Below are 922,746 nucleotides of genomic sequence, written 5' to 3' on the forward strand. Positions count from 1 at the left end.
TTGAGCCCATTTCTGTAGAGCCCACTTTGGCTGTATAGCCAGACAGGAAGTGATATGCCGCTTGCTCTTTACTTAAAATAGAGACGGGCGGTAACACACCTGAAACGTCACAAGTTAAAAATACCACTGCGTGAGGTTCTGCTCCGCGGTTTTCTACTTTACGTTGTGCAATATGCTCAAGTGGGTAAGCTGCACGGCTATTTTCGGTCAAGCTGGTGTCGTTGTAATTAGGGACTCGCTGCTCATCAAGTACTACGTTTTCGAGCACGGTACCAAAACGAATTGCATCCCAAATTACCGGTTCATTTTTTTGGCTTAGGTCGATACATTTTGCGTAACAACCGCCTTCGATATTGAATACCCCACCAGGTGCCCAGCCGTGTTCGTCATCACCAATTAATAAACGTTTCGGATCGGCTGAAAGGGTGGTTTTACCCGTACCTGAAAGACCAAAAAATAACGTTGTATCACCATTGTGCCCCACGTTTGCAGAGCAATGCATTGGTAATACGCCCTTCGCTGGGAGTAAAAAGTTTTGCACAGAGAACATGGATTTTTTCATTTCTCCTGCATACTTTAAACCAGCCAGTAAGACTTTACGTTCGGCAAAATTAAGGATTACAGCGGCTTCTGAATTAGTGCCATCACGCTCGGGGTCACACACAAAACCTGGGGCGTTGATAATTTGCCATGTGTCTTTGTTGTTGCGGTTAAAAATGGTCGGAATGATAAACAGGTTACGGGCAAAAATCTGATGCCATGCGTATTCAGTTGTAACTTTAATGGGAATGTAGTGGTCATCGTCTGCGCCGACTTCAAGCTCAGACATAAAAATCTCTTTATCAGCAAGATAGGCTTCTACGCGCCCCCATAATGCATCAAATTTACCAGCATCAAATGGGCGGTTAACTTTGCCCCATTCAATGTCAGCTTCGGTGCTTGGATCTTTTACAATAAAACGGTCATTTGGTGAACGACCTGTTCTATCTCCTGTTTTGGCCACTAATGCACCGTTAGCGGTGAGCTGACCTTCTCCACGAAGAAGCGCGATTTCTACAAGCTGTGCTGTCGTAGGGTTAAGGTGAACGCGGTGTGATAAATCCGCCATAGTGTTGATCTCCATGTCTTTTAGGTCGGGTGTCGTGTTTATCGTTATTATTGGTTTAGCGATTTAACTTAGCTCGGTATTATTATTGCGCGCAGGCTATTTGAGCTAATAAGGCGATTGTAACTGAAGTTGAGGCTTTGGTAACGAACAGTTTGGTAATTTTTTTGAAAGTTTTTAATGTTGGGTTTTGTTTTTATCAGGTTTTAGGCACAAAAAAAGCGCATAACGCGCTTTTTTTGTAATTGATTACGTAATTCTTTTCTTTACTGTTGCGCGTCACTGCTGTGACTGCCAGCGTATAAGGCTGCAATATCAATAGCGTCAAATGAGTAGATGTTTTTACAATATTCACAGCCCATATCTATTTTGCCGTCTTCCGCCAAAATCGCTTCAATTTCTGCCTGAGAGAGTGTCTTAATCGCAGCGCCACTGCGCTCACGCGAGCAGGTGCATTTAAACGTCACGTCTACAGGGTCAAATAAACGCACTTCTTCTTGGTGATAGAGACGATGTAACACATCGGGTGCATTTAATGTAAATAGCTCTTCTGCTTTAATGGTTGCTGTAAGCGTTGATAAGTGCTCAAAATCTTCATTTTGTCCCGATTTAGTGGGTAACACTTGCAACAACATCCCCGCAGCTTGTTTGCCATTAGCAAATAACTTGATTTGGGTTGGCAGCTGTTCAGACTGGTTAAAGTATTCTTCTAAGCATGCCGCTAGGTCGAGGTGATCTAATGATACAATCCCTTGATAACGCTCACCTTCGTCTGGTGTAAGGGTAATCACCATGTAGCCTTTACCAAACATTTGCTGCAAGCTAGCATCATCGGTAATGTTGCCATTCCAGCGTGATACGCCACGTAACACTTGTTCATTATTGCCGTTGATTACCGCGAGTGAGACGGGGCCGTCACCTTGTAATTGCACGCTGATATCACCGGTAAATTTAATTGTTGCGGTTAATAGTGACGTTGCTGCCATCAGTTCACCGAGTAAATTTTTTAAGGCGGTTGGGTATTCGTGAGCGGACAGCACTTCTTGATAGCAGCTTTCAAGTTGCACTATTTCACCACGGACATCGGCATTATCAAATAGATAGCGATGTAAAATATCGTTGTTCATTTATACTCTCTTAACTCTTTGTAAGCCGCTTAATATTCTTTAAAGCGCATAAGCTGCCGTCGTTGTTTTTTATCCGGTTTATGATCAGGTGCCGGATTATTCAAAATATTTAGCCGCCGCGCTTCAGCGTTTATGATGCGTTTGCTAATGCTTTCGGGGGTTTCTTCGTACAGGGTTTGAGCAATACTTGCGCCTTGTCGATGGCCAGATAACGACTTGATGATCACTTCTTTATCATCATTGCCTTGGCGTAAACGAATTTTTGCACCGACTTCTGCATTCTTACTGGATTTAGTCCGTTGGCCGTTGTAATGTACTTTACCGCCGTTAATCATGTCTTTTGCAATGGCTCGGGTTTTATAAAATCGCGCCGCCCATAACCATTTATCTAGCCGAATAATGCATTTTTCGGACGGAATTTGATTCAAATGGCCTCCAAAACAGGGATGATTTCACAGACTGAGTAATCTAACTGCCATACAATGTAATTATTATTACACTTTGATGGGGTTAAATTGGCCCTCATTTGTGCGCGCAAACATAGCATATTTGGTGCAGTTTCGCCAATCGATATGCGCTAGGGTTGTTGCTTTACCTTCTGTAGGTTAGCATGACTGCTAAGTTTACTTTTCAACAATTAGAACAGAGACCTGTACCAAGACGTATAGAGGGTCCAATAACATATGGATTTATTAGATAAACTGATCAACAAAGCCGCCACAGTGCCGCATAAGCCGTTAAGTGCTGCTGTATTTTGGTTTGGATTGGTCGTCGTGTTGTTTTTGGCAGCACAAATTACATGGAGGTTGATGCCTGTGTCATCGCAATCTGCGACTTGGCAACCATCCCCTGTTTCTGCGAACACTGCTAAGCGTATCGAGCTTGCTGGTGTACGTAATCTATTATTGTTTGGTCGTGTTGATGGTAATGCTAACAAACCTAAACCTGAGGTTGTTGAGCAAATTACCGATGCGCCTAAAACGAACTTATCTATTCAATTAACTGGTGTGGTAGCTTCTACTGCAGAGGAGCAAGGACTCGCGGTTATTGAGTCTAGCGGCCAACAAGAAACATACAGCCTCGGCGATAAAATTAAAGGCACTTCTGCATCATTAAAAGAGGTCTATGCCGACAGAATTATTATCACCAATGGTGGCCGTTATGAAACCTTGATGCTTGACGGGCTTAAATACACCACTCAAAGCCAAGCTAATGAGCAGTTACAACAGGCTAAAGTAGAGAAAAGTGTTAAGCGAGTTGATCAACGCGATAATGAACGTTTCTCACAAGAGCTGTCTAATTCTCGTGATGAGTTGTTAGCTGACCCCAATAAAATAACTGACTTTTTATCTATTTCACCTGTGCGCAATGGTGAAGAGCTTTCTGGCTACCGTTTAAACCCTGGTAAAGACGTTGCTTTGTTTAATCAGGCAGGCTTTCAGGCGAATGATTTAGCCAAATCAATTAATGGGTATGATCTGACTGAGATGGGTCAGGCTTTAGAAGTGATGGCGCAATTGCCTGAGCTCACCGAAATGGCTGTCATGGTAGAGCGTGAAGGGCAGTTGGTCGAAATCATGTTTAGTTTGCCAGAATAATTTGGCGTTAGAGGATTGAGTAAAATGAATAACAAAGGGATCCGACATAAGATTATTGCTGGAATGCTAGCGGGTGTTGCCATGATGGCGGCACCGATAGCTTGGTCGGAGCAATACGCTGCCAATTTTAAAGGCACAGACATTCAAGAGTTTATTAATATTGTTGGAAAAAACCTCAATAAAACCATCATTGTTGACCCAACGGTACGCGGTAAAATTAACGTACGTAGTTACGATTTATTGAATGATGAACAATATTACCAATTCTTTTTAAACGTATTGCAAGTTTACGGTTATGCCGTGGTTGAAATGGAAAACCAGGTCATCAAGGTCATTAAAGACAAAGATGCCAAAACATCTGCAATCCGTGTTGCCGACGATAACACCCCAGGTTTAGGCGATGAAATGGTGACTCGAGTGGTGCCACTTTATAACTCTGAAGCTAAACAGTTAGCGCCTTTATTACGTCAGTTAAACGACAACGCCGGTGGCGGGAACGTGGTTAACTATGACCAAGCCAATGTCTTAATGATTTCAGGCCGTGCCGCAGTTGTTAACAAACTGGTTGAAATTGTGCGTCGAGTAGACAAGCAAGGAGACACTGCAGTAGAGGTCGTGACATTAAACTATGCCTCAGCCGGTGAGATAGTTCGCATTGTTGACACCTTGTATCGTTCAAGTGCTAACCAGGCTCAATTACCAGGGCAGGCACCAAAAGTGGTTGCCGATGAGCGTATGAATGCGGTGGTAGTCAGTGGCGATGAGAAAAGCCGTGAGCGTGTTGTTGAACTTATCCAGCGTTTAGATGCAGAGCAAGCCAGCACAGGTAATACAAAGGTACGTTACCTGCGTTATGCAAAAGCTGAAGATCTGGTGGAAGTATTAACAGGCTTTGCACAAAACCTTCAAGAAAACAAAGACAGCAGCGCTGCGCAAGCTGGCGCCAGTTCCAGTAAACGCCGCAGCGACATTAATATCATGGCGCATCCAGATACTAACTCGTTAGTAATCAGTGCCGAACCCGATCAGTTAAGAACCATAGAAAGCGTCATTAATCAGCTTGATATTCGTAGAGCTCAAGTATTGGTTGAAGCCATTATCGTTGAAATTTCAGAAGGCGATAACGTTGGTTTTGGTGTGCAATGGGGTAGCACTTCTGGTGGCTTAACTCAGTTTAATAACATTGGTCCGTCGATCAGTGAAGTCGGCGCCGGCGTGCTAGCTGCGCAAGAGGAAGAAGGTACAACGGTTACTGTAACTAACTCAGACGGTGGCTCTACTACCACGACTAACCCAACCTCAGATGGTGACTACACCTTAATTGCCGAAGCATTAGGCAAGGTTAATGGTATGGCATGGGGCGTGACTACAGGTAACTTTGCGGCGTTAATTCAAGCGGTATCAAGTGATACCAATTCAAACATTCTTGCGACACCGTCAATTACCACGTTAGATAACCAAGAAGCTTCATTTATTGTGGGTGACGAGGTACCAATTCTAACGGGGTCAACGTCGAGTTCAAATAACGACAATCCATTTCAAACGGTTGAGCGTAAAGAAGTGGGTGTTAAGCTAAAAGTGGTTCCGCAAATTAACGAAGGCTCGTCGGTTAAGCTAACGATTGAGCAAGAAGTATCAGGTGTTAATGGTAACACAGGTGTCGATATCAGTTTCTCTACACGCCGATTAACAACTACAGTTATGGCCGATTCTGGTCAAATTGTCGTGCTAGGCGGATTAATTAGTGAAGACGTGCAGGAAAGTGTGCAAAAAGTGCCTATCTTGGGCGACATTCCGTATTTAGGCTGGTTATTTAAATCATCTTCAAGCAGTACAACCAAGAAAAACCTGATGATTTTCATTAAGCCAACCATTATCCGCGATGGCATGACAATGGAAGGTATTGCTGGGCGTAAATACAATTATTTCAGAGCTTTGCAGCTTGAACAACAAGGTCGTGGCATTAACCTTATGCCAAATACTGAAGTGCCTGTTTTAGAAGAGTGGAGCCAAGAAGCCTATTTGCCTGATGAAGTGAATGACATGCTTGACCACTATAAAAATCGTCAGCGTCTCGATACCGATTTGCGTGACTCTGATGCCGCTTTAAGCATCATTAATGAAAGCTTAGAGAAGGACAAGGCTCAAGACAATGAGTGATAGTACGATGACAGAGCCGTTAGCCCAAGTATCAAGTGACGTCGCTATGGAAGTCGTAGAAGGCGATGAGGTTTTTCACTCGAACAGCAAAGAGCGTCTGCCGTTTGCATTTTCACATCGTTTTCAATTGGTTTTGGCGAAGGAAAAAGAGCAACTTTGCCTGTTTTATACCGACAACACCCCGTTAAATGCAATGCTAGAAGTGAGGCGTTATGCGGGGGTTGATTTAGCCGTAATCAAGCTAGAAGCGGCAAAGTTTGAAGCTAAGTTAACGCAAGCGTATCAGGCTAATTCTTCTGAGGCGCAGCAGCTCATGGAGGATATTGGCAATGAAATGGATTTGTTTACGTTAGCCGAAGAGCTACCGCAAACAGAAGATTTGCTTGAAGGTGATGACGACGCCCCCATTATTAAGTTAATCAATGCGCTACTGTCTGAAGCGATTAAAGAAGAAGCCTCAGACATTCACGTCGAAACCTACGAAAAACAGCTTGTTGTGCGTTTTCGTATCGACGGCGTGTTAAAAGAAGTGTTAAAGCCAAACCGCAAATTGTCATCGTTACTGGTGTCGCGTATTAAGGTGATGGCGCGTTTAGACATTGCCGAAAAACGGTTACCACAAGATGGACGTATTTCTCTGCGTATAGCAGGCCGTGCAGTCGATGTGCGTGTGTCGACTATGCCATCGAGCCATGGTGAGCGAGTGGTAATGCGCTTACTCGATAAAAATACCGGCAACCTGGACTTAAAGCAGTTAGGTATGACTGACCATATTCGTGAGCAGTTTGACGAATTAATCCGTAAACCTCACGGCATTATTCTCGTGACCGGCCCTACCGGATCGGGTAAAAGTACTACCCTGTATGCCGGTCTGACTGAAATCAACTCAAAAGATACCAACATTTTAACGGTTGAAGATCCAATCGAGTACGAATTAGATGGCATTGGTCAAACTCAGGTTAATACCAAGGTTGATATGACATTTGCTCGTGGGTTACGGGCTATTTTGCGCCAAGACCCTGATGTAGTGATGATTGGTGAAATCCGTGATCTTGAAACTGCACAAATAGCCGTGCAAGCATCGTTAACGGGTCACTTAGTGATTTCAACGTTGCACACCAATACTGCATCCGGTGCCATTACCCGTTTACAAGATATGGGCGTAGAACCTTTCTTAGTGTCTTCCAGTTTGCTTGGTGTGTTGGCCCAACGACTTATTCGTACCTTGTGCCCTAGCTGTAAAGTGGCCCACGAACCAGATGAACGTGAGCGAGAATTATTAGGTATCACGGCTAACGATACACGTCATATTTACCGGGCTAAAGGCTGTAAAGCGTGTGGCAACAACGGTTATCGTGGCCGGACGGGTATTCACGAGTTATTAATTGTTGACGACAATGTGCGGGAGTTAATACACGGTGGCCGTGGCGAATTAGCGATTGAAAAATACGTACGTAAGTCGACGCCAAGTATTCGTCATGATGGTATGAGTAAAGTATTAGCGGGCGTGACAACATTAGAAGAAGTGTTACGCGTGACTCGCGAGGAATAATCAATGGCAGCGTTTGAGTACAAAGCCCTTGATAGCAAAGGCAAACAACAAAAAGGCGTCATTGAAGCCGACACGGCTAGACATGCTCGAAGCCAACTGCGTGAAAGACGCCTCATGCCACTTGAGCTTCAAGCTGTTAATGAAACAGAGGCCCGTGCGCAACGTAGTGGTTTTAGTCTAGCTAATCTGTTTAAAAAGCGCATTTCTGTGGCCGAGTTGGCATTAATTACGCGCCAAATTGCCACCCTAGTTGCTGCAGGTTTACCGATTGAAGAAGCGCTAAAAGCGGTTGGCCAGCAAGCTGAAAAAGCGCGTTTGGGCAATATGATTATGGCGGTGCGCTCTCGCGTCGTTGAAGGTTACAGCTTAGCCGATTCGATGGCAGAGTTTCCGCATGTGTTTGATGACTTATACCGGGCAATGGTTGCCTCGGGTGAAAAATCAGGCCATTTAGAAGTGGTACTCAATCGTCTTGCTGACTATACCGAGCGCCGCCAACAACTTAAGTCAAAACTCACTCAAGCAATGATTTACCCTATTGTGTTAACTGTGGTGGCCATTGGTGTTATTGCGGTTTTACTTGCCGCTGTAGTCCCAAAAGTGGTTGGACAGTTTGAGCATATGGGTCAAGAACTCCCAGGCACAACTCAATTTTTAATCTTGGCCTCTGATTTTGTTCAGCATTGGGGGGTAGTGGTGGTGTTGATTATATTTGGCGGACTGATTGTGTTTCAGCGACTACTGACCAATCCTAAAATGCGCATGAAATACGATACGGCATTACTTAACCTTCCTGTTATTGGTAAAGTTAGCAAAGGCTTAAACACCGCGCGATTTGCCCGTACATTGAGTATTTTATCTGCCAGTTCAGTACCGCTACTTGATGGAATGCGTATTGCGAGTGAAGTATTACAAAACGTCAAAGTGCGTGCCGCGGTTGATGATGCAACAGCTCGCGTGCGCGAGGGAACCAGTTTGGGGGCCGCGTTGACTAATACTAAGTTGTTCCCTGCGATGATGTTGTACATGATCGCGTCTGGTGAAAAGAGTGGTCAATTAGAAAATATGCTAGAACGTGCGGCAGATAATCAAGACCGGGAGTTTGAGTCTAACGTTAATATTGCACTGGGCGTGTTTGAACCCATGCTGGTGGTGAGTATGGCGTCGGTTGTATTATTTATCGTTATGGCTATTTTGCAGCCAATATTAGAATTAAATAACTTAATCAGTGGCTAAGTTTTCAGCAAAGCCGATTAGCTCAATGTTTTTGAGTCATTTTTAGAAGGAAGTCTTTAATGCAACAACACAGTAAACAACGCGGTTTCACCTTACTTGAAGTGATGGTGGTGATTGTTATTTTAGGTATTTTAGCGTCAATGGTTGTACCAAACTTAATGGGCAACAAAGACAAAGCGGATCAACAAAAAGCCGTTTCAGATATTGTGGCTCTCGAAAATGCCTTAGATATGTATAAATTAGACAACAGTATCTATCCAACAACAGAGCAAGGCTTAGATGCGTTAGTGCAAAAATCTACATCATCGCCAGAGCCGCGTAATTTTCGCGATGGTGGTTATGTTAAACGTTTACCACAAGACCCTTGGCGTAATGACTATTTTTTATTAAGCCCAGGTGAAAATGGCAAAATTGATATCTTCAGCGCGGGTCCAGACGGACAAGCTGGCACTGAAGACGACATAGGCAGCTGGAATTTACAAGACTTCCAATAATATGCATCGTCGTCATGCCGGATTTACCTTACTTGAGGTATTACTGGTCGCATTGTTAATGGGGCTAGTGGCTGCTGCAGTCACTATCTCTATGAACGTTGCTGGGCCAGAACAAGCGCTAAAAAAACAGGCGCAACGCTTTATGTCTGCGACAGAAATGGTGCTAGATGAAAGCGTGCTCAGTGGGCAATTTATTGGCATTGTGGTTGATGAAGACGAATATCAATTTGTGTTTTATAAAGAAGGCAAATGGATGCCCGTTGAGCAAGACCGTTTACTGGCAACTCAGCAAATGGCCCCAGGTATCGTGCTCGACGTGGTGATTGACGGCATGCCGTTGACACAAGAAGATGAACAAGACGAGTCGTGGTTTGACGAACCGTTTATCGATGAAGAAAGCGAAGAAGAAAAGAAAAAACACCCTGAACCGCAAATTTTATTGTTTCCAAGTGGTGAGATGACGCCATTTGAACTTAATTTTACAACGGTAAATGATGAGCTTAAACCCGTTAATGTATTGGTTGTTGGTGATGCACTGGGCCGGCTTACCTTAGGGCGCGTTGATGAATAAACCCAGTATTTTTTCATTGAATAAGCATGCGGGTATGACTTTACTCGAGGTGATTGTCGCCCTGGCTGTTTTTTCCATTGCGGCGGTGTCAGTGACCAAAAGCCTCAGTGAGCAAATGGCCAATATGCCTATTTTAGAAGAACGTACATTGGCACAGTGGGTTGCCAGTAATCAAATGGTTGATATTCGATTAACCAGTGATTTTCCCGATATTGGTAAAAAAGAAGGTCAAGTTGAGTTAGCGGGGCGAGAGTGGTACTGGCGACAAGAAGTAGTCAAAACCACAGACGACAAATTTAGAATGATTACAGTGAGTGTCAGCGACGACAACCGCTATCAACGAATTGTGGCTCAGGTAAGCAGTTATGTGCACAGCAAACTCTAAGCTTGCAGGGTTTACCTTACTTGAAATGCTAATCGCAATCGCGATTTTTGCCATGTTGGGTATTGCGGCTAACTCGGTATTATCTGCTGTAATGAAAAACGATGAAGTCACGCAGGATTTTGCGATACGGCTAAAGGCATTACAACAAGGTTTTGGCGCATTAGAGCGCGATTTAGGCCAAATGGTGGCTCGTACGCCTCGTTCATTTGAAGGTGATCGTGGTAAGCAGTTTTTTCAAGCGGGTGATAATATTCTCGATTCAGACACCCAGGCATTATTATTTTTTAGATTGGGTTGGTTAAATCCAGATGGCATGTTACCCAGAGGCAGTGTGCAATCGGTTGCTTATGTAGTACAAAGCGGACGACTAGAACGTTGGTATTATCCCTATCCTGAGCCTGTGGTTGGTGCCGAGCCTTTAAAAAGCTTGGTGATTGAGGGCGTGTTGTCTATTGAGTATTCGTTTTTTATTGATGACAAATGGCAAACCAAAGCAGATGGAACCGTTATGCCGAAAGGGATAGCAATGGAAATTGACATTGAAGGCTTAGGTAAAATTCAACGACGGTTTTTACTGCCCAAAGGTGCGCCAGTTAGCGATTCAAAAGATTCAGAAGATTCAAAAGACTCAGAAGAGTCAGAGGAGTCAGAAGATTCAAAAGATTCAGAAGATGAGGATGCAAGTTAATGGGCGTCCACAAGCAGCGAGGTGTTGCGCTTATTGTCGTTATGTTGATTGTGGCATTGGTCGTGATTATTGCCACCAATATTACCAGTCGTAACCAGTTGTCTATGCGCCGAACACTTAATATGGCGCAATATGACCAAGCCTACTGGTATACCATGTCGGCTGAAGAGTTAGCGATGAAAGTGCTTAAACAAGACTTTGAAGATGCCGAAGGTACAGTGCATTTACAGCAATATTGGGCGTTAGCGAATGTGGTTTTTCCGGCTGAGTATGGCGAAATTGTCGGTAAAATTGAAGATATGCGAGCCTGTTTTAACGTTAATTCGGTGGGTGAGCCGTCAAGCGGCAGTGAAGACAATCAACCTAAAATGTCCTTGGCTGCAAGGCAATTTCAATCTTTGTTGATTAGCCTTGGCGTAGATGAATTCGGTGCAGAACAACTAACACATACGCTTAAAGATTACATCGATACAGATACTGTATCGAGTCCTTACGGCGCAGAGGATGCCGAGTACGAATCTCGCCTCGTACCGTATCGCGCGGCTAATACCTTAATGCAACATCGTAGTGAGCTTCGCTCAGTATTAGGGTTTAATCAAAATGTGTATCTAAATATTGTCGATTATGTGTGTGCAATACCCGGTAACAGCAGGCAACTATTAAATGTAAATACCGTGAAAGTTGAGCAAGCAGCCTTGCTTGCAGCAATGTTAGAAAATGAAGTGTCAGTTAGTGAGGCTGAAAGCATCATTAATGAACGCCCTGCAGATGGCTACGGTACCATTGAAGAGTTTTGGGAAAGTTCGTCTCTAAGCAGTATTAAAGCTGAGGCAGATCTTAAGTCGAGTTTTGTCGTCGACAGTGAGTATTTTTTATTACACGCAGGCGCAAAAGTCGACAATGCAATATTTAGAATGGATAGTGTACTTAAGCGCAATGGTAACAATTTAGAAGTGCTCACCCGTCAATATGGTGGCCAACAATAATAACAAGCTCAAAACGTTAATTAACGAATTGAGTGCGGTGGAGAATAACAGTGTCTGAACGGCTATTTATCCGATTAGGAAAAACATCAGAACACCCATGTTCATGGCTAGTCTGGTCAGAGCAAGAACAAGAAATTATTGCCTCAGGAGAGTTAGCTAATGCTGCAAGCCTGAGCAGCTTGGCTGAACGCGCCGGCAATCGACCTGTTGATGTACTTGTGCCCGCGGCCAGTATGACATTGACACAAATTGCCTTGCCTGAAAAAGGCCAGCGTCAGGCATTAAAAGCCTTGCCTTACATGCTCGAAGAAACCCTAGCGACAGATGTTGAGCAGATGCATTTTGTGGTTGGCCCGCGTGAAGGTGAGCAGCTTAATGTGGCTGCAGTTGCCCATGAGCAAATGCAAACCTGGCTAATGTGGTTACAAGAGGCTGGCTTAAAAGTTAAGCGCATAGTGCCAGACTGCTTGGCGTTACCATTAGAGCAATGTCGCTGGGCGGTGATGAGTTTTGGGGGCGAATACCTTATCCGTACATCTGAAGGGGGCGGTATCAGTTTGCCTAAAGCTTGGTCAACGTTTGCATTGCCACAACTCGTTAAACTTGCGACAACACGAAACAATAATGCTGAAATCAATGTGGCTAGCTACAGTGATGATATTGCCATCGAGGGTGTTCAACTAGAAAATAAGCCACTCGATTTGCCCATGATGGTGCTCGCCAGAGGGGTGCTAAACGCACCAATAGATTTACTCAGTGGCATTTATAAGCCTAAGCGTGAATACAGCAAGCATTTGGTTATATGGAAAAATGCCGCGATTGTTCTTGCGCTCGCAATTGTATTGGCATTAGTCAATAAAGGCTTGCTGATCCATCAGCTTAATAATGACACTGCGCAGCTACGTGCACAAAGCGAAGCGATTTTTAAACAAGCCGTTCCTGGCGTTAACCGTATTGTAAATATGCGCTCGCAAATGGACAGTGCTTTACGCAGTATGCAAGGTCAAGGTGGTGGCGCGGCGTTTTTTGAAATGCTTGAAGGGCTAAAGCCTGCATTTTCAAAGGTACCAGATTTAAAACCCAACAGCTTACGCTTTGAGAGTAATCGTAACGAGTTACGCATGCAGGTGACTGCGCAAAATTATGCGCAGATTGACCAGTTTAAAGAGATTGTTGCTAAAGATTATCAATTAGACGCTGGCGCAATGAACAGTACGGATGAAAACGTGACTAGTACATTGACCTTGAGGAGCAAATAGCATGAATAATTTGCGTATTTGGTGGCAAGGGCTCGCCCTCAGAGAGCAGCAGTTAGTTGGTTTTTGTGCCGCTGTTTTGTTGATTGGTGTTTTTTATTGGGGGATCTGGACACCCATTTCTAATGCCCAAATTGAAGCTGAGCGCAGTCATAATGCAGCCCAGCAAACCTTAAGTTATGTAAAGCAAACTGCCAATAAAATTGCGGGTTTAAAACAGGCTGGTGCACAGTCAAAGGTACGGGGAAGTTTAAGCTCGATAGCTAACCAAACCGCGGGTCAATATCAACTCGAAATCACGCGCATGCAGCCGCAAGGCGATAAGATACAGTTGTGGATGGATGATGTTCCCTTTGATGCGCTGTTGAGTTATTTGCACGATTTAGTCGAACAAAAAGGCTTAACACTCGACAGTGTCGATTTAGCCGAGTCTGATGTGGCTGGCTTTGTTAAAGTCAGACGTATTCAGCTATCACAGTAAGGAATTTTTGTGAGTTTATTTTTTAAAATACTAATTGGCGTGATCGTTTATTTGGTGTTTCTCATTGCTTATATTCCCGCTAATTGGTTAGTCGGCATAGCTCCTTTGCCTAACAATACGGTGATTAGCGGAGTAGAAGGAACGTTATGGCAAGGTAAGGCGGCATTAGTCAGTGTCGACGAGCGCCAAGTAGAACATATTTCGTGGCAATTAAATCCCTGGGGGTTGTTTATCGGCCAAGCCAATATTGATTTTAGCATTGGTAATCGCGCCACTGCTGTCAGTGGTAAAGGCAACGTAACCTGGTCGCTCGCGGGTGTAAGCGGTAACAATATTCGCCTTGACGTACCAGATAGCTTTTTACTTGCTGGGGCTAAATTACCTTTTAAAACCAAAATTACTGGTGATGTGAGTTTGATGGTAGAAGTGTTAGAGCAAGGTAAACCTTGGTGTGAGCAATTAAGCGGTAAGGTGTTTTTAAATAACACCGATGTTAATAATCAATTTGGCGCTTATCCGTTAGGTAATATTGCATTGGGGCTTAGCTGCCTAGACGGTCAATTGCAACTTGCAACTGATGAAACCCTAAATACCTTAGGGTTAACAGGTACCGCCGTGTTAGGTGAGGGGAACTTAGTAAAAGTGACCGCCAAAATAAAACCAACTGACGCACAACCGCAAGATTTACGTGACGCGTTGCACTTTTTAGGTCGCCAAGATAGCCAAGGATATTACCCTATTAACTACCAAGGTGTAGTGCCTGGACTATAGTGGCAAAGTAAAAATAAGCGCGTAGATAGCAATATCTACGCGCTTTTTGTTTGAGCAATTTAGAGCGAATGCAATAAGTCACTCACCGCAGGAAACTGCTTAAATACCGTGTGCGGTTTTTTACTGTCTGGGTTGCTTACACCTAATTGATAACCCACTCCCGCCCGCTTTGACGCAGCTAAAATCACTTCACTGTCATCAATAAACAAACACCTTTGTGGGGTTAAGTTAAATTTATCGAATGCGTAATGCCAAAACTCAGGGTGTTCTTTAGGGTAGCCGCTTTCGTGGCTCGACAATAGCTCGTCTAAACCCTCTGCTAAATTCGTGTGAGTGAGCTTTAATGCCAAACTATGAGGGTGAGCATTAGTAAATAAAATTCGACGTTTGCTTGCGCCCGCAAGTGCCTCTAAAAAAGGCATGCTGTCTTGACGGATTTTAATTTTATCAGCGGCAGTATGATGTAAGGCTAAAATATCTAACCCTAAATGCTGCTGCCAATAATCTAAGCAATACCAGTCTAATGTGCCCACCACATTGTGATAGGCTTGTGTGACCAAATCATTAGCATCGGCTAAACTTATTTGCCGTAATTGGCTTAATTGTTGTGGGACTAATTGCAACCAAAAGTGGTTGTCAAAGTGCAAATCGAGCAGGGTGCCGTCCATATCGAGTAGCACTGTGTCTATCTTATGCCAAGGAAACATGTAAATTCCGGTTGTAGAATATACCTAGAATAGTAAGATTGTAACTTGTCTATATTAATTCGTCACATGGGGCTGCAATGACACAACGGCATAAAAAGCCGGAAATCCTGCACACTGAAGTCGTTGCCAAAAGCCGACTGTTTCAAATTGAGCAGGTTCACCTAAAGTTTTCTAATGGCGTTGAACGTCAATATGAAAGAATGAAAGGCGGTAGTCGAGGGGCTGTAATGATAGTTCCTATTCACGAGGGTAATTTGTTACTTGCAAGTGAGTACGCCGCCGGTACTGATAATTATGAATTAGGTTTTCCTAAAGGGTTAATCGATCCTGGTGAAACCGCCGCCCAAGCCGCAAACCGTGAGCTACAAGAAGAAATTGGTTTTGGCAGCCATAAACTGACGCTGTTAAAAGAGTTGTCTCTTGCCCCGGGTTATTTCTCAAGCAAAATGCAAATCTTTGTTGCTGAACAGCTATTTCCTAGTCGATTAGAAGGTGATGAGCCTGAGCCAATAGATGTGATCCCATGGCCATTATCTGATTGGCAGCAGTTACTCGAAAACAATAATTTTTCAGAGTCACGCAGTGTCAGTGCGCTTTTTTTAACGCAACAATATTTAGCAACCACTGAGACAGCATAAAGCCTCTCAACCCTGGTTCGAGGGCACGCGATTTACGTGCCATAATAATTTAGGCAAACAACCGCGACACAAAAGGGGGTAGCATACTGTTAACCCCTTGTAAGGTCATCCTTATCGAGCAAAGCGATTGGAGTAGTAATGAAGCCAGAAGATGTCATTGATCAAGTTATCGGTATCGCCACAGAGGCCGGAGAAAAAATCCGCGACATATATTTAAATGGTTCTTTTAAGCGAGAGATAAAATCAGACAACACGCCCGTGACATCGGCTGATTTGGCTGCTCATAAAATTATATGTCAGCAACTTGCACAATTGACCCCAGACATTCCCATTTTAAGTGAAGAAGCTGCCGATATTCCATTGAGCGTGCGCGAAACATGGAAGCGTTATTGGCTCGTTGATCCATTAGATGGTACTGGAGAGTTTATTGCCGGCAGTGGCGACTTTTCGGTGATAATTGCCTTGGTAGAGCATAACCGTCCTATTATGGGCATTGTTTATGTGCCTATGACAAAAGTGTGTTACTACGCTATAGCTGGTCTTGGTGCATATAAACGTGATGGCAAAAACGAGTTAAGGATCACCAGTAAACAGCTAAAAAGCAATGAAACCGATCATATTCGTTTAGCGGTCAGTCGCCGCCAAGATCCGCAATCTGTGTTAAAGCTAATGAATAAGCCTAATCATTGCGAATTGGTGGTTATGGGTGGCGCAGCCTTAAAAAGTTGTTTAGTCGCAGAAGGTCGAGCAGACTGCTATGTGCGCTTAGGTCCTACAGGTGAGTGGGACACGGGCGCGGCACAAATTATTATTGAAGAAGCCGGCGGGGCTTTGATTGATATCAATCTACAGCCAATGACTTACAACGAACGTGAGAGTCTTGAAAATCCAAACTTTATTGTCGTTGGCAGTGCCGATTTACCCTGGGATATTTTATTGACAACCTAATACCATATCAGCACAAGAATGTGGTCATTCTTACTGGCTAACTTCGCTTATAACGTCGTTAGAAATGTTGAAGGCAGAACAACTAGCTCGCTGTAATTTTTGCCTTATCCTAAGCGAGTTTTTCTACGCAATCTCTGATCACTTATTTATCCTGATAGGTATAAGCTGTTATTAAGGGATATATTTTTTAAGGCGTATTGCTTTTGTATTTCACTATCAATATTGTGTTTACATTGTTAACACTGTGTTATTTGAGAGCGAAATAAATGAAAAACAAAGGACTGTATTTAGCGTTGTCACCGATTATTTGGGTCATAGGTGCTATCGGTTTAGCGGGTTGTGGCGGCGGGAGCGACAGCGATGACTCATCTTCGAATGGTGGCGGCAGTTCTGATGGGCGCTTAACGGGCGATATTGTTTATTATGCAACGCAATGTGATGTTTCACAGCCTGCGGTCGGTGCAGACATTATTGTACATCGTAAAGACGGCAGTATTTTAAGCCAATCAAAAGTTCCATCTACAGGTAAGTTTGATATTGCCTGGCCATCTGATGCTTATCACTTCTCCTATGCGCAACAGATTAATGGCGAGTTATTCGTGTACAGTAAATTGAATGTAATTGCTGGTGATATTGGTATTGTGGGTGAACGCAATGCTAATATCGATTCTGCCTGCGTTTGCTCTGATTACGAATTTGACTTGAGTGATGTTAAAGCCAACTACAGTGGCTATGACGTTTATATTGATGGTAACAACAGTAGCACAAGTGCCAACGTATGTGAGCAAGACGGGACCTTACCGCCAGTTAACCTCGTGTTAACCCCTAGCTATGATGATGGTTTGACGCCTTATGCCGCACAAATTGATGTTAAGGATTACGCCAACAACAGCACCATATATGTCGATCCCTCTATTTTTGAAAACCAGGCTAATGAAGGTGTTGTACTGAATGCCGAATTAAGCAGTGGAAACGAAAATATCTACGATCCAAAATTTAGAACATTTTCTGAAACAGATTATGGTCGTGTCAATTGGATCCAATGGCCTATGTCTGCGCAGGTGTTTCCAGAGTTGTTTGCTAATAACTTTATTACCTATTCTAATTTTGAGTCATTAGGAGGTAATGATTATGGCCAAATATACTATTACACCAGTCGCCGTCATCGCGTCACAGCACCTAACGATACACAAGTTGTGCAGTTACAGCAAAACCAACAAAAAATGCTACAAAGCACTGATGCCATTTTAAACAGTTTTGCTGAAGATGATGCCAGTAACTATGATTTTACGGGGATTGGTACAGGTAAAACAATGCTACAGATAGACTTTGGCCAAAGCAGTGTTGCAAACTGGACAATTGAAGCACCGTTAAAAGGCACCTTTCCAGATTTAGACTTGCCATCAAACCTGCAAACCCCATTTGAGCAAATTACCCAGGCGAATTTATCGGTAATGATTTATGGTTACTTTAGCCACTCTTCGACCCAATATAATCAGTTCCGTGCAAAAGTAGCTGAAATACAACGTGCTGATTTGAAAACCCGATCAAGTTTTTACGATAACTATGTTATTGAGCAAATTTCAGTAGATATTTATTAAGAGTGAACACTAACGCCCTCGCACGAGGGCGTTTTTACATTGCGTTACGCGTATCTAACCATTGATGGATCGCCTGCCTGTCACCTTGAAATATAACCCGATCACGTTTCTTTTCTAATTGAAACTGATACATAGGGTCATAGTAAACCTCTAACAACAAACTTATCCAATCGAGATGTTTACTGGCATCATTTTGATTTTGTTGCTGTAATAGAGCCTCATCAACAAGCAATTGTAACTCCTGATACTGCTTACCGCCCAAGCGTTTACGAATACCTGTTAAGCTTTGGCTAAGATAATGGCTAAATGCTTCAACCCCGTCTTGTTCACCAAACTTAACAATATAACCAGCCAACTTATCGGTGACATAGTCCTTAAGTAAGCGAGGCAAACGAATGTCTCTTGGCTCGTCGAGTAATACAATATCAGCTTGTTGCATCGCTTGATAAAATGCGTGTGGCAAAGCTGAGCGACCAATCAGATAGCTTTCGTCTTCAAGCAGTAAATGGCGATGTTGCTGCTGTTGATGCTTGAGTAATGATATCGCAAGGTTATTTTCAAAGTTGATTTGCGTTGGCTGCGGCTCAATATTTTTACCAAAACTGGAGCCTCGGTGATTTGCTAAACCTTCTAAATCAACAGCTTCAGCGCGTTGATGAATAAACTCTGTTTTACCGCTGCCGGTAATGCCACTTAAAATCAACATATTGGTTTGCTGAGGTGCGTTGTTGATAGTGCCGATTAAAAAGCTGCGCATTGCTTTATAGCCGCCTTGAATAAAAGGCACCTTAACGCCTGCATCTTTTATCCATTGCTGGGATAGCTTTGAGCGTAATCCGCCTCTAAAGCAATATAAATAACTTTCGGGGTGTTGTAACAGCTGAGCGCGCCAGGCTTCTATTCGCGCTTGCTTTACGTTACCAGTGACTAATTGGTGGCCCAGTGCAATGGCAGCATCTTGACCGTGCTGCTTATAGCAGGTGCCGACTTTAGTGCGCTCATCATCTTGCATTAGTGGCAAATTAACCGAATGTGGAAAAGCACCTTTAGTAAACTCGACTGGTGCGCGAACATCGATTAATGGTCTATTTTCAAGTAATAACCGGCCATATTCAGAGCTTGGGATTATGTCACTCATTAAGTAAGCTCGATAAGAATATCTTGGTCAGCATTTACCTGCGTTAACTCGACCATAGAGCCAATACATATCGCTTCGATATTATTTTTCGCCAGTAACACTTGCAGTTCAGCTTCGCTTTCTGCGTTTACAGCCACTAATAAACCACCGCTGGTTTGCGGGTCGCATAAAATGGCTTTTTGGTGTTCAGTTAGTTCAGGTAAGTGTTCACCGTAGCTATCAAAATTGCGATGTGTGCCGCCCGGTACGCAGCCTTGTGCTAAGTAGTCAGCAACCTTTGGCAGTAAAGGTACGTTATTGAAAGCTAGCTTGGCTTTTAATTTTGCGCCCTGGCACACTTCAATTAAATGGCCTGCTAAACCAAACCCTGTGACGTCGGTTAATGCATTCACCCCTGTAATTTTGGCAATTTCAACACCGATATTATTAAGCTGACACATAGCCTGCGGGGCAATGTGGCTGTCCTCGTCACGTAATTTCTTTTGTTTTTGGGCTGTAGTCAAAATACCTATGCCAATTGGCTTAGTAAGGTATAAGCGATCGCCTGCTTTAGCGGTGTTATTTTGTTTGAGTAATTCAAGTGGAATTTGGCCAGTGACAGCTAAACCAAAAATAGGCTCGGGTGCATCAATACTGTGGCCACCGGCGAGCATTATGCCTGCATCGGCACAGGCTTGACGGCCACCATCAACGACTTGCTGTGCAACTTCAGCAGGCAGAACATTGACAGGCCAGCCTAATATTGCAATGGCCATAATGGGTGTGCCGCCCATGGCGTAGATATCGCTAATTGCATTGGTAGCCGCGATGCGACCAAAAGTGAAAGGATCATCAACAATAGGCATAAAAAAGTCAGTAGTACTGATAATGCCAGTGTGCTCATTAAGCTTGTATACCGCCGCATCATCACGAGTTTGATTACCGACGAGTAAGTTAGGGTCAGTAAAAACGGGCAGTTGTGAGGCAAGAATCGTACTCAATACTTTTGGTGAGATTTTACAGCCACAACCGGCGCCATGACTGTATTCGGTTAATTTTACTGTTTTCTCAGACATAATAGGATGATCTTTAGGCGGCATGTTTAGCAGCAATTATAATCACTATTAGGCAGAATATCTTGTGTTTTAGATATTTAAACAATCTGGCCATTGTTTTATGTTCGGTAAAATATATTATTGTGAACATTGTTTTTTATTTTGTTTGCTGTTAGCTTATCCCTCATCAAGCACTCTCATGTTAGGTTAATATAGTGGCAAGACGTAAAGAGCACACTCATGAGCAAATTAAGCATATGGCAATCAAAGCCGTGGTCATGCATTTGCAAGATGACAATCTTCATTCTTTAAGTTTGCGAAAAGTAGCGAGTCAAATTGGCTACGTACCGAGCACCCTAATTAATATTTTTGGCAGTTATCAATATTTATTATTGGCAGTATCAGAACAAACTTTGGTGAATTTGTCTGCGGCGTTGCAAGGGGCAACACAGCAGGAGCCGATAACAAATATTAAAAATATGGCGATGGCTTATAGTGATTTTGCTTTGCAACATAAAAGCTGTTTTCGCTTGGTGTTCGAATTAACCATGCCAGACGATCAGCCCTTGCCAGAAAACCACACCATGATTGTGAAATCCTTATTTGCTTTAGTAGAGACACAATTACGTAAATGCTTTACTGGCATTAATGAAGCGCAAGCAGAATTAATGAGCCGAGTGCTTTGGGGCGGTATTCATGGGTTAACGAGCTTAGCCTTGGATGGAAAACTATTTGCGACACACCATGACTTACACGCTATGTTGTGCAGTCATGTACAAGGATATATTGCTGGTATAAGCAACACAGGGAGCTTGTATGATATTAACTAAACGCTTTTTACCTTATTTTGTGACCCAGTGTTTAGGGGCGCTAAATGATAATTTTTATAAAAATGTCTTGTTATTACTGGTGACCTACAGTCAGCTCAATACCTTACCTATTGATGTTAATTTGTTTGTCAATTTAGCCGCTGGGGTGTTCATTTTGCCGTTTTTCTTGTTTTCAGCTCATGCGGGTATCGTGGCTGACAACATGAACAAAGCAAAATTAATCCGCCGTTTAAAGCTTTTAGAGCTGATTATTATGTCCACAGCAGCTGTGGCCATTGTTAGCCAGAGCTATATGGTAATGTTGGTACTATTATTTTTAACTGGGAGTCAGTCTGCTTATTTTGGCCCAGTTAAATACTCATTATTACCTCAAGCATTAACAGAGGCTGAATTAGTCAAAGGTAATGCCCTCGTTGAAATGGGTACTTTTTTGTCGATTCTTATCGGTACATTAAGTGCGGGCTTAGTGGTAGCGAATGAAAATGGTTTAACCTGGGCTGCTATTATTGTGTCGGTTTTGGCTATGGCAGGCTATCTTGCCAGCCGAGCGATCCCATCTTTGCCAGCACAAGGTGAGCTTAATCCTAATAAGTTTTCTCTGTTTTCAGGCACCTTGCGCTGTATTAACAAGGCTCGTGAAACTAAGTCAATTTGGATGGCCATTTTAGCCATCAGTTGGTTTTGGTTTTTAGGTGCTACTTACCTGACGCAGTTTCCTAATTTTGCCAAGTTACATTTGCATGCAGATGCCACTGTCGTGTCTCTATTATTAGCTTTGTTTTCTGTCGGCATTGCGGTTGGTTCTTTTGTGTGTGAGCGATTTTCTTTTGGCCATGTTGAACTGGGTTTATTGCCGTTTGGGGTATTGGGACTCAGTGTATTTAGCTTCGACATGATAGGTGCAATTCCATTACAGGCTATGGAACCCGGTTTTGTGTATAGCTTTGAGTCTTTTATTAGTAACGCTCAGCATTATCGAGTCATGGTTGATCTGTTTTTGGTCGGGTTAAGCGGTGGGGTGTTTATTGTACCTTTATATGCGTTTATTCAAACCCGTGCAGAAAAACAAGAGTGCGCCCAAGCTATCGCAGCAAACAACATTATTAATGCGTTGTTTATGGTGGGCTCTGCAATACTCTCAATCGTATTACTCGGTGTATTAAATTGGACAATTCCTGAGTTATTTATGCTGATTGGCATAATGAACTTAGCTGTATTGTTATATGTTTACTCACAAGTGCCGGAGTTTACTCAACGATTTATTAGCTACCTACTCAGCCATGTGATGTATCGAGTTCAGGTTAATGGTAGGCAGCATATTCCGGCTCAAGGAGCAGGGATCATAGTGAGCAACCATGTGAGCTATGTTGATGCATTAATCATTATGGGAGCATCAACGCGGCCGATTCGGTTTGTGATGGATAAGTCCATCAGCGAAATCCCGATATTAAAATATGTGTTTAGGCATGCAGGGGTCATTCCTATTTGCTCACCTAAAAAGTGTGAAGCCACTTACCAAAATGCATTTGAGCAAATCCATAATGCATTAGCCAATGATGAGCTAGTGTGTATATTCCCAGAAGGGCGTTTAACGCCAGACGGCGAAATTGGTGAGTTTAGACCAGGAATTGAAAAGATATTACAACGTGACTCAGTACCCGTAATACCACTTGCACTAAGTGGTTTGTGGGGCTCGTATTTTAGCCATAAAGGCGGACATGCATTGACAACAAAACCAACTCGTTTTTGGTCAAAAGTGAAGGTAAATATTGCCCCGCTAGTGGCTGGTGATAAGACTGATCGTATGGCGTTGCAACAACAAGTAACAAACCAGTTTGAGCAATAATACCAATTCCACTAATTATCTGGTCATTCAGCGGGAATTCTGTGCCTTCTAGGCAAGTAATAGGATTGTAGGCATAGTTGCTCTACGTCAAAATACTATTAAGCAGCATAGAAGGCACAGAAACCCGCCTTGCAGGAGACGCTCAGACAGTCCATTTCTTTGTTGCATTGCCTTAGAAGGGAATAACCATTATTTCAACAATGCGCCTCAAACTGAACAGTCTGAGCGACTCTGATTGGTCACATAATTAATGGAAGTGGTATAAAGCTGAAACGCTATAAACAAAAAGGCCATCTTGATGATTCAAGATGGCCTTTTTAAATTTGTTCAGCTTATTAAGCGTATGCAGCCGTTAAACTTTTCCATTGACGCTGCCTTTCTAAAAACTGGCTGCGTAATTGTTGCACTTGTTGCTTAAGGTTGTGGTCTGCTAACTGTTTACGCTTCGCTTCGATTAAGCTCTTTTTGGCTTGATAGTATTCAAGTAAGTGTTTTTTCATTAACTCGTATTCTGCTTGAAACTTCTCAATGAGTTCGTCACAGTTTGGTAAATGTGCGACTTGATTTTGCGCATGTAATAGTTGCATTTGTAAGCGTGCACTTTCAATTCGCTCTTGCGGCACTTTACGTAAATCACTCGCTAAACCTACCCAACTCATGGTTTTAATTAACCATTTGGTCGGGTCGTAATCCCACCACTTAATGCCATTACGATAATCATTTTCAAAAATATGATGAAAATTGTGATAGCCCTCGCCATATGTTAACAACGCTAAAAAGGCATTATCGCGCGCAGTGTTTTTATCTGTGTACGGCTGTTTACCCCAAATGTGGGCTAAAGAGTTAATAAAGAAGGTGCAGTGATGTACAACCACTAGGCGTAACAAGCCCGCCATTAACACCATCGACAGTATGTCACCGTTTAACCAGCCTAAAAATGCCGGTAAACCAATGTTCATCAAAAGCACTAACGCTAAATAATGTTTATGTTGCCACATAACGATTCGATCGTTTTGTAAATCACGTACGTTGTTGTAATCGCTGTAACGGCTAGCTTGGTATTCACGTAACATCCAACCTATATGGCTATACCAAAAGCCCATTTTAGCTGAATAGGGATCTTTATCATTATTATCAACATGTTTGTGGTGTATACGGTGATCGCTGCACCAATGCAAAGCACTATTTTGTAATGCTAGTGCGCCACCTAATGCATATAAAAAACGAATCGTGGGGTGAGCTTTATAGGCCTTATGAGACCAGAGTCTGTGGTAACCAGCTGTTATTGATAAGCCACTTGCGTAAGCAAATACAATAAAAGCAATCCATTCAATGCCGTCAAAGCCATGGGTGAAGCCACGCCAAGGGATTAACACCACGGCGCCAATTAGGGTGATGGCAAATAGCAGGGTATTAAGCCAAATGATTGGAGGTTTTTTCATTTAATAAGTTTCCAATAATAGGTTACAGCAAGTTGAGCGTACATTTGTACGCTAATTTAACTTAGTCGATGGGCTTGGGTCAAGTTTAACAGGGCTGTGTTTCTGTATTAAAAACGGTATTATCTGTTGTTAAATATTGACTGAATGGATGAGTAAATGGGTGTTAGAGCACAACAAAAGGAAAAAACGCGGCGTGCATTAGTCGATGCAGCGTTTAATCAATTAAGCGCAGAACGCAGTTTTTCGAGTTTAAGTTTACGTGAAGTAGCACGTGAAGCCGGTATCGCTCCCACTTCATTCTATCGTCATTTTAAAGACATGAACGAACTTGGATTAACCATGGTTGATGAAGGCGGTTTAACTTTGCGCCAAATGATGCGCAAAGGACGCCAACGTGCTGAAGCGGGTGGCAGTGTTATTCGTATTTCAGTTGATACCTTTATGGAGGTATTAGAATCTAATCCGAACGTATTTCGAATTTTATTACATGAGCGTTCAGGAACATCTGCCGCATTTAGGGCAGCAGTAGAGCGTGAAATTGAACACTTTATTTCTGAACTCGCTCACTACACCGAAGCGCAAGCCAACCGCACGCCATTACTTGCTAGAGCACAGGCTGAGGCATTAGTGATTTTAGTGTTTAATGCCGGAGCATCGGCGTTAGATTTAAAACGCAGTGAACGTAAAGCATTAGCTGATCAGCTTGTATTACAGCTGCGCATGGTGGCAACGGGCGCAGAAGCATTACAACAAAAAATGGACAATCGTACCTAAGGTTTTTGATATTACCGATATAACAAGGGCGCAATGAATGCGCCCTCTAGCAAATTACGATGAGTTGAGGTTACTTACGTACTAACAGCACACCAGACTCCATATGATCGGTATATGGAAATTGGTCAAACAGTGCAAATCGGCTAATTTCATGGGTTTCGCTTAGCGTAAGCAAGTTGTCTTTTAAGGTTTCAGGGTTACAGGAAATATATAAAATTCGCTCGTAGCCTTGTACTAACTTTAACGTCTCTGAATCAATACCAGCGCGAGGCGGGTCAACAAAGATGGTGTTGCAATCATAACTGTCTAAATCAATTCCTTCTAAACGTCGATATTGACGTTTTTTGGCCATCGCATCGCTAAAGTCTTCAGCTGACATACGAATAATTTGAACGTTATTGACCTTGTTAATATCAATGTTGTATTGAGCGGCATCAACAGACGGTTTAGCTAATTCAGTGGCAAGGACTCGATTGAAGTTTTGTGCAAGCGCAATCGTGAAATTGCCATTGCCGCAATACAGTTCAAGTAGATCACCCTGGCTTTGCTTCGTTGCATCAATCGCCCATTCGAGCATTTTTACCGATACTTTCGCGTTTGGTTGAGTAAAGCTATTTTCGATTTGCTTGTAGTGTAATGTTTGCTTATTTACTGTTAACGATTCGACTACAAAGTCTTTGTCTAAGTCTATTTTTTGCTTACGTGCGCGGCCAATAATATTGACATTAAACTGTGTCGCCAGCTTAGATTTTAATTGAATAGCTTGCTCACGCCATTCATCATCGAGTTGGCGATGGTAAAGAAGTGATACTAAGATTTCACCACTTAGCGTTGACAAAAAGTCGATTTGAAATAGCTTGTGACGTAATGCAGGATTAGGCTTTAGTTCTGCAATTAATGCCGCCATCATTTGATTAATCAGTAAGCTTGCGGGCAAATATTGGTCACAACGCACTTTTGCATTCAGCGCTTTATCAAACATGTAGTAATATAAGTCATCGCCTTCATGCCACATTCTAAACTCGGCACGCATACGATAATGCATCGGTTCAGATGCAAAAATTTCTAGCGCTGGTGGATTGAAATCGGCAAAGGCCTGTTCAAGCTTGATGCGCTTTTGTTGTAATTGGGCATCGTAGTTTTTAGGATCCATTGCAGCTAAATTCATATTGTCCACCTAAAGCTATAAAAAAGGGCGCAAATATTATACTAAATGACGCTGATGTCTAGTAATACGCGCCTAATGATAAAATGATATCACCATTAATATTGAGCAGATTCATCTTTGGAGCCCATATTGTCTGGACCTATATTAGTATTTGATTCTGGCATCGGCGGATTGTCGGTCATGAGTGAAATTAGAAAACAGCTACCTCAGCATGACTACTGCTATTTGTTTGATAATGCCCGATTGCCCTATGGTAACTTGTCAGAGCAAGAACTGATCCGCGGTTGTGTTGCATTAATTACTCAACAAGCTAAACGTCTCAATGCCAGTATAGTGATCGTGGCATGCAATACAGCAAGTACACTTGTACTGCCTCAATTACGCCAGTCACTGACTATACCAATTGTTGGCGTTGTTCCAGCAATCAAACCTGCAGCACAATTATCGAAAAAGAAACACATTGGCTTGCTGGCAACACCAGGCACAGTAAAGCGAGATTACACTCAGGAACTCATTAATCAGTTTGCTGGAGATTGCCAAGTAGAATTGTTTGGCACATCAGAATTAGTATTATTAGCTGAGCAACATGTTGCAGGCAAAGTTATCGACAAAAGTCAGTTAAAAGCAATTCTTTTGCCAATCATTGAATCCGATATAGATGTATTAGTACTCGGCTGTACACATTTTCCGATGATCGCAAAAGAGATCAGTGATTGTATAGGAGCAGGAGTCACGCTGTTAGATTCGGGTGAGGCAATAGCAAAGCGAGTGAGATTTTTGCTTTCAAAAGAACATGACGGCACAAAGCAATTACAAACGTGTTTTACCAAAGGAATTACAGAAGGGCTAAAAGCAGCATTAGTCGATTATGGCTTTAGTGATTTTTCGCTGGTAACCATAACCGACTAACAATTTCGCTAAACTGACACTTTAGTACAAAAGTACAAATTAACTATTGTCTGAATCAGAAGATTCTTGAGACTTAGCCTCTCTCACTTTTAAAGTACGCTCTTGGAAGCTGTAGTCATTAAGTTTAGCCATTGCCTTTTGTGCGCCAGCTTCAGACATTTCAACAAATCCAAAACCTTTACGACGGCCTGTCTTGCGGTCACGCACCAAACGTACAGAGTTAACCGGCCCATATTCACCAAATAACGCTTTCACTTCACCTTCGTGTACACGGTAAGGCAAGTTACCTACATAAAGTGTCATAGTTGGACCAACATAAGGTTCATCAGCAGAATTGGCTGAGCCTGTTGGCATAAAAGTAAAAATTAACGTTGCTACAACTACACCAGCAATAAACGCTACAGAAGAAGATGCACCGCCAAACTGAAAAAAAACAAAAGCGCCAAGAAGCGCCGCAATCAAAACAATCACGAATGATTTCTGCATAAAATAATCTCTAATGAATATAAAAATGATAAATAACTGTTAAAAACCGTTACATAGTAATTAAATTTTGCCAGATAAACCAGACTGCTGTTGAAAATTTGAGCTCAAAATTAGCTTTAATATCAGAAATTACCATTTTGTGATCTAGCTAAAGAGGTTTCTTTGAGCAAAAAACTCAAAAAAGAAGCGATATGAGCAAAAGATCAACGTTCAAATCTAATAGTGATTAAAAGCGCTTGCACTAAATCTGAAGCTGCCTATAATGCGCATCCACTGACACGGCAGACAGCGAAAGCAAAAACCGGTGAGTGTTATCAAGCTACTGAGGTAGCAGAGATAACGGCAAAAAGAAGTTTGAAAAAACACTTGACGCCATAAGGGGAATGCGTAAAATACGCAGCCCTGACCTACTGAAACGGTCAACGCTCTTTAACAATTTATCAAGTAATCTGTGTGGACATTCACAGGTATTGAGTTATTCGAAATTGTCTTCTTGTTCTTCGGAATGTAGGCAATCAAAAAATTTAACTCAATGATGAGAATGTTCATAGAAATATGACGCTGCAGAAATGCAGTGAGTAATTCGTCAGCTCTTATGAGCGAAGCGAATTATGACAGTAGAATTCATTGAGCCGAGACTTTGTCTCAAAAAAACTTTAATTGAAGAGTTTGATCATGGCTCAGATTGAACGCTGGCGGCAGGCCTAACACATGCAAGTCGAGCGGCAGCACAAGGGAGTTTACTCCTGAGGTGGCGAGCGGCGGACGGGTGAGTAATGCCTAGGGATCTGCCCAGTCGAGGGGGATAACAGTTGGAAACGACTGCTAATACCGCATACGCCCTACGGGGGAAAGGAGGGGACCTTCGGGCCTTTCGCGATTGGATGAACCTAGGTGGGATTAGCTAGTTGGTGAGGTAATGGCTCACCAAGGCGACGATCCCTAGCTGTTCTGAGAGGATGATCAGCCACACTGGGACTGAGACACGGCCCAGACTCCTACGGGAGGCAGCAGTGGGGAATATTGCACAATGGGGGAAACCCTGATGCAGCCATGCCGCGTGTGTGAAGAAGGCCTTCGGGTTGTAAAGCACTTTCAGTAAGGAGGAAAGGTTAACGATTAATACTCGTTAGCTGTGACGTTACTTACAGAAGAAGGACCGGCTAACTCCGTGCCAGCAGCCGCGGTAATACGGAGGGTCCGAGCGTTAATCGGAATTACTGGGCGTAAAGCGTGCGCAGGCGGTTTGTTAAGCCAGATGTGAAATCCCCGGGCTCAACCTGGGAATTGCATTTGGAACTGGCGAACTAGAGTCTTGTAGAGGGGGGTAGAATTCCAGGTGTAGCGGTGAAATGCGTAGAGATCTGGAGGAATACCGGTGGCGAAGGCGGCCCCCTGGACAAAGACTGACGCTCATGCACGAAAGCGTGGGGAGCAAACAGGATTAGATACCCTGGTAGTCCACGCCGTAAACGATGTCTACTCGGAGTTTGGTGTCTTGAACACTGGGCTCTCAAGCTAACGCATTAAGTAGACCGCCTGGGGAGTACGGCCGCAAGGTTAAAACTCAAATGAATTGACGGGGGCCCGCACAAGCGGTGGAGCATGTGGTTTAATTCGATGCAACGCGAAGAACCTTACCTACTCTTGACATCTAGAGAAGATTGCAGAGATGCGATTGTGCCTTCGGGAACTCTAAGACAGGTGCTGCATGGCTGTCGTCAGCTCGTGTTGTGAAATGTTGGGTTAAGTCCCGCAACGAGCGCAACCCCTATCCTTATTTGCCAGCACGTAATGGTGGGAACTCTAGGGAGACTGCCGGTGATAAACCGGAGGAAGGTGGGGACGACGTCAAGTCATCATGGCCCTTACGAGTAGGGCTACACACGTGCTACAATGGCGAGTACAGAGGGTTGCAAAGCCGCGAGGTGGAGCTAATCTCACAAAGCTCGTCGTAGTCCGGATTGGAGTCTGCAACTCGACTCCATGAAGTCGGAATCGCTAGTAATCGTAGATCAGAATGCTACGGTGAATACGTTCCCGGGCCTTGTACACACCGCCCGTCACACCATGGGAGTGGGCTGCAAAAGAAGTGGGTAGTTTAACCTTCGGGAGAACGCTCACCACTTTGTGGTTCATGACTGGGGTGAAGTCGTAACAAGGTAGCCCTAGGGGAACCTGGGGCTGGATCACCTCCTTACCTATACGACTAACTCGATACTTGGTGACAATAAACTGCATCCGTGCGTTTATTGCACACAGCACATCCATGTGCTTGAGTGTTCACACAGATTACTTGATAGAAAGAAAGAGAAATTACGTTGGGTCTGTAGCTCAGCTGGTTAGAGCGCACCCCTGATAAGGGTGAGGTCGGTGGTTCAAGTCCACTCTGACCCACCAATCTTTCCTACTCTGCGTTGGAAGATAACTCGTTTAGTAAACTAAACGTCGCTATCAACCGCCTTGATTAGAAATGATTGGCAAGCCAAATTTTTTGGTAAGACCTTCTTTGAAGGTAAACGTAAAATCTCAACTGCATGTAAATGGGGCTATAGCTCAGCTGGGAGAGCGCCTGCCTTGCACGCAGGAGGTCTGCGGTTCGATCCCGCATAGCTCCACCATTTACTGCATTGGTCAAGAGATGCCAAAGATAAACGAAATTTTATCTTTGGCTTTTTTAAGCCCGCTCTTTAACAATTTGGAAAGCTGATAGTAGTTAATTGCATGAGTCTGTCATGTGATTAATTGCAAATCGTTTGATGCATGACTTTATATAAGGTGGTGTATTAAACATTGAGTTCTCAAAACACTGTTTAAGTGTCTTGAATATTCTAAAACTAAGGCGATTTCGTGTGCGAAAGTGCATGAATTATCAAAGTAAAAACCAGCTAGTTGCAATATAGCTCAAGTGAAACTCATTTGGGTTGTATGGTTAAGTGACTAAGCGTATACGGTGGATGCCTTGGCAGTCAGAGGCGATGAAGGACGTAGTAACTTGCGAAAAGCGTTGGCGAGCTAGTAACAAGCATTTGAGCTAACGATGTCCGAATGGGGGAACCCACTCACATAAGTGAGTATCTTAACGTGAATACATAGCGTTAAGAGGCAAACCTGGGGAACTGAAACATCTAAGTACCCAGAGGAAAAGAAATCAACCGAGATTCCCCTAGTAGCGGCGAGCGAACGGGGATTAGCCCTTAAGTCTATGGGGTGTTAGTGGAATGTGTTGGAAAGCACAGCGGCACAGGGTGATAGCCCCGTACATGAAAACTAACCATAGATGAAAACGAGTAAGGCGGGACACGTGACATCCTGTTTGAATATGGGGGGACCATCCTCCAAGGCTAAATACTCCTGACTGACCGATAGTGAACCAGTACCGTGAGGGAAAGGCGAAAAGAACCCCTGTGAGGGGAGTGAAATAGAACCTGAAACCGTATACGTACAAGCAGTGGGAGCGGTACTTGAGACCGTGACTGCGTACCTTTTGTATAATGGGTCAGCGACTTACGTTTTGTAGCGAGGTTAAGCGAATAGCGGAGCCGTAGGGAAACCGAGTGTTAACTGCGCGTTTAGTTGCAAGGCGTAGACCCGAAACCCGGTGATCTAGCCATGGGCAGGTTGAAGGTTGAGTAACATCAACTGGAGGACCGAACCGACTTATGTTGAAAAATGAGCGGATGACTTGTGGCTGGGGGTGAAAGGCCAATCAAACCGGGAGATATCTGGTTCTCCTCGAAAGCTATTTAGGTAGCGCCTCGAGCGAATACCATTGGGGGTAGAGCACTGTTAAGGCTAGGGGGTCATCCCGACTTACCAACCCTTTGCAAACTCCGAATACCAATGAGTACTACTCGGGAGACAGACGGCGGGTGCTAACGTCCGTCGTCAAAAGGGAAACAACCCAGACCGTCAGCTAAGGTCCCAAAGTGTATGTTAAGTGGGAAACGATGTGGGAAGGCTTAGACAGCTAGGATGTTGGCTTAGAAGCAGCCATCATTTAAAGAAAGCGTAATAGCTCACTAGTCGAGTCGGCCTGCGCGGAAGATTTAACGGGGCTAAACATACCACCGAAGCTACGGGTGCATTTCATTAGAAGTGCGCGGTAGAGGAGCGTTCTGTAAGCGGTTGAAGGTGAAGGGGTAACCCACACTGGACGTATCAGAAGTGCGAATGCTGACATGAGTAACGATAAAGGGAGTGAAAAACTCCCTCGCCGAAAGACCAAGGGTTCCTGTCCAACGTTAATCGGGGCAGGGTGAGTCGACCCCTAAGGTGAGGCCGAAAGGCGTAATCGATGGGAAACAGATTAATATTTCTGTACTTCTGCTAACTGCGATGGAGAGACGGAGAAGGCTAGGCTAGCGCGGCGTTGGTAGTCCGCGTTTAAGGTGGTAGGCAGTGTTCTTAGGCAAATCCGGGAACACCTCTTTAATGAGAATGCTGAGAGCTGATGACGAGTCACTAAGGTGATGAAGTAGTTGATGCCATGCTTCCAGGAAAATCTTCTAAGCTTCAGGTTAGTAGGAATCGTACCCCAAACCGACACAGGTGGTCGGGTAGAGAATACCAAGGCGCTTGAGAGAACTCGGCTGAAGGAACTAGGCAAAATGGTACCGTAACTTCGGGAGAAGGTACGCTCCTGGCGGTGATGAGACTTGCTCTCTAAGCTGCTGGGAGTCGCAGATACCAGGTGGCTGCAACTGTTTATCAAAAACACAGCACTGTGCAAAATCGCAAGATGACGTATACGGTGTGACGCCTGCCCGGTGCCGGAAGGTTAATTGATTGGGTTATCGCAAGAGAAGCTCATGATCGAAGCCCCGGTAAACGGCGGCCGTAACTATAACGGTCCTAAGGTAGCGAAATTCCTTGTCGGGTAAGTTCCGACCTGCACGAATGGCGTAATGATGGCCACGCTGTCTCCAGCCGAGACTCAGTGAAGTTGAAATTGCGGTGAAGATGCCGTATACCCGCGGCTAGACGGAAAGACCCCGTGAACCTTTACTATAGCTTGGCACTGAACATTGAACCTACATGTGTAGGATAGGTGGGAGACTTTGAAGCTTGGACGCTAGTCTGAGTGGAGTCGTCCTTGAAATACCACCCTTGTAGTTTTGATGTTCTAACTTGGCCCCCTAATCGGGGGTAAGGACAGTGCCTGGTGGGTAGTTTGACTGGGGCGGTCTCCTCCCAAAGAGTAACGGAGGAGCACGAAGGTTGGCTAAGTACGGTCGGACATCGTACGGTTAGTGCAATGGCATAAGCCAGCTTAACTGCGAGACATACACGTCGAGCAGGTACGAAAGTAGGTCATAGTGATCCGGTGGTTCTGAATGGAAGGGCCATCGCTCAACGGATAAAAGGTACTCCGGGGATAACAGGCTGATACCGCCCAAGAGTTCATATCGACGGCGGTGTTTGGCACCTCGATGTCGGCTCATCACATCCTGGGGCTGAAGTCGGTCCCAAGGGTATGGCTGTTCGCCATTTAAAGTGGTACGCGAGCTGGGTTCAGAACGTCGTGAGACAGTTCGGTCCCTATCTGCCGTGGGCGTTGGATGATTGAAGGGAGCTGCTCCTAGTACGAGAGGACCGGAGTGGACGAACCGCTGGTGTTCGGGTTGTCATGCCAATGGCATTGCCCGGTAGCTACGTTCGGAATCGATAACCGCTGAAAGCATCTAAGCGGGAAGCGAGCCCTAAGATGAGTCATCCCTAGGTCTTTAAGACCTCTAAAGGGCCGTAGGAGACTACTACGTTGATAGGCAAGGTGTGTAAGCGTTGTGAGGCGTTGAGCTAACTTGTACTAATGACCCGTGAGGCTTAACCATACAACCCAGATGGGTTTTACTAATACTTAGTATTAGAATAGAGCACTTAAATGGTGTGAGAATACTCAAGCAATCAGCTTTTCGAATTATTATTTAATGCTCAACTGAGTGTTAAATAGGGACATTTTATCAAATACATCCATGTATTTGACCCTAACGGGCCGCACTAAAGTGCGTTAAAAATTTGTTCCGTACAATTTTTTGTCTGGAAACCATAGAGCTGTGGTCCCACCTGATCCCATTCCGAACTCAGAAGTGAAACACAGTATCGCCGATGGTAGTGTGGGGTCTCCCCATGTGAGAGTAGGTCATTTCCAGACGCCTAATAAGTACGAAAGCCCGTTGCTAACACAACGGGCTTTTTTACGTCTAAGGTTTGTGCGTTTAATGGTCGTAAGCGTATGGGCAAGTACGTCGTCAACTGCTTTCATTGAGCCTTTATCTTATACCAATTACGATTAAAGACTTCCCAGTTTAGCCCAATCTCTGTGACACAATCTTTTTACCCTGTCCTTGCACTCAATGAATGTATTCCATGCACGACAGCATTCCTCAACAATATCATTAAAATCTTTAAAACTACGATTAGCGAGACAATGCTGGCGTAGCCATTGCCAAACCTGTTCAATGGGATTTAGCTCTGGAGAATAGGGTGGCAATTTCAGTATCCAGAGATTATCAAACTCAGCGGCAACGTCTTGCGTATGCCAACCCGCACCATCAAGGATCACTAGTGCATAACGGTCATTTGCAGTGGCTTCTGATATTTGTTTCAAGTGCTGCCTCATTGCATCTTGATTAACAAAAGGCGTAACTAGGGCTTCTGTTGCACCGGTTGCGGGGCAAATTGCGCCAAAAAGATAAGCGTACTCAAATTGTTGTTGCCTCACCGATCTTGGTCGAGAGCCTTTTGGAGCCCAAAGTCTGGTTGTTGTATTTTGCTGGCCAAATCGCGCTTCGTCTTGAAACCAAATATCAACGCGATCAAAAGGAACATGGACTGGGAGTATATCGATCGCTTTATTTTGCAGTTTTTTTAAAGGTTTCTTGAGCCTCATCAGATTGCTTGGGATGCTTAGAACGACTGTGAGCTTACGGCAGCGTAGCTCAACTTATTTCAATTAACCTGATTTAATCATTGTAACTAAATCAACCCGGTCACAATGATGCCAGATAAACTCCTTAACACCCTCGCTAACTTTGAACAGTGGCGAAGCAATAAACCTTCTCGAGGTAGTGCAATCCCTGAAAATTTGCGCCAGCAAGCGATCGCCCTTTTACCGCATTATTCAAAAACAACCATTGTTAAAAAGTTGCGTATTAGTCATGAGCAATTCAATACTTGGCTTACCGCCAACTCATCAAGTGATGTATCCAATCACTTTATTTCACTACCCAATGCAACGCCGATAACCGAGTCGCTTTCTATCTCCCTGAAGTTCAACAATGGCAATTCTTTAGCCGTATCTGGCGAAGTCAGCGAAACACGGTTTGCTCAGTTAATTGAGGCCATAAAATCATGATCCATTTAACCCGTCATAGCGACATTTTGATTGCAACCCAGCCCGCTGATTTTCGTCAAGGCATTGATGGGTTAGCTACGCTGTGTAAACAACGCCTTCATTGTGAGCCTCGCTCTGGTACCTTGTTTGTTTTTATTAATCGTAACAAAACCATGGTGCGCGCACTCGCTTATGAAAATAACGGTTTTTGGTTGATGACAAAGCGTTTATCTAAGGGCAAGTTCTCTGGCTGGCCAACCATTAATAGTGCCATGACGTCCGTGGACGCCAAACATTTACGGCAATTGCTCAGCGGAAATTACCACCCATTATAAATAACCGCTTGATTTCATTTTAAATGGGATCATACTCCATCCTCTTTTTTATTCCCGCAGGCAAAAGGCTTATTGTGGCAAAACCTTTTAACGATATCGATGCACAATCTCTCGATGATTTAATCAAGCGAGTGATTGAAGCCAAAGAAAATAATCTTGCGCTTAGCGCTGATGATTATCAGTTATTGCTTGATGCGTTACTGACATTAACAACAACACAAAACAAGCTAGCTGACCACGGTATCACCGTGCATAAATTACGTAAGTTACTTGGGATTGAAAAATCATCAGAAAAACAAAGCGACCTGTGTAAAGCACAGAAAAAAACCAGCAAGAAAAGTAAAAAACCAAAAACACAGGATGAAGACTTTACACAGGTCAAACCGGTTATCATCAAACATGCGTTAAACGAAGTAAATAAAGGGGATAGCTGCCCAGAATGTTTGAAAGGTAAGGTCTATAAAGTCGAGCCTGGCAGTTTGTTGCGCATTACAGGGCAAACGCCTTTTACCCCAGAGCAACATATTATGGAGCGCTTGCGTTGCAATGCGTGTGGTGCCTATTTCACGGCAAACCTGCCCGATGAAGTATTACATGACGGTAATAGTCATCAAAAATATGGTTACTCTGCGCGTGCGTTAATGGCGATTTATAAATACTTTGCAGGGCTACCTTTTTATCGTCAAGGCAACATCCAAAAGCTATTGGGCGTCAACATCACTGCGTCGACGGTGTTTGACCAAGTAGAGCTTGTCTGTGATGCGATTTATCCTGTTTACCAGCACTTGTTTGAGTTGGCTGGCGATGCAAAGCACTATTACTTAGATGACACCACCCACCGTATTCTTGACGCCAAGCCAGTTGAAAAGAAAGTACGTAATAGCGAGAAAACACGCTTGCGCTCAGGTGTTTATACATCAGGAGTGATTGCCAGCTTAAAAACGGGCCATGATATTGTGTTATTTGAAACCAATATTGGGCACGCAGGTGAGTTTATCGACCGCATACTCTACAAACGACAAGTCACTGTCGCACCGATATTAATGAGTGATGCGCTCGCCAGTAATCAGCCAAGTACTTGCGAGGTTGAAACATCACTTTGTAATAGCCATGCAAGGCGCCAGTTTGTCGATGTCATTAATCATTTCCCCGAAGAGGTTGAAAATATACTCACACTCTATGGTGAAGTTTGGCGCAATGAACAGACAACCATTGAACGTGAACTCACCGCACGCGAGCGACTTGAGTACCATCAGCAACATTCATTACCCATACTTGAAGCGATTAAAAGTTGGGGTGAAAAGCACTTTACTAATGAAAGCATTGAAGAAAATAGCGGTCTAGGCAAAGCTATCCGTTATTTTTTAAAACACTATGACGGGCTGAGTTTATTTTGCCATCACGAAGGGGTAAAAATAGATAATAACCGCATAGAATCGATGTTAAAAATAGTGGTGCGAGATAGAAAAAATGCGATGTTTCGTAAAAGCTTACTCGGTGCGAACATTGGCGATGTTATCACGTCGATGATAGCAACAGGCAATGAAGCAGGCATCAATGTATTTGATTACTTTACGCGACTGCAACGAGATGCGGATGATGCAAAAAAGCATCCTGAAAAATACCTACCTTGGAATTATCTCGACCAATACCAATAATAAACCGCTCATAATCAAGCAATGCTTGGGCCAGTGGCCTAAGTATTGCCGTGCCTGAAATTTAAGAAACCAGATTTTTTGCTTTATTACTTATGTCACGCCATGCTGCCGTAAGCTCACGAACGACTGGTTATCCAACTAATACCAATTATGATTGAAATGTGATCTAATTACAGCACAACATTCAACCCCGTTTATGCATGAAAACGTTAACCTACCAAGAAATACTCAATTACGCTAAACAAGAGAAAAAAGCTAATAAGAGGATCCGCTTATTAGCCGTTGCGATGTTTATGCAAATTAATAACCGCTCAGAAGTCGCCAGGCGCTTAAATGTCAGCCGTCGAAGTGTGAATGATTGGGTATCAAGCTTCTTGAACCAAGGTTTAGCTGGTCTAGATGACAAGCCTCGCATAGGTAAAAAGAGTCGATTGACCACTAAGCAGAAAGAGCAAGTGTACCTGTTTGTTAAGGATGCGGCACATTCCACCAAAGGTGGCCGCTTAACCGCACGGGATATTCAGGAATTTATCACCTCAAAATACGATGTCTCGTATAGCCATTCACATATTTATTGGTTATTGCATAAGCTGGGGTTTATACCAATTACGATTAAAGACTTCCCAGTTTAGCCCAATCTCTGTGACACAATCTTTTTACCCTGTCCTTGCACTCAATGAATGTATTCCATGCACGACAGCATTCCTCAACAATATCATTAAAATCTTTAAAACTACGATTAGCGAGACAATGCTGGCGTAGTCGTTAATGAACCTACTCAATGGGATTTATGGCAATCAACACAAGAAAGTGATCATTCTTACTGGTTAACACCGCTTATAACGTCGTTAAAAATGTTGAAGGTTGAACAACGAGCTAGTTGCGATTTTTGTCTGATTCTATGCGATCTTTGCTATGCAATCTCTGAATACATATTTATCTTGATTTGTATCACAAATGTAATGATGACAGATCGTTAATAAGCGTTGTTTAACCAGAGTCTGCGTCATTGCTGCAGGCTAGAACCTAAATGTCTTCAAACACAGGCCAATGATGTTTCATAAATCATTATGAAATGTTTAATATCATTTTTTGTGAAATTTTGAGAAAGGTCATGAGGACCGTGCAGCTCTTTACCCTCAATTTTCTATAAGTTGGACGGAGGGTTATTGCGCTAGCAGACTAGTCTCATGGCAAATGAGTGAAATAATTAACGCAAAACATTTGGTTTATTAGTCTGTTAAATTTTCGGGATGGGTACACAGGTTAACTTCATGTACAATAGCCCTATTATTTACAGATGAAACCATCATATGCCGATTTCACTAACAGAACTGAATACATTTGGTCTTCAGCAGCATTGCTCTTCACTCATTAGTGTGACGTCAAAGGTTGATCTAATTGAAACCTGTAATAGTTTATATGCAAAACAGCCTCTGTTGATTTTAGGTGGTGGCAGTAATTTAGTTTTTACTGCAAATTACTTGGGTGCTGTTGTTAATATTGCAACAAAAGGCATTAAGGTCACTGATGATGACAAGTTTTATTACTTATGTGTACAAGCAGGTGAAGGCTGGCATGATCTTGTTGAGTTTTGTTTAAACAATAAGATTTACGGTCTTGAAAACATGGCGCTTATTCCCGGCAGTGTTGGTGCGGCTCCAATACAAAACATTGGCGCATATGGTGTTGAGTTTAATCGATATTGTCATGAGGTTGAGTTTTTACGCCTTGATACAAAACAGCTGTTAACTTTCAGTAATGATCAATGTCAATTTGGTTATCGAGATTCAATTTTCAAGCAAGAGCTAAAAAATCTGGCCGTTATAACACAAGTGACACTAAAAATACCAAAGAATTGGCAGCCAGTACTGAGCTATGGTCCATTGCAATCGCTGGATCCATCTACTGTGACAGCGAAGCAAATATTTGACTGTGTATGCAATGTTCGTCGTTCTAAGTTGCCAGATCCCAAAGTGTTAGGTAACGTGGGCAGCTTTTTTAAAAATCCAGTTGTACATTCAACTGTCTACTCAGAACTATTAAATCATTACCCCAATTTAGTTGCTTATCAACAAGATGATGGTCAGTACAAGTTAGCAGCTGGCTGGTTAATTGAACAATCTGGCCTTAAAGGTTTTAGGGTCGGTGACGCTGCTGTCCATCAAGACCAAGCTTTAGTATTAGTTAATTTGAAAAATGCGACTGGCGAACAAGTGTGCCAATTAGCGCGCCACATTATTAGCGTTGTGAATGAAAAATTTTCTGTCACGTTGCAAGTTGAACCAAGAATAATTGGTGCGGTCGGGGAGATTGAAATCTAATGAATGATCATTGGTTACGGAAAAGGCAAATTTTAGCTTTACTCAGTCATGTTGCTTTTGTTTCTGGCGAAGCTATAGCTCAACAATTATCGATAACTCGCGCTGCCATAAATCAGCACATCGATGCCTTGAAAGACTACGGTGTTGAGATTTATAGCGTTAAGGGTAAAGGTTATAAGCTAGCCACCCCAATTTCGTTGATTAACGAAAATTCGTTGGTAAACACGATCGATGATCGTTGCTTTTATTTTGATGAAATAACAAGCACAAATGAATTCATGTTAGGGCATGCTGCAGAGCTTGCATCGGGTGATATCTGTATAGCCGAGTATCAATCTGCTGGTCGAGGTCGGCGTGGGCGTCAATGGTTATCGCCATATGGTCATCACATCTATGCATCTTTGTTTTGGCGGCTTAATCATGACTTGTCATATGCAAGTGGTTTAAGTTTGGTTGTTGGATGTTCTATTGTAAAAACGTTGCAGAATTTAGGTGTGGAAGGCTTAGGTTTAAAATGGCCAAATGACATTTATTTAGACCATAAAAAGCTAGCTGGCATTCTTATAGAGCTTAACCATCACAGCGTTGAGCAAGTTGAGTTGGTTATTGGTTTTGGGATTAATATGAGCATGTCTGCACAACAGGGCGAGCTTATTGATCAACCCTGGAATGATTTGTCTTCAATGACAACCATGCCAGATAAAACCCAGCTTTTAGTTAACTTACATCAACAACTTAAGCATGATTTAGCGTTATTTGAACAACAAGGTTTATCCGCATTTTTAGCGCGATGGAATGAGAACGATTTATTTATTAACCGTGAAATAACTCTACTGATGTCGCCAAATTCAATCTCTGGAATTTGCCGCGGTATAGATAAGCAAGGTGCGATTTTGATTGAGAACGAACAAGGCATATCTGCTTATGTGGGTGGTGAGATTAGCGTAAGAGCAAGTTAAGCTACATTGTGAAAGCCTAGCTTTTAGGCTTTCATTATCTTCACTTTCGAAGTAACACTTTATTCATTAAGTGGTTGGGGCCTTTTTGTAAAATGAGATGCGCTCTTTCCCGTGTTGGTTGAATATTAAGTTGTAAATTAGGCCCGTTAATCGTATCCCAAATATTTGCTGCAATTACGTTAGCTTCATCGTCACTGAGTGTTGAGTAATGATGGAAAAAAGATTCTGGATCGCTAAATGCGCCTTTTCTGAATTGTAAAAATCGCTGTTTGTACCACTGTTTTAGCAGTGACTCTTCTGCATCGACATAAATAGAAAAGTCCACAAAATCAGACACAAATGGGCGTCTTGTATCTATTGGTGTATCAAGGCCAGTTTGCAGAACATTAAGGCCTTCAAGAATCAAGATGTCAGGTTGTCTAATAGCCTGGTGTTGATCGTGGCATCTATCATACGTCACATGAGAATACAGTGGCGCTAGCACCTCTTTATCACCCGCTTTCACAGATGAAATAAATTCGACTAGCATTTTCATGTCGTAACTTTCAGGAAATCCTTTACGTTGTAACAAGCCTTTACGCTTTAAGTCTGCTAGCGGGTATAAAAAGCCATCAGTAGTAACCAGATCGACCTTTGGATGTTCTGGCCAACGCTGTAAAAGTGTTTGCAAGATACGTGCTGTAGTGCTTTTACCTACAGCGACACTGCCGGCGATACTAATAATGTAAGGGCTTGGGGAATTTTTTTGCTCAAGAAACTTACCCAAAACAAGACCGCGCTGTTGTTTTGAGTCAACAAAAAGGTTCAATAAACGACTCAGAGGTAAATAGATATCAGTCACTTCGTCTAAAGAAAGTTTTTCATTCATTCCTCGAAGATTTTCTAGTTCTGCTTCGCTCAATGTGAGTGGCACTGATTTACGTAATTCAGCCCAATGCTCACGCTGAAAAGCAAAGTAAAGTGCGTCTTGTATTGAGTTTATTGAAGTCATAACCATTCCTCTAGGTTGGTCAGGCACATTACACTATCGAATAATAGGCGACAATACTTTGCTATTGATTTGTCATTATGATGAATAGATTCGCCTAGAAATTGTGCTTTTTTGAAAAAACACGACTAAAAAAACGTCATTTGAAACTTTTTTTAGGTTTTTTCGCATTTATCTATTGCACTCCTGAGCACATTTACCTAATATCCGAACCCGAAATGACATGCCGGCATAGCTCAGTTGGTAGAGCAACTGACTTGTAATCAGTAGGTCCCGAGTTCGACTCTTGGTGCCGGCACCATTTTACTGGAGGGGTTCCCGAGTGGCCAAAGGGATCAGACTGTAAATCTGACGGCTCAGCCTTCGAAGGTTCGAATCCTTCTCCCTCCACCATTTTTCTAGGTAGTTAGGTAGCCTATGTTAGGTTGCGCGGATGTCGTATAATGGTATTACTCCAGCCTTCCAAGCTGATAACGCGGGTTCGATTCCCGCCATCCGCTCCAAAATTTGATTGCTGATATGGCTCAGTTGGTAGAGCGCACCCTTGGTAAGGGTGAGGTCGGCAGTTCGAATCTGCCTATCAGCACCAGCCTGTCACACTAACTCCTAAATAAACCTAATTCGATGACATATTATGCATCGGATTTTTTACTATATGTGTGTTTTCATCACCAAACTATTGGATTGAGGCAATACCATGGCAAAAGCTAAATTTGAACGTTCTAAGCCACACGTAAACGTAGGCACCATCGGTCACGTTGACCATGGTAAAACAACTTTAACAGCAGCTATCTCTGCTGTATTGTCTAAGACTTATGGTGGTGAAGTTAAGAACTTCGCTCAAATCGATAACGCTCCAGAAGAGCGTGAGCGCGGTATTACAATTAATACTTCTCACATCGAATATGACACTCCATCACGTCACTACGCTCACGTAGACTGTCCAGGTCACGCGGATTATGTTAAAAACATGATCACTGGTGCTGCACAGATGGACGGCGCAATCCTAGTAGTAGCAGCGACTGACGGCCCAATGCCACAGACTCGTGAGCACATCCTACTTTCACGTCAGGTAGGTGTACCTTTCATCATCGTATTCATGAACAAATGTGACATGGTAGATGACGAAGAATTACTAGAATTAGTAGAAATGGAAGTTCGTGAACTTCTATCAGAATACGACTTCCCAGGTGATGACTTACCAGTTATTCAAGGTTCTGCATTAAAAGCGTTAGAAGGCGATGCAGCATGGGAAGGCAAAATTCTTGAGCTTGCAGAAGCACTAGACTCTTACATTCCAGAGCCAGAGCGTGACATCGATAAGCCATTCCTACTACCAATCGAAGACGTATTCTCGATTTCAGGTCGTGGTACAGTGGTAACTGGTCGTGTTGAGCGTGGTATTGTACGTGTATCAGACGAAGTAGAAATCGTTGGTGTTCACGCGACTACTAAGACAACCTGTACTGGTGTAGAAATGTTCCGTAAACTGCTTGACGAAGGTCGTGCAGGCGAGAACTGTGGTGTGTTATTACGTGGTACTAAGCGTGATGACGTAGAACGTGGTCAAGTACTAGCTAAGCCTGGTTCAATCACGCCACACACTACATTCGAATCAGAAGTATACGTGTTATCAAAAGAAGAAGGCGGACGTCACACTCCATTCTTCAAAGGCTACCGTCCACAGTTCTACTTCCGTACAACTGACGTGACTGGTACTATCGAATTACCAGAAGGCGTAGAAATGGTTATGCCTGGTGACAACGTTAAGATGGTTGTTACTTTGATTTACCCAATCGCGATGGACGACGGTTTACGTTTCGCTATCCGTGAAGGTGGCCGTACAGTTGGTGCTGGTGTTGTAGCTAAAATCATCGCGTAATAGCGACTTTAGTTGACACTAAAAAAGGAAGCTTCGGCTTCCTTTTTTTGTTTTTGGCAAAAATCACAGATTAATTGTTTTTTTTGGTTAAATTGTTACGCTAACTTTACCTGTATTGTTGCGAACAAAGCTGAATAAGAATACAATCTATGGCCGATTTTTGACCCTGTGCTTATGCATTTTCTGGGAAAGCTCGGGAAATGCAGATTTGGTAAATATGTTTTTACCAAGTTAAGCTCAGGTCGTAGTGAGTAACGGAATTAACCGATGACAACAAATACTGAAAACCAGAGTAATTCTTTGGATATCGTTAAGTGGGGCGTGGCAGCATTGCTCATTGCTGCTGCTGTTATAGGCAATCAATTTTACGCAGATGCAAATGTTGTAGCTCGTGTTGCTGGGGTAATTATTGCCTTTGCTATTGCAGGTGTTATTGCATTGCAAACTATCAAGGGTAAGCAAGCGTTATCATTTGCCCGCGAAGCACACATTGAAGTGCGTAAAGTGGTGTGGCCAACTCGCCAAGAGGCCCTAAATACTACCTTTATCGTACTTGCCGCAACAGGTGTGGTTGCATTAGTCCTTTGGGGATTAGATGCAGTATTGTTACGAGTAGTCAATTTAATTACTGGCGTATAGGCATCTAAAAATGACTGAAGCTACAGAAGCGAAAAAAAGATGGTATGTAATTCAAGCCTTTTCAGGTTATGAAGGTCGTGTACTAAAAACACTATTAGAACATATCAAAATGCATAACATGGAACACTACTTCGGTGAGATCTTGGTCCCAACGGAAGAAGTAGTTGAAATGCGTGCGGGTCAGCGTCGTAAAAGCGAGCGTAAGTTTTTTCCAGGCTATGTATTAGTCCAAATGGAAATGAACGATGATAGCTGGCATTTAGTGAAGAGTATTCCACGTGTTATGGGTTTTATTGGTGGAACCTCAGATCGTCCAGCGCCGATTTCTGATAAAGAAGCCAATGCTATTCTTCAGCGTTTACAAGACACCATCGAGTCACCGACTCATCGTGTTATGTTTGAGCCTGGTGAAGTTGTTCGTGTGTGTGATGGTCCATTTGCGGACTTTAATGGCACGATTGAAGAAGTGGATTATGATAAGAACCGCGTTAAGGTTTCTGTGATGATCTTCGGTCGTTCAACACCAGTAGAGTTAGACTTTAATCAGGTTGAAAAAAGCTGATTAAAATAACTACAAAATAAATATTGTTTGCGGGTGCGTATTTTATTATAATTCGCACCCGTTGTTTTCAGGGGAGCAAATTGGCATGTCGCCGAAATGCGTTTGAACCCAAATAGAGGAAATGTCGACATGGCAAAGAAAATTGAAGCTTATATTAAGCTACAAGTAGCAGCCGGTGCTGCAAACCCGTCTCCACCAGTTGGTCCTGCTTTAGGTCAAAAAGGTGTGAACATCATGGAATTCTGTAAAGCATTCAACGCTCGTACTGAAAAGTTCGAGAAAGGCATGCCAATTCCTGTTGTTATCACTGTATATAACGACCGTTCTTTCACTTTTGAAACTAAGACTCCACCTGCGTCTTTCCTACTGCTTAAAGCAGCTGGTTTGAAATCAGGTTCTGGCCGTCCTAACACTCAAAAAGTAGGAACTATCAAGCGTAGCGCAGTTCAGGAAATTGCTGAAACTAAAGCCGCTGATATGACTGGTGCTGATATTGAAGCGATGACTCGCTCAATTGAAGGTACTGCACGTTCAATGGGTTTGGTAGTAGAGGACTAATATAATGGCAAAGCTAACTAAGCGCGCTCGCGTAATCCGCGAAAAAGTTGATGCAACTAAACAGTATGACATCAATGAAGCAGTAGCACTTTTAAAAGAATTGGCAACTGCTAAATTCGTAGAAAGTGTTGACGTAGCTGTTAACCTTGGTATCGATCCTCGTAAATCAGACCAAAACGTGCGTGGTGCTACTGTACTACCACACGGTACTGGTCGTGACGTTCGTGTTGCTGTATTTACTCAAGGTGCAAACGCTGAAGCTGCTAAAGCTGCAGGCGCTGAACTTGTAGGTATGGAAGATTTAGCTGAACAAGTTAAAGCTGGCGAAATGAACTTTGACGTTGTTATCGCATCACCAGACGCAATGCGCGTTGTTGGTATGTTAGGTCAAATCTTAGGCCCACGTGGTCTAATGCCTAACCCTAAAACTGGTACAGTAACGCCAAACGTTGCTGATGCAGTTAAAAATGCTAAAGCTGGTCAAGTTCGTTACCGCAACGACAAAAACGGTATTATCCACACTACTATTGGTAAAGTGGATTTCACTGCTGAACAGTTAAAAGACAACTTAGAAGCGTTAGTGTCTGCACTGAAAAAGGCTAAGCCTGCAGTTGCAAAAGGCGTTTACGTGAAAAAAGTAAGCATCTCTACCACTATGGGTGCAGGTGTTTCGGTTGACCAAGCTAGCTTGGAAGACGCTAAGTAATTTTACAAAATGCGCGGATTAGTCTATAATGCGCGCACTTTGTGGGTTGAAGCTCCTTTTACCTAACTTTTGCCTAATTATTTAGGTTTGTTGGTTAATAGATGAGCTTCCGTCCAAGACCGCAGGTGTCAATCGTAAGGTTAACTTAATTTCCTGCGTAGACGGTGTCAGGCCCCAGCTAAAATTTTTTACTGGAATATCTGCACCGTAAGTAACTAAGTACATGTTGTGCTTAGTTTGGTAAATTCTAGGGATATCCCTAGGTAGAATCCAGGAGTAAAGCCAATGGCATTAAGACTCGAAGACAAAAAGGCAATTGTTGCTGAAGTCAACGAAGCTGCCAAAGGTGCACTTTCTGCAGTTGCCGCTGATTCACGTGGCGTAACTGTAGGTGCTATGACTGTTTTGCGTAAAACAGCTCGCGCTAACGGTGTTTATGTACGTGTAGTACGTAACACTCTAGCTCGTCGCGCTGTTCAAGGTACTGCTTTTGAGTGCCTAGCCGAAACTTTCACTGGCCCAACTTTACTAGCATTTTCTACTGAGCACCCAGGTGCTGCAGCGCGTCTTCTAAAAGATTTCGCTAAAACAAATGCTAAGTTTGAAGTTAAAGGTGCAGCTTTCGAAGGGGAATTTATCCCTGCAGCTGATATTGATCGTTTAGCGAAACTACCAACATACGAAGAAGCACTAGCTCAGTTGATGATGACTATGAAAGAAGCATCTGCTGGCAAGTTCGTTCGTACATTGGCCGCCCTTCGCGATCAAAAACAAGACGCCGCTTAATTTTAAGTTGGCCGCTTAATCAAATTGAATTCAGAACAATAGGAAATATTTCTAATGTCTATCACTAAAGACCAAATTTTAGAAGCTTTTGCAGCAATGTCTGTAATGGAAGTTGTTGAACTAATCGAAGCAATGGAAGAGAAGTTCGGCGTTTCTGCTGCTGCTGCAGTAGTTTCTGGCGGTGGCGATGCTGCTGCAGCTGCTGAAGAGCAAACAGAATTCGACGTAATTCTTACTTCACACGGCGACAACAAAGTAGCAGTTATTAAAGCTCTACGTGGCGCTACAGGTTTAGGCCTAAAAGAAGCTAAGACTATGGCTGAATCTTCGCCAATCGCTGTTAAAGAAGCGGTAAGCAAAGAAGAAGCTGAAGCGCTTAAGAAAGAATTAGAAGAAGCTGGTGCTTCTGTTGAAATCAAGTAAGCTATAGCTTACTTGCTCACCCAAGCAATTGGGTGAAGGCTGGCGGTTTTTTAACCGTCGGCCTTTTTTGCGCTTTATGCGCAGGCGATTTTTATTCACCGTTTGTCGCCAGTTTTAGCAGTCCCTAGCAGAGATTACTGGTTAGGTTCTTGCCATCAACGGTGATGGGCAAACGTGCTGATTTAATTATATTATTTCAGTCTTGGTCACATCTCGTAAGCAGAGGAAACCCATGGTTTACTCCTATTCTGAAAAGAAGCGTATTCGCAAAGACTTTGGTAAGCGTCCAAAAGTTTTGGATATCCCTTATTTATTGTCTATCCAGTTAGACTCTTTTAAGAAGTTCACCGATCAAGACCCTACGGGTGAGCGCGGCTTAGAAGCTGCATTCCGTAGCGTTTTTCCTATCAAGAGCTTTTCTGGCTATAGTGAGCTGCAATATGTCAGCTACAAGCTAGGTGAGCCAGTTTTTGATGTGAAAGAATGTCAGATCCGCGGTGTTACTTATTCAGCACCACTTCGCGTTAAATTACGCATGGTGTTGTTTGACCGTGAAGCTGCAGCCGGTACTGTTAAAGACATTAAAGAGCAAGAAGTCTACATGGGTGATATCCCATTGATGACTGATAACGGTACTTTCGTTATTAACGGTACTGAGCGTGTTATTGTGTCTCAGTTACACCGTTCTCCAGGCGTGTTCTTTGATCATGACCGTGGTAAAACCCACTCTTCAGGTAAGGTGCTGTATAACGCACGTATTATTCCTTACCGTGGTTCATGGCTTGACTTTGAATTTGACCCTAAAGATGCTTTATTTGTTCGTATTGACCGTCGTCGTAAATTACCGGCAACGATTATTTTACGTGCACTTGAATACTCTACTCAGGACATCTTAGATTTATTCTTTGAGCGTATTGAGTTTAAGATCAAAAAAGACTCACTTGTTATGGCACTTGTGCCAGACCGTTTACGCGGCGAAACTGCAAGCTATGACATTAAAGATGCAGAAGGCTCTTTATTGGTTGAAGCTGGCCGTCGTATTACTGCGCGTCATATTAAGCAACTTGAGAAAACCAACACCACTGAGCTTGAAGTGCCAGTAGATTACATTGTTGGTAAGTATGCTGCACAAGACTATATCGACGAAGATACAGGTGAAGTATTAGTTACTGCTAACAGCGAGATCTCTTTAGAAGATTTAGCTAAGTTATCTTTAGCTGGCATCAAGAACATTGATACATTGTTTATTAATGATCTTGACCACGGTGCTTATATTGCTGACACATTACGCATTGACTCTACAACTAACCGCTTAGAAGCGTTAGTTGAGATTTATCGTATGATGCGTCCTGGCGAGCCACCAACCAAAGATGCAGCAGAAAGTTTATTCCAAAACTTATTCTTCAGTGAAGAACGTTATGACTTATCGAAAGTAGGTCGTATGAAGTTCAACCGTCGTCTTGAAATTGATGAAGACGAAGGTAATGGCGTGTTGTCTAAAGAAGACATCGTTGCTGTAATGAAGAAAATCATCGAAATCCGCAACGGCTATGATGAAGTCGACGATATTGACCACTTAGGTAACCGTCGTATTCGTAGCGTAGGTGAGATGGCAGAAAACCAATTCCGTGTTGGTTTAGTTCGTGTTGAGCGTGCTGTTCGTGAACGTCTATCTTTAGGCGATCTAAACGAGCTTATGCCACAAGACTTAATTAATGCGAAGCCAATTTCTGCAGCAGTGAAAGAATTCTTCGGTTCTTCACAGTTGTCTCAGTTCATGGATCAAAACAACCCGCTATCAGAAGTAACGCATAAGCGTCGTATTTCTGCACTTGGCCCTGGTGGTTTAACTCGTGAACGTGCCGGCTTCGAAGTACGTGACGTACATCCAACTCACTACGGTCGTTTATGTCCAATTGAGACCCCTGAAGGTCCAAACATTGGTCTAATCAACTCGCTAGCAAGTTTTGCACGCACTAACTCTTACGGTTTCTTAGAAACGCCTTACCGCAAAGTGGTTGATGGTGTGATTACTGATGAAGTGGAATACTTATCAGCAATCGAAGAAGGTCGTTATGTTATTGCACAGGCAAACATTGAAGTTGACTCTACTGGCCGTATGGTTGAAGAGCAAATTGCGTGTCGTCATAAAGGTGAATCAACCTTTATGCGTGCAGCTGACGTTCAATATATGGACGTTTCGCCACAACAGATTATTTCTGTTGCAGCGTCACTTATTCCATTCTTAGAACACGATGACGCTAACCGTGCATTGATGGGTGCTAACATGCAACGTCAAGCCGTTCCTACATTACGTGCTGATAAGCCGCTAGTAGGTACTGGTATTGAGCGTACACTTGCTGTTGACTCAGGTGTGGTTGTTGCTGCTAAACGTGGTGGTGTTGTTGACTACGTTGATGCAAGCCGTATCGTTGTTAAAGTAAATGAAGATGAGCTACGCCCTGGCGAAGCCGGTATCGACATTTATAACTTAACTAAATATACCCGTTCAAACCAAAACACCTGTATTAACCAACGTCCTTGTTGTTTCGTTGGCGAGCCAGTGGTTCGTGGTGACGTATTAGCCGATGGTCCATCAACCGACTTAGGTGATTTGGCTCTTGGTCAAAACATGCGTATCGCGTTCATGCCTTGGAACGGTTATAACTTCGAAGACTCGATCTTAATTTCTGAGCGCGTTGCGCAAGAAGATCGTTTCACAACTATCCATATCCAAGAGCTTTCTTGTATTGCTCGTGATACTAAATTGGGTAGCGAAGAAATCACTGCTGACATTCCAAACGTAGGTGAGTCTGCTTTATCTAAATTAGATGAATCAGGTATCGTTTACATTGGTGCTGAAGTGAAAGGTGGCGACATTCTAGTGGGTAAAGTGACACCTAAAGGTGAAACACAATTAACCCCAGAAGAGAAGCTACTCCGTGCTATTTTTGGTGAAAAAGCCTCTGACGTTAAGGACAGCTCATTACGTGTGCCTAACTCAGTAAAAGGTACCATCATCGACGTTCAGGTATTTACCCGTGACGGCGTTGAAAAAGACAAGCGCGCGCTTGAAATCGAAGAAATGCACGTACGCCAAGCTCGTAAAGACTTAGGTGAAGAGTTCAAGATCCTTGAAGAAGGTGTATTGAGCCGTGCACGTAACTTGTTACTGTCTGTGGGTTATTCTGAAGCTAAATTAGCTGAAATCCCACGTAAAGACGTGTTAATTCAAGTTATCGACGACGAAGCAAAACAAACTGAACTAGAGCAGTTAGCTGAACAGCACGAAGAGCTAAAAGCTGACTTTGACAAGAAGTTTGAAATTAAGCGTCGCAAGATCACTCAAGGTGATGACTTGGCACCAGGTGTACTGAAAATCGTTAAGGTTTACTTAGCCGTTAAACGTACTATTCAACCAGGTGACAAGATGGCGGGTCGTCATGGTAACAAAGGTGTTATCTCGAAGATTTGTCCAATCGAAGACATGCCATACGATGAAGAAGGTAATCCTGTAGACATCGTACTTAACCCATTGGGCGTACCATCGCGTATGAACATCGGTCAGGTACTTGAAGTTCACATGGGTGCTGCAGCGAAAGGTATTGGTAACAAGATCACTGCTATGCTTGAAGAGCAGCGTGAAATTGCCGAACTTCGCGACTACATCAAGCAAGTATACGATTTAGGTGATGACGTGCTTCAGCGTGTTGACATCAATTCGTTCAGCGATGATGAAGTTGTGCGCTTAGCGACTCACCTTAAAGGTGGTGTGCCGATTGCTACACCAGCATTCGACGGTGCTAAAGAGAAAGAGATCAAGCAAATGCTTGCTCTTGCAGGCTTACCTGAGTCAGGCCAGTTAACATTATGTGACGGCCGTACCGGTAACGAATTTGAGCGTAAAGTAACTGTAGGTTACATGTACATGCTCAAACTGAACCACTTAGTTGATGACAAGATGCACGCCCGTTCAACCGGTTCGTACAGCTTAGTAACACAACAACCATTGGGCGGTAAAGCTCAATTCGGTGGTCAGCGTTTCGGTGAGATGGAAGTGTGGGCACTTGAAGCATACGGTGCAGCTTATACTCTACAAGAAATGCTAACAGTTAAGTCAGATGACGTTAACGGTCGTACTCAGATGTATAAAAACATCGTCGACGGTAACCATCAGATGCAACCAGGCATGCCTGAGTCTTTCAACGTGTTGTTGAAGGAAATCCGTTCACTTGGTATTAATATCGAGTTGGACCAAGAGTAAGCATCGCACTTAAGCAATGTTTGGTAACCAAGGGTGCTTTGCATCAGCAAAGCACCTGGTTTAACTCCTTCAGGAGAGAAACGTGAAAGACTTATTAAAGTTTCTTAAACAGCAAAGTAAGACTGAAGAATTTAACGGAATTAAAATTGGTTTGGCTTCGCCAGATCTCATCCGTTCTTGGTCTTTTGGTGAAGTAAAGAAGCCAGAAACCATTAACTACCGTACATTCAAGCCTGAGCGTGAAGGTTTGTTCTGTGCGCGTATCTTTGGTCCGGTTAAAGATTACGAATGTTTGTGTGGTAAATACAAACGTCTTAAGCACCGTGGTGTGATTTGTGAAAAGTGTGGCGTAGAAGTTACCCAGACTAAAGTGCGTCGTGAGCGCATGGGTCACATTGAATTGGCTAGCCCAGTTGCCCACATTTGGTTCTTAAAATCACTTCCGTCACGTATCGGCTTAATGCTTGATATGACGTTGCGTGATATTGAACGCGTACTGTATTTCGAATCATTTGTTGTTATTGAGCCTGGCATGACCACGCTTGAGCGCGGCCAAATGCTTACCGAAGAAACGTATCTTGATGCGTTAGAAGAATACGGTGACGAGTTTGAAGCTAAGATGGGTGCAGAAGCAGTTTTAGAATTGCTACGTGCTATCAACTTAGAAGAACAGATCGAACAAATGCGCGAAGAGTTGCCATCAATCAACTCAGAAACCCGTCGTAAAAAGGTGACAAAACGCCTTAAGCTGATGGAAGCATTCTTCACATCTGGTAACAAACCAGAGTGGATGATCTTAAAAGTATTACCGGTTCTACCACCTGATCTACGTCCATTAGTGCCGTTAGATGGTGGTCGTTTCGCGACGTCAGATCTTAACGATCTATACCGCCGCGTAATTAACCGTAACAACCGTTTGAAGCGTCTGTTAGATCTAGCTGCGCCTGACATTATCGTACGTAACGAAAAGCGTATGTTACAAGAGTCAGTTGATGCGCTATTAGATAACGGTCGCCGCGGTCGTGCTATTACCGGTTCTAACAAGCGTCCGCTTAAATCTCTTGCTGATATGATCAAGGGTAAGCAAGGTCGTTTCCGTCAGAACTTACTAGGTAAGCGTGTTGACTATTCAGGTCGTTCGGTAATTACCGTAGGTCCTACTTTACGTCTGCATCAGTGTGGTCTTCCTAAGAAGATGGCACTTGAGCTATTCAAACCATTCATCTATGGCAAGTTAGAAGGTCGTGGCTTAGCTACAACTATTAAAGCTGCTAAAAAGATGGTTGAACGCGAACAGGCTGAAGTATGGGATGTATTAGACGAAGTGATTCGTGAACATCCTGTGATGCTTAACCGTGCACCAACACTTCACAGACTAGGTATTCAAGCATTTGAACCTGTTCTGATTGAAGGTAAAGCAATTCAATTGCATCCGTTAGTTTGTGCGGCATATAACGCCGACTTCGACGGTGACCAAATGGCGGTTCACGTACCATTAACGCTTGAAGCTCAGTTAGAAGCTCGTGCGTTGATGATGTCAACCAACAACATTCTGTCACCAGCTAACGGTGAGCCTGTAATTACACCGTCTCAAGACGTTGTATTAGGTTTATACTACACCAGCCGTGAGCGTATTAATGGCCGTGGTGAAGGTATGGCTTTCTCTTCAGTTGCTGAAGTAGAAAAAGCATATGCTACTGGTGCAGCTGAGCTACATGCTCGCGTTAAAGTACGTATTACTGAGACCACAATTGCTGATGACGGTGAAAGAACTAAAGCCACACGTATCGTAGATACGACTGTTGGTCGTGCGCTTTTATCGTTAATTCTGCCAGAAGGCTTATCATATGATTTGGTTAACCAAAACATGGGTAAGAAGCAGATCTCTAAGCTATTGAACACCTGTTATCGTCAACTAGGTCTTAAAGATACCGTTATCTTTGCTGACCAATTGATGTATACCGGTTTCCGTTTTGCGACCATCTCAGGTGCCTCTGTTGGTATTGACGATATGGTTATCCCAGCTGAGAAATACACCTTAGTTGCCGACGCAGAAGCTGAAGTACTTGAAATTCAAGAGCAGTTCCAGTCAGGTCTTGTTACCGCTGGTGAGCGTTACAACAAAGTTATCGATATCTGGGCATCTGCTAACGAAAAAGTTTCTAAAGCAATGATGGAAAACCTGTCATCTGAGACAGTGATTAACCGTGACGGCGTTGAAGAGAAACAAGCATCGTTTAACAGCATCTATATGATGGCTGACTCGGGCGCTCGTGGTAGTGCTGCACAGATCCGTCAGCTTGCGGGTATGCGTGGTCTGATGGCTAAGCCTGACGGCTCAATCATCGAAACCCCAATTGTGGCTAACTTCCGTGAAGGCCTAAACGTACTCCAGTACTTTATTTCTACTCACGGTGCGCGTAAAGGTCTTGCCGATACCGCATTGAAGACAGCAAACTCGGGTTACCTAACACGTCGTCTAGTAGACGTTGCACAAGACTTAGTTGTTATTGAAGACGACTGTGGTGTTGAGCATGGTCTAACAATGAAACCGCTGATTGAAGGTGGTGATGTTGTTGAGCCGTTACGTGAACGCGTTCTAGGTCGAGTTGTTGCCGTAGACGTATTGAAACCAGGCACAGAAGAAGTACTTGCACCACGCAACACACTTCTTGATGAAGCATGGTGTAATACGCTAGAAGAGCACAGCATCGATGAAGTGATTGTACGTTCTGTAATTACCTGTGAAACAGACTTCGGTGTGTGTGCAGCATGTTACGGCCGTGACTTGGCTCGTGGTCATATTATTAACCACGGTGAAGCGATTGGTGTTGTGGCAGCACAGTCAATTGGTGAACCAGGTACACAGTTAACCATGCGTACGTTCCACATTGGTGGTGCGGCATCGAGAGCTTCTGCAGAAAACAACGTTCAAGTTAAGAACGCGGGTTCTCTGAAGCTACACAATGCTAAGCATGTTTCTAACATCGACGGTAAACTCGTTATCGTGTCTCGTTCTTCTGAGTTAGCCATCATCGATGAGCTAGGTCGTGAGAAAGAGCGTTATAAAGTGCCTTACGGTACCGTATTAGAGAAGTTAGAAGACAGTGAAGTGGCAGCAGGCGAAATTATCGCAAACTGGGATCCACATACTCACCCAATTATCTCTGAAGTAGCCGGTAGTGTTAAGTTTGTTGACATGATCGACGGCGTAACCATGACACGTCAAACTGACGAGTTAACTGGTTTGTCTTCAGTTGTTGTACTAGAAATTGGTGCGCGTACTTCTGCAGGTAAAGAATTACGTCCAGCCATTCGTCTAGTTGATGCTGACGGTAACGACCTAATGATCCCTGGTACTGAAGTACCAGCTCAATACTTCTTACCTGGTAACGCGATTGTGTCGAAAGACGATAACGCGAAAATCAACGTTGGTGACGCATTAGCACGTATTCCACAAGAATCGTCTAAAACACGCGACATCACCGGTGGTCTACCACGTGTTGCTGACTTATTCGAAGCGCGTAAGCCAAAAGAGCCTGCAATTCTTGCAGAAATCTCAGGTACTATCTCGTTCGGTAAAGAGACAAAAGGTAAGCGTCGTCTAGTGATTACACCAGCTGATGGTGGTGAACACTATGAAGAGATGATCCCTAAATGGCGTAACTTAAACGTGTTCGAAGGTGAAAAAGTCGAACGTGGTGAAGTTATTGCTGACGGCCCAGAAGCTGCACATGACATTTTACGTCTTCGTGGTATCCACAACGTAGCAAACTACATTGTGAACGAAGTACAGGATGTTTACCGCTTACAGGGTGTAAAGATCAACGACAAGCACATCGAAGTTATCATTCGTCAAATGCTGCGTAAGTGTTTAATCACATCTGCAGGTGACAGTGAGTTCTTAGAAGGCGAGCAAGTTGAAGTTTCACGCGTGAAAATCGCTAACCGTGAGTTAATTGCTCAAGGTAAAGCGCCAGCTACGTATGAACGTGAACTATTGGGTATTACCAAAGCATCTTTGGCTACTGAATCATTCATTTCAGCTGCATCGTTCCAGGAAACCACACGTGTGTTAACTGAAGCAGCCGTTGGTGGTAAGAGCGATCCATTACGTGGTCTGAAAGAAAACGTAATCGTAGGTCGTTTGATCCCTGCTGGTACTGGTTATGCTTACCATAAAACGCGTAATGAAGAGCGTGCAAAATCTGCAAACTCTAAAGGCAACGTTGAAGTGGCAACCGTCACAGCAAGTGAAGCTGAACAAAACCTAGCGGATCTACTAAATTTGGCTGGTAGCCAAGATTAAGTTAGCGTTATGTTAAAAAAAGGCGCCAATGGCGCCTTTTTTATTGGAATTTGCACGAAAAGTTGGCTATTTCTTGACAGGCAGCCATTACCTTTCTAAAATTCCGCGTCCCACCATTGTGGGATATAGATTTTTCACACCTAATTGTTGAGTTTAAATCAACTGTCGGAGCTATACATGGCAACTGTAAACCAGTTGGTACGTAAGCCACGCGCGCCAAAAGTCGAAAAGACTAATGTGCCTGCGTTGAACGCGTGCCCACAAAAACGTGGTGTTTGTACTCGTGTGTACACTACAACACCTAAAAAACCTAACTCTGCACTACGTAAAGTAGCTCGTGTGCGTCTAACTAACGGTTTCGAAGTAACTTCGTACATCGGTGGTGAAGGCCATAACTTGCAAGAGCACAGTGTAATCCTCATCCGTGGTGGTCGTGTTAAAGACTTACCAGGTGTGCGTTACCACACTGTTCGTGGCGCATTAGACTGTGCTGGCGTGACTACACGTCGCCAAGGCCGTTCTAAGTACGGTGCTAAGCGTCCTAAGTCTTAACGTATCCCGTTTAAGTAAGGCCAAGCTAGTATTTATTTGACATTCCAGTTTTGGAAATACCTGAAGCATACGGAGAATTGATATGCCAAGACGTCGCGTTGTAGGACAACGTAAAATCCTACCAGATCCAAAGTTTCACAGTGAGTTGTTGGCTAAGTTCATCAACGTCATTATGCAGGACGGCAAAAAGTCTACTGCAGAAAAAATTATCTACAAGGCATTAGATGTTGTCGCTGAAAAGAAAAGCGAAAATCATTTAACTATCCTTGAAGCAGCCCTTGATAACGTTCGCCCTTCAGTCGAGGTTAAATCTCGTCGTGTTGGTGGTTCAACTTATCAAGTACCATGTGAAGTTCGTCCAGTGCGTCGTAACGCACTAGCGATGCGCTGGTTAGTTGAAGCTGCTCGCAAACGTGGTGAAAAATCTATGGCTTTACGTCTAGCAGGTGAAATGCTAGATGCGTCTGAAAACAAAGGTACTGCTGTTAAGAAGCGTGAAGACGTGCATCGCATGGCTGAAGCTAACAAAGCCTTTGCTCATTACCGTTGGTAATATAATGGAGCGGGCTTTTGCCCGCTCCATATTGTTGATATTGCTAAAACCAAAAGTTTTAGTTGAGAGGGTATAAATAGTGGCTCGTACAACCCCAATTGAGCTTTATCGTAATATCGGTATCGTTGCTCATGTGGATGCAGGTAAAACTACCACAACAGAACGTGTTCTGTTCTATACCGGTATGTCTCATAAAATCGGTGAGGTGCACGACGGCGCCGCCACGACCGACTGGATGGTACAAGAGCAAGAACGTGGTATTACTATCACTTCAGCTGCTGTAACCACTTTTTGGCGCGGTATGGAAGCTCAGTTCGCTGAACACCGTATTAATATCATCGATACCCCAGGTCACGTAGACTTCACGATTGAAGTTGAGCGTTCATTGCGCGTACTTGATGGGGCCGTAGTTGTATTCTGTGGCTCATCAGGCGTAGAACCGCAATCTGAAACCGTATGGCGCCAAGCTGACAAGTACCACGTTCCGCGTATGGTATTTGTTAACAAAATGGACCGTGCAGGTGCAGATTTTGACCGAGTGATTAAACAAATTCGTAATCGTCTTGGTGCGACTTGTGTGCCAATCCAATTAAACATTGGTTCTGAAGAAAACTTCAAAGGCGTTATTGATTTAATAAAGATGAAAGCCATTAACTGGTCTGAAACAGATCAGGGTATGACATTCACATATGAAGACATTCCTGCAGATCTCGCAGCAAAAGCTGCAGAAATGCATGAGTATCTTGTGGAAGCAGCAGCTGAAGCCTCAGATGAACTGATGGACAAATACCTTGAAGAAGGTGAGCTATCAGAAGCCGAGATTAAAGCAGCTCTGCGTCAGCGCACAATTAACAACGAGATCGTCCTCGCTACCTGTGGTTCTGCATTTAAGAACAAAGGTGTGCAAGCGGTTCTTGATGCTGTTGTTGACTTTTTACCATCACCTATCGATGTACCTGCAATCAAGGGTATCGATGATGATGAAAAAGAAGTTGAACGTAAATCAGATGACAATGCGCCTTTTGCTGCATTGGCATTTAAAATTGCGACTGATCCATTTGTTGGAACACTTACCTTTATCCGGGTATATTCCGGCGTACTTGAGACAGGCGCAGGGGTTTACAATTCTGTTAAACAGAAGCGTGAACGTATTGGTCGTATGGTGCAAATGCACGCAAACGATCGTACTGAGCTAAAAGAAGTACGTGCTGGTGATATCGCCGCGGCTATAGGTCTAAAAGATGTAACAACTGGTGATACTCTTTGCGATACAGATCACAAAGTGATTCTTGAACGCATGGAGTTCCCTGAACCCGTAATTACCATTGCCGTTGAGCCTCGTTCGAAAGCCGATCAGGATAAAATGGGTATTGCGCTGCAAAAATTAGCAGCAGAAGACCCTTCATTCCGTGTTGAAACTAACGAAGAATCAGCTCAAACACTAATATCTGGAATGGGTGAGCTACACTTAGACATTATCGTTGACCGTATGCGTCGCGAGTTCAGTGTAGAATGTAACGTAGGTAAACCTCAGGTTGCTTATCGTGAAACCATTCGTTCAAAAGTGGAAGTGGAAGGCAAATTTGTACGCCAATCTGGTGGTCGTGGCCAATTTGGCCATGTATGGCTCAGATTAGAACCACTCGAAGAGGGTGCAGGCTACGAATTTGTCAATGAAGTCGTTGGTGGTGTTATTCCGCGTGAATACATTCCTGCGGTTGACAAAGGTATTCAGGAACAGATGAAAAACGGCGTATTAGCTGGTTATCCTGTTCTGGATGTGAAAGTCACATTGTTCGATGGTTCATATCATGATGTGGACTCGAATGAAATGGCGTTCAAAATTGCAGGTTCTATGGGCTTCAAACAGGGTGCGCTAGATGCAAACCCGGCGTTGCTCGAACCTTGTATGAAAGTAGAAGTAACTACACCTGAAGATTATATGGGCGATGTAGTTGGTGATTTAAACCGACGTCGTGGCATAATTGAAGGTATGGACGATGGCATCGCAGGTGTTAAACTTGTTCATGCAGTAGTGCCTCTATCTGAAATGTTTGGTTATGCAACTGATTTGCGCTCTGCATCTCAGGGCCGTGCTTCTTACTCTATGGAGTTTTATAAGTACGCAGATGCACCGCAAAACATTGCAAAAGCGATTATAGAATCTCGTAACTAATATTGGTTACGGCATTAATGTTATATTGCTCGAATTAATCGAGCACTTCTGAAAAGAAAGGAATTTATCGTGGCAAAAGCTAAATTTGAACGTAGTAAGCCTCACGTAAACGTAGGCACCATTGGTCACGTTGACCATGGTAAAACAACTTTAACTGCAGCTATCTCTGCTGTATTGTCTAAGACTTATGGTGGTGAAGTTAAAAACTTCGCTCAAATCGATAACGCTCCAGAAGAGCGTGAGCGCGGTATTACAATTAATACTTCTCACATCGAATATGACACTCCATCACGTCACTACGCTCACGTAGACTGTCCAGGTCACGCGGATTATGTTAAAAACATGATCACTGGTGCTGCACAGATGGACGGCGCAATCCTAGTAGTAGCAGCGACTGACGGCCCAATGCCACAGACTCGTGAGCACATCCTACTTTCACGTCAGGTAGGTGTACCTTTCATCATCGTATTCATGAACAAATGTGACATGGTAGATGACGAAGAATTACTAGAATTAGTAGAAATGGAAGTTCGTGAACTTCTATCAGAATACGACTTCCCAGGTGATGACTTACCAGTTATTCAAGGTTCTGCATTAAAAGCGTTAGAAGGCGATGCAGCATGGGAAGGCAAAATTCTTGAGCTTGCAGAAGCACTAGACTCTTACATTCCAGAGCCAGAGCGTGACATCGATAAGCCATTCCTACTACCAATCGAAGACGTATTCTCGATTTCAGGTCGTGGAACAGTGGTAACTGGTCGTGTTGAGCGTGGTATTGTACGTGTATCAGACGAAGTAGAAATCGTTGGTGTTCACGCGACTACTAAGACAACCTGTACTGGTGTAGAAATGTTCCGTAAACTGCTTGACGAAGGTCGTGCAGGTGAGAACTGTGGTGTGTTATTACGTGGTACTAAGCGTGATGACGTAGAACGTGGTCAAGTACTAGCTAAGCCTGGTTCAATCACGCCACACACTACATTCGAATCAGAAGTGTACGTGTTATCAAAAGAAGAAGGCGGACGTCACACTCCATTCTTCAAAGGTTACCGTCCACAGTTCTACTTCCGTACAACTGACGTGACTGGTACTATCGAATTACCAGAAGGCGTAGAAATGGTTATGCCTGGTGACAACGTTAAGATGGTTGTTACTTTGATTTACCCAATCGCGATGGACGACGGTTTACGTTTCGCTATCCGTGAAGGTGGCCGTACAGTTGGTGCTGGTGTTGTAGCTAAAATCATCGCGTAATAGCGACTTTAGTTGACACTAAAAAAGGAAGCTTCGGCTTCCTTTTTTGTTTTTCAAAATAATTACACAATCTAGTGGCAATCGTTAGTAAAGTGTGTAAAATGCGCCGCTATTGTTTGTAGAAACTCTTTTTGAAGACTATTTACACAATGGGCTTGATCTCCGTTTTAAGATCTGTATAATTGCCCACTTGCTGACATGTGCAGCGAAATATATGTTTAACCAATTAGGTTATTCATTTTCATAGCGACTCCGATTGGGAGTCGAACGGTTAAATCATCTCGCTCTGCTTTTCCAGAAAGGAAAAAGCTAGAGGGTGATTTTTTATGTGTCCATTTTAGGAGCTCTGGTCAATGCAGAACCAAAGAATCCGTATCCGCTTGAAAGGCTTTGATCATCGTTTGATTGATCAGTCTACAGCGGAAATCGTTGAAACTGCTAAGCGTACAGGCGCGCAGGTACGTGGTCCTATTCCACTACCAACACGCAAAGAGCGTTATACCGTTTTGATCTCTCCGCACGTTAATAAAGATGCACGTGATCAGTACGAACTTCGTACCCACAAGCGCTTAGTTGACATCGTAGAGCCAACAGAAAAGACTGTAGACGCGTTAATGCGTTTAGATCTTGCGGCTGGTGTCGACGTTCAGATTAGCTTAGGTTAATTGAGATCCTTAGAAGAGGTTTGAGAGATGGCTATCGGTCTTATTGGTCGTAAAGTGGGTATGACTCGCATCTTCACTGAAGATGGTGCGTCAATCCCTGTAACAGTAATTGAAATTGCTGGCAACCGAGTTACTCAAGTTAAAACTTTAGAAACTGACGGCTACCGCGCACTTCAAGTGACTACTGGTACCAAAAAAGCCAATCGCATCACTAAAGCAGAAGCAGGTCATTTTGCCAAGGGCGGCGTAGAAGCTGGTCGTGGTTTATGGGAAATGCGTCTTGCAGATGGTGAAGGCGAAGGCATTGAAGTTGGTGCTGAGCTTAATGTTGATATTTTCGCTGAAGTAGTGAAAGTAGATGTTACTGGTCAATCAAAAGGTAAAGGTTTCCAAGGCGGCGTTAAGCGTTGGAATTTCCGTACTCAAGATATGACTCACGGTAACTCATTGGCGCACCGCGCGAACGGTTCTATCGGTCAGAACCAAACGCCTGGTCGTGTATTCAAAGGCAAAAAAATGTCAGGTCATATGGGTGCTGAGCAAGTAACTACTCAAAATTTACACGTTGTACGTGTAGATGCTGAACGTAACTTGTTATTAGTACGCGGCGCAGTTCCAGGCGCTACCAATGGTGATTTGATCATTAAGCCTGCAGTTAAAGCTTAGGTCTGAGGAGATAGTAATGGAATTGGTATTGAAAGACGCGCAAAGCGCTCTTGAAGTTTCCGAAACTACCTTCGGCCGTGACTTTAACGAGGCACTGGTTCATCAGGTAGTTGTAGCGTACGCTGCAAATGCACGTCAAGGCACTCGTGGCCAAAAGACTCGTGCAGAAGTAACTGGCTCTGGCAAAAAGCCATGGCGCCAAAAAGGTACTGGCCGCGCTCGTGCTGGTAGTGTTAAAGGCCCAATCTGGCGTGGCGGTGGCGTAACATTCGCTGCTAAAACTCAAGATCACAGCCAAAAAGTTAACAAAAAGATGTACCGTGGTGCTCTTAAGAGCATTCTTTCTGAATTGGTACGTCAAGAGCGTTTAGTTGTTGTTGAATCATTTAGCGTTGAAGCTCCTAAAACTAAAGAGTTAAAAGCTAAGTTAGCAGCAATGAACCTAGAAGACGTTCTAATTGTTACTGCTGAAGTTGATGAGAATTTATTCTTAGCAGCTCGCAACTTATACAAAGTTGACGTACGTGACGTAGCGGGTCTAGACCCAGTTAGTCTAATTGCGTTCAACACTGTTCTTGTTACTGCTGATGCAGTGAAGCAAATCGAGGAGATGCTAGCATGATCCGCGAAGAACGTTTGCTAAAAGTGATTCTAGCTCCACACATCTCTGAAAAGAGTACTGTCGTTGCTGAGAAGAACAACACTGTAGTTTTCCGCGTAGCAATCGATGCGACTAAAGCAGAGATCAAAGCTGCAGTAGCGAAGCTATTTGAAGTTGAAGTAGATTCAGTTCGCACTTTAGTTAACAAAGGCAAAACTAAACGTACCGGTGGCCGTGTTGGTCGTCGTAGCGATTGGAAAAAAGCTTATGTAACTTTAGCTGCTGGTGCTGACATCGATTTCGTCGGCGGCGCTGAGTAAGCAAAGGAGAATTATCATGGCAGTTATTAAGTGTAAGCCAACCTCTCCAGGTCGTCGCCACGTAGTTAAAGTGGTGAATACGGACTTGCATAAGGGTAAACCTTTTGCTGGCCTGTTGGCGAAGAAAACTAAAAGTGGTGGCCGTAACAATACTGGCCGTATCACTGTACGCCACGTAGGTGGTGGACATAAGCAACATTACCGTCTAATCGACTTCAAACGCGACAAAGATGGTATCCCTGCAAAAGTTGAACGTATTGAATACGATCCAAACCGTACTGCGCACATTGCACTAGTACTGTATGCAGATGGTGAGCGTCGCTATATTCTTGCTGCAAAAGGCATGAAAGCTGGTGATGCAATCAAATCTGGCTTGGAAGCAGACATCAAGACTGGTAACGCAATGCCGTTACGCAACATTCCTGTAGGTAGTGTTGTGCACGCTGTTGAGATGAAGCCTGGTAAAGGCGCTCAGATCGCACGTTCAGCTGGTGCTTATGTACAAGTTGTTGCTCGTGATGGTGCTTATGCAACTCTACGTCTTCGCTCTGGCGAAATGCGTAAAGTTCCAGTAGATTGCCGCGCGACATTTGGTGAAGTTGGTAATGCCGAGCATATGCTACGCCAGTTAGGTAAAGCAGGTGCTAAGCGCTGGAGAGGCATACGCCCTACAGTTCGTGGTGTTGCAATGAACCCAGTAGACCATCCACATGGTGGTGGTGAAGGCCGTACTTCTGGTGGACGTCATCCAGTGAGTCCATGGGGTGTGCCGACTAAGGGTTATAAAACTCGTAGCAACAAGCGCACTGACAAGTACATCGTACGTCGTCGTAATAAATAGTAAGAGGATTCGCCATGCCACGTTCTCTCAAGAAAGGTCCCTTCATTGACCTGCACTTGCTGAAGAAGGTAGAGAAAGCGATGGAAGCGGGTGACAAGAAGCCAATTAAAACTTGGTCACGCCGCTCAATGATCATCCCTAATATGATTGGGTTGACCATCGCTGTCCATAATGGTCGTCAGCACGTTCCTGTGTTCGTAACTGACGAAATGATCGGTCACAAGCTTGGTGAATTTTCACCAACTCGCACTTATCGCGGCCACGCTGCAGATAAGAAAGCGAAGAAGCGCTAATACGGGAGGAATAAGATGGAAGTTTTAGCTAAACATCGTTTTGCTCGTACGTCTGCGCAGAAGGCCCGTCTAGTTGCTGATCAAATTCGCGGGTTGCCTGTTTCTAAGGCGCTTGAGATTTTGACCTTCAGCCCAAAGAAAGCCGCCGTACTAGTTAAAAAAGTACTTGACTCAGCTATCGCAAACGCCGAACACAACGAAGGCGCTGACATTGATGAGCTAAAAGTTGGAGCCGTCTTCGTAGATGAAGGCCCAACAATGAAGCGTATCATGCCACGTGCCAAAGGCCGCGCTGATCGTATCATGAAGCGTACCAGCCACATCACTGTGGTTGTATCAGATCGCTAGGAGAAGAGAGCAATGGGACAGAAAGTACATCCTAATGGTATCCGTCTGGGTATCACTAAGCCTTGGATCTCTACCTGGTACGCAGATAAGTCAGATTATGCAAAAAATCTGAACAGCGACTGGGAAGTGCGTCAATATTTAACTGAAAAGTTAAAAGCCGCATCAGTATCTAAGATTGTTATTGAACGCCCAGCGAAAAGCATCCGCGTTACTATTCACACTGCCCGTCCAGGTGTTGTGATTGGTAAGAAAGGTGAAGACGTTGAAGTATTACGTGCACATGTGTCTAAAATCACAGGCACTACTGCTCAAATCAACATCGCTGAGATCCGTAAGCCTGAATTAGACGCTAAGCTCGTTGCTGACTCTATTGCTCAGCAGTTAGAGCGTCGTGTTATGTTCCGTCGCGCTATGAAGCGTGCGGTACAAAATGCTATGCGCATTGGTGCTCAAGGTATCAAAGTTGAAGTGAGCGGCCGTTTAGGCGGTGCTGAAATCGCACGTTCTGAATGGTATCGTGAAGGTCGTGTACCTTTACATACATTACGTGCTGATATCGACTACTCAACTGCTGAAAGTCACACTCAATATGGTGTGATTGGTATTAAAGTTTGGATCTTCAAAGGTGAAGTTTTAGACGGTTTAGTACCAGCAATTGAAGAGCCTAAGCAGCAACCTAAGCGTAAGCCTCGTGGTAAATAGGAGAAACTTTTATGCTGCAACCTAAACGTATGAAGTTTCGCAAGATGTTCAAAGGCCGCAACCGTGGTCTAGCGAACGGTACTGAAGTTAGCTTTGGTACTTTCGGTTTGAAAGCAGTCGGCCGTGGCCGTTTAACTGCACGTCAAATCGAATCTGCACGTCGTGCCATGACACGTCATGTTAAACGTCAAGGACAAATTTGGATTCGAGTTTTCCCTGACAAGCCAATTACCTCTAAGCCTCTTGAAGTGCGTATGGGTAAAGGTAAAGGTAACGTTGAATACTGGGTATGTCAGATTCAACCTGGTAAGGTTCTTTATGAGATGAATGGTGTCTCTGAAACGTTGGCTCGTGAAGCCTTCGCTTTAGCAGCAGCTAAGCTTCCTTTAAAGACTACCTTCGTAACTAAGACGGTGATGTAATGAAAGCGAGCGAACTAAGAGAAAAGAGCGTTGAAGAACTTAACGCTGAATTACTTGGTCTGCTGCGTGAGCAGTTTAACCTGCGTATGCAACACGCTACTGGTCAATTGACTCAAACGAATCAGTTGAAGCTAGTGCGTCGTAACATTGCACGTGTTAAGACCATTATTACTTCTAAGGCAGGTGCGTAATGTCTGATAAAATCCGTACTTTGCAAGGTAAAGTTGTTAGTAACAAGATGGAAAAATCTATCACTGTTGCTATTGAACGCCAAGTGAAACACCCAATCTATGGGAAGTACATCAAGCGTACAACTAAGATCCATGCACATGACGAAACTAATCAGTGTAATGAAGGTGACATCGTGACTATTAGTCAATGTCGTCCTCTATCTAAGACTAAGTCTTGGACACTTGCTGAAGTAGTAACAAAAGCCTAATTTTCATTAGGATAACGTAAACGGCTCCAGTATTTGGGGCCGTTTGTTTTTTTTGCTATGCATTCTTAAAATGTGGTGTTATACTTGCGCGCCATTTTTGAGTAAATTATTACTTAAATTTGGTTCAAATATACTCCCATAGTGGGATTGTGTAGTAACGATAGCGGAGCACTTGAAATGATCCAAATGCAATCGACTCTAGACGTCGCATGTAACAGCGGCGCACGCAGAGTTCAGTGTATTAAGGTCTTGGGTGGCTCTCATCGTCGTTATGCCGGTATCGGCGACATCATCAAAGTTTCTGTTAAAGAAGCAATTCCTCGCGCTAAAGCGAAGAAAGGTGATGTATATAACGCGGTGGTAGTCCGTACTAAGAAAGGCGTACGTCGTCCAGACGGTTCTGTCATTCGCTTCGATCGGAATGCAGCGGTATTGCTTAACGCAAACCTTGCACCGATTGGTACTCGTATCTTTGGCCCAGTGACACGTGAATTGCGTAATGATAAATTCATGAAAATTGTCTCGCTGGCACCAGAAGTACTGTAAGGAGCTTCAAATGGCAGCTAAAATACGTCGCGAAGACGAAGTAGTAATATTAGCAGGTAAAGACAAGGGTAAACGCGGTAAGGTTTCTCAAGTTCTACCTACTGGTAAATTAATTGTTGAAGGCATCAATCTAGTTAAAAAGCACCAGAAGCCAAACCCACAATTGGGCGTGACTGGCGGCGTTATCGAGAAAGAAGCACCGATTCAAGCATCAAACGTTGCGATCTTTAACCAAGCCACAGGCAAGGCAGATCGTGTTGGTTTCCGATTTGAAGACGGTAAAAAAGTCCGTTTCTTTAAGTCGAACAGCGAACTCGTTAAGTAATTTGGAGTAAACGATGGCGAAACTGCATGATAAATATCAAGAGACTGTAGTCGCTGAACTAGCTAAAAAGTTCGGTTATAGCAGTGTCATGCAAGTCCCTCGGATTGAGAAAATCACCCTAAACATGGGTGTTGGCGAAGCAGTTGCAGATAAGAAAGTTATGGAGCATGCGCTTCGTGACATGACTGCAATCGCTGGTCAAAAGCCAGTTGTAACTGTTGCTCGTAAATCAGTTGCTGGTTTTAAAATCCGTGAAGGCTACCCTATTGGCTGTAAAGTTACCCTACGCGGTGAGCGTATGTGGGAATTCTTAGAGCGTCTAGTTGACATTGCAATTCCACGTATTCGTGACTTCCGTGGCCTAAGCGCAAAAGCGTTTGACGGTCGTGGTAATTACGCAATGGGTGTGAAAGAACAGATCATCTTCCCAGAAATCGATTACGATAAAATCGATAAGATTCGTGGTATGGATATTGTTATCACTACTACTGCGAAGAATGACGAAGAAGGTCGTGCTTTGTTGACCGCTTTTAACTTCCCATTTAAGAAATAAGGGTAGCATAATGGCTAAAACATCTATGAAAGCACGTGAATTAAAACGTGCACAGCTCGTAGCTAAGTATGCTGAAAAGCGTCTAGCACTTAAAGCTACTATCAGCAGCCCAGACACTTCTGATGAAGATCGTTGGGATGCAGTACTTAAGTTGCAAGCACTACCACGTGATTCAAGCGCATCGCGTAAACGCAATCGCTGTAATCAAACTGGTCGCCCACATGGTGTTTTACGTAAATTCGGTTTAAGCCGTATTAAATTACGTGAAGCGACAATGCGTGGTGAAGTTCCTGGTCTACGTAAGGCCAGCTGGTAAGCACTTGTACGGAGTAAGCTAATATGAGCATGCAAGATCCTATTGCGGATATGTTAACACGTATTCGTAACGGCCAAGCTGCTAACCACGTATCTGTAAAGATGCCTTCAGCTAAGTTAAAAGTAGCAATTGCGAAATTACTTAAAGAAGAAGGTTTCATTACTGACTACGCCGTAGCAGATGAAGCTAAGCCTGAATTAGAAATTACATTAAAGTATTTTCAAGGCAAACCAGTCGTTGAGACTATCCAGCGCGTAAGTCGTCCTGGTCTTCGTATTTACAAAGGTAAAGACGAGTTACCAAAGGTGATGGGCGGTCTGGGTATCGCAATCGTGTCCACTTCTAAAGGCTTGATGACTGATCGTGCCGCCCGCCAAGTTGGCACGGGTGGTGAGGTTATCTGCTACGTAGCGTAAGGAGTTAGTAATGTCTCGTGTTGCAAAAGCACCAGTCACTATCCCTGCTGGCGTAGAGGTGACTAAAAACGAACAGGCTTTAACCGTCAAAGGCGGTAAAGGAAGTCTGACTCGAGTAATCAACAATGCGGTTAATGTTGTTATCGAAGATGCACAAATTAAGTTTCTACCTGTCGAAGGCGCTGTTGACGCTTGGGCACAGGCAGGTACTGCACGTGCACTAGTAAACAACATGGTTGTTGGTGTATCACAAGGTTTTGTGAAGAAATTAAAATTAGTTGGCGTTGGTTACCGTGCAAAGATTGTTGGTACCGACTTAGACTTAACTTTAGGTTTCTCACATCCGTTGGTACATAAACTACCCGCAGGCGTTACTGCCGAATGTCCTAACCAAACTGAAATCGTCCTAACAGGCGTTGATAAGCAGTTAGTAGGTCAAACAGCAGCCAACATTCGTGGTTACCGTCCACCAGAGCCATACAAAGGCAAAGGTGTTCGCTATGACGACGAAGTTGTACGCCGTAAAGAGGCTAAGAAGAAGTAGGTAACGCGATATGGATAAGAAAACATCTCGCTTACGTCGCGCTTTGCGTGCTCGTAAGAAGATCCAAGAGCTAGGCGTGAACCGTCTGGTTGTACATCGTACACCGCGTCACATCTATGCTCAGGTGATCAGTCCTGAATTTAAGGTGTTAGCTGCTGCGTCGACTGTTGAAAAAACAGTTAAAGAGCAACTAAAGAGTACCGGAAACGTAGATGCGGCTAAAGCAGTGGGTAAAACTGTTGCTGAGCGTGCGATCGAGAAGGGCGTAGCTGTTGTTGCGTTCGACCGTTCTGGATTCAAGTATCACGGTCGTGTAGCTGCTTTAGCAGATGCCGCTCGTGAAGCTGGCCTGAAATTCTAAGGGGTTATAAATGGCTAAATTAGAAGCTCAGCAAAAAGACGATCTGCAAGAGAAATTAATTGCAGTTAATCGTGTTTCTAAAGTAGTTAAGGGCGGTCGTATCTTTAGCTTCACAGCACTAACAGTAGTGGGTGACGGTAACGGTAAGATCGGCTATGGCTATGGTAAAGCGCGTGAAGTTCCAGCTGCTATTCAAAAAGCAATGGAAAAAGCCCGTCGTAATATGGTAACCGTGGAGTTGAACGCAGGTACTCTGCATCACCCAGTTAAAGGTCGCCATACTGGTTCTAAAGTTTATATGCAACCAGCATCAGAGGGTACCGGTATTATTGCCGGTGGCGCAATGCGTGCCGTATTAGAAGTTGCAGGCGTTCATAACGTTCTGTCAAAAGCATACGGTTCTACTAACCCGATCAACATCGTTCGCGCAACTGTCGATGCGTTGGTGCACATGAAGTCACCAGCTCAAATCGCAGCAAAACGTGGCCTGAATGTTGATGAAATTCGGGGGTAATGCACCATGGCTACTAAAACTTTAAAAGTAACACAGACTAAAAGCAGCATCGGTCGTTTACCAAAACACCGTGCAACCCTAACCGGTTTAGGTCTGCGTCGTATTGGTCACACTGTAGAGCTTGAAGATACTCCTTCAGTTCGTGGTATGATTAATAAGGTGTACTACATGGTTTCGGTGGAGGAATAAGATAATGCGTCTAAATACTCTATCTCCAGCAGCAGGTTCTAAATCTGCTCCTAAGCGTGTAGGCCGTGGTATTGGTTCAGGTTTAGGTAAGACTGCAGGTCGCGGTCACAAGGGTCAGAAATCTCGTAGCGGTGGCGGTGTACGCCCTGGCTTCGAGGGTGGTCAAATGCCACTTAAGATCCGTTTACCTAAGTTTGGTTTTACCTCGCGTCGTGCTTTGGTATCAGCTGAAGTTCGTTTACTCGAACTAGCAAAAGTTAACGGTGATGTTGTCGATTTGAATGCACTGAAAGATGCGAACGTTATTACTCGCAACATCCAGTTTGCGAAAATCGTTCTTTCAGGTACCATTGACCGCCCAGTGACTGTAAAAGGTCTGAAGGTAACCAAAGGTGCTCGTGCAGCTATTGAAGCTGCCGGTGGCAAGATCGAGGAATAATACGTCGATGGCAAAACCAGGACTTGATTTAAAAAGCGCGAAAGGTGGTTTATCAGAATTGAAAACTCGCCTTCTGTTCGTGATTGGTGCGATTATCGTCTTTAGAGCCGGTTCGTTCGTGCCAATTCCTGGTATTGACGCTGCTGTATTAGCAGAGCTTTTTGCTCAGCAAAAAGATACCATCCTTGGCATGTTTAACATGTTCTCGGGTGGTGCTTTAGAGCGTGCCTCTATCTTCGCATTAGGTATCATGCCGTATATTTCGGCATCGATTATTATGCAGTTGTTGACTGTTGTGCATCCTGCACTTGCTGAATTGAAAAAAGAAGGCGAGTCAGGGCGTAAAAAAATAAGTCAATATACAAGATACGGCACACTTGTGTTGGGTACATTGCAATCTGTCGGTATTGCAACAGGTTTACCAAATCTTATGCCTGGCCTAGTTGCCAACCCAGGATTTGGTTTTTACTTTGTTGCTGTTGTGAGTTTGGTTACCGGAACTATGTTCCTTATGTGGCTAGGCGAACAGATTACCGAACGCGGTATTGGTAATGGTATTTCGATTTTAATTTTCGCAGGTATCGTTGCAGGTTTACCGTCGGCTATCGGCTCAACAGCCGAGCAAGCGCGTCAAGGTGACATGAATGTATTGGTACTACTGTTGCTCGCGGTTATCGTATTTGCAGTAACTTATTTAGTGGTATTTGTGGAACGTGGTCAACGTCGTATCGTCGTTAACTACGCTAAGCGTCAACAAGGCCGTAAGGTTTTTGCAGCGCAAAGCACTCACTTACCGTTAAAAGTGAACATGGCAGGTGTGATTCCACCAATTTTTGCGTCCAGCATTATTTTGTTTCCAGGCACACTGGCTCAGTGGTTTGGTCAAAATGAGTCCATGTCATGGTTAAGCGATTTCGCTTTAGCTGTGTCACCAGGACAACCGCTGTATTCATTATTGTACGCGACAGCAATTATCTTTTTCTGTTTCTTCTATACTGCGTTGGTTTTCAATCCACGCGAAACAGCGGATAATTTGAAAAAGAGTGGTGCATTCATTCCTGGGATCCGTCCCGGAGAACAGACTTCGCGTTACATAGATAAAGTAATGACACGTTTAACCTTAGCGGGTGCGTTATATATTACCTTTATCTGCTTAATTCCGGAGTTCATGTTAATTGCGTGGAAAGTACAGTTCTATTTTGGCGGTACTTCACTACTAATTATTGTAGTCGTAATCATGGACTTCATGGCTCAGGTTCAGACCCATATGATGTCTCATCAATATGAGTCTGTGATGAAGAAAGCTAATCTTGTGAACAAAGCAAACTTAGATCGCTTTGGTAAATAAGATTACTTTGACGGAGTGATGAAATGAAAGTTCGAGCTTCCGTGAAGAAGATCTGCCGTAATTGCAAGATCGTCAAGCGTAGTGGCGTTGTGCGCGTTATCTGTGTTGAACCAAAACACAAACAGCGTCAAGGCTAAGAAAGAAGTTTGGTCAGCTCAATAATGGGCTGACCAAAAATATTGTTTGCAAATCTGTCGTCTGTCGAGTATCCTTTCGGGCTTTTCGCAGATGGCCTTTAACTTTAAGGAGTGCATAGTGGCCCGTATCGCTGGCATTAACATTCCTGATCAAAAGCACACAGTCATTGCATTGACTGCAATCTTTGGTATTGGTCGTACACGCGCTAGAGCAATCTGCGCATCTACGTCAATTGCTGAAGACGCTAAGATCAAGGAATTGAGCGAAGCTCAAATAGATATCCTACGCGAAGAAGTCGCCAAATACACTGTAGAAGGTGACTTGCGTCGTGAGATTTCAATGAACATCAAGCGTCTTATGGACCTTGGTTGTTATCGTGGTCTCCGCCATCGTCGTAGCCTGCCTCTTCGTGGGCAACGTACTAAGACCAATGCGCGCACGCGTAAAGGTCCACGTAAACCAATCAGAAAGTAACGGGAAGGTAAACCACAATGGCTAAAGTTCCGTCACGTTCTCCGCGTAAGCGCGTACGTAAACAGGTTGCAGATGGCATGGCTCATATCCATGCGTCTTTCAACAACACAATTGTCACCATTACAGATCGTCAAGGTAATGCGTTGTCATGGGCTACCTCAGGTGGTTCTGGTTTCCGTGGTTCACGTAAATCAACACCATTCGCTGCACAGGTTGCTGCTGAGCGTGCAGGTATTGCTGCTCAAGACTACGGTGTTAAAAACCTTGAAGTTTTCGTGAAGGGTCCAGGTCCAGGTCGTGAATCAGCCATTCGTGCGCTGAACGCTGTTGGTTATAAAATTACTAACATTACCGATGTGACGCCTATCCCTCATAATGGCTGTCGTCCACCTAAAAAACGTCGTGTATAACACTGCGTATATAGGATAGTTGGAGAAAGATCATGGCAAGATACTTGGGTCCTAAGCTCAAGCTCAGCCGCAGAGAAGGTACAGACCTTTTCCTAAAAAGCGGTGTGAGAGCAATCGATTCGAAGTGTAAGCTAGAAGCTGCACCTGGACAACATGGCGCTCGTAAGCCACGTTTGTCAGAGTACGGTTTACAGCTACGCGAGAAACAAAAAGTTCGTCGTATTTACGGTGTGCTAGAAAAGCAATTCCGTAACTACTACAAAGAAGCAGCACGCTTAAAAGGTAATACTGGTGAAAACCTATTACAACTTTTAGAAGTCCGCCTAGATAACGTTGTTTATCGTATGGGTTTCGGTTCTACACGTGCAGAATCACGTCAGCTAGTAAGCCATAAATCAGTTATGGTTAACGGTCGTGTTGTTAACATTCCGTCATTCAAAGTGTCTGCGAATGATGTTGTAAGCATCCGTGAAAAGTCACGCACTCAAGCTCGTATTAAAGCGGCTTTAGAAGTGGCTGGTCAACGCGAAAAGCCTACATGGGTAGAAGTCGACAGTGCGAAAATGGAAGGTGCTTTCAAGCGTATTCCAGAACGTAGCGATTTGTCTGCGGATATTAACGAACAGCTGATCGTCGAGCTTTACTCTAAGTAAAGCTAACAAACAAGAGAGGACACAATGCAGGGTTCTGTTACAGAATTTCTTAAACCGCGTCTCGTTGATATTGAGCAGGTTAATTCAACTCGCGCCAAAGTTACACTAGAGCCACTCGAACGTGGTTTTGGCCATACCTTAGGTAACGCGTTGCGTCGCATCCTATTGTCGTCTATGCCTGGCTGTGCAGTTACTGAAGTCGAAATTGACGGCGTACTGCATGAGTACAGCAGTAAGGAAGGCGTACAAGAAGATATCCTTGAGATATTGCTTAATCTTAAGGGATTAGCAGTGACTATCGAGGGTAAAGACGAGGCTTTGCTTACATTAAGCAAGTCCGGCACAGGCCCTGTTACAGCAGCAGATATCACACATGATGGTGATGTTACCATTATGAATCCTGATCATGTTATCTGTCACTTGACTGGTAATAATGATATCAGCATGCGTATCCGCGTTGAGCGTGGTCGTGGTTATGTGCCAGCTTCGGCTCGTGCACAAACTGAAGACGACGATCGCCCGATTGGTCGCCTGTTGGTTGATGCTTCATTCTCGCCTGTAGCTCGCATTGCATATAATGTAGAAGCTGCTCGTGTAGAACAGCGCACTGACTTAGATAAACTTGTGATTGATATGACCACAAATGGTACTATCGATCCTGAGGAAGCAATTCGTCGTTCTGCAACAATTTTAGCTGAACAGCTAGATGCGTTTGTTGAGCTTCGTGATGTTACTGAGCAGGCTGTTGTAGAAGAGAAACCGGAGTTTGATCCGATTTTGCTGCGTCCTGTCGACGATTTAGAGCTAACTGTACGTTCGGCTAACTGTTTAAAAGCCGAAGCGATTCATTACATCGGAGATCTTGTACAACGCACTGAAGTTGAGTTACTTAAGACCCCTAATTTAGGTAAGAAGTCTCTTACTGAAATCAAGGACGTTTTAGCATCTCGCGGACTGTCGTTAGGTATGCGTCTAGAAAACTGGCCACCGGCTAGTTTAGCAGACGACCTATAAGTCTCAGGTTAGTACAGATTTAGGTTATAAGGATTAGGTCATGCGCCATCGTAAGAGTGGTCGTCAACTAAACCGCAACAGCAGTCACCGTCAAGCTATGTTCCGTAACATGGCTTGTTCAATAGTTCGTCATGAGATTATCAAGACAACTACTGTTAAAGCGAAAGAACTGCGTCGCGTTGTTGAGCCTCTAATAACACTAGCTAAAGTAGACAGCGTTGCAAATCGCCGTTTAGCTTTCGCTCGTACCCGCGACGCTGAAGTTGTAGGTAAGTTATTTACTGAATTGGGTCCACGCTTCCAGGAACGTCCTGGTGGATATACCCGTATTCTTAAGTGCGGTCTACGTGCCGGTGATAAAGCCCCAATGGCTTACATCGAGTTAGTAGGACGCCCTGAAGCTGCTGAAGCTGTAGAAGTTGAAGCTGCAGAGTAATTTCTAATTACTCAATTAAAAACCGAGCTTAGGCTCGGTTTTTTTATGCTTATTTCTAGCCTTGTTGATCATCAATATTATGATTGGCGTTTATTAGTCTTAGATTTTATATTCATTTTTATTCGAATCCATCTGGTGGGCGCCATTTGATTACACAGTGCTTTATACCGCTTTAGTGTTGTATCTACATCACTGTAAATTTAGAAAGCCTTAGCTAAGTTTTTCCTTTCATGCATGCAACTAACCTAATTACAGCTGTTATGACTACATCTAAGTCATTGCAAACAGGTGAGAGTTCGACAAGTTGTGTAAAGAGTTCATCATTTGTAATGGTAAGTTTGAAATCTAACATTGATCCATTGTTTAGTATTAGACTGATAATACACACAAAATATCGTTCCTACCCTTGTTGCTTATTTAGTGCCGTATAATTTGTTTGCCTTGTGTTTGCTACTGCCTTATACGTACTACACACACTGTTATAGTTATGCCAATCAGCACAACAATGTGATTATTTTACTGGTTAAAACCGATTACAACTCGTTAGCAATTTTGAAAGAACAACTTGCTCGTTGTAAGTTCTGCTTTATTTTAAGTGATTTTTCCCATGCAATCTCAGATCGCTTATTTATCCTTATTGTAATTACAACATAGTTTATTTCACTTTTTTATTAGCGGCTTTATTATCGTTTTGCAGACAAGCAGACAAGCAGACAAGCAGACAAGCAGACAAGCAGACAAGCAGACAAGCAGACAAGCAGACAAGCAGACAAGCAGATATGAAAATGCCAATCAAGTGATTGGCATTTAGAGGTCATTTAGATGTTGGCGATATTAGTATTGATAACCTTCAGATGGTTTCTGCTCTGAGTAGTCTAACTTTTCGTGTTTTTGCCCCATAGCTTCAGCAACCTCAGGAGGCATATAGTTTTCATCATGCTTAGCAAGTACTTCACTTGCTTCTAATTTCCCTGATTCAACTAAAACCCCTTGGGCAACAATTCCTTGCCCTTCACGGAATAGGTCCGGTAATAGGTCATCATAAGTCACAATAATTTCGCCACCGGCTGAATCGTGAACGGCAAATTCTACATGTAAACTATTTGGGTCTCGTTTCATTGATCCAACCGTAACCATACCACCGACACGAATGCGCTGGCCAACTTCTGGCATGACACCTGTATCGTTTTTACCGTTAACTATTTCATAAGGTGTATAAAACAAATTCAGATTTGAATTTAATGCGTACAAGAGCAATGACGCAACTGCAGCAACACCTGCAATTAGCGCAACGGCTAATGTAAGACGTTTCTTTCTTCTTGGGTTCATTGTTTTTTACCTCTTGATTCTTTCAGTTTTTCTTCGCGAGCTTGTTTGCTCGCAATTTCTGTTAACACTTTACGCTTTCTACGTGCACTAGAGATGATTAAAATGGCTAAACTGCTAAAGGTTACACCATAAGCTAACCACACATAGAAGGCGTAACCTCCCATGTTTAAAAAGTCACTCATTGAATCAAATTGCATTATTTAGACACCTCTTGTGTTGCCAATTCTCTTACCCAAGGGCGCATACCATTTCGGGCTAATACTTCCGCTCTAAATCTAACGAGTGTAATTGCGCCTATCATCATACCAAACCCAACTATGTTGATCAGAAGCGGGTATAACATGTCACCCGTCATAGTCGATTTTTCAGTGATCTTGATCGTTGCCGGTTGATGTAAACTGCTCCACCAATCGACAGAATATTTAATAATTGGAATATTAATAACCCCTACAATGGCTAAAATGCCTGCTGCACGCGCAGCCAATACTTTATCTTCAAATGAGGCATAAAGCGCAATGACCCCGAGATACAAAAACAGCAATACAAGCTCTGAGGTTAATCGTGCATCCCAAACCCACCAAGTGCCCCACATAGGTTTTCCCCATGCAGCACCAGTAAATAGAGCAATAAACGTAATTACAGCCCCAATAGGCGCAATAGAGGCTGCGGCCCAATCTGCAGCTTTAATTTGCCAAACAATACCGATGAATGATGCGGTTGCCATGCCCATATAGGCAGCCATTGACATTGAGGCTGCTGGAACATGGATATAGATAATCCTAAAGCTATCGCCCTGTTGGTAATCCATGGGTGCAAACAATAGACCCCAGGTCGTTCCAACACCTATTAACGCAATTGCCAAACAAACAAACCATGGCAAAAAGGTTCCTGCAAGTTTATAAGAACGCTCAGGATCAGCGTATGAGTTTAGCCATTTCCACATTTAGTTTGTACTCACTCTTAAAGATGCGCCAATAGCGAATGGCGCCATAATTAATGATCCAATTAACATCGCGCCAATAATCGCAAGCTGGCCGGTGTAGGGTAAATTTATACTTGCAGAGTCAATTGCGCTGGTCGCAAAAATTAACACTGGAATGTATAAAGGTAAAATCAACAAACTTAATAGCACGCCACCCTTTCTTAGGCCGACAGTTAAAGCCACGCCTATTGCACCAAGTAAAGATAATACCGGTGTTCCAAGCGCGAGTGTGGCCATCAGCGCAACATAGCTATTGCTGTCTAAATGCAGTAACACAGCTAATAGTGGTGCAACTAAAATTAACGGAACACCTGTTAGAATCCAATGTGCGAACACTTTTGCTAATACAAGAATTACTAAAGGTTGAGGGCTTAATAGCATTTGCTCCAAACTGCCATCACTGTAGTCGGCTTTAAATAAGCGCTCAAGTGACAACATAGAAGCTAACAGTGCCGCTACCCAGATAATGCCTGGTGCTACGCGAGTTAATACCTGTGGTTCTGGTCCTATCCCAAGAGGGAATAAGGTCACAACCAATATAAAAAATAATAATGGATTAAAAATGTCACCACGGTGGCGGATGGCAATGCGTAGATCACGCTGTAGTAGCGTCATGAATGCCGTGGTATAACTTATTCCTCGTTTCATTCAGATACCTTATACAAAGCGATAGTCAAGAGTGATTTTGCGTAGTATGTCATCGCCTATGATGCTCATATCTTGATGTGTGGTTAAAATGACACATCCCCCAGATTTTGCGTGTTGCATAAATAACTGTTCTAACTCTTCTACGCCTTTTTTATCAATAGCGGTAAAGGGTTCGTCTAAAATCCAGATCTTGCAATCACTGTGTTGTAATCTTGCTAGTGCAGTTCGCCGATGTTGTCCCGCAGACAAATGACCAGCTAGTGCTTCTTCAAATCCTGCGAGGTTAACTTTTGCCAGCAAAGCCGTAGTATCAAAGTTATCATAGCCACTGATTCTTAAATTGAAGTTAAGATTTTCTTCTGCTGTAAGTTCACTTTTAACACCCGCTAAATGGCCTAAATATAGTAAATCATGATTAAACTCATCGCGACAACGAGTGATATCTTCACCGGCATATTTTACTTCTCCAGCGTATGGGCGAGATAGGCCTGCAATAATACGTAATAAGCTTGTTTTACCCGCGCCATTAGGACCTTCAATTTGAACGATATCACCTGCGTTGATATTAAAACTGAGTCCATCAAATAGTATGCGCTCTTCCCGGATACAGGTTAATTCGTTGGCACTTAACAATGCGTTTGATTGATTTGACTTGGTCACTTATCCCTCTTGTTTACGCGTGAGGATGAATTCGAAAAGATATTAACACAAAGGTATTTATCGGTTTAGCTTTGTCTCAGACTAAGTGCTAGCAATTTGATATGGTTCCAAAAAAAACGATACCAATTGAACTTTTTCAACAATTACTAATATATTACCTGAACTAGCCAGATTGTCTTGATTTAGAGACTAAGCTGAGATTGTTATCACAAAAAGATGAGTTTTTTTGCTATTTGTAGTAATCTAGTGTTGCTAAAAAGAGTCTGCCTTCTAAATCAAGGGCAGCGTTAAGCTTTGTATATTTGCAATTAGGAACGTTGAACATGAAAAAATTGTTAGCAATGACTGCAGTAGCTGCATTAACTTTGTCTGCGAATGTGTTTGCTCAAGAAGGTGAAGCTATTTACAATAAAGCGTGTCAAGTATGTCACAGCATGGGTGTGGCCGGTGCGCCAAAGGTTCATGATGCTGCTGCTTGGGAACCACGTCTAGCTAAAGGTTTAGATGCCTTAGTGGGTTCTGTAAAATCTGGTTTAAATGCAATGCCACCAGGTGGTATGTGTACAGATTGTACTGACGATGATTACAAAAAAGCTATCGAGTTTATGTCTAAGTAATTTTCGACTAAACCAAAAACCGGCTTAATAGCCGGTTTTTTTATGGGTGTGTGTTTCTGATGTTAGCTTAGTGCTTACTGTACTAAAGTATCTAACATTAGCTTGGCGTTGCTACCAACCGCAATAGCGTCAATACTGCCTTTTAGATCTCCTGTTTGTGGTTTTACACTGCCGTTTTTAGATAAAACCGCAATGACTTCCACTTCTTTTACGGAGCTTAGTTTCATATCGCCGCCCATTGAAGTGCTGTCATCTAGAGTAATCGTTGCAGGTAGGTTTGCAGCGTTAATTTTTGTTGCAGCTAATGGCACTTTTGGACCTTGAGTTGCACGAGCAAAGATAAATACGACATCTGTGTCGCTTACTTTGTCTGCAAGTTCATTTGAAATGGACACTTCAATAGCAAGTGTGTTGGCATTGGCTGCCGCCATACCTTTATGGTTTTCGTCATTTGGCATTGTATTAGCGCTGTCACCCATACGCATTTTAGCCGACTCAATCGCATTCATTAATGCGGTGCGATCAACATCGTTACGGTCGCTGTCTAAGATCATTTGCCAAGCTTCAATTGCCTTAGTGTACTCGGCAGTAAAGAAAGCATCCATACCAACTAATAATAGTGTGGAGGGATCTTGTGCATCTAAAGATAAAGACTGGTCAATAATTGATTGGATCTCAGGGGTGATCTTTTGGCCTGCTTTATAATACAGTGCGGTGGCTTTAGGGCCCAATAATTCAGCATGTGTACCAACTAACGCCATCACTTTATCAAATGCTGCTACAGCTTTATCGTATTGATTGGCTGATACATATGCATGGCCTAAACTAAACCAGGCTTGGCTATTTTCAGGCTCAGATTGGACTTGAGCTTCCATCATTTGTACTCGCTGCGACATTATCTGCGCAGGATCCATTCCTTGATGTGGGTTGTTGGCTTGGGGTGGATTTGCCAGTTCGTTATAAGCTCCAAGTTGTTGGTAGAAGTAACCTGAAATAGCAAGTAAACAGACAGTCATGAATGCAGGCCATAATGCACTTTTAGGTTTAATCGCCACATCAAGCGAGTCATCGCCTTCTTGTTTCATATCTTGCAGTAAGTTGATTTCAAGTTCTTTTTTGAGTGCGTCAAATTCGGCTTTATCTAATAGCTCATCTTGTAACTCTTTTTCGAGTATGGTCAACCGTTCACCATAAAGCTCAAGGTTCGTTTGTCTACGAACGCCAGCTTCTTCGGCGTGAAGAAGCTTTTGTTGGCGAAAGTGAGGAACCCAAATCATGATTAGGCCGATGAGTACGACAAGCGCAATAAAAATCCAAAATGTGGTCATTGTGTCAATATTCACTTTTAGGTTAACTGAAAATGCGGCATTACCGCAGTGCTTGGAATGTTGATTATACGTAAAGATTATTAATTGAATAGTAATATACGGGAGATATGAATCTAAATCCTGAGAGTTGCGTACTGGTTCACAGATTGAAAGTGTTTAGTAAATTCAATGAAACTTTCATTTTATGTTTAGGTCACATGCAGAACGCTATCCATTTTACGCAGTTGATTGTCCATTATGAGACTAGTGACCCAGTTTTGTACGAAAAGGGCAGACAGATGCAATAGCAAGTTCTAAAATGATTTAAAATTCGTTTAAGCTAATGTGCGTATATTAGTTTTGACGCATTGATTGATGTTGCCGTGGTTTGTTCAGATCCACTTAATTATTTAGACTAAGGAATACCCATGATTCCAGAACTTGGACATTTCTCGCTTATTCTCGGTTTAGCTTTTGCTTTACTGTTAGCTAGCGTGCCGTTATATGGTTCAGCTCGAAAAGATCAGTATCTTGTTCGTTATGCTTGGCCTCTAACTTACGGCATGTTTTTCTTTATCACATTCTCGGTTATTACTTTAGCCTACAGCTTTGCTACTGATGATTTTTCGGTGGCATATGTTGCACATCATTCAAATTCTCAATTGCCTATTTTCTTTAAAATTGCTGCAGTGTGGGGCGGACACGAAGGGTCATTACTGTTTTGGGTATTTGCCTTGTCTGTCTGGGCTGCTTCAGTTGCTCTATTTAGCAAAGGTTTAGAAGAGGTATTTACGGCCCGTGTATTATCGGTATTGGCGATGATTGTGGTTGGTTTTACTCTTTTTATGATATTAACATCTAGCCCATTTGAACGAATTTTTCCAATTCCATTAGAGGGTCGAGACTTAAATCCAATGTTGCAAGATGTTGGGCTTATTTTCCATCCTCCAATGCTGTATTTGGGTTATGTTGGCTTCTCTGTATGTTTTGCGTTTGCAATTGCTGCGTTAATGAGTGGCAGACTTGATTCTGCATGGGCACGCTGGAGTCGCCCATGGACACTCGCTGCTTGGATATTCTTAACGGGTGGTATTTCGTTAGGTTCTTGGTGGGCTTACTACGAATTAGGTTGGGGAGGCTGGTGGTTCTGGGATCCAGTAGAAAACGCATCATTTATGCCTTGGCTGGTGGGAACCGCTTTAGTTCATTCATTAATTGTGACTGAAAAGCGTGGCGCATTCCGCAACTGGACTGTTTTACTGTCTATCTTTGCATTCTCATTAAGTTTGTTAGGTACCTTTATTGTTCGTTCTGGTGTACTAACATCTGTGCATTCATTTGCTGCAGACCCAAGTCGTGGCTTATTTATCTTACTATTGCTAGGCCTTGCTGTTGGTGGTTCGTTAACGCTGTTTGCATTCAGAGCTAGTGAAATGAGTAGCCCTGCGCGTTTTGAACTTAAATCAAAAGAAACCATGCTGCTTATCTGTAACGTGCTACTTACTGTAGCCGCAGGCACTGTGTTACTAGGGACACTATATCCACTACTAATCGATGCGTTAGGCATGGGTAAAATTTCAGTTGGACCGCCATACTTTAACGCCGTATTTGTGCCTATTGTGCTTGTACTGTTTGGTTTTATGGGGATTGGCCCAATTATTCGCTGGAAAAAATCGAAAGCGGGTGAAATTAAAAGACAACTTTTACTACCAGCAATCATCTCATTAATCGTTGGTGTGGTAGTTCCATTTGTTGTTGGTGGCGAGTTTAATGCTTGGGTTATGTGTGGTGTAGCTGCAACCGTCTGGATCCTGTTGTCTACTCTACGTGCCGCTTATAACATAGTAAGTCCTAAAGAAGGTGGTATTAGCCTCAGCAGAATGGGCCGTAGCCAGCTAGGTATGATTATTGCGCATTTGGGTATTGCAGTTTCTGTGCTGGGTGCAACCATGGTGTCTAATTACTCTATTGAAAAGAGTGTACGTATGGGACCCGGTGTTTCACAAGAATTGGCTGGATATACCTTTAAATATTTAGAAACCAAAAATGTAGTCGGTCCTAACTATACTGCTCAACAAGGACAGATTGAGATTTATAAAGATGATGAATTCATCACATTACTAAAGCCCGATCGCCGTCAATACAATGTGCGTACCATGGACATGACTGAAGCCGGTATTGATTGGGGTTTATTCCGTGATCTATATGTGACAATGGGTGATCCAATAAGCTTAACTGAATTTGCTGTCCGCCTTAATTATAAGCCATTTGTTCGTTGGTTATGGTTTGGCTCAATCTTTATGATGGTGGGTGGTTTCCTTGCAGCATCTGATAAGCGTTATCGTGTTAAACAGACTGCAAAAGAAGAAGCTACAAAAGCAAAATTAGCGACAGCATAGTCACACGGAGACACTATGAAGAAGTTTGTACTGTTTATACCTCTTGTCATTTTTTTAGGTATGGGCGTGTTTTTATACAAAGGATTATTTCTTAATCCTAAAGTGCTCGATTCAGCATTAGAAGGAAAGCCTATCCCGGCTTTCCAACTTGAACGACTTGAAGCCGCAAGTGAAATGATCACAGAGAAAAATCTCGTTGGTAAAGTCACTATGCTTAACTTTTGGGCAACATGGTGCCCAGCGTGTAAGTATGAGCATCCGTATTTGATGATGCTATCAAAACGTAATTTGTTGCCTATTTACGGAATCAATTATCGTGACGATCGAGCACTAGCAATCAAGGAACTAAAAACAGAAGGTGATCCTTACACGCTCAATGTTTTTGATAAAGACGGCAGGTTGGGTCTTGATTTGGGTGTGTATGGTGCCCCAGAAACATTTATTGTCGATCACAATGGCATTATTCGTTATCGCTATGCAGGGCCCATTGATCAAACTGTGTGGACACAAACGCTATACCCAATGATCCAACAACTCCAAACTGAAGCGAAAGCCGATGGGGCATCTTAATGAACATCATCACTAAATTATTTATTTGTTTAGCCAGTGTATTATTTGCTGCGTCAGTTATAGCCACACCAGTAGATACATACGAATTTAAAACAACTGAAAATCAACAGCGGGCATTGTCACTGGCGCATCAATTACGTTGTCCACAGTGTCAAAATCAAAACCTAGTCGATTCAAATTCACCAGTCGCCCAAGATTTACGTCTTGAAGTATACAAAATGGTAGACAGTGGTAAGTCAGATCCTGAAATTATCGACTTCATGACCAGCCGCTATGGTGATTTTGTGTTGTATAAGCCAAAACTTGATTCTAAAACTTATGTTTTATGGTTAGGACCGTTTGGTCTCCTAGTATTTGGTTTGCTTATTGGTTTTATTTTTATCCGTAGGCAACGTATACAGCCGTCAGAAACAGTGTCTCTTACACCAGAGCAGCAGGCAGAACTCGATGCACTACTCAATAAGAGCAAGTCTAAGTAAATAACCATTTGGAGTAACAATGAATAAGTGGCTTGCGGCAATCTTATTTACTTTATTGATGATAAGCTTGCCAAATACATTAAATGCGTACCCAGGTATGCAAGCACAAAGTAAGCAAGCCACCCAGTCAACTCTTGAGCGAATAAATATACTACCGCAACCGTTTCCCATTGCGCTTGTAGACTTTACCAATGCAATTGGACAACAGGTTAACTTTGGCCATTACAAAGGCAAGGTAATAGTAGTAAACCTTTGGGCGACATGGTGCCCACCGTGTGTAAGAGAGCTTCCAGCATTACATCGTTTAAATCAAACACTCAATAATGAGCAATTTGTGTTACTGCCTATCTCAATAGATGCTGACTCAAACGTCGTCAATCCATTCTTGGCTGATCTCGGTTTATCTGCATTTGAATCTCATTTTGATCCTAAGCAACAATTGCGTGATGTATTCCCTCTAGACACTATACCAGCAACATTTATTTTAAATGAACAAGGTGAGCTGGTGGCCTATGTTCGTTCATATGTAGATTGGGATGACGAAAATACAATAGATTATTTGAACCAATTCCTCACGAACGATAAAAAAGCTCAATAAACCGACAAATAAACATTTAAAAAGCTCAAAAGGATCGTTTTTGGTGAAAAGATCGCCAAGCGATCCTTTTTTATTAAAAAAGCGCTTGCACTAAAGTTTTAGCTCCCTATAATGCGCATCCACTGACACGGCAGACAGCGAAAGCAATCACCGAGTTAGGTTGAATCAAGTGCTTCAAAACATTAAATTCAACAGCGAAAAGAAAGTTTGAAAAAACACTTGACGCGAAGATGGGAAAGCGTAGAATACGCAGCCCAAGCCAACGACCTGGCGTCAACGGCCGCTAAGCGAAAGATTGATTCTTTTGGTATTAGTAACGCTCTTTAACAATCTAAACAAGAAATCTGTGTGGACATTCACAGGTATTGAGTTATTCGAAATTGTCTTCTTGTTCTTCGGAATGTAGGCAATCAAAAAATTTAAACTCAATGTTTTTCTCTTAAATGAGAATGATGAATGTTCATAGCAATATGTACAAAAGACTTGTTTCACTTTGGTGAGATAAGCAATCAGAATTCATTGAGCTGAGACTTTGTCTCAAAAAACTTTAATTGAAGAGTTTGATCATGGCTCAGATTGAACGCTGGCGGCAGGCCTAACACATGCAAGTCGAGCGGCAGCACAAGGGAGTTTACTCCTGAGGTGGCGAGCGGCGGACGGGTGAGTAATGCCTAGGGATCTGCCCAGTCGAGGGGGATAACAGTTGGAAACGACTGCTAATACCGCATACGCCCTACGGGGGAAAGGAGGGGACCTTCGGGCCTTTCGCGATTGGATGAACCTAGGTGGGATTAGCTAGTTGGTGAGGTAATGGCTCACCAAGGCGACGATCCCTAGCTGTTCTGAGAGGATGATCAGCCACACTGGGACTGAGACACGGCCCAGACTCCTACGGGAGGCAGCAGTGGGGAATATTGCACAATGGGGGAAACCCTGATGCAGCCATGCCGCGTGTGTGAAGAAGGCCTTCGGGTTGTAAAGCACTTTCAGTAAGGAGGAAAGGTTAACGATTAATACTCGTTAGCTGTGACGTTACTTACAGAAGAAGGACCGGCTAACTCCGTGCCAGCAGCCGCGGTAATACGGAGGGTCCGAGCGTTAATCGGAATTACTGGGCGTAAAGCGTGCGCAGGCGGTTTGTTAAGCCAGATGTGAAATCCCCGGGCTCAACCTGGGAATTGCATTTGGAACTGGCGAACTAGAGTCTTGTAGAGGGGGGTAGAATTCCAGGTGTAGCGGTGAAATGCGTAGAGATCTGGAGGAATACCGGTGGCGAAGGCGGCCCCCTGGACAAAGACTGACGCTCATGCACGAAAGCGTGGGGAGCAAACAGGATTAGATACCCTGGTAGTCCACGCCGTAAACGATGTCTACTCGGAGTTTGGTGTCTTGAACACTGGGCTCTCAAGCTAACGCATTAAGTAGACCGCCTGGGGAGTACGGCCGCAAGGTTAAAACTCAAATGAATTGACGGGGGCCCGCACAAGCGGTGGAGCATGTGGTTTAATTCGATGCAACGCGAAGAACCTTACCTACTCTTGACATCTAGAGAAGATTGCAGAGATGCGATTGTGCCTTCGGGAACTCTAAGACAGGTGCTGCATGGCTGTCGTCAGCTCGTGTTGTGAAATGTTGGGTTAAGTCCCGCAACGAGCGCAACCCCTATCCTTATTTGCCAGCACGTAATGGTGGGAACTCTAGGGAGACTGCCGGTGATAAACCGGAGGAAGGTGGGGACGACGTCAAGTCATCATGGCCCTTACGAGTAGGGCTACACACGTGCTACAATGGCGAGTACAGAGGGTTGCAAAGCCGCGAGGTGGAGCTAATCTCACAAAGCTCGTCGTAGTCCGGATTGGAGTCTGCAACTCGACTCCATGAAGTCGGAATCGCTAGTAATCGTAGATCAGAATGCTACGGTGAATACGTTCCCGGGCCTTGTACACACCGCCCGTCACACCATGGGAGTGGGCTGCAAAAGAAGTGGGTAGTTTAACCTTCGGGAGAACGCTCACCACTTTGTGGTTCATGACTGGGGTGAAGTCGTAACAAGGTAGCCCTAGGGGAACCTGGGGCTGGATCACCTCCTTACCTATACGACTAACTCAATGCTTGGTAGGCAATAAACTGCATCCGTGCGTTTATTGCACACAGCACATCCGTGTGCTTGAGTGTTCACACAGATTACTTGTTAACTTCTTCGGAAGTAGAGTGAAACACACCGCGAGCCGGTTAAGTGTTGTTCTTTAACAATTTGGAAAGCTGATAGTAGTTAATTGCATGAGTCTGTCATGTGATTAATTGCAAATCGTTTGATGCATGACTTTGTATAAGGTGGTGTATTAAACATTGAGTTCTCAAAACACTGTTTAAGTGTCTTGAATATTCTAAAACTAAGGCGATTTCGTGTGCGAAAGTGCATGAATTATCAAAGTAAAAACCAGCTAGTTGCAATATAGCTCAAGTGAAACTCATTTGGGTTGTATGGTTAAGTGACTAAGCGTATACGGTGGATGCCTTGGCAGTCAGAGGCGATGAAGGACGTAGTAACTTGCGAAAAGCGTTGGCGAGCTAGTAACAAGCATTTGAGCTAACGATGTCCGAATGGGGGAACCCACTCACATAAGTGAGTATCTTAACGTGAATACATAGCGTTAAGAGGCAAACCTGGGGAACTGAAACATCTAAGTACCCAGAGGAAAAGAAATCAACCGAGATTCCCCTAGTAGCGGCGAGCGAACGGGGATTAGCCCTTAAGTCTATGGGGTGTTAGTGGAATGTGTTGGAAAGCACAGCGGCACAGGGTGATAGCCCCGTACATGAAAACTAACCATAGATGAAAACGAGTAAGGCGGGACACGTGACATCCTGTTTGAATATGGGGGGACCATCCTCCAAGGCTAAATACTCCTGACTGACCGATAGTGAACCAGTACCGTGAGGGAAAGGCGAAAAGAACCCCTGTGAGGGGAGTGAAATAGAACCTGAAACCGTATACGTACAAGCAGTGGGAGCGGTACTTGAGACCGTGACTGCGTACCTTTTGTATAATGGGTCAGCGACTTACGTTTTGTAGCGAGGTTAAGCGAATAGCGGAGCCGTAGGGAAACCGAGTGTTAACTGCGCGTTTAGTTGCAAGGCGTAGACCCGAAACCCGGTGATCTAGCCATGGGCAGGTTGAAGGTTGAGTAACATCAACTGGAGGACCGAACCGACTTATGTTGAAAAATGAGCGGATGACTTGTGGCTGGGGGTGAAAGGCCAATCAAACCGGGAGATATCTGGTTCTCCTCGAAAGCTATTTAGGTAGCGCCTCGAGCGAATACCATTGGGGGTAGAGCACTGTTAAGGCTAGGGGGTCATCCCGACTTACCAACCCTTTGCAAACTCCGAATACCAATGAGTACTACTCGGGAGACAGACGGCGGGTGCTAACGTCCGTCGTCAAAAGGGAAACAACCCAGACCGTCAGCTAAGGTCCCAAAGTGTATGTTAAGTGGGAAACGATGTGGGAAGGCTTAGACAGCTAGGATGTTGGCTTAGAAGCAGCCATCATTTAAAGAAAGCGTAATAGCTCACTAGTCGAGTCGGCCTGCGCGGAAGATTTAACGGGGCTAAACATACCACCGAAGCTACGGGTGCATTTCATTAGAAGTGCGCGGTAGAGGAGCGTTCTGTAAGCGGTTGAAGGTGAAGGGGTAACCCACACTGGACGTATCAGAAGTGCGAATGCTGACATGAGTAACGATAAAGGGAGTGAAAAACTCCCTCGCCGAAAGACCAAGGGTTCCTGTCCAACGTTAATCGGGGCAGGGTGAGTCGACCCCTAAGGTGAGGCCGAAAGGCGTAATCGATGGGAAACAGATTAATATTTCTGTACTTCTGCTAACTGCGATGGAGAGACGGAGAAGGCTAGGCTAGCGCGGCGTTGGTAGTCCGCGTTTAAGGTGGTAGGTAGATTTCTTAGGCAAATCCGGGAAATCACTCTTTAATGAGTAATGCCGAGAGCTGATGACGAGTCACTAAGGTGATGAAGTAGTTGATGCCATGCTTCCAGGAAAATCTTCTAAGCTTCAGGTTAGTAGAAATCGTACCCCAAACCGACACAGGTGGTCGGGTAGAGAATACCAAGGCGCTTGAGAGAACTCGGCTGAAGGAACTAGGCAAAATGGTACCGTAACTTCGGGAGAAGGTACGCTCCTGGCGGTGATGAGACTTGCTCTCTAAGCTGCTGGGAGTCGCAGATACCAGGTGGCTGCAACTGTTTATCAAAAACACAGCACTGTGCAAAATCGCAAGATGACGTATACGGTGTGACGCCTGCCCGGTGCCGGAAGGTTAATTGATTGGGTTATCGCAAGAGAAGCTCATGATCGAAGCCCCGGTAAACGGCGGCCGTAACTATAACGGTCCTAAGGTAGCGAAATTCCTTGTCGGGTAAGTTCCGACCTGCACGAATGGCGTAATGATGGCCACGCTGTCTCCAGCCGAGACTCAGTGAAGTTGAAATTGCGGTGAAGATGCCGTATACCCGCGGCTAGACGGAAAGACCCCGTGAACCTTTACTATAGCTTGGCACTGAACATTGAACCTACATGTGTAGGATAGGTGGGAGACTTTGAAGCTTGGACGCTAGTCTGAGTGGAGTCGTCCTTGAAATACCACCCTTGTAGTTTTGATGTTCTAACCTGGACCCCTTATCGGGGTTAGGGACAGTGCCTGGTGGGTAGTTTGACTGGGGCGGTCTCCTCCCAAAGAGTAACGGAGGAGCACGAAGGTTGGCTAAGTACGGTCGGACATCGTACGGTTAGTGCAATGGCATAAGCCAGCTTAACTGCGAGACATACACGTCGAGCAGGTACGAAAGTAGGTCATAGTGATCCGGTGGTTCTGAATGGAAGGGCCATCGCTCAACGGATAAAAGGTACTCCGGGGATAACAGGCTGATACCGCCCAAGAGTTCATATCGACGGCGGTGTTTGGCACCTCGATGTCGGCTCATCACATCCTGGGGCTGAAGTCGGTCCCAAGGGTATGGCTGTTCGCCATTTAAAGTGGTACGCGAGCTGGGTTCAGAACGTCGTGAGACAGTTCGGTCCCTATCTGCCGTGGGCGTTGGATGATTGAAGGGAGCTGCTCCTAGTACGAGAGGACCGGAGTGGACGAACCGCTGGTGTTCGGGTTGTTATGCCAATAGCATTGCCCGGTAGCTACGTTCGGAATCGATAACCGCTGAAAGCATCTAAGCGGGAAGCGAGCCCTAAGATGAGTCATCCCTAGGTCTTTAAGACCTCTAAAGGGCCGTAGGAGACTACTACGTTGATAGGCAAGGTGTGTAAGCGTTGTGAGGCGTTGAGCTAACTTGTACTAATGACCCGTGAGGCTTAACCATACAACCCAGATGGGTTTTACTAATACTTAGTATTAGAATGAAGCACTTAAATGGTGTGAGAATACTCAAGCAATCAGCTTTTCGAATTATTATTTAATGCTCAACTGAGTGTTAAATAGGGACATTTTATCAAATACATCCATGTATTTGACCCTAACGGGCCGCACTAAAGTGCGTTAAAAATTTGTTCCATACAATTTTTTGTCTGGAAACCATAGAGCTGTGGTCCCACCTGATCCCATTCCGAACTCAGAAGTGAAACACAGTATCGCCGATGGTAGTGTGGGGTCTCCCCATGTGAGAGTAGGTCATTTCCAGACGCCTAATAAGTACGAAAGCCCGTTGCTAACACAACGGGCTTTTTTACGTCTAAGGTTTGTGCGTTGAATGGGCATGATAACAGTGTGGTTGTAAGCGTCTGGGCAACTACACCTACCTTTTAAAATTCCAGGGTAACAGGCTGTCTATATCCGGTGCTGGTTGGCACAGTTCATTAAGACAAGCCATGATGTAATCAAATGGCACTAAGCCATTAACCTTTGCGGTTTCCACAATGCTGTAAAGCGTGGCACTGGCATGAGCCCCATTAGCTGTCTGACTAAATAACCAATTTTTTCGGCCAATCACAAACGGTTTTACTGCTCGCTCTGCACGATTATTATCAATACTCAATCTGCCATCATCAACATAACGAATAAGTTTGTGCCATTGATTAGCCAGGTAATTAGCCGCCTCTATCAGTTTGGTATTATACCATTCCGCATAACTAAGTGATCATTGTTGCCCATTGTCGATGGCACATTTTTTTCACACGCTCTTTATCTTCAATGAATGCATTCCACGCTTCACTACAGGCATCAACTATTGACTCGTAACCTTCAAAGCAACGATTAGCTAACTTATGCTGCCTCAACCAACTCCACACTTGCTCAATTGGGTTTAATTCCGGAGAATAAGGCGGTAGCTTTACGATAGATAGATTCTCAAAATCATCTGCAATATCATTAGCATGCCAACTCGCGCCATCCATAATCACGACAGCATAGCGCCCGCTTGATGTCGCCAAGGAAATTTGTCCCAAGTGTTGTCGCATTACCTCTTTATTGATGTAAGGTGAAATGAAGGCCTCAGTTGCTCCGTTTCTCGGACAAACCGCACCAAAAAGATGGACATACTCGAATTGCTGTTGCCTCACTGCGAGCGGACGGGTACCTTTTTCAGCCCAAAGTTTGGTGGTGGTATTTTGCTGACCAATACGCGCCTCATCTTGAAACCAGATATCTACATCAGCCGGCGACACAAAAACAGGGATGTCAACGATCGTTGACAAGGGGAAGTTTTTTAAAAGCCTCCATGACTTCAACATCTTGTTTCGGATGTTTAGAACGGCTAGAAAGCCAGCTAAATCCGAGTTTATAAAGTATTTTATAGACGTGATTGAGGTGAAACGAAATACCAAACTCGCTCAATATATAGCGTCGTATATCTTGACCAGTGAGTCTACCACCGACCTCTGATTTGGCAGCCTCTGTCAACATCAGGGTTAACTGTTTGGCTTGCTCGTCTGTTAATCGCGGTGGTCTGCCTGAAGACTTTTTACTCTCAATACCACTTAGACCTTGGCTTAAATAATTGCTGATCCATTGATTCACAATCCGACGACTGACCTTGGTCATAGCAGCGACTTGAGTTCTATTCGCTCCCTCAAGAAAGTGTGCTACGGCCAATAATCGCAAACGCATTCGGGCATCTGCTGTTTGCTTGGATAGCCTGATTAATTCGAAACTGGTGTGTTGTTTCATTGCTAAAAAAGGTGAGTAACGGATATAGCAATTAGATCACATTTTTTCGCGGAATGGTATAATTGACCACGCAGGCGGCCGCCCGACTATTGTGAAAATCGTAAAGCACGATATTGGGGGTAGGATGGTTTGGCTCAGGTGAATCTCGACCTGAGCAATACACCCACATGTAGCTGTTCACCTTATCGGATTTCACCACCTTTAATGGCGTTTCATCGGCAAACAACGTGGGCTGCGTTAACAGCTCGGCTTTAAGCCGTTCCACCAGTGGTGCAAACAGTGTGGCGGATTTGTCTAACCAGCTGCTCATGGTCTGGCGACTGAGCTCAATACCGTATTGCTTGAACATCGCTTCCTGGCGATAAAGCGGTAACCCGTATTGGTATTTACTGGTGATAAGCTGACTGAGCAAACTGCTCGTTGCAATGCCTTTGTTGATAGGCATTGCAGGCATTGAGGCTTGCTTTATCGGCGTATTCGTCGAGGATTTATCACAGTGACGGCACGCGTATTTAGGCCGAATGTGCTCAATGACTTTTATTTGCGCTGGAATAAACTCAAGCTTTTCTGACTTATCTTCACCCATTTTATGTAGCTCACCGCCACAACAATCACAGGTTTTATCTTCAATTTCGTGGATAACTTGCTCACGGGGTAAGTCTTTTGGCAGTGGCTTACGCACCGGTTTTTTGCGGGTATAGCTAATGGATTGTTGCTCAGCCTCAACGGCCTCAATAATCTCTTCCACTTCATTGAATAACTCGCCTTGCCCTACAAAGCCTTCAGCACTTTTGCCAAATTGTTTTTGTTGGGCCAGACGCCAGCGTTCTTCTAGCGCAGCGATTTGCGCATCTTTTTGTAAAGATAATTGCCGCTCATTTTCGAGCAGTTTTTCCAGTTCAGCAATGCGCTGTTGAAGGGCGAGTACATTTTTCATGACGCCTATTTTAAGGCGTAACCAGCGGGTTTCCAGTGCTAAATGAACATCCTTTGATGATCATCAATCGATCGCAAATATTAAAGTAATTGCTTACCTGCTATATCAATTTTACTGTGGCCAATGACATCATACCCCCCTAATAACCAGTGTAATTGTTGCTCGGTTAATGTCATGGTGGGTGACATGAGTTTGGGCCATTTGAACTTATGCTTGTCTAATCGCTTATACCACAGGGCAAAGCCGGTATTATCCCAATAAAGCAATTTGAGTTTGTCACGGCCTTTATTACAAAAGACAAATAGCGCACCACTGAGCACTGGGAGTTCAAGCTCTGCTTCCACTAAGGCGGCTAATCCATTAATCGATTTACGAAAATCGACCACATCGGCACATAAATAAACGGTGGGCACATCAACAAACATCTTCATGCCATTAGCCCTTTAATAATGGTAACGATATCGGTCGTTGCTAAATTGGCAGGAAGCATGAGCTGGCCTGTGCGGGTATCATACTGCAGTGCATTTTGATGAGTGTACTCGCAGACGTCAGTGGTGGTTTGTTTTAGTTGAATAAAGCGTGATGATGTAGCGCGCTTTGGTAAGGTTATTTTTTGCTGGTTCTCAGCCTGTAAAGCACGTTGTTTATAATAAGTGGTAATCGAGACATTATGATGTTGGCAGAATTCAACATTAGTGCCTTTGAAATTGCTACGCTGCTGAAGTAACCCTAGCCACTGTGCCGCTGTTCTGTATGTTTTCATCACCTGCTCCAAATTTATCATTGAGCAGGTATTTTCAAATAGGCAGATTAATGATGCGAGGTGTGGTTTGCTAGACGGTTACGAAAAGACTAAAGATAGAGCGGTAGTTCTGTTGGTTAAGGCTTTTTAATAGAGATAGCGGCCTGTCACGCCGGGGGTCGCGGGTTCACTCTTATTGCAAGCAACGTCCGCTCCGCCAGCTTAAGATAAAGGCCTTTGCAGCAATGCAAAGGCCTTTTTCGTATTTAACACGGGCGAAAAGACTAAAGATAAAGCGGTAGTTCAGTTGGTTAAGGCTTTATATTAGAGATACCGGCCTGTCACGCTGGTGAGGCGCTGGTTCACTCTTGCAGCTATTAGCATTAGCTCTGCCAAATACATCTTCATTTAAAAGAAGGTTGTTTGTATCTGAAATTTAAAAGTCATTAATAAGTTCAATGTGCGTTTTTACAAATATTGATGAGATGGCCAATTTATGTTGGATAGTTGTAATCCATTCATTTAGCTAAGCGTTATTTTAATCCAAATCGATCTATTTTCTTGCCATTCTTATATCGCTCCCCTAACTTAAGTGCCAATTGATTGGGATAAGGAATGACAATGAAGTTAGAAATGATTTGCACAGGCGAAGAAGTGCTTTCTGGCCAGATAGTTGATACCAATGCTGCCTGGGTTGCTAATACCTTAATGGAGTTGGGTATAGAGATGCAGCATAGAGTAACGGTTGGTGACCGCCTTGATGATCTTATCGCTGTATTTAAAGAGCGCAGTAAGCATGCTGATGTGATTATTGTTAATGGTGGTTTGGGGCCAACCAGTGATGATATGTCTGCATTAGCAATGGCAAAAGCGAAAGGTGAAGAGCTTGTTGAAAATACTCAATGGCGTGAACATTTAGAAGATTGGTTTGCGCGCAATAACCGTGTGATGGCTAAAAGTAATTTAAAACAAGCATGGTTACCAGCATCTGCTGTGATGGTCGATAATCCTGTTGGTACAGCCTGCGGTTTTAGAGTAAAGCTCAATAATGCGTGGCTGTTTTTCACACCTGGTGTACCTTTTGAATTAAAACAGATGATTAGGGAGCAATTTATCCCTTTTATTAGTGAAGAATTTGGTGTTCAACAAAAGTCAGCTTTAGAAAAACTGCTCACAATAGGTCATGGAGAGTCATCTCTAGCAGATACCTTGTCTGATATAACGTTACCCGAAGGGATTGAGTTGGGCTATCGGTCTTCAATGCCACATATAGAGATTAAGATTTTTGCCCGTGGTGATAAAGCGATACGTCAACTTCAGGATGTTACTCGACAGGTTAAAGGCGTTCTGGGTACGGCTGTTGTAGCCGAGAATCGCCCAACACTGGCTGCCGAAATACACCATAGATTATATCAGTCTGGTTTCAGCCTTAGTGTGGCTGAATCTTGTACTGGTGGCATGATCACCAGTCAACTGATTGATTTTGCAGGAAGCTCATCATATTTGCATCATGGTTTAGTGACCTACAGTAATGAGTCTAAAGTGAAAGTGCTTGGCGTTAATCCACAGATTTTAGATGATCATGGTGCAGTGTCGATCCCTACTGTTGAAGCGATGGCGCAAGGTATTCGAGGCATTTTAGACAGTGATTTTGCATTAGCGACTAGTGGTATTGCTGGCCCTGATGGTGGTACTGATGATAAACCGGTCGGAACGGTTGCAATTGCATTAGCGACTAAACATGGCGTGTATAGCCAGATGGTGAAACTACCCAAACGCTCACGCCAACTAGTTAGAAGTATGAGCACAGCAATAGCTTACGATATGCTTCGTCGTGCATTACTAGAAGAAGCCGTTATTGTCGATTACCCATCAATTCCACGATTTGCCAAATAAGTTTCATTTAGCTTGCTTACTCTTAAAGTAGGCAAGCTATATCGTAACGCTATCAGTTAACTGCCTATTTTTTGCTTTTTGATAAAAGTAAGCCACAGTCAGTAAAATTACCCCGATTAACATAAACGCAACTATTTTTTGTATTAGTTCAAAAGATGCCATATCAACAAAAATGACTTTGATACATGCAAAAGCAAACAACAAGGTTGCTAATCTAATCAGGCTTGCTTGATGAGGTCGTAAGCTGATAAACATGACGACACTGGCGTGCACGACTAATAAAACTGCGCTCATCGGTGCTGCAATACTTTTGTTGAATTGGTAACTCCAAAGCACATAGCTGGTGACTAATAACGCATGCCATGCCCACGTTAGATATACACGAGAGATAATTTTACTGTGCACCCTAATGCCCAATCTAGGTTTGAGTAAGTATCTTGCGAGTAGTGCTAATACTCCCAATTCGGCTACATTAATGAGCATGTTATTGAGGTTAAAAGCTAACTGGGTTTCTGTGTGAAAAAAAATGGGTAAGATGCTACAGGCGTAAATAGCCGCATACGCAAGGCTGTAACCTGGTGCTAATGCTTGTTTAAAATGCTGCCCGATACGTGTATCTCGTTCGCTAATCACACTGAAATATCCACATAAGACTAACGCAGTGATAGCCCACGAGGGATAAACTAGACTAGTGAGGGTTTGGCTTAATACTGCGATGACCAGGGCCATATAATATGGCGCAATATGCCATTGTAGCGAAGTAGCTAGTTGCCACTTTTTTGATAACTGAACATAGCGCCAGCTTATAAACCCAATAAATAACAAACCAAGAACTAATGCGATAAATCCTTGCCATAGTTCTGCTAAACACATTGCCGTAGTAATCATGATTGCTAACACAGTCAGTATTTGCGTTTCATAGCGAAGACTCTTGTGATTAACAAAGTAAGCTAATCCTAGGCTTACTAGGCTGCTACACCATAATGCAATAGCTATATAGTCAGGATAACTCCGCATGATTTTAGGTAATAACAGTAATGGTAACGCCAAATAACAAAGCAATTGAGCATAATATGCAAAGCGGATTAATTTGGCATTAACATAATATTTTTTGTACCAATAATAAGCGAGTAACAGTCCAATAAATAGCTCAATACGAGCTAATTTAGCGTTCATCGCTTGGTCTGTAAAACTCAAGCTATTGGCATCTACCATCCCTACAATCACTAATCCTAGTAGAGGAATTTGCACTAACCAAGCTAATACTTCGCTAAAGCGTAGCGTGTGTTTAGCGCTCATGTAAATCAGTAATAGGCTAATCAAGGGTAGGGTGTTTAACCAATACTCATCAGAGACAAAATAACAAATAACTAAGATAGTTACTGAGTAAAGCACACCAAGCAGCTCGCGAATAAAGTGAACAGCTAGGCGATCAAACTTCATTAAATCAATTTGATACTGACTAATAAGCTTTTGAGCCATAAACGTCAGTGCGCAAGTGAGTAACATCGATAGGCTTAGTAATGCCTGATAACTTAATATACTTTGCTGTGGGTAATGTGATTGTGTTAGTACATCGAGCAGATTAATAAAGCTGCTGATAATACCTAACACTAACAGCACATAAGCTTCAGCTCTAATTGGACTAAATCGGTGTTTGCAGCCTATCCACAGTAACAATAATCCCTCTAACAACAGCACGAGTCCCATCAGTTCAGCACTGAGTAAAAAGAGTGCAGCAAAGCCGGCAAAGCTACCTGCAAAAGCAAGTGCTAGAGCGCTGATGTCTTTGTCGCGTTTTAAGGCCCAATACAATAACGTACATAAAAGCGCATTTACCGCAAATAACTCACCCGCAAAACGGCTCCACTCTGTCAGTGTGTAAAGGATAAATATCATGAGTGCGACAGGCACCGCGAGTAAACGTGGTGTCAGTGACGACTTAATGACAAATAATAAGCTGGCAATACTGTAGAGATAAAATAACCCGTTAATCGCGACTAATGTCAGGGCTATTTGCCAGTCAATTGAATCAAATGGTAATAGAATAAACACACTAAGCACTTGGATACAGGCAATATGCAGTAGAGCGGTCACTTCAACTAAAATTGGCCAGGCTAACTTATGGCTTTGTACCATAGAGCAAATGCCAATAAGTAATAAGTAAGGTAAATAGAGTAATGGAGCTTGCCCGCCATCGAGCAACATTAATGGCGCCAACGATCCGCCTAATAAGGCGATAATTGCAACCACTTTGGTGTCGAGTTTAAATGACAAACCATAACCGAGTAAGGTATTAAGCAGTAATAAGCCAAAGCAAGCAGTGTCAGGAATAAGGTTGAAATAAGGCCCGAGGAAATACAAACACAAGTAGTTAAGAATAAGCCCAAGACCCACTAGCCCTGAACCAAAATCTTCCATTCCAGCGCGTTTATGTCGAATAAAAATACCGCCAGCAATAATACTGTTAGCTACACCAAGCCCAAATAAGGCTTTAGCTAATTCTGACAACCAATTGTTAATTGAAAATTGTAATAAGTAGCCAAAGCCTAGGGTAAGAGTGATGATCCCTGCTACGGTCATCAAAAATACAGGGCCTAAGCCTTTTGCTTGGTAGTGTTGATAGAATTGCTTTGCTTGATCGGTTAACCCAGAAAGAGGTGCAAGTGCAGATGCGCTAAATTCACCAATAGCGTTGGCTAATTGTGAAATCATTGCGCTGAGTGCGCTTTGTCTTGCCGGTGAATTAATCGGTTGTATGGATTGGGGTGTTGTTATGGATGCTGTTGATACTGAGTCATTGACGTTGGCAGTTTGTCGTTCCCAGGCAGAAGTCGAATATTGAGGTTTATCGGCAACAATACTGCTGGCTAAATCGATTGGAGAGCTTTCATGCACTGGATTGAGTAAATTATTGGCTAAGTTACTTGGTTGTTCATTGCTAGTTTGCGCTTGTACTTGCTGGGTTAAAGCATCAAGTTGCTGGCTGAATTTAGCAAGCTGCTGCATGACATCAGCTTGCTGCTGATCTTGCTGCGAGATTAACTCAGCCAGCTGAGCTTTTAACTTAGTGACGTCATCCATTAACGGCATTATTTATCCCATGATTATTGAGCAGTTCCAATATTGCCAAATGATTGTACGTGGTTCTAATTGATTAGGAAATGTTCAGTTTTTGATAGTTGGAATAAATATGAAAGATTTCAAAAGATTCTGCGCAATAAAAAGCACCTCGAAAGGTGCTTTATTAAAACTAAAAAATTAAAGCGTTAAAACTTAACCACTAATTTACCTTGCTGAACCGCAATCTCTTTAGTCATCTTGGCCATTAATGCTTGATTACTGTCGCGAGTGTCTAAGGTGTACACCGGCTGGGTTTCAAGGTAATTACGTAAAAACCCCATTAATTGCGGTGTTGCCTGACTAATATAGCGTTCAATATCGACCGGCTCTGACTCAATTTTGACTAAGTCTAGCTGGCGCAGATAAATGCTTTTAGTTTCGCTGTCGTACCAAGGTACCGCCTCAAACGTGGTTTTCAACTTAGCATGGATCGGCATCAGTGGGTTGTTAACGGTTATCATGGTAGCGGCTGTCACCGCCATGGTATTTGGTTTTGCACCAAGTACCACTTGCATGTCATTTAGCTTAAGTGACACACCAATTAACTTGTTCCCCTGCTTTACTTCAAAATGCATGTCGTTGTTAAGGTATTGCTCGATTTCAGACTCGGTAATACTGTACTGACTGGCACAGCCAGTCAGTAACAACAATAATCCAAGTCCGAGGCTTTTAACCAAGGTTATCATCCAGTGTTTCTCATTCCTGCTGCAACGCCGGCAATGGTCAGCATAAGCGCTAGCTGAACAGATGCAGACGGTTCCACTTCTTTACGCGTACGGGCTAATAGCTCGGTTTGTAAAAAGTTTAATGGGTCTATGTAAGGGTTGCGCAGTTTAACAGATTCGCGGTTCCATGGGGTGTGCGACATTAACTCGGTTGCTTGAGTGAGCGATAATACAGCATCAATACCCAATTGGAGGCGTTGACGCAGCTTTTCACCCAAATGATGCAACTCTGGTTTTACTAAGCATGACTCATAGTATTTAGCGAGATTAGGCTCTGCTTTGGTGTAAACCATTTCTAGCATTGAAATACGGGTTTCGAAGAATGGCCATTGGTCTTCCATTTCACGAAGTAGTTCAAGCTCGCCGCGTTCTGCCGCATCTTGTAATGCTTCACCAGCACCTAACCAGGCTGGCAACATTAAGCGGTTTTGCGACCAGGCAAAAATCCATGGAATAGCACGCAAACTTTCAATGCCACCATCAACTTTACGCTTGGCAGGGCGACTACCTAATGGCAGCTTGCCTAGCTCAACCTCTGGGGTCGCCGCGCGGAAATAAGGCACAAAATCAGGCTCTTCGCGCACAATGCCACGGTAATGTTGAACTGATTCTTCAGCAATACGTTGCATACATTCGCGCCAGGCTTTTTTAGGCTCAGGAGGAGGTAATAATGTGGCCTCCATTACTGCTGATGTATACAGCGCTAAGCTTTGTACGGCTAATTTTGGCAAGCCAAACTTAAAGCGGATCATCTCGCCTTGTTCTGTAACACGAATGCGGCCATCAACTGACCCCGGTGGTTGCGATAAAATGGCCTTATGAGCAGGTCCGCCGCCACGGCCAATAGAACCACCACGGCCATGGAATAACATCAGTTTAACGTCGGCCTTTTTACATACAGCCACCAATTGCTCTTGAGCACGATATTGCGCCCAAGCCGCTGCCATAACACCAGCGTCTTTAGCTGAGTCAGAGTAGCCAATCATCACCTCTTGCATGCCTTTGGTGTAACCACGATACCAATCAATGTTCAGTAGCGCTGTCATACAGGCTGCTGCGCCCTCGAGATCGGCAAGGGTTTCGAATAATGGCACGACACGCATAGGGTTTGTGCAGCCAGCTTCTTTGAGCAGCAGCAGCACAGTGAGCACGTCAGAAGGCTTACTTGCCATCGAAATAACGTATGAGCCAAGTGCGTTAGCGGGTTGCTTCGCGACCAGGTTGCAGGTTCTCACCACTTCAGCAACGTCGTCAGTAGGCTTCCAATTGGTCGGGATTAATGGACGCTTGCTGGTTAACTCGCGTAATAAAAACGCTTGTTTTTCGTTTTCATCCCAGTGATTGTAATCTCCCATCCCGAGGTAGCGTGTTAATTCAGCAATGACGTCGCTATGGCGTGTTGCATCTTGACGAATATCAAGGCGCAGCATGTGAATACCAAAACAGGCCAAACGGCGTAAAATATCTAACAATAAACCGTTAGCAATTAGCTTCATACCGCAGTCGGATAAGCTTTTATAAAGTAGCTCAAGCGGTTGCTGTAAATCAGACTTATGCCAAATTAATTCGTTGGTATCCGTGTCAGGATGTTTGCCTTCTAGGCGCGCATTAAGGTAGTCAATGGTGTTACGTAATTGACAACGTAACTTGCGCAATACATCGCGATACGGTTCTTTACTGTTATCGGTGAATGCCAATAACTCTTCGTTTGCTTGTTCCATAGACAGTTCGCCAAGTAAAGCGACAATGTCTTTTAAGTAAAGTCTTGCAGCGGCATGGCGATTTCGGTCGAGCACTTCTTGCGTTACTGTAGACGTTACGAAAGGGTTACCGTCGCGGTCGCCCCCCATCCAGCTTGAAAAGCGCACAGGAGATACATCAATGGGTAGCTGTTGACCGGTTTTTTGCTCAACTTGATCGTTAAGTTGGCGTAAAAAGTCAGGGATGGCTTGCCATAAAGAGGCTTCGATGGTGCTTAAACCCCAGCGGGCTTCATCTACTGGCGTTGGGCGCTCATTGCGAATTTCGTTAGTGTGCCAAATTTGTGCAATAAGTTGACGTAAACGGAGTGTACTTTGGCTGCGTTCACGATCTGTTAGTTGGCTGTTTTCTTGCTCGGTTAAACAATCAACTACAGCGGCATATTTTTGAATTAACGTTCGGCGCGATATTTCAGTTGGATGAGCCGTTAGCACCAAATCAATGTCTAGGTTTTTTAGGCATGCAATTACGTCTTTTTTATCTAAGTCAGTATCAAGCATACGCCCAAGTAGTTGCTCTACAGGGTCAGGTACGCATACCAATTCGTCGCAGTTGCGACTGATGGTGTGAAACTGTTCGGCGATATTGGCTAGGTTTAAAAATTGGTTAAATGCTTTTGCAAAAGGTACCAGTTCTTCGTCTGGTAAAGCAGTTAATAACGCCAACATTTGCTCGCGAGACGCTTCGTCACCTTGGCGAGATTTTTTCGCTAAAATTCGAATTTGTTCTACTTTTTCTAAAAATGCATCACCTAAATGGTTTTGCATTGTCTCGCCTAATATCTGGCCTAAATGCCCCACATTTGATCGAAGTGACGCATACATATCTGCCGTTTGCTCTGCCATACTTACTCCCGAAAAAAAGAACGATCTTGCCAATATCTCTTACATCACAATACCCAGCGTATCTAATTTGGTCAATACACTGGTAGGGTGTTTTGTAATTTTATTTCGTAAAAATATTACATTTCTCGTACATTGTTAACTCCAAACTAACAGCTATTTGATGCACGCGTGGTAAATCATTTTTTTAATCAATTCTACCGTTGGTGTTAAGTATTCTAGGCCAATAAACTCATCTGGCTGGTGGGCTTGATTAATGCTTCCTGGGCCAAGTACCAGGGTTTGGCAGCCAAGCTTGTTAATGTAAGGGGCTTCTGTCGAGTAGTTAACAACCTCTGCTTCATTACCCGATAATTCAGCAACCAGTTTGGTCCATGGGTTATCTGCTTTTCCTGCAAAAGACTCGGCACCAGGGTATAGGGTGCTGACGCTAATACTGCCAGGATACTCTTTGCTGATGTCAGCTAAGTAGTTCAATACCATTAATTCGAGTTCTGCTAACTCCATACCCGGTAATGGACGAATATCTAAGTGTAAATCGCAGCATCCACAAATACGGTTAGCCGCATCACCGCCGTGTATATGGCCAAAGTTCATGGTTGGGTAAGGCACAGTAAAGGCATCTTCGCGATAGTTTTCACTTAAATGCTGTTTAAGCTTCATCAGTTGGCTAATCACTTTATGCATCACTTCAATGGCATTTAATCCACGAGCAGGATCTGACGAGTGACCACTGCGACCAATAACGCGGATCCCTTGAGCTAAATGGCCTTTATGCATATAGACAGGTTTTAAGCTGGTGGGTTCACCAATAACTGCGTAATCAGGCGCAACCACTTTTGATTCGGCAAACGCTTTAGCGCCACTCATGGTGGTTTCTTCATCGGCGCTAGCAAAAATAGTGAGTGGACGTTTAAATTGATCCAGTGGCATGTCTTTTAACGCTTCAAGCACTAACGCAAAAAAACCTTTCATGTCGCAGGTGCCTAAACCATACCAACGATTGTCTTTTTCAATCATCTCAAACGGGCTTTGGCTCCAGCGACCCTCGTCAAACGGTACGGTATCTGTATGGCCAGCCAGCAATAGCCCGCCGCTGCCCTGGCCAATACGCGCGATTAAATTTTGTTTATTGCGTGAATCTTCAACTGTTGGGGTTTCACACTCAAAACCCAGCTCGCTAAACCAATTTTGCAACAAGTTGATAACTGCATGGTTACTCATATCGTTTTCAACTTCGAGTGCGCTAATCGATGGCGCTGCAATCAGCTGCGTAAAACAACTTTTAAGATCAGGTAATGTACTCATAGACCATCCTAGAAAATTACATGTAAAATACTTATTCACATATATTGCATAATTAATAATGTGTGTTAGTCTAGCAAACAGCATTAACCGACACCAATAATTGAACGCTGCACATGAAAATAAATATCTGCTTTTTGACAGTTAAAACCACTATATCAATTATCAACGTGAACTTCCTGCGACGATAGCACCAAATTAGACGTCCCTTGTCTAAATGGGCTATGCTGACTCTTGTCTTTAACTACTCAAAAGAAACAAAACTTATGAAAAGCATCGCAATTATTGGCGCTAGTGGTTACACAGGCGCACAAATTACTTCGTTGATTAATGCCGACAGTAACTTAACGGTTCAAGGTCTATATGTGTCGGAAAACAGTTTAGACAAAGGGCGTAAATTAGCCGACTTGTACCCTGCATACAGTCATATGGCTTATACGCTTTCTCCACTAACAGATGAAGCAAAACAACAAATCGTAGACCAGGCCGATGGTGTGGTACTTGCGACTGAACATTCAGTTAGCTTGGAGTTAGCGGCCTGGTTTTACAAAAAAGGCTTAGCCGTATTTGACCTCAGTGGTGCATACCGCTTTGCAGACGTTGCGCAATACCCTAAATGGTACGGCTTTGAACACACTCACCCAGATGTGTTAGCCCAAGCTGTGTATGGGTTAGCTGAATGGAATGCTGAGCAAGTTAAAAATACCAGAATGATCGCTGTGCCAGGCTGCTACCCAACGGCGTCGTTAACCGCCCTAAAACCCCTAAAGCCCTTCTTAACTGACATGTATCCTGTGATCAACGCTGTCAGTGGTGTTACAGGCGCAGGCCGTAAAGCACAGCTGCATACCAGTTTTTGTGAAGTGAGCTTAACGCCATACGGTGTATTAGGTCACAGACATCAACCCGAAATTGCCACCCATTTAGGTCAAGAAGTTATTTTTACACCTCATTTAGGTAATTTTAAGCGTGGGATCTTGGCCACGATTACACTGCAGTTAAAACCGGGTACAACTGAGGCCGATGTTGCCAAAGCGTATAGCGTGTACGACAACGCCCCCATCGTAACGGTAAAACACAATCAATTTCCTAAAGTGGATGATGTGGTTAATACACCTAATTGTCACCTGGGGTGGAAGTATGATGCCAACAGCGGCTATTTAGTCGTTGCCAGTGCAATTGATAATTTAATGAAAGGCGCTGCAAGCCAAGGGCTGCAATGCATCAAGATCCATTTTGGTGTGTAATTAGGTCACATAAGTAAAGGAACAACAATAATGGCTACAAAACCAGTGTTAGTACTTAAAGTCGGTGGTGCATTACTGCAATGTGAAATGGGAATGGCACGTTTAATGACAGCAGCTGCAGAAATGATCGCAGCGGGTCAGCAAGTGCTGCTAGTTCATGGTGGTGGTTGTTTAGTTGATGAGCAATTAACTGCTAACGGCAAAGAAACCATTAAGTTAGACGGTTTACGCGTCACGCCAGAAGATCAAATCCCTATTGTAGTTGGAGCACTTGCCGGTACTTCAAACAAAATTTTACAAGCGGCCGCGGCAAAAGCAGGCATTGTTAGCGTAGGCATGAGCCTAGGCGATGGCAATGTGGTAACCGCCAAAATAAAAGATGAACGTTTAGGCTTAGTCGGTGAAGTTGAGCCAAAAGATGCAACCTACTTAAACTTTATTTTAAACCAGGGTTGGATGCCGATTTGCAGCTCGATTGCGATTTCTGGCCAAGGTGAAATGCTAAACGTTAATGCAGACCAAGCCGCTACAGCACTGGCTAAGTTAGTTAACGGCACCCTGGTTTTATTGTCTGACGTTTCTGGCGTGTTAGATGGCAAAGGCCAGCTAATTAACAGCTTAAACAAAAGCGAAATTGAATATTTAGTTGCCCAAGGGGTGATTGAAAAAGGCATGAAAGTCAAAGTAGAAGCCGCACTAGAAGTTGCTCAATGGATGGGCAAGCCTGTGCAAGTTGCTTCATGGCGTGACGCCGAACAGTTAAAAACCTTAGTAAAAGGTGGGTCCGTCGGGACTCAAATACAACCTTAATGGAGTAGTAGTATATGCAGCACCTATTGTCGATCAAAGAGTTAACTCAATCTCAGCTTTTAGCTATTATCGAACTGGCTAAAAAAATTAAGCGCAACCCTGCTGAGTACCGTCGCGCCTTAGATGGTAAAAGCGTTGTGATGTTATTTGAAAAGCCATCACTTCGCACTCGAGTCAGCTTTGACATTGGCATTAATAAATTAGGTGGTCACTGCTTATACCTAGATCAACAAAATGGTGCATTAGGCCAACGTGAAACCGTTGCCGACTTTGCCACTAACCTTTCATGTTGGGCCGATGCAATAGTGGCAAGAACATACTCGCACACTACCATTGAACAACTTGCAGAGCATGGCAGTGTACCGGTAATCAATGCCTTGTCTGATCTGTATCACCCATGCCAGGCGCTTGCAGACTTTTTAACGCTATCAGAGCAGTTTGATGATGTAAGCCAGGCAAAACTTGCCTATGTTGGTGATGGCAATAATGTGACACACTCATTAATCTATGGGGCAGCCATTTTAGGCTTAACCATGACAGTGATTTGCCCAGAAGGCGCGTTTCCCGACGCGCTAATCGTGACCGAAGCGCAAGCGTTGGCACACAAAAATGGCGGCAAGCTAACCCTAAGTGCTGACATTAATGCTATTGAAGGCCATGATGCTATTTATACAGACACTTGGATTTCTATGGGTGATGATACGTCGCTTGCTGACATTAAAGCACGTTTTGCGCCTTACCAGGTTAACAGTGAGTTAATGGCAAAAGCCGGTGCAAAATACTTTATGCATTGTTTACCAGCACACCGCGGTGTAGAAGTAACCGATGAGGTGATGGACGGCGAAGGTTCATTGATTTTACACCAAGCAGAAAACCGCATGCATGCGCAAAATGCAGTGTTGGTTACCTTATTAAGTTAGTCACAAAATTGATTGATAATGCCAATGGCGTTATGTCGTTTACAAAAACATAAATGATTGATTGTAGGAATTGAACATGTCTAATGCAGTGAAAAAAACCGGCGTTAAAAAAGTCGTACTCGCGTACTCAGGTGGTTTAGATACTTCGGCCATTATCCCATGGTTAAAAGAAACCTACGATAATTGTGAAATTGTCGCATTCTGTGCCGACGTAGGCCAGGGCGAAGAAGAACTCGTAGGCTTACATGAAAAAGCCATCGCTTCAGGTGCTAGCGAGTGTCATATCGTTGACCTTAAAGAAGAATTTGTTGCCGATTACATCTACCCAACTATCGCTACAGGCGCAATTTATGAAGGTACTTACCTACTAGGTACTTCAATGGCGCGTCCAATTATTGCTAAAGCGCAAGTTGAAGTAGCCCGTAAAGTGGGTGCAGACGCGGTATGTCATGGTTGTACCGGTAAAGGTAACGACCAAGTACGTTTTGAAGGTTGTTTTGCTGCCCTTGCGCCAGATTTAAAAGTGATTGCACCTTGGCGTGAATGGGAAATGCGTAGCCGTGAAGACTTACTTGCATACCTTGCTGAGCGTAATATTAAAACCAGCGCATCAGCGACTAAAATTTACAGCCGTGATGCTAACGCATGGCACATTTCGCACGAAGGTGGCGAGTTAGAAGATCCATGGAACGAGCCATCAAAAGGCGTGTGGACATTAACCGTTGCCCCAGAAGACGCGCCAAACGAGCCAGAATATGTGTCACTAGCCATTAAAAACGGCCGTGTTACTCATGTTAATGACGAAGCATTGTCACCTTACGCTGCATTGATGAAGCTAAACGACATCGCTGGTAAGCACGGTGTAGGTCGTATCGACATTACTGAAAACCGTTTAGTGGGCATGAAGTCTCGTGGTTGTTATGAAACACCAGGTGGCACCGTCATGTTTGCAGGCTTACGTGCCATTGAAGAATTGGTATTAGACAAAACCAGCCGTACATGGCGCGAGCAAATTGCTGGCCAAATGTCGCATCTAGTATACGACGGTCGTTGGTTTACGCCTTTATGTAAATCACTTATCGCCGCGTCAGAATCATTAGCAGAATCTGTTAACGGTGATGTGGTGATTAAGCTATACAAAGGCCAGGCTACAGCAGTGAAAAAGCGTTCACCAAACAGCTTATACTCAGAATCTTTCGCTACCTTTGGTGAAGATGACGTGTATGACCAAAAACATGCTGAAGGCTTTATCCGTTTGTACTCTTTAGCAAGCCGTATTCGTGCGTTAAACACCAAATAAGGTTTACGCCAATACGACTAAGGCGCTGCAAAGCGCCTTTCTTATAATGACTTTTGAGTGATCTAAAAGAGTCATTATAAGAAAGAAAATAGTTAACCTGAACGCTAATCAGGTGACTTAACACCTACATTATTGAACACCCAGTTCTTAAACAGTTTTCAACACAGAGGATACCGACATGGCGTTATGGGGCGGAAGATTTCAGGGCGAAACCAGTGCACTTTTCAAGTTATTTAATGACTCACTGCCAGTGGATTATCGCTTATTTGAACAAGACGTTGTCGGCTCAATCGCATGGGCAGACGCCATTGCCAGCGTAGGCATTATTACCGCAAAAGAATGTACCGATTTGAAAGCCGCCTTAAACGAATTGCTGGTGGAGGTAGGTAATGACCCGCAAGCCATAATCAGCACAGGCGCCGAAGACATTCACAGCTTTGTTGAACAAAAGCTGATTGCCAAAGTGGGCGATTTAGGTAAAAAACTCCACACTGGCCGTTCACGTAACGATCAGGTCGCCACCGACTTAAAACTGTGGTGCAAAAAAGAAGGTGCGGCATTACTGGCTCGTTTAGGTACCTTGCACGCAGAGTTAATTGATTTAGCAGAGCGCGAAGTTGACGCCGTTATGCCGGGTTACACTCACTTACAACGTGCACAACCCGTGACATTTGGCCACTGGGCATTAGCTTATGTTGAAATGTACGAGCGCGACATTAGCCGCCTACAAGATGCACTTAATCGTGCCGACTCATGTCCGCTAGGTTCTGGCGCATTAGCCGGTACAGCTTACCCCATTGATCGCCACGCATTAGCGGCGGCATTAAATTTTGCCCGCCCAACGTTAAACAGCCTAGACAGCGTGTCAGACCGTGACCACGTGGTTGAGTTATGCAGCGCCGCATCAATTAGCATGATGCACTTAAGCCGTATGGCAGAAGACCTAATCTTCTTTAACTCTGGTGAAGCTAACTTTATCTCGCTCGCAGACGAAGTCACTTCAGGCTCATCGTTAATGCCGCAAAAGAAAAACCCAGATGCATTAGAGCTTATTCGTGGTAAAACCGGCCGTGTTTATGGCAGCTTAATGGGTATTTTAACCACCATGAAAGCCTTGCCATTGGCGTACAACAAAGACATGCAAGAAGACAAAGAAGGCTTGTTTGATGTGGTCGATAGTTGGGCCATTTGTTTAGACATGGCCGCCTTAGTATTGTCGGGCCTTAAAGTGAATCGCCCACAAGCATTAGTTGCCGCGCAACAAGGCTATGCAAACGCAACCGAACTTGCAGATTACCTAGTCGCTAAAGGCATGCCGTTCCGCGAAGCGCACCATGTCGTGGGTGAAGTAGTAGTATTTGCTATTAGCCAGCAAAAGCCAATTGAAGAGCTAACCGTGGCAGAGTTGCAAAAATTTGCCAAAGTAATTAGCGATGATGTGTATCCAAACCTTACCATCGAGGCGTGTTTAGAAAAACGTGATGTATTAGGTGGTACGGCAGTTAACCAGGTAAAAGCGGCTATAGCGGCTAAAAAAGCGTAATTTTACCGCAAGTCAGTCTTTAAAGAAGCCCTGTAGTATTCAGCAACAGGGCTTTTGTTATTTGTGCCATGCTTACTCGATTTGCCACAGCTGATGTGCTCTTTGAGCGTCTCCTGCGGGCGGTGAATAATAGCAGTTGCCGACGACTGCATGGACGCAGGAGATAGAGCAACGCAGGATCAGTTGCCGACGACTGCATGGACGTAGGAGATAGAGCAATGCAGGAGCAGTTGCCGACGACTGCATGGACGTAGGAAATAGAGCAACGCAGGAGCAGTTGCCGACGACTGCATGGACGCAGGAGATAGAGCAACGCAGGAGCAGTTGCCGAGAGTAATTTTGCCTACAATCCTATTACTTGCCTAGAAAGTACAGAACTCCCACTGAATGACCAGATAATTAGTGGAATTGGTATTAAGCACCATTAATAAACGCTTTGTTATCGATTAACTTGTTTGTTAAATTGCTGAGTAACATGATAAAAAATAGGAAAGGACCCTCCAATGAAAACCGCCACACATATAGCTCTCATCACCTTACTCGCGTCGGTATCTTCAATTCCGGTATTCGCTGATAACACTGAACATCTCGATAAAAAAGAATTACTGCTTACATGGATGCAAGGTCACTTCGACAGCGAACAACAATCAATAGCCGACAAAGAGTTTTATAATATTCACCTTAATATGGCGGCAATGTGGCCGAATGATCCTGGCAATTGGCTGTATGTCGAGCAAGCTGCTGCAACCCATTTAGACGAGCCTTATCGTCAGCGGGTATATCAGGTAACGCAAGTGTCAGACACTGAGTTCGCCAGTAAAGTTTATGGTTTTAGCAATGACAAACACTATGCCGGAGCATACAAATCTACCAACCCACTCGGTGAGTTAACCCCTAAGGATTTAATCGAAAGGCAAGGATGTACTGTGTTTTTAACTTGGTCTGCACAGCAGCAACATTTTGCAGGCTCAACCAAAGACAAACAATGCTTAAGCCAATTACGTGGCGCCAGTTATGCCACCTCAGAAGTGGTGGTGACTAAAGATAAGATTGTGAGTTGGGATCGCGGTTTTGACAGTAACGACCAGCAAGTTTGGGGCGCCGTAAAAGGCGGCTATGAATTTATAAAAGCCCAGTAAGACATACTACAAAACCGCCAATAATGGCGGTTTTTACTCACTGAACGTATTAGCGCCTCTATGGTAGCGGACAACCAAGATAATCTGTCAGTGTCGCCTTAAACAATGTGTCTTTTATCTCTGACGACAATTCAGTGGTCATGTCAGCCTGTACCGATGTATTAGGCTGATGTTGCAGCATATACAGCGGCGTGTAATCAGGTTCGCCAACGCTAGCCACCCAGCCACACGCTGTTTGTTTTTGCTCAGATCCTAAGTAGTCAGCTAACTTTTGTTCAAAGTTTTGCTGCTCAAGGGCAGACAAAGTCCAAATAGAATCTTTTTTGATTAATTCAACCACCTCATGTGACGGCTTATTTGGCACGCGCAAGGTATCAAAGTAAGCATAAGCACCCGCTAAAAAGTAGCCACTAATTGCAGAATCATAATCTTGCGATTTAATGCAAGCTGCAACCGAATGTAATAGCGCTACAGGCGTCGTTTTATTTGTCAGTTGCTCTTTGGCTAAGCAGCTAATATCGCCTGTCGGTTTAGCATAATCAGGGATGACGACCGCGACTTCAGGTTCTACTGGCGACGGCGTGCATGCCGGAATAAGCCGCTCATCTAATACTCTAATTTCCCAGTCATCTTTATTACCTGGACCGTGTTGTGCGGTGACTACATACCGCATACATTCTTTAGCAACCAGCGGATACACCAACGTTGACATTGCTTTTCTGCTGCGCAGAGGACCCGTAGTACTTAAATGAATAGTGTGATAACCCGGTTTAATATTTTTTGTCAGCTTGCCTGATTGAAATGCACCATCAATAGCGACAATTTCAACATTGTAATTGTTAGCATCAGAGACTTTACTCTGGCTGCCATCAATGATTGCGTATGGGGTGGATTGACATCCCGTTAAAAACAAACAGCCGATTATTAAAGGTAATTTCATTTTATTTTTGCTTTTTTAGAAAAAGTAAACACATCAACACTTATTTGCGTGCCTTAAGCATTGGGTAAATGGACCATTGGTATAAATGAAGACTTGATGGAAGGAGATAACACTAGGTGTCATTAAGCTGAACAGCAAAGCGGCAATGCTCACTTTAAAGATTAAAGCACTTTCCATAGCACTCATTATTTGACTAATGTAAAATTTTTGTTTCAATTTGGTCAAGATAATTATTAGTTTAAAGGTGATTTTGATAGACTCAGTTACACTTTTATGTTGTTTTATTATGCGGTTACCTTGTCAAAGTGCACACTTAAGCTTACAAGGTTAATCGTTGACCATGTGAGTATTCTTGATTGTTAGCAGGGCATTTATCAGCCATAATTTTAGCCACTAATGTCAATTGGCGACGTTAATCTGTAATGTTAGTTAACCACTTATCAATGGCGTGCATCTCAATAATTTATGGCTTTAGAACATTCGTCTAGCAGCAATAACCCTTGTTCTCGCAGTCGCGACAGATTGTCGTGGCTTCGATGTACCTTGCGCCGCAGCCAGCAAGAGGCTGTGGCATCGTCTACCATGACAGCCACCAGTGATAACTTTTTTAATGCGTATGCGATTTTTTTAGGTGCCAGTTTAGGCCAAATGGGCTGGGTGACTGGATTACCACAACTGTTTGGCGCCTTGGCTCAGTTATTGTCTGTGTGGCTGGCGAGCCACTTTAGCCGTAGGCAATTTATTGTAGTCTGCGCTGGGCTACAGGCCGGTGTGGTATTAGGCATGGGCGCGTTAGCCGCGTTTCAGCCTGAAAATGCCGTGTGGCTTTTTATTGGTTTAGCTGTGCTTTATCAAGGGTTTATTAACTTAATCCAACCCCATTGGCGGGCGTGGATGGGCATGATAGTCCCTCAGCGCCGACGCGGGGCCTTTTTTGCCTCTCGCACCCGTTTAACCATGATGGCCTCGCTGAGTGTTTTTTTTGTTGGCGGCGGCATATTAACCCTAACCGACTCAATGCAAATGGCCTGGCTTGGGTTTAGCTTGCTGTTTTCGATTGCGGCAATGGGGCGATTTGTTTCCGCCTGGTTGCTGTTGCAAATGCACGACCCTGAACCTCGAGCGGCTAAAGCCTCTGGGGTGTTTAACCAAACCTTATATAACTTCCGTCAAGCGTGGAAAGACAAAACCTTCCGTCATTACAGTTTGTTTGTTGCTGGTATGCAGTGCATGGTCGCCATTTCGGCGCCGTTTTTTGCGGTGTACATGCTAGAAGACTTGCAGTTTACTTACTTTGAATTTGTATTATCAAGTGTCGCTTCCATCTTTACCCAATTTATCACCTTGCGTTTTTGGGGCCGCTTTAGCGACTTATACGGCAACCGGTTAGTGATGATTATCACCAGCTGTTTAATACCAGGTTTGCCTTTATTGTGGCTATTTTCAGATAATTATATGTACATTTTAGCTGTTCAAGCATTTTCAGGTTTTGCCTGGAGCGGCTTTACCTTAAGTACAGCCAACTACCTTTACGACATTCGGCCTTTTCGCAGCGACTTTGCGACTTACGCGGCATTACAGGCAGCATTAAGTGCTGGTTTTGTATTTGTAGGCGCTATGGTGGGTGGCTCTATTGCCTCATATGCAGAGGCTTTTTTGGTGTGGACAGGCTTAAAAACCTGGCTCGATAACCCCATTTTTGTGGTGTTTATTGTTTCAACCACCATGCGCACACTGGTAACTCTGTGGTTTATTCCACGTTCGGTTGAGCCTAAAGCGCGCCCAAGGCCAGAGCTGCTTACGCTTATTTTTCGTATTCGAGGCTTTAATGCTATTTCGGGTGTCAGCCTGGACTGGCTCACCGTGGCCAAGAAAAAGCGCGATAACAAAAATGCGAAAGATAAAGATTAATCGAGGCGGTAATCAAAAAACTTACGTTTATCAGGGCCTGATGCATTCGCACTGATTTTATTAGGGTGTTTATACTCATCCCAGCTGGCTACATTGCGGCCAATGTTTAGCTGTGGAAAGTTTAATTGTGGAAAGCTTAGCTGCGGAAAACTTATTCGAGGTAAGCTTGCCTGCGACAGCGCTGCCGCATCAGGCAAGGGCAACTCAATAAATTGCAAAAGTGTACTTAAACTACCAGCCACACTGATATCAATCGCCATAAAATCATCACGATCTGCAAAGTAGCTAAACACTTGCTGCTGGTGGCGCTGATAACAGGCCGTTAAATGCGTTTCATCAAACACATCTTTAACCCGCCATATATCAAAGCAATGATTAAAACTGCGCTTCATCACCGGATGAAAGCGGCCACTGTCTTTATCTAAATGCACTAGCATGCGGCCCAGTAACATTTGCATCGACGGCAACCACTTATCTAACGGCCTATCTAAATAGACAAATTTAGCATTGGGAAATAACACATCTAACTGCCGGTAATCGCTAAAACACGGCGCATCAGACACCGCATCGGCCAACATAAACGCTTGTTTAGTAAACGCTTGGTGGGCCACGGTTAAGCCATGTTCAAGCAGCGCCACGCTCACGCTAGTCGTGCCGGTACATGGCTTAGGAGGAGTTATTTATGTACATATATGCTATGAGTATTGATTTTAAGGACTTCTACAATACATATGGTCCAATAACAACATGTATTATATTGGAGCGTTTATTAATAACATGAATTTTAATGTGTAATCAGTAGTCCTTCACTGCTAAAAGATTGCTTCGTGTTTAAGTTAACTTACGTGAATAAAGTAATAATAAAAATTTGTTCCAGTCACTGTAATATTCTTCAATAATGAGCTAGCTAATGATGATCGTTAGCTGCAATCCGGTGTGATGTGATTAAGTTGGCTTACTCAAGCTCGATATACCAGAAATCTCTATAAGAGAAACTGTTGCACTTACTTCAGCTCAGATTAATGGACAGTATTCATTTTGATAAAGTAACAAAATCAAGTTTTTGAAACGGAATGATGATACGTTAAGATCTTGTATGTGAGTATTTTTTTTAAAATGCTGCATTTACTTAAAACTTTGTACAGAGCCTGTACATATACCGTTCCAGCAAACAGTTTCAAGTAAACCAACAATACGGACCAGCGGGGGCATTTGAACGAAAACCTACGGTTTTGACTCCCAGGCCCTCCGCGTAACCGTAGGTTTCCGAAGAATCACCCCTTCCCCTCATCTTCAATAAAGTACGTACCATTGGGCAACACATGCTTATAGGGCAATAACGAGATATGGGATAAGGTCTTGTCGTCGATATCCTCCCCCTGCTGCCGGAGCTGCTCAACCACGTCATTTATCTTGATCGTGTTCCAGTACAGAATGGCATTGGATACAAAGCTGAGGCTGCTGGCCTTGTTCATGATTTCCTCATAGTCTCCAGTGGTGAATTCCCCCTGGTCCGCAAAGAATATCCAGCGCGGCAGTTTGTGCCGGTATTCCCCTTTGTTCAGTTGCCGCTGGACGGTTTGGCGCAGGTCTTTGTCAGTCAGGTACCGCAGAATGTATTCGGTCTTGATGATCCGGCCCAGGTTGGTAAAGGCCTTGGTGAGGCGATCGGAGGGTGAACTATTGGTCAACCGTTGAACGATGACGTGTGCTGGCGCAGTTTTCTGCTTCAGAGAAATGACCACCCGCATCATGTATTCCCATTGCTCCTCAATGATCGACAGACCAGCTGTTTTCGTGAGTAAATGGTTGAGGTCACCGTAATCGACGGATTTGTCGATACGGTATAGCTGCTGATCCTTCAGATCCCGAATACGTGGCATAAAGTAGAAGCCGAGCAAATGACAGAGGGCGAAGACGATTTCAGTGTACCCGTGCGTATCGGTGGTGTGCTCTCGGATTTTCAGAATCGTGTTGTTTTCCAGCAGGCCGTCCAGAACATACAGGGCTTCACGAGGGCTACAGGAAATGATCTTGGTGCTGAACACGGAATATTGATCGGATACGTGGGTGTAGATCCCGATGGCTTTTTCATAGTAGCCGTAATAGCGGGGATAGTATGAAGCCAAGAGACTGTCGGCGCGGATTTTAAAGCGTTGCGCATCTTAAGAGGACAATGTACCGGAGCCATACACCGCACTCAACGGCAGCTCATGGTGTTGATTCACAATTTCAGCACTGGCGTTGACCAGGGTTTCTTCGCGAATATAGTATTGCAGGATATGCCTTAGCATATCGACAGTAACGCCATTGACGCTGTTACTCATGGACACGACGCCCAGGTTTGTGGCTTGTGAAATAATGGCAGCCATCAGGCTTTTGTAAAAGTTTTTGGGTCGTGACTGGTGATGCTGGATAGGGACAAAGTGACGACTGTAATGCGTCATTTGATCCACCTCCATCAGCAGTTGGTTGACTTTATCCGGTACGTCCAGCTTGTCGTCACGCTTGAGTTTCAGCCTGCCATTGTGTATCTCGGCGAAATTATCCAGTCCAAAACGCTTTTGCGCTGCTGACACCGCTTCGTGGAACTGGGTTGAAATGGCGGAACGCACTTCGTGCGGCAAAGGCTGCTGTAGCTCGGTATAGACAGTGTGTTTGGTTTCATCCCAGTTGGGCTCGTTCAAGGTCAGATCCCAGAACGACACATGCTGTTTGCTCTGTGGCAAATACAAATCGCCGGAACGCAACGCATCTTTCATCGCGAGAGCAAGACCCATTTCCCAAACATTGCGATTGATGTTGCCGGTTTGATCTTTAAGGCTGCGACGCAGCTCGCGGGGAATGAACGCAGTCGGTGTATTCTCCGGCAGTTTTTTCAGATCGCCGTCATCCAACTGCCGGACGAACTGGATGGCTTTTATCAGTGGCCCAGAACCTTTCGCCACTTCAAACGGTAACCGTATAAAGTCGGAAAAATACTTTCGTAAACTGGGGTAACGGGTCAGCAACAAATCGCAATAGCCGCGTTCTTCCAGGCGTTTAAAAATGTGCAGATCCTCAATGGAGGCCAGCAAGTGTTTCTCGTCAATACGCTGCCATAAGTCATTCTTGTACAACGGCTGTTCCTCCGGCCATTCCAGCAAAACATGCGTGGTATCGAGCACAGCATCGATGGCTTTCTTCTGGCGTTTACGGAATTCCTTGTGCTTTTTGTCGTGACTGTTTCTGGTTTGTCGGCACAGTTCCGTCATGTACTGATCGTGCATTTTGACCAGGTTATCCAGCAGAATCTTGCGGGATTCTAACAGGAAGCACACCATCAGGGCATAGCGCTTGTGGTCTTTGAAGCGTTTCATGTCCTTGGCGGTGTAGCGCTTGGTCAGTCGATACAGGTAGTGAAGAAAAGCGGTATCAATGACCTTTTCCTCGAATTCATTAATGCCGGTGGCCACCAGATTGTCATAGCGCTCCAAATAGCGTTTCAGTGATGAGATTTTGGCGGCCGGTGGATACTCTTTGAGTTGGTTGAAGTAGGTTCGCTGATTACCGTCTGTGGTTTGCAACAGATCGTCGATGGCACCGCGCAGTTCAGGGGACATCTGATCAAACACCTGCTCAAAAAGCTGAGTGTGAACCTGGTTACAAATACGGATGATCTGCCGTTCGATGGTCGAGGGCCCGGGTAACACAATACGGTTCAGCAGCAGGTAGCGCTCTGCCCGGTGAAAAAGTTCATCCGGCAGCAGCCCCTGGCGAGCATGTTCTTCAATCCAGCGGTCCAGATCCGCTTCCGCTTTGTTATCAAACCGCTGAAAGCCCAGATACTTGAGGATGTTGTTCCGATGCTCCAATAGTGTCGCCTCCCGTTCGGGCACGTCCACGGTTAGCGTGGGCGGGAGGTCGAGTTGACTGCTCAGGTAGCTGATTACCCGGGAGGATAGATCATGGAGTTGGTAAAGAAACCGGCCATAGAGACGCATGGCGCACAGTTGGATAGCAAATCCCAGACGGTATTGCTTACGGTACTTGTTGACCACCTGGCAATCGCGTCGGCTCAGCGTCCAATCGCGAACCATTTCTTCCTCGGAAAATCGTTGTGGCAGCATTAACGGCTGGTATCGCTGCTGGTTGGTTAAGAACTGCTCTTTGGCTGTCATGGGTTCTCACTTGGGCTCAGTCACGCCAACTACTCCTATAGCGTTGTTTTTATTGATTTTTTTACATTCGTGAGTCGCCATTGTCGCATCTAACAATCAGACGGCATTGTAATCACGAATAGACGATAATAAAATAACGAATAGACGAATTTCAACCATCAATTAGCCGAGCGCTTATTTTATGTACCCACGTTATTCTGAAATCAATGTCAAAGAAGCGCTGAGCGACACCCCGGTGGTCTTTGTGATGGGGCCTCGCCAAGTCGGTAAAACCACTCTGGTGAAGGCGTTGATTGGTGAGATGGGCGCTGAAAACTGGGAATACATTACCCTAGACGATCAGGCCCAGTTCGAAATTGCACAAGCTGATCCCGTCGGGTTCATCCGTAATCTGCCACCGAAACGAATTGCGCTTGACGAGGTGCAGCGCCTGCCTGAACTGTTCGTCTCCATCAAGCAGGCTGTGGATGAACAACGCACAGCCGGTCGCTTTCTTCTGACGGGTTCCGCCAATGCCTTGTTATTGCCCCGGCTATCAGATTCCCTGGCCGGCCGAATGGAGTCGGTTCGCCTGACAACGCTTTCCGAATGCGAGATCCACGGACGACCCCCCAGCTTTTTAAGCAAACTACTGAACCAGGAAGCGCCTTCGGCTCAGGACATTCGTGTGCGGGATCATCTACTGCAACGGTTGATTACGGGGTGTTTCCCCGAGCCTCTGCAACGTGCCAATGAGCGGCGAAGCACCGCTTGGTATCAACAGTACGTCAGTACATTGATCCAGCGGGATATCCGCGATCTGACCCATATCGATCACCCCGATTTGATGGCCAAGTTACTCAAACTCACCGCCTTTTATGCCGGGAAACTGGTTAACCTGACCGAACTGGGCGCTAAACTTGGGCTGGATCGACTGACCATCAAAAAATACATGGCGTTGTTGGAGCAGTTGTTTCTGGTGGAACAGCTGCCGGCCTGGCATTCCAACGAATATAAGCGCCTTGTGAAAACACCCAAACTGCACTCCATTGATACCGGCATGATGTGCGCCGTGCGGGGCCTCAATCGGGAGCGCCTGCTGAAACAGCCAGGTGATTTTGGGTTGGTGCTGGAATCCTTCGTCTACAACGAATTGCGCAAACAGGCGGTGTGGATCGAGGAGCCCTTGAACTTCTACCACTACCGTGACAAGGACAAGGTGGAGGTCGATGTGATCATTGAAAACGCCATGGGCGATTGTTTTGCCATTGAAGTCAAAGCGGCGGCAACCTTGAGCACGAAAGATTTTACCGGCTTGAAACGCTTTCAAAGTGTGGCCGGCGAGCGCTTTAAAATCGGTGTCCTGCTATACGATGGCGATCATACGACGGCTTTTGGTGACAATCTATATGCTATCCCGCTGGGAGCGCTCTGGTCATGAACGAAAATCACACCATTGGCCAGCTGGCCAAGGCAGCAAGTGTCAACGTCGAAACCATCCGCTACTACGAACGCCGTGGGTTGATCTGTCAACCACCCAAACCCGCGGAGGGATACCGTACTTACCCAAACGCAACCTTGGCTCGAATTTTATTCATCAAACGCGCTCAGGAACTGGGTTTTACGCTGGATGAGATCAACAACCTGCTGTCATTGGGCGGGTCGCATTGCTCGGAAGTCCAGGAACTGGCCGAAGCAAAGCTGGCCAGCGTGCGTGAAAAAATTAACGATCTGCACCGCCTGGAACAGGTGTTGGAAGAACTCGTCACAAAGTGTCGGACCAATCCTGATAATGCGGCTTGTCCTATTGTTGAATCCCTCCAACCTGATCCTCGTCAATAAAAGGCATTGGACTTGACTCCGTACCTTGGTACGGCATTTACACTGATTTCATCAGGTCAATAAAATGGAGTCGGCGATGCCGGGAAAAGAGTCATTCACCAACACAAGGCTACCTATCATCGGTGGCATTACCGCTGCCATCGGCGCGAGCCTGTGTTGTATTGGGCCTTTCCTGCTCTTGTCACTAGGTATCAGCGGGGCCTGGATTGGTAATTTGACCCTGCTGGAGCCCTACCGTCCCGTATTCGTCATGCTGGTTATGCTGTTGTTCGGTTGGGCGGGCTGGCAGATACATCGACCGGTCGAGGCCTGTGAACCGGGAACCGCCTGCGCTGTGCCGCATACTCCGAAACGGCGGCAAATAGTTTTCTGGATCGCGGTAATCGTCGCGCTGGTTCTTGTTACCAGTACCCACTGGATTCCTCTGTTCGCATGAACACCCTGGAGCTAACCATGCAGAAAATCATTCTCGGTCTCGTATTCACCATCGCTAGCTTCTCGGCCTGGGCCAAGCCACAAACCATCACGCTGGATCTGCCAACCATGAACTGTGCCATGTGCCCGATCACGGCTAAAAAGGCGCTGACCAGGGTCCAAGGCGTGATAGAAGCCGAGGTCAGTTATGAGCATAAGCAAGCCGTAGTGACCTTTGAGGATTCTCTGACCAACGCTGACAGATTGGTCGAAGCGACCACCAATGCCGGTTATCCGTCAACTATTGTAAAAAAGGAAACACCATGATGTCAGAGGTGATTTTGCAGTCCGAGCTGACTTGTCCCGAATGCGGCCATAAAAAAACAGAAACCATGCCCACGGACGCCTGCCAGTGGTTCTACGAGTGTGAACAGTGCCATGTTTTATTGAAGCCGAAGCTCGGTGACTGCTGTGTGTACTGTTCCTATGGCTCGGTACCTTGCCCGCCGATACAGTTCTCACAAGGCAATAAAGACACAGGAACCTGTTGTGGCGGTTAATTGGACCTCGCAAATCTGCATGTCACTCACCCGGTTAAGTCGATAATTTTCCAGTATCAATCCACCTGTCATGATCTCTGGAAGATAAAGGAGCGAGCCTTGGTAAAGCCCCTCTATCAAAACGGTTTCCAATCGACTGTAATTTATACTTCTCTTGACTCTATAGCTGCTATAGAGTTTACAATTGCGATCAATAATCATTAGCGATTCATGAATAAGAGAACACCGAGATGTTTGATTGCAGGAACCCACTGTTATTGCAACGCCTGAAACGAGCCACCCTTCATGCCATCATATTTCTGATGCTGCCACTTTCTCTATCTACCGGGGCGAATGAAGCTGAGATCCCAGACAACGTTACTCAACTCCGGCAACTGGCACAGCTCGCTGAATACATAGGCGTTGATTATGCCGAAGCGGTGAAAGACGGTCAGGTGATTAATGACAATGAATATCAGGAGATGGTGGAGTTTTCACAACTGATTGTTAGCAAGAGCTCGCTGGCCGCCACTGCTGATGCAGAGTCACTCGCAGTGCAAGCAAAGGCCTTGCAGAGGGCCATCCATGATAAGAAAGGTGTTGATGAGATCCGTCAAATGAGTGCCAGCCTACGCGGCACATTGTTAGGATTGATGCCACAATTATCCCTGCCGGAACGGATGTTACCTCAAGAAAAAATCCAGCCGGTATTTGAGACTAACTGCGGATCGTGCCACGGCGTATCCGGTCAGGGTGACGGCGTGCTGGCAGCACAACTCGATCCCGCGCCCACAGACTTTACCGATAAAGAGCGGGCATTAAATCGATCAATTTTGGGTTTATACGACGCCATTACCAATGGCATCGACGACACCGCCATGCCCGCTTTTCAACAGCTATCGGAGCAAGAGCGTTGGTCACTGGCATTCTATGTCGGTGGACTCGCTTTTCATTCCAGCGAACCTGCTCACAATGATTTGAATATTACCAAACTGCAGCTGATTAATCACAACCCACTGCAACTGGCAGCAGCACGCCCTGATATAACCCTACAAGCTTTGGAGAGTTTACGCGCTAACCCCTCGGCATTATTCAAGGCATCCCAAGATCCCTTGGCAATCACATGGAATCGACTTCAAGCCGCCCAAAAAGCGCATCAGAAGGGAGATTTTTCAACCGCAAGTGAACTCGCCGTCAGTGCTTATCTGGACGGTTTTGAACTGATTGAAAACAGCCTCGATGCGCATGACAAAGCACTGCGCCAATCCATCGAGTCCAACATGATGGCACTACGACAATTGACCAGCCGCCCCGACGTAAACGGAGAATTGGGTGCGCTAATGGCGGAGACGCGGCATTTGTTGGATGACGCACAACGTTTGTTATCAGAGTCCACCTTGTCCGAAGGAACTTTATTCACTGCTAGTCTGGTCATATTGTTGCGCGAAGGCCTGGAGGCATTGCTGGTTATCATTGCCTTAACGACGGTTTTGATAAGAACCGGGCGTCGGGATGCGCTTAAATATGTCCACATAGGCTGGATTGCGGCATTACTTGCCGGTGGTGCCACCTGGATCGCCGCTCAATCGTTGATCACGATCAGTGGTGCCAATCGTGAAATCATGGAGGGAATTGCCGCTTTATTGGCCGCGTTGGTACTGCTCTATGTTGGGATCTGGATGCATAGCAAAACCCAGGCTGCACAATGGCAAGCCTACATTCAGCAACATGTCGATACCCAACTTAAGTCTGGCACCTTGTGGGGGCTGGTGGCGTTGGCATTTGTGGCGGTTTACCGGGAGGTGTTTGAAACCGTATTATTTTATCAATCGCTGTTAACGCAGGCGGTATCAACCCAATATTCTTCTGTTGGTGGTGGCTTTGCGCTCGGTTTGTTGCTGTTAGCCATATTGGCGTGGGTGTTGATTCGCTTTTCCGTCAAGCTGCCGATCGCCAAATTCTTTTCAGCCACCACCTACTTGCTGCTAGCGCTGGCATTTGTCCTGATGGGCAAAGCTGTGTCGGCATTACAGGAGGCGGCCATCATCGGTATGACGCCATTACCTGTGAGTTTTGAGATTGACTGGATTGGCGTCAAATCCACCTGGCAAGGCGTGCTTGCGCAACTTTCGGTACTTCTGGTTTACCTGGTATTTTTAATACTGTCCAAATCAAAACGCGCAACATCACCGCCGATAACACAGGCGTCCGATTTCAAGCGCGTAAGTGTTACCGCTTCTGATGCTGATTAGTGGTTAACGTTTGCAAGATGCCGCACTGTTCGATCGTCCTTTCACTGGAGCAGCTGCGGCGAAGTGATTTCAAATGCTCGCGCAGCTGAACCAGCTCCTGAATGCGCGTTTCCACTTGTTGAATGTGCGTATCCATCATGCGATTGACTTGATCACATTGCGCACCCGGTGAGCGTTTTAATGTGAGTAGCTGGCGGATCTCGGACAAACTGAGATCCAGGTTACGGCAGTGCTTGATAAATAGCAGCTGTTCGACAGCAGCTTCATCGTAAAGTCGAAAATTGCCGTCACTACGCTGTGTCGTGCACAGCAACTGTTCTTTTTCATAGTAACGGATAGTTTGCACCGAGCAATCCGTCTTTTTTGCCAGCTCGCCAATCTTCATTTATTCAATCTCTGTGCTTGACTCTATAGTAACTATAGAGTTTAAACTGCCCACCTTGGATAGAACAAGGGTTTTTTATGACGACCACATGCGGTGGCAATTGCCAAAATAACGCGACGGAGAACACTCCCCAAATTGCCGAAGTACACGACGCTTCTCATGGCGGCTTTGTTAGTGAGTATCATGTCCCCAAGATGGACTGTCCTTCAGAGGAAGGCATGATCCGTATGGCGTTGGACAGTGTGCATCCTAAAGTCACATTGGAATTCGATACCCCCAAGCGCAAGGTGAGTGTCTACCATGGTGATAACGCTGACCTTATTAAAAAAAGAATGCAATCAGTCGGTCTGGGCGCGAGACTTGTCAGTACAATGCCCGTCGCCAGCGAGTCCATCGCCCGTGCGCAGGCGTCTGCAAAACAGGAGGCAGAAAGAGAAGCTGGCATTCTCAAGTGGCTACTGGCAATCAATGGCATCATGTTTGTCATTGAAATCACTGTCGGCTGGTGGGCGCAATCCACTGGTTTGATTGCGGACTCCCTGGATATGTTCGCTGATGCCGCCGTCTACGGCGTGGCGCTGTATGCCGTAGGGCACAGTGTGCGGATGAAGTTGCGTGCAGCCCATTTTTCCGGTTGGCTTCAGATCATTCTCGCCTTGGGCGCTTTGGGCGAGGTGGTAAGGCGATTGGTATTGGGTAGTGAACCGGTTTCCACTTTGATGATGAGCTTCGGGCTTGTTGCCCTGGCGGCCAATGTGACCTGTCTGCTGTTGATTGCCAAAAGCCGGGATAGCGGCGCCCATATGAAAGCCAGCTGGATTTTCTCCGCCAATGACGTGATTGCCAATCTAGGGGTGATCCTTGCCGGTGGATTGGTGGCCTGGACGGGCTCACGTTATCCAGACTTGGTGATTGGCCTTATCATCGGTTTGATTGTGTTGAATGGCGCGCGCCGCATCTTGCAACTTAAGTCCTGAGACACCGGGCACAATATGAACAACAAGCAATCGTCTTATGATACACCGCCAATAAAGATCCTCGACCTGGCTCGCTTTGACAGGCGGATAACAGGTAAACGAAAGGCGCCGGGACAATCGTTGATTGACTCCGCAATCAAAGGTGGTATGCTTCGCAGGCTATTCCATTTCATTGGGGTTATATTCGGTTTATGAGTCGAAAAGCACTGTCTTATCTGCTGTTAGTCTTGATTGCACTGCAATCAGTGACAGCTATGGCTGACGTTCATCCCCTTGATTATTCGGATACAGCCCCTTATTCCTCCGATGGCTCATCATCGGCAATGCTGGATAGCTCGACCGTTATTGATCCTGCAGATCAAAATACCGCGCCTGACGATCTGTTTCATTGCCATCACCATGGCTGCCATTGCCATGTCTATTTATCCGGTAACCTGACTCACTCAAACTTTTTGCATAAACATTCGTTGCATAACAACTATCAAGCCCTCATTCCCGAGGCCCCATCCTCGTCGCTGTACCGCCCTCCAATCGCCTGATTTTACCGATTAAGTTTTTTCTGTGTTGCCGTTATCGCTGCAACGCGCGGTTTGAATTATCTTAAATAAGTAGGATCTACCATATGCTATCAATACGTACTGCGCCGGGTTCTGGCGCTTTGGGGCGGAGGAATATCAAAAGCCGATGTATTCTGTTCAGTTTATTATTTTTCATTTCTTCGTCGGGGCTTAGCGCCGAGCCTGGGGACTCAACGATCACGCTGACCAATGCGGTGCAGCGCGCCTTGTCACAAAACCCGTCTTTAAAAGTTTTTCCCTACCGCTACGCAGCCCTTCAAGGGCAGGCCGAAACAGCCGGGTTAAGGCCGGCGTATGAGCTGGGATTTGACGCTGAAAATGTCGGGGGCACTGGGGACTTCAGCGGCGCAGGTGGTGCTGAACTCACCATTGCGCTGTCTTCGGTCATCGAAATGGGGGATAAGCGCGCGGCACGGCAAGGCGTAATCTCCCACAGTCGGTCGGTGCTCAATGCCAGCCGACAGGTGGAATCCTTGGCCTTATTGGGCGAAGTCACCCGCCGTTACGTCGATGTGCTAGCGGCACAGGAGCAGGTCACCCTGGCTGGCGAGGCCGCCCAGTTGGCGAGCGAGAGCTTACGCATTGTGAAAAAGCGGGCTACGGCGGGAGCGACACCCGAGGCGGAAGTCAAACGGGCACAGGCCGCTGCCGAGCAAGCGAAGCTCGCTTTGCTTTCGGAGCAGCAACGGCTTGCTTATTTGAAAGTGTCGTTGTCTGCCCTGTGGGGGGTAACCTCACCGGACTTTGACAAAGTGGAAGGTGATCTATTCCAGTTTGGCGAGGACGTGGCATTCGACCTGTTGTACGCCAAAGTTGAAAAAAATCCTGCGATAGAAGTATTCGCAGCAGAGTCCCGCCTCAAAGAAGCAGAAATACGCCTTGCTCAAACCCAATCCAGTGCCGATATCAGTTGGTCGGTGGGGGTTCGTCGCTTGCAGGAAACCGATGACACCGCGTTGGTAGCGGGTTTCAGCATGCCGTTGTTTTCCGGCAAGCGAAATGTCGGCGCCGTTTCGACCGCGTTGGCCGAAAAAAATCAGGTGTTGGCAGAGCGCGATGTAATGCTGCTGGATCTACACACGCAACTGTTCCGGGCTTTTCACAACCGCAAACAAGCCATTGTCGCGGTAGAGGCACTGCGCACCGCCATCATTCCCGCCCTTGAGCAGGCCCTGGTAGAAACTCAGGCGGCCTATCAACGCGGTCGCTACGGGTATCTCGACTATGTCAGCGCGCGGCAGGAATTATTGAGCGCCAGGCGCACCCAGATCGAAGCGGCCGCAGCCGCCTTAACCTATGGTGCAGAAATTGAGCAGCTAACAGCAGAGCCCTTGGCCTTGACACAGTATGGCGAAGACAACACATTTTCAGGAACCCCACAATGAAATCAAATACCCAGTTAAAAAAATCATTTATCCGTCTAATTACGTGTTGCTTTGCGATCACCCTGTTGTCTGGACAAACTTTCGCCGAGACGGGTCACGGAGAAGAGGAAGAGCACGGTGAAGAAGGCCACGTCGAGCTGACCCAGGAGCAGATAAAACATGCCGGCATTACGCTGGCAACCGTTACCTCGGGCACCATCCGCGATGTTTTGCCAGTATATGGCGTCGTCGCCACCAACGCAGAGCGTGTACAGTCGGTAACGGCACGCTTCGACGGCGTTATTCGGGAAGTTAAAAAAAGTGTTGGTGATCCGGTTCGCAAAGGCGAACCCCTGGTGACTGTGGAAGCGAATGAAAGTCTGAAAACCTATTCGATAGTATCCGCACTCAATGGTGCCGTTACCCAGCGTAATGCAAACGCTGGCGAGCACACTACGGATATCCCGTTGTTGGTAGTACAGGATTTCTCAACGGTTTGGGTAGAGCTGTCGATTTTTCCCAAGGATGTTGCCCAGGTTGAATTAGGCCAGCGGGTTCGCATTCTCAGTCTCGATTCGACCCAAATCGCAGAGGGAAAAATCATCTATATTGCGCCGCTTGGCCAAGCTGGTAATCAGGCCATTATGGCGCGCGCTTTGATCGACAACCCGAATGGCATTTGGAAACCCGGTCTCTTTGTCAACGCGCAAATCACCCGCGCAGAAATAGCCGCTCCAATGGTGATCCGCAACGAAGCCTTGCAAATCGTCGAGGATAACCCTGTCGTTTTTGTTCGGGGTGAGGAAGGTTTTGAACCACGTACAGTGACTTTGGGGCGAACCGACGGTGAGCTAAGCGAAGTGGTGGCAGGTCTGTCCGCAGATGAAGTGTATGTCAGCAAAAACAGCTTTACTCTGAAATCGGAGCTGGGCAAGGAGGATGCTGAACATGGACACTAAAACAGTATTCTTGGCACCATTTACGACGTCGAACCACCTACACGGCTTTAACCGGTCATATGAACCCACAATAGGAGTTCACCATGATCGATAAACTCATTCAATTTTCCATCGCGCGCCGCTGGCTGGTGATGTTTCTGGTGCTGGTAATTGGGGCCCTGGGTGTCTGGAACTATCAGCAGCTGCCCATTGACGCGGTACCCGATATCACCAATGTCCAGGTGCAAATCAATACGGAAGCCCCAGGTTATTCACCACTGGAAGTGGAGCAACGCATTACCTACCTGGTAGAACTGGCCATCACTGGGTTGCCCTATGTGGAGAGCACCCGTTCGCTGTCACGCTACGCCCTGTCTCAGGTGACCGTGGTGTTTGAAAAAGGCACGGACATCTATTTCGCCCGCAACCTGATCAACGAACGATTACAGCAGGCGAAAAGCGAGATGCCTTCGGGGATCGAACCGGTTATGGGACCCGTTGCCACAGGTCTCGGTGAAATCTTTCACTATGCGGTGCATGCAAAACCGGGCGCCTTGCAAGAAAACGGTGAGCCCTATGATGCAACGGCCTTACGCACCTTGCAGGATTGGGTGATCCGTCCCCAGTTGCGTCTGGTTCCAGGTGTTACCGAAGTCAATACCATTGGCGGCTTTGAAAAGCAGTTCCACATCACCCCTGAGCCTGCAAAGCTGCTGGCCTACCAGCTCAGCTTCGACGATCTGGTGGCGGCATTGGAGAAAAACAACGCCAACATCGGTGCCGGATATATTGAAAAAAATGGCGAGCAATATTTGATCCGCGCACCCGGACAGGTAGCTGACATCCCGGCGATCGAAAAAATCATCGTCGCCCGTCGTGACGGCTTACCTATTACCGTGGCTGACGTGGCCGAGGTGGGATTCGGCAAGGAATTGCGCACCGGTGCTGCGACGCTCGATGGTGAGGAGACAGTATTGGGTACCGCCGTCATGCTGTTGGGCGGTAATAGCCGGACGGTTTCCCAGGCGGTGTCGGCCAAGTTGCTGGAGATCAATAAAACGCTGCCTGAAGGCGTGATTGCTGAGCCGGTTTATAACCGTACGGTACTGGTCGATAAAACCATTGCCACGGTACAGGCCAACCTGGCGGAAGGCGCGATATTGGTTGTTGTCGTGCTCCTGGTCATGCTGGGCAACGTGCGGGCGGCCTTGCTCACCGCAATGGTGATCCCTTTGTCAATGTTGATGTTGATGACAGGCATGGTGCAAACCAAGGTCAGTGCCAATCTGATGAGTTTGGGCGCACTCGATTTTGGCTTGATTGTGGATGGCGCGGTGATCATTGTCGAAAACTGCATTTTGCGCCTGGCCGGACGTCAGCACCACCTTGGGCGCACCTTAAAGCTGGACGAACGTTTTCAAACGGTGTTTGCGGCCACCCGCGAGGTATTTACACCGAGTTTGATCAGCGTATTGGTAGTGATTCTGGTGAACTTACCCATCCTGGCGCTGACCGGCGTGGAAGGCAAAATGTTTACGCCCATGGCCATGGCGGTAATCATGGCCTTGCTGTCTGCGCTGGTGCTGTCACTTACCTTTGTGCCTGCCGCCGTGGCGCTGTTTATGACGGGGCATATTGAGGAGAAGGACAATTTCATTGTTCGCCATTCCAAACGGTTTTACGCCCCGGTTTTGGCGTGGGCACTCAAATTTCGCGTACTCGTATTGTCTGCGGCCCTGATCTTTGTGGTTTTGGTCGGCGCACTGGCAACGCGGATGGGTACGGAATTTATCCCGAATCTGGATGAGGGCGATATTGCCATCCAGGCGCTGCGAATACCGGGTACCAGTCTCACTCAATCTTTGGATATGCAGTTTCAATTGGAAAAAGCGGTGCTGGAAATCCCTGAAGTCAAAACCTACTTCTCGCGCGTCGGCACGGCTGAAGTCGCCAGTGACCCCATGGGGCCGAACATTTCCGATGGTTATGTCATGCTCAAGGATCACAGTGAATGGCCTGACCCTGACAAAACCAAAGCGCAGTTGCTGGAGGAAATCGGTGAGAAGTTATCATTATTGCCGGGTAATGCCTTCGAGATCAGTCAGCCGATCCAGCTGCGTTTTAACGAGTTAATATCGGGTGTGCGTTCCGATCTCGGGATCAAGGTGTTTGGCGACGATTTGACGCAACTGCTGAAATCGGGCGGCGAAATCGCGGCGGTATTGAACGGTATCAAGGGCGCCGAAGGGGTTAAGGTCGAGCAGGTGTCTGGGTTACCTATTCTGTCCATTAATGCCGACCGTTCAGCCATGTATCGCTATGGCTTGAATGTCGCCGATGTGCAGGACGTAGTCGCCGCCGCCACGGGTGGTGAAGAGGCCGGCCTGATCTTTGAGGGCGATCAGCGTTTCTCGATAGTGGTGCGGGTAGCCGAGCGCGTCAGGGGTGACTTGCGCGCGCTGGAGCGTTTGCCGATACCGCTGCCAGACGGCGGCTACGTGCCGCTGCGGGAAGTGGCTAGTCTCACCCTGGCCCCTGGACCTAATCAGATCTCTCGCGAAAACGGCAAGCGGCGACTGGTTGTCAGCGCGAACGTTCGCGGTCGTGATTTGGGTGGTTTTGTGGCTGAAGTTCAGGGCAAAGTTGCGCAGCAGGTGAAATTGCCGCCCGGCTATTGGCTGGAGTATGGAGGCACCTTTGAGCAACTGCAATCGGCCACGCAGCGGTTAAGCCTGCTTGTCCCCGTTACCCTAGTGATGATTTTTGCACTGTTGATGATGACCTTTGGCTCAGCAAAAGATGCGGCATTGGTCTTTAGTGGCGTACCGCTGGCGCTGACCGGTGGCGTTATCGCCTTGTGGTTACGGGACATCCCCCTCTCGATTACCGCCGGTGTTGGGTTTATTACTTTATGCGGTGTATCGGTACTGACCGGGGTCATGATGGTGTCGGCCTTTCGAGATGAGCTCAATCGCGGTGAATCCGTCGAGCAGGCGATTCTGGGCGGCGCCATGTTGAGATTGCGGCCGATATTGATGGTCGCTCTGGTGGCCGCATTAGGTTTCCTGCCGATGGCACTCAATACCAGCACCGGGGCGGAAGTCCAGCGGCCACTGGCCACGGTGGTTATCGGCGGCATTATCTCATCCACGTTACTCACTCTATTGGTACTTCCCGGCCTTTATCGACTGGCTTGGCGAAGGCCAAAAGCGATTGATAACAATGGCGAACCGATCGCTGAGTAATACCCGCTGGATCGCGGCAAGTATTCCCTTGCCGCGATCCATCTAACAGTAATAGCGAATTTTTTTGGAGTATTTACATGAAACAAATTACCGCCTTTATCCACCACGTTCGATCCGCCGATGTCATCGATGCACTGCGTGACGCAGGCTACAAAAACCTATCATTACTCGACATCAAGGGGACTTTAAAGCCCTTAGGCGAGCAGGAGTTGGCCTATTCTGCCGAAGCTGGCGTGGTTATCTCAGAAGTCCAATTATCACTGGTCTGTGATGACAATCAGGTGGATGAGGTGACGACCATCATTCGCAAAACCGGGAAAATCGGACCCAACATATCCGGTTGGGTATACGTCACCCCTGTCGAGCAAGCGCTACCGATTGGAGGAAAAGAAAATTAACTTCATGGCGAACTCTAACCCGACAAACACCTTTTGTGGTTGGCTGTGTCTTTCCGGTTTGATATTACTGATGGACCAGGCGAGTAAGTATGCCGTTGAGCGTACGATAGAGTACGGTGAGCGCGTGGAGATTAACTCAATTCTTAATATCGTACACATGATGAATCCTGGGGCTGCATTCAGCTTGCTAGCTGATGCTGGTGGCTGGCAACGCTATTTCTTTATTGCATTAGCCTCTGGCGTATCGGTTTGGTTGGTTTGGACAATGCGGCGGCGTCCAACCCGGCTTGAAGCGGCGAGCTATTCGATGCTGCTTGGTGGTGCATTGGGCAACCTGGTTGATCGTGTATGGCGTGGATCGGTAGTGGACTTTCTTGATTTTCACTGGAGCTATTCTCATTGGCCAGCATTCAATCTGGCTGATACAGCGATATTCATAGGGGTATGTATTTTTATTGTGAGTACCATAGGTAGTAGGAATCATCAAGTTCATGATGAAGGCGATAACAGCGACCATGAAAACAACAAAGGAATGAGGTAAGTGGAGAACACGCTCCCGCTGTGGCATGTGGAGCGTGTTCTCGGATTTATCAATTACTAAATAACCTCATGTCTTGTCCCGTCGAAAAGGCTGCATCAACTGTTGCCAATAGTCAGCTGGATAATTCGGCGTTGAAGCGATACCAAGATCTTTAGTACAGATCGTTCGTTCAGAGTCAAAATAAGCCGTTCCCAACAAGCGATCCGTCAAGGTGGTAAAAAGCCCGAAGTTCACATCGCCTTCTTCTGCCGTATTTAAGTGGTGGAAACGATGCACCGCGTTGATTGCGAGAACCCTCCTCAGCGGTCCAGTAAAATACGCCACGTTCGAGTGCTGCAATAGTAACTGAAGCACTTCTGCAACCACCAACAACATCAGGACATTTTGTGGCACTCCTACAAAGAGCAATGGTGTCGTTCCTGCGACGGTTTCTATCAATTGATGCAATGGATGTTTCATAAGACCATTAAAACCGTATAGCCGTTTTACGCTGTGATGAACGGCATGAAGGCGCCACAGTGAAGAGAGGCGATGACTGGCAAAATGCGCCAGGGTGATGCCAACATCAGAAATGAGGATCGCCAAAAGTAACTGGAAAGCCAGCGGCCACCCGGAAGGCCATATCGGTGCCAAGACCAGCAAGCCACCAAATAACGGGAGTACAGCAACGCCAATAACATTAAGTGACTCGTTCATAAAGGCGTGAAGCAGATCGCGTCGCTGATCTTGTTGCGGTTCATTAAACGCACGATCATAGGGTGTCAGTTTTTCGGTGGCGAAGGAAATTCCTATAAATACCAAGATCAAAAATACCAGCCAACCTTGGTTGTAACCCTCGGCAACAAGATAGATAGCGACGCCATTTCCGACGAGCAAAAACAACGGCAAATACAGGAGCCTAACCAACCACGTTATGCTACGAATCATTTTAACACTCCTCGCTGATTGAGAGTGTTCAGCATCTCATGTTTACACGTAGCCACATTGAACGAAAGTGCTGTTTATTCTGACAAAAGCCGTTGAATAACTGCCGGGGAAACACCAAAAGCCTCGGTAACAGACCGGCAGAAATGGGCCTGATCGGAAAATCCCGATGCAATTGCCGCATCAGTGAGTGACATTTGGCGTGATAACTCAAACCCCGTTAATAGTTTTAACCACTTTTTATAGCTGCGTAAAGGTAAGCCGGTGCTTTCGGAAAACCAGTGGGAAAAACGACTTGGGGAAAGACGAACTTTCTTTGCCAACTCGGCTCTAGAGATTGATCGCCCATCCATGGCTTCGGCATGTAATGCTTTTAAAATGTGGCTCAATCTGCTCTTTGGATCAGATGTTTGATCGTGCCGGTAGTGACGCTCGAAAGCCTCCAGTTCGAATGAAAGGTTTTCCGTGGCAGTAAAGCGAGATAAACACGCCGTATTGAATTCCTCACGGAGTGTCCCAATGGGTTGCATCAACGGATTTTTTATGTGAGGCAGCAAGGCTTTGCAAATATCATGGGTTGGATCGATATAAATACACAGTACCTCGGCCATTATCAATTGATGAGTAACTCCAGCCGGTATCCATAACCCCTTTTCTTTGTGCCGTGTTTCGCTGGAAATGACTTCAACGTTTGCATCTAAACCGATCGCGATTTGATGCGCCCAATGTTTATGGGGCTTATTGTCTCCTGACTCGCCGAGGAACGCACCGATACCTGGTGTTATCGCTACTGAGCCGCGCCATGGGTTCACTAAAGTATTTGTTGTGATCATTACCCTATCTCTACAAAGGCAGCTTTTCATTGTAGTTGACTGTCTATAAGCGCTTGCAACTTTTCTAGGAGGATAAATGAGGCATTATTGGTGAATTGCTGTCCTTCTTCGATGTACTCCCATACGGTAGCGTCGCTCTTCCAGCCGCCTTGTTTCTTAATAAACTCAAAGTCGATTTTTTCCCTCGCTGCCGATGTAGAGAGGCCACGCCGAAAGCTATGGCTGCTCAAGTCCGGCACGAAATCGAACTGACAGGCGTTGCCCAGAGTCTTGAGTAATTGATTAATGTCACCGGGATTCAGTGCTTTGGGTTGAACCTTATCCCAACGGTTAACGGGACGAAAAACCGGACCTTCATTGATATCAGCCAATTCTATCCAGTTCTTCATGGCCATAGCAGGACAGCAGCCTGGTGCACCGAAAGGTAATGCTCGCACTAAGCCCATGGCTTGTTGATCGGTCTTGGAACGAGACAGCCGGATGAGAAGTCCTTCTGGTTCCCACACCAGATCACCGATTTGAATGGCCACCAATTCGCTACGACGAAAGGCGCCAAAAAAGCCGGTCAACACCAGCGCGATATCCCGCTGTTTCTTTTTGGTGTCAGGCAGTTGCCGCAAGTGATTCACCATCTGGGCAATGTGCTCCAAACGTAATGCCTTGGCTTTGCGTTTGGGTTGGCCTTGAGTACGACGAACGCCTTCCATGGTTTTGCGGACCAACGGATCACTTACCGGATCGATGAGCCCTTGGTAATGGTGCCATTGGCTAATGGCGGTCAGGTGCAGATCCAAGGTCCGGGGGTTGAGCGATTCGGCTCTGGCCAGCAGGTAACGCACGACAGTATCCCGATCCGAGGGCAGGCGACCACCCCATTTTTCAAATTGGCGAATGGCCGAGCGGTAGGCTTTGCGCGTGTTGTCGGACGTCGCTGCCTGGAGGTAGTGCCGCAATGATTCGGCTTCCTGACGTTCAATCAGGGTCGATTCCTCATTACGTAATGGCAAGTTGCTAGCCGGTTTTGGCGGTTTGTTGTTCATGAATAGGATTTCCTTCGATGTCGCTCAAAAGGCGGCTATGTACCGGCGTTACAAGTCGAAAATTTACGTCAAGATCCATTAACCTACGATAAGTGTGATTATCGTTGGTTAATAATTGATATTCAAGCAGCCTAGAAAACAGTAAAGATAATGTTATATTACGTGTTACGTAATACATTACCAAATAATCTGAGAGGAACCTGCCATGGCCCGTGCCGGAGTCACTTATCACGATATTGTCAAAGCCGCCGAAGCCATTAGCACGCACGGCCAGGAACCCACGGTGGACCGGGTGCGCGAGCACCTGGGCACCGGCAGCAAAAGCACCATCGCGCCGTTGCTCAAACGCTGGCGGTTAGACAATGGGGCGGCGGCCGATGTCAGTGGACTACCGAACGACCTCGTCGAAGTGGTAAAGTCCCTGTATGAGCGGGTGCAGCAGATGGGCGACCATCGGATCGAACAGGCTCGCGACGAATTCAAGGTTTCGAATGATGAACTCCGAAAAGAACTGACCGAGGCCCGCAACACTATCGCGCAGCTTACCGCTCGCCAACAGGATCTGAACAACCAACTATCACGTGTTATTGAGAAAAAAAGCCAGCAAGACAAGTCCCTGGAAGACGCCCGTGTCGGCCTGGCCAAAGCCGAGTCCCAGCGGGATGAAGCTCTTGCACGAACCACTGAATTGAAAGAAAGCGTTGCCGAACTCAAGCAGGAAAACCGGGATATCCGCGATCATTTCGAACATTACCAGCAGCGCACTGCCGAAGACCGCCAGCAGGAGCGCGAACAGTTCCGTATAGTTAACCAGGGGTTAAATGATCAGATTCAGGATCTGCAACACCGGCTCGCACAGACTGAGTCGAGAGCGTCCGAGCTATTCGACATCAACGCGCAGTTACAACGAAATGCCGATGAATTAAAACGGGCCAATGCGGCGCTAAATAGCGACTTGAACGCAAAGATGGAAGATATCCAGAACCAGGAACACGAGTATGAAGAAGCCGTGACAAGGTGCCGGGAATACCAGCATAAAAATGAGCAATTGTCGGAAAACATGGCCGCGCTCACCACTCAGAAAGCAGATGTCGATAAGCAAGTGGCCGTGTTATCCCACGCACTGGAGACCACCAAAGCCGAACTGAAAACCGCCCAGGATAAAGTGGCATTTCTGACCGATGAGAATAAGGTGATTCTTCAGGAAAAAGCAGTGATCCAAGGGCAGTTTAAACAGCTTCAAAGTTCGCTATAACGATTTAATGGATGTGTTTTGATCGTCTGGCTGCAAATGCAGAAATCGTTGCCAGCCCCTAAACGAGCAAACTTGGCAAATTTGTCGGTTCTTCCACAAGACCCTGCAGGCCAAGGAGAAGCATCGATTCGACAAACGTCAGGTGGAAAAAGAATATTGATATTCCTACATATTATCAATGTGTTATAGGTTTTGTGGCTAATTTCAACGCTTTTACCGGCCGAATGCAGCCGAACCTCAAATACAGGGATTAACGGCTATCAAACGAAAACCTACGGTTACGAGGGTGCCACAGGATTCAAAACCGTAGGTTTTCGTTCAAATGCCCCCGCTGGTCCAATACGGACAAATCTGCAATTGAGCACGGTCATGGGTGAACTGAATGTCGCCAGCGCTATGTTATTGATAGTAAAAACTTAGTCGGTGACTTTTCAAAGTGGAAAAGGTTAAAAAAACGTTATGGTTGAAAGTTGTCGCCTTGAGAAAGGAAAACCAATCGAGCTGGAGTATCGTTATTATATTAGTTCTGAGGCGTTAATTGCCGAACAAGCAGCGATAGTCGTTCGAGAACATTAGGGCATAGAATCGATGCGCTGGGTGCTTGATGTCAGTATGAGTGAGGATGTATGTCTGATATACAATGCTCACGGGGCGGAAAATCTATCATGCCTGCATCATATGAGCTTGAATATGTTAGGAGCAGAGCCGACGAAGATAAGCATTGTTAGAAAACAAAAGCGATGCATGATGAATCCATCGATGCTTAAAGTAGTATTAAAGACTGGATTTAGTAGCTCGGTTACAAATAAAATACTCATGCGGTGGCCCTGAGTCCTGTGCTCTCTGCAATATCCCTTGGGCATATCTACATAGTACAGAGCACATATCCCGCCCAGGTCTGCATCTCCCCAGTGTTATGTCAGGGTAAGGATTCATTGAATAGTTTAATAATTGTAAGTTGAATATCTTAATAGACCTAGGATTGTGACTTACATCATGGAATTTGATTCTAAAATTTGCTAACGTAGTCCATATGATTAAATTGAGTATAATAGCATGATTAAGATTTTGCTAAATTTAGCAGTTATATTGACATTAATAACACAGTTATTAGTGCCAAATAATGCTATGTCTAGCGAAATGTCTGAATCAAGTATGCAAACTAGCTCTATGTCACATTCAGTTACGATGGACAATGATTGTGATGATACTGATAACTGTTGTCCCGAAGATTCAAGCCACTGTATTAGCCATTGCCATGCAGTCGCTAATGTATTTGTTTTGTTATCAGATTCAAATTTAGTTAATGCTCTATTCACAAGTTCTAAAGTTAACTCAACTTTATGGATATCAACTCCGGCTTCGCTTGGAAGTCAAAATCCCCCTCCAATTGCTTAATTCTTTATTTTAATTAATCACTTACTATTAATTTATAAAGATTTTCGTTGCTCGTTTACTTATGAGCATCATAAAGCATCTGGAGTTTATCATGAAAAAATTTATCGCAATTACACTTTTATCTTTAGCTAGTACAGCTTCAATGGCTGCTACTATTACATTACCTGATTATCTTGTTTTTACTTCAGTTGATGGTCAGTCTGTGACTAATAAGGGGCAGATTGACATTGAACCTGGTCAACATTTACTTGAACTTCAGTTTTTTGACGTTTTTTCAACGGGAGCAGATGATACTAATTTTGTAAAATCTGATGCATTATATTGGAGTTTGAATTTAACTAAGAACGAAGATATTCAGGTTAGAGCTAAGGATATTTTCACTACAAAATCTGCTCGCAAATTTATCGACTCCCCTCAGATCACAATAGACACGGCTAGCTTAAAAGGCGAATCAGTTAAGCTGGTTAACCATGCAGAGTTAATGTCTATCATTATGAAACAACACAGTAAAATGATGAATCATTAATTGGATTAATAGGGCGCTATCATAGCGCCCTATCAATACCTAATATACTTCTTGAGCTGTGTGTTACACACAGAGTTATAGTTGAACTATCGTAGTTATTTATGATGGTTTGGAGGTTGTATGAAAGTGGCTCAACTCGCTAATAAATTGGGTGTATCCGCTGATACTGTGCGTTTTTATACTCGAATTGGATTACTCAATCCAAGCAAATCTCCCAATAATGGTTATAAAACATTCAACCATAAAGATATGGTGAGGATGCAATTTATTTTGAGTGCTCGAAATTTAGGCTTTTCTGTCGAAGATATTAAAGTTATTTTTTCTAAGACTGATCTTGGGGATAGTGCATGTCAACTTGTACGCGAATTAATTAAAGTAAAGCTGCTTGAAACTGAGCAACAGTTCAACGAAATGGTGCAATTAAGAAGTAAGCTTTCTAAGGCGATACAAGATTGGTCTCAAATGCCTGACAACATACCCACAGGAAACATGATTTGCCATTTAATAGAGAATACAAATCAAGAGGATATAGTTTCAGAAGAATTAGGAGTTCCCCATTATGTTGATAAAGCTTCAATGGAGATTAAGTGATGACTAAAACAGGCCATACTACAATACAACTCAATATCCTCGGCGCAGGTTGCGCGAGTTGTGTTGGCAAAATTGAAAAAGCGATTAACAACGTGCAAGGCGTTGATTCGGCCGAAATGAACTTTGCCGACAGAACAGTACTTGTTTCGGGTAACGCATCTGCCGAGTTGATTATAAAAGCAGTAGAAAGCGCTGGTTATAATGCCACTCAAATACAGGCTGAGTCGGCAGAAGATGCCATGAACGAGAAAGAACAGGCTGATTTACAACATTATAAAAGTTTATTACGCCATACCATTATCGCCTTGTCCGTCGGTATCCCGTTGATGATTTATGGACTTTTTATTGGCGAAATGACGGTATCAACCCTATTAGAGCAAACTGTGTGGGGACTGGTCGGTGTGGTGACTCTGGCAATTATGCTTATATCAGGTAGGCATTTTTATATCGGCGCTTGGAAATCATTTTTAAACCATAATGCCAATATGGACACCCTCATTGCCTTAGGTACCGGTACTGCTTGGGTTTACTCGATGTTGATTGTTTCATTTCCACAATTGTTCCCCGAGATGGCAAGACATGTTTACTTTGAAGCGACCGCAATGATTATTGGTTTAATTAATCTTGGTTTAGCACTAGAAGTTAAAGCGCGCGGTAAAACCTCTGAAGCGATTAAGCGTCTCATTGGTTTGCAAGCTAAAACTGCTCGGGTTATCCGTGATGGGAAAGACCTCGACATCGATATTGCTCATGTATTACTTAATGATCATGTAAAAGTTCGCCCTGGCGAAAAAATTCCAGTCGATGGGGTGGTTTTTGAAGGTAACAGCACCATTGATGAATCAATGTTGACCGGTGAGCCAATGCCTGTTGAAAAAGTGATAGGTGACGATGTGGTCACTGGCACCTTGAATAAATCAGGCTCAATCATATTTAAAGCCACTCGTGTAGGTAAGGATACCGCACTGGCTCGCATTATTAGTATGGTCAAACGGGCGCAAAACTCTAAGCCGCCGATTGGGCGTTTAGCAGATGTCATAGCCGCTTACTTTGTGCCCGCCATTATGATTATCGCTATAGTCAGTGCCATGGTGTGGTTTAATTTTGGCCCTGAGCCGTCAAGTGTATTTGCCATCGTGTCTGCAACAACAATATTAATTATTGCTTGTCCTTGTGCGCTAGGTCTCGCAACGCCAATGTCAGTGATGGTTGGCGTTGGTAAGGCAGCTGAATCGGGGGTGCTTATTCGTAACGGTGAAGCATTGCAAACCGCGTCTAAAATAACCGCCATGATATTAGATAAAACCGGCACCATTACTGAAGGTAAACCGCAAGTTACAGATATTATTTTGGTTAATGCCGACAGTGAAGAACAGGTACTTGCCTTGTCTGCTGGAATCGAAAGTCACTCCGAACATCCACTTGCGCAAGCCATTGTAGAAAGTGCGAATGATAGAGGTATAGAAGCCATTGACACTGAGCACTTCAATGCCATTTCAGGTAAAGGTGTAGAAGCTGAAGTGGATGGCCAGACATTACTATTTGGTAATTTAAAACTGATGTTAGACAAACACATTGATATTGGCCTTCACGAAGCTAAGGCTCAAGTGTTAGCTGAAAATGCAAAAACACCAATGTATTTAGCGCTTGCAGGGCAATTACTGGCCATTATTGCGGTATCAGATCCGATAAAGCCTGATTCAATTGAAGCGATTGCGAGACTGAAACTCAATGGCATCAAAGTGATTATGTTAACCGGGGACAATAAAGCGACCGCCGCAGCAGTGGCTAAAAAAGTTGGTATTGATGATTTTTTCGCAGAAGTCATGCCAGAAGATAAAGCCAATAAAGTAGCTGAACTTCAGCAACAAAATGAAGTGGTTGGCATGACTGGCGATGGGATTAATGACGCCCCCGCATTAGCGTTAGCCGATGTTGGCTTTGCTATTGGAACAGGCACTGATGTGGCGATAGAAAGCGCTGATGTGACTTTAATGCGCGGATCACTTCATGGTTTAGCCGATGCGATAGCCATTAGTAAAGCAACGCTGCGCAACATTAAACAAAACTTGTTTGGCGCGTTTATATACAACGTCGCGGGTATTCCCTTAGCAGCAGGTGTGCTTTTTCCTGTTTTTGGTATTTTGCTAAATCCAGTGATTGCTGGCGCTGCGATGGCCTTTTCATCACTTACCGTAGTGAGTAACGCTAACCGTTTACGTTTGTTTAAAGCCAAAGAACACTAGGAGCTTCAATATGTTAATTAATTTACTGTGTATCGCATTAATCGGTTTTATCATTTGGTGGTTTTGGCTATATAAACCGACAAACGATTCTAGTGTTGACGCTAGTACATTGATACTGGTTAAAGACGGTGTGTATACGCCAGCACGAATTAAAATTTCGGCTAATACACCAACAGAGATAACTTTTTTACGCCAAGATAAATCCGGATGTTCAGCCACTGTCTTGCTACCAGACTTGGAGATTAGCCAAGATTTAGCGCTGGATAAAACGACGACGATAGCCTTACCGGCACTGGAAAAAGGTGAGTATCCATTTCATTGCCAGATGCAAATGTATAAGGGTGTATTGATTGTTGAGTAAACACTAGATATCTATGCGTACTTTTCAATATTTTGGTATCAGTGATGCATATAATAGCAGTATTAAAATGAGCATTTTTAACTTTGCCATCAATATTTTGATTCTAACCTAAGCTGTTTACGGTCTAGGTTAGAATATTGGCCATTTTATCTAGAACTTCAGATAAATGATGAGTTAATGATTAAGAGAGAGATTATGAGTGATTGTGAACATAGACCGGGCGTTAAAGAAGCGACTTTAGTTGTCAGAAACCTAAGATTAACTGGAGTTGATAATCAAAATTTAGAAACATTACAGACTGATATAGTCAAACTGTTTGGCATAGATGACGTGACTTATAATGAAAAATCGGAAGTTATTTATCTTACCTATGATGTCAGTCATATCAATTTAGAAAATATTGAGGAAGTTATCAGAAAGCATGGTGCTGATACTCATAATGATTGGTGGACCTATATAAAGGTAAATTACTATCAATTTGTGGATCAAAACATAAAAGATAACGCAAAACATCAACCACATTGTTGCCATAAAGTTCCAGGAACCAAGACCAGTTAAGAAAATTAGAAGATCTTTTTTATCGGTAATTATTACCTTATTAGTGAGATCTTTTGAAGTGTGATCTACGTCAAGTATTAGTAGTTTATAGTAAAAAATATTACAGTTAACTATGATTATTTAGTAAAGTTAAGTTAGCATTAATACAACTAATTATATTGGAGTTTTATCTTGAGTCGTATGCGAATTATTACAGTGATGCTTATCTTGATGACATTTGTCAATCAAGCCTTTGCGTCTGTGATTTTGCCATGCCCCTCTGATATGAATTCAATGTTAAGTAAATCAAACCCTGTTAATATCGCTGCGACTAACGCTTGCCATCACCAATTAACATCAGATGTCGATACCGTTAAAACATCTACCACTGACATTCCTGACTGTTGTGATAGTCAATGTGATTGTCCGATAGGTACTTGTTTTTCAATTGCCCTTGAAATGGATACTTTTCAGTCAGTCACTATTTCAAGTTTGAGTCATTTTATATCAGGTTTAACTCAAAATACGACTCCACAATATAACTCTTCTTTATATCGTCCTCCAATATTTTCTTGTTAGATAGGAAAGTTTTGAGCAAATTTCGCTCGTTTTTCTATGCGTTTATCTTTTTTATAAATTAACAAGATATTACTTTGTTCGAATTTAATTCGAATGTAGGTAACTAATTTGGAGGCTTTATGTCTTTAATTTACAAGAGGTTGGGTGATATATACACTCAATCTATTCTGATAGTAGTGATGTTTTCTATTGGAATGAGTGCTGCGGTATATGCGGCAGGACCAGTACAAAAATTAACATTGGAAGAAGCGGTTTATCTTTCTCAGACGAACGATCCTTGGTTAGTCAGTAATCAATATCAACAAGATGCTATTAAATCTGAAAGTATCGCGGCAGGAACCTTACCAGATCCAAAAATCAGTGTTGGTTTAGCGAATTTGTCCATTAACACTTTTGATTTTGGACAAGAAGCAATGACTCAATTGAACATTGGTGTCACTCAAATGTTTCCCCGTGGTGATAGCTTAAGTTTACGCAAACAACAACTTGAGTTAATGGCTGAGCAATACCCATTTTTAAGACAAGATAGACGAGCTAAGTTAAGTGTCACCACCGCTCAAATTTGGTTTGATATATATAAAACGCAAGAGAGTATTGCACTGATTGAGCGTAATCGGAACTTATTCGAACAATTATCTGATGTCGCAAAAGCAGGATATTCATCTGCTTTAGTTAAATCTAATCAGCAGGATATCATTCGTGCTCAGTTAGAGGTGACCCGTCTCGAAGATAAGCTGACTGTTTTGGCTCAGCAAGAAGATATGTTTAAACAGAAATTATCTGAATGGGTTGGTAAGGCATTTGTTGATAAATATCGAATAGGTCATGAACAAGATTATGAGCTGTTATTTTCGACGTTTACCGTCCCTAATATACTTCCTCAAATTAAACTAACGAATCCTAATCTTTATTTCGATGAGGAAAATAGCCAACATTACCAACAGTCTCTGTATGAAGCGTTCTCTGTTCATCCACTCATTTCAGCATTGGAGCAAAGAATTGAGTCAAGCCGAAAAGGTGTCGAGTTAACAAAGCAATTGTATAAGCCTGAATGGGGTGTAAATGCTGGATATAGTTATCGAGGCGATGATCCTATGGGTAATTCTCGCGATGATTTGTTGTCAATAGGTGTGAGTTTTGATTTACCAATATTTACTTCTTCAAAGCAAGATAAGCAAGTTCAAGCCGCTATTTCTCAGTCAGAGTCAATTAAAACAGAAAAGTGGTTACTGCTTCGAAACATGATGGCGTCATACGGTACTGCGAAAGTGCAATTTCTTAAATTGGAACAACGTCAGACACTCTATAACGATTTTTTATTACCTCAAATGCAAGATCAAGCAGATGCGTCATTAACGGCTTACACGAATGATAAGGGAGATTTCGCTGAAGTCGTTCGCTCCCTCATTGCTCAATTGAATACTCAATTAGATGCTTTGGCTATTAACGTTGATTTACAGAAACTTAAAGTTCAATTGAACTATTTTTTTACCCCCAATGTGGGTCCAGTTAGCATCTTACATAAATCTTATGTTGATGGAGAAGTAAAATGAACAACAATTTAAAAATGATCAGCATATTAGTTATCGGTATTCTTACTGGTATTAGTGCATCAATCTTATATACACCGAAGAATGAAATAGCTTCAGAGGACAGCGCAAAAGCTAAGCCATCATATTGGGTCGCACCTATGAATCCTAATTATCGTAGTGATAAACCAGGGAAATCACCAATGGGTATGGATCTTATACCTGTATACGAAGATGGCACCGATTCGACAGATTTTGGACCTGGTGCCGTTAAAATATCACCTGCAGTGATTAATAAACTTGGTATGCGGACATCCGTAGCAACGTTTGGCACACTACAAACAAGCATTAAAACAGTTGGATATGTTCAATATGATCAAGATCAACTTATTCATATTAATCCAAGAGTCGAAGGATGGATTGAAGAACTTTATGTAAAAGCTTCTGGTGATCCGGTTATTAAAGGGCAACCTATATATTCGATTTATTCTCCTGCTTTAGTTAATGCGCAAGAAGAAATGTTATTAGCTTTAAATCGAAATGATCAGCGTTTGATTACAGCTTCTGAAGCTCGGTTGAAAGCATTATTAATACCAAGCGAGGAGATTAAAGCGTTACGAAAAAATAGAATAGTCAAACAAAATATTACGTTTTATGCTGATCAAAGTGGTGTTATTGATAATTTGAATGTAAGGGAGGGCTCGTTTGTAAAACCGGGTATGACAATGTTTTCAATTGGTTCATTAACACAAGTATGGGTTGAAGCTGAAGTTTTTGAACGTCAAGCAAACATGGTTAAAGTTGGGCAAGAAGTTGAAATGAAATTAGATTATTTACCTGGTCAATCTTGGCAAGGAAAAGTCGATTATGTCTACCCCGCATTAGATAGTAAAACAAGAACGCTAAAAGTGAGATTGCGCTTCGATAATACCAATGCTGCATTAAAACCGAATATGTTTGCACAAGTGTCGATAAAAACACGAAGTGATGAGGATGTATTACTGCTACCAAGGGAAGCAGTGATTAGAACAGGAAACTCAGACCGAGTAGTACTTGCCCTCGGTGAAGGTAAATATAAATCTGTAGCAGTAACGTTAGGGCGATTCGATGATGATAAAATTCAAATAAAATCAGGCCTGTATGACGGAGATGTTGTTGTCTCGTCAGCACAATTCCTATTGGATTCTGAATCAAATAAAACCTCTGACCTTAAACGTATGAGAGCACCTGACGATGAGCAAGAAAATATTCAAGCCATCACTCCAGAAACGGCTTGGGTAGAAGCAAAAGTAAATAGCTTAATGGCTGCACATCGAATGATTAATGTGGACCATCAAGCTGTCAGTGAATGGGAATGGCCACAAATGACCATGGACTTTACTGTTGATGACAGTGTGGATTTCTCTGTATTTACCGTTGGTGCTGTGCTTCATATTGAATTAGAAAAAACATCAGACGGCTTGGTCAAAGTGGTAAATATACACAATCCCAAAGCTACTGATGATGTATCTAATACAACACATCAAGCAGATCATTCAGGAATGGAGATGGGAGAATAACCATGATTGAATCAATAATACGATGGTCTGTAGCAAACAGATTTTTTGTTTTGCTCGCCAGTGCAATTCTCGTCGGCGCGGGTTTATTTTCACTTAAAAATACCCCTATTGATGCTTTGCCTGATTTATCTGATGTTCAGGTAATTATTAAAACAAGTTATCCAGGTCAAGCCCCACAAGTAGTTGAAGATCAAGTCACTTACCCTTTAACTACGGCTATGCTGTCTGTGCCTGGTGCGGTAACGGTCAGGGGATTCTCTTTTTTTGGTGATTCATATGTCTATGTCATCTTTGATGAAGAAACCGATTTATATTGGGCTCGTAGTCGTGTGTTGGAATATCTTAGCCAAGTCGTTTCAACGTTACCTGATAATGCAAAGCCTCAATTAGGACCTGACGCAACAGGTGTGGGCTGGGTATATTTATATGCACTCGTAGATAGAACCGGTAAACACGATATTAGTGAGTTACGCAGTCTACAGGACTGGTTTTTAAAGTATGAATTACAAACTGTCCCAGGGGTTTCTGAAGTGAGCGCTCTAGGGGGGATGGTTAAACAGTATCAGATTAAGGTTGACCCTGATAAGTTGCGTGCCTTTGGTATACCTTTAAATGCTATTCAAATGGCGATTAACCGTGGTAATCAAGAAATTGGTGCCTCTGTTGTCGAACTCTCAGAAGCTGAATATATGGTTCGTGCTACAGGGTATCTTGAGAATAAAGAGGATATCGGCAATATCCCATTAGGCGTGAACAATAATGGCACCCCATTACTGCTAAAAGATGTTGCGGATATCGGGACTGGACCGCAAATGCGACGTGGCGTTGTTGATCTAAACGGTGAAGGTGAGACGGTCGGTGGCATTATTGTGATGCGATTTGGTGAAAATGCCCAAAAAACAATTGATGGCGTTAAAGCTAAATTAGAGACATTAAAAAAGGGCCTTCCTGAGGGCGTGGAAGTTGTGACGGTTTATGACCGCAGTGGCTTAATTGAGAGAGCCGTATCAAACTTAGGGTTTAAACTGCTAGAGGAATTTTTAGTTGTTGCTTTAGTTTGTATGGTTTTTTTGGCGCATGTAAGATCATCACTTGTGGCGATTGTTAGCCTTCCAGTTGGTATTTTAACGGCATTTATTATTATGCACTTGCAGGGTTTGAATGCCAATATCATGTCTTTAGGCGGTATTGCAATTGCAATTGGTGCCATGGTCGATGGCGCCATTGTCATGATTGAAAATATGCATAAACATATGGAACGAACGCCATTGACGCCAGAAAACCGTTGGCAGGTTGTAGCTCGGTCTGCCAGCGAAGTTGGCCCTGCTTTATTTTTTAGTTTACTGATTATTACTGTTAGTTTTTTACCGGTATTTACCCTCGAAGCACAGGAGGGAAGGATGTTTTCACCGCTTGCGTTTACTAAAACGTACGCAATGGCTGTGTCATCAGCGTTAGCTATAACATTAGTTCCAGTGCTAATGGGTTACTTTATTCGCGGAAAAGTACTTCCTGAGCACAAAAACCCGGTTAATCGACTTTTAACAGCAGTATATGTGCCTGTGTTGAGAAAAGTACTGGCGTTTCCGAAGATAACGCTGTTATTTGCATTATTTGTGTTGTTGATTGGTGTGTGGCCACTAAATAAAATTGGTAGTGAATTTATGCCTCCATTAGATGAAGGTGATTTAATGTACATGCCGACAACTTACCCTGGTATTTCTATTGGTAAAGCACGCCAATTAGTGCAACAAATGGATAAGTTAATTTACACTGTGCCCGAAGTTAAAACTGTATTTGGTAAGGTTGGTCGAGCAGACTCCGCAACGGATCCTGCACCTCTGACAATGGTGGAGACGTTTATTCAACTTAAGCCCAAAAGCGAGTGGAGAGAAGGCCTGACTACAGAGAGTTTAAAACAAGAACTAGACTCATTAGTTAAGTTACCAGGTGTGACTAACGCATGGGTAATGCCAATTAAAACCCGAATAGATATGTTGGCGACAGGGATCAAAACACCTGTAGGCATTAAAATTGCTGGACCTAATCTCAAGGAAATTGAAAAAATTGGTAAACAGTTAGAAGAAATCCTTAAAGATGTTAAGGGGACTTCGTCAGTTTATGCTGAAAGAGTTGCAGGCGGACGTTATATTAAAGTTGATATCCAGCGTGAGAATGCTGCTCGATATGGTTTGAATATAGCGGATGTTCAACAGGTTGTGGCCACAGCGATTGGTGGTATGAGTATTTCACAAACCGTTGAAGGGTTAGAGCGATACCCCATTAACCTACGCTATCCTCAGGATTATCGCAATTCACCTGAAGCATTAGCTTTATTGCCTATAGTGACTCCGCAAGGTTTGAGAATTTCTTTGGGTGACGTTGCGGACGTTATTATTGAAAATGGACCTCCGGGTATCAAAAGTGAAAATGCTCGCCTTAATGGTTGGGCTTACATTGATATTGAGGATGTTGATATTGGTAGTTATGTTGATATAGCACAAAAAGTTGTGGATGATAAATTGATATTACCCGCCGGTTACTCTATTACTTGGGCTGGTCAATATGAGTATATGGAAAGAGCTAAAGCAAAGCTTACTTACGTAGTACCATTTACTTTATTTATTATCATTATTTTATTGTTCATGAATTTCCGCAATGTTGTTGAAGTTGGAATTATTGTGGGGACATTGCCTTTTGCCATGGTGGGCAGTATTTGGTTAATGTATATACAAGGTTTTAATTTTTCAGTTGCAGTAGGAGTCGGTTTTATTGCATTGGCGGGTGTCGCTGTCGAAATCGGCGTCATTATGCTTGTTTATTTAAACCAAGCCTATAGAGAAGCGATTGATCATAGTTCACAGCAGCTAGAAAAATTTGATGAACTAAAGTTGACTCAATCTGTTATTCAAGGTGCAGGTATGCGCGTACGTCCTGTAATGATGACGGCAGCAGCAATCATAGCTGGATTATTGCCTATCCTTTATGGTACTGGAACCGGTTCCGAGGTGATGAGTAGGATTGCTGCACCAATGGTCGGCGGAATGGTTAGTGCAATCATACTGACACTATTAATTGTCCCCGTTGTATTCTTTTTATGGCGTCGTACTAAATTGATACATGAGGAATGATAATATTTAGTTGATTAGGATAACGATGCAGATAAAAAATTGCATCGTTATTTTATATTGGATTGATTTTTATCATATTTTTTTTATTTTCATTAAATTATGTTTTTCAAATAAATTTTCATTGCTAAATGCAGTATTTTTCACTACTATTATTTGATAATCATTGGAGATATATTTTGCGTAGAATCCACTTAATCATGATGTTTGTTTTACTGACGTTTGTCGGTCAAACTTTTGCGTCTGTGATTATGCCTGGTACTATGCCAATGAATTCAATGACGACTTCAAATATGCCTGCTGAAAATGGCAAAGCATGTCATGACGCTAGTATGCAAATGAACATGAACATGGATATGAACATGAACATGGATATGAGTGATGATGCGGATGATAGTTGCTGCGCCCAAGCGTGCCATTGTCCTGTCGGATCATGTTTATCAGTCGCTTTAACTATGGCGATGCCAATGCTTAAATCAGAAGTCAGCTTTGTTAATGCTGCAACAATGTTTACCTCAGCACTAATGCCTCAGTATTTTTCATCTTTATACCGTCCTCCAATATTTGCCTAACATAGGCACAGTTACGCCTTTTTTTTGCTAGCTGTCCTAGCCAATCATGTAGTTTCAATTTTTTAACCTTTTGGTTAATAAACTGACATTAAACCGCGTTGTTTAATGTGACGAAATTTGATTTGGAGGCAATATTATGTCTGCTCTATATCGCAATTCTATTCGTTTTTTTCGTGTCATAGGTACTATTTTTATTCTGCAAACTATGGGAGGGATATTAATTGCCCGTGCAGCAGAGCCCGGCACTACGGAGCCATTACTCACCGTTTATAAAGATGCTAATTGCGGCTGTTGTGAGAAATGGCTAACGCATATTAGTGAGCGTGGATTTAGTGTTAGTGCCCACAATATTAACAACCTTTATGAGTTTAAACAGTCAAAGGGCATTCCTGCTTCAATGCAATCTTGCCATACCGCAGTGTCATCTCAAGGTTTTGTGTTTGAAGGGCATGTCCCTGCAAAATTGATTAGTCGTTTTTTAGCCACCCCTCCTAAAGATGCTATCGGCTTAACCGTACCCGCTATGCCAGTGGGCAGCCCTGGTATGGAGTACCAAGATAAATTTATGCCATATCAAGTCTTACTGTTGAAAAAAGATGGTAGTAGCCAGGTTTACGCCCAAGTAAATTCTCTTGAGGAGTCTGTACAATGAAATCTCAATACATGATAAAACCCATTATTCAAACGCCAGACAGTGAACCCAACAACAGCCGACGCCGCTTTGTGTTTGGTGCATCCGCCATGTTGGCATTGATGTCGATCCCTTTCCCTAAAAATGCCTTTGCCAATGCGTTAAGCCAATCGTTGAGCCAGCTTTCTGGTAAAGTGTTTGACTTATCAATTGACTATAAAATGGTTAATTTTACCGGGAAATCTGCTCGGGCCACTGTGGTCAACCAATTGCTGCCCGCGCCGTTATTGCGCTGGAAAGAAGGTGAAACAGTCACCTTAAGAGTAAAAAATAACCTCGACCATGATAGTTCTATTCACTGGCACGGTATTATTTTACCCACCGAAATGGACGGTGTGCCTGGCTTTAGCTTTGATGGCATTAAACCCGGTGAAACATTTGAGTATCAATTTACCGTCCAGCAAAGTGGCACATATTGGTATCACAGTCATTCAGGCTATCAAGAACAAACCGGTTTATTCGGCGCGATTGTGATTGATCCAGCGACCCCCGATCCGGTCATATATGACCGTGACTATGTGATCATGCTGTCTGATTGGTCTGACGAAGCCCCTGAAAACATTTATGCCAAATTAAAGAAACAAGCCGATTACTATAATTACCGTGAGCGTACGGTAATGGATTTTTTCTCTGACGTAGATAAAAATGGCTTAGCCAATACGTGGAACGCTCGTTCGATGTGGAATAACGCGCGCATGAGTGACAGAGACATATCTGATGTTACGGGTTCAACTTACACCTATTTAATGAATGGCAATCCTCCGCAACAGGGCTGGCAAGGGTTGTTTGAACAAGGTGAGAAAGTGCGCTTACGCTTTATAAATAGTTCAGCGATGACCATATTTGATGTGCGTATACCGGGTCTTAAAATGACTGTTGTTGCCAGTGATGGTCAGAACATTCAACCGGTGTCTGTGGATGAATTTCGAATCGGTGTTGCTGAAACCTATGATGTGGTTATTGAGCCAGAGGTTGATAATGCCTATTGTATTTTTGCTCAGAGTATCGACCGCACCGGTTTTACGGTAGGTAACCTTACCTCAGATCCCAGTTTACATGCTCCTATTCCCCCAATGGATCCAAGGCCTGTCCTTGGCCACAGTGATATGGGCATGGATATGAGTGACATGGATATGTCAGGTATGGACCACAGCAAAATGGACATGGGCGGCGGCGATATGTCAGGCATGGACCACAGCAAGATGGCTATGGGCGGCGGTGATATGCCAAGCATGGATCACAGCAAGATGGCTATGGGCGGCGGTGATATGTCAGGCATGGATCACAGCAAGATGGCTATGGGCGGCGGTGATATGTCAGGCATGGATCACAGCAAGATGGCTATGGGTGGCGGTGATATGTCAGGGATGGAACACAGCAAAATGGCAATGGACGCTGCGAAAGCGACAGTCTCAGGACTAGGGCTTGCAGGCTTTGGCAGTAACAATGAAATTAAACACATTGACACCGAGTTCGGCCCACAAGTGGATATGCGTGCCGATGCCCCAAAAAGTGGCTTACACGACCCCGGGATTGGATTGCGTGACCATCAACAGCAATTTAACCGCAAAGTATTAACTTATGGCGACATTAAAGGCTTACATCCTACCTACGACACACGCCAACCTAGCCGCGAAATTCAACTGCATTTAACCGGCAATATGAACCGCTATATGTGGTCTGTGAATGGGGTGAAATTTATGGACGCCGCGCCATTAGAGTTTGAATACGGAGAAAGACTGCGGATCACCTTAGTGAACGACACGATGATGACTCACCCTATGCATTTGCATGGTATGTGGAGTGAGTTAGAGACAGGCGACCCTGATTTTATTCCCCGTAAGCACACTGTATTAGTTCAGCCGGGTTCTAAGATCAGTTACTTAGTCACCGCCGATGCAAAAGGGCAATGGGCATATCATTGCCACTTGTTATTCCACATGCCAGGCATGTTCAGAAAAGTCGTGGTGAAATAAGGGGAATACAGATGAATAAAACGAATTTAATGGCCTTGGGACTGTTGAGTCTGAGCGCCACATTGACTAGCTCAGCTGTGTTTGCCGGCGGTAATGATGACCCTCTATTAACAAAAGTCATGCTGGATCAATTTGAAAAAGGCGTGGATCCGCAAGATCCCACCCAGTTTAGTGCACAAGCCTGGTTAGGTTACGATTTGAATAAGTTGTGGCTTAAAACTGAAGGTGAATATTCAAATAGTGATAAGCAAGATCTTGAAATTCAGGCTCTTTACAGTAAGCCCATCGCACCATACTGGGATGTACAATTCGGTATTAAAACCGATATCAAACCGACGCCGACTCGTAATTGGGCTGTGATTGGGGTTCAAGGGTTAGCGCCATATTTCTTTGATATTGACGCGGCCTTATTTATAGGTGACCAAGGCCGTACGGCTATGCGCTTGAGTGCGGAATATGAACTCTTAATCACTCAAAAGTTGATACTCACACCTGAAGTAGAAGTTAATTTATTTGGTAAGGACGATGCTGAACTTGGAATAGGCTCTGGCTTATCTGACGTCAGTGCAGGGCTGCGATTGAGATACGAGATTGTTAGAGAGTTCGCACCCTATATCGGTGTGGATTGGCGTCAGAAACTCGGTAATACCGCCGAATACAGCCGAAATGAAGGGGAAGATACACAAGAAACCCAGTTTGTTATTGGTTTTAGAGCGTGGTTCTAAGACCTCGTTCGTACACTGAGTTATAAGCTTGGTGCCAATATGTTAGCTCAGCCAATATTTAATCATTTATGTAAACCGTTTTCGATCGTTAAAAACAATATAAAAGGAAATATCATGAAATTATTTAACAACGTTTTAGTCGTAACAAGTCTATTCCTGAGTGCTTCAGCATTTGCTCATGTCGGACTGAGCAGTTCTATGCCCGCTAACGGTGCCATGCTAAGTCAAGCCCCAACAACGCTTGAACTGACCTTTACGGCTCCGGTACGTTTGGTCAAATTAACAATGCAAGATGAGAAGCAGCAAAGCGTACCGTTAACATTACCTTCAAGTGCGGCCAGTCAAGCTGAATTTTCATTCGCCCTACCAGCATTAAACGCAGCTAATTACACAGTTAACTGGATGATCATGGGTGACGACGGTCATAAGATGAAAGGCAACATGAGCTTTATGCTACATAACTCTGGTATGAACACTCGCAGTGCAACGCCTATGACAATGGAGCATGAGACTAGCGAGCACACTGCACATCAATAAGTGGATGAGTAAACATGATATTAACCGTGTTTGACATATCGGTGTTGATATCTAAATGGGTTATTTATCTTAGTGTTGCCGCCGTTATTGGCGGCACATTGATGCAATATCTCATTAAGGGCCAACCGAACCTCGGCATTAGCGTTACAAAATATACCGGCCTAGGTGCTGTTTTGGGGTTGATTGCCGTTAGTATCAACTATTTTGCGCAAATAGGGGCTTTTGCTGAAAACGGCTTGATGGGAATGTTCGATGCGCAGATGCATGCTTTTCTGTGGCCAACCCAGGTAGGGCAAACTGTGCTTTGGCGCTTAATCGGTTTTGGGTTAATGCTAGTGGCTAGTGGTTTACTGTTACATAAGAACCGCTATATCAAAAAGTTTTCTGCGGTATTAGCCATTATCAGCAGTCTGTTAATTGCTGTCACGTTTACTTTTATTGGCCATAGCACTGAACTAGGATTGATTGCTCAAGGCTTGATATTGATACACGTGTTGATCATTGGCAGTTGGATAGGCGCTTTTTATCCATTATGGAAATTATGTAGCACCGATGACAACATCGTCATAAAAAATGTCATGGATACATTTGGTCGTTTAGGCATAGTGATTGTCATTCTTGTGTTGCTCTCAGGCATGGGAATGGTGTGGATGTTGTTTGATAGCCCCACTGAATTATTCAGTTCCGATTTTGGTATCGCGGTCACCATCAAGCTCTGTTTGGTGGCTATCATTTTGCTTATAGCAGCATGGCATAAATTGGTTTTAGTACCGAAATTAACGATTGCGCCTCCATCATTTGCAAAACAAAAACTACAAAAATCGATTGGATTAGAAGCATTAATAGCAGTACTGATATTAGCGACAACAGCGGTACTTTCGAGCGTGCTTGGTCCTATGAGTCTTGGATAATCACTATAAATTGACAGAGAGATAAAAATGAAAAATAGACCTTTAACAATACTCATAACCACCGGGATATTACTGATGTCCGCAGGACAAAGCTCATTGAGCTTTGCCCATGGTGATGAAACTCACCCTATAGAACAAAAAGCGTTTATCGGTGTTGATTCCGCCGCGGGTAATGTTGTCAAACAATTTCATGTTGCATTACAAACGGGCAATGAGGCTATTGTCAGGCAGTCATTAGCTGTCAATGTGCAAATTTATGAAGGTGGAAAAGTAGAACGTTCACTTACGGATTATGCCAATCATCACATGCTTGCAGATATGGCCTACTTAAAAGGGTTAACCATAACGCCAAAAGAACACCAAGTAACGATTACAGATGACATTGCTATTTCAACGTCAATAAGTCACGCCCAAGGTGAATATAAAGGTAAAAGTATTGACTCAATGACCATGGAAACGCTTGTGTTAATTAAACAAGCGGATGGTCATTGGAAAATAACCCACGTGCACTGGTCGTAACTAATAAAAATTTCATCAACCAGATAAGGGATTGTCTTGAGGTTCTTTGTAGGTGCTCCCAAGAAAACCACAAAGACTCAGATCATGTTAATGCATGATATTTTATGGAAAAGGATTTCCATTTTTTTATATAAAAAAAGACCGGAATAACTCCAGTCTTATGTTAATTTTGAATTAAAGTATTAAATTTCAATAAGTTGCATAGTAGTAATGCAAGTTCTATCGTTATTAAAAGTAGACAGTACCTCTCTCGCCACTCTTTCGCTTCCGTCTTTTGCTTTATGATAAATATTGAATGCTAAGTTTTTATCTTTTGGAACCCAAAAGTCTATAAATCCATCCCGTTGTGTCGTGACTTGTTTGTCTATTAATGTTTCACCTGTATCAGTATCAATCATGACAACTTTCATTACTTGATTTTTTATCTCACCGGTACAACCTGTTAAAACATGATTAGTACATGGATGAGAACTATTAATGTAAGGAGCTATTGAAAGAAAGAATTGATCTTTTGGTATAGCTACAGAACTACTTTTTCCATCTGCGAAAGTTGCAACTATTTTGTTGGGTAGAACTTTTATCATTATCCCATCATTATTTTTGTATAGTGTATGAGCTGTCGTGACAGCACTTTTGTAATCTAACTTTTTGAATGATTCAGAATCTATCGTTGTAGCATATGATTGACTTGAAAATGCAACTATAAGTGCTAATAGAATGTGTTTTTTAATCATGGTCTGAGTTTTCCTATATAGTGTATAAAATATTTTTATTTAAACGTGCCTCGCTTATTTTTATTGTAACGTTTGTGGTTTTATATATATTGATCTAATTAACATTATTGATATCGGCCTGATATTTTTGGTCGTTTGTTTTTTTGTTTTTTAAATATATGCTTTAACGCTCTATTCTCCTAGGTTTGTAACTCAGGTTTTAAACTTGCGTCTTTTTTAATTTTTCTACCTAAGTTTTAAACTTGGGTTTTAAACCTATGTCTTATTTTAAATTAATGTTTATGTCGGTTTGATATTTTTTGTTGTGAAATAGATCACTGTTAAAAATGCTCTAGTTTGTATTATCGATTGGGTTTGTAATTTATTTGTTTATCTTTAGTTTTAGTTTTACTTAATATGGTTTCTTATTTGTAACTTAACGTTAATAAGGTTTGTATGTTTAAATATAATAAATATGTTTTGGTGCTATTAGCAATGAGTAATAATGCATTCTCTAATGGTGATATTGAAAGTTTTTCTGAATGGATACACAATGGTAATGTTGGAGGTACAGCGAAATCGTACTATTTCGAACAAGATTTTGACGATTCAAATGCAGAGAATAGCTCGATTTGGGTGAATGGTGGTAATGTTACTTTTAATACATCAGAGTTTAATGGGTTTAAATTGGGAGGAGAAGTACAGGGATCATACGTTAGTAACATCAATGATGATGATGATAGAACTGCGGGCAGTATAAACGCACAAGGTCTTGTATTATCGGAAGCTTTTTTGAGGTATCAGTTTGGTGATACGGTGTTTTCTGGAGGTAGGCAACACTTTTCATCACCCTTGATCGCTAACTCAGGTTCAAGATTAATAAAAGAGTCTTTTGAAATGTATCAGGTGTCTTCAAGTCATTTTGAGGATACTGATATTTCGATTGGTTATGTGACTAAATATCAGACTCGAACAGATAAATCATTTTATGTTGATAATGAATTTGTTGATTTTGATTATAATGGTTCTGGTTCCCCTGGCGACTTTTATAAAATAGGCAATGATGGCGTCTTTTTCGCACAAGTTAATAAACGGATAGCTAAAAAAGTTAAAATTAACTCACAGTACGCAAATGTAATAAATGAAGTCCAAGCACTCTATGCGGATGTAGAGTATACATTGCCAACTAACTTTAAAAGTTATATTGCGATGCAGTACTACAAAACTAAGTGGGATAAAAATGAACTAGTTGATAATGATCTTTTGGGCTTTAAAGTAGGTTTTAGCCAGGGGGGAGTAGATTTTTTCGCTGGTTATACATTAGCTGGAGGAAATGAAGGAGAAAATAGAGTTTTTAGAGGCATAGGTCAAGGAGCTTATTATCAGTTTACTGCAACTACTAAAACTGCGGGAGTTGCTGCATTTGAAGCGGGCACAAATTCGTATCAACTGGGGGTAGGTACTACTCTCTCTAATGTTAAAGGTAAATTATTTTATACATCTTTTGACAATCCCATAGTTGGAAAAGATTTAAATGAATGGACGGTTAATCTTGCATATCAATTTGATGGTAAACTAGCTAATTGCGGTATATCAGTTGATTTTTCAATATTGGATTATGAAAGTAATCAAAAAGATGCTACTGATTTAAGGACAAAATTCTCTTATAGCTTTTAGCGGTTATAATTTATTGCGAACTTTATTTTTGATAAAGCTTAATTCCCTAACGATGTTGTTTTAATTGCAAATTGTAGTGGTCAAGTTAATTTGGCCACCTATTTAGAACTGACCTCGCAATGTCTACGGTGTTTTCGAACTTCGCCATATGTTATAAGTTGAAAAGTTAAAATCGTTCTAAAGCACTTCTGCCTCAAGACATTTTATATATAATTACCACTAATGACTAGTAGCGAAATTATTCAAATCTGAAGGGTATACACAGATATCGAGCCTTACTACCCTATAGTCATATTAAGTACTCAGTAATAGCTGACTTATACATTAATAACTGATATGTTCTTTTCATACACTGGACCTTAAGCATTAAGTCTGACATAAATCCCATCTAAGGTTATGTCTTCTTTAGATTTTCTTTGCTGTGACTTTGGAGCGTTTCTTGTTATATAGCAAATCGCCCAGTCTAGCTTTTCTGTTATTTCTGACCAGGCTCGATGACAGATACATTCAAAGATAGGCAGTAACCAAACGTCCACATTCTTTGCAGCTTTGAACAGTGAAACTGAGGGCATTATCTGAAGTGCGGTACTGCGCCTGATGATAACTGCCAGCAGACTGGCCCAGACTAGGCCGTCAACTATCGCTTTTTGCGCGGTAGCAAATCTCTGCCAGTTTGTATGTGATTTCAACTCTTTGAACAGCAGTTCAACCTGCCAGCGGCAGCGATAAATCGCCATAATATCATCGGCTGAGTAGGCCTCTGTCGGTAGGTTTGTTAACCAGATACAAAACCACTTTTCTTCAGCGAACCAACGTCTTACAACTCGAAACTCCTGTTTGCCTCTGTGGACTTTGAGGTCAAGAATTTCAGTGCGGTTGGTACGGCGCGTTATGTCTTTGAGCTTCATTCCAGCAAGCTTAGGAAGAATGCGGCCCTTGCCATTTTTAGCTTCTACAACCCTTGGATTGAGTGACTTTGCACCCCGAACAATATAGAAACCATTATGACGCTCCACATCGGCAAAAAACTCGAAATCAGGGTATCCCGCATCAGCCAGAAGTAGCTTGTTTTTCATCTTAAATGGCTTTGGGAGATAGGCTCTTTCTGAAGCCGTATCAGCAGTTATCGTCATCGCCGTCGGGTTAAAGGTTCGTAATGACATGGTCATATGGCACTCTATCGCAGCAGGATTGCGTTTAAAGCGGCTTGGGTAGACATCGGCTAACGCCTTGTGAACATGAAATGAACTGCCATCTTGAAGCAGAATATCATCAAAGCAAGACAGCTTCTTCGGAAGCTGAGCACATTGTTGGCGGGCAAATTGAGCGATAGCTAACTGTACCAGTTGCTGCATAAAATGAGGAAAGGCTTCCTTACGGAGCTGGTTGTGGAAGGGCTTGTAAGCCACATTATCATTTTCAGTCAAACACATACCATTGAACTGACGATGCAAGTCTGCAATGGCATGGCAGTTGCCTTTACTCAACGCAGATATCAAGCTTGGGATCAGTATTTCCGGCAGAATAGACCGATTTCGTTGAATAAACCCCGTGCGCTTAGCCGTTTTTTGAAGGATGTTTGCATTGAAGAATTGCATAAACTGCTTTTTTAAGGAGATAATCGTCATCGGCTTTATTTATTGCTCATGGTAGTTTGTTTGGCGACAATTATCAGATCATAAATAAGGCCTTTTTTCTACCTAAAATATAGCGTTATCGCTAAAGATCCTGTCTATGATGTTCTTTTAAATTATTTGCAACTTTCTAAATACTAATGGAAAACTTCTCAACGGCACTTGCCCCATACATCCAAGATTTAGACTCAAATATTCTGACGTTTATAAGCATTGTAGTATCAGTTATAGGTGCATTACTTAGTCTTTTAGTAGCCATTTTAGGGGTTTGGTTTGCTGTTGCTCAGTATAGGTTGAAACGCTCAATAAAAATTATCGGTTCAGTTTCTTTCACTGATAGCGCCTTGTACAATGATTTATATCCTGATCAAATTGTCATCCAAAACCTGAAAGATAAGTCTGAAGCAATCTTTGGGATACATATAAGGCTAGGCAACAACATATACATTACAATGGAAGATTTAGAAGACTCTCCAATCGTGATTGGGCCATTCGAAACTTTAGTACGAAACTACAAGCCATTATCTTTCTATGGTTGTAACAACTACAAAGTAAATATCAACCCTGCGATTCAAGAGAGAAAGGGATGTGTGGTAGTTCTTACGACTAACAAAGGTAAGTATGTAACAAAGCAAAGAAAGCACTACTGGAGTCCAATTTTAGATAGTCTCAACAACGCTACAATTTCCAGGGCGGGATTAAGCTTTGTTAAATCTTTTAACCAAAGAAAATCTCGCTCCTAAAATCGCCATTCCATGCTGCCTTTCTTATTTTGGTTGGTTTACTGGCTTTTAGTGGATGCTGCTCTAAAAGGTTCAGCACGATACGCCTAAATAGCGCCATTTTCTTCGTGTTTTCACGGTCACCAATCCTTGAACAGTCTTCCCTAAAAGTGACGTCAAGCACCCAGTGTTGCTGGTTTTCGATGTGCCAATGCTGACGCACTGCTTTGGCTGCAAGTTCGATGTCCAGAGGTAAAGAACTTAAGTAATAATCCGTATTTATAGTGGTAACACCTTTAAGTGTTCGTTGACGCTCAACTGCTATGAGCGACTTGGCTGATGGCCACTTTTTTGCGAGCGCCTGCGGTAGCTTTGCTGGAATTTGAAACGTCGTGCGACGCTCTTTACGGCCATGCCCCTTGTCATCCGCTTCGACACTCAATATGTCGACGCCGTCGTTATCCCAGTGAGGTTGGAACTGCATTTCTATGGCCTGCCTAAGTAGAGGTTGGTTGCCTTTTACCTGAACAATATAGTCGCCTTTAGCTTTGATGATTTGTTGAAGCGTTTCCCGCTGGCAATGAAGTGCATCAAAGGTTACAACAGCGTCTTTAATGTCTAACATGTGCAACAGCGCTTGAACCGTTGCGATTTCGTTACCTTTGGTCTGTGTATCTTGCTGATAGAGCACGATACCTTGTTCGGTATCAAAGGCCGAAACGAGGTGTAGCGCTGTCGCCATCGTGCGCCACTTCGGCTCTTCATGATCACATTGCGGTTATCACCATTATCAATGTGACGAGCAACATCTTCTAGGGATGTTGCTAAGCGTATTTGTTTTACTTGCAGTAGCTTCTGAATCGGCTGCTTTAGCTTTTCCAACGTTGACGATGCCAATAGATCAGACTGTATTGACGATGCAATTAAGTCGTCTTCTAGCGCACGATATTTAGTGACGTTTGATAAGTAAATTCGACCATTAAGCCGAGAAGCCAGTTGACGGTAAAGCAACCATTCGTATCGCTGTGGATGAACAACATCGTTGTTGAGTAACCATGGACGATGTTTTTGTTGGATAAGTGTACTATCCATTGTTTGCAATGTATTACCTGCTAATAGTTCTGTTTTTGTGGTTCTGAGCTGTGTCACCAATACTTCTGAGCCTTTACCTGCTTGGCATTCAAGACATAGAAACACGGGCCTTAATAACTGTTCAAGTAAGGTGTTTTGATCATCATAATATTGCCATTGATATTCTTCTACTGTGCGTTTTTGCTTTTTTAAGTACAGGCATAGCGTTTCTATATCTTGGTTATTCATTACACTTAATGCTTGTTGCCTAACCGTTGCAAATGGTTGATTATCGTCGATACTGTCATCAACAAACAGATGGAGTAATTCTGCAGCTTTGGTGACATTGTCCGCAGCTGACCTCCATGAATCAAACACTGCCTGTTGGGCAAACGCATGCGCAGCTTCTTGTTGTTTCCGGATATGATGAATAAAACCATCAGTCAGTCGCTCTAAGCTTTGCCGTATGCGTTGAGTCAGAAAACACAGCAACCATAGGTGTTGCTGTGGACGCTTAAAGCGTTTTAGTTTACTACCATAATAATCCACCATTTCACCGAAGTGTTGTTGGTTTTTAGACGATAAGGCTAAGTCCTTAACAGCATCATCAATCTGTCTTGTATAAGGCTGTAACTGATGATAAACAATCAGTTCTTTTTTTAGCTCTGTCACCATAACGCTTTTTGCACCTGCTCGAAGCTGGCTTAAGGAGAGCCCATCTTTGTCATCGATAATAGTATTTAGAAATTCGTGTAGTTCAGATGAAACATGAATACGAAGCTTATTATTTAACCCCTTCTTTACCTGTTGGATAACACGACTGATAAGCTTTTGTAAGACAGTATATTTAGGGATGGCAATTCTATGAGTTGCTAGAGATTCAGCGGCTGCATCGAATAGATAACGAGGCTCAAGCCAAGCTTTGCCGACCATTACAAGATGATCGTACAACGGCGCAAAGTGCAGACTTTCTTCCCATTTCTGATAGTTTAGTAGCCTCAGTATTCTTTGATAAATACGGTCACGCTGCATCTTATTTATGCTGAAAGGCCTGAGCCCTTTGCCTCCTTGAACTTGCGTTGAAATAAACTGCATATCGTTAAAGATGAGGTTAAAGCTAGGTGAAAGAATGACAGGCTTAGACTTAAAATACCCTAATAACGCAATGAAATAGCATCGATGGCTCCTTAGGCGAATGCTTTTCGACTCTGTTAACTCGATCTCGTTTTGCGTAAAATACAATCGTTGCTGTTCAAGGGTTAATAGTGGCGGAGAATATAGATCAAGCTGCTCAGCTTTGGTAAGAATTGAGAGTTCGTTTTTTATAGCCATAGGAATTACGTTAAGTTTAAGGGGTAGTTAACCTCATAATTTGCCATACTTTGGAGAAGTAACCCACCTTTGTATGCCTTTAGATATCGTGAGTATGGCGATTTATGTTACTTTAGAGGGGAAAATCCCTAGAACCCCATACTGTCATCAACAAACAGATGGAGTAATTCTGCAGCTTTGGTGACATTGTCCGCAGCTGACCTCCATGAATCAAACACTGCCTGTTGGGCAAACGCATGCGCAGCTTCTTGTTGTTTCCGGATATGATGAATAAAACCATCAGTCAGTCGCTCTAAGCTTTGCCGTATGCGTTGAGTCAGAAAACACAGCAACCATAGGTGTTGCTGTGGACGCTTAAAGCGTTTTAGTTTACTACCATAATAATCCACCATTTCACCGAAGTGTTGTTGGTTTTTAGACGATAAGGCTAAGTCCTTAACAGCATCATCAATCTGTCTTGTATAAGGCTGTAACTGATGATAAACAATCAGTTCTTTTTTTAGCTCTGTCACCATAACGCTTTTTGCACCTGCTCGAAGCTGGCTTAAGGAGAGCCCATCTTTGTCATCGATAATAGTATTTAGAAATTCGTGTAGTTCAGATGAAACATGAATACGAAGCTTATTATTTAACCCCTTCTTTACCTGTTGGATAACACGACTGATAAGCTTTTGTAAGACAGTATATTTAGGGATGGCAATTCTATGCGTTGCTAGAGATTCAGCGGCTGCATCAAATAGATAACGAGGCTCAAGCCAAGCTTTGCCGACCATAACAAGATGATCGTACAACGGCGCAAAGTGCAGACTTTCGTCCCATTTCTGATAGTTTAATAACCTCAGTATTCTTTGATATATACGGTCACGTTGCATCTTATTTATGCTGAAAGGCCTGATCCCTTTGCCTCCTTGAACTTGCGTTGAAATAAACTGCATATCGTCAAAGATGAGGTTAAAGCTAGGTGAAAGAATGACAGGCTTAGACTTAAAATACCCTAATAAAGCAATGAAATAACATCGGTGGTTCCTTAGGCGAATACTTTTCGACTCTGTTAACTCGATCTCGTTTGGCGTAAAATACAATCGTTGCTGTTCAAGTGATAATAGCGGCGGAGAATATAGATCAAGCTGCTCAGCTTTGGTAAGAATTGAGAGTTCGTTTTTTATAGCCATAGGAATTACGTTAAGTTTAAGGGGTAGTTAACCTCATAATTTGCCATACTTTGGAGAAGTAACCCACCTTTGTATGCCTTTAGATATCGTGAGTATGGCGATTTATGTTACTTTAGAGGGGAAAATCCCTAGAACCCCTTGAAGCATGAAATAGATAGATACGATAATCTGATAACACTTATGTCAGCACTTGATATTGGTTACAGTGCGGACAGGATTGCATTCAGAGAATTCATTAAATACAGATCGTTGAGTGAAATATTCTCTGATTTGGAACGGATAGAAAATATATACAAGAAAGCTTTTAGTATTTGTGGTGACGATGACTATTTCTATCAACAGAAAGCTATTTTCTACATGCGTTCGGCACGACAGAATTACAACGAAGCTGAAGAACTACTTTTTCTCGCTCAAAAACACGGCCCATATAACTCTACGATTAAACATACGTTAGCGGAGCTAGAGCTAATCAAGGCTTCTAAGAGCAGCGGTTTAGAACGCGAGAGACATTATAATAAAGCTGACACGCTAGCTTCATTTTATACAGGTGCGCAATCAACCAGTTCTCATGGTTACGATACAATATTGAAAGTTGCAATATCGAGGCTGGAGGATGCAATAAGTAATGAAGACGAAGAACTTATTACTGAATCTACAAGAAAAGCTGAGAAGTCATTACGAGAAGCACTTCAAAAGTACCCAGATGATGAAATGCTACTTGGTGATGAGGTTAAGCTAGCCAAATTGCTTAGCGACAGTGAAAGGGCGTTTGATGCTCTTAAGAGATCTTTTGCCCGTAATCATTCTAATAGCTATTTAGCTGCCAGCCTCAGCAATATCTATATAAAAAAAGGAATGATTAATGAGGCCAAAGAAGTATTGTCGAAAGTATTGGACTCTAGCCCAGCTGACAAACTCGTTCATGCAAAACTTGGTATGCTATTGATCGAACATTTCCCTGAGGATAGTCTGGGAGCAGAACATCATTTTAGGAGGTCATTTACGCAGGGGGATACAAATCATATTAATCAACTTTGGTATGCTCGCCAGCTTTATATAAACAATGAATATGATGATTATCTTTTATTGATCCGTAGCCTAAAGACGGTTGCAATGGGCCCAGATAGTAAACACAAAGTGCGGGGAATTGTGAAGGATCATAATGGCAAGAATCTCAACCTAGTTGGAAAAGTGGTCAAAATAGAGCACACCTATGCGCTATTAGAAAGTTCTGGCTATAAAGGTGCACATTTCCTTCATAGGTCTAATTCGGTTACGAGTAAATTTAAATCTCTCAAAGTTGGAACTGATGTTTGTTATAACTTAGGCTTTACGTTTTCTGGAGCAGCAGCCATTCTTAAAAATGGCTCCGTTTAGAGTTTTGTTACAGTTATTAAAAGAGCCAAAATACTTCATTATTTTTAGGAATTTGAAAATAGTGGGCGATGACTGCTTCTAGCACCACTTTTAAATTAAAGGACGAGGTTTAGAATGTCTTTGGGCTAAGTAGTCATTTGGGAATTGAATCAGGCAGCTCTGAGCCTAATACCGGACAGTCGAGTGTTAAGCCTGACTGGGAAGTTTGTGCCAATACCCACCATTAAGAGTCACTTCAGTTAAACTGATTTTAGCGATAAATTGTCAGTCTAGTTCGCAGCCCAAAAGGGGAGCTAACGACCTATAGCGGTCATAAGAGAATTCGAACTATCAGACTATATTGAGCCAAAGATCATCATACGATTAATCAAACTTGACTGACGTCAATGGAGCGATCAGCAGACGGTGGGCGGTGCTTGGTTTGGATTGGGAATGATGGGCTTAATTGATCCTAAAGTCATTCAGTGCGGCAAGATTGAATCATTTAAGAACTTAATCTGATCTATCTCAACTTAAGCAAACCTTAAGGTAATTAGAATAGGCTATTGTTTTATTATTCAATATGGATATTCACTTGATGTTGTCTATCGTTATCCCTGCCAAAAATGAGCAACAAAATGTCAAACCTTTAGTGAATGAAATTGTTGCTGCACTGAGAGATGTTGCAACTTTTGAAATTCTTTATATTGACGATGGTAGCGATGACGGCACTTATGCAGAAGCGATGGATATGCAGACCGAAACGACCCCAGAGATGCGGCCTTATAAACACTCTTTTTCTGTTGGCCAAAGTGGTGCGGTTCGAACCGGCGTATCAAAAGCAGTAGGTGATTTAATCGTAACCTTGGACGCAGATGGGCAAAATAATCCTGCCGATATTCCTTTGTTATTGGAACAAGCACTAAAACTTCCACAAGGTTCAGATTTTTGTGTGGCGGGTTACCGTAAACAACGCAAAGACACCCGTTGGAAGCGTTTTCAGTCAAGGATCGCAAACGGTGTACGCAGAAAATTGCTTGGTGATGACACCCCTGACACTGGCTGTGGTCTAAAGATATTCCCGCGAAAAACCTTTTTAGCATTACCTTACTTTGATCATATTCACCGTTTTCTTCCGGCTCTGGTTAAGCGTATTGGCGGCACAATAGTAGTAGTGGAAGTAAGTCATAGAGATCGTCAGTTTGGGGAATCGAAATACAATATGTTGGGGCGTTTAGGTGTGGGCTTGGTTGATATGTTGGGAGTGATTTGGCTACAGCGGCGTTATAAAGCCTCTATTGTAGTTGAAGATCATGACTGAACGTTTACTTGCACTGATTCGAGTCAAATGGTTGAAACGGGCTATGATTTTATTGACCATTTGCATATTTGGCGGGGCCATTGTAGCCAATAACATGGTATTTCAGTCATTTAACGAAAACTGGATAGATGCTCACATTAGAAATAATGGGTTCACTGGCATGTTGCTGTTTTTGGGACTCGGAGCAATAGCGACTGCATTAGGAAGCCCAAGACAATTGCTGGCTTTTTTTGGGGGGTATGCGTTTGGGTTTGTTAACGGTGCATTACTCTCGACTTTATCAGCAGGCTTGGGTTGTATTTTAAGTATGTATTTTGCGAGGTTTGCAGTAAGAAAACAGATTAAACAGCGCTACCCACAAAAAATATCCGCTATCGACCGCTTCTTAGCTAAAAGCCCCTTTACAAAAACTATCGTTATCAGGCTTTTGCCAATTGGAAATAATTTGGTGACTAATCTGGTTGCCGGTGTCAGCCATGTGAGTGGTCTGTCTTTTGTATTGGGCTCTTTGATTGGTTACCTGCCGCAAATGGCCATTTTTGCTTTAATGGGCAAGGGGGTAATTGTTCTATCTATTTGGAAAGTCGTTTTAAGTATTGCGCTATTTGTTATTTCAAGTCTGTTGAGTGTCAGGCTCTATAAACAATACAAAGCAGATAGTTTGATTGATGACAGTGAGCTAGCCGATCTTGAAAATATGCAACGAGATGAGGCAATCAATAAATGACCCCAAATAATAGCTGGGGTGAGTATTTTTATAATATATCCTCTGAGCATCGCCATGCGCTATTTTGGTTAATGTCGATTACTGCTAGCTTGATATTAGTTGGGTTAGGGTTGCGGGATCCTTGGCCTGCCGACGAACCAAGATTTGCCTTGGTGGCAAAGGAAATGGTTGATACAGGGCAATGGTTTTTTCCTGCTAGAGCCCAAGAATTGTATCCTGACAAACCGCCTATTTTTATGTGGTCAATTGCGTTTTTCTATTGGGTAACCGATTCGATCACTGTTGCTTTTTTACTACCCTCAGCATTGAGTGGCTTATTGACCGTATTTTTAGTCTACGACATTGGGCGTAAGTTATGGTCAACCCAAGTCGGCTTTATCGCAGGGCTACTACTCACTTTTAGTATCCAGTTTATGTTACAGGCCAAAACGGCGCAGATTGATGCCATGGTGTGTGCTTTTATCACCCTAGGTTGTTACGGATTACTCAGATTTACTCTGGTTGATGGCAAGTGGCGCTGGTACTTCATGGCATGGTTTTTTATGGGCATAGGCGTAATAACCAAAGGTGTCGGCTTTTTGCCATTGCTAATGCTAATACCTTATATTTTGTTGCGCCTTTCTGGTAAGCAATATGCACAGGCTCCCATTATCAGCCATCATTGGTTTTGGTATCTCGGGCCGCTGGTCATGCTATTTGCCATATCCCTTTGGTTTGTACCTATGTTGTGGTGGGTAGAGCAAAGTCAAAACCCATTATATGAAGTGTATCGTGACAATATTCTGTTCAAACAGACTGTGACCCGGTATGCCAATTCATGGCACCACATTAAACCTTTTTGGTACTACTTAACCTCTGTTATCCCCGTTTTTTGGCTACCCATTAGTCTAGCCTTACCTTGGTTAGTCAAGCCTTGGTGCAAGGCGATTAAACAATTAGATGCGAGGATCATATTGCCTCTTAGTTGGATTATGCTGGTGATACTGTTTTTCAGTCTAAGTTCAGGTAAACGTGGCGTATATGTTCTGCCTGCGTTGCCTATGCTGGCATTGATAACGGCTCCGTATTTTGCTCAGTTATTGAAAAGTAAAGTGCTTGTTAGTCTGGTATGGACAACCGTAGGATTGCTGTCTACAGCATTTGTTGTTTTTGCACTGGCAGGCTTCGCAGAGGTTAGTTTTACTGTTGGTATAAGTGATAAATACAATATTGTACCTTGGCTGTTTTTCCTCATAATTGGTGGCGCGGGGATATTCAGTTGTGCTTGGTGTTTTAAAGGTAAAAAGTGGCAAAGTTGGCCAATTTTTATCACAGTGTTGTGGGGTGTTTACAGTACCTTGGGATATCAGTTGCTTAATGACGTGCGAACACCTAAAAACATATATCGAGAAGTCAGTAACATTATCGAACCTGATGCAGAAGTGGCGCTTGTGGATTTCTCTGAACAGTTTATTTTGTTTTCGCCTTACCCAATCACTCATTTTGGCTACCATACACAGCATCAAAAACAACTGGCTGCTGCTTGGGAATGGCAAAAAACGCAACCACAGAGATATGTCATTATGAATTATGAACTGGTTACCGATTGTTTTGACAAAAATAAGGCGATGCATCTAGGCTTCGCCCATAGGGTCGACTGGGTTCTATTAAATGCTGCTAGTCGTTTGGATAGTTGTACTCAGGCCCCCGAGAATTTGCCTGAATATCGATATGGATATTGAATAAAAAAAGTTGCACGCTTTACGTTTCACTAAAGTCTACAAAGACCGCTTTGTCGGATCACCTGCCATTAGGATACCAATCGATAACATCAAATAGTTTAAAGTTATACAGATTGCTTGAACGACTATAGATCGCTCTAAAGGGACTAAACCACAATAAATCGCTACGTCCGCTTCCTTGGGCAAAGGAGACGGTCGGCCAAGTTAAATTTAGTAACTTCTTTTAGGCTCTAAGCAGCCTGTCAGATAACTCCTGCTCACCGTCTGAACATGGCACGAAGCCGTCTGTAAGGTTTGGTCAAGCTCTGTATATAGAAAATGTAAGATTGAGTTCAGATTAATTCACCTTAATTTGTTAACACCAAGCGACTTTGTCGTATCTTAATTACCAAGCAATTCTGTCGTAATTGCTAATTACCAAGGGAAACTGTCGGTCTCTTTTTTTACATGTTTGTTAGTGTTCTTGTTTTTTGAATACTAGAGGCATGTTGAGGATGATTGTGATGGATTCTAAAGCTCAACTAACCGTTGATATAATTGCCAAAGTGGTTGAAGGCAGAATAACAATTGCCAATGCAGCTAAGCTACTCAGTAAGTCTAGACGTTCAATAGAACGCTATGTAAAGAGATATCAGAAAGTCGGTATTCAGTTTGTTGTCCATGGTAACAGTGGTAAGTCACCACCAAATAAAACACCAGCGTCAATTAAAAAAGCAGTTCAATCTTTAATTAAAGATAAGTATTTTGATTTGAATTTGCTGCACTTGGCTGAGCAGCTTGAAGTGAATGAACAGATAACTGTAAAGCGAGAAACACTGCGTGGATGGGCACATGATATTCACCATGTAAAACGTGCTAAACGTCGGCGCGGTATCGTACGTAAACGCAGAGAGCGTATGGCAGCGCCGGGCTTAATGATGCAGATGGATGGTAGTCCCCATCGTTGGTTTGGCGATAAGAAGCATTGTTTGATTGCGATGATTGATGATGCCACCAGTGAAGTACATGCAGAGTTCTTCCCATCTGAAACCACCGCTGGTTGCATGAAAGTCATGCGCGATTGCATCGAAACTAAGGGCGTGTTTAAAACGCTGTACGTGGATAGAGCGGGTATCTTCGGTGGCCCTAAGCGTTGCAACTTCTCACAAATGCAGCGTGCATGTGAAGAATTGGGTATTGAGATTATCTTCGCCAATTCGCCTCAAGGTAAAGGCCGTGTTGAACGTGCCTTTGATACATTTCAAGACCGCCTTGTACCTGAGCTAAGGCTTAACAATATTAAAGATATAGCCAGTGCCAATGCATACCTGAAACATGTATTCATCCCACAATTCTGGCAGTCTAGAATTCAAGTGAAATCAAAGCAAGCGCCTGAATTTACACCATTATCGAAACACACCAACCTTGATGATATCTGCGTCATTAAAGACCATCGTAAGATCCGCAATGACCACACCTTCAGCTACGGTAACAAGTTCTATTTGATTGATTCACCGCTAAAACATTCCATAGCTAATCAGAAAATTGAGATCCGAAATACCAGCAAGAAAGGCTTCACCGCACACTTCGCAGGGCGGCAACTCAAGGTATCTGAAGTAAATGAGCCAAGTAAGCTTGAATCAGAAGACTTAGCAGTACAAAAGAAACTAGAGGTATTAGCATTAATCAAAAAGCTTGGAAGTATCAGTGCAGCTTCACGCCAAAGTGGCGTGTCACGAGACACTATTCACCGACACTTAAGACTGGTTAAGCAAGGCGGTCCTGATGCCTTAAAACGTCAAGAAACTCCCGATATAAGGCATAAAAACTGTGTACATAAAGCCATCGAAGATGCAGTCGTAAAATTCTCCGTTGAGCATCCCCACCTTGGTCAACAGAAAGTGGCCATCAAGCTGACTGAAGCCCTCGGTATTGATATTAGCGCAGGCGGTGTGCGTAGCATGTGGCTAAGAAACAATATGAATACCACTGCACTGAGAGTTGAAAAGTCGCAAGCGTTGCAAGAATCGGCATAAATCATAGCCAGTTTAACAACTGGCTGATATGCTATTTACGACAAAGTCGCTCGGTAATTAGACCGACAGTCTCCCTTGGTAATCACATTAATTCACCTTAATTAATTCACCTTAATTGTTGAGAATTCATGAGCCCCATATCAAAAAATTCTCAACTTATTGCTTAATATCGGTGAGAATTACACAAAGCAGGCTACAGGCTTTATTTAGAAAGGTTTTTCATAACATTTTAGGGGGTAAAACGTGTAACGGTGAACAATGACGGATGCATCGTTGCTGCTTGTGGTCTAGCGAAAAAATTAGGTCTGTCCCTCAAATTCAAACCGTACTTTCAAATTAAAAAGGAATTAGATAAAGCGGGTGTCGTGCCGAGAAGCTCAAATTATGCTTTATATGCGGACCTTAGTAATAAGATGATGGAGACTTGCTCACGGTTTGCCAAGGAAAGTTACGTCTATTCGATTGACGAATGTTTTTTGGACTTTGGGGACTTTTACTCTGCTCAAGACGAAAGTCAATGGCTTGAGCTAGGGGAACTCATGAGGCGCACTGTATGGCGAGAAGTGAGGCTACCAATTGGCGTGGGCATCGGTGTAACACCGACGCTTGCAAAAGCAGCTAATCACGCATCTAAACGAATACATGGCTATCACGGTGTTGCTGTTATCAACGATGAAAAATCAAGGTTCAACATACTGTCTCAAATGGCATTATCAGACATTTGGGGAATTGGCGGAAAACTGTCAAAGCGACTAGAAGCTATCGGCTATAAAACAGCGTGGGATTTGAGTAAAGCCAACCCGCAAGAAATACGCAAAGGTTTCTCTATACTTGTTGAAAATACCGTTCGTGAGTTACGTGGCGAAGTTCGCTTGAGTTGGGATGATCACAGACCAGCAAAAAAAGAAATTTACAGTAGCCGGTCATTTGGTGAGCGCGTGACGTGCAAAGATGAATTAAGACGCTCCTTGATCGGTCATGCCGAAGCCGTCGCTAGAAAGCTAAGAAAGCAAGGCTCCTTAACAAAAGCACTGACGGTGTTCGCTTCAAACTCACCTCACGATGATGATAGGGTTTATTCAAAACAAATTGTCGTGAAGATGGAAGTGCCAAGTTGTGATTCACGCTTGATTTCGAATCGGGTTTCCCAAGCGCTTGAGAAAATATATAAGCCTGGGGTGCGATTTTATAAATCAGGGGTTCTAGGGATTTTCCCCTCTAAAGTAACATAAATCGCCATAACCCAAGCAGTTAGTGGCTTGTGGAGCTGGGTTACCTTTCATTTTAGACTTCATTTTGAACAATAGGCCTAGTTATTTCCTGTAAATCAGGTAGTTTGCGGTTACTAGCGAACTGATAAGTGCCGCTTAGATTAATATTCTGCCATGCAACGGGTGATACTTGTCGAGTTATTGCAGCTTTTTCCTCGTCACCAACGTCTTCAAAGTGCAGTAGTAGATGACTTAGGATCATCGAGTTAAAGTAAATAATTGCATTTGCCGTCAAACGGGCACACTCGTTCCAAACGACTATTTCTGATTCGTTTTTTCCGCGGAACTGGTCACGATTGACCGATGCAATGGCTCGCCTGAGGAAATGCCAGGCTTCGCCTCGGTTCAGTGCTCGTTGAACATATTGGCGCAGACTTGCATCATCAATATAATCAAGTAAATATTGGGCTTTGATGAGCCTATTATATTCCGTTAATGCTTGTAATATAGGGTGTCCAGATGGATAACCAGATAATTTGCGTACTAGCAATGCCTGTGTTGTGCGTTTTTCTTGAAGGGATAACACAATACGCTGAATATCCTGCCAGCCTTCCTCAATCACATTCATTTTTATCGGCTTTTTCAGCGCCAGATGCGTATTTCCGTCGTCGCTTTCAGTTACGTTAAATAGGTCATTGATCACACTGGTGAACTGAGCATACCTAGGCGCAAAACTATAACCGCATAAATCCAATAAGGCATAATTAACATGATTAACACCATGGGTGTCGGTTGAGAGTACGTCAGGCTTAAGATCACTAGTATTAGATTGTAGTAAGTCGTAAATATAATGGGACTCATGCTCATTAGATCCTATTATACGGGCATTTAACGCACTATGATTGGCAACTAACGTCATGGCCGTAATACCTTTGTTGGTGCCGAAGTATTTCGAGGAGTAGCGAGTTTTAAAAGTCTCAAGGTGAGTTTCAAATTTTTGCCCATCGGTACTGGCGTGTAGGACGTCTTCTTGGATGTGATAGTGACGGAAAATAGGGAGTGCCGCTACTGCGTTATTGATGATATCACTTGCCTCTTGCAAGGTTTCAGGCCTAATATAATTAGCTTGTATAGTGCTTAGATGCTCATAACTGCGATCAGATATTTGTGCCATCCCATATACGCCACGATGTGTCGCATTCGCAATGAGAATAGCCAATAAATCATCCTGATTGGCGCCTACTTGTTTTTGGATTGGCAGCACGTGTGCGAAGCATTGCATAAAGTTGGTTTCTTGTTCAACATAACGCAACACATCAGCAATACTGACGGGGATCATCTGTTTAAAGAAGGGGTTGTTGACAAATGATCGGGAGCCTTTAACTGGCAGTCGCCATCGTGCGCCACTTCGGCTCTTCATGATCACATTGCGGTTATCACCATTATCAATGTGACGAGCAACATCTTCTAGGGATGTTGCTAAGCGTATTTGTTTTACTTGCAGTAGCTTCTGAATCGGCTGCTTTAGCTTTTCCAACGTTGACGATGCCAATAGATCAGACTGTATTGACGATGCAATTAAGTCGTCTTCTAGCGCACGATATTTAGTGACGTTTGATAAGTAAATTCGACCATTAAGCCGAGAAGCCAGTTGACGGTAAAGCAACCATTCGTATCGCTGTGGATGAACAACATCGTTGTTGAGTAACCATGGACGATGTTTTTGTTGGATAAGTGTACTATCCATTGTTTGCAATGTATTACCTGCTAATAGTTCTGTTTTTGTGGTTCTGAGCTGTGTCACCAATACTTCTGAGCCTTTACCTGCTTGGCATTCAAGACATAGAAACACGGGCCTTAATAACTGTTCAAGTAAGGTGTTTTGATCATCATAATATTGCCATTGATATTCTTCTACTGTGCGTTTTTGCTTTTTTAAGTACAGGCATAGCGTTTCTATATCTTGGTTATTCATTACACTTAATGCTTGTTGCCTAACCGTTGCAAATGGTTGATTATCGTCGATACTGTCATCAACAAACAGATGGAGTAATTCTGCAGCTTTGGTGACATTGTCCGCAGCTGACCTCCATGAATCAAACACTGCCTGTTGGGCAAACGCATGCGCAGCTTCTTGTTGTTTCCGGATATGATGAATAAAACCATCAGTCAGTCGCTCTAAGCTTTGCCGTATGCGTTGAGTCAGAAAACACAGCAACCATAGGTGTTGCTGTGGACGCTTAAAGCGTTTTAGTTTACTACCATAATAATCCACCATTTCACCGAAGTGTTGTTGGTTTTTAGACGATAAGGCTAAGTCCTTAACAGCATCATCAATCTGTCTTGTATAAGGCTGTAACTGATGATAAACAATCAGTTCTTTTTTTAGCTCTGTCACCATAACGCTTTTTGCACCTGCTCGAAGCTGGCTTAAGGAGAGCCCATCTTTGTCATCGATAATAGTATTTAGAAATTCGTGTAGTTCAGATGAAACATGAATACGAAGCTTATTATTTAACCCCTTCTTTACCTGTTGGATAACACGACTGATAAGCTTTTGTAAGACAGTATATTTAGGGATGGCAATTCTATGAGTTGCTAGAGATTCAGCGGCTGCATCGAATAGATAACGAGGCTCAAGCCAAGCTTTGCCGACCATTACAAGATGATCGTACAACGGCGCAAAGTGCAGACTTTCTTCCCATTTCTGATAGTTTAGTAGCCTCAGTATTCTTTGATAAATACGGTCACGCTGCATCTTATTTATGCTGAAAGGCCTGAGCCCTTTGCCTCCTTGAACTTGCGTTGAAATAAACTGCATATCGTTAAAGATGAGGTTAAAGCTAGGTGAAAGAATGACAGGCTTAGACTTAAAATACCCTAATAACGCAATGAAATAGCATCGATGGCTCCTTAGGCGAATGCTTTTCGACTCTGTTAACTCGATCTCGTTTTGCGTAAAATACAATCGTTGCTGTTCAAGGGTTAATAGTGGCGGAGAATATAGATCAAGCTGCTCAGCTTTGGTAAGAATTGAGAGTTCGTTTTTTATAGCCATAGGAATTACGTTAAGTTTAAGGGGTAGTTAACCTCATAATTTGCCATACTTTGGAGAAGTAACCCACCTTTGTATGCCTTTAGATATCGTGAGTATGGCGATTTATGTTACTTTAGAGGGGAAAATCCCTAGAACCCCATAAAGTTAGTGACTCGCTGACCACTCGAACCCGTTAACAATTTGCGCCCACTGAAGTTTGGATGCTTTTTGGTTTGACTCCAAATTAACGAATGAAAGGTAGACACAAAGATTTGCTTACGTTTGTGCCCCTTAACCAATCTACCTACTCTCGACTTCATTTCAGCAGCTGATGCATTGGAGAACGTTAAAGCGATTACTTTATGTAGTGGATTTTCGACCAGATTACTGATGAATGAAATCATCGTATGAGTTTTACCAGCACCAGGCAGTGCCAAAACAAGGTTATGGTATTTCAAGCTCTTTGTTACTGCGTCTTGTTCAGTGCTTAAACTCACGATGTGTCCTAAATATGTCGGCCCTAGATATATTTCACAAGAATATCAGCACGACACTCCATTCTTGCGCGTTTGAAGTGCCAATTTGGACGTTGAACATTAATTTCGTGCATTATGGTTGAATAATACTCGGCAGATTACGAGTTTGATCAAGTTTTACTTAGACGATTTATCACCCCAATACCTCTTAACTTCTTCACGCCAGTCAGAGTGTCGCTGTAAACAAAGTCTGACATAGGCAACTTCCAGCTTTCAATAATGATTTCCAGAAAAGATATAACCATACTTTGACATAAAATGTACCCATAGTCTGACAAATCGGAACGGCACCTAGATACTATAATTAAGAATTGTCAGTTTATGACAACTGAAAGCGTATCTCTTTGTAACTCACTTTTGGACAGAAGTTCGTTAGAGTTTCTACTTAATTTAGCAAAATACGGATTAAGTCAGGTATGGGAAAGTCCCGATTTCAGATAATAAGTGCGACATTCATGGAAAGGTGTAGAAGAGGAGGCCAACTGCTAAAAGTGGTACGCTCTTCTCGTCAAAGAAACAAGCAGTACTACCATGAATTATCAGCAGTTGACCGAGGGCAGAAGATATCAGATTTCGGCTCTTTTGGAACGGGGAATTTCGGTTTCTGAAATAGCTAAAACTGTTCAGTGCCATCGCTCTACGGTATACCGGGAGCTTAAACGCGGCCGCAAGGGCAGACATTATTGTCCTAACGAAGCCCAGATGTTATCAATCAAAAAACGCACATCAGCGCGTAAATACCGTATACCACAGGAGCGTGTTGATTTTATCCGCTTGCTTTTAGAAGCGGATTGGAGCCCAGAGCAAATTTCCAGTGTATTAACGAAAGTCGGTGCCGCTGTCAGCCATGAGTGGATCTACCGATTTGTTGCACAGGATAAACGCTTGGGTGGCAAGCTATATCGCCATTTGAGACAAGGACACAAGCGGTATCGTCGCGGTAAAAAAGAAAAAGCGCCCGCTATCAAGAATGCCGTTTCTATCGATGTTCGGCCAAGCATCGTTGACAGTAAGGAGCGATTTGGTGATTGGGAAATCGACACTGTCTTAGGCAAACACGGCACTGGGGCTATGGTGACTATTTTGGAGCGTAAAACACGATTTTACGTGGTAAAAAAAGTGCCATCTAAGTCAGCAGATGATGTCACCAAAGCAACCATAGAGCTACTCATGCCTTATAAGGAGCATGTGCATACCATCACGGCAGATAACGGGAGAGAGTTTGCAGGTCATGAAACCATCGCAAAGGAGTTGGAAGCTGATGTGTATTTTGCCCACCCTTATAGCTCTTGGGAGCGTGGAGCCAATGAGAATGCTAACGGCCTTTTAAGGCAATATGTGAAAAAAGGAACCGATCTAACAACAGTAACGGATAGCGATATTGAATTCGCTCTATCGCGAATAAATTATCGACCAAGAAAGTGTTTAGGCTTCAAGCAGCCAGCGATTGTATTTAAAGAAATGGCATTGGCTGCTTGATATTGACGAGTGTCGCACTTCGCAGTTGAATTCGGGGTTAACCTGATGTTAGTTGTTAGTTATTGCAGAATGAACTCTGTTCGTCTTTTGATGTGCAATATTGTAACCTCCCTTAAAGTCAGAATGTTTTAAATAGAGTTTTCCATTTACACTAAACCAAATGGAGAATCACATGAAAAAGACACGTTTTACTGAAAGCCAAATTATCAATATCCTCAAAGAAGGCGAGTCTGGCGCACTCACGGTGCCTGAGTTATGTCGCAAACATAATGTAGGTCAAAGCACCTATTACAAATGGAAATCAAAATACGGTGGGATGCAAGCCTCAGATTTAACGCGTATGCGTGAATTAGAAGCCGAGAACGCCAAACTTAAAAAGATGTTTGCGGATGTCAGCTTACAAAACATGGCACTCAAAGACATTGTTGAAAAAAAGCTATAAAGCCAGCAGAGCGAAAGGTATTAGCCCACTATGCCATTAATGAATTTGGCCTAGGTGTTGTGTTGGCTTGTGATGCGTTAAGTATCAGTCGTTGCACATTTTATTATCAACTTAAACGTGTCGATGATAATGACATCATTGAGGCTGTATCAGACATTGCAGAGAAACATAAGGCCTATGGGTTTCGGAAGATATTTAAGCGACTACGGCTCCTAGGGCATAAATGGAACCATAAACGTGTGTACCGTATTTATTGTGGTTTGAAGCTTAACTTACGGCGTAAAGGCAAAAAGCGCTTACCTTTTCGAGAGCCTGAGCCACTAGCCGTTCCTGGAAAGGCAAATGAATGCTGGTCAATGGATTTTATGAGCGATAACTTATTTTCTGGAAAGTCGTTTAGAACATTTAATGTCATTGATGATTATCATCGGGAAGCTTTAGCTATCGAAGTGGATTCGAGTTTGCCAGCTCAGCGAGTGATACGAGTACTTGATAGGGTTGCCGCTTATCGAGGTTATCCAAAGCGGTTAAGACAAGATAATGGACCTGAGTTTATCTCACATGCAATTGAGATTTGGGCTGAACAACACGGCATCAAGTTAGATTTTATTAAGCCAGGTAAACCTACGCAAAATGCGTATATTGAACGATTCAACCGCACTTATCGAAATGAAGTATTAGACAGTTACTTGTTCAATAGCTTGACTGAAGTTAGGGAAATCACAGATAGTTGGATTGAAGAATATAATTATGATCGGCCACATGAATCACTGAATGATTTACCGCCCAAACTGTATGAGCGGTTAAATAAGGAAAACTCTCTTAAAATATGATCGATATAAGGGATGGTTACAATATCTTCTCACCTAAAAATTCTGATACTTCAGAAGTAATCGTTAGGTTTGTATACGTATAACCATACATTAAAAGTGACGTGGCAAAATGGTCAAGTTAACCAGCTAATTATCAATGTAGCATTTGATAATTAGCTGGTTAAACGCTTCATGCGAAAGCAATTTAGAGTTCAAAAACATTCCGTCATCGTCATACATAACAAGAGAAAAACGGCTAAACTATTTTGTGTACCCTGCAAGCAGCCACTCAGCCAGTATGTTTGATTGCAGATCTTTGTACGAACCCAACTCTATTTTATAGTTATCCATCGTGTTAAAGATTACCTTTAACTCCCAATCATCCATCACTAACTTGCCTTACTGAGTTACACTGCTTACTTAGATGCTTGTAATACTTTTTCGAGCTCTTTATTTTCGATAACGTACAGCCTCTGTCCACGGAAAGGGGTCGTGTATATCGCGTTTTCTTCTAGCGCTTTCGATTCATGACGTTGAATCCAGACAGTATAACCAGGCTCTGTTCTCAAAAATGCATCACGCTCTGCTTGGTTGGATGGTACTAGATGTAGCGGTATCTCCAATTTTCCCGCGTATCCAAAAGTATTGTGGTATTTCCCTATAAATGAGACTTGATTCCCTTCAGATTGCAGTTGATGGATACGTTGACCTGGCTCAGTTACGTCGTAAACATTCTTGAGTACAGGAGACAAACTGGCGAATAGCGCAGATAAACTTAATAGTAGAGCTCCAATGTTCAATGCCAAACGATCGATAGGAAGTGTTTTTTTCCACAAAAGTAAACCGATAAGTAGTAGAGGAAGAATTCCCCAACTTTGATACAAATCAGTAATCTCTGCGCTTCGAAACGCTTTTGAAACCCAAAATTGTGAACCAAAAATTAAAACAACAATCAGGATGAGAATACCGACTACAGCGAACTCTGTTTTGAATTTTCTTAAATCAACTTGCTTAGCAATCCAAACAGCGACAAAAGGAAAAGTGGGGAATAAGTAATGGATCTGTTTACCGCTAAAACAGCTAAAAATTACAAGTATAATCGCGAATAAGGCAAGACATAATACCATTCCGCATAACTAAGTGATCATTGTTGCCCATTGTCGATGACACATTTTTTTCACACGCTCTTTATCTTCAATGAATGCATTCCACGCTTCACTACAGGCATCAACTATTGACTCGTAACCTTCAAAGCAACGATTAGCTAACTTATGCTGCCTCAACCAACTCCACACTTGCTCAATTGGGTTTAATTCCGGAGAATAAGGCGGTAGCTTTACGATAGATAGATTCTCAAAATCATCTGCAATATCATTAGCATGCCAACTCGCGCCATCCATAATCACGACAGCATAGCGCCCGCTTGATGTCGCCAAGGAAATTTGTCCCAAGTGTTGTCGCATTACCTCTTTATTGATGTAAGGTGAAATGAAGGCCTCAGTTGCTCCGCTTCTCGGACAAACCGCACCAAAAAGATGGACATACTCGAATTGCTGTTGCCTCACTGCGAGCGGACGGGTACCTTTTTCAGCCCAAAGTTTGGTGGTGGTATTTTGCTGACCAATACGCGCCTCATCTTGAAACCAGATATCTACATCAGCCGGCGACACAAAAACAGGGATGTCAACGATCGTTGACAAGGGGAAGTTTTTTAAAAGCCTCCATGACTTCAACATCTTGTTTCGGATGTTTAGAACGGCTAGAAAGCCAGCTAAATCCGAGTTTATAAAGTATTTTATAGACGTGATTGAGGTGAAACGAAATACCAAACTCGCTCAATATATAGCGTCGTATATCTTGACCTGTGAGTCTACCACCGGCCTCTGATTTGGCAGCCTCTGTCAACATCAGGGTTAACTGTTTGGCTTGCTCGTCTGTTAATCGCGGTGGTCTGCCTGAAGACTTTTTACTCTCAAGACCACTTAGGCCTTGGCTTAAATAATTGCTGATCCATTGATTCACAATCCGACGACTGACCTTGGTCATAGCAGCGACTTGAGTTCTATTCGCTCCCTCAAGAAAGTGTGCTACGGCCAATAATCGCAAACGCATTCGGGCATCTGCTGTTTGCTTGGATAGCCTGATTAATTCGAAACTGGTGTGTTGTTTCATTGCTAAAAAAGGTGAGTAACGGATATAGCAATTAGATCACATTTTTTCGCGGAATGGTATAAGGTATCACCGCGTTCAGTGACCACCCATGGTCGGCTACGCCAGAAACCACTTAAGAACAACCATGGAAATAAAAGAGCAGGAAGTAGAAGCACGTACCAATAGAATGGTCTTGCATGAGCAAAAGAATTTTGCATTCGATCAACAGATTGCCCCCAAAATATTGCTCTAGCGTATTCTTCACCTCCGGATATGGCGGCAGGGATTGCCCACATTAAGATAATAGCGACAGAGATAAGAACAGCCCAAAGTACTGCTTTGAAAAAGGCTTTATTAATATTGGACGGCGAAGGGTGCCAAATACGAACTAACATTACAAATGGCAAAAAATGCACAAAAATAACAGGACCTTTAGTAAGCAGCGCAAACCCGATTGCAGTTCCGGTGAACCAAATCCATACTGGTCGGTTCGACTCCGAGTATTTCCACAGACTCAATATTGCCAGCAAATAGAATACCGTGAGTATTAAATCAAACATTATCATGCCCGAATACAAAAACCACCCTAAGAAGCTAAACAATATGAGTGGGGACAAGACTTGTGCCTGTTTTGAATCGGGGTAAACTTTCCGAGCCAGTAGATTAACGAGAAAAAGATTTAACAAAGAAAAAACTGGCACCACCAAACGCGACACTGTTTCTGAAGTTCCGAATACAGACCAAACGATGTTAAACAACCAGAACATAAATGGCGGTTTATGGTCATAGGGACTTCCGTTTATGTGTGGTACTAACCAGTTTTTATCTAGCCACATTTCCCACGCGACAGATATATAACGGGTTTCATCTATAGGTAAGATAGGCCTAAAACTAACATTTACCGCTATAAAGACCAGCGCAGTGATAAATGTTAGCAGCCAATATTGCTTACTAGAGACACTAATAGGGTTAGGGTTAGGGTTAGGGTTATTTGTTAACATAGAATTGTTACTCACATCATAATAAAGATAATAAATCCATTTAATTTCTTATTTGATAGTCTTACTGGGATTAAAGAATTAGCCCATCGTCCCGTGTCTTCGCAGATCCACGCTTTCTAGTTCTGACCTAGCAAGTATCTGAACAAGCTAACCTAGACTTTGTGAAAACGGGTATCATAATTCCTCTTCCATTTTTAATAGTTCAACACGGCTCTTAATATGATCTCTGTAAAGAAACCCTGTGAGGATAGCGCTCATGACACCAAAGAAAATGCTAAGGTATATCATTGTGTTACTTGAAGACTGAATTCCTGCCCCCACAAGTGCAAAGATAATAATTTGCGGGAGATAACCGAGTATACTTGCAGTAAGAAATGCGAAAAAAGGTACTCGGACACTACCTGATAAGACGTTAGTCACAACGTTGTTCCCAATAGGAAATAGCCGTAACAGCAATATTTTGTAAAACGGCTTACGACTGGCAAAGGAATTGAACTTAATCATTTTGTTCGGGAAGCGTCGATATAACCAGTTTGCGAATATAAACCGAGCGCAGTAATAATTTAGTGCCGCTGCAAAAATACAAGCGAACAATGTTAATGTAACGCCTAAGTTGATACTGAATAAATACCCAAACACCAATGCAATTGCTTGCTTTGGCCCGCTAAAAGATAAAAAGATGACACTGAAAAGGAATACCACCATTTTCCCTGTCGTACCATTTTGTTGGATGTAACCGACAAGCCAGTTCTTATCTGTCAAATGAACCATAACAGGATTATCAAGCTGATTGGCAATCAGTACCCCAACAACAATGAGAAATAAAAGCTTAATCCACTTCATTATTTGCTATTCACACTACTTACAGCTTTGACCATTGGATTTTTAGTACGTCGTTGTAACCAAATGACACCAAGTAAATCTACGATGCCGACCCAAGCCCTGTTCCAAGCGTTGTAATTTGAAGTGCCGGCTTCTCTGTCTCTATGTGCCACTTGATGAACCACAATTTCACCATCTAAGGATTTGATCAACGCGGGTAAAAAACGGTGCATATGGTCAAAGAATGGCAATCGAAGATAGGTAGCTTTAGGAATGACTTTTAAGCCACAACCGGAGTCTGGTACGCCATCACCTAACAGAGCATGTCGTATTGTATTGGCGACTTTAGATTGGAAACGAACCCAAGCAGTATCTAAGCGTTTAGCCCTGTAGCCTGCAATACAGAAATGTGGTTTTTTCACTTGAGCGGCGAGCTCTAACATACTTGGCATGTCTGACGGATCATTCTGACCATCGGCATCTGATGTAATGATCCACTCACCTTTCGCATGTTTAACTGCGGTTAAAACAGCGGTACTTTGTCCGCAACTTTTCTCATGACTCACAATCTGCAAGTCGCAACCACACTCTTGTGCAGCATCAAGCGCTTCCTGCACGGTATTATCGGTACTGCCATCATCAGTGATGACAATTTCAAATTGAGGATAAACCTTCAAGCTGTCATGAATTTCTTTAACTAACTTCCCTATATTCCCTTGTTCATTTTTAGCTGGAATAACGACTGATATACTCGGCAACATGAGCTCTAACCTTGTTTAAGCTATCTGTAAATAAAAACCTACAGAAAATCATTTTTCTTATTTGTTATAAAATTCTCGGTACCATGACACAAACTCAGCGATACCTTCTTGTATAGATACCTTTGGCTTGTACCCGGTTACCTGTAAAAGATCTTCAGTATCGGCGTATGTACGGTAGACATCGCCCGGTTGCATCTCTCTGAAGTTCTTTTTCGCCTCAATACCTAGTTGGTTTTCTATCCCCTTTATAAAATCCATAAGATTTATAGGAGAACCATGTCCGATATTGTAAACCGCAAAAGGAGCAGAGCTACTCGCGGGTGAGCCGTCCTCAACCTTCCAATGCTTATTTGGGCTAGGAATGACATCTGCAATCCGTACGATACCCTCAACAATGTCGTTAATATGTGTAAAGTCCCTCCACATATCCCCATTGTTGTTAATATCGATGGTATCTCCTTCTAGTATCTTCTTAGTAAAGAGAAAAGGCGCCATATCGGGACGTCCCCATGATCCATAAACGGTAAAGAAGCGTAGTCCAGTGGTAGGAATTTGATAGAGATGCGAATAGCAATGCGCCATTAACTCATTAGATTTTTTTGTCGCTGCATAAAGGGAAACAGGATGATCAACGCGATCTGACGTAGAGAACGGGACTTTACTATTTAGCCCATAAACGGAACTGGAAGAAGCATAAACTAAGTGTTGAATTCTATTCTGGCGGCAAGCTTCTAATATATTTAAATAACCGGTCAAATTAGATTCAACGTAACAATGGGGGTTATCTATTGAGTATCGTACACCTGCTTGCGCAGCAAGATGAATAACCCGCTCAAACTTCTCTTTCTTAAACAACGTATCAATTGCTTCTTTACTCGAAATATCAAAAGGATAAAATCGAAATAATGGGTGTGCGGAGAAATGCAATCTTGCATGTTTGAGCGCTACATCGTAGTAATCGTTAAGATTATCCACACCAACCACTTCATGTCCCTGAGCATTGAGCTTTCTAACCGTTGCACTTCCTATAAAACCAGCAGCTCCAGTCACTAAGTACTTCATAATTAATCACTAAAATTTTTCTCATATAATGTGTATTTTTGTTAAAAATGTAAACAGTGTAGCGCATTTTTTGCGCCATGTTGATTAACTGCACCACGCAACGTTTTACCGTCGATAGCGATTAATGGCTTGGATGAAGCCTCTCTTAAGCTATTTGCCCAACGAAAGAGCGTTAACAACAGTATTTCGTTATCGATAACTTTAATGATCCGGGCAATGGAATGCCGAGTCGGGATCCCTTTGTCAAAATCTCGATGTTTACGTAGCCAAGATAGGTTCTCGTTGCCAAATTCTTCAATAGCTTGCCAGCCATCACAACCTGAAGCGATAGCGGCTAAAACAAGAAAAATAATATCAACTAAATCATGGTCTAGGTTGATGTGAGAGCGAGGGTCTTTGATAAGTTTCAAGTGTTCAAATAAGGACATGGATTAGGTTCAGTAGATTAACATGCCTGATCAGATCATGCCGATACGAAAAAGTTCCCTACTGTTAACAAAGTATGATCCCGCCCTGCTACAATTTCTGCCTTGCAGCCATATAGAATCACTGAAAGTTTTCCCAACAACTATGAGTACACCATTCCATCAAATGCTAAGTTTATCGTTAGCTACTCTCAGAATAATGAACCAAAAGCTACTTTTGTATACGGTGAAAAATTAGGTTCTAGACACAGTTCTGATATTTTTGAGCTTACAACTGAAGCCTTGATTGATAAGCAATCCTTGTACGAGCACTTAACCAAACTTGATTCACTTCAAACTACTCACAAAATTGATATGAGTTCAATTGAAGTGACCCCCATTAGTGAACTCCCCGAACAAAATAGATTAGATGATTTCTTTAATAAATCAACCGAACAAACCTCTCACTCATGGCTAATCGTTCATGTATTAGGCAAAGTAATAACAGCGTTCAGAGATTACAAGATGAAACAGGGCAATCATGACCGCTATAACAAAAGCTTCACTTACAATGAAACACTAGTGATTAAATGGCTGTTTATCATTGCCTTTGGTGCTTTGATTAGTCTTGTAATATGGAGCCATATTATTGATTGGTTCGGTTTATAGCTACCGTTTTCTAGTCACTTTGACCAACTTTTATCATAGCTAAAAGACTTTAGCTTGATCAATAGTACCTCCCTTACAATATATAGCTTGCCATACTATAAGTAATTCAATAGTGACTAATGGAGTAAAATCACTGACACGTCCATTTATTATTTAGAGTTAAAAATCATTCAAGCTTCATTTATTTGAGTTTTCCATACGAAAACTAACGTGAGGAAGCGATGTTCAAGCAATACGGTATTGAGCTCAGTCGCCAGACCATGAGCAGCTGGATAGACGGTTACTTTAAAACTGATGATTTTAGGAATCATTGATCTCACGAGACTAACTACGTCATGCTAACAAGCGTTCTGATCATTTAGCCTTAAATCGTGCAGTGAATCAGTCTTACCTAGTCTGGTTCACAAGCTTAAAAGTGCCAATTTGTGTTAGCTTCGGGTTCACGCGCTTTTGCCCTTTATTCGTTAGATCAAAAGCTCTTTTATATTTCATCAATACTAACTTTCTCTCAAAACTCTAATGCTTGAGCATTTTTTGTGTGGGTGGCACCGTTAATTGCTCTATGACATTATTGCCCCAATACATTTCGGTTTGCCATAGATTTTCTAATTTCACTTGATTTGCAAGATTGAATCTAAAGCGGTGGCCAGTATTACTTAGCCACTACAGAGCAACTACTAGTGCGCCAAATTTATCGCTGCGTTTTGCTATTTCTGAAGCCGCAACAATGATTGCAGCTGTAATGAGATATTTTGTAATTATCCAGGTCATAATTTCTCTGTTTTCATAAAAATCAAAAAACCTATTGCCGATAGGTTTTTGGTTTGTCATACTATTGATAAATAGTTAAGAGAATAATTTGATGCAATTAGGTGACTTAGAAAAGTTAGTGCTTCAATTCCTATGGTCTGAGAAAGAAGCAGATGCAAAGCGTGTGCATGCTGGGGTTGGGGCTGCTCGCGGAAATTCGTTAAATACGATCCAAACTACGTTAGATCGACTGTTTAAAAAGGATTTGTTAAGTAGAACTAAGCAAGGGCATGCACATTTTTATACCGCCAAAGTTGATAGAGAATCACTTATCGCAACATTAATAACAGATGTTACAGCCGACTTTATTGAAGATGGCGAACATAGCCTGATTGCAGCTTTTGCTTCATCTTCAGCTAATCTTGACGACGCTCAATTTGATGAATTGGAAAAACTTATAGAAGCACAACGAAAATTACGTAGTAGGCAAGCATAAGATGCTCGAAGGTAACGTGGCGATTTTATTAAATTTGATTAGTGTTGCAATAACGGCTTTTGTTATCGTTACACTATTAATATCTGCTATTGTCCCGTTGATTAGAAGCAGCTTAGATGCATTTGATTTTATCGCTCGAAAACGAATTTTGTGGTTGATAGTTACTTCTCCTTGGTGGATTGCGCTATTTTGCGTAGGAATATTATTTCCTCGCCAAGGAAATGGATACTTAATTCTTTGGATGGAAAAGGTTGCACATTGGCATCATATCGATCTCTTTATATTAACAAGCTGGCATGGATTAACTTTGATCATTGCAGCTGTCGTATTGGCGGTGTTAATTAACATTTCCTTTATTCAAGTTCGTCGTCATTCCACCGCAATACACAATCTTTTTAAACTTTCAGATGTTAAGCCTATTGCGGGTCAATATGAAGATAGTGTTTTTTCAATCTCATTAAGCATACCTGCGGCTTTTACCATCGGTTTATTCAAGCCAAAGGTTTACCTTACATCAGGATTACTTCAACAACTTGAACAATCTGCTATTGATATTATTATCCAACATGAGTTAGCACATGTTAGAGCAAGAGATCCATTATTTAAGAGTCTTTTCGCTTTTTTCTGTCTACTTTACCCGAAGCCTATTCGTCGGTCTTTACAACAAGATTTTACATTATTAACAGAACAACAAGCAGATTATGCTGTCACGCTCTATCACGATAACCTTGATGTGGCACAAACGTTAGTTACAGTAGCCAAAAAACAACGTCTGTTACCTTTCAGCTGTGAAGAAGTTCAGGTCAGCCATTTTAGTAAAGATCAAATTACCTTACGGGTAGAAAACCTTCTCTCTCCAAGAGAGCAGGTATCAACAGCAAAACTGTTATTTACAGGGTTATGCTTCCTTGTTACTGCATTTTTTACATTATCAACTGTTGATAGCCTCCACCATCTAATCGAAACCTATTTCATCCATTAAATAAGGGTTATGAATGAATAATATTGTTGAAAAAACTACAGGCAAAAAACCGATTGCCAATCGGTTTTTGTGTGGTTTGTTTATCTCGACCCTGGCATTTTCTGTCATTGCAAAAGACAACACTGAACTAAATTCTCCACTTTATTTAGAAGATGCTATTCGCATGACGTTAAGCCACCACCCGGAAATCGCGGTATTTTTGCATAAGACAAATATGCAAAAAGGATCAATAGAGCAAGCAGGTATTGCTGAACCAGCACAAATTGGACTGACTTTTGAAGATGGTTTAGGCACAGGTGAGCATAACGGGCTAAGTAACATGCAAACCACACTGACCTATTCCTGGCTGTTACAACAAGAGCAAATTAATAGCCGTGTTGGCAATGCAAAAACAGCGATGGAGCAGCTGGATGTTGATAGGCAAATTGTCAGTATGGATTTAGCGGCTAATACGGCGCAGCAATTTACGCAAATTCTGGTGAAGCAAGAGCGTTTGAAACTTAATCAAATGGCATTGCTTCAGGCAAAAGAAGTATTTAATGCGATTTCTGAGCGGGTTAATGCCGGCAGAAGTTCGACGATTGAAATGCGCATGGCAGAAGTTGAAATGTCGAGAATGCAGTTAGCAGTTGAAGATACCGAGCATGATTTAAAAGCGAGTCAATATCAGTTAGCGTCGCTATGGGGAAAGCCTGGTATAAAATTTAAAGTAAATGGCAATTTATTTGCATTACCTGCGTTATCCAGTTTGGATAAGGCACTCAAGCAGCTTAAAAAAAGCCCGCATATCACTCAATTTGCAACCGCAGCACGTATAGCACAATCACAACTGGAGCTTGCTCGAATTGAAGCTAAATCTCAATGGCAGTTTACAACGGGTTTACGTCGCTATGAGGCAACAGATGATTTTGGCATTGTTGCGAGTGTGTCTGTGCCTTTGGGGGCAAACGACCGTAATGCAGGCAAGATAGCCACCTTAAAAGCTGAGCAAGAAATGCTTGCTGTTGAGCAAGTTGCGCTAATGCAAAAGCTTGATTCACAGTTATATGTGCAACTGCAAGAAATCGCTCACGCAAAGCATGTTATCGATACGTTTGAAAAATCGATTATTCCAACACTCGAGGCGACATTAAAAGAGGCGGTTAAAGCCTATCAGCTTGGACAACTCAGCTACAGTCAATGGAGTGATGTTCGCCGTGAATTACTGAGTGCTCAATCGGAGTTGTTAAATACATACGAGAGTTTGCATTTGCAACATATAGAAATTCAACGCCTGACCGGCGCATCCATATCATTGTGAGACCTATATGAAAAATAATAATATTTTTACATCACTGACTGCAGCAATACTGCTTTGCTTTAGTGTGTCTACTTCATTTTCGGTATTAGCAGCATCTGCTCCTGAAGTTCAAGAAGCTGAGCCAGAAAAAGGCCCACACCGAGGTCGTATGTTGCGTGAAGACAATGTTGCTTTGGAACTTGCCATTTTTGAAACAGGAGTACCGCCAGAGTTTAGAGTGTGGATGACCGATGCCGGCAAGCCTGTCTCGCCTAACCAAGTTGATCTCAATATTAAACTCACTCGTCTTGGCGATGTGGTGGATGATATTAACTTTCGTGTCGAAGGTGACTTTTTACGTGGCGATTTAGAGATTTATGAGCCTCATTCTTTTGTGGTTACCATTAATGCTAACTATCAGGGTAAAAATTATCGCTGGCAATACGATAACTTCGAAGGACGTACTCGTATAGAGCCAGCAGTGGCTGAAGCAATGGAAATAGGTACTGACGTTGTCGGTGCTAGAACATTGCATCAAACTATTCCTGCATATGGACGTATATCGTTACCTGCAAGTGCAACACATAATATATCCGCCAGATTTGACGGGGTGATCACTAAGTTACTTGTTAAACAAGGCGACCTTGTAAAGCAAGGGCAGACACTGATGACAGTTGAAAGTAACGAAAGCCTTAAGCCTTATCAAATCACATCTCCTGCCGACGGTATTGTGACTGAACAGTATGCCAATAGTGGTGAACAAACAGCGTCAAAAACCTTATTGACCCTAACCAATACGTCGCAATATGTAGCCAAGCTAGCAGTATATCCCGCCGATTATAAAAATGTCGTTGTTGGTACTCCGGTAACCGTAAAGGTTGAAGGTTATGACACTCCACTTATTGGGAAGGTTGATTTTATAGAACAAAAAGTACGAGATGATCAGGCGAAACTTGTTTGGGTATCAATACCTAACACTCATGATGCCCTTGCTGATGGTGCATTTGTTAATGCCGATATTGAGGTGGCGACGATTGATGTACCTCTGGCAGTAAAAAAAATCGGTCTGCAAGGCTTCAGAGACTTTACTGTCGTTTATGCGAAAGTAGGGGACCAATACGAAGTTAGAATGCTTGAGCTAGGGAGAGAAGATGGTGAGTGGGTTGAAGTGCTTGGCGGTATTGCATTAGGAACAACCTATGTAACTGATAATAGTTACATCATTAAAGCTGACATTGAAAAGTCTGGCGCTTCGCACGATCACTAGGGGCTGTTTATGTTGGAATCTATTTTACGCTTTTCCATAAAGCGCAATGTACTCATTTTAGTACTCGTGATAATCACGGCTATTGTGGGTAGCTGGAACTTTACTAAGTTGCCTATTGATGCGGTCCCGGACATCACCAATGTGCAAGTCATGATTAATACAGAGGCCCTTGGTTATACTCCTTTAGAAATTGAACAAAGGGTGACATTTCCATTAGAAAGCGCTTTGGCTGGATTACCCGGGCTAACTTACACTCGTTCAGTGTCAAGATATGGCTTATCACAAGTTGTCGCTATTTTTGATGACAACACCGATGTGTATTTTGCTCGTCAATTAGTGAGCGAAAGGTTATCTGCCGCGCGGTCTGAACTGCCGCTAGGGCTTGAGCCTGAACTCGGACCGATAGCCACAGGTCTCGGTGAAATTTTCATGTTCACCGTGGATGCATTACCTGATGCTACCCATGCCGATGGTTCTGAGATTACCCCAACAGATTTACGTACTGTGCACGATTGGACGATTCGCCCACAATTAATGCGCGTGCCAGGCGTTGTTGAGGTCAATCCTATTGGCGGGTTTGAACGTGAAATCTTGGTGGCATTTAAACCCCAAAAACTGCTCGCGTTTGGTGTAACTCAGGCCGATGTAGTTGACGCAATTTCACAGAATAATCAAAACCAAGGCGCAGGGTTCATAGAACAAAATGGCGCACAATGGCTTATGCGTATTCCTGGGCAAGCCGAAGACTTACAAGATATTGGCAACATTGTACTAAAAAGTATCGATGGTTCACCTGTTCGCATAAAAGATGTGGCAGATATTGGCGACGGCAAAGGGCTTCGCACTGGTGCTGCTACCCAAAATGGCCGTGAAGTGGTAATGAGCACGGTATTTATGCTTATCGGCGAGAATAGTCGCACAGTGGCTCACGCAGTAGGAGAGAAACTTAAGCAAATTAACGCAAGCTTACCCCAAGGGATTGTGGCTACCGCGGTATACGATCGTACTAAGTTAGTTGATCAGACACTCAGTACAGTACAAACAAACCTAACTGAAGGGGCTATTTTAGTTGTAGTTGTGTTGTTTATTTTACTCGGCAATTTTAGAGCAGCCTTTTTGACCGCATTAGTGATCCCGTTTGCGATGTTAATGACGGTCACAGGTATGGTTCAAGTTGGTGTTAGTGCCAATTTAATGAGTTTAGGCGCGCTTGATTTTGGCTTGTTAGTGGATGGGGCAATTATCATTGTTGAAAACTGCCTGCGTCGTCTGAGTCAAGCTGGGCAACATCCTTTACCTTTAAAAGCCCGTTTAGAGCTAGTGTTTGAGGCAACCCGTGAGGTGATCCGTCCAGCGTTATTCGGTGTGTTCATTATAACGGCTGTGTATTTACCCATTTTCGCCCTTGAAGGTGTAGAGGGAAAAATGTTCCACCCTATGGCCATTACCGTTGTTATTGCCCTATTAGGCGCCATGTTACTGTCGGTAACCTTTGTGCCAGCAATGATTGCATTATTATTTAGAAAACCAATCAAAGAAAAGCACAGCCCCATTATTCGCGGTGCGGCTTATTTATATCGTCCAGCGTTAAATATGGTGCTTAAAGGTCGTTGGATTGTGGTGTGTTTGGCGATGTTATTAGTGGTCGTTTTTGGCCACCAAGCAACCCGCTTAGGCAGTGAGTTTGTGCCTAATCTTGATGAAGGTGATATTGCCATGCATGCTCTACGCATACCAGGCACATCATTAAGCCAGGCGATAGCATTGCAAGAAGTGTTAGAAGAAAAAATTCAGCAAATGCCAGAGGTTGAAAGAGTCTTTGCAAAAATAGGCACTGCCGATGTGGCAACTGATGCTGTGCCGCCAAGTGTGGCAGATAATTTTATTATTCTTAAACCTCGTGATCAATGGCCTAATCCCAATAAAACTAAAGAGCAGGTTGTGGAGGATTTAGCGGCATTGGTAGAGCCAATCCCTGGCAATCGTTATGAATTTTTACAACCTATTCAAATGCGCTTTAATGAATTACTGGCGGGAGTGAGAGCTGAATTAGCCATCAAAGTGTTCGGTGATGATTTTGACACTCTTACCACATTAGGTAATGAAATAGAGTCAGCCATTAGCCAGGTTGAAGGTATAGCCGATGTGCAAGTTGAACAAACTACGGGGTTACCGCTTTTATCCATAATTCCTAACGCTGACAAAATTATGCAATATGGGATCAGTAAAGCCCAATTGCAATCTCAAATAGCGACTGCACTTGGTGGAACCGTTGCGGGCAAGTTTTATCAAGGTGATAGGCGTTCAGATATTGTCGTTCGATTAGATGAAGTACTGCGTAACGATGTCGACGCACTGGCATATTTACCCATCCATCTTGGCAATGGCAAGTCTGCACCATTACAAGAACTTGCTTCATTGGAACTGATTAATGGTGCAAACCAAATCAATCGCGAAAATGGTAAGCGTAGAGTCGTTGTAACAGCCAATGTGAGAGGCCGGGATTTGGGTGGCTTTGTGAGTGATATTCAACAAGCTGTTACCGCCAATGTAGATATTCCGGCAGGCTATTGGATTGAATATGGCGGTACTTATCAAAAGCTTCAGTCAGCATCACAGCGCTTAAGCATAGTCGTCCCCCTTACCTTATTTATGATTATTGGTTTATTAGTGTTAGCGTTGAATTCAATCAAAGATGCATTAATCATTTTTACTGGCGTGCCTTTAGCATTAACGGGCGGGGTTGCTGCATTAATGTTAAGTGGTATTCCATTCTCAATATCAGCAGCAGTTGGCTTTATTGCGTTGTCAGGTATTGCCATTTTGAATGGATTAGTCATGGTCTCGTTTATCCGAGAATTACGAAAAGAGGGCATGAATTTACACCAAGCTATCTTTGATGGTGCGTTAACTCGACTTCGACCTGTAATGACCACTGCGTTTGTTGCATCGTTGGGTTTTATCCCGATGGCGTTTAATAGTGGTATGGGCTCTGAAGTACAACGTCCTTTAGCTATGGTCGTTATCGGTGGGATTATTTCCTCAACACTACTGACTTTATTTGTTATACCCGCACTTTACCGAATTTTACATAAAGATAAGGATACGATTTTGATTAGAACAGAAACGTTGGAGTCAATTAATGCCAAGTAAATTATCAAGCTATTGCTTGTTTGCACTCCTCATATGCTGCTCCATCATCAGCATTGAGGTACTCGCTCATGGTGTGGATGACAATACTAGAGCTTTTTTAGAGCAAAATAGCGGCGTACAGTTTGTGCCATTTCTTTACATTGGCGCGAAACACATGATTACTGGTTACGACCATTTACTCTTTTTAGTTGGCGTTATTTTCTTTTTATATAAAAGCCGAGATGTTTTCATATATGTGACTATGTTTACCATTGGTCACAGCACAACGTTGCTGTTAGGTGTGTTAAGCGATATCCAAGTCAATGCTTACCTTATTGATGCCATTATAGGTTTGTCTGTGGTGTATAAGGGTTTTGATAATTTAGGTGGGTTTAAACGTTGCTTCAATTGGCAACCCAATACGCAGTGGGCTGTTCTCATTTTTGGGCTTTTTCATGGCCTAGGGCTAGCGACCAAATTACAAGAGTTTAACTTACCTAATGAAGGCCTCTTTACCAATTTAGTCGCATTTAACATTGGTGTAGAACTCGGTCAGTTTGCGGCTTTAGTGGTGATATTAATTGTGATCAATGTCTGGCGTAAATGGCCATCATTTCAGCAGTTTTCAACACTAACAAATACTCTACTTATGAGTGCTGGCGTCATGTTGATGGGTTATCAATTGACTGGTTACTTTATTAATTAATAACAAAGAGAAATATATGCAACATACAGTAAGTAGTAACACGCTAATTAAAGCTTCTTTAGCAGCAACGGTTTTAGCGGCTGTTGTGTTAGTCACCCTTATTTTGCCTGCAGAATACAATATCGATCCTACAGGTATTGGTCAAAAAATAGGTGTCACCGCATTGGCTCAAACGGCTGAACCGGCAACACCAGAAAGCGCAAAAGTAGAAGGTACAACTGAGTTTCAAAGCATCGAAGTTGTTGTGCCTGCAGGCAGAGGCGTCGAATATAAGTTTGAAATGCAGCAATACGAGAAAATGACCTATGAATGGCTAACTGATGGAGACGCATTGTTCTTCGATCTACACGGCGAACCAGAAGGAGATACAACTGGATATTACGAGAGTTATGTTATTGCCACGTCTGATGAGATGAAAGGGAGTTTTACCGCCCCCTTTGCAGGATCTCATGGCTGGTATTGGAAAAATAAGTCTACCACCCCTGTAACCATTAAATTACTGGTTAAAGGTCAATATAAAGTGATTGGTTTAAAATCATAAGGACAAGTAAATGAGATATTTAATTTTAATTTTAGTGATCTGTAGCGCTCTTGTCAGTAGTGATTCATTTGCACATGTAGATAGAATGAAAAGTATGGATCATTCAAGACATAGTCATATGAACGATGAAAAGGTCAAGGGTATTACAATAACAACAATACAGAAATTGACATTTAAAGACTTAGGATATGAAGTGGGCAAATTGCCTTCATCGTGGGAAAGCATAAGCACTGCCGATGTGAACATTGTAAGCACCCATGGGGGAAGCTATGTAGTGAGTGCTACTAATTCACAAACAAAAAAGACAATATTTTTTAAAATTGAAGACGATGGCGAGGTTGTTGCTATATCAGAGAGTAATGGCTTTAAATAAGCGGTAAGTAATGAAATAGTGATTGCCAAACGACTACTTCTAATTGAAGTAGTCGCAACCATTGTTCTTACTAAGTCAGGATAAGAACAAGGCGTCTAAAGGCGGCACTATCTACTTAGAAGCCTGTTGGTCATAATGGCAATTGATAACACCATCATCCTAATTGTTTACTACTACACATTATGAGAGCTTGAGTTAGTTAACTTGAAATGGTCGCATAATCATGTGAATCGCTTGGGTAATGGTGTCCCAGTGTTCATTTATTATGGAAGTTAAATAATGTTCGAAACTAGTCATAAAGATCGCTACTAACTGAAAAGTTAGAAACTAATAAAAAGCGACCGACTCATTGAGTGGTCGCTTTTTTTGCCCAGCGAAGCTGGCAAACCCGCTAGGCTGAAAGATGCCCAGATCAACCCTACTGAGGGGAAGATAATCGCAAAGGCGTTGTTGGTCAACGACAGGGTCTGAAGGAAGCCATAGGAAGTTAACAGTACACAACGCAAGTGAACCTGCTTCGGCAGTTGAGGTGGGTAAGCGTGCAAAATAACGCAAAGTCCTATACTCAGCCAGACCTAAGCTGTGTTTGAGGGTGGCATTGTTAACAGGGAGTCAGTGCAGTAACTGGGGAAGCCTGGCACTGAATCCGGATATAGACCGGAGACATTGAGTCAAGGCGAAAGCCAAGATCAATTTTAGTGTGTGGTGGCAGATGACCCCGTAGTAGTAGTGAGTTAAGCTTGGCCTGTGAAAGCCTGTAATGGTGTGGAGGACAAAAACAAGCTGACCATCAACAATGCGTTTTATGGAACGTTAACGGTCAAAAGCAGTTAAACGTTGCGAAGGGGTGAAGTACATTTTAAGTCTGTGATGAGCAGATGTTTTTTTTAGTGGTACCCAAACCGACTTGCTATCGGGGTATTCCTGCTTGGTTGATTATGGAAATAATCAACTGAAATGAGAAACCGTACAAGGGAGTAGCTTTGACAAACTTTAGTAAATTACCTGAGCTTCGGATAAGAAATTAGCTCCCCAAAGGAACTAAATGCTCGTTCCTTGATCCGATCATTCGACCAAGAGTTATTAGAAAAAGAAACGAGCATGAATAAATTAGTGAAACCTACTGTGATTTCGAGCGAAACTGGCAGAAATCCAGATCAATACAAAGAAGCTGTTTAACGACTTAAGCGACAACAGTCTTTAAAAATACAGTTTAGTTTAATTGACGAAATCAATAAGAAATGTTCTACTTTAACTTTGTGCATCTGATGGTTATTTCTTTGAAAAATAAGTTTCTAAATTTAATATTAGCGATTGCGATTGTAATACAATCGTTTGTAGCTATTGCAAATTCACAAGAAACGCATACATTAGATGTACAACATATCCAAACCGAACATTCTCACGAATATGATAGCCAAATAGTTGATAACGAATTACCAATAGAAGGTGAACATAGTGTTGAGGACTGTCATCACTGTGGACATTGTCATGGGTTTCATTCTCAATGTTTGACTCAAACTAAACCTAGTATTGATCACAATATACTAGTAACTCATCAATACCTATATTCATATCAATATGCTAATGCATACTCTGATAACCCAATAATCCCTCCTATAAGTTAACTCTATTTGAATAGCTCATTTTAGCTGAGCATCTTTATATTCTTGTCTACTTACGATTTTACTGTCGTCAGTTAACACTACCAAAATAAATATGAGTTTAATTTATGAAAATATTTTTTAAAAAAAGTATTTGCGCCATGCTATGCGTCGGTATGTTTTTAGCTATGTTAATCAATATACAAAGAGCAAATGCACAACCAACATCGACGTCTTGGCTGTCAATGCAAATAAACAAACATCCAAATATTATTGCTGCCAAAGAAGAAATGAATGCTGTTTTTTCAAATGCGGAAGGGAACAAGCAACCGCTTTATAATCCTGAACTAGAGACTGGTTATGAGCGAGAAGGTGACGCTAATAATTATTCCATTGGCATTAATCAAACGATTGATTGGTGGGATAAACGAGAAACAAAAGAGCAACAAGCTAACTTTAGCTTAACTCAAGCAAGCAAACACTTTGATTTTCTTGTTCAAGAAAAGACAGCGCAAGCTTTACAAGCGTTAATTACTTGGCAAGCAGCTAAAAAGCAAGCTTTTATAGCTCAAGAACAAGAAAAGCAGTTGGAAACCATACTTGATTTAGTTAAGGATCGTCAAAAAGCAGGTGATCTTGGACAAGTAGATGCTGAACTTACTTTTTTAAGTTTATCTCAAATGTTGAATGTTACCGCAAAAGCACAAGTTCAATTAAAACAAGCTGAAGCTCAAGTCAAGGAGCTACTGCAGGATTGGACGCCGGATAAAGAGGTTTTACCTGCGCAAGGTTTGACTATCAGCAATTATCAATTATCACCTCAATGGCTTCAACAACATCCTTTAGTTCTAGAGGCAAAAGCGCAGTGGCAAATAGCTAAAAGTAATGCTCAACTGTCAATGTTGGAGGCTAAAGCGGACCCTACTATCGGTATAAATGCAGGTAAAAATGCAGGAGACAATGTGCTTGGAGTAACGCTTTCAATGCCTCTGAACATTCGCAACAATTTTTCAGCACAAGCAAGAGCTGCGAATCAACAAGCATTAGCTGCCGAAGCAAATTTTCTCTCCATTATGCGCAAACAACGGTTTTCTATTCAATCAAGTATCGACACCTTGCTCACTTATCAAAAAAACTATCAACGTTGGCAACAATTGATGGATGGAAGAGGTAAACGTAGTGGCGACTTGCTGCAAAAGCAATGGCAAAGCGGTGATGTGAGCACTACCGAGTATTTACTCGCTTTACAACAGCGTGCTGAAGGTCTTAAAGCGGGCATAGACTTACAAAGTCAATTTCAATTAAGCCAAATAGATTGGCTATTACAAGTGGGGCAAATTAAGACTGTGCTCCAACAATTATCTCAGCCTTGATCATTAAATGTAATTTGAATAATTAATAGTCAATGAACCAATTTTGGAAAAAACATATGAATAAGCAAATTAAATTAATAACGCTGGCCGTACTTTTTTGTGGAATAACAACCATAACTACTGCGACATTTGCAAATGTTCAATCATCTGAAAAAAACGAAAAGCATGTTGAAGAAAAAGATGATGGACATGGACATGAAGCTAAAAATGAGGAGGAAGAAGGTGCGGGAGTTAAACTTTCAAAGGGGCAATTAACTTTAGCTGAAATTAACATAACCGTACTAGAGCCTCAGACGATGGCTTACAGTATTTATGCTCAAGGGGAGATAAAGGCTAATGATTATACCAGTTATTTAGTCTCGCCAAGAGTAGATTCAGTGATACTAAAACGCCATGTTGCTTTAGGTGATCATGTTGAAATCAATCAACCGTTAGTCACCCTATTTAGTGAGTCAATGGCTGAAGCTCAAGCCAGCTATAGGCTCGCTGATTCAGAATGGAAAAGGGTTCAAAAACTTGGTCGAAAAGCGGTAGGTGAGAAACGCTTTATAGAAGCTCAGACCGATTTTGAGGCTGACTTAGGACGATTATATGCGTTTGGCTTATCTACTGACGCTATTATCTCTTTGACTACCAACACTAAAAAACTGGGGCAATACACTCTAAACGCTGAGACTTCTGGCGCGGTATTATCTGATAATTTTCGTCAAGGCCAACGCATAGAATCGGGCGGTACTTTATTTGAGTTGGCTGATGAAGATACGTTATGGGTTGAAGCACGTTTAGCTCCATCAATGGAATTGGACTTACCTGAAAATTCAAAGGCGCAAGTAAATGTAGGTAACAATACATACATAGCTACGATCACTCAAAAAGCTCATACCATAGACCCAGTAACTCGCACACGTATTATACGCTTACAGGTTCAAAATGTCGGTCATAAGCTTCATCCAGGCTTATTTGCGGATGTCTATTTTGCCTTTGAAACGGACAAAAAAGTTCTGACTGTGCCTGAAGAAGCATTAATGCGTGGTAGTGATGGTGATTGGATGGTGTTTGTTGAAGAAAATGGCGAATTTAAAGGTGTCGAAGTTGAATTGGGACGACAACTGGGAAAATCACGTGAAATTTTTGGTTTGCCATCAGGTACTAAAGTCGTTACAACTGGCGCTTTTTATGTTGCCGCGGAAATTGCCAAAGGCAGTTTTGATGCTCATAACCATTAATTAACTGATAATTGGAGAACTAACACATGTTAAATCGTTTGATTGACTGGTCTGTCGCTAACCGATTATTGGTGATTCTTGCCTTGATTGCGTTCACGGTTTCGGCCTTTTTTATTATTCCTCGTTTGAATTTGGATGCATTTCCAGATGTTACCAACGTACAAGTGGCAATTAATACTGAGGCGCCTGGTTTGGCTTCGGAAGAAGTAGAACAACTCATAACCTTTCCAATAGAAGCCGTAATGTATGCATTACCTGATGTTGAAGAAGTACGCTCTATTTCTAAAACAGGCTTGTCTGGTATTACGGTTGTTTTCAAAGAAGGCACCGATATTTATTTTGCTCGTCAATTGGTTTTTGAACGATTGCAATCAGCAAAAGAATTGATCCCTGAAGGGGTTGGTACACCTGAAATTGGCCCAAACACTTCTGGTTTGGGGCAAGTATATCAATATTTATTGCTCGCTGATGAAGACTCGGGGTATGACAGCATGTCACTTCGAAGCCTTAACGATTGGGTGGTTAAATTACTCTTAATGCCAGTAGATGGCGTTACAGATGTTTTAGCATTCGGCGGAAATGTTAAACAATACCAAGTAAATATTAATCCTTCTCGTTTGCTTGCTTACCAATTAACTCAACAAGATATCGCTAATGCATTAGAAGATAATAATGACAATGCGGGAGGCTGGTATATGGATAGAGGCCAAGAGCAACTTATTATTCGAGGTGTTGGTTGGTTAAGTAGTGATGAAAAAGGTATTGAAGAACTAAAACAAATCCCTGTTAAAACAATTGAAGGTACTGTTGTTTATCTTGCTGATGTGGCAACTGTTGAGTTTGGAAGCGAAATTAGACAAGGCGCGGTTACCATGAGTAAACGTGTTGGTACTAACGGTAGTAAATTTCTAGGTGAAGTTGTATCCGGCATTGTTTTAAAGCGTATGGGCGCAAATACCAAAGTTGCCATTGATGGCATAAAAGACAGAATACCACTTATTCAACAAGCCCTGCCAAAAGGTGTCACGTTTGAACCTATTTATGATCAAGCAGATTTGATTGAAAAAGCAGTTAGTACGGTCGCTGAAGCATTGATAATGGCTTTTATCTTTATTGTTATCGTGTTAGTACTTTTCTTACTGAATGTTCGAGCTGTTTTATTGGTACTTATTTCTATTCCACTTTCTGTTGGGATGGCATTAATGATCATGGCTTACAATGGCTTGTCTGCGAATTTAATGTCTCTGGGTGGTTTAGCGGTTGCTATTGGTATGATGGTCGATGGTGCGGTGGTGATGATGGAAAATATTTTCAAACATCTCAGTCAGCCAGACCGTCGTCACGAACATAGTCATAAAGGAATGCATGACAGTGAGAACCCTTTTGATGTCGAAAAAGATGTCGATGTTAGTTTACGTATACAAATTGCCGCTAGAGAAGTAGCTAAGCCAGTATTTTTTGCAGTAACAATTATTATGGTGGTTTTTGCGCCATTATTTAGCTTAGAAGGGGTTGAAGGCAAACTATTTCAGCCGATGGCTATTAGTATTATGATTGCTATGGTTGCGTCGTTAGCCGTGTCTCTCATTGTTGTACCCGCGTTAGCTAGTTACTTGTTTCAACGAGGTTTTAAAGCACGAACCAGCCCTTTCGTTAGTGTGCTAGAAAAATTTTACCGTCGTAGTTTAACAAAGGCAATGAATGCAAAGAAAGTGGTTCTTATAGGGGCTGGAGCCTTACTTGTTGGTACATTATTTTTAGTGCCAAATTTAGGTACTGAATTTGTACCAGAGCTTGAAGAAGGCACGATTAATTTACGTGTAACAATGGCTCCATCAACCAGTTTAGCGACAGCGCTTTCAGTTGCCCCTAAACTGGAAAAAATATTACTTGAATTTCCTGAAGTTACTTATGCTACCAGTCGTATTGGCCGAGCAGAAATTGGTGGTGATCCTGAGCCAGTGAGTAACATTGAAATCTATATTGGTCTCAAACCAGTTGTAGAGTGGACCAGCGCTAAAACACGCCATGAACTACAAGGTTTAATGGAAGTAAAACTTGAGAAATTCCCCGGTTTACTACTGAATTTTTCTCAACCTATCGCAACAAGAGTAGATGAATTACTTTCTGGTGTTAAAGCGCAGTTAGCCATAAAACTATTTGGTGCTGATCTCGATGTCCTGGCTCAGCAAGGTCAAGCTATTGTTAATGCTATTCAAGGTGTTGATGGTGCAAGAGATGTAGCGATGGAGCCAATAGCAGGAGAATCTCAGTTAGTCGTTAGACCAAACCGTCGTCAATTATCTCGATATGGTTTATCGATTGGTGATGTCATGAGGTTAGTGCGAAATGGTATCGGTGGTCACGAAGTAGGGCAAGTCATTAATGGTAATGAACGTTATGATATTTATCTGAGGATAGACAAAGCGTTTAGAAATCAACAACAAACTATTGCTGATTTACGACTACAAGCCCCAACAGGTGCATGGGTACGACTAGGTGATGTTGCAGATATTGCCATTGAATCAGGCCCTCCTCAGGTTCGCCGAGATGATGTTCAGCGACGCGTCGTTATTCAAGCCAATGTACAAGGGCGAGACATGGGTAGTGTCGTAAAAGATATTCGAGCAGCAATTGCAACTAAGGTTGATTTGCCTACGGGTTATTCTGTTGATATCGGTGGGCAATTTGAAAATCAACAAAGAGCACAGCAACGACTAGCTATTGTTGTGCCACTTTCTATTGGCATTATTGCGTTGTTATTATATTTTGCTTTTGCCAGTGTGGGTCAAGCCATGCTCATCCTCGTTAATTTACCTTTAGCTATGATTGGTGGCATAGTTGCCTTGTATATTTCTGGTCAATACCTATCTGTACCAAGTTCAATTGGTTTTATTACCTTATTTGGTGTTGCGGTTCTCAATGGTGTGGTTATGGTTGAAGCGATTAATCTACGCATTGAAACAGGTACGGAAAGTATTGCTCAAGCTGTTTACGAAGGTGCTATATCAAGACTTCGTCCCGTATTGATGACAGCGATTACTTCTGCCCTTGGTTTGATACCTATTATCATGTCAACTGGTGTTGGCTCTGAAATACAACGGCCATTAGCTACAGTCATTGTGGGTGGATTGGTCACTGCGACGTTCCTTACTTTATTTGTTCTTCCCGTACTTTATGCTTGGTTTTCTAAAGGTCGGATTGAAGAAATGAGAAGGTAGTGCTGCTTGGTTAAATAAATATAACTGTTTGCTTTAACTAGATATCCCGTAGGTATTCGCTGCGGGATATCAATTTATAGGAGAAAGTAATGTCCGACAATTCACATCAACACCCAGCTAGCCATGGACACAGTCATATTCCTAAAGATATGTCTTCAAGTCGTATTGGCTGGGCATTTATATTAAATGTTTGTTTTACTATTATCGAATTTATTGGCGGCTGGTTAACCAACAGTACCGCGATAATGGCAGATGCGGTTCACGATTTAGGAGATAGTTTATCCATTGGTCTCGCATGGGGATTAAACAAACTCAGCAAGAAAAGTCGCGATGAAACGTTTAGTTACGGCTACCACCGTTTTTCTTTACTTGGTGCGCTAATTAACGGTGTTGTCTTAATCGCGGGATCGATTTGGGTATTAACCATATCATTTCCTCGATTGATATCGCCAGAAATGCCTGATGCTCAAGGCATGTTGTGGTTAGCGATATTGGGGGTGATTGTTAACGGTTATGCTGCTTTCAAATTAAGTGAAGGGAAAACATTAAACGAACGTGTACTTAATTGGCATTTATTGGAAGATGTCTTAGGTTGGGTAGCCGTATTAATTGTTGCTATCGTCCTAATATATATCGAACTCCCAATACTTGATCCCATACTTTCAATAGGATTTACATTATTTGTTCTTTTTAATGTCTTAAAAAACCTCCGTACTGCAATACGTCTGTTTTTACAAGCAACACCTGAGAAAGCCATTCAAGAAAAAATAAAAATTGAATTATCAACATTGAAGTTTATTGAAGATATTCATCATTTCCATTTGTGGTCCCTTGACGGCGAAAGGCATGTTCTTACAGCTCATTTAGTAGTGAATCATTATTTTGATCAACAAGAATATATGGCAATAAAGCATGAAATATCAACACGACTTAGCCCTTTTTATCTTGAACATACAACACTGGAATTTGAGTTCGTAGACGAAATATGTAGAGATTCAAAAAGCGATTAGAAATACTTTCAAAGATGAAAAGTAAGCGATCAATTAATCCCACATACCAATAATTTTCAAATTTAGCATGATTATTTCCTAACTAAATCTAGGCGAACAATCATGTCAAAAAACGATAAAATACAATACTGGCAGCGTATTTTTCAGCAGCAAACTGAAAGTGAATTAACCAAAGCTGAATGTTGTAAAACCAGTGACTTAACCCTATCTACATTTTATGCGTGGGCTAAAAACTTAACCCGCATTCGTCACCCACTAAGCAAAAAGTGGTGCCGCTGAGCGCGTTGATCTAGGCAAGGCGTAGTTCGCCGGACGCAAATATCCCCGCTCATATTAAATCACTTTTCGCTTCAAACGAGTTTTGGGGCAAAAGTGATTTCAACAACGATGATTAGCAACGGTTTTCGATTGACTTTTTTGCTCTAAGGGTGCCCGAAAAAAGCCTTAAAGCAGGTTTGATATGGAATAAACGAGTAAATATTGCTGTTGTAATACACACTACCTGAATTCCATTTTTCTTTGACTGATGGACTCTCTAGTGCGTCAAGTACCTGGTAGGCTTGGGCTCGAGTGAATACTTCGGATTTTCCATTGGCCCTATTTTCTCTGATAAGTAGAAAATGCAGATCGTCTTCTGCCGTAGTGTGTTGCAGTTTAAATATTAACGAAGGGTAGTTATCAGTAACAGCGTCGAATCGCCTTTTAAACGAGGCATACTCGGTGTCAATAAAACACTCTGTCACCTTGGCAAACTCAAACGGAGAACGGTTGCTAAACACTTCAGGGTTAAAATAGGACAAAAATCTAGCGATAATCGTGCGATGTTTACCTGTGCTGATGAAGTACTTACTTCCAACCTTAATGAAGGATAGGTTTGGCAGTTCGACTTCCGATAAATAATACTGCGGGTTGTCTTCTAGTTCTATAAGTCTTTGTTTCAGGCGCTTAAGCCATCGTCCTTCTATGCATTGCCCCCAGGTTGAGTCATCACCATACATCTGTTCGATGCCTACTATTTGATCGAACGGAATAGGGGCAACGTAGTGTTCTCTATCGTCTTTAAGGTAAATATCATTGTTCCTCAAATAGGTGCTGTAGTTATAGATGATGTCATTTGAGAAAGGTGCAGGATTTTGTTTATTTAAAGCTTGGATGTTAGTCCTAATATTTTGCATGTCAGAGAGCCTGTTAATAGTGCTGTACATTTGAAAGCGTATTTCAAGGTTAATCAAAAATAAGCTCAAGATTTGTATTAAAAGTTCATTTATCTATCACATTTCAGCCCAATAATAAGATTGAAAAATATTCATATCGGGACGATTACTTATTAGCGCTGTTGAAGGTGCAATTCTAATCCAAGGATTACAGCCATGCATAAAAACTTGTCTCAATCTTCCTAACCTCACAGCATGTAAAGCTATCCGTCATCATTAAAAGTATCGAGGCTCTTGATTTTGTAACTTATTCAAGATAGCCTGATAATGTAACAAAATCAAACTTGGAGTTTACATGTCTGAAGAAAAAGCTGAATACAAGGTAACACATGGCGGATTTCGAACTGGTGCAGGTCGAAAAACTAAATACGAAAAAACCGTCGTGATGAGGGTTCCAGACAAATACAAAGATGCTATAAAAAGTTTAATCAAGCATTTAGATGACTGCGAAATGGTTGATAAAAACTACTCAAGCGTAAAATCCCAACCTGTTTTCATTCGTTCTCTTCAAGATAAGCCACAGAAAGTCACATTTATTATAGACCCTGCTTCAAAATTTTGATTAAGTTACAATATCAAGTTGAATAATGATAAATAATCTAGGTTGAAGTAAGTAACCTGAGATCGGTTTAAGCCATAACAACAATAGCGCCAAATTCAGCATTCGTAATATTGAGTTGTGGCTTAGTTTCTTTCAGTTGATAGGCAATCAATCCGCCTATCATATTCAACATAAAACCATGCACGCTTCGATGTCTTGTATGCTCTATTTGTGAAATGTTTTTTAGCTGGTCATTGATGGTTTCAATGATAAATCGACGTGAAAGCATCGCTCTATCCCATAGGGATAATGCTTTAGCTTTCATGTTTTTACGGACATTATTGACGATCGTAACACCTTGTTCGAGTAAGTCGTTCGCCAGTGCTTTGCTAATATAGCCTTTGTCGGCATAATGTTTATCCATTGAGTTAACCACCATCCCCGAAACAGGCTGAGTGTCATGCACATTCGCGGGCGTTATTTTGGCGGCTACAATGCCGCCTTTGCGATTAACAATTAGGTGAAGTTTAAACTAGTAGAACCATCCCATCGTGCCTTTTCCTCGGCTAGCGAAGCCCGATAAGCTTTTTTATGCCTTGGAATTCGTAAGTTGTGACAGACCTTGATACTCGTTGAATCAATAAACTCAATCCTTGTTGGCTGGCTTCTTATGGTACAAAAATAGCTGCACAATGGCACGACAGTCGTGGGCATTATTTCCAAAAAGCGACTGTAACTGAGCAAATGTGAAAAATCAGATTTAAAGAATCGAGCAAGATAACCAGAATAAAAGTTCTTGAAGTCACGGTGGTGGGATGTGTGGAATGGTATGATAATGTTCATTATTTCGCTCGTGTCCATTCTATTTGAGCGCTGACGTTTTCGTTTGCTGTCAGTCAGGCATTGTGTTTTCCATTGCGGAATGAATACAGCACAAAAATCATCGGCATCACAAAATATATCCACTAAATTATTCATACGCCCTCAGCATGATTAAATCCTTCTTGGTCGAAAGATCTGATCATAAAGAGGGCGTTTAGTTCACTTCTTATCTCGAGTTCAGGTTAAGTAAAGTTACTTCAACTCACCTAATCTAATCCTAACCCTATACCTATACCTATGGTTTCTTGTTTGAAACGACCGAATATATTCATCACTTGGTCATATGAAGTTGATAAAAAATCTTCATCGAACAAGCTATCAGTGTTTTCAATGAAACCATTTAGTTTAATTTCTTTGCCTGCCAAATCAATGCTAGGTTCTTTCAGAGAAATAGTTTTGTTTTGACTATTAGTCTCATCGCCGACAAGCAGTGATTGCATTGTTTCAAATTTTACAACATCAGCCTCAACAGGCACGTCATGTCTAACTCTATAAGCATACTCCAGCAACTTGGGCTCCGCTGGCATATAAAGAATTGCTTCTTGATTAATAGTGTCTGTAACTCTAAGAATTCGTCCTAGTGTTTGCCTAAAATACATTTCAGTTTTTATGTTTGAGAGATAACAACACACTTGTAGGCGAGGGATATTGGTTCCCTCACTAATCATTCCAACAGAAATAATCCACTTGGATTCTGAGTGTCTGAATCGTTGAATAATGGCTGTCGGGTCACTTTCCTTATAGGTAGCGACAACAGCTTCTTCTTGAAGCCATTTTTTTACTAATGTTGAAATTCTATTGGCCTGTTCTATCGATGAAGCTACGATTAAGCCAGCTGCATTAGAGTTTTCAAGTCTTATAAAATCTAGCTTTTTACTAGCCGAAGTGATGATATGTTTTATTACATCATCATTTTCGATTACGTCCTGGTATGCAATTTGGGAGTTAGACAGTAGGTCATCAAAGCTTTCGAAAACGGCGGTTTCATTATTTTCTATTACTGAAATATGATTGTTATCAACAGCGATTATCTGAGGTACGCGACAAACACCGTCTAAAATTGCCTCATAAAGGCCATAGACGTAATCACATGAGATTTCACCATCTGGTGAGGCATAGAGCTAGCAAAAACGATAGGGGCCGTATCTGAGCGCCAAGGCGTGCCAGTTAATGCCATGGTGAATCGAGCTTTGTTCTGAATGTTCAGAATTATATGCTCTCCCCATGAATTCGCATTATCAACAGTAGATCCTGCACAATGATGGATTTCATCGAAAATAACGAATACTCGATATTTTTCAAATAGCTCCCAAAAAGCACCATCTAAGTACTGCAAATGTTGATAAGTATAAGCTCTGCCCTTTGAACCAATTAGCCCGTCAAAACGTTCATTCGATCTTAATTGTAAGCACTCAGCAAAATCCATGGAAACTATCGAAGATGGGGAAAAACAAAAGATTAAATCAGCAAGGTCATTCTTCAATAGATGGTTTGATAAAACAGAGGCCATCAGAGTCTTTCCTGAGCCAGGCGTCGCTAAAACCAAGAAATGAGACTGTCCATTAAGGTATTGTTTTAATGACGAATCTATACATGCATTTTGCCAACGTCTAAGTCTCATATATTTCTCTGTTCGATGATCGCTTCAATGGCCTTGATTTTCCCCAACAATTTAGTGCTATTTTCCCTCGCTAAATTGTACTTGGGTTGTAACTCTTCAGCTAAATCAGGCAGCTCTAAGTATATCTCTTTATATGCCTCTGATTCACCTAAGCTCAATAATAGTTCTGATTTATAGTAGTTTAGTTTTGCGCTCAATTTCTTATGTTTATCAATGCCTTCAATATCAGAAATAGGTAATAAAGCCATAGGCTTAACAGGAAGGTTTGTGGCATCAAAATGAACTGTTTTTTTGAATCTAGTCTGTCCCTTTTGCTTTTGTATATTCCTCTCTAACCAGCCTTTTTTTACTAACTTCATTAATTCTGCATAAATCATTCTTCTGATCTCTGCGCTATCCAAAGAGGGATCTTTTTTTAATGCAAAATATGCAGAGCGGACATCACTTGTTGTGAACTTATCAAAGTTTTCTGCTTTAATGATTTGAGCTACGAATGGGTCTAACATCAAAAACAGATCCTAATAATTTATCTTGAATGGGTATTATAGGGCGTGGTGGCTTGTACCTCAATATGAAAATCTAATCATTTTACCTGGAGTGTTGATAGGTGAGTGATTTAGTAATTGAATTTGGCGATAAATTAAGATACCTAAGAGTTAATGCTGGCTATTCTCAAGAGGCATTTGCAGCATATGTCGGTATTGAAAGAGGTAATTACGGGAAAATGGAAAGAGGTTGCGTCAACATCAAACTGGAAACTCTATACAAAATAGTTAATGCACTTGACTGTGAGTTTGATGAAATTCTACCAGCCAGACTCAAATATAAAGTACAACTAGATTAGTGCTAATGCTTAAAGTGAGCCTCATTAATTTATACCTATAGCAGCAGTGATAATTAGTAGTAAACTTATAAGATTATTAACTAAGGTTATGATGCAGGGCTACCGCATGAGTGCTTAATTTTGACCGAGCTACTAAATCCAGCCTTTAAGACTGCTTCAAGCATCGATGGATTCATCATGCATCGCTTTTGTTTTCCAACAATGCTTATCTTGGTCGACTCGGCTCGTAACATATTCAAACTCATATGACGCAGGCATGACAGATTTTCGGCCCCGTGAGCGTTGTAGATTTGACATGCATCCTCACTCATACTGACATCAAGCACCCAATGCATTGATTCGATACCCCAATGCTCTCGAACGGCTATCGCTGCTTGTTCGGCACTTAGCCCCTTAGAGCTGATGTAATAACGGTACTCAAGCTCGATTGGTTTTCCTTTCTCAAGGCGACAATTTTCAACCATAACGATATTTTTTAACCCTTTCCATTTTGAAAAGTCACCGACTAAGTTTGTACTGTCAATAACATAGCACTGGCGACACTCTGTACGCCCATGACCCTGTTCAATTGTGGATTTGTCCGTATTGCTGGAGCGCTGGAAAGAGAAGGCTTTTACTATCGCTTCGCGTAATTTCCCCTGGTTACTTTTAACCGCTAGCAGATAGTCACCGCCCTGTTCCACAATGGTTTTGGCTATTTTTGTTTGACAAGCCATAGCATCGATAGTCACTAAAGCCCCTTTGATATCTAACATCTTTATCAACTCAGGAATGGCAGTTATCTCATTGCTTTTTTGTTCTGTTTTAAGTTGGCCAAGTACTAATTTGTTTGATGAAGCATAAGCACTAATCATGTGTATGGTACTGGCTCTGTCTTGACGATTGTATGACCCCCGAAGCGTTTTTCCATCGATAGCAATCACTTGGCCTTCGGTAAGAGTGTGTATCGATGACATCCAGTTGATAAAACACCGGTGAAATTGTTCTGGTTCTATCGTTGATATGATACGAGCTATAGTGTCATCAGCAGGAATGCCACTCACGAATAGGTTATTGTTTTTAAACCAATCATGATGTCCAAGTATGTATTCTCGAATATCAAACCAACCTTTAGCTCCTGCGATAACGGCACATAGAGAACCAAACAAAACCTCAAAAAGGCAATAGGTCACTTTAGCCCCTTGGCGTTGGTCAGTTATGGTTTGAAAAGTCTCTTTGAAGTGGTCAATATGCATGCTGAGCTCCCGAAAAAAAGGAGTATAAGATCATAGCTAAATGATAACGTCAAATCGTGTGTTAAGTTGATTGAAAAACGTTCACGAACTCGCCCTGGGTTATGATGGAGCTGATATGTGTTTATTTAACTCGGAAATGGACATAAATCAGTTAGTGCAAAGGGTCTAAAGGTAAATAGCAGCATTAGGAAATGTACGGTAAACAAAATTCTTACACTGGATATTGACCCCACATATCAATTAATTTCGGCTATCTAATCCTTATACGTAATTAACAGTCGCATCTCTTTGGCAGCTTTGAATAAAGCACTACGATGCTTAACATAGAAATAAGTAAAACTTCCACTTGGCAACTTAAGGAATAACCCAAAACATATTAGGCAAAGTCTTTAATTTAGTCCATGTAGGCCTTAACTCAATAAAACATCATCTTGTTCAATGTTTTACCCACTACTTGTTGACTTCTTTGGGAGTAAAGGCTTAGCTTCCTGATGCACTGTGCAAATGGAGATTAATATGTCGATTGGAAGCGTAGTTGGATGGGCCAACAAGTTAAAAAAAAATCTATGGTGGCGTTATGCCATTAAATTAGCAGCTGAGAAAGGCGAACTAGGAGATGATGATTTTGTGCTTCTTTTGGCGGTTGCCAAGATGGAGCAAGGTCTTAAAGATCAAGATGAATCCTATGCTGGCTACATTACACCTTTAGACCTAACTGGCTTTGGTAAAGAACAGAATGCAGTAAACCTTAAAAGTATTGGCAAAGTAAGCCATGTCTCAGCTCTTGTATCTGATGCATTGCTCGAGTTTGAAACTAACGGACTGACCGCAGTTTATGGCGACAATGGCTCTGGAAAGTCTAGCTATGCAAAGATTCTAAAAAATGCCTGCCTTACCCGCGGAAATACTCCGAAAATTCTACCTAATATTTATGAAGAAGAAACTGGCGACCCTGCCGCTGAAATTTCGATTGTTATTGGTCAAGAGCAACATGATGTTGCTTGGAGCCTATCGACTGTAGCAAGGGAAGACCTAAAGTCTATCCGCATCTTCGATAATACCTCTGCGACTCACTACATCTCTGGTGAAGACACCATTGAATACAAACCTGCAGGAATGAAGCTGCTATCACAGTTAATGCGCGCCTGTGAGTTTGTGCGAACTGATAGTGACATCCAGATTAGGTTGTATAATACGGCTACTCCCTTACCAACGTTCAGTTCAGCTAGTAAAGTTTTTACTTTTGTCTCAACTCTATCAGACAAAACCAAAGTTGAGGATGTTGACGCGCTTTGTTTAAGCAAGGAGCAAGAAGACTCTATTCAGGTTAATCATGCGGAGCTAGTAAAGCTTAAAACAAGTACGCCTGAGCAGATTCGCAAAGTCTACAACGACCGCTGTAAAGGTTTGCAGCCGCTACTAGATCGTGAGCTTACGGCAGCGTAGCTCAACTTATTTCAATTAACCTGATTTAATCATTGTAACTAAATCAACCCGGTCACAATGATGCCAGATAAACTCCTTAACACCCTCGCTAACTTTGAACAGTGGCGAAGCAATAAACCTTCTCGAGGTAGTGCAATCCCTGAAAATTTGCGCCAGCAAGCGATCGCCCTTTTACCGCATTATTCAAAAACAACCATTGTTAAAAAGTTGCGTATTAGTCATGAGCAATTCAATACTTGGCTTACCGCCAACTCATCAAGTGATGTATCCAATCACTTTATTTCACTACCCAATGCAACGCCGATAACCGAGTCGCTTTCTATCTCCCTGAAGTTCAACAATGGCAATTCTTTAGCCGTATCTGGCGAAGTCAGCGAAACACGGTTTGCTCAGTTAATTGAGGCCATAAAATCATGATCCATTTAACCCGTCATAGCGACATTTTGATTGCTACCCAGCCCGCTGATTTTCGTCAAGGCATTGATGGGTTAGCTACGCTGTGTAAACAACGCCTTCATTGTGAGCCTCGCTCTGGTACCTTGTTTGTTTTTATTAATCGTAACAAAACCATGGTGCGCGCACTCGCTTATGAAAATAACGGTTTTTGGTTGATGACAAAGCGTTTATCTAAGGGCAAGTTCTCTGGCTGGCCAACCATTAATAGTGCCATGACGTCCGTGGACGCCAAACATTTACGGCAATTGCTCAGCGGGAATTACCACCCATTATAAATAACCGCTTGATTTCATTTTAAATGGGATCATACTCCATCCTCTTTTTTATTCCCGCAGGCAAAAGGCTTATTGTGGCAAAACCTTTTAACGATATCGATGCACAATCTCTCGATGATTTAATCAAGCGAGTGATTGAAGCCAAAGAAAATAATCTTGCGCTTAGCGCTGATGATTATCAGTTATTGCTTGATGCGTTACTGACATTAACAACAACACAAAACAAGCTAGCTGACCACGGTATCACCGTGCATAAATTACGTAAGTTACTTGGGATTGAAAAATCATCAGAAAAACAAAGCGACCTGTGTAAAGCACAGAAAAAAACCAGCAAGAAAAGTAAAAAACTAAAAACACAGGATGAAGACTTTACACAGGTCAAACCGGTTATCATCAAACATGCGTTAAACGAAGTAAATAAAGGGGATAGCTGCCCAGAATGTTTGAAAGGTAAGGTCTATAAAGTCGAGCCTGGCAGTTTGTTGCGCATTACAGGGCAAACGCCTTTTACCCCAGAGCAACATATTATGGAGCGCTTGCGTTGCAATGCGTGTGGTGCCTATTTCACGGCAAACCTGCCCGATGAAGTATTACATGACGGTAATAGTCATCAAAAATATGGTTACTCTGCGCGTGCGTTAATGGCGATTTATAAATACTTTGCAGGGCTACCTTTTTATCGTCAAGGCAACATCCAAAAGCTATTGGGCGTCAACATCACTGCGTCGACGGTGTTTGACCAAGTAGAGCTTGTCTGTGATGCGATTTATCCTGTTTACCAGCACTTGTTTGAGTTGGCTGGCGATGCAAAGCACTATTACTTAGATGACACCACCCACCGTATTCTTGACGCCAAGCCAGTTGAAAAGAAAGTACGTAATAGCGAGAAAACACGCTTGCGCTCAGGTGTTTATACATCAGGAGTGATTGCCAGCTTAAAAACGGGCCATGATATTGTGTTATTTGAAACCAATATTGGGCACGCAGGTGAGTTTATCGACCGCATACTCTACAAACGACAAGTCACTGTCGCACCGATATTAATGAGTGATGCGCTCGCCAGTAATCAGCCAAGTACTTGCGAGGTTGAAACATCACTTTGTAATAGCCATGCAAGGCGCCAGTTTGTCGATGTCATTAATCATTTCCCCGAAGAGGTTGAAAATATACTCACACTCTATGGTGAAGTTTGGCGCAATGAACAGACAACCATTGAACGTGAACTCACCGCACGCGAGCGACTTGAGTACCATCAGCAACATTCATTACCCATACTTGAAGCGATTAAAAGTTGGGGTGAAAAGCACTTTACTAATGAAAGCATTGAAGAAAATAGCGGTCTAGGCAAAGCTATCCGTTATTTTTTAAAACACTATGACGGGCTGAGTTTATTTTGCCATCACGAAGGGGTAAAAATAGATAATAACCGCATAGAATCGATGTTAAAAATAGTGGTGCGAGATAGAAAAAATGCGATGTTTCGTAAAAGCTTACTCGGTGCGAACATTGGCGATGTTATCACGTCGATGATAGCAACAGGCAATGAAGCAGGCATCAATGTATTTGATTACTTTACGCGACTGCAACGAGATGCGGATGATGCAAAAAAGCATCCTGAAAAATACCTACCTTGGAATTATCTCGACCAATACCAATAATAAACCGCTCATAATCAAGCAATGCTTGGGCCAGTGGCCTAAGTATTGCCGTGCCTGAAATTTAAGAAACCAGATTTTTTGCTTTATTACTTATGTCACGCCATGCTGCCGTAAGCTCACCAGTTTTCGGATGTTATTTTAGACTTGTGGTCCAGATAATTACAGAGACTAAAAATGGAACAATTAACTAAACACGACACTATTCTTTGGATAAATCATGCAATTACTTATTTTAAGAGTATAGATAAAACCCAAAAGGATATGGCTAAAGCACTGGGCCTTGAGGAGTCTAGGGTGAGCGAGATGAAAAGTGGGAGTGGGGTCATATCTACAAACTTAATGACTAAGATCGTTGAGTATTGCGGTTCACCAAGAAGAAACCCTGGCCGTTACTTAGAGGTCGAGTTATACAATGATATCGAAAATTTCTTTAACTCCTTTGAAAGTACTACTGCTAATCGTTTTTACAGGAAGCTATTAGCTCTCATAAAAAATGAAGATCTGTATCTGAATTTCTTAGATTTGATTTCACCTCACAACCTGAATTATAAAACTGATAAGAGCCCCCTGTGTCAGGATAGTTGTCGCCTCAGTTTTTCATAAAAATAAAACAGGGAGCGGTAAGTTAGTTATGAATGAAGCATTATCCAGAAGAGCATAAGCAAGCCGTCATTAGAAAGCTCCTTGAAAGTGGCTTATCATTAGGCCAATTCGCAAAGCTAGAAAGTATCAACTTATCTACTTTGTATTCATGGCGAGATAAGTATTTAAAAGTAGGTTCTAGTTTGGCAGAGAGTAATAATTTAGATGGTTGGTCACCAGAGCAAAAGTTCTCAATTGTTTTAGAAACGTCAGCATTAAGCGAAATTGAGTTAAGTGAGTATTGCCGTGAAAAAGGGCTTTACCCTGAACAAGTTAAAGAATGGAAGCAAAGCTGTATTGCAGGCAATCAAACACAAGCCCAGCAGCGTAAGCAATTAGCCCAAGAGCGAAAAGCCGACCGTAAGCGAATTAAAGAGCTAGAAAAAGAGTTAAAACGTAAGGATGCAGCCCTAGCTGAAACCGCGGCATTATTGGTGTTAAGAAAAAAGTTAAATGCCTACTGGGGGGAAGACGAGGACAGTTAACCTCACTCTCAGATAGGCTGCATTACACATCCTTGATTGATAATGCCGTTACCTCAGGCGCAAGAAAAGAGAAAGCCTGTGAAGAAATTGGTTTGTCTATACGGACGTTACAGCGCTGGCAAGAAGGCGGTGAAATCATCGGTGATAAAAGACCTATAGCGGATAGACCCCAGCCCCCAAATAAGCTAACAGAGGAAGAACAGCAAGCCATATTAGCTATCAGTAATCAAGAAGAATACGCTAATTTAGGGCCAAGCCAGATAGTACCAATGCTGGCAGATAATGGGCAATATATCGCTTCTGAATCAAGCTTTTATCGTGTGCTGAAGGCCAACAACCAACTCACTCATCGAGGAAAAGAAAAACCTAAAGGTAGCCGAGCTAAGCCTAGGGGGTACACAGCGACAGGACCAAATCAAGTGTGGACCTGGGATATCAGCTACTGTCCTTCAACAGTGATTGGACGGTTTTTCTACCTTTACATGATAATCGACATTTTCAGTCGTAAAATTGTGGGTTGGGAAGTTCATGATAGTGAATCAGGTGACTATGCTGCAAAGTTGCTTGAGCGAACTCTCTGGGCTGAGAAATGCGTTAAACAAAACGTGGTATTGCACTCAGATAACGGCAGTCCGATGAAATGCTTAACGATGCAGTCCAAGATGCTTGAAATGGGAGTAATAGGCTCTCGTAGTCGTCCAGGTGTCAGCAATGATAATCCGTACTCGGAATCACTGTTTCGCACGGTCAAATACAGCCACCGCTGGCCAAGTGAAGGCTTTAAAAGCCTTGAAGATGCAAGAACTTGGGTGAAAGACTTCGCGAATTGGTACAACAATGAGCACAGACATAGTCGTATCAAATTCGTGACACCCGCACAACGTCATCATGGTGAAGATAAAGCAATATTGGCAAAACGCCGTGAGTTATACAAAAAAGCGCAAAAAATTAACCCTAACCGCTGGTCAAATGGCACCAGAAACTGGGATGAAATCGGTGAGGTGGAGTTAAACCCAGAGAACAAAAAAGAAGCAGCTTAACAGCTTAGGCGACAACTACCTTGAAAAACGCCGAGAGTGCTATTGAGGCTCTGCTAAATGAGTTTTTCTTATCAAAGGAATATTTGGATATATGTAGTAAATATTCAAATGTTCTGAGAACTACAGATGGATTCATTACCAGGCCTATAGACGACTTTCAATGGTGGAATGTTGATGATACAGGTTATAAATCTTTGAGTATTGGTGGCTTATCGATCAAGGATTTTGAAACTTTCAAATTAATGTTTATATTTTCAAAGCTATTTGAGGACATTACAGAGTTTAAGTTTGGCAGTGTAGAACCATTAAATATTCAGCCTCAAATACCAGTAGAGCCGGTAATATTAACCGGTCAGCGTATATTGATAATGAAAAGCCGTTCACTAGAAAGCGCTCCAGTTACCTCCGCAGTCGATGAATTATTTGGCAAGAATAAAAGTGGTATTAAACTTAGTGAATACCGCACATTAAAATTGAAGCCTGAGCAATACATGCCAGATTATTGGAGTGATGCTCGCTGTGAATTGTACCTAAGTGAAAATATGAACTATCACTTTTTAATACAGTTATCCCATTCATCTATCATGGAGTGGGCTCATATTGATGACGATTCACTTAGTGACGAGAAATATTTTGGTGAAGTAAATGCTAACGATAGATTAATTGTCATTCGAAATATTAATTCACTTCATTTATATGAGTGTATCGAAAAGATCCGCAAGTGGTTTGGTCAGCCAAGTGACTCCCTTTTTGAGTTAAAGCAAGAAATAGCAAAAGCTGGTGGGTATGTTCCTGGAGCAAGAGTGTTACTTTAGAGGCTGAGTTTTAATTTTAAGCCCTGCTTATCTATTATTCAGGTATGCAGGGCTGTGTTGATTATGTAATTGAGAAAATCATCTTTGATAGTGTAGTGATAGCTTCTTTACGCTCTTCAAAATAATCATGCTGGTTATAAATCCCTTCTACACCTTTAAGCTTATGATTAAGGCAACGCTCTGCTACATGCCCTAGCGTACCTTGCTTAGCTAGTAGAGTACGACAAGTGCGGCGTAAGTCGTGAACGGTAAAGTGGTCCATATCGCCCATTACGTTGAGTGGTTGCTTCTTTTTACCAGCTTCATGACCAAAGAGTTTGGTTATGGCACGATTTAGGGTGTCCTTACCCATGTGTGGGTTCTTGCTTGAACGTCTGCTAGGAAACACATATTCAGAGCCACAAGCTCTTACCTTTAACTCTTGTATCCAGTTCATGACTACTTCAGGTAATGGAATAGCTATGCCGACGCCTGATTTACTGCGCTCTTTCGATAAGTTCCAAATCTGCTTCTCTAAATCAAATTCCTTCCATGGCGCTTCTGCCAATTCAGACTTCCTAATACCCAATGTCACCAGTAATGCACAAGCTAGATAATTGTCACGGCTAAAGCTGTCTTTGTTGTCTCGTGCCGTATTAAAGAACTGAGTGAGCTCTTCGATGGTTAATGCTCTGTCTTTACTTTTTTCCACGCCACCAGCATCAGTAACAGAAAATGCACTCGCTGGATTTGCACCAAGCAGATCCAGTTTTATACCGTGATTGAAAAGTTGTTTACAATACATCAGAGCGTCGTTAGCGATCGCTGGACGGCCAGTAGCGGCAATGGCATTCAATACTTCTCTTATGTCCCTAGCGTTGACGCTATTGACGTTAAAGGTGCCTATATGTGGCGAAATGTCTTTGCGGTAGATGCGTTCGGGGATTTCGTGGTGTTTGAGTCTTTTAACGTTACCGATATGCCAATCGGCGAAGAGGTCATCGACGGTTTTAATTTCGGCTTGTTCGGCGCGTTTCTTAGCGACAAGAGGATCTAAGCCATCGCGAAACTGCTTCATTTTAACTGCGGCGTCGGCACGAGCATCAGCAAGAGAAAGATCACTGTATTTGGCTAGTGTCATTTCTTTGCGTTTATTGTTGGCCGTGTAGCGGAGCATCCAAAACGCTTTGCCGGATTTGGGTACAACAAAATACAGGCCTTCACCATCGGCGAATCGACCAGGCTCTCCCTTGGATTTTGTTGCTACTTCCTTTGCGGTTAATTTTCCCATCAGCTCTAGTTCTCCAGCCAATTATAAGGGTGGGTGTTTTACCCACCACTACACATTGACTAGATACTAGCATACCCACCACATTACCCACCAGTTAATTCGAGAAAGTGGTGGGTATCTTTGGACATCTATGGATTGAGTTTAATGATAAATCCTTTTAAAACAATGGCTATGTTACTTTTTGGACCTAAATGGACACTATTCAACGTTTTGTATTTGCTCGCGCATTTGCTCAATCAATACTTTTAGCTCAACTGCGGCTGAAGTGATTTCTGCACTGATTGATTTAGACGCTAGGGTGTTTGATTCGCGGTTAAATTCTTGCATCATAAAGTCTAAACGGCGACCTTCGCTGCCGCCTTTTTTAAGGATACGGCGGGCTTCTGTTACGTGGGCTTCAAGTCTGTCCATTTCTTCGGCAACATCTTGCTTTTGCGCGAGGAGTACCATTTCTTGCTCAATGCGTGCTGGGTCGAGTTCACCGGCAATATCGGCTAAACGGTTGGTGAGCTTGTCGCGTTGGTATTGCATGACGGTTGGCATGTGTTCGCGCACAATATTAACCTGCTCCATTACCCCATCTAAACGAGTGAGTAGCATGTCTTTAATGGCTTCACCTTCACGGCCGCGCGCTTCGATAAATTGATCGATTGCGCTGTCAAAGGCTGTCATTAGCTCTGCGCCAATGGCGTCCATGTCTTGCTCGGCTGAGGCGAGTACACCAGGCCAGCGTAATACATCAGTAAGGCTTAATTCGCCTTGACCGGCTTCTTCTTTTAACCAGTTTGCAGCGCTTAATAATTGCTTGGCTAGCGCTTGGTTTAGCTGTAATTCATTACTGCTATTGTCGGCTAGCTCATAACGTAGGTTCACTTCTACTTTTCCGCGATTAAGGCGTTTACGTAGGCGATCGCGTAAGACAGGTTCAAAGCTGCGGAACTGCTCAGGTAGGCGTAGGTAGGTTTCTAGGTAGCGCTGATTGACTGAACGAATTTCCCATGAGGCGGTGCCCCATTGTGCTTTGTGCTCGATACGAGCATAGGCTGTCATGCTTTGGATCATGAAGTGTCCTGTTATGTTATTACGCAAATGTGGGGTGATTATAGCCGCTTTAGGCCTTGTGATTAAAGGATTAGTGCGGAGATTTGTGTTGTATCTTGGATGATATCCACTTAAATCGTTGGGCAATGATGTTAGCGATAACGAATAGGTGGGTTTGTCGTGGCATCTGGCGGCGCGAACCTCTATAATATGCGCTCAAATCTGATATGAATTCGACTACAGGACTTTTCATGCGCCCAAGTAACCGTACACCAGCTCAAACTCGCCCTATTACTATTACGCGTTCTTTTACTGCACATGCTGAAGGCTCTGTTTTAGTTGAGTTTGGCGACACAAAAGTATTATGTACTGCCAGCTTCACTGAAGGTGTACCACGTTTTCTTAAAGGCCAGGGCCAAGGTTGGGTGACTGCTGAATACGGTATGTTACCGCGTTCAACTCACAGCCGTATGGACCGTGAAGCGGCTCGTGGTAAGCAATCAGGTCGTACTCAAGAAATTCAGCGCTTAATTGGCCGTGCGCTTCGTGCTGCTGTTGATATGAAGTTGTTAGGGGAAAACACCATCGTTATCGATTGTGACGTGATTCAAGCCGACGGCGGCACACGTACTGCGGCGATTACCGGTGCTTGTGTTGCATTGGTCGATGCCCTTAACTGGGCCCGTGCTAAGGGTATTATTAAAGCCAACCCACTTAAGTTTTTAATTGCAGCTGTAAGTGTGGGTATTTACAAAGGCGAAGCGATCAGTGATTTAGAATACATTGAAGACAGCGCTGCCGAAACTGACATGAACGTAGTGATGACTGAAACCGGTAAGATTATTGAAATTCAAGGTACTGCTGAAGGCGAGCCATTCAGCCATGAAGAATTAATTGAACTACTTGGTCTGGCTAAAAACAGTATTCGCGAAATCGTCGATGTGCAAAAAGCCGCATTAAGTTAATATGCTGTTGAAAATTAGGACCGATTACGGTCCTTTTTTTATACCATTTCCATTAATTATGTGACCAATCAGAGTCGCTCAGACTGTTCAGTTTGAGGCGCATTGTTGTAATAATGGTTATTCCCTTCTAAGGCAATGCAACAAAGAAATGGACAGTCTGAGCGCCTCCTGCAAGGCGGGTTTCTGTGCCTTCTATGCTGCTTAATAGTATTTTGACGTACGACTGCATGGACGCAGGAGGTAGAGCAACGCAGGAGCAGTTGCCGAGAGCAACTATGCCTACAATCCTATTACTTGCCTAGAAGGTACAGAATTCCCGCTGAATGACCAGATAATTGCTGGAATTGGTATTAGTCTAAAATTTGATGAAAGAGGAATAATCGTGAAAGCCTATCAACGCGAATTTATTGAGTTTGCATTAGAGCGCCAAGTATTACGTTTTGGTGAGTTTACCCTTAAATCTGGCCGTACGAGCCCGTACTTTTTTAATGCCGGATTATTTAATACGGGTAAAGACTTAGCGCGTTTAGGCCGCTTTTATGCTGCTGCGTTAATGGATTCTGGCATTGAGTTCGACTTGTTGTTTGGCCCAGCTTATAAAGGCATTCCGATTGCCACTACGACTGCTGTTGCCTTGTGCGATCATCACGATGTGGATATTCCTTACTGCTTTAACCGTAAAGAAGCTAAAACCCACGGCGAAGGCGGCAGTTTGGTTGGCAGCGAGCTTAAAGGTAAAGTGATGCTGGTGGACGATGTGATCACCGCGGGCACGGCTATCCGTGAGTCGATGGACATTATTAACGCCCACAATGCCCAACTTGCAGGCGTATTGATTGCGCTTGATCGCCAAGAAAAAGGCAAAGGTGAGCTGTCGGCGATTCAAGAAGTTGAGCGCGATTTTGGTTGTCAAATTGTGTCGATTATTAAGCTTGCTGATTTAATCAGTTACTTGTCTGAAAAGCCGGGCATGGAAGCTGAGCTTGCTAGCGTCAGCGCATATCGTGAGCAATATGGTATTTAGCCTGAGCTCAGGTTATTTAGTTAGACAAACTGATCCGCTGAAACTGGAAAATTAAAAAAGCTGCACAATAGTCATATTGATGCAGCTTTTTATTGCTCTTTTTGTAATCCGAGTACGTTATTTCACTTGGTGTAAAAACTCAGCACGTGTAGCAGGGTTAGACTTAAAAATACCGCCAAGCGCTGTGGTGGTGGTTGAGCTGGTTGAGTCCATGACCCCACGAGATTTAACGCAGTAATGTACCGCATCCATTTTTACCGCTACATCTTTTGTTTCAAGCAAAGTTTGCAACGCCACTAACACTTGTTGGGTTAGGCGTTCTTGCACTTGCGGACGTTGGGAAAAAAAGCGCACGATGCGGTTAATTTTAGATAAACCAATGATCTTTGTGCGTGGTAAGTAAGCCACTGTTGCAACGCCATCGATGGTGACTAAATGGTGTTCGCAGGTACTGGTTAGGCTAATATCTTGCACTCGCACCATTTCATCAACGCCCATTTTATTTTCAATGACGGTGATTTTGGGAAAGTTTTCGTAATCAAGCCCAGAGAAGATTTCATCGACATACATTTTGGCTATGCGGCGTGGTGTGTCGGCTAGGCTGTCGTCGGTTAAGTCGAGTGACATTAAGGTCAAAATTTCACGCATATGGTGTTCAATTTTAACTTTACGTTGTTCAGGCGTGGAAGTTTTTGGCAGCATTGGGGTTTCTAGCCCACGGTCTTTTAGTGCTGCTTGTACTTTAATTGCGGCTTCACTGAGTGCCATATATCCTCCAACGACTCTATATCACTGTTTTTAAGTGTACGTTAAAACGTGCTTAGCTGCTGCTAAGGGACGAGGAGAATAGCGCGATTTGCTGTAAATTAATACTGTAGGCAATAAAAAAGCCGAGTCTTTTAGTCAAGTATCGGCTTTTGTTGATTAAACGCTTAAGCGATTACTACTTAACGTTTAAGTTCTCTTTGATGAACTTAAGCATGATTTCATAATACTTAGCGCGGTTTTCGGCGTTAAAGAAACCATGGCCTTCTTTTCTCCAAATTTCTTTTTGGAAAGGGTAGTTAGCTTGCTCTAGCGCTTTTGCCATTGCTTCATATTGTTCTATTGGTGCGCGCTCATCTTCTTCACCATGAATTAGCAGCACTTTGGCTTTTAGTTTATTCACGTTGTAAGTCGGTGACATTGCTCGTAGTTGTTGAATATCAGTGCCTAACACTTCTTCTAAGTATGCTCCACCACTGTATGATTCAGGTACATCACCGGTTTTATACATTTGCTCTAAATCATACACACCAGCAACGCCTACAGCACATTTAAACATATCTGGCGCTAACATTGGGCTCATGAGTGCTGAGTAGCCGCCAAAACTGCCGCCCGAAATACACACTCTGTCTTTGTCGGCATAGCCTTGGTCAATAACATATTGGGTAGCATCAATAATATCGTATTGAATTTTGCTGCCCCAAGATAAGTAGCCAGACTCTTCAAATGCTTTACCGTATCCACCAGAACCACGGAAGTTAACTTGTAAAACGGCAATCCCATTTTGTGCTAACAGTTGGTTTTCTGCGTTAAATACCCACAAGTCGCGCGGACCATGTGGACCGCCATGAGGATTAACCACAAGCGGCATGTTTTTATGCTCTTTCATGCCGACAGGTAACGTTAAGTAACCATGAATGGTCACGCCATCACGGTTTGTAAAGCTAATTGGGCGTACCTCTGACATTTCGCTTGGGTCTAGCTTTGCGTTTTCAGCAAATAAGAATTTGAGTTTAAGCTTTTTACGGTCAAATAAGTAATAGTCACCTGAGTTTCTATCATTCATCGCCATCACTATAAGCGTGTCGCCATCGACGGTTTCGCTAACAATACGAATGCGGTGATCTGGAATTGCATCCATTAACTGTCGCAGGGCTTTAGCTTTATCGCTTTGAGTATCCACAAAACGATACTCTGGGTAGCCGTTTTCAAACTCAACCGCGTAAAGGGCGTTTGTTTGGTCGCTTACCCATGTCATCAATGGATCGACAACGTCATGCTGGATAATTTTTTTATGCTTAGCAGTGGCGAGTTCGACTTCATAAATTGCGCGTGTTGAACCTTCACCATTTGCTAAAGCGTAAATTGATTTATTGTCTTCGGTGAACGAAAGCGGGTAGAAATCGGTGAGGCCGCCTTTAATTTTATCAGCATCAACCCATTCACCATTTTCATAATAGAACAACTGGTCATTATTTTTATCATCGGTGGCGAAACTAAATCGTATTTCTTCATTGTTATCAACAAGGAAGCCTGCATTGGCAATGGGTGAGGTGGTAAGGCGTTTACGTTTACCAGAATAGACGTTTACTCTGTATGCCAGAGTGTATGCATAATTTTGCCTATTCCAAGGGTAGGCCATGACATAAATGTATTTGTCATCATCTTTTAGGGTATCTAAAACAAATGCACTTGCGCGGATAGCTTCGTTATTTGAAATACTGGTTCCTGTAGAGCTTCCGCCATTATAACCAAATAAGTATTTTGATTTGCTGCCATCATAATTTACAGCTAATAATTCACCATAATAGTCTGACACTTCACGTTGGGCATGTTTATAGAGCTTTTGTAATACTATTCTCTCGTTATTAACCCAATAGTAGCTACCGACTTCTTCATCACCACTGAATTTTACTGCATAAGTCGGTTTCATTGACTCAAGGTTTAAAATTAGTAAAGTGCGTTTTTCTTCTTCAATAAGGATCACACCCAGGTGCTTACCGTCGGGTGAAATTTTAACGCCTGAAAACTCAGAATCAGCGCTGAAATCTTTAATTGATGGGGAGGCAAAAGTGTGGGTAGTGAATAAAATAAACAAACAGCAAGTGAGGTATAAAATGCGCAGCATAAATACAGTCCGTGTAATAAATGTTAAAAATGTAACGGTATTGTATTTTATCTGAGTTTTGGGAGCAAGAGATGTGGGTAAATTTGTAATGAGATTAAACAGATATAAGGAGGAAGCTAGAGCTACATACCAATTGCATATAGCCCTAGCGTTGGTTAACTTCTCAGCAATTGCTGCTGAATAAAGGTCCATTGCTGATCAAAATGTAGCGTAGGCTTTTGTTTAAATTCACTGCGAACAAACTGTGAAATTCTGCCTTCGGCAAATGCTAATAACAAGTTAGCGAGTATGGCTTCGTCTAAATTAAAGCCAACGCCTTCGCGTAAGGTTTTTTCACGCAGAATTTGTTTTATTTGAGTTTCTATTTTGGCAAATAATATGTCTATTCTGCTACGTAAACGTTCATTTTCACCTAGCAATGCATCGCCATTTAACACCCGTGAAATACCTGGGTTTCGTTCTGAAAACACTAGCAATAGTTGTAACACTAGTTGGCAGCGTGTCATGGTGTCTTTTTCTTCATCCATGATGAGGTTTAATCGTGACAGAATGGCGTCTTCAATGAATTCGATTAAGCCTTCAAACATGCGAGCTTTGCTAGGAAAATGACGATACAGAGCCGCTTCTGACACGCCCACTTCAGCGGCCAGTTTGGCGGTTGTGATGCGTTGCCCTGGGCTGGTTTCAAGCATTTGCGCTAAGCATTGTAAAATATGCTCGCGACGATTTATTTTTGGGCTTTCGGCCATGATGTGTTCCTTGGCTCAGTGACTACTTGAAAGGTTATTTGGTACCAGAATGGCCAAATCCGCCTTCTCCACGATCTGAGCTATTAAACTCATCCACTAGGGTAAATTGGGCTTGCACAACAGGGACAAACATCAATTGAGCTAGACGATCGCCAATCTCGAGTGTGAATGCTTTATCACTTCTGTTCCAGCATGACACCATCAGCTGCCCTTGGTAATCGGAGTCGATTAAACCGACCAAATTACCCAATACAATGCCATTTTTATGGCCCATGCCTGAGCGAGGTAAAATAACCGCCGCTAGGCTTGGGTCGGCCACGTGAATGGCGATACCCGTTGGAATTAATACGGTTTGGCCTGGTTCGATAACCATTGCCGTGTCGGTCATTGCGCGTAAGTCCATACCTGCACTACCGGGAGTTGCATAAGCTGGCAATGGGAATTCACTGCCAATACGCGAGTCGAGAATTTTTAGTTCAATGGGTGTTTTCATGATTTTTTTAATTGTTTTTCTATCAATGTAAGTAGTTGGCGCGCTAGGGTCAGTTTGTCTGTTGCGGGCAGTTGTTGGCTGCCATCTTGCCAAAATACCTGTAGTGCATTGCTATCGGCATTAAAGCCTAAGCCTTGAATAGAGACATCGTTGGCGGCAATCATATCCAGTTTTTTACGCTGGAGTTTGCCACGTGCGTATTGCTCTACATCGTTGGTTTCAGCGGCAAAACCGACGGTGAAAGGTCGTGTTGTGTGCTGAGCTACCGTGGCTAAGATATCAGGATTACGCACCAGCGCAAGCTGCATTTCTTCGGCTGATTTTTTGATTTTTTGATCGGCGACATCGGCAATTCGATAATCTGCTACTGCAGCGCAGCCGATAAAAATATTATGCCGCTCAACCTGTTGCATTACAGCATCGAGCATTTGCTGTGCAGATTCAACATCAATACGCTTAACACCAGCTGGTGTGGCAAGGTTGACTGGCCCCGAAACAAGTGTCACTTCTGCGCCCATTTCTGCTGCAGCTTGTGCTAAGGCAAAGCCCATTTTGCCTGAGCTGTGGTTAGAGATGTAACGCACCGGGTCTATTGCCTCACGGGTTGGCCCCGCTGTGAGTAATAATTTATGCCCTTGTAAAGACTTTGGCCCAAAAAATTGCACTAACTGCTCAGCTATGCTGACGGGCTCTTGCATACGGCCTGGACCGACTTCACCACAGGCTTGATTACCAGATGCAGGTTGCCAGATTAATAAGCCTTTACGGGCTAGATTGGCCATATTCTCTTGAGTGGCGATGTTTTGATACATCTGTTGGTTCATCGCTGGGCATACAATAATTGGCGCGCTAGTGGCTAAACATGTAGTGGTGAGTAGCTCATCAGCCATGCCTGCATTAATGCGGGCAATTAAGTTTGCGGTTGCAGGAGCAAGCAATACGACGTCTGCCCAGCGCGCGAGTTCAATGTGGCCCATGGCAGCTTCAGCTGCAGGGTCGAGCAAATCAGAGGCGACTGGGTGGCCTGAAAGCGCCTGAATGGTTAATGGGGTAATAAATTCCATGGCGCTTTGGGTCATGATGACGCGAACATCTGCACCGCGCTCTTTTAATCGACGGATTAAGTCCGCGCTTTTGTAAGCAGCAATACCACCGCCAATACCAAGTAATACTTTTTTATTTGTCAGCATGATGTGCATTTTTCCGACTCAAATCTCATTGCGGCTAACAATATCACAAACCTGTGACAAGTTGCGTGGATCCAATATCAAAAATATCGACCATACTGTGTAATCGACTTACAAGCTGTTTTAAAACACTCAACGACTCAGTTTTAGCATTGTGGTAGCTAATGTTGATAACTGTCGATGTGATGGTGTCTTACTTAGCGCAAGGAGCCTACATGGGAATTAAAGATTGGCCACAGGGAGAAGGACCAAGGGAAAAGTTATTACTTAATGGCGCAGGGCAATTGTCTGATGCCGAATTACTCGCTGTGATATTACGTAATGGCTTGGCTGGACAAAATGCAGTGGATTTAGCTCGAGAAATGATAAATCAATTTGGTGGTTTGCGCAGTTTATTAAGCGCGTCTAAAAGCCAGGTGTGCAAATTAGCCGGTGTTGGGCCGGTAAAATATGCTCAATTACAAGCCGCAGCTGAAATTTCTAAGCGAATTGCTCATGAAAATCTACAAAGAGGACAAATTTTGACAAATCCTGATTTAACTCGGGACTATTTAATGAGACAATTGGCAGACCGATCCTATGAAGTGTTCGCCTTACTATTGTTGGATACCCAACATAGAGTCATTCAATTTGTAGAATTATTTCGTGGCACCATCGATTCTGCTTCGGTTTATCCTCGCGAGGTTGTAAGCCTTGTTTTGGAGAAAAAAGCAGCGGCGGTGATAGTGTGTCACAATCACCCGTCTGGCATTGCTGAGCCAAGTCAGGCTGATCGGCGAATAACTGAGCGAATAAAAAATGCATTGGCAACCATAGATGTTTCTTTGTTAGATCATATGGTTGTAGGTGATCAGGAGATAGTCTCCTTTGCCGAGCGAGGGTGGATTGTATAAACACTGCTTGATCTTATATGGTCAATCGTGTATAAAATGCGCCCTCTTTGTGCCTCGGGCGACGGCCATACGAGGCACATTAATGCTCGAGCGTTAAAAATTTGTTTTGGAGAAGATTGACATGTCAAGAGTATGCCAAGTAACTGGCAAGAAGCCAATGGTTGGTAACAACCGTTCGCACGCAAAAAACGCGACTCGTCGTCGTTTTTTACCTAACCTACAAAACCACCGTTTTTGGTTAGAAGAAGAAAAGCGTTTCGTACAATTACGTGTATCTACTAAAGGTATCCGTATTATCGACAAGAAAGGTATCGAAGTTGTTGTTGCTGAACTTCGTGCCCGTGGCGAGAAGGTATAATAGAAAATGGCTAAATCTAAAGGTAATCGTGAGAAGATCAAATTAGTATCTACTGCTAAAACTGGTCACTTCTACACTACTGAAAAGAACAAGCGTAACATGCCTGAGAAAATGGAAATCAAGAAATTTGATCCAGTAATTCGTCAGCACGTTATCTACAAAGAAGCTAAAATCAAGTAATTGATTTTAGAATCTTAAAAAAGCCCCTTAATTGGGGCTTTTTTTATGTCCAAAGAAAATAAGCTATACTGTACTGAATATGCTGTTTGAGCGATAAAAAGTGCGTAAAGCAAAATAGCCGGTTAAGTTAAACTAACTTTTTGGCTGTAATGATTTTTTCACACTTAACCTGCAAACTATTTTTTACCCAATGTGAAATAAAATGCTTTAAAAGTGAATTAAAATGCAATAGCATTGCATGGTTAAATAAATGGTTAACAAATTTCTGGCTTACAATGGTGAAACCTTTGTAAGCGTGTCTAACACCAAACTAATACCGAGGTGAATTTGCCTGTGAGAACCACCGAACTGGTTGATGGATTTCGTCATTCTGCTCCTTATGTTAATGCACATAGAGGTAAAACTTTCGTCGTCATGTTAGGTGGCGAAGCATTAGCGCATCCGCAATTTCGTGGCATTTTAAATGATGTTGCCTTACTGCATTCACTCGGCATTGAAGTGGTGTTGGTTTACGGCGCGAGGCCGCAAATTGATGCAGGGTTAAAAGCCGCGGGTATTGAGCCTGTCTATCATAACGGTGTGCGTATAACAGACGAAGATAGCTTAAAAATTATTAAGCAGGTTGCAGGTGCGACACAATTTGATATCACTGCAAGGTTGTCGATGAGTTTGGGTAATACCCCAATGCAAAACGCACAGATTAACGTGGTAAGTGGTAATTTTGTTATTGCTCAACCACTTGGCGTTGATGACGGTGTTGATTTTTGCTTGAGTGGTAAGGTACGTCGTATCGATGCTCAAGGTTTACGTCGTCAGTTAGATAATAATGGCATTGTGTTGATGGGGCCTATCGCGGCGTCTGTGACCGGTGAAAGCTTTAATTTAACGGCTGAAGAAGTTGCCACTCAAGTGGCTATTAAGCTTAAAGCCGATAAAATTATTGGCTTTAGTGAAACCAATGGCATTGTGGGCGACAACGGTGAGGTAATTGCTGAACTCATGCCTGATGATGTTGAAGAAATGCTTAAAACCATGAGCCCAGATAGCATAGCGTCAGTTGGGACTATGGCATTTTTAAAAGCCAGTGTAGAAGCCTGTCGGCGCGGCGTACCACGTTGTCATTTGGTGAGCTATTTAGACGATGGCGCACTACTACAAGAGTTATTTTCCCGCGAAGGGATTGGTACTCAAATTGTTACCCAAAGTGCAGAGCGTTTACGCCGTGCAACCATTAGTGACATTGGCGGTATTTTAAATCTTATTCGTCCATTGGAAGAGCAGGGTATTTTAGTGCGTCGCTCTCGTGAGCAACTTGAAATGGAAATTGAGCAGTTTATGCTGGTTGAGCGTGACAACTTAGTGATTGGTTGCGCGGCTCTTTATCCGTTTGAGGAAGATAACGCTGGTGAGTTTGCGTGTTTAGTGGTGCATCCTGATTATCGTGATGCTGATCGTGGCAGTATTTTATTAAATAACATTATTGGCCAAGCCCGAGTGCGTGGTTATTCACGTTTATTTGCCTTAACGACTCGCAGTATTCATTGGTTTTTAGAGCATGGCTTTAATATTGTTGATGTCGATGAATTACCTAACAAGAAAAAGCAGTTGTATAACTATCAGCGTCGTTCAAAAATTTTAGCGCTCGATTTATAAAATTTTACCGCTCAACTTATCATTGATACGTACAATAAAAATGCCGGTTAATCCGGCATTTTTTATGGGAAACTCATTCAGTGATATGTCTTGTTTATGGTCTTTTACACTTTTGCTAAGTCATCACCTATTAATGCACAATGGGTTTGTTAAAGGAGATATATGAATAGTATCGAGTTAGCTCCACTTGGTTCTGGAGCGATATACAGCGTTATTGCTTTATTGTTAGGTTTACTCGCTTTAACGGTATTTATCTTTATCAAGCCGCTCCCGAGTAATGCAAAATACCTCACCTTAGGTGTGATGTTGCCGCTAATGGGGCTGTTTGTATTTACGCTCTACCAATCGTTTAGCAGCGCTATTTTGTGGGATGACACTCAGTTGCAGGTGAATATTCCGTTGTATTCGAATAGCTTTGATATGAGCAATGTCGATGTTACGCAAGCACGTATTATCAACCTGATTAACGAGCCTGAATACGCGGCTAAATGGCGTACTAATGGATTGGGGCTACCAGGTTATTCACTTGGTTGGTTTTCGCTGAATAACAAGGCTAAGGCGCTATTATCGATAACCGATCCTACTCAGGTACTTATGCTACCGACAGCTGAAAAAACGCTGATTTTGGTAAGTGTCATTGATGCTGAGCAAGCACTTGCACAATTACATGCAAGCGCTCAGGCAATAGGGTCAAAAAGGTAATTTATTGAGCTTGCTTAGTGGCTGCTACATTGCGTCGTTGACGTTGTAATACCATGTCGCTAATAAAAATTAGCAGTGCTGCCCATATAAAACAAAAGGTAATTCCTTTTTCTATATCAAAGGGTTCATTAAACAACTTTACCGCTAAAATGAACATGATGCTCGGGCCTATGTATTGAAAGAAGCCTAAAATAGAAAATGGAATCCTGACTGCCGCACCGGCAAAACATAAAAGGGGGATAGTAGTAACGACGCCAGCAGCGAGTAAAAGTAAGTTGAGGTTGATACTGTTGGTTAACATGCTAACGGGTGAGCTGTCTAAGGTTAGTAACAGGTAACCTAATGCTGCGGGGAGTAAAATGGCGGTTTCAACCAGTAAACCGGATTTTGCATCAATGTTGACTTTTTTACGCAGCAAACCGTAAAACCCAAAACTGGCTGCGAGGGCCAAAGATACGAGTGGAATTGAGCCAAATGAAATCAGTTGCACCAAAACTCCAATACTGGCTAATGCGACTGCAATCCATTGTAAATTTCGTAAGCGCTCGCCTAAAAACACCATGCCGAGTAACACGTTAAATAATGGGTTAATAAAATACCCTAAGCTTGCGTCGAGCATGTGGTCGTTATTAACTGCCCAAATAAAAATCAGCCAGTTAGCGGCTATTAAGATTGAAGTACACAGTAAAATCAGTAGTTGTTTAGGTTGTTTCAGAATAAGACGTAAGCGACTAAATCCCCCAATAAATTGCATTAACACAACCATAAACAGAAACGACCATATAACACGGTGCATTAAAATATCAGTGGCAGGAACCTGGTGGAGAAGCTTGAAATACAAAGGGGCGACACCCCAGATGGTGTAGGCGCAAATCGCGAGAAAAACCCCTTTACGGTATTCTAAATCAGGCATAGTTATCTACGTTGGTAAAAGCGAAGGAGGGGCGATTGTAGGTCGCCCCTTTTAATGATACAAGTTATTCAGTGATTTCTTTTATTGCGAGATGTGTCACTTTATTGTGGCGGTGTGGGTATTTTCTAGCCCACCATGTAGGTACCAGTACCGAACGCAATGTGAGTGCCGAGTTCGTTGTGCAGCTCCATCTTGCAAACAGATACCCGGTTGCCTGCACGAATAACGGTTCCTGTACCAGTGAACACTTCTCCGCGGCCAGGGCGTAAAAAATCGACCCGCATATCAATGGTGCCTAATGTCGTTAAGCGTTGTTGTAACTCTTCAATTGACCAGTCATCCCGGCTGGCAACTAACCCAGCAAAAGCGGTAAGGCCACCAACAACATCGAGCAATGTTGCCGTAACGCCGCCATGAAGAATATTTTGGTGGATGTTACCGATAAGCTCGGGTTTCATTTTAATCACGACTTCAACGCCATTGATGTCGTAATGTTTTATGTCTAAACCGAGTAAATTGTGAAACGGCACATGTTTGTCAAAAACCTCAGCAACCTGCTGTAAAACCTGATCTTGAATTGATGAACTCATGGGGAATCCTTGTCGTGTTTATTATTTTTGTATTTATTTTCAACGCGCATAGAGTATTTAATCTAACCCTAAAGTGCTCAATACTCAATCACCAATGGCGTGTTAATCATCGACAATCGTATTTTGCACCAAGACTTCTTTGGCTGAGTGCTTTAAAATGGGCGTCCTTTAAATGACATCATAGTATGAATGGATAACCTGACTTCGACGCCTATAATGCCGCTTGACTCCCTAACCTCTGAGCAGGACATCTTGTCTGCAAGATTGCAGCAGGTGTTTGGCTATCGTGATTTTCGTCAAGGGCAGCGAGACGTTATTGAGCGCAGTTTGCAGGGGCAAGACACCTTAGTGATTATGCCTACCGGTGGCGGTAAGAGTATGTGTTACCAGTTGCCTGCTTTGGTGTTGCCGGGGGTGACTATTGTTGTGTCGCCACTGATATCTTTGATGAAAGATCAGGTCGACAGTTTATTGCAAAGTGGTGTGTCGGCTGCATATCTTAATTCTTCATTGCCTCGCGAACAAAGTGCAGAGGTGCTGCGCAAACTGCATACAGGTGAAATTAAGCTATTGTACGTATCGCCAGAGCGATTATTGCGCCCAGATTTTATGGAGCGTTTGCAATCGGTTGATGTGTCAATGTTTGCGGTCGATGAAGCGCATTGTATAAGCCAATGGGGCCATGATTTTAGGCCTGAGTATGCAGCGCTTGGACAGTTAAAAATTCAATTTCCTTATATTCCGTTGATGGCATTAACCGCAACGGCAGATCACGCCACCCGCTTAAGTATTTGTGAGCGTCTTAATATTGTACCTTACACACTGTTGTCGAGTTTTGACCGACCTAATATTCGTTACACTGTGGCAGAAAAGCTGAATGCTTCAAATCAGTTACGTCAGTTTGTCAGTGCACAAAATGGCGCCAGTGGTATTGTATATTGCAGTAGCCGACGTCGTGTCGATGAGGTGGCAGACCGCCTGCGTTTACAAGGGTTTAATGCCCAGGCTTACCATGCAGGTATGAGCCAGGAAGATCGTGCAGACGTACAAGATAAGTTTTTAAAAGATCAGGTTGATATTGTTGTTGCCACAGTAGCTTTTGGCATGGGGATTAACAAATCTAACGTCCGTTTTGTGGTGCATTATGATATCCCTAAAAGTATCGAAGCCTATTACCAAGAAACCGGTCGTGCGGGCCGAGATGGCCTAGATGCTGAAGCGTATATGTTGTTTGACCCTGCCGACATTGGGCGTGTAAGGCACTTAATAGAACAGTCTGAACCGGGGCCTCAACAGCAGGTGGAGTTTCATAAATTACATACTATGGCCGCCTTTGCTGAAGCGCAAACCTGTCGGCGACAAGTATTGCTGCACTATTTTGACGAAGTGGCATCTGAGCCCTGCGGTAACTGCGATATCTGTTTAGACCCGCCTAAGCGATACGATGGCACTGAAGATGCTCAAAAAGTGTTGTCGTGTATTTACCGTTTACAGCAACGCTTTGGTATTCATCATGTGATTGATGTTCTTCGGGGCTCTAAAGCCGCGAATGTGATTGATCGCGGGCATGACAAATTAACTACATGGGGTATTGGTGCTGACAAGTCGACGGAACACTGGTTGAGCGTGCTGCGACAGTTAATCCATCTAGGGTTAGCAAGTCAGGATATTACTAGAGGCTCAAGTATTAGGTTAAATCCTGCTGCAAGAACTATTCTAAAAGCGGAAATGACTTTGATGTTGGCTGAGCCGAGAATTCAGTTGCTTGATGTTAAACGCAAATCAACGACTCGAGCAGTACAACAATATGATCGAAAATTATTTGCTCGATTAAAATTGCTGCGCCGGGAGTTAGCAGAGCAGCATGATATCCCGCCGTATTTGGTGTTTAACGATGCCACGCTTGCAGAAATGTCTGCCATGCTCCCAACCAGCCCTGGTGAAATGCTTGCCGTTAACGGGGTTGGGCAAATCAAACTGGATAGATTTGGCGGTGAGTTTTTAGATGAAATTAGTGACTATCTTACAAAGGGCTAGCGCTTAGCCCCTTGCCGTTATCGCGTCAGCTTAATGGTTAAGTTGATGACGTATCTTGTGGTTTCATTTTACTTAATTGGTTTAACACCGCTTTTTTCATTAATCCTTCAAATGTATCCAGTAATTGCAGGTTGGCAATACCGATACTTTTTTTGTTGTCAGCTGGCCATTGCGTTAACACTTGTTCGATTTGATGCATGACGCGTGTGGCGCCCTCGGTAGAAGTGTGTGGTAATAAAATAATCACTTCATCTAGATTGTGGCGAAATAGCTGATCTTGTTCGCGAAGCGTGTGTTGAAACTGTTGCATTAAATGCGGCATGTCCACTTGACGCATATGATTGACATTCACTAACAACATACTGAGTTGGTAGTGGCCTTGTTTAGCATTATTGAGCAAAGCGTTAATGCGCTGCTCTTGGGTTTCCTCTTTATCGTTATCGGTTAGCATAAGAGGCTTTTTGATTAAAAAGAGCACTAATCCGATAGATAAAAGCAAAATAATAAGAGCCGCGATTGCCAGATTTTGTCCAAGGCTTATGGTTGGGGTTTCAATTGTTTGAGGCGTGTCGTTTTGCGCTGTTAGTTGCGCTTTGTACTGCATAAAATGAGCATTGTTTAATTTACTATTGGCTTGCTTTGCAGCATTAAAGCGTTCAACTTGGTAATGATAGGCAGATTCAAATAGGTTTTTACTTGCGTAATATTCACTGACAATTTGATTAAACTCTTCTAAATCTGAAAACTGTTTTGCCTGGGTTGCCTGTTCAATAATCTCATGCAGCAGTGCTAATGCCTGTGCATCTTTTTGTTGCGCAAAATACACCTTTGCTAACGTGCGTTTAATGCGCATAACGTAAAGTGGTTCTTGGTATTTGGTTAGTACCTCAATGCTTGATAATGCTTGCTTAGTTGCTAAATCAGTATTACCTACATATAGGTTTATTCCTGCAAGAATTGCGTTACCAATTGCAATATCTTTTTCTGCCGTGTTTTTAGTATTTTCAGCTTCAGCAGCAGCGAGATAAAAAATGACTTTATCTCTATTATTAAAAACAATATTAATTCTTGCTAGATTAATGGCATAAGCGAAATTTAGTTTTCCAAATGCAGAAGGATCTGAGTTCGCTAATTCAGCAAAATGTAGAGATTCTTCAGTATCACCCATAGAAAAAAATACGTTTGATATTTCAGCTTTTAAGTAAGATAAAGGTAATAAATACCAATGTTGAAATTGTTCTAATGATTCATCAAATAAATCAAGTGCTAAACGCAAATCTTCAATTGATTGATTGTAGTTTTCAAGGCTAGTGTTTTGCCTGCTTTTTAAATAGAGACTATTAACAATCGCTTGTTTTTCAGAATAACGTTTAGCAAGGCGTAAAGCCTCTTCTGTGAGAAGTTGTTCTTGTAACATTTGGCCAAGGGTCTGCCTAGCCGACGCCTCACACAACATAAAGTAAGGCCTTGCAGAATCATATTTTAATTCTCTTGCAGATAGCTCACCTTGCTTGGATAAGGAAATAGCTTGGTCTAACTCTCCAAACTCTAATAAATTAAAGCAACGCAAAAGCGACAGTCTCAGAGCATCGGCATTGGCCAAAGGTTGTTGAGCATGTTTTTTCTCAAGTGCGGTAATTAGGGTGTTTGCATCTTCTGAGCGTTGCGAATTAATGCTATTGATGACGTTTAATTGCTCACTCACACTGAGTAATTGGGTTCTTTGAATGATATCTTCACTGAGCAATAGCTCTTGTGATGGCATCGCAAAGGAAGGGGAAACTAAGATAAAAAGGAATAAGCTAAAAACAAAGTTCGTAAATTGAATAAATGTACTCTTATTAGCCGGTTTCACACGCGTCATCGATCGCTTCTTCTCAAATTTAATTGCTCGAAGTATACGATTTTTTGCGTGTTGTTACACAAAAATATCAATGATGTTGCCAGTTAAATTGATAAAATTTGATCTTGCACACTTAGGTGTTCCAGATAGGTTATGAAGGTAAATCAACGAAGTATTATCGCTTACTTGCTGTAATGAAGTACTAGTACATTAGTAATCTTTCTCAAGTTGAGTAATTTAGGGTTGACAGCAGCGCCTGCTCGCGTTAAATATTAGGCATAGAAAAGTTTTACAGCATATATATTTAATAATGTTTGCTTAAATGTGAATATTAAATTGTTTAAAGTGAATACTAAAACCATGAACACACAATCAATTTTACTCGGACTCCTACTCCTCTCTCGCATAGACTGCGCGGAGTCCTTTGTGTTACATGCGAAATAACGCATTCAGCCTACACAAACCCCGCGCTAATAGTCGCGGGGTTTTTTGTTTTTAGCCCTTTTGAAACGAGCCGGTTGTGATATTTGCAGTTAGGTGAAATACAAACAAGATGGTCGATGGAGAAATTCGATGTCCAATAGAGTCTTAATTTTTGATACAACATTGCGTGATGGTGAACAAGCACTTGCTGCAAGCTTAACCGTTAAAGAAAAGCTACAAATCGCGCTGGCTCTAGAGCGTTTGGGTGTTGATGTAATGGAGGTGGGGTTTCCTGTGTCTTCACCAGGCGACTTTCACTCAGTTCAAACCATTGCCAAAACCATTAAAAACAGTCGTGTGTGTGCGTTATCGCGTGCATTAGAAAAAGACATTGATGCCGCGGCGCAAGCTTTGTCTGTGGCTGACCAATTCCGAATTCATACCTTTATTTCAACGTCGACCATTCATGTGGAAAGTAAATTAAAACGCTCATTTGATGACGTATTAGATATGGCTGTCGGTGCAGTAAAATATGCAAGACGCTTCACTGACGATGTTGAATTTTCTTGTGAAGATGCGGGTCGTACACCAATAGATAATTTGTGCCGTATGGTTGAAGCTGCCATTAACGCTGGGGCTCGTACCATTAACATTCCTGATACGGTTGGGTATACCGTTCCAAGCGAGTTTGGTGGCATTATTCAAACACTGTTCAACCGTGTCCCCAATATTGATAAAGCCGTGATCTCTGTACATTGTCATGACGATTTAGGCTTGTCGGTGGCTAACTCGATTGCCGCGGTCGAAATGGGGGCGCGCCAAATTGAATGTACCATTAACGGTATCGGAGAGCGTGCAGGTAATTGTTCGTTAGAAGAAATCGCAATGATTTTGGCCACTCGTAAAGGCTTGTTAAATTTAGAGTGCGGTATTAATGCCAAAGAAATTCACCGTACATCATCGTTAGTCAGCCAGCTTTGTAATATGCCAATTCAAGCTAACAAAGCGATTGTGGGTACCAATGCGTTCTCGCATTCGTCAGGTATTCACCAAGACGGTATGTTAAAAGCAAAAAATACGTACGAAATTATGACCCCAGAGAGTATAGGTTTAAATCGTAATAACCTAAATATGACTTCTCGCTCTGGTCGCCATGTGATTAAGCACCGTATGGAAGAAATGGGCTATTTGCCAACCGACTATGATATGGACAGCCTGTATGAGCAGTTTTTAACCCTAGCAGATAAAAAAGGCCAGGTGTTTGATTATGATTTAGAAGCATTGGTATTTATGGAGTCACAGGCGCAAGACGACGATAAATATGCGCTTCAGCATATGATGGTGCACTCTGACTCAACTGAAGGTGTTGCAACTGCCACGGTACGTATCGCCGTTGATGGCAAAGATATTACCGAAGCGGCAACAGGTAATGGCCCCGTTGACGCGGCATACAATGCGATTGCCCGTGCCACTGACCGCAAAATCAATATCACCAATTATAAATTAAGTGCAAAAGGCGAAGGCCAAAATGCACTTGGGCAGGTTGATATTACCGCAAAATATAACGAACAAATGTTCCACGGTGTCGGTTTAGCTACAGACGTGGTAGAGGCCTCTGCTCAAGCATTGGTGCATGTGATGAATCTAGTGTACCGCGCAGATAAAGTGGCTGATTTTAAACAACAGATCCATAAAGAAAGGGAGTTAGGTGGCGTATGAGTTATCAAATAGCAGTGTTGTCGGGTGATGGTATTGGCCCGGAAGTAATGGCTGAAGCACGTAAAGTGTTAACTGAAGTGGAAGCTCGTTTTGGGCTAGACATTCACTACACCGAATACGATGTTGGCGGTATCGCCATTGATAACCATGGTTGCCCATTACCTGATGCAACCTTAAAAGGGTGTGAAGCTGCAGATGCAATTTTATTCGGCAGTGTCGGTGGCCCTAAGTGGGAGCACTTGCCACCAAATGATCAGCCAGAGCGTGGTGCATTATTGCCTCTGCGGGGTCACTTTGAGCTATTTTGTAATTTACGCCCAGCAAAATTACACGATGGTTTAGAGCATATGTCGCCACTTCGCAGTGACATATCAGCCCGTGGCTTTGATGTGTTGTGTGTGCGTGAGTTAACCGGTGGCATATACTTTGGCAAGCCAAAAGGGCGCCAAGGTGAGGGCGAGAACGAAGAAGCGTTTGATACCATGCGTTATAGCCGCCGCGAAATCAGCCGAATTGCGCGCATTGCATTTGAAGCCGCCCGTGGCCGTAAAAATAAAGTGACCTCAGTAGACAAAGCTAACGTGTTAGCCTGCTCAGTATTATGGCGCCAGGTGGTAGAAGAAGTTGCTAAAGACTTTCCTGATGTGACCTTAGAGCACATTTATATTGATAACGCGACAATGCAACTGCTGCGTCGTCCAGACGAGTTTGACGTGATGTTATGTTCAAACTTATTTGGCGATATTTTGTCAGATGAAATCGCCATGTTAACCGGCTCTATGGGGTTATTATCTTCAGCGAGCATGAACAGCACAGGCTTTGGTTTATTTGAACCAGCCGGTGGTAGTGCACCTGATATTGCAGGCAAAGGCATTGCTAACCCAGTGGCACAAATTTTATCAGCAGCATTAATGTTACGTCATAGCTTAAAGCAAGAAGAAGCCGCAAGTGCCATTGAGCGCGCGGTAACAAAAGCATTAGCAAGTGGTTACCTAACGGGTGAACTGCTAGCAGCAGATAAACGCAACGAAGCGAAATCGACAGCACAAATGGGTGATTTTATCGCTCAGGCAATAAGAGAAGGTGTGTAAATGAGCCAAGTGACAGGTAAAACCTTATATGAAAAAGTATGGGATGCACACGTTGTTGCTAGCCCAGAAGGTGAAGCGCCAATCGTATATGTTGATCGCCATTTAGTGCATGAAGTGACATCACCACAAGCCTTTAGTGGATTAAAAGTGGCTGGACGTCAATTACGCGCACCAGAAAAAACCTTTGCCACTATGGATCATAATACCTCGACCCGTAGCGCAAGTTTAGATGCCTTAAGCCCAATGGCGCGTACACAGGTAGAAACGCTAGCGCAAAACTGTAAAGAGTTTGGCGTGCGTTTATACGACATTCACCACCCAAACCAGGGTATCGTGCATGTTATGGGGCCTGAGCTCGGTATTACTCTACCTGGCACAGTCATTGTGTGTGGCGACTCACACACAGCCACTCATGGCGCATTTGGTGCGTTGGCCTTTGGTATTGGTACATCAGAAGTTGAGCATGTTTTAGCAACACAAACCTTACGCCAATTAAAAGCCAAAACCATGAAGGTTGAAGTACGCGGCCAGGTAACTGATGGCGTAACGGCAAAAGATATTGTACTAGCGATTATCGGTAAGCTAGGTATGGATGGCGGTACAGGTTATGTGGTTGAGTTTTGTGGCCAAGCCATTGAAGCGTTAACCATGGAAGGTCGCATGACCTTATGTAACATGGCCATTGAAATGGGCGCTAAAGCCGGCATGGTGGCACCTGACCAAACGACTTTTGATTACTTAAAAGGCCGTGAGTTTGCGCCCAAAGATGCCGTATGGGAACAAGCCGTTGCCGCATGGTCACAACTTAAAACCGATGCTGACGCAGTGTTTGATGCCGAAGTGGTTTTAGAGGCTAAAGATATTGCCCCACAGTTAACCTGGGGGACCAACCCTGGACAAGTTGTGGCTATTGATGGTGTGGTCCCTAACCCGCAAGATGAACCTAACATGACTAACCGTACCAGTATGGTAAAAGCATTAGAGTACATTGGTTTAACCCCCGGCACTAAAATGACCGACATTAGTATTAACAAGGTATTTATTGGTTCTTGTACTAATTCACGTATCGAAGATTTACGTTCTGCAGCAGCTCATGCTAAAAATCGTAAAGTGGCTGAGGGGGTGGTGGCCATTGTGGTACCGGGTTCAGGCCAGGTAAAACTGCAAGCAGAAGCTGAAGGCTTAGATAAGATCTTTATTGAGGCCGGGTTTGAATGGCGCTTACCAGGATGCTCGATGTGCTTAGCAATGAACGATGACCGTTTAGAGCCGGGTGATCGCTGTGCATCAACCAGTAACCGTAACTTTGAAGGGCGTCAAGGGCGTGGAAGTCGCACCCATTTGGTGAGTCCGGCAATGGCCGCTGCAGCAGCTGTGGCTGGTCACTTTGTCGATATCCGTAAACCATACTAAACCGAGATAGGAGAGAAACATGCAAGCATTTACTGCCCATACCGGTTTAGCGGTAGTCATTAATAGCGCCAATATCGATACTGATCAGATTATTCCAAAGCAATTTTTGTCTAAAGTGACTCGCGATGGCTTTGGTGTGCATTTATTTCATGACTGGCGTTATTTAGACGATGCTGGTGATCAACCGAATCCTGATTTTGCGTTAAATAAGCCTCGCTACAAAGGGGCTTCTATTTTACTCGCTCAAGAGAACTTTGGTTGTGGTTCATCTCGCGAGCATGCGCCTTGGGCGTTAGCTGACTTTGGTTTGCGAGTGATTATTGCTCCGACGTTTGCAGATATTTTTTATGGTAACTCCATTAATAATGGCTTATTACCGGTAAAGCTGCCTTCAGAGCAAGTACAACAGCTAATGGATGAGGTTGAAGCAAGCGAGGGTGCACAAATAACCGTCGATTTACAAGCATTAACCGTCACGTCACCTTCAGGTAAGGTGTTTGGTTTTAGTTTGGTCGAGTCTGCAAGACATAAATTACTTAATGGATTAGATGCGATTGGGTTGACCTTGTCTTTTGAACAGAGCATCAGTGATTACGAAGCTAACATCCCAGCATGGTTTGCATAACTTGACCTGTAGTTAACACGTACTGACGGATTTTGCGCCGTTAAAGTTGCGAAAATTTACTGTTTTAGAACCTCTCTTTGCGGGCAAAGAGAGGTTTTTTTATTTTTTTTTGTAAATTTATTGATGTTTGAAATTGGATAAAACACGCATTATATCTTGGTATTAAGTGGACACGCCCAGTTTTAAAAGTTAACTAGCGTTCGGATGAGTACTTGCTAAGTGTTTATTTTTATTTGTTAAATTAACTTACTTCTATAAGTTTGATAGTTTGAGCGTACAGTCATTTTTATTTTTACGTTGTAAGGTGAGATAAAAATTAAAAATATTGCACTAGATCACAGTTTTAAATCGACTTATTTAGCCCTTTTAGCAAGGTAACCCCTGTTGCAAAGCGAGTTGGGATCCGTAAACTGATGCCTCATTTGAATCGAGCTTTTACTCTATTTAAGGCCGGTTCAAGCAGTATGGATCTTAAGCACAGAGAATGATAATGAAAAAAACAGTGTTAACTTTGGCCATTAGTGCCATCGTATTTGGAGCAACAACTCAAGTCAATGCAGCAGGTTTTCAACTTGCAGAATCTTCAGCAACAGGCCTAGGTCGCGCATTTGCAGGCGAAGCTGCTATTGCCGATAATGCCTCAACGCAAGCACGTAATCCTGCGATGTTAGCTTACCTTGAAGGTCGTCAGCTTTCGGCTGGCGGCATTTACGTTATGCCAGATATCGATGTGTTAGGTGATGTGAGTATCACTTCTCCTTTGTTAGGCTCAGATGCGGTAGTTATTGATGCTGACGAAATCGATGTGGCAGACAATGCCCTTGTACCTAACTTTTATTATTCTAATCAACTCAATGACAATTGGACTTGGGGCCTTGCAGTTAATTCTAACTATGGTTTAGCCACTGAAACCGACACCACAAGTGCCTCGGCTATTTTTGGTAGCCACACCGCAATCACCACCGTTGAATTTAACCCGAATATCGCTTATCGCGTTGATGACAGTGTTACAGTGGGCGCTGGTCTTCGTTTGGTTTATGGTGAAGGCGAAGTTAGCGCTACAACACCTGGCTGGATTGATGCGATTAAAGCCAATGTACCAGCAACAATATCAGCGGCATTGCCTGCGGCAGGCACAGAGCTTAAATCGATGGAAGGTGATGACATTGGTTACGGCTGGAAAGCGGGTGCAAGTTGGCAAATTAATGCAAACAACCGGATTGGTTTAGCCTACCACAGTGGCGTTGATCTCGATTTAGACGGTTCAGTATCTGGTGTGGTTTACAACGGTGGGCAAGACATTGAAATTGAGGGTTACCTACCAATCGAGCTTCCTGCATTTGCTGAGTTGGCATCATATCACCAACTAACAGAAAACTGGGCTGTGCATGCCAGCGTTAACTGGACAGAATGGAGTACCTTTGAGCGTTTAGTGGCTTATTTCCCTGGTGAGGTAAAACCGACTGGCGATCTTGAGTCTGACGTTGTTAAAGAAGAAAACTTTAAAGATAACTGGCGCTACTCAATCGGCACGACTTACAGCATTGACGATCAATTAACCTTACGTGCTGGTATCGCGCTTGATAATACAGCTGTAGATGATGAGCATCGTACGACTACAATCCCTGACTCAGATCGCCTATGGTTTAGCATGGGAGCGGGCTACCAAATGTCTAAGAATCTCAGTGTCGATCTTGGTGTCACTTATATTCGTATGCATGGCGATGCGCCGATTGACGAAACTCAAGACTTACTTGGTTTAGCATCAATCGGCTATAGTGGTGAAGCAACCGGCCATGTATGGTTAACTGGATTACAACTTAGCTATAAAATGTAATCGATAAACCAATAATTGAAACGCCCTGCATCTGCGGGGCGTTTTATTTTATGACAAATGCAATATACGTTATGGCAACGATTTGAGTTGTTGTGGGAGTATCCCTAATCTGTATCGTCATGTAAAAATGGTCATTAACGGCAAACATACTTGCATTAAATTTAGGTGTCGAGGTAGGATGTAGTATTGGCTAATTAAGCAGATAAATCATATAAAATAATCATAATAAAATGATATAGGAAATCAGATGGTTGCTAAAAAATACATTGTCGCGTTAGATCAAGGCACAACCAGTTCTCGTGCGATTGTGTTTAATCACCAGGCGAATATTGTTGCTGTTGCGCATCGAGAGTTTACCCAGCATTATCCTCAAGCAGGGTGGGTTGAACATGATCCAATGGAAATTTGGTCATCGCAAAGTTCAGTCTTAGTTGAGGTATTAACTCGAGCAGGCATAAGCCGACATGATGTTGCAGCTATTGGTATTACTAATCAGCGTGAAACGACGATTGTGTGGAACAAACACACGGGTAAGCCAATATGCAATGCGGTGGTGTGGCAATGTAGACGGAGCCAAGGTATTTGCCAACAACTCAAAGCACAAGGTGCTGAGGAAATGGTACGCCAGAAAACAGGCCTAATATTAGACCCGTATTTTTCTGCTTCAAAAATTAAGTGGATTTTAGACAATGTAGACGGTGCGCGTGAACAGGCCGAAGCTGGAGATTTGCTGTTTGGCACAGTTGATACATGGCTAGTGTGGAAGCTCACTCAGGGTGAGGTTCATGTGACAGAGCCAACCAATGCATCGCGTACCATGCTATTTAATATTCATACTCAAGAATGGGATAAAGAGCTCCTTGAGTTGTTTGATATACCTCCTGCCATGCTGCCAGACATTAAACCCTCTTGTGCAATATACGGTTACACCGAACTTGCAGGAAACCATGTACCTGTAGCGGGGATGGCAGGTGATCAACAGTCTGCGTTATTTGGCCAATTGTGTATTCAGCCCGGTATGGCTAAAAACACCTACGGCACCGGGTGTTTTTTATTAATGAATACTGGCGAGAAAGCTGTTGAGTCGACACATGGTTTATTAACCACAGTGGCTATTGGTGCTGATGCTAAAGTGAATTATGCCCTAGAAGGCTCTGTCTTTATGGGCGGCGCAGTGATCCAATGGCTGCGCGATGAGTTAGGCCTAATCGCAGATGCGTGCGACACCCAATATTTTGCTGAAAAAGTGGATGACACCAATGGTGTATATCTCGTGCCCGCTTTTGTTGGTTTGGGGGCGCCTTACTGGGATGCAGACGCTCGCGGCGCGATTATTGGTTTGACTCGTGGTGCAAATCGAAACCATATCATACGCGCAGCATTAGAAGCCATTGCGTATCAGTCACGGGATGTGCTGGATGCTATGAGTAAAGATTCTGAAGTGCCGCTATCAGAAATTCGAGTCGATGGTGGCGCTGTTGCCAATGACTTTTTAATGCAGTTTCAGGCCGACATAACCGGAGCAAAAGTCATACGCCCTGTTGTGACCGAAACAACCGCAATGGGTGCCGCCTTTTTAGCAGGGTTAGCGGTGGGGGTTTGGCAATCTACTGATGAGTTAAAAGCGATGTTGTCTACCGAACGTGAGTTTACCTCTAATATGGACCATGAGCACAGGGCGACAATTTATGCAGGGTGGAAGCAAGCTGTGGCGCAAGTCAGTCCAAACAGTCAACCCCAATAAAATACGTAATGCTACACCTCTATATCAATATGCTGACTGGCGGTTTCTCCACGAGTGGAAAATCGCTCGTCGGTGGTCATTCGCCTTAAGCGGCTGCCGAGATTTTTTTTGTCGTCGATGGTGCGCAATTTTGCGCGCCGTTCTTTGCGAACAAGGGCTTTTTTGGCAACAAGGGTTTGGTGGGGAATTTTAGGGGGGAGTTGCGTTTGCGGCGCCTCATGGCTATCAGCGTTGAGAGCACTAGTGTTTTTGACCTGCTCAACGATCCTTCTGCGTTCACTTACCGCGCGCACAGGTCTTGCTAGCATGGCATAAATGCTGTCGATACTCATGTCAGGCCCTCCTGTGCTGATAAATCTATCTGGGATATTTCCTCTACTATAACTTGTTATCGGCACCTCATGGTTAAAATTTAGTCATTGTAAGTTGTTATTCAGAAGTTTGGATAAAAGATGGGTTTATGATGTTAAAAATCAAAACGTTAATTCTGGTCTACTTTCAAATTTGTCATTTGTTTTAGTAACAAGTCTTTTTATTATATACAAGTAACGCAGTTAGTAAGACAAATGGTTGTTTGAAAGGCGTTTGTTATCCAGAGCTCAGGTTTGTTTATTCATTTTAGAGTCATTTTCATACCACTGGCTGAGCTGGTGTGAGCTTAAGCCTAAGTCTGCATTACTGACTATATGCTGGCAGCTGAGGCGATATCCTTGAGTTAGTTTACGTGCGCTTAATTTGGCAATGTCATGTTTGCTAGGGGCTGGCGGGTTGGTTAAGTACTGCAGCGCGCATAAACCGCACTGGCCTCCACCACCACATTGGGTGATTAACCCTTTACCTTGACCAGCATAGCGGTTGATATTGTCGAGCATAACACCTGAGCGACCATTGAGTTGTGCAATGAATTGACCCGCGTGATAGAGATTGACCGTCGCCGAGTTTTTTCTTAGCGGCCAAAAGTGTCCCTTTCGCAGTTGATGTAACAATAATCGGATACCGCTTATAGCAAATAATAAACTTAACACAGCCATAATCTGCGTCCAAACGTGATTAAAGCTCACACCATTGTCCGAGTTGTAATCCATAAAATGCAGCATCAATAACCACTGCTGATAATCAGAGCGATCATTCTGATGTGCTATCACATTACCCGAGTGTCGATTAACAAAAATACGTGTACCAACTTCATCACGAGCGGTAATGACCAATGTGCCTTTAGGCATAGTAGTGGGATTGTTAAGTATTTTTGCAGGCTCTAGGGGAGCATCACCTCGATAACTTGCATGGGCGATTTGTTGTATTTGGCTCTCACTGAGGCTCACTATACTTAATGCCTGTTGGTTTGTGTGTGTGGTTAGCATGGTGTCAGCCCATATAAATATTTTCTGACCATCTAACTGGGTGAGTTGGTAAGCTGGGCGGTCGACAATGGTGATTAATTCTATTTCACTTAGCGGCTTGCTAGACAATCTCACAACATCATTTATCGAAACCCTAATGTCTTGGTTTAATGATGTAACATGTTCAGACGTCGGCTGAGTTTGCAGGTGTAAATCAGCAGAAAACCAAGCAGGTGGGATAATATTTAGCAACAAACCGGTGCTTAACCACAGCAGCAGTTGTATCCCTATTAATAACCCAAGCCATTTGTGCAGTTGTTGCCAGCGGATCATGGGTTCACCTTGTTATTTCGTAATCTACACCACAGTAACAGAGTGCCGAAAACTGCGGTGAGTAATCCTAGGCAAGCCATAAGAGTGAGCAAATTATTATGGATATTATCGCGAGTATCGTAATCCATAATATGCAGCATCCACATCACATCAAAAAGTCGCCAATAGTTGTGACGTTTCGTCACTATATCGCCTGAAATGGCTGATACATAAATACTGCTGTTACTGATGTCGGCAAAGTTAACTTGCCAAACAGGCAACCAATTGGGATTGAGTTCTCTGGGGGCCGTTTTTGCTAATAAAAATGCATTTTTAATGTTTGCTGCTCCCGAATATGCACTCAGGGCAATGTGCCTAGCATGGTGTTCTGTTAGTTGTTTAAGCGGTAAGCCTGTGTCGGCATTAAGAATAATTAACTGTGATTGTGATTTGAATTGATAAAATGCCTGCGTTTGTTGCTGGCTTACACGCAATTGAGTGGCATCTGGATACCGTTGCAGTAATTGTGCTAATGGATAATTAACGCCGGATAGTTTACTTGGCGTTTGTGGTGTGGTGATGGTGTTTCCACGAATGAAATCGATATCCATTAATACCATGTAAGTACCTGATAATGCCCATATCCCCATTTGGAGTCCGGCAACGAGTGCAAACCAACGGTGTAAACGTCGAAGAGTGTGGCCATTTGGCATAGTTGAACGCGCTACATTTAGGGTGGAGTGTTTTTTTAACATTATTTAATGATCAAAATCGACCATTTTTTAGTGTTAACAGCCCTTAATCTTCCTGCATTAATACTGTATTTCAATCAAAAGGTGGATTATTAACACAATATAGTCACTTTACATTAACGATTGCTCTGTATTTACGTCGATAAAATGACCGTTATGTGTCTGGTTTAACTCATTTACCCTGATTTCAAGCTGTTTTTTATCAGGCGATTTGTTATTCATCCTGTTTTAGATCAATTTGCTGCTAACCCGCTTGGCGTCTGGATTTAATATATCAGTCCATCCCTTGACAACACTTGCATAGAGTCCCTAAACTTAGCATTTGTGGGAAAAAGTGGATCATTGTGGATCAAATGCTAACAAAAGAGGTGTAATAGGGTGTTTCGGGGTGCCAGTGCAATTAACATGGACGCTAAAGGACGGATCGCAATACCTGCGAGATACCGTGATGCTTTGCGTGCAGAACATGCCGGTACTGTGATCATTACTGTTGATATTGAATCTGCCTGTTTGTTGATTTACCCATTACATGAATGGGAGCAGATAGAAGCAAAGCTAAGGCTGCTTTCTGATACCGATCCGCTTGAACGCTCCTTTAAACGAAAATTACTGGGTCACGCACAAGATTGTGAGCTAGACAGCCACGGGCGCATTGTTATCCCGCCGGCATTACGAAGTTTTGCCAGTTTAGAAAAGAAAACCATGCTGGTGGGCTTACTGAATAAATTTGAATTATGGGAAGAGTCAGCTTGGCAGCAACAAATGGATGACGGTAATAGCCTGATCCAAAGCCAAGATTTAGCCAGCAATGAACGCCTGGCCAACTTTTCACTGTAGTGACCAAAAAGGTTAAAAAACCAATGAGCCAAGAGTTTGCCCATTTATCAGTATTACTTAATGAGACCGTAGATGGTCTCAATATCCAACGTGACGGCATTTATATTGATGGCACGTTTGGTCGTGGTGGGCATTCTCGACATGTGTTGAGCCATTTGGGCGAAAACGGCCGCTTAATTGCAATCGATCGTGACCCTCAAGCCATTGAGGCTGCTAAGCAATTTGCTGATGATCCGCGGTTTCAAATTGTGCATGGTGGTTTTGGGCAATTAGCTGAATATGTTGGCGAGTTAGGATTAACCGGCAAAATTAACGGTGTGTTATTAGATTTAGGCGTGTCGTCTCCGCAGTTAGATGATGCCGAACGTGGTTTTAGCTTTTTACGTGACGGCCCATTAGATATGCGTATGGATAACAGCCAAGGTCAAACGGCTGCTCAGTGGATTGCACGCGCAGAAGTGGAAGACATGGCATGGGTATTTAAAACCTATGGTGAAGAAAAAAATGCTCGCCATATTGCCCGCTGCATTGCTGCCGATCGTGAAAAAACACCGTTTTTACGCACCAAAGAATTGGCCGATTTAATTGCACGAATTACTAAGAATAAAGAACGTAACAAGCATCCAGCAACGCGTGTGTTTCAGGCGATTCGAATTTATATCAATAGCGAGTTGGAGCAGATAGATCAGGCGCTTGAGGGGGCATTAACTGTGTTGGCTCCAGAAGGGCGCTTATCAGTGATCAGTTTTCACTCTTTAGAAGATCGCATGGTGAAACGTTTTATTCGTCGTCATAGTCAAGGCGAAAGCGTGCCACATGGATTACCTATTACAGAAGCTGAAATTAACAAGTCGCGTAAGTTAAAAGCTGTTGGTAAAGCGATGAAACCTTCAGAGGCAGAACTAGAACAAAATCCACGTGCCCGCAGCTCGGTATTAAGAGTTGCAGAGCGCTTAGATTACTAAGTTTCGAGGTTAATGTGAGCCAATCACCATTAAGTTTACCTCGCATAGTGTTGCAAGACCTTTGGCGTCATAAGTGGGTTGTTCTGCTTGGTGCGTTAGTGATGGCAAATGGGGTTGTGGTGGTTTATACCAGCCATGTCACTCGGCAATTGACTTCGCAATGGGACCAATTGCTGCAAGAGCAAGACAGGTTAGATATTGAATGGCGCAATTTATTATTAGAAGAGCAATCGCAGTCTGAACACAGCCGTGTGACGCGAATGGCGACCAAAGAACTGAATATGGCTCGGCCGCTGCCCAAAGACGAAATTATTATTCGAGTTCAGTGAGCATAGGGATTATGGCAAGACAAGCAAAACGAAAATTAAATCACGAACTGATCCCATGGCGTTTATACGTTGTGGTGGGGTTTGTGTTGTTATTATTTTGTAGTTTGATTGCTCGTGCGGCCTATATTCAGATTATTGAGCCAGACAAACTGCGTCAAGAAAGTGATATGCGTACTTTGCGCACCACCAGTAATCAAGTACAACGAGGGCTAATTACCGATCGTAATGGTGACATGCTCGCGGTGAGTGTGCCTGTGCGTGCGGTGTGGGCCGACCCTAAACATGCTCATGATCAAAATGCATTTAAAGACATGCGTCGCTGGCAAGCGTTGGCCGACGTGTTGCAAGAGCCTGTTGACGAGCTGGTTCGTAAAGTAAAGGGAAACCCTAAAAAGCGTTTTGTTTATCTAAAGCGTCAAGTCACTCCTGCCGTAGCTGATTATATTGAACAGCTTAAAATTGGCGGCATTTATCTTAAATCTGAGTCGCGTCGTTATTATCCTAGTGGCGAAATTGCCGCGCAATTAATCGGTATTACTAACATTGATGATGTGGGTATTGAGGGGATTGAAAATACTTACAACACTTGGCTAACGGGCACGCCATCTAAACAAAAGGTACGTAAATCTCGTGATGGTAATGTGGTTGAGCGTTTAGATATTGTTCAAGAAGGTGAGAGCTCTAATGACTTGGTGTTAAGTATCGATCAACGCATTCAGCAGTTGGCCTATCGTGAACTAAAGCGAGCCACTGAAATGTACCAAGCAACATCGGGTTCTGTAGTGGTGATTGATGTGCATACCGGTGAAGTATTGGCGATGGCAAATACGCCATCATATAACCCCAATGCGCGCGATAATTTACAAACACATCGTATGCGTAACCGCGCGTTAACCGACACCTTTGAACCTGGCTCAACGGTTAAGCCTTTTGTTGTGGCTGCTGCATTAGAAGCGGGCACAGTTAAAGCAAATGAGCTTATTCAAACCTCACCTGGCTGGATGCGCATTGGCGGGCGTCAAGTGCGCGACTCTAACAATTACGGTGACATGTCGTTAGCCAAAATCCTTGTTAAATCAAGTAACGTCGGTATCAGTAAATTGGCGTTGTCTATGCCTGTGCAGCAGCTGTTAGGGACTTATCAATCTATGGGGTTGGGTAACTATTCGGGCATCAATTTAACTGGAGAAAGCGCTGGGTTAATTCATGATCGTAATCGTTGGTCTGACTTTGAGCGAGCAACACTGTCGTTTGGTTACGGCTTTACAGCAACACCACTGCAAATTGCTCGCATGTATGCCACGTTAGGTAGTGGCGGTATTTTGTACCCAGTATCAATTTTAAAACTCAAACAGGCTCCTAAAGGCGAGCAAGTCATTTCAACTCAGGTTGCTCAAGATGTTATGCAAATGCTTGTAGGAGTAACCGAAGAGGGTGGCACCGCCAGAAAGGCCCACATTGACGGCTATCCTGTAGCGGGTAAAACCGGTACTAGCCGTAAGGCTGTTGCTGGTGGGTATGGCGATGATTATGTTGGTTTATTTGCTGGTGTTGCGCCGGTTCATAATCCTCGTTTAGCCATTTCGGTGGTGATAAATGAGCCAAAAGGTGACAAGTACTACGGTGGTGATGTTGCGGGGCCTGCTTTTGCCAAAATTATGTCTGGGGCATTGCAAATGCTGAACGTTGAGCCAATTTCAGAGCGTGAGGCTATTCATTTAGCTACTGCGCAAGGAGCGCAGCATAATGTTATTAAATGATTTATTAGCACCGTGGTTTCATTATGCCGGTTCAGAGTTTATTAACGACTTAACCCTCGATAGCCGCAGTGTTAAAGCTGATGGGCTATTTGTGGCATTACCTGGTTATAAGGTGGATGGGCGTCAGTTTATTCCGCAAGCGGTTGCTGCTGGTGCAGCTGCCATATTGGTACATACAGATAACCCAAGTGAGCACGGTGTTGTTGATTTACAACAATATAAAGTGCCATTGGTGCATTTTTTTCAGTTAACACGGCAACTGTCGGCTGTGGCTGCTCAGTTTTACGAAGCGCACACCCATACGCTAGCGTTAATTGGTGTAACAGGTACTAACGGTAAAACATCTGTTACGCAAATTATTGCGCAAATTGTCAATTTACTCGGCCATCAATCTGCTGTTATGGGGACATTAGGCAACGGTGTTTGGGGTAAGTTGGTCGACAGCGGTAACACCACGGCTGACGCCATAACTGTGATGAAGCAATTAGCTGAGTTTAATGCCCAAGGCGTAAAAGTATGCGCGATGGAAGTTTCTAGCCATGGCTTGGTGCAAGGACGTGTAGAAGCGGTGCCTTTTGCGACGGCTGTCTTTACCAATTTAAGCCGCGATCATCTTGATTATCATGGTGATATGGACGCTTATGCCGCAGCGAAAAAACGTTTATTTCATTTTCCTAGCGTAAAACACGGTGTGATCAACATCGACGATACAACAGGTGCTAAATGGTTTGCTGAGTTAGCTGGCCGACAAATTTATTCATTTAGTGCTCTTGGCGATACGAGTGCAGATTTTTATTGTACCAAGGTGAATTACCATGACGCGGGTGTTAGCGCGACGTTACATTATCCCGCATTAAATGGCCAAACAACATTATCAGCCCAAATCGAGTCGCCTTTGTTGGGTGCGTTTAACTTATCTAACTTAGTCGCTGCCATTGCTGCCTTGTATTTACAGGGCATGTCGATGACAGCAATGTTAGCTGTAATGCCAACTATCGTGCCAGTAGCCGGCAGAATGGAGCGTTTTTCTGCGCCAAATAAAGCCACACTGGTTGTTGATTATGCGCATACGCCAGATGCCATTGAGCAAGCGTTAAAAGCATTGCGCGTACATTGCAAAGGCACGTTATGGTGTGTGTTTGGTTGTGGTGGCGATCGTGATAAAGGCAAACGGCCGTTAATGGCACAAGCCGCTGAGCGCTATGCCGACAAAGTGATGATTACTAGCGACAATGCTCGCAGCGAAGATCCGCAAGCCATTATTGATGACATCTTACAAGGCATTAGCCAGCCACAAAAAGCGCTGACCCATGTTGACCGTATTAGTGCCATTACTCAGGTTGCAGCATTGGCACAACCTGACGATATTGTTTTACTTGCAGGTAAAGGCCATGAAACCTATCAAGAAGTTGCAGGCCAACGTATCGATTATGATGAACGCGCTTTAGCACTTGCTTTGTCTAAGGACGCATTATGATTAGCTTATCGTTAACCCAAATTACCGAGCATTTACAAGGTGCTTTAGTGGGTAATGACCAAATGATTGCCGCTGTAAGTACAGATAGCCGCAAAATAGACGGTCAGTGTTTATTTGTTGCCCTAAAGGGTGAGCGTTTTGATGGCCATGATTTTGCTAGCACCGCCATTGAGAACGGTGCAGTTGCGTTGTTGGTTGACCACGTTTTGCCATTTGATGTTGCACAAATCGTGGTAGCCGACACACAAAAAGCCATGGGCAGTATTGGGGCTTTGGTGCGTCAATTGGTTAACCCTATCAGTATTGCACTAACAGGGTCTAACGGGAAAACCAGCGTAAAAGAAATGGTGGCGACGATTTTATCGCAGCAACACCAAGTGCTTTTTACAGCGGGTAATTTTAATAATGAAATTGGTGTGCCGTTAACATTATTACGCCTAACCGAAGGTGATAAATATGGCGTGTTTGAGCTAGGCGCCAATCACAGTGGTGAAATCGATTACACTTCGTCATTAGTGCAGCCACAAGTGGCATTAGTCAACAATATTGGTAGTGCGCACTTAGAAGGTTTTGGCTCCCTTGATGGCGTGGCCAAGGCTAAGTCTGAAATATTTAATCATTTAGCTAAAAATGGCACCGCGGTTATCAATGCCGACGATAAATATGCTCCATACATGCAACAGCAATCACAGGGGCATAATCAGCTGCTTTTCTCTCGTCAAGAAGGTGTGGTGGCAGATGTGAAAGCCATTGATATCAACGCCGATCAGAATGGCTGTTACCATTTCACTTTAACGTTTAACAATCAGCACGCGAGGGTGCAATTACCGCTGGCCGGATTACATCAAGTGAGTAATGCCTTGGCCGCAGCGTCGTTGTGTTTAGCACTTGATATTCCTCTCGCTTACATTGCACAAGGCTTTGCATTACTTAAACCGGTTAAAGGGCGTATGCAACCCCATAATCTTGGGCGGATCCTATTAATTGATGATAGTTATAACGCAAATCCTTCGTCTGTCAGTGCTGCCATCAATTGGTTGCAACAACGTGAAGGTTTTCGTTGTTTAGTGCTGGGAGATTTGGGCGAATTAGGCGACAATGCTGCCCCTTTGCATGCCAGCGTTGGTTTGCAGGCGAAAAATGCAGCAATAGAAGGTTTATTTTGTTGCGGCCAACTATCTGTGCATGCCAGTGAGGCATTTGGTAGCGAGCATTTTTCAACACAAGACACATTGATAGCGGCACTACAACAGCACCTTAAAGAGGTTGAAGCTAGTATCACTATTTTAGTTAAAGGTTCTCGCAGCGCCGCGATGGAGCGGGTTGTCGACAGTTTATTAAATGCCTATGGGCGTGGGGAGTTAGTGTAGATGCTGGTTTATCTAGCCGAGTATTTAACCCAATTTTATAGCGGGTTTAACGTTTTTTCATACGTAACGTTTCGAGCTATTTTGGGCTTGTTGACTGCATTAGTGTTTAGTTTGTGGTGGGGCCCCATTTTAATTAAGCGTTTACAAATGCTGCAAATTGGCCAGGTTGTTCGCAATGATGGTCCAGAGTCGCATTTTAGTAAGCGTGGCACGCCAACCATGGGCGGTATTCTTATTCTGGCAGGCATTTTTATCAGTGTGCTGTTATGGGGTGATTTATCTAATCGTTATGTATTAGTGACACTCTTTGTTTTAGGCAGTTTTGGGGTTATCGGTTTTATTGATGACTACCGTAAAGTGGTGAAAAAAGATTCTAAAGGACTGATTGCACGCTGGAAATATGCCTTACAGTCTATTGCGGCCCTAGTGGTAGCGATATTTTTATACAGTTCTTCGACAATAAGTGGCGAGACACAGTTAGTGGTGCCGTTTTTTAAAGATGTGATGCCGCAACTCGGCTTTATGTTTATTTTGCTGGCTTACTTCACCATTGTTGGTGCGAGTAATGCGGTAAACTTAACCGATGGTTTAGATGGTTTAGCGATTATGCCTACCGTGATGGTGGCTGCTGCATTTGCGTTAATTGCGTATTTGTCTGGGCATGCGCAATTTGCCAGTTATTTGCATTTACCGCATTTACCGTTAGCGGGTGAGCTAGTGATTGTATGTACTGCAATGGTTGGTGCTGGCTTAGGCTTTTTATGGTTTAACACTTACCCAGCGCAAGTGTTCATGGGTGATGTAGGTTCATTGGCCTTAGGTGCGGCATTAGGTGTTATAGCCATTCTTGTTCGCCAAGAGATTTTGTTGGTGATAATGGGCGGTGTCTTTGTAATGGAAACCGTATCGGTGATCTTACAGGTCGGCTCATATAAATTGCGTGGCCAACGTATTTTCCGCATGGCGCCAATACACCATCATTATGAGTTAAAGGGATGGCCAGAGCCACGAGTGATTGTGCGCTTTTGGATTATTTCATTGTTTTTAGTGTTATTAGGTCTTGCGACGCTGAAACTACGCTAAGCAATTATTTAAGGTAGATATTATGCAATCTAAGTACACGCACATCGTTTTAGGCTTGGGAGCCACAGGGCTTTCGGTCGTGCGTTTTTTAGCCACCAAGGGCATTAAGCCATTAGTGATGGACAGTCGTCGTCATCCTCCAGGGGCAGAGACACTGGCACAAGAGTTTGCAGATATCGAATTAATTGCCGGTGGCTTCGATTGTCGCTATTTGGTGCAAGCAAGCCAAATTATTATTAGTCCTGGTGTACCGATTGATACCCCTGAAGTGCGCGCCGCACTAGACATGGGGATTGAAGTGATTGGCGATGTGGAGCTATTTGCTCGTGAAGTGGCCGAACGCAAGCCTTGTGTTGTTGGAATTACCGGCTCAAATGGTAAATCAACGGTGACAACATTGGTTTATGAAATGCTACGTCAGGCAGGTATGTCGGTGGCGATTGGCGGCAATATTGGTACACCGGCATTAGATTTGCTTGAGCAAGATGTAGAGTTTTATGTGCTTGAACTATCAAGTTTTCAGCTTGAAACAACGCATTCGTTAAATTGTATTGCGGCCACGTGTTTGAACATCAGTGAAGATCATATGGACCGTTACAGTGATTTAAATTCGTATCGCGAAGCTAAGTTACGTCTGTATCCGCAAAGCCGGTTTGTCATGTACAACCTAGACGATGAGTTGACGTATCCATTAGAACCAAGGAATCAAAACCATTTTAGTTTAGGTGTGCCAGAAGGCGACGCTTGGGGGCTAAGTGATGGCAAGATTTTCCATGGCGACAGTGAGATAGTGAATTTAATCGATGTCTCATTAATTGGCAGCCATAACCACGCTAATTTACTTGCTGCTATGTCGCTAGCTTATGCCTGTGGTGTAGATAAAGAATCGATGGTTGAGGTTGCAAAGCATTTTGTTGGCTTAAGCCATCGTTGTGAGTTGGTGGGTGTTAAACAAGGTGTTTCTTACATCAATGATTCTAAAGCCACGAACGTTGGGGCGACCGTCGCGGCATTAGAAGGGTTGAATGCGCATCTTGGTGATTTGTATTTAATTGCTGGCGGAGACGGTAAAGGCAGCGATTTTAGCCCGCTTGCCGAGCCTTTAGCCAATATTACTCAGCTGATAACATTAGGCCGTGATGGTCCTAAAATTGCCAAGTTAAAAGCGGATTCAATACAGGTCACTAGCATGGCAGAAGCTGTCGCTAAAGCCGCAGAGTTAGCGTCGTCGGGCGATATTGTATTGTTATCACCAGCGTGTGCAAGTTTAGATATGTATAAAAACTTTATGGCCCGTGGCGATGATTTTAAGCAATGTGTGGAGTCGTTAGCCGATGGCGAGTAACGAGCAACAACTCAACCTGTTTAAACAAGGCTTGAATTGGGCTTTACCGTCATTGTTGTCGGATAACAGCAAACCAGGAATGCCGCTGTATGACCGCAGTTTTCTTGTCGCCATTATTGGTTTGATGTGTTTTGGGTTTGTGATGGTGATGTCGGCGTCGATGCCCGAAGCCACCAAACTGACCGGCGATCCATTTTATTTTATGTATCGTCATGTGTTGTATTTGGTTGGCTGTGTTGTTATTGCATTTTTTGTGCTCAAGTTTGATGTCAGTTACTGGGAAAAAAACAGTGGCATGCTGATGTTAGGCGTACTGGTTTTACTCGTTGCCGTGTTGTTTATTGGTACCTCAGTAAATGGTGCAAAGCGTTGGTTATCTCTTGGGCCTATTCGTATTCAGGTCGCTGAAATGGCCAAGTTTGTATTTATTGTGTACATGGCAGGTTATTTGGTTCGGCGCCATGGTGAATTACGTGAAAACCGTAAGGGATTCTACAAACCGATTGGAGTATACGGCCTATTTGCTGTGTTGATTTTATTACAACCGGACTTAGGTACTGTGGTGGTGTTGTTTGTTTGCACCGTGAGTTTATTGTTTTTAGCGGGCGCCCGAATCATCGACTTTATGGCTCTTGTTCTACTGGGCGTAGTGACATTTATACTGCTGGTATTGTTTGAACCCTATCGTATGCGACGAGTCACCTCGTTTATGGATCCATGGGAAGATCCTTTTGGTAGCGGTTATCAGTTAACGCAATCATTGATGGCTTATGGTCGAGGCGATTGGTTTGGTCAAGGTCTCGGAAACAGCATTCAGAAGTTGGCATATTTGCCTGAGGCACACACCGACTTTATTTTTGCTGTCATAGGCGAAGAGCTTGGCTTTGTAGGCATCATTATGGTGCTAATTGCATTATTTTTTGTGGCTATCCGCGCGATTAGATTAGGTAATTTGTGTTTAAAGATGCAACGCCCATTTGAAAGCTATGTGGCCTATGGCGTGGGTATTTGGGTCTGCTTTCAAACGGTTGTAAATGTGGGCGCCAGTATTGGTATGTTGCCTACAAAAGGGCTTACATTGCCGTTTATTAGTTATGGTGGCAGTAGTTTATGGGTGATGACCGCTGCAGTAATGCTTTTGGTGAGAATTGATTACGAGCGTCGACTGAGTTTTGTGCAGGCCGTCTAAGGGAGAACAAATTAATGAATACTAATGTGAGTCGTTCTCCACGCATTTTGATCATGGCAGGGGGCACTGGTGGGCATGTATTTCCTGCGCTGGCAGTGGCAAAACATTTGGCTGAAAAAGGCTGGCAGGTGCGTTGGCTGGGCACTGCCGATCGGATGGAAGCGCGCTTAGTACCTCAATACGGGTTTGATATTGAGTTTATCGATATTAAAGGTGTGCGTGGCAATGGCCTGATAAGAAAATTAGCAGCGCCGTTTAAAATTGTGCGCTCAATTATACAGGCTAAAGCAGTCATTAATGATTTTAAGCCCAATGTTATTTTGGGTATGGGTGGCTTTGCAAGCGGCCCTGGTGGTGTAGCGGGTAAGCTGTCGGGTGTGCCAGTGGTATTGCATGAGCAAAATGCCATCCCTGGAATGACCAACAAATTACTGTCTAACATCGCTAAAAAAGTGTTGTGTGCATTTCCAAATACCTTTGGCAATAATGTCGCCAATGTGGAAGTGGTGGGTAACCCCATTCGCCAAGAGCTTATTGCATTAGGCGAACACGCAAAAACAGCACAAGTCGATGCGTTAAGGATATTGGTTGTTGGTGGTAGTTTAGGTGCCAAAGTGCTTAATGATGTTATGCCGTCTGTTGTGGCGCATTTAAGTAAGCATCATTCAATAACTGTGTGGCATCAGGTGGGTAAAAACAATCACACTGCCGTAAAAGCCAGTTATCAACAGTTGGGGCAATTAGACTCGGTAAATGTGGCCGAGTTTATCGACGATATGGAAGCCGCTTATCGATGGGCAGATGTAGTCGTGTGTCGCTCTGGTGCGTTAACGGTATCAGAACTTGCAGCGGTAGGGCTCCCGAGTATTTTAGTGCCTTACCCACATGCTGTTGACGACCACCAAACCGTCAACGCATCGGTACTGGTTGATGCAGGTGCAGGCTTTTTATTGCCACAATCGATTTTAAATGCAGACAATCTTGCTGAAAAATTGCAGCTGTTTGCCGAACATAGAGAAGAACTCGCCCAGATGGGCCGTAAAGCAAGAGGCGTTGCAGTGTTAGATGCTACTCAACGTGTAGCAGATATTTGTGCCTCAGTTGCAACAAAGGGTTGAAATGACAAAAACAGAAAGATACGCACAACTTCGTAGCATGATCCCTGAAATGAGACGGATCAAGCGCATTCATTTTGTTGGCATCGGTGGTGCTGGCATGGGCGGTATTGCCGAAGTGTTAGTCAATGAAGGCTATCAAATCAGTGGTTCAGACATTGCGGTTAATAGCGTGACTGAACGACTACATAGCTTAGGTGCAAAAATTATTATTGGCCATCAGGCCCAGAGTGTTGAAAATGTTGATGTTGTGGTGGTTTCTACCGCAATTAACCAGCAAAACCCTGAGATTGTTGCGGCAAAAGAGCTACGCATTCCAATCGTTCGCCGTGCTGAAATGCTAGCTGAGTTGATGCGTTATCGTCATGGCGTAGCCATTGCTGGGACTCATGGTAAAACCACAACCACCAGTTTAATTGCCAGTGTATATGGTCAAGCTGAACGCGATCCAACATTTGTGATTGGCGGGCTACTAAACAGTGCAGGCACCAATGCTCGTTTAGGCACTAGCCGTTATTTGATTGCAGAAGCAGATGAAAGTGATGCCAGCTTTTTGCATTTACAGCCCATGGTCAGTGTGATCACCAATATTGAAGCTGATCACATGGATACTTATGGTGGTGACTTTGAAAAGTTAAAAACCACCTTTGTCGACTTTTTACACAACTTACCGTTTTACGGTGTTGCCGTGATGTGTATTGACGATGGTGTTATCCGTGACATTATGCCGCGTATTGGTCGTCAAGTTGTCACGTATGGTTTTAGTGAAGACGCTGATGTGCAAGCAATTAACTTTGCTCAAAACGGTCATCAGTCAAGTTTTACAGTAAAGCGCCATGCAAAAGATGATTTAGATATTGTACTTAATTTACCAGGGCAACATAACGTACTCAATGCATTAGCTGCAATTGCCGTAGCCACTGAAGACGACATTGACGACGAAGCAATTGTACAAGCATTAGCTGAGTTTGAAGGCATTGGTCGCCGCTTCCAGCATTTAGGAGAATTTGCCACTCCTAATGGTAATGTCATGTTAGTTGATGATTATGGTCACCACCCAAGTGAAGTGCTAGCAACAATTAAAGCAGCCCGTGCAGGTTGGCCAGATAAGCGCTTAGTGATGGCGTATCAGCCGCATCGTTACAGCCGAACACGCGATTTATATGAAGACTTTGTTGATGTGTTATCACAAGTTGATTGCTTACTGCTTCTTGATGTTTACGCCGCGGGTGAAGCCCCAATTCCTGGCGCTGATGGGCGGGCATTATGTCGCTCAATTCGTTTACGCGGTCAGATAGATCCCATTTTTGTGGCTAGCCCAGAGCAACTTGCAGCGGTATTGCCGGATGTATTGCAGCAAGGTGACTTATTTTTAACCCAGGGTGCAGGCAATATCGGAGCATTATCAAAAGAATTAGCGCTCAGTGAACTAGGCTTTAAAACCCAGCAAGAAGAACAAGGAAATGATTGATTTTCAACCAATTTTCATGGGTGGAAATCATGCTTTAATCATTAGGGATTGGTCGATATAATGGCCGATCTTTTGGGGCAGCACCCAGAACTATGTCAGAGGCGGATGTAAGGTGTCGTGGAGCGATAAAGGGCGCCAATTAAAACAGAATCTAGCACGTGTAAATTGGTATTTTTGCACCGGCTTGCTGTTTTTACTATGTGTGCTGGGCACAGTTTTTTGGGCTGGAATGCAGCTCCATACCCTGCTTAATGACGCAGATGCTCTGCCTATTGAAGCAGTTGCCATTAAGGGTGAGCGGATTTACACCACTGATGAAGAGATTAAAAATGCGCTGCAATCGTTAATGCAAAGTAGCTTTTTTAGCGCAGATGTTGTTGAAGTACAAAAAGCATTAGAAGCGCTGCCGTGGGTTTATCATGCTTCTGTAAGGCGAGAATGGCCTGCAAAATTTAAGGTCACTTTGCAAGAGCAGCAAGCAATAGCGCATTGGAATAATAGCGCATGGTTGAATGTGAATGGTGAAGTCTTTAATGCACAAGCCCATGCGCAGCACGAAAATTTGCCAATGCTATCTGGCCCGGAAGGAACAGAACAAGAAGTATTAACCAGTTTTCAGCAGTTAAATGATTTACTGACGATAAACGGATTTACCCTCGTTAATTTACGATTAAGTCCCCGCTATGCCTGGCATGCAGTATTAGCCAACGGGATTGAAATTGAGTTAGGGCGAGAAGATAAAATGTCACGGATACAGCGCTTTATTAACGTGTATCCTACTTTGAAGCAAAGTAATAAACCAGTTGCAACCGTTGATTTGCGTTACGATACCGGGTTTGCAGTAGGCTGGGGTGATTCAAAACAGAGAGTCGACAATAAATGACCAAAAATCAGGAAAGAAACCTCATCGTGGGGCTAGATATAGGGACATCCAAGGTCGCAGTGATCATTGGTGAAGTATTACCTGATGGTGAGATTAGTGTCATTGGTTTAGGTAACCACCCGTCACGCGGTATGGATAAAGGCGGTGTTAACGATCTCGACTCTATTGTGCGCAGTGTTCAACGAGCGTTAGATCAGGCAGAGTTAATGGCAGACTGCCAAGTGTCGTCTGTGTATTTAAGCATTTCGGGTAAGCATATTGCTTGCCAAAACGAAAACGGCATGGTGTCCATTAACGACGAAGAAGTCACACAAGAAGACGTAGATAATGTAATCCATACCGCTCGCTCGGTAAAAATACCGACAGAGCGTCGTATTTTACACGTGCTACCACAAGAATACTCAATTGATGTTCAAGATGGCATTAGAAGCCCAATTGGTATGTCGGGCATGCGTATGGAAGCCAAAGCACACATTGTGACCTGTGCTAACGATATGGCAAAGAACATCACTAAAAGCGTTGAGCGTTGTGGTTTAAAAGTCGACGACTTAGTCTTTTCTGGGATAGCGTCAGCTGACTCGGTATTGACCAATGACGAGAAAGATTTAGGCGTATGCATTGTCGATATTGGTGGTGGAACAACCGATATTGCTGTATATACCAACGGCGCGTTACGACATTGTGCAGTGATCCCGGTGGCTGGTAACCAAGTCACCAGTGACATCGCTAAAATTTTTAGAACACCGTTAACACATGCAGAGCAAATTAAAGTGCAATTTGCCAGTGCAAGAAGCTCAACGGTCAGTCGTGAAGACAGCATCGAGGTTCCGTCAGTAGGCGGTCGCCCTTCACGCAGTATGTCAAGACATACATTGGCCGAGGTCGTAGAGCCAAGATATCAAGAATTGTTTGAGCTTGTGCTCAAGCAGCTGCAAGATAGTGGATTAGAAGACCAAATTGCAGCAGGCATAGTACTCACCGGAGGTACGTCCTCCATATCAGGTGCAGTTGACATTGCCGAGGCAACATTTGGTATGCCAGTTCGTGTGGCATCGCCGTTGCCAGTTAAAGGATTGTACGAATATGTGGATCAACCTATTTACTCAACAGGAATAGGCTTGCTTCATTATGGCGCAAGGCGAGTTATCGAACGTCAGTTTGAACGACCTGAGCGTCAAGGGGTTACCAGCTTTTTGAATCGGGTCAAAAGTTGGTTTAAGGGTGAATTTTAATAACGCAGACATACGGAGATCAGACAATGTTTGAGATCATGGATACTCATTCAGACGAAGCGGTGATTAAGGTCATCGGCGTCGGTGGCGGCGGCGGTAATGCTGTCGAACATATGGTAAAACACAGCATCGAAGGTGTTGAATTTATCGTCACAAATACAGATGCTCAAGCATTACGTAAATCAGGTGCGGGTTCAACAATCCAGCTTGGTCGTGATGTGACTAAAGGCCTTGGTGCTGGCGCTAATCCAGACGTGGGTCGTCAAGCAGCTGAAGAAGATCGCGAAAATATTCGCGCAGCCATTAAAGGCTCAGACATGATCTTTATCGCAGCCGGCATGGGCGGTGGTACCGGTACTGGTGCCGCTCCTGTTGTGGCAGAAATTGCTCGCGAAGAAGGTATTTTGACTGTTGCGGTTGTGACCAAGCCTTTTCCTTTTGAAGGTAAAAAGCGTATGGCCTACGCAGAACTTGGTATAGCCGAATTAGCAAAGCATGTTGATTCACTCATTACCATTCCAAACGAAAAGCTACTGAAAGTACTTGGCCGTGGCACATCATTACTTGATGCATTTGCTGCTGCTAACAACGTGCTATTAGGCGCAGTTCAAGGTATTGCAGAGCTCATCACTCGCCCAGGTCTAATCAACGTCGATTTCGCCGACGTGAAAACCGTTATGTCTGAAATGGGTAATGCCATGATGGGTACCGGTGTTGCCACAGGTGATGACCGTGCAGAAGAAGCTGCAGAAGCCGCTGTTGCCAGTCCATTGCTTGAAGATATTGATCTAGCGGGTGCGCGCGGCGTATTGGTTAACATTACTGCAGGTATGGATATCAGTATCGAAGAGCTAGAAACTGTGGGTAACCATGTTAAAGCTTACGCATCAGATAACGCAACGGTTGTTGTCGGTGCAGTGATCGATCCAGAGATGAGCGATGAGTTACGTGTAACGGTCGTTGCTACAGGTATTGGCGCAGAGAAAAAGCCGGACATTCAATTAGTGTCTAAGCCAGTTGCGCGTCCAGAGCCAGTTGCGATTGAGCCTCGTCCAGAGCCAGTTGAAGAAGTGATTCCTCAAACTAGCTATGCGACGCCAAAAGGCAATGCGGTTCCACAGCAACAACCTTCTCAACGTCCAGATGCTGATTATCTTGATATTCCAGCATTCTTACGTAAGCAGGCTGACTAACACTCGGATAAAACGTGATGTTTTTGCGTGATTAATGAGTACGCTGTTGTAAAAGAGATTATTTTGCAAGCCGGTTCACGGATTTGCTACTGGGTTAGTGATTTTTTTGTGAAAATCTAAACTTATGGTAGCATGTCATACCAGCTCTGCATGATGGTCTTAGGCTGTTTTTGCAACTATTTGTTTAATATTGATATTTACGGGTAACTGAATGATTTTTCAAAGAACTGTTCAAAAAATGGTGAAGAGCACTGGTGTTGGATTACATTCCGGCAATAAAGTGACTCTATGCATTATGCCCGCACCAGTAAACACCGGGATTGTACTTAAGCGTACCGACCTAAGCCCTGCTGTGTCTATTCCAGCAAAGGCTGATATGGTTCGTGAAACGACTATGTGTACAGCTCTAGTGAATGATGCCGGTATTAGAATATCAACTATTGAGCACTTATTTGCTGCACTAGCCGGCTTAGGCATCGATAATGCGATTATCGAAGTCGATGCACCAGAAATCCCGATTATGGATGGCAGTGCTAGCCCGTTCGTGTTCTTACTGCAAAGTGCAGGGATCAAAGAACAAGCGGCGCCTAAAAAATATTTGAAAATTACCAAACCTGTGCGTGTTGAAGACGGCGACAAATGGGCCGAACTAAAACCTTTTAAAGGCTTTAGAGTCAATTTTAAAATTGACTTTGCTCACCCAGAAATTGCCCGTAGCCAACAACATATGGTGATGGACTTTTCTACATCAGCGTTTGTAAAAGACATTAGTCGTGCCAGAACATTTGGTTTTATGCGTGATATTGAATACCTACGTGCAAATAACCTTGCGCTAGGTGGCAGCATGGAAAATGCCGTTGTACTTGACGAATATCGTGTATTAAACCCTGATGGTCTGCGTTATGAAGACGAATTCGTTAAGCACAAAATTCTAGATGCATTTGGTGATTTGTATGTGGCAGGTCACGCAATTGTGGGCGAATTTGTTGCTTATAAAACCGGTCATGCGTTAAACAACCAACTTGTTCGAGCATTACTTGCCCAGCAAGATGCTTGGGAATTAGTAAGCTTCGACAAAGAAGCCGATGTCCCCGTCAGCTTTATGGTTCCGGGTGCGTTAGCACACGCTTAATGGTTAAGATTGCCTATTACGGCTGGCTAATGCAGCCAGCCGTTTTAGTTTTTCACCTAGTGTACCGTCGACATGTTCAGCTAATGCCTCAATATGTTGAGCTGCAGTATCACTAATCCTGTTTTGATTGGTGTTAACTTGCGGCTTAGATAATGCAAGCCCAGGATTGACTTTTACCTCAATAGCGGTAAGCATCGGAAGCGTGTCAATTTGGAGCTGTTGTAATAGCTTCTGCTTTTGAAAATTTATTCTTGCAGCCCATGCTGCTGATGTAGTTTCAATAACAAGAACACCCTGGCGGAGATTAGCCACTTTAAGCTGCTCAGCCACAGGACCATTCAATGTCTGTTTTACATACTGATTCAGATTGTTTAATAGTTCTGCTTTCTCGGCAAGTTCAGGTAGTCGCCCTGACACATGAACTAAGTTGCTGAGATCTTGAGGGGGCTTTTTCATATGATAATAAGATGGCTGAATTAGGCTATGAGTGTAACAGTTTTTATTCAAGGTCGAAATGGCGTAACGCGTTGGCAACCAAGCAAACGATGGTTACTTCTACCTATTATTCTGATGGCCACCGGCACAGGAATATATCAATACAACACAGACCGCTTTGCAAGCCAACAAGCTAAAGTTGACGAAAATAAACAACTACGTGAACTGCAAACGCAACAAGTGATTGAACTCAAAACCGCCACCGAAACCCAATTAGCAGCCCTTGTTGCTCATGTGGCAAAGATGCAAGCCAAAATTACCCGACTTGAAGCCCTCGGCCAGCAAGTTGCACAGAATAACCTCCTTGATGATCAATTCGATTTCTCTGCAGAAGTCGGCATCGGTGGGTTAAGTGAAATAGGTAATGGCGTCGAATTAAGCCAGCTTATTGATGAAATGAATAAGCTAGCCTCCAGAATTGATAATAATAATGTTCAGTTATCCCTACTTGAAACAGTAGCATCTAATCTCCATATAGATGAAGAACGTTATATATCAGGGCGACCAATCGAGAAAGGTTGGTTATCTTCGCCCTATGGTTTACGAAATGACCCTTTTACAGGCCGACGAACAATGCATAAAGGCATTGATTTTGCTGGCAAAGAAGGGGCAGATGTTACTGCGACTGCAGCAGGCGTTGTAACATGGTCAGGAAACATGCTTGGCTATGGCGAGTTAGTCGAAATTGATCATGGTAATGGTCTTCGCACTCGTTATGGTCATAATAAATCTCTGTCAGTAAACGTAGGTGACGTCGTTGCCAAAGGCGATAAAATTGCCAGTATGGGAAGCACAGGTCGTTCAACCGGCCCCCATGTGCATTACGAAGTGTTGCGTGGTAAACAGCAAATAGATCCACAAAAGTACGTCTACCGCAAAGCAAGTTAATAAAATTAACGGTTAATGCGCTCAAATGAGCCAAACCTACAACAGATAAGTGATAAAGATGTTAGGCAAACTACTGACAAAAGTATTCGGAAGTCGCAACGACCGTACCCTGAAAAGTCTCGGAAAAATTGTAAACCAAATTAATGCATTAGAAGCTGATTACGAAAAGTTATCAAATGACGAATTAAAAGCGAAAACCGATGAGTTTCGCAAGCGTCTCGATAGCGGTGAAACCCTAGACGACATCATGGCAGAAGCCTTTGCAGTCGTTCGTGAAGCCTCAAAGCGTGTATTTGAAATGCGTCATTTCGACGTACAGTTACTCGGTGGTATGGTTTTAGACAGTAACCGTATCGCAGAAATGAGAACCGGTGAGGGTAAAACCTTAACAGCAACATTACCTGCATATCTTAACGGCTTAACAGGCAAAGGTGTGCATGTTATTACCGTCAACGATTACCTAGCCCGTCGTGACGCCGAAAACAACCGCCCATTATTTGAATTCTTAGGTCTAACGGTTGGTATTAACGTTGCCGGCCTTGGCCAGTTTGAGAAGAAAGAAGCGTACAACGCCGATATCACCTACGGTACCAATAACGAATTTGGTTTTGACTACCTTCGTGACAACATGGCATTTTCACCACAAGAACGTGTTCAGCGTCCACTGCACTATGCATTGATTGACGAAGTCGATTCAATCTTAATCGACGAAGCACGTACACCATTAATTATTTCTGGTGCAGCTGAAGATAGCTCAGAGCTTTACACAAAAATTAACTTACTTATCCCAAGCTTAATTCGTCAAGATAAAGAAGACACCGAAGACGAAGTTGGTGAAGGTGATTACAGTATTGATGAAAAAGGTAAACAGGTACATTTAACCGAGCGTGGCCAGGAAAAGGTCGAGCTGCTTCTTATTGAAAAAGGCATGTTAGCAGAAGGCGATTCACTTTACTCTGCGACAAACATTTCTTTATTACACCATGTTAATGCGGCATTACGTGCACACACCTTATTCGAAAAAGACGTTGACTATATAGTACAAGACAACGAGGTGATTATCGTTGATGAACATACAGGTCGTACTATGCCTGGTCGCCGTTGGTCTGAAGGGTTGCATCAAGCCGTAGAAGCCAAAGAAGGTGTTCATATTCAAAATGAAAACCAAACTTTAGCCTCTATTACCTTCCAGAACTACTTCCGTCAGTATGAAAAACTAGCGGGTATGACAGGTACCGCCGATACTGAAGCGTTTGAATTCCAGCATATTTATGGTCTCGATACTGTAGTTGTTCCAACAAACCGGCCTATGGTCCGTAATGATATGGCCGACTTGGTTTATCTAACCGCGTCAGAAAAATATGCCGCAATCATTAAAGATATCCAAGGTTGTCGCGAGCGTGGTCAGCCTGTACTTGTGGGTACAGTGTCAATTGAACAATCTGAGCTTTTAGCTTCTTTACTTAAAAAAGCCAAAATACCTCATAGTGTATTGAATGCTAAGTTTCATGAAAAAGAAGCAGAAATCGTGGCGCAAGCCGGTCGTGTTGGGGCAGTAACCATTGCAACCAACATGGCAGGTCGTGGTACCGATATCGTGTTAGGTGGTAACTGGAAGGTTGAAATCGAAAACCTTGCTAACCCAACTGACGAGCAAATTGCTAAAATTCGCAGTGACTGGAAAATTCAGCATGACAAAGTAATCGAAGCCGGTGGTTTACATATTCTTGGTACTGAACGTCACGAGTCTCGCCGTATCGACAACCAGCTTCGTGGTCGTTCAGGTCGTCAAGGTGATGCCGGTTCTTCACGTTTCTACTTATCCATGGAAGACAGCTTAATGCGCATCTTCGCATCAGACCGTGTATCGGGCATGATGAAAAAGCTAGGTATGGAAGAAGGTGAAGCGATTGAGCATCCATGGGTTTCCCGCGCAATTGAAAATGCACAACGTAAAGTAGAAGCTCGTAACTTCGATATTCGTAAGCAACTACTTGAATATGACGATGTGGCAAACGACCAACGCCAAGTTGTCTATGCTCAGCGTAACGAGCTAATGGATGCCGACAGTATTGAAGACACCATCAAAAATATCGAGCAAGATGTAATCGCAGGTGTGATTGACCAATACATCCCGCCACAATCATTAGAAGAGTTGTGGGATATTCCTGGTTTGGAGCAACGTCTAAGTAATGAATTTAATCTCAAATTAACGATTCAAGAATGGTTAGATAAAGAAGAAGACCTACACGAAGAAACGTTGCGTGAACGGATCATGAATTCATGGACACAAGCTTACCAAGTTAAAGAGCAAATGGTCGGTTCGCAAGTACTGCGTCAATTTGAAAAAGCAGTCATGCTTCAAACCTTAGATGGCTTATGGAAAGAACATTTAGCAGCAATGGATCATTTACGCCAAGGTATCCATTTACGTGGCTATGCCCAAAAAAATCCTAAGCAAGAATATAAGCGCGAATCATTTGAGTTATTTCAGCAAATGCTCGAGTCATTAAAAAATGATGTCATTAGCATATTGTCGAAAGTACAAGTGCAAGCACAATCTGATGTTGACGAAATGGAACAACGTCGCCGTGAAGAAGAAGCTAAAATTCAACACGCTTATCAACATGCAGCAGTAGAGTCATTAACAGACACTGGCGATCAAACACCAGAAGTACCTAAAACTGTCATTCGTAATGGCGATAAAATTGGCCGTAATGATCCATGTCCATGTGGTTCAGGTCAAAAATACAAACAGTGTCATGGTAAACTAAGTTAATTTATCAAATCCACTTAATTATAAAGGCAGCGTATATACGCTGCCTTTATGGTTTCTACTGTCAGTAAAACATCAACAAAACAAAGCCATTGTGGATAACTTTGGGGGTAAATAGTGTGTATCGTGTAGTTATACCATTCCGCGAAAAAATGTGATCTAATTGCTATATCCGTTACTCATCTTTTTTAGCAATGAAACAACACACCAGTTTCGAATTAATCAGGCTATCCAAGCAAACAGCAGATGCCCGAATGCGTTTGCGATTATTGGCCGTAGCACACTTTCTTGAGGGAGCGAATAGAACTCAAGTCGCTGCTATGACCAAGGTCAGTCGTCGGATTGTGAATCAATGGATCAGCAATTATTTAAGCCAAGGTCTAAGTGGTATTGAGAGTAAAAAGTCTTCAGGCAGACCACCGCGATTAACAGACGAGCAAGCCAAACAGTTAACCCTGATGTTGACAGAGGCTGCCAAATCAGAGGCCGGTGGTAGACTCACTGGTCAAGATATACGACGCTATATATTGAGCGAGTTTGGTATTTCGTTTCACCTCAATCACGTCTATAAAATACTTTATAAACTCGGATTTAGCTGGCTTTCTAGCCGTTCTAAACATCCGAAACAAGATGTTGAAGTCATGGAGGCTTTTAAAAAACTTCCCCTTGTCAACGATCGTTGACATCCCTGTTTTTGTGTCGCCGGCTGATGTAGATATCTGGTTTCAAGATGAGGCGCGTATTGGTCAGCAAAATACCACCACCAAACTTTGGGCTGAAAAAGGTACCCGTCCGCTCGCAGTGAGGCAACAGCAATTCGAGTATGTCCATCTTTTTGGTGCGGTTTGTCCGAGAAACGGAGCAACTGAGGCCTTCATTTCACCTTGCATCAATAAAGAGGTAATGCGACAACACTTAGGACAAATTTCCTTGGCGACATCAAGCGGGCGCTATGCTGTCGTGATTATGGATGGCGCGAGTTGGCATGCTAATGATATTGCAGATGATTTTGAGAATCTATCTATCGTAAAGCTACCGCCTTATTCTCCGGAATTAAACCCAATTGAGCAAGTGTGGAGTTGGTTGAGGCAGCATAAGTTAGCTAATCGTTGCTTTGAAGGTTACGAGTCAATAGTTGATGCCTGTAGTGAAGCGTGGAATGCATTCATTGAAGATAAAGAGCGTGTGAAAAAAATGTGCCATCGACAATGGGCAACAATGATCACTTAGTTATGCGGAATGGTATTAAGTAGTCTACGGCCTAAAAGATCGAAAAAAGATCATTTTTTTGCATAAAAGCGCTTGCACTAAATCTGAAGCTGCCTATAATGCGCATCCACTGACACGGCAGACAGCGAAAGCAAAAACCGGTGAGTGTTATCAAGCTACTGAGGTAGCAGAGATAACGGCAAAAAGAAGTTTGAAAAAACACTTGACGCCATAAAGGGAATGCGTAAAATACGCAGCCCTGACCTACTGAAACGGTCAACGCTCTTTAACAATTTATCAAGTAATCTGTGTGGACATTCACAGGTATTGAGTTATTCGAAATTGTCTTCTTGTTCTTCGGAATGTAGGCAATCAAAAAATTTAAACTCAATGTTTTTCTCTTAAGTGAGAATGATGAATGTTCATAGCAATATGTACAAAAGACTTGTTTCACTTTGGTGAGATAAGCAATCAGAATTCATTGAGCCGAGACGATGTCCCAAAAAACTTTAATTGAAGAGTTTGATCATGGCTCAGATTGAACGCTGGCGGCAGGCCTAACACATGCAAGTCGAGCGGCAGCACAAGGGAGTTTACTCCTGAGGTGGCGAGCGGCGGACGGGTGAGTAATGCCTAGGGATCTGCCCAGTCGAGGGGGATAACAGTTGGAAACGACTGCTAATACCGCATACGCCCTACGGGGGAAAGGAGGGGACCTTCGGGCCTTTCGCGATTGGATGAACCTAGGTGGGATTAGCTAGTTGGTGAGGTAATGGCTCACCAAGGCGACGATCCCTAGCTGTTCTGAGAGGATGATCAGCCACACTGGGACTGAGACACGGCCCAGACTCCTACGGGAGGCAGCAGTGGGGAATATTGCACAATGGGGGAAACCCTGATGCAGCCATGCCGCGTGTGTGAAGAAGGCCTTCGGGTTGTAAAGCACTTTCAGTAAGGAGGAAAGGTTAACGATTAATACTCGTTAGCTGTGACGTTACTTACAGAAGAAGGACCGGCTAACTCCGTGCCAGCAGCCGCGGTAATACGGAGGGTCCGAGCGTTAATCGGAATTACTGGGCGTAAAGCGTGCGCAGGCGGTTTGTTAAGCCAGATGTGAAATCCCCGGGCTCAACCTGGGAATTGCATTTGGAACTGGCGAACTAGAGTCTTGTAGAGGGGGGTAGAATTCCAGGTGTAGCGGTGAAATGCGTAGAGATCTGGAGGAATACCGGTGGCGAAGGCGGCCCCCTGGACAAAGACTGACGCTCATGCACGAAAGCGTGGGGAGCAAACAGGATTAGATACCCTGGTAGTCCACGCCGTAAACGATGTCTACTCGGAGTTTGGTGTCTTGAACACTGGGCTCTCAAGCTAACGCATTAAGTAGACCGCCTGGGGAGTACGGCCGCAAGGTTAAAACTCAAATGAATTGACGGGGGCCCGCACAAGCGGTGGAGCATGTGGTTTAATTCGATGCAACGCGAAGAACCTTACCTACTCTTGACATCTAGAGAAGATTGCAGAGATGCGATTGTGCCTTCGGGAACTCTAAGACAGGTGCTGCATGGCTGTCGTCAGCTCGTGTTGTGAAATGTTGGGTTAAGTCCCGCAACGAGCGCAACCCCTATCCTTATTTGCCAGCACGTAATGGTGGGAACTCTAGGGAGACTGCCGGTGATAAACCGGAGGAAGGTGGGGACGACGTCAAGTCATCATGGCCCTTACGAGTAGGGCTACACACGTGCTACAATGGCGAGTACAGAGGGTTGCAAAGCCGCGAGGTGGAGCTAATCTCACAAAGCTCGTCGTAGTCCGGATTGGAGTCTGCAACTCGACTCCATGAAGTCGGAATCGCTAGTAATCGTAGATCAGAATGCTACGGTGAATACGTTCCCGGGCCTTGTACACACCGCCCGTCACACCATGGGAGTGGGCTGCAAAAGAAGTGGGTAGTTTAACCTTCGGGAGAACGCTCACCACTTTGTGGTTCATGACTGGGGTGAAGTCGTAACAAGGTAGCCCTAGGGGAACCTGGGGCTGGATCACCTCCTTACCTATACGACTAACTCAATACTTGGTGACAATAAACTGCATCCGTGCGTTTATTGCACACAGCACATCCGTGTGCTTGAGTGTTCACACAGATTACTTGATAGAAAGAAAGAGAAATTACGTGTCTGTTTAGACGACGTTAATTCGCTCTAGCACAAGGCGCTTGAAGCGTGAAGAAGGACGTGTAGTACACTACACGACGACTGAACAATGAAAAGCAACGCAGTGATTGAGTGAAGAAACAAGTATAAATGGGTCTGTAGCTCAGCTGGTTAGAGCGCACCCCTGATAAGGGTGAGGTCGGTGGTTCAAGTCCACTCTGACCCACCAAAATCTCGTTAACTCTGCGTTGTCGGATAACTCGTTTAGCAAGCTAAACGTCGTCATCCTCCGCCTTGATTTAACAAGATTTGGTAATACACCTTCATTGAAGGTAAACGTAAAATCTCAACTGCATGTAAATGGGGCTATAGCTCAGCTGGGAGAGCGCCTGCCTTGCACGCAGGAGGTCTGCGGTTCGATCCCGCATAGCTCCACCATTTACTGCATTGGTCAAGAGATGCCAAAGATAAACGAAATTTTATCTTTGGCTTTTTTAAGCCCGCTCTTTAACAATTTGGAAAGCTGATAGTAGTTAATTGCATGAGTCTGTCATGTGATTAATTGCAAATCGTTTGATGCATGACTTTGTATAAGGTGGTGTATTAAACATTGAGTTCTCAAAACACTGTTTAAGTGTCTTGAATATTCTAAAACTAAGGCGATTTCGTGTGCGAAAGTGCATGAATTATCAAAGTAAAAACCAGCTAGTTGCAATATAGCTCAAGTGAAACTCATTTGGGTTGTATGGTTAAGTGACTAAGCGTATACGGTGGATGCCTTGGCAGTCAGAGGCGATGAAGGACGTAGTAACTTGCGAAAAGCGTTGGCGAGCTAGTAACAAGCATTTGAGCTAACGATGTCCGAATGGGGGAACCCACTCACATAAGTGAGTATCTTAACGTGAATACATAGCGTTAAGAGGCAAACCTGGGGAACTGAAACATCTAAGTACCCAGAGGAAAAGAAATCAACCGAGATTCCCCTAGTAGCGGCGAGCGAACGGGGATTAGCCCTTAAGTCTATGGGGTGTTAGTGGAATGTGTTGGAAAGCACAGCGGCACAGGGTGATAGCCCCGTACATGAAAACTAACCATAGATGAAAACGAGTAAGGCGGGACACGTGACATCCTGTTTGAATATGGGGGGACCATCCTCCAAGGCTAAATACTCCTGACTGACCGATAGTGAACCAGTACCGTGAGGGAAAGGCGAAAAGAACCCCTGTGAGGGGAGTGAAATAGAACCTGAAACCGTATACGTACAAGCAGTGGGAGCGGTACTTGAGACCGTGACTGCGTACCTTTTGTATAATGGGTCAGCGACTTACGTTTTGTAGCGAGGTTAAGCGAATAGCGGAGCCGTAGGGAAACCGAGTGTTAACTGCGCGTTTAGTTGCAAGGCGTAGACCCGAAACCCGGTGATCTAGCCATGGGCAGGTTGAAGGTTGAGTAACATCAACTGGAGGACCGAACCGACTTATGTTGAAAAATGAGCGGATGACTTGTGGCTGGGGGTGAAAGGCCAATCAAACCGGGAGATATCTGGTTCTCCTCGAAAGCTATTTAGGTAGCGCCTCGAGCGAATACCATTGGGGGTAGAGCACTGTTAAGGCTAGGGGGTCATCCCGACTTACCAACCCTTTGCAAACTCCGAATACCAATGAGTACTACTCGGGAGACAGACGGCGGGTGCTAACGTCCGTCGTCAAAAGGGAAACAACCCAGACCGTCAGCTAAGGTCCCAAAGTGTATGTTAAGTGGGAAACGATGTGGGAAGGCTTAGACAGCTAGGATGTTGGCTTAGAAGCAGCCATCATTTAAAGAAAGCGTAATAGCTCACTAGTCGAGTCGGCCTGCGCGGAAGATTTAACGGGGCTAAACATACCACCGAAGCTACGGGTGCATTTCATTAGAAGTGCGCGGTAGAGGAGCGTTCTGTAAGCGGTTGAAGGTGAAGGGGTAACCCACACTGGACGTATCAGAAGTGCGAATGCTGACATGAGTAACGATAAAGGGAGTGAAAAACTCCCTCGCCGAAAGACCAAGGGTTCCTGTCCAACGTTAATCGGGGCAGGGTGAGTCGACCCCTAAGGTGAGGCCGAAAGGCGTAATCGATGGGAAACAGATTAATATTTCTGTACTTCTGCTAACTGCGATGGAGAGACGGAGAAGGCTAGGCTAGCGCGGCGTTGGTAGTCCGCGTTTAAGGTGGTAGGTAGATTTCTTAGGCAAATCCGGGAAATCACTCTTTAATGAGTAATGCCGAGAGCTGATGACGAGTCACTAAGGTGATGAAGTAGTTGATGCCATGCTTCCAGGAAAATCTTCTAAGCTTCAGGTTAGTAGAAATCGTACCCCAAACCGACACAGGTGGTCGGGTAGAGAATACCAAGGCGCTTGAGAGAACTCGGCTGAAGGAACTAGGCAAAATGGTACCGTAACTTCGGGAGAAGGTACGCTCCTGGCGGTGATGAGACTTGCTCTCTAAGCTGCTGGGAGTCGCAGATACCAGGTGGCTGCAACTGTTTATCAAAAACACAGCACTGTGCAAAATCGCAAGATGACGTATACGGTGTGACGCCTGCCCGGTGCCGGAAGGTTAATTGATTGGGTTATCGCAAGAGAAGCTCATGATCGAAGCCCCGGTAAACGGCGGCCGTAACTATAACGGTCCTAAGGTAGCGAAATTCCTTGTCGGGTAAGTTCCGACCTGCACGAATGGCGTAATGATGGCCACGCTGTCTCCAGCCGAGACTCAGTGAAGTTGAAATTGCGGTGAAGATGCCGTATACCCGCGGCTAGACGGAAAGACCCCGTGAACCTTTACTATAGCTTGGCACTGAACATTGAACCTACATGTGTAGGATAGGTGGGAGACTTTGAAGCTTGGACGCTAGTCTGAGTGGAGTCGTCCTTGAAATACCACCCTTGTAGTTTTGATGTTCTAACCTGGACCCCTTATCGGGGTTAGGGACAGTGCCTGGTGGGTAGTTTGACTGGGGCGGTCTCCTCCCAAAGAGTAACGGAGGAGCACGAAGGTTGGCTAAGTACGGTCGGACATCGTACGGTTAGTGCAATGGCATAAGCCAGCTTAACTGCGAGACATACACGTCGAGCAGGTACGAAAGTAGGTCATAGTGATCCGGTGGTTCTGAATGGAAGGGCCATCGCTCAACGGATAAAAGGTACTCCGGGGATAACAGGCTGATACCGCCCAAGAGTTCATATCGACGGCGGTGTTTGGCACCTCGATGTCGGCTCATCACATCCTGGGGCTGAAGTCGGTCCCAAGGGTATGGCTGTTCGCCATTTAAAGTGGTACGCGAGCTGGGTTCAGAACGTCGTGAGACAGTTCGGTCCCTATCTGCCGTGGGCGTTGGATGATTGAAGGGAGCTGCTCCTAGTACGAGAGGACCGGAGTGGACGAACCGCTGGTGTTCGGGTTGTTATGCCAATAGCATTGCCCGGTAGCTACGTTCGGAATCGATAACCGCTGAAAGCATCTAAGCGGGAAGCGAGCCCTAAGATGAGTCATCCCTAGAGCTTTAAGCTCTCTAAAGGGCCGTAGGAGACTACTACGTTGATAGGCAAGGTGTGTAAGCGTTGTGAGGCGTTGAGCTAACTTGTACTAATGACCCGTGAGGCTTAACCATACAACCCAGATGGGTTTTACTGAAAATGTTCCCGACATTTTCTAGCACTTCCTCCATCCTTGGAGGTCGTACTGAAGGGAGCACGCACTTAGTATTAGAATAGAGCACTTAAATGGTGTGAGAATACTCAAAAAAATCAGCTTTTCGAATTATTATTTAATGCTCAACTGAGTGTTAAATAGGGACATTTTATCAAATACATCCGTGTATTTGACCCTAACGGGCCGCACTAAAGTGCGTTAAAAATTTGTTCCATACAATTTTTTGTCTGGAAACCATAGAGCTGTGGTCCCACCTGATCCCATTCCGAACTCAGAAGTGAAACACAGTATCGCCGATGGTAGTGTGGGGTCTCCCCATGTGAGAGTAGGTCATTTCCAGACGCCTAATAAGCTCGACGTAGTACAGAGTTTTGCTGATATGGCTCAGTCGGTAGAGCGCATCCTTGGTAAGGATGAGGTCCCCAGTTCGATTCTGGGTATCAGCACCACGAATTATCTAGTGAAGTGTCCTAGAAACAAAATTTGTCTGGAAACCATAGAGCTGTGGTCCCACCTGATCCCATTCCGAACTCAGAAGTGAAACACAGTATCGCCGATGGTAGTGTGGGGTCTCCCCATGTGAGAGTAGGTCATTTCCAGACGCCTAATATAGTATGAAAGCCCGTTGCTAACGCAACGGGCTTTTTTGCGTTTAAGGTTTGTGTGTTGAATGGACAGTAAGCGTCTGGGCGACTACACCTATCTTTTAAAATTCCATGGTAACAGGCTGTCTATATCCGGTGCTGGTTGGCACAGTTCATTAAGACAAGCCATGATGTAATCAAATGGCACTAAGCCGTTGACCTTTGCTGTTTCCACAATGCTGTAAATTGTTGCACTAGCATGAGCCCCATTAGCTGTCTGACTAAATAACCAATTTTTTCGACTTATCACAAAGGGTTTTACTTCGCGTTCAACTTTATTGTTATCGATACTAAGCCGCACATCACCAACATAGCGTATGAGCTTGGGCCTTTGATTCGCTAGGTATTTACCGCCTCTATTAATTTGGTATTACCCACCAAATTGGGCTGGTTCAGCTCAAGCCAGGTTTTAAGCTTGTTCAAAATAGGCTGGCTAATCGCTTGTCTGGCAATGTACTTTTCATCAGAACTTTGTAAGCGTCTAGGGTACTACACCTATCTTTTAAATTCCAAGATTACAGTGATATCCGGTGCTGCTTGGCACTGCTCATTAAGGCAAACCATGATGTAAAACCTAGTGGATTTTATCGGCATCAGGATAATGAACATCAACCAAATCCCGCATACACGCTGCAAAGTCTTCTCGTTTCTTGGTTGCTGTTGCTTTAGCATGTCGCCAGCCTCTATGCCTATCATACATCAGATAGATATTGGCCACATCTTCACGCGGGTATTCGTAATCATCTTTAGCTAAGTGTCCTGGCGAAGCTAATTTGGGCGGTTTTACATGTGACACCAGTTGTTTCATTGCTTCATCAAAATTAACCACAGGATGTTTTTCATCCGCAGGCATTGCATAAATATCAAGTACCTCTTCCATCTGCGCAATGAAGTCGCTATCTAACTCGCCAATACACCACATCTTCTTTTGCCATGGTTTTAATTCATTGTTTTTCAGCCGTTGACGGACGGTTTCAAGCGATACGCTTTCAAGCTCTGTCAGCGTAATTAATCTGTCTGCGATGAGTGATAATGTCCAGCGAGCGCGACGATCTGGTGGCTCGCTACAAGCAATGCTAACTAATGTTGCATCTTCATTAGCTGAGAGTAATTTGGGTTGCCCTGTTCGCTTCCCTTCGGCGAGTGCGACCTTCAGCCCTTCTTCTACGAAGCGTTTTTTGGTTCGGTAAATAGTTGAGGTACTGTATTGAGTAACTGACTAATATCTTTATCACTGTGTTGATTGTGGTTTGCAATCAACAGAATGTTGGCTCGTTTTAACAAGCGGGCATTGTGTAGGCCCTTGCTTAATAAAGTCTTTAAGGTGTGCAGTTCTTCTTGGGTCAACTCTACAAGGTAAGTGATATTCATGGCATGATACTCTCATCTATCAAAGACGATAATTGATCACAAAGCCTTAAAAATGTCGATCCCCACAGAGAAAAAAATTAATTCCGCATTTAGTGTGAAGCAAGGCCAATACCTTGCTTTCATTTATTATTACAGCAAAGTGAATGGGTATCCGCCAGCTCAGGCTGATATCCAGAAGTACTTTGGTGTTTCAGCCCCAACAGTTCATCAGACAATTTTGAAGTTAGAAACAGACAAATTGATCAGCCGAACGCCGAGAGAAAGTCGTTCTTTGAAAGTATTAATAAAGACCGATGAGCTACCATTGGAATGGTAGCTCAATCGATCATAACTGAATTGAAACGGTATTAGGGTCTGAGTGTCTAAAAATACCTGCGTAATGATAAATTTGGAGCAGGAGATGAAAACATACAGAACAAAAGCGCTGTGGCAATAACTCCCTCGTAATTGTTAGGGCAAAAACACTTATTTTAACATTCTAGGGTAACAGGCTTTCGATATCCGGGGTTGTTGGCACAGTTAATTAAGGCAAGTGATATCAATTACCCAATCATTAACACTTCAACTGCTGGCATTTAAGCGACTGGCGACATCTATGCAATTATTAATTTGCAAAAACATCGCAAAGACTAACTAAGCGGATCCGCTGTATAGCGTTTTTTGGGTTTAGCGTGAATGAGTACATCTTGTTAGGTTACGTTTTGATGCATAAAAGGGAGCTAATATCAGTACAGCATTAAAATGTAATTCGAAAACTCGATAAGCATAGATGGGTTAATATCTTCATGATTGTGGATAAATCTGTGTGTATCTTGTGCTTAGTATGGTGTTAAGTTAGGTATAGAAATTAAATCAAATATTTATTAAAAAAGCGCTTGCACTAAAGTTTTAGCTCCCTATAATGCGCAACCACTGACACGGCAGACAGCGAAAGCAATCACCGAGTTAGGTTGAATCAAGTGCTTCAAAACATTGGATTCAACAGCGAAAAGAAAGTTTGAAAAAACACTTGACGCGAAGATGGGAAAGCGTAGAATACGCAGCCCAAGCCAACGACCTAGCGTCAACGGCCACTAAGCGAAAGATTGATTCTTTTGGTATTAGTAACGCTCTTTAACAATCTAAACAAGAAATCTGTGTGGACATTCACAGGTATTGAGTTATTCGAAATTGTCTTCTTGTTCTTCGGAATGTAGGCAATCAAAAAATTTAACTCAATGATGAGAATGTTCATAGAAATATGACACTGCAGAAATGCAGTGAGTAATTCGTCAGCTCTTATGAGCGAAGCGAATTATGACAGTAGAATTCATTGAGCCGTTCGACGTAGTCGAACAAAAAACTTTAATTGAAGAGTTTGATCATGGCTCAGATTGAACGCTGGCGGCAGGCCTAACACATGCAAGTCGAGCGGCAGCACAAGGGAGTTTACTCCTGAGGTGGCGAGCGGCGGACGGGTGAGTAATGCCTAGGGATCTGCCCAGTCGAGGGGGATAACAGTTGGAAACGACTGCTAATACCGCATACGCCCTACGGGGGAAAGGAGGGGACCTTCGGGCCTTTCGCGATTGGATGAACCTAGGTGGGATTAGCTAGTTGGTGAGGTAATGGCTCACCAAGGCGACGATCCCTAGCTGTTCTGAGAGGATGATCAGCCACACTGGGACTGAGACACGGCCCAGACTCCTACGGGAGGCAGCAGTGGGGAATATTGCACAATGGGGGAAACCCTGATGCAGCCATGCCGCGTGTGTGAAGAAGGCCTTCGGGTTGTAAAGCACTTTCAGTAAGGAGGAAAGGTTAACGATTAATACTCGTTAGCTGTGACGTTACTTACAGAAGAAGGACCGGCTAACTCCGTGCCAGCAGCCGCGGTAATACGGAGGGTCCGAGCGTTAATCGGAATTACTGGGCGTAAAGCGTGCGCAGGCGGTTTGTTAAGCCAGATGTGAAATCCCCGGGCTCAACCTGGGAATTGCATTTGGAACTGGCGAACTAGAGTCTTGTAGAGGGGGGTAGAATTCCAGGTGTAGCGGTGAAATGCGTAGAGATCTGGAGGAATACCGGTGGCGAAGGCGGCCCCCTGGACAAAGACTGACGCTCATGCACGAAAGCGTGGGGAGCAAACAGGATTAGATACCCTGGTAGTCCACGCCGTAAACGATGTCTACTCGGAGTTTGGTGTCTTGAACACTGGGCTCTCAAGCTAACGCATTAAGTAGACCGCCTGGGGAGTACGGCCGCAAGGTTAAAACTCAAATGAATTGACGGGGGCCCGCACAAGCGGTGGAGCATGTGGTTTAATTCGATGCAACGCGAAGAACCTTACCTACTCTTGACATCTAGAGAAGATTGCAGAGATGCGATTGTGCCTTCGGGAACTCTAAGACAGGTGCTGCATGGCTGTCGTCAGCTCGTGTTGTGAAATGTTGGGTTAAGTCCCGCAACGAGCGCAACCCCTATCCTTATTTGCCAGCACGTAATGGTGGGAACTCTAGGGAGACTGCCGGTGATAAACCGGAGGAAGGTGGGGACGACGTCAAGTCATCATGGCCCTTACGAGTAGGGCTACACACGTGCTACAATGGCGAGTACAGAGGGTTGCAAAGCCGCGAGGTGGAGCTAATCTCACAAAGCTCGTCGTAGTCCGGATTGGAGTCTGCAACTCGACTCCATGAAGTCGGAATCGCTAGTAATCGTAGATCAGAATGCTACGGTGAATACGTTCCCGGGCCTTGTACACACCGCCCGTCACACCATGGGAGTGGGCTGCAAAAGAAGTGGGTAGTTTAACCTTCGGGAGAACGCTCACCACTTTGTGGTTCATGACTGGGGTGAAGTCGTAACAAGGTAGCCCTAGGGGAACCTGGGGCTGGATCACCTCCTTACCTATACGACTAACTCAATGCTTGGTAGGCAATAAACTGCATCCGTGCGTTTATTGCACACAGCACATCCATGTGCTTGAGTGTTCACACAGATTACTTGTTAACTTCTTCGGAAGTAGAGTGAAACACACCGCGAGCCGGTTAAGTGTTGTTCTTTAACAATTTGGAAAGCTGATAGTAGTTAATTGCATGAGTCTGTCATGTGATTAATTGCAAATCGTTTGATGCATGACTTTATATAAGGTGGTGTATTAAACATTGAGTTCTCAAAACACTGTTTAAGTGTCTTGAATATTCTAAAACTAAGGCGATTTCGTGTGCGAAAGTGCATGAATTATCAAAGTAAAAACCAGTTAGTTGCAATATGGCTCAAGTGAAACTCATTTGGGTTGTATGGTTAAGTGACTAAGCGTATACGGTGGATGCCTTGGCAGTCAGAGGCGATGAAGGACGTAGTAACTTGCGAAAAGCGTTGGCGAGCTAGTAACAAGCATTTGAGCTAACGATGTCCGAATGGGGGAACCCACTCACATAAGTGAGTATCTTAACGTGAATACATAGCGTTAAGAGGCAAACCTGGGGAACTGAAACATCTAAGTACCCAGAGGAAAAGAAATCAACCGAGATTCCCCTAGTAGCGGCGAGCGAACGGGGATTAGCCCTTAAGTCTATGGGGTGTTAGTGGAATGTGTTGGAAAGCACAGCGGCACAGGGTGATAGCCCCGTACATGAAAACTAACCATAGATGAAAACGAGTAAGGCGGGACACGTGACATCCTGTTTGAATATGGGGGGACCATCCTCCAAGGCTAAATACTCCTGACTGACCGATAGTGAACCAGTACCGTGAGGGAAAGGCGAAAAGAACCCCTGTGAGGGGAGTGAAATAGAACCTGAAACCGTATACGTACAAGCAGTGGGAGCGGTACTTGAGACCGTGACTGCGTACCTTTTGTATAATGGGTCAGCGACTTACGTTTTGTAGCGAGGTTAAGCGAATAGCGGAGCCGTAGGGAAACCGAGTGTTAACTGCGCGTTTAGTTGCAAGGCGTAGACCCGAAACCCGGTGATCTAGCCATGGGCAGGTTGAAGGTTGAGTAACATCAACTGGAGGACCGAACCGACTTATGTTGAAAAATGAGCGGATGACTTGTGGCTGGGGGTGAAAGGCCAATCAAACCGGGAGATATCTGGTTCTCCTCGAAAGCTATTTAGGTAGCGCCTCGAGCGAATACCATTGGGGGTAGAGCACTGTTAAGGCTAGGGGGTCATCCCGACTTACCAACCCTTTGCAAACTCCGAATACCAATGAGTACTACTCGGGAGACAGACGGCGGGTGCTAACGTCCGTCGTCAAAAGGGAAACAACCCAGACCGTCAGCTAAGGTCCCAAAGTGTATGTTAAGTGGGAAACGATGTGGGAAGGCTTAGACAGCTAGGATGTTGGCTTAGAAGCAGCCATCATTTAAAGAAAGCGTAATAGCTCACTAGTCGAGTCGGCCTGCGCGGAAGATTTAACGGGGCTAAACATACCACCGAAGCTACGGGTGCATTTCATTAGAAGTGCGCGGTAGAGGAGCGTTCTGTAAGCGGTTGAAGGTGAAGGGGTAACCCACACTGGACGTATCAGAAGTGCGAATGCTGACATGAGTAACGATAAAGGGAGTGAAAAACTCCCTCGCCGAAAGACCAAGGGTTCCTGTCCAACGTTAATCGGGGCAGGGTGAGTCGACCCCTAAGGTGAGGCCGAAAGGCGTAATCGATGGGAAACAGATTAATATTTCTGTACTTCTGCTAACTGCGATGGAGAGACGGAGAAGGCTAGGCTAGCGCGGCGTTGGTAGTCCGCGTTTAAGGTGGTAGGTAGATTTCTTAGGCAAATCCGGGAAATCACTCTTTAATGAGTAATGCCGAGAGCTGATGACGAAGTCCTAAGGGACTGAAGTAGTTGATGCCATGCTTCCAGGAAAATCTTCTAAGCTTCAGGTTAGTAGAAATCGTACCCCAAACCGACACAGGTGGTCGGGTAGAGAATACCAAGGCGCTTGAGAGAACTCGGCTGAAGGAACTAGGCAAAATGGTACCGTAACTTCGGGAGAAGGTACGCTCCTGGCGGTGATGAGACTTGCTCTCTAAGCTGCTGGGAGTCGCAGATACCAGGTGGCTGCAACTGTTTATCAAAAACACAGCACTGTGCAAAATCGCAAGATGACGTATACGGTGTGACGCCTGCCCGGTGCCGGAAGGTTAATTGATTGGGTTATCGCAAGAGAAGCTCATGATCGAAGCCCCGGTAAACGGCGGCCGTAACTATAACGGTCCTAAGGTAGCGAAATTCCTTGTCGGGTAAGTTCCGACCTGCACGAATGGCGTAATGATGGCCACGCTGTCTCCAGCCGAGACTCAGTGAAGTTGAAATTGCGGTGAAGATGCCGTATACCCGCGGCTAGACGGAAAGACCCCGTGAACCTTTACTATAGCTTGGCACTGAACATTGAACCTACATGTGTAGGATAGGTGGGAGACTTTGAAGCTTGGACGCTAGTCTGAGTGGAGTCGTCCTTGAAATACCACCCTTGTAGTTTTGATGTTCTAACCTGGACCCCTTATCGGGGTTAGGGACAGTGCCTGGTGGGTAGTTTGACTGGGGCGGTCTCCTCCCAAAGAGTAACGGAGGAGCACGAAGGTTGGCTAAGTACGGTCGGACATCGTACGGTTAGTGCAATGGCATAAGCCAGCTTAACTGCGAGACATACACGTCGAGCAGGTACGAAAGTAGGTCATAGTGATCCGGTGGTTCTGAATGGAAGGGCCATCGCTCAACGGATAAAAGGTACTCCGGGGATAACAGGCTGATACCGCCCAAGAGTTCATATCGACGGCGGTGTTTGGCACCTCGATGTCGGCTCATCACATCCTGGGGCTGAAGTCGGTCCCAAGGGTATGGCTGTTCGCCATTTAAAGTGGTACGCGAGCTGGGTTCAGAACGTCGTGAGACAGTTCGGTCCCTATCTGCCGTGGGCGTTGGATGATTGAAGGGAGCTGCTCCTAGTACGAGAGGACCGGAGTGGACGAACCGCTGGTGTTCGGGTTGTTATGCCAATAGCATTGCCCGGTAGCTACGTTCGGAATCGATAACCGCTGAAAGCATCTAAGCGGGAAGCGAGCCCTAAGATGAGTCATCCCTAGGTCTTTAAGACCTCTAAAGGGCCGTAGGAGACTACTACGTTGATAGGCAAGGTGTGTAAGCGTTGTGAGGCGTTGAGCTAACTTGTACTAATGACCCGTGAGGCTTAACCATACAACCCAGATGGGTTTTACTGAAAATGTTCCCGACATTTTCTAGCACTTCCTCCATCCTTGGAGGTCGTACTGAAGGGAGCACGACTTAGTATTAGAATAGAGCACTTAAATGGTGTGAGAATACTCAAAAAAATCAGCTTTTCGAATTATTATTTAATGCCAAGGCGTTAAATAAACAATTTTGTCTGGAAACCATAGAGCTGTGGTCCCACCTGATCCCATTCCGAACTCAGAAGTGAAACACAGTATCGCCGATGGTAGTGTGGGGTCTCCCCATGTGAGAGTAGGTCATTTCCAGACGTCTAATTATCTCTGAAAAGAGAGTAATAAGCCCGTTGCTAACGCAGCGGGCTTTTTTACGTCTAATGTTTGTGCGTTGAATGGGCATGATAGCAGTGTGGTCGATATGCTCATGTGAGAGTAGGGTGAAACTATTTCGCCAACCAAGCGAAGCTTGGTGAATTCGTTGAACGCGGAGGACTTGTCCGCAGCTGGCCATGACAGACGCCTAAGGTAAGCGTCTGGGCAAGTACGTCGTCAACTGCTTTCATTTAGCCTTTATCTTAACGACTGAATATTACATCAGGAGTTATTATGGCTACACGTACAAATGAAGAATGGGCGGCGTCGATACAACAGCAATCCGCTAGTGGCTTAACGATTATTGCTTTTCGCCGCTTATACAAAGTCAGTATTTATCAACTTATACCATTCCGCATAACTAAGTGATCATTGTTGCCCATTGTCGATGGCACATTTTTTTCACACGCTCTTTATCTTCAATGAATGCATTCCACGCTTCACTACAGGCATCAACTATTGACTCGTAACCTTCAAAGCAACGATTAGCTAACTTATGCTGCCTCAACCAACTCCACACTTGCTCAATTGGGTTTAATTCCGGAGAATAAGGCGGTAGCTTTACGATAGATAGATTCTCAAAATCATCTGCAATATCATTAGCATGCCAACTCGCGCCATCCATAATCACGACAGCATAGCGCCCGCTTGATGTCGCCAAGGAAATTTGTCCCAAGTGTTGTCGCATTACCTCTTTATTGATGTAAGGTGAAATGAAGGCCTCAGTTGCTCCGTTTCTCGGACAAACCGCACCAAAAAGATGGACATACTCGAATTGCTGTTGCCTCACTGCGAGCGGACGGGTACCTTTTTCAGCCCAAAGTTTGGTGGTGGTATTTTGCTGACCAATACGCGCCTCATCTTGAAACCAGATATCTACATCAGCCGGCGACACAAAAACAGGGATGTCAACGATCGTTGACAAGGGGAAGTTTTTTAAAAGCCTCCATGACTTCAACATCTTGTTTCGGATGTTTAGAACGGCTAGAAAGCCAGCTAAATCCGAGTTTATAAAGTATTTTATAGACGTGATTGAGGTGAAACGAAATACCAAACTCGCTCAATATATAGCGTCGTATATCTTGACCAGTGAGTCTACCACCGACCTCTGATTTGGCAGCCTCTGTCAACATCAGGGTTAACTGTTTGGCTTGCTCGTCTGTTAATCGCGGTGGTCTGCCTGAAGACTTTTTACTCTCAATACCACTTAGACCTTGGCTTAAATAATTGCTGATCCATTGATTCACAATCCGACGACTGACCTTGGTCATAGCAGCGACTTGAGTTCTATTCGCTCCCTCAAGAAAGTGTGCTACGGCCAATAATCGCAAACGCATTCGGGCATCTGCTGTTTGCTTGGATAGCCTGATTAATTCGAAACTGGTGTGTTGTTTCATTGCTAAAAAAGGTGAGTAACGGATATAGCAATTAGATCACATTTTTTCGCGGAATGGTATTAAATTAAGTAATTTATCTAATATGGGTTTATTGGCTTCAGGGAACTCATACTCGCTTAGCGATTGTATTTCTACCCACTTTACTTGTTGGCCTTCCATGCCTGAGGCATTACCACTGAAGTCGGTGACGAGGTGGATGTCGAGTCTTACATGCTTGTCAGGGTAGTCGTGGCAGATGTCCATAAACTCAGTAGTGCTGTTTACTTCTAAATTCACTTCTTCTTTTAGCTCGCGAATTAACGCATCGGTTACTGATTCGTTTGCTTCTACCTTACCGCCTGGAAATTCCCATTTACCACCTTGATGAAGGTGATCATGGCGCTTAGCCAGTAACACTTGTTTATGCTGGTTTATGATAACGCCAACGGCGACATGTACTCTTTTTTGCATCTTGTTCTCGCGATTTTGGCGTTATTGTTTAAAAAAATCTTCTTCATCGTATCCAATATCATCCATCATATCGGGATCGATATTATTTTTTACTGGGATGCTATGTTTTTCGCTTGCCCAGTCTCCTAAATCGATGAGTTTACATCTCTCGCTGCAAAATGGTTTAAATAACGCTTCTGCATTCCATTGCACTGATGTGCTGCAAATAGGGCATTTTACTGTTAATGGCATAGTGTAACCTTTGACCTTACTTTAAAACTTATTAAGGTGGATCTACATTGTAATGAGGTGATGTTAAATGGTTTAGCTACAGGTTGCTAGTGAGAACTCAATAGTAGAGCTGGTGTGACGGTGTAAGTTGAAGTCAACAAAATGGATAGCATAGCGATTTTTATGACCACTTATGGTTGGATAGCAATGTTGGCTGGCATTAATTTTAACTCTGATAAGCGAAAGCGCCTGTTGGGTATCTCCATGATAAAAGCCTGCTTTAGCATGCATTTGACTAAATTCTGCAGACTTTCTGCATAGTTCTAATAATAACAAAATTGGGGCCAATAAGGGCTCAAATTGCGCTAACCAGTTTTGAATATCTTGCTGCCGTTGCTCCCAGGGTTGTCCTAACCAGAAATGTAACTGGGGTAAGTCGAAATTACAGGGTGCTCCCGTCATATTAAATCGTTGTCGTAATGCAGTTATAAACTTATCTTGTTTAAGATCGCAGCCGATTCTTTGTGGTGTTAGCAGTGGTAATTTTAGGCTATTAAGTTGTTGGATAATTTGATCAACTTGCTCACTATCTGAGCCAGCTAAACAGCTGATTTGGGTAAGTTGTTGTATTTGGCGATCGATGTCTTTTAGTACTTCACCACGGTAATCGCAACGTTCAGTAAGCTCCGCTAATGAAAACAATGGGTAAAAGCATTGATGATGTTGGTCTTGTTGTGTGTTGTTTTGTAATTGCCGTGACAGATTTTCTAGGCGTAAATAACTGCGTATTTTTTCATTTAATGGTTGTTCGTAAATTAAATCAGTCATTAGGCTTATTAGATAACTCGGCGGCTTGTTGTAAAAAAAGTTGATGCAGGCGAGCAACTTGACTGCGCAACAGGTTAATATCTCCTTGATTATCGACAACGTGATCAGCTTTATCTATGCGTTGTTGCCTACTCATTTGGCTTGCGAGTATATGCTCTACTTGCTGCTGGCTAACACCGTCACGTTTCATCGTCCTTGAAACTTGCAACTCAGGAGAAATGTCTACCACCAAAGTTGTACTCACTAAATTATCTAATTGATTCTCAAATAGCAAGGGTACAACCATAATGACATAGGCAGAGGTTGATGCATTAACTTGCTCTAGCATGGTTTGGCGGATCATTGGGTGTAATAAGTTATTGAGCCAAAGCCGTTGCTGTTCATCATTAAACACTTTACTGCGCAGTGCGGCTCTATCGAGCTGTCCATCTGCTAATAAAATTGCCGTGCCAAAATGCTCAGTTATTGCGGCTAAACCTTTAGAGCCTTTTTCTACAACAACTCTTGCGATGACATCAGCATCGACAAGCTGAATGCCATATTCTGCAAATAGGTTAGCTACTGTGGTTTTACCGCTGGCAATTCCGCCTGTTAGGCCGACTACAAACTTTGTGGCTATCATAAGGTGCTCAAATACCAGTTAAGAATATCTTGCCCCCAGACTAATGCTATCCAACCAGCTGCGGCTATGTAGGGGCCAAAGGGGATTGGGTTGCCCTTGTTAAGCTTTTTAGTGATGATCATTAAAATACCGACCACTGCACCAACAAGTGATGATAGTAATATTATTAGTGGCAACATTTGCCAACCGAGCCAGGCACCAAATACGGCTAATAACTTAAAGTCGCCATAGCCCATCCCTTCTTTGCCAGTAACGAGTTTGAATAACCAAAACACTGACCATAAACTTAAATAACCAGCAGCTGCACCAATAATGGCATCTTGTGGGCTGGTATATATACCGTTAAGGTTGATGATTAATCCTAACCACAATATTGGTAAGGTGAGTTGATCAGGCAGCAGCATTTCATCTAAATCAATGCCGGTTAACGCCACTAACACAAAGGTTAATATGCTGGCATAAACAAACTGCCATGTCGGGCCAAAATGCCAGGCCAGGGTGGCAATGAAAATCCCCGTTAATAATTCGATAGTAGGATAGCGCGCTGAAATTGGTGTTTTACAATTGGCGCATTTGCCTTTGAGTGACAACCAGCCAATAACAGGCACATTATGCCAGGGTTTAATATTACTTTTGCATTTTGGGCAGGCAGAACCCGGTACCACAAGATTGTACTTTGCCGGATACTCATCAATGGGTTTATTTAAACGTTCATTACCTACTTGCTTAACAATATCAGGGTGATATTCGTTTAAATAGTAATTACATTCGCTTTGCCATTCACGCTTCATCATCACTGGTAAGCGATGGATCACTACATTAAGAAAACTGCCAATGGTGGCAGCAAAAATAAAACTAATCGCCACAAAGGCCCAGGGGTATTGGGTCATGGTGGTGATAAAGGTTGATATGAATTCAGTCATTTTTTCTTATTTTATTAAAGTATTAGCCGCCAACAACATTACCCATTTGGAAAATAGGTAAGTACATGCCGACAATCAAACCGCCTACTACCGTACCAATCACCACCATCATAATCGGTTCTATTAAGCTCGATAAACCATCAATAGCATCATCAACTTCCATTTCATAAATATTGGCAACTTTATTAAGCATTTCATCTAGGCCGCCCGATTCTTCACCAATCATCACCATTTGAATGAGCATGTCTGGGAATAAACCTGTTGTACGCATTGCCACGTTCATTTGCATACCCGACATCACCTCCTGGCGGACTTTAAGTAGTGCAGTTTTATATACATAGTTACCAGAAGCGCCTGCCGCCGATTCTAAACCATCGATTAGGGGGACACCTGCAGCAAAGGTGGTTGCTAATGTGCGTGCAAACCGAGCCATAGCAGCCTTGTGTAAAATCTCACCAACAATAGGGATTTTTAGTATTAATTGATCGATTATATCTCTGAAAGATTGTGAGTTTCTATGCGTTCTTACAAATAAGAAAACTCCTGCAATTATGCCAATAGCAAAAAAGTACCAATAACTTTGCAGCCAACGGGAAACATTGATAAGAAGCTGAGTAAACGCGGGAAGTTCTGCGCCGAACCCCTTAAAAATCTCTTCAAATTGTGGCACAACAAAAAGCAATAACAATGCTGTAACAGCAATGGCCACAACTACAACGGCGGCTGGGTAAAACATGGCTTTTTTAATTTTAGATTTTAGCTGCTCAGACTTCTCACGATATACAGCAATCCGGTCAAATACTGCATCTAATGAGCCCGAGTGTTCACCAGCAGCCACTAGGTCAACGTACAAGTCATCAAAGTAACGTCTATGAGGTCTTAACGCATCAGACAATGGAATACCGGATTGCACATCAGATAAAATGGTCGCTAGTAACTCCCTTACTTTGGCTTTTTCATGGCCTCGACCGAGCAATTCAATCGTCGTTACTAATGGAACCCCTGCAGAGAGCATAGTGGCTATTTGGCGGGTGATCATGGCAATGTCCATTGCGGTGATCTTTTTCTCTAACTGAAATAGCGGCGCTGATTTTTTACGTACGCCTTTTGGGGTGACGCCCTGGCTTTTTAAAACTGTACGAATTTCAGCAATACTGGTGCCACGCAACTCACCAGAGGTGCGAGCACCATCACGATTTACCCCTTTCCATTCAAAGGTGAATACCTTAGGTTGGTGTTTTTGGGTTGGCTTTTTAGTCTTAGATTTTCTTTTTGCTGTTGCAGTGGCCATAGAGCCAAGTCCTTGTATTATCGAGCTCTCACTCAAAAAATGCAGTTAAGAGCATTGCTGCAAATCGGAATGAATTTAACCAGTTAACTTATTCACTTTAGACTATTTAAAAGCTGGTGACACGGTTTATTTCGGCAATACTGGTGACGCCATGAATCACTTTTAATAAGCCAGATTGGCGTAAATCGCGCATACCTTGCTGTTTAGCTTGCTTGGCAATTTGCAGTGAGTTACCGCCCTCCATAATGGTGCGGGCAATTTCATCACTCATTTTCATGACCTCATAAATACCCACGCGGCCTTTATAGCCGCCCGAACATAGCTCACAACCTACGGGTTTAAATACGGTAATGCCTTTGGCAATATCCGCTTCTTGAAAGCCTAAACGTTGTAATTCTGCTGCGGGTATATCTTCTGGTTGTTTACAGGCTGGGCATAGTCGCCTTGCAAGACGCTGAGCAATAATTAAATTGACTGAGCTGGCAATGTTATAACCGGGCACGCCCATGTTAATTAAACGGGTTAAGGTTTCGGCTGCTGAGTTGGTGTGCAATGTCGATAACACTAGGTGGCCAGTTTGAGCCGCTTTAATGGCGATTTCAGCGGTTTCTAGGTCGCGGATTTCACCGACCATGACTACGTCAGGGTCTTGACGTAAAAATGAGCGCAGAGCGGATGCGAAGGTTAAGCCGGCTTTTAAATTAATGTGGACCTGGTTTACCCCTTCGAGGTTAATCTCGACCGGGTCTTCGGCGGTTGAAATATTACGTTCTTCAGTATTAAGAATGTTAAGCCCAGTATACAAAGATACGGTTTTACCTGAACCAGTGGGGCCTGTGACTAAAATCATCCCTTGTGGTTTGGCGAGCATTTCTTCATATAATTGGCGCTGGTCATCTTCGTAACCGAGCTTTTCGATACCAAGCTGGGCAGAGGATGAATCCAAAATACGCATTACAATCTTTTCGCCCCAAATGGTGGGCAAAGTACTGACACGGAAATCGATGGATTTGGTGCGCGACAGCTTCATTTTAATGCGGCCATCTTGCGGCACGCGACGCTCGGCAATATCGAGCTTGGACATCACTTTTAAGCGAGCAGAAATACGCCCAGATAGATTTACAGGAGGTTCTGATACTTCATGTAAAATGCCGTCAATGCGAAAGCGGATACGGTAGCGTTTTTCATAAGGCTCAAAGTGTAAATCCGAGGCGCCTTTACGGATGGCATCGGTGAGAATTTTATTGATATAGATAACAATTGGTGCATCGTCGCTGCTATCAGTTGATGGTTCATCATCGCGAGAGGTGTCTGTAACTTCTATACCCGCTAATGCATCTTCATCTAAACCTTCTAGACCTAAGCCACTTATATCCTCTTCTAAAATTTTTTCTAAAACTTTATTAAGTTTATCATCTTCAACTAATATCGCTTCGGCGTGTAAGCCAAGGCTGAATTGAAAGTCTTCTAGTGCAGTTATATTAGTTGGGTCTGATGTTGCTATATATAGGCGATTACCACGTTTAAATAGTGGCAAACATTTATGTTTACTTATTAATTTTTTATTAAGTAGCTCATCAGAAATGTTTAAAATATCAAATTCATGTAAATCTAATAAAGGTGTACCGTATTCTTCATAGCAGAGTTCTGCAATTTCACGTGCTGATAATAATTTACTCGAAACAATTGAGCTAACCAGCGAAGTCTTATTTTTTCTTGATGTGGAGATTACAGCCGTAATCTGCTCCTCTGTTAGGAGTTGTTTACGAATAAATAAAGTTGATAAACCTAAATTTAGAGCGGTATTGGACATAATAAATGATTACCAATAAAAAAGGGTAAATTCTATATAGTATTTACCCTTTTAATAAACTTGAGCAACTTAAATCAAAACTCTAAATTAACCCTTAAGGTTTTTTCAAGTTTGCGCCTTTGTAGCAAAGATCTATATCGCCAGTTTGAGCGCTTGTGCCAGCAGCCATAGTAAATGCAACACCACCATTGGCATCAAAATTTGCAGTTAACACACACTTAGGCTCAGTCCATACTAAGGAAGACGCTGTGTTTTCTTTTGGATCGGCAACTGTACCTAACTTAGCATTCTTAGAGGCTTCAGCACCTATACCTGTACAACCAATACCAGTAGTGATACAGGTTTGGATTTTAGTTGAAAATGCTGTAATACCTTTCATTGCAGCGCCACCTTGTGCAGATGTCACATAGTCTTTATAAGCAGGCAGTGCGATTGCTGCAAGAATACCGATGATCGCGACTACGATCATTAATTCAATAAGAGTAAAACCCTTAGCGTTTTTGATTTGGTTGATACCTTTCATTTTTCTCTCCGTAAATTAGGCTTGGTAGTATCAATCCTCGATAGCGGTTCACTCATTGCTAGTATTAAGTGAAGTCGCTGGCATTCCTATTGCCGAAAACCGTAAAGCACAATTGTGTGGTTCTAGCTGGGTGACTAAAAACCACGATTTTTTAATGGCGCTAACATCAGTTAGATTAGCCATGATTACCGCGACTGTAAGTACTAAAGTGTAGCTTGCACCTGCGATAACCCCGTTAACTTACATAATATTAGCAGGTTATTTTGTTAATAACATTTCGGCTTAGCAGTAAATCTAGAGCAAATACGCAAATGTTAACTTGTGGCGCTAAACATTTGCGTAATTAGTCTAATCTAGACATTTGCAAATGTGGACCAGATGTTAACAGTTTTACGTAAATTTACAGTGTTAGGCTTACTGTGCATGACCGAAAGGTCATCTCGCCTGCATTAAACGTTAGTATAAACTGCCATAAAATGGAATAGTTTTACCGTACAAATAAAAAATAAATGTATAAAAATGCTCTAATTTCACATTTTCGGCACATTATACGGTAATTTTATTTTGACATGCGAGGGTGTGGTATTACTTTTTTTGACAAAAATGCAACAAAGGCGTTTTTTTGACGTTTTTTACAGTGTTTTTATGACGGAATTGAGTGGGCTGAAAACTTAGGTTCTAGGGTCGCTTCGCTGATAGATACGAGACCCTAGGTTCTAGGGTCGCTTCGCTGATAGATACAAGTCCCTAGGTTCTAGGGCGGACTGCGTCCTGCTAGGTCGCTGCGCTTCTAGGACAGCTTCGCTGTTGAGCTTTTATAGCATCTAGCAGTGTCGTGCCCTAGCCCTAGCCCTAGCCCTATCCCTAGCCCTATCCCTAGAACCTAGAACCTATCCCCTAGCCCCTAGGATCATTAAGCTTTTAAGCGTAGTGACAAGTCGAGCGCTTTAACGTGTTTAGTGAGTGCGCCTACTGATATATAGTCGACCCCGGTTTGGGCGAATGTGGCTAGGGTGTCTAGGGTTACATTGCCAGACACTTCCAGTTTTGCGCCTTGGCCCTTGTCTTTATAACGATGATTAATGCTGACAGCATCGACCATCATGGTGACGTCGAAATTGTCTAGCATAATAATGTCGGCACCGCCGTCGAGCGCTTGGGTTAGCTCGTCGAGTGATTCGACTTCGACTTCTACTGGTTTAGTATTGTCTAGCACGCGGGCAGCGTTAATGGCTTGAGAAATACCGCCACAGGCCATGATGTGGTTTTCTTTGATTAAAAACGCATCGAACAAGCCAATGCGATGGTTTTTGCCGCCGCCACAAGTTACCGCATATTTTTGCGCGGTACGTAAACCCGGAATGGTTTTACGGGTGTCGAGTAAACGGGTGTGAGTGCCAGAGAGTTTGTCGACATAATGTTTGGTGAGTGTGGCCGTGCCAGACAAGGTTTGAATAAAGTTCATTGCGGTGCGCTCGCCGGTTAAAATGGCGCGTGCTGGGCCTGACAACTCACACAATACCTGGTTAGGTACAATAAGATCGCCGTCGTCTACGTGCCAGTGCAGCACCACTTCACCGCCGAGTTGGTTAAACACTTGTTCAGCCCAGGCTTTGCCACAAAATACGCCGTCTTCGCGGGTGATTAAGCTGCCTGATACGTGTTTGTCAGCAGGAATGAGTTGTGCGGTAATGTCTGCCGTTAGCATGTCGTTGATGGTGTTGTGAGCGCTGTGGCCTAAGTCTTCATCGAGTGCTGTTTTTACTGCGTGGCGGATGTCATTTTCTAACATAAGCAAAGTCCTTGCTAAAGAGCGTGATAGGGTAAAATGATGCTTCATTACTGGCGCGGTCAATTACCAAAAAACATTGATATAAGATTACCATATTTAGGTGTTAGACAGACACTCACTAATGGCATTTTTTAGCATTGGTATTGATGGGTATAAAATTGGTATAAGTGTTAAATTGAGTTTGTAGATTTTGAATTAAGGTTGCTATGGCTACTGAAGTATTAGTTAACGGTTGGCTTGAGCGCGCGCGTAAGTGTGTGTCGCCCCATTTTAATCAACGGCCAGACAGCGAAGTGAGCTTACTGGTGATCCATAACATAAGTTTGCCAGCAGGTTGCTTTGGTTTGCCACACATTGATGGTTTGTTTCAGGGCTGTTTGGACATTGATGCTGATGAGAGCTTTGCTGAACTGGCTGGTTTGCAGGTGTCTGCTCATTTTTTGATACGCCGAGATGGTGAGGTGGTGCAATATGTCAGTTGTGATGACAGAGCCTGGCATGCTGGCGTGTCGACTTTTAATGGGCGCAGCGGTTGCAATGATTTTGCGATTGGGATTGAAATGGAAGGCACAGATACAAGCGGCTATACCGATGAGCAATATCAACAATTAACACTGTTAACATTGGCCTTAATGGCGCAGTATCCTATGATTACGTTAGCAAACATTGTGGGCCATTGTGACATCGCTCCCGGACGTAAAACCGACCCTGGTGTTAGCTTTGATTGGTTACGTTATCAAGCGGCCGTGTCTGCGGCGAGGGGTTAACTAACCTCAACTCGCGTGAATAGAGTAGATATGGCTTTATTGAGTATGGGCAATTTACGGTCGACCATAGGTAAAAAAGGATATTCATGGCGTTATTTTCATTGTTAGTGGCGATTTTAGCAGAGCGACTTAAATTGTTGCCGCGTTCATTGCAGTTTGATTGTTTGATGGATCGCTACCATAAACAATTTTGGGATGCAGATTCTCTAGCGTCTGAGTTTGGCGTGGTGATGGCGTTGCTGTTACCTGCTTTAGTTGTGTTTGTGGTGAGCCAACTGCTGCAAGGTATGTTGTTTGATTTACTCAGCTTGGCATTTTGGGTGTTAGTGTCGATGATTTGTTTTAGCCATCAACATTTGCGCGAGGTATTTAAACAGTACGTGCAGGCTGCTTGTCGTGGCGATGTGCAAGCGTGTTATCGCTATGCTGGGCAACTTGATTGCAGCGAATGTATCGATGTGGTTGATGAGCAGGACTTAGGCCAAAAAGTGGGTCAAACCGTGGCGTGGATTAATTACCGTTATTATGGTGCGGTTGCATTGTTTTTGATTTTTTTTGGTCCTGCAGGCGCCGTGTTGTATTGCACTGTGCGTTTTTTTAGCGACTTTAAGGTTAAACAGTGCATTGATATGCCATTAGTGAATGATTTACTTGCCTTGCTTGATTGGCTGCCAAGCCGGGTGTTTAGTTTTGGTTATGTATTAAGTGGCCAATTTAATTCGGGGTTGCGGATGTGGACCGCCTATGGATTGAGGCTTAAATGTGACGCCAAAACGATAGTGACTCAAACAGCGGTGGCGGCAGAGTCTTTACCGGAGGCGGGCAATGCACCGATAAGTGTGCAGTCTACTTTAGCCTTATTGGCATTAAGCAAGCGTAACTTTATTTTACTATTAACGTTAGTGTCGGTATTAACCATTTTTGGTTTTGTGAGTTAGTTGGGAGCGAGGTTCAAAGGGCGCTTCGCTGCTAGGTTCTAGGTGCGAGTGCGGACTGCGTCCTGCTAGGACAGCTTCGCTGCTGAGATTTTATCGTTTCTAGCAGCGTAGCGCTCTAGTTTTTAGTTCCTAGATTCTAGCGCTTTCGGGTAAATGGTCTGACCCCTTTTACGCAAATATCAGTTATGCTCGTTGATTAAGCGTTTTAAACAAAGTTGAGCTGGTTTGTCTATAAGCTGATAACTAGACACAGCCTGTATGATTTGATAAAGTGCGCTATCTCAAATTAATTGGTAAGACCAATTGACAATTGCTTGTTTAGGGAGCAGAGCGCCAGATGGCTTATAGTAAGATTACCCAGCCAAAAATTTCTGATGTGATCATGGAGCAGTTAGAGCGCATGATCCTTGAAGGCAGTTTGCAGCCAGGCCAGAAACTCCCTCCCGAACGTGAACTTGCGGTGCAATTTGAAGTGTCTCGTCCTTCATTACGTGAGGCCATTCAAAAGTTAGAAGCCAAAGGCTTGCTTATGCGCCGTCAAGGCGGTGGCACCTATGTAAAAGAACAACTCTGGCAAAGTCTTGCCGATCCTATCGTTGAATTAATGCATAACGACTCTGAAAGCCAGTACGACTTGCTCGAGTTTCGTCACGCCACTGAAGGCATGATGGCGTATTTTGCTGCATTACGTGGTACCGATGCGGATATGCAAAACATTAATAACCGAATTATTGAAGTTGAGTCGGCAACCAATATAGAAGCCAAAGCGGATGCGATTGTGCGTTTTTATCGTGCGGTTGCTGAGGCATCACACAATGTTGCCATGCTTCATTTAGTATTAAGTTTAACCCCAGTGCTGCATAAAAATGTTGCACAAAATCTGGAGCTTTTAAGCAGACGCGAAGAGGCTTCAACCATGGCAAGTGATCACAGACGGGCATTATTGGCAGCGATTGTACGCCGAGACCCAGATGCTGCACGTGAAGCTTCGAACGAGCATTTAAGCTATATCGAAGAGGTCATGCTATCAGTAAGAGAAGAAGACAGTCGGTTGCAGCGTAGTTTGCGCCGCTTAAAGAGTGGTGGATAGGCCAAGCTCTTTTCGCGCCTAGCCTGACACTTTTCATTCAATTATAAAACCTACTCTACATACCCTTAACAGGCGTAGTAGATAAAACGTATAGGAAAGACTACCAATGTCTGAACATTTGCTAAAAGATATTGATCCACAAGAAACAAACGAGTGGTTGTCTGCTTTAGAATCAGTGGTACGTGAAGAAGGCGTTGAGCGCGCTCAGTACCTTCTTGAGCAAGTATTGGATAAAGCCCGTTTAGATGGCGTAGATATGCCAACGGGTGTAACCACTAACTATATCAATACCATTGCGACTAAAGACGAGCCTGCCTACCCAGGTGATACCACGCTTGAGCGTCGTATCCGCTCTATTATTCGTTGGAACGCAATTATGATTGTATTGCGTGCATCGAAAAAAGATTTAGAGCTTGGCGGCCATATGGCGTCTTACCAGTCTTCTGCGGCGTTTTACGAAACCTGTTTTAACCATTTCTTCCGCGCACCGAATGAAAAAGACGGCGGCGATTTAGTGTATTATCAAGGCCACATCTCTCCTGGTATTTATGCCCGTGCATTTGTTGAAGGTCGTTTAACGGCTGAGCAACTTGATAACTTCCGTCAAGAAGTGGATGGTAACGGTATTCCATCGTACCCACACCCTAAATTAATGCCTGAGTTTTGGCAGTTCCCAACGGTATCTATGGGCTTAGGCCCAATGTCGGCTATCTATCAAGCGCGTTTTTTAAAGTACCTTGATGGTCGTGGCTTAAAAGACACCTCTGCTCAGCGTGTTTATGCCTTTTTAGGTGACGGTGAGATGGATGAGCCTGAATCACGCGGGGCAATTTCGTTTGCATCTCGTGAAAAGCTAGACAACTTATGTTTCCTTATTAACTGTAACCTACAGCGTCTAGACGGCCCAGTAATGGGTAACGGTAAAATCATTCAAGAACTTGAAGGTTTATTCCGTGGTGCAGGTTGGAACGTAGTAAAAGTGATTTGGGGTAACAACTGGGATGCATTAATTGCTAAAGATACCTCAGGTAAGTTACTGCAACTGATGAACGAAACCGTTGACGGCGATTACCAAACCTTTAAGTCAAAAGATGGCGCTTATGTACGTGAGCACTTCTTTGGTAAGTACCCAGAAACTGCGGCATTAGTGTCTGACATGACCGATGCACAAATTTTCGCGCTTAAGCGTGGTGGTCATGAGCCATCTAAGCTCTTTGCAGCTTATAAAAACGCCCAAGAAACCAAAGGTCGTCCAACGGTTATTTTAGCTAAAACCGTTAAAGGTTACGGCATGGGTGAAGCGGCCGAAGGTAAAAACATTGCTCACCAAGTGAAGAAAATGGACATGACTCACGTACTACAATTACGTGATCGTTTGGGCCTACAAGATTTATTAACTGATGATGCAGTTGAGTCGCTCACTTATTTAACCCTTGAAGAAGGCTCAAAAGAGCACGAGTATTTACATGCTCGTCGTAAAGCGCTTCACGGTTACACACCACAGCGTTTACCTAACTTTACTGAAGCGTTGACCCTGCCAGCACTTGAAGAGTTCACACCGCTGCTTGAAGAGCAAAAGCGTGAAATTTCGTCAACCATGGCGTTTGTACGTACTTTAAATATTTTGCTTAAAGACAAAGGCATTGGCAAAAACATTGTGCCAATTATTGCCGACGAAGCGCGTACTTTTGGTATGGAAGGCTTGTTCCGCCAAATTGGTATTTATAACCCATCAGGTCAAACTTATACCCCTGAAGATCGTGGCGTAGTGTCTTACTATAAAGAGGCGACTTCAGGCCAAGTATTGCAAGAGGGTATTAACGAGTTAGGTGCTATGTCTTCTTGGGTGGCTGCGGCAACCTCATACAGCACCAACAACTTACCGATGATCCCATTCTATATTTACTACTCTATGTTTGGTTTCCAACGTGTAGGTGATATGGCGTGGATGGCAGGCGATCAGCAAGCTCGTGGCTTCTTATTAGGTGCGACCGCTGGCCGTACTACTCTTAACGGTGAAGGTTTACAGCATGAAGATGGCCACAGCCATGTTCAAGCCAGCACGATTCCTAACTGTATCTCTTATGATCCAACGTTTGCTTATGAAGTTGCGGTGATCATTCAAGACGGTATTCGTCGCATGTATGGCGATCAGGAAAACGTGTTCTACTACTTAACCCTAATGAACGAAAACTACGCTATGCCAGCTATGCCAGCGGGTAGCGAAGAAGGTATTCGTAAAGGTATTTATAAGCTTGAGTCGCACAAAGGCAGCAAAAAAGTGCAGCTAATGAGCTCGGGCACCATTATGAATGAAGTACGTAAAGCGGCGCAGATTTTGAGTGAAGAATATGATGTGGCATCAGACGTATTCTCTGTAACGTCATTTAACGAGTTAGCTCGTGATGGCCAGGATGCTGAGCGTTACAACATGCTGCACCCTGAAGCGGCTGAAAAGCAAGCTTATATTTCTACCGTTATGGGCAGCGAGCCTGCGATTGCAGCAACCGACTACATGAAGAACTATGCTGAGCAAGTACGTGCTTACATGCCATCTGTTTCTTACAAAGTATTAGGTACTGATGGTTTTGGTCGTTCAGATAGTCGTGAAAACTTACGTCGTCACTTTGAAGTCAACGCAGGTTATGTGGTTGTGGCCGCATTAGCCGAGCTTGCTAAGCGTGGCGAAATCGAGAAGTCGGTTGTGACTCAAGCGATTGCTAAGTTTGGTATCGACACTGAAAAGACAAACCCGTTATACGCATAAGAGGCTAGATAAAATGGCAATTGAAATTAATGTTCCTGATATCGGTGCGGATGAGGTTGAAGTGACTGAGATCCTTGTTAGCGTAGGCGACAAGGTGGAAGTAGAGCAGTCTCTTATCAGCGTTGAAGGCGATAAAGCGGCAATGGAAGTTCCCGCTTCTGCTGCCGGTATCGTGAAAGAAATTAAAGTGAAAGTGGGCGATAAAGTGGCCACTGATTCGTTAATTATGATTTTTGAATCAGACGCTGCGCCTGCTGCAGCGCCACAAGTCGCAGCGGCAGCACCACAAGCGGCTGCGCCAGTTGCAGCCGCAGCTCCAACGCTTAAAGACGTTAACGTGCCAGATATTGGCGGCGATGAAGTGTCTGTGACTGAAATTTTAGTTAACGTGGGCGACAGTATTACTGAAGAGCAATCGCTATTAAGCGTTGAAGGCGATAAAGCAGCGATGGAAGTCCCTGCTCCGTTTGCTGGGGTGCTTAAAGAAATTAAAGTGGCCGTTGGCGATAAAGTTTCGACTGGCTCACTTGTAATGGTATTTGAAGTCGCGGGTAGTGCACCTGCTGCGGCTCCTGCAACACAAGCCGCTCCAGCGGTAGTACCTGCTGCAACCGCAGCCGCGGTTCAGGATATCAATGTACCTGATATCGGTGGCGACGAAGTAGTTGTGACCGAAGTAATGGTAAAAGTGGGTGACACAGTTGCCGAAGAGCAGTCTTTAATTAGCGTTGAAGGCGATAAAGCGGCGATGGAAGTACCAGCACCGTTTGCAGGTACCGTTAAGTCAATTATTGTTAGCCAAGGCGATAAAGTATCAACTGGCTCATTAATTATGACCTTTGAAGTTGCGGGTAGCGCGCCAGCTGCGGCTCCTGCTCCTGTGGCTAGCGCACCGGTTGCAGCAACCTCAGCGCCTGCGCAAACGGCGTCTGCAGCAAAAGAAGATTTTGTTGAAAACAGTGCTTATGCCCATGCATCACCTGTTATTCGCCGCATGGCTCGTGAGCTTGGTGTTAACCTCGCTAACGTTAAAGGCTCTGGCCGCAAAGGTCGTGTGGTTAAAGAAGACGTGCAAAACTACGTGAAAGCGGCAGTTAAGCAAGTTGAATCTGGTGCGGTTAAATCTGCCAGCAATGGCGGCGGTGAGCTAAATTTACTTGCATGGCCAAAAGTAGACTTTAACAAGTTTGGCGAAACTGAAGTTAAGCCATTATCACGTATCCAGAAGATTTCTGGTGCTAATCTACACCGTAACTGGGTGAAAATCCCGCATGTTACTCAGTGGGATGATGCTGATATTACTGAGCTTGAAGCGTTCCGTCAGGCGCAAAATGCTGCAGAAGCGAAGAAAGATTCTGGCATGAAGATCACGCCATTAGTGTTCATCATGAAAGCGGCTGCTAAAGCATTAGAAGCCTATCCAACGTTTAACTCTTCATTGTCAGAAGATGGCGAAAGCTTAATTTTGAAGAAGTACGTTAACATTGGTATTGCGGTTGATACGCCAAATGGTCTTGTGGTGCCTGTATTTAAAGACGTTAACAAAAAAGGCATTCATGAGCTGTCGAACGAGCTTAAAGTCGTTTCGAAAAAAGCCCGCGACGGTAAGCTAACTGCATCTGACATGCAAGGGGGCTGCTTCACCATTTCAAGCTTAGGTGGTATTGGTGGTACAGCATTTACACCAATCGTCAATGCGCCAGAAGTGGCCATTCTTGGTGTGTCTAAGTCTGACTTTAAGCCTGTGTGGAATGGTAAAGAATTTACCCCACGCTTAATGCTACCATTGTCGCTATCATACGATCACCGTGTGATAGATGGTGCAGATGGTGCAAGGTTCATTACTTATTTGAACCAGTGCTTATCAGATATTCGTACCTTAGTGCTTTAATACCAATAGGCTGCTTGATTATTCAAGCAGCCTTTTTTGTTTACAGCGTGATACCAATCAATCCGTCTTTCTAGGATTGTGATTCGTGTCAAACAAAGTGTAAAATGCGGTCAGCTTACACGATCTGGCCACGAGGCGGTATCACCGTCAATAGCAAAGGATAGAGGAAAACATGAGTAACGAAATTAAAACTCAGGTAGTTGTATTAGGCGCGGGCCCTGCAGGTTATTCAGCGGCTTTTCGTGCTGCGGACCTAGGCTTAGAAACCGTCATTATTGAACGTTACAGCACCTTAGGTGGCGTATGTTTAAATGTGGGGTGTATCCCATCTAAAGCATTATTACACGTATCTAAAGTCATCGAAGAAGCAAAAACTGTGGCAGCTCACGGTGTAAGCTTTGGCGAGCCACAAATTGATTTAGATAAATTACGCAGCTATAAAGAAAAAGTTATCGGCCAACTAACCGGTGGCTTAGGTGGCATGGCTAAAATGCGTAAAGTGACAGTGGTTAACGGCTTAGGTAAATTTACCGGCCCAAATACCATTGAAGTACAAGGTGAAGATGGCGTTAAAGTCGTTAACTTTGACAACGCGATTATTGCCGCAGGTTCTCGTCCTATTAAATTGCCATTTATTCCACACGAAGACCCACGCATTTGGGATTCTACCGATGCGCTAGAGTTGAAAGAAGTGCCTTGTAAGTTATTGGTAATGGGTGGTGGTATTATTGGTCTAGAAATGGGCACAGTTTACTCATCACTAGGTAGTGAAATTGACGTGGTTGAAATGTTCGACCAAGTTATTCCTGCTGCCGACAAAGACATTGTTCAAGTTTTCACTAAGAAGATTAAAAACAAGTTTAACCTAATGCTAGAAACCAAAGTGACTGCGGTTGAAGCTAAAGACGATGGCATTTATGTATCGATGGAAGGCAAAAAAGCACCTGCTGAGCCAGTTCGTTACGATGCAGTATTAGTGGCTATTGGCCGTGCGCCAAATGGTAAGTCTTTAGATGCTGAAAAAGCGGGCGTTAATGTAGATGAGCGCGGCTTTATCAATGTTGATAAGCAATTACGTACTAACGTACCGCACATTTATGCTATTGGTGACATCGTTGGTCAACCTATGCTTGCACACAAAGGCGTGCATGAAGGCCACGTAGCTGCTGAAGTGATTGCTGGTATGAAGCACTACTTTGACCCGAAAGTGATCCCATCGATTGCCTATACTGACCCAGAAGTTGCATGGGTTGGTGTAACAGAGAAAGAAGCGAAAGAGCAAGGTTTGTCTTACGAAGTTGCTAAGTTCCCATGGGCAGCCTCTGGCCGTGCAATCGCATCTGATGCAAGCGACGGTATGACTAAGTTAATTTTCGACAAAGACACTCACCGTGTGATTGGTGGTGCTATTGTTGGTGTTAACGGTGGTGAATTATTAGGTGAAATTGGCCTAGCGATTGAAATGGGTTGCGATGCTGAAGATTTAGCATTAACTATTCATGCTCACCCAACGTTACATGAGTCAGTAGGTTTAGCCGCAGAGTTATATGAAGGTTCAATTACTGATTTACCTAACCCAAAAGCGGTTAAGAAGAAGTAATACCGGTTAGTCGCTACACATTAAAGCACTCCTTATTTGGGGTGCTTTTTTTTGATATTTTTTTTAAGCTTCAGCCTAGGCAGCTCAATAATGACCTTTGCTTTGATAGGGTATTGTTGATGCGTTAATCCTCGTGAGTAATAGTATATTGTGTACTCAAAATCATTAAGTAAGCCTGCTACTTTTTAATAAACAAACGCTACTTTTTATTTTTGCGGACAATCAAGAAAATGGAGCCATGATTACGATGTGAAATAATACCAATTCCACTAATTATCTGGTCATTCAGCGGGAATTCTGTGCCTTCTAGGCAAGTAATAGGATTGTAGGCATAGTTGCTCTCGGCAACTGCTCCTGCGTTGCTCTACCTCCTGCATCCATGCAGTCGTACGTCAAAATACTATTAAGCAGCATAGAAGGCACAGAAACCCGCCTTGCAGGAGACGCTCAGACAGTCCATTTCTTTGTTGCATTGCCTTAGAAGGGAATAACCATTATTTCAACAATGCGCCTCAAACTGAACAGTCTGAGCGACTCTGATTGGTCACATAATTAATGGAAATGGTATAAGTTATTTTCTTCGAGCTAAATTGATGATGTAGTGAGGAGGATAAATCACCATCTATCATATACTTGCTTACAATATGGTATGCCAATTATAGATTCGTTTTGTTTATTACCGATAAAATATTACGCAGATATGCATCTGACTCATTAAACGGGTGACTTTGTTAAGCTATTAATGTTAAAACATTAAATGATTGTCTTGGTTTTGCTGCATTATCCTGGCTTCAATGAGTGATGCCTGTTTTGGATGTATTTTTTAGGCAAGTTGCCTGTGGTTATCATGTTAAGGTTAAGCGAATTTTATGATTAGAGCGGTTAGCTATTGTATAAGTTGTGTGATGCTATTTATTTTGGCCGCAATGCCTGTGCGCGGGGCCGATATCATTCAACGTGTCTTTAACGCAAAAGATGGTTTGGCAAACGCAAGAATTCAAGATATCAGCTTTGATCGTTATGGTTATGTATGGCTTGCGACTCAAGAGGGATTATATCGAGTCAGTAATAGCAAGGTTAGGCGTATCGATAAAGTGGGTTTTGATTCGGTACTCGACGATGAGCTAACCACCTCTGTCATCAACTCAGGCCCAGATCACTTACTTATTGGTACTCAATCGTCATTGTATTTGTACAGTATCATTGATAATCAATTTCGCTTATTGCTTAACCCTGAAGCCAATGAAGTAAGCAACTTGAATAAGAGTATTCGAGTTGTTGCTTACCAAAGACAATTAGATAACCAATTATTGTTACTCAGTTATTCTGGTCAAGTATACTATTTTGATGATGAAACTCAGTCATTAAGTGTATCGACCAAACACCATTTAAACCGCGATTTAGCCTGGATAAATGCCTTACAACTGCATAATGGCCAGTATGTGTTTACGACTAAAAGTGAGCTGCAAATTCATCATGCTGATGGCAGCTTTTTAGGGCGTTTTCCGTGGAGTGATAAAAACGGATTAATCAAAAAAATATTTCAAGACAAGCAACATCGAGTTTGGTTGCTCACCTCAAATGGTTTGTATCAAGTTTTTCCTGATTCTTTAACATTAAAAGCCATAAATGAAATCCCTTATTTTGTTGAGCAAATGACTGAGGATCTCAATGGCGATTTGTGGATTTCAAGTCGCAGCGGTTTAATCTTTTGGCAACAGCAAAATAATCAGATTTTGGTTTATAAAGATGAGTTAAAACAAAAAGCTAATATCGACTATATTCATGATATTGCTGTGGATGCAGATGGCTTAATATGGGTCGGTGGTTCTGGCGATGGCTTGGCAGTTGTGGCCGGAAAACCGGCTTTTCTCCTGGATAAGTACTCTAGTAAATCGTCTTACAAATTGGCAAATGAAATGGTTTGGTCAATTTACATCGAAGGCGACAAAATATGGTTTGGAGCTGATGGTCGTTTATCTGTTGTAGAGGGTAAAGGAGTGTCGACAACCGTAATCCCGGCAGGGCTCAAGATAAGCGACAGCATATACACGCTTGCCTCTTTGGATGAAAACCATATTGCATTAGGGACGACAAACGGCCTGTATGTGGTTAATAAAAATACCAACATAGGGACTGATTTTGCAACCTGGAGTGGGGGTAAAGAGTCGTTAAGCGGTAAAGTTATCGTTAAGCTGTACCGTGACAAGCTCATGCCGCAGCGGTTATGGATTGGCACTAATAAAGGGCTTTATTATTGGCAAGATGGCAATAAAGATCTTGTGCTTGAGCCGTTGGTTGGCGACGACACTCAATTTACTAATACCTGGTACAGTGACTTTTTACGGGATAGCCGTGGCCGATTATGGCTCTCTGGAGGAAAAGTTTTTGGTTATGTGGACGTTGATGGGGTTTTTCATTCGCAGTTAGGCTTATTTAGTGAATTAGAAAATAAGCCAATGATTAATTCTTTATTGCAAGTTGAACCCAACGTACTGTGGCTTGGCACAACGCAACAAGGGATTATTGAGCTCAACACCCAAACTAATGCAACTAAATCACTGGATCAGCAATGGAAAATCGATTGTAAGGTCGTGTACTTTTTACAAGACACTGCCACCGAGCATATTGTTGGGTGTGCAAGTGCACTGGTTAAAATTAACAAGACAACAGGAAAGGTTAGCTCATTTAGCCATAAAGATGGGTTTATTTCGGACGAATTTAATGAGTCGGCCAAGTTTTATGCCCCTGAAAAAGGCTTTTTTATTGGTACGCCAGACGGTGCCATGTTAATTGATTTAGATAAACTAGCGCCACGTACCGTTAACGATAAAGTGATTCTTGAATCTGTCTCGGTTTTTTATGAAGACAGCACTGCAGTGTATCTTATTCCTAGCCAATTAACTCAAGTTGAACCTGGTGCGAGCCTGATTAGCTTTCAGATTGCCATGTTAGATTATTTAGACGACACCCCAATGACATTGCAATATCGATTGGCAAAAGAGGGGGCTGATGCGGGCAATTATTTATTGCTCGAGGGGCAATCTCAAATAAACATTACCGGCTTAAGTGCGGGCGAATATAGCTTAGATCTCTTATACAAGCGTAATGGTGTTTGGACCAGTGAGCCATTTCAATATTCTTTTAAGGTAAAACAATTTTGGTGGAAGTCTCAACAGTTTAAAGGCGCGTTACTGTTTGCCTTATTATTATTAGCCGTGATGCTTTTGTTATATAGACAACGCCAAGTGAGTCGTTTTAAGCAAATAAATACCGCATTAATGCAAAGTGACGAGCGTTTACAGCAGGCATTAAAGGGCAGTGATTCTGATTTATGGGAGTGGCATAACGATTCTCAGATATTGTCACTCGATAATCGCGGTGGGGTGCTTGGTTCTACCCCATTTATACGGATTGCTCTGCAAGATATTCCTGTTCATCCAGATGATAAGTTTCGCCTTGATGCGGCCTGGGCTGATTTTGCCAAAGGTAAAACAGACTCGATCAATATTGAATATCGCTACCAAAATTCACATGACAACAAATGGCACTGGTTACGCATAAAGGGAAGGGCGATTGAGGTTGCTTCTAATGGCAAACAATTGCTCCATGCGGCGGGTATGTACACAGACATCACCCAGCAAAGAATGCTTGAAAGTGAGGCAAATTTACTTGCTCAAGCATTTGAAAACACCTCAGAAGGTATGCTGATTTTAGATGCCAATAAAGACATCAAAATTAGCAATGCCGCTGCAAGTTTAATTTTAGCCGCACATCAGCGTGATTTAGTGGGTAAACCATTTATTGACTTAGTGGCAACAACGGTAGAACCCTTTGATTTAGAAGACGTGTTTGATAAAGAGCGTTTTTGGACGGGTGAAAGTGAGTTTTACTGTATTGACGGCAGCCTCTGCCCGGTATGGATGAACGTATCGACCATGGCTAATAGTAGTGCCGAATCATTGCATTATGTTGTGGTGTTTTCTGATATTACTGAGCGTAAGCATAATGAGCAGCACTTACGTAGATTGGCAAATAATGACATGCTTACTGGTTTGGCTAATCGGTCAATGTTTTCTAGGCGATTAGGGCAAATTATTGAAACGGCAAAACAAAATAACGAAACATTGGCGTTATTATTTTTAGATCTTGACCGCTTTAAACATGTAAATGATTCCTATGGGCACAGCATGGGCGATGCATTACTGGTTGAGGCCGCCAATCGGCTGCAAGCTTGCTTATCTGAAGAGCATTTGCTGTGTCGTTTTGGCGGAGATGAATTTGTTATTTTATTACGCGACGCCAAAGATATCGATACGATTAACCACACCGCCCAACAGTTATTACAGCAAATAGAGATGCCTTTTAAACTTTATGGTAGAGAGTTTTTTATCTCAACCAGTATAGGCATTAGTATTTGGTCTGGTGATGAACAAACACCAGAAACGCTGATCAAAAATGCTGACTTGGCAATGTACCATGCAAAAGAAGAAGGTCGGGGGAATTTTCAATATTATTCAGCCGAGCGTAACGCCGAGGCTCTTTATCATTTACGTTTAGAAGCCGATCTGCACAAAGCCATTGCGTGTAATGAATTTGAACTGCACTACCAACCTCAGGTAAATGTTAGTACAAATCGACTCTCGGGCGTTGAGGCGCTTATTCGTTGGCGCCACCCTGTTGATGGCCTAGTGCGCCCTGACGTGTTTATTGGTATTGCAGAGTCATGCGGATTAATTGTCGAAATAGATCGTTGGGTACTCACCCAAGCCTGCATTGATGGGGCTAAGTGGTGTCGCGAAGTTCAACATGATCTCCTTGTGTCGGTTAACGTTTCAGCTATGCACTTTAGGCAACCAGACTTTATCGATTTTTTAACTGCAACGCTTCAAAAAACCGGTATGCCAGCCAAATGCCTGTCAGTTGAGATCACTGAAGGGGTGTTAATGAAAGAGATAGAAATTGCCACTCAACATTTATTAGCGCTTAAGCAACTTGGGGTAGATGTTGCCATTGATGACTTTGGTACGGGATATTCGTCGTTGGCATATTTGCGCTCGTTTAAAGTGAATACGCTTAAAATTGACAGGTCGTTTTTGATCCACATTGACCAAAATCAGGCCGATCAGGCAATTGTGAGTAGTATTATTGAATTAGCCCGAAATTTATCATTAGAGGTGATTGCGGAAGGGGTTGAAACGCCTGAGCAACTTGCGCAGCTGGTTCAGCGTGGCTGTCATATTATTCAAGGGTATTATTTCGCTAAACCTATGCCCAAAGTTGAACTTGAACAACATATGAAACAATACCAATAAATAAGCGCGGCGAATGGATTGTCGCCGAGCAATTTAAACAGCTTAAGCTTAGCCAAAGACTCGCCCAACAAAGCTAAATTGGTTTTTTAGCCGGACCCTTTATTTATCGATGATGTGTGCTCGGTGAACGGCCTTTTATGTAAAATCACTTAACCGGTAGGAATGATCACATTTTTGTGCTGCTTGGCATCATAGGCAAAACTGAGCTGACGATGATAGTAATAGGTTATACTTTGTTAGAATGCGTTGTTTTTACTTTATTGCGGGATATTTTATGCAAGCCATTTTGCGTCTTAATCAGCTAGGTTGTTTCTTGCTGAGCTTTATCTGTTTTAGTGTGGTGATCCAGCCCGCAATTGCAGCACCCAAAACAGTGAAAGAAAGACCGACTATTGGTCTTGTTCTCAGTGGTGGTGGCGCCAAAGGCACTGCGCACATTGGTGTGCTAAAAGTGCTTGAAAAACACAATATCCCTGTCGATTATATTGCCGGAACCAGTATTGGAGCCTACGTAGCAGGCATGTCTGCGCTGGGTTACAGTGCTGATCAAATTGAAAAAATCATGCTCAATGGTCAATGGGCTAAAGGGTATTCTGACACCATCCCCCGCGAGAGCTTAAGTTACCGTGATAAACAACAACGTGATCAATTCAATATTCCGCTAACTGTTGGCTATAACAACAATAGTTTAACCTCACCCAGTGGTTTGTTACGTGGGCAAACCATGTCGTTACTGCTTAGGCACTCAACCGATTTGGTTGAGCAGTTTGGCGACTTTGACGATTTAGCGATTCCATATCGAGCAGTTGCAACCGACCTTGCAACAAGTGAGGCTGTGGTGTTGTCTAGTGGTAGTGTTGTACAAGCTATGCAGGCCTCTGCAACCGTACCTGGTGCATTACAACCAGCCATCATTGACGGCCGTTTATTGGTAGATGGTGGCATAGCAAATAATATGCCTGTAGACGTGGTAAAAGCCATGGGCGCAGACATTGTTATTGCCGTGGATATAGGCTCACCGCTCGTTGGCCAAGACAGGCTAGACAGCACAGTGGCTGTGCTTGAGCAGCTTTCAACTATGTTGACTCAAGCTAGTACAGCAAGACAAAAAACCTTACTGACAGAAAGAGATATTTTAATTCGCCCTGCCATTGACGTATTAAGCACCACTGACTTTTCGATAATGCCGTTGGCGTTAAAGTTAGGGGAAGATGCAGCTAATATTCAATTAGAAAAACTTAAAAAATTGAGCATAAAAGAGCCTGCCTATTTAGCTTATCAAGCCGATAAAAAGCAGCAAAGTTTGCGCTGGATCGACCCACTTAAAAAGCCGATTTATAAAATTGCCTTTAATAACCAATCTAAAGTCAGTGAAAAGTTACTGCGTGAACGATTAGGCATTAACAAAGGTGATGTGCTAACTAAAGAAGAGTTAGCCGCTGCGTTAAAGCGGGTTTATGCATTAAACAAATTTGAGCGAGTCGATGCTGAGTTTGAAGATGTAGAGCAAGGCCGCATTATTACTGTTACTACTCGGGCTAAATCGTGGGGACCTAATTATTTTCAAGCGGGTTTTAACTGGGAAGATGACTTTAGTTTAGATTCTGCCATCACACTAAGTTTGGCATACACCATGACAGATTTAACCCAAATGGGGGGAGAGTGGCGTAATGAAGTTGAATTAGGGTACCGTAAATTAGTCGCGTCGGAGTTTTATCAACCGCTTGATCGCGACCAAACTTTTTACAGTTTAGCCCGAGTGCAATATCAAATGCGCAGTTGGGATTTACTCGACCAAGACAGTAGTTATTTATTGCTGGAAAATAACGCCGCCCAACTAGAGCTTGGTATTGGTTACAATTATGATTCTGACGGTTTAATAGAATTAGGCTTTATTGGTGAAGATGGCCAAGTGAAAAGTGAGGTCGACTCACAAGACTCAATTAATTACCATTCTACCGGCGCCTATTTAAAGCTGACCTATGACACCCTAAACAGCATTAGTTTTCCTACAGAAGGTAATCGCTTTACGTTTACCAGCTACTTAAGGGATGAATCTTATAGCGGCGTGACCAGTTCAGACAACCCATTTGGTGACGATTTAGCCTGGCAGTTTGAAGCCGACTGGAAAGGTGCGCTGCAGTTAGGAAATCACGCAATTGTGGGTAAAGTGGAACTGGCAACCACTCAAAATGACGGTAGCTTTACCTTACACGTAGCTGAATTAGGCGGTTTTTTGAATCTATCTGGCTACCGTAAAGATACGCTTGTAGGTGCGCATAAAATATTCAGTGCAGTGATTTACCAATACGATTTAGGCCGTGATGTACTCATTACCGATTTACCTTTGTATTTGGGGGTGAGTTTAGAGGGCGGCAATGTGTGGTTTGAGCGCAGTGAGATGGAGCTCGATGACTTAATTTACGCCAGTAGTTTATATTTGGGTACCGATACAGATTGGGGGCCAGCAGCATTGGGGCTAGGGGTAACAGACCGTGGCGATAAGGCATTTTATCTGTTTTTAGGTAAAAACTTTTAAAAATGTATGCAGTGCAACAAAATGGCAGCCTCGGCTGCCATTTTTGTTTAATTAAGCTTCACACTCAGCGCGAGAGGCTAAGTCAGCATAAAAATGATCACTGATTTATCCTGATTGGTACAAATTGTCGACTTTACGCGCTGACCGTTTGCAGTAAAGCGGGCAGTTGGCTTGCATCGGCAAGTTGGTGATGGGCTATTACCCACTTGGCTTGGTTGGCGGTATGCGGTGCAGGAATTGCAACGGTTTGCATCGTGGCAGCTCGGGCAGCAATTAAACCATTAAATGAGTCTTCAATTGCAATACATTGGCTTGGTGCAACGCCCAATGCTTTGGCGCAGTTTAAATACACCTCTGGATGCGGCTTGCCGTAAGCCAAATTCTCTGCCGACTCTAGCGCCTCAAAATAATGGCCAATATTGAGTTTGGAAAGCACAGCGTTAATTATCTTTGATGATGACGATGTCGCCAGACCAATTTTAAGGCCAAGTTGTTTGCAAGCTTCGAGTGAGTCAATCACCCCTAGCATTGGCTCACCCGTCGCGTTAATTTGTGCAATGACTTCATTAACGATTTTATTTGCGGTTGCACTGTTGTCATAATCCGGCCAAGGAAAACGCTGATACCAATAACTGACGACATGATCTATGCGCAGTCCAGTGGTTTGTTCTACTTCTTCAAGTGTCAGGTTGAGGCCAAAACTGTTTAATACGGTTTGTTCGGCTAACTGCCATGCGGGCTCAGAATCAATTAAAATTCCGTCCATATCGAAAATAACCGCTTCTATTTGGGTTGACACTGCTTTGACTCCTGAAAGGTATTTTATTTGCCGTAAATTATCACGTTGTTAGTGGTTAGGTGCAATTAAAATGGATTTTTTAAAAAAAAATTCATCATCAAAGCGGATATTTTTCGGTGCAGACTTTAATTGATGGGTGCCTGGTAAGTAAATGTATTTAAAAGGTTTTTGGGCTGTTTCAAACTATTGTCTAATTTTAATTAATAACGTAAGCCATTAAATTGATTATTAGCTTGATAAATCGAGTTGATTTCATGCCTCTAACAGTGTGAGCTGATTCATACTTTTATAAAGCTGTAGTATACTGAATGTCGGATTTCAAGCCCGAACCTGTGGAATTATCAGCACCTTGAAAAGCGTGCTGAGTTTCGCCGTTAGGCGTCAAACAAAGAGGAATGTTGCCGTGCTAGAAGCATATCGTAAACACGTCGAAGAGCGTGCTGCAGTGGGTATTGTCCCAAAGCCATTAGATGCACAACAAGTGGCTGAATTAGTAAAATTAGTTGAGACTCCACCGGCTGGTGAAGAAGCTGTGATCCTCGACTTATTAGAAAACCGTATTCCACCTGGTGTTGATGAAGCTGCCTACGTAAAAGCAGCATTCTTAGATGCAGTCGCCAAAGGCACTGTAAAATCACCGATATTATCAGCTGATCGTGCCGTTGAGCTGTTAGGCACTATGCAAGGTGGTTATAACATTGAGCCGTTAATCGCTCAGTTAGATAACCAAGCCTTAGCACCATTGGCTGTTAAAGCATTATCAAACACATTATTGATGTTTGATTCGTACCACGACGTGGTTGAAAAAATGCAAGCAGGTAACACTGCTGCAAAACAAGTCGTTGAGTCTTGGGCAAACGCAGATTGGTTCTTAAACCGTCCTAAACTTGCCGACAAAGTGACCTTGACTGTATTTAAAGTGTCGGGTGAAACCAACACTGATGACCTGTCTCCTGCACCTGATGCATGGTCACGTCCTGATATCCCGTTGCACGCACTTGCGATGCTGAAAAACGCCCGTGACGGTATTGTGCCTGACGTGTCTGGCGAAGTGGGCCCGATTAAAGAAATCGAAGCATTAAAAACCAAAGGCCACCCGCTTGTTTATGTTGGTGACGTAGTTGGTACGGGTTCATCACGTAAATCAGCAACTAACTCAGTATTGTGGTTCATGGGTGATGATATCCCATTTGTGCCAAACAAACGTGCTGGTGGTTTCTGTTTAGGCGGTAAAATTGCCCCGATTTTCTTCAATACTATGGAAGATGCTGGTGCATTACCGATTGAGCTTGACGTAAGCAATATGGAAATGGGCGATGTAATCGACATTTACCCATACGAAGGCGTTGTTAAGCGTGGCGGTACTGACGAAGTTATCTCTACATTTGAACTAAAAACTGACGTACTACTTGATGAAGTTCGTGCTGGTGGTCGTATTCCATTGATCATCGGTCGTGGTTTAACTGATCGCGCACGTGAAACATTAGGTTTACCAGCATCTGACGTTTTTGTACGTCCACAAGCTGTTGCTGCGTCAAACAAGGGCTTTACCCTTGCTCAAAAAATGGTTGGTAAAGCGTGTGGCGTAACGGGTATTCGTCCTGGCCAATACTGTGAACCTAAAATGACTTCAGTGGGTTCGCAAGACACGACCGGCCCAATGACTCGTGATGAGTTAAAAGACTTAGCCTGTTTAGGGTTTAGTGCTGATTTAACTATGCAGTCATTCTGTCACACTGCCGCATATCCAAAACCAGTTGACGTGAATACTCACCATACATTACCAGACTTCATCATGAACCGTGGTGGTGTATCATTACGCCCAGGTGATGGTGTTATTCACTCTTGGTTAAACCGTATGCTATTGCCTGATACCGTTGGTACTGGTGGTGACTCTCATACGCGTTTCCCAATTGGTATTTCTTTCCCAGCAGGTTCTGGTTTAGTGGCATTTGCTGCTGCAACAGGTGTAATGCCTCTTGATATGCCAGAGTCAATTTTAGTTCGTTTTAAAGGTGAAATGCAGCCAGGTATCACATTACGTGATCTTGTACATGCTATTCCATTAAAAGCGATTGAAATGGGTCTGCTAACGGTTGAGAAAAAAGGCAAAATCAATGCTTTCTCTGGCCGTGTATTAGAAATTGAAGGTCTTGAAAAACTAAAAGTTGAACAAGCATTCGAACTTTCTGACGCATCTGCAGAGCGTAGCGCGGCAGGCTGTACTATTAAGTTAGACAAAGAGCCAATCATTGAATACTTAAACTCTAACATCGTAATGTTAAAGTGGATGATCAGTGAAGGCTACGGCGATCGTCGTACTATTGAGCGTCGTATTAAAGCAATGGAAGAGTGGATTGCAAACCCAGAGTTGATGGAAGCTGATAAAGATGCAGAATATGCAGAAATTATCGAAATCGACTTAAACGACATTAAAGAGCCAATCCTTTGTGCACCAAACGATCCTGATGATGCTGTACTGTTATCAAGCGTTGCGCAAACTAAGATTGACGAAGTGTTTGTGGGTTCTTGTATGACAAACATCGGTCACTTCCGTGCTACCGGTAAGATGTTAGACAAGTTTGCTAAAACACTGCCAACACGTTTATGGATTGCACCACCAACTAAGATGGACCGCGATCAGTTAACCGAAGAAGGTTACTACTCAATCTTTGGCCGTGTCGGTGCTCGCATCGAGATCCCAGGTTGTTCGCTATGTATGGGTAACCAGGCTCGTGTTGCTGAAAACTCGACTGTTGTTTCAACATCAACGCGTAACTTCCCTAACCGTTTAGGTACTGGTGCAAACGTATACTTAGCGTCTGCTGAGTTAGCGGCTGTAGCGGCATTATTAGGCCGTTTACCGTCTCCAGAAGAGTATCAAGAATACGCTAAAGAGTTAGATGCTACAGCAGCTGACACTTACCGTTACTTGAACTTCGATCAAATCGACTCTTACACTAAGAAAGCCGACAGCGTGATTTTCCAATCAGCGGTTTAAGTTTGTATTAGTTAATTGTTGAACCCAAAATGCCAGCAGAAATGCTGGCATTTTTGTTTGGTTAAATTTTATATTGGTAACGCATTTTTTGACAAAGGCTTGTTAGCTACTGTCTCATCGTTCTAACTCTAACTCTAACTCTAACTCTAACTCTAACTCTAACTCTAACGTCCTAGCGTCGTCCCGGTAATGCTTTTGAGCCGGGATCGAGGTGTTTGTGCTTTGAACTTTTGTGCAGAATTTGCTGTGGGTGGCTCTGTTTTACCATTTCTGGATAGGAAGGTTTTATACCATTTAACTCAAAAAAACTAAGCTGCTAAGTAGCGATACTTAATGAAATCACTTCTATGACACGCGGTGAACCCATCCATGGGCGCTCTGCGAAAACATCCATGTTTTCGAAGGTCATAGCCGCGATTACATCCGCCGTATGGGTATCTTCGATTTAACCTTATTTGTTATTTAAAGATTTAACGTATTTCTGGATAAAGCCTGATAACTACAGTCTCATCGTCCTAACTCTGACGTCCTAGCGTCGTCCCGGTAATGCTTTTGAGCCGGGACCCAGGTGTTATTTGTGCTTTGAACTTTTGTGCAGGATTTGCTGTGAGTGACTCTGTTTTACTGCTTTATTGTCACACTAGGCAACGATACTCAATGAAATCACTTCTATGACACGCGGTGAATCCATCCATGGACGCTCTGCGAAAACATCCATGTTTTCGAAGGTCATAGCCGCGATTACATCCGCCGTTTGGGTATCTTCGACTTAACCTTGTTTGTAGTTGAACGATTTAACGCAACGCTTGATAACTACATTCTCGTCGTCCCGGCAATGCTTTTGAGCCGGGATCCAGGTGTTTGCTTGTACTTTTATACTTATGGCCGCAGGCCATACCCAAACAAACTTTGCCGCAAAAATGTGTTGGTATATTGACGTTAAAATGGAGAAATCAACTCTGGACTTAAAGTTGATTTAGCAATATTGGCCATGGCTAAAAAGCAAAGGCTCAGTAAAACCTTTGCAGATAAGAATAATTTCGCTGCTTCTCGATAGAGTAGGTTGTGGCATGTTATCGTTGAACATGAACTAAACAGTAAGTCACTTATTAAAGTGATGTCCGAGCAGTATTTTACTGACATTCCCTTTTGCTTTGTATGACGCAATCAGTATGTATATAAAGCCGAACATGCCGCCCATGATAATGCTCAAAAATCCATATATTGCGCCTTTCAGTTTTGATTCTTCACGCCAAAACACCCATGAACATAAAATCAACAAATGAATTAAAAAGTCGGTATTAAACTGCTGACGCCAAGGGTGACCAACAAATAAATCACCAAAATAGATGGCGGGCCAATTCATTCCAGCTTTTACGACGGCATAAGCCGTTATGCTCATAATAAGTACCCATGATAATAATAATGCAGCCCTAAAATACGTCATCGCTTTTACTCTTTAGTGTGTGTTGTCACTATAATGATACCGTGAGGTAATAAAATCCATTACCTCTGTGGTAATGGTTCTCGCGACAAATCGAGTTAATATGATTGGATACAAGATGAATAAGGATCAGTATGAATACGTTTGGTGAGCAGTTACGTTTTTGGCGTAAGGGTCGTCATTTGAGTCAACTGGATTTAGCTCTTGAGGCGAATGTGAGCAGCAAACATATTAGCTTTATTGAAACGGGCCGTGCTAAACCAAGCAAAGAAATGGTGCTTAACTTGTGTGAAGTGTTGAATTTGCCCTTTAGAAACCGTAATGAATTAATGACATTAGCAGGCTTTGCTGAACACTATGTACGCACTCCATTAAGCGATACTGAAAGGGTGGAGGTTGCGCGCATTCTTGAGTTTATTGTTGCTAGGCATGAACCATTTCCTGCGATAGTGGTGGATTGGAACTGGAATGTGGTTATTCGCAATAAAGGCTTTGAAAAATTAATCGGCTTAATCACGGCAGAGCACAAGCAATTTATTTTGCACGACAATATTGCTCATTGGTTAATGCACCCTAATGGTCTGCGTCTTGTGATGAGTAATTGGCAGGAAGTGGCTAGCACGACGCTACAACGCCTGAGTATCGAGGATCAGCACGCCCCAAAACGCCATGACGAATTGATTCAGTCCTTATCTCAATATCCTGACGTGGCTAACTTATTGGAAGATAAAACGCATATTGTGTCTACTGAGCCTTTTATTTATGTCGATTTTGTTATTAATGGCACAGCGCTGCGCTTTTTAACCACATTAACCTCATTCGGCACACCGTTAGACATCACAGCATCTGAATTGTTAATGGAGCATTACTATCCCGCTAATGCCCAAACCGAACTATTTTTAGACAATTTATAAGTAGTGATTTTAGTAAATCAACTGAATAAATGTGTCTACAGTATTCATGACTACCTTAATCTGTAGTGGGTGAGGCGTCACGATTTTATTCGCCGTAATCATTAGCGCAAAGCGTTAACGCGACTACTGCTACGAATACTTTATATTCATATTAATCAGTGGCTCGCGCGAACCTTTTTCTGCCCGCAATCTGGCTAAATATTGCTGCCATAGCTCGGCTTGATTACTGCATAAATTGTATAGCACTTGCCAAGAATACAAACCGGTATCGTGGCCATCATCAAACACAATTTTAACCGCATAATGGCCTACAGGCTCAATCGCGGTGATGTTTACGGCTTTTTTGTGAGTCACTAATATAGGGTCGCCATGACGCTGTACCTCAGCCGATGGGGAGAATACTCGCAGCATTTCACAGCTAATGCTGTGGGTTTGTCCGTTATCGAATGTGACTTCAAGTAACTTGGATTGACGCTTAAGCTTAATGCCTGTAACGGTTGGCGTTGATTGAGTCATGAGAATACCTGTGAAAAAAAGGATTAACGCTAAATCGCAGATTATCATCATACGCGACTTTGCAGTTAATCCTATTGTTGTCATTTGCATTCGTGATGTCGGTTTAAATCGATTTTCACACTCGCCTTTAGGCCGTATACCAGTAAAGGCGATTTAGCTTAAATCACTTATAAAATAAAGCGGCTTAAATCTTCATCTTGTACCAAGGTATCAAGATGATCGTCTACGTATTTCGCGTCAATCACATACGTGGAACCTGACTTTTCAGAGGCGTCATACGAGATCTCTTCCATCAGCTTTTCCATTACGGTGTGCAAACGGCGTGCGCCGATATTTTCAGTGCGCTCGTTTACTTGCCATGCGGCTTCTGCGATGCGCTCAATACCCGACTCGGTAAACTCAATTGTCACACCTTCTGTGGCCATTAACGCAATAATTTGCTCTGTTAATGAGGCGTTAGGTTCGGTGAGAATACGTTTAAAATCACTGGCGGTTAGGGCGTCTAATTCAACCCGAATAGGTAAACGTCCTTGCAACTCTGGGATTAAATCCGATGGTTTTGACATCTGGAATGCGCCCGAGGCAATAAACAGAATATGATCTGTTTTCACCATGCCGTGTTTTGTGGTTACCGTGCAGCCTTCTACTAACGGCAATAGATCGCGCTGTACGCCTTCGCGTGACACATCTGGGCCTGAGCTTTCACCACGCTTACAAATTTTGTCGATTTCGTCTAAAAATACAATGCCATTTTGTTCAACAAGTTCAATAGCCTGCTCTTTAAGATCTTCTTGATTAACCAGCTTTGCTGCTTCGTCTTCGACTAATTGTTTGTAGGCATCTTTAATTTTAAGCTTTTTGCGTTTTGAGGTGCTTTGGCCAAGATTTTGGAATAACCCTTGTAACTGATTGGTCATTTCTTCCATGCCTGGTGGTGCCATGATTTCAACACCAATTTGCGGCGCGGCTATATCGATTTCGATTTCTTTGTCGTCTAATTGGCCTTCGCGCAGCTTTTTGCGAAATATTTGACGAGTATTCGAGTCATCTTTCTTTTCTGTGTCCCAGTCATCTTTAGGTGCTGGCAATAACGCATCCAAAATACGCTCTTCTGCCATTTCTTCAGCGCGATGACGGCACTTTTTCATTTGTTGCTCGCGGGTCATTTTCACCGCTGAGTCGGTTAAATCACGGATGATTTGCTCAACTTCTTTACCAACATAACCTACCTCGGTAAATTTTGTCGCTTCGACTTTAATAAAGGGCGCATTAGCTAATTTGGCAAGACGACGGGCGATTTCGGTTTTACCCACACCTGTAGGGCCAATCATTAAGATGTTTTTGGGGGTGACTTCATGGCGCAACGTTGGCTCAAGTTGCATTCTGCGCCAGCGATTACGAAGGGCTACCGCTACCGAGCGTTTGGCATTTTTTTGGCCGATGATATGTGAATCTAGTTCGTGAACAATTTCACGAGGAGTCATTTCAGACATAACTGTTCCTTTATTAACGCTCGAATTAGTAATCTAACTTTTCGATAGTTTTAAATTGGTTAGTAAATACACAAATGTCGCCAGCAATTGTTAAAGACTTTTCTGCAATGTCTTGGGCGCTGAGTTCGGTATTTTGTAAAAGTGCAAGTGCGGCTGCTTGGGCATAGTTGCCACCTGAGCCAATGGCAATAAGGTCGTGCTCTGGCTGCACCACATCGCCGTTTCCGGTAATAATTAATGAGGCTTCTGCGTCGGCCACCACGAGCATGGCTTCGAGTTTGCGCAGCATTCTGTCGGTGCGCCAATCTTTGGCGAGCTCAACAGCTGACTTTAATAAATGGCCTTGATGCATTTCTAGCTTGGCTTCAAAGCGCTCAAAAAGAGTAAAAGCATCGGCAGTACCGCCTGCAAAACCAGCTAACACCTTATTATGATACAAGCGACGCACTTTTCGAGCGTTGCCTTTCATGACGGTATTGCCTAAAGATACTTGGCCATCACCAGCGATGACAACTTGGTTATTGCGACGAACAGATACGATAGTAGTCACGGAAAATCCTCTTTTAATGCATCAACGAATGCAATTGTTGATTCATGATTAAAATGGATATGGGGCCAAAAGAAGAGATATCAAGGACACAATAAAAAAAGCCCCGTTCAAGTGAACAGGGCTGATGAAAGTTTACCGCGTTAGTCGATTGAAAAGCGTTATTGCCATAACCAAATTTGACAGGTGTTGATACCTGCTTTTTGCATTTTATGGCGATTGGTTTCCGCTTCGCGTTTGCTCGGGAAGGGGCCAAGCACGACACGATACCAAATACCGTTGGCGCCTTCGCTGCGACGTACCTGTGCTTCCATACCTTGAAATGCAATGCGGGCTTTCATTTCATTGGCTTGTGACTCTTGCCTAAACGAGCCACACTGCATTTGATAAATGCCGCTAGAAACTACGCCCGTTGCGGGTAAATCAATTTCAACTTCTTTGTTTTCTAGCTCTTCAAGGTAGGTCCATTCTTCTTGAGGCATTGGTGGCAACTCATTTGGATCGGGTTTAGCTACTTTTTTCACTTCGGCTTTTGGCTCTGCTTCAGCTTTTACCGTTTTCTTTTTGGGTTGCTGCACGGGCTCTGTTACTTGGGTTTCAGAGCTACCGTTGATCGACCATAAAAAGTAACCAAAGCCTGCAACAAGCGCTAACACAACAAATACAGGCAGATACGGAAAACCGCCCGTGGGCGCTTTTTTACGCTGTGGCGCACGGCTTTTACGTGGTTTGCTTGTATTAGGTTTGCGGTTTGCGTAGTCACGACTCATGATTACATCCGCTCTAACGTGTCAATGCCAAGCAATGACAAGCCTGTTTTTAGTGTTTTAGCGGTTAATTGCGATAGCAGTAAACGGCTTTGCTTTTGTTCTTCGGTGTCAGCGGCTAATACTGGACATGCCTCGTAAAAGCTTGAAAACTCACTGGCCAACTCGTATAGGTAGCCACACAGTACATGAGGCAAACCTTTGTCGGTCATGCGGGTTAACACTTCACCAAATTGGGCTAGTTTAGTGCCTAAATCTTTTTCTTTTTCGTGCTCAAGTGTAATTTTTGCCTGGCTTAAGTCGATGTCTTCAACACGTTTAAAAATACCGGCTACACGGGTGTAGGCATATAGCAAGTATGGTGCGGTGTTGCCTTCAAAACTTAACATTTGCTCAAAGCTGAAAATATAATCGCTAGTGCGGTTTTTCGATAAGTCAGCGTATTTTACTGCGCTAATACCCACGACACGTGCGATTTCAGTGATTGTTGCCTCGTCCATGTCTGGATTTTTGCTGCGAACCAGTTCAAGCGCGCGCACGTTGGCTTCGTCTAGTAGGTCGACGAGTTTAACCACACCGCCTGAGCGGGTTTTAAAGGGGCGGCCATCTTCGCCGTTCATGGTGCCAAAGCCTGTGTGCTCTAAAGACATGTCTTCACGAACAAATTTTGCCAGTTTAGCTAGGCTAAATACCTGTTGAAAGTGCAGTGCTTGGCGTAAGTCAACAAAGTACATGGCACGGTCGGCTTTGAGTACGTTTGAGCGGTAACGCATGGCGGCTAAATCGGATGTGGCATATAGGTAACCGCCATCAGCTTTTTGAATAATAACCGGTAATGGCTCGCCTTCTTTAGTGCGAAACTCTTCTTGGAACACCACTTTAGCGCCATTACTTTCGCTTAGTAAACCTTGGGCGTCTAAATCGTTAACCACTTGGGCAAGGTCTGCGTTGTATGCGCTTTCGCCGTGAACATCAGCACGGGTTAAGCTCACACCAAGACGCTGATAAACTTCATGGCAGTGACTGAGTGAGATGTCGTTAAACTCACGCCACAGTTTATTGCAGTATTCGTCGCCCGATTGTAAGGCAACCACTAGCTGGCGTGCACGAGTGGCAAACTCACTTGACTCATCAAAACGGACTTTGGCTGCACGGTAAAACGTTTCTAAGTCTGACAATTCCATTTGCGCTTGTTCGCCATTGGCGGCACGTAATTCTTCCATGTATGCCAATAACATACCAAATTGCGTGCCCCAGTCTCCCACGTGGTTTTGGCGAATCACGTTATGACCTAAAAACTCAAGCGCACGGACAACGCTGTCACCAATGATGGTTGAGCGTAAATGGCCAACGTGCATTTCTTTGGCGAGGTTTGGCGATGAATAGTCGACAACGATAGTTTGTTTAGCCGGTAAGGCTACGCCTAAGTGTTCATCGTTTAAGGCGTGTTGTAGTTGATTGGCTAATGCATTGTCGTCGATAAAAAAGTTAATAAAACCTGGGCCTGCAATTTCAACTTTAGCAACGTGCGATGACGTCGGTAAATTGTCGATAATCAATTGGGCAAGTTCGCGCGGGTTCTTTTGGGCTACTTTGGTCAGCATCATTGCCAGGTTAGTCGCTAAGTCTCCATGACTTTTATCTTTAGTGCGATCGACCTGAATGCGTGCTTGAAAATCAGCTGGCACAATACCTTGCTGTTTAAAAGATTCGAGGGTTTGTTCTAGTAAAGATTCAATATGTGATTTCATGGGCGTTTGCTTGCACTAACTCGTTAAATGAATGACATGACGGAACCGCGTATTTTAGCCGTTTATGGGGTACGATTGCTATCTGCTTTGGCGGAAATATTGGTTTTTTTATCATAAACCTGAATAACAATCTAAATGAACGGTATTACAGAGGTTATAAGTAATGATGACACTGTGGTATTACATTAAATCTTGTGGGTCGCGATCAATCGTCCAGCGGCATCGTTTCGCTTCTGGGAGTTGTTCCATTTGGCTAAGGACCTGTTCAAAGACGCTCTGAAGTTGTTGGCGACTTTTGGCTTGCAGCATTAACTGGCGGCGGTATTTTCCGGCTTTGCGGTCTAATGGCGCTGGAATGGGCCCAATAACCTCAAGCTCGTTATCCTGAGGAATGAGTTGGCTTATTTGGGCTAAAAAGGCATCGGCATCTTGAGCTAAATGCGCCTCTGCACGAATTAACACCATGTGCCAAGCGGGGGGCAATAATGCTTGTTGGCGTTCAGACAGCTGGCTGCGGGCAAATTCGCCATAACCTCGTTGCAGCAAGTCGCGCAAAATAGGGTTATCACTTTGGTGGGTTTGCAGTAGCACTTTACCGGGTTTGTCGGCCCGCCCTGCACGGCCAGATACTTGAGTATAGAGCTGGCCAAATCGCTCAGGCGCACGAAAATCGGCACTAAATAATGCACCGTCAACATCAAGTAAACCCACTAATGTTACATCGGGAAAATGATGCCCTTTGGCCAGCATTTGAGTACCCACCAAAATTTTATATTTACCCATGTAAATCCCTTGTAACTGTTGCTCAAGGGAGCCTTTTCGGCGCGTTGTGTCGCGGTCAATACGCACAACCGGATGCTGCGGAAACAGCTTAACCAGCTCTTGCTCGAGCTGTTCTGTGCCTAAACCGTGCCCCATTAACATGGTGCTTCCGCATTGGTGGCATTGCTTAGGAATAGCATATTGATTGCCGCAGTGATGACAGCAAATTTCGTTTAAGCCTTGATGCACAGTAAAAAAAGCATCGCAGCGATCGCACTCGTGTAAATGGCCACATTCGTGGCACAACAAGGCTGGGGCAAATCCTCTACGGTTTAAAAACAACAACACTTGGTTGCCAGCATCAAGGTGCATGCGCATTTCGTTAATTAATGATGCTGACATGCCGGCTTTTAAGGGCTGTGAGGTAATATCGATGGTGCCTTGTTTTACTTTTTGTGCCACCCCCGCACGTTCACTTAACTCAAGGTGATGATAACGGCCCGATATCGCATTTTGTAGAGTTTCAAGCGAGGGTGTTGCTGATCCAAGTACCACTTGAACGTCTTCTAAATGGCCACGCATAACGGCTAAGTCGCGCGCATGGTAGCGCACCCCTTCTTGTTGTTTAAAGCTACTGTCGTGTTCTTCATCTAAAATGATAAGACCAGGAAACGCCATTGGGGTGAACAGCGCTGAACGGGTGCCAATAATAATGGCCGCTTCGCCCACGCGAGCTTGTCGCCAGGCCTCCAGGCGTTGATTGTCGGTGAGCCCTGAATGAATCACCGCGACGTTTACCTCAAAGCGGCGTTTAAAGCGATTTATGGTTTGTGGGGTTAAGCCTATTTCTGGCACCAAAATCAGTGCCTGTTTGCCTTGTTTTAAAATGGTTTCGAGCAAGGTTAAATAGACTTCGGTTTTCCCCGAGCCAGTAACGCCTTCTAGTAAGGTGCAATGAAACCCTTTTTGTTGTGTTAGCACAGAAACCGCTACAGCTTGCTGTTTATTTAACTTGTGTGGCGACTCGTTCATTTGCAGCTTGTGACGCCAGCTTAAATCGTGAGTGATGTGCGCACTTTTTTGTTCTATCCAGCCTTTGTCTTGTAATGCTTTAAGGGCTGATTTACTTAAGGCTTGAGTGGTCAGCTCATCTTGGGTTAGCGGATTTGCTAGCAATAACTCAAAGAGTTTTTTTTGGGCTGGCGCTCGGTTAAGTACGCTTGGCTCTGCCTGGCGACCTTGTTCGGTTAAGTGATATTCCACTATGGCTTGTGGTGTTGCATCTAATCCTTTACGCAGTGCCACAGGAAGTGCTTGGCTGAGCATTTGTCCTTGGGAGGTAAAATAATATCGTGCCGCCCAAAGCGTTAATTTATATAGCGACTCTGGCAGTATTGGGGCATCATCTAGCAAAGCGGTGACAGATTTAACTTGCTGCGGTGCTAAATCACAAGTATCGGTAATGGCGGTGATTAAACCAATCAGTTGTTGACGGCCAAAAGGTACTTTTACTCGCAGTCCTACTTGCACTATTGTTTGTTGCTCGTCTTTTACGCGGTAACTAAAATTTTGGCGTAAGGGCACAGGTAAGGCGACTTCAACAAACATTGGCATAGGGCTTCACATTATCTGATTTATTAGGGATTGTTATCAGTTTACCTCTAAGTGTCATCAAAGAGATAGGGCAGTGTTATGTGTAAAAGACTCATTATGGTCTTGTGTGTTAGCTTTGGTTTATGGGCAAATGCTCAACCAGTATTGGCACAGGTTAATCACGTTAGCATTAATAGTCGGCAATCTGAGCTGGACCAGCCCCCTTTGTTAAAAGTTAATCTAGTGGCCCAAAATGATGATTGGTCACAGTTGAGTTTTTATCTTCGCCAAAAAGTCGATGGCGCGATGCAACAACAAGAGTTAACGGTTGAGCCTATTAATCGTTTTTTGTTACAAATCACAGGTGCTAAAACGGTTACCGACCCAAATGCCCAGGTAATTATTATGGAGCGCCATGCGAGTAACACAGTGGTATTAGCCGTTATTGCCCTGTTTGACGCCCCGTTGTCTTTTGCTAGTGCCGTGCGGGTTGAGAGTAAAGCGTTTGGTAGTACTCAGTTAGTCACGGCAGCTGACGACGCGCCGCAAAACACGCAGCAGACTGCAATAGCAGCTAAAACGACAACCGATGATAATGCAGTTGCACGCCAGAATACATCGGGTCATTGCCAGATAATTAAAGATAATTCGGATACGTTGTGGCGAATTGCTGAACGCTATAAAAATGAGTGGAATACCAGTGTATACGGTGCGATGTTAGCAATATTTGAGGCAAATTTACTCTCTTTTTCAAAGCAAAAAATTCATTTATTATTGAAAAACGCCCCTTTGGTGTGTCCGTCTTCAGCAATATTGGCTCAATATGACAATAAAGCAGTAGATAAAGAAGTGTTTGAAGTGATAGAGGCTAAACATGCTGCGAAATAACGTTTAAAGCACAATGTGCCTAAATTAACGAGTTAACTGTGATTAGTTGAACAAAGTATTGAGTAATTACTCTGTAGTGTCAGTAATTGGTTGCAGCAGTGAATGTTAATTTATATAGTTGCTAGCATTAATACAGGTTATTTAAACAAAATAAGACGATGTGTAAATAATTTAACAATATTATCGTGATGATGATAAAACAATAATAAAGTCTGTATTCACTGAAATTACAGCGTCAGTTGCGCTGTCTTGAGGCCGGTTTTAAGTAAAGGATTGATTTGATGAAAGGCGCAAAGGTGTTAGCCATAATGGCATTATTCGCTGTGGGGTATGTTCCAGCGGTAATTGCAGAAGTCAGTCATATTAGTATTGAGACAGCCGCTTTTAAACAAGGTCAATTACCCACATTAACCGTTAATGTTGTTACTGAACACCATGATTTATCTCGATTGACCTTTTATTTACGTCAGATTTACCAAGATAGTATTGTGCTAGAAAAGCTTGATGTTGAAAGGCAAGGTAGTGATGTGTTCACTTTGTCTGGCAAAGAGCAGTTGCGCGATCCGGATGCGGCATTAATTGTCTCAGAATACCGTAACGCGAAATGGCAGCAATATTCTCCAGTCCCATTGTTTAATCCAGTTTCTCCAATTAGCGATCATCAGCCTGTTGCGATAAAAAAAATGAAGTCTCCGGCGTCATCGCCAATAGTCGCACAAGCCGCACCAGCCAAGGTTGCTGTGCAAACTACGCCAATAAATGCCTCAGTACCAACCACAACCACCAAAGTCGTTGCTCAAACCCCAATGCTCGCGGCAACGCAGGAGTTATTAGAAGGGTGTAATATTCTTAAGCAGCCTAATGACTCATTGTGGAAAATTGCGGTGAGATACCGTAAACAATGGGGTTCAAATATCTATGGCGCAATGTTGGCGTTATATGAAGCTAACCCACAAGCTTTTTATCAAAATAAAATCAGCATGTTACAAATGGAAAGCTCGTTGCGTTGTCCGCCTGCCAGCATCCTTGTAAAGTACCAAAATGTTGCAGTCGATAGAGCCACATTCGATAATCTTGTGGCGAGTCAGCAAGGCCGAGGTCCAATAGTGGTCAAAGCCGCTACTCAAGTCATTGCTGAAGAGCCACTTATCGTTGAAAAACCAGTAGAAAATTTAGTAGACCACAGCAGAATTAGCACTGACATTCCAGTAAGCGATGGCGTCAATGTTGTTAAATCGCAAATTGTTGAACCGCAAAATGTGCAGCTGTGTTCAATAGATAAATTGCCAAAAGATAACCTGTGGCGTGTTGCTGTGCGTAACCACCAACAACTCAACACGAATGTTTATGGGGCAATGTTGGCGATATTCGATGCTAACCCTGATGCATTTTATAAACAGAAAATTTATCTATTAATGGCAGATAGCCACTTAGATTGCCCATCAAATACGGTGTTATTAAAGTACCAAGATGCGGCTAAAGATAAACTGACTTATGAAGCGCTTGAACGCAAACAAAGGCAATCATAATGTTCTGAGTGGCGAGTGTTTATAAATTCTACTTGTTTGTGCTTGTTAGACACTGTATTATCTCGCGCCTAAAACATATTGTTATTAACTTCATGTGGTGTCCAACTTCGGGTTGTGATAGCGACATGGCCTTCAATTTAAGGTACTCCAATGAAAACTGGTATTCACCCAAATTACGCTGAAATCACTGCAACTTGTACTTGTGGTAACGTCATTAAAGTAAACTCTACTGTTGGTAAAGATTTACACTTAGACGTTTGTGGTGCATGTCACCCATTCTACACTGGTACTCAGAAAGTTGTTGACACTGGTGGTCGTATCGACAAGTTCAACAAGCGTTTTGGTGTGCTTGGTAAAAAGTAATTGCCTAGCAATTAACGTTAAAAGGCGCCTTGGGCGCCTTTTTTGTTTTTACATGCCGATGCAGACATTGTGCTGTCGTGGAAACTTATTTTTTGGTGATAAACAATACAAAAAAGCTTAAAAGTCCTTTTATTGTTATTTAAGCAAAATAAATAACAAATAATGCTGCTTAAAAGCGTTTATTCTCTTAAATCTTGTTATTTTCCTACATTTTTAACTCTTTGATTTATATATATTCATGTTCGTTTAGTTTGATTAACAAAACCTAAGCTAAATTTTGCTCGGCAACACATCCTATCACTTACTTTTTGATTTATATCAACACTGCAATAGCGTATCGTTACAAAATGTTTCGACGGTTAGCATTATCAGTACTATTTGAGATGCTAGTCACAATTTTACTCAATCGCGCATTTCAGGATGTATACAATGTCAGATATTCGTCAACAAGCACTCGATTATCATGAATTCCCCGTACCAGGCAAAACGGCAGTATGTTTAACTAAACCGGCTCAATCTAGTCATGATCTTGCATTAGCATACAGCCCAGGAGTTGCAGAGCCTGTTAGAGAGATAGCCTCTAATCCTGAAAATGCTTACCGCTACACCAATAAAGGCAATACGGTTGCTGTTATTTCTAATGGCACAGCTATTTTAGGCCTTGGTAATTTAGGCCCATTAGCTTCAAAACCTGTAATGGAAGGTAAATCGCTTTTATTTAAGCGTTTTGCCAACATTGACTCAATCGATATTGAAGTGAAACATCGCACCACTGAAGACTTTATCAATACTGTCGAGTCAATCGCCGACACTTTTGGTGGCATTAATTTAGAAGACATTAAAGCGCCAGAATGTTTTGAAATTGAACAAGAGTTAATTAAGCGCTGTAATATTCCTGTGTTTCATGATGATCAGCACGGTACGGCTATTGTTACCGCTGCGGGGATGTTGAATGCGTTAGAAATTCAAGGAAAAAAAATTGATGATGCAATATTTGTCTGTTTAGGGGCTGGTGCTGCCGCTATCGCATGTATGAGCATGATAGTAAAGTGTGGAGCGCTGCGCGAAAATGTTTACATGCTCGACAGACAAGGGGTTATTCATACTCGTCGTGAAGATTTAAACGAATATAAAGCACTGTTTGCTAATAATACTGACAAGCGCACCTTACAAGATGTGATTAAAGACGCAGATGTATTTTTAGGGTTGTCGGGCGCTGATTTGTTAACCGCTGAAGATATCGCCCTTATGGCACCTAATCCGGTTATTTTTGCCTGTTCTAATCCTGACCCTGAAATTAAGCCTGAGCTGGCTCATGCCATTCGTCAGGATTTAATTATGGGTACAGGACGTAGTGACTACCCTAATCAGGTTAATAATGTATTGTGTTTCCCGTTTATTTTTAGAGGCGCATTAGATGTACGCGCATCGGTAATAAACGACGAAATGAAATTAGCGGCAGTGTACGCAATCGCTAATTTAGCTAAAGAACCTGTCCCCGCAGACGTACTCGCCGCTTACCCTAAAGTGACGTCATTAAGCTTTGGTGCTGATTATGTTTTGCCAAAACCAATGGACCCGCGATTGCTTCCGATTGTAGCTCGCGCCGTTTCTCAAGCCGCAATCGATTCTGGCGTAGCAAAAATCACCACATTGCCGAGCGAATATAACGTCTAAAGAATTATGCGAACTAGACGATAAGTAAACAGGGGCGAAAGCCCCTTTTTTATTACATGGGCTTAAACGAACAGTGAACTTCTGTAGCGCAATCGTTATACTGATGCGGATTTGAGTTAGGGGGTGTTGATTTTTCAAGGTGTTTTTACCGCGAAAGATAGGGCTAAAAAGGGATCCGAGGTTGTTAAGCGGCAATTTACTCGCCGCGTTTAATCCGTTTTGTCTCGAACAACATTCAACCTGCAACGATCAACATGCTCTAGACCATAAAAATAAATCCAGCAGGATAGCGGATAAATGAAACTCACCAAGATCCTTACAAAAAAAATAACCAGTTTTTGGTTACTTTCATTAGCAGCTGTCGCGTTTGTGTTTCTTCTTTGCGCAGTAATGAGTTTTATACAGCTCACGTATGCTTTTCAGCAACAAAAAGTGACTGAGTTAGAAACCATATTGGTTGAACACAGTAAACAGTCGACAAATAGTCAATTTGCAACTTGGTTACCTCCGGTGCTGTCCGCGTATAATGCTGTTGATTTTACGCTGAGCCAGGGCGGGGAGATACTTTATGAATATCATCAAGAAACCCCCAGTGTGGCCAGAAATCGTCTCACCTTATACCAGAACCAACTTGAAAATGGCTTACTGTTAACACTTACCATGCCACCGCCTTTTGCACTTCACCACCTTGGTTGGTCTGAGTGGCTAGCGCTGATTGTGGGGTTTATTGCGATTGGTATTTTTGTCCGTTTTGGTCATGGTTGGTATTCCCGCGAGCTTGATGGTATTGAGCAACTTGCTTTACGCAGCAAGCTCATTTTAGAGGGTAATTTAGCGCAAGCCACGCAACAGTCGACAAATGGCAAACCCAGAATAATTAATCGAGCGATAACAAAGCTGTTGAGCGATTTAGATGATGCTCATAAAGAGCGTGGGCGTTTAGATCAGTTTATTCGTAAAGACACTTTTTTAGACAAACAAACGCAAATTGGTAATGCAATCTTTTTTCAAAACCGCCTGGATGCATTAAGTCATAATCAAAAAATGATTGCTCATGGCGTGCTGATGTTGATTGAATTTGACGACATGGATCTTGTTGAAGAAGAGTTAGGCGAAAGCGGTTTAAAAGCAATGTTTACCTTAACGACTGAGGCAATCACCTCGGTGTTAGCACAATATGAAGACAGTATTTTTGCCCGCCGTAGTTATCAACAATTAGTTATTGTGATCCCACAATTATCGCTGGCAGAAGCAGATCAATTGGCTCAGCGAGTGCTTAAAACCTGCCTGGCCTTACCTTTTTATGGTTTGGGCAACCCTGATAACTTTTTGCATTTAGGTAGCGCGTTTTTTAAAGCTGGTGATTTACAAGTTCAACTCATTGAAGAAGCTGAAATGGCACTGCGTGCGGCTCAGCTACAGCGTGTGAATAACTGGTTTATGTATGACAAAGGCGCAGTTGATGAAGAAATTGCCAAGGGCTCGGTTAGGTGGCGCAGTTTTCTTGAAAATGCATTAGTAGCAAAACGTTTCTTTACCCTGCAACAAGCCGTTGTCGATAGCGATAATCGGGTATTGCATTATGAGGTATTTAGCCGGGCGCGCGATAACCAAGGTAATGACGTACGTGCGACTTTATTTATTCCTATGGCCAACAAGTGTGGCTTAATGCCGCAAATTGAACGGCAGATAATCGAGCAAGTATTGTTTAGATTAATGCCTAACAATGAGGCGACTTACTGTATCAATTTGAGTTTAGATACCTTGGTGAGCCGGGCATTTGTGCGTTGGATACAATCTACTTTGCTTGAGCATCGACCTCTAGCCGCTAGGCTTATCTTTGAAATATCAGAAGACATTATTGTTAAACATCAAAGCAATCCTGCGTTGGTTAAGGCCTTAGATATGCTGAAAAAAATGGGAGCAAAATTGGCGGTAGATCATGTTGGGCAGCATGTTGTTGGCACTCATTATATCCAAGAGTATCACTTTGATTTGGTTAAGTTGCATCGTTCAATTGTGAGGCAGGTGCATCAACGGTCTGAAAATCAGCTTTTTATTCGTAGTTTGATTGGTGGTTTATATCGCGCAGAAGTTAAAGTGATTGCAGAAGGGGTTGAGTGCTTTGAAGAATGGCAAACATTGAAAATTTTAGGTGTAAGTGCAGCTCAGGGTGAGTATTTAGAGCAAATTGTTGACCGTTAGTTTGAGAAATAATCAAACCTTGGTCTGTACATGTAAAAAGTCTTGTTTATGTTGCGATTGCGCTCTACTTTAGAAAGGTATGCTATATTGCTATTATTATAACAAAATTAAAACATTATATTGCTGGTTAGCTTAAGTGTCGGTCATTTTATTGGGTGTCACTTAAAGATTAAATGCACAACAAATGCGGCCTGAAGGGGCGGTTAAAACGGATTTAGCTTTATTGAGCAAATGTTACTTAGATTGCAAGGCTGCATCCACCGGTCACGCTTAATCCGTTTTTATCTTGAACAGCATTCACCTGCAAAGATAAACACGCCCTAGTCATCATTTCTTCAGTATTTTGGGCTTAGACTAGGTTTTTGTTAGTTTTTCATCGTATAGTAAACCAATAATCTAGAATAATTATCACGTTAGTGAGTATGGGATGCGTAATGAAAAGTGGTTTGTTGAGTAAATTGGCCTTCTGGAAGTCATCCAACGCAACGGGTGATATCGGTGTTTTTGTCGCCGACAGTTCATTGTGGGTCTGTAAGCCCCAAAAAGGTACATCTACTCATGTAATCACGCAAATTCCCGTCACAAAACATAACTGGAACCAGGCCTTTGAAAAGGTAAAAGATCAATTTGGCCATGTGCGGATGCAATTGGTCTTGTCTTATGCTCATTACCAACTTTTACAAGCAGATAAACCCAATGTGGAGCCAGCAGAAATTGCGCAAGCATTAATTTGGGCGGTGAAAGACATGGTGTCTGAACCGGTAGGCAATATACATTTAGATTATTTTGAGTCCAGCATTATTCCTAGCGCTAAAGTGAATGTCGTTGTGACGAGTCGTGAATTAATGATGCAGATAGTGTCGGCTTGTGAGGTAAACGGCTTAACGATTGCTGGCATTAGCATTGAAGAGTTAGTCCTCAGGCACATATTGCCCAATGACAATATGGCGCACATGATGGTTGCGCATTTGCCGCAGCAGGAATTACTGCTTATGGTGGTCAAGGCTGATGAAGTGTTAATGCAACGACGAGTGCGGGGATTTAATCAGCTAAACAATGCGACATATCAAGAGTTACAACAGCAAATTGCTGATAATTTAAGCTTAGAAGTCCAGCGGTCTATGGATTATTTCGAAAGCCAACTTCGCCAAGCTCCCGTGGCCTCAATTACCATTGCCGCAGATGGTGACAGCAGTGCGCTAGCCAATTTATTAGGCGCTAATTTTAACCAAAAAGTACATGCCGCAAACCATGATGGTATTAGTGGCTTATTGGCTCTGTTAGCGTTACAAGAGTTAACTCGAGGTGATGTGTGATAAAAACCAGCGTTAATTTATACAGTGACAATTTATTACCTATACAGCAACGATTAACTTTAACGCGTCTTATGTCGGTGTTGGGGTTGTTTGTTGTGATTTTTATTGTGTTGTATGGAGTAGTGATGTGGCAGCAACAACAACTACAGGCCAAACAACAGCAAGCTAGCCATGACAACGTGCAATTAAATGATCAAAAAATTGCTCTAGAAGCACAAATCGCCGCAAGAAAACCCGATAGCGCATTAGTGGCGCAAGTTGAGTTAGAAGAGCAACGCCTTGAGCTTAAAATACGCTTAAAAGATGAGTTGAGCCAGCGTCAAAACCTAATCAGTAAAGGGTATTCGCCAATGCTGACCGACTTGGCCAGCGTTGCTGATGCAAATGTGTGGCTGAGCCATATTAGTATTGTGCAGCAAGATAATGGGCCGCAACGGGTAGAGTTTGAAGGTTACGGTCGTAATCCTCAGAGTGTGCCATTGTGGATTGATAAATTGAAAAACACTGAGACATTAAAGGGTTATGCATTTTCTGCCATGACGATGGACAGAGGTGACGATCAGCCGCTAATGTTCAAATTAACCAGCCAAATCTCTGACAAGGAGCCCTCACAATGAAGCAACAATGGGCAACTTGGTGTGAAAAATTTAATCAGCTCAGTCAGCGTGAACGTATTTTAATTGCGCTAGCAAGTGTGGTTGTCGTTGGTATGTTGTTGTTTTTACCTTTGGAATCTCTTTGGAAACAACATCAGACTACCCAAAAACAGTTAACAGCATTACATCAAGAAAATGACATATCACGCCAACAAATCGCCTTGTATGAAGCGCGTTTGCAGTTAGACCCTAACAAGGATTACCAGCAACGTTTGCAACTGGTAAACGAAAAAATGCAAGCGGTTGACGCCGAACTAGACGCTCAAATGGTTGATATGGTGCCTGCGGATTATATGCCAAGGGTACTAGCGAACTTATTGGGCAATGTGAAAGGAGTCACGCTGAAATCCTTTGCTTCTATTGCACCAACGCCGTTATTAGATATGGGCGATAACAGTTCGGTTAATTTGTTCAGCCATGGCATCAAGCTGAGTCTTCAAGGTGATTTTTTCGCGATTTTAGCGTTTGTCTCCGCAGTGGAAAATATGCCCGACAAACTTTATTGGAAACGCCTGGATTATCGTGTTGAAGCACATCCAAATGCGTTGGTTCAATTAGAACTTTACACACTGAGTGTGAATAAGGACTTTATCAGTGTTGCGAAACAACATTAGTGTTACCACTTTGGCTGTTGCTGCAAGTAGTTTGATAATACTGCTTGTGAGCCAGGCTGAAGCACAAACCTTGCGCGATCCCACGTTACCTAGCCAAGGTTATACCGCACCCCAGGCCAGCCATGTTTCCCAGCAAGCCTTGGTACTGAATAGCATTGTAAATGGGCAGCGTGCATATGCTGTCATTAATAATAATATTCTCTCCGTGGGTGACAGTATAAGTGGTATTGGCCTGCGTATTACCGCTATAGGTCAGGACAGTGTTACCTTGTCAGATGGTAGAAAACTTCAGTTATTTCAGTCGATAACAGAGCGATAGGATAAGAATAAAAATGAAAGTAATTAAATATGTTACCCCTCTGATGTCGCTGTGTTTGATTGCTTGTCAAACGACAGACAGGCCAGATCCTAAGACAGTAAAATCAGCGTTGTCTGAGTCAAGAGCGCAGGCGCAAGCTAATGCTGCCGTTACGCCGCCACCGGCAACAATGCCTGCTGAAGTTCAGCGAGAATTAAATGGCAGTGATGTACTTGCATCGGCAAAGGCATTACCTGCTGAGCGCCGTTTTGACGTGTCGGCTAACAATGTTGATGCCCGTGTGTTTTTCCCAAGTTTAGTTAAAGACACACCTTTGAGTGTTGCTGTACACCCTGATGTGCAAGGTAGCATTTCGTTATCACTAAAAGCGGTTACCTTGTCTGAAGCCTTGCAAGTAGTTGAAGATATTTACGGTTATGAAGTAAGCCGTCAGGGGCGTATTTTGCGGGTGTTTCCGTCAGGGATGAGAACCGAAACATATCCGCTTAATTACCTGTATATGCAGCGTGAAGGTTTGTCGCTGACGTCTGTGAGTTCAGGGCGCATTTCAGACGATAACGATAACTCAAGTAGTAGCAATAATAACAATAACAACTCCAACTCTAGTTCGAGCAGTAACAGTAATTCTAGTAGCAATGAAAGCAGCAATGGCACTTTTATCAGTTCTAAAACTAAAACTGACTTTTGGGGTGAGCTGCAAGCAACGGTAGTGTCGATTATTGGCGAAACCGGTGGAGGTCGACAAGTGGTTGTAACCCCTCAGGCTGGCCTTGTGACGATCCGAGCGTACCCAAATGAATTAAGACAGGTTCGTACATTTTTAAACAAAGCAGAAAGCCATTTGCAGCGCCAAGTGATTTTAGAGGCTAAAATTTTAGAAGTGACCTTGTCTGATGATTTTCAGCAAGGAATTCAATGGGATAATGTGCTTGGTCACGTTGGTAATACAAACGTTGATTTTAGTACCTCAGCCGGTGAAGGCTTAGGCAATACGATTTCATCAATCATCGGCGGTGTGACAACCATTAATGTGCAAGGTACTGACTTTAGCACCATGATCAATTTGCTCGACACTCAAGGTGATGTCGATGTGCTTTCAAGCCCTCGTGTTACGGCCTCAAATAACCAAAAAGCAGTTATTAAAGTGGGTAATGATGAATATTTCGTGACCGATGTGTCGACTACCACAGTGTCGTCTACAACCACAGTAACCACTCCCGAGGTTGAACTTACTCCGTTTTTTTCTGGTATTGCGTTAGATGTTACCCCGCAAATTGATGAAAACGGTAACGTGTTATTGCATGTTCACCCTTCGGTGATTGATGTACAAGAGCAAACCAAAGTTATCCAAATTAGCGACTCAACCTTAGAGTTACCATTGGCACAAAGTGAGATCCGTGAGTCAGACACTGTTATCAGGGCGGCATCAGGCGATGTGGTTGTGATAGGTGGTTTAATGAAGAGTGAAAACATTGAAACCGTGTCGAAAGTGCCTGTATTAGGAGATATTCCATTTTTGGGCGAAGCGTTTACTAGCCGCAGTCGTTCTAAACAAAAAACGGAGCTAATTATTTTACTTAAGCCCACAGTGGTAGGGCTCGACACTTGGAAAGATGAGTTAAAGCGTTCGCAAGATTTGATTGAGCGCTGGTATCCTTCTAAGTAACCTTGGAACCTAATTAATTATGTATTTGCAACACTTTGGTATGGCGCAACTTCCCTTTACGTTGACGCCAAACACCGGGTTCTTTTTTGGTTTAGCGCCCCATGTTGAAGCGCTACAAGTGTTGCAAACAGCATTAGAGACCGGTGAGGGCTTTATCAAAGTCACTGGTGAAGTCGGAACCGGTAAAACACTCGTTTGCCGTAAATTATTGAATGACCTGCCGACTCAATACCATTGCGCTTATTTGCCTAATCCATACCTAAGCCCAAAAGAATTACGCTTTGCCGTAGCGGCCGAGTTAGGGCTCTCGTTACCCAATAAACTAGACCAACAGCAACTTACCCGTTTGATCCACGAACGCTTACTTGAGCTAAATCATCAGGGCTATCATGTGGTGTTAGTGCTAGACGAGGCTCAAGCGTTGCCCGACGACAGTATTGAGGCGTTACGCTTATTTACTAATTTAGAAACCGAGAGCCGTAAGTTATTGCAGGTGGTGTTGTTTGGTCAGCCGGAGTTGGATAATCGTCTAGCACAAGCTAAATTTAGGCAATTGCGCCAACGTATTACTTTTAGTTACCACTTGCGCCCGTTAAGTTGGGATGAAATACAGGCCTATATTCAGTATCGACTGAGTATTGCCGGCTATCAAGGGCCAAATTTGTTTGGCGTAAGTGATATTAAATTATTAGCCAAAGCAGCACGTGGTATCCCTAGATTAGTGAATATATTGGCTCATAAAAGTTTATTGTTATGTTATGGAGAGGGCCGCCAGCAGGTGTTAACCAAGCATTGCCGTGCAGCAATAAGAGACACCGAAGACATTAATTTAACTGAGCGAACAGGTTTTTCGCGCGCGAGCATGTTAGCGATTATTTTATTGTTGACACTGATGCTAACGCTGGGATTGACAGAGGTAGGCGCAGAGTGGTTGACACGGATAAGTGAGCATTAATGAGTGTGATAATAAAAATGCTGCGAGATTTAGAGCAGCGTCAAAAACCAGAATCTGAGCAATCAACACCGACATCTTCCCAGTCAGCGGGGGAGTTTGTACGCCCGCAAGTTCAATATTATCAAGCCGAGCCATCGCGTTTTCCTTTGATTGCCATTGGTCTTGGTTTGTTGCTGCTAGTTCCGGCGCTTTGGTTTGGTTTTTCAGCGTATCAACAGGCTGAGACACCTTATGAACCTCAGTTGGCCAAAGCAGAGTTAGCGCCTCAATCAATACCGCAAGCACCTATTAATGACGTTAATAAGCTAAGCGGCGCAGCTACAGATACGGTAGCGGCTGAGCCTGAGGCCGATGTAGCAATCAATGAAACGGCAATGCCAAGCCAATTGGTTAATGAACAAGCCTCATCGATTGTGGCTCAGGCTGATATGACTCAACATCAGTCAACTAGCATGGTCGATGAAACGCTTGCTAAGCCGGCAGATAAACTTGATAGCAATGCACAAAATACCGTTCCAGCAATAAGTACGGCGGCGCAAGCGTCAACCAAGGGCGCGGCAGATACCACAACAGTAGAGTTAACGGCTCAAAGTACGCCTAAAGGGCAAGCTGTTGCGTCAACAAAAAATGAGATAGAGCCTCCTGTAGAAAAGCCCGTATTGGTATCGACGCCAAGTAATATGACAGTTAAAGAGGTGGTTCTCACGAAAGCACAAATGGCGCAATTGCAATATCGAAAAGCGCTAGAGGCTGAAAAAGCACAAGAGCTAGATGACGCAGCAAGCTTTTATTTAGAGGCCATTATTTTACAGCCAAATTTACACAAGGCGCGTAAGCAACTAGTGGCAATTTATTATGCGCAAAATAACCCAACAACCGCGATGCGCTTATTAGAAAGTGGCATAAGTATGTTTCCGCGAGAGTGGGAGTTTTATGTGATTTTGTCGCGGATCCAGGCAGAAGAAAAGGCTTATGACAGCGCGTTAACAACATTGGCGAGTATTCCTGATGATTCAAGCTGGGCAAGAGATAAATGGGTAGCTCAAACTGAATTGGCTCAAAGCACTCAACATTTTGTGTTAGCAGAGCAGGCTTATCGCAGCTTGTTACTTGTCGAGTCAACGCAAGCTCGCTGGTGGATGGGGCTTGGTTACGCATTAGATTCTCAGCAAAAATATATCCCCGCAGCTCAAGCTTATCGTTCTGCTTTAAGTTATGAAGGATTATCGACAACCGCCATGAATTTTATTGAAACCCGATTAGCTCAACTAGGAGAAAACCGATGAAACCAAAGTTAAAGATGCGCTTAGGTGATCTTTTGGTACAAGAGCTAATCATTACCGAAGCACAATTACAGCAAGCGTTGACAGAGCAACGTAACAGCGGGAAAAAACTAGGTCGCACTCTCATTGATTTAAATTGCATCACTGAAGACCAATTGCTTCAGTTTTTATCTCAGCAACTTAATTTGCCTTATCTTGATATTAGCCGCAAACCCATCGCAGCTGAAGTGGTTAATATTCTGCCTGAAGTACAGGCCAGACGTTACCGTGCGTTAGTGGTTGAAAATGCAGTAGATCATGTTTTGGTTGCCATGAGCGATCCAGCCGACTTGCAAGCTATTGATAATTTAGAACTGTTAGTTGCCCCAAAACAATTGATGCTTGCGGTGGCGCCTGAGCAACAATTGCTCGATGCATTTGACAATTTATATCGCCGAACGGGTCAGATAGCTGAGATTGCAGGCAAGCTTGAAGAAGAATATGCCGCAGATGATATGTTTGATCTCAGCAGCTTAACTGAAGGTGATGCCGACAATGAAACCACAGTGGTTAAATTGTTACAGTCGATATTTGAAGATGCCGTGCAAATGCGCGCGTCGGATATTCATATCGAACCGGGTGAAAAGGTGTTACGTATTCGCCAACGTATTGATGGTCAGTTACATGAAAATAGCCTCAGTGAAGTCAATATTGCCTCGGCCTTGGTGCTGCGCCTTAAGTTAATGGCTGGTCTGGATATTTCAGAAAAACGTATGCCCCAAGATGGCCGTTTTCATATCGAAATTAAAGGTCATAAAATTGATGTGCGTATGTCGACCATGCCGATTTATCATGGCGAATCAGTGGTGATGCGTTTGTTAGATCAAACCACAGGCTTACGCACCTTAGATGAAACTGGGATGCCGCCAAATATTGTGGCGCGCATTCGCAAACAAATTAAACGTCCTCATGGCATGTTACTTGTTACCGGACCAACGGGTAGCGGTAAAACAACCACCTTATACGGTATTTTAAGCGAGTTAAATACGCCAGATAGAAAGATTATCACCGTAGAAGATCCTGTTGAATACCAGTTACCGCGAATTAACCAAGTGCAGGTTAACCATAAAATTGGTTTAAACTTTTCAAATGTGCTGCGTACTACGCTTCGTCAAGACCCCGATATCATCATGGTGGGCGAAATGCGTGATCAAGAAACCGTTGAAATTGGCTTGCGAGGCGCATTAACCGGTCACTTTGTATTATCAACTTTACATACCAATGACGCGGTAACCAGCGCACTGCGCTTACTCGATATGGGGGCGGCAAGTTATTTGGTGGCTAGCGCACTGAGAGTGATTATTGCGCAGCGTTTAGTTAGACGAGTTTGCCATAATTGTGCTGTTGATTATCACCCCTCCGCTGCTGAACGAAGCTGGCTGTCTAGTGTGACTAAACAAGACATTAACCGTGCTACGTTTAAGGTAGGTAGTGGTTGTCAAACCTGTAATGGGTCGGGGTATCGTGGTCGAATTGGTATTTTTGAAATTCTAGAACTTGATGAAAATATGATTGATGCGATGCGCACTGGTAACCCACAAGATTTTGCTAGAGCCGCCGTTCGAAGCCCCAATTTTATTCCATTAGCGGATTCAGCGATGGAGTATTTATTTCAAGGGACAACCACCTTAGAAGAAGTGGCTAAGTTGTTTGAGGATGTCAGCGAGTCAAATATGGCGTTATCAACTGATCTTGTTAACCAGCCAGACATTGGGGCCTAGTTATGCCAACGTATCAATATCGTGGACGTAATGCACAAGGTAAATCTGTTACGGCGCAGCTGGAGTCTGCCAATGAAAGCGCCGCAGCAGATGTGTTGCTTTCTCGGGGCATAATTCCCCTAGAGCTCACAGAGGTTAAGCCTAAACAGTCGTTTTCGGTAGCGTTATTTCAAAGCAAAGTCTCGCTAGAAGAGCTGCAAATTTTTACTCGGCAAATGTACTCACTAACACGTTCGGGTATTCCGATATTGCGAGCGATTGCAGGTTTGTCTGAAACGACTCATTCAGCGCGAATGAAATTAGCACTGGATGATATTTCTGAGCAATTAACCTCTGGTCGTCCGCTATCTTCTGCAATGAACCAGCACCCAGATGTATTTGATTCGCTATTTGTATCGATGATCCACGTTGGAGAAAATACAGGTAAATTAGAGGATGCATTTATTCAATTGTCGCATTACATAGAGCGTGAGCAAGAAACCCGCCGACGTATCAAGGCGGCCATGCGTTATCCTATTTTTGTACTCATTGCGATTACAGTTGCCATGGTTATTTTAAATATTATGGTCATTCCCAAATTTGCCGATATGTTTTCGCGTTTTGGCGCCGATTTACCTTGGGCAACAAAGATACTTATCGCAACCTCAAACCTATTTGTGAATTATTGGGCGTTAATGCTGGTGACCATCGTTGGGGTTATTGTTGGGATCCGCTATTGGCATCATACTAAAAAAGGCGAAAAACAATGGGATTTGTGGAAACTGCATATTCCGGTTGTTGGCTCCATTATTGAGCGCTCTACCTTGTCGCGGTATTGCCGCAGTTTTTCGATGATGCTAAGTGCCGGCGTACCCATGACCCAGGCTCTCAGTCTGGTTGCGGATGCGGTAGACAATGCGTATATGCATGACAAGATTGTAGGAATGCGCCGTGGTATTGAGTCTGGTGATTCTATGCTCAGAGTGTCTAATGCTAGCCATTTGTTTACTCCGTTAGTGCTGCAAATGGTGGCAGTGGGTGAAGAAACCGGCCAAATTGATCAACTATTAAATGATGCAGCAGACTTTTATGAGGGTGAGGTAGATTACGATTTAAAAAATTTAACCGCGAAATTAGAACCCATTTTAATTGGTTTTGTGGCAGGTATTGTGCTGATCCTTGCGCTGGGTATCTATTTACCGATGTGGGATATGCTAAAAGTAGTGAAAGGTGGTTAACACGCTATGTTCATTACACTTTGGGTAACATTATGCTAAGTCAGCAAAAAGCCGATGATGATTTGCTTAAAGTGTATGGCAAAATGATCGCCATTGTGGTGTTACTCATTATATTGGCAATATTAGGGGCGCGTTATGTTAAAACTGAACCTAATTTAACCAGCCAAGGTTTAGCATTTGAACATAATCGGCTTTTGAATGTCTTAGCTATGGTACGAAGCCAATGGTTGACATCAGGAAGACCCAATAAAATGTTATTGTCTTGGTATGATGTGGCACCAAATGTGCTTAAAAGTACTGAGGGTGATGCTACATCACAAACGTCAAAAAATGGACAGCTAACGGCGCCACTTGATAGCGGCGAAGCAGAGTTAATTGGCACAGATAATTGGATTAAATTATCTGCTAAAGGATGGCCAATCGTCGATACTTTTGATGACGAGGGTTGCAGACGGCTATGGCAACAGTTATTAGCAACCCAAACCAGTGAGTTAGCGTTATCTGTGGTTTACCATGACCAAGACAAGGTGTGTCGGTATGCCTCTCCTAATCAAGCAAGTTTAAGTTATCAATTGCTAACAGGACGGGTGATATTTTTATCAGCAGATAAGTAAAAAAACTATCGCTGGTGTTAAAATTTTAATAAGCTGCTAATATTGTGGAAGTTATAACTGTATTAGTATGCTTGCCTGTTATTAGAGCATTTAAAAAGAGTGAGGTAGTATGAAATTAAAACAACAAGGTTTTTCATTAATCGAGTTGGTTATTGTGATTGTCATTTTGGGTTTATTAGCTGCGACAGCCATTCCACGCTTTTTAAATGTGACCGACGATGCAGAAGATGCGAGCGTTGATGGTGTTGCTGGTGGCTTAGCTACTGCGGTGAGCTTTGTGCGTGCTCAATGGGAAGTTGATGGCCGTAGCAATACGAGTGTCGTGCTCGATGGAACGACCGTATCACTTGATACGCGTTTTGGTTTCCCAACAGGCACAACCAATACCAGTGCAACAGCGATGACAAATGCTACTTGCCAAGAGGTGTTTGATTCTGTGTTGCAAAACGCACCTCGTAACGTGTTATTTAACCAAGATGCAAGCGACCAACGTTACACTGTACGTGTTCAAAATGCGGTGGGTGGTTCATCTACCAGCATTGATGGCGCAACAGTGAACAACCTTGATTTATGCGTTTATCATCAAGTAGCTTCGTTAACGTTAAATCAAACAAGCGGTGTGCCAACGCCAACGCCAGATTTATCAACTTCTGGTGCTAAAGGTGTGACATATAATCCTGGTACTGGGCAAGTTGTTGCCTTTAGTAACAATTAATCATTAACAACCAAGTCGATTACGCCATGTTCGCATGGACAAAGATTTATTTTTAAAGAGGTTATTTTATATGCAAAAACAACAAGGTTTTACATTAATCGAGTTAGTCGTTGTGATTATTATTCTCGGTATTTTAGCGGTCACTGCAGCGCCTAAGTTTATTAACTTGCAAGGCGATGCACGTGTTTCTGCTTTGAATGGCTTAAAAGCGTCTATTCAGGGTGCTAATACTTTGGTTTATTCTAAGGCTGCACTAGCTGGAAAAGAAAAGTCTGCTTCAGAAACAGTTGATATTAATGGAACAACAGCAACCACTGATGATGTCAGTACCGTTTATGGTTATTTAAGTTCAACCGGTACAAACTTTACTCGTGCGTTAGAGATCAGTGCGCAAGTGCTTACTGCTGATGTCACAACAGGTAATGTTACATCTACAGGTGATTGGGCTATTTTTGTTGGCACTACAAATGTTAAGTTTTGGCAAAATGGTGCGCCATCAACTTGCTTCTTCTCGTATACGCCAGCGACATCGACAGCCGTACCTGTTTTTTCTGCGATTCCTGCGGCAACGAGTTGTTAATATAAGCAATCAATAAAACCTGCTTCGGCAGGTTTTTTTTTGAGTTTTTTATCAACTAAAAAAACCACCATTGTAGCCACAGCTTATCAAGTCAATTCACAAATAAGCAGACAATGTTGGCTGTTTTTGCCATACTGGATCGGCTAGTATAAGTCTCTGACACTGTTGCGGTTTAATCTTTTAACGTGTTGGAATATTGATAGGTAGCAAAAGGGGGCGTCATCAATTTGAGTCAACAGCGTAATGTGCAGCTAGGGTTTACCTTGGTTGAATTGGTCACCACCATTATTGTAATCGCAATTATTGCTGTTGCAGTGTTGCCACGCCTGTTGTCGAGTGCATCTTTTAGTGCTTACACCTTACGAAATGAGTTTATTAGCGAACTTAGATACGTGCAGCTTAAAGCCATTCAAAATACCGACCAGTGTTATCAAATTGATGTGGATGCCAACGGGTATACCTTGCGATATTTTAGTGACCGAACAGGCAATAGCTGCGCTAATCAATATCGCGTTGAACCATTACAAGCCTATAGTGCCGATGCTTATATTAGTTTATCGAGCAATACTAGCAAGGTGTTTTCAATTACCTTTGATAGCCTTGGGCGAATGATTTCCCCTGCATGTTCTGGCCATTGCTTTAATGCAGTGGCTGATGAAACCCTTGCCATTGCGGTGGAGTCAGAGGGGTATGTTTATGCCCAATAAACTCGGATTTCGTCGCCCCGTAAGGCTTAATGGATTTACCTTAATTGAATTAGTTATTGGCATGATGGTTATAGGTATTGGTATTGTTATGTTAACCAGTATGTTATTTCCTCAAGCGGATAGAGCAGCGGCAACCTTACAACGAGTGCGTTCAGCTGAACTTGCCCATTCGGTAATGAATGAAATTTGGGGCAAGCGTTATGATCAAAATACCAATGCCAATGGTGGCTCGCCTGCCTGTAATGCGGCCACGGGTCTCAGTTGCTCAGCCACATCGGTATTAGGGCCTGACGGTGAAAGCCGCGACACATTTAATGATGTTGACGATTATCACGGTCTAAGCGAATCCAGTAGCATGCTCGACTCAAGTCAAACCTATGCGCAAGCCTACCCCGGTTTTAACGTGTCGGTTAATGTGAGTTACCTTGATACAACCACTCAGGCAGAAAAGTTAATTACTGTTGATGTAACAACCCCTAGCAACGAAGTGATCACTTACCAAGCGCTTAGGAGTAATTACTGATGCGCTTATATCGCCCAATGAAAATAGCCGGATTTACCTTAATTGAAATGGTGACGGTCATTTTAATTCTTGGCATTATTGTGGTGGGGGTGAGTAGTTTTGTCATTTTTGGCACGCGTATTTTTGTTGAGTCAAGCTCGGTCGATCAAGTGCTTAGCCAAAGCCGTTTTGGGATTGAGCGGATGACCCGAGATATCCGCCGCGCTGTGCCAAACAGTATGCGTATATTGACCGCTGCAGATGGCAGTTATCAATGTATTGAATTATTACCTATTGCGGCTAGCACTTCCTACCTAGAGGCGCCGTTTGTGCCCCAAACCGCAAGCAATACTTTAACGGCGATCAAAAGCATTCGAAGCATTACCGCAGGCCAATCTGTGCTGATTTACCCTTTAACCCTAGCTGAAATCTATAATCCTCAAGGGACAACAGCAAAACGATTTACCGTTCAAAGTGTTGCAGAGTCAAGTGATGAGTTAACAATTACCTTAACTCAAACAGTACGCTTTAGTGAGGCTTCACCAGTACAGCGATTATTTGTTGCCGATACACCGTTAAGTTATTGTTTTGTATCCCATGGTACTGATATTGATTTACGTCTATATCAAGGTTATGGCTATCAGGCTAGTCAGCCATCGCCAACCTCAATGGGGAGCGGTGTATTAATGGCGCAAAGTGTCACAAATACCCTATTGATTAACCCTGCTATTATATTAACACCAGCAACATTAATGACTAATGCCATTGTACATTTGCAACCCATTTTTAGTGTGAACGGTGAAACGTTCCAGTATCAACATCAAGTGCAGGTGATGAATGTTCCATAAATTAAACCAACATTCTCAACAAGGCAGTGCATTAATTATTGGCATCTTTGTGCTTACCGTGATGTTTCTTCTGGCTGCTAGTTTAATTCGCATAGTGGGAGATGCTGATGAGTCTGTAAATATGGAAGTCTGGGGAACAAGAGCATTATTTAGTGCTAACAGTGGTGCAGATGCCGCTTTAGCGCAGTTATTCCCGTTAAGTGGTGCGCCAGCAACGTGTGCGAATGTCAGCCCTACCTGGACTCCGCCAGCAAATGCGCTTGGTTTTTATAATTGCAGTGTTACGATTAATTGCAATACAGCGACAGTCGGTAGCGTGACTCAATACCGTATTAATAGCTTGGCCGTTTGTCAAACCGGTGACTGTAGCGGTGGTGGGAGCACTTCCACCTGTTTAAGGGTCAGTCGCCAAGTGGAGGTTGAAGCGCGTGGGAATTAATTACAAGCTATTCAAGCAATCTAAGCTACCTTATTTGCTGGCTAAAATTACAGCTGTATTTATGATGTCTTTTTTACCCACTACGGCGGTATTAGCAGATTGGAGTGATACGTTTAAGGAGGGTGTGAATAATTACAATACAAGCGGCACGATTTATTTAAATACGGCCACCATTCTCAATGCTCCAAATAGTGGTAAATTACCCACCTATAATTACACTCAAGGTGGTAATAGCTCCTTTGATTCCTGTATAAGTGCTAATGGTAATTCTAAAGTCTGTCGAGATGGTGACTTTCTTGCCCAGTTACCGACGTCTCGAATCGAATTTGCTCAATGTCAGTCAAGCAGTACAGTTGATTTGGGGCCACCTGTCTATGGTAATGAAACGATTAGCATTGCAGAAGGCCAATATGACACAGTATCAGTTGCCAATGGCAGTGATAAAAAAATCGTATTTACGACCGATAATGGCAAATACAAAATTAACAGTTTATCCGCTTCGTCAGGTTCTATTGAGTTTTCATCAGGTCAATATTGGATAGAAACGTTGAACATCAACAATGGTGTTAGTTTGATTTTCCCCGATTCAGGCACCGTGTCCCTTTTTATTAAAAATGATTATGTTCATAAAAATTTAACCTTAGCAAGTTCACCTGAGAAGTTATTATTTTATCTGTATGGCGCGTTTGAGATTGAAGGCGGGGCAAGTTTAAATGCTTATGTTGTGTCAGAAGGTACCGTCACCATAAATGGGTCCGCAAAAATTACAGGTGCAGTGATAGGGCAAAATATTATTTTGAATGGAAATTCATCGGTGACGTTTGCTGATACTGGAGATTTAATCGATGTTGTCCCAGATTGTACAATTGTCACCCCCCAGCCGGAATTTCATATTCAATATGGTAAGTCATTAGCTACGACTGGTGTGGCGTCTAAAAATGTGGTGTTCGATACCCCCTTTGTCAGTGGCGTGAAGCCTTTAGTGTTTGTTATGCCAACGATTGCACAAACCAATACAAATAATGATAGTCGTCAAAGCGCATTTTTATCATCTATCAGTGAAACAGGGTTTACCTGGACTCGCGCGCTGTCTCCCGGCAACAGCGTTGAAACAGAGATGCCTGAGGTGCATTGGATTGCTGTAACGCCAGGTACATTTGATTTAAGTAATGGGACTCAATTAATTGCTGGTAGTGTATTGCAAAACAAAGCCTTAATTGGTTCAAATAATCAATATGTCGACGTTACCTTGCCCAGCACCCAAAATGTGGTGCTTAATCAACTGCAAACCCAAAACAATAATTGTTGGTTAACCAGCACCTCCCAGTTTACAAATAATGGTATTGAGTTAGCGATGGATGCGTCTGAAGTGCGCAATAACTCAAGCCAATGTGAACCTGGGGACTTAGATAACAACAATTTGCAAAATGAACAGATTGCATATTTAGCGGTGCAATCAGGAAGTGGTACTTTGGTGCTAGATGGTAATAATGTGAATTATCATTTTAGTCAGGCGCAAACATTCAATTCTGGTGGGACAGATTCGGTAGCCAACCAGTGCGGTTATTTAACATCTCTTACCGGTTTTACCAACCCACCAACCTTGGTGGCGGGTAAAAATAGTCGCCGAGGTGGTGATGGTGGCTGGCTGCGTCGATGCGTGCTAACAAACAGCACAGTGAGCATGGTCATTGATGAAGATAACTTTCGTGATAATGATAGAAGCCACGTTTGGGAAAGTTACAGTTTTGTCGCGCTAGAAAAAGTTGAGCCGGTATTCCAATGTTTTACGGATAATTTTGACCGTACAGATCTTGGGGATGATTGGGTTGTTTCCAATAGTCGAGGCAGCTTTACGCCATCCATTGTGAGTAATCGTTTACAAGTGACTCAAGCGGTAACAAATCAAGCAACATCATCTACTTTCCAACGGCTATTTCCAGCAACAGACAATTACGTCACCATCGAATTTGATCATTATGCTTATAACGGCACCGGTGCCGATGGTATTGCTTTTGTATTATCAGACAGCACTATTACCCCTCAAGCGGGCGCTTATGGAGGACCATTAGGTTATGGCGCTCGCTCAAATCAAGATGGTTTTGCAGGTGGTTGGTTAGGTTTTGGTATTGATGAGTATGGTAACTTTTCAAGAGAAGGTGGCTCTGGTGGCCCAGGGCGTCGTCAACAATCGGTTGCCATTAGGGGCTCTGGCTCTGGCACATCGGGTTACCCTTATTTACGTGGTACTTGCTCAAATGGTACCACCAATACGAGTGGTGAGTGCTTATCGCCAACTGTTGACGACAATAATGTCTCACCGGCTCATCGATACCGTATTACTGTTGACTCACAAGTTGCCAGTCAATCATTAGTCAAAGTTGAACGCGATAGCGGCAGTGGATTTGTTGAACTTATTTCAGAATTTGATGCTGCGTCTTTTGCAAGCCAGGCAGCTTTACCTGAGAGTTTTTTATTGTCTTTAACTGGGTCTACAGGCGGAGCAACGAATATTCATGAAATTGATAATGTTGAAATATGTGCATTAAAATCTAGCCCCATCGGTGTGCAAATTGATCATTTTGAGTATTCGTATTCAGGTACAGGGCTAACCTGTACGCCAAAAACGTTATCGATAAAAGCTTGTGCTAATGCAGATTGTACAGAGACGGTTAATGACAGTGTTACCGCGACCCTAAGCCCTGTAACGGTTACGGGTGGTGGCGGCTGGGTGGGTGGCAATACCGTTACGTTTAGCGGTGGTGAAAAGTCAGATTTACAGTTACGCAGTAATACAGCCGGTACTGTGACACTTGATGTGACAGGCTCAACCCCAAGTACCAAAGCGTTTAGTGAAACCCTTTGTCGTATTAATGGCGGCTCAGCAACGGCTGCAAACTGTGATTTAGTCTTTGCCGACAGTGGCTTTATTTTTGATGTGCCAGACAAGCTAGCAAACAAATCCACGGGTAATATTTCAATCAGTGCTGTGAAAAAGTCAGATGATACGCTTCAATGTGTACCTACCTTTGCAGACACAAGTAAAGATGTCAGTTTTTGGAGCACGTACCTGGAGCCCATTACGCCAATTAACGGCCAATCAATAACCGTTAACAGTACTACTGTGGGCAAACAAAGCTCGGCAGCAACCAGCATTACCTTAAATTTTGACGCCACTGGCACGGCAAATATTGATGTTAACTACCCTGATGCAGGCAATATGCAACTCGATGCTCAATATACCGGAACTGGCGATGAAGCCGGGTTGGTGATGCTGGGTTCAGATTCATTTGTGAGCTTCCCTGTTGGATTGTGCATCACCCCACAAGATAGCAATGCACAATGTACAGCCGGTAACAGCAGTTGTGATGTATATAAAAAAGCAGGCGAAACGTTTGATTTAATTATTCAAGGAAAAGCCTGGCAGTCTGACGCTGATACCAATTATTGCGACAATATCAATACACCAAATTATGCCCAAAGCAACATTGTTTTAGGGCACCAATTAGTTGCGCCATCTGGCGGAGTGTTAGGTGCTGTTGGTACCACGCAATACAGCCATGTAGCGCAAACGACTAACAGCAATACCGTGACTCAGTCGGTAACCGAGGTCGGCGTGTTTACATTTACCGCCAATCCTCCAAGCCCTTATTTAGGGTCAAGCTTTTATGATATCCCGCTTGCCAAGTCAGCAAGCATTGGCCGCTTTGTGCCAGACAGCTTTGCGGTTAGCAGCTCAAGTGTGTTGCCAAGTTGCGGTAGTTTTACCTATATGGATCAACCCTTTGATTTAACGCTGACCCTCACTGCTTATAATACTGTAGGCAATATTACCCAAAATTATCAGGGCGCTTTTGCTAAAGCTACGGCCAGTTTAGTTGGAGAGAATAATAACAACGGCGTCAATTTAAGTAGTCGGTTAAGTGCATTACCGATTGACGCGAGCACGTGGAGTCTTGGTGAAGCCAGTGTGGGTATAGCTTATCAGGCCAATTTTAGTCGTACTGTTGCGCCTAATGTGGATGGACCATTTGGCCTGTTTGACATTGGGGTTCAGGTTGCTGATAACGATACCGGTATTGCATTTGTTAATGCGCCAGATATGCGCGCCGATAGCAGTGATATTTGTGCCAACAACAGCTCTTGCAACGCCAAACTGATTTCAACACACGATTTTCGTCATGGCCGAGTGGTGATGGACAATACCTTTGGCCCTGAAAATGAAGTGTTACGTATGCCAACGTATGCTCAATACTGGGATGGGAGTAACTGGATTACAAATGTCAGCGACAGCTGTACTCAAGTGTCAGATCCCCTTGATGGCACAGAAGTTTATGCTCCAGTCATAACTGCTGGTCAAACGGTTACACGCACTGATGCAGGTAGTTTTGTCAATAATGGTTTACTCACCTTATTATGGCAAAATACGGGTTCTGATGCATATCTTGGCCAAGTAACGGCACCGTTAAAAGTTGATGATTGGCTAACCTGGTATTGGAATTGGGATGATGCTAGCCCAACAGTACTTTATGACCCAAGGGCAAGTGCTTTCTTTGGCCGTTATCGCGGTCATGATAGGATCATTTATTGGCGTGAAGTGGGGCAATAATCGGAATAAAAAAGCATCGCTTTTACGCTTTTTAGGATTATATTTGCTCGATCGGCGTTTTTTTACATGCTTTTGTAAAAAAAAACGTCAGATTAGCAATTGTTAACCTGTTCGGTCTTGTAGAATAGGGGTGTCATTGATAAAGTTAGCTGATTTTTCTTTCTTCTGACTTCACAGAATACAGGCCTGATACATGTTCAAGAAGCTGCGCGGCATTTTTTCTAACGACCTATCGATCGATTTAGGTACGGCAAACACACTTATTTATGTTCGCGATGAAGGCATCGTGTTGAACGAACCCTCAGTGGTTGCCATTCGCGGCGAACGCAATAGCAATGGACCAAAGTCAGTTGCTGCTGTGGGTACTGATGCAAAACAAATGCTGGGCCGAACGCCGGGTAATATTCAAGCTATTCGCCCAATGAAAGACGGTGTGATTGCCGACTTTTATGTGACTGAAAAAATGCTTCAGCATTTTATTAAGCAAGTTCACAACAACAGTTTTTTCCGCCCAAGCCCGCGTGTGCTTGTGTGCGTACCTGTGGGTGCAACCCAGGTAGAACGTCGTGCTATTCGTGAGTCGGCAATGGGTGCTGGTGCTCGCGAAGTTTACCTGATTGAAGAGCCAATGGCCGCGGCAATTGGTGCGGGTTTACCCGTGTCAGAAGCAACAGGTTCTATGGTTGTTGATATTGGCGGTGGTACTACCGAGGTTGCCATTATTTCGTTAAATGGCGTGGTTTATTCTTCATCTGTGCGCATTGGTGGCGACAAGTTTGATGATGCCATTATTAACTATGTTCGCCGTAACTATGGCAGCTTAATTGGTGAAGCCACAGCAGAACGCATTAAACATACAATTGGTACCGCATACCCAGGTGACGAAGTGCTTGAAATAGAAGTGCGTGGTCGTAACCTTGCTGAAGGTGTACCGAGAAGTTTCACGTTAAACAGCAATGAAATTTTAGAAGCACTGCAAGAGCCATTATCTGGCATTGTGAGTGCTGTTATGGTGGCATTAGAGCAATCTCCACCAGAATTAGCGTCAGACATTTCAGAGCGTGGCATGGTGTTAACCGGTGGTGGTGCATTATTACGTGACTTAGACCGCTTACTGATGCAAGAAACAGGTATTCCTGTGATGGTTGCTGACGATCCGCTAACCTGTGTGGCTCGTGGTGGTGGTAAAGCGCTTGAAATGATTGACATGCATGGTGGTGATTTGTTCTCTGAAGAGAATTAATGATTAACTGCACTGTGGCTTTATTAACGCTAAATAACGCTAATAAAGCCGCGCTCACTTTATGAAACCAATTTTCGTTCGTGGCGTCTCTAATCAATTTAGACTGACACTGGCAATTATATTGTCGGTGGCTTTGCTTGCCGCTAATCATCGCTTAGATCCTATTCGTCAATCTCTCTCTTCAGTTTTGAGCCCTTTGCAGTATTTAGCCAATGTGCCAGGTGTGATGCTGGACTGGTCTGCCGAGGCTTTTGCTACCCGAAATATGCTTGAGTTGCAAAACAAAGAGTTGTTACGCCAACAATTGGTGATGTCAGAGCGTTTGCAGCGATTTGAACATGTACGCCAAGAAAACGAACGTTTACGTGCCTTGTTAGGCTCTCCTGTTCACATGGACTCTCGTAAAGTGGTTGCTGAAGTAATGGAAGTGGCCAGTGATCCTTTTCGGCAATTTGTGGTGTTAAACCATGGCTCACAAACCGGTGTTTATGTGGGTCAACCTGTGGTTGATGCGCAAGGGGTTGTCGGGCAGGTTATTGAAGTTAGCGAATTTACCAGCCGAGTGTTAATGGTGTCTGACACCTCTCATGGTATTCCTGTGCGTGTTACTCGTAATGATGTTAGAGCTATTGCCAATGGTACTGGTGATATTGATCAAATAGAGCTTCGCCATGTTGCCAAAAGTACTGACATTATTGCCGGTGATTTATTAGTGACCTCTGGTTTGGGTAACCGCTTTCCTGAAGGTTACCCTGTTGCACGTGTCATTAGTGTTTCGCGCGACGATGGTCAAAGTTATGCGGTGATTAATGCGCAGCCGTTAGCGGCATTAGATCGTATACGGTATGTGTTATTAATTTGGCCAGATGAAACAACCCCCTTTACTTTACCGGCTGATTTAGTAGAGCTTATTGAGAAAAATGTAGCGGCATCTCAGGCAACGGGTGAGCAAGCAACAGAACAGCAAGCAACTGGTCCGCAAGCCACATCAACAACAGGTGACAATGCTTCCTTAAATCAGCCAGCTGTTAATCCGGCTGGGGCTAACGCTCAAAACCTGACAGTCGTTGATCCAACAGGAGCGAATACTCAAAGCCCGCCAGCTGTTAATCCGGTGGCAACAAATGATCACAACCAGTCTTCATCAGAGCCAATAACTCAGTCTAGTGAGGTGAATCAATGAGTGCGCACATCGCTAATGGTCGTCTCGTTGTATGGCTAACTATTTTTATTGGAATGATGTTTCAAATTATGCCGTTACCTAGCATGGTTGAGCATTGGCGTCCGGATTGGTTATTAATGGTTATGGTGTACTGGGCTATGGCGCTGCCGCATCGGTATAGCATCTTAACCGCTTGGGTACTTGGGGTCATGCTCGATGTTTTGCTAGGGGCAACGTTAGGTATCCGTTCACTAGCGTTATCGCTGGTGATTTATATCGTCGTTCTTTTGTGTCAACGTCTACGCAACTATCCTCGCTGGCAACAGTCATTAGTCATTGCTGGGTTAATTTGTGTTTATCATGCGGTGATCTTTTGGGTACAGTTTGTTGTTGTCGGTGAAACTCCTTTTGATTTAACGATGTTTTTACCCGCGATATCTAGCTTGTTTATTTGGTGGTGGGTATTCTGGATTTTACGCAACATCCGTCGTCGGTATAAAGTACGTTAAACGGGTTTTTATCCTGATTTAATGCCTAAAATGAGTGAATTAACATGACTTGGGTATTGGCCTCAACCTCACCAAGAAGAAAAGAATTACTGGCGCAAGCAGGATTTAGCTTTCCTGGCTTTAGTTTCCAACTTGTGGCGCCCGATATTGACGAAACGCCTAAAGCTAACGAGTTAGCTGAAGACTATGTGTGCAGATTAGCAGTCGAAAAAGCCCTCGCTGGGCTTAAGTTAACGACTCAACTTAACCAGCCCAAAGTGCTCGGCTCAGACACCATAGTGGTGCTTAATGGGGTGATTTTAGGAAAGCCGATAGACGCGAATGACGCAAAGCGAATGTTAGCTTTGTTGTCAGGTAATACTCATGAGGTGATGACCGCCGTTGCGTTAACCGATGGTCAGCATACTTTTAGCAGGCTTTGCAGAACACAAGTAAGCTTTTGTGCATTATCAGCCACCGACATTGACGCCTATGTCGCCTCGGGTGAGCCGATGGACAAGGCTGGCGCTTATGGCATTCAAGCTTTGGGCGGCTGTTTTGTGAAGTCGATTACGGGTAGTTATTCCGCTGTAGTGGGCTTACCGTTAGTTGAAACACGAGAATTATTAGCCTGCATGATGCAGCAAACTTAACCTTTTGCTTTAATCGGTCTTCATACGGTGGTGCAACTGCTGTCAATATTACGATTGGAGCATGACCTCTATACTGGTGGCCTATGAACATAAAAGCACAACGTAAAAAAGGCACAGAACTGCTCATCAATGTTACGCCAACAGAAGCGCGAGTGGCATTGGTTGAACACGGTGTTTTGCAAGAAGTCCATATTGAGCGTCGCATGAAACGAGGCTTGGTGGGAAATATTTACAAAGGCAAAATTAGCCGCGTGCTACCCGGTATGCAGGCTGCTTTTGTGGATATTGGTTTAGATAAAGCCGCGTTTTTACATGCATCTGATATTGTTCCCCACACAGAATGTGTTGCCGATGTTGAAAAGGGCAACTTTGTGGTGCGCGATATCGCTGAGCTCGTGCGCCAAGGCCAAGATATTATGGTGCAAGTGGTTAAAGACCCGCTTGGCACTAAAGGCGCTCGCCTGACTACCGATATTACCTTACCTTCTCGTTATTTAGTGTTTATGCCAGGCTCTAGTCATGTTGGTGTGTCGCAACGTATTGAGCTTGAAGAAGAGCGTCAGCGCCTTAAAAACATCACTCTGCCTTATGTTGACGATGATGGCGGCTTTATTATCCGCACAGCAGCAGAAAATATAGGTGAAGACGAGCTTGCACAAGATGCGGCATTTTTACGCCGTGTGTGGGCCAAAGTTAGCGAGCGTCGTAAACGTAAAGGCGCCACATTACTGTATCAAGATCTTGCATTACCCGTGCGAATTATTCGTGATTTTGTCGGCACCGAGCTTGACCATATTCAGGTCGATTCTCGTCGTACCTATGCTGAGTTACAGCAGTTTGCTCAAGAATTTATGCCAGAAATTGCCGACAAAATTGAGCATTACGCAGGCCCAGCCCCCATTTTTGAATTGTATGATGTTGAAAATGAAGTACAGCGGGCTCTTGGGCGTAAAGTAGAGCTTAAGTCCGGTGGTTATTTAATTATTGACCAAACCGAAGCCATGACCACAGTCGACATCAACACGGGTGCGTTTGTGGGGCATCGTAATTTAGAAGAAACCATCTTTAATACCAATCTCGAAGCCACGCAAGCCATTGCCAGACAGTTACGTTTACGCAACTTGGGTGGCATTATTATTATCGATTTTATCGATATGATGAATAATGAACATAAAGCGCGAGTGCTTGAAAGCCTCAATGCCGCATTGGCGCTTGATCGTGTTAAAACCAGTGTGAGTGGTTTTTCGGGGCTAGGCTTGGTTGAAATGACACGCAAGCGTACCCGTGAAAGCCTTGAGCATGTGGTGTGTGGTGAATGTCCATCGTGTCAGGGTACCGGTACGATGAAAACCGTCGAAACCGTATCTTATGAAATATTTAGAGAAATTATTCGGTTAAACAGAGCCTACAAAGCAGATGAGTTTTTATTGTATTGCTCACCGGCAGTTTATATGAGCTTAAGTGGTGATGAGTCGCATTTGCTGGCCGAACTTGAAGTGTACATTGGTAAACGTATCCGCCTGCAAAATGAGCCCTTATACATTCAAAGCAAATATGATGTGGTGATGATGTAGTGTCAACAACTCGGGCAATGAGTATCAACAGGATCTGTTGGCAAATTTTGGCAATCACGCTGGTGCTATTTGCACTGGTTGTTAGCCTTATTCGTGGTTTGTTGCCCCATATTCCTGAAGTGCGTACTGAATTAGTTAACTATTTACATACCGAGTACCAACTAGAAGTGCAAATGGATCAATTGAATGCCCAGTGGCAAGCGTTTGGTCCCGCATTAAGCATCAAAAACTTAAACCTGCCGCCACAAGAGTTAATGCCGATCACGGTAATTAGTGAGAATGTCCACATTAAGCTCGATTTTTGGCAATCTGTTTTTACTCTTAGCCCACAAGTTGAAACCGTAATATTTGATGGTGTGAGTATTGCCATTAATCTTGATCAAATAGCAGACGGTGCAGAACACTCTCAATCCACGACTAACTTAGATTGGCTCTATGGCTTGTTATTGGAGCAGTTAGGGCATTTTTCGATAACAGATGCCTCAATACAGCTCATTAGCCGTGATCATGATTACCGACCAATTTACATTGATAACCTTGAGTGGCAAAACAGTCAAAATCGCCATCAGGCACAAGGTTTGGTCCATGTTGATGAGCTTGAATCTAAACACGAGCAATTGATCCTTAAGATAGATCTTAGCGGCGACGGTTATCAACCTGAGTCTATTGCTGGGCAATTGTACGTTTCTGCTGACTCTCTGGATTTAGGTGAATGGGCTTCTCGTCAGCATAGTGCAAAAGCCAATTTAGATAATATTGAGTTTCAAGGGGTCATCAACCTTGATGCCTGGATGACATTTGCCAATAGAAAAGTTCGTGATGGCATGTTGGTGTTTAAACCCAGTTGGTTGCAGTGGCGCGATAGTGACACCCAACAAAAATTTGCCATTGAGTCAGGTGTTTTACAATGGACGCCAGAGCAAGACGGTTGGAAACTAGCAAGCCACGATTTAGCCTTATCGACAAATGACCAGGCCTGGCCACAATTAACAATGGCTTTTGCTGCACGTAACGGCGAAATGTTTGGTTATATCAATCAACTTATACCGCCATTATTAAAACCCATGTTGCCGCTAGTCCCAGATTTAGGCTTAGCGCAAGTCAATACATGGCAACAACTTAACCCACAAGGAACGATTGGGCCGATCAGGTTTTACAAACCCCCACAACAACCGTTTATCGTTAGCGCCGAGGTAAAACAATTACAATGGCAACCCTATGGAGCCGTGCCCGGTTTAAACCCTATTGATCTCACCCTAACCTGGGCAAATAACCAACTGGATTTTGCACTACCGCAACAAGCTTACCAATTTGATTTTGGCGATAGTTTTAGTCAGCCTCTTGCATTGCAAGGTGAGGCAATTAATGGCCGTATCGCGTTAGCTCAACATCGTCTTACAATTGATAACATCAGCTTAAGTAATGCCGATATTGCAATACAGGCAGGGGTCAATATTGCGTTAAATGACACAGCTCATTTAGCGTTAGCAGCCAATATGGATATTTTTGACGTTGCCAATGCTGGCCGATATTTTCCATTAATGGCCATGAGCCCAGCTTTGGTGTCTTACCTCAATGGCGCGTTGAAATCGGGTAAAGTCGAACAGGCTCAAGTGCTATGGCATGGCGAGCTTAGTGGCTATCCTTATCAAGATCACAGCGGTGTGTTTCAAGCCGCATTTACATTGCAAGACGGGCTGTTTCAATTTCAACCTAACTGGCCTGCAGTCAGCGAGTTAACCTTATCTGCTTTATTTGAAAACGCCCTGATGGATCTGCGCATAGACCAGGGTTTGTTAGGCAATGTTGTGGTTGATGGTGCTCGGGTGTCTATTCCTCAGTTAGGCCACACATCGTTATTAAAGGTTGAGGCAGACATTACAGCCGATGCTCAGGCTGCGACCGATGTGATTAATCTATCGCCGCTTAAAGACTCAGTGGGAGCCACACTAGATGTTGTGCAAATTAAACAGCCTATTGGCGTTAAACTGGACTTAGCCATTCCGCTTTATCATGGTGGTCAACAACAGATAAAAGGCCTAGTGAATTTAGTGGATAATCCGGTGTATATCGCCACACCCGGCCTTGAGTTGGAAAACGTATCTGGGCAAGTGAGTTTTGTTAATCAATTAATTGAAGCTAAAGACATAACGGCACAACTGTTTGAGCAACCCTTAACATTCAGTGTTGCTACAGGTAAGCAAAACGAACATTTTGCATTAAATGTGGATATGGGTGGGCGCTGGGATCTCGATACCCTGTCAAGTGAGCTCACAAATCCGCTGACAGGTTTGTATCATGGCGAGTTAGAGTGGGATGGTGCGCTAACGATGGTTTTTGACCCAAGCGGATACAGCTTACAGGTGTCGGCAAATTCAGACATGCTGGGTGTTGCACTTGATTTACCAGCCCCTTATGCCAAAGCCGCCATTGAACCTAAAAAACTCCGCGCCGATCTGATTGGCGATAATAAGCAATCATCGCTGAGCATTAAACTTGGCAACGAGGTGGAGTTTTGGGGCGGATTTAACGCTGAAAATGGCGGACAACTCGCATTTTATGATGTGATGGTTGGGCGACAATTTAAAGTCGGCGACAAACTCAAGAAACACTTTGGCCACCTACACCTCGACTTACCCAAAGTAGAATTAGCGCCATGGCTGCCACTGATTAAACGTTTTAGCGCAGTAGCAGAACCAGAAGTGATAGCTTCATCAGTGCGCGATCGTATTTTAACCGACACAGAAATACCCAGTATTATTGCAGCAAATTCAGCCGTTGCAATTGACGATACTACACAAGCAGCGCTGCCGCCATTAGTTGGGATCCACGCCAATGTGGCTCAACTTAATGTACTGGGGCAAACGTTTGATGAACTGCAATTTGACGCTGAGCCGACAGACAGCGCATGGCGCTTTGATGCCATTTCACAACAGTTTAACGGCAGAATTGATTTATACTCAAATTGGCGTGAACAGGGGATTAAGGTTGCTGCAAAGAAACTTTTCTTATCGTCGCCAAAACAGCTAACACCACAAAACGAACAGCTTGATGACATTCAACACGCTAGCATAGTGATGCAACTGCCTACATTGGCCGTAGAGGTTGACGATTTTAGTTTTGATGAGCTGCCTTTGGGGCACTTAATGTTGCAAGGCCTGCCCACCGACCAAGGTTATCAATTTACAACGCTTTCTTTGACCAAACCAAGGCTATCTTTGCAAGCAAATGGCCAATGGTTACTCAAAGACGGTGCAGACAGCACAGAGTTTGAACTAAAACTTCAGGCAGAAAAATTTGATGAGTTATCAACAACCTTAGGTATTAATCCAGGGCTTAAAGATTCTCCACTAATGCTAAGCGGTAACGTGTCGTGGCTCGCAGCCCCGTATCATTTTTCACTTGATACCTTAAACGGTCAGCTAAAGTTTGACATAGGCAAGGGGTATTTATCTGAAATCAGTGACAAAGGTGCCAGGGTGTTTTCGTTGTTTAGTTTGGATTCATTATTGCGTAAATTGTCGTTAGACTTTTCAGACGTATTTGGTCAAGGGCTGTATTTCAATGCATTTACCGGCAATTTAGCCATTGATAATGGTGTTGTCAAAACCACCGACACAGAAATGGATGCCATAGCCGGTAATATGAAAGTAAGAGGTTTTACCGACTTAACCACCCAAAGCCTTAATTATGATATCCGTTTTGTGCCGCAACTGGCCTCAAGTGTGCCTACCGTGGTATTGCTCAGTACCAGTGCGTGGACCATGGGTCTAGGCGCTTTTGCACTGACCAAAGTGTTAGAACCAGTGATAGAGGTGATTTCAGAAATACGTTTTCGGGTGACAGGGACCATGGACAATCCTCAACTTGAAGAATTAGAGCGTAAAAGCAAAGAGATTGAAATTCCAGAGGCTATATTACCCAGGCCCGATGAAACCATAACGGATGGGAGCCAGACTATGCCGACTAAAGAACAGAATATAGAACAGCAAAACCTGACACCTAAAGCAGAAGCGCCCAAGGTTGATTCAGGCGTTCCCATCGCCAGTGTCGTGACGCTTCAAGGAGCACAATATGCAAATCAGCTTATTACAATGCCAGAGCAGCCGCGATGTTCAAGCCAACCTCGCTTTTATCGACTCGCAGCTTAAGTTATTACCACGAGAGCCTAACGAGCCACAATTAGTGGTATTGCCAGAATGTTGTTTGTTGTTTGGCGGCCACGAAAGTCAACAATTGCAGTACGCCGGTAGCGAACACCAAAGCGAGCTGAAAACTGCGTTGGCCAATATGGCCAAACAGTATCAAGTGTATCTTATTGCTGGCACCATTCCGATGCGTGCTAATGATGGCAGAGTGTTTAGTCGCTGTTATTTTTTTGATGATCATGGCGTCACCCTAGGTCATTACGATAAACTGCATTTATTCGATGTCGATGTTGCCGATGGCACTAAAACCTATCGTGAAAGTGACACCTTTCATCCTGGCAACCATTTGTGTGTCATAGATACGCCTTTTGGTAAAGTGGGACTTGCCATTTGTTATGACATTCGTTTTGGCGATTTGTTTAGGGCGCTGCGTTTAGCTGGGGCTGATTATATTGCCCTGCCATCTGCCTTTACCAAAGTAACCGGCGAGGCGCACTGGCAAGTGTTATTACAGGCCAGAGCCATTGAAACTCAATGCTATTTATTGGGCGCAGGCCAATGGGGGCAACATAATCAAGGCAGCCGAGAAACCTGGGGCCACAGTATGATTGTTGATCCATGGGGCAGGGTGATTGCCCAGCGTGCAACGGAGTGCGGTTGGGCACAAGCTAAGGTCGATCTCAGTGAGCTACAACGTATACGTCAACAAATGCCTGTTATTGGCCATAACCGTTTTATTGCGCCGCAATTAGCCCCTGTTTAGCTCGGCGCTACATACCTCATTCGCACAACGCGTTAGTGATTAATTAAAGAGAATTTGAATGCCATTTTTAACTCAAGTAGAGCAAAGCTTATTGCACGATGGATTAACCTTAGATGGACTGCAAGGTTACTTAAATACCATTCATCAACACAATATTGATTTTTCAGATATGTATTTTCAAGGTTGTCGCCATGAGTCGTGGGTGTTAGAAGATGGCATAGTAAAAGAAGGCAGTTTTCATATTGAACGCGGTGTTGGAGTGCGAGCCATTAGCGGTGAAAAAACCGGTTTTGCTTACGCCGATGAAATCACTCCAGTGGCACTTGATGCCGCCGCGAAAGCCGCTCGTGGCATCGCCAGTGCCGGTCAGCAACATAAAGTGCAAGCGTTCAAACGTCAAACCGCACATAAACTCTACGACAGTGCCGATCCAATAGCGGCAATGGATGAAGTTAAAAAAATTGATTTACTTAAACAAGCCGATGCCTACATTCGTAGTCTGGACAGCCGTATTATTCAGGTTGTTGTAAGCTTATCTGGCGTACATGAAGAGATATTGATTGCCGCAAGCGACGGAACATTAGCCGCAGATATTCGCCCTTTAGTGCGCTTTAATTGCAGCGTTATTTTAGACGATAACGGCAAACGTGAGCGCGGCAGTGCTGGTGGCGGTGGTCGTCATGACTACAGTGTGTTTTTAGCCACTGATGACGCCGGTTTACCACAAAGTTTTGAGTTTGCCCGTGAAGCTGTGCGTCAGGCCCAAGTTAACGTCAATGCCATAGATGCTCCAGCGGGTGAAATGCCAGTGGTATTAGGCAGTGGCTGGCCAGGCGTATTATTGCACGAAGCCGTTGGCCATGGCCTAGAAGGTGATTTTAACCGCAAAGGCAGCAGTGCATTTAGTGGCAAAATCGGTAAGCAGGTTGCATCAACATTAGTCACAGTTGTAGACGATGGCACAATTGAAAACCGCCGCGGTTCGTTAAGCATTGATGATGAAGGTGTGCCAAGCCAAAAAACCACTTTAATTGAAAATGGTATTTTAAAAGGCTACATGCAAGATAAACTCAATGCTCGATTAATGGGCCAGGCGCCTACCGGTAATGGTCGCCGCGAATCATATGCTCACCTACCCATGCCTCGAATGACCAACACCTATATGAATGCGGGTGACACTAACCCTGCCGACATTATTAAGTCAGTTAAAAAAGGCATTTATGCACCTAATTTTGGTGGCGGACAAGTAGATATTACCTCAGGTAAATTTGTGTTCTCAGCTTCAGAAGCCTACTTAATTGAAGATGGTGAAGTCACGCAAGCTATTAAAGGTGCGACCTTAATTGGTAACGGCCCAGAAGCCATGGGATTAATCTCAATGGTAGGTAATGATTTAGCCTTGGATAAAGGCGTAGGTGTTTGCGGCAAAGATGGTCAAAGTGTGCCTGTTGGCGTTGGCCAGCCCACATTAAAAATTGACCGGTTAACCGTAGGCGGCACCGCATAATCTAATACCAATATTTTAATAATGCACCTCAAACTTAAAAGTCTAAGTAACTGTGATTGTTTAGATATTTAATCGAAATGGTAACAGCACATTGATGGGTTTAATGTAAACTCATCAATTTTGATTGAATATTGTTTTGGTGAGTTTGTGCAATGGGTGGCTGATAAAAAACGCGATACAGGGTATAATTCATCAGGGAATAGAGCAAAAGCTCTAGAGGTGATTATGATTGTAGCTAATAGTATGGGTCGATATGTGTGGCGCTTAACGCGAGTGCTAGGCTTGGCTGTTTTGAGTATCACGGCGTTAGCCAATACCAGTGTAGCGTATGCTGAAAACATGAGCTTTTCTCAAGCTTGGTCGCAATTGTTACACGTGAGCGATCAACTCCAGGCCAAAAATCAACTTGTTAATCGTGCCAAAGCAAAAGAAGCCGCGGGTGATGCGTTAAATTATCCATCATTAAATGTGGCCGGAAGTTACACCCGCCTTGAAAAACCCATTGAATTAGATTTACAAGATTTAAATCCGCTTGCATCACTCGATGTGAGTTCATTACCCAGTGCCGTTACTGAAGTATTGGCCACCATTCCAAGCTCCATGTATGTAACCCCATTTACCGAACAAGACGTGTTTCGGGCCAGCTTACAAGCCATGTGGCCGATATACACAGGCGGGCGTATTACTGCAGCTCAAGGGATCCATGCTGCACAGGTATCAGAGTCAGAGTCTGAGTTTGCCCTAGCTCAACGCGAGTTATTTTTACAATTAGTTGAGCGATACTATGCCGTGTCGGTAACGCAAACGTTAGCAGAAACCCAAAAACAGCTGGTGGATTCCTTAAGCTTACATGTATCGCACGCTGAAAAACTTGAACAGCAAGGCCAAATTGCCAAAGTAGAGCGCCTCAATGCACAAGTCGCACTCGAAAACGCCAAAGTGGATTGGGGTAAGGCAAAGCGACAATATGAAATGGCCGACATCGCGTTAGCGCGAATGCTGCATGTACCAAAGGTGAATCCTAGTACAGACTTATTTATGCTTGAGCAACAACCGTCGTTGTCACGGTTAAGTCAGCTCACTTTAAGTGAACACCCAGCGTTAACATTACTTGAGGCCAAAGAAGCGCAAGCAAACGGATTGGTGGACCTAGAAAAAGGCGGATATTACCCAACTGTGTACTTATACGGCAATTACACCTTGTATGAAGACGACAGTTTATTTTCGCAAGTGGAGCCCAACTGGCTGGTCGGCGTTGGTGTGAGTGTTCCGCTTATCAGCCGTGACGGCCACAGTGGTAAGGTGCTGGCGGCTAAAAGTGCATTATTACAAGCGCGGTATACCAAAGCCCAAACCCGGCAAGATTTAAGTTTATTGGTTGATCAAAGTTACCGACAAATGCTGCAAGCCAAAGAGGAGGTTGACGCGCTTGATGTGTCACTTGCATTGGCCACAGAAAACCTTCGATTACGTGAATTAGCATTCAACCAAGGGTTATCCACATCTATTGATCGTGTCGATGCCGAGTTAAGTTTAACTGCGGTAAAAACCAAACAGCTCGGCGCTCAATATCGTTATATGCAGGCCTATGCCAAAGTCATGGCGATAAGTGGTCAGGTCGACGACTATATTAATCGAACTCAAATTCAGGGAGCCTCAAATGCGGACCAATAGAGTTATCGCCGTATTGGCATTGCTGTTGTTATTGTTACTGCTAGGCTATGGGCTTATGCTGGCGTTTACCCCCAAGCCTATGGTGTTGCAAGGGCAAATTGAGGCGCGCGAATACAATATTTCCTCAAAAGTCCCGGGTCGTATTGAGCAGGTGTTAGTGCGTAAAGGCGATAAAGTGGCTCAAGGTGATATTTTATTTGCCATAAGTAGCCCTGAGTTAGACGCAAAACTAATGCAAGCACAAGGCGGATTAGATGCTGCTAACGCAATGCAGCAGCAAGCTAATAATGGTGCCAGACAACAAGAAGTTACCGCCGCACAAGAGCAATGGCGTAAAGCACAAGCCGCGACAGCGCTTAGCCTTACCACTTATCAACGTGTTGAAAACTTATTTAACGAAGGCGTGATTGCCCGGCAAAAACGCGATGAAGCATACACTCAATGGCAAGCGGCAAAATACACAGAGCAAGCCGCTCTTGCCATGTATCAAATGGCCGAAGAAGGCGCTCGCAGTGAAACCAAAGCCGCAGCTGCGGGCCAAACCCGTATGGCAGAAGGTGCAGTGAAAGAAGTGAATGCCATTTTAGCCGACAGCCAAATGCGCTCGCCAAAACAAGCTGAAGTAAGTGATGTATTGCTCCAAGCTGGCGAGCTTGCTCCGAGCGGCTTCCCTGTGGTGAGTATTATTGATATGTCAGATGCCTGGGCTGTTATGCAAGTGCGCGAAGACCAGCTCAGTCTATTTAAGCAAGGACAAACCTTAACCTTGGCCATTCCTGCGCTGCAGCAAAAGGTTGATTTTGTGGTGTCGCACATTAGTGTAATGGGTAACTTTGCCACCTGGCGCTCAACTGAAAGCGGCCACGATTTTGATATGCGCACCTTTGAGGTCGAGTTGACACCAAAGCAACCTATAGCCGATTTACGCGTTGGCATGTCGGTCATATTTCGTCTAGACAAACTTGACCAGTAAGCCACATTTTAAGGCTTAATAATGAGACAGTTATTTAAGCGAGAACTCAACATACTGTGGCATTCTCCCTGGCAGCTCGCATTGATAAGCTATATTCCGCTGATTGGTGTGTTGGCGCTATGGTGGTTGTTTAGTGCAGGTTTACCACGGCAACTGCCCGTGGCGCTAGTGGATCTGGATAACAGCCAAATTAGCCGAATGCTGAGCCGTCAGCTGTTGGCCAACTCAGTGATTGCGCCGCAATCGTTTGCTAATGAAGCTCAAGCAATTGAGGCCATGCGTCAAACTCAAGTATACGCAATGGTTGTCTTGCCTTATCAGCTAAAAAAAGATCTGCTTACTGGGCATCAACCCACCATCGATATTCGCTACAACAGCCAGTTTTTACTAGTGGGTAAATTACTGTCTAGTCAATTACAGTTGAGCCTGGCAGAAGGTCTAAGTCATATTGGCCAACAAAGGTTATTGCTTAACGGGGCCAATAAAGCCACAGTTGACGTCAGCCTCACGCCAATCACTAATCAAACCACGGCATTGTTTAATCGTAACAACAATTACGTTGGCTTTTTAGTGCCGCCCATTCTTATCGCGTTATGGCAATTGTTAGCGATGTTGGTGTTTGTGAACAGCCTTAATAAAGAGCTGATTCTGCATCAAGAACGTTATTATTTACCCCATAATATTGGGGCGCTTATTGCCACCAAAATACTGCTTTATAGCCCTATTATGTTATTGCATAGCGGGTTTATTTTATTGTGGCTTTATCATTACCTAAGCCTGCCAGCAGCTGGCGCGTTGATTGATTTAGTGCTGGCGCAATTTGCTATGTTACTGGCGTTATGGACACTGGTGTTGGTGATTTTTATGGCCATGCGAGATAGCGCGCGTACCGTGAGTTTTTGCACGGCATTATTGGCTCCAGCCTTTGCATTTATGGGAATAACCTTTCCGGTTAATGATATGCCTTTGCTTGCTCAGTGGTGGCGCTTAGTGATGCCATCGAGCCATTACATTGACTCTCATGTAAGCGTCATTAGCTATGGTGTCGACCTACCCTATGTTGTGGCACAAATGGGTTCCTATTGGGGCTTTTTATTGCTAGTGCCCGTGATTGTGTGGTTAGCCCATAAAGCCAAACAGCTGCCTCGTAATCAATTGAGCACCACCATAAGCGACCAGGAGGCGAGCCAATGAGTTTTTGGCAGTTAATGCTGGCTGAAGTAAAAGCCATTTTGGCCGACAAGGCCATCGCGGTGACGCTATTTGGCGGGGTGTTATTTTATTCGGTACTGTATCCGCTTCCTTATTTGCAACAGGTGCCAACAGAGCAGCAAGTGGTGGTGGTTGATCACGATAATTCCTCGCTTAGCCGCTTAGTGACCCGTCATGCTGATGCCAGTGCCAAAATACATATACTGGCTAACTTAGCCAGTATTGATGAAGCCCAAGCTTGGGTAAACCAGGGCAAAGCTCACGGCTTGTTAGTGATCCCGGCAAACTTTAGGCGAGATCTATTAATAGGTAAGGGGGCAACCTTAAGTTATGGCGGCGATGCCAGTTACTTTTTAATTTATTCGGCGGTAGCAGAGGGCTTAGTTGCAGCAGGAATTGATGCCAGTAAACATGTGCAACTTATTGGTTTATTGTCTCGGGGGCAAAATCCGCAGCTGGCAGAGCAAAGTGTTAACTCAATTAATATTAATGCCAATCCTGTATTTAACCCAAGCCTTGGATACACCCCGTATGTGGTGCCCGGGCTATTTTTACTCATTTTGCATCAAACGTTGTTAATTGGTACAGGCATTTTAGGGGCGGGACAATGGCGCAAAAAAGGCTATTGGCAACAGGTTAGCCCAGGCTTGTTAGTGATGGCCCGATTAAGTGTATTTTTACTCATGTATGGCGTGTTTAGTGGTTTTTATTTGGGTTACTGTTTTTATTGGTATCAAGTGAGTGTTTTGGCAACTATTATCGAAGTTGCTTTGTTTATGTTGCCTTTTTTATTAGCAACAGGTGCATTAGGAATACTGTTGAGTTGCATGTTTAAGCGGCGTGACTTTCCTACCCAATTGTATTTATTGATGTCGATGCCGGTACTTTTTGTATCGGGGTTTGTGTGGCCCATCGCATTGATCCCAGAGCCTCTTGTTGCTGTGTCGCAGGTTATTCCTGCTGTGCCGGCTATTATGGGAATGCTAGAGTTAAATCAACTCGGTGCGCTGTGGTCTGCGGTACAACCCAAGTGGCTACAACTTTGGGTTTTATTTGCTGTGTTTGTTTGCCTTGCTATTTGGGCTGTTGCGCAAAAACAAAAGCAAGCGGTTGGCATAAAAAGTGACGTGTTAAGCGAGTAGGGTAAAAAAATAGACAGGTAGTCAACTGTTCCGCCTGTCTATTTTATCACATTGAGAGTGCTGTGATTGGCCCTAAAGGGTATCAAGTTGATTGACGTGAACCGTAACGGTTTTTGGTCAACCTCCAATTATAGCACCCCTGATTGAGCTGTGTTTAATGCTGCTTCTAGGCGTTCAAGATTGTGCTTGTAGATACTGCTGCTGTCAGCTTTTGCTGCGCGCTTAAAGTCTTCTAATGCGCCTAAATTGTCGTTGTTGAGAAGCTTCATCACACCACGGTTATTGTATGCATAAGCACGCACTGACATTGATGGAATAGCGACTTGAGTGCGAGCGCTTTTTACGGCGGCGCTACAGGCTTTTTCTGCTTTTTCCATGTCAGACATTTGAATGTAACCTGCGCATAAGTTCACGTTGCGAGAATAGTCGTCAACCGTATATTTACTTGCAGACAGAGTTGCAGTTAGCCCTTCTTCTACATTACCAGCTTGCAATGCTGTTACACCTGGTACATCTTCAATTAATACCATTTTATATGCAGTACTGCTTAACGCTTGGCCTTGTATATCGGCCATCACACTTGTTGATGTGGTAAGTAATACTGAGGCACAGATTAGGCCATTAACAATGCTCTTTTTCATGGTTTGCTCCTTTTAAGTTGTTGTAGCGCCGCGCTACAGGTGAACTTTAGTGAAAAGGAATACAGGCGACAAACGATAAAAAACGCATTAATGGATTAAAATAATTCACCTATACATTAAGAGGTATTTTGTTTTCGTTGTGGTGTCACATTTTATGTGTTGTGTACGCATGGAAAGACTCAATGGCGCCGCGAACACGCAACGTAATCGACGCCAAAAGAAGGCTTATGATATTTCAAGTTACTACTGGCTTTCGTCATGAAAGCTTTTAAGGATCCAGTCAATAAGCAGTTGCACCTCGGGGCGATGTTGCTCGTTGGTGTGGCGTACCAGGTAATAGCGGTCGTGGCTATAAAGTGGCTGAGGGAACAAGGATATAAGCGTGTGATTATCAAACCATGCCTGGCTGATAGGTAACGGAATTAGCGCAACTCCAAGCCCTTGTTCTGCTGCGCGGGCGACACTGAACATACTGTCTAATTGAATAATTTGTTTAGGTTTAAATTGATCATACCCAATATTTTCGGCCCATTGGTGCCAGGCGTAAGGCCTAGCTTTATGTAATATTAACGGCACTTTGGTTAATGCTTTAAAGCCTTGTGAGGACAGCTCGCTGTGGAGTTGCGGATTACAGGCCGGAATATACGTGATAGGAAATAAATCATAAACATCGTCACTGGCTTGCTGCTTACCTGAGAGCATAATTGACACGTCTGTATGCTTAATCACATCACTGCGAGACTTAATGGTTTCAAGTTTTAGATTGATGTTGGGGTAACTCGATGACCACCCAATCAGTTTGGGCATAAACAGCTCGCTGGCGAAAAACTCAGGCATGGATATGCTCACTTCAAGCATACGATCTGACTGATTAAACTCGCTAACCGTATTAACCAATTGCTGCATAATGGGCTCAATGGCCTGATAAAACCGAGCGCCAACTTCTGTTAATGCTATTGAGCGAGTTTGACGAATAAAGAGCGTTTGGTTGAGGGTTTCTTCAAGTTGCTTTATTTGATGGCTAACAGCCGAAGGCGTAAGGTACAGCTTTTGTGCTGTCTCTTTAAAACTTAAACATTCGGCAGCTACACAAAAACACCGTAAACCGCGCATTGAGGTATGTAAAGGGAGCATTCAATTCTCTACAAAAGCAAATAATGACCTTAGGATTAATGAAAATCATGACAATAGGTCGAGAGTGGTGATAGACGATATAGCAATGAATGCAGCAAAGTTTAGACCATGCTATAAAATTATTACATAACAATATGTTGGAATGCTTACTATTTAGCATTTGAGTCGTGTTAGTGCTTTGTCGACACATTGGTGCACCCTGTTGGTGCGATTTGTTATCAAAAATAAAGCAGGGCTAGTACTTATTGGCTTGGTTTATTTAAAAATAGAGTGTTTCTTTCTGCTCGCCATCAATGAAAATGTCGCACTTGTCAGCCGTGCTGTTTTTTGTTGATTGAACAATACTGGCCACAACACCAAAAGCACCACCTTGGTCGCCTAAAACAGAACCAAAATAGCAATCGCCTTTAATAGCCATACCATTTAGCTTGGCGTTAAGGTGTTGGGTTGGGGTCATAGGAGGGAATCGACCTTGCATGATTGCGTCGCCATTGGCGATAAGTTGCAGTTTGTTTTTTTCTTTGTCGTAAATGCCGCCAAAAATGATAGTTTGGTCATTGACTACAACTGTTTTATTTTGTGCCACGATAGGAGGTTTAGCTGCACACGCGCTGAGAAGCACTGCGGCAGTTAACATAGAAATCACATGAGTTTTGCGCATTATTTTTCCTTAGTCTGCGTCGAAAGACATTACCTGTCTCTCGTATTAATAAACTAGCCCTGTTTATATAATGTTTCTCGCAATAGGAGACTGAAATATCAGTTTTTACCGTATTTCGGACGATATTGTAACAACTTATTAGCAAATGCCAACCAAAAAAAAGCCCGCTATTTCAGCAGGCTTTAGGTTTTTTAAGGGTTGTTACAACAAGGTCACCGAAAAATTCAAGGTGCTAGTTACACCTTTTGGTGTGGTTGCCGTTAGGGTTATTAGGCTAGTTCCTGGCGTGTCTTCATTTTTAAGTGTAAACGATGTAGCGGTACCGCCAGCTGAATTTCGATTAGGCACAGTATATCCCGCAAATGTTAATTCACCTTCGCTACTGCTCACCGTCAAGGTTGTGCCAGAGGGGAGTATTTGGTCTGCACTGTCGCTTAATACCACGGTAAAGGTTGCTGAGTCGCCATTGGCCATGTCTTCAATGTCGTTATCAAAATCAGTAATCACTGAACCATTTTGGCTTACAGTAAAGTTGGCTGTTGAGCCTGACATGGTTAACACCAAGGCTTTACGGATGTAGGTTGTCATGGCCGTGCTGTTGCATAAACTGCCCAAGCACTGAGGGCCGTTAAACACATCGTCACCTTCTTGGAATTCGTCGATTGATTTTGTATTAAAGTACGGCTCACCTAAATCGTAAGTACGAGACTCATTGTCATCTCTAAAGGCATCTGGTAAATCAACAAAACCACCGTCATGGTAGGTTTCTATGTCCATACCGTTACCGCTACAGGGCTCAGACGTTGTGCCAATTAAACAGCCATCAACTGCACTACCATCTTCATCATCAAACATGTTGTTGCCATTGGTGTCAAAGAAGGTCTCGTGCCCAAGGGCGTAAGCTAAAATGGTGATGCGGTGATCGCTCACCCGTGGTGATGCCGATGTCCAGGTGACGCTACAGCTCCCGCTTACGATGCTACATGAAGGCTCAATTTGGCCGCCTTCTGTTGTAAAGTTAACTGTAGTATCGTCTGGCGCTGGGTTGCCAAAGCTGTCAGATGCATACACGGTAATGGTGACATCTTCACCGTTGTAATCACCAGCTTCTGGGTTACTGTTTGAACTTGAAATACTAAAACCTAATTGCTGCGGCAAACCAGTGTTAACAGTGAGCTGTTCAGATTGGCTGGTAATGGTGTTGCCAGTATCAATATCGGTCGTTGATGCCATTACGCGTACAGGCGTAGGAATAGTACCAGCTTGCACTCTCACACTTACCAGACCTTCAGAATTAGTAATACTGCTATCAGTAGTCTCGCCATTAGAAAATACCAAGCCACCCACTGTGGTGTCGAGGCTAAAGTCAACCTCTTGCTGGGCTGCTGGCTGGCCATTAGCACTGCTTACCAAAAACGTTACCAATGAGGATTCTGTGGTATCTGTGCCACCAGAACCTTTGATGCGGATTTGCGTTGGGTCTGCAGACACAAAACTAATATTTGATAATGTTTGGCGTGCTAATGCGAACGATAAACTGGCGCTTAAACTGGTGTCATTTACCGTTGCGCTGGCGACGATGGTGTCTGTGCTTTCACTGTTGCCACTACAGCTGGTGTCAGAAAATGTCGAGCTTGCTGAGCCTGCAACAGTCGTGACTGGAGAATCTAGGGTTGCATTGTCGTTAGTGGTGCAATCTGAACTAAAACTAATGCTAATTGGGCTTTGCAGGCGGGTAATGGTGCCGTCAGCTGCTTGTGTTACTAACGTGGCGGTAACGCCAAAAGTACCACCTGCACTAATAGTATACTCGCCATCTGCATCAGCAGTGAGTGTGGTGCCTAGTACGTTTTCAATAAACTCACCGCTGGCATTGTAAGACCCTATTTTTATTGTGTCGTCAGTAATGACATCGGTAGAGGCTAGCACTTCATAAGCGCTAGTGCTGGTTAATGTGGTGTCGTCATATTCTACAGTGGCCGTGAGTAAACTGGCTCCTAATTCAGAATCGGTCGGGGTAAAGCTTAATGTGGCAATGCCTGTATCTGTGGTCAGTGCTGTTGAGGGCGTTAGTGTGGCGCTGCCGGCATTAAATGTAACAATTTGATTGGCAATACCCTGGTTGCTGCTGTCGGTTAATTGCGCGTTGAGTTGCACCGTATCGCCCACATTAAAACGGGTAGTTACACCGTTGCTGTCACTAATTGAAACCGTGAAATTCACCGCCTCTACCGGTGTTGTAGTGGTGTATTCTTTAAATTGGTAATTACGGCTGGCACTGATGCTTTCATCATCTGAGCTAAAGGTCGCTGTTAGCGTGCCCGCTTCTGTGCTGGTGGAACTCAACAAGGTGGTGGCGATACCGCTTGAGTCTGTTAGTACCGAGGCATTACTGAGTGTGGCGTTGGTGGTGCTAAATTCAATGAGTGCACCGCTGACATTGGCGCTACCTAATGTGAGTTTAGCAACAACACAAACACTGTCATTGAGATCAAATATTAAGCTGTCGGTACTGGCATCACACTGGCCATTGGCTACATCCTGGTAGCTAACCGACAGACTATAACTGTCATCTGATGTATCTGAATCGGTGCCGTCTGCGGCACCGTTACAACCTGTAAATAACAATATTGAAGCAAGAGATAAAAAAAGTGCACGTATCGTTGTTACAAGCTGCATTAGCAACATCCTTATTTTGTTATTCAGATAATGTGTAAATAAACGTTAGTCTTTTATTTCAGCTCTCAAATACTTAAACAGTTCTTTTGACGACTTTGACTCAGGCCCTTTCGCTAATTCTTTGTTGGCCTGACGGATCAGCTGACGTAATTTTTGACGGTCTAGATGTGGATGTTGATCCAAAAGCACCTGAACTTCATCGTCACCGTTAGTCAATAAACGCTCGCGCATTTTTTCAAAAATCTGTATCTGAGCGGCTTCATTATTATTCTTATTCAACACTTTATCTAGTGCTGCTTGAATAGGTTCGTGATCAAAACCACGCATCAATTTGCCAATATATTGTAAATGACGGCGATATGCTTCAGTTTTTTGTTTGATCAATTTAGATTTTAAAATGGCGTCATAAAGAAATTCATCTAGATCCATTTTATCTAATTGGGTTTTGCTTAGGGCAACTAGGCGCATGCCAAGGGCTTGAGCTTCTTCGCTTTCTTTTTTAAATCCAGTTCTGCTGACGTATTCGTCATCGTTATCATAGGGCTGCTGAAAGTGTTCAGAATCGCCAACAATCTTCATAGTCTTAACCTCGAGTCAATATAGGTTAATGATAGCATTTATTTGGCATTGAATATGCAGATTTTATTCAAGATATCGGGTTGGTTATCAATCGGCTTTTTAATTTGATATGCTAGCGTCAATTAGACTAATTAAAGAGTAAATTTGTGGCTTCTCATCCTTCTTCAGCGCCTAGCGCCAGTGAACCAACACCAAGAATTGATTCTGAATTATCGGCACTAAAAGATGCCGTAGCCGTTGCTTTAGAGTACGCGAAACAACTGGGCACAACTGCCGCAGAAGTCGCTATTAGCAAGCAGCAGGGCTTGTCGGTTTCTACTCGCGAGAAAGAAGTCGAGACCGTTGAGTTTAACAAAGACGGTGCATTAGGGATCACCATTTATCGTGATGGCCGTAAAGGTAACTCTTCAACCTCAGATTTAAGCCCAGAGGCCATCCGTGAAGCCGTAAGAGCGGCCGATGGTATTGCTAAATACACCTCAGAAGACCCATTTAGTGGTTTAGCTGATGCAGCATTAATGGCGCAAGATATTCGCGATTTACAGCTGTATCATCCACAAGATATTGATGCCGAAGAATTAGCGCAATTGGCTATTCGGGCTGAAGAGGCCAGTTTGTCGGTTGATAGCCGCATTCGTAATTCAGACGGTGCCACAGCCAATGCGCACACTGCCGCCAAAGTGTACGGTAATAGTCACGGATTTTTAAATGGGTATTGCAGTTCGCGTTACAGCTTAAGTTGTGTAGTGATAGGCGAAGAGTCTGATGGTAATATGCAACGCGATTACGATTATACCGTTGCCCGTAAGTATCAGGAGTTATTGTCTCCAGAGGCGGTTGGCCAGCAGGCGGCTAATAAAACCTTAAGCCGTTTAGATGCGCGTAAAATTGCCACTGCTAAAATGCCGGTATTGTTTGCGCCTGAGATTGCCACCGGTTTAATGGGGCATTTAATTGGTGCAATTAGTGGTAGCAGTATTTACCGTAAGTCGAGTTTCTTGCTTGATGCATTAGAAACACAAATATTCCCAGATTGGTTCAGTATTGAAGAGCAACCTCATTTATTAGCTGCGTTGGCCAGTGCTAATTACGACAGCGAAGGTGTCGCAACGCAGTCGCGCCGTATTATCGACAATGGTCAACTTGCCACTTATTTATTGACCAGTTACTCAGCACGTAAACTCGGCATGACCAATACAGGCCATGCGGGCGGTGTTTACAACTGGACCTTAAGCCATACTAATCAGACTTTTGATGACTTAGTTAATACGATGAACACAGGCTTAATTGTGACCGAGGTGATGGGCCAGGGGGTTAATGGTGTCACAGGTGATTATTCGCGTGGTGCTGCGGGTTTTTACGTTGAAAATGGCGAGGTGTTGTATCCGGTTGAAGAAATTACTATTGCAGGTAATTTAAAAGAGATGTTTAAAGGCATTCAGGGCGTGGGTAAAGATCGTGATCTGCGCTCATCAATTCGTACCGGTGGTATTTTACTGAGCGAGATGAAAATCGCCGGTAACTAATTTTTTACAATTACCGTAAGCCACATGCCCAATTGGTAAGTCATATTTAAATTAGCTTATTCTAATGTATTCATTTAGACCTCTTATCGGCCGATAAGAGGTCTTTTTATAACCAAAAAAGGCAATCTTGACGTTTTATATATCTACTTTACCTTTCTTGACAGTCGTTTACGCATGCAAAGAGTCATAATACTGCAAATGTAGCTAAGCGGTTAATGGAGTCATTATGTTTAACAAGAAAGTAAGCCAGTTGATAATTATGTCAACGGTTGGAGCGGTTCTATTAGGGTGTGGCTCTGATAGTTCTGATAGCAGTAGCAGCGATGTTGCTTATGTACAATATTACAATGCATCACCTAACAGTACTTCAACATCGTTAGTGTTAGATGACTACTCGTATACCGCAATTGATTTTGCTGATGCCATGCCGCGTTATGGTTACAGTGTCGACAGCGCAGAGTTAGAGATTTATGGTCAAGATGAAGACGGCGAAACTGTTACCGTTTACAGCGATACCATTGATTTAGCCGCCGACGATAACCATTTGTTTGTGCTTTATGGTGATTATCTTGATCCACAATTACTGGATATTAATTATAACCGTGATGAGATGGATGAGCTTAATGCGGATGAAGATTACGAATACAGTAAAATGCAGGTCTTGATTGCCAACGTTGCTACTGACGAAGGCACGTTTGACGCGTATATCTCACTCGATACCCAAACCATTGACGAAGCAGTAATGATTGGCAGTGCTTCATACGGCACTTACACCGACTCAACTATTCTCGATACCGACGATTACATTGTGTACCTAACAACAACAGGCACCAAAGACGTTATTTATACAACGGGTAGCATGGATTTAACCACTGAAACGGTTTACAAGTTCATCATTCGTAACAGTTTTGGTGCAGGTGACATTAAAGTGACTATCGACAGTGTTGATTCAACAACGACTGTTGATAATTATGCAGCGTTAGAAGCAACCGCTGATTATCGCGTATTTAATGGTTTGCAAACTCAAAGCATTGATATTGATATTACCAGTAAGCAAGAAACACAATATTTATATGATGTTTCACCGTTTGCAGTTACCGATTACCAATCAACGTCGTTTAACGATTACGGTATCACGGTAAAAGATGCAACAACTGACGCTAAGCTATTTGATAATTTATTGGTAACCTTTAACCAGGACGACATTAAGTCGGTGCTGATTTATCAAAAAGAAGACAGTTCAGTCAAAGGCATGGTAATCACTCAAGATTTACGTCCACGCGCATACGAATACAAAGTCGATGTTATTAACTTGTCATACGATTATGATGACTTAACTGTGTACTTTGTTCGTGATTCAGAAACCATTGAAACCGCTGAGTACACGTTAACGGATTTAGATTTTGTTGAGCAGCAAAGCACAACTCTGCCTGAAGATGACTATGAAATTAATATAGTGTATGAAGATGACAATGGTACTCAAACACTGGTTTATCAGTCTGAATCAATGAGTATCAGTGGTGGTAGTAACTTTACGTTTGTCTTAACGCCAGACACAGAAAGTGCACTAGGTCATAGACTGACTTCGTTAGACTAATTGAGCTTAAAGCTGGTCTCTAATACGGTATTAAAACAGTAATTAAGCCAGTTTAAAGACGAAAAAGCCGATATCAATGATATCGGCTTTTTTATGTGTTAACGCGTTATAGCACTGGCTTATGAAGTTTATTCGTCTTCATCTTCCACTTTTACGCCCCAGACATCATGTTCATCAGCGTGAATAATTTGTACCCAAACCTGATCACCTGGTTGCACGTCAAACTCGTCGGTTAAATACACTTTACCGTCAATTTCTGGCGCGTCCATGTATGAGCGGCCAATTGCACCTTCGGTATTTACTTCATCAATTAAGATTAAATACTCTTGGCCAATGCGCGCTTGCAACTTGTCGGCACTGATTTGTGCTTGTAGCGCCATAAAGCGTTGTAGACGATCTTCCATAACATCTTCTGGCACATGGTCTGGTAAATCGTTTGCTTTAGCGCCTTCTACCGGTGAGTATTTAAAGCAACCTACGCGGTCTAATTGTGCTTCTTCTAAAAAGTCTAATAGCTCTTCAAATTCTTCTTCGGTTTCACCAGGAAAGCCGACAATAAAGGTTGAACGAATCACTAATTCTGGACAAATCTCGCGCCATTTGGCGATACGTTCTAATACTTTGTCTGAGCTACCAGGGCGTTTCATTAACTTCAATATACGTTTGTTGGCATGCTGAAACGGAATGTCTAAATAGGGCAGAATTTTACCTTCGGCCATTAATGGAATAATGTCATCCACATGTGGGTAAGGGTAAACATAATGCAAACGCACCCACACGCCTTGTTTGGCTAATTCTTCACAAAGCTGTTGCATGTGAGTTTTAACTGGCATGCCATCCCAAAATGCCGTTTTGTGTTTAACATCAACGCCATAAGCTGACGTGTCTTGAGATATCACTAATAACTCTTTAACGCCGGCGTTGACTAAGCGCTGGGCTTCGCCGAGTACGTCACCAATAGGGCGAGAGTCTAAATCTCCGCGCATTGATGGAATAATGCAGAAGGTACAACGGTGATTACAGCCTTCAGATATTTTTAAATAGGCGTAATGCTTTGGTGTTAGCTTAATGCCATGATCAGGCACTAGGTCCATCAGTGGATTGTGCTTAGGCTTTTCAACATGCAGGTGCACTTGTTTAAGCACTTCATCATAGGCATGTGGGCCGGTAACGCCTAACACGTTAGGGTGAAGTTCAACGATTTCATCTTTTTTAACGCCTAAACAGCCTGTTACAAGCACTTTGCCATTTGCAGCTAATGCTTCGCCAATGGTTTCTAACGACTCTTGTACCGCGCTGTCAATAAAGCCACAGGTGTTCACAATAACGAGGTCAGCATCGTCATAACTGTTGGTTACGTCGTACCCTTCTGTGCGAAGTTGGGTGAGGATCCGTTCTGAGTCGACTAAGTTTTTTGGACAGCCCAATGAAACAAAACCAATTCGATTACCAGTACTTGGGATGCTTGTGCTGTTAGCCTCAAGAGTTTTTACTGGGATATCGAGCGTGGTTGTTTGCTTGGGTGTAAATGTTTCAACAGTCATAAGATCTCACACATAAAGTTAACGGATAACATGGGCATAAAAATGTTGGCGGATTATACCTGAAAGTCACGAAAGGTATAGAGCAATCGTGGTTGAAAATTATACTGTAAAAATTCGGCATCAGGCTAATAAAAAACGACGTGACATCGGTTAATGCCACGTCGTTATGATAACGGTAAAACTTGTTTTATTGGGTGCGGTAACGGCTTAGAATTTTACCTAAATTGGCTGCAGCTTTAGATAAGTCTTTAACACCATGAGCCGACTGTTGTGATAGCCCTCTGATGATATTTGATTTGTGACGTATTTCAGTAAGCTCTTTGGCGATGTCGTTTGCCACAGCGCTTTGTTCTTCTGATGAGGTCGAAATTTGAAAGCTCATGTCCATAATTGAACGCGATGACTCAGCAATGGCATCAATGTCGGTACCAATATCGCTGATTAAATCACTACTGGTTTGTGCTTGTTTAACCGTGTCTCGAGTAATACTGTCGATATTGAGTGTTTCGCTTTGCAGCAGCTCAATCATGTTGTGAATTTCTACTGTTGCAGCTTGAGTACGGCCTGCTAAGGTGCGCACTTCATCGGCTACTACCGCAAATCCACGGCCCATTTCACCGGCACGAGCAGCTTCAATTGCAGCGTTAAGTGCTAATAAGTTGGTTTGGTCTGAAATGGCATTAATGGTGGTAATCACTTCATTAATATTGGTTGCATTCACTTTTAACGTGTTGACCGAGTTAGACGTTTGCTCAATGTATTTAGATAACTTTTGGATCTCATTAATCGCACGTTTGGCTCTGTCGTAACTTTGGCGAGTGTATTCAGAATCCTGTTCAACACGTTCAGTTGAGTTACGAGCGATGTTAGACACTTCAGCGGCTGATGCGGTCATTTCTTCCATTGCGGTGGCAACAGAGTCTAAAGAGGCGTATTGCAAGTCAATTTGTTCTGCGCCTTGTTCTGCATCGCTAGCAAAAGAATCTGATGTTGCATGTAAGGTTTCTGTGTTGTTTTTTACCGCAATAACCAACTCACTTAAGGTGTCCATTGCTTTATCTAATGCGCAACCAATGGTACCAAACTCGTCGCGCCCAGGGTGAAAGCCTAAACGTGAGGTTAAATCGCCTTTAGCAATTTTTTCTGTGGTATCCCACAGTACCCACAATGCTCCGCCAATAAATGTGGCGTTCCAATAAAGCACAATAGCAAATGGGATAACCCATAAAAATGCCAATAGCATCGAGTTCATTGCAGCTGTTTTAGCATCTGACTCTTGGTTATATACGGATTCGCTGAGGGTGTAATACTGGCCAGCAGACGCATAAACCGCGGTCACGGTATCTTGTAAGCGAGAGCTGGTTTGAGCGCGGTTAGAAACCTGCAACCCAAGGCTTGCTGCCTGTTCAAGTTGGCCGGTTGTATCGAGCGCTTGTACCATTGCAGCAACTTTTTGCTCTAAAACCTGTACCGATTGTTGCTCTATTTGATCAATTTTGTTGACATAGCTGCCGATGGAGACGCTGGATAATACGATAAGAAACAGCGCGAAAATTGTCCAAAATTTGTCGTTAATGGACATTTTGATAAAGAGTTTATCGATACTTCTAAAATCAACTTGTTTCATAGCAAGGGTACCTAAATCGGTAAATACAATAAATGCAAATAGTAGATTAGCTTACAGTATTTTGATACTAAAATACCGTGCAAACTACAGTTATTATGACCAAAATAACAAACTAGCTAACTTTTTACTCAATATACCTGATGATGCACAATGTTATGCATCTGACAGGTTTATTGGATATATATCGACATAAAATCGAATAGCTTAAGGGGTTTATTGATTTTTAATGTCGTTAAGTTGACGCTGTAAAGCCTCTACGGTATCGCTTGTTTTAATGTGATGTCGCTAACATCATAGTTTACTGAAAACTCACCCACCTTCAATTGCAAACATGTTTTTATTGGTTAATTTTTATCCTTGTAAAATACATTTTGCTGACGATTTACAAAGGGATTGTGGTTGCATGGTTGTTGCGACTTCACTCAATGAGTCTGGTTAAAAAAACCTTTAATAACAGGCTCTTGCAAAAATCAGGTATTGTCAGTGGGTAAAATGATAAACCAAAAATGTTACAACAATTATCTTAAGGCTTACCTTATTCTAAAGCACTGTTTTACATTAAGTTTTTGTATTTTTAGTATTTGATTTTTTACTTTGTTTTTGTGTGTTTAAGTTATTTTTTAATCAAGTAGTGAGCGTGTTTACAATTTCATTTATGTGATAAAGGTTGTTTTCTAGGTTGTAATACCATTTCCATTAATTATGTGACTAATCAGAGTCGCTCAGACTGTTCAGTTTGAGGCGCATTGTTGAAATAATGGTTATTCCCTTCTAAGGCAATGCAACAAAGAAATGGACTGTCTGAGCGTCTCCTGCAAGGCGGGTTTCTGTGCCTTCTATGCTGCTTAATAGTATTTTGACGTACGACTGCATGGATGCAGGAGGTAGAGCAACGCAGGAGCAGTTGCCGAGAGCAACTATGCCTACAATCCTATTACTTGCCTAGAAGGCACAGAATTCCCGCTGAATGACCAGATAATTAGTGGAATTGGTATAAAGCTTTGGGTATTCTCGGCGAATATAAAAAAGGATGACCATTTGGCCATCCTTTTTATCCTCTATTAAGCTATAGCGTGGCAATATGCTCTAACAGGGTTGTCGGTTACATTTTCCAAGTTAATGTTGCGCTGTAATTAGCTGGAGCACCGTAATAGCCTTGAGCCCAATATAAGCTGTTTATGTATTTTTCATCACCGACATTGTAAGCATTAACCGCCAAGCCTAGCTGATCAGTAATTTGATATTTAGCCATTAAATCAATTACCGCATAGGCGTCCTGCTCGGTAATAATCTCAGCGCCTGCGTTGTCAAACCCAGCGGCAACGACACCTTGACTGCGCGAAATATCGTCTTGCCAGCGCATGTTTATCCCGATAGAGAATCCGTCGATTGTTTCAAAGTCGTAGGTTGCGGCAAATTTTAATAATTTATTTGGAGTGTAGGCTGCAACGGTATCGTCACCTTCAATATCAAAGTCGGTGTAACCTATGCTGGCATTTAAACCTGGGTATATCTCACCGGCTACTTCAAATTCAAACCCTGTGCTACTGATCCCGTCTGAGCCGTAGTATGTTTGCATATCAATAGGCAAATCCACCGTGTCAGGGTCGAGTATGGCTATATTGGTTTGTTTTACATCAAAATAGGCTAGGCTGGTAATAAGGCGGCCATTAAATAGCTCACTTTTCACACCCACTTCGCGGCTTTCGCCTGTGATTGGATCTAAAAAGACACCGACACTGTCTTTTTCTGTTTGAGCGACAAAGTTTTCGGTGTAACTGGCGTAAGCCACTAGTTCTGGAGTGATGTTATACACAGCACCTAAATAAGGTATAAACTGTTGATAATCAGCTTGTTGGTCTACCTCGTATGATTCTCCCTCTGCCTGCCAATCGTTGTAACGACCGCCAACAATAAGGTGTAAGTCGTCAACAATGCTAAAGCGACCCGTAAAGTAAGCTGCTTGTTGCTCGCGGGTGACATCACTGCCTCGTAAACCATCAGCAAATGTGGGCATGGGTGTATTGCCGTCCCAGGTGTTGAGATCTGGCATCGCTGGGAAGCCATTACCTGTGGTGAAATCGTAAAGTGAGCTGTCGGTGTAGCTCATTTTAGAATAGTTAACCCCTGCAACCACTTGATGTTCGCGGGCAAATAGGCTGAAGTTACCGTCTACATAAATATCGACTAAATCGCTTTGGTCGTCTAAGTCATATTCACTGCCATAGCCAGTTAAACCTAATTCGGTTTCTTTGTCTGGTGTACCGTAAACATAAAATAACTCAGTGTCTTCATCTGTTGTTTTGTGTGAATAGGTGCCGCGTAGGCGCCAATTATCATTAAAATGGTGGCTAAGCTCTAATACCGTATTGTTTTTAACCACTTGCCAATTAGACCAGTCAGCAGACGTGTTGGTTGAACTATCGTAATTGGTGGCGCTGCCGTCGGTATAAAACAAGGGTAATGCGCCCCAGTTATTACCTGTAGCATCGTTGTTCATGTAACTGTGACTGAGTGACAATGTTGTGTCTTGGCTTAGATTGGCTTCTAAAAAGACATAAACGATATTTTTGTCAGTGTGATAGCGGTCTAAATACGAGTCTTTACTTTGGGTTAACGCAACGGCTCTTGCGGCAAAGGTGTCATTGAGTTTCACCGAGCCATCTGCTTCAAGGCGGGTGTTATTAAAGCTGCCGTAGGTGCCACTTACGCTTAGTTGATTGTCTGCGGTTGGGCGTTTACGAATAAAGTTGATGGTGGCTGACGGATTACCCACACCCGTCATTAACCCATTAGCACCACGGATCACTTCAATGCGGTCATAAATTGCGGTGTCTTCATCGGCGTGGTTATTGCCTGAGGTCAGTGGTAAACCAATACCATCAATTTGGAAGTTAGTGATATCAAAACCGCGAGCGGTGTAATAGGTGCGGTCAGTTTCAATCCGTTCAACGTTTACCCCGGTTGCAGAGTCAAGCGCAGTATTAATGTCGTGGAGTTGAAAGTCTTGTAATTGGGCGTCGGTAATAACTGAGATGGATTGTGGAATATCGACGATGGCTAGGTCTAATCTTGAGGCGCCACTGGCGGAGTGAGCGTTGTAACCCGCAATATAGCTGCCTTTCACTTCAATTTTTTCAATGTTTGCGGTTTTGATTTTTTGATTTTCGGTTTCAGTTTCATTTGCGATAGCATACTGACTTAAGCTGATGGCGCAGAGTACAGCCAAGCTAATTTTATTTAATTTCATGGTGTTATCATCTTCAACGGCTATGAACTAGTCCTTGTTCTGTTATAAGTAATTATGTTTAGCCAGGATGATACATTGGATCGTAATAGAAATCATTATCATTTACATTTTATGGGTTTTGTAAAGAATAACTTTTTTGAAAGGGTGACTAGAATGTTTTGTTGACAAAAACGGCGCTCAAAGGCGCCGTTATTTGTGGTAAATACGAGTGATTAATCGATTAAATCATACTGCTCGCGTAATACCTTAATGATGTCAGCTTTTGGGTTCGCAGGCAGTGCAATGCTGCGACCTGTGATTTTTTCAGCTACACCAGTGTAAGTGCGAGATACGTTCATCATGGCTTCAAGTGGTAGGTCATTATCACGTGCAAGCGCTTCACGCTCAGGCATTCTGTCTTTATTTAATAAAATGTCGGCATCGTCAAAATGGTTTAATAAAAACTGGCGGAAGCCTTCTTTTGAGTTTTCTACAATTTTACCGTCGCGGTAAGCTGGGCCATCCCATATACGTGACGAATCTGGTGTGCCAACTTCATCCATGTAAATCAGTTTTGATTGACCGTTTTTGTCATTCACGTAGCCAAATTCAAATTTAGTGTCGACAAACACCTGATCAAGCTTGGCTAAGGTGTCTGAAATGACTTTAAAGCCTTGTTTGAGCAAGGTTTCGTAAAGGTCGATATCTTGCGGCTTTTCAAAGCCGAATGCCTGGTAGTTGGCTTCAATGTCGCTGCGGCTGATGTTAACGTCATCTTGTGCAGGCACGCCAGGAATACCGGTTAAAATGCCTTTGGTTGATGGGGTTATTAGCAGTTCAGGTAATTTTTGATCTTTGCTTAAGCCTTCTGGCAAGGTGATGCCACAAAACACACGTTCGCCTTTTGAGTAAGCGCGCCACATTGAGCCAGTAATGTATTGACGACAAATGGCTTCCACCTTAATTGGGCGGGCTTTTTGTACTATCCATACAAATGGGTGTGGAATATCTAAAATATGGCTGTCAGCTAAACCGTTTTCAGCAAATAAGCCAAACCAGTGATTTGAAATCGCATTTAATGCCGCGCCTTTACCCGGAATGCCTTGCAAGTTTCCTTCACCATGAAAAATACAATCAAAGGCTGAAATGCGATCGCTGATGACCATAATGGCCAGTGGCGTGTCTGCAGGGACATCATATCCTTTATCGCGGATCAGGCGACGGCTATCAGTATCGGTTAACCAGTAAACGCTGCGAACTTTGCCACTGTGGACGGGTTTGTCGGTACGGATGGGTAAATCATTGTTCACAGCAAGAACGGAATCAGCAAGACTCATGCGAGTGTTCCTTAGGTAGTAGGGCACATAGGTTTTTTATGGCGGCTATTTTACCTGTATTAGCTGGATTTGCCACGCGAAAAGGGCATGCTGAAATAGCCTTTTTTGTTATGCGAACAATCAACGGTGTTAGAGGCGCATCTTGGTAAAGACTTTGTATTGGCTATCGGGCAAAATCTATCTCCTTAATCGTGTGCGAGTAAATATCAGTGACAGCAGAACAACAAAGTGCCAATAACCGTTTAGGGCTGATATTTGTCTCTATTGCGGTGTTTTTCTGGGGCATTTTACCAATAGCGCTAAAATTATCTGGCAGTTTTATTACCCCAGTGACCTTGACTTGGTTTCGTTTTTTGATGGCGCTTGTGGTGACGTTACTCATTCAATGGAAAATAGGCGCACTACGGCAATTTGTTGGGCTTCCCCGTGCTATTTGGGTAAAGCTGACATTGGCGGGTGTGTTGCTGATGTGCAATTACGTGTCGTTTGTGTATTCATTGAGTTACTTAGCCCCAGGCACTGCACAGCTTAACTTTCAAACTGCGCCCTTCTTTTTAGCTTTTGGTGGGGTGTTATTTTTTAAAGAACGTTTTAATGCCTTTCAGCTTAGCTGTTTTGCCACACTTGCCCTTGGTATGTTGATGTTTTTCCATCCGCAACTCGATATGGATCAAGCCCGTGATGAGCAAGTGCTAATCGGTATTATGATTGTGCAGTTTTCGGTGATGTCGTGGACCAGTTATGCGCTATTACAAAAGTCTGTTAGCCAGCGAATATCGCCTAGCAATGTATTGCTCTTTATTTATGCGCTGGGCATTTTGGTCATGGCACCCTTTAGTGATTTTAGTCAGTTTGACGCCATGACATTACCCCAATGGTGGATAGTATTATTTTGCGGTGCTAATACATTAATTGCCTATGGCTGCTTTGGTCAGGCAATGCATTATTGGCCAACGGCGCAAGTGAGTGCAATGTTGTCATTAACACCTGTGTTGAGTTTTACGGCGACCGAACTTGTGGTCAGTTTAGGCTGGTGGGGCGGGGTATTTAGCAGTGCCAATATCGATTTATTATCATTGATGGGCATTGTATTGATTGTATGCGCAGTATTTACGGTGCAAATTGTGCCCATGTATCAAAAGCGCAAACAGGCTAAAGCGTTCAGGACGGTACTGTAATCAGGATTATTACTAGGGGTCGCTTCGCTGCAAGAGCGGACTGCGCCTTGCTAGAAATGATAACAAGCGCACTATTACTCTAGAACCTAGCAGCGTAGCGCTCTAGAGTCTTTACTATTAAAGCAGAAAACAAAAATGGAGCCGTTAGGCTCCATTTTTTGTGTCATTCAAATGAATGATTAGCCATTGTCATGTGGCTTACGTGGACGACGCTCAGCACCAGCTGGACGGTCACCGCGTGGACGATCACCACGAGGGCGGTCACTGCGAGGCTTACGTGGCGCACCACGGCCAGAATCAGCAAACACTTCATCACCGGCTTCACGGATATTTAATGGGCGGCCACATACACGCACCTTTTTAAGGTGAGCAAGAATGTCTTTTGGCATGCCATCTGGTAAGTCAACGGTAGTTACTTGGTCGAATAATTGGATTTGACCAATGAAACGGCTGTCGATGTTAGCTTCGTTAGCAATCGCGCCAACAATGTTACCCACGCCTACGCCATTTTCACGACCCACATCGATAACATAACGGTTCATTTTAACGTCTGGGTTATCTTTTAATGTGTCTGCGCTACCAAAGCTGGTAGGAGCTGGACGGCTGCTGCGATCACTACGCTCACGACGTGGACGGTCGCTATTGCGGTCACCACGATCACTTCCACGATCACTGCGCTCATCACGTGAATCACGTTGACGTTCAGTAATGTTTGGTAACTGTAGCGGACGCTCTTGCTGCACTTGTTGTAATAATGCAGCCGCTAGTAAGTCGGTGTCGACTTCAAGCTGTTGGCATAACTCAGCTACGGCGTTTTTCATGAAATCTAAGTCGCCGTTTAAGGTTTCTTGGATTTGCTCACCTAAACGAGATAAACGACGCTCTGCAACAGTCTCAGGGCTAGGTACCTTCATTGGAGAAATACGGCTGTTTGTTGCACGTTCGATAGTGCGTAACATACGCATTTCACGATTGGTCACAAACAAAATTGCCATACCGGTACGGCCAGCACGACCAGTACGACCAATACGGTGTACATAAGCTTCTGAATCGTAAGGAATGTCGTAGTTTACTACGTGACCAATACGTTCAACGTCTAAACCACGGGCTGCAACGTCAGTTGCAATCAAAATGTCTAGTTTGCCACGTTTTAGCTGATCAACAGCACGCTCACGTGCTTGTTGGTTCATGTCACCGTGTAGTGGTGATGATGCGTAACCGCGAGCTTCTAATTTTTCGGCTAATTCAACACAGCTGTTACGTGTACGAACGAAAATGATAATACCTTCAGTATTTTCAACTTCTAATACGCGTACTAACGCTTCAAGTTTGTTGTGTTGAGAAACTTGCACAAAACGTTGGTCAATTGACTCAACAGTCGTGTGGCTTGCAGCAATGCTGATGTTAACAGGGTTGCTTAAATGCTTGTTTGCTACGCGCTTGATTTGCTCAGGCATGGTAGCAGAGAACAACGCAAGTTGGCTGTTAGCTGGCTTATGTTCTAGTACCCATTCGATATCATCGATGAATCCCATTTTTAACATTTCATCAGCTTCATCAAGCACTAATGCTTTTAATGAGTCTAATTTAAGTGTGCCACGACGCATGTGATCCATTACACGACCTGGTGTACCAACAATCACTTGCGGGCCACGCTTAAGGGCGTTTAACTGTTGTTGCATGCTTTGACCGCCGTAAATCGGCAGTACGTGGAAGCCTTTCATGTGTTTTGCATAGCTACCAAAAGCTTCTGCAACCTGAACGGCTAGTTCACGAGTTGGAGCCAACACTAAAATCTGTGGAGCGTTGATTTTCATGTCGATTTTGTTTAGTAAAGGCAGGGCGAATGCACCTGTTTTACCGGTACCGGTTTGCGCTTGACCAATAATATCTTTACCTGCCATAAGCGGGTCGATACTGGCTGACTGGATTGGCGTTGGTTTTTCATAACCAAGCTCGTCGAGTGAACGCAACAAATACTCAGACAGGCCGAGTTCGCGGAAAGTTCTTTCATTGGATGACATTGAGTTGTAGCCTTGTGGATGCGCACGAAGTTCGGAAGCTCGTGCTAAAGTTTCACAGACAGAAAATCAACCCCGTGTCGATTTCCCGCGCCGATAAGGGGGCATATTATAGCAGCAAGTATGCGATTTGACCACGGAAAAACTGAAAATAAACATTAATTTGCCGATTATTCATTAAGATTGGCCTGATTCTTGATTTGTAGTGTTTATTAATTGTTTGAAAAGTGAACGATTATTGGGTTTGTTCTGTGTTTAGGGGGATTGCGTGAGGTTATCAATACTTAGCAGTTGATATACGGTTTCGACCACGGCAACAATAAAATCGGTGTCTAATGTGTCTGGCGTGTCATCTTCGGTGTGGTATTGCGCATGTGGCGGCACACCAAAATATACCCATTTATAGCCCGCTTTGTGGAAGGGATAATGATCAGATGCTCTTAACCAATCGGTTTTTTGTAAGCGTCCGCTAAGTAAACTACTGCGATGTGTGCGAATGCATAATTGTGTTTTTTGCAGCAGTTGCGCCCTGATGGTTTCAAACAGCGGCAGGTTTTTTTCACCTTCCATGTATATGGCTCTGCGTCTATTAGGGTGGCCAATCATGTCTAAATTGACGCTTAACTCGACTTCTATCATGGGGTCATTTTTCAGTAACTCCACCAGAGCATAACTGCCAAATAATCCAGGCTCTTCGGCATCGGTAGCAACGACCATCAGGTTAATGTCATTGAGTGGCGCTTGTTGCCAACGCTGCGCAATGGCTAACATACCCGCAACGCCAGAGGCATTGTCGTCTGCGCCTGGATAAAACTTGCTGCCTTTTTGGCCCAAATGATCGTAATGGGCCGTGATGATCCGCCAACGTCGTGAAGGGACTTTTGCCGGTATTGTGGCAACTAAATTAGTGCCAGTAATGGTTGAAAATTGGTGTTCAAATGTAAAGGGAATGGCAAAGCTGTCGTGCCAGGGTGTCAGCCCGAGTTGCTTAAATCGTGCAATCAAAAATGTTTGCGCAGCGTGAGAGCCAGATGTAGCAGTTTTACGCCCTTGAAATTCAGCAGAAGCCAGTTGGCTGATATCGTGATGTATTTGCTCAGTTGCGTCAGGCCAAGTGGTGGTAAATGCGGAGGAGCAATCGGGCAAGTGGGAGCTGCAACCGCTGGTTAATATGAGTGATAAAAGCAACCCAACCACCCGATAACGAGTAAGAGGCATGAACATATTGGCACTCCTCTTTGTTATGGGTGGATGGGAACATAAGCCTACTTTTTCGCTTTTGTTTGTACTTTTACTTTGTTTTTAGCACGTTGCTTATGGATAGCAAGCATCGGCTTTAAGAATCGAGCGGTATGTGACTCAGGGTGCTCGGCAACATCTTCTGGGCTGCCAGTGGCTAAAATCATTCCGCCGCCTGAGCCGCCTTCTGGGCCTAAGTCTACAATCCAGTCTGCGGTTTTAATCACATCTAAATTGTGTTCAATCACCACAACAGTATTGCCATGGGACTTTAAACGATGCAATACATCTAACAATAGCTGAATGTCTGCAAAGTGCAGGCCGGTGGTTGGTTCATCTAAAATGTACAAGGTTTTACCCGTGTCGCGTTTAGAGAGCTCTTTTGCCAGTTTAACTCGCTGCGCTTCACCGCCAGACAGGGTAGTTGCACTTTGGCCCAGGCGAATATACGACAGGCCGACATCCATTAGCGTTTGCAGTTTGCGTGCAATTGATGGGATGGCATCAAAGTAGCTGCGCGCATCTTCAACGGTCATTTGCAGCACTTCGTGAATGTTTTTGCCTTTGTATTTCACTTCCAAGGTTTCGCGGTTATAGCGCTTACCTTTACATGAGTCGCAAGGCACATACACGTCTGGTAAAAAGTGCATCTCAACTTTAATTAAGCCATCGCCTTGGCAAGCCTCACAGCGTCCGCCTTTAACGTTAAATGAGAAGCGGCCCACTTGATAACCTCGGGTACGCGACTCTTGTGTGCCGGCAAACAACTCACGTATTGGGGTAAATATACCCGTGTAAGTTGCTGGGTTTGAGCGCGGCGTGCGGCCAATCGGGCTTTGGTCGATGTCGACAACCTTGTCGCATTGTTCCATGCCTTTAATGCTTTTATAAGGAGCAGGTTCGTCGACCGTGGCACCATTTAGCATGCGATGGGCAATTTTAAAGAAGGTGTCGTTAATTAGGGTCGATTTACCTGAGCCAGACACACCTGTAATGCAGGTGAACAGGCCAATTGGAATGGTGAGATCGACATCCTTGAGGTTGTTACCCGATGCGCCAAATAGTTCAATGACTTTTTTAGGGTCCATTGGCGTGCGCTCGTCGCTGATGTGAATTTGCTTTTTGCCAGAAATATACTGGCCAGTGACCGACTCTTCACAGTTAAGAATATCGTCTAAGGTGCCGTCGCAAATCACTTCGCCACCGTGTACACCAGCGCCAGGGCCAATGTCGATAACATGATCGGCAAGGCGAATGGCGTCTTCGTCGTGCTCAACCACAATCACGGTATTGCCTAAGTCACGCAGATGAATAAGCGTTTGTAATAAACGTTCGTTGTCGCGTTGATGCAAACCAATTGAAGGTTCATCCAATACGTACATTACGCCTACTAGGCCAGCGCCAATTTGGCTGGCTAACCGGATCCGCTGTGCTTCACCGCCCGACAAGGTTTCGGCTGAGCGCGATAAGCTTAAATAGTTAAGTCCCACGTTGACCAAAAAGCCTAAACGTTCGCTGATTTCTTTTAAGATTTTTTCGGCAATTTGTGCCCGTTGGCCCTCAAAAGCGACAGTATCAAAGTAGGTTTTGGCTTCGCCAATGGACCAGGTGGTTAATTGCGGCAAGTTAAGCTCGCCAATAAACACGTTGCGGGCTTCTTCGCGTAGGCGTGAGCCACCACAGCTTTTACAAGGCTGCATATTAATAAATTTAGACAGTTCGTCGCGCACCGAGTTGCTTTCGGTTTCGCGGTAACGCCTGTCCATGTTATTTAAAATGCCTTCAAACGGATGGTTACGCACTACCACGTCACCACGGTCGTTAATGTACTTAAAAGCAATTTTTTGTTTGCCTGAGCCGTACAGGACAATCTTTTTCACTTTGTCGCTGAGTTCAGCAAAGGGCTTTTCAACGTCAAATTTGTAATGCTCTGCCAATGAAGTGAGCATTTGAAAGTAATAAAAGTTACGTCTGTCCCAGCCTCTTACCGCGCCACCTGCTAATGATAATTCGTCGTTGGTGATCACCCGCTCTGGGTCAAAAAATTGTTGTACACCTAAACCATCACAGGTTTGGCAAGCGCCAGCCGGATTGTTAAACGAGAAAATGCGCGGTTCAAGCTCGGCCATCGAATAGCCACAATGCGGACAGGCAAAGTTTGCCGAAAACACTAATTCTTCGGTTGTTGAATCGTCCATGCTGGCGATTTTTGCAATACCGCCAGACAACTCTAATGCGGTTTCGAACGACTCTGCTAAACGCTGTTTTATGTCTTCACGCACTTTAAAGCGGTCAACAACCACTTCAATGGTGTGTTTTACATGTAAATCTAATGTTGGCGGATCGGTCAAGTCGCATACTTCGCCGTCAATACGGGCGCGGATGTAACCCTGGGCCGATAAACTTTCGAGCAGTTTAACGTGCTCACCTTTACGGTCATTTACCACAGGTGCCAGCAACATTTGGCGGCTGTCTTGTGGCATTGCCAGCACTTTATCAACCATTTGGCTGACTGTTTGTGCCGACAAAGGTAGGTTATGCGTTGGGCAGCGTGGCTCACCGACACGGGCAAACAGCAGGCGCAAATAGTCGTAGATTTCGGTAATGGTACCGACCGTTGAGCGCGGGTTATGCGATGTTGATTTTTGCTCAATTGAAATGGCAGGGCTTAAGCCTTCGATATGATCGACATCGGGCTTTTCCATCAAACTTAAAAACTGGCGCGCATAGGCCGACAAGGATTCGACATAACGCCGCTGGCCTTCTGCATACAGGGTATCGAAGGCTAAAGATGATTTTCCGGAACCAGATAATCCAGTAATAACAATGAGTTTGTCACGTGGGATTGTTAGATTGATGTTTTTCAGATTGTGGGTGCGGGCACCGCGTATTTCAATTTTATCCATCTATCTCGCTCTATGACTTGTGTAAACAAAACGGTGATCAGTATCGCACAGTTATGGATCTACTTCAGATCAATTTTGTTATTAATGGTGTTTATACGCAGTAAATAAGGATCAAGATTAGTAAATGATGAACTAAATGAAGCATAGGTCGCAAACTACGATTTCCTTTTGAGCTAATTTATTACGCTGTGATAATATGCGCAGCTAATCGTTTTACGAATCATTTTCAAAGGGCAATTGCATGGCCAGTAATGGACTGTCGGGTATGGAAAAAAAAGTCGCGTTTTCGTTAGCCAGCGTGTTTGGTTTACGAATGATGGGGCTGTTTATGATTATGCCTGTCTTCGCGTTGTATGGTCAGCACCTTGAAGGCTTTTCACCGTTGTGGGTGGGCATTGCAATTGGTGCTTACGGACTTACTCAAGCAGTATTGCAAATACCAATGGGGATTTTGTCAGACAAGTACGGCCGTAAGCCAGTTATTTTGGCGGGCTTAGTATTATTTGCCATTGGCAGTTTAATTGCAGCCTCATCTGATCATATATATGGTGTGGTATTTGGCCGTGCGGTTCAAGGTATGGGCGCTATTGCTGCAGCCGTATTAGCATTAGCTGCCGACTTAACTCGCGATGAACAACGCACCAAAGTGATGGCCGTGATTGGTATGTGTATTGGTTTTTCATTTGCATTATCGCTGCTTGTTGGGCCGATTGTGGCGCAATATATGGGGCTAACGGGGCTGTTTTTATTAACTGCAGTGCTTGCCATTGTAGGCATGTTAATTGTGCAGTTTTTTGTACCTAACCCCATTAGCCAGGCGCCCAAAGGCGACACAGTGGCCACTCCGACTAAATTAAAACGCATGCTGTTAGACCCACAGTTGTTTCGTTTAGATGCGGGTATTTTCATTTTGCATTTGGTGTTAACCGCGGTGTTTGTTGCGTTACCGCTAGATTTAGTGGACGCCGGTTTAGTTAAAGAAAAACATTGGATGCTGTATTTCCCAGCGTTTATTGGTGCGTTCTTTTTAATGGTGCCGTTAATCATTATTGGGGTTAAGCGTAATAACACCAAAACCATGTTTCAGTTGTCGCTGTTGATTATGATGTTGTCATTAGCAACTATGGGTATTTTTGCTGACAATATTTGGATGTTAAGCGCAGCAGTGGTGTTGTTTTTTACCGGCTTTAATTATCTTGAAGCCTCGCTGCCAAGCTTAATTGCCAAATTTTGCCCTGTGGGCGAAAAAGGCTCTGCGATGGGCGTGTATTCAACCAGCCAATTTTTAGGTGCTTTTTGTGGTGGTATGCTTGGTGGTGGTGCTTATCAATTAGTGGGCGCCTCTGGGGTGTTTTTTGTGGCCCTTGGGTTGATGTTTGTGTGGTTGTTATTAACCTTTGGCATGCAAAAACCTGTGTTATTAAAAAGTTATACCCTTGAAGCCAATATAAAAGATAAAAACGATGCCCAGGTGATGGCCACTGAGTTATCGCAATTGGCCGGAGTAGTCGAAGCCATTGTGGTGCTTGAAGAAAAGGTCGCTTATTTAAAGGCCGATGATAAATTCAATTTAAGCGAAGCCCGAGCTGTGTTAGGCTCTGTACAATAGATCGTGTAGATCATTTCAGTCGTATTCAGATTAAGCAAATTTAGATTAAGTAACAGATAAAATCTCAGGAGATTTCGATGGCTAGTCGTGGTGTGAACAAAGTAATTTTGGTCGGTAACTTAGGTAAAGATCCTGAGGTTCGTTACATGCCAAACGGCAACGCCGTAGCCAACTTTACTATAGCGACAAGTGAGTCGTGGAAAGACCAACAAGGTCAAGTGCAAGAGCGCACTGAATGGCACAATATTGTGATGTATCGTCGTCTTGCTGAAATTGCTGGCGAGTACTTAAAGAAAGGCTCGAAAGTGTATCTTGAAGGTAAATTGCAAACCAGCAAATGGCAAGATCAAGCTACTGGTCAAGACCGTTACAAAACCGAAATCAACGCCATGGAAATGCAAATGCTAGACAGCCGCAATTCTGGTGATAATGCCGGTGGTCAATATAACCAAAACGCCAACCAAAACGCTTATAACTCAAACCAAGGTCAGCCAGCTCGCCAAGCACCAACTGCAGCGCCTCAGCAACGTGCGCCTCAGTACAATAACCAAGCTACACCTGCTGGCAATACTAATACTTACCAGGGTCAGCCTAATGCTGGACAACAAGGTGGTTATCAGCAGTCGGCTCCAGGGCAACAAGCGCCAGCTTACACACCTAAGCCAGCGGCTCCTCAGGGTAACTTCCAACCGCAAAATGCACCAGCTCAACGCCCAGCGCCACAGCCTGCACAAAACTTCACCCCAGATTTGGATGAAGGTTGGGATGACGATATTCCGTTCTAATTTACAGTATATCCAATTATGTAGATAAAGCTGTTAACGAAAAGCCTTGGCATTAATGCCAAGGCTTTTTTATTTAATATGATTGTATTGTTGAGCTTTCATCTTGATTGCTTAACTTATATCAATCAGCACAAGAATGATCACTTATTTATTCTGATTGGTAATTAGTGCACTTTTAATGGTGGTTTTTAAGTTTTGCATAAAGGTTTTAAAGTGCGGCATAAACTCAACAAATATTGGATGCTTGCGGTTTTGTATCATTAACGGCCCCAGTAATCGCAATGCAACACTTAATCGAGCGGCTTCTCGATCGGGGAGTTCGCTGCCTATTTTAAGGTTTTCGACGAGTTTAAATAGATCTTCGCGGTCTTGAAATTCAAATTGTAACTGTTGAAGGCATTGCTGGGTGTCGTCGAGATGTTCAACAGTAATACGGTATTGGTTATCTTTGCTCATGAGGAATTCCTCTGACTAACTTTTTAAAAAACGTTCAATTTTAGGTTTGATGGTTAATGAGGTGATGATCATTAACGTTAGGCCCAGTGGCAGTGCGGCGAGTAGTGCCTCTAGCCAGTGGTTAAACAATGAGGCTTGGCTGCTAAAACCAATATTATTAATGGCGGTAGAGAGTGCCATTGCCGACTCCATTGTGATTGCCATAAATAAACCGACAATAATGTTGCGCTTTTTTTCGTTGGTGTTGGGTAACCATTTTTCAACGAAATGTGTTAACAAAGCCATTAAGATAAATCCTGCCGGCATCACAGTGACTGCAGCAAACAAAAATGACATTAACCAGTCATAAAAAAATGTGTCGCTGTAACCTAGGTTGATGTAAGTCATTACGCCAATAAGCGAGCCACCCATAAAGGTCATCATCGCGAGTACAACGGCAACTTTATAGATTATTGGCGTTTTCGTTGCACTGATACTGGGTATTGGCAAAATCGGTTGTGAATGCATTGTGTTTCTCGAAGGATTAAAATGGTGCTTCATGTTGATAAAGTCAACTATATGTATTTATGTTGACTATGTCAACTAGTTTGTTGGTTGTAGAAACTGTGTACACGAGGCTCGTACGTATGGTTCTGTGAGAGCGATGAGGCCTTAAGGTGACATTTGTCATCTTTGATTGCTGACAAAGTGCACTACTGCATAATGAGTGTTTTGTTGATAATTAATTCATACCAACAAGGAGGCTTTATCATGCAATATAAATCATTGGATCAGCAGTTAATTGAATACCGTCAACAACGTGCATTGGCGATGCCATTATCTGGCATGATTGTTTGGAGTATTTTATTTGCTTTAAGCTTTATGTTACCTGCCTCGCAAATGGTAATGGCTATATTTATTGGTACGGGCTCAATTGTGTATTTGGCTATGGGAGTCTCTAAGCTAACGGGGGAAGACTTTGGTTTTAAGAAAGCGGCTAATCGTAATTGGTTCGACAATGTGTTTCTTGCTGCAGTAGGAATGAGTTTTTTAACCTTTGGCATTAGCATTCCATTTTTTATGGAAAATTATCTTGCGCTCCCTTTTGTGTTAGCGATTCAAACAGGGTTAATGTGGCTAGTGCATGGCGTGATCGCCGCGCAAAAAATTGCCATTGTACATGCTATTGTCCGCACCATTGCCTGTGTTATTGCCTTTCAATTATGGCCTGAACTTAGCTTTCAAATCCAACCGTTAATTGTGGTGTTGTGTTACGGGTTTACTATTCCGGTGATGGAGTCGCATTGGCGCCAGCAACAAAAAATGGAGTTGAGTGTTTAGTAGCGACTCAGCAATAGTTTAAAAGGGCTTATAACTGAATAAATAGTGTTTTCTGGCGAAGTTATGCAACGCAGTAAAAAATATTATTGAACAAAAAAAGCCACAGCAACATGCTGTGGCTTTACTGATACTCGCAAGTCAGTGAATACTCGAACGATTAGTGCTTTTTAGAATATTTTGCTGCTTCTTCACCCGCTAGGCGACCAAAGGTGATGATGTCTGAAATCGCATTACCGCCTAAGCGGTTGGCGCCATGCACGCCACCTGTGACTTCACCTGCGCCGTATAAACCAGGGATTACCTGTTTTTTCGCGTTCATCACTTCAGCTTTCGTATCTATCATCACACCGCCCATGGTGTGGTGTACACCAGGGGTGATCTCGATAGCGTAGTAGTTACCTTCGTTTAGTGCGCGTGGTAGGTTAGGGCGATCAAAGTCGGTGTCTTTTCCACTGGTAACTAAGCTGTTATAGCGCGCAACGGTTTCTGTTAATGCTTTGCCGTCAATGTTTTCCATTTCAGCTAATTTCATTAAGCTGTCTGCAGATGGTGCTACGCCTAGGCCCACATACTGGTTAATTTTAGACAGTGATTTACGTACAGAGTCATCAAAAATCAGGTAAGCGGTTTTACCGGTTTGCGCTAAAATAGCCGCTGATGCTTTATCACGAGTGGTGATCTCGTTAACGAAGCGTTTACCTTCTTTGTTAACTAAAATGGCACCGTTACCTCGCACCGCTTCAGTGATCATTACCCCGCCTTTTACTGATAATGTTGGGTGGGCCTGAATGTATTGCATATCTTTTAATGCACCGCCGGCATTTTCGGCTACATCTAAACCATCACCTACAGCACCTGGTTGGTTAGTAGAAATAAAGCCTTTTAGTGAAGGGTCAAGTTTAGAGACCCGTTCATTATTTTTAGCAAAACCACCCGTTGCTAAAATAACTGCGTCTGCTTTTACCCAGTAGTAGCCTTTGTACATGCCTTTTACCAGGATACCTTTAACTGCGCCTTTATCGTCTTTAAGCACTTCAATGCCGCGGGTATTCATGCGTAAGTCTATGTTACGTTGTACCGCATTATCGTAAAGTACTTGTACTACATGAGCGCCTACACCAGCGCCACCAGTTGGACGGTGTGAACGGTTAACAGATGCACCGCCCATCATGCCAACGTCAGTTAAGTCAGCGCCCATTTGGGTCATCCAATCAACAGAGCCTTTAGAGTGCGAGCTTAAAATGTTTACTAAGGCTGGGTCGTTAATCTCTCCGCCGCCTTTCATTGTGTCTTTGTACATTAATTCTGCGCTGTCTTTAATGTCTTTGGCTTTTTGTTGATCTGTCCAGGCTGCGTTCATGCCGCCAGCCGCTAACTTGGCATTACCGCCAATCACCGGTTCTTTTTCAATTAAAATCACCTTAGCGCCATTGTCATGGGCAGCTACGGCTGCTGAGAATCCCGCACCACCTGAGCCAACCACTACAACATCAACTGTGTCTTTTGGCTCACTGGCAAGTGCAGCCTGACGTTCTGCTTTGTCTTTTGCTAATTCGGCAATGGTTGGTTCGTCACGCTGCCATTTTTTAGCATATGGCATGTTAAAGTCGAAGCTATGGCAAGAGTCGCAATACACCATCGATTTTTCGTGAGCGCTATGGCATGAGGTACAAGCGACCTCACCTGGAAAGTGGGAGGCATGTGCATTGTAATGTTCATGTTTTGTGGTTTCGGCCACTTCTTCTAAAGTACCGTGACAGGACACACATTGCGCGTTTTCATAGGTTAGGCTGTCATTAGATAACTCGCCGTCTGGGGTATGGCAGCTATCACACTCCTGATTTTTTGCATGGAATTCAGCTAAGTTGTCAGCTGCGATTGCATTGCCCATTAAGCCTGTTGCGCCCATTAGTGTGGCAAGGCATGCTGCTAATTTCATCTTTTTCATTTTGATTCCCCTCTCCAGTCTTTAGTGGTGATTTACCCTTGTAACGACAGAAGCTTTTTGGTTGTGTTAACTAACCTATAGCGAGGCTGAAGCGTGTGTCATTTCACTTTATCAATAGGTTGTAATGCTGTGAGTTGTTCAGCTATGTTTGTTGTTCACATTAAGCTTTGCCTATAAGGTTAAAACCAGCAATGAAATAGCCCATATCGAGTTCAGAAATGACAGCTAAATCACAAAATTTAAAATGAACTATGCACTCACGCATAGCTATAAAGAGGTATATGCAAATTTGCATAGGAAGATGGAGGGCAAGGTCACATTGAGTGTCATCATGAGTTTGGGTTAAACGTATTTATTACATGTTGATTTGCTCATATGCGCAATGCTGCACAGTTTCAAATAAGCTAAATCGGTAACATTGGCGCATGAAATTGATATTTTTTGTGCTCTTTTTGTTTACTCTGCCAGTGCTGGCGCAAGACAGCATTGTCTTTGGTGTGCACTCAAATACCGCCCCTTTAGAATGGCGTAATAATGGAGTTGATCAAGGCTTTAATGTTGAGCTTATGGATAGAATTGGTCAACTGACGAACACTCGCATTATTGTTAGGCGTAAGAGTTTTCAGCAGTTACTCACCGATGTGCACAATCCAAACAGCGACATTGATGTGATAGCCGTTGTGAGCCCTGTTAATATGGACCGTAAGTTAGCGCAATCAGACCCTATTTATGCCACTCATGCTAAGGCGTATACCTTGCAAGATGAGGCGTTAATTAACAATTGGGCCGATTTAGTCGGCAAACGGGTGGCGATAAAAAAAGGTGCTTTTGTTGATGTATTCATCTCAGACAAGCTACAAAAATTTGAGCGGGTCGATGTTGATTTATACGAGACGGGATTTCAATTACTGATTAAAAACCAAGTCGATGTGGTGATTGCCGAAAGCTTTGTGGCGCGGCGCTTAATGCCAATGTATCCGTCGGTGCGCAGTTCAAGTGATGCATTAATTTACGGGGCATTCAATTTTGTTGCCAATGGCAGTAAATCCGAGCTGATGTATCAAATTAATGAGGCACTGAGACAACTTAAGTTATCGGGCGAATACGATCAATTGGTCAATAAATGGTTTGGCACCGGGCGCGAAAAAGTGGATTTAACCTTTACGGAAAAGCGTCTATTTGCCCTGGCAATTGTGGTTGCCATTATTTCAGCGGCTGGCCTTATTTACACTGGGTTTATAAGTGCTAGTTTGCGTCGTCATGCAAAAGCGTTAGATGCTGAATTAATACAACGTAAACTGATTGAGGCTGAAATATCTGAACTGTCACAACAATTTCAATCTGTGCTTGATGGCATACCCAATGGCGTGACTATCGTTAACCAAGCGTTACAACATTTATGGAGTAACGACAACAATATATATTTGTTAGATTCAGACGAGTTTTACTATATAGACAACGATGCTTTTGTGCTTAAAACCGCAGTGATGGATGTGTTATTAAACCAAAAATCGCTTATTGCAGATATGCGTTATCAGCAGCAATTTTGGCAGTTACAAATTCATCCCATAGCCCAAGACCAAGTGGTTATGTTACTTGAAGAGTCAACCGAGCAACACAGATTACGTCAGGCAAACGAAGAGTCCAGTCGTTTAGCATCGCTAGGTGAGTTATCTGCAGGTATTGCCCATGAAATTAATAACCCAACTGGCCTTATCGTCCATGCTGTGTCGTTATTTAGTGCAGCGATGAAAGATTTAGCACCCGCAGCAATTCATTATCAAAAACAAAATCCGTTTTGGTTAATCGCCGGGCTACCGCCTAATAATGCCATAGAAGAGTTGCAATACAGTTGTAATTCTATTGAAGAAGGCGCTAAACGTATTAGCAGAATTGTGAATGACTTAAAGCGTTATGCTATGCCGTATATTGCCGATGAATATACGCAGGTGTGTCTTAATGATGTGGTGCAAGTCGCGCTGCGTTTAACGGCCAACCAAACCAAATTTTATCAAGTTATCACCCAGCTAACAGAGCAACGCCCCTGTATTAATGGTGATGCTCAACAGTTACAACAGGTGCTAATTAACCTTATTCAAAATGCCTGTAATGCTTGTCCTGAACAGCAAGGCATTATTGAAATTGAAACCCGCATTCAAAATACTACTGCCATATTAAGCATTTGTGATAATGGTTGCGGCATGGATAGCGCCACATTAAAAAGAATAACTGAGCCCTTTTTTACCACTAGACGCCACGAGGGCGGCAGCGGATTAGGCTTATCTGTTTGCAGTAAAATTATTAAAGAACATCAAGGTGAAATGCAAATACTGTCGAGTGTGGGTAACGGTACCCGCATTCACTTAACGTTTGCCTTAGCAAAAGAGTAACCAATGAAACTTGCCCGAAATATTTTGTTAGTCGACGATGAAGCTGCGTGGTTACGCACATTAGCGGTTACCTTAAATCGATTAGTGCCTGAGGCCGAAATTGACACTTGCATTGACAGTCGTCAGGTACAAAACCGCTTACAGGTTGGCGATTATGCTCTCGTATTAGTTGACCTCACTATGCCATTTCATTCAGGCGAAGCACTACTGGCGATGATCCGCAGTGATTTTCCGAATACTCGAGTCATTATTGTTACCGGGGTTAACGAAGTCGACACCGCTGTGCGATGTATTAAAAATGGCGCTTATGATTATTTTATTAAAACAGATAATGTAGACAATCTTGCTCGGACAGTTCGCCGTGCACTCGAGGTGGTTGGTCTTGAGCGTAACTATCTTAATATTAAAGAAAAGTTTTTAAGCCGAACGTTAGACAATCCGCAAGCATTTAATAATATTTTAACCTGCGAGCCGCAACTCTTAGATCAATTTCGCTATCTTGAAGCCGTGTCTGGCAGTGCTGAACCACTGCTTATTATTGGTGCGAGTGGCACAGGCAAAACTGAATTTGCCAAATTTTGCCATGCGCTCTTCAGCCCAAATGAACCTTTTATAAGTATCCATTTAGCCAGCATGAGCAGTGAGATATTTGAGCAAAAAATGTGTGGTCAGCTGTATCATCACCACAACGGAGAGCTTGACGCTGTTGCGGGTTTGCTGCATCAAGTAGGCTCTGGAGTGCTGTACCTTAACGATATCGATGCCTTGCCGCTCGATGCTCAGGTTAAGCTGCTTACCTTATTAGAAACCAAACAATACTATCCTTTAGGCAGTGACACTGCTTACCCAGTAAAATGTAAATTTGTGGTATCCACTCAGGATGATTTACTTAAACTTCACCAAGCGGGTAAGTTTAGAAGCGATCTGTTATATCGCTTGCGGACTCATAAAATTAAGTTACCGACGTTAGCCGAAAGGCCGTTGGACATTGCAATGTTAATCAACCATTTTATTGTGCTCGCTGCTACAGAAATGAAGTTGCCTGCACCTATTCAACCTACTGACTTAGCAAATAAACTGTCCAGTTATGATTTTCCTGGGAATTTGCACGAACTCAAAAGTATGGTGTTTGATGCAGTAAGCAGAAGTGATGGTGTTGCGCTTAATACCTCAGCTTTTATGGTAGCGATTAATGAACACAAATCATTAACCGCGACACCACAAGACCGAATGATTTTTCCTAAACAGCTGCCGACCATTGCCCAAATGAACCAGGCATTGGTCGATGAAGCCATGAGTCGCACTGCTAATAACCAAACCGCGGCAGCACAACTGTTGGGGATCAGCCAAAGCGCCCTGAGCCGGCGTTTGAAAGGGGGGTAATGTTTATTTACTTGCTAAACTATTAAGCTCGCTATTTTTCGCCTGTGTGTTTGTCGCTAATGCTTGTGTTTGCTCTGTCAGCCAGACTTTTAGCTCTTCTAAGGGCATTGGCCGTGCAAAATAATAACCTTGGATGTGATGGCAACCTAGCTGAAGTAACTTTTTCACTTCGACTTCAGTTTCTACGCCTTCTGCAATCAGGTTCATGCCTAATTCGTGGCCAATATTGATAATATTTTTTACCATAACATGATCATCTTGCCTTAACGGTACAACAAAACTGCGATCAATTTTTAAGGTGTCAAAGGGTAAATTTTTTAGGCGCTCAAGTGATGAGTATCCTGTACCAAAGTCATCTAAATGAAATTTAAATCCATGACTTACCAGGTTTTGCATGGTGGGCAATATTTCAGTTTCGGATTCAGCAATCATGCTTTCAGTAAGCTCTAAATGTAGCGCCGAGGGCGGTAATTGATATTTTGCAAGGCACAGGAAAATATCTTCTGTGAGGTCTGAATCCCTAAACTGCCTTAAAGACAGGTTCACATTGCATTGCAGATCGGGGTATTCAACACGCAATTCTTGTAGTGCCGCGCCGACTTTATCAAACACTTGACGGCCAAGTTTTGTGATCATTCCAGATGTTTCTGCAATGCTGATAAACTCATCTGGCGGAATTTGTTCATTGCTTAATTTCCAGCGAGACAGCGCTTCCAAGCCAATAACACGCCCATTTTTTGCATCTAAAATCGGTTGAAACCAAATATCTAACTCTTGATTATTTAAGGCTTCTCGCAATGCTTGTTCAAGCTGCATGCGACGCGATACGATATCAAGGAAATTCACTTTAAATACTACAACTTGGTTTTTACCTCTGCGTTTTGCTTCATACATGGCCAGATCGGCATTACGAATCACATCTTCTTTCGAAAGCGTATATTGAAGCGAAGCGAGCCCAATGGATGCGCGTAGAGTGAGTTTATGATTGTCATATTCAAACGACTCTGCAATTTGCTTGAGTAAGTGTTCTGCAAACGGTTGAGCTGCCTCTGGTGTGGTGTTTTCTAATAAAATAGCAAATTCGTCACCACCCAAGCGAACTACTGTGTCATCAAGCCGAACGAGTGAAGTCATTCTTTGGGCAATTAGTTTTAAAATATAATCCCCGGCAGCATGGCCTAAGCCATCATTTAGTAATTTAAAACCATCAAGATCGAGTAACAGTAATGTGCTCGAAAACCGAGTATTGAGCTCGTGTTGGCGCATGTTGATGTCGAGTTGTGCGTGCAATAGTCGTCGATTGCCTATACCGGTTAGAGGATCGTGATGTGCTAAATGATGCAAATCATCATGCCTAACTTCCACTTCGGAAATAAATTCATTTAGCGACTGTGCAAGATTGTCTAATTCATCGTGACCATTAACTGGCCAACGAACGGCTGAATGGGGCGCTTGTCGATATTGGTCTGCAAGGTCCGAAAATATATGCAGTCGGTTTAATACTTTAAAATATACAATCCAATAAAGACCAATGAGTGATACCAGGGTTACACCTATTACGCCAAATAGTAATAATGTGAAGGTGAGGTCCCGTTCTGCCTGCAAGTGAGTCCCGCCTTGCACCTGTATTTTTGCAGCCAACCCAGCCAATGTTTGCGTGGCGTGCCATTGGGCCATAGCATCATTTTGATGCTCGATTGACGTGATTGATTGTGTCGTAGTTGGGCTTTCGATCAAATCAAAGGGCACAAGAGCTGATGAGCGTAAAATAGTCAAAAACGAATCGTCTAACAGACGGACAAAAAACAAATAACCGCTTGTAGGTGCATCTTTGTAATTGTTGGTAATGGCGACACCAGAAAGTAAAACACCAATATGATTATGCCAAACAATCGTACTGGTTACGGTCGATTGATTAGGCGACATCAGCGAAGGTAATACTGGTTTCAGCGCTGCCCATAAATCCTCAGGCATCGAGATTAAACTGCCAGCTTGAGCCATCACTGGTGCTGTGACTGTGTTGCCATCTATATGAGTCACAATAACACCATCAACTTGAATATTTTCAAGTGCCTCTGGAGGAAAACTGTCCTCGATGTAGGTAGGATTATTACCACGAACAAACCGGTCAGTGTCGTCCCAATGGGCATAATCAATCAGGCTTGCTTCAAAGGCCAAATTATTTTGCTCAATGACACTGTTCACGCGCACCAGTTGTTGTTCGTAAAATTTCACATCAAAATTATCAAAACGCGAATTGATTAGGTGGGTTGAAATCCAGAGAAAGCATGTACCAGCAATGATCAAAAGCACTGTCATTGAATAGAGCATCCAACGGCCAATACTGTTAGTCATTGTGTGATTTTTTGCTTTTGCCATACAGCCTCAATTGGAGTAACAATCAGCCAGCGAACCTAATAATCTAGAATAGGTTAAATTTTAAAAATTAGAAATATAATCAATAGGCAAAAGATCAGCGCTAGAGCATATTGGGTAAAACTTACCCCTTATTACTTACTAAGATTAGAGACAATAATCGCGCATTAGGTGTTTACCTTAACCCCTCCTTAACCTGCCCATCGTTATGCTAGTGCCATTATGGTGTTATACACACGTTTTAAGGCGCAAATTATGATGGTAAAACCGGCTTTACGTAACGCAATGCTCGCGCTGATGGTGTCGAGCCTTTTAGGCTGTAGCAGCGTTGATTATGCCAATTATAGTGACCAGGCGAGCCAAACTGAGGCAGATTTTAGCCAACGCTTATTGGCGCAGCTATTGGCAGAATCACAGCAAAGTGATACCGAAGCATCTTCACCCGTTGCTATCGCGACATTAACCGACCTTGTTAACGTGCCAGAATTACAGCAATTTATTACTACCGCACTAGCAAACAACCCGAGTTTGCAGCAAAGCGTTGTGGCGTTAAATATGGCCTACGCTCAGCACGGGATCACCTCTGCAAGTCGTTTACCCTCGGTTGATGCGGGCTTTAGTGGCTCAGCAACAGAAGACAGTGACGACAGCTACACCACCGACATTACCGTAAGCTGGGAATTAGATTTATGGCAGAAAATTGCTAATAGCAGTCATGCTGCCCTAAAAGACATTGCAAGCTCACAAGCCAGTTTACAAAGCGCCAAAGATTTAGTGGCTGCAAATGTGATGCGCAGTTGGTTAGACATTAGCTTACAGCAGCAATTAGTGGCCATAGAAACACAACGTTTAGCGGTACTTGAAAACAACCAAGCACTGATTATGGCGCGTTATCGTGTAGGTTTAGGCAGTTTAGAAGACCTTGATAACGCCAATACCAGCGCGGCTAGTACGCGCGCAACATTAGCGAGTTACCAAGAGCTGCTTGCCCAAAGTCAACGCGACTTAACCTTGTTAACCGGGCAATGGACCGGTGAAGAGTTAGCCGCCGATATCGCCGCGAAATTTCCAGCCGTCATCAACCCAATTAGTGTACTTGGTGAGCAAAATCTTGGCCGCCGTCCAGACATTAAAACCGCATTTTATAATATCGAAGCAGAATCATTACGTACCGATGCCGCTTATAAAGCCATGTTACCGTCTATCAGTTTATCGGCCAGTTTAACCGATGTTGCGCAGTCGCCAAGTGACGCACTGCTTACTGGGCCACTGTGGAGTGTACTTGGGCAGTTATCTGCACCGATATTTCAAGGCGGAAAGTTGAAGTCGCAAGCCGAATTAGCACGCTTAACCACTGAGCAACATTACTGGATTTACCAAGAAACCTTGCTTAACGCTGTCAACGAAGTTGAAAACAGCGTAGGCCAAGAGTATTCACTCGCTAAACAGCAACAATATTTAATCGAGGCACAAATGAGTGCTGAGCGAAGTGTTGTGAGTTACGAAGAAAAGTATCGCCAGGGTTTGGTTGATATTTTCGATTTACTCACAGTGCAGCAGCAAACCTACGATATTGAAGCGCAGCTTGCCACCACCATTTATAACCGTCTTGTTAACCGTATTGATTTAGGCCTGGCATTAGGTCTAGGGGTATCCGCATGAAACTTAACCGTATGAACGTTATTGTCACTGTATTGTCTGTGGGCAGCATTTTTGCAGCATTAGGTTATACCGCCTCTAAATTACCGCCAGCGCCTAATAAAAAACCACCTGTAACTGAAGCTCAGGTCAAACCGCAAGAGAACGTGGCTCCCGCCACCTTACTTCCTCAAGTTGGAGTGGTACTTGCCACTGGTGAGGCCTATCAAGCAGAAGTGATTGGTTTTGGTGAAGCCAAACCGCGCTTTGAATTAACCTTAAGCGCAGAAGTGAGTGGCAAAGTGATTCTGATTGATCGTCAATTTGAATCAGGCCAGGTGATCAAAAAAGGCACAGTGCTAGGCAAAATTAATGACACCAGTTACCAGCAAGCATTAACCCAAGCGCAAACCGATGTCGCGCAGGCAGAACTTGATTTATTAGAGGAGCAACGCGAAGGCGAACAAGCTAAAGCTGAGTGGCTGCGTTCAGGTTTATCTGGCGAGCCAGCGTCACCGCTGGTATTACGTACACCACAATTAGCCCAAGCAACTGCTGCATTAGACAATGCCAAACTTGCACTTAAAAAAGCCAAGCAAGACCTAGCGTACACCCAAATTACCGCGCCATTTGATGCCTTAGTGGTTAGCCGTGATGTGCAGCCAGGTAGTTATGTGCAAACCGGCACGCTGCTTGGCACCTTATACAGTGTGGCTGAAGTCGAAGTTAGCGTGCCTTTATCGGAGCAGCAATGGCAAACCTTACCGGCGTTTGACAATGCAGAATTGGCTAAAACGCCATGGGGTGTCACGGTAGAAAGTGCCGATGGTCTTAAACAATGGCGCGGCTATATAGAGCGAGTTGAACAGCATTTAACCCAAACAAGTCGCCAACGTTCATTAATTGTGGTGGTCGACAACCCATTAGAGCAGCAATCTGATCTGTACCCCGGCACTTTTGTTAAAACACGGATTAACGGCCAATCGATAGACAATTTATGGCAATTGCCTTCGTCTTCTATTTCACAGCAAGGTGATATTTGGTTTGTTGATGATAACGGTTTATTAGCTAAGTCTGCTGCCAATATTGCGTTCGAGAAAGGCGGTTTTGTTTATGTGACACCGATGACAAATAAGCAAGACATGCCAGCCAAAATGCAAATTGTTAAACGACCTTTAAGCAGTTTTAAAGTGGGCACCAAAGTGCTTGCTAAGGTAGAGGTGTAAACCATGTTTGGTACTCAATCAACTCAAACTGGCGCAATAGCCTGGTTTGCCAGAAACTCTGTGGCGGCTAACTTATTGCTTATAGGCATCATTGTTGTTGGTCTATTTTCGCTTAATAGTTTACGCAAAGAGGCGTTTCCGAGTTTAGAGCCAGACCGTGTGACTGTATCTGTTACCTACGACAGTGGCGACCCAGTATTAGCCGAAGAAGGTATCGCAATTAAAATTGAAGATGCCTTAGAAACTGTCCCCGGGATTAAACGCATCACCTCAACCTCTAATGCCAATGGCAGTAGTGTGATTATTGAGAAAACCAGCTCGTATGATTTAGATACCTTGCTGACCGACATTAAAACCAATGTGGATGCCATTTATAACTTTCCTAGCGAAGCAGAAAACCCGGTTATCGACAAAATGCGTATGCAAGATCACGCGCTATGGATTGAGATATACGGCGACGCCGACCGCGCAACATTGCAAGCATTAGCTGAGCAATTAAAGTCAGATCTATTAAGCCAAGATGCAATTCATGATCTCGAGATTAAAGCCAAAGCAGAGCCGATGATTTCAATTGAAGTCGATGAAGGTAAACTGCAAGCCTATGGGTTAACATTAGCGTCTGTTGCAAATGCCATTAACGCAGAATCAGCCACCTCAATATCGACCAGCTTGTACAACGACGATAAAACCGTGCGTTTAAAAGTGTCAGATCAGGCATATCAGCAACAAGATTTTATGGCTCTGCCCATCATTACTACCACCCAGGGGTCAATGATAACCCTTGGCGATATTGCCACTGTAAATGATGACTTTGCCGACGACACCTTTGTGTTATCTCGTTATAACAATGCTAACTCGAGCGCCATAGAAATTGTGATGGACGAAAATGGCGATATCGTTAATATTGTTGATCAAGCTAAGCAAGTGGTTGAAAAGTGGAAAAATTCAAATATCTTGCCCGACAATGTCAATATTGCCACCTGGCACGACAAGAGTACCTTAATTACTGAACGCCTAAGCTTATTGATTAAAAATGCATTAAGCGGTATTGCGTTAGTGTTTATTATTTTGGCGTTATTTTTAAACCTTCGTGTGGCATTTTGGGTTGCTGCAGGCTTGCCATTTGTGTTTTTTGGTACCTTGTTTTTTATGGGCAATAGCTTTGCTGGGTTAACCCTGAATGAAATGACCACCTTTGGCTTTATTATGGCGTTGGGTATTGTGGTAGACGACGCCGTAGTCGTGGGGGAGAGCGTTTACAGCACCAGGCAAAAATACGGTGACAACATAGACAACACCATAAAAGGCACCTTAAAAGTGGCCACACCGACCATTTTTGGTGTACTCACCACTGTGGTGGCCTTTGTGGCGCTAGCCAATGTTGAGGGGCGCCTAGGGCAAATTTATGCCCAGTTTGGTACCGTTGTCGCCATTTGTTTAATGTTGTCGCTGGTGGAATCTAAGTTTATTTTACCGTCTCATTTAGCCCATATTGATACAAAAAAACGTGCTAAAAAATCATGGTTTAGCCATATTCAACATGCTGCCGACAGCGGTTTAAAGTGGTCTAGCCGAGTGATTTATGAGCCATTAATTGAATTTGCACTGCGTTTTCGTTATGCCGTAGTCATGGTGTTTATAGCCATGTTTATTGTGGTGGCCGGTATGCCAATAACAGGTAGTGTTAGGGTGGCGTTTTTCCCAGACATTACTGGCGACACTGCGGTTGCTGATTTCTCGACGCAAAATGATGCCAGCTTTGGTCAAACCTATAAAAATTTAACCACTTTAGAGGCTGCTGCAAAACGTGTTGATGCTGAGCTGTCTGCCAAGTACAGCGACGATGATTCAGCTCGTTATCTTAAAAGTTTACATGTGCTTGCTAGCAGTAGTGACTCTGGCCAGGTACAGGTTGAGTTAGCAACAGATGCGCCCTATAACCTAAAAGAATTTACCCTAAAATGGACCGAGGCCGTTGGCCAAATGGAAGGGGTTAAAAAGTTAAAAGTATTAGCCAAAAAAGAAATGCTTGATAACTTTAAAGTAGAGATTAAAGCCAGTAATACCGAGTCTGTGTTTGCTGCAGGCCAGGCATTAAAAGCGGCTATTGAAACCATGGACGGTGTGAGTGGTATCGATAACAACCTAGACTTAGGTGAGCCACAATATCGCTTTGAATTAACCGCACAAGGGCGTGCGCTTGGGTTTGATACCGAAACCTTGTCGGCTCAAGTATTGCAGTCTTTTGGCGGCGGCGTGGTACAGCGTTTTCAACGCGGCAAAGACGAAGTAAAAGTGCGAGTGCGATACCCAGACGAAGACCGTCAAACCATAGGGGATATTAAGCTTGCTAATGTGCGTACTAGCGACGGTACCATAGTGCCGTTAAGCCATGTGGCAGATATTGTTAATGATTATCAAGCGTCAAATATCACCCGCATTGATAGTCAGCGGGCAGTGTATATTAGTGCGGTATTAGACAAAGACAAAATTGCCTCTAATGAGCTAGTGAGCCAACTTAAGCAAACGTTAGTGCCACAACTAGAAGTGCAATACCCTGGCGTGAGCTTTAATTTTGCCGGTGAAGCGGAGCAACAGGCCGAAACCACAAGCTCAATTGAGTCGATGTTTGTGCTGGCGTTAATTGCGATTTATGCCTTACTCGCGATCCCGCTTAAGTCGTATGTGCAGCCAGTGATCATTATGACCGCGATTCCATTTGGTATTGTAGGAGCTATTTTAGGCCATTGGATCAATGATTTAACCATCAGTATTTTATCGTTAAATGGTATATTGGCGCTCAGTGGAGTGGTGGTAAACGACAGTTTATTGCTAGTGTCGCGCTTTAATGAATTGATTAAAGAAGAGGGCTTGTCGGTACACGATGCCATTGTTGAGTCATGCACCGGGCGTTTACGTGCAGTATTGCTCACATCGGTGACCACATTTGCAGGTTTAGCACCACTGTTAGGCGAAACCTCATTACAAGCGCAGTTTTTAATTCCTGCAGCTGCGGCACTTGGGTATGGTATTTTGTTTGCCACTGTGATCACCTTGATTTTGACACCGTCATTGCTATTGATCCAATGTGAAGCAAAAGAGTTTATCGCCAATATCATGAATAAGTTACGCCCAAATCACGACGTGACAGCGTCGGTATAACACTAAGGAGTTTGCTCGATGACCACAGATAAGTTGCAATTATTATTGGTTGAAGATGACCTTGACCTTGCTACAGCGGTTATCGAGTATTTAGCGCTTGAAGATATCTTGTGCGATCACAGCGCCAATGGTTTGGCTGGGCTTCATTTAATACAGCAAAACCATTACGACGCGATTATTTTGGATTTAAATTTACCCAAAATGAATGGTCTGCAAGTGTGTGAATCTATTCGGGCAGAAGGCATAGATGTGCCCGTGTTAATGCTCACCGCGCGTGACACCCTAGACGACAAACTTAGCGGTTTTGCCAATGGCACCGATGATTATTTGGTTAAGCCATTTGCCATGGAAGAATTGATTGTACGCATTAAGGTGTTAGCGCGTCGTCGTAGTGGCCAAGTGCAGCGTTTAGCTGTTGCTAACTTGGTGATTGACGTGCAAAAAAAGCAGGCATTTCGAGCGCAAAGCGAACTCAAACTGTCGCCAACCGCATTAAAAATTTTAACCGTACTGATGCGCGCTAGCCCAAACCCGGTATCACGCGAAAAACTCATGCAAATGGTGTGGGGCGATGAGCAACCCGACAGCAACAGTTTAAAAGTACACATTTTTAATTTACGTAAACAAGTAGACGCAGACCATGAACACAAGCTACTTCACACCATGAGTGGCTACGGTTTTGCAATAAAGGAAAGCCAGTCATCATGAAGATTATCCCCAGTATTCGGCTGTATGTGTTGCTTGCGATGTTGGTCACTGGCATTGGCACAATATTGATTTTGTCTGCATTAAGCTTGCATTACTTTATTGCCGGTATGGACTCTTCTTTGCGGGTATCTATGTATGCTCAGGGCCAGCAACAAAATGTATCAGACGCAAAGCCTTATCAGTTTGAGTCGTTTACGGTGGCAAGTCGCTGGCAAGATCTGCCTGAAAACGTACGTCAAGTTATGCTTGAACCACCAACAGAATTAAATGTGCTGCATAAAACCATTATTGGCGGTAATCTCATTACCCCGCCAGATGCGGGTTATTTTACGATGAAAGTGGCCTATGGTACTGAAACTCGTTTTGTATCAATGGTCTTTGATCGTAATAAAGTCGGTGCATTTAAACGCAGTGGTCCACCGTATTTTTTAATGATATTTATTACCGCAGTACTAGGGATTGTTGCTTTTTCTGTGGTGCTAATTTGGGTTATGCGACGTGTTACGTTGCCGGTAGATAGGTTAAAAAACTGGGCAAAAGGGCTCAATACTCAGCAACTTGAGCAAACAACACCTGATTTTCACTACAGCGAACTCAATACTCTCGCCAGCATTATCAAAAGCAGTTTAAGCAAGGTACAAGAGAGCTTAGCGCGCGAGCAACAGTTTTTAAGTTATGCCAGTCATGAGTTACGAACGCCCATTGCGGTTGTGCGTACGAATACTGAGCTACTCCAAAAAATGATCAGCAAAGGCGCAACCACAGACAAACAAGCACAGGTGGTTAGCCGAATTGAGCGTGCGGGGATCACCATGACAGACTTAACAGAAACCCTGTTATGGTTAACTCGCCAAGAAGAAAAAAGCTTGCCGCTAAATGAGGTACATTTAGGTCAGCTTATTCGCCAACTGGTTCAAGATTTACGCTATTTAACCCACGGCAAAAATATTGAAATTAACATCGCCACCGATGAGTCTATACAGCTGTTACCTAACACCTTATGTCGCATCATTATGACCAATCTTATTCGTAATGCGTTTCAACATACTCAAGAAGGGCTGGTGACTATTGAGCAGTCTGGTCATCAGGTTGTTATTATCAATCAATGTGACTCTTACGCGAGCAGCAATGAGGATTTAGGCTTTGGCCTGGGGCTTGAATTAACAACTCGTTTGATTAGCCAATACCATTGGCAATATCAAAACATAGAAACTAATCGAGGCCGTAAAGTGTCGATTGATTTTATTCGTTAGCGAGATTGTCACTTGAATAAAAGCCACATAGCGTGGCTTTTTTTATGATGTTTGACTCTAATTTCATTACCATGTGATGATAATAAAATTATCATTAAGTGGTAACTTAATTTGATTGTGCTAGCGAGCAATCGGCCTATAATGAGGGGTATCTTGACGCCGTACTAGGTTATGGGATCGCCGCAATGAAATACCGCACACATTTATTTTCTCTTCGTATCGGGCATGCGCTCCGAGAGTCTTTAAAAGACGCTCCCTACAATGCCAATGCATTCACTAAAGATTTATTAGCAGGATTAACCGTTGGTATTATTGCCATTCCTCTGGCCATGGCATTAGCAATTGCCATTGGCGTGGCACCGCAATACGGTTTATACACAGCCATTATTGCTGGGTTTATTATCCCACTCACAGGTGGATCGCGGTATAGCATTTCTGGGCCAACGGCCGCGTTTGTGGTCATTCTCTATCCTATTGTGCATCAATACGGTTTATCAGGGCTGTTACTTGCGAGCATTTTATCTGGCGTGATGCTGATTATCATGGCGTTGTTTCGCTTGGGTCGTTTTATTCAATACATTCCTGAGTCAGTGACGTTAGGTTTTACCGGCGGGATTGCTGTTGTTATTGCTGTGCTGCAAGTAAAAGACTTTTTTGGATTAACCATTAACGAGATGCCTGAAAGCTTTGTGGGTAAGGTAGCCACCTTAACCCAGGCAATACCGGGGTTTTCTGGGCCGACGTTGCTGGTAGGTTTAAGCACAGTAGTGGTGTTTATGTTGTGGCCAAAGCTTAAGATAGCGGTGCCTGCGCATTTACCCGCAGTGGTGGTAGGCAGCATCGTGGCTTTGATGTTAAACCTGTTAGGGTTTCATGTGGCGACGATAGGCTCAACCTTCAGTTTTACCTTAGCCGACGGTTCTATCGGTGCAGGTATACCGTCAATGCTGCCCGATTTTGAGTGGCCCTGGCTGCGCTCACAATCAGGTGAAATGCCATTGGCGTTTACTTGGCAATTAGTTAGCGATTTATTGTCAGCAGCATTTGCCATTGCCATGTTAGGCGCGATTGAATCGTTGCTGTGCGCGGTAGTGCTAGACGGTATGTCAGGCAAAAAGCACAGTGCCAATAGTGAATTATTGGGCCAGGGGATCGGCAATATTATTACGCCATTTTTTGGCGGTATTACCGCGACTGCAGCCATTGCCCGTTCTGCTGCCAATTATAAATCGGGTGCGGTAAGCCCAATAGCTGCCATGATCCACGCGCTGGTGGTATTGGTGTCTTTATTATCCTTGAGCACCATTTTGGCGTACATCCCGATGGCGGGCATGTCAGCACTGCTTATCATGGTAGCGTGGAATATGAGCGAAGCGCCCAAGATTATTCACTTAGTCAAAAAAGCCCCTGTCAGTGAAGTACTGGTGTTGATGGTATGTTTATTACTGACCATATTTTTCGACATGGTGATAGCGATTAGCGCCGGGATTATTTTGGCCTCGCTACTGTTTATGAAACAAGTCGCCGACATGACCAAAGTGCAAGACATTAGCGAGCAGAAAAAACACATTCATGTTGAACTGCCACCACGCTGGAAAGTATTTAAAATTAACGGACCATTATTTTTTGCCGCTGCCGATGGGGTATTTGGCGAGTTAGCCCATTTAAGTGCTAACCAAGATGGCGTGATATTGTATTTTGACGGTGTGTCTATTCTCGATTCGGGTGGCGTATCGGCACTGTATAAATTTATTGAAAAGTGTAAACACGACAATACTCGAGTGTTGCTTGCAGACTTTCAATTTCAGCCGCTCAAAACCCTGGCTAAAGCAGGGTTTAAGCCTGATGGCGTTCATTGTGTAATGTATTCAACGTTAACCGATGCATTGGATGATGTCGTAACAACATGACTTATCGAATAGGCTTTTTGGGATGAAATGTGCTGCGGGATATATTTTTGCCAGTGAAGTCGGTTGGTGTAACTCAACACAATCGCGCACATTTCAATTAATTAATATGAAAAAGTTTTGATATAAAAAAATTCTTATTTTTTTGATTCTTGTTTTATCTTTTAATCATAATGAGTTGAAGAGTTATTAATGCACAGACGGCAGAAATTTTTTCACGCGTTGATAGTGAATGCTGTGAGAGTTATTGGCCGGAATTATTTTATATTTATCGATAATCTTCTGATATTCACCGCTTTGTTTTAGCAACAAAATCCCATTAGCAAAAATGGCAGCATTGGCCTTATTTAATTGATTAAATCCAACATATAAAGGGACCGGTTCGCCAATTGTCCCAGCATAACGCAGTTGTTGACTTAAGTTTAATTGACTTGCAGTGTACTCAATGACATTTTTATTGTCGATGATCACATCGTGCCGCCCTTTAACGAGGCGAATGATATTCATGGCCAATGGCGCATCACCAGATGCGTAATACGTATTAGGGTGCGCATGTAACCAAGCATTTAGTTCTATGCCGTAGTCATAACCACTCACCACAGCAGTTTGTTGAGTATTGTTGAGGTTGCCGAGGTTTTCAAATACCGTTTTATTGTTTGATGCGGTGTAAAAGTCATTGCTGCTGTAGCCCACAATAACGTCAGCATGGATGAGGTGATTATCTGCAATGGCACCAGGGGTTAACGCTAACACTGCATCAACATTTTGTCTTTTCAGTTCTACAAGTGCACGATTATAAGGAAGGGTAGCAAATACGGCTTTTTTTCCTTGAATTTCAAATGCGCGTTTTGTTAGCTCAACAAGATAACCTGTGTCATTTTCGCAGATGTAGGGGCACCAAATGTCTGATGCTATTCGAACAGGCTCGGCATAGGAATGATTACTGATAATAAGCAGTAAAATTAACCAGTATTTTAACACGTATGCAGCTCCATATTTGAACGGGCGGCTATAGTAAATGTTTTGCTAATATAGGCAACGTTTTTATGGTTAAAAAAACGACAAACTTAGTTTTGTTTTATCAATATGTTGGTTTTGTAAATGACCTGGTAGCGCAAGAAGCAATCTGATTACAATTGCTGCTTTTCGATAACACTTAATCGAGACAATTTTTTATGGCAACACATAACAGACAATTTACTCATGTGACTGTTGAGTAACCTGGTAAGCCGACTGTGATGACCATGACGCAATCAACCCTCGATTTACCCTCAGCTGGCCAGGTAACCATTAAAGTGTATGCTGCGGGTGTTAATGGCCCAGACATTAAACAGCGCGTTGGCGCTTATCCGCCGCCTGCAGGGGCGAGTCCTATTATTGGTTTGGAGGTTGCTGGTGAAATTATTGCTGTGGCCGATGACGTCACTCAATGGCAGGTTGGCGATAAAGTTTGTGCGCTCGTACCGGGCGGCGGCTATGCCTGAAACCTTTTTTACTGTATGGGGAAACTTGTTTATTCATGCAGGGCTTAACGCTGGCGAGACGGTACTAATTCATGGTGGCTCTGGTGGCATTGGTACGACCGCGATTCAAATGGCGAGCCGTCTGGGTGCAAAACTCGGATTTAGCTGGCTTTCTAGCCGTTCTAAACATCCGAAACAAGATGTTGACGTCATGGAGGATTTTAAAAAACTTCCCTTTGTACATGATCGTTCACATCCCTGTTTTTGTGTCGCCGACTGATGTAGATATCTGGTTTCAAGATGAGGCGCATATTGGTCAGCAAAGCACCACCACCAAACTTTGGGTGAAATGGCAGCATAAAAACATCCCCTGTTTGTGTGCAGTTTTACTTAACCACATCAGTCATATAGAACACCCTGCGTAAATCTCCACTCTCTCTTCTTAGCAACTGGTCGACATAGAACGTATATATTTTAAATGCTAATCGAGTAGTGATTTGAGTTTACTTTCAATCATACCAGTCTTGACCTTACAAGCATTGAAGCAAGCTGTCTCCATGCTATTAAGTATTGGTTGACAAATTGGCAATAGTTAAATAGCTTCATTGTCTGGCCAATTGGTAAGTTATCAATCTTGGGTTAAGTAGTTGGCTGGCCATCACTAGTGCCTGCTATCAAGCACTTCAAAAGCAAGGTTCAGTAATGACCAATCAATGCTTTAGATGCCAACAAGTATCGTATTGGTAGAGCAAGAGGAGCAACAATGAACACAATAAAATGTATGTTGACGCAGTGCCTGATGTTGTTGGCCGTTTTCGTCAGTTATGCCGATGCAAGTGATGAGAGTGGCAGCAATATTATGATTCCTTTATCCCATAAGGAATTAGCACAAGGAGTGTTACTTGGGAATTTTGCACATTTGGATCCTGCGAAAAAGCCCTGTGAAAACTTTGACCTGCTGGATTGGAGTTTGACTCTGCCAACCGATCTTAACAAAGATAAAAAAGCAGATATTGTTTACGAGCGGGCCCTGACTAATTGCTTCGAGCTTAAACCGTTGTTTTACACCGCAGAAGATGGCGGTATGGTGTTTGCCTGTCCTAATGAAGGTGCCAAAACCTCAAGCAATACTAAATATGCCAGAACTGAATTACGCGAAATGCTCAGACGCGGCAATACTCAGATAAAGACGCAAGGTGTCACCAAGAATAACTGGGTATTTACCCAAGCTCACGGTTCGGTTAAACGCAAAGCGGGCGCGGTTGAAGGCAGCCTGGAAGCAACGCTTGCCGTTAACAGGGTGTCGGTAACCGGTGATGAGAAACAAGTCGGCAGGGTGATTATTGGCCAGATCCATGCAACCGACGATGAGCCCATTCGCCTTTATTACCGAAAACTCCCTAATAATGAAAAGGGGTCTATTTATTTTGCGCACGAGATCAATGGCGGTGATGACGTATGGGTTAATATGATCGGCTCGCGCTCTCACACCCTAGCCGATCCCGAAGATGGCATTAGTTTAAACGAGAAGTTTAGCTATAAAATTACAGTGGAAAGCACTGTGCTGTTTGTCACTATTATTCGGCCTGGCAAAGCGAATATCACTAAATCTCTGGATATGAGCCAAAGTGGTTACCACCGAAATAGTCAATATATGTACTTTAAAGCGGGGGTGTATAACCAAAACAACAGCGGCGATCCCCGAGATTATGTGCAAGCAACTTTCTATCATATTGATAATCTTCATTATTAGCACCTTGAGTTAAATTTCTCCTCGGGCAACAGTATCAGCCATTGCGCAATTGGTTAACCAATTGCGCGTATTTTATTGCGAAGCTCCCCACACCTATCAGGCCGTAATTGGCATCCCTCTCCATTGTTGGTTATTTCAATTGGTAAGTCACTTTGTAGTTAATTGGTTAACAACTTGTTGCTATGTTGGTTTTAGTTGGTTATATTTCGAACGGAAAGATATCAATTAAAAGTAATAGTTCACGCTAACCGAACAAAATAATAACGGAGAACAGGATATGGGGCCTAGATTCGATAATTTTAGATATACACACACGCAAGTGAGGCAATTCAGGCTTACACGTGTAGCAAGATTGGTAAAAATGGCAGCAGTTGCCTCTCTAGCCAATTTTTGTGCTTTGTCAGCCAATGCGCAGGACATAAACAATGAACCTAAAAAAGAAAATGATAACGTTGCAGCTGAAATCGAAGTGATTGGAGTTGTCGGCACCCGTAAAACAATCCAAGACCAAATTTCTATAAAACGCGAAGCAACCACTGTTGTTGATGGTTTATCTGCGGAAGATATCGGTGATTTGCCTGCACTTTCAATTGGGGAAGCCTTAGAGTCAATAACGGGGGCAGCGTCTCACCGTGAGAATGGCGGTGCGACAGAAATTACGATTCGGGGCTTAGGTCCCTTTTTGAGCGCCACGCACATTAATGGTCGTGAAGCGACGAACGGAAGTGGTGACCGCTCGGTTAACTTCTCTCAATTTCCGTCGGAGTTAATGCAAAAGGTTGCTATTTACAAAACTCAAGACGCATCAATGATCGAAGGTGGTGTTGCCGGCGTCATCACCTTAGAAACGCTAAAACCTCTAGACTACGGCAAACAGCAAGTTCAAGGGGAAGTTAAACTGAACTATAACCCTGATGAGGGCAATATTGACAACTCATTACAAGGAGACCTTGGCGGTCGTGCTACATTTAGTTTTGTTGACCAATTTGAGTTTGCCAATGATCAGTCTTTAGGGGTTTCTTTTGGTTTGCAACGTCAGGATATCAGCCAGCCTGAAGCTGAATATCGCAGTTCAAGCCCTACCGGCTCTTCTTTGTGGGCATGTTTAAACGATCCCACCAACAGCAATGAAGGTTTTTTCCGAAGTTCAGCCGGAGATTGTGAAGACCAGGTGAGTGGCAGCAGCAATCAGGGCTATCAGACGGCTATTGACCCCGCGACGGGTGAAGCACAAAGTGCCGGTACGCCTTACGCTTGGACCGGTAGTAGCAGTAGTTATCGACAAAACGAAACGTCCGATGAGCGTGACTCAGTGTTTCTTGCCTTACAATATCGCCCTTCCGATGTGTGGGATATTAACTTCGATGCGCAATTCTCGGATCGTATCCAGTCGGAAGCTCGTCATGATTTACTCTTCCTACAAAAATACGTTACGCCGGGTGTAACCGGTCAAAATCTTATTACCAATGACGTAGGGGGAATTCTTCACTGGGAAGGCGAAGAGCGTTTTGAATCTGCCGGCGAGCAGTATTCCCGTGAAGAAAACTATCGTGGGTTCGGCCTTAATGTTGAACATTTTTTCAGCGATCGCTTAACGATCACCGCCGATTTCGGTTACTCGCAAACCAAACGTGAAGAATTGCAAATTTCTAACCGGGGCAGAACGTCTGGACGGCCTTTTTTTACTTGGGATATGGGGGAGTACATCCCAAATCTTACCGTCACTGATTTTGATGTGACTGACATTACGAATTTCACAGACAGCTTACGCACACGTATTGACAGAGAAGGTGTGCGTGAAAATGAGATTATTTCTGCACGCCTGGACTTTAAGTATGAGTTGGACGGTAATGTGTTCACCAGTGTGCAAGCTGGCGTGAGAGCGTCCGAACTGTCTTATGTGCAGTTTGGTGGCAACCAGGGCAGTGGTTCACGCACTGAAATATTGCTGGATGAAAGTGCAATATCCGCATTAGACGTGTTGACGAATTGTCAGATCGATTTCCCTGAAAGCAATTTTTTATCCTCAGTGTCTGACGGTAATCTTATTACCAACATAGACAGTAGCGGTAATGTGGTCTCCAGTGGGACTGGCTCATCATGGGCGACTTACGATAATGTCTGTTTTTCGCAAGCGCTGGTGGATTCAGTCGGTGGGGATTTTGCCTATCCGCAAGTTGAGTATCAAAATACCGGCACTCAGGATGTCACTGAAAAAACCCTGTCGGCCTATATTATGGCCAACTACGATACTGAAATGCTGGGTAAGTATGTTCGCGGTAACTTTGGGGTGAGACTGGTTGATACCGACGTAACGTCAATTGGTTTCAGAAACAGTTTTGATGTTGTTACCAATGAATTAGGGGTGCTGAGCCTGGTTACCGGCGATTCTTTAGAGTCCATTACTGGCGGCGGCGGTTATACCGAAATACTCCCCAGCTTTAACCTGGTGGTGGATTACAGTGACGACATTTTGCTGCGGTCCGGTATTTATCGGGGCATGTCTCGGGCAAATCCTAGTGATATGAGTTACAGCCGCACATTTCAAACAGATGATGATGTGGCGCCAACCTCGTTGGCAGATTTATTTGTTGGCGTAAATGGCTCTGGCAACCCAAATCTTAAGCCTCTGATGTCATGGAATTATGACGTAGCAGTGGAATGGTATCCCAACGAAGATTCGATCTTTGCGCTTAGTCTCTACTATAAACAATTCCAGGGTGGGTTCCAACAGCAGACAGTACTGGAAGACTTTACTGTTGATGGCCAGACGGTGACCTTACCGATTACTAATTCGGTTACCACGGAAAATTCAAGCAATCTTTATGGATTAGAGGCCTCAATGGCCTATCGCTGGGACAGTGGCATTGGGATTAAGCTGGGCTACAACTACGCCGACACAGACTTCGAGTTTGAAGATAGCTTATATGGAGATACCTATATTACTGATTTAGATGGGACCACTCGTCAGTTAACGGAGGGTATTGTGCCACCGGCTTCAGTACCTGGCTTTTCTCAACATGTTTTCAGCGGTCAGATCTACTACCAAATCGGCGACTTTGATACCGCACTTATCTACAAGTATCGCAGTGAATACTTCCAGCCCTACACCAGCAACGGGACCCGACTCCGTTATGTTGATGAAGTCGGTGTCTGGGAGGCGCGTGCATCATACAAAATTAATAAACATCTCAAGGCAAAAGTGGAAGCGATTAACCTGTTTAGTGCACCTAAATCACAAGACTACTTTGTGCAGGGCAACCTGGGTGAAGTTAACGATTATGGTCCGCAACTTTTTGCTGGTATCAGCTTGAAGTACTGAGCAACTCATTAGAGTTCTGAATCAAGATGCGGGTGAAGGATAAAGCCCGCACGTATTTACCTATATTATTTGTGTTCAGTACTAAGCAACTTGTTAGCACTGGACCAATAGGAGCAGAAAGCATGTTTAAACAGTCTCTAACTGCCATCATCCTGGCAACCGCTTTGGTCGGTTGTGGTGGTGATAACAACGAACTGGCTGGTAATAGCAGAGGGAGTATCACAATCAGCGGAGGGGCATTAATCGCAGGTACCACCCTCTCAGCATCGGTGAGTGATGCAGACGGTATTCGAAACGACACCCTGGTCTACGCCTGGTCAACCGGAGTTACCGGTTCGTCATACACTATTACGGAGGCGGATGAAGGTACTATCCTATCCGTGTCAGCCAGATATACAGATGAAGCTGATATCACAGAAGGTGTGGGCGCATCGACGTCAATAATACTGCCAACCCTGGATGTGACAGCAAATGTGGTAAAAGGACCGGTGAGCGGCGCAAATTGCGAAATATTTGCCGTTACTGACACCGGTGCAGCGGCAACATCTGCTCAGGCCTTCGCAATGTCCAATGCGATGGGCAGTATTACCTTTACTGACGTTCATTTTGAAGGGACGGGCTTAATCTCGTGTTCAGGCGGTACCTACAAAGATGAGTCAACGGGCGTAATGCTTGATGCGCCAGCATTGAGGTCGGTGGTTAATGTTGTTGAAGGCAGCGCAGACATGCCTGCTCCTACTTATGTCGTGTCTCCTTTGACCGAAATGGCAGTACAGGCGGCGGGGTCAGATTTGAGCGCATTTACTGAGCTTGCTCAAGCAATAAATACCCGCTTTGGGATCCGTTTTGACACGACAACCGTTTTACCGACGGAGGTAGGCGCTGTGCCACTGGGTGCTACAGGTGCACTAGATGCTGACCGCTATGGTTCGGTATTAGCGCTTTTGTCGCAACTTGATGCTGACAACGTTGACAAAAATATAGCTATGCTAATCGCTGAAATTGCTGCTGATTTAGCTGATGGGCAGTTCTCACAGACCCTGTTAGATGCCTTTGAGACGGCCCAGACGAATTTGCAAACTGTATCAGTAATCGCCAATGATATTGATGTCTCTTTACTTAATATTATTGGATCTGCGATTGGCTACAACAACACCCCTGTTGCTGCAATTATTGAAGGAATGTTAAACGGTACTGTGCAACACACCGCCACCGAACCGTTAACAGGTTCTGTCACGGTGATTGACCCGAACTTTGGCGAAGATGAAATTCTGGCACAAACTAACGAGCCTCTTAGCTATGGTACCTTCAGTATCAGTGCACAAGGTGACTGGTCATACACAGTAGACGTAGACAACGAAACGGTTGCAAACCTGGAGCTTGGTAATTCTGTTAATGATACGGTGACCATTGCATCGATTGATGGGACCACTGCCAACATCGTCATTCGTATTGCAGCGTTAACACAGTTAGTGAAGATTTCGGATACCGGTAATGACACTGGCGAAATTAGATTTAGTGTTAATAATTTACGTCAAGGTAAACTCAGTGCGTCGTTTTCTAAAGATGTAACGTTGGGCAGTGATGGCAATGTTAAAGATGCCTACATTACCCTTTATGGTTCTTCCGGTAGCTCAAGTGAGGCGTTAATTGATTTGCGTATTCAAGGGTCGCAAACGGACAGTGATGGCATGCCCATTGCCCCTCGCTTCCTGGTGAGAAACACAGAAAGCGCCGCTTATCCTGGTGAGATGATTACCGCTCCTTTTGTGGAGGAGCAATTTTATACCGTTGAACTTACCTGGGATTTAGATGCCGCCGAGCAATTAACCCTTAACATTAACGGTGAAGTGATTGGTGGTGGTTCGTTCTCTACTGCGGCGGTGGTTGATCCCGATTTCACTGATATTAATCAGTGGTTTGCCGATGGTGTTAAAGCCATTCAATTTAGATTGGGTGACAATGACAGAACGATACCTTTTGGATCTTTCTATGTCGACGATATTGCGGTCTATTCCGACGTTGCAGGCACAACCAGCGTATTCGAAGATGATTTCGAAAGCTACGCAGAAGGCGAAACCTTGGATGGTGTCGGCAGCTCTTATAACTTAGCGATCTATTCTGAGGTTGTGGTATTTGATGTTGGCAATGGCACTGACGAGCCGACACCAGCGGCTTTCTTTGACTTGACTGCGGCAATTTCAAGTGATGCTACTGAAGCATTGACCGGAACCGTCACAGTTGTTGACCCGGATGAAGGCGAAGCCTTTATTGTTCCAGCCTCGTTCACCAGCACATTTGGCGAATTCGCCATTTTGGAAAACGGCGCCTGGACCTACTTGCTTGATACTACCAACAGTATCATTGCGGCTCTGGTTAGTGGTGAGCGTGAAACTGATACGATCATTATTGAATCTGTCGACGGCACAACGGCTGAACTGATGATTACCATTACCGGTGTTGGCGGGGATATAGGTGGCGCCAATAAGGTCGCCGTTATTATTGATACCGATGCAACTGATACCGGAGAGCTGCGTTATGCGCTTGGGAGCAATGGCCCACTGGCGCAAGGTCAAGTTACGGTATCTGTTAAGCGTTTAGATGATGAATTAGGTGATGGTGATGCCTTTATCACGCTATTTAATTCTGCTACCAATAACGATGGCGCGATTTTAGATTTGCGTATCAAAGATGATAGCTTTGAAGTTCGAAGCCCAAGTGGTGTCGATACGTCGGCGGCCACCGTCTTGTTAGATACCTTTATGGACATTGTTATCACTTGGGAATATCCGAATGGCAACTTAGAGGTTAATCCATTGGTGACGGTTGAAGTGGACGGCGTGAGTATTGTCGCCGAAGGCTTTACCCCAGATAACAACTCTATCGGTGGTGTGACGCACGTTTCGTTCAGGTTTGGTGACAACAGTGGTGTACGACCAGAGACCGCTAAATTTACGGTTGATGACTTAATTATTTACTCGGATAAGTCCGGAAATAATATGGTATTTGCTGACAACTTTGAATCTTATGTTGAAGGAGACTCGCTGGATACCGACAATCCTGCGTCACCTTATAACTCAGCCAGCAATGAGGTCGTCGTGGTGGTAGAGTAACAACTTTCATTCTCTGCTGGTTGAACTAGCAGGGTTTAAAGCTGTATCGTAAATAGAAGGTGGGAGTAATTCCGCCTTCTACTCGATCTTAGCTCACTCCCAAATCAGGATATAAATTATGGCAACACATAACAGACAATTTACTCATGTGACTGTTGAGCAACCTGGCAAGCCGACTGTGATGACCATGACGCAATCAACCCTCGATTTACCCTCAGCTGGCCAGGTGACCATTAAAGTGTACGCTGCGGGTGTTAATGGCCCAGACATTAAACAGCGCGTAGGCGCTTATCCGCCGCCAGCAGGAGCTAGTCCTATTATTGGTTTGGAGGTTGCTGGTGAGATTATTGCTGTGGCCGATGATGTCACTCAATGGCAGGTTGGCGATAAAGTTTGCGCGCTCGTACCGGGCGGCGGCTATGCTGAGCTCGTGAACACTTACGCCGCACATTGTTTACCGCTCCCAACAGGTTACAGTTATGTGCAAGCGGCTGCACTGCCTGAAACCTTTTTTACTGTATGGGGAAACTTGTTTATTCGTGCAGGGCTTAAAGCTGGCGAGACGGTACTAATTCATGGTGGCTCTGGTGGCATTGGTACGACCGCGATTCAAATGGCGAGCCGTCTGGGTGCAAAAGTGTTTGCCACGTCTGGCAGTGCTGAAAAATGCCAATACTGTATTGAGCAAGGTGCCTGTGTAGCGATTAACTATAACGAGGAGCAATTTGTTGAGCCGATATTAGCCGCAACTGATGGCCAGGGCGTTAATGTGATTATGGATATCGCTGGTGGCGATTTTATTAATGAAAACCTCAAAGCCATCGCTATCGACGGACGCATGGTGTCAGTGGCAATGCAGCGCGGCCCACAAGCAACTATCGATATTTTCCGCATTATGGCAAAGCGCGTGGTGTGGACAGGGTCAACATTACGCCCACAAAGTGTCGATAACAAGGCGCAAATCGCTCAAGGTCTGGCCGAGCACATTTGGCCATTACTCAATAGTGGTGACATGAACATACCCATCGATAGCGTGTTTCCTTTCGCACAAGTGGTAAAGGCACATGAGTTAATGGAGTCGGGCAAGCATAAAGGCAAAATAGTGCTAGATTTATTGGCGAAGTCATAATGTGAGTTGCGAGTCTTTTTATGTTGAAGTTGTCAGCGTTGCATGCCCTGAATTGTTATTTTATTTAACAAAGATTGTGCGATGCCGATAAAGTTTTTAGGTAAAAAACTTGAAGGCTGATTTATTTAAGCTATTGTCCTGTTATCAATGTCCATTAAGAGAGTCTAATGCAGTGCTACATATCACTTGCCTGCCACTGAGTGAGACTCAGTGCGATAACACCACGGCTCGGATGAAATATTTCAATATGGTCGAAAGGCTGAATAATCGCCATGAATTTTAGTCATGATGAATGCATTTATTCAAAAAATTGTCCAAAGAAGGGCTTTTTTATGACGATACGGGAAAAATTCATCGTTTTAGGCATTGATTCTCAGAAATATTCTGTTTAAATACCCACGTAAATACAGAACAGTTAATCGTGGTGCACAATGAGATGATTTTTGCTCATAACACTGCATCATTTTTAGTATATGTGTTGATTTAAGGGCGTTAGCATATATGTATAACACAGCAAAAAAACAACTTTGGGTTGGTGAATTAAGAACAGCGAAAGGTAACGCTATCGTTATTCATGATAACCAATTACCATCAGCGTCACCAGGGCGCATCTACATGTTCCACACTGTGCGAAATACCATTGTTGAATTTGTAGAAGACATCGTTAAAGTTAATTTACACGACTTAGATGACGAACAAGCAAAAGCCGCTATGGCTGAGTTTGGAGATGCTTGGAAAGCTGCACGTGCTGAGTTTATGTTAAAGCACCAATCACGGATAGACCTGTCAAAAGTGCCTGATACGGCACCACCGCGCAAAGCCAAACCCGTGGCCGAGCCAGATGAAGTTGTAGATTCAGATGATGACGATATACCTGATTTTGATGATACAGATGACGATGATGATGATACTTATGACGAAATGGGCGATAACCTAGACGATTAATTGCACACTTATGATTGTTATTGATAACAGTAAAGTGCGCCAACGTGGTTGTTAGATTGTGGTCCCAAAACGTTAAAGCGGCATAAAGAATGACGATTCTTTATGCCGTTTGTTTTTATGCTCGTTTTTGTATTAATACCTTATTCTTTATCAAAACTATCCACAATAATGGCGCCCATCGATGCGGGCATTGCAATTAAAATAATGCGCTTTAATGCTAAGATTGGTTCAGTAATGAGCGGCAATTTATCCAGTGCTAATAACACAATTCCCACCACGAGTAATGTCAGTAAATAAGCCGCGACAACCCGCAGTAAAAAGGCTCGTCTGCGTTTGGTAATATTGGCCTGAAACACACTCTGATAGGCAAATAGGGTGATAAAGGCTAACGACAAGACCACCACGAGCACTAAATTTAACGTCGGTAAGCTTGCCGATAACCGCCACGCCTCTTCTGAAAACGCAATCGGTACCGACAAGGCAAAAGCCCCAACCGCAATTTGGCCGAGATCTTCGGCGTTAAACGTTGGCTTTATGGGCTGCTTATTTGGCATCAAACTGGTAGCGAGTAATGTGGTGATAAACGCTATTGGGTGTCACCCAAACTGCACTAGCCCCCGGCAAGTTAGGTTGGTTGGGTGAATCTGGCAACATTTGAGGTTCAATACAAACCGCCTGATGGTCAACAAGGACTCGTTGTTTTTTCGCGACAGTGCCCTGTAAAAAATTGGCGCCATACACCTGCACCCCAGGCTGGTTTGTATACACCGTCATGCGGCGACCACTATTAGGGCTTGCCAGGCAACCAAAGCGTTGTAAGTCTGCGCTTGGATTATCTAATACATAACAGTGATCAAAGCCGTTAGTGGCTGCTAAAGCGGCGCGCTGTGTTTGTACCGACATTGGTGTGGTAACTGTCATATCTAAGTCACTGCCAGCAGTCGGCTCAATTGACGTCGGTATGCCTACATCATTCATTGTAAGGTAGTGTTTAGCATCTACCTGCAAGGTGTGCTCTGTGTTGGTGTGGCTGCGGTTGCCGTCTAAATTAAAGTAACTGTGCTGCGTTAAACTGATTGGACAAGGTTTATCGGTACTGGCCAGTATTTCTACATATAGGTTATTACCAACCAAACGGTAGTCTAATTGCACGTTGCAATTGCCAGGAAATCCCATATCGCCGTCAGGGCTTTTTAAGGTTAAGCGTACACCGTCGCTCAAGGTGCCTAATTGCCATTGTTTGCGATTAAAGCCTTCTTTGCCGCCATGTAAACAGTTTGTGGCTTGGTTAACGCTCAATGAGTAATGTTGGCCTTGATATTCCATTTTGCCATTAGCAATACGATTACAGTAACGACCAGCTATGGCACCTAAATGTGCCTGTTGGGTTAAATAGTCTTCAGCGCTGTCGCAACCTAAGACGATGTTTTTGCGTTCGCCATTGCGGTCGGGTGTCCATAATGATCGAATAATCCCGCCTAGACTTAATACTTCAAGTGCGATGATGCCATTATCAATTCTAACCCGCTCAATCTCTCCACCACGGGGATCTTGCCAAGGTTCAAGCACACTAAAACGTACCATTTACGCCTCTCTTTTTGGTTAATTTAACGGATGCGTCCTGCACCGCCACTGGCCGAACATAAGTGTATGGTTGCTTCAATACCGGTTTGAGTAAAGAACTGGTTTTCAACCAAATTGATCACATCATCGCTTAAATCATGGCTGACTAATGCAAGCACACAGCCATCGCTCATGCGTACGCCGCCTTGCTCGCCAATAAGCGTTGCAATCATGGTCACTAAGGTGTCGATTTCTGGCGTGATGATATTAAAGTCATCACGCATAGACATTTGTGATTGCGCCATTAACTGGCTAAACCGGGCAATATTATTTTGCTGTAAAGCGCGCGCGGCATTGCTGGTGCGCTGGTTTTCTGTGATCACATGACGTGCTCGGCGAAATTGCTCATCGCTGAGTAAATCTTTACTTTGGGTCAATAAATGTAATGAGCAGTCGCGTAACGAATCGAGCCCGAGTAATTGAGTGATATTGCTACACTCTTTTTTGCGTTGTTCAAATTGTTGTACAAATGCCTGACGCCCTTGCTTAAGGTCGATAATGATCATGCTGAGATCTTCAGGCAAAAGTACGGGTTCACTTTCAAGTTCTAGGCAATCGATTAACAGGGCGTGATCGGGTTCAGCCATGGCGCTGATCATTTGATCCATCATGCCGCAGTCTAAACACATAAATTGGCTTTCGCCGCGTTGCGCCAATTGAGCAATCGCTAATGGCGATAAATGTAATTGGCTGGCATAACTTATGGCAGTACCAAAGGCGATTTCTAATGCTGCAGACGACGATAGCCCCGCACCGAGTGGTACATCACCGACAATGGCTAAATCTAACCCTTTTGCTTGCAAGCCCGATTGATTCATTGCTGCTGTGACACTTTTTAGGTAATGGGTCCAGTCATCAGCCGCGGCAACAGAGCCTTCTTCACCAAAGCGCCATTGTTTAATTTGTCCAGGAAACGCAGTGGTAACAGCACGGAATAAATTATCGTCGCGGTGTTTTACCGCAATAACAGTATGAAAGTTAATGGCTGCTGGTAGTGCAAGCCCTTCGTTATAATCGGTATGCTCACCCATAATATTCACTCGGCCAGGCGCCTGATATAACTCGTCAGGCTTGGTACCGAATGTTTGAACAAATAATTTAGTTGCACGTTGAGCAGGGTTAGACATACTTCAAAAAATCCAAACTAAAGAGTGACAAGAACCTTTGAGTTATAGCATGACTTTACCGTGTCTGTAACTGAGATTTTCTTATCTGAACTAAAATTGAAAATACTGTGTGCTAAACAAAACGCCTACAATAATGTGTAGGCGTTGTGTGATCTCTGCTTAAGGTTGATTAGTTTTATGATGGCGACTGAACCGGCTGACTCTCTGTGTCTACAGTGTCGACGTCTGTATCATTGACAACTACAGATTCCGGTACTAATTCAGGTGGCGAATCTAACAGCTCATGGATCACATGATCAACAAAACCCGCACCAGCGGCTTCATACAAGTTGTACACCGTATGCACGCCAGATTCTTTAAGCGACTCGCCGTCTTCAGAATATTGCACAATGGCGCTAATTTTGCCTTCGTAATTCAGTTTATGCAGTTGCTCGACCGCAAACAAATTACCCACATGATTTGGCATAGCTAACAGTACTAATTCAAGATTTGGAGCCCGCTCGAGTTTTTCCCAAAAGTCAGTATCGCTGGCGTCGCCCTGCACTACATTACGACCTTGACTGCGGTGAAAGTCCACCAACTCTTGCTTGTGCTCAATCCCTAAAATTTCGCCGTTATATTTAGCGCGTAGTTCATCGTAAGCACCAGAACCAATGCGGCCCATACCTAAAATCAAAAAGCGCGGATTACCAATCCGAATTTGTCTATCTTCAGGGTGTAATGGGTGACGTTCAAGCTTAGTGAGCGTTGATTGATAACGCTGATAAATTTTGCTGACACTGCTATTAAGCGGCGCGGCAAATAAAAAGCTAATGCTCAAGGCAACGGCAATAATGATTAACCATTCTGCCGGTAGCCACCCCTTGTATGCAGCAACGGCTGCCACAATCAAACCAAACTCACTGTAGTTACCTAGGTTAAACGACGCTAACAACGACGTGCGTGAGCGCAATTTAAAGCGGGTGAGTAGATATAAAAACATCATGATTTTAACCGGCACTAGGGCAACTAAAATGGTGGCTAAACCAATGTCGGCCAACGTAGGTAAACCATTTAAGCCAATAGTTAAGAAAAACGCGACTAAAAAAAGCTCTTTAAAAAAGTAGATTGATTTGGCTAACTCAGATGATTTAGCGTGGCCAGCCAGTAGAATACCGATAATCAGTGCGCCTAAATCGGGCTTTAATCCTACCGCTTCAAATAACCATGCGCCTACCACTAATGCCATAACTAAGCCAAAGAGCACCAGCATTTCACCGTGGCCAACCCGGTCGAAAATTTTATAAATTAACGGGCGTGCAAATGGCAGTAATAATAAACCAAAGGCCCAAACAGAGGGGATATTCCCTTTGGAAATGGTTAAAAATATCACCGCGAAGATGTCTTGCATAATCAAGATACCAATCGCTACGCGGCCATAAAGCGACTGCATATCACCGCTGTCTTCTAACACTTTTACCGCAAATACCGTACTTGAAAAACTCAGCGCGAATGACACTAACATCAACTGATTTATCGTAAATCCGTCGAGTTGCTCAATGCCTAAAAATCCTAATAGTTTGAGTATTGGCACAAAAAAGATAATAGAGCCAATTAAATGCAAGCTCGAACCTGCCCAGACTTCTGCTTTAAATAAGCTTTTAATGTCGAGTTTAAGGCCGATAGAAAATAACAGTAAGGTAACACCCAAGTCAGCCAGTTGCTGTAAAATAGGTAAGCTGCTGTCTTCAATACCGAATGTGAATAATACGAAGCCCGCGACGAGATAACCAATGAGTGGTGGTAAACCGACTCGACTCACCAGCATGCCGCACAGTAAGGTGATAATAAGAATTGCAGGTTCCATAACACTCCTTGAATGAAGAATATAAAACCACATTGTATAAGAAAAAGTTGAACTTTCGATGACTTTAATGGATTAAATGCAAAAAACAGCATCTTTAGTGACTAAAGATGCTGTTTTTAAATAGAAAATATTTTACGTTATTTTAATAACAGGTCTAAATGAGCGGCAAAGTCTTTTGGCCCCATAAAACCCGTTACTCGTAAATCTTCACGTTGCTCACCGTCTTGATTAAACATCAATAAGGTTGGTAGCCCCAATACGCCATAATGCTCTAGTAATTCAATATCAATATCATCACTGGCGGTAACATCGGCTTGCAGTAATACCATTTGGTCCATACGTTTAGCGACTTCGTTGTCTTTAAAGGTAATGGCTTCAAATTCTTTACATGCCACACACCAGTCGGCATACAAATCTAACATCACGGTTTTGCCGCTGATGCTAGCCTTGTCTAGCTCAACTTCTAAATCAGCAAGCGACTTAATACGAATAAAGTGGTTGGTTTCACCATGACCTTCACCGTTTAATCCAGCTTTAGTTATGCTTGGTGTCTCGTGACCTAACCCTGTCATAAGCGCTTGGAAACCATACGAGAAGCTAGCTAACAATGTCAGTAGCAGTAATACGCCACGGGTCGTTTGCTTCCAGTTAAACTCACTAAGCTTGTTTTGGTGCATTAAGTAGCCGGTTAACGCAACGCCCCACACAGACCATAATAAGTCCGACACCAGACCAGGCCAAATACGACCAATCATCACAATCGATACCGAAATCAGTAAGAAACCGAATATGGTTTTAATAATATCCATCCAGGCACCGGCACGAGGCAATATTTTACCGCCTGAGGTACCAATGATTAACAAAGGCACACCCATGCCCATGCTCAACACATACAGCGCCAAAAAGCCTTGAATTAAATCGCCAGATTGCGCCACATAAATCAATGCGCCAGATAGCGGTGCTGTAGTACAAGGAGAGGCGACTAAACCAGAGATAACACCCATTAAGAACACACCAATCAGGTTGCCACCTTTTTGGTTGTTCGACATGTCGTTCATTTTTTCTTGCCATTTTGATGGCAATTTTAAATCGTACAGGCCAAACATCGATAAACTTAACAGCACAAACATCACTGCCAAGAAAATCAAAATAGCAGGATGTTGTAACGCCGCTTGAAACTTAAGCCCAGCAGATGCCACCACTAAACCTAATAACGAATAAGTAATGGCCATACCTTGTACGTATGCCATTGATAACGTAAATGCTTTGCCGGTAGAGAGCTTTTTACCCTGACCCACAATAATGCCCGACAAAATCGGATACATAGGAAATACACAAGGGGTTAACGCCAATCCAATACCTAAACCAAAAAAGATCAGTAACGTCCAAAGCAGGCTGTCATTTTGTAGCATCTGGCTTAGGCTATCTTGTTGGGTAATCGGCGCTTTTGCAGTATCTGTAGCCGGTAATGATGCCGTTGACTCTGGTGCTCCAATGACTTTTTTAGCCGTTATCATGCCGTCATTTTCGGCAACAGCTTGGAGTTTTACCTCATTTTTAGTTGGCGGATAGCACAATGTACCTTCAGCACATCCCATAAAGGTAACGGTAATAACGGCATCGGCATTGGCTTGTTTTAACCCAGCTGGGATCTCTACAAACGAGTAGTACACTTCCTGGTCGCCAAAGTATTCGTCGTTATGGTTTTTTCCGCGTGGTAGCTCAATATCGCCTATCACGGCACCCTCTGCCGAAAACTGTAATTTGTCGCGGTATAAATAGTAACCATCGGCAATCACAAAGCTCATTTTTAGCTGATTACCTTGCTGCTGGTAATCAAAGGCAAATGCCTCATTAACGGGCATGAGCTTGGGTTCGCTACTTAAAAAACTAAAAGTGTTACTTGAGGCATTGGCACTGAGCGCCGAAGGAGCAAGTAACATTGATGACATCAATAACAAGGACGTGAGGCAAAGCGAAACGATTTTTTTCATGATAGTGAGTTGTCTTCTATCCATTGTAAATAAGGGCCAAAACCATTAGTGATTGGCATGGCGATGAATTCTGGTACTTCATAGGGATGCATTTGGATCACAAGTTGCTCAATCGCCTTGTATTGCTCAGCCATACATTTGATTTGCAAAGGCACTTCTTGTGACTGGCAAATGTCATTATTCCACCGATAAACCGACTCAACGACCTGACCGATTTGAACACATGCTGCCAATTGTTTATCAACGAGCGCACCGGCAATCATTTTTGCGGTTTCAGTATCTGGGCAGGTGGTTAAAATAACGAGTTGCTTAGGTTTATACATATACAATCTTAAAGTTTACTTAAGTTAAAGGCGTTATAATTAAAGCGTCATCACATTACGCTTATTTAGCTAAGTTTTCACTAAACAGCGATGATATTCGTGACCAGTCTTGAAAACAGACCCGATAACCCCCACTTAAGTTTCATCGGCATAATATTTTTAAGTCGCCACTTTAGCAAAAAGCGATGATTAGAGGCCAATATGTTTTTTATTTTATTGTTAATATTTGTACTTATTCCGGTTATTGAGCTTAACGTATTGATTGAAGTCGCCAGTTCTATTGGCTCTTGGACTACGGTTGGCTTAGTGTTATTTACTGCCGTAGTTGGAGTGTCGCTAGTGCGTAGCCAAGGGTTAAGCACATTAATGACAGTGCAGCAAAAGTTGGCACGAGGTGAAGCGCCAGGCAAAGAAATTGTAGAAGGCATGATGCTCGCAGCGGCAGGGGTGTTATTACTTATTCCTGGCTTTGTGACTGACTTTATTGGCTTAATATTACTAACCCCATTAACTCGTGCCCCCATCGCGGCCTTTTTGTATAAGCGGATGCAGCTGCGCATGGTGACCAATGGTGGATTTAAAGCAGGTTTTGGTCCAGGCCAAAACCCTTTTGGTCAATCGGGCCCATTTGGTGGGCAAAACCCATTTGATCAAAATGGTAATACCTTTGATGGTGATTTTGAGCGTAAAGACGAGCAACCTCGCAGCCATCACATTGAGCAAGCTAAAACCGATGATGACATTATTGATGTTGAACCGGTAGCGCCTAAAGACGATAAAAAGTAGCCCTTCATCATGCAAAAACAGCCGACTTAACCTGATTTAGTCGGTTGTTTTTGTGTTTAATTGCTTATCTTGTTTGGCACCAAGCCAAAATGCGCTGGCAATACTGAGCGTCCAATTGGCAATAAACAGCCATGTGAGTTGCGATAACTCAGCCGATTGTGAGTCCAGCGCGACTTTAGTGACTTCGGCGTAAATGGAGCTTAAATCGTTAGCCACATTACCCGCCAAAATCTGTTCGGCAATCACTTGTGCACGGCTAATAATGTGGTTCATTAGCACCATGATGCACAGCAAGCTGACACTAATAAATCCCCAGCCAAGCCATTTTTTACCTAGCCAAAGTTGGCCGCTTCCAGGGCAAATCAGAGCCGACAATAATGCGGCATAAATGGATTTTTTCATAACGTATTGGGCTGAGCTAAAAAGTCACAATGAATCTTATTAAGTCATCGATACTCGCCAAAGGCAAGAGCTTGTCATTGAGGTTAATGTGAAATTAATCTACCAAGCGATTAATAGAGGCGTCTGCACGCTTAGATGTGGCCGATAAACCCGTGTTGCTCTCTGTCGTAATGTTACTGATTGAGTCATCCTGACGCTTATCGGTGCATGAAACTGTATGCTTAATATCGCTTGGTTCACTTATTTGAGTAGCAAGGTAATAACAGGCAATGCCCATTAACGTATTTGTGATGGGTAACGCCAAAAAGACACCCTTAACGCCACCTATATATGCCCCTAACGCCGCAAATGGCAGCATTAACAACATTAACCGACACAGATTTATCACTAAAGAGCTCAACGGTCTATGGTAGGCATTTAAGCTGGTTGCAAAAATAATCACAATGCCCAGCGGGCCATAAGCTGCGGGCAATACCATCACATAAAAACTCAGCCAGTCGATTACCAAAGGATCATTAGTAAATAGTTGGGCAATGGCTGAGGCATTAAAATACAACGGGATAAACAATAAGGTTTGAAAAACAAACACAAACTGTAACGACATCAATAAGGCTTTTTTGGCTCGGACAGGTTGGTTGGCCCCCAGGTTTTGTGCAATAAAAGGCATTAGGCTTGACGACAATGCCATCACCACAATTAACAGCACTGACTCAAGGCGGATCCCCGCACCAAACGCCGCGACACCTGTGTGATCAATCCTTGCAAGCATGGCCATGATAATGCCGTTAGCGATAGGATTTATCACATTCATTAACGCTGCTGGGCGCGCAATATGTGCCAAAGCTTTCCAGTGCAATATAAACCGGCCGACATCAAAACTGGCAAATTCAATCAGCTTACGTTTTATCACAATTAAATAGCCAGCCAACGACATTGCCACAATCCAAGACAGTGTCGTGGCAATGGCAGCCCCTTGTATTTCTAAACGTGGAAAAGGGCCAATACCAAAGATAAGCAGCGGGTCGAGAATTAAATTTACCACCGCAGCCAACATCATTATTTTAGCCGGTGAACGCGTGTCACCCGTAGCACGTAGTCCTTGATTGCCGACCATCAGCAGTACTAGGGCTGGCGCGCCTAAATACCAGTACCACATATAATCATTAATTAACGGCAAGCTGGCTTCGTTCGCGCCAAGTAAGCTAAAAATAGGCTCCATAAACACGCAGCCCAATATCGATAATCCCCAAATAATGATTAAGGTCATGCACAGGGTGTCGAATAAAAAGACTTTTGCTTCAGGCGCGTGACCAGAACCAATTAAGCGGCCAAGATTGGTTGACACTCCCGCGCCAATACCTATACCTATGCTTGAAATAACTAACGTAACAGGAAAAGTAAAACTGATTGCCGCTAAAGCTTCTGTGCCCAGTTGGCTAATAAAAAAGATGTCTACCAAACTGCCGCCCAGAATGGTCATAATACCAATCAGGTTTGGCAAGGTCATATTAAGCAGCACACGACCAATAGGAGCGCTAAGCAACCCGTGTTTGTCTTTCATCTATTCTCTAGGGCTTGGGGTTTTAAAGGTGTCGAATTCTATCAGGATTAATAGCGCTTTAATAAAACAGACTTAAAAAAAGTGTAGTTTTTTTTAAAATCCCCCTTGGATCTGTGATCAATCACCCCCATATCACATGCATCGAGGGGAAAACCCTTATTTGTAAGTCAACAGCCTCGTTTTTTGGGCATCAAATCATTAGGAGAGTTCATAGATGAATATTCGTCCATTACATGACCGCGTTATCGTTAAACGTTTAGAAGTTGAATCTAAATCTGCAGGCGGTATCGTGCTTACAGGCAGCGCTGCAGAGAAATCAACTCGCGGTGAAATCCTTGCAGTAGGCAATGGTCGTATTTCAGAAAACGGCACAGTTACACCACTTGACGTAAAAGTGGGCGACGTTGTGATCTTCAATGAAGGTTATGGCGTGAAAAAAGAAAAAATTGACGGTGAAGAAGTATTAATCCTGTCAGAAGCTGACCTGATGGCAGTTGTAGGCTAAGCCTCGCCCATCAACTCGACTTTCCAATTAATCATTAAATTTAAAGGAACATCAAAAAATGGCAGCAAAAGAAGTCTTATTTGGTAATGACGCACGTGTAAAAATGCTTGCAGGCGTTAACATTCTAGCCAACGCAGTGAAAGTAACTTTAGGCCCTAAAGGTCGTAACGTTGTATTAGACAAAAGCTTTGGTTCACCACTTATTACTAAAGATGGTGTGTCAGTAGCCAAAGAAATCGAACTACAAGACAAGTTTGAAAACATGGGCGCACAAATGGTGAAAGAAGTTGCTTCTAAAGCCAATGATGCAGCCGGTGACGGTACCACAACAGCAACTGTATTAGCGCAAGCTATTGTTGTTGAAGGTTTAAAAGCCGTTGCAGCAGGCATGAACCCAATGGATCTTAAGCGCGGTATCGACAAAGCGGTTATCGCAGCCGTTGCTGAGCTAAAACTACTTTCTCAAGACTGTGCCGACACTAAAGCTATTGCTCAAGTAGGTACTATTTCTGCTAACTCTGACGAGTCTATTGGCGAAATCATTGCAACAGCAATGGAAAAGGTTGGTAAAGAAGGCGTTATCACCGTTGAAGAAGGCCAAGCGCTTGAAAACGAATTAGACGTTGTTGAAGGTATGCAGTTTGACCGTGGTTACCTATCACCATATTTCATCAACAAGCCAGAAACTGGCAGCGTTGAACTAGACAGCCCATTCATTTTGTTAGTAGACAAAAAAGTGTCTAACATCCGTGAATTATTGCCAATCCTTGAAGGTCTAGCAAAAACCGGTAAGCCATTGCTTATCGTTGCAGAAGACGTTGAAGGTGAAGCATTAGCAACGCTTGTGGTAAACAACATGCGCGGCATCGTTAAAGTGGCTGCTGTTAAAGCCCCTGGTTTTGGCGACCGTCGTAAAGCAATGCTTCAAGACGTGGCAATTCTAACTGGCGGTACTGTTATCGCTGAAGAAATCGGCCTAGAGCTTGAAAAAGCAACCCTAGAAGATTTAGGTACAGCTAAGCGCGTTATCATCACTAAAGACAACACTACTATCATTGATGGTAATGGTGACCAAGCGCAGATTTCAGCTCGTGTTTCTCAAATCAAACAACAAGTTGAAGAGTCAACGTCTGACTACGACAAAGAAAAGCTACAAGAGCGTATGGCAAAACTTGCTGGCGGCGTAGCAGTCATCAAAGTTGGCGCAGCAACTGAAGTTGAAATGAAAGAGAAAAAAGCGCGCGTAGAAGATGCATTACACGCAACTCGCGCAGCAGTTGAAGAAGGTGTGGTAGCCGGTGGTGGTGTAGCCCTTGTTCGCGTAGCAAGCAAAATTAAAGACGTTGAAGTAATTAACGAAGACCAAAAACACGGTGTGGTAATTGCCCTACGTGCGATGGAAGCGCCTTTACGTCAAATCGCAACTAACGCAGGCCAAGAAGCATCAGTTGTTGCTAACACTGTTAAAAATGGCACTGGTAACTACGGTTACAACGCCGGCAACGACACCTACGGTGACATGTTAGAAATGGGTATCCTAGACCCAACTAAAGTAACCCGTAGTGCATTACAGTTTGCAGCGTCAATTGCAGGTCTTATGATCACCACTGAAGCCATGGTTTCTGAAATTCCACAAGAGTCTGCGCCAGATATGGGCGGCATGGGTGGTATGGGCGGAATGGGCGGCATGATGTAATCTAGCTGGTCTAAATCGATGATAACTGCGTTGCTTCACCACTCGTTTAAGAAAGCTAAACGTCGTGGTAAAGCGCCTTGTTCTCACCCGATTTATTCTGCGCTATATACTCTAACTGGTTAAAATGGGTTATAGCGGCGTTACTTTGCAGCTCGTGTAGAAAAACACTACACGTCGCTACAAAAAGCCTTGCTCTAAGCCCATTTTTCCTGCGTTAGATGCTTATGCTGGTCGAAATCCTAAAAGCTAAAGCTAAACTTCTTGTAAAAAAAAAGAGAAAGCCTCGATACCAAACCGTGTCGGGGCTTTTTGTTAAGGGCGTTTATCCGATGGATAAAGACTGGGTTATGTAGAAGAGTAGGCTGAACTAGGTTATAATATAAGCGTTATCGCGGAGGGTATAATGGCAAATTCAACAAAAGATAAAACACCTAAAAACGCACGAGTGTTCGCGCCGAAAATGAGCAATTTTGAAATGAGCTCTCGCTATGAAGGCCTATCTATGAAGAAAGAAAATGCCGGAAAATCGATTGATGATTTGAAACTCAAGTATGCGCGATAACTATGCGGGATAAATATGCGGGATAAATATGGGGTAAGCCACGACAGTTACTGTTACCCTGATTCGGAAGTACTTCAAAACAAGCTTAATATTCAGGACTATGGCAACCTCGCCGAAGCCGAATTAGCCTTTACTGCAACTCGATATAGTCAATACTCTTCAACAATTACCTCGTTACAAGACTTTAACCTAAAACATCTACAAAGCCTGCATAAGCAACTATTTCAAGATATTTACCATTGGGCTGGTGATATTCGAACCGTGGATATTTCTAAGGGGGATACGCGTTTTTGTACATGTTCAAGAATTGAGGCTGAAGCGAACAAACAATTCTCTCGAATCGTATTATTAGAACGATTCGATTCAAAACATGAACTAATTGCAGAAAACACCGATATCTTTTGTGAGCTGAACATTATCCATCCATTTAGAGAGGGAAATGGAAGAACGCAAAGATTCTTTTTTGAAGAGCTCTTTTTCTATTTTGACTTAAGCGTTAATTGGCCTGATATTTCGAAAGATGAATGGGTAAATGCAAATATTCAAGGGTATTTAGGTGATCTGAGATCATTAAATCAAATATTGAGTGATGCCACTTCATCAATTTAAGCATCCCTTGATGCCTTTAAACAACGGATCACTGCGTTACTTGTTCGTTCATATCAGTGGTTGGTAAAAGGTAGAAAGATTACGTGTCGCTCAAGACGCCTTGTCCTCTTGTCTGTAGCATAATCAATTAATTCTACGCAAAAACGTCTAACCCATTAACAAATAGGGTCAGATCAAACTTTCTACCTCACTATCCAGATATGCCCATTATAAAGGCTGATAACACAAAAGTGATGTGGATGAGTAAATACCACATGATTTTGTCGTTTTCGATATTTGCGGTATTGATGCTCATGTATCTATTGGGGCAATTTCACTGTTTGTAGTGGTTACATTTAACCGTCAAATTACTCAACAATCGTATAGTGTAACAATGTACACTTTTAGCTCGCTTAACAACTTAGGTACTGAAAAGTGTACTATGTTACACTTTCAGTGGTGGCAAAAAAGTAAACCACTATAAAGTGTAGGTTGTTACACTTTGCTGTTGAAATATCAAGCATTGAGAGCTAAAGTGTAGCAATGTACACTTTGGACTAACATTATGGCACTTTCACTCAATCAAGCACTTAATCAACAATCTTTAGGCTTGCTCATTAAAGAAACCAGAAACAGCGCGGCACTGACTCAAGATGTGGCAGCGATGTTGTGTGGCGTGACCAAAAAGACGTTAATTCGTGTTGAGAAAGGCAATGATGTTTATATTTCGACAGTGTTCAAAATTCTTAATGGTTTGGGAATTAGTATTGATGTCGCGCAGAATCATAACGCAGATCCTAAAGTATGGTACTAATCGATAAAGAAAAGCCCTGATGCTGTTATGTATCAGGGCTTTTTATTTGGGTATTACTGGTTACTTCCGAGTAATTTTATCCAAATATCCCATGGCGAAGGCCGATAACACGAAGGTGATGTGGATGAATAAATACCACATGATTTTGTCGTTTTCGATGTTTTCGGCATTCATAAAGACTTTGAGTAAATGAATTGATGAAATGGCCACAATCGATGCGGCTACTTTATTTTTAAGTGAGCCTGAATCCATCTTGCCTAGCCAGCTGAGTTTTTCACTGTTTTCGCCGACATCAAGTTGTGATACGAAGTTTTCATAACCTGAAAACATCACCATAATCAGTAGGCCACCGACTAAGGTGATGTCGATGAGTGACAGGGTTATGAGCACTAAGTCGACTTCTGCAATGGTGAAAATAATCGGAATGATATGAAAGATCTCTTGAAAGAACTTTATGCCCAATGCGAGTAAGACTAAGCTTAATCCCAAATAAATCGGCGCCATGATCCAGCGCGATGCATACATCAACTTTTCAAAAATTCTTTCCATAAAAATAGTTAACCCTTTAAATAAATACGCTAAAAAAGCAATGTAGCCATTTACGGCAAATCAATTAAGATAATAAACTTTAACTGTGATGACAAATTATGGCAAGCAAGATAATGTGTCATTTGCACTTTGTCTGTCGCATAGTGTATCTCACCACCATTAGGTTGACGATAAGTGGTGTTGTGAACTTTATTGTTGGTTAGGTACTGAGTTGAATATGACTCATTTTTTAATCTCAGCCTCAGGTTGAGCGATTACACTGTGTTAATTGAGTATGGGCTGTAACATTTAACTGAGACTTAATATTATGGATAACGCAAACACTAACCCAACAAGAAAAATGCCCTGGATGGCCATAGGGATTATAGGATCATTAATGTTATTGTTTGGGCTGTTGTTAACATTGATGCCTAAAGGATTTACGTCAGATCTTGAGAAAATCGGTACAGGTAAACCTGCGATTGTGTTTGTCTACGATCCTAATCTTGTGTCTGGTACCACTCAAACCGAACAGATGAACGAAGCGCGAGCTCATCTTGGTGATAATGTGCACTTTTTGCTGGCTAGAATTGCAACGCCAGAGGGTGAGGCGTTTATTGCTAAACATAATGCACGAGTAACTGAGTTATTTTTATTTGACCCAGCAGGCAACCTCGTTAAAAGGCAGCTTGCGGTTATTGATGCAAATGAGCTAATGCGATGGGTGCGCTAGGTGTGTTAAGTTCGACATAGTCACCTTGGCTAAACAAGAAGCCTGCTGATAATTAGCAGGCTTCTTGTTTATATAGGCTAAATTATTGCTTTAACTCAAGTTGATAAAAACTGGCTTGGGCGTAGTCGCCAGCGTCCATGCCACGCCATTGGCAATCTGAGCTGCTCTTTTTGGTATTACATTGGTTATAAACGCCTGCTTTGTAATACATCCAATCATTTTGATAACCGAGATCAACCTTGTGACCTTGGTAATTCCCTTGTGCTAGGTTGACGTCGAAGGTCTTTATTATTGGCTTGTTGCTGCCTGGATTTTTGGTAAATGTCAGCGTCATGCTGTCGCCTTTAACATTCACTTCATATGCAAAGATTTCGCCTAATTTAATGCCATCTTTAGGATCGACATCGCCTTGGCGAAGGTTGAATTTACCAAACACATTGTGACGAATATCTTGACGAAGCTTTTTGCCGTTACTGTCGACAGCATCTTGTAGTTTTGGCTCTGGGTTTAGCTCGTAGCTCCAAGATAAAGAGCCATATTCATGCTCCGGCAGTTTACGATAAACAATTTTAAGCGGTTCGTTGTCAGAGCCATGAATTTGGCCTATCACCACAGCAAATGCACCATTTTTTGTGTCATTACCGCTAAAACTCACTTGGTCCACAGACAAGGTCGCTTTTAATTGCCCGCCAATAGCGCCATATTCACTAGCATTGGGGTGCGATGCCACGACGAAATTGTTTTTAGGATCATCGTATTTGTCGGCCAACATGGCGCGTAGTTCGCTGCGGGTATTTTTACTATTTGGCGTGGTTGGCGCTTCATTGGGCGCAACAAACACTAATGCACCGGTGTTTTTATCGGTATAAAACCACTGCGGATGAGAGTAAGGCGTTTGGGTATCGCGCAGTTGTTGCTTGTTTATTTCTAAGGCTTTGCCTGCATTTTTAGTCGAGAGTTCCGGTAAGGTGATTTTCCATTTTGATAGATCAAAGTTTTGTGACGGAGCCTTGGTGGGATCAAGATTGAAGCGTTTGGCGGTATCAAGTTCAATTGAAGCCGCGACAGAGCCAGCGATCATGCAGGTGGTTAACAAACTCAGCGGGATCTTTCTCATTGAATGGCTCCTTAGGATCATGACTAAATAAGTAACCAGAATACTACAATAATATTGTATTACAAATGTGCTGTTGGGATAGGGTATTTAGCCTTGAGTTACTCCCAAGCATGAGTACGGTAATATCAAACGCATAAATTTGTGTGCTAAGTGTGTTGCGCTACGAGACTCTGTGGTTATGGTTAAGCCTACTATGTTGAGGTTAAGTAGATTTTGATGGGTATTTAAACATTAATGATGTCTCAAGCGGGCAAATTAATATATGATGCGCCACCCTAAATTTGCCTGTGTCACCGATCCCTTTTTATGTCTACCAATGCCCTTTATACCGATTTGTCCGGTTATTACGATTTAATGTGTTGTGATATTAATTACCAACAGCAAAGCAATAGCGTAGCCCGCTTGCATCAAATTTTGGGCAATAAAGGTAAACAACATTTAGATCTAGCTTGTGGCACTGGGCCGCATGTTAGGCATTTTATCGACTTAGGCTTTCAAAGCAGTGGCCTTGATATTAATCAGCCTATGCTTGATATTGCGATGCGTCGTTGCCCTGAAGCGCAGTTTAGTTTGCAAAATATGACAGAGTTTTATGTAGAACAAAAACTGGATTTAATCACCTGTTTTTTGTATTCCATTCATTATTCGCCGGGTACCGAGGCGCTTAAAGCCTGTATTGCCAGTGTGCATAAAGCGCTTAATCCAGGCGGACTATTTTGTTTTAACTCGGTCGATAAACATCAAATCAATAATCACTCTCTTGTGCGTCACAGCGCCGAGTTTGAAGGTAGCCAGTTTGTGTTTGAGTCTGGTTGGTATTACAGCGGTACAGGCGACATGCAGGCACTTAACTTGAGTATTGCCAAATCCCCGTTTGACGCCACACAGTTGTGGCAAGACTCTCATGCTATGGTCGCCACAAGCTTTACTGAGCTGCAAACATTGTTAAGCCCGTATTTTGACGTGCAAATATTTGAACATGATTATGACAGGATTATCCCGTGGGATTTAGCCTCAGGCAATGCCTTGTTTGTGTGTACAAAACGCGAGCTAGACTGATTTTATTATCCAGTTTAGACAGGCTCTTTACCTGTGCGTGGTTTTGGCGTTATTACACAGAACAATTTACATTTGATAAATACCGTGCGTAAACGATTAACGTAAGTTACCACAATGCTGTCTTTCGCATGGTACGCCATCACGATCACCATCCATTTCAGTACCTGGGCAGTTATTGATATAAAACGTTGCTTCGGCACATGAGCGCATTTGGCTGCAGTGTATTTTACCGGTTTCACATCTAAATTGTGGTTGCAGGTTTTTAGCGCTTGGATTTGGCTCTGAAGGCTCCCATTGCATTTGTTCAATATCTGCATTGGTTAACACAGGGACCGCTGTCATTTTTTCATATTGCTTATAGCCGAAAATGCCGACACCAAGAAAAATAATAATCATGAACATACGGCCAAGGATTGGGCTGCTGGCGCTATGATTATATCTTTGGCTGGGTCTATGCGGCGAGTTTGTGGTGTTATTTTTTGATGGGTGTTGACTGCTCGCAATAACGGCGACGCCTTCAATGCTGGCTTTTATGGCTTTGACTTTTCCATCGGGTTGGTTTTCACGATGAAATACAATTTCATCGCCAACCTTGGGCTTTCTAGCCATGTGCTTTAACGCTGATATATGAATAAACACATCTTGATCATTACCCGCTTCAGGTTTAATAAACCCAAAGCCTTTTTCATCGTTCCAACGAACTAACGTGCCTCTTTCCATGGCGATCTTGCTCCTCATTTTGTTTTCTGTCAGTAATATAATAACTGTATTGATGAGTTGTAAGCGAGTTATTTGAATCGGTTATTGTGTTGGATGATGACTGGGATTATTGTGGTTAATACGGGCTAAAAATGTATTTGATTTGGTTGCAATCTAATGTGGTATTGCTAACGCGTTACAGCTTGCAGCCCCAATGGAGGGATTTTCCATGCTTTACGATCTAACGGTAGTGCAATTTAGCAAAATGCTAAACAATTTAACTCATATTCTTGATAAAGCTGAAGCCTTTGCCGCACTAAAAAAAGTCGACATGGCAGTGCTGTTAAATTCTCGCTTAGCCCCTGATCAATTTAATCTTATTCGCCAGGTGCAAATTGCGTGCGACACGGCAAAAATTGGTGTGGCACGTTTAACGGGTAACATGGACACTGTGCCCAAGCACGATGATAGCGAAACCACGCTAGAGGAATTACGCCAACGCATTACCTCAGTGCTGACTTATCTTGACGGATTTAGTGAGGCCGATTTTGGCCATGCTGACAGCGTGCATGTGTCTCAACCACGCTGGGAAGGTAAGTATTTAACTGGGTACGAATTTGCCATTGAACATGCGATCCCCAATCTTTATTTTCACATCACTACGGCTTACTCAATATTGCGCCACAACGGCGTGGAAGTGGGTAAAAAAGACTACTTAGGCGCCATGCCTTACAAAGTGCCAGTGATGTAAGATCACGTGTAGGTTGAAAAACGCGAAAGGATAAGTCATGACTTATCCTTTTTTATTTTTAGCTATTGTATGTTCAATTCAGTATCGACGTGGCCTCTATCGGGCTGTCTGGTATAGGCCTTACAGTGATTGATGCGATGATAGAGCAACATGTATTAGTGCAACACAAACTCGTTGCCAGTTTATCCGCCAAGCATTAAACCAATTCTCAAAACCTTGGGTAACGGCTTTTGAGCTTGAGTGAGGTTAATTTAACGACTTAACAAAAAACGGCCAGAAGCTTAGACTCTGGCCGTTTTTTCTTTATTGAGCCACGAGCATGGGAACTACTTTTGCAATTGCGCTTTTGCTGCTTCAACTTTTGAGAAATCTAAGCCCAGCTCAACTACGGCTTCTTTAATTAAGGCTGGGTTTTGCATTACAAGGGCCATTAACTGCTGAAGCTTTTCTGGTGGAATACCTAATTGGCCTATAGTTGCCATTGCTGCAAATGGATTTTCAGTTAACGTTTGAAACAACTCATTAATTTGTGCATCGCTGATGTTGTGTTCTTTTAAGATGGCAATAATCGGATTCATTGCATGACCTTGTTGGTTAAAAGTGAGTAGGGCAAGATTTTATCACGTTTTAGCCTGTTGAGGGCAAGCCTCTGAGGTGGAGGATTCTTGGCATTGTATATCCGTCTGGCTAGCTGTTTTTATTGTTATGTTAGGTGACTTATTAACGTGAAATGGTATTACAGTGTCGTGAGTTAACCGTTTATGAATGACAATCCTGTAAATGACAGTGCAGTAAATTACAATGCAGTAAGTTATTGTGCAGTAAGTTAAGTGACAGTGCAGTGAAATGAAGTAACGCGTAAAAAAAGGCCAGAACATATTAGGATATGTTCTGGCCTTGTTATTGATGAGCTTATATTACAACACTTAAAGTGCTGCTATTGCGCGTCTTCAAACTTACAGTGGACTTGCGACAACGTAATCGTTTTAGTGCTTTGCACATGGCGTAATAAGCAAGCATCACCTTGTTTTAATAACTGAATCGCATCAGGTATTTCAGTGCTGCGGCCCATTATCAACAACCCGTTGGCATCTTTGTGCTGTTTGCGTTCAATCACCTCTTGGCTGTATTGCACAAAGGCATTGTCGCTAATCACCACACTACTTGCGCCCAACAAGCTTGCTATTGCTTGTTGCAACTCATCGTGGGTTTGCTCATTTGGATTTGTTATTGTTGCAGCTTGTGGCGAGGTGTTTACCTCGCTTGCTGTCGCCACACAACCGCTTATAAATACAATACCAAAAAGTCCTATGAGTGCTTTTAGCATTATTGCTCCGAAGCCAGCGGCGTTAAAATGCGATTGTTTTGCAACACATTTTGATTGCGGGTGTCTTGCAACATAAAGCCTGGGTCAATAAAGGTTGTTTTAGCCGGTGCACGGGCGATAGCCGTAGCGGTTGCTGGGCAGCTGTTGTTGTCACGGTAATAGAGCGCAGCACTTAACAGTGTTTCATCGGTATCACCTAATGCATGAGTTAGGTCATCATCGAGTGCGCAACCGGGTACTTCGCTGTCTACGGTTGGGTTTGTTGATGGTACAAAGCCGTCAGAATACTCGCCAAAACCTTTGTCGTTTACGCCTTTAAATTGAATCGTAAAGTAGGTGGTATCACAGTTATCTGTTGGGTAAAAACCATAAGGTTTACCGCATGTGGTGTCGCCTAATTGAATCACTTCAACATCAATACCACGCAATGCATTCATTAATGCTTCACTGGCAGAGCATGTCCCTGAGGTTGTGAGTACAAATACACGATTAAGGTTTAATGTAGGCAATGTTACGCCGCTTCTTAATAATGATGTATTAAAACCAAGTGACTCATTAATGAATGGCATGGGTGTTAACGCTTGCCCTGTAACGGGGTCCATGGTGGGGTATTTGTCGTTAAAGCTGGTGCGTTCAAACACATGATTTTCTGTGGCGCTATCACCGGCAACCATGTAGGCCAATTGGCTTGCAATGGCTAATAGTCCGCCGCCGTTATAACGGATGTCGATCACTAAATCATCAACTTGTGCGTTGCTTAGGGTGGTCATCGCATCATATAAGCCTTTTTCAGCTGTTGCGATATGTGAGTTAAATTGTAAATAACCCACTTTGCCGTTTGCGGTTTGTATTGTTTTAGTATTTTGTACTGGTGTCGACACCACAGTTTGTGCCGTGAGTGTAACGCTTCTGTCGGTTTGGGCATTTAGGTCACGCACAATAAATACCGTTTGTTGGCCACTTTCGCTCGGAAATAACCCCGCATTTAAGATATCAATACTGTCGCTATCGTTCGCGTTGGCGACACTAACGCCATCAACAGATACGATTATCGCTCCACGACTCACACCAGCTTCACTTGCTGGGCTATTGGGTTCGTTGTATGCCACAGTGACTTGTCTGCTTACTCCAGTTGATGCCTGGCGTAAACTCAACTCCATACCGTATCCTACTGAAGCACCAGAGCCGTTCAACAGCTCCCATTCTTCAGTCGACATCGAGAAATGAAAGTTATCTTTTTCGTTGCCCGTGTCAGATAGTTCATTGGTTTTTAACAGATCAAAATACTCGGCTACGCTGTATGGCGCTGGGTCGCGGTCAATGATTTCGTCATACCACAGGTAGGTGTCGTTACTCCATGAACGTAACCACAGTTTTTGTGTCAATGGTACGCTACATTGGTTAGCTAAAGTTGAGTAGTTAGCAAATGTGCCCTGTACCCATTGTGGGCTTGAAGAACCTGAGGTGTTGTCGTTATCGCTGCTTGATGAGCCCCCACCGCCACATGCTGCGAGTAGAAGACTAGTGCCAATCATCATTGGCATTAACGTGGTGCGGTTTGGTAACTGCATTTAAAATAATCCTTTATTTTACTCAATAAGCCAGTTGGCATACTTTCGATGGATATACTGTAATACACCCCGCTTTGTTTGTAACTCAAATTTTATACAATTGTTAACTGGCTTAACGACTTATACTGGTATAGGGCCAACATATAGGCTTGCTACACGGCAGTAAATGGGTGTTTTATTTGCCGTTTAGCTTCACGGGGAAGTACTATTGAACCCAAAATAATAAAAGGAGGGGGTTAATGCGAGCATCATCCAATTACTCGTTAGCTTTACGCTATAAACACATTGGCGCATCAGGCGTTAAATTATTGCTGATTATTTTGGCTACCGTGTTGGTCACCGCAGGGCTGACGTTTTTTGTCATTCGTACTTATATTTTCCCGTCACCTTTAACTCCAGTCACGTTAAACGTAAAGGAATCGCAACAGCTGGAGCAAAAATTAACCCAGTTAGGTTGGCAGGTAGACACTAGGACATCTTCAACTTCAAAACAGGTAAGGCCTTCGAGTAACAAGCAAGCACAATACAATGCCGCGGGTGAATTAACACCGCAGGCGTATCAGGAGTTTGATGCAGATCGCGAGGTGAGTTTTAGCGAAAAAGAGGTCAATTCTATGATTGGCCGCAACCCTGATTTTGCCAAGCGGGTAGCCATTGATTTTTCAGACAACCTGGCTAGTGCAACGATGCTGATCCCTATCCCAAAAGATTTTCCTATTATGGCGGGTGAAATATTACGGGTGAATACCGGTTTGGATATTCGTTTAGATGTTAATCGCCGCCCCGTTGTGGCGTTAGTGGGAGTGAGCCTGATGGGCGTACCCATACCTAATGCCTGGCTAGGTAACATGAAAAACGTCAATTTGGTGAGCGAGTTTGGCGATAGAGGCTTTTGGAATACCTTTGCTGATGGCGTTGAAGATATTCAAATTCGTGATGGCGAGTTATACATTAAACTGCGTCAATAAATACTGTTAATCAATGCCAATGACAGTGGGCATGTATCGCCGTACACTCACTGTCACTCTGCGTTTTCTTACAAACGTTAGGTGCGGTATAACACTTTTACGACATGCCAGCCAAATTTGGTTTTCACTAAATGTGGGGTAATTAATTCGCCGGTAAAACAGACCTTGTCGAACTGCGGTACCATCTGACCTTTTTTAAATTCTCCTAAATTGCCGCCATTTTTAGCTGAAGGACAACTAGAGTGTTTTTTGGCTAATACATCAAATTTAGCACCTTTATTAAGCTGCTTAATAATGTCTTCAGCTTGAGTTTGGTGTTTTACTAAAATGTGAAGTGCCGCTGCGGTTTTAGCCATGTTATTGCCTGTGCTGATGGTAAAAATAAAAAATGTCGTGGGGATTATATACCCAAAGTTATTGCCTGTGCTGATGGTAAAAATAAAAAATGTCGTGGCTATAACTGTTTAATCGTTAACATTGGCACTATTTGCTCTAGATAAATTCCTGTAACAGTTTGTAGCAGCTTATCGATTGAACATCTGCTTAATTGGTATAAAGTAAACACATAAAAATACATGAGCAAACAACTAAAAGGATAATTAGATGCTTAAGCGAATCATACCTTTATGCGTAGCGAGTGCGATGACCATGGCAACACCGATTAAAGCAGACGAAGACAAATTTATTTGGTTAGAAGATGTTGAAGGTGCTAAACCTATGACATGGGTAAAGCAGCAAAATGACCTGTCTGCCACCCACATCAAAAGCTATAAAGGCTTTGATACCTTAGTCGCCAATAGCCTCGATATTCTTAACAACAAAGAACGGATCCCTTATGCCAGCCGCACTGGCGACTATTTTTACAATTTTTGGAAAGACGAAACCCATACCCGCGGTATTTATCGTCGCACCACGCTAGAAGAATACGCCAAAGCAGATCCTAAATGGGAAACCGTGCTCGACATTGATGCCCTAGGTAAAGCCGAGGGTGTTAATTGGGTGTATAAAGGCATGAACTGCCAATACCCTCAAAATGAACGCTGCTTAGTGTCGTTATCACGCGGCGGTGCTGATGCTGCTGAAATACGTGAGTTTGACCTCAGCACCAAAAGCTTTGTTGATAAAGCGCAAAAACCATTTATGGTCGATGAAGCAAAATCGATAGTAAGCTGGATTGATAAAGACACAGTATTTATCGGCACCGATTTTGGTGATGGTAAAAGCATGACTGATTCTGGCTATCCAAGTGTAGTGAAACTGTGGAAACGCGGCACGCCGTTATCTGAAGCTAAAACCATTTTTACAGGTGATAAAGCATCGGTAGCCTCAGCGGGTTACGTTATTTTTGATGACAAAACGCCACTTAACATCATCACCGAAAGCCTAACTTTCTATACCGCTAAGCATTACGTGTATCAGAACGACAAACTCATCGCGCTGCCGTTACCCGCAGATGCCGATATTAAAGGTTATTTTAAAGGCCAGTTATACATTGAGCTGAAAAGCGAATTAGTCACCGATAAAGCAACCTTTAAGCAAGGTGCAGTTGTATCGACTCCGGTTGATAAACTCATGGCACAACAGCCCGAGTTTAGTGAATTTGTATCACCTAGCGCGAGCGCATTTATCTCACAAATTAATTTTAGTAAAAGTGCGATATTTGTTACCTGGTTAGACAATGTTAAAAGTAAACTCGTACGCTATACCCAATACAACAAAGGCGAGTGGCAAAGTGACACCGCTCCATTTGAGGCTAATGGCACCTTAAGTGTGTTTGATGTTCAGCGCGACAGCGATGAGTTTTTTGTTGATTACACTAGCTTTTTAGAACCATCAACCTTGTATCGAGTGAATGGTGCAAGCTTAAAAGCTGAAAAAGTGAAAGGCATGCCACAGCAATTTGCTGCCGATAAATTTGAAACCAAACAATTTTTTGCTAAGTCCAAAGACGGCACCAAAGTACCTTACTTTGTGGTCATGGCTAAAGACATTAAGTTAGACGGCACCAATCCTACCTTGCTTTATGCTTATGGTGGCTTTGAAGTGTCACGCTTGCCAGCATATTCAGCCACAGTAGGTAAAAACTGGTTAGAACAGGGCGGAGTATATGTGTTGGCTAATATTCGTGGTGGTGGCGAATACGGCCCAGCATGGCATCAAGCCGCGTTAAAAGAAAACCGTCATAAAGCCTTTGAAGACTTTGAAGCCATAGCAGAAGACTTAATTGCTCGCAAAATTACCACCAGTGGGCATCTAGGTATTCAAGGTGGCAGTAATGGTGGATTGTTAATGGGTGCAGCGTTTACGCGTCGTCCAGATTTATATAACGCAGTGGTATGCCAAGTGCCATTGCTAGACATGAAGCGTTATAACAAGCTGTTGGCCGGTGCCAGTTGGATGGGCGAATACGGCAATCCAGACATTGAAAAAGAATGGCAATACATTAAAACCTATTCGCCTTATCATAATTTAAAACAAGGGGTTAAATACCCTAAAGTATTTTTTACTACGTCAACCCGTGACGACCGTGTTCACCCTGCTCACGCACGTAAAATGGTCGCAAAAATGGAAGACATGGGTATTGACGTGCTTTATTACGAAAACATTGAAGGAGGCCATGCCGGTGCTGCTGACAACACCCAAGCCGCAGAGCTTATTTCAATGGTATATGCCTATTTAATGCAGCAATTACGTTAATTGATTGGGTATATACGCATATAGAAAAGAGCCTCATTGATGAGGCTCTTTTTTTGCAGGGTATATTAAAAAAAAGCCGCAGCAGAGATCCTACGGCTTGAGGCCATTACCTAGTAAAAGGGGAACTGGCGGTAACCCTAACTAGGATGGGGGAAATCATCATTCATCTGCTGCAATGAGGGTGATGTCATTGCTGGCATTAGAACCATGAATTTGTACAGCCACTTTGAAAACCTCTACCGCACCCGCAGCGGCTTTACTGCCAAGATCTAAGCCTGTAGCGTCAAAGGTATATTGTCCTTCAGTCTCCGTTTCTTGTAATAAGCCAACGCAATTGTCTATGTCAGTTTGGTCGCATTGAAAGCGTTGAGTGACATGCCAGCGTTTCCAGGCTTTAGGTTTAATCGACGGTGATGCTGGATCAGGATAGCCAAAATAAGCAATGTCATAATCAGTGGCATTAGTAATGGCTTTGCCGTCAGCGTCGGTTAGGGTAAATGTTAATGCGCCCGATGCGGCATCAAATGAGTCAAGCTTCATCGTGATAGCAGATGCTTCATCAACATCAACCGCTTCACTGACGGGGTCAACAACGACGGGCGGCACAACCACTACGGGTGGCTCAACCACAACGATATCGTCATCATCGCTATCGCTATTACAGCCAAAAATGAGCAAGCTACTGGCCAAAATGGCGCTAAGATAAGTGATCTTCATGATGCGCTCCTTAATTGAAATGACCTGTATGACAAGTGGTACATTCCATGTCTGTTTTCACGCTGGCAGCAGAACCCATAGTAGAGCTAACACCATGACAAGATTGACAAGCTTGCGCTTCAGTTGATGGTTTGGCGATGGCTAATAGTGAAATATCCTCACCACCATAAGCGCGGTTTAGGAGGTCAACAATGTAATAAGCCATGCTGGCCGATAAGCGTTTGCAGCGTTCACCTTTTAAGGAAAACTCTTTACCAGATGCCGCAGACCAGTTACTGATAGAAGAGTGACATAAAGGACTGTTAGCCACTGATGTTGCACCTACTTCAAGTGATTTTTCTGCAGTAGAGCCAATACCTGCAATAAATTCATCTGACGATAATGGTAAATCTTCAGTTTCGTAATAACGGAATGAGGCACCAATAATGGCACTATTTTGACCATTAATATCATCAAGAATATTGATTAGCATACCTGCAGCATTAAGGTTTCCGCATAATGTGCCTTGACCAACTACACCAGCCCAACCATATCCGGCAAGTGCGGTAGGAATGGTGGCAAATTTAGTGGCATCGGCACTGGCTGATGCAGCCAACATAGTGACTATGGCGTGAAATACTTGATGCATACAGCCACCGCCGGTTTCATAGGCGAGCTTAGCGGTTGCCATGGCATCGAGTGGCGCATATTTTAATTGTTCACCGAGTGCTAAACGGTAATTGCCATCAGCGTCGGTGGCTGCAAAAGCCGATGTTCCGAGTAAGGTCGCCCCAGCGGCAGCGGTGCTAATACCAATAATTTGTGTTAATGCTTGACGTCTATTTATGCTCATAATAATCACCCTTTACTTATTTTTAGTATTCCCATTTGGGAGTTTTTGAGTTGCTAACAAAAACGCCTTAGCAACTTGATGACTTAACGATAAGCGATGGGATGATTAAAGATGTGATTCAAAGCAGATAAAAATCATAGCTTAACAATCGTGGTTAACTAGGATTTTACATCGATTTTTTAATGGCTATATTGCGTAAAAACAAACGTATTTGTGAGTTAAGTCTCGTTATTTGCTGTATTTGTGCATATTTATCGCAATATCTGTGCAGTTTAAAAGGACTAAATTATGTGATCTTATTCACGTATCGCTGAGAATGTAAATTTAATCACTTACTTTTGCTAAGGAATAAAGCGCTTAGATATCAGGATCACAGTATTCATCAGTTTTTTTGCATACACTTAATTCGTCGAAGTGTGTGTTAATGATTGAGGCGGTAAAAATGCAATTGGGCCATTGCAGGTTCGATATCAGCAAAGGGGATTTGGTAAATCAAGACACAGGTGAAGTGTGGCACCTTCCTCGGGCTGAATTACATGTGTTGACATTATTGGTAGAGTACCAAGGTAAAGTGGTAGCAAAACCCTTACTAGAGTCAGGCCATGGAGATGATACCCAGTTAAGCTCTGCCTCAGTCGCTAGAGCAATTTTTACATTACGCTCTTTTCTTGGGCCACAATATGAAACGCTTATAGAGACAGTAAAAGGGCAGGGATATTTACTGAGACATCATCGAGCGCGTAAAGTCTCCTATGGTCTGCGGGGAAACTGGTCTAAACCACTTTTGCTTGGTTTGCTGGTGGCTATTTGTCTTGTCAGTGTCATTATGGCTAGCCTATGGTGGTTTAACTACACAGGCAAAGAGTTGAGTCCTGCGTTGCCATTGAGTTTAGAAACCGTCACCTTACCTTCTGGTCAACAGGTGGATATGATTTTATATTCGCCATCAAAAACCAATAACGAGCTCCTTATAGAGCAAAGTCAGCAGTTTATAAAAGGGTTACAGTTGTGCCCTGTAACAATCTGGAGTCGTGCTTTTTTATCGTTATCGCACGACAAACAAGTGCTTAATATTACGTTAAGGGGCGATCATTATGGTCAATCTCTTATCCGCAATTTAAAAATTAGCGATTTACGTCAACCTAAGCAATTTGTAACGCCGCAATGGCTAACACAATTAAATATTTGCAGCACTTCAAATGGTCGAACTCTGCAGGCTACCCGATCGCTGGAGGCAAATTAATGACAAGAAAAGGATTATGGGTCATCAATATTGTGGTGCTGGTGTGCTTATTAGGGTGTATGGCGGCAATATATCAGCTAAGTGCCAAGCCGAATAACTTTATGCTTAGTTGCAGTTCAGAATTATTTAACCATGGTGTGGCAGGTGTTGGTAGCGATCACTACTTGCTCGTTGATCTTGTGTCTAAAGACGGCTTGGCACAAATCAACTATCGTTATTACGATTTAGAAGGACATTCTGCGGGTACCATCGCAATGACAGGTCATGTCGACAGCGTTGATATTGAGCGGCAAATGTTTGCAGTTTCGGTAACAACCAAAAATGAATACGCCGGAATAAAAGATCAAAAAACGCCAGAACACTACGAATATTTATCTTATATTAGTGGTCTTAATCTGAATAAAAGCGGCATGCACTCATTAAGCGTACAGGTACTTGAACGAGATGAAACTAAAGACTACGCAGTGGTGTTATTTCAACCCAGTAATACGGTGTGCGGGTGTCGATTAGTGCATTGAGAAAATAAAAAAGCCGATGTAATTAATACATCGGCCTTTATGTAACTTAACTATTTGCTTAACGCACCATTGCCAATTTATGCGTTTACAGAGCGCAGTGTCGCTGGCTCAGCTTCAACCTTTAGTGGTGCAACATTGGCTTTTACTTGAGTTAATTCGCCAATAGGTAAAATAGTGCGGCCATATTCAGCATTAAGCACCTGCGCCATAGCAAAATAAATCGCACTGGCACCACAAATAATGCCTTCAAAACCTGCGATTGTGCCAATTAATTCGTTACCGGTAAAGTCACGAGCGGCAAGCAAAAAGAACAATATTGTTAGTGAACCAAACACAAATTGCTTAGCGCGTGGGTAACGTAATGATCCCACAAACATAAAGGCGGTAAATGTACCCCAAAGTGTTAAATACCATCCCATAAAGTGTACCGGGCTCGCTGCAACGCCCATATTTGGCATTAAAATCAACCCAACTAGCGTTAACCAAAATAAGCCGTATGAAGTAAATGCCGTTGTGCCAAACGTATCGCCGCGCATAAAGCACATCATACCTACAATAACCTGGCCGATACCGCCGTAAAAAATCCCCATCGCAAGGATCATCGAATCAATTGGAAAGTAGCCAGCATTGTGGATGTTGAGCAATATGGTGGTCATGCCAAAGCCCATTAATCCTAACGGAGCTGGATTCGCAAATTTTGTAGACATCGTGATCCCTTATGGAAAAGTTCAACAACTAAAAGTTAATCGGTACCCCTGTTGGGCAAGGCGCGCATTTTAGATAACTCGCACTAAGGTAGCAATATTCAGTAGTGAGTATTTCAATCAAAAAGGAATAAAATAAAGTTGTTTTAAAACAATTGCTTAGGTTTTATATGGTATGAGGTGATAACGATAAAACCCTTGATTGATAATAAACTCTTTTAAAATTAGTTAGATAGAAAAAACTTCTGCAACAAGGTGATTTAACGCTAGTTGTCATCATTAATGTGATACCCCTCAAAAACAGGGTGTTCGGCCGTGCCTAAAACCCGGTTAAACCATGGGGATTGCCAACAAACTTGTGACATTAGCAACAATAATCCAATAAGTTAGTGATGGCTTCCAAAATGGGCATTTTTTTGTCAAAAATTATCATTCGGTTAATTAATTTTTTCACCTAAATACATTCATGACTATTTTGTAACAACGGCATTGCTGAAATATCAGCCTATGTTATTCGCGACTGTTTTGTGCAAATTGTGTCCTAGTGCACAGACGAAGTTTAAGGGGGTATATAGTCTGTAGTTAGGAGTATTTCTCAATGGAGGCGCTATGCAACATAAATTCATTACCACGGTATTAGGCACGCTAAAGCCTAATTTACTGCAGTCTTTGGCTCAAGTGAGCCGCGATATGGGGGCCAGTTGGGAAACCAGTAAAGTGATTAAGCTCGATGGCCAATTTGTTGCCATGATGCGAGTGATGATTGATGCAGATAAAGAAATGGCCTTAAAGCATGCTTTAGAGCAGCAGTTTTCTCAGTTAACTTTTGTGTATGCCGAGTATGCACACGAGGTTATTCATAATTCAACAGAGTGCAAATTGACTTTAGATTGTAACGACCGCTCTGGTTTAACCCATGACATGAACCAAATTTTAAATGATTTGGAAGTCAGTGTAGATCATCAAGAGTGTTACCGTGTGCAAGTGACCAGTTTAGGTAAAACCGTTTACAGCGCTAAGTTAACGCTAAGATTACCTGATAATGTCACTGTAGCATTGCTTGTGTCTCAGCTTGAAACGTTAAGCGATAATATTCGTATTGAAGTATCTTAAAACAACAATTTAGTATTTAGGAGCAATGACCGAGTTACTTGGAGTTAAGGTTAAATACCACTTTATTGCGACCACCACTCTTGGCTTTGTATAAGGCATTATCGGCAAGATCAATTGCTTGCTCTACGGTAATGTCTTGTGCATCCAATTCAACAACGCCAAAACTGGCGGTGACATTAATGTGTTGCTCACCAAATTGTATTGGCGTGTCATTTATGACTGTCCTTAATCGCTCTGCGACATTTTGGGCTTCTTCATAGCTACTACGGCCAATTAATATCACAAATTCTTCACCGCCCATGCGGCCGATAAGATCATCTTTTTTGACATGCTGTTTAATTAAATGGCTTATGCTGATAAGAACCTCATCGCCCCCTGCATGGCCATATTGATCATTAATAGCTTTAAACTTATCAATATCCCAGTAAATTAAACAACCATGTTGCCCCAGCTTTTTAAGGTCTAACATGTGTTGTTTGGCATGAATATAAAACCCTCGGCGGTTTAAACAGTTGGTGAGTAAATCTGTCATTGCCAGTTGTTTCATTTCTTCGGCTAAATCAGACGCCAGCATATAGATAACAAATACTGACATACCCACATATGCGGCAGGCAAGGCGGTAAAATTAACAATACCGTACAACTTAACTATTTCAGTATCTACTGTTTTGCCTTGAGATAAGGCAATGCTTGCGGCAATAAATAAACACCCAGCAAATACAAAATGCATTATCGATGCGCCAACTTCAGCGGGCCGTGATTTTTTTCGATGTTTTATAATCACTACGCTTGTGATCAGCAGCAGTACAACGTCGATGTATAAATACAAAGACATTTGTAAACCTATATGTGGGCTGATAAAAGTAAAAAAGTAGGTTAATGCCATACCTATAATACCAAGGCCTAACAACAGTGCGGGGTGGAGCTTTGTGTTTGTGCGTAAGCAATGCCCCCAGGTGCCTAATATTACCGACAACATCGACACGCTACAGCCAATCATCCAATACAAGCTATGTGATAAAAACAATGTTTTAAATAAACTGTTTGCCCAAAGTACCGTTGATGCTAAAAAAGACAATGAAAACATCAAGGCGTACTTTTGTTTTCCCATGGTTTGCCAGGTCATAAAAAAGATAATCGACAGCAAAATACTCGAAAAAAATAAGGTGATCAAAATGTACGTAAATGGACTTTCCATATGCCGTCTTCTTATTGAGTGGATATAGGCGAAACACAGCACTCACAAGTGTGAGTGGATTAACCAGATGGATGTTAAAAATGACGTGTTAATACACTTTAGTCGTCAATAAACACCTTAGCCAATAAGCGTTGGTGATTAATAGTTAACTGCTCAATAACTAATCAAAAATGTAGTAGAAAGTTGCTCAATGGCCTTTGAGGTAAGCTTTTCTGTATAGGAATTTATTTTAACGTGTTCAACACTCCACCCTTTAACAAATCGATGAAAATCAGCCCAGGCGACACAATATAAAGGCCGCCAAACGTGCTCAACTTCTTGTGGGTTTATATGGGGTGTAAACTCGGTAAGCCCTTTTGTTAATGCAGTAAAATAATGCTCAAGATAATCATTAATGACGCTATCGGGTTCATTAAAATTCAGTGTACTACTGAGCAGCATTATCACATCTTTCATACCGCAGCCCTGGCCAATATATTGAAAGTCTACCGCCGCAGCTCGATTGTCTTCACTGAAGCAAAAATTAGCCAGTTTTGCATCACCATGCACCAAGGTTTGAAACGGACATTGCTTTAATGTGTTATCTATCAACTTGGCCGCCGACTTTAAAGGTCCTTCGGCTAATGCCTTGTATTCATCAGGTCGAGTATCTAAATGCCAATATGTGCCAACGGGCCAAAGCCCTGTGGGTGTTACAAACATATATTGAGCATGAAAATGTCCTAGCCACGTTAAACAGGCTCTTATCGTATTTGGTGTTGCAGTGGTTCTTATCTGAGTAAAACCCATCGTTTTTAAGTCTTGCAATACCAGTAAGGTTTCATCGCAGTCTTGTTCAACGCACAAACAATGAGGTAAAGGGCTAAATGCTTGTAAGTGTTTATTGGCGTAATCTTGATACCAATTCACTTCAACTTGATAAGAACGCAATTTACGCTGATGTGATAATGGAGTATTCCAACCTCGAGGGTGGGCTGTAGATTGCGGTAGACGGATGTATTTTACAATCACAGAAGGAAAAGAATGCCCAAGTAAATAGGCCCTAAACAGTTGACCGTATCCACCCCAAAGCGGTTGAATAAGTTCAATATGACTTACTTTACTGGCGCCCATCGCCTGAGTTATGCGCTGTAAAATAGGCTCTGGCACGGCGGCATCAGGTATGTTCAATGTTGCCTCTTACTTTTAAATTCATTTGCAGTATAACAAACTATCATTGTTTGATATAAAACCTACTTTTATTGGTTTGAGTACTGACATTTGGTGATGGTGCTTGTTGATATCCTCTTCGGTATAGCATTAGGCATCAATTGACTAGCTTTGGTTGAATACAAACTCATTTCACATCGCCTTTTTATATTTTTTTGTCTTGAATATAAAAAAATTTATTTTTTTATCGATTTTTTCTCAGCACTCACTAAGACAAAAAAATACCCCAAGCATACATTTGGTTCTGGCGTTTTAATAATCAATTTAACGGTTGTTTTTAAACGTTTTATTAACAATCATTGGTATTAAATTGCAAACAATCGTCCCGTATTTGTGACAATAAAATGACAAAATAAACAAGAGTTATTTGCAAGCTATTGTTTGTATTGGTCTTGATGATTTTGTTGTCAAGGTTGAATCGTCATTAATTTGACGATATCCTGTGCGGAAAAATGCAGCAATTTTTACAAATTGTTACATTTAGTTGACAAGTCAGCCTAATCGAACAAGGAGTCATCATGGCCACTGCAAGGACAACCATTTTCAAACTAAGCACAATTTCTGCTGCTATTTTATTAACTGCATGTAGTAGTTTGTCACAACCAACCAATGTTTCAGTTTATAGTGCAGAAGAGCTTGAGCAGCGAAATAATGCCTTGCTAGAACGAGAAAAAGCTGTTGCTAAACGTGAGGCTCAAGCTCAAGATGCATTAACCGTGAAAGCCAGCCCCGAAGGTGAATTACTGCCGCCCAATGCAAAACCGGGTGAATGCTATGCCCGTGTTTGGGTTGAGCCAACATACGAAAATTATACCGAAACCGTAATGGTGAAAGAGGCCAGTGAAAAGGTTGATATTGTGCCTGCACAATATCAACAAGTTACTGAGACTATTGAGGTGCAACCTGCTAGTTACAAAATGGTTGCAGTACCAGCAACGTATGACGTAGTTACCGAGCAAAAGTTAGTTCGTGAAGCAGGTGAGCAATGGTTAGTCGACTTACGTAAGGGTAGTGCGCCAGCCAGTGCTGAGCTACTAAAAGCTGCAACAGATCATGGCATTAACCTTAATAACGCAACCCCAGGTATGTGTTTTCATGAACATTATATGCCTGCACGTTACGAGCAAAAGGGCGAGTCTGTATTAGTTGCTGAGGCTTATGACGTTGTCGAGACTATTCCTGCAGAATTTCGCTGGGTTGAAAAGCGTATATTGGTTAAAGAAGCCAGCACCCGCATGGAGCAGGTGCCTGCACAATATGAAACGGTTACCGAAGAAGTGGTCGATGTACCTGCCCACAATATTTGGAAAAAGGGTGTGGGTCCAATCCAAAAAATTGATGAAGCCACTGGCGAAATCATGTGTTTAGTCGAAGTGCCTGCCACTTATAAAACGCTCACCAAGCGTGTATTAGTATCACCTGCAACTTCGCGCACTGTTGAGATACCTGCAGAATACGAAACCGTACGAGTGCAAGAGTTAGTGAGCGAAGCAAAAGAAGTGCGCACTCAAGTACCTGCTAAATATAAAGATGTACAAGTGACTCAAAAAGTTGCTGATGTTGAGTTTGTGTGGCATGAAGTGCACAACGACGAACACCCAAAAACGACACGTACCGGTAATAAAATTTGTTTAACTGCTACGCCAGCTGAATATGAAACGGTAAGCCGCCGTGTTGTAGTCAGCCCTGCGACGACTCAGCGTGTCGACATTGAAGCTAAGTATGAAACGATGAACGTGACTAAGCTGGTTTCTGAAGCCAAAGAGTTACGTACTGAAATCCCTGCTGAATTTGAAACCGTGTCACTGAGTCGTATTGATAAAGATGGCTTCATGGAATGGCGTCCCATTTTATGTGAAACCAACATGACTCGCTCAACCATTACCGATCTTCAACAGGCATTAGCAACAAAAGGCTATAACCCTGGCAAGATTGATGGCGTAGTGGGTGTTGATACCATTAAAGCGGTAAACGCGTTCCAAACAGATAATGATTTACCAACCGATAAGTACATCAATATCGAAACAGTAAAAGCATTAGGCATTAGCCTTTAAGATAGCCTTTATTGATTAAAATAGCCCAAGTGGCAGCCTAATGTAGGCGATCACTTGGGCTTTTTGCTGTTTGTGTTTTGTGAGAACAACTGATTTTAAATGGTAGATAAATCGATGTGTTAACGCGATATCTCACAGTGAAAAATTAATGATATTAGCTATTTACGTTTAAGCTGTTTGTAGTATTATGCTCGCGCTTTTTATTAATATCATTAAGGAACAATGATGTACAAAATCTCTCTTCTCGCCACAACCTTGTGCGCTGTTTTAGCTACTCCAGCTTTTGCCAACACTGATACAAACTTATCAACATCAGATGACAGCGGTTTTTATATTGGTGGTGCAATCAATAAAACAGAACTCAGTTCTGATGATGCCAGTGGCTCTGTCGATGCTACGGGTTTTGGGATATACGGTGGCTATCAGTTTAACAATTGGTTTGGCTTGGAAAGTAACTTTTTTGCCGCCGATGTAGGTGATGACTATGAAGATGTTGTCGCTGGCGCACTGACCTTTACTCCTACATTTACTGCACGTTTTAATGAGACATTTTCGGTTTTTGCTAAAGTGGGTGTCGCATCAATGGCGGTTGTTGTTGATGGTTATTATGATGACTTTACCGCTTCGGGTATTGGCTTTACTTACGGCATTGGCCTAAATGCGGCTTTGACCGAAAACCTTAATCTTCGTTTAAGTTACGATATGAGCAAAGGTGATCTTGATATCGATGAATATGGCTATGTTAATGATATTGATGCTGAAATCGAGCAACTTGCATTAGGTTTACATTACCAGTTCTAATCATCTATTTGAGCGGATAATCAAGACAATTAAGGCTACCATTGGTAGCCTTAATTATTTGGCGTTTACAGCGTAGGGCGATGTAAATCGAAACGCTGCTCGTCTGAAATACCGTAATAAGCCGAGGGGCCACCTGCGCGTAACACAGGCTCTGCTAGTGCAGTTTGGTAAATGCCTTCCGCACTGAGTAAGTGCTTTTCAATGTGAACAGCCACTACTTCACCCAGCACCAACCAGGTATCAATTTTATCACCATTTGCATCAGTGAGTTGAATGCACTGCGTTAACTTACATTCAAAGTTGACAGGGCTTTCGGCGACCCTATCTGCCGCGACAATATTGCCTGCTACTGGGGTTAACCCTGCAAATTCAAACTCGTCTGTACCACGAGGTAAGGCCGCTGAGGTTAGGTTCATTTGCTCGGCTAACGTGCGAGTCGTTAAGTTCCACACAAACTCGCCTGTTTCAACAATATTGGCCACACTGTCTTTCCAGGCGGTGCTGGCAAAACCAATGATTGGTGGGTCGTAGTTAAAGCAGTTAAAAAAGCTATAAGGGGCTAAGTTTCGCTGCCCCTGGGCATTACGCGACGAAATCCAGCCAATGGGGCGTGGGCCAATAATCGCATTTAATGGATTATGTGGCAGGCCATGGCCTTTACAGGGTTCATAAAAAAATCGATTTTCAGTGCTCATGACATATCCTTATTACGACGGCATAAATGCGGTCCACAATAAACGCAAACCCACCAGTATCATCAACGTTAGAATGATCTGCTTAAATTGTTTTTCATTAAATTTATTCTGGATCCGCAAACCCAGTTTGACTCCAATCCAAGCAATGGGAGCTAGTATTGCCGACACCATTAAATTGCCCAGATTGATTTGCCCTAGCATCGAATAAGGGATGAGTTTAACCACATTCACAACGGCAAAAAACATCACTGCAGTGCCAAGGTATTGAGTTTTGGGTAAGCGCAGCGGAATTAAATACGCATTGAGTGGCGGACCACCTGCATGGGCAACAAAGCTGGTAAACCCCGCAATCGTGCCGCATATTCGGCCAATTAAAGCAGACGGTTTACGCTGCGACCACTCACCAAACGTTAATCCATAAATCCCAAAACCTAAAGAAATAACCCCTAAAATACCGCGAAGATACTGCTCATTAAGTTGATCAAACAATAAATACGCCAGCACAATACCGACAATGGCCGCGGGTAATAAAATGAGTAATTGTTGATTACTTTGTTTATTCCACCAAGAGCGGACACTTAAAAAGTCCATGTAAACCAGTAGCGGTAACATTACCGCCGCAGCTGCAGCAGGACTGATGGCAAGAGCTAATAATGGAACCGTTAATCCGCCTGCGCCGCCAGCAAAGCCAGATTTAGAAATGCCAGTAATGAGCACGGCAGGTATGGCAACAAGCCAAAAGATTGGGTCGGTTAACATTGTTGCCTCTATTAAATCATCGGCCTGGCTAGGCCGCTACGATATCCATTTAGCTATCATAGTGCACTGCGACAAACGACTTGAGCAAGCATGTTTAGCGAAATAAACATAACAATCTGCCAAAGAGTGCAGCGAGCAATGCTGTATTGGTGCTGATAACACTCACACCAAGTCGATTGGTGCGAGCGGTAAGTTGCAGCGTATTTAAGCAGGATTTTTACAGGCGAGTCATCAAGCTATACATGCGGGTTTTGCACTTAATACCATTTCCATTAATTATGTGACCAATCAGAGTCGCTCAGACTGTTCAGTTTGAGGCGCATTGTTGAAATAATGGTTATTCCCTTCTAAGGCAATGCAACAAAGAAATGGACAGTCTGAGCGCCTCCTGCAAGGCGGGTTTCTGTGCCTTCTATGCTGCTTAATAGTATTTTGACGTACGACTGCATGGATGCAGGAGGTAGAGCAACGCAGGAGCAGTTGCCGAGAGCAACTATGCCTACAATCCTATTACTTGCCTAGAAGGTACAGAATTCCCGCTGAATGACCAGATAATTAGTGGAATTGGTATAAAACAACCACTGATAAGCAAAGCCAGCTAATATTGCCATTGAGATAATGACACCGACAAAAGCAATCACTAACTGATTTTTAAAAATAGCTTTAAGTAAAATGACCTCCGTTAAACTGGCGCCCGCGCTGCCAATAATCAGTGCCATTACCGCACCCAGCCCCATGCCTTTTGCCGCAAGTGCTGCACTTAATGGAATAACCGCTTCTGCGCGTATGTATAGCGGAATACCAATAACGGCAGCGATAGGTATCGCCAGTGGGTTATCACTATTGGCATATTTAGCCACTAACTCAGTTGGCATAAAACCATAAATTAATGAGCCAATCGCAATACCGCCAATTAAATACGGCAAGACTTTTTTAAAATCGCTCCAAGTGCTTAGCCAAATGGTTTTCCATTTATTTTCGGGGGCAGATTTACCCCCACATGCTGATTTACATCCCGTTGCTGCAGGGGCTAAGTAGGCTTCTGGTTTGATGTACTTTTCAAAGCCGAGCTTCTCTAAGCCAAAGCCTGCAATAACCGACACCCCCATGGCGATGACAAAATAAAATAAGGTCACCTTAAGCCCAAAGGTTACGGTAAATAGACCAATAATAATGGGGTTAAGCAAAGGGCTGGCAAACAAAAATACCATCATGGTGCCAAACCCGGCTTTGGCTCTTAATAAACCTTTTAAAAAGGGGATTGTTGAACAAGAGCAAAAGGGGGTTATAGCTCCTAAAAAACCAGCAATAATATAACCTTGCCCGTGTTTGTCGCTCAAAATGGCTTGAATTTTATGCGGTGGCACATAAGTTTGTAGTACCCCAACTAAATAGCTAATCAATAAGAATAGCGTGGTTAATTCTACGGTTAAAAATACAAACATATTTAAGGTTTCTTGCAACATGATAGTGACCCATACAATTTTACTATATTTCTAGAATAGTCGAAATATATAGTTCAATGATAGCGAGGGAAAGTTATTTCTAGTATTATCGAAATATAAATTTCATTAAGGTGTCGTTATGGATATCGATTTTATTGCGAAAGCATTGAAAGAATTAGGTCATCCTACAAGATTGATGATTTACCGTGCGGTTGTGCGCGCGGGTTATCAAGGTATTGCGGTCGGTGGTTTACAGCAAAAACTAGACATCCCTGGATCTACACTGTCTCACCACGTGTCTAGCTTGGTGTCGGCGGGGTTAATTAAGCAGCGCCGCGAAGGGAGAACGTTATTTTGTATTACAGAATATGATACCTTGCAGTCAGTCATTGGTTTTTTGCAAGACGAGTGTTGTGCAGACGAGCAAATACCAAGGCCCCAATAACACAATAATTAAAGGGATTAGCATAATGATTTCATTGGATGAATGGCAACAACATGGGCAGTTTGAGCAACTTAATGGCCAGCAAATTTTTACTCGCACTGGAGGTAATTCCTCTGCGCCAGCATTATTGCTTATTCATGGTTTTCCTAGCGCCAGTTGGGATTGGGAAGGTATGTGGCCACAACTCATTGAGCATTATTATGTGATAACCCTTGATATGCTGGGTTTTGGCTTGTCTGACAAACCTAAAAATAGCGAGTATTTAATCAGCCAACAATCCGATATTTATCAGGCATTTTTAGCTAAGTTAGGCGTGAATGAATATCATATTTTAGCCCATGATTACGGCGATACTGTTGCACAAGAGTTACTTGCAAGACAAGTTGATGGTGACAGCAAAATGCACATTAACAGCGTGTGTTTATTAAATGGCGGCTTATTTCCTGAAACCCACAAACCGGTATTGATTCAAAAGTTATTGTTATCGCCCATAGGGGCCTTTGTGGCAAAAAGGATCACCAAGTCAAAATTTGCTGCCAACTTACACCATATATTTGGCCCAGCAACCCCGCCAACGCCAGAAGTAGTCAATACGCTTTGGCAATTGTTAATCCATAATGATGGTATTGCAGTGATGCACAAAATCATCACCTATATGACCCAACGTAAACAACACCGTCAACGTTGGGTTGGAGCGCTAGTGAACAGCCCTGTACCCGTTAAATTGATTGCGGGTGCATTAGATCCGATCTCGGGTCAGCATATGATCGATCGCTACAGTCAATTGATCCCCAATGCAAATGTTACCACCCTGCCGACACTCGGGCATTACCCTCAAGTAGAAGATGCCCAAGCCATCACTACTGCGTATTTACAGTTTAGAGAGCAGCTAAACTAAAAAGCTTATTAAATCAATAAAGCTGTCATATTCTATTGATATGATTGTTATTTTAAAATCATTCATTGAGATATCTCCATGCGCGTAACAGTCACTTTAGGTTTATTGATTAGTGGTTTATTTGGTTGTGGGTTATTGCTTAGCATCAATAGTGCATTGGCTAACCCACAGGTTGAACAAACCCAAAAACCTTATGTGTTATTGGTGTCTATTGATGGATACCGTCATGATTACACCCAACTGCATAAGCCAACGTTTATAACTGAATTTGCGCGCAATGCCGCTCAGGTGACTCAATTTAAACCATCGTTTCCAACGGTGACATTTCCTAACCATATCACTTTAGTCACAGGTCTTTATCCTGCGCATCACGGTATTGTTGCCAATCGTTTTTATCATCAAAAATTGCAGCAAACCTATGCAATGAATATAAAGCAAGCCGTTACCGACGGACGTTTTTATCAAGGCGTCCCCTTATGGTCATTGGCAGGCCAACAAGGTATGAAAAGTGCGACGTATTTTTGGCCAGGATCAGAAGCGGAAATTGCCGGTCAGCGTCCAGATTATTGGTTACCCTATAATGACGATGCCCCAAATAATCAGCGGGTTGAACAGGTATTACAATGGCTTAATTTACCGCAAGATCAGCGCCCCCAATTTGTAACATTATACTTTTCAGACGTTGACACTGCAGGGCATATTCACGGCCCAGATTCTAGCCAAACTCGCCAAGCGGTTAACCAAGTTGATCAGGCCATAGGGCAGCTACTTGCAGGCATTAAGGCATTACCATTTTCAGTGAACGTGATTATTACTTCTGATCATGGCATGACCAATGTGGCGAAATTTCCACGAATGTATACCGACAAACTGTTTGATGAAGCTCCAGCATTAAAAGATAAATTTAGCTTTAATAACGACGCCGCTTTTTCGTTAGTCACTGCCATTGGCGATAACAAGCAACAAGATTTAGACGCATTAGCCTTATTAGCTAATAAAGTGCCAGGCTTGCAGTTTTATCGCCGTGACGATGTGCCTGCCAATTTACACTTTAGCGATAATCTTTCGATTGGTGATGCAGTACTCATCAGCAACCAACATTACATTACCAGTACCGATGCGCGCGCAGGAGTAACAGGTAAACATGGCTATGATGCTAATGTTATCAGCGACATGAACACAGTGTTATATGCTCAAGGGCCTGCATTTAATCAACAACATATTGACCAGGCCGATAATATTCACCTATATCCACTCATTGCGGATATTTTAGGGTTAACCATTAACGAGCCTATTGATGGTGAGTTAACTGTTTTAGCGCCTTTGTTGGCGGAGTAAAACTAAGCTTACTCAACCGCAGCAATACTTTTTTGAAGAGCCTCAAGGAGCAGACCCTAGGACTGATACTGACTTTATGAATAAACTAGAACATTTGTTCATAAATCATTGCTAGACAGTATCAAACGTTGCAGGATAAGGTTAATCTATGGTTTATAAAGCGCTATCAAACCATCACGTTTATCACTTTTATTAATCGGTAACGCGAAACATGAAAACTGCCATTGAGTATTACTTTACTAGCTTTTCTCCCTATGCCTATTTAGGTCACCATACGTTTACCGCCATTGCGGCAGAGCATCACACCGCCATTGACTATAAGCCGATAAAACTTGGCAAACTGTTTGCCGAGCGAGGCGTGTTACCGGTAAAGCAACGTCCGCAAGCGAGACAAGATTATCGTTTAATTGAATTAGCGCGCTGGTCTAAAAAACGCCAATTACCCCTTACGCTTCATCCGGCTTTTTTCCCAGCAGACCCAAGCTTGGCCGACAAATGTACTATTGCGCTCCAACAACTGGGACAAGACCCCGCCGAGTTTGTCGCGCAAATGCTGGCGGCATGTTGGGCAAAAGAGCAAAACATTGCCGATGTGGCATTGATCGGCCAGATCCTCACATCATTGCAACTTGATTCAGATAAGGTTATTGCACAGGCATCATCGAGTGAAATTGAAACGATATACGAAGCCAATACTGCGACTGCGATTGAAAAAGGCTTGTTGGGTGTGCCGACCTACGTGTATCAAAGCGAGCCATTTTGGGGCCAGGATAGACTTGAGCTGTTGGCCGACAAATTAGCGGAATAGTGGTTTAACGCTCATAAAATACAAATGGCTATGCTGACGTTTATCACGTAGGCATAGCCATTAACCCTAAATCGCGGAGAGCTACGGCATTACAAAGCCAGTTTGCTTAAGCGGCTTGGTACTGCGACTTTTTAATGTTGCAGTCTATTATTGCGGTAACGCGTTAAACTCGGCTCTAATCTGTTCAATTCGTTCACGGTTAACCCCAAAGTCTGAGTGACCCACACGTGAGGCTGACCTTACCTGAATCATGATGTTACCTGACTCAGCTGACGGAAAATAAAACTCAACATCGTCAACAAAGCGCATAATCTGCGACGTAAATTCAACCCGAATATAATTATCTTCTACCACCACAATACTCGCTCGCTCTGCCGCTTTTAATACGTGCAATAGGCCGACTTGAGCTTGTTGAGCCGAGCCGCTAAACGCAATCGGCTCAATATAATGCTCTTCATCTGTAGTTGATTGCTGACTATTCACGCAGTTGGGCGAATCTGGGCATGGCGTTAATTTTCCGGCGGTGACCCCTAAGGTGGGTACAGTGCCAGAGCAACCCATTAGCAGCACCATAGCAAGTGCCAATATTGAAGTGTGTTTATACATTTTATTTCCCTTTATGTGTAAAACGTCATGTATTTGCCGTTATCGGTATCAACTGCGTAATTTATCTTATGTTGTCTACAGTAAAACAATAAGTTGCGCTTAACAATGCGCTATCAATCTGACGGCGTAAATCGCTCGGTGTTGATTGCAAGGATTGGTATAAATGTGCGCGCGTGAGGAGCTCGTGGGTTTAAAACCCTATCTTTCGACGCATCTAAAGACCTTATCTTTTAGATGCCTTACTAGTTGAATCTTGAGGAGGGACAGCTTGCTTGTAATAAAGAGGAGCCCGTGGGTTCAAAGTCCTATCTTTCGCCAAAACAAAAAAGCCTCATCAATTTGAAGTGACCCCATAAAGTTGGACATTTCTAGTTAAATCTTGTGGAGGGATTGCTTGCTTATCATAAAGAGGAGCCCGTGGGTTTAAAGTCCTATCTTTCGCCCAAATAAAAAGGCCTTAAATGTGTCGATTTAGCATTTTGTTGTGTATCTTGAGGAGGGATAGCTTGCTTGTAATAAAGAGGAACTCGTGTGTTCAAAGCCCTATCTTTCGCCCAAATAAAAAGGCCTTAAATGTGTCGATTTAGCATTTGGTCTTAAATCTTGAGGAGGGATAGCTTGCTTGTAATAAAGAGGAGCCTGTGGGTTTAAAGCCCTATCTTTTGCCAAAATAAAAGGCCTTAGATTTGTCGATTTGGCATTTGGTCTTAAATCTTGAGGAGGGATAGCTTGCTTGTAATAAAGAGGAACCCATGGGTTCAAAGTCCTATCTTTCGCCCAAATAAAAAGGCCTTATCTTTCGATAAGGCCTTTTTATTTGAATGTGGCGGAGGGATAGGGATTTGAACCCAAGAAATCAGCCACAAAATAAAATTAAAATTCATTATAATCAATAACTAATCGTAAAATCACATCTCAGATAGTGAACATTCGTAGTTGATATATGACATTTAAATATTTATTGAGTAGGTTGTCAATGATTAACGCCCAAATTTAGCGCGGAAAGCCACGCAGCGGGTTGACGTCGCAGCCAGCGCCTTTTGCTGGTGATAAAATTTTTTTGTTATATTTCAAATCTACGAAGCTTAAACTCAAAATCATCGTCAACCCTGATACGCTTAACCAGATTTGATCTATCAGGCCGATATTTTCTCCAATCCCATTCGCCATCTAAGAGTACAATATTAACTAGTCCAAATTTTTTCATATCAGCTTTAGAGTAATCAAAACCAACAGTTCCTTTACCAAAAAAGCCCAGAGTGGAGTCCAAGAAATTAAATTTAGACTGGCCGTAAGTAGCTAGTAGGTTATCGACTGCGATATCTGCGTAAAAATCAGTTTCCTTTTTACGCATTAAAGTTATGTAAGTGTTGAAAGCTTCACGGTGCTCTTGATCGACATGCCAATTGGATTGCCAAGCGCTACCATGCCATATCAGAATCGAGTCTTTTCTTAAGTACTTCGTATTGGCAGCTGGTAATACATAGTTAGCACAAGAAGAAGCGCATACTCTTGTGACCTCAACATCCAAATTATTATCTCTAACCCACTGACCTAAATTCATTCCGGCACCAATCTCACCGCCCTGGCTCGAAATAATCAGTCGGTTTGGCTTGAATTCAGCAGCCCTAAACAATGAAAAAATCACATTATTTGATGTTTCAGTTATTTCACCTTGATAAATCAGGTTTCCATCTTCTATACCAACAAAAACTTCAGGATTATGGCGGCTTTCACTAGCATCTTTTAAACTGGTACAGCCAACAACCAGAAAAGAAAAAACTAAAACTAAATGCTTCACTAATCCTCCTTGAAATATAACGAGACTGTAGAATAACTCTAACAGCCAAATTCAATTAAAAAACGAGCTCCTGAAATCAATCCTAAACCCTTTTAAAACACTAGGTAATGCATTTGGAACCCATAATAAAGGCTGTTTTTCTGTAAAATGAGTAATTCTACAGCCTCAACAGCTTATTAAAGGGCCAAATAAATTTAAAGTCGGCCGTTTAAGTTATTGATTAATATCATCCTACATTTGCTATCTTATTGAAGTAAAGCAATTAATTGTGCCTAACAGACAAAAACAAACCGAGGTTGCGCGTAAAGTAGAATTTTGGCTCAGTACACTAAAAATTAAAGCCAATAAAATCAGATGATTACGATTTTTCTATTTTTAATACGATACAACTAAAGAACGATTTTAAATCGTTTTTTAGTTGTAAATCGATGAAATCCCATTATAACTGTACATAAAAACAGTGCGTACCATATAAAAGTGTCCCAGCTGATTTTATCTTTCACTCTTTTGACTTTTTCACATGCGCAGCATGTGGCTGTTGGGGTTAAGGGGTTCTCCCCTTGCCCGTAGCTCCTATCCGACCTTTTTGGAACAAAAAGTGGGATAGGAGCGTACCGGGTTACGTTGTAGTCCCACTTAATAAGTGGGCTGTTTTGGCTTCGCACTCACTGAGTGCGAAGCGGTTTAAATTGCATTCTTTAAGTGAACAGTTACGTGAAATGAGCGTGAAATTAACACGAAAAAAGGTGAAATTTCGATTTCTCAGCAAGATGTATTATCGATTTTCGCCCGTAGGATTTGATAAGTGCGGCTGAGAAATGATGTCGCGGGTACGTTTCATCATTTCTCAGTCGATTTTTGCCGCTGTGAGAGCAAATTTTGGCGTATAAAGTCACTCAGGATTTACTGACTGTTGTCATGATTAACGCTCTACGGTTTATCTTTTCAGCAAAAATCCTCTCATATAATCCCACTTCTTATACTGGTAGAAATAAATTCAATGTGTAACTGACTTTATCCACCACTGGTTTGAGTGTTTTCACATCATATTGCTTGCCGTATCGTCCATAGGTGATGTTGTGATAAACGTGTCCAACAAGCTGTGCCACCATCGACTCTTCTGTTTGCAGTTGTTTCAGTTCATCAATAAAGGTGTGACGGAATGAGTATGCTGTAGGTCGTTTACCTGCAACAAAGTGAAGTTGGTCGAGTAATTTGCCAAACTCACGGCAGAATCTGTGCGACCAAACACCATCGCTACTGGGTTGATAATGAAATAACGGGCTGTTTGTTAAATGACTATTTTTTAACTGACAGCTTTTTGATGTTCGGTCAGTAATGGTTTGAACGAAATCAATAAAACCAAGCTCAATGAGTTTTTGATGTAGCGGAACCGTTCGTTTTGACTGAGTTGTCTTGAGTTGTTGGCTCATGCCCTCATTAGTCACGTGAATGACGCTTATGCCATCGATTACGGCTATATCATTGCTGTGTAGCTGACAAGCCTCTGAAGGCCTTAGACCGTGATAGAGCATCAATAGTGTTATCCATTTAAAGTCAGGGTGCTTATCAATAAAGTCTTGTGATTGCAGTACGTGTTTTAGTTGCTCTGGTTGCCAGCGTTGGCGCGCTAGGTCATGCCCTGCTTGATTGCTTGGCTTTGATAGTTTCACTTCATCAAACGGGTTGGCGGTGGTGTAGCGCATCAGTTTGCACCACTTAAAGAACTGCGACACCGCAGCTAAGTAGTCTTTGTTACTTTTGTGGCTTCTGCCCTCTTCAAGTAAGCAATCCTTGTATTCCATCGCCTCAGCGCTGGTTATGTCGAATACATCATCTAGGTGGGTTCTTTCAATAAAGTGGCCTATACGTTGATTAAGCTGCTTTACCGTTAACACTGAGACAGACTGCTTTTGTTTAGACGCAATAAACTTAATCAACGCATCAGTTAATGTGACGTTAGCGACTGAATTTGTTTGCTTTTTACTACTCGAATTATTTGAGAATGCCAAGTTTGTTGGTGAGGGATAATTGTCATATGTCGCACTATTATGTGCTAATTGCGTTGGTCGAGTGGGAATAAACTGAATGATTTCCCGCACAGGCTTGGCATTTTCATCAAGCGTTTCTGTTGCCCCAACAAAGCCTGCACGGGCATCATTAATCAATTGATTAACGTGTGCTTTAAACGCATCTGGCTGTGATTGTGGGGTTAAGTTGCTGATTAATGGCCGTAAGATACCCGCAACGACAAGATTACGGCCTATAGCGATGGAGCGCTGTTTAGTGAGCAGGGATACTTTGATGTCGGCAGAGAAGCCTTTATCACGCAGATAAGCAGGCAACACCATGCGGGTGTAATAGGTACAATTTGTGGCTCGAAATAGGTACATATGTCTCAGTCATCCGTATTTGGTCTGAGAATATGATTTTTCAAATGCTAGAAAGCAAAAAAGCCATTGATTATCAATGGCTTTTTCACTTTATAATGTGGCGGAGGGATAGCTTGCTTGTAATAAAGAGGAACCCATGGGTTCAAAGTCCTATCTTTCGCCCAAATAAAAAGGCCTTATCTTTCGATAAGGCCTTTTTATTTGAATGTGGCGGAGGGATAGGGATTTGAACCCTAGAACGGGGTAAACCGTTGCCGGTTTTCAAGACCGGTGCATTCGACCACTCTGCCATCCCTCCGAACGCGGTGAATAATAAGGGTATTGACGAAAATGTAAAGCCTTGATGTGTGCGATGGCGCAACAAATGTGCAATATCACTCAAAAAAGACTACGTTTGCGTAATATTTACTCTTTTACTCTGCTTAATGCGATTGAATATGTTGCTTCTACCACGGTTTGCTTTGGTGCGTTCTGTTTTTATTACTGCATTTGTTAGTAACCTCTACTGCCAAATTGGGCGGTAGAGGTTGAGATAACAAATCGTGCTAGTGCACTAAACCACGACGCTTTAATAGCGCGTCTGTTGAGGGCTTTTTGCCGGCAAAGTCGATGTAGCTTTGCATAAGATCCTGGCTGTTACCTTTTGACAATACAGCATCACGGTATTTTTGGCCGTTCTCTTCGGTGAGTCCACCATTGGCCATCATGTAAGCAAACGAGTCTGCCGCTAACACTTCTGTCCATAGATAGGCGTAGTAACCCGCTGAGTAACCGCCGCCGAAGCTGTGGCTAAAGTAGGTGGTTTTATAGCGTGGTGCAATTGGGCCGTAGTCTAAACCGTGTTTGGCTAATGCTTGTTTTTCAAAGGCGGCAACATCGGTGATTTCAGTGCCAGCAGGAATAGAGTGCCATTCCATATCAAGCAGTGCAGCGGCTAGGTATTCAACTGTGCCAAATCCTTGGTTAAAGGTGTGTGCTTTTAATACTTTAGCCAGTAACTCAGCAGGGATCGGCTCGCCTGTTTGGTAGTGCTTAGCGTAGTTTGCTAGTACGGCAGGGTCGATGCTCCAGTCTTCGTTAGCTTGTGATGGAAACTCAACAAAATCACGTGCCGTTAATGTACCCGCTAGGCTTGGGTAGTTAACTTGTGAGTATAAACCGTGAATGGCGTGGCCAAACTCATGGAATAGAGTGCTCACTTCGTCAAAGGTTAACAGGGTAGGTTGGCCTTGCGCAGGCTTTGGAACGTTAAGCGCGTTGTATACTACAGGTTTGGTATTTTTTAAGAATGACTGATTAACTAATTCGTCCATCCATGCGCCACCACGTTTGCCTGGACGGGCGTACATATCAAGGTAGAACAAGCCTAGTGAACTGCCGTCTTTGTTAAAGATTTCGTATGCGGTTACATCTTGGTGCCATACAGGTAAGTCGGTACGTGACTTGAAGGTAATGCCGTAGAGTTTCTCCATGGCAAAAAACAGCCCGTCGGTGAGTACGGTGTTCATTTCAAAGTAGGGCTTAACAAGGCTGTCGTCCAGGTCATATTTTGCTGCACGTACTTTTTCAGCGTAATAGGCCCAGTCCCATGGCTCTAGGGTAAAGTCTTTACCGTCTTTAACGATTTCAGCTTGAATGTCTGCCGCTTCTATTTTGGCTTTTTCCAGGGCTTTTGGTGCTAGGTCATCAAGGATGCCATATACTGCTTCTGGGCTTTTAGCCATTTGGTCGCCTGTAGAATAGGCGGCCCATGTTGGGTAGCCTAATAATTTGGCTTTTTCTGCACGTAGCTGGGCAATTTTAATGTTTAATGGTGAGTTGGTGTCCATTGCACGATAGGCTGAGGTTTCCCAAAGCTTTTTACGTAGGTCGCGGTTTTTAAGACTAGACAGTAATGGTTGGGTTGTGGTGTTAACTAAGGTAATCATGTAACCGGTTTTGCCTGCTGCTTTTGCAGCAGCGGCTAATGATGCGATGTCATTGTCTGATAGGCCGTCAAGCATGGCTTTGTCTTCAACAATAATCACGTCGTCTTTAAATGATTTTAATACGTTTTGTGAGAAGCTGGTTTCAAGTTTTGCTAGTTCACCGTTTAGTTCACGCATTTTGGCTTTATCGTCTGCCGACAACTCAGCACCTGCACGCACAAAACGGTCGTAATACATTTCAACTAAACGTAAGTCTTCGCCTGTTAATGTCGCTTTGTTGTTGTAAATGGCTTGCACGCGAGCAAATAACGTTTCGTCTAGGTAGATGTTGTCCATGTGAGCGGTGAGCTTTGGTACAGCTTGCGCTTCAACATTGATGAAGTCGTCATCTGAAATTAAGCCATTAAGATTGAAAAATACCCGTTGTGTGCGGTCTAAAATCGCGCCGGTTTTTTCAAGTGCAACGATGGTGTTTTCAAATGTGGCTGCGTCGGCATTGTGAGTAATCGTTGCAATTTCTGTTTTGTGCTCTTGCATGCCTTGCTCAAACGCAGGTAAAAAATCGGCAGTGTTAATTTTGTCGAACTGCGGCGCCATATATTGTAATGGGCTTGGTGTTAACAGTACGTTTTCTGTTGTGGCAGTCGTTTTTGTTGTTGCTGTTGCTTCTGCGGTGGTTTTGCTTGCCATGGCGGTGTCTGTTGATTGCTCTGAACATGCACTGAGCATTAATGCTGCACTAACGGCAGTGGTGATAAGGGTTTTACGCATTGAAATATCCTTGGGCTCCGCCCGTTTGAAATGTTTTTATGCTGGTTCAGCATTATTTGTTGCGCTAAACATTGAAATAAAAACAGAATTAAATAACACCAAACTCATATTTGTTCACACTTAGCGGTTTGGTTTAGCCATATACAATAACAAGCCTACGCCCAAGCGCCTAGATTTATGGGGGGAAAGGTACATAATTTTTGTAACTAAAATTACCAATGGTGATGTTTGTTAGATTTTAGGACTCTTTAGAGCAAACTTGCGTGGCAATGGCGGTTTTTTCGCGTAGTTTAAAGGGATAAAAGGCATGATGAGGGCAACAGATGAAAACCGGTAAGCATGATAACCAATTACTCAAGCTCGCAATGGAGATTGGCGTAGGCTACGCGAAAAAGCGCGGCTTTGATGATTTTGGTAAAGGGATTTCACCTAAAGATAAGGTGGAGTGTATTTACCGTTTGTTAGTGCAAGATAAGCTAATACAGCCATTAGCTGAAGACAAAGATGATGGCCCTAACCGTAAACATAAATTGATCTTGTGGATTAGTAAGCAATTACCTAAAGATCATGAGCTTTTGAATTAAATAATCAGTGCTTTATGTTTAAAAAGCCCAAATGAATTGGTATTTCATTTGGGCTTTTGTTTTAACATTTGCCTGAGCAGCAGCTAAAAATAATTTTACTAACGCGATTCAATCTCAACAATTTTTAAGCTGATGAGCTGTTGTTGCCATTGCTGTTTGTTAATACCTTCAATCCACAATATTGGCGATTGGCGGTGCTGGCCTTTACGTAGATAGGTTTCAGGCATACGGAAAATGGCTTCCCATGCTTCTATGGTTTCGGTTTTAATTAAACTGCCTTGGTCGTTAAAAAAACTGGCTTCAACATTTACCACGGTAATGTGTTCGTCGCTGGTGCTGTCAAAATCAAATATAAGCCCTAATTTATCACCTTTCCATTGGGTACTGGCCAGCGTGATTTTTACGCCATCTTTGGCTGTGCTGCTGAGTAACTCTGGCTGCGCCATAGCGTTTGCGGTAAGTCGTGTTGTAAGAGCTTCTGTGCTGGTAACCGTTGCCTTGGCGACTTGCTCTTGTGTGCCCAGAGTCGCAAGTGAAGTGACCGACGGGGCAACTGCGGCGGCATTGGCTGTTTTCTCGTTGGCCTCAGGAGACATCGCCCCTGGGCTATCTGGCGCAATGACTTTTGGGCTAATGGGTTGGGCAACGGTTTCTGTAATGATGTATTCCCAGGTGAAGTCGTCTTTTAGGCGAACATGTGCGCCATTATCTAAAGTGATCACCGCAACATCAGCTGCCATTGCCGTAGGGGCGAGTAATAGAAAGAGGGCAGATGCTATCGTGTTGAGTTTGGTTTTCATCTATTCATCCTGTGTGATAGTCACTAATTCGTTAAGTCTACGTGCTTTTTATCAATAAATGGAAACTATTTTAAGTGAGATTCTACTCATCATCATGTGCAGAAAAAACAAGTGATTTTGGTATTTTAGCCGGCTAGCGCCAATTGATAGCCATATTGATATTAGTGTTTGCTAAAGGTGATATAGCTCATAAAACGAAACATTAGCATCAAAAATGGGTTTCGATTTACAAAGTAAAGAGTAAACTTATTCATAACATGTAAAATTTATACATGATTTAAATTTGAGGAGTAGAGTTATGTTTTGTGTGCAATGTGAGCAAACCATTAGAACACCCGCAGGCAATGGCTGTAGTTACTCGCAAGGTATGTGTGGCAAGTTGGCGTCAACGTCTGATATCCAAGACTTATTAATTTACATGCTTCAAGGTGTATCAGCTTATGCCGTTAAAGCCCGTGAGTTTGGCATTGTAGACAACAACATTGACACCTTTGTGCCAAAAGCCTTTTTTGCCACATTAACTAACGTAAACTTCGATGATGAACGCTTAATTGATTACGCTTATCAGGCGCAAACGTATCGCGACCAATTAAAAGCGGCTTACATTGCAGCCTGTAAAGGTAAGGGCGTTGAACCTGAAATAGTGAGCGCACAAGGCGAACTACTACTTGCCACTTCTAAGCCTGAGATTCTAGCCCAAGCACCAGTTGCATTGCTTAATCGCGGTGAAGTGCATGAAGACATTTTAGGCTTACGCTTATTATGTTTGTATGGCTTAAAAGGCGCGGCGGCTTATATGGAGCATGCTCGCGTTTTAGACCAAACTGATGTGGATATTGCGGCTGAGTTCCATCAAATTATGGCGTTTTTAGGTGAAGACTCAGTTGATGCAGACAAGTTATTTGCCACTGCAATGCAAATTGGCCAATTAAACTATCGCGTAATGGCGATGCTAGATTTAGGCGAAACTACTGCATTTGGTCACCCAGAACCAACACAAGTGAATACCAAGTCTGTTAAAGGTAAGGCCATTTTAGTGTCTGGCCACGACATGAAAGACTTAGAACTTATTCTTGAACAAACCGCAGGTAAAGGCATTAATGTATTTACCCATGGTGAAATGTTGCCAGCACTTGCTTACCCAGCATTTAAAAAGTATCCGCATTTAGTGGGTAACTATGGTAGCGCTTGGCAAAACCAGCAAAAAGAATTTGGTACCTTCCCGGGTGCCGTGGTGATGACCTCAAACTGTATTATTGACCCAAATGTGGGCGAATACTCTGATCGTATCTTCACTCGTAGCATTGTGGGCTGGCCTGGTGTGACTCATATTGAAGGTGAAGACTTCAGCGTAGTGATTAACAAAGCACTTGAGCTAGAAGGCTTTGCTTATGATGAAATCCCTCACATGATCACCATTGGTTTTGCGCGCAATGCATTAATGGCAGCAGCACCAACGGTTGTTGAAAACGTTAAAAACGGTTCAATTAAGCATTTCTTCTTAATTGGTGGTTGTGACGGCGATAAGGCAGAGCGTAGCTACTTTACTGATTTAGCCAAATCAGTGCCAGATGACACCATCATTTTGACCTTAGGATGTGGTAAGTACAAATTCAATAAATTGGAATTTGGCGATATCAATGGTGTGCCACGTTTATTAGATGTGGGCCAATGTAACGACGCTTACTCGGCGATTCAGTTAGCGTTAGCGTTAAAAGATATTTTTGAGTGTGACCTTAACGACTTACCGTTGAGCCTAGTGTTGTCATGGTTTGAGCAAAAAGCGATTGTGGTGTTGTTAACCTTGCTTTCTCTTGGGGTTAAAAACATTCGTACTGGCCCAAGTGCACCTGGTTTCTTAACTGAAAATCTTGCTAACATTCTTGAGCAACAATTTGGTTTGCGCACAACAACAGATGTTGAATCTGACTTAAAAGCAATGTTAAACGTGGCGTAATCAGCCATAACATCGTGCAGTTAAGTGAGCTTAACTGCACGATATCTATTAAAGGCGATAAGGCGCAATGCGTATCGCCACCTCTATTGTTTACTGCGTTAAAGGTATCAAAATGAGTAGTATCCCCTCTTTAGGTTTTTCTTTTTCACAAGCGCTTTCAGCTCAAACCGCAAAAAAGGCTCCAACTGTGAGTGAGCCTAAAGTTAACGTTGCCCCCGCTAGCGTGTTGCCGCAAGCACTGTTGGCAGCCGACAGCTGGCAACGAGGAGAGGTGCAACTGCGCTGTGTTGAAAAATGGAACGAAACTCATGATGTGGTGAGCTTTCGATTTCAGGGGATAACACCGGTTAAATTTAACTTTAAACCTGGGCAGTTTATTACCTTTAAACTCGACATTAACGGTGTTAAAACCTATCGCAGCTATACGATATCATCGTCACCTTCGCGGCCTTTTTCACTTGTTGTGACAGTTAAACAAATTGCTGGTGGTGTAGTGTCTAATTACTTAGCGCAGTCGCTTAATGTGGGTGATGAGGTCACGGTTACTGGCCCTGATGGGGTGTTTAACCTGGTTGATATTGTTGCCGACAAATATTTGTTTTTAAGTGCAGGTTGTGGCGTAACCCCCATGCATTCTATGTCGCGCTGGTTATGCGATACCACCACCGACAGTGATATTGCCTTTGTACACAGCGCTAAAAGTGTCGATGATGTGATATTTGCCGATGCTATGGCGTCAATGGCATCACGCAGCCAACAGTTTAATCTTAACTATGTGCTTGAGTCCGCTGACAACCAGCACCAGCTTACTGACAAATATGCGCAAACCGGTTGTGCGACGGGGCGGTTAACCCTAGAGGCGTTAACTAAATTGGTTCCCGATTATCAGCAGCGCACGGTGTTTGTGTGTGGCCCAGAGCCTTATATGGCAGCAGTAAAATTACTGCTGCAAGCAGCTGAGTTTGATATGACGCAGTTTCATCAAGAAAGCTTTGGTGACAGTAGCGCAATGGGTATTAAAGCGGCAACAGAGGGCAGGGCATCAACCGAGCAATTTATGTTGAGCATTGGTGATAAAGACATATCTCTCTCGGGCGATCAAACCTTATTAGAAGGCATAGAGTCTGAAAAATTACCGATTATTGCCGCGTGTCGCTCTGGCGTATGTGGTGCGTGTAAATGTCAGGTTATCTCGGGTACGGTAACATCTACCAGCCAAATGGCATTAACCGCAGACGAAATCGCCGCCGGTTTTGTGTTGGCCTGTTCAACTAAAATTACCTCGGATGTGCAGCTCAAAATGTAACGACTCATTCGACATGGTCAAATACTAACAATCCCTTAATAGTGGTTCTATTAAGGGATTTTTAATTAGAGAATATATACGATTTTAATGGCTTAATAGTCGCAACGTGTTTCGACTAAGCGTTATCTCCATAACTGCCAGTTTTGAGTGAAATAACATACCGATTAACGGTAAATTCGCCTTCTTGATACTGTGAGTGATAAACCATGCCTAACTTAGTTACCACATTAATTGAACCACTATTGGCGTCAACCACATCAGCATAAACAATGTCTAAATCCATATGCTTTTTGGCATAATCAATACAAGCTTGGTTGGCTTCGGTAGCCAAACCTTGGCCCCAATAATCGGGGTGTAAACGATAGCCTATATCGACCGCATTAATACGGGTTTCATTTTTAAAGCCGCAAAAACCAATCACTGTATTGGTGTCTTTTACGACGACTGCCCAGCGGCCAAAGCCATATTGCTTGTATTCTACCAGCCAAATATCGCGAATGATGTTTTCGGCATCACTTAACGTGTTACACACGCCTGCATCGCCAGTATATCGGTTCACTTGCTCCGGGGTATTAAAGTGCAATACTGCGGGGGCATCTGCGAGGGTAAATTCTCGAATAATGAGCCTTGGTGTTTCGGTAATCACCTTCATTGGGTTCCCTTATTTTTTATTATGTATTGGCAATGATGTCGTTAAAACGCTAGGTTAACATATTCAATTCCCGACATTTAAGAATAATAATATGACCCGCTTTCGTCTTGCTTATCCCTTATTAGCGCTTGCGCTTACTGCTTCGTCACTGTCATTGAATGCTGTTGCTGATACCAAGCTTGATCAGTCAGTGGCTCAAGCTTTACCTAAGCTTGAAAAGCTTTATCTGCATTTGCACCAGCATCCTGAGCTGTCGTATCAAGAAAAAGCCACCAGCGAGCGTATGGCCGCTGAGCTTAAGCAACTTGGCTTTGAGGTGACGGCTAATTTTGGTGGTTATGGTGTGGTAGGTATATTGCAAAATGGCGAGGGGCCGGTGGTGATGATCCGCGCCGATACCGATGGCCTACCGATTGTTGAACAAACCGGAAAAGACTATGCCTCAACCGTCACCACAGTTGATGCTAACAATAATACCGTGGGCATTATGCATGGCTGTGGCCACGATATTCACATGACCAGCCTTATTGGTGCAGCTGAGCAGTTGGTTAAGCACAAAGCTGATTGGCAGGGCACGTTAATGATGGTCGCCCAGCCGGCAGAAGAGGTGGGCGGTGGCGCTAAAGCCATGCTTAAACAAGGTTTGTTTAGCCAGTTCCCCACGCCCGATAGCATTATTGGGTTACATGTGAGTGCGTCAATTCCTGCGGGCAAGGTTGGTACGGTAAGCGGTTATGCACTCGCTAATGTCGACTCGGTTGATATTAGCATTAAAGGTAAAGGCGGCCATGGGGCTTATCCGCATGCCACGGTTGACCCTGTTGTGCTTGCTGCGCGCACTGTTCTGGCATTACAAACGATAGTGAGCCGCGAAGTGTCGCCGTTAGAGCCCAATGTGGTCACGGTAGGGTCGATTCATGGGGGTTCAAAACACAATATTATTTCAGATGAAGTAAAGCTACAGCTTACCTTGCGCTCATATAACCCTGAAGTACGCGAGCAACAAATTGCTGCGATTAAACGTATTACCGCCGGTATTGCGATGAGTGCTGGCTTGCCTGACGAGTTAGCGCCAGTAGTGTATGTGCATGACGATGAAACTATTCCATCAACGTATAATGATCCAATATTAGCCACTATGGTTAAAGCCAGTATTGAGGCCGAGCTTGGCAGTGACAATGTGCTTATTGCACCACCTGTGATGGCGGGTGAAGACTTTGGTTTATATGGCCTCACGCCAGAAAAACGCCCCATTACATTGTTTTGGCTTGGCGGCGTAAACCCTAAGCAATATCAGGCAAGTATTGACTCGGGTGAAGCATTGCCATCGTTGCATTCTAGCCAGTTTGCACCTGATTACTCACTCACGATCCGCACGGGCGTTCGTGCTATGACAAAATCTGCGATGGATTTATTTAATCAAAAAACAGGGCAATAAATTCGAACGTGATAACACTAATAGCGGCTATAATGGTCGCTATTATTGTTTTAACCTTGTGGGCATTTTATGATTATTTTTAGCACCAACCTTGGCGATTTTACTGTAGAACTGGACATGGAACGTGCACCGGTTACCTCAAAAAACTTTTTAAAATTTTGCCAAGATGGCTTTTATGAAGGCACAATTTTTCATCGGGTGATTAAAGGCTTTATGGTTCAGGGTGGCGGCTTAACGGCCAAAATGAAAGAAAAGCCGACTCGTGACCCTATTGCCAATGAAGCGAATAAAGGCCTTAAAAATGTGATAGGTACGTTAGCCATGGCGCGAACAGATGCGCCACATTCAGCAACTGGGCAGTTTTTTATTAACGTGGCCAATAATGACTTTTTAGACCATACAGGCACAACCAATGCGGGTTGGGGTTATGCTGTATTTGCCAAAGTGACCGCCGGGATGGATGTGATTCATCAAATTGAGCGGGTAAAAACCACCACTATTGCCGGCCATGAAGATGTGCCGCGCGAGCCAATCGTGGTTGAAAAAGTCACTATTGTTGATGAGCCAACGGTGGCTTAACTGGCTTTGCTTGAGTTATCTGGGATGAGCCTTTCGCAAGACTCATCCCAATAAAAAAGGTTCGACATCGCTGTCGAACCTTTTTTAATTTGCAGTTAAACGATAAAACCTAAGTCATATCATTCAGTTTGCGTCACATTAAAGAGTGTAACGAATACCAATAGCTACGCCGTCGTCTTCAGACAGTTCCATTCTTGCTTGTTGGTCTTTATCGTTGCTTGTAAAGTCGCTGTAATCACGACGTACTTCTAAATACACAACGGTTTCTGGGTTAAATACATAATGTAGCCCCATCACCACAAACTGACGCTTAAATTCGTCTTCTGGATCAGCATTGTAGTTTGGCTGAATCACATAATCATCGCCAGCATCTAAGATGTTGTACGACACAAAGGCACGAATGTTATTTTCAAACATGTACGAGAATAACGACTCAACACCAACGGCTTCATCAATTAAGCGACCAATGTTGTCAGTGTCGTGGTTTTCGTTTTTGTTGATGTTTGCCGAACCATAAAACCCATACTGATCGAAGTTACCCCAGGTCACCCCTACACCGTAAATGATGTCTTCAGCGGTAGAGTTAGTGCCGTTACCAAATTCAACATCAAACTCACCATAGTTAACACCTGCGGCTAACACAAGCTTGTCAGTTGCTTGGTAAGTTACCGAGCCACCGTAAGTGTAGTTATATTCAACCTGCTGTGCTTCTGCAGAGCCTGTTTCCCATAACGCTTCACAATCATCTTGGGTAATATCTTCATAGTCGCAAGTATAAAACTCGCTGTTTTTTAACTGCACTTGTACGGCAAAGCTCACGTCGCCAAAACTGTTACGGTATTGCACGGTTTTGTCACCGCGACCTACACCGTTTACTGCGCCGTCATCTTTGTTATAAGTGTATACACCAGCAGTGTTACCGTCCCACACAAAACCGTAGTTTGTGCCGTATACCACGTCATACCAAGCACCCCATTGCTTGCCAATTGTGAGACTACCGTAGGTGTCATGTGCAAGACCTGCATAGCCTAAACGGTTATAAAAAAACTCATCTTGAATTGATTCAAAACGGTTGTTGTAAACAATGTCTGTGCTACCGACAGGGTTAACTCCCCACTCTAATTTTGCAAATGCGTTCCAGCCATCTTGTAGTTGGCGAGCAAACCCAAAATTAATGCGTGACGCGCCGTTAACGACTTCAGTTTCACCTTGGGTATTGATGACGCGAGCATCAACAAAACCACCAATGCTAACGGCATTAACATCATCTTTAAAAATTTCGGTAGCTAAAGCCGAAGGTGTGATTAGTGCGCTAGAAATCAACGCTGCAACTAAAGTTTTATTCATTTTCATTTCTTGTCTCGTTGTTTGAGTATGCACAGCTTCATAGACAGGATCTTTAGCAATAAACCTATATTTTAGATAGAAAAAAGGCCTTATTTATGATCTGATAATTGTCGCCAAACAAATCAACATGACCAATAAATAAAGCCGATGACAATTATCACCTTAAAAAAGCAATTTATGCAATTCTTCAATGCAGACATCCTTCAAAAAATGGCTAAGCGCACAGGGTTTATACAGCGAAATCGCGCTGTATTACCTGAACTATTGGTACCGAGCTTGCTCTCTGCGTTGAGCAAAGGGAACTGCCATGCCATTGCTGACTTACATCGTCAGTTTAATGGTATGTGTCTGACAGAAAATGATAATGTGGCTTACAAACCTTTTCATAATCAGCTCCGCAAAGCCGCCTTTGCTGATTTTATGAAGCAATTGGTTCAGCTGGCTATCGCTCAGTTTGCTCGCCAACAATGCGCTTCGCTTCCGAAGAAGTTGTTAGGCTTTGATGATATTTTGCTTCAGGACGGCAGTTCTTTTCATGTTCACAAGGCGTTAGCTGACGTGTACCCAAGCCGCTTTAAGCGTAATCCAGCCGCGATAGAGTGCCATATGACCCTGTCATTGCGCACATTTAACCCCACGGCAATGGCGATAAGTGCTGATACCGCTTCAGAAAGAACCTATCTCCCCATGGCCTTTAGAATGAAAAATACACTGCTTCTGGCTGATGCGGGCTATCCTGATTTCGAATATTTTGCCAATGTGGAACGGCATCAAGGGTTCTATATTTTTCGGGGGCAAAAGTCACTCAACCCAAGAATAGTTGAAGCTAGAAATGGCAAGGGCCGTGTACTGCCTAAGCTTGCCGGAATGAAGCTTAAAGACATCACGCGTCGCACCAATCGCTCAGAAGTGCTTGACCTAAAAGCCCTGCGGGGAACGCAGGAATTTCGAGTGATAAGGCGTTGGTTTGCAGAAGAAAAACGATTTTGCATCTGGCTAACCAACTTACCGGCAGAGTCTTACTCAGCCGATGACATTATGGCGATTTACCGCTGCCGCTGGCAGGTTGAACTGCTGTTCAAAGAGTTGAAATCACATACAAACTGGCAGAGATTTGCCACCGCGCAGAAAGCGATAGTTGACGGCCTAGTATGGGCCAGCCTGTTGGCACTTATCATCAGACGCAGCACTGCGATGCGCATCATGCCTTCAGTTTCGCTGTTCAAAGCGGCAAAGAATGTGGACGTTTGGCTACTGCCAATCTTTGAGTGTATCTGTCATCGGGCTTGGTCAGAAATAACAGAAAAGATAGACTGGGCGGTCAGCTATATAACAATAAACGCAAAAAAGTCACAACAAAGAAAATCTAGAAAAGACATAACGTTAGATGGAGTTTTTGCAGGCCTTAATGCTTAAGGTCCAGTGTATGTGCACAGCTTAGTCCATTAATACATCTTTCCATTGAAGAAGCGGAGAGTAGCAAAACCTTTATCGACTCACAAAGTGAAATATGCTCAAAATGGCGATATTGATCATAAAAATTAATCATCAATGATTTAGTTAAAATAAGTGTTAACAATAGGTTATGCAGTGTGGGTGAATGTTAACAATTGGTGTTTTATGCATTAAAAATGATTTTTTATGTAGCATTTTTGGGTGAGGATTTTTAGTCGTTTATTTGATGTGGATCGCTATTTAATTCTGAAAATGTCATACGCTTAGTTTATGGCTCATTGCGATAAAGGTGATTTTATGCAAATGACTTTACAGTTTTTCGGAGCGACAGAAGAAGTGACGGGTTCCTGCCATTTGCTGACTATTGATGGCAAGCAGGTACTATTAGATTGTGGGTTAATTCAAGGCGGAAAAGCCGACGAGTTGCGCAATCATGATCCTTTCCCATTTGATCCTGCCCAGCTTCATGCCGTGGTTTTAAGCCATGCGCATATTGACCATTCAGGACGTTTACCCAGTCTCGTTAAGCAAGGGTTTTTAGGCCCCATTTACACCCAAAGAGCCACCGCGCAGTTATGTAATATCATGCTGCGTGATGCGGCAATGCTGCAAGAGCGCGACACTGAAAGAAAAAATAAAAAGCGTGTTAAAAATGATTTAGAAGCACTTGAACCACTCTTTACTGAAGAAGATGTCGAGCAGGTATTGGCTCAGTTTGTGGTGGTCGATTATGGCCAGCGTGTCCAAGTGGCAGACGCTCTTGAAGTACGCTTGTCGGATGCGGGGCATATTCTCGGTTCGGCGATAGTTGAGTTGTGGCTAGGGCAACAGCCAGAACAGAAAAAACTAGTTTTTAGTGGTGACTTAGGTCGTGCAGGCATGCCGATATTAAGTGATCCAACCTTTGTCGACAAAGCTGATTTAGTGCTAATGGAAAGTACCTACGGCAACCGTTTACACCGCAGCTGGCATGAAACACTAGTGGAGCTTAAATCGATATTTAAAGCGACCATTAACCAAAGTCGCGGCAATATTTTAATCCCCGCTTTTTCAGTGGGTCGTGCGCAAGAATTACTGTATTTGTTCCATTTATATGCCAAAGAATGGGACTTATCGCGTTGGCGTATTTGTTTAGACAGTCCAATGGCGATTAAAGCTACTGAGGTTTACGTTAACAATTACCCCATATTGGACGATGATTTTAAGCGTTTCACTCGGATGTCGCCCGGCAATCATCCATTACTATCGTGTGCTGAGTTTGTAAGCAGCACAGAAGAGTCGATAGCACTTAATGACATACACGAAGGATTAATTGTGATTGCGGGGAGCGGTATGTGTAATGGCGGCCGTATTCGTAACCATTTTGTGCATAATTTATGGCGTAAAGAAGCCAACATTATTATTTGTGGTTATCAGGCGTTAGGCACTCCGGGGCGCTTATTGGTGGATGGCGCAGAAGAGCTGACCATTCATGGCCAAAGTGTCAAAGTGGCTGCGCGTATTCACACCGTTGGCGGTTTGTCTGCCCATGCTGACCAAGCTGAGTTGTTGCGTTGGTATCATCACTTTGAAGATTCACCTGCCATTATATTGGTGCATGGTGAGCCTGAGGCGCAACAAGTATTAATGGAAGCGCTTAATCAAGATGAGGCAACCCAACCCAAAAGTAGTGCCATTGCTCAGTGGGGCGATTGCTTAGATTTAACCGCATTGCCAGAGTTTGTATGGCTTAATGCCGCCAGTGACACATCTGAAACTTAAAAGGTTAATTAACTTGAACTCAACTGATGATGCTTAGCCTACGGGTTAAGCATCAATTTCATTTTGCAGCTTTTCAATGTCGTCTAAAATCCGCATAAATTTTTGGCCAAACTCTGTCACCTCATACTCTACCCGAGGCGGAATTTCGGGATAATTTATCTTATTTAAAATCCCGAATTCGAGGTTCTTTTTTAAGCATTGATTGAGCACTTTAGTGCTGAGTCCATCAACCGATTTAACCATCTCACCGGGACGATTAATATTATTAGCGAGCAGCTGATACGGTTAACGACCATTTGCAGCCGTAAATGGTTTCGACCATACGGGCTGACTTTTCGGGTGCAGACTTTCGTGAAAATAATTTTTCTTTTGTATTCATCAATATGTACCTAAAAGTACCTATGGAACTAAATTGTACTTACTATTCAATCAGATAGTTTATCAATAAGCTTATCACACTTACTCGTAACTTAGGTGTGAACAAATGACAACTTTAACCCAAAAAACGGCATTAATTATTGGTGGCAGCAGTGGTATTGGTTTTGAAACCGCTAAGCAATTAATTACTCAAGGTGTCGCTACCATTATTGTGGGTAACAATACTCAAAAGCTCGACGCAGCGGTTGCGCAGTTATCAGCATTGGGCGAGGCCAGTGGCGTTCAAGCAAACTTGTACAATGCGCAAGATCTGCAACGTGTGGTTGAAATGATTGATGCAATGGATTGTAGTATTGATTATTTAGTTAATGCAGCAGGTTATTTCAACCCTAAGCCATTTTTAGCGCATCTGTTGAGTGACTACGACATCTATATGGAGCTAAACAAAGCGATGTTTGTAATTTCGCAAGCGGTTGCCAGAAACATGATTAAGCATGGCGGTGGCAGCATTGTTAATATTGGTTCTATGTGGGCGAAGCAAGCCATTAAAGCAACTCCATCGAGTGCTTATTCTATGGCAAAAGCGGGGTTACATGCACTGACTCAGCATATGGCGATGGAATTAGCAGAGCATAATATCCGTGTTAATGCCGTGTCGCCAGCGGTAGTGCACACGCCTATTTATGAAGCCTTTATTGAGCCTAATGACGTTGAAAGCGCATTAGCAGGTTTTAATGGATTCCACCCTATCGGCCGCATTGGTACAACTGTTGATGTTGCCAATAGCGTAAAGTTTTTATTGTCTTCACATGCGGCCTGGGTGACGGGCGCAATTTGGGATGTTGATGGCGGCGTAATGGCAGGCCGTAATTAAGCTAAACCCTAAATTGGGTTACAAGTAGATTGATAAGCTCATTGTTGTAATTACGGTAAGCCCTTAAATGATTGATGATTTAAGGGCTTGTGCCTTTTTATTCTGATATAAAGCGATTTACTCTTTTGTTCTCCCATTAGGGCGCGTTAAGCTATGCATTAATTTGTTGTGTGTTTTGGCGAGTAGAGTGATGAAGTTAGTTAAAATAGATAAAAGCCAGTACCGTTCGGTTAACAATCAGGTGCAGATTGGCTTAGTGGTGATACTGGCCATTTTGTCGTTGGTGTTCGGTCAGTTAATGATTTATTTCTTTGGCGTTAAGCCATTACCTGGTGCCGAGTCTACTGGGAATTTTCATCTAAACTTTACTGGGGTTATTTTGGCGTTAATGGTGTGCAGCCTGCTGGTGCGTAACTTGCGTGAAAAGCCCAAGTTTTATGAAGTGTATTACGTGTGGCAACTTAAGCAGCTGCAAAACAAAATTTACCGTAAACTCAAAGCGGTGCAACAAGCGGCCAAAGACAATAACCGTGATGCTTTGGTGGTATTGAGTTTTTATTATCAAAGTTTGGCATTGGTTTACGAGTTAGACAACAACACCTTAACCATGTCAAACGTCAATAATGAACTGGATAAACTACAGCAAGCTATTGAAGCTGCAGGTTTTACAGTTGACACAGACGAATTCACTCCAGAGATGCTACAAGCTTTTTAAGTTGGTTTTTATTCCTCAAATAAGGAGCCATGATGTCAATATTGGCAGATATTCCTTTTTCGTTACTTGAACTTGCGCCAATGCGCGAAGACTCGACAGTGTCATCAACATTGCAGGGCAGTCTAGCTTATGCCCAGCATGCAGAAAGCTTGGGGTTTAATCGGTTTTGGCTTGCCGAACACCACAATATGCCGGGCATTATTTGCTCGGCCACTTCGATTTTAATCGGTTATATTGCGGGTGGCACAGAGCGCATTAGAGTGGGTGCGGGTGGCATTATGTTGCCTAATCATGCACCGCTTGTGGTGGCTGAGCAGTTTGGCACCTTAGCTAGCTTGTACCCAGGCCGAATTGATTTAGGCCTAGGCCGTGCGCCGGGCAGTGATCCGGTAACCAGCTTAGCGCTTAATCGTGATACCCAGCGGGCGGAGCATTTTCCGAATGAAGTCAGTGAGCTGCAATCATTGCTTGGCCCACGTGAAGCTCGCCAAATAGGGCAGACTAAAGCGGTAAGAGCTATTCCGGGCGAAAATACCAATGTGCCGATTTGGTTATTAGGCTCAAGTTTATTCAGTGCGCAACTCGCGGCTCAACGTGGTTTGCCGTATGTGTTTGCGGGCCATTTTGCACCACGGTTTTTATCTGAGGCTATTGCGTTATATCGCCGTGAGTTTGTCCCGTCAGCAGTGCTCGCCAAACCTTATGTGATGGTTGGGCTACCGTTAGTGGCAGCGCCTACCGATGCTGAAGCGCAATACCTTAGCACCACTTCAAAACAACGCATTTTAGCGCTTATTCGTGGTCAAGAAATGTGGTTAAAACCGCCTGTCGATAGTATGGATGGGTTGTGGAGTGAGCAAGAAAAAAGCTATGTCGATAGTTTTTTAAGCTTATCTATTTGCGGCGGCCCTGCGACCATTAAACATCGTTTAGCAGTGTTTGTTGAACAGCTTGGCGTAGATGAAGTGATGTTTACTAACGATTTATACAGCCATAAACATCGCCTGCGCGCACTCGATATTTTAATGAGCATTAAAGAATCGTAATCGTTATAGGGACTAAGATAGACAACCTTGCCATAGAGGGATATCTGTTGCATATTTAAGCAATGAATCAACTACATGGAATGTTGTTAATGCCCTTATCAAGTCATCTGCTATTGAGTTGGCGCAATATCATGTTGTGCCTTATGACCGTGTTATTAAGTGCTTGTTCACTGCATCCTGCCAATAACCAACAATCAACGACGTTGCCTTCGTTTAATTATTCACTAGTGTCAGCTGAGCAGGTTAATGATGTACCCGCCATTTCGAGCTTAACGCATTTAACCTTATCGCAGCGAGATGAGTTAGCGGCTTTTGTATTGAGGGACAGCATTAAAGCATTACCAAACCGATTAAAAGTAGCCGCATTTATCAATCATAAAATGATGAATTTTAATTACGAAGGGCAAAATTATACCAGTACAGAATCCTGGGAAAACCAGTCTGGTAATTGTATGGCATTGGCACTATTAACCTATTCGGTAGCAAAAGAGCTTAACGTGCATACGGTGTTTCAAGTAGTGCATGCCGCGCCAATATTGACCAATATTACGTCTGATATTTTAGTGACCTCGGATCATGTTCGTATATTTTTGTACGATGAAAAACCTGAAGGGCACTTTTTGAGTGGTAGCTTGGCGACGGTGATTGATTATTTCCCCGATCGCTTTGATAGAACGGGCGCAATCGTATCGGAAGAACAATTTTTAGCGATGTTTTATCGTAATTTAGCGGCAGATGCCATGCTTGAGAAACAATATCAACAAGCGTTTTTACTGCTCAATAAAGGGTTAACGCTGGCCCCAGATTACGAGGCATTAATCAATATGATGGCCATTGCTCACCGTCGTTTAGGCGATGAACACACGGCTGAAAAACTTTATCGCTACGCTTTAGCTAATAATACAAATTCGATTAGTGTTTTAAGCAATTATCGTTTGTTGTTGGAATTGCAAACTAGAACCGCGGAAGCACAGAAGATTAATCAACATTTGTTAGCAATAGAGTCGAGTAATCCATACAGCTATTACAGTTTGGGCATTGAAGCGCTCGAGTTTAAAGACTATAAAACTACCGTGATATTTTTAGAAAAATTTATCGACAGTGCACCGTATTTTCATCCTGCATACTATGCACTTGCCCGTGCTCACGTTGGTTTAGGGCAGCATAAAAAAGCACAAGATATTTTACAACAGGCGATAGCGTTAACTGACATGCCCGCCAGTAAGCGCAATTATTTAGCTAAGCTTAATATGCTTAAAGATAAATAACCTGAGATCGGGATAATAAACGCCTTTCAAACAGTCCTTTGCCCTGCTAACTGCGTTGAATCGACTTGCAATAGGCTAGCTATTGATGCGTCAATTCGCCTTGTTAGCAGAACAAATGACAAGCTTGAAAGTGAGAGTGGGTAACGTGTTGATTTTAAATAACATAAGATCTTCCCTTATCCCGAACTCAGGTTAAATAACCTAAACGATAAATAACAGCAAAAAACCAAGACTCGCGTCTTGGTTTTTTTGTTGGCTAATGTCGCAATCTTTTGGGTTAAATCGCTTGGCCATTTACAGTTAATTTTACATCAATGTTGCCACGTACTGCATTTGAATATGGGCAAACTTGGTGCGCGGTTTTAACCAGTTTTTCTGCTGATTGCTGGTCTAAATCAAGTTCAACCGCAAGGGCGACTGTAAGTGCAAATCCGCCATTATCGTTGGGGCCAATGCCTACCGTTGCTGTGGTGGGAGCTGCTTTGATGGCCACTTTACCTTGGCTTGCTACGTGCAATATTGCGTTTGAGAAACAGGCTGCATATCCTGCGGCAAATAATTGTTCAGGGTTAGTAAACTCGCCACTGCCGCCCATTTCTTTTGGGTAGCTTAATTGTAAGTCGACTTTTTTGTCGTCGGTAGAAACTTGACCATTACGGCCTGCTAATGCGGTTGCTGAAGTGGTGTATAACGTTGACATAGTAAACCTCGTGTAAAAGTAAAATATTCTAAGTTGCGCACAGTTTAAGTTGTGCGCAATCTAATTGTGTTCACTATAACTAAGCAAAAAATAAAATGCAACTATATTGCGCACAATTTAATTTAGTTAATTTGTTTCGCCTATAAAAAGGGGGGTTACATCAGCAGGCTTGGTTTGACAATTATTAAGGCTGCAGGCAAGTCGGGTTTGTCATGCTTTTGTCACTGTAATGTCACTCAACACTCTCACAATAACCGCTCATTAGACCTCTTAGGCCGTGCAAATCATGGCCATCCGTTAACGATAAAAATAAGGATATGATATGAAACGGTTTGTCACTCGTCGTGATTTTTTGGCTATGTCAGCTAAAGGTGTTGGTGCTGCTGTGGTGTCTTACGGACTAATGGGCTGCAATAGTGATGACGATGAGGTTATTTCTGGTCAGTTTTTACAAGGTATTGCCAGTGGCGACCCTGCAGCTGATGCCGTGATCTTATGGACGCGCGTTACGCCTGATATACAAGGCGATATAACGGTGTCATGGGAAGTCGCCACCGACAGTAACTTTACTGATTTGGTGACTAATGGACAAACCGTCACCAATGACAGTCGTGACTATACCGTTAAAGTTGATGCGGTGGGTTTAGCGCCAGGTCAGCAATATTTTTATCGTTTTAAAGCAGGTGAAAACGTATCTGAGATTGGTCAAACCCGCACGTTACCCCAGGGCAGTGTTGACTCAGTTAAGCTTGCGGTGATGTCGTGTGCTAATTTCCCAGCGGGTTATTTTAATGTGTACGAAATGGCTGCTCAGCGAGATGATTTAGATGCTGTGGTGCATTTAGGCGATTACCTTTATGAATATGCTCGTGGTGAATACGCCAGCGAAAATGCCGCTGCATTAGGCCGTGAAGTCTTGCCTGAAGGTGAGCTGTTTCTATTAGCCGATTATCGTACACGTTACAGCCAGTACCGCAGTGACAGTAGTTTACAAAAGCTGCATGCCAAAGTGCCTTTTATTACCGTGTGGGACGACCATGAAGTGGCTAACGACACCTGGAAAGACGGCGCTGAAAATCATAACGACGATGAAGGTGATTTTGATCAACGCAAAGCTGCTGCACTGCAAGCCTACTTTGAGTGGCTACCCATTAGGCCTTGGAGCGAAGGGAATAATGAAGAAATCTACAGAAGTTTTAATTACGGTAACTTGGTTGATTTGCACATGCTCGATACTCGTGTGCTGGCTCGCGATAAACAATTAGAGTACAGCGACTACATTGACGCAACAACGGGCAGCTTTGATAGTGATAATTTTTTAGCCGCAGTCACTGACACCAATCGTACTTTATTGGGGCAAACCCAATTGTTATGGCTACAGCAAACCTTGTTGCAGTCTACTGCTAAGTGGCAGGTACTGGGGCAGCAAGTGTTAATGGGTAAAATGTTATTGCCTGCTGCTATTGCGACTCAGCAAATGAGTATTCCACAATTTGCTGAGCTCGCGGGTATTGCGGTATTAGCTGCTCGTGCACAAGCAGGCGATACCACGTTAACCGCTGAACAACTGGCTTACCTGCAAGCTAACCAAGACAAGTTGACCCCAGAGGTGATGGTGTTACTACAATTGCCATCGATTCCATACAATCTTGATGCTTGGGATGGTTACGCCTATGAGCGCGAAGTAATATATGCCACAGCGAAATCGTTAAATCACAATTTAGTGGTTATTGCTGGAGACACTCATAATGCGTGGGCTAATGAGCTAACAGACACCAATGGCGATACCGTAGGCGTTGAATTTGCCACTAGCTCCGTGTCATCACCAGGGCTTGAATATTACTTAGGTTTGTCTGATGCTGAAATGCCAGCAACCGAAGCGGCAATTGTGGACTTAGTGAGCGATCTTAAATATGCCAACTTAAAAGACCGGGGTTATTTGTTGCTAAGCTTTACGGCAGATGAAGTACGCGGCGATTGGCAATACGTCGATACCATTTTAGACACAACCTTTGCCAGTTTAGATGCACGTAATTACAGCGCGACGAGCGCTGCGGGTAACCCACAAATCGTGGCAATGTCGTAAGCACTTTTGATTAACCAAAACTATTCAGCCACCTTTTGGGTGGCTGAATGATTATAAATGATCGATGAAGTGTCGATTAATCTATAGTAAGCACGACAATTTTTAGTGGATGATTATCATCAAATGCAGGAAAGTCTTGATGGCATTCTAACCACTGTGTTGCCGTGACTTTACGGCCTTGTTTTTCAACGCAGCGTACTAGGCTGTCATACCATGTTTGGCGATCCACTTTAGCGACATTGTTACAACACACAATTTTACCGCCTGCTTTAGTGGTTAACACAGCAGGTTTAAATAAACCTTGGTAATCATTGACTAAATCGACAATACCAAAAGCACTTTTGGCAAAACGTGGTGGGTCTAAAAACACTAAATCAAATTGCATGGCCCGCAGTTTTGGGTATTTAGGCAGTTTTTGATTACGACGTCCGCCAACCGTTAACCCCGCTAATTGACGCAGCGCCGGAAACGCATCACTTTGCACAAACTCACATACATCGGTAACCTTATTTAACTCGGCATTTTTTTGCCCGGCGGCTAATGCAAATGATGAAAAGTCGACATTCATTACATTACGCGCACCGCCCATAGCAGCGGCAATACCAATACCGCAAGTGTACGAAAACAGGTTGAGTACCGTTTTATCTTTGCTGTTATCGCATACATATTCACGACCAATGCGCATGTCTAAAAATAGCAGAGGGTCCTGGCCTTCGTGGCGTAGCTTAGAGGTAAAGTTTATGCCGTTTTCGCGGATAACTTGTTCCGTTTGAGCATAATCCTGGGCTTCATTGCCGCTGGTGTTAGCGACACGTGAGTGACTGCCTGAGCGATCATTGTAAACAATATGAAAGTCAGCATGAGCGGTCAGCACACTTGATATAGCTTCAAGCTGTTGTTCTGTTAAAGTTTGATGAAAGGTTTGGATTAACCACGCATCGCCGTAACGGTCAATATTAAGGCCATTTTCGCCTTCTACAGTGCCATGAAATACCCGATAACAATCGGTATTATGTTGCTTTGCGTGCTCAAAAAAAGCAGCGCGTTTCGCTAACGCATCAGTTAAAACAGCTTGAATAGACATGGACACTCGATAATGGCGGGGCAATTTGCGCGCAGTATAGCAAACAATCACCTGAAATGTGGCGGCGTGATTATCGATAGAGCTTTTATTCGGGCAGATATATCTTAAAGGTTTTATCGGCAACAATTTTGCCATTGAGCTCAAGTGTCATTCGCCAGTTACCAAGCTTATTACTCACAGGTGCCCAAATGCAATCGCCTAAGTAAAAGCGCCAATCGTTTTCTTTAATGAAAACCTCTCCATCAAATGGTGGTCTCACATGACCATTGTCGTCTGGAATATCTGGATGATATATGCAGTAGGTTAATACTTGGTTTTTGGCTTTTTTGATCCGAGCAATAAAACCAAACTCAGTATCAATAACGGCGGGGACGTGAACAGTCGCCTCTAAAAAACGTGGCAAGTCATCACTCTGGCTGTCCCACTGGCTGAATATGCCGCTATAAATAATGCTGATATCGGCCTTTAGCTTACTCAAACTTTATCCTTTGTTGTGCTCTTTTAGGTATTTTATCGCCGCTTGCAGGGCAAAATCATAGCCTTGTGCGCCTAGGCCGCAAATAACCCCTTGGGCTTTGTCAGAAAAATACGAATGATGTCTAAAAGGCTCGCGCGCATGCACATTTGATAAATGCACTTCAATAAACGGAATCGCAACGCCGAGTATTGCGTCACGCAAGGCTACGCTGGTGTGGGTAAATGCAGCAGGATTGATAATAATAAACTGGGCATCAGTAGCATGTATGGCATCAATAAGTTGGTATTCAGCGTTTGACTGAATGTGCGCTAACTCAACGCCAAGCTGATTAGCACTTTCGGTTAAATCGCTCACAATTGTGGCTAAGGTTTGGTGGCCATAGTGCCCCGGCTCGCGACGGCCAAGCAAATTTAGATTTGGGCCGTTAATCACTAAAATTTTGGCAGTGCTGCTCATGGTGCTTCCTGTGGTGTGGGCAATAAAACGTGTGAGTCCATTCTTACTGAAGATGTGCGCGTGGTAAACCTAAAAATGTTCATCTAACGGCTAAAATGCATTAATAGCCGGTTTTATTTTGGCGCATTGCTTTAGTGGCACCGCGTTGTTTTTTCGCTTCAATACGGCGAGTTTGACTACCTTTGGTGGCTTTGGTTGCAATACGGGCTTTTTGTACAATGCCGACGCTTTTTACCAATTCAATAAATTGCTCTAACGCGGTTTGACGATTAAAGTCCTGGCTTCTTGATTGCTGACACTTAATGATGATTTTTCCGCTTTTGGTAATGCGGTGATCGGCCTTTGCTAATAGCTTTTGTTGATAAAATTCAGGCAAAGACGATGTGGCAATATCAAAGCTAAGCTGGGCCGCTGTTGATACTTTATTAACGTTTTGACCGCCAGCGCCGCTTGAGCGAACAAACTGCCATTCAATTTCGTTATCTTGCAATATGACTCGTTGAGTTATTTGTATCATTCGGTTGAGGTTGTCCCCTTTAATTTATTCAATATCAACTCATTATACCGTAATTGGACATAGATTTCAGCGGCGGGCATTTGTCAGCTTGGGCGCTGCTTCACATGAACATTAACTCAACGACGGATTAATCGTGGAGTGATTACATCAATTGCAGACTTTTGCTATTATGAGCGCCATTATTGCTTTACACGATAGCATCACCGTATAAAGCCTGTTCTATAGCCTTTAAATAAGGCTGGAGTTAGCATTATGTTGTGTCAAATCCCCGATATTTCCAAGGGTGTTATTAGTTTATTTGTTAGTGGCCGTTTATCTGCGCCTGATTACCGTACTCGTTTGCAGCCAGCTATTCGTGCCTATCGTAAAGATTGGGGACAAGTGTGTTTGTATATTGAGGCAGATGTATTGCTCGAAGGATGGGACTTTGGTTCATTAACCGGCAGTGGTGAAGTACAGTTACCAGAATTTGATGCACTAGTGTTTGTTGGCGGCCCTGATTGGGTGGGCAATGCAGTACGTTTAATGGGGCCGTTTATGCAAGGTGAGGTAGCATGGTTTCCGTTATCGCAAAAACAAGATGCTATTGCGTGGATTGCTAAACGTTCAAAGTGTTAGTTTATGGTTTGCTGATACCGTAAAGGGTCAACAAACTCCGAAATTTAATAGAAAAGGATAGCTTATTTATGTCTTTATCAAAATTAGTTGCTGCGTCAAGCGCATTATTATTAACCCTTAGCTTAACGGCTTGTGCTCCTGAAGTGGGCAGCGATGCTTGGTGTAAGCAAATGAAAGAAAAAGAAAGCGGTGATTGGACAGCAAACGAAGCCGCTGATTACGCTAAACATTGCGTATTTAAATAAGCGTTAGTGCGCAACCCGTTGATAAAAGCCTTAATCATTTGATTGAGGCTTTTTTGTATTTGGTGCATATCGATCAAGCTAAAAATCTGATCAATTAAGGTTGTTGACGTTTTAGATATCAGGCTTTTTGGGCTGTAAATTTAGTTTGAGTTTGTTGGCCAATGGCTCGATGGCTGAACCTTGCACAATGACCGAAATCAGCACAATGAAAAACACCATGTGGATCATTTCACGTGACCCTTCAACCCCCGCAGCGGCAGGGATTAGTGAAAAAACAATCGGCGTTGCTCCCTTTAAACCAATCATTGACACAAATAATCGTTTGCGCCAATTGGCTTTTTTAAAGGGCAAATAACAAAGTTGAACGGCTAACGGTCTTGCGACCACAATTAGTAATATTGCTGGCAATAATGAGACAGTAAAGACAGGTATTAATTGCTGTGGGAAGATTTGCAAACCCAAAATAATAAACATTAATGACTGTGCTAGCCACGATATGCCATTAAAAAAGTGCTTGCTCACCTCTGCACCTTTTTTTAAGTAGTTACCAATGATGACGCCTGCAATGTATACCGCAATTAATTCGTTGCCGCCTAAAATTTCAGTGCTGGATACTGTTATGGCAAATGTTGCCAAAATAAATACAGGAATAAGTCCAAATTCTGGTAGTTTGATATTATTTAGCGCCCAAACGGCTAATTTACCCATAATAAGGCCAATAAGTGTTCCTACACCAATTTGCTGCCCTAGGCTTGAGGCTATAGATAATGCCGTAGGTGCACCCTCTGCACTGCTCACGATATAGTCGGTTAACATAATGACCATTAATAATGCTATGGGGTCGTTTGTGGCCGATTCAAACTCTAAAATGGTGCCTGTGCCCAGGGCGACCGCATGAGTGATTAAATTTCAAGCAAACTGGTAAATCCTGCCCTTAACACTTCTTCTAAATACTCAGGTTTCATCCATGCTCGTTTTTGTTTCATCGGGATACTTCCTTTAGATGATTCTGAGCGGAGCATATTTAACGATAGTTTGCGTAATAATGACCAATTCTCTGCTGCATGATTTTGATAAATCTGGCAATGGTCTTCACCCATTGAAGCATCCAAAACCCAGTGTAAACTGTTTTCGATAAACCAGTGAGAGCGCACTGCATCTGCAAATTTCTGCTCTGGTAATTCTGCCGAACTTATATAGTATCGATAGGTTAATGCCCCCTTACCATTGCAATGTCTATAGCTCATCGCCATGCCAATTGAATGTAAACCCTGCCATTCACTAAAGTCACCTTCAAGCTCATTTGCACTAAGTACATGATAAGCTCGCGCTTCAACTCTACCGTGTTTGTTCTCGATAGCTAGCGGTGATAAAGGGGCTTTGCGGACTGAGGAAAAAGCCGACATTATCGCGTCATGCAATGATTTTTGATTCGATTTTACAGCAAGTAGATAATCACCATCTTGCTTAACTATTTGTGCGGCGATTGACTTCTGACATCCCATTGCATCGATGGAAACAAGTTTTTCTCTTATATCTAAGAGTTGCAGCAAATCAGGAATGGCGGTGATTTCGTTAGATTTGTCACTGGTCTTTAACTGACCCAGCACTAACTTATTTTCGCAAGCAAATGCGTTGACCATGTGTATCGTTGATAAACGGTCATTACGATGATAAGAACGCTTTAACGTTTTTCCATCTATCGCAATAAGTTGGCCATCACTTGCACTATGGACGGCTTGCATCCATTGCATGAAACATGCACTAAACTCATCTGGGTCAATACGAGAAATAATTCGAGCAATCGTATCATCAGCAGGTACACCTTCCTTTAAGTAACCGTGCTTTTGAAACCACGCTAGATGACCATCAGCATAACAATGTATATCTGCCCAACCCTCAGCGCCTGCGATGACGGCACATAAGCTCACAAATAAGATATCCTCTAAAGGATATGTCACCTTGGCCGTTTGGCGCTGGTCGATGATGTTACTAAAGTGGCTTGTGAAGGCTTCGATATACATGCTTATACTCCTGAAAAGAGAGTATAAGATCACGAACGCTGTATTAGGTCAAATAAGATTTAATCGATAGCGTATTTTGTTTAAAAAACGTTCGCGATCTCACCCTGTGCCTGTGCCCTGTTTTAATTTTAATTTTTTAGACTCCAAAATTGAAAACACCGCAGCGGCATCGGTTGATGACACCACGGCAGCAAATAACATGCAGGTAATGAGGCTGACATCGAGTAAAGCACTCAAGATAAAACCAAAAATGATGGTTGTAAAAATAACCCCAAACGTCGATAACATGCCGCCTTCCTTCCAGGCAAAGCGAATGTTTTTCATGGGGGTGTTAAGGCCACCAACAAACACTATGGTGTTTAAAGCAAGGGTTCCGATTAGCGATGTTAATTGTAGATCATCGTAAACAAATCCAAACTCACCATTGCCAAAAGCTAAACCTACACCCATAAAAATCAGTAATGATGGCAAGCCTAATGTTTTAGAAGGGTGGTGGAGTAAAATGCCGATAGCGATAAGGATCGATATTCCTAAAATAATAATATCTAGCGGCATATTGGCACTCCTTGGCGAGTAAGATTGTATTTTATAGCCAGTTTAGCATTAAAGTTACCTTAAACTTGTTTTATGAGCATTTATTAATATTTATTTATCGATTGTTAGCGAGTTTCCCATCAGTTTGTTGACTGAGCTAATAGCTGTTCATAATGTTTATGCTAACGGCGTTTTTACTAACGGTGTAAATGTGTAATCTTTATGCACGTATTAACCCTTGTAGAATTAATTAGCAATAGCTTACTTCTTTTGCTGCTCGCCCGTGTATTAATGCGTTACACCGTTTTTAATTAACTTTTTTATTACATTTGTTCGGTGTTAATATGGCTTAAATTTATTTGATTGCAGACTCGACATGGCCATATTAATTAGTGTTTGGGGTGTTAGCATTGTTTGTTTTGGGCTGTTTATGTTACTAAAACCAGTGCCCTTTGCTGATGCTATTATGCAGTTTAGTCGAAAGCGTTATTTTCATTATTTTGAGATAATCTCACGCCTTGCTATTGGCGCTGCTTTATTATTAGATGCCCATAACACGGCTTATCCATTGGTGTTTGAACTTATTGGTAACTTACTGTTTATTGTTGCTATTGTGTTGGTTTTTATGACAGAAAAACACCATAAAAGATTTGCAGTTAGCGCCGCTAAACACGGTGTAAGCTGGTTTAAGCCCGCAGGAGTGGTTGCCATAACCTTTGGCTTTTGGACTGTATTTGTCAGTGTGATTTAACCCTGCTTAGTGTGTCATATACCCAACCAATGTTATTAATTTTTCTTTTTTGTTAAAAATTTATTTTACTCAAGCTTCCTGCTAACCCGCATCACCATTGGATTTGCATATTTCTGCAATGTTAGTGAAATGTTATTGTCATTTTGCCGCAGTCTTTTTGTCATTTTAAACCATTAGCTTGTCATCCAGCCGATTTACTCACAAACGCTTACATCCGTCTTCGGAGATGACAATGGAACTGAAAAACCTTTTTAAATTGACTGCTCTTTCAACAGCACTTGCTGCCACGTTAGGTCTTGCTGGTTGCGGTGGTGATATCAATATCAACACAGGTAATGAAACCACAACCCCAACGACACCAACAACTCCAACTACACCAACTCAAAGCGCACAAGAATTATCATACAGTGGCTTTGCAACTAAAAGTTCAACAACAGTAGATGGCAAAGAAGTTTGGGTGTTAACGGGCACATTGGCACCTTCTACTGCGGCATCAACCATTACAACCGGTGGCCAAGATGGCGACTTAATCGTATTAGGTGATGATGTTGTATGGCAATTAGATGGTCCTGTTATTGCGGGTGGTGATAACGAAAACTCGATTGAATTATCGATTTTGCCAGGCACCAAAATTTTAGGTAGCAGCGATTCATACCTAGTGATTAACCGTGGTTCTAAAATCATGGCAGAAGGCACCGCAGCAGAACCTATCGTGTTTACGTCAGTAGAAGCGGGTTTAGGTGAAGAGGGTGAAGCTGGCCAATGGGGCGGTTTAGTGTTGTTAGGTAATGCACCTGTTAACAGTTGCCCAGATTTAACTAACTGTGACGCGTCGTTTGAAGTCGGAAATTACAGTTACGGCGGTGATGACACTGAAGACAGCTCTGGTTCTATTAAGTATGTGCGCGTTGAGTTTGGTGGTTTTAAAATCAACGACACTCAAGAAATGAACGGTATCAGCTTTGCGGGTGTGGGTGCAGGCACCGAAGTTGACCATATACAAGTTCATTTAAACAATGATGACGGCGTTGAATTTTGGGGCGGTAACGTTTCAATTTCAAATGTGGTATTGACTGAAAACTTTGATGACTCGTTAGATTGGACTAACGGTTGGCAAGGTAGTGCGCAACACGTTTATATTCGTCAGGCTGATAACGGTTCAAACCGTGGTATTGAAGCCGACAGCAATAGCGATGCATCAGCGTCTCCGATGTCACAACCTGCACTGGCTAATTTTACAATCCAGGTAGCTAATGGCACTAACAGCGGCGGTGACGATGCTGAAGGCATTTTATTCCGTAAGGGTACTGGCGCGCACGCTTATAACATGTTGGTTAAAGGCGATGTTGACTCGGGCGAATGTTTAGAAGTGAACGACGATGCCACCGTTAATAATGCAAACACTGCAGAGTTAACTATGCAAAACAGCTTGATTGACTGCGTAGAGCCATTTAAAGATGCCAAAGTAGACGCTACAGCGGGTACAACGTTAGCGCTAGATGTTGAAGCATGGTTTACCGGTCAAGATGGCAACCTAGTGGGCGCATCTGATCTTAACGATTACATGCCAAACTCTTCATCAGTTGCATTAACTGGCGGTAAAGCAGATTTAAGCAACCTTGATGCTCGTTTAGATGATGCTGAATACATTGGCGCATTTGACGGTACAAATGACTGGACTACCGGTTGGACTACAGCCATTCATGACGATGTAGATACTACACCAGCTGAATTACCTGTAATGACGTCTTGTCCGGTTGGCACAACTCAATCAGATGCAGTAGCAGGATTATATAAAGACTCATCAGTCACACTAATTTGTACCCTTGAAGGCAACGTGCTTAGCAATACCACATTGCTTGCCGGTCAAAACGTGATGTACAAAATTGATGGCGGCGCGGTACTTGTTGGTGCAGATAAAACCACATCGGCAACCTTAGCGATTCAAGCTGGTGTTAAGTTGTTTGCTACCTCAAACAGCTACATTGTCGTTAGCCGTGGTTCTAAAATTATGGCTCAAGGCAGTGCTGATTACCCAATTATCATGACTTCAGAAGAAGATGTGATTGCAGGTGCTGAGGGTGAGCGCGGTCAATGGGGTGGTTTGGTTATTTTAGGTAATGGCTTAACAAACACATGCCCAGATAAAGATGCGTGTGATGCATCGTTTGAGGTAGGTGACTTCCCATACGGTGGTAATGACAACGCTGATAACAGTGGTCAAATTAGCTATGTAGTTGTTAAGTATGCAGGCTTTAAAGTTAATGACACACAAGAAATGAACGGTATCTCGTTTGCAGCAGTGGGTAGCGGTACACAAGTTGACCACATCCAGGTGCATGCTAACGGCGACGATGGCGTAGAGTTCTGGGGTGGCGCGGTTAACATGAAGTATGTTTACCTAACTGAAAACTTTGATGACTCATTAGACTGGACTAACGGTTGGACAGGTAAAGCGCAGTTTGTGTACATCACGCATGAAGATGGCAACGCAAACCGTGGTATCGAAGCTGACAGTAACAGCTCAGGTGCAGCGGCAACGCCAGTGTCTGCGCCAAAGCTTGCTAACTTCACTATTTTACCTGGCACAGACACTGCAAACGCGAGTGGCGACAACGGCGAAGGTATCTTGTTACGTGTTGGTACTGCAGGTGAGCTTTATAACGTGCTAGTACAAGGCCGTAAAGGTAGCACAGCTGAAACTGAATCTGGTGAGTGTTTAGAGCTAGACGGTTCAGTATCAAGCCTGGTTGACAACGTGAATGCGGGTACCTTGGTAATGACTCACTCAATCATTGATTGTAACGAGCCATTCAAAACATCAGGTACTACCGACATTAACACTGAAACCTGGTTTATGGGTCAGGAAGGTAACTCTACATCAGTTGTGAGCATTACCGACGGTATGCCAGCAGCAACCGATACAACGCTTCTTGGAACAGGTAAAGACTTAAGTACTGATGACAGCTTCTTCGAATCAACCAACTATATTGGTGCATTCGATGGCCAGACTGACTGGCGTCAAGGTTGGGCTTTTGACCCACAATAATCACCTTGATTAAGTAATCAGTGACCTATTAATAGCCGCTCGCAAGGGCGGCTATCTCTGAACCGCATACAGGATAGTATAAGTATGAAAACCAAGCCGAGTTTTACCGTTAATAAGTTAAGCCTTGCCATTATCTCTGTGATTTCTGCGGCGACATTATTAACAGCTACCCCCGTATACTCGCAAGAACCTGAACCAGCACGCGATCCTGGTGAAGTGATTCCGATTGAGCCAATTGAGGTTATTTCAGTGACCGGGCGCTTACGCAGCTCAGCATCAGAAGCCACTGAAGAACGTCGTGAGCAAATTGCTGTAGCCGATATTATGGGCTCAGAACAAATTTCAAGAACCGGTGACGGTGACGCAGCCGCAGCGCTTCGTCGTGTGACAGGTTTAACCTTAAAAGATGGTAAATTTATTTATGTACGTGGCCTAGGTGAGCGCTATTCAAGCACTTCATTAAACGGAGCCACTGTGCCATCGCCAGATCCAACCCGTAACGTTGTGCCTTTAGATATGTTTCCTGCATCGATTATTGAATCATTGTCGGTGCAAAAATCAGCGTCAGCCAATGCGCCAGCCGCGTTTGGTGGTGGACATGTGGATATTCGTACTAAATCCATCCCATCTGATTTCTTTTTTAAAGCCTCTGTAGGCGGGCGCTACAACACTAATGACTCAGATGACAGCTACACCTATAACGGTGGTGGCGATGACTGGACAGGCCAAGATGATGGCACCCGCTCTATGCCGACCAACATTAATGACACCATTGGTCAGTATGGTGGTATAAGCCCAATTGATATCGTAAGTGGTTCTAATGGCAATGTTAATTATCAATCTGCTCAAGCAATTAACCGCGAATTAGCCCTTGGTTTATATCGCGATATGACAGTGCAAAGCCAAAGCACAGACCCTGCAATGCGTGGTGATATTGCCATTGGTGACCGTTGGGACATAAGCGACGACATTATTTTTGGTGCATTGTCTGCGGTGTCGTATAAAAAACAAGCCGAAAACTACTCCAAGCGTGAAGTTGAATTAGACGGTGACAGCAGCCAGGTTCAAATAGAAAACCAAAAAGACGTTGTGGGTACCGACTCTATTGTTCAAGTGTCTGGCATGATTAACCTTGGCTTAGAGATTGGCTACAACCATAAAATCGAAACCTTCACTACATACTTGCAAGACACCTCAGACGATGTGTCACTCGGTATTGAAGAAACCATTGATACGCTAGACGAACCCAATGCGCTGCAAGTTTATAACATCGACTATGAAGAGCGCACATTAATCAGTAATCAGATTAAAGGGCATCATTTTATTGAGTTTTTAAACGACTCAGAAGTGAACTGGAAGTTTTCGGATGCACGCTCAGAGCGCTACGCGCCTAATGAATTGTCGTACACTTATAACGTGGTGTTAGACGATAACAACGAGCTGTTATCGCGTAACCTTAATACCCAAGATGCGCCTAAATATGTATACAGCCGCCTACAAGACGACAGCCAAAATTACGGTTGGGATTTTACGTATCCCGTTAATTTTGACAGCGCCGTGCTTAAGCTAAGTACAGGTTACGAATACTTTGAACGCACTCGAGAAAGCTATGCGAGTCGTTTAGGCTTGGACGTTAACTTAAGCCCGACAGACCCTAACGGCAGTATTTTAGCCGGTGATTTTGATGATATTTTCTCAGACAGCAACATCACTAACGACGTATTAGATTTAGAGCTTAAAGACGCCTCGACCGACACCGAAGATTACATCGCCGCAGAAAAAAATGATGCGGTATTTGTGAGCATGGACATCGACTTTGATGATGTTTGGCGCGTTTATGCCGGTGTGCGTTATGAAGATTTTCGCCGCGTCACACTCCCCATTGACCCTGATGGCGAGATTTCAGATGAAGGCGGCCGTTACGACTTAGCAGATTATGTGATTGCCGAAGACGGTTGGTTCCCATCGTTATCATTAACTTGGAAACAAACCGACACTACACAATGGCGTTTAGGCGCGAGTAAAACCATAGTGCGTCCAGACTTACGTGAAGTGTCGCCAGTGCGTTTCCAAGACCCTGTGACTGGCTTTGATTTCTTTGGTAATCCAGAGCTAAAAAGTTCAGACATTCTTAACCTTGATTTACGTTGGGAATACTACTCAGACAGTGGTAATAACTTCAGTGTTGGTGCGTTTTACAAAGATGTGGACGCGCCGATTGAGCCGATTCAACGTATTTCAGAAGCCGGACGTCAGCTTAAGTTTTATAACGCGCAGTCTGGTTACATTTTTGGCGTTGAAACCGAGTTTTTACAAGAACTTGAGTTTTTAGGCAGTGATGGCAGCATTTGGGAAGACTTTTTTGTAGCCGGCAACTTAACCGTTGGCGACTCAGAAATTGATATTGAGCCTAACGGCGAAATCGACCCAACTAACCAATCGCGCCGTATGACAGGGCACTCGCAATGGGTAGCAAACTTGCAGTTAAGTTACGACTCGCCAGACAGCTACCATAGTGCCACATTAGTGTATAACGTATTTGGTGAGCGCATTGCTTACGGTGGACGTGGTGGCCTAGACGATGTGTATGAAAAGCCATTTCATAGCCTGGACTTTACCTATACTTTCTTCCCTACTTTGAGCACCTCGATCAAGTTGAAAGCGAAGAATCTTTTAGGTGAAACCACCGAGTACGAACAGCAAAACTACCAAGTGTATGCCAAAGATCCTGGCACAGAATACACCTTACAGTTTAGCTATGAGTACTAAATGCATGAATAAGTAAGGTTAAAACGAGTACTGGTTTTTAGTGGTTTTTACTCATCATTTCAATCACTGAAAACGTGCACGGCCACTTTCTTCGGAACAAAGAAAGTGGCCTTTTTTGTTTATTCTAATGCCATACAATTAACGATTGCTCGATACGTTTTAATACATATTTGTTAGAATACCGCTACTTTTGTCAGTCGCAGCCTGAGTCAGTCATTATTATGTTTAACCGCCTTACTGTATTTTTATATTTAATCCTAGCCTTATCAACCAGTGCCTGCGCGATGCCAACGGGCATGAGCCAAGCAGGCAACATTACTGCGCCGTCTATTGACGAAGCCAGCGGCCTAGCGGTATCGCGGATTAATGACAATATATTGTGGGTGCACAACGACAGCGGCGACAGCGCAAGAATTTTTGCTATCGATACTCAGGGGCAGCAGTTAGCCACAGTCAATATTCGTGGTGTAAACAATACCGATTGGGAAGACATTGCCTCGTTTGTTTACCAAGGCGAGTCGTACCTATTGATTGCCGATGTGGGTGATAACCAGGCGAGGCGATCGCAATATCAGTTACATTTGATCAAAGAGCCCGATTTAAGCTTGCTTAAAGGCCAAAAAAACCTATCGGCCCAACCGGTTTGGAGTATGACTTTTACTTACCCAGATGAGGCTCGAGATTGTGAGTCAGTCGCAGTCGATGTCATCAAGGGTAAAATACTGTTACTGACCAAACGTGACACGCCGCCCGTGTTATACGAGCTGCCGTTAATCGCTCCAGCGCAGCAAAGTGGATCAAATAATTCATCTACTCAAATAATTAAGCAGCAAGCCAAACGGTTAGGCGAGATAGCGCCATTGCCGACAGCCGTGCTCGACTATGTCAGCATTTATACCTGGGCAGGATTTGCCGGAACCCCCACCGCAATGGATATCTCGGCAGATGGTTTATCAGCGGTGATATTAACCTATACCCACGCGTTTTATTTTACTCAAACCACACAAGGTGACTGGTTAAGCTTGTTTTCAACCACACCACAACAGATTGCACTGCCCGCACTAAAACAAGCCGAAGCTGTTGGGTTTAGCCAGGATGGCCAGAGTATTTATATTACCTCAGAGAAAATCCCAGCGCCTTTGTATAAAATGGACTTAAATGGGCCTAGTACGCTGCAGTAGATAACGGTATTTGCACAGACCCTAGATACAGTTACAGGCAGGGAATAACTTTAAGCCGCTATTATTGAGTGCTGAAACTTGGTTTTTTAAGCATTGCAGTGAGATATTTGGCGCCAATCTGTCATCCTCGAATGTTGTTATCTGGGATCCGGCTATTTTTAAGAGCTATAGACGACAGATAAGCTAATGTTAACGAAAATTTAGGCTAAAACGGTCGCCTTATTAATCCTCTGACGATTGAGTTAGCGATTGCTGAGTTGCTTCTTCAATAAGCTTTTGCCATTGCGGGTACTCTGCAAAGCTTTGTTGCAAGTCGCCCCAGGGCGTCAGTGCCTCGGCCATTGACGGCGCGGTATTTTGGCTGGTCTGATACAAATAATAAAAGGCAGAGGCGCGGTAATTGGCTGCACAATGCACTAGTACTGGTACATCGCCATATTGCTGCATTAGGCTGTAAAACTGCGCTAGGTTCTCTTGGGTTGGGTTTTGCCAGTCCACACTGATATTGTGATAGTTCATACCCAGTTGCGTAACAATCTGCTGCTCATTGGCTAATACATTTGGGTTGTCGTTAGGAATGAGGTTTATCACAGTTTTGATACCTGCTTGAGCAAGTTGTGCAAATTGCGGCTCTGTGGGTAAACCCGAGGTCATCACTTGTGGGTTATTAAATTTAACCGCTTTTATATCACCCAGTTTGCTGGTGTCGATATTTGCCGTACTCTCTGCACCTAACTCCTCCGCACCCAAAACCTCCGCACTGAACACTTCCACGCTGAAAAATAAACTGCATATGAATATGCTGGTGGACAGTAGGTTAAAACCTTGAGATGTGTTCATGTGGCTTCCTTTACTATTAATTTAATAATTCTGGGATTTCGTTAATCTTTGCATCCCCTATAGTGGGCGTTCCATCAATAATTTTTCCATCACAGTTGATGTATATTTTCCCATTGCGACGAACTTGGCTACATTCCTCGGGAATAATTTGTTTTTCAACAGGAACTTCAATTCTTTTCTCTACCGGCACTTCAACTTTTCTGATGACTTCTTTAATTAGTGGGGCTTCCACTGTCCACCTGTAAACTCGAAACAGCAGAAGAGCGAGTAGTGTAATCATCAGCAGTAAAAATAGTACAATTAATATTCGTTTCATCCACTGCCAAATGTGGGCAGCCCTATCTGTTTTGGACTGTTTTTCGAGTGCCTGATAGCGTTGGTCATAATTGTATTTACTATTCAGCTGAGCAGTTCTTTGCTCATCTTGCAATTTCGTTATCTCAAGTTGGATTTCGGCTAATCGTTTACGTTCTTGTTCAACTTTGATCTGTTCTTGGATATCTTCTTTTTCGGCTTTAGGGTCGACTATTTTGACAGGCTCAGATTTTATTGAGTTGCTTTTAGTAATATCGGACGCATTGTTCTGGATATCCATTTTGATTGGGTGTTTATCTGAAGCGTCAACTTTCGTAGCTTTGTCATTGGTCTTGTTTTTGCTCTTGTTCGGTTTATTAAGCTTGGCTATCTCATGACGCCTTAAGTAGCTAAGATCTAGGCTGTGCATGCTGGGCTTCCTCAAAATTGAATACTTCATGCTTATCTTTTGGCTGAGAAACTGTGTCCAACTGATTATCTGCACGTACTGAATTTTGTTGAGTCCTAGCTTCTTGATTTAATATTGGTTGCGCCTTAAGTATTGCTTCAAGTTCTTCGCCCGTAATGCCTTCAGGAACTGGGATTATGCGCTCGTGCACCAATATCTGCGGATCAGGAATAAAGTAGGGCACAGGGACTTCTTTTATTCTATCAATGTAAACTGGGACCTGTTGGTCAACTTTAACTATGCGATCTACTTCAACAGGGACTTCGACACGCACCTCAACGGGGATTTCTTTGATTACTTCCACTGTTTTTTCTACAATAACTTCGACTTCAATAATCTTGTCGACTAGTTTTTCAACTTCAACCAGCACTTCAACAATTTTATCAACTTCCTTTTCGACAATAGTCGGTATCTCAACTATTCGTTCAACTTCTTTGATTCGAGTTTTAGTGCGTCGATTAGCCCACACTCGAAAATAGCGAATTAATCGCATCATTAGTACGCTACGAATATCTTTTTGCTCTTGAAGCACGCAATGTCTTTTAGCATTTTCTCGTTTTTTACGTAATAGTCGTGCACGGAGTTGTCGTGTTAAACGAAGGATTAACTTGTTTGTTACCGAAGATTTTTCACTCAGCTGGTTTCTTCGTTTTTCTCTAGCTTTACAATTTTCAGGCGAATTTAGAGCGTTATATAGATTTAGTAGAAAATACATTGGGTAGATCAATCCTGAGACGAAATTTATAAAAACACCAAAGGGATCTTTAGGTTGCCAGCCGAACCAACCTGTGATTTTTAGTACTATATTGGCATAAATATTTTGTTTTTGTTCAAAGGCAATTTGTGTGCCTGCATTTTTATCACGGTTATATTTTGTCATAGATAAAGATTGATTGATTGTACTCGATAGAATATCTAACTCTTCCTCTTTACGGTTGATACGAGCATCTAGGTTGTTGCGTTGATTACTTAAGCTTTGAAGATCTTGACTAATTCGATTTGCTTCGTCTTCATATTTATCTACAGCAGCCTTGCAGTCTGGAACGTCATTACATACAAGTGCTTTAAGTCGGCGGTCGCTGGCTAGTTGATTGGCGTGGTTAATTTGCTGGTTCTTAAGATCCATGCTTGAGATAATTTCACTGCGTTGCTGGCGTAACTGTTCAAGCTCTTGCTTAATATCAGCTTGTGCATTGCGACTTTGCTCAACTAGTTGCTCATTATTACGGTTATATTCGTTATCAATTTGTACGTTAGTGAAATCTTTGGTTGCCAGATTTGATAGATAGCTGTTAATACCACTGAAGCTTAACGCGAAAAAAGCTAATGTAACTGCGCCTAGTGCCCATTTTAAAATTCGACTAGTGCTAGGCCAATGATAAATAACTTGAGAGCTCCACCATAGCACTGCAAGTTCGGTTACGCCTAGTAGTGCAGCAAATGGGGTTGCTATACCAAACCATTTTTCATCGGGGAATAAGTTGCCATAGCCTTGTACATTAAAAATGACAATCAATATGCCCATAATTAAGGTGAGAAACATAATTGACAAGCTTTTTACTTGCGGCAATTCTAAGTTCAATGTACTCCAAACGCGCTTATTCTGAACTGATTCCATTAGTAGACCTCAACTTGCATATACTTGCTAATCGTGCCGGAGCGTAGGATATACATATCGTCACGACCATACTGTTTCATAAAAATATCATAGAGCGCATGATCCCCTTGGATGTAACTCCAATAAGGCTGATATTCATCATAAACTTGCTTAATAAATTCAGGGGTGTCTTCTTTAGTCGGAATATAAGGTCGATGGAAACCTATCTCAGCACCTTTCTGAATGCGTTTTTTTACACCAGAAGCAAAAATAAAACCACACGAAGAATAACAACGCATATGTTTATCACTGTCGGTAGTCCAGTTATTTTGGCGAATGTAGTTGCCAATCAGTAGTCCCTCTTTCACTAACCCGCCAGGACTGTGGAGCATAAGACGCTTTAGCTCAATACCACTTTCTTTATAAAAGTTGATATAACGCAGCATTTTTTCATGAGCACCCGTCAAAAGTGGCCCTTCACCATAGAGATAGTGACCATTATCATCTTCACCCAGCATAAATATAATCTTATTAGCATGCTGTAAGGGGTGCTTGTATCTATCCGGGGCTCGTATGTCAGGCATGATTTTTGGCAGCGATGGTGGTTCATGCGGTATATTCGATACTTGCGTCGTTTCAGATGCATCATCGTGTTTTTCTGAGCTTTGGTGTCGTTTAGTGTTTGGAACTTGTGGTTTAGACTCTGTCGATGGCGTAGACACTGCTTCAGTGGATATTTGTTTGGTATCTTTTGGCATGTACTCTTTTGTCGTTGGATCAGAAATTGGCAACTCGTATTTTTCTTCTAACGGTTGTCTAATCTTTGTTGCGGGAACCATAAATGGTTTTGTTTGAGTCTCTATTGGTGTTATCTCAGCTGGTTTTGACGGTGTTGAGGACTTCCTAACTGTGTTTGTATCATTTTTTAGCTGATATTCAGCCGTCGCATCTTGATGAGATGTAGCCGTTTTCAATGTACTGGTTAATGGCTTTACGTATTGCTCTTCTGATTGTTGAATTTCAACCGTCATAGACGCTTGCGTAGTGCTACTCTGTTGACTCTTGCTATTTTGGCAGCCTGTAGATAGGAAGATAATAACTATTAATAAATAACTATTAATAAATGGGGCGTGAGTTGATTTTTTCATCATTTCTCTGCTTCGCTTTAACTCAAATATCTCTTAAAGTAATTTTGGTCAGGGTTAAAAGTGAATGGGTCAGCGTTACCTATTATATAAACTAATTACCCAATCGTTTATTTGGAAGATCAAGGGGGGAATAAGCGCTGTGCTATAGCTTTGTGTAAATGATAGCGCTGTGGTTATAGATTCATCCCTGATTTGATTCTTTCAGACTAACTCTTTCATAAAAAAGTCGTCTGAACGCATTCCTTCTTTGCTGAAACAATAACTGGTTTTTACGCTTATATTCAATATCTTTATAGCTATTTTATAACAATTATTTCATTGAATAAGTATGGGTTGCCTTAACAGCTTTACAAATGGTGACTTTGTCGTGGAAAATCTGTTTGTTTAGATTTTAGCAGGGGCCTGATTAAGCTAAAACAACAATTTATTCTGCCCCTACTTGTAGTGGTCACCTAAACAGAAAAAGGCTAGCTAACATATAAGCACACTCGAATACAGTCTGCAGATAAAACTAAGTACACCGAAAATAAATATATGTATATGTTGAAGATAATGTTTGAGCAGTAAAACCTGTACTGGTCTCGTTTATAAAGGTTGTAGGTGTTGTTTCTGAATCGGCCTCATCTACGAGCTCATACTTGCCATTGCATAGGTTATACATTTTCTTATATGCATCTTCTCGTCTTGCTTCTCTAACGAATTCAGCACCTTCGTTTAGATATCGCATAATACCAATATTATTAGCTTTAGGTGTTTCATTTTGAGGTGCATATTGGCTTTGTTTAGATACTTCACCAGGTTTCCTTAATATATCAGCAGAAGTGCAGCCTGAGAGGAAGATAATGGTAGCGATCGGTACAATAAAATATTTCATAAACATCCTTGAAAAAACTATCGTTGTTTTACCTATAAATACTTTTTAAACTAGTGAATCTATAAATAGTTCACATTATTTTAATTTTATATATTTACTTGATAATTATCAAGAATTAGGTTTTTTTTGGGGCAGGATTTAGTTGGGTTCTAAACTAAAGTATAACCTAGTCAAAGTCTTCATTTATATTGTATGCGTCCGGCAACTATGCTTGCTTTGTTTTACCAGTCAGGGTAAGAGATTGTTGAGGTCACAATCAGGGTCTGTTACTTGTTCTAAGTAGTATTCGGTTTAATCGAACGGTTTGACCTTATTCGCTTTTGCCGTTTCTATGATGCTGTACAAAAAAAGCAAACACCTGGATTCCGGCTTAACTGCATTGCCGGAACGACGTTGAAAAATAGGATTAGTCTACTTGCACCCCATTAACCATTTTGTGCTGATTGATAATAACTGCATTGCCGGAACGACGTTGAAAAGTAGGGTTAATCAACTTGCATCCAATCGACTTGAACACCGGCTTGCTCAAACATATCTTCGCTGACTTTAATTTTGTCGCCCCAACGTGACAGAAAATCGTCGTTGGGTTTTGGGCTATGTACTGCGCGTAATCCAGTTTGGATAATCTTGGCGGCGCAGTTAGGGCAGGGGAAGTGAGTTACCCAAATCTCACAACTACTAAGATCTCGCTTGGCATGTAATATGGCATTTTCTTCTGCATGGAGTGTTTTTAGCAGTTTCATTTCGCGGTTATCGGTTTCAGCGCTGTCAGATATTCCGTGAGGATAACCATTAAAGCCTAGCGAGACGATGCGATTGTTTTCGGTGATGACCGCGCCGACTCGGGTGGAGGGATCTTTACTCCAAGATGCTACGAGTTCGGCCATTTGTAAAAAACGTATCGCCCATTTTGTCATCATCTTTTTGCCGTTCCTATGCGTTATTTATTACGTTAACGATCACGTTAACAGTTGCTTTAACTATTACTTTAACTAGGCGCTATTTTCTATGCAGAACAGTGATAAATCAACCTTCAATTGATTCATCTGTTGGCCACTCGTGTTCGGCTAGAATATGGTTTTCAACGAGTTCAGCTCTCAGCCCATTAATTTTTTGTTTTAGCTCATCGCGGATCAAACGGATAGCGGGTGTGATCATCTGCCTGCTTGGTAATACTAACCATAATTCTGTCACTGGGATTTGGTAATCTGGCATCACTCTTTGTAGTCGTCCTGCTAGCATGTCTTGGGCGACATCAATAGCTGATTTTTTTGCAATGCCAACACCGTCAACACACCAGCGGCGCACCAGATCGCCATCGTTACATGCCCGATTACTGGTCATCTTAATTTTATGCTCTTGGTCGCCATGAAGTAACAACCAGCTGTCATGGGTCACTTTATACAACTTATAAAGTAATGCATTGTGTTCCATGAGTTCGCTTGGATTAGTTGGTGTGCCGTGTTTGGCGAGGTACTGAGGTGAAGCACATAAAAAATGTGGGATGTTACAGATTTTAAAACCATAAAAATTCGACTCGTCTGCCGCGCCTGCGATCATTGCTCGTAGCGCCACATCAACGCCATCACGATAAAAATCAACTTGGGTATCACTAATATGTAGACGTAAAGTCACATCGGGGTGGTGCGCTAACACATCATTGAGTAACTCTCGCATAAGATTGCGGCCCATCTCCGACGACATCGCCATGCGCACTTCGCCATTGATAGATTGACGTTCGTCGTTTATCGCGAACTGGCCTTGCTGCAATAAATCCAGTGCTTGCTGACATAATGGAAGATAACGTTCGCCCTCAGCAGACAAACGTAATTGCCTCGTGGTGCGCACAAATAACTGCACCCCGACTTCATTTTCTATACGCTTTAACGCAATACTTGCAGCAGAAGAGCTAATATCGAGTTGATTAGCGGCAGCTGTGATAGATTGAAGTTCTGCGATTTTAAGCAGTACCCGTAAATCAGCAATCTTCATGTATCTTCCTGTTGTATGTCTATTCTTCCAAAAGCAGCTTAATGAGCATCAGTTTTGCAACGTAATGTTAATACGAAACGCTATCTGATTATCCACGTTTTCGCGAAAGTATATTAAAGATTACCCCGTTTATCGAATAAATATAAAAGACTATCATGACTACATTATTTCGATGCACATACCGATTTACCGCTAAGATACCAATATCGCTGAGGCGTTATAAATTGATTTTTGTTTATGCATCGATGAAAGCAAGACCACTTTTTCTTTTAATATGATGGAATGTAACTCATGAATAGATTAACAATGACCGCTATTGCAGGCCTTTTAGGTGCGATGACTTTACCCGTGATGGCAAATGACCATACTGTTATTTCTACCGACAATATTGATTGGGGAATGCTTAATCCTGCACGCGGTGACGCCAGCCCGAAAGCGGCAGATCTGTGGGGTGACCGTACTAAAGACGTGGCGACCGGAATGCTGGTGAAGTTTAAGAAAGGCTTTTCATCTCCACCTCATATTCATAACATCACTTACCGCGGTATCGTGATTGAAGGCTTAATGCATAACGATGACCCAGGTGCCGATACTATGTGGCTACCAAGCGGATCGTTTTGGACTCAACCTGCCGGTGAGAACCATATCACCGCCGCCAATGGCGACGATAATCTTATTTACCTCGAAATCGACAGCGGCCCATATTTGGTTAAACCAGTAGATCAAGCATTTGATAATGGTGAACGTCCGATTAACGTGTCTGAAAACAACTTGTTTTGGTTAAATGTAGATGACGCAACCTGGCTTAAAGCGGGCAATGCCCAAATCAGTTACCTATGGGGCAAACCAGACGCCGCCAATGGCAGTTTTGTTAAACTCCCTGCTGGTTTTAAAGGCACGATTGAAAGCGACAGTGCACTTAAAGCTGTAGTGGTAAAAGGCAGCGCAACCTATCAATGGGATAATCAAAAAACGTTAACAGCATTAACGCCAAGCAGCTTTTTTAGCTCAGATACACAGGGTAAACATGTGATTGATGCTAAAACGGAAGTGGTGCTGTATGTCAATTCGACAGGATCGTTTAACGTAAAATAGCTTTTTGTTAGTAATGGCCTAATCAGAGTAAAACCGTGCCACCCATTGTTAATTTTTGACCGAGCTTTGTAGTTTCTGCAGATTAAGATAATGCCGATAAGGTGAATCATGATTGATTTACGAGGCGACCGTCCGCCCCATGGACGGGGCGGCTGAGCTACAAGGACTTTATATTTCAAAAGAAGTGCTGCGTGTCGTTGAGTGAATGTCATGGTTCGCCACTAAAGTGAACTTAGACGGTTCTACTTTTATTTTGACGAAGCATAAACACCTGGATCCCCGATAAAAGCACTCGAGGATGACGGCGTAGAGCTGGATTCATTCCGAAGAATATAACCGTACCACCCATTGTTAATTTCCATTTGCTAGTAGTTAACGTTTAATAACAGCATGTTATTTAAACGGTGATCTCCCTGCAGAGGACTTTCACCTCATTCGTTGATGCCCATGATGGGCGTACACAATTCAATCCAGCCTACCGCTAGCGTGTCGACTGATTAAGGTGTTAACTGTACAAAGCGAAAAATTCCAGCTTGCAAAAGTTCACATTGGTGTTAACATTTGTGTATGAGAAATATAGACTTTTATACTACCGAAGACGGTAAATGTCCGATAGCCGAATTTTTAGATTCACTTTCGGGTAAGCAAGCGCAGAAAGTAGCTTGGGTACTTCAGTTAATTGAAGAATTGGACAATATTCCAACAACATACCTTAAAAAACTGGTTAATACTGACAATATCTGGGAAGTGAGAGTACAAGTTGGTGGGAATATATTTCGTTTATTAGGCTTTTTTGATGGTGATAACTTAGTTGTTCTTAATCATGGTTTTCAAAAGAAAACACAAAAAACGCCACCAAAAGAAATCAAAATTGCAGAAAGCCGTCGTAAAGACTATTTAGCGAGGAAATAATATGAGTGACTTAAAAAAATATTTAGCTAACCGTAAAGCAAGTGACATCGATTTTTCTGACGGATATGAAGAAGGTTATCAATCATTTAAATTTGGTGCCTTGTTGAAAGAAGCGCGTAAAGATGCAGGATTAACTCAGGTCGATCTAGCAACAAAGCTCCAGACACAAAAAAGTGCTATATCACGAATAGAAAACCATTCAGATGATGTTAAATTATCAACCCTTGAACGCTTTGCCTCTGCATTAGGTAAAAAATTAGAAATTCGCTTGGTGTAAGGAATACAGTTAACTAATAAGGATAGGCCGTGTGAAGCCGCGTCCTTATTCCAAGTGTACTTTTGTAACGCGAATAGCCCGAACACGTGAGAATGACTCTTTATTATGTAAATAACAGCGCTAGAAAATGCTCGGTTTGAGGCGTTAAGGTGATTGGAGAGTTAATGCAAAATTTAAAGTGTGAACTAATAAAGCTTGAGCAACTCTTATTAAGATCAGATGTAAGGGCCTCGCGAGAAGAACTAGAACGATTATTAGCTGACGATTTTATGGAAATTCCAAGCACAGGCATTCCATTTTATAAAACTGATGCTTTAAACCGAATACCAGATGAAGTTAATCCAGAGTTTACTCAACAAAACTATGAACTGAGAGTACTATCAGAAAATGTAATGCAGCCGTGATGACTTCAAAGGCATTTGGGTGCGCAATTCGGGCGCATTGGCAAATGGTTTTTCATCAAGGCACTCCCTGTGAGCCATTTACAATATCAACTCAACAAGCAATTCTAGCTGACGCCTTCGGAGCAGCTGAATTGGGCGTTTTAGTTTGTATGGATACAATCCCGCCCCAGTTATGATCTTTAGGGTGAAAGTCGTGTTATTTCAGATGATTCTGGGGTAGCTGTGATTGACCTAAGACAGCAACGACTAAGATAAAGTCATGTTCTTTGGTGAAATAAGCAGTGTGTTTTCCAATCGGGAAGTAAAAGCCATTTGGGTATATGTCGTCACAGCTTCTTCCAAAACCGGGGTTATCAGCTAGCATTTGAAACCCTGATAGCAGAGAGTCTTTGTAGTTGTGCCACTGCAATTCAGAAAAGTTTTCAACAGTGTAGTTTTTTACTTTGCGCAAGTGATATTGCGCTAAGTTACTTAGCTTGTATTTGTTCTTTTGCATAAGTTAGTTATAGCGAATTCAGAAAGCTTTCGCCATCAACAGCGTTTTTATTGTCCAAGTCTTCTTTCGCAGACTTAAAGCAGTGTTTGAGGTACTCAACTTTCATAGCTTCTAGCTCTTCAAAGTCACGCATGGACATGACAACGACAGTATCTTTACTGTTTTTGCTAATTTTTACTGGCTCACGTTGTGCGCTTAAAAGTAGTTCGCCGAAATTTCGTTTGGCATCATTCGCTGTTAATGTATGCATGGTCAGTTCTCAATTGAGGGTACAGTTAGATTATAATAGATCGCATGAAATGTTCAATTTAATTAAATCGTGTGATTTGTGCGGTATGCAAACTAACTAACAAATAAGGATGGGCCGTGTGAAGCCGCGTCCTTATCCTAAGTGTACTTTTGTAACGCGAATAGCCCGAACACGTGAGAATGACTCTTTATTATGTAAATAACAGCGCTAGAAAATGCGCGGTTTGATGTGCTAATTTTCTGTAGCCAGTAAGCCCTATTAGCCTCTTTGCTAATTTTTTAACAGTATATTTCAGTATCTTAAATTAACTTTTTCATCGTATTGATTAAGCCATTATCCTTATTATTTTTCAGCGTTAGGTAATGAGCCGTAAGTTTGTCGGTTGAATTTAATCGTGTCATCCATTGTTAATTTTTGACCGAGCTTTGTAGTTTCTGCAGATTAAGATTATGCCGATAAGGTGAATCATGATTGATTTACGAGGCGACCGTCCGCCCCATGGACGGGGCGGCTGAGCTACAAGGACTTTTTATTTCAAAAGAAGTGCTGCGTGTCGTTGAGTGAATGTCATGGTTCGCCAATAAAGTGAACTTAGACGGTTCTACTTTTTTTGACGAAGCATAAACACCTGGATCCCCGATAAAAGCACTCGAGGATGACGGCGTAGAGCTGGATCCCCGATAAAAGCACTCGAGGATGACTGCTTAGAGCAGGATTCCTTCCGGTAACGTCCTTGAGCCGGGATCTTAGCATTGCCGTAAAGGCAGAGTCTTAGCATTGCCGGAATATGACGAAATCAGGTAATGACTGTTGGGGTTAACCCAAGCCTGCCTATTTACTCTTCATGACTTAAAATAAAATTACTAATGGCTTTTGATATCATGTCTTTTTTCATTGTGGTGCGTGTTACTGGTTGGTCAAACCAAAAGCTCATGGGTTGGTCGAAACCGATACCGTGCATGTAGTTGTAAAGTGCTTTGCGCAGGCCTTCGCCGAGCATGTCGTGATCTGTGCCGGTTGGGTCGGTAAAGTCGACATCGTTTTCAGCAAAAAATACTTCTGGGCGTGGATCTAGGGTGATGCCAAACTCTTCCGGGTTCATGCCGATTGGGCTATGGGCGGTGGCAACAAAACGGTGCCAGTAGGCCGACTGAAAACAGCCTTGTTGCATCAACTGACGCACCATTTCTAATGCATCAACGGTTTCTTGCTCGGTTTGCGTTGGGAAGCCATACATTAAATATGCGTGTACCAAAATGCCCGCGTCGCTAAATGCTTTGGTAACCTGGGCGACGCGCTCAACACTGACGCCTTTTTTCATCAGCTTTAATAATCTGTCTGACGCGACTTCAAGGCCGCCGCTGACGGCGATACAACCAGAGTCTGCCAATAGCTGACAGCGTGCTGGGCTAAAGGTGCGCTCAAAGCGAATATTGCCCCACCAACTGATCACTACGTTGCGTTCAATTAATCGTTTTGCAAAAGCAAATAAGGTTTTGGGTGGCAAGGCTTCATCAACAAAATGAAAACCAGTTTGTCCGGTTTCAGCAATCAAGGCCTCGATGCGGTCGACCAAAACATCTGCGCCTGCGGTATCGTAGCGGTCGATATAATCTAGGCTGACATCGCAAAAGCTGCATTTACGCCAATAGCAACCATGGGCGATGGTTAATTTGTTCCAGCGACCGTCACTCCATATGCGGTGCATTGGATTGAGCATTTCGCATAACGACAAATACTCAGTTAATGGCAGACCATCGTAAATTGGTGCGCCGACTTCAGATTGTGGAATGTCGTGCAGCTCAGTATTTTGATTAAGATGAACATAAGGCTCGCCGTTTTCATCTTCTGCCAGAAAGTAAGTACGTACTAGCTCATCGACTTCGCGCTTGCCTTCAAAGTACTCAAGTAACGTCATTAGTGGACGTTCGCCGTCGTCGAGACAAATAAAGTCGACAAATTCGAATATGCGTGGGTCTTTTAATGCCCGCAGCTCAGTATTAACAAAGCCGCCACCCATTACCACAGGCAGCTCAGGATTAATGGCTTTACAGGTTTGCGCAATGCGTAATGCGCCAAGCATATTACCAGGGAAAGGCACGGTTAAGGCGACCACACTTGGCTGGGTTTCTTCTAAATATTGCTCAACGAGCTGCTCTAAAATATCCGAACTAAAGCTTGGTTCACCCGTTAAGGTGTTGTAAAGGTCGTCAAATGTTGGGTTAGCTGCGGCGAGGCGCTCACCATAACGGCTGACCTCAAAGTAAGGGTCAACACCTTGGGTGATCACGTTCGACAGATCGTTAATAAATAACGTTGCCAAGTATTTAGCTTTATCTTGCACGCCAAGGTTACCAAAAGCGGCTTGCAGTACGTCGCCCGACACGGCTTCCATTTGTGCTATGGCGTCAAAGGCTGGGCCTTCGGGTAAAAAGCGACGGGTGTTAATGCGCATGGCTAGGCTTGGGTCTTTGCCTTGCAAAAAGCGAATAGCAGGCTCAACGGTGAGGTGGTAACGATCAAATTCGGCTAAAAAATTAAAAATAACATCTGGCAATTCATCGTCTTCAAATTGCTCAAAGTTTTCTTCTACATGCTGACGGATCACCTCCAGCGCAGGCGCTGTCATCATTTCAAGAAACAACTCAATGGCAGGATCTCGTTGTACCGCCTCATAGCCGCGTGAGCGTAAAAAACCCGTTAAATACGCCGTTGCCGGATAGGGCGTATTCAATTGGGTCATTGGAGGGGTCATCAGAAGAACGGTCATAGCCTGCCTTTATCGTAAAGCCTACAGAAATAAGGCTGCATTCTAGCAGCAAATATGGCTCAAATCCTGTTAATTAAGGCTTTCATCTTGCTTAGTGTCAGTCATAACGTATTTGGCGATATGAGTATTGATCGGCGTCAGCCCAGACTTCATACCAAGGGGTTTGAATACTTTGTCGATAATACTTTGTGCCTGACTTCCCTTGTCTTGTTCTATATCAGTTAAGGTACGCCGACTGACGCCAACTAACGCAGCGTAGCGAGTTTGAGACATTCCCAGCACCTCTTTTCGCAAGCGCTTTAGCATTTCTCCCTGGCTGACCTCACCTAATAAGTGTTGCTGTAATAGCGTTATCAGCAAAGACTGACGTTGTTCTGCTGTCATGTTCATATTAGCCCCCAGCGTGCTAATTTAGTGTCTAACCATTTAACTTGAATGACATCTAAAACGCGTTCGGGAACGCCTCTAGCGTGTAAACGTTGCTGTAAGCCAACGAGTTTCTCAGCTGTTTTTTTGAGAGCTAACAATGACGTTTCACCCGGACATAAATCATTGAGTTCATCTGTAATCGCTTGCCAACGGTATTCGCCACCTTCTTCAAAAGGAGGATCCCATTTTGTCGTTCTAGTAACATTTTCTGGATCAAGTTTCATCGGTGCAAAGTCATAAATAGGCGATAACCAAATGTTGTTAGGCTGTTTAAGAAGCGCCGTGTTACGACCATGATTATCAGAGTTACCAAAGGCGATATTTAGCAAATCGCGTGTTAACCATTCACAGACAAAATCAGCTGTATTAAATGTGTTTGACTGCTTTTGTAACACAGAGCATACAGATCGAATGACCATAAAATGATTGAGATAACTCCCTGCAGGTTCATTTAAAACAGAAAAAATAGACTCAAGTCCGAAGCGTTCCCAGTGGTTTCCATTCCAAGCAGTGTCAAATCTAGGTAACCATAATGATGGATAGCGACTGCCTTCAAGTAACTTCATATCCTTGATACTAATGGTATTAAACCCCATGGCTGTGAGTTCATGATAGAAGTGATACTCGGCACGTAAAATGTCACAATCATCTTGTGTTCTACGCCCTCTGGGGAACTTAACTAGATAATGTGCATCGGCGATATCGTGTTGGGTTTGAAAAGTATCAATCCATATTTCATCTTGCTCAGAAACGCGTAACAATAGTTTAGGAGCCTCGCCACCGGCGCCAGTCGCCCCACCGCTAATCGCACCCATTTCTTGAGCATATTCTAGAAAATTTGACTCCCGCTCAACGATATCATTAACACTGAATTTGCGAAGATGAAGCGTTGAGTCTGGTGGTAGAGTAGGCAAAGATTGCTTAATTCTTAAATTACCCACAGGGGCAATGGTTGCTTTTTCAAGTAAAAATGAATCTTGCTCTGCAGGCGATAATAATTGAATTCCCCAATAGTTAACTAAATAACGGCGAGCGGCACCAGCAGGGGCAATATCTTCTAAAAAACCGAACCATCGGTCTGCTTCATGTTCAATCATGATCTGTATTGGCAGGGTTAAACTACAAGCATGTTCATCATTGTAGTTTAACCAATCAACAGCATAGTCTAGTTCATACCCTAATCGAGTTTGGCTGCTTAGCCCTTTTTTAGGGTTCACTAGGGTTAATGAGGCAATATCAAGCCATTGTTGTTGTATCAAAGCTTGGATAGTGAGCGTTTTCATAACAAACCTATAATGAGCATTATATTGCTCATTATAGACACTAAAAATGTTTTTTGAGAATTATATTGCTCATTTTTGTAGTAAAAATCGAATAATGAGCAATATATTGCTCATCTTGTGCTTTTTAAGAGGCGTTCTTTAAGCTCAGGCTATTTAAGAATAGGGGTTAAATAACCCATGCCGAGTTGACGCATTTGCCGCTCAACCCACACAACGCGTTGGCTAAGATACGGGGTTAAGTAGTTTGGGTTACGATTACGTGGGCTGGGTAATAATACCGCCAGTTTGGCTGCGTCTTTATTACTTAAGTACTTTGCGGGCTTATTAAAATAGTATTGGCTGGCGGCTTCTACGCCATAAATGCCTTTACCAAATTCGGCTACGTTTAGGTACACTTCTAAAATGCGTTTTTTGCCCCAAATAGCCTCAAGGCCCACCGCTAAAAAGGCTTCTAACCCTTTGCGTACAAAGCTTTGTCCTGGCCACAATAAAAGATTTTTTGCGGTTTGTTGAGTAATGGTGCTGGCACCACGTAAGCCCTGGCCGTCATCGTACTGCTCAATCGCTTTGCTGATAGCATTAAAATCGACGCCATAATGTTGAGGGAAGAGCTGATCTTCAGAGGCGACCATGGCAAGTGGTATGTGGATCGGTATTTCATCAATGCTGATCCATTGATGGCTCACGGGGTAATGGCTTTGCAGCATAAATGAGGTGGTGGGTGGCGGTACAAACCTGAGCAACAGTAACAGTAGCGCCAATAACGCTAAAAAACGCCACGTTACGTACCATGTCCAACCGAAAAAACCGCGTTTACGATCTGTCATTCATTGCCTCAAGTTAGGTGTCACGTGATGCTTAACGAGCAAGAGTATAGAATATTGCTAATTAAAGCGAAACGCCTGCACAAGTTTAGGCCTAGCACTAAGACTCTAACACCTAGAATCCCATACCCAACCTCTAGAATCTAATCCCTCTAGCATCACTTAAATCTTCGCCAATACAGTTTGAATGTCTGCCAAACTGGTTTGCCAGTACTGATAATCAAGCTTTATGGGGTAAGCGTGATTGTTGGCGACGAGCACTAAAGAGGGGAATCCCTGGATGGGTAATTGGCGAGCAAAATGAATCTCTGTTTGCAGTTGCTGTTCAATTTGCTCACTTGATAATTGCAGCTTAAATTGCTCAGCATTGATACCTAATGATGCTGCTAAGTCGCACAGTATGTCTATATCAGAGGGGTTGCGTGCATTTAGGTAATAAGCATGTTGTATGGCATTGACCATGGCTTGCTCTTGACCGTATTGGCGCGCGACCAGAGTGGCACGGCAAGCGAGGTAGGTTGAGCGCCGCGGCTTACCGTTGCGCCAAAAATCGTGATTAAACTCGGTACCTAATTGCTGGCTAATCTTTTGCCAGGTTTGTTCAAGCATTTGCTGCATCGACTCAGGCATTGGCTCTGATGAGTCAGGCGCTAAACCGCCAACAAGGTAGGTGACATTTAGTTGCACTGCCAGTTGTAGCTGAAGTTGTTGTTGCAACATGTCCCATGTAGGGCGATATCCCCAGCACCAACTACACATAGGGTCGTGAACATAATACAGTGTTGCTTTAGCCATGGTGACCTCAAGTGTTAATTGTCATATAACTTCATTATTTCATTCATATACAACCAATAGACTAAGGCATCTCAACACTCTATGCCATTCAAATAAGTGGCGAGTACTTGTTGAGTTAAAGGGTGCAACACATCGTCAGTCACGTTAAATTAACGGGTACAGTAAAGGAGTGATGGAATGGCAAGGAACAGCAAAACAGTATTGAGTGCGTTGATAATATTGAGCAGTGTAGTGTGTATATCAGCGTGTAATAGTAACAGCAGCGATAACACATCAACAACCGATGTTGATAAAAGTGTCAGCGCGCAAGTGGGCCCGAGACCACTGTTTTTAGTTGACCAAATGCAAGAGGGTGAGCTTAAAACCCAATTAGCGCAATGCGAGTCTGGCCCATTTTACCGTAGCGACTTTTCTATTGGTCACCGTGGTGCCTCAATGCAGTTTCCGGAGCACACTAAAGAAGCTTATCAAGCGGCCATTGATTCTGGCGCGGGTATTGTTGAATGTGATGTGACTTTTACCAACGACAAAGCCCTGGTATGTCGTCATTCTCAGTGCGACTTAGCTACCACTACTAATATTTTAGCAATACCAGAACTTGCCAATAAGTGCTCGGTGCCATTTACGCCAGCCGATGTTGCAAACGGTGTTAGCGCAGCAGCCACCTGCTGTACTAGCGACATTAGCCTAGCTGAATTTAAAACCTTAAAAGGCAAGATGGACGGCTTTAATCCTAATGCGACAACAGTGGCTGAGTTTATGGATGGCACCCCAAGTTGGCGCACAGATTTATATGCAGGTACCGGTACTTTAATGACTCATGCCGAAAGTATCGAATTGTTTAAATCGGCGGGCGTAAAAATGACCCCAGAGCTTAAATCTGCCAATGTAAGCATGCCGTTTGATGGTTTTAGCCAGCAAGATTACGCACAAAAATTGCTTGATGAATACACCGCTGCGGGTGTTGATGCATCGCAGGTGTTCCCGCAATCATTTAATTTAGATGATGTGAAATACTGGATTGCCAACGCACCAGAGTTTGCTACTCAGTCGGTTTATTTAGACGACCGTTATGATATGGCAGGTTTTGACCCACAAAACAGTGCGACATGGTCTCCGAGCATGGACGCGCTGGTCGCCGATGGCGTGAAGATTATTGCACCGCCATTGTGGATGTTAGTCACCTTAGATGACAATAACGCCATTGTACCGTCTGAATACGCCAATGCCGCTAATGCCGCAGGACTAAAAATTATCGCATGGTCGCTGGAGCGATCTGGATTACTCAGCGAAGGTAACGGTGGTTGGTATTATCAAAGTATTGCAGATGCGATTGATAATGAAGGTGACACCTATGAGTTAGTTGATGTGTTGGCCAAAGATGTGGGTGTGATTGGGATATTTTCAGATTGGCCCGCCACTGTCACTTACTACGCTAATTGCATGGGAATGTAATCAACAGGCCATGGTTTACTGCTAAATCTACTCTCACAAAAACCATGATGAAAGGTGTCAATTTTGTTGGCACCTTTTTTATTGCTTTTTAATAAGCCGACTATACTCAAGCTTCGATTGTTTTTTTATCCTGTTGGATAAAAAACAGGCTTTTGATTGGCTTTTACTCATAGATATTTTTTGAACTGTTAGCGAAGTGACTGAAATCGTGAAATAAATAGTGCTTACGCTCACGGTATTAGCCTTTAGTCTATATAGATCACACTAAAGGTCGGTGTTACGGTATCAACAAATAATATACATAACCATATAAGAAATAAGGACATTGCAGATGAAACTTACCAAACGCTTTTGTATGATCGGCGCTGCGGCTGCGTTATCAATTAGTACTGCGGTCTTGGCCGCACCTACGTTTATTAACATTCTTACCGGTGGTACGAGTGGTGTTTATTACCCTATCGGTGTGGCATTGTCTCAGCTTTATAGTAATGGTATAGAAGGTTCTAAAACTTCAGTGCAAGCGACTAAAGCTTCTGTTGAAAACTTAAACTTATTGCAAGCTGGCCGTGGTGAATTAGCGCTCGCGCTGGGTGATTCCGTGTCTGCAGCCTGGGAAGGCGATAGCGAAGCTGGCTTTAAAGCACCATTGAAAAAACTTCGTGTTATTGCTTCAACTTACCCTAACTTTATTCAAATCGTGGCCAATAAAGATGCTGGTATCAAGACATTGGCTGACTTAAAAGGCAAACGTATTTCGGTTGGTGCACCTAAATCGGGAACTGAGCTGAATGCCCGTGCTATTTTTGCTGCAGCTGGCTTAAGTTACGACGACATGGGTAAGGTGGAGTTTTTACCTTATGCAGAATCAGTCGAGCTAATTAAAAACCGCCAACTTGATGCAACGCTTCAATCATCTGGTCTTGGTATGGCTGCTATTCGTGATTTAGCCGCTACAATGCCAATTAACTTTGTGGCGATCCCTGAAGACGTCGTTGCTAAAATTAATAACCCTGCTTATCAGGTTGGGGTGATTACGGCTAATACCTACGAAGGTCAAACTGAAGATGTGAGTACGGTTGCAATACAAAACTTATTGGTAAGTCACAGTAAGGTGTCTGATGACGTGGCCTACCAAATGACCAAGTTAATGTTTGATAACCTTGAGCGTTTAGGTACTGCACACTCAGCAGCGCAAGACATTAGTTTAGACAAAGCCACTAAAAACTTACCCATTCCATTGCACCCTGGTGCCGAGCGTTATTACAAAGAAGTCAATGCGCTGTAACGCCTAGTTTACTTTGTTAGCGCTTGTTTGGATTAAGACCAAGCAAGCGCTAAGTTGTTTTTTAGACATACCGATTTTTAGCAGTAGTCCGTATAGAGGCATATCATGAGCGATCCATCCATCAACCCAAACCCTGCGTTTGAGCAAGGTTTAAGTGCCGACACACGTAATTGGCCAAAAGCGTTATTTTTTGTCGCGTTGGTTTTTTCTATTTTTCAAATAACCACAGCAGCGTTTCATCCGGTTTCAACCCAGGTTTTACGCGCTGTTCACGTGGGCTTTTTATTACTAGTTGTGTTTATCAGTTATCCAGGATGGGGTAAAAACAAACCCTGGCAACCTTTGGCCTGGGTATTAGGTTTAGCGGGTATGGCAACCGCAGCATATCAATGGGTATTTGAGGCTGACTTAATTCAGCGATCTGGTGATTTAACTCAGGCCGATATGATTATTGGTACCTTGCTGGTGGTGCTGGTGTTTGAGGCGGCAAGGCGCGTGATGGGGATAGCCTTACCGATTATTTGTGGTTTGTTTTTGGCTTATGGTTTATTTGGGGAGTTTTTGCCTGGCGAACTCATGCACAGAGGCTATGGTGTTGACCAAATTATTAACCAATTATCGTTTGGTACTGAAGGCTTATATGGCACACCTACCTATGTGTCGGCCACCTATATCTTCTTATTTATTTTGTTTGGTGCGTTTTTAGAACAAGCCGGGATGATCCGCTTATTTACCGATTTTGCCATGGGGTTATTTGGCCACAAGGTGGGCGGTCCGGCAAAAGTGTCAGTGGTGTCGTCGGCCTTAATGGGCACCATTACCGGTTCTGGGGTGGCTAATGTGGTGACCACCGGCCAATTTACTATTCCATTAATGAAGCGCTTTGGTTATCGCCCTGCTTTTGCTGGTGGCGTTGAGGCCACGTCCAGTATGGGTAGCCAGATTATGCCGCCGATTATGGGCGCGGTGGCGTTTATTATGGCTGAAACCATTAACGTGCCGTTTATTGAAATTGCTAAAGCGGCCATGATCCCTGCGGTACTGTATTTCTCTTCAGTGTTTTGGATGGTGCATTTAGAAGCCAAGCGCGCAAAACTGTCGGGCTTACCAAAAGATCAATGCCCCGATCCCTGGGCGGCAATCAAACTGCGTTGGTACTTATTAATCCCGTTGTTTATTTTAATTGGTTTGCTGTTTTCGGGCCGTACGCCGCTGTTTTCTGGCATTGTGGGGTTAGCATTAACCGCGATTGTTATTTTAGGCTCAGCGATTATTTTAAATGTGTCATCTAAGGCGATGCGGATTGTTTTTTGGATAGCCTTAGGTGTGTTGTGTGCAGGCTTTTTCCAATTGGGTATTGGCGTAGTATTTTGCGTTATTGCACTGCTGGTGGCGGTGAGCTGGTTTGTGAAAGGCGGTAAAGAAACCCTCACATTATGCGTACATGCATTGGTTGAAGGAGCGCGTCATTCAGTGCCCGTGGGGATTGCCTGTGCGCTGGTAGGGGTGATTATTGGCATTGTGTCGTTAACTGGTATTGCGTCGACATTTGCAGGTTATATTTTGGCAATTGGCCAAGACAATTTGTTTTTGTCGTTGGTGTTAACTATGGTGACCTGTTTGGTATTAGGTATGGGGATCCCTTCTATTCCTAACTACATTATTACCAGCTCAATCGCCGCACCTGCTTTATTAGACCTAGGTGTGCCATTAATTGTGTCGCACATGTTTGTGTTTTATTTTGGCATCATGTCCGATTTAACTCCGCCAGTGGCATTGGCCTGTTTTGCCGCAGCGCCCATCGCCAAAGAGAAAGGCTTAAAAATCAGTTTATGGGCTATTCGCATTGCCATTGCTGGATTTATTATTCCGTTTATGGCGGTGTATGACCCTGCATTAATGCTTCAAGGTGGCGGCGTGCTTGCTACCGTGTTTGTGGTGTTAAAAGCCACGGTTGCCATTGGTATTTGGGGCGTAGTGTTTACTGGCTACTTATTACAAAAGCTGTATATTTGGGAGCGTATTTTAGGTTTTGTTGCTGGTGGTAGCTTAATATTAGCTACGCCATTAAGTGATGAAATCGGCTTTTGTCTAGCATTGGCGTTTATTTTGCAACATGCATGGCGTGCTCGTAAGTTAAAGCGTTTGGCGCAGGAAGACTAATGCTAGGGCTATGTTTGGGGTTAGCAGGCAGCATTTGGGCACAGGTGCCTGCTGAGCAAATGACCTTGTCGTGGACTCATACTATTGAAAAAATTCGTTGGGCAGAAGATTATCGCATTTTGCCTAACGGTTTTATTCTTGAACAGGCCAGAGTGAAAGGCAGTGGTGCTGGAATGGAAATCCCCGCAGATGCAGTGCTAAAAGATGGTAGTTGGCACTATCAACCTAAGTTACCGCTGTTGCCTACGCTAAGGCTTGGGCGTACTCCTGAGGCTGGAGATTATCAACTGTGTGTGTCATCGGCCAATAACAAAGTGCAATGTCATGCTATGAGTTACTGGGTGGGTGAGCCTACCACCGCGCAGCCTTCGATAGAGTTGTGGGCATGTGATATTCCTAATTAGGTCTTTGGGCTATTAAGAGCCGATAAGTGACGCATAAAAAAGCTGAATCGATTGACTCAGCTTTTTTGTTTTTCATCACGGGTTAGATTAACACGTAGTTAATCTTGCGCGATTTAGCTTGCAAATGCGTCTTGCAGTGCAGGCACAACTTGTTTTTTACGGCTTAGCACGCCATCTAACCATACACGGCCATCAACCGTTGGTTTGCCATAAGCGCGCTCGGTTAAGTCAGCTGAATCAGAAATCACTAACATTTCTGAGCCTTCTTTCATGATATCGGTGAGCAGTAATAACACGCTGTGACGATTGCCTTCCGCTTTGAGTTTGGCGATGTCAGCTTCTAAATCGGCTTTGATGTCGTCAAATACTGATAAGTCGATAACTTCTAATTGACCGATACCGATTAGGTTTCCGTTCATGTTGAAGTCTTTAAAATCGCGCATAACAAGGTCACGTGCTGGTGTGCCTTCAACGGCTGATTTGACTTTAAACATGTCCATACCGACTGCTTTAAAGTCTTCTATACCTGCGATTTCAGCTAAGGCTTCAACGCAACGAATATCAGCAGTAGTGCAGGTAGGTGATTTGAAAATAACCGTGTCGCTTAAAATCGCGCACATCATGATGCCTGCAATATTTGCTGGGATTTCTACTTGGTAAAAATCGTACATCATTTTAATGACGGTGTTGCTGCAACCCACTGGGCGGATCCAACATTCTAGTGGAGTAGATGTGGTTAAATCGCCCAATTTATGGTGATCAACAATACCGACGATAGTAGCCTGGGCAATATCGTCTGGCGCTTGGGTGATTTCAGAATGGTCGACAATATACACATCTTCGCCAGCATAGCTGGTTTTGTATTCTGGCGCTTCAAAACCAAATTTTTCTAAAATAAAGGCGGTTTCAGGTGATAATTCACCTAAACGTGCTGCAATTGCAGGCTCGCCGATTTGGTTTTTTAAATATGCTAATGCGATTGCACCACAGATTGAATCAGAATCAGGGATCTTGTGACCCACTACATACATTGCCATTGAAAGACTCTCCTATAAAGTTGTGCTGATTTTAACAAGGATTAATGGCCACCGCATCAAATAATACCGCGTTTTTTTCACCAATAAATCGTAAAAAAAGCCCCGAGCGGAGAGTCTCGGGGCCTTCTTTAATGTTGCTCAGGGCATGTATTGTGACGCGATATGATTAATTTCAAACTGAGCTAACAGTGTTAAGCATAGCGTAATATCATTATGTTGGAGCAAAATAAATGTAGCGTCTAGGTAAAATGAAGACGTTGCTATACGCGAACTTTAATAACCACTTTACGCACTTGTTGTGGCGTGTCGCTTGTACCCGGCATGTGAATGTCCCCCGGGAAAAACAAAGCAAACATACCGGCTTTTAACGGGATAAACGCTGCGTCTTGCTTATTCGATTCATAATCATAATTAGCATAGTCATGGTCGGCAAAATAAGCTTTAGACGGGGTTTGCTCTGCTAAAGGCAAATAACCAAATTCTTCTTCGCCACTGACCACGTATTGCACATCAATGTATTTTTGGTGTGCTTCAAACGGTTGCGTGTGTTTAGGCTTTGTTTGATAGTCATTAACGATCACAAAAATATCTTTGCCATCTAACGGGTAATTGCCTACCTCGAGTTGACTAAAATCGGTTTCTGCAAGGTGTGCGAGTGCCGTTGCTAAGCGTGGGCTGAGTTGTGTATAGAGGTTACGATTTGCTAGAGTATCGACAATCATAAAAATCCCGTAAGATATAAACCATAAAAACATGATAGCTTGTTAACTAAAGAGCATACAGTTTTACAGTAATATCAGCATTATAAAATTAAGAAGGATTGTAAATTGCCTGCATTACGTTTACTTGCTGGACCAACCGCTTATGAACAAATAGAAGCGAATGGCTTACAACAATCATTATTTACTCAATTATTTGCAGCTTCAGGTGGGCCTAAGTGGCTTGCCATTGCTGGGCTAGATAAATATTTATTTAGTGAATTTTTTCAAGGCCGTGAAGACCCCCTTTATACAATGGGAGCATCTTCTGGTGCGTGGCGATTAGCCTGTATGGCGCAGCAAGATCCTATAGCGGCCTACGAACGTTTAGAGCATTTTTATATTAATCAACGCTACGATGTGGCTAAGCCGACGCGCGAGCAAGTTAGTGCGCAAGTGCTGCAAATTGTTGATGGTATTTTGGGTGAACAACAAGGCGCAGATATTTTGGCTAACCCATTGATCCGTCATCATATGGTGGCTTGTCGTGCACGCCATTTAAACCGCATTCACGCCAAATTTGGTTTAATGGTTGGCTTGTCGATGGCGGCTGTGAGCAATATTGTTAACCGTAAAAGTTTAGGTTGGCATTTTGAGCGAGTTATTTTAAGCCATAAAGATGATGCATCGCCCTTTAGACGCTTAAAAGATTTGCCAACAAAACATGTTGAATTAACCGAAGATAATATTCGTCATGGATTATTGGCGACGGGATCTATTCCGTTATTGCTTGACCCAGTTAAAGATTTGCAGGGTTCGCCTAAAGGCCATTATTACGATGGTGGCATTACCGATTATCATTTTGATATGCCCCTGCCTGCGGCAACGGGTTTGAGTTTGTACCCGCACTTTTATCCTTATATGAGCCCAGGTTGGTTTGATAAGTCATTATTGTGGCGTAAAGCAAAAGCGAACTATCATAATGGGCTTATTTTGGCGCCGAGTAAGCAATTTATTGCCAGTTTACCCTTTGGTAAAATTCCAGATCGTGAAGACTTTAAAAACCTCGATGCCGATAGCCGCATTGCGTACTGGAAACAAAGTGTGCAGCAAAGCCAGGTGCTTGCCGACGAATTTGCTGAAATTGTGGCTTCGGGTAACATTATGGATCGTATTGAACGTCTGTAACATTGAGTAAACCTCGCTTATTTGTCGTTTTACGTAATACAGCCTGGCTAAATCAGGTCTAATGGAATAGGTAGTTAAATAGGTCGTTGTTGGTCAATGTCGTCAGTTAGCATTATTTAATGATGCTAATCTTGTTGAAATATTGACCACTGCTACACTTATTCTATTGATTTGATTTTGGTTCAGTAACTTCACCTATGGTGTGGGAGGCTGCTATGCAAACACAAGAAATGGCGTTATTAATTCAAGATGGCGTGCTATTGCCCGGCGGACGACTCGAAATTCGTATCGCATCGCCGTGCGATTTAAGCATGGTTGCTCAAGTGTTGAGGGGCCATTATCACCTTGCATTTGCCGCACTAAAAGCCAACAGCGAACTTCCTTGTTACCACAGCGCTACCCGCTGCAATATTATCGATTTTAACCAATTAGCCGATAACAGCCTCAGTATTGTGATTGAAGGATCGCAACGGGTTAAAATTTTATCGGCAGCACAGCAACGTGATGGTAGTTGGATTGCTCGCGCATTACCTTGCCCAAATTGGAGCCAGGAACCGATCGCCGGTGAATTTGAGATAATCAGCGCTGCACTTGAGCAATTTTATCAAGTGAATCCTGACTTGCTTGAGCTCTATTCGCAAGTGCATTTAGAAGATGCTTCATGGGTCAGTCAGCGTTGGCTTGAGGTGTTACCTATGTATAATCGCGACAAGCTTGTGTTAGTCGAGCAGCCAAATTGTCATAAAACCATGGATTTTGTATTGCAACTGCTTAAATCTCATGTCGATGTGTAAGCGGTGCATCATGGGCGATACACTGTTAATATAGGGTGATTAATCCTTGTGTTTATAGCGTGTATTGCCCATTTTTATGTCAAATGATCCAGCCTCACCTACCACCTCTGCTATTGCAGCCCAACCTTCGTATATTGTATTACCTCGTGAAGGTGAGTTGGCTGGAAAGCAATATCAAACCGTTTTTGCATTTTTAGTCGATCATTTTAAGCAAATTGACGCTAGTGTATGGCGACAGCGCATTAACGATGGCAAGGTGCATTGGCAAAATGGCGAGTTGATTAATGAAAACACGGCTTATCAAGCCACTGCTAGAGTGTATTACTATCGGGAGGTGCAGGCTGAAACAAAAGTGCCGTTTAGTGAGCAGATCCTTTTTCAAGACAATGACACGATTATTGTTTATAAGCCGCATTTTTTACCGGTGACGCCAGGAGGTAATTACGTTAACGAATGTTTAGTGCATCGATTACGTATCGCCACCCAAATAGAGACGGTCGCGCCCGCCCATCGGCTTGATAAAGATACTGCTGGCGTGATGTTAATGACAGTCAATCCATATACGCGACACGCTTATCATCAACTGTTTTTAGACGATAACATCACTAAAGATTATCAGGCCATTGCCAAAGTAACGCCTGAGATATTGACACAATTAGCCAACAACACTTGTAAGTTACCTCTTAGTTGGACGGTTAAAAACCGCATAGTGGCAGCCAACCCCAGTTTTACCATGCAGGTAGTAGAAGGTGAGGCGAATAGCCATTCAGAAATTAGTTTGGTAGCGGTAAAACAAGGCTTGGGCTTATTTGAGCTGAGCCCGATCACCGGGAAAACCCACCAATTACGTGTGCACATGCAAAGCTTGGGGATGCCGATATTGCATGACCGCTTTTATCCAGTGTTACAGCCTAAAGGGCCTGATAATTTTGCTAAGCCTTTGCAATTATTGGCAAAGCGATTACGTTTTACCGATCCTATTAGTGGTATTGCGCAAGATGTGCAATGTAAGGGATTAGACTTATCAGCAATGTTAGTGTGATTAAAAAAAACCGCCATCAAGTTTGATGGCAGTTTGGCTTTAGGTGATAAAATAGTGATGATTACACTTTAAATTACTCCGCTTTGGCGTGTTTAATTCCTTTGCGGTTTTTCATTGGGTCGCCCTCGTAACCTAGGGCTTTCCAATCTAGGCGCTGGCCTTTGTTATGACAATCATTGCACTGTAATGCATCCTCTTTTGGCGACACCATATGGTTGATGCGCCACCACATTTCTGTAGCAATAAAGTCATGTTTTCCACTGTATTTAAGGCCTTTTTCAATCATGGTTGGGTTGGCTTCCATCCCCAATTTAGCGGCTAGGGCCCAGTCGAATTTATCCCAGTAGCCACCTTCGCCATAGGTTTTTGGTGTGAGTAAAATATTGAGCTCAGTGTCGTAAATTTGTTTACCAGTATGCACTTTAAATGGATAGATCTTGGCTTTAGGGTCGTTAATGTCGCCTAAGGGGTAAGCCAATTTTAGCGTTTTAGTTGGGTCAACTTTGTCGCCAGCCATGTATGCATCGGCGCTGCCATTAAACCAGGCATATTGTGGTGGCACATCTTTTTGCCAAATAAAACTGCCTTTCTTTTTCATGAACGTGTGCTTACCGTATTGGTCGGTTGTTTCAGGTAAATCTTGCCCCGCGGTTGACCAGTCCCAGTGCATTTTAGTGGGTTCATTTTTGGCAAATGATGGGATATGGCAGGTTTGGCAAGCCACAGTTGCAGTATGGGTGTTGAGCTTTTTGTTTTGATGTGGGGCGCCGTCATGACAGTTTACACAACCAATTTTGGTTTCTCCGCCTGGTGATACGCCCATGGCATTACCCGTAATTTGATGTTTTTCGGTTACGTGGCAATCCTGGCATTGAAAGTCGTTACCGTCGGTGTCCATGTGCACATCTGTTGATTTGTCTGGGTATGACATGGATGAATCTAAATCGCCATGTTTAACCGCATCTCCGCCGCCACCATAAAAGTGGCAGCTGCCGCAGTTATCACGTACTGGCTGACCAACGTTTTGCGCAACTCGAGTCAGGTTGACTTTGGCTAATGGATCGCCGGCACCAGCGGGGTCTTTTAAGTATGTACCTGTAGTGTCGTGGCACACTAAACAGTCCACCTTGGTCATATCTTTAAAGTCAAAGTTTGAATCTTTCCATCCGTAGCCTGCATGGCAACTGGTACAGCGAGGTTCGTTCCCTGAAATTGACACGCAAAAATTGTTAATACTGTTCTTTTTACCGCGCTTTACGGTGCGCCCCGGTAGTTTTTGCTCCAGTTCCCATGTCCAGTGAGATGATTTCATAAAGTCTTCAGCATGTTCTTTATGGCAGGTTAAACATTGGCTGGTGACCTCGGGGCCATTGGTAAAGGGACCTTGCAGTGCCTCTTTATGATTAAAGGCAGCTTGTGCGCTACTGCTTAGCAATAGTGTCGCTGCCAGTGCGATGAATGTTCTCATGATGTGTGTCCTTACCCCTGAGCGTTCACTCAGGGGGGCCAATGTGAAGTTCAAGTTAGAAGTTGATGGTCAGTGATGCGTTAATGTCGTAGGCGGTGTCTACTACTGGCAACATTGAGTAGGCCGTTCCGGCAATCACATCGTCGACTTTTTGTGGTGCGCCAACAGGAGAACCACTGCCTGTATATTCATAGTCGTAATACAAACCGGCTAGCTTGATAAACATTTTTGGATTAATATCAAAGATATAATATGCTTCTGCCACATGACCGCGAGTGGCTAGTTTACTGCCTATTGGGTCGTCTTGTGCCTGAGTAAACGGGCTCCAGTATTTAGAACCATAGTTATATTCAAGTCCAAATTTGCCGTAAGGTGCTGGCATTTGCATACCCACATAAACCCCATAACCGTCTTTTGTATCGCTGTCGACAGTCTCTGTTGGTACCATAATGATTTCTGTACCTGTGCTGTTAAGCTCAGCCTCAAATACGGCATCACTTAGCATGCCGCCAAACATACCGGTATTACCGCTAGGCTCTGCTCTGGTCCAACCGAATGAGGCAAACCATTTCATGTCTTCATCTGATTCATAGGCATAACCTAGGCCACCAAGATACATGTCGCCAATGACGTCACTAGGGTCTGTTGATCTTTGCTGTACACATTTTATTCAACAATACATCGGCAGCCACATTATAGTAAACGCCAGTGATACCATACTGGCGTAATTTCTTGCTAACTTATCATATCTTGTTGATATTGCTCGGAAGTGCTTTATCCTCGCGAAAGCATTCTCAACCAAATGTCGATACTTGTAGAGACACCAATCCATGCTTTCTTTGTCGATATCTTGCCCATAATTTCGCTTCGGTATAACGGTTTTGCCACCTTTAGAATTGACATATGCCCTTAAAGCGTCGCTGTCATAGCCTTTATCAGCGATAAATACGTTGACCTCCTTAAGGTGGTCAACAAGACTCTCGGCACGAGCAATATCATTTCTCTGGCCTTCTGATAGCTCGAAATAGATTGGTAATCCACCGCTATCCACGACCAAATGAATTTTCGTTGAGTTACCGCCGCGACTCTTTCCAATACACTCATTATCTGGTGTCGCAGCTCCTGCGCTATGCTGATGAGCTTTGACTATTGAGCCGTCTGCAAACACCCAATCATAATCGGAAAGTTTTGATAACTCTTTGAATAGTATATCTAACAGGCCTTTTTTAGACCACAGATTAAAGCGACGATAAACAGTGCTCCAGTCCCCAAACTCTGTTGGAAGATCACGCCATGGAACTCCTGTTCGCAAGCGGTAAAGAATTCCTTCAAAGGTCATTCTATGTTCAGATTTATTATAGATGCGGCCAGTGTTCTTCATCAGTTGAAGTAGCTTTTGCCACCACTTATCAGTTAGCATTAGTCTCGGCATGGTATGGAGTTATCGTTTATTTTTGGCGAAACAAATTATAACGCCTTACCATGCTGCTTAAAAAGCCATCACGAAAGATCAACAGACCCTAGGTTGTACTCGAGTGACAAAATTAAAGTTTTCAAACTTTTGCATATCTTGGTACATGGTTGGGGCAAAGATACTCGCGAGTTGCGTGGGGAATGCCATGGTGCCAGTAAAGCCATCATTAACATCTTTGGCACCGAATAAGGTGAACTGTAAGAAATGATTACCGTCATTAAGGACGTCGATATTAAATCCGCCTAGATGGGTGTCTTTGGTGATAATGTCGCCGAAGAGTTCGCCGTTGCCGTATTGTGATTCAAAGCCTTGGCCGTAACAAAAACGGACGGTTTGACCTTCAATGCCGGTAATATCGGTTAGATCATAACCTAGGGTTGCGCCGTCGAAGTTAAAGTTAACTAGGTGGCCAGAAGGGGTGCCGCCACGTAATTCATTTTCGCGGTAGTGGCTTGGTGGGCCGTAGGTTGAGGGGCGACGACCAATCGACAGATAGGCGCCACTACCATTGATGTCTTTCCAGTTGAAATAGGCGCGTTCAACTTTCAGTTCGTCACCACTTGTGCTGCCGCTGCTGGTGCCATCCATGGTGAAAGAGTTCCAAGAGTCGAACACTTTAACACCGGTAGAGTCGCCCCAACTTTTATACATGGTTAGGCGACCTGCAAAACTGACGTTGTCCCACACTTTGGCATTAAGGTTGAGACGAAGGCGTGTTGTGTAAAAAATATCATTATTAATATCTTGCTGTGTGGGGGTGCCTAACGCCATTGGCATAATTCCCTGAAGCATGCCGCTTTGAAACGCGGTGGCTAAGTCTGGGTTGGCGGCCATCATTTGCCCTAAAGGCGAGCTTGCACTGCTTGGATCACCAAACTCTCCTGCCATAGCTTTAGCGGCAAAATCAGAAAAGTTAACATTAATGGCTGGGTTCCAAGTGACATTTTGATAGTGTAATGAATGAGCTCGAGTTCTAAAATCTCCGGTAATTTCTAATCTGTCTAATGCGCTGTGGCGTTCTGTTTTGTCTACGCGTGAATTTAAATAGTCTAAATCTTCAGAAATATCCGCTAGTTGTTGTTCTAGTTCAGCAATTTTTTGTGCATCGTTATCGGCAGCCAAGCTTGCACCACTCATAAATAATGCATTGGCGACCAGTATAGAGATAAGTGTTCTCATGATGTTTCTCCCCATATTTGCTTGATATTTAATCAAATAAGCAAATTTTGGTTGTAAGGTTCCCTGAGGCTAAGCCCCACCGTTTGTGCTATTGGGTTGTTAAATGCTGTCTGCTTTTATCTAAAAAAGGTTGTCAGCATGTATTTAGCCGCAGGTTGCTGGCTGGTCAGAGTCGGCCGCATGGTCATATAAAAACTGTTGAATATCTTTCAGTTCTTGTTCAGACAGTGCCTCAAAAATAGCTGGTTTAGCTTTATGCTTGTCGCGTGTAAAGAAACGATCCCATTGGCTCATGGTTTTGCTCATTGGGGTGAGTTATGGACCTTCGCTATTGGCAGTGTGGCAGGCTTTACATTCTTTTTTATAAAGGTGTTTACCTTTTTTAGGGTTGCCACCATCAGCAGCCATGGCCTGGCTACCAAGAGATAATGCAATGGCGATCGCGATACCAACTTTCATATAAGTGTTCATCATCTTTATCCTCTTAGGGCTTTTTATAGGTTGTACGTTAGCAATAGTTACTATTTCTTTGCTGTAAACAATGTTACCTAAAAGTGAGTAGTGTTAATTTGAGGTAGATCAGATCTATGAGAAAAATCTAATTGAAAAAAAGTTAATTGAAAAAAATCTAATGAATAGGGTGTGATCAGGATCGATTGTTTCGGCATTGACGAAGTGATAGGGCGTACTTGGGTCTGTTCATCTTTGCAGATTGAATTTTGTTCGAGTTAAAAACGTGTAAATTGAGACGAACGGATTGATGCCTAGCCATCTAAGCAACTCTTTATTTGCAAAGAGTCATTCAACAAAGAGTAAAACGTTTTTAGCCGAACCCTTTGGGCAGCGTTTATTGGCCATTTTTAGTGCGGTATCGACTTTTTATAAAGAATAACTGCACCTCAAAGTCTCTGCTGCGCAGTTATATATGAGTAATGGGCAACAATTTGCTGCAAAACAACCTTGAAAGATCAACAGACCCTAAAAATTCAATGAGAACACTTTAGTGAATGAGCGCACTCATGGATTTTATCGCGAGCACTGTTGCGCTGATACTGCATAATACTAATGTGGCGATGCGGGTTTTATTTTTATCGATATGGTTAATGAGCAAGCCGGATACAAGGTAGCCGCCAATCACGGATGGTAATAACAGTAATGACAACCACAGATGTTTTATCTCAACCAGGCCGACGACAGCTAAAATTGCAAACGCAATGAGCGAACTGAACACAAAAAAGGCTGACAATGCGGCTCTAAATTGGTTGGCATCTTGCCCGGCGAGCAAAATGGCCATAGGTGGACCACCGATGGCGGCGATATTACCAAAAATGCCTGAGAATATACCTGCAATAAATAAGCTTATTCGGTTAATTGGAGCGGTAATTTTGTAAACACTGAGCATAACGGCAATGTATACAATGGCCGCAATAATTAACCCGAGTATGGCTTGTGGGGCAAACAGTAATAAGCCTGCACCTATAAATCCACCGGGTATTCGGCCCAGTAAAGCATATTGCAATCCATTAAATTGCAGGTGGCCGCGTTCTCTGAATAAGGTCATTGCTGAAATGGCAAATCCCATCACAATGATGGGAACGGGGACAAGTTGGGGGTTAACAATATAGAGTAAGGGGCTAGCAACAACGGCTAACCCAAAACCAATTAAGCTTTGGGTTAGCGCGCCAAAAAAAACGATTACTGATGCCAGTATCAACGTTGATGGTTCGATAAATGACATCATTTAATTCTCTATAAAAACATGACTGCTTCTTGGGCAGTTTCAAAGTCTATTGATTAGCGTAAGTGTTATTCGAGCTCTTCCCACTCGATACCCATTTCATCCATCAACTTTTTCGCTTCACTAGGAATGCTATCAGGCTCATCTTTTGATAAGTCGCCGTCATTTGGTAATGGTTGTCCTGTGTATGCATGCAAAAACGCTTCGCATAGCAGTTCACTATTAGTGGCATGTCGTAGATTATTTATCTGACGACGAGTCCGCTCATCTGTTAGTACTTTTAATACTTTTAAAGGGATAGAAACCGTAATCTTTTTTACTTGCTCATTTTTTTTGCCGTGTTCGGCATAGGGGCTGATATATTCGCCATTCCATTCAGTCATTAACTTACCCTTAACGATAAATACGGGGCAGATTTTAACCCCTTACAATCTCTAGTCAAATTATTGCTACTATTTCTTGACGATTGCAAATAGATTTCTTTATGTTTAGACGTCTAAATGGCTAAAACTGGTTGACGAACTCAGGTCTCTTAGGTAAATTTGGACGTCTAGACATCTCTTGAGTGTGTTTGCGAAATTTTTTAGGAGTCATTATGACTAAGTATCAAAGCGCCACAATGGCTGTTCGCCAGGGTATTGAATCAGACACACAACATGGAGCAGTGGTTCCACCCATTTATTTGTCGACCAATTATTCGTTTGATGGCCATAAAAATCCGCGCGAATTTGACTATAGCCGTTCGGGTAATCCAACACGTAACATTTTAGGTGATGCGCTCGCCAACCTTGAGCAAGGCGCTACAGGGGTCGTGACCTGTACTGGTATGGCTGCAATCACCTTAGTAACCAGTTTACTTGGCCCAGATGATTTATTAGTGGTGCCACACGATTGCTATGGTGGCAGTTACCGTCTGTTTACCAATTTGGCGAAAAAAGGCCAATTTAAATTAGTGGTGGTCGATCAAACCGATGCTCAGGCATTAAGCCGGGCAATTGCTCAAAAACCCAAAATGGTATGGCTAGAAACTCCGTCAAATCCTTTACTGCGTGTCGTTGATATCGAAGCTATTAGCCGTGCTTGCCATGACGTAGGCGCATTAGTGACAGTAGATAACACTTTTTTATCGCCAATATTGCAGCAACCATTATTGCTCGGAGCTGACATTGTTATTCATTCAACCACGAAATACATCAATGGCCACAGTGATGTGGTAGGTGGTGCGGTTGTGGCTAAAGACCCTGAATTAGGCGAGCTGCTACATTGGTGGTCAAATACCTTGGGGTTAACCGGCTCTGCGTTTGACAGTTATTTAACGTTACGCGGTTTGCGCACACTTGCTGTGCGTATTCGTGAGCATCAACGTAATGCACAACAAATTGTTGCACTACTTAATGCCAGCGATGTAGTTGCTAAAGTGTACTATCCAGGTTTAAAAGACCATCCAGGTCACGAAATTGCGGCAAAACAACAACATGGGTTTGGTGCTATGTTAAGTTTTGAATTGCAAGGCGGCGAAGCAGAAGTAGTGGCGTTTTTGGGAGCATTATCTTTGTTTAGTGTTGCTGAAAGTTTAGGCGGGGTGGAAAGTTTAGTCGCCGTTCCAGCCACGATGACCCACAGGGCAATGGATGCAGAAGCACGCCAAGAGGCTGGCATTAAAGACACTTTATTGAGACTATCTGTCGGCATTGAAGATGCGCAAGATTTAGTTGCCGATATTAACGCCGGTTTAGCTGCCGTAGCAGCAATAAAATAGCTTAATTTACGTTTATATTAGCTGTAGTTTTGTAGAAACAAAGTAAAATAGCAGCCGCATTTAAAAGTCGTAGTTGTTTAAGGAGTGCGCAATGGCGCGAGGTCATTTACATAAGTTTGGTGGTTCTAGTTTAGCTGATGCTGATTGTTATCGCCGTGTTGCCCATATTTTGCTCACTCATGGTAACAGTGATGATCTTGTGGTGGTGTCTGCTGCCGGTAAAACCACCAACTTCTTATATAAATTATTGAGTTTGCGTGATAGCGGCCAACTTTGGCAAGAAGAGTTGCAAGTATTAATTAGTTACCAACAAACATTAATTGAGCAATTATTGTCAAATGAACAGGCACGTGATTTGCGTGAGCGTTTATCTACAGATAAGTCGCAACTTGTTAGCCTATTGTCGTTAGCACAGCTTAACGATTATCAATTAAATCAGGTTGTGAGCTTTGGTGAACGTTGGTCTGCGAGATTAATGGCGGCTTTACTGCGCGAAACTGGCGTAGCCGCTACGCATGTTGATGCATGCTCTATTTTGGTTGCCGACGAAGGTGCTGTGCCTAATATTTTAGTGCAAGAGTCGCGCGATAAAGTTCAGGCATTATTAGCGTTGCACCCACAAGAACGCTTAGTGATCACTGGATTTATTTGTGCCAACCGCCAAGGTGATACTTTATTGCTAGGCCGCAATGGTTCTGACTTTAGCGCTACGTTAATTGCCAGTTTAGCTGACATTGAGCGTGTAACGATTTGGACCGATGTTGAAGGGGTGTTTAATGCTGACCCTAATAAAATCAACGATGCTAAGTTGTTAAAAAGCATGTCATTAGCAGAAGCAGATCGCCTTGCTCGCTTAGGCTCTCCTGTTTTACACTCGCGCACATTACAACCATTATTTAATACCGAAGTGAGTTTAGCGGTACGTTCAAGTTATGCGTCGCACACTGACTTTACGCTCATTGCTCCTTTAAGCTCATCAGCCAGTGCCCCCGTGGTCACCAACTTAAATGAAGTGGTGCTGTTTAGTTTTAAAATGAACACCAATCTAGCTCCTTTGTTAAGTCTTCTCGATGCAGCAGGTTTAACCCCTCTGGCATATTGGGAATTAGCTCAGCATAAGTTTGAATTGGCATTTACCCTAGAAAGCCAAAAACAAGTACAAGCCCTATTAACTAAACACGCTGAACAATGGGCCATTGAAGAGTTAACAATACAAACAGATTTGGGATTAGTTGCGTTAGTCAGTGCAGATGCGCATCATTTTAGACGTAGCTTTGCTCGATTATTAAGCCGTGATGCGAAACCCATTTATCAAGACTCGCTTAGCTTGGTCACGCTAGTGCCACAAGCACAGGTAAGCTTATTAACTCAAAAAGTCCATCGTCGTTGTGCTGGCCCTAAAATGCGAATTGGTGTGCTACTGCTTGGTGTTGGCAATATCGGTGAGGCCTGGATTGATTTATTTAAACGTGCCAGCCCAACGTTAGATCGTGAATTAGAAGCAACTGTTGAGCTTATTGGTGTTGTGGGTTCTCAAAAAGCACTTATTACCAATGACGGCATTAACCTTAATCATTGGCAGCAAGACTTTCAACAACACGGTACACAGTGGGATTATGACAAGTTATTTGCGCAACTCGCGCAGTTATCTTGTGATGAAATCGTGGCATTAGACATTAGCGCCAGTGCAACATTAACCTTGCAGTACCCAGAGTTATTTGCCCGCGGTATTCATGTGGTGAGTGCCAATAAGTTGGCCGGTTCAGGCCCACTACCTTTTTACCGTGAATTAAAGCAACAGCTTAGCAATCGTCGATTGTTTTGGCGTTATAACGCTAGTTGTGGTGCGGGCTTACCGATTCAACATGCGTTAAACGATTTGCGTAACAGTGGCGATCGAATAGAAGCCGTTGGCGGCATATTTTCGGGTACTTTATGTTGGTTATTTGAAAATTATGACGGCAGCAAACCGTTTTCTGAATTGGTATTAGAGGCTCGCGGTTTAGGGATTACAGAGCCTGATCCTCGTGATGACTTATCGGGTCGAGATATGCAGCGAAAATTGCTTATTTTAGCTCGTGAAATTGGTCTGGCCGTTGAGCTTGATGACATTACACTTAACTCATTGGTGCCAAAAGCGTTAGCAGAGTTGTCGCTAGAAGAGTTTTTGCCACGAATTAGCGAGCTTGATGATGATTTGTTGCAACAATATGCTGCGGCTGCAGAACAAGATAAAGTGCTACGTTACGTTGCCTCTTTAGATCGGGTTGAGGGTAAGTTGCAAGCTGAGGTTGGTTTACAGTGGGTTGATAATCATCACCCTTATGCAAATTTAACACCTGGGGATAATGTGTTTGTTATTCGCAGTGCCTTTTACCAAGGAAACCCGCTGATTATTCGTGGCCCAGGCGCTGGGCGTGAGGTGACAGCTGCGGCGGTGCAATCCGACCTAGTGCATATTTGTAAGGATTTACTGCAAGAGTAGTACGATAAAAAAGACCATGCCAAATGGTCTTTTTTTTATCTATTCATAGTGCGGCTTTGTATTTAAAGGATATCCAATGGAAAGGCCAACAAAGGCGCAAATTCGTGAGTTACCGCTTTATGATGGGGTTGGCCTTGAGAATGTCATCGTTATTACCACTAAAGCTGATGCAATGAGTGCCGTAGCAGAGTTAAAAAAGCATTCCTGTTTAGGCTTTGATACCGAGAGTAAACCCTGTTTTATAAAAGGTGAGGTAAGTGATGGGCCTCATTTAATTCAAATTGCCACCCAATCTAACGTGTTTTTATTTCCGACTCAGTTTTATGAACACTTTACTGACATTAGTGACGTGCTGTCTGACCCTAAAATAAAAAAAGTCGGCTTTGGATTAAAAGAAGACAAAAAAATTCTCTTGAGAAAATTTGGAATTAGCCTAGTTAATACCGAAGAGCTTTCGTTAAAAGTGATGCGTTTTGCCCATGTTAAGCAACGTGTTGGTGCTCGAGTTGCGGTCGCAATGTTATTTAAACAACGCTTATCTAAAAGTGCTCAGCAATCAAATTGGTCAATATACCCTCTACATGAACACCAGAAAAAGTATGCTGCAAATGATGCTCATTGTGCATTATTAATCGAGCTCGAAATTGAAAGACAGAAGCAGCAATAATCTTACAAATATGGCGCCTATAACACTCAATTGGCTTTATTCTCGTTAATATTCTCTTTTCTGCTGAGCTTAACTACGGAATAAACGTAATTTACATATTAATAAAAATTATCAAATTAATAAAAATTGATAATTTTTATTAATACTAGGTGTACCGTAACATGACTCTATCGAAACAAATGATGAATTAATCAAGAGTGTTTTAGGAGTAAGTTATGAAAATGAATCATGTAGGGTTGATGGTTGGCGATATGGATAAAGCCGTTGAGTTTTATACCAAAGCGCTGGGCTTACGAGTGGTTATGGGTAATACCAAGGTGCTAGAAGAGCGCAAAACAGCTATTGGTAAAATGTGTATTGCTGTATTTGGTGAAGGGTTTAAAGGCTTTAATATTGCACATTTAGTGACAACCGATGGAATTGGTGTTGAGTTATTTGAAATGGTTGATCGTCAAGAACGTCATATTGTTGATTTTACTCGTCTTGGTATTTTCCACTTTTGTTTGCAAACTGATGACTTTGAAGGCGCTATTGCGCGTACCGAGCAGTATGGTGGCAAGGTACGTATGGACATTATGCGTTACCACCCTGAAGACGACAGTAAACCAGCAAAAATGGTTTATCTAGAAGATCCATTTGGTAACTTATTCGAGTTTTACTCTCATACCTATGAAGAGACTTACGCCTCAGACTACGAATAAACAATTAAAATCATTTAATATATTGATTTTAAATCTGTAAGTTTGCAGTCAATCAAATAGCGTTAATAAGATAAAAAGCGACCTCAAGGTCGTTTTTTTGTTTTTCGAGGCTAGTGATAGTTGAATTTTTACGACAAGGAAAGTTAAATCTTTTCATTGGTGGTTTTTTTAGCTTGACTTAGTATGCAGTTAAACTAGTATATGGACATATAGACGTCCAAACGGCTAAATGATAAGTTGGCGATATCATTTAAGCTGCTTGGTATAGACTCCAAGTTTTTATATTAGAAGTTGAAGGAATACATAATGGCTTTTCATCACGCGCAACATGCCCAGTCGTTAAATCAGAGCTTGTCTGAGCTAAATGATATTAATGTGTCATTTGAGTTTTTTCCTCCTTCAACACCAGAAATGGAAGATATTTTATGGAATTCTATTCGTCGTTTAGAGCCATTAAACCCTAAGTTCGTTTCAGTGACTTATGGTGCGAACTCTGGTGTAAGAGACCGTACTCATGGTGTTATTGAGCGGATTCAAAAAGAAACAAACTTACTTGCAGCGCCGCATTTAACTCTAGTTGATGCAAGCGATGAAGAACTGATTGAGCTTGCTAAGCACTATTGGAATTCTGGTATTAGAGACATTGTTGCTTTGCGTGGCGATTTACCAGAGGGCAGCCCTAAGCCTACACGTTTTGCTAATGATTTAGTGCGCTTACTTCGTTCTGTTGCCGATTTTGATATTTCTGTAGCAGCCTATCCAGAAGTGCATCCCGATGCTCGTAATGCTCAAGCTGATCTGATTAATTTAAAGAAAAAAATTGATGCGGGTGCTAACCGTGCGATCACCCAGTTTTTTTATGATGTTGAATCTTATTTGCGTTTTCGTGACCGCTGCGTAACAGCGGGCATCGATGTTGAAATTATCCCGGGTATCTTGCCTGTGACCAACTTTAAACAAACCAAACGTTTTGCTGATATGACCAATGTGGCTATTCCAAATTGGCTACATCGTCAATTCGACGGCCTAGATGATGATCCTGGTACTCGCCAATTAGTGGGTGCTAACGTAGCAATTGATATGGTTAAAGTGTTAGCTCGTGAAGGTGTTAAGGATTTTCATTTTTATACCCTTAACCGTGCAGAATTAACCTATGCGATTTGCCATACGCTAGGTGTTCGTCCAAAGTAATTTAATGAGCAATAGTGTTTATGTTTAATGCCTTTTGTAGCATGGTTACAGAAGGCTTTTTTATTTTTGGTGTATGCTTTAAAGCGCAGTCTTATTGGGGGTAATGTATGACCGAGCTTGCAAGCCTTTGCCCGATTTGCCAGCAACGAAATGCCTGTGCAATGGCGTCGGGACAAGATATTTCACGTTGTTGGTGCGTTGACACTGCTTATCATGCCGTTGAGTTGGTTAAACAGTATGTTGAGGCGCACCCTGATAAGGTGATTGGTTCTGAACAGTGCGTCTGTGCTGCCTGTTTAGCAGACATAGCGCAATGCTCGGTGGCTCAATCGTCTGCGGTAGACATTTTTATTCCTTAATCAATGCGTCTTTCCCCGTATGCGTTCAATTGTTAATTTTTTGTTGTTTACAACTGCTTGCTAGGTATACTAAAACCTCAATAATTTGAGGATAATAATAATGTTAAAAAAAATTCTCCTAGGGCTTGCTGTTGTTATCGCCATCCCTTTTATCGCCGCGTTGTTTATCAAAACTAATTACTCCGTAATCCGCACCGTCACCATAGACAAGCCTGTCGCTGAGGTTTTTGACTATGTGAAGCATCTTAAAAACCAAGATAACTTTAGTAAATGGGCACAAATGGACCCCGAAATGGTTAAAACCTATCGAGGCACAGATGCCACGGTCGGTTTTGTGTCTGCTTGGGCAAGTGAAAACCCCGATGTTGGGGTTGGGGAGCAAGAGATTATTGCCATTGATGAAGGTAAGCGAATCGACTTTGAATTACGCTTTATTTCGCCATTTGAAGCAACAGAGCCCGCATACATGACGACCGAAGAGCTGAATGCTCAGCAAACCAAAGTGGATTGGGGGTTTAGTGGTCATATGGATTACCCCATGAACTTGATGTTTTTATTTGTCGACTTTGAAGCCATGATTGGTGCTGATTTGCAGCAAGGGTTAGATACGTTAAAAGTGGTGTTGGAAAAACCGTAACCTATTGCTAGTTGAAGATGTTTCATAACTTATTGTCTTAGGTTGCCTTGGTCGACGTAATCGGGGTAACCTAAAAGATTGCATTATGGTGGCGGGGTTGGGCCGCTGAAATCATCATAAAAATAACGAATAAAACAATAATACTAATAACAATACCTTTGGGCATAAATCATTACTCTGTATGAGGTTTTTCATGGAAGCAATCACAAGTATTATCAGCACGGTCAACAGCATTGTTTGGGGTGTCCCCATGCTGGTGATGATTTTAGGGGTAGGGTTATTCCTGTCTATTGGGCTTAAGTTGATGCCGATTTTAAAGTTAGGCAGAGGCTTTAAATTATTGTGGTCTGGCCGTCAGGTGACCGACGACAGTGAAAAAGGCGATGTGAGCCCGTTTAATGCATTGATGACCTCGTTATCTGCAACCATTGGTACAGGTAATATTGCCGGAGTTGCAACGGCAATTTTTATAGGTGGCCCCGGGGCATTATTTTGGATGTGGTGTACTGCTCTTGTGGGCATGGCGACCAAGTTTTCTGAGGCCGTATTGGCGGTCAAGTTTCGTGAAACAGATGCTAACGGCAATCATGTTGGCGGCCCGATGTATTACATTAAAAATGGGTTAGGCAGTAAGTGGGCATGGCTCGGTACTGCATTTGCTATTTTTGGATCTATTGCCGGCTTTGGTATTGGTAACACGGTACAGGCTAACTCTGTAGCCGATGCGTTAAGCAGCAATTTTAATGTGCCAAGCTGGGTAACTGGTGTGGTGCTTATGCTACTTGTGGGTGCTGTGCTTATGGGCGGCATTAGACGTATTGCTGAGGTTGCGGGTAAATTAGTCCCCTTAATGACAGTGTTTTATATCACAGCAGGGCTTGCTGTGTTAGTGGTGTATGCCGACCAGGTGCCAGCAGCCTTTATGTTAATTGTTGAAAGTGCCTTTAACCCGGTTGCTGCTCAAGGTGGCTTTGCTGGCGCAGCAGTGTGGGCTGCAATTCGTTTTGGTGTTGCACGTGGTGTGTTTTCAAATGAAGCCGGTTTGGGTAGTGCGCCTATTGCTCATGCGGCAGCACAAACCAACAATCCTGTTAAGCAGGGGTTAGTGGCCATGCTAGGTACATTTATTGATACCATTATTGTGTGTTCTATTACCGGTTTGGCCATTATTGTGTCCGGTGCGTGGACCTCGGGTGAAAATGGTGCGGCATTAACCTCGTATGCATTTTCGCATGCATTGCCTATGGGAAATTATATTGTGGCAATTGCTTTAGCTATTTTTGCATTTACTACGATTTTAGGGTGGAGCTTTTATAGCGAAAAGTGCGTTCAGTACCTATTAGGTGAGAAAGCCGTTAAGCCATTTCGTTTAATTTGGACCTTAGTTGTACCATTAGGTGCGGTGAGTTCGTTAGAGTTTATCTGGTTATTAGCCGACACATTAAATGCCATGATGGCGATCCCTAACTTAATTGCATTAGTATTGCTCAGCCCGATAGTGTTTAGTTTAACAAGAGAGTATTTTATTAAGCAGCGTGCCTTAAAAGCGCAAAGCTAATGTGTTGGTAATTATGGGCTGTTGAACTTTTAGAGATGAAATGCATCTTAAAAGGGTAACAGATCCCCGATAAATACTCAGTGTTAAGCATGTTCATTATGGTGATGAGCATGCTTTTTTTTAAAAGGATTTAATATGAATAAAGTTTTTTTTACCGCATTGGGTACATCTGTGTTAGCGATTTTACTTGTATCTGGTTGCGCTAATTTGTCTATTAAAACCAATGCCGGCGAGGTTGCATTGGATAGTGTCAAAGTGGGTAAAGTGGACACATATACTTTAGAAGAATTGTCGAGATTGAGAGCTCAATTTATAGGTGATGTGACAACATCATATTGTGAAAACTCACTAGATCCGGCTAAGTTAGATTATTTACCCAGTCTGTCATCGATGGTAAAAACACTCAAATTACAGGTTTTGCAGCGTGGCGGTAATGGTATTGTGGTGAAGCAATGTGGCCGGCTTGCAGATTTGTCTTGTAACGTTTATATAGAATGTAACGGCGAAGCTTATTCTGTTAATAGAGATTTTTAATTACCCCCCCGTCAACATCAGCTTTACTTTGCTAACCTCCTAAACATCAGCGTATTAGGAGGTTAATCTAATCGTTTATTAAAGCGTTTTGCAGCCACCCCTAGCCCTATCAAGGTAAACCCAACGAGCCAGATAATATCGTCAATAAGGTCCATTAAGGTCGCGCCTTTCAACACGATTGCCCTGATGACCCGCATAAAATGGGTGCCGGGTAATATTTCTGCTATCCACTGTGCTGCGGTTGGCATGGCTTCTAATGGGGTGATAAATCCAGACAGTAATATTGTGGGCAGTAGGATAAAAATGGTCATTTGCATGGCTTGAAGCTGAGTTTTGGCAATGGTTGAAATGATTAAACCTAGTGTGAGACTCGCGGTGATAAATAATAATGTGCCGAGCAATAAATGGCAGATGGCACCGTTGATGGGCACTGCAAAAATAAGGTTACCTAGCCCTAAAATAATGGTCATTTGTACTAGGCCAATAACAATATACGGTAGAATTTTACCTATCATCAGTTCAAGCGGTTTAATTGGGGTGGTGATCAGCAATTCTAAATTGCCGCGCTCTCTTTCACGCACAATGGCGGATGATGTAAATAGCACCATGGTCATGGTCAGGATCACGGCAATCAATCCAGGTACAATATTGACCGCAGAGCGTTGTTCAGGATTATAAAACAGGCTGACTTCAAACCGAGATTGAGTGCTACTTATGCTGGGCATAATATCATTGAGTGACATGTTTTTGAGCTGTTTAATCGCACCGGCTATCATGGTGTCCGACCCATCGACAATCCATTGACCAATGGGTTCATTGTTGGCCATTTTGGCCGTTAAGGTGGGGGGTAAAATTAACGCGGCTTTTATGTCACCGCGCCGAATGGCTGCCTGGGCTTGTTCTGCTGTCGTGAAGTGGTTTTTGATATCGACAACTTGAGTGACTTTAATGGCTTCTACTATCCACCTTCCTGCAGCCGAGTCACTTTGATCAACAATAGCAACGGGGATTGCTCGCACATCAGTATTAATAGCATAACCAAATAGCAATAATTGGATCAGCGGGATCATAATGACCATTGCAAAGGTGATGCGGTCACGACTCAGCTGTTTAATTTCTTTGGTTGTGATGGCAAGCATCCGCATATAACTATTGCGTATGGTGTGTAGCATGCAATTAACCCTCCTGTTTGTGTAGGTTGGGGTTTTGTCCGGTATGACTGACAAACACGTCTTCTAAGTTTGCCGTGACTAGGCGGATGTCTTGCTGCTGAAGCGGGCGATGGTGCAGTTGGCATTGATGCATTACCCAACAGATAGGGTCGTTAATGTGCTTACTGACTAATACTCTAAGCCGATGGCCTAATTGTGCTGCTGACTGTATTTCTGCCAACGTGCTTAATGCTTGTTTTAATTGCCTTAAATCCGTTGTGGTAATTTCTACTACGTGAGCATTGATATTGTCCATTAACGTTTTTGGTGTGTCGTCAGCTTTAATTGTTCCTTTTTCCATAATGGCTATTTTATGGCAGCGCTCGGCTTCATCCATATAGTGAGTGGTGACCAAAATACTGGTGCCTTGTTCAGACAAGTCGAATAATTGCTCCCAAAAATCACGTCGATTTTGTGGATCGACCGCGGATGTGGGCTCATCTAAAAACAATAATTTGGGCTGGTTTAAACAGGCACAGGCCAGTGCAAGCCGTTGCCGCTGGCCGCCACTTAGGGTGCCAGCAAGTTGATGTTGGTATTGGTTGAGCTTATAAGTGCTTTGCAGTTGATCAATGCGCTTTTTACATTCTTGGGCGTCTATGCCGTAAATTCGGCCAATAAATTGCAGGTTTTCTTTGACGGTGAGATCGTCATAAAGCGAAAATTTTTGCGTCATATAGCCTATCTTATGGCGCAACGCTTCGGCTTGCTTAGGAATGGCTAATCCCATTACATTGATGTTGCCTTCACTTGGCGTTAATAGGCCTGTTAGCATTCTAATGGTGGTGGATTTGCCACAGCCGTTAGGGCCTAAAAATCCATATATATGGCCCTTAGGGACGTACAGATTTAAAGACTCAACCGCAATAAAGTCGCCAAATCGCTTGGTAAGATTATCAGCCTTAATTACCCATTGCGGGTCTGTTGTGTGATTCATTTTGGTGCCGGTAAAATTACTTGAGCAGGAATACCAGTCGGAAGATCGCGTGCTGAGTCATCTAAATTTATTTCGGCTAAAAAAGCTAGTCGTGAACGGTCGCTTTGATTGAGGGCGTAATAAGGTGTAAATGCAGGTTCTGTACTCATCCAACGCAATTTACCGGCAAATGGCTTATCGAATCCGTCAATTTTTACTGGCAAGGCTTGACCGATTTGAAGTTTAGCGGCGTAAGGCTCAGGAATGTACACTCTGGCATACGGGGCGCTGTCTGCCTGAATTACCGCAACTACCGCACTGAGCGGGACGCGCTCGCCGACATTGTAAGGTAGGTTGTCTAGGACCCCGTTGCGCGTTGCGCGGATACTCAAGTCGCTGTATACCTGTTGCTCATAACGTAAATTGGCGTTCGCGGCATCTAATGCTGCCTGGGCTTGAAATATATCTTCTTGGCGAACGCCTTTAATTAAAATGGTTAATCGATCGTTTGCGGCATCGTATTCGGCATTGGCTTTGTCTCGAAGGGCTAATGCGCGGTCGCGTTCGGCTTCACTCACTAAACGCTTCGTTAATAAACTGGCTGTGCGTTGATATGACTTTTGCGCTTCTATTTTGGCTGCATTGGCACTTTTTAGGGCAGAGTTAGCACTGGCAATATCTTCTGGGCGTTCACCATTGGTAAGCTTTAATAAATAGGCCTGTGCTTTTACTACCTCGGCTTGCATAACAGCTAAACGTGCGGCTTGTTTGTGTGTATCAAATTGAACTAATAAATCACCTGTGCTGATCTGCATGCCTTTTTTGATCGGCTGGGCGGTGATGATTTCTGCCGCTGTTGCACGCAATAGCACTCGGTCGCGTTCTAATGTACCAAGCGCTTCATCGGGCTCAATTGGTGTGCAACCCTTGATGAGCGCTAAGCTAAAAATTAACCCAACAAATAGCAGATGTTTCATAGCGACCTCATACAAGGATATGATTACATTATACGTTTGATGAGCAGGCTAAGTGTGATGTACAGCACACTTAGCCAATACTACTTATTCGAAGTTGTTATCAAATTCAGAGTCTTCGAATAAATCGACCGTCGTTGTAGGGGCCACATTTTTAAACTGACGTGCAAAGTGTCGTTGCACCCCTTTAAGATCGATGTTGCCAATGCCTGAAGCAAAACCAAACCAGGCGTACAACCCGCTAATATCTTCAAACATTGGCGGTAAATATTTCGGTTTGGCGATGATGCCTTCTTGGAATGCCTGATACAGTACCGGAATATCTTCAATGGCGAGCTTGCCTAAAAATAGCATTGGGATAAGTTCTGGCAGGCCTGTGCTTATTGCGCTGCGGATAAAGTTAATGTTTTCAACGTAGCCTCGCACATAGGAAATATCTTTAGTAAAAAAGCTGCCGCCACCGACCATACCGCCGCGAAACACACGTTGAGTAACACGATAACTGTCTTTTGAGCTTAAGTTAAGGTTTCTAAAATAGCGGTAGACTTCAATAAAATCGGCCCCTTGCTCTGCCATATCAACCGCTGAAACGCGGTCGCTAATTCGCCGCGCTCGCCCAGGGTTTGAGCTTAACGTGAGCATTTCCATCAACACGGCCAAGCCTTCTTGTGACGCGGTGACTCGGGGCGATCCGACACTAAGCCAGGTAGCATGTGGCTGAGCACGGCCGTTTAGCGTGGTGCCCACATGAACCCATCCCTCGTGGACTTCATAGACATTAAGATCTGACTCGCTAAACATGGCGCGGGTATTGAGTTTAACGGTATCGCCACCCACCGCAGCATCTGAGGCTATACCATCACTCAATTTAACGTGGATTTCATCGTTATGAAAATACTTCACTAAGCGCTCGCTGAGCACTTCTACAGCTTCGGGAGCTGTAACAATTTTGGGGTGACGCTGGCTCATATGGCGAGCTGCGGGTAATGAAAATATATGGCTTAATCTGTCGCCAAGCTGCCTTAGTGTATGTCGATCACCATGCAATTTATGACTTGCACTGCCATAGAGTTCTTGGCTGAGTTTACCAAAGGTAGGGTTGCCACGATTGTGCAGCATATCAATTACGATTCGGTATTGGTCAATATTAGCCAACAAAATTTTGCCTAATTTATCGCGCTTACCCAGGCCTTTTTCAATGGCACTTTTTAGGCCTTGTAAATCACTTTGTGTTTGATCGGCATTAAATGACAGTGGAATCGATTGATAGAAATCATTGCTGACTTTAGGTAGTTCTTTAGTCTGTTTTGCTAAGAAGTCATCTTCAATTTGTTTTGGCCATTTAATCGAATCTAAAATTTTAATCGGTGCTTGGATACGAATTAATTCATCAGAAAAACGACGAATATCTTGCTGATAACGCAATAAAGACTCAGACATTGTCTTTTCCTAATCTATATACCTGATATTTTACTTATATTAGCAGATGTTGTTCACAAAACTGCAATGAAAAAAACGCAAGCAACCTAGCCCTAGTTTGGTGCAATCTGAATTTTTAGGTCGCAGAATATCGCTGTATGTTTTACTTAAGTAACTGTAAATATTAATTAATACTTTTTGGCACTAAAACTGCTTTGTTTGATTGTCGTGTTGATAAAAAGGAAAGCATATGGCTGCAATGAGTTATTTAAGCGTTATTGAACGCTACCATGAATATGAAAACCTGGTACACGAGCTTCTTGAGTCGATTTTGGTCGGTGTGGGAGATGTGAATTTATTCGATAAACCCGTATCTGCAAAAGTGTTTGAAGATATGGCAGTCAGTTATCCTTTTGTGGAGTTAATTTATTTACTTGATGAAAAAGGAATACAGGTTAGTCCTAATATTAGTGTGGTAAACCAACAAATTAAGCTACTGAATAACGGAAAACAAGCCGATAGGAGTCAACGTCCTTATTTTACCCAGCTTTCAGAGGCGAACACCGCTCATATTACACGCCCTTATTTGTCTAATGCTGGCGGTGGATTATGTTTGTCGGCCTCGCAAATTTTAACATCATCAAGTGGTGAGGCTGGTATTGTAGTGATTGATGTCAATTTAACCCGTTTAATCGAGTTTATGATGGGCGACAGTGCTCGGCGTAAAATGTCGCCGTTTTTCAAAAGTATTTATGCCGCAATCGTGCTGTGTTTATTTGTATTGGTGACAGTATTAATGTGGACAGTGACGTTAGATATTTATGCGCTTTTTAGTCAGGCGTCTGCTCGGTACGACCCTTTGCAGCCCTTTGGTATTATTATTTTTTTAACCCTGGCACTGGCTATTTTTGATTTGGGTAAGACCATTTTGGAAGAAGAAGTGCTAATGCATAAAGATATTTTTAGGCATAGCTCGACTCGCAGAACGATCACGCGATTTATTTCGACAATTTTGATTGCGATTTCGATTGAGGCACTGCTTACTATGTTTAAAGCGTCACTGGGTGAAAAACAATATATTGAACCTGCAATTTTGATGATGTTAGCGGTTGTTGGCTTGTTAGTTGGCTTGGGGATTTATGTGTATTTAGGCGCAAAAGCGGAGTTACTGCTTACCCAAACACAAGCCAACAGACAGGGTAGCAAAACAGCTAAAAATATTGCCTGATATCAAAATCGCAATTCGCTAAAAGCACTAAATAGCATGTGTCTGTTAGCTTGATGCGTGAGTTGTTAGGTTAATGCGTTGTGGCATTAAATTAAAAAGGGATAAATTTATTATCCCTTTTATGACTAGAAAAAGTCGTCATCGCCAATTGCTTTGCGTAATTGCGCCTGTTCGAGAAAGTCCTCTAACCTGCGTTTGATTTGACGTTTATGTTGTAATGACTCTGCCGATTTTGAGTTTCTAGGTGAAGTCATCGCGTCAATTTCTGTGTCATCTGGCACTCGATCTGTAAGATTAGCCATAACGAAACCCTCAAGTTGAATGGTAAAACGAAACAAATTCAATGAGCACTTTCTAACTAAAAACATACCAATAGAAAAGTAAATTATTTTGACTGTTGTGGGCAGCTTTTTTTACCTTTCATTTTGAGCTTAGCATTATTTTTTATTCTTGCTAAAAATGTGTGATGATAATCGCTTAAATAAAAATGCCATTGCGGTTAACAATGGCATTTTTTTATTTTAAAACAGTAAGATAGCTTACAGCGTAAAGCCGTATGAGTAGCCTAAAACAATTTTAGCATCGCTGTCTGGTAGGTCAGTATCTGACGCCATAAACGATATTGTGCCAATATCTGTTTCTGCGCTTAATGTCACATTGTAATCCGTGTAGGTGTCACCAAATAAGTCTTCAACAACATCACCTTGTGAGTAACCGTAGTGGAACGATAAGCTCAGTTTTTCAGTTAAAGGGAAGCTTGCGTTAGCTTGTAAGTAGCTCCAATCTTTTTCGTCTGATGCGCCAGACACATCAGAATCAGCATTAACCACTTGAGAGTAGCCTACGTCTAACCATTTCCAGCCTAATACTATGGCGATTTCACCAAAATCAATACTCGCGCCCGCATCTGGGTAAGCATAGTAAAGGTAACTTACATCGTAAGTTAAATCTTCTGTGAAGTTGCCACCATAACCACCATAAAAATCTAATTCGTAGCTGGTTTCGTCACCAAAATCGACGTTAGATGCCCAAGTTCCAGCATAAAAACCAGAGTCATGTGCGTAATCAAGACCACCTTGAATCGCTGCCTCATTGCTGGTTTGCGTGGTGCCGCGCCATAAGTAGTTAGATGTCGCGCCAATGTTGCCAGTGACTTCAGCAAGGGCACTGCCGCTCAATAGTAAACCTGTTGATAACGCAATTGCTTGATATAGTGATTTTTTCATCTTCATCCCTTAATGTTTTATTGTCACTGAGTCATTTATTTATGGTTTAAACATACTCAATGTCGGTTTGTCTAAACACTAGTTAGCTAATCGCGTGCCACTTTTTTTAGTCTTTATTTATCAGTGATTTAATGTGCTTTGCTACATTTTGCAGCAAAGCGGTTGCGGCTTAATGATGCAGTGTTGCACTTTTTTTGTGCAATGAGGGATCTTTGATAATGATTTTACATAAAGCTATAAACGGTATGAATTGTTGGTATTTGTTAAATTTTATGCATAAAAAAACCTCCACAAGGAGGTTTTCGTTTAAAAGAATAAGCGAGATTAATTCACGCTGTCTTTTAATGTTTTACCCGCTTTAAACTTAGGCACTGTCGCTGCTGCGATTTGAATTTCTTTGCCAGTTTGTGGGTTACGGCCAGTACGAGCAGCACGTTGGGTGGTTTCAAATGAACCAAAACCAACGATAGAAATTTTATCACCATTTTTCATGGCTTCAGTTACCGCTTCTTCGAAAGATTTTAGTGCGCGGCCAGCTTCAGCTTTAGTCAGTTCTGCATTTTCTGCGATTTTTGCAATTAATTCACTTTTGTTCATATTGGTATTCTCTGCTTTCCATAGAAGTGTTTTTTAAAACCTCATTAACATGCCACAAGCCATGCAGGTTTAAAAGCACTTTATCTTATAAATTCAGTATCTGTAATGGTTTTAGGGCAAAATAAGCCAAAATCATTCGTCATATTTGCGAAGTCATTTACTCTTCGAGTAATTGGTAGAGAATTTTCTTAACTAATTGCGGCTCAAAGGGTTTGTCACATAATGCATTCACGCCCGCGCTAAATACATTACTTAGGTGAGTGTCGTTTGCTTCAGATGACACCATGAGAATAGGGATATGAGACTGTTGGCTTTCGTTACGAATGTATTGCGTAAGGGCTAATCCATCTATCGAGGGCATGTTGTAGTCGGTGATAACTAGGTCGTACATGTTGTTTTTCATCAAGCTAATCGCTTGCTCACCATCAACGGCTTCAGTGATATCCTGCATGCCTAAGTTACCAATAGTACGCTTAATAACATTGCGAGCCATTCGGCTGTCATCGACCACTAATACTCGAATGTTGTGTACATCAAAATGGCTTAAATCGAGCTCATCATTACTCAATAAGTCTACGGTAGAATTGAGCGCTGTGGCTAAATTCTCAGCGTTAAATGGCTTTGGCAAAATCGCCACAACACCAGACTGTCTAAATATTTCTAATTGCTCACGGCGACATTCGCTCGAGACCAACATAAATTGAATATCGCTTAACTCTGGAGTGTTTTTTATGTATTGCAATAACTCTGTAGATTCACCGTCAACAAAGTGTAGAGCGCTGGCAATCAAATCAGGTTTATGGCGTTGAATGATCTCTTTAGCTTGGGTTATCGTGGCCGCCGTTTGTATGCTGGTGACTTTTTCTTGGTGTAAGCGGTTAATAATAATTTTTCTTTGTGTTTCAGAGGGTTCAACTAATAAGATGGACAGCTCGCTTGGAGATAAACTTACCATAATTAATGTTCCATTTTTGTGTTGTTGTTTTTATTGTGTTGGACATGTGGGCTAAAGGTATTCATTGATTATAATCCACCGTTAAGCCACTTAAGATGGTTTTGACGCTAAATAAACGTGGGTGGTTTTTGATAATCCAACCCACCATTGAAAACCTATCAGCGAGGCGAGCAGAACCCACAGCGGGATTAGCGGAACATTGTAACCTTGAAATGCTAGGTTTACGTCATTTGGCGTTATTTGATAAGCAATAATCGCTGTCGTGGTCATTGCGGCAAGCCCAAGAGTTTGTATGGCTGCGTAGCAAAACAGCACGACTTTAGTCCATTTAGCTCGAGTTAAGATGCCAAACAACAGCGGCAGTACACCTAATGTGAGCAAATCAAAAGCATAAAATGTGGTCATACGCCAAAAAGCGACAAGCGTGAGTATTGCATACAATCCCACGAGTATTTTTACTCTCAATGGCATGTTGGATTGAACTATCTGATTCATATTGGTCATCTGGCGAGAAATTTTGAGGTAGAATATCGCACAAACACGCTATGTGGGTATATTTTGATGACAGAAACTGATTTTTGGGCCTTGGTGACACGTGTACAACCTGACCAATCTTCTGATGAAATTGCGCAACAATTGCGTGATAAGTTACAAGTGTTAGATGATGAGTCGCTTAAAGCATTTGATAAAGTGTTTGGTCAACAATTGCGTCGCAGTTATTTGTGGTCAATCTGGGGGGCGGCTTACATTATTGCTGGGTGCGATAGCGACTATGCTTTTACTGAATTTAGATGTTTTTTATTGTCTTTAGGGCCGCAATGGTACGATAAAATAGTAGCCAATCCTGACATTTTGGGCGAACTAGACCAATGGCCTCTTGTTGACGATTACGCCTATCCTTTTGTGGAAGATTATGATCTTATCGCAGGGCAAATATATGAGGACAGAACAGGGCAAGAGTTGCCTTTTGTGCCGTCAGGACAACACACGCCTGTGGGTAAAAAATTCAGTACTAAGCCTAAAATAATGCGCCAAACCTATCCTTTATTGAGCGCTCGATTTCCATTTTAAGTGTCACATTTAATCTCCATTCTGTTAAGGCTTGGTTCAGCTTGTTGGCGTTAAAGTGGATATATCAAGGTTATTCTATCGCTTTTCAACTGCACTATTTACGGCATTGGCATTGATAGGGATAACGTGTTGGCATATTGGAGATTAATTATGAATATAAAATATTTACTTTTAGCGTCTGTATTTGTGGCTCCAGTCGCAATGGCTGAAGATGCCGTTGAGCCTAATCCTATAACTGAAGCTGGCGTAGTAAAAATTGAATGGCAAAGTCCAAAGGATTTTCGTGATATAAAAACGTCAACCGAACGTCAATCTCGTTTTGAGACTCGCCTATTTGACACCCTTACTAAAAACATTAACAAACAGGCTGAAAAATCACTTAAGCCTGGGCAAACCTTGCATATGCAAGTGACGAACCTAGATTTAGCCGGTGATATGCGACCAACCTTTGGTGCCACGCCTGGCGATTTACGTATTGTAAAGGATTTATACCCACCAAGAGCGACGTTTAGTTACACCGTTAATGAAGGCGATAAGGTGATCCTTGCTGGTGATGAGAAGATTACCGACATGAGCTTTATGTATAACTCGCACCGTTTAAACGACAGACCATTCCAATATGAAACGACCTTGTTTAACGATTGGTTGAAAAAGAGCGTTGAACCTAAATTATAACCAATGGTTACTTTTTATAGGCAATGGTTACTTTTGATAAACCTTGCCTTTTACTCATATAGATAAAGCCCATTGCTAGCGCTTTTGGCAAGTTTTTTAGCTTGGGCACTTAGCGTTGATATTTCATGCTCGGTAGCATGCTGAGTAATTTGGGGCGGTAACACCCCAATAGATAATGACACCAAAGGATATTGAAAAGGAAGACCTTGACGGTCATGAGCTGACATGGATTGAGCCTGCCAATGAGTGTGCTGGTAAAAACTTATTTTATGTTGTTCAAATTGTTCAATAATACTTTGGCATGTTAATAACGTATCATCTTGCATGCTTATCATTACAAAATCATCGCCACCAATATGGCCTACAAAGCATTGATCGCTTTGATGTGGAAGTAATAATTGGGCCAATAATTGAATGACTTCATCTCCACGAAAAAATCCATAAACATCGTTATAGGGTTTAAAGTGGCTTAAGTCTAAATAGGCTAAATAATACGATTTATTTTGCAGTTTTAGGCGTTTAAGTTCTTCCTGTATGGGGACGTTACCAGGCAAGTTTGTGAGTGGGTTTGCATGCCGTGCCATCTTTATTCTGTGTTCTGTTATCCGCTGTAACAAGTCTTTTGTGTGACCTATGCCGATAAGTTTTTGGTGACGCAAAATAATAAATTGTTGTGCGACGTTGTTAACGCTATCTGACGTCAGTAATTGGCTGACATTGATTAATGGCTCATTAGCTTCTATTTGTAGTACTTCAGTATCCATGACGATATGAGCTGGGTGATTTTCGTGAAGTGAGCGGCCATATGGGGTGCTAAATAATTCTAATAATGCACTGCGATTGACAAGGCCTAGCACAAGGTCGTTATCAACAATTACAATGGCCTGCAATGCGGGTTGCTCTGAAAATTGTAAGCTGAGCTTTTTTAGCCGAGTATTTGATGAAGCGGTTACTGCATTTATGCATAAACTTTCTGCTGTGTCGCAGTATCGCGTATGTGGCTGATAAATCACACTGGGTTGGTCATGGGTAAAGTGCTGTTGAGGCTGAATAGCAGGTTTGCCTAAAAAGTAGCCTTGACCATAGGTCACACCTAATTGTTTTAAGGTTGTGAGTTCTTCATTGGTTTCTATGCCTTCGGCAATCACTTTACATGTTAGATTTTGACAAAGTTCGACAATGGAGCGTACAAACTCTTGCTTTACAGCTGTTGTGTCGATTTGATGAATAAAGTGACGATCAATTTTGACATAATCAGGTGCGAGTTCGGACCATAAACGCAGTCCAGAATAACCAGCGCCAAGATCGTCAATCGCAGTTAAAAAACCTTGATTACGATAATGATTTAAGCATGATTTGAGTAAATCAATGTCGTCTGCGGGATATTGCTCAGACAGTTCAATCACTACATTGTTAGGGGCTATGCCGAGCTGTTTGATTAACTGTAATGTGATGCCTTTAGGATGGTTTGGGTCTAATAATGCCTTAGGTGAAATATTAATGAATAATTTACCGTTAAGTTGTCTCGCATCAAACGCATGTATTGAAATATTGCGGCATAAGGTTTCAAGTTCACTTAGTTTCCCTTGCTTTTCTGCGGTTGAAAATAATGCAAAAGGCGAATGTAATTCAGTGTCTTTTGGTCCGCGACTGAGTGCTTCAAAGCCATGAAGTTGGTTGGTTGATACATTAAAGATGGGTTGAAATACTGCCTCGATCGACTGTTGTTCAATAATGTCTTCAAGCGCGTTGGCAAGGTGTGGTGCGATCATGATTAAGGCCTCTTAGCATTGCCAATGTTGAATTTCGTGCAGCTTTGTGCACGATAGTATTACTGAGGCAGGCAATATTATGGCGAAATTATGACAAAAAGATTTCAGTTACGGTGGGATCGATCGGCAATACGTGAAATGTGATAAGTGTTCCCCTCCGTGAGGGGAACAGCGCCAACGATGACATCATAAACGCAATGAGTGATGAGTACTTCAGCGGTTATGATGCTTGTTGGCCTTTATTTTGAGAGCTTAAACACTTGTAACGTTTGTAGCAGGGTAGCCAGCTTTTTAACAAATTTTTCGAGTGTTTCAGGGGCAACGTGAGTACTGTTTTGCATGATATCAAATTCGGCAACCAGTTCTTGTACGTAAGGCAAAAAACGGTTGCTGCTTTCAGTAAAACCTTGATCTTCAGTAAAGATCGCCACAAACTTACCGTGACCAGCTTTGCGTAATTCGTCTAAACGCTCATCAGAATCAATGGCTTGTCTATAAGCTATTTGCAGGTTTTCTTTTATCTGTAGAAATACGTTGGTATACGGCATTAGTGCCTCATGGTGCATGGGTAAACAATAAAACAATTATAAGGAGCTGCTATGCAGGCAACAAGGAAAAGTCGGTTTAATTTTGCTATCAATGTTGGTTATCGTCAATTACTGCAAAGCTATTACACAATAGCGTTTGCGATGTTGGGTTTGGTCTCACTCCCTGCTGCGGCGTTAGATTCGCCAATATTTTATAAAGTGGAGTATCAACAGCAGCAGGCTTATTTATTAGGGTCGATTCACATTGGTCAACCAAATTTCTATCCTTTAGCGCAGCATATTGAATCTGCTTTTAAACAGTCTGATGCGTTGGTCGTGGAGGCTGATATTAGCCAGGGAGATACGGGGGCAATGTTGCAGCAATACGGTGCACTATCGCCAGACATCGCACCGGATGTAGAAGCAACTCGTCGGGTGTATTGTCAGACTCATCAAGCCATGTGTCAGGCGTTAGCGCCTTACGCCCCTTGGTTACAGTCGACGCAAATTAGTGTTAGTCGTTATGCCGAGCTTGGCTACAGTGCAGAACAAGGTGTTGATGCTTATTTTACCGCTAATAAACAAGATAAAGACTTGATTGAGCTTGAAAGTATTCAGTTTCAGTTTGAATTGATTTCATCTTTTTCAACGGCAACGCAATTACAAATGCTTGACGAAGCCATTAACGCAAGTGACGCTGAAATGCTCGATTTAATTCACGCTTGGCGTCAAGGTGACGCTAAAGCTTTGGCCTCGATTATGGAGTCGCAAGCTGGTGACTCTGACGAGTTTCTAGCGAAATTGTTGTGGCAGCGTAATCATTCAATGACTCACAAAATAATGGAGTTGTTGCAGGCTAAAACGCATAAAAACCTGTTTATTGTTGTCGGTGCTGGGCATATTGTTGGTCAGCAGGCTATTCCTGATTTACTCAGGCAACAAGGTGCTACCGTTACTCGATGCACCGTGTTGCAATGTTAGTGGATTGAGCACATTTCAAACCTGTGATTGTGCCGGCGATTGCGCTAAAAAATGGACATAACGGCCAAGGGATAAATACGGTTCGCGTTGCGAATAGGCCAATTCCATTTCAATCAGTTGCTGAGTGTCGAAATCGGCGGGTAACTGTTTTTTGAGATAATCGTTAATCACACGGACTCCAGATTGAGCCACCAGGGTAAATTGCCACTGGGTTAGCCAATGTCGCACATCCTCGATGTACAGAGGGTGTGTAGGAGTGAGTCTTACCTTCTTTTTTACTTGGAAGTCGCGTTTTACATAGTCAAAGTTGCCCGAAACAAGGCTATGAAATCGCAATGCTTCTTTGTTGTAAAACATTAACGAAAACAAGCCTTCTGGTTTGAGCATGTCGAGAAGTCCATGAAGTGTCGTTTTAGCATCGATTAGCCACTCTGCAACCGCGTGACACAGGATGACATCAAATTGCCCATGTTCGGCAGCGGTTAATGCCTGGATTGGGCTATGCACCAATTCGATGGATAAAGGAGTCTTTGAAAGTGCTATTTGTTGTTTGGCCAGGGTAAGCATTTGCTCTGAGATATCGCACAGCACAATGTCATGACCTAAAGCTGCTAGCTTTTGGCTTAAAAAACCAAATCCCCCCCCGGCATCTAAAATCCGTAAACGTGGCTTACCCAGTTTAGCGAGTTCAGGAATAAGATCGCGCCATAACACCGCCGCACGGATTTCGCCTTTGGTTGTGCCATAAATATTTTGCGCAAATTTAAGGCTAAGTTTATCGAAGTTTTTGTCTTGCACGGTATCGTCACGTTATGGAAGAGAGTGGCATAATTGTCTCATTGTAGGTTAAAAAAGGTAAGATAAATCATCAATGGTTTTATTGTCATCAACACAGTAAATGAGTTTAATCGAGTGTCGTCACCGTCAATATTAATCGCAATTAACCATTAGCGGTGTAGTAACAATATCTGTGGTAAGGTATAATGTTCGATTAACTGTTTTGCAGCTTATTTTGCTGCCTATATAGGGTATTAGATTGTGAGTCACGACTACGCTATCGAATTAAAAGCAATGCCTTCGCTATTATCTTTGTATCGCAAAATTCTGTTTGGGCGTAAGCCTGGCTGGAATAAACAACCGCTGCCGAAGATGTATGTGCAGGCGCCAAATGTGATGTTGACGCAAGAAAAAATTCGCCAATATGCTGAGGTATGTGGCTTTGAGTTTGACGGGGTGACATTACCGCCAACGTATTTATATGTGTGGGCATTTCGATTGCATGCCACTATTTTTACTCATAAAGCGGTGACGTTTCCGTTGCTTGGGATGATCCACCTAAAAAACAGTATTAGTGTTTATCGACCTGTGCTTGTCAATGAAACCTTAACCGTACAATGTGAGCTTTCTGGTAGTCGTCAGACAGACTCAGGACTTGAGTTTGATTTGGTTTCTAAGGTTTTTGTGGCAGATGAATTAGTATGGCAAGCCTTATCGACTTATTTGTATCGTATCGATGCTCCCGGTCGTCGTGCGCGTCCTCCTAAAGCGTCTGAAATGGCATGGAGTGATGTGCAGCAATGGCAATTAACCGAAGATTTAGGCCGACGTTACGCAAAAGCGTCAGGCGATTATAATCTTATTCATTTACATCCATTATTGTCGAAGCGTTTTGGTTTTGAGCGCGTATTGGCTCATGGGATGTGGTCTAAAGCACGTGCCTTATCTCAGTTGATGCAATTTATTGGCGATAAGCCTTTTCAAGTTGATGTTGAATTTAAATTGCCCGTATTTATGCCATCTGAAGTGACTTTTGCTTTTGAAAGTATTGAAAATGGTAAGCGTTTTGAGATGCGTGATGTGAAAGGCCGCAGGCCACATTTGCAGGGCAGCGTTACTTACCTATAGTTTTTGACTGGTAACAAAAAGCTCAAGTCGGTGACTTGAGCTTTTTTTGTGGCCAATGTGGCGAGATTATTTTTGATATATGTGCACATCGCGCTGTGGGAATGGAATGCTAATCCCTTCGGCATCAAAGCGCATTTTAACTGCTCGAGTAATGTCCCAATACACTTCCCAATAATCATCTGGTTTTACCCAAGGTCTAACAACAAAGTCGACTGATGACTCGCCTAAAGTATGAAGCTTTACAATGGGTTCAGGTTGGGCATGTACTTTTGGGTGCTGCTCAACAATGCTTTTTAAAATGGTTTCTGCATGCTCGATATTGTCGCTGTAGCTAATACCAAACGTCATGTCGACACGGCGTTGTTGCTCTGCGGTTATATTATTAATCGTGTCGCCCCAAATCTTATTATTTGGGACAATAAGACGTTGGTTATCAAGTGTTTTTATTGTAGTTGATACCAAACTCATGTGGCTAACTCTGCCTGTTACTCCAGCGGCATTAATTAAGTCGCCAACGTCAAAGGGGCGATAAATTAAAATCATCATTCCTGAGGCAAAGTTAGACAGCGTGTCTTGTAATGCAAAACCAATGATGACGCCAGCAATACCAAAGCCTGCTAATAACGGGCCTAGTTCGAAGCCTAGTTGCGATAAAGCAATTAACAAGCCTAAGGCGTAAACGACTTTGCTGGATAGCGAGATGAAAAAGTCTTGTAATAATTGACTAAATTGTAATTTGGATGCACGTACCGTTTTGGCGATAATTTGAGTAACAATTTTGGCAACTAAGCTGGTGAGAAACACAATAAATAAAAACACCAATATTTTAAAGGTCAGACTTGGGCCGTTATTGATGGTTTGATCTTTGATCACTTTGGCCCAGCCCTGGAGTAAATTAGACGCAACACTAAAATTTAATACATCCTGAGTGATATCTCCTGACACACTAAATAACGTTTGTTTAATTTGTGAGACATCTTGACCTAAGTTTTCAAGTATTGAAGCTGACACCGCTAAGCTAGAGCTATTTTTATTTAAGCGTTCTTTTAAAGTAAGTACTTTTGCTTTTTGTTCGGTACTGATATCAGCACCAGCCGCAGCGGCCTCTGCCACTGCCTTTTGTAGTTGGTCTTGGGTGTAATTAACTAAGCTGTCAAATTGATCCGCTCGTTGCAACATTAACTTGGTAAAGGTTTGTTTTTGAGAGGAAACATCGATTTTTAAAGTTTCTGCCCATGTTAAGGTGATTAATGTTGCCTTTAGGTAATGATCTCGTTCAAATTCACGCTCAGACATTGCTGTGATGACTGGGCTGTCATCGACACCGCCTAATTGACTACTGAGCAACATAAGATCGGCATCTAAATAATCGGTTACTTGGCTTAAAAACACCAATTGCGACTGCACTAAGGGGATTAGGTATTGAGTTTCTGTGTTAGCCGAAGTGATCAATTTACCTATTTCATCACGTAATTCTGATGATTTATTTTTAATTCGGTATTCGGTTATGGTACGTATTTCGCCTTTGACTGAAGCTAACAACTGAGTGTCGTGTTCGATGGTCTGTTGCAGCAACTGTATTTTATTAAGCGTTTGTGGATCGATTGCCGTACTGGTTGTTTGTTGAGAAACAACGGCCGTGTCTTGCGCAATAACTAAAGGTGTTAATAACAGTGAGGCCATGAATACAATTAAAGTGGGTAAAGTCCGTAACATCTTCGCGAGTCCTATAAGGCTAAGTTGCGATGATGATAGTAGAAAATCATGGTTGGAGCTATGCTGCAGCACTGCTATTTTGAAGGGAATTTGTTAAACTTGCGCCATTATTGATTTACGGAATATCACATGGCACTGCAATGCGCTCATTGCTACAAACACTTTTCAATTGCTAAGGTTACTAATAGCCGCGGCAAAGGGTTATCTGTTGAAGTTCAATGCCCACATTGTGCCGCCTGGCTTGGGCACAATAAAGGCTTGTCGGTTACTAAAATTGTGGGATTTTATAGTGGTGTGACTGCCGCTCTAGTGGCCTATTTTGTTGAGGGTGTTGCACATATCACCACTCCGTTAATGATATTGGCGGTGATTGTGGTGTGTTTATCGCACATTATGGATCATTTAAAAATGGTTGAAGCGCCAGATGATGGTGTTAACTCCACTAATGAATAACCTTGCTGGCTTAAGTTGATTAATCAACCACGATAACCTGACTTTCAAGGGATGATTCTACATAATAAATCCCGCCCAATACCACAATGCCGACAATAGCCATGACTAAAATGATGCCAATGTTTTCGCGAATAAATCGTGCCATGATGTGCTCCTTTATTGTTTGGATATACATGCTAAAAGTCACAGCTTAAGTGTATCTTAAAATGGGTCTTTAACTATAAAAAAGCCCAGTGTTTAAGCAAGATGTCATGATTTGTCACAATCTAGTTGTTGCATTTGCGCTTAGCTCTTTTACACTATTGCTACAGATAGTAAACCAGACGGAGTTGTGTTGTTGAGTTCTCGCATTCACATTAGACAAATTATCACAATCTGGCTTAGTGCCATTTTGATTGTGTTGTCTATTGCTGCGTCTGCGCACTCAGTCCGTCATCTTGATGATGGGGTGCAAAATCATTGTACCTTGTGTTTTCATCAGCATCAGTTAAATAAAGCCATTCCTACAAGCGAGCTTGTGTTTATTGCAAGTCAGCAAACCTTTGAACGTCAGCAATTTTTATTGCCTTGTTTTGTTAGCGCATTTCAAGCTTATTACCAAAGTCGCGCCCCTCCTTTATCTCGTTAGTCCAACATTATCATTAATTTTTTCCGTTATTTACCGGTTTCTGAAATCCGGATAACGGCAACTTGTTGTATTTTGGAGATATTATGTCTGCGTTAAACACTCGCGTTTCTTTATTGGCACTGGCCTGTGCCGTTAGTTCTTATTCTGTGTTGGCTGAAGATTCTAGCTTAACCAACCCCAATATTAGTGCCGTATTAGACGGGTATTATCAAACGGGTGAACGCCCAATGGCAGAACGTGCAGAAGGCTTTGGTTTAGGTGAAACAGAGCTAGCATTAAGTGCCAATATTGATGAGATGTTCTACGGTAAAATCACTACCATTGTGGAATCTCACGACGGCGAAACAGAATTAAACCTAGAAGAAGCTTTTATTCAAACCCTAGCATTACCGAGTGGTTTGTCTGTTCGTGCCGGTCGTTTTTTATCTGATATTGGTTATTTAAATAACCAACATTTACACACTGATGCTTTTGTTGAACGTCCTGCAGCTTACCGTGCCTTTTTAGGGAACCATTATTTTGATGATGGTATTCGCTTAAATTATGTAGCGCCAACTGATCTTTACTGGACTATGGGGCTAGAAGCTTTTGCTGGTGACAGTTTACGCGCAGCAGATGAACATGGTGAGCGCGATTTTGACGATGTTGGGGTTTATACCGCATTAACTAAAATTGGTGGCGATATTGGTGTCGAGAGTTCGTGGCAGCTAGGTTTAAGTTACTTACGTAATGAAAATGGCTTAACTTATGCTGAAGAGCACGAAGATGAAGAAGAGGTTGAAGAAGATGAACATGACCATAGCCATAGCGCGTCTTACACTGGTGAAAACACCTTTATAGCTGACTTTGTTTACAAGTGGGCTCCAAATGGTAACTACAAGTATCAAAACCTCACAGTGAGTGGTGAATACTTTAGAGTGACCGATATATTTGGCGAAGAACCGGGTCACATTGATGATGCCGCTGATGAAGAAGATCATGACCATGAAATCAGTGATAGTGATTACCATGAAGGCTGGTATTTAAGTAGTGTTTATCAGTTTTCTCCAAGTTGGTCAGCAGGCGTGCGATACGGACAAATTGATACTTATGAAATTCATGAAGATCATCTCGATGCTCAAACATTAAAAGAGACCGACATTAGCCTTGCATGGCATAGCAGTCATTTTTCAAGCGTACGTTTACAATATACTCATCAAAAAGGGACCAATTTTGATGGTTTTGAAGACGATAATATCGTTACTCTGCAATATGTCATGTCTTTAGGAGCTCACGGTGCGCATCAATTCTAAATTGCTTTTAGCAGCGGCCATGTTGCCGCTGCTGTTTACCGCGACAGCAAAAGCGGAGCTTAATGTATTTGCCTGTGAAGCAGAATACGGCGCCCTAGCTAAAACATTAGCGCCGTCGGCAAATGTGTATTCAGCAACAACGGCAATGCAAGACCCACATCAAGTGCAGGCACGTCCAAGCTTAATTGCTAAAATGCGCCAAGCCGATTTGGTGGTATGTGCCGGTGCCGATTTAGAAATCGGCTGGCTGCCTATGCTGCAAATGAAAGCATCTAACCCTAAGGTTAAGTCAACGGATAAAGGGCTGTTTTTTGCATCTGAACACGTTGAAACGTTAGACAAGCTAACAAAAGTCGATCGTTCTATGGGGGATGTACATGCCAAAGGTAACCCGCATTTACACCTAGACCCAGATAGAATGTTAACCGTTGCTCAAGCGCTTGCGGCTAAAATGAGTGAACTCGACCCGCAAAACAGTGGCGAATATCAGCAATCACTGGCTGATTTTAGCCAACGCTGGCAGGCCAAAATCCCTCAGTGGCAAGAGCAAGCTAAGGGTTTGGTGGGTAAAAAGGTCATCGCTTATCATTCGAGTTTTCGTTATTTATTTAACTGGACTGGTATAGAGCAAGTTGCCGACCTTGAACCTAAACCTGGCCTGGCGCCAACCAGCGGGCATTTGGCCAGCCTTTTGACCCGTGCAGAGCAGGGTGATGTGATGGCGGTAATTGTGTCATCTTATCAAGATGATCGCGGTGCAAAATGGCTCGGTGAGCGCGCTAATCTTCCTGTTGTGAGGTTGCCAATGTCTGTAGGTGGTAATGAGCAAAGTACAGATTTGTTTAGCTTATTTGATAGTTTATTTGCTCTGCTTAATGGGGTGAAATAAGCCGATGTTTAATGCTGAGCTTCTGTCGATATTATTGCCTGCGCTAGCCGCCGGTTTGCTGGTGTTATCAACCCATGTGTTGTTAGGCAGACAAGTGCTTAAGCGCGGTATTATTTTTATCGATTTGGCGATAGCGCAAGTGGCGGCACTCGGGGCGATAGTCTCTCACATTGACCATAGGGTTGAAGAGCTGCCTTTTGCTCACATCTGGATGCCGGCATTGTTTGCGCTTGCTGGCGCAGCTGTGATTGCCTGGATGGCTAAACGACTCACCAATGAGTTAGAAGCCATGATAGGCTGCTTTTATGTACTAAGCGCTGTCGCGGCAATGCTTTTGCTGGCAAATGACCCTCATGGAGCTGAGTTGTTAAAGCAGCTTATGTCTGGGCAGATTTTGTGGGTAAGTTGGTCTCAGCTTGTGCTGCCTGCCGTTGTGTCTGTTGCGATATTGGGGTTAATTGCCATTAAACCCAATATTCTCGACGGTGCCAGTTTTTACTTTTTATTTGCTATCGTGATCACCTTGTCGGTAGAGCTTGTTGGTGTGTATTTAGTGTTCAGCACGTTAATATTACCGGCATTAGCGCTAAATAAATATTTGGGTAAATATAAACTGGCTTTGGCTTATGCGGTTGGTGTTGTGGGTTATGCAGCAGGCTTATTATTGTCTGCAAATTATGATCTACCAAGTGGTGCCGCAATTGTCGCTACCCTAGCAATCAGCGCATTGGTGTTTAGGCTGTTACTTAAGTTTCGTACTACAGTGGCGTAAATCATCGTCTTGATATTGCATCGTTTGCCATTGCGATATTCTTCGCTCCTTTGAATGTCGCATGGCTGTCACATAAATCGTGTTATTCTGCCCTGTATAGCAGGGCAGGGTATTTCAGCGTACATATGTAAACAAAATATTTGAGTCCCTAGACCTGCATCGTTATACTGTCGCCAATTATTTTGCAGGAGTATGCTGTGCTGCTAGTTGCCCGTTCAATCATTCTCGCCGTGCTATTATTTTTAGCCTTTGTATTTGCAATTGTTTTTTGTCTTATACGACCAATGCATCGCGATAATGTGCATGTTATCGCCAAAATTTTCTCCTCTGTTGCCCGTGTGCTTGGCATTAAAGTGATCACTAGGAGCAAACCTGTTAGTGAAAAACTACAGCCTTGTATTTATTTATCCAATCATCAAAATAATTTTGATTTGTTTACTCACACTTCGGCTGTGCCTAAAGGTACGGTAAGTTTAGGTAAAAAAAGTTTGGCTTGGATGCCACTGTTTGGGCAGATTTATTGGTTGTCTGGCAATATATTAATTGACCGTAAAAATCGTCATAGCGCGTTTGACACTATGGCGAAAACGGTCGAAAAAATGAAAACGAAGTTATTGTCTGTGTGGATTTTTCCTGAAGGAACCCGTTCACGTGGTCGTGGTTTATTGCCGTTTAAAGTTGGGGCATTTCATACTGCAATCGCTGCACAAGTCGCCGTGGTACCTGTGTTAGCATCTTGCCAGAATAGAATAAAATTAAATCGTTGGGATAATGGTGTGGTGATTGTTGAGATGATGGAGCCTATCCCGACAGAAGGATTAACAAAAAATGATGTTAAAGCCTTTTGTGCCAAAGTACATGAAACCATGTCGATAAGGCTTGCTGAACTCAACGAGGAAGCCCTAGTTTTGAGTCAAGCCGCTAAAAAGTAACCTGAGTTGATAAGTTCGCAACTTGTGTAACTTTGGGTATAATTGACAATAATTTTTATGTTATTAACGGAGTAATCCATGTCTGTTGAGCGTCAGTTAAAAGAGCAATTTGCAGAAAACCGCGAAATTGTTGATGCCTTACTTGCTGATGGTTCAGAGCCTGATGCGGAATATACGATTGAACATCATTTTTCGGCGACCAATTTTGATCGTTTAGAAAAAGCCGCTGTAGATGCCTTTAAGCTTGGTTTTGAAGTTAACGATGCTGAAGAAATGGAGCTAGATGATGGCTCGGTGATTTTTTGTTTTGACGCCATTGCCTATCATAAACTTGAAACGCCATTACTTGATAAAGCGTGCGAGCAATTAATTCAACTTGCTGCTAAGCAAAAAGTTGATTACGACGGGTGGGGGACTTACTTTGTCGGTGATGAAGCTGATTCTGACGAAGATGATGAAGACGACGAAGATATAGCAGACTCTTTTCACTAATTGAACGAACTGCTCAATGTCGGAATACCGACATAAATAGCAAGTATTAAATGCAAAAAGCTCATCTAGGATGAGCTTTTTGCATTTTAGATTTACGTTATTTAAACACGATGCTTTTATTTCGACCTTCTTGTTTTGCGATATACAAGGCTTTATCGGCACCAGATAACCAATTAGAGCTGTTATCGGTTTGCACGCTAAGATCGTTAATGCCTAAGCTAACAGTGACTTTAATTAAGCGGTTTTCAAACGCAATCTCTGACTCTTCAATGCGCTTTCTTAGACGTTCGGTGAAAAATAATGCTTCATCTGCGGTGGTTTTTGACAGTACAACGGCAAATTCTTCACCGCCGTATCGTCCTGCACAATCTGTCTCACGTAATGACTGTTTTAACAGATACGCAATATGCTGAATCACTTTATCGCCAGCTGGGTGACCGTATTTGTCGTTAACCTGCTTAAAGTTGTCAATATCAATCATCACAAGCGATGATGTGTCACCGTAACGAGAATGGCGCTCAAACTCTTTTTCCATGCACAGCTGCCAATGGCGGCGGTTGTGCAATTGCGTTAGTCCATCAGTTTGACTTAGTTGCTCTAATTGCTCATTGGCTGACTTTAATTGCAACTTGTTGACTGCGATGTCGGTAACATCGTACACAATAATGCTGATATGAGTGATTTCACCCGTTAATGAAGCCAGTGGTAGTAAGGTAATGTTCTGAAACATGAAATCAGCACGGCCGGTAACGGGGCGATAATTTTTAAATTTGAACACGTACGGACGCTGTTCCCAGCTGATAAAGGTGCGGTTTTTGAGTACAAATACCGACTCCATTTTTTGCTTTAGCCAATCGCTAGGTAAGTCAGGAAATTTTTCAAACAGATTCTCGCCTTTAATCGAGTTAGGTGACACGCCACTGTGGTTTTCCATAAACCCGTTCCACAGCTGAATATTATAGTTGCGATCAAGTACAACTAAACCTACCTCAATGGTTTGCACCATGTCGATTAGCCAGTGAAGTTCATTCATCGCGCTTTGATCATTAGACATAATAAATTATCCAGCGTTAGTCGAGTAGGTAGCCAAGCTTGTAGTTAAGCGTAGGGATTGAGTCTTCAGTAAACAGCAGCAGCAAATCACATTGAATATTGTAATCTTCAATACGATAGTTAATTTCCATCGCGAGTGTGCGCTGCCACTTTTCTGAATTGTCGTGGATTAACTCATTGACACTACAATGTCTGCCAAGCACCACTGGATGTGCTTGACTGAATTTCATGTCAAGCTGCTCAGATATTCCATTTAAAAAAGCGCCAATGAGCACGTTGCCGGTGTCCATCATGACTTCAATTTCGGTATTGATGTCATCTGGGTTTTCTAATCCCATTAGTTTAGCCATGTCTTCAAAACTCGAATCATGGAAGAGTAACAACGCTTCACCGGCAATGCCCGCGCCGATAAAACCCTGACAAAGACCTGATACTGTAGAACTGCGTTCTGTGGCTTTTAATGCCATGGTAAGCTCGCTAACTTCTAATACGTTAACGTTAGGAATAGGAAGTAACACAAATACATCGAGTAATTTAGCTAATAAATCGGCGGCTCGTCCCATCGCAACGTTGGCAATTTCTTGACATGCATCGCGCATATCAACTTTAACCATTGGGGTTTGTTCGGTTTTATTGCCTTGAGTGAGCGTTAAGATGCCATATTCTTGTAAAATATTACTGATGGCGTCAGCACTGACTGGTTTTTGGATAAAGTCGAGTGCACCAAGGGCTTTTACGCGTTCATGAGCTTTTATTTGAATGTCGCCAGACACCACAATAATCAACGCAGGAAGATCTTGTTGTTGAACAGCTTGAAGCACTTCGTAGCCGTCCATTACTGGCATATTGAGGTCAAGAAATACGATTTCGCCTTTGCCTGCGCGGATCACATCAAGGCCTTCTGCACCATTGGTGGCGTAGCTAATTTCAACGTCCCAGTCTTTGGGTAGGGTACGTGCCATTTGCTTTCTGGCTAGTGCTGAGTCATCACATATCAATATTGGTATGGTCATTGTGACAGGTGTTCCTTGTTCGCCTTTAGGGAAAAGCACGCTTAAGTGCTGTCGCGAGTGGTGCGAGGCGTTATCGTTATTAGGACTGTTTTACAGTGCTTTTTATTTGAATATTCATTATACGTAATTGTTAATAATATTGGCAGTTTAGCACTGTAAAAAAACAATTTTATAACACAGAGTGCGTGCTAACTCTCAATAAAAGGCGATTTACCGATAACAAAATACATAATCATGTACTCAAAAATAGCCTGTTTGCATCATTTAGCCATTCACATCGTGGCAATATTTTGACCAATGACGTTTATTTGTCATGTTATTACTATTCGACAGATAGTCCAGATATGTTAACCTAAAAACTGGACTGACCAGATAGACGGAACCCATATATGGAAAAGGATTTGATCAAGCTTAGTATCGAAGATGGTATTGCGCATGTATGTTTAAATCGCCCAAGTAAAATTAATGCACTCAGTTACGATATGTTTGTTGCCATTGATAAAGTGATAAAAAAGTTGAGGGGCGATAAAGGTGTTAATGCTGTGATCTTGTCTGGTGCTGAGGGTAATTTTTGTTCAGGGTTAGATGTAAAAAGTGTGGCTAACTCACCGAGCAAAGCGATGAAGTTATTATTTAAATGGCTTCCTGGTAATGCCAATTTGGCGCAACGAGTGTCTATTGGTTGGCAACGTTTACCTATCCCTGTTATTGCGGTGCTCGAAGGCTGCTGCTACGGAGGTGGTACACAAATTGCCCTTGGTGCAGATATTCGTATTGCCAGTCCTGATTGTAAATTATCGATTATGGAAGCGAAATGGGGGTTAGTCCCTGATATGGCGGGTTTAGTGGCTTTACGGCAAGTCATGCCTAAAGATAAAGCGTTATTACTGACTTACACTGCAGACATTTTGACAGCAGGGCAAGCGCTTGAGCTAGGTTTGATCAGTCAAGTCTGTGAAACGCCTTATGAAACCGCTGTGACGTTAGCTCGTAAAATTATGCTGACCTCTCCTGATGCAAATGCGGCAATAAAGCGCTGTATTAATCAAAGCTGGACGGGGTCGATTCGCTGTTTGTTAGCACGCGAATCATTGAGTCAAATTAGATTGTTGGCGGGTAAAAACCGTGTCATCGCCGCAATTAGGCAAACCAAAAATCCTGATAAAGCCTATCAGTCTAGGCAGTCCTGGTGGTAATGCTATGGCATAACCTCGGCTCAGCAGATGAGTTGAGGTGTTTCACTCAGTATTTACATGACTCATTACCTGCCAATAACTGTTCTGGAGAAACCTTCAATTTGATTAAGCGCCTCTTCCCAACCACTTTGGTTTGTAAAGTCTAAACTCATTTGATATTGGCGGTAATAGCGCGCAGGCTTGACTTGGTTGTAATTCAGCCTCGTTGAGGCTTCGGTTATTGAAATGGGGTGCGCATCGCGAGATTGTATATCAAGGATCGGCAGTGACATTGTTACGAGTTGTTCGGCAATGGATTTGCGCTGACTTTGAGGATCGATTAAATATTCAAATTCGCGGTAAGGATTCACAACCACAAACACATCCGGTATTGGAATTTTTTTATCGTACAGTAAATTAGTTACCATGCCTGCACTGTCATCAATGGCGACCAGAATATTTGCACCAGGAAATAAACTGATGGTTGAGCCGAGTTGGTTGATTGCTTCACTTAGCGAGGCTTGCTGAAAATTACGTAATTCGAGCAATTGTTCTGACGTGTATTTAGGCGTGCTTTTGTTGGTGTTAACGGTGATTTGTTCATTACCTGCTTGGCTGATATCTTCAGGTTTAGTGGCGTAGTTTGGTCGATATAGTCCTTTTGCTGGTGTTAAACTGATACTGGCCCAGCCACGTTGGTTAATGTGTGTGCGCAGATAACTAGCCAGCCCGTTAGCGTCAGCATTGGTGTCAGATGGGCCAACTATAGTGACAGAACCAAATTGTTTTTTACTTTGCCAAGAACGCACCAGTACTTCAGATTGTTTACCATCGATCGTAATAAATTTTATTTCATTACTGTTTACATGAGCATATTTTTGCTGGGCACTTGCATTTGGTGCCAGTGCCCACATTCCTAATATGATAATGAATATATGGCAAACATGTTTTATGTTCACAAAAACCTCACTCACGGCAAGCACAACCCATAATTTAATAACAATAATGCCCTGAAAACAGGGCATTATCAAAGCACTAAATATTATCTTGTCATCAAAGTGTTTACACGTGGCTCACTAATACCATGCGAATGGCGTCAAGCTGTAATTGGCTATTGTCCATGTAACCCGTTAACTCGACCATTTGATTGCGAATATAGTCTAGCTCATCTTCGCGAATGTTCGGGTTAACGGCTTTGAGCGCTTCAAGTCGTTCAAGCTCACCGGTTAATTGCTGGGTCATTTTAGCACGAGCGTTGGTGACTAAATCACCAAGTGCTTGTTTTGCATGCTCTTCACCGTTTGCAAATAGCGGATGCAATATTGGCTGTGATGCATTGACCAGCTTACTGGCAATATGACGATTAACCGCACTGAGTTGTTTATCAAAGCTGGCATAATCGACTTTATCGGCCATGTTGAGGCCGTTTTTATCGAGCAATACGCGAATGGGCGTAGGCGGTAAATAACGGTACAACTGTGTTGATTTAGGTGCCGATGCATCAGCCATGTAGATCAGTTCTAAAAACAATGTGCCTGCAGGCAGTGCTTTGTTTTTAAGAATGGCTACGCTAGTGGTACCAGTTTCTGAGCCGGTGATTAAATCTAGACCTGTTTGCACTAATGGATGTTCTTGCGAAATAAACGCAATATCATCGCGGGACAAGGCGGTATTTCGATCAAAGGTGACTGTGACACCGTCTTCATGTAACCCCGGATACGTAGGGAACATCATGTGCTCGCTTGGTCGCAAAATAATCGAGTTTTCACCGCGATCTTCTTGATCAACACCAATAATGTCCCATAAACGGATCACTGATCCAATTAATTGGGTGTCGTTGTCGCTGTCTGACAAGCGTTGGATTAACGCATTAGCACGCTCGCCACCATGCGAGTTGATTTCGAGCAGCTTATCACGGCCTTGCTCCATGGCATGCTTGAGTTCTTTATAACGATGTTGCGTATGGTTAAGTAATTGCACCATGGCATCTTCGTCATCGTTGCTGAGCACGTTGATGAGTTCATCGGCAAATTCACCAAACAGAACATGACCACTTGGGCAGGTTAATTCAAATGAATTAAGCCCTTCGTGATACCAACGCATTAAACGCTCTTGCGCTGTGTCGCGTAAGTAGGGTAAATGTATTTGAATATCGTTTTGTTGGCCAATTCGGTCTAAACGACCAATACGCTGCTCAAGTAAATCTGGGTTGAGCGGTAAGTCAAATAGCACTAAGTGGCTTGCAAATTGGAAGTTACGTCCTTCAGAGCCGATTTCAGAGCAAATTAGTGCCTGTGCACCGCCTTCTTCTTGGGCAAAGTAAGCACCGGCTTTATCACGCTCAATGATCGACATGCCTTCGTGGAATACGGTGGCTTGGATCCCTTCGCGGGTACGTAAGGCTTCTTCAAGGCTTAATGCTGTTTCTGCCTGGCTGGCAATGATGAGCACTTTTTTGCTGCGATGCGATTTTAAAAATTCAATTAACCAATCTACGCGTGGGTCAAACTTCCACCAACTGGCACTGTCGTTTTCAAAGGCTTGGTAAAGCTTTTCAGGGCTTAGGGCTTGTATTGCTTTAGCCTGAGCTGTTTTCGCGCTGCCCATCATGGCATTAACCCGCTCGGCGGTAACGTATTGCTCTGGCATTTCTTGCGGGTAGGCATTAAAGAAACGCTTAGGGAAACCTTTTACCGAGGCGCGGCTGTTACGGTAAAGTACGCGGCCTGTACCGTGGCGGTCGAGTAACTCTTGTAATAGCTCTTGGCGGGCCGCTTGTTGTAACTCGCTATCGACATCTTTTGACTGGATTAAGCGAATGCTTGGTTCAATGTCTTTTTCGCTGAGTAACTCGGTTAAACTATTAATCGCACTGTCGGGCAATTTGCTGTCTTTACTTAATGCTTCTGCAGCATCGGCGACGTCTTTGTAGCTTGACTCTTCAGCTAAAAATGCGTCGTAATCGTAAAAACGATCAGGGTCGAGCAAACGTAAACGCGCAAAGTGGCTTTGATGGCCTAATTGATCTGGCGTTGCGGTAAGTAATAAAACACCCGGTACCACTTCACTTAATGACTCAACGATTTGATAGGCGCGGCTTGGTGCGTCTTCAGACCACTCTAGGTGATGCGCTTCGTCGACGACCATTAAGTCCCAATCTGCATCTAAGGCTTGCTCTAGGCGCTTTTTCTTACGCAGTAGGTCAAGTGAGCAAATGATCAATTGTTCAGTATAAAACGGGTTGTCATTGTCAGCGTAGGCTTCAACGCAGCGGTCTTCATCAAATACAGAAAAACGCAAGTTAAAGCGGCGCAGCATTTCAACTAACCATTGATGGCGCAGTGTGTCTGGCACAATAACTAAAATACGCTCAGCACGACCGGTTAATAACTGCTGATGAATAATCAAACCCGCTTCAATGGTTTTACCTAAGCCGACTTCATCGGCCAGTAATACACGCGGTGCATAACGACGGCCAACTTCGTGGGCAATCCACTGCTGATGAGCAATCAAACCAACACGCGGGCCTTGTTGCCCCAGTAAATCTGATGTGGCTAGTTTATGGCGTAATAGCTGGCATTGGTAACGTACACCAAAGCGCTCTAAGCGATCAATTTGTCCTGCAAACAAGCGGTCTTGTGGCTTATTAAAACGAATATTATGGCTGAGCATTGTTTCGCGCAGGCTAACGTTTTCTTGAGTGTCGCTGTGGATACCGTGGTAGATCACCAGTTGGTTTTTCTCTTCAACTTCATTGATGGTGATGCTCCAACCTTCACCACTTTCAACGGTGTCTCCAGGGTTAAAGATAACCCGAGTTAAGGGGGCTTCACTGCGAGAAAACATCCGGTTTTCTCCAGTGGCAGGGAACAGCAGCGTAACCATGCGGCCTTCAATTTGAACGACGGTTCCTAATCCGAGCTCCGACTCGGTATCACTAATCCAGCGTTGACCTAAAGCAAAAGGCATCTTTTATTCTCTATTTGAAGCGGGGGAAACAAAAAGGGGGCGTATGTTAAACCAAACCCATGCAGATTGAAATTCTAGCATCGATTTATCTGTTAGTTGGGTGTTTTTACAACAAAGTGACATTTGGCTGTCACATTGACGTCATAGTGTTTAGGGGCTGCTAACCTTTTATGGGTAATAAGGCGTGAATATTTTATTGAGTTATTGGGCAGCCAATGTCATAGTTATTTTAGGTAAGTCGGTTGCTAAAGATGACTGCCTGTTTTCAATAATGAAGTAAATTATCCTTTTATGTTAAGCGTTTAAGTCGATACATTGACATCAATTGATTGAGAGCACACTGGAGGCGCCATGGAACTAAACGACAAAAAGTTGTTTGTACTGGATACCAACGTGTTACTGCATGAACCTTTAGCGATATATTCGTTTAAAGAACATGACGTAATTATCCCGATGACTGTTTTAGAGGAACTTGACAGCATTAAGGACCGAAAGCGCGATGTGAGTCGCGATGCTCGAGTCGCCATACGAGCATTGGAGGATATTCTTGGCGGCCCGACAACACCGGAGCAAATTTTAAAAGGCGTTGCTTTACCCACCCGCGAAGAACACACCGAAGTCTCTGGCCATTTATCCATATTTCCTGACCATCAAATTGAATTTATTATCGGCTCACTTCCCGGTGACAATAACGATAACCGCATCATTAATACCGCACTGCATTTACAAAAAATTCATTCGCCACGCACAGTCGTTCTTGTCACTAAAGACATCAATATGCGCTTAAAGGCTAAAGGAGCCGGTATTGAGCGTGTTGAAGATTATCGCACCGATCAGCTGATTGATGATATTCGCTTCTTAGCTAAAGGGTTTTATCAATTTTCCGGTGATTTTTGGCAAAATGTCGATAAGGTATCGACTGAGCGAAAAGGTCGACATACTGTACACAAGGTGCCTTTGGAACATTTGGGAAGTGAAAACTATTACTTGAATCAATATCTTATTGATGAAGGTTCAGACTTTTGTGCAAGGATTGCCAGTAAGACAGATAAAAACCTAGAGATTATCGATCGTGGCCGTGATCGTTTGTTACATCATGAAGCGTGGGGGGTTAAACCTAAAAATATTTACCAAGGCATGGCCCTTGATGCTCTGCTTGATCCCGACATTGAGTTGATTATTTTAACTGGGCCAGCAGGATGCGGTAAAACGTTACTCGCCATGGCGGCAGCCTTGGAGTTGGTGGTTGAGCGTAAAATGTACGATAAGGTGATTGTGACGCGTAATACGCCAGAAATTGCTGAGTCCATTGGTTTTTTACCTGGCACCGAAGAGGAGAAAATGGCGCCCTGGTTAGCCGCAATAACCGACACGCTTGAGGTGCTACATAAACATGATGTTAACCCAAGCGGTAGCGTGAATTACATTATGGAAAAAGCCAATATTCAGTTTAAGTCGATTAACTTTATGCGTGGGCGCTCTATCCAAAATTCAGTGGTTATTTTAGATGAGTGCCAAAATTTAACAGCCTCGCAAATAAAAACCATGATCACCCGAATGGGCGAGGGGACTAAACTCATTTGCAGTGGTAATTTAGCGCAAATTGATTCGACCTACTTAACTGCTGTGACCTCTGGTTTAACATACATGGTGGAGCGATTTAAAGATTTTGAAGGCAGTGCCAATATTTACCTAAATGGCGTGGTACGTTCACGCTTAGCTGAGTTTGCTGAAGAGCATTTATAACAATAGCGCAGTGTTCAGTGACAATATCTTTAAGACAGTAAGGTTGCCTTGGTAACCTTATTTATTTTTTATCTTTTTTTATTCTATTATTACATTACCGATTCTGAGGTTGGACAAGTCATTAATCGGTCATTATTACATGTGCTTGAGCGTATCTTCCTGATATCATAATCATTCGTTTATTTGTTGCCTATTTTTTTGGTGTTATTGGTTCGACAGCGCATTATTTTCGCTGTATCAAGGGTTGTTAATGAAACCAACTGAGCAAGATTTACAACTAAAATCTCCCATTCAACGCAATTATAACCAGGCGGTGTTTTACACTTATATTGGGGTGATTGTAATGGCCTTATTATCGGCCGGAATGATGTTTGAGCGCCAAAAAGAGCAACAAATTCAGCAGCGTGAAGAACAAGTCGCTCGGCATGTGTTACAAATTGACTTGCTCCTTGAATCGAGTATTCGTGCGGTTAAAAGTTTGCGAGATGTTGCCGTTGATCATTTGCGCCTTGGTGAATTTGTTCGCAAAGACAGACTGCCACAATACGAGCGATTTAACGAAGATGGCCAATATTTCACCCTAGAGCCAAATTACGCTAATAGTAACGTGCCTTTTACCAACATGGGGCGGATTACCGGTGCAGGCTCGTTAAGTGAGCGTTCTGACAGTTTTTATCAAGAACTTGAAATGCTGTTTGAGTTATCGCTGTCTTTTCCTGTTGCTAAAGAAGCTGCGCCAAAAGCCTCATCAATTTATTACATCTCTAAACGCAGAATGATGTCATTTTATCCTTGGGGCGATAACGACTTACGCTTTAGGGATGAGCTGCTCAACAAAAAGCAATTCCAACTTTCTACACCTGCGATGAACCCGCAGCGAAGCGTATTTTGGAGTGAAGCCTATATTGACTCGGCTCATCAGGGCTTAATTACTACCCTTGGTTTACCTGTGTATTTGCAAGATGAGTTTATTGGTTCGATTAACCTTGATATGACCTTGTCGTCACTTGATAAACAAATTCGTACTTATTTTAAAATGCAAGGCACGGTGATTTTACTTGATCAGCAAAATAATATTTTGTCGCACAGTGATTTTGACTCAAATGAATTGAATAAGGTGTATCACATCAGCCAGCGTATTCCAGCTGCATTACACTCTTTGTCTGAATCAGAGCTATTCGATGCCCATGAGGGGATTTTACGCAATGGCTATTACATACATTCAGTCGCTTTACATAACGCGCCATGGCGCCTGTTATACCTACAAGATGAAGATGATTTATTTAAAGATTCGTGGGACAAGTTACAGCTGAGTTTTTTATTGGTGGTTTTGGCGTTGTCTTTGTTGGTCACCATTGTGCATTGGCAAACCCGGCGTGCTTTTGTTAGTCCTGCGTCAAGATTGCTTACTCATTTAGAAGCTTGTTCACAAGAACCGATTAGGCCGCCACAAAAAATCACGCCGGGTTGGGAGCCCTGGTTTGCTTTGGTAAGCCGCATTTTTGAAGAAAACCGTCAATATACTCATCATTTAGCGGAGCAAAATAAGCGCCTTGATAACCTTGTTTCAAGACGGACACAGCGCTTGCGTGAAACTACTGAACGGCGTGAACGCGAATATGCACTCCTTCGTTCGCTTATTGACTCTATTCCTGAAGCGATTGTATTTAAAGATAAAGAAGGCAAATACTTAGGTTGCAACAAGTCGGCTGAGCGGATGCTAGGTTACAGCGAAAACGAGATTATTGGATTAACCTCGTCTGAAGTTGTTAGCCCCGAAAAAGGTGAGACCATTCGCGAAGAAGACCAAAAAGTGCTTAGTCAGCAACAAACGGTACGTTATCCGGAGCGAGTTAACGTTGAAGGCAAATCTATATTATTCGACACTTTAAAATTACCGTTTTATAACCGCAGAGGCGAGTTATTAGGATTAATTTCAGTGTGGCGTGATATCACCAAAGAACATGATGCCGCAGAAGAGTTACGTATGTCAGAGCAGCGTTATCACCTGGCGATGGATGCGGTAGAAGATGGCTTATGGGACTGGTATATCGATTCTGAACAGATCATTTGTAACCCTGCTTTTTACTCGATGTTAGGTTATCGGGCGAATGATTTTCCGCCGTTATTGGCCTCAATTGATAAGTTACTCCATCCTGATGATCGCGAACGTGTGCAGTTGTATCGCAAGCAATATGTAGAGAACCCAAAAGGTGCTTACGAAATAGAATTTAGAATGTTGGGTAGAGATAACGAATATTCTTGGGTGTTGTCGCGTGGGCGTGCGGTGGAGTTTAGTGAATACGGACGAAGCAAACGTATCTTGGGCACACATAAAGATATTACCAAACAAAAGAAAAATGAAGTCGCCTTGTTAGAAGCCAAGCAAGATGCCGAGTTAGCCAATATGTACAAAAGTGAATTTTTGGCTAACATGAGCCATGAAATTCGCACCCCCATGAATGCGATTATTGGTATGGTCCAGCTGGCACAGCGCACAACGTTAACAGCTCAGCAGCAAGACTATCTTAATAAAGCGAGTTTTTCGGCCCAATCATTATTACGCATTATTAATGATATTTTGGACTTCTCTAAGATAGAAGCAGGCAAATTAGAATTAGAACGAGTTGCTTTTCCGTTAGACAAAGTGCTCGATCATGTTATTGATATCAATGCAATAAAAGCCCAGGAAAAGGGCGTTGAGTTGCTATTGTATGCGCCTGTAACAGCGGGTTTAATTTTGAATGGCGATCCGCTACGTTTAGGCCAAGTGTTAGTTAATTTATTGTCTAATGCAGTGAAGTTTACCCAAGCAGGCGAAGTTGAACTTGGTTGTGAGGATGTGGGTGAGCGTGATGATCGGATCACGATGAAATTTTGGGTACGCGACACAGGCATTGGCATAGATAAAGATCAACAAGCCATGTTGTTTGATGCGTTTTCTCAAGCCGATGGCTCAACAACACGTAAATATGGTGGTACTGGTTTAGGCTTATCTATTAGTAAACATTTAGTGTCGATGATGGGTGGCACTATGCAGGTTGAATCTGAAGTCGGTGTTGGTAGCACATTTAGCTTTACCATTAGTTTCGAAATAGCCGAAGAACAGGTCATAGAGCCACTTGTGGTGCCAGAGCAGCTCAATAACTTAACTACCTTGGTTGTCGATGATAACCCAAGTGCTTTGCAGATGTATTCCACCTTAATGCAAGACTTTAGCTTTGGGGTAGACACCGCAGATAGCGGCCAACAAGCGCTCGATATTTTGCGTAAAAAACCAATCGATCTACTGTTGCTTGATTGGATAATGCCTGAGATGAGTGGCTGCGATGTGATTAAAGGGTTAGATGACATGGTACGTGATGGCATTATTGCTAAACGACCGATAGTGATTCTGATGACCGCGTACTCGGCTGAGCCACTGGATGCTGAACTGGCTAAAAACAGCGTTTATGCCATATTGCAAAAACCATTTAAAGCTTCTGATTTATTTGATGAAATTATCAATGCTTTTGCAACAGAGCCTAAGTTAAACTCGAACAATACAATTGAAACTGATGAGCCGAGCCAGCATGCAGGTTTGGTACTATTAGTTGAAGATAACTTTATTAATCAGCAGGTGGCCTCAGAGCTGCTTAAAAGTGCAGGATATGATGTTGTCATTGCCGATAATGGCCAAATAGCGCTAGATGTTATTGACTCAAAACCCTTTGATGCTGTGTTAATGGATATTCAAATGCCAGTGATGGATGGGTTAACCGCATCGACAGAGTTACGTAAGCGTTACAGCAAAGAGCAAATGCCGATTATCGCCATGACCGCACACGCTATGTCTGGCGATCGCGAAAAAAGTCTAGCGGCAGGAATGAATGCGCACATAACCAAGCCCATTGTGTTAACTGAGTTATTTGAAACATTGTCACATTGGATTTCTTATAAAAATAGTCATCAATAAATGATTAATAATACATTGTTAGATTGCTGTATTTTTTAGCTTTTAGGATATTCATCACAGGGAGATAGTTTATGATGCATCGCAGTATTTCATTGGCATGTTTGCTGGCAATCGCACCGGCAACATTGCTTTCAGAGGCTGCGATTGCCGCAAGCGATCCTGCACAACACATTATTAAGCAAGCACAAGCAGCTAAAGGCTTTATCAATCTGTTTTATGATAAGCAGGCCGGTCAGTTGTATCTTGAGGCCAATAAACTCAATCAGCCTTTTTTAATGCTCACCAGCTTACCTCATGGTGTGGGTTCTAATGATATCGGTTTAGACCGCGGTCAACTAGGGCGGACACGCATGGTACAGTTTGAGCAACATGGCCCTTATTTAATCCTCAAACAACTGAACACCGATTATCGCGCTTCAAGCGAAAATGTCGCAGAGCAACAAGCTGTCACTCAAGCCTTTGCTGAGTCTATTTTGTGGCGCGGTAAATTAGTTGAAGGCAAAAATGCCATTGTGGCTATTAATGACCTAGTGATTAACGATTTACACGGTGTTGCCGATGTACTTGAATCAACAAAGCAAGGGCAATATCACCTAGACTCAACTCGCTCTGTTATTTTACCTCAGGGTATTAAATCGTTTGAGCGTAATGCTGACGTTGATGTTAACCTGACATTTAATGCCGCTAAAGCCGGAGAGCAAGTGGCTCAAGTGACGCCAGATGGTAAGTTTTTATCGGTTCGATTGCGTTACTCTTTTATACAGTTGCCAGATGAAGGTTTTGAGCCGCGTGCTTACCACCCAATGAGCGGCTATTTATCAGATCAATACATCGACTACTCAACTGCTGTTGATCAGCCCTTAGTTCAACGCCACCTATTAAAGCATCGATTACAAAAAAAGGTGCCAGGTGACGCGCCCAGCCCAGTCGTAAAGCCCATTGTGTATTATCTTGATCCTGGTGTGCCTGAGCCAATCAGAGGTGCATTGTTAGCCGGTGCGCGCTGGTGGGAAGATGCGTTTAGCGCAGCAGGATTTATTGATGGTTTTAAAGTGGAATTATTGCCTGAAGGGGCCGATCCGCAAGATGTGCGTTACAACATGATCCAATGGGTGCATCGTGCGACGCGCGGTTGGTCTTATGGCGCTGCGGTGACCGACCCGCGTACTGGAGAAATCATTAAAGGAAACGTTACCTTAGGTAGCCTTCGGGTGCGCCAAGATCATCTTATTGCCAGAGGGTTAACCGCAGGCTGGCCAGACAGAGAAGCCGCAAGTGAAGCCGCAATGGCATTGTCGCTTGCGCGTATTCGTCAATTGTCTGCCCACGAAATTGGTCACACCCTTGGTTTAGACCATAACTTTGCCGCGTCGACCAATGACAATGCATCTGTGATGGATTACCCACATCCTTACGCTAGCATTGAAGCTGAGAAAATTGATATTAGCCAGCCTTATCGCGAAGGGATTGGAGAGTGGGATAAATACACCATTGCTTATGGTTATGGGTCTGCGGCACAAGCGCAAACGTTGCTGGCATCGTCACTAGAAAAAGGCTTTCGATATATTGGTGAGGCAGATTCTCGTCAAGCCAGTGCTAGCCATGCCTATGCCAGTTTATGGGATCGTGGTAACGATGCGGTGGCGGAATTATTACGTTTAGAGAGCGTTCGCCTAAAAGCGCTAAATGAGTTTAATTCTGATGCATTGTTAACGGGTGAGCCTAATGGCGAATTAGCAGATGTTGTTGTGCCAATCTATTTGCTGACCCGCTACCAAATTGAGGCAGCTGCTAAATGGATTGGTGGTACTGATTATAGCTATCAGCAGGTTGGTTCTGGGGTTCGTTGGAGTTATGTTGCGCCTAAAAAACAGTTTGATGCGTTAGATGGTTTGTTAGGCAGCTTACAAAGTAGCAGCTTAATAATGCCAGCCAATGTGCTACAAGTATTGGTGCCCAAAGCGGGTAATTACCGCAAAACTCGCGAAAGTTTCTCATCCAAGCTTGGGGTGGTGATCGATCCCGTCACGATGGCAGAAATGATGAGCCGTCATATTACGACTTTATTGTTGACTCCTGAACGTTTAAATCGAGTGAATCAAGCCTACATGGAAGACCGCTCTCAACTGTCGGTGGTCAAATTGATCGACAAGTTGGTTGCAAAAAGTCTATATCAAGAGTTGCCCAACGGCCGAGAGTTAGCGATACAAATGCGCGTTAATGCCGTGGTGGTCGATGCAATGTTAGCGGCTTATCATAATGTAAAAACAGCGCCTGAAGTTCAGGCTCAGTTAGCAGCGCGATTTGACTATATTGTGAAGCAACTAAAGCGTCGCAGTAACCGTGGCAGTGACTATCAATCAGCACATTATGATTGGTTGCATAAAGGGATTGTTACAGGTTTGGATAATGCTAAATTTAGGCTCATTAATGAGCCTGCAACCATGCCTCCTGGATCGCCAATTTAACCAGAAATAAATCGTTAAAATGCGGCCGATAAAAGTCGCATTGTTATTTTTTATGTTCTTGTTGATCGAACGCCTTAGGATTTTTTGGGTAGAAGCGATCTGCCCTTCGATCGAGATGGCTAAATTGGCGAGTGTTGCGATAAGGCAGTTTCATAAACCCTGAAATTCCATGGCCTTGTATTTTATTAGCGTGGGATATAATACGGTCAAGACATGCTCTGAAAGCGGCCTGCTTGCGTGGGTTAAGTAAGCGCAAATAACTGTGTATTTTTAAGTGGTTGGGTAATGCTTCAAAAATAATACAACCAGTATGATGTATTTGGTTTAACCCGCCAAGCTCTGTCATGATCTCTGCCGGTAGCTCAAGGTTTTCTTCAGGATCTTTTCCATCTTCAAAGTAGGAATGCAAACGCGATTTATCTTCCAAGGTAGGGACATCTCCTACTTCAAAAGGTAGCTGAAACTCACCAGTTATTTTATATTCGTGCTCGGCGGTTTTACGCTCTAAATGTAGGGTGTCTTTAGCATTAAAAAAACACGCTTTAAATACACCAATGCGTTTAATACCTCGTGCCATCGTCACCATATTATTAACCGCAAGCGTGAGCGGAGCCTTACAGTTTGGGTCGTATATTGCGAGGTTTGAGTCGATAAATACGCCTGATTCTTGCCAATGAATAACAAGGCCGCCTACGATTGGGTATTGAGCGATCCTCCCTACGGCGGCAATAAATCCTTTTTCTGTGTCGCCCATGCCAGCCATAAAATTGCGGTAATATTTTTCTAACTGTACATCATCCATTTTGGCGATAGGATCTTGAGTGTTGTGTTCTTTTAAAAAAGACTTACGCGAACTATAACTCACCGTCTCAACGATTTTAGGTCTAGGTTGCACCCAAACCGGAATGTCGGGCACTAAGGGCGGTTCTGGCAATATGGGTAAATGCATACGATGACTGTGGCGAAGACTCGTTAAAAAGTAGTCTCCGGCAAGATTGCGGCGTTCTGCATCGTCACACAGCATGGCATCTAATGTTTTAGCCAGTTCGATTGGTAAGCCTATGCTGGTTGCTGGGATAACTTTAGTCCCAAAACGACTGATTTGCCCTGACGCCAAAGCGTATAAGGTTGCCGCTGCGCCCTGTTCGTCAAACCTTGGGGTAGATAATGCTCCGCTAAGTTGTTCTTCGCCAATAAAATACACATCTCCCATGCGAGCATTTGTGTGTTGTTGGTCACTCGATAATAACGACATGACGTTGTCATCGACTGCTCGGTTATGCTCATCACGCTGCGCAAACACGGCTGACCCCCAATCTATCAACGACAGTTTGTCTGTTTCAATGTCGTAAACCAAGTTTGAGGGTTTTATATCGCCGTGAACTAAAGGTTTGCCCTTGCGCAAATAATACAAAATATTGGCGAGTTGCCTGGCGATACTCACGACCATAACCGGTGGAAGTGCACCTAAGCGCTGGCAAATTTTATCGAGATCTTCGCCAATGGCTCGCTCCATCACTAAGATGCCCTGCTTACCAACGCGTTCAAATTTAATTGCACTGGGTACATTTGGGTGTTTCACCTGGCTGAGCATATAAGCTTCTTCTTCAAGCCTATCTTGGACGCTTTGTGGTAAGTTAACGCGCGAAAACTTAAACACATGTGACTGACCAAATTCATTTATACCTGCAAACACAAAACCATAGGCACCTTTACCAATAAATTCAATTTGTTGGTATCCCAATTTACTAAGCTGTTGTTTACATAAACGCACCCACGCTTTGTGCTTACGCGCATCATTGGCACTGAGTAAGTAGATTGACTGCTCTTCATTGATGTAAAAGTGCTGCAGCTGTGGTGTTTGCAAAGTGATTCCTCTTTTCGTTTATCTTCATTAAACCTTGATTCGCCTATGTGCGGCAAGCGCTTCCTAGCTAAAAAAATTCGATCCCTAGCTAAAAAAAGACGATATGTAAATCTTGACCTACATCAAATCAAAATCAATTTACTCTAGGTAGTATTAACCATAAGATCATTTAACGCTTTTAGCAGAGGTCACCATGCCGAATATTGATAAAGCAGAGCTTATTCAGTTATTTACTTTTCCTCGAGCCCGTATTTTACAATCGATGGAAGTCACTCACTGCCCACATGCAGTATTTTTCAATCACAGCGATGAAGAATGTATTACCTGTCATCAAGGAGAAGAGTGCCTGTGGATTAATCATAATGATGAAATGGTCGCACTTGAAATGAAATCAGTCGATGAGCTCAAGCAGCAATTACTTATTGCGGTAGATTTTATTGACTCAAATTTGAGTCCGCATCATATGTCTCGTCGTAAATGTCAGTGCGAAAATTGCCGTTGGTTAAGGCAGGTACAATTAACCCTAGACGGTAAAGCCAAAGCTGAGTAGTTGCATCTGTTTTTTTTAGTCTTTAAAGTAACCTGCAATTTAGGTAATTAGACAAAAGAGACACACATGGAACCTAGCTTTTGGCATGAAAAATGGCAATTACAACAAATTGGTTTTCACCAGCAACAAGTCAATCCATTTTTAGTGAAGTATTGGTCGCAATTAGGCTTGGTAGAACAAACTGAAGTTTTTGTTCCTTTATGTGGTAAATCACTTGATATGTGTTACCTCGCAGAGCAGCGTCATAGGGTGTTAGGTTGTGAATTAAACCCACTGGCTGTTGAGCAATTTTTTACCTACAATCAATTAACGTATCAAGTTAATAATGTGGGTGAACATGGTTTGTTTAGCGCAGATGAAGTGTGTATTTATCAAGGTGATATTTTTACTTTACCCCACGATATTACTAAAAAAATTGGCGGTTTTTACGACCGAGCAGCGTTGATTGCCTGGCCAGAGACCATGCGCCAGCAATATGCAAATGCACTTGCTAAGTTAATTCCTGCTAGTGTGAGTGGTTTATTAATTACACTCGATTACCCACAAGACACCCTCAAAGGCCCACCGTTTGCTGTTAGTCCAGATTGGGTTGAAACTCATTTAGCACCCTATTTTGAGGTTGAACTATTAGAGTGTGTCGACGTATTGGCTGACAATCCACGTTTTGTGAATAAGCAAGTCCCTTGGTTAAATGAAGCGGTATATAAACTGACTCGTAAATCTTAGCTAATAATAAAACCTACATGTGTGTAGTTTTTATTAATGCATGTTACGTAACGTAATTTTAGGGCGAAGGTCGACTTCGCCATCAGCGTATATCGCAGCAATGTCGTCTTGCTGACTGATGATAGCAACAGGCCCGGTGGGCAAGTGGCGCACAAACAGTAATCGATAGCCAAAGCGATGTAAGTCATAGAGTGCCAGCTTTTGATCAGCCGTGGTTAAATCCCAGTGTTCATCGTGCTTGATCGCTTCCTGGTTACGGCGCTCATTTAGTTGATATGCAACTTGAGTCATGATTGTTATACCTAAGTTTATAATCAGCTTAAAAAATTAATATCAATGCTTACATAAGCGTTTGGGTTTATAACGTGTTGCTTTTTTAGCTAGAATTACTATAGCAATAAAACTTTCGATTGAAAGTTTTTTATCCCTTTTTAGTATAAAAAATCTTCATTTTGTTGGTCAGTTAACAATTTACTTGGTTAGAATAATGGATCCTTGCATGCTTGATTATATTGAACCAGTGTTTAGGCCTCCTTCAGAGTGGAAGTCACTTATATTACAAGTGACCAATGGCTGTAGTTGGAATCAATGCAGTTTTTGCGATATGTACACGCAACCACAAAAACAATTTAGAGCACAAAAACTGGATAAAATTGAACAAGATATTATAACGGCAGCCCAGTCGGGCTACGCTTTTACAAGAGTGTTTTTAGCCGATGGCGATGCAATGAGTTTGCCCTTTAATCGATTAAAAGCCATCTGTGAACTGATTAACACCCATTTACCCCAAGTCACGCGGATCAGCAGTTATTGTTTACCCCGTAATTTAACCAACAAAACCGTTGAGCAATTATATGAGCTGCAGCAACTTGGTTTGTCTATTTTGTATGTCGGTTGCGAAAGTGGTGATGATGAAGTCTTAAGACGTATCAACAAGGGCGAAACCTTTACCACCTCGTTAGCTGCGTTACAAAAAATATCACAAGCGGGGATCAAATCGTCGGTAATGATTTTAATGGGGCTTGGTGGGGTTAAATTGTCTCAGCAACATGCGATAGCATCTGCCGCACTGATGAATGCCGCACAACCTGACTATTTATCAACACTAGTAGTGACATTGCCGCTAGGTACACAACGAATGGACAATGCATTTGATGGTCAATTTGTGCTGCCAGATCAAGTCGGCCTGCTTAATGAAATGCACACTCTGTTGAGCCACCTTAACTTAAATAAAACGATATTTCGTTCTGATCATGCCTCAAATTATTTGGTGCTTAAAGGTGTGCTAGGCAAAGACAAACCGTTACTTATTGCGCAAATTGAACAAGCATTGAAAGGGATGATTCCGTTACGGCACGAATGGCAACGGGGGTTGTAATACTCAAGCAACCTGAAGATGCGCTTAAATCCGTATCTTCCAGTTGATTAGGTATGTACCTGATTAGTGTTCGTCTTCAAAAATATGTTCTATTGGGAATTTAAACAAGCGTGCAGCTTTAAAAGCCAAAGGCAAGCTGGGATCAAACTTACCCGTTTCGATCGTATTGACGCTAGAGACAACAAGTAAATCGGCAAGTTGTGTTTGGTTGTCATAATGTCAACTAATAGGGCAGCGTGATAGCGTGTAAAGTGTGCTTGACTTTTTATGGTGATTTTTTGGAAGTCCAAGGTATAGATTCGTTTATTTATGCTCTCATTTGCATTAAAGGTAAAGCAACGTGGATGGTTTTTAATTTTTTAATATCAACCACTTAATCAATTTTTGACACGGGGTGAAAAAGCAAGCTTTGGCTGTGTTTTTTATTTTTTGCCTAAAGTAAATGTGATAATTGTGTTAATCTAGTCGCCGTAAAACAAAAAATGCTGGTGCCTTTAATAAATTTTTCGCTGTTTTTAAATCCATTTTTATTAACAGTGTCTATACTTTTAAGGTTGTTGAACTCTGCATTAATTTTGTTGACTAAATTAAATAGGTTATTGAGTTTTAATGACATATATGCAGGAATAAAAAAGTAGAGTTTTTGCATAAAAATTCGTTGCGTATTGGTTAAAAATATCGTCTACTGCGCATGTTTTTACAACCCTGTAAACGCACCTTAATTGCCCAACTAACAGGAGGCACTGGCCTAATGAGCCAATTTCAATCGATTGATGTTGCAGACTATTATGACAAGGACACGTTTGACCGCATTGAGGCATTTGCTAAAGATAAGCCAACGCCGTTTGTAGTTATTGACACCCAAATCATTGCGAAACAATACGATGACATGGTTAAGAATTTTCCTTTCGCAAACGTATATTATGCGGTTAAGGCAAATCCAGCCAAAGAAATTTTAACATTGCTGCGAGACAAAGGATCTAACTTTGATATCGCTTCAATTTATGAACTTGAAATGGTGACTTCAATTGGCGTGTCAACCGACCGCGTCAGTTATGGTAACACCATTAAAAAGCGCGTTGATGTTCGCTCTTTTTATGAGCAAGGTGTGCGTATGTTTGCTTCTGACTCGGAAGCTGATTTACGTATGATTGCAGAAGAAGCACCCGGCGCAAAAGTATATGTGCGTATTTTAACTGAAGGCACACATACAGCTGATTGGCCTTTATCAAGAAAGTTTGGTTGCCAAAATGAAATGGCTTATGACTTACTTGTATTAGCAAAAGAGCTTGGTCTTCAACCTCATGGTATTTCGTTCCATGTTGGATCTCAGCAACGTGATATTGGCGCGTGGGATTCGGCAATTGGGAAAGTAAAAAGCATTTATGACCGTTTAAAAGAAGAACACGGCATTGTGCTTAAGATGATCAACCTAGGTGGTGGTTTTCCTGCTAACTATATGGATAAAACCAATGAGCTTGGTGTTTATGCACAGCAGATTAAGCACTTCTTAGAAGAAGATTTTGGTGATGAGTTACCTGAGATCATTTTAGAACCTGGCCGTTCATTAATTTCAAATGCCGGTGTATTGGTGTCTGAGGTGGTTCTGATTTCACGTAAATCCCATACAGCGTTAGAGCGCTGGGTATTTACCGATGTAGGTAAGTTCTCAGGGCTAATTGAAACCATGGATGAAGCCATCAAGTTTCCTATCTACACTGAGCGTAAAGGTGAGTTAGATAAGTGTGTTATTGCTGGCCCAACCTGTGATAGTGCCGACATTATGTATGAACACTACAGCTATGGCTTACCGAAAGACTTAGCCATTGGCGATCGTATGTATTGGTTAACTGCTGGTGCTTATACCACGACATACTCTGCCGTATGTTTTAATGGTTTCCCACCATTAAAAGATTACTATTTGTAATCATGCCTTACTAAGAAAAAGGACGCTTAGCGTCCTTTTTTGTTTTTAGAGGAAAGGCTTGCATTTTTCAACAGGTTAATTTGATGTAAATCACGTTAATGGTTTTTGATTTAGATAAAATTTTTGTTGTTTTTAGCGGCAGTAAACTATGATCAAGACCATGGTTTATGTGGGTTCTGGTCAAATATTGGTAATAATTTAACGAAACAATATTAACTATTATGAATTTATATGTGATCAAGTTAACCTTATCCTCCTAAAGACTAGGTTAAAGTCTGGGATATAAGAATTTAATATTCAAAAATGAAAGGGGTTTTCAAAATGTCCGATGTATTTCACTTAGGATTAACCAAAAAAATGTTAGATGGTGCAACCTTAGCAATCGTTCCTGGTGATCCAGAGCGTGTTAAGCGTATTGCCGAGCTTATGGAGAACGCGACGTTTCTTGCTAGCCATCGTGAATACACCAGTTACTTAGCCTATATAGATGGTAAGCCTGTTGTGGTGTGTTCTACTGGTATTGGTGGTCCATCGACTTCTATTGCGGTTGAAGAGTTAGCACAACTGGGTGTGAGAACTTTCCTACGCGTAGGTACTACAGGCGCTATTCAACCACACGTTAATGTGGGCGATGTGATTGTAACCCAAGCATCAGTTCGTTTAGATGGTGCAAGTCTACATTTTGCTCCACTTGAGTTCCCTGCTGCAGCAAACTTTGATTGTACAACCGCTATGGTAGCTGCGTGCCGCGACGCAGGTGTTGAGCCTCATATTGGTATTACAGCTTCTTCTGACACTTTCTATCCAGGTCAAGAACGTTACGACACTGTGTCTGGTCGTGTAACTCAGCGCTATGTTGGTTCGATGAAAGAATGGCAGTCAATGGGTGTACTGAACTATGAGATGGAGTCTGCAACACTATTTACTATGTGTGCAACTCAAGGCTGGCGTGCTGCATGTGTAGCGGGTGTTATTGTTAACCGTACACAACAAGAAATTCCGGATGAAGCTACAATGAAGAAAACTGAAGTCAGTGCAGTTTCTATTGTAGTTGCCGCTGCGAAAAAACTATTGGCGTAATGCTGTTAGTATAATGCAAACCATGCTCTTTAGAGCTTGTGTTGTAGCGTAAAAAGTAAAAAGGTGCCTAGGCACCTTTTTTATCATATTGATTAATATCAGAAATGATATTGAGCAATAATAGAATATGTGTTCTGGTCAACACCATTAACACCATACTTACTTTGCCAGTAATCGTATTCAAATCCCACGAGTAATGTGTTCTTTTTGTGCTCACCAAACAAACTTTGGCCTAAATCGTACTTAATTTGCGGATTGAAGTGCAGGTTTTCATCGTAGCCATTGTTGTCTGCAATAAATACCCAATCAATAAAACCATCAATAATGATGTTAGCCTTGCCAACGGGCATGTCAATTCTAAACACAGGAGTAAACTGCCAACCGTCACTGATGTTACCGTTGCTAATGGCATTTCTACGATAGGTATTAAGTTGTAAGTAGGTGAAAAATGGCACGTCAAAATCAAGCCCTACACCATAAAGCATGCTTTCTACTGGGCCTTCGCCTTGCTCATAAGTAAGTGCTAACGACACGTCTGATACTTTACCAAAACCTACAGACTGACCGAGGATTTTACTGGCACTAAAGCGAGGAGATATTTCACCATAAGTGGTGTTATTTTCACCACCATTATTACCATTAAAGTTAATAAAGTCTTGAAACACGAACCAATCGCCGTAAGTCCAACCACCTGCTGTTTCTAATGTGATTGTAGTTTGTCTTTCAGAGGGGGCAAGATCATAATTTGTGCCGTGTAAGACAGTCGCGCTAGCATCCCACCATTGAATTAGGTCACTTGCTAAAACGTTTGGAGCAATGGCGAGGCTTGCTAAAATACAGATTTTTTTCATTTTTGTTCCGGATAGTCAAGTTGGCTGTGTTGCCAAAGTCATGGTCAATCTGATGCTATCGAGATCAGCATTTCATGCTTATTATTCTCGATGGTGCACAATGGGGCGCAATATATTCAAAAATGATAATCAGCACAATCAAAACAAAGCGACATAAGCAGATTTCAGCGTTTTGTAGACAGAAAAATCTAATTTTACACTTTTTACTGTGTCGATGTGATGTGAAACATTGGACTAAATTGTTGATACTGTTATGTTAACAGTCATTGAATTTTAGTGAGTTTGCCTTTCGTATTCTTTGACATAATATGTCGCATTAAGGCGGTGCAACTGATATAGTAAATGCAGAGCATACTCATTTAATGGGGAGGATTTATGGAGCTTTCTAATCCGATTGCAGTCTGGCTAGTGCTGGGACTGTTATTAATGATATCGGAAATTATTGTTCCGGGTGGGATTGTCATTTTGCTTGGCGCTGCTTGTATTATCGTCGCATCGTCATTGGCGCTCGGTATTATTGACGGGTTTGTGCAAAGTATGACCCTGTGGTTTATGGCCTCAATGGTGCTTTTGCTTAGTTTTCGGCATGTAACTCAACGCCTAGTTGGTGGGGATGCGCATGTGGCAAATACCGATGAAGAGATTGATTTGTATAATCAGGTAGCCATCGTTAAAGAGGTTATAGGCCCTGGGCAACAAACTGGGCGCATTCATTGTTTAGGTTCTGATTGGACCGCACTTGGTGACGGTACAGAAATTAAAGTAGGTACCAAAGTAAGAATTATATGCCGCGATAATATCGGCTTTGTGGTTGAACCCGTTATTGACTCGGTGTAACGGTAAAAATGATCGTTTAGGGATTGGTAATATTATAAAAAGGAGTGCGTATGTTTGTGTTAACCATTGGATTTTTATTTATTATTTTTATTTTGTATAAGTTGATGCTTATTGTGCCCATGCGTGAGGTGCATGTTATTGAGCGTTTAGGTAAGTTTCGTACTGTATTATCTCCAGGGTTTCATTTTTTAGTGCCTTTTGTGGACAGAGTCGCTTATCGACACGACACTCGCGAAGAGGTATTAGATGTACCGCCGCAAAGCTGTATCTCAAAAGATAACACTCAGCTAGAGGTCGATGGCTTAGTATACCTTAAGGTAATGGACGGAAAACTAGCCAGTTATGGTATTGAAAACTACCGCCGCGCAGCCGTTAACCTTGCTCAAACCACCATGCGTTCAGAAATTGGTAAATTAACTTTGTCGCAAACTTTTTCTGAGCGTGACAGCTTAAACGAATCGATAGTCCGTGAAATCGATAAAGCTTCTGATCCGTGGGGTATTAAGGTTTTACGCTATGAGATTAAAAATATCACCCCTTCGCATAATGTTATCCATACCCTTGAAAAACAAATGGAAGCAGAGCGTCGTAAACGTGCTGAAATTACTTTAGCCAATGCAGAAAAGGCGGCAATGATTAATATGTCGCAGGGTGAGCGTCAAGAAGCCATTAATCTTTCTGAAGGCCAAAAACAAAAACGGATTAATGAAGCTATTGGTACTGGTCAGGAAATTACCATTGTTGCCAACGCAAAAGCCCAGGGCATGGAAATGATCTGTAAAGCTTTGACCATTAATGGTGGCAATGATGCCATGAACATGTTGCTTAAAGAGCAGTTTATCGGCCAGGTAGGTAAAATTTTATCTGAGTCTCAAGTGTCTGTTGTACCTGCTGAAATGGCAAAGCTTGAAGGCTTCTTTGAAGGGATGGAGCAAGTCACCCATGCCGTTAACAATTCATCAGCGAAAGGAGCACGCTAATGTCGATTAATGAAATTGATACTGATTTTATTGTAATGGTGATTTGGGGTGTTATTTTTGCCATTTTTGTTCTTAAACTATTTCAATCTATTCGTTTAGTGCCAACTAAATCTGCATATATTGTTGAGCGTTTAGGTAAATACCACAGTACTTTAGATGCAGGGTTTCATGCGCTTATCCCATTTATTGATAAAGTGGCTTACATTCATGACTTAAAAGAAGAAACAATCGATGTGCCACCGCAAGAATGTTTTTCGAGTGATGAAGTTAATGTTGAAGTGGACGGAGTCATTTATATATCGGTTACCGATCCGGTTAAAGCCAGTTATGGCATTACCGATTACCGATATGCTGCGATTCAGTTAGCCCAAACTACAACGCGATCTGTCATTGGTACTTTAGATCTTGACCGCACGTTTGAAGAGCGTGATTTAATCTCTGCAAAAGTGGTTGAAGTGTTAGATGAGGCAGGTTCTATGTGGGGGATTAGGGTACATCGTTACGAGATTAAAAATATTACCCCGCCTGAAACCGTTAAAAATGCCATGGAAATGCAGGTCAATGCAGAGCGTGAGCGCCGTGCGTTATTGGCAAAGAGCGAAGGGGATAAGCAAAGTAAAATTAACCGCTCAGAAGGGGTTATGGCTGAAACCATTAACCGCTCAGAAGGTGAAATGCAACGCCGCATAAACGAAGCTGAAGGTAAAGCACAAGAGATTTTAACCTTAGCAAAAGCCACCGCTGACTCTATTGAGCGCTTGGCTGTGGTTATTTCAGCTGAAGGTGGTCAAAGTGCATTGCGTATGCAACTTGGTGAGCAATATATGCGTCAACTCGATGGATTAAGCAAGCAAGACAGTCGGATTGTATTGCCGGGTAATTTAGTTAACTTTGAATACTGGATGGACAGTATTGGCTTGAAGGACGATAAAAAATAGTCAGAGATAATACTGAGTAGCTCACAATGGGTTATCTTATTGTTGATTGAGCTTTGTTTAAAGGGTCAGCATTGCTGACCCTTTGTAATTTAGTTAACCATTTCACAGAGGTGTTCAATAAATACCTTAGCAACGCCCGAAAGCGCGGCGTCTTTAGGTGAGAAAATATTAATGTCGGTAAAGCCTGCGCTTAACTCGGGCAACACATTAATGAGTTGTTGATTCTCTACCGCATCGATTGCAATAATTTGTGGTAATAAAGTGATACCTGCGCCACCTAAACAAAAGTGATAAAGCGAATTGTAATCACTGCAAATAATCTTGTAGTTTGCCGTTACATTAGTGTGTTGAAAATGCCAATGATGCTCTAAAACACCTTCGGCATTACGGTAACCAAGTAATGAGTGATAGTGTAAATCGTCTATGGTTTCTATGACTGATGACTTTTCTAAATACAAGCTACTGGCATACATTTTTCGCTCAAATGTCATGAGCTTTTGTTTGCTAATATTGCCTTTGCTGACTTCACCTGCGTTAATCATGCAATCTAAATTTAAGCGCTTTATATCTTGATGCTGCCCAGGCACGATAAACACTTCGAGTTGTACTTGTGGGTAATTATGCACAAAGTTGGCTATGTGTTTGTCTATTAACTTATCAACAAAGGGTTGTAAGCCAATTCTGAGTTTGCCCTGCACATTGTCGTGGCGATGTTTAAAAACATCACCTGCATGATTCAGTTGGCTGACTAACGGTGTGATTTGGGCTAAGTAGCGTTTACCAGAATCGGTTAAAGCCATCACTCTTGTTGTACGAGTAAAAAGCGGTGCGCCGAGTTGTATTTCTAGGTCTGCAATGCGGCGACTCACTAATGCCCGACGCATCTCGAGTGCTTTAGCTGCTTTGGAGAAGCTACCTAACTTTGCCACAGTAATAAACAGTTCTAAATCTTTGATGTTCAATATGTCAGCCTAAGTAAGTGTCTTATTTTGTATAGTAATTTTCGGCAATGTTATTGTCAATTTAGGCGGTTAATACGCCAAGGTAAGATACGTAATGTGTTTGATAGTACTAAGTTAGAGGTAAGTTAAATAGGTAAACTAATGTACGGCTTTCAAACGTTGATTGATATATAATGCCTCGCAGATTTCTGGGAGGAAAAATGGACGTATCATCATTATTAGACGGCCTAAACGATAAGCAACGTGAGGCTGTTGGCGCGCCTCTTTCAAATATGTTGGTGTTAGCGGGTGCCGGTAGCGGCAAAACCCGAGTGTTAACCCATCGAATTGCATGGTTAATGCAAGTTGAGCAACAAAGTCCATATTCAATTTTAGCTGTAACGTTTACCAATAAAGCGGCAGCAGAAATGCGTGAGCGAGTTGAAAAGGTCGTTGGCACCAATATGGGACGGATGTGGATAGGCACCTTCCATGGTCTCGCTCACCGTTTACTGCGCACCCATTATCAAGACGCAAATTTGCCGCAAACCTTCCAGATTATTGATTCTGATGACCAGTTACGCTTACTTAAACGTATTCTTAAGAGCCTTAATTTAGATGAGAAGCAATATCCTCCTCGCCAGGCCCAAGGCTACATTAACGGTAAAAAAGACCAAGGATTACGCCCTAAGCATATAGATGCGGGTGGGTTTCCTATTGAGCAAAATTTACTGAATATTTATAAGGTGTATCAAGAGTCTTGTGACCGAGCCGGTTTGGTCGATTTTGCTGAAATTCTATTACGTGCTCATGAGCTATGGCTTAATAAACCGCATTTGTTAGCTCATTATCAAGAGCGTTTTCGGCATATTCTGGTGGATGAATTTCAAGATACTAACGCGATTCAGTATGCGTGGATCCGTGTATTAGCGGGCAATACGGCCAACGTAATGATTGTGGGTGATGATGACCAGTCTATTTACGGATGGCGCGGCGCGCAAATTGAAAATTTGCACCGTTTTTTACAAGACTTCCCGGGTGCACAAACCATTCGATTAGAGCAAAACTATCGCTCAACAGCGAATATATTAAATGCGTCAAATGCTGTAATTGCCAATAACCCTGATCGTTTAGGTAAAGAATTATGGACCGAAGATAAAGATGGCGAACCCATTTCGGTTTATTGCGCCTTTAATGAAATGGACGAAGCTAAGTTTATTGTTGCTCGGATCAGTGACTGGCAAGACAAAGGCGGTAATTTAAGTGATTGCGCTATTTTGTACCGTTCAAATGCTCAATCACGTGTTTTAGAAGAAGCTTTTTTACATAAAGGCTTGGCGTACCGTATATACGGTGGTTTGCGTTTCTTCGAGCGCCAAGAGATTAAAGATGCGATGGGATACATGCGTCTAATCAATAACAAAGACGATGATGCCGCTTTTGAGCGGGTGGTGAATACACCTGCTCGGGGCATTGGTGATCGTACATTGGATATTGTGCGCTCAACGGCCAAACAACATCAGTTAACGCTATGGCAAGCCAGTGTGCGTTTACTTGAAGAAAAAGTATTAGCTGGCCGTGCCGCTAATGCCGTTCGTGGTTTTATGGAGCTGATTGTCCAATTGCGAACAGATACCGCTGACATGTTGTTGTATCGTATGGCTGATAGCGTGATTGAACGCTCAGGTTTACGCGCAATGTACGAGGCTGAAAAAGGAGAGAAAGCTCAGGCGCGAATTGAAAACTTAAACGAATTAGTTACTGCTGCGCGTAGCTTTGAAATGCCTGAAGAGCTTGAGGATATGGGCGAGTTAAATGCCTTTTTATCTCACGCGGCATTAGAAGCGGGCGAAGGTCAGGCGGATGCATTTACCGATGCTGTGCAACTGATGACATTACACTCAGCGAAAGGGCTTGAGTTTCCAATGGTATTCATGGCGGGTGTTGAAGAAGGTTTGTTCCCGAGCAAAATGGCGTTAGATGAGGGTGATAGGTTAGATGAAGAGCGTCGTTTGTGCTACGTGGGTATGACTCGCGCAATGCAAAAATTGTACATCAGCTATGCCGAGTCTCGTCGTATTTATGGTCGTGAAGACTATGCGAGTCCATCACGGTTTATTAATGAAATCCCAGAAAAATTTGTTGAGCAAATACGTATTCGCGCTCAGGTGGCGCCATCAATCAGTCAACGTTTTCCAGCTCGTGCAGTGGCTGTTACCGCGACCACAAAAGCACACGGTTTTAATGATACCGGCCATAAAGTGGGCTCTAAAGTGAAGCATTTTAAGTTTGGTGAAGGCGTGGTGACTAGCTTTGAAGGCTCGGGCGAAAAAAGCCGCGTGCAAGTTAATTTTGTGGATTTTGGCAGTAAATGGCTATTGGTGTCACTAGCCAAATTAGAACGTTGTTAAATCGTCAACATGCGAAATCATGGAGATAGGACATAGATGTCAATGCAAGAAAAACTGCGTGCTTACGCACGGTTAATGCGGATAGATAGGCCCATTGGTACCTTGTTATTACTGTGGCCTTGTTTAATGGCATTGGTTTTGGCTGCGCAAGGGATGCCTCACTTAACGGTATTGGTTATTTTTATTGTGGGTGTGGTGATCATGCGTGCCAATGGCTGCATTATTAACGATTATGCCGACCGTAATTTAGATGCCCATGTGGAGCGCACCAATATGCGCCCTTTGGTGTCAGGTGAAGTAAGCACTAAAGAGGCGCTTAGTTTATTTGTAGTGTTGGGATTGGCCGCTTTTAGCTTAGTACTTTGGCTAAATCCGCTGGTGGTGCAGCTATCGGTTGTTGGGATTATATTAACCATTATGTATCCGTTTATGAAACGGGTAACTAACATGCCGCAAATGTTTTTAGGCATAGTGTGGAGTTGGTCTATCCCCATGGCTTACGCTGCGCAATTGGGTGAAGTGCCTGCTGAGGCATGGTGGCTATTTATGGCGAACTGGTGCTGGACTGTAGCGTACGACACCATGTATGCCATGGTTGATAGAGATGATGATGTAAAGGTGGGGATTAAATCTACCGCCATTTTATTTGGCCGGTTTGATCGGCACATTATTGGCTTATTTCAATTAGCGGCTTTAGGCTGTTTTGTGATGGCTGGGTTAATGGCCGAGCGTGGGGTGGTTTACGCTTTAGGTATTGTCGGTTTTATTGGTTTTGCAGTATACCAGCAAACATTAATCAACGGCCGTGAACGAGCCCCTTGCTTTAAGGCATTTTTAAATAACAACTGGGCTGGCATGATACTGTTTATCGCACTATCGCTAGATTACCTCATTTAACGCTTACTGATTTAGGCTTAAATACATGAGTAAGATGAGTGCGCTATACCCAATAGTTGGCTTGTTAGGTTGTAGTTATTTATCACTTTATAGTTCAGTTATTAGTGCTGAAAATAACCACAATGTGCAATCACAAGTTGTAAGCCAATGGGCCGATGCTTATGCGTCGGCTGCTGCGGTTAATATTCCTCGTACCCAGCAGTTTATTCTTAAAGATGCTGACCGTGATTATCAGGTGATGGTTAAATTACCTAAAGATTATCAGCACAATAGCGCTCATCATTATCCTGTGATCTACATGACCGATGGCATGTACAGTATGCAAGTTGTGTCTGGTGCGACGCGATTTCCGATGAACAGTAATGTGATGCATCAAGCTATTTTGGTGGCAATTGGTTATCAAAAGGACAGTAAAGATTCGACAAGCCGGATCCGCGATTATACACCTAGTCACGACCCTAGCTGGAAGCTTAATACGGGGGAGGCAAAGCGACACCTGCGCTTTATACGCGACACTGTAATGCCTTTTGTTGAGCATTTTTATCGTATTGATGCCCAGCAAAATACCTTTATGGGAAATTCGCTCGGCGGGTTATTTGGTGCTTATGTGTTACTGGAGCAACCTACATTATTTACCAACTATGTGTTGGGTAGCCCTTCGTTATGGTTTGACAATAAGCAATTGCTCCAGCGATTTATTCAAGACTTTAGCCAAATACCAGCGATATCCGCGAAGATATTTGTGGGTATTGGCGAATTAGAAAGACCGCCTTATACACACGATAACCACCAAATGGTGGCAGATGCACAAGCATTTTATCAAATACTTCATTCTCACCCCTCTGCCAAAGCGGGCACATTAACACCAAAATTGTTAGTGATCCCAGAAGCCGATCATTCAATGGCGTTTCCAACGACGGCTATTCACGGTTTATCGTGGTTATTTAAACGGGCTGATTAGCCCAAGCATTAGATATTGGTCATTTCCTGTAACAACTTAAACAGTAATCAATTTCCTCAGTGGTGATCTTTGTTGTTAAGTTAGTGTTAACAACTTGTTTAAATTTGCATTGCCCCAATATCAATGTTTAACGTTAATGTGATTGAAGAGCCAAGGATGAGTATTGCATGAGAGCGACAGTGAAGTATCGGTTAGTGTTTGTAGTGTTAATGATATTGAGTTTTGTATTAGGTGTTAACTGGACGCCTGAGACGTTAGCTAGCGATGTTGACAAGTGGTCGCTATATCTTATTTCTGCACTGTACTTTGTGCTGCTACCTTTAAGTTATTGGTATTGCATTATTAACAAGGGGGCGCAAAAACTGTGGAAGTTGATTGTTATTTTCAGTCTAAGCAGCCTGGTGGCGCGGTTAAGTTTTCCTGCTGAAATCGCTCATTATTTTGAGTTTATTGCTTGGTTGCGCTACCCGATTATTGCCGTGTTGCTGGTGATTGAGCTGTATTTAATTGTGAGTGTGGTACGTGGGTTATTAAAGGTGCGTAAGCTTAAAGGCGACCCAAGAGTCGGCGCAGTTGAGACCTATCGTGAAGGTGATGAAAAAAGCTTAACCATTGCGCTTATTATGGCTAGTGAAGCAACAAACTGGTTTTATTCTATTCCGTGGTTTTCCCGCAATCATCCGCCAGCAATTGCCAATATTAACCTCAATAGTGCCGCGCGGTGGCATGTGTGGCTTATGCTAACCGCTTGTATTGTTGCATCGTGTAGCAGTTATTTATTATTGGTATCGTGGAGCGAGTGGGCTGCCATTATTGTCTCGAGCATTATCGGCTATACCTTAATGTCTATTGTGGCTAATCATCGATTGTCACGATATTACTCCTTGTATTTTATGCGAGATAATCTCGTGATTAATAATTCCTTATGGGGATTTATGCTGGTCAATATTGGCGATATTAATCTTGTTGAAGAACAAGGATCAACCGAGTTACATAAAGATGAGTCTGAATCAATTATGATTGGCCGCGGATCAAGCAATGTTACCATTACCTTAACCCGTCCGGTGATTTATCACGGTGGTATGGGGCAATTACCTGAGCCAATCAGTAAGATACATTTATGTGTTGATGAGCCGCATAAGTTAGTTACTGCAATCAAACAAAGTAAATTATCTATTGCGGCTTAATGTAAATTAACGATAAAACATGCGCTGGTTACAGCGCATGTTTTGTGGGTTAACTGTGCACGAGGGAGGTTAACTCTGCTGGACGATAATAGACTGATTTTAGCACTTTGCCCTGACGAACTACTTTGCCTGCCATTTCAACGTCTTTGGCACACTTAGCAATAATAAACTCACCTTTTTTGCTGCCAACAATCTCAACACCTTGCTTGGCATAATGGGCGATAGTTTCGTTAAGTTCTTGCTCAGTGCGGCAAACCTTACTCATGTTGCTAGAGTGGACTTCGTCCCAACATTGAATAAAGTTTATTTCGCGGTTTTTGGCTACGTTTAAAAGTAAATCGATAAGGTAGCTTATCTCGATGCGATCGCTTACCTGAGAGGCACCTAAGTGAACTAGGCGGCCCATTAGCACATACACTGAGTCTACAATGGCGTCGGCTTGTTCAATTCTAGAATCTGCTTCTGCCAGTTCGGTCATTTCTTCAATGATAAGTGAGGTGTGTAGTGTGTCGGCTTGGTCATCTAGGCTAGCTGGGTCGTTAACGGGTAAATCAAAGGTTGTGCGAAACTCAAAAATGTCGCGGTACAAATGATCAAAAATAGGTTGGCTTAATTGGCTGAGTCTCATTGGGCTACCTTAATTGTAAATAATTACCCCATTTTCAACTTGAATGGGTATTGATAAATTGTCGTAAAAAAACCGACAAGGGTTGCCGGTTTTTTTTGGGCGTTCAATGGTTAGTGCTTATTTAATAAATGCGAATGCGTCGCCGTATAAGTGGGCTTCTTCAACGCCTAATTCGCGAAATACTTCGCGTGCAGCACCTACCATGTCAAATCGGCCAGCAATATAAATGTCGTAACCGTTTAAGCTAATAAAATCCTGCTTAATTTGTTCAAGCAGGTTAGCTTGTTTACCTTGCCAGGTATCAGATGCTTGTTCAACTGTCGGAATAAACTCTAACCATTGGTGTTCAGCATGCCATTGGCGCGCAATTTCTTGGTAGTACATGGCATCTTCGTTACGGCAACCCCAGTATAGTTTTGTATGGACGGTTTCGCCGTTGGCAATTTGCTGCTCAACGATACTTTTTATGTAGGAAAAACCCGTGCCGCCAGCAATTAAAATACGGGGTCTGTGGCTGTCGCTACGTAAAAATGCTTCACCAGCTGGCGCTTCAATATCAATATGTGTTGAGCTTTGTAGGCGCTCTACTACTTGCATTGGGTAGCTTTCACTTACTGCGGCACCAATATGTAATTCGATAAACTCTGAATTAGGTGCAGAAGCGATAGAAAAAGGACGCTTGTCTTTTTCACCCATGACTACACACAAGTATTGACCAGCCTTAAAGTCGAAGGCGGTTTCTGGTTTTAGCAACACTTGATAAACAGCGTCATTAAATGGGGTGACTTTTTCAATTTGACAACGAATGGTTTTCATCTAACGTCCTTTAAGCCCTTTTTAAATTTTTATCAAACACTTAATTATAGCTAATAGCATGTAATCAGGATCACTTGTGGTTGGATTGATGCACTGCATAGCGTGCAGTATCCTAAAGTGTTGGTCTGTCTTCTATGCCGAGTTCATCCCAGATTTGATCTACTTTTTGTTTTACTTCAGGGTTCATCACAATGGGGGTTCCCCACTCACGTGTGGTTTCACCTGGCCACTTGTTGGTAGCATCCAAGCCCATTTTAGAGCCCAACCCCGCCACTGGAGAGGCGAAGTCAAGGTAGTCGATTGGTGTGTTATCGACCAGCATGGTGTCACGTGTTGGATCCATGCGAGTTGTGATGGCCCAAATGACGTCTTGCCAGTCTCGGCAATTAACGTCTTCGTCAACAATAACAATAAACTTAGTGTACATAAATTGACGCAAAAAAGACCATGCGCCCATCATTACTCGTTTTGCGTGTCCTGGGTATTGTTTACGAATAGAGATAACCGCCATACGATACGAACAGCCTTCTGGCGGTAGGTAAAAGTCGACAATTTCAGGATATTGTTTGCGTAAAATAGGTACAAATACTTCATTTAACGCCACACCTAACATAGCTGGCTCATCGGGTGGACGTCCTGTATAGGTGCTGTGGTAAATCGCGTCTTTACGGTGAGTAATATGAGTGACTGTAAAGACCGGAAATGAGTCGGTTTCGTTATAGTAACCCGTGTGATCGCCATATGGGCCTTCTTCAGCGGTTTCGTCTGGGTCAATATACCCTTCTAAAATAATTTCGCTGGTTGCGGGTACTTCAAGATCGCAACTGATGGCTTTGCACACTTCAGTGCGCTCGCCGCGTAATAAGCCTGCAAATGCGTACTCACTCATGGAGTCTGGTACAGGTGTTACCGCACCTAAAATAGTGACGGGATCACTGCCTAATGCCACAACTACAGGGTAGCGTTCGCCCGGGTGTTGTTGTTTAAAATCTTTAAAATCTAAGGCGCCACCACGGTGATCTAGCCAACGCATAATCAACTTGTTTTTGCCTAAGAGTTGCTGGCGGTATATGCCCAAGTTTTGTCTTTTTTGCCTAGGACCTTTGGTGATGGTTAATCCCCAGGTTACCAGTGGGGCGACATCGCCTGGCCAGCAGTGTTGTATGGGTAATGCCGTTAGGTCAACTTCATCACCTGTTTTTATTACTTGTTGGCAAAGCGGGTTGCGCACGGTTTTAGGCGGCATATTTAATGCTTGCTTAAACATGGGGATTTTAGCTATTGCGTCTTTAAAGCCACTTGGTGGTTCTGGCTCTTTTAAAAAAGCTAATAACTCGCCCACTTCACGCAGAGCCAGCGGATCGTCTTTGCCTAAGGCCATTGCTACACGCTTAGGAGTACCAAATAAGTTAACTAATACCGGCATGGTATGATTTTTAGGATGTTCAAATAGCAGCGCCGGACCACCCGAACGCAATACGCGATCAGCAATTTCAGTCATTTCTAAATAAGGGTCAACCGGGTAGCTAATACGTTTTAGCTCGCCATTTGCTTCTAAATGGTCAATGAAGCTGCGTAAGTCCTTAAAACTCATGTTTACCGCCTGAACATCAAATCCTGTATGGCGCGCACTATAGCATTTTTCTAATTTAGGGTTAAGCCAAAATGGAGGATATCGACTTTATCTGGACTTAGCGTAAAATGAAATGTGTTTAAGTTGATGTTGAGGTGGGTGATGCAAACAGATAAATCCGCATTATTACTGAGTATTGTTGTCGCGAGTACTTGCATATTTTCGAGTGTGAGTGCGCCCGTTAATGCAAAAGAGCCTTTACATTATGAGCAGTTAGATCGGCAATCACATTCTGTGGGTAAGCAGCACGATGGTCGGCGCCACAGTGAACATCGAACTCGCCATCGTGACCCTTGGCGTTGGAATGTAGGGTGGAATACTCATTGGGGTATCAATAGTGCTTTTGGGCCCCATATTGGGATTGGCTGGAATAATAGCTTTAATACTCGCTATGGTTATCGCTGGGGGTGGGATGACTATACTCGCCACGATCCTTTTCTGTATCCTTACCGAGCTATCAATATAGCGCCAACTGTGCGTCATCGAGTGGTTGAGGAGCCCGTTAGTGCTACTTTGGTTGTTTCGGCGCCGCAACAAATTACCACTCACACCCAAGTGAAGCGTGGTTTAAGTAGTTTGCCTGAGAATGCCAAAGTTATTCAGCGTGCAAGCGGCACTGTGTATGAGTGGCAAGGTGTAGAATATTATTTTGACTGGAATACTCAAACTTACGAATTAGCTAACGCTGAGACACCATGATCACCTGCAAAGTAGCAATATTCAATACTATTGTCTGCTTTGGCTTGGTACATGGCCGTATCGGCTGCGCTAATCAACTCTCTGCTACTGATCCCATGTTTAGGGAACACGCTAATGCCAATGCTGGCTCCTACTTGTAGTGTGTGGGGGCCAATATCAATTGGTTGTTTTATAATGTTTAGCAGAAGTGTTAATTTTTGATCAATATTTACAGGCTCCGCAAGTAAATCCAGCCACACAACAAATTCATCTCCCCCCAATCTCCCCACTATGTCTGTTACTCTTAGGTTGTTTACTAAACGCTGAGCGAGGGTAACGATTACCTCGTCTCCAACACTGTGGCCCAAGGTATCGTTAATTTGTTTAAATTTATTTAAATCAATAAATAATAATGCAGCTTGATCATCTGAGCGTAAATCTCTGGCGATGGCATTGTCTATTTTTTTAATAAATGCCCGTCGATTATATATACCGGTTAACTCGTCATGTTCGGCCAAAAAAACAAGCCTATCTTGTTGCTCTATCAGCTTACGGGTTTGTCGATCAACTTCTTGTTTTAAGCTGTCTTTTTTGACCGTAATTTGTGTCAATGAGTACTTCATATTATTAAAATTACTGGCCAATGCAGACAACTCGTCATCATCACTAAATACTATCCGACTGGTTAAATCGCCAGATGCGAGTGCTTCCATACCCTGATTTAATGAATGTAGACCACTTCTAAATCGGGCTAGCGTCATAAATGACCATACAGTAATGAGCCCTGCTAACAGTAATAATATTGCTCCAACTAACCATAATAATGATTGCTGTTTAATTTTGGCTTGTTTGATTGAAAGTTGATGCAAGTTAAACATCTCTTCAGTCATTTCTTCAATAACCATGCTGTATTTAGCTTTAAATAAACGTTCTGCTGTCAGTTTTACTGATTCGTCGACATGTGCATTGTGATTATTGTTTTGCGCGTTAATCAGTGCCCTTACATTGGTATTAAGTCTGTTGAGGTTTTGGATGATAATTTTTTGTTGTAAATCCCAATCGATGTCGTGTGATAGTTCTGCAGCCAATTCAGCCTGGCGATTGTTGAGTTCTTGTAGCCCTTGCTTATCTGTATATTCTTGGTATAGCCATAACTGGCTTCGTAGGCTGTCGATACTCAGTTGTAGCTTCATTGAAAAGTTGAGTTGTCGATAAATTTGTTGTTGATAGTTATGAACCTGAATGAGCGACAAGCCAACAATTAATGTCAACATTGAGCACAGTATTGCTGTGAGTTTAAGTCGCTTTGATAACATCATAACTTACCAGCCGGCCTCTTTATTGTTGAAGGTTTCAAGTAATTGCCGATCAAATATTTGTCTAAAATCGACACGGTTCTCTTTCGGCACTAATTGGTTATCAATGGCCCATTGACTTTGGGTTTGAATGTTAGAAAAAAGGGCGTTACTCAGTGAGAGTCTAAAAGTATAGTCTGCCCATGAATATTCGAGTTGTGACGATGGTATTTCTAGAACTTGGCTGAGTAATTCTTGAGATTGCTTTGGGTGTTTATGAATGTAAATAGTGGCATCACTGATGGCTTTCAATAATGCTAGTTTGCGGTTGGTATCAACTTTGGACTGTTTAAGCCCAATTAAATTAAAAGAAAGATGATATAGACCACGACTATTTATAATTTCAGGTGATTGTTCAATTTGTTCCGATATGTTGTAACCAAGCGGCTCCCAAGCCGAAATAATGTCTACCTGGTTATCAAGCAACGCTGGCATGAGTTGAGTTGATGTTAAGTAAACGCGTGTTATGGGTAAGTGAGTTTTGTTATACATGATCAATAAACTGTCTAAAAAAAACTCACTGGCACTGCCTTTGATAATGCCAAGCCGAGCTCCCGCGAGATGATCAAACTGGCGATATTTTTCTGGGGTTAAGCTGAGTAATTTAACGTCATTGTCTGATTCAACAAAACTGGCTAGTACTGAAAAGTCTGTACGCTGAAAACTATTGAACATGACCACTGTTTCTGAAGCTGTTGCAAAATCAACTTCTTTATTGATTAATGCGTCAAAGCATTTTACGCCACCATCAAATCTAACGAGCTCTACTTTGAGATTATTCTCGGTAAAATAACCCATTTTTTCAGCTATAAAAAAAGGAGCTGATAAGGGCGTATTCGACACCGCTATGGTAATAGGTGGTGCGGATTTAGCCGCTTTAGTGTTTGGTTTGGTGGCGTGATCACAGGCAACAACATAACTGAGTATGCTGACGAAGAAAATGCCCAAGACACGCATATTAGGGACTCTAGCCATTAATTACTGTCAATCAATATTAGGTATGGTTAATTGTAGTAATAGTAACAACTTTTGGTAGAGATATAACCGCAAAAATTGATTTTATGAATAATATCAATCGATAAAGCTAGTTATAAAGTATTAGTAAAATAAAGTTAGATACAACTTACGGTTTGATAACGTCGAAATCGGGCCGAGACCTCTGTTGTTTTGGGATAGCTCTTTCAAGGATATTTTTGCAGCGAACCTTGTTTAGATTGTTTACTCGCTGCGGGTCACAACAATTTTAATCAAGCCATATCACGAAAAATAAAGCCCCACAGCATCCTGCTTTGGGGCTTTTGCTTGCATTGTCTGTGCTTTGTTTACACTTTTGTTTAAGCCACCTTAACTTTCTAAGAAGATTTGAGTGGTAACGTAAACTCAATCCAGCCTATGGCATGAATAAAAATGACGTTATTGGATATAGAGTCTGGGGACCCAATAACGCCTGAACTGTTATGCTCGTTGCAACGGTGCAACTCACGGTAAAGCAAATAAAGCGGCAAGGATGCAAGATATTGTGCGCTTATTGTTATTAGTCTGCTTTGCTGTGTTATCGACGTGCTGGGGGCGAGTTGATAATACGTTCAAACATCCTTGCCATAACTTAGGTAGAACAGCGTTGTACTAATCACACTTTGTCTACTTGAATAAAAATGACGTTATTGGATATAGAGTCTGGGGACCCAATAACGCCTGAACTGTTATGCTCGTTGCAACGGTGCAACTTACGGTAAAGCAAATAAAGCGGCAAGGATGTAGATATTGTGCGCTTATTATTAGTATGATTTTTGTTGCTATTTGCTTTGTACTATCAGTCTGCTGGGGAACAAACTGATAGCACTGTCATACATCCTTGCCAAAACGGTTGTTGTTTAGCTTGCCATTGTTTGTAGTTGTTGGCTTAATTGAGTAATTTTTTGCTGTAAAAGAGCGATTTCTGACATGATGGCTCCGCGATTTTCAGCTTTATGGTTTTCGCTATATTTGACCCATTTGTAAACTGTTTTAGCAGAAACACCATATTGTTTGGCAACGTCAGATAACAGGCGATTGTGCACTTTAACTTCGTTGATGACTTGATGTTGAAAGTCTGCTGGGTATTGTCTGGCAGTTGAAGTATTCATACGATTCATTCCTTACGCTTTATTTATACTTGTTCGAACGAGTTTCAACTTCGTCCCATTGGCTGCAACCAAGATGCGCTAAGAAAAAAATGTTTTGACGGCATTGTTCAACCAGCTTGGCAACGATGTGATTTGCTGATTGGATATTTTTACCTAGGTTTATTTTATTCATCGCTTTCTCCTACAACTGACAATGGACCGCTTAAAAAACAAACTACTACTTAGTAGGTATATAGCTCTATATGAAAAGCTCGTGCCAACTTTTTTAAAATATTTTTATTGATTAATATCAATTGCTTACTGATTTTTGCGTGTTTTTGGGTAAATTGACCTCTGATTTAATTGGTGCATTTGCACTAATTTGGTGAGCAGATCGATTAACCACAAAGTATTGGTATCAATTGAGGGGGCAGTATGGCTGGTATTTATGGCAATAAAAGGTCACGTTAATGACAATATAAGGACGTTTTCAGAGATTGCGGGCTTAGATAATGTGAGCTTAGGTAATGCGAGCTTAGAGATTGCGGGCTTAGAGATTACGGGCTTAGATAATGTGAGCTTAGAGATTGCGGGCTTAGAAATGACGCTGTATTGCTTGCATAGGCAATATTACTGGTGAACGACCAATATCAATCAGCACAAGAGTGTGATCATTCTTACTGGTTAACATCGCTTATAGCGTCGTTAGAAATTTTGAAGGTAGAACAACTAACTAGCTGCAAATTATGCCTTATTCTAAGCGATTTTCCCTACGCCATCTCTGATCACTTATTTAGCCTGATGGTATAAGATGTGCGAATTGGAACCCGCTTAACATAAAAGATCTTTGTTTATTTATACCACAGGCTTTATTAAGTTAATCATACTAACCTTATATATCATGAGGTTAAACTTACCACGCAATAAGCACTTAATGGTTTTAGCGTTTGGCTTTAGCAACATTCGTCGAACTTGTCGTTAATTAGGTTGCACACAGCGTCTAAAGCGGCTTCTGCGTCTGGGCCTGTGGCTGTCACTGTGATCATTTTACCTATTCCGCTTTCTAGCATAAGTAACCCGAGTACACTGGCTGCACTGGCTTGTTTATCTGCCTGGATTAATGTGATTTGGGCGTTGAAGTCTGCGGCCAACATGGCCAGTTTTGTCGCTGCACGAGCATGTAAACCCAATTTATTTGAGATAGTGACTTGGCGTTCTAACATTGTTGCTGCTCCGCGAGGGCTAAGGGTTATTTTCGTTAATATTTAGCTCTCTATGGCGTGCATTAACAGTGTGCTTACTGCCTTGCCTGAACCGTTTTGCCAGTTGATCGGTAATATAAACTGACCTATGTTGCCCGCCTGTACAGCCAATTGCAATCGTTAAGTAGCTGCGATTATTTCGCTCTAGGTGTGGCATCCAGGTCTCGAATAAATTTTCGATTTGCCAAATAAACTTATTAACTAACGGCTGACGTCCAAGAAACTCTTGTACTGGCTCATCAAGACCTGTAAAAGGCCTTAGTTCAATTTCCCAGTGTGGGTTGGGTAAAAAGCGCACGTCAAACATAAAGTCAGCCTCGGTGGGCATACCATGCTTAAAACCAAAGGACTCAAAATTAATCACTAATTCTTTATCTACACTGCCAAGCAATATTTGTCTTACTTGGTCACTAAGCTCGTAAATATTTAATGCAGATGTATCAACATAGTGATCGACAATTTTGGCGATAGGTTCTAATAAGCGGCCTTCTAACTTGATGGCTTCTTGAAGCGAAATTTGATTCTTTGATAGCGGGTGTAATCGGCGAGTTTCACTGTAACGTTTAAGTAAAACTTTGTCGCTGGAGTTTAAAAAGAAACTGGTTATCTCGGTATCAGGTTGTAGCATCGCCAGCTGCTCTTGTAACACTTTGCCTTGTTCAGCAATATTACGAACATCGACACTGATGGCCACCAAGTCATTACTGCCTTTTAATTGCGCCAGTAACGTGCCGATAAGTGGCAACGGGAGATTATCAACACAGTAATAACCTAAATCTTCTAGCACTCTTAAGGCGACAGATTTACCTGAGCCAGACCGCCCAGATACGATGACGAGTTTCATGCGGTGATTACCTGATAGAGTTCAGTTGAGTCGTGGATTTTACGAAGCTGTTTTAGTACTTGTTTGTCGCTGAGCTTTTGCGCCATTGATGACAAGGTACTTAAATGTTGCTGGCACTGATCGGCTGGCACTAACAAAGCAAACAGTATATCTACAGGCTGTTTATCGATAGCATCAAACTGGATTGGCTCTTCACATTTTATAAAAATGCCAATAGGGTGATCGATTGTTGTCAATCGGCCATGAGGTATCGCGATACCATTGCCTATACCTGTGCTACCCATTTTTTCCCGCGCGAGGAGACTTTCAAAAACCTCTTGCGAAGATAGGGTCGGGTACTGGGCAGCGACGATATCGCTGATAAGTTCCAGTACCTTTTTCTTACTGCCCGGTGTGGCACAGGTGGTGCATTCCGGCTGCAGGATGGTACAAAGTTCCATCGTTAGTGTTTTGTATACTTCTCTTTGTGTTTAATTACCTGACGATCGAGCTTGTCTATCAGGGCGTCTATTGCTGCATACATGTCGGTATGTTCTGACATGGCAAAAATTTCTCCGCCTTTTAGGCTGATTTTTGCTTCTGCTTTTTGTTGTAACTTTTCTACGTTGAGCACAACGTGAACATTATTGATCTGATCGAAGTGCCGTTCAAGCTTTGAAAATTTTTCCTGAACGTACTCTCGTAAAGATTCGGTTATTTCAACATGATGCCCAGATAGATTGATTTGCATTACACATCTCCATTGTTGAGTAAAATTATAGACTCTTACGTTGGTTTGAGGGCGGGATTAGCATTGCCTCACGGTATTTTGCAATCGTACGACGAGCAACGTTTATGCCCTGTTCTGCCAGAAGTTCTGCCATTTTGCTGTCGCTAAGTGGTTTTTTCTGGTTTTCTGCAGCGACCAGCTTCTTAATAAAGGCGCGGATTGCTGTTGATGAGCACTCTCCACCATCGTCAGTACTGACATGGCTGGAGAAAAAGTATTTTAGTTCAAATAACCCTCGTGGGGTGTGCATGTATTTTTGTGTCGTGACACGCGAAATGGTCGACTCGTGCATTTCGACTGCTTCTGCAATGTCGTTTAGTACCATGGGTTTCATGGCTTCTTCGCCGTATTCGAAAAACCCTTGTTGGAATTGCACAATACAATTGGCTACTTTTAATAGGGTATCATTTCGGCTTTCAAGGCTTTTGATAAACCATTTTGCTTCTTGCAAATGCCCACGAATAAATTGGGTATCTGACGGGTTTTTGCTGCTACGTGCCATGGCCGCATATTGTTGATTAACACCAATTTTGGGCATATTGTCTGGATTTAATTCAACAACCCAACGACCGTTCTTTTTAAACACGGTGACATCAGGGATGACATATTCATCTTCAGTTGCGGTAATCAATAACCCTGGACGAGGATTAAGTGACTGAATGAGGGTAATCGCATCGCGTAGTTCATCTTCTTTTAGACGAGTTTTACGCATTAATAACCTAAAATCGCGGCCAGCAATCAAATCTAAATAGTCTTTGATAAGCATGCGCGCATTATCAATATGTGGGGTTGAGTCGGCATATTGAGCTAGCTGAATGAGTAGGCATTCACTGAGATCGCGCGCAGCTACACCTACGGGATCAAAATGTTGGATCCGCTTCAGTACCGCTTGTACCTCGTCAAGTTCAATGCTTTCATCGCCCATTGCTTCTAGTATTTCTTCTGTACTTTGGGTGAGATAGCCGCGTTCATCGATGGCATCAATGATGGCTGTTGCAATGGCAAGGTCGGTGTCTGAAAACGGGGTTAAGTTTTTTTGCCACTCTAAATGTTCATATAACCCTTCGGTGGTTTCACCCTGAAAAGGCATATCGTCGTCACGCATGCTGGCGCTGCCTGAACCAGACATGGGTGATGCGGTGTAGACTTCATCCCATGTGGTATCCATGGGGAGATCGTCCATGGTTTCTTTACTGATAGATTCAGTGGTGTCGACGGTTGAAGTGTCTTTTTCTACACTGACATTGCTATTGTCACTGAAGTCGGTGTCTGATTGATCTCGGCTTTCTTTTAATGGATCTTTGGCTTGAGAAAATTCATCTTCTATTTCAAGCAGTGGGTTTGAGTCCAATGCTTGTTGGATTTCTTGCTGTAGCTCCAATGAAGATAATTGCAGCAAGCGAATGGCTTGCTGCAATTGAGGGGTCATAGTTAGGTGTTGACCCATTTTAAGTTGGAGTGACGCTTTCATTTACCGCTTATCCCTAGATGATTTCCATAAAAATAATAATTTCGATAACTGTAGTGGATTGCCACATACGTCGGTGTCATATAACGCTATTTCGGTATCGTTCAACGCAATGAATTAGATAGGTTAAAAGACTTATCACTTAACTATAGCTTGAATTGTTCACCTAAGTACACAGCTCGAACTTGTTGATTGCTCAAGATCTCATCAGGTGTGCCTTCTGCAATTAAATTTCCTTGACTTACAATGTAAGCTCTCTCGCATACGTCAAGTGTTTCGCGCACATTATGGTCGGTGATAAGTACCCCTAAACCACGGCTTTTAAGCTGTTGAATAATTTTTTTAATGTCGATAACAGAGATAGGGTCAACACCGGCAAAGGGCTCATCAAGTAAAATAAATTTGGGGTTGGCAGCCAATGCTCGGGCAATCTCTACACGCCGACGCTCACCACCCGATAACGACATACCCTGGCTGTCGCGAATATGGGTAATGTGAAACTCTTCAAGAAGGTGTTGAAGCTGCTCAATGCGCTCATCATTACTGAGTTCTTTGCGCGTTTGTAACACGGCCATGATATTGTCATGCACGGTGAGTTTACGAAAAATACTGGCTTCTTGCGGTAAATAGCCAATACCTTTGCGGGCTCTTAGGTGCATTGGATCTGATGTTAGATCATCGTTATCGATTAAAATACGGCCTTTATCGCTTTTAACTAATCCAACAACCATATAAAACGTTGTTGTCTTACCGGCGCCATTTGGGCCCAATAAACCTACTATTTGCCCCGTTTTAACAGTTAAGCTTACGTCTTTTACGACTTGGCGAGCTTTGTAGCTTTTGGCTAAGTTTTCAGCGGTTAGGGTAATTTGGGTCATGGTTTAATCTGCTTGTTAACTGGGATCTCGGGCAGCTTTTGTTTAGGTGCTGACTCGTCTTGGAAGTTTTCAGGCTGAATAATGGTGATAACACGATCTTGGCCTTTACCCGTGCTTTCAGCGATGAGCTCCTGGGCTTTAATATTGTATTTAATCAGGTTGCCCGTTACCTGGCTGCCAGCTTGGTCGAGTTTAGCATTACCGGTTAGGGTTAGCGTGGTTGTGGCAAGGTCATAGCTGATTTCGTTAGCACTGGCTGTACCGATTTTGCCATCATCTAATTCTTGAGAAAACGTTGCTGGTTTGCCTGTGGCGATTAGGCGTTTTGACGCGCTATTTTCTGGTGTAAAAGCGCGTAGCTCATCGGCATTAATGTTAATTGTACCTTGCACAACAGTAACTGGGCCGTTAAAGACGATTTGATTGTTTTTAATGTCGGCAGACTGGCTCACCGCAGCAATTTTTAGCTCTTGCTTTAGATCACCTTGTTTGGCCATTACTGGCATGCTCAGCATACAAAGTAAACCACTCAATAGCACAGCGGCATTGGCGCGATGTCGTTTATTGTGACTCATATGTTCCTTCTACTTGGCTTAGTAGCGATAATTTTTGCGAATTCAAGTCAGCATGTAGGCCTAAACCTTGAATCATAAACCCTTTACCTTTGATATACACCATATCTTGTGAACTGCCTATCATGGTTGATAAATCAAGGGCGACAGCTTGCGTTGTTAATGACTGTAAAGGCTCTTCGATATCTATGGCGTCGATAATAACATTATTTTCTAAGCTGACCTGATTGGTTTGTTTATTTAATTGACCTCTATCTGCGCTGAGTTGCCATTGGGCTTTGCCATTTTCTGGGTAAATTAAATAAACTGGCTCTGTAAAATGGGTGATGTCACTCGAAGCGTAGTGTTCCATGTGTTTTGCAGTCACTTTACTTTCTATAAAACCTTGCGCGTTGAATTCGGTCGTTTTAAGGTCATCAGCGATAAAGTCTGGGCGTTCGACACCCACAACTTGAATCGCATCCATTTCGCTACGTTTCACTTGTGTTTGCCAGTACAGCGCAAGTGCAAGGCCAAAAAAAGCAGTAATCCCTATGGTGACTCTGTTCATATACTCATACCATGGGCGCCAGCAAATTTGTCTTGGCTGAGGAGGAGTAGATCGGTGAGCTCACGCAGAGCGCCATGGCCACCATTGATACTGGTGGTCATATGGCAATGTTGTTTTACAAAGGGGTGACCATCTGCAACACAAACAGCAAGACCCACCGCTTTCATTACTGGCAAATCAACCATGTCGTCACCAATGTAGGCCACTTCGTCGGGCGTGACATTATATAAAGACAATAATGCTTCAAATGGCTCAAATTTATTATCAATACCCTGATAGATATGTTGCACACCCAAAGCTGTCATGCGGGTTTCAACAATTTTGGATTTACGACCTGTGATCACGGCAACATGAATACCGCTGGTGAGTGCGGAGCGTACGCCGTAACCATCACGAGTGTGGAATGCTTTTAATTCTTCGCCTGCATTACTTAAATAAATTCTGCCGTCAGAAAAAACGCCGTCTACATCGCAAATCAGCAGTTTGATTTTTTTAGCACGTTGCCAAATATCGTCGCTGATGGGGCCGTAAAATCCTTGATGAATCATTGTGTCTGACATGGTTAAATAACTCCTGCTTTAACCATATCGAGCATATTGAGTGCGCCGATAGGTTGATGATGTTGGTTTACGACAATCAGTCCGTTAATATTTTTTGCTTCCATAATTTGCAGCGCTTGTGCTGCTAAAATGCCGCTTGGACTGGTGACACAATTTTTGGTCATGACTTGCGAAATAGGGGTGGTGCGTAAGTTGACTTCAGCATCTATGATGCGTCGTAAATCTCCATCGGTAAAAATACCCACTAGGGTGTTGGATTTATCAACGATGGCCGTCATACCTAAGCCTTTTTTAGAGATCTCATATAACGCCTCAGTAATGCAGATATCATCGCTTACGATGGGCAAACGCTCACCGAGATGCATAATATCTTCAACTTTTAATAGCAATTTACGGCCTAATGCGCCACCCGGATGAGATAGGGCAAAATCGTCACGGGTAAACCCTTTGGCCTGCAGCAAGGTAATTGCTAATGCGTCTCCCATAACCAAGGTGGCTGTTGTGCTGGAGGTTGGCGCTAATCCAAGTGGGCAAGCTTCTTCTTTTACTTCAATACAAAGATGGATTTTGGCTAACCGTGCCATATTAGACTCAGGTTTACCGGTAATGGCAATTACGGGCACCCCCATTCGTTGTATCACTGGAAGTAGGGTTAAAATTTCGCTCGACTCGCCTGAATTAGAGATAGCAAGTACTATGTCATTTTTATCGAGTGCGCCTAAATCGCCATGACTGGCTTCGCCTGGGTGTACAAAAAACGCTGGGGTTCCTGTACTGGCAAAAGTGGCTGAGATTTTATTGCCAATATGGCCAGATTTTCCCATGCCCATAACAATGACTTTGCCTTTGCACTGCAAAATAAGATCACAGGCTTGAGCAAATTCAACTGAGTCAACATATTGGTATAAATTATCCAGTGCTGCTTTCTCGATATCGATGACCTTGCGGCCCCATAGGCGAAACTGCGTTTGATCTACCATGCGTGTCTCTCTTTTGTTTAATACTTAACCTTTATGCTCCAACTTAATGGGATTGAAACACAGCAATTTGGTACGCAATAAAGGTGACTAATAATAGGACACCATGCCAACGGGTTAGTTGCTTTTTGGCGCCTGTTGATAACACTAAAACGGCTAATGCTGTACTTGTACCTAATGCCATGTAGAAATCTCTACCGCTAGCTTGTGCATCGATCACGCCCGGTGCAATCAGCCCTGGTATGGCAAGTACCGCTAAAATGTTAAATAAATTAGAACCGACGATATTGCCGATGGCTAAATCGTCTTCTTTTTTCAATACTCCAGCAATACAAGCTGCAAGTTCTGGCAAACTGGTGCCAACAGCAATAATGGTTAACCCGATGACTAAATCTGATAAGCCATAAAATTTTGCAATTCCTACAGCGCCATCAACCATCCAACCTGCTGATAGTGGTAACAATATGATACCAACAATTATCCAAATGATAGCATGAAAGGTTGGGACGTTTTTAGGGATCTCTGATTCCAATTCTTCATCCATTGCGTCTGGGCTTTTATTACCAGTGGCTTGCCAAATGAAGTAGCCCATTACTGCAACAAATAGTATCGCGAGCAGTATGCCCTCAGTACGAGTTAATAAGCCATCATGTAGGTTATAACCTGCAAAAACAGTTGCGGCTAACATTAAAGGTATTTCACGTTTAAGGGTTTGAGAACCGACACTGATTGCACCCAGTAAGGCGGTTAGACCTAAAATTAATGTTATGTTAGCAATATTTGAACCTAACACATTGCCAATAGCCGTATCGCGCATACCATCCATTGACGCAGTTGCCGCAACAAACATTTCGGGGGCTGAACTACCCATTGCGACAATAGTCAATCCAATGAGCATGGGGGGTAAACCTAAATTACGTGCAAATGCCGCTGCGCCGTAAACAAATTTATCAGCACTCCAAACTAACACTGCAAGGCCTGCAATTAACATTAAGATATTAACTAGCATGTGATCCCTATAATAGTAAGTAATTAGCGGGCATTTTCGCTGGATTTTCACTAAATTGAAAGCATTGCACATTAATTGTATGAGCAATGAGCATTGGTTATATGGATATAGTTGTAGCTTAATGGACAATTACAGTACAATTTGCGCTTCATCTTCTTCTAAGGAAGGCTGTTATCTCTACAACACCGATGCCTGATATGAGTAATTCAAATAATTCCCCTTTGGTTGAAATAAACCATTTGGCGTTTAGCCATGGTTCACGAGTGATTTATAAAGACATTTCGTTATCGATACCGAAAGGTAAAGTGACGGCAATTATGGGGCCGAGTGGAATTGGTAAAACGACTTTACTTAAATTGATAGGTGGGCAACTTACACCTACTAGCGGTCAAATTTTATTTGATGGCCATGATGTTCATAAATTAAAGCGCGAAGATCTCTTTGAACTACGTAAACGTATGAGTATGTTGTTTCAAAGTGGTGCCATGTTTACCGACCTTAATGTATTCGATAACGTTGCATTTGCTTTGCGAGAACATTCTGGTTTACCCGAAGATATTATTCGTACAATTGTGTTAATGAAATTACAAGCCGTTGGGCTTCGTGGGGCAGCATACTTGATGCCAAACGAATTATCTGGCGGTATGCAACGCAGGGCTGCGTTAGCCCGTGCGATTGCGCTTGAGCCAGAAATGATTCTGTATGACGAGCCCTTTGCTGGCCAGGACCCTATTTCTATGGGGATGTTGGTTAAATTGATCCGTGAGCTGTCAGATACGTTAAAACTAACCTCTGTTGTTGTCTCTCATGATGTGGATGAAGTATTAGGTATTGCTGATTATGTTTATGTTATCGCCGAGAAAAAAGTGATTGCTCACGGAACACCAGAGCAACTTCGTTTGTCTGACAACCCGCAGTTAATTCAGTTTATCCAAGGCGCACCTGATGGTCCGGTGCCATTTCATTATCCTGCCGAGGATTATCAAAAGGAGTTATTGCGTGGGCGTAATTGATAACATTGCCAATATGGGCAAAAACGCATTAAAAATGGTTTCTGGTTTAGGCCGTGCTGGTTTGATGTTGTGGGGCGCGATTGTTAGGGTGCCTAATATTAAAAAAGGTTTACCATTACTTACCAAGCAAATTTATGTGCTCGGTGTTCGCTCTATGGTGATCATCTTGGTATCGGGCTTGTTTATTGGCATGGTACTGGCGTTGCAGGGCTACAATATTTTGGTGGGGTTTGGCACTGAAGAGAGTTTAGGCCCAATGGTTGCGCTAAGCTTACTGCGTGAATTAGGACCAGTTGTCGCAGCCTTGTTGTTTGCTGGGCGAGCAGGCTCTGCATTGACGGCTGAAATTGGCTTAATGAAATCGACAGAGCAGTTATCAAGTTTAGAAATGATGGCTATTGACCCATTAAGGCAAATTATTGCACCTCGCTTTTGGGCTGGGGTGATAAGTATGCCGCTACTGGCGCTTATGTTTAGCCTAGTGGGTATTTTTGGTGGTCATCTGGTCGGTGTTGAATGGAAAGGAATCGATAGCGGTGCATTTTGGTCTATTCTGCAAGCGTCTGTAGAGTGGGAACAAGATATCGTTAACTGTTTGATTAAAAGTTTAATTTTTGGAGTTGTTGTGACCTGGATAGCCTTGTATAGAGGCTATGAGGTACAACCAAATCCTGAAGGTATTAGCCGTGCAACAACATCAACCGTTGTGCAGGCCAGTTTAGCTGTTTTAGCGCTGGACTTTTTGCTCACTGCAATCATGTTCGGAAATTAAGGTTTTTTCATTGTTTAGTTTAATTGAAGTGGTTTAAGAGTATGTTGACACGGAAAATTGAGTTACTTGTAGGCGTGTTTTTATTGTCTGGTTTATTGGCTTTTTGTGTATTGGTATTTAACGTTGCCAATGTAGAAGTGAAAGCAAATGACCAAACTTATACATTAGTGGCCGAGTTCAATAATATCGGCGGGTTAAAAGTGCGTTCACCGGTGAAAGTCGGCGGTGTCGTGGTGGGGCGTGTGACTGACATTACGCTTGATGCTAACAAGTTGATCCCGGTAGTCACCTTGACTATGGATAAACGTTATGATCAGTTCCCTGAAACAAGCAGTTTAGCCATTTTAACGTCAGGCCTACTTGGCGAACAATTTATAGGTTTAACTCCAGGCTTTATGGACGATGATATCGCTATGCTTGCTAATGGTGATAAAGTTCATGACACGCGTGGTGCATTAATTTTAGAAGATTTAATCGGCCAGCTTTTGTACAGCATGTCGTCTAAAGAATAAATAGGAGCTATATAATGAAAGCACTTTTTAGTCGTGTAATTGCTTTATGTTTGGTGGGTAGCGCTGTTATGAGTTCTGTCACAATAGCGGCTAATGACGAGATCAATACCAATGATCCGTATGAAATGATAAAACAAGTTGCGAATAAAACCTTTGATCGTTTTAAGCAAGATAGAGCGTTAATTGATAGCGATTTAAGTCACTTAAAAGTGATTGTTAATGAAGAATTAATGCCATACGTTGATTACAAATATGCCGCTTATAAAGTGATGGGCCAATATTTGCGCGACACCACTCCAGATCAACGTGACCGTTTTGTTGAAGCATTTGAGGGATATTTAGTCGCAACCTATGCGCAAGCATTGACAGAATATACCAATCAAGCGGTTGAGTTTGATCCAGCGACCGATTTTAAAAACGAAAAAATAGTCGAAGTTAACGTACAAATTATCGAAAAAGGCCGTCCACCGATTAAAGTTCAATTTAAAGCTCGTCGCTTGAAAGACAATACCTGGAAAGCATTCGATTTGGTGGCCGAAGGCGTCAGTTTGCTTGCGTCAAAGCAATCTGAGATCTCAAACTTGATCCGTCAACAAGGTATCGAAGCGGTGATCTCAATGTTGAACGACAAAACTAAGCAGAAAATTGACCGTCAACCCGAAAAAGAAGCAGCTGCAGCGTGATTAAGTTTACTCAACAAGAGCAACAATGCTTTGTGAGCGGTCGATTAACTCAGGTTGAAGTCAAACAATTATGGCCTAAACGCCAAGAGTTGTTTACTGCTTCAACCCAAGTGATAGACTTGGCCGCCTTAGAATACGTAGACAGTGCTGGCGTAGCGTTATTACTGGCATTAGTTAAATTAACTCATCCTGGCACAGAAGATAAAAGCCCATATCGTCAGCTGGTTAACCCCAGTGAACAGCTCATGAAAATGATAGAGCTATATGATTTAGATGCTTTTTTTGGCCAAAATTAGTGTAGTAAGCCATGATTGATAAGTCATGGTTTTGCACATCAGCTTTAGAGTAAAGGTAATAGATTTCATGGATTGCAAGGTGATTGAACAAATATTAACTGAGGCTTTGTCGTTGACAGAGGCTCACGTCACTTCAGATGGTAGCCATTATAAAGTAGTAGCCGTTGGAGAATGCTTTGATGGCCTTAGCCGAGTCAAGCAACAACAAGCTATTTATGCTCCATTGTCAGAGCAGATTGCCAGTGGCGAATTGCACGCACTAACGATTAAAACATTTACGCCGACCCAGTGGAAGCGTGAAAAACTCTTCAACATGTAATACTGAGATTCACAGTGGATAAATTAACAATTAAAGCCAGCAAACCGCTTGCTGGTGAAGTAGTGATCTCTGGCGCAAAAAATGCCGCGTTGCCAATTTTAATGGCGGGTGTGCTAGCCCAAACAGATTTTATTGTCTCTAACGTCCCTAATTTACGCGACGTTAATACCAGTTGTGAACTCCTACGTTGCTTAGGTGCTGAAGTTGAACAACTTGAAAACAGCAGGGTGCGTATTTCGACAACTCATTTAAATGAGTATTGTGCGCCGTATGATCTGGTTAAAACGATGCGTGCCTCAATCCTTATATTAGGACCTCTACTGGCGCGTTATGGTACTGCTGACGTGTCTTTGCCTGGTGGGTGCGCCATTGGTGCACGACCAGTGAACTTGCATTTGCATGGTTTAGAGCTAATGGGCGCAAAAATCGAAGTGCAAGAAGGTTACATTAAAGCGCGAGTTGATGGTCGCCTGAAAGGTGCACATATCTTTATGGATATGGTCAGTGTAGGTGCTACAGAAAACCTATTAATGGCAGCCTCTTTGGCCGAGGGAACAACCGTTATAGAAAATGCTGCCCGCGAACCAGAAGTGACTGATTTAGCCAATTGCTTAATTGCCATGGGCGCTAAAATTTCAGGTGTTGGTACAGCAACATTGACCATTGAAGGTGTAGAGCGTTTATCGGGTTGTGAATACCGTGTGATGCCAGATCGTATTGAAACCGGTTCATTTTTAGTCGCAGCAGCGGTAACTCGCGGTAAAATTCGTTGTGTGTCAGCAGATCCTAGTGCATTAGAGGCTGTATTATTAAAGCTTGAAGATGCAGGTGCGACAATTACTACTGGTGAAGATTGGATTGAGCTTGATATGCATGGCAAGCGTCCTAAAGCTGTGAATATTAAAACCGCGCCTTATCCAGCGTTTCCGACTGACATGCAGGCTCAATTTTGTGTGTTAAATGCGCTTGCTGAAGGTACTGGCCGAGTGACCGAAACGATTTTTGAAAATCGTTTTATGCACGTGCCTGAAATGAGCCGAATGGGGGCTAATATCGAATTAGAAGGTAATACCTGTATTATTCATGGTATTGAACGTTTAAACGGTGCTCAAGTTATGGCAACTGATTTACGTGCTTCAGCCAGTCTAGTGATTGCAGGATTAATGGCTGATGGTATTACAACCGTAGATCGCATCTATCACCTAGATCGTGGCTACGAGCATATTGAAGCTAAGTTCCAGGGCCTTGGTGCTGAAGTCATTCGGGTGAAATAATTTTTTATTTTACTTAAGTTGAGCTCACATAAAAAAGCCATTCATTGTGTAATGAATGGCTTTTTTGTTGGTTGGTATTAATCTAGATCGTTAGCTTTTTCAGCGATGATGACAGGCAATGATTGTTGTTTACCTTCGCGAATAATGGTCATAATCACTTTGGTACCTGGCGGCGTTTCCGCAATGCGGTCTAGCAACATTTCAACACCGGGGACATCTTCACCGTTATATTGCGTAATAACATCTCTTGGTGATAACCGTGCTCGGGCTGCTGGGCCATCAGGATCTATGCCTGTTACCAGCACACCTTTTAAGTCGGGCAGATTAAGAATTTGTGCAACCACAGGATTTAAAGGCTCGCCAGAAATACCCAATGCCCCACGGATCACGCGGCCATGTTTAATTAACTTATCCATAATGCTATGGGCTAATTTAATCGGAATGGCAAAACTGATGCCATTTCCGCCACTGTCTCCACCCACTTGAAATGCTGCGGTGTTGATGCCTATCAACTCACCACTGGTATCAATTAATGCCCCGCCAGAATTACCCGCATTAATGGCGGCGTCTGTTTGTAAAAAGTCTAAATATCCTGAACTTAAGCCGTTGCGGCCGGTAGCGCTAATAATGCCCTGGGTAATTGTTTGGCCAATATTGTAAGGATTACCGATGGCGAGTACGACATCGCCGACTTGAGCAGGGTTATTTAGGTTGTAAGGGACAATAGGTAAACTATCACCTTCTATTTTAAGGACGGCTAAATCAGTAACTGGATCAGAACCTACTACTTCAGAGGTGAATTTTCGCCCGTCTTGAAGCGCGATAACGATTTCGTCGGCTTTTTTGATTACGTGATAATTCGTCAGTACATAACCATCTTTACTCATGATCACACCAGAGCCTAAACCTTGCAGTGAACTTGAATTTAATGGATTACGTTGATCGATACTCAGGCTGTATATATTCGCCACAGCAGGTGCTGCGCGACGTACCGCTTTAGCAAAAGACAATTCTGAGCCGCCGTTGTGTACGTTAGACAGGCCAGTATTGAGAGAATTATTAGGCAATAAAGAGGTGATAACTAAAAATACAGCTGCCATGATCAGGCCAAATACCACAGCTTTTATTATATAGATACATGTGTCTTTAACGTTCATGGCCTAGGATTTGTTGAAGAAAATTAGGCTTATACTAACATAGCTTAAAAAATTAAGCATCGGTGCTCTAGGGCATCGATGCTTAATTGTTGAACTTATATTGCACTCACTGTCACCTCAAGATTGGCAACGCAACAGCTGACAGTGGATCGCCATGCTGTTAAACCATGAGCGACTATCGTAATACTAGATAGAGTAAATTATTGTCTCTCAGTATTTTTAGTGCCACAGAACTTTGATTTTCTTTCAATGCTTCTTTTAATACCTTTAAACTCGATATTTTGCTGCGATTGAGACCCACAATTAAATCGCCTTTTTGTAAACCACTCATTGCAGCTGGTGAGCCTTGGGCAATTTCGGTGATTTCAATTCCTTTTTTGGTGTCTTCTAGCGTTGCCCCTTGCAACATAGGGTGCACATTGCCAGCTTCTGCTTCTACTTTATCGGCTTCACCTAGCGTCGCTTTGATGGTCTTTTTATCTCCATCGCGAATGATACCAAACTCAACTTCTGCACCTGCGCCCATAGTGGCCACTTTGGCACGGAGTTCTTGGAATGTTTTAATACTGCGCCCGTTAAGGCTCACAATGATGTCGCCTGCTTTTATGCCCGCTTTATCGGCTGCACTTTTGGGCATGACTTCGTTAACGAAACCACCGTGTTGAGTGTCTAAACCAAATGCTTTGGCAAGCTCGTTATCAAGATCTCGGCCCGAAACCCCTAACACTCCTCGTCTAACTTCGCCATGCTCAATAATTTGTTCAATTAGGTTATTAACCATGTTTGCAGGAATGGCAAAGCCAATGCCAACATTACCGCCATTAGGTGCCACAATTGCGGTGTTGATACCAATGAGCTCACCTTTTAAGTTGACTAATGCCCCACCGGAATTACCACTATTAATTGCAGCGTCTGTTTGAATAAAGTTTTCTAGCATTTCAATTCCTAACCCACTGCGGCCAAGAGCACTGACAATACCAGATGTTACTGTTTGCCCTAAACCAAACGGGTTACCAATAGCCACTGCAAAATCACCAACTCGAATATTATCTGAATCAGTTTGTTTGATTGCGGTGAGGTTTTTGGCTTCGATTTGCAGCAAGGCAATATCAGACTCTTTGTCGGCCCCAATCAACTTAGCTTTTATTTCACGGCCGTCATGCAGACCAATTTGAATGTCATCTGCACCATTAATCACGTGATTGTTAGTCACTATGTAACCCTTAGCGGCATCGATGATCACCCCAGAACCTAACCCTCTAAACGGGCGTTCTTGTACTTGCTCTTGTGGTGCATTTGGGCCAAAGAAATAACGAAATACATCAGGTACTCGTTGTTTTGAAACCTGGGTACCAGATACTGCAACAGACACCACAGCAGGAGTGGTGCGTTCTAACATAGGTGCAAGGCTTGGTAGTGCCTGACCATCAACTGACTGAGGGATCGCAGAGTGAGACACTGCGGGAAACATAGTTAGCGATGCTGTTAATAATGCTGCAGAAAGTAAGCTTAATTTTGTTTTCATGTTTAGGTAGCTCCTAGATGCATTCAACTCTATACACAAAATATGGGATTGAAAGCATGATTTCAAAGTTAAATATCGTTAATCAATTTGGAATTAGGTTTGGCGGACTAATGAATTGACATCGCCAATTAAATGTAAAAATAAAATCGGTAATCCTGAGTTAATGATTCAGAGTAAAGCACAGATTGTTAGTTCCATTTTGATTAACAAAGCTTAATTTGATCGTTTAAGCCGGTTACTCGTATTGATTATTTAATGTTATTATCGCCGCAATTAATTGATGTAAGAGAGTCTTTATCGTGTCGCAGTTAACCCCCTGGCAGCATTATCAGCAAGACCTTACCCGAGAAGATTTTTCACATGATGCCGCCCAAGAGCAGGCAGTTAAGTCATTACAACGTGTTTATGATGAACTCATTAATGCAAATAAACCGGCTTCGGGATTGTCCAAATTATTTTCTGTAGTCGGCGTAAAAACAAAGCCTGTCCCTGTGAAAGGGTTATATTTATGGGGCGGAGTTGGGCGTGGTAAAACTTATTTAATGGATACATTTTATGATGCATTGCCTGGAAAACGTAAATTACGGGCGCATTTTCATCGGTTTATGCATCAAATCCACCATGAACTTGACGGCTTAAAAGGCGTGCAAGATCCACTTGTGAGCATTGCAAAGAAAATGGCTGGACAATATCAGGTCATTTGTTTTGATGAGTTTTTTGTTTCTGATATTACCGATGCCATGTTGCTAGGCACTTTGTTTCAAGAATTGTTTAAGCATGGTGTCGCTTTGGTGGCCACCTCAAATATCATACCAGACGAATTATACAAAAATGGTTTGCAGCGGGTTCGTTTCTTACCTGCAATCGCATTAATTAATCAACATTGTGAAATTCTGAATGTGGATTCTGGTATTGATTATCGCTTACGTACCTTAGAGCAGGCTGAGATTTATCACTATCCACTTGATGAGCAAGCAGATATTAATTTACTGCATTATTTTGCCCAATTAGCGCCAGAATCAGAGGTGCAGACCGCCGCGATTGATATTGATGGGCGTGCTATTAAAATTCGCCAACAATCACAGGGCGTTTTGCTGATTAACTTCAGAGACTTGTGCGATGGTCCACGTTCGCAGCGTGACTATATGGAAATTGCATGTCTTTACCATACAGTATTGCTCAGTGGTATTGAGCAAATGGGTGCCCAACAAACGGGTGATGATATCGCTAGGCGATTTTTAGCCATGGTCGATGAGTTTTATGAGCGTAACGTAAAATTGATCGTATCAGCGCAAATTAAATTAGAAGATATTTATACCGATGGTCAGCTTACTTTTGAGTTTAGGCGTTGTCGTTCTCGTTTAATTGAAATGCAATCAAGAGATTACCTAGCCTTAGAACACTTACCCTAATACTAAGTTTCATGGGTAAATTACTGGTAAATGTCATTCGAGTAATTAATTTAAAATATTCTGAAAAAGCAGGTGATCTTTAGGTTCTCTTTGCGTATAATCTGCGGCCTGCCCGCGTTAACCGCCTATCTGGGCGGAAGTTAGAAACCAATATTCGAGCTCGAAGGGGCAAGAATCGGTAATTTTGTGTTGATTGCAACCGGCAGTCAGCATGTGAGACAGAAAATTAACTTTGGGTTTTTGTAATAATGAAGACTTTTACTGCTACACCAGAAACTGTAACTCGTGACTGGTACGTTGTTGACGCTGAAGGCAAAACTTTAGGTCGTATCGCAACTGAAATCGCAACTCGCTTACGTGGCAAGCATAAGCCAGAATACACTCCACACGTTGATACTGGTGATTACATCATCGTTATCAATGCTGAAAAAGTGACTGTAACTGGTAATAAAGCTGCTGGTAAGATTTACTACTCTCACTCAGGCTTCATTGGTGGCATTAAGCAAATCAGCTTTGAGAAGCTTCAAGCTCACAAGCCTGAAATGATCATCGAGAAAGCAGTTAAGGGTATGTTACCAAAAGGTCCTTTGGGCCGTGCTATGTTCCGTAAACTTAAAGTTTACGCTGGCGCAGAACATAACCATGCTGCACAACAACCACAAGTTCTTGATATCTAAACGGGAGAAGTAAGCAAATGTCTGCAACTCAGTACTACGGCACTGGCCGTCGCAAAACATCTACAGCTCGCGTTTTCGCTAAAGCAGGTAGTGGCAATATTATCGTAAACCAACGTCCTTTAGATGTGTACTTTGGTCGTGAAACTGCTCGTATGGTTGTTCGTCAGCCATTAGAGTTAGTTGAAATGACTGAAAAATTAGACATCTATGTAACAGTTAAAGGCGGTGGTATTACTGGCCAAGCTGGTGCAATTCGTCACGGTATTACCCGTGCACTTATGCAACTAGATGAAGCTTTACGTCCTACATTACGTACCGCTGGTTTTGTTACCCGTGATGCTCGTAAAGTTGAACGTAAGAAAGTTGGTCTACGTAAAGCACGTCGTAAACCACAATTCTCTAAGCGTTAATTCGTTTATTGGATTCAAAAAACCCAGCTTATGCTGGGTTTTTTATTACCTAAAATTAAGCTGAATAAATTGTTTATTTTTGTGCATAATCCATATCAATAAGCCGATCTTAAGATGGCCAACATTTTTATATTTGAGGTATTAGCATGAGTTTAGAATTATTAATGACGGCATTTGGCTTGGTTTTAATTATTGAAGGGCTAGGGCCATTACTTTTTCCTAACAAATGGCAAAAATATTTATTTGAGCTTTCTACACAAAAGCAAAATGTTCTCAGACGCTTAGGTGGAAGTCTTGTTACCGCAGGTGTCGTTTTATTGATTATTTTTTAATAAAATACTTGCCTATAACCCCCTAAAATCTGTTAAAATTCTATTTTATACCACAAGACGTTGCAGCTAATAATGGGCAAAAATGTAGTCGTACTCGGAACCCAATGGGGTGACGAAGGCAAAGGTAAGATTGTCGACCTTTTAACAGAACAGGCAAAATACGTAGTTCGTTACCAAGGCGGCCACAATGCCGGTCATACTTTGGTGATTGATGGTGAAAAAACCGTTCTTCATCTTATTCCGTCAGGAATTTTACGTGATAACGTAAAATGTATTATCGGTAATGGTGTTGTACTGGCTCCTGATGCATTGATGAAAGAAATCAATATGCTAAAAGGGCGCGGTGTACCTGTAGAAGAGCGTCTACTTATTTCTGAAGCATGTCCGCTTATTCTACCATTCCATTGTGCACTTGATATCGCTCGCGAAAAAGCGCGTGGTAATAAAGCTATTGGTACTACTGGTCGCGGTATTGGCCCTGCATATGAAGATAAAATCTCACGTCGTGGTTTACGCGTTGGTGATTTATTTAATGCAGAGTTATTTGCGACTAAGTTACAAGAAGTTATGAAATATCATAACTTTATGCTAACTGAGTATTACCAAGCGGAAGCGGTTGATTACCAGCAAACCCTAGATGATGCATTAGCGATTGCTGATTACCTAAAGAGCATGTGTACTGACGTAACAGAAATGTTAGACGTTGCGCGCAAAGCTGGTGAGCCAATTTTATTTGAAGGCGCACAAGGTACATTGTTGGACATTGACCACGGTACTTATCCTTTTGTGACCTCATCAAATACCACTGCCGGTGGTGTTGCTACAGGTTCAGGATTTGGTCCTCGTCACTTAGATTACGTGCTTGGTATTATGAAAGCATATACCACACGTGTTGGTGCAGGTCCGTTCCCAACAGAACTTGCCAATGAAATCGGTGATTACATCGGAGAAAAAGGCCAAGAGTTTGGTGCAACAACAGGTCGTAAGCGTCGTCCAGGTTGGTTGGATGCAGTGGCAATGCGCCGTGCTGTTCAAATTAACAGCGTAAGCGGTTTCTGTTTAACTAAATTAGACGTTTTAGACGGTCTAAAAGAAGTTAAAATTTGTGTTGGTTATGAATATCCTGATGGTACAGTTTCAAAGGTAACCCCTTTAGCTGCTGAAGGTTATGAGATGGTTAAGCCAATCTATGAAACCATGCCTGGTTGGAGTGAAGTCACTTTTGGTGCAACCTCTATTGAGCAGTTACCTCAAGCGGCAATCAATTATATCAAGCGTATCGAAGAGCTTTTAGAAACGCCAGTTGATATTATTTCTACTGGTCCGGATAGAAATGAAACCATGATTTTGGTTAATCCGTTCAAGTAAGACTAAAAGGCCGCGCTAAGCGGCCTTTTTTTATCGCCGTGCATTTGCCGTTGTGATGATTAAAATATAAATTGGGTTCATGTGCGATTCAAGAAATGCGCTATACTGCCGATGGATAAGTCATCATAGTGTTATTGAGAATTCTTATGTTGCGTATATCGTTAGTTCTTTTAAGCCTGCTTTCTATAAATGCCTTTGCGTTGACTGAGGCTGTCGATATTTATAGCGATAAACAACTGATTTCACTTATTCAATCAAATCAATATTTACAGCGCGTACAGGCAGATGAGTGCCAATTAGTACAAGATATCGAAGCCCGAGCTGAAGTGTTAAAGCAGCCTTTATATCAATTTTTATGGGCTGAGATGCTCAATCACGGTGTTTGTGTTAAAGCACATCCGTCAAGAGGCATGAGGTTATTGCAAACATCAGCTGAGCAAGGTAGCTCAGAAGCGATGGTTAAATTGGCGGATTACTATTATCGCGGTAAACTAGTGTTGAAAAACCCTGACCGTGCAGTTCAATACGTATTGCCTGCTGCAGCAAATGGCCATTTAGACGCCAGAATGATGCTCGTGCGTTTGTTTGGTGAGGGTTACGGTAGCCCGACTGACTATGAAATGGGTTATCATTGGTTATATAACAGTATTTTTGATGATGATGCTCAGCAGAAAAAAGCGTCATCTTTATTGCAGGTGTTAGCTGCAAAAATGCCCGCCAGTATTGTGGCCAGGGCGCAGCAGTCTCAGCTGTATACACGTTAAGGCTCCATAGAATGGAGCGAATTATTTGGAAATTGAATGATCAACGATCCTCATTTTGAGAGAGAGCAAGACAAGTACGACAACCCTATTCCTAGCCGCGAGTACATTTTAGAGTATTTGCGTGCGCAAAAGTCTCCTGTTAGCCGCGATAAAATTGCCGAAGCGCTTAATATTACCGACGAAGAACCTTTAGAGGCGCTCCGTCGACGCTTGCGCGCCATGGAACGTGACGGGCAATTAGTGTTTACTCGCGGACAAAGCTACGGCTTACCTGAGCGAATGGACTTATTATCAGGCAGCGTAATAGGTCATCGCGATGGGTTTGGTTTTTTTAAACCGGACGAAGGCGGTGACGACCTGTTTATCAATAATCGCGATATGCTGATGTATTTTCATGGCGATAAAGTCTTGGCACAAAAAGCCGGTACCGACCGTCGTGGACGCCGTGAAGCACGTATTGTTCGTTTGGTACAAGAACGAACGGCTGCTTTAGTTGGGCGTTATCATGTCGATGGTGGCATGGGCTTTGTGATCGCCGATGATCGCCGCATCACTCAAGAAATTTTAATCGATAACAACGATCGTAATGGTGCAAGAGCCGGTGATGTCGTTGTAGTTGAACTCACCCGCCGTCCAGGCCGTTTTGTTAAAGCTGCAGCTAAAGTGACTGAAGTGCTTGGGAAAACGATGGCGCCAGGCATGGAAATCGAAATTGCACTGCGTAATTACGATTTACCACACACCTGGTCTGCCGTGATTGAGAAAAAGCTTAAGCGAATTCCAGACGAAGTGCCTGACTCTGACAAAGAAGGTCGCGTCGATTTACGCCACTTACCTCTGGTGACTATTGACGGTGAAGATGCCCGTGACTTTGATGATGCGGTTTATGCCGAAGTCAAACCAAGTGGTGGTTGGCGTTTATGGGTTGCGATTGCTGATGTGAGTCATTATGTTAGAACCGACTCGGCCCTAGATATTGAAGCTAGAGCTCGTGGTAATTCAGTGTATTTTCCGTCACAAGTCATCCCTATGCTGCCGGAAAAAATCTCTAATGGTTTATGTTCATTAAAGCCGCATGTTGATCGTTTGTGCATGGTTGCAGAGATGACTATTTCTGCCGCTGGAAAATTATCGGGTACTAAATTTTACCCTGCTGTGATGCATTCTCATGCTCGGTTTACCTATACTCAGGTCGCCGCAATGCTTGAAGGGGGGCCTATTGCTCCTGAGCATGAAGCATTGTTTCCGCATTTATTGTGCTTACAGTCCTTGTATCTTACGTTAGATGAGCGCCGCGCTGAACGTGGAGCTATTGCTTTTGAAACTTTGGAAACTCAGTTTATTTTCAATGAACAACGTAAAATTGAAAAAATTGTTCCAAGGGCTCGTAATCAAGCACATAAAATTATTGAAGAATGCATGATTTTGGCAAACGTGGCATCAGCTAAGTTTGTTAAAAAGCACAAAGGTGAAGTGTTATATCGGGTGCACGAAGCACCGTCTGAGCAAAAGCTGGCAAACTTTAAAGAGTTTCTTGCTGAGCGTGGTTTGAGCATGGATGGTGGCTTAGAACCGACGCCAACAGATTATCAAAACTTGATGTTAAAGATTGCTGATAGGCCGGACTTTGAGCTGATACAAGTGATGCTGTTGCGTTCAATGCGCCAAGCCATTTACACGCCAGACAACGAAGGGCACTTCGGTTTAGCCTTAGAAGCCTACTCGCACTTTACCTCGCCAATTCGTCGCTACCCTGATTTAATATTGCATAGAGTGATCAAATATTTACTCGCAAAAGAACAGGGTGAAATTAAAGATAAGTGGACATCAGACGGTGGCTACCAATATCAGCTTGAAGAACTCGATTTACTCGGTGAAGAATGTTCAACAACAGAGCGACGTGCAGATGAAGCCACTCGTGATGTGAGCGATTGGCTAAAGTGTGAGTACATGCAAGATCATGTTGGCGACACATTTGATGCCGTTATTGCCTCAGTCACTAGCTTTGGCTTGTTTGTTCGCTTAAACGAGCTGTTTATTGATGGTTTGGTTCATATTTCAAGCTTAGCGAGTGATTACTATCAGTTTGATCCAATGCGTCAGCGTTTAATTGGTGAAAACACTCGTCAAGTGTATCAAGTGGGTGATGAGGTGACGGTTAAAGTTGCTGCCGTGAATTTAGATGACCGTCAAATTGACCTGTTGATGGAAGGTGATAGTGGTAAAGGCCGTGGCAAAAAACCACGAACAGGCAATAAACCGCTGACCGCTCGCGAGCGTGCTAACCTTGAAGGCGCAAAATTAGCAAGCAATTCATCTAATAAAAAGTCGGATAAACCCAAAGCGCGTAAAAGTCGTTCAGGTGATAAATCTACAGTCGCTAAAAAGCCTGTTGGTGCGAAAAAGTCATCACCCAAAACCAAAGGCTCGGATGCTGCTAAAACCAAATCTACAGTAAAGAAAACCCCTGCCAAGCGCAGCAAGAGAAAGTAATTAAATGAAAAAACAAGATACTATTTTTGGCATCCATGCTGTTAAAGCCTTATTAGAAAACAGTCCTGAACGTGTGATTGAATTATGGTTGTTGCAAGGCCGTGATGATGAACGATTAATGCCATTAATTAATAGCGCTTCAGAGTTTGGCATTACCTTGCAGCGTGCTGCGCGTAAAGTGTTAGATGAAAAAGCATCTAGTACTCAACATCAGGGCATTGTTGCTCGTGTAAAAGCGGCTAAAGCGCTAACTGAACATGATTTAGATGCACTATTAGAAAACACAGCGGTTCCATTTTTACTTATTTTAGACGGGGTAACAGATCCACATAATTTAGGGGCTTGCCTACGTAATGCTGATGCCGCCGGTGTGCATGCGGTAATTGTACCCAAAGACAACTCAGTGGGTTTAACCTCAACCGTGAGCAAAGTGGCTTGTGGCGCAGCCGAAATCATTCCGTTGTTTCAAGTGACTAACCTTGCTCGCACCATGCGTCATTTACAAGATAAAGGTGTGTGGATTGTCGGCACAGCAGGTGAAGCTGATGGTAACGTGTATCAAGCTGACTTAACAGGCCCATTAGCGATTGCTATGGGCGCTGAAGATAAAGGCTTGCGTCGTTTATCGCGTGAAAGCTGCGATTCATTAGTGTCGATCCCTATGGCGGGTAGTGTGTCTAGTTTGAACGTATCTGTTGCGACTGGGGTTTGTTTGTTTGAAGCGGTAAGACAACGTCTTAGTGTTTAAGTATTAACAGTACCCAATAGCGATAATAAAAACGGCGATGTGATATCGCCGTTTTTTATTTGGTTATCGGCGTCTTATTTCATTATCAACATCTTCAAGATCGATATCGGCAGTGTCTTCGTCGTCATGTGCATATGCCGAATCATAATCGGGTTGCTCATCGTCTTCAGAACCATCATCTAGGGGCTCGTCAAGTCTATCAAAGGCATCCTGTGCAGGGAAAATCATCTGCTCGTTTACCATTTCAACATTGACCCTTGGATCTAGTGATGCCGCTAAAGGTGAGCTTACTAAGTCACCACCCGCCATAACATAATCACCCTTAGAGTGCTGTTCTGCTTTTTGGCGCTGATTAACCCATATTAACCTAGCGAGTAAGGTAAAGGAGCAAATTGCCATAAAGCCATAAAGCATTTGATCGCCCATTACCTGCATGAGTCCCGATGCGATGAGCGGCCCAATACTGGCGCCGATACCAAAGGTGACTAAAATGGTAGCTGATAGTCCGACTCGCTCATGCTGTTCTACTCGAGAGTTGGCTAATGCGGTGGCTAATGGGTATAGCGTAAATGCTAATATGCCAAACAAGCTGGTGAGAATGAGCGAATAAACTGTGTGAAATGGCACTAGAGTAATAATTAACACTAATATGCCTAACAATGTACAATTTATTCTGATCAGTAGGCTGCGAGAAATAATATCTGACAGTTTACCCATAGGCCATTGTGCTAATAAGCCAGCCAAAATAGTGCATGACATGTACATCGCAACGTGTTCAGGATCTATCCCTTTTGCTGTTGCGTATGACGGCGCCAGACCATAAAAACAACCTACTATCATACTGCCTAGGGCAATCGTTGATAACGCTTGTGGTGCGCGTTGCCAAAAGTGGCCCATTTTTAACGGGGCAGGAGTCAGTGGCTCAGGGTGAATTCGTCGAGTAATTGAAATCGGCACAATACACAGCGCAAAACAAATGGCAATTAACAGTAAAGGTTCAATACCAAGCTCTGGATACAGGCTAATGGCACCTTGACCTGCCATTAAGCCTAAGTATGAGACAATCATGTAGCTTGCAAAAACGGTACCGCGCTGATTGGTTTCTGATTGCTCGTTTAACCAGCTTTCTAGCACCATGTATTGACACATCATGCCCATACCTACAACAAGGCGTAGTATCAACCAAACGGTTAAGTTATCAATGAGTGCATGCCCCAGTGCAGAGGCTGTCACTATGCCTGCACAAGCAACAAAAGCACGTATGTGGCCCACTTGGGCAATGAGTTTATGACCTACTTTAGAGCCACACACCAAACCAATATAGTAGGCAGACATCATGCCGCCTATCCATATTTGTGGTACATCCATATTGGTTAGGCTTAAACCTAAATAGGTGGTGAGTAAACCTGCAGCCAGCACCATTAAAAATGTGGTGCTATACAATGATGCAAAACTGCGTAGTGGGCTGTCCATAACTGCGCCTCTAAAATTTCAGTAAAGCATATTCACTTACCGAATGAATGTCTTGTTTCGCTTCATTTCATCTGTGTTGAATCATTATTGAAACGTATATAACAAGTTGAATGTTGTCACTGTGTCGGTATTTCTACTGTCGTCAGGAACTACCTCAGTGTACTTGATGTTCATACCAATTTTAAATGCCCAATCTTGAATAAAGGTATTTTTGTAACTCATATCAAGGGTTAAGGTGTTATTGTCTAAACCTGTTTCAGCTGTTACATCGGCATTAAAGCTGGTGTACTCTTGCAATTTTACTGTGTATTTTGCTGCAGAACGGAGAATGACATCACGGTTTTCATCTGGAAAAGGCTCTTCGGTGCTGGCTTGAGGCTGGTCATAACGATAACCGGGGCCCGCTTCAAGACTTAATTTGGTTTTATAATTTTTAATTAAGTCAAAACCATAACCCGTTGAAATTGTTGTGACTCGAGTATATGAACCAAATTCATTCCAGGTAAATTCACCACGACCAAAAACATAGCCACGGTCTAATTTATAGTTAGACTGCAAAAATAATTCGTACTTTTCAGCAGTTGATTCGCTACCGTCGGCGGCATAGTAGACTTTTACTGTCCCTTCTTGCTTAGTTTTGAGCGAGTCGTAAGTAAGGTATGTACGACCGTTAAAGTTTTTGGTTTCATTATTACCGCTGTTGAGCTGTAAACCCGCTTCAACTTCTGCGTTAAAACTGGTGTCAGGTTCTTGATAATCAGGTGGAACTAACGCCCATGCCGGAGCTGATAATAAGAGGAGAAAGCATGTGGTAAGTAGATTTTTCATGGTCATCATTAAATTGCTTTATTTTGTGATGGCGTAAACGCAAGGTTTTTGACTGCCGACATCATACCTGCAATCAAGTTTGGTGAAAAGAGAGTTATTACTTGAGTTTCTGTTTCTGTTTCTGTATTATCGCGCGCTCAAATCAGTCACTTTAATTCGTTCCTTGCCTCCACATTGGTCTGACTGAGCCAGAAAAGAGGCTACTTAACCGTAAGGAGCAATAAATGCGTCATTACGAAATCGTATTTATGGTTCACCCAGATCAAAGTGAACAAGTCCCAGGTATGATTGAGCGTTACACCGGTGCCATCACCGCTGCTAACGGTACAATTCACCGTTTAGAAGATTGGGGCCGTCGTCAATTGGCTTACCCAATTCAAGACCTACATAAAGCTCACTATGTTCTTATGAACGTAGAAGCAACTGCAGAGTCTATCGAAGAGTTAGAAACAGCTTTCCGTTTCAACGACGCTGTTCTGCGTAACATGGTAATGCGCACTAAAGTTGCCGTTACTGAAGCTTCTCCTATGGCTAAAGCAAGAGACGAACGTGATTCACGTCGTTCATCTTCTGATGACCGTAGCAATGAAGAAGAAAGCGCTGAAGAAAACGCTGAATAATTTTTTCTGTGAATAACCACTTAACTTTGTCTGGCACGGTTATCCGGACCAAACAATTAAACAGCCCTAGCGGGATAAACCATACGGTTATTACGGTAGAGCATAAGTCACAACGTTATGAAGCAGAGTTATTACGAAACGTATATTGCATTATACAGGTGATATTAAGTGGCCCACGCTTTAATAGCGTTACAGATAAATTACAAGCAGGTGTGCAAGTTGAAGTTGAAGGGTTTCTTTCACTACAACAAGGACGAAATGGTCAAAACCGTTTAGTGTTGCATGCTGAAAATGTCGAATTGAAAACTTAGGAGACTGTCAAAATGGCACGTTATTTCCGTCGTCGCAAGTTCTGCCGTTTCACCGCTGAAGGTGTTGCAGAGATTGATTACAAAGATATCGTTACTTTAAAGAACTACATCACTGAAAGCGGTAAGATTGTTCCTAGCCGTATCACTGGTACTAGTGCTAAATACCAACGCCAACTAGCTCGCGCTATCAAGCGTGCTCGTTATCTTTCTCTACTGCCATATACTGATTTACATCAGTAATATTGCAGTATTAATTCCTAATCGAATAAAGAGGATTTGATAATGAACGTTATTCTGCTAGATAAAGTTGCAAACTTAGGTGGCTTAGGCGATCAAGTTTCTGTTAAAGCTGGTTATGCTCGTAACTTCCTTTTACCATACGGTAAAGCAGTTGTAGCAAACGCAGCAAACACTGAAGTATTTGAAGCTCGTCGTGCTGAATTAGAAGCTAAATTAGCTGCTGAATTAGCTTCTGCGACAGCTCGTGCTGAAAAATTAACTGCATTAGAATCAGTTGTTATTGCTTCTAAAGCAGGTGATGAAGGTAAACTATTCGGTTCAGTTGGCAACCGTGACATCGCTGATGCAGTAACTGCAGCTGGCGTTGAACTTGCTAAATCTGAAGTTCGTTTACCTTTAGGTGCTTTACGCACTACTGGTGACTTCGAAGTTGAAGTACAAGTACACGCTGAAGTTAAAGCTGTAGTTAAAGTATCTGTTGTTGCAGAAGCTTAATTACCTTTAGCTCCAAAAAGAACACCGCCTCAGGGCGGTGTTTTTTTTGGGTGATTATCACGTTTATACTCAGAGACCGCAGAGTTTAATATTGGTATTAGATTATAAATTTCAAAGGGATTGCGTTTTAGTTTATAGATTGTTAACTTCATGTTTTTACATACTCATAACAATAATATTCAATCAATCTGAAGACGCATGTTTAGAGCTTCACCGTGTTTTTAATGCTAAATGCGTTGGCTCGGTAATGTTAAGTACCTTATAAATTAGCGAAATAGTGCTCTTGATGTAACATCAGGGAAAACTGTGAAACTTCCAAAGGTTAAGTTTATACGTGTTTATGGTTTGGCACTTGTTAATTTAGCTATATTGGAAAGGGAATAATCATTACCAACCACAATACCTTACTTAAAAGCGTGTAAAGTGTTGCTCAAAGCAAGCTCCTTCAACTAGATTGAGTTAAATAAAGGACTAAAATGAAAACGTTTTTATTATCTATTTTGTGTATCTCTGCGCTTACTGGTTGTTCTACTTTTACGCCACCGCGTTACTCCATCGATGCTGATAACACTGTAGCATTAAGAAAAATCGAGTTGGGTGATATTGCTGTTGGAAACTTTACCGATCCAGCAAAAATGAGTAGCCAGTGTCGTGGAGCGGGCCCAATTGCTCCGCCGGATAAAGTGACTTTTGCCCAGTATATCCGCGAAGCTTTTGCTGATGAGTTAAAAGTGGCTGATTTATATAATGATGGCAGTTCGCCAAGAGTGACGTTAACCGGTACCTTGAACTCTTTGGTTTTTTCGTCGAGTAAAGGCTTAACCGGTGGGGAGTGGAATATTGATTTAACCTTAAACTCATCAAATGGCGCATCCTTAAATATGGTTGAAGCGTATGAATTTGAAAGTGGTTTTATTGCAGATACCGCCTGTAAACAGACGGCAGAGGCTTATATGGGGGCGGTGCAAAATTTGATCGGTAATATTGTAAGATCAGACAAGTTTGTTGAGTTGCTTAAATAGCCTAGCTAGGGTCAGTTGATTTTGCTGACCTTTGCATTGCAGAGCATTATTCGGTTTGATCAACTACAGCTTGTGGTGTGTCTTCCTCTTTGGGATCTGTAACCGTTTTTAGTTCTTGTTTAAGAGCGTCATTCGCGTCTGTAACAGCCTTTGGCACTGTTGCTTGCGGCGATGTTGGGTTGATAACCTCATTTGTCACCTTGCCGGTAACAGTAGCATCCTCTGTTTCAGGCACAGGTTTGCTATTGTTAGTCAGGTTATCTTCAGCAACAGCACTCTCTAGTGACTCGTTTAATGGCGTCTCGTTTACTGTTTGAGGCGCCGCATTTTGAGGCTCAACATTAGCTGGTGTTGTAGCGTTCTCTGCCGCTTGAGAGGCTTGCGCTGATGTTGGGCTTAAAGCCTCATTTGTCGCCTTGTCGGTAACATTTTCTGTTTCAGGCACAGGTTTGCTAATGTTAGTCAGGTTATCCTCAGCAACAGTAGTCTCTAGTGGCTCGTTTAATGGCGTCTCGCTTACTGTTTGAGGCGCCGCATTTTTAGGCTCAACATTAGCTGGTGTTGTAGCGTGCTCTGTCGCTTGAGAGGCTTGCGGCGATGTTGGGTTTAAAGCCTCATTTGTCGCCTTGTCGGTAACATTTTCTGTTTCAGGCACAGATTTGCTAATGTTAGTCAGGTTATCTTCAGCAACAGCACTCTCTAGTGGCTCGCTTGCTACCGGCTCGCTTGCTACCGGCTCGCTTGGTAACTGCTTGCTCGCAGGTTTAGGCTCAACATTAGCTGGTGTTGTAGCGTTCTCTGCCGCTTGAGAGGCTTGCGCTGATGTTGGGCTTAAAGCCTCATTTGTCGCCTTGTCGGTAACATCCTCTGTATTGTCTGATGTATATTCATCATTATTAAGAAGAGTCTCTGCTGGTGTTGTGTTGAGAGGTTGTTGTTTAGTGTCAACTGACGAGTCTAATAAGGCTGCAGATGGCAATTCAGCTTCAGTTGGTAGTGGGTTTTCAGACTCCGTTGTGTTGGCTGGCTCATCGATAACATCTTCATCTATGATGTCCTGAGTATCAGAATGTGATTCGGTATTTAAAGACTTAGCTTCAGCCTCAATTTCTAATACTTTTTGTGGAACTTCAAGCTCTTCACTGTTTAGCGGCGTTTCCAAGGCGTCACCGGTCGCGTTTTCTGTCGACTCTAGGACAGCGTCGGTATTTGACTCAGGCGCTAAACCTGTTGGTTCATTTAGCTTAGTTTCTGAGCCTGCACTTTCAGTACTCGTTGGCATGCTATGGGATTTATCATCTAGTTGTAACTCTTTGATAAGATTATCCGCATGGTCAACCTTGTCCATCATCCATAAAATGTAACGAATATCGACATGTACCGCTCGAGTAATGGTAGGGTTAAAGAACCAGTCTTTGGTAATTGCTTCATAGGTAGAGTCGAAGTTAAGCCCCACTAATTCGCCTTTGCCGTTTAATACTGGCGAGCCTGAGTTACCACCAGTGGTGTCTGCACTGGATAAAAAGTTAACGGGTACAGAATTGAAATCAGCAGGCTTGTCTAAGCAAGACATAAACTGACAGTTGTTGAAGTCTCGATAAACCGATGCGACACGGTGCTTGCCTAAATCATCTGATTTTATGGCGTTGAGTAATTTAGTGGGGACATTGTAGGGTTCTTTACCCGTATGTTTTGCTGCAAGTCCTTCAAGGCGGGTGAATGGCTGTTTATAAATTGCATCCTTAGAGAGGTACCCATCTACCATGCCATAAGTAATACGTAATGTTCTGTTTGCATCAGGGTATACTGGCCAATTATTTGATTTGTAGTAGTCAATGATTGCCTTCATGTATTCTGGGCGAGCAGATGAGAGCTTACCTTCTAGAATTTTTTCACTCTTTTCTAATGCCATATTTGTGTCATGAATGGCAACCGCTAATCGGATAAATGGGTCTTCACTTGTTTCAAAGTCAATGGCTTTTTTGGTCATCCAGGCTACGCGTTTTGATTGACTTTTTAGTTCAGTTAACGCGTATAAGGCTTCGACTTTTGCTTCTAAGGCTTCAAAGTTGTCGGTAATGCTGAGCGCCTTGTCAAACACTTCATTTTTATTTGGTTGTCTAACGTAGGCTTGTAAATCTTGCAACCACAGAGTTTTGTCTACCGCAGGATCAAAGCGACTACTGATCCGTCTTAACTCTGCTTTAAACATTTTCATGTCACGAAGTTGATACCCTGGCTCACGCTGATCGTTAGGTTTCTTTCTCTCTTGCGCTAATCGATACAATTTACTCGCCGCATTAAGCAGTTCACTCGATAGGGCATTTTTATAATAATAATGGGTTTGCATTTGTTGATGCTGTTCAGCAATCAATGCTTCTAAATCACTAATAATATTTTGATTGGCATTCGGATCTTGTTTAAGCCATGCTAAAAAGTCGTTTTCACGCTGTTGTTTAATACCGACAATATCGGTGGCGTTAAAACCATCGAGTAAACCATTATACTTTTTCATGCGGTTGGACATAGAGGCCAGAGTACCGGCGTATTTTAATGCAATACTTTTGTCAACTGCGCCCATAAATGTGATGGTATCAATTTGTAATTGATAGCGTTTTGCAAATGTAGGGTACATCCAGTCGCTGGCAAATTGCAGTTCGCTCGTGAGGTTATAGCGGCTGGTTGAGCCTGGGTAGCCCGCAACAAAAATACCGTCACCGGCTTTAACGCCATCAGCATTGATTGTTAAGTAGCTTTTAGGCTGGTATGGCACATTGTCTTTACTATAGGTTGCAGGTTTTCCGTCTTTGCCAACATAAGCCCGTAAAAAGGTAAAGTCACCAGAGTGGCGAGGATATTCGTAGTTATCAATGTCTCCACCGAATCCGCCAATGGTTTCTGGTGGTGCATAGACTAAGCGTACATCGCGAATGATGAGCTTTTTAGTGAGATAATACTCAAGTCCATGATGAAAACTGTCTACTTCGCAGCGGTAATTACTGTCGACCTCACATGCTTTAACTAATGCTTTGCTGTTGGCTTGAATGTTTTCAAAACGCGTTAACGGGTCATCACTTAAATTTGCCATGACTTGGTCGGTAACATCGGTGACTTCTTCGGTGATATAAAGTCGTTCGTTGGGGCCTGCCGACGGTTCTTCTGCCTGGGTATTAGCTAAAAAGCCATTTGCGAGATAATTATGGTCTTTTTTGCTGTTATATTGGATCCCGCGATATGCACAATGATGGTTTGTGACAACTAGGCCTTGGGGCGACACAAAACTGGCGGTACAATAGCCCAAGCTAACAACGGCATTCATCGGGTATTGACCTAAATCGGCTAACTGTGATGCTGGAATATCAATACCACGTTGTTGTAATTTGTCGGCTATAGACAGCATTTGATAAGGCTGCCACTGTCCTTCATCAGCAAGAGCAAAACAAGATGTCAGCACTAATGCTGCAACAAGTGCAATACGCATGTATTTTCCTTAATGTATTAATTGATTAACCGTTGACTGAGTCGTCGTTTTCATTCTAAATGACAGCAAATAAAGCTTAGACACGGTGTTATACCATATTTTATAAAGTCGTTGTAAATTGGGAGCGTGAATGTCACAACAAGGTGCTTTTAAAGCCAGAAATAGGCAAAAAGATGCAGAGGTCAATGCATTAAAACTGCCACCACATTCGATTGAAGCTGAACAGTCCGTTTTAGGCGGCTTAATGCTCGACGCCGAAGCGTGGGACCGTGTTTCTGAAGCGGTGGTACCTGAAGATTTTTATTCTCGTTCACATCGCATGATTTATACCGCAATGCAAAAGTTGATGGAGTCAGGCCAGCCGCTTGATTTAATTACCGTTTCTGAGCAACTTGAAATTGAAGACCAACTAGAAGATGCTGGCGGTTTTGCCTATTTAGGTGAAATTGCAAAAAATACCCCCAGTGCCGGCAATATTTTGTCTTACGCGGATATTGTACGTGAGAGAGCGGTTGTGCGAGACATGATTGGGGTCGCTCATGAAATTGCAGACGCCGGCTATAACCCTGAAGGGCGCGATTCAAGCGCTTTGCTTGATTTAGCCGAAACCAAAGTTTTTAAAATTGCTGAGATGCGTGCCAATGCCAATGAAGGGCCGGAAAACATCAAAAGCATTCTTGAAAAAACCGTTGATAAAATCGAGCAGCTTTATAATAACCCACATAATGGGGTTACTGGGGTGTCGAGTGGCTTCAACGATTTAGATAAAATGACCGCAGGTTTTCAGTCAGGCGATTTAATTATCGTTGCGGCACGTCCATCGATGGGTAAAACCACCTTCGCGATGAACTTATGCGAACAGGCCGCAATGAATGAAGATAAGCCCGTGCTTATTTTCAGCCTCGAGATGCCGTCAGAACAGATTATGATGCGTATGTTGGCCTCACTTGGCCGGGTTGATCAAACTAAAATTCGTACGGGCCAATTAGATGATGAGGATTGGGCGCGCGTGTCATCAACCATGGGTATTATGCTTGAGCAAGGCAAAATGTACATTGATGATGGTTCAGGCTTAACGCCTACCGAAGTTCGCAGCCGTGCTAGACGTATTGCACGCGAGCATGGTGGCTTGTCGATGATTATGATCGATTACTTGCAGTTAATGCAGGTACCCTCGTTAAAAGATAATCGTACGTTAGAAATTTCAGAAATCTCGCGCTCATTAAAAGCGCTCGCCAAAGAGCTCGAAATCCCGGTTATTGCTTTGTCGCAGCTTAACCGCTCGTTAGAGCAACGTGCCGACAAACGTCCGGTTAACTCAGACTTACGTGAATCGGGAGCTATTGAGCAAGATGCCGACTTAATTATGTTTATTTATCGCGATGAAGTGTATAACGACAACTCTGAAGATAAAGGCACCGCTGAAATTATTATTGGTAAACAGCGTAACGGCCCTATTGGTCGTGTCCGCTTGGTATTCCAGGGGCAATTCTCACGGTTTGATAATTATGCAGGGCCTCAATTCGAGGAAGATTAATTATTTATTATCCTGTATTTAATTATATTTTATGGTTGTTTATGATCTTCCGTTAGCGATATATGACTTTTTGGGCTAGCCAAATGGGTTATGTTTTTATTGTTTAATTAAGGCACTCTATTGAAACCGTTTCCTCGTGCAGAAATCAGCCGTTGTGCTTTGCAAAGTAATCTGGCACAGCTGCGTCTTATTGCACCCAAAAGTAAAATTATGGCTGTGGTTAAAGCCAATGGTTATGGCCATGGTTTATTAAATGTGGCTGAAAGCGTAGGCATTTTAAATTATGTCCAAAGCGTGGGGAAATACCATGGTGGCGCCGACGGGTTTGGTTTAGCTAGATTAGAAGAAGCGCTGCAATTACGCGAAGGTGGAGTGAAAGGAAAACTACTCTTATTAGAAGGCTTTTTTCGTCAATCAGATTTGGCCACTTTAGTTACTCATAATATTGATACCGTGGTTCACCATGAGTCTCAATTGCACATGCTCGAAACCATCAAGCTGGATAAGCCCGTTACCGTGTGGATAAAAATTGATACCGGAATGCATCGGATTGGATTTACTTTGGATCAGTTTGAAAAGGTGTATCAACGCTTACTTCACTGCCCACAAGTGGCTAAACCCATCCATTTAATGACTCATTTTGCCTGTGCAGACGAACCTGATAACCAGATGACGCAAGACCAAATGAACGCCTTTTTGCAGCTTATTGATGGCCTCGACGGCGACCGTACTTTAGCCAATTCTGCTGGCACGTTATTTTGGCCAACAAGCCAAGCAGATTGGATTAGACCGGGAATTGCGCTATACGGTATTTCACCTGTAGTGGGTGATAGAGGCGTTAATCATCGACTTATACCAGCAATGGAATTAGTGTCTAATTTGATTGCAGTACGCGATCATAAAGCGGGTGACAGCGTAGGGTATGGCGCATTTTGGACAGCCAAACAAGATACCCGTTTAGGTGTTGTGGCCATTGGCTATGGCGATGGTTATCCTCGTAACGCGCCAGAGGGCACCCCAGTTTGGATTAATGGCCGCCGTGTCCCTATTGTAGGCCGTGTGTCGATGGACATGTTAACTGTCGATCTTGGTGCCGATGCGCAAGACAATGTGGGAGATAGTGTTCAACTTTGGGGGAAAGCTTTAGCGGTAGAAGAAGTCGCTGAGCATATCGGCACAATTGCATATGAGTTAGTGACTAAGCTCACTCCAAGAGTTGTGGTTGAGTTACTCGACTAAATATAAATATAAATAAATAAAAATGCCCAAGGTACTTCAGTGTCTTGGGCATTTTTGTTTCGCATAGCTCATTAGGCTATTGCGCATCTTCAAAACAGATTTCAATAAAAGCATTACCGTGGTCATGGGTAAAAGGCATCAGAATTTTTTTACCACGCGCTTTATGAGAAATGGTATGGTTTTTACCAGACACGACAGCGGGAGTTGCCATATCAAAATCATAGCCCTTATCGCTGAGTAAATTTTTAGCGCCTCCAGTAACCATGTTGGTTATTTCACCTACTAAATCTGTTACTTCATCATTAATGGTGTCAGGCTTTTCCCCTAACATTTTGTTCATTATTTCAAGAATTAAGGATTGCTCAAAAGTAATAGACAGCGAGCCACGAGTTTTAGGCCCCACCATCCCAATCAACCCAGAAACATCACCTTTAGCGAGATCATGATTTTTTAATTGTGGTTTACCCGGCTTGAGATCCATTGTTGCCATTGTTGATATCACATTGATCAAAGAAACTAGAAATGGGTTGATGAATTCAACGTTCATAGGCAAAACAATCCTTCTACATTCAAAACTGCAATAGACACATTAAGCATGATCACATCAGCTTATTAGCATTAATGTACACTATATCAGTAAACTGAAATACAGGTTTAAGCTTAGAACACAAAAATGAAATTGAAAGCGACATTACTGGCACAGATAGTTTAATACGGCGGTTTAGTGTTGGTGGCTCAATATTTGATTGAATACAATCTTGAAAGCTTCAATTTTGCAAGCTACATGAATAGAGGTTAAAAAATCTTACATGGTTTAGTTGTGGTTACTGACCAAATCTAGCGTAAAAATTGATGGTGTTTCTCGTTGATGGGTTAGTGATATAATCAGCTCAATCAGCAAAAGAGACTATTTTAGGTCACAATCATATTGACCCATCATCAGTTACACTCCGTAGTAATAATTAACATTTGTTGTTCGATTCAATAACACTGTCGAAAGATGTGTTTATCAATGCCGTAGATTATGAGTATAAATAATTCAGTGAATATTACACCAAAGCCAGACACGCTCGATCGCACCTTTTCTATAGCACCTATGCTGGATTGGACGGATCGCCACTACCGTTACTTTGCACGTTTATTGTCAGTTAAAGCACTGCTTTATACTGAAATGGTCACCACTGGGGCTATATTGCAGGGCAAGGGTGACTATTTGGCTTATAACGATGAAGAGCATCCGTTGGCTTTGCAGTTAGGTGGCTCTAATCCTATTGATTTAGCCGCTTGTGCCAAATTGGCTGCTGAGCGAGGCTATGATGAAGTCAATCTTAATGTAGGTTGCCCGTCTGACCGCGTGCAAAATGGTCGTTTTGGTGCCTGTTTAATGGCTGAGCCTGAGCTAGTTGCTCAGTGTGTCGATGCGATGAAGCAAGTTACTGATATTCCCATAACCGTTAAAACCCGCATTGGTATTGATGAACAAGACAGTTATCAATTTTTAACAGATTTTATTGAAATCGTGAATGCAAAAGGCTGTACTGCATTTACTATTCATGCGCGTAAAGCGTGGTTGCAAGGCTTGAGTCCGAAAGAAAACCGTGAGATCCCGCCGTTAGATTATGAGCGCGTGTATCAGCTTAAACGAGATTACCCACAGCTTAATATTAGTATTAATGGCGGTATTAAAACCCTTGAGGAAGCCCAACTGCATTTAGCACAGCTTGATGGTGTGATGGTTGGGCGCGAAGCGTACCAAAATCCGTATATTTTGGCTCAGGTAGATCAGCAATTATGCGGTACAAGCAGCCCTATCATTACTCGTGAGCAAGTGATTGAGAAAATGCTGCCTTATATCGAAGCGCATTTGGCTCAAGGCGGTCGTTTGAATCATATCACTCGTCATATGATTGGTTTGTTCCAAGGGTTACCGGGTTCGCGTGGCTGGCGACGCCATTTAAGTGAAAATGCCCACAAGCCGAATGCTGATATCAATGTGGTTTTAAAAGCCGCTGAATTTGTTGAGCCCCAGGCTCTTGCTGAGTCACAGGCTTAGTACGTTTTATCCCAATAGGTATTCTTTTCCCCAAGCGCCTTAATTTAGGCGCTTTTTTAGTGTTAATCCTTCCACAGACATTTTTTTTACCTGTAAATAATTTTGATATTAAACGTACTGGTCATTTTAACCAACTTGGTGGTTATTTTTACTACCTGTTGGTTTTTTGTACGTGAGTCCTGTTCATTAAAAAAGGGTGGGCGCTTAAATAATAGCTAGGTAAATCAGTGGTTTTTTGTGTTTTTTAAAAGTTGGCACGTAGCTTGTAATACCCATGGTGTAATCAACTAGACGGGTGTTTAGTTGCCATTAACCAACACAAGAAAGGATGCCACCATGTTTACATTAACTTCAAATATCGTTCGTCGTACTGTTCAATTATCTGTTGCTGCCGCAGTGCTCGTTACGGCAAGTGTTTCAGCACAAGCGGATGAGGTTTCTTTGAGCAATACGCTTAATTCACTTGAGCAGAACATCGCTCAAGCGAGCCAAGAAATGATTTCAACGGCTAAACAAGAGTTTCTGTTGTCGTTACAAACTCAAATCGCTGAGCAAGTTTACGAGGTCAATTCAAGTTTGGCGCAAGTGTCATTAGTTGGAACCGAAGAAAACAACACCGCCATTGCAGCAAAAACTGCAGAGAATAAGTAATGGATTGGCTGTTAAATTTGGGCTTGGTGCTGCCATTAATGTCGTTGCTATTATTGCCGGTAATCAGTTTTGCATTTTTTGCTATGTTAGTCAGCCAGCTCGAATGGCCTAACATTAATGACCAAGCTTAAGAATCCAATAATCAATATGAGTATACTGATAAGCAAGTGACTAACATCAATCTTGTTATCAATTTTAAACTAGGAGAATACGATGAGTCGTTTAATGAGTCGATTGCAAGATGAAGCAAGGATAGTGTGCGGTGTATCTGCTAATTTAGCAAAGCAGTATGGCTGGTCATTACTGTGGACCCGCGTTGTGACGATGGGGTTAGTGATCACCAATCCAGGTATTAGCTTAGCGGCATATTTTATTGTGGCCGTTGTCATGAGCCAAAAAACCTCACGTTTTTAATGCCCACCCCGGAAGGTAGAGGGGTGAGCATAGATGATTATTTATTTAAAAAAGCCTTAAATCGCTGCTTAGCTTCATCGCTTTGTAAACGCTGAGCAAATTGTACAATTTCTAATTTCATTTGAGCTTTTACTTGAGCTCGATTATGACGTAAAAGTTGTTTTGATGCTTGCATGGATAAAGGTGGCTGGGCCGCCAATTTTTTTGCTTGTGTTAGGCTAAAATCAATCAACTCATTGTGTGGAACAACACGATTGATTAAGTTTAATTGCGCTGCGGTTTCGGCATCAAAAGTGTCGCCTAATAAAATGAGTTCAGCCGCTTTGTGCTGGCCTACGATCGATGGTAGTAATATGCTTGATGCTGCTTCTGGTACTAAAGCTAAATTGACAAAAGGCATTTGGAATTTGGCCTTGTTGTCTGCATATACTAAGTCGCAATGGAGCAATAATGTTGTGCCAATCCCTACCGCTGCACCGGTTACAGCCGCAACCACAGGCTTTTTTAGATCAACCAAGCAAAACAAGAATTTAACTGTTGGGTGATTATCATCTAATGCACCACTTTGCAGGAAATCTACGATATCATTACCTGACGTAAAACAATCGTCTGTGCCATGAAACATAAAGGCACGAATGTCATTGTCGGCTTCGCCTTGGATCAGGTATTCTGTTAACTGCTGATACATTTTTAGATTGAAGGCGTTACGTTTTTCTGGACGATTAAAACTGATGATGCGTACACCTTGATCATCTCTTACCTGAATATAACTCATTCGTGACTTCCTATAGTGAATGCGAGTGGGGTTTACATGGAGTTTAAGACATTGAAAGTAATATTCAAACACCTGTTTAACTTTTTAGTGTTATCATCATTGTCATTCGCAGCATCAGCTAACGTAGTTCTTGTTGATGGATATGTTAGAGCAATGCCTGCGAGTGTGCCCAATACTGCGGCTTATTTTACGTTAGAAAATCATACTGCAAATGCAGTCACTTTGATTGGCGTTAATACTAGCGTAGCCAAAGAGGCACAGTTGCATACGATTATTGAAGAAAATGGCATGGTAAAAATGCGCCAGGTTACAGGGTTTTCAATCCCATCTCATGGTTCGTTAAGTCTTCAACCTACCGGTGACCATATAATGTTATTGTCGTTAACGGCCCCATTGGTGGTAGATGATAAAGTACCACTAGAATTAATTTTTGAAGATGGTCAGCAACTTATTATTGAGTTGCCTGTCTTAAAGCAGGCTGCTCAACGTAGTGAACAAGCAGACCATCATCACCATCATTAAGGAGTGATATTGATGCAAGTTTCAAGGAATAAAATAGTAGGCGTACTAGGGATATTTTCGTTAGTGCTCTATGTGATTAGCGTTTGGTGGAGTTTTGAACCTGACACCATTGAGCCTATTTCAGCAAAAACAGATAATACGCAAAAAATTGTCGGTTACAGTACTACCAGCTCATTGATTTTAACCATGGAGGCACTGCTTGATAAACAAGGTGGGTGGTTGTCAAATGATATTATGCCACCGTCACTTATGATGGATAACATGCCCGCATTCGAGTTTGGTGCTTTAGAACAAGTGCGTGATTTAGCCTTAATTATGCGTAAAGAATTTAGCCGTTCACAATCTCAGTCTACTGCAGACAATGATTTGCTTGCTGCGCACTCTAAGTTAAACATTGAAAACACCAGTTGGTTAGTTCCTAGCGCTGAAGGCGAGTATCGTGAAGCGATAAAATTACTGAAACTTTATCGCGCTAAGATTAGTGATGCTAACAACAATAATGCTCAATTTTATGCTCGTGCAGACAACTTGAACGAATGGCTTAAAGAAGTGCAAAAACGTTTAGGCAGTATGTCGCAACGTTTGTCGGCAAGTGTGGGACAAGAACGACTTAATACCGATTTAGCAGGCGACAGCTCTGCACGTCAATCTACACCGGGTTTATCGAGCAGTGAAATTAAAACGAGCTGGTGGAAAATTGACGATGTATTTTATGAAAGCCGTGGTTCTGCATGGGCTTTATTAAACTTTATGCGTGCGATTGAGGTTGATTTTGCTGATGTGCTTGAAAAGAAGAATGCTGAGGTGAGTCTGCGCCAAATTATTCGCGAACTTGAAGCAACCCAGCAAACCGTATGGAGCCCTATAGTGCTTAACGGAAATGGTTTTGGTTTAGTGGCTAACCACTCATTGGTGATGGCAAATTATATTTCGCGTGCTAATGCTGCGGTTATTGATTTAACTAACTTACTTTCTCAAGGATAAAGATGAAAAAGACGCTTCTTGCCACCGCCGTTGTGGGGTTACTCAGCATGTCATCGGCGCATGCGGCAAATGTTGTAGGTTTTAAAATTGGCGCTGATTATTGGCTCGCAGATACGACTAATTCATTTAATGATGACGATGGCGTTGGGCACAGTTTTTCAGATGACTCGTCACAAGGCAGTGTGTGGATTGCTGTTGAGCATCCTTTACCGTTTGTGCCTAATATTAAAATCCTTGAAAATCGCCTTGAATCGAGTGCAAACCTAGATAATGTGGACTTTACATTTAATGGTAATGCATTTGAAGGTGAGGTGTCGGTTATCAATGAGCTTAATAATACCGACTTTGTACTTTACTACGAGATTTTAGACAACGATTTAGTGTCTGTTGATCTTGGTGCTGCTTACAAAAAAATGAATGGGTCATTAACCGTTGCCGATGCCGGCCACCCTGAGCTAATTGACATAGACAGTGGTGTGTTTATGGGCTATGCCAGTGCCCAGGTTGGCGTTGCAGGTTTAGGACTGTTTGGTTTTGCAGATGTGTTATTTGGTGTTGATGAGTCAAACGTTTATGACTACGGCCTGGGTTTGGGGTGGCAGTTTGATAACCTTGCGGTTGATACCTTGGTACGTGTCGGATATCGTGACTTTAATTTTGATGTAAACGATTTTTCTGATGTGTCGCAAAACACTCAGTTTAAAGGTGCGTTTGCAGGTATTGAGTTGCGTTTTTAAGTTAAAATGTACACTAAAAAACCGCCAAATTGGCGGTTTTTTTATTTACGATTATGGTTAATCAAGCCATTACTGCTGGGCAATTAATCCATTGTTAATCGATATAATGTCATCTTCGTTCAATGTACCAGCAGCCTGTTTAAGTGCTAGGATTGATTTTATATAGCCATAACGAGCATCAGACAATTGGCGCTTAGAGTCGTACAAGTCGCGAGTACGGTTTAGTACATCTACAATCGTACGGGTACCGACTTCAAAACCAGCTTGTGTTGCTTTTAACGCGCTTTCAGATGAAATTACCGATTGCTCATATGCCTTAATAGAGCTAATAGACGCCGTAACGTTATTAAAGTTATTACGAACATTTTTGGTCACACTGCGGTGAGTCTGTTCTAACAACTCACTTGCTTCTACATATGCAAATTGAGCTTGCTTAACTTGCGAAGACACTGCGAAACCTTCAAATAGTGGCACGCTTAACGTTACGCCGATATTGGTGTTGTCATAATCAGGGCCAGGGGTTTGGTCTACGCCTTTGTTATATCCTGCAGATAAACTCAACGATGGCATATGACCTGCTTTGTAAAGGCTGATGGTTTCGTTAGCAATATCTTTGGCAATGCGCTGAGTCATTAAATCAATACTGTTGGTTTCAGCCATTTTTAGCCATTCTGCAGAAGAAGCTGGCATTGGTGCGCCCGCAGAGAAACGGTTTGTGTCTAACACATTAATCGATTTATGATCTATGCCGGTAATTTCACGCAAAGCTTCATAGCTGTTATCTAGGGTGTTTAAGGCTAAAATTTCGAGTGCTGAGGCTAAATCATATTGTGCTTGCGCCTCGTGTACATCAGTAATTGCCGTTAACCCTACTGCAAAGCGTTGCTTAGTTTGCTCTAGTTGACGCTCGATAGCTGCTTTTTCTGCGCCTTGGAACTCGTAGTTATCTTTAGCGGTTAATACATCAAAATATGCGCTGGTTACACGAGTAATTAGCGATTGCAATGTTGATGCATAAGCAGAATCGGCTTGTGATGCCGCCATTTCAGCTAAATTTAAACCAACCCATGCACTATGATCGTATATGACTTGGCTAAGGCTAACACCACCGGTTAATCCGTCAGTGTCTACTGTCGGGTCGTTCCACGCTTTGGCATAACCAACATTAGCACTAATTGTTGGCAGTAAAGGCGCGCGGTTTTCTTCGATGCTTTCATATAATGCATCGCGCTGCGCTTTTGCTTGTAATACGATAGGGTCGCTAGTCAGTGCTTGCTGATAAATTTGTAATAAATCGTCAGCTTGTGCTGCTGGAGCTGCAATAGCGAATGCTAATGCTGCGTATAATGATCCAATTTTGAATTTCATTTGCTGCCCTTTTTAGACATTGCCTCATCATAGAGAGGTGTTAAATAACTGATTAATTTGGTCATGCTGCACGATTAAGGTTAGGGTAGATAGTAAAGCAATCTTAACGTGGCAATCTGTCAAAGCTGTGTGCTCGATGTTTTAAGTGCTCAATGTTGTAAAAATACTTCACAATACCAAATGCATTACCCAATTGCATTGTGCACTATTTTTATATCTACCATGCACTCTAAATAGTATTGATTTTTTGTTTTTCAAGTCAAATTTGAAGTGTAACAGATTTTATTTTTTTTAATCCGTTTGTATACGTTACAGCGGTAGCTTTTATCTCGGTAATGATGTGATTTAACCTATTAAAATACGCTGATGTTAAGCGTTTGTTTAATCTGCAAGGAAAAGTATGTCAAACAATCTCCAAGTGTCGGCATTTGATGCAAGTTCTGATTTCGAACTTATCTCTAAAAAAGTGCTGTATAAAGGTTTTTTTCAATTAGATGAATACACTTTTAAGCATAAATTATTCAAAGGTGGTTGGAGTGGAGTGGTGACCCGTGAGGTGTTCGAGCGCGGCAGTGCTGTTGTGGTACTACCTTATGATCCTATTCGTGATGAAGTGGTATTAATTGAACAAATTAGGGTTCCTGCATTAGCAACTACTAAATCAATCTGGCTTCTTGAGTTAGTGGCAGGTATGATTGAGCCGGGCGAATCTCCTGAACAAGTCGCCACCCGTGAACTTGCCGAGGAAGCAGGCTTAACATTACAAAGTTTAACGCCAATAAACAGCTACTTAGTAAGCCCAGGTGGCACTACCGAGCGTTTTTATTTGTTTTGGGGTCATGTCGATGCCACGAAAGCATCTGGTGTGCATGGGTTAGATCATGAGAATGAAGATATTCGCGTGCATGTCGTTAGCCGCCAACAAGCCTATGATTGGGTAAATGATGGCCGTATTGACAACGCCTCTACTGTATTAGGTATTCAGTGGTTAATGCTGAATTACCAAACGATTCGTGAACAATGTTAACTTTTTAGAAACAAAGATTTGCAGATAGGAAAGATTGAGTGACTGTGTCGAACCATAATAAAAAGCAAAAATATCAACCGAACGTCAGCGCATTTTTGGCGGTATGCGGTAGAAATTACGCACATATTTTAAAATGGTTACCAGAGCAATTTAACCTCAACGAGCCTTGGCAAGTTGAGGGTGAATTTGGCTCGCTTTTGGTCAATATTATAGAAAACACTAAATACACTCAGTTAGTCGAAATTACTCGCCCTATACCAAATGGACATTTTTTTAAATCCCCAAAAGCACTTGTTCGTATCTACCATGACGCCCAATTAGCAGAAGTGTTAACTAGCCAACAGATTTATCGCTTAAAGCCAGTGTATGATTATCCTAATATACATATGCATCATAGTGATGAGAAGTTTCAGGTGAATGCATTTCTTGAAGAGCTGTTGAAGATTGGTGTTAGGAGAGTGGCTTGCCAATCTTAGATTATTTAATTTTTATTGTATTAGGGATCTTTAGTGCTTAAAGACGCAGTACATTATTCTGTTGCCGCGAATGAACCTGTGCGGTTAGTCCAAGTGACTGACCCGCACCTTTTTGCCGATCCTCAGGGTCAGCTCTTAGGGGTTAATACTACTAATAGCCTTCAAGCCGTATTAAATACGTTTATGGCAACAAAATATCCAGCTGACTTGTTACTTGCAACAGGTGATATTAGCCAAGATTATTCGCCAGAGTCTTATCAACATTTTGTTGATAAAGTGGAGGCGCTGAATCTGCCATGCCATTATTTACCTGGTAATCATGATGACCCGCGTTTAATGGCGATTCGTATGCAGGGTGAGCATGTGTTTGGGCAACAGCTGATTGTGATTGGCGCGTGGATTATTTTAATGCTCGACTCTACCGTGCGTGGTAAACCCGGTGGATATATGGGTGAGCCACAATTTGCATTGATTGATGCTGCCATTAAAGCGTATCCCAATAAGCACGTATTATTAGTGATGCACCATAATCCTATTGTTATGGATTGTGCTTGGCTTGATCAACATTGCATGATGAATGGCGCTGACTTTTTGGCCCGAACCAGCCTTTATCCGCAAGTTAAAGGCGTGTTGTGGGGACATGTTCATCAACAGGTTGATAAGTTGCATACTGGGCCACATGGTGATATTCCATTAATGGCAACCCCATCTACATGTATTCAATTTAAGCCACTTTCACCTTATTTTGCCTTAGACCACCTGCAACCCGGTTATCGTTTGCTGGAGTTAGCTGGCGATGGTAGCATTCGTACTAACGTGTACCGTGTGCCTGGAAATCGATTTTCACCTGATAACGAGGCGAGTGGGTACTAATTTAACTGTCGTGTCTCGCGAGGAAATATGCTGCTTTACATACATGGTTTTAATAGTTCTCCGCAGTCGGATAAGGCCGTTCAAACCGCTCAGTATATAAAACAACATTATCCTCAAGTCGCGTTCCATCAACCGCAATTGCCCTCTTCGCCACATGCGGCAATGACACTATTATGTGAATTAACTGAACAGGCCAAAGCGCAAGGGCAGGCACTGCGTTTTATTGGTTCATCGTTAGGTGGCTATTTTGCAACGTATTTAGCCGAAACCTATGGCGGAAAGGCCGTTTTGGTTAATCCTGCGGTAAAACCCTTCGAATTATTTGAACAGTTTATCGGGCCTCAATATAATCCTTATACCAACGAGCATTATCAGGTCTTGCCACAACATCGAGATGATGTGGCTCAGTTTGATACGCAAGTGGTTCGATATCCAGATCGTTTTCTAGTGCTGTTGCAAACTGGCGACGAAGTGTTAGATTATCGGCAAGCATTACATAAGTACCACAGCTGCGAATTACATTTAGAGCCCGGCGGTGACCACAGTTTTGTCGGCTATGAACAACTATTAGACAAAATTTGTCGTTTTATTCAGCTGTAACGTTTTACATTATAAACAACGATCAATTTGAGCTAACTTTGGCTCCTTTTAACTCCAAATGTGTGGATTATGACCAACCAATATACTTCAGATGCTATTGAGGTCCTTAATGGACTTGACCCGGTAAAGCGCCGTCCTGGTATGTATACCGACACCACCAGACCAAACCATCTTGGGCAAGAAGTAATTGATAATAGTGTCGATGAAGCACTGGCTGGTCACGCAACTAAAATAGAAGTGATACTGCACGCCGATAATTCGTTAGAGGTCACGGATGATGGCCGTGGTATGCCTGTTGATATTCACCCAGAGGAAGGTATTCCCGGGGTAGAGCTTATTCTTACCAAGTTGCATGCTGGCGGTAAGTTTTCAAACAAAAATTATCAATTTTCGGGCGGTTTGCATGGCGTAGGTATTTCGGTGGTGAATGCCTTATCAACCCGAGTTGAGATTACCGTGCGCCGTGATGCACAAGTGTACGATATGGCGTTTGAAAATGGCTTTAAAGTTGAAGAACTGACCGTGACGGGGACATGTGGGCGCCGTAATACCGGTACTCGTGTGCATTTTTGGCCTGATGTTAGCTATTTTGATTCACCTAATTTTTCTGTAAGTAAGCTGATTTACCTATTACGTGCTAAAGCGGTATTGTGTCCTGGGTTGCGGATTAAATTTACCAATAAGCACACAAATGAAGTGCACGAATGGTTTTATGAAAGTGGCTTAACTGATTATCTTCAAGAAGCTGTTAAAGGCTCGATGATGCTGCCTGAAGAACCTTTTATTGGTAGTTTTAAAGGCGAGCTTGAAGCCGCAGACTGGGCTATAACCTGGTTACCAGAAGGCGGCGAAAGCCTCAATGAAAGTTATGTAAACCTTATTCCTACACCGCTAGGTGGTACTCATGTTAATGGCTTTAGGCAAGGTTTGCTTGAGTCAATGCGTGAGTTTTGTGAATTTCGTAACCTGATCCCTCGGGGAATTAAATTATCACCCGATGATATTTGGGATCGTGCTGCATTTATTTTGTCTATCAAAATGCAAGACCCGCAATTTGCCGGACAAACCAAAGAAAAACTCTCTAGTCGTCAAAGTTCTGCTTTTGTCTCTGGTATAGTGCGCGACGCGTTTTCGTTGTGGTTAAACTCAAATACTGAACTCGCCGAGCAATTGGCTGATATGTGTATTACTAATGCACAAAGACGCTTAAAAGCAGCCAAAAAAATAGCCCGTAAAAAAGTGGTTTCTGGTCCAGCTTTACCCGGTAAATTAACTGATTGCAGTGGCCAAGATCCAATGCGCGGCGAACTCTTTTTAGTGGAAGGTGACTCAGCGGGGGGCAGTGCAAAACAAGCGCGCGATCGTGAGTTTCAGGCAATTATGCCTCTGCGAGGTAAAATTTTAAATACCTGGGAAGTGGATGCATCACAAGTGTTGGGTTCGCAAGAGGTTCATAACATTTCAATTGCAATAGGTTGCGATCCCGACAGTGATGATATTTCTGAGCTACGTTACGGAAAAATTTGTATTTTAGCCGACGCAGACTCAGACGGTTTACACATTGCAACCTTGTTGTGTGCATTATTTTTAAAACATTATCGCGTACTGGTTGAAAAAGGCCATGTGTATATTGCCATGCCACCACTGTTTCGTATCGACATTGGCAAAGACGTTTATTATGCGTTAGACGAAGCAGAGAAAACCGGCATTTTAGATCGTTTAGTCGCTGAAAATAAAAAAGGCAAAGTACAAGTGACCCGATTTAAAGGGTTGGGTGAAATGAACCCATTACAACTGCGTGAAACGACGATGGATCCTAATACTCGTCGTCTTGTGCAGCTCACCATAGATGATGCCGAAGAAACGTTGTCGCTGATGGATATGCTTCTCGCTAAAAAGCGTGCCTCTGATCGAAAAGATTGGTTAGAAAGCAAAGGTGATTTAGCATTACTTTAACACGCAGTTAAATGCCAATAACGATATTAAGATAAGGCAATAGAGAATTAACATGCAGTATTTCAGACTTCGATCTTATTTCAAGTTGGGCAATCAATTTACCTTTCTAGGGATAATGCTTTTAGGCGTGTTTCCTGCATCAATTGCACTGGCATCCCAGTCGGTGATGATTACGGTCACTAAAGGTTTTGGGCTTAGTCTGTATGCATCGGACCTGGGTGATATTAAACAAATGACGCTGGGTGACAATGGCACCTTATTTGTTGGTTCACAAAAAAGCGGTACTATTTATGCGCTGGTAGACAGTGATCAAAATGGTCAAGTTGACAAGCGTTATCTCATTGCTCGAGGATTAGAATACCCAGAGGCATTAGCATTTCATGATGGTTCATTATATGTGACTGAAGAAGATCGTATTATTCGATTTGACGAAATAGAGTCTCGTTTACGTCGCCCTAGTCGAGCCCGTGAAGTGTATTCTAATTTGCCTAGTTTAGATAAAAAGCACTCGCGCTCAATGCGTTTTGGGCCCGATGGTCGCTTATATGTGTCTATTGGCTCACCTTGTAATGTATGCGAAGCTTCATCACCTTTTGGCAGTATTGTGGCGATTAATGTTGATACCGGCGCCAGCGAGCAGGTTGCATTCGGTTTACGCAGTGTGACCGGTTTTGACTGGTCTCCAGATAATAAAAAACTTTGGTTTGCAGACTTAGGCCGCAATTGGATGGGGGATAATATTCCTGCTGATGAAATTAACCGGATCGACGTTAAAGGCAGCCATTTTGGTTTTCCTTATTTGCATGGTCGTGACGTGGTAGAGCCTGCCTACGATAAGCCTAAAAACTTGAATGTGGTTGCGCCTGAGTTCGAATTACCTGCCCATGTAGCCCCTACAGGGTTAAGCTTTTACCGTGGAGAGCAATTTCCTGAACGTTACCAAAATAATCTTTTTGTGGCAGAAAATGGTTCATGGAATCGGTCGAGTAAAGTGGGTTATCAAATCGTCATGCTTGATGTAAAGAATGACAACATTAATCAACGTGAAACCGTGGTGAGTTTTTTAGATGGAGAGTTTCCCGTCGCCCGTCCGTTTGATGTTATCAATGCACCCGATGGGGCAATGTATATATCAGATGACTTAAAAGGTAATGTTTACCGCTTGTTTTATAACGCACCCGAACAATCACAGGAATCTAATTAAATGAGTGATTCGATTGAATTAAGCCTTGATGGCGTAGAGCAAATGCCCTTGAGGCGCTTTACCGAAGAGGCTTATTTAAATTATTCAATGTACGTCATTATGGACCGTGCCTTACCACACATTGGTGATGGCTTAAAACCGGTTCAGCGCCGTATTATTTATGCCATGAGCGAGCTGGGCCTTTCTGCGCAATCTAAACATAAAAAATCGGCCCGTACAGTCGGTGATGTATTGGGTAAATACCATCCTCATGGTGACAGTGCTTGTTATGAAGCCATGGTGCTTATGGCACAGCCTTTTTCATATCGTTATCCGCTGGTTGATGGCCAAGGTAACTGGGGTGCACCAGATGACCCTAAATCATTTGCGGCAATGCGTTATACCGAAGCCAGATTATCTAAGTTCTCTGAAGTTTTATTGTCTGAATTAGGCCAAGGTACCGTGGAGTGGGGCGCCAACTTTGACGGCACCATGAAAGAGCCTAAAACCTTACCCGCAAGACTGCCGCATATTTTACTTAACGGTATTACCGGTATTGCTGTGGGTATGGCAACAGATATTCCGCCTCATAACGCACGTGAATTAGTGTCTGCTTGTATTGAGCTTTTAGATAATCCCAAGGCAGAGCTTGAACGCTTAATGGAGTTTGTACCCGGCCCTGATTATCCAACTGAAGCCGAGATTATTACCCCAAAAGCTGATATTGCTAAGATTTATGAGAGTGGCAAAGGCTCAATTAAAATGCGCGCTGTATTTAGTGAAGAGCAGGGCGAAATTGTGATTACTGCTCTGCCGCACCAAGCCAGTAGTGGTAAAATTTTAGAACAAATAGCCAGCCAGATGCAGGCTAAAAAGTTGCCTATGGTATCTGATTTACGTGATGAGTCTGATCATGAAAACCCTGTTCGCTTAGTGATTGTGCCGCGTTCAAACCGCATTGACTGTGAACAGTTAATGACGCACTTGTTTGCGACTACCGATTTAGAGAAAAGTTATCGGATTAACTTAAACGTGCTGGGTTTAGACGGACGACCACAAGTTAAAGGCTTAAAAACCTTATTAACGGAATGGCTTGAGTACCGTGTCAGTACTGTGACTCGTCGTTTGCAATATCGTTTAGATAAAGTATTGGCAAGGTTACATATTTTAGAAGCGTTGATGATCGCGTTTTTAAATATTGATGAAGTAATTGAAATCATTCGCTTTCATGATGAGCCCAAAGCAGAGCTCATGGCACGCTTTAACTTGTCTGATAAGCAAGCTGAATCGATATTAGAATTAAAACTTCGCCATTTAGCCAAGCTTGAAGAATTTAAAATTAAGACAGAGCAAGACGAGTTAGCCGCTGAGCGTGACAAACTAGAGTTATTGTTAAGTTCTGATCGCCGCTTAAAAACCTTAGTAAAAAAAGAGTTACTTCAAGATGGTGAGACTTATGGTGATAACCGCCGTTCACCCATCATTGAACGCTTTGATGCAAAAGCCTTAACTGAGCAAGAACTCACTCCAACCGAATCGGTAACTGTTGTGTTATCTGATAAAGGCTGGGTTCGTTGTGCAAAAGGACATGATATCGATGCAGAAGGCTTATCTTATAAGTCAGGAGATAGCTTTTTATGTAGTGCAATGGGTAAAAGCAATCAAGCCGCTGTATTTATAGACTCCACAGGTCGTGCTTTTGCAACCGATAGCCATACACTTCCTTCAGCTAGAAGCCAAGGGGAGCCGATTACCACACGCTTTAATATGGCTCCTGGTGCGACCATGCAGCACGTGCTAATGGGCAGCGATGATCAATTTTTCTTGTTGGCGACCGATGCGGGTTATGGCTTTATTTGTGCTTATTCAGATATGGTTAGCCGGAACAAGGCAGGTAAAGCGTTATTGAGCTTGCCGACTAATGCGCTGGCATTGGCTCCTAAGCTTATTCATAAAGGCAGTGAACAGTCTTTGCTGGCCATTACCTCAGAAGGGCGCATGTTGATGTTTAGTGTCGATGCGTTACCTCAGTTATCTAAGGGTAAAGGTAATAAAATCATTGGCATTCCGACCGAGCGAGCTAAAAATCGCGAAGAGTTACTGTTGCATTTGAATGTTGTGCCGCACAATACTGCAGTTACCTTGTGGGCAGGCAAGCGCAAGCTAACCTTAAAACCAAGCGATTTAGAGCATTATCGTGGTGAGCGTGGGCGTCGTGGGGCTAAATTACCAAGAGGATTACAGCGTGTTGATAGTGTAGACGTTGAACCCTTGTTAGAAGATGGCTCGCAAGAGGATATGTTAAATACCGAAGAATAGGTTGTGTTTATCTTAGATAAACACAATTGAGTGTAATAATTAATGTTATGCCATAAAAAATGCAGCCCCTAGGAGCTGCATTTTTTTATGCGATACGGCTTATAAAAATTAAGCTACTTCATAAAAATTAGGTTCAAACTCAAGTTGTGTTTGAATAATTTCATTGGCCATGCGTGCGCATTTGCCACACTGGTTTGCTACGCCTAAACGTTTCTTTACATCTGCCAATGAACTGTCACCTAAGCTAACAGCTGCTTTGATTTGAGAATCGGTAATGGCATTACAAAGACAAACGTACATAAAGAAGCCTCATCACACAAAAAATCATAACTTAACAATGTAATCTAATTCTAAATGAAAACCGTTATCATTGGCAATTACTTTTTGTCATTATATTGATCATTTTTAATACGCTTTGATCTGCTTCTCATATTTTTTGATGTTGATACATGTCAGCAATGAGCTTGCATTAACCCGGCTAACCTTGTTCGAGAATATTACGATGTTAAGCAAGGGCAGAAGTACTTATACCAATTCCACTAATTATCTGGTCATTCAGCGGGAATTCTGTACATTCTAGGCAAGTAATAGGATTGTAGGCATAGTTACTCTCGGCAACTGCTCCTGCGTTGCTCTACCTCCTGCATCCATGCAGTCGTACGTCAAAATACTATTAAGCAGCATAGAAGGCACAGAAACCCGCCTTGCAGGAGGCGCTCAGACAGTCCATTTCTTTGTTGCATTGCCTTAGAAGGGAATAACCATTATTTCAACAATGCGCCTCAAACTGAACAGTCTGAGCGACTCTGATTGGTCACATAATTAATGGAAATGGTATTATGTCTGCAGTGAGTGGTTTTTACAGCGCGGGGGCGCACAACCATGGGCTTAGCTAATATAAATGGTAAGTGGGCGGCTTAGTGTCAGTCAAACCATATTTGTGTTTGAGCGGGCAGTGGTAATGCGGCGGTAGCAATCGCCTTGTCTGGGTAATTACTAAAAATACCATCAACCCCCATCATTTTTAATGCATGAATATCATCGCTGTTATCGACAGTATACACATATACCTTAGCTCCACGCTGATGAGCGTCATCGACTATGGCTTGGCTAACAAACGCAACATCAAGATGAAGGGAGTAAGCTGCTATATCGGTAACCACTTGGGCTAAATCTAAGGGAATACCGCCTAGTAGTGGAGCGACAAAAGCCTGAGGCAGTTGTTGCTTTACCTGAGCTATGTATAAATGATTAAACGATGAAATAAGCAAATGTTGTGGAGTAAAGTGCAGTTTTTCCAAAATGTGTGGGTACATAGCCACAAAAGGGGGAACACAACCGACACCTTTGAGTTCAATATTAACGATACAATCACCGCCCGTGAGGGTATCTAGGAGGATTAGTAATTCCCACAGGCTTGGGATCGGTTCGCCTGCTACAGTTATCTTGGCTAAATCAGCTTGAGTACTTAGGTGGATAAGGCCATGACCGCTCGATTTGCCTTCAAGGCGGCGATCGTGAAAAACCACTAACTCACCGGCGACACAGTGCACGTCGAGCTCGATGGCTTTCGCCCCTAACTCGATAGCCTTACTCATAGCTTTTAAGGTGTTTTCAGGTGCGTAGCCACTGGCACCACGATGAGCAAATACAAGCATTGCAACTCCTACTTAATTAGCCTTTAAATAGCCCTGTGGATTCTTTTTTACCCTGATTTAAATGCACTTCCATTTGAGGGTAAGCAAGTTCGACGTTATTTTCTTTTAGCTTTTTACTTATACGTTTGTGAAGATTATGCCGCAAGGGCCAGCGAGCAGACATGTCTTTAGCGTATGAGCGTACTTCATAGTCTTGAGTATGTGCACCAAAACCGGCAAACCAGACTTCGGGCTCAGGAATGGTTAGTGATAAATCACATTCACGTACAGCCTGGTGTAACAACATTTCTACTTTGGTTGGATCTGCATCGCGAGATACCGATACTTTGACAATGACGCGAGTAATGGGATCTGACAATGACCAGTTTACTAATTGTTCGGTAATAAAGGCTTTATTTGGCACAATGATCTCTTTGCGATCCCAGTCGACAATGGTGGTCGCGCGGATCTGAATTTTACTGACGGTACCAGTGAGATCTCTAATGGTCACTGTGTCACCGATGCGGATGGGTTTTTCAAATAAAATAATCAGACCAGAGATAAAGTTAGCAAAAATTTCTTGTAAACCAAAACCTAAACCGACCGAGAGTGCAGCCACTAACCACTGTAATTTAGACCACTCCATTCCCAATGTTGAAAACCCAAACAGCATGCCAAAAAACACCACTAGATAGCTACTAACAGTGGTAATAGCAAAACCCGTACCGGGTGATAAATCAAGGCGCTGCAATAGCATTAGCTCGAGTAATCCGGGTAGGTTTTTAGCAATAACGGCTGAAAAACCAACCAAAATAATACCAAATAGCACTGACTTTAAGGTAATTGGAACTTGCTGTTCAATGCCATTGAGAGTGCTGCTGGTGGTCCACAGTGTAATGCCATCTAAAAATGAAAATACAGCCGTATGAGTTTGCGCCAATATACCTAATAAGCTGGCAAAAAACGCTAAAATTAAAATTGATCTCACCAGCCCTAGAGATTGGCTAGAGATGGTTTCTAAATCAACGATGGGTTCTTCGTAGGTTTCAATTGGGTCATTATTCAGTTCACCTCTTTCACGTTGGGCTAGGCGTTCAGCACGTTTTGCTTTTGCTCGATCAAAAGCAATAAGGCGGCGTTCTATCAGCATCCACCGTTTAATTAATTGGTAAACCAGTAAAAATCCCAACCCTAAGAGCACGGAAATTTGTAACTGGAGTAAGAGTTGAAACGCAGTAAAGTAATAACCAATACAGGCTAATATAGCGCTAAATATCGGGGTGATAATCAGAGTAGCCCAAACTAATTTTTGCACAACGTCCAAGTTATTCGCATTGGGTTTACCTTTGCGATATTTATCCATTAACACCATGACATCTTTGTAGAGCATAAATAGCACAATACAAAATACAATAAATGCTCCACGGCCTAGGCTGTTACGTACCAGAGATGTGTCGAGTACTTCAGTAAACCCCATTAAGCCTATCAAAGGGGCTGAGATAGCAACAAACGATGCCATGGTTTTTTGTGCTTGTTGGACAATATCTTTTGGGCGTCTGAAATGACTGATTAAAATCCCTTTGTCGACGGTCAATAAATAGAAAAAACGGTAAATAAGGTAGCAAATGCCAATTGCCGTAATACCAGAGCCAAGCGCGTAAACCACATTTTGTTCGGAGCGCATAAAAATGACTCCGGCAATAATGACTGGTAATGGTTTTATCAAGGCATAAACCGTACTGATGATTAGTGTTTTGATGGTGTATTTGAATTTATCTTGGGTGACATTACCCACAAACACGGAGTAACGCCCAATGGCATGTTTAAATTTTGGCGTTAACATGTCTTGTGCCATTAAACAGCACAATAATAAAATGCCCCACCAGGCCCATAAGTCGCTTTGATTCGTCCATGCTTGTTGTATGGCTTTTAATTGGCTAGGTTGTACCAGCCATAAGCTGCTTTGAGTTAAATCGATTAGCCATAAAGCGCCAATTCTAGGCGCATTAGGCACCCAAAACAGGTGTTCATTAAGGGTGTTTTTTAGTGTGTGGTGTAACTGGATTAATTGCTCGTATCCAATGCGTAATTTGGCAAACTCGGCTAAGTATTGGTCGTATCCTTGTTGCAGTTGTTCTAGCAATACTTGTTGAGATTGCAGTAATTTTATTTGGGTTTCACTGTATTGTGATTGATTATCAAGTTGCTGTGCGTTTAATGCTTGTTGTTGTTCTAACTGATAACGTTTTAGTCTGGCATCAGCTAACTCTGTTTGCAGTTTATCTAGGCTTGGTGGTTTAGGTAACGATTGAAGCATTTGCAAAAAACGATCCCCAAAAGCGGAGTTCGTTTTAACCCAAGTGATTTGCTCAAGTACGTTAGACAATTGCGTATTTTGAGATTGGTATCGTTTTTCAATCCGTTGTTGGCGTTCGATAACCGAATTATGCTCACTGGTTAAGTTTTGTAATTGTTGGGCATATTGTTGGTTAGCTTTGCTCAGTTCTTGTGATAACGGATCGGCTAATTCTTGTTCATCAATTAAATTATTCGCTATTGTATCGGCGGTTTGTTGCTGACGAAACTCAATATTATGCTTGTTAATTAACTCAATAAAGCGTTCTTGCTGGCTTAATGATAGCCGATTAACCTGTTGCTGTAGTTGGGTTATTTCGAGCTGTTTGGGGTTAGCTAAACGCTCTGCTTGCAAGGTTGTAATGTGTTGAGCAAGTAATTCTGCTTGCAACATATTGCGTTTGCCAAGTGGCGTATCGGCTGGGGCTTGTTGAGTTTTATTGTGCTGGTTTAATGCGTTTTCGGCTTGGATAATCAAGTCAGGTAATTGGATTTGGCGTTGGGTAATTAATCTGAGTTGTTGGGTTAAATATGACTCAGTTTCTTTTAATTCAGAAAGGTGAAAATATGCCATAGACGCCTGCTGATCTAGATCGATATCGGCATCAAGTTCGAGAGTGGTTTGGGCATCACGCAATTGTTGGTTTAACGACCGTTTGGTTTCGCTGTGTGAACGCTCAATATTGTTGTATGTTTTTTGCTCAACTTTTAGCTCGTTAATACTGCTTTCGAGTTCAGTTATCTGTGTTTGAATATCAAATGCTTGATTGTTTGCTTGAGTATTAAGTCCAAGACGTTTGTCGAGTGTGACAGGCGTGTTTGCATAACCTGGCACCGACACGATGTTTGCAATAATAAAACACAGTAAAAAAGACGTTAAATGTAACATAATACTAGGCTCAAGTTGGAGTCTGGCAATGGTAACAAATTTACTAAAATATGTTCTATTTTTTTAGTGTTTTAAAGCGTCATAACCCATGGCTTTTGTTTGAAATTATATGAAATAAAGTCATGTTTAACCTCTAGGCTACAAGCTGCTAAAAAAGAAAGCCGTATCTTAACAAAATACGGCTTTATGACGTTCAGCGGACTTTAGGGCGGATTATGCCTGCGTTAATTTAGCAAATGCCTGTCCCATCCGTGTTGTCTCGCCAGGTTCTACGCCATCAGCAAATGTCTCAATTGCATCTTGAGCAAACAACATAACCACAGTACTTCCAAGTTTAAACCGGCCCATTTCAGCGCCTTTTTCTAAGGTAAGGGCTTCAGGTCCTGTGGTTGGGTAGTCCCAGCTAAATACCTGTTTGCCACCAGGTGGGGTCACTGTACCAGCCCAAATGGTTTCGATACTGGCAACAATGGTTGCACCTACAAGTACCATGGCAAGAGGGCCAGCTTGGGTTTCAAAAATGGCTACAACGCGCTCATTACGGGCGAACAATCCGGGAACATTTTGAGCGGTTAAGGGGTTTACAGAAAATAAATCTCCTGGAACGTAAGTCATCTTAGACAAGGTGCCAGTGATCGGCATATGAATACGGTGATAGTCTTTTGGAGCTAAATAGATCGTGGCAAAATCGCCACCATCAAAACGTGCCGCATCATCCTTATTACCGCCAAGCAAGGCTTCAGAAGTATAGCTGTGGCCTTTGGCCTGAAAGATATTGCCCGCTTCAATTGGACCGCATTGGCTAACTGCGCCATCGACTGGATGCGCCATAATATGTGCATCTTGGTTAATCGGGCGAAGTTCTGGCTTTAATGCACGAGTAAAAAAGTCATTAAAGGTTTTATACGTTTCAGGGGCTGGTTGTTTAGCTTCAGACATATCAATTTTATATTGTTTGATAAACCATTTAATGACAGCTGTGGTGATAAAGCCTGCCTGTGCGGCCGCAAATTTACCCACTAAACGTGATAAAAAGTGTTTTGGCAGCATATATTGCAAAGCAATTTTAATTGAGTCCAATGTGTTTCCCTTTGTTTTATCTTGTTGCATCATAGTGATAGCCTTATTTCTAGTGACTATTATTCGTCAATAGCACGAAAATGTCTTGCATGACGTTGTTCATCTAAACTGGCAATAATACGATGATAGTTGTTAAATCTGTCTTGAGTAATGTGTCCGGCTTCTAGCGCATCACGTAATGCACAACCTGGGTCATCACCATGTTTGCAATCACGGAATTTACATGTGCCTAAAAAATTTCTAAATTCAATAAAGCACCAACCCACTCGAGTGGCATCTAAATGCCACAACGCGAACTCTCGAACACCTGGAGAGTCAATTAAATCGCCGCCACTTTGAAAATGGATTAATTTTGCTGTTGTGGTGGTGTGTTGACCTAAGCCTGAGTTATCTGACACATCGCCAACTAATAACTCAGCTTCTGGCATCAGCGCATTAATCAGTGATGATTTACCAACACCCGATTGGCCTGCAAATACGCTGACCTTTTCGTTTAATAATGCTTTGATGTCTTCTACACCTTCACCCGTATGACTGCTGACGCGGTATACGGGATAACCAATAGCTTGGTATCGCGCTAAGGCTTGTTCGATTTCTTCGCGGTTGTCATCATTAAGTAAATCAATTTTATTTAAAATAATGATCGGCGGAATATCTGTGTCTTCACATGCAACTAAGTATCGGTCAATAATTTGAGTGGTAAAACTGGGTAATACAGATGACACGATTAAAATTTGGTCAATATTGGCCGCAATAATTTTTACGCCGTCATATAAGTCTGGGCGTGTGAGTGAAGATTTACGGGGGTGGACAGCTTCAACAATACCACCAATACTTGAACCTGCTTGTACCTCGGTGGCTAAACGTACAATAACGTTATCGCCTGTGACTAAACTGGTTACCGCACGGCGAATATTACAGCGTGACACTATGCCGTCGCTGGTTTCAATGTCGGCGTGCTGGCCAAAACGTGATATCACAACGCCAGATTGTTCAGGGCCTAATAAATTGTCCTGTAATTCAGGTGCGTCGTTATCGTCGCTTCGTTTGAGTCGCTTAGTCTGGTTGGCTCGCATTCGGCGCAATTGACCTTGGCTTAGGGGTTTCTTTTTACTCACAGGCTTATCTTCATTAAATAGGTGTTTTTTTGTGTCTCAAAAAAACAGTATGATACACATTCTTTTATAAAAAAGCCTGAATTTAGGCAATAGATAACATAAGGCGACATAAATGGCTGCTGATGCGAATAACCTAATATGGGTTGATTTAGAAATGACAGGTTTAGAACCTGATGTCGATAGAGTGATTGAAATTGCCACTTTGGTGACTGATCAGGAGTTGAATATCATTGCCCAAGGCCCTGTATTGGCGATACATCAAAGTGATGAGGTGCTTGGAGCAATGGACGATTGGAACCAAAAACATCATGGCGAGTCTGGCTTAATTGATCGCGTCCGTGCCAGCAAATGCACAGAAGAAGACGCTATTAGACAAACCATTGAATTTTTAGCTCAGTATGTGCCGAAAGGGGCATCACCTATGTGTGGCAATAGCATTGGTCAAGATCGCCGCTTTTTAAACAAGTATATGTTAGAGCTTGAAGAGTATTTCCATTATCGCAACATCGATGTAAGCACCATTAAAGAATTAGTGCGTCGTTGGAACCCTGAAACCATGAATGGCTTTAGCAAAAAAAATACCCACCAAGCACTCGAAGATATTAAAGAGTCGATTGCAGAATTGCAGTTTTATCGCAAAGAAGTATTTAAAATTTAACCAATCGAACAAATATTTTAAAAAAGGGGGTTGCAGCGTAGTAAAATTTACCTATAATGCGGCCTCAACTTTCTACAGAGCACCAAACTCTGAGCCTAGAAAGTAAAAATGAAATTTGAAAATTTGAAATGCGACATTAGCTCAGTTGGCACAGGTGGAAAGACGATACCTTGTTGATTGTTACCAATGAAGCAAACAGTACGCGACATTAGCTCAGTTGGCACAGGTGGAAAGACGATACCTTGTTGATTGTTACCAATGAAGCAAACAGTACGCGACATTAGCTCAGTTGGTAGAGCGATACCTTGCCAAGGTATAGGTCATCGGTTCGAACCCGATATGTCGCTCCAAATTTTAGTTGATGCGAGTTAGACTCAGTTAGTAAAGCGATACCTTAGCCAAGCTAAAAGAGATAACAGCGTCATCGGTTCGAACCTCTCTTTGTTAAAAGAAGGTCGCTCCAAATTTCAGGTAATTTGAAAATGCGACATTAGCTCAGTTGGCACAGGTAGAAAGACGATACCTTGTTGATTGTTACCAATGAAGCAAACAGTACGCGACATTAGCTCAGTTGGTAGAGCGATACCTTGCCAAGGTATAGGTCATCGGTTCGAACCCGATATGTCGCTCCAAATTACAGACGATGTTAGATTTGCTTAGTTGGTAGAGCGATACCTTGCCAAGCTAAAAGAGATAACAGCGTCATCGGTTCGAACCTCTCTTTGTTAAGAGAAGGTCACTCCAAATATGATTTTGATTTGCGACATTAGCTCAGTTGGTAGAGCGATACCTTGCCAAGGTATAGGTCATCGGTTCGAACCCGATATGTCGCTCCAAATCACTTCCCTAGTTTGAAATGCAACATTAGCTCAGTTGCGCTCTTAGAAAATGCGATACCTTGCCAAGGTATAGGTCATCGGTTCGAACCTCTCTTTGTTAAGAGAAGGTCGCTCCAAATCACTTTTATTGCTTCAAATCTCAAACTCTAAAATCTCCAGCTTAAAAATGACTAAACTTTGCGATTTGCGACATTAGCTCAGTTGAGTTAATTATAAGAGTCGATACCCATCTTTTTCCAAGGTATAGGTTATCGGTTCGAACCTCTCTTTGTTAAGAGAAGGTCGCTCCAAATCACTTTTATTGCTTCAAATCCCCAACTCTAAAATCTCCAGCTTGAAAATGACTAAACTTTGCGATTTGCGACATTAGCTCAGTTGAGTTAATTATAAGAGTCGATACCCATCTTTTTCCAAGGTATAGGTTGTCGGTTCGAACCTCTATTTGTTAAGAGAAGGTCGCTCCAAATCACTTTTATTGCTTCAAATCTCAAACTCTAAAATCTCCAGCTCGAAAATGACTAAACTTTGCGATTTGCGACACTTAGCTCAGTTGAGTTAATTATAAGAGTCGATACCCATCTTTTTCCAAGCTAAAAGAGATAACAGCGTCATCGGTTCGAACCTCTCTTTGTTAAAAGAAGGTCGCTCCAAATCACTTTTATTGCTTCAAATCTCAAACTCTAAAATCTCCAGCTCGAAAATGACTAAACTTTGCGATTTGCGACATTAGCTCAGTTGAGTTAATTATAAGAGTCGATACCCATCTTTTTCCAAGGTATAGGTTATCGGTTCGAACCTCTCTTTGTTAAGAGAAGGTCGCTCCAAATCACTTTTATTGCTTCAAATCTCAAACTCTAAAATCTCCAGCTTGAAAATGACTAAACTTTGCGATTTGCGACATTAGCTCAGTTGAGTTAATTATAAGAGTCGATACCCATCTTTTTCCAAGCTAGAAGAGATAACAGCGACATCGGTTATCGATGAGCAGTAATAGCATTTCAGAGTCAGCGTTATATGCGTTATTTCTGTTTATTCATCTAAAAAGACAGTCCATCTAACAAAACGCGTGATCTATCGCCCACTTCTTCATGAATCTCTAAATTAGAAGCTTTTAGAGAACAAAAAATATGACATTGCTCAAATAAATTGCGCTCGAGATATTCAATAATCAACCCAAGATAAATTTTCCTAAGCTGTTAGAGCTTTAAACGAGGTAAGTGCTATGCGTATTCAACAACTGAGCGAGCTATTAGATTATGTCGCTAAATGTCACCTTGATATGGAAAAATTGTATAAGCGCTTGGATCGTAATGCAGACTCTTCACGCGTAAAAATGATGTTGACTTATTTTCAACAACATCAGAGACATATATACGACACTCTTGAAAGCTACATTGAAGATGCACCTGAAAGAATATTAAACACTTGGTATAAAGACATTACTTTCGAAGATTTTTCAAAGCGTTGTGCAGAGGCCACGTTGCCAGCAAACATGCATGAAGATCAGGTGCTTGAGCTTCATCTGGATTTAGAAAACCGATTAATTGCATTATTGGAAAAAACGGCACTTAGCAGCCCAACAGATGAAATAAAAAGTGCATTAATGGACCTAGTTCGTGTGGCTCAAACACAACAAAAACGCCTTGTTCATAGCACAATTCGTATGGATGACATTTAATCGAACGGTTTAAATTGTAAGATATCTTCCTAAAGTGTGATTTTGCCAGCTATCCCCAATAGCTGGCTTTTTTTTATTAACAAAAAATAACCGCCATAACAGTGGGAGTTAATAGGTAAGTTCTGGTATATTTAGCATTCTTGTAACTCTTTTATGCGGAAGCTGACTTTCTAGATGACATCACTGCTTAAAACCCTTGAAAATGAACAAGCTACTGTTGCCCTTGGTCAACAAATTGCGCAGTGGATTGTGCCACCTCTAACTATTTATCTTACTGGCGATTTAGGTGCGGGTAAAACTACGTTTAGCCGTGGGATTATTCAAAGCTTAGGTCATCAAGGCGCAGTAAAAAGTCCAACCTATACCTTGGTTGAACCCTATGAGTTACCTGATCTAGATGTATATCATTTTGATTTATATCGATTGAGCGATCCTGAAGAATTAGAATTTATGGGTATCCGTGATTACTTTACTGACAAAAGCGTCTGTTTAGTTGAGTGGCCTGACAATGGTCATGGTTTGCTACCTAAGGCTGACATCCATTTGCATTTGCGATATAAAGACTCACAAAGACAAGTCGAAATACAAGCGTTATCCCCTGCTGGGCAGGCAATTTTAAATAAAATAAAATAATAATGAATTTAAAACATACATTTTTCTATACCTTAGTGACCACGCTGTTACTTTTGCTACCCAATGCTAGTTGGGCTGCAAATCAATTAGATAGCGTGCGTATTTGGGCTGCGCCAGAATCAACGCGGGTAGTATTTGATTTAACTCAAGCCCCAAAATACGACAGTTTTAGCTTAACGGGCCCTCATCGTTTAGTGGTTGATATCGAAGATGCGGGTTCAAGATTCAATTTAGACACGATTGCCAACAACAGCAGTATTATAAAAAAAGTACGCTTTAGCACTCCTCCTAGAAAAGGGATGTTGCGCCTAGTGATGGATTTAACCAAGCCAGTTAAATCCAACCTGTTTACCTTGCCACCTACGGCACCATACGGTAATCGATTGGTGGTTGATTTGGAGGACGCCACAGGCAGCTCATCTTCAGTGCAGCAGGTCGTTAGCCGATCGGCTAATCAATCTTCTCGAGATATTATAGTTGCAATAGACGCTGGGCACGGTGGTGAAGATCCCGGCTCTATTGGCCCATCAGGTATGCATGAAAAGCGAGTTGTGCTTGAAATAGCTAAACGCTTAGCCCGTAAAGTTGACTCAACGCCTGGTATGCGTGCGGTGATGACTCGAAGTGGTGACTACTTTGTTAATTTAAACAAACGCTCTGAGCTGGCTCGTAACAGTAAAGCTGACTTGTTAATATCAATTCATGCAGATGCATTTACTTCGCCTCAACCTCGCGGTGCGTCTGTTTGGGTGTTATCTATGCGCCGCGCAAACAGTGAGATTGGTCGTTGGTTAGAGCAAAAAGAAAAACATTCTGAACTGCTAGGCGGAGCGGGCGAAATTATTCAGAATACCGACAGCGAACAGTATCTAGCGATGACGTTACTCGACATGTCGATGAACAGCTCTATGGCTATTAGTCATTCTGTCGCGGGTGATATTTTACGTGATTTAGGCTCAATCACCCATTTGCACAAAAGAAAACCTGAATCAGCTAGTTTTGCCGTGCTTAAGTCACCAGATATCCCGTCAATATTAGTTGAGACAGGCTTTATTTCAAATCCTGGTGAGGAGCGCTTATTATCTAATGGTAACCACCAAGAAAAGCTTGCCAATGCCATTTATAAAGGGGTGCTGCGTTATTTTGAAAATAATCCGCCAGCGGACACCCAAATGGCTAAAAGAACTGGTTCATCTAGCATTAAGCACAGCGTAAAACGTGGTGAATCATTGTCAATTATTGCTCAGCGTTACAGCGTTTCTGTTAGTAGCCTTAAGCAAGCCAATAATTTAAAGTCTGATGTGGTTCGTATTGGGCAAACATTAGTTATCCCTAGGGCTTAATATGGCAATTCAACTGCTTCCTCCACAATTAGCTAATCAAATAGCCGCCGGTGAAGTGGTTGAGCGCCCAGCGTCTGTGGTTAAAGAGCTGGTTGAAAATAGCCTAGATGCTGGTGCCACACGTATTGATATTGATATCGATAAAGGTGGTAGCAAACTTATTCGTATTCGTGACAACGGTGCAGGAATAGCCAAAGAAGAATTGGCCTTAGCGTTGTCGCGTCATGCAACTTCTAAAGTGCATACCCTAGATGATTTAGAAGCGATTTTAAGTTTTGGGTTTCGTGGTGAAGCGTTAGCAAGTATCAGCTCGGTATCACGATTAACGCTTACGTCTAAAACCGCCGAGCAGTCAGAAGCTTGGCAGGCATACGCCGAAGGTTCGCAAATGGAGGTAAAAGTAACCCCAGCTGCGCATCCGCAAGGCTCAACCATTGAAGTTGTGGATTTATTTTTTAATACACCTGCAAGACGTCGATTTTTAAAAAGCGATAAAACTGAGTTTACTCATATTGACGAATGGCTCAAACGTATCGCAATAGCACGTCGTGATATCCATTTTGTTTTAACACACAATGGCAAAGTGATTCGCCAATATCGGCCAGCCAATACCGAGATACAAAGCCAACAACGGCTTGCGCAAATTTGTGGCCGTGCATTTGCCGATCAAGCCTTAAGTATTGCATGTGAGCACGATGGGTTATCGTTAAGTGGTTATTTACAATCGCCTCATGATCGCGTGATAACAGACACCAGTTATTTCTATGTAAATGGCCGGCTGGTGAGAGACAGATTGGTTAATCATGCAGTAAAACAGGCATTTGCAGAGCAGGGTGTTGAACATCAACCCGGTTATGTATTGATGTTAACGCTAGATCCTCATCAGGTGGATGTTAATGTTCACCCTGCAAAACACGAGGTGCGCTTTCATCAATCACGTTATGTTCATGACTTTATTTTGCAAGCTATACAATCGGCTCTATCGCAAATGCCTGCATTGGATTTTGTCGAACCTCAAATAGCTGAGGCTATTGATAGTGAGGACAATGATGAGCCTATAATTCATTCTAGCCAAACTAAAGCGGTATTTTCACTATCTCATGGTGATTCAATACCTCCACCGCAGCGTCAGCACACGGTAAATAGTGCCAGCCAGTTCGGCACTATGTATGTTCCTGGAAAAAATAGTTTATTTTCTGCTGGTTCTTCAGCTGCAGTTAAGCCAAATTATGATAAAAAGCCTGTTGCAACTGCACATTCTGCTGCAACTAAAGCGGCAATAACAAATTATGGTCAGCTACTGCAAACACCGTCAGAACGGCCTGAAAAACAGATTGGTGAAGCCAGTTTGCAAACGAGTATGCCACCGCTGCTTTCTGGAACACATTGGGTTATCTGCCAAGATGATACCTTATCATTATTGCCATTTTCGTTGGTGTTAATGGCGGTGAGAAAAGCAGAGGTTACTGCTAAGTTGGTTAATGGTTTAGTTGCTCAACCTTTATTGATGCCAGTGGCTATTGCTGCCGATCCCGACTGGAACGACACAATAGTCAATCGTGATCTATTATTGCGCCAAATGGGTATTGAACTAAGTATTCGTTATCAACAGTTGATAATTAAAAAAGTGCCCCCATATTTGAGGGAAAGCCAATTGGCAATTGTTATACCTGAGTTATTACATTGGATCGCATTAGAGCAACCTAACGACACAGCTATAGCTGGCTGGTTAGCAAAACAAAGTGTGGTGCAATTTGAATCAGCCCAAAGTATATGGCAGCAATTTTGTTGTTTAAATGAGCAGACAAAGCAAACTATTTATGCCCAGGCCACTGAATTACCTTGGCAAACTTGGATGAAAGATAATTAACGTGCATAACATCAACAGGCCGAAAGTGATCTTTTTGATGGGGCCTACGGCTTCAGGCAAAACGGCATTAGCTATCGACATGGCAACGCAATATAATTGCGAAATTATTTCTGTTGATTCAGCGTTAATTTATCGCGGTATGGATATCGGTTCTGCAAAGCCATCGGCGCAAGAGCTGGCCGTTGCACCACATAGATTGATTGATATCCTTGACCCGAGTGAAAGTTATTCTGCAGCAGATTTCCGCCAAGATGCGCTTGCTGCAATTGAAGATATTATTGCCCAGGGTAAAACACCGCTTCTTGTTGGTGGTACAATGATGTATTTTAAGGCATTGTTAGATGGATTATCGCCTTTGCCCAGTGCAAATGAGGCCATAAGACAGCAAATTCTGTTACAGGCAGAAGCACAGGGTTGGGATTCATTACATCAAGAGTTGTGTGCAATTGACCCCATTGCCGGACAACGGATTCATCCAAATGATCCGCAACGATTATCGCGGGCGTTAGAGGTTTATCGCATCAGCGGTAAAACAATGACTGAGTTAACGCAAACAAAGTCGGCTGCTTTGCCGTATGATGTAGTGCAATTTGCAATTGCACCCAATGATAGAAAAGTATTACATAACTTAATTGCCAAGCGCTTTGATATCATGCTTGAGCAAGGTTTTATCGATGAAGTTGCTACGCTAAAAGCCCGTGGTGATTTACATTTAGAGTTGCCATCAATGCGTTGCGTAGGTTACAGGCAGTGCTGGCAATACCTTGATAATGAATTTGATCATGCGACTATGGTCGAAAAAGCTACAGCCGCTACTAGGCAATTGGCCAAACGTCAATTAACATGGTTGAGGAGTTGGCCTGATTTACAGTGGCTTGAAAGTGGTGTGGAAGGGAATTTAGTTACGCTTATGCGACAAAGCCGCTAGCTTATTAGCCGTTGCTGTATAATACTAAAACTAAACAATAAAACTTAATTCAATATATTTTAAAATAAAAAAGGAAATTAAAATGGCTAAGGGGCAATCTTTACAAGACCCATTTTTGAACGCATTGCGTCGAGAGCGAGTACCAGTCTCTATCTATTTAGTGAATGGTATTAAGCTACAGGGCCAGGTTGAATCATTCGATCAATTTGTGATCCTACTTAAAAATACAGTAAGCCAAATGGTTTACAAACACGCGATTTCAACAGTCGTACCAGCACGCCCATTCAATGTCTCTAGTCATCAGGGTGCAAGCCATAGTGAAGACGGCGCTGCTGAATAATTGAAAAGGAACATACTTTTTGTTTGATCGTTATGAAGCGGGTGAAACAGCGGTACTGGTTCATATCGACTTTTCTGACGAGGAACGTCGAGAAGATCTACTTGAGTTACAGCTTTTAGTTGAGTCCGCTGGTGCTCGCTCTGTAGGAGTGATAACCGGTAGTCGACGCTCACCGGACCGTAAATTTTTTATCGGTACAGGTAAGGCTGAAGAATTGGCAGCAATGGTAGCGGCCACACAAGCTAATGTCGTGATTTTTAATCATGCTTTGAGCCCAGCTCAAGAACGTAATCTTGAAATGGTTTGTCAGTGTCGTGTTTTAGACAGAACTACGCTAATTCTTGATATCTTTGCTCAACGAGCAAGAACTCATGAAGGTAAGTTGCAAGTGGAGCTAGCGCAACTGCGCCACATGTCAACTCGCTTAATCCGTGGTTGGACTCACTTAGAAAGACAAAAAGGTGGTATTGGGATGCGAGGGCCGGGTGAAACCCAGCTTGAAACAGACCGTCGTTTACTTCGCGGGCGGATTAAAAATATTAATCGTCGTCTCGAGAAAGTAGACAAACAGCGTGAGCAAAGTCGTCGTGCTCGTAATCGAAGCGACTTAGCGACTGTATCATTAGTGGGATATACCAACGCGGGAAAATCGACCCTATTTAACGCGTTGACTTCTTCGGATGTTTACGCCGCTGATCAGTTATTTGCTACGTTAGATCCAACATTACGTAAGTTAGCATTGCCTGACGGTGCGGTTATTTTAGCTGATACCGTTGGATTTATTCGTCATTTACCGCATGACTTAGTCGCCGCATTTAAAGCGACTTTGCAAGAAACTCGTCAAGCAGAAATTCTGTTGCATGTTGTTGATTGTGCTGATGAAAATATGGCTGAAAATTTTGACCAGGTACAAAGTGTACTCAAAGAAATTGATGCTGATGAAATCACCCAATTAGTTGTATGCAATAAAATCGACTTGCTTGAAGATTTTGCGCCCCGTATTGATTACGGTGAAGACGGAAAACCTGAACGAGTTTGGGTATCTGCTCAAAAACGCATTGGATTTGATTTGCTGTTAAAAGCGATTACCGAGTTAATCGGTGAGGTAATCCGCGAGCTTACTTTGAAGATACCCGCATCGGCAGGGCATTATCTTGGCCAGTTTTATCGACTGGATGCAATACAGCAGAAAGACTATGACGATCTGGGGAACTGTATTTTATCTGTTCGTTTATCCGATGCTGATTGGCGTCGGTTAGCTAAACAGAGTCAGGGGGAATTAGAGGCATTTATTTTTGAATCTTCAGAAATAGACGTCACTTGTTAATCTCATTTATTTCATCCAATTATGGAGTGCTAAATGGCTTGGAATGAGCCCGGTAACAAGGGAAATAAAGACCCTTGGGGAAATAAAGGTGGTAACGATAAAGGGCCACCAGATCTCGACGAAGTGTTTCGAAACTTATCAAAACGTTTTGGGGGTAAGGGCGGTAACTCCGCATCTGGCCAACCATTTAACGCATCAATATTGATTGTGTTTGCTGTTATCGCCCTAATTATTTGGGGGTTATCAGGTTTATACACAGTTAAAGAAGCTGAGCGTGGCGTGTTACTTCGTTTTGGTCAACATATTGGTGAAGTGAGTTCTGGTTTGCACTGGAAAGCCACCTTCATTGATGAAGTGTATACCGTAGACGTAGAAACGTTTCGTTCAATACCTGCCTCTGGCAGCATGTTGACGTCTGATGAAAACGTAGTGAAAGTTGAATTGGTTGTCCAATACAGCGTTTCAGATGCTTATTCGTATTTGTTTAGTGCTGTTGAAGCAAACGAAAGTTTACGAGAAGCAACAGATAGTGCACTGCGTTATGTGATTGGTCACAATCGCATGGACGACATTTTAACGACTGGTCGTGATGCCATTCGTCGTGATACATGGAAAGAGTTAGAGCGTATTATTGAGCCTTACAAACTAGGCTTACAAATCCGTGACGTTAACTTTTTACCAGCACGTCCACCTGAAGAAGTAAAAGATGCATTTGACGATGCTATTTCTGCTCAGGAAGATGAACAGCGCTTTATTCGTGAAGCCGAAGCGTATGCCCGTGAAATTGAGCCTAAAGCTCGTGGTCAAGTTGAACGTATGGTTCAACAAGCAAATGCATATAAAGAACGTGAAGTGTTAGAAGCTCAAGGTAAAGTGGCTCGTTTTGAAAAACTGCTACCTGAATACAAAGCTGCACCAGCAGTGACACGTAATCGTTTATATTTAGATGCAATGCAAACCGTGATGTCTGATACCAATAAAGTGCTTATTGATGCTAAAAATAATGGCAACTTGATGTATTTACCTTTAGATAAGCTGATGGATGCGACTAACAGTTCACGTCAAGAAGCGGAACCTGAAGTTGAACGCCATGTAAACTCAGTATCAACCAACAGCGTAAATACACCTATAACGAGTATGTCGTCTGATGGGCGTCTCAGCCGCGAAGAGCGTCTTCGCCAAGGGAGGAACTAATCATGGGTAGATTTGCTCTGATCATTTTGGTTGTAATTTTAGGTGTTGGTTTTTCATCGCTAATGGTAGTTAACGAAGGTGAGCGCGCTATTGTGTCTCGTTTCGGTAAGGTCCTTAAAGACGATGGCGTCACTAAAGTATTTACGCCAGGATTACATTTTAAAATCCCTGTAGTAGATAAAGTACGTTATCTAGATGCGCGTATTCAAACCCTAGACGGCGCAGCAGATCGTTTTGTGACTTCTGAAAAGAAAGACTTAATGGTTGATTCATACGTTAAATGGCGTATTCGTGATTTTGAAAAGTATTATCTTTCAACTAATGGTGGTATTAAGGCCAACGCTGAAAGCTTGTTACAAGCAAAAATCAACAACGATTTACGTACTGAGTTTGGTCGTCGTACGATTAAAGAAATCGTATCGGGTAAACGTGATGAATTGCAAACTGATGCATTACAAAACGCCTCTGAAAGTGCCGAAAATCTTGGCATTGAAGTGGTAGATGTGCGTGTTAAGCAAATCAACTTACCGGCGAATGTGAGTAACAGTATTTACCAACGTATGCGTGCAGAGCGTCAAGCTGTTGCTAAAGAGCATCGCGCGCAAGGTAAAGAGCAAGCTGAAATTATTCGCGCGACGATTGATGCAAATGTCACAGTAAAAGTTGCTGAAGCCGAGCGTAAAGCATTAACTATTCGTGGTGAAGGCGATGCTCTAGCGGCTAAGATTTATGCAGATGCTTACAGTAAAGACGTTGAGTTTTATAACTTTTTACGTAGTTTAGAAGCTTACAAAGAAAGTTTTGCCGGCAAAAATGATGTGATGGTGTTAGAGCCTGAAGGTGATTTCTTTAAATATATGAAATCTTCAGACGGTAAATAACCCTAAGTTAGTTTAAACGTCAATAAATGATAAAAAGCTCAGTTTATTCTGAGCTTTTTTGTATCTGCAATTCAAATTCAGTTTTTCATATTATCAGTTTCTTTTATCAGAACTTGCGGCTTTAATTAGTTTTGGCAGTAAAAAGTATATAAGCATTTGATTAGCTATAAGAATCAGTAGTGTTTTTTTATTATTTTGTTTCGGCTGATTGTCAAAAACATGCTGATTTATATGCTTTTTTGAAAAAAAAGTGAATATCCTCAACATAGATGAGTGTTTTCACTATGATCTGCTTCTAATTTTTCGCTATAATGAGCACCGCCTCAAACTATGATTTTAGCGTGCTACCTTTTTGGTTCGCTAAAGTATTGAAATATAAAAATTCCAACACCCTCTGGGAGATAAGTGGATGAGCAATGCGCCAGTCGATACCGGACGTCGCAGATTCCTGACAGCCGCAACCGCCGTAGTAGGTGGTGCTGGTGCCGTCGCTGTAGCGGTTCCTTTCATCAAGTCATGGAATCCGAGCGCCAAGGCGAAAGCTGCAGGTGCGCCGGTCGAAGTAAATATTAGTAAAGTAGAACCAGGTCAGTTAATTCGTGTCGAATGGCGCGGAAAACCGGTTTGGGTCGTTCGTCGTACAGAAGCTGTACTAGAGAATCTTAAATCTTTAGACGGTCAATTACGCGATCCTGCTTCAGAAGAAATGCAGCAACCAGAATATGCAGCAAACCCTGTACGTTCTATTAAACCTGAATTCTTCATTGCAGTCGGTATCTGTACTCATTTAGGTTGTTCACCTACTTATTTACCTGATTCATTTGGTGAACAGGTTGAAGGTGTAACATCTGGTTTCTTCTGTCCTTGTCACGGTTCTAAATTCGACATGGCTGGTCGTGTGTTCCAGGGTGTTCCTGCACCATTGAACCTTGTGATCCCGCCTCATCAATATGTCGATGATGCTACCGTGCTTATCGGTGAAGACTCGGGAGCGGCGTAATGGTTAAGAATATTATTGATTGGATTGATGCGCGCATCCCAATGACGGCGACTTATAACCGTCACGTGGGTCAATATGCGACACCAAAGAACTTCAACTTTTGGTATTTCTTTGGGTCATTAGCACTTTTAGTTTTAGTTAACCAACTACTTACCGGTATTTGGTTAACCATGAATTACGTGCCAACAGCTGAAGGCGCATTTGCTTCAGTTGAATACATCATGCGTGATGTTGAGTACGGTTGGTTGCTACGCTATATGCACTCTACGGGTGCGTCGGCGTTTTTCTTCGTCATTTATTTACACATGTTCCGTGGTTTAATCTACGGTTCGTATCAAAAACCAAGAGAGCTTTTATGGCTATTTGGTATGTTGATTTTCCTTGTGTTAATGGCTGAAGCGTTCATGGGTTACCTACTTCCATGGGGACAAATGTCTTACTGGGGTGCACAGGTAATTATCTCTTTGTTTGGTGCTATCCCTGTTATTGGTGATGACCTAACATTGTGGATCCGTGGTGACTATGTTATCTCAGGTGCAACATTAAACCGTTTCTTCGCATTACACGTTATTGCGCTTCCATTAGTGTTAGTTGTGTTAGTGTTTTTACACTTAATCGCACTGCATGAAGTGGGCTCAAATAACCCTGACGGCGTTGAAATTAAAAAGAACAAAGATGAGAACGGTTGGCCAGTTGATGGCATTCCATTCCACCCTTATTACACTGTAAAAGACATTATGGGTGTAGCGGGCTTCTTAATCGTGTTCTGTTATGTGTTGTTCTTCATGCCTGAAGGCGGTGGATACTTCCTTGAAAAGCCAAACTTTGAAGCGGCTAACCCAATGAAGACACCAGTGCATATCGCGCCGGTTTGGTACTTCACTCCTTTCTATGCCATTTTACGTGCGATTCCTGATAAGTTATTGGGTGTAATAGGTATGGGTCTGTCGATTGCAGTATTATTTATTCTGCCTTGGCTAGATCGTTGTAAAGTGAAGTCTATTCGCTATCGCAGCATGATCCACAAGATCAACATTGCACAATTTTCTGTGTCGTTCATTATTCTTGGTTATTTAGGTGTGGTTCCGGCGACTCCTGAGCTAACAATTGCGGCACGTATTTTCACTTTCACTTACTTTGGTTTCTTTGTAGCCCTATGGGTTTACAGTAAAAACGAGAAAACAAAAGAAGTACCAACGAGGGTGACACACTAATGAAAAAGTTATTAATTGCATTAGTTACTTTGTTGCCATCTTTGGCGATGGCAGCAAGTGGGCATAATGTTCACTTAGAAAGCGCTAACGTTGACTTACATGACAAAGCATCATTAGAACGTGGTTTGGGTTTATTTCAACAGTATTGTTCTGGTTGTCATAGTACTCAATACCAACGCTATGAGCGTGTAGCTACTGATATCGGTATATCAACCGATGATATGCGTAGTAAATACATTCTTAACGATGCAAAAATCGGCGATTTGATGGAAAATGCCATCCCTACAGCCGATGCTGCTAAGTGGTTTGGTGCTGCGCCTCCAGACTTAACATTAGTGGCTCGTGTTCGTGGTGAAGACTGGGTATATTCTTACCTAAAAGGTTTTTATGCTGATGAGACTCGTCCATTTGGCGTAAACAACACAGTGTTCCCATTAGTGGGTATGCCACATGTATTGCAAGATTTACAAGGTCTTGCCGTTAAACAAGAAGACGGCACTTTTGTTACCACTGGTGGTAAGCTGACGCCTGAAGAGTATGACCAAGCGGTTCGTGATATCACGGGTTTCTTAGTTTATTCTGCAGAACCTGTGCAATTAGAGCGTAAAGCTTTAGGTGTGTGGGTACTTGGATTCTTGTTTATTTTCTTCATCATTGCGTATTTGTTGAAGAAAGAGTACTGGAAAGATGTACACTAGCTATCAATAACGGTTATTATACATTATCCGCATATTGTAAACGGGGGGCTTAGCCCCTCGTTTGTTTTGTTTTTTTTAAGATTCTGGAGGGTATCAATGGCTGTTGCTGCCAACAAGCGCTCTATCATGACACTTTTTTCTGGTGCCGATGATTTATATAGTCACCAAGTACGTATCGTATTGGCTGAAAAAGGGGTTACCGTTGATGTTTTGCAGGTAGACCCAAGTGAAATGCCTGAAGATTTACTTGAAGTCAATCCATACAACTCAGTGCCAACGTTAGTTGATCGCGAACTAGTGTTGTATGAATCTCGTATTATTATGGAGTATTTGGATGAGCGTTTTCCGCATCCTCCATTAATGCCTGTTTACCCGGTATCTCGCGGCCAAAGCCGTTTGATGATGCACAGAATCGACACTGATTGGTATGCGCTTGTTGAGCGTATACGTAAAGGTGACAAAGCTGATGCAGCTCGTAAAGAGTTAACCGAAAGCCTAGTCGCTTTAGCACCGGTGTTTGCTGAAATGCCATATTTTATGAGCGAAGAGTTTGGTTTATCTGACTGCTACCTAGGCCCATTATTATGGCGTCTACCAGTATTGGGTATTAACTTAGATCCTCGTACAGCAAAAGAAATTAATGCTTATATGACACGTATTTTTGAACGTGAATCATTTAAAGCATCGCTTACTGAGGCTGAGCGCGAAATGCGCATGGGCATGTAATGAAACCAATAACACCTAATCGTCCGTATTTGTTGCGTGCCTATTATGAATGGTTGATGGATAACCATTTAACGCCGCATGTTGTCGTGGACGCTTTTGTTAAAGGTACCCAAGTTCCACAGCAATTTGTTAAAGACGGTCAAATCGTACTTAACATTGCTACTGGCGCTGTGGCTAATCTTCACATGACAAACGATGCTGTAGAGTTTAATGCGCGTTTTGGCGGAGTACCGCAAAACGTGTTTTTACCTATGGCGTCTATTGTTGCCATCTATGCCCGTGAAAATGGTGCTGGCACGGTGTTTGATATGGAAGATGCTTACATGATCGAAGATGAACATGATGAACTTTCATCAGTGCCTTCATCGATGAAGTCAGTTGAAGAACCTTCAACAACGCCTGAGACGACTAAGTCGACCAGTTCTGACGATAAAGCAAAACGCAGAAGTCACCTAACTGTGGTTAAGTAATTAACTTATGTTAGGGTAAAAACCAGTCGCAAGGCTGGTTTTTTTTAAGCTCAAAAAAGTCATGAGAAACGATAATGCTATTGATGATTGATAATTATGATTCATTTACGTTTAACCTTGTTCAGTATTTCCAAACACTTGAGCAAGAGATTATTGTTAAGCGCAATGATGAAATAACGATTGAACAAATTGAATCATTAGCACCAAGCCACCTTGTCATATCTCCAGGTCCTTGCACTCCAAACGAAGCGGGTATATCTCTTGCGGCTATAGCGCATTTTGCCGGAAAAATCCCTATTTTAGGTGTTTGTCTCGGTCATCAGGCCATCGCGCAAGTGTTTGGGGCAAATGTTATCCGAGCTAAGCGGGTTATGCATGGCAAAACCAGTTTAATTCAACACCATCAACAAGGTTTATTTACAGGTCTCGCATTACCTTTGCAGGTTACTCGCTATCACTCTCTACTGATTGATGATATTCCACCAGGTTTTGAACTAGATGCGTGGTTTGATGATCCACAACATGGCAAGGAAATTATGGCCATGAGTCATCGAGATTTACGTATATACAGCGTTCAATTTCATCCAGAATCTATTTTAACTCAGCAAGGGCATGAGTTACTTGCTAATTTTCTTCAGCAATAGCTCGTGAGTTATTGGTCATTGATTAGGGTCTGTTTATCTTTCAAGGTTATTTAACCAGCAAAGATCAACAGACACTAGGTATTTTATGTTACAACTTCTGCGTTCATCACCATTCATTCTTAAGTATAATACCATTTCCATTAATTATGTGACCAATCAGAGTCGCTCAGACTGTTCAGTTTGAGGCGCATTGTTGAAATAATGGTTGTTCCTTCTAAGGCAATGCAACAAAGAAATGGACTGTCTGAGCGTCTCCTGCAAGGCGGGTTTCTGTACCTTCTATGCTGCTTAATAGTATTTTGACGTAGAGCAACTATGCCTACAATCCTATTACTTGCCTAGAAGGCACAGAATTCCCGCTGTATGACCAGATAATTAGTGGAATTGGTATAATAGGGCGTAAAATAGCGCTAACAATAATAAAAAGGATGAACATGAACAGCTTTTTGCGACATTTTACCATTAGTGCAGTTTCATTAGCCATGCTGGGCGGGTGTGCAACTACAACCAATTCGACCTCTCCAGTAACCCCTAGTATTTCTTCCTCAGCGACAAGTATTTCTTCGCCGGCCAATATTTCTGTGCCATTAGTTACACCGCCGAGAGCTGAGAAACCGCTCACCTTAAACCAAATTATGGCTAACCCCGATTGGATGGGCATATTGGCCCAAGGTGCATATTGGAGTGACGACAGTCAGTCAGTGTATTTTAGTCGTCAAGCTCATCAGTCGCCTGTTCGTGATTATTATCAGCAAAGTCTTTCAGCCGGTGAGGCTAACCAACTCGACCTATCCCTGCTGCATTTAGCAGACCAGCAGCATGGTGTGATTAATCAAGCTAAATCGAAAAAAGCATTTATTTATCAAGGTAACGTGTTTATAAAAGATCTCCAAACAGGGGATGTAGCTCAAATCACGCGTCAGAATATGGCGATTGATGGTATTCGGTTTTTAAATAATGGTGATTTGGCTTACTGGCAAGGTAACAATATTTTCCGCTTACACCAGGCTACTGGCATGACAGAACAAATTGCTGCAATTGAAATGAGCAATGAGCCAAAAGGTGTGCAGGAGCCTAGCAGTTATATCGCTAAGCAACAGCATAGATTGATAGATTATGTAGCGTTGCAGCATACAAATGACAAAAAACGAGAACAATACCGCGGGTTATTAGAAAAAGCGGACCCGACACTGTCTGCAAAACCCTGGTACCTTGGCGATTCGGAAGTGATTTCAGAGATGAGCTTATCGCCAGATGGTCGATATGTGATGCTTGCTCTAACCGACAAAAACTACAGTTGGCGCGCCGAACACGACATCATGCCTAATTATTTAGGTAAAGATGGCTACGTTGATGCGGTACCCGCCCGAGCGCGTGTTGCTGAAGATGCTTTTCCTGGCCAACGATTAGTGTTACTTGATCTTGTTGAACGCACTAAAAAAGATATTACGATTGAAGGGTTAACCGGATTCGATGAAGATGTGCTGGCCAGTGTTAAGGCCGAAAATGCCAAAGCTCAAGGTAAAACCTATAAAAGTGAAAATGCACCACGATTAATTCAGCTTATGCAAGACTGGGAGTGGAGCCAAAGTGCGATGCAATGGCGTGATACCGATAATCAATTATTGGTCATGCTTGAAGCGGTTGATAATAAAGATCGCTGGATTGCGCGGGTCGATCTGCAAAAAGGTAAGCTTATCACCGAGCATCGCTTACATGATGATGCCTGGGTTAATTATAATTACAACCAATTTGGTTGGGTAACAGGCACAGATACTTTTTACTATTTATCAGAAGAATCAGGCTTTTCACACCTGTATGTTAAGTCATCATCAGGCAATAAAACCGCGTTAACCAGCGGTAAATATGTGGTCGATAATGTGACCTTGTCACCAGATGGAAAACACCTATATTACCGAGCAAACAAAGAACATCCTGGGATTTACAATGTTTATCGAGTTGAGATTGCTTCAGGTACAAATGAGCAACTAACCCAATGGTTTGGTACATTAGATTACAGCTTAAGCCCAGACGGTAGTGCGCTATTGTTAACAGCCACAACGGCTACTAGCCCTAATGAACTTTATGTTCAAGCCATTGGTGGCGAAATCAAGCAGTTGACTGATTACACTAGTAATGACTTTAAGCAATATCCTTGGCAAGCACCTCAAGTTGTCGCGGTGCCTTCAAATCATGGCGCAGGCCAGATCTATGCTAGAGTGTATTTGCCACAAGGTTTTGATGCGAAACAGGCTGATAAGTACCCTGCGGTGGTGTTTAACCATGGCGCTGGTTATTTACAAAATGCCCACTATGGTTTTTCAGGCTACTTTCGTGAATTTATGTTTCATAACTTATTAACTCAACAAGGTTATGTTGTGATGGACATGGATTATCGTGGTTCTAAAGGTTATGGTCGCGATTGGCGTACTGCGGTTTATCGCAATATGGGCCATCCTGAAGTTGAAGACTTAAAAGATGGCGTTGCCTGGCTTGCAACAAACGCCAACGTAGATAATCAGCGAGTAGGCACTTATGGTGGTTCTTACGGCGGTTTTTTAACGTTTATGGCATTGTTTAATGAGCCTGAATTATTCCAAGCAGGCGCTGCGTTACGTCCTGTAACCGATTGGGCGCATTATAACGCGCCCTATACTGCCAATATTTTAAATACGCCTGATATCGACCCTATTGCGTATGAGCGTAGCTCGCCGATAGAACATGCTCAAGGGTTGCAAAAACCATTGTTGATTATGACCGGTGTGTTAGATGACAACGTGTTTTTTCAAGACAGTGTTCGCCTAGTGCAACGCCTAATTGAGCTGGAAAAACCGATGTTTGAAACGGCTATTTACCCCGTTGAGCCACATGGTTTTGTGCAGCCATCAAGCTGGTTAGATGAGTATCGTCGTATCTATAAATTATTTGAGCAAGAACTAAAATAGCCATCAAGCTCCAATTTAGTAAATAAAATGGCATTAAGGCTTTCTTTGGAGAGCCTTAATTTTTATGATTAACCTCAAATTAAAATTAAGGAATGTGTTGAGTGGCAATATCAGTCGCAGGCGGTGTTAGACCCGGAAAAGTCATTGAAATAGAGCGTAGGCTCTACCATCAGCTTATTGTGGGTAAACAGCCTATGAGCTCAATGCTCGATGAGCTAAATGCCGAAATAGAAGAAAGTGCTAACAAACTTGATATTGAACGACAAGCACTGAAATTACGCATTGAAAAGCAAGTGCAAGAGCGCCAAATTTATCTTGAGGTCTCTACCCACTTAACACATACCGTCAATAATACAATTGAACATCAACTGGCGATTCCGCAGCTGATTATTGATTCTTCTGGTATCACAGAAAGCCAAATATTGCTGTTAGATCTTTTGTTAAGTTCAGATCTTAATTTAAATCGTTTAAGACCAATTATCGAAGACAATAGCTGGCTATGTCGTGATTTAATTAATTTAATTAATAGCCCTTCATCGAGGCATAGACGACCTAAAAACTCTGATGTGCAAGTTACCGATATAAAATTGGTACTGAATTATATTGGTTTAGAAAATCTACGATTATTAATTCCTTATTTTTGTTTGCGTAATTGGCTGCCATCAGGCAATACCAATTTACTTTGGATTACTCGAAAGTTATGGCGCTATAGCATCATGAGTGCCATCGCTGCGCAAGCCCTAGCTGTGTTGCACAATAAAGAACCGAGTTTGACCTATACTTGTTCATTAATGTATCAGTTTTCCACGTCAATAATGCTTAGCCAAAGTGGACGAATTTTTGATAAAACGTGGGGAACCTGGTTACGTGAGGCAAGCCATAGTCGAGACAAACAGGTTTATGATGCCATTATGGCCACCGATTTTCCTGCAGAGTCGATATTCGAACAAGTCATGCAACATGCTCATACTTTGAATTGGAAATTACTTAATTTACTCAAATTTGAAGATTCATCAATGACACGAGTGTTAAAAGAGCTTGATCATGATTATCACTTTTCTGAATTGTCTGCTGATGCAGCCATTGTGGCCAAAGCAAGTTGTTATGCCAAAGTGCTGTTATTAGAAGAGCAGCAGTTGATTGACCCACAAGAAAAACGGATCATGTTTGATTATTACGAGTTTTCTGCTCAAGAATTACTGCGATTAAAAGCGCAAAATTTTCGTAAACTTGATTTACTTTAAGTGTTTAGATCGCCCTATAGAGGTAAATGTTAAAATTGTGTAATTATTCACTTTTGATGAATAGGTACACAAAACTCAACCAAATAACTTTTTTTATGACTATTTATGCTTGCATTCCCCCGAATAAACGCTTTTTTTGGTCATATTTTTCAATCTTTATGCATAACAGTGGCAACGGTTGCAGAAGTTAATTGTACAGAACTGGTATTTTGATCACATTTTCGCTAATAATGTCCCATAAATAACACAAGCTTCCGCCAATGCACTTACAGAATATAAAGCAAACCGCGGAAACAGCGGCTTTTAAGTCGCAATTAACCTGAAGGATAAAATGCAATGAGTCTAGAAATGAATCTAACCCGTGCCCAATTTGATGAAGTGATGGTGCCTAATTATGCGCCTGCAGCCGTGATCCCTGTTCGTGGAGCGGGCAGCCGAGTATGGGATCAAGAAGGCAAAGAGTTTATCGATTTCGCTGGCGGTATTGCAGTTAATTGTTTGGGTCACTGTCATCCAGCGTTAGTGTCAGCTTTAAAAGAGCAGGGTGAAAAACTATGGCATTTATCAAACGTAATGACCAACGAGCCAGCGCTCGAATTAGCCACTAAATTAGTTAACGCTACATTTGCTGAACGTGTTTATTTTGCCAACTCTGGCGCAGAAGCAAACGAAGCTGCACTTAAATTAGCCCGTCGTTATGCATTAGATAATCACGGTGCTGATAAAGATCAAATTATCGCTTTCGACAAAGCATTCCATGGCCGCACATTTTTTACCGTAACCGTTGGCGGTCAAGCTGCTTACTCTGACGGCTTTGGGCCTAAACCACAAAGCATAACCCACGTACCATTTAATGATATTGCAGCATTAGAAGCCGTTATTTCAGATAAAACCTGTGCCATTATGCTTGAGCCACTCCAAGGCGAAGGTGGCATTATTAATGGTGATCCAGAGTTTTTAAAGGCCGTGCGTCGTTTAGCAGACAAACACGATGCATTGGTTATTTTTGATGAAGTACAAACCGGTGTTGGCCGAACTGGTGAGCTATTTGCTTACATGGGTACTGACATCGTGCCTGATATTTTAACCAGTGCTAAAGCTTTAGGCGGCGGCTTTCCCATTGCGGCAATGTTAACAACAGCCAAAATTGCTGCTCACTTAAAAGTGGGTACTCATGGTTCTACTTACGGTGGTAACCCATTAGCGTGTGCTGTTGGTAACGCGGTCATGGATGTTGTGAACACCAAAGAAGTATTAGATGGTGTTAAACACCGTGAGCAGTTATTCCGCGATGGCTTAGCGGCCATTAATGCTAAGTACAACGTCTTTAGTGAAGTGCGCGGTAAAGGCTTGTTGCTTGGTGCGGTATTAAACGAAAAATACGAAGGCCGTAGCCGTGACTTTTTAGTTGCGTCAGTCTCTGAAGGCTTAATGAGCTTAATCGCAGGTGCAAATGTGGTGCGTTTTGCTCCGTCATTGGTGATCCCTGAAGCTGATATTACAGAAGGCTTAGCACGTTTTGAACGTGCTGTAGCAAAAGTAGTCGCAGGTTAATGAACAACACGAGTACCTGCCTTGCAGGTACTCGTGTTGTTTGGGTTCGTCACATTGGTTAGCGTTGGAGGGGGAGCTCTCCAGCGTGCAAACCTAGTGGCGCAATGAGGAGATTAAGATGTTAATCATACGTCCTATCCGTGCTAGTGATTACGATGCACTTTATAGTATCGCAGTTGAGTCTGGTCACGGTTTCACATCTTTACCCGTTAACGAAGAGTTATTGCGTGCAAAGATAGCTAGGGCAGAAGCATCTTTTACTAAGCAAATTGATAAGCCTTTTGATGAAGGCTACTTAATGGTGCTTGAAGATACCAAAACTGGCCAAGTTGTGGGTACTTGTGGTGTTGAAGCTGCCGTCGGCATGCAAGATGCTTTTTATCATTACCGTTTAGGTACCGAGGTTTATCACTCGTCGCAAATCGCTGTGCGTAATGAAGTTGAAACGCTCACACTCTGTCATGACTATACCGGCGCTGCTGAAGTTTGTACCTTGTTTTTAAAAGATGCATACCGCAAAGGCAATAATGGTCGCATGTTATCTCGTTCGCGTTTTTTATTATTAGCTCAACACCCTAAGCGTTTCGGTGAAACAGTTATCGCAGAAATGCGAGGCGTGAGTGATGAAAAAGGCGACTCACCATTTTATGAATGGTTACAAAATCATTTCTTAGGCATTGATTTTGTCGAAGCAGATTATTTATCCGGCCTAGGCAAAAAAGCCTTTATGGCTGAAATGATGCCTCGCAACCCTGTGTATGTTTGTATGCTGCCTAAAAAAGCGCAGAAAGTGATTGGTGAAGTTCATAAAAATACTAAGCCGGCACTGCGTTTATTACAAGCCGAAGGCTTTAAGTTCCGCAATTATGTCGATATTTTTGATGGTGGTCCAACGGTAGAGTGTGCCTTGAGTGAAATCCGCTCAGTTAAGAAGAGCCGCTTATTAACTGTGTCTGTGGGCAAAATGCCTCACACAGATGACCAATTTATTATTTCCAACACATCGCTTGCTGATTATCGTGCATCAGCGGCAAAACTGTTGGTCTCTGACGAACACGATAATGTTGTGCTTAGCCCTGAAATTGCAGCTGGTTTACTGGTTAGCGATGGCGAGCAGATCCGTGTTTTAGCAATGTAGGAGTAAGAAATGACACAATATATTAATGGCCAGTGGTTAGCTGGTGAAGGTCATGATGTTAACTCAAGCAACCCAGCAAATGCAGAGGTGATTTGGCAGGGTAAAACCGCTACACCAAATCAAGTTAATGCTGCGGTTGATGCTGCTCGTGCAGCGCAATTTGATTGGTTTATGCTGGGCTATGACGCCCGCCTAGCTATTGTAGAAGCGTATCGTTCACAACTAGAAGCAAATAAAGACGAAATCGCTGAAACAATTGCACAAGAAACCGGTAAGCCACAATGGGAAACGGCCACTGAAGTGGGTGCTATGATTGGCAAAATTGCGTTATCTGCCAAAGCGCACGACAAACGTACGGGGACAGAAACTAGCGACTTACCAGCGGGACGCGCGGTATTGCGTCATAAGCCACATGGTGTTGTGGCGGTATTTGGGCCTTATAATTTCCCTGGTCATTTACCAAATGGCCATATTGTACCGGCATTGCTTGCTGGTAACACGGTTGTATTTAAGCCTTCTGAGCTCACACCTAAAGTTGCAGAGTTGATGTTAAAGTGTTGGGACAAAGCCGGTTTGCCAAAAGGGGTGGTTAACCTAGTGCAAGGTGAAGTTGAAACCGGTAAAGCACTGGCTTCTCACCCGCAAATTGACGGGTTATTCTTTACCGGTAGTTCGCGTACTGGTCACATTTTACATCAGCAATATGCAGGCCATCCGGGGAAAATATTAGCCCTAGAAATGGGTGGGAATAACCCACTTATCGTCAAGGGTGTCACTGACACTAAAGCCGCAGTGCATGACATTATTCAATCTGCGTATATCTCATCTGGTCAGCGTTGTACTTGCGCTCGTCGTTTATATGTTGAAGAAGGCGCCCAAGGTGATGCATTAATTGCTGAGCTTGTTAATGCTATTAAGCAAATTAAGGTGGGCCCCTGGAATGCGCAACCACAGCCGTTTATGGGCTCAATGATCTCAGAAACCGCTGCTCGAGGTATGGTTGCAGCACAAGCTACATTGCAATCTCTTGGGGGCGTGTCGTTAGTTGAGTTGACACAAGTTGAAACTGGTAAGGGTATGGTTACACCAGGTTTAATCGATGTGACGAACATTGCTGAGTTACCAGACGAAGAATATTTTGGCCCGCTCTTACAGTTGGTTCGATACCGCGATTTTGACCAAGCTATTCATTTAGCTAATGCAACTCGATATGGCTTGTCTGCTGGCTTACTTGCTGACAGTCGTGAAGATTATGATTATTTCTTAGCGCGTATTCGTGCGGGTATTGTGAATTGGAATAAGCAAATCACGGGAGCTTCTGGTGCAGCACCGTTTGGTGGTGTTGGGGCATCGGGTAATCACCGTGCAAGTGCTTTTTATGCCGCGGATTATTGTGCTTATCCTGTTGCGTCAATGGAAGCTGACAACGTCAGTTTACCAGCCACTTTAAGCCCGGGTTTATCAATTTAGTCGATAAATCAATCGCATGAACCAAGCTGGTAATGTCTAAGCGATATTACCAGCCTTATTATAAGGATTTAACCATGCATACTGACGTAAATACTTTGTTTGCTGAGCTATGGCAAGACTATATTAAGATGACACCCTCTGCGGCAAAGATCCATCAATTGCTTGGCCATGGTGCGGCGATCATTAATGATCATATTGCACTGCGCACGTTTAATATCGCAAAGGTAAATTTAAGCGTATTAGCAAAACATTTCACATCTATTGGCTATGTAGATTGCGGTGATTATAAGTTTGAACAAAAAAAGCTGGTGGCTAAGCATTTTGAACATCCTGATCCTACACAACCTAAGGTGTTTATTTCTGAGCTATTGGTAGAAGAGTTTAGCCCAGAGCTGCAAAAAACTATCCAGGGCTTGATTGAGCAAGTGGATGTCGCGGCCACAACTGCAGATAACTTTATCTATTCTGGCCGTCACTGGGAATTAGATAAAGCAACCTATAAATCACTGTTAGCTGAAAGCGAATATGCAGCATGGGTTGCAGCTTTAGGGTACCGTGCCAACCACTTTACGGTTTCGATCAATGATTTACCGCAGTTTGAGCGCATTGAAGATGTTAACCAGGCACTTAAAGATGCCGGTTTTGTATTAAATACTTCAGGCGGCGAAATTAAAGGTACGCCAGAGGTGTTGCTAGAGCAATCATCTACCATGGCTGATAAAGTGGTCGTTAATTTTACTGATGGCGATGCTGAAATCCCGAGTTGTTTTTACGAGTTTGCTCGACGTTATCCAATGGAAAACGGCAAGCTATACACTGGGTTTGTTGCTGCCTCGGCAGATAAGATTTTTGAAAGCACTAACGCAATGATGTAAAGTCTTGAATGCATATAAAGGCTTAATTGGGTGATCAATTAGGCCTTTTTTATTGTTGTTTTATTGGCTCATAAGTACACTGACACTTAAACCTTTAAGAGAGTCACTTCGCCTAAATTGTAAAGTAAACCCATATTGATCGCAGATTTCTTTTACGATCGATAACCCCAGCCCATGGCCCATGGTGGCTTCATCTAGGCGTGTCCCTCTGGCTGTCAACAAGGCTAATTTGTCTTGTTCAACACCACTTCCATCATCTTTTATTTGCAGCAATATTTCGCCATTTGGCGTTTGTTCAATACACACTCTCACCTGAGCGTTAGCCCATTTAAATGCATTGTCTAGCAAGTTACCAAATAGCTCCATACCATCTTCACGATGAATGGGGATCCTGCTGATTTGATCGGGGTTAGTTACTGTACAATGGATTTGTCTATTATGGTGCACCTTGTGTAAGGTGTTAATTAAGCTGTCAAAATCTTTTGGAACGGTTAATTGTGCCGCTGGTAGCATATCACCGGTAATTCTTGCGGCTGCAAGTTTTCGTTCTATCATTTTATGTACTAAATCTAACTGTTGTTGCATTGCTAATGCTGCCTCTGGGTGAGATAACCCTAAGGTCTCGACCTGTTGCTGCATCACCGCCAGTGGTGTTTTTAACCCATGGCTTAAGTTACCTAGGTTATTTCGGCTTCGCTCAATTTGCTTAGCGGTATAATCTAATAGCTGGTTGTAGGTTTCTGCTAGCGGGCGGATTTCTGCTGGTATTTGGGCAATTTCTAATGAAGCTATATCTCCCTCGCGAAGTTTTGCTAGCGCTCCCTGAATTTGATTTACCGGTTTAAATGATTGACGCAAAATGATGAAAATACCGGCTATCATGGCTAATAACATACCAATATTAATTGCCAGTTTGGTGCCAAAGACTTCGCTAAATACTCTGCGGCCAATACTGAGGTCTTGTGCAACCGTTAAGGTTGCAGTGTTATTGCTATTGGGCGCACCAATGCCAATTGATAGCAGTTGCATATCATTATTTTTGGGGCCTTTGGCTTGCCATACACGCTTTTGTTGTGATTCTAAATTAACGATGTGTAATTCAGCATCCCATAATGACCGTGATCGAATGGTCTTATTTGGCAGATTTAGCTGAAAATAACGCCCAGAATAGGCTGGGCGATAAAAGCTGGATAACTGATTTTGATCGATAACTAATTCGCCATCATCAAGACGGGTTGCAATGATAATGTGTTCTAAATCTTCTTCTAAACGATTAATAATCGAGTCATGAAAAGCATCTCTTAACATGGATTCAAACAAAAATAACCCAATCAGAGTTGCGATAATAATCAAACCACTAAGCCACAGACTGAGCTTAAAGCGAATTGACATCATTGGGCTAGACCGTGAAAGATATACCCTTGGCCGCGGCGGGTTTCAATAGTGGTTTTACCGAGTTTTTTACGCAAATGGGTAACATATACCTCTACCACATTGCTTTCTTTTTCATCGTCAAATTGGTAAAGCTTATCGGTAAGTTGAGACTTAGACAGTAATTTTTTGGGCGACATTAAGAAAATCTTCAGCAGCCTAAACTCCATTGAAGTTAACTCATATTCTTGCTCACCAACCGTCACCTTTTGCTCGTTTTCATCTAGCGTAATACCGCCATAACACAGCTGTTTGGACGATGAGTTTGCTCTGCCATGAGCGCGATGGATTAACGCCTGAATACGGGCTAAAAGCTCTTGCGCATGAAAGGGTTTGCCAAGGTAGTCGTCAGCCCCTGCGTTAAAACCTTCAACTTTTTCGTGCCACTGACTACGTGCTGTGAGCATGATAACGGGCGTATTCACTCCGCGCTCACGCCACTTGGTCACAAGTGAGAGTCCATTTCCGTCGGGTAAACCTATGTCCAGTATTACGCAATCGTAATCGGTTTCACTCATAAGATAATCGGCTTCTACCGCTTTATCAGTAACATCTGTGATATATCCAGCTTGCTTAAGTTGTTTTTCAAGCTCAGCGACCAATAATGGGTTATCTTCAACGAGTAGCAGTTTCATGTTTAGTACATTCGCTCGGTAATTGCTGTAATGGATTTTTCATGCCGTTGACTGCATCTAACTGCAGGTTAATAACATGCCCTTGTGCGAGTTTAAATTGTAAATCGTAGCGCCATTTATCTTGATATTGATAAAGCTGAGCATCAACAAGCTGACCATCACAATACTGCGACACCCAAGTCAAATAATCATCTAATGGGCGTATATTACCAGAAGTCACTAATTTTTGGACTTTATCATGATCAAGTGGGAATTCATTAACAGGAATATCTTGTTGGTCAATGGATAAGGCCATTAAGCTGATAGTGGCGATGAACAAGCTATTCATGTTCGCTCCCAAATAAAAAAAGTGGCGTTCAGAGTATGAACACCACTTTAAATATCTTGGCTTAAATCAAGCTGAAGTAGACATTATTGCCGCTTAAATAGCGTTTATAAATGTCCTAGGGTCTGTTGAACTTTCAAGGTTATTTTTGCAGCGAATTGTTGGCCATTTCTACAAGGCAGAGACTTTGAGGTGTAGTTACTCTACATAAAAAGTCGATAACGCAGTAAAAATGGCCAACAAACGCTGCCCAAAGGGTTCGGCTAAAAACGTTTTACTCTTTGTTAAATGATTCTTTGAAATAAAGAGTTGCTTAGATTGCTAGGCATCAATCCATTCGTCTCGATTAAAACGTTTTTAACTCGAACAAAATTCAACCAGCAAAGACCAGCAGACCCTAGCGTGTACCGTAAACCACGATAGTTTTACCGTGTGCTTGAATCAGGTTTTGCTCTTCAAGCATTTTTAAAATACGGCCAACGGTTTCGCGTGAACAGCCCACGATTTGACCAATCTCTTGACGGGTGATTTTAATCTGCATACCGTCAGGATGAGTCATTGCATCAGGTTGTTTTGCTAAATGTAATAATGTTTGTGCAATACGGCCAGCAACGTCTAAGAAGGCTAAGTCGCCCACTTTTTGGCTTGTGCTTTGTAGGCGGTATGCCATTTGGGCAGAAAGCTTCATTAAGATTTCTGGGTTAACTTGAATAAGCTGTTTGAACTTTTTGTAAGAGATTTCGGCAATTTCACATGCTTGTTTAGCACGAACCCAAGCTGTACGTTCAGCTTGTTCTTCGAATAAACCCAGTTCACCGATAAAATCACCTTGATTTAGATAAGAGAGGATCATTTCTTTACCTTCTTCATCTTTGATCAATACAGCAACAGAACCTTTTACGATGTAATAAAGCGTGTCAGAGTCTTCACCAGCATGGATCAACGTGCTTTTCGCTGGGTACTTATGAATGTGACAATGTGAAAGAAACCATTCTAATGTTGGGTCAGGTTTTGGCTTACCAATCAGAGCCATACGATATTCCTCGATTGATTAAAAATGAAAGTAAGTAATGTCTAATTAAGCATTCTACGCGATTCGAATCGTAAAAACTTTGATAGAGATCGTATTTAGAAGTGTCAGTAGTGTATATTAACCTGTTAAATTTTAGATTAAATTTATTTTGTTTGTGATCAAGGTCAGCTTTTATTTTGTTTGCCTAAGCATATTGTGTTTATTTTTGTCGCTTAACCGATTGAATTATTGGCTGACGCGGGTGTCTATTGAATTGGATAGACGAGTTAGATACTGTTATTAAATACCCGTGATTAATAACACTGATTGTTGTAGAGGTGTGCGTGAACAGATTGAGTCAAATAGTAAGGGCTGCATGCCTGTTGGCAGTGAGTGTGTTAAGTTTACCTGCTTATTCATTTTATGTACCCCCCACAGTGGAGTCTTTGGCTGCCAGTAAGCTGGTGCACATTCAAATAAAAGCGAAACAAGGTGATGTAGACGCGCAGTTTTTATTAGGTTTAATGCATTTATCTGGACGATTTGTCAGTCAAAATACCCAGTTAGGATTGGATTGGGTTAATCAAGCCGCGGCGCAAAATCATATTAAAGCGCAGCAAACTATTGCCGATTTGGCCTTTGAAGGTAAATTATTTGCCCGCGATTTAGCCCTAGCCGAAAAATGGTATTTGGTTATGGCTGACCAGGGAGATAAATGGGCTAATTTTCGCTTAGGTTTTATTTATTCTGCTGGTGGTGATGGGGTCATTCGTAACTGCGGTAAAGCGATGAGCCAATTTAATGCAGCTGGTGATAATGTGTCGCTTGGTAATGTTGCGTGGATTTTGGCAACGTGTCCAGAGGCAGAGTATCGCGATGGTTCGAGGGCAGTGTCTATGTCTCTAAAGCTTTTAGAGCAAAATCAAAATGACCCAACCGTATTAGACAATCTGGCTGCTGGTTATGCTGAAATAGGTGACTTTACCTCAGCCATTGATGCACAAAAGAAAGCCATTCAAGCATTAAAACACAACCCAGATCTGGCGCACAGTGATGAGTTTATTATGCGATTAAAGCAGTACCAAAATAACCAAGCATATCGAGAAATTATTCCATTGATGTAGTAAAGCCAAAATGGTTTAACAGACAAGAGTGCGATGAAGAGGTTTGAGTGAGTTTTCGCTGATGTGCTTGATACGCTAACAGAAAATAGGGGGAATTAGCGCTCAAGCACATCAACTGCCGTTATTTCGTCTGAAATCACGATAAAACAATTGTAGTGTTATTGACTTAAATTAAGCTTAACTAGGCTTGATATCATTGATGTTTTGCAATTCTATTCGCTTATCTAATAAGTCCTTTATTAACGGCGTTAAGATAAGTTCCATGGCTAACGACATTTTCCCACCCGGCACCACAAGAGTATTAACGCGAGACATAAACGAGCCTTGGATCATATTAAGATAATAAGGAAAGTCGACGTTATTAATGCCTCGAAAACGAATAACCACAAAGCTTTCGTCAAGGCTTGGAATGTCTTTAGCACTAAATGGGTTTGAGGTATCAACAGTTGGGACTCGTTGAAAGTTGATATGGGTTCGTGAAAACTGCGGCGTCATGTGATTAATGTAATCATCCATACTGCGCACAATAGAGCCCATGACTTTTTCTCGGCTGTGTCCACGCTCGGTGGTGTCGCGAATGATTTTTTGAATCCATTCTAGGTTGACAATAGGTACCATCCCAATGAGTAGGTCAACGTGTTTTGCTACGTCTGCGTCGTCAGTGACCACACCACCATGTAAGCCTTCGTAATAAAGCATGTCAGTGTTTTCTGGGAGATCTCGCCATTGAGTAAAAGTGCCTGGCATTTGGTTGAAAGGCACTGCCTCATCGAAGGTATGCAAATAACTGCGGGTTTGGCCATTACCTGTCTCACCGTAACTAATGAAGCACTCTTCGAGTTTTTTAAAGTTGTTGGCTTCTGGACCAAAATAGCTAATGTTACGATTTTCAGCCTGCGACTTACGGATTAATACTTCCATTTCTGCGCGGGTGAAATGATGAAAACTGTCGCCTTCAACAAATGCTGCGTTAATACCAAGCTGCCTGAATATGTGCGTAAAGGCAGTCGTTGTGGTCGTTGTGCCAGCACCAGATGAACCGGTTACAGCAATAATAGGGTGTTTTGCTGACATGATATTTGCCTACGTTTGTGATTCACCAAAGAAAATCGAGCCATTAGTTATACGGTAATCATCACCTTTGGGTCAATTATTCACGGGTGATAATGTTAATATTTATAACAAATTATTGCGTAATCATGCAGCTTAATCATTAAATCTCGCAGCAACATGCTCTCGTTGACGGATCGCTATCGACTCATCTTCTTCGCTATACTCTACTACTAAATCGCCTTTTTTTAATGCAATCTTACAGCGTTCAGTGGCATTTATCAGTTGCTGCTCATCTACGTCACTAAAGCTGCCATCTTCAAGTTGCGAAAGTAAATACTCTTTTATCATTGCTTGTAGCGTTTCTTGCGGTAATGACAATAATGCATCGTATGGTACCAGCATGGTTACTCCTTATGCGTGTCTTTGAGGGTGAACGGCTTATTGATGCTGGCCAATAAAAAGGTGATTATTCGCTTTTCTAAATAGAATTGGGGTTTCCAGGGCCAGCCGCCCTCAACAAAGCCAACATGTCCACCAAATCGATGGAGTTCATATTCAACCATGGGCGATAATTGATCTTTGCTTGGGATCACATCGTCAGTCATAAAGGGATCATCTTGCGCATGGATAACTAATGTCGGTTTAGTGATATATTGTAAATAGGCTATCCCGCTCGATTTTTCATAATAGTCGTGAGCGCTTGTAAAGCCGTGTAACGGTGCCGTGACTTTGTCATCAAACAAGTAAAATGTATTGAGCATTTTAAGCTGTTTTTTGGTGATGGGCATTTGCTCTGTGAGATTTGCCGTATTGATTTTATCGAGCATTTTTCGCTGTAAACGTTTAATTAAAAAACGCTGATAAACCGTTGAAAATCCACTTTCTAAGCGTTTGGCGCAGGCGCCTAAAGTTAGCGGCGCCGACACCACTACAGCCCGTTCGAGTAAATTATTTTGCTGCAGGCTGCCCTGATACTTGGCCAGCACATTTCCACCTAAACTGTACCCCACAGCATAGAGCGCAGAGTCTGGGTAGTATTGTTTCAATTGCAATAAGGTATATGCTAGGTCGTCAACGTCGCCGCTATGATAGCTTCGTGCTAAGCGGTTAGGTTCTCCTGAGCATCCTCTATGATGATGTACAACAGCTGCTATTTTAGCTTTTTTAGCCTCAAGCAGTATTCTGCGTGCATAGTGTGATTCTGTGTTGCCTTCAAGCCCGTGTAGAATGACTAATATAGGTTCACCGTTTTGTGCTTGGCCTAACCAATCTAAATCAATAAAATCGCCGTCGGGTAATTCTTGTCTTTGCCTAAACGTTGCTGGTTTGGCTACTTTAAAAATAAACGGTAGAATCGTTTGAATGTGGGGACTTGCTGCCCACCATGGTGGAGAAAACATCTTGTTCATAGAAGGCATATTTCTGCAATAGTTTGTGAATATTTAAACGTGTGTTTAAATGTTGCTCATGCCACTTTAGCACATAAAAATTACTGACAACAATAACCCTAAGGGGAAGTAAATGAAGCGACGTACCTTTCTCACAGGTGCTTTTGCAGGAACAGCTGCACTAGCACTTGGCGTTAATCTGTATTCGCCAACATTAACAACCACGCCTGATGATGTTCATCATCGTGTGCTTTTTAGTGTGTTCATCCCTATTTTCCTCGATGGCAGTTTACCTGAGGTGCCGAGCCACAGAGAAATAGCCATTAATCGCACTTTAGATGCTATTACGCAATCAATTAACCATTTACCGCAAGCCCAACAAGATGAGCTAATGGAGCTCTTAGATTTGCTTGAAGGCCGTTTGGGTTTGTTGTTGCTTAGTGGCAGTATGACGCCGTTATTAGGGCGTGAACCTCAGCAATTAATCGATATGCTAGAGTTTTGGCGCTTCAACTTTCTCGATATGCTAAAAGTAGCCTACACAGGGCTGCGTGAGCTTATTATGGCCAGTTATTATGCTTGTCCTGAACATTGGGGAAACTTGCGTTATGCTAAGCCAACTTTTTTGGTTAGCCCTTAAAATTAACTCAGTGTGAAGGAGTATTCTCTTGGCTATTATTGATCCTATTATTACTGGGTTACGTTCAGGCTGGCATCATATTGATGCCAGCACATTGCAAAAGAACCGTCATTTTGAGGCCGATGTGGTTATTGTGGGGACGGGAGCTGGTGGCGGTACTGCCGCTGAAATTTTATCGCAAGCTGGCCTGAAAGTGATAATGATTGAGGGCGGCGCATTAAAATCTTCCACTGATTTTGACATGGAGGAGCGTCATGCATACCCTAATTTATACCAACAGGCCGCAGCATTAAAAACAGCGGATAAAGGTGTCAGTATATTTCAGGGGCGAACAGTGGGTGGGTCAACTACCATCAACTGGACAACCTCTATTCGTACCCCCGAACCGACCTTGGATTTTTGGCAGCAGGCTAAATCTGTTAAGGGGTTGTCTGCAATTGAGTTACAGCCATGGTTTGAAAAAATGGAGCAGAGGCTCAATATTGAGCAATGGCAATATGAAGCAAACCGAAATAACGCTGCACTGCGACAGGGGTGTGAAAAACTCGGCTGGGAATACACCGTCATTAAACGTAATGTTAAAGGGTGTTGGAATACCGGTTATTGCGGAATGGGCTGCCCAGTTAATGCTAAGCAATCTATGTTGGTGACTACCATACCTGGGGCGCTTGAACATGGCGCGACCTTAATATCGCGGGCAAAAGTGGTTAAGCTTGATTATAAAGGTGACAAGGTTGTTGGCCTTACCGCACAAGCCATGAGTGAAGGATTTAAACCAACAGATTTACAGATTACATTTAGTGCAAAGCATTATATTTTAAGTGCTGGTGCTATCCATACCCCAAGCATTTTGATGCGTTCTAATACTCCAGATCCCCATAAACAACTCGGTAAAACCTTTTTGCATCCGTCTTTGTTGTCTGGTGGTTTATTTGCAGAACAAATTAATGGCCATAGCGGTGCACCGCAATCGATTTATTCTGATGAGTTTGTTTGGCGCGATGGCGCTGTTGGTGATTTGGGATATAAACTTGAAGTTGCCCCTGTTCACCCCGTGCTGATCGCTTCAAAGACCATAGGTTATGGTGTGAGTCATGCACAGTTAATGGCCAATTTTAATCAAATGCAAGTCACTATTGCCTTGGTCCGCGACGGTTTTAATGAGCAAAGCCCAGGTGGACAAGTACGCTTAACCGATGACAGTTTCGTACTGGATTACCCGTTAACTGACGGTTTTTGGCAAGCAGCGCGCCGTGCATTTTTATCGATGGCTGAATTACAATTTGCAGCAGGCGCCAAAAAAGTGCTGCCAATGCATGACGGACTGAGTTTCTTCGATTCTTGGAATGATGCTAAGCAAGGTATTAACCAGCTTGATTTAGGATTAATTAAAACCATTGTTGCGTCTGCGCATGTGATGGGCGGTTGTGCCATGGGTGAAGATAAAACCCAAGCCATGGTGGATAGCTTTGGCAATTCACATTACTTAGAAAACCTGTCGGTGATGGATGGTTCAGTGTTTCCGACGAGCCTTGGTGCTAACCCACAATTGTCTATTTATGGCATTGTGGCTCGTAATGCGACAGCCTTAGCGAAAAAGCTGACAGCAAAATAAACAATGCCGAAATTTTAATTCAGGGGTAGGATTAGATGGCGCTGTCATCTAATCCATAAATGCTCAAGTAGGTATTAACATTGCTGCTTATTCCTGCGCTTGTCGTGAGAGGTTGTCCGTTTATTAAATGCAGCTTTTGTAATAGTAACTGTTGTGACTTTCGCTCCATTATCAATTCGACTTCAAGCATTTTTTGATAGTCATCTTCTGGCAAATGCTTTTTGGCGATACGGCGTAATTTACGATAAGGCACTAGTACTGAGTCTTCCCATTTTTCGATAACACTTAGCATGCTTTGCCATTGTTCTACAGACAACATAAAAGCATGTTTATCAAGATATTGTGCTAAAAGTAATATGTTTACATTAACCTGATAACTATCTTGCAGCTGGATATAAGCGCTTGGCTTTTGGCTGTAAGCGAGTTCGCATTGATGCCACAATGTGCGGTCGAACATCGGGCGATTGAGTGTGGTAGGCATTGGGTTTCCTTGGGCGTTTATGGTTAAACGCCAAAGTCAAAGTGGGTATTATTGAACAGCTTGTTCAATTGCTTCAATTTGTTCTTGTAGCTCTAACCAGTTCATTTCACTTTCGTCCATATCCTGGGTCAAACGGGTTCTCTCATTAAGCACTTGAGTCATTTTTGCTTTGTTTTCAGCCTCGTATAAGCTGCCATCGGCCAGTTCTGTTTCTAACTCTGCTAAGCGTTGTGAGATCTTTTGTTGTTGAGTTTCTAACTTGGCTTGTTGCTTTTTAAGTGGTGAGGTTTTTTGTCTTAGCTCTGCTTCAATGCGCTTTTGTTGCTTTTTGTCAATTTGATCGCCAGCACTTGCTTGGGCCTCGCTCTTATTATTGGCTTGTGCAGCTTTTGCGGCGTCGAGTAACCATTGATGATAATCATCTAAATCACCATCAAAAGGCTTTACAACACCTTGATCAACCAAGTAGTAATCGCTGCAACTTAGGCGTAACAGGTGACGGTCATGGGATACAATTACCATGGCACCTTCAAAGCTTTGCAGCGCCATGGTTAATGCATGACGCATCTCTAAATCTAAGTGGTTGGTGGGTTCATCGAGTAACAGCAGGTTAGGGCGTTGCCACACCAACAATGCCAATACTAGACGGGCTTTTTCACCGCCAGAAAATGGTCTAACAGGGGCAAGTGCCATGTCGCCATTAAAGCCAAAACCACCTAAAAAGTTACGTAACTCTTGCTCGCGCGTACTGGCAGGCGCCAGGCGAACTAAGTGCTGTAAGGGGGAGTCATCTAAACTTAAAAACTCAATTTGATGCTGAGCAAAATAACCAATATTAAGCCCTGGATTGGGTTGGTACTTACCCGTTTTTGCATGCAGTTGGCCAGATAATAGTTTAATTAAAGTTGATTTACCGGCACCATTTCGCCCTAACAAACCAATACGGGCACCGGGTACTAGATTAAGCTGTACTTGTTGTAAAATGGTTTTGTCATTGTAGCCGATAGAGACGTTTTCCATGACCACAAGTGGATTTGGCAGAGCTTCTGGCTCTCTAAATGCCATTTGGAAAGGGTTATCAACCTGTGATGGTAATAACTCTGCCATGCGTTCAAGTGCTTTTAAACGGCTTTGGGCCTGTTTGGCTTTACTGGCTTTATAACGGAAACGATCAACAAACGATTGCATATGTGAGCGTTCTTTTTGTTGGCGTTCATAGGCGACTTGTTGCTGCGCCATGCGCTCTGCTCTTACACGTTCAAAGGCACTGTAATTGCCTTTGTAAAAATTGAGCTTATGGTTTTCAACATGAACAATCTCATCAACAATACCATCTATAAAATCACGGTCGTGACTGATAAGAATTAACGTGCCTTGATAAGATTTAATCCAGCCTTCTAACCAGTACATGGTATCTAGGTCTAAGTGGTTGGTTGGTTCATCGAGCAACAATAGATCGGAGCGACATAAAAGTGCTTGGGCAAGGTTAAGGCGCATACGCCAGCCACCCGAAAAGCTTTTAACTGGGTTGCTTTGTTCTGCTTCGCCAAAGCCTAAACCGGCAAGCAATGCTCCAGCGCGTGCGCGAATGGCATAACCACCAATGGCGTCAATTTTTCCGTGAATGAGCGCGATAGCATTGCCATCATTATCATGTTGAGCTTGATTGAGTTCAGCTTCAAGTTGACGAAACTCAGCATCGCCATCTAGTACGTATTCGAGTGCAGAGACATCAAGCGCTGGTGTTTCTTGCGCGACGGTGGCAATTTGCCAGCCTGCAGGCAAACTAAAGTCGCCTTTATCAAGGTGTAAATGACCGAGTATTAGCGCGAGCAAAGATGACTTACCGGTACCATTCGCGCCAACTAATCCCACTTTATGCCCTGGGTAGATGGTTAGGGAGGTGTCATCGAGAAGGGTTTTGCTGCCGCGAATTAATTGAGCTTGGCTAATGTTGATCATTAATTACAACTTGAATATTGAATTGAGAATAATGGCGTAGATAATAGCGTATTTGTAAATTTTTTCCCACAATCGCGGGACGTAACAAGGCTAATAGGGCAAAATAGTCGTATACAGTTTAATAGGTAAATTGACGTAGAGTAAATGATGACCAAAATAAAAAAACGCTTTGTAGCTGGCGCTAAATGCCCTAAATGTGGTGCTCAAGACAGTATTTTATTGTTTAAAGAAAACGGTATCGAAACTGTTGAGTGTACAGACTGCGACTACCGGGCTTTACAAACGGATATTGAAGTGCCGAAAAAAGCCAGCGGCAATATGATAGGTGTGTTTAAGCCAGATTAAATTTAACAGGGCCAATGAGCTCCCTGTTAATTGCTCATGTATTCATCTGGAGGGGTTTCAGCAGAGATTTTCATTTTATGCTGATTCAACACTCTAATAACGTTAATGTTATTTTTAGTTAATTCGTTAAAGCGTTCGGTGATCTCTTGTAGCTCAAGGCCATAACTTGGATCATCTTTAGGCTTTGTTTGCCAGTAACGTTTACGATCCAACTTTTGAATTTCACTCGCACGAAGAATTTCAAAATAGCTGTTTTCTTGCTTGAGTCGATAGATTTCAGCATCTAAGAGCTGGAGCAGTTTTTCTTTGGAGATAGTTTGTTTATTGAGTAGCGCTTTGAGTGGATCTTCTTTTAATTCACGTTTGTCTGAATCGACTTCAGTGGTGATCCCGAGTTGGTATTCGATTTTGTGTTGGCGAAATTCTTGCGGGCAAACGGTTTGACTGAACACGACTTTGTCGTCTTTCATGCATTTGTAAATAGTATTAGCATGAGCACCAAAAGTGCTCAATGCAAACAACATGAATAACAGTCTTTTTGCCATACGGCCACACATCCTTTTGCTATAATCTTTTGATTTTAAGACTAAAATTAGCCTGTTTATCACTGTGCCCATGCCGCAACTGACCACCTTGTCTTGTTGCATCATACCTCATTTGGTTTTCATTCAACGTCGTTGACTTTTTGCCTGCCGGTGTCTGAAAACGCATTTGTTAACACTGTGATAAACACTTTGATTTAATTGAGCAGATTAGCACAATTTTATCTTACGCAAGTAAGACATTCGCCATTCACGCTACCGGATATTCACTATAGTTGAACTCTATTTGCTCAACTTGGAGAAACAGCCCAATGAAGTGGTGATGCAACTTCTGATCAAATATGGGTCAAGTTTAGCGATAAAACCAGTTTTTTGACAATTGATTTTTGATAAAAATGAACAATCTTTGTTTTTTATTTTATCAACTTAGCGAAATTAAAATGAATTCAGCCTTTGATTGTTATTCGGGGTGACGAGAAAATGACACATTGTCAATTAAGCGTGCTTTACCTAGGTAAGCTGCCGCAATCACCACAAGTTGGTTATCGTTGGGCATGGCTTGAGCGAGTGTGTTAGCGTTTCTAACTTCAAAGTAATCAGGGGTAAAACCTGCTTTTTTGAGTTGTTCTAATGCGTGCGCAATGGCGTGTTGTGGGTCTTCATTGTGCTGAATTGCATTAATCACATGATCTATTGCGCGCTTTAGTGCTGCAGCATTGTGTTTTTCATCTTCAGTTAAATAGCCATTGCGTGAACTCATTGCTAGGCCCGACGCTTCGCGAATAGTATCAATGCCTATAATCTCAATTGGCATTGATAAATCTTCTACCATGGTTTTGATGATTAACAATTGCTGAAAATCTTTACATCCAAACAAGGCAATGTCTGGTTGAACAATATTAAACAGTTTGGCGACAATGGTTGCAACGCCACGAAAATGACCAGGACGGCTGGCACCACACAACTCATCGCCTATGTTGGGCACTTCAATGTAAGTTTGCTTGGTTAACCCTTTAGGGTAAATAATCTCTGGCGTTGGAGTGAATAACAGCTCTGCGCCAGCATTTACCAGCTTTTCACTGTCTTGTTCTAGCGTGCGAGGGTAGCCGTCTAGATCTTCTTTAGGTCCAAACTGCATTGGGTTAACAAAAATAGATACCACTACGTGATCTGCACGGTTTTTAGCTTCGTTAACCAAGGTGATATGGCCTTGGTGTAAATTGCCCATCGTCGGTACAAAAGCAACTGTTTCGCCTTTTGACCGCCACGCTTTTACCTGTTCACGAATGGTTGAAATTGCCGCAGTGGTAATCATGGTATTGTCGAACCTTACTCTAAAATAGGATGTTAACGCTGCTATTTATGCAGCAAAAAAGTTAGTTAAATGTGTGTTCTTCTGCAGGGAAGGTGCCATTAGCCACTTCATCAATATAGGCTCTAATTGCTGAGCGGATTTCACCTGTTTGCTTAAGGTAGTTTTTAGAAAAGCGAGGAATGTAGCCGCTTGAAATACCTAACACATCATGCATTACCAAAATTTGACCGTCTGTGTCAGCGCCTGCGCCTATGCCTATGACAGGAATGGTCAGAGCTTCGGTGATGGCTTTAGCCAATTGTGGTGGTATGCATTCAACCACTAATAATTGTGCGCCAGCGGCTTGCAGGGCTTTAGCCTCATCAAGAATGCGCTGCGCATTTTCTGCATCGCGTCCTTGTACTTTAAAACCACCAAACACATGCACAGATTGAGGTGTTAACCCTAAGTGCGCACATACCGGGATACCGCGCTCAGTCAGCATTTTTACGCTTTCAAGTAACCAATGCCCACCTTCGACTTTAACCATATTGGCACCTGCCTGCATTAGCATTGCTGCGTTGGTCATTGTTTGTTCTGGCGTGCTATAGCTCATAAATGGCATGTCAGCGATTAATAACGCGCGTGAAATACCGCGCTTAACACATGCAGTGTGATAAGCAATATCGGCAACCGTTACGGGCAGAGTGTCATCATGGCCTTGCAAAACCATGCCAAGAGAGTCACCCACTAGCAGTACGTCTACGCCTTCATTATCAAATGCACCGGCAAAGCTAGCATCATAGGCGGTTAGTGCGGTGAACTTTTTGCCTTCTTTTTTGAACTTGATTAAGGTTGAGCTGGTGACTTTTGACATAGTAGACTCTTAAAAAAATTGAAATACTAAAAATTGAGCTTAATGTGCTGCGAGTTAAGATCAACTTTACTCGATAAGTTTTTGCAATTCATCGCGCATTGTCACACTAATCAGGCTTTCAAGGCTGGTACCACAAGGTAGTGTGAGTGTAGGTGTAATCTCTGCTAGCGGTATGAGTACAAAACTGCGTTGTTTCATGCCGTAATGCGGCACAGTGAGTCGAGGGACACTGATATTTTGTTGGCCATAAAGCAGTAAATCTAAATCCAGTGTACGTGGTCCCCAATGTTGCAACCTCACTCGGCCTTGCTGTTGCTCGATAGCTTGTAATGCGTCGAGTAAGTCAATTGGCTGCAATGTGGTTTTAAAGCCAGCTACAGCATTGACGTAGTCAGGCTGTACCACGTCACCCATAGGTTTTGAGTGGTAATAGCTCGACACTTGCAATGAATCGTCAACTGCGATCGCGCAAAGTGCAGCAACCGCAGCGTCGAGTTGCTGTGTCGGATTAGCTAAATTTGCCCCTAAAGCGACATAGACTTGGATTGTTGCCATGGCTACTCAGCAGCGGGTTTCGTTTTTGCAGCCGGTTTACGGCGACGCTTACGTTGTGGTGCATTTCGGTTTCGGCTGTTACCCGTTTTACTGCCACTTTTAGCAATATTACCGCGCTCTGTTTCATCGGCTTCTACAAAGCTTTTCCACCAATCAGCAATTTTTGCAATATTGCCCGTTTCAACTTCGCCACGAAGTAATAATAAATCGTAAGCGGCTCTGAATTTAGCATGCTCGAGCATTTTAAAGGCGCGAGTTCCTTGGCTGCGTTCTAAACGAAGTTGTAACTGCCAAATGTCTTTAGCTGGTGTACTAAATCGACGTGGAATACTAATGGTGCGACATTGTTGTTCCATGACATCACCCATGGCAGCAACATGAGCATCGTAATGACTTAAACCGCTTTCTATAGCGATATCATCAGCGCGTTGCTTTAGTGGGTACCACAAAATGGCTGCGTAGAAAAATGCCGGTGTGACGGGTTTGTCTTGATTAACACGTGAGTCGGTGCTGCTCATTACGGCTTGCAGCATTTTGGCCGCATGACCTTTAGGTGATTCGTTTATTAATGCACTCACTTGTGGGAAAAGCGGCTCAAACAAACCAAATTGTTGCATCATGTGATAGTTGGCTTCAGCTTTGCCTGCAAAAAAGAGTTTTAAGACTTCTTCATACATGCGCGCGGCAGGAATATCACTAAGTAGTGGTGCTAACTCTTTTATTGGCTTAGCTGTGATTTCATCGATTTGCATGTCGAGTTTGGTTGCAAATCGAACCGCCCGAAGCATGCGCACTGGGTCTTCGCGGTAACGTGTTTCAGGATCGCCAATCAGTTTGATCGTGCGCGCATTAAGATCGTTAATACCTCCGCCATAACTGCGGATAGAGTAGTCGCTAATGTCGTAATATAATGCATTGATGGTGAAATCGCGGCGTTCGGCGTCTTCGTCTATTTCGCCATAGACGTTGTCACGTAATAAACGGCCTTCGGCATTCGACTTTGATATTTTATCGTCAGTTTCACCATGGTGGCCGCGAAAGGTGGCGACTTCGATAACATCGCGACCAAACACTATGTGGGCAAGCCTGAAGCGACGGCCAACTAACCGGCAATTACGAAAAAGCTTTTTGATATCTTCAGGGGTGGCATTGGTTACGACGTCAAAATCTTTGGGCTGTAAACCCAGTAAAATGTCACGCACACCGCCGCCAACCAAATAGGCTTTGTAACCTGATTTGTTAAGACGATAAAGCACCTTTAGCGCATTTTCACTTATTTGGCGACGTGAGATAGAGTGACCATCTCTGGAGATGATATCCAGGCGTAAGCCATCTTCTTGAAGGGGCGCTTCAAGGGCTGGAGCTACTTTGTTGTCTTCAAATAGCTGTTTACAGAATTGGCTGATACGGCGAAAAATAATACACCTCGTGATACTAGAATAAATTGATTAAAAATCTGGCGGGTATAATACATTAAATGTGAGGCAATGAGTATATCTGCAAAGTGGCTAAAAGCCCTTAATGCCCCCGTTTAATTGCATTTATTTGTTAAGTTGCCACGTTTGACCTTTTTAGTACGATTTCTTTTTGTTTAGGGATCCCTGGCAAGCTAAATTGTGCCACCGCTTGTTGCAGCATAATGTCTACTGAGTCGAGGTCAACCGTGGGTTGGCCTAAAAATGAGAGCGCGGCGTTTATGCTCGTTTGTGGCTGCTTTGTATCAATAGCGGGTGCATGATTTTGTTTTGATAATTTAAAGCCTATTTCTGCACAGGCTAAGGGTAAATGTAACCAGGCTGGTGTATTAAACCCTAACTGTTTGAATAAACTGATTTGACGGCAGCTTGCTTCTAATAAGTCACACCCTCTAACCACCTCTGTAATGCCTTGAAAAGCATCATCTAGTACTACCGCCAGTTGATAAGCGTATAAATTATCGCTGCGTTTAATGATAAAATCTTCGGTTGCAAAATGGCTATCTACAGTCACGTTGCCTTGCAGTAAGTCGGTGAAGCTTTCGACTTTTGCCTGGTTACGAATACGGATAGCTCCTTGGGTTAGCCGAGGGTAGCATTGGCCGCAACGGCCGTCGTAGACGCCACCCATAGCTTGAATAATTTTGCGGGTGCATTGGCAAAAGTAGGCTTGGTCATGGTGGATTAACTGCTCGATTTGCTCTTGATAGGCATCATAACGCTGGTGTTGATATAAAACTGTGCCATGCCAGTGCAAACCATAAGCGTCAAGTGTGCGCAGTATGTTATCGCTTGCACCTGTTACTTCGCGAGGTGGATCAATATCTTCAATACGAACTAACCATTGACCCTGTTGACTGTGCGCTCGAAGGTAACTGCCTAACGCAGCGATTAGAGAACCAAAGTGTAACGGCCCTGACGGTGATGGCGCAAAACGGCCAATGTATTGAGAATTGCTCATAGCGGTGAATTTTTTAGTCGCTAAATTAGCACAGACGCTATCCAGATGAATAACACGCTACTATGTTGTGGTTTTTACATGCAAGAAAACATAAGGGCGAGAACATCTCGCCCAATCGGATAACGGGTTAACCCGCCATCTGTTTTTCTTTGATTTCAGCAAGAGTCTTACAATCGATACATTGATCGGCTGTAGGGCGAGCTTCAAGACGACGGATGCCGATTTCAACACCGCAAGAATCACAGAAGCCGAAATCGTCTTCTTCAATTTTCTGTAATGTCTTTTCAATCTTCTTGATCAGTTTACGTTCTCTATCACGAGCACGTAATTCTAAGCTGAATTCTTCTTCTTGTGCTGCACGGTCTACAGGATCAGGAAAGTTTGCAGCTTCGTCTTGCATGTGAGTTAACGTACGGTCGACTTCTTCACGCAATTGGTTACGCCATGCTTCGAGGATCCGTTTGAAGTGACCTCTTTGCTTGCTATTCATGTACTCTTCACCAGCTGACTCCTGGTAAGGATCTACACCAGCAATAGCGAGTACGCCAAGTTTTTTAGTGCCTTCAGGCATAACGCATCTCCTGTCATCTTTTGCGTTTTAAGGGCGTCTTAATTCACGGCCGCTATGTCTTATTTTTACGGCCGCTATCTATACCAGAAACTCTATAGCTAGGCAAATTATTTACTGAGTATTTAAGTGTTTTTATTTATAACATCACTTTACAGGGCTCTATTATATGAGCTCCCTGTGGTGAAAGTGCTGTTTTATAAGCTAACACTTCAACTCCCCTCATAACGGCTTGTTCAAGTAAGTCTGCGTAGTGTGGATCGATATGTCGCGCGGGTTTTACTGACGTTATGCCACTGTGCTGTACCACAAACAATAATACGGCTCGGTGACCCTGTGTGACCATGTGGATTAGTTCTCGTAGATGCTTTTGTCCCCGCGTTGTGACGGCATCTGGAAAATAACCCACTTGGTTTTCTAATAAGGTACAACTTTTCACTTCAATATAGCACTGTGGACGCTCTTGACTCGTGAGCAAGATATCGATTCTACTATTTTCATCGCCATATTTTACTTCACGCTTGAGAGTGTCATATCCTTGCAGTTCAGTAATAATATGCTGATTGATGGCCTCTTCAGCTAGCGCGTTAGCGCGTCCAGTATTGATACCAATCAAATGTTGTTGATCGGTTTGCATTAATTCCCATGTGTGTGGGTACTTTCGTTTGGGATTATCTGAGGTTGAAAACCAGACCTGCTGCCCAGGAAATAGGCAGTTTTTCATCGAGCCAGTGTTGGGGCAATGAATCGTTATTACCTGTCCATCAGGCAGTGCCACATCGGCTAAAAAGCGTTTATAACGTTTTAACAGAACACCGGTTTCAAGTTTGGGATCAAATTGCATGTGTATCAATCTGTCATGGGTTTATTTACAACAATGCTAACAAATTTTAGCTTGGTTTATCGATTATGTTTTGTCTACACTACTGCCATTAGCTTGTATGAAGGCTAGGGTATTTTCGCCATTTGGCGTACAACAAGGAATCATTATGGATATTATGACGGTAACGCTCACCACTGAAGCTCCTGCAGCCCATTGGGGCAAGGCTGATGTGACGTATCAAGGTGCTCAAACTTTGATTCACTTATCTGGTACAGACGAGTTGCGCCAGATCCAAATGGCGGCAAGAAAAATCCGCAATCAAGGTGTCAATGCTGTGCAGTTAGCCGGTGATTTATGGAGCGTTCATTCTCAGTGGGCATTTGCCCAAGGTTTTGCAACTGCAAAAGCGGGATATGAAGTCCGCTGGTGTGGCAGTGATGCTGATCAAGCAACCTTAACTCAACGTGCTGAAGCGGCCCAATTTGCTCGTAAGCTCATTAACGATACCCCTGAAGATCTGTCACCAGTTGGGTTAGCTACACAAGCTGCTGACTGGTTGAAAAACATTGGTGGCGACAAGGTGAGTTTTACCATTGTTGAAGGCCAAGAATTATTAGAAAAAAAATGGGTTGGTATTCATGCCGTAGGTCGCGGTAGTGAGCGTCCACCTGCATTGCTTGAACTAGATTTTAATCCACTTGCGGCTGACGCGCCTGTTTCTGTTGCCTTAGTTGGTAAAGGGATTACCTTTGACTCTGGTGGCTATAGCTTAAAGTCATCTGAAGGTATGCTCACCATGAAGTGCGATATGGGCGGCGCAGCAACGGTGACTGCAGCATTAGGTTTAGCGATGAAAGCGGGCTTAAATAAGCGAGTAAAACTGTTTTTATGCTGTGCTGAAAACCTAGTCAGTGGCAGAGCGTTTAAGCTAGGTGATATTTTATCTTACAAAAATGGCACTACGGTAGAAATCGTCAATACCGACGCAGAAGGCCGTTTAGTGTTAGCTGATGGGCTGCAAGCTGCATCTGACACAGGGGCGCCATTAATTATTGATGCTGCAACTCTTACTGGCGCAGCGGTAATGGCGGTAGGTTCAAATTACAATGCGATTTTTTCGCCACAAACGGCCACTTTGCAACTGGCTCAAAAATGCGCCGCTGCAGTATCTGAAAATGTATGGCCTTTACCGTTAGACCCTTGGCACAAAGACATGTGTCCGTCGGCTTATGCAGACACAGCAAATAGCCGTCCTGTTAAAGGTGGTGGCGCGGGTGGTGCATCAAATGCTGCGGGCTTTTTATGGCGCTTTGTGTCACCTCAAGCTAATTGGTTGCATGTTGATTTAGCCGCTGCGTTTGAGTCATCTGCGTCGGCGCTTTGGGCAGCAGGGGCTACCACTCACGGTGTGCTTACTATTGCTGAGTTATTAAAAGACTAGTCGATAATGTATCGGCTTAAATGTAGCCGCTAATAATGAGTCTTCATTGTTAGCGGCTTTTTTATCAGGCTTATGCAATCAAATTTTAGGGGCGATCGAATGGAATTGTTACTCTAACAACCCATACTGCTGAGTATTTAATAAAGAGTACTGCCAGTATTGACTGACTAACAAGGTTTTTGGTGCTAAATACTATTTGTTGGCCTACGTCGCAATATGAACAAATTGGTTATGTTAATTTAAACGCTGGAAAAAACGCCTTTTTAAACAGTCTTTTGTCTGTCTAACTGCGACACTCGTTTACGATAAGAAGACTAGAGCCTGTGAATTTGCCTTGTTAGAAAACAAATGACAAGGTTGAAAGTAGGTCGTGGTTAACGTATTGATTTGTAAGTTATCAATGCATCTCTTAACCAGATTTAAGGTTATTGGGCTACACTGGTTCTATTATGCTTGAATTACCGTGATTGACTTGCTGACAAACTGATAAATTGTGATTTTGAGTTCGCTAAGACTTTATCAACTGGTCCGATCTACTGAAGTTAAAAATTAGGGTTAATGTGTAATTTGAGCTTTTTTCTGAGGTTGCTCTCGGGTGTTAACAGTGCGTCAACCCCATATAATACCGCATATGTTTATGCTGATGAGTGGGTTTATTACTCACAAAGAGCAAATACATTTCGATGAGAGTAAATGTACATTAGCTATAACTTAATTAGTGGCGGGTTGAAACCCTAACCTGAATAGATTATTAATACAGCATGATATAAATAAATGTCGTTTATTATTTGTTGTCAAACTACACTTAATTTATGAGCTGTTTTTGCCATAATGAATTTTGAGTTACCAATGCCCACCACACCTAAAATGTGGTGAGTGAATATAGCGAAAACGTCATGATGTTTTATCCCTATGCAAATTGAATTGCAATCCTTTATTGAGTTGATGAATGGCAGATAGCACACAACAACTACTGAAAAGTGTTTTTACAAATGGACCTATTGAAGGGAATAATACTTCGGTATTAGCGCTGCTCAATCGGGCTCTTGAAATTGTCTGTAATCGACTCGAATGCAGTGGTGCATTTATTTTGACGAGTCAGTTTGACAATTTGTTTGCTCCAGACAGTGACATCATCGACACCACTGAACAGCAATGTGCTTGTCATTTTGCTGCATCATCTGATGTTGGCGAGCGATTTAATCAAGCTGTCAGCCGTCATCAAAAGCTCTGTAAATCTTTGCTGGAAAACACTCAGGCTATTGGTTATTGCGCAGAAGATGATAATCAAGCTCTATTCGAGTCGGCGCCGTTATTAGTACCTTTATTACAAACATTTTTATCATTAGACATCGACTGTCAACATCTTGCACTTAGCCCTGTGTTACAAGTGGGTAATGTCAAAGTGATATTAGGTGCCTTGTGTATTAACGATCAGCAAAACACTACAGACCAACGCCCCCCATGTGACGCCGTCCATACATTGCTTGATGACACAGCTTATGAATTAGCGTCAGCGTTGGAGCTAAGGCGATTAGCTGTTGTGCTTGATAATAAAGACAAGCAATACCAAGAGCTGTTTCAGTTGTTGCCACTGGCGTGTGCGTTAATTGACTTACACAATGTGGTTGTGCTGCAAAATGACATTTGGCAAAGTATTTTACCCATAAAACCGGGCGATAATTTATTTGATGTATTGCGTGAGGAAGACCACCCTTTGCTCAATGATACCTTGCATATCGTTCGCGAAGGTATTTTGCGTCAAGCCTGGTGTGAAGTTCCTTTGCGCAATGGTGCTAAAAATCATTGGTATAAGTTTAGTTTTTGTCACGCGTTGAACCGCCAGCAACAATTATTGCTCATGATTGAAGATGTCACCGAGCGTTACCGTTTAGCGGATGAGCTTTCATTTCATTCTCATTTTGACGTGTTAACAGGTCTACCTAATCGAGTGCAATTTGAGAACATGCTCGACAACCTGTTAAACGATGAAGATCATATTCCTGCCTGTATTGCCTTTCTCGATCTCGATCAATTTCAAGTTGTTAACGATCTTAGCGGTCATCAAGCTGGCGATCAATTATTGCAACAAGTCGCTGTACGTTTAAAACAGTTACTGCGTAAAGGCGATATTGTGGCTCGGCTTGGTGGTGATGAATTTGGATTGTTAATGCATTACTCTGACAAGTCTTCCGCGCAGCAAGTGGCTAAACGAATTTGCCAACAATTGTTTGGTCATGAGTTTGTGTGGAAAGGCATTAAACATAATGTCAGTGCCAGTATTGGTATTGCTCAAGTTGATTATGCCGATGGTGATATTTATGGCGTAATGAGTAAAGCCGATGCCGCTTGTCAGTTAGCAAAAGAAGATGGTCGCAATCGCTGGCATTTTTATAATCCTGACGACCCGCAAATGCACATTATGTATAACCAGATGTTAGCCTCTGTCGACATTGCAGGCGCATTAGCCCTAAATCAGTTTGAGTTATTTTACCAATTGATTGAACCACTTAATAAACAAGAAAGTGGTATTCATATGGAGATTTTACTGCGCATGGTGCAAAGCGATGGCACTTATGTCTCTCCTGGCGTGTTTTTGCCTGCAGCAGAACGATACAATTTAGCTCCGCGAGTGGACAGTTGGGTGATAGATAACTTGCTAAAATGGGGCGGAGAAAACCTAGCGATTTGGCAGCAATTGTCTATGGTGTCTGTAAACTTATCAGCAATGTCGCTCGCTGATCAAAAGTTTATGAGTTGGCTTGAGATGCGCCTGATGGTTGAGCCAGAACTGGTAGATAAGTTATGTTTTGAAATCACAGAAACCGCTGCAGTTAGTCAGCTAGAACAAGCCACAGGACTGATAGATTTACTTAAACCTTTTGGTTGTAAATTGGCTCTAGATGACTTCGGCTCAGGCTTTTCAAGTTTTGCATATCTCAAATGTCTTGATGTCGACTATGTTAAAATTGATGGTCAGTTTGTGGTCAATCTTTGCAGTAATCGAAATGACAAAGCGATTGTTTCGGCTATTTGCCAGCTAGGCAAAGACATGCATTTTGAGGTGATAGCTGAATTTGTTGAAAATACAGACATTGGCGAATATTTGAGAAACATAGGTGTAGATTACGCTCAAGGCTACGCCATTAATAAACCCACTCGACTCACTGAACTTGACAACGGACTCCGTCAGCCCTGGTTAACTGATGCTGTTAGCGTTGTTAGTGCAGAAGAGAGAAAAGCACTTGGCATGACACACCGCTAGGTGCTGATACCTATGTAAGCGTTATTAGTATAAAATATGCCATAAAATATCAGCCACAGTAAAAGCCGTTGACCATATCTGACACAGCTAAATCTAACACCTCAATCCCATTGCATTCGCTTGGTTTGACCGCATTGCCCATTGATGAGGTGTTAGGTGACATCCGCAGCGCTTTCAATGCGCATTCGCAAATCATTCTTGAAGCGCCAACGGGCGCAGGTAAATCCACTGCGTTGCCCTTAGCCATGTTAGCCTGGCCTGAAATTAACGGCAAAATCATCATGCTGGAGCCAAGACGAGTTGCAGCGCGTAATGTGGCGCAATTTATTGCTAAGCAGTTAGGCCAAGCGGTTGGTCAAAATGTGGGTTATCGAGTTCGTGGCGACACAAAAGTGAGTAAACATACTCGACTTGAAATTGTTACCGAAGGCATTTTAACTCGGATGATCCAGCACGATCCTGAGCTGACTGGGGTTGATGTGATCATTTTTGACGAGATCCATGAACGTCATTTACCTACCGATCTTGGCCTTGCTCTCGCGCTTGAGGTGCAACAATCATTACGAGATGACTTAACCATTGTTGCCATGTCTGCAACCTTGTCTGGCTTGCCACTGAGCAACTTAATGCCAAGTGCAAAGCATGTTAGTAGTCAAGGTCGTAGTTTTGAGGTTCAACATCAATACCAACCTTGCCCGACGCAGCAACCTTGGTTGGTTCACATGGCAAAAGTGATAAATGACACGGTTAATGACACCAGCTTAACGGAATACCAACTCGGCAGTGTTTTAGCATTTTTACCCGGTAAAGGTGAAATCAATAAGCTTGCTCGCATGCTCACTGAGCGCTTAGATCCAACATGGCTTATTTGCCCTTTATATGGCGATTTAAGTCCAGCAGAGCAAGATAGGGCCATTGGGTTAACCGAACCCGGTAAGCGTAAAATTGTACTGGCGACCAACGTGGCTGAGTCCAGTTTAACCATTGAAGGGATAACGATTGTTATCGACAGTGGTTATCGCCGTGAAGCCAGTTTTAACCCTAAAACCGGTGTGACGCGTTTAGGGCTTAAACGCATTAGTCAGGCATCTGCCGTGCAGCGAAGTGGCCGTGCAGGGCGGTTAGCGCCGGGTTATTGCGTGCGCTTATGGAGCCAAGAAGAGCATGGGCGTTTGCGTAAGATTGACGAGCCAGAAATTAGCCTCAGTGAGCTCACCGCTATGGCACTGGATTGCGCCAGTTGGGGCGTAAAATCACTTAATGAATTATCGTTACTTACAGCCCCGCCAGCCATTCATGAACAAGTTGCTTGGCAGTTACTTGAGCAACTTGCATTGGTTGACAGTCAGCGAAAGTTAACTTCGCTCGGGCATGATGCGTATGCGCTTGGTTGTCACCCTCGTTTGGCTCATATGTTGCTTAAGGCTAAACAGCTCGCCAATGAGCAATCTCAGCCGCAACTGTGCGTATTAGCCTGTATATTGGCTGGGATTATTGAAGCGCGATCATTGCCTAAAAAAGGCGCCGACATCCATCATTACTTAACCGAAGCTTTGCATGGGCAGATTAAGCAGCAAGTGGGTCAATGGCAACAAGCGTTAGGGATTTCAGGGCAATTACAAGATGCGATACGCCAGGCTTCCACCCGTGATATCAGTTATTTGTTAGCACTCGCTTACCCCGATCGTATTGCCAAAGCACGTGGGCAAGATGGCTTTTTACTCAGTAACGGTACAGGTGTGGTGATTGCCGCAGATGACAGCCTTGCCCACGAGCCTTGGTTAGTGGTTGCTGACTTTCAAGAAACTCAAGGCCGTAATGCCGGACAAGTGTATTTAGCCGCTCGGTTAGATGAGCGGTTATTTGATGATGAGTTAAGTGATCTTGTCACCCACAAGGTGCAAGGTGGTTGGGATGACGCCAAAGGGCGATTTTTTGCCGAAAAACACACTAAAATTGGCCAGATTATTATTAAAGTTGATACGGGCATTGCGCCGCAACGTGCTGACATTACGGCTGCATTACTCGAGCAGGTTCGTGCAAAAGGGTTAACAATCCTTAATCGTGATGATGCTTTAATCCAGTTACAATACCGCGTCGAATTAGCGCGTTTTTATGCGCCAGAACATGATTGGCCCTGTTTGACTGATACCCATTTAATGGCCACCTTAGCTGATTGGTTGGCACCATATATTGAGCAAATTAACTCGCTAGCCGCTTTAGCTAAAGTTGATGCTTATGGGTTAGTGAAAAACCGTTTAAGTTGGCAACAACAAAGCTTACTTGATCAATTAGTGCCAACACATTGGCCTATGGCAACCGGTACCAAAGCACCAATAAAATACCAAATGCCGCTCGACACCAATGGTGATTTTTACCATAGCGTTGCTGAACCAGGTCGAGCTTTATTAAGTGTGCGTTTACAAGAAGCATTAGGTTTAGCGCAAAGCCCAAGTATATTGCAGGGGAAAATGACGGTAACGATGGAGTTATTGTCACCAGCGCACAGGCCGTTGGCTGTTACAGCAGATCTGGCCAGTTTTTGGCAGGGGCCGTATGTCGAAGTGAAAAAAGAAATGCGTGGTCGTTATCCTCGGCATTTATGGCCCGACGACCCAGTAAACACCGTAGCGACCAAATTTACTAAAAAGAAAACGCCCGGTTTATAAACAAGCCGAATCTGAGTTAAGGCGAATCGATTACTGTGCAACATTAAACGAATGAAGATTTATGACAAAAAAAACAACCAAGAAACCTCGTGCTAAAAAAACAACATCATGGTGGAGATCGTTATGGTCATTAACCTGGAAACTTGCCTTAGTCGGGCTTGCTGTTGTGACATTTTATGCGATCTATTTAGATCAAATTATTGCGAAAAAGTTTGAGGGTCAAAAGTGGCATTTGCCAGCGCAAATGTTCAGTCGTTCAATGGCGTTGTACCCTGGCGCTGCGGTAAACCATCCGCAACTGATGGCCGAGCTTAAATTACTCGGTTATCGCAAAGTGGCTAACCCTCGCCAAGTGGGGGAGTTTTCTGCATCGAGTACTCGTATTGAATTATGGCGTCGTCCTTTTTTACACCCTGAGGGTAATCAAGTCGAGCAACGAGTGATGATAAGCTTTGATGCAGACGGTGTCAGCTCTGTTAAGCGCATGTCTGATATGCGCGAGTTAGCTGTATTTCATTTAGAACCAGTATTGCTTGACCGGATTATTGCTGGGGATGGCGAAGACAGATTATTTGTGCCAACTCCCGAAATGCCTTCGAGTATTGTTGATGCGCTTATTTTGGTTGAAGATCGCAGTTTTTATGATCATCACGGGGTTAATCCATTGGCGATTGCCCGAGCCGCAATGGTTAACATTAGTGCTGGGCGCACAGTGCAAGGAGGGTCAACGTTAACCCAACAGTTAGCCAAGAACTTCTTTTTAAGCAGTGAACGCTCAATTGTGCGTAAAGTACGTGAAGCCCTAATGGCGTTGATTATTGATTTTAGATACAGCAAAGATGAGATCTTAGAAGCCTACCTAAACGAAGTATACATGGGCCAAGACAAAGCTCGTGGCGTTCATGGTATGGGCTTAGCCTCACAATTTTATTTTGGCCGGCCGGTGGGCGAGTTAACCTTGTCACAACAAGCGTTTTTAGTGGCAGTCATTAAAGGGCCGTCTTATTACAACCCTTGGCGATACCCTGAACGTGCTCAAGAGCGTCGTGACTTAGTGCTGCGCTTATTAATGGAAAACGATAAGCTCACCGTTGCCCAATACAAAGCTGCAGCTGAGTCGCCGCTGGGATTACGCAGTGCACAAAAGTCTGTGCATCAAAAGCTACCGGCATTTTTTGCTGTGGTAAAACAAGAGTTACGTGACCGCTATGGAGACTCTTTACTGCAACAATCTGGGGTAAAAGTTTACACCACACTCGATCCAATGGCGCAAGATGCAGCAGAGAAAGCAGTGTCATCTACCATGGCGTCATTGAATAAACGCGCTAAAAATATTCAAGTTGGCATGGTGGTTACCGACAAGTATACCGGCGGTATTGCGGCAATGGTGGGTGATAAGGTGCCTGGTTACGAAGGTTTTAACCGCGCGGTTGAAATTCGTCGTCCAATTGGTTCGCTCATTAAGCCTTTTGTTTATGCAAGTGCATTAAATCAAAGCGATAAGTTTACGCTCGCGACCCCCATTGACGATAAACCGATAACCTTGAAAAACGAGCAAGGAAAAACCTGGTCGCCTAACAATTTTGATAAAAAATTTAGTGGCCAAGTCCCTTTATTGACAGCGATTAAAGATTCAATGAACGTACCTACAGTTAATGTTGGCTTAGCTGTTGGTGTTGATAATGTTGTGTCTACCTTGCAAAAATCGGGTTGGGAAGAGCCTGTATCGCCCTATCCATCAATGCTTTTAGGTGCGGTAAATGGCTCGCCATTAATGGTTGCTCAGGTTTATCAAACCTTGGCTGATGAGGGGCGTTACCGTAAGTTAACTTCGATTACCGCTGTGCTAGACAGCCAGAATCAGGCGTTAGATGTTAGCCGTGCGCCGAGCTCGCAAGCCATTGCGCCAGCCACCGACTATTTAGTGCAATATGCAATGAATCATGTGGTGCGCTCAGGAACCGCTAAACGATTAGGCGCAGCCTTCCCTGGGGTGCGATTAGCAGGTAAAACGGGCACGAGTAACGATAGTCGTGACTCCTGGTTTGCTGGTTTTGATGAGCGAAATGTAGCAGCGATTTGGGTTGGGCAAGATGACAACAGTAAAACGGGCTTATATGGCAGTAGCGGTGCAATGGCTGTGTATCAGGCGTTTTTACAGCAACGTCCACCATTAAGTTTACGCATGGTGCCTGTTAATGGGGTGATTAATGGCTACTTTGACCGAACCACAGGTATGGCTAAACAAGGCAACTGCGACAATATTATTGGTTTACCGGCATTAGAAACCAGTTATCGGCCCGCAGCTAATTGTGGTGAGCCCTTATCTTGGTGGCAAAAGCTGGTGGGTGGTTAGCAAGTTACTCTGCCATTAATTAAAAGCCCAAGGTCTTGTCGACGTTGGGCTTTTTTGTTTATGTGCTGCGCGTTAACGATGTTGTTAGTGCTTATCGAGTTGTTGTCTTAACTTGGTAATTTCAGCCAGCATTTGTTGTTGATTTTGTTCCATTTGTAATTGATTTTGCTGCATTTGTTCAAGGGCTGCTTCAAGCTTACTATTGATTTGTTCTTTGTGAGCTTCTTTTGCCTCTTGCTCTTCTTGGCGCTCGGTTTCATCAGGTGCAACAAACACCGATGCCATATAACCCGAAATCACCCCGAAAAAGCTCACGCCGCTAATAATCACCAATCCACCAATGACATGGCCAATGGTGCTGACGGGATAAAAGTCACCGTAACCCACAGTTGATATGGTTACCAGCGCCCACCAAACAGCTTGTTCAGCGGTTTGAATATTGGCATTCGGTTCGGCACTTTCGACCAGCAGAATGAGCACTGACGCCGTGGCTAAAATTAACACCATGGCCACGAGCAAGCTTGCAAGAGTCGTTTGTTTTCGTTGGCGTAATAGCGGCACTATCAAGGAGCGACTCATGCGAATTAATCGTATAACTCGTAAAATTTGAAATATTCGCGCGATTCTTAGTGCTTCAATGGCCGGAATACTGGCAATAAAATCAATCCAGTGATGGCGCAGGTAGTAGGTTTTGTTGCGGGCCTTGAATAAGCCATGAAAAAACTTACTCATAAAAATCATACAAATACTGGTGTCGATATACAGTAGTACTTTATTGGTTTCGGGATCTAAACGTGCAAAAGTAATTGTTAATACAATCACTACCGATACCAATGACAACACCATCATGGCGAGTTCAAATGGGCTGGGACCATCGACATTTTTGAGTGTCCAACGTTTAGATTCAAACATAAATGCCTGCTTTGGTTCATTGTTATTAATTTATAAACGTTATCATAACAAAAAACGCATAAGGCGCGAGTATCGGGGTTGTTGATATTTCAAGGTTGTTTTTGCAGCGAATTGCTGGTCTTTTATACAAGGCAGAGACTTTGAAGTGTAGTTATTCTACATAAAAAGTCGATAACGCAGTAAAAATGGCCAACAAACGCTGCCCAACGGGTTCGGCTAAAAACGTTTTACTCTTTGTTGAATGGATTTTGCTTAGATGGCTAGGCATCACTCCATTCGCCTCGATTAAAACGTTTTTAACTCGAACAAAATTCAACCAGCAAAGATCAACAGCCCCTTGTGCGTTTTTAAGGGACATAAACCATAAGTGGTTTTACGTTGATGATTTTTTGTCGACAAAGTGAACTAAATCATCAAGCACACGTTTTTTGATCTCTAATTGAGCGTCGCTGTCTAAGCCGTATTTTTGCGCTAATAATACATAGTCTTCACCACTTAACGATACGGTGAGCCTAGGGCGTTTGGGCCGTTTTGATACAGATAATCCGAGGATGGTGCGTATTTGATCAGACGGGCTAACGCCTTTATCTAAAGCGGCTTTACGGATGGAGTATTGAAACTTTTCATCTAGATCAAAAGCCACTTGCGTGGCTTTTGCGGCTTGTTGGTTTTTAAGCCATTTATCGGGTAACGGTTTACCTGAGCTCATAACAACGTTATCTCCTACGTATCAGCTTGCCGGCCAGTAGTCTCTAATATCGGTTAATGGACGATATAAGGTCAACATAACTTCGGTGTCTCCGCCTTCGTATACTTCAATATCAACAGCATGAGTGTCTTGATCATTGACTAGACAATAGCCTTCAAAACCTTCTCCTCTGTCACCATTTTCATCTTGCGGCGGGGTTAAACCACGATAATCTTGTCGATGGAAATAGCCAAATCCTGCAAATTCTACTTGATGGTATTCATCGCTCAACCATTGGCCAAACTCAGTTTCAAGCTCTGCAGATAAAGCTTGGGTCACTAAAGTGGCTTTACCAGGCTCTTCAAAGATTTCAGCAAAGGCATCAAGGTCAAAAAGTTGTTCAACATCGGCACGATTGATTTTGATTGAAAAACTCAGGTAAGACTCGTCTTCTTGAATGTAAGACATAAAGATTGCGGTGCCGCTATGGCCACGTAATAAGAATTCACAAACCTGCGAGCGCTGGTATTCATAGGTATGAATGGCTTCAACCTTTAGCTGTTGCCCGCGAAGTTGCGCGGGCAAAGCAAAACTGTCATCAAGGGTTAACATATCACCCTTGAGCAGTTTATTTGGGTGGTCAAGCTGGCGCTTCGGGGCTTCTTTTTTGCCAAAAAGGCCGCTAAGAAATCCCATCGCAATTAACCTTTACGTGCTTTAATGCGATCTAACACTGCATTAGCGTTAGACTTTTGCTCGCCAATACCGGCTTCAGCCAACTTAGCGTGTAAAGACTTGTCGCTGTTTTCTTCAGCTAAGGTTTCAGATGCTTTTAAGCGATCATCAAACTGCTGCTGGCGCGCCTTGATACGCTCTAAAGAATCTTTAGCATTAAGTAACTTAGAGTTGCTAGATGCAAACGAGTCAGTAATGGTCGCAGTGGCTTTTTGTACGCTTTCAGTGGTTTTAACCATGGTTAATTGGCGTTGGTAATCAGACAATTGACGTTCGGTCTTTTTCACTAAATCTTTTAAACGTACTGCGTGCGAGCTAAAGCTATCGTTAGCGGTTTGCTGCTCGGCTAATTCTTCATCAAGCTGGGCAATTTTTTCAGCCACTTCGATGGCTAATGCTTCATTGCCTTTGTCTAACGCTTGGGTGGCATAACCTTCGTGCTCAGCAATGCTACGCTTTAGGCGATCAATTTCGCGGCTCGCTTGCATTTCTTTGGCCATCACGTCTGTTAGCTCACGCTTAGCTTTAGTTAAGTGCTTTTCTGCATCACGAATTTCTTGTTCAAAAATACGGGTTGAGTTAGCGTCAACGATAGTTTGGCCAACTTCAGTTGCACCACCACGAAACGCTGTAAGAATCTTGTTTAGAATGCCCATAATTGGCTCCTTAGTTTAAAAATTCGACGAGTTCGTCGATAACTTCCAGACAATTGTCTGACAGTACTGCTAATTCTTGTTCAATCTCAATCATGCTTGATTGCACTGATAACGCACCATACACCACGTACTTATCATCAATTTTGGCAAATGAAGATAATGGCATTGGAATGTTGAGCTCTAACATGGTCTCAAACATTTCAGCGCGGCGGGCCTGGTTTACTTCGTTTTCGCCCCACAGATAACTGATACACAATATTTGGTTGTCAGTTACCGATACAAACACCGGGATTTCTTCACGGCCTACAACATTCACTTGTAACACTTCAACATCGCCATCAATGGGATAGCAGTCAAACTGAAAGCCGGTTTGGCTTTGGTCGCACAGTCCGTTCAGGTGGCTTGCAATAGTATGTATGTTCATATTCGTCCTTAATTGACATATTATGTCTGTGAGTAAAGATAGCATCCAGACATAATATGTCAAGTGCTATCTGTTCCAATTAAAAAAGATTAATTACTTCGTTTTCAGACCAGGCCGATAAATGGTAATGGTACAACTGTAATGAGCCAATTTCGTTGACCTTAATATTATCGATATCGTCGTAAAAATGTTTCGGAAACTCAAATGATGCTTGAATAAGTCCTGGTGTTAGCCAGTCTTCAGGCACCGGGATCTCTTCAATGGCAGCTAATCGTTGTTGCGGATTTTTACCCATCTTAGTGCCAATGCTCCAGCCCCATTCGCCAAAACTTGGTACATTGTGATGGTACTGTTTTACCGTAAAACCGGCTGCGCCGAGGGTTTTACCCACCGAAATAAACGCATTAGGCGCATGATACGGTGAGGTTGATTGCACTGTGATGACACCGTCAGCACTGAGCAGCTCGTTGAGTTTTCGGTAAAATAAATCAGAGTACAGTTTATTTAAATCGGGATGGCTTGGGTCGGGTAAATCCACAATAATGGCATCAAACATTTCACCCTGGCTGAGTAATTTATCGACACCGTTAAAGGCGTCATCGACTACTAAGGTTAAACGCGGGTCGTTTAATGCATCGCCATTGAGCGTTAATAATGCCTCACTTAAATGAGCCGGCATGTCAGCGGGCGGTGTTTTAAAAAGCGTTAATAAATCCTCGTCTAGGTCCATTAAGGTCACCGCTTTAGGTTGCCATTTGAGCACTTGTTTGAGCCCAAGACCATCGCCACCACCAATAATTAATACTTTGTCGTGGCGAGCGCTGGCTGCCAATGTTGGGTGCACTAAAAAGCTATGGTAGATGTGTTCATCGCTGCTAGAAAACTGTAAACGGCCATTGATGTATAGGTTGTACACGGGCGTAAGGCCACCGCCACGAAGCCGCTCAGTAAAGTTAAGTTGTTGAAAACGAGTAGCCTTGGCATAAACCACTTTGTCTTTATACAGCAGGTTATTAAAGTGCTGTTCCCAACTCGGGCCTTTTACTGCCAGTAAACCAATAACAACGCTGGCAATAATATGGCCAACTAATAATAATTTAACATGCCGAATTTGTGCCCAAAAACGCCAGATAAACCCAAGCCCTGCTAATAGGTTTACACTGGCGGTTAATGCTGCCGCTAATTGAATATCAATGGCTAACATAAACCCGACCCATATGGCAGCGCCGACACCTGCGCCAATGTAATCGGCACCATAAATGGTGCCAGCATTGTGTAGCAAATGGGCGTCAGATAACGATTGTCGTACTCGGGCAATAAGTGGGATTTCCATACCAATCATTAACCCCAGCAACACCCCCCAAACGTAAGGTAGGTATTCGCTTAAGGTTTGCAAGCTGGCAATAAAGCCGCCGTTAGGGATATGGTCTGGTGGTAAGCCAAGGGTGTTTGCAATGGCCAGTGGCAGTTGCTGGCCAAAGCCAATCACTGCTGCGGTAATGATAATCGCAAACGAGCCACACAAAGCCACGGTGAGTTCGAGCATGGCAAAGCCGGTAAAGGCACATTTTATTTTACGCGCTGCAAACGCGCCCACACCCATAGACACAATCATTAAGCCAATCATGGTGTAAATGGCGGCTTCTAACGCACCTAAAATACGCCCTGCATAGTGTGACAAAAGGTATTCATAAATAAGACCGCATCCCGCAAGTGCCGCCATAATGCCCAATAGCAGGGCATCGTCAAACCACGACACATTACGAGATACTGGGGCGCTTTGCTCTGCACCCCCATGGGCAGAAGAGTGGGGGCTAGACTCAAGCAAAGGGGTTGTCATAAATTACGCCATTAACCCCGTTAAAATCAGTGCAACTGCAATACTGATGGCCATTTCTACTGCGGCAATACCAATGTTGTGCTGCTTTTCTACTTCTTCTGCCAAGTTAATGCCCGCTAGAACCAGTTTTTTCACTAAAGCAATGAGCAATGACAGGGCCACTAACATTATCAATGAGAACACAAACCAGCCAATGATGTTGCTGACATAGCCCGTCGGTTGATAAATAATAAAGTGGCTGGCAGCGTTAAAGCTTAATGCCATAGCAATCATGTAACCGCTGTGACGCAGTGCTAAAGCGGTTTGACCTTGAGCTAATGCCTGTTGCATTGAGGCTTGCTGATTGCGTTTCGCGTAACGCTGTTCGCGTAAGCGAGTTAGCAGTACTAGCATTAACTGCGAAATTAAAAACGCGCTAAAAATAGCAATAAAGGTGTTTACTGTGATGTCTTCTGCCCACATCAATACAGCGCGAATAATAATGGCTGTGGCAATGGCCGCGGCAGCATCAACAACGGCAACAGACACGTTGCCTTTTAAAATTTCGGCGTTTTTAGCAAACTCGTTCAACGCGATTTTGTCATGCAAAAAGCGCCCTAGTTTAATCAGTACTAAACCAAACAAGCCATAAGCCGACATGCCAATGGCCTCGGTTAAATACGATGGCGCCGCTTCGCCAGTAATCGCACCCGTTAGCACAATACCTAATGCTGCAACAGCGCCTGCAGTACTAATACCAAAGGCAAAATTGTCGCGTTCAGCCAGTTCGGCGCTGCTATTCACTTTAATGCTCCAACCTTGCAAATAACGCATCAATGCCAACAGCACAATCGCGATACTCAAGTCGATTACTAAGATGATCGCCAGAGGTTGAGTTAAGCCATATTCTTGAAAAAATGTCATGGGGAGTCCTTACCTATTTACCACGGCTAACACCGCGACTAGTGCGGCTGCTTGAGTTGCGGAAACTGCTGTCTTTAGAATAATTTGAACGAAACTTACTGCTAGAACTTGCCGTGCGAGTCGTGCTACTCGGTTTTGGCGCACTGGTGCTTTGGCGCGACAAAGTAGTAGAGCCGGTACGAGTTTTAGCATATGGGCTATCAAATCGTTTACCCTGGCTGTCAAAACGCTTTTTAGTTTGTTCGAAAGTTTTGGCTTGTGAAGTGGCCTGTTTTGGCGAGGTATAGCGATAACGTCCTACATCGTTGTAGTAGCTGTACCCACGACGGCTTGACCAGTTATCGTAATAAATGGGGCGCGTAAAATTAGAAAACATGGCGTACATGCCATACCAAGCCCAAAAAGACATGCCATTTGAGCCAGTTTGCCAGCTACCATAAGCTGGGTTACCCACTAATTGACTACCCGGTTCTGTGCCATCCGTGCCGTTTGCCAATGCCTCAGTTTCACGGCTAATGGCGTTCACACGGGCTAATTGACCTTTAGACATGTCGGCCACCACGTTTACCGGGTCCGATAACATGTCGTTGTATAAGCTGGTGTCGGCGGCTTGATAGATGTTTTGTGCTTCGGCCAGTTGTTGGTCTAAATCAACAAAATTAGCGCTATTGCTCAAATCCTTATATCGACGAGTCAACGATTGAAACATTGGCCCTTCAGTGCCTGCATCTTTGGCTAATTCATCAAGCAGTGGGCGTAAATCAGGTTGGCTTTTAGCTAAAATACTGGTGTATTGCTTAAGCAAATTGGCATTACGCAATTGATTATCGTTAAGTGAGGTTGATAGCAATTCAAGGCGTTGTTGCGTCAATTGCTGATATTTAGCAATTTGCTCAGGCCTGTCATCGCCACAACCACTTAAGGTGAGCGCAATCATCATTACGGTTATCAATATGAGTACACGGGGGAGGTGACCTACCATGTTTTCTCCAAAATGTAGATTTTTTCATGTGCTAATTCAATATGACACAGGTTATAGTAATCTTGATGTCAATGATATTAATCTGCATCAATAGACTAATTATTAGATATAGCATTCACGACATAATATGTCCAACATTTCATTTTCTTTAGGGATATTTTTGCCATGCAAAACCAAAGTAACAAGATGTTATCTGCAGCGTTATTAGAAACCGCAGATCGTTACTGGTTAAGACTTTGCGAAGTTTGGCCTGAAGCGACAACCGCATTGTCCAAAGATCAACAGCAAGAGTTAATGTCGGTATTTGCGTTAAGTGATTATATTGCAGAGCAATTATGTCGTCATCCTCAATGGATCCTCCAACTCTTTGATGGCTTGTTGAATAATGTGGAACGCAATGAGTTTGATAGTGAACTGCACGTATTATTGCAAGACATCACCCAAGAAGAACAGGCTAAATCGGTGTTACGCCGTTATCGTAATCTGCACATGGTACGTTTAGCCTGGCGCGATTTTTTAAATTACACCCCAATAGAAGAGTCATTACTTGATTTGTCATCTTTGGCAGAAGCTCTTGTTATTGCCGGCCGAGACTGGGTGTATCAAGACATGTGCAAGCAATTTGGTACGCCAACTAGCCCTGACGGAACGCCGCAGCCTTTACTTATTTTAGGTATGGGCAAACTTGGTGGGCGTGAATTGAATTTTTCATCCGACATCGATTTGATTTTTACTTTTCCTGAGCATGGCGAAACCGTGGGCGGTCGTCGCACCCAGGACAATCAACAGTTTTTTATCAAAATGGGTCAGCGCTTGGTTAATATTTTGGATCAAGTGACCGTGGATGGGTTTGTGTTTCGCGTTGATATGCGCCTGCGTCCCTACGGTGAAAGTGGCCCATTAGTGGTTAGTTTTAGTGGCCTGGAGGACTACTATCAAGAACAAGGTCGCGACTGGGAACGTTACGCCATGGTTAAAGCCCGCGTGTTGGGGCCATGGAATGCTTATTGCGACGAATTGCATGACTTGTTACGTCCATTCGTTTATCGACGCTATATCGACTTTTCGGCCATTGAGTCATTACGTAAAATGAAGCAATTAATCGCCCAGGAAGTTAGGCGCAGACAATTAACAGACAACATTAAACTGGGCGCAGGTGGGATCCGCGAAGTTGAATTCGTGGTGCAAAGCTTTCAGCTCATTCGCGGCGGCCGCGAGCCAGCGCTGCGCCAACAGAGTTTATTCGGCGCTATTGATACCCTATACAGCTTGGGGCAATTAGAATATTTAGCCGTTGATCAGTTAAAGCACAGTTATATTCTACTGCGCCGAGTGGAAAACCTACTTCAAGCAATTAATGACAAACAAACGCAAACATTGCCCAATAATGATCTTGATTGGCAACGACTGTGCGTGCCGCTTGAGCTAGATGACGAAACACAGCTGCGCGAGCAAATTGATGATGCAATGGCCACTATTCACGGCCACTTTAATGCCACAGTCGGTGGCAGCGATAACCAAGATTACAATGATCATTGGTCATCTTTGTTTTGGAATATTCAGCAAGATGAAGACGCTGCAACGCTTCTGCAAGAGCAACAAATAGAAGATGAAGCGCTATGGCCTATGTTAAGCGATTGGCGTCAAACTGTGGCTAAACGCTCTATCGGCCCTCGTGGTCGTGAAACCTTAGATAAACTCATGCCCAAGTTGCTGGAAGAGTTATTTAATCAGTCAACGCCTAGCTTAGCATTTAAGCCTGTATCTAATGTGTTGGATAAAATTTTAACCCGCACAACCTATTTAGAATTGCTATGTGAAAACCCAGGCGCAAGGCAACAGCTGGTAAGTTTATGTTGTGCCAGCCCGTGGATTGCACGCGAATTAGCTAATTTTCCAATGTTGCTTGATGAACTCATTGACCCATCGCAGTTATATGACATTACCTCTATTGATGATTACCCAAGCGAGCTTCGTCAATATTTACTGCGCGTGCCTGAAGATGACATGGAGCAGCAAATGGAAGCATTGCGACAATTTAAGTTGTCGCAACAGCTAAAAATTGCCGCGGCAGATGTCACAGGCGTGTTGCCTGTGATGCAAGTGAGCGATCATTTAACCTTTTTAGCTGAGGCGATTATTGAGCAAGTGGTACTGCAGGCATGGCATCAAGTTGCCGCTAGGCATGGCGTGCCAGAAGGCACAAGCCCAACTAACATGGGCTTTGCGGTTATTGGTTACGGTAAGCTTGGCGGTATTGAGTTGGGTTATGGTTCTGACTTAGATTTGGTCTTTTTGCATGGTCACAGTGGTACAGGGAGCACCAATGGTGAGCGCTCAATAGATAACAGTCATTTTTATTTAAAACTGGCTCAACGTATTGTGCATTTATTTGCTACTCGCACCACCTCAGGGGAATTATATGAGGTAGACATGCGTTTGCGCCCATCAGGCGCCTCAGGCTTATTGGTAAGCGAAATCGAACAATTTGGTCAGTATCAATTAACCGAAGCATGGACTTGGGAGCATCAGGCGCTAGTGCGAGCTCGTTTTGTGTTTGGCGACAATACATTGGCTGGGCGCTTTAGCGAAGTGCGCGGGCAAATTTTGCAACAAGCGCGCGACCAAATCGAGCTTGCAAAAACGGTACGCGATATGCGTACTAAAATGCGCGATCATTTACTGCAAGTCGAACCAGGGCAGTTTGATCTTAAACAAAGCGCCGGCGGCATTGCTGACATTGAGTTTATTGCTCAGTATCTGGTTTTGGCGCATGCTCATGAGCATCACGAGTTGACCATATGGTCTGATAACGTGCGAATTTTTGAAGTGTTAGCTGACTTAGAGTTAATTCCTGTCATGCATGCGCAACATCTAACACAAACCTATTGCTGGCTGCGTGATGAAAACCATGAACTGACGTTACAACAACTACCCGGTAAATTGCCTTACTCTATAGTTGAGCAAAAAACTAACGCTGTGATTGAAATATATAATGAGATTTTACAGCCATAACAGGATGCCAAACTGCGATAAACGCTCATGTTAGTTTAGCACTCAGCGCTATAAATAGGCCTACTGCTTATACTCAGTAGGCCTTAATGGTTGAGGCTGTTACATCAAGAGTTGCTCAATCCACATTTGATAAATAGGCAAACCAATGAGTACGTTAATTGGGAAGGTAATGCCAAGAGATGCCAGCATTGCCAGCCCAATATTTGCATCGGGTATTGCGGCTTTTATTGCAGCAGGTGCGGCAATATACGAAGCACTGGCGCTTAACCCTGCTAACACTAAAATACTGCCTGAAGGTAAATCTAGAGCAATACCTAAGCCAATCCCCACCCATGCTAATACAAATGGTATCAACGCAGCAAAAATCAGTAACCGCCATTGCTTGTAAGGAATTGGAAAACATACTTTGGCTGTACTAATACCCATTTCTAGTAAAAATAACGCTAATAATGTTTTAAAGCCAGCGAGTAACATTGGCGTTAATGGTGCCATGCCTGTGGTGCCATATATCCAACCTATGACTACACCACCACACAATAATACGACACCGCGACTGGTTAGAGCCTCGTGTAAAATACTGCCAGCAGAGGAGTGTACTTCGTTGCCTGCCGTTTTGGCTTGCAAGTATCGGTGTAGCCATAACATGATGATAATGGCGGGCAGCTCCAATAATACTAAATATAATGTGGTTTCAGGCCGAAGAGGCCATTGAGACTTATCTACCATAGCCATGACAACTGCAAAGGTCCCCGCACTTACAGAGCCATAATGCGCGGCAATACTAATGGCTTCTTTTTGCGGTAATTTGATGAGTTTTCGTAAAAGTGGGTACAAGCTCAGTGGAGTAATAAAGCCTAACGCAATTACGGCAAGCAATTCTGATATTGCTAAATTGGCTGTTTCACCGTGTAATGCCATACCGCCTTTAAGGCCAAGAGTCAGCATTAATAAAATAGACAAGGTTTCGTAGGTGGCTTTGGGCACTTTTAAATCTGATTTAATCAGCCCAGCAATCAGGCCAAGGGCAAAAAAAGCAATCACAATATCAGGCATCGTTTGGTTATTCCGCAGCTTATAAGGTTGGCCGATTTTGCCTTGCTGAAGCGTTAAAAGGAAATGTTTTAACTCTTTATTTATGACAATATTGGACAGTTTTAATATTGCAGGCGTATTGTTTACTTATTGATCTTCATAGGATGTACATAATGAAAAATGAAATTGATATTCACCGTGCACTAAAAGTGTTTAATAAAGTGACTCAATACGGTGAAAAACGCACCGCTAAAAGTGATGATACCCAAAAAAGTGTCTTTGGAAACGACTATTATTTATGTGGCATAACAGCACAAACTGACCATGATGGTTACACCATTGTGTTGTCTGATACACAAGTGAGTTTGACCGTGTTTTTTCACAATAAATATCAGTTTGAGTATCCGTCTAATGAGGCGCTAGACAACTTTTTACGTCGGTTTAGTGATGTTGAAAATTATCAGCTAACTTAGTGCTGCTATTTGATGGTAGCTGTTAGCATCCAATGCTTCATTTCTGTTAGGCGGCTATAGGTGCGTCTAAATTCAAATGACAGTGCACCATCTTGATATAACTCATCTAATGAACATTGGCTGTGAATGATCAACATAACCTTTTGGTCATACAGTTCGTCAACCAAGCTAATAAAACGGCGAGCAGGATCGTCCTCACTGGCGTAAGCTAATTGTCGCTCTCCTGTTGCCGTTGCCAGTGCGCCATCTTCTGTGCCTCTGGCTCTTATCCAGCTGCGTACTTGTCCGCCAAGCCTGGGTACATTACTTAATAAGATGTACCGAAACTGGCTGGCGATTTCTATGTAATCTAATGCCGATCTTGGGCCTTGGCAAAGTGCACTAAATTCAAACCAAGCCAATTGACCGCATTGTGCCTGTATGACGATGTCTCGCCCGCAAATGGTCAGCGTTTTATTGCTCTCCTGCTGGGTGTGTTGTTGTGCAAGATGTTGACTTATAAAATTAAATATATCTTTAGCATTATCCTGAGAGGGTAAAGACAATTCTGTCAATTGCGGGTTGCTCTGTGAGCGTGAACGTTGCGGGGCCATCCGATGATCTTTATCGCCATTGAGGTGGATTTCTTGGGTAAAGCGCTGCAATAAATCAATCGTGGCTAAAAATCTATCTCGCTGCAAACCGTTTTTGTATAAATCGACAATCGGTATGTTGGATGTAGCCACCAGAGTTACGCCTGAGTGGAACAACGTTTCAAATAGTCGAGCCAGTAAAATGGCATCACCAATGTCGGATACAAAAAATTCGTCAAAACAAATGATTTGATATTGAGAGGCAATCTGTTTGGCAATATGGGAGAGGGGATCGCGAATCCCAGATGTTTGATTAAGTTGCTGGTGGATCATGGCCATAAACCGATGAAAATGCAGGCGTAATATCGGCGCTTTATGATTGCAATGATATTGATTAACGCATTGGTAAAACATGTCCATTAACAACGTTTTGCCTCGGCCTACATCTCCCCACATGTATACCCCAGCTACTGGTGAGGCTGTGGTTATATGTTGCTGATATAGCGTTTCTAATGCCAGTAATGCTTGTTGCTGGGCTGGGTCAGCTTTAAGGCCTTCGTTTAATGCTTTTTGGTATGCCTGATATGGCGACAAAACGAATGTATTGTGCTCCAAAGCATTTGGGTGCGGGGTTAACAATGTTTTAGGAGAAGATGAGGGCATAATGATACAGGCATAACACGACAGGCAAATAGTTGATCTAGGTAATATAGCATAAATAGTATGCTTTATTATGAAGGCTTTTTACTTTAAGCTTTGCGGCTGCCTGTAACAATTTATTAACCCTAAAAGGATGCCAAATGAATAATAAAAAGAAGGGGATAACCTATATAGGTGCCGACATGTCTTTAGAGGGCGATATGTCGATTAGCGGCCCTGCCATTATTGCAGGTAAAACCAAAGGCCAGATTAACTCAAGCCATCACATTAGTATCGATTTTGGCGGCGAAGTAGAAGGTGAGGTTTTTTGCCAAGAAATTCGCGTCTCTGGCGTGTTTAAGGGTAAGTTACATTGTAACAAATTAGTGATTGTCAGCTCAGGCCTAGTCGATGGTGAAGTGTCGAGTCACCACATGGAAATTTACGATGGCGGCCAATTTATTGGGATGCGTACCAAAGGGCCTGAAGCCGGTATTCTTCCTGAGCCGGCAGCAGGTATCGATGCCTCTGAGAATATGCCATCTATAGTGGGTTCGAACAGTAAATCCTCATCACCTAAATGGGCATACGCTGCTTTTGCCGGTGCAGTTATTGTGGCTGGGGTGATATTTTTACCACAAATAAGCTCAGTATTTATGCCGCAAAATATATCAACTGAAACGCTGGCGACCCAAGAGAGCCTATACCCGACAACCTCGAGTGATGATGCCGAAAATGATGCCACGTTATTATTACAAGACGTTGAGCAGCAAAATGCTTTTGTTGAGCAACATGAAGAGCTTATCAATGCCGGGCAAACTGATGTCAATACTGCGATGGAAGATTTGCATGCATTAGAACAAACCAGCGAGGTGTTAGGCGAAACGCAAACGATAGATGCCGAAGTAAGAGAAGCAACATCGCCGAATAAACCTTAAGGTCTTTATCAACAAAGTAGAACAAAATAAAAAGGCTTGAATAACGTTTGTGTTGCAGCGTTATTCAAGCCTTTTTTGATGCCAAATTTAGCGTGAAGGCAACTAAGGGTTAATGCGCGTAGGCATACCGCTACGTGTTTCTAATGAACGTTTTAATGTCATTGAATCCGTTTCTGGGTGAGCAAGGAAACGTGTCATTTTTTGGTCTAGGGTTAATGACACAGGCTCTTTTGAATCAAACTCTTCTTGCGTTTTTGACAAAGGCTCGTGCACTTCAATATAACGGCTACCATCTGGCTCTGCTGTGGCTTTAATCGGTTTATTTAAAAACTCAACGCGAGTACCAACCGGCACAGTTTCAAACAAATGCTTAATATCATCATCGCGTAAACGGATACAGCCAGAGCTCACACGTAAACCAATACCAAAGGTGGCATTTGTGCCGTGGATAGCAAATAAGTTACCTACATATAATGCATATAAGCCCATTGGATTGTCTGGACCAGCAGGCCATACTGCGGGCAGGGTAATACCATTTGCAGCATAAATGCGACGAGTGTTGGCAGTTGGTGTCCAGGTGGGTCTTTCACGCTTACGCTGAACTGTGGTTACCCAGTTTTCTGGCGTGTCACGGCCAATTTGGCCAATACCAATAGGTAACACTTCAACGATATTTTTACCCTTTGGATAATAATATAGGCGCATTTCGGCAGAGTTAATCACAATGCCTTCACGCTTGGTGTCTGGCAAAATTAATTGGTGAGGAATAATTAACGTACTTCCTGGTTTTGGTAAAAATGGATCAACACCAGGATTGGCTTCGATAAGGTTTGTTAAGCCTAATTGAAATTCTGCAGCAATTTGCTCTAATGTTAGTTTACCTTCTTCAGGCACCACATAATATTGGTTTTCACCCACTAAACTACTGCCATCGGCCGGTAAACGGTATTCAACAGCAGCGCTTGAAAAGCTTAATATTATTGCAGACGCGGCGGCGAATGCTGTGCGTAACGAATTTATCATAAGGGGGGTATCATTCCTAAAAATAGACGTTATTTAAGTCAGACTACAATATCTTACAAAGCTTGACTATTGAATAGCGCGCATCCTCACTTATTACGCCTAATATTTCAACTGATTTTTTTGCACTTGAGTCATTTTAATCCCAGGCGCTTCGCTAGGCGATGCAGGTTACCCGAATCAAGTTGTAAGCTTCGTGCTGTTGCGGCCCAATTTCCATTGTGAAGGCGTAAAATTTGTTGGATATATTGGCCTTGAAATTGTTCGGTTGCATCACGTAAGTTCATTTGAGCTTTAGACGAAGCTGATTGTTTAATCGTGTTTTGGGGTGTTGGCGGTAAGTGATTTTCGCCCTGGGGAGCAAATTCAAAATGATGCGCTTGTATGGTGCACATACCATCTCGTATGCCCGCTGATTTTGCGAGTACTGCCGCGCGATGAATGGCATGTTCAAGCTCACGAATGTTTCCTGGCCAATCGTACTGATTGAGTAATGCTAAGGCGTCACTACATAATCCTAAATGATTTAGCTGTAATTGTTGGCGATAGCGCTCAATAAAAAAGCCGGCCAACAAATGAATGTCTTTAGGTCGCTCTCGAAGCGCTGGTACCACAACGGGAAACACACTTAAACGATGATATAAGTCGGCCCTAAAGCGACCTGCGAGTATTTCGCTTTTTAGATCTTTGTTGGTGGCAGCAATGATGCGTACATCGACTTTTAAGCTGCGGTCATCGCCTACTTTTTGCAAGTCACCGTACTGCAATACTCGCAGTAATTTCGCTTGTAAATTAAGCGGCAATTCACCTATTTCATCTAGGAATAATGTGCCTTTATCAGCCACTTCAAATTTACCACTGCGATGGCTAATCGCCCCGGTAAAAGCCCCTTTTACATGGCCAAATAATTCGCTTTCGGCAACTGACTCTGCCAATGCGGCGCAGTTTAAATACACCAATGGTTTATCTGCGCGGGGTGAGTGTTGGTGTACGGTTTTGGCGATGAGTTCTTTGCCTGTACCCGTTTCGCCTAAAATCAATACGTTTAGTTCAGTTGCAGCGACAACATTGACTTCATTGAGTAATGCTAAAAATGCATCGTCCTGGCCGATAATCTCAGTGGCAGTATCGAGTTGCCCCTTGGTTTTATTGTTGATAAGAGCAAAGTTATTGGCTTGTTTTTCAAGTTTATCAATCAGTAAAGCATTATTAAGTGAGGCGGCGGTTATGGCGCTTATGCTGCGCAATTCATGATTGGTAAAATGATCAAATTTATTGGGGTCAAGGGCATCAATAGTTAATGCTCCAATCAGTTGATCGTTAGCAAAGAGTGGTAACCCCACACAGGCGTGTACTTTTAAATCACCATCCACATTAGGGATTAATCCATCATAAGGGTCGGGTAATTGGCTGTCGGCAGGAAAGCGCACCACATCACCGGCCCGCGCAATGGCCTCAAGCCTTGGGTGTTCATTGATAATAAAACGTCTACCCAGTACGTCTGCGCTTAAACCATCAATGGCTAATGGGGTAAATTGATGGCCCTGAAACGACAATAACGCAGCGGCATCACATTCGAGAGTGTCTCTGAGCGTGGTTAATAAACGTGAAAATCGATCGTGAGTTGATAAATTTGCAGTGATATCAAGCGCGATACGAGTTAAATCTGTCTGACTCAATGCCATGGCAAACTCCGAGATGAACTACATACTTGTCATTATGACAAGTGTAAAAATAACAACAAGGGTTGCGTAGTTATCATGATCACAAAAGGGCCGCTATGTTCATAAAAGGGCCCTTTTGTGAGTTAATTACTCGGTTATAGTGTTATGCCAATGCGACGGTTTGCTTCGCTTTAGCGCTCTTGCTACTAATGGCTTTTTTGATCAAATCAAATAAAAACGCTGCCATCAATAATCCACCAACACTAAAGATAATGTCGCCGAACATTCTCATCCATACGAGGTTTTCAACTAACTCACTGTGAATAACCGCAGGTGAGCGCGCATACCAGTAACCGTGATCGATAGCGGCAAAGAACTGTACAATACCTACAGGCAATAGCGACATAAAGACCATCGCAGCAAGGCCAAGGTTTAACGTCCAAAATGCCCCTTTAAGGTATTTATGGTTCCATTGCATGTTGCCAGTTAATCCACGTAAGCAGAATAGCATCAGCCCCATGCCGAGCATGCCGTATACTCCCATAAATGCAGCGTGAGCATGGGTAGCCGTCGTGTTTAAGCCTTGAATAAAGTACAGCGAGATTGGTGGGTTGATTAGGAACCCTAATACCCCAGCACCTACTAAATTCCAAAATGAGGTGGCAACAAAAAACATAATGGCCCAGTGATAACGCTCCATCCAAGGGCTGGCTTTACGTAAGCGATAGGTCTCCATTGCTTCAAAGCCAATGAGGGCTAAAGGCACCACTTCAAGGGCCGAGAATATCGCGCCCCATGCAATCACAGAGGTTTGAGTGCCAGTAAAGTACAAGTGGTGCAGGGTACCGATTAAGCCACCGGTTAAAAAGATAACCGTAGAAAACAATACTGCACCGTTGGCACTGCGTGCACGGATTAAGCCTAAGCGAACTAGCATTAATGCAATAACCGAGGTGGCAAAGGTTTCAAAGAAGCCTTCTACCCACAAATGCACAACCCACCAGCGCCAATACTCTGCAATTGCAAGGTTTGAGTGTTTGCCCATAAATAGGCCTGCACCATAAAACAAACCAATAGCAACACATGAGGCATACAGCACCCAAATAACCGGTTGCATGTCGTTACTGACTTTAAGTGCCGGACGCATTGAAGCCGTAACTAATGCAAGCCAAATTAATAAACCACCCAGTAATAGGATTTGCCACACACGGCCTAAATCAATGTATTCGTAGCCTTGATGTCCAAATAAGAAGTTCATGTCGAGATCAAAATACTGCTGGACGCCTAACCATTCACCCGCCATAGAGCCTAGAACGACAATAACTAAAGCCACCCACAACACATTAACGCCAAGGCGTTGATACTTCGGCTCATAACCAGATAATGCTGGTGCAATATAAAGCCCTGTCCCTAACCATGCAGTGGCAATCCAAAATACGGCTAGCTGGGTGTGCCAGGTACGCGTAACCGAATAAGGTAAGATTTCAGAGATGGCGATGCCGTAAAACTCCTGGCCTTCTACTGCGTAATGCGCGGTCACGCCTCCCAATAATATTTGAAGTAAAAACAGACCAATAGCGGTAATAAAGTATTTGCCTACTGCTTTTTGCGATGCAGTTGGTTTAGTGTGAAATAACGGATCTTCTTTCGCGGGTTCAGGTAACGACTCTTCTTTACAGCTGGCGTGATGCCAAATCAGCATCCCTACACCTAAAATCAGGGTGATAACACTTAATATTGACCACACGATATTGTCTGAGGTGGGTAAATTGCCAATTTGTGGGTCGTACGGCCAGTTGTTGGTGTAGGTGTAATCATAACCTGGGCGCTCAGTTACCGCGGCCCATGCGCCCCAGAATAGGAAAGCATTTAATAACTCACGATGTTCGGCATCGGTTATCGTGCCTTCTTTCATGGCGTATTGTTCACGCAGTGAGCTTAATTCTGGGTCGTCACCAAATAATGACAAATAATGTTGCATCACCTGGTTAATGGCGGCAATACGCGTATTTGACAGTGCAACATAGGTCTTGTCTTCAGCCCCTTTTATCACCGTATTATGACGAATATCATTTCTAAGGGCTTTTTCTAACCCCGCTTGTTGCTCAGTATCAAGATCAGCAAAATCGCGGTTAAAACGTTCTTTTGCCGTAATAGACAGCCAGGCTTGTGCTTCACGATGTAACCAGTCTGCAGTCCAGTCGGGTGCCACGTATGAGCCATGACCCCAAATTGAGCCTAGTTGATGTCCGCCCATTGAGCGCCATACTAACTGGCCTTGTTCAATATCGTGTTGAGTAAAAATAGGTTGGCCATTAGTGTCAGTAAAGGCTGTTGGAATGGGTGGTTTTTCTCGATAGATGCCACTTCCTAAACTGAGTAACACAGTAAAAGAAGCGACTAGCACGATTAGCAGTGCAATGCCGGTGAGTTTGTTTTTGCTCATAAGTCCTCTTAGCACAAAGTCATTTTGATACAGATAACCTGACATTACACAAGACGTGCCAACTTTTTATTTTTATTTAACGTGCTGATTTTAAATATTAATTTTTTGTGTCGGCTTGTTGTTGGTGTGTCATTAAGACATTCTTTTTGTGTGTCATTATGACTGTTTCGTGTCAAAAAGACTGTAATTGTTGGCTTGTGATGTATTTTTGAAGCGACTTTTAAGGCTAGCTAATTTGAAATTTTTAAACGTTGAACCAATCTAAGCAAACCTAGATAAACACTGGCGTAGTGTTAATGTATTGTTGCATTTGGGTATTCGTAGGTTGTTTTTTAACCCTTTTATACTATGGACAACGTAAGCTTTGGCGCTGATAGTAGAAAATCGTTAACTAAAAGGAATTAGCAAAATGCACTATAAAACAATTATTTTTAGCTTAATCGCGAGTCTGCTTATTTTTGTGCCATACAAAGGTGAGGCCAGCCAGTTGCCTGAATGTCAAACAGCGGAATGTGTTGAATACTTTAAAGCCTACCGCATTTTGACTAAACGTGGTCATTCATCGGCAATGGCAATGTTAGGTGAGTTTTATTATGCCGGATATGGTACTGATAAAGATTTAGACATGGCATTAAAATGGTATCGTCGTGCAGGTAAATTTGTATTGGATGCTAAATACAAAGCTGGAGTCTTGTATTTGCAAGACACTCACCTTAAAGATGTCGACGAAGGTATCGAATTTTTAGAATATGCCTCAAAATTGGGCCATGCTCAATCATCATACTTATTGGGTAAGATGTATTTAGGTGGTGGTATTGTCGAAGAGGATATGGGCAAGGCAGACCAATATCTTGCACGAGCTTACGAAGAAAAAAATTATGCTGCTAGAGATTTTGGTCAACAACTTTATCTGCATGAAAAAACGAAAGATCTGCCTCTAACGCAATTGTATGCATTAATTGCAAAAGATGTAGTGACGTTATCACCTAAGCAGGGAGGGGCAGCTGAACAAACTGCGGCGGTAGTGTTCCCAGAAGGTGAAATGGAAACGCTAGATGTGACGATGGATACGTTTGAGAACATGTTTGGCTCTCACATCGCTCAATTGAATCATATGATCCCAGACACATCAAAAGGCACTGGCTCAAATATCCCTGGGCAAACATGCGCTAAAATGTGGGGTTGTAGCAGTGAAGGCGATAGCTTGCGCATAGGTGATGTTATGCTATCTGACTGGGGCTTAGAGACTCTTCAATTTAGAATTGAAGGTTCAGTATTCAATATTAGATAAAAGAATGTTAAATAAGCCAATATTAACTATGTAGGCTTTGGGCTTAAAAAAGTGACTCATGGCGAGTCACTTTTTATTGCCAGCCTATTTTCCATTGCTGTGGATCTTTTAAATCGCGCCATTCGATAGCAAATTCAGCGTTATTCATTTCTGCGCGAATAATGCATTCAATCACATTTTGTTGCTCATCATATTCCACTTTGGTAACGCTAAAGTGCTTAAGCTTATTAACCACCTCAACTTTAGTCCATTTGCTGTGAAGTAATTTCTTAGGGTGAATTCGATTCATGCGGTTCTCTATTTGGCTACGACGTTAGCACCAGATTACTGGATAAATGGCAGTAATTGGTTGAGCTCATCAATCACAATGTCGGCAAGGTCTTGATAGCGGCTTTCAACACCGTGTGTAATTAAACAGGCAATCATGCCGGCATTATTGGCGGCTTGAATGTCATATAAATAATCACCGACATACATAATGTGCTCAGGGGCAATTTGCCATTGGTTTGCAATTGCTAATAGTGCATCTGGTGCAGGTTTTGCCGGGTAGTCTTCTCTGGTTAATACGTGGTCAATGGCGATAGCATTTTGTTTTACTTTCATTGTGCTGGCCACAAGACTGTTGCGGGTGACAATGGCTGTGGGCAGTTTTGCAGCTTCAATCGCGCAAATTAACTCGGCCATGCCTTTAATCGGTTTGGCTGTTATCGCGTCTTGGTATTCATGTTCAATAATAATGTCGTTGGCACGAGCCTGACTGGTTTGACAGCTCAATTCATCAACGTATTTAAGTAGGTCTATACCTTCTGGGCAGCCGATTTGTTGGCGTATTAAATTAAAGTCTAAACTCGACTCAACTAGCGTGCCGTCTAAGTCGAAAATAATGCCTTTAATTTTATAAGGTGATTGCAATTTTTGGCCTTTTTATCTTACATATTAAAAGATTAGCGTTGAGCATCGAATGCAATAGAGTGTAACTCAATTGCAAAAGGGCCTTGCTGCTTTTGTGCTACAAGAAAACCAACACGATCAACATCCATCAAGCTTAATGCTGGTGGATTGCTTACCGTTCGTCCTCTAAAGCTAACCGTAAAATCCTCTACTGTAAAAGTATGCTTGGTAAGCATACCCGCTTGGGTAGTAAAGTTGGCAACGTAGGCTTCACCATAAGACAGCTTAGGTGTTTTTAAACGCAGTTGATAAACCTTACCGTCACCTTTAACTGCAATAGTGAGTGCTGATGCAGCAGATATTTGATGCTTAAACCGAAACTCTGTCGATGCGAATCCACCGTTATTGTCTAACGACACATTACCGGTAAACAACAGTTCTTGCTGTTGATTCTGTTTGATTTGGCTTTGTGATACACCGCCCATCACAGTGTCATTATTGATCTGCCAATGTTCAAAGTGATTCTTGTCTGCAAAATGAAATAACATAGTGTCCTCACTCGTCGCATTAGCCGAATTCATCAAGATTACCGCGACAATAGCGCTATTGGTCAAGGTGTGTTTACACAGTTTATCAGTGTTAAAGGCTAACATCATTGATCCCTCTGCAGTATTGTTTCGTTTGGGTTCGGTGAATTTCGCCGTAAAAAAATGGCTTATCAGGGTGAGGGATAAGCCAAAGGGTCTTACGGAGGTTGGTTACACTTTCATGCATAGGGTTAAATCGGGTCTAAATTACTGACAACGAATGTATTGAAGGTTAATCATGGACCTTTATTCATTCACTGATTATTTTTACGTGAGTTTTTGGGATTCGGTTCAATTTATTTTTGATTTGCTCAACAGACCAATATAAGCGCTTAATGAGCTAAAACTGAGTCTTGTTATTCATGGCGTTCTATCACACAAATCAGTATCCTAGTATGAGGTTTTATTAGGATTAACATATGTTAAACGTAAACGATGGATCATCACCTGCAGCCCAAGAGCTTAGCTTTAATGTGGTGAGCATTAACTTATTTAACTTTATTGAACCGCCTTATGCGTTTTATGACTTTGAAAACATTTACAGCGACAAGCAATGGCAAAAAAAGTGTGCCTGGTTGAGTGATTTTATTGAACAAAGTCAACCAGACATTATCGGTTTTCAAGAGGTGTTTAGCCCAGATGCCTTAGCTAAACTGACCCAATCATTAGGGTATGACTATTTTGTGGCCTTAGATGAGCCAGAAGTGATTAGCGACTATGTTTACCGCAGCCCAGTGGTGGCGATTGCTTCTAAATACCCGATTGTTGATGCTGTGAATGTTAGCCCAGATCCGCAATGGGTCGCTCAATTAGGCCTAGCTGATACTTTTGCATTTAGTCGACATCCATTGAGGGCTACGATTGAATTACCCGTATTTGGCCCTTGTGATTATTATGTTATCCATCTTAAGTCAAAGCGCAGTGGCGTAAGCCGCGACGACATTAGCGAGAGCGGCCTTAGCGGCGCACCAGACTTTGTAGCACGCCAGGTGCTGGGGCGGTGGGCGTCGAGTTTACAACGAGGCAGTGAGTCAGCATTGTTGTGCCACCAAATGTTAATGCGTCGTCAGCAAACTCAGCATCCGTTTATGTTAATGGGTGACTTTAATGACACGCTGGGCAGTGAGTTATTAGCGGCCTTTAATAATCAGCTGCGGGTGTTTCGCAGTGATATTGAAGACCCGAAATTAGCTAAACTTAGCGAGACCGCGTTAATGTCAGAGTTGCATCAAAGCAGTTTGTACGACAGTTATGAATTGTTTATAGCCGCAACCAAATGTAACGCAACATTGGCACAAGATGAGTTTGAATCGGCATCGATCATAGATGATGAACCACACCTTGCAAGACAACCCACTCATTATTACGGCAACACAGGATCTGTACTTGATTATATTTTAGTGTCGAGTGAGTTTAACCCCACTCAACAGCAAAATTTGGCGCATGTTATTGATTATCAAACCTTCGACAGGCACCTTGTTCGACCCGATTATGAACGCGACAGTGACAGTACTGATCACGCGCCCGTGATGATGCGCTTTAGCGTCAGAACCTAAGACTGACAAAGAGTTTGGTTAGTTAGGGGCAACACTTTACTTGGTATTTTCTTCAAACATCACATAATGGCTTTGCTGCATGCCAAGAGACTCATAGGTTTTTTGAGCAATTTTATTATCATGCTCAACATATAATCTAAAGCTTGCGGTGCCACCATTGGCTGCGGCAAAGTCTTTCACTGCTTGGTAGAGTTTGCCATAAATGCCCTGGCGACGGTTTTGCGGGCGTACATACACACTTTGGATCCAGTAATAATTACTGGCGCGCCAGTCGCTCCACTCGTAAGTGACCATCAATGAGCCTGCAATTTCGCCGTCAATTTCAGCCACTAAATAAACCCCGCGTTCAGGGTGCGTTAATAGCCCCTCGACTCCTTTGGTCAGTGTGTCTTTATCTAGGGTTAAGTTTTCGGTTTCCATTGCCATGGCTTGATTAAAATTAACTAGGGCGTGTAAATCGGCGTGTTGGCCAGCTCTTATTATCATGAAATTCTCGCAAATAATTGGACATTGAGGAATGCCGCGATCGTTAATGAATTTTTATATATTCGTTCGTGGCAGCTTTAGTGTACGCCAATATCACACCGTTTCGTAAGAGCGTATGAGCAAACTCATGGGATAAAATCAGTGTTAATGGGGTTGATGGCTTGAGTAAGTAAACACTGCACGGGCAACAATGGCTTATTGTGCCTTTGTTTAAAGGCTAAATCGAACAGCTGGTGCATATTTATACACAAAAACTGACTGGTTGTAGCGAATAAAAAGAGGTCATGTTGATAAGGGATTTCACTCTGCCTTGAGGATAACCTTGAGTATTATTCATGCTCAGGCCTTAGCGTAAACCTTATTAGTGCTCACTTATTTACTCTTGTCCACTAACGTATAATTGAAATTATTGTGACTATGCAGTAATGTGACGCCACGACAATTTAGATCAATGTCACAAACTGCATAAATTGATGGAGATAATTATGAAAGTTGCTGTATTAGGTGCTGCTGGTGGTATCGGCCAGGCTCTAGCTTTACTGTTAAAAACTCAACTGCCTGCGGGCTCAAAGTTGTCTCTATATGACATCGCTCCTGTTACTCCGGGTGTTGCGGTTGACTTAAGTCACATCCCAACAGACGTAGAAGTAAAAGGTTTTGCTGGTGAAGACCCAACGGCTGCATTAGTTGATGCTGACGTAGTATTAATGTCTGCTGGTGTAGCGCGTAAGCCTGGTATGGATCGTTCAGATCTATTCAACATCAACGCTGGCATCGTACGTAACCTAATGGAAAAAGTGGCAGTTACTTGCCCTAAAGCATTAGTGGGTATTATTACAAACCCAGTTAACACCACTGTAGCCATTGCTGCTGAAGTGTTAAAGAATGCCGGTGTTTACGACAAAAACCGTTTATTCGGTATTACTACTCTTGACGTTATCCGCAGCGAAACTTTTATCGCTGAGCTTAAAGGCTTAAACGTTGCTGACGTTAAAGTGAACGTTATCGGCGGCCACAGCGGTGTGACGATTCTGCCACTACTTTCTCAAGTTGAAGGTGTGACTTTCACTGATGAAGAAGTTGCAGCAATGACCACTCGCATTCAAAACGCGGGTACTGAAGTTGTTGAAGCTAAAGCCGGTGGCGGCAGCGCAACATTATCAATGGGCCAAGCAGCATGTCGCTTTGGTTTATCATTGGTACGTGGTCTACAAGGCGAAGCCAACATTGTTGAATGCGCCTATGTTGACGGCGGCAGTGAGCACGCTGAATTCTTCGCACAGCCAGTATTACTTGGCAAAAACGGCGTAGAAAAAGTATTACCTTACGGTGAAATCAGCGTATTTGAAGCTAACGCTCGTGATGCAATGCTAGACACCCTTAAAGGTGACATTAAATTAGGCGTTGAATTTGTTAAGTAATTAACAAAGCTATGCAAAAAAACGCGAAGCCTTGGCTTCGCGTTTTTGTTATTCAAAACACCTAATACCTAAAACCTAACACAGAATAGTTAGCCTCTCGATTTACTTCCATTTCATTTTTCACATTGTCTACAACCACAATCCTACAAAGCGCCAAAGTCTTAGATTAATACCTTACCTTATTGACATACCGACATTATTTTTTATGTGGATCTAAAGTGCCATTGCTGTTTTACGCAAAATTCTGCAAGTTACTAATATGTTAAATTTGGAAATCGCTGAAATGAGCAATAAAAAAAATAGCTTAACGCTACCGCTGCTTTTACTGGGTTGGATTTTTTCGATTCAGTCGGCTCAAGCAACCGACACGCATTACACCCCACTCACTGATTTTGGTGATAATCCCGGTGAGCTGACAGGCTTTTATCTTCCCGCGACTGATACCTCAAATACTTCTCCAACAGGAGATTTCTCTTTAGTGGTGTTACTGCATGGTTGTATTCAAGATGGTGTTGAGCTAGCGAACAAAAGCGGATTAACGTCATTAGCGATAGCGAATAAGTTTGCGGTTTTAGTGCCACAACAAAGCTATGACAATAACGTAAAGGCTTGTTTTAATTGGTTTGCAAGTCAAGATACACAAATAGACAGTGGTGAAATGTTATCGATAAAAAACATGATACTGGCCACTCAAGAAAAACTAGGCGCAAAACATGTTTATGTTATCGGGTTATCAGCGGGTGGTGCTATGGCGAGCGCTGCAATCGTCAATTACCCCAATCTATTTCAAAGCGGTGCGGTCATCGCTGGCTTACCCTATCCCTGCGCCGACAATTTGATTAAAGCCATCTCTTGTATGAAACAAGGGCCTGCGCAGTCAGTTGAAGAATTAGCCCAATTTGCTAAAGCAATACATCCTAAACAAACACGCTGGCCTTCACTCAGTATTTGGACGGGGGACAGTGACAATGTCGTCAGTGCAAACAATGCGAAAATGCTGGCCTCTCAATGGCAAGTGCTAACTCAATCTAATGCTAAGCCGACAGTCACCAATGGATCTGGCTACAGCGTCTCACGTTGGAAAGATAATCAAAATAATACTGTTATCGAACTCGTTACGATCAACAGTTTTGGTCACGGCATTGCCGTTAATCCAGACATAAAACATGGCGGTGAACAAAGTGATTTTTTACTTAAAGCACCGATCAGCAGCATTAATGAAGTCATCAAATTTTGGGGTATTTAATTAATTTTTATATTTAAGTGTTTATTTTTAATTGTATTTTCATTTTATTTGTTTGGCGAGAAAAGAGCAAAACGCATACTACTATAGTACCGATTCAATAAACTTGAAAATGCGATACAGTCAATGTGTGAACAAATAACAGTCAATAAACCAATAAGAAAAATGAGTTGTTAATCGGAATTTGCAGTAATTAAAACCATTAATAATAACTATTACAACGGGGACCTGTATGAAACAGAATACGATTAAAATGAGCTGCATTGCTTTAGCCATTTCGTCAGTGTTAACCGCTCAGCATGCGATAGCCGCAGAAAATGACAGTAACAGGAGCGATAAACAACCTGTACTAGAACGCATTGAAGTGACCGCACGTAAAACAGTGGAGAGTTTACAAAATGTGCCAGTAGCGGTGACATCGGTTAGTGCCACAGAGTTAGCCGAAAATGGCATCAGCGTGATGACAGAAATTCAGCAGTTTTCCCCCAACACCACATTGCAATCAAGCCGAGGGACTAACTCTACACTAACAGCCTTTATCCGCGGTGTTGGCCAAGAAGACCCATTGTGGGGCTATGAGCCTGGTGTGGGTATCTATATAGATGATGTTTATATTGCCCGTCCGCAAGGTGCGGTGTTAGACATTCTCGACGTGCAGCGAATCGAAGTGTTACGTGGGCCTCAAGGCACGCTGTATGGTAAAAATACCATTGGCGGTGCGGTGAAATATGTCACCAAAAAAATGTCTGGTGACGGAGAGTTAAGCCTTAAAGGCACAGTGGGTAGTTATGGCCAAAAAGATGCCAAAATTGCGGGTCAATTACCGATTGTCGATGACAAACTTTACGTCGGTTTTGCCTTTGCAAGTTTAAATCGTGATGGCTTTGGAGATTTTAAGACTTCAGCATTAGATGACCAAGATACCGATAACTATAACAAGGATGTAATGGCAGGGCGGTTAAGTGTTGAGTACACCCCTACAGACGACCTGTTTATGCGATTTACTTACGATAAAACCGAAGATGATTCTAATTCAAAAGGAGGTTATCGACTGCTTCCTAGTTTATTAACCGATGCCCCTGTGCCAGACAGTAAATACGACTCTTACACCAGTATGCCGACATGGAACAAGGTTGAAACTGAAGGTTGGAGTGCGACGGTTGAATATAATTTTAATGAGAATTGGAGTGCGAAATCAGTTACCGCTAAGCGTGAAGGCGAGTCACTCACCAACATCGATTTTGATAATACCAGCTTACGTATTTTCGATGTGCCGGCTATTTATGAAGATGAGCAATTTAGCCAAGAGTTTCAAGTGAACTATGTTGGTGACAATCTCAATTTAGTCTCTGGTATTTACTATTTTGATGGTGACTCTTGTGGCGTTTTTGATGCGATTTTAGAAGAAGCTTTTAAAGCATTTGGTGGGTTAACTCGTGAGGTTAGCGGTTGTAATAATAGCGAAAGCTACGCCGCTTATGTGCAAGGGTCATACAGTTTTACCGAAAAACTGTCGATGACATTAGGCGGCCGCTACACCCGCGAATCTAAAGAAGCCACGGTATACAATGGTGTAATATTCGATAGTATTTATCCTGAAACCGGCTGGTATCCTGGTTTTGTGCGTGATGACACCTTAATTGAGTCGCAAATACCTAAAGTGCTCGACGATGAAGAAACATGGTCTAAATTCAATCCTCGAGTGGGTCTAGAGTATCAAGTGAATGATGACTTGATGGTATTCACCAGCTACTCACAAGGCTTTAAATCGGGCACGTTTAACCCAAGGGCAACGGGCGCCGAGCCTGCGGTTGATCCTGAAACGGTTAACTCATATGAGATAGGTTTTAAAAGTGAGTGGAACGATAATCTTCGTGTAAATGCCGCTGCATTTTATCTCGATCATAAAGACAGACAGTTTGTGACAGTGTTACCGGGCGAAGATAATTCTGATCTTAATCAACGTTTAGGTAATATCGGTAAATCAACCGCGACAGGTCTTGAGCTTGAAGTTGAATTTGCGGCTACTGAATCACTGGATTTGTTTGCCAATATCGGTTTAATTGATGCGTCATTTGATGAGGTCATCTCTTACGACGCTCAGGGTACTAAAATTGATATTAGCGATACCTACACCATTACTAATACCCCTGATACCACTGCCAACCTAGGCTTTAGCTACAATATTGAATCAGATATTGGCAGCTTTATCCTAAACGGTAATTACTATTACCGCAGTGATTACGATTTAGCGGTCGTGGATAACTTACTGAGCCAAGATGGTTATGGACTGCTTAATTTTGGTCTAAATTGGTATAGCAATGATGGTCATTGGAATGCTGGGTTACATTGGAAAAATGTCACAGATGAAGAGTATTTGGTGGGTAACTACGCCTTTGTTACACCAACAGGCGATGGCGACTTTACCCCTGGACTCGGCGGCGATAATACCTTAGTTGGTTACTATGGTGATCCAGAGACTATTTCATTAACGGTTGGCTATACGTTCTAAACATTGTGGTCATTTATTGAGGAACCAACACATTAGGTTAGATAAGAATAGCCGGTCTCATAAGAACCGGTTATTCTGTTTTTATTGCTTATCTATAATGAACCATAACAATATCAATAATAATATCAACGCAATGTAAGGGAGTCATAATGTCTCAAATTAAAGTTGCCATTGCAGATGACCATCCATTATTTCGTGCCGCTCTTACTCAAGCTGTGCAAAAAAGTGTCAACGATGCACACATGCTTGAGGCGGAAAACTTTCAAGAGTTAATTGCTTTAGTGGAGCAGCACCCAGATATCGAGCTTATCTTTATTGATTTACACATGCCAGGAAACGATGGTTTTACTGGCCTCACGTTATTACAAAATCACTTTCCAGACATTGTGGTTATCATGGTGTCATCTGACGATCAGCCTGAAATTATTCGTAAAGCTATCAATTTCGGCGCCAGTGCATTTATCCCTAAATCGGCCAACTTAACCCAAATCTCTGCAGCGATAGACACTGTGCTCGAAGGAGAAGTTTGGCTGCCAGAACACACCAATATCAGTGCCGATCAACACACCGCAGCCGAGCATCAACGATTAGCAAAGCAATTAGCTCAACTTACGCCGCAGCAATACACTGTGCTGGCTAACATTGCCAATGGTCGATTAAACAAACAAATTGCGTATGACTTAAACATTAAAGAAACCACAGTAAAAAAACATGTATCAGCGATTTTGCTCAAACTCGAAATTAATAATCGCACGCAAGCGGGCTTGGTATTTCAGCAATTAATGATTACCTCAACTGAAAACCAGCAAGTAGAGGCGTAAGCATAATCTATAAAAGTAATAAATGCGGCTAAGAGCTTCAATGCTAAAACTAAATGCCTCTCAGTGAGGCATTTTTTGTGGCCATTAATCTATTGGTTGTATGAATTATTCAGGGGGTAATTGTTTAATAATCCGCTTTAACGCGATTGCCTTAAGCGGTTTACGTACAAAACTAAACTGGGCACTGCTGGTGTGTTGCCTTACGGACTCCGACGGGTCGGCAGAGCAAATAATACAGGTGGGTTTGTTGTTGTCATTAAGATGATTGGCCAGTATATATTCTACTAGGTCGACACCATTTTTATCATCCTCTAAATGATAATCAGCAATGATCAGTTTGGGTTGTGGATGTACTATTAATTGTTGTATCGCGCTGGATTGATCTTTAGCCGTAATCACTTGGCATCCCCAACCACTGAGCAAGGATGAGATGGCTTTAAGCATCAGGTCGTCATTATCGATAACCAACACGGTAACGTTGATACTATCGCTGTTAATCTCGTCTTCCGATGTTATCTCAGGAGCCCTAAGTGGTTTTCGTTGTTGTAATACTCGGGGTATTTCGACACTAAAACAGGTGCCTTTTCCAATCTCAGAATGTAGCGATATTGTTACATTGAGCAATTTAGCGATACGATCGCAAATGGCTAATCCTAGACCTAACCCAGGGATTTCACGGGTTAATTCTAAGCGTTCAAACTCAGTAAAAATCGCTTGTTGTTTATCAAGCGGGATCCCCGGGCCATTATCCCAAACTTGTATTAATATTGACTGCTTTAGTCGCCTTACGCCCAAGAGCACCTTGGGTATAAACGCTGTTGTTTTACCCTGATGGTCTGCTTGCTCTTTTGTTTTGCCTGAGGGTGAATAATGAAACGCATTGGATAGAAAATTCTGAATAATTCGCCTCAACAACCTTTGGTCGCTTTGAACAAAACACGACGACATTTGATATTTAAAATCAATACCTTGTTGAATAGATAAGGCGTTAAATTCATTAACTAAGGTAGAGAGTAAGTCATCTATCGCAAATTGGCTTTGCTCGGTTTTGAGCGACTTACTGTCTAACCGTGATATTTCCACTAAGTCGGATAATAGGCTTTCAACAACGTTTAATGACTCTTCAATATTGCTAGCCAAATCTTGTAATTCAGTCGATTTAACGCGTTGCTTTAGCATATCGGTAAATAACGTTAAGGCATTAAAAGGCTGCATTAAGTCATGGCTGGCGGCGGCTAAAAAGCGGGTTTTACTACTGTTAGCGGCTTCGGCCTCGGCTTTGGCTTTTTCCAGTTCTTGAGTGCGACTTTCTACGCGCTTTTCGAGTGTTTCATTAGCCAATTGCAACGCTTTTTCGGCTTCAATATGCGCGGTAATATCAGCAAATGTACTCACAAAACCGCCACCTGGCATAGCTTGACCACGGATCTCTAATACTTTGCCATTAAGCATGGTACGTTGAAAGTGATGCGGGCTGCCACCGCGCATATGCGTTAAGCGTTTCTCTACCAATTGATGAGCTTCATCGCCAACAATAATCCCTCTATCGATATTGAAGCGAATTAATTGTTCGATATGCAAACCGGCTTTAACAAAGTCTTGTGGGTAATCGAGCAGTTCAATATAGCGCTGGTTCCAGGCCACTAAACGCATGTCGGCATCGACAACACTGATGCCTTGTTCAATGTTCTCCACTCCAGATTGCAGCAGCTCTCGGTTAAACTCAAAAATTTGGCTAGCTTCGTCAACAATGCTCACTACATCTTCAAGTGGCACGTGTTGCACTCGAGATGCGGCATTCATTACCATACGAGTTGATGCTGAACCAAGTACGCCAGATAATTTTAAACGAGTATAGTCAACCAATTGTTGCTGCTGGTGTTTTCCACTAAGTTGCTTTGCTTTTGTTAATAATGCATCGGCTTCATCTTTATTAATAAAACGGTTTAACAAACTGGCTAAATCATCAATCGACAAATGCCTTTCTGACTGCACAGGCTTTCTATTTACAAATAAATCTGCTTGTAATACCTCGCCAACACTTTGCTCTTTTAATAATGAAATGATCACAAAACAGCCGATGTTTGCCGCTAAACTGTAAAATACTCCGTGGCTGATACTGTCTAGACTAGTTAATCCAAATAAGGCTGTTGGAGTTAACCATGTAATATCAAACAAGCCAAATTTAACCCAATGCGCATCTGGGAATGTCACCGGCAACAGTAAGGTATACAGCCAAACAATGCTGCCCATAATTAAGCCCACAAAAGCCCCTTGAGTGGTGGCATTTCGCCAATATAAGGCACCAATTGCAGCTGGCGCAAATTGAGATAAGAGCACAAATGAAAGTAAGCCGATGCTGGCTAGGTGGTTTTGTTGATCAATAAATCGCTCAAATGCAAAGGCTGACAGTAAAATCACCGCGATCGAAACACGGCGTAAATTTAATAAAATTCCTGATAACTGCGGCGTTTGTTGCGAGCTAAATTTTGATAGTCGTAATAGTAATGGCGTTAACATTTCGGTAGATATCATGGTGCTTAATACAATTGCCGCTACGATAACCATAGCGGTGGCTGCCGCGAGCCCGCCAATATAAACCAATATGCCCAGCCAAGCCTGCTGATAAAATAGCGGCAATGTTAATACATAAGTATCAGCACCTACACTGCCGCCTGGGAAACTCAATTGCCCTGCAAGCGCGATGGGCAGAACAAAAATATTAATGAGGAGTAGGTATAATGGCACCATCCAACGAGCCGATTTAAGTTCCTTGTCATGATTATTTTCAATCATCATCATGTGAAACTCTTGTGGCAAGGCGTACATGGTTATCGCCCCTAAAATAACCTGTGACACAATAAGATAAATAGAATCTGAATGAGTAGTTTGTTCAAGGCTTTGGCTTTTAGTGAGCAGGTCGCCAAAACCATCAAATAGGTAAAAAGTGGCAAAAATCCCAACCGCAGTCAGGGCCAATAATTTAACAATAGAGCTAAATGCAATTGCTAATACTAAGCCATGATTATGCTTACTGGCAGAGAGCTGGCGCGCGCCAAATAACACGCTAAAAATAATCAGCACAATGGTAACAACAAATGCGGTGCTAATGCCTGACTGAAAAGTGCCGGTGAGTAAATCAAAACTGGTGCTAATAGCTCGTAATTGCAAGGCAATGTAAGGAATCGTGCCCAGTAATGACACTATGGCGACGCTAGCCGCCAGTTTAGGTGAGCGGTCAAAGCGGCACGCAATAAAGTCGGCAATGGAGGTGAGGTTTTGGCTTTTAATGATGTGCAATGTACGTATGAGCATTGGCCAGGCTAAGACCAAACAAATAATCGAGCCGATATAAATGGGCGCCAGCCATGCACCAGTCGTCGCCGCTTGTCCAACCGTGCCGTAAAATGCCCAAGAGGTGCAGCAAACGCCAAGCGATAAGCTATAAATCCACGGTTTTTGGCTGACTTTTTTTACCGCCTGATTCTGCCCCCATTGCGCAACCACAAACAGCATTGCCAAGTAAGCAATCGAGATCAAACTGATCAGCCATGCATCAATAGATAACCAAGCCTGCAAGTTATTCCCCAATATTTTTTATTGTGTGTTCTTGCGAAACTACACTAGACGCCCTGTTTGATAAAGATTTTTAGCAATGCGGTGAACTAAGGTAGTACTTATTTATCCATATCCATCAGATAACATGATTAGCATACGATACAGTCATGAAGGTACCGATTACGCCTATGAACATAACCCATAGATACTTGGTTGAAGGTTTGGTTTTTACCAGTTATGTGCTCTTTGCGATGGCATGGGTTGGCGGGACTGCCAGCATGAGTAACATAATGGCTTCAATGCATATTGATAGCCTAGCTTCTGCCAGTTTTATAAGTGGTGCGGTAACGTTAGCCAAAATTGTCGGCACGTTTGGCGCCGCTTATTTAGCGGTTAAAGTGGGGGTTAAGTATGCTTTTTTATTCGCCTCATTATTAATTGTGGTCGGAATTGTTACCCCTTACGCAACCCATTACGAGCTGCTATTGGCAAGCCGATTTTTAATGGGCTTAGGTGGCGCTTTTATGATTGTTTACTTTAATCCTATTGTGATGCAATGGTTTGCACCTGCCGAACGCCCGTTGATAAATGGCTTAAATGCGGTGGCTTTTAACGTTGGCACTGCGATTGTACTGTGGGGCATGACCAGTATTAATGACATTACCGGCGGCTGGAAAAGTAGCCTGGTGTTGTTTTCGCTTGCCAGTTTAGTACTTGCCATTCTGTGGCTGCTAGTAAAGTTTGACTCTCCGGCTGAGGTTAATCACGCAGCAGGATCAGAACCCGCAGAATATGGCTATATGGACGGGTTAAAAGACAAATTTAATTGGCTCTACGCGTTTACCTATTCTGGGCTGCTGTCGTTTTATATCTGCCTATTCACTTTTTATCCGCAAGCGGGTATTAGTCAAAGTAAGTGGGTGATTGGTTTTGGCATTGTCGGCACCATAGCGGGGATGTTATACAGCCGAAAAAATCCAATGCGCCTTCCCATTATTCGTTTAAGCGGGCTGATTATTTTTATTACAGTACTAGGTTTGTCATTTAGCTCCCAGCCTTGGTTACAAATTTTATGTGCGATGGTATTAGGCTTTTTTATCTTTTTCCCGATAACCGCATTAGTGTCTATTCCTCATGAATTACCGCAGATGACAGGGCAAAAAATTACTGTGGTGTTTAGTTTGTTCTGGTCGATGAGTTATCTCGTGTCGACTATTGTTTTGTGGATATTTGGCAAGTTAGTGGATATGAATGACGGCAGTTACACCAGTTCATTTTTGATGATTACTTTGCTTACCGGCACGGTATTTGTAGGCAGTTATTTTCTACCTGAAACGGGTAAACCTAAGGAGTCATAATAATGAGAGGCACTGTGTCTGCTAAGTTGACTGATTTTCTGGCCCAGGCAAATAGTAATATCGCCTTGGCTAAGCAAAATAATATCCAATTTACCCCAAGTATACTGCGGGAAAACTTAAACAAACTAAGCGGGTTAATGAGTGACTCTCCAGCGGTGACTTACATTGCAGATAAAACGCTTACCTTAACAGACCGCAGTATTAACGTAAGAGTATACAGCCCAGCCCCAAACACGGCTTTGCCTGTGCTAGTGCATTTTCATGGTGGTGGGCATATGTGTGGCAGCGTAGAGTTGTACGACCCCATTTGCCGCCACCTTGCCAGTATTGCTCAGTGTGTGGTGATTTCTGTTGAGTATCGCTTGGCGCCAGAATATCCTTATCCAGCGGGTATCGATGATTGCGAATATGCATTAATTCATTACGCAGATTTACTCGATGATGTTAAGTATTTGCCCAAGGTTACTATCATTGGTGACAGTGCTGGTGGCGCCATTTGCACCAGTTTAAGCATGAAAAGTTTGACTGATAAACGGATTAACATCGATCAACAAATTCTCATTTACCCAAGTGTCGATTACACATTAACTAGCCCATCATTAGACAGTAATGGCACTGGTTTTTTACTCGAAACAACGCGTATTAAATGGTATTTCGAACAGTATTTTCAATCTACTGATGCCAATATCATCAAACAGGCTTCACCTTTATTAGGGCCGATGTCAGCGCAGTTACCTAAAACGCTTATTTTTACAGCCGGCTGTGACCCACTTCGTGATGAGGGCATAGCTTATGCTAAGGCGTTAACTGCAGTTGGTGTTGATGTTGAGCATCATTCGCTTGACGACATGATCCACGCCTACATGTTACTGCACGATCTCGTTAAAGATGAATGCATGAAAACCTACCTTTACATCGCTAAGTTTATGGCCAAGGTTTAACTGCAGTACCCACAGCCAGTTGTTTTTGACAATAAAAAGCCCTTATCGATATGAATAAGGGCTAACACTTAATATGAGATTGCCTGCTATAAAATCAATAACCCCAAGCTTATTGTGCTGTCCAGGCACCATCCATGGGTAATGCTGCGCCGGTAATGCCTTTTGCAGCGCCGCTACAAAGAAACAATACAAACTCACCTATTTGTCTTGGTGCTAGCATTTCTGGTAAGGGTTGTTTTGCGGTAACCAATTGATATTTAGCCTCGTCAAAACTGAGGTTTTTGCCGCTTGAAATACTGTCAATTTGTTTGCCTATAAGCGGTGTATCAACCCAACCTGGGCATATAGCATTAACCGTAATACCTTGCTCTGCACACTCAATTGCCACCACTTTGGTTAAGCCCACAATGCCATGTTTTGCTGCGCAATATGCCACTTTATTTGCTGAACCCACTAAGCCATGTACCGAGGCAATATTAATAATTCGCCCCCATTGTTTATTACTCATTGCTGGAACAACTTTTTGGATGGTATGAAAGGCAGAAGATAAGTTAATTGCGATGATGTCGTTCCACTTTTCAATCGGAAAGTTGGCCACATTTTGAGTGTGTTGAATGCCTGCGTTATTGACTAAAATATCAATAGCGCCTAATTGGCCCACGGCCGCGTCCATAAACTCATGTATACAGGCAGGGTCTCTTAAATCGGTATTGCTAAAACAGGTATTTATTTGGTATTTAGTCGCAAATTCAGCGGCTAATGCCGTGCCTTCAGCTTGGGTCATCAAACCATGTAATACGATATGGCAACCTTGTTCAGCCAGTACATGTGCAGTGGCTAAGCCTATACCGCTTGTTGAGCCGGTGATCAGTGCTACTTTCCCTTTTAGTCCCGTGTGTAACGTCGACATAGTATCGGTTCCTCAATCCAATTTAGTACTTTCAGGGTAAAGTAATTTAGGCACAATTTAATTGGCACCTTAGTACCATATAACATTTGTCAATTTGGAATGTAGATGAATGAGCTACTACCAGTTAATTGGCTCGCCTTGCCAGTCGAGGTAGCTGGCTTCGCCATCGGGCTCACTGTTGTCCATAATCTGGTGAAGTTGGTTGGCGACAAAGGCTGGGGTAAAAAGCTTGCCTTGAGGTACGTTGGCTTGAAACGGTTTTGATAATGGCGTGTCGGTGGTGCCGGGGTGAAACGCAATTAGCTTCACGCGTTTAAGGCGTCTAGCAAATTCTACTGCCGTGGTTTTAATGAGCATGTTTAATGCTGCTTTTGAGGCGCGATAACCATACCAACCGCCGAGGCGATTATCTGAAATACTGCCGACTCTGGCACTCAATATGCTGATAACACATTTTTGCTCACCGCTGACTTTGTGGCGCGCTTGCGACAACAATGGCGTGAGGGCGCTTAGCCATAACATGGGTACAATACTGTTGGCATAAAAGAGCTGCTCTAACGAGTGTGCATTAATATCTTCTATGCGTTTTTCTGGCATTAAGCCAGGCTCTTTTTTGTTGATGTGCTGGTTTTTACTGTGCAAAATACCATTACACATCACTATGCGTGTCACTGTGCCTGCAATGGCCGCAATGTCGGTAACACATTGTTCTATTGAGGCTTGTTGATAATCACAGCTAAAGTGCTGGTGGTTAATACTTCCCATTAGCTCATTGTCTGTTAGCTCATTGTCTGTTAGCTCATTGTCTGTTAGTTCAGGCAATTTAATGCTGGCCTGACGGCTAATGGTAATGATTTGTAACGACTCTGCGACAGGTAAGTTTGGCTGCTTTGCGTGTTGATTACAGGCTTGCTCGATAAACGCCTTGGCAATAAAGGATGATGCACCAATTACAATTATAGTCTTGGTTGACGTTGGTTCACTCATGCGCTTTGCCCTTATTTAATCTTGCAGTTGCCGTTATCACAACGTTTTTGCCCCGTAAGTAAATAAGATATGCGGTAGCGATTACGGGCAAAAGCCAGGTAGGCCAAGTCAGCAACAGGTTTAATCACTGGCAGACGTAGCAGTTTTACCCAGCCGTGTTTACCGGTTAAGCCCCATGCTTTGGCGGTAACATCTAAACCATAAATCCAACTGCCATCGGCTTGCAGGCCATGCAATATGGTGTTGGCTTGCTCTACATCTAACTCAGGGAATCGGTGATTAATATCTGCTGCGTTAATGTCTTCAAGACCAATGCGGTTTAAGCTGTCATAACGCTTAAGTTGCTGCATTTCATTAAGGCACAGTGGGCAGGTGCCATCGTAAAAAATAGTCAGTTCCATTATTAACCCCGTGTAACGATTATGTCGATTATACGCATCAGAACCCTAACTAGTTTACCTTTATTGTCAGTCGCATTGATCGTTTAAGATTTATGATCTTTTTATTTCGTCATGGCGTATAGATTAAAAACAATCCACTAGGGCTCAATAATGCCATTAAGCCAAGCCATCATTAATATCACTAATTTACGTTTACGCACCTTTATTGGTTTTAACCAAGACGAACGCGAAAAACAGCAAGATGTGGTGATCAATATTGAAATTCATTACCCCGCAGATCGATCGTTTCAAACCGACGATGTTGCCGATGCACTAAACTACAAGATAATCACCAAAAAAGTGATTCAGCATGTAGAAGAAGGTCGATTTTTATTACTCGAAAAACTGGTAGCAGATGTACTCGATATTTGCCGAGAGCATCCAAGCGTAACGTTAGCTCGAGTGACTATCGATAAACCCCATGCACTGCGTTTTGCCGACTCTGTTTCGTTGTCTTTAGAGTACCGCAGTTAACCTATAGATTAAGGATGTTATTATGACCACCATTAATGACATAACTCGCGCCGAGTTGTCTGCTGAAGCAATAAAAGTACAACAGGCGTTAGTCGCCCACGGCCTTGAAACGCCGCTTGTGCCAAGTGACATGACCAGCGAGCAAAAATATCAGCGTATTAAAGGCTTAATGACAGAAGTTGTCTCAACGCTTGGGCTTGACTTAACCGACGACAGTTTAGCTGAAACGCCGCACCGTATTGCTAAAATGTACGTCAACGAAATTTTCTCTGGCCTTGATTATGCTAACTTTCCTAAAATCACCCAAATCGACAATAAAATGGGCGTTGAAGAGATGGTGAAAATTAGCAATATCAGTGTGGTGAGCACCTGCGAGCATCACTTTATTACCATCGATGGCTTAGCAAAAGTGGCTTACATTCCTAAAGGTAACATTATCGGTTTATCTAAAATCAACCGTATAGTGCGCTTTTTTGCTCAGCGGCCACAGGTGCAAGAGCGCCTGACCCAGCAAATTTTAGTGGCGCTGCAAACCTTGCTCGAAACAGAAGACGTTGCAGTGAGCATTAATGCCACCCATTACTGCGTTAAATCCCGCGGAATTATGGACACCTCATCAAGCACCCAAACCACTGCGCTTGGCGGTTGCTTTAAAGCGAATCCAGCGAGTCGTGCTGAATTTTTAGCGTAATGTTATTCGGGTTACTTCAATTTATTTAATGGCTTCAACACGTCCCCGAGTTGAGGCCATTTTTATATGAAAAAGTTTAATCCTTAACGTTTATGATAAATACTTACCATAAGCACTTAATTTGCTTATGATAAGTACCAAGTCTTCAATTAAAAGATAAAGAGAATATTATGGAACGCACAATACTGATAACCGGTGTAGGCAAGCGAATTGGTTATGCTCTAGCCAAATATTATTTAGCCCAGGGTCATCATGTTATTGGCACTTATCGCACTCATTACGACAGCATTGAGCAGTTAGGTAAACTTGGAGCCAGTTTACATTCGTGCGACTTAACCGACCCCGCCGCGATTGATAAACTTATTGCTCACATCAATCAGCATCATGATCGTCTTGATACTATTATCCACAACGCCTCAGACTGGTTGCCAGACAACAGCGGTTTAAGCCCAGCCGACACCATGACACGTATGATGCAAATTCATGTTTCGGCGCCTTATCAAATCAACCTCGCTTTAGCGCCATTATTAATAGCGACAGCTGAAACGTACGACGACAATATCGGTGCCAGCAATATTATCCATATCACAGATTATGTTGCTGAAAAGGGCAGTAAAAAGCACATTGCTTATGCTGCCAGTAAAGCGGCATTGCATAATATGACCTTGTCGTTTGCCAGTTTGCTAGCCCCGCACGTTAAAGTGAACTCCATTGCCCCGGCAATGATTTTATTTAACGAACATGACGATGATGCCTATAAAGTCAAAGCGCTAGCAAAAGCGATATTGCCTAAAGAAGCCGGTAATAATGAAATTATTAGCCTCATTGATTACCTCGAAGGCAGCCACTATGTTACTGGCCGCAGTTATGCTGTCGACGGTGGCAGGCAGTTAAAATAGGCGTCAATAATCTTCAAATTATAAGGTGTGCAGCAACTCATGTTCGAATTTACTATAGACTTCTAGATGGCTAGTTGGTAGTGTGGATATTAAACAATATCCACACTCGCACTTATCTTGAGGAAGTCACTATGTCTGCAGAAAACATGAAGCTGGAATCACTGGCATTACACTATGGCTACGAGTCCGAAGCCACAACAAAAGCCGCAGCGGTACCGATTTATCAAACTACCTCGTATACCTTTGACGATACCCAGCATGGTGCAGACCTATTTGACCTTAAAGTCGCAGGCAACATATATACCCGCATTATGAACCCAACCACCAGTGTATTAGAGCAACGTTTAGCGGCGATTGAAGGCGGTATTGGTGCGCTGGCTGTGGCATCGGGTATGGCAGCCATTACCTATGCGATTCAAGCTCTCACTCAAGTAGGCGATAATATTGTTAGCACTAGCCAACTGTATGGCGGTACCTATAACTTATTTGCTCATACTCTGCCACGCCAGGGCGTTGAAGTGCGTATGGCGGCATTTGATGACTTTGACGGCCTAGATGCATTAATTGACGATAAAACTAAAGCGCTATTTTGTGAGTCGATTGGTAACCCTGCCGGTAACATCGTCGATTTACAGCGTCTGGCTGATATTGCCCACAAGCATGGTGTACCACTGATTGTAGATAATACTGTGGCTACCCCAGTATTATGCCGCGCGTTTGATCACGGCGCCGACATTGTTATTCATTCATTGACCAAATACATTGGCGGTCACGGTACCACTATTGGTGGGGTGATTATTGATTCAGGTAAGTTTGACTGGGTTGCCAATAAAGAACGCTTTGCAATCCTCAATGAGCCAGACCCGTCTTATCACGGCGTGGTATACACCGAAGCTTTTGGCCCTGCCGCTTACATTGGCCGATGCCGTGTTGTGCCACTGCGTAATACCGGTGCAGCCTTGTCGCCACAAAGCGCTTTTTTACTGCTGCAAGGGCTCGAAACCTTAAGTCTTCGTATGGAACGTCATTGCAGTAACGCCCTTGCGCTTGCAGAGTTTTTACAAAAACACCCAAGTGTCAGCTGGGTCAATTACGCAGCTCTGCCAGACAGTCCATACAATGCCACATGCCAAAAAATCACTGGCGGTAAAGCGTCAGGCATTATCAGTTTTGGTATTAAATCTGCTAATGCAGAAGCGGGTAAAATTGCGGGTGGTAAGTTTATTGATGCGCTGCAAATGGTGCTGCGCTTAGTTAACATTGGTGACGCTAAATCGCTAGCTTGTCATCCTGCCAGTACCACTCACCGCCAACTTAGCGGTGCAGAGCTAGCCAAAGCCGGTGTATCAGAAGATCTCGTGCGTATTTCGGTAGGTATTGAGCATATCGACGACATTATTGCCGATGTAAGCCAAGCACTTGATAAGGCAATTGTGTAAGGTTATTTTTAGTCTAATCATTTAACTAAAAAGCCCCATCAATAACGTGTATTGATGGGGCTTTTTATGATCAAAAAAACTCGTCACTTAACGGCCAATCGTCTCGTTGGGGTAATAATCACCGGCAACGGTATATCCCAAAAGTCGGTAGGCACCTGGCTCACTTCTTGGCAGTCGTGGGCAAAACCAACGGCTAATGGTTTGTTGTCTTTTACGTGTGCTAAGGTGCGGTCGTAATAACCGCCGCCCATGCCCATGCGGTTTCCGTGATGATCAAATGCCACTAAGGGGGTTATGATCATATCGAGCTTATCGAGGGTGATCACATGCTGTACATTCAATTTAGGTTCGCTAATACCGTATTGGTTTTTAACCATCACTGAGTCACGTGCGTAACGCACAAACAACAAGTGGCCTTTACAAAATGGATGGATAAGCGGCAGGTAAACATTGATGTTTAACTCCCATAATGCATCAATTAATTTTTGCGTGGCTAATTCGCCGTCATGGGTTAAATATAGCGCCACATGTTGTGCCGATTGCGTCTGGATTTCAGCTAGCATGTGTCTACTGGCAATTAACGAAAATTGAGTTTGCTCTTGCGGGCTAAGACTATTGCGCTCCTGGCGTACATGGCGACGAATATTATCGCGGCTCATGTTGGTACTATCAAACAGCGGCTCTTGTAACTCAGAAGGGCTGGCAAAATAGCTAATACTTGCCGAAGAGGTTGACGTAACCGGACGGTTGTCTGTGTTAGTCATAAAACGTGTGATGGTCATAAAATTAGGATGCTCCCCAAAATACCGCTGCCGGCGTAGCCCTTGAACCGTAGGTTCAAGGCGGGTAAATGTTCATTTCCTAAGGCTTCTCGATACGAGCCGAGCATGCACAATGTCAATGAAAGCATTCACCCTGGGTTTGTAAATATCGGCACAGGGACATAGCCAACTCGCGCATATCCCAGGGAGCAAAACAGGGTAGAACTAAGCTACGCTTAATCCTGAATACTTAGTTTAGTCATCCTTGCGGCTTCGTTCAATCAACGATGTCTCTAATGTTGATTGTAACAACGAAATACGCTCATCCATTTGCGCCATATACTGTTTGTTTTTTTGTTTTTCTTCGTACAACTCATTGCCAATATTAAGTGCGGCCATAATAAGCAGCTCTTCACGGCTTAAATTGTTAGTACGTGACTTTAAGGTAGTCAGTTGGTTTTCAATTTCTCTGGCAACAGTGCGTAATGCATCTTCACGTCCTTTCGGACAGCCAATAGAGTAGGTGCGCCCTAAAAGGGTTATATCAACAGCGCTGTTACTCATAATATCGCCCCAATCCTTAGTCAGTCCGCGAACTATATAGGGCTGAATTTAAAAGCGCAAGGCAACAGCAAGGGTTTTTAGCTATTTGCTGTTTGAGTGAACAAATCGACTGCGACTATTCACAAATTTGACCACAATTAGCGCTAGTATTTGGAGCATGATACTAACTCTGCTAGCATTGAGACTGATATTGCGCTATTAGGAATAAACCATGGCAACCCCACCTTCATTATGTATCGAAAATCTAAAAAAAGCCTTAGATGCGGCCGAAATTGGTCAGCACCCTGTTGAAGTGCATGGCGCACTTGTTGGGCTTATATGTGGTGGTGTAAAACAAGATAATCTCGCGTGGTTAAAACCCCTAGTCGAGTTAATGAACGACGGCCAACCGCTAGAGGCAAATTTGCAGCAATTAATTGCTGAACTTTATCAAGACACAGTGGCTCGTTTGGCTGATTTTGAATTTGGTTTTACCTTATTACTGCCAGAAGAAGAGGTGTCGCTCAGCCATCGCGTTGAGGCACTTGCGTTATGGACTCAAAGCTTTTTAACCGGCATTGCAATTATTCAACCTGAATTAGCAAAATCGTCGCCAGACGTTCGCGAAGTAATTAAAGATCTCGCTGAAATAGCTCAGGTTGAATTTGATGTTGGCGATGATGAAGAATCAGAAACCGCTTACATTGAGCTGCAAGAGTTTGTCAGAATGTCGGCCATTTTATGTTACTCAGAGTTTGGCCTAGACATGCCATTAAATGACACCGACAACTCATCGATTATCCATTAATTTACAGCAGTGATAAAAGCGGCGCAGCCTATGACTACAGCAAAGCATTCAACTCAAGTAAACGCCGTTGACATTGCCATTGTCGGTGGTGCAATGGCTGGGGCGACACTAGCCCTAGGGTTAGCAAAATTATCAGTATCCCTTAAGCGCACGCTGCGTATCGCCTTAATCGAAGCCCACGTGGCCGACCACAACCACCCAGGGTTTGATGCCCGCTCTATTGCCATAGCGCATGGGTCTATTTTTGAGTTAAGCCGATTAGGTATTTGGTCAAAGCTTAAGCATTTAGGTACCCCGATTGAAAACATCCATGTGTCTGATCGCGGCCACTTTGGTATGACCGAGCTAAATGCTAAACCATTAGGATTAGACGCGCTCGGGCAGGTGGTTGAGCTGGCACGAGTGGGTAAAGTGTTATTCGACGAGTTAGCTAAGTCTCAGGTTAATGTATTTTGCCCCGCCAAAGTCACCAGTTTGCAGCCCCAACAAAATGGCCACTTATTGTCGTTAGATGATGGCAGTCAACTGCATTGCCAATTGCTGGTGGCGGCCGACGGTGCTCACTCTGTGGTACGCCAGCATTTAGGCCAAACCACTGAACAGGTCGACTTTGAGCAAACGGCCATAGTTGCTAATGTCATCACCGATGCTCCTCATCAGCATTGGGCTTATGAGCGTTTTACCCAAACAGGCCCCTTAGCATTATTACCCATGCAATCGGTGCCCTCTGTGGCAAGCGCACAATCACGCTTTTCATTAGTGTGGGCTGTATCGCCTGCTCAAGCCGATGAGCTAAAACAGGCAGACAAAACGGTATTTTTAGACGCACTACAACACGCCTTTGGCCACAGAGTGGGTCGGTTTGTTGATGTAGGCCAACGAGTCAGTTACCCACTCACGCTGTCATACATGCCAAGACCTATTTATCACCGCTGCATATTTGTGGGCAATGCCGCGCAAACGTTACATCCTATTGCGGGGCAAGGGTTCAATTTAGGATTACGTGATGTTGTTGGTTTACTCGAGGTGATTGAAACCGCACTGACTCAAACCCAAGGTGAGGTTGATTTGGGTAATATCCAGCTAATACATCAATATTTGGCTTCAAGACAACGCGATCGTGACAGCACACTGCGCAACATTGAATTTTTAGTCCGTGGTTTTTCAAATCAACATTGGCCATTAGTTGCAGGGCGTAATTTAGGCCTGCGCTTACTGTCTTGGCTGCCGCCACTAAAGCGCCCTGTTGCACAAACTGCCATGGGTTGGCGTTAACTCAATTAAGGTAAGGATTAACCATGTTTTCTACCCAAACATATGATGTAGCCATTGTTGGCGGGGGAATGGTCGGGCTTGCAACCGCCATAGGGTTAGCCAATGCAGACCTTAATGTGGTGGTGATTGATGCTGGCACCACGCAGGCTGTGAGCGGCGCCCCTAAATTACGTGTTAGTGCCATTAATAAAGCGAGCCAGCAACTGCTGGAAAACCTCGGAGCATGGCAATATTTGGACGACAGTCGTGTTAGCCCGTATCAAAAAATGTCGGTGTGGGACAAAGACGGATTAGGCAAAATTGAATTTGATGCTCACAGCATTAGTGAAACCTATTTAGGCTCAATTATTGAAAACGACGCTATAAGCTACGCCCTTGCTAAACGTGCCAGCGAAATTAGCAATCTAACTCACCTAGAAGACCAACGCCTAGAGCGTGTAGCCTTTGGCGAGCGTGAAGCCTGGCTAACCTTAGCCAATGGTGACAACGTAAGCGCAGCCGTGGTTGTGGCCGCAGATGGCGCTAACTCATGGGTTCGCCAACAATGCAGTATTCCATTAACGTTTTGGGATTATGGCCACCATGCCATTGTTGCCACTGTGCGCACAGAACTCGCCCACGACGCAACGGCAAGGCAAGCGTTTTTACCTGACGGGCCATTAGCCATGTTGCCGCTGTATGAAGCTAATTTATGCTCAATAGTGTGGTCAGTGTCGCCCGAGCAATCTGCGCATTTGTTAGCATTAGATGATAGCGAATTTGGCAAGGCATTAACTGCGGCACTCGACGGCCGCTTAGGTGTGTGCCAGCTAGAAAGCGATCGTCAGTCTTTCCCATTGCGCATGCGCTATGCACGTCACTTTGCCCGCCACCGTTTAGTATTAGCCGGTGATGCGGCACATACTATTCATCCGTTAGCAGGTCAGGGGGTTAACCTTGGCTTTTTAGATGCCGCCAGTATTGTCGACACCCTTACCGAGTTACATGAACAGGGCAAAGATTTGGGCGAATATAGCCATTTGCGCGCCCTTGAGCGCTGGCGCAAAGCAGATGCCATGGAGATGATTGCCACTATGGAAGGCTTTAAAAGATTATTTGCAGGCAGTCACCCACTTAAAAAAGCCATTCGTGATATTGGTCTAACGCTGGTCGATAATGTCGCTGGGCTGAAAACAGTGTTCATCAAACAGGCTATGGGTAACAAAATGACATTACCTAAACTTTGTCGTGGATCAATTTCGTCATAGCTAATGTAGAAACTTGTTTAATATCAGACAATACAGCTAAATCAGTCAGTTTATTGTAAAAAGATGTGTAAAAAAATTACAGCAATGGATTAGCTAAACTAATGCGATAGTCGTCGGATTAGAAAATTTTTTTGTATACAAAACAGGTCTGCGGAGTATAATTTTGACCGCATTTTATCAAAGACCTACACAAGAAAGGCCTCAAAAAAAGGGATAATAATGGCTAGCAAAACTGTACTTTTTAACAAGCATTTAGAATCAAAAGCCAAAATGGTTGATTTTCACGGTTGGGAAATGCCAATTAACTATGGCTCTCAAATCGAAGAACACCACGCTGTGCGTCAAGATGCGGGCATGTTCGACGTATCGCACATGACAGTAGTTGACGTGACCGGCAATGACGCTTGTGCCTTTTTACGTAAGTTACTTGCTAACGATGTTGCCAAACTCACCGTACCAGGCAAAGCTTTATACGGCGGCATGCTAGACGAAAACGCCGGCATCATCGACGACCTTATTACCTATTATCTTAGCGACACGCATTACCGTGTAGTGGTTAACTCCGCTACCCGCGACAAAGACTTAACCTGGATAAACAAACAAGCCGCAGCATTTGATGTTGTGGTTACCGAGCGTCCAGAGCTTGCCATGATAGCCGTACAAGGCCCTAACGCTAAAGCGAAAGCAGCACAGGTGTTCAGCGCTGACCAAAACGCAGCCTTAGAAGGCATGAAGCCATTTTTTGGCGTGCAGTCAGGCAGCTTATTTATTGCTACCACCGGTTACACTGGCGAAGCAGGCTACGAGATCATTGTGCCAGAAGCCGAAGCAGAAGCCCTATGGCAAGCACTACTAGATACAGGCGTTAAGCCATGTGGCTTGGGTGCGCGTGATACATTACGTTTAGAAGCCGGCATGAACCTATACGGTCAAGACATGGATGAGTCAATCAACCCATTGGCAGCAAACATGGGCTGGACCGTGGCATGGGAGCCAAGCGAACGTGATTTTATAGGCCGTGCAGCACTGACCGAAATTAAAGCGGCAGGCACGCAAAAATTAGTCGGTTTGGTCATGGAAGAAAAAGGTGTTTTACGCCATGATATGCCTGTGTTCTTTACCGATGCAGAAGGTGTTGAGCACCAAGGTGTTATTACTAGCGGTTCGTTTTCGCCAACATTAGGCTACTCGATTGCCATGGCTCGTGTACCAAGTGGTATTGGTGCGACAGCCGAAGTTGAAATGCGTAAAAAACGCGTTACAGTAAAAGTGATCGCACCGAGCTTTGTACGTAATGGCAAACAAGCTTTTTAAGCTTTAGCAATGCTGTTTATTGTGCATTGTTACAGGCAACAATGCATTATTGACTAAAGTCGGGTTGTCGTTTACCCCAAAAGAATTTATTGATTAAGCACTAGAACATCAGATAAAGGAACAACAACAATGAGCACTATTCCAGCAGACTTGAAATATGCATCTTCGCACGAATGGATCCGTCAAGAAGACGACGGTAGCTATACCGTTGGTATTACAGAGCATGCTCAAGAACTTCTTGGTGATATGGTATTTGTAGAATTACCAGAAGTAGGCGACACGGTAACTGCTGGCGAAGATTGCGCAGTAGCAGAATCAGTTAAAGCGGCATCTGACATCTATGCACCTATTTCGGGTGAAGTGATTGCCGTAAACGAAGCATTAGAAGACTCTCCAGAGCTAGTTAACAGCGATGCTTACGGCGACGGCTGGTTCTTCCGTGTGATGCCATCTGACGAATCAGAAGTTGATTCATTATTAGATGCTGACGGCTACCAAGAAGTGATTGACGAAGAATAATCGCCAATAACACAGGAAGCTCCCTTGGGAGCTTCTTTGTTATATAACGATAAAAGTGCTGCGTTTAACGTATTGTCGTTTTGTTATACAAAGTAAGTGGCTCAAAGAAACCACTCACGGCAAGCGTTTGCAGTATGAATAAACCCTTAGCGGGTTAGTTACGTATTACACGTTTTCACCTAATCCAGTTCTGTGCCCTACCGCCATAACTGGTCGATTTGGAACAAGGTTTAACATGACCAAGCAAACCCTGACACAACTAGAACAACACGAGTTATTTCTAACCCGTCATATTGGCCCAAATGCTGAGCAGCAACAAGAAATGCTCAACTTTATTGGTGCTGAGTCGTTAGAAGACTTAACCGCGCAAACTGTTCCTGGCAAAATTCGTTTACCACAAGATCTCACCATTGGTGACTCATGTGGCGAAGCCGAAGGTATCGCTTACATCCGCAATATAGCAAACAAAAACAAAGTGTTTAAAAGCTATATTGGTATGGGTTACTACGGCGTACAGGTGCCAAACGTTATTTTGCGTAACGTGTTCGAAAACCCAGGTTGGTACACTGCTTACACCCCATATCAACCAGAAATCGCCCAGGGCCGACTAGAAGCCATTTTAAACTTCCAACAAGTGTCAATGGATCTAACCGGTCTTGACCTTGCATCAGCCTCGTTACTCGACGAAGCCACCGCAGCGGCAGAAGCCATGGCATTGGCTAAGCGTGTGTCTAAAGCTAAAAAAGCCAACACTTTCTTTGTGGCAGATGACGTGTTCCCACAAACATTAGACGTAGTGAAAACTCGCGCAGAATGTTTTGGATTTGACGTAGTCGTTGGCCCTGCTCATGAAGCTGTAAATTACGAATTATTTGGTGCTTTGTTCCAGTACACCAACCGTATCGGCCAAATTACCGATTACACCGAGTTGTTTACCACGCTACGCGATAACAAAGTTATTGTGACTGTGGCGGCCGACATCATGTCGCTTATGCTCCTTAAATCACCCGGTGCTATGGGCGCTGACGTGGTATTTGGTAGTGCGCAACGTTTTGGCGTACCAATGGGATACGGCGGACCACACGCGGCCTTCTTTGTTGCCCGTGACGAGCACAAACGTTCAATGCCTGGCCGTATTATTGGTGTATCAAAAGACACCCGTGGTAACAAAGCCTTACGTATGGCCATGCAAACTCGCGAGCAACATATTCGCCGCGAAAAAGCCAACTCAAACATTTGTACCGCACAGATTTTACTGGCCAACATGGCGTCGTTTTATGCAGTATTCCACGGCCCACAAGGTCTAAAAACCATTGCCTCACGCATTAATCGTTTTGCCGATATTTTGGCCGCAGGCTTAACTGCAAAAGGTTTAACCTTAGCAAACACAACATGGTTCGACACCATCAGTGTTAAAGGTGCCGACATTGCTGCCATTAACGCCCGTGCCATTGCTGCACAAGTTAACTTACGTATAGATGCAGACGGTGTATTTGGTGTCAGCCTAGATGAAACCACCACTCGTGAAGACATCGCGGTGTTGTTTGACGTTATTTTAGGTGCTGGCCACGGTTTAGATGTTGCCACGCTTGATGCCGACATCGTTGCTAATTGCAGCCAGTCAATTCCGCAAGCGCTCGAGCGTCAAGATGCGGTATTAACCCACCCAACATTTAATCGCTACCAAAGCGAAACCGAGATGATGCGTTACATAAAACGTCTCGAAACCAAAGATTTGGCCTTAAATCACTCTATGATTTCGTTAGGTTCATGCACCATGAAACTTAATGCCGCCGTAGAAATGCTACCTGTGAGCTGGCCAGAATTTGCCAACATGCACCCATTCTGCCCGCTAGATCAGGCGCAAGGTTACACTCAGTTAATTAATGAGTTGTCTGAGTATTTGGTTAACATTACTGGCTACGATGCCGTATGTATTCAACCTAACTCAGGTGCACAAGGCGAATATGCTGGTTTATTAGCGATTAAAAAATACCATGAGTCTCGCGGCGACGCACACCGCGACATTTGTTTAATCCCACAATCTGCTCACGGCACCAACCCAGCATCGGCACAACTTGCCGGTATGAAAGTTGTTGTAACCGCCTGTGACAAGCAAGGTAACGTTGATTTAGAAGACTTACGCGCAAAAGCGTCAGAGTTAGCTGACAGCTTATCGTGCATCATGATCACCTACCCATCTACCCACGGTGTGTACGAAGAATCAATCCGTGAAGTATGCGAAATCGTCCATCAATATGGCGGCCAAGTGTACCTAGATGGCGCCAACATGAACGCACAGGTTGGTTTAACATCACCTGGCTTTATCGGCGCCGACGTATCGCACTTAAACTTGCATAAAACCTTTGCTATTCCGCATGGCGGTGGTGGTCCAGGTATGGGCCCTATTGGTGTTAAAGCTCACCTAGCGCCATTTGTTGCCGGCCATGCAGTGGTAAAACCTGGGCGCGAAAGCGACCATAACGGTGCTGTATCAGCGGCACCATATGGTAGCGCCAGCATCCTGCCAATCAGCTGGATGTACATCAAGCTGTTAGGCACTAAAGGCATTAAACAATCAACCCAAACGGCATTGTTAAACGCTAACTACATCATGAAAAAGCTATCAGCCCATTACCCAGTATTATTCACTGGCCGAAATGATCGCGTCGCCCATGAATGTATTATCGATTTACGCCCGCTAAAAGAAGCGTCAGGCGTAACCGAAATGGACATTGCAAAGCGTCTAAACGACTACGGTTTCCATGCCCCAACCATGAGTTTCCCGGTAGCGGGAACTTTAATGATTGAGCCAACAGAGTCTGAGTCTAAGGTTGAGCTAGATCGTTTCATTGAAGCCATGATTTCTATTCGCGGCGAAATTGCCAAAGTAGAAGCAGGCGAGTGGCCACAAGACAACAACCCACTGCACAATGCACCACACACAATGGCAGACATTATGGACAGCGAGTTTGACTCACGCCCATACAGCCGTGAAGTGGCCGTGTTCCCAACGGCAGCGGTTAAAGCAAATAAGTTTTGGCCAACGGTGAATCGTATCGATGATGTGTATGGGGATCGTAATTTGATGTGTTCGTGCGTCCCACTATCTGACTACGAATAATTGCTGCTTAGTGTAAAACTACAATTAAGATTGTGAGCGTTACAATTAAGTTTGTGAATTCAATTAAGATTGTGAATCACTAGATATCAAAAAAGCGAACCGAGTGGTTCGCTTTTTTATTGATTCCGTCTTATCTACAATTTACTTAGTCGGTAAATCATTTCTGCCCCATTCCTTGTTTGATTCTTTAGTGAACTCAACTTTATTACACCACTTTTGGCATAGATTTGTTAATGTATACCAAAAGTTTAAAAGGATACTTTAGATGGATCTAGACAAGGCATTTATGCTTAAAGCATTGGAGGTATCTCGGGCTGCTCTGCCTGAGTGCCAACCAAATCCTCCGGTAGGTTGCGTTCTCGTTCTAGGCGGGCAAGTCATTGCCGAAGGATTCACACAAAGAATTGGTGGCAACCATGCTGAGGTTGAAGCGATTAGTGCTTATGATGGCCCTATGGAAGAAGTGACTGCATATGTCACTCTTGAGCCATGTTCATTTGTTGGCAAAACTCCGGCATGTTCTTCTGTAATCATTAAATCAGGAATTAAGAGAGTTGTAGTTGCTATCCTAGATCCTGATGAAAGGAACAATGGAAAGGGTCTTTATGCTCTAGAGAAAGAGGGCATAATAGTGGATATCGGTGTCGCTTCAAGAGAAGTTAGTGAATTTTTGTATCCTTATCTTGGAAAGTCATAATTAACCTCGCATAAGTTCCTAGCGAGGATGGTGATGTATTACAGGATTTTGCCCCCAAATTGGCTAGGTGGTTAACCCATTTATGCCCCAAAACGTGCTGGCTAGAGAAAATTATGCGCCTGAAAACTGCAATAACGCCTAATATTTTTTAATGTGTTGAGCACTGAGCTATGCTCTCAAAGTACTAGATATATATACAGTTATAGCTTAAGTGATCGCATATTCAAGAAAACGACCCAATCGCTCGTTTTTGTCTGAAGGGAAAAAAAGGTCTATCAACTTTTAATATATGTAGTAATAGGTTAATAACTTTGTTACTAATAACCCTTAAGATAAGTGAGCGTTAGGGGGGGAGAAAAACGACCGATTCGCTCGCTATAAACATGTTAAGTTTTTTATCGAGATCGCTCATGGATGAAAAAGTGAAAGCATCATGGGAACGGACACTTCATCCCGAGACGCTTAAAACAAATATTATTACAGCTTCTATATTTTCGATGGCCTTCGAAATGCTCAAGAGCAGCATTATCGAAAAAATAGAGAGCTTTTTTACAGATGGATTTGATGAAAATGGAACGATTGTTAGCTCTGAATATAAAGAAAAGGTGCTTTCCCTTAACAGAAGTCCTCTCTATGCATCATTAAAGTGGCTACAAGATATGGATGCAGTAGATGATAAGGATATAGAGAGGTTTGAGCATATTAAAAAATGCCGTAATACTTTGGCACACGAAATGCTTACGTTTGCCTCATCGGGTGTTGACTTTGATGTCGCTGAAGCATTTGGAGAAATGATCGCGCTATTACGAAAAATAGAAATTTGGTGGATTGAAAATTTAGAAATGGCAATAAATCCAGAAGCGTATCCCGAGAACCTAGACTTAGAGCAGGTAATTCCAGGCCCGGTTTGGAGTCTTCAAATGCTTATTGATGTAGCGCTTGGGCCAGAGGAAGATGCGCGTAAATATTATGATCACTTTGTCTCAAATGCAGACAAAACTTAACAAGCGCATGTTGTCAGACTGGTTCCCGCAGCGCTCCAACCCAGCCTAAAATGCGGGCGTTATGTCGATAAATCAAGGAGATGATTAAATGAACAAGATTCGTGCGATTATTCAAGAAAATAATGATGGTGCCTGCTACCAAACGCTTTTAAGTGCGATACCACGCCAGGAGAGAAAATATCTTTCTATTCGCACCAAGATAAATTAACAGGACATCAAGCTCTGCACGACTATGTTGTTTTGAGTGTCAGCCATGAAATTCATGATGTAACAGATAAAGTCGCAGCCTCTTTAGAGGGATATCATCAAGTTACGATTTTAGTTAAAAACAGCAAAAGTTGAACGCGCAAAGAGGGTAGATGAATTGCTAATTAAAGATGTTGAACAAGCCATTTCTGATGCTACTAAGCCAAATTTAACTTTAGCTGAATACAATAGACTAAAAACATTTTTGCTTAATTGCCAAAGTCAGTTTGTACCACCGAACACCTTAATCCCTAGGGTTAACGCTGCATTAGCGGCGCTTGAGCATCAAAGACCTGTTGTACTGAGTTGGTATCAGAAACCCGCAGGTTTAATTTTTATTGCTGTTTGTGGTGGCGTGTTGACATATGGGGCTTTGCTTTTGCTTGGCTGGGTTCAATTGCCACATGCATAACAAACAAATTTTATCGCCAGCAAACAGCTCTGGCTGCGACGTCAACCCGCTGCGCGGCTTTCCGCGCTAAATTTGGGCGTTACCGCATATCCGATTGCCATACTTTCCCTGATGCGTATAGCCACCTATAAAAATTTAACCCTAACAAGCTTTTGTCCATTTTCAAGTTAGCATGGACAACACATTTCTGCCCCAAAGTGTGTTAATCATTATTGAAGGGTACATTATCACCGCCTTCTTTTACTTACTTTCTGTAATGTAAGTTAATGATAATAAGCAGATTATCAGCATCTAAAGGTGCATTGAACATAAGATTAAAATGAAATCAAAAAATAGGGACAATTAGTACTCGTTTCAGATGTTGAGTCACTGTGAGTAAAATCAACACACTTATAATAGTTATTTTCCTTTACATTTAAATTATTATTTTTTAACATGCCGGCTTTCAAGGACAGAAAAAAGACTCAGGAATTAGATGTCGAGCCATTTCAACTCAGGTATTCAATGCTTAGCATTGATTGCCCGTTTTCACCAAATCCCCGCAGAGCCAAGCGCTTTACTTCGTGAATTTCAACATAATGATTGTACTGAAAATAAGACGCTATTAGCGGATATTAATTTAATTCGCGCGGCTAAAAGTGTTGGTTTTAAAGCTAAGTTTATTATCGATACAGCAGATAAACTTACCGACCATGTATTACCCGCTATAGCGCGACATATTGATGGTCACTTTTTCATTATCGTCAAGGTTACGAATGACGAAGTCTTAGTCCAAGACTTAACTGACGCTAGCACTAGTCCTACAGGGCGGGATTAAGCTTTGTTAAATCTTTTAACCAAAGAAAATCTCGCTCCTAAAATCGCCATTCCATGCTGCCTTTCTTATTTTGGTTGGTTTACTGGCTTTTAGTGGATGCTGCTCTAAAAGGTTCAGCACGATACGCCTAAATAGCGCCATTTTCTTCGCGTTTTCACGGTCACCAATCCTTGAACAGTCTTCCCTAAAAGTGACGTCAAGCACCCAGTGTTGCTGGTTTTCGATGTGCCAATGCTGACGCACTGCTTTGGCTGCAAGTTCGATGTCCAGAGGTAAAGAACTTAAGTAATAATCCGTATTTATGGTGGTAACACCTTTAAGTGTTCGTTGACGCTCAACTGCTATGAGCGACTTGGCTGATGGCCACTTTTTTGCGAGCGCCTGCGGTAGCTTTGCTGGAATTTGAAACGTCGTGCGACGCTCTTTACGGCCATGCCCCTTGTCATCCGCTTCGACACTCAATATGTCGACGCCGTCGTTATCCCAGTGAGGTTGGAACTGCATTTCTATGGCCTGCCTAAGTAGAGGTTGGTTGCCTTTTACCTGAACAATATAGTCGCCTTTAGCTTTGATGATTTGTTGAAGCGTTTCCCGCTGGCAATGAAGTGCATCAAAGGTTACAACAGCGTCTTTAATGTCTAACATGTGCAACAGCGCTTGAACCGTTGCGATTTCGTTACCTTTGGTCTGTGTATCTTGCTGATAGAGCACGATACCTTGTTCGGTATCAAAGGCCGAAACGAGGTGTAGCGCATTTTTTGCGCCATGTTGATTAACTGCACCCCGCAACGTTTTACCGTCGATAGCGATTAATGGCTTGGATGAAGCCTCTCTTAAGCTATTTGCCCAACGAAAGAGCGTTAACAACAGTATTTCGTTATCGATAACTTTAATGATCCGGGCAATGGAATGCCGAGTCGGGATCCCTTTGTCAAAATCTCGATGTTTACGTAGCCAAGATAGGTTCTCGTTGCCAAATTCTTCAATAGCTTGCCAGCCATCACAACCTGAAGCGATAGCGGCTAAAACAAGAAAAATAATATCAACTAAATCATGGTCTAGGTTGATGTGAGAGCGAGGGTCTTCGATAAGTTTCAAGTGTTCAAATAAGGACATGGATTAGGTTCAGTAGATTAACATGCCTGATCAGATCATGCCGATACGAAAAAGTTCCCTACTGTTAACAAAGTATGATCCCGCCCTGACTAGTCCTATTACTTATACTTTCGATGCGCTTAACGAGTTTTGGAATGGTGATTTGTTACTATTGTCAAAACGTAGCTCATTAATCAGTGGTGTTATGACAGAAAGTGCTACATTTGGTTTCTCCTGGTTTATTCCCGCACTGATTAAATACAAATCCTATTTTAACGATGTTTTTATGGCATCTTTTTTCATTCAGTTAGTTGGGTTAGCTTCCCCTATATTCTTCCAAGTGGTAATTGATAAAGTACTAGTGCATAAAGGCATGACTACGCTTGATGTGCTTGCCGTTGGCTTTTTTATTGTCATCACTTTTGAAGTGATACTGACCGGGCTTCGTACTTATGTTTTTTCGCATACAACCAATCGCGTAGATGTTGAGCTAGGCAGTAAGCTATATAAGCATATGCTGTCATTGCCGGTAGCTTACTTCAATAGTCGTAGAGTAGGCGATACGGTTGCTCGAGTGAAAGAGCTCGATAGTATCCGCGAATTTTTAACCGGTTCATCGTTAACGGTTGTGCTAGATGTATTTTTTAGCTTTGTCTTTTTCGGAGTCATGTTTTATTACGCACCACTACTTACATGGATAATTATTGGCACTATTCCTTTCTACCTTGCTCTGTCTTTAATTATTACTCCAACCTTACGTAAGCGATTAAATGAAAAATTTCAACGCAGTGCAGAAAATCATTCATTTCTAGTCGAGTCAGTCAATGGTGTTGAAACCATTAAAGCCATGGCTGTAGAGCCACAACTTCGTAATAGCTGGGAAGATAAGCTGGCAGATTACGTTAACATCTCTTTTAAAACGAGTAACTTGAACAATATATACAGTCAAGTGGCTGCATACATCAACAAGATTGGCGGTTTGTTAACGCTTTATTTTGGTTCTATTGCGGTAGTTTCGGGAGAGTTAAGCATAGGGCAGTTCATTGCGTTTAACATGTTGGCTCAGCGTGTAAGTGGGCCCATTATGCGTTTAGTTAATCTATGGCAGGATTTTCAACAAGCGAATATTTCATTACAACGTTTAGGCGATGTACTTAACTCACCATCAGAACCTGGTTATAACCCAAATCGTGCCACCTTGCCTGATATAAAGGGAAAAGTGATATTTAACGATGTGTTATTTCGTTATGCCCCCAACCGGGCTCCGGTACTCAATAATATCAGCTTCGAGTGCCAACCCGGTGAAGTGATTGGTATTGTTGGCCGTTCAGGTTCAGGTAAAAGTACCTTAACCAAGTTAATACAAAGATTATATGTACCCGAAGCAGGCCGAGTGCTTATTGATGGTGTTGATTTGGCCATGGTTGAACCTGCATGGCTTCGCAGGCAAGTAGGGGTTGTTCTACAAGAAAACTTTTTATTCAACCTCACCGTTAGAGAAAATATTGCCCTAGTTGACCCTAGTATGCCAATGGAGCAAGTGGTGAATGCGGCGCAACTTAGTGGTGCCCATGATTTTATTTTAGAATTACCAGAAGGCTACGATACTGTGATTGGTGAACAAGGTTCGTCATTATCAGGCGGTCAACGCCAACGCATTGCTATTGCACGTGCATTAGTCACTAACCCTAAAATACTGATTTTCGATGAAGCCACCAGTGCCCTTGATTATGAATCAGAAAGTATTATTCAAGCTAATATGCGCCGTATCAGTCAAGGTCGAACGGTATTTATTATCGCCCATCGGCTATCCGCGGTAAAAGATGCTAATCGTATTATGGTGATAGATAAAGGAAGGCTAGTTGAACAAGGTAATCATCAACAGCTAATTAAATTTGGTGGAATATACGCACAACTTAACTCGTTGCAAAACCACCATGGATTAGGTATAGCGGCTAAACCAATTGCGCAAGCGCCGATACATCCCATTGTACAAAATAAACCTAACGTGGATGGTCATAATGTCTCATCAACCTGAGCCTCAAACAGAAGAAGCAATTAAGCTTGCCCATCGTAAATTAGCAAAAGAAAAACTGGCCTTTTTGCCTGCCGCGCTTGAGATCCAAGCTGCGCCACCGGTTAAATGGAGTCGATCTTTGTTGTGGATCATTATGGCTTTAATGGTCACGTTGATTGTATGGGCATCATGGGCTGAGATTGACATTATCGCCACAGCACAGGGCAAAATTGTGCCAAGTGGCCAAGTGAAAGTTATTCAGCCGCTAGAGACCGGCGTGGTTAAAGCGATTTTTGTTAAAGAAGGTCAGTACGTTAAAGCTGGTGAGAAACTCATCGCACTCGATAACACTTCTAGTCAAGCCGATGCCGACAGATTTAGTAGTGAATGGCAAGGATATATTGAAGATTTAGCCCGTCACAAAGCATTTTTAGCTAAGTTAGATTCTGTTGTTAATAATGCTGCTGTTATTAATCATGCTGAAATGGATTCCTTTACTTCAAACGACGCTATATCAAACAAGACTTTATCAAACGTTATTGAACCCAAGGTTGCCACATCTAACACTTCAGAATTACCCATTAATCAACGTCTGTTACTGGAGAGTATTTGGCAAGAATATCAGTCCAAGCTAAACAGTTTTAACAGTGAGATTACCAAGTTGACGGCGGAGAAAAAGTCGATGCTGATAGATGTTGGTCGCCTAGAGAAAACAATGCCAATAGTGATTGAACGAGAACAAAGTTATTACGCGTTGCTGGGCACCTCGGCCGTATCGCGTAATCAATATTTAGAATTAAAACAGCAGCGTATTGACCAAGAAGAAACCTTGTTATTGAAGCGTGCCAATGTAGAACAAATGACCGCAAGCATCGTCTCTGCTCAGCAAAACCTCCACGCCTATCTGTCAGAAGCGCGCCGTAATACCTTACAAGAAATTAACCAACTGACAAGACAGAGTGAAAGCATTAAGCAAGAGCTGAGCAAAGCAAACCGTCTAACGCGGTTAAGGGTGCTCATTTCCCCCGTTGATGGCGTGGTTGAAGAGCTAAGTATTGCCACCATTGGCGGTATCGTCACACCCGCGCAAGAGCTATTAAAAATCGTGCCTATCAGTGAGCATGGTGGCCAGCAATTAGAAGTCGAAGCTGGGCTACTCAATAAAGACATTGGCTTTGTGCATATCGGGCAAATTGCGGAAATTAAAATCGACAGTTTTCCATTTACTAAATACGGCGTAATAGACGGTGAAGTCACTGACATTTCTGCTGATGCTGTGGAGCATGAACAGCTCGGCTTATTGTTTCCGCTCAAAGCGTCATTAGCGACTGATGAAATAAACGTTAATGGCAAGTGGGTTAAATTGAAACCGGGTATGTCAGTCACGGTAGAGATTAAAACGGGTACTAGGCGATTAATGGAGTTTTTATTAGCGCCGTTAATGCGAGGTGTGAGTGAAGGGGCGCGTGAGCGTTAGGTTTGAATAAACAATGCAAGGAAGATGATATTTATGAATGATACTCAAAGAAAAAAAATAGTCAATTTGAGCAAGATTTTCTGTTGCATTCTTTATGTCGGTGGGAGTTTCGATGCCTATTCGGCGGAAGACATTGAAGTTGAGTATAAGGTGGATGTAAATACAGTTTCTGTTAAAACTAGAATGGAGTTAACAAAATTCAGAGAGGCGAACTCTTTCTACCTTATTGAGTCTTCAATAAATAAGGACACATGTGAAAACATTTTAGCGAGTATTAATAAACCTAGAAAGCATGGTTATTTAAAAAATAAGGAAAGACTTAGGGACGAAGAAGGAGGGCTAGTCAACTTAGGTCTGCCTGAAATGATGATACAAACGGACCTAAACATTCCAAGAAAAGTTATGAGCGGAAAGAATTCAAACTCATCCCGTGTTGAAGAATTAGTAGTCGACTTGAATAAGGATGGAGTTGATGAGTTTATTTACCGTAACACTAGTTATTTATCTAGCATCTGGGTGCATTCTTTTTACGTGCTTTCGATTCCATATAACACTAAAAACTTTTCCCGTTTTGGTGAGTTTATGATGAAACAGCGGGAATTGGATAATGTTTCCAAAATTTTGTGGCAATGGAAAGAATTTGATGGATTAAAAGTTGGTGATTTTGTAAGTACGCTAGGGTCGCAAGTGATATATGAATTTATAGGATTTGCTGGCCATTACTACATCCTAGCTACTCGTTCCGTAATAAAAGAAAATTCACCAATCAAAGTGGCGGTGATGCATTTGGGTAATTCTAGTGATGTTTATCCCGCATGCCTTTTCGAATCAAAATTTATCGTAACTAACTAATTTAAAACCTATTAATTTAAAAGGAATTACATATGTCTTTAGGGAATTTACATGACAATTATAACGATCATACTGAGCTAAATGATGCTGCGGGTAACCCTGCTACAACTTATATAGCTGCTAGAGATAACATGCTAAAACGAAAAGAAAATGCACCTCTATTTGAAGGGGGCGACGCAGTTTCTTTAGTACATAATGATAGTGCTGGTATCCCAACGATAGGATATGGTTTCAATTTAAGGGCTCATAAGGCTGACCAAATCCGTTCTGCGTTAACTCATTCTTTTGGGGGGACTCTTTCTTTAGAGCAAGAGCAAGGTATTCAGATATTAGAAGCATGGAGAAATGGTACTTCTTATAACGGCACTGATAAAGTGGGGTCAGAGTAAACTTTATTCTATTGTCTTAAAAGGGCGCCCCATTTTTTTTGGATGCATACTTTTCCCTGTTAGTTTTTCTATTTGGTCTTTAAATGTGTCGCTACCGATTACCATGCCTTTGTTGGTTGCTTGACGAATATCGTTAATCATTTTTTCATCTAATTGATGTTGAAATAGAGCCCGATAAGATGATTGCCTTGCTTGGGGGTTTTGGTTTATTGAAAGGTAAACCTGATGTGGAGTACAAAGCTGAGAGGCCTTACCTAGGGCGTTGATTTGATAGCTCGACCATATATATTCAGCAGGGTCATTAACCATATTTGCTCTTACAGGGTTGAGTTCAATATAACGATATAGTTGGATTAAGTATTCTTCGGTTTGCACTAAGCAAGACTTGAAACGCCCCTCCCAAAGAGTGCCAGTACGCTTGTATGTGAAATTAAAATATCTGACATATTGTCTGCCAAGTGATTGCATCATAAGGCTAACAGCATTGGCTTTTTGAGGAGTACAAAGTAAATGAACATGATTTGTCATGAATACCCACGCGTGAATTTCAACATGAAATTTACGTGAGTATTCTTTTAGCCAACCAGCATAGGCTTTGAAATCTTGTTCAGAAGTGAAACAAATTTGGCGATTATTCCCCCGTTGAATAACATGTTGAGGAATGCCGTTAGGGCAAATTCTTGGGGATCTTGGCATGTGTAACTTCCATGTTCAAAGTGACTTGAACTAGAAAGTATAGCTAAGAAATTTAAGTTTACTCTGACCCCATTTATTTGAAAGTATAGCTAAGAAATTTAAGTTTACTCTGACCCCATTTATTTTAGTCGAATCAGTCAATGGTGTTGAAACCATTAAAGCCATGGCAGTAGAGCCACAACTTCGTAATAGCTGGGAAGATAAGCTGGCAGATTACGTTAACATCTCTTTTAAAACGAGTAACTTGAACAATATATACAGTCAAGTGGCTGCATACATTAACAAGATTGGCGGCTTGTTAACGCTTTATTTTGGTTCTATTGCGGTAGTTTCTGGAGAGTTAAGCATAGGGCAGTTCATTGCGTTTAACATGTTGGCTCAGCGTGTAAGTGGGCCCATTATGCGTTTAGTTAATCTATGGCAGGATTTTCAACAAGCAAATATTTCATTACAACGTTTAGGCGATGTACTTAACTCACCATCAGAACCTGGTTATAACCCAAATCGTGCCACCTTGCCTGATATAAAGGGAAAAGTGATATTTAACGATGTGTTATTTCGTTATGCCCCCAACCGGGCTCCGGTACTCAATAATATCAGCTTCGAGTGCCAACCCGGTGAAGTGATTGGTATTGTTGGCCGTTCAGGTTCAGGTAAAAGTACCTTAACCAAGTTAATACAAAGATTATATGTACCCGAAGCAGGCCGAGTGCTTATTGATGGTGTTGATTTGGCCATGGTTGAACCTGCATGGCTTCGCAGGCAAGTAGGGGTTGTTCTACAAGAAAACTTTTTATTCAACCTCACCGTTAGAGAAAATATTGCCCTAGTTGACCCTAGTATGCCAATGGAGCAAGTGGTGAATGCGGCGCAACTTAGTGGTGCCCATGATTTTATTTTAGAATTACCAGAAGGCTACGATACTGTGATTGGTGAACAAGGTTCGTCATTATCAGGCGGTCAACGCCAACGCATTGCTATTGCACGTGCATTAGTCACTAACCCTAAAATACTGATTTTCGATGAAGCCACCAGTGCCCTTGATTATGAATCAGAAAGTATTATTCAAGCTAATATGCGCCGTATCAGTCAAGGTCGAACGGTATTTATTATCGCCCATCGGCTATCCGCGGTAAAAGATGCTAATCGTATTATGGTGATAGATAAAGGAAGGCTAGTTGAACAAGGTAATCATCAACAGCTAATTAAATTTGGTGGAATATACGCACAACTTAACTCGTTGCAAAACCACCATGGATTAGGTATAACGGCTAAACCAATTGCGCAAGCGCCGATACATCCCATTGTACAAAATAAACCTAACGTGCATGGTCATAATGTCTCATCAACCTGAGCCTCAAACAGAAGAAGCAATTAAGCTTGCCCATCGTAAATTAGCAAAAGAAAAACTGGCCTTTTTGCCTGCCGCGCTTGAGATCCAAGCTGCGCCACCGGTTAAATGGAGTCGATCTTTGTTGTGGATCATTATGGCTTTAATGGTCACGTTGATTGTATGGGCATCATGGGCTGAGATTGACATTATCGCCATAGCACAGGGCAAAATTGTGCCAAGTGGCCAAGTGAAAGTTATTCAGCCACTAGAGACCGGCGTGGTTAAAGCGATTTTTGTTAAAGAAGGTCAGTACGTTAAAGCTGGTGAGAAACTCATCGCACTCGATAACACTTCTAGTCAAGCCGATGCCGACAGATTTAGTAGTGAATGGCAAGGATATATTGAAGATTTAGCCCGTCACAAAGCATTTTTAGCTAAGTTAGATTCTGTTGTTAATAATGCTGCTGTTATTAATCATGCTGAAATGGATTCCTTTACTTCAAACGACGCTATATCAAACAAGACTTTATCAAACGTTATTGAACCCAAGGTTGCCACATCTAACACTTCAGAATTACCCATTAATCAACGTCTGTTACTGGAGAGTATTTGGCAAGAATATCAGTCCAAGCTAAACAGTTTTAACAGTGAGATTACCAAGTTGACGGCGGAGAAAAAGTCGATGCTGATAGATGTTGGTCGCCTAGAGAAAACAATGCCAATAGTGATTGAACGAGAACAAAGTTATTACGCGTTGCTGGGCACCTCGGCCGTATCGCGTAATCAATATTTAGAATTAAAACAGCAGCGTATTGACCAAGAAGAAACCTTGTTATTGAAGCGTGCCAATGTAGAACAAATGACCGCAAGCATCGTCTCTGCTCAGCAAAACCTCCACGCCTATCTGTCAGAAGCGCGCCGTAATACCTTACAAGAAATTAACCAACTGACAAGACAGAGTGAAAGCATTAAGCAAGAGCTGAGCAAAGCAAACCGTCTAACGCGGTTAAGGGTGCTCATTTCCCCCGTTGATGGCGTGGTTGAAGAGCTAAGTATTGCCACCATTGGCGGTATCGTCACACCCGCGCAAGAGCTATTAAAAATCGTGCCTATCAGTGAGCATGGTGGCCAGCAATTAGAAGTCGAAGCTGGGCTACTCAATAAAGACATTGGCTTTGTGCATATCGGGCAAATTGCGGAAATTAAAATCGACAGTTTTCCATTTACTAAATACGGCGTAATAGACGGTGAAGTCACTGACATTTCTGCTGATGCTGTGGAGCATGAACAGCTCGGCTTATTGTTTCCGCTCAAAGCGTCATTAGCAACCGATGAAATCAATGTCAATGGCAAGTGGGTTAAACTAAAACCGGGCATGTCAGTCACGGTTGAGATTAAAACTGGAACCCGCCGATTAATGGAGTTTTTATTAGCACCGTTGATGCGTGGAGTTAGTGAAGGGGCGCGTGAGCGCTAAATATTATTAAAACGCTATATTTACAAATTAATTATTTTCGACTGTAATTCAAAAGGAATCATCATAGATGAAAAAATCTATTCTGTTAATCATTTCAGCAAGTATGTGCTCATCATTTTCTTGGGCAGAAGTCTATGAGGACCACTCGAATCCAAATTTGCAACTTTGTAAAGACTTTAAGGCTTATCTAGAGCGTAATGTGGATAAACCATTGCAATGTGGTCTTGTAGCAGATGAGCAATTTAAAGGCTTTCGCCTGCCTAAGTTACAGCCTGCACCAGAGGGGCTAGGTCTGCGTATTAATGTGCAAGCAAGAATGGTCATGAGTGATAGTTATCAAAAGCATTTAGATGAAGCAATAAGGCTAGAAAAAGGAAAGCGCTACCGAATAACGCGTTTAGATTTTAATAATGATGGTAATACAGAATCTGTGTTAGTTGAAGATTATCCGGATGAATGCTTACAAGCGCCACGTTACTACGCAGCTTATTCTTCATATGTTTATGATGAAAAGCATTTAAATATTGATTCTAGCTTTATTTCAACTCACAAGTCCTATGCTAACCAATCTGGTGAGCCGTTTTTTTATGATGGTAGAGTCTACGGCGCAGTGATAAGTAAATCTCTTGTAGAAATTTACGAGCCAAGAGGTTTTCGAGAGAATAAATTAGTCAGTACAAGAGCAATTTGTTCATACAAAAAAATGGAAAACTAACAGTAGTTGTTTTTAAAAATTTATAAGGATATAAAAATGCCAACGAATTCAGCACAGACACTATATGAAAATCAGCGTTATGAGTTGATTAAGCAGTTAGAAGAAGGTGGTCATGAAAACCCCGAGGTTTATTTGGATGGTGCAGGTATACCGACCATGGGAGTAGGCTTTAACCTTCAAGTTTTGAAAAATGTAATTGAAATATTATCAAATGGATTCGGAATAAGTGACAGAAAACTGGCCGAGGATTTACAAGCTGAAGCTTTGGTTATTAAATCTGAATACGATGCTGCAATCCACGCTTATAAGGTTGCCAATCCTAAACCTAGTACAATGACTGATACCGAATGGAGCCGTAGAGCAGCCACTTCAGCATTGGCCAGTTTGAACGCCAGCAATTCCAATCATATGTCTCCTCAAGAGCGCTTGGATGCAATTTTCCAAGCAGCAGGTAATACAGGACAATTTATAATTCAGCCGTCAGCTACTGAAACCGCGGCACAGAAAATACGTAATATTTTTGATGTTCTCATCGAAGATTATGAAATAACATTAAGTAACCGTATAGGCGCAAGCACATTAGTAAATGATAGAGAAATAATATAGACACCCATAATTATTGCAGTATATATCTTAATCATTTGCGGTAAAGGAAGTGCAGGATTCGTTGTGTTAGCCTGTTGCGATAAGCGTTATCTTTACAACAACCATTTTACCCTAATACTACACATAAAAAGGCCTGCTTATTTTAAGCAGGCCTTTTGGGTTTAGTTTTCGCTGTTAGCGATGTTCACTTCAAAAACATCGCTTAAGCTAGTCACTATTTGGGTTAATCAATTTTTACACAAGCAGTTATAAAATCAGACTATAGAAGCTGTCTTAGAACTGGTTCATTGTGTTGTCTTTACCAGACGCTTTAAGCGCGTGGTCACCAGAGAAGTACTCTTTGTGTGTATCACCTATATCTGAACCAGCCATGTTTTGATGTTTAACACAGGCGATTCCTTCACGGATTTCCTTACGTTGAACATTGGCAACATAACCCAACATACCTTGGTCACCGAAGTATTCTTTAGCCAAGTTGTCGGTAGACAATGCTGCTGTATGGTAAGTCGGTAGTGTAATAAGGTGATGGAAAATACCTGCTTCACGTGACGAGTCAGCTTGGAAGGTACGAATTTTTTCATCAGCTTGGATAGCAAGCTCAGTGCTATCGTAGTCAACACTCATTAATTGAGCGCGGTCGTAAGCTGAAACGTCTTGTCCTGCTTCTTTCATTGCATCAAATACTTGCTGACGGAAGTTAAGCGTCCAGTTAAACGATGGCGAGTTGTTATATACAAGCTTGGCGTTAGGAATAACTTTACGGATTTCGTTAACCATGCCACCAATTTGCGATACATGAGGCTTTTCAGTTTCAATCCACAATAAATCAGCGCCATTTTGTAGTGAAGTAATACAATCAAGTACACAACGTTCTTCACCCGTACCAGCACGGAACTTAAATAAGCCATTTGGTAGACGAGCCGGTTTTACCAGTTTGCCACCTTGCTTAAATACCACATCACCGTTTTCAAGGTTTGCAGCATCAACGGCTTCAACTTCAAGGAAGCTATTGTATAAATCGCCTAAATCGCCTGGTTCTTTAGTGACAGCAATTTTTTGCGTTAAGCCTGCACCTAATGAGTCGGTACGCGCAACAATGACGCCGTCATCGATACCGAGTTCTAAAAATGCATAACGAACTGCGTTAATTTTTGCTAAAAACTCAACATGTGGAACGGTGACTTTACCGTCTTGGTGGCCACACTGTTTTACGTCTGACACCTGGTTTTCTAATTGAATACAACAAGCACCGGCTTCAATCATTTGTTTTGCCATTAAATAAGTGGCTTCTTCGTTACCAAAACCGGCATCAATGTCGGCAATAATAGGTACAACATGGGTTTCGAAGTTTTCAATTTTTTGTTGAATCGCAGCTTTATCTGACTCTTTGGCATTATCTAATTCGCGGAAAAGGCCACCTAGTTCACGGGCATCAGCTTGACGCAAGAAGGTGTACAGCTCTTTAATCAATGCAGCAACAGAGGTTTTTTCATGCATAGATTGGTCAGGTAATGGACCAAACTCACTGCGCAGTGCCGCGACCATCCAACCTGAAAGGTATAAGTAACGACGCTTGGTGGTTAAAAGATGTTTTTTAATCGAGATCATTTTTTGTTGGGCGATAAAACCATGCCAGCAACCTAAAGACTGAGTGTACTGCGATGAGTCCTTGTCGTAGTTGTCCATGTCTTCACGCATGATCTTAGCAGTGTACTTTGCGATGTCTAACCCAGTTTTAAAGCGATTTTGTAGACGCATACGAGCGACTGACTCTGGGTTGATGGCATTCCATGCACTACCTTCAGAATTAATCAAGGTAGCAGCTTCATCGATATTACTTTTGTAGTGAGTCATGTATTTATTCCTTAAAAAATGGATTAGCGGCGATTGATTACGTTGAAAATAATAGTCAGATTTGGTTAAATAAACCTAATTTATGCTTACTATCTTCAGTATTCACCATATGAATGTATCTCGTATCGACTTGAACCTCCTTGTTTATTTAGATGTTTTACTGCGTGAAAGAAATGTGACTAAAGCTGCAGACCAACTTGGGATCAGCCAGCCTGCAATGAGTAACGGCCTAAAACGCTTACGAAACTTGTTTGACGATCCTTTACTTATTCGCACTAGTCAGGGGATGACGCCGACCGAACGTGCAAATGAATTACAACCCATTATTAGTGAGCTGATTATTGGGCTGGAAAAAGCCGTGCAACCGCGTGCCCATTTTGATCCACTCGAAAGCGATAAAGTCTTCCGTGTTATGGCAAGTGATTATGCTGAAGCGACGTTAATTCCGCCGCTTATTGCCAAGCTTCGTACTCAAGCCCCCAACATTATTTTAGATATCATGACCCCAAGTGATGTCAGTTTCCCTGATGTAGAACAAGGAAGAGTCGATATGGTGATCAACCGTTTTGACAGTATTCCGCAATCATTTCATCAAAAAGTATTGTGGAGTGATGACTTTAGTTGCTTGATTAGTAAAGGTAATCCTGTTTTAAAGAAGTTTACGTTAGACAGTTATTTAAAAGCTAAGCATGTGTGGGTGAGTAAAACGGGTATGGGTGTTGGGGTAGGGATGAACCCAGATGATGTTCAGCGCTTGGGTTGGGTTGACGAAGCATTAACGCGAATGGGTGTTAAGCGCCAGATCACCGTTTTTACCCGCCATTATCAAGCAGCCTGTTTGTTGGCTGAGCAACAAGATTTGATCGCAACCATACCAAGTAAGATGGCACGTCATCATATCAATAATGAACGGGTGAGCATTGTTCCGCCGCCTTTTATTATTCATCCCATTGCCTTGACTATGGCTTGGAGCCCTCTGCTTCAACATAATCCGGCACATCAATGGATGCGGCAACTTATCACTAAAACCGCAGAAGAGATAAATAGAGGTGATGCTTAATCTTACTGTAATTGTGATTTTTAGTTACGTATATGTTGTAAATTAACCAAAAAACACCATTTAGCCATATTCTTGGTGAATAGTGATGATAATAAGCATAAATTGGATAAATGAGATAACTTTGATATAGAGTAAAGAATTACCGCGTATGAAGAGTAAGCTGTTAACAGTGGAATGAGTTTGCGCTTGTGATTTATAGCTAATGATTTAAGGCTAAGTTTACGGTCAACGCACAGAAAATAAGGTAGGGATATTACATGACAGCACGTATTCAAGTAGGTGGATTACACATAGCACAAGAGTTGTGGCAATTGGTTGATAGTGAAATTTGCCCAGGTACTGGCATTGATTCAGCAACCTTCTGGGCAAAATTTGAGGGCATTGTTAATGAATTTTCTCCCGTTAATGCGAAGCTGTTAGAAAAAAGACAACAACTACAACAGCAAATAGATCAATGGCATATTGACCATCCCAGCAAAGATTTTGACCCAGCAAAATATAAAGCTTTTTTATTTGAAATAGGTTACCTGGTGCCTGAGGGTGAGGCTTTTCAAATTAGCACTGAAAATGTCGACCATGAAATTGCCGCGCAAGCGGGGCCACAATTGGTGGTGCCGGTAAAAAATGCTCGCTTTGCGCTTAACGCTGCTAATGCTCGTTGGGGCAGCTTGTATGATGCACTGTATGGCACTGACGCGATATCTGAAGAAGATGGCGCGGAGCAAACTAAACAGTACAACCCAGTACGCGGTAATAAAGTTATCGCATTTGCCAAACAACACCTAGATACCGCTGCGCCCTTAGCAAAAGGTAGCCATGCTGATGTGACTCGTTATTACATCGACGCGGGTGTGTTGCGGATGCAATTAACTGACGGCTCGACTACAACTTTAGCCCAAACCGATAAGTGTGTGGGTTACCAAGGTAGTGCCGATGCACCAAGTGCTATTTTGTTAGTTAACAATGGTCTGCATATCGAAATCCAAATAGATCCAAGCAGTGTTATTGGTGGCAGCGATCGCGCTGGTGTTAAAGACCTGCTGGTTGAAGCCGCAGTGACCACCATTATGGACTGTGAGGATTCTGTCGCTGCAGTGGATGCTGAAGACAAGGTTGAAGTTTATCGCAATTGGTTAGGTTTGATGCAAGGTAACTTATCTGCCTCGTTGACTAAAAATGGCAAAGAGATTGTAAGAGAGCTCAACGATGATCGCGTCTATACCGCTGCTAATGCTAACCAGAGTGCAGATATAGAAACAGTGACGTTACCCGGTAGAAGTTTGCTATTTGTGCGTAATGTGGGCCACTTGATGACCATTGATGCTGTGTTGGATAAAAATGGCAACCAAGTGCCTGAAGGAATACTAGATGGCATGCTCACTGTGCTTGCTGCGATGCACGACCTTAAAGGTAACAATAATGGCCGTAGTAATAGCCGCAAAGGTTCGGTGAATATTGTAAAACCCAAAATGCATGGCCCTGAAGAAGTGCAATTTACCTGTGACCTGTTTGCTAAGATAGAAGATGCGCTCAAGCTGGCGCGTAATACTATTAAAGTCGGCATTATGGATGAAGAGCGCAGAACGACACTGAATTTAAAAGAGTGCATTAGGGCTGCCAAAGATCGCGTCGTGTTTATTAATACAGGCTTTCTTGATCGTACAGGAGATGAGCTGCATACCTCCATGCTAGCGGGCCCGTTTGTGCCTAAATCGGTAATGAAGCAGCAAAAATGGATTAGTGCTTACGAAGATTGGAATGTCGATATTGGGCTTGAATGTGGCTTACAAGGTCGTGCTCAAATCGGTAAAGGCATGTGGCCAATGCCAGATGAAATGGCAGCGATGCTTGAACAAAAATCGGCTCACCCTAAAGCGGGCGCAAACACAGCGTGGGTGCCGTCGCCAAATGGTGCCGTGCTGCATTCTATTCATTATCATCAAATTAATGTGGCAGATGTTCAGCAACAAATTAAACAACGCCCACGTGCTAGCATTGACAGTTTGTTAACCATTCCTTTACTTGCTGAAGGGGTAACACTCACCAATGAGCAAATTGCTTTTGAACTCGAAAATAATGCCCAGGGTATTTTAGGGTATGTAGTGCGCTGGATTGATCAAGGCGTGGGGTGTTCAAAAGTGCCTGATATTAATAATGTCGGCTTGATGGAAGACAGAGCAACCTTGAGAATTTCATCGCAATATTTAACTAATTGGCTTGAGCATGGCATTTGCAGTGAAGCACAAGTAATGGCGGCGTTGAAAAAAATGGCTGCGGTGGTCGATACTCAAAATGCAGGTGATCCGCTGTACACTAATATGGCGCCTAATTTTGACGGCATCGCCTTTAAAGCGGCATGCGACTTGATTTTTAAAGGCAAATCCCAGCCTTCTGGTTACACAGAACCTTTGCTACATGCTTATCGAATTCAAGCTAAAGCAGGTTAGTCTTTAGCGTTAACACTTGCTCTGAGTTTATGTAGGCTAAATAAATAAGCTCTGATCTGGCAAAGATTAGGGCTTTTTTGTGGTCATGTCTCAGTGGTATTAGAGTAAAGCTAGCCTGCGATGTACCGACCAGGTTGTTGGGCAAGATTGTCGGGCCCGTGTAACTCAGGCTCTTGATGCAGAGCTTTTAAGCGTGGGTCTGATTTATGATTGCGTTCTATATCTGTTTAAGCCAATCTGTCTCAAATCGATCAATAGAGAGCCTTATGAAATATTCGTTACTTGCTTTGGGATTACTGTTTAGTAGCCAGTCGCTGTTCGCTATGGACGTTAACTATACTGCGACGCCTATCAAGATTGATGGTGTTGTTGACCCTGCATGGCAGCAAGCTAAGTGGCAGACTATGCCGTATTTAATGGATGGAGTATTGCCTGATTCTGCGAGTGATTTTAGCGGTAAATATAGGTTACTGTGGGATGAGCATTATTTGTATCTACAAGCTGAAATTACCGACGATGTATTGATTGACACCCATGCCGACCCAACGGTGAATTATTGGGATGATGACACCTTAGAGGTGTTTATTGATAGTGATGCCTCAGGCGGCAATCATCAGTTTAACCACAGTGCATTTGCGTACCATATTGGCTTAGACAATCAGGCGGCAGATTACGGCCCAGACAAACAAGCTCACCTGTATACCTCGCATGTAAATAGTCGGTGGCAGCGAAGTAGTGAGGCGCCTTTTAATGTGATTTGGGAGGTAGCGATTAAGCTGTATCCTAATGACTTTAAAGAAGGCCAGGAAGACAAGCCTTTATTGCTCACGCCAAATAAAATCATCGGTTTTATGCTCGCCTATTGCGACAACGATGGCAGCCCAGTAAGAGAGCATTTTATGGGGTCTCATGAGATAACCCCAGTTAACGGAGACAAAAACAGAGGCTTTATCGACGCCAATGTGTTTGGCCGTATTACCCTTAAACGCTAGTTTCGTTTTGTTTCTAAGACCATGGTTTCTGGTATTTATTTGTAGTTTGGCTAATCTTTAATCATCAATAGGCATAGGAGTAATACCATGAAAGTGAGCGATATCATGACCCCCAATCCTTTTTGTATTAGTCATGAGGCTAGCCTTAAAGATGCGCATTTGTTGATGCAAACCCGCAATGTGCGCCATTTGCCGGTGATTTCAGAAACTAGCGGAGAGTTAATGGGGATGCTCACCCACAAAAAGATGATTGCGACTGTGCTTACCATGCTCAACAAATATGGCCAAGGGGCGTTAGAACGACGCGAGCGTTATACGCCCATTGCACAGGTGATGGATACCCAAGTGCAAAAGCTTGGTTTAGATGAGCCGTTAACCATTGTTGTACAATATTTTATAGATAATAAGCTGGGTTGCTTACCTGTGGTCGATGAACACAATAAGGTATTAGGGATTGTAACATCGTCTGATTTTGTCAAACTGTGCCAGCGTTTGCTATTACAACCATAAACGCTTGCTAGCTTTAACTTGATGATGTTTATTGGATAAAAAATGGGTTGCCGAATATGGCAACCCATTTTGTGTCGTGGAGCGAGGGTAATTTTCTTGGGGGAATTACTCTGGGGCCACACAGCTAAAGCTTTCTGCGAGTTCTATGTCTCCTGAACCATTGTATGTGGCTATTTGTGGGAATGGACACAATGGGCGAGAGCGGTCTTTAGTCCAATTGTCTGGCAGCTCAGTATTGGCTTCGCGCGCATTGGCGGTGATGGCTTCAGGTGCGGTGCCTGTTTCTACCCAAGCCACGATGTCATCTAAAATCGTATTGACTTGATCGGTTGCTGGGCCATTACCGCAGTGATTCATGCCTGGAATAAGGTATAGCTTGGCAAATTCATCAGCATTACCCGCATTAGCTTCATCAACAGCTTTGTACCAGTCAATGGTATTTTGCACAGAGAATACTGGGTCGGCAGTACCATGCACTAAGATCATTTTGGCGCCACGTTCACGTAATACGTCATAGTCCGTTTCACCACCTAAGGCCATAAATGACATTGATGATTCAGGGAACTCACTGGTCGTTGCATTGATTGCGGCTTGGGCTTCATCTAAGTTCAAGTTCACAGCGTAGTTGTAGGCTTCAATTAACCCAGCATCGCCACGGGTGTTGTAGTCGGTAAATTCAACGGGAGGTGTTGAAAACACTGTTGCTACTGTGCCTGCATCGCGGCTAAAGGCGGCTGACATTTCCCAACTTGCCCAACCACTGGCACCTATGCCCAAATCGTAAGGGAAGCTTGTATAAAGTGCTGCGCCAGCTGAGGTTTGTGGTCCTGCCATAATATTACCTAGCGTTTGTTTTTGCTCGGCAGTTAAACAGGTTCCATCACGCTCAGCGGTACAAAGTGGCACGTCACTGTCAATATCAAATGCAAGCTGACAGCCAACAAGGTCGTTAATCATCCCGTCTGCTGCGCCATCTAAAGCGTCACATTGCTCGCTGACACTATTAGCTAATAATGTATATTCTTGCGCGGTGACAGTGCTGACTATGGCGGCATTAATTTCATTGGCAGTTGTTAAAGGTGTATTAGCAGGAATTAAGTTTGCAAATTGCTGTACACCATATAATTGTGCAACAGCGGCTTGAGGCAAGTCATTGCCTGGGTTGCCAACTAAATAGCCGTCGTACATCTCAGGAAAGCGTGTTGCAGCAACCATAGTGTGGCGGCCACCGTTAGAGCAACCAGCAAAGTAAGAACGGTCGGGTTGTTTGCCATAAGCGTCGTTGATCAAAGCTTTTGCCATTGGGGTGAGTTTTTCAACCGCACCGTAGCCATAATTAATGCGTGCTTGATGATCGAGCCCGAAATATTGCTCGCCGTACCCTTCGTGACCAGCATCGGAGCTTATTACGGCAAAGCCTTTATTCAGTGCGCTTGCATTATAATCAACCGTATTCATGAAGCGGCCAACGGCCTTGTTTACTCGGCCGTCTAAGCCGCCATTAGCTTGGTAGAGAAAGCGTCCATTCCAATCGGTTGGCATGCGCATTTCAAAACCGATGGCATACTCTTGAGTTTCACTGCCTTGTAGTCCTTTGCCTAAACGCTGTTCCATTTTTCCGGTTAGTACACAGTGGGCGGGTGATTTAAACATCTCACCACGATCATCGTAGTTAATCTCACCAGCATCGACCATCAACGCTGAGGTGATTTCAGTGTCGTCAAAGTTAAAAGCATCAACTAGCGATGTGCAGTTTATTAATGTGGCAGGTTGGGCGGCGGTTAAAATGGGTAGGCTTGTGTCTTTTTCGTCACTATCACAGCCTGTTAGCGCAAGCGTCATGGCAATAGAGGCGGCTATTGTATTAAGTTTCACGGGAAATCCTTTTTGCGAATTGAGAGTCAATCAAAAAGTAAAAGGGCCGGGAGCGGTGGCCCTTTACTTAATGAAAGCTGCGTAAGCTTTTGTTACGAAGATTAAATTGCGAACTTGTAGTAAACGTAGAAACGCGTATCGGTTAAGTCGTCACCTGTTGAGTAGTTCACAATGGCATGACGTGCGCGTACGCTTAAACCGTCAACATATTTGGCTAGATCGTACACCACTGAAAAGTCGGTTTCGTCGATGTCTTGGCTCGAGTCGCCATCAATTTCATAGTTTGCCCAGTTAACATAAGTGCTAACGCCACTTAATGCAGAATCTGGTGCAAATTGATAAGCAAGCTGTAAGCCGTAGCCATCTTCGTTAGCGCGTGCTGATTGAACCACTTGTTGGATGATGACTTTTTCATCGCCAAATGGCGCAACTACGTCGCCGTCACCTGTGGTGACATATTTTACTGTGGCATCAAATCCGTTCCATCTCATGCCAAGGTGGAATCCAGCCTGGTAGGTGTCAAATTGCGCAGCACTTTGGTCGAGTTCGCCTGTTGAGTCTTGTTTAAGATAAGACGGTATAAAGTACCAATTAGCCGCGCCCATTTCGCCACTGACATCGAGTTTTACATGGTACTGGTTATATACGTCTTCCATGGTGTAGTACCACAGACTTGTTTTGGCTTTTACTGAATCAATTGGCAGGTTGTAGTCTAAGCCTAGGGCATAAATTGGGTTATCTTCAACATCGACAATAACACCTTTACGAGCAAACTCACTGCGGATCCCGCTTGATACATTATTAAACTCTTCGTCTGTCCAGCCCATGTAATCGGTAATGTACAGTGCTGATATTGCGACGTTTTCTATCGAGGTATTTTTAATACTAGCACCACGATAGGTGAACGGAATTGCGCGTAATGGGAATGGGTTCATCATTGGGGTACGTAACTCTTGTGCACCTACCACGATTTGTGTGTCGTACCAATTGCCGCTGACAAAGTACTCTTGTAAACGGTTAACAGCGGTACGCTCGACAACTGAGCCAGGTGCCCCACCACCCACAAGACCGTAAAGGCCATCGTTGTTTGACTCCCATATTGGGTTTGCTGACGCAAATGATCCGCCAAAACTGATGCCATTGGCTTCACCTGAACGCAGGTAGAATAAACCACCGAAAGAGGTGTCTTGTCTATCTGTGCTATCACCATCAAAGTTACGTTGAAAATCAAAAAGTTGGAATTGACCTTTTAAGCTGCCATCATTAAATATGTTTGCCATAGGCTCAGAGGCAAAAGCTGGGCTGGCGGCTAGACATGCTACGACTAGCGGCAGTAATTTAGTTTTAATATTCATCATTCTCATCCTGTTTCGTATTTACTTGTTATGGTCTAAATATCGGCAAGCGTGAACTATTTACGGAACGACAAAGTCAAAACGAAGATGACAACTACCGCAGTAGTTTTCAGACTTCTTGTGTACGTTGTGGCATTTCGCACAGTCGGTTTCGGTGCCAAAGTGGCGGTTTTCATGTGGGTTTGTTGGTTTTACATCTTTGGTTTTTTTAGCCAACTTTTCGGTGTTATGACATTTGATGCATTTGGTCATAGTGACCGCTTCGCGATGTTCGGCGTTACCATGGCAGCTGGCACATTTGAGCCCTTTAGCTGCATGGGTTTGGTCGAGTAATGCGGGTGTTTCAGCCATTGTACTGCTTGCAAAAAAGCTCAATGCAAGACAAAGCATGATGTTGCGCAGTGTTAATTTTTTCATAATGTTATTCCATCATTCTGTTTAAAAGGTGCCAAAGGTTTGGCAGCCATTTATTTGTTTTTTGGTTTTATAATTTAGCGACGTACTTACCTGCTAAGTAGCCAAATGTGTAGCAACGTCCTAATGACAAACCGAATACGGTGAGTGGGTAGTCGACACCGCCATAGAAGCCACCGCCAAGGTTACCGATAACAAATAAACCGCCAATTTTGTTGCCGTCTGCATCCAGTGCTTGATGGTTTTTGTCCACGAGCATGCCTGAACACAAGGTTGAGATGCGCATGCGGCGATGAATGCCGTAAAAAGGTGCTTTTACCACTGGCAGCATTTTTGCTGAAGGCTTACCAAAATCATCATCTTTGCCGGTTTTGCACAGATCGTTGTAGCGCTTCACATTGGCAACGAAGGTTTTAGGGTCGCATTCAAGTTTGACTGCGAGCTCTTCTAAGGTATTGGCTGAGTAGGTATTAATTTGAGACTCGTAAACGCCAATTTTTGGTGATGGATCTTCTGGCATGTAGATTTTCATCTGCTCAGGCGAGTAGAGTTTGCCTGGCCAGTTGGCTGCTTGTTCCATGTAGTTCGCGTCGAAGACTTGCGAGTAGTGACCGGCATTTTCTTCATCACGTAGGTAGTTGTTCATCAGTGACATAGCAACGGTTTCATTGACGAAGCGCTCACCTTTGCGGTTGACGGCAAGGAACGGCATATCACACATTGACGCAGGGCCTGCATCAAAGTCATGGAGCATTTTGGTGTGGCCAATTGGTTCGATAACGCCGCCTGCCCAATATGCCATTGAGAAACCGTCACCGGTACGATCCATTTGTTTACGTTCAAAGTTTTTCAAATCAGGGATGAAGAAGTTACACATTGCTTCGTTGTTTTGGTAATCACCTGAAGACAAAATCACGCCTTTTTTGGCCATGTATTTGTGGTATTTACCGTCACGGTCTTGGGCGATAACCCCAATCACTTTGCCTGAGTCATCTTGAACAAGTTGCTGAGCTGGCATGTTGAAGAAGAATTTAACCCCAGCTTTTTCTGCCACTTTAGCTAAAGCACGCATGCCGTCACCTGTGGTGTAAGGCTTAGGTCCACAATATGAGGTAACAAAGTTAAGTTTATGTTCGGTAACTCCATGAATGCCATGTTGCACTTTAGTGCCTTGGTCAACGATTTGTGCGCCACCTTTTTTAGCGCGGTCGATCACCCATGACACGGCTTCACCAGAGTTGTATGCCCATTCTCTCACGAGTTCAGGGTGACAGCGGTGGGCACTGTCGCCCATTAAGCGGTTTACCATGGCTTCTACTGCGGCTTTGTCACTGTTGGCTAAATCGATGCCAGATCCTGTATTACCTTGCGAAACCACAATGGCTTGCTTTTGTAATACCGCTACTTTGGCGCCGTTTTCAGCAGCAGATAACGCAGCGGGTACACCAGATGCACCTGCACCAACAACAACGACATCAAATGTTTGAGTTGAAACAATATCTCTGTCAGAAATTGGTTTCGGTTTTGGCATGAATTCGAGCGTTGCACCACCATCTGAGCTCTTGGCCGTTTTAACGCAATCATCTGTTGAGGCTGTGGCCATGCTGCCAGTAAGACCTGTAAAAGCGACGGCGCCAGTACCCATAGCGGCACGAGTTAAAAAACTGCGTCGTGAAATCCCATTTTGCAGGACATTGCGGGTATATTGGTCGATTTCATTCGACTTGTTTGAATCATTTTTACTCATTTTAAAACTCCTTTACCCCTCACGGCTCGAGGCAGATCCGTCATCAAGACTTTGATATAGAACCCGGTCATAACCGCTTAGAACGACTGTTTTCTACTGACTTAAGTAGGTTTGTTCAAAAAGTAGATAAAGCATTTGTTATTAGTCATGACTAATTTTTACTCTCCACCTCCGATATGTTAAATGTATGACATATAACATTTCACAATAAGAGTTAGTTGTTAAATTTTTGCTGCTATACGCAAAATTAATTATTTTGTGACTTGCTGCTTAATTAAGCAGTTTGTGAAACAGTAGGGCTCCTAGCAGGAGTTGGTGATGGAGTAAAGATGGTTGCGAAGTTATTTAATCTATTGTTTTTTAAAGGGGGGTTATATTTACCGCTTTAGGTTTAACAGTAGTACTCTTTGGTGATAGCGCTGTGTTACAATCGGATGATAATGCAGTGTAAGGACGTAATTTGAATAACTTCAAACCAATCAAACAGATAAAGGCATCTGATGAAGTTTTTAATCAGCTTAGAGAAGCTATTTTCTCAGGGCGTTTTTCTGCGGGTGATAAACTGCCTTCAGAGCGTGAGTTGATCGAGACATTTGCCGTGAGTCGCACCGTTGTTAGAGAAGCGATAAAATCATTAGAGGCACGCGGGCTTGTGGTGATTAAACAAGGGGCTACTGGCGGTGCTTTTGTAAAAGAAATGACATTTGAACGGTTGAGCTCTGATTGTAATGATTTGTTTTTTTTAGGAAAAATGTCATTCAATGAAATCTGCCAAGCGCGTTTACATATTGAACCCATTGTTGCTGGTCTTGCGGCAAAACACTGTACTCCTGAGCATGCTAAATTATTGCTCGAGGCGAATGATAATGAGAGTTTAACGCTGCAATATCCTCAAACCATTAAATTAAGAAGCCAGGTTCATTATCTGTTAGCTGATATGTGTAATAACCGCTTTTTAACGGCTATTGATAAATCACTGATTCAGTTGGTGGGCTCTATTACCAGTAAGTTTCAACCCGACACAGATAAAATTCACCCAGCGGGAATGCATAACTCAATTATCGATGCCGTTATCGCTGGTGATGAAAAGGCGGCTGAAAAAGCGATGAGAGAGCATTTGCTCACATTTTTAACTTTGCTTGAAAATATTGAAGCTGAATTTAGAGAAAACCAATAAGTATAACTGCTTAGTGGTAATGTTAATTGAGTTTTGCACAGCTGCCCGTTGAGGGGTATTTAGTTGATGTTCATTACTCCAATGACGCCACAATTTCGCGGAAAAAGGCGATGGTTTCGTGTTTTGAATTTAACGCATCAAGAAAGCCTAAATCGGCGCTGTTTTTTACAATCACCACATTGTGTTGTTGGTTTACGTAAATGTATTGCCCGTATACGCCAACACAAAAGAACTCGCCTTGCTGTGCTTGTGGCGGTAACCAAATTTGGTAGCCGTAACCTAACTTATCGGCTTGTGGTTTAAGGTATTCGGCTTGTGGCGTGGTGGCGGCTTTTATCCATTGTGCAGAGACGATTTGCTTGCCGTTAAACTCACCATTATTAAGCAATAAGCGGCCAAAGCGGGCATAGTCGCGAGTGGTTACATTTAAGCCACCTAAAGCAAACTCAGCACCTTGGGAATCGGTGAGCCAAAATGCATCGCTTTCCATGCCGATGGTATTCCACAGATTTTGTTGAATGAGTTCAACTAACGATTGTCCGCTTACACGCCTGAGGATCATGCTAATCACATGGGTGTCCATGCTGACATAATGAAAGACTTTGCCTGGGGGTGACTCATTAACCAACTCACTGGTCATGTGATCTAACGAGCCGCCGATAGCGAGGACCCGGCCCATTTTGTTTATGTCTGAGTAAAAATCCAGGTAGTCTTCGTTCCACTTAACTCCTGATGACATTTGTAACACGTGCTTAATTTTGACATTGCCATAACCGGAGTTAGCAAGTTCTGGCAAGTAAAAGCCGACGGTTTTTTCAATGTCTATACCCAATCAACTTGAAGATGCGGATTGTAACATCTGAAAATTGTCATTGATCCGCGACGTCAAATCGCCACCCATTTCCGGCAGTGTTTCTTTAAAAAATTTTGATAGAGCGGCCCTAAATTCGCGCTTACTTTTGAAATAAACGCTGTTTCTGGCATGCTCATTCATCACCTTCCACAGCCGCTCTATTGGGTTCAGATTTGGGCTATAAGGCGGTAAATAATGCAGCTCTATCTTAAGCAAATCGGCCATTTCTTTGACCTTCTTTGAGCGATGATAACCTGCGCCATCTAAAATGAGATGCAACGTGTGAGGTGGTGGATATTTCTCCCTTAACACCTCAAAAAATTGAACAATACTGTCGCCATTAACATAGTCATATTCGTTAACCGTTGCGTTAGCGATATCATCAAGGTCAATCGCACCAATCAGATTGATACGTGTCCGACTACCAGTGGTTTCAACGGGTTTATCTTGTCCTGTGCGGATCCAGCCATGCGATATTTTTGTCGCTTGGGTAGGATGAACTGCGTCGATAAAGAGAATAGTCGAATCCTCGCCACAGCTGGCTTTAAGGTTTTCATACTGCTCAACAAAAGCCTGTTGCTTTGCTTCATCAAACTTATGCGGCACACCTTTAGGCTTTTTGTAGCTAAAGCCATTTTTATGCAGCCACTTGTGCATGCCAGCGACAGTATATTTAACACCGAACTGCGCTAACACATAGCCGACAATTTGATGGTTATGCTGGTAAGTATGGGCAGTTAAATGGGTAATTAACTCCGCCGTTTGCTTAGCGGATAAATGGCTTTGTGAGCCGCCATTTTCAGGCTTGAGTTTATCCGACAAGGTATAGTCTGCAAGATGTCGCAGCACGGTGGATTCGTGAATGCGTAGCGCTTGAGAAATCATAACCGTAGACCAGCCTTCTGAGGTAAGGAGGACGGCTTTGATGCGATCACGAACTCGCCCATCGCGCGCTTGAGCATGCTGGGTTTCGAGCTGTTTCTTCTGGTCATCGGTGAGGTATATTTTCATGAGGTGTAGCATGATCCTGATTTGAAATAAAATCAAGCACCTTCAATGATCACCGGTATATGTTGCCAGCATCGACTTGCATACCAAACAAGATAGACACAAATGATTTGGCCATTGACCATGAGATACGTTGGTCGTCACTTTGGGTGCCTAGATAATATTGCTCAAAGGTGATTTTGTTGTCTTTGAGTACCAGTAATGCGGTAGTAGCCCTGCGAGTGAGAAATGATTCGGTACTGGTGGTGTTATTTCTATAATTAAAGGAGCTTGGTAAGGGAGTTGGGTTTGTTGCAAATGGAGATGGTTGGCCCTGCGCAACGATTTTTTTGTTGAAAAACACATCCTTCATATGAGAAAAGTTATTCACGATGAGTGCTTCGTCAAACAGGCTAATGACGCTGTATAAGCGGTTAGCGCTTTGCCAATTGAGCGCTACAACAATCACTGTAATAGTGACTATCGCTAATACCGTCCCCTTAATGTATTTTGACAACGTCGACATGAATTCCTCCTAATTGCTTTATAGTAACCTAAAGCTATCGTGACTATAAATCAAACAGTTATCGCGTTTAACCTTGTAGTAGCTCCAAAGCGGTTCACATTTATGATCGCCGCTATTGAGCATCGTGCTGCTATTGCCTACAATAACGCACGTTTTATTAATTACAGAATATCACTATGAACGACACGACTGCTAAACCTGCTTTACCTGATCGCTTAAGCGTTAATCCACGCAGCAAGCACCATATTGCCGAGATTTTTGAATTTGATATTGGCATTAAAGTAAATGGTAAAGAGCGCTTTGATGTTGAAGAATATTGCATCAGTGAAGGTTGGGTTAAAGTGCCTGCGGGTAAAGCATTAGACCGTCGCGGCCAACCGCTTACAATGACGGTTAAAGGTACGATTGAAGCGTTTTATAAGTAAGCGCTTTAGGTGTTAACAAACAAGGCTAGCCAGATGGGTTAGCCTTTTTTATTGTTTTGATTTATTTAGGTTTTGCTTGATGTTTGTGCGATAAGCTTTATCCGTAAACAATCCCTGCCAGTGTTATTCACCTTTAAAAGCCTAAGGGCTGCCATCATGACTTTCATTCATGTTCAATGGCTGTAGAATCCGCGCCGTGTTTTAGCTGCTTATTTGTGTATTTATGATGATTGATTTGGCATTACTGCCTTTATATTTAACGACTGTTGTGGCGTTACTGTTAATTCCTGGCCCGGATATGTTGCTGATTGCCAGTTCGAGTTTAAGCTATGGCCGCAAAGTGGGTGTTTATGCCAGCTTTGGTAATGCAACCTCTGGCCTTATTTTAACCTTGCTTGCTGCTATGGGCGTGTCGGCGTTGGTGGCCATGAACCCAATGGCATTAGAGTTATTGCGAGTTTTAGGTGGTGCTTACTTACTTAAAATGGCGTGGGATTGTATCCGCAGTGATTCGGTTGATGCGCCTGAAATTGCTGCGCAACATAACCTGGCAAAACTGTTGTATCGCCGTGCGGTAATGAGCAATTTACTGAACCCGAAAGCGTTGATCTTTTTCGTGTTGTTTTTACCGCAATTTGTGTCAACTCAATTGAGTGCCAGCTCTGGTGAGCAAATGTTAGCGTTAGGCTTATTGCTCAATGTAATGGGTTTAGCGTTTAACTTATTGCTGGTGGCCTTGGTGGGGATTTTGGGTAAACCATTATTAAACAGTGAAAAATTTCGTGCTTATCAAAATAAATTTATGGGGTTGGTGTTTTTTACCTTAGCGATTTGGATATTGGCCTCGCAAGTGCAAAGTTAAATGTTGAGGCGAGCAATACATAAAAACCACGGCTAATAACCGTGGTTTTTTTGTTTGCAGCAATACAGGTTAATGTTTTGCTTGCTTAATCGCTGCGATTTCTTTTTCAACGGCTGCAACGACCTCTTGCGGTTTTTTGAGGTATTTGGAGTGGTCGATAAAAATGGCGTTATCGTTAACTGTCATTATCAGTGCTGGAAAGCTGGTTGTGCCAATCACTTGTTGAATTTCTGCTATGCCTTCTAAAATGTTTTCTGCGTCGGTAGTTAATTCGTCTCTAAACACTTTATTGTTTGGCGATAATTTGAACTGTTCTACAATGGCATTAAAGTCGTGTTTGTTGCTAAATGGGTTGCCTTCAACAAAATGTGCCGTTTGTAATGCATTGAGTAATGGCAATTGTTTGTTAGCTTGTTTGTCTTGCATCCAGGCTAATAGGTTAGCCGTTTTTATTGAGTTTTTAGGGCTATTTGCATAGCGAGTATGCTCACGGCCAAATTTGACTCCACTGGCCTTTGCCGCTGCTTGTATTTGTTCTTCGCCTGCGCTGTCGCTGCCAATGTAATGTGCGCAATGTAATAAGTGCACTGTCATATTTGGGTAAGCATTCTGCAATGCGTTGACTAATGGCGTAGTGGCGTAGCTCCAAGGGCAGTGCGAGTCAAAGATAAAGTAAAGCTCAGTGGTCATGGTGTTGATTCTTGTTGGCGTGTAGATGTAGCGATCCTAATGAGTTTAATGCCAACATTCAATCATTGGCGATAAGTCGTTTATATCGTTAATGCTTGTGGGTCGGGGGCGCGCATTCTGTCCCACCAGTCTTTGTCGGCAACTATTTGGCCTTGGTCATCAATGGTTGGGTAGGGGATTTGCTTGCGACGACACGCTTTGGCATAAACCGGATGGCCTTGTTCAAACAGCATTTTTTGGCAATAGGCATAATCAAGCTTACGGGTGCCGTACATATTAGCTTGTTCGCGTTGCCGCTGGGCTTCGTACATCACTAAAGCTGAAGCTACCGAAACATTGAGCGATTGCACCATACCGCGCATAGGGATAATAATGTGTTTATCTGCTGCAGCAATGGCTTCATCACTCACGCCATCACGCTCATTACCCATCACAATCACGGTAGGCTGGGTGTAGTCTATGTCGCGAAAATCAACCGCGGTGTCTGAAAACGTGGTGGTGAGTATTTGCATGTTTTGCGCTTTAAAGGCTTGATGCGCCTCTGCAAAAGTATAATGCTTAATCGTACTCACCCATTGTTGGCTGCCTGAGGCGGTATTACCCGATACTCGCATTTCGATGTCGGGCCATACCGCATGAATTTGATGAATGCCGACACAATCAGCCGAACGAATCACCGCGGCGATGTTGTTGGTCATGTGTACTTTATCAAGACAGATAGTGAGGTCGACTTGGCGGTTATCAAGCATTTGGTTTATGCGGGCAAAACGTTCTGGGCTCATGGCGTAACTCGTTGTATTTGTTCAATCACACTTAGGCTGTGCATTATGTTGAGCGGCATTATAACGCATAAATAGGCTTAGTTTGGCAATGATATGTGTATGGGTGTATAAGAAGTTTGTTTTTAATGGTGTCAGGTGTTTTCGACAGAAGGAGGGGAGTGTTGAGTGGTATAGCCAGTGAGATTACAATCAATTTACCCTCGTTAATTCATCGTATTGGTGGCGAAAAAACCAAACAAGCCAAAGCGATTGCGCAGCAATACCAGTGTGGCCTTAAACGTGTTCGTCGTTCTCGTCATTGGGTGTTAGGGGGTGAGGCTATGAGCATTCAGGCTTTTGTGGTGTGTTTGCAAGCGTTAAATGATGATGGTTTACTCTATTTAACTAAAAAAATTCAGACAGCATTGAGTCATCACAGCGATAAGTTAGAGCCGCTCGATGCCAAATTGTTGCGGTTAATTAATCAAAACCCAGGGATCACTTTAGGGGAGCTGATGCAAGCGACGCAATGCACGCAGGCGCAAGCGCGTATTGCGCGTTTTATGCCGACGTGTAGTCATTTTTTGTCAGCGCTTGGTGGTTTTATGTCAACAATAAGGTAAGCCTAAACTGAGCCGTTAAAGTATTTATCTGAGTCGATTAAAGAAATGCTTTACAATATTTAAAACTCATGTAATATCATCTTCGCTCTGACATTCAGAGTTATTAATGAACATCAAGTAAAAGAAAAGCCTTAGAATCTCTGCGTTTTCGTTGTTATCCTCTGTGTTTCCCTTAGCTTCATCGTGCCATTCAATAATTCAAACTTGAGCGCATCGCATTTTCGCGACAGATTGATTAATTTAAATTTATAAGGGACACAACATGTCTAAAACTACTGGTTTAGTAAAATGGTTTAACGAAGATAAAGGTTTTGGTTTTATCACTCCTGATAACGGCGGCGCTGACGTGTTCGTTCACTTCCGTTCAATCACTTCAGAAGGTTTCAAAACTTTAGCTGAAGGCCAAAAAGTATCTTTCGAAGTTGAGCAAGGCCAAAAAGGCCCACAAGCTGCTAACGTAGTAGCTATGTAAGACTTACTTTGTAAGATAGCGCAAATAGTCTAGCGACTGTTTGCGCTTTTTTTTGCCTGTATTTTGGCTTGTTTCTTTTTGACAAATATTGATGCCAATATGGTTTTTATTGGTCTACTCTGCATATCGGGTTGCAATAGAAAAGGCCAATCGTGTTAAAGATGGCCTCTGTTCTATTAACTTATACCATTCCGCATAACTAAGTGATCATTGTTGCCCATTGTCGATGGCACATTTTTTTCACACGCTCTTTATCTTCAATGAATGCATTCCACGCTTCACTACAGGCATCAACTATTGACTCGTAACCTTCAAAGCAACGATTAGCTAACTTATGCTGCCTCAACCAACTCCACACTTGCTCAATTGGGTTTAATTCCGGAGAATAAGGCGGTAGCTTTACGATAGATAGATTCTCAAAATCATCTGCAATATCATTAGCATGCCAACTCGCGCCATCCATAATCACGACAGCATAGCGCCCGCTTGATGTCGCCAAGGAAATTTGTCCCAAGTGTTGTCGCATTACCTCTTTATTGATGTAAGGTGAAATGAAGGCCTCAGTTGCTCCGTTTCTCGGACAAACCGCACCAAAAAGATGGACATACTCGAATTGCTGTTGCCTCACTGCGAGCGGACGGGTACCTTTTTCAGCCCAAAGTTTGGTGGTGGTATTTTGCTGACCAATACGCGCCTCATCTTGAAACCAGATATCTACATCAGCCGGCGACACAAAAACAGGGATGTCAACGATCGTTGACAAGGGGAAGTTTTTTAAAAGCCTCCATGACTTCAACATCTTGTTTCGGATGTTTAGAACGGCTAGAAAGCCAGCTAAATCCGAGTTTATAAAGTATTTTATAGACGTGATTGAGGTGAAACGAAATACCAAACTCGCTCAATATATAGCGTCGTATATCTTGACCAGTGAGTCTACCACCGACCTCTGATTTGGCAGCCTCTGTCAACATCAGGGTTAACTGTTTGGCTTGCTCGTCTGTTAATCGCGGTGGTCTGCCTGAAGACTTTTTACTCTCAATACCACTTAGACCTTGGCTTAAATAATTGCTGATCCATTGATTCACAATCCGACGACTGACCTTGGTCATAGCAGCGACTTGAGTTCTATTCGCTCCCTCAAGAAAGTGTGCTACGGCCAATAATCGCAAACGCATTCGGGCATCTGCTGTTTGCTTGGATAGCCTGATTAATTCGAAACTGGTGTGTTGTTTCATTGCTAAAAAAGGTGAGTAACGGATATAGCAATTAGATCACATTTTTTCGCGGAATGGTATTACACCAATCAGCACAAGAATGTGATCATTAAATCGCTTTTAACTGCGTTAGAAATGTTGAAGGTAGAACAACTCGCTCGCTGCAATTTCTGGCTTTTTCTAAACGGTTGTTTCTACGCAATCTCTGATCACTTATTTATCCTGATTGGTTTTATTAATTAGTATTGTATTCGACAGCACCTATATCGATTACTTTTGAACCATTATTATCACCATCGATTGGTCTTGGTAAACCATAAAAATCGTTGATTAGTGAAGAGGCAATACCAGCATCTATCACTGGGGAGTTACTTAATGGATAACCTGTTGCATCTAATAATGGGTCTGCGGTTATTGTGCCTACTTCCACTTCGATATCAAATAGGTTTTCATACAAAGTTGCAATGTCATAGAGCACATTGTTGGCCAGGGTAATGTTAGTCTCTTCACTGAGCTGATAGTAAAAGCCGGTATAGTCAGTATTACTAATGAATAGCCTAGATTGTGAAACAATATTGTTATTTGCTTCGATAATATAAGTTAGCTCTTGTGTATCACCATAGCTTAGTTTGAGTGCTGTACCCAAACCTAACAAGGTATTATTATTCATTTCGATCTCGACTTTAGAGGTGGCTTCAATAAAGTTACATCCAAAATATAAATTTGGGTTTGATACTAAATTTCCCAAGTAAATATTATTGATAATATGCAGTTGCGACGATCCTGCCTCGTAGGAAATCGATTGTATCGATGGGCAGTGGTAACTGTCTTTTGTGTAGCTATTGGCATACCCTGCATTAAGTGATGAGCCAATTAGCTTGTTTTGTTGGAAATAGAGCTCGCCTGCATTAGTGATGTGAGCAGCTGTTAAATGAACATTTGTTGCATCAAATGTATTGTTGGAAATATTGCCGCCGCTTTTATCAACATAGATAAAATGGTTTGCTAAGGTAAAATTAGCGATTGAACTTTGCTTCCCGATTTTTATGCTTGGATCAAAAGGCGCTGCGCTTTGACTACCAAAGTCATGATAAAGATATGATTTTTTGTTATCTCCTGTAAGTATGATTTGTTTCTCTGATAAATCTAACTTACCAAGATAGATCCCTGCCGGTACCATTACACTTGCCCCATCAATGGCAGAGTCAATTTGCTGTTGAATACTTTGGCTGGATTTACCAATGATTACTGGAAATTGTGCTTGTCCGATAATACTGTCTTGAGTGGTTTCACTTTTAACGTTAAACCCCAGTTTGCCTTGCCCTTGGCTTAGACCTGCTATCGACATCTTCACCATGTAGTGAGTTTGATTGTTATTAAAAATTAACTCATTGTTAAATAAACAGTTGTACCATTCATTAGTGATTTCACTGTAACATTGTGCTGTGTTAATGCTGGTAAAGCTTGGCACATCCAGTGAAACACGTACACCTTCTACTCTGTCTGTGCTGGGTTCTTGCTGAGTAAATGAAAACTCGACTTCTTCAGTTGAGTTTTCAAGCATCATTGAATAAATGGTATCTTTATCGTCAACAAGTTGATAAGTCACATCAATTGGACGTCGACTTATTTGTATTGATGCGGTGTTGTTTGCTAATTCTGTGTCATGCCCTGAGAATTGAATTGACGCGGTAATGGTACTGTTTACTTCGGCAATAATTTGTTTATCTGCCTCTAGGTGGACTTCTTGTCTTAGGGTTTGTCCCGGTTGTATTCCATCAAAATGACAACTTAAGCTCAAGCCGTTTACGGCTACCTGACAAAAGTTGCTGTTTTCATAATAACCTGAATTAAACGTCGTTGGGAGTTCGGTTGTATAAATCACATCAAATTCTGCGCTCATGGCAGAGTTAATGTTGCTGTTAATCAAAGCTGTGGCAACGATGTCTTGGCCATAATGACTCGTTTCATGTTGAACCGTGACACTGATATCTGCAATACGAGGTTTAATTGTAGCGTTTTTAGGGTGGCCGTAGTGTAAATACTCTTCTAAATTGCTGTAGCCGTCATTGTCTAAATCAAATGAAGCATCATTGGGATTGGTTGGATTTAATCCGAATGCTAACTCCCAATTGTTGGTTAAACCATCGTTATCATCATCTTCAAATGACAATAGCATGCTGTCTGTAAGGTATTCGGATAGAAAAATATAGTGTTGGTTATCACTTTCTGGGTTGAGATGTATATCGTAAAAACTAAAGTTAGACGTAAGGCCATCGCGAGTTTCGGTATAATACTTGATTGTTAGGTTTGCTTTGTCTTGATTGTTGCCTGTTATAAGTAATTGTCCCGCTTCTTTTAGTGTAGGGACCATACTCTTTAATTGAAATGGTGTGATTGTACTAATCGTCCATAGACCGGCACTTGAATCATATATTTTACCTCTAACAGTAAAACCATTATTTGAACTACAGAGTACGGATTTACTACCTGTACGGTAATGCGAGAAGTTAGAAAATAATAGTTGTTCTTCACTTTGTGTGTCAGTAAATAGCAAGTTATAAATCGATTCGACTTTAGGGCAAATAGTGCTGTGTTCGATGTTTTGTGCTGTTCCTGCCAGAGTGCCGCTGCCTAGATTATTAGTAAATTGTACATTTTCAAAAAAAATAGTGCTGTCGATGAGCACGCCATCAGTAGAAAATTTATTTGCTCTGACCGTCGCATTTCCATTCGTTGTCATGCCATCTTGGGTGCAGTTATTAAACGTAATAACTTTCTCATTAGCATTCTTGCCATCAGAAATGCTGAGTTTTCCTCCTTCAGCACAATTAGAGCCTAACTGCCCCTCCTCATCGTTAAAGCTCGGTAATAACTCGGGAGTAAACATAGCAATGTATTCGAAAACGATACCCAGTGATTCAGAATTAATTGCTGCAGGTGTGGTTTTTCCTGTATAGCGTTTTTCGATGTTAACTAAGTCAGCTAGTCAGGGCGGGATCATACTTTGTTAACAGTAGGGAACTTTTTCGTATCGGCATGATCTGATCAGGCATGTTAATCTACTGAACCTAATCCATGTCCTTATTTGAACACTTGAAACTTATCGAAGACCCTCGCTCTCACATCAACCTAGACCATGATTTAGTTGATATTATTTTTCTTGTTTTAGCCGCTATCGCTTCAGGTTGTGATGGCTGGCAAGCTATTGAAGAATTTGGCAACGAGAACCTATCTTGGCTACGTAAACATCGAGATTTTGACAAAGGGATCCCGACTCGGCATTCCATTGCCCGGATCATTAAAGTTATCGATAACGAAATACTGTTGTTAACGCTCTTTCGTTGGGCAAATAGCTTAAGAGAGGCTTCATCCAAGCCATTAATCGCTATCGACGGTAAAACGTTGCGGGGTGCAGTTAATCAACATGGCGCAAAAAATGCGCTACACCTCGTTTCGGCCTTTGATACCGAACAAGGTATCGTGCTCTATCAGCAAGATACACAGACCAAAGGTAACGAAATCGCAACGGTTCAAGCGCTGTTGCACATGTTAGACATTAAAGACGCTGTTGTAACCTTTGATGCACTTCATTGCCAGCGGGAAACGCTTCAACAAATCATCAAAGCTAAAGGCGACTATATTGTTCAGGTAAAAGGCAACCAACCTCTACTTAGGCAGGCCATAGAAATGCAGTTCCAACCTCACTGGGATAACGACGGCGTCGACATATTGAGTGTCGAAGCGGATGACAAGGGGCATGGCCGTAAAGAGCGTCGCACGACGTTTCAAATTCCAGCAAAGCTACCGCAGGCGCTCGCAAAAAAGTGGCCATCAGCCAAGTCGCTCATAGCAGTTGAGCGTCAACGAACACTTAAAGGTGTTACCACCATAAATACGGATTATTACTTAAGTTCTTTACCTCTGGACATCGAACTTGCAGCCAAAGCAGTGCGTCAGCATTGGCACATCGAAAACCAGCAACACTGGGTGCTTGACGGTGTGCCACAGGCACATAGGTTTGCAGCATAAGGATATGTTAAAAGCTTATGGCTAAGCTTGAGAAGAGATGATGGTTTGGCCCATCGAAGTCTGCTGTCGGAAGCTGGCTTCAAACCGCTTCAAGCTGCGAATATTAAGAGTGTTCGTGGTGAGCGTTGAAGAAACGAGCATATTTAAATGCTCAGGTGAGAAATGAGAAGACGAGTTATCGAACCCATGATGACGCATCGTAAACCAAAGACTCGACATCAAAAGCCAGTAGCGTCTAAGACTGGTGATAAATTTACAGGTTGCTCCGAAGGCTGTGTAAGTGGTGTCCGGTGTAAAGTGGGCGTGATCTCATTTTCAGGCTCTTTTCAGGAACTGTGGGAACCAGTCGTCAGAATGTTAAGGGAGAAATACAAATCACTAAAATGGTAAGTATGAGAGTACCAATGTCTGGCACTGGGGCGGAACGACCTGTAATAGTGAAGAAGCATTTGTAATGAATGTGGAGCGAAGGGGTCGTGTTAAACAGTATTCATCTTATATCCAACTGTTAAGCAGGAGGAGATATCTTGATGAATGCACATCGATTCAATATTGATAAATGGCAAGTTGTTAAAGCCTATCAATTAGTAAAAGCGAATAAAGGAGCCGCAGGCATTGATAAGCAATCAATGGCTGATTTTGAAAAAGACTTAAAAAACAACCTTTATAAAATCTGGAATAGGATGTCTTCTGGTTGCTATTTTCCACCCGCAGTTAAAGCTGTGGCGATACCAAAGAAATCAGGTGGTGAGCGGATACTCGGTATCCCTACGATCCAAGACCGTATCGCCCAAATGGTAGCGAGACTTTCATTTGAGCCTTTGGTTGAACCTGAGTTTCTTAATGACTCATATGGTTATAGACCAAAGAAATCAGCGATAGATGCAGTGCGGGTGACAAGAAAACGCTGCTGGTATCACGACTGGGTTCTGGAATTTGATATAAAAGGGCTGTTTGACAACATTTCACACGATTTGCTAATGAAAGCAGTACGCAAACATACGGGTTGCAAATGGTTGCTGCTGTATATTGAGCGATGGCTACAAGCGCCTATGATAAAAGCGGATGGTGAAATAATTGAGCGAGTGCAAGGGACGCCACAAGGTGGTGTCATTAGTCCAGTGTTAGCCAACTTATTTCTCCACTATGTTTTTGATAAATGGATGCAAAAGAATCATGCCAATGTTAAATGGTGTCGATACGCAGATGATGGGCTTGTTCACTGTGATAGTGAGAAGGAAGCTCAACAAATGTTAGTAGAGCTTAAAGAGAGGTTTGAAGCCTGTGGGCTTGAGCTTCACCCAACGAAAACCAAAATTGCGTATTGCAAAGATGGTTCAAGAAAAGGTAAGCACGAGAACATTAGTTTTGACTTTTTAGGGTACACTTTCAGACCACGTCTTTGTCGGAATAGACAAACACAGGGTATCTTTATCAGTTTTACGCCCGCAGCGAGCAGAAATGCTCAAAAAGGGATGATAAAGAAAATTAGAATGCTAGGTATCCGAAAGCGAACAGATTTAAGTCTTGAGCAAATAGCCAGGTGGATCAACCCAATCATCAATGGTTGGATAAACTACTATGGCAGCTTCTGTCGTTCTGAGTTGTACAGGGTCTTCCGCGAGGTAAACAAAGCGTTAATCTGGTGGGCGAGGCACAAGTACAAGAAACTTCAACGACGCAAAACGAGAGCCGGTAAGTTTATGGAAAACCTTGCCCGCACTCATCGTTACTTGTTTGCCCATTGGCGAGCAGGAATGAGAGGGTCGATGGTTTAATGGGAGCGGTATGAGTCGAGAGGCTCACGTACCGTTCTGCGAGGGGCCGCTGGGGAAGTTCCAGCGGTCTACTCTCCTCACTTTTAGGGAAGACTGTTCAAGGATTGGTGACCGTGAAAACGCGAAGAAAATGGCGCTATTTAGGCGTATCGTGCTGAACCTTTTAGAGCAGCATCCACTAAAAGCCAGTAAACCAACCAAAATAAGAAAGGCAGCATGGAATGGCGATTTTAGGAGCGAGATTTTCTTTGGTTAAAAGATTTAACAAAGCTTAATCCCGCCCTGGTCAGCTAGTGGGTCTACTTGAGTGCCGGTGGCTGAACCATTATTTGTATCAGTACTGTCTTTTGAGGACTCGGATCCTCCGCCGCAGCCAAGAAGAAACAATAATATAAATGCCGACGTTAATTGTTTCATATAATAAGTATCCTTTTATTATTTAACCCGAAGTTCGGGCGGCTATGTAGTTTGGGGGGGGATCTTTTTTTAAGTCAGCTAGAAGCTCAGGAGGGCTATTTTTTGCCTGATGATGCATCTAGATTAAGCGATCATATAGATTTCAAAGGTTAAATCAATGAGGATTTATTGTTGCTCAAATGTTTTTAATTTTGCAGCCTATGTTTTTAGTTAACTTGATCAATATCAACACCAATTTGTCTAGATTACCTCATTATATTAGCGGTGTTTAATGCACATTATGTTGAGGCAACCATGACCGATACCAAGTTGATATTACTGCTGAAAACTTGCATTTTTACTGGCGTTATCCTGATTGTTATTGGCATTTATCTTCACAATTTTAATGATGCCATCGACGAGATGGGGGTTACCGGCATTATTATTAGCGCAATGTGCGTGGCGTTTGGCATGATTTTGTCTTTGCCGACCAAGATGTATTTAACCTTTTTATTGGTGATGCGTGAAGCTGAGCGAAAACAGTGATGTGAATTTTCAATAATTTATTGTTATTCTCCTCTCATAGACAGGATCTTTAGCGATAACGCTATATTTTAGGTAGAAAAAAGGCCTTATTTATGATCTGATAATTGTCGCCAAACAAACTACCATGAGCAATAAATAAAGCCGATGACGATTATCTCCTTAAAAAAGCAGTTTATGCAATTCTTCAATGCAAACATCCTTCAAAAAACGGCTAAGCGCACGGGGTTTATTCAACGAAATCGGTCTATTCTGCCGGAAATACTGATCCCAAGCTTGATATCTGCGTTGAGTAAAGGCAACTGCCATGCCATTGCAGACTTGCATCGTCAGTTCAATGGTATGTGTTTGACTGAAAATGATAATGTGGCTTACAAGCCCTTCCACAACCAGCTCCGTAAGGAAGCCTTTCCTCATTTTATGCAGCAACTGGTACAGTTGGCTATCGCTCAATTTGCCCGCCAACAATGTGCTCAGCTTCCGAAGAAGCTGTCTTGCTTTGATGATATTCTGCTTCAAGATGGCAGTTCATTTCATGTTCACAAGGCGTTAGCCGATGTCTACCCAAGCCGCTTTAAACGCAATCCTGCTGCGATAGAGTGCCATATGACCATGTCATTACGAACCTTTAACCCGACGGCGATGACGATAACTGCTGATACGGCTTCAGAAAGAGCCTATCTTCCCAAGCCATTTAAGATGAAAAACAAGCTACTTCTGGCTGATGCGGGATACCCTGATTTCGAGTTTTTTGCCGATGTGGAGCGTCATAATGGTTTCTATATTGTTCGGGGTGCAAAGTCACTCAATCCAAGGGTTGTAGAAGCTAAAAATGGCAAGGGCCGCATTCTTCCTAAGCTAGCTGGAATGAAGCTCAAAGACATAACGCGCCGTACCAACCGCACTGAAATTCTTGACCTCAAAGTCCACAGAGGCAAACAGGAGTTTCGAGTTGTAAGACGTTGGTTCGCTGAAGAAAAGCGGTTTTGTATCTGGTTAACAAACCTACCGACAGAGGCCTACTCAGCCGATGATATTATGGCGATTTATCGCTGCCGCTGGCAGGTTGAACTGCTGTTCAAAGAGTTGAAATCACATACAAACTGGCAGAGATTTGCTACCGCGCAAAAAGCGATAGTTGACGGCCTAGTCTGGGCCAGTCTGCTGGCAGTTATCATCAGGCGCAGTACCGCACTTCAGATAATGCCCTCAGTTTCACTGTTCAAAGCTGCAAAAAATGTGGACGTTTGGTTACTGCCTATCTTTGAATGTATCTGTCATCGAGCCTGGTCAGAAATAACAGAAAAGCTAGACTGGGCGATTTGCTATATAACAAGAAACGCTCCAAAGTCACAGCAAAGAAAATCTAAAGAAGACATAACCTTAGATGGGATTTATGTCAGACTTAATGCTTAAGGTCCAGTGTATGATTCTCCTCTATACACTGTCTATATAAGTATCATAAATTCCTAATTTCTAAATTTTTATACTTATTTATTGAATTAAACGTTTGACACTGAATAGTTTTGTTAATAAATTGTTGTGCTTATTTTGTTGGCTAGATTAAGGACAATCGATGCGTTCTTCACTGTTAAAATCACTCACGTTAATTGCTGTATCTCTGTTATCTTTTCATTCTTATGGTGTATCCAATTGGGTTAATTTTGAAGTGATTAATGGTCACATTAATCTTCCTGTGACGATTAATGGTGTAGAAGGTAAGGCTATATTAGACAGCGGCTCTCAAGTTAATGCGATCAATATCAGCTTTATTAATAAAAATAAGCTTGAGTTTTCTAAGGGAAGCAAAGTCGATATTAAAGGTGTTTATGGCACCGAAACTCGCCAACTTTATAACAATGTTAAAGCCAATTTATTTGGTGCTGATCTAGAGTTAGATGAACTGGTTGGTTTACGTTTAGGTCATCATGAGGTGCAGTTATTATTAGGTGCAGGCTTGCTCGAAAAATTTATTTTCCAAATTGATTATCCAAATAACCGTTTAAGATTATTTGAACGTGATTCAGTTGATCTAGCAAAGCTCAAAAACATTGAAATGCAAATTGATCGAGGAACTGGGCAACCAATTGTGAAAGTAAACCTTAATGGCGAAAAGAACGCTTGGCTTATATTAGATACTGGTAATAATAGTGGTTTGTTTTTAAAACGAACTCTGGCTACTGACTCTGATTGGTTAAACTTGTATGGTGCTCAATCTGGTACAGGTTATGGTGTTAATAACATAGCAAATATAGATAACTTTCGCTTACCTGAAGTTAAGTTCGGTCCATTTACTATCGAAAACGTTCAATCTAGTGTACCTGCAGATGGTCAAACTGAGTTCATCTCGGGTCAAGATAGAAGTGATTTGTCGCGCATTAAAGGCAAAAATATTAAAGGACTTGTTGGGTTCGATATTCTTAAACACTTTGTTCTCACCATTGATTATAAAGCTGGCCATATGCATGTAGGACTTCCTGAAGAATCTTAAGTGTCTGTTTATTTAGTTAAAACCAGGCTACTAACTATGGAGTAGCCTTTTTTATTTATTACATGTCACTCCATTCTATTTCCGTGTTGTTAGATTTTAACGTCGTAATTAACACTGAATCATTGCTGATTGTTTACAATTGGAGTAATTACGCACTTTTAGGCAATTAACCCAAGACTATTGCGGCAAAAACACCGATAATTCCCCCTAATTTAGACAAGCTGGCCGTTCGGCTGTGCACGACTGTGGACATATTCAATGGAAATCAAAGTAAATTTTCTCGACAATTTGAGACTCGAAGCCAAATTTGACGACTTTACCGTTACGGCCGACCAACCTATTCGTTACAAAGGTGATGGCTCTGCCCCAAGTCCTTTTGATTATTTTTTAGCCTCGTCTGCATTGTGTGCGGCTTACTTTATCAAGGTGTACTGTAAAGCCCGTGATATCTCAACTGAGCACATCAGACTGTCGCAAAACAATATCGTTGATCCTGAAGATCGCTATAACCAAATTTTTCAAATTCAGGTTGAGTTGCCAGATGATATTTCGGATAAAGACCGTGAAGGTATTTTACGCTCTATTGACCGTTGTACCGTTAAAAAAGTGGTGCAAACTGGCCCAGAATTTAAAATCGAAACCGTTGAAAACCTAGATTCAGACGCCAATGCGATGTTGATGGGGCAACCCGATGGTGACAGCAATACCTATATTTTAGGTAAAGACTTACCGCTTGAACAAACCATTCAAAACATGACTGGGTTATTAGCCGATCTTGGGATGAAGATTGAGATTTCATCGTGGCGTAATATTGTGCCTAACGTATGGTCTTTACATATTCGTGACGCCGCATCGCCTATGTGTTTTACCAACGGCAAAGGTGCCACAAAAGAAAGCGCATTATGCTCGGCATTAGGCGAGTTTATAGAGCGTTTAAACAATAACTTTTTCTATAACGATCAATTTTTTGGTGAAGAGATCGCTAACAGTGAGTTTGTGCATTACCCAAATGAGAAATGGTTTGCGCTTGAAGGCGACGACGCGCTGCCAACAGGCTTACTTGATGAATATTGCCTGGATATTTATAACCCAGATGAAGAGTTATGCGGTTCGCACCTAATTGACACTAACTCAGGTAATAAAGCACGCGGCATTTGTGCGATTCCATACACGCGCCGCTCAGATGGTGAAACGGTTTACTTCCCGTCTAACTTGATTGAAAACTTGTTTTTAAGTAATGGCATGAGTGCGGGTAACAACTTACAAGAAGCTCATGTTCAGTGCTTGTCTGAGATTTTTGAACGTGCAGTAAAACGTCAAATTATTGAGCAAGAAATTGTGCTGCCAGACGTGCCAATGGCAGTGTTAGAGAAGTACCCCAGTATTTTGGCTGGTATTAAAGGCCTAGAAGAGCAGGGTTTCCCTGTTGTGGTTAAAGACGCTTCATTAGGCGGGCAGTTCCCGGTGATGTGCGTTACCTTAATGAACCCGCGTACTGGTGGTGTATTTGCCTCTTTTGGTGCACACCCAAGCTTTGAAGTAGCATTAGAGCGTAGCTTAACTGAGCTGTTACAAGGTCGCAGTTTTGAAGGCTTAAACGATGTGCCCAAGCCAACCTTTAATAGCATGGCGGTAACTGAGCCTGAAAACTTTGTAGAGCACTTTATTGATTCAACAGGGGTTATTTCCTGGCGCTTCTTTAGCAGCAAATTTGATTATGAATTCTGTGAATGGGACTTTAGTGGCACTAACGAGCAAGAAGCTAACGCGCTGTTTGGTATTTTAGAAGACATGGGCCGCGAAGTGTACATTGCTGAGTTTACTGATTTAGGTGCATCAGCATGTCGTATTTTAGTACCTGATTACTCTGAAGTGTACCCAGTGGACGATTTGATTTGGGATAACACCAACAAGGCTCTTAGCTACCGCGAAGATATTTTAAATCTGCATTCGTTAAGCACAAAAGCCCTGTCTAAGTTGGTAAACCGTCTAGAAGAAAGCCAATTAGATAATCAAACCGATATCCCAACTTTGATTGGTATTGTGTTTGATGAAAACACCGTTTGGGGCCAGTTAACCATTATCGAGTTAAAGATTTTGATTTATTTGGCACTAGGTGAGCACGAAGACGCGCTTGAATTGGTTGAAGAGTTTTTGCAGTTTAACGACAATACGGTACAACGCCGTTTGTTTTATCAAGCTGTCAATGCTGTGCTTGAAGTGACCCTCGATGAAGAGTTAGAACTTGAGCACTTTATCGGTAACTTTACCCGCATGTTTGGTAAAGAGGTGATGGACAACGTAGTGGGCTCGGTTAACGGTACGATACGTTTTTATGGTCTGACTAAAACCAGCATTAAGCTTGAAGGTATTGAGCCTCACTTACGCTTGATTGAAAGTTATAAAAAGCTGCATCAGGCGCGTAAAATTAACGCGGCTAAGTAGCGTTAATTGATTCACAAATTAAAGCCCTAATTTTTAGGGCTTTTTTATTGCACTTAGATTGGCCTTCGGGTTATTTAATGACCTTGTTGATAGCCAATTAGCAGGAAAAAGCTTGGTAGGTGGCGTTATTCACTGTGGTTTTAACTGATTAAGATGAAGATTAAGTTTTAGGCAATTTTTTTTGCAGCTGAGCTAAGGTTAAAGGTTTATCAAAGTAGAAGCCTTGGATTAAATGACAACCAAGAGATTGCAGCAAAATGAGTTGCTCTTTTCTTTCTACACCTTCTGCAACAGTGATCATTTTGTATGCATCGCTTATGGCTAAAATAGACTTAACCAGGGTTTTACTTTGCTCATTCACGGTAATGTTATTGATAAAACAGCTGTCTATTTTTAATTCATCGAAGGGCAACATATTTAAATAACTTAATGATGAAAATCCGGTGCCAAAGTCATCGAGTGAGATACAAAAATTGCGTTTTTTCAGTTCAGTTAAAACGTTATATGTTTTCCCTAATTCATTTAGCATGACATTTTCGGTTATTTCTAAGGTGATTCTGCAACGTTGTATGCCTATTTCATCGGTAATCTGAGTCATTGATTCGATAAAATCAGCTGACATAAGCTGATTGGGCGAAATGTTAATTGACACCTTAATTGCATTTGGCCCATTAGGAGAAATGCTTAGTATGTCTTTGCAGGCCTGAGTAAATACAAATAAGCCTATTGGTTTAATGAGCCCTATTTCTTCAGCAATACCGATAAAGTCAGTCGGCGAAATGGTGCCCAGGGTTGGATGTCCCCACCTTGCGAGTGCTTCTACTGCGACTATTTTCTCAGTTGTGGCATCTATTTGTGGCTGGTAAAGCACAAATATTTGCTGATTGCTGAGCGCATCTTTTAACTTGTTTTCGAGTAAATATTTGTATTGCAGTTCTTCATTTAACTGATGATGATAAAAAGTCGTACTCCCTTTTAGTTCAGTTTTAGATTTATAGAGCACTATATCTGCTTTATGAATAAGGCCTTCAGCATGATGGTCATCAGCTGGGTACATGCTGGCGCCAATGCTACATTGGGTCTTTATTTCGTGCCCATGGATGATAAATTTATCTTCAAATAATTGCTGTATTTTTTCGATTTTTAAATAAGCTTCATTAATATGGTTAAGTTGTGGGAAGCAAAATACAAACTCGTCACCTCCAAAGCGTGACACTGTGTCGTTTAAGTCAAACGCATGCTTAAACCTTTGGGCAATAGATTTTAATAATTCGTCGCCTGCGCTATGACCATTGCAGTCATTCACTCTTTTAAAGTCATCAAGATCAATAAACACAACGGCAAGGAGTTGATTGTGTAGTTTTGCAGATTTAATGCCTTCATTTATTTTTTCCATCAATAAAGAGCGATTTGCCAAGCCTGTTAATGCGTCGTGCAATGCACTGTAGTGCAGTTTTTTCTTTGAGTTTTCCAGTGCATTAATGTTCTGTTCAATACGTTGCTGAAAGCGATTAAAGCGACGGGTAATTAAGCTACTGACTATAAGCGACACACCCACCATAAAAAGAGTTGAAAACACACTTAATGATATGATGTTGAATAGTTTTTTTTGATTAAGTGCTTGCGCTTCTTGTTGTTTTATTTCGATGTATCTATTGACATGGCTAGCATTAAAATACGATCCAATGACCCAGTCCCAGCCTTCAATTTTTCTGAGATAGCCTATTTCTGTTTTGCTGTTATTGGTTGTGTTAGCCGTTTGTTTGTTTAATGCCATGAAGCTGCCTTGTGTGATAGCTTCTGAGGCGATTTTTTGCGTTAACGCAGCGTTGGATTGGGTTAACAATGCCAGATTATGTTGTTTGTTCCCATTGGCGAGTATGTTGCCTTGAGTGTCGATGATAAATAAACTTTGGTTTTCAGTGTGTTCAAAATCAATAACCGATTTTAGCAATGATTCTTTTAGATCGTTTTCAATATCGGCAATATATTCTCCCGTGCCGATAAACCAGTCATAGGGCGCGAAATGCTTGCCGAATCCAATTTTTTGATATTCTTTTTGTACAGGTTCTCCCGGTTTTTGGTACCACCAATCGTAGAACGCTTCTCCATTTTGTTGTTTTATTAAGGCTATGTGCTCTCTTAGGATGTATGCTCCCCGAAGATCTTGAGCATCCCAGGCTGAGTCGCCTTCAAGATAGGGTTTGAGTCCATGCAGTATGTTAACTCCATCCATTTGAAAGATAAAAAAGTAACCTCGTCCTTGATAAAACCTAATGGGTCGCAGTGCATCTGTGATTAACTTTGTGACCGTCATTTGGGGTTTGTTTTGGTTGTTGTTATAGATATTCATTGCTATTGCGTGTGCTTCATTCACGCGTTGTTGAGACAAGGTTTTTAGCTCATCGATAACCCCTCTTTTTTTATACAAAATATAGTCGTATGCCTTGTCGGTAGACTGTTTTATGGTGTTTTTATTATTTTCGATAATGTCGTCACGAAGGGATTGGATACTTGCATTGGCTTTGTCTTGATTGTCTTTAATGATAATGACATTGACTGTAATAGCGAAAAATCCGACGACAATACTTGGGGTGTATTTTATGAGGTTAACCAATTTTTTATCATTGAGTATCATCATGAAAACTTAGCAATTCCTTTTAACGTATAAAAAAACAATCCGATAGAGATAACATTTTAGTTATTTAAAATAGTATAGATGTAACCGGTAAGTGTAGCTGGTTATTTTTTGCACGATGCGAATTGTGTTTTTATGGCTAACCTAGCTTTGTTTTGGCTGAATTTGCTTGAGGTTGAAACGGGCTTTGGTTGATGTATGAAGTGAGAGTCAGTCTTGGTTATTACTGTGATGGTTATTGATTGCTACTTTGACTTTTATAGGAAGCCAATTGCTGGGTATGTTTTGTAGCCTTGCTAACCCCCAATAAGCTTTATGGGGATTAACTAGAGGCTATTGAGGTGTATGTGTTTTATTACCATAGTATAAAAACGGACCATCAGAGGTTAATCTGTTTGGTCCGCTTTTTTACATATAGCCTGTAATAAATGGGCTTATTGAGTGTTTAAATAATTATCAACAGCTGTGGCGCGTTCTTCTGCATGTTCGATTAGATCGTCAACAGCATTATAAAAATCGCTGTCACTTTCTAAGAAGGTGTAGCCAGAGACTTCAGATGTGGCATAGGTTTCAACCAGTGCTGAATAGTCGTTGTATTTTGCTTGCATTTTATTGGTTTCAAATGCATCGCTAATGACCTCGAGTAAGTATTCGTTGTAGCGAGCGCGATACACATCATCTGCGTAGATTTTTGCTATCAGCGGCCAACTACTTGAGCTAAGATCTGAGAAGTCTAACGCCAAAGCGCCACCGAGCTTGCCATCTTGAAATGCTTCGTTATTGTCCCATGGGATCCAGGTTAGTTTTGAGGTTTCTGGGTTGTTATATAGGTAGTAGTTATGTGGCATTCTCCCGTATGTATCCCAGTTTTGAATGATGCCATTAACTGCTAAATATTTTAAAAATACGTCTACATCAAATACCGCTTCTAGGTTGGTGCGCCAGGTTGCTGGGTCACTGGTGTAGGTGTCATCATGAAGTGCGGTAAATAACGCTTCAATATCTGACCAGTCTTCTTCATCTTCGTTGGTTTTTTTCTCAAAGTCGTCCTGGTTAAAAGAGCCCTCAACAAACATGGCGCCATCATCTTCAGGCTTATATAAGTTACCTTCGTCGCTTGAGAATTGGGTATCAATTACCGTGTCATCTACTTCTTCAACGAGAGTGTATACGCCAAAATATTCAGGACCGTCGCCATGGTCGATGTACAGGGTATAAAAACCGGTATGAGACACAGCAAGACCTGCGTCTTTAAATACATCCGCCGCGGCTTTTTCGCGAAGCATTGACTCGTCGTTGTAGTTATTTTTTAAACTAAACTTTTTGAAACCGTAAAAACGTTGGTTTTTGATTTGTGGGTAATCATCTTCAAACTCGTCAAAGTCGAGCTTTAAGGCCAATTTTAAAATACCTTGCTGCCAACTGGATTGCAGTGATGAGTTACCTTTAAAACGAATGCCGACTCGGTACCATTGCGTGCCGTTATAAAACACTTCTGCAGGCACAAAAATAGGATCGTCATCATCGACTAAGGTGCTTGAGCTGCTTTTACCAAAGGTACCGTATAGGTCTGTAAGGTTATCGAGCATGCTTTCCCAGCGGTCTTCGGTCACAACAATATCAATTCGCTTTACTTCGGTGTCACTGAAGACTTCATCAAAGTTAGGGTCGACATCGTTGCTGTGAGTTTCGTCAGTCCAATCTGTCGCTTCAAAATCAGCATCATCAACTTCAGTATCAGTATCTGTGCTGGTATCAGTTACTGTTGTGTCTGTGCTAGAAACCGTTTCTGTCGTATCGGTATCACTGTCACTGCCGCCACAGCCGGTAAGCATCAGCAAACTGCCGAGCATAAGTGCAAGTAGAAAAGTAATAGACTGGTTAAATCGTCTATTAGCAGGGGGGATATGATTACTGCTAACCATCAAATTCTCCTAAGTTTTATCTTTTACGTAGTGAGGTCTCAGTTGAATCACTGAAATAAAATAGTTAAAAAGATGTTACTGCTCAAAGGTGTAAAAATTGTGCAGAGAAAAAGGATATATAGAGCAAATTGTGACAAATGACGAAAGGATAAGGCGGGTTTAATTTATTGGCTTTACTTCATCCGCTAAGATCAAATAACACAGATGAGTTTACAGCCATCGTATTTCAGATTTCAGATTAGGGTAGACTGACTTAAGTTACTTATAAAAGGTAGACTGACTTAAGTTACTTATAAAAGGTAGACTGACTTAAGTTACTTATAAAAGGTAGACTGACTTAAGTTACTTATAAAAGGTAGACTGACTTAAGTTACTTATAAAGGCTAGGGGTCTTAAGTTACTTATAAAAAGTAGAGTGACTTTTAAGTGTTATTGCAATAAAAAAACACGGATTTAACTCAGGGAAGGTTTATGAAATTTTCACATTATATTGTTTGTTTAGTGGCTTTTAGCCCTGCTTCTTTTGCCGCCAAATTACCGCCGATTTTAGATTTTTACCCTCTTTGTAGTCCGCAAACTATCGATACTGCCAATGATAAAATGGTTTACGATATTGACCCTGACTTATTGGAATCCTCTCATGGTGATGTATTGTCCCATCGTGATGCATATGTAAAGCAAGCCTTAGTTGAAATACAGCATAAAGCTGCAGCTGCTGGCGCGGATGCAGTTATTATTGATCGATTAACTGTAGGCGGCATTGACCGCAGTCTTGATCTGCAAGATGACAGTAACCGGGTTAAATCCGATACCAAACAAATCCATGTGATTACCGCTGCACAATACGTTAATTTGTGTGACGACACGCAACTTAGCAGCGACCCCACACCGTATAACAGCGAAGGTAAAGCGGTTTCGTATACCCAAACCACTGTTAAGTTGACGATGGCAGAAGAAGGCAATCTGTTAAAAAAAGCGCAAAAACACCAAGCACCTGATGCGCTTATTACAACCGACAGTGCCTATGGCGTTCACATTGGTGGTTCAGTTGATGATTTACAACAAGCATTAGGCCCTCACAGTATTCAGTTGCAACTGGATAATGGCGCAACTGTTTATGGCTACGGACGTAGCTTATGGTTTGTGGTTAAAGACGGTCGTGTATTAATGATTACTCAGGATTTAGGGTTATTAAATGGTCATGGTCAAAACCAAATTGCCTTAAGTGAAAATTATGATAGTGATAATTGGGTGATTGCTGATCAAGTGCATCAAGGTGATGAGCTTAATCGTGTTAAGGCGCATTTACCCCTTAAAAAGCACGGGGATGGCTATAGTATTGCAGGTAAAAATAGTCGCTTATTATTAACCTTTGAAGACTACAAAGAAAACGTGTCTCAAGAGGCGGTTTCTCGCCTGAACAGCTTTGCGGTTTTACCGTTAACAGCAACCGATAAGTATAAAGTTAACTTTGGTAATTTTGATAATATCGACATCACAACATTGCTGACATTAGCATTTAAGCAAGCTTATACCTTGCAACCACAACAGCTCATCAACCAAATCCAATTGACAGATAACGGCCCCAAAGTACTGGTGAATAGCAATGTGTTATTGGGATTTGATAGCCAGGGGGTTGTCAATTCAATCAAAATTACCGAGTCGATGTTTGGCGCACAAACGATGAGTGAATTTAACGCAGTGCTTGCCAGTTACAACTTGCCCGCTATCAAATCTCAATTGTTGGAGCGATACCCAAACGCAGAAGATAATTTTGATAATATTATGCTGACAAAAGGGACTGTGATGTTGTCGATTAATTTTGATTCATACGATGACGATGCACAGTTAATTGATCTCACTTTACAGTTTTAATTGAGATAATCACGAAAGTGAAAGTAGTGTTAATAGTGAAACTGCCAACGATAAAGTGAAGATTATTACGAGTTAATGCGCTAAAGTACCCGCCATTTTTAGTTGATATTGTGCAAGATTGTGCAAATTGTTTTTAGGAACAGAAATGAATATTGAAAATGATGTGATTGATAATTTAGCTGACTTAGAACGCTTTTTACTTTTGGTTGAAAAGGGCGGTTTAGGTTTGCAGGGCGTTACAGGCGTGGGAATGGCCACCAGTAACGCTGATGGCCGTCATTTTGTTGCGGTATTTGGAGATAACCATAAGCTTTTACTTGGCCGCTGGGTTACCCCTGAAATTTTTGAAAGCGGGCAAGATATGGTTAAAAATGGGGTTAAGCCTAAGCATTGATCTCCCCAGGTTTAATCAAGACGAATACCGTTTAAACAAAAAAGGCAGAATCGAAATTCTGCCTTTTTAATGGTTTTGATGCTGCATTGTCCTAGGATTAATGAATAAGATACATTGCTTTGTTTGTCGACAACATCAGCTGTAATCCCTTCGCAGTAGAGTAACGTGCTTTAAGCCCTTGTTCAGATGGTTCACCAATTAAACTTGGACTTCTCCAAATAACATTGCTGTTAACATCGTGTTTTTCAATATGATAATCTGTGTCTTCTTCGCTGAAGTATGCTTGCCCGACTTGAACTGCGACAAAATAGCCTTGGTTACTGCTGGTGGTTTCATCGATAGCAATGCCAAAAATTGAACGCTTGATGGCTCTAGTGTCTTTTTCAACAAGGGTTAAGTTGGCTATTTCGTATGTATAGATATTGCTGTTATTTTCATAATGATCAGTGTTAATACACATCAGTTCTTGTTGTGTGTCACTATCTAGGTTTATTAACGTCAAATACTGGCAGTTTTGATTTATAAACGATTGTTCTGACAGTGAACTCGTGTTTAGTGTTAGTAGGCTTACGGTATTATTTCGGGCCACAATCACGGTTTTTTCATTGATGACAAAGTCGGTAATATTGCTTTCAAAACTGTATTGGGCAATTAGGCTTTGGTCGTCAATATTAACGATTTTGAGTGTCTTGCCGTCGGCATAAATGGCATCTTCAAAACCATCTTGGTTAATATCAAATGCCTTAATCGCGCCAATATCAGATTGACTGCTGGTGGTAGATTGCCAGTGGAAGCTATAGTCAAATAACTGCATGACACCCATCCCTCCGTCGTAATACTCTGTTGTTGGCAGTAGTAAATCGCCAAAGCCGTCGTAGTTATAATCAGTGGTGACGGCATGGAAGCTCCTATCCCAGTTTGAGGATATTTGCTCACTTAATTGGTAAGATCCATCAGCTGCCATTGTCAGGATTCGACTGCCTTGATAGCCGTTTGCGGTTTGCGGTACAAAGAATACGGCTTTTTCATCATTATCAGTGATAGTTGACCAACCTGCACTGCTAAAAGAATCTAATTGAACGGTAGACGGGTTTTGTTTAATGTCGATGGTATTGATACCAATATCAGCCACAAGCAAACGATCTTCGGCAGTGGTCATTGTATCAACGCCCCAATGAAGTTCGTCTTCACCATCATTATCAGAGTCGCCGACAGTTAACGCGCTTACGCTAGAGTGTGGAGTATATTGAGACCATATTTGTGATAGCTCATTACTTGTTAACTTATAAGCATGCACTTCTCCAGACTGACATTCTCCCACCACTAATTCGTCGGCGGCGTCATTATCTAAATTCATGGTATTGATTGAACAAGTATTAGATACTTCAACGGTAGCTAATTGCGATTTATTGATAGCAGAGTAAATACTGACCGTTGACCAGTAATTCCCCCCGGCAATCTCATTAACGCCATCGCCGTTGTAATCACCGGTAGTCAGGACTCGATCTCCGAATGGTGTACTGTTAGCCCACTTGTTTTGCCAAGTTTGAGTATCATAAACCAAACCGCTATTGGTAATAAGTTCAAGACCAGGTTGCAGATCAACATTTGCAAAAATGACTTTCTGAGCATCAATGTTGACCGAAAATAATACATTAGATGGCGCAGACATGCTGATAACACTGAGTAGAGATTCCGTCTCATAAGCATTCACCCCTCGCGCATGCAAATAAGCGATTTCTGGAATGCCGTCACTATCAATATCATCGATTGCTGCGCTGAAAATCGTATCCTCAGTCGAGAATAGTTCGTATGACAACGCATTGAGATCGTTAATCACGCTAATACCGTGTGTTGTAATCAGCACAATATCATCACGATTATCTTTGTTGGTATCAAAAACCAACACTTGTTGTATGGTGCCTTTAGTGGCTAATTTAAATGGATAAAACCAGGTTTGTACGTAATTGCCATTTTGTTCGGTTAAAATAAACACCCTGTTATTATTATCAGTCGACACCAGTTCATTGCTACCGTCACCATTAAAATCTCCCACCCACATTGATTTTTCGTTACGAGGGACTTCAATTCCTGAGCGAGTTAATGGTAAAGGTTTATCTGCGTTTACATCGAGTGAAACCGATGCAGATTCGAGGATATTGCCATTGGAATCGGTAAGAGCAAAAACAAAGTCGACACTTTGTAAGGGGAAAAGATAGTCATTTCCGACTGACCAAGTAACAAGTCCCTGGCTGTCAATGGTCGCGCCACTAGGCCCTGAAATTAACGAGCCAATTTTAGCCGGATCAATATTGTCTGGGTCAGTGAGCAATGCACTAAATTGCACAGTTTGGCCAGATTGTATGTGGTTAGGTAGGTTAACGGCATTAAATTGTGCGGGTGAGTCGTTAATGGTAAAGAAAAAATAATCACTCTCAACTGTATTAATACCGTCGGAAACCACCATTGCCACTTTAACTTCATCCCCATAAACTGCAATGTGAGCTGGCAGAATGTAATTGGTTTGCCCGCTGACTAGCTGGCCATTAATATACCAGCGGTAACTGACAGTGAGTTGATCAAGACTGTTATCTGGATCGAAATAATGCCCTGGTGACACAGTCAGTGGTGTTGTTGTATATAACTGATAATTATTACCGCTTGGCGCATAAACTTCTGGCGGTAATGACATCTTAGCCACATCAACAAGCGGTTTATTTGATAAATTATTGGTGATTAAGTCATTAACAGATGCAAAGTAAGTACCTACATCATCAATGCCATTATTGTCTGTATCTTGGGTATATTTTACCGGGCCATTTAAAAACGCTAGCGTAGACGAATTGGTGCCCTTAACGATGATCTTTCCTTGTTCTAAATTTCCATCTAAAGCATTGGTCGATATGTTGAATTGACCTAAGGTGCTATGAAAATAAGCCCCTGAAATGACCCAATTAAATTGGTTGTTTTGATAGGATTGAGTTTGAGTTACCTGAAAAAGTGCTTGTGTTTGGCCTGAGTAAGTATAAAGAAGATTGGTTTTGATGCTGTTGCTGAATTGATCTGTATTGGGGGTTTCTTGGCTATTAATTCCATAGCTGCCAGTGAGCGATGTTGTGAGACTACCTTCTTTCCAAGATAAATTGTCAAAGTTAAAGCTAAAATTATATTGGCTGTCTGTGTTAGTTTTTAGCGAAAAGGCCATATTACCGTTGACATTATTGCTATAGCCGTCGCTACAATTATTGTAACTTACGGCAAGGTTTCCTGTAAATTGACTGCTTAATTGGCCTTTAAATTTGATACTGCCAGAGGTCGAACATTGGGCAGTAAAATCCACTTTTCCAGAGTTGGTTACATTATAATCAAGTTCTTCTAAATGTAAGTTAGGCAGTAAAACGCCTTCTCCAATAACCACTTTTTTAAACACATGTTGGGTATTTGCGAGGGTTAATGTCGTCAATGATTTGCTGCCAGTGTAGCGCGCGCTGACTAATTGCGATGCCGCGTTCTCTAACTCAATAGCATTATAGTTATTGGCGTTTTTAATAATATCAGACTGTGAGCTGGTGCCTGCTGGATTATCGGGTGTTTCACTGGATGTGTCAGAAGAGTCTCCGCCACCACCACAAGCCGAAAGAGAAAATAAAATCGCAAATGCGAGCGAGGAGCGGGTTTTCGTTAACATTTTTCATCCTTGCACAATGTTGTGAAAATACATTCTTAGAATGTAAATTAATTGTATGATTTTTGTTGTGTATACTAGGGTTTGACCAAATCCTTTGCAATGAAAATTTGCGCTTTAAGCCAGATATTATTATTGCTGTTAAAGGTACTGGCGTCTGGTTCAATAACGGATGGTTTTTTGGGGTATTTAGCTGCTGTGACAAAGGCTTAATGTTATTGATTTATTGTCTTTTAGCAGAGGGCTTTATGTCGGTGATTGTGGAGGGTTCGAATTGCTTAAGGTGAGGCGTAAAAAAGGCAGAATACGATTCTGCCTTTTTTACTCGCTGATTTGAGTTACTTGTCTGAGTTACTTGTCTGAGTTAGTTGAGCCAATTTTATGAATGGCTAAGTCAGCGCCAATAAATTCATGTTCCTGGCTTAAACGTAAGCTTGAGATTTTATTTACCATGCCGTAAACGATTAGACCGCCCATTAATGCGACAACAACACCAGCAACACTACCGACTAATTGAGACATTAAGCTTACCCCGCCAAGGCCGCCCAATGCTTGCTGGCCAAAAATGCCTGCTGCAATACCGCCCCACACACCACATAAACCGTGCAATGGCCACACACCTAAAACGTCATCTATTTTACTGCTACGTTGTAATTTTGTGTATACCCACACAAATAAGCCGCCAGCGACACCGCCGACTATAAATGCACCGACAGGATGCATTAAATCAGAACCGGCGCACACCGCCACTAACCCAGCAAGTGGCCCGTTATGGATAAACCCAGGGTCGTTTTTACCGACTATCAGCGCGATGATCGTGCCGCCCACCATGGCCATTAAACTGTTTACTGCGACTAAACCGCTAATGCCATCGAGTGTTTGTGCTGACATCACATTAAAGCCAAACCAACCCACAACGAGTATCCATGAGCCTAATGCTAAAAAAGGAATATTAGAGGGCGCAAACGCGATACCCGGTTTACGGCCGCGGCGAGCACCTAATATATAGATTGCTACCAAGGCTAGCCAGCCACCCATAGCATGAACCACAACTGAGCCTGCAAAATCATGAAATTGAGCGCCAAACTGACTCTCTAACCACGCTTGAAAGCCATAATTACCATTCCAGATAATCCCTTCAAATAAGGGGTAAACAAAAGCCACTATCATGGCTGAGGCAAATAAGAAGGGCCTAAAACTGCCACGTTCGGCAATACCGCCTGAAACAATGGCAGGAATTGCTGCAGCAAAGGTGAGCAAAAAGAAAAACTTAACTAATTGATAGCCGTTGTCAGCACTTAAGGTTTCTGCGCTCACAAAAAAATGGCTGCCATAAGCGATTTGATAACCAATGACAAAGTAAGCTATGGCTGAAAAGGCAAAGTCCGTAAGAATTTTTACCAGAGCATTAACTTGGTTTTTGTGCCTGACGGTTCCGACTTCTAAAAAAGCAAAGCCAGCGTGCATGGCTAACACCATGATTGCACCAAGTAAGATAAATAAAGTGTTCGCACTTTGTGCAATCACACCAATTGCATCGCTAATATTGTTCATTTCAGTCGCCATGTAAGGATTCTCTTTGGGAATTCATGTGCTTACTAAAGCAAAAGCCATTCCGTTTTTTCGCTATTATTATCAAGTTTCGTTCGTTTATGGTGCAAATGTATGAAAATGTTGCTGAAATGTTTTTGTTTATGCTCGATCGTTGTGCAATAAGTAAGCGTTATTGTGCTGAAAATGGGCCTGAATTTAGTGGAATATATCGAAATGGTACTAACACGGTGCACCAGCGCCTTATTTTGGTGCGGGGTGGTTAGCAGTGATTTAACATGATATTAACCTGTGGTTTAGGTTAATGTAATAAGTAGGTAATCTCAGATAATGATAGTCAATGCGCATCAAACAACCTTTTACCCGGTTAATTTGATTGGCAACAGGCTAACGAGTGACACGAAAATTTACCTTGGTAACGACAGACTAACGTTTTTAGTAAGGGTTTACATGTTGTTTACTGGGTTAGTCACAGCTGAGGTTAGCATTGCTAAGTGTGATGATTTAGGTGGCGTAGTCGCTGTATTTAGGGGGAAGTATGACAAATGTAAGAGTCGCTGGGGTAGGTATGATCCCCTTTTGCAAGCCGGGTCATCATGAGCCTTACCGTGTTATGGCGGCTAAAGCAATAAGGCTTGCATTAACCGATGCTGGGCTTGATGCTAAATCCATTGGCCAGGCTTATGGTGCCTATATTTATGGTGACAGTACCTGCGCACAGCACGCTTTTTATGATGTATGCCAAAGCGGTATCCCTGTTATTAACGTCAATAATAATTGTTCGAGTGGCTCAACGGCGTTGTTTTTGGCTCGCCAAGCAGTGTTGTCTGGTCAGGTTGAGTGTGCATTAGCATTTGGATTTGAAGAAATGCAGCCAGGTGCGTTAGGTTCACACTGGCAAGACAGAGAAAGCCCATTCGAGCGGCTTAATCCTGTATTACAACAATTTAATGCACCACAGGGGCCGATTGCATTACGTGCTTTTGGCGCGGCAGGGCGCCATTATATGGACAAATACCATGTCGGCGCAGAAATCTTTGCTAAGGTGGCTGAAAAGTCACGTAGACATGCCATTAATAACCCGTATTCGATGTTTTCTTCGCCACTCATTTATCAGCAAGTGCTCGACGATAAAGTAATATACGACAATTACCTCACGCGCTTAATGGCGTGTCCGCCAACTTGTGGCGCAGCTGCCACCATAGTATGTAGTGAACAATTTGCTCGCCAACATGGTATTGCTTCTCAGGTAAAAATACTTGCACAATCCATGGCAACCGACACCGAAATATCGTGGCAAGACCCCATTTATGCAGTTGGTAAGGCCATGACTCAACAAGCGGCTCAGCAGGTTTACCATGATGCAGGTATTAGCCCAAATGATATTGATGTGATTGAGTTGCATGATTGTTTTACCCCAAATGAGGTGATTACTTATGAGGCGCTTGGGCTTTGCCCAGAAGGTGGTGCAGCGCAATTTATTGCCGATGGTGACAACACCTATGGCGGTCGGTATGTGATTGGGCCATCGGGCGGTTTGATGTCAAAAGGCCATCCCATTGGAGCAACGGGGCTTGCTCAATGCACCGAATTAACCTGGCATTTACGTGGCCAAGCAGGTAACAGGCAGGTAGAAGGTGCAAGACTGGCATTACAACACAATGTTGGCCTTGGCGGCGCCGTTGTGGTGACCTTATACGGGATTTAGACGAAGATGATGTGCGGTAGCGATACTCAATACAGTGCGACTGTTTCACACTGCATTGGGTGCTATATATTTGATGCGATACTGCTGTTAAGCCGTTTTTTTCGTTTTACCACCAAAAGTGCGGCGACAAAATGTCACTAGGCTGAATGATAAAATGCCGGTGCCAATCAATGACACAAGCGTAATTAATGCCACATAACTGGCTGGCATGTTCAGACCATCGTGAAGTGGGCGTACAAAGCTGGCAACCCTGCCCGATAATGGTCTGTCGCTGTGTTTTAATGCCGACTCGATAACACCCGTAGTATGGTTGATGCTAATGCGGTCGGCTTCTCTTAACCAAACGCCTGGATGTTCATCAAATTGAATCGTAAACATTTGTGCCTTTGGTTTTTGGTTTTCGCCTTGAGGGGCCGCGGTTGGTTTTTTCCCTGGCTTAGTGCGTGGCTTGCTTACTGAAACTAATTCTGAGTTTGGCCACACCTGTTGGGCGTTAGTGAGCTGACTTAACCAATCATTGCCCTGGCTAACCGCAAACGACTGAGCAACAGGCTTTTGATTTAGCGCCCCAGTCCATAAACTGTTGTAAGTAATTAAAAAGCCGCTAACACATAATATAAATAACGGTATTGAGACAAACAGCCCTAATTGAATGTGGCTTTTAAGCAAACTGCTTGAGCGAGTGTTTTTAGGAAATGTTTGTTTTAAGCGAAAGCCATTACGCACTCGCCACCATAAATAAATCCCAATTAATGTGACAATACCGCCAGCCAAAGAGGCCCAAGCATTGATGTATTTACCGCCGTTGTCGATTAAAAAATTACGATGCAACCAAAAGGCGGTTTCATAAAAAGGTAGGTCGAATGAAGCGCGGCTAGCAAGCTCGTTTAACTCGCTGTCTAATGCGATGGCTTTACCGCGCGCAGTGGCTTGAATATAAGGGGTGTATTCTGTGGGAAAACGTACCGTGCTCATTTCAGGGTATCGCTCAAACACCCTTGCTAACGTTTCGGCTTTTTGTTCTAGGGTTAGCGGGACAAAGGTTTGCCCTAAACTGTCAGTGCGTTTTAATAAATCTACGCTGCCTAAATAAACCCCTGTTGTCAGTACAATTAACATTGTAATGCTAATAGTAAAGCCGACCCAGTTATGTATCCATTTTAGTGCCGAAACCATATTCATGTTGTTTGCTCAAATTACATTACAAAAAGCTGATTTTATTGTGCTTTTATATTGTGATGATAGTAAATAGAAATGGCGGCAATGATAATTAATCTCAATTAATTGTTCAATTAAAGAAGTGTAAAGATGGAGATTAACTCAGTAATACAGGGTTCGATATCTTAAGCCTTACTTATCCTATTTGAATGTTTTTTGTTTTAATTAACTGAAGTATATCGCTTAATTTTTATTCTTTCTTTGTTGTACATTTAAATGTGAACGATTGTTCAGAATGTATTTGAGCGATTGTTCAATTTATTGTATAGTTAACGCAATTCAACAGTGTTGTTGCTTAATTAATATTTGATAAGAGAGATCATGATGACTTCATTTACTATTCATACCGTAGAAAGCGCCCCGCAAGAAAGCAAAGCCATGCTTGAGGGTGCTAAAAAACAAATGGGTATGGTACCTAATTTGTTTGGCGTATTAGCCCAATCACCCAGCACATTAAAGGCCTATCAACAGTTGCATCAGGCTTTTTCAGAGTCGTCATTTAACGCAGAAGAACTCACTGTAGTTTGGCAAACCATTAACGTTGAGCATGAATGTACTTATTGTGTTCCTGCGCATACTGCGATTGCCAATTCAATGAATGTTGACCCAGCTATCACTCAAGCATTACGTAACAAAACCGCCTTGCCTAATGCTAAATTACAGGCGCTACACGATGCGACATTAAGCATTGTGCGTAACCGCGGTAATATTTCGGCAGCTGAACTTGAAGCCTTTTATGCCGCGGGTTACGGCCAGCAACAAGTGTTAGAAATCATTTTAGGCCTGTCACAAAAAGTGATCAGTAACTACACAAACCATGTTGCTCATACTCCAACAGATGACGCATTTAAACCATTTGCTTGGAAGTAAGCATAAACAGCGGTTTGCTCGATAACAAGGCAAGCTTCAATTTTGAATGTAAGGTCTAAAGGTCGATCGACTTAACGAGATTGACTCAGCTCTTAACTCGTTCATGCTTTTATTAAACCAATGTTTCTGACAAGCATTGGTTTTTTTATTTGGTTTTTATGGGCGGCTAAGTGAATGAATTTATTTCGATTGGTATCTCATGGGTTGTGTGCCATATTTTAAAGCAACGGTGTTGTTGAATGCCTTAACTTAAATGAGTAGGGCTTAATTATCTGATGTTAGGAAATCATATGTTCAGTAGCTTGCGTGCTTATCGCTCGTCGATCATTTTATTAAGTGCGCTGTTAATTGGCGGCTTATTTGGAGGCTTGTTTCCTGAGTGGGCGATTAAACTCAAACCCATTGGGCAAATATTTTTAAATTTGCTGTTTATGATCATCGTGCCATTAGTGGCAGTGAGCGTGATGTCGTCGATTGCTCATATGACAGATTTAAAAAAGTTAGGTGCCTTATTAGTGTCGATTATGGCGGTGTCGATTGTGATGGCGATTGTGCCATCTGTTGGCGTCGTGCTATTAGCGCTCGCTTACGATCCGGCTCAGGGGGTGACCTTAGATTTGGCTAATACGGTCGATGCGGCATCAGGCAGTATGGATTTTGTGAGCTTATTAACCACCAATGATTTTGTTGGGCTGTTGTCTAAGTCGAATATTTTAGCGTTAATCATCATGTCGGTGATTGGCGGTGTTGCCATTGGTCAATCTGGTGAAGATGGCCAGGTAGTCAGTCGGCTTTTAGATAGCGTGAATACGGTTATTATGAAAGTCATTTCAATCTTAATGTATGTTGCCCCCATCGGCTTGGGGGCATATTTTGCTGCCACCATGGCCAGCCAAGATACAGAATTAATGGGCACTTTTGCCCGTGCTGTGGGGTTGTTCTTTGTTGCCATGGCGCTGTATTTAACCGTGGGGTCAACGCTATATGCCTGGATTGGCGGTGGGGTAAAAGGAGTTAAACAATTTTGGCAGCACATGCTTGAGCCTGCCGTTACCGCTTTGGGCACCAGTTCATCTTTAGCCACTTTGCCTGTGACCATTCGCAGTGCCGCAAAGATGGGCTTGAATGAGCAGATTGCTGAAATTAGCCTGCCGTTACTGGTTAATTTAAACAAAGGTGGCGCCGCTGCAATTACCGCGTTAAAGATTGTGTTTATCTATTCGTTATTAGGGCTCGATTTCACTACCGACGTATTTATGCTGACCATTTTGATTTCGGTGTTGTCGGCCTTTGTGATTGGTGGCGTGCCAGGTGGGGCGTTTTTAGGTGAGATTTTTATTGTGACGACATTAGGGCTACCTATGGAGGTGATCCCGATTTTAGTGGTGATAGGGGCAATTACTGATGCCGCATCAACAGTGATAAATGTGGTACATGACTTAACCGCAACGCAAATTATTGAGCGGATTAATGGCAAGTATTATCAGGCGGTTGAGCACGAATAAACCTTAAAATAGCCGCCACAGTATTTGTATTTACTTAGGCGGCTATGCTTCGGGGGGAAGTCTTATTGCGCTTCGCTCAGTGCAAGCACGTCAAAGCATGCGCCCATGGTGTGGTAGTCGGTTTTACCGATAGGGCTTTTTTGGTCGCCCAGGATTCGCTTGCTTTCAATTAGTTTTGTCATTGGGCTTGTGACGACTAAGACTTAAGAGAAGCAATCTCGGGTTCAACAAGCCTGATTGTTGAATCGCAGAGCCTAGCAACGTATGATGCGTTTTTTGATTTAACCCCCCAAGTCTCAATTCAAATACTATGCGCCATTTAACTACTAGTTATCATCCTGATACGCCTCAAGAGTTTATCGAAAATATTCAAGCGACCATGCTAACGCGTTTAGCGGCGCGAGCGATTGTGCTGCGTGGTAATGAGATATTGATGTTGTATACCCAACGCTATCATGACTATTCATTGCCTGGTGGCGGTGTTGATGATGGTGAGCATATAGAGCAGGGCTTAATTCGCGAGTTACAAGAAGAAACCGGCGCGCAAGTGGTGGGCGATATCATTCCGTTTGGCTTATATCAAGAGTATCGCCCATAGCGCAGAGATGGCTTTGAGTCGGTAAACATGCTGTCTTACTGCTATGTATGCAATATTGCTGACGAACTCGCTGAGCCCCAATTTGAAGCCCATGAAATCAATAATGGCATGGTGCCCGTTTGGATGGATATTGATGCCGCGATTCAACATAACCTCGACACCATGGCAAATAGCAACAAAAAAGGCCTCTCGATAGAACGAGAGACCTTTATATTAAAGCTGATTAAAAAAGAGTTGTTATAGGGTTATCACCCCTTCACCGGTTCGCATTAATCAGCTTTTGTTCATTGGCTAAATAGGGTTATGCGCGCACCTGGCCAACACCACTCACCAGATACTTTTCAGTAGTGAGCGACTCAAGCCCCATTGGGCCGTAAGCATGTAATTTGCTGGTGGCAATACCAATTTCAGCGCCAAGACCTAGCTCGCTACCATCAGAGAAGCGAGATGATGCATTCACCATCACTACAGAGGCATCAACAGTGCGTTGAAAGCGTGCTGCAGTCAATTCATTTTGAGTACAAATCACTTCAGTGTGATGGCTACCAAAACGACGGATATGATTAATCGCACCGTCAAAGTCATCCACTTGCTTAATGGCGATTTCAAGGTCTAGGTACTCTTGACCAAAATCGTCATCGCCCATCACATTGCAGGTGTCAAAATACGCTTTTGCTTGCTGGCAGGCATTTATTCTCACGTTATGCTCTGCTAGTGCGTTGGCCGCTTTTGGTAAAAATGCTCCTGCAATGTCTTTATGCACAATCAAACCTTCGAGTGCATTGCATACGCCTGTTCGTTGGGTTTTGCCATTAAGTAGCAGTGATAGCGCAATATCAAGATCGGCTTCTTTGTCTATGTATAAATGACAAACACCTTTAAAGTGTTGAATTACTGGCACCTTACTGTTGTCGGTGACAAAGTTAATTAACCCTTCACCGCCACGTGGAATAATGACATCAATATAGTCACGTTGCTGCATCAGCTCCATCATTAAGCCGCGATCAGGATCGGGTACCACTGTAATGAGCGCTGGTGGTAACTGATATACTTCGAGCACTTTTTGCAAAATAGAGGCAATCATTTTACTTGAGTGCAGCGCTTCTTTACCGCCACGCAAAATGACCGCATTACCTGATTTAAAGCATAAGGCACCGGCATCGGCAGTGACATTTGGGCGCGCTTCATAAATCATACATACCACACCAAGTGGAACGCGCATTTTACGAATACTTAAGCCATTGGGTCTGTCACCTAAATCCCGTTGAATACCCACTGGATCGGGCAGTGATGCTACGGTTTCAATACCTGCAGCCATCGATTCAATACGTTCATTGTTTAACGTTAAGCGATCTAACATTGCTGCGCCCATATTGGCGCTTTGTGCATTGGCTAAATCAAGTAAGTTGGCTTTAATAATTTCATCACTATGAGCGCGAAGCGCCTTTGCCATATCAAGCAAAATGGTGTTTTTCACTTGTTCATCTACCACTGCTAATGTTTGCGCTGCAATGGCTGCGTTTTGAGATAACGTCTTAATTAAACTCATATTTGCTCCAAAATGGCGATGTCTTTATCTGAAATCAAGGGCCCGGTTTTTTGCTGTGCATTATTTGCAAACTCGCGGTCATCTTGATCAGATATAAAATGAAGTAAGCAACTACTGTAATTTGATTTGGCTTTTGCCAATTTAGTGCCATCGCCTTTGCGCACTAAAACAGTATCTCCAACGGAAAAGTTACCTTTAACGGCGACTACATCGTCACTTGTTAGTTGCGTATCTTGTTCTTCAAGGTCTGCGTTGAAATCGTTTTCAACGATTAACTCACCTTGTACTTGAGAGGTATGCGTCATCCAATGTAAGTGTTCTTGCATTGGTTCGTCATACGGGGTGAATAAGGTTCCTGGGTTTTGACCTTTTAGCAGTTGGTTAAACGTATCTGCATCAAAACCATCAACAATCATGGTTTCAATTCCGTGTGAGATGGCTTTTTCTGCTGCTTGTATTTTTGTGCGCATGCCGCCAGTACCCACGCTGCTGGTTGCACCGCCAGCCATTGCAAATATGTCTGGGTTGATATCGGTTACCTGTTTGATCAACTTGGCATCGTCATGCAAGTTAGGGTTTTTGGTGTATAACCCTTTTACATCAGAACAAATAATAAGTGCATCAGCATCAGAGGCCGCAGCAACCATCGCAGATAAATTGTCGTTATCGCCGACACGTAATTTGTCAGTTGTAACGGCATCATTTTCATTAATGATTGGCAGTAAACCATGGTCTAATAATGTAAAAATGGTTTCTTTAATACTCACATAACGTTCACGATCCCGAAGATCGCCGTGGGTAACTAGTAGCTGTGCCGATGGGAAATCAAATAGTTTGTCCCAAGTGGCCATCATGTCAGCTTGTCCTGCAGCAGCCATTGCCTTTTTCAGCGGTACACTGAGCTCTTCTACATCAGCAAAGCGGTGTTTCCCGGCTGCAACCGAACCCGATGACACGAGTACCACCTGACAACCTTGAGCGCGGCAATTTGCAATAAATTGTGCAATACCCAATAGATAATGACTGCTGCACCCCTGTTGATGAGGCGCAATAAGTGCACTGCCTACTTTAACGACAATGCGTTTCCAATGTGACGTTGACATTATATTCTCTCGATTATTTCTGCTCAGCTAGTACGCGGCCGGCTTCGTGGAAGGTATCAACTGTTTTTTCGCAAGGTTCAGTATCAATAGCACTCGTGACCCAAATCACCACACTGCTGACAATAAAGCCTGGGATCATTTCGTACATCATGCTCGATAATACTTTGCCATCGGCAAGGACAGGGGCATATATCCAAAATAGAACTGTAGCAGCACCTGAGACAATACCAGCCATGGCCGCTTTGTGGGTGAGGTTGTGTTTGTATAGACTAAATAAGATTAAGGGACCAAACGCTGCGCCAAATCCTGCCCAAGCATTACTCACTAATGATAAAATGCTGTTTGAGCGATCAAGCGCTAATAAACTGGCCACAACTGCAACGCCAGCAACCCCGAAACGGCCCATTTTCACCATTTCTTGTTCAGTGGCTTCTTTCTTTGAGATCACGCGATAAATATCTTCGGTTAGCGAGCTTGAAGACACCAATAGCTGTGATGAAATGGTGCTCATGATTGCTGCTAAAATTGCTGCTAATAAAAAGCCGCTGATCATCGGGTGGAACAGTAATTCTGAAAATACGATAAAAATGGTTTCAGGATCGCTTAATTTCATGTCGAACTTATTAGCGTAAGCAATGCCGACAAGGCCTGTTGCCAGTGCGCCAACGATGGTTACTGTCATCCAGCTCATGCCAATACGACGTGCTATTTTGATGTCTGAAACAGAGCGGATCGCCATAAAACGAACAATAATGTGTGGCTGACCAAAGTAACCTAAACCCCAAGATAAACTCGAAATTAATCCTAAAAGGGTGACGTTTTGCATGCCTTCAGAAAAATGCGGAATTGATTCATAGGCAAAGTTCATCATTTTGTCTGCTGTGGTAAATTCTTGGTAAGCCACTACAGGCACCAAAACTAACGCGACAAACATAATGCAGCCCTGAACAAAGTCTGTCAGGCTCACGGCCAAAAAGCCGCCGAGTAAAGTGTATGAAACAACCACGCCCAACGTCACGGCTAGCCCAAGCTCATAATTTAAGTCAAATGCTGAAACAAATAATTTACCGCCAGCCACTAAACCAGCTGAGGTATATAAAGTAAAGAAAATGACAATAATCACCGCGGCGATAATACGAACGTTGCTATTAGGTGCATGAAAACGTTTAGCAAAAAACTCAGGTATTGTGAGTGCGTTGTTTGCGACTTCGGTGTATACCCTTAGTTTAGGTGCCACAATAAGGTAGTTCACCAGTGCACCAATTAATAAACCAAGTGCAATATAGATGGTTTCAAACCCCACTAAAAACATCGCACCAGGTAAGCCCATTAGCATCCAGCCACTCATGTCTGAGGCGCCAGCTGAAAGAGCTGTAACCTGTGGGCTAACCTTACGGCCGCCAAGAATATATCCAGATACATCACTGGTAGACTGTTTATAGGCAAACAATCCAATGCCAAGCATGACCAGAAAATAAATTGCTAATGAAACATAGGTTAAATAATGCATGAACTACTGGCCCTCTAACGCTTTGTTATTTTGAATCCCATTAGGTTTCAACATGACAAAGAGATAGGTACTTAATATGGCAAATAAGCACAGTAATTCGGTCGCATCTTTCAGTTTTAAGACTGTTTTGTGCCAAATTTGCGTAATGAGATTTTCTTCCGTCTGAATGTCTGCTGACATTGTGCCCTCCTGAGCGTGTAAATTTAGGTGTGTTTGCAATAAATCGTTAAAAAATAGCAATAAAAAAACCACTAATTTAGTTAGTGGTCTAACTATAATAACACTGTTTGCCTGTTAGATTCCAATCTAAAACGCCCTGAACCTCAGGTTTGGGGTTAAGTTAGGGGGGGCGAGTTAGCTCAGATCCCATAGCCTGTAGGGGCAAGCGCCTGATTAAATTTTATAAATGAATTTTTTACATCTATAGATTTTTGGCTGTTAAATGGGGGTTTTACAACAAAATTGCTTAAGTTGCTGGCTTCATTATGGTCTTAATTGATTTGCGGTTAAGTATGACGTTAGCACTTTTGTTACTGCTATGTACGGTGCACCTTGGCTTAATCGTTATTGTTTCCTTTTAGCAAATTGATTACACATCAAACCATTGTGCGGAGGTTGACAGCATGTTATGGGGTACTGTGATCTGTGTGTTAGTTTGTAAGGATTGAAATGCAGATTACTCACGAAACGGTTCGCTTTATTGCACCATTGCATGATTTTTCATTTTCAATATTGCTATTTATTAGACGCTCGGTCTAATATGTGTTTAATGAATTTACCCAATACAAAACCTCGAAGAGGTAGGCCCCCAAAAGTATCTCGAGAAAATCCAGATACCCGCGCTGCATTAATCCGCAGTGGCCTTGAACAATTAACAGAGCATGGATTTGCCGCGTCAGGTATTGAGCCTATTTTAAAAAAGGTTGGCGTACCCAAGGGGTCCTTTTATCATTATTTTGCTAGTAAAGAAGCCTTTGGGCAGGTTGTGTTACAACATTATGCCGATTACTTTTTGGCTAAATTAACCACTCATTTACAGGATGAGACTACAGCCCCATTAACTCGGATCCGTCATTTTGTGGCAGACGCTAAAGCGGGTATGACTCGTCACCATTTTAAACGTGGTTGTTTAGTGGGTAATTTAGGTCAGGAGGTTGGTATGTTACCTGAAAGCTTCAGACCGCAGTTGATAGCTATATTTGAACGTTGGCAAGATTGCTTAGCACATTGCCTTGCTGATGCCGCTGCACAAGGGCAAATTGCGGCCGATGCAGACTGCCAATTGTTAGCAGAAAACTTTTGGGTTGCCTGGGAAGGCGCAGTAAGCCGGGCAAAGTTAGTGGAAAATGGATCCCCCCTGGATAATTTTTGCGATTTGTTTATTGCAGCACTACCTAAATAGCTAAATACAGAATGATAGCGTTATGACTCTGCGACGAGATCAATGAGTTTTAATCTGATTAAAAATGTTAACCATTAATAGACGATCGGTCTAAATTAGGAGTAAGTCATGTTTAATGCCATGTTAATAGAAAAAGATGATCAAGGTTACCGCACTACAGTAAAGTCTGTTGATGAGTCTGTACTGCCTGAAGGTGATGTCACTGTTAAGGTGTTATATAGCACCTTAAACTATAAAGATGCGCTTGCAATAACAGGTAAAGCCCCTGTAGTTCGTAGTTTTCCTATGGTGCCAGGTATTGATTTGGTTGGTATTGTTGAGCAAAGCGACAGCGATAAATTTAGCGTTGGCGATACTGTGTTACTAAATGGGTTTGGCGTGGGCGAGGTGCACTGCGGTGGACTTGCGACAAAAGCACGTTTAAAAAGTGATTGGTTAATTGCTCTGCCGAGTGCCTTTACTCCTCGTGAAGCAATGGCGATTGGCACCGCAGGTTATACTGCGATGTTGTGTGTTATCGCCCTTGAAAAAAATGGTGTCACGCCAGATAAAGGCGACATTTTAGTGACCGGCGCTAATGGTGGGGTTGGCAGTTTTGCTATCGCTATTTTAGCTAAACTTGGTTATACCGTTGTTGCGTCTACAGGTCGCGTCGATGAAAGCGATTACCTTAAAAAGCTTGGTGCCAGCGAGATTATTGATAGAGCAACGCTCTCAGAACCCGGTCGTCCTTTAGCTAAAGAGCGTTGGGCTGGTGCGGTCGATTCGGTTGGCAGTCACACGTTAGCTAACGTATGTGCCAGTACTAAATATGGCGGTACTGTTGCTGCTTGTGGTTTGGCTCAAGGCATGGATTTACCTGCGAGTGTAGCGCCATTTATTTTACGCGGTATTACCCTTGCCGGTGTAGACAGCGTAATGCGTCCGATTGCCGATAGAGTAGAAGCATGGCAACGTTTGGCCGATATTATTGAACCATCAGTATTTGATGATATCGTTCAAGAAGTGAGCTTGGCTGAAGCGCAAACTGTGGCGAATGATTTGATGAGCGGTAAAGTGCGAGGCCGCGTGGTTGTTGATGTTAATCGATAACTAATGGATTATGTTGTGCCTCTAAAGGCTTTATGTAAGTTTGTATAAAGTCTTTAGCAGGCATAGGCTTAGCGAACAAATACCCTTGTAAATAATCACACGATAATTGCTGTAATATTTGGTGTTGTCCTTTGGTTTCAACACCTTCGGCAACCACTTTTACGTTTAAGTGACTGGCCATGGTAATAATCGCTCTGACTAAGGCAATGCTACTTTCATTGGTTTCCATGTGCTGAATAAACGAGCGATCAATTTTGAGGATATCGATATCTAGCCTTTGAAGATAGGCTAAAGACGAATAGCCAACACCAAAATCGTCAATGGCGATGTCGATACCATATTGATTTAATCGATGCATTTGCTGCTGAATAGGAGAGTCAGGATCCATTAAGGTATTTTCAGTGACTTCAATGATCATGGTATCTCTAGGTAGGCCGAACTTGTTACACGTTGCCAGCCACTCATCGACCCATTTACCGGCGTGATCGATTTGCAAAGGTGATGTATTTACACTTACCTGAGTCACTTTGCCGGTTAATCTAAACCAGTGGGCAGCATCTTTTATCGCCTGCTCTCTTACCCAATTCCCTATGTCTTCAATTAATCCATTTTGTTCTGCCAGTGGAATAAATTCATTTGGGCCCACAAGCCCGAGCTGTGGATGTTGCCAACGGATGAGGGCTTCTGCTTTGCCAACATTGATGCCGTCTATGTCAAAAATGGGTTGGTAATATAGTACAAACTGATCTTTTTTAAGTGCAACGCGGATCTCTTCTAGTTTTCGACGTTTTTCAATGGCTTGTTCTTCTATCACGTAAGAGAAAAACTCATAGCGATTGCGGCCTTTGCTTTTTGATAAGTACATGGCTTGATCGGCATGTTTGACTAAGTCTTCTACGCTACGGCCATCGGTTGGGTAAAAGGTTAGCCCTATACTCCCAGTCACATACACTTTAGAGCCATTGATGCTAATGCATTGCATGAGGCTTTGTTTTACTTTTTGGGCAATATCACTGGCACGTTCAACATCGTTGATACCTTCAATGATCAAGGTAAACTCATCACCGCCAAGTCTGGCAACGGTATCGTTACTTCGTACACAACTTCGTAAGCGCTTTGCCACTTGATGTAAAAGTAGATCACCGTAATCGTGACCCAATGTGTCGTTTACTTCTTTAAAACCATCTAAATCGATAAAAATTAATGCAAATTGCATATTATCAATATCAATTAGTGACTGTAATTTTTTATAAAAGTAGCGTCTGTTTGGTAAGTCGGTTAAACCGTCTTGGTAGGCATATTCATGCAATTGAGTGTTGGCGTTTTCGAGCTCTTTAGTACGTAATGCTACCTGACTTTCTAGTAAAATATCTCGCTGTTCTATGGTGTCTAGCATGCTGTTAAAGCAAGTTGCTAGTTGGCCTATTTCATCTTTTGAGTGCTGTTTTGCCCGTAGGCTATAGTCGTTTGATTTGGTGATTTTATCAGCCGTATCTGCAAGATATAAAATTGGGCTTAAAAATATTCGACGTAATACTAGTGACAAAAAGAGACTCAGCGCAAAGGTGGAAAGCAACAATAACAGCAAAAATTTACCGTAAAATTGAATTCTATCCTTAATATAACTGTCATTGGCCGTGATGGATAATTCACCATATTTTTGGTTGTCTAATGTTAAAAGGGTGCTTACTTTGGTGACGTTACTTGTTTCATTCAAACTGGTTTTATCAATGTTTGGCGCAGTCGATTCGGCTAAAACGTCACCGTTAATGTTCGTTACCGAGACTAAAACAATGTCTGATCGTGATAATACCGGTTTGATTAGTTCGGCAATGGTGTCTTGGTCGTCAAATAATAATGCCGCGGTGATATTGGGCGACAGCATGTTGGATACGCTTTCAAGGCTTTCGATTTGTTCGCGTTTTGCTGAGTTCAGCTCATAAGCACTAAAAACTAACGCCACAGAGACGGTCGATACTATGGCCACACTCATTAGCATCAATAATACTTTTTTACTTATTGTGTCTATGCGTAGTAATGATTTCATCGAATTATTGTTCCATCACTCGACCAAGACGCAACACTTTTGAGCTCATGGTAATGTTGGCTGATAAAAGCTTTTCGGGTGAGACTTCAAAACGAACTTTACCACCGGATAAAAAGAACCGTATTTGTCCACCTTGAGCGATAAAGTCTTCTGTTTCTCCAACAATCATCACATTTTTTAGCTCGTTTAATGATGCGTTGTTCCATAACGTTAGCGTACCTGAAGTAATAAACAGGACTTGGCACTGGTTTAAGTCGGTTTCGGTTAAAGATACCGTGAGTGTTGTAATGGGAGTGTTATTGACGGCTCTATTTTTTAATACCGTACTGGCGACGTCGATGAAATTGCTGTCGGGGCTACAAAGTGAAAAACGGCTCAATGTTGTGGGCGAGTTTGTCCATTCGCTGTAACGCGCAAAATTATATAAAAACCCCGCTTTGAGTGCGTACTCGGTGTCAATAGCATGCGCGTTTTGGCTTAACATAAGCAAAAACGGTAGCATCAACACCATAAATACTCGTTTTATCTTTAGCATTACGTGAGTTAAAACTTCGCTGTTAATTTAAAAGTGACGCTTTCATCGATGTAATTGGGTATGGTGTATGTTTCTCTCGTATTGTTGTACTCAATGTGTGAACCAGCAAACAGGTTTTTACCCATAACCGCGGCTGACCAGTTTTTATGGAAAGCCCATTGCCAAGTTAAGTCTAGTGCAGTGTAATTATCGACATTGTAAGCATCACTATTCTCAACCCGTATTAACGCATAGAGACGGTGTTGCTCAAAAAGTTTGATGTCTGATTTGGCAAATAATTGACGGCTTGTTGAATCGTATCCAATTGCCCTGAATGTGTTTTCAGCTAAATTATCGTCAAAGGTATTGTAGCTGTAGCCCAGCTCTGCATTGAATATGTCTGAGGGCTGCCAGGTTAAAATAATATCACCACCATTAGTGGTTACCTCGGCATTTGACACTAAATCAAAGTTTATTGATGTCGTCGTTAGGCTTTGCATCGCTAACTCTATTTCGCCCTGTTGTAATAAGGCAAAAATCGGTAAAAATTGCTCTGCGTTTGCATCAACTTCAACCGCTAATACGTCGCTCACTTCGGTATGGTAAAGCGATACATCTAGGCCCCAGTGGCCTTGAGATAAGCGATAGCCTAACTCGTATGATACTGACTCTTCAGACTTAACATTATTGTTACCGTTTAGGTATGTCTTAATGTAGTACTTGTCTATCATGTCAATGCCAGTGGTAATGGGTGACACTTCTTCTACACGTTGGCCGTCAATCGTAAAGTCGTCGTTAAATTCAATTAACGAGGGCACACGGACACTTTTAGATATTGATGTCCATAACACCTGATTTGGCTGTAATTTCCAGACCAATCTTGCTAGGGGTTGGTTTTCCCAGCCGGTTAAATCGTTATGCTCAATTTTTGCGCCAAGAATAACGTCTAACTCATTGTCGATAAGGGTATATTGTGCCTGAACTAACGCGCCGTATTGCTCTAAAGTGTTGTAACCACCATCGCTGCGTACAAAGGAACTTTCAGCGAATAAAATATCGTTATAGCGGTAATTTAATCCCCAATCGAATTTAAGATCGCCATACAAAAAGTTCATTTGGTAATCGACATCAAATGATGAAAAATCTTCTTGAAGAAAGGTTTGGCTGCCCGATTGCTTTAACCAGGAAGTTTGTAGCATTTGGTTTGCATCGTCTGATATGCGGTTTTCTATACGAGCCATAATACGCGAGTCAGTGCGATCTAAATGGCCAGAAAAAGACACATTGCGATTGGTTTCGTCAATTACGCCACGAAAGTTTTGTCCTAAAGTCGACTCAGTAATATTACCCTGTACTAACCCTGACCATTCATCACTTGGGGTAAAATCAAATCGTGCCCCAGCAGAATGTTGCTCAGTAAAGTCAGCTGGTTCAAGATGGATGCCTTTGTCTGACTCATCACCATCTCTTACATGCCCATAAACACGAAAACTGCCTTTATTGCCAAGATCTCCACCATAGCGCAAATTAGCATCATGGTTTATTTGGCTACCACTGCTAATGTCTGCATGCAGGCCTCGAGTATCTATGCTGTTTTTGGTAATAATGTTGATGACCCCATTGTTGGCATTACTGCCCCACAATAAGCCACCTTGACCACGTATGACTTCAATTCTTTCAATGTCGTATAGCGGCACATTTAGGGTTTCCCAGTATACGGCAGCAAACTTAGGGGTATAAAAGCTTTGGCCATCTATCATGACTAATAATTTAGCTGAAAACCGTGAAGCGACACCGCGAGAGGTAATTGCCCATTGGTTGTTGTCAAGTTGCCTAACCGCAAGCCCTGGGACCATTTTGAGTGCCTCAGGGATCGAGGTTGCACCAGAACGGGTAATTTGTTCTTTGGTTAACACATAAATAGAAGATGCGGTATCGAATGCGGATTGGGCTCGTTTCATTGCCGAAGTGACTTGTACATCCATTGCCATTAACGAATCTAGGTCTAAGTCAAGGTTGCTAAGAGGCTCTTGTGCGATAACGCAAGGTGTCACGAGCAGAGACCCTATTAGTAATCTTTTTACCATCTTCAATGTATTACCCTTAATGCACTTATTGTTAAGCTCTGGTTAGCTTTAGAAGCAGCTGTTGTAGCGGTTAACGTGATTATTTAAATTTATAATGCTTTTTTATTGCATTGTATCAGTTAACTGTTTGAGATAAAGAAGAATGCTGCATTGGTGTAATACTTTATAGCTACTTTATGACTGCTTGGTAACTACTTTATCGCTACTTTGATAACTAAATCATTAACTTTATAGCAAACAAGGCTCTACTCCTTGTTGTGGTTTACTCTTAAAGCATTAGATAAATTGTATGTAATTATTTCTGCATATAGACAGATGTTTAATTGGTTGCTTAAATATCACTCATGTCTTTGTTGTATTTATGTTGATATTTTTAGTGGTGACAACTGGGGTTGTGACTACAAATATTGTTCTGAATTGAGACATAAAGGATCCCCAAATACAGGGTAACAACAAGGATAATAATAATGGATTTCAATAAACTCCTGCTCGCGATGGGCATGGCGTCGACAATGTTTATTGTCGGTTGCGGCGACGATACCGATTTCACAAAAACCACTCAACCTACACCAGAACCCGAAGTCACACCTCTGCTGCAAGCTTTTGCTCCAAATGGCGCGCTTAAGGCGCAGATCCGCCGCACCCAATATGGTGTACCGCATATTACCGCAGACAATTTAGAAAGCTTGGGCTTTGGTAGTGGTTACGCTCAAGCGCAAGATAATCTTTGTGTTATGGCCGATGGTTTTGTTAAAGCCAATTCTGAGCGTTCAATGTATTTTGGCCCGCATGCCTCAATCGACTTTTCAACGGGGTTGCCCACCAGCGAAGATAACGGCAACTTAATTTCTGACTTTGCCTACAAAGCATTAAAAATCAGAGAGCTTGCTGAAACGCAATACAGCCAGTTTAGTTATAACTCGCGCGCGTTAATGGAAGGTTTCAGCGCCGGCTACAATCAATTTTTAGCTGACGTTGAAGCCGGTGAACAAACCGCTGAGCCTTTTTGCGCCGGCCAACCTTGGGTTAAACCCATCACTGGGGTTGATGTAGCTAACTATTTATTTTCGGTCGCGCTGCTACCGGGCGCGGCTAACTTTTTAGATTTAATCTTTTATGCAAACCCTGGCGATGGCGAAGAATACTTACCGCGCATTGTTGGCCCAGCGGGCTCATCGGTGCAAACGGCCTTTGTTAGCGACATGAACCGCAAACTGATAGCTCGAGCGGCAAATATCACTACACCTGACACCAATCCTCGGGATTTAGGCTCCAATGGCTGGGGCTTAGGCAAAGATAAAACCGAAAATGGTAAAGGCATGGTATTGGGAAATCCACATTTTCCGCATACTGGTAATTTACGTTTTTGGCAGTCTCATTTAACCATTCCTGGCCAAATTGATGTGATGGGCGGATCGCTAGTCGGCATGCCTGGCCTGGTTAATATTGGTTTTAACAAAGATGTTGCCTGGACGCATACCTTTTCAACTGCTGAGCATTTTGTGATGTACAACCTTGAACTGATGGCCGGTGACAGATTGCAATACATGTTCGACGGCGAAGCCATGCCAATCACTAAAGAAACCGTTTCGGTGTTAGTCAATGCTGGTGCGGCGGGAATGCTGGTTGCTGAAAAAGACATATACACCACAGCTAAAGGCCCAATGGTTGAAGCGCCACCTGCGTTAGCTCCCTTTGGCTGGGATGACGGCCAGGCGTTTATGATCCAAGATGCCAATATGGCGAATAAAGATCCGCTTGACCATTGGTTAGCCATGAACCGTGCCAGCAATCTTGATGAGTTTCAGCAAGCCTTTAAAGATTATGATGGCGTGATTTTTAATAACACCATGTATGCCGACAAAGAAGGTAATGCGTTTTATATTGATGATTCAACGGTGCCGGGTTTTTCTGATTTTATTATCGGTGTCCTTAAAACCACCCCAGAGATCATTGCGGCTAAAGCCCAAGCGGGATTTACCATATTGCCGGGCAACACCTCAACGTTTAGTTTTAGCGAACCTATGCCATATGAGCGTGCACCCAAGCTTGAGCGAACTGACTTTGTGCAAAACTCCAATAATTCATTTTGGTCAACTAACTTATCGCAGCCATTAGAAAATTTCTCACCGTTATACGGACCTGAGCGCGGTCAATTATCGTTGCGAACTCGTATGGGGTTAACCTTAATGGATGATGCTGCTGGTGATGACGGTAAGTTTTCGTTAGCTGAATTAGAGACCGCATTGTTGTCTAACCGTGCTTATTTACCTGAGATAGTACTTGCTGATTTATTAGCGCAATGTGCTGAACAAGGTGACACGCCTGTTGTTGTTAGTGCAAGCTTGTCTAAAGATCTTAGTGCATCTTGCGCGGCGCTAACTGCGTGGAATGGTAAACAAGATAACGACAGTGTCGGCGGGGCGTTAATTCGTGAGTTTGCTCATCAATTTAATCAAGACACCATGTTGACTCAGGCATTTGATTACACCAATGCTGCCTCTACACCCAACACACTTGCCAGCGATGGTAGCGCGCTCGTTGCTTTAGCTCATGCAGCGCTTAACCTAGAAGCCGCAGGGTTTAGTGTTGATGCAAGCCTTGGGGAAGTGCAGTTTGTTGAAAAGTCGCTACCAGATGGCAGCGCATCAGGGGTTAAATTACCTTGGCCGGGCAGCCATAACGCTGAAGGTGGCTTTAATGTGTTTTCGACCAGCTTGTCGGGCGACGATACATTAATTCCTCAGCATAGTTATGCCGCTGTTATGGATGTATTATCAGGTAAGGCGGCTTCGTCGGGGTTAACTGCGCAAGGTTATCAAATTCGCTATGGTTCAAGTTGGATGATGACGGTCAGCTTTACCGATGATGGGCCGGTTGCTAAGGGCATATTGAGTTACTCGCAATCAAGTAATGCATTAAGTCCAAGCTTTAACGATCAAAGTGAGTTTTACTCGACTCAAAAACAACTTCGGCCATTGTTGTTTACCGAGGTAGACATTCAAGCATCGCTTGAATCGACCACTGAGCTGAGTTTCCAACGAAATAACGAGTGATAAAACTGACTAAAAACGACCCATAAATGATGGGTCGTTTTTTAATGATGAGTTGACTAAGCCTCTGATTAAGTCACATTAATGTATCCAAATTGCTAGGCTTCATAAGCTGTTGAGCTTGGCAACCCCTGCTTTGGTATAATACGGTCTTGCTTGACCTATATAAACAAGTGCAACAAACTCGCCCTATATTCTTATATTTATAATTAATGGGATGATAAAACCATGCTGATCTTCCTCATTTGTATTGCGCTGTTATTGCTCGCATACAAACTCTATAGTCCGTTTGTTGAGAAACAAGCCGGTATTGACCCTAACTTACCCACTCCGCAGACACGGTTTAACGACGGTGTTGATTATGTGCCTGTTCACCCTGCAAAAGCGTTTTTAATTCAATTTTTAAACGTGGCTGGTGTTGGCCCTATTTTTGGCCCTATTTTAGGTGCGTTATACGGCCCGATTGCGCTAGTGTGGATTGTGTTGGGTAACATTTTAGGTGGTGCGGTACACGATTACTTCTCTGGAGTAATGAGTATCAAAGAAGACGGTAAAAGCTTACCTGAAATCGCCGGTCACTATTTTAACATCTACTTTAAAGCCGCCATGTTGGTATTTACTGCAATGCTACTGTTTTTTGTTGGCGTAGTATTTATCATGAGTCCAGCGGGGTTGTTAAGTAACCTTGACTACTTTAAAGACACTATTTTTGCTAGCAACACTTTTTGGGTGTTAGTGATTCTCGCCTACTACTTCTTTGCAACATTATTGCCAATTGACAAGATTATCACCAAGCTATATCCATTTTTTGGTTTGCTAATGATTGTAATGACCACGTCTATAGCAGTGGCATTGTTGATTAATGCACCTCAGTTACCTGAGTTTGGCGACGTTTTTGCTTATTTTGACCACAGCCATTACAACAATGACTTGTTAGAGCCTAACCCAGATGGATTACCAGTATGGCCATTATTATTTGTGACTATTACCTGTGGTGCAATTAGTGGTTTCCACTCAACTCAAGCACCGATTATGGCGCGTTGTTTAACCAACGAAAAATACGTGCGCCCTGTTTATTATGGTGCAATGGTTTCTGAAGGTATTGTGGCATGTGTATGGGCTACGGCTGGTATTGCTGCGTTTCCTGGTGGTTATGTTGAGCTTAAGGAGATTCTTGCGCTAGGCGGTCCTGGCATGGTGGTTAACCAAGTGGCCACCACTTACCTAGGTGTTGCAGGTGGTATTATGGCGATTATTGCGGTTGCTGTATTCCCAATTACCTCGGGCGATACTGCGTTTAGATCGCTTCGTCTTACCATTATTGATGCGTTTAAGATCCCACAAAGCATGACTAACCGCTTATTAGTGGCAGTACCTGTATTGATCATTGCGTACTTTATGACAAAAATTGACTTTACGCTTATCTGGCGCTACTTCGCGTTCTCAAACATGTTGTTGTCTACCAGCGTATTGTGGTTAGCGACTAAGTACCTCTTTGACCGTGGCACCATTCATTGGATTGTGAGTATTCCTGCCATTATTGGTACCTGTGTAACCGTGTCGTACATTATGACCGCCGGTATTGGTTTTGGCTTACCACAAGAGTTAAGCCAGCCTGTTGGTGTTGCTGTTGGTGTGGTCGCCTTTATTGGTTTGTTGATTGCACATAACAAACGTAAAGCGGCACCCGCTGCATAATTGTGTAAATGATTGATATAAAAAGGGCTGCAATTTGCAGCCTTTTTTATTGTCTTTTTAGTGAGCGTTGTTGAAAACGCTTTGGATGCTAATGCCCGATACGGTCGAGCTTTTGAATAAGCTCCATTTTGATGTTGTCAGGTGTTTGGCTGTGCCAGTATCCACCCACGTAAGCAAACAACGGCAACATAAACATCCCCGTCAGTAAGATAATTAATACCCCACTAGTAGACAGCTTGATACCGTTGCGAGTACTAAGTTGTAATGCCTCTTTTTTAGGGCAGGCTGATACGCAGCGCATACAGGCCTGGCATTCATCTGAGCGAATATCTTTTTGAGTATGCACCGAAATATTAGCCGGGCAGGCTCGAGTGCATTTGTCGCATTTCATGCCTTTTGTTTCAATTAAACAATGTTGGCTGTCTCGGCGAATTTTAAACGGGCTTAAAAAGCTCACTAAGCCAAGTAGTGCACCATATGGGCAAATATAACGACAAAATCCCTGACGGCGCCAGGCGGCTAACATAAAAATCATCCCAAAGCAGATTAATGCCACCATTGATGGCATAAGGAAAAATGCAGCCATTTTGAGGTCGGCGACTTTGTGATAATTACCTGATAAATAATGTGGAATACTGTTTGACGGCATTGAAATAACTAAAGCCAATAGCGCGGCCAATAATAGGTATTTAAGCATTCTTAATGGCCAATCTAACCATGCTGGTGGTAATAGCTCTGCTTTAATAACGCGTTTTCTGAGTTTATAAAGATACTCTCCAGCTAATCCTAATGGGCATGCCCAACCGCAAAATGCACGCTTACACAGCACGCCAGTAAGCAATACCACACAGAGCATCACCACGGCAGCTGGATGGTTTTGGTCCCATAATCCTAAGGTTAAAATGGCTTTTAACTCAATGCCGCCTGCAATGGGTAAAAAGGCGTCACCTACATCGGGTCGCATTAACCAGGGCGTTTCACCTGCGTACAAAAGCCCGGCGTTAATGGCGTACTGTACACCCACTAACAACATTGAAAGGGCAAAAAAATGTTGGCTGAACTCTCTAATGGTATTGGGCCTACCTTCGGCTGTGGCAAAGGCTGGTTGGTACTGCCCTATAAGGGTTACGAGCAAAACGCAAAGTAATAAAGTTAACAGTAAAGGCCAAAAAAAACTCGCAAGGGTGGCGCCAACTAATAATGTTCCGCTGATCAGTGCGCCCCATTTTTTGCCGCTCCAATAAAGCAAGCTGGTGCTATAAACTAATGCCAGCATTAAGGTTATCGATTCTATTGTGCTCATGGATACATTCCTGTAAATGAATGAAACTCGGTACATGATAAATAGTGAGTGTTATGAGTGTTGTGAGCTCGAACGATAAAGGCCTGCTGTTTTGTAATTCTTTGATCTATATTGTTTTGTTCTATTTTTGTAAATGATGTAACTCAGTTGTTTAGCAAAAATGGGTTAGGTGCTTATGTCATCAAGTTGTCTTAATTACGAGTTAACTTAAGACGATTATTTGGCCTGTGAATTAGGATGAATGGGTAAATTTTCATTTGAGCATTGTTTCGAAATCGATACGTTAAAGCGATTAATTGCCCAGCATCAGCACCTGTTTAGGCATCAATCTTTAGCCGATTTATATTATCGAGGTGAAAAGTTATCGGTAACAGCCATTGAGCTTGGTCAGCAACAACAAAACTGTCCGACAGTGTTATTTGTGGGGGGCGTTCACGGTTTAGAGCGTATTGGTGCTCAAGTGGTGTTGGCATTTTTAACCAGCTTATTAAATCGACTCCCTTGGGACACGCATTTACAGCAATTGTTGCAACATGTGCGCTTAGCGTTTGTGCCTGTGGCGAATCCGGTGGGTTTTTTACGTGGCAGCCGTGGCAACGGTAATAATGTTGATTTAATGCGTAATGCGCCGATTGATTCTGACGAGGACGTGACATTTTTAGTCGGTGGGCAACGCATATCGCCAAAACTGCCCTGGTATCGAGGCAAAGCAGGGATGGAACTTGAAACCGAAGCACTTGTTAATTACGTCAAACAACTACAGCACCAAAGTAGCAGCGTGATTGCGCTTGATGCCCATTCTGGTTTTGGCTTGTTAGACCATGTGTGGTTTCCCCATGCGCATACACGCCAACCATTTGAGGGTATGGGCTACATATATCGATTAATGCAGTTGTTTGAGTCAGGCTATCCTCATCATGGGCATTATCGTTTAGCGCCGCAAAGCCAATTTTATCGCACTCATGGTGATATTTGGGACTATTTAGTGGCCACTAACTCGAGTGAAAAACCGTTAATTCCGCTCACTTTAGAAATGGGCTCTTGGGCATGGGTGCGTAAAAATCCGCGTCAACTGTTTAACTTTCCAGGTTATTTTAATCCACAGCAATCCCATCGCCATCAGCGTATTTTACGCCGCCATGTTGTATTAATGCAGTTTTTGATTGATGCCGCTTACGCTCAAATTATTGAGCAGACAACGCCCGTACAGTTGATACACTTGACGCAACAAGCTAATCGTTTTTGGTCTAAAAAAGGCTAAATCATGACTACCATCGTGTTATTAAGAGGGCTTATGCGTGACAGTCGCCATTGGTATGGCTTTGATGAGCGATTGAGCCAGCGAGCCGCCACCTCTTTGTTTAATGTGATATGCGTGGATTTACCTGGCAATGGCACCTTGGCCGAACAAAAGAGCCCTATGGTGCTGCAAGATTACTGCGCGGCAGTTTGGCAACAAATAGACGCCGCCTTAATCGCCCAAAATAAACCTTTAGAGCATTCGCCATTGCTACTGGTGGGGTTGTCGATGGGCGGCATGTTGGCTTTAACCTTGGCGGCTCAATATCCTGAGCGAATTAAGCAAGTTGTACTGATTAACAGTAGCGCGGCAAACTTATCGCCCTGGTATCAGCGTTTTCAAGTGGGAGGATTACTGGCCGCGTTAGTAAAGGTATTGACCAATGCGATACAAAACCGTGTATCGGGCAGCCACCCCCAAAAACCGTATCACTGGTTAGAGGCCACAGTGTTAAGGTTTACCAGTCAACAGTCAGCAATACATCCTCAAGTGATTACTGCCTGGAGCAAACTGCGCCAGCAATGTCACACCTCTTTTGGTAATGGCTTACGCCAACTCTATGCCTCGGCGCGTTTTAAGTGTCCTAAATTAACTGGGGTACGGGTTGTGGTGGTGGTGAGTAATCAAGACAAACTCGCCCATCCTAAATGCAGTGAGCAATTAGCACTGTTTTATCGCACTCAGTTACACAAACTGGAAGACTGTGGTCATGATGCAAGCCTTGATAAACCACAGCAATTACAACAGCTGTTAATTGATACGCTTGTTTAACGGGATGAGCCTTGCCATTTTTTTATATCTTGCTGCCAGGCATTGGCGGTAAAGTCGATAAAGGCTCTAACAACGGTTTGTTGGTAACTGCGTGACAGATATACCGCCCATAAAGTTTTACCCGGCGCCGTGGTATTGGGCAGAACTTCGATTAGTTCAGCGCGGCTTAGATAATGGTTTGCCAAATCGGTAGGCAAGCACACTATGCCATTTCCACGCAGAGCAGCATTGATTAATACGCCCATATCGTTAGCCTGTAAATTGCCTGAGATATCCAATAAATGCGAGTGTGAGTCGGCAATAACCTCCCAACGTTGTTGGCTCGAGTGCCGTAAGCAATTGTGTTGTAGCAAATCATTAGGCGCCAAAATGGCGGCATGTTGCGCCAAGTAGTCTGGCGAGGCGCAGATGACGTTGTCGATGTGCATTAAACGTCTAGCAATTAAGCTTTCATCTGGTTGGTGGGTGTAACGCAGAGCGATATCGACCCTGTCGTTGACTAACTGCGAGACATTATCTGACAGTAATAATTGAATATTGACCTGAGGATGAAGACGGCAAAAAGCCTCGACTACATCGTACAGTTTTTGCTGTCCAAGGCCGATAGGAGAGGCGATTCTAATTGTACCAACCAGTTCAGTATTGTGGCTGTGGGCGCGCGCCTCCATGGCGGTGACTTCGCTTAAAATACGTTGGCAGTAATTAAGCGCCTCTTCACCTTGCAAGGTAAGACTCACTCGGCGTGTAGTGCGGTGCAGTAAGCGTAATGCCAGCCATTGCTCAACTTCTTTTATGTGCCGAGAAACCTGTAATCGGCTTAAGCCCAGTTGCTCCGCCGCCTGGGTAAAACTGCCGCAGCTTGCTACTTCAACAAAGCTGCGTATTGCAGATATTTTGTCCATCACATCGTCCTATCTCGACAGCCAATGGCTATAAGCTTTCTATGTTTTCCAACAGGTTATTGGCTTTATTAATAATGGCTTGTTGGGTGTGTTCATCCATTTTTTGCCAGTTTTTATACACCATCGTCATGCGTGGATTACGGTTAAAGTGTTGCTGATGACGCTGAATAAAGTGCCAATATAAACTGTTGAATGGGCAAGCGTTGTCTTCTGTTTTGAGTTTGACATTGTAATGACAGCTTTTGCAATAGTCGCTCATTTTATTCAGGTAGTTGCCACTGGCGGCGTAAGGTTTCGTGGCGACAATACCGCCGTCGGCAAATTGAGTCATACCGCGGGTGTTGGGCATTTCGACCCATTCAATGGCGTCAATGTAAATGCCTAAATACCATTGGTCTACTTCATCTGGATGTAGCCCCGCAAGCAAACTAAAACAACCCGTGACCATTAACCGTTGAATGTGGTGAGCGTAGGCATAGTCGAGTGACTGCTTGATGGCTTGGTGCATGCAATTCATTTTGGTGTTGGCGGTCCAAAAATAGTTTGGCAATGGCCTTTGTGCTTGTAAGGCATTTTTAGTGGCATATTTGGGCATGTTGCCCCAATAAATACCGCGTACATATTCACGCCAGCCCAGTATTTGCCTCACAAACCCTTCAACTTGGGTGAGTGATATTTCTTGTTGATTGGCTTGCCAGTATTGAATCACTTTATTAATTACTTCACTGGGAGAAATCATTTTTGTATTAATGGCAAATGAAAGGCGTGAATGATATAGGCTCCAATCGGCACGGCTGTTTTCGGTCATCGCATCTTGAAAACGCCCAAAACGAATGAGTAAGTGCTGGCAAAAATAATCAAGTAACTGCCTAGATTGACGGCGATTAACCGGCCACAATAATTGGCTTTGTGCTTTACCAATCGTATTGATATTGTGCCGTTTTAGCCGGGCTAAAATAGCGCTGACATCGTTAGCAAATAATAAAGCCGAGGGAATGTCGGCGAGGTCTTGTTGTTTAAAATGCTCGCGGTTTTGCGAGTCAAAATTCCATTGTCCGCCTAAAGGCTCATCGTCTTGCATCAGCACATTAAAGCGTTTGCGCATACGCCGATAAAAAAATTCCATTTTAACGTGTTTGTTAGGTGCAAATTGCGCCTTGATATCGTCAAACGGCAATAAAAAATGCTCGCTGTCATACTTGTTTTTGGTCACATTTGGCCAGGCCAACTCAGCTAACTGTTGTGCTAGGCGATATTCATCTGGCTGTTGGTACTCAAATGCCGTGAGCTGTTTGCTGGTAATGATGTGCTCAAGCAATGCAGGCAAGTCTGGGTAGTGTTGTGTCTCATCTAGCGTAAGGTAAATCACTTGGTGGCCGCAATTAGCTAGGGCATTAGCGAATTCGGCCATGGCGCTAAAAAAGGCACAAACTTTTTGCACATGGTGAGTGGTGTAGGTGGCTTCCTGGCCTAGTTCGGCAATCAAATACACTGTATTTGGGCTAACTTGCTTAAACCAACTGTGCGATGCATTAAGTTGGTCGCCCAAAATGAGTCTTAATGTGGTGGTTTGCGGCAGCAATGTTGGTGAAGCCTGTGTGTAAAGCATAGTCATTACCTTTAATTATTGGTGCCGGCGACAGCGTTCAGAACAATATTTAACGTTTTCCCAGTCTTTAGCCCATTTTTTACGCCAGGCAAAAGGTTGTTGGCACACAACGCAGACTTTGTGTGGCAGATGAGGTTTTTTATGTGTCATGGCGATGGCTCGTACGTTTGGCTTTTGGACGCACATGGCGGTTTAACACTGCCGCAATATGTTGTTTAACTTGTGGTTGTTCACGATATGACCATAAGCGATCGCGGGCAGTTTGTGATGCCACAGTTAAATCAATCATAGGTTCGGGGTAGTCACGGCCTAGAACGATGTCGTTAAAAATCGCCTCCATGGGCGGCTGTAACCATGGCTGGTGGATATAGTCATTGGGTAAGTTGTTAAGCTCGGGGCACCACTGACGAATAAACTCACCGTTAGGGTCCTGATCCTGTGACTGTTTAATGGGGTTATACAGTCTGATGGTGTTAATGCCTGTGACAGAAGCCTGCATTTGCAGTTGTGGGTAGTGAATACCTGGCTCAAAATCGAGAAAATAATTAGCCAAAGGTAAGCTTGCATGTTGCCAAGCAATATTAAGATGGTGGGTCACAAAACTAACCAACATGGCGCGCATTCTAAAGTTAATGTAGCCAGTTTGGCGTAAACAACGCATGCAGGCATCAATAATCGGAATGCCGGTTTGGCCTTCTGCCCAGCGCTGAAGATCATGTTGTACTTGGCTATCAGTGCGGTAGGGATAATCAAGATATCCAGGATTTACTGGGGTAAATTCCATACTGCATTGGCTTTCAAATTTTTGCATAAAATGACAATGCCAGTGCAGGCGCGACATCATGGCGAGTAAGGGTTTTCTCCACGCCTTGTTTGTATTTTTAGCCTCGTTGTAGCGTGTTAATGTGGCTTGATATACCTGCTTTAAACTGATGTTTCCCCAAGCTAAATACGGCGATAAGCGTGAGCAATGAGTACGGCTTAAGCTCGGGCTAGAAATGCTGCGCTGGTAGTTTTTACCTCTGTGAGTCAAAAAACTGTTCAGTATTGCTCTGGCCGCCTTAGGTCCTCCAGATTGAAACTGGTCATTGGGGGTGGTGATGGCATCATCAAGCGTGGGAGCTTGATAGTGATTGAGTGTTTGTATCTGGCATTGCTGCCATTGAGGGATCGCAATAGGGCTGTTCACGACTTGTTGCCAATGTTGATCCCAGGCAATGCGATGTTTACGCCCTCGAACCACGGCGCCTGTGGGGGATTGTTGCCAATGAATATGTTGTTGATTACACCAGTGTGCTACGGCTTTATCGCGCTCAAAACTGTTGTGCAAACCTATCTCTTGATGACTATAAATATTTTTTATTTCAAACTGTTGATGCAACGCTTGCAGCAGGTCGATGATCGGCAGGTCAAAGATGTAGATCTGGCCTTTAAATCGATTTAGCTGTTGATTCATATCCTGCAATGACTGCCACACAAAACGCCAATGGCGTTCGTTGTAATGGGCGTCGGCTAACATAAATGGCTCAAAGGTATAAATCAGCAAACAGGGTAAATCATGATTAAACGCATCGACAAGCGGCTGGTGATCAGACAAACGCAAGTCGCGTTTAAACCAGACGATATTAATAGCTTGTTTGGTCGTGTCGGCCATGGTGGCAAAAATCTCATGCTGAATGAGTAATGAGATACGTGTTAACTCGGGGTTTAGATTGCTTTTAGGTGGGAAAATATAGTTTCGTTTGTGTCTATATTTGAAACAATCATGCGCAATAGGTGTTATTTATCTCGTTAATGATTGCTTATAAACTGGCTCCATCGTTAATTAATAGAGTGAGACAAAACATGAAACTAGCAGTATTAGGCGCAACAGGTTGGATTGGTGGCACAATTACCCAGGAAGCGATTGGTCGTGGTCATGACGTGGTTGCCGTTGTTCGTGACGCCAGCAAAGTGACCCAAGATATTAACGTGCGAACCCTTGATATTACTCAAATGACAGCACAAAACGTTGCAACTGCTTTTGCTGATGTTGATGTGGTCATCGCCTCGGTCAGTGGCCGTGCAGCACAAAATCATGACGTTGTAGCTCAAACTGCAGCTCAGTTATTGCAATATTTACCGCAAGCAGGCTCGCCACGTTTATTGTGGGTTGGTGGAGCAGGTAGCCTAGAAGTGGCACCAGGGGTGACGTTGGTATCAACACCTGAGTTTCCTGAGGAATACAAGGCTGAAGCCATTGCGCAAGGTGAAGCATTAGCAGCATTTCGTGCAACCAAGTCTGCGATAAACTGGACCTTTGTTAGCCCAGCAGCAATGATTTTCCCGGGTGAGTCTGAAGCACCATATCGTTTGGGCGGTGATGAATTCTTTACCGATGCCGCAGGTCAAAGCCGCGTTTCCGTTGTGGACTTTGCTAAAGCCATGGTTGATGAAGCCGAAAATGCCAAGCATATTAACCAACGTATAAGTGTTGCTTACTAAGTGGATGCTTAATCAAAACAGGCCAAAAAGGCCTGTTTTGTGCTTTATTAGGTCTGATCTTTATCGTTCGCTGAACATGAGCTACGTCTCTTGAAACCTATATCGATGTAAATATCACAAATGCTTAATTTAAGAGTAATGCTTTTATCTGCGGTATCACTGCCTTAGTTGCCGTGTAACCAGCATGAATCGCAGCGGCTTTATCATCAAATGCTGCACTGCCATTGGGTTCATAAGTTGGGGCTATTATGATGTCTGCGCTCTTTATTTCTTGCTTCGACAGTCTACAGCTTTGCATTCTAAATACGGCGAGGGTTAACTGAGTTGCCGATGTTTCACTTTGGCCTTGAGTTTGGTTGTGACAATAAATGTCGACAGCAATAACCCTTTTGGCGCCTAAGGTTTTGGCAGCATAAACCGGCACAACACTGAAAACCCCACCGTCGATCAAAATATCCCCCTGGTGCTCAACCGGAATAAACACTCCCGGGATCGTTGATGAAGTTTGTGCTGCATGGCCCGGATCGCCAGAGCGAATGATCACCGTTTTGTGTGTGGTCATGTTGGTTGCGGTAACCGCAACGGGCATCGGCATATCGGCAAGATTGTCATAGTCCACTTGTGCGTTAACCCAATCGGATAGTCTTTTGCCGTTAACTAGCCCCTTTGACGACAACACAAAATCAGCAATATCAGACATTTCTATGTCCTCAATGGCCGCTTGCATCGCATTATTGCTCATTCCTGATGCGTATAAAATGGCGGCGATGGAGCCTGCAGAGGTGCCACTGACTACATCGGGTTTTATTCCTTCTTCTTCTAACGCTTTTATCACCCCCAAATGCATAAAGCCGCGCACACCGCCACCACCAAAAGCAATGCCCAGCTTATGCTGTGTATGTATATTGGGTGAAGTGGCATTAAGATCGTTATAGACATTAGGTGATGCGCAAGCCATTAAAAACACAGTGACAATGGCTAGCACTATGGTGTTAAACATATTGAAAGACATGTGCAAATCACTTTCTCCAAGCGCTTTATGCGATCGTTTTTAGATTAAAGCGACCAGTTTAGTGATGTTTTGTCTAACGATAGCGTCCACAGTTTGGCTGCCATGTCTTGATTAAGTGCGATGCTATCGAGTTTATTTTGATCCACCGGCCCAACAGTATTGGCGCGTTTAGTCGGGCCATAAAGCGCAGCCGATTGCAGCCCTTGCTCTGTTGCACACATCACCTCTGGCCATGCGCCTTTTTCTGCAGATTGTGCTATAACCCGAGACATCACCGCCCATAAAATTTTGTTAAATGTACTGGCAGTATCTTTTAGCAAGTTTGTGCGAGAAGCGCCTGGGTGACACACTTGTACCTCTACGTTTTTGCCTGCCGCTTTTATACGACGCTGTAGTTCGTAACCAAACATCATTTGTGCCAGTTTACTTTGTGCGTATGAGTCCCAAGCGGTGTATTTGTTGTCAAAGTTGAGGTCTTCAAATTTAATGCGCTTAAGGCCCATCTTGTAAGCGTTGCTACCCACCATCACAATGCGACCCTTTGACTCATTGATACGATCAAACAACAGCCCGCAAAGCAAAAAGTGACCAAAGTGATTGACCCCGAGTTGGCTTTCAAAACCATCAACGGTTATTTGTTGCTTTGCTACCTGTGCAATGGCGCCATTACAGATAAGCGCATCGATTGACGGCGTTAAGTTAAGTAACTCGTTTGCCGCAGTGCGCACCGAGCCTAGCTCACCTAAATCGACCTGAATAAAACTTACGTCAATGTGCTGGCCTAGAGACAATTTTAGCGCCTCAATGGCCGTTGCTGACTTATCAGGGTTTCGGTTCATCATCACAACCTTGGCACCTTTACTCAGCAAAATGCGAGATGCCTCAAAGCCTGCGCCGCTGTTGGCGCCAGTGATCACATAGGTTTTCCCCTTAAGTGAGCCAATACGCTCTGGGGTCCAACCTTTTTTACCAAATTGTTTTGTTAGCATATTTGTCATAATCGTTACCTGTGTTGTGATGCCCTGCGATATCACCGTTAATTCATTTGCATGTTGCTTTTTGCGGTAGTATCGTTATCTTGAATGTACTATATCTCTCAATTTTGGCTTAAAATAGGCGTATTAGTGTCTAAAATATGCCTATTTGTATCAATTTTGTTTTTAGGTAAAAGTGATGAGACAAAAAATAAAGCAGTTAGTCGAAAAACGCATTACTGGTGAGGGTATGATTGAAACCAGTATAAAAGGGGTCAGTTTGTTCAGGGTCACTCAGGCCATTCCATGCTCGCCAGCGGTTTATGATCCCACCATCATCGTCATTTTGAATGGCAAAAAAGAGGCGATTCTTGAAGGCGAAAGGTATATCTACGACAACAGCCAGTACATGTGTTGCACCGTTTCTTTGCCCGTAGAGGCAGGCACGCCAGAAGCCTCAGTCGATGAGCCACTACTGGGTGTTTACATCTCACTGAATACTAAAGTAATGACAGAGCTTGCTATCGAAATGGAAAATACCATTGGTACCATTAAACAACCTAAAAGCAGCACACAGCCACAAGGGCTTTCTCTTGCAAACTGGGATGACACCTTTGCGGATGCGCTACTGAGACTATTGCAACTTGATGGCACCTCGGATGCCTCAATACTAGGCGAAAGCCGATTGCGAGAGCTGTACTACGCCGTATTAAAAGGGGACGCAGGGATTTCAGCCAGACGGGCGTTTGGTGTGGGTAATGAGATTGCGCGCTCTATTGATTATTTATCTGTTAACCTGGATAAAAATGTCACCATAGATAATTTAGCCTCGTTAGTGGGCATGAGCCGGGCGGTCTTTCATCGTAAATTTAAACAAGCCACCAGAATGTCGCCTATTCAATTTATGAAATCGATGCGCCTTAACAATGCTGCCATGAGAATCGCCACCGGTATGAATGTCAGTGAAGCTGCGATGAAGGTAGGTTATGTCAGCTCGTCGCAATTTAGTCGAGAATTTAAGCGTATGTATGGCAAGTCGCCTAAGCAATGGAGTCATTCAACCCCCTTACTCGAGTTAGAAGCTAAAATCGCACATTGATACAAATAGGCATGTTTTAGACAGTATATCGCCTAGTTTGATACTGATTTGAGCGTTAAAGTTGTCTGCTTAAAGGTAAAGCAGGGGACTCATTATGAAACAACTCATCTTATCGATAGGAGTAAGCATGGTCATGGCATCAACAGCGGCATCGGCCAGCGGTATCAACAGCGAGTTACATAAACTCGACAATACAGTTCAAGACAGAGAAGGTAATGTGTATCGCACTGTGAGTATTGGCGATCAAGTTTGGCTTGCTGAAAACCTTCGCAGCACTCAGTTTCAAGATGGCTCTGCAGTACGTTCGGGCGCAGTGCCAAATGATGATGCGGCAAACCTATTAACATACGGCCGCTTGTACAACTGGCATGATGTGTCAGATGAACGAAACCTTTGCCCTGCGGGCTGGCGAGTTGCCACCGATGAAGATTGGAAAGTTCTAGAGCGCACCTTAGGCATGCCTGAAGCAGAGGTGCACAAAAACGGTTGGCGCGGCGGTGAGCAGAATATTGGTTTACAGTTAAAAGAGACTCAAGCTGATGGGCTATTTACTACATTCGAACCATCGCTAGTCAATAAACAGCAGTTTTTTGCAAGACCTGCAGGCGTTAAATGGAACGGGTTTTACATTACACAGGGGGCGTACACCGAGTTTTGGACCGCAACCAGTGCAACCGATAACCAAGCTATTATTCGCACACTTGCATACTCGTGGTGGAATGCGCATAAAACTGAAATCCGCCGTGCGACCAGCTCAAAAGAGTATATGTTTTCGGTGAGGTGTGTCAGAATTTAATGCGGGTTTACGTTAAACCAGAAGCTTTGTGAGAAACGCAAACACATCAAGCTTTAGCGCTTTGAGGAGGATGACATGGAAAATGTAATTAAGTCTGTTACAACAACACTGCAAGCTGGGGTTGCTAAGTCAGATGGTAAACTCACTCTGACCACATCACATATCAATTTCGAACCATACAATAAACAGCTTGGCCTTGGCCCATACACATTTGAACTCTCTCACATCATCAAGGTTAAAAAATCTATGGCCAAAGGTGCTGGGATTTTACCTCTCTCTACTGATGCCATTGAGTTAACGTTTACAGATAACCAGATAAAAACATTCATTTTAGCGAATACGGATGAGTGGATGAGGCTATTGACTCCTGCCGGCTAGCAAGCGCATTTATACTAATTAATAATCAGCACAAAAATGTGATCATTCTTGCTGGTTAAAACCGCTTTTAACGTCGTTAGAAATGTTGAAGGTAGAACACGCACGCTGCAATTCTGCCTTATTCTAAGCGATTTTCTACGCAACCTCTGATCGCCTATTTATCCTGATTGGGTATAGATACCCCAAATTTACTCTGATGTGGTTAATTACTCACAGGCACAATCCTGGCTAATCCTAAGTTCGACAATATTATTGGGTTATTTGAGTCTGTTCACCGTGCATTTGACGCATTGTCTCAGGTGGTAGTTAACACCTTGAAAGCTCAAGAGTAATGGAGTTCGAGCTAGAAAAACAGTTAAAACCAATGCCTATATTAACGCTATTATAAATAAAATCTTAATTCTGTTTGCTTGAACGTGTTATTTATTCATGTAAATAGATGTAATAAATTGAGCTCCTCGCAAGGTGATAGTGATCATCGAGCCACAGAATAGGAGTGTTACTCATTATGTCATTTAATCAATTACAGCAAGCGCGTGCCATTGCATTACCGTCAAGAGAAGCCATGTTACGCCGCGATCCATCAGTACATCAGTTTTGGCATACCCATAAAGCATTGTTCAGTGATGCCTGGAACGAGTGGCAACAATCCGAGCAAGATATCTTACTTACACTCGACAGTTCATTACTTGATAAACGTTTACGTGATGCGGTCACTCAAGCATGGCAAGACCCAAGTAAAGAAGTGGCAGTTAAAGAGCTGCTGCAAGAAGTGGCACCTGGTGTATTTGAGTTGCAGTTTTTCGACCCTGAGCGCCTAGCGGATTTGCGTGAATATTTAGAGCGCGTATGGGATGCACAAATTCCATTGCGTCCACCTTATGGCATTGTGCTTAATCGCCGTGGTGCTATGCTCGACAGCCGCTCAGAAGGCTACCTTGCCGCACCAAATTTCCAAGCATTTTATCGTGAAATGTTAAATACTTATATGCGCCCAATCGCGCGGATGCTATTTCCTGAAATTATGGGGTACGACACGCAAACATTTGGTTTTTCGATTCATTATCAGCCAAATACTGACAGCTCTATTCGTCCTCATACGGATGCATCGGCGGTCACATTAAACATTAACTTAAATTTGCCAGACGAAGCCTTTACCGGTTCTGCGGTCGACTTTTTTGATTTGGCTTCAGGGCAAAAACATAGCTTAACCTTTAAATCAGGTACTGCGATGATCCACCGTGGCAATGTGGTTCATGCTGCTCAGCCAATAACAAGTGGCGAGCGCACTAACTTTGTGTTGTGGCTATATGGCGACCGAGGCCAAATACCACCACAAGGTGCTAAGCGACCAGCCATAGATGCAAGCGAACGTTGGACAACACCAACGGCTGCACTGGATAGTTTTGCCCCGTTTTAACTAGTTTATGGCAAAAGGTTAAATATACCCCCTCACTTTGTCCCGGCATTACTTTGAGCCGGGACTCTTTTTTATGGCCTGCGGCCACTAGCGTCGTGGCGCTTAGCCCACACCAGATTAGGGTCGTAAATTACCAACTAACGCAGGTTAATTTAATCGTCGTCCCGGCAATGCTTTTAAGCCGGGATCCAGGTGTTTGCTTTTACTTTTGTACTTATGGCCTGCGGCCACTAGCGTCGTGGCGCCTCGACCATTGCAGATTAGGGTCGTAAATGAACAACTAATGCAGGTTAATTGAACGTCTTCCCGGCAATGTTTTTGAGCCGGGATCCAGGTGTTTGTTTTTGTTCTTTTGTTCTTTTGTACTTATGGCCTGCGGCCTCTAACGTCGTGGCGCTTCGCCCACCAGAGAAAGAGTGTCCAATGAAAGTAAGTCGCTACTTTAGATGCTATCTAACGCATTTTTGGATGCAAAATTTATAAAAATTCAAATATGACTAAATTGAGGTTTTAGGCAACGATACTCAAATGAAATCACTTCTATGACACGCGGTAAACCCATCCATGGGCGCTCTGCGAAAACATCCATGTTTTCGAAGGTCATAGCCGCGATTACATCGGCCGTATAGTTATCTTCGATTCTACCTTATTTGTAATTGGAAGATCTAACGCATTTTTGGATAGAAGCTTGTTAGCGATTTTCTCGTCGTCCCGGCAATGCTTTTTAGCCGGGATCCAGGTGTTTGCTTTTACTTTTGTACTTATGGCCAGCGGCCACTAACGTCGTGGCGCTTCACACATTGCAGATTAGGGTCGTAAATGACCAACTAATGCAGGTTAATTGAACGTCGTCCCGGCAATGCTTTTGAGCCGGGACACAGGTGTTTTGCTTTTTATGGTTTTCGGCCACTAACACTTGAGACAGCAATCCCCCCCCTGCGCGGCCAAATACTGTGTCGTCCCGGTAATGCTCTTGAGCCGGGATCCAGGTGTTTTGTTCTTTATGGCCTGCGGCCAATAACGTCGTGGCGCTTCGCCCACACCAGACCAAGAGGAAACCAACGGCTGTTCCCTCTTGGAACTCCCAGCCGCCACATCAAAATTATCTGAAAAGCGATAATTTCGCGACGTGGTCAGATCCAGCTTTTAACTTCGTCTGAGTGTTCTTTGGCCTTATTCGAAAATGCTAACGCTTCAGATGGGGCGTCCCTTCCCCTCTAAAGCTAGCTCGCCATCCATGGCTAGCTCACGTCATTTTCTTCAACGGCCTCAAGTTCAGAGTTGAATTTAGGCATTTCAAGCTGAGGTATCTAACGTATTTTTGGATAGAAGCTTGTTAGCTGCTTTGTCGTCGTCCCGGCAACGCTTTTGAGCCGGGATCCAGGTGTTTGCTTGTACTTTTGTACTTATGGCCTGCGGCCACTAACGTCGTGGCGCCTCGCCTATTGCAAAGCATATAACTGTAAACAATAAATATGGCCACCCACAATAGTTGATCATCCCCAATCAAATTACAATTCTTCTTATGCTTGATTGATATCAAGGTCCTCTGCTGTGTTGAATTCTGCAAATGATGAATAAACCACTCATTTAACGATAATATTTTAGCCATATTGATAAAAAATGATGAGTTGAGCACATCGACGATGTCTCACAATGAGAACGGGTAAAGTTATTTTCCAAAAAATGGGTGGCAATATTTTTTTAAAGTATAATCTATTTAGCCAAATTAGCTGGAAGCAATTGATAATAAGTTGATGGATACCAAGGATATTTTGTCAATTCACCGTTATAGCCATGGCTCAAGCAATAGTGGGATCACAAGCTTTAGTGGAATTGGTATTAGTTTCAAATGTGCAAATTCGACTTAGAACTTGGGGTCGTTGAAGGCTTTTTACAAAAGGATACGTGAGCTGGCTATGGCCTTTCACGCACATCTGACCGATTAAGATATGGGAAATGTAATACACGATAAAATTTATTCTGTGCAACGCATGTCTTTCACTAAACTGAGCCTTTAAAAGCTGCAGATAAGACAAACATTTACAGCTTCATCATGGTGGTTTGCGAGCCGACCGTCCGACCCACGGACGGGTCGGTCGAGCTACATGGATGTACTAGTGCGTGTCGGTAAGTGAATGCCATGTTGAAGCCAAATAAAACCTTACAGTCTTATTCTTTGCAATGGGCGAAGCGCCACGACGTTAGTGGCCGCAGGCCATAAATCATAGAACGAGAACCCTACGCGCATTATGTATTACCCCATTGATGGCAAAAGGCAATAAAGCTTGTTAACAACGGGCTGTGGTATTTGTCTTTGTGCACTACTAGCCAAAAGGGGCGTTGCATATTGAGCGTATTATTATTGTGAGGTAATTGCAGTTGAGTGACTCGGCCATCATTAATGGCGTACTGCGCGGCTAACGTCGATAAGCACCCTAAACCTAATCCTGCCGCGACACTGTTAATAAGCGCTTCAGTGGTATTGAGCTCAAACACCTCATGCCAAGCCTCAATTTGCGGTGCAATAGTGCGTAAAAAAAACTCCCTTGAGCCTGAGCCCGCCTCGCGTAATACCCATTGTGATTGTTCTAAATCGCTAAATACACATTGCGTTTGCTGACTTATAGCTATATGAGGTGCAGCAATAATGCACATTTGATCGTGACTAAACTGATGGGCAACTAATTCTGGGTGATGGCTTTTACCTTCAATAAGGCCAATGTCTAACTCGTAATCGAGCAGCTTTTGACAAATTAATCGTGAGTTAGAAATCACCACGCTTTGCGAAAAATGCTGTGATTGTTGCCTAAATTGGCTTAGCAACCCCGGAACCACATGATTACCGACGGTATCACTGGCACCGATTTTCAACTGACCTGAAAAAGCGTGGTCTGCATCAAACAATTGGCTGATGTTATTTGCTCTACTAAGCAGCTCATCAGCAAGTGGTAATAGCTTGTGACCTTCTTGGTTGAGAATTAAGCGGTTATTGACCCGGTCAAACAGCGGATGGCCCAACTGCTTTTCTAATTCAGCGAGCGCCATGCTCACAGCCGCCTTAGATAAATACAAAGCCTCGGCTGCGGCTGTTAAGGTGTTGTGCTGTGTAATGCTGCTAAACACGTTAAGTTGTTTGAGTGAGATATTCATAATATTGGTTTGGGTAAATAATAGTGGGCTAGGTGTTTAGTTTTTCTGAACATGTGTTTTATATAATTGGATATATGTAAACAAAGTGCAAGCGTAATATAACGGTATGTCGCGGACAGTGCCGTTGAGGTTGTTATGGTAAACAGAGTAAAACGAAAAATAGTCGGTGTGCCTACACCTATGGCGGGGCTAGCGTTAGGTATTGCCAGTTTAGGCTGGAGCTGGGAGAACGCTGTTGATTTACAACACTATGGCCAATGGATTAGCGCCGCGATTGCCAGTGTGTTATTGCTGATATTAGCCAGTAAATTTGTATTACATCATGATCTACTGCGCCAGGATGTTGCCCATCCTGTGGTGGGCAGTGTGGTGCCGACTTTTGCCATGGCATTGATGGTGGTGTCTAATTCGCTGGGTTATGCCTCAGCCATGGCCGGTGATTTATTGTGGTGCTTTGCGGTCATACTGCACATCAGCTTTTTAGTCGGGTTTATTTATCATCGCAGTAAGCAGTTTTCATTATGCCAAATGATACCCAGTTGGTTTATTCCGCCGATTGGGATAGTGGTTGCCGATGTGTCTTTTTCGGGCAATGCGCACTTAATGTGGGTGGCTCAATCGGCACTTGTTTTTGGCATGCTAAGTTATGCGGTGATGTTACCTATGATGATTTATCGGCTAATGTTTACCGAGCAAGTGCCAGATGCCGCTAAGCCGACATTAGCCGTTTTAGCCGCGCCAGCAAGTTTATCGTTAGCAGGCTATTTAACCATTAGCTCACAGCCGTCACCGGTGATTATTGGTTTGTTATTTGGTATTGGTGTGTTGATGACTAGCATTATTTATTTATCATTTTTTAAACTGATGCGTTTACCGTTTAGCCCTGGTTATGCTGCATTTACCTTCCCGATGGTGATAGGGGCTACGGCATTATTTAAAGTGGCAGATTGGATGCAAAGCATGGATGTTGGCGCAGAATATATTGCCCAGGTGCGAGGTTTAGCTGAGTTTGAATTAGTTGTTGCGACTGTGGTTGTCAGTTATGTTTGTATGCGTTATTTACATTTTTATCAGCCCAGAAAACTAGTTTCTGCATAAGTGAGTGGTTATGACCCCAGCCATTGATATAACCAAAAAGCACAAGATTGATTTTAAGGTGCACGAGTATCAACATGATGCCAGTAGCGAGTCCTATGGCTTAGAGGCTGCACAAAAATTAGCGTTGCCAGCCGAGCAAGTCTTTAAAACCTTGGTGGTGAGCCTTGATAATCAAAAATTAGCGGTGGCAGTAGTGCCAGTGTCTTCGATGTTGAGCATGAAGTTAATGGCCAAAGCCGCGGGGGCTAAAAAAGCCCATATGGCTGAGGCAATAGCGGTTGAGCGTTCCAGCGGTTATGTACTTGGCGGCGTAAGCCCATTAGGACAAAAAAGACGCTTAGCCACGGTGATTGACGCTTCTGCACTGCAATTTGAGCACATTTATGTCAGCGCCGGCAAAAGGGGTTTAGATATTTCACTTAAACCCGATGATTTACAACGCCTACTCAATGCGACATTTGCCGATATTTGCGCCTAATAAAAAGCGATATATCCCTTTACACCTCCAATAAAAAGCGCATTACTGATTTATTCTGGCCTTAAACTCAGCTTGAGTTTGTGGGCTTGCTTTTTGGTACCAGTAATCAAGCATATTACTCACTTCTTGTTGATCTACTACGGCATCTGTTTTATGCAGTTCTTGTGCTGTAGATTCTGCTATTGCCGATGCGTTTGTGTTAGTTGTCGCTGTCGGCTTGAGTGCAACAGAGGCTGCATTCCAGGCTGCGATGGCGCCAGAGGCATTATACTTAGCTATTTCAGTTTCAAAGTCACGGCCTATTTGAAGGCCTGATTTCATCAATTTATCTTGCGTAAACTCAATTGCTTGGCCTGCTTGATTAGTTAAGGTTATCTGTGGTTGTTGATTAAATTGTGTCGCACTGCTTTGTGAGCGGATGCTGGGTAGTGATAATTGATAGTCTTGGTCACTCGCGGCAAAACGCAAAATAATTACGTCTGAGCTAAAGCTATGTTGACTACCTTGATCTCTAAAGCGGGCATGATAGCGAAAGGCGATTTGTTGCAGCCCCTGTGGAGTGTTGATGTCTAAGGCAACTTGTTGCTGCTCAGTAGCAACACCATTTACCAATACCGTATTGGCATTGTCAGGTAACAGTAATGTGGCGGCAGATGTGTTTGTGCAAATTAACAAGGTTATTAAACTAAAGAGTAATCGCATAAATAGCGTCCTGGTTTTGTGGTGTAATGCTTTGGCTGTATTGCAGATTATTCTGCAAATTGGGGGCGATACTTTTCAGGCAGTTCAAAGACTTTTTGCTTAGCCGTTAACGGGCACTTAAACGTAAAATAACACGAGGTTAATTTAAGGTCGGGCGAAGTGTTATCAGCCTCGCCGTGTAATCGGTCACCCACCACCGGATGGCCTAAGCTGGCCATATGAATGCGAATTTGATGCTTTCGCCCCGTGTCGATTTTGACCTGCACTTTAGATTGATTGAGCCCTGAATGATAAGTGATTAATGTTGCATGAGACAGCGCTGGCTTGTTATCGACAGGGGTGTCAATTTGTACCGTTTCACTGGAAAACTTGCCGTGAACAATTACTTCGTAGTGTTTTTCTAATGCGCGCGTTTCAAATAATTTAGCGATAGCGGCAGTGGCTTTTTTACTGTGTCCGAGAATTAATAGCCCTGTGGCAGCACGGTCAAGACGATGAATTATAAATGCATTGCGCTGTGGCTGCATGTTTAGCTCAGCAAAACGATTAATGGTAGTGTGGTCGCTCCACTTTGACCCCTGGCAGCGCATGCCGTAAGGCTTGTACCATACACTGTAGTCAGTTTCATCAAATAACAGCTCTGCAGGTGTGACTTGTTCATCGAGTATGTGTTGATTGTAATAAAGGTGCAGTTTATCGCCCGCTTGCAGTGGTTTTTTGGCCCGCCGAATACGGTTGGTTTGTTTACCATGGCTGTGCCAAATAGCGCCTTTTTGCATGGCATCTTTTAATACTTGCTTACCTAAACCACTTGCTTGCGCCAAAAGCTCAATGGCATCCGTAGTTTGCTCAAGGATATCAATATGGAATTCGGTTTTATTGGTCATTAATTGGGTTAACTCTAACAATCTGGATGTTTAGCATCGATAACATGAAATGTTACCTTATTTACTGCCTCATTGTTAATTTACCTCACTCAGATTGATGAAACTTTCTCTACAGTTACGTATCATCTGTGGTTAAGTTGTTTTAGCATAATGTGTTAACGCATAGCATTCATTTGGAGTAGGAAATTTGGAACACTTGGTTTGGGATCTTAATCCTGTTTTGGTCTCGTTTATGGGATTAACTGTACATTGGTACGGTGCACTGTTTGCGCTAGCCATTGCGACGGGTTTTCAAGTGATGAAGCACTTTTATAAAAAAGAAGGCTTAGACCTTGAGTCGCTTGATAATTTATTAGTGTATTGCGTTGTGGGTATTATTGTTGGTGCACGCTTAGCCCACTGTGTTTTTTATGATCCTGCTTACTACTTTGCTAATCCACTTAAAATATTAGCTATTTGGGAGGGCGGTCTAGCCAGCCATGGTGGCGGTTTAGGTGCCATATTGGCCTTGTATTATTATCAACGCCAAGTGAAACTGCCGTTTTTGTTTTTGCTTGATCGTCTAGCCATAGCAACAGCAATATTTGGCTTTTTTGTGCGTATGGCTAACTTTGCTAACTCTGAAATTTTAGGCGAGCCGACCACTCAGCCTTGGGGCGTTATTTTTAAACGGGTTGATATGTTGCCGCGCCACCCGGCGCAGCTGTATGAGTCACTCGCGTACTTAGTGATTTTTATTGGCCTTTACGCCATATACAAATACACCAATATGAAGCAAAAACACGGTGCCATTTTTGGGGTGTTTTTAGTGTCGGTATTTAGTGCACGTATTGCGATAGAAAGCGTTAAAGTCAGCCAGGCTGCTTACCATGAGTCGATGTTAAGTGCTGGCCAATGGCTAAGTTTGCCATTTTTATTAACTGGTGTGGTGTTGTTAGTGATGGCTTATCGCAAGCAACGCTAGCCGTAGGTGGTGAACCTAATAAAAACGTCCTATTGCAGCGGCAATAGGACGTTTTTTATATTAGCTGTTTTAAGTTACATCCCAGCAGGTAAATACTTAAAGCGCTTCATTTGTTCGTAATGGGTATCAACAATGCGTTTGACTTGCTCTGGTGAGAGCTGTGATTGCCATTGATGCTTACCGCCTTTTCTAAAGAAGGCATTGGCATTTTCATGCTTTTCAACAAATCCACGTTTGGCTTCTTGAGCTTTTAATTGGGCAAATGATGAATGCTTAATGGCATTTTTGAGCCTTGCAGGATCTTTCTTTAAACCTAAAAATGACTCAACTTTGCGGAAGGCTTTTTTAGGGTCATCTAGCATGTCTTCGTAACGTAAAATGAGCTTTGAGGTATCGTCGCTTGTCCAGCTCGATACATGCATCGACCACGAGGTAATAATTTGTGGAACATGCGCTGCCTCGTTTGGGGTACCTGTCATTTCTTCTGCCATGTAGGCAATGGCTTCATCTATGGTGTAATCAAAGTAATTAGCCATCGAAATCACCACATCGAGTGGATTACGCACAACATAAATCGCCCCAGAGGTAACAGAAGAGTTATGCAATGGTTGGCCGTTGTACTCGCCTAAATAGTTGTGGGTTTTTACAAATGTGGTGCCTTGTGCTTGATGGGCGATGTCGGCTTGCACTTGAGGGCGTAAAACACTGACTTCTTCTAAGGAAAGCTCTGTGGTTGCGGCTTTATCTTTTGGTAAATAAGCTTGATAACGATGCGCTGCTGATTCGGCTGTAGAAATGGTGTGCATCGTATTAATGTCGATAGGCTGATCTTGATTTTGAATGTAGTTCTCTAAAAACGCGCGTACCCAAGTGTTACCCGATTTAGGGTAAGAGGCCACCCAAAGTATGTTTCCCATTCGTAATCCTTTGTTGTTATTTTTACGTCTTTCAATGCGGTTAAAACTACCGATAATTCAGCAAAATGGCAAGTTTAGTGCGTCACTGGTAAGAGTTAACCGTATCGATAATATCGCTGTTTAGTAAAAATAATACTTCACTTTACTGTGGGTAATATATGGATGTAATATTAATGTTAAATATTAAGCGCGAGCTTGCTGTATCTGGTTAATAAGGAGAGGGTAAATGGATGTTAATGCAACTTTGGTTGGGCAAGTGATTATTGTTTTTGCGTTAATTATGGGCTGTATTTGTTATTACTTAGGTCGTCGTAAAACGCAAACGCCGGTTTTAGCTGGTGTGATTGGTGCAGGGTTATCGATAGTGCCTATTTTAGGTTTGGTTTACCTGGTTGTGCTTGTGCTTAAAAAAGATATCGAGATCGCGCCAACAGTGGTTAATGGATAATCGTTAATCGTTTTTAGTGTAAATAATGGTTAACTGTAATGTGATACAAAACCAAAATGCCTCGTCCTAATTAGGACGAGGCATTTTTCGTTCATAATTAAAACTATGCCACTGTCAGTGTGTGTTGTGACTTTTCTGCTTTAACTGAACACACCTTAAACTCAGGGATTTTTGCAATAGGGTCTAATGCATTAATCGTCAGTTTATTTGCGGCAGATTCGGCAAAGTGGAAGGGTAAAAATAATACCCCGACTTGCGCTCGTTTAGTAACAAAAGCTGCGATTTCAATGGCGCCTCGGCGCGTGCTGAGGGTTAACATATCACCATTTTTCACCCCAAGTTGCTCGGCGTCATATACCGAAATCATCACTCTTGGCGCCCCTTTAATATCAAGCTCAGGGGTTTTACGGGTCATGGTGCCGGTATGGAACTGCTCCAATAAACGCCCTGTAGACAAGATTAGTGGGTAGTCGCTATCGGGCATTTCGGCAGGGAATTGATAACTGACAGGGATCATGCGGCCTTTACCGCGTAAAAAGGTTTCTCTATGTAAAACCGGTGTGCCGGGATGGTTCTCATCAAAACATGGCCATTGCAAACCATCCACTTTATGCTCGAGACGTTGCCAAGTTAAGCCTTGATATTGCGGGGTAACTTGGTTGATTTCGTGCCAAATATCCTTGGCGCTTTGATATTGCCAATTGGCATCGAGTTTATTGGCGATCATTTGGATGACTTGCCAGTCGAGCATTGCATCACCCGGTGGGGTTAATGCTACCCGAAGTTGTTGTACTCGGCGTTCGGTGTTGGTGAAGTGACCTTGTTTTTCTGCAAAGGCGCTGGCAGGCAATACTACATGCGCCATTTGGGCGGTTTCGGTTAAGAAAATATCTTGCACGACCATAAAGTTAATTTTTTCGAGTGCGGCAATCACATGGGCCTGATCTGGGTCGCTCAGTACTGGGTTTTCGCCCAATATATACAAGGCATCGATTTTATTTTTGACGATGGCATGCATGATTTCTGTAGCGGCATAACCGGGTGTCGAAGGCAATGAGTTGTTACCCCATGCATGGGCAAATTTGGCGTTATTGGCGGGGTTATTAATTTTTTGATAACCCGGATAAAAATCGGGTAACGCGCCCATATCACAAGCGCCTTGCACGTTACTTTGACCACGCAGTGGGTTTAATCCGCCGCCGACCACGCCGATGTTGCCACAGAGTAATTGTAAATTAGAGGTCGAGACTACGTTGTCATAGCCGGTGGTATGTTGGGTGATCCCCATTGCATAGTACATGGCCGTTTTGGTTGCGGTACCAATCATTTTTGCCATCTTGGCAATGTCTTCAGCACTGACACCGGTAAGTAATGCCGCATTTTTAAGATTGTAAGCAGGTTTGAGCACTTCTTGCTTAAGCAATTCGTAATATTCAACCCGATTATCAATGTAATCTTGGTCTTGCCAATTATTAAGAATAATTTGCTGCATGATAGCGTTGAGCAGCATCACGTCTGTGCCGGGTTTATGGGAGACATAGAGGGTGGCGCTGTCTGCTATGGTGGTTTTTTTAGGGTCTGCGACAATTAAGCGCGCACCATGCTGGCTGACAGCACGTTTAATGTGAGAGGCAATAATAGGGTGAGCGCTGGTGGTATCTGAGCCGATAATAAAAATAACATCAGATTCTTTTATGCTTGGAATATCATTGGTCATTGCCCCACCACCAATGGTGTCGAATAAGCCTGCAACTGATGATGAATGACACAATCTTGCGCAGTGGTCGATGCTGTTAGTGCCCATAATGCTACGAGTAAACTTTTGCATTAAATAGTTTTCTTCGTTGGTGCATTTTGCTGAAGATAACGCGGCAAATTTACTTGGCCCAGCGGCCTCTTTAATCGGCTTAAGTTGCTCGGCAATGTAGTTAATGGCTTCGCTCCAGCTTGCCGGTTGTAACTGACCATTTTTACGGATTAACGGTGTGGTAAGACGCTTAGGGCTGTTTAAAAAGTCAAAACCAGAGCGGCCTTTTACGCATAACATCCCTTCATTAACCAGTGAGTTGTTGTCGCCAGTGACGCGCATTACGCGGTTTTTGGCTTGATCAACATGAAGCTCAACCCGGCATCCCACACCACAATAAGTACATACTGTTGAGGTTTTGGTTAGCGCTCGGTGTGTACCTTGAGTTTTATCTCTGGCATCGACTAATGCACCCGTTGGGCACACTTGTACACAGTTACCACACTGCACACAATCGCTGTCGTTCATTGATGCGCTAAAGCCGACGCGTGGTGCATTTCGGCGACTGTCTGTTGTGCCGGCTGCATCGGGTAGTGCTTGGTAACTATTGGGCGCAAAGCTAATCACATTATGGCCACTTTGCTGATGGCAAGCTTCAACGCAGGCACCACAACTGATGCAGCGATTGGCATCAAAGGTGATAAACGGGGCGCTATTATCGACTTTAAATTTACGGGCGCGGGGCTGTTCAATACTATTACTATCGACTTTATATTCGGTGGCATAGTCGCGTAATTTACAGTCTGTGTTGGCTTGACAGGCACATTCTAGGCAGCGCAGTGCTTCTTGCATTGCTTTATCTGGTTTAAAACCGAGTTCAACTTCTGCAAAGTTAACCGTGCGTATGAGTTGGTTTAGCTCGGGCATTTTTAAACGCGGACGTTTCGAGGTGTCTGGGTATAATTCAGGATAAGTATTTGCCGCTAACGATGCGGTTTTTTTTGCTTTACGTGAGTTAAATTGTTGTGGCTCTAAATGGCAGGTTAAGCCTTCTTTAAGTAAACCTTCAATCGCTTCAGCGGCTTTGCGGCCGTCTGCAACCGCGGCTACAGCTGTGCCAGGGCCGGTGCGAGAATCACCAATAACAAACAGTTTTTCAACCCCAGCAGACATGGTTTGCTCACACCCTAAGAAAGTATGCCAACGGCTCAGAGCGATGTGGCCAGTGTCTATTTGATTTTCGGGTTGTTCTAAAAAGTCTAAATCGACTTGTTGAGATACCGCAGGGATCACTGTGTCGAAGGCTTCTTTAAAGGTTTCGCCAGTGGCTTTAGGCGAACGTCTGCCTGATGCATCTGGCTCACCCAATGCCATTTTTTCAAAAGTGACGGCACAGACACGGCCCTGGTTGTCGCTGTGGTTTTCGATTGGATTTGTCAGAAAATGAAACTTAACCCCTTCAACTTCAGCCTCGTGGATTTCGTAAGGTTCGGCGGGCATTTCTTCGGGGCTACGACGATAGATTAGGGTGACATCGGCGCCATCTCTAAGTGCGGTGCGGGCACAATCGATAGCGGTATTTCCGCCGCCTATGACGGCCACTTTTTTACCTGTGATTAATTTTTTGTCGGTGCAATAATCGCGTAAGTAATCGACACCTAAATAGTAATGCCGCTCGCTTAACAGTGAGCGGCTCTTTTCTTATAGGGGTAACGTGGTGCTTTATATAGCACTTGTCTTGGAAATGGTTTTCGCTTTCTTTTTTTTGGTAGGATTAATCGCTTTCCATTCTCCCTAAGGTTTTGCAGCTTTTTAGGGATCGTTCCAGGTGTCCGTCCTGAGCACCATAGGAACTCATCTTGAATGAGTCTTAATGCATTGATAAAGCTTATTCTTAATGGCTCTACGTCATGAGATTCTGCCATCCTTTTCATTTCTAATCGAACTAGGTTATAAGAAATTAAGATTCCCCATAGTTCTTGATAAATACCTTCGACTTTTTGGCTTCTAAGAATGGCTTGATTATTCAGTTGACCTTGCTTGAGTTCACCATAACTCTGCTCTATTTCCCAGCGTTCCCAATAAACGTTAATGATATCTTTCAATGGGTAGGTAATCGGGCATTCTAGTGAGGTTATAAACCCTTTGATTTCTCCTTTAGGCACAGGAATAAGCACCAAACGAGCTTGCCAACTATCCCTAAGGTGAGGATATTTTCTTTTTGCATCAGGTGACACAGGCATTTTTATCAGTTTATCGTGCTCTGAGTATTCTTCTAAAACTTCGTACCTAAATTTGCTTTTTATTGGTGTGAGCCAGTGAGTATTCGCTCCTGCTCCACGCCATGATTCAAAAAGCTCTGCAGACATGAAACCACGGTCAAAAAGAGTCAAAGAATTATCTGGGGCTGAGCCTACAAGTTGTTGAGCATAAGATATTTCACTGTTTGTTATGGGGCCGAAGGCGGCATCAGAAATGAGGTGCGTTCGTGTTGACATGAGCGTCACAGCAAGGACCGAGGGGAATGTTGATTTACCTCTGGCGTAGCCTAACTTTTTATTATCTTCAGTTTCTGGCGTTTTAAATTGAGTGCCATCAACGCTAAGAAGCTTAAGACCGCAGACTGAGTCTGACTGTCCTTCAGCTTCCCAGTGAGTTGCCGTGGTGTGAAATAGGTACCGCAATGGTTCATAACCAATGCGCTGTCTAGCTTTAACAATGCTGCTCGTGGCTAAGGGGGGCAAATCGCCTTTTGAATCAGGAAAAGCCAATTCCAATTTATCGCAAACATCGCTAATAGAACGATTACGCATCAAACCAATCCCAAGTACCAACCAAACGGCTTGTTCAGCAGGGAATCTTCTCTTTCTGACGGCGGCACGGCCTGTTTGATTAACGGCTTCCGATACCCATTCGATAGGGATATTTTTGCGAAATGAGTCGATTGACTCTGGAAAATGCAATTCAGCAGTCGCTTGTAACTCTAAAGAAAATTCAGACATAAAAAATCGGCCTCAGAAATAAATCTAAGACCGATTATGAAGCCTAGAAAAGATCGTTCAAGTCGCTTAAACGATCGGCATTACACCTAAATAGCAGCCTTGTAAGTCGCTACCTGGGTAGTTCATTGGCACCGCTTTTTGCGCGCCAATGGCCAGACAAACGGCATCATAATTAGCCACTAACTCAGTTAAGTTAGTATCGCGGCCCAATGCACAGCCCGTTTTAATCTTAAGGCCGTTGCGAGTCAGCAGTTCAATTTCTTTATCTAAAATCGCTTTGGGCAAACGGTACTCGGGAATACCATAACGCAGCCAGCCACCTGCTTTTGGGGCAGACTCCATAATGGTGACATCGTGGCCGTTATTTGACAGATAATAACCTGCGGTTAAACCTGCTGGGCCGCTACCAATAATGGCGACGCGCTTGTTGGTCGCGGGTGCTTTGGGTGGTACGTAAGACTCAAGATCATTTAAGTCTAAATCAGCAGCATGACGCTTGAGTTGCCTAATGGCGACAGGTTCATCAACTAGCCCTCGGCGACACTCCGCTTCACAAAATGCCGGGCAAACACGGCCAATCGATAAGGGTAATGGCAAGGTTTGTTTGATGACTTTAACGGCTTCGTGATGGTCGCCCTTGCCAATGTGGTAAAGGTAAGATTGCACATCTACACCTGCAGGACAGGCGGTTTGGCATGGTGCTTCACAGTCGGCAAAGTGGTCGCTTAAGATGTCGTTAAGTGCTTGCTGGCGCACTTTACTTAAATAGCTCGACTGGGTAATCACATCTAAGCCTGTTTCTAGAGCGGTTTCACATGCACGAGCACAGCGTAAACTACCATCATGGTTTTTGATTTGTACTTGGCACAAGTTACAGTGTTGCTTGGCTTGATTGTGGGAAAAGTCACACAAGCTAGGGATGTTAATACCGGCATCGGTGGCTGCTTTGAGCAAGCTATCTGCTTTAGGCAGTGATAGGGTTACGCCGTCTATGGTGATGTCAATCATTACAAAGCCTTTTTAAGTCTGCATTAAATGGGGCGTACAAGCTGGACGATACTCAGTTATAGCTGCAAAAAGCGGAGATTTTTAGCGTGGATATGCTGCTCTGCAGGTTGCGTTTGATAACCTTGGTGTTGTTTCTGCACCCACTGTTGATAAATTCAGTTTAATTGGCTAGGGGTTGTTCAGACGTGATTTAGATCATTTTTGTGGTAATTAAAAAGCATGTTTGAATTTATTTCATATTTAACATTGCGTTATGAATATGAAAATAGCGATGGTAAGACCTGCTAAGTCACAATTTTTCACCATTGTTTATGATTATGGACAGTAAAATGGCGGGTTTATGTCGTTCAAACTCTCACTTACAGAACTAACGGGCTCGCCCAGCTAGGCCCTGTCTGTGTATGTTGCTGTGCTACTTAAGCCTAAATATCGCTTCGACACTGTCACTAACCGTTACTTGGCCTTGCTGATAAGTTTGCGCAACATCGGCATTCATTTTCATGCTGGCGCGGTACATTTCTGGCTGATGAGATTGACTTGGAAAATACCTTACTTGCCATACCCCCGCCACCTGTTCTCCAAATCCCTTGGCTAATGACTCTGCTTTTTGCTTAGCGTCTTTTATCGCAGCCTGGCGAGCCTGGGCCATCATCTCGGCTTCTTTGCTTGATTTAAGCTCAATATTATTGACTTGATTAATGCCTTCAACTAGCGCGCTGTCCAGTAATTCATTTAAGTTACTGAGCTCAATGACCGTCACAGTGATTTGACGATTTGCGCTATAGCCAGTCAATTTTCGCGGTTTATTTTGTACATATTCATACTGAGGGTTAAGTTGTAAATTAGCGCTTTGGATGTGTTTTTTGTCGACACCGGCGTCAAGCAAACGCTGCATAAATTGGCTGACGGCCTCGTCGGCTTTTTGTTTGGCTTTTTTAGCGCCGCCTGCCTCTATAGATACTTGAACATTAATAATCGCCATATCTGCTGCGGCTTCAATGGTACTGGTGCCTACCGTTTCAATGTGGGCAAAATTAAGCTCAGCTGCTTGTATTGTCGCTACACTGCTGGTGGCGGTTAAGGCAAAAAATGTGCTTGAAATGAGGCTGGTGAGTAATAGTTTATTCATTAATAACTCCGCGGTTTCTTATTGCTAGCTCAGGTGTGTACGCTTATGTTGATTAAATGCGTGCTGTTAATCTGTGTAAACGTGGCAAAACCTAAAAAGGGTTTTATTTTTTTAGTCAAACAATTGCGCTGAAATCGTTAAGAGCTTTTGTCTTATCCATTGATTCACCGGGTCGTCATCGGCTTGTTTGTGCCAGTACATGTGCACCGCCAAATCGGGTACCTCAAAGGGTAAGGGTGATACCACAATAGGCATAGATTGTTGCAACAACATGGCGTAACTATTTGGCATGGTCATGATCATGTCTGACTGGCTCACCACATTAATGGCGGCAAAGTAGTGTTCGCAGCGCAAGGCAATGTTGCGGGTAATGCCCTGAGTGGCGAGCGCCATGTCGACGGTGTCGATGGTAAAGTCTTTTAAGCTGACTAATGCATGTGATGCAGTGGCGTAATTATCTAGGGTAAGTTGCTGCAATATTGGGTGATTTTTACGGCAAACTAGCGAGAATGATTCGTGACAAATCAAACTACTCCTGATGTCTTTATGGGTGGGCATAAGCACATCAATCACAATGTCTAAGGTTTGTTGGGCCAATGATGGTTCAAGCTCAGTGCGTTTAATTTGGCGGCTGTTTAAGGTGAGGTTTGGTGTATTGTTGAGTAAATCGGGCACCAAAACCGGAAAAAACATCGACTCTAATATGTCTCTTAACCCCAATTTAATTTCACGTTTGTGTTGCTGGATATCGAAATTGGCTGGGGTTGATAGGGTGTGATTGAGCAAGTCCATGGCTTGTAGCACATCGGGAATAATTTTTTGGCATAGGGGCGTGGGTATCATTTTGCGCCCATGACGCACAAACAGTGGGTCGTTAAACTTGGCACGCAGCCTAGCGATGGCATGACTTACTGCGGGTTGTGTTAGATGCAACTTGCTAGCAGCGCTGGTGATACTGCCTTGTTGGTAGACAGTAGTCATGATGAGAAATAAGTTTAGATCAATTGTACTATGCAGCATATTTATAGTTATCTATGATTTAGTATCATTTGAATTAATTTTAGGCTTGGTTAAATTAAAGTCAAACTAAACCAATAAAAGCAGACTCAACATGACAACAGCACAAGAAGCATTACAAATTAAAAAAATGACTATCGGTACCGACAAATACCCTATGCCATTACCGCCTAAATTTGACACTCCTCAACAGCAACAGCAATACGAAAAGCAGCGTTTAGCCGCAGCCTTTAGGGTATTTGCCCATTACCGGTTTGACGAAGGCTTAGCAGGCCACATTACCCTGCGTGATTGTATTGACCCAGACACCTTTTGGGTTAATCCATTAGCAGTGCATTTTTCTAAAATTAAAGCATCTGATTTAGTGCGAGTTGACCATAAAGGCAACATTATGGAGGGCAAGCACCCGATTAATAATGCCGCATTTGCGATTCATTCTCGTATTCACCATGCTCGACCTGATGTGAATGCGGTGGCTCATGCCCATACCACTTATGGCCGTGCATTTTCAGCATTAGGCGAGCTGCTTAAGCCGATTTCGCAAGATGCCTGCATGTTTTATGAAAACCACAGCGTATTTGACACCTTTACCGGTGTGGTGGCTGACTTGTCTGAAGGCGATATGATTGCCGAGGCACTACAAGGCCATGCTGCGGTTATTTTACAAAATCATGGTTTATTAACTGTCGGTAAGTCTGTTGATGCCGCGACGGCAAATTTTGTCATGCTAGACAGTTGCTGTCACAGTCAGTTACTGGCACAAGCGGCTGGAGAACTTAAACTTATTGGCCATGATATTGCCACTAAAACCCGCCAAATGAATGGATCTGATCTCGTGACCTGGGGCAATTTCCAACCTATGTATCAAGTGGTACTAGCACAAGACAACAGCTTTTTAGATTAGTCTCTATAGCTGATAGCTTAATACCACACTCGCTAAGCCGTTTGGCTTGGCGAGCAAGGATGCATCTATGACAGGTTCGATTATTACCGAAATTTTGCTGCCACTTGCGCTCGCCTTTATCATGTTTGGTATGGGCTTGAGTTTAACGCGATTTGATTTTTTACGCCTTTGGCAGACACCTGCACCCATTGTTACTGGGTTTGTGGGGCAAATTATTGCACTGCCTTTACTCGCGCTGGGGATTTGTTTAGCCATGGAGCTCTCGACACCGATGGCGATAGGTTTGATGATTTTAGCCGCATGCCCGGGAGGCACTACCTCTAATGTGGTGAGCCATTTAGCCAAAGCCAATTTAGCCTTGTCGGTGAGTCTGACCGCCATCAGCAGTATCGTTTGTGTGTTTACCGCCCCTTTTGTGATTCAATTTGCTGTTGGCTATTTTGCCAATGGCGCTCCCATTGATGTGTCGTTAACCAGCATTTCTTTGGGCTTGTTAGTGATAACGTTACTGCCCATTGTGTTTGGTATGCTTGTGCGCCGTTATTACCGAGAGTGGGCCATTAAGGTTGAAGTGTACTTTAGGCGTTTTGCATTAGTGTTTTTGCTTTTGATGATCGCCGGGGTGGTGATCCAGGAACATGCCATTATTGTTGAAGCCTTTAACGAAGTGTTTATTGCCTGCTTATTGCTAAACTTTGGCGCCATGTTAATTGGTGTGTTGAGTGCTAAATGGTTGTCGCTGAGCCATAAAGATGGTTTAACGTTGGCCATTGAGATTGGTTTGCAAAACTCGACTATGGCGATGCTGATTAGCATTAGTTTATTGCAAATGCCAAGTTACGCTGTGGTTGCTGGCGTGTACAGTTTAACCATGTACTTAGGGGCAGGGCTGCTTATTGCGTATGCCGGTTATATGCAAAAACAACAGCTTACTCATCACAATAGCGCATCAATGTAGTGCATCAATGAACATTAATTTTAGGTGTCGATGTAAACCTCAAACGTTGTTACATGCGATATTGGTCACCATGTTCACATGTAAAACTAGGGTTAAATTGATTGTTCTAGCTGATGGATGCTCGTCACGATAGCGCTATTCACTGGGGTTTTAACGCCATATTGCTGGCCTAAACGCACTACCGCGCCGTTAATATATTCAATTTCAGTTTTGCGTTTGGCTTGAATGTCTTCCCACATTGATGAGCGTGCTTGCGGGTCAATGTCGAGCATCTGTTTGGCTAACAGGTTAAACAGCATATCGGGTAAGGATAAAATCACTGGCAGCCATTGGGGTTTTACTTTGGTGAATTGGTGTAACTTTATATCAGCGGCTTTGCACACGGCTAACCATTCTTTCATTGCTCCAGCAAGTTGACAGCGACACGCTCGCTGACTGAGTTGTTGTTTAATGGGGAGATCGGCAATCGCATTTAATGCGTTATTGAGATTTAACAAGAGTTTACCGTAAATTACAGGTGTTATGTTTTGGTAAAGATCGCAACCAAACCCTTGTGCTTGCATAGCTGCTTGTATCGTTTGGGTGTGGTTATTTTGTTGAAAGGTGAACACGCCTTCAGTGCCTTTATGAAATCGGCCGCTTGCTTGTTGTAAAACGTTAAAGGGCGTAATGCCTTGCAGTAAATGGCAATGGCTCAGAGCATCTTTGATGGTTTCGAAACTGCCTAGACCATTTTGCATAAAAATAATTCTGCTGTTGCTGTGGGTGATGGCAATTAAGGTGTTGGCGATACTGCTGACTTGATGGCATTTTAAGGTAACAAAGATGACATCAAACGCAGCATATGCTGTTGGCGCTTGCTCTATATCTGTGATCATGGCCTGAGGCATAACGGTTTTTAATAAACCTTGATAGTCGCTTATGGTAATACCATTATTTGCGAGGATGGTTTGCTTCATCGCTGGTCTACAAATGAGGCTGACATCAAAACCAGATAAACAAAGTTGTCCTGCTAAATAACAGCCTGTCGACCCCGCACCAAAGATGGCAATTTTCATTATGTCGTTTCTCTTTATTATCAACTCCGCGATCAATTTGTGCCATTTAAGGGGGAGTTTGTTATTAGTTGTAACATATCAATACTTGTAACATATCAGCCTTTTTGCCAGTGTAGAACTTTAACATTCGGATAATTATAAAAATGAAAAATCATTACATTACTGCGCTCGCCTTGAGTTGTATCGCACTGTCTGTATCCGCTAATGCTGCAGACATTAAAGTTATCCATGCGGGTACCTTATTAACCGTTGCAGGAAAAGCCCCGTTAGTAGAACAAACTCTAGTGATAACCGATGGCGTCATTAGTGCAATTCAGAGCGGTTATACAGCAGGGCCGATATCTACCTCGCAAGACACCGTTGAAATTGTCGATTTAAAAAATCGTTTTGTGATGGCAGGTCTTATGGATATGCATGTGCATTTACAAGGCGAACTTGGGCCTAAAAATGACAGCCAGGCATTACGGATGTCAGATGCAGATGTCGCTATGCAAAGTGTTTATTTTGCTAAAAAGACCTTGCTTGCAGGCTTTACCACGGTACGGGATTTAGGCGCCAAACCTGAGCAAATTTATGCTTTACGTGACGGTATCAATAAAGGCTGGATAGATGGACCGCGTATTATTGCATCAGGTGGTGTGTCGGTAACCGGGGGACATGGTGATGTTGATGGCATGAGCCCTGATTTACTGGATAAATACACCTCTAAAACCATTTGTGATGGGCCTTATGATTGCCGCCGAGCGACTCGCAGGGCAATTAAATTTGGCGCTGACGTGATAAAAATCACCTCTACTGGTGGAGTATTATCTGACACTAATACGGGGACTGGTCAGCAAATGGATGACGATGAACTGCGTGAGGTGATTCAAACCGCCCATGCACTAGGTCGTAAGGTGGCAAGCCATGCTCATGCAGCGCAAGGAATTAATGCAGCGTTGCGTGCTGGAGTCGACAGTATTGAACATGGCAGTTATGCCGACAAAGAAAGCATTAAGTTAATGAAGCAAAGTGGCGCGTATTTAGTGCCAACATTATTAGCAGGCGACACAGTGGTTGCGATGGCCAATGCCGCCGGTGCTGATTTTATGTCACCAGCAATTAAAGCCAAAGCCATAAGAGTCGGCGGCGATATGCTGAAAAACTTTACCGCTGCCTACAAAGCAGGAGTCAATATTGCTTATGGTACCGACAGCGGGGTATCGCATCATGGTGATAACGCCAAAGAAGCGGTATTAATGAGCAAAGCTGGAATGAGCAACAGCGACATTTTGAAAAGTGCCACCATTAACGCGGCAAAATTGATTGATATGTCTGATTCTTTAGGGTCATTAGAGGTGGGTAAACAAGCCGATATTATAGGATTAACAACGAATCCTCTTGAGCAAATAGACTCATTATTGAGTGTGCCTTTTGTGATGAAAGCCGGAGTTATCTATAAAGGTTAATGGTATTTTTTGATGGCAGCAAAATAGCTTGCTGCCTGATTTAATATAAAGCAAACAATTTTGTGTATTTAGTTGATTATTAGTTTGATTTTTACTGGCAATTTTCACATACTTGACCGTTGTGCGTATAGAGTACTGTTTACTGTCAAGCCATAATCAACGCCTTTTTATGTTGTAGCAAAATAGTGAGCACACACGGATGTGAATTATTGCTAAGGAATGCTTATGTCGATTGATAATATTGTGTTGTTATTGGCGGTGTTGCTAGGTTTAGTTGCCTTGCTGTTGGCCGTTAATTTAAGTGAAAATCGAAAAGCTCGGGCAAAAAAGCAACAATTAAATTCCTACGAAAAAATCCTCGATCAAGTTGGCGCATACATCTATGTAAAAGATGTTAAAGGCCGATATGTATATGGTAACCAACTCACTTTAGATTATTTTGGCGTAACCCTAGAGCAGTTAAAGGGGACGACAGATAATTATTATTTTTCTCCTGTTGTTGCTGAAATTTTGCAACGCAATGATCGCAACGTCTTATCACAGCAACAAAAAATGTCTGATGATATTTTTGTTGATAATAATGGCCTACATAAAGTATTTCATGAGGTAAAGCAGCCATTATTTGATGAAAAAGGTAAGTTGATTGGATTAATTGGTATTTCGACAGAAATTACCGATGAGTTCAATTTACGCTCTGAACTTGAGCAGCTTGCGAATAGCGATCCACTCACTGATTTATACAACCGACGCTCATACAGTGTGTTTAGTGAACATGAATTTACTAAAGCAAAGCGTATCTCTAGCCCTTTATCCATGATGATTATCGATATCGACTTGTTTAAAAACGTAAACGATACCTTTGGCCATTTGGTGGGCGATGAAGTGATAAAACGAGTCGCTTCGATTTGTGACAAACATATCCGAGAAACCGACATCTTAGCGCGGATCGGTGGTGAAGAATTTGCTATTTTATTACCCGATACCGATATCGAGTCCGCATTTAAGCTTGCAGAGCGACTTAGGCTTGCTCAGCAAACCCATAAAGCTGAAGATGATGACTTGCCTAGCATCACTATTAGTATTGGGGTTTCATCTTTACAGAACAATGAAAACTCCTTTAACGATATGTTTGCTCGTGCAGACAAGGCGCTTTATTTGTCCAAGCATGTCGGCCGAAATAGCGTTAATGTTGCCTAGACGTAAAGCATTAAAAGCAAAATGCCGACTTAAATATTTGCTAATTTAACGTGTGCGCAATGTATTGTTGTTATGATGTGAGTAAGAATTGTGCTGCCAACGTTGACGATTAAAAATCAATGTGATCAACCAATTTTGCCTTAAATTTATCGAGCAACAACTTAAGTTGATCCATTTCCTCTACACTCACTCCGCATTGCTCCACAATATTGTTATGAATCGCTTGCGCCTGTGGTTGTTTGTCTCGACCTAAATCAGTCAATTGTAAACACAGTTTACGTTCGTCATTAGTCATTCGGATCCGCTTGAGTAGGCCGTCGGATTCTAAACGTTTAATTACCGGCGTGAGAGCCCCAGATTTTTGGCCAAGTTGTGTGGCGACACTTTTTAAACTTATGCCGTCTTGCTCCCACAAAATCAGCATGACCAAGTATTGGGTGTAGGTTAACCCAATAGACTCAAGCAAAGGCTTATAGAGTTGAATAATTGCTAGCGAAGTAGAGTAAACGGCAAAGCAAAACTGATTATTAAGACGAATAGGTGGATGCTCATTCATAATTTGACGCTCAGCGATTCAAAATGGTTATTAATGTAATCTGATCAACCTAAGTCATATTTTCGTACAACACGGCTTAAGAATTAATAATGGACTCCAGTAGTGTACTTGTATATACCACTAAAGACCATGCTGTTTTTATGTACAAGTCGACATGGTTTTTTGATTGTTATTGAGTAGAGTTAACAAAGCATACGCACAGCTAAGTCACTTTCGATTCTATTTTTTGCGCTAATCACAAGCAACTACATCATTAACCGTGACAATTAACCTCAAGCCAGATATTGACCAAAATAAAGGACACAAAATGAAAGTATTAATGGTATTAACTTCGCACGATAAACTTGGTGACACAGGCCATAAAACAGGTTTTTGGTTAGAGGAGCTTGCCGCTCCTTATTATACATTTGCAGATAAAGGCATTGAAGTGGTTTTAGCATCACCAAAAGGTGGCTTACCGCCGCTTGACCCTAAAAGTGATGAAGCCGATTTTCAAACTGATGCAACCCGCCGATTTGCTGGCGATACAAAAGCGCAAGCATTATTGGCCAACACTCACAAGCTCGCGGCAATCAATGTTGCTGATTATGATGCCGTGTTTTACCCTGGTGGCCATGGGCCTTTATGGGACTTAACCAACGACAAAGATTCAATTGCACTGATTGAGCAATGTTACCAGGCTGATAAGTTACTTGGGCTTGTGTGTCATGCGCCCGGCGTGCTTAAGTACCCTAAAAAAGCAGATGGTTCACCTTTGGTTGCAGGTAAAAATGTCACCGGGTTTACCAACAGCGAAGAAGACGCTGTACAGTTAACCCATGTCGTGCCTTTTTTAGTTGAAGATATGCTGCAACACAATGGCGCAGTTTATTCAAAAGGTGATGATTGGCACCCATATGTGGTTGTCGACGGTAAACTTATTACCGGTCAAAACCCTGCATCTTCAGAGCTCGTCGCTGAAAAAATGTTGGCGCTACTTAACTAATCTCAACATCAATTATTTGGTCAATCAAGCTCTAATGCACGTTTAGCAGTGACAACAATACACGTTTGCTGCTCAGAGAATGGATAAAAATGGTGCTCAATGATAGGTCGTTGGGCCCATTAAACTGGTTGTTATAATAGGAATGGATGACACATGATTAAATTACATCATTTAAATAAATCACGTTCAAAACGCATTATTTGGTTATTAGAAGAGCTCGGTGTGGAGTATGAGTTAGTTGCTTACCAACGAGATGCTAAAACCTTTTTAGCGCCAGACTCGCTCAAAAAAATCCACCCGTTAGGTAAATCACCTGTGCTTGAGGCGGACGGTTTTACCATTGCCGAGTCGGGCGCGATTACACAATACCTTATCCAAACCCATGGCGCGGACAAGTTAATGCCAGCCAAAGGCAGTGCAGATTATGTTGATTATTTACAATGGATGCATTTTGCCGAAAGCTCGGCCGCACTACCGTTATTGTTGAAAATTTTTGTCAAAATGGAAGGTGCAGATACCCGCTTTATTGGGGGGTATGCTGATGCAGAAACGGCAAAAGTGCTCAGTTATGTTAATCACAGGCTAGATGGTAAGCGTTATCTTGTGGGCGACAGTCTGTCTGGGGCAGATATTATGATGTCATTTATCACTGAGCTTGTTGGCCAAAACGGTGAGTTTGAAAAGTACCCAAATATTGCCAAATACTACCAACAATTATTAACTCATAATGCCTTTAAAAAAGCATTACAAATCGAAGCTGAAAATTAACCGACGGTTTGTGCCGCTTTTTTGATCAACATAAAGGTGAACATGGTTCACCTTTGTGTTTAAAAAATAAACAATTCATTTACACGGTAAAAGCAGGTAAATGTGCTGTCTAAAATTTGTTCTGTTTAATACTAAGGTGCTAGAATGCACCATCAATTAAAACTTTTGTTTAGGACTATCCATGGCAACGTTATCTGATGAAGAATTAGCTTACTTTAGCGATGTATTTTCGCCAGAGCAGTCTGACAATTCTGCGGATAATGTACTCACTAAACACTCGCTAAGCGTTGCCACTGAAATCCCTCAAATACTGTCTCATATACTGGGTAATGCCAAACTCACTTTATTGGCTGAAATCAGCTATTACCGATTGTGGTTTCCGTTGCAGTTAAAACAAGATGAATTTGGCCAGTTTACACCTGAGCTAGGCACGCCAGAAGTGGTTGATATGCGTGGCGTTGAACGCAGTTGGCGAATCGATGACTTAAAAAATGTAAAGGTGATGGACAATGAAACCTCAAAGTTTGTTGAGGTATTGTCTCTTTCTAGCTCTGGCATCACTATCAAGGTGCCTAAAGAGCTTGATACTCAATCACAAAGGCACACACAGCTTATTTTGCCTAATGGCAACCATGTGGAGTTAGAGTTTGAGCCAGTGAGAACTGAAAACGGCATCATGGCGGCTAAAATTAGCGCCGAAGGCGAATCACGGCAAATACTAAGGCAATTTTTATTTAATCAACACAAAGCTAAATACTCGCACCTTTACGAAGACGTTAACCGTTAATAGAAAAGTCTCTGGCTAACAGTGTTTTAATTGCATTAATAAAGTCGAGATCATTTTTGGCGTGTATTAGCTGACACAACTCATCTCCTACCGTGGTAAATCGATAATAAGTAAACAATAAGTGCTGCCCTTTGGGTTTTAGGTTAATGTTGGCATGACACAAATTGAGTTGTATATCTTCATTACGGGTTAACAGCCCTGTTTCAAATTCGCTTTTATGTAAAATCCCCGCATCGACCAGTGTTAAAATATTTGAATAAGGCAAACCAAATTGCGACAAGCCAAAATTGGTTTGATTGTGTTTGCGAAAATACTGTGTCAGCCCGCCATTAACTCTATATCCACTTAATAGCTTAAATCTGGGCTCGGTATTGATTTTGACCGACATCCCGAGAGCTTTTTCAAATATTTGCGCTTCACGTAAAGTCAGCTGCTTTAATACGGCTAAAGTACGCAGGCTAAAGTTGCCTGGGTTAACGATTTCACTGGCTAAAATTCTCGCCCACAAATCTTGCATTTTTCGATTATGAATTTGCTCTGCCATTTGGAAATACTGATAGCGCCAGTCTGGATCGAGTTCAATACCGGTCACATCAGACGGCGTGTAATTGAGCGCTAGTGCAAAAATACTCTCAAGGTTTGCTTGATGTTGACTGAGTTGTTTACGTTGTCGGTGTTCGGCACGTTCCGCAATTGAAGCCGTTGACGGGCGATAGTCATCTTCACTGGCTAAACCAATCACGCGGCCAAGTAATAACGCTTTTTTTCGCGCAGACACCTGTGCATTGTCATCGGGCATTTCCATTACATCGATATCAGCCATATCGCACTCTCACTTGAACTTATTTTTAATGTTTTATTGGTGATTGATCACTGTTGGTCAAACAAATTGTAGTTAACAGCAAGCCATCATACCTTCAGCGTAATACACAATACCGTCAGCGACCGCAAAGTGAAAGTTTACTGTTTAGGGGACTGTAAATATATCAGCAATATGAGCTCAACACTCCGGATAACTTTTTAACACAGCCTTAAAAACGAGTTAGGTGCAGTAAATACTCCGCATTCACTTGTGATGATCACTCACTATATAGCGCTGTTTTTCGGCGATGACATGTATAAAAACATTATTTATTAGTTGGTTAGGTTAACTGTTGTACTGTGGCGCAAAATGGCCAGTTGTTAAGTTAAATGTAATTTAGTGTAAATTAAATTGATATGGCTAATGTAAATTTTAATGCGAATCATTTCTAATTGCGTTATTGTCGTTTGTGATTTTTACAAATTGTTAACGCAACATGCGTTTTGTTGGAGAGATAGATGAATCGAAAGTTAACTTTATTGGCGGTCTCCGTCGCAGGCGTATTGGGTTTAATGTCCAGTGCTAACGCAGCAACAGATCCTGAAACGTTAGCAAAAGCCATTGCCAAACAGGAAGCAGAAATCGCGTTACTTAAACAGCAATTAGCCTCACTAGCGGCAGAGCAAAAACAACAGCAGCAAAATAATGTTGAGGTGGAAAAGCACGTTAGTAAAGTGTCTGAGCAAGTCAGTCAGGCGGATGATCGCTTAAGCCGGTTTAGCTTTAAATCTTATGGTACGGCTAATTACACTAGTGACGAATATTTCGACAATGTGCAAGATACCACTGGCGAACGACGTAGCCGCACTGATCTTGAGCGTATTGTGACTGAATTTGGATACCAGTTTACCGATCATTGGAGCATGGAAGTTGAAATTGAGTATGAACATGGTGGCACGGGTACCGCATTAGAATATGACGGCTTTGATGAGTTCGGCGAGTTTGAGTCTGAGGTGGAAGCTGGCGGTGAAGTACTGGTTGAAAAAGCAGAGATCCGCTACCGGCCAAGCCAAGCGTTTGGCATTAAGTTTGGTAACATCCATTTACCTATAGGTTTGACGAGTATATTACACAAGCCTAATCAATACTTTACCGTGCAACGCCATAAAAGTGAAGCTGCAATGATGCCAGCCGTATGGAATGAAAATGGCATTGGCGTGTATGGTGAAATTGCCGACTTTCATTATCAGGCTCAGGTTGTCAGTGGTTTAAATTCTGAATACTTCCGCACATATGACTGGGTTGCCTCTGGCCATCAAAAACGCTTTGAACATGTCAACACTGATGATTTAGCCTTTGCGGGTCGTCTTGATTACGGCAATTTTAAAACCGGCAGTGCCGTCGGCGTGGCGTATTACTTTGGTAATACCAGTGGTAACAGACATAAAAGTAACAAGTTAGATGTTGATGGCGCACTTAGCATTGTTTCTGTTGCGGGTGCATTTGTTGAAGGACCATGGATCCTTCGAGGCCAATATTTATATGGCACACTAGATAATGCCGATGCCATTACCTTGGCCAATAAAACTACCCCAGGTTTACAGCCGGGCAACTTCGCACAATTGGGTTCAGAGTCACAGTCGTTCTTTGTTGAGGCAGGGGTTAAACTCGACCAATGGTTTGATTTGCCTATGACCGTATTTGCCAATATCGATTATTCCAACCCACTCATGGCCGTTGAAACAGGCACCGCAACTAAGCGTTACGAAAATACCTGGAGCAGTGTCGGTATTAACTACTTCCCAATCCCCGAAATTGTGATTAAAGCCGAAGGCGGCCTGCATCAGGTAGCCGTTGCCAGCATTCCAGATACTAACTTTTTTGCGTTAGGTGTTGGATATCAATTCTCGTTGTAAACCCTCTTACTTTCAATTCGTACTACCTAAATATATTAAATGGAGTTTTATTATGCGTTTTAACTACACCGTCATCTCATTAGCATTAGTGGCAACATTGTCTGCGTGTGGTGGTTCTGGTTCAGATTCTAGTGACGATACCCAAACCCCAACGGTCGGTTTTAGCTTTGCGGCAACAGAGATGATCACCAATATTACTGATGATGTGATTGTGGCGGGATATGCTGATTTAGCCGCTCAAGGTGATGCGCTGCTATTAGCCACACAAACCTTATTAACCTCAACATCACAGGCCGATTTGGTAGCCGCACAAAATGCTTGGAAAGCCGCGAGACAGCCATGGGAGCAAGGTGAATCACATATTTTTGGACCGGTAGACTCGTTAAGTATCGATCCGCATCTAGACAGCTGGCCGCTCAATACCACAGATTTACAAACTCAGCTTGATAACAGCAGTGGTTTTGATGCCGACACCATTAAAGCTTGGAACGATGATGTTCAAGGTTTCCACACCATGGAATACCTATTATTTGGTGATGGGGTAAATAGCAATACTAAACAGATTGCTGACTTGACCACCAAAGAGCGTGAGTATTTGATTGCCCTTGCTGAGGTATTTCGTGACTACGCCGTGCAACTTGATGACGCGTGGCAAGTGAGTTACAACCCACAAGACACCAATGCATTACCTTATGCCGAACTGCTTAAAACCCCAGGTGATGCTAACAATGCTATTTATTCATCTGAGCTTGCGGTTATTGAAGAGTTAATTAACGGCATGATTGGCATTGTTGATGAGGTAGGCAACGGTAAAATTGCTGACCCATTTGGTGAGTCTTTAGCAACAGCGGACACCTCAAAAGTAGAATCTCAATATTCTTGGAACTCGTTAACCGATTTTGCCGACAACATCATTGGTGTGCGTAATGTCTATCAAGGCGAGTTTACTGACTCAACCGATAAAACAGGTTTAATTGATTTTGTTGCCGCTGCAGATGCCGAATTGTCAGCACGAGTGGCGAGCGAAATTGAAGATGCCATCAGTAAGATTCAAGCCATTTCAGGCACCACTGATATGCCATTTCGCCAAGCCATTTTAGATGAAGAAGGACGCGTACGAGTGCAAGCAGCTGTCGATGCATTAAGCACACTACAGACTTCGCTAGAGTCTGATGTATTGCCCTTATTGTCTCAGTGGAATTCATAACCTCTGTTTGTTTGGCCTGCACCAAGGTGCAGGCCATATATCATCGTAACCGCTTAAAAATATAATAATAGATTAAGCGTGATAAATTTTGAGTGGACCTGTAATGAAGTATTTTGCTAAACAACCTTATTATTTCTTAGCCTTGATGGGGCTAACAGTAACGGCGTGTGGCGGCAGTGGCGACGACAGTGCGGCACCCACAACACCCGCAGTGAGTTATCCATCTTATACGGATGTCATCGCCTTAGGCGGTGATACCACAACCTTTGATGCCAGTAACTCTGGTCATGGTTTTTCTACGCCGTCATTAAACTTAACCGAAGCAGAGCTCGAACTGCATTTAGAAGGCGATGCAAACTTTGAAGCCTCATTTACTACCGCACCTAATAGTGAACATCCTGAGCTGGACGGTTTAGGGCCTGTGTTTAACAACGCCGATTGTAATTCGTGTCATCAACGTGATGGTCGAAACTCTACGCCCTTTTTAGCGGCAGATGAAACCCGAGTTAAGCTTGATTCTTCAGCGGGGATTTTTTTGCGGATAAGCAAAGCGGCCGATCAACCTTGCACTATTGGTACAGCAGACAATCAATATTGCGCCCCAATAAAAGTGCCTGATTTTGGCGATCAACTTTTTCATCGAGGGGTATTAAAAGCCCGTGCCGATTGGCAAGACAATGCGTTTGTTGGGCAGGCTGATGTGTATTTATCTTATGAACGTCATGATGTTACTTATGCCGACGGCGTTGTTGTTAGCCTTAAAAAGCCGACTTTCGACGTTGAAAACCCTTATGATGCGCCGGGTGAAACAAAACAAAGTGCAAACGTGACCTCTAACTTATTGCAAGACGATGTGTTAATGGGATGGCGTAATGGCATGCCAGTGTTTGGTTTGGGGTTACTTGAAGCCATCCCCGAGGCAAGTATTCTGGCAAATGTCGATGCTGACGACAGTAACAATGACGGCATTTCAGGCCGTGCAAATTGGGTATTTGATGCGATAAAAGCGCAGCAAGGTGACGAAACCCCAGTGTCTTTGGGCCGCTTTGGGTGGAAGGCAAATACCCCCAGTGTACGGGTGCAATCGTTGGGTGCTTTACGCGGTGATATTGGTATTACTAACCCACTGCTTCCCGATGAAAGTGTCGCAGGCACCAGCTTGCACGACTCTTATTTAACGCGAACCGGGTTTATTGATACTGGCGAAGACGCCAATGGCGAGCCTGAGGCCAGTGCTGAGTTTAGCGACTCAGTGGTATTTTATGCCGAAACATTAGCCGTGCCAGCAAGACGCAATGTTGACGATAGTGATGTTCGTGAAGGTGCTCGACTGTTTGAACAACTCAATTGCCGCGGTTGCCACACGCCGTCATTTGTGACCAAAACCTCAGGCGATATTGGTGGTTTACCCATGAGTGACAGTTTAAAAGGCCAAACGATTTATCCATTTAGTGACATGTTATTACATGACATGGGCGAGGGTTTGGCCGATGGCCGCCCAGACTTTTTAGCCGACGGTAATGAGTGGCGCACTCGCCCATTATGGGGGATAGGCCTAACTCAAACCGTTAACCCTCAAGCTGGCTTTTTACATGATGGCAGGGCTGCGACACTAGAAGAAGCTATTTTATGGCATGGTGGCGAAGCGCAGCAATCAACCGATGACTTTATGGAACTCAGTCAAGATGAGCGTAATCAAGTTATCGTGTTTTTACGTTCGTTATAATCCACTTAGCAGACCCTAGCATTACGATATACCCTAGCAGTTTATCTGTTAGGGTATTTTGTTATCTGTCTCACATCAGTATCTGGATGGATTTCTATCGCGTGATCAGTTTCATGTAAATTTTTAATTCAGTGGGCTAAGATATTGTATTACTTTTAAATGATTCGATTTGAGGTCAGCATGAGTCATATTTTACTGATCCACTCCAGTGTCCATGGTTACACTCAAAAAATTTGCCAATACCTTAAAGCCAAGCTAGAAGCCCAGCAGCAACAAGTCACCATAGCAGCGTTATCAGAGGTGCCCGAGCTAGCCGAGTTCGATAAAGTCTTTATTGGTGCCAGTATTCGCCACGGTAAGCATCGTCCTGCGTTATATCAATTTATTGCCGATCACCGCGCAGAGCTAGAAAGCAAACCCAGTGGCTTCTTTTCGGTGAGTTTAGTGGCGCGTAAACCGCTTAAAAACACCCCAGAAACAAACACCTATATGCAGCAGTTTTTAAGTCAGAGTGTGTGGCAACCTAAACTACTACAAGTGTTTGGTGGTAATTTAGATTATCAAGGTTATGGTGCCATGGACCGTAATATCATTCGCTTTATTATGTGGATAACCAAAGGCCCGACCGATCCCAACACTAAAGTAGAATTTACTGATTGGAGTAAAGTGGATCAATTTGCCCAACAAATGATTGAGGCCAAGTAATGACCATAAAGCGCGTTTGGCAAGGTGTTGAGGCTATATTACATGCATTAGTGTTATTGATGTCTTTGTTGTTGATTTTTACCAGTCCCTGGATACTCATTGGCAGACAGTTAACCGATCGCGCGGGTTTTTGGGATTTATTTCATGTTTATGGCGGCCTGTTGACCGCCATATTGGCCGTGCTATTTTTGATCAAAGTATGTAACGGCGGGCAATGGCGATTGTTTTTCCCCTGGTTAACGCGTGATATTAAACCACTACTGGCTGATGTGCGTGGGTTGCTACGAGGCCAATTACCTCATTCTGGCGGTAAAGGGCTAATCAGCGTTATAGAAGGGCTTGGCGTTATAATATTACTGCTGGTGGCAATGACCGGCGTTGCATGGTTTGTAGCAGAGCCTGTAAATGCATTAGCATGGCGTCATTACCATATTGTTTTTGTTCATGCTTTTATTGGTTTTATTGTTGTGCATTGCTTATTAGCACTGCTGCACATTAGAGCGTTTTTTGACTAATTTACGCTGTTCCAAACCACTCAAGGGTAAATTTAATAAAGCTGCTCAATCTGGCTGACTGATTAATTATTTGCGGATGCACAATATAAGTGGCCGATTGGCTCATGGTTTCATGGGTCAAAATTGCCTGCAATGTGCCTTGTTGTAACTCTTTATCAACAAGATAATGAGGACCTAAGATAATTCCTCTACCCAGTAAGGCTTGGGTTTTTAGCATATGATTATCGTTGACACTCATAAAGCTATTAATGGCGATGTTTTTATTGCTAAAGCACCACTGACTTTGTTCTGCCGACGTTAAGCATTGGTGCTGATGTAAATCATCAATTTTATTAGGAATGCCCGCTTTTTTAAGATACTCAGGCGCCGCACAGCACACTTGCTGATAATCAAATAACTTTTTAGCGACCATATTTTGTGGTGGATTTTGAGTGGCTCTAAAAGCCAGATCAAAATCGTTTTTGGCCAGATCAAATAAGGTATAGCTGCAATCAATACTGAAATGCACTTGTGGATGGCGCACAGTAAACTCGTGGCAAATGTCTAATAAATATCGTTGGGTAAATTGGCTCGGCGCGGTGATGCGGATCCGCCCGACAATATCCTCATTATCGTGGCGAATTTGTTTACCAAGCATCAGTAAGTCTGCTTTTACCTGGCTCATGCTGGCTAAAATCATTTCACCTTGAGCTGTTAGCCTAACACTGCGAGTAGTGCGGATGAGTAATGCCCGCCCCATCTCTTTTTCGAGTTGCCTTATTTGCTCTGAAAGGTAGCCTCTTGAGATCCCTAATGTCGCTGCCGCTTCGGTAAAGCTAAGTTGTTTAGCCACCTCACTGAACAAAAATAATCGCTCAAATTTTTTGTGTTCTCGACTCATGCGTACTCACTCAAGATAGTAATTTATAAAGAACTGTAATCTTTAATTGGTAGCTATATCAAACAATGATTTTGTTTTTTGCTCTTCATTTTTATTCTACATCTCATAAACTATCAGTCACCAATGCAAAAATAAGAGCACTAACATGTCTCGTTTACCCTTACAAAATGTATTACCTAACGTCAGTTCACTCGTGTATGGCTGCATGGGCCTAGGTGGCGGTTGGAACAATAACGCTATTTGCGCTGACGATATTAAACAAGCTCACCAGGTTATTGATACCGCATTAGATAACCAGATTAATTATTTTGACCATGCCGACATCTATACCTTTGGCAAAGCCGAAACCGTTTTTGGTCAAGTGTTAAAGCAGCAAGCTTCGCTACGCGATAAACTTTATTTGCAAACTAAATGTGGCATTAGGTTTGAAGACAACAAGGGGCCTAAACGTTACGATTTATCCTCAGCCTGGATCAACCACAGTGTTGAAAAAAGCCTAACTGAATTACACACAGACTATATCGACGTTTTACTGCTTCATCGACCAGATCCATTAATGCAAGTAACCGAAATTGCAGAGACATTTCATCAGCTTAAGGCTGCGGGCAAAGTGCGTTTTCTTGGTGTGTCTAATATGCAGCAACATCAAATGAATGCCTTACAACGAGTGCTAGATGAGCCCTTAGTGGTCAACCAAATTGAAATGAGCTTGCAAAAACATGCCTGGGTAGACGAAACCGTTTATGCTGGTAATCAAGATGGTAAAGACATTAATTTCACCGCAGGTACTATCGAATATTGCAATCAACATCATATTCAGCTTCAGGCCTGGGGCAGTTTATGCCAGGGGATTTACACGGGCAATGCAAGCTCAACTCCCTCTGCAGCGGTAAAGCAAACCAGCCAACTTGTGGCAAGGTTAGCCGCTGACTATAGTGTCAGCCCAGAAGCCATTTTACTCAGTTGGTTGATGTTACATCCAAGTCAAATTCAACCCGTTATTGGTACCACTAACCTTGAGCGCATTAAGGCTTGTGCGCAAGTTGCAAACGTATCGCTAAGTCGTGAGCACTGGTACGCATTGTATGTCAGCGCTAAGGGACAAGAGTTACCTTAATTATTGCTGTATCGATAGGGTGTTACCCGTTAATCAGCACAAATAATAACTATAAGAGGCCGTATGGATACAAAAATAGCCACACTTGTTACAGCAGCTCTACTGCTATCCGCTTGTCAGCCGTCGCACATTGACACCGAACATGCTCCGCACCTTGCCGATGTAAAATCGGGTAACGCAGAGCTCAAAGGGCAAACAGCGCCAGATATTTACCAAGATTATTTACATCGAGATGTACGCGACGATATTTTTTATTTTGTGTTGCCCGATCGCTTTTATAACGGTAACAGCATCAATGATAATGGCTCGTTAAGCCACAAAATATCGGCGGGTGGATTGGACTTAACTCATCCTCGCGGCTTTCATGGTGGCGACATAACTGGCATTGAGCAAAAACTCGATTACTTACAAAACCTCGGCATTACAGCCATTTGGATGACGCCGTTATTGCGCAATAAAGCCATTCAAACCGACGGCATTGCCCATCACGGCTACTGGATTGTCGACTTTACTGAAATCGACCCACATTTTGGTAGTAATGCCGATTTAAAGCAGCTTATTAACGCAGCGCATCAACGTGGTATTAAAGTATTTTTCGACATTATTACTAACCACACCGCTGATGTGATCAAATATCAAGAGTGTCACCAAGCGTCGGGCGAATTTATTACTCCCAATACACAATGTGAATATAAATCGTTAGATCAACTCGCAAAAGGTGACAAATACACGCCATTTATTCCAGCAGGCGAGGCCGAAGTTAAGGTGCCAAAGTGGTTAAATGATCCACGTTTTTATCATAATCAGGGCGACAGTACCTTTAAAGGCGAGAGTTCATTAAATGGCGATTTTAATGGACTCGATGACCTAAACACTGCCCACCCAGAAGTGCTAAGTGGCATGATTGAGATTTACCAAAATTTGATTAAAGAATTTAAGCCAGATGGTTTTAGGATCGACACGGTTAAACATGTCGATTTATCATTTTGGCAAACCTTTAGCCCAGAAATTGTTAATTTTGCTAAAGCACAGGGCATCCCACAGTTTCATGTTTTTGGCGAAGTCTATGCACCAGACCCAAAAGTATTAAGCTTGTACACTACTGAGGGCAAGCTGCCGTCAGTACTCGATTTTGCATTTCAGCAAGCTGCGGCAGATATTTTCTACCGTAAAAAAAGCCCAGAATTAGCCCAGCAATTATTTGCCCAAGACAGTCTTTATCAAGACCACGACAGCCAGGCTGATTTGTTAATGACCTTTTTAGGTAATCACGACATGGGGCGTACGGGGTATTTTATTAACCAAGCTAACCCAGATATGCCAGCTGAAGACAAACTGCAACGCAGTATTTTATCGCATGCATTTATGTTTTTATCTCGTGGCATACCAGTGATTTATTATGGTGATGAGCAGGGCTTCACTGGTGATGGCAATGATATACACGCACGAGAAGACATGTTTGCCTCACAAGTGGCTAGCTATAATGACAATATCTTATTAGGCACAAAGGCCACTACCGCAAACGATAACTTTGACACTCAACACCCGCTATATCAGGCCATTGCACAATTGAGTGTGTTACGAAAGCAGCATATTTTACTGCGCCGTGGTGAGTATCAAGACCGTTTTTATCAAACCGATTCACCCATGTTTGCCTTTGCGCGCGTTGATAAAGCAACCGGTGCTGAAATCTTGATAGTGTTAAATAGTGGCGAGCAAGCACAGAGCATAGAATTACCCAGTGCGGCATTGTCTTATCGGTTGCTTCACAGTTGGGGTCAGCAACAGCCTGAGATAAATGATAGCGCGACAGGCTTGAGCATTACTCTGCCAAGATTAAGCTACGCTATTTACACGAATCAGCCATGATTTAGGTATAAAGCTCAAGAATTAATACTAAAACTTAGCGCAAAGTAGATAAAAAAAATGGCTATCATCAGATAGCCATTTTTATTGATTTATTGAAGCTAATTATTGCTTTAATGCTAGATAGTTAATCAAGCCAATAATGTCATCGAGCGTGCGCATTTCATTTAAGTTAATTGCGTATTTATCGTTAACAATAAAAGCAGGCACACTTTGCACTGCGTACATGACCTGCTGCTGACGCCATAAACTGAGTTTGTTATCGGTTGCGTCGCTGTCGGCAATATCATCATATTGTTTAGCATCAACGCCAAAGTCGGCAAATACCTTTTTAATGTCATCACGGCTGTTAATCAGCGACTTATGTTCATGGCCTGCAGCGCTATGATCATGGCCAGCATTATTGTCTTTACCTTGAATAGCACCAAACATGGCAATTTTTAGTGCTTCTTTGTTATCGAGTTCGTGAATTACCGCTAAAGAACGCATCACTTCAGTACCCAAATCACTGTTCATAAAGTCGACGTGCTTAGTGTCAAAGGCGATTTTTTTGTCTAAGCCTTTTTTGATTTCTGGTAGGTACTGGCTTTCCATATTGAAGCAGTTATGGCAATAAAAAGAGAAAAACTCGGTCACTTTTGGCTCAGTTGGTACCATGATATTTGATATTTGAGTGTAGTGTTTACCTTCAACAAACTGTGCAGCAAAACTGGTGATCGGAGTCATCGCTAAGGTGGCGGCTAAAACTAAATATTTAAACATGAAAACCTCAAAACGGAGATAATTGACTTGAAAACGCGTTAACTAATGATGGCATAAATGCTCGGCCGCAACGGGAAAATTAGTGTGATCGAGTTGTTATTTACGAAAAAAACTTCAGTGATAACGGTTATTCTCGAAGCGTTTGCCAGGCTTCGCATACCTGACGAAATCGCTCCACATCACCTTCGTCTCTATCTGGGTGCCATTTAAGGGCGAGTTTACGCCACTGTTTACGGATCTCTCTGTCGGTGGCCGTTTCATCAAGCTCAAACACTTTTAACGCATGGCCCTTGTTCATTAATTTAACATTAACACCAATGTATTGCTGATAGCTTGACCAGAACGACTCCAACATCTCGCGCACCACATTGACACTGGCATCGTAATTACTCCAATCAAGGTAGTAATCACGCAAGGCGCCGTCTCTAACATGTTCGATATCAGCGTTAGCCGGAATAATTCTAAAAATTTGTATATCCATGGCTTTTACTTGCAACCATTGCCTTGGCATTAACATATCTTGTAATTCGTAGAGTGCATTCATTAATAAAAAGTTACGCTTAAACAGATCCTTTTCTGGTAATGGATCAAGGTCATGCATTAAGCCTTTAATTTGCAACTCACTGGCTAAATGGTGCACTTTCCAGCTTTGATTGGAGGATTTTAATAAGGTTAATACAGGCCAAATCAATGGATTGTCGCTTTTTGGCGCGTTGAGTTCGCGAGCGGATGCCGCATCAGACAAGGTCGTTTGTGAATGATTTTGTAAGTTTTTGTCGAGCAACATAACGGTTAATTCATCCTAAACTGGCGATATCGTTAACGAATGGTTAAAAAACACTATGCCATAGCCCCCGTGAATGACAAGCAGATATTACCAACTATGGGAGGGGAAGTTGGTCATATTTAGGCTGTAAACTGTTGCGTTAAATCAGCCATTTAAGACTTTGATCAATTAATTTTGATTCTTACAGGCAAGATATTTTTATTTGGTATAAAATTCCCGACAACAAATTAACAGGGGGCTTCAGTAATGACCGATAAACACTATATTAGCGCACAACAACTTTTAGAAGATTCATTTAGACTGGCTGCGCAAGTGTATGACAGTGGTTTTAGACCTCAGTTTATAGTTGGTATTTGGCGCGGCGGAGCTCCAATTGGTATTGCTGTGCAAGAGTATTACGACTTTAAAAAAGTCGAAACTGACCACATTGCGGTACGCACCTCATCTTATTACGGCATCGGTACCGACAAGCAAGATAAAAACATTAAAGTGCACGGCCTGCATTATATTATTGAAAATGCTAATGCCAGCGATGGCTTGCTCATTGTTGATGACGTGTTTGACTCGGGCCGCAGTATTGATGCACTGATTGGTAAGCTTAAAAAGTTCATGCGCTTAAACGTACCCAACGACATTCGCATAGCTTGTCCCTATTACAAACCTAAAAACACCAAAGTGGATTTAAAACCTGACTATTTTATTCATTCATCTGAAGACTGGTTAGTGTTTCCGCATGAGGTATCGGGGTTGGATCCTAAAGAAATCGCCGAAGGCAAATCTGACTTTAAAAACATTCAAGACCTGTTTTTATAAGCCCCATTGTTATCTCAAGCTTGTGGCTTATATAAACACGATTTTACTTAGAACTTTGTTTAAAGTTTGCTAAAATACAAAACAATGCGAGTGCGTCAACATACTAATGTCAATGAGACAATATCAGTATGTTGGCGCACTTTTTTATCAGAATTGAGCGAAATTTAGTTAACATTATGGTTTCTGTAGAATTGTTTACCCCAGAGGCACCTGTAAAGCGCCAACTTGAACTGCTAGCCCCAGCCAAAAATGCTGATTACGGCATTGAAGCTATCCGTCATGGTGCTGACGCAGTTTATATTGGTGGCCCAGCGTTTGGCGCACGTCACAATGCTGGTAACAGTGTTGAAGATATTGCTCGCCTGGCTGAGTTTGCACATCGTTACCATGCCCAGGTGTTTGTGGCATTAAACACCATTTTAATGGACAACGAGATAGAAAAAGCGCAAAAACTCATATGGGAACTCTACGAAGCCGGCGTTGATGCCTTGATCATTCAAGACATGGGCGTTTTACAGCTAGATTTACCGCCAATTGCTTTGCATGCCAGTACGCAAACCGATAACCGCAGCCCTGAAAAAACCGTCTTTTTAGAGCAGGTTGGGTTTTCGCAGGTGGTGTTGGCTCGCGAGCTGAACATTCCGCAAATTCGTGATATTGCCGCCAGCACTAAAATGAAGCTAGAGTTCTTTATTCATGGTGCTTTATGTGTAAGCTACAGTGGGTTATGTAATTTAAGCCACGCGTACTCAAACCGCAGTGCTAACCGTGGCGAATGCTCACAAATGTGTCGATTACCGTGTAATTTAACCACGCGTGACGGTGATGTATTAGCTGAAAACCAGCATTTATTGTCACTTAAAGACAACAACCAAACCGATAACCTAGAAGCCTTAATCGATGCCGGTATTAGCTCGTTTAAAATTGAAGGGCGCTTAAAAGACATTACCTATCTTAAAAACGTCACAGCGCATTATCGTCAGCAATTAGATGCCATTATTGCCAAACGCAATGATTTAGAATCTATATCTCATGGTCGCTGCGAGTTTAATTTTACGCCCGACCCAGATAAAAGCTTTAACCGCGGTAAAACTGATTACTTTGTTAACGAGCGCACCGAAGCCATTGAGCATTTTAGCTCGCCTAAATTTATTGGCGAAAAAATCGGTCGCATTAGCCAGGTCGGTAAAGACTTTATCAAAATTGACACCAAAGAGAGCGGCAAAGACATTCAGTTTAACAACGGTGATGGCTTATGTTACTTCGTTGAACATTACGAAACTCAGCGTTTGTCAGACGACAAGTTGTCTGGTTTGCGTGTTAATCGTGCCGACGGCAATACTCTGTTTTTAACTGAGGTGCCAAAAGATTTAAAAGTCGGTGTAATGATGTTTCGTAACTTCGACCATAAATTTGAAGCCACACTAAACAAAGACTCAGCAAGCCGCAAAATTGCCGTTGATATGCAGTTTTTTGATACCGATGATGGCGTAGGATTAACCATTACCGATGTGCATAATATTAGCGCAACCGTAACGCTCGCCTGCGATAAAGCGCCTGCAAACGATCAAGCTAAAACCGCTGACAACCTTAAAAAGCAATTAGGCAAATTAGGTAACAGTGACTTTGTACTCAATAAAATTAACTTACAAACCGAGCAAATGTGGTTTTTACCGGCCTCAATGGTAAACGAACTTCGCCGCGATGCAGTAAGCGCATTAATGGCCGCAAGGGTTGCCGCTTATCAACGTCCTGAGCGCTGGGTGCATGATAAAACGGCCCGTTTTCCACAAAAAGCATTGAGCTTTTTATCTAACGTGGCCAACGAAAAAGCCAAATCGTTTTACGAGCAACATGGTGTTATTCAAATCGAAGACACCTACGAAAAAAACACCGTACTGCATGACGCGCCATTAATGGTTACTAAACACTGTTTGCGTTACAGCTTTAATTTATGCCCTAAAGAAGTTGAAGGCATTAAAGCAGAGCCAATGTTTTTAGATGTAGGTAAAGATAAGTTAAAACTGGTGTTTGACTGCTACAAATGTGAAATGATGATTGTCGGTTCTAACCAGTTAGTGAAGCAGCAATAACGCCATCACAAAAAAGCGTTAAAAATAACCAAAATAGCTGCCCAAACTCGTGAGTATCGAGTACACTGCGCGGCTGAAATTTCATGGGTTTTGTCCCGTGATACCCAAAGTAGGATTGAAAAGATTATGAGCGATAGCAAAAAGTATGGTTTACGTGTAACACAAGTTGAAAACACGTGGAAAACCGAAATCACTCGTCGTATGACAGCGACAAAAACCATAGTGTCTAAAAGCCAAGATGGTTTTGCCACAGAAGCAGAAGCCATTGCATGGGGCGAACAGGCTTTACAAGGTTTTTTGTCAAAGCAGGCTGACCGTAACAAGCGTAAAACTGAAAAACACCTTAAGGCAAAAAGCTTAGCGGCTGCTATCGCTGCAGAATCTGCTGTAGATGAAGACGAAATCGTTGACGAAGAAGACGAAGACGACTTCAACTAAATGCTGCTTTAATAGGTAAATGCTACAGATATGCTCGGCTAGAAATAGCTAAATGTTATGGATATGTTTTAATTACGGTATGTTCAGGATAGGATATACTTAATTAGAATGATTTTTAAACACACTAATTCCTTGCAAGGATGTTATTGGGATGAACAAAATCGCAGCATTTATCTGCTACGCGGGGTGCTCAGGAATAGCTAGTCTATTGCCTCACACCGCGTACGCATCTTCACCAGCATTGGTTACCTTGGAACCTCAAAGTGACTCATCTGGCGTGCTTGTTATGTCTAGCGATGTAAAACGCCTCACCACAGTATCTAAAACTTTCGGCTTTTTACCTCCTCTTTCATGGAAGTTGGCGTTTGACGAAAAACGCGGCGACATGACCATGGCCGAATTTATCCCCACCAACGAAACCCTAAATGATTGGTCTAACCTAATGTGCATGCAAGGATTTAATGGGCTTGCAGAAGACATTGAACCCGCAGAATTTTTAGATTCAATGGCCGACACCTACAAAGAACATTGCCAGGGCGAAGTGATTTACCAACCATTAGGTAGCATGAAAATAGAAGGTTATGAAGCCGTGCACGGATTATTAGGCTGCACCAGTATGCCCAATATCCATAATGCTTCAGCAGTGGTATCGGCCTCTTACATTACCAGCCCGCGTGGTGAAATGGGCTACTTTACGGTTATCAGCGATAATGAAAACATATACCTGGTGCATAAGTCGATTCGTACCGCGGTGTTCACCAAAGATACAGTGCCTATTACCCAAAGCAATTATCGCGATTTTATGGCAGAGCATTAACGCTGTTAACGTGAATAATACGCGCGTTGTTTTCCTGCTTTTAACCTATCAGCTAAACGACTATTCCGTTATAATCCTGCCGGTGTTTACGGCTGTGCTACATGAAGCCATTTTTATTTTATATTTAAACGTTTAGTCAATCTTTACGGTGCCAAGGTGAGTGTTATTAGCTCAATTGGAGAATCGGGAAACCAGTGAAAGTCTGGTACTGCCCCCGCAACGGTGATTGGTGAGAGCCTTGATGAAAATCCATCTTCGCTCGAGTGTACAGTTAAGTACCGCAACCTCAGTCCGGAGACCGGCCATAAAGGTGATTTCGAAGATTTCGGTGGGCAGATCTCGAGATGTGATGTTATGCCGTTTTAGGGGGCTCAAACAGAGTGTTCCCCCCTAAAGTGGTGCTCAATATTGCGGCGCTACTGCCCCATTTTTCCTTTTAGGAGTTAAAGGTAAATGGGTACTAAACCAACTACAATCGCACTATTATTAAGTGCAATTTTTTGTGCCACTAGCGTTAATGCTAATGCCGCACCTACATCAGTCAAATCTTCAGCGTCTGGCGTAACCATGGATGAAACCATAGTGGTTATCGGTCGTAATCAAACCAACCCGCTTAATATTGCTGCCAATGTAAACGTTATTGATGCAGCCGACATTGAAATGAGCGGCGCCAATAATTTAACCGATTTACTCCGTGGCCAGTCAGGGATACAAGTTTCTGATAACAATTCTGGTGCAGTTTTTTCAATGCGCGGTTTTTCGGCCTCACAAGCGGTCAACAACACCTTAATTTTGGTTGATGGTCGTCGACTCAATAATATCGATATTTCAGCACCAAGCGTTGAGTCTATTCCGCTTAACTTAATTGAACGTGTTGAAATTTTATCTGGTAGTGCAGGGGTATTATATGGCGATCAAGCCGTAGGCGGAGTGATTAACATTATCACCAAAGCGCCAACCGAAACCGCAGGCGGCTTGCAAGTCAGTGGCGGCAGTTTTGATACCTATGAAGCCAAAGGCGATGTTTCTGGTTCAATAAATGAGGCTTGGCGCTACTTTTTAGCGGGTAGCTATAACAAAAGCGATAATTATCGTGACAACAATGAAAATGAAACCGGCTCAATTTTAGGCCGTATTCAGTACCAAACAGAGGTTGAAGACTTTTTCATTGAGGTAAACCATTATGATAATGATCGCCAAACACCAGGTGCATTAACCCTTGCACAATATCAAGATAACCCTCGCCAGGTGGCCTCGTTTTCTGCGGGCGAATACGCGCATGAAATCACCACAGCGCTGCGCAGTGGCTACCAATACCAGCTCACCAATGTATGGGCGCTTGGTGCTGATTTAACCTACTCAGATAGCGCAACAAACAGTTTTTTGTATGGCAGTGCAGGGCGCATTGAGCGTGATTTATTGAGTTTTTCACCAAAAGCAACCGCACACTATCAACTGCCTAATGGCGAACTTGCCCTAGTAACAGGGATTGATGTGAGCCGCGGCGAAGCAGATTTTGACACCCTGTATCTACAACGCAATAACCAACAAACCATGCAAAGCGCCTATGTACAGGCCAGTGTGCCGTTAACATCGAGCTTATCTTATGTTGTTGGTGGCCGTTATTCTGAGGTCAGCGATGATTTAACGGATCAACTGCTGTACAGCAATGGCATCGAGCTCGACAACGACGCTCACGCACTTGAACTTGGGCTTAATTATCGCCCAAGTGCTGAGCATCGTTTTTATGTTCGCGCAAATGATAACTTCCGTTTTGCTAAAGTCGATGAGCAAGCATACACGCCATTAGATGTGCAAGGATTAGACCCACAAACAGGTCGCTCATACGAGGCCGGCTGGGATTACACCACAGCCACCCAAATGTTAAAAATAAATGCATATCAACTCGAATTAGAAGACGAAATCGTTTATGACGCTAGCCGCACCGACGGCCCATATGGTGGTGGTGCTAACATTAACGCCGACGAGTCTCGCCGTTTTGGTGTCAATACCAGTTACGAAGTGCAGTTATCTAAAGATTGGTTAATGGGGGCATCGTATGACTATATCGACGCTGAATTTACCCAAGGCGAAAACGATGGTAAAGCATTGTCATGGGTGGCTGAGCACTCAGGCAAAGCGTTTATGAGCTACGACTTTGCCGATAATTGGCAAACCTTTGTAGAAGCCGTATACACAGGTGATCGTTATATGGAAGGTGATAATAGTAATGCCGGTGATAAACTCGACAGCTATGTACTGACTAATCTAGCATTAACTTATCATCGTGATGCATGGACCGCGAGCGTGCGTGTAGACAATGTCGCCGATGAAGACTATGTTGGAACAGGCTATTACTCTTTATATGGCAACGGTTATTACTCAGGTACGGGTCGCTCATTTAGGATCACTGCCGGCTACCGCTTTTAAAAGCTAAAGCCAACGTTATGCACATTAAAGCCAGTAACTATTACTGGCTTTCATTTTGATATATCGTTAAATTAATGAATCATTCACCTAAGGTAACTGATGCATATGACAAACCTTGAACAACAAGTACTGACTCAAGTTCAAGCTATTATTGGCAATGAAGAACAAGTCATTGGTCGTCGTGGTATTTTGATCCCATTAAAAAAGGCGCTAATTAACGAAGCCGATATTCGTATTGTAATTGATACAGTTTCAGCCGACCCAGCCCTTGCAGCGCACCTGTTGCAGCGCAGCAATACGGCTCAAGCAGCCGGTGTGGTGTCTACCAAAAGCCGCAGTGTTAAAGATGCCTTAATCCGCCTAGGGCAGGTGAACATTTACCGTTACGCTTTTTCGTTTTACTTAAAAGAGCGCCTAGATGAGCTAGCCGAACCCTACAAAAAGCTAGTGCAAGGTTACTGGGCGTTAAATGAAGCAATTGCCCAAGATTGTATAGAATTACTACGCCAAGATAACGACGCTGGCGCAAGCACAAACGTTGACGCAGATGAAGTGCAAACCTTAGCGCTTTTTAGTGTGTTTGGGCAGGTTATTGCATTAACAGCATTTGCCTATTTAAACGCTGAGTTGCCCAGACCTGTATCGTTAAAAGTGCTTAAATCGTTAATAGAACAGCAGCAACAAAAACTGTCTTTAGAGGCGTTTGAATCGCTAGGGCTAGACGATGATTTACGAGTAGAGTTCATGGTTGCGCATAACTTACGTCAAACACAAAATCCTGACTCAGCAGGACTTGTGCTTCGACGTGTGTTATCTAAACGCAATTTATTGATTAATCCGCTGTAACGCTAAGCCTTCGCTTGCAACAAGCTCAAGCCACTTTTGGATCAAATTAGCATTGGTGGCATCGCGGCGATAAGCGCCAAATAACGGGCGCTTTAGTCCTTCTGCACCTAATTTTACTGCCGTTAAACTTAACCCCTGGCTTTCACGAATTGACCAAGTCGGTAGTGTTGCAACGCCATCATTACAGGCCACTCGTTGCAGTAACATTGAGGTTAACTCGCACTGTTTTTGCTCACCAGGCTCAACACCTGCGGGTTCTAAAAAGTGCTTGTAGATGTCTAATCGAGCTAAGGGTACTGGGTAACTAATTAACGTTTGTTTTGCTAAATCAGTTGGGGTGACATAAGCCTTTTTAGCTAATGGGCTCTCACTTGCTGTGACTAATTTAACTTCAAAATCAAACAAATGTTGATATGCCACACTGTGACCAGGCACAGGATCTGAGGTCAACACTATGTCTAATCCGCCCGTTTCTAATGCATTAAGCGAATCAAACAAATGACGGCTTGAAATATCAATCTGCGCCGCAGGAGCATGTTGCTTAAACTGCTCAATCACCGGCATTAACCAACGAAAACAGCTATGGCACTCAATGCCCAATTTAAGCTGTTGGCTTTCCCCTTCAAGACCCCGTTTAAGATCAGACTCAGTGGCTATCACCTTAGGTAAGATTTCTTCTGCTAAATTCAGTAGTCGCGCACCTTCGTGAGTGAAAGTTAACGGTTTACTTTTACGCACAAAAATAGCCGAGTTAATACGAGTCTCTAACTCTTTAATTTGATGAGAAAGCGCCGACTGGGTTACAAACCGCTTTTTAGCCGCACCAGCCAAACTGCCACTCTCTTTTAACGCCATCAAGGTGCGAAGGTGTCTAAGCTCTATCATTTTCTCTCCACATGAATCTTGCTCAACTAGCTGATGAAATCAATTCTGTTGCATAGCAGCAGAGTACCACAATAAACTTCTAGACGTCCAGACGCCTGTATGAGTTTTTTTACATATTTAACTATTAATTTTAGTTAATGAAAGGGGTGGGTGAATCTTAAAGATTGACAGTTATTGAATTATCGTCAGGCAAAGGCTTTACTAGGTTAAACATGAGGTTACGTTTAATAGGCAAAAAATAAGTCGCTGAGAGATCATTTACTAACGCGCAATGGTATTAATACTATACTGAGGACAGGTGCTAACAGATAAATAACAGGAGCCGAGCATGAGCCACACATACAAAATTATCGAACTTGTAGGGTCATCACCCATTAGCTCAGATGACGCCGTTAAAAATGCCATAGCGTCAGCCAATAAAACCCTAAAGCATTTACGCTGGTTTGAAGTCGTAGAAACCCGCGGTCATCTAGAAGAAGGGTTAGTTGCCCATTGGCAGGTCACCATAAAAGTGGGGTTTACTTTAGAGAGTTAGCCTTGTAAATCTTGAGGGTGAAATGTATCTACTTGCATTTACAGATAATAGTATTGACCCAAACTAGAAAGCGATTTATAACATCTTTAAGGACACAACAAACACAGTGACGTGAATGGCAAAGGATCTGTCTTATAAACGCTTTCTATTTATAGAAATGTTGGCATGGTGGTCAGGCAGTATAAGCAACAAACAGCTTATGCAGCAATTTGGCATCAGCCGCCAGCAGGCATACAACGACTTTAAACAATACACACTTCAACACCCGCATAATCTGTTAAAAACAGACCAGGGGTATTGCCCTGCACAAACGTTTACCCCGCACTATATTTCTGGTGAGCTCAGCCAATTTTTACACTGGTATGAAACCCACACTATTCTCGACCAAACCTATCAATCACCACGTGTCACCCATGTATCGATACCTGATCGCATCGTATCTGTGCAAATAATACGATGCCTTGTTGCCGCCATAGAGCAACAAAAACGCATCGATGTTCAATATGTATCGTTATCTAACCCAGAAAACGACGGTCGAATTTTTCACCCGCACACCTTTGTTAATACAGGGCTTAGGTGGCACATCAGAGGGTATTGCGAAAAGTCACAAGCTTATCGAGACTTAGTATTAAGCCGCTTTAAAGGCGAAGCTGAATTACTAGATACCTCAACGCACCCAAGTTGCAACGACAACGCCTGGCAAACATTCATCAACATCATACTCGAGCCAGATCATCGTTTAACCGCTGCACAAAAAGCCGTGTTAATGAATGACTACCCGCTAAGTAACGGCCAGTTAGTTATTCACACACGCGCAGCATTAGCCAGCTACGTACTCCACGAAATGCAAATTAATATCAAAATGCTCCACGGCACACCCGAGGCGCAACAATGGGAACTTGTAAACCAAAATGACATAAAACAGTGGTTATTTTAATCGGGAAATAAATAAACCCCTTAAAACCACTAACAAAATTGACCCGACAGTAAACTCACTTTACCTGTGTAAAACAACAGTATAGATGAGCAAATATTAAACGGTATACAGTGCAAGGACAGAGCACAACGAGGTGAATATGGACGACTTAAGCCCATCAGATTTAAAAACAATTTTGCACTCAAAACGCGCCAATATGTACTACTTGGAGTATTGCCGAGTCATGCAAAAAGATGGCCGCGTGCTTTATCTCACAGAGGCAAAAAATGAGAATCAATACTTTAATATCCCAATCGCCAATACCACAGTTTTACTGTTAGGCAATGGTACATCTATTACTCAAGCTGCGATGCGCATGCTGGCACAGGCTGGGGTGCTCGTTGGTTTTGCTGGTGGCGGTGGCACACCGCTGTACATGGCCTGTGAAATTGAATGGTTAACGCCGCAAAGTGAATATCGCCCTACTGAATATCTACATGGCTGGATGCAATTTTGGTTTGACGATGAAAAACGCCTCGCTACTGCCAAAGCTTTTCAACTGGCCCGTATTAGCTACCTAGAAACGGTGTGGCAAAAAGATCGCGAGCTAAAAACCGAAGGTTTTGAGGTGTCAAGTGAGCAAATCCAAGGCGCATTGGCCGTGTTTCATACCCGAACAGATGCCGCGAAAAAACAAGCCGACTTATTACTCACCGAAGCACAACTTACTAAAGCCCTGTATAAATTTGCCGCCAACAATACCAATGCCGTTGAATTTAGCCGCCAACATCAGCCAGATAAAAATAGCACCAGTAAAGCCAATGATTTTTTAAATCACGGCAATTACTTAGCTTATGGACTCGCTGCCAGTTGCTTATGGGTATTAGGCATACCTCATGGTTTTGCCGTTATGCACGGTAAAACCCGTCGCGGTGCCTTGGTATTTGATGTTGCCGACTTAATAAAAGATGCGCTAGTACTGCCATGGGCCTTTATTTGCGCTAAAGAGAATGCCACCGAACAAGAGTTTCGCCAGCAAATATTGCAAGCCTTTACCGACCACAAAGCCCTTGATTTTATGTTCAATACCGTTAAACAGGCCGCGCTGCAAGGCCATGCGTTAGAAGACATCGAGGCACAAAATCTATGATGGTGACCTTTGTTTCTCAATGCGAAAAAAACGCCCTAGCCAAGACACGCAGAGTGCTTGATGCCTTTGCTAATCGCATAGGCGACAACACCTGGCAAACCATCATCACCGAAGATGGCCTCATTACCGTTAAAAAAATGCTCCGTAAAACCGCCAGCCGCAGCACGGCTGTGAGTTGCCACTGGATCAGAAGCCGCTCACGCAGCCAGTTATTGTGGGTCGTAGGGAATAGATTGAAATTTAATGAACAGGGCATAGTGCCAGTGAATACGACCGAAAAAGAGGTTTTTATGGATGTAGTAACAGATAAACCCAAACAAGGTGTGCTGTATGCCAACACCCATTTACAGCCACTTAGTGAACACTTATTTGCCGTAGGTTATGTGGCTGAGCAATTACATCGTCAATTGTTTCCAGATAGTCCACAGTTTTCAAACATGAACTTTATAGCGGGTTGTTTGCATGATCTAGGCAAAATTGATCCCAAGTTCCAAGAATGGGTCACTAACCCAAAAAAGAAAGCATTTGTTGCAGAAGATGGCCAGCATATTGACGATACAAAATTTAGCTTTGATAAACATCCTAGGCACAATGAGGTATCGTTATTACTTTATCACTTGCTTGATAGTCCATCACTGACATTATTAAACCCGAGTAATAAACGCTCTGTTAAACATGCCGTTTACTGGCATCACGCTAAACCTTTTCGAAAAGAAAAAAGTGGTTTTGATTCGTATAAAGACATCAGCAAAAAATGGGCGGCGAATCAGAAAGAATGTAATTTGGTTGATATCATAGCGCAAGCTCAAACGTTACTAAAGCATGTTATTGGTATAGATAAAAAGTACCGAGACTCAAGTAATAGCTTGCTTGAAAACTCCATTCTAATGGATGTTGCTCAAGGACTAGAGGCTAGCCTACCCGATGCGCCACCGTTACCTAGCTACAAAGAATACGATGTTGAGGAGTCAGTCGCAGCCAATAATAGCAATGTAAAAATAAACGCGTTAAATAACATTGCTCGAGCTTGCTTGATAACTGCGGACCGAAAAGTATCTGCGTTAAGTGCTGAAGATTTACACTCTGCTATTTTTGAACATACATTAAACTCTCTTGTTACCGAGCTACTTAATGTTGAATCCTCGCTCAGTAGTGATATTGATACATGTCTAAGTACATTTTTCCCCAACAGCGACCGTAGTAAAAAGCAAAGTTATATTGCAAGGCAGTTAACTAACGCAGAAGATGTGGCAGTGTTAGCGGGGGCTGCTGGTAGTGGTAAGACCAAAATTGCTCTGGAGTGGGCAAAACTGCAAGACGCAAAACGAATTATTTGGGTATGTCCACGGGTGCAAGTATGCCAAGGCTTATTTTATGAGTTGACCTCAGAGCAATACTTGCCCAATAGCACTATTGAAATTAACACTGGTGAGTTTAAATTTCATAATCATTGGGATAATCCGATCCCTGAAGGTGAAAACTTCTCTGGTGATGTTGTGATAACCACCATAGATCAAATTTTAGGCTCTGTTATCAGCCACACCAATGCTAATACGCTCATCGATTTTTTAAACAATCATGTGGTATTTGATGAGTTTCATGAATACGTAAACATGCCCGCGTTTAACTTGCTTTTTGCCGAGCTGATTGCGGCTAAAAAAGCCAAGGCACAACAAGCAAACACCTTATTAGTTTCAGCCACTCCTCATTATGTGTTTGTTGAAGAGTTATTGGGTATTCATCCCGATGACATCATAGAAATGCCATCGTTTAACCAAAGCCAGTACCAACTTGATTTTAAAATATTTGATGATACCAAGCTTGATAACCGCAACCCATTATTTACTCCACAAAGTGACTGTACATTCGTCATTAGCAATATGGCACTAACCGCTCAAAATGCTTACATTACCAATCAACATAATGAAAATGCAGTACTACTGCATTCCAAATTTATTAAAAGCGACAAGCAGAAATGGTTTGAAGAAGTATTTGAATCATACAAACGCGGCGGCACTCGTAAATTTGAAGTATTGCGTAGTGGTCCTATTGTCCAAGCATCACTCAATATCAGTTGTGATTACATGGTGGCCGAAATCACCAATGCAGAAGACTGCTTACAACGTTTAGGTCGGTTAGATCGTTTTGGCGAAAATGATGATGTGAATATATACGCTTTAGCGGTACCTGAGTCCATTGCAAATGGAAAAGGCAAAAGCCCTGCCGCGGGGTTCCTTGGCAAAATGTATGTACTGAGCTCAGTACGCGCATGGTATCAATTTTTAAATAATGAACTAGCGGATAAAACCTTTACCTTACCTGAGATATATCAGCTGTATTTCACCTTTCATCATACTGAAGCTAGCCGAAAATTTATTGAGAACGATTTAGTCGCAGCACTCAAAAATAGCGTGCAACAGATAAACCATAAAGTGATTGATCCTATTACTGTCCCACCGAAAAAAACCTTAGATAAAAAGCGCAGTAAAATTAGTAAAAGCTCCTTGCGTGGTGATAACCGCTTTGTGCAAATGGCCGTTGTTGATTTAAGCGGGTCTGAGTATCAATACCTTGAACAGTATGCTTACTCAATGCCATTAGATGATGATAGTAATATCGACAATCTTACTTACTCCACCAATGCCATCTGTGGTTACGGACAAAGTGACAAAGATTTATTGTCTCACATGTTTAAAAAGCACCACAACATTATGGGCGGAGTGGCCAAGTCATTCACGGATAAAATTTTACTAAACGAAGCACGAGATCCTGAATTACCGATTTATTTAAGCTACACCACCAACGATTTACTACAAGTGGGCGGCGAGAGTGCCCGTCATCCACATGCTATTTATTACGCTATTTGTGATAAACAACCAATAGGCGCAATGTCAATTAAACAAATTAACCAAACCACAGAAGATGAGGAATAAATCATGGAAAAAGTAACAGGGATTAAAAGTGTTGATTTTAAAATTAAAGCAATCGGTCATGGTGTTGTAAATTGGAATGGGCCGACAACGTTACAGAGTGATGGTAAAATTATTGATAATCATAGTTTGCCAAAGTTACGGGGCTACACGAATTTAACAGGTGAGGTAAGTGAGAAAGGATATAAGTTAAAAAAAGACCCAGAAGAAATAGACTTCAAAAAAACGCCTTTATATATCAGTCAGAATTGCATCCGCCATCATTTGTTTAAAGATCAAGCTTATGATCTTCATAGTGCCAAAGAAAAGAATCTTGAAAAGGTACTGGCGTCCATAACAGGTTTAATACGTGGTTATGTAGTCCCTTCTAGTCAGTGTAAAAGAACTAGCCCATTATTAATTGAAGATTTTGTTGACCAGCTTGGAAATGGCAACTTTGAGCAAATGGGGCGTTCTGGTTCCAAATCTAAAGAATTAGACGAAAAGGGTAATGAGAAAAAGAGTAATTCTCACTTTTCAAAAACGACTTTTGGCGATACTAAATATGTATCATATGGCTCTATCAGCATTGAGCAATTGCAATTTATCTCATTAGATAACAAGTTTGACCGCGCCAGTATGATAATCAAAGAAGGTCAAGGCGAACAAGTTGCTGAAACAGTGCAGGAGTTTATTAAATCATTAAACCCATCATTAAATCCAATCGCTACATTTCACGGTAATTATGTCCGCAAAGGCACTATTTTCGAAGAAGGCGAATGTGGAATTTTACTCAATGACGACGCAATAAAAGCAATTATTGAGCATACCCTGTCCCGTATAGCCGATTTGAGTATTCGTCAAGCGAAAGGTTATATGTATGTTGATGAAATCACGGTAGATTATAACGATAGCCATAAAATGATGCGTATTAAACGTGACGAATCCGAAATCGTAACTAATCCACAATCCCAATATGCCCAATATTTTTATGCAAAATAGGCGGGTATATGAAAATTACCATTGATTATGATTCTTGTTGGCGGAACTCATTTTTAGGCGGCTCAAATAATGAAGCTTTACCCAAAAATGGTAGAGAGTTTTTAGGCTCTATGACCAGCCTTAAAACGGAAGGTAACTTTAAGGTGTGTGACAACACACTAGACACTATTATGGGTATCCTAAATAGGTTGATTGGAGATCAACGAAAACTTTATCAAGCCCGCAGTCAAATGTATGGTGGCTATTATTTTGAGAACTTGGAGAAAAAAATCAGTTTTATTGACGAACCACAACTTACAAGCGAAATAACCTATATTCGTAATATGAAAGGCAGTAAGGATCAGCAATCTTTTACTGGAATGGTAAAAGCGTCAGACCCTATATTTAGTTCAGATTACTCAAGAGAGTTTTGGGGGGTATTAAAACTTAATGAATTTGATCTTTGTAAGTTTATTTTGAGATCAGACTTTGTTGTGAAAGAAGAGACTGTCTTAGAACCTTTGTTTGTCGCTGATTTGATTGATGAAATTGATAAAGTCAAAGCTGTTGAAAATATAGATGAAATAAAGAGTTCAACGGAATATCTAACTTTAAAATTTCCTGAGTTGATTACTGATAAAGTTTCTACCCCGTATGTTGAAAATAATGGGAAGGTTAAGTTAATCCGGCTCTATTCAGCCGCACTTTACTTGCAGCTTGCTAGGTTGGGCTCAAGGTTTGACATGAGTTCTGCAATAAGTTCAAAAGGGTGTATTAGTGGCTTTTCCAAGCGAGGTTATAATGGAAGGCGGGATTTTATGAATAGATATACAACTGGAAAACCTAAAAATATATGGGGAAATCCCTATTTTAGAAAATCACGATTTAATGGTGATGATCCACTGCAAATGACTAAAGCCAGTGGCCAATTAGAGATCATTATTGATGTTGATCGTGAGAAAGGGCTAGAAATCAAACAGCTTATAGAAAATGCAGGTGTGTCGAGTTTTTACTTGGGTAAAAAAGGCCTTGCATATGTTTCAAATATTCGTGTTTAGGAGGAAGTATGGATGCTTATTTTGAACTGCGTTTAAAGCCTGATGCTGAAATGAGTGAAGCTGAACTCAGTAGCAAAATATTTACTAAGTTTCATAAAGCGTTGGTAAAACTCAACACCAATCAAATCGGTATCAGTTTCCCACAAGTTAATATCAAACTGGGTAAGGTATTTCGGATTCACGCGAATACAAGCATACTCAATGATTTACAAGGGCTTGATTGGTTGGGTGCGTTAAGTGGCTATTGTCATATTAGCGACATATTAACTGTACCAGAACATGCTCAGTTTCGAATTATTTCTGACAAAAAAAGTAACTTAAGTAAGGCGAAATTAAGGCGCTTAATAGCACGCGGGAGTATCGATAAAGAAGGTGAGAAGCGCTACAAAATAAAAATGCTAAGCCAAGGACTTGATAATCCATACTTAGATCTATTTAGTAGTTCAACCGGACAAGTACATCGAAAATTTTTTGAATTTAGCGATATAAAAGTTAAGTCTGTAGAGGGCGTTTTCGACTCTTATGGTCTAAGTAAAACCGCAACAATTCCTTGGTTTTGACCCTTTATTTTCGCTCTTTAAAAATTAAACAGTAAAACAATGAGTTACAACAAGGTGTTTTTTATAAGGTTAAAATGTAATTTTTAACCTAACAACTTGTTGTAACTTATTTTTATGTTGATATTCTATTGTTCACTGCCGCACAGGCAGCTCAGAAAATTGATAATAGTTGGTTACTAAGTGATTGAAAGTTCACTGCCGCACAGGCAGCTCAGAAAGAGTATACCCTAGATGACATATCAGAGCAGAAGTTCACTGCCGCACAGGCAGCTCAGAAATTTTCTATTAATGCTCGTGTTTATCGTGTACCGTTCACTGCCGCACAGGCAGCTCAGAAATAATTCGTCAAGAACTAAAAGACCCGTTTTATGTTCACTGCCGCACAGGCAGCTCAGAAATACTCTCAATTGGCTCTGCTCGTGCAGCCTCAGTTCACTGCCGCACAGGCAGCTCAGAAACATTTCACGCCGACTCATCATGTCACAAACCGGTTCACTGCCGCACAGGCAGCTCAGAAATTAACGGTTAACGTCACTGTCGACGGCGTGCCGTTCACTGCCGCACAGGCAGCTCAGAAAACCTATTGCAGTGTTATTACTTCCAGTAGTAGGTTCACTGCCGCACAGGCAGCTCAGAAAGTTCACGTCGTCACATTGCGATAAGTATTTCAGTTCACTGCCGCACAGGCAGCTCAGAAAACACATCGAATAAATGGTTTGCTAGCTCTGTCGTTCACTGCCGCACAGGCAGCTCAGAAAAACCCGAGATACGCCTCGGTCGCACTGTTTGCGTTCACTGCCGCACAGGCAGCTCAGAAATGTCTAAAGTGTAAAACCAGTTAATTAAACCCGTTCACTGCCGCACAGGCAGCTCAGAAAACAATATATATTCATCACCTTGTGAGTTTTTAGTTCACTGCCGCACAGGCAGCTCAGAAAGTACCAAAGAGGCTTCTGTTATATCCTTTGGTGTTCACTGCCGCACAGGCAGCTCAGAAATGTATTGAGTGATCACAATTGAGTTTATAAGTGTTCACTGCCGCACAGGCAGCTCAGAAAGTTAGAGCCTTTACCGTAAAGATTACGGCCATGTTCACTGCCGCACAGGCAGCTCAGAAATAATCTTGCCTTCGGCCGTCTTAAGCCTGTCGGTTCACTGCCGCACAGGCAGCTCAGAAATATCCATTTAGAATATCAATACTAATCAATCAGTTCACTGCCGCACAGGCAGCTCAGAAATTATATTGACCTCAATCTTAACTGTTAATAAAGTTCACTGCCGCACAGGCAGCTCAGAAAACTTAAACGTGCTTTCAGCAAGTCTTTATCTTGTTCACTGCCGCACAGGCAGCTCAGAAATGTTTGGTTATAGTGATTATCGTGCAGAATCAGTTCACTGCCGCACAGGCAGCTCAGAAAGTACTCACTATCTTTGTCATTATACTCTATGTGTTCACTGCCGCACAGGCAGCTCAGAAAATTATCTTGCAATTCAATATCAACTATTAACCGTTCACTGCCGCACAGGCAGCTCAGAAAATTTATTTGATGTGTGGGCAACCGAAGCGAAAGTTCACTGCCGCACAGGCAGCTCAGAAAAAACAGGCAGTTGACGGCCGGATGGCAAGATCGTTCACTGCCGCACAGGCAGCTCAGAAATTGTATATAATTAAATAATTCGAGACGCTCAGGTTCACTGCCGCACAGGCAGCTCAGAAATTTTCGTATTCACGTATTAACGCAATTGTAAAGTTCACTGCCGCACAGGCAGCTCAGAAATTGTATAGAAAGGGAGCTACAGGAGAGGCTTAGTTCACTGCCGCACAGGCAGCTCAGAAATATAAGTACTTGGAGTATGATCAATGACTACAGTTCACTGCCGCACAGGCAGCTCAGAAATCAAACTATTGGAGGTTAATCCACTCCGTTATGTTCACTGCCGCACAGGCAGCTCAGAAATGGTCGCAGCAATGTAG

General features: G+C 42.9%; 781 protein-coding genes, 13 tRNA genes, 13 rRNA genes, 1 other RNA gene, 25 pseudogenes, 1 CRISPR repeat array and 1 riboswitch (2 of these 835 running past the window's edge). Of the genes and pseudogenes, 518 read left to right on the forward strand and 315 right to left on the reverse strand.

The genetic code is table 11. The features are described 5' to 3' along the window. From K8B83_RS02675 to hslR, 3 genes are all read right to left on the reverse strand, one after another. On the reverse strand, positions 1-1,123 hold the 5' portion of the coding sequence (locus tag K8B83_RS02675; RefSeq protein ID WP_188740610.1) for a phosphoenolpyruvate carboxykinase. It extends 434 nt beyond the left edge of the window; only the first 1,123 of its 1,557 coding nucleotides appear in the window; it begins with the start codon at positions 1,121-1,123; the stop codon falls past the left edge of the window. Positions 1,124-1,371: 248 nt separating this feature from the next. Continuing rightward, positions 1,372-2,232: an Hsp33 family molecular chaperone HslO gene (gene hslO, locus K8B83_RS02680; RefSeq protein WP_188740611.1), complete on the reverse strand. Its 861-nt coding sequence runs from the start codon at positions 2,230-2,232 to the stop codon at positions 1,372-1,374. A 29-nt stretch (positions 2,233-2,261) separates the two neighbouring features. Further along, positions 2,262-2,651, reverse strand: coding sequence for a ribosome-associated heat shock protein Hsp15 (gene hslR, locus K8B83_RS02685; protein WP_373284942.1), 390 nt, complete (start codon positions 2,649-2,651; stop codon positions 2,262-2,264). Positions 2,652-2,915: 264 nt separating this feature from the next. Here hslR and gspC point away from each other — a divergent pair, with 264 nt between their 5' ends. From gspC to K8B83_RS02745, 12 genes are read left to right on the forward strand one after another with little or no spacing between them, the layout of a single operon-like run. Next, entirely contained in the window at positions 2,916-3,830 is a 915-nt protein-coding gene (gspC, locus tag K8B83_RS02690) for a type II secretion system protein GspC (protein WP_188740613.1), read from the forward strand. Between the two features lie 24 nt (positions 3,831-3,854). After that, positions 3,855-5,990: a type II secretion system secretin GspD gene (gene gspD / locus K8B83_RS02695; RefSeq protein WP_188740614.1), complete on the forward strand. Its 2,136-nt coding sequence runs from the start codon at positions 3,855-3,857 to the stop codon at positions 5,988-5,990. Further along, entirely contained in the window at positions 5,983-7,542 is a 1,560-nt protein-coding gene (gene gspE, locus K8B83_RS02700) for a type II secretion system ATPase GspE (RefSeq protein WP_283104443.1), read from the forward strand. Before gspD ends, gspE begins: the two co-directional genes overlap by 8 nt. Positions 7,543-7,545: 3 nt before the next feature. After that, positions 7,546-8,778, forward strand: a complete 1,233-nt coding sequence (gspF, locus tag K8B83_RS02705; protein ID WP_188740615.1) for a type II secretion system inner membrane protein GspF — start codon at positions 7,546-7,548, stop codon at positions 8,776-8,778. Positions 8,779-8,837: 59 nt separating this feature from the next. After that, the gene (gspG, locus tag K8B83_RS02710; protein ID WP_188740616.1) at positions 8,838-9,272 is read left to right on the forward strand and encodes a type II secretion system major pseudopilin GspG; all 435 of its coding nucleotides are present in this window, start codon (positions 8,838-8,840) and stop codon (positions 9,270-9,272) included. A gap of 1 nt (position 9,273) precedes the next feature. Continuing rightward, positions 9,274-9,843 (forward strand): type II secretion system minor pseudopilin GspH, encoded by a 570-nt coding sequence (gene gspH / locus K8B83_RS02715; protein WP_188740617.1) that lies wholly within the window; start codon positions 9,274-9,276, stop codon positions 9,841-9,843. Next, a complete protein-coding gene (gspI, locus tag K8B83_RS02720; protein WP_223419144.1) occupies positions 9,836-10,228 on the forward strand; it encodes a type II secretion system minor pseudopilin GspI in 393 nt (130 codons plus the stop codon). Before gspH ends, gspI begins: the two co-directional genes overlap by 8 nt. Beyond that, on the forward strand, positions 10,209-10,916 hold the full coding sequence (gene gspJ, locus K8B83_RS02725) for a type II secretion system minor pseudopilin GspJ (RefSeq protein WP_188740618.1): 708 nt from the start codon (positions 10,209-10,211) through the stop codon (positions 10,914-10,916). Before gspI ends, gspJ begins: the two co-directional genes overlap by 20 nt. Beyond that, complete coding sequence (gene gspK, locus K8B83_RS02730) at positions 10,916-11,902, forward strand: type II secretion system minor pseudopilin GspK (RefSeq protein ID WP_188740619.1); 987 nt, start codon at positions 10,916-10,918, stop codon at positions 11,900-11,902. The genes gspJ and gspK overlap by 1 nt, the downstream gene beginning before the upstream one ends. Before the next feature lie 50 nt (positions 11,903-11,952). Further along, complete coding sequence (gene gspL / locus K8B83_RS02735) at positions 11,953-13,161, forward strand: type II secretion system protein GspL (protein ID WP_188740620.1); 1,209 nt, start codon at positions 11,953-11,955, stop codon at positions 13,159-13,161. A gap of 1 nt (position 13,162) precedes the next feature. Further along, positions 13,163-13,639, forward strand: coding sequence for a type II secretion system protein M (locus tag K8B83_RS02740; RefSeq protein ID WP_188740621.1), 477 nt, complete (start codon positions 13,163-13,165; stop codon positions 13,637-13,639). 9 nt (positions 13,640-13,648) lie between these two features. Continuing rightward, positions 13,649-14,410 (forward strand): type II secretion system protein N, encoded by a 762-nt coding sequence (locus tag K8B83_RS02745; RefSeq protein ID WP_188740622.1) that lies wholly within the window; start codon positions 13,649-13,651, stop codon positions 14,408-14,410. Positions 14,411-14,469: 59 nt separating this feature from the next. On the opposite strand, the gene yrfG is transcribed toward K8B83_RS02745, so the two are convergent. After that, a complete protein-coding gene (yrfG, locus tag K8B83_RS02750) occupies positions 14,470-15,117 on the reverse strand; it encodes a GMP/IMP nucleotidase (protein ID WP_188740623.1) in 648 nt (215 codons plus the stop codon). A gap of 77 nt (positions 15,118-15,194) precedes the next feature. On the opposite strand from yrfG, the gene nudE reads away from it, so the two are divergent. From nudE to K8B83_RS02765, 3 genes are all read left to right on the forward strand, one after another. Continuing rightward, entirely contained in the window at positions 15,195-15,755 is a 561-nt protein-coding gene (nudE, locus tag K8B83_RS02755) for an ADP compounds hydrolase NudE (protein WP_188740624.1), read from the forward strand. A 138-nt stretch (positions 15,756-15,893) separates the two neighbouring features. Continuing rightward, the gene (cysQ, locus tag K8B83_RS02760; protein ID WP_188740625.1) at positions 15,894-16,703 is read left to right on the forward strand and encodes a 3'(2'),5'-bisphosphate nucleotidase CysQ; all 810 of its coding nucleotides are present in this window, start codon (positions 15,894-15,896) and stop codon (positions 16,701-16,703) included. Between the two features lie 266 nt (positions 16,704-16,969). After that, positions 16,970-18,304 (forward strand): hypothetical protein, encoded by a 1,335-nt coding sequence (locus tag K8B83_RS02765; RefSeq protein WP_188740626.1) that lies wholly within the window; start codon positions 16,970-16,972, stop codon positions 18,302-18,304. Positions 18,305-18,338: 34 nt separating this feature from the next. Here the strand turns inward: K8B83_RS02765 and mnmH are convergent, their stop codons facing one another. Then, positions 18,339-19,442 (reverse strand): tRNA 2-selenouridine(34) synthase MnmH, encoded by a 1,104-nt coding sequence (mnmH, locus tag K8B83_RS02770; RefSeq protein ID WP_188740627.1) that lies wholly within the window; start codon positions 19,440-19,442, stop codon positions 18,339-18,341. Next, a complete protein-coding gene (gene selD, locus K8B83_RS02775; protein WP_188740628.1) occupies positions 19,442-20,497 on the reverse strand; it encodes a selenide, water dikinase SelD in 1,056 nt (351 codons plus the stop codon). Before selD ends, mnmH begins: the two co-directional genes overlap by 1 nt. 194 nt (positions 20,498-20,691) lie before the next feature. Between selD and K8B83_RS02780 the strand changes: the two genes are divergently transcribed. Both K8B83_RS02780 and K8B83_RS02785 read left to right on the forward strand, forming a co-directional pair. After that, a complete protein-coding gene (locus K8B83_RS02780; protein ID WP_188740629.1) occupies positions 20,692-21,306 on the forward strand; it encodes a TetR/AcrR family transcriptional regulator in 615 nt (204 codons plus the stop codon). Continuing rightward, on the forward strand, positions 21,293-23,152 hold the full coding sequence (locus tag K8B83_RS02785; RefSeq protein ID WP_188740630.1) for an MFS transporter: 1,860 nt from the start codon (positions 21,293-21,295) through the stop codon (positions 23,150-23,152). The genes K8B83_RS02780 and K8B83_RS02785 overlap by 14 nt, the downstream gene beginning before the upstream one ends. Before the next feature lie 335 nt (positions 23,153-23,487). Here the strand turns inward: K8B83_RS02785 and K8B83_RS02790 are convergent, their stop codons facing one another. Beyond that, positions 23,488-24,594 (reverse strand): acyl-CoA desaturase, encoded by a 1,107-nt coding sequence (locus tag K8B83_RS02790; protein ID WP_188740631.1) that lies wholly within the window; start codon positions 24,592-24,594, stop codon positions 23,488-23,490. Positions 24,595-24,750: 156 nt separating this feature from the next. Between K8B83_RS02790 and fabR the strand changes: the two genes are divergently transcribed. Beyond that, the gene (gene fabR / locus K8B83_RS02795; protein WP_188740632.1) at positions 24,751-25,368 is read left to right on the forward strand and encodes an HTH-type transcriptional repressor FabR; all 618 of its coding nucleotides are present in this window, start codon (positions 24,751-24,753) and stop codon (positions 25,366-25,368) included. A 70-nt stretch (positions 25,369-25,438) separates the two neighbouring features. Here the strand turns inward: fabR and trmA are convergent, their stop codons facing one another. Further along, positions 25,439-26,536, reverse strand: coding sequence for a tRNA (uridine(54)-C5)-methyltransferase TrmA (trmA, locus tag K8B83_RS02800; RefSeq protein ID WP_188740633.1), 1,098 nt, complete (start codon positions 26,534-26,536; stop codon positions 25,439-25,441). A 129-nt stretch (positions 26,537-26,665) separates the two neighbouring features. Between trmA and murI the strand changes: the two genes are divergently transcribed. Further along, positions 26,666-27,445 (forward strand): glutamate racemase, encoded by a 780-nt coding sequence (gene murI, locus K8B83_RS02805; RefSeq protein WP_188740634.1) that lies wholly within the window; start codon positions 26,666-26,668, stop codon positions 27,443-27,445. 39 nt (positions 27,446-27,484) lie between these two features. On the opposite strand, the gene K8B83_RS02810 is transcribed toward murI, so the two are convergent. Then, positions 27,485-27,931 (reverse strand): RNA recognition motif domain-containing protein, encoded by a 447-nt coding sequence (locus K8B83_RS02810; protein ID WP_188740635.1) that lies wholly within the window; start codon positions 27,929-27,931, stop codon positions 27,485-27,487. A 657-nt stretch (positions 27,932-28,588) separates the two neighbouring features. On the opposite strand from K8B83_RS02810, the gene K8B83_RS02815 reads away from it, so the two are divergent. The 5 genes from K8B83_RS02815 (at position 28,589) to rrf (K8B83_RS02835) (ending at position 34,085) form a co-directional block, all read left to right on the forward strand. Next, positions 28,589-30,131, forward strand: a 16S ribosomal RNA gene (locus K8B83_RS02815). Between the two features lie 123 nt (positions 30,132-30,254). Beyond that, a tRNA-Ile gene (locus K8B83_RS02820) sits at positions 30,255-30,331 on the forward strand. A gap of 145 nt (positions 30,332-30,476) precedes the next feature. Then, positions 30,477-30,552 (forward strand) — tRNA-Ala (locus K8B83_RS02825). A 309-nt stretch (positions 30,553-30,861) separates the two neighbouring features. After that, positions 30,862-33,765: ribosomal RNA gene (locus K8B83_RS02830) — 23S ribosomal RNA — on the forward strand. A 204-nt stretch (positions 33,766-33,969) separates the two neighbouring features. Continuing rightward, positions 33,970-34,085: ribosomal RNA gene (rrf, locus tag K8B83_RS02835) — 5S ribosomal RNA — on the forward strand. Together the 16S, 23S and 5S rRNA genes with 2 tRNA genes alongside form the textbook arrangement of a ribosomal RNA operon. Positions 34,086-34,223: 138 nt before the next feature. Here rrf (K8B83_RS02835) and K8B83_RS02840 read toward each other — a convergent pair. Beyond that, a pseudogene (locus K8B83_RS02840) lies at positions 34,224-34,851 on the reverse strand (IS630 family transposase); the annotation flags it as partial. 77 nt (positions 34,852-34,928) lie between these two features. On the opposite strand from K8B83_RS02840, the gene K8B83_RS02845 reads away from it, so the two are divergent. From K8B83_RS02845 to K8B83_RS02860, 4 genes are all read left to right on the forward strand, one after another. Continuing rightward, positions 34,929-35,288 carry a hypothetical protein gene (locus K8B83_RS02845; RefSeq protein ID WP_086904927.1) on the forward strand — a complete coding sequence of 120 codons (360 nt, stop codon included), beginning with the start codon at positions 34,929-34,931 and terminating at the stop codon, positions 35,286-35,288. Further along, positions 35,285-35,602, forward strand: coding sequence for an IS66 family insertion sequence element accessory protein TnpB (gene tnpB, locus K8B83_RS02850; RefSeq protein WP_086904928.1), 318 nt, complete (start codon positions 35,285-35,287; stop codon positions 35,600-35,602). The genes K8B83_RS02845 and tnpB (K8B83_RS02850) overlap by 4 nt, the downstream gene beginning before the upstream one ends. A gap of 23 nt (positions 35,603-35,625) precedes the next feature. After that, a complete protein-coding gene (gene tnpC, locus K8B83_RS02855; protein ID WP_223417497.1) occupies positions 35,626-37,260 on the forward strand; it encodes an IS66 family transposase in 1,635 nt (544 codons plus the stop codon). Between the two features lie 200 nt (positions 37,261-37,460). Continuing rightward, entirely contained in the window at positions 37,461-37,892 is a 432-nt protein-coding gene (locus K8B83_RS02860) for a helix-turn-helix domain-containing protein (RefSeq protein WP_223419146.1), read from the forward strand. Here the strand turns inward: K8B83_RS02860 and K8B83_RS02865 are convergent. Next, positions 37,873-38,022: pseudogene (locus K8B83_RS02865) on the reverse strand (IS630 family transposase); the annotation flags it as partial. The gene K8B83_RS02860 and the pseudogene K8B83_RS02865 overlap by 20 nt on opposite strands. A gap of 551 nt (positions 38,023-38,573) precedes the next feature. On the opposite strand from K8B83_RS02865, the gene murB reads away from it, so the two are divergent. Both murB and birA read left to right on the forward strand, forming a co-directional pair. Continuing rightward, positions 38,574-39,584, forward strand: coding sequence for a UDP-N-acetylmuramate dehydrogenase (gene murB, locus K8B83_RS02870; protein ID WP_188740717.1), 1,011 nt, complete (start codon positions 38,574-38,576; stop codon positions 39,582-39,584). Then, positions 39,584-40,543 (forward strand): bifunctional biotin--[acetyl-CoA-carboxylase] ligase/biotin operon repressor BirA, encoded by a 960-nt coding sequence (gene birA / locus K8B83_RS02875; protein ID WP_188740716.1) that lies wholly within the window; start codon positions 39,584-39,586, stop codon positions 40,541-40,543. Before murB ends, birA begins: the two co-directional genes overlap by 1 nt. Positions 40,544-40,583: 40 nt before the next feature. Here birA and coaA read toward each other — a convergent pair whose 3' ends face one another. Continuing rightward, on the reverse strand, positions 40,584-41,534 hold the full coding sequence (gene coaA, locus K8B83_RS02880) for a type I pantothenate kinase (RefSeq protein WP_188740715.1): 951 nt from the start codon (positions 41,532-41,534) through the stop codon (positions 40,584-40,586). Positions 41,535-41,756: 222 nt separating this feature from the next. Here coaA and K8B83_RS02885 point away from each other — a divergent pair. The 45 genes from K8B83_RS02885 (at position 41,757) to rplQ (ending at position 74,168) form a co-directional block, all read left to right on the forward strand. Then, positions 41,757-41,832 (forward strand) — tRNA-Thr (locus K8B83_RS02885). A gap of 7 nt (positions 41,833-41,839) precedes the next feature. After that, positions 41,840-41,924 (forward strand) — tRNA-Tyr (locus K8B83_RS02890). A 36-nt stretch (positions 41,925-41,960) separates the two neighbouring features. Next, positions 41,961-42,034, forward strand: a tRNA-Gly gene (locus K8B83_RS02895). A gap of 10 nt (positions 42,035-42,044) precedes the next feature. Beyond that, positions 42,045-42,120, forward strand: a tRNA-Thr gene (locus K8B83_RS02900). Between the two features lie 108 nt (positions 42,121-42,228). Then, complete coding sequence (tuf, locus tag K8B83_RS02905; protein WP_188740705.1) at positions 42,229-43,413, forward strand: elongation factor Tu; 1,185 nt, start codon at positions 42,229-42,231, stop codon at positions 43,411-43,413. Between the two features lie 267 nt (positions 43,414-43,680). Then, positions 43,681-44,052, forward strand: a complete 372-nt coding sequence (secE, locus tag K8B83_RS02910; RefSeq protein ID WP_188740714.1) for a preprotein translocase subunit SecE — start codon at positions 43,681-43,683, stop codon at positions 44,050-44,052. 10 nt (positions 44,053-44,062) lie between these two features. Next, positions 44,063-44,614: a transcription termination/antitermination protein NusG gene (gene nusG, locus K8B83_RS02915; protein WP_188740713.1), complete on the forward strand. Its 552-nt coding sequence runs from the start codon at positions 44,063-44,065 to the stop codon at positions 44,612-44,614. Positions 44,615-44,743: 129 nt separating this feature from the next. Beyond that, positions 44,744-45,172, forward strand: a complete 429-nt coding sequence (gene rplK / locus K8B83_RS02920) for a 50S ribosomal protein L11 (protein WP_160056465.1) — start codon at positions 44,744-44,746, stop codon at positions 45,170-45,172. A gap of 4 nt (positions 45,173-45,176) precedes the next feature. Then, positions 45,177-45,878 carry a 50S ribosomal protein L1 gene (gene rplA, locus K8B83_RS02925; protein WP_188740712.1) on the forward strand — a complete coding sequence of 234 codons (702 nt, stop codon included), beginning with the start codon at positions 45,177-45,179 and terminating at the stop codon, positions 45,876-45,878. Positions 45,879-46,163: 285 nt separating this feature from the next. After that, positions 46,164-46,664: a 50S ribosomal protein L10 gene (gene rplJ, locus K8B83_RS02930; protein ID WP_188740711.1), complete on the forward strand. Its 501-nt coding sequence runs from the start codon at positions 46,164-46,166 to the stop codon at positions 46,662-46,664. Between the two features lie 54 nt (positions 46,665-46,718). Then, the gene (rplL, locus tag K8B83_RS02935) at positions 46,719-47,087 is read left to right on the forward strand and encodes a 50S ribosomal protein L7/L12 (protein ID WP_188740710.1); all 369 of its coding nucleotides are present in this window, start codon (positions 46,719-46,721) and stop codon (positions 47,085-47,087) included. Positions 47,088-47,319: 232 nt separating this feature from the next. Then, positions 47,320-51,351, forward strand: a complete 4,032-nt coding sequence (gene rpoB / locus K8B83_RS02940; RefSeq protein WP_188740709.1) for a DNA-directed RNA polymerase subunit beta — start codon at positions 47,320-47,322, stop codon at positions 51,349-51,351. An 82-nt stretch (positions 51,352-51,433) separates the two neighbouring features. Continuing rightward, the gene (gene rpoC / locus K8B83_RS02945; protein WP_188740708.1) at positions 51,434-55,660 is read left to right on the forward strand and encodes a DNA-directed RNA polymerase subunit beta'; all 4,227 of its coding nucleotides are present in this window, start codon (positions 51,434-51,436) and stop codon (positions 55,658-55,660) included. A gap of 177 nt (positions 55,661-55,837) precedes the next feature. Next, the gene (rpsL, locus tag K8B83_RS02950; protein WP_025823559.1) at positions 55,838-56,212 is read left to right on the forward strand and encodes a 30S ribosomal protein S12; all 375 of its coding nucleotides are present in this window, start codon (positions 55,838-55,840) and stop codon (positions 56,210-56,212) included. An 82-nt stretch (positions 56,213-56,294) separates the two neighbouring features. Next, a complete protein-coding gene (gene rpsG / locus K8B83_RS02955; RefSeq protein WP_160056453.1) occupies positions 56,295-56,765 on the forward strand; it encodes a 30S ribosomal protein S7 in 471 nt (156 codons plus the stop codon). A gap of 79 nt (positions 56,766-56,844) precedes the next feature. Continuing rightward, complete coding sequence (fusA, locus tag K8B83_RS02960; RefSeq protein ID WP_188740706.1) at positions 56,845-58,941, forward strand: elongation factor G; 2,097 nt, start codon at positions 56,845-56,847, stop codon at positions 58,939-58,941. Between the two features lie 69 nt (positions 58,942-59,010). Further along, on the forward strand, positions 59,011-60,195 hold the full coding sequence (gene tuf, locus K8B83_RS02965) for an elongation factor Tu (protein WP_188740705.1): 1,185 nt from the start codon (positions 59,011-59,013) through the stop codon (positions 60,193-60,195). A gap of 353 nt (positions 60,196-60,548) precedes the next feature. Next, complete coding sequence (rpsJ, locus tag K8B83_RS02970; protein WP_011070616.1) at positions 60,549-60,860, forward strand: 30S ribosomal protein S10; 312 nt, start codon at positions 60,549-60,551, stop codon at positions 60,858-60,860. A gap of 27 nt (positions 60,861-60,887) precedes the next feature. Beyond that, complete coding sequence (gene rplC / locus K8B83_RS02975) at positions 60,888-61,526, forward strand: 50S ribosomal protein L3 (RefSeq protein ID WP_188740704.1); 639 nt, start codon at positions 60,888-60,890, stop codon at positions 61,524-61,526. Between the two features lie 16 nt (positions 61,527-61,542). After that, entirely contained in the window at positions 61,543-62,148 is a 606-nt protein-coding gene (gene rplD / locus K8B83_RS02980; protein ID WP_188740703.1) for a 50S ribosomal protein L4, read from the forward strand. Next, positions 62,145-62,447 carry a 50S ribosomal protein L23 gene (rplW, locus tag K8B83_RS02985; RefSeq protein ID WP_124729276.1) on the forward strand — a complete coding sequence of 101 codons (303 nt, stop codon included), beginning with the start codon at positions 62,145-62,147 and terminating at the stop codon, positions 62,445-62,447. The genes rplD and rplW overlap by 4 nt, the downstream gene beginning before the upstream one ends. A 16-nt stretch (positions 62,448-62,463) precedes the next feature. After that, a complete protein-coding gene (rplB, locus tag K8B83_RS02990) occupies positions 62,464-63,288 on the forward strand; it encodes a 50S ribosomal protein L2 (RefSeq protein ID WP_188740702.1) in 825 nt (274 codons plus the stop codon). A 14-nt stretch (positions 63,289-63,302) separates the two neighbouring features. Next, a complete protein-coding gene (gene rpsS, locus K8B83_RS02995; protein WP_006083596.1) occupies positions 63,303-63,581 on the forward strand; it encodes a 30S ribosomal protein S19 in 279 nt (92 codons plus the stop codon). Between the two features lie 15 nt (positions 63,582-63,596). Next, on the forward strand, positions 63,597-63,929 hold the full coding sequence (gene rplV, locus K8B83_RS03000; protein WP_160056441.1) for a 50S ribosomal protein L22: 333 nt from the start codon (positions 63,597-63,599) through the stop codon (positions 63,927-63,929). 12 nt (positions 63,930-63,941) lie between these two features. Further along, positions 63,942-64,631, forward strand: coding sequence for a 30S ribosomal protein S3 (rpsC, locus tag K8B83_RS03005; protein ID WP_188740701.1), 690 nt, complete (start codon positions 63,942-63,944; stop codon positions 64,629-64,631). An 11-nt stretch (positions 64,632-64,642) separates the two neighbouring features. Further along, positions 64,643-65,053: a 50S ribosomal protein L16 gene (rplP, locus tag K8B83_RS03010; protein WP_160056437.1), complete on the forward strand. Its 411-nt coding sequence runs from the start codon at positions 64,643-64,645 to the stop codon at positions 65,051-65,053. Next, entirely contained in the window at positions 65,053-65,244 is a 192-nt protein-coding gene (gene rpmC, locus K8B83_RS03015; protein ID WP_006083592.1) for a 50S ribosomal protein L29, read from the forward strand. Before rplP ends, rpmC begins: the two co-directional genes overlap by 1 nt. Then, complete coding sequence (rpsQ, locus tag K8B83_RS03020; protein ID WP_160056435.1) at positions 65,244-65,492, forward strand: 30S ribosomal protein S17; 249 nt, start codon at positions 65,244-65,246, stop codon at positions 65,490-65,492. Before rpmC ends, rpsQ begins: the two co-directional genes overlap by 1 nt. Positions 65,493-65,669: 177 nt before the next feature. Next, positions 65,670-66,038, forward strand: coding sequence for a 50S ribosomal protein L14 (gene rplN, locus K8B83_RS03025; protein WP_011635649.1), 369 nt, complete (start codon positions 65,670-65,672; stop codon positions 66,036-66,038). A gap of 10 nt (positions 66,039-66,048) precedes the next feature. Next, on the forward strand, positions 66,049-66,363 hold the full coding sequence (gene rplX, locus K8B83_RS03030; protein ID WP_188740700.1) for a 50S ribosomal protein L24: 315 nt from the start codon (positions 66,049-66,051) through the stop codon (positions 66,361-66,363). 13 nt (positions 66,364-66,376) lie between these two features. After that, the gene (gene rplE / locus K8B83_RS03035; protein WP_160056431.1) at positions 66,377-66,916 is read left to right on the forward strand and encodes a 50S ribosomal protein L5; all 540 of its coding nucleotides are present in this window, start codon (positions 66,377-66,379) and stop codon (positions 66,914-66,916) included. Positions 66,917-66,926: 10 nt separating this feature from the next. Then, the gene (gene rpsN, locus K8B83_RS03040; RefSeq protein WP_188740699.1) at positions 66,927-67,232 is read left to right on the forward strand and encodes a 30S ribosomal protein S14; all 306 of its coding nucleotides are present in this window, start codon (positions 66,927-66,929) and stop codon (positions 67,230-67,232) included. A gap of 23 nt (positions 67,233-67,255) precedes the next feature. Next, a complete protein-coding gene (gene rpsH / locus K8B83_RS03045) occupies positions 67,256-67,648 on the forward strand; it encodes a 30S ribosomal protein S8 (RefSeq protein ID WP_188740698.1) in 393 nt (130 codons plus the stop codon). 10 nt (positions 67,649-67,658) lie between these two features. After that, entirely contained in the window at positions 67,659-68,192 is a 534-nt protein-coding gene (rplF, locus tag K8B83_RS03050) for a 50S ribosomal protein L6 (RefSeq protein WP_188740697.1), read from the forward strand. A 10-nt stretch (positions 68,193-68,202) separates the two neighbouring features. Further along, entirely contained in the window at positions 68,203-68,553 is a 351-nt protein-coding gene (gene rplR, locus K8B83_RS03055; protein WP_188740696.1) for a 50S ribosomal protein L18, read from the forward strand. Positions 68,554-68,563: 10 nt separating this feature from the next. Next, positions 68,564-69,067, forward strand: coding sequence for a 30S ribosomal protein S5 (gene rpsE, locus K8B83_RS03060; RefSeq protein ID WP_137224583.1), 504 nt, complete (start codon positions 68,564-68,566; stop codon positions 69,065-69,067). A gap of 6 nt (positions 69,068-69,073) precedes the next feature. Then, the gene (gene rpmD, locus K8B83_RS03065; RefSeq protein WP_188740695.1) at positions 69,074-69,256 is read left to right on the forward strand and encodes a 50S ribosomal protein L30; all 183 of its coding nucleotides are present in this window, start codon (positions 69,074-69,076) and stop codon (positions 69,254-69,256) included. 4 nt (positions 69,257-69,260) lie between these two features. Next, positions 69,261-69,695 (forward strand): 50S ribosomal protein L15, encoded by a 435-nt coding sequence (gene rplO, locus K8B83_RS03070; protein ID WP_188740694.1) that lies wholly within the window; start codon positions 69,261-69,263, stop codon positions 69,693-69,695. Between the two features lie 7 nt (positions 69,696-69,702). Beyond that, complete coding sequence (secY, locus tag K8B83_RS03075) at positions 69,703-71,043, forward strand: preprotein translocase subunit SecY (RefSeq protein WP_188740693.1); 1,341 nt, start codon at positions 69,703-69,705, stop codon at positions 71,041-71,043. A 23-nt stretch (positions 71,044-71,066) separates the two neighbouring features. Continuing rightward, positions 71,067-71,180, forward strand: a complete 114-nt coding sequence (gene rpmJ, locus K8B83_RS03080; protein WP_006083579.1) for a 50S ribosomal protein L36 — start codon at positions 71,067-71,069, stop codon at positions 71,178-71,180. A gap of 118 nt (positions 71,181-71,298) precedes the next feature. Continuing rightward, positions 71,299-71,655: a 30S ribosomal protein S13 gene (gene rpsM / locus K8B83_RS03085; RefSeq protein WP_011635660.1), complete on the forward strand. Its 357-nt coding sequence runs from the start codon at positions 71,299-71,301 to the stop codon at positions 71,653-71,655. Between the two features lie 17 nt (positions 71,656-71,672). Continuing rightward, complete coding sequence (rpsK, locus tag K8B83_RS03090) at positions 71,673-72,065, forward strand: 30S ribosomal protein S11 (RefSeq protein ID WP_011635661.1); 393 nt, start codon at positions 71,673-71,675, stop codon at positions 72,063-72,065. 32 nt (positions 72,066-72,097) lie between these two features. Further along, complete coding sequence (gene rpsD, locus K8B83_RS03095; protein WP_160056419.1) at positions 72,098-72,718, forward strand: 30S ribosomal protein S4; 621 nt, start codon at positions 72,098-72,100, stop codon at positions 72,716-72,718. Positions 72,719-72,742: 24 nt separating this feature from the next. After that, a complete protein-coding gene (locus K8B83_RS03100) occupies positions 72,743-73,732 on the forward strand; it encodes a DNA-directed RNA polymerase subunit alpha (RefSeq protein WP_160056417.1) in 990 nt (329 codons plus the stop codon). Positions 73,733-73,772: 40 nt separating this feature from the next. Next, positions 73,773-74,168, forward strand: a complete 396-nt coding sequence (rplQ, locus tag K8B83_RS03105) for a 50S ribosomal protein L17 (protein WP_160056416.1) — start codon at positions 73,773-73,775, stop codon at positions 74,166-74,168. Between the two features lie 834 nt (positions 74,169-75,002). Here rplQ and ccmE read toward each other — a convergent pair. The 5 genes from ccmE to ccmA are packed head-to-tail and all read right to left on the reverse strand — an operon-like array spanning position 75,003 to position 77,787. After that, positions 75,003-75,497, reverse strand: a complete 495-nt coding sequence (gene ccmE, locus K8B83_RS03110; protein ID WP_188740692.1) for a cytochrome c maturation protein CcmE — start codon at positions 75,495-75,497, stop codon at positions 75,003-75,005. Beyond that, a complete protein-coding gene (gene ccmD, locus K8B83_RS03115; protein ID WP_188740691.1) occupies positions 75,494-75,694 on the reverse strand; it encodes a heme exporter protein CcmD in 201 nt (66 codons plus the stop codon). The genes ccmE and ccmD overlap by 4 nt, the downstream gene beginning before the upstream one ends. Next, positions 75,694-76,440, reverse strand: a complete 747-nt coding sequence (locus tag K8B83_RS03120) for a heme ABC transporter permease (RefSeq protein ID WP_188740690.1) — start codon at positions 76,438-76,440, stop codon at positions 75,694-75,696. Before K8B83_RS03120 ends, ccmD begins: the two co-directional genes overlap by 1 nt. Further along, entirely contained in the window at positions 76,441-77,127 is a 687-nt protein-coding gene (gene ccmB, locus K8B83_RS03125) for a heme exporter protein CcmB (RefSeq protein ID WP_188740689.1), read from the reverse strand. 9 nt (positions 77,128-77,136) lie between these two features. After that, positions 77,137-77,787, reverse strand: a complete 651-nt coding sequence (ccmA, locus tag K8B83_RS03130; RefSeq protein ID WP_188740688.1) for a cytochrome c biogenesis heme-transporting ATPase CcmA — start codon at positions 77,785-77,787, stop codon at positions 77,137-77,139. Between the two features lie 323 nt (positions 77,788-78,110). Here ccmA and K8B83_RS03135 point away from each other — a divergent pair, with 323 nt between their 5' ends. Continuing rightward, positions 78,111-78,404 (forward strand): c-type cytochrome, encoded by a 294-nt coding sequence (locus K8B83_RS03135; protein ID WP_188740687.1) that lies wholly within the window; start codon positions 78,111-78,113, stop codon positions 78,402-78,404. A gap of 74 nt (positions 78,405-78,478) precedes the next feature. Here the strand turns inward: K8B83_RS03135 and ccmI are convergent, their stop codons facing one another. After that, positions 78,479-79,732: a c-type cytochrome biogenesis protein CcmI gene (gene ccmI, locus K8B83_RS03140; RefSeq protein WP_188740686.1), complete on the reverse strand. Its 1,254-nt coding sequence runs from the start codon at positions 79,730-79,732 to the stop codon at positions 78,479-78,481. Positions 79,733-80,139: 407 nt separating this feature from the next. Between ccmI and K8B83_RS03145 the strand changes: the two genes are divergently transcribed. From K8B83_RS03145 to rrf (K8B83_RS03180), 7 genes are all read left to right on the forward strand, one after another. Beyond that, positions 80,140-82,110 (forward strand): heme lyase CcmF/NrfE family subunit, encoded by a 1,971-nt coding sequence (locus K8B83_RS03145; protein ID WP_188740685.1) that lies wholly within the window; start codon positions 80,140-80,142, stop codon positions 82,108-82,110. Between the two features lie 15 nt (positions 82,111-82,125). Then, entirely contained in the window at positions 82,126-82,680 is a 555-nt protein-coding gene (locus tag K8B83_RS03150; RefSeq protein WP_188740684.1) for a DsbE family thiol:disulfide interchange protein, read from the forward strand. Continuing rightward, positions 82,680-83,159 carry a heme lyase NrfEFG subunit NrfF gene (gene nrfF / locus K8B83_RS03160; RefSeq protein WP_188740683.1) on the forward strand — a complete coding sequence of 160 codons (480 nt, stop codon included), beginning with the start codon at positions 82,680-82,682 and terminating at the stop codon, positions 83,157-83,159. The genes K8B83_RS03150 and nrfF overlap by 1 nt, the downstream gene beginning before the upstream one ends. 19 nt (positions 83,160-83,178) lie before the next feature. Then, positions 83,179-83,757, forward strand: coding sequence for a TlpA family protein disulfide reductase (locus K8B83_RS03165; RefSeq protein WP_188740682.1), 579 nt, complete (start codon positions 83,179-83,181; stop codon positions 83,755-83,757). Positions 83,758-84,305: 548 nt separating this feature from the next. Beyond that, positions 84,306-85,848 (forward strand): 16S ribosomal RNA (locus K8B83_RS03170). Between the two features lie 395 nt (positions 85,849-86,243). After that, positions 86,244-89,149: ribosomal RNA gene (locus K8B83_RS03175) — 23S ribosomal RNA — on the forward strand. A gap of 204 nt (positions 89,150-89,353) precedes the next feature. Next, positions 89,354-89,469 (forward strand): 5S ribosomal RNA (gene rrf, locus K8B83_RS03180). Between the two features lie 112 nt (positions 89,470-89,581). On the opposite strand, the pseudogene K8B83_RS03185 reads toward rrf (K8B83_RS03180), so the two are convergent. The 5 genes and pseudogenes from K8B83_RS03185 to K8B83_RS03205 all read right to left on the reverse strand — a co-directional run. Beyond that, positions 89,582-89,899 (reverse strand): annotated as a pseudogene (locus tag K8B83_RS03185) (IS66 family transposase); the annotation flags it as partial. A 16-nt stretch (positions 89,900-89,915) separates the two neighbouring features. Continuing rightward, positions 89,916-90,951 (reverse strand): IS630 family transposase gene (locus tag K8B83_RS03190; RefSeq protein ID WP_398409186.1). Its coding sequence is split into 2 segments (ribosomal slippage): positions 89,916-90,485 and positions 90,487-90,951, totalling 1,035 coding nucleotides; the frame shifts between segments, so codons are not numbered across the junction. A gap of 58 nt (positions 90,952-91,009) precedes the next feature. Then, positions 91,010-91,888: pseudogene (gene tnpC, locus K8B83_RS03195) on the reverse strand (IS66 family transposase); the annotation flags it as partial. Positions 91,889-91,968: 80 nt separating this feature from the next. After that, the gene (tnpB, locus tag K8B83_RS03200) at positions 91,969-92,319 is read right to left on the reverse strand and encodes an IS66 family insertion sequence element accessory protein TnpB (RefSeq protein WP_188740375.1); all 351 of its coding nucleotides are present in this window, start codon (positions 92,317-92,319) and stop codon (positions 91,969-91,971) included. Beyond that, positions 92,316-92,651: an IS66 family insertion sequence element accessory protein TnpB gene (locus tag K8B83_RS03205; RefSeq protein WP_188740376.1), complete on the reverse strand. Its 336-nt coding sequence runs from the start codon at positions 92,649-92,651 to the stop codon at positions 92,316-92,318. The genes tnpB (K8B83_RS03200) and K8B83_RS03205 overlap by 4 nt, the downstream gene beginning before the upstream one ends. A 600-nt stretch (positions 92,652-93,251) precedes the next feature. Here K8B83_RS03205 and K8B83_RS03210 point away from each other — a divergent pair. After that, the gene (locus K8B83_RS03210) at positions 93,252-94,526 is read left to right on the forward strand and encodes a CinA family nicotinamide mononucleotide deamidase-related protein (RefSeq protein ID WP_188740377.1); all 1,275 of its coding nucleotides are present in this window, start codon (positions 93,252-93,254) and stop codon (positions 94,524-94,526) included. Between the two features lie 36 nt (positions 94,527-94,562). On the opposite strand, the gene K8B83_RS03215 is transcribed toward K8B83_RS03210, so the two are convergent. The 4 genes from K8B83_RS03215 to argE form a co-directional block, all read right to left on the reverse strand. Continuing rightward, a complete protein-coding gene (locus tag K8B83_RS03215; protein ID WP_188740378.1) occupies positions 94,563-97,619 on the reverse strand; it encodes a DUF2339 domain-containing protein in 3,057 nt (1,018 codons plus the stop codon). A gap of 176 nt (positions 97,620-97,795) precedes the next feature. Beyond that, positions 97,796-98,335 carry a DUF1439 domain-containing protein gene (locus K8B83_RS03220; RefSeq protein WP_188740379.1) on the reverse strand — a complete coding sequence of 180 codons (540 nt, stop codon included), beginning with the start codon at positions 98,333-98,335 and terminating at the stop codon, positions 97,796-97,798. Continuing rightward, entirely contained in the window at positions 98,332-100,980 is a 2,649-nt protein-coding gene (gene ppc, locus K8B83_RS03225; RefSeq protein WP_188740380.1) for a phosphoenolpyruvate carboxylase, read from the reverse strand. The genes K8B83_RS03220 and ppc overlap by 4 nt, the downstream gene beginning before the upstream one ends. Positions 100,981-101,133: 153 nt before the next feature. Then, a complete protein-coding gene (gene argE / locus K8B83_RS03230; protein ID WP_188740381.1) occupies positions 101,134-102,285 on the reverse strand; it encodes an acetylornithine deacetylase in 1,152 nt (383 codons plus the stop codon). A 263-nt stretch (positions 102,286-102,548) separates the two neighbouring features. Here argE and argC point away from each other — a divergent pair, with 263 nt between their 5' ends. From argC to K8B83_RS03260, 6 genes are all read left to right on the forward strand, one after another. Then, a complete protein-coding gene (argC, locus tag K8B83_RS03235; protein ID WP_188740382.1) occupies positions 102,549-103,529 on the forward strand; it encodes an N-acetyl-gamma-glutamyl-phosphate reductase in 981 nt (326 codons plus the stop codon). A 30-nt stretch (positions 103,530-103,559) separates the two neighbouring features. Next, a complete protein-coding gene (gene argB, locus K8B83_RS03240) occupies positions 103,560-104,339 on the forward strand; it encodes an acetylglutamate kinase (protein ID WP_188740383.1) in 780 nt (259 codons plus the stop codon). A gap of 14 nt (positions 104,340-104,353) precedes the next feature. After that, positions 104,354-105,259 carry an ornithine carbamoyltransferase gene (locus K8B83_RS03245; RefSeq protein WP_188740384.1) on the forward strand — a complete coding sequence of 302 codons (906 nt, stop codon included), beginning with the start codon at positions 104,354-104,356 and terminating at the stop codon, positions 105,257-105,259. A gap of 76 nt (positions 105,260-105,335) precedes the next feature. Beyond that, entirely contained in the window at positions 105,336-106,559 is a 1,224-nt protein-coding gene (locus K8B83_RS03250; RefSeq protein WP_188740385.1) for an argininosuccinate synthase, read from the forward strand. A gap of 178 nt (positions 106,560-106,737) precedes the next feature. Beyond that, positions 106,738-108,102: an argininosuccinate lyase gene (gene argH, locus K8B83_RS03255; protein WP_188740386.1), complete on the forward strand. Its 1,365-nt coding sequence runs from the start codon at positions 106,738-106,740 to the stop codon at positions 108,100-108,102. Positions 108,103-108,605: 503 nt separating this feature from the next. Beyond that, positions 108,606-109,241, forward strand: a complete 636-nt coding sequence (locus K8B83_RS03260; RefSeq protein ID WP_188740387.1) for a chromophore lyase CpcT/CpeT — start codon at positions 108,606-108,608, stop codon at positions 109,239-109,241. A 58-nt stretch (positions 109,242-109,299) separates the two neighbouring features. On the opposite strand, the gene K8B83_RS03265 is transcribed toward K8B83_RS03260, so the two are convergent. Next, positions 109,300-110,181 carry a hypothetical protein gene (locus K8B83_RS03265; protein WP_188740388.1) on the reverse strand — a complete coding sequence of 294 codons (882 nt, stop codon included), beginning with the start codon at positions 110,179-110,181 and terminating at the stop codon, positions 109,300-109,302. A 465-nt stretch (positions 110,182-110,646) separates the two neighbouring features. Between K8B83_RS03265 and K8B83_RS03270 the strand changes: the two genes are divergently transcribed. Continuing rightward, positions 110,647-112,092 carry an MFS transporter gene (locus K8B83_RS03270; protein WP_188740389.1) on the forward strand — a complete coding sequence of 482 codons (1,446 nt, stop codon included), beginning with the start codon at positions 110,647-110,649 and terminating at the stop codon, positions 112,090-112,092. Here the strand turns inward: K8B83_RS03270 and K8B83_RS03275 are convergent. Both K8B83_RS03275 and K8B83_RS03280 read right to left on the reverse strand, forming a co-directional pair. Beyond that, positions 112,089-112,772 carry a sulfotransferase gene (locus K8B83_RS03275; protein WP_188740416.1) on the reverse strand — a complete coding sequence of 228 codons (684 nt, stop codon included), beginning with the start codon at positions 112,770-112,772 and terminating at the stop codon, positions 112,089-112,091. The two genes, K8B83_RS03270 and K8B83_RS03275, sit on opposite strands and share 4 nt — an antisense overlap. A 594-nt stretch (positions 112,773-113,366) precedes the next feature. After that, positions 113,367-116,252, reverse strand: a pseudogene (locus K8B83_RS03280) (Tn3 family transposase). 181 nt (positions 116,253-116,433) lie between these two features. Between K8B83_RS03280 and K8B83_RS03285 the strand changes: the two are divergent. From K8B83_RS03285 to K8B83_RS03310, 6 genes are all read left to right on the forward strand, one after another. Next, on the forward strand, positions 116,434-117,672 hold the full coding sequence (locus tag K8B83_RS03285; protein WP_188740390.1) for an ATP-binding protein: 1,239 nt from the start codon (positions 116,434-116,436) through the stop codon (positions 117,670-117,672). Further along, positions 117,669-118,073 carry an Hg(II)-responsive transcriptional regulator gene (merR, locus tag K8B83_RS03290; protein WP_188740391.1) on the forward strand — a complete coding sequence of 135 codons (405 nt, stop codon included), beginning with the start codon at positions 117,669-117,671 and terminating at the stop codon, positions 118,071-118,073. The genes K8B83_RS03285 and merR overlap by 4 nt, the downstream gene beginning before the upstream one ends. 64 nt (positions 118,074-118,137) lie before the next feature. Then, complete coding sequence (locus tag K8B83_RS03295) at positions 118,138-118,509, forward strand: mercuric transporter MerT family protein (RefSeq protein ID WP_223419148.1); 372 nt, start codon at positions 118,138-118,140, stop codon at positions 118,507-118,509. Between the two features lie 17 nt (positions 118,510-118,526). Beyond that, a complete protein-coding gene (merP, locus tag K8B83_RS03300; protein ID WP_188740393.1) occupies positions 118,527-118,814 on the forward strand; it encodes a mercury resistance system periplasmic binding protein MerP in 288 nt (95 codons plus the stop codon). Continuing rightward, complete coding sequence (locus K8B83_RS03305; RefSeq protein WP_140907623.1) at positions 118,814-119,047, forward strand: GDCCVxC domain-containing (seleno)protein; 234 nt, start codon at positions 118,814-118,816, stop codon at positions 119,045-119,047. Before merP ends, K8B83_RS03305 begins: the two co-directional genes overlap by 1 nt. A 230-nt stretch (positions 119,048-119,277) precedes the next feature. After that, the gene (locus K8B83_RS03310) at positions 119,278-121,278 is read left to right on the forward strand and encodes a cytochrome c/FTR1 family iron permease (RefSeq protein WP_188740394.1); all 2,001 of its coding nucleotides are present in this window, start codon (positions 119,278-119,280) and stop codon (positions 121,276-121,278) included. Here K8B83_RS03310 and cadR read toward each other — a convergent pair. Next, positions 121,256-121,663 (reverse strand): Cd(II)/Pb(II)-responsive transcriptional regulator, encoded by a 408-nt coding sequence (cadR, locus tag K8B83_RS03315; protein WP_188740395.1) that lies wholly within the window; start codon positions 121,661-121,663, stop codon positions 121,256-121,258. The two genes, K8B83_RS03310 and cadR, sit on opposite strands and share 23 nt — an antisense overlap. 77 nt (positions 121,664-121,740) lie before the next feature. On the opposite strand from cadR, the gene K8B83_RS03320 reads away from it, so the two are divergent. From K8B83_RS03320 to lspA, 7 genes are all read left to right on the forward strand, one after another. Next, complete coding sequence (locus K8B83_RS03320; protein WP_011711494.1) at positions 121,741-122,640, forward strand: cation transporter; 900 nt, start codon at positions 121,741-121,743, stop codon at positions 122,638-122,640. Between the two features lie 191 nt (positions 122,641-122,831). Further along, complete coding sequence (locus tag K8B83_RS03325) at positions 122,832-123,179, forward strand: hypothetical protein (RefSeq protein WP_188740396.1); 348 nt, start codon at positions 122,832-122,834, stop codon at positions 123,177-123,179. A gap of 83 nt (positions 123,180-123,262) precedes the next feature. Continuing rightward, positions 123,263-124,603: a TolC family protein gene (locus tag K8B83_RS03330; RefSeq protein WP_188740397.1), complete on the forward strand. Its 1,341-nt coding sequence runs from the start codon at positions 123,263-123,265 to the stop codon at positions 124,601-124,603. After that, positions 124,600-125,541, forward strand: a complete 942-nt coding sequence (locus tag K8B83_RS03335) for an efflux RND transporter periplasmic adaptor subunit (protein ID WP_188740398.1) — start codon at positions 124,600-124,602, stop codon at positions 125,539-125,541. Before K8B83_RS03330 ends, K8B83_RS03335 begins: the two co-directional genes overlap by 4 nt. An 83-nt stretch (positions 125,542-125,624) precedes the next feature. Then, on the forward strand, positions 125,625-128,765 hold the full coding sequence (locus K8B83_RS03340) for an efflux RND transporter permease subunit (protein WP_188740399.1): 3,141 nt from the start codon (positions 125,625-125,627) through the stop codon (positions 128,763-128,765). A gap of 77 nt (positions 128,766-128,842) precedes the next feature. Next, a complete protein-coding gene (locus K8B83_RS03345) occupies positions 128,843-129,163 on the forward strand; it encodes a P-II family nitrogen regulator (protein ID WP_188740400.1) in 321 nt (106 codons plus the stop codon). Positions 129,164-129,167: 4 nt separating this feature from the next. Continuing rightward, the gene (gene lspA / locus K8B83_RS03350; protein ID WP_140907663.1) at positions 129,168-129,704 is read left to right on the forward strand and encodes a signal peptidase II; all 537 of its coding nucleotides are present in this window, start codon (positions 129,168-129,170) and stop codon (positions 129,702-129,704) included. Positions 129,705-129,770: 66 nt separating this feature from the next. On the opposite strand, the gene K8B83_RS03355 is transcribed toward lspA, so the two are convergent. The 3 genes from K8B83_RS03355 to K8B83_RS03365 all read right to left on the reverse strand — a co-directional run bounded on the left by K8B83_RS03355 (position 129,771) and on the right by K8B83_RS03365 (position 132,501). Next, a complete protein-coding gene (locus K8B83_RS03355) occupies positions 129,771-130,631 on the reverse strand; it encodes a sterol desaturase family protein (protein WP_188740401.1) in 861 nt (286 codons plus the stop codon). A 74-nt stretch (positions 130,632-130,705) separates the two neighbouring features. Next, on the reverse strand, positions 130,706-131,461 hold the full coding sequence (locus K8B83_RS03360; protein ID WP_050991421.1) for a helix-turn-helix domain-containing protein: 756 nt from the start codon (positions 131,459-131,461) through the stop codon (positions 130,706-130,708). Between the two features lie 26 nt (positions 131,462-131,487). Continuing rightward, positions 131,488-132,501 (reverse strand): tyrosine-type recombinase/integrase, encoded by a 1,014-nt coding sequence (locus tag K8B83_RS03365; protein ID WP_188740402.1) that lies wholly within the window; start codon positions 132,499-132,501, stop codon positions 131,488-131,490. A gap of 205 nt (positions 132,502-132,706) precedes the next feature. Between K8B83_RS03365 and K8B83_RS03370 the strand changes: the two genes are divergently transcribed. The 18 genes and pseudogenes from K8B83_RS03370 (at position 132,707) to K8B83_RS03455 (ending at position 152,141) form a co-directional block, all read left to right on the forward strand. Then, a complete protein-coding gene (locus tag K8B83_RS03370; RefSeq protein ID WP_140907661.1) occupies positions 132,707-133,756 on the forward strand; it encodes a DNA-binding protein in 1,050 nt (349 codons plus the stop codon). Positions 133,757-134,115: 359 nt separating this feature from the next. After that, positions 134,116-134,587 (forward strand): annotated as a pseudogene (locus K8B83_RS03375) (ISAs1 family transposase); the annotation flags it as partial. Between the two features lie 658 nt (positions 134,588-135,245). Next, positions 135,246-135,680: a DUF2057 family protein gene (locus K8B83_RS03380; protein WP_188740404.1), complete on the forward strand. Its 435-nt coding sequence runs from the start codon at positions 135,246-135,248 to the stop codon at positions 135,678-135,680. 120 nt (positions 135,681-135,800) lie between these two features. Beyond that, entirely contained in the window at positions 135,801-136,271 is a 471-nt protein-coding gene (locus K8B83_RS03385; protein WP_160056747.1) for a MerR family transcriptional regulator, read from the forward strand. Then, on the forward strand, positions 136,271-138,517 hold the full coding sequence (locus K8B83_RS03390) for a heavy metal translocating P-type ATPase (RefSeq protein WP_188740417.1): 2,247 nt from the start codon (positions 136,271-136,273) through the stop codon (positions 138,515-138,517). The genes K8B83_RS03385 and K8B83_RS03390 overlap by 1 nt, the downstream gene beginning before the upstream one ends. 10 nt (positions 138,518-138,527) lie before the next feature. Then, the gene (locus K8B83_RS03395) at positions 138,528-138,878 is read left to right on the forward strand and encodes a cupredoxin domain-containing protein (RefSeq protein ID WP_188740405.1); all 351 of its coding nucleotides are present in this window, start codon (positions 138,528-138,530) and stop codon (positions 138,876-138,878) included. A 195-nt stretch (positions 138,879-139,073) separates the two neighbouring features. Beyond that, complete coding sequence (locus K8B83_RS03400) at positions 139,074-139,436, forward strand: cation transporter (protein WP_188740406.1); 363 nt, start codon at positions 139,074-139,076, stop codon at positions 139,434-139,436. 171 nt (positions 139,437-139,607) lie between these two features. Further along, positions 139,608-139,994, forward strand: coding sequence for a hypothetical protein (locus K8B83_RS03405; RefSeq protein WP_188740407.1), 387 nt, complete (start codon positions 139,608-139,610; stop codon positions 139,992-139,994). Positions 139,995-140,113: 119 nt separating this feature from the next. Next, the gene (locus tag K8B83_RS03410; RefSeq protein WP_188740408.1) at positions 140,114-141,547 is read left to right on the forward strand and encodes a TolC family protein; all 1,434 of its coding nucleotides are present in this window, start codon (positions 140,114-140,116) and stop codon (positions 141,545-141,547) included. Beyond that, positions 141,544-143,082, forward strand: a complete 1,539-nt coding sequence (locus tag K8B83_RS03415) for an efflux RND transporter periplasmic adaptor subunit (RefSeq protein ID WP_150138785.1) — start codon at positions 141,544-141,546, stop codon at positions 143,080-143,082. Before K8B83_RS03410 ends, K8B83_RS03415 begins: the two co-directional genes overlap by 4 nt. 2 nt (positions 143,083-143,084) lie before the next feature. Further along, positions 143,085-146,213, forward strand: coding sequence for an efflux RND transporter permease subunit (locus K8B83_RS03420; RefSeq protein ID WP_188740409.1), 3,129 nt, complete (start codon positions 143,085-143,087; stop codon positions 146,211-146,213). A 176-nt stretch (positions 146,214-146,389) separates the two neighbouring features. Then, positions 146,390-146,782, forward strand: a complete 393-nt coding sequence (locus tag K8B83_RS03425; protein ID WP_223419152.1) for a hypothetical protein — start codon at positions 146,390-146,392, stop codon at positions 146,780-146,782. A 136-nt stretch (positions 146,783-146,918) separates the two neighbouring features. Further along, positions 146,919-147,434 (forward strand): DUF411 domain-containing protein, encoded by a 516-nt coding sequence (locus K8B83_RS03430; RefSeq protein WP_188740411.1) that lies wholly within the window; start codon positions 146,919-146,921, stop codon positions 147,432-147,434. Beyond that, entirely contained in the window at positions 147,431-149,449 is a 2,019-nt protein-coding gene (locus tag K8B83_RS03435) for a copper resistance system multicopper oxidase (protein WP_188740412.1), read from the forward strand. Before K8B83_RS03430 ends, K8B83_RS03435 begins: the two co-directional genes overlap by 4 nt. Before the next feature lie 11 nt (positions 149,450-149,460). Beyond that, positions 149,461-150,174, forward strand: a complete 714-nt coding sequence (locus tag K8B83_RS03440) for a copper resistance protein B (protein WP_160056767.1) — start codon at positions 149,461-149,463, stop codon at positions 150,172-150,174. 114 nt (positions 150,175-150,288) lie between these two features. Continuing rightward, positions 150,289-150,711, forward strand: a complete 423-nt coding sequence (locus K8B83_RS03445) for a copper resistance CopC family protein (protein ID WP_160056769.1) — start codon at positions 150,289-150,291, stop codon at positions 150,709-150,711. A 14-nt stretch (positions 150,712-150,725) separates the two neighbouring features. Beyond that, positions 150,726-151,622, forward strand: coding sequence for a copper resistance D family protein (locus tag K8B83_RS03450; protein WP_188740413.1), 897 nt, complete (start codon positions 150,726-150,728; stop codon positions 151,620-151,622). Positions 151,623-151,697: 75 nt separating this feature from the next. Then, complete coding sequence (locus tag K8B83_RS03455) at positions 151,698-152,141, forward strand: YybH family protein (protein ID WP_188740418.1); 444 nt, start codon at positions 151,698-151,700, stop codon at positions 152,139-152,141. 182 nt (positions 152,142-152,323) lie between these two features. On the opposite strand, the gene K8B83_RS03460 is transcribed toward K8B83_RS03455, so the two are convergent. Then, a complete protein-coding gene (locus K8B83_RS03460; RefSeq protein ID WP_188740414.1) occupies positions 152,324-152,875 on the reverse strand; it encodes a CueP family metal-binding protein in 552 nt (183 codons plus the stop codon). A gap of 474 nt (positions 152,876-153,349) precedes the next feature. On the opposite strand from K8B83_RS03460, the gene K8B83_RS03465 reads away from it, so the two are divergent. Next, positions 153,350-154,531 (forward strand): OprD family outer membrane porin, encoded by a 1,182-nt coding sequence (locus K8B83_RS03465; RefSeq protein WP_223419153.1) that lies wholly within the window; start codon positions 153,350-153,352, stop codon positions 154,529-154,531. Between the two features lie 359 nt (positions 154,532-154,890). Here K8B83_RS03465 and K8B83_RS03470 read toward each other — a convergent pair whose 3' ends face one another. Next, complete coding sequence (locus K8B83_RS03470; protein ID WP_223419155.1) at positions 154,891-156,159, reverse strand: IS4 family transposase; 1,269 nt, start codon at positions 156,157-156,159, stop codon at positions 154,891-154,893. 146 nt (positions 156,160-156,305) lie between these two features. Here K8B83_RS03470 and K8B83_RS03475 point away from each other — a divergent pair, with 146 nt between their 5' ends. Next, positions 156,306-156,908 carry a hypothetical protein gene (locus K8B83_RS03475; protein WP_188741288.1) on the forward strand — a complete coding sequence of 201 codons (603 nt, stop codon included), beginning with the start codon at positions 156,306-156,308 and terminating at the stop codon, positions 156,906-156,908. Here the strand turns inward: K8B83_RS03475 and K8B83_RS03480 are convergent. The 3 pseudogenes from K8B83_RS03480 to K8B83_RS03490 all read right to left on the reverse strand — a co-directional run. Beyond that, a pseudogene (locus K8B83_RS03480) lies at positions 156,883-157,620 on the reverse strand (ISAs1 family transposase); the annotation flags it as partial. The gene K8B83_RS03475 and the pseudogene K8B83_RS03480 sit on opposite strands and share 26 nt — an antisense overlap. After that, positions 157,587-159,290 (reverse strand): annotated as a pseudogene (locus K8B83_RS03485) (DUF4158 domain-containing protein); the annotation flags it as partial. The pseudogenes K8B83_RS03485 and K8B83_RS03480, both read right to left, overlap by 34 nt. Positions 159,291-159,427: 137 nt before the next feature. Next, positions 159,428-160,462 (reverse strand): annotated as a pseudogene (locus K8B83_RS03490) (DUF4158 domain-containing protein); the annotation flags it as partial. 180 nt (positions 160,463-160,642) lie between these two features. On the opposite strand from K8B83_RS03490, the gene K8B83_RS03495 reads away from it, so the two are divergent. The 6 genes from K8B83_RS03495 (at position 160,643) to K8B83_RS03520 (ending at position 168,834) form a co-directional block, all read left to right on the forward strand. Continuing rightward, complete coding sequence (locus K8B83_RS03495; RefSeq protein ID WP_223419157.1) at positions 160,643-161,839, forward strand: tetratricopeptide repeat protein; 1,197 nt, start codon at positions 160,643-160,645, stop codon at positions 161,837-161,839. A 577-nt stretch (positions 161,840-162,416) separates the two neighbouring features. Further along, positions 162,417-163,139 (forward strand): glycosyltransferase family 2 protein, encoded by a 723-nt coding sequence (locus K8B83_RS03500; RefSeq protein WP_188740974.1) that lies wholly within the window; start codon positions 162,417-162,419, stop codon positions 163,137-163,139. Beyond that, positions 163,132-163,866, forward strand: a complete 735-nt coding sequence (locus tag K8B83_RS03505; RefSeq protein ID WP_188740975.1) for a TVP38/TMEM64 family protein — start codon at positions 163,132-163,134, stop codon at positions 163,864-163,866. Before K8B83_RS03500 ends, K8B83_RS03505 begins: the two co-directional genes overlap by 8 nt. Then, the gene (locus K8B83_RS03510) at positions 163,863-165,587 is read left to right on the forward strand and encodes an ArnT family glycosyltransferase (protein WP_188740976.1); all 1,725 of its coding nucleotides are present in this window, start codon (positions 163,863-163,865) and stop codon (positions 165,585-165,587) included. The genes K8B83_RS03505 and K8B83_RS03510 overlap by 4 nt, the downstream gene beginning before the upstream one ends. 494 nt (positions 165,588-166,081) lie before the next feature. Next, entirely contained in the window at positions 166,082-167,602 is a 1,521-nt protein-coding gene (locus K8B83_RS03515; protein ID WP_223419159.1) for an ISNCY family transposase, read from the forward strand. A 251-nt stretch (positions 167,603-167,853) separates the two neighbouring features. After that, complete coding sequence (locus K8B83_RS03520) at positions 167,854-168,834, forward strand: Y-family DNA polymerase (RefSeq protein WP_223419161.1); 981 nt, start codon at positions 167,854-167,856, stop codon at positions 168,832-168,834. Positions 168,835-168,886: 52 nt separating this feature from the next. On the opposite strand, the gene K8B83_RS03525 is transcribed toward K8B83_RS03520, so the two are convergent. Both K8B83_RS03525 and K8B83_RS03530 read right to left on the reverse strand, forming a co-directional pair. Then, positions 168,887-171,871, reverse strand: coding sequence for a Tn3 family transposase (locus tag K8B83_RS03525; protein ID WP_223419163.1), 2,985 nt, complete (start codon positions 171,869-171,871; stop codon positions 168,887-168,889). A gap of 128 nt (positions 171,872-171,999) precedes the next feature. Further along, positions 172,000-172,347 (reverse strand): UvrD-helicase domain-containing protein, encoded by a 348-nt coding sequence (locus tag K8B83_RS03530; RefSeq protein ID WP_188741259.1) that lies wholly within the window; start codon positions 172,345-172,347, stop codon positions 172,000-172,002. A gap of 570 nt (positions 172,348-172,917) precedes the next feature. Between K8B83_RS03530 and K8B83_RS03535 the strand changes: the two genes are divergently transcribed. Both K8B83_RS03535 and K8B83_RS03540 read left to right on the forward strand, forming a co-directional pair. Continuing rightward, positions 172,918-173,865, forward strand: a complete 948-nt coding sequence (locus K8B83_RS03535) for an IS30 family transposase (protein ID WP_041155238.1) — start codon at positions 172,918-172,920, stop codon at positions 173,863-173,865. 172 nt (positions 173,866-174,037) lie between these two features. Continuing rightward, a protein-coding gene (locus K8B83_RS03540) for an IS3 family transposase (protein ID WP_223419165.1) occupies positions 174,038-175,140 on the forward strand; the annotation gives its coding sequence in 2 pieces (ribosomal slippage) (positions 174,038-174,302 and positions 174,302-175,140; 1,104 coding nt in all). A 395-nt stretch (positions 175,141-175,535) separates the two neighbouring features. Here K8B83_RS03540 and K8B83_RS03545 read toward each other — a convergent pair. The 7 genes and pseudogenes from K8B83_RS03545 to K8B83_RS03575 form a co-directional block, all read right to left on the reverse strand. Continuing rightward, positions 175,536-176,246: a hypothetical protein gene (locus tag K8B83_RS03545; protein ID WP_188741261.1), complete on the reverse strand. Its 711-nt coding sequence runs from the start codon at positions 176,244-176,246 to the stop codon at positions 175,536-175,538. Positions 176,247-176,255: 9 nt separating this feature from the next. After that, a protein-coding gene (locus K8B83_RS03550) for an IS630 family transposase (RefSeq protein ID WP_398410195.1) occupies positions 176,256-177,291 on the reverse strand; the annotation gives its coding sequence in 2 pieces (ribosomal slippage) (positions 176,256-176,825 and positions 176,827-177,291; 1,035 coding nt in all). A 2-nt stretch (positions 177,292-177,293) separates the two neighbouring features. Then, a complete protein-coding gene (locus K8B83_RS03555; RefSeq protein ID WP_188740964.1) occupies positions 177,294-178,271 on the reverse strand; it encodes an ArnT family glycosyltransferase in 978 nt (325 codons plus the stop codon). 174 nt (positions 178,272-178,445) lie between these two features. Next, positions 178,446-179,114, reverse strand: a complete 669-nt coding sequence (locus K8B83_RS03560; RefSeq protein WP_188740965.1) for a TVP38/TMEM64 family protein — start codon at positions 179,112-179,114, stop codon at positions 178,446-178,448. Beyond that, positions 179,114-179,854 carry a glycosyltransferase family 2 protein gene (locus tag K8B83_RS03565; protein ID WP_188740966.1) on the reverse strand — a complete coding sequence of 247 codons (741 nt, stop codon included), beginning with the start codon at positions 179,852-179,854 and terminating at the stop codon, positions 179,114-179,116. Before K8B83_RS03565 ends, K8B83_RS03560 begins: the two co-directional genes overlap by 1 nt. A gap of 57 nt (positions 179,855-179,911) precedes the next feature. Next, complete coding sequence (locus K8B83_RS03570; protein ID WP_188740967.1) at positions 179,912-180,916, reverse strand: NAD-dependent epimerase; 1,005 nt, start codon at positions 180,914-180,916, stop codon at positions 179,912-179,914. 56 nt (positions 180,917-180,972) lie between these two features. Continuing rightward, positions 180,973-181,344, reverse strand: a pseudogene (locus K8B83_RS03575) (ISAs1 family transposase); the annotation flags it as partial. Between the two features lie 102 nt (positions 181,345-181,446). Between K8B83_RS03575 and K8B83_RS03580 the strand changes: the two are divergent. Further along, positions 181,447-181,989: a hypothetical protein gene (locus K8B83_RS03580; RefSeq protein WP_188741173.1), complete on the forward strand. Its 543-nt coding sequence runs from the start codon at positions 181,447-181,449 to the stop codon at positions 181,987-181,989. 663 nt (positions 181,990-182,652) lie between these two features. Here the strand turns inward: K8B83_RS03580 and K8B83_RS03585 are convergent. After that, positions 182,653-182,820, reverse strand: a complete 168-nt coding sequence (locus tag K8B83_RS03585) for a hypothetical protein (RefSeq protein ID WP_188741176.1) — start codon at positions 182,818-182,820, stop codon at positions 182,653-182,655. 31 nt (positions 182,821-182,851) lie between these two features. On the opposite strand from K8B83_RS03585, the gene K8B83_RS03590 reads away from it, so the two are divergent. From K8B83_RS03590 to tnpA, 13 genes are all read left to right on the forward strand, one after another. After that, positions 182,852-183,235: a BlaI/MecI/CopY family transcriptional regulator gene (locus tag K8B83_RS03590; RefSeq protein WP_188741175.1), complete on the forward strand. Its 384-nt coding sequence runs from the start codon at positions 182,852-182,854 to the stop codon at positions 183,233-183,235. Position 183,236: 1 nt separating this feature from the next. Then, on the forward strand, positions 183,237-184,217 hold the full coding sequence (locus tag K8B83_RS03595) for a M56 family metallopeptidase (RefSeq protein ID WP_188741172.1): 981 nt from the start codon (positions 183,237-183,239) through the stop codon (positions 184,215-184,217). A 13-nt stretch (positions 184,218-184,230) separates the two neighbouring features. Then, positions 184,231-185,517 carry a TolC family protein gene (locus tag K8B83_RS03600; RefSeq protein WP_188741171.1) on the forward strand — a complete coding sequence of 429 codons (1,287 nt, stop codon included), beginning with the start codon at positions 184,231-184,233 and terminating at the stop codon, positions 185,515-185,517. A gap of 7 nt (positions 185,518-185,524) precedes the next feature. Then, entirely contained in the window at positions 185,525-186,763 is a 1,239-nt protein-coding gene (locus K8B83_RS03605; protein WP_188741170.1) for an efflux RND transporter periplasmic adaptor subunit, read from the forward strand. Between the two features lie 9 nt (positions 186,764-186,772). Next, positions 186,773-189,916 (forward strand): efflux RND transporter permease subunit, encoded by a 3,144-nt coding sequence (locus tag K8B83_RS03610; RefSeq protein ID WP_188741169.1) that lies wholly within the window; start codon positions 186,773-186,775, stop codon positions 189,914-189,916. Next, positions 189,906-190,601 (forward strand): HupE/UreJ family protein, encoded by a 696-nt coding sequence (locus tag K8B83_RS03615; protein WP_188741168.1) that lies wholly within the window; start codon positions 189,906-189,908, stop codon positions 190,599-190,601. The genes K8B83_RS03610 and K8B83_RS03615 overlap by 11 nt, the downstream gene beginning before the upstream one ends. Before the next feature lie 16 nt (positions 190,602-190,617). After that, the gene (locus K8B83_RS03620) at positions 190,618-191,142 is read left to right on the forward strand and encodes a hypothetical protein (RefSeq protein WP_182699031.1); all 525 of its coding nucleotides are present in this window, start codon (positions 190,618-190,620) and stop codon (positions 191,140-191,142) included. Between the two features lie 10 nt (positions 191,143-191,152). Then, positions 191,153-191,515 carry a DUF6488 family protein gene (locus K8B83_RS03625; protein ID WP_160056812.1) on the forward strand — a complete coding sequence of 121 codons (363 nt, stop codon included), beginning with the start codon at positions 191,153-191,155 and terminating at the stop codon, positions 191,513-191,515. A gap of 1,732 nt (positions 191,516-193,247) precedes the next feature. After that, the gene (locus K8B83_RS03630) at positions 193,248-194,492 is read left to right on the forward strand and encodes a TolC family protein (protein WP_160056811.1); all 1,245 of its coding nucleotides are present in this window, start codon (positions 193,248-193,250) and stop codon (positions 194,490-194,492) included. A gap of 56 nt (positions 194,493-194,548) precedes the next feature. After that, positions 194,549-195,718, forward strand: a complete 1,170-nt coding sequence (locus tag K8B83_RS03635) for an efflux RND transporter periplasmic adaptor subunit (RefSeq protein WP_160056810.1) — start codon at positions 194,549-194,551, stop codon at positions 195,716-195,718. A gap of 26 nt (positions 195,719-195,744) precedes the next feature. Continuing rightward, positions 195,745-198,939, forward strand: coding sequence for an efflux RND transporter permease subunit (locus K8B83_RS03640; protein ID WP_182699030.1), 3,195 nt, complete (start codon positions 195,745-195,747; stop codon positions 198,937-198,939). Between the two features lie 89 nt (positions 198,940-199,028). After that, complete coding sequence (locus K8B83_RS03645) at positions 199,029-199,949, forward strand: cation diffusion facilitator family transporter (protein ID WP_223419168.1); 921 nt, start codon at positions 199,029-199,031, stop codon at positions 199,947-199,949. Positions 199,950-200,051: 102 nt separating this feature from the next. Further along, a complete protein-coding gene (tnpA, locus tag K8B83_RS03650) occupies positions 200,052-200,228 on the forward strand; it encodes an IS66 family insertion sequence element accessory protein TnpA (protein ID WP_182680760.1) in 177 nt (58 codons plus the stop codon). Positions 200,229-200,371: 143 nt separating this feature from the next. Here tnpA and K8B83_RS03655 read toward each other — a convergent pair whose 3' ends face one another. Further along, positions 200,372-201,124 carry a hypothetical protein gene (locus K8B83_RS03655; protein ID WP_182680761.1) on the reverse strand — a complete coding sequence of 251 codons (753 nt, stop codon included), beginning with the start codon at positions 201,122-201,124 and terminating at the stop codon, positions 200,372-200,374. Positions 201,125-201,458: 334 nt separating this feature from the next. Between K8B83_RS03655 and K8B83_RS03660 the strand changes: the two genes are divergently transcribed. Then, positions 201,459-201,725, forward strand: coding sequence for a hypothetical protein (locus tag K8B83_RS03660; RefSeq protein WP_182699029.1), 267 nt, complete (start codon positions 201,459-201,461; stop codon positions 201,723-201,725). 67 nt (positions 201,726-201,792) lie between these two features. Here K8B83_RS03660 and K8B83_RS03665 read toward each other — a convergent pair. The 4 genes and pseudogenes from K8B83_RS03665 to K8B83_RS03680 all read right to left on the reverse strand — a co-directional run bounded on the left by K8B83_RS03665 (position 201,793) and on the right by K8B83_RS03680 (position 204,713). Beyond that, positions 201,793-202,682, reverse strand: a pseudogene (locus K8B83_RS03665) (IS982 family transposase). 110 nt (positions 202,683-202,792) lie between these two features. After that, positions 202,793-203,683, reverse strand: coding sequence for a DEAD/DEAH box helicase (locus K8B83_RS03670; protein ID WP_317846456.1), 891 nt, complete (start codon positions 203,681-203,683; stop codon positions 202,793-202,795). Further along, a complete protein-coding gene (locus K8B83_RS03675) occupies positions 203,641-204,207 on the reverse strand; it encodes a DEAD/DEAH box helicase (RefSeq protein ID WP_223419170.1) in 567 nt (188 codons plus the stop codon). The genes K8B83_RS03670 and K8B83_RS03675 overlap by 43 nt, the downstream gene beginning before the upstream one ends. Continuing rightward, complete coding sequence (locus K8B83_RS03680; RefSeq protein WP_223419997.1) at positions 204,204-204,713, reverse strand: hypothetical protein; 510 nt, start codon at positions 204,711-204,713, stop codon at positions 204,204-204,206. The genes K8B83_RS03675 and K8B83_RS03680 overlap by 4 nt, the downstream gene beginning before the upstream one ends. Positions 204,714-204,814: 101 nt before the next feature. Here K8B83_RS03680 and K8B83_RS03685 point away from each other — a divergent pair, with 101 nt between their 5' ends. Next, entirely contained in the window at positions 204,815-205,051 is a 237-nt protein-coding gene (locus K8B83_RS03685) for a helix-turn-helix domain-containing protein (RefSeq protein ID WP_182699027.1), read from the forward strand. Positions 205,052-205,137: 86 nt separating this feature from the next. Here the strand turns inward: K8B83_RS03685 and K8B83_RS03690 are convergent, their stop codons facing one another. Beyond that, positions 205,138-206,286 carry an ISAs1 family transposase gene (locus K8B83_RS03690; RefSeq protein WP_188741093.1) on the reverse strand — a complete coding sequence of 383 codons (1,149 nt, stop codon included), beginning with the start codon at positions 206,284-206,286 and terminating at the stop codon, positions 205,138-205,140. 516 nt (positions 206,287-206,802) lie between these two features. Between K8B83_RS03690 and K8B83_RS03695 the strand changes: the two genes are divergently transcribed. The 7 genes from K8B83_RS03695 (at position 206,803) to K8B83_RS03725 (ending at position 213,103) form a co-directional block, all read left to right on the forward strand. Then, on the forward strand, positions 206,803-207,732 hold the full coding sequence (locus K8B83_RS03695) for a hypothetical protein (protein WP_223419172.1): 930 nt from the start codon (positions 206,803-206,805) through the stop codon (positions 207,730-207,732). A 57-nt stretch (positions 207,733-207,789) separates the two neighbouring features. Further along, positions 207,790-208,149, forward strand: a complete 360-nt coding sequence (locus K8B83_RS03700) for a hypothetical protein (protein ID WP_086904927.1) — start codon at positions 207,790-207,792, stop codon at positions 208,147-208,149. After that, positions 208,146-208,463: an IS66 family insertion sequence element accessory protein TnpB gene (tnpB, locus tag K8B83_RS03705; protein ID WP_086904928.1), complete on the forward strand. Its 318-nt coding sequence runs from the start codon at positions 208,146-208,148 to the stop codon at positions 208,461-208,463. The genes K8B83_RS03700 and tnpB (K8B83_RS03705) overlap by 4 nt, the downstream gene beginning before the upstream one ends. Before the next feature lie 23 nt (positions 208,464-208,486). Further along, positions 208,487-210,121: an IS66 family transposase gene (gene tnpC / locus K8B83_RS03710; protein WP_223419095.1), complete on the forward strand. Its 1,635-nt coding sequence runs from the start codon at positions 208,487-208,489 to the stop codon at positions 210,119-210,121. Positions 210,122-210,295: 174 nt separating this feature from the next. Then, a complete protein-coding gene (locus tag K8B83_RS03715) occupies positions 210,296-210,724 on the forward strand; it encodes a helix-turn-helix domain-containing protein (RefSeq protein ID WP_223419174.1) in 429 nt (142 codons plus the stop codon). Between the two features lie 32 nt (positions 210,725-210,756). Beyond that, a protein-coding gene (locus K8B83_RS03720; RefSeq protein WP_223417398.1) for an IS3 family transposase occupies positions 210,757-212,288 on the forward strand; the annotation gives its coding sequence in 2 pieces (ribosomal slippage) (positions 210,757-211,219 and positions 211,219-212,288; 1,533 coding nt in all). A gap of 20 nt (positions 212,289-212,308) precedes the next feature. Beyond that, a complete protein-coding gene (locus tag K8B83_RS03725; protein ID WP_223419175.1) occupies positions 212,309-213,103 on the forward strand; it encodes a hypothetical protein in 795 nt (264 codons plus the stop codon). A gap of 61 nt (positions 213,104-213,164) precedes the next feature. Here the strand turns inward: K8B83_RS03725 and K8B83_RS03730 are convergent, their stop codons facing one another. Together K8B83_RS03730 and K8B83_RS03735 are read right to left on the reverse strand one after the other, a co-directional pair. Next, on the reverse strand, positions 213,165-214,373 hold the full coding sequence (locus tag K8B83_RS03730) for a tyrosine-type recombinase/integrase (RefSeq protein WP_223419177.1): 1,209 nt from the start codon (positions 214,371-214,373) through the stop codon (positions 213,165-213,167). Between the two features lie 198 nt (positions 214,374-214,571). Continuing rightward, positions 214,572-215,435, reverse strand: a complete 864-nt coding sequence (locus K8B83_RS03735; protein WP_188740361.1) for a YicC/YloC family endoribonuclease — start codon at positions 215,433-215,435, stop codon at positions 214,572-214,574. 230 nt (positions 215,436-215,665) lie between these two features. Here K8B83_RS03735 and rph point away from each other — a divergent pair, with 230 nt between their 5' ends. Together rph and pyrE are read left to right on the forward strand one after the other, a co-directional pair. Next, positions 215,666-216,379 (forward strand): ribonuclease PH, encoded by a 714-nt coding sequence (gene rph / locus K8B83_RS03740; RefSeq protein WP_188740360.1) that lies wholly within the window; start codon positions 215,666-215,668, stop codon positions 216,377-216,379. A gap of 382 nt (positions 216,380-216,761) precedes the next feature. Then, complete coding sequence (gene pyrE, locus K8B83_RS03745; protein ID WP_188740359.1) at positions 216,762-217,403, forward strand: orotate phosphoribosyltransferase; 642 nt, start codon at positions 216,762-216,764, stop codon at positions 217,401-217,403. A gap of 117 nt (positions 217,404-217,520) precedes the next feature. Here pyrE and folE (K8B83_RS03750) read toward each other — a convergent pair whose 3' ends face one another. From folE (K8B83_RS03750) to coaBC, 5 genes are all read right to left on the reverse strand, one after another. After that, entirely contained in the window at positions 217,521-218,171 is a 651-nt protein-coding gene (folE, locus tag K8B83_RS03750) for a GTP cyclohydrolase I FolE (protein ID WP_188740358.1), read from the reverse strand. A 175-nt stretch (positions 218,172-218,346) separates the two neighbouring features. Then, complete coding sequence (locus tag K8B83_RS03755) at positions 218,347-220,296, reverse strand: alpha/beta hydrolase family protein (RefSeq protein WP_188740357.1); 1,950 nt, start codon at positions 220,294-220,296, stop codon at positions 218,347-218,349. Between the two features lie 155 nt (positions 220,297-220,451). Continuing rightward, entirely contained in the window at positions 220,452-221,045 is a 594-nt protein-coding gene (gene slmA, locus K8B83_RS03760) for a nucleoid occlusion factor SlmA (RefSeq protein ID WP_188740356.1), read from the reverse strand. A 34-nt stretch (positions 221,046-221,079) separates the two neighbouring features. Beyond that, positions 221,080-221,538, reverse strand: a complete 459-nt coding sequence (dut, locus tag K8B83_RS03765) for a dUTP diphosphatase (protein WP_188740355.1) — start codon at positions 221,536-221,538, stop codon at positions 221,080-221,082. After that, entirely contained in the window at positions 221,535-222,731 is a 1,197-nt protein-coding gene (gene coaBC / locus K8B83_RS03770) for a bifunctional phosphopantothenoylcysteine decarboxylase/phosphopantothenate--cysteine ligase CoaBC (RefSeq protein ID WP_188740374.1), read from the reverse strand. The genes dut and coaBC overlap by 4 nt, the downstream gene beginning before the upstream one ends. 209 nt (positions 222,732-222,940) lie before the next feature. Between coaBC and radC the strand changes: the two genes are divergently transcribed. From radC to K8B83_RS03795, 5 genes are all read left to right on the forward strand, one after another. Next, positions 222,941-223,618, forward strand: coding sequence for a RadC family protein (gene radC / locus K8B83_RS03775; protein ID WP_223419999.1), 678 nt, complete (start codon positions 222,941-222,943; stop codon positions 223,616-223,618). 121 nt (positions 223,619-223,739) lie between these two features. Further along, entirely contained in the window at positions 223,740-223,976 is a 237-nt protein-coding gene (rpmB, locus tag K8B83_RS03780; protein WP_160054466.1) for a 50S ribosomal protein L28, read from the forward strand. Between the two features lie 6 nt (positions 223,977-223,982). Further along, a complete protein-coding gene (rpmG, locus tag K8B83_RS03785; RefSeq protein WP_160054468.1) occupies positions 223,983-224,156 on the forward strand; it encodes a 50S ribosomal protein L33 in 174 nt (57 codons plus the stop codon). Between the two features lie 333 nt (positions 224,157-224,489). Then, the gene (argA, locus tag K8B83_RS03790; protein WP_188740354.1) at positions 224,490-225,809 is read left to right on the forward strand and encodes an amino-acid N-acetyltransferase; all 1,320 of its coding nucleotides are present in this window, start codon (positions 224,490-224,492) and stop codon (positions 225,807-225,809) included. A 162-nt stretch (positions 225,810-225,971) separates the two neighbouring features. Next, entirely contained in the window at positions 225,972-226,511 is a 540-nt protein-coding gene (locus K8B83_RS03795) for a PH domain-containing protein (protein WP_188740353.1), read from the forward strand. Between the two features lies 1 nt (position 226,512). Here K8B83_RS03795 and rarD read toward each other — a convergent pair whose 3' ends face one another. Both rarD and K8B83_RS03805 read right to left on the reverse strand, forming a co-directional pair. Next, positions 226,513-227,424, reverse strand: a complete 912-nt coding sequence (gene rarD, locus K8B83_RS03800) for an EamA family transporter RarD (protein ID WP_188740352.1) — start codon at positions 227,422-227,424, stop codon at positions 226,513-226,515. 125 nt (positions 227,425-227,549) lie between these two features. Next, positions 227,550-228,014 (reverse strand): thioesterase family protein, encoded by a 465-nt coding sequence (locus tag K8B83_RS03805; RefSeq protein WP_188740351.1) that lies wholly within the window; start codon positions 228,012-228,014, stop codon positions 227,550-227,552. A gap of 216 nt (positions 228,015-228,230) precedes the next feature. On the opposite strand from K8B83_RS03805, the gene recQ reads away from it, so the two are divergent. Beyond that, complete coding sequence (gene recQ, locus K8B83_RS03810) at positions 228,231-230,051, forward strand: DNA helicase RecQ (RefSeq protein ID WP_188740350.1); 1,821 nt, start codon at positions 228,231-228,233, stop codon at positions 230,049-230,051. Positions 230,052-230,088: 37 nt separating this feature from the next. Here recQ and K8B83_RS03815 read toward each other — a convergent pair whose 3' ends face one another. Further along, positions 230,089-231,915, reverse strand: a complete 1,827-nt coding sequence (locus K8B83_RS03815) for a nucleotidyl cyclase domain-containing protein (RefSeq protein WP_188740349.1) — start codon at positions 231,913-231,915, stop codon at positions 230,089-230,091. 552 nt (positions 231,916-232,467) lie between these two features. Here K8B83_RS03815 and leuA point away from each other — a divergent pair. From leuA to glpK, 6 genes are all read left to right on the forward strand, one after another. Further along, entirely contained in the window at positions 232,468-234,036 is a 1,569-nt protein-coding gene (gene leuA, locus K8B83_RS03820; RefSeq protein ID WP_188740348.1) for a 2-isopropylmalate synthase, read from the forward strand. Next, positions 234,033-235,127, forward strand: a complete 1,095-nt coding sequence (gene leuB / locus K8B83_RS03825; RefSeq protein ID WP_188740347.1) for a 3-isopropylmalate dehydrogenase — start codon at positions 234,033-234,035, stop codon at positions 235,125-235,127. The genes leuA and leuB overlap by 4 nt, the downstream gene beginning before the upstream one ends. Continuing rightward, on the forward strand, positions 235,128-236,540 hold the full coding sequence (leuC, locus tag K8B83_RS03830) for a 3-isopropylmalate dehydratase large subunit (RefSeq protein WP_188740346.1): 1,413 nt from the start codon (positions 235,128-235,130) through the stop codon (positions 236,538-236,540). A gap of 19 nt (positions 236,541-236,559) precedes the next feature. Then, positions 236,560-237,165, forward strand: a complete 606-nt coding sequence (gene leuD, locus K8B83_RS03835; protein ID WP_188740345.1) for a 3-isopropylmalate dehydratase small subunit — start codon at positions 236,560-236,562, stop codon at positions 237,163-237,165. 490 nt (positions 237,166-237,655) lie between these two features. Further along, positions 237,656-239,002 carry an outer membrane protein transport protein gene (locus K8B83_RS03840; RefSeq protein ID WP_188740344.1) on the forward strand — a complete coding sequence of 449 codons (1,347 nt, stop codon included), beginning with the start codon at positions 237,656-237,658 and terminating at the stop codon, positions 239,000-239,002. A 247-nt stretch (positions 239,003-239,249) separates the two neighbouring features. After that, a complete protein-coding gene (gene glpK, locus K8B83_RS03845) occupies positions 239,250-240,746 on the forward strand; it encodes a glycerol kinase GlpK (protein ID WP_188740343.1) in 1,497 nt (498 codons plus the stop codon). A gap of 11 nt (positions 240,747-240,757) precedes the next feature. Here glpK and K8B83_RS03850 read toward each other — a convergent pair whose 3' ends face one another. From K8B83_RS03850 to K8B83_RS03860, 3 genes are all read right to left on the reverse strand, one after another. Continuing rightward, a complete protein-coding gene (locus K8B83_RS03850) occupies positions 240,758-241,078 on the reverse strand; it encodes a hypothetical protein (protein WP_188740342.1) in 321 nt (106 codons plus the stop codon). A 267-nt stretch (positions 241,079-241,345) separates the two neighbouring features. Next, a complete protein-coding gene (locus K8B83_RS03855) occupies positions 241,346-242,419 on the reverse strand; it encodes a PepSY domain-containing protein (protein WP_223419179.1) in 1,074 nt (357 codons plus the stop codon). After that, positions 242,416-243,153, reverse strand: coding sequence for a PepSY domain-containing protein (locus K8B83_RS03860; protein ID WP_223419180.1), 738 nt, complete (start codon positions 243,151-243,153; stop codon positions 242,416-242,418). The genes K8B83_RS03855 and K8B83_RS03860 overlap by 4 nt, the downstream gene beginning before the upstream one ends. Before the next feature lie 375 nt (positions 243,154-243,528). On the opposite strand from K8B83_RS03860, the gene mraZ reads away from it, so the two are divergent. The 15 genes from mraZ (at position 243,529) to lpxC (ending at position 260,531) form a co-directional block, all read left to right on the forward strand. Then, on the forward strand, positions 243,529-243,987 hold the full coding sequence (gene mraZ / locus K8B83_RS03865) for a division/cell wall cluster transcriptional repressor MraZ (protein ID WP_188740339.1): 459 nt from the start codon (positions 243,529-243,531) through the stop codon (positions 243,985-243,987). Between the two features lie 23 nt (positions 243,988-244,010). Continuing rightward, a complete protein-coding gene (rsmH, locus tag K8B83_RS03870; protein ID WP_188740338.1) occupies positions 244,011-244,952 on the forward strand; it encodes a 16S rRNA (cytosine(1402)-N(4))-methyltransferase RsmH in 942 nt (313 codons plus the stop codon). Positions 244,953-244,966: 14 nt separating this feature from the next. After that, positions 244,967-245,281 carry a cell division protein FtsL gene (gene ftsL, locus K8B83_RS03875; protein WP_188740337.1) on the forward strand — a complete coding sequence of 105 codons (315 nt, stop codon included), beginning with the start codon at positions 244,967-244,969 and terminating at the stop codon, positions 245,279-245,281. An 11-nt stretch (positions 245,282-245,292) separates the two neighbouring features. Beyond that, the gene (locus tag K8B83_RS03880) at positions 245,293-247,041 is read left to right on the forward strand and encodes a penicillin-binding transpeptidase domain-containing protein (protein ID WP_188740336.1); all 1,749 of its coding nucleotides are present in this window, start codon (positions 245,293-245,295) and stop codon (positions 247,039-247,041) included. Next, positions 247,025-248,518, forward strand: a complete 1,494-nt coding sequence (gene murE / locus K8B83_RS03885; RefSeq protein ID WP_223420000.1) for a UDP-N-acetylmuramoyl-L-alanyl-D-glutamate--2,6-diaminopimelate ligase — start codon at positions 247,025-247,027, stop codon at positions 248,516-248,518. The genes K8B83_RS03880 and murE overlap by 17 nt, the downstream gene beginning before the upstream one ends. Beyond that, entirely contained in the window at positions 248,515-249,888 is a 1,374-nt protein-coding gene (locus tag K8B83_RS03890) for a UDP-N-acetylmuramoyl-tripeptide--D-alanyl-D-alanine ligase (RefSeq protein WP_223419182.1), read from the forward strand. The genes murE and K8B83_RS03890 overlap by 4 nt, the downstream gene beginning before the upstream one ends. After that, a complete protein-coding gene (gene mraY / locus K8B83_RS03895) occupies positions 249,889-250,971 on the forward strand; it encodes a phospho-N-acetylmuramoyl-pentapeptide-transferase (protein ID WP_188740334.1) in 1,083 nt (360 codons plus the stop codon). It begins immediately after the preceding gene. 22 nt (positions 250,972-250,993) lie between these two features. After that, a complete protein-coding gene (gene murD, locus K8B83_RS03900; protein ID WP_223419184.1) occupies positions 250,994-252,316 on the forward strand; it encodes a UDP-N-acetylmuramoyl-L-alanine--D-glutamate ligase in 1,323 nt (440 codons plus the stop codon). Continuing rightward, entirely contained in the window at positions 252,306-253,505 is a 1,200-nt protein-coding gene (ftsW, locus tag K8B83_RS03905) for a cell division protein FtsW (RefSeq protein ID WP_188740332.1), read from the forward strand. The genes murD and ftsW overlap by 11 nt, the downstream gene beginning before the upstream one ends. Before the next feature lie 14 nt (positions 253,506-253,519). Then, the gene (murG, locus tag K8B83_RS03910) at positions 253,520-254,623 is read left to right on the forward strand and encodes an undecaprenyldiphospho-muramoylpentapeptide beta-N-acetylglucosaminyltransferase (protein WP_223419186.1); all 1,104 of its coding nucleotides are present in this window, start codon (positions 253,520-253,522) and stop codon (positions 254,621-254,623) included. A 1-nt stretch (position 254,624) separates the two neighbouring features. Further along, entirely contained in the window at positions 254,625-256,091 is a 1,467-nt protein-coding gene (gene murC / locus K8B83_RS03915; protein ID WP_188740330.1) for a UDP-N-acetylmuramate--L-alanine ligase, read from the forward strand. 229 nt (positions 256,092-256,320) lie between these two features. Beyond that, positions 256,321-256,974, forward strand: a complete 654-nt coding sequence (locus K8B83_RS03920) for a cell division protein FtsQ/DivIB (RefSeq protein ID WP_283104417.1) — start codon at positions 256,321-256,323, stop codon at positions 256,972-256,974. Beyond that, positions 256,971-258,206: a cell division protein FtsA gene (gene ftsA, locus K8B83_RS03925; protein WP_188740328.1), complete on the forward strand. Its 1,236-nt coding sequence runs from the start codon at positions 256,971-256,973 to the stop codon at positions 258,204-258,206. Before K8B83_RS03920 ends, ftsA begins: the two co-directional genes overlap by 4 nt. A 26-nt stretch (positions 258,207-258,232) precedes the next feature. After that, positions 258,233-259,399 carry a cell division protein FtsZ gene (gene ftsZ, locus K8B83_RS03930; RefSeq protein ID WP_188740327.1) on the forward strand — a complete coding sequence of 389 codons (1,167 nt, stop codon included), beginning with the start codon at positions 258,233-258,235 and terminating at the stop codon, positions 259,397-259,399. Positions 259,400-259,610: 211 nt separating this feature from the next. Next, on the forward strand, positions 259,611-260,531 hold the full coding sequence (lpxC, locus tag K8B83_RS03935; protein ID WP_188740326.1) for a UDP-3-O-acyl-N-acetylglucosamine deacetylase: 921 nt from the start codon (positions 259,611-259,613) through the stop codon (positions 260,529-260,531). 3 nt (positions 260,532-260,534) lie between these two features. On the opposite strand, the gene K8B83_RS03940 is transcribed toward lpxC, so the two are convergent. After that, positions 260,535-260,987 carry a DUF721 domain-containing protein gene (locus K8B83_RS03940; RefSeq protein WP_188740325.1) on the reverse strand — a complete coding sequence of 151 codons (453 nt, stop codon included), beginning with the start codon at positions 260,985-260,987 and terminating at the stop codon, positions 260,535-260,537. Between the two features lie 27 nt (positions 260,988-261,014). Here K8B83_RS03940 and K8B83_RS03945 point away from each other — a divergent pair, with 27 nt between their 5' ends. The 10 genes from K8B83_RS03945 (at position 261,015) to rrf (K8B83_RS03990) (ending at position 272,348) form a co-directional block, all read left to right on the forward strand. Further along, the gene (locus K8B83_RS03945) at positions 261,015-261,914 is read left to right on the forward strand and encodes a M23 family metallopeptidase (RefSeq protein ID WP_188740324.1); all 900 of its coding nucleotides are present in this window, start codon (positions 261,015-261,017) and stop codon (positions 261,912-261,914) included. A 58-nt stretch (positions 261,915-261,972) separates the two neighbouring features. Then, positions 261,973-264,693 (forward strand): preprotein translocase subunit SecA, encoded by a 2,721-nt coding sequence (gene secA, locus K8B83_RS03950; protein WP_223419187.1) that lies wholly within the window; start codon positions 261,973-261,975, stop codon positions 264,691-264,693. 191 nt (positions 264,694-264,884) lie between these two features. Further along, positions 264,885-265,920 (forward strand): IS630 family transposase gene (locus tag K8B83_RS03955; protein WP_398409063.1). Its coding sequence is split into 2 segments (ribosomal slippage): positions 264,885-265,349 and positions 265,351-265,920, totalling 1,035 coding nucleotides; the frame shifts between segments, so codons are not numbered across the junction. Between the two features lie 489 nt (positions 265,921-266,409). Next, a 16S ribosomal RNA gene (locus K8B83_RS03960) occupies positions 266,410-267,952 on the forward strand. 252 nt (positions 267,953-268,204) lie between these two features. Next, a tRNA-Ile gene (locus K8B83_RS03965) sits at positions 268,205-268,281 on the forward strand. A gap of 133 nt (positions 268,282-268,414) precedes the next feature. Further along, a tRNA-Ala gene (locus tag K8B83_RS03970) sits at positions 268,415-268,490 on the forward strand. Between the two features lie 309 nt (positions 268,491-268,799). After that, positions 268,800-271,705: ribosomal RNA gene (locus tag K8B83_RS03975) — 23S ribosomal RNA — on the forward strand. A 267-nt stretch (positions 271,706-271,972) separates the two neighbouring features. Further along, positions 271,973-272,088: ribosomal RNA gene (rrf, locus tag K8B83_RS03980) — 5S ribosomal RNA — on the forward strand. 31 nt (positions 272,089-272,119) lie between these two features. Beyond that, positions 272,120-272,195: transfer RNA gene (locus K8B83_RS03985), tRNA-Thr, on the forward strand. A gap of 37 nt (positions 272,196-272,232) precedes the next feature. After that, a 5S ribosomal RNA gene (rrf, locus tag K8B83_RS03990) occupies positions 272,233-272,348 on the forward strand. A 97-nt stretch (positions 272,349-272,445) separates the two neighbouring features. On the opposite strand, the pseudogene K8B83_RS03995 reads toward rrf (K8B83_RS03990), so the two are convergent. The 3 genes and pseudogenes from K8B83_RS03995 to K8B83_RS04005 form a co-directional block, all read right to left on the reverse strand. Further along, a pseudogene (locus K8B83_RS03995) lies at positions 272,446-272,864 on the reverse strand (IS66 family transposase); the annotation flags it as partial. Between the two features lie 100 nt (positions 272,865-272,964). Beyond that, entirely contained in the window at positions 272,965-273,582 is a 618-nt protein-coding gene (locus tag K8B83_RS04000; RefSeq protein WP_223420002.1) for an IS630 family transposase, read from the reverse strand. Next, positions 273,555-273,761, reverse strand: a complete 207-nt coding sequence (locus K8B83_RS04005; RefSeq protein WP_223419189.1) for a hypothetical protein — start codon at positions 273,759-273,761, stop codon at positions 273,555-273,557. Before K8B83_RS04005 ends, K8B83_RS04000 begins: the two co-directional genes overlap by 28 nt. Before the next feature lie 52 nt (positions 273,762-273,813). Here K8B83_RS04005 and K8B83_RS04010 point away from each other — a divergent pair, with 52 nt between their 5' ends. The 5 genes from K8B83_RS04010 to K8B83_RS21615 all read left to right on the forward strand — a co-directional run bounded on the left by K8B83_RS04010 (position 273,814) and on the right by K8B83_RS21615 (position 280,681). Beyond that, positions 273,814-274,077, forward strand: a complete 264-nt coding sequence (locus tag K8B83_RS04010) for a LexA family protein (RefSeq protein WP_223418192.1) — start codon at positions 273,814-273,816, stop codon at positions 274,075-274,077. 1,029 nt (positions 274,078-275,106) lie between these two features. Continuing rightward, positions 275,107-276,649, forward strand: a 16S ribosomal RNA gene (locus tag K8B83_RS04015). A 395-nt stretch (positions 276,650-277,044) separates the two neighbouring features. Beyond that, positions 277,045-279,950, forward strand: a 23S ribosomal RNA gene (locus K8B83_RS04020). A 186-nt stretch (positions 279,951-280,136) separates the two neighbouring features. Beyond that, positions 280,137-280,252, forward strand: a 5S ribosomal RNA gene (rrf, locus tag K8B83_RS04025). Positions 280,253-280,546: 294 nt separating this feature from the next. Continuing rightward, positions 280,547-280,681, forward strand: coding sequence for a hypothetical protein (locus K8B83_RS21615; RefSeq protein WP_263283581.1), 135 nt, complete (start codon positions 280,547-280,549; stop codon positions 280,679-280,681). Here the strand turns inward: K8B83_RS21615 and K8B83_RS04030 are convergent. From K8B83_RS04030 to K8B83_RS04070, 9 genes are all read right to left on the reverse strand, one after another. Continuing rightward, a protein-coding gene (locus K8B83_RS04030) for an IS630 family transposase (protein ID WP_223417434.1) occupies positions 280,674-281,709 on the reverse strand; the annotation gives its coding sequence in 2 pieces (ribosomal slippage) (positions 280,674-281,250 and positions 281,249-281,709; 1,038 coding nt in all). The genes K8B83_RS21615 and K8B83_RS04030 overlap by 8 nt on opposite strands. Before the next feature lie 36 nt (positions 281,710-281,745). After that, positions 281,746-282,159, reverse strand: coding sequence for an 8-oxo-dGTP diphosphatase MutT (gene mutT, locus K8B83_RS04035; protein WP_223419191.1), 414 nt, complete (start codon positions 282,157-282,159; stop codon positions 281,746-281,748). Between the two features lie 21 nt (positions 282,160-282,180). Next, entirely contained in the window at positions 282,181-282,390 is a 210-nt protein-coding gene (gene yacG, locus K8B83_RS04040) for a DNA gyrase inhibitor YacG (protein WP_188741183.1), read from the reverse strand. Between the two features lie 72 nt (positions 282,391-282,462). Beyond that, positions 282,463-283,197 (reverse strand): cell division protein ZapD, encoded by a 735-nt coding sequence (gene zapD, locus K8B83_RS04045; RefSeq protein WP_223419193.1) that lies wholly within the window; start codon positions 283,195-283,197, stop codon positions 282,463-282,465. Continuing rightward, entirely contained in the window at positions 283,190-283,819 is a 630-nt protein-coding gene (gene coaE, locus K8B83_RS04050) for a dephospho-CoA kinase (protein ID WP_223419195.1), read from the reverse strand. Before coaE ends, zapD begins: the two co-directional genes overlap by 8 nt. After that, on the reverse strand, positions 283,816-284,742 hold the full coding sequence (locus K8B83_RS04055; protein ID WP_223419196.1) for a prepilin peptidase: 927 nt from the start codon (positions 284,740-284,742) through the stop codon (positions 283,816-283,818). The genes coaE and K8B83_RS04055 overlap by 4 nt, the downstream gene beginning before the upstream one ends. A gap of 22 nt (positions 284,743-284,764) precedes the next feature. Then, positions 284,765-286,033, reverse strand: coding sequence for a type II secretion system F family protein (locus K8B83_RS04060; protein WP_223419198.1), 1,269 nt, complete (start codon positions 286,031-286,033; stop codon positions 284,765-284,767). A gap of 106 nt (positions 286,034-286,139) precedes the next feature. After that, the gene (gene pilB, locus K8B83_RS04065; protein WP_223419200.1) at positions 286,140-287,846 is read right to left on the reverse strand and encodes a type IV-A pilus assembly ATPase PilB; all 1,707 of its coding nucleotides are present in this window, start codon (positions 287,844-287,846) and stop codon (positions 286,140-286,142) included. A gap of 94 nt (positions 287,847-287,940) precedes the next feature. Next, complete coding sequence (locus K8B83_RS04070; RefSeq protein WP_317846445.1) at positions 287,941-288,369, reverse strand: prepilin-type N-terminal cleavage/methylation domain-containing protein; 429 nt, start codon at positions 288,367-288,369, stop codon at positions 287,941-287,943. Between the two features lie 55 nt (positions 288,370-288,424). Between K8B83_RS04070 and K8B83_RS04075 the strand changes: the two genes are divergently transcribed. Further along, entirely contained in the window at positions 288,425-288,583 is a 159-nt protein-coding gene (locus tag K8B83_RS04075) for a hypothetical protein (protein WP_223419202.1), read from the forward strand. Positions 288,584-289,282: 699 nt separating this feature from the next. Here the strand turns inward: K8B83_RS04075 and nadC are convergent. Continuing rightward, on the reverse strand, positions 289,283-290,161 hold the full coding sequence (gene nadC, locus K8B83_RS04080) for a carboxylating nicotinate-nucleotide diphosphorylase (RefSeq protein ID WP_188739664.1): 879 nt from the start codon (positions 290,159-290,161) through the stop codon (positions 289,283-289,285). Positions 290,162-290,367: 206 nt separating this feature from the next. On the opposite strand from nadC, the gene ampD reads away from it, so the two are divergent. From ampD to K8B83_RS04120, 8 genes are all read left to right on the forward strand, one after another. Next, positions 290,368-290,928: a 1,6-anhydro-N-acetylmuramyl-L-alanine amidase AmpD gene (gene ampD, locus K8B83_RS04085; protein ID WP_223419204.1), complete on the forward strand. Its 561-nt coding sequence runs from the start codon at positions 290,368-290,370 to the stop codon at positions 290,926-290,928. An 86-nt stretch (positions 290,929-291,014) separates the two neighbouring features. Beyond that, positions 291,015-291,866, forward strand: a complete 852-nt coding sequence (ampE, locus tag K8B83_RS04090) for a beta-lactamase regulator AmpE (RefSeq protein ID WP_223419206.1) — start codon at positions 291,015-291,017, stop codon at positions 291,864-291,866. Positions 291,867-292,203: 337 nt separating this feature from the next. Next, complete coding sequence (gene pdhR, locus K8B83_RS04095) at positions 292,204-292,956, forward strand: pyruvate dehydrogenase complex transcriptional repressor PdhR (protein WP_188739661.1); 753 nt, start codon at positions 292,204-292,206, stop codon at positions 292,954-292,956. A 106-nt stretch (positions 292,957-293,062) separates the two neighbouring features. Beyond that, positions 293,063-295,723 (forward strand): pyruvate dehydrogenase (acetyl-transferring), homodimeric type, encoded by a 2,661-nt coding sequence (aceE, locus tag K8B83_RS04100; RefSeq protein WP_188739660.1) that lies wholly within the window; start codon positions 293,063-293,065, stop codon positions 295,721-295,723. A 13-nt stretch (positions 295,724-295,736) separates the two neighbouring features. Beyond that, the gene (gene aceF / locus K8B83_RS04105) at positions 295,737-297,614 is read left to right on the forward strand and encodes a pyruvate dehydrogenase complex dihydrolipoyllysine-residue acetyltransferase (protein WP_188739659.1); all 1,878 of its coding nucleotides are present in this window, start codon (positions 295,737-295,739) and stop codon (positions 297,612-297,614) included. Between the two features lie 172 nt (positions 297,615-297,786). Next, positions 297,787-299,214 carry a dihydrolipoyl dehydrogenase gene (lpdA, locus tag K8B83_RS04110; RefSeq protein WP_188739658.1) on the forward strand — a complete coding sequence of 476 codons (1,428 nt, stop codon included), beginning with the start codon at positions 297,787-297,789 and terminating at the stop codon, positions 299,212-299,214. Positions 299,215-300,119: 905 nt separating this feature from the next. Continuing rightward, positions 300,120-304,529, forward strand: coding sequence for an EAL domain-containing protein (locus K8B83_RS04115; RefSeq protein WP_223419208.1), 4,410 nt, complete (start codon positions 300,120-300,122; stop codon positions 304,527-304,529). Between the two features lie 274 nt (positions 304,530-304,803). Continuing rightward, positions 304,804-307,068: a patatin-like phospholipase family protein gene (locus K8B83_RS04120; RefSeq protein WP_188739656.1), complete on the forward strand. Its 2,265-nt coding sequence runs from the start codon at positions 304,804-304,806 to the stop codon at positions 307,066-307,068. Positions 307,069-307,201: 133 nt separating this feature from the next. Here the strand turns inward: K8B83_RS04120 and hxpB are convergent, their stop codons facing one another. Further along, the gene (hxpB, locus tag K8B83_RS04125) at positions 307,202-307,867 is read right to left on the reverse strand and encodes a hexitol phosphatase HxpB (protein ID WP_188739655.1); all 666 of its coding nucleotides are present in this window, start codon (positions 307,865-307,867) and stop codon (positions 307,202-307,204) included. A 403-nt stretch (positions 307,868-308,270) separates the two neighbouring features. Between hxpB and acnB the strand changes: the two genes are divergently transcribed. Next, on the forward strand, positions 308,271-310,868 hold the full coding sequence (acnB, locus tag K8B83_RS04130; protein ID WP_188739654.1) for a bifunctional aconitate hydratase 2/2-methylisocitrate dehydratase: 2,598 nt from the start codon (positions 308,271-308,273) through the stop codon (positions 310,866-310,868). A gap of 1,102 nt (positions 310,869-311,970) precedes the next feature. Here acnB and K8B83_RS04135 read toward each other — a convergent pair. Then, positions 311,971-312,315: a hypothetical protein gene (locus K8B83_RS04135; protein ID WP_188739653.1), complete on the reverse strand. Its 345-nt coding sequence runs from the start codon at positions 312,313-312,315 to the stop codon at positions 311,971-311,973. Positions 312,316-312,446: 131 nt separating this feature from the next. Between K8B83_RS04135 and K8B83_RS04140 the strand changes: the two genes are divergently transcribed. Next, positions 312,447-313,226: a helix-turn-helix domain-containing protein gene (locus K8B83_RS04140; protein WP_188739652.1), complete on the forward strand. Its 780-nt coding sequence runs from the start codon at positions 312,447-312,449 to the stop codon at positions 313,224-313,226. Between the two features lie 129 nt (positions 313,227-313,355). Here K8B83_RS04140 and K8B83_RS04145 read toward each other — a convergent pair whose 3' ends face one another. The 6 genes from K8B83_RS04145 to priA all read right to left on the reverse strand — a co-directional run bounded on the left by K8B83_RS04145 (position 313,356) and on the right by priA (position 320,676). Then, positions 313,356-313,742: a gamma-butyrobetaine hydroxylase-like domain-containing protein gene (locus tag K8B83_RS04145; RefSeq protein ID WP_188739651.1), complete on the reverse strand. Its 387-nt coding sequence runs from the start codon at positions 313,740-313,742 to the stop codon at positions 313,356-313,358. Positions 313,743-313,909: 167 nt separating this feature from the next. Further along, a complete protein-coding gene (gene hslU, locus K8B83_RS04150) occupies positions 313,910-315,235 on the reverse strand; it encodes an HslU--HslV peptidase ATPase subunit (protein ID WP_188739650.1) in 1,326 nt (441 codons plus the stop codon). 25 nt (positions 315,236-315,260) lie between these two features. Beyond that, entirely contained in the window at positions 315,261-315,785 is a 525-nt protein-coding gene (gene hslV / locus K8B83_RS04155; protein ID WP_188739649.1) for an ATP-dependent protease subunit HslV, read from the reverse strand. 158 nt (positions 315,786-315,943) lie between these two features. Continuing rightward, the gene (locus tag K8B83_RS04160) at positions 315,944-316,555 is read right to left on the reverse strand and encodes an SPOR domain-containing protein (RefSeq protein WP_188739669.1); all 612 of its coding nucleotides are present in this window, start codon (positions 316,553-316,555) and stop codon (positions 315,944-315,946) included. Beyond that, positions 316,555-318,300: an arginine--tRNA ligase gene (gene argS, locus K8B83_RS04165; protein ID WP_188739648.1), complete on the reverse strand. Its 1,746-nt coding sequence runs from the start codon at positions 318,298-318,300 to the stop codon at positions 316,555-316,557. Before argS ends, K8B83_RS04160 begins: the two co-directional genes overlap by 1 nt. Before the next feature lie 180 nt (positions 318,301-318,480). After that, positions 318,481-320,676 carry a primosomal protein N' gene (gene priA / locus K8B83_RS04170; RefSeq protein WP_188739647.1) on the reverse strand — a complete coding sequence of 732 codons (2,196 nt, stop codon included), beginning with the start codon at positions 320,674-320,676 and terminating at the stop codon, positions 318,481-318,483. Between the two features lie 78 nt (positions 320,677-320,754). On the opposite strand from priA, the gene K8B83_RS04175 reads away from it, so the two are divergent. The 34 genes from K8B83_RS04175 (at position 320,755) to K8B83_RS04340 (ending at position 362,656) form a co-directional block, all read left to right on the forward strand. Continuing rightward, complete coding sequence (locus tag K8B83_RS04175) at positions 320,755-321,543, forward strand: FimV/HubP family polar landmark protein (protein ID WP_223419211.1); 789 nt, start codon at positions 320,755-320,757, stop codon at positions 321,541-321,543. A gap of 281 nt (positions 321,544-321,824) precedes the next feature. Further along, complete coding sequence (locus K8B83_RS04180; RefSeq protein ID WP_188739645.1) at positions 321,825-323,072, forward strand: hypothetical protein; 1,248 nt, start codon at positions 321,825-321,827, stop codon at positions 323,070-323,072. Between the two features lie 150 nt (positions 323,073-323,222). Next, positions 323,223-323,435, forward strand: a complete 213-nt coding sequence (rpmE, locus tag K8B83_RS04185; RefSeq protein WP_188739644.1) for a 50S ribosomal protein L31 — start codon at positions 323,223-323,225, stop codon at positions 323,433-323,435. 429 nt (positions 323,436-323,864) lie between these two features. Further along, entirely contained in the window at positions 323,865-325,112 is a 1,248-nt protein-coding gene (locus K8B83_RS04190; protein WP_188739643.1) for a malic enzyme-like NAD(P)-binding protein, read from the forward strand. 297 nt (positions 325,113-325,409) lie between these two features. Continuing rightward, complete coding sequence (csrD, locus tag K8B83_RS04195; RefSeq protein WP_188739642.1) at positions 325,410-327,317, forward strand: RNase E specificity factor CsrD; 1,908 nt, start codon at positions 325,410-325,412, stop codon at positions 327,315-327,317. 434 nt (positions 327,318-327,751) lie between these two features. Further along, the gene (locus K8B83_RS04200) at positions 327,752-328,633 is read left to right on the forward strand and encodes a biogenesis protein MshI (RefSeq protein WP_223419213.1); all 882 of its coding nucleotides are present in this window, start codon (positions 327,752-327,754) and stop codon (positions 328,631-328,633) included. Beyond that, on the forward strand, positions 328,630-329,250 hold the full coding sequence (locus K8B83_RS04205) for a PilN domain-containing protein (RefSeq protein WP_188739640.1): 621 nt from the start codon (positions 328,630-328,632) through the stop codon (positions 329,248-329,250). Before K8B83_RS04200 ends, K8B83_RS04205 begins: the two co-directional genes overlap by 4 nt. Beyond that, positions 329,247-329,903: a type II secretion system protein M gene (locus K8B83_RS04210; protein WP_223419214.1), complete on the forward strand. Its 657-nt coding sequence runs from the start codon at positions 329,247-329,249 to the stop codon at positions 329,901-329,903. Before K8B83_RS04205 ends, K8B83_RS04210 begins: the two co-directional genes overlap by 4 nt. Continuing rightward, a complete protein-coding gene (locus K8B83_RS04215; RefSeq protein WP_373284922.1) occupies positions 329,887-330,222 on the forward strand; it encodes an MSHA biogenesis protein MshK in 336 nt (111 codons plus the stop codon). Before K8B83_RS04210 ends, K8B83_RS04215 begins: the two co-directional genes overlap by 17 nt. A gap of 13 nt (positions 330,223-330,235) precedes the next feature. Next, entirely contained in the window at positions 330,236-331,888 is a 1,653-nt protein-coding gene (gene mshL / locus K8B83_RS04220) for a pilus (MSHA type) biogenesis protein MshL (protein ID WP_188739639.1), read from the forward strand. A 19-nt stretch (positions 331,889-331,907) separates the two neighbouring features. Continuing rightward, complete coding sequence (locus K8B83_RS04225; protein ID WP_188739638.1) at positions 331,908-332,843, forward strand: ExeA family protein; 936 nt, start codon at positions 331,908-331,910, stop codon at positions 332,841-332,843. Further along, positions 332,843-334,129, forward strand: a complete 1,287-nt coding sequence (locus K8B83_RS04230) for a tetratricopeptide repeat protein (RefSeq protein WP_188739637.1) — start codon at positions 332,843-332,845, stop codon at positions 334,127-334,129. Before K8B83_RS04225 ends, K8B83_RS04230 begins: the two co-directional genes overlap by 1 nt. Further along, complete coding sequence (locus K8B83_RS04235) at positions 334,126-335,886, forward strand: GspE/PulE family protein (RefSeq protein WP_188739636.1); 1,761 nt, start codon at positions 334,126-334,128, stop codon at positions 335,884-335,886. The genes K8B83_RS04230 and K8B83_RS04235 overlap by 4 nt, the downstream gene beginning before the upstream one ends. Positions 335,887-335,888: 2 nt before the next feature. Further along, positions 335,889-337,103, forward strand: coding sequence for a type II secretion system F family protein (locus tag K8B83_RS04240; RefSeq protein ID WP_188739635.1), 1,215 nt, complete (start codon positions 335,889-335,891; stop codon positions 337,101-337,103). 32 nt (positions 337,104-337,135) lie between these two features. Next, a complete protein-coding gene (locus K8B83_RS04245; RefSeq protein WP_188739634.1) occupies positions 337,136-337,717 on the forward strand; it encodes an MSHA biogenesis protein MshF in 582 nt (193 codons plus the stop codon). A gap of 109 nt (positions 337,718-337,826) precedes the next feature. Next, on the forward strand, positions 337,827-338,432 hold the full coding sequence (locus K8B83_RS04250) for a pilin (protein ID WP_188739633.1): 606 nt from the start codon (positions 337,827-337,829) through the stop codon (positions 338,430-338,432). Positions 338,433-338,502: 70 nt separating this feature from the next. Next, entirely contained in the window at positions 338,503-339,012 is a 510-nt protein-coding gene (locus K8B83_RS04255) for a type II secretion system protein (RefSeq protein WP_188739632.1), read from the forward strand. 227 nt (positions 339,013-339,239) lie between these two features. Further along, positions 339,240-339,719, forward strand: coding sequence for a prepilin-type N-terminal cleavage/methylation domain-containing protein (locus K8B83_RS04260; protein WP_188739631.1), 480 nt, complete (start codon positions 339,240-339,242; stop codon positions 339,717-339,719). Further along, positions 339,709-340,242: a type IV pilus modification PilV family protein gene (locus K8B83_RS04265; RefSeq protein WP_223419216.1), complete on the forward strand. Its 534-nt coding sequence runs from the start codon at positions 339,709-339,711 to the stop codon at positions 340,240-340,242. Before K8B83_RS04260 ends, K8B83_RS04265 begins: the two co-directional genes overlap by 11 nt. Further along, positions 340,242-341,069, forward strand: coding sequence for a PilW family protein (locus K8B83_RS04270; RefSeq protein ID WP_188739629.1), 828 nt, complete (start codon positions 340,242-340,244; stop codon positions 341,067-341,069). Before K8B83_RS04265 ends, K8B83_RS04270 begins: the two co-directional genes overlap by 1 nt. After that, positions 341,059-341,508: an MSHA biogenesis protein MshP gene (locus tag K8B83_RS04275; RefSeq protein ID WP_188739628.1), complete on the forward strand. Its 450-nt coding sequence runs from the start codon at positions 341,059-341,061 to the stop codon at positions 341,506-341,508. The genes K8B83_RS04270 and K8B83_RS04275 overlap by 11 nt, the downstream gene beginning before the upstream one ends. Further along, on the forward strand, positions 341,498-346,117 hold the full coding sequence (locus K8B83_RS04280) for a DUF6701 domain-containing protein (RefSeq protein ID WP_223419218.1): 4,620 nt from the start codon (positions 341,498-341,500) through the stop codon (positions 346,115-346,117). Before K8B83_RS04275 ends, K8B83_RS04280 begins: the two co-directional genes overlap by 11 nt. A gap of 193 nt (positions 346,118-346,310) precedes the next feature. After that, entirely contained in the window at positions 346,311-347,360 is a 1,050-nt protein-coding gene (locus K8B83_RS04285; protein WP_137224785.1) for a rod shape-determining protein, read from the forward strand. 61 nt (positions 347,361-347,421) lie between these two features. Next, positions 347,422-348,543: a rod shape-determining protein MreC gene (mreC, locus tag K8B83_RS04290; protein WP_223419220.1), complete on the forward strand. Its 1,122-nt coding sequence runs from the start codon at positions 347,422-347,424 to the stop codon at positions 348,541-348,543. Further along, a complete protein-coding gene (mreD, locus tag K8B83_RS04295; protein WP_188739627.1) occupies positions 348,540-349,031 on the forward strand; it encodes a rod shape-determining protein MreD in 492 nt (163 codons plus the stop codon). Before mreC ends, mreD begins: the two co-directional genes overlap by 4 nt. Positions 349,032-349,075: 44 nt before the next feature. Then, the gene (locus tag K8B83_RS04300) at positions 349,076-349,663 is read left to right on the forward strand and encodes a Maf family protein (RefSeq protein ID WP_188739626.1); all 588 of its coding nucleotides are present in this window, start codon (positions 349,076-349,078) and stop codon (positions 349,661-349,663) included. 83 nt (positions 349,664-349,746) lie between these two features. Next, entirely contained in the window at positions 349,747-351,237 is a 1,491-nt protein-coding gene (gene rng / locus K8B83_RS04305) for a ribonuclease G (RefSeq protein WP_188739625.1), read from the forward strand. A 17-nt stretch (positions 351,238-351,254) separates the two neighbouring features. After that, positions 351,255-355,388: a YhdP family protein gene (locus K8B83_RS04310; protein ID WP_223419222.1), complete on the forward strand. Its 4,134-nt coding sequence runs from the start codon at positions 351,255-351,257 to the stop codon at positions 355,386-355,388. Further along, entirely contained in the window at positions 355,312-356,148 is an 837-nt protein-coding gene (locus K8B83_RS04315; protein WP_188739624.1) for a carbon-nitrogen hydrolase family protein, read from the forward strand. The genes K8B83_RS04310 and K8B83_RS04315 overlap by 77 nt, the downstream gene beginning before the upstream one ends. 58 nt (positions 356,149-356,206) lie before the next feature. Beyond that, positions 356,207-357,655, forward strand: coding sequence for a metalloprotease TldD (gene tldD / locus K8B83_RS04320; RefSeq protein ID WP_188739623.1), 1,449 nt, complete (start codon positions 356,207-356,209; stop codon positions 357,653-357,655). 225 nt (positions 357,656-357,880) lie between these two features. Next, positions 357,881-359,329: a TolC family protein gene (locus tag K8B83_RS04325; protein WP_223419223.1), complete on the forward strand. Its 1,449-nt coding sequence runs from the start codon at positions 357,881-357,883 to the stop codon at positions 359,327-359,329. Continuing rightward, positions 359,316-360,302 (forward strand): HlyD family secretion protein, encoded by a 987-nt coding sequence (locus tag K8B83_RS04330; RefSeq protein ID WP_188739622.1) that lies wholly within the window; start codon positions 359,316-359,318, stop codon positions 360,300-360,302. Before K8B83_RS04325 ends, K8B83_RS04330 begins: the two co-directional genes overlap by 14 nt. A gap of 21 nt (positions 360,303-360,323) precedes the next feature. After that, entirely contained in the window at positions 360,324-361,496 is a 1,173-nt protein-coding gene (locus K8B83_RS04335; protein ID WP_188739621.1) for an ABC transporter permease, read from the forward strand. Then, positions 361,493-362,656, forward strand: coding sequence for an ABC transporter permease (locus K8B83_RS04340; protein WP_188739620.1), 1,164 nt, complete (start codon positions 361,493-361,495; stop codon positions 362,654-362,656). Before K8B83_RS04335 ends, K8B83_RS04340 begins: the two co-directional genes overlap by 4 nt. Positions 362,657-362,784: 128 nt before the next feature. On the opposite strand, the gene K8B83_RS04345 is transcribed toward K8B83_RS04340, so the two are convergent. The 5 genes from K8B83_RS04345 to yjgA form a co-directional block, all read right to left on the reverse strand. Next, a complete protein-coding gene (locus K8B83_RS04345) occupies positions 362,785-363,297 on the reverse strand; it encodes a tetratricopeptide repeat protein (protein ID WP_188739619.1) in 513 nt (170 codons plus the stop codon). Between the two features lie 243 nt (positions 363,298-363,540). Further along, entirely contained in the window at positions 363,541-364,431 is an 891-nt protein-coding gene (locus tag K8B83_RS04350) for a LysR family transcriptional regulator (RefSeq protein ID WP_188739618.1), read from the reverse strand. 259 nt (positions 364,432-364,690) lie between these two features. Continuing rightward, positions 364,691-365,092: a hypothetical protein gene (locus K8B83_RS04355; protein WP_188739617.1), complete on the reverse strand. Its 402-nt coding sequence runs from the start codon at positions 365,090-365,092 to the stop codon at positions 364,691-364,693. Between the two features lie 201 nt (positions 365,093-365,293). After that, positions 365,294-367,771: an Ig-like domain-containing protein gene (locus K8B83_RS04360; protein ID WP_188739616.1), complete on the reverse strand. Its 2,478-nt coding sequence runs from the start codon at positions 367,769-367,771 to the stop codon at positions 365,294-365,296. Between the two features lie 45 nt (positions 367,772-367,816). After that, positions 367,817-368,350 carry a ribosome biogenesis factor YjgA gene (gene yjgA / locus K8B83_RS04365; protein WP_188739615.1) on the reverse strand — a complete coding sequence of 178 codons (534 nt, stop codon included), beginning with the start codon at positions 368,348-368,350 and terminating at the stop codon, positions 367,817-367,819. A 146-nt stretch (positions 368,351-368,496) separates the two neighbouring features. Here yjgA and pmbA point away from each other — a divergent pair, with 146 nt between their 5' ends. Together pmbA and K8B83_RS04375 are read left to right on the forward strand one after the other, a co-directional pair. Then, positions 368,497-369,876 (forward strand): metalloprotease PmbA, encoded by a 1,380-nt coding sequence (pmbA, locus tag K8B83_RS04370; RefSeq protein ID WP_223419225.1) that lies wholly within the window; start codon positions 368,497-368,499, stop codon positions 369,874-369,876. A 226-nt stretch (positions 369,877-370,102) separates the two neighbouring features. Continuing rightward, a complete protein-coding gene (locus K8B83_RS04375; RefSeq protein ID WP_188739613.1) occupies positions 370,103-371,473 on the forward strand; it encodes a DUF4397 domain-containing protein in 1,371 nt (456 codons plus the stop codon). A 128-nt stretch (positions 371,474-371,601) separates the two neighbouring features. Here the strand turns inward: K8B83_RS04375 and rimO are convergent, their stop codons facing one another. The 4 genes from rimO to K8B83_RS04395 form a co-directional block, all read right to left on the reverse strand. Next, positions 371,602-373,017, reverse strand: a complete 1,416-nt coding sequence (gene rimO / locus K8B83_RS04380) for a 30S ribosomal protein S12 methylthiotransferase RimO (protein WP_188739612.1) — start codon at positions 373,015-373,017, stop codon at positions 371,602-371,604. A gap of 187 nt (positions 373,018-373,204) precedes the next feature. Beyond that, the gene (locus tag K8B83_RS04385) at positions 373,205-374,644 is read right to left on the reverse strand and encodes a methyl-accepting chemotaxis protein (protein ID WP_188739611.1); all 1,440 of its coding nucleotides are present in this window, start codon (positions 374,642-374,644) and stop codon (positions 373,205-373,207) included. Between the two features lie 1,102 nt (positions 374,645-375,746). Continuing rightward, positions 375,747-377,894 (reverse strand): TonB-dependent siderophore receptor, encoded by a 2,148-nt coding sequence (locus K8B83_RS04390; protein ID WP_188739610.1) that lies wholly within the window; start codon positions 377,892-377,894, stop codon positions 375,747-375,749. 212 nt (positions 377,895-378,106) lie between these two features. Next, positions 378,107-379,210, reverse strand: coding sequence for a phosphoribosylaminoimidazolesuccinocarboxamide synthase (locus K8B83_RS04395; protein WP_188739609.1), 1,104 nt, complete (start codon positions 379,208-379,210; stop codon positions 378,107-378,109). Between the two features lie 209 nt (positions 379,211-379,419). Here K8B83_RS04395 and K8B83_RS04400 point away from each other — a divergent pair, with 209 nt between their 5' ends. Continuing rightward, positions 379,420-380,388, forward strand: a complete 969-nt coding sequence (locus tag K8B83_RS04400; protein WP_188739608.1) for a DMT family transporter — start codon at positions 379,420-379,422, stop codon at positions 380,386-380,388. 179 nt (positions 380,389-380,567) lie between these two features. Here K8B83_RS04400 and K8B83_RS04405 read toward each other — a convergent pair whose 3' ends face one another. From K8B83_RS04405 to uvrA, 3 genes are all read right to left on the reverse strand, one after another. Further along, positions 380,568-382,412, reverse strand: a complete 1,845-nt coding sequence (locus K8B83_RS04405) for a DEAD/DEAH box helicase (protein WP_188739607.1) — start codon at positions 382,410-382,412, stop codon at positions 380,568-380,570. A 252-nt stretch (positions 382,413-382,664) separates the two neighbouring features. Further along, a complete protein-coding gene (locus tag K8B83_RS04410) occupies positions 382,665-383,633 on the reverse strand; it encodes a M28 family peptidase (protein ID WP_223419227.1) in 969 nt (322 codons plus the stop codon). A gap of 41 nt (positions 383,634-383,674) precedes the next feature. Next, a complete protein-coding gene (gene uvrA / locus K8B83_RS04415; RefSeq protein ID WP_223419229.1) occupies positions 383,675-386,554 on the reverse strand; it encodes an excinuclease ABC subunit UvrA in 2,880 nt (959 codons plus the stop codon). A gap of 241 nt (positions 386,555-386,795) precedes the next feature. Between uvrA and K8B83_RS04420 the strand changes: the two genes are divergently transcribed. Both K8B83_RS04420 and ssb read left to right on the forward strand, forming a co-directional pair. Further along, the gene (locus K8B83_RS04420; protein ID WP_188739604.1) at positions 386,796-388,163 is read left to right on the forward strand and encodes an MFS transporter; all 1,368 of its coding nucleotides are present in this window, start codon (positions 386,796-386,798) and stop codon (positions 388,161-388,163) included. A gap of 77 nt (positions 388,164-388,240) precedes the next feature. After that, complete coding sequence (gene ssb / locus K8B83_RS04425; protein ID WP_188739603.1) at positions 388,241-388,948, forward strand: single-stranded DNA-binding protein; 708 nt, start codon at positions 388,241-388,243, stop codon at positions 388,946-388,948. A gap of 144 nt (positions 388,949-389,092) precedes the next feature. On the opposite strand, the gene K8B83_RS04430 is transcribed toward ssb, so the two are convergent. Together K8B83_RS04430 and K8B83_RS04435 are read right to left on the reverse strand one after the other, a co-directional pair. Further along, positions 389,093-389,404 (reverse strand): DUF3861 domain-containing protein, encoded by a 312-nt coding sequence (locus K8B83_RS04430; RefSeq protein ID WP_188739602.1) that lies wholly within the window; start codon positions 389,402-389,404, stop codon positions 389,093-389,095. 15 nt (positions 389,405-389,419) lie between these two features. Continuing rightward, complete coding sequence (locus K8B83_RS04435) at positions 389,420-389,911, reverse strand: DUF2798 domain-containing protein (protein WP_188739601.1); 492 nt, start codon at positions 389,909-389,911, stop codon at positions 389,420-389,422. 243 nt (positions 389,912-390,154) lie between these two features. Here K8B83_RS04435 and K8B83_RS04440 point away from each other — a divergent pair, with 243 nt between their 5' ends. Continuing rightward, positions 390,155-390,724: a DUF7010 family protein gene (locus tag K8B83_RS04440; protein ID WP_223419230.1), complete on the forward strand. Its 570-nt coding sequence runs from the start codon at positions 390,155-390,157 to the stop codon at positions 390,722-390,724. A gap of 157 nt (positions 390,725-390,881) precedes the next feature. Here the strand turns inward: K8B83_RS04440 and K8B83_RS04445 are convergent, their stop codons facing one another. Then, positions 390,882-392,672 carry a flavocytochrome c gene (locus K8B83_RS04445; RefSeq protein WP_223419232.1) on the reverse strand — a complete coding sequence of 597 codons (1,791 nt, stop codon included), beginning with the start codon at positions 392,670-392,672 and terminating at the stop codon, positions 390,882-390,884. 425 nt (positions 392,673-393,097) lie between these two features. Between K8B83_RS04445 and K8B83_RS04450 the strand changes: the two genes are divergently transcribed. Both K8B83_RS04450 and K8B83_RS04455 read left to right on the forward strand, forming a co-directional pair. Beyond that, positions 393,098-395,062, forward strand: a complete 1,965-nt coding sequence (locus K8B83_RS04450) for an ATP-binding protein (RefSeq protein WP_223419234.1) — start codon at positions 393,098-393,100, stop codon at positions 395,060-395,062. Between the two features lie 3 nt (positions 395,063-395,065). Next, positions 395,066-396,445: a sigma-54-dependent transcriptional regulator gene (locus K8B83_RS04455; protein ID WP_223419235.1), complete on the forward strand. Its 1,380-nt coding sequence runs from the start codon at positions 395,066-395,068 to the stop codon at positions 396,443-396,445. Between the two features lie 3 nt (positions 396,446-396,448). Here K8B83_RS04455 and K8B83_RS04460 read toward each other — a convergent pair whose 3' ends face one another. Next, positions 396,449-398,824, reverse strand: coding sequence for a bifunctional diguanylate cyclase/phosphodiesterase (locus K8B83_RS04460; RefSeq protein ID WP_223419237.1), 2,376 nt, complete (start codon positions 398,822-398,824; stop codon positions 396,449-396,451). Positions 398,825-399,076: 252 nt separating this feature from the next. On the opposite strand from K8B83_RS04460, the gene K8B83_RS04465 reads away from it, so the two are divergent. From K8B83_RS04465 to dauA, 6 genes are all read left to right on the forward strand, one after another. After that, positions 399,077-400,483: a TolC family protein gene (locus K8B83_RS04465; RefSeq protein ID WP_188741195.1), complete on the forward strand. Its 1,407-nt coding sequence runs from the start codon at positions 399,077-399,079 to the stop codon at positions 400,481-400,483. Beyond that, a complete protein-coding gene (locus tag K8B83_RS04470) occupies positions 400,480-401,685 on the forward strand; it encodes an efflux RND transporter periplasmic adaptor subunit (RefSeq protein ID WP_188741194.1) in 1,206 nt (401 codons plus the stop codon). The genes K8B83_RS04465 and K8B83_RS04470 overlap by 4 nt, the downstream gene beginning before the upstream one ends. Positions 401,686-401,688: 3 nt before the next feature. Next, positions 401,689-404,847, forward strand: coding sequence for an efflux RND transporter permease subunit (locus tag K8B83_RS04475; RefSeq protein ID WP_188741193.1), 3,159 nt, complete (start codon positions 401,689-401,691; stop codon positions 404,845-404,847). 18 nt (positions 404,848-404,865) lie between these two features. Then, complete coding sequence (locus K8B83_RS04480; RefSeq protein WP_188741192.1) at positions 404,866-405,555, forward strand: response regulator transcription factor; 690 nt, start codon at positions 404,866-404,868, stop codon at positions 405,553-405,555. Further along, positions 405,552-406,808, forward strand: a complete 1,257-nt coding sequence (locus K8B83_RS04485; RefSeq protein ID WP_223419239.1) for a sensor histidine kinase — start codon at positions 405,552-405,554, stop codon at positions 406,806-406,808. The genes K8B83_RS04480 and K8B83_RS04485 overlap by 4 nt, the downstream gene beginning before the upstream one ends. Positions 406,809-406,993: 185 nt before the next feature. Continuing rightward, positions 406,994-408,718: a C4-dicarboxylic acid transporter DauA gene (gene dauA, locus K8B83_RS04490; RefSeq protein ID WP_223419241.1), complete on the forward strand. Its 1,725-nt coding sequence runs from the start codon at positions 406,994-406,996 to the stop codon at positions 408,716-408,718. Positions 408,719-408,904: 186 nt separating this feature from the next. Here dauA and K8B83_RS04495 read toward each other — a convergent pair whose 3' ends face one another. Beyond that, on the reverse strand, positions 408,905-409,696 hold the full coding sequence (locus K8B83_RS04495) for a substrate-binding periplasmic protein (protein WP_188740879.1): 792 nt from the start codon (positions 409,694-409,696) through the stop codon (positions 408,905-408,907). A 257-nt stretch (positions 409,697-409,953) separates the two neighbouring features. Between K8B83_RS04495 and K8B83_RS04500 the strand changes: the two are divergent. From K8B83_RS04500 to K8B83_RS04525, 6 genes and pseudogenes are all read left to right on the forward strand, one after another. After that, a pseudogene (locus K8B83_RS04500) lies at positions 409,954-410,335 on the forward strand (alcohol dehydrogenase catalytic domain-containing protein); the annotation flags it as partial. Between the two features lie 606 nt (positions 410,336-410,941). Continuing rightward, on the forward strand, positions 410,942-411,931 hold the full coding sequence (locus K8B83_RS04505; RefSeq protein WP_223419243.1) for a polysaccharide lyase family 7 protein: 990 nt from the start codon (positions 410,942-410,944) through the stop codon (positions 411,929-411,931). A 277-nt stretch (positions 411,932-412,208) separates the two neighbouring features. After that, complete coding sequence (locus K8B83_RS04510; protein WP_223419244.1) at positions 412,209-415,253, forward strand: TonB-dependent receptor; 3,045 nt, start codon at positions 412,209-412,211, stop codon at positions 415,251-415,253. 122 nt (positions 415,254-415,375) lie between these two features. Then, positions 415,376-418,366: a VCBS domain-containing protein gene (locus tag K8B83_RS04515; RefSeq protein WP_223419246.1), complete on the forward strand. Its 2,991-nt coding sequence runs from the start codon at positions 415,376-415,378 to the stop codon at positions 418,364-418,366. A gap of 118 nt (positions 418,367-418,484) precedes the next feature. Continuing rightward, a complete protein-coding gene (locus tag K8B83_RS04520) occupies positions 418,485-419,495 on the forward strand; it encodes an NAD(P)H-quinone oxidoreductase (RefSeq protein ID WP_188740882.1) in 1,011 nt (336 codons plus the stop codon). A 501-nt stretch (positions 419,496-419,996) separates the two neighbouring features. After that, entirely contained in the window at positions 419,997-420,440 is a 444-nt protein-coding gene (locus K8B83_RS04525) for a hypothetical protein (RefSeq protein ID WP_188740883.1), read from the forward strand. 140 nt (positions 420,441-420,580) lie between these two features. Here the strand turns inward: K8B83_RS04525 and K8B83_RS04530 are convergent, their stop codons facing one another. The 6 genes from K8B83_RS04530 to cutA all read right to left on the reverse strand — a co-directional run bounded on the left by K8B83_RS04530 (position 420,581) and on the right by cutA (position 427,353). After that, positions 420,581-420,994 carry a DUF2391 family protein gene (locus tag K8B83_RS04530; protein ID WP_223419248.1) on the reverse strand — a complete coding sequence of 138 codons (414 nt, stop codon included), beginning with the start codon at positions 420,992-420,994 and terminating at the stop codon, positions 420,581-420,583. After that, a complete protein-coding gene (locus K8B83_RS04535; RefSeq protein WP_223419250.1) occupies positions 420,984-422,024 on the reverse strand; it encodes an aldose epimerase family protein in 1,041 nt (346 codons plus the stop codon). Before K8B83_RS04535 ends, K8B83_RS04530 begins: the two co-directional genes overlap by 11 nt. Before the next feature lie 23 nt (positions 422,025-422,047). Beyond that, positions 422,048-423,190, reverse strand: a complete 1,143-nt coding sequence (galK, locus tag K8B83_RS04540; RefSeq protein ID WP_223419252.1) for a galactokinase — start codon at positions 423,188-423,190, stop codon at positions 422,048-422,050. Positions 423,191-423,365: 175 nt separating this feature from the next. After that, on the reverse strand, positions 423,366-425,036 hold the full coding sequence (locus K8B83_RS04545) for a cation:proton antiporter family protein (protein WP_223419254.1): 1,671 nt from the start codon (positions 425,034-425,036) through the stop codon (positions 423,366-423,368). A 137-nt stretch (positions 425,037-425,173) separates the two neighbouring features. Further along, positions 425,174-427,030 (reverse strand): protein-disulfide reductase DsbD, encoded by a 1,857-nt coding sequence (locus K8B83_RS04550; RefSeq protein WP_223419256.1) that lies wholly within the window; start codon positions 427,028-427,030, stop codon positions 425,174-425,176. Beyond that, entirely contained in the window at positions 427,027-427,353 is a 327-nt protein-coding gene (gene cutA, locus K8B83_RS04555) for a divalent-cation tolerance protein CutA (protein WP_188740887.1), read from the reverse strand. The genes K8B83_RS04550 and cutA overlap by 4 nt, the downstream gene beginning before the upstream one ends. A gap of 201 nt (positions 427,354-427,554) precedes the next feature. Between cutA and K8B83_RS04560 the strand changes: the two genes are divergently transcribed. Next, complete coding sequence (locus K8B83_RS04560; protein ID WP_188740888.1) at positions 427,555-428,139, forward strand: FxsA family protein; 585 nt, start codon at positions 427,555-427,557, stop codon at positions 428,137-428,139. A gap of 36 nt (positions 428,140-428,175) precedes the next feature. On the opposite strand, the gene K8B83_RS04565 is transcribed toward K8B83_RS04560, so the two are convergent. Next, complete coding sequence (locus tag K8B83_RS04565; protein WP_223419258.1) at positions 428,176-428,541, reverse strand: hypothetical protein; 366 nt, start codon at positions 428,539-428,541, stop codon at positions 428,176-428,178. 94 nt (positions 428,542-428,635) lie between these two features. Beyond that, on the reverse strand, positions 428,636-430,102 hold the full coding sequence (locus K8B83_RS04570) for an MATE family efflux transporter (protein ID WP_188740890.1): 1,467 nt from the start codon (positions 430,100-430,102) through the stop codon (positions 428,636-428,638). A gap of 214 nt (positions 430,103-430,316) precedes the next feature. On the opposite strand from K8B83_RS04570, the gene K8B83_RS04575 reads away from it, so the two are divergent. The 4 genes from K8B83_RS04575 (at position 430,317) to K8B83_RS04590 (ending at position 433,474) form a co-directional block, all read left to right on the forward strand. Next, positions 430,317-430,607 carry a co-chaperone GroES gene (locus tag K8B83_RS04575; protein WP_124015245.1) on the forward strand — a complete coding sequence of 97 codons (291 nt, stop codon included), beginning with the start codon at positions 430,317-430,319 and terminating at the stop codon, positions 430,605-430,607. A 58-nt stretch (positions 430,608-430,665) separates the two neighbouring features. Further along, positions 430,666-432,303 carry a chaperonin GroEL gene (gene groL, locus K8B83_RS04580; RefSeq protein ID WP_188740891.1) on the forward strand — a complete coding sequence of 546 codons (1,638 nt, stop codon included), beginning with the start codon at positions 430,666-430,668 and terminating at the stop codon, positions 432,301-432,303. 403 nt (positions 432,304-432,706) lie between these two features. Further along, positions 432,707-432,865 carry a hypothetical protein gene (locus K8B83_RS04585; protein ID WP_223419260.1) on the forward strand — a complete coding sequence of 53 codons (159 nt, stop codon included), beginning with the start codon at positions 432,707-432,709 and terminating at the stop codon, positions 432,863-432,865. A gap of 15 nt (positions 432,866-432,880) precedes the next feature. Continuing rightward, complete coding sequence (locus K8B83_RS04590; protein ID WP_223419262.1) at positions 432,881-433,474, forward strand: Fic/DOC family protein; 594 nt, start codon at positions 432,881-432,883, stop codon at positions 433,472-433,474. 190 nt (positions 433,475-433,664) lie between these two features. On the opposite strand, the pseudogene K8B83_RS21780 reads toward K8B83_RS04590, so the two are convergent. Then, positions 433,665-433,763, reverse strand: a pseudogene (locus K8B83_RS21780) (TIGR00645 family protein); the annotation flags it as partial. A gap of 255 nt (positions 433,764-434,018) precedes the next feature. Between K8B83_RS21780 and K8B83_RS04595 the strand changes: the two are divergent. Then, positions 434,019-434,267: a helix-turn-helix domain-containing protein gene (locus K8B83_RS04595; RefSeq protein WP_188740676.1), complete on the forward strand. Its 249-nt coding sequence runs from the start codon at positions 434,019-434,021 to the stop codon at positions 434,265-434,267. 60 nt (positions 434,268-434,327) lie between these two features. Here the strand turns inward: K8B83_RS04595 and K8B83_RS04600 are convergent, their stop codons facing one another. After that, positions 434,328-434,816: a TIGR00645 family protein gene (locus K8B83_RS04600; RefSeq protein WP_188740675.1), complete on the reverse strand. Its 489-nt coding sequence runs from the start codon at positions 434,814-434,816 to the stop codon at positions 434,328-434,330. Positions 434,817-435,123: 307 nt separating this feature from the next. Here K8B83_RS04600 and K8B83_RS04605 point away from each other — a divergent pair, with 307 nt between their 5' ends. Beyond that, positions 435,124-435,528, forward strand: a complete 405-nt coding sequence (locus tag K8B83_RS04605; protein WP_188740674.1) for a hypothetical protein — start codon at positions 435,124-435,126, stop codon at positions 435,526-435,528. Between the two features lie 82 nt (positions 435,529-435,610). Here the strand turns inward: K8B83_RS04605 and K8B83_RS04610 are convergent, their stop codons facing one another. Continuing rightward, positions 435,611-436,645, reverse strand: a complete 1,035-nt coding sequence (locus tag K8B83_RS04610; RefSeq protein WP_188740673.1) for a polysaccharide lyase family 7 protein — start codon at positions 436,643-436,645, stop codon at positions 435,611-435,613. A gap of 306 nt (positions 436,646-436,951) precedes the next feature. On the opposite strand from K8B83_RS04610, the gene K8B83_RS04615 reads away from it, so the two are divergent. Further along, positions 436,952-437,704, forward strand: coding sequence for a class I SAM-dependent DNA methyltransferase (locus tag K8B83_RS04615; protein WP_223419264.1), 753 nt, complete (start codon positions 436,952-436,954; stop codon positions 437,702-437,704). Positions 437,705-437,800: 96 nt separating this feature from the next. Here K8B83_RS04615 and K8B83_RS04620 read toward each other — a convergent pair whose 3' ends face one another. Then, positions 437,801-438,424, reverse strand: coding sequence for an excalibur calcium-binding domain-containing protein (locus tag K8B83_RS04620; RefSeq protein ID WP_188740671.1), 624 nt, complete (start codon positions 438,422-438,424; stop codon positions 437,801-437,803). Positions 438,425-438,632: 208 nt separating this feature from the next. On the opposite strand from K8B83_RS04620, the gene K8B83_RS04625 reads away from it, so the two are divergent. After that, a complete protein-coding gene (locus K8B83_RS04625) occupies positions 438,633-439,154 on the forward strand; it encodes a DUF1993 domain-containing protein (RefSeq protein WP_188740670.1) in 522 nt (173 codons plus the stop codon). Between the two features lie 326 nt (positions 439,155-439,480). On the opposite strand, the gene K8B83_RS04630 is transcribed toward K8B83_RS04625, so the two are convergent. The 3 genes from K8B83_RS04630 to K8B83_RS04640 form a co-directional block, all read right to left on the reverse strand. Beyond that, a complete protein-coding gene (locus K8B83_RS04630) occupies positions 439,481-439,732 on the reverse strand; it encodes a DUF2999 family protein (RefSeq protein ID WP_188740669.1) in 252 nt (83 codons plus the stop codon). A gap of 359 nt (positions 439,733-440,091) precedes the next feature. After that, positions 440,092-440,481: a hypothetical protein gene (locus K8B83_RS04635; RefSeq protein ID WP_188740668.1), complete on the reverse strand. Its 390-nt coding sequence runs from the start codon at positions 440,479-440,481 to the stop codon at positions 440,092-440,094. After that, complete coding sequence (locus K8B83_RS04640; protein WP_188740667.1) at positions 440,481-442,052, reverse strand: S41 family peptidase; 1,572 nt, start codon at positions 442,050-442,052, stop codon at positions 440,481-440,483. The genes K8B83_RS04635 and K8B83_RS04640 overlap by 1 nt, the downstream gene beginning before the upstream one ends. Positions 442,053-442,291: 239 nt before the next feature. Between K8B83_RS04640 and K8B83_RS04645 the strand changes: the two genes are divergently transcribed. After that, positions 442,292-443,020, forward strand: coding sequence for an arginine N-succinyltransferase (locus tag K8B83_RS04645; RefSeq protein ID WP_188740666.1), 729 nt, complete (start codon positions 442,292-442,294; stop codon positions 443,018-443,020). A gap of 77 nt (positions 443,021-443,097) precedes the next feature. Here the strand turns inward: K8B83_RS04645 and K8B83_RS04650 are convergent, their stop codons facing one another. After that, positions 443,098-443,376, reverse strand: a complete 279-nt coding sequence (locus K8B83_RS04650) for a peptidylprolyl isomerase (RefSeq protein ID WP_188740665.1) — start codon at positions 443,374-443,376, stop codon at positions 443,098-443,100. 286 nt (positions 443,377-443,662) lie between these two features. Here K8B83_RS04650 and K8B83_RS04655 point away from each other — a divergent pair, with 286 nt between their 5' ends. Continuing rightward, entirely contained in the window at positions 443,663-445,717 is a 2,055-nt protein-coding gene (locus K8B83_RS04655; protein WP_398410830.1) for a prolyl oligopeptidase family protein, read from the forward strand. A gap of 159 nt (positions 445,718-445,876) precedes the next feature. Here K8B83_RS04655 and K8B83_RS04660 read toward each other — a convergent pair whose 3' ends face one another. Both K8B83_RS04660 and K8B83_RS04665 read right to left on the reverse strand, forming a co-directional pair. Beyond that, positions 445,877-446,434: a hypothetical protein gene (locus K8B83_RS04660; RefSeq protein ID WP_188740663.1), complete on the reverse strand. Its 558-nt coding sequence runs from the start codon at positions 446,432-446,434 to the stop codon at positions 445,877-445,879. A gap of 10 nt (positions 446,435-446,444) precedes the next feature. Continuing rightward, positions 446,445-447,266, reverse strand: a complete 822-nt coding sequence (locus K8B83_RS04665; RefSeq protein ID WP_223419268.1) for a cytochrome c3 family protein — start codon at positions 447,264-447,266, stop codon at positions 446,445-446,447. A 424-nt stretch (positions 447,267-447,690) separates the two neighbouring features. Here K8B83_RS04665 and K8B83_RS04670 point away from each other — a divergent pair, with 424 nt between their 5' ends. Then, the gene (locus K8B83_RS04670; protein WP_317846452.1) at positions 447,691-448,509 is read left to right on the forward strand and encodes a winged helix-turn-helix domain-containing protein; all 819 of its coding nucleotides are present in this window, start codon (positions 447,691-447,693) and stop codon (positions 448,507-448,509) included. Beyond that, positions 448,509-449,027: a hypothetical protein gene (locus K8B83_RS04675; RefSeq protein WP_223419269.1), complete on the forward strand. Its 519-nt coding sequence runs from the start codon at positions 448,509-448,511 to the stop codon at positions 449,025-449,027. The genes K8B83_RS04670 and K8B83_RS04675 overlap by 1 nt, the downstream gene beginning before the upstream one ends. 77 nt (positions 449,028-449,104) lie before the next feature. Here the strand turns inward: K8B83_RS04675 and K8B83_RS04680 are convergent, their stop codons facing one another. Further along, positions 449,105-449,734 carry an acetate uptake transporter gene (locus K8B83_RS04680; RefSeq protein ID WP_188740660.1) on the reverse strand — a complete coding sequence of 210 codons (630 nt, stop codon included), beginning with the start codon at positions 449,732-449,734 and terminating at the stop codon, positions 449,105-449,107. Positions 449,735-450,340: 606 nt separating this feature from the next. On the opposite strand from K8B83_RS04680, the gene K8B83_RS04685 reads away from it, so the two are divergent. Continuing rightward, entirely contained in the window at positions 450,341-450,844 is a 504-nt protein-coding gene (locus tag K8B83_RS04685; protein ID WP_188740659.1) for a glycine cleavage system protein R, read from the forward strand. A 34-nt stretch (positions 450,845-450,878) separates the two neighbouring features. Here the strand turns inward: K8B83_RS04685 and K8B83_RS04690 are convergent, their stop codons facing one another. Further along, positions 450,879-452,042, reverse strand: a complete 1,164-nt coding sequence (locus K8B83_RS04690) for a GGDEF domain-containing protein (RefSeq protein ID WP_188740658.1) — start codon at positions 452,040-452,042, stop codon at positions 450,879-450,881. 153 nt (positions 452,043-452,195) lie between these two features. Further along, positions 452,196-453,212, reverse strand: coding sequence for a phosphotransferase (locus K8B83_RS04695; protein WP_223419271.1), 1,017 nt, complete (start codon positions 453,210-453,212; stop codon positions 452,196-452,198). A 557-nt stretch (positions 453,213-453,769) separates the two neighbouring features. Between K8B83_RS04695 and K8B83_RS04700 the strand changes: the two genes are divergently transcribed. Further along, positions 453,770-455,305, forward strand: coding sequence for a peptidoglycan-binding domain-containing protein (locus K8B83_RS04700; RefSeq protein WP_223419272.1), 1,536 nt, complete (start codon positions 453,770-453,772; stop codon positions 455,303-455,305). 222 nt (positions 455,306-455,527) lie between these two features. Continuing rightward, positions 455,528-456,106, forward strand: coding sequence for a porin family protein (locus tag K8B83_RS04705; protein WP_373284943.1), 579 nt, complete (start codon positions 455,528-455,530; stop codon positions 456,104-456,106). A gap of 65 nt (positions 456,107-456,171) precedes the next feature. On the opposite strand, the gene K8B83_RS04710 is transcribed toward K8B83_RS04705, so the two are convergent. The 3 genes from K8B83_RS04710 to K8B83_RS04720 form a co-directional block, all read right to left on the reverse strand. After that, positions 456,172-456,801 (reverse strand): flavin reductase family protein, encoded by a 630-nt coding sequence (locus K8B83_RS04710; RefSeq protein ID WP_188740657.1) that lies wholly within the window; start codon positions 456,799-456,801, stop codon positions 456,172-456,174. 12 nt (positions 456,802-456,813) lie between these two features. Then, complete coding sequence (locus K8B83_RS04715; protein WP_188740656.1) at positions 456,814-457,560, reverse strand: sulfite exporter TauE/SafE family protein; 747 nt, start codon at positions 457,558-457,560, stop codon at positions 456,814-456,816. A gap of 518 nt (positions 457,561-458,078) precedes the next feature. Continuing rightward, on the reverse strand, positions 458,079-459,026 hold the full coding sequence (locus K8B83_RS04720) for a permease (RefSeq protein ID WP_188740655.1): 948 nt from the start codon (positions 459,024-459,026) through the stop codon (positions 458,079-458,081). Positions 459,027-459,144: 118 nt separating this feature from the next. On the opposite strand from K8B83_RS04720, the gene K8B83_RS04725 reads away from it, so the two are divergent. From K8B83_RS04725 to K8B83_RS04740, 4 genes are all read left to right on the forward strand, one after another. Continuing rightward, positions 459,145-459,450, forward strand: coding sequence for an ArsR/SmtB family transcription factor (locus K8B83_RS04725; protein ID WP_188740654.1), 306 nt, complete (start codon positions 459,145-459,147; stop codon positions 459,448-459,450). A 25-nt stretch (positions 459,451-459,475) separates the two neighbouring features. Then, positions 459,476-460,348: an alpha/beta fold hydrolase gene (locus K8B83_RS04730; RefSeq protein ID WP_188740653.1), complete on the forward strand. Its 873-nt coding sequence runs from the start codon at positions 459,476-459,478 to the stop codon at positions 460,346-460,348. A gap of 78 nt (positions 460,349-460,426) precedes the next feature. After that, a complete protein-coding gene (locus tag K8B83_RS04735; RefSeq protein ID WP_188740652.1) occupies positions 460,427-461,686 on the forward strand; it encodes an alkaline phosphatase family protein in 1,260 nt (419 codons plus the stop codon). Positions 461,687-461,897: 211 nt separating this feature from the next. Then, a complete protein-coding gene (locus K8B83_RS04740) occupies positions 461,898-462,494 on the forward strand; it encodes a 2-hydroxychromene-2-carboxylate isomerase (protein WP_188740651.1) in 597 nt (198 codons plus the stop codon). A gap of 147 nt (positions 462,495-462,641) precedes the next feature. Here the strand turns inward: K8B83_RS04740 and K8B83_RS04745 are convergent, their stop codons facing one another. From K8B83_RS04745 to K8B83_RS04765, 5 genes are all read right to left on the reverse strand, one after another. Continuing rightward, complete coding sequence (locus tag K8B83_RS04745; RefSeq protein ID WP_188740650.1) at positions 462,642-463,100, reverse strand: DUF1499 domain-containing protein; 459 nt, start codon at positions 463,098-463,100, stop codon at positions 462,642-462,644. Positions 463,101-464,163: 1,063 nt separating this feature from the next. Further along, positions 464,164-464,901: a hypothetical protein gene (locus tag K8B83_RS04750; RefSeq protein ID WP_165872441.1), complete on the reverse strand. Its 738-nt coding sequence runs from the start codon at positions 464,899-464,901 to the stop codon at positions 464,164-464,166. A gap of 977 nt (positions 464,902-465,878) precedes the next feature. Beyond that, a complete protein-coding gene (locus K8B83_RS04755) occupies positions 465,879-467,294 on the reverse strand; it encodes a site-specific integrase (protein ID WP_188740649.1) in 1,416 nt (471 codons plus the stop codon). A gap of 208 nt (positions 467,295-467,502) precedes the next feature. Then, positions 467,503-467,592, reverse strand: a tRNA-Ser gene (locus K8B83_RS04760). A 247-nt stretch (positions 467,593-467,839) separates the two neighbouring features. Further along, positions 467,840-469,993 (reverse strand): M3 family metallopeptidase, encoded by a 2,154-nt coding sequence (locus K8B83_RS04765; RefSeq protein ID WP_188740648.1) that lies wholly within the window; start codon positions 469,991-469,993, stop codon positions 467,840-467,842. Positions 469,994-470,316: 323 nt separating this feature from the next. Between K8B83_RS04765 and K8B83_RS04770 the strand changes: the two genes are divergently transcribed. Further along, positions 470,317-470,577 carry a DUF5062 family protein gene (locus K8B83_RS04770; protein WP_188740647.1) on the forward strand — a complete coding sequence of 87 codons (261 nt, stop codon included), beginning with the start codon at positions 470,317-470,319 and terminating at the stop codon, positions 470,575-470,577. Between the two features lie 98 nt (positions 470,578-470,675). Here K8B83_RS04770 and K8B83_RS04775 read toward each other — a convergent pair whose 3' ends face one another. Further along, positions 470,676-471,377 (reverse strand): DUF3157 family protein, encoded by a 702-nt coding sequence (locus K8B83_RS04775; protein WP_188740646.1) that lies wholly within the window; start codon positions 471,375-471,377, stop codon positions 470,676-470,678. Between the two features lie 298 nt (positions 471,378-471,675). Between K8B83_RS04775 and hcp the strand changes: the two genes are divergently transcribed. Together hcp and K8B83_RS04785 are read left to right on the forward strand one after the other, a co-directional pair. Beyond that, positions 471,676-473,334: a hydroxylamine reductase gene (gene hcp, locus K8B83_RS04780; protein WP_223419274.1), complete on the forward strand. Its 1,659-nt coding sequence runs from the start codon at positions 471,676-471,678 to the stop codon at positions 473,332-473,334. 112 nt (positions 473,335-473,446) lie between these two features. Further along, positions 473,447-474,640 (forward strand): hybrid-cluster NAD(P)-dependent oxidoreductase, encoded by a 1,194-nt coding sequence (locus K8B83_RS04785; RefSeq protein ID WP_223419276.1) that lies wholly within the window; start codon positions 473,447-473,449, stop codon positions 474,638-474,640. A gap of 115 nt (positions 474,641-474,755) precedes the next feature. Here K8B83_RS04785 and K8B83_RS04790 read toward each other — a convergent pair whose 3' ends face one another. Next, complete coding sequence (locus tag K8B83_RS04790) at positions 474,756-475,292, reverse strand: GNAT family N-acetyltransferase (RefSeq protein ID WP_188740642.1); 537 nt, start codon at positions 475,290-475,292, stop codon at positions 474,756-474,758. Positions 475,293-475,383: 91 nt separating this feature from the next. Between K8B83_RS04790 and K8B83_RS04795 the strand changes: the two genes are divergently transcribed. Together K8B83_RS04795 and K8B83_RS04800 are read left to right on the forward strand one after the other, a co-directional pair. Beyond that, complete coding sequence (locus K8B83_RS04795; RefSeq protein WP_223419278.1) at positions 475,384-476,730, forward strand: M20 metallopeptidase family protein; 1,347 nt, start codon at positions 475,384-475,386, stop codon at positions 476,728-476,730. Between the two features lie 69 nt (positions 476,731-476,799). Then, positions 476,800-477,309 (forward strand): peptidylprolyl isomerase, encoded by a 510-nt coding sequence (locus K8B83_RS04800; protein ID WP_223419280.1) that lies wholly within the window; start codon positions 476,800-476,802, stop codon positions 477,307-477,309. Positions 477,310-477,447: 138 nt separating this feature from the next. Here the strand turns inward: K8B83_RS04800 and K8B83_RS04805 are convergent, their stop codons facing one another. Beyond that, positions 477,448-478,656 carry a porin gene (locus K8B83_RS04805; protein ID WP_188740639.1) on the reverse strand — a complete coding sequence of 403 codons (1,209 nt, stop codon included), beginning with the start codon at positions 478,654-478,656 and terminating at the stop codon, positions 477,448-477,450. A 147-nt stretch (positions 478,657-478,803) separates the two neighbouring features. Between K8B83_RS04805 and K8B83_RS04810 the strand changes: the two genes are divergently transcribed. Both K8B83_RS04810 and K8B83_RS04815 read left to right on the forward strand, forming a co-directional pair. Beyond that, complete coding sequence (locus tag K8B83_RS04810) at positions 478,804-480,072, forward strand: IS4 family transposase (protein WP_188741273.1); 1,269 nt, start codon at positions 478,804-478,806, stop codon at positions 480,070-480,072. A 336-nt stretch (positions 480,073-480,408) separates the two neighbouring features. Then, positions 480,409-481,872, forward strand: a complete 1,464-nt coding sequence (locus K8B83_RS04815; protein ID WP_188736092.1) for an MBL fold metallo-hydrolase RNA specificity domain-containing protein — start codon at positions 480,409-480,411, stop codon at positions 481,870-481,872. 45 nt (positions 481,873-481,917) lie between these two features. Here K8B83_RS04815 and K8B83_RS04820 read toward each other — a convergent pair. Beyond that, a pseudogene (locus K8B83_RS04820) lies at positions 481,918-482,251 on the reverse strand (winged helix-turn-helix transcriptional regulator). Positions 482,252-482,356: 105 nt separating this feature from the next. On the opposite strand from K8B83_RS04820, the gene K8B83_RS04825 reads away from it, so the two are divergent. The 4 genes from K8B83_RS04825 (at position 482,357) to K8B83_RS04840 (ending at position 486,153) form a co-directional block, all read left to right on the forward strand. Then, the gene (locus K8B83_RS04825) at positions 482,357-483,124 is read left to right on the forward strand and encodes an SDR family NAD(P)-dependent oxidoreductase (protein ID WP_188736096.1); all 768 of its coding nucleotides are present in this window, start codon (positions 482,357-482,359) and stop codon (positions 483,122-483,124) included. A 190-nt stretch (positions 483,125-483,314) separates the two neighbouring features. Further along, positions 483,315-483,839 carry a DUF3087 domain-containing protein gene (locus K8B83_RS04830; RefSeq protein ID WP_188736510.1) on the forward strand — a complete coding sequence of 175 codons (525 nt, stop codon included), beginning with the start codon at positions 483,315-483,317 and terminating at the stop codon, positions 483,837-483,839. A 32-nt stretch (positions 483,840-483,871) separates the two neighbouring features. After that, entirely contained in the window at positions 483,872-484,885 is a 1,014-nt protein-coding gene (locus K8B83_RS04835) for an LLM class flavin-dependent oxidoreductase (RefSeq protein WP_188736512.1), read from the forward strand. A 143-nt stretch (positions 484,886-485,028) separates the two neighbouring features. Then, on the forward strand, positions 485,029-486,153 hold the full coding sequence (locus K8B83_RS04840; RefSeq protein ID WP_223419282.1) for a tetratricopeptide repeat protein: 1,125 nt from the start codon (positions 485,029-485,031) through the stop codon (positions 486,151-486,153). Between the two features lie 277 nt (positions 486,154-486,430). Here K8B83_RS04840 and K8B83_RS04845 read toward each other — a convergent pair whose 3' ends face one another. After that, entirely contained in the window at positions 486,431-486,853 is a 423-nt protein-coding gene (locus tag K8B83_RS04845; protein WP_188736100.1) for an organic hydroperoxide resistance protein, read from the reverse strand. A 322-nt stretch (positions 486,854-487,175) separates the two neighbouring features. On the opposite strand from K8B83_RS04845, the gene K8B83_RS04850 reads away from it, so the two are divergent. After that, on the forward strand, positions 487,176-488,939 hold the full coding sequence (locus K8B83_RS04850) for an alkaline phosphatase D family protein (protein WP_188736102.1): 1,764 nt from the start codon (positions 487,176-487,178) through the stop codon (positions 488,937-488,939). A 76-nt stretch (positions 488,940-489,015) separates the two neighbouring features. Here the strand turns inward: K8B83_RS04850 and K8B83_RS04855 are convergent, their stop codons facing one another. From K8B83_RS04855 to arfB, 4 genes are all read right to left on the reverse strand, one after another. Beyond that, on the reverse strand, positions 489,016-490,023 hold the full coding sequence (locus tag K8B83_RS04855) for a class I SAM-dependent rRNA methyltransferase (protein ID WP_188736104.1): 1,008 nt from the start codon (positions 490,021-490,023) through the stop codon (positions 489,016-489,018). Between the two features lie 85 nt (positions 490,024-490,108). Then, the gene (locus K8B83_RS04860; RefSeq protein ID WP_188736106.1) at positions 490,109-490,501 is read right to left on the reverse strand and encodes a DUF3859 domain-containing protein; all 393 of its coding nucleotides are present in this window, start codon (positions 490,499-490,501) and stop codon (positions 490,109-490,111) included. Between the two features lie 3 nt (positions 490,502-490,504). Next, entirely contained in the window at positions 490,505-490,957 is a 453-nt protein-coding gene (gene aroQ / locus K8B83_RS04865) for a type II 3-dehydroquinate dehydratase (RefSeq protein WP_188736108.1), read from the reverse strand. 100 nt (positions 490,958-491,057) lie between these two features. Further along, on the reverse strand, positions 491,058-491,474 hold the full coding sequence (gene arfB, locus K8B83_RS04870) for an alternative ribosome rescue aminoacyl-tRNA hydrolase ArfB (protein WP_188736111.1): 417 nt from the start codon (positions 491,472-491,474) through the stop codon (positions 491,058-491,060). Positions 491,475-491,726: 252 nt separating this feature from the next. Between arfB and K8B83_RS04875 the strand changes: the two genes are divergently transcribed. Both K8B83_RS04875 and K8B83_RS04880 read left to right on the forward strand, forming a co-directional pair. After that, positions 491,727-492,092 carry a SpoIIAA family protein gene (locus tag K8B83_RS04875; RefSeq protein ID WP_188736113.1) on the forward strand — a complete coding sequence of 122 codons (366 nt, stop codon included), beginning with the start codon at positions 491,727-491,729 and terminating at the stop codon, positions 492,090-492,092. A 68-nt stretch (positions 492,093-492,160) separates the two neighbouring features. Further along, a complete protein-coding gene (locus K8B83_RS04880) occupies positions 492,161-492,337 on the forward strand; it encodes a DUF3012 domain-containing protein (RefSeq protein WP_160056019.1) in 177 nt (58 codons plus the stop codon). Positions 492,338-492,448: 111 nt separating this feature from the next. Here K8B83_RS04880 and K8B83_RS04885 read toward each other — a convergent pair whose 3' ends face one another. The 3 genes and pseudogenes from K8B83_RS04885 to K8B83_RS04895 all read right to left on the reverse strand — a co-directional run. Then, complete coding sequence (locus tag K8B83_RS04885; protein ID WP_317846457.1) at positions 492,449-493,240, reverse strand: cation:proton antiporter domain-containing protein; 792 nt, start codon at positions 493,238-493,240, stop codon at positions 492,449-492,451. Beyond that, positions 493,240-494,361 carry an ISAs1 family transposase gene (locus tag K8B83_RS04890; RefSeq protein ID WP_223418983.1) on the reverse strand — a complete coding sequence of 374 codons (1,122 nt, stop codon included), beginning with the start codon at positions 494,359-494,361 and terminating at the stop codon, positions 493,240-493,242. The genes K8B83_RS04885 and K8B83_RS04890 overlap by 1 nt, the downstream gene beginning before the upstream one ends. A gap of 105 nt (positions 494,362-494,466) precedes the next feature. Further along, positions 494,467-494,916: pseudogene (locus tag K8B83_RS04895) on the reverse strand (cation:proton antiporter domain-containing protein); the annotation flags it as partial. A gap of 409 nt (positions 494,917-495,325) precedes the next feature. On the opposite strand from K8B83_RS04895, the gene K8B83_RS04900 reads away from it, so the two are divergent. The 4 genes from K8B83_RS04900 to K8B83_RS04915 all read left to right on the forward strand — a co-directional run bounded on the left by K8B83_RS04900 (position 495,326) and on the right by K8B83_RS04915 (position 502,645). After that, positions 495,326-495,646, forward strand: coding sequence for a hypothetical protein (locus K8B83_RS04900; protein ID WP_188736117.1), 321 nt, complete (start codon positions 495,326-495,328; stop codon positions 495,644-495,646). 232 nt (positions 495,647-495,878) lie between these two features. Beyond that, the gene (locus K8B83_RS04905) at positions 495,879-498,695 is read left to right on the forward strand and encodes a hypothetical protein (RefSeq protein WP_188736120.1); all 2,817 of its coding nucleotides are present in this window, start codon (positions 495,879-495,881) and stop codon (positions 498,693-498,695) included. An 84-nt stretch (positions 498,696-498,779) separates the two neighbouring features. Continuing rightward, on the forward strand, positions 498,780-501,464 hold the full coding sequence (locus tag K8B83_RS04910) for a TonB-dependent receptor domain-containing protein (protein WP_188736122.1): 2,685 nt from the start codon (positions 498,780-498,782) through the stop codon (positions 501,462-501,464). Between the two features lie 221 nt (positions 501,465-501,685). After that, positions 501,686-502,645, forward strand: a complete 960-nt coding sequence (locus K8B83_RS04915) for a hypothetical protein (RefSeq protein ID WP_188736124.1) — start codon at positions 501,686-501,688, stop codon at positions 502,643-502,645. A 222-nt stretch (positions 502,646-502,867) separates the two neighbouring features. Here the strand turns inward: K8B83_RS04915 and K8B83_RS04920 are convergent, their stop codons facing one another. The 7 genes from K8B83_RS04920 to K8B83_RS04950 all read right to left on the reverse strand — a co-directional run bounded on the left by K8B83_RS04920 (position 502,868) and on the right by K8B83_RS04950 (position 509,859). Next, positions 502,868-503,485 (reverse strand): protein tyrosine phosphatase family protein, encoded by a 618-nt coding sequence (locus tag K8B83_RS04920; protein WP_188736126.1) that lies wholly within the window; start codon positions 503,483-503,485, stop codon positions 502,868-502,870. 16 nt (positions 503,486-503,501) lie between these two features. After that, positions 503,502-504,209, reverse strand: coding sequence for a hypothetical protein (locus K8B83_RS04925; protein ID WP_188736128.1), 708 nt, complete (start codon positions 504,207-504,209; stop codon positions 503,502-503,504). Then, a complete protein-coding gene (locus tag K8B83_RS04930; protein ID WP_188736130.1) occupies positions 504,190-505,866 on the reverse strand; it encodes an IMCp domain-containing protein in 1,677 nt (558 codons plus the stop codon). Before K8B83_RS04930 ends, K8B83_RS04925 begins: the two co-directional genes overlap by 20 nt. Continuing rightward, positions 505,866-506,996, reverse strand: a complete 1,131-nt coding sequence (locus K8B83_RS04935; protein ID WP_188736133.1) for a hypothetical protein — start codon at positions 506,994-506,996, stop codon at positions 505,866-505,868. Before K8B83_RS04935 ends, K8B83_RS04930 begins: the two co-directional genes overlap by 1 nt. Before the next feature lie 508 nt (positions 506,997-507,504). Beyond that, positions 507,505-507,867, reverse strand: a complete 363-nt coding sequence (locus tag K8B83_RS04940; protein WP_188736135.1) for a hypothetical protein — start codon at positions 507,865-507,867, stop codon at positions 507,505-507,507. A 485-nt stretch (positions 507,868-508,352) separates the two neighbouring features. Beyond that, entirely contained in the window at positions 508,353-508,787 is a 435-nt protein-coding gene (locus K8B83_RS04945; RefSeq protein WP_188736137.1) for a dCMP deaminase family protein, read from the reverse strand. A 106-nt stretch (positions 508,788-508,893) separates the two neighbouring features. Continuing rightward, positions 508,894-509,859, reverse strand: coding sequence for a LysR family transcriptional regulator (locus tag K8B83_RS04950; protein WP_188736139.1), 966 nt, complete (start codon positions 509,857-509,859; stop codon positions 508,894-508,896). Between the two features lie 336 nt (positions 509,860-510,195). Between K8B83_RS04950 and K8B83_RS04955 the strand changes: the two genes are divergently transcribed. The 4 genes from K8B83_RS04955 (at position 510,196) to K8B83_RS04970 (ending at position 512,547) form a co-directional block, all read left to right on the forward strand. Beyond that, positions 510,196-510,954 (forward strand): DUF4437 domain-containing protein, encoded by a 759-nt coding sequence (locus K8B83_RS04955; RefSeq protein ID WP_188736514.1) that lies wholly within the window; start codon positions 510,196-510,198, stop codon positions 510,952-510,954. Between the two features lie 567 nt (positions 510,955-511,521). Continuing rightward, positions 511,522-511,866, forward strand: coding sequence for a type II toxin-antitoxin system RelE/ParE family toxin (locus K8B83_RS04960; RefSeq protein ID WP_188736141.1), 345 nt, complete (start codon positions 511,522-511,524; stop codon positions 511,864-511,866). 1 nt (position 511,867) lies between these two features. Then, positions 511,868-512,143, forward strand: coding sequence for a helix-turn-helix domain-containing protein (locus tag K8B83_RS04965; RefSeq protein WP_188736143.1), 276 nt, complete (start codon positions 511,868-511,870; stop codon positions 512,141-512,143). A gap of 164 nt (positions 512,144-512,307) precedes the next feature. Then, a complete protein-coding gene (locus K8B83_RS04970) occupies positions 512,308-512,547 on the forward strand; it encodes a DUF4440 domain-containing protein (protein ID WP_188736145.1) in 240 nt (79 codons plus the stop codon). A 196-nt stretch (positions 512,548-512,743) separates the two neighbouring features. On the opposite strand, the gene K8B83_RS04975 is transcribed toward K8B83_RS04970, so the two are convergent. The 7 genes from K8B83_RS04975 to K8B83_RS05005 form a co-directional block, all read right to left on the reverse strand. Continuing rightward, positions 512,744-513,043, reverse strand: coding sequence for a type II toxin-antitoxin system RelE/ParE family toxin (locus K8B83_RS04975; protein ID WP_188736147.1), 300 nt, complete (start codon positions 513,041-513,043; stop codon positions 512,744-512,746). A gap of 7 nt (positions 513,044-513,050) precedes the next feature. Beyond that, on the reverse strand, positions 513,051-513,293 hold the full coding sequence (locus K8B83_RS04980) for a type II toxin-antitoxin system Phd/YefM family antitoxin (RefSeq protein ID WP_188736149.1): 243 nt from the start codon (positions 513,291-513,293) through the stop codon (positions 513,051-513,053). 835 nt (positions 513,294-514,128) lie between these two features. Further along, on the reverse strand, positions 514,129-516,063 hold the full coding sequence (locus K8B83_RS04985) for a B12-binding domain-containing radical SAM protein (RefSeq protein ID WP_188736151.1): 1,935 nt from the start codon (positions 516,061-516,063) through the stop codon (positions 514,129-514,131). Between the two features lie 69 nt (positions 516,064-516,132). Next, the gene (locus K8B83_RS04990; protein ID WP_188736153.1) at positions 516,133-516,453 is read right to left on the reverse strand and encodes a helix-turn-helix domain-containing protein; all 321 of its coding nucleotides are present in this window, start codon (positions 516,451-516,453) and stop codon (positions 516,133-516,135) included. Then, positions 516,450-517,775, reverse strand: a complete 1,326-nt coding sequence (locus K8B83_RS04995) for a type II toxin-antitoxin system HipA family toxin (RefSeq protein WP_188736155.1) — start codon at positions 517,773-517,775, stop codon at positions 516,450-516,452. The genes K8B83_RS04990 and K8B83_RS04995 overlap by 4 nt, the downstream gene beginning before the upstream one ends. A gap of 149 nt (positions 517,776-517,924) precedes the next feature. Continuing rightward, positions 517,925-518,602 carry a monofunctional biosynthetic peptidoglycan transglycosylase gene (gene mtgA / locus K8B83_RS05000; RefSeq protein ID WP_188736157.1) on the reverse strand — a complete coding sequence of 226 codons (678 nt, stop codon included), beginning with the start codon at positions 518,600-518,602 and terminating at the stop codon, positions 517,925-517,927. Between the two features lie 159 nt (positions 518,603-518,761). Continuing rightward, entirely contained in the window at positions 518,762-519,394 is a 633-nt protein-coding gene (locus K8B83_RS05005) for a DsbA family protein (RefSeq protein ID WP_188736159.1), read from the reverse strand. A 177-nt stretch (positions 519,395-519,571) separates the two neighbouring features. Between K8B83_RS05005 and K8B83_RS05010 the strand changes: the two genes are divergently transcribed. From K8B83_RS05010 to K8B83_RS05025, 4 genes are all read left to right on the forward strand, one after another. Continuing rightward, complete coding sequence (locus K8B83_RS05010; protein WP_188736161.1) at positions 519,572-520,849, forward strand: glycerophosphodiester phosphodiesterase family protein; 1,278 nt, start codon at positions 519,572-519,574, stop codon at positions 520,847-520,849. A 331-nt stretch (positions 520,850-521,180) separates the two neighbouring features. Then, positions 521,181-522,134, forward strand: a complete 954-nt coding sequence (locus tag K8B83_RS05015) for a TAXI family TRAP transporter solute-binding subunit (RefSeq protein ID WP_188736163.1) — start codon at positions 521,181-521,183, stop codon at positions 522,132-522,134. 105 nt (positions 522,135-522,239) lie between these two features. Beyond that, on the forward strand, positions 522,240-524,297 hold the full coding sequence (locus K8B83_RS05020) for a TRAP transporter permease (protein WP_188736166.1): 2,058 nt from the start codon (positions 522,240-522,242) through the stop codon (positions 524,295-524,297). Then, complete coding sequence (locus K8B83_RS05025; RefSeq protein WP_188736168.1) at positions 524,297-524,701, forward strand: DUF1850 domain-containing protein; 405 nt, start codon at positions 524,297-524,299, stop codon at positions 524,699-524,701. Before K8B83_RS05020 ends, K8B83_RS05025 begins: the two co-directional genes overlap by 1 nt. A 113-nt stretch (positions 524,702-524,814) precedes the next feature. Here K8B83_RS05025 and K8B83_RS05030 read toward each other — a convergent pair whose 3' ends face one another. Continuing rightward, positions 524,815-525,738 (reverse strand): manganese-dependent inorganic pyrophosphatase, encoded by a 924-nt coding sequence (locus tag K8B83_RS05030; RefSeq protein ID WP_188736170.1) that lies wholly within the window; start codon positions 525,736-525,738, stop codon positions 524,815-524,817. A gap of 260 nt (positions 525,739-525,998) precedes the next feature. Further along, complete coding sequence (locus tag K8B83_RS05035) at positions 525,999-526,460, reverse strand: YhcH/YjgK/YiaL family protein (RefSeq protein ID WP_188736172.1); 462 nt, start codon at positions 526,458-526,460, stop codon at positions 525,999-526,001. Positions 526,461-526,565: 105 nt separating this feature from the next. Between K8B83_RS05035 and K8B83_RS05040 the strand changes: the two genes are divergently transcribed. The 3 genes from K8B83_RS05040 (at position 526,566) to K8B83_RS05050 (ending at position 529,460) form a co-directional block, all read left to right on the forward strand. Beyond that, the gene (locus K8B83_RS05040; RefSeq protein WP_188736174.1) at positions 526,566-527,624 is read left to right on the forward strand and encodes a patatin-like phospholipase family protein; all 1,059 of its coding nucleotides are present in this window, start codon (positions 526,566-526,568) and stop codon (positions 527,622-527,624) included. A gap of 215 nt (positions 527,625-527,839) precedes the next feature. After that, a complete protein-coding gene (locus tag K8B83_RS05045) occupies positions 527,840-528,418 on the forward strand; it encodes an LON peptidase substrate-binding domain-containing protein (RefSeq protein WP_188736176.1) in 579 nt (192 codons plus the stop codon). Between the two features lie 76 nt (positions 528,419-528,494). Then, entirely contained in the window at positions 528,495-529,460 is a 966-nt protein-coding gene (locus tag K8B83_RS05050) for a pseudouridine synthase (protein ID WP_188736178.1), read from the forward strand. A gap of 73 nt (positions 529,461-529,533) precedes the next feature. Here the strand turns inward: K8B83_RS05050 and K8B83_RS05055 are convergent, their stop codons facing one another. The 7 genes and pseudogenes from K8B83_RS05055 to metJ all read right to left on the reverse strand — a co-directional run bounded on the left by K8B83_RS05055 (position 529,534) and on the right by metJ (position 535,702). Continuing rightward, positions 529,534-530,928: a tetrathionate reductase family octaheme c-type cytochrome gene (locus K8B83_RS05055; protein WP_188736180.1), complete on the reverse strand. Its 1,395-nt coding sequence runs from the start codon at positions 530,926-530,928 to the stop codon at positions 529,534-529,536. 55 nt (positions 530,929-530,983) lie between these two features. Continuing rightward, entirely contained in the window at positions 530,984-531,598 is a 615-nt protein-coding gene (locus K8B83_RS05060; RefSeq protein WP_263283596.1) for a DUF3373 domain-containing protein, read from the reverse strand. Further along, positions 531,599-532,360 (reverse strand): IS5 family transposase, encoded by a 762-nt coding sequence (locus tag K8B83_RS05065; protein WP_223417353.1) that lies wholly within the window; start codon positions 532,358-532,360, stop codon positions 531,599-531,601. A gap of 90 nt (positions 532,361-532,450) precedes the next feature. Next, positions 532,451-533,581 (reverse strand): annotated as a pseudogene (locus K8B83_RS05070) (DUF3373 family protein); the annotation flags it as partial. Positions 533,582-533,725: 144 nt separating this feature from the next. Further along, a pseudogene (locus K8B83_RS05075) lies at positions 533,726-534,055 on the reverse strand (c-type cytochrome). Between the two features lie 526 nt (positions 534,056-534,581). Continuing rightward, positions 534,582-535,322 carry a sulfite exporter TauE/SafE family protein gene (locus tag K8B83_RS05085; RefSeq protein WP_188736184.1) on the reverse strand — a complete coding sequence of 247 codons (741 nt, stop codon included), beginning with the start codon at positions 535,320-535,322 and terminating at the stop codon, positions 534,582-534,584. 65 nt (positions 535,323-535,387) lie between these two features. After that, entirely contained in the window at positions 535,388-535,702 is a 315-nt protein-coding gene (metJ, locus tag K8B83_RS05090) for a met regulon transcriptional regulator MetJ (RefSeq protein ID WP_188736186.1), read from the reverse strand. Between the two features lie 212 nt (positions 535,703-535,914). Between metJ and metB the strand changes: the two genes are divergently transcribed. The 9 genes from metB to K8B83_RS05135 all read left to right on the forward strand — a co-directional run bounded on the left by metB (position 535,915) and on the right by K8B83_RS05135 (position 545,210). Continuing rightward, a complete protein-coding gene (gene metB / locus K8B83_RS05095) occupies positions 535,915-537,078 on the forward strand; it encodes a cystathionine gamma-synthase (RefSeq protein ID WP_188736188.1) in 1,164 nt (387 codons plus the stop codon). Positions 537,079-537,169: 91 nt separating this feature from the next. Next, on the forward strand, positions 537,170-539,563 hold the full coding sequence (locus K8B83_RS05100) for a bifunctional aspartate kinase/homoserine dehydrogenase II (RefSeq protein WP_188736190.1): 2,394 nt from the start codon (positions 537,170-537,172) through the stop codon (positions 539,561-539,563). A 76-nt stretch (positions 539,564-539,639) separates the two neighbouring features. Next, positions 539,640-540,230 (forward strand): 3'-5' exonuclease, encoded by a 591-nt coding sequence (locus K8B83_RS05105; RefSeq protein WP_188736194.1) that lies wholly within the window; start codon positions 539,640-539,642, stop codon positions 540,228-540,230. A gap of 215 nt (positions 540,231-540,445) precedes the next feature. Further along, positions 540,446-540,931, forward strand: coding sequence for a VOC family protein (locus tag K8B83_RS05110; protein WP_188736196.1), 486 nt, complete (start codon positions 540,446-540,448; stop codon positions 540,929-540,931). Positions 540,932-541,237: 306 nt separating this feature from the next. After that, positions 541,238-542,122, forward strand: coding sequence for a methylenetetrahydrofolate reductase (gene metF / locus K8B83_RS05115; protein ID WP_188736198.1), 885 nt, complete (start codon positions 541,238-541,240; stop codon positions 542,120-542,122). 107 nt (positions 542,123-542,229) lie between these two features. Further along, positions 542,230-542,481 carry a cysteine-rich CWC family protein gene (locus tag K8B83_RS05120; RefSeq protein WP_188736200.1) on the forward strand — a complete coding sequence of 84 codons (252 nt, stop codon included), beginning with the start codon at positions 542,230-542,232 and terminating at the stop codon, positions 542,479-542,481. 100 nt (positions 542,482-542,581) lie between these two features. After that, the gene (locus K8B83_RS05125) at positions 542,582-543,118 is read left to right on the forward strand and encodes an SRPBCC family protein (protein WP_188736202.1); all 537 of its coding nucleotides are present in this window, start codon (positions 542,582-542,584) and stop codon (positions 543,116-543,118) included. Positions 543,119-543,311: 193 nt separating this feature from the next. Then, positions 543,312-544,676: an alanine/glycine:cation symporter family protein gene (locus K8B83_RS05130; protein ID WP_188736205.1), complete on the forward strand. Its 1,365-nt coding sequence runs from the start codon at positions 543,312-543,314 to the stop codon at positions 544,674-544,676. Between the two features lie 135 nt (positions 544,677-544,811). Continuing rightward, a complete protein-coding gene (locus tag K8B83_RS05135; protein ID WP_188736207.1) occupies positions 544,812-545,210 on the forward strand; it encodes a hypothetical protein in 399 nt (132 codons plus the stop codon). A gap of 62 nt (positions 545,211-545,272) precedes the next feature. On the opposite strand, the gene K8B83_RS05140 is transcribed toward K8B83_RS05135, so the two are convergent. The 4 genes from K8B83_RS05140 to K8B83_RS05155 all read right to left on the reverse strand — a co-directional run bounded on the left by K8B83_RS05140 (position 545,273) and on the right by K8B83_RS05155 (position 549,751). Continuing rightward, the gene (locus tag K8B83_RS05140) at positions 545,273-546,382 is read right to left on the reverse strand and encodes an ABC transporter permease (protein ID WP_188736209.1); all 1,110 of its coding nucleotides are present in this window, start codon (positions 546,380-546,382) and stop codon (positions 545,273-545,275) included. Positions 546,383-546,386: 4 nt separating this feature from the next. After that, positions 546,387-547,358, reverse strand: a complete 972-nt coding sequence (locus K8B83_RS05145; RefSeq protein WP_188736212.1) for an ABC transporter ATP-binding protein — start codon at positions 547,356-547,358, stop codon at positions 546,387-546,389. Next, positions 547,355-548,314 carry an HlyD family secretion protein gene (locus K8B83_RS05150; protein ID WP_188736214.1) on the reverse strand — a complete coding sequence of 320 codons (960 nt, stop codon included), beginning with the start codon at positions 548,312-548,314 and terminating at the stop codon, positions 547,355-547,357. Before K8B83_RS05150 ends, K8B83_RS05145 begins: the two co-directional genes overlap by 4 nt. Positions 548,315-548,398: 84 nt before the next feature. Beyond that, entirely contained in the window at positions 548,399-549,751 is a 1,353-nt protein-coding gene (locus tag K8B83_RS05155) for a flavohemoglobin expression-modulating QEGLA motif protein (RefSeq protein WP_188736216.1), read from the reverse strand. Between the two features lie 229 nt (positions 549,752-549,980). Between K8B83_RS05155 and K8B83_RS05160 the strand changes: the two genes are divergently transcribed. Continuing rightward, positions 549,981-550,958, forward strand: coding sequence for a PDC sensor domain-containing protein (locus K8B83_RS05160; protein ID WP_188736218.1), 978 nt, complete (start codon positions 549,981-549,983; stop codon positions 550,956-550,958). A 125-nt stretch (positions 550,959-551,083) separates the two neighbouring features. On the opposite strand, the gene K8B83_RS05165 is transcribed toward K8B83_RS05160, so the two are convergent. The 5 genes from K8B83_RS05165 to K8B83_RS05185 all read right to left on the reverse strand — a co-directional run bounded on the left by K8B83_RS05165 (position 551,084) and on the right by K8B83_RS05185 (position 554,231). Next, positions 551,084-551,260 carry a PA3496 family putative envelope integrity protein gene (locus tag K8B83_RS05165; protein ID WP_188736219.1) on the reverse strand — a complete coding sequence of 59 codons (177 nt, stop codon included), beginning with the start codon at positions 551,258-551,260 and terminating at the stop codon, positions 551,084-551,086. A gap of 237 nt (positions 551,261-551,497) precedes the next feature. Continuing rightward, positions 551,498-552,184, reverse strand: a complete 687-nt coding sequence (locus K8B83_RS05170; protein ID WP_188736221.1) for a TorF family putative porin — start codon at positions 552,182-552,184, stop codon at positions 551,498-551,500. A 324-nt stretch (positions 552,185-552,508) separates the two neighbouring features. Continuing rightward, complete coding sequence (locus K8B83_RS05175) at positions 552,509-552,781, reverse strand: HU family DNA-binding protein (RefSeq protein WP_011638950.1); 273 nt, start codon at positions 552,779-552,781, stop codon at positions 552,509-552,511. A gap of 157 nt (positions 552,782-552,938) precedes the next feature. Further along, entirely contained in the window at positions 552,939-553,736 is a 798-nt protein-coding gene (locus tag K8B83_RS05180) for a response regulator (RefSeq protein ID WP_188736222.1), read from the reverse strand. Positions 553,737-553,826: 90 nt separating this feature from the next. Next, positions 553,827-554,231: a hypothetical protein gene (locus K8B83_RS05185; protein WP_223419284.1), complete on the reverse strand. Its 405-nt coding sequence runs from the start codon at positions 554,229-554,231 to the stop codon at positions 553,827-553,829. Between the two features lie 66 nt (positions 554,232-554,297). Between K8B83_RS05185 and K8B83_RS05190 the strand changes: the two genes are divergently transcribed. Both K8B83_RS05190 and K8B83_RS05195 read left to right on the forward strand, forming a co-directional pair. Further along, positions 554,298-554,807 carry a DUF4240 domain-containing protein gene (locus K8B83_RS05190; RefSeq protein WP_188736226.1) on the forward strand — a complete coding sequence of 170 codons (510 nt, stop codon included), beginning with the start codon at positions 554,298-554,300 and terminating at the stop codon, positions 554,805-554,807. 150 nt (positions 554,808-554,957) lie between these two features. Then, complete coding sequence (locus K8B83_RS05195) at positions 554,958-555,482, forward strand: DUF3016 domain-containing protein (RefSeq protein ID WP_188736229.1); 525 nt, start codon at positions 554,958-554,960, stop codon at positions 555,480-555,482. Positions 555,483-555,532: 50 nt separating this feature from the next. Here K8B83_RS05195 and K8B83_RS05200 read toward each other — a convergent pair whose 3' ends face one another. After that, complete coding sequence (locus K8B83_RS05200; protein ID WP_188736231.1) at positions 555,533-557,254, reverse strand: GGDEF domain-containing protein; 1,722 nt, start codon at positions 557,252-557,254, stop codon at positions 555,533-555,535. A gap of 239 nt (positions 557,255-557,493) precedes the next feature. Beyond that, a complete protein-coding gene (locus tag K8B83_RS05205) occupies positions 557,494-557,802 on the reverse strand; it encodes a prephenate dehydrogenase (protein ID WP_188736232.1) in 309 nt (102 codons plus the stop codon). A gap of 51 nt (positions 557,803-557,853) precedes the next feature. Here K8B83_RS05205 and K8B83_RS05210 point away from each other — a divergent pair, with 51 nt between their 5' ends. Continuing rightward, entirely contained in the window at positions 557,854-558,762 is a 909-nt protein-coding gene (locus K8B83_RS05210) for a TraB/GumN family protein (protein ID WP_188736234.1), read from the forward strand. Positions 558,763-558,777: 15 nt separating this feature from the next. Here the strand turns inward: K8B83_RS05210 and K8B83_RS05215 are convergent, their stop codons facing one another. After that, positions 558,778-559,560 (reverse strand): methyltransferase domain-containing protein, encoded by a 783-nt coding sequence (locus tag K8B83_RS05215; RefSeq protein WP_188736236.1) that lies wholly within the window; start codon positions 559,558-559,560, stop codon positions 558,778-558,780. A 273-nt stretch (positions 559,561-559,833) separates the two neighbouring features. On the opposite strand from K8B83_RS05215, the gene K8B83_RS05220 reads away from it, so the two are divergent. Next, the gene (locus tag K8B83_RS05220; RefSeq protein WP_188736515.1) at positions 559,834-560,667 is read left to right on the forward strand and encodes a MaoC family dehydratase; all 834 of its coding nucleotides are present in this window, start codon (positions 559,834-559,836) and stop codon (positions 560,665-560,667) included. Positions 560,668-560,733: 66 nt separating this feature from the next. On the opposite strand, the gene K8B83_RS05225 is transcribed toward K8B83_RS05220, so the two are convergent. Next, complete coding sequence (locus K8B83_RS05225; RefSeq protein WP_428847850.1) at positions 560,734-562,350, reverse strand: mechanosensitive ion channel family protein; 1,617 nt, start codon at positions 562,348-562,350, stop codon at positions 560,734-560,736. Between the two features lie 162 nt (positions 562,351-562,512). On the opposite strand from K8B83_RS05225, the gene K8B83_RS05230 reads away from it, so the two are divergent. Continuing rightward, entirely contained in the window at positions 562,513-562,836 is a 324-nt protein-coding gene (locus K8B83_RS05230) for a hypothetical protein (RefSeq protein WP_188736241.1), read from the forward strand. Positions 562,837-562,855: 19 nt separating this feature from the next. Here the strand turns inward: K8B83_RS05230 and K8B83_RS21620 are convergent, their stop codons facing one another. Further along, a complete protein-coding gene (locus tag K8B83_RS21620) occupies positions 562,856-562,981 on the reverse strand; it encodes a hypothetical protein (RefSeq protein ID WP_263283585.1) in 126 nt (41 codons plus the stop codon). Positions 562,982-563,173: 192 nt separating this feature from the next. On the opposite strand from K8B83_RS21620, the gene K8B83_RS05235 reads away from it, so the two are divergent. From K8B83_RS05235 to rraB, 6 genes are all read left to right on the forward strand, one after another. Then, on the forward strand, positions 563,174-563,464 hold the full coding sequence (locus K8B83_RS05235; protein WP_188736243.1) for an ABC-type zinc uptake system zinc chaperone: 291 nt from the start codon (positions 563,174-563,176) through the stop codon (positions 563,462-563,464). Positions 563,465-563,547: 83 nt separating this feature from the next. Next, a complete protein-coding gene (locus K8B83_RS05240; RefSeq protein ID WP_188736245.1) occupies positions 563,548-564,756 on the forward strand; it encodes a hypothetical protein in 1,209 nt (402 codons plus the stop codon). Further along, a complete protein-coding gene (locus K8B83_RS05245; RefSeq protein ID WP_188736247.1) occupies positions 564,740-565,645 on the forward strand; it encodes a metal ABC transporter solute-binding protein, Zn/Mn family in 906 nt (301 codons plus the stop codon). The genes K8B83_RS05240 and K8B83_RS05245 overlap by 17 nt, the downstream gene beginning before the upstream one ends. A gap of 4 nt (positions 565,646-565,649) precedes the next feature. After that, positions 565,650-566,417 carry a metal ABC transporter permease gene (locus K8B83_RS05250; RefSeq protein ID WP_188736249.1) on the forward strand — a complete coding sequence of 256 codons (768 nt, stop codon included), beginning with the start codon at positions 565,650-565,652 and terminating at the stop codon, positions 566,415-566,417. A gap of 197 nt (positions 566,418-566,614) precedes the next feature. Further along, on the forward strand, positions 566,615-567,349 hold the full coding sequence (locus K8B83_RS05255; RefSeq protein ID WP_188736252.1) for a 1-acylglycerol-3-phosphate O-acyltransferase: 735 nt from the start codon (positions 566,615-566,617) through the stop codon (positions 567,347-567,349). Positions 567,350-567,427: 78 nt separating this feature from the next. After that, a complete protein-coding gene (rraB, locus tag K8B83_RS05260) occupies positions 567,428-567,841 on the forward strand; it encodes a ribonuclease E inhibitor RraB (RefSeq protein ID WP_188736253.1) in 414 nt (137 codons plus the stop codon). Positions 567,842-567,938: 97 nt separating this feature from the next. Here the strand turns inward: rraB and K8B83_RS05265 are convergent, their stop codons facing one another. Together K8B83_RS05265 and K8B83_RS05270 are read right to left on the reverse strand one after the other, a co-directional pair. After that, on the reverse strand, positions 567,939-568,895 hold the full coding sequence (locus K8B83_RS05265) for a sensor domain-containing diguanylate cyclase (protein ID WP_188736255.1): 957 nt from the start codon (positions 568,893-568,895) through the stop codon (positions 567,939-567,941). 16 nt (positions 568,896-568,911) lie between these two features. Beyond that, positions 568,912-569,907, reverse strand: a complete 996-nt coding sequence (locus tag K8B83_RS05270; protein ID WP_188736257.1) for a response regulator — start codon at positions 569,905-569,907, stop codon at positions 568,912-568,914. A 389-nt stretch (positions 569,908-570,296) separates the two neighbouring features. Between K8B83_RS05270 and K8B83_RS05275 the strand changes: the two genes are divergently transcribed. Continuing rightward, the gene (locus K8B83_RS05275; protein ID WP_188736259.1) at positions 570,297-571,103 is read left to right on the forward strand and encodes a crotonase/enoyl-CoA hydratase family protein; all 807 of its coding nucleotides are present in this window, start codon (positions 570,297-570,299) and stop codon (positions 571,101-571,103) included. A gap of 65 nt (positions 571,104-571,168) precedes the next feature. On the opposite strand, the gene K8B83_RS05280 is transcribed toward K8B83_RS05275, so the two are convergent. Together K8B83_RS05280 and rapA are read right to left on the reverse strand one after the other, a co-directional pair. After that, complete coding sequence (locus K8B83_RS05280; RefSeq protein WP_223419286.1) at positions 571,169-572,041, reverse strand: DUF3530 family protein; 873 nt, start codon at positions 572,039-572,041, stop codon at positions 571,169-571,171. Between the two features lie 103 nt (positions 572,042-572,144). Continuing rightward, positions 572,145-575,051: an RNA polymerase-associated protein RapA gene (gene rapA / locus K8B83_RS05285; protein ID WP_188736263.1), complete on the reverse strand. Its 2,907-nt coding sequence runs from the start codon at positions 575,049-575,051 to the stop codon at positions 572,145-572,147. 351 nt (positions 575,052-575,402) lie between these two features. Here rapA and K8B83_RS05290 point away from each other — a divergent pair, with 351 nt between their 5' ends. The 3 genes from K8B83_RS05290 (at position 575,403) to K8B83_RS05300 (ending at position 583,220) form a co-directional block, all read left to right on the forward strand. Next, positions 575,403-576,797 carry a PhoH family protein gene (locus K8B83_RS05290; RefSeq protein ID WP_188736265.1) on the forward strand — a complete coding sequence of 465 codons (1,395 nt, stop codon included), beginning with the start codon at positions 575,403-575,405 and terminating at the stop codon, positions 576,795-576,797. A gap of 250 nt (positions 576,798-577,047) precedes the next feature. Continuing rightward, positions 577,048-580,752, forward strand: a complete 3,705-nt coding sequence (locus tag K8B83_RS05295) for a response regulator (protein WP_188736267.1) — start codon at positions 577,048-577,050, stop codon at positions 580,750-580,752. 71 nt (positions 580,753-580,823) lie between these two features. After that, complete coding sequence (locus tag K8B83_RS05300; RefSeq protein ID WP_188736269.1) at positions 580,824-583,220, forward strand: zinc-dependent metalloprotease; 2,397 nt, start codon at positions 580,824-580,826, stop codon at positions 583,218-583,220. 43 nt (positions 583,221-583,263) lie between these two features. On the opposite strand, the gene K8B83_RS05305 is transcribed toward K8B83_RS05300, so the two are convergent. Further along, a complete protein-coding gene (locus tag K8B83_RS05305; protein ID WP_188736271.1) occupies positions 583,264-585,087 on the reverse strand; it encodes a protein kinase domain-containing protein in 1,824 nt (607 codons plus the stop codon). A gap of 193 nt (positions 585,088-585,280) precedes the next feature. Here K8B83_RS05305 and K8B83_RS05310 point away from each other — a divergent pair, with 193 nt between their 5' ends. Both K8B83_RS05310 and K8B83_RS05315 read left to right on the forward strand, forming a co-directional pair. Next, positions 585,281-585,637: a hypothetical protein gene (locus K8B83_RS05310; protein ID WP_188736273.1), complete on the forward strand. Its 357-nt coding sequence runs from the start codon at positions 585,281-585,283 to the stop codon at positions 585,635-585,637. Positions 585,638-585,703: 66 nt separating this feature from the next. Continuing rightward, the gene (locus tag K8B83_RS05315; RefSeq protein ID WP_188736275.1) at positions 585,704-586,363 is read left to right on the forward strand and encodes a thiopurine S-methyltransferase; all 660 of its coding nucleotides are present in this window, start codon (positions 585,704-585,706) and stop codon (positions 586,361-586,363) included. Between the two features lie 33 nt (positions 586,364-586,396). Here the strand turns inward: K8B83_RS05315 and K8B83_RS05320 are convergent, their stop codons facing one another. Next, positions 586,397-586,654 (reverse strand): hypothetical protein, encoded by a 258-nt coding sequence (locus K8B83_RS05320; protein ID WP_188736276.1) that lies wholly within the window; start codon positions 586,652-586,654, stop codon positions 586,397-586,399. A gap of 208 nt (positions 586,655-586,862) precedes the next feature. Between K8B83_RS05320 and K8B83_RS05325 the strand changes: the two genes are divergently transcribed. Then, entirely contained in the window at positions 586,863-587,741 is an 879-nt protein-coding gene (locus K8B83_RS05325) for a radical SAM protein (protein ID WP_188736278.1), read from the forward strand. 63 nt (positions 587,742-587,804) lie between these two features. Here K8B83_RS05325 and K8B83_RS05330 read toward each other — a convergent pair. Next, positions 587,805-587,948, reverse strand: a pseudogene (locus K8B83_RS05330) (helix-turn-helix transcriptional regulator); the annotation flags it as partial. A 544-nt stretch (positions 587,949-588,492) separates the two neighbouring features. On the opposite strand from K8B83_RS05330, the gene K8B83_RS05335 reads away from it, so the two are divergent. Continuing rightward, positions 588,493-589,668, forward strand: a complete 1,176-nt coding sequence (locus K8B83_RS05335; RefSeq protein ID WP_188736280.1) for a type III PLP-dependent enzyme — start codon at positions 588,493-588,495, stop codon at positions 589,666-589,668. 321 nt (positions 589,669-589,989) lie between these two features. Beyond that, positions 589,990-590,748 carry a uridine phosphorylase gene (udp, locus tag K8B83_RS05340; RefSeq protein ID WP_188736282.1) on the forward strand — a complete coding sequence of 253 codons (759 nt, stop codon included), beginning with the start codon at positions 589,990-589,992 and terminating at the stop codon, positions 590,746-590,748. A 98-nt stretch (positions 590,749-590,846) separates the two neighbouring features. Here the strand turns inward: udp and K8B83_RS05345 are convergent, their stop codons facing one another. Next, positions 590,847-591,599 (reverse strand): outer membrane protein OmpK, encoded by a 753-nt coding sequence (locus K8B83_RS05345; protein WP_188736284.1) that lies wholly within the window; start codon positions 591,597-591,599, stop codon positions 590,847-590,849. A gap of 375 nt (positions 591,600-591,974) precedes the next feature. Here K8B83_RS05345 and K8B83_RS05350 point away from each other — a divergent pair, with 375 nt between their 5' ends. The 3 genes from K8B83_RS05350 to K8B83_RS05360 are packed head-to-tail and all read left to right on the forward strand — an operon-like array spanning position 591,975 to position 594,354. Beyond that, complete coding sequence (locus tag K8B83_RS05350) at positions 591,975-592,436, forward strand: NfeD family protein (RefSeq protein ID WP_188736286.1); 462 nt, start codon at positions 591,975-591,977, stop codon at positions 592,434-592,436. A gap of 50 nt (positions 592,437-592,486) precedes the next feature. Next, positions 592,487-593,416, forward strand: a complete 930-nt coding sequence (locus tag K8B83_RS05355; protein ID WP_188736288.1) for an SPFH domain-containing protein — start codon at positions 592,487-592,489, stop codon at positions 593,414-593,416. Then, positions 593,416-594,354 carry an SPFH domain-containing protein gene (locus K8B83_RS05360; RefSeq protein ID WP_188736290.1) on the forward strand — a complete coding sequence of 313 codons (939 nt, stop codon included), beginning with the start codon at positions 593,416-593,418 and terminating at the stop codon, positions 594,352-594,354. Before K8B83_RS05355 ends, K8B83_RS05360 begins: the two co-directional genes overlap by 1 nt. 89 nt (positions 594,355-594,443) lie before the next feature. On the opposite strand, the gene K8B83_RS05365 is transcribed toward K8B83_RS05360, so the two are convergent. Next, positions 594,444-595,316 (reverse strand): LysR family transcriptional regulator, encoded by an 873-nt coding sequence (locus tag K8B83_RS05365; RefSeq protein WP_188736293.1) that lies wholly within the window; start codon positions 595,314-595,316, stop codon positions 594,444-594,446. 200 nt (positions 595,317-595,516) lie between these two features. Here K8B83_RS05365 and uvrD point away from each other — a divergent pair, with 200 nt between their 5' ends. The 4 genes from uvrD (at position 595,517) to K8B83_RS05385 (ending at position 600,751) form a co-directional block, all read left to right on the forward strand. After that, positions 595,517-597,706 carry a DNA helicase II gene (gene uvrD, locus K8B83_RS05370; RefSeq protein WP_188736296.1) on the forward strand — a complete coding sequence of 730 codons (2,190 nt, stop codon included), beginning with the start codon at positions 595,517-595,519 and terminating at the stop codon, positions 597,704-597,706. Between the two features lie 36 nt (positions 597,707-597,742). Beyond that, positions 597,743-598,603 (forward strand): 4-hydroxybenzoate octaprenyltransferase, encoded by an 861-nt coding sequence (gene ubiA / locus K8B83_RS05375; protein ID WP_188736298.1) that lies wholly within the window; start codon positions 597,743-597,745, stop codon positions 598,601-598,603. Positions 598,604-598,628: 25 nt separating this feature from the next. After that, positions 598,629-599,564 (forward strand): alpha/beta hydrolase, encoded by a 936-nt coding sequence (locus K8B83_RS05380; RefSeq protein WP_223419288.1) that lies wholly within the window; start codon positions 598,629-598,631, stop codon positions 599,562-599,564. A gap of 167 nt (positions 599,565-599,731) precedes the next feature. After that, the gene (locus K8B83_RS05385; protein ID WP_188736300.1) at positions 599,732-600,751 is read left to right on the forward strand and encodes a hypothetical protein; all 1,020 of its coding nucleotides are present in this window, start codon (positions 599,732-599,734) and stop codon (positions 600,749-600,751) included. A gap of 49 nt (positions 600,752-600,800) precedes the next feature. Here K8B83_RS05385 and K8B83_RS05390 read toward each other — a convergent pair whose 3' ends face one another. The 3 genes from K8B83_RS05390 to ubiD all read right to left on the reverse strand — a co-directional run bounded on the left by K8B83_RS05390 (position 600,801) and on the right by ubiD (position 603,789). Beyond that, on the reverse strand, positions 600,801-601,379 hold the full coding sequence (locus tag K8B83_RS05390; RefSeq protein WP_188736302.1) for a nucleoside triphosphate pyrophosphohydrolase family protein: 579 nt from the start codon (positions 601,377-601,379) through the stop codon (positions 600,801-600,803). Between the two features lie 117 nt (positions 601,380-601,496). Then, positions 601,497-602,195 (reverse strand): NAD(P)H-flavin reductase, encoded by a 699-nt coding sequence (gene fre / locus K8B83_RS05395; RefSeq protein WP_188736304.1) that lies wholly within the window; start codon positions 602,193-602,195, stop codon positions 601,497-601,499. Between the two features lie 112 nt (positions 602,196-602,307). After that, a complete protein-coding gene (gene ubiD, locus K8B83_RS05400) occupies positions 602,308-603,789 on the reverse strand; it encodes a 4-hydroxy-3-polyprenylbenzoate decarboxylase (protein WP_188736306.1) in 1,482 nt (493 codons plus the stop codon). A gap of 141 nt (positions 603,790-603,930) precedes the next feature. On the opposite strand from ubiD, the gene K8B83_RS05405 reads away from it, so the two are divergent. Then, positions 603,931-604,527 carry a hypothetical protein gene (locus K8B83_RS05405; protein WP_188736309.1) on the forward strand — a complete coding sequence of 199 codons (597 nt, stop codon included), beginning with the start codon at positions 603,931-603,933 and terminating at the stop codon, positions 604,525-604,527. On the opposite strand, the gene K8B83_RS05410 is transcribed toward K8B83_RS05405, so the two are convergent. From K8B83_RS05410 to K8B83_RS05425, 4 genes are all read right to left on the reverse strand, one after another. Beyond that, on the reverse strand, positions 604,497-605,825 hold the full coding sequence (locus K8B83_RS05410; protein ID WP_188736319.1) for a diguanylate cyclase domain-containing protein: 1,329 nt from the start codon (positions 605,823-605,825) through the stop codon (positions 604,497-604,499). The genes K8B83_RS05405 and K8B83_RS05410 overlap by 31 nt on opposite strands. Before the next feature lie 3 nt (positions 605,826-605,828). Beyond that, complete coding sequence (locus tag K8B83_RS05415; RefSeq protein WP_223419290.1) at positions 605,829-606,818, reverse strand: ABC transporter substrate-binding protein; 990 nt, start codon at positions 606,816-606,818, stop codon at positions 605,829-605,831. Positions 606,819-607,735: 917 nt separating this feature from the next. Next, positions 607,736-607,987, reverse strand: coding sequence for a transposase (locus K8B83_RS05420; RefSeq protein WP_188736324.1), 252 nt, complete (start codon positions 607,985-607,987; stop codon positions 607,736-607,738). Between the two features lie 19 nt (positions 607,988-608,006). Next, positions 608,007-608,159, reverse strand: coding sequence for a hypothetical protein (locus tag K8B83_RS05425; RefSeq protein WP_188736326.1), 153 nt, complete (start codon positions 608,157-608,159; stop codon positions 608,007-608,009). Positions 608,160-608,414: 255 nt separating this feature from the next. On the opposite strand from K8B83_RS05425, the gene K8B83_RS05430 reads away from it, so the two are divergent. Next, positions 608,415-608,606: a hypothetical protein gene (locus K8B83_RS05430; protein ID WP_188736328.1), complete on the forward strand. Its 192-nt coding sequence runs from the start codon at positions 608,415-608,417 to the stop codon at positions 608,604-608,606. Positions 608,607-608,919: 313 nt separating this feature from the next. Here the strand turns inward: K8B83_RS05430 and K8B83_RS05435 are convergent, their stop codons facing one another. The 11 genes from K8B83_RS05435 to K8B83_RS05485 all read right to left on the reverse strand — a co-directional run bounded on the left by K8B83_RS05435 (position 608,920) and on the right by K8B83_RS05485 (position 616,855). After that, positions 608,920-609,189 carry an HPr family phosphocarrier protein gene (locus tag K8B83_RS05435; RefSeq protein ID WP_188736330.1) on the reverse strand — a complete coding sequence of 90 codons (270 nt, stop codon included), beginning with the start codon at positions 609,187-609,189 and terminating at the stop codon, positions 608,920-608,922. A 19-nt stretch (positions 609,190-609,208) separates the two neighbouring features. After that, the gene (gene rapZ / locus K8B83_RS05440) at positions 609,209-610,072 is read right to left on the reverse strand and encodes an RNase adapter RapZ (RefSeq protein ID WP_188736333.1); all 864 of its coding nucleotides are present in this window, start codon (positions 610,070-610,072) and stop codon (positions 609,209-609,211) included. After that, entirely contained in the window at positions 610,069-610,512 is a 444-nt protein-coding gene (gene ptsN / locus K8B83_RS05445; protein WP_188736334.1) for a PTS IIA-like nitrogen regulatory protein PtsN, read from the reverse strand. Before ptsN ends, rapZ begins: the two co-directional genes overlap by 4 nt. Positions 610,513-610,514: 2 nt before the next feature. After that, positions 610,515-610,802: a ribosome hibernation promoting factor gene (hpf, locus tag K8B83_RS05450; RefSeq protein ID WP_188736336.1), complete on the reverse strand. Its 288-nt coding sequence runs from the start codon at positions 610,800-610,802 to the stop codon at positions 610,515-610,517. Positions 610,803-610,827: 25 nt separating this feature from the next. Then, entirely contained in the window at positions 610,828-612,312 is a 1,485-nt protein-coding gene (locus K8B83_RS05455; RefSeq protein ID WP_188736338.1) for an RNA polymerase factor sigma-54, read from the reverse strand. 143 nt (positions 612,313-612,455) lie between these two features. Beyond that, entirely contained in the window at positions 612,456-613,187 is a 732-nt protein-coding gene (gene lptB, locus K8B83_RS05460; protein ID WP_188736340.1) for an LPS export ABC transporter ATP-binding protein, read from the reverse strand. Continuing rightward, positions 613,184-613,762 (reverse strand): lipopolysaccharide transport periplasmic protein LptA, encoded by a 579-nt coding sequence (lptA, locus tag K8B83_RS05465; RefSeq protein ID WP_188736342.1) that lies wholly within the window; start codon positions 613,760-613,762, stop codon positions 613,184-613,186. The genes lptB and lptA overlap by 4 nt, the downstream gene beginning before the upstream one ends. Continuing rightward, on the reverse strand, positions 613,749-614,309 hold the full coding sequence (lptC, locus tag K8B83_RS05470) for an LPS export ABC transporter periplasmic protein LptC (protein ID WP_188736344.1): 561 nt from the start codon (positions 614,307-614,309) through the stop codon (positions 613,749-613,751). Before lptC ends, lptA begins: the two co-directional genes overlap by 14 nt. Next, a complete protein-coding gene (gene kdsC, locus K8B83_RS05475; RefSeq protein ID WP_188736519.1) occupies positions 614,306-614,857 on the reverse strand; it encodes a 3-deoxy-manno-octulosonate-8-phosphatase KdsC in 552 nt (183 codons plus the stop codon). The genes lptC and kdsC overlap by 4 nt, the downstream gene beginning before the upstream one ends. 14 nt (positions 614,858-614,871) lie before the next feature. Further along, positions 614,872-615,849, reverse strand: a complete 978-nt coding sequence (locus tag K8B83_RS05480; RefSeq protein WP_188736346.1) for a KpsF/GutQ family sugar-phosphate isomerase — start codon at positions 615,847-615,849, stop codon at positions 614,872-614,874. Between the two features lie 43 nt (positions 615,850-615,892). After that, entirely contained in the window at positions 615,893-616,855 is a 963-nt protein-coding gene (locus K8B83_RS05485) for a calcium/sodium antiporter (RefSeq protein WP_188736348.1), read from the reverse strand. A 188-nt stretch (positions 616,856-617,043) separates the two neighbouring features. Between K8B83_RS05485 and K8B83_RS05490 the strand changes: the two genes are divergently transcribed. From K8B83_RS05490 to murA, 7 genes are all read left to right on the forward strand, one after another. Beyond that, positions 617,044-617,868: an ATP-binding cassette domain-containing protein gene (locus K8B83_RS05490; protein ID WP_373284852.1), complete on the forward strand. Its 825-nt coding sequence runs from the start codon at positions 617,044-617,046 to the stop codon at positions 617,866-617,868. Between the two features lie 13 nt (positions 617,869-617,881). Further along, a complete protein-coding gene (gene mlaE / locus K8B83_RS05495; protein WP_373284857.1) occupies positions 617,882-618,640 on the forward strand; it encodes a lipid asymmetry maintenance ABC transporter permease subunit MlaE in 759 nt (252 codons plus the stop codon). Positions 618,641-618,681: 41 nt separating this feature from the next. Next, complete coding sequence (gene mlaD / locus K8B83_RS05500) at positions 618,682-619,152, forward strand: outer membrane lipid asymmetry maintenance protein MlaD (protein WP_188736354.1); 471 nt, start codon at positions 618,682-618,684, stop codon at positions 619,150-619,152. 68 nt (positions 619,153-619,220) lie between these two features. Continuing rightward, a complete protein-coding gene (locus tag K8B83_RS05505) occupies positions 619,221-619,835 on the forward strand; it encodes an MlaC/ttg2D family ABC transporter substrate-binding protein (RefSeq protein ID WP_373284858.1) in 615 nt (204 codons plus the stop codon). Further along, positions 619,832-620,131 (forward strand): STAS domain-containing protein, encoded by a 300-nt coding sequence (locus K8B83_RS05510; protein WP_188736358.1) that lies wholly within the window; start codon positions 619,832-619,834, stop codon positions 620,129-620,131. The genes K8B83_RS05505 and K8B83_RS05510 overlap by 4 nt, the downstream gene beginning before the upstream one ends. A gap of 67 nt (positions 620,132-620,198) precedes the next feature. Further along, on the forward strand, positions 620,199-620,450 hold the full coding sequence (locus K8B83_RS05515) for a BolA family protein (RefSeq protein ID WP_160052686.1): 252 nt from the start codon (positions 620,199-620,201) through the stop codon (positions 620,448-620,450). A 14-nt stretch (positions 620,451-620,464) separates the two neighbouring features. Beyond that, positions 620,465-621,724 (forward strand): UDP-N-acetylglucosamine 1-carboxyvinyltransferase, encoded by a 1,260-nt coding sequence (gene murA, locus K8B83_RS05520; protein WP_188736360.1) that lies wholly within the window; start codon positions 620,465-620,467, stop codon positions 621,722-621,724. Positions 621,725-621,801: 77 nt separating this feature from the next. On the opposite strand, the gene degS is transcribed toward murA, so the two are convergent. Next, complete coding sequence (gene degS, locus K8B83_RS05525) at positions 621,802-622,881, reverse strand: outer membrane-stress sensor serine endopeptidase DegS (RefSeq protein WP_188736362.1); 1,080 nt, start codon at positions 622,879-622,881, stop codon at positions 621,802-621,804. A 175-nt stretch (positions 622,882-623,056) separates the two neighbouring features. Then, positions 623,057-624,406, reverse strand: coding sequence for a Do family serine endopeptidase DegQ (degQ, locus tag K8B83_RS05530; RefSeq protein ID WP_188736364.1), 1,350 nt, complete (start codon positions 624,404-624,406; stop codon positions 623,057-623,059). A 299-nt stretch (positions 624,407-624,705) separates the two neighbouring features. Here degQ and zapE (K8B83_RS05535) point away from each other — a divergent pair, with 299 nt between their 5' ends. The 8 genes from zapE (K8B83_RS05535) (at position 624,706) to rlmB (ending at position 632,610) form a co-directional block, all read left to right on the forward strand. After that, the gene (gene zapE / locus K8B83_RS05535; RefSeq protein WP_188736366.1) at positions 624,706-625,818 is read left to right on the forward strand and encodes a cell division protein ZapE; all 1,113 of its coding nucleotides are present in this window, start codon (positions 624,706-624,708) and stop codon (positions 625,816-625,818) included. A 248-nt stretch (positions 625,819-626,066) separates the two neighbouring features. Next, positions 626,067-626,495 (forward strand): 50S ribosomal protein L13, encoded by a 429-nt coding sequence (rplM, locus tag K8B83_RS05540; RefSeq protein ID WP_188736368.1) that lies wholly within the window; start codon positions 626,067-626,069, stop codon positions 626,493-626,495. A gap of 17 nt (positions 626,496-626,512) precedes the next feature. Then, entirely contained in the window at positions 626,513-626,905 is a 393-nt protein-coding gene (gene rpsI / locus K8B83_RS05545; protein ID WP_188736369.1) for a 30S ribosomal protein S9, read from the forward strand. 146 nt (positions 626,906-627,051) lie between these two features. Beyond that, positions 627,052-627,237 carry a DUF2065 domain-containing protein gene (locus K8B83_RS05550; protein WP_188736371.1) on the forward strand — a complete coding sequence of 62 codons (186 nt, stop codon included), beginning with the start codon at positions 627,052-627,054 and terminating at the stop codon, positions 627,235-627,237. A 72-nt stretch (positions 627,238-627,309) separates the two neighbouring features. Next, entirely contained in the window at positions 627,310-628,605 is a 1,296-nt protein-coding gene (locus K8B83_RS05555) for an adenylosuccinate synthase (RefSeq protein WP_188736374.1), read from the forward strand. A gap of 146 nt (positions 628,606-628,751) precedes the next feature. After that, complete coding sequence (locus K8B83_RS05560) at positions 628,752-629,369, forward strand: tetratricopeptide repeat protein (protein WP_188736376.1); 618 nt, start codon at positions 628,752-628,754, stop codon at positions 629,367-629,369. Between the two features lie 36 nt (positions 629,370-629,405). Further along, on the forward strand, positions 629,406-631,862 hold the full coding sequence (rnr, locus tag K8B83_RS05565; protein ID WP_188736379.1) for a ribonuclease R: 2,457 nt from the start codon (positions 629,406-629,408) through the stop codon (positions 631,860-631,862). A 4-nt stretch (positions 631,863-631,866) separates the two neighbouring features. Next, positions 631,867-632,610, forward strand: coding sequence for a 23S rRNA (guanosine(2251)-2'-O)-methyltransferase RlmB (gene rlmB / locus K8B83_RS05570; RefSeq protein WP_188736381.1), 744 nt, complete (start codon positions 631,867-631,869; stop codon positions 632,608-632,610). A 63-nt stretch (positions 632,611-632,673) separates the two neighbouring features. Here rlmB and K8B83_RS05575 read toward each other — a convergent pair whose 3' ends face one another. Next, positions 632,674-634,083: an MFS transporter gene (locus K8B83_RS05575; RefSeq protein ID WP_188736383.1), complete on the reverse strand. Its 1,410-nt coding sequence runs from the start codon at positions 634,081-634,083 to the stop codon at positions 632,674-632,676. Between the two features lie 84 nt (positions 634,084-634,167). Further along, positions 634,168-634,920, reverse strand: a complete 753-nt coding sequence (locus K8B83_RS05580; RefSeq protein ID WP_373284853.1) for a DUF481 domain-containing protein — start codon at positions 634,918-634,920, stop codon at positions 634,168-634,170. Positions 634,921-635,135: 215 nt separating this feature from the next. On the opposite strand from K8B83_RS05580, the gene rpsF reads away from it, so the two are divergent. From rpsF to K8B83_RS05605, 5 genes are all read left to right on the forward strand, one after another. Further along, complete coding sequence (gene rpsF / locus K8B83_RS05585; protein WP_188736386.1) at positions 635,136-635,531, forward strand: 30S ribosomal protein S6; 396 nt, start codon at positions 635,136-635,138, stop codon at positions 635,529-635,531. A gap of 8 nt (positions 635,532-635,539) precedes the next feature. Next, entirely contained in the window at positions 635,540-635,842 is a 303-nt protein-coding gene (priB, locus tag K8B83_RS05590; RefSeq protein WP_188736388.1) for a primosomal replication protein N, read from the forward strand. A gap of 12 nt (positions 635,843-635,854) precedes the next feature. Beyond that, positions 635,855-636,082 carry a 30S ribosomal protein S18 gene (rpsR, locus tag K8B83_RS05595; protein ID WP_006083042.1) on the forward strand — a complete coding sequence of 76 codons (228 nt, stop codon included), beginning with the start codon at positions 635,855-635,857 and terminating at the stop codon, positions 636,080-636,082. A 42-nt stretch (positions 636,083-636,124) separates the two neighbouring features. After that, complete coding sequence (rplI, locus tag K8B83_RS05600) at positions 636,125-636,577, forward strand: 50S ribosomal protein L9 (RefSeq protein ID WP_188736390.1); 453 nt, start codon at positions 636,125-636,127, stop codon at positions 636,575-636,577. Positions 636,578-637,053: 476 nt separating this feature from the next. Continuing rightward, the gene (locus K8B83_RS05605; protein WP_188736392.1) at positions 637,054-637,599 is read left to right on the forward strand and encodes a hypothetical protein; all 546 of its coding nucleotides are present in this window, start codon (positions 637,054-637,056) and stop codon (positions 637,597-637,599) included. Positions 637,600-638,899: 1,300 nt separating this feature from the next. Here the strand turns inward: K8B83_RS05605 and K8B83_RS05610 are convergent. Further along, a pseudogene (locus K8B83_RS05610) lies at positions 638,900-641,080 on the reverse strand (S46 family peptidase); the annotation flags it as partial. Positions 641,081-641,210: 130 nt separating this feature from the next. Between K8B83_RS05610 and dnaB the strand changes: the two are divergent. Next, positions 641,211-642,617, forward strand: a complete 1,407-nt coding sequence (gene dnaB, locus K8B83_RS05615; RefSeq protein ID WP_188736397.1) for a replicative DNA helicase — start codon at positions 641,211-641,213, stop codon at positions 642,615-642,617. A 120-nt stretch (positions 642,618-642,737) separates the two neighbouring features. Beyond that, positions 642,738-643,856 carry an alanine racemase gene (alr, locus tag K8B83_RS05620; protein WP_188736399.1) on the forward strand — a complete coding sequence of 373 codons (1,119 nt, stop codon included), beginning with the start codon at positions 642,738-642,740 and terminating at the stop codon, positions 643,854-643,856. Positions 643,857-643,932: 76 nt separating this feature from the next. Here alr and K8B83_RS05625 read toward each other — a convergent pair whose 3' ends face one another. Then, positions 643,933-644,403 carry a chemotaxis protein CheX gene (locus tag K8B83_RS05625; RefSeq protein ID WP_188736400.1) on the reverse strand — a complete coding sequence of 157 codons (471 nt, stop codon included), beginning with the start codon at positions 644,401-644,403 and terminating at the stop codon, positions 643,933-643,935. Positions 644,404-644,880: 477 nt separating this feature from the next. Between K8B83_RS05625 and dusA the strand changes: the two genes are divergently transcribed. From dusA to K8B83_RS05640, 4 genes are all read left to right on the forward strand, one after another. Next, on the forward strand, positions 644,881-645,909 hold the full coding sequence (dusA, locus tag K8B83_RS05630; protein WP_188736402.1) for a tRNA dihydrouridine(20/20a) synthase DusA: 1,029 nt from the start codon (positions 644,881-644,883) through the stop codon (positions 645,907-645,909). A 336-nt stretch (positions 645,910-646,245) separates the two neighbouring features. Then, positions 646,246-646,560: a hypothetical protein gene (locus K8B83_RS05635; protein WP_188736405.1), complete on the forward strand. Its 315-nt coding sequence runs from the start codon at positions 646,246-646,248 to the stop codon at positions 646,558-646,560. Beyond that, positions 646,560-646,691 (forward strand): hypothetical protein, encoded by a 132-nt coding sequence (locus K8B83_RS21625; RefSeq protein ID WP_263283586.1) that lies wholly within the window; start codon positions 646,560-646,562, stop codon positions 646,689-646,691. Before K8B83_RS05635 ends, K8B83_RS21625 begins: the two co-directional genes overlap by 1 nt. An 82-nt stretch (positions 646,692-646,773) precedes the next feature. Further along, positions 646,774-646,974 carry a PspC domain-containing protein gene (locus K8B83_RS05640; protein WP_188736407.1) on the forward strand — a complete coding sequence of 67 codons (201 nt, stop codon included), beginning with the start codon at positions 646,774-646,776 and terminating at the stop codon, positions 646,972-646,974. Positions 646,975-647,011: 37 nt separating this feature from the next. Here the strand turns inward: K8B83_RS05640 and K8B83_RS05645 are convergent, their stop codons facing one another. Beyond that, positions 647,012-647,749, reverse strand: coding sequence for an enoyl-CoA hydratase-related protein (locus tag K8B83_RS05645; protein ID WP_188736408.1), 738 nt, complete (start codon positions 647,747-647,749; stop codon positions 647,012-647,014). Positions 647,750-647,785: 36 nt separating this feature from the next. Between K8B83_RS05645 and K8B83_RS05650 the strand changes: the two genes are divergently transcribed. From K8B83_RS05650 to K8B83_RS05660, 3 genes are read left to right on the forward strand one after another with little or no spacing between them, the layout of a single operon-like run. Further along, positions 647,786-648,271 carry a copper chaperone PCu(A)C gene (locus K8B83_RS05650; RefSeq protein WP_188736411.1) on the forward strand — a complete coding sequence of 162 codons (486 nt, stop codon included), beginning with the start codon at positions 647,786-647,788 and terminating at the stop codon, positions 648,269-648,271. A gap of 12 nt (positions 648,272-648,283) precedes the next feature. Next, positions 648,284-649,255, forward strand: coding sequence for a DUF2333 family protein (locus tag K8B83_RS05655; RefSeq protein ID WP_188736413.1), 972 nt, complete (start codon positions 648,284-648,286; stop codon positions 649,253-649,255). Between the two features lie 2 nt (positions 649,256-649,257). After that, on the forward strand, positions 649,258-649,992 hold the full coding sequence (locus K8B83_RS05660) for a TIGR04219 family outer membrane beta-barrel protein (protein ID WP_188736414.1): 735 nt from the start codon (positions 649,258-649,260) through the stop codon (positions 649,990-649,992). A 69-nt stretch (positions 649,993-650,061) separates the two neighbouring features. Here the strand turns inward: K8B83_RS05660 and tolC are convergent, their stop codons facing one another. Beyond that, on the reverse strand, positions 650,062-651,360 hold the full coding sequence (gene tolC, locus K8B83_RS05665; RefSeq protein ID WP_188736416.1) for an outer membrane channel protein TolC: 1,299 nt from the start codon (positions 651,358-651,360) through the stop codon (positions 650,062-650,064). A gap of 400 nt (positions 651,361-651,760) precedes the next feature. Here tolC and nudF point away from each other — a divergent pair, with 400 nt between their 5' ends. From nudF to parC, 7 genes are all read left to right on the forward strand, one after another. Next, the gene (gene nudF / locus K8B83_RS05670; protein WP_188736419.1) at positions 651,761-652,387 is read left to right on the forward strand and encodes an ADP-ribose diphosphatase; all 627 of its coding nucleotides are present in this window, start codon (positions 651,761-651,763) and stop codon (positions 652,385-652,387) included. A gap of 38 nt (positions 652,388-652,425) precedes the next feature. Continuing rightward, on the forward strand, positions 652,426-652,863 hold the full coding sequence (locus K8B83_RS05675) for a DUF1249 domain-containing protein (RefSeq protein ID WP_188736421.1): 438 nt from the start codon (positions 652,426-652,428) through the stop codon (positions 652,861-652,863). A gap of 33 nt (positions 652,864-652,896) precedes the next feature. Next, positions 652,897-653,736 carry a 3',5'-cyclic-AMP phosphodiesterase gene (gene cpdA / locus K8B83_RS05680; RefSeq protein ID WP_188736422.1) on the forward strand — a complete coding sequence of 280 codons (840 nt, stop codon included), beginning with the start codon at positions 652,897-652,899 and terminating at the stop codon, positions 653,734-653,736. 27 nt (positions 653,737-653,763) lie between these two features. Next, positions 653,764-654,336 carry a YqiA/YcfP family alpha/beta fold hydrolase gene (locus K8B83_RS05685; protein ID WP_188736424.1) on the forward strand — a complete coding sequence of 191 codons (573 nt, stop codon included), beginning with the start codon at positions 653,764-653,766 and terminating at the stop codon, positions 654,334-654,336. A gap of 69 nt (positions 654,337-654,405) precedes the next feature. Beyond that, a complete protein-coding gene (gene parE / locus K8B83_RS05690) occupies positions 654,406-656,292 on the forward strand; it encodes a DNA topoisomerase IV subunit B (protein ID WP_188736426.1) in 1,887 nt (628 codons plus the stop codon). Positions 656,293-656,344: 52 nt separating this feature from the next. Then, a complete protein-coding gene (locus tag K8B83_RS05695; protein ID WP_188736428.1) occupies positions 656,345-657,496 on the forward strand; it encodes a PQQ-dependent sugar dehydrogenase in 1,152 nt (383 codons plus the stop codon). After that, positions 657,497-659,794, forward strand: a complete 2,298-nt coding sequence (gene parC / locus K8B83_RS05700) for a DNA topoisomerase IV subunit A (RefSeq protein WP_188736431.1) — start codon at positions 657,497-657,499, stop codon at positions 659,792-659,794. 108 nt (positions 659,795-659,902) lie between these two features. Here parC and K8B83_RS05705 read toward each other — a convergent pair whose 3' ends face one another. From K8B83_RS05705 to rsgA, 5 genes are all read right to left on the reverse strand, one after another. Then, the gene (locus tag K8B83_RS05705) at positions 659,903-660,094 is read right to left on the reverse strand and encodes a bacterioferritin-associated ferredoxin (RefSeq protein WP_188736433.1); all 192 of its coding nucleotides are present in this window, start codon (positions 660,092-660,094) and stop codon (positions 659,903-659,905) included. Between the two features lie 623 nt (positions 660,095-660,717). Next, on the reverse strand, positions 660,718-661,452 hold the full coding sequence (locus K8B83_RS05710; protein WP_188736435.1) for a glycerophosphodiester phosphodiesterase: 735 nt from the start codon (positions 661,450-661,452) through the stop codon (positions 660,718-660,720). 16 nt (positions 661,453-661,468) lie between these two features. Next, on the reverse strand, positions 661,469-664,675 hold the full coding sequence (locus tag K8B83_RS05715; protein ID WP_188736438.1) for a mechanosensitive ion channel domain-containing protein: 3,207 nt from the start codon (positions 664,673-664,675) through the stop codon (positions 661,469-661,471). A 213-nt stretch (positions 664,676-664,888) separates the two neighbouring features. Further along, the gene (gene asd, locus K8B83_RS05720) at positions 664,889-665,755 is read right to left on the reverse strand and encodes an archaetidylserine decarboxylase (protein WP_188736521.1); all 867 of its coding nucleotides are present in this window, start codon (positions 665,753-665,755) and stop codon (positions 664,889-664,891) included. Between the two features lie 59 nt (positions 665,756-665,814). Next, on the reverse strand, positions 665,815-666,873 hold the full coding sequence (gene rsgA, locus K8B83_RS05725; RefSeq protein ID WP_188736440.1) for a small ribosomal subunit biogenesis GTPase RsgA: 1,059 nt from the start codon (positions 666,871-666,873) through the stop codon (positions 665,815-665,817). 112 nt (positions 666,874-666,985) lie between these two features. Here rsgA and orn point away from each other — a divergent pair, with 112 nt between their 5' ends. The 25 genes from orn (at position 666,986) to K8B83_RS05850 (ending at position 692,542) form a co-directional block, all read left to right on the forward strand. Next, entirely contained in the window at positions 666,986-667,531 is a 546-nt protein-coding gene (orn, locus tag K8B83_RS05730; RefSeq protein WP_188736443.1) for an oligoribonuclease, read from the forward strand. Positions 667,532-667,805: 274 nt separating this feature from the next. Then, positions 667,806-667,881 (forward strand) — tRNA-Gly (locus K8B83_RS05735). A gap of 206 nt (positions 667,882-668,087) precedes the next feature. Then, positions 668,088-668,163 (forward strand) — tRNA-Gly (locus tag K8B83_RS05740). Between the two features lie 128 nt (positions 668,164-668,291). Beyond that, positions 668,292-668,367, forward strand: a tRNA-Gly gene (locus K8B83_RS05745). Positions 668,368-669,592: 1,225 nt separating this feature from the next. Then, positions 669,593-670,048, forward strand: a complete 456-nt coding sequence (locus K8B83_RS05750; protein WP_188736445.1) for a hypothetical protein — start codon at positions 669,593-669,595, stop codon at positions 670,046-670,048. 174 nt (positions 670,049-670,222) lie between these two features. Continuing rightward, positions 670,223-670,681 carry a tRNA (adenosine(37)-N6)-threonylcarbamoyltransferase complex ATPase subunit type 1 TsaE gene (tsaE, locus tag K8B83_RS05755; RefSeq protein WP_188736447.1) on the forward strand — a complete coding sequence of 153 codons (459 nt, stop codon included), beginning with the start codon at positions 670,223-670,225 and terminating at the stop codon, positions 670,679-670,681. A gap of 2 nt (positions 670,682-670,683) precedes the next feature. Continuing rightward, entirely contained in the window at positions 670,684-672,024 is a 1,341-nt protein-coding gene (locus tag K8B83_RS05760; protein ID WP_188736449.1) for an N-acetylmuramoyl-L-alanine amidase, read from the forward strand. Position 672,025: 1 nt separating this feature from the next. After that, the gene (gene mutL / locus K8B83_RS05765) at positions 672,026-673,894 is read left to right on the forward strand and encodes a DNA mismatch repair endonuclease MutL (protein WP_188736451.1); all 1,869 of its coding nucleotides are present in this window, start codon (positions 672,026-672,028) and stop codon (positions 673,892-673,894) included. A 1-nt stretch (position 673,895) separates the two neighbouring features. Continuing rightward, positions 673,896-674,822, forward strand: a complete 927-nt coding sequence (miaA, locus tag K8B83_RS05770; RefSeq protein WP_188736453.1) for a tRNA (adenosine(37)-N6)-dimethylallyltransferase MiaA — start codon at positions 673,896-673,898, stop codon at positions 674,820-674,822. Between the two features lie 82 nt (positions 674,823-674,904). Next, entirely contained in the window at positions 674,905-675,162 is a 258-nt protein-coding gene (gene hfq / locus K8B83_RS05775) for an RNA chaperone Hfq (RefSeq protein WP_188736454.1), read from the forward strand. 19 nt (positions 675,163-675,181) lie between these two features. Beyond that, positions 675,182-676,489 (forward strand): ribosome rescue GTPase HflX, encoded by a 1,308-nt coding sequence (hflX, locus tag K8B83_RS05780; RefSeq protein ID WP_188736456.1) that lies wholly within the window; start codon positions 675,182-675,184, stop codon positions 676,487-676,489. Between the two features lie 33 nt (positions 676,490-676,522). Next, on the forward strand, positions 676,523-677,683 hold the full coding sequence (hflK, locus tag K8B83_RS05785; protein ID WP_188736459.1) for an FtsH protease activity modulator HflK: 1,161 nt from the start codon (positions 676,523-676,525) through the stop codon (positions 677,681-677,683). 2 nt (positions 677,684-677,685) lie between these two features. Continuing rightward, positions 677,686-678,564 (forward strand): protease modulator HflC, encoded by an 879-nt coding sequence (gene hflC, locus K8B83_RS05790; protein WP_188736461.1) that lies wholly within the window; start codon positions 677,686-677,688, stop codon positions 678,562-678,564. Positions 678,565-678,973: 409 nt separating this feature from the next. After that, positions 678,974-679,564: a ubiquinol-cytochrome c reductase iron-sulfur subunit gene (gene petA / locus K8B83_RS05795; RefSeq protein ID WP_188736463.1), complete on the forward strand. Its 591-nt coding sequence runs from the start codon at positions 678,974-678,976 to the stop codon at positions 679,562-679,564. Beyond that, positions 679,564-680,778, forward strand: coding sequence for a cytochrome b (locus K8B83_RS05800; RefSeq protein ID WP_188736465.1), 1,215 nt, complete (start codon positions 679,564-679,566; stop codon positions 680,776-680,778). The genes petA and K8B83_RS05800 overlap by 1 nt, the downstream gene beginning before the upstream one ends. Further along, entirely contained in the window at positions 680,778-681,476 is a 699-nt protein-coding gene (locus tag K8B83_RS05805) for a cytochrome c1 (protein WP_188736467.1), read from the forward strand. The genes K8B83_RS05800 and K8B83_RS05805 overlap by 1 nt, the downstream gene beginning before the upstream one ends. A 96-nt stretch (positions 681,477-681,572) precedes the next feature. Beyond that, on the forward strand, positions 681,573-682,202 hold the full coding sequence (gene sspA, locus K8B83_RS05810; protein WP_188736469.1) for a stringent starvation protein SspA: 630 nt from the start codon (positions 681,573-681,575) through the stop codon (positions 682,200-682,202). After that, complete coding sequence (locus K8B83_RS05815) at positions 682,202-682,672, forward strand: ClpXP protease specificity-enhancing factor (protein WP_188736471.1); 471 nt, start codon at positions 682,202-682,204, stop codon at positions 682,670-682,672. The genes sspA and K8B83_RS05815 overlap by 1 nt, the downstream gene beginning before the upstream one ends. A gap of 74 nt (positions 682,673-682,746) precedes the next feature. Next, the gene (locus tag K8B83_RS05820) at positions 682,747-683,316 is read left to right on the forward strand and encodes an anthranilate synthase component II (protein WP_188736473.1); all 570 of its coding nucleotides are present in this window, start codon (positions 682,747-682,749) and stop codon (positions 683,314-683,316) included. Between the two features lie 434 nt (positions 683,317-683,750). Next, positions 683,751-686,261, forward strand: coding sequence for a S9 family peptidase (locus K8B83_RS05825; protein WP_188736475.1), 2,511 nt, complete (start codon positions 683,751-683,753; stop codon positions 686,259-686,261). A 101-nt stretch (positions 686,262-686,362) separates the two neighbouring features. Next, the gene (locus K8B83_RS05830) at positions 686,363-687,505 is read left to right on the forward strand and encodes an HDOD domain-containing protein (RefSeq protein WP_188736477.1); all 1,143 of its coding nucleotides are present in this window, start codon (positions 686,363-686,365) and stop codon (positions 687,503-687,505) included. A gap of 336 nt (positions 687,506-687,841) precedes the next feature. Then, positions 687,842-689,059, forward strand: a complete 1,218-nt coding sequence (locus tag K8B83_RS05835) for an aspartate aminotransferase family protein (RefSeq protein WP_188736479.1) — start codon at positions 687,842-687,844, stop codon at positions 689,057-689,059. Between the two features lie 118 nt (positions 689,060-689,177). Next, a complete protein-coding gene (gene astA / locus K8B83_RS05840; RefSeq protein ID WP_188736481.1) occupies positions 689,178-690,197 on the forward strand; it encodes an arginine N-succinyltransferase in 1,020 nt (339 codons plus the stop codon). A gap of 9 nt (positions 690,198-690,206) precedes the next feature. After that, positions 690,207-691,667, forward strand: coding sequence for a succinylglutamate-semialdehyde dehydrogenase (astD, locus tag K8B83_RS05845; RefSeq protein ID WP_188736482.1), 1,461 nt, complete (start codon positions 690,207-690,209; stop codon positions 691,665-691,667). A 74-nt stretch (positions 691,668-691,741) separates the two neighbouring features. Further along, positions 691,742-692,542 carry a DUF1338 domain-containing protein gene (locus K8B83_RS05850; protein ID WP_188736484.1) on the forward strand — a complete coding sequence of 267 codons (801 nt, stop codon included), beginning with the start codon at positions 691,742-691,744 and terminating at the stop codon, positions 692,540-692,542. Positions 692,543-692,602: 60 nt separating this feature from the next. Here K8B83_RS05850 and K8B83_RS05855 read toward each other — a convergent pair whose 3' ends face one another. The 4 genes from K8B83_RS05855 to crp form a co-directional block, all read right to left on the reverse strand. Then, entirely contained in the window at positions 692,603-693,937 is a 1,335-nt protein-coding gene (locus K8B83_RS05855; protein ID WP_188736486.1) for an ATP-binding protein, read from the reverse strand. Beyond that, positions 693,934-694,608 carry a response regulator transcription factor gene (locus K8B83_RS05860; protein ID WP_188736488.1) on the reverse strand — a complete coding sequence of 225 codons (675 nt, stop codon included), beginning with the start codon at positions 694,606-694,608 and terminating at the stop codon, positions 693,934-693,936. Before K8B83_RS05860 ends, K8B83_RS05855 begins: the two co-directional genes overlap by 4 nt. Continuing rightward, complete coding sequence (locus tag K8B83_RS05865) at positions 694,589-694,936, reverse strand: PepSY domain-containing protein (protein WP_223419292.1); 348 nt, start codon at positions 694,934-694,936, stop codon at positions 694,589-694,591. Before K8B83_RS05865 ends, K8B83_RS05860 begins: the two co-directional genes overlap by 20 nt. 394 nt (positions 694,937-695,330) lie before the next feature. Next, positions 695,331-695,966: a cAMP-activated global transcriptional regulator CRP gene (crp, locus tag K8B83_RS05870; protein ID WP_130598440.1), complete on the reverse strand. Its 636-nt coding sequence runs from the start codon at positions 695,964-695,966 to the stop codon at positions 695,331-695,333. A gap of 323 nt (positions 695,967-696,289) precedes the next feature. On the opposite strand from crp, the gene K8B83_RS05875 reads away from it, so the two are divergent. After that, positions 696,290-697,069, forward strand: a complete 780-nt coding sequence (locus K8B83_RS05875; RefSeq protein WP_188736493.1) for a tetratricopeptide repeat protein — start codon at positions 696,290-696,292, stop codon at positions 697,067-697,069. A gap of 177 nt (positions 697,070-697,246) precedes the next feature. Here the strand turns inward: K8B83_RS05875 and K8B83_RS05880 are convergent, their stop codons facing one another. The 3 genes from K8B83_RS05880 to K8B83_RS05890 all read right to left on the reverse strand — a co-directional run bounded on the left by K8B83_RS05880 (position 697,247) and on the right by K8B83_RS05890 (position 699,531). Continuing rightward, positions 697,247-698,143, reverse strand: a complete 897-nt coding sequence (locus K8B83_RS05880; protein WP_188736495.1) for a phosphoribulokinase — start codon at positions 698,141-698,143, stop codon at positions 697,247-697,249. A gap of 132 nt (positions 698,144-698,275) precedes the next feature. After that, on the reverse strand, positions 698,276-698,524 hold the full coding sequence (locus K8B83_RS05885) for a YheU family protein (protein WP_188736497.1): 249 nt from the start codon (positions 698,522-698,524) through the stop codon (positions 698,276-698,278). A gap of 2 nt (positions 698,525-698,526) precedes the next feature. Continuing rightward, positions 698,527-699,531, reverse strand: a complete 1,005-nt coding sequence (locus K8B83_RS05890) for a hydrolase (RefSeq protein ID WP_188736499.1) — start codon at positions 699,529-699,531, stop codon at positions 698,527-698,529. 112 nt (positions 699,532-699,643) lie between these two features. Between K8B83_RS05890 and K8B83_RS05895 the strand changes: the two genes are divergently transcribed. Further along, positions 699,644-700,150: a TAT leader-containing periplasmic protein gene (locus K8B83_RS05895; protein WP_188736501.1), complete on the forward strand. Its 507-nt coding sequence runs from the start codon at positions 699,644-699,646 to the stop codon at positions 700,148-700,150. 28 nt (positions 700,151-700,178) lie between these two features. After that, positions 700,179-701,765, forward strand: coding sequence for a GMC family oxidoreductase (locus K8B83_RS05900; protein WP_188736503.1), 1,587 nt, complete (start codon positions 700,179-700,181; stop codon positions 701,763-701,765). A 31-nt stretch (positions 701,766-701,796) separates the two neighbouring features. On the opposite strand, the gene K8B83_RS05905 is transcribed toward K8B83_RS05900, so the two are convergent. Both K8B83_RS05905 and K8B83_RS05910 read right to left on the reverse strand, forming a co-directional pair. Then, entirely contained in the window at positions 701,797-702,246 is a 450-nt protein-coding gene (locus K8B83_RS05905; protein ID WP_188736505.1) for a TIGR02444 family protein, read from the reverse strand. A gap of 48 nt (positions 702,247-702,294) precedes the next feature. Then, a complete protein-coding gene (locus K8B83_RS05910) occupies positions 702,295-704,208 on the reverse strand; it encodes an ABC transporter ATP-binding protein (protein WP_223419294.1) in 1,914 nt (637 codons plus the stop codon). A gap of 144 nt (positions 704,209-704,352) precedes the next feature. Between K8B83_RS05910 and K8B83_RS05915 the strand changes: the two genes are divergently transcribed. Then, positions 704,353-704,553 carry a YheV family putative zinc ribbon protein gene (locus tag K8B83_RS05915; protein WP_188737874.1) on the forward strand — a complete coding sequence of 67 codons (201 nt, stop codon included), beginning with the start codon at positions 704,353-704,355 and terminating at the stop codon, positions 704,551-704,553. 26 nt (positions 704,554-704,579) lie between these two features. On the opposite strand, the gene K8B83_RS05920 is transcribed toward K8B83_RS05915, so the two are convergent. From K8B83_RS05920 to sfsA, 8 genes are all read right to left on the reverse strand, one after another. After that, positions 704,580-705,098, reverse strand: coding sequence for a DUF4124 domain-containing protein (locus tag K8B83_RS05920; protein WP_188737872.1), 519 nt, complete (start codon positions 705,096-705,098; stop codon positions 704,580-704,582). Between the two features lie 457 nt (positions 705,099-705,555). After that, positions 705,556-706,410, reverse strand: a complete 855-nt coding sequence (gene panC / locus K8B83_RS05925) for a pantoate--beta-alanine ligase (RefSeq protein WP_188737871.1) — start codon at positions 706,408-706,410, stop codon at positions 705,556-705,558. 61 nt (positions 706,411-706,471) lie between these two features. Beyond that, positions 706,472-707,266 carry a 3-methyl-2-oxobutanoate hydroxymethyltransferase gene (gene panB / locus K8B83_RS05930; RefSeq protein WP_188737869.1) on the reverse strand — a complete coding sequence of 265 codons (795 nt, stop codon included), beginning with the start codon at positions 707,264-707,266 and terminating at the stop codon, positions 706,472-706,474. 66 nt (positions 707,267-707,332) lie between these two features. Beyond that, complete coding sequence (folK, locus tag K8B83_RS05935) at positions 707,333-707,821, reverse strand: 2-amino-4-hydroxy-6-hydroxymethyldihydropteridine diphosphokinase (protein ID WP_188737866.1); 489 nt, start codon at positions 707,819-707,821, stop codon at positions 707,333-707,335. 2 nt (positions 707,822-707,823) lie between these two features. Beyond that, entirely contained in the window at positions 707,824-709,134 is a 1,311-nt protein-coding gene (locus K8B83_RS05940) for a polynucleotide adenylyltransferase PcnB (RefSeq protein WP_223420008.1), read from the reverse strand. Between the two features lie 235 nt (positions 709,135-709,369). Continuing rightward, positions 709,370-710,257, reverse strand: coding sequence for a tRNA glutamyl-Q(34) synthetase GluQRS (gene gluQRS / locus K8B83_RS05945; RefSeq protein WP_188737864.1), 888 nt, complete (start codon positions 710,255-710,257; stop codon positions 709,370-709,372). 127 nt (positions 710,258-710,384) lie between these two features. Beyond that, entirely contained in the window at positions 710,385-710,828 is a 444-nt protein-coding gene (dksA, locus tag K8B83_RS05950; RefSeq protein WP_188737863.1) for an RNA polymerase-binding protein DksA, read from the reverse strand. Between the two features lie 136 nt (positions 710,829-710,964). Next, positions 710,965-711,669, reverse strand: a complete 705-nt coding sequence (gene sfsA, locus K8B83_RS05955; RefSeq protein ID WP_188737861.1) for a DNA/RNA nuclease SfsA — start codon at positions 711,667-711,669, stop codon at positions 710,965-710,967. A gap of 145 nt (positions 711,670-711,814) precedes the next feature. Between sfsA and pepB the strand changes: the two genes are divergently transcribed. The 4 genes from pepB to mrcB all read left to right on the forward strand — a co-directional run bounded on the left by pepB (position 711,815) and on the right by mrcB (position 721,379). Continuing rightward, positions 711,815-713,089: an aminopeptidase PepB gene (pepB, locus tag K8B83_RS05960; protein ID WP_188737859.1), complete on the forward strand. Its 1,275-nt coding sequence runs from the start codon at positions 711,815-711,817 to the stop codon at positions 713,087-713,089. Positions 713,090-714,038: 949 nt separating this feature from the next. Continuing rightward, positions 714,039-716,354 (forward strand): putative bifunctional diguanylate cyclase/phosphodiesterase, encoded by a 2,316-nt coding sequence (locus tag K8B83_RS05965; RefSeq protein WP_188737857.1) that lies wholly within the window; start codon positions 714,039-714,041, stop codon positions 716,352-716,354. Between the two features lie 125 nt (positions 716,355-716,479). Then, positions 716,480-719,023: an ATP-dependent helicase HrpB gene (hrpB, locus tag K8B83_RS05970; protein WP_188737886.1), complete on the forward strand. Its 2,544-nt coding sequence runs from the start codon at positions 716,480-716,482 to the stop codon at positions 719,021-719,023. A gap of 61 nt (positions 719,024-719,084) precedes the next feature. Next, the gene (gene mrcB, locus K8B83_RS05975) at positions 719,085-721,379 is read left to right on the forward strand and encodes a penicillin-binding protein 1B (RefSeq protein ID WP_188737855.1); all 2,295 of its coding nucleotides are present in this window, start codon (positions 719,085-719,087) and stop codon (positions 721,377-721,379) included. 84 nt (positions 721,380-721,463) lie between these two features. Here mrcB and K8B83_RS05980 read toward each other — a convergent pair whose 3' ends face one another. The 8 genes from K8B83_RS05980 to K8B83_RS06020 form a co-directional block, all read right to left on the reverse strand. Then, the gene (locus K8B83_RS05980; RefSeq protein ID WP_188737854.1) at positions 721,464-722,291 is read right to left on the reverse strand and encodes a potassium channel family protein; all 828 of its coding nucleotides are present in this window, start codon (positions 722,289-722,291) and stop codon (positions 721,464-721,466) included. A 373-nt stretch (positions 722,292-722,664) separates the two neighbouring features. Beyond that, entirely contained in the window at positions 722,665-723,000 is a 336-nt protein-coding gene (locus K8B83_RS05990) for a hypothetical protein (RefSeq protein ID WP_188737852.1), read from the reverse strand. Between the two features lie 21 nt (positions 723,001-723,021). Continuing rightward, positions 723,022-723,675: a hypothetical protein gene (locus K8B83_RS05995; RefSeq protein WP_188737850.1), complete on the reverse strand. Its 654-nt coding sequence runs from the start codon at positions 723,673-723,675 to the stop codon at positions 723,022-723,024. A 5-nt stretch (positions 723,676-723,680) separates the two neighbouring features. Further along, a complete protein-coding gene (locus tag K8B83_RS06000; RefSeq protein WP_188737848.1) occupies positions 723,681-724,370 on the reverse strand; it encodes a PspA/IM30 family protein in 690 nt (229 codons plus the stop codon). 10 nt (positions 724,371-724,380) lie between these two features. Next, positions 724,381-724,794 (reverse strand): YjfI family protein, encoded by a 414-nt coding sequence (locus K8B83_RS06005; protein ID WP_160052590.1) that lies wholly within the window; start codon positions 724,792-724,794, stop codon positions 724,381-724,383. A gap of 79 nt (positions 724,795-724,873) precedes the next feature. Beyond that, on the reverse strand, positions 724,874-726,634 hold the full coding sequence (locus K8B83_RS06010) for a polyamine aminopropyltransferase (RefSeq protein WP_223419296.1): 1,761 nt from the start codon (positions 726,632-726,634) through the stop codon (positions 724,874-724,876). Between the two features lie 3 nt (positions 726,635-726,637). Then, complete coding sequence (locus K8B83_RS06015) at positions 726,638-727,537, reverse strand: DUF350 domain-containing protein (protein WP_188737846.1); 900 nt, start codon at positions 727,535-727,537, stop codon at positions 726,638-726,640. Positions 727,538-727,550: 13 nt separating this feature from the next. Next, positions 727,551-728,519 carry a hypothetical protein gene (locus K8B83_RS06020; protein ID WP_188737844.1) on the reverse strand — a complete coding sequence of 323 codons (969 nt, stop codon included), beginning with the start codon at positions 728,517-728,519 and terminating at the stop codon, positions 727,551-727,553. A gap of 165 nt (positions 728,520-728,684) precedes the next feature. Here K8B83_RS06020 and glnE point away from each other — a divergent pair, with 165 nt between their 5' ends. Next, positions 728,685-731,534: a bifunctional [glutamate--ammonia ligase]-adenylyl-L-tyrosine phosphorylase/[glutamate--ammonia-ligase] adenylyltransferase gene (gene glnE, locus K8B83_RS06025; RefSeq protein WP_188737842.1), complete on the forward strand. Its 2,850-nt coding sequence runs from the start codon at positions 728,685-728,687 to the stop codon at positions 731,532-731,534. A gap of 99 nt (positions 731,535-731,633) precedes the next feature. Here glnE and K8B83_RS06030 read toward each other — a convergent pair whose 3' ends face one another. Beyond that, positions 731,634-732,587 carry a sodium-dependent bicarbonate transport family permease gene (locus tag K8B83_RS06030; RefSeq protein ID WP_188737840.1) on the reverse strand — a complete coding sequence of 318 codons (954 nt, stop codon included), beginning with the start codon at positions 732,585-732,587 and terminating at the stop codon, positions 731,634-731,636. Between the two features lie 152 nt (positions 732,588-732,739). Between K8B83_RS06030 and K8B83_RS06035 the strand changes: the two genes are divergently transcribed. Continuing rightward, a complete protein-coding gene (locus K8B83_RS06035) occupies positions 732,740-733,039 on the forward strand; it encodes a DUF3081 domain-containing protein (RefSeq protein ID WP_188737838.1) in 300 nt (99 codons plus the stop codon). Between the two features lie 5 nt (positions 733,040-733,044). Here the strand turns inward: K8B83_RS06035 and zapE (K8B83_RS06040) are convergent, their stop codons facing one another. Beyond that, entirely contained in the window at positions 733,045-734,274 is a 1,230-nt protein-coding gene (gene zapE, locus K8B83_RS06040) for a cell division protein ZapE (RefSeq protein ID WP_188737836.1), read from the reverse strand. 137 nt (positions 734,275-734,411) lie between these two features. Here zapE (K8B83_RS06040) and K8B83_RS06045 point away from each other — a divergent pair, with 137 nt between their 5' ends. Continuing rightward, positions 734,412-735,188, forward strand: a complete 777-nt coding sequence (locus K8B83_RS06045; protein WP_188737834.1) for a bactofilin family protein — start codon at positions 734,412-734,414, stop codon at positions 735,186-735,188. A gap of 102 nt (positions 735,189-735,290) precedes the next feature. On the opposite strand, the gene K8B83_RS06050 is transcribed toward K8B83_RS06045, so the two are convergent. From K8B83_RS06050 to K8B83_RS06060, 3 genes are all read right to left on the reverse strand, one after another. Then, on the reverse strand, positions 735,291-736,208 hold the full coding sequence (locus tag K8B83_RS06050) for a L,D-transpeptidase family protein (protein WP_373284881.1): 918 nt from the start codon (positions 736,206-736,208) through the stop codon (positions 735,291-735,293). Between the two features lie 134 nt (positions 736,209-736,342). Next, positions 736,343-737,893: a nitric oxide reductase transcriptional regulator NorR gene (gene norR / locus K8B83_RS06055; protein WP_188737830.1), complete on the reverse strand. Its 1,551-nt coding sequence runs from the start codon at positions 737,891-737,893 to the stop codon at positions 736,343-736,345. Between the two features lie 142 nt (positions 737,894-738,035). Further along, the gene (locus K8B83_RS06060; protein WP_188737828.1) at positions 738,036-740,318 is read right to left on the reverse strand and encodes a nitric-oxide reductase large subunit; all 2,283 of its coding nucleotides are present in this window, start codon (positions 740,316-740,318) and stop codon (positions 738,036-738,038) included. A gap of 409 nt (positions 740,319-740,727) precedes the next feature. On the opposite strand from K8B83_RS06060, the gene K8B83_RS06065 reads away from it, so the two are divergent. Beyond that, entirely contained in the window at positions 740,728-741,609 is an 882-nt protein-coding gene (locus tag K8B83_RS06065; protein WP_188737827.1) for a tetratricopeptide repeat protein, read from the forward strand. A 73-nt stretch (positions 741,610-741,682) separates the two neighbouring features. Here K8B83_RS06065 and K8B83_RS06070 read toward each other — a convergent pair whose 3' ends face one another. From K8B83_RS06070 to K8B83_RS06080, 3 genes are read right to left on the reverse strand one after another with little or no spacing between them, the layout of a single operon-like run. Continuing rightward, a complete protein-coding gene (locus K8B83_RS06070; protein ID WP_188737824.1) occupies positions 741,683-741,898 on the reverse strand; it encodes a TIGR02450 family Trp-rich protein in 216 nt (71 codons plus the stop codon). A gap of 35 nt (positions 741,899-741,933) precedes the next feature. Further along, positions 741,934-742,521 carry an HAD family hydrolase gene (locus K8B83_RS06075; protein WP_188737822.1) on the reverse strand — a complete coding sequence of 196 codons (588 nt, stop codon included), beginning with the start codon at positions 742,519-742,521 and terminating at the stop codon, positions 741,934-741,936. 32 nt (positions 742,522-742,553) lie between these two features. Further along, positions 742,554-743,156 (reverse strand): CIA30 family protein, encoded by a 603-nt coding sequence (locus K8B83_RS06080; RefSeq protein ID WP_188737820.1) that lies wholly within the window; start codon positions 743,154-743,156, stop codon positions 742,554-742,556. 350 nt (positions 743,157-743,506) lie between these two features. Between K8B83_RS06080 and K8B83_RS06085 the strand changes: the two genes are divergently transcribed. After that, the gene (locus K8B83_RS06085; RefSeq protein WP_188737817.1) at positions 743,507-744,643 is read left to right on the forward strand and encodes an endonuclease/exonuclease/phosphatase family protein; all 1,137 of its coding nucleotides are present in this window, start codon (positions 743,507-743,509) and stop codon (positions 744,641-744,643) included. A gap of 36 nt (positions 744,644-744,679) precedes the next feature. Here K8B83_RS06085 and K8B83_RS06090 read toward each other — a convergent pair whose 3' ends face one another. Further along, positions 744,680-745,129, reverse strand: a complete 450-nt coding sequence (locus K8B83_RS06090; protein ID WP_188737815.1) for a GNAT family N-acetyltransferase — start codon at positions 745,127-745,129, stop codon at positions 744,680-744,682. 485 nt (positions 745,130-745,614) lie between these two features. On the opposite strand from K8B83_RS06090, the gene mdh reads away from it, so the two are divergent. The 4 genes from mdh to K8B83_RS06110 all read left to right on the forward strand — a co-directional run bounded on the left by mdh (position 745,615) and on the right by K8B83_RS06110 (position 751,126). Continuing rightward, on the forward strand, positions 745,615-746,550 hold the full coding sequence (gene mdh, locus K8B83_RS06095; protein ID WP_188737813.1) for a malate dehydrogenase: 936 nt from the start codon (positions 745,615-745,617) through the stop codon (positions 746,548-746,550). 283 nt (positions 746,551-746,833) lie between these two features. Then, on the forward strand, positions 746,834-747,796 hold the full coding sequence (locus tag K8B83_RS06100; RefSeq protein WP_188737811.1) for an extracellular catalytic domain type 1 short-chain-length polyhydroxyalkanoate depolymerase: 963 nt from the start codon (positions 746,834-746,836) through the stop codon (positions 747,794-747,796). A gap of 229 nt (positions 747,797-748,025) precedes the next feature. Continuing rightward, complete coding sequence (locus K8B83_RS06105; protein WP_188737809.1) at positions 748,026-750,305, forward strand: TonB-dependent receptor; 2,280 nt, start codon at positions 748,026-748,028, stop codon at positions 750,303-750,305. Positions 750,306-750,454: 149 nt separating this feature from the next. Further along, positions 750,455-751,126 carry a response regulator transcription factor gene (locus K8B83_RS06110; RefSeq protein ID WP_188737807.1) on the forward strand — a complete coding sequence of 224 codons (672 nt, stop codon included), beginning with the start codon at positions 750,455-750,457 and terminating at the stop codon, positions 751,124-751,126. 105 nt (positions 751,127-751,231) lie between these two features. Here K8B83_RS06110 and K8B83_RS06115 read toward each other — a convergent pair whose 3' ends face one another. Then, the gene (locus tag K8B83_RS06115) at positions 751,232-754,705 is read right to left on the reverse strand and encodes a hybrid sensor histidine kinase/response regulator (RefSeq protein WP_188737805.1); all 3,474 of its coding nucleotides are present in this window, start codon (positions 754,703-754,705) and stop codon (positions 751,232-751,234) included. Between the two features lie 167 nt (positions 754,706-754,872). On the opposite strand from K8B83_RS06115, the gene K8B83_RS06120 reads away from it, so the two are divergent. Both K8B83_RS06120 and K8B83_RS06125 read left to right on the forward strand, forming a co-directional pair. After that, the gene (locus K8B83_RS06120) at positions 754,873-756,042 is read left to right on the forward strand and encodes an MFS transporter (protein ID WP_188737881.1); all 1,170 of its coding nucleotides are present in this window, start codon (positions 754,873-754,875) and stop codon (positions 756,040-756,042) included. A 2-nt stretch (positions 756,043-756,044) separates the two neighbouring features. Beyond that, positions 756,045-756,983 (forward strand): alpha/beta hydrolase, encoded by a 939-nt coding sequence (locus tag K8B83_RS06125; RefSeq protein ID WP_188737802.1) that lies wholly within the window; start codon positions 756,045-756,047, stop codon positions 756,981-756,983. 109 nt (positions 756,984-757,092) lie between these two features. Here the strand turns inward: K8B83_RS06125 and K8B83_RS06130 are convergent, their stop codons facing one another. The 3 genes from K8B83_RS06130 to K8B83_RS06140 form a co-directional block, all read right to left on the reverse strand. Continuing rightward, positions 757,093-757,893, reverse strand: a complete 801-nt coding sequence (locus K8B83_RS06130) for a 3-hydroxybutyrate dehydrogenase (protein WP_188737801.1) — start codon at positions 757,891-757,893, stop codon at positions 757,093-757,095. A 117-nt stretch (positions 757,894-758,010) separates the two neighbouring features. Beyond that, on the reverse strand, positions 758,011-758,880 hold the full coding sequence (locus tag K8B83_RS06135; protein WP_188737799.1) for an SDR family NAD(P)-dependent oxidoreductase: 870 nt from the start codon (positions 758,878-758,880) through the stop codon (positions 758,011-758,013). A gap of 11 nt (positions 758,881-758,891) precedes the next feature. Continuing rightward, a complete protein-coding gene (locus K8B83_RS06140; RefSeq protein ID WP_188737797.1) occupies positions 758,892-759,281 on the reverse strand; it encodes a thiol-disulfide oxidoreductase DCC family protein in 390 nt (129 codons plus the stop codon). A 150-nt stretch (positions 759,282-759,431) separates the two neighbouring features. Here K8B83_RS06140 and folX point away from each other — a divergent pair, with 150 nt between their 5' ends. The 4 genes from folX (at position 759,432) to K8B83_RS06160 (ending at position 762,823) form a co-directional block, all read left to right on the forward strand. After that, entirely contained in the window at positions 759,432-759,794 is a 363-nt protein-coding gene (gene folX / locus K8B83_RS06145) for a dihydroneopterin triphosphate 2'-epimerase (RefSeq protein ID WP_188737795.1), read from the forward strand. A gap of 22 nt (positions 759,795-759,816) precedes the next feature. Continuing rightward, the gene (gene folE / locus K8B83_RS06150) at positions 759,817-760,485 is read left to right on the forward strand and encodes a GTP cyclohydrolase I FolE (RefSeq protein ID WP_188737793.1); all 669 of its coding nucleotides are present in this window, start codon (positions 759,817-759,819) and stop codon (positions 760,483-760,485) included. 170 nt (positions 760,486-760,655) lie between these two features. Beyond that, positions 760,656-761,384 (forward strand): dihydromonapterin reductase, encoded by a 729-nt coding sequence (folM, locus tag K8B83_RS06155; RefSeq protein WP_188737791.1) that lies wholly within the window; start codon positions 760,656-760,658, stop codon positions 761,382-761,384. A gap of 146 nt (positions 761,385-761,530) precedes the next feature. Further along, a complete protein-coding gene (locus tag K8B83_RS06160) occupies positions 761,531-762,823 on the forward strand; it encodes an O-acetylhomoserine aminocarboxypropyltransferase/cysteine synthase family protein (RefSeq protein ID WP_188737879.1) in 1,293 nt (430 codons plus the stop codon). An 83-nt stretch (positions 762,824-762,906) separates the two neighbouring features. On the opposite strand, the gene K8B83_RS06165 is transcribed toward K8B83_RS06160, so the two are convergent. The 3 genes from K8B83_RS06165 to zapA form a co-directional block, all read right to left on the reverse strand. Next, on the reverse strand, positions 762,907-763,605 hold the full coding sequence (locus K8B83_RS06165; RefSeq protein ID WP_188737789.1) for a 5-formyltetrahydrofolate cyclo-ligase: 699 nt from the start codon (positions 763,603-763,605) through the stop codon (positions 762,907-762,909). Between the two features lie 9 nt (positions 763,606-763,614). Continuing rightward, a non-coding RNA gene (gene ssrS / locus K8B83_RS06170) (6S RNA) lies at positions 763,615-763,796 on the reverse strand. 43 nt (positions 763,797-763,839) lie between these two features. Further along, on the reverse strand, positions 763,840-764,148 hold the full coding sequence (gene zapA / locus K8B83_RS06175; protein WP_188737787.1) for a cell division protein ZapA: 309 nt from the start codon (positions 764,146-764,148) through the stop codon (positions 763,840-763,842). A gap of 211 nt (positions 764,149-764,359) precedes the next feature. Here zapA and K8B83_RS06180 point away from each other — a divergent pair, with 211 nt between their 5' ends. The 10 genes from K8B83_RS06180 (at position 764,360) to K8B83_RS06225 (ending at position 775,590) form a co-directional block, all read left to right on the forward strand. Further along, a complete protein-coding gene (locus K8B83_RS06180) occupies positions 764,360-764,935 on the forward strand; it encodes a UPF0149 family protein (protein WP_188737785.1) in 576 nt (191 codons plus the stop codon). Between the two features lie 30 nt (positions 764,936-764,965). After that, a complete protein-coding gene (ubiH, locus tag K8B83_RS06185; RefSeq protein WP_188737783.1) occupies positions 764,966-766,210 on the forward strand; it encodes a 2-octaprenyl-6-methoxyphenyl hydroxylase in 1,245 nt (414 codons plus the stop codon). 23 nt (positions 766,211-766,233) lie between these two features. After that, entirely contained in the window at positions 766,234-767,457 is a 1,224-nt protein-coding gene (locus K8B83_RS06190) for an FAD-dependent monooxygenase (RefSeq protein ID WP_188737782.1), read from the forward strand. A 219-nt stretch (positions 767,458-767,676) separates the two neighbouring features. Further along, complete coding sequence (gene gcvT, locus K8B83_RS06195) at positions 767,677-768,771, forward strand: glycine cleavage system aminomethyltransferase GcvT (RefSeq protein ID WP_188737779.1); 1,095 nt, start codon at positions 767,677-767,679, stop codon at positions 768,769-768,771. 129 nt (positions 768,772-768,900) lie between these two features. Continuing rightward, positions 768,901-769,290: a glycine cleavage system protein GcvH gene (gene gcvH / locus K8B83_RS06200; RefSeq protein WP_188737777.1), complete on the forward strand. Its 390-nt coding sequence runs from the start codon at positions 768,901-768,903 to the stop codon at positions 769,288-769,290. A 235-nt stretch (positions 769,291-769,525) separates the two neighbouring features. Next, positions 769,526-772,414, forward strand: coding sequence for an aminomethyl-transferring glycine dehydrogenase (gcvP, locus tag K8B83_RS06205; RefSeq protein WP_188737775.1), 2,889 nt, complete (start codon positions 769,526-769,528; stop codon positions 772,412-772,414). 265 nt (positions 772,415-772,679) lie between these two features. Then, entirely contained in the window at positions 772,680-773,111 is a 432-nt protein-coding gene (locus K8B83_RS06210; protein WP_182743364.1) for a bifunctional diaminohydroxyphosphoribosylaminopyrimidine deaminase/5-amino-6-(5-phosphoribosylamino)uracil reductase RibD, read from the forward strand. A 410-nt stretch (positions 773,112-773,521) separates the two neighbouring features. After that, a complete protein-coding gene (locus tag K8B83_RS06215) occupies positions 773,522-774,115 on the forward strand; it encodes a hypothetical protein (protein WP_223419298.1) in 594 nt (197 codons plus the stop codon). 364 nt (positions 774,116-774,479) lie between these two features. After that, positions 774,480-774,773 (forward strand): hypothetical protein, encoded by a 294-nt coding sequence (locus tag K8B83_RS06220; RefSeq protein ID WP_223419299.1) that lies wholly within the window; start codon positions 774,480-774,482, stop codon positions 774,771-774,773. A gap of 475 nt (positions 774,774-775,248) precedes the next feature. Next, complete coding sequence (locus K8B83_RS06225; RefSeq protein ID WP_188741276.1) at positions 775,249-775,590, forward strand: cysteine peptidase family C39 domain-containing protein; 342 nt, start codon at positions 775,249-775,251, stop codon at positions 775,588-775,590. A 15-nt stretch (positions 775,591-775,605) separates the two neighbouring features. Here K8B83_RS06225 and K8B83_RS06230 read toward each other — a convergent pair whose 3' ends face one another. Continuing rightward, positions 775,606-776,706 (reverse strand): ISAs1 family transposase, encoded by a 1,101-nt coding sequence (locus K8B83_RS06230; protein WP_160056989.1) that lies wholly within the window; start codon positions 776,704-776,706, stop codon positions 775,606-775,608. Positions 776,707-776,743: 37 nt separating this feature from the next. On the opposite strand from K8B83_RS06230, the gene K8B83_RS06235 reads away from it, so the two are divergent. The 4 genes from K8B83_RS06235 to K8B83_RS06250 are packed head-to-tail and all read left to right on the forward strand — an operon-like array spanning position 776,744 to position 781,420. Continuing rightward, positions 776,744-778,723 carry a type I secretion system permease/ATPase gene (locus K8B83_RS06235; protein WP_223420010.1) on the forward strand — a complete coding sequence of 660 codons (1,980 nt, stop codon included), beginning with the start codon at positions 776,744-776,746 and terminating at the stop codon, positions 778,721-778,723. Then, complete coding sequence (locus K8B83_RS06240) at positions 778,707-780,179, forward strand: HlyD family type I secretion periplasmic adaptor subunit (RefSeq protein WP_188740832.1); 1,473 nt, start codon at positions 778,707-778,709, stop codon at positions 780,177-780,179. Before K8B83_RS06235 ends, K8B83_RS06240 begins: the two co-directional genes overlap by 17 nt. 33 nt (positions 780,180-780,212) lie before the next feature. Beyond that, positions 780,213-781,031 (forward strand): hypothetical protein, encoded by an 819-nt coding sequence (locus tag K8B83_RS06245; protein ID WP_188740833.1) that lies wholly within the window; start codon positions 780,213-780,215, stop codon positions 781,029-781,031. A 32-nt stretch (positions 781,032-781,063) separates the two neighbouring features. Next, positions 781,064-781,420, forward strand: coding sequence for a hypothetical protein (locus K8B83_RS06250; RefSeq protein ID WP_188740834.1), 357 nt, complete (start codon positions 781,064-781,066; stop codon positions 781,418-781,420). Positions 781,421-781,423: 3 nt separating this feature from the next. On the opposite strand, the gene K8B83_RS06255 is transcribed toward K8B83_RS06250, so the two are convergent. After that, on the reverse strand, positions 781,424-782,116 hold the full coding sequence (locus K8B83_RS06255) for a transposase (protein ID WP_188740835.1): 693 nt from the start codon (positions 782,114-782,116) through the stop codon (positions 781,424-781,426). Between the two features lie 121 nt (positions 782,117-782,237). Here K8B83_RS06255 and K8B83_RS06260 point away from each other — a divergent pair, with 121 nt between their 5' ends. From K8B83_RS06260 to K8B83_RS06275, 4 genes are all read left to right on the forward strand, one after another. Next, on the forward strand, positions 782,238-783,470 hold the full coding sequence (locus tag K8B83_RS06260; RefSeq protein WP_308419236.1) for an ATP-binding cassette domain-containing protein: 1,233 nt from the start codon (positions 782,238-782,240) through the stop codon (positions 783,468-783,470). Further along, a complete protein-coding gene (locus tag K8B83_RS06265; protein WP_223419301.1) occupies positions 783,454-784,926 on the forward strand; it encodes an HlyD family type I secretion periplasmic adaptor subunit in 1,473 nt (490 codons plus the stop codon). The genes K8B83_RS06260 and K8B83_RS06265 overlap by 17 nt, the downstream gene beginning before the upstream one ends. 67 nt (positions 784,927-784,993) lie before the next feature. Beyond that, positions 784,994-785,641, forward strand: coding sequence for a hypothetical protein (locus tag K8B83_RS06270; protein ID WP_188740836.1), 648 nt, complete (start codon positions 784,994-784,996; stop codon positions 785,639-785,641). A gap of 36 nt (positions 785,642-785,677) precedes the next feature. Continuing rightward, positions 785,678-786,247 (forward strand): hypothetical protein, encoded by a 570-nt coding sequence (locus K8B83_RS06275; protein WP_188740837.1) that lies wholly within the window; start codon positions 785,678-785,680, stop codon positions 786,245-786,247. 273 nt (positions 786,248-786,520) lie between these two features. Here the strand turns inward: K8B83_RS06275 and K8B83_RS06280 are convergent, their stop codons facing one another. After that, the gene (locus K8B83_RS06280; protein ID WP_188740838.1) at positions 786,521-788,101 is read right to left on the reverse strand and encodes an isocitrate lyase; all 1,581 of its coding nucleotides are present in this window, start codon (positions 788,099-788,101) and stop codon (positions 786,521-786,523) included. Positions 788,102-788,210: 109 nt separating this feature from the next. On the opposite strand from K8B83_RS06280, the gene K8B83_RS06285 reads away from it, so the two are divergent. The 4 genes from K8B83_RS06285 to K8B83_RS06300 all read left to right on the forward strand — a co-directional run bounded on the left by K8B83_RS06285 (position 788,211) and on the right by K8B83_RS06300 (position 793,110). Beyond that, the gene (locus K8B83_RS06285) at positions 788,211-789,161 is read left to right on the forward strand and encodes a LysR family transcriptional regulator (protein WP_188740839.1); all 951 of its coding nucleotides are present in this window, start codon (positions 788,211-788,213) and stop codon (positions 789,159-789,161) included. Positions 789,162-789,418: 257 nt separating this feature from the next. Beyond that, a complete protein-coding gene (locus K8B83_RS06290) occupies positions 789,419-791,608 on the forward strand; it encodes a malate synthase G (RefSeq protein ID WP_188740840.1) in 2,190 nt (729 codons plus the stop codon). Positions 791,609-791,874: 266 nt separating this feature from the next. After that, the gene (locus K8B83_RS06295) at positions 791,875-792,600 is read left to right on the forward strand and encodes a CBM9 family sugar-binding protein (protein WP_188740841.1); all 726 of its coding nucleotides are present in this window, start codon (positions 791,875-791,877) and stop codon (positions 792,598-792,600) included. An 87-nt stretch (positions 792,601-792,687) separates the two neighbouring features. After that, positions 792,688-793,110, forward strand: a complete 423-nt coding sequence (locus K8B83_RS06300) for a CBS domain-containing protein (protein WP_188740842.1) — start codon at positions 792,688-792,690, stop codon at positions 793,108-793,110. Between the two features lie 105 nt (positions 793,111-793,215). Here K8B83_RS06300 and K8B83_RS06305 read toward each other — a convergent pair whose 3' ends face one another. The 4 genes from K8B83_RS06305 to K8B83_RS06320 all read right to left on the reverse strand — a co-directional run bounded on the left by K8B83_RS06305 (position 793,216) and on the right by K8B83_RS06320 (position 798,501). Next, a complete protein-coding gene (locus K8B83_RS06305) occupies positions 793,216-794,985 on the reverse strand; it encodes a tannase/feruloyl esterase family alpha/beta hydrolase (protein WP_223419303.1) in 1,770 nt (589 codons plus the stop codon). 101 nt (positions 794,986-795,086) lie between these two features. Beyond that, entirely contained in the window at positions 795,087-796,343 is a 1,257-nt protein-coding gene (locus K8B83_RS06310) for an OprD family outer membrane porin (protein WP_223419305.1), read from the reverse strand. Positions 796,344-796,400: 57 nt separating this feature from the next. Beyond that, complete coding sequence (locus K8B83_RS06315) at positions 796,401-796,757, reverse strand: cytochrome c3 family protein (protein ID WP_188740843.1); 357 nt, start codon at positions 796,755-796,757, stop codon at positions 796,401-796,403. A gap of 67 nt (positions 796,758-796,824) precedes the next feature. Next, positions 796,825-798,501, reverse strand: coding sequence for an FAD-binding protein (locus tag K8B83_RS06320; protein WP_188740844.1), 1,677 nt, complete (start codon positions 798,499-798,501; stop codon positions 796,825-796,827). A 460-nt stretch (positions 798,502-798,961) separates the two neighbouring features. Between K8B83_RS06320 and K8B83_RS06325 the strand changes: the two genes are divergently transcribed. Continuing rightward, complete coding sequence (locus tag K8B83_RS06325) at positions 798,962-799,678, forward strand: FadR/GntR family transcriptional regulator (protein WP_188740845.1); 717 nt, start codon at positions 798,962-798,964, stop codon at positions 799,676-799,678. Positions 799,679-799,751: 73 nt separating this feature from the next. Here the strand turns inward: K8B83_RS06325 and K8B83_RS06330 are convergent, their stop codons facing one another. From K8B83_RS06330 to K8B83_RS06340, 3 genes are read right to left on the reverse strand one after another with little or no spacing between them, the layout of a single operon-like run. Beyond that, positions 799,752-800,510 (reverse strand): serine hydrolase domain-containing protein, encoded by a 759-nt coding sequence (locus tag K8B83_RS06330; protein ID WP_223419307.1) that lies wholly within the window; start codon positions 800,508-800,510, stop codon positions 799,752-799,754. Next, positions 800,511-801,542 carry an IS630 family transposase gene (locus K8B83_RS06335; RefSeq protein WP_188741280.1) on the reverse strand — a complete coding sequence of 344 codons (1,032 nt, stop codon included), beginning with the start codon at positions 801,540-801,542 and terminating at the stop codon, positions 800,511-800,513. Between the two features lie 49 nt (positions 801,543-801,591). Beyond that, complete coding sequence (locus K8B83_RS06340; RefSeq protein WP_223419308.1) at positions 801,592-802,044, reverse strand: hypothetical protein; 453 nt, start codon at positions 802,042-802,044, stop codon at positions 801,592-801,594. Positions 802,045-802,220: 176 nt separating this feature from the next. On the opposite strand from K8B83_RS06340, the gene K8B83_RS06345 reads away from it, so the two are divergent. Further along, positions 802,221-802,469 (forward strand): DUF3297 family protein, encoded by a 249-nt coding sequence (locus K8B83_RS06345; protein ID WP_188740847.1) that lies wholly within the window; start codon positions 802,221-802,223, stop codon positions 802,467-802,469. A gap of 226 nt (positions 802,470-802,695) precedes the next feature. Beyond that, entirely contained in the window at positions 802,696-803,331 is a 636-nt protein-coding gene (locus K8B83_RS06350; RefSeq protein WP_188740854.1) for a LysE family translocator, read from the forward strand. Between the two features lie 69 nt (positions 803,332-803,400). Here the strand turns inward: K8B83_RS06350 and K8B83_RS06355 are convergent, their stop codons facing one another. Together K8B83_RS06355 and trmH are read right to left on the reverse strand one after the other, a co-directional pair. Then, positions 803,401-804,021 (reverse strand): protein-disulfide isomerase, encoded by a 621-nt coding sequence (locus tag K8B83_RS06355; RefSeq protein WP_188740848.1) that lies wholly within the window; start codon positions 804,019-804,021, stop codon positions 803,401-803,403. An 80-nt stretch (positions 804,022-804,101) separates the two neighbouring features. Further along, on the reverse strand, positions 804,102-804,803 hold the full coding sequence (gene trmH / locus K8B83_RS06360) for a tRNA (guanosine(18)-2'-O)-methyltransferase TrmH (RefSeq protein WP_188740849.1): 702 nt from the start codon (positions 804,801-804,803) through the stop codon (positions 804,102-804,104). 170 nt (positions 804,804-804,973) lie between these two features. On the opposite strand from trmH, the gene K8B83_RS06365 reads away from it, so the two are divergent. Together K8B83_RS06365 and cspE are read left to right on the forward strand one after the other, a co-directional pair. Then, positions 804,974-805,405 (forward strand): ribosome recycling factor family protein, encoded by a 432-nt coding sequence (locus K8B83_RS06365; protein ID WP_188740855.1) that lies wholly within the window; start codon positions 804,974-804,976, stop codon positions 805,403-805,405. 262 nt (positions 805,406-805,667) lie between these two features. Further along, positions 805,668-805,877 (forward strand): transcription antiterminator/RNA stability regulator CspE, encoded by a 210-nt coding sequence (cspE, locus tag K8B83_RS06370; protein ID WP_188740850.1) that lies wholly within the window; start codon positions 805,668-805,670, stop codon positions 805,875-805,877. 199 nt (positions 805,878-806,076) lie between these two features. Here cspE and K8B83_RS06375 read toward each other — a convergent pair. Together K8B83_RS06375 and K8B83_RS06380 are read right to left on the reverse strand one after the other, a co-directional pair. Beyond that, positions 806,077-807,112, reverse strand: a protein-coding gene (locus tag K8B83_RS06375; RefSeq protein ID WP_398409186.1) for an IS630 family transposase whose coding sequence is annotated in 2 segments (ribosomal slippage) — positions 806,077-806,646 and positions 806,648-807,112 — 1,035 coding nt in all. Because the reading frame shifts where the segments join, the coding sequence is not laid out codon by codon here. 214 nt (positions 807,113-807,326) lie between these two features. Further along, positions 807,327-809,981: a thrombospondin type 3 repeat-containing protein gene (locus tag K8B83_RS06380; protein ID WP_188740851.1), complete on the reverse strand. Its 2,655-nt coding sequence runs from the start codon at positions 809,979-809,981 to the stop codon at positions 807,327-807,329. Positions 809,982-810,169: 188 nt separating this feature from the next. On the opposite strand from K8B83_RS06380, the pseudogene K8B83_RS06385 reads away from it, so the two are divergent. The 7 genes and pseudogenes from K8B83_RS06385 to K8B83_RS06415 all read left to right on the forward strand — a co-directional run. Further along, positions 810,170-811,090: pseudogene (locus tag K8B83_RS06385) on the forward strand (ISAs1 family transposase); the annotation flags it as partial. A 563-nt stretch (positions 811,091-811,653) separates the two neighbouring features. Then, complete coding sequence (gene ltrA / locus K8B83_RS06390; protein WP_188740403.1) at positions 811,654-812,901, forward strand: group II intron reverse transcriptase/maturase; 1,248 nt, start codon at positions 811,654-811,656, stop codon at positions 812,899-812,901. Between the two features lie 76 nt (positions 812,902-812,977). After that, a pseudogene (locus tag K8B83_RS06395) lies at positions 812,978-813,157 on the forward strand (ISAs1-like element ISSba1 family transposase); the annotation flags it as partial. A 455-nt stretch (positions 813,158-813,612) separates the two neighbouring features. Then, positions 813,613-813,843, forward strand: coding sequence for a hypothetical protein (locus K8B83_RS06400; protein ID WP_188741284.1), 231 nt, complete (start codon positions 813,613-813,615; stop codon positions 813,841-813,843). A gap of 144 nt (positions 813,844-813,987) precedes the next feature. After that, positions 813,988-815,256 carry an IS4 family transposase gene (locus K8B83_RS06405; protein ID WP_223418334.1) on the forward strand — a complete coding sequence of 423 codons (1,269 nt, stop codon included), beginning with the start codon at positions 813,988-813,990 and terminating at the stop codon, positions 815,254-815,256. Between the two features lie 160 nt (positions 815,257-815,416). Further along, a complete protein-coding gene (locus K8B83_RS06410) occupies positions 815,417-816,331 on the forward strand; it encodes an aspartyl protease family protein (protein WP_188738611.1) in 915 nt (304 codons plus the stop codon). Positions 816,332-816,589: 258 nt separating this feature from the next. Then, entirely contained in the window at positions 816,590-818,776 is a 2,187-nt protein-coding gene (locus K8B83_RS06415; protein WP_188738609.1) for an OsmC domain/YcaO domain-containing protein, read from the forward strand. A gap of 160 nt (positions 818,777-818,936) precedes the next feature. Here K8B83_RS06415 and K8B83_RS06420 read toward each other — a convergent pair whose 3' ends face one another. Together K8B83_RS06420 and K8B83_RS06425 are read right to left on the reverse strand one after the other, a co-directional pair. Further along, positions 818,937-821,417, reverse strand: coding sequence for a bifunctional diguanylate cyclase/phosphodiesterase (locus K8B83_RS06420; protein ID WP_188738606.1), 2,481 nt, complete (start codon positions 821,415-821,417; stop codon positions 818,937-818,939). 431 nt (positions 821,418-821,848) lie between these two features. Further along, complete coding sequence (locus K8B83_RS06425) at positions 821,849-823,339, reverse strand: CotH kinase family protein (protein WP_188738604.1); 1,491 nt, start codon at positions 823,337-823,339, stop codon at positions 821,849-821,851. A gap of 471 nt (positions 823,340-823,810) precedes the next feature. On the opposite strand from K8B83_RS06425, the gene K8B83_RS06430 reads away from it, so the two are divergent. Together K8B83_RS06430 and K8B83_RS06435 are read left to right on the forward strand one after the other, a co-directional pair. Further along, positions 823,811-825,214, forward strand: a complete 1,404-nt coding sequence (locus tag K8B83_RS06430; protein WP_188738601.1) for a hypothetical protein — start codon at positions 823,811-823,813, stop codon at positions 825,212-825,214. 145 nt (positions 825,215-825,359) lie between these two features. Continuing rightward, on the forward strand, positions 825,360-825,608 hold the full coding sequence (locus tag K8B83_RS06435; protein WP_188738599.1) for a hypothetical protein: 249 nt from the start codon (positions 825,360-825,362) through the stop codon (positions 825,606-825,608). Positions 825,609-825,705: 97 nt separating this feature from the next. Here the strand turns inward: K8B83_RS06435 and K8B83_RS06440 are convergent, their stop codons facing one another. Further along, positions 825,706-829,296 (reverse strand): FG-GAP repeat domain-containing protein, encoded by a 3,591-nt coding sequence (locus tag K8B83_RS06440; RefSeq protein ID WP_188738597.1) that lies wholly within the window; start codon positions 829,294-829,296, stop codon positions 825,706-825,708. Positions 829,297-829,644: 348 nt separating this feature from the next. Continuing rightward, on the reverse strand, positions 829,645-830,847 hold the full coding sequence (locus K8B83_RS06445) for an ammonium transporter (RefSeq protein WP_188738595.1): 1,203 nt from the start codon (positions 830,845-830,847) through the stop codon (positions 829,645-829,647). A gap of 535 nt (positions 830,848-831,382) precedes the next feature. Between K8B83_RS06445 and K8B83_RS06450 the strand changes: the two genes are divergently transcribed. Further along, positions 831,383-832,552: a lipid-transfer protein gene (locus tag K8B83_RS06450; RefSeq protein ID WP_188738592.1), complete on the forward strand. Its 1,170-nt coding sequence runs from the start codon at positions 831,383-831,385 to the stop codon at positions 832,550-832,552. An 87-nt stretch (positions 832,553-832,639) separates the two neighbouring features. On the opposite strand, the gene K8B83_RS06455 is transcribed toward K8B83_RS06450, so the two are convergent. Then, positions 832,640-833,734 carry a PepSY-associated TM helix domain-containing protein gene (locus tag K8B83_RS06455; protein ID WP_188738591.1) on the reverse strand — a complete coding sequence of 365 codons (1,095 nt, stop codon included), beginning with the start codon at positions 833,732-833,734 and terminating at the stop codon, positions 832,640-832,642. 360 nt (positions 833,735-834,094) lie between these two features. Here K8B83_RS06455 and K8B83_RS06460 point away from each other — a divergent pair, with 360 nt between their 5' ends. The 3 genes and pseudogenes from K8B83_RS06460 to K8B83_RS06470 all read left to right on the forward strand — a co-directional run bounded on the left by K8B83_RS06460 (position 834,095) and on the right by K8B83_RS06470 (position 836,986). Next, positions 834,095-834,640 carry a carboxymuconolactone decarboxylase family protein gene (locus K8B83_RS06460; protein WP_188738630.1) on the forward strand — a complete coding sequence of 182 codons (546 nt, stop codon included), beginning with the start codon at positions 834,095-834,097 and terminating at the stop codon, positions 834,638-834,640. A gap of 290 nt (positions 834,641-834,930) precedes the next feature. Next, complete coding sequence (locus tag K8B83_RS06465; protein WP_188738589.1) at positions 834,931-836,145, forward strand: dicarboxylate/amino acid:cation symporter; 1,215 nt, start codon at positions 834,931-834,933, stop codon at positions 836,143-836,145. Between the two features lie 310 nt (positions 836,146-836,455). Next, positions 836,456-836,986 (forward strand): annotated as a pseudogene (locus tag K8B83_RS06470) (NUDIX hydrolase). A gap of 58 nt (positions 836,987-837,044) precedes the next feature. Here K8B83_RS06470 and K8B83_RS06475 read toward each other — a convergent pair. The 4 genes from K8B83_RS06475 to K8B83_RS06490 are packed head-to-tail and all read right to left on the reverse strand — an operon-like array spanning position 837,045 to position 841,085. After that, positions 837,045-838,292, reverse strand: a complete 1,248-nt coding sequence (locus K8B83_RS06475) for a glutamate-5-semialdehyde dehydrogenase (RefSeq protein WP_188738587.1) — start codon at positions 838,290-838,292, stop codon at positions 837,045-837,047. After that, positions 838,289-839,395 carry a glutamate 5-kinase gene (proB, locus tag K8B83_RS06480; RefSeq protein WP_188738585.1) on the reverse strand — a complete coding sequence of 369 codons (1,107 nt, stop codon included), beginning with the start codon at positions 839,393-839,395 and terminating at the stop codon, positions 838,289-838,291. Before proB ends, K8B83_RS06475 begins: the two co-directional genes overlap by 4 nt. 13 nt (positions 839,396-839,408) lie before the next feature. After that, positions 839,409-840,905 carry a sodium/proline symporter PutP gene (gene putP, locus K8B83_RS06485; RefSeq protein ID WP_188738583.1) on the reverse strand — a complete coding sequence of 499 codons (1,497 nt, stop codon included), beginning with the start codon at positions 840,903-840,905 and terminating at the stop codon, positions 839,409-839,411. Between the two features lie 3 nt (positions 840,906-840,908). Then, positions 840,909-841,085 carry a hypothetical protein gene (locus tag K8B83_RS06490; RefSeq protein WP_188738581.1) on the reverse strand — a complete coding sequence of 59 codons (177 nt, stop codon included), beginning with the start codon at positions 841,083-841,085 and terminating at the stop codon, positions 840,909-840,911. Positions 841,086-841,674: 589 nt separating this feature from the next. Here K8B83_RS06490 and acuR point away from each other — a divergent pair. Beyond that, entirely contained in the window at positions 841,675-842,307 is a 633-nt protein-coding gene (acuR, locus tag K8B83_RS06495) for an acrylate utilization transcriptional regulator AcuR (RefSeq protein ID WP_188738579.1), read from the forward strand. A gap of 108 nt (positions 842,308-842,415) precedes the next feature. After that, positions 842,416-843,399 (forward strand): acrylyl-CoA reductase (NADPH), encoded by a 984-nt coding sequence (gene acuI / locus K8B83_RS06500; RefSeq protein WP_223419310.1) that lies wholly within the window; start codon positions 842,416-842,418, stop codon positions 843,397-843,399. Here acuI and K8B83_RS06505 read toward each other — a convergent pair. The 3 genes from K8B83_RS06505 to K8B83_RS06515 are packed head-to-tail and all read right to left on the reverse strand — an operon-like array spanning position 843,389 to position 848,053. Further along, positions 843,389-845,446, reverse strand: a complete 2,058-nt coding sequence (locus K8B83_RS06505) for an EAL domain-containing protein (RefSeq protein WP_223419312.1) — start codon at positions 845,444-845,446, stop codon at positions 843,389-843,391. The two genes, acuI and K8B83_RS06505, sit on opposite strands and share 11 nt — an antisense overlap. 4 nt (positions 845,447-845,450) lie before the next feature. Further along, complete coding sequence (locus K8B83_RS06510) at positions 845,451-845,957, reverse strand: YfiR family protein (RefSeq protein WP_223419314.1); 507 nt, start codon at positions 845,955-845,957, stop codon at positions 845,451-845,453. A 32-nt stretch (positions 845,958-845,989) separates the two neighbouring features. Next, positions 845,990-848,053, reverse strand: a complete 2,064-nt coding sequence (locus tag K8B83_RS06515; protein ID WP_398410441.1) for a TonB-dependent receptor plug domain-containing protein — start codon at positions 848,051-848,053, stop codon at positions 845,990-845,992. A 461-nt stretch (positions 848,054-848,514) separates the two neighbouring features. On the opposite strand from K8B83_RS06515, the gene K8B83_RS06520 reads away from it, so the two are divergent. After that, on the forward strand, positions 848,515-851,103 hold the full coding sequence (locus tag K8B83_RS06520) for an acylase (RefSeq protein ID WP_223419315.1): 2,589 nt from the start codon (positions 848,515-848,517) through the stop codon (positions 851,101-851,103). Positions 851,104-851,328: 225 nt separating this feature from the next. After that, the gene (locus K8B83_RS06525) at positions 851,329-852,798 is read left to right on the forward strand and encodes a carbon starvation CstA family protein (RefSeq protein WP_188738568.1); all 1,470 of its coding nucleotides are present in this window, start codon (positions 851,329-851,331) and stop codon (positions 852,796-852,798) included. 88 nt (positions 852,799-852,886) lie between these two features. Here K8B83_RS06525 and K8B83_RS06530 read toward each other — a convergent pair whose 3' ends face one another. Beyond that, positions 852,887-854,101 (reverse strand): 4Fe-4S binding protein, encoded by a 1,215-nt coding sequence (locus K8B83_RS06530; protein ID WP_223419317.1) that lies wholly within the window; start codon positions 854,099-854,101, stop codon positions 852,887-852,889. 241 nt (positions 854,102-854,342) lie between these two features. Between K8B83_RS06530 and K8B83_RS06535 the strand changes: the two genes are divergently transcribed. Both K8B83_RS06535 and K8B83_RS06540 read left to right on the forward strand, forming a co-directional pair. After that, a complete protein-coding gene (locus K8B83_RS06535) occupies positions 854,343-855,362 on the forward strand; it encodes a DUF2817 domain-containing protein (protein WP_223419319.1) in 1,020 nt (339 codons plus the stop codon). Positions 855,363-855,365: 3 nt separating this feature from the next. After that, positions 855,366-856,172, forward strand: a complete 807-nt coding sequence (locus K8B83_RS06540; RefSeq protein ID WP_223419321.1) for an alpha/beta fold hydrolase — start codon at positions 855,366-855,368, stop codon at positions 856,170-856,172. On the opposite strand, the gene K8B83_RS06545 is transcribed toward K8B83_RS06540, so the two are convergent. Genes K8B83_RS06545 through K8B83_RS06560 form a run of 4 tightly spaced genes read right to left on the reverse strand, consistent with a single transcriptional unit; the run spans position 856,169 to position 860,337 of the window. Then, on the reverse strand, positions 856,169-857,074 hold the full coding sequence (locus K8B83_RS06545; protein WP_223419322.1) for a LysR family transcriptional regulator: 906 nt from the start codon (positions 857,072-857,074) through the stop codon (positions 856,169-856,171). The genes K8B83_RS06540 and K8B83_RS06545 overlap by 4 nt on opposite strands. Positions 857,075-857,102: 28 nt before the next feature. Beyond that, positions 857,103-858,683, reverse strand: a complete 1,581-nt coding sequence (locus K8B83_RS06550) for a cryptochrome/photolyase family protein (protein WP_398410447.1) — start codon at positions 858,681-858,683, stop codon at positions 857,103-857,105. Positions 858,684-858,698: 15 nt separating this feature from the next. Further along, positions 858,699-858,869 carry a DUF2256 domain-containing protein gene (locus K8B83_RS06555; RefSeq protein ID WP_398410450.1) on the reverse strand — a complete coding sequence of 57 codons (171 nt, stop codon included), beginning with the start codon at positions 858,867-858,869 and terminating at the stop codon, positions 858,699-858,701. Further along, on the reverse strand, positions 858,823-860,337 hold the full coding sequence (locus tag K8B83_RS06560) for a cryptochrome/deoxyribodipyrimidine photo-lyase family protein (RefSeq protein WP_223419328.1): 1,515 nt from the start codon (positions 860,335-860,337) through the stop codon (positions 858,823-858,825). Before K8B83_RS06560 ends, K8B83_RS06555 begins: the two co-directional genes overlap by 47 nt. 191 nt (positions 860,338-860,528) lie before the next feature. Here K8B83_RS06560 and K8B83_RS06565 point away from each other — a divergent pair, with 191 nt between their 5' ends. Beyond that, entirely contained in the window at positions 860,529-861,167 is a 639-nt protein-coding gene (locus tag K8B83_RS06565; RefSeq protein ID WP_223419329.1) for an NAD(P)-dependent oxidoreductase, read from the forward strand. A gap of 124 nt (positions 861,168-861,291) precedes the next feature. On the opposite strand, the gene K8B83_RS06570 is transcribed toward K8B83_RS06565, so the two are convergent. Both K8B83_RS06570 and K8B83_RS06575 read right to left on the reverse strand, forming a co-directional pair. After that, positions 861,292-862,179, reverse strand: a complete 888-nt coding sequence (locus K8B83_RS06570) for a patatin-like phospholipase family protein (RefSeq protein ID WP_223419331.1) — start codon at positions 862,177-862,179, stop codon at positions 861,292-861,294. A gap of 44 nt (positions 862,180-862,223) precedes the next feature. Further along, on the reverse strand, positions 862,224-863,177 hold the full coding sequence (locus tag K8B83_RS06575) for an SDR family oxidoreductase (protein ID WP_223419333.1): 954 nt from the start codon (positions 863,175-863,177) through the stop codon (positions 862,224-862,226). Positions 863,178-863,352: 175 nt separating this feature from the next. Here K8B83_RS06575 and K8B83_RS06580 point away from each other — a divergent pair, with 175 nt between their 5' ends. From K8B83_RS06580 to K8B83_RS06595, 4 genes are all read left to right on the forward strand, one after another. After that, positions 863,353-864,252 (forward strand): AraC family transcriptional regulator, encoded by a 900-nt coding sequence (locus tag K8B83_RS06580; RefSeq protein ID WP_398410455.1) that lies wholly within the window; start codon positions 863,353-863,355, stop codon positions 864,250-864,252. Positions 864,253-864,346: 94 nt separating this feature from the next. Next, positions 864,347-865,048, forward strand: coding sequence for a fibrobacter succinogenes major paralogous domain-containing protein (locus K8B83_RS06585; RefSeq protein WP_223419336.1), 702 nt, complete (start codon positions 864,347-864,349; stop codon positions 865,046-865,048). Between the two features lie 75 nt (positions 865,049-865,123). Next, entirely contained in the window at positions 865,124-865,426 is a 303-nt protein-coding gene (locus K8B83_RS06590) for a hypothetical protein (RefSeq protein ID WP_223419338.1), read from the forward strand. 508 nt (positions 865,427-865,934) lie between these two features. Continuing rightward, positions 865,935-866,846, forward strand: coding sequence for a 2OG-Fe(II) oxygenase family protein (locus K8B83_RS06595; protein WP_223419340.1), 912 nt, complete (start codon positions 865,935-865,937; stop codon positions 866,844-866,846). A 2,250-nt stretch (positions 866,847-869,096) separates the two neighbouring features. Here the strand turns inward: K8B83_RS06595 and K8B83_RS06600 are convergent. Further along, positions 869,097-869,999 carry a LysR substrate-binding domain-containing protein gene (locus K8B83_RS06600; protein ID WP_223419341.1) on the reverse strand — a complete coding sequence of 301 codons (903 nt, stop codon included), beginning with the start codon at positions 869,997-869,999 and terminating at the stop codon, positions 869,097-869,099. A 135-nt stretch (positions 870,000-870,134) separates the two neighbouring features. On the opposite strand from K8B83_RS06600, the gene K8B83_RS06605 reads away from it, so the two are divergent. Both K8B83_RS06605 and ybaK read left to right on the forward strand, forming a co-directional pair. After that, the gene (locus K8B83_RS06605; protein ID WP_223419343.1) at positions 870,135-871,097 is read left to right on the forward strand and encodes a TDT family transporter; all 963 of its coding nucleotides are present in this window, start codon (positions 870,135-870,137) and stop codon (positions 871,095-871,097) included. Between the two features lie 10 nt (positions 871,098-871,107). Further along, on the forward strand, positions 871,108-871,575 hold the full coding sequence (gene ybaK, locus K8B83_RS06610; protein ID WP_223419344.1) for a Cys-tRNA(Pro) deacylase: 468 nt from the start codon (positions 871,108-871,110) through the stop codon (positions 871,573-871,575). 42 nt (positions 871,576-871,617) lie between these two features. Here ybaK and K8B83_RS06615 read toward each other — a convergent pair whose 3' ends face one another. Together K8B83_RS06615 and K8B83_RS06620 are read right to left on the reverse strand one after the other, a co-directional pair. Beyond that, complete coding sequence (locus K8B83_RS06615; protein WP_223419346.1) at positions 871,618-872,277, reverse strand: YccT family protein; 660 nt, start codon at positions 872,275-872,277, stop codon at positions 871,618-871,620. Between the two features lie 47 nt (positions 872,278-872,324). Beyond that, entirely contained in the window at positions 872,325-873,164 is an 840-nt protein-coding gene (locus tag K8B83_RS06620; RefSeq protein WP_223419347.1) for a pseudouridine synthase family protein, read from the reverse strand. A gap of 187 nt (positions 873,165-873,351) precedes the next feature. On the opposite strand from K8B83_RS06620, the gene lgt reads away from it, so the two are divergent. Next, positions 873,352-874,128, forward strand: a complete 777-nt coding sequence (lgt, locus tag K8B83_RS06625) for a prolipoprotein diacylglyceryl transferase (RefSeq protein ID WP_223419349.1) — start codon at positions 873,352-873,354, stop codon at positions 874,126-874,128. A gap of 74 nt (positions 874,129-874,202) precedes the next feature. On the opposite strand, the gene K8B83_RS06630 is transcribed toward lgt, so the two are convergent. After that, positions 874,203-875,045, reverse strand: a complete 843-nt coding sequence (locus K8B83_RS06630) for a sulfotransferase domain-containing protein (RefSeq protein ID WP_223419350.1) — start codon at positions 875,043-875,045, stop codon at positions 874,203-874,205. A gap of 226 nt (positions 875,046-875,271) precedes the next feature. On the opposite strand from K8B83_RS06630, the gene K8B83_RS06635 reads away from it, so the two are divergent. Further along, on the forward strand, positions 875,272-875,493 hold the full coding sequence (locus tag K8B83_RS06635) for a hypothetical protein (protein WP_223419352.1): 222 nt from the start codon (positions 875,272-875,274) through the stop codon (positions 875,491-875,493). Between the two features lie 103 nt (positions 875,494-875,596). Here the strand turns inward: K8B83_RS06635 and fdhF are convergent. From fdhF to K8B83_RS06660, 5 genes and pseudogenes are all read right to left on the reverse strand, one after another. Further along, a pseudogene (gene fdhF / locus K8B83_RS06640) lies at positions 875,597-878,905 on the reverse strand (formate dehydrogenase subunit alpha); the annotation flags it as partial. A 14-nt stretch (positions 878,906-878,919) separates the two neighbouring features. Continuing rightward, the gene (locus tag K8B83_RS06645) at positions 878,920-880,242 is read right to left on the reverse strand and encodes an IS4 family transposase (RefSeq protein WP_223417409.1); all 1,323 of its coding nucleotides are present in this window, start codon (positions 880,240-880,242) and stop codon (positions 878,920-878,922) included. Between the two features lie 81 nt (positions 880,243-880,323). Beyond that, positions 880,324-881,250 (reverse strand): annotated as a pseudogene (locus K8B83_RS06650) (2Fe-2S iron-sulfur cluster-binding protein); the annotation flags it as partial. A 412-nt stretch (positions 881,251-881,662) separates the two neighbouring features. After that, entirely contained in the window at positions 881,663-882,379 is a 717-nt protein-coding gene (locus K8B83_RS06655; RefSeq protein WP_223419354.1) for an oxidative stress defense protein, read from the reverse strand. Between the two features lie 111 nt (positions 882,380-882,490). Beyond that, on the reverse strand, positions 882,491-883,399 hold the full coding sequence (locus K8B83_RS06660) for a LysR family transcriptional regulator (protein WP_223419355.1): 909 nt from the start codon (positions 883,397-883,399) through the stop codon (positions 882,491-882,493). Positions 883,400-883,490: 91 nt separating this feature from the next. Here K8B83_RS06660 and K8B83_RS06665 point away from each other — a divergent pair, with 91 nt between their 5' ends. Continuing rightward, positions 883,491-884,300 carry a class II aldolase/adducin family protein gene (locus K8B83_RS06665; protein ID WP_223419357.1) on the forward strand — a complete coding sequence of 270 codons (810 nt, stop codon included), beginning with the start codon at positions 883,491-883,493 and terminating at the stop codon, positions 884,298-884,300. A 67-nt stretch (positions 884,301-884,367) separates the two neighbouring features. Beyond that, the gene (locus K8B83_RS06670) at positions 884,368-885,258 is read left to right on the forward strand and encodes a bile acid:sodium symporter family protein (protein ID WP_223419358.1); all 891 of its coding nucleotides are present in this window, start codon (positions 884,368-884,370) and stop codon (positions 885,256-885,258) included. A 92-nt stretch (positions 885,259-885,350) separates the two neighbouring features. Here the strand turns inward: K8B83_RS06670 and K8B83_RS06675 are convergent, their stop codons facing one another. Further along, on the reverse strand, positions 885,351-886,316 hold the full coding sequence (locus K8B83_RS06675) for a 2-dehydropantoate 2-reductase (protein ID WP_223419360.1): 966 nt from the start codon (positions 886,314-886,316) through the stop codon (positions 885,351-885,353). A 143-nt stretch (positions 886,317-886,459) separates the two neighbouring features. On the opposite strand from K8B83_RS06675, the gene K8B83_RS06680 reads away from it, so the two are divergent. Further along, entirely contained in the window at positions 886,460-887,764 is a 1,305-nt protein-coding gene (locus tag K8B83_RS06680; RefSeq protein WP_223419362.1) for a metal-dependent hydrolase family protein, read from the forward strand. Between the two features lie 225 nt (positions 887,765-887,989). After that, entirely contained in the window at positions 887,990-888,961 is a 972-nt protein-coding gene (locus tag K8B83_RS06685; protein ID WP_223419363.1) for a sensor domain-containing diguanylate cyclase, read from the forward strand. Between the two features lie 109 nt (positions 888,962-889,070). Here the strand turns inward: K8B83_RS06685 and K8B83_RS06690 are convergent, their stop codons facing one another. Then, entirely contained in the window at positions 889,071-889,517 is a 447-nt protein-coding gene (locus K8B83_RS06690; RefSeq protein ID WP_188738490.1) for a MarR family winged helix-turn-helix transcriptional regulator, read from the reverse strand. A 307-nt stretch (positions 889,518-889,824) separates the two neighbouring features. On the opposite strand from K8B83_RS06690, the gene K8B83_RS06695 reads away from it, so the two are divergent. The 3 genes from K8B83_RS06695 to K8B83_RS06705 all read left to right on the forward strand — a co-directional run bounded on the left by K8B83_RS06695 (position 889,825) and on the right by K8B83_RS06705 (position 892,057). After that, positions 889,825-890,502, forward strand: a complete 678-nt coding sequence (locus K8B83_RS06695) for a type 1 glutamine amidotransferase domain-containing protein (RefSeq protein ID WP_188738488.1) — start codon at positions 889,825-889,827, stop codon at positions 890,500-890,502. 153 nt (positions 890,503-890,655) lie between these two features. Continuing rightward, positions 890,656-891,270, forward strand: a complete 615-nt coding sequence (locus K8B83_RS06700; protein ID WP_188738486.1) for a glutathione S-transferase family protein — start codon at positions 890,656-890,658, stop codon at positions 891,268-891,270. Between the two features lie 181 nt (positions 891,271-891,451). Continuing rightward, a complete protein-coding gene (locus K8B83_RS06705) occupies positions 891,452-892,057 on the forward strand; it encodes a hypothetical protein (RefSeq protein ID WP_188738484.1) in 606 nt (201 codons plus the stop codon). Here the strand turns inward: K8B83_RS06705 and K8B83_RS06710 are convergent. After that, positions 892,047-892,880: a TIGR03899 family protein gene (locus tag K8B83_RS06710; protein WP_188738482.1), complete on the reverse strand. Its 834-nt coding sequence runs from the start codon at positions 892,878-892,880 to the stop codon at positions 892,047-892,049. The two genes, K8B83_RS06705 and K8B83_RS06710, sit on opposite strands and share 11 nt — an antisense overlap. A 497-nt stretch (positions 892,881-893,377) precedes the next feature. On the opposite strand from K8B83_RS06710, the gene K8B83_RS06715 reads away from it, so the two are divergent. The 5 genes from K8B83_RS06715 to K8B83_RS06735 all read left to right on the forward strand — a co-directional run bounded on the left by K8B83_RS06715 (position 893,378) and on the right by K8B83_RS06735 (position 898,928). Next, the gene (locus K8B83_RS06715; RefSeq protein ID WP_223419365.1) at positions 893,378-894,775 is read left to right on the forward strand and encodes a PspA/IM30 family protein; all 1,398 of its coding nucleotides are present in this window, start codon (positions 893,378-893,380) and stop codon (positions 894,773-894,775) included. A 52-nt stretch (positions 894,776-894,827) separates the two neighbouring features. Further along, positions 894,828-895,982: an imelysin family protein gene (locus K8B83_RS06720; protein ID WP_223419367.1), complete on the forward strand. Its 1,155-nt coding sequence runs from the start codon at positions 894,828-894,830 to the stop codon at positions 895,980-895,982. 103 nt (positions 895,983-896,085) lie between these two features. After that, on the forward strand, positions 896,086-897,708 hold the full coding sequence (locus tag K8B83_RS06725) for a di-heme oxidoredictase family protein (RefSeq protein ID WP_223419368.1): 1,623 nt from the start codon (positions 896,086-896,088) through the stop codon (positions 897,706-897,708). 180 nt (positions 897,709-897,888) lie between these two features. Beyond that, complete coding sequence (gene hemG / locus K8B83_RS06730; RefSeq protein ID WP_223419370.1) at positions 897,889-898,413, forward strand: menaquinone-dependent protoporphyrinogen IX dehydrogenase; 525 nt, start codon at positions 897,889-897,891, stop codon at positions 898,411-898,413. Then, complete coding sequence (locus K8B83_RS06735; protein WP_223419372.1) at positions 898,413-898,928, forward strand: cytochrome b/b6 domain-containing protein; 516 nt, start codon at positions 898,413-898,415, stop codon at positions 898,926-898,928. Before hemG ends, K8B83_RS06735 begins: the two co-directional genes overlap by 1 nt. Before the next feature lies 1 nt (position 898,929). Here the strand turns inward: K8B83_RS06735 and K8B83_RS06740 are convergent, their stop codons facing one another. After that, positions 898,930-899,808 (reverse strand): LysR family transcriptional regulator, encoded by an 879-nt coding sequence (locus K8B83_RS06740; RefSeq protein WP_188738476.1) that lies wholly within the window; start codon positions 899,806-899,808, stop codon positions 898,930-898,932. Between the two features lie 145 nt (positions 899,809-899,953). On the opposite strand from K8B83_RS06740, the gene K8B83_RS06745 reads away from it, so the two are divergent. Continuing rightward, entirely contained in the window at positions 899,954-900,925 is a 972-nt protein-coding gene (locus tag K8B83_RS06745) for an aldo/keto reductase (RefSeq protein ID WP_223419374.1), read from the forward strand. Between the two features lie 63 nt (positions 900,926-900,988). Next, positions 900,989-902,794, forward strand: coding sequence for an alpha-amylase family glycosyl hydrolase (locus tag K8B83_RS06750; RefSeq protein WP_223419376.1), 1,806 nt, complete (start codon positions 900,989-900,991; stop codon positions 902,792-902,794). 102 nt (positions 902,795-902,896) lie between these two features. Here the strand turns inward: K8B83_RS06750 and K8B83_RS06755 are convergent, their stop codons facing one another. Further along, positions 902,897-903,553 (reverse strand): thiol:disulfide interchange protein DsbA/DsbL, encoded by a 657-nt coding sequence (locus tag K8B83_RS06755; protein WP_223419378.1) that lies wholly within the window; start codon positions 903,551-903,553, stop codon positions 902,897-902,899. Positions 903,554-903,680: 127 nt separating this feature from the next. Beyond that, positions 903,681-904,340, reverse strand: coding sequence for a DNA-J related domain-containing protein (locus K8B83_RS06760; protein ID WP_188738468.1), 660 nt, complete (start codon positions 904,338-904,340; stop codon positions 903,681-903,683). Between the two features lie 246 nt (positions 904,341-904,586). Between K8B83_RS06760 and K8B83_RS06765 the strand changes: the two genes are divergently transcribed. The 6 genes from K8B83_RS06765 (at position 904,587) to K8B83_RS06790 (ending at position 911,777) form a co-directional block, all read left to right on the forward strand. Beyond that, a complete protein-coding gene (locus K8B83_RS06765) occupies positions 904,587-905,153 on the forward strand; it encodes a phosphoribosyltransferase (RefSeq protein ID WP_188738466.1) in 567 nt (188 codons plus the stop codon). Between the two features lie 176 nt (positions 905,154-905,329). Then, positions 905,330-907,246 (forward strand): peptidase U32 family protein, encoded by a 1,917-nt coding sequence (locus K8B83_RS06770; RefSeq protein WP_223419379.1) that lies wholly within the window; start codon positions 905,330-905,332, stop codon positions 907,244-907,246. A 126-nt stretch (positions 907,247-907,372) separates the two neighbouring features. Further along, positions 907,373-907,684, forward strand: coding sequence for a DUF3622 domain-containing protein (locus K8B83_RS06775; protein ID WP_223419381.1), 312 nt, complete (start codon positions 907,373-907,375; stop codon positions 907,682-907,684). Between the two features lie 151 nt (positions 907,685-907,835). Then, positions 907,836-908,501: a hypothetical protein gene (locus K8B83_RS06780; protein WP_223419383.1), complete on the forward strand. Its 666-nt coding sequence runs from the start codon at positions 907,836-907,838 to the stop codon at positions 908,499-908,501. Between the two features lie 129 nt (positions 908,502-908,630). After that, positions 908,631-908,822, forward strand: a riboswitch (cobalamin riboswitch). A gap of 132 nt (positions 908,823-908,954) precedes the next feature. Continuing rightward, positions 908,955-910,931: a TonB-dependent receptor gene (locus K8B83_RS06785; protein WP_223419385.1), complete on the forward strand. Its 1,977-nt coding sequence runs from the start codon at positions 908,955-908,957 to the stop codon at positions 910,929-910,931. Positions 910,932-911,036: 105 nt separating this feature from the next. After that, on the forward strand, positions 911,037-911,777 hold the full coding sequence (locus tag K8B83_RS06790; RefSeq protein ID WP_223420013.1) for an HDOD domain-containing protein: 741 nt from the start codon (positions 911,037-911,039) through the stop codon (positions 911,775-911,777). Here the strand turns inward: K8B83_RS06790 and K8B83_RS06795 are convergent. Beyond that, a complete protein-coding gene (locus K8B83_RS06795; protein ID WP_188738457.1) occupies positions 911,757-912,662 on the reverse strand; it encodes a LysR family transcriptional regulator in 906 nt (301 codons plus the stop codon). The two genes, K8B83_RS06790 and K8B83_RS06795, sit on opposite strands and share 21 nt — an antisense overlap. A 328-nt stretch (positions 912,663-912,990) precedes the next feature. Between K8B83_RS06795 and K8B83_RS06800 the strand changes: the two genes are divergently transcribed. The 7 genes from K8B83_RS06800 to cas6f all read left to right on the forward strand — a co-directional run bounded on the left by K8B83_RS06800 (position 912,991) and on the right by cas6f (position 920,771). After that, the gene (locus K8B83_RS06800) at positions 912,991-913,197 is read left to right on the forward strand and encodes a dodecin (RefSeq protein ID WP_223419387.1); all 207 of its coding nucleotides are present in this window, start codon (positions 912,991-912,993) and stop codon (positions 913,195-913,197) included. Between the two features lie 115 nt (positions 913,198-913,312). Beyond that, positions 913,313-914,134 (forward strand): WYL domain-containing transcriptional regulator, encoded by an 822-nt coding sequence (locus tag K8B83_RS06805; protein WP_223419389.1) that lies wholly within the window; start codon positions 913,313-913,315, stop codon positions 914,132-914,134. Between the two features lie 139 nt (positions 914,135-914,273). Further along, positions 914,274-915,263, forward strand: coding sequence for a type I-F CRISPR-associated endonuclease Cas1f (gene cas1f, locus K8B83_RS06810; protein ID WP_223419391.1), 990 nt, complete (start codon positions 914,274-914,276; stop codon positions 915,261-915,263). After that, positions 915,260-918,196 (forward strand): CRISPR-associated endonuclease Cas3'', encoded by a 2,937-nt coding sequence (locus K8B83_RS06815; protein ID WP_223419392.1) that lies wholly within the window; start codon positions 915,260-915,262, stop codon positions 918,194-918,196. Before cas1f ends, K8B83_RS06815 begins: the two co-directional genes overlap by 4 nt. Before the next feature lie 3 nt (positions 918,197-918,199). Next, complete coding sequence (cas7fv, locus tag K8B83_RS06820) at positions 918,200-919,174, forward strand: type I-Fv CRISPR-associated protein Cas7fv (RefSeq protein WP_223419394.1); 975 nt, start codon at positions 918,200-918,202, stop codon at positions 919,172-919,174. Positions 919,175-919,182: 8 nt separating this feature from the next. Next, on the forward strand, positions 919,183-920,211 hold the full coding sequence (gene cas5fv / locus K8B83_RS06825) for a type I-Fv CRISPR-associated protein Cas5fv (RefSeq protein WP_223419396.1): 1,029 nt from the start codon (positions 919,183-919,185) through the stop codon (positions 920,209-920,211). Between the two features lie 8 nt (positions 920,212-920,219). After that, complete coding sequence (cas6f, locus tag K8B83_RS06830) at positions 920,220-920,771, forward strand: type I-F CRISPR-associated endoribonuclease Cas6/Csy4 (protein WP_223419397.1); 552 nt, start codon at positions 920,220-920,222, stop codon at positions 920,769-920,771. Between the two features lie 130 nt (positions 920,772-920,901). Beyond that, a CRISPR array of direct repeats spans positions 920,902-922,746; the repeat unit is 28 nt; unit sequence GTTCACTGCCGCACAGGCAGCTCAGAAA (it continues 5,504 nt past the right edge of the window).

The organism is Shewanella inventionis, assembly GCF_019931735.1.
In the GTDB taxonomy this organism is placed as follows: domain Bacteria; phylum Pseudomonadota; class Gammaproteobacteria; order Enterobacterales; family Shewanellaceae; genus Shewanella; species Shewanella inventionis.

What these genes read in the sequence shown, in the direction of transcription:
- hslO (WP_188740611.1), bottom strand. Translation starts at nt 2,232, where the DNA reads ATGAACAACGATATTTTACATCGCTATCTATTTGATAATGCCGATGTC.
- gspC (WP_188740613.1), top strand. Translation starts at nt 2,916, where the DNA reads ATGGATTTATTAGATAAACTGATCAACAAAGCCGCCACAGTGCCGCAT.
- gspD (WP_188740614.1), top strand. Translation starts at nt 3,855, where the DNA reads ATGAATAACAAAGGGATCCGACATAAGATTATTGCTGGAATGCTAGCG.
- gspE (WP_283104443.1), top strand. Translation starts at nt 5,983, where the DNA reads ATGAGTGATAGTACGATGACAGAGCCGTTAGCCCAAGTATCAAGTGAC.
- gspF (WP_188740615.1), top strand. Translation starts at nt 7,546, where the DNA reads ATGGCAGCGTTTGAGTACAAAGCCCTTGATAGCAAAGGCAAACAACAA.
- gspG (WP_188740616.1), top strand. Translation starts at nt 8,838, where the DNA reads ATGCAACAACACAGTAAACAACGCGGTTTCACCTTACTTGAAGTGATG.
- gspH (WP_188740617.1), top strand. Translation starts at nt 9,274, where the DNA reads ATGCATCGTCGTCATGCCGGATTTACCTTACTTGAGGTATTACTGGTC.
- gspI (WP_223419144.1), top strand. Translation starts at nt 9,836, where the DNA reads ATGAATAAACCCAGTATTTTTTCATTGAATAAGCATGCGGGTATGACT.
- gspJ (WP_188740618.1), top strand. Translation starts at nt 10,209, where the DNA reads ATGTGCACAGCAAACTCTAAGCTTGCAGGGTTTACCTTACTTGAAATG.
- gspK (WP_188740619.1), top strand. Translation starts at nt 10,916, where the DNA reads ATGGGCGTCCACAAGCAGCGAGGTGTTGCGCTTATTGTCGTTATGTTG.
- K8B83_RS02740 (WP_188740621.1), top strand. Translation starts at nt 13,163, where the DNA reads ATGAATAATTTGCGTATTTGGTGGCAAGGGCTCGCCCTCAGAGAGCAG.
- yrfG (WP_188740623.1), bottom strand. Translation starts at nt 15,117, where the DNA reads ATGTTTCCTTGGCATAAGATAGACACAGTGCTACTCGATATGGACGGC.
- nudE (WP_188740624.1), top strand. Translation starts at nt 15,195, where the DNA reads ATGACACAACGGCATAAAAAGCCGGAAATCCTGCACACTGAAGTCGTT.
- cysQ (WP_188740625.1), top strand. Translation starts at nt 15,894, where the DNA reads ATGAAGCCAGAAGATGTCATTGATCAAGTTATCGGTATCGCCACAGAG.
- K8B83_RS02765 (WP_188740626.1), top strand. Translation starts at nt 16,970, where the DNA reads ATGAAAAACAAAGGACTGTATTTAGCGTTGTCACCGATTATTTGGGTC.
- mnmH (WP_188740627.1), bottom strand. Translation starts at nt 19,442, where the DNA reads ATGAGTGACATAATCCCAAGCTCTGAATATGGCCGGTTATTACTTGAA.
- selD (WP_188740628.1), bottom strand. Translation starts at nt 20,497, where the DNA reads ATGTCTGAGAAAACAGTAAAATTAACCGAATACAGTCATGGCGCCGGT.
- K8B83_RS02785 (WP_188740630.1), top strand. Translation starts at nt 21,293, where the DNA reads ATGATATTAACTAAACGCTTTTTACCTTATTTTGTGACCCAGTGTTTA.
- K8B83_RS02790 (WP_188740631.1), bottom strand. Translation starts at nt 24,594, where the DNA reads ATGAAAAAACCTCCAATCATTTGGCTTAATACCCTGCTATTTGCCATC.
- fabR (WP_188740632.1), top strand. Translation starts at nt 24,751, where the DNA reads ATGGGTGTTAGAGCACAACAAAAGGAAAAAACGCGGCGTGCATTAGTC.
- trmA (WP_188740633.1), bottom strand. Translation starts at nt 26,536, where the DNA reads ATGAATTTAGCTGCAATGGATCCTAAAAACTACGATGCCCAATTACAA.
- K8B83_RS02810 (WP_188740635.1), bottom strand. Translation starts at nt 27,931, where the DNA reads ATGCAGAAATCATTCGTGATTGTTTTGATTGCGGCGCTTCTTGGCGCT.
- K8B83_RS02845 (WP_086904927.1), top strand. Translation starts at nt 34,929, where the DNA reads ATGATGCCAGATAAACTCCTTAACACCCTCGCTAACTTTGAACAGTGG.
- tnpB (WP_086904928.1), top strand. Translation starts at nt 35,285, where the DNA reads ATGATCCATTTAACCCGTCATAGCGACATTTTGATTGCAACCCAGCCC.
- tnpC (WP_223417497.1), top strand. Translation starts at nt 35,626, where the DNA reads ATGGGATCATACTCCATCCTCTTTTTTATTCCCGCAGGCAAAAGGCTT.
- K8B83_RS02860 (WP_223419146.1), top strand. Translation starts at nt 37,461, where the DNA reads ATGAAAACGTTAACCTACCAAGAAATACTCAATTACGCTAAACAAGAG.
- murB (WP_188740717.1), top strand. Translation starts at nt 38,574, where the DNA reads ATGCCGATTTCACTAACAGAACTGAATACATTTGGTCTTCAGCAGCAT.
- birA (WP_188740716.1), top strand. Translation starts at nt 39,584, where the DNA reads ATGAATGATCATTGGTTACGGAAAAGGCAAATTTTAGCTTTACTCAGT.
- coaA (WP_188740715.1), bottom strand. Translation starts at nt 41,534, where the DNA reads ATGACTTCAATAAACTCAATACAAGACGCACTTTACTTTGCTTTTCAG.
- tuf (WP_188740705.1), top strand. Translation starts at nt 42,229, where the DNA reads ATGGCAAAAGCTAAATTTGAACGTTCTAAGCCACACGTAAACGTAGGC.
- secE (WP_188740714.1), top strand. Translation starts at nt 43,681, where the DNA reads ATGACAACAAATACTGAAAACCAGAGTAATTCTTTGGATATCGTTAAG.
- nusG (WP_188740713.1), top strand. Translation starts at nt 44,063, where the DNA reads ATGACTGAAGCTACAGAAGCGAAAAAAAGATGGTATGTAATTCAAGCC.
- rplK (WP_160056465.1), top strand. Translation starts at nt 44,744, where the DNA reads ATGGCAAAGAAAATTGAAGCTTATATTAAGCTACAAGTAGCAGCCGGT.
- rplA (WP_188740712.1), top strand. Translation starts at nt 45,177, where the DNA reads ATGGCAAAGCTAACTAAGCGCGCTCGCGTAATCCGCGAAAAAGTTGAT.
- rplJ (WP_188740711.1), top strand. Translation starts at nt 46,164, where the DNA reads ATGGCATTAAGACTCGAAGACAAAAAGGCAATTGTTGCTGAAGTCAAC.
- rplL (WP_188740710.1), top strand. Translation starts at nt 46,719, where the DNA reads ATGTCTATCACTAAAGACCAAATTTTAGAAGCTTTTGCAGCAATGTCT.
- rpoB (WP_188740709.1), top strand. Translation starts at nt 47,320, where the DNA reads ATGGTTTACTCCTATTCTGAAAAGAAGCGTATTCGCAAAGACTTTGGT.
- rpsL (WP_025823559.1), top strand. Translation starts at nt 55,838, where the DNA reads ATGGCAACTGTAAACCAGTTGGTACGTAAGCCACGCGCGCCAAAAGTC.
- rpsG (WP_160056453.1), top strand. Translation starts at nt 56,295, where the DNA reads ATGCCAAGACGTCGCGTTGTAGGACAACGTAAAATCCTACCAGATCCA.
- rpsJ (WP_011070616.1), top strand. Translation starts at nt 60,549, where the DNA reads ATGCAGAACCAAAGAATCCGTATCCGCTTGAAAGGCTTTGATCATCGT.
- rplC (WP_188740704.1), top strand. Translation starts at nt 60,888, where the DNA reads ATGGCTATCGGTCTTATTGGTCGTAAAGTGGGTATGACTCGCATCTTC.
- rplD (WP_188740703.1), top strand. Translation starts at nt 61,543, where the DNA reads ATGGAATTGGTATTGAAAGACGCGCAAAGCGCTCTTGAAGTTTCCGAA.
- rplW (WP_124729276.1), top strand. Translation starts at nt 62,145, where the DNA reads ATGATCCGCGAAGAACGTTTGCTAAAAGTGATTCTAGCTCCACACATC.
- rplB (WP_188740702.1), top strand. Translation starts at nt 62,464, where the DNA reads ATGGCAGTTATTAAGTGTAAGCCAACCTCTCCAGGTCGTCGCCACGTA.
- rpsS (WP_006083596.1), top strand. Translation starts at nt 63,303, where the DNA reads ATGCCACGTTCTCTCAAGAAAGGTCCCTTCATTGACCTGCACTTGCTG.
- rplV (WP_160056441.1), top strand. Translation starts at nt 63,597, where the DNA reads ATGGAAGTTTTAGCTAAACATCGTTTTGCTCGTACGTCTGCGCAGAAG.
- rpsC (WP_188740701.1), top strand. Translation starts at nt 63,942, where the DNA reads ATGGGACAGAAAGTACATCCTAATGGTATCCGTCTGGGTATCACTAAG.
- rplP (WP_160056437.1), top strand. Translation starts at nt 64,643, where the DNA reads ATGCTGCAACCTAAACGTATGAAGTTTCGCAAGATGTTCAAAGGCCGC.
- rpmC (WP_006083592.1), top strand. Translation starts at nt 65,053, where the DNA reads ATGAAAGCGAGCGAACTAAGAGAAAAGAGCGTTGAAGAACTTAACGCT.
- rpsQ (WP_160056435.1), top strand. Translation starts at nt 65,244, where the DNA reads ATGTCTGATAAAATCCGTACTTTGCAAGGTAAAGTTGTTAGTAACAAG.
- rplN (WP_011635649.1), top strand. Translation starts at nt 65,670, where the DNA reads ATGATCCAAATGCAATCGACTCTAGACGTCGCATGTAACAGCGGCGCA.
- rplX (WP_188740700.1), top strand. Translation starts at nt 66,049, where the DNA reads ATGGCAGCTAAAATACGTCGCGAAGACGAAGTAGTAATATTAGCAGGT.
- rplE (WP_160056431.1), top strand. Translation starts at nt 66,377, where the DNA reads ATGGCGAAACTGCATGATAAATATCAAGAGACTGTAGTCGCTGAACTA.
- rpsN (WP_188740699.1), top strand. Translation starts at nt 66,927, where the DNA reads ATGGCTAAAACATCTATGAAAGCACGTGAATTAAAACGTGCACAGCTC.
- rpsH (WP_188740698.1), top strand. Translation starts at nt 67,256, where the DNA reads ATGAGCATGCAAGATCCTATTGCGGATATGTTAACACGTATTCGTAAC.
- rplF (WP_188740697.1), top strand. Translation starts at nt 67,659, where the DNA reads ATGTCTCGTGTTGCAAAAGCACCAGTCACTATCCCTGCTGGCGTAGAG.
- rplR (WP_188740696.1), top strand. Translation starts at nt 68,203, where the DNA reads ATGGATAAGAAAACATCTCGCTTACGTCGCGCTTTGCGTGCTCGTAAG.
- rpsE (WP_137224583.1), top strand. Translation starts at nt 68,564, where the DNA reads ATGGCTAAATTAGAAGCTCAGCAAAAAGACGATCTGCAAGAGAAATTA.
- rpmD (WP_188740695.1), top strand. Translation starts at nt 69,074, where the DNA reads ATGGCTACTAAAACTTTAAAAGTAACACAGACTAAAAGCAGCATCGGT.
- rplO (WP_188740694.1), top strand. Translation starts at nt 69,261, where the DNA reads ATGCGTCTAAATACTCTATCTCCAGCAGCAGGTTCTAAATCTGCTCCT.
- secY (WP_188740693.1), top strand. Translation starts at nt 69,703, where the DNA reads ATGGCAAAACCAGGACTTGATTTAAAAAGCGCGAAAGGTGGTTTATCA.
- rpmJ (WP_006083579.1), top strand. Translation starts at nt 71,067, where the DNA reads ATGAAAGTTCGAGCTTCCGTGAAGAAGATCTGCCGTAATTGCAAGATC.
- rpsK (WP_011635661.1), top strand. Translation starts at nt 71,673, where the DNA reads ATGGCTAAAGTTCCGTCACGTTCTCCGCGTAAGCGCGTACGTAAACAG.
- rpsD (WP_160056419.1), top strand. Translation starts at nt 72,098, where the DNA reads ATGGCAAGATACTTGGGTCCTAAGCTCAAGCTCAGCCGCAGAGAAGGT.
- K8B83_RS03100 (WP_160056417.1), top strand. Translation starts at nt 72,743, where the DNA reads ATGCAGGGTTCTGTTACAGAATTTCTTAAACCGCGTCTCGTTGATATT.
- rplQ (WP_160056416.1), top strand. Translation starts at nt 73,773, where the DNA reads ATGCGCCATCGTAAGAGTGGTCGTCAACTAAACCGCAACAGCAGTCAC.
- ccmE (WP_188740692.1), bottom strand. Translation starts at nt 75,497, where the DNA reads ATGAACCCAAGAAGAAAGAAACGTCTTACATTAGCCGTTGCGCTAATT.
- ccmD (WP_188740691.1), bottom strand. Translation starts at nt 75,694, where the DNA reads ATGCAATTTGATTCAATGAGTGACTTTTTAAACATGGGAGGTTACGCC.
- K8B83_RS03120 (WP_188740690.1), bottom strand. Translation starts at nt 76,440, where the DNA reads ATGTGGAAATGGCTAAACTCATACGCTGATCCTGAGCGTTCTTATAAA.
- ccmB (WP_188740689.1), bottom strand. Translation starts at nt 77,127, where the DNA reads ATGAAACGAGGAATAAGTTATACCACGGCATTCATGACGCTACTACAG.
- K8B83_RS03135 (WP_188740687.1), top strand. Translation starts at nt 78,111, where the DNA reads ATGAAAAAATTGTTAGCAATGACTGCAGTAGCTGCATTAACTTTGTCT.
- ccmI (WP_188740686.1), bottom strand. Translation starts at nt 79,732, where the DNA reads ATGACCACATTTTGGATTTTTATTGCGCTTGTCGTACTCATCGGCCTA.
- K8B83_RS03145 (WP_188740685.1), top strand. Translation starts at nt 80,140, where the DNA reads ATGATTCCAGAACTTGGACATTTCTCGCTTATTCTCGGTTTAGCTTTT.
- K8B83_RS03150 (WP_188740684.1), top strand. Translation starts at nt 82,126, where the DNA reads ATGAAGAAGTTTGTACTGTTTATACCTCTTGTCATTTTTTTAGGTATG.
- nrfF (WP_188740683.1), top strand. Translation starts at nt 82,680, where the DNA reads ATGAACATCATCACTAAATTATTTATTTGTTTAGCCAGTGTATTATTT.
- K8B83_RS03165 (WP_188740682.1), top strand. Translation starts at nt 83,179, where the DNA reads ATGAATAAGTGGCTTGCGGCAATCTTATTTACTTTATTGATGATAAGC.
- tnpB (WP_188740375.1), bottom strand. Translation starts at nt 92,319, where the DNA reads ATGAAGATGTTTGTTGATGTGCCCACCGTTTATTTATGTGCCGATGTG.
- K8B83_RS03205 (WP_188740376.1), bottom strand. Translation starts at nt 92,651, where the DNA reads ATGAAAACATACAGAACAGCGGCACAGTGGCTAGGGTTACTTCAGCAG.
- K8B83_RS03210 (WP_188740377.1), top strand. Translation starts at nt 93,252, where the DNA reads ATGAAGTTAGAAATGATTTGCACAGGCGAAGAAGTGCTTTCTGGCCAG.
- K8B83_RS03215 (WP_188740378.1), bottom strand. Translation starts at nt 97,619, where the DNA reads ATGCCGTTAATGGATGACGTCACTAAGTTAAAAGCTCAGCTGGCTGAG.
- K8B83_RS03220 (WP_188740379.1), bottom strand. Translation starts at nt 98,335, where the DNA reads ATGATAACCTTGGTTAAAAGCCTCGGACTTGGATTATTGTTGTTACTG.
- ppc (WP_188740380.1), bottom strand. Translation starts at nt 100,980, where the DNA reads ATGGCAGAGCAAACGGCAGATATGTATGCGTCACTTCGATCAAATGTG.
- argE (WP_188740381.1), bottom strand. Translation starts at nt 102,285, where the DNA reads ATGAGTACATTACCTGATCTTAAAAGTTGTTTTACGCAGCTGATTGCA.
- argC (WP_188740382.1), top strand. Translation starts at nt 102,549, where the DNA reads ATGAAAAGCATCGCAATTATTGGCGCTAGTGGTTACACAGGCGCACAA.
- argB (WP_188740383.1), top strand. Translation starts at nt 103,560, where the DNA reads ATGGCTACAAAACCAGTGTTAGTACTTAAAGTCGGTGGTGCATTACTG.
- K8B83_RS03245 (WP_188740384.1), top strand. Translation starts at nt 104,354, where the DNA reads ATGCAGCACCTATTGTCGATCAAAGAGTTAACTCAATCTCAGCTTTTA.
- K8B83_RS03250 (WP_188740385.1), top strand. Translation starts at nt 105,336, where the DNA reads ATGTCTAATGCAGTGAAAAAAACCGGCGTTAAAAAAGTCGTACTCGCG.
- argH (WP_188740386.1), top strand. Translation starts at nt 106,738, where the DNA reads ATGGCGTTATGGGGCGGAAGATTTCAGGGCGAAACCAGTGCACTTTTC.
- K8B83_RS03260 (WP_188740387.1), top strand. Translation starts at nt 108,606, where the DNA reads ATGAAAACCGCCACACATATAGCTCTCATCACCTTACTCGCGTCGGTA.
- K8B83_RS03265 (WP_188740388.1), bottom strand. Translation starts at nt 110,181, where the DNA reads ATGAAATTACCTTTAATAATCGGCTGTTTGTTTTTAACGGGATGTCAA.
- K8B83_RS03270 (WP_188740389.1), top strand. Translation starts at nt 110,647, where the DNA reads ATGGCTTTAGAACATTCGTCTAGCAGCAATAACCCTTGTTCTCGCAGT.
- K8B83_RS03285 (WP_188740390.1), top strand. Translation starts at nt 116,434, where the DNA reads ATGTACCCACGTTATTCTGAAATCAATGTCAAAGAAGCGCTGAGCGAC.
- merR (WP_188740391.1), top strand. Translation starts at nt 117,669, where the DNA reads ATGAACGAAAATCACACCATTGGCCAGCTGGCCAAGGCAGCAAGTGTC.
- K8B83_RS03295 (WP_223419148.1), top strand. Translation starts at nt 118,138, where the DNA reads ATGGAGTCGGCGATGCCGGGAAAAGAGTCATTCACCAACACAAGGCTA.
- merP (WP_188740393.1), top strand. Translation starts at nt 118,527, where the DNA reads ATGCAGAAAATCATTCTCGGTCTCGTATTCACCATCGCTAGCTTCTCG.
- K8B83_RS03305 (WP_140907623.1), top strand. Translation starts at nt 118,814, where the DNA reads ATGTCAGAGGTGATTTTGCAGTCCGAGCTGACTTGTCCCGAATGCGGC.
- K8B83_RS03310 (WP_188740394.1), top strand. Translation starts at nt 119,278, where the DNA reads ATGTTTGATTGCAGGAACCCACTGTTATTGCAACGCCTGAAACGAGCC.
- cadR (WP_188740395.1), bottom strand. Translation starts at nt 121,663, where the DNA reads ATGAAGATTGGCGAGCTGGCAAAAAAGACGGATTGCTCGGTGCAAACT.
- K8B83_RS03320 (WP_011711494.1), top strand. Translation starts at nt 121,741, where the DNA reads ATGACGACCACATGCGGTGGCAATTGCCAAAATAACGCGACGGAGAAC.
- K8B83_RS03325 (WP_188740396.1), top strand. Translation starts at nt 122,832, where the DNA reads ATGAGTCGAAAAGCACTGTCTTATCTGCTGTTAGTCTTGATTGCACTG.
- K8B83_RS03330 (WP_188740397.1), top strand. Translation starts at nt 123,263, where the DNA reads ATGCTATCAATACGTACTGCGCCGGGTTCTGGCGCTTTGGGGCGGAGG.
- K8B83_RS03335 (WP_188740398.1), top strand. Translation starts at nt 124,600, where the DNA reads ATGAAATCAAATACCCAGTTAAAAAAATCATTTATCCGTCTAATTACG.
- K8B83_RS03340 (WP_188740399.1), top strand. Translation starts at nt 125,625, where the DNA reads ATGATCGATAAACTCATTCAATTTTCCATCGCGCGCCGCTGGCTGGTG.
- K8B83_RS03345 (WP_188740400.1), top strand. Translation starts at nt 128,843, where the DNA reads ATGAAACAAATTACCGCCTTTATCCACCACGTTCGATCCGCCGATGTC.
- lspA (WP_140907663.1), top strand. Translation starts at nt 129,168, where the DNA reads ATGGCGAACTCTAACCCGACAAACACCTTTTGTGGTTGGCTGTGTCTT.
- K8B83_RS03355 (WP_188740401.1), bottom strand. Translation starts at nt 130,631, where the DNA reads ATGATTCGTAGCATAACGTGGTTGGTTAGGCTCCTGTATTTGCCGTTG.
- K8B83_RS03360 (WP_050991421.1), bottom strand. Translation starts at nt 131,461, where the DNA reads ATGATCACAACAAATACTTTAGTGAACCCATGGCGCGGCTCAGTAGCG.
- K8B83_RS03365 (WP_188740402.1), bottom strand. Translation starts at nt 132,501, where the DNA reads ATGAACAACAAACCGCCAAAACCGGCTAGCAACTTGCCATTACGTAAT.
- K8B83_RS03370 (WP_140907661.1), top strand. Translation starts at nt 132,707, where the DNA reads ATGGCCCGTGCCGGAGTCACTTATCACGATATTGTCAAAGCCGCCGAA.
- K8B83_RS03380 (WP_188740404.1), top strand. Translation starts at nt 135,246, where the DNA reads ATGAAAAAATTTATCGCAATTACACTTTTATCTTTAGCTAGTACAGCT.
- K8B83_RS03385 (WP_160056747.1), top strand. Translation starts at nt 135,801, where the DNA reads ATGAAAGTGGCTCAACTCGCTAATAAATTGGGTGTATCCGCTGATACT.
- K8B83_RS03390 (WP_188740417.1), top strand. Translation starts at nt 136,271, where the DNA reads ATGACTAAAACAGGCCATACTACAATACAACTCAATATCCTCGGCGCA.
- K8B83_RS03395 (WP_188740405.1), top strand. Translation starts at nt 138,528, where the DNA reads ATGTTAATTAATTTACTGTGTATCGCATTAATCGGTTTTATCATTTGG.
- K8B83_RS03400 (WP_188740406.1), top strand. Translation starts at nt 139,074, where the DNA reads ATGAGTGATTGTGAACATAGACCGGGCGTTAAAGAAGCGACTTTAGTT.
- K8B83_RS03410 (WP_188740408.1), top strand. Translation starts at nt 140,114, where the DNA reads ATGTCTTTAATTTACAAGAGGTTGGGTGATATATACACTCAATCTATT.
- K8B83_RS03415 (WP_150138785.1), top strand. Translation starts at nt 141,544, where the DNA reads ATGAACAACAATTTAAAAATGATCAGCATATTAGTTATCGGTATTCTT.
- K8B83_RS03420 (WP_188740409.1), top strand. Translation starts at nt 143,085, where the DNA reads ATGATTGAATCAATAATACGATGGTCTGTAGCAAACAGATTTTTTGTT.
- K8B83_RS03430 (WP_188740411.1), top strand. Translation starts at nt 146,919, where the DNA reads ATGTCTGCTCTATATCGCAATTCTATTCGTTTTTTTCGTGTCATAGGT.
- K8B83_RS03435 (WP_188740412.1), top strand. Translation starts at nt 147,431, where the DNA reads ATGAAATCTCAATACATGATAAAACCCATTATTCAAACGCCAGACAGT.
- K8B83_RS03440 (WP_160056767.1), top strand. Translation starts at nt 149,461, where the DNA reads ATGAATAAAACGAATTTAATGGCCTTGGGACTGTTGAGTCTGAGCGCC.
- K8B83_RS03445 (WP_160056769.1), top strand. Translation starts at nt 150,289, where the DNA reads ATGAAATTATTTAACAACGTTTTAGTCGTAACAAGTCTATTCCTGAGT.
- K8B83_RS03450 (WP_188740413.1), top strand. Translation starts at nt 150,726, where the DNA reads ATGATATTAACCGTGTTTGACATATCGGTGTTGATATCTAAATGGGTT.
- K8B83_RS03455 (WP_188740418.1), top strand. Translation starts at nt 151,698, where the DNA reads ATGTCCGCAGGACAAAGCTCATTGAGCTTTGCCCATGGTGATGAAACT.
- K8B83_RS03460 (WP_188740414.1), bottom strand. Translation starts at nt 152,875, where the DNA reads ATGATTAAAAAACACATTCTATTAGCACTTATAGTTGCATTTTCAAGT.
- K8B83_RS03465 (WP_223419153.1), top strand. Translation starts at nt 153,350, where the DNA reads ATGAGTAATAATGCATTCTCTAATGGTGATATTGAAAGTTTTTCTGAA.
- K8B83_RS03470 (WP_223419155.1), bottom strand. Translation starts at nt 156,159, where the DNA reads ATGACGATTATCTCCTTAAAAAAGCAGTTTATGCAATTCTTCAATGCA.
- K8B83_RS03475 (WP_188741288.1), top strand. Translation starts at nt 156,306, where the DNA reads ATGGAAAACTTCTCAACGGCACTTGCCCCATACATCCAAGATTTAGAC.
- K8B83_RS03495 (WP_223419157.1), top strand. Translation starts at nt 160,643, where the DNA reads ATGTCAGCACTTGATATTGGTTACAGTGCGGACAGGATTGCATTCAGA.
- K8B83_RS03500 (WP_188740974.1), top strand. Translation starts at nt 162,417, where the DNA reads ATGTTGTCTATCGTTATCCCTGCCAAAAATGAGCAACAAAATGTCAAA.
- K8B83_RS03505 (WP_188740975.1), top strand. Translation starts at nt 163,132, where the DNA reads ATGACTGAACGTTTACTTGCACTGATTCGAGTCAAATGGTTGAAACGG.
- K8B83_RS03510 (WP_188740976.1), top strand. Translation starts at nt 163,863, where the DNA reads ATGACCCCAAATAATAGCTGGGGTGAGTATTTTTATAATATATCCTCT.
- K8B83_RS03515 (WP_223419159.1), top strand. Translation starts at nt 166,082, where the DNA reads ATGATTGTGATGGATTCTAAAGCTCAACTAACCGTTGATATAATTGCC.
- K8B83_RS03525 (WP_223419163.1), bottom strand. Translation starts at nt 171,871, where the DNA reads ATGGCTATAAAAAACGAACTCTCAATTCTTACCAAAGCTGAGCAGCTT.
- K8B83_RS03535 (WP_041155238.1), top strand. Translation starts at nt 172,918, where the DNA reads ATGAATTATCAGCAGTTGACCGAGGGCAGAAGATATCAGATTTCGGCT.
- K8B83_RS03545 (WP_188741261.1), bottom strand. Translation starts at nt 176,246, where the DNA reads ATGGTATTATGTCTTGCCTTATTCGCGATTATACTTGTAATTTTTAGC.
- K8B83_RS03555 (WP_188740964.1), bottom strand. Translation starts at nt 178,271, where the DNA reads ATGTTAACAAATAACCCTAACCCTAACCCTAACCCTATTAGTGTCTCT.
- K8B83_RS03560 (WP_188740965.1), bottom strand. Translation starts at nt 179,114, where the DNA reads ATGAAGTGGATTAAGCTTTTATTTCTCATTGTTGTTGGGGTACTGATT.
- K8B83_RS03565 (WP_188740966.1), bottom strand. Translation starts at nt 179,854, where the DNA reads ATGTTGCCGAGTATATCAGTCGTTATTCCAGCTAAAAATGAACAAGGG.
- K8B83_RS03570 (WP_188740967.1), bottom strand. Translation starts at nt 180,916, where the DNA reads ATGAAGTACTTAGTGACTGGAGCTGCTGGTTTTATAGGAAGTGCAACG.
- K8B83_RS03585 (WP_188741176.1), bottom strand. Translation starts at nt 182,820, where the DNA reads ATGACAAACCAAAAACCTATCGGCAATAGGTTTTTTGATTTTTATGAA.
- K8B83_RS03590 (WP_188741175.1), top strand. Translation starts at nt 182,852, where the DNA reads ATGCAATTAGGTGACTTAGAAAAGTTAGTGCTTCAATTCCTATGGTCT.
- K8B83_RS03595 (WP_188741172.1), top strand. Translation starts at nt 183,237, where the DNA reads ATGCTCGAAGGTAACGTGGCGATTTTATTAAATTTGATTAGTGTTGCA.
- K8B83_RS03600 (WP_188741171.1), top strand. Translation starts at nt 184,231, where the DNA reads ATGAATAATATTGTTGAAAAAACTACAGGCAAAAAACCGATTGCCAAT.
- K8B83_RS03605 (WP_188741170.1), top strand. Translation starts at nt 185,525, where the DNA reads ATGAAAAATAATAATATTTTTACATCACTGACTGCAGCAATACTGCTT.
- K8B83_RS03610 (WP_188741169.1), top strand. Translation starts at nt 186,773, where the DNA reads ATGTTGGAATCTATTTTACGCTTTTCCATAAAGCGCAATGTACTCATT.
- K8B83_RS03615 (WP_188741168.1), top strand. Translation starts at nt 189,906, where the DNA reads ATGCCAAGTAAATTATCAAGCTATTGCTTGTTTGCACTCCTCATATGC.
- K8B83_RS03620 (WP_182699031.1), top strand. Translation starts at nt 190,618, where the DNA reads ATGCAACATACAGTAAGTAGTAACACGCTAATTAAAGCTTCTTTAGCA.
- K8B83_RS03625 (WP_160056812.1), top strand. Translation starts at nt 191,153, where the DNA reads ATGAGATATTTAATTTTAATTTTAGTGATCTGTAGCGCTCTTGTCAGT.
- K8B83_RS03630 (WP_160056811.1), top strand. Translation starts at nt 193,248, where the DNA reads ATGAAAATATTTTTTAAAAAAAGTATTTGCGCCATGCTATGCGTCGGT.
- K8B83_RS03635 (WP_160056810.1), top strand. Translation starts at nt 194,549, where the DNA reads ATGAATAAGCAAATTAAATTAATAACGCTGGCCGTACTTTTTTGTGGA.
- K8B83_RS03640 (WP_182699030.1), top strand. Translation starts at nt 195,745, where the DNA reads ATGTTAAATCGTTTGATTGACTGGTCTGTCGCTAACCGATTATTGGTG.
- K8B83_RS03645 (WP_223419168.1), top strand. Translation starts at nt 199,029, where the DNA reads ATGTCCGACAATTCACATCAACACCCAGCTAGCCATGGACACAGTCAT.
- tnpA (WP_182680760.1), top strand. Translation starts at nt 200,052, where the DNA reads ATGTCAAAAAACGATAAAATACAATACTGGCAGCGTATTTTTCAGCAG.
- K8B83_RS03655 (WP_182680761.1), bottom strand. Translation starts at nt 201,124, where the DNA reads ATGCAAAATATTAGGACTAACATCCAAGCTTTAAATAAACAAAATCCT.
- K8B83_RS03660 (WP_182699029.1), top strand. Translation starts at nt 201,459, where the DNA reads ATGTCTGAAGAAAAAGCTGAATACAAGGTAACACATGGCGGATTTCGA.
- K8B83_RS03675 (WP_223419170.1), bottom strand. Translation starts at nt 204,207, where the DNA reads ATGAGACTTAGACGTTGGCAAAATGCATGTATAGATTCGTCATTAAAA.
- K8B83_RS03680 (WP_223419997.1), bottom strand. Translation starts at nt 204,713, where the DNA reads ATGTTAGACCCATTCGTAGCTCAAATCATTAAAGCAGAAAACTTTGAT.
- K8B83_RS03690 (WP_188741093.1), bottom strand. Translation starts at nt 206,286, where the DNA reads ATGCATATTGACCACTTCAAAGAGACTTTTCAAACCATAACTGACCAA.
- K8B83_RS03695 (WP_223419172.1), top strand. Translation starts at nt 206,803, where the DNA reads ATGTCGATTGGAAGCGTAGTTGGATGGGCCAACAAGTTAAAAAAAAAT.
- K8B83_RS03700 (WP_086904927.1), top strand. Translation starts at nt 207,790, where the DNA reads ATGATGCCAGATAAACTCCTTAACACCCTCGCTAACTTTGAACAGTGG.
- tnpB (WP_086904928.1), top strand. Translation starts at nt 208,146, where the DNA reads ATGATCCATTTAACCCGTCATAGCGACATTTTGATTGCTACCCAGCCC.
- tnpC (WP_223419095.1), top strand. Translation starts at nt 208,487, where the DNA reads ATGGGATCATACTCCATCCTCTTTTTTATTCCCGCAGGCAAAAGGCTT.
- K8B83_RS03715 (WP_223419174.1), top strand. Translation starts at nt 210,296, where the DNA reads ATGGAACAATTAACTAAACACGACACTATTCTTTGGATAAATCATGCA.
- K8B83_RS03730 (WP_223419177.1), bottom strand. Translation starts at nt 214,373, where the DNA reads ATGGGAAAATTAACCGCAAAGGAAGTAGCAACAAAATCCAAGGGAGAG.
- K8B83_RS03735 (WP_188740361.1), bottom strand. Translation starts at nt 215,435, where the DNA reads ATGATCCAAAGCATGACAGCCTATGCTCGTATCGAGCACAAAGCACAA.
- rph (WP_188740360.1), top strand. Translation starts at nt 215,666, where the DNA reads ATGCGCCCAAGTAACCGTACACCAGCTCAAACTCGCCCTATTACTATT.
- folE (WP_188740358.1), bottom strand. Translation starts at nt 218,171, where the DNA reads ATGGCACTCAGTGAAGCCGCAATTAAAGTACAAGCAGCACTAAAAGAC.
- K8B83_RS03755 (WP_188740357.1), bottom strand. Translation starts at nt 220,296, where the DNA reads ATGCTGCGCATTTTATACCTCACTTGCTGTTTGTTTATTTTATTCACT.
- slmA (WP_188740356.1), bottom strand. Translation starts at nt 221,045, where the DNA reads ATGGCCGAAAGCCCAAAAATAAATCGTCGCGAGCATATTTTACAATGC.
- dut (WP_188740355.1), bottom strand. Translation starts at nt 221,538, where the DNA reads ATGAAAACACCCATTGAACTAAAAATTCTCGACTCGCGTATTGGCAGT.
- radC (WP_223419999.1), top strand. Translation starts at nt 222,941, where the DNA reads ATGGGAATTAAAGATTGGCCACAGGGAGAAGGACCAAGGGAAAAGTTA.
- rpmB (WP_160054466.1), top strand. Translation starts at nt 223,740, where the DNA reads ATGTCAAGAGTATGCCAAGTAACTGGCAAGAAGCCAATGGTTGGTAAC.
- rpmG (WP_160054468.1), top strand. Translation starts at nt 223,983, where the DNA reads ATGGCTAAATCTAAAGGTAATCGTGAGAAGATCAAATTAGTATCTACT.
- K8B83_RS03795 (WP_188740353.1), top strand. Translation starts at nt 225,972, where the DNA reads ATGAATAGTATCGAGTTAGCTCCACTTGGTTCTGGAGCGATATACAGC.
- rarD (WP_188740352.1), bottom strand. Translation starts at nt 227,424, where the DNA reads ATGCCTGATTTAGAATACCGTAAAGGGGTTTTTCTCGCGATTTGCGCC.
- K8B83_RS03805 (WP_188740351.1), bottom strand. Translation starts at nt 228,014, where the DNA reads ATGAGTTCATCAATTCAAGATCAGGTTTTACAGCAGGTTGCTGAGGTT.
- recQ (WP_188740350.1), top strand. Translation starts at nt 228,231, where the DNA reads ATGCCGCTTGACTCCCTAACCTCTGAGCAGGACATCTTGTCTGCAAGA.
- K8B83_RS03815 (WP_188740349.1), bottom strand. Translation starts at nt 231,915, where the DNA reads ATGACGCGTGTGAAACCGGCTAATAAGAGTACATTTATTCAATTTACG.
- leuA (WP_188740348.1), top strand. Translation starts at nt 232,468, where the DNA reads ATGTCCAATAGAGTCTTAATTTTTGATACAACATTGCGTGATGGTGAA.
- leuB (WP_188740347.1), top strand. Translation starts at nt 234,033, where the DNA reads ATGAGTTATCAAATAGCAGTGTTGTCGGGTGATGGTATTGGCCCGGAA.
- leuC (WP_188740346.1), top strand. Translation starts at nt 235,128, where the DNA reads ATGAGCCAAGTGACAGGTAAAACCTTATATGAAAAAGTATGGGATGCA.
- leuD (WP_188740345.1), top strand. Translation starts at nt 236,560, where the DNA reads ATGCAAGCATTTACTGCCCATACCGGTTTAGCGGTAGTCATTAATAGC.
- K8B83_RS03840 (WP_188740344.1), top strand. Translation starts at nt 237,656, where the DNA reads ATGAAAAAAACAGTGTTAACTTTGGCCATTAGTGCCATCGTATTTGGA.
- glpK (WP_188740343.1), top strand. Translation starts at nt 239,250, where the DNA reads ATGGTTGCTAAAAAATACATTGTCGCGTTAGATCAAGGCACAACCAGT.
- K8B83_RS03850 (WP_188740342.1), bottom strand. Translation starts at nt 241,078, where the DNA reads ATGAGTATCGACAGCATTTATGCCATGCTAGCAAGACCTGTGCGCGCG.
- K8B83_RS03855 (WP_223419179.1), bottom strand. Translation starts at nt 242,419, where the DNA reads ATGATCCGCTGGCAACAACTGCACAAATGGCTTGGGTTATTAATAGGG.
- K8B83_RS03860 (WP_223419180.1), bottom strand. Translation starts at nt 243,153, where the DNA reads ATGTTAAAAAAACACTCCACCCTAAATGTAGCGCGTTCAACTATGCCA.
- rsmH (WP_188740338.1), top strand. Translation starts at nt 244,011, where the DNA reads ATGAGCCAAGAGTTTGCCCATTTATCAGTATTACTTAATGAGACCGTA.
- K8B83_RS03880 (WP_188740336.1), top strand. Translation starts at nt 245,293, where the DNA reads ATGGCAAGACAAGCAAAACGAAAATTAAATCACGAACTGATCCCATGG.
- K8B83_RS03890 (WP_223419182.1), top strand. Translation starts at nt 248,515, where the DNA reads ATGATTAGCTTATCGTTAACCCAAATTACCGAGCATTTACAAGGTGCT.
- mraY (WP_188740334.1), top strand. Translation starts at nt 249,889, where the DNA reads ATGCTGGTTTATCTAGCCGAGTATTTAACCCAATTTTATAGCGGGTTT.
- murD (WP_223419184.1), top strand. Translation starts at nt 250,994, where the DNA reads ATGCAATCTAAGTACACGCACATCGTTTTAGGCTTGGGAGCCACAGGG.
- ftsW (WP_188740332.1), top strand. Translation starts at nt 252,306, where the DNA reads ATGGCGAGTAACGAGCAACAACTCAACCTGTTTAAACAAGGCTTGAAT.
- murG (WP_223419186.1), top strand. Translation starts at nt 253,520, where the DNA reads ATGAATACTAATGTGAGTCGTTCTCCACGCATTTTGATCATGGCAGGG.
- murC (WP_188740330.1), top strand. Translation starts at nt 254,625, where the DNA reads ATGACAAAAACAGAAAGATACGCACAACTTCGTAGCATGATCCCTGAA.
- K8B83_RS03920 (WP_283104417.1), top strand. Translation starts at nt 256,321, where the DNA reads ATGCAGCTCCATACCCTGCTTAATGACGCAGATGCTCTGCCTATTGAA.
- ftsA (WP_188740328.1), top strand. Translation starts at nt 256,971, where the DNA reads ATGACCAAAAATCAGGAAAGAAACCTCATCGTGGGGCTAGATATAGGG.
- ftsZ (WP_188740327.1), top strand. Translation starts at nt 258,233, where the DNA reads ATGTTTGAGATCATGGATACTCATTCAGACGAAGCGGTGATTAAGGTC.
- lpxC (WP_188740326.1), top strand. Translation starts at nt 259,611, where the DNA reads ATGATTTTTCAAAGAACTGTTCAAAAAATGGTGAAGAGCACTGGTGTT.
- K8B83_RS03940 (WP_188740325.1), bottom strand. Translation starts at nt 260,987, where the DNA reads ATGAAAAAGCCCCCTCAAGATCTCAGCAACTTAGTTCATGTGTCAGGG.
- K8B83_RS03945 (WP_188740324.1), top strand. Translation starts at nt 261,015, where the DNA reads ATGAGTGTAACAGTTTTTATTCAAGGTCGAAATGGCGTAACGCGTTGG.
- secA (WP_223419187.1), top strand. Translation starts at nt 261,973, where the DNA reads ATGTTAGGCAAACTACTGACAAAAGTATTCGGAAGTCGCAACGACCGT.
- K8B83_RS04005 (WP_223419189.1), bottom strand. Translation starts at nt 273,761, where the DNA reads ATGAATATCACTTACCTTGTAGAGTTGACCCAAGAAGAACTGCACACC.
- K8B83_RS04010 (WP_223418192.1), top strand. Translation starts at nt 273,814, where the DNA reads ATGTCGATCCCCACAGAGAAAAAAATTAATTCCGCATTTAGTGTGAAG.
- K8B83_RS21615 (WP_263283581.1), top strand. Translation starts at nt 280,547, where the DNA reads ATGGCTACACGTACAAATGAAGAATGGGCGGCGTCGATACAACAGCAA.
- mutT (WP_223419191.1), bottom strand. Translation starts at nt 282,159, where the DNA reads ATGCAAAAAAGAGTACATGTCGCCGTTGGCGTTATCATAAACCAGCAT.
- yacG (WP_188741183.1), bottom strand. Translation starts at nt 282,390, where the DNA reads ATGCCATTAACAGTAAAATGCCCTATTTGCAGCACATCAGTGCAATGG.
- zapD (WP_223419193.1), bottom strand. Translation starts at nt 283,197, where the DNA reads ATGACTGATTTAATTTACGAACAACCATTAAATGAAAAAATACGCAGT.
- coaE (WP_223419195.1), bottom strand. Translation starts at nt 283,819, where the DNA reads ATGATAGCCACAAAGTTTGTAGTCGGCCTAACAGGCGGAATTGCCAGC.
- K8B83_RS04055 (WP_223419196.1), bottom strand. Translation starts at nt 284,742, where the DNA reads ATGACTGAATTCATATCAACCTTTATCACCACCATGACCCAATACCCC.
- K8B83_RS04060 (WP_223419198.1), bottom strand. Translation starts at nt 286,033, where the DNA reads ATGGCCACTGCAACAGCAAAAAGAAAATCTAAGACTAAAAAGCCAACC.
- pilB (WP_223419200.1), bottom strand. Translation starts at nt 287,846, where the DNA reads ATGTCCAATACCGCTCTAAATTTAGGTTTATCAACTTTATTTATTCGT.
- K8B83_RS04070 (WP_317846445.1), bottom strand. Translation starts at nt 288,369, where the DNA reads ATGAAAGGTATCAACCAAATCAAAAACGCTAAGGGTTTTACTCTTATT.
- nadC (WP_188739664.1), bottom strand. Translation starts at nt 290,161, where the DNA reads ATGTTAGAAAATGACATCCGCCACGCAGTAAAAACAGCACTCGATGAA.
- ampD (WP_223419204.1), top strand. Translation starts at nt 290,368, where the DNA reads ATGGCTACTGAAGTATTAGTTAACGGTTGGCTTGAGCGCGCGCGTAAG.
- ampE (WP_223419206.1), top strand. Translation starts at nt 291,015, where the DNA reads ATGGCGTTATTTTCATTGTTAGTGGCGATTTTAGCAGAGCGACTTAAA.
- pdhR (WP_188739661.1), top strand. Translation starts at nt 292,204, where the DNA reads ATGGCTTATAGTAAGATTACCCAGCCAAAAATTTCTGATGTGATCATG.
- aceE (WP_188739660.1), top strand. Translation starts at nt 293,063, where the DNA reads ATGTCTGAACATTTGCTAAAAGATATTGATCCACAAGAAACAAACGAG.
- aceF (WP_188739659.1), top strand. Translation starts at nt 295,737, where the DNA reads ATGGCAATTGAAATTAATGTTCCTGATATCGGTGCGGATGAGGTTGAA.
- lpdA (WP_188739658.1), top strand. Translation starts at nt 297,787, where the DNA reads ATGAGTAACGAAATTAAAACTCAGGTAGTTGTATTAGGCGCGGGCCCT.
- K8B83_RS04115 (WP_223419208.1), top strand. Translation starts at nt 300,120, where the DNA reads ATGCTATTTATTTTGGCCGCAATGCCTGTGCGCGGGGCCGATATCATT.
- K8B83_RS04120 (WP_188739656.1), top strand. Translation starts at nt 304,804, where the DNA reads ATGCAAGCCATTTTGCGTCTTAATCAGCTAGGTTGTTTCTTGCTGAGC.
- K8B83_RS04135 (WP_188739653.1), bottom strand. Translation starts at nt 312,315, where the DNA reads ATGACGTATTTTAGGGCTGCATTATTATTATCATGGGTACTTATTATG.
- K8B83_RS04140 (WP_188739652.1), top strand. Translation starts at nt 312,447, where the DNA reads ATGAATACGTTTGGTGAGCAGTTACGTTTTTGGCGTAAGGGTCGTCAT.
- K8B83_RS04145 (WP_188739651.1), bottom strand. Translation starts at nt 313,742, where the DNA reads ATGACTCAATCAACGCCAACCGTTACAGGCATTAAGCTTAAGCGTCAA.
- hslU (WP_188739650.1), bottom strand. Translation starts at nt 315,235, where the DNA reads ATGTCTGAAATGACTCCTCGTGAAATTGTTCACGAACTAGATTCACAT.
- argS (WP_188739648.1), bottom strand. Translation starts at nt 318,300, where the DNA reads ATGAAATCACATATTGAATCTTTACTAGAACAAACCCTCGAATCTTTT.
- priA (WP_188739647.1), bottom strand. Translation starts at nt 320,676, where the DNA reads ATGCCAATGTTTGTTGAAGTCGCCTTACCTGTGCCCTTACGCCAAAAT.
- K8B83_RS04175 (WP_223419211.1), top strand. Translation starts at nt 320,755, where the DNA reads ATGTGTAAAAGACTCATTATGGTCTTGTGTGTTAGCTTTGGTTTATGG.
- K8B83_RS04180 (WP_188739645.1), top strand. Translation starts at nt 321,825, where the DNA reads ATGAAAGGCGCAAAGGTGTTAGCCATAATGGCATTATTCGCTGTGGGG.
- rpmE (WP_188739644.1), top strand. Translation starts at nt 323,223, where the DNA reads ATGAAAACTGGTATTCACCCAAATTACGCTGAAATCACTGCAACTTGT.
- K8B83_RS04190 (WP_188739643.1), top strand. Translation starts at nt 323,865, where the DNA reads ATGTCAGATATTCGTCAACAAGCACTCGATTATCATGAATTCCCCGTA.
- csrD (WP_188739642.1), top strand. Translation starts at nt 325,410, where the DNA reads ATGAAACTCACCAAGATCCTTACAAAAAAAATAACCAGTTTTTGGTTA.
- K8B83_RS04200 (WP_223419213.1), top strand. Translation starts at nt 327,752, where the DNA reads ATGAAAAGTGGTTTGTTGAGTAAATTGGCCTTCTGGAAGTCATCCAAC.
- K8B83_RS04210 (WP_223419214.1), top strand. Translation starts at nt 329,247, where the DNA reads ATGAAGCAACAATGGGCAACTTGGTGTGAAAAATTTAATCAGCTCAGT.
- mshL (WP_188739639.1), top strand. Translation starts at nt 330,236, where the DNA reads ATGAAAGTAATTAAATATGTTACCCCTCTGATGTCGCTGTGTTTGATT.
- K8B83_RS04225 (WP_188739638.1), top strand. Translation starts at nt 331,908, where the DNA reads ATGTATTTGCAACACTTTGGTATGGCGCAACTTCCCTTTACGTTGACG.
- K8B83_RS04230 (WP_188739637.1), top strand. Translation starts at nt 332,843, where the DNA reads ATGAGTGTGATAATAAAAATGCTGCGAGATTTAGAGCAGCGTCAAAAA.
- K8B83_RS04235 (WP_188739636.1), top strand. Translation starts at nt 334,126, where the DNA reads ATGAAACCAAAGTTAAAGATGCGCTTAGGTGATCTTTTGGTACAAGAG.
- K8B83_RS04240 (WP_188739635.1), top strand. Translation starts at nt 335,889, where the DNA reads ATGCCAACGTATCAATATCGTGGACGTAATGCACAAGGTAAATCTGTT.
- K8B83_RS04245 (WP_188739634.1), top strand. Translation starts at nt 337,136, where the DNA reads ATGCTAAGTCAGCAAAAAGCCGATGATGATTTGCTTAAAGTGTATGGC.
- K8B83_RS04250 (WP_188739633.1), top strand. Translation starts at nt 337,827, where the DNA reads ATGAAATTAAAACAACAAGGTTTTTCATTAATCGAGTTGGTTATTGTG.
- K8B83_RS04255 (WP_188739632.1), top strand. Translation starts at nt 338,503, where the DNA reads ATGCAAAAACAACAAGGTTTTACATTAATCGAGTTAGTCGTTGTGATT.
- K8B83_RS04265 (WP_223419216.1), top strand. Translation starts at nt 339,709, where the DNA reads ATGCCCAATAAACTCGGATTTCGTCGCCCCGTAAGGCTTAATGGATTT.
- K8B83_RS04270 (WP_188739629.1), top strand. Translation starts at nt 340,242, where the DNA reads ATGCGCTTATATCGCCCAATGAAAATAGCCGGATTTACCTTAATTGAA.
- K8B83_RS04275 (WP_188739628.1), top strand. Translation starts at nt 341,059, where the DNA reads ATGTTCCATAAATTAAACCAACATTCTCAACAAGGCAGTGCATTAATT.
- K8B83_RS04285 (WP_137224785.1), top strand. Translation starts at nt 346,311, where the DNA reads ATGTTCAAGAAGCTGCGCGGCATTTTTTCTAACGACCTATCGATCGAT.
- mreC (WP_223419220.1), top strand. Translation starts at nt 347,422, where the DNA reads ATGAAACCAATTTTCGTTCGTGGCGTCTCTAATCAATTTAGACTGACA.
- mreD (WP_188739627.1), top strand. Translation starts at nt 348,540, where the DNA reads ATGAGTGCGCACATCGCTAATGGTCGTCTCGTTGTATGGCTAACTATT.
- K8B83_RS04300 (WP_188739626.1), top strand. Translation starts at nt 349,076, where the DNA reads ATGACTTGGGTATTGGCCTCAACCTCACCAAGAAGAAAAGAATTACTG.
- rng (WP_188739625.1), top strand. Translation starts at nt 349,747, where the DNA reads ATGAACATAAAAGCACAACGTAAAAAAGGCACAGAACTGCTCATCAAT.
- K8B83_RS04310 (WP_223419222.1), top strand. Translation starts at nt 351,255, where the DNA reads ATGAGTATCAACAGGATCTGTTGGCAAATTTTGGCAATCACGCTGGTG.
- K8B83_RS04315 (WP_188739624.1), top strand. Translation starts at nt 355,312, where the DNA reads ATGCAAATCAGCTTATTACAATGCCAGAGCAGCCGCGATGTTCAAGCC.
- tldD (WP_188739623.1), top strand. Translation starts at nt 356,207, where the DNA reads ATGCCATTTTTAACTCAAGTAGAGCAAAGCTTATTGCACGATGGATTA.
- K8B83_RS04325 (WP_223419223.1), top strand. Translation starts at nt 357,881, where the DNA reads ATGATTGTAGCTAATAGTATGGGTCGATATGTGTGGCGCTTAACGCGA.
- K8B83_RS04330 (WP_188739622.1), top strand. Translation starts at nt 359,316, where the DNA reads ATGCGGACCAATAGAGTTATCGCCGTATTGGCATTGCTGTTGTTATTG.
- K8B83_RS04335 (WP_188739621.1), top strand. Translation starts at nt 360,324, where the DNA reads ATGAGACAGTTATTTAAGCGAGAACTCAACATACTGTGGCATTCTCCC.
- K8B83_RS04340 (WP_188739620.1), top strand. Translation starts at nt 361,493, where the DNA reads ATGAGTTTTTGGCAGTTAATGCTGGCTGAAGTAAAAGCCATTTTGGCC.
- K8B83_RS04345 (WP_188739619.1), bottom strand. Translation starts at nt 363,297, where the DNA reads ATGAAAAAGAGCATTGTTAATGGCCTAATCTGTGCCTCAGTATTACTT.
- K8B83_RS04350 (WP_188739618.1), bottom strand. Translation starts at nt 364,431, where the DNA reads ATGCTCCCTTTACATACCTCAATGCGCGGTTTACGGTGTTTTTGTGTA.
- K8B83_RS04355 (WP_188739617.1), bottom strand. Translation starts at nt 365,092, where the DNA reads ATGCGCAAAACTCATGTGATTTCTATGTTAACTGCCGCAGTGCTTCTC.
- K8B83_RS04360 (WP_188739616.1), bottom strand. Translation starts at nt 367,771, where the DNA reads ATGCAGCTTGTAACAACGATACGTGCACTTTTTTTATCTCTTGCTTCA.
- yjgA (WP_188739615.1), bottom strand. Translation starts at nt 368,350, where the DNA reads ATGAAGATTGTTGGCGATTCTGAACACTTTCAGCAGCCCTATGATAAC.
- K8B83_RS04375 (WP_188739613.1), top strand. Translation starts at nt 370,103, where the DNA reads ATGTTTAACAAGAAAGTAAGCCAGTTGATAATTATGTCAACGGTTGGA.
- rimO (WP_188739612.1), bottom strand. Translation starts at nt 373,017, where the DNA reads ATGACTGTTGAAACATTTACACCCAAGCAAACAACCACGCTCGATATC.
- K8B83_RS04385 (WP_188739611.1), bottom strand. Translation starts at nt 374,644, where the DNA reads ATGAAACAAGTTGATTTTAGAAGTATCGATAAACTCTTTATCAAAATG.
- K8B83_RS04390 (WP_188739610.1), bottom strand. Translation starts at nt 377,894, where the DNA reads ATGAAATTAAATAAAATTAGCTTGGCTGTACTCTGCGCCATCAGCTTA.
- K8B83_RS04395 (WP_188739609.1), bottom strand. Translation starts at nt 379,210, where the DNA reads ATGAGTCTTGCTGATTCCGTTCTTGCTGTGAACAATGATTTACCCATC.
- K8B83_RS04405 (WP_188739607.1), bottom strand. Translation starts at nt 382,412, where the DNA reads ATGTCATCCAATGAAAGAACTTTCCGCGAACTCGGCCTGTCTGAGTAT.
- K8B83_RS04410 (WP_223419227.1), bottom strand. Translation starts at nt 383,633, where the DNA reads ATGTTCATGCCTCTTACTCGTTATCGGGTGGTTGGGTTGCTTTTATCA.
- uvrA (WP_223419229.1), bottom strand. Translation starts at nt 386,554, where the DNA reads ATGGATAAAATTGAAATACGCGGTGCCCGCACCCACAATCTGAAAAAC.
- K8B83_RS04420 (WP_188739604.1), top strand. Translation starts at nt 386,796, where the DNA reads ATGGCCAGTAATGGACTGTCGGGTATGGAAAAAAAAGTCGCGTTTTCG.
- ssb (WP_188739603.1), top strand. Translation starts at nt 388,241, where the DNA reads ATGGCTAGTCGTGGTGTGAACAAAGTAATTTTGGTCGGTAACTTAGGT.
- K8B83_RS04430 (WP_188739602.1), bottom strand. Translation starts at nt 389,404, where the DNA reads ATGAGCAAAGATAACCAATACCGTATTACTGTTGAACATCTCGACGAC.
- K8B83_RS04435 (WP_188739601.1), bottom strand. Translation starts at nt 389,911, where the DNA reads ATGCATTCACAACCGATTTTGCCAATACCCAGTATCAGTGCAACGAAA.
- K8B83_RS04440 (WP_223419230.1), top strand. Translation starts at nt 390,155, where the DNA reads ATGCAATATAAATCATTGGATCAGCAGTTAATTGAATACCGTCAACAA.
- K8B83_RS04445 (WP_223419232.1), bottom strand. Translation starts at nt 392,672, where the DNA reads ATGAAAAAGATGAAATTAGCAGCATGCCTTGCCACACTAATGGGCGCA.
- K8B83_RS04450 (WP_223419234.1), top strand. Translation starts at nt 393,098, where the DNA reads ATGAAATTGATATTTTTTGTGCTCTTTTTGTTTACTCTGCCAGTGCTG.
- K8B83_RS04455 (WP_223419235.1), top strand. Translation starts at nt 395,066, where the DNA reads ATGAAACTTGCCCGAAATATTTTGTTAGTCGACGATGAAGCTGCGTGG.
- K8B83_RS04460 (WP_223419237.1), bottom strand. Translation starts at nt 398,824, where the DNA reads ATGGCAAAAGCAAAAAATCACACAATGACTAACAGTATTGGCCGTTGG.
- K8B83_RS04465 (WP_188741195.1), top strand. Translation starts at nt 399,077, where the DNA reads ATGATGGTAAAACCGGCTTTACGTAACGCAATGCTCGCGCTGATGGTG.
- K8B83_RS04470 (WP_188741194.1), top strand. Translation starts at nt 400,480, where the DNA reads ATGAAACTTAACCGTATGAACGTTATTGTCACTGTATTGTCTGTGGGC.
- K8B83_RS04475 (WP_188741193.1), top strand. Translation starts at nt 401,689, where the DNA reads ATGTTTGGTACTCAATCAACTCAAACTGGCGCAATAGCCTGGTTTGCC.
- K8B83_RS04480 (WP_188741192.1), top strand. Translation starts at nt 404,866, where the DNA reads ATGACCACAGATAAGTTGCAATTATTATTGGTTGAAGATGACCTTGAC.
- K8B83_RS04485 (WP_223419239.1), top strand. Translation starts at nt 405,552, where the DNA reads ATGAAGATTATCCCCAGTATTCGGCTGTATGTGTTGCTTGCGATGTTG.
- dauA (WP_223419241.1), top strand. Translation starts at nt 406,994, where the DNA reads ATGAAATACCGCACACATTTATTTTCTCTTCGTATCGGGCATGCGCTC.
- K8B83_RS04505 (WP_223419243.1), top strand. Translation starts at nt 410,942, where the DNA reads ATGAACACAATAAAATGTATGTTGACGCAGTGCCTGATGTTGTTGGCC.
- K8B83_RS04510 (WP_223419244.1), top strand. Translation starts at nt 412,209, where the DNA reads ATGGGGCCTAGATTCGATAATTTTAGATATACACACACGCAAGTGAGG.
- K8B83_RS04515 (WP_223419246.1), top strand. Translation starts at nt 415,376, where the DNA reads ATGTTTAAACAGTCTCTAACTGCCATCATCCTGGCAACCGCTTTGGTC.
- K8B83_RS04520 (WP_188740882.1), top strand. Translation starts at nt 418,485, where the DNA reads ATGGCAACACATAACAGACAATTTACTCATGTGACTGTTGAGCAACCT.
- K8B83_RS04525 (WP_188740883.1), top strand. Translation starts at nt 419,997, where the DNA reads ATGTATAACACAGCAAAAAAACAACTTTGGGTTGGTGAATTAAGAACA.
- K8B83_RS04530 (WP_223419248.1), bottom strand. Translation starts at nt 420,994, where the DNA reads ATGCCAAATAAGCAGCCCATAAAGCCAACGTTTAACGCCGAAGATCTC.
- K8B83_RS04535 (WP_223419250.1), bottom strand. Translation starts at nt 422,024, where the DNA reads ATGGTACGTTTTAGTGTGCTTGAACCTTGGCAAGATCCCCGTGGTGGA.
- galK (WP_223419252.1), bottom strand. Translation starts at nt 423,190, where the DNA reads ATGTCTAACCCTGCTCAACGTGCAACTAAATTATTTGTTCAAACATTC.
- K8B83_RS04545 (WP_223419254.1), bottom strand. Translation starts at nt 425,036, where the DNA reads ATGGAACCTGCAATTCTTATTATCACCTTACTGTGCGGCATGCTGGTG.
- K8B83_RS04550 (WP_223419256.1), bottom strand. Translation starts at nt 427,030, where the DNA reads ATGAAAAAAATCGTTTCGCTTTGCCTCACGTCCTTGTTATTGATGTCA.
- cutA (WP_188740887.1), bottom strand. Translation starts at nt 427,353, where the DNA reads ATGTATAAACCTAAGCAACTCGTTATTTTAACCACCTGCCCAGATACT.
- K8B83_RS04560 (WP_188740888.1), top strand. Translation starts at nt 427,555, where the DNA reads ATGTTTTTTATTTTATTGTTAATATTTGTACTTATTCCGGTTATTGAG.
- K8B83_RS04565 (WP_223419258.1), bottom strand. Translation starts at nt 428,541, where the DNA reads ATGAAAAAATCCATTTATGCCGCATTATTGTCGGCTCTGATTTGCCCT.
- K8B83_RS04570 (WP_188740890.1), bottom strand. Translation starts at nt 430,102, where the DNA reads ATGAAAGACAAACACGGGTTGCTTAGCGCTCCTATTGGTCGTGTGCTG.
- K8B83_RS04575 (WP_124015245.1), top strand. Translation starts at nt 430,317, where the DNA reads ATGAATATTCGTCCATTACATGACCGCGTTATCGTTAAACGTTTAGAA.
- groL (WP_188740891.1), top strand. Translation starts at nt 430,666, where the DNA reads ATGGCAGCAAAAGAAGTCTTATTTGGTAATGACGCACGTGTAAAAATG.
- K8B83_RS04585 (WP_223419260.1), top strand. Translation starts at nt 432,707, where the DNA reads ATGGCAAATTCAACAAAAGATAAAACACCTAAAAACGCACGAGTGTTC.
- K8B83_RS04590 (WP_223419262.1), top strand. Translation starts at nt 432,881, where the DNA reads ATGCGGGATAAATATGGGGTAAGCCACGACAGTTACTGTTACCCTGAT.
- K8B83_RS04595 (WP_188740676.1), top strand. Translation starts at nt 434,019, where the DNA reads ATGGCACTTTCACTCAATCAAGCACTTAATCAACAATCTTTAGGCTTG.
- K8B83_RS04600 (WP_188740675.1), bottom strand. Translation starts at nt 434,816, where the DNA reads ATGGAAAGAATTTTTGAAAAGTTGATGTATGCATCGCGCTGGATCATG.
- K8B83_RS04605 (WP_188740674.1), top strand. Translation starts at nt 435,124, where the DNA reads ATGGATAACGCAAACACTAACCCAACAAGAAAAATGCCCTGGATGGCC.
- K8B83_RS04610 (WP_188740673.1), bottom strand. Translation starts at nt 436,645, where the DNA reads ATGAGAAAGATCCCGCTGAGTTTGTTAACCACCTGCATGATCGCTGGC.
- K8B83_RS04615 (WP_223419264.1), top strand. Translation starts at nt 436,952, where the DNA reads ATGTCTACCAATGCCCTTTATACCGATTTGTCCGGTTATTACGATTTA.
- K8B83_RS04620 (WP_188740671.1), bottom strand. Translation starts at nt 438,424, where the DNA reads ATGGAAAGAGGCACGTTAGTTCGTTGGAACGATGAAAAAGGCTTTGGG.
- K8B83_RS04625 (WP_188740670.1), top strand. Translation starts at nt 438,633, where the DNA reads ATGCTTTACGATCTAACGGTAGTGCAATTTAGCAAAATGCTAAACAAT.
- K8B83_RS04630 (WP_188740669.1), bottom strand. Translation starts at nt 439,732, where the DNA reads ATGAATCCGATTATTGCCATCTTAAAAGAACACAACATCAGCGATGCA.
- K8B83_RS04635 (WP_188740668.1), bottom strand. Translation starts at nt 440,481, where the DNA reads ATGCTAAAAGCACTCATAGGACTTTTTGGTATTGTATTTATAAGCGGT.
- K8B83_RS04640 (WP_188740667.1), bottom strand. Translation starts at nt 442,052, where the DNA reads ATGCAGTTACCAAACCGCACCACGTTAATGCCAATGATGATTGGCACT.
- K8B83_RS04645 (WP_188740666.1), top strand. Translation starts at nt 442,292, where the DNA reads ATGCGAGCATCATCCAATTACTCGTTAGCTTTACGCTATAAACACATT.
- K8B83_RS04650 (WP_188740665.1), bottom strand. Translation starts at nt 443,376, where the DNA reads ATGGCTAAAACCGCAGCGGCACTTCACATTTTAGTAAAACACCAAACT.
- K8B83_RS04655 (WP_398410830.1), top strand. Translation starts at nt 443,663, where the DNA reads ATGACCATGGCAACACCGATTAAAGCAGACGAAGACAAATTTATTTGG.
- K8B83_RS04660 (WP_188740663.1), bottom strand. Translation starts at nt 446,434, where the DNA reads ATGAAGATCACTTATCTTAGCGCCATTTTGGCCAGTAGCTTGCTCATT.
- K8B83_RS04665 (WP_223419268.1), bottom strand. Translation starts at nt 447,266, where the DNA reads ATGAGCATAAATAGACGTCAAGCATTAACACAAATTATTGGTATTAGC.
- K8B83_RS04670 (WP_317846452.1), top strand. Translation starts at nt 447,691, where the DNA reads ATGATTGAGGCGGTAAAAATGCAATTGGGCCATTGCAGGTTCGATATC.
- K8B83_RS04675 (WP_223419269.1), top strand. Translation starts at nt 448,509, where the DNA reads ATGACAAGAAAAGGATTATGGGTCATCAATATTGTGGTGCTGGTGTGC.
- K8B83_RS04680 (WP_188740660.1), bottom strand. Translation starts at nt 449,734, where the DNA reads ATGTCTACAAAATTTGCGAATCCAGCTCCGTTAGGATTAATGGGCTTT.
- K8B83_RS04685 (WP_188740659.1), top strand. Translation starts at nt 450,341, where the DNA reads ATGCAACATAAATTCATTACCACGGTATTAGGCACGCTAAAGCCTAAT.
- K8B83_RS04690 (WP_188740658.1), bottom strand. Translation starts at nt 452,042, where the DNA reads ATGGAAAGTCCATTTACGTACATTTTGATCACCTTATTTTTTTCGAGT.
- K8B83_RS04700 (WP_223419272.1), top strand. Translation starts at nt 453,770, where the DNA reads ATGGCCACTGCAAGGACAACCATTTTCAAACTAAGCACAATTTCTGCT.
- K8B83_RS04705 (WP_373284943.1), top strand. Translation starts at nt 455,528, where the DNA reads ATGATGTACAAAATCTCTCTTCTCGCCACAACCTTGTGCGCTGTTTTA.
- K8B83_RS04710 (WP_188740657.1), bottom strand. Translation starts at nt 456,801, where the DNA reads ATGAGCACTGAAAATCGATTTTTTTATGAACCCTGTAAAGGCCATGGC.
- K8B83_RS04715 (WP_188740656.1), bottom strand. Translation starts at nt 457,560, where the DNA reads ATGTTAACCGACCCAATCTTTTGGCTTGTTGCCATACCTGCCGTGCTC.
- K8B83_RS04720 (WP_188740655.1), bottom strand. Translation starts at nt 459,026, where the DNA reads ATGTTGCAAGAAACCTTAAATATGTTTGTATTTTTAACCGTAGAATTA.
- K8B83_RS04725 (WP_188740654.1), top strand. Translation starts at nt 459,145, where the DNA reads ATGGATATCGATTTTATTGCGAAAGCATTGAAAGAATTAGGTCATCCT.
- K8B83_RS04730 (WP_188740653.1), top strand. Translation starts at nt 459,476, where the DNA reads ATGATTTCATTGGATGAATGGCAACAACATGGGCAGTTTGAGCAACTT.
- K8B83_RS04735 (WP_188740652.1), top strand. Translation starts at nt 460,427, where the DNA reads ATGCGCGTAACAGTCACTTTAGGTTTATTGATTAGTGGTTTATTTGGT.
- K8B83_RS04740 (WP_188740651.1), top strand. Translation starts at nt 461,898, where the DNA reads ATGAAAACTGCCATTGAGTATTACTTTACTAGCTTTTCTCCCTATGCC.
- K8B83_RS04745 (WP_188740650.1), bottom strand. Translation starts at nt 463,100, where the DNA reads ATGTATAAACACACTTCAATATTGGCACTTGCTATGGTGCTGCTAATG.
- K8B83_RS04755 (WP_188740649.1), bottom strand. Translation starts at nt 467,294, where the DNA reads ATGTACCTATTTCGAGCCACAAATTGTACCTATTACACCCGCATGGTG.
- K8B83_RS04765 (WP_188740648.1), bottom strand. Translation starts at nt 469,993, where the DNA reads ATGCGTAAAACCCTTATCACCACTGCCGTTAGTGCAGCATTAATGCTC.
- K8B83_RS04770 (WP_188740647.1), top strand. Translation starts at nt 470,317, where the DNA reads ATGAAAACCGGTAAGCATGATAACCAATTACTCAAGCTCGCAATGGAG.
- K8B83_RS04775 (WP_188740646.1), bottom strand. Translation starts at nt 471,377, where the DNA reads ATGAAAACCAAACTCAACACGATAGCATCTGCCCTCTTTCTATTACTC.
- hcp (WP_223419274.1), top strand. Translation starts at nt 471,676, where the DNA reads ATGTTTTGTGTGCAATGTGAGCAAACCATTAGAACACCCGCAGGCAAT.
- K8B83_RS04785 (WP_223419276.1), top strand. Translation starts at nt 473,447, where the DNA reads ATGAGTAGTATCCCCTCTTTAGGTTTTTCTTTTTCACAAGCGCTTTCA.
- K8B83_RS04790 (WP_188740642.1), bottom strand. Translation starts at nt 475,292, where the DNA reads ATGAAGGTGATTACCGAAACACCAAGGCTCATTATTCGAGAATTTACC.
- K8B83_RS04795 (WP_223419278.1), top strand. Translation starts at nt 475,384, where the DNA reads ATGACCCGCTTTCGTCTTGCTTATCCCTTATTAGCGCTTGCGCTTACT.
- K8B83_RS04800 (WP_223419280.1), top strand. Translation starts at nt 476,800, where the DNA reads ATGATTATTTTTAGCACCAACCTTGGCGATTTTACTGTAGAACTGGAC.
- K8B83_RS04805 (WP_188740639.1), bottom strand. Translation starts at nt 478,656, where the DNA reads ATGAATAAAACTTTAGTTGCAGCGTTGATTTCTAGCGCACTAATCACA.
- K8B83_RS04810 (WP_188741273.1), top strand. Translation starts at nt 478,804, where the DNA reads ATGACAATTATCACCTTAAAAAAGCAATTTATGCAATTCTTCAATGCA.
- K8B83_RS04815 (WP_188736092.1), top strand. Translation starts at nt 480,409, where the DNA reads ATGCAAATGACTTTACAGTTTTTCGGAGCGACAGAAGAAGTGACGGGT.
- K8B83_RS04825 (WP_188736096.1), top strand. Translation starts at nt 482,357, where the DNA reads ATGACAACTTTAACCCAAAAAACGGCATTAATTATTGGTGGCAGCAGT.
- K8B83_RS04830 (WP_188736510.1), top strand. Translation starts at nt 483,315, where the DNA reads ATGAAGTTAGTTAAAATAGATAAAAGCCAGTACCGTTCGGTTAACAAT.
- K8B83_RS04835 (WP_188736512.1), top strand. Translation starts at nt 483,872, where the DNA reads ATGTCAATATTGGCAGATATTCCTTTTTCGTTACTTGAACTTGCGCCA.
- K8B83_RS04840 (WP_223419282.1), top strand. Translation starts at nt 485,029, where the DNA reads ATGACCGTGTTATTAAGTGCTTGTTCACTGCATCCTGCCAATAACCAA.
- K8B83_RS04845 (WP_188736100.1), bottom strand. Translation starts at nt 486,853, where the DNA reads ATGTCAACGTTATACACCACTTCAGCAACCGCATTAGCAGGCCGTAAT.
- K8B83_RS04850 (WP_188736102.1), top strand. Translation starts at nt 487,176, where the DNA reads ATGAAACGGTTTGTCACTCGTCGTGATTTTTTGGCTATGTCAGCTAAA.
- K8B83_RS04855 (WP_188736104.1), bottom strand. Translation starts at nt 490,023, where the DNA reads ATGTCTATTCAAGCTGTTTTAACTGATGCGTTAGCGAAACGCGCTGCT.
- aroQ (WP_188736108.1), bottom strand. Translation starts at nt 490,957, where the DNA reads ATGAGCAGCACTGCCAAAATTTTAGTGATTAACGGCCCAAATCTAAAT.
- arfB (WP_188736111.1), bottom strand. Translation starts at nt 491,474, where the DNA reads ATGATACAAATAACTCAACGAGTCATATTGCAAGATAACGAAATTGAA.
- K8B83_RS04875 (WP_188736113.1), top strand. Translation starts at nt 491,727, where the DNA reads ATGTTGTGTCAAATCCCCGATATTTCCAAGGGTGTTATTAGTTTATTT.
- K8B83_RS04880 (WP_160056019.1), top strand. Translation starts at nt 492,161, where the DNA reads ATGTCTTTATCAAAATTAGTTGCTGCGTCAAGCGCATTATTATTAACC.
- K8B83_RS04890 (WP_223418983.1), bottom strand. Translation starts at nt 494,361, where the DNA reads ATGTATATCGAAGCCTTCACAAGCCACTTTAGTAACATCATCGACCAG.
- K8B83_RS04900 (WP_188736117.1), top strand. Translation starts at nt 495,326, where the DNA reads ATGTTACTAAAACCAGTGCCCTTTGCTGATGCTATTATGCAGTTTAGT.
- K8B83_RS04905 (WP_188736120.1), top strand. Translation starts at nt 495,879, where the DNA reads ATGGAACTGAAAAACCTTTTTAAATTGACTGCTCTTTCAACAGCACTT.
- K8B83_RS04910 (WP_188736122.1), top strand. Translation starts at nt 498,780, where the DNA reads ATGAAAACCAAGCCGAGTTTTACCGTTAATAAGTTAAGCCTTGCCATT.
- K8B83_RS04915 (WP_188736124.1), top strand. Translation starts at nt 501,686, where the DNA reads ATGTTTAACCGCCTTACTGTATTTTTATATTTAATCCTAGCCTTATCA.
- K8B83_RS04920 (WP_188736126.1), bottom strand. Translation starts at nt 503,485, where the DNA reads ATGAACACATCTCAAGGTTTTAACCTACTGTCCACCAGCATATTCATA.
- K8B83_RS04925 (WP_188736128.1), bottom strand. Translation starts at nt 504,209, where the DNA reads ATGCACAGCCTAGATCTTAGCTACTTAAGGCGTCATGAGATAGCCAAG.
- K8B83_RS04930 (WP_188736130.1), bottom strand. Translation starts at nt 505,866, where the DNA reads ATGGAATCAGTTCAGAATAAGCGCGTTTGGAGTACATTGAACTTAGAA.
- K8B83_RS04935 (WP_188736133.1), bottom strand. Translation starts at nt 506,996, where the DNA reads ATGATGAAAAAATCAACTCACGCCCCATTTATTAATAGTTATTTATTA.
- K8B83_RS04940 (WP_188736135.1), bottom strand. Translation starts at nt 507,867, where the DNA reads ATGAAATATTTTATTGTACCGATCGCTACCATTATCTTCCTCTCAGGC.
- K8B83_RS04945 (WP_188736137.1), bottom strand. Translation starts at nt 508,787, where the DNA reads ATGATGACAAAATGGGCGATACGTTTTTTACAAATGGCCGAACTCGTA.
- K8B83_RS04950 (WP_188736139.1), bottom strand. Translation starts at nt 509,859, where the DNA reads ATGAAGATTGCTGATTTACGGGTACTGCTTAAAATCGCAGAACTTCAA.
- K8B83_RS04955 (WP_188736514.1), top strand. Translation starts at nt 510,196, where the DNA reads ATGACTTTACCCGTGATGGCAAATGACCATACTGTTATTTCTACCGAC.
- K8B83_RS04960 (WP_188736141.1), top strand. Translation starts at nt 511,522, where the DNA reads ATGAGAAATATAGACTTTTATACTACCGAAGACGGTAAATGTCCGATA.
- K8B83_RS04965 (WP_188736143.1), top strand. Translation starts at nt 511,868, where the DNA reads ATGAGTGACTTAAAAAAATATTTAGCTAACCGTAAAGCAAGTGACATC.
- K8B83_RS04970 (WP_188736145.1), top strand. Translation starts at nt 512,308, where the DNA reads ATGCAAAATTTAAAGTGTGAACTAATAAAGCTTGAGCAACTCTTATTA.
- K8B83_RS04975 (WP_188736147.1), bottom strand. Translation starts at nt 513,043, where the DNA reads ATGCAAAAGAACAAATACAAGCTAAGTAACTTAGCGCAATATCACTTG.
- K8B83_RS04980 (WP_188736149.1), bottom strand. Translation starts at nt 513,293, where the DNA reads ATGCATACATTAACAGCGAATGATGCCAAACGAAATTTCGGCGAACTA.
- K8B83_RS04985 (WP_188736151.1), bottom strand. Translation starts at nt 516,063, where the DNA reads ATGACCGTTCTTCTGATGACCCCTCCAATGACCCAATTGAATACGCCC.
- K8B83_RS04990 (WP_188736153.1), bottom strand. Translation starts at nt 516,453, where the DNA reads ATGAACATGACAGCAGAACAACGTCAGTCTTTGCTGATAACGCTATTA.
- K8B83_RS04995 (WP_188736155.1), bottom strand. Translation starts at nt 517,775, where the DNA reads ATGAAAACGCTCACTATCCAAGCTTTGATACAACAACAATGGCTTGAT.
- mtgA (WP_188736157.1), bottom strand. Translation starts at nt 518,602, where the DNA reads ATGACAGATCGTAAACGCGGTTTTTTCGGTTGGACATGGTACGTAACG.
- K8B83_RS05005 (WP_188736159.1), bottom strand. Translation starts at nt 519,394, where the DNA reads ATGGCTAAAGCAACACTGTATTATGTTCACGACCCTATGTGTAGTTGG.
- K8B83_RS05010 (WP_188736161.1), top strand. Translation starts at nt 519,572, where the DNA reads ATGGCAAGGAACAGCAAAACAGTATTGAGTGCGTTGATAATATTGAGC.
- K8B83_RS05015 (WP_188736163.1), top strand. Translation starts at nt 521,181, where the DNA reads ATGAAACTTACCAAACGCTTTTGTATGATCGGCGCTGCGGCTGCGTTA.
- K8B83_RS05020 (WP_188736166.1), top strand. Translation starts at nt 522,240, where the DNA reads ATGAGCGATCCATCCATCAACCCAAACCCTGCGTTTGAGCAAGGTTTA.
- K8B83_RS05025 (WP_188736168.1), top strand. Translation starts at nt 524,297, where the DNA reads ATGCTAGGGCTATGTTTGGGGTTAGCAGGCAGCATTTGGGCACAGGTG.
- K8B83_RS05030 (WP_188736170.1), bottom strand. Translation starts at nt 525,738, where the DNA reads ATGGCAATGTATGTAGTGGGTCACAAGATCCCTGATTCTGATTCAATC.
- K8B83_RS05035 (WP_188736172.1), bottom strand. Translation starts at nt 526,460, where the DNA reads ATGATTGTCGATACTCTAGCAAATCGTAACCTCTATACACAACTCAGC.
- K8B83_RS05045 (WP_188736176.1), top strand. Translation starts at nt 527,840, where the DNA reads ATGCAAACACAAGAAATGGCGTTATTAATTCAAGATGGCGTGCTATTG.
- K8B83_RS05050 (WP_188736178.1), top strand. Translation starts at nt 528,495, where the DNA reads ATGTCAAATGATCCAGCCTCACCTACCACCTCTGCTATTGCAGCCCAA.
- K8B83_RS05055 (WP_188736180.1), bottom strand. Translation starts at nt 530,928, where the DNA reads ATGAGAACATTCATCGCACTGGCAGCGACACTATTGCTAAGCAGTAGC.
- K8B83_RS05065 (WP_223417353.1), bottom strand. Translation starts at nt 532,360, where the DNA reads ATGCCGAGACTAATGCTAACTGATAAGTGGTGGCAAAAGCTACTTCAA.
- K8B83_RS05085 (WP_188736184.1), bottom strand. Translation starts at nt 535,322, where the DNA reads ATGATGTCATTTATCGAACCATCAACGTTGATACTGGCATCAGTAATC.
- metJ (WP_188736186.1), bottom strand. Translation starts at nt 535,702, where the DNA reads ATGACTGAATGGAATGGCGAATATATCAGCCCCTATGCCGAACACGGC.
- metB (WP_188736188.1), top strand. Translation starts at nt 535,915, where the DNA reads ATGACTAAGTATCAAAGCGCCACAATGGCTGTTCGCCAGGGTATTGAA.
- K8B83_RS05100 (WP_188736190.1), top strand. Translation starts at nt 537,170, where the DNA reads ATGGCGCGAGGTCATTTACATAAGTTTGGTGGTTCTAGTTTAGCTGAT.
- K8B83_RS05105 (WP_188736194.1), top strand. Translation starts at nt 539,640, where the DNA reads ATGGAAAGGCCAACAAAGGCGCAAATTCGTGAGTTACCGCTTTATGAT.
- K8B83_RS05110 (WP_188736196.1), top strand. Translation starts at nt 540,446, where the DNA reads ATGAAAATGAATCATGTAGGGTTGATGGTTGGCGATATGGATAAAGCC.
- metF (WP_188736198.1), top strand. Translation starts at nt 541,238, where the DNA reads ATGGCTTTTCATCACGCGCAACATGCCCAGTCGTTAAATCAGAGCTTG.
- K8B83_RS05120 (WP_188736200.1), top strand. Translation starts at nt 542,230, where the DNA reads ATGACCGAGCTTGCAAGCCTTTGCCCGATTTGCCAGCAACGAAATGCC.
- K8B83_RS05125 (WP_188736202.1), top strand. Translation starts at nt 542,582, where the DNA reads ATGTTAAAAAAAATTCTCCTAGGGCTTGCTGTTGTTATCGCCATCCCT.
- K8B83_RS05130 (WP_188736205.1), top strand. Translation starts at nt 543,312, where the DNA reads ATGGAAGCAATCACAAGTATTATCAGCACGGTCAACAGCATTGTTTGG.
- K8B83_RS05135 (WP_188736207.1), top strand. Translation starts at nt 544,812, where the DNA reads ATGAATAAAGTTTTTTTTACCGCATTGGGTACATCTGTGTTAGCGATT.
- K8B83_RS05140 (WP_188736209.1), bottom strand. Translation starts at nt 546,382, where the DNA reads ATGCTACACACCATACGCAATAGTTATATGCGGATGCTTGCCATCACA.
- K8B83_RS05145 (WP_188736212.1), bottom strand. Translation starts at nt 547,358, where the DNA reads ATGAATCACACAACAGACCCGCAATGGGTAATTAAGGCTGATAATCTT.
- K8B83_RS05150 (WP_188736214.1), bottom strand. Translation starts at nt 548,314, where the DNA reads ATGAAACATCTGCTATTTGTTGGGTTAATTTTTAGCTTAGCGCTCATC.
- K8B83_RS05155 (WP_188736216.1), bottom strand. Translation starts at nt 549,751, where the DNA reads ATGTCTGAGTCTTTATTGCGTTATCAGCAAGATATTCGTCGTTTTTCT.
- K8B83_RS05160 (WP_188736218.1), top strand. Translation starts at nt 549,981, where the DNA reads ATGGCTGCAATGAGTTATTTAAGCGTTATTGAACGCTACCATGAATAT.
- K8B83_RS05165 (WP_188736219.1), bottom strand. Translation starts at nt 551,260, where the DNA reads ATGGCTAATCTTACAGATCGAGTGCCAGATGACACAGAAATTGACGCG.
- K8B83_RS05170 (WP_188736221.1), bottom strand. Translation starts at nt 552,184, where the DNA reads ATGAAAAAATCACTATATCAAGCAATTGCGTTATCAACAGGTTTACTA.
- K8B83_RS05175 (WP_011638950.1), bottom strand. Translation starts at nt 552,781, where the DNA reads ATGAACAAAAGTGAATTAATTGCAAAAATCGCAGAAAATGCAGAACTG.
- K8B83_RS05180 (WP_188736222.1), bottom strand. Translation starts at nt 553,736, where the DNA reads ATGGTAAGTTTATCTCCAAGCGAGCTGTCCATCTTATTAGTTGAACCC.
- K8B83_RS05185 (WP_223419284.1), bottom strand. Translation starts at nt 554,231, where the DNA reads ATGAATCAGATAGTTCAATCCAACATGCCATTGAGAGTAAAAATACTC.
- K8B83_RS05190 (WP_188736226.1), top strand. Translation starts at nt 554,298, where the DNA reads ATGACAGAAACTGATTTTTGGGCCTTGGTGACACGTGTACAACCTGAC.
- K8B83_RS05195 (WP_188736229.1), top strand. Translation starts at nt 554,958, where the DNA reads ATGAATATAAAATATTTACTTTTAGCGTCTGTATTTGTGGCTCCAGTC.
- K8B83_RS05200 (WP_188736231.1), bottom strand. Translation starts at nt 557,254, where the DNA reads ATGATCGCACCACACCTTGCCAACGCGCTTGAAGACATTATTGAACAA.
- K8B83_RS05205 (WP_188736232.1), bottom strand. Translation starts at nt 557,802, where the DNA reads ATGCCGTATACCAACGTATTTCTACAGATAAAAGAAAACCTGCAAATA.
- K8B83_RS05210 (WP_188736234.1), top strand. Translation starts at nt 557,854, where the DNA reads ATGCAGGCAACAAGGAAAAGTCGGTTTAATTTTGCTATCAATGTTGGT.
- K8B83_RS05220 (WP_188736515.1), top strand. Translation starts at nt 559,834, where the DNA reads ATGCCTTCGCTATTATCTTTGTATCGCAAAATTCTGTTTGGGCGTAAG.
- K8B83_RS05225 (WP_428847850.1), bottom strand. Translation starts at nt 562,350, where the DNA reads ATGGCCTCACTGTTATTAACACCTTTAGTTATTGCGCAAGACACGGCC.
- K8B83_RS05230 (WP_188736241.1), top strand. Translation starts at nt 562,513, where the DNA reads ATGGCACTGCAATGCGCTCATTGCTACAAACACTTTTCAATTGCTAAG.
- K8B83_RS21620 (WP_263283585.1), bottom strand. Translation starts at nt 562,981, where the DNA reads ATGGCACGATTTATTCGCGAAAACATTGGCATCATTTTAGTCATGGCT.
- K8B83_RS05240 (WP_188736245.1), top strand. Translation starts at nt 563,548, where the DNA reads ATGTCTGCGTTAAACACTCGCGTTTCTTTATTGGCACTGGCCTGTGCC.
- K8B83_RS05250 (WP_188736249.1), top strand. Translation starts at nt 565,650, where the DNA reads ATGTTTAATGCTGAGCTTCTGTCGATATTATTGCCTGCGCTAGCCGCC.
- rraB (WP_188736253.1), top strand. Translation starts at nt 567,428, where the DNA reads ATGTCTGTTGAGCGTCAGTTAAAAGAGCAATTTGCAGAAAACCGCGAA.
- K8B83_RS05265 (WP_188736255.1), bottom strand. Translation starts at nt 568,895, where the DNA reads ATGTCTAATGATCAAAGCGCGATGAATGAACTTCACTGGCTAATCGAC.
- K8B83_RS05270 (WP_188736257.1), bottom strand. Translation starts at nt 569,907, where the DNA reads ATGACCATACCAATATTGATATGTGATGACTCAGCACTAGCCAGAAAG.
- K8B83_RS05275 (WP_188736259.1), top strand. Translation starts at nt 570,297, where the DNA reads ATGGAAAAGGATTTGATCAAGCTTAGTATCGAAGATGGTATTGCGCAT.
- rapA (WP_188736263.1), bottom strand. Translation starts at nt 575,051, where the DNA reads ATGCCTTTTGCTTTAGGTCAACGCTGGATTAGTGATACCGAGTCGGAG.
- K8B83_RS05290 (WP_188736265.1), top strand. Translation starts at nt 575,403, where the DNA reads ATGGAACTAAACGACAAAAAGTTGTTTGTACTGGATACCAACGTGTTA.
- K8B83_RS05295 (WP_188736267.1), top strand. Translation starts at nt 577,048, where the DNA reads ATGAAACCAACTGAGCAAGATTTACAACTAAAATCTCCCATTCAACGC.
- K8B83_RS05300 (WP_188736269.1), top strand. Translation starts at nt 580,824, where the DNA reads ATGATGCATCGCAGTATTTCATTGGCATGTTTGCTGGCAATCGCACCG.
- K8B83_RS05310 (WP_188736273.1), top strand. Translation starts at nt 585,281, where the DNA reads ATGCCGAATATTGATAAAGCAGAGCTTATTCAGTTATTTACTTTTCCT.
- K8B83_RS05315 (WP_188736275.1), top strand. Translation starts at nt 585,704, where the DNA reads ATGGAACCTAGCTTTTGGCATGAAAAATGGCAATTACAACAAATTGGT.
- K8B83_RS05320 (WP_188736276.1), bottom strand. Translation starts at nt 586,654, where the DNA reads ATGACTCAAGTTGCATATCAACTAAATGAGCGCCGTAACCAGGAAGCG.
- K8B83_RS05325 (WP_188736278.1), top strand. Translation starts at nt 586,863, where the DNA reads ATGCTTGATTATATTGAACCAGTGTTTAGGCCTCCTTCAGAGTGGAAG.
- K8B83_RS05335 (WP_188736280.1), top strand. Translation starts at nt 588,493, where the DNA reads ATGAGCCAATTTCAATCGATTGATGTTGCAGACTATTATGACAAGGAC.
- udp (WP_188736282.1), top strand. Translation starts at nt 589,990, where the DNA reads ATGTCCGATGTATTTCACTTAGGATTAACCAAAAAAATGTTAGATGGT.
- K8B83_RS05345 (WP_188736284.1), bottom strand. Translation starts at nt 591,599, where the DNA reads ATGAAAAAAATCTGTATTTTAGCAAGCCTCGCCATTGCTCCAAACGTT.
- K8B83_RS05350 (WP_188736286.1), top strand. Translation starts at nt 591,975, where the DNA reads ATGGAGCTTTCTAATCCGATTGCAGTCTGGCTAGTGCTGGGACTGTTA.
- K8B83_RS05355 (WP_188736288.1), top strand. Translation starts at nt 592,487, where the DNA reads ATGTTTGTGTTAACCATTGGATTTTTATTTATTATTTTTATTTTGTAT.
- K8B83_RS05360 (WP_188736290.1), top strand. Translation starts at nt 593,416, where the DNA reads ATGTCGATTAATGAAATTGATACTGATTTTATTGTAATGGTGATTTGG.
- uvrD (WP_188736296.1), top strand. Translation starts at nt 595,517, where the DNA reads ATGGACGTATCATCATTATTAGACGGCCTAAACGATAAGCAACGTGAG.
- ubiA (WP_188736298.1), top strand. Translation starts at nt 597,743, where the DNA reads ATGTCAATGCAAGAAAAACTGCGTGCTTACGCACGGTTAATGCGGATA.
- K8B83_RS05380 (WP_223419288.1), top strand. Translation starts at nt 598,629, where the DNA reads ATGAGTAAGATGAGTGCGCTATACCCAATAGTTGGCTTGTTAGGTTGT.
- K8B83_RS05385 (WP_188736300.1), top strand. Translation starts at nt 599,732, where the DNA reads ATGAGAGCGACAGTGAAGTATCGGTTAGTGTTTGTAGTGTTAATGATA.
- K8B83_RS05390 (WP_188736302.1), bottom strand. Translation starts at nt 601,379, where the DNA reads ATGAGACTCAGCCAATTAAGCCAACCTATTTTTGATCATTTGTACCGC.
- fre (WP_188736304.1), bottom strand. Translation starts at nt 602,195, where the DNA reads ATGAAAACCATTCGTTGTCAAATTGAAAAAGTCACCCCATTTAATGAC.
- ubiD (WP_188736306.1), bottom strand. Translation starts at nt 603,789, where the DNA reads ATGAGTTTTAAGGACTTACGCAGCTTCATTGACCATTTAGAAGCAAAT.
- K8B83_RS05405 (WP_188736309.1), top strand. Translation starts at nt 603,931, where the DNA reads ATGCAAACAGATAAATCCGCATTATTACTGAGTATTGTTGTCGCGAGT.
- K8B83_RS05410 (WP_188736319.1), bottom strand. Translation starts at nt 605,825, where the DNA reads ATGATGTTATCAAAGCGACTTAAACTCACAGCAATACTGTGCTCAATG.
- K8B83_RS05415 (WP_223419290.1), bottom strand. Translation starts at nt 606,818, where the DNA reads ATGCGTGTCTTGGGCATTTTCTTCGTCAGCATACTCAGTTATGTTGTT.
- K8B83_RS05420 (WP_188736324.1), bottom strand. Translation starts at nt 607,987, where the DNA reads ATGAATACTTCAACTGCCAGACAATACCCAGCAGACTTTCAACATCAA.
- K8B83_RS05425 (WP_188736326.1), bottom strand. Translation starts at nt 608,159, where the DNA reads ATGAATAAAATAAACCTAGGTAAAAATATCCAATCAGCAAATCACATC.
- K8B83_RS05430 (WP_188736328.1), top strand. Translation starts at nt 608,415, where the DNA reads ATGGCAATAAAAGGTCACGTTAATGACAATATAAGGACGTTTTCAGAG.
- K8B83_RS05435 (WP_188736330.1), bottom strand. Translation starts at nt 609,189, where the DNA reads ATGTTAGAACGCCAAGTCACTATCTCAAATAAATTGGGTTTACATGCT.
- rapZ (WP_188736333.1), bottom strand. Translation starts at nt 610,072, where the DNA reads ATGAAACTCGTCATCGTATCTGGGCGGTCTGGCTCAGGTAAATCTGTC.
- ptsN (WP_188736334.1), bottom strand. Translation starts at nt 610,512, where the DNA reads ATGGAACTTTGTACCATCCTGCAGCCGGAATGCACCACCTGTGCCACA.
- hpf (WP_188736336.1), bottom strand. Translation starts at nt 610,802, where the DNA reads ATGCAAATCAATCTATCTGGGCATCATGTTGAAATAACCGAATCTTTA.
- K8B83_RS05455 (WP_188736338.1), bottom strand. Translation starts at nt 612,312, where the DNA reads ATGAAAGCGTCACTCCAACTTAAAATGGGTCAACACCTAACTATGACC.
- lptB (WP_188736340.1), bottom strand. Translation starts at nt 613,187, where the DNA reads ATGACCCAAATTACCCTAACCGCTGAAAACTTAGCCAAAAGCTACAAA.
- lptA (WP_188736342.1), bottom strand. Translation starts at nt 613,762, where the DNA reads ATGAGTCACAATAAACGACATCGCGCCAATGCCGCTGTGCTATTGAGT.
- lptC (WP_188736344.1), bottom strand. Translation starts at nt 614,309, where the DNA reads ATGAACAGAGTCACCATAGGGATTACTGCTTTTTTTGGCCTTGCACTT.
- kdsC (WP_188736519.1), bottom strand. Translation starts at nt 614,857, where the DNA reads ATGATTCATCAAGGATTTTACGGCCCCATCAGCGACGATATTTGGCAA.
- K8B83_RS05480 (WP_188736346.1), bottom strand. Translation starts at nt 615,849, where the DNA reads ATGGTAGATCAAACGCAGTTTCGCCTATGGGGCCGCAAGGTCATCGAT.
- K8B83_RS05485 (WP_188736348.1), bottom strand. Translation starts at nt 616,855, where the DNA reads ATGCTAGTTAATATCTTAATGTTAATTGCAGGCCTTGCAGTGTTAGTT.
- K8B83_RS05490 (WP_373284852.1), top strand. Translation starts at nt 617,044, where the DNA reads ATGCCTGATATGAGTAATTCAAATAATTCCCCTTTGGTTGAAATAAAC.
- mlaE (WP_373284857.1), top strand. Translation starts at nt 617,882, where the DNA reads ATGGGCAAAAACGCATTAAAAATGGTTTCTGGTTTAGGCCGTGCTGGT.
- mlaD (WP_188736354.1), top strand. Translation starts at nt 618,682, where the DNA reads ATGTTGACACGGAAAATTGAGTTACTTGTAGGCGTGTTTTTATTGTCT.
- K8B83_RS05505 (WP_373284858.1), top strand. Translation starts at nt 619,221, where the DNA reads ATGAGTTCTGTCACAATAGCGGCTAATGACGAGATCAATACCAATGAT.
- K8B83_RS05515 (WP_160052686.1), top strand. Translation starts at nt 620,199, where the DNA reads ATGGATTGCAAGGTGATTGAACAAATATTAACTGAGGCTTTGTCGTTG.
- degS (WP_188736362.1), bottom strand. Translation starts at nt 622,881, where the DNA reads ATGAACGTTAAAGACACATGTATCTATATAATAAAAGCTGTGGTATTT.
- degQ (WP_188736364.1), bottom strand. Translation starts at nt 624,406, where the DNA reads ATGAAAACAAAATTAAGCTTACTTTCTGCAGCATTATTAACAGCATCG.
- rplM (WP_188736368.1), top strand. Translation starts at nt 626,067, where the DNA reads ATGAAGACTTTTACTGCTACACCAGAAACTGTAACTCGTGACTGGTAC.
- rpsI (WP_188736369.1), top strand. Translation starts at nt 626,513, where the DNA reads ATGTCTGCAACTCAGTACTACGGCACTGGCCGTCGCAAAACATCTACA.
- K8B83_RS05550 (WP_188736371.1), top strand. Translation starts at nt 627,052, where the DNA reads ATGAGTTTAGAATTATTAATGACGGCATTTGGCTTGGTTTTAATTATT.
- K8B83_RS05555 (WP_188736374.1), top strand. Translation starts at nt 627,310, where the DNA reads ATGGGCAAAAATGTAGTCGTACTCGGAACCCAATGGGGTGACGAAGGC.
- K8B83_RS05560 (WP_188736376.1), top strand. Translation starts at nt 628,752, where the DNA reads ATGTTGCGTATATCGTTAGTTCTTTTAAGCCTGCTTTCTATAAATGCC.
- rnr (WP_188736379.1), top strand. Translation starts at nt 629,406, where the DNA reads ATGATCAACGATCCTCATTTTGAGAGAGAGCAAGACAAGTACGACAAC.
- rlmB (WP_188736381.1), top strand. Translation starts at nt 631,867, where the DNA reads ATGAAAAAACAAGATACTATTTTTGGCATCCATGCTGTTAAAGCCTTA.
- K8B83_RS05575 (WP_188736383.1), bottom strand. Translation starts at nt 634,083, where the DNA reads ATGGACAGCCCACTACGCAGTTTTGCATCATTGTATAGCACCACATTT.
- K8B83_RS05580 (WP_373284853.1), bottom strand. Translation starts at nt 634,920, where the DNA reads ATGATGACCATGAAAAATCTACTTACCACATGCTTTCTCCTCTTATTA.
- rpsF (WP_188736386.1), top strand. Translation starts at nt 635,136, where the DNA reads ATGCGTCATTACGAAATCGTATTTATGGTTCACCCAGATCAAAGTGAA.
- rpsR (WP_006083042.1), top strand. Translation starts at nt 635,855, where the DNA reads ATGGCACGTTATTTCCGTCGTCGCAAGTTCTGCCGTTTCACCGCTGAA.
- rplI (WP_188736390.1), top strand. Translation starts at nt 636,125, where the DNA reads ATGAACGTTATTCTGCTAGATAAAGTTGCAAACTTAGGTGGCTTAGGC.
- K8B83_RS05605 (WP_188736392.1), top strand. Translation starts at nt 637,054, where the DNA reads ATGAAAACGTTTTTATTATCTATTTTGTGTATCTCTGCGCTTACTGGT.
- dnaB (WP_188736397.1), top strand. Translation starts at nt 641,211, where the DNA reads ATGTCACAACAAGGTGCTTTTAAAGCCAGAAATAGGCAAAAAGATGCA.
- K8B83_RS05625 (WP_188736400.1), bottom strand. Translation starts at nt 644,403, where the DNA reads ATGAACGTTGAATTCATCAACCCATTTCTAGTTTCTTTGATCAATGTG.
- dusA (WP_188736402.1), top strand. Translation starts at nt 644,881, where the DNA reads ATGAGTATAAATAATTCAGTGAATATTACACCAAAGCCAGACACGCTC.
- K8B83_RS05635 (WP_188736405.1), top strand. Translation starts at nt 646,246, where the DNA reads ATGTTTACATTAACTTCAAATATCGTTCGTCGTACTGTTCAATTATCT.
- K8B83_RS21625 (WP_263283586.1), top strand. Translation starts at nt 646,560, where the DNA reads ATGGATTGGCTGTTAAATTTGGGCTTGGTGCTGCCATTAATGTCGTTG.
- K8B83_RS05640 (WP_188736407.1), top strand. Translation starts at nt 646,774, where the DNA reads ATGAGTCGTTTAATGAGTCGATTGCAAGATGAAGCAAGGATAGTGTGC.
- K8B83_RS05645 (WP_188736408.1), bottom strand. Translation starts at nt 647,749, where the DNA reads ATGAGTTATATTCAGGTAAGAGATGATCAAGGTGTACGCATCATCAGT.
- K8B83_RS05650 (WP_188736411.1), top strand. Translation starts at nt 647,786, where the DNA reads ATGGAGTTTAAGACATTGAAAGTAATATTCAAACACCTGTTTAACTTT.
- K8B83_RS05655 (WP_188736413.1), top strand. Translation starts at nt 648,284, where the DNA reads ATGCAAGTTTCAAGGAATAAAATAGTAGGCGTACTAGGGATATTTTCG.
- K8B83_RS05660 (WP_188736414.1), top strand. Translation starts at nt 649,258, where the DNA reads ATGAAAAAGACGCTTCTTGCCACCGCCGTTGTGGGGTTACTCAGCATG.
- tolC (WP_188736416.1), bottom strand. Translation starts at nt 651,360, where the DNA reads ATGAAATTCAAAATTGGATCATTATACGCAGCATTAGCATTCGCTATT.
- nudF (WP_188736419.1), top strand. Translation starts at nt 651,761, where the DNA reads ATGTCAAACAATCTCCAAGTGTCGGCATTTGATGCAAGTTCTGATTTC.
- K8B83_RS05685 (WP_188736424.1), top strand. Translation starts at nt 653,764, where the DNA reads ATGCTGCTTTACATACATGGTTTTAATAGTTCTCCGCAGTCGGATAAG.
- parE (WP_188736426.1), top strand. Translation starts at nt 654,406, where the DNA reads ATGACCAACCAATATACTTCAGATGCTATTGAGGTCCTTAATGGACTT.
- K8B83_RS05695 (WP_188736428.1), top strand. Translation starts at nt 656,345, where the DNA reads ATGCAGTATTTCAGACTTCGATCTTATTTCAAGTTGGGCAATCAATTT.
- parC (WP_188736431.1), top strand. Translation starts at nt 657,497, where the DNA reads ATGAGTGATTCGATTGAATTAAGCCTTGATGGCGTAGAGCAAATGCCC.
- K8B83_RS05705 (WP_188736433.1), bottom strand. Translation starts at nt 660,094, where the DNA reads ATGTACGTTTGTCTTTGTAATGCCATTACCGATTCTCAAATCAAAGCA.
- K8B83_RS05710 (WP_188736435.1), bottom strand. Translation starts at nt 661,452, where the DNA reads ATGCTTGTATTTGCTCATCGTGGTGCCAGTGGCTACGCACCTGAAAAC.
- K8B83_RS05715 (WP_188736438.1), bottom strand. Translation starts at nt 664,675, where the DNA reads ATGTTACATTTAACGTCTTTTTTACTGTGTTTTATTATTGCAAACATC.
- orn (WP_188736443.1), top strand. Translation starts at nt 666,986, where the DNA reads ATGGCTGCTGATGCGAATAACCTAATATGGGTTGATTTAGAAATGACA.
- K8B83_RS05750 (WP_188736445.1), top strand. Translation starts at nt 669,593, where the DNA reads ATGCGTATTCAACAACTGAGCGAGCTATTAGATTATGTCGCTAAATGT.
- tsaE (WP_188736447.1), top strand. Translation starts at nt 670,223, where the DNA reads ATGACATCACTGCTTAAAACCCTTGAAAATGAACAAGCTACTGTTGCC.
- K8B83_RS05760 (WP_188736449.1), top strand. Translation starts at nt 670,684, where the DNA reads ATGAATTTAAAACATACATTTTTCTATACCTTAGTGACCACGCTGTTA.
- mutL (WP_188736451.1), top strand. Translation starts at nt 672,026, where the DNA reads ATGGCAATTCAACTGCTTCCTCCACAATTAGCTAATCAAATAGCCGCC.
- hfq (WP_188736454.1), top strand. Translation starts at nt 674,905, where the DNA reads ATGGCTAAGGGGCAATCTTTACAAGACCCATTTTTGAACGCATTGCGT.
- hflK (WP_188736459.1), top strand. Translation starts at nt 676,523, where the DNA reads ATGGCTTGGAATGAGCCCGGTAACAAGGGAAATAAAGACCCTTGGGGA.
- hflC (WP_188736461.1), top strand. Translation starts at nt 677,686, where the DNA reads ATGGGTAGATTTGCTCTGATCATTTTGGTTGTAATTTTAGGTGTTGGT.
- petA (WP_188736463.1), top strand. Translation starts at nt 678,974, where the DNA reads ATGAGCAATGCGCCAGTCGATACCGGACGTCGCAGATTCCTGACAGCC.
- K8B83_RS05800 (WP_188736465.1), top strand. Translation starts at nt 679,564, where the DNA reads ATGGTTAAGAATATTATTGATTGGATTGATGCGCGCATCCCAATGACG.
- K8B83_RS05805 (WP_188736467.1), top strand. Translation starts at nt 680,778, where the DNA reads ATGAAAAAGTTATTAATTGCATTAGTTACTTTGTTGCCATCTTTGGCG.
- sspA (WP_188736469.1), top strand. Translation starts at nt 681,573, where the DNA reads ATGGCTGTTGCTGCCAACAAGCGCTCTATCATGACACTTTTTTCTGGT.
- K8B83_RS05815 (WP_188736471.1), top strand. Translation starts at nt 682,202, where the DNA reads ATGAAACCAATAACACCTAATCGTCCGTATTTGTTGCGTGCCTATTAT.
- K8B83_RS05820 (WP_188736473.1), top strand. Translation starts at nt 682,747, where the DNA reads ATGCTATTGATGATTGATAATTATGATTCATTTACGTTTAACCTTGTT.
- K8B83_RS05825 (WP_188736475.1), top strand. Translation starts at nt 683,751, where the DNA reads ATGAACAGCTTTTTGCGACATTTTACCATTAGTGCAGTTTCATTAGCC.
- K8B83_RS05835 (WP_188736479.1), top strand. Translation starts at nt 687,842, where the DNA reads ATGAGTCTAGAAATGAATCTAACCCGTGCCCAATTTGATGAAGTGATG.
- astA (WP_188736481.1), top strand. Translation starts at nt 689,178, where the DNA reads ATGTTAATCATACGTCCTATCCGTGCTAGTGATTACGATGCACTTTAT.
- astD (WP_188736482.1), top strand. Translation starts at nt 690,207, where the DNA reads ATGACACAATATATTAATGGCCAGTGGTTAGCTGGTGAAGGTCATGAT.
- K8B83_RS05850 (WP_188736484.1), top strand. Translation starts at nt 691,742, where the DNA reads ATGCATACTGACGTAAATACTTTGTTTGCTGAGCTATGGCAAGACTAT.
- K8B83_RS05855 (WP_188736486.1), bottom strand. Translation starts at nt 693,937, where the DNA reads ATGATGTCAATTCGCTTTAAGCTCAGTCTGTGGCTTAGTGGTTTGATT.
- K8B83_RS05860 (WP_188736488.1), bottom strand. Translation starts at nt 694,608, where the DNA reads ATGAAACTGCTACTCGTTGAAGATAACCCATTATTGGTCGCTGAGCTT.
- K8B83_RS05865 (WP_223419292.1), bottom strand. Translation starts at nt 694,936, where the DNA reads ATGAATAGCTTGTTCATCGCCACTATCAGCTTAATGGCCTTATCCATT.
- crp (WP_130598440.1), bottom strand. Translation starts at nt 695,966, where the DNA reads ATGGCTCTGATTGGTAAGCCAAAACCTGACCCAACATTAGAATGGTTT.
- K8B83_RS05880 (WP_188736495.1), bottom strand. Translation starts at nt 698,143, where the DNA reads ATGTCAGCAAAACACCCTATTATTGCTGTAACCGGTTCATCTGGTGCT.
- K8B83_RS05885 (WP_188736497.1), bottom strand. Translation starts at nt 698,524, where the DNA reads ATGCTGGTACCATACGATGCATTATTGTCATTACCGCAAGAAACGCTA.
- K8B83_RS05890 (WP_188736499.1), bottom strand. Translation starts at nt 699,531, where the DNA reads ATGAACAAGATGTTTTCTCCACCATGGTGGGCAGCAAGTCCCCACATT.
- K8B83_RS05895 (WP_188736501.1), top strand. Translation starts at nt 699,644, where the DNA reads ATGAAGCGACGTACCTTTCTCACAGGTGCTTTTGCAGGAACAGCTGCA.
- K8B83_RS05905 (WP_188736505.1), bottom strand. Translation starts at nt 702,246, where the DNA reads ATGCCTACCACACTCAATCGCCCGATGTTCGACCGCACATTGTGGCAT.
- K8B83_RS05910 (WP_223419294.1), bottom strand. Translation starts at nt 704,208, where the DNA reads ATGATCAACATTAGCCAAGCTCAATTAATTCGCGGCAGCAAAACCCTT.
- K8B83_RS05915 (WP_188737874.1), top strand. Translation starts at nt 704,353, where the DNA reads ATGATGACCAAAATAAAAAAACGCTTTGTAGCTGGCGCTAAATGCCCT.
- K8B83_RS05920 (WP_188737872.1), bottom strand. Translation starts at nt 705,098, where the DNA reads ATGGCAAAAAGACTGTTATTCATGTTGTTTGCATTGAGCACTTTTGGT.
- panC (WP_188737871.1), bottom strand. Translation starts at nt 706,410, where the DNA reads ATGATTACCACTGCGGCAATTTCAACCATTCGTGAACAGGTAAAAGCG.
- panB (WP_188737869.1), bottom strand. Translation starts at nt 707,266, where the DNA reads ATGTCAAAAGTCACCAGCTCAACCTTAATCAAGTTCAAAAAAGAAGGC.
- folK (WP_188737866.1), bottom strand. Translation starts at nt 707,821, where the DNA reads ATGGCAACAATCCAAGTCTATGTCGCTTTAGGGGCAAATTTAGCTAAT.
- gluQRS (WP_188737864.1), bottom strand. Translation starts at nt 710,257, where the DNA reads ATGAGCAATTCTCAATACATTGGCCGTTTTGCGCCATCACCGTCAGGG.
- dksA (WP_188737863.1), bottom strand. Translation starts at nt 710,828, where the DNA reads ATGCCTGAAGGCACTAAAAAACTTGGCGTACTCGCTATTGCTGGTGTA.
- sfsA (WP_188737861.1), bottom strand. Translation starts at nt 711,669, where the DNA reads ATGCAATTTGATCCCAAACTTGAAACCGGTGTTCTGTTAAAACGTTAT.
- pepB (WP_188737859.1), top strand. Translation starts at nt 711,815, where the DNA reads ATGGATATTATGACGGTAACGCTCACCACTGAAGCTCCTGCAGCCCAT.
- K8B83_RS05965 (WP_188737857.1), top strand. Translation starts at nt 714,039, where the DNA reads ATGGCAGATAGCACACAACAACTACTGAAAAGTGTTTTTACAAATGGA.
- mrcB (WP_188737855.1), top strand. Translation starts at nt 719,085, where the DNA reads ATGACAAAAAAAACAACCAAGAAACCTCGTGCTAAAAAAACAACATCA.
- K8B83_RS05980 (WP_188737854.1), bottom strand. Translation starts at nt 722,291, where the DNA reads ATGTTTGAATCTAAACGTTGGACACTCAAAAATGTCGATGGTCCCAGC.
- K8B83_RS05990 (WP_188737852.1), bottom strand. Translation starts at nt 723,000, where the DNA reads ATGAGCTCAGGTAAACCGTTACCCGATAAATGGCTTAAAAACCAACAA.
- K8B83_RS05995 (WP_188737850.1), bottom strand. Translation starts at nt 723,675, where the DNA reads ATGGGATTTCTTAGCGGCCTTTTTGGCAAAAAAGAAGCCCCGAAGCGC.
- K8B83_RS06000 (WP_188737848.1), bottom strand. Translation starts at nt 724,370, where the DNA reads ATGGGCATTCTAAACAAGATTCTTACAGCGTTTCGTGGTGGTGCAACT.
- K8B83_RS06005 (WP_160052590.1), bottom strand. Translation starts at nt 724,794, where the DNA reads ATGAACATACATACTATTGCAAGCCACCTGAACGGACTGTGCGACCAA.
- K8B83_RS06010 (WP_223419296.1), bottom strand. Translation starts at nt 726,634, where the DNA reads ATGACAACCCCTTTGCTTGAGTCTAGCCCCCACTCTTCTGCCCATGGG.
- K8B83_RS06015 (WP_188737846.1), bottom strand. Translation starts at nt 727,537, where the DNA reads ATGACATTTTTTCAAGAATATGGCTTAACTCAACCTCTGGCGATCATC.
- K8B83_RS06020 (WP_188737844.1), bottom strand. Translation starts at nt 728,519, where the DNA reads ATGGTAGGTCACCTCCCCCGTGTACTCATATTGATAACCGTAATGATG.
- glnE (WP_188737842.1), top strand. Translation starts at nt 728,685, where the DNA reads ATGCAAAACCAAAGTAACAAGATGTTATCTGCAGCGTTATTAGAAACC.
- K8B83_RS06030 (WP_188737840.1), bottom strand. Translation starts at nt 732,587, where the DNA reads ATGCCTGATATTGTGATTGCTTTTTTTGCCCTTGGCCTGATTGCTGGG.
- K8B83_RS06035 (WP_188737838.1), top strand. Translation starts at nt 732,740, where the DNA reads ATGAAAAATGAAATTGATATTCACCGTGCACTAAAAGTGTTTAATAAA.
- zapE (WP_188737836.1), bottom strand. Translation starts at nt 734,274, where the DNA reads ATGCCCTCATCTTCTCCTAAAACATTGTTAACCCCGCACCCAAATGCT.
- K8B83_RS06045 (WP_188737834.1), top strand. Translation starts at nt 734,412, where the DNA reads ATGAATAATAAAAAGAAGGGGATAACCTATATAGGTGCCGACATGTCT.
- norR (WP_188737830.1), bottom strand. Translation starts at nt 737,893, where the DNA reads ATGGCATTGAGTCAGACAGATTTAACTCGTATCGCGCTTGATATCACT.
- K8B83_RS06060 (WP_188737828.1), bottom strand. Translation starts at nt 740,318, where the DNA reads ATGAGCAAAAACAAACTCACCGGCATTGCACTGCTAATCGTGCTAGTC.
- K8B83_RS06065 (WP_188737827.1), top strand. Translation starts at nt 740,728, where the DNA reads ATGCACTATAAAACAATTATTTTTAGCTTAATCGCGAGTCTGCTTATT.
- K8B83_RS06070 (WP_188737824.1), bottom strand. Translation starts at nt 741,898, where the DNA reads ATGAATCGAATTCACCCTAAGAAATTACTTCACAGCAAATGGACTAAA.
- K8B83_RS06080 (WP_188737820.1), bottom strand. Translation starts at nt 743,156, where the DNA reads ATGATGTTAGCCTTTAACACTGATAAACTGTGTAAACACACCTTGACC.
- K8B83_RS06085 (WP_188737817.1), top strand. Translation starts at nt 743,507, where the DNA reads ATGTTAAACGTAAACGATGGATCATCACCTGCAGCCCAAGAGCTTAGC.
- K8B83_RS06090 (WP_188737815.1), bottom strand. Translation starts at nt 745,129, where the DNA reads ATGATAATAAGAGCTGGCCAACACGCCGATTTACACGCCCTAGTTAAT.
- mdh (WP_188737813.1), top strand. Translation starts at nt 745,615, where the DNA reads ATGAAAGTTGCTGTATTAGGTGCTGCTGGTGGTATCGGCCAGGCTCTA.
- K8B83_RS06100 (WP_188737811.1), top strand. Translation starts at nt 746,834, where the DNA reads ATGAGCAATAAAAAAAATAGCTTAACGCTACCGCTGCTTTTACTGGGT.
- K8B83_RS06105 (WP_188737809.1), top strand. Translation starts at nt 748,026, where the DNA reads ATGAAACAGAATACGATTAAAATGAGCTGCATTGCTTTAGCCATTTCG.
- K8B83_RS06110 (WP_188737807.1), top strand. Translation starts at nt 750,455, where the DNA reads ATGTCTCAAATTAAAGTTGCCATTGCAGATGACCATCCATTATTTCGT.
- K8B83_RS06120 (WP_188737881.1), top strand. Translation starts at nt 754,873, where the DNA reads ATGAACATAACCCATAGATACTTGGTTGAAGGTTTGGTTTTTACCAGT.
- K8B83_RS06125 (WP_188737802.1), top strand. Translation starts at nt 756,045, where the DNA reads ATGAGAGGCACTGTGTCTGCTAAGTTGACTGATTTTCTGGCCCAGGCA.
- K8B83_RS06130 (WP_188737801.1), bottom strand. Translation starts at nt 757,893, where the DNA reads ATGTCGACGTTACACACGGGACTAAAAGGGAAAGTAGCACTGATCACC.
- K8B83_RS06135 (WP_188737799.1), bottom strand. Translation starts at nt 758,880, where the DNA reads ATGAGTGAACCAACGTCAACCAAGACTATAATTGTAATTGGTGCATCA.
- K8B83_RS06140 (WP_188737797.1), bottom strand. Translation starts at nt 759,281, where the DNA reads ATGGAACTGACTATTTTTTACGATGGCACCTGCCCACTGTGCCTTAAT.
- folX (WP_188737795.1), top strand. Translation starts at nt 759,432, where the DNA reads ATGCCATTAAGCCAAGCCATCATTAATATCACTAATTTACGTTTACGC.
- folE (WP_188737793.1), top strand. Translation starts at nt 759,817, where the DNA reads ATGACCACCATTAATGACATAACTCGCGCCGAGTTGTCTGCTGAAGCA.
- folM (WP_188737791.1), top strand. Translation starts at nt 760,656, where the DNA reads ATGGAACGCACAATACTGATAACCGGTGTAGGCAAGCGAATTGGTTAT.
- K8B83_RS06160 (WP_188737879.1), top strand. Translation starts at nt 761,531, where the DNA reads ATGAAGCTGGAATCACTGGCATTACACTATGGCTACGAGTCCGAAGCC.
- K8B83_RS06165 (WP_188737789.1), bottom strand. Translation starts at nt 763,605, where the DNA reads ATGACCATCACACGTTTTATGACTAACACAGACAACCGTCCGGTTACG.
- zapA (WP_188737787.1), bottom strand. Translation starts at nt 764,148, where the DNA reads ATGAGTAACAGCGCTGTTGATATAACCCTTTTAGGGCGCACCTACTCT.
- K8B83_RS06180 (WP_188737785.1), top strand. Translation starts at nt 764,360, where the DNA reads ATGGCAACCCCACCTTCATTATGTATCGAAAATCTAAAAAAAGCCTTA.
- ubiH (WP_188737783.1), top strand. Translation starts at nt 764,966, where the DNA reads ATGACTACAGCAAAGCATTCAACTCAAGTAAACGCCGTTGACATTGCC.
- K8B83_RS06190 (WP_188737782.1), top strand. Translation starts at nt 766,234, where the DNA reads ATGTTTTCTACCCAAACATATGATGTAGCCATTGTTGGCGGGGGAATG.
- gcvT (WP_188737779.1), top strand. Translation starts at nt 767,677, where the DNA reads ATGGCTAGCAAAACTGTACTTTTTAACAAGCATTTAGAATCAAAAGCC.
- gcvH (WP_188737777.1), top strand. Translation starts at nt 768,901, where the DNA reads ATGAGCACTATTCCAGCAGACTTGAAATATGCATCTTCGCACGAATGG.
- gcvP (WP_188737775.1), top strand. Translation starts at nt 769,526, where the DNA reads ATGACCAAGCAAACCCTGACACAACTAGAACAACACGAGTTATTTCTA.
- K8B83_RS06210 (WP_182743364.1), top strand. Translation starts at nt 772,680, where the DNA reads ATGGATCTAGACAAGGCATTTATGCTTAAAGCATTGGAGGTATCTCGG.
- K8B83_RS06215 (WP_223419298.1), top strand. Translation starts at nt 773,522, where the DNA reads ATGGATGAAAAAGTGAAAGCATCATGGGAACGGACACTTCATCCCGAG.
- K8B83_RS06225 (WP_188741276.1), top strand. Translation starts at nt 775,249, where the DNA reads ATGTCGAGCCATTTCAACTCAGGTATTCAATGCTTAGCATTGATTGCC.
- K8B83_RS06230 (WP_160056989.1), bottom strand. Translation starts at nt 776,706, where the DNA reads ATGTCCTTATTTGAACACTTGAAACTTATCGAAGACCCTCGCTCTCAC.
- K8B83_RS06235 (WP_223420010.1), top strand. Translation starts at nt 776,744, where the DNA reads ATGCCGATACGAAAAAGTTCCCTACTGTTAACAAAGTATGATCCCGCC.
- K8B83_RS06240 (WP_188740832.1), top strand. Translation starts at nt 778,707, where the DNA reads ATGTCTCATCAACCTGAGCCTCAAACAGAAGAAGCAATTAAGCTTGCC.
- K8B83_RS06245 (WP_188740833.1), top strand. Translation starts at nt 780,213, where the DNA reads ATGAATGATACTCAAAGAAAAAAAATAGTCAATTTGAGCAAGATTTTC.
- K8B83_RS06250 (WP_188740834.1), top strand. Translation starts at nt 781,064, where the DNA reads ATGTCTTTAGGGAATTTACATGACAATTATAACGATCATACTGAGCTA.
- K8B83_RS06255 (WP_188740835.1), bottom strand. Translation starts at nt 782,116, where the DNA reads ATGCCAAGATCCCCAAGAATTTGCCCTAACGGCATTCCTCAACATGTT.
- K8B83_RS06265 (WP_223419301.1), top strand. Translation starts at nt 783,454, where the DNA reads ATGTCTCATCAACCTGAGCCTCAAACAGAAGAAGCAATTAAGCTTGCC.
- K8B83_RS06270 (WP_188740836.1), top strand. Translation starts at nt 784,994, where the DNA reads ATGAAAAAATCTATTCTGTTAATCATTTCAGCAAGTATGTGCTCATCA.
- K8B83_RS06275 (WP_188740837.1), top strand. Translation starts at nt 785,678, where the DNA reads ATGCCAACGAATTCAGCACAGACACTATATGAAAATCAGCGTTATGAG.
- K8B83_RS06280 (WP_188740838.1), bottom strand. Translation starts at nt 788,101, where the DNA reads ATGACTCACTACAAAAGTAATATCGATGAAGCTGCTACCTTGATTAAT.
- K8B83_RS06285 (WP_188740839.1), top strand. Translation starts at nt 788,211, where the DNA reads ATGAATGTATCTCGTATCGACTTGAACCTCCTTGTTTATTTAGATGTT.
- K8B83_RS06290 (WP_188740840.1), top strand. Translation starts at nt 789,419, where the DNA reads ATGACAGCACGTATTCAAGTAGGTGGATTACACATAGCACAAGAGTTG.
- K8B83_RS06295 (WP_188740841.1), top strand. Translation starts at nt 791,875, where the DNA reads ATGAAATATTCGTTACTTGCTTTGGGATTACTGTTTAGTAGCCAGTCG.
- K8B83_RS06300 (WP_188740842.1), top strand. Translation starts at nt 792,688, where the DNA reads ATGAAAGTGAGCGATATCATGACCCCCAATCCTTTTTGTATTAGTCAT.
- K8B83_RS06310 (WP_223419305.1), bottom strand. Translation starts at nt 796,343, where the DNA reads ATGATGAATATTAAAACTAAATTACTGCCGCTAGTCGTAGCATGTCTA.
- K8B83_RS06315 (WP_188740843.1), bottom strand. Translation starts at nt 796,757, where the DNA reads ATGAAAAAATTAACACTGCGCAACATCATGCTTTGTCTTGCATTGAGC.
- K8B83_RS06320 (WP_188740844.1), bottom strand. Translation starts at nt 798,501, where the DNA reads ATGAGTAAAAATGATTCAAACAAGTCGAATGAAATCGACCAATATACC.
- K8B83_RS06335 (WP_188741280.1), bottom strand. Translation starts at nt 801,542, where the DNA reads ATGAAAATATACCTCACCGATGACCAGAAGAAACAGCTCGAAACCCAG.
- K8B83_RS06340 (WP_223419308.1), bottom strand. Translation starts at nt 802,044, where the DNA reads ATGTCGACGTTGTCAAAATACATTAAGGGGACGGTATTAGCGATAGTC.
- K8B83_RS06345 (WP_188740847.1), top strand. Translation starts at nt 802,221, where the DNA reads ATGAACGACACGACTGCTAAACCTGCTTTACCTGATCGCTTAAGCGTT.
- K8B83_RS06350 (WP_188740854.1), top strand. Translation starts at nt 802,696, where the DNA reads ATGATTGATTTGGCATTACTGCCTTTATATTTAACGACTGTTGTGGCG.
- K8B83_RS06355 (WP_188740848.1), bottom strand. Translation starts at nt 804,021, where the DNA reads ATGACCACTGAGCTTTACTTTATCTTTGACTCGCACTGCCCTTGGAGC.
- trmH (WP_188740849.1), bottom strand. Translation starts at nt 804,803, where the DNA reads ATGAGCCCAGAACGTTTTGCCCGCATAAACCAAATGCTTGATAACCGC.
- cspE (WP_188740850.1), top strand. Translation starts at nt 805,668, where the DNA reads ATGTCTAAAACTACTGGTTTAGTAAAATGGTTTAACGAAGATAAAGGT.
- K8B83_RS06380 (WP_188740851.1), bottom strand. Translation starts at nt 809,981, where the DNA reads ATGTTTACTCCCGAGTTATTACCGAGCTTTAACGATGAGGAGGGGCAG.
- ltrA (WP_188740403.1), top strand. Translation starts at nt 811,654, where the DNA reads ATGAATGCACATCGATTCAATATTGATAAATGGCAAGTTGTTAAAGCC.
- K8B83_RS06400 (WP_188741284.1), top strand. Translation starts at nt 813,613, where the DNA reads ATGACCGATACCAAGTTGATATTACTGCTGAAAACTTGCATTTTTACT.
- K8B83_RS06405 (WP_223418334.1), top strand. Translation starts at nt 813,988, where the DNA reads ATGACGATTATCTCCTTAAAAAAGCAGTTTATGCAATTCTTCAATGCA.
- K8B83_RS06410 (WP_188738611.1), top strand. Translation starts at nt 815,417, where the DNA reads ATGCGTTCTTCACTGTTAAAATCACTCACGTTAATTGCTGTATCTCTG.
- K8B83_RS06415 (WP_188738609.1), top strand. Translation starts at nt 816,590, where the DNA reads ATGGAAATCAAAGTAAATTTTCTCGACAATTTGAGACTCGAAGCCAAA.
- K8B83_RS06420 (WP_188738606.1), bottom strand. Translation starts at nt 821,417, where the DNA reads ATGATGATACTCAATGATAAAAAATTGGTTAACCTCATAAAATACACC.
- K8B83_RS06425 (WP_188738604.1), bottom strand. Translation starts at nt 823,339, where the DNA reads ATGGTTAGCAGTAATCATATCCCCCCTGCTAATAGACGATTTAACCAG.
- K8B83_RS06430 (WP_188738601.1), top strand. Translation starts at nt 823,811, where the DNA reads ATGAAATTTTCACATTATATTGTTTGTTTAGTGGCTTTTAGCCCTGCT.
- K8B83_RS06435 (WP_188738599.1), top strand. Translation starts at nt 825,360, where the DNA reads ATGAATATTGAAAATGATGTGATTGATAATTTAGCTGACTTAGAACGC.
- K8B83_RS06440 (WP_188738597.1), bottom strand. Translation starts at nt 829,296, where the DNA reads ATGTTAACGAAAACCCGCTCCTCGCTCGCATTTGCGATTTTATTTTCT.
- K8B83_RS06445 (WP_188738595.1), bottom strand. Translation starts at nt 830,847, where the DNA reads ATGAACAATATTAGCGATGCAATTGGTGTGATTGCACAAAGTGCGAAC.
- K8B83_RS06450 (WP_188738592.1), top strand. Translation starts at nt 831,383, where the DNA reads ATGACAAATGTAAGAGTCGCTGGGGTAGGTATGATCCCCTTTTGCAAG.
- K8B83_RS06455 (WP_188738591.1), bottom strand. Translation starts at nt 833,734, where the DNA reads ATGAATATGGTTTCGGCACTAAAATGGATACATAACTGGGTCGGCTTT.
- K8B83_RS06460 (WP_188738630.1), top strand. Translation starts at nt 834,095, where the DNA reads ATGACTTCATTTACTATTCATACCGTAGAAAGCGCCCCGCAAGAAAGC.
- K8B83_RS06465 (WP_188738589.1), top strand. Translation starts at nt 834,931, where the DNA reads ATGTTCAGTAGCTTGCGTGCTTATCGCTCGTCGATCATTTTATTAAGT.
- K8B83_RS06475 (WP_188738587.1), bottom strand. Translation starts at nt 838,292, where the DNA reads ATGAGTTTAATTAAGACGTTATCTCAAAACGCAGCCATTGCAGCGCAA.
- proB (WP_188738585.1), bottom strand. Translation starts at nt 839,395, where the DNA reads ATGTCAACGTCACATTGGAAACGCATTGTCGTTAAAGTAGGCAGTGCA.
- putP (WP_188738583.1), bottom strand. Translation starts at nt 840,905, where the DNA reads ATGCATTATTTAACCTATGTTTCATTAGCAATTTATTTTCTGGTCATG.
- K8B83_RS06490 (WP_188738581.1), bottom strand. Translation starts at nt 841,085, where the DNA reads ATGTCAGCAGACATTCAGACGGAAGAAAATCTCATTACGCAAATTTGG.
- acuR (WP_188738579.1), top strand. Translation starts at nt 841,675, where the DNA reads ATGAATTTACCCAATACAAAACCTCGAAGAGGTAGGCCCCCAAAAGTA.
- acuI (WP_223419310.1), top strand. Translation starts at nt 842,416, where the DNA reads ATGTTTAATGCCATGTTAATAGAAAAAGATGATCAAGGTTACCGCACT.
- K8B83_RS06505 (WP_223419312.1), bottom strand. Translation starts at nt 845,446, where the DNA reads ATGAAATCATTACTACGCATAGACACAATAAGTAAAAAAGTATTATTG.
- K8B83_RS06510 (WP_223419314.1), bottom strand. Translation starts at nt 845,957, where the DNA reads ATGGTGTTGATGCTACCGTTTTTGCTTATGTTAAGCCAAAACGCGCAT.
- K8B83_RS06520 (WP_223419315.1), top strand. Translation starts at nt 848,515, where the DNA reads ATGGATTTCAATAAACTCCTGCTCGCGATGGGCATGGCGTCGACAATG.
- K8B83_RS06525 (WP_188738568.1), top strand. Translation starts at nt 851,329, where the DNA reads ATGCTGATCTTCCTCATTTGTATTGCGCTGTTATTGCTCGCATACAAA.
- K8B83_RS06530 (WP_223419317.1), bottom strand. Translation starts at nt 854,101, where the DNA reads ATGAGCACAATAGAATCGATAACCTTAATGCTGGCATTAGTTTATAGC.
- K8B83_RS06535 (WP_223419319.1), top strand. Translation starts at nt 854,343, where the DNA reads ATGGGTAAATTTTCATTTGAGCATTGTTTCGAAATCGATACGTTAAAG.
- K8B83_RS06540 (WP_223419321.1), top strand. Translation starts at nt 855,366, where the DNA reads ATGACTACCATCGTGTTATTAAGAGGGCTTATGCGTGACAGTCGCCAT.
- K8B83_RS06545 (WP_223419322.1), bottom strand. Translation starts at nt 857,074, where the DNA reads ATGGACAAAATATCTGCAATACGCAGCTTTGTTGAAGTAGCAAGCTGC.
- K8B83_RS06550 (WP_398410447.1), bottom strand. Translation starts at nt 858,683, where the DNA reads ATGCTTTACACACAGGCTTCACCAACATTGCTGCCGCAAACCACCACA.
- K8B83_RS06555 (WP_398410450.1), bottom strand. Translation starts at nt 858,869, where the DNA reads ATGTGCGTCCAAAAGCCAAACGTACGAGCCATCGCCATGACACATAAA.
- K8B83_RS06560 (WP_223419328.1), bottom strand. Translation starts at nt 860,337, where the DNA reads ATGGCCGACACGACCAAACAAGCTATTAATATCGTCTGGTTTAAACGC.
- K8B83_RS06565 (WP_223419329.1), top strand. Translation starts at nt 860,529, where the DNA reads ATGAAACTAGCAGTATTAGGCGCAACAGGTTGGATTGGTGGCACAATT.
- K8B83_RS06570 (WP_223419331.1), bottom strand. Translation starts at nt 862,179, where the DNA reads ATGTCTTTCAATATGTTTAACACCATAGTGCTAGCCATTGTCACTGTG.
- K8B83_RS06575 (WP_223419333.1), bottom strand. Translation starts at nt 863,177, where the DNA reads ATGACAAATATGCTAACAAAACAATTTGGTAAAAAAGGTTGGACCCCA.
- K8B83_RS06580 (WP_398410455.1), top strand. Translation starts at nt 863,353, where the DNA reads ATGAGACAAAAAATAAAGCAGTTAGTCGAAAAACGCATTACTGGTGAG.
- K8B83_RS06585 (WP_223419336.1), top strand. Translation starts at nt 864,347, where the DNA reads ATGAAACAACTCATCTTATCGATAGGAGTAAGCATGGTCATGGCATCA.
- K8B83_RS06590 (WP_223419338.1), top strand. Translation starts at nt 865,124, where the DNA reads ATGGAAAATGTAATTAAGTCTGTTACAACAACACTGCAAGCTGGGGTT.
- K8B83_RS06595 (WP_223419340.1), top strand. Translation starts at nt 865,935, where the DNA reads ATGTCATTTAATCAATTACAGCAAGCGCGTGCCATTGCATTACCGTCA.
- K8B83_RS06600 (WP_223419341.1), bottom strand. Translation starts at nt 869,999, where the DNA reads ATGAATATCTCACTCAAACAACTTAACGTGTTTAGCAGCATTACACAG.
- K8B83_RS06605 (WP_223419343.1), top strand. Translation starts at nt 870,135, where the DNA reads ATGGTAAACAGAGTAAAACGAAAAATAGTCGGTGTGCCTACACCTATG.
- ybaK (WP_223419344.1), top strand. Translation starts at nt 871,108, where the DNA reads ATGACCCCAGCCATTGATATAACCAAAAAGCACAAGATTGATTTTAAG.
- K8B83_RS06615 (WP_223419346.1), bottom strand. Translation starts at nt 872,277, where the DNA reads ATGCGATTACTCTTTAGTTTAATAACCTTGTTAATTTGCACAAACACA.
- K8B83_RS06620 (WP_223419347.1), bottom strand. Translation starts at nt 873,164, where the DNA reads ATGACCAATAAAACCGAATTCCATATTGATATCCTTGAGCAAACTACG.
- K8B83_RS06630 (WP_223419350.1), bottom strand. Translation starts at nt 875,045, where the DNA reads ATGGGAAACATACTTTGGGTGGCCTCTTACCCTAAATCGGGTAACACT.
- K8B83_RS06635 (WP_223419352.1), top strand. Translation starts at nt 875,272, where the DNA reads ATGGATGTTAATGCAACTTTGGTTGGGCAAGTGATTATTGTTTTTGCG.
- K8B83_RS06645 (WP_223417409.1), bottom strand. Translation starts at nt 880,242, where the DNA reads ATGTCTGAATTTTCTTTAGAGTTACAAGCGACTGCTGAATTGCATTTT.
- K8B83_RS06655 (WP_223419354.1), bottom strand. Translation starts at nt 882,379, where the DNA reads ATGAATAAACTATTACTCACCAGCCTCATTTCAAGCACATTTTTTGCC.
- K8B83_RS06660 (WP_223419355.1), bottom strand. Translation starts at nt 883,399, where the DNA reads ATGCTGCATAGTACAATTGATCTAAACTTATTTCTCATCATGACTACT.
- K8B83_RS06665 (WP_223419357.1), top strand. Translation starts at nt 883,491, where the DNA reads ATGACAACAGCACAAGAAGCATTACAAATTAAAAAAATGACTATCGGT.
- K8B83_RS06670 (WP_223419358.1), top strand. Translation starts at nt 884,368, where the DNA reads ATGACAGGTTCGATTATTACCGAAATTTTGCTGCCACTTGCGCTCGCC.
- K8B83_RS06675 (WP_223419360.1), bottom strand. Translation starts at nt 886,316, where the DNA reads ATGAAAATTGCCATCTTTGGTGCGGGGTCGACAGGCTGTTATTTAGCA.
- K8B83_RS06680 (WP_223419362.1), top strand. Translation starts at nt 886,460, where the DNA reads ATGAAAAATCATTACATTACTGCGCTCGCCTTGAGTTGTATCGCACTG.
- K8B83_RS06685 (WP_223419363.1), top strand. Translation starts at nt 887,990, where the DNA reads ATGTCGATTGATAATATTGTGTTGTTATTGGCGGTGTTGCTAGGTTTA.
- K8B83_RS06690 (WP_188738490.1), bottom strand. Translation starts at nt 889,517, where the DNA reads ATGAATGAGCATCCACCTATTCGTCTTAATAATCAGTTTTGCTTTGCC.
- K8B83_RS06695 (WP_188738488.1), top strand. Translation starts at nt 889,825, where the DNA reads ATGAAAGTATTAATGGTATTAACTTCGCACGATAAACTTGGTGACACA.
- K8B83_RS06700 (WP_188738486.1), top strand. Translation starts at nt 890,656, where the DNA reads ATGATTAAATTACATCATTTAAATAAATCACGTTCAAAACGCATTATT.
- K8B83_RS06705 (WP_188738484.1), top strand. Translation starts at nt 891,452, where the DNA reads ATGGCAACGTTATCTGATGAAGAATTAGCTTACTTTAGCGATGTATTT.
- K8B83_RS06710 (WP_188738482.1), bottom strand. Translation starts at nt 892,880, where the DNA reads ATGGCTGATATCGATGTAATGGAAATGCCCGATGACAATGCACAGGTG.
- K8B83_RS06715 (WP_223419365.1), top strand. Translation starts at nt 893,378, where the DNA reads ATGAATCGAAAGTTAACTTTATTGGCGGTCTCCGTCGCAGGCGTATTG.
- K8B83_RS06720 (WP_223419367.1), top strand. Translation starts at nt 894,828, where the DNA reads ATGCGTTTTAACTACACCGTCATCTCATTAGCATTAGTGGCAACATTG.
- K8B83_RS06725 (WP_223419368.1), top strand. Translation starts at nt 896,086, where the DNA reads ATGAAGTATTTTGCTAAACAACCTTATTATTTCTTAGCCTTGATGGGG.
- hemG (WP_223419370.1), top strand. Translation starts at nt 897,889, where the DNA reads ATGAGTCATATTTTACTGATCCACTCCAGTGTCCATGGTTACACTCAA.
- K8B83_RS06735 (WP_223419372.1), top strand. Translation starts at nt 898,413, where the DNA reads ATGACCATAAAGCGCGTTTGGCAAGGTGTTGAGGCTATATTACATGCA.
- K8B83_RS06740 (WP_188738476.1), bottom strand. Translation starts at nt 899,808, where the DNA reads ATGAGTCGAGAACACAAAAAATTTGAGCGATTATTTTTGTTCAGTGAG.
- K8B83_RS06745 (WP_223419374.1), top strand. Translation starts at nt 899,954, where the DNA reads ATGTCTCGTTTACCCTTACAAAATGTATTACCTAACGTCAGTTCACTC.
- K8B83_RS06750 (WP_223419376.1), top strand. Translation starts at nt 900,989, where the DNA reads ATGGATACAAAAATAGCCACACTTGTTACAGCAGCTCTACTGCTATCC.
- K8B83_RS06755 (WP_223419378.1), bottom strand. Translation starts at nt 903,553, where the DNA reads ATGTTTAAATATTTAGTTTTAGCCGCCACCTTAGCGATGACTCCGATC.
- K8B83_RS06760 (WP_188738468.1), bottom strand. Translation starts at nt 904,340, where the DNA reads ATGTTGCTCGACAAAAACTTACAAAATCATTCACAAACGACCTTGTCT.
- K8B83_RS06765 (WP_188738466.1), top strand. Translation starts at nt 904,587, where the DNA reads ATGACCGATAAACACTATATTAGCGCACAACAACTTTTAGAAGATTCA.
- K8B83_RS06770 (WP_223419379.1), top strand. Translation starts at nt 905,330, where the DNA reads ATGGTTTCTGTAGAATTGTTTACCCCAGAGGCACCTGTAAAGCGCCAA.
- K8B83_RS06775 (WP_223419381.1), top strand. Translation starts at nt 907,373, where the DNA reads ATGAGCGATAGCAAAAAGTATGGTTTACGTGTAACACAAGTTGAAAAC.
- K8B83_RS06780 (WP_223419383.1), top strand. Translation starts at nt 907,836, where the DNA reads ATGAACAAAATCGCAGCATTTATCTGCTACGCGGGGTGCTCAGGAATA.
- K8B83_RS06785 (WP_223419385.1), top strand. Translation starts at nt 908,955, where the DNA reads ATGGGTACTAAACCAACTACAATCGCACTATTATTAAGTGCAATTTTT.
- K8B83_RS06790 (WP_223420013.1), top strand. Translation starts at nt 911,037, where the DNA reads ATGACAAACCTTGAACAACAAGTACTGACTCAAGTTCAAGCTATTATT.
- K8B83_RS06795 (WP_188738457.1), bottom strand. Translation starts at nt 912,662, where the DNA reads ATGATAGAGCTTAGACACCTTCGCACCTTGATGGCGTTAAAAGAGAGT.
- K8B83_RS06800 (WP_223419387.1), top strand. Translation starts at nt 912,991, where the DNA reads ATGAGCCACACATACAAAATTATCGAACTTGTAGGGTCATCACCCATT.
- K8B83_RS06805 (WP_223419389.1), top strand. Translation starts at nt 913,313, where the DNA reads ATGGCAAAGGATCTGTCTTATAAACGCTTTCTATTTATAGAAATGTTG.
- cas1f (WP_223419391.1), top strand. Translation starts at nt 914,274, where the DNA reads ATGGACGACTTAAGCCCATCAGATTTAAAAACAATTTTGCACTCAAAA.
- K8B83_RS06815 (WP_223419392.1), top strand. Translation starts at nt 915,260, where the DNA reads ATGATGGTGACCTTTGTTTCTCAATGCGAAAAAAACGCCCTAGCCAAG.
- cas7fv (WP_223419394.1), top strand. Translation starts at nt 918,200, where the DNA reads ATGGAAAAAGTAACAGGGATTAAAAGTGTTGATTTTAAAATTAAAGCA.
- cas5fv (WP_223419396.1), top strand. Translation starts at nt 919,183, where the DNA reads ATGAAAATTACCATTGATTATGATTCTTGTTGGCGGAACTCATTTTTA.
- cas6f (WP_223419397.1), top strand. Translation starts at nt 920,220, where the DNA reads ATGGATGCTTATTTTGAACTGCGTTTAAAGCCTGATGCTGAAATGAGT.